Source organism: Qipengyuania sp. SM2507 (assembly GCF_053714505.1).
The window spans coordinates 1533911-2426177 of the sequence record NZ_CM132307.1; the positions used below are offsets into that span (position 1 = coordinate 1533911).

General features: G+C 64.4%; 858 protein-coding genes, 8 tRNA genes, 1 other RNA gene, 2 pseudogenes and 1 riboswitch (2 of these 870 cut by a window edge). Of the genes and pseudogenes, 406 read left to right on the top strand and 463 right to left on the bottom strand.

Going from position 1 to position 892267, the window contains the following annotated elements; genetic code table 11:
- On the top strand, window positions 1–46 hold the end of the coding sequence (locus ACWIKC_RS07480) for a thiolase family protein (RefSeq protein ID WP_454596887.1). Its footprint begins 1151 nt before the window's first position; 46 of the gene's 1197 nt are visible here — the last part of the coding sequence; the start codon falls outside the window, past its left edge; the stop codon is at window positions 44–46.
- Window positions 47–118: 72 nt separating this feature from the next.
- Window positions 119–559: a hypothetical protein gene (locus tag ACWIKC_RS07485; protein WP_454596888.1), complete on the top strand. Its 441-nt coding sequence runs from the start codon at window positions 119–121 to the stop codon at window positions 557–559.
- A 41-nt stretch (window positions 560–600) separates the two neighbouring features.
- Here the strand turns inward: ACWIKC_RS07485 and ACWIKC_RS07490 are convergent, their stop codons facing one another.
- Window positions 601–1071, bottom strand: coding sequence for an SH3 domain-containing protein (locus tag ACWIKC_RS07490; RefSeq protein WP_454596889.1), 471 nt, complete (start codon window positions 1069–1071; stop codon window positions 601–603).
- Between the two features lie 114 nt (window positions 1072–1185).
- On the opposite strand from ACWIKC_RS07490, the gene ACWIKC_RS07495 reads away from it, so the two are divergent.
- Entirely contained in the window at window positions 1186–2205 is a 1020-nt protein-coding gene (locus ACWIKC_RS07495; RefSeq protein WP_454596890.1) for a 2-hydroxyacid dehydrogenase, read from the top strand.
- A gap of 41 nt (window positions 2206–2246) precedes the next feature.
- Here ACWIKC_RS07495 and ACWIKC_RS07500 read toward each other — a convergent pair whose 3' ends face one another.
- The 5 genes from ACWIKC_RS07500 to ACWIKC_RS07520 form a co-directional block, all read right to left on the bottom strand.
- On the bottom strand, window positions 2247–3653 hold the full coding sequence (locus ACWIKC_RS07500) for an NAD(P)H-dependent flavin oxidoreductase (RefSeq protein ID WP_454596891.1): 1407 nt from the start codon (window positions 3651–3653) through the stop codon (window positions 2247–2249).
- A gap of 24 nt (window positions 3654–3677) precedes the next feature.
- Window positions 3678–4427 (bottom strand): class I SAM-dependent methyltransferase, encoded by a 750-nt coding sequence (locus ACWIKC_RS07505; RefSeq protein WP_454596892.1) that lies wholly within the window; start codon window positions 4425–4427, stop codon window positions 3678–3680.
- 67 nt (window positions 4428–4494) lie between these two features.
- Window positions 4495–5622: a peptide chain release factor 2 gene (prfB, locus tag ACWIKC_RS07510; protein ID WP_454596893.1), complete on the bottom strand. Its 1128-nt coding sequence runs from the start codon at window positions 5620–5622 to the stop codon at window positions 4495–4497.
- A 95-nt stretch (window positions 5623–5717) separates the two neighbouring features.
- A complete protein-coding gene (locus tag ACWIKC_RS07515; RefSeq protein ID WP_454596894.1) occupies window positions 5718–8192 on the bottom strand; it encodes a penicillin-binding protein 1A in 2475 nt (824 codons plus the stop codon).
- A gap of 128 nt (window positions 8193–8320) precedes the next feature.
- Complete coding sequence (locus ACWIKC_RS07520) at window positions 8321–9259, bottom strand: N-acetylmuramoyl-L-alanine amidase family protein (protein WP_454596895.1); 939 nt, start codon at window positions 9257–9259, stop codon at window positions 8321–8323.
- A gap of 441 nt (window positions 9260–9700) precedes the next feature.
- Here ACWIKC_RS07520 and ACWIKC_RS07525 point away from each other — a divergent pair, with 441 nt between their 5' ends.
- Window positions 9701–12658 carry an Rne/Rng family ribonuclease gene (locus ACWIKC_RS07525; protein ID WP_454596896.1) on the top strand — a complete coding sequence of 986 codons (2958 nt, stop codon included), beginning with the start codon at window positions 9701–9703 and terminating at the stop codon, window positions 12656–12658.
- Window positions 12659–12731: 73 nt separating this feature from the next.
- Here ACWIKC_RS07525 and ACWIKC_RS07530 read toward each other — a convergent pair whose 3' ends face one another.
- Window positions 12732–13334, bottom strand: a complete 603-nt coding sequence (locus ACWIKC_RS07530; protein ID WP_454596897.1) for a class I SAM-dependent methyltransferase — start codon at window positions 13332–13334, stop codon at window positions 12732–12734.
- 184 nt (window positions 13335–13518) lie between these two features.
- Here ACWIKC_RS07530 and ACWIKC_RS07535 point away from each other — a divergent pair, with 184 nt between their 5' ends.
- Entirely contained in the window at window positions 13519–14526 is a 1008-nt protein-coding gene (locus tag ACWIKC_RS07535; RefSeq protein ID WP_454596898.1) for a D-alanine--D-alanine ligase family protein, read from the top strand.
- Here ACWIKC_RS07535 and ACWIKC_RS07540 read toward each other — a convergent pair.
- Complete coding sequence (locus tag ACWIKC_RS07540; protein WP_454596899.1) at window positions 14519–15244, bottom strand: SDR family NAD(P)-dependent oxidoreductase; 726 nt, start codon at window positions 15242–15244, stop codon at window positions 14519–14521. The two genes, ACWIKC_RS07535 and ACWIKC_RS07540, sit on opposite strands and share 8 nt — an antisense overlap.
- Before the next feature lie 230 nt (window positions 15245–15474).
- On the opposite strand from ACWIKC_RS07540, the gene ACWIKC_RS07545 reads away from it, so the two are divergent.
- From ACWIKC_RS07545 to ACWIKC_RS07560, 4 genes are all read left to right on the top strand, one after another.
- Window positions 15475–16257, top strand: a complete 783-nt coding sequence (locus tag ACWIKC_RS07545; RefSeq protein WP_454596900.1) for a succinate dehydrogenase iron-sulfur subunit — start codon at window positions 15475–15477, stop codon at window positions 16255–16257.
- Between the two features lie 5 nt (window positions 16258–16262).
- Entirely contained in the window at window positions 16263–16742 is a 480-nt protein-coding gene (locus ACWIKC_RS07550; RefSeq protein ID WP_454596901.1) for a PaaI family thioesterase, read from the top strand.
- A gap of 10 nt (window positions 16743–16752) precedes the next feature.
- Entirely contained in the window at window positions 16753–17871 is a 1119-nt protein-coding gene (gene zapE / locus ACWIKC_RS07555) for a cell division protein ZapE (RefSeq protein WP_454596902.1), read from the top strand.
- A gap of 130 nt (window positions 17872–18001) precedes the next feature.
- Window positions 18002–18700, top strand: a complete 699-nt coding sequence (locus tag ACWIKC_RS07560; protein WP_454596903.1) for a pirin family protein — start codon at window positions 18002–18004, stop codon at window positions 18698–18700.
- 24 nt (window positions 18701–18724) lie between these two features.
- On the opposite strand, the gene ACWIKC_RS07565 is transcribed toward ACWIKC_RS07560, so the two are convergent.
- The 13 genes from ACWIKC_RS07565 to ACWIKC_RS07625 form a co-directional block, all read right to left on the bottom strand.
- Window positions 18725–19681, bottom strand: coding sequence for a crotonase/enoyl-CoA hydratase family protein (locus tag ACWIKC_RS07565; RefSeq protein ID WP_454596904.1), 957 nt, complete (start codon window positions 19679–19681; stop codon window positions 18725–18727).
- A gap of 185 nt (window positions 19682–19866) precedes the next feature.
- On the bottom strand, window positions 19867–21765 hold the full coding sequence (locus ACWIKC_RS07570) for an XrtA/PEP-CTERM system amidotransferase (protein WP_454596905.1): 1899 nt from the start codon (window positions 21763–21765) through the stop codon (window positions 19867–19869).
- A gap of 12 nt (window positions 21766–21777) precedes the next feature.
- Window positions 21778–22794: an exosortase A gene (gene xrtA, locus ACWIKC_RS07575; protein WP_454596906.1), complete on the bottom strand. Its 1017-nt coding sequence runs from the start codon at window positions 22792–22794 to the stop codon at window positions 21778–21780.
- Window positions 22784–24010, bottom strand: coding sequence for a TIGR03087 family PEP-CTERM/XrtA system glycosyltransferase (locus ACWIKC_RS07580; protein WP_454596907.1), 1227 nt, complete (start codon window positions 24008–24010; stop codon window positions 22784–22786). The genes xrtA and ACWIKC_RS07580 overlap by 11 nt, the downstream gene beginning before the upstream one ends.
- Window positions 24010–25074 (bottom strand): FemAB family XrtA/PEP-CTERM system-associated protein, encoded by a 1065-nt coding sequence (locus ACWIKC_RS07585; protein WP_454596908.1) that lies wholly within the window; start codon window positions 25072–25074, stop codon window positions 24010–24012. The genes ACWIKC_RS07580 and ACWIKC_RS07585 overlap by 1 nt, the downstream gene beginning before the upstream one ends.
- Window positions 25071–25928: an XrtA system polysaccharide deacetylase gene (locus tag ACWIKC_RS07590; RefSeq protein ID WP_454599463.1), complete on the bottom strand. Its 858-nt coding sequence runs from the start codon at window positions 25926–25928 to the stop codon at window positions 25071–25073. The genes ACWIKC_RS07585 and ACWIKC_RS07590 overlap by 4 nt, the downstream gene beginning before the upstream one ends.
- Before the next feature lie 50 nt (window positions 25929–25978).
- Window positions 25979–27175 carry an XrtA/PEP-CTERM system-associated ATPase gene (locus ACWIKC_RS07595; protein WP_454596909.1) on the bottom strand — a complete coding sequence of 399 codons (1197 nt, stop codon included), beginning with the start codon at window positions 27173–27175 and terminating at the stop codon, window positions 25979–25981.
- Between the two features lie 15 nt (window positions 27176–27190).
- Window positions 27191–28864: a preprotein translocase subunit YajC gene (locus ACWIKC_RS07600; RefSeq protein WP_454596910.1), complete on the bottom strand. Its 1674-nt coding sequence runs from the start codon at window positions 28862–28864 to the stop codon at window positions 27191–27193.
- A complete protein-coding gene (locus ACWIKC_RS07605; RefSeq protein WP_454596911.1) occupies window positions 28861–29907 on the bottom strand; it encodes a capsular biosynthesis protein in 1047 nt (348 codons plus the stop codon). Before ACWIKC_RS07605 ends, ACWIKC_RS07600 begins: the two co-directional genes overlap by 4 nt.
- Window positions 29908–29920: 13 nt before the next feature.
- Entirely contained in the window at window positions 29921–31444 is a 1524-nt protein-coding gene (locus tag ACWIKC_RS07610) for an XrtA system polysaccharide chain length determinant (protein ID WP_454596912.1), read from the bottom strand.
- 13 nt (window positions 31445–31457) lie between these two features.
- Window positions 31458–32102 carry an XrtA/PEP-CTERM system exopolysaccharide export protein gene (locus tag ACWIKC_RS07615; protein WP_454596913.1) on the bottom strand — a complete coding sequence of 215 codons (645 nt, stop codon included), beginning with the start codon at window positions 32100–32102 and terminating at the stop codon, window positions 31458–31460.
- A gap of 171 nt (window positions 32103–32273) precedes the next feature.
- On the bottom strand, window positions 32274–33512 hold the full coding sequence (locus tag ACWIKC_RS07620; protein ID WP_454596914.1) for a pyridoxal-dependent decarboxylase, exosortase A system-associated: 1239 nt from the start codon (window positions 33510–33512) through the stop codon (window positions 32274–32276).
- A complete protein-coding gene (locus tag ACWIKC_RS07625) occupies window positions 33509–35032 on the bottom strand; it encodes an acyl-CoA ligase (AMP-forming), exosortase A system-associated (RefSeq protein ID WP_454596915.1) in 1524 nt (507 codons plus the stop codon). The genes ACWIKC_RS07620 and ACWIKC_RS07625 overlap by 4 nt, the downstream gene beginning before the upstream one ends.
- A 20-nt stretch (window positions 35033–35052) precedes the next feature.
- Here ACWIKC_RS07625 and ACWIKC_RS07630 point away from each other — a divergent pair, with 20 nt between their 5' ends.
- The 4 genes from ACWIKC_RS07630 (at window position 35053) to ACWIKC_RS07645 (ending at window position 37918) form a co-directional block, all read left to right on the top strand.
- The gene (locus ACWIKC_RS07630; protein WP_454596916.1) at window positions 35053–36072 is read left to right on the top strand and encodes a GNAT family N-acetyltransferase; all 1020 of its coding nucleotides are present in this window, start codon (window positions 35053–35055) and stop codon (window positions 36070–36072) included.
- A 66-nt stretch (window positions 36073–36138) separates the two neighbouring features.
- Entirely contained in the window at window positions 36139–36444 is a 306-nt protein-coding gene (locus ACWIKC_RS07635) for an acyl carrier protein (protein ID WP_454596917.1), read from the top strand.
- Window positions 36445–36446: 2 nt separating this feature from the next.
- Window positions 36447–37133 (top strand): hypothetical protein, encoded by a 687-nt coding sequence (locus ACWIKC_RS07640; protein WP_454596918.1) that lies wholly within the window; start codon window positions 36447–36449, stop codon window positions 37131–37133.
- Entirely contained in the window at window positions 37130–37918 is a 789-nt protein-coding gene (locus ACWIKC_RS07645) for a hydrolase 1, exosortase A system-associated (protein WP_454596919.1), read from the top strand. The genes ACWIKC_RS07640 and ACWIKC_RS07645 overlap by 4 nt, the downstream gene beginning before the upstream one ends.
- Before the next feature lie 10 nt (window positions 37919–37928).
- Here ACWIKC_RS07645 and ACWIKC_RS07650 read toward each other — a convergent pair whose 3' ends face one another.
- From ACWIKC_RS07650 to ACWIKC_RS07680, 7 genes are all read right to left on the bottom strand, one after another.
- The gene (locus tag ACWIKC_RS07650; RefSeq protein ID WP_454596920.1) at window positions 37929–39122 is read right to left on the bottom strand and encodes a class I SAM-dependent RNA methyltransferase; all 1194 of its coding nucleotides are present in this window, start codon (window positions 39120–39122) and stop codon (window positions 37929–37931) included.
- A complete protein-coding gene (locus tag ACWIKC_RS07655; RefSeq protein ID WP_454596921.1) occupies window positions 39119–40510 on the bottom strand; it encodes an NAD(P)H-hydrate dehydratase in 1392 nt (463 codons plus the stop codon). The genes ACWIKC_RS07650 and ACWIKC_RS07655 overlap by 4 nt, the downstream gene beginning before the upstream one ends.
- Window positions 40500–40772 (bottom strand): hypothetical protein, encoded by a 273-nt coding sequence (locus ACWIKC_RS07660; RefSeq protein ID WP_454596922.1) that lies wholly within the window; start codon window positions 40770–40772, stop codon window positions 40500–40502. The genes ACWIKC_RS07655 and ACWIKC_RS07660 overlap by 11 nt, the downstream gene beginning before the upstream one ends.
- Window positions 40773–40812: 40 nt before the next feature.
- On the bottom strand, window positions 40813–42534 hold the full coding sequence (gene ilvD / locus ACWIKC_RS07665) for a dihydroxy-acid dehydratase (protein WP_454596923.1): 1722 nt from the start codon (window positions 42532–42534) through the stop codon (window positions 40813–40815).
- 83 nt (window positions 42535–42617) lie between these two features.
- A complete protein-coding gene (locus ACWIKC_RS07670; RefSeq protein ID WP_454596924.1) occupies window positions 42618–43346 on the bottom strand; it encodes an N-formylglutamate amidohydrolase in 729 nt (242 codons plus the stop codon).
- Entirely contained in the window at window positions 43343–44152 is an 810-nt protein-coding gene (locus ACWIKC_RS07675) for a 4-(cytidine 5'-diphospho)-2-C-methyl-D-erythritol kinase (RefSeq protein ID WP_454599464.1), read from the bottom strand. The genes ACWIKC_RS07670 and ACWIKC_RS07675 overlap by 4 nt, the downstream gene beginning before the upstream one ends.
- A 121-nt stretch (window positions 44153–44273) precedes the next feature.
- Window positions 44274–45920 (bottom strand): electron transfer flavoprotein-ubiquinone oxidoreductase, encoded by a 1647-nt coding sequence (locus ACWIKC_RS07680; RefSeq protein WP_454596925.1) that lies wholly within the window; start codon window positions 45918–45920, stop codon window positions 44274–44276.
- Window positions 45921–46008: 88 nt separating this feature from the next.
- Between ACWIKC_RS07680 and ACWIKC_RS07685 the strand changes: the two genes are divergently transcribed.
- The 5 genes from ACWIKC_RS07685 (at window position 46009) to ACWIKC_RS07705 (ending at window position 50720) form a co-directional block, all read left to right on the top strand.
- The gene (locus ACWIKC_RS07685; RefSeq protein WP_454596926.1) at window positions 46009–46785 is read left to right on the top strand and encodes a hypothetical protein; all 777 of its coding nucleotides are present in this window, start codon (window positions 46009–46011) and stop codon (window positions 46783–46785) included.
- Window positions 46778–48505 (top strand): lytic transglycosylase domain-containing protein, encoded by a 1728-nt coding sequence (locus tag ACWIKC_RS07690; protein WP_454596927.1) that lies wholly within the window; start codon window positions 46778–46780, stop codon window positions 48503–48505. The genes ACWIKC_RS07685 and ACWIKC_RS07690 overlap by 8 nt, the downstream gene beginning before the upstream one ends.
- Before the next feature lies 1 nt (window position 48506).
- Window positions 48507–49034, top strand: coding sequence for a molybdenum cofactor biosynthesis protein B (moaB, locus tag ACWIKC_RS07695; protein ID WP_454596928.1), 528 nt, complete (start codon window positions 48507–48509; stop codon window positions 49032–49034).
- Between the two features lie 54 nt (window positions 49035–49088).
- On the top strand, window positions 49089–50186 hold the full coding sequence (locus ACWIKC_RS07700; protein WP_454596929.1) for a PA0069 family radical SAM protein: 1098 nt from the start codon (window positions 49089–49091) through the stop codon (window positions 50184–50186).
- 171 nt (window positions 50187–50357) lie between these two features.
- On the top strand, window positions 50358–50720 hold the full coding sequence (locus tag ACWIKC_RS07705; RefSeq protein ID WP_454596930.1) for a PilZ domain-containing protein: 363 nt from the start codon (window positions 50358–50360) through the stop codon (window positions 50718–50720).
- A gap of 44 nt (window positions 50721–50764) precedes the next feature.
- Here the strand turns inward: ACWIKC_RS07705 and ACWIKC_RS07710 are convergent, their stop codons facing one another.
- From ACWIKC_RS07710 to ACWIKC_RS07745, 8 genes are all read right to left on the bottom strand, one after another.
- Window positions 50765–51199, bottom strand: coding sequence for a DUF1330 domain-containing protein (locus tag ACWIKC_RS07710; RefSeq protein WP_454596931.1), 435 nt, complete (start codon window positions 51197–51199; stop codon window positions 50765–50767).
- Between the two features lie 121 nt (window positions 51200–51320).
- Window positions 51321–52919: a long-chain fatty acid--CoA ligase gene (locus ACWIKC_RS07715; RefSeq protein WP_454596932.1), complete on the bottom strand. Its 1599-nt coding sequence runs from the start codon at window positions 52917–52919 to the stop codon at window positions 51321–51323.
- Between the two features lie 45 nt (window positions 52920–52964).
- Complete coding sequence (gene dnaE, locus ACWIKC_RS07720; protein WP_454596933.1) at window positions 52965–56465, bottom strand: DNA polymerase III subunit alpha; 3501 nt, start codon at window positions 56463–56465, stop codon at window positions 52965–52967.
- A 93-nt stretch (window positions 56466–56558) separates the two neighbouring features.
- Window positions 56559–56888: a hypothetical protein gene (locus ACWIKC_RS07725; RefSeq protein ID WP_454596934.1), complete on the bottom strand. Its 330-nt coding sequence runs from the start codon at window positions 56886–56888 to the stop codon at window positions 56559–56561.
- Window positions 56889–56933: 45 nt separating this feature from the next.
- Complete coding sequence (locus tag ACWIKC_RS07730; protein WP_454596935.1) at window positions 56934–57413, bottom strand: glutathione peroxidase; 480 nt, start codon at window positions 57411–57413, stop codon at window positions 56934–56936.
- 10 nt (window positions 57414–57423) lie between these two features.
- Entirely contained in the window at window positions 57424–57702 is a 279-nt protein-coding gene (locus ACWIKC_RS07735) for a hypothetical protein (RefSeq protein ID WP_454596936.1), read from the bottom strand.
- 48 nt (window positions 57703–57750) lie between these two features.
- Window positions 57751–58425, bottom strand: a complete 675-nt coding sequence (locus ACWIKC_RS07740) for an ABC transporter ATP-binding protein (protein WP_454596937.1) — start codon at window positions 58423–58425, stop codon at window positions 57751–57753.
- On the bottom strand, window positions 58418–59662 hold the full coding sequence (locus ACWIKC_RS07745) for a lipoprotein-releasing ABC transporter permease subunit (RefSeq protein WP_454599465.1): 1245 nt from the start codon (window positions 59660–59662) through the stop codon (window positions 58418–58420). Before ACWIKC_RS07745 ends, ACWIKC_RS07740 begins: the two co-directional genes overlap by 8 nt.
- 213 nt (window positions 59663–59875) lie before the next feature.
- Between ACWIKC_RS07745 and purF the strand changes: the two genes are divergently transcribed.
- The 3 genes from purF to ACWIKC_RS07760 all read left to right on the top strand — a co-directional run bounded on the left by purF (window position 59876) and on the right by ACWIKC_RS07760 (window position 62518).
- Window positions 59876–61348, top strand: a complete 1473-nt coding sequence (purF, locus tag ACWIKC_RS07750) for an amidophosphoribosyltransferase (protein WP_454596938.1) — start codon at window positions 59876–59878, stop codon at window positions 61346–61348.
- Window positions 61348–62073, top strand: a complete 726-nt coding sequence (locus tag ACWIKC_RS07755; RefSeq protein ID WP_454596939.1) for an SDR family NAD(P)-dependent oxidoreductase — start codon at window positions 61348–61350, stop codon at window positions 62071–62073. The genes purF and ACWIKC_RS07755 overlap by 1 nt, the downstream gene beginning before the upstream one ends.
- Before the next feature lie 106 nt (window positions 62074–62179).
- Entirely contained in the window at window positions 62180–62518 is a 339-nt protein-coding gene (locus ACWIKC_RS07760; protein WP_454596940.1) for a PilZ domain-containing protein, read from the top strand.
- Window positions 62519–62539: 21 nt separating this feature from the next.
- On the opposite strand, the gene ACWIKC_RS07765 is transcribed toward ACWIKC_RS07760, so the two are convergent.
- The 6 genes from ACWIKC_RS07765 to ACWIKC_RS07790 all read right to left on the bottom strand — a co-directional run bounded on the left by ACWIKC_RS07765 (window position 62540) and on the right by ACWIKC_RS07790 (window position 70479).
- Window positions 62540–63742 (bottom strand): serine hydrolase domain-containing protein, encoded by a 1203-nt coding sequence (locus ACWIKC_RS07765; protein WP_454596941.1) that lies wholly within the window; start codon window positions 63740–63742, stop codon window positions 62540–62542.
- Window positions 63739–65013: a class I SAM-dependent methyltransferase gene (locus ACWIKC_RS07770; RefSeq protein WP_454596942.1), complete on the bottom strand. Its 1275-nt coding sequence runs from the start codon at window positions 65011–65013 to the stop codon at window positions 63739–63741. Before ACWIKC_RS07770 ends, ACWIKC_RS07765 begins: the two co-directional genes overlap by 4 nt.
- A gap of 38 nt (window positions 65014–65051) precedes the next feature.
- Window positions 65052–66446: a cryptochrome/photolyase family protein gene (locus ACWIKC_RS07775; protein ID WP_454596943.1), complete on the bottom strand. Its 1395-nt coding sequence runs from the start codon at window positions 66444–66446 to the stop codon at window positions 65052–65054.
- Window positions 66443–67366 (bottom strand): metal-dependent hydrolase, encoded by a 924-nt coding sequence (locus ACWIKC_RS07780; protein WP_454596944.1) that lies wholly within the window; start codon window positions 67364–67366, stop codon window positions 66443–66445. Before ACWIKC_RS07780 ends, ACWIKC_RS07775 begins: the two co-directional genes overlap by 4 nt.
- 10 nt (window positions 67367–67376) lie before the next feature.
- Window positions 67377–68411, bottom strand: a complete 1035-nt coding sequence (locus ACWIKC_RS07785; protein WP_454596945.1) for a 2-oxoacid:ferredoxin oxidoreductase subunit beta — start codon at window positions 68409–68411, stop codon at window positions 67377–67379.
- 73 nt (window positions 68412–68484) lie between these two features.
- A complete protein-coding gene (locus ACWIKC_RS07790; RefSeq protein ID WP_454596946.1) occupies window positions 68485–70479 on the bottom strand; it encodes a 2-oxoacid:acceptor oxidoreductase subunit alpha in 1995 nt (664 codons plus the stop codon).
- Window positions 70480–70656: 177 nt separating this feature from the next.
- Here ACWIKC_RS07790 and ACWIKC_RS07795 point away from each other — a divergent pair, with 177 nt between their 5' ends.
- Both ACWIKC_RS07795 and ACWIKC_RS07800 read left to right on the top strand, forming a co-directional pair.
- Complete coding sequence (locus ACWIKC_RS07795; protein WP_454596947.1) at window positions 70657–71610, top strand: alpha/beta hydrolase; 954 nt, start codon at window positions 70657–70659, stop codon at window positions 71608–71610.
- Window positions 71607–72092 carry an RNA pyrophosphohydrolase gene (locus tag ACWIKC_RS07800; RefSeq protein ID WP_454596948.1) on the top strand — a complete coding sequence of 162 codons (486 nt, stop codon included), beginning with the start codon at window positions 71607–71609 and terminating at the stop codon, window positions 72090–72092. The genes ACWIKC_RS07795 and ACWIKC_RS07800 overlap by 4 nt, the downstream gene beginning before the upstream one ends.
- 30 nt (window positions 72093–72122) lie before the next feature.
- Here ACWIKC_RS07800 and ACWIKC_RS07805 read toward each other — a convergent pair whose 3' ends face one another.
- The 4 genes from ACWIKC_RS07805 to ACWIKC_RS07820 all read right to left on the bottom strand — a co-directional run bounded on the left by ACWIKC_RS07805 (window position 72123) and on the right by ACWIKC_RS07820 (window position 76228).
- Window positions 72123–72629, bottom strand: coding sequence for a hypothetical protein (locus tag ACWIKC_RS07805; protein WP_454596949.1), 507 nt, complete (start codon window positions 72627–72629; stop codon window positions 72123–72125).
- Window positions 72630–72697: 68 nt separating this feature from the next.
- Window positions 72698–73870: an RsmB/NOP family class I SAM-dependent RNA methyltransferase gene (locus ACWIKC_RS07810; RefSeq protein WP_454596950.1), complete on the bottom strand. Its 1173-nt coding sequence runs from the start codon at window positions 73868–73870 to the stop codon at window positions 72698–72700.
- An 18-nt stretch (window positions 73871–73888) separates the two neighbouring features.
- A complete protein-coding gene (guaB, locus tag ACWIKC_RS07815) occupies window positions 73889–75343 on the bottom strand; it encodes an IMP dehydrogenase (RefSeq protein ID WP_454596951.1) in 1455 nt (484 codons plus the stop codon).
- Window positions 75344–75472: 129 nt separating this feature from the next.
- Window positions 75473–76228, bottom strand: a complete 756-nt coding sequence (locus ACWIKC_RS07820) for a 3-hydroxybutyrate dehydrogenase (protein WP_454596952.1) — start codon at window positions 76226–76228, stop codon at window positions 75473–75475.
- A gap of 88 nt (window positions 76229–76316) precedes the next feature.
- Here ACWIKC_RS07820 and ypfJ point away from each other — a divergent pair, with 88 nt between their 5' ends.
- The gene (gene ypfJ / locus ACWIKC_RS07825; RefSeq protein ID WP_454596953.1) at window positions 76317–77174 is read left to right on the top strand and encodes a KPN_02809 family neutral zinc metallopeptidase; all 858 of its coding nucleotides are present in this window, start codon (window positions 76317–76319) and stop codon (window positions 77172–77174) included.
- 18 nt (window positions 77175–77192) lie between these two features.
- Here ypfJ and ACWIKC_RS07830 read toward each other — a convergent pair whose 3' ends face one another.
- Window positions 77193–78773 (bottom strand): M56 family metallopeptidase, encoded by a 1581-nt coding sequence (locus ACWIKC_RS07830; protein ID WP_454596954.1) that lies wholly within the window; start codon window positions 78771–78773, stop codon window positions 77193–77195.
- Window positions 78770–79153: a BlaI/MecI/CopY family transcriptional regulator gene (locus ACWIKC_RS07835; RefSeq protein WP_454596955.1), complete on the bottom strand. Its 384-nt coding sequence runs from the start codon at window positions 79151–79153 to the stop codon at window positions 78770–78772. The genes ACWIKC_RS07830 and ACWIKC_RS07835 overlap by 4 nt, the downstream gene beginning before the upstream one ends.
- Window positions 79154–79335: 182 nt before the next feature.
- Here ACWIKC_RS07835 and ACWIKC_RS07840 point away from each other — a divergent pair, with 182 nt between their 5' ends.
- Together ACWIKC_RS07840 and ACWIKC_RS07845 are read left to right on the top strand one after the other, a co-directional pair.
- Window positions 79336–79593, top strand: coding sequence for a type II toxin-antitoxin system ParD family antitoxin (locus ACWIKC_RS07840; RefSeq protein ID WP_454596956.1), 258 nt, complete (start codon window positions 79336–79338; stop codon window positions 79591–79593).
- Window positions 79590–79886, top strand: a complete 297-nt coding sequence (locus ACWIKC_RS07845; protein WP_454596957.1) for a type II toxin-antitoxin system RelE/ParE family toxin — start codon at window positions 79590–79592, stop codon at window positions 79884–79886. Before ACWIKC_RS07840 ends, ACWIKC_RS07845 begins: the two co-directional genes overlap by 4 nt.
- Before the next feature lie 72 nt (window positions 79887–79958).
- Here ACWIKC_RS07845 and sdhA read toward each other — a convergent pair whose 3' ends face one another.
- From sdhA to sdhC, 3 genes are read right to left on the bottom strand one after another with little or no spacing between them, the layout of a single operon-like run.
- Complete coding sequence (gene sdhA / locus ACWIKC_RS07850; protein WP_454596958.1) at window positions 79959–81800, bottom strand: succinate dehydrogenase flavoprotein subunit; 1842 nt, start codon at window positions 81798–81800, stop codon at window positions 79959–79961.
- A complete protein-coding gene (gene sdhD / locus ACWIKC_RS07855) occupies window positions 81800–82216 on the bottom strand; it encodes a succinate dehydrogenase, hydrophobic membrane anchor protein (RefSeq protein WP_454596959.1) in 417 nt (138 codons plus the stop codon). Before sdhD ends, sdhA begins: the two co-directional genes overlap by 1 nt.
- Window positions 82217–82230: 14 nt before the next feature.
- The gene (sdhC, locus tag ACWIKC_RS07860; protein ID WP_454596960.1) at window positions 82231–82611 is read right to left on the bottom strand and encodes a succinate dehydrogenase, cytochrome b556 subunit; all 381 of its coding nucleotides are present in this window, start codon (window positions 82609–82611) and stop codon (window positions 82231–82233) included.
- A gap of 108 nt (window positions 82612–82719) precedes the next feature.
- Here sdhC and ACWIKC_RS07865 point away from each other — a divergent pair, with 108 nt between their 5' ends.
- From ACWIKC_RS07865 to ACWIKC_RS07880, 4 genes are read left to right on the top strand one after another with little or no spacing between them, the layout of a single operon-like run.
- Window positions 82720–83445, top strand: a complete 726-nt coding sequence (locus tag ACWIKC_RS07865) for an SDR family NAD(P)-dependent oxidoreductase (protein WP_454596961.1) — start codon at window positions 82720–82722, stop codon at window positions 83443–83445.
- 19 nt (window positions 83446–83464) lie between these two features.
- Window positions 83465–84370, top strand: a complete 906-nt coding sequence (locus tag ACWIKC_RS07870; RefSeq protein ID WP_454596962.1) for a 50S ribosomal protein L11 methyltransferase — start codon at window positions 83465–83467, stop codon at window positions 84368–84370.
- Window positions 84343–85080, top strand: coding sequence for a DUF2459 domain-containing protein (locus tag ACWIKC_RS07875; protein ID WP_454596963.1), 738 nt, complete (start codon window positions 84343–84345; stop codon window positions 85078–85080). The genes ACWIKC_RS07870 and ACWIKC_RS07875 overlap by 28 nt, the downstream gene beginning before the upstream one ends.
- A 60-nt stretch (window positions 85081–85140) precedes the next feature.
- On the top strand, window positions 85141–85812 hold the full coding sequence (locus ACWIKC_RS07880; protein ID WP_454596964.1) for an SDR family oxidoreductase: 672 nt from the start codon (window positions 85141–85143) through the stop codon (window positions 85810–85812).
- 33 nt (window positions 85813–85845) lie between these two features.
- Here ACWIKC_RS07880 and ACWIKC_RS07885 read toward each other — a convergent pair whose 3' ends face one another.
- The 5 genes from ACWIKC_RS07885 to ACWIKC_RS07905 form a co-directional block, all read right to left on the bottom strand.
- Window positions 85846–87096 (bottom strand): serine hydrolase, encoded by a 1251-nt coding sequence (locus ACWIKC_RS07885; RefSeq protein ID WP_454596965.1) that lies wholly within the window; start codon window positions 87094–87096, stop codon window positions 85846–85848.
- Window positions 87066–89174 (bottom strand): NAD-dependent DNA ligase LigA, encoded by a 2109-nt coding sequence (gene ligA / locus ACWIKC_RS07890; protein WP_454596966.1) that lies wholly within the window; start codon window positions 89172–89174, stop codon window positions 87066–87068. Before ligA ends, ACWIKC_RS07885 begins: the two co-directional genes overlap by 31 nt.
- Window positions 89171–89497, bottom strand: coding sequence for a hypothetical protein (locus ACWIKC_RS07895; RefSeq protein WP_454596967.1), 327 nt, complete (start codon window positions 89495–89497; stop codon window positions 89171–89173). Before ACWIKC_RS07895 ends, ligA begins: the two co-directional genes overlap by 4 nt.
- A complete protein-coding gene (recN, locus tag ACWIKC_RS07900; RefSeq protein WP_454596968.1) occupies window positions 89497–91161 on the bottom strand; it encodes a DNA repair protein RecN in 1665 nt (554 codons plus the stop codon). Before recN ends, ACWIKC_RS07895 begins: the two co-directional genes overlap by 1 nt.
- A 246-nt stretch (window positions 91162–91407) precedes the next feature.
- Window positions 91408–93546, bottom strand: a complete 2139-nt coding sequence (locus tag ACWIKC_RS07905; RefSeq protein ID WP_454596969.1) for a sensor domain-containing protein — start codon at window positions 93544–93546, stop codon at window positions 91408–91410.
- Window positions 93547–94008: 462 nt separating this feature from the next.
- Here ACWIKC_RS07905 and ACWIKC_RS07910 point away from each other — a divergent pair, with 462 nt between their 5' ends.
- Entirely contained in the window at window positions 94009–94611 is a 603-nt protein-coding gene (locus tag ACWIKC_RS07910) for an outer membrane protein (protein WP_454596970.1), read from the top strand.
- Between the two features lie 24 nt (window positions 94612–94635).
- The gene (locus ACWIKC_RS07915) at window positions 94636–95073 is read left to right on the top strand and encodes a DUF1801 domain-containing protein (protein WP_454596971.1); all 438 of its coding nucleotides are present in this window, start codon (window positions 94636–94638) and stop codon (window positions 95071–95073) included.
- A gap of 145 nt (window positions 95074–95218) precedes the next feature.
- Here ACWIKC_RS07915 and ACWIKC_RS07920 read toward each other — a convergent pair whose 3' ends face one another.
- On the bottom strand, window positions 95219–98059 hold the full coding sequence (locus tag ACWIKC_RS07920) for a hypothetical protein (protein ID WP_454596972.1): 2841 nt from the start codon (window positions 98057–98059) through the stop codon (window positions 95219–95221).
- Window positions 98060–98364: 305 nt separating this feature from the next.
- Here ACWIKC_RS07920 and infA point away from each other — a divergent pair, with 305 nt between their 5' ends.
- From infA to purQ, 9 genes are all read left to right on the top strand, one after another.
- Window positions 98365–98610: a translation initiation factor IF-1 gene (gene infA, locus ACWIKC_RS07925; RefSeq protein WP_007163491.1), complete on the top strand. Its 246-nt coding sequence runs from the start codon at window positions 98365–98367 to the stop codon at window positions 98608–98610.
- 13 nt (window positions 98611–98623) lie between these two features.
- Complete coding sequence (locus ACWIKC_RS07930; RefSeq protein WP_454596973.1) at window positions 98624–99208, top strand: Maf family protein; 585 nt, start codon at window positions 98624–98626, stop codon at window positions 99206–99208.
- A gap of 9 nt (window positions 99209–99217) precedes the next feature.
- Entirely contained in the window at window positions 99218–100189 is a 972-nt protein-coding gene (locus ACWIKC_RS07935) for a ribonuclease (RefSeq protein ID WP_454596974.1), read from the top strand.
- On the top strand, window positions 100186–100374 hold the full coding sequence (gene yacG / locus ACWIKC_RS07940; RefSeq protein ID WP_454596975.1) for a DNA gyrase inhibitor YacG: 189 nt from the start codon (window positions 100186–100188) through the stop codon (window positions 100372–100374). Before ACWIKC_RS07935 ends, yacG begins: the two co-directional genes overlap by 4 nt.
- A 116-nt stretch (window positions 100375–100490) precedes the next feature.
- Window positions 100491–100566 (top strand) — tRNA-Phe (locus ACWIKC_RS07945).
- A gap of 184 nt (window positions 100567–100750) precedes the next feature.
- Window positions 100751–101551, top strand: coding sequence for a phosphoribosylaminoimidazolesuccinocarboxamide synthase (gene purC / locus ACWIKC_RS07950; protein ID WP_067608130.1), 801 nt, complete (start codon window positions 100751–100753; stop codon window positions 101549–101551).
- Window positions 101552–101608: 57 nt separating this feature from the next.
- Window positions 101609–104470, top strand: a complete 2862-nt coding sequence (locus ACWIKC_RS07955; protein WP_454596976.1) for a M16 family metallopeptidase — start codon at window positions 101609–101611, stop codon at window positions 104468–104470.
- Window positions 104471–104558: 88 nt separating this feature from the next.
- Complete coding sequence (gene purS, locus ACWIKC_RS07960; protein ID WP_454596977.1) at window positions 104559–104795, top strand: phosphoribosylformylglycinamidine synthase subunit PurS; 237 nt, start codon at window positions 104559–104561, stop codon at window positions 104793–104795.
- Window positions 104792–105469 carry a phosphoribosylformylglycinamidine synthase subunit PurQ gene (gene purQ, locus ACWIKC_RS07965; protein ID WP_454596978.1) on the top strand — a complete coding sequence of 226 codons (678 nt, stop codon included), beginning with the start codon at window positions 104792–104794 and terminating at the stop codon, window positions 105467–105469. The genes purS and purQ overlap by 4 nt, the downstream gene beginning before the upstream one ends.
- Window positions 105470–105500: 31 nt before the next feature.
- Here purQ and ACWIKC_RS07970 read toward each other — a convergent pair whose 3' ends face one another.
- Window positions 105501–107813: a putative bifunctional diguanylate cyclase/phosphodiesterase gene (locus ACWIKC_RS07970; protein ID WP_454599466.1), complete on the bottom strand. Its 2313-nt coding sequence runs from the start codon at window positions 107811–107813 to the stop codon at window positions 105501–105503.
- Window positions 107814–107865: 52 nt separating this feature from the next.
- Window positions 107866–108120 carry a hypothetical protein gene (locus ACWIKC_RS07975; protein WP_454596979.1) on the bottom strand — a complete coding sequence of 85 codons (255 nt, stop codon included), beginning with the start codon at window positions 108118–108120 and terminating at the stop codon, window positions 107866–107868.
- A gap of 438 nt (window positions 108121–108558) precedes the next feature.
- Here ACWIKC_RS07975 and ACWIKC_RS07980 point away from each other — a divergent pair, with 438 nt between their 5' ends.
- On the top strand, window positions 108559–109812 hold the full coding sequence (locus ACWIKC_RS07980) for an MgtC/SapB family protein (protein ID WP_454596980.1): 1254 nt from the start codon (window positions 108559–108561) through the stop codon (window positions 109810–109812).
- Window positions 109813–109979: 167 nt separating this feature from the next.
- Here ACWIKC_RS07980 and ACWIKC_RS07985 read toward each other — a convergent pair whose 3' ends face one another.
- Both ACWIKC_RS07985 and ACWIKC_RS07990 read right to left on the bottom strand, forming a co-directional pair.
- On the bottom strand, window positions 109980–110366 hold the full coding sequence (locus tag ACWIKC_RS07985; protein WP_454596981.1) for a response regulator: 387 nt from the start codon (window positions 110364–110366) through the stop codon (window positions 109980–109982).
- A gap of 150 nt (window positions 110367–110516) precedes the next feature.
- The gene (locus tag ACWIKC_RS07990) at window positions 110517–112154 is read right to left on the bottom strand and encodes a PAS domain-containing sensor histidine kinase (protein WP_454596982.1); all 1638 of its coding nucleotides are present in this window, start codon (window positions 112152–112154) and stop codon (window positions 110517–110519) included.
- Window positions 112155–112653: 499 nt separating this feature from the next.
- On the opposite strand from ACWIKC_RS07990, the gene ACWIKC_RS07995 reads away from it, so the two are divergent.
- The 3 genes from ACWIKC_RS07995 to ACWIKC_RS08005 are packed head-to-tail and all read left to right on the top strand — an operon-like array spanning window position 112654 to window position 114275.
- Window positions 112654–113103, top strand: a complete 450-nt coding sequence (locus tag ACWIKC_RS07995) for an NAD(P)H-dependent oxidoreductase (RefSeq protein ID WP_454596983.1) — start codon at window positions 112654–112656, stop codon at window positions 113101–113103.
- 30 nt (window positions 113104–113133) lie between these two features.
- The gene (locus ACWIKC_RS08000) at window positions 113134–113538 is read left to right on the top strand and encodes a hypothetical protein (protein ID WP_454596984.1); all 405 of its coding nucleotides are present in this window, start codon (window positions 113134–113136) and stop codon (window positions 113536–113538) included.
- Window positions 113539–113591: 53 nt separating this feature from the next.
- A complete protein-coding gene (locus tag ACWIKC_RS08005) occupies window positions 113592–114275 on the top strand; it encodes a response regulator transcription factor (protein ID WP_454596985.1) in 684 nt (227 codons plus the stop codon).
- Window positions 114276–114321: 46 nt separating this feature from the next.
- Here the strand turns inward: ACWIKC_RS08005 and ACWIKC_RS08010 are convergent, their stop codons facing one another.
- Window positions 114322–115134 (bottom strand): universal stress protein, encoded by an 813-nt coding sequence (locus ACWIKC_RS08010; protein WP_454596986.1) that lies wholly within the window; start codon window positions 115132–115134, stop codon window positions 114322–114324.
- Window positions 115135–115228: 94 nt separating this feature from the next.
- Entirely contained in the window at window positions 115229–116014 is a 786-nt protein-coding gene (locus tag ACWIKC_RS08015; RefSeq protein ID WP_454596987.1) for an STAS/SEC14 domain-containing protein, read from the bottom strand.
- A gap of 316 nt (window positions 116015–116330) precedes the next feature.
- Between ACWIKC_RS08015 and ACWIKC_RS08020 the strand changes: the two genes are divergently transcribed.
- Entirely contained in the window at window positions 116331–117362 is a 1032-nt protein-coding gene (locus ACWIKC_RS08020) for a PAS domain S-box protein (protein ID WP_454596988.1), read from the top strand.
- A gap of 399 nt (window positions 117363–117761) precedes the next feature.
- On the opposite strand, the gene glmS is transcribed toward ACWIKC_RS08020, so the two are convergent.
- Window positions 117762–119597, bottom strand: a complete 1836-nt coding sequence (gene glmS, locus ACWIKC_RS08025) for a glutamine--fructose-6-phosphate transaminase (isomerizing) (RefSeq protein ID WP_454596989.1) — start codon at window positions 119595–119597, stop codon at window positions 117762–117764.
- Window positions 119598–119666: 69 nt separating this feature from the next.
- On the bottom strand, window positions 119667–120554 hold the full coding sequence (locus tag ACWIKC_RS08030) for a DMT family transporter (protein ID WP_454596990.1): 888 nt from the start codon (window positions 120552–120554) through the stop codon (window positions 119667–119669).
- Window positions 120555–120764: 210 nt separating this feature from the next.
- Here ACWIKC_RS08030 and ACWIKC_RS08035 point away from each other — a divergent pair, with 210 nt between their 5' ends.
- Window positions 120765–122297 (top strand): CpaF family protein, encoded by a 1533-nt coding sequence (locus ACWIKC_RS08035; protein WP_454596991.1) that lies wholly within the window; start codon window positions 120765–120767, stop codon window positions 122295–122297.
- Between the two features lie 6 nt (window positions 122298–122303).
- Here ACWIKC_RS08035 and ACWIKC_RS08040 read toward each other — a convergent pair whose 3' ends face one another.
- Window positions 122304–122534, bottom strand: coding sequence for a hypothetical protein (locus ACWIKC_RS08040; RefSeq protein WP_454596992.1), 231 nt, complete (start codon window positions 122532–122534; stop codon window positions 122304–122306).
- A gap of 132 nt (window positions 122535–122666) precedes the next feature.
- Between ACWIKC_RS08040 and ACWIKC_RS08045 the strand changes: the two genes are divergently transcribed.
- A complete protein-coding gene (locus tag ACWIKC_RS08045; RefSeq protein ID WP_454596993.1) occupies window positions 122667–122795 on the top strand; it encodes an entericidin A/B family lipoprotein in 129 nt (42 codons plus the stop codon).
- A 42-nt stretch (window positions 122796–122837) separates the two neighbouring features.
- The gene (locus ACWIKC_RS08050) at window positions 122838–123173 is read left to right on the top strand and encodes a hypothetical protein (protein ID WP_454596994.1); all 336 of its coding nucleotides are present in this window, start codon (window positions 122838–122840) and stop codon (window positions 123171–123173) included.
- 316 nt (window positions 123174–123489) lie between these two features.
- Here ACWIKC_RS08050 and ACWIKC_RS08055 read toward each other — a convergent pair whose 3' ends face one another.
- The 14 genes from ACWIKC_RS08055 to ACWIKC_RS08120 form a co-directional block, all read right to left on the bottom strand.
- A complete protein-coding gene (locus ACWIKC_RS08055) occupies window positions 123490–124170 on the bottom strand; it encodes a DUF938 domain-containing protein (RefSeq protein ID WP_454596995.1) in 681 nt (226 codons plus the stop codon).
- An 8-nt stretch (window positions 124171–124178) separates the two neighbouring features.
- A complete protein-coding gene (locus ACWIKC_RS08060) occupies window positions 124179–125732 on the bottom strand; it encodes a fatty acid--CoA ligase (RefSeq protein WP_454596996.1) in 1554 nt (517 codons plus the stop codon).
- 105 nt (window positions 125733–125837) lie between these two features.
- On the bottom strand, window positions 125838–126293 hold the full coding sequence (locus ACWIKC_RS08065; protein ID WP_454596997.1) for an ABA4-like family protein: 456 nt from the start codon (window positions 126291–126293) through the stop codon (window positions 125838–125840).
- 1 nt (window position 126294) lies between these two features.
- A complete protein-coding gene (locus tag ACWIKC_RS08070) occupies window positions 126295–126996 on the bottom strand; it encodes an NAD(P)H-binding protein (protein WP_454596998.1) in 702 nt (233 codons plus the stop codon).
- On the bottom strand, window positions 126989–128146 hold the full coding sequence (locus tag ACWIKC_RS08075; protein ID WP_454596999.1) for a deoxyguanosinetriphosphate triphosphohydrolase: 1158 nt from the start codon (window positions 128144–128146) through the stop codon (window positions 126989–126991). The genes ACWIKC_RS08070 and ACWIKC_RS08075 overlap by 8 nt, the downstream gene beginning before the upstream one ends.
- A 106-nt stretch (window positions 128147–128252) precedes the next feature.
- Window positions 128253–128918, bottom strand: coding sequence for an aspartate/glutamate racemase family protein (locus tag ACWIKC_RS08080; protein ID WP_454597000.1), 666 nt, complete (start codon window positions 128916–128918; stop codon window positions 128253–128255).
- A gap of 112 nt (window positions 128919–129030) precedes the next feature.
- The gene (locus ACWIKC_RS08085) at window positions 129031–130071 is read right to left on the bottom strand and encodes an alpha/beta fold hydrolase (protein WP_454597001.1); all 1041 of its coding nucleotides are present in this window, start codon (window positions 130069–130071) and stop codon (window positions 129031–129033) included.
- Entirely contained in the window at window positions 130068–131078 is a 1011-nt protein-coding gene (locus ACWIKC_RS08090; RefSeq protein WP_454597002.1) for an SO2930 family diheme c-type cytochrome, read from the bottom strand. The genes ACWIKC_RS08085 and ACWIKC_RS08090 overlap by 4 nt, the downstream gene beginning before the upstream one ends.
- Window positions 131075–132280 carry a parallel beta-helix domain-containing protein gene (locus tag ACWIKC_RS08095; protein WP_454597003.1) on the bottom strand — a complete coding sequence of 402 codons (1206 nt, stop codon included), beginning with the start codon at window positions 132278–132280 and terminating at the stop codon, window positions 131075–131077. The genes ACWIKC_RS08090 and ACWIKC_RS08095 overlap by 4 nt, the downstream gene beginning before the upstream one ends.
- 60 nt (window positions 132281–132340) lie before the next feature.
- Window positions 132341–132694, bottom strand: coding sequence for a hypothetical protein (locus ACWIKC_RS08100; protein ID WP_454597004.1), 354 nt, complete (start codon window positions 132692–132694; stop codon window positions 132341–132343).
- A gap of 5 nt (window positions 132695–132699) precedes the next feature.
- Complete coding sequence (locus tag ACWIKC_RS08105) at window positions 132700–134190, bottom strand: NAD(P)(+) transhydrogenase (Re/Si-specific) subunit beta (protein ID WP_454599467.1); 1491 nt, start codon at window positions 134188–134190, stop codon at window positions 132700–132702.
- A 98-nt stretch (window positions 134191–134288) separates the two neighbouring features.
- Entirely contained in the window at window positions 134289–134573 is a 285-nt protein-coding gene (locus ACWIKC_RS08110; RefSeq protein WP_047806364.1) for an NAD(P) transhydrogenase subunit alpha, read from the bottom strand.
- Between the two features lie 46 nt (window positions 134574–134619).
- Window positions 134620–135741, bottom strand: a complete 1122-nt coding sequence (locus ACWIKC_RS08115; RefSeq protein ID WP_454597005.1) for an NAD(P) transhydrogenase subunit alpha — start codon at window positions 135739–135741, stop codon at window positions 134620–134622.
- A gap of 10 nt (window positions 135742–135751) precedes the next feature.
- On the bottom strand, window positions 135752–135877 hold the full coding sequence (locus ACWIKC_RS08120; RefSeq protein WP_454597006.1) for an aa3-type cytochrome c oxidase subunit IV: 126 nt from the start codon (window positions 135875–135877) through the stop codon (window positions 135752–135754).
- Window positions 135878–136046: 169 nt separating this feature from the next.
- On the opposite strand from ACWIKC_RS08120, the gene ACWIKC_RS08125 reads away from it, so the two are divergent.
- Both ACWIKC_RS08125 and ACWIKC_RS08130 read left to right on the top strand, forming a co-directional pair.
- Window positions 136047–137465, top strand: a complete 1419-nt coding sequence (locus ACWIKC_RS08125) for a sigma-54-dependent transcriptional regulator (protein ID WP_454599468.1) — start codon at window positions 136047–136049, stop codon at window positions 137463–137465.
- 61 nt (window positions 137466–137526) lie between these two features.
- The gene (locus tag ACWIKC_RS08130) at window positions 137527–138306 is read left to right on the top strand and encodes an SDR family oxidoreductase (protein ID WP_454597007.1); all 780 of its coding nucleotides are present in this window, start codon (window positions 137527–137529) and stop codon (window positions 138304–138306) included.
- Here ACWIKC_RS08130 and folP read toward each other — a convergent pair.
- The 4 genes from folP to ACWIKC_RS08150 form a co-directional block, all read right to left on the bottom strand.
- Entirely contained in the window at window positions 138303–139442 is a 1140-nt protein-coding gene (folP, locus tag ACWIKC_RS08135) for a dihydropteroate synthase (RefSeq protein WP_454597008.1), read from the bottom strand. The genes ACWIKC_RS08130 and folP overlap by 4 nt on opposite strands.
- A 43-nt stretch (window positions 139443–139485) precedes the next feature.
- A complete protein-coding gene (locus ACWIKC_RS08140) occupies window positions 139486–140634 on the bottom strand; it encodes a DNA methyltransferase (protein ID WP_454597009.1) in 1149 nt (382 codons plus the stop codon).
- Window positions 140635–140847: 213 nt separating this feature from the next.
- A complete protein-coding gene (locus tag ACWIKC_RS08145) occupies window positions 140848–141777 on the bottom strand; it encodes an oxidoreductase (RefSeq protein ID WP_454597010.1) in 930 nt (309 codons plus the stop codon).
- The gene (locus tag ACWIKC_RS08150; protein WP_454597011.1) at window positions 141774–142400 is read right to left on the bottom strand and encodes a ribonuclease HII; all 627 of its coding nucleotides are present in this window, start codon (window positions 142398–142400) and stop codon (window positions 141774–141776) included. The genes ACWIKC_RS08145 and ACWIKC_RS08150 overlap by 4 nt, the downstream gene beginning before the upstream one ends.
- Between ACWIKC_RS08150 and ACWIKC_RS08155 the strand changes: the two genes are divergently transcribed.
- The 6 genes from ACWIKC_RS08155 (at window position 142399) to ACWIKC_RS08180 (ending at window position 147300) form a co-directional block, all read left to right on the top strand.
- On the top strand, window positions 142399–143589 hold the full coding sequence (locus ACWIKC_RS08155) for a PQQ-dependent sugar dehydrogenase (protein WP_454597012.1): 1191 nt from the start codon (window positions 142399–142401) through the stop codon (window positions 143587–143589). The genes ACWIKC_RS08150 and ACWIKC_RS08155 overlap by 2 nt on opposite strands.
- A 64-nt stretch (window positions 143590–143653) precedes the next feature.
- Window positions 143654–144184: a GNAT family N-acetyltransferase gene (locus tag ACWIKC_RS08160; protein ID WP_454597013.1), complete on the top strand. Its 531-nt coding sequence runs from the start codon at window positions 143654–143656 to the stop codon at window positions 144182–144184.
- Window positions 144185–144228: 44 nt separating this feature from the next.
- Window positions 144229–144777, top strand: coding sequence for a DUF1285 domain-containing protein (locus tag ACWIKC_RS08165; protein ID WP_454597014.1), 549 nt, complete (start codon window positions 144229–144231; stop codon window positions 144775–144777).
- Window positions 144774–145379 (top strand): CoA pyrophosphatase, encoded by a 606-nt coding sequence (locus tag ACWIKC_RS08170; RefSeq protein ID WP_454597015.1) that lies wholly within the window; start codon window positions 144774–144776, stop codon window positions 145377–145379. The genes ACWIKC_RS08165 and ACWIKC_RS08170 overlap by 4 nt, the downstream gene beginning before the upstream one ends.
- Window positions 145376–146551, top strand: coding sequence for a CCA tRNA nucleotidyltransferase (locus tag ACWIKC_RS08175; RefSeq protein WP_454597016.1), 1176 nt, complete (start codon window positions 145376–145378; stop codon window positions 146549–146551). The genes ACWIKC_RS08170 and ACWIKC_RS08175 overlap by 4 nt, the downstream gene beginning before the upstream one ends.
- A gap of 215 nt (window positions 146552–146766) precedes the next feature.
- Window positions 146767–147300, top strand: coding sequence for a hypothetical protein (locus ACWIKC_RS08180; RefSeq protein WP_454597017.1), 534 nt, complete (start codon window positions 146767–146769; stop codon window positions 147298–147300).
- A 128-nt stretch (window positions 147301–147428) separates the two neighbouring features.
- On the opposite strand, the gene parC is transcribed toward ACWIKC_RS08180, so the two are convergent.
- A complete protein-coding gene (gene parC / locus ACWIKC_RS08185; RefSeq protein WP_454597018.1) occupies window positions 147429–149720 on the bottom strand; it encodes a DNA topoisomerase IV subunit A in 2292 nt (763 codons plus the stop codon).
- Between the two features lie 224 nt (window positions 149721–149944).
- On the opposite strand from parC, the gene ACWIKC_RS08190 reads away from it, so the two are divergent.
- Window positions 149945–150502 carry a type 1 glutamine amidotransferase domain-containing protein gene (locus ACWIKC_RS08190; protein ID WP_454597019.1) on the top strand — a complete coding sequence of 186 codons (558 nt, stop codon included), beginning with the start codon at window positions 149945–149947 and terminating at the stop codon, window positions 150500–150502.
- A gap of 108 nt (window positions 150503–150610) precedes the next feature.
- On the opposite strand, the gene ACWIKC_RS08195 is transcribed toward ACWIKC_RS08190, so the two are convergent.
- The 4 genes from ACWIKC_RS08195 to ACWIKC_RS08210 all read right to left on the bottom strand — a co-directional run bounded on the left by ACWIKC_RS08195 (window position 150611) and on the right by ACWIKC_RS08210 (window position 154840).
- Window positions 150611–152143 carry an amidase gene (locus ACWIKC_RS08195; protein ID WP_454597020.1) on the bottom strand — a complete coding sequence of 511 codons (1533 nt, stop codon included), beginning with the start codon at window positions 152141–152143 and terminating at the stop codon, window positions 150611–150613.
- A gap of 74 nt (window positions 152144–152217) precedes the next feature.
- Window positions 152218–152553, bottom strand: coding sequence for a 2Fe-2S iron-sulfur cluster-binding protein (locus tag ACWIKC_RS08200; RefSeq protein ID WP_454597021.1), 336 nt, complete (start codon window positions 152551–152553; stop codon window positions 152218–152220).
- Complete coding sequence (locus tag ACWIKC_RS08205; RefSeq protein ID WP_454597022.1) at window positions 152550–153635, bottom strand: cysteine desulfurase family protein; 1086 nt, start codon at window positions 153633–153635, stop codon at window positions 152550–152552. Before ACWIKC_RS08205 ends, ACWIKC_RS08200 begins: the two co-directional genes overlap by 4 nt.
- Before the next feature lie 125 nt (window positions 153636–153760).
- On the bottom strand, window positions 153761–154840 hold the full coding sequence (locus ACWIKC_RS08210; RefSeq protein WP_454597023.1) for a cysteine desulfurase family protein: 1080 nt from the start codon (window positions 154838–154840) through the stop codon (window positions 153761–153763).
- 93 nt (window positions 154841–154933) lie between these two features.
- On the opposite strand from ACWIKC_RS08210, the gene ACWIKC_RS08215 reads away from it, so the two are divergent.
- Together ACWIKC_RS08215 and ACWIKC_RS08220 are read left to right on the top strand one after the other, a co-directional pair.
- Window positions 154934–155590 (top strand): alpha/beta hydrolase, encoded by a 657-nt coding sequence (locus ACWIKC_RS08215; RefSeq protein WP_305929072.1) that lies wholly within the window; start codon window positions 154934–154936, stop codon window positions 155588–155590.
- A gap of 198 nt (window positions 155591–155788) precedes the next feature.
- On the top strand, window positions 155789–156484 hold the full coding sequence (locus ACWIKC_RS08220; RefSeq protein WP_454597024.1) for a TonB family protein: 696 nt from the start codon (window positions 155789–155791) through the stop codon (window positions 156482–156484).
- A gap of 12 nt (window positions 156485–156496) precedes the next feature.
- Here the strand turns inward: ACWIKC_RS08220 and ACWIKC_RS08225 are convergent, their stop codons facing one another.
- The gene (locus ACWIKC_RS08225) at window positions 156497–156706 is read right to left on the bottom strand and encodes a hypothetical protein (RefSeq protein WP_454597025.1); all 210 of its coding nucleotides are present in this window, start codon (window positions 156704–156706) and stop codon (window positions 156497–156499) included.
- A 66-nt stretch (window positions 156707–156772) separates the two neighbouring features.
- On the opposite strand from ACWIKC_RS08225, the gene ACWIKC_RS08230 reads away from it, so the two are divergent.
- Together ACWIKC_RS08230 and ACWIKC_RS08235 are read left to right on the top strand one after the other, a co-directional pair.
- Window positions 156773–157237 carry a DUF3597 domain-containing protein gene (locus ACWIKC_RS08230; protein WP_454597026.1) on the top strand — a complete coding sequence of 155 codons (465 nt, stop codon included), beginning with the start codon at window positions 156773–156775 and terminating at the stop codon, window positions 157235–157237.
- A 50-nt stretch (window positions 157238–157287) separates the two neighbouring features.
- Window positions 157288–159150 carry a DUF885 domain-containing protein gene (locus tag ACWIKC_RS08235; protein WP_454597027.1) on the top strand — a complete coding sequence of 621 codons (1863 nt, stop codon included), beginning with the start codon at window positions 157288–157290 and terminating at the stop codon, window positions 159148–159150.
- Window positions 159151–159313: 163 nt separating this feature from the next.
- Here ACWIKC_RS08235 and ACWIKC_RS08240 read toward each other — a convergent pair whose 3' ends face one another.
- Window positions 159314–160918, bottom strand: coding sequence for a phosphoenolpyruvate carboxykinase (locus ACWIKC_RS08240; protein WP_454597028.1), 1605 nt, complete (start codon window positions 160916–160918; stop codon window positions 159314–159316).
- 190 nt (window positions 160919–161108) lie between these two features.
- Here ACWIKC_RS08240 and ACWIKC_RS08245 point away from each other — a divergent pair, with 190 nt between their 5' ends.
- From ACWIKC_RS08245 to ACWIKC_RS08280, 8 genes are all read left to right on the top strand, one after another.
- On the top strand, window positions 161109–161903 hold the full coding sequence (locus ACWIKC_RS08245; protein WP_454597029.1) for a response regulator transcription factor: 795 nt from the start codon (window positions 161109–161111) through the stop codon (window positions 161901–161903).
- Window positions 161904–161907: 4 nt separating this feature from the next.
- Window positions 161908–163476 carry an ATP-binding protein gene (locus ACWIKC_RS08250; RefSeq protein WP_454597030.1) on the top strand — a complete coding sequence of 523 codons (1569 nt, stop codon included), beginning with the start codon at window positions 161908–161910 and terminating at the stop codon, window positions 163474–163476.
- 4 nt (window positions 163477–163480) lie between these two features.
- On the top strand, window positions 163481–163897 hold the full coding sequence (locus ACWIKC_RS08255; protein ID WP_454597031.1) for an HPr kinase/phosphorylase: 417 nt from the start codon (window positions 163481–163483) through the stop codon (window positions 163895–163897).
- 60 nt (window positions 163898–163957) lie between these two features.
- Window positions 163958–164893: an RNase adapter RapZ gene (gene rapZ, locus ACWIKC_RS08260; protein ID WP_454597032.1), complete on the top strand. Its 936-nt coding sequence runs from the start codon at window positions 163958–163960 to the stop codon at window positions 164891–164893.
- A 72-nt stretch (window positions 164894–164965) separates the two neighbouring features.
- Window positions 164966–165394, top strand: a complete 429-nt coding sequence (locus tag ACWIKC_RS08265; protein WP_454597033.1) for a PTS sugar transporter subunit IIA — start codon at window positions 164966–164968, stop codon at window positions 165392–165394.
- On the top strand, window positions 165391–165669 hold the full coding sequence (locus ACWIKC_RS08270) for an HPr family phosphocarrier protein (protein WP_454597034.1): 279 nt from the start codon (window positions 165391–165393) through the stop codon (window positions 165667–165669). The genes ACWIKC_RS08265 and ACWIKC_RS08270 overlap by 4 nt, the downstream gene beginning before the upstream one ends.
- A gap of 16 nt (window positions 165670–165685) precedes the next feature.
- Window positions 165686–166492 (top strand): TrmH family RNA methyltransferase, encoded by an 807-nt coding sequence (locus ACWIKC_RS08275; RefSeq protein ID WP_454597035.1) that lies wholly within the window; start codon window positions 165686–165688, stop codon window positions 166490–166492.
- A gap of 100 nt (window positions 166493–166592) precedes the next feature.
- Window positions 166593–167117: a PilZ domain-containing protein gene (locus tag ACWIKC_RS08280; protein ID WP_454597036.1), complete on the top strand. Its 525-nt coding sequence runs from the start codon at window positions 166593–166595 to the stop codon at window positions 167115–167117.
- 16 nt (window positions 167118–167133) lie between these two features.
- Here ACWIKC_RS08280 and rmuC read toward each other — a convergent pair whose 3' ends face one another.
- Complete coding sequence (gene rmuC, locus ACWIKC_RS08285) at window positions 167134–168573, bottom strand: DNA recombination protein RmuC (RefSeq protein WP_454599469.1); 1440 nt, start codon at window positions 168571–168573, stop codon at window positions 167134–167136.
- A gap of 100 nt (window positions 168574–168673) precedes the next feature.
- Here rmuC and ACWIKC_RS08290 point away from each other — a divergent pair, with 100 nt between their 5' ends.
- Entirely contained in the window at window positions 168674–169072 is a 399-nt protein-coding gene (locus ACWIKC_RS08290; protein ID WP_454597037.1) for a four-helix bundle copper-binding protein, read from the top strand.
- Between the two features lie 24 nt (window positions 169073–169096).
- Here ACWIKC_RS08290 and ACWIKC_RS08295 read toward each other — a convergent pair whose 3' ends face one another.
- Window positions 169097–169663, bottom strand: a complete 567-nt coding sequence (locus tag ACWIKC_RS08295; RefSeq protein ID WP_454597038.1) for a peptide deformylase — start codon at window positions 169661–169663, stop codon at window positions 169097–169099.
- Window positions 169664–169713: 50 nt separating this feature from the next.
- Window positions 169714–170310 (bottom strand): recombination mediator RecR, encoded by a 597-nt coding sequence (gene recR / locus ACWIKC_RS08300; RefSeq protein WP_454597039.1) that lies wholly within the window; start codon window positions 170308–170310, stop codon window positions 169714–169716.
- Between the two features lie 90 nt (window positions 170311–170400).
- Here recR and fmt point away from each other — a divergent pair, with 90 nt between their 5' ends.
- Genes fmt through ACWIKC_RS08315 form a run of 3 tightly spaced genes read left to right on the top strand, consistent with a single transcriptional unit; the run spans window position 170401 to window position 173203 of the window.
- Window positions 170401–171312 carry a methionyl-tRNA formyltransferase gene (gene fmt, locus ACWIKC_RS08305; RefSeq protein ID WP_454597040.1) on the top strand — a complete coding sequence of 304 codons (912 nt, stop codon included), beginning with the start codon at window positions 170401–170403 and terminating at the stop codon, window positions 171310–171312.
- Between the two features lie 5 nt (window positions 171313–171317).
- Window positions 171318–172094, top strand: coding sequence for a tRNA pseudouridine(38-40) synthase TruA (gene truA / locus ACWIKC_RS08310; RefSeq protein WP_454597041.1), 777 nt, complete (start codon window positions 171318–171320; stop codon window positions 172092–172094).
- A complete protein-coding gene (locus tag ACWIKC_RS08315) occupies window positions 172091–173203 on the top strand; it encodes a zinc-binding dehydrogenase (protein WP_454597042.1) in 1113 nt (370 codons plus the stop codon). The genes truA and ACWIKC_RS08315 overlap by 4 nt, the downstream gene beginning before the upstream one ends.
- A 42-nt stretch (window positions 173204–173245) precedes the next feature.
- On the opposite strand, the gene ACWIKC_RS08320 is transcribed toward ACWIKC_RS08315, so the two are convergent.
- Window positions 173246–174223: an asparaginase gene (locus tag ACWIKC_RS08320; RefSeq protein WP_454597043.1), complete on the bottom strand. Its 978-nt coding sequence runs from the start codon at window positions 174221–174223 to the stop codon at window positions 173246–173248.
- Window positions 174224–174300: 77 nt separating this feature from the next.
- Between ACWIKC_RS08320 and ACWIKC_RS08325 the strand changes: the two genes are divergently transcribed.
- Window positions 174301–174376 (top strand) — tRNA-Val (locus ACWIKC_RS08325).
- A gap of 37 nt (window positions 174377–174413) precedes the next feature.
- On the opposite strand, the gene ACWIKC_RS08330 is transcribed toward ACWIKC_RS08325, so the two are convergent.
- Window positions 174414–174998: a TlpA family protein disulfide reductase gene (locus ACWIKC_RS08330; RefSeq protein ID WP_454597044.1), complete on the bottom strand. Its 585-nt coding sequence runs from the start codon at window positions 174996–174998 to the stop codon at window positions 174414–174416.
- A 55-nt stretch (window positions 174999–175053) separates the two neighbouring features.
- Between ACWIKC_RS08330 and argH the strand changes: the two genes are divergently transcribed.
- From argH to ACWIKC_RS08350, 4 genes are all read left to right on the top strand, one after another.
- The gene (gene argH / locus ACWIKC_RS08335) at window positions 175054–176391 is read left to right on the top strand and encodes an argininosuccinate lyase (RefSeq protein ID WP_454597045.1); all 1338 of its coding nucleotides are present in this window, start codon (window positions 175054–175056) and stop codon (window positions 176389–176391) included.
- Window positions 176388–176627 (top strand): hypothetical protein, encoded by a 240-nt coding sequence (locus tag ACWIKC_RS08340; protein WP_454597046.1) that lies wholly within the window; start codon window positions 176388–176390, stop codon window positions 176625–176627. Before argH ends, ACWIKC_RS08340 begins: the two co-directional genes overlap by 4 nt.
- A 78-nt stretch (window positions 176628–176705) precedes the next feature.
- A complete protein-coding gene (lysA, locus tag ACWIKC_RS08345; protein WP_454597047.1) occupies window positions 176706–177965 on the top strand; it encodes a diaminopimelate decarboxylase in 1260 nt (419 codons plus the stop codon).
- A complete protein-coding gene (locus tag ACWIKC_RS08350; protein ID WP_454597048.1) occupies window positions 177962–178735 on the top strand; it encodes a siroheme synthase in 774 nt (257 codons plus the stop codon). Before lysA ends, ACWIKC_RS08350 begins: the two co-directional genes overlap by 4 nt.
- 10 nt (window positions 178736–178745) lie before the next feature.
- Here ACWIKC_RS08350 and ACWIKC_RS08355 read toward each other — a convergent pair whose 3' ends face one another.
- From ACWIKC_RS08355 to ACWIKC_RS08365, 3 genes are all read right to left on the bottom strand, one after another.
- Entirely contained in the window at window positions 178746–179738 is a 993-nt protein-coding gene (locus tag ACWIKC_RS08355) for a winged helix DNA-binding protein (RefSeq protein WP_454597049.1), read from the bottom strand.
- A 78-nt stretch (window positions 179739–179816) separates the two neighbouring features.
- Complete coding sequence (locus tag ACWIKC_RS08360; protein ID WP_454597050.1) at window positions 179817–180329, bottom strand: L,D-transpeptidase family protein; 513 nt, start codon at window positions 180327–180329, stop codon at window positions 179817–179819.
- Window positions 180330–180367: 38 nt separating this feature from the next.
- Window positions 180368–181657, bottom strand: coding sequence for an adenylosuccinate synthase (locus tag ACWIKC_RS08365; protein ID WP_454597051.1), 1290 nt, complete (start codon window positions 181655–181657; stop codon window positions 180368–180370).
- Between the two features lie 121 nt (window positions 181658–181778).
- Between ACWIKC_RS08365 and ACWIKC_RS08370 the strand changes: the two genes are divergently transcribed.
- Entirely contained in the window at window positions 181779–182594 is an 816-nt protein-coding gene (locus tag ACWIKC_RS08370) for an aldo/keto reductase (RefSeq protein ID WP_454597052.1), read from the top strand.
- On the opposite strand, the gene ACWIKC_RS08375 is transcribed toward ACWIKC_RS08370, so the two are convergent.
- From ACWIKC_RS08375 to ACWIKC_RS08385, 3 genes are all read right to left on the bottom strand, one after another.
- On the bottom strand, window positions 182591–183721 hold the full coding sequence (locus tag ACWIKC_RS08375; protein ID WP_454597053.1) for an ATP phosphoribosyltransferase regulatory subunit: 1131 nt from the start codon (window positions 183719–183721) through the stop codon (window positions 182591–182593). The two genes, ACWIKC_RS08370 and ACWIKC_RS08375, sit on opposite strands and share 4 nt — an antisense overlap.
- Window positions 183722–183839: 118 nt before the next feature.
- On the bottom strand, window positions 183840–185423 hold the full coding sequence (serA, locus tag ACWIKC_RS08380) for a phosphoglycerate dehydrogenase (RefSeq protein ID WP_454597054.1): 1584 nt from the start codon (window positions 185421–185423) through the stop codon (window positions 183840–183842).
- Window positions 185424–185523: 100 nt separating this feature from the next.
- Entirely contained in the window at window positions 185524–186684 is a 1161-nt protein-coding gene (locus tag ACWIKC_RS08385) for a phosphoserine transaminase (RefSeq protein ID WP_454597055.1), read from the bottom strand.
- Window positions 186685–186888: 204 nt separating this feature from the next.
- Between ACWIKC_RS08385 and ACWIKC_RS08390 the strand changes: the two genes are divergently transcribed.
- Window positions 186889–188040: a glycosyltransferase family 4 protein gene (locus ACWIKC_RS08390; RefSeq protein WP_454597056.1), complete on the top strand. Its 1152-nt coding sequence runs from the start codon at window positions 186889–186891 to the stop codon at window positions 188038–188040.
- A gap of 6 nt (window positions 188041–188046) precedes the next feature.
- Here the strand turns inward: ACWIKC_RS08390 and ACWIKC_RS08395 are convergent, their stop codons facing one another.
- Complete coding sequence (locus ACWIKC_RS08395; RefSeq protein WP_454597057.1) at window positions 188047–188502, bottom strand: hypothetical protein; 456 nt, start codon at window positions 188500–188502, stop codon at window positions 188047–188049.
- Between the two features lie 128 nt (window positions 188503–188630).
- On the opposite strand from ACWIKC_RS08395, the gene ACWIKC_RS08400 reads away from it, so the two are divergent.
- From ACWIKC_RS08400 to ACWIKC_RS08430, 7 genes are all read left to right on the top strand, one after another.
- Entirely contained in the window at window positions 188631–189944 is a 1314-nt protein-coding gene (locus ACWIKC_RS08400; RefSeq protein ID WP_454597058.1) for a replication-associated recombination protein A, read from the top strand.
- Window positions 189941–190819 (top strand): hypothetical protein, encoded by an 879-nt coding sequence (locus ACWIKC_RS08405; RefSeq protein ID WP_454597059.1) that lies wholly within the window; start codon window positions 189941–189943, stop codon window positions 190817–190819. Before ACWIKC_RS08400 ends, ACWIKC_RS08405 begins: the two co-directional genes overlap by 4 nt.
- A gap of 20 nt (window positions 190820–190839) precedes the next feature.
- A tRNA-Thr gene (locus ACWIKC_RS08410) sits at window positions 190840–190915 on the top strand.
- Between the two features lie 303 nt (window positions 190916–191218).
- Window positions 191219–192439 (top strand): NADP-dependent isocitrate dehydrogenase, encoded by a 1221-nt coding sequence (locus tag ACWIKC_RS08415; protein ID WP_454597060.1) that lies wholly within the window; start codon window positions 191219–191221, stop codon window positions 192437–192439.
- Window positions 192440–192472: 33 nt separating this feature from the next.
- Window positions 192473–194125 carry a GNAT family N-acetyltransferase gene (locus ACWIKC_RS08420; protein ID WP_454597061.1) on the top strand — a complete coding sequence of 551 codons (1653 nt, stop codon included), beginning with the start codon at window positions 192473–192475 and terminating at the stop codon, window positions 194123–194125.
- 65 nt (window positions 194126–194190) lie between these two features.
- Window positions 194191–195951 carry a cation:proton antiporter domain-containing protein gene (locus ACWIKC_RS08425; protein WP_454597062.1) on the top strand — a complete coding sequence of 587 codons (1761 nt, stop codon included), beginning with the start codon at window positions 194191–194193 and terminating at the stop codon, window positions 195949–195951.
- A 65-nt stretch (window positions 195952–196016) separates the two neighbouring features.
- Window positions 196017–196199 carry a hypothetical protein gene (locus tag ACWIKC_RS08430; RefSeq protein WP_454597063.1) on the top strand — a complete coding sequence of 61 codons (183 nt, stop codon included), beginning with the start codon at window positions 196017–196019 and terminating at the stop codon, window positions 196197–196199.
- A 10-nt stretch (window positions 196200–196209) separates the two neighbouring features.
- Here ACWIKC_RS08430 and alaS read toward each other — a convergent pair whose 3' ends face one another.
- The 7 genes from alaS to dapA form a co-directional block, all read right to left on the bottom strand.
- Window positions 196210–198879: an alanine--tRNA ligase gene (gene alaS / locus ACWIKC_RS08435; protein ID WP_454597064.1), complete on the bottom strand. Its 2670-nt coding sequence runs from the start codon at window positions 198877–198879 to the stop codon at window positions 196210–196212.
- Between the two features lie 92 nt (window positions 198880–198971).
- The gene (locus tag ACWIKC_RS08440) at window positions 198972–199598 is read right to left on the bottom strand and encodes a glutathione S-transferase family protein (protein ID WP_454597065.1); all 627 of its coding nucleotides are present in this window, start codon (window positions 199596–199598) and stop codon (window positions 198972–198974) included.
- A gap of 241 nt (window positions 199599–199839) precedes the next feature.
- Complete coding sequence (recA, locus tag ACWIKC_RS08445; RefSeq protein ID WP_454597066.1) at window positions 199840–200901, bottom strand: recombinase RecA; 1062 nt, start codon at window positions 200899–200901, stop codon at window positions 199840–199842.
- Between the two features lie 117 nt (window positions 200902–201018).
- Window positions 201019–203502: a response regulator gene (locus ACWIKC_RS08450; RefSeq protein ID WP_454597067.1), complete on the bottom strand. Its 2484-nt coding sequence runs from the start codon at window positions 203500–203502 to the stop codon at window positions 201019–201021.
- Window positions 203499–204083, bottom strand: a complete 585-nt coding sequence (locus ACWIKC_RS08455; RefSeq protein WP_454597068.1) for a DUF2062 domain-containing protein — start codon at window positions 204081–204083, stop codon at window positions 203499–203501. The genes ACWIKC_RS08450 and ACWIKC_RS08455 overlap by 4 nt, the downstream gene beginning before the upstream one ends.
- A gap of 154 nt (window positions 204084–204237) precedes the next feature.
- Window positions 204238–204720 (bottom strand): SsrA-binding protein SmpB, encoded by a 483-nt coding sequence (smpB, locus tag ACWIKC_RS08460; RefSeq protein ID WP_454597069.1) that lies wholly within the window; start codon window positions 204718–204720, stop codon window positions 204238–204240.
- Window positions 204721–204819: 99 nt separating this feature from the next.
- Window positions 204820–205701 carry a 4-hydroxy-tetrahydrodipicolinate synthase gene (dapA, locus tag ACWIKC_RS08465; protein ID WP_454597070.1) on the bottom strand — a complete coding sequence of 294 codons (882 nt, stop codon included), beginning with the start codon at window positions 205699–205701 and terminating at the stop codon, window positions 204820–204822.
- Window positions 205702–205793: 92 nt separating this feature from the next.
- On the opposite strand from dapA, the gene ACWIKC_RS08470 reads away from it, so the two are divergent.
- Genes ACWIKC_RS08470 through ACWIKC_RS08480 form a run of 3 tightly spaced genes read left to right on the top strand, consistent with a single transcriptional unit; the run spans window position 205794 to window position 208716 of the window.
- Window positions 205794–207746 (top strand): transglycosylase SLT domain-containing protein, encoded by a 1953-nt coding sequence (locus ACWIKC_RS08470; protein ID WP_454597071.1) that lies wholly within the window; start codon window positions 205794–205796, stop codon window positions 207744–207746.
- A gap of 21 nt (window positions 207747–207767) precedes the next feature.
- Window positions 207768–208247 (top strand): GreA/GreB family elongation factor, encoded by a 480-nt coding sequence (locus tag ACWIKC_RS08475; protein ID WP_454597072.1) that lies wholly within the window; start codon window positions 207768–207770, stop codon window positions 208245–208247.
- Entirely contained in the window at window positions 208240–208716 is a 477-nt protein-coding gene (locus tag ACWIKC_RS08480; RefSeq protein WP_454597073.1) for a hypothetical protein, read from the top strand. The genes ACWIKC_RS08475 and ACWIKC_RS08480 overlap by 8 nt, the downstream gene beginning before the upstream one ends.
- 61 nt (window positions 208717–208777) lie before the next feature.
- Here the strand turns inward: ACWIKC_RS08480 and ACWIKC_RS08485 are convergent, their stop codons facing one another.
- Window positions 208778–209446, bottom strand: coding sequence for an outer membrane protein (locus tag ACWIKC_RS08485; protein WP_454597074.1), 669 nt, complete (start codon window positions 209444–209446; stop codon window positions 208778–208780).
- 237 nt (window positions 209447–209683) lie between these two features.
- Here ACWIKC_RS08485 and rlmN point away from each other — a divergent pair, with 237 nt between their 5' ends.
- Genes rlmN through ACWIKC_RS08500 form a run of 3 tightly spaced genes read left to right on the top strand, consistent with a single transcriptional unit; the run spans window position 209684 to window position 212174 of the window.
- The gene (gene rlmN, locus ACWIKC_RS08490; protein ID WP_454597075.1) at window positions 209684–210934 is read left to right on the top strand and encodes a 23S rRNA (adenine(2503)-C(2))-methyltransferase RlmN; all 1251 of its coding nucleotides are present in this window, start codon (window positions 209684–209686) and stop codon (window positions 210932–210934) included.
- The gene (locus ACWIKC_RS08495) at window positions 210934–211524 is read left to right on the top strand and encodes a class I SAM-dependent methyltransferase (RefSeq protein WP_454597076.1); all 591 of its coding nucleotides are present in this window, start codon (window positions 210934–210936) and stop codon (window positions 211522–211524) included. Before rlmN ends, ACWIKC_RS08495 begins: the two co-directional genes overlap by 1 nt.
- Window positions 211521–212174 (top strand): MOSC domain-containing protein, encoded by a 654-nt coding sequence (locus tag ACWIKC_RS08500; protein ID WP_454597077.1) that lies wholly within the window; start codon window positions 211521–211523, stop codon window positions 212172–212174. The genes ACWIKC_RS08495 and ACWIKC_RS08500 overlap by 4 nt, the downstream gene beginning before the upstream one ends.
- Before the next feature lie 53 nt (window positions 212175–212227).
- Here the strand turns inward: ACWIKC_RS08500 and ACWIKC_RS08505 are convergent, their stop codons facing one another.
- Complete coding sequence (locus tag ACWIKC_RS08505; RefSeq protein WP_454597078.1) at window positions 212228–213457, bottom strand: APC family permease; 1230 nt, start codon at window positions 213455–213457, stop codon at window positions 212228–212230.
- A gap of 122 nt (window positions 213458–213579) precedes the next feature.
- On the opposite strand from ACWIKC_RS08505, the gene ACWIKC_RS08510 reads away from it, so the two are divergent.
- From ACWIKC_RS08510 to ACWIKC_RS08525, 4 genes are all read left to right on the top strand, one after another.
- Window positions 213580–214356, top strand: a complete 777-nt coding sequence (locus ACWIKC_RS08510) for an SDR family oxidoreductase (protein WP_454597079.1) — start codon at window positions 213580–213582, stop codon at window positions 214354–214356.
- Complete coding sequence (locus ACWIKC_RS08515; protein WP_454597080.1) at window positions 214353–215039, top strand: cytochrome b/b6 domain-containing protein; 687 nt, start codon at window positions 214353–214355, stop codon at window positions 215037–215039. Before ACWIKC_RS08510 ends, ACWIKC_RS08515 begins: the two co-directional genes overlap by 4 nt.
- On the top strand, window positions 215029–215766 hold the full coding sequence (locus ACWIKC_RS08520) for a molybdopterin-binding protein (protein ID WP_454597081.1): 738 nt from the start codon (window positions 215029–215031) through the stop codon (window positions 215764–215766). The genes ACWIKC_RS08515 and ACWIKC_RS08520 overlap by 11 nt, the downstream gene beginning before the upstream one ends.
- 117 nt (window positions 215767–215883) lie before the next feature.
- Entirely contained in the window at window positions 215884–216147 is a 264-nt protein-coding gene (locus ACWIKC_RS08525) for a DksA/TraR family C4-type zinc finger protein (RefSeq protein WP_454597082.1), read from the top strand.
- Between the two features lie 6 nt (window positions 216148–216153).
- Here ACWIKC_RS08525 and ligD read toward each other — a convergent pair whose 3' ends face one another.
- Both ligD and ku read right to left on the bottom strand, forming a co-directional pair.
- Window positions 216154–218673 (bottom strand): DNA ligase D, encoded by a 2520-nt coding sequence (gene ligD, locus ACWIKC_RS08530; protein WP_454597083.1) that lies wholly within the window; start codon window positions 218671–218673, stop codon window positions 216154–216156.
- A 3-nt stretch (window positions 218674–218676) separates the two neighbouring features.
- On the bottom strand, window positions 218677–219522 hold the full coding sequence (gene ku, locus ACWIKC_RS08535) for a non-homologous end joining protein Ku (RefSeq protein ID WP_454597084.1): 846 nt from the start codon (window positions 219520–219522) through the stop codon (window positions 218677–218679).
- A 157-nt stretch (window positions 219523–219679) separates the two neighbouring features.
- On the opposite strand from ku, the gene ACWIKC_RS08540 reads away from it, so the two are divergent.
- Entirely contained in the window at window positions 219680–220912 is a 1233-nt protein-coding gene (locus ACWIKC_RS08540) for an argininosuccinate synthase (protein WP_454597085.1), read from the top strand.
- A 982-nt stretch (window positions 220913–221894) separates the two neighbouring features.
- Entirely contained in the window at window positions 221895–222371 is a 477-nt protein-coding gene (locus ACWIKC_RS08545) for a septal ring lytic transglycosylase RlpA family protein (protein WP_454597086.1), read from the top strand.
- Here the strand turns inward: ACWIKC_RS08545 and ACWIKC_RS08550 are convergent.
- Window positions 222328–223908 carry a hypothetical protein gene (locus ACWIKC_RS08550; protein ID WP_454597087.1) on the bottom strand — a complete coding sequence of 527 codons (1581 nt, stop codon included), beginning with the start codon at window positions 223906–223908 and terminating at the stop codon, window positions 222328–222330. The two genes, ACWIKC_RS08545 and ACWIKC_RS08550, sit on opposite strands and share 44 nt — an antisense overlap.
- A gap of 266 nt (window positions 223909–224174) precedes the next feature.
- Between ACWIKC_RS08550 and ACWIKC_RS08555 the strand changes: the two genes are divergently transcribed.
- From ACWIKC_RS08555 to ACWIKC_RS08565, 3 genes are read left to right on the top strand one after another with little or no spacing between them, the layout of a single operon-like run.
- Window positions 224175–224681 carry a hypothetical protein gene (locus ACWIKC_RS08555; protein ID WP_454597088.1) on the top strand — a complete coding sequence of 169 codons (507 nt, stop codon included), beginning with the start codon at window positions 224175–224177 and terminating at the stop codon, window positions 224679–224681.
- The gene (locus tag ACWIKC_RS08560; protein WP_454597089.1) at window positions 224678–225157 is read left to right on the top strand and encodes an ImmA/IrrE family metallo-endopeptidase; all 480 of its coding nucleotides are present in this window, start codon (window positions 224678–224680) and stop codon (window positions 225155–225157) included. The genes ACWIKC_RS08555 and ACWIKC_RS08560 overlap by 4 nt, the downstream gene beginning before the upstream one ends.
- Before the next feature lies 1 nt (window position 225158).
- Window positions 225159–226220 (top strand): beta family protein, encoded by a 1062-nt coding sequence (locus tag ACWIKC_RS08565; protein ID WP_454597090.1) that lies wholly within the window; start codon window positions 225159–225161, stop codon window positions 226218–226220.
- A gap of 96 nt (window positions 226221–226316) precedes the next feature.
- On the opposite strand, the gene uvrA is transcribed toward ACWIKC_RS08565, so the two are convergent.
- Together uvrA and ACWIKC_RS08575 are read right to left on the bottom strand one after the other, a co-directional pair.
- A complete protein-coding gene (gene uvrA / locus ACWIKC_RS08570; protein WP_454597091.1) occupies window positions 226317–229226 on the bottom strand; it encodes an excinuclease ABC subunit UvrA in 2910 nt (969 codons plus the stop codon).
- Between the two features lie 151 nt (window positions 229227–229377).
- Complete coding sequence (locus ACWIKC_RS08575; protein WP_454597092.1) at window positions 229378–230385, bottom strand: hypothetical protein; 1008 nt, start codon at window positions 230383–230385, stop codon at window positions 229378–229380.
- A gap of 231 nt (window positions 230386–230616) precedes the next feature.
- Between ACWIKC_RS08575 and ACWIKC_RS08580 the strand changes: the two genes are divergently transcribed.
- The 4 genes from ACWIKC_RS08580 (at window position 230617) to ACWIKC_RS08595 (ending at window position 235115) form a co-directional block, all read left to right on the top strand.
- On the top strand, window positions 230617–231549 hold the full coding sequence (locus ACWIKC_RS08580; RefSeq protein WP_454597093.1) for a lysozyme: 933 nt from the start codon (window positions 230617–230619) through the stop codon (window positions 231547–231549).
- 12 nt (window positions 231550–231561) lie between these two features.
- Entirely contained in the window at window positions 231562–232098 is a 537-nt protein-coding gene (gene thpR / locus ACWIKC_RS08585; RefSeq protein ID WP_454597094.1) for an RNA 2',3'-cyclic phosphodiesterase, read from the top strand.
- Between the two features lies 1 nt (window position 232099).
- Window positions 232100–232729: a hypothetical protein gene (locus ACWIKC_RS08590; protein ID WP_454597095.1), complete on the top strand. Its 630-nt coding sequence runs from the start codon at window positions 232100–232102 to the stop codon at window positions 232727–232729.
- A gap of 136 nt (window positions 232730–232865) precedes the next feature.
- Window positions 232866–235115 (top strand): M3 family metallopeptidase, encoded by a 2250-nt coding sequence (locus ACWIKC_RS08595; RefSeq protein WP_454597096.1) that lies wholly within the window; start codon window positions 232866–232868, stop codon window positions 235113–235115.
- 60 nt (window positions 235116–235175) lie between these two features.
- Here ACWIKC_RS08595 and ACWIKC_RS08600 read toward each other — a convergent pair whose 3' ends face one another.
- From ACWIKC_RS08600 to ACWIKC_RS08615, 4 genes are read right to left on the bottom strand one after another with little or no spacing between them, the layout of a single operon-like run.
- Complete coding sequence (locus ACWIKC_RS08600) at window positions 235176–235934, bottom strand: ABC transporter ATP-binding protein (RefSeq protein WP_454597097.1); 759 nt, start codon at window positions 235932–235934, stop codon at window positions 235176–235178.
- Window positions 235931–236884 carry a FecCD family ABC transporter permease gene (locus tag ACWIKC_RS08605; protein WP_454597098.1) on the bottom strand — a complete coding sequence of 318 codons (954 nt, stop codon included), beginning with the start codon at window positions 236882–236884 and terminating at the stop codon, window positions 235931–235933. The genes ACWIKC_RS08600 and ACWIKC_RS08605 overlap by 4 nt, the downstream gene beginning before the upstream one ends.
- On the bottom strand, window positions 236881–237750 hold the full coding sequence (locus ACWIKC_RS08610) for an ABC transporter substrate-binding protein (protein WP_454597099.1): 870 nt from the start codon (window positions 237748–237750) through the stop codon (window positions 236881–236883). The genes ACWIKC_RS08605 and ACWIKC_RS08610 overlap by 4 nt, the downstream gene beginning before the upstream one ends.
- Window positions 237747–239624 (bottom strand): TonB-dependent receptor plug domain-containing protein, encoded by a 1878-nt coding sequence (locus ACWIKC_RS08615; protein WP_454597100.1) that lies wholly within the window; start codon window positions 239622–239624, stop codon window positions 237747–237749. Before ACWIKC_RS08615 ends, ACWIKC_RS08610 begins: the two co-directional genes overlap by 4 nt.
- Window positions 239625–239717: 93 nt before the next feature.
- Window positions 239718–239899: riboswitch (cobalamin riboswitch) on the bottom strand.
- A gap of 162 nt (window positions 239900–240061) precedes the next feature.
- Here ACWIKC_RS08615 and ACWIKC_RS08620 point away from each other — a divergent pair.
- The 12 genes from ACWIKC_RS08620 to ACWIKC_RS08675 all read left to right on the top strand — a co-directional run bounded on the left by ACWIKC_RS08620 (window position 240062) and on the right by ACWIKC_RS08675 (window position 254725).
- Complete coding sequence (locus ACWIKC_RS08620; RefSeq protein ID WP_454597101.1) at window positions 240062–241219, top strand: cell wall hydrolase; 1158 nt, start codon at window positions 240062–240064, stop codon at window positions 241217–241219.
- A 93-nt stretch (window positions 241220–241312) separates the two neighbouring features.
- Window positions 241313–241654, top strand: coding sequence for a hypothetical protein (locus tag ACWIKC_RS08625; protein ID WP_454597102.1), 342 nt, complete (start codon window positions 241313–241315; stop codon window positions 241652–241654).
- Window positions 241655–241774: 120 nt separating this feature from the next.
- On the top strand, window positions 241775–243736 hold the full coding sequence (locus tag ACWIKC_RS08630) for a putative bifunctional diguanylate cyclase/phosphodiesterase (protein ID WP_454597103.1): 1962 nt from the start codon (window positions 241775–241777) through the stop codon (window positions 243734–243736).
- Between the two features lie 274 nt (window positions 243737–244010).
- The gene (gene mdh, locus ACWIKC_RS08635; RefSeq protein WP_454597104.1) at window positions 244011–244988 is read left to right on the top strand and encodes a malate dehydrogenase; all 978 of its coding nucleotides are present in this window, start codon (window positions 244011–244013) and stop codon (window positions 244986–244988) included.
- A 103-nt stretch (window positions 244989–245091) separates the two neighbouring features.
- Complete coding sequence (sucD, locus tag ACWIKC_RS08640; RefSeq protein WP_454597105.1) at window positions 245092–245982, top strand: succinate--CoA ligase subunit alpha; 891 nt, start codon at window positions 245092–245094, stop codon at window positions 245980–245982.
- Window positions 245983–246079: 97 nt separating this feature from the next.
- Complete coding sequence (locus ACWIKC_RS08645; protein ID WP_454597106.1) at window positions 246080–248932, top strand: 2-oxoglutarate dehydrogenase E1 component; 2853 nt, start codon at window positions 246080–246082, stop codon at window positions 248930–248932.
- Between the two features lie 10 nt (window positions 248933–248942).
- A complete protein-coding gene (gene odhB / locus ACWIKC_RS08650; RefSeq protein ID WP_454597107.1) occupies window positions 248943–250217 on the top strand; it encodes a 2-oxoglutarate dehydrogenase complex dihydrolipoyllysine-residue succinyltransferase in 1275 nt (424 codons plus the stop codon).
- An 11-nt stretch (window positions 250218–250228) separates the two neighbouring features.
- Window positions 250229–250573, top strand: coding sequence for a hypothetical protein (locus tag ACWIKC_RS08655; protein WP_454597108.1), 345 nt, complete (start codon window positions 250229–250231; stop codon window positions 250571–250573).
- Window positions 250566–251996: a dihydrolipoyl dehydrogenase gene (gene lpdA / locus ACWIKC_RS08660; RefSeq protein ID WP_454597109.1), complete on the top strand. Its 1431-nt coding sequence runs from the start codon at window positions 250566–250568 to the stop codon at window positions 251994–251996. Before ACWIKC_RS08655 ends, lpdA begins: the two co-directional genes overlap by 8 nt.
- A 46-nt stretch (window positions 251997–252042) precedes the next feature.
- Window positions 252043–253389 carry an amidase family protein gene (locus ACWIKC_RS08665; RefSeq protein WP_454597110.1) on the top strand — a complete coding sequence of 449 codons (1347 nt, stop codon included), beginning with the start codon at window positions 252043–252045 and terminating at the stop codon, window positions 253387–253389.
- Window positions 253390–253397: 8 nt separating this feature from the next.
- Complete coding sequence (locus tag ACWIKC_RS08670) at window positions 253398–254093, top strand: PepSY domain-containing protein (protein ID WP_454597111.1); 696 nt, start codon at window positions 253398–253400, stop codon at window positions 254091–254093.
- Window positions 254090–254725, top strand: coding sequence for a trimeric intracellular cation channel family protein (locus ACWIKC_RS08675; RefSeq protein ID WP_454597112.1), 636 nt, complete (start codon window positions 254090–254092; stop codon window positions 254723–254725). Before ACWIKC_RS08670 ends, ACWIKC_RS08675 begins: the two co-directional genes overlap by 4 nt.
- Before the next feature lie 3 nt (window positions 254726–254728).
- On the opposite strand, the gene ACWIKC_RS08680 is transcribed toward ACWIKC_RS08675, so the two are convergent.
- From ACWIKC_RS08680 to ACWIKC_RS08860, 37 genes are all read right to left on the bottom strand, one after another.
- Window positions 254729–255562 (bottom strand): hypothetical protein, encoded by an 834-nt coding sequence (locus ACWIKC_RS08680; protein WP_454597113.1) that lies wholly within the window; start codon window positions 255560–255562, stop codon window positions 254729–254731.
- A gap of 128 nt (window positions 255563–255690) precedes the next feature.
- The gene (locus tag ACWIKC_RS08685; RefSeq protein ID WP_454597114.1) at window positions 255691–256248 is read right to left on the bottom strand and encodes a hypothetical protein; all 558 of its coding nucleotides are present in this window, start codon (window positions 256246–256248) and stop codon (window positions 255691–255693) included.
- Window positions 256249–256388: 140 nt separating this feature from the next.
- Complete coding sequence (locus ACWIKC_RS08690; protein WP_454597115.1) at window positions 256389–258536, bottom strand: prolyl oligopeptidase family serine peptidase; 2148 nt, start codon at window positions 258534–258536, stop codon at window positions 256389–256391.
- A 70-nt stretch (window positions 258537–258606) separates the two neighbouring features.
- The gene (locus ACWIKC_RS08695; protein ID WP_454597116.1) at window positions 258607–259983 is read right to left on the bottom strand and encodes a serine hydrolase domain-containing protein; all 1377 of its coding nucleotides are present in this window, start codon (window positions 259981–259983) and stop codon (window positions 258607–258609) included.
- 91 nt (window positions 259984–260074) lie between these two features.
- The gene (rplQ, locus tag ACWIKC_RS08700) at window positions 260075–260500 is read right to left on the bottom strand and encodes a 50S ribosomal protein L17 (RefSeq protein WP_454599470.1); all 426 of its coding nucleotides are present in this window, start codon (window positions 260498–260500) and stop codon (window positions 260075–260077) included.
- A 115-nt stretch (window positions 260501–260615) separates the two neighbouring features.
- The gene (locus tag ACWIKC_RS08705; RefSeq protein ID WP_454597117.1) at window positions 260616–261671 is read right to left on the bottom strand and encodes a DNA-directed RNA polymerase subunit alpha; all 1056 of its coding nucleotides are present in this window, start codon (window positions 261669–261671) and stop codon (window positions 260616–260618) included.
- Window positions 261672–261793: 122 nt separating this feature from the next.
- Window positions 261794–262183: a 30S ribosomal protein S11 gene (rpsK, locus tag ACWIKC_RS08710; RefSeq protein ID WP_305929841.1), complete on the bottom strand. Its 390-nt coding sequence runs from the start codon at window positions 262181–262183 to the stop codon at window positions 261794–261796.
- A 62-nt stretch (window positions 262184–262245) separates the two neighbouring features.
- Entirely contained in the window at window positions 262246–262614 is a 369-nt protein-coding gene (rpsM, locus tag ACWIKC_RS08715) for a 30S ribosomal protein S13 (protein ID WP_454597118.1), read from the bottom strand.
- A 295-nt stretch (window positions 262615–262909) separates the two neighbouring features.
- A complete protein-coding gene (locus ACWIKC_RS08720; protein WP_454597119.1) occupies window positions 262910–263566 on the bottom strand; it encodes an SRPBCC family protein in 657 nt (218 codons plus the stop codon).
- A gap of 86 nt (window positions 263567–263652) precedes the next feature.
- A complete protein-coding gene (locus tag ACWIKC_RS08725; protein ID WP_454597120.1) occupies window positions 263653–264303 on the bottom strand; it encodes an adenylate kinase in 651 nt (216 codons plus the stop codon).
- Window positions 264304–264335: 32 nt separating this feature from the next.
- Window positions 264336–265700, bottom strand: coding sequence for a preprotein translocase subunit SecY (gene secY, locus ACWIKC_RS08730; protein ID WP_454597121.1), 1365 nt, complete (start codon window positions 265698–265700; stop codon window positions 264336–264338).
- A 115-nt stretch (window positions 265701–265815) separates the two neighbouring features.
- Window positions 265816–266352: a 50S ribosomal protein L15 gene (gene rplO / locus ACWIKC_RS08735; RefSeq protein WP_454597122.1), complete on the bottom strand. Its 537-nt coding sequence runs from the start codon at window positions 266350–266352 to the stop codon at window positions 265816–265818.
- Between the two features lie 103 nt (window positions 266353–266455).
- Window positions 266456–266650 carry a 50S ribosomal protein L30 gene (rpmD, locus tag ACWIKC_RS08740; protein WP_454597123.1) on the bottom strand — a complete coding sequence of 65 codons (195 nt, stop codon included), beginning with the start codon at window positions 266648–266650 and terminating at the stop codon, window positions 266456–266458.
- A 5-nt stretch (window positions 266651–266655) separates the two neighbouring features.
- Entirely contained in the window at window positions 266656–267570 is a 915-nt protein-coding gene (rpsE, locus tag ACWIKC_RS08745) for a 30S ribosomal protein S5 (protein ID WP_454597124.1), read from the bottom strand.
- Window positions 267570–267914, bottom strand: a complete 345-nt coding sequence (rplR, locus tag ACWIKC_RS08750) for a 50S ribosomal protein L18 (RefSeq protein ID WP_454597125.1) — start codon at window positions 267912–267914, stop codon at window positions 267570–267572. Before rplR ends, rpsE begins: the two co-directional genes overlap by 1 nt.
- Before the next feature lies 1 nt (window position 267915).
- The gene (rplF, locus tag ACWIKC_RS08755) at window positions 267916–268449 is read right to left on the bottom strand and encodes a 50S ribosomal protein L6 (RefSeq protein WP_454597126.1); all 534 of its coding nucleotides are present in this window, start codon (window positions 268447–268449) and stop codon (window positions 267916–267918) included.
- Window positions 268449–268844 carry a 30S ribosomal protein S8 gene (gene rpsH / locus ACWIKC_RS08760; RefSeq protein WP_454597127.1) on the bottom strand — a complete coding sequence of 132 codons (396 nt, stop codon included), beginning with the start codon at window positions 268842–268844 and terminating at the stop codon, window positions 268449–268451. The genes rplF and rpsH overlap by 1 nt, the downstream gene beginning before the upstream one ends.
- 11 nt (window positions 268845–268855) lie before the next feature.
- Window positions 268856–269161: a 30S ribosomal protein S14 gene (gene rpsN / locus ACWIKC_RS08765; RefSeq protein ID WP_454597128.1), complete on the bottom strand. Its 306-nt coding sequence runs from the start codon at window positions 269159–269161 to the stop codon at window positions 268856–268858.
- Between the two features lie 28 nt (window positions 269162–269189).
- Window positions 269190–269768: a 50S ribosomal protein L5 gene (rplE, locus tag ACWIKC_RS08770; RefSeq protein ID WP_454597129.1), complete on the bottom strand. Its 579-nt coding sequence runs from the start codon at window positions 269766–269768 to the stop codon at window positions 269190–269192.
- On the bottom strand, window positions 269761–270081 hold the full coding sequence (gene rplX, locus ACWIKC_RS08775; RefSeq protein WP_454597130.1) for a 50S ribosomal protein L24: 321 nt from the start codon (window positions 270079–270081) through the stop codon (window positions 269761–269763). The genes rplE and rplX overlap by 8 nt, the downstream gene beginning before the upstream one ends.
- On the bottom strand, window positions 270081–270449 hold the full coding sequence (gene rplN, locus ACWIKC_RS08780) for a 50S ribosomal protein L14 (RefSeq protein WP_067608516.1): 369 nt from the start codon (window positions 270447–270449) through the stop codon (window positions 270081–270083). Before rplN ends, rplX begins: the two co-directional genes overlap by 1 nt.
- A gap of 56 nt (window positions 270450–270505) precedes the next feature.
- Window positions 270506–270796 (bottom strand): 30S ribosomal protein S17, encoded by a 291-nt coding sequence (gene rpsQ, locus ACWIKC_RS08785; RefSeq protein WP_454597131.1) that lies wholly within the window; start codon window positions 270794–270796, stop codon window positions 270506–270508.
- A 10-nt stretch (window positions 270797–270806) separates the two neighbouring features.
- Window positions 270807–271043 (bottom strand): 50S ribosomal protein L29, encoded by a 237-nt coding sequence (gene rpmC / locus ACWIKC_RS08790; RefSeq protein WP_454597132.1) that lies wholly within the window; start codon window positions 271041–271043, stop codon window positions 270807–270809.
- Window positions 271040–271474, bottom strand: a complete 435-nt coding sequence (rplP, locus tag ACWIKC_RS08795; protein ID WP_454597133.1) for a 50S ribosomal protein L16 — start codon at window positions 271472–271474, stop codon at window positions 271040–271042. Before rplP ends, rpmC begins: the two co-directional genes overlap by 4 nt.
- Window positions 271475–271494: 20 nt before the next feature.
- Window positions 271495–272190 (bottom strand): 30S ribosomal protein S3, encoded by a 696-nt coding sequence (gene rpsC / locus ACWIKC_RS08800; RefSeq protein ID WP_454597134.1) that lies wholly within the window; start codon window positions 272188–272190, stop codon window positions 271495–271497.
- 1 nt (window position 272191) lies between these two features.
- Window positions 272192–272569, bottom strand: a complete 378-nt coding sequence (rplV, locus tag ACWIKC_RS08805; protein ID WP_305929860.1) for a 50S ribosomal protein L22 — start codon at window positions 272567–272569, stop codon at window positions 272192–272194.
- On the bottom strand, window positions 272569–272844 hold the full coding sequence (rpsS, locus tag ACWIKC_RS08810) for a 30S ribosomal protein S19 (protein WP_454597135.1): 276 nt from the start codon (window positions 272842–272844) through the stop codon (window positions 272569–272571). Before rpsS ends, rplV begins: the two co-directional genes overlap by 1 nt.
- 6 nt (window positions 272845–272850) lie before the next feature.
- Window positions 272851–273687: a 50S ribosomal protein L2 gene (gene rplB / locus ACWIKC_RS08815; protein ID WP_454597136.1), complete on the bottom strand. Its 837-nt coding sequence runs from the start codon at window positions 273685–273687 to the stop codon at window positions 272851–272853.
- Window positions 273688–273701: 14 nt separating this feature from the next.
- Window positions 273702–274010 carry a 50S ribosomal protein L23 gene (locus ACWIKC_RS08820; protein ID WP_305929863.1) on the bottom strand — a complete coding sequence of 103 codons (309 nt, stop codon included), beginning with the start codon at window positions 274008–274010 and terminating at the stop codon, window positions 273702–273704.
- Window positions 274003–274626: a 50S ribosomal protein L4 gene (gene rplD / locus ACWIKC_RS08825; protein ID WP_454597137.1), complete on the bottom strand. Its 624-nt coding sequence runs from the start codon at window positions 274624–274626 to the stop codon at window positions 274003–274005. Before rplD ends, ACWIKC_RS08820 begins: the two co-directional genes overlap by 8 nt.
- 4 nt (window positions 274627–274630) lie before the next feature.
- Window positions 274631–275518, bottom strand: coding sequence for a 50S ribosomal protein L3 (gene rplC / locus ACWIKC_RS08830; protein ID WP_454597138.1), 888 nt, complete (start codon window positions 275516–275518; stop codon window positions 274631–274633).
- Between the two features lie 342 nt (window positions 275519–275860).
- The gene (rpsJ, locus tag ACWIKC_RS08835; protein ID WP_061924928.1) at window positions 275861–276172 is read right to left on the bottom strand and encodes a 30S ribosomal protein S10; all 312 of its coding nucleotides are present in this window, start codon (window positions 276170–276172) and stop codon (window positions 275861–275863) included.
- 155 nt (window positions 276173–276327) lie between these two features.
- On the bottom strand, window positions 276328–277518 hold the full coding sequence (tuf, locus tag ACWIKC_RS08840; RefSeq protein WP_454597139.1) for an elongation factor Tu: 1191 nt from the start codon (window positions 277516–277518) through the stop codon (window positions 276328–276330).
- Window positions 277519–277608: 90 nt separating this feature from the next.
- The gene (gene fusA / locus ACWIKC_RS08845) at window positions 277609–279702 is read right to left on the bottom strand and encodes an elongation factor G (RefSeq protein ID WP_454597140.1); all 2094 of its coding nucleotides are present in this window, start codon (window positions 279700–279702) and stop codon (window positions 277609–277611) included.
- Window positions 279703–279820: 118 nt separating this feature from the next.
- Window positions 279821–280291: a 30S ribosomal protein S7 gene (gene rpsG, locus ACWIKC_RS08850; protein ID WP_454597141.1), complete on the bottom strand. Its 471-nt coding sequence runs from the start codon at window positions 280289–280291 to the stop codon at window positions 279821–279823.
- 199 nt (window positions 280292–280490) lie between these two features.
- Window positions 280491–280862 carry a 30S ribosomal protein S12 gene (rpsL, locus tag ACWIKC_RS08855; RefSeq protein WP_054118152.1) on the bottom strand — a complete coding sequence of 124 codons (372 nt, stop codon included), beginning with the start codon at window positions 280860–280862 and terminating at the stop codon, window positions 280491–280493.
- A 496-nt stretch (window positions 280863–281358) separates the two neighbouring features.
- Window positions 281359–283461 (bottom strand): hypothetical protein, encoded by a 2103-nt coding sequence (locus ACWIKC_RS08860; RefSeq protein WP_454597142.1) that lies wholly within the window; start codon window positions 283459–283461, stop codon window positions 281359–281361.
- A 478-nt stretch (window positions 283462–283939) separates the two neighbouring features.
- On the opposite strand from ACWIKC_RS08860, the gene ACWIKC_RS08865 reads away from it, so the two are divergent.
- Window positions 283940–284632 carry a hypothetical protein gene (locus ACWIKC_RS08865; protein WP_454597143.1) on the top strand — a complete coding sequence of 231 codons (693 nt, stop codon included), beginning with the start codon at window positions 283940–283942 and terminating at the stop codon, window positions 284630–284632.
- Window positions 284633–284662: 30 nt separating this feature from the next.
- Entirely contained in the window at window positions 284663–284935 is a 273-nt protein-coding gene (locus ACWIKC_RS08870; protein ID WP_454597144.1) for a hypothetical protein, read from the top strand.
- A 204-nt stretch (window positions 284936–285139) separates the two neighbouring features.
- Here ACWIKC_RS08870 and ACWIKC_RS08875 read toward each other — a convergent pair whose 3' ends face one another.
- Window positions 285140–285943, bottom strand: a complete 804-nt coding sequence (locus ACWIKC_RS08875) for a LysR substrate-binding domain-containing protein (protein WP_454597145.1) — start codon at window positions 285941–285943, stop codon at window positions 285140–285142.
- A 188-nt stretch (window positions 285944–286131) separates the two neighbouring features.
- Between ACWIKC_RS08875 and ACWIKC_RS08880 the strand changes: the two genes are divergently transcribed.
- On the top strand, window positions 286132–288294 hold the full coding sequence (locus tag ACWIKC_RS08880) for an RNA degradosome polyphosphate kinase (protein ID WP_454597146.1): 2163 nt from the start codon (window positions 286132–286134) through the stop codon (window positions 288292–288294).
- Window positions 288291–289805: a Ppx/GppA phosphatase family protein gene (locus tag ACWIKC_RS08885; protein WP_454597147.1), complete on the top strand. Its 1515-nt coding sequence runs from the start codon at window positions 288291–288293 to the stop codon at window positions 289803–289805. Before ACWIKC_RS08880 ends, ACWIKC_RS08885 begins: the two co-directional genes overlap by 4 nt.
- Before the next feature lie 20 nt (window positions 289806–289825).
- On the opposite strand, the gene apaG is transcribed toward ACWIKC_RS08885, so the two are convergent.
- Window positions 289826–290224 carry a Co2+/Mg2+ efflux protein ApaG gene (apaG, locus tag ACWIKC_RS08890; protein WP_454599471.1) on the bottom strand — a complete coding sequence of 133 codons (399 nt, stop codon included), beginning with the start codon at window positions 290222–290224 and terminating at the stop codon, window positions 289826–289828.
- 147 nt (window positions 290225–290371) lie between these two features.
- On the opposite strand from apaG, the gene ACWIKC_RS08895 reads away from it, so the two are divergent.
- A complete protein-coding gene (locus ACWIKC_RS08895) occupies window positions 290372–290785 on the top strand; it encodes a DUF6628 family protein (RefSeq protein ID WP_454597148.1) in 414 nt (137 codons plus the stop codon).
- Here ACWIKC_RS08895 and ACWIKC_RS08900 read toward each other — a convergent pair.
- The 3 genes from ACWIKC_RS08900 to ACWIKC_RS08910 all read right to left on the bottom strand — a co-directional run bounded on the left by ACWIKC_RS08900 (window position 290782) and on the right by ACWIKC_RS08910 (window position 292842).
- Window positions 290782–291987 (bottom strand): trans-sulfuration enzyme family protein, encoded by a 1206-nt coding sequence (locus tag ACWIKC_RS08900; protein ID WP_454597149.1) that lies wholly within the window; start codon window positions 291985–291987, stop codon window positions 290782–290784. The two genes, ACWIKC_RS08895 and ACWIKC_RS08900, sit on opposite strands and share 4 nt — an antisense overlap.
- Window positions 291988–292108: 121 nt before the next feature.
- Window positions 292109–292321 (bottom strand): hypothetical protein, encoded by a 213-nt coding sequence (locus tag ACWIKC_RS08905; RefSeq protein WP_454597150.1) that lies wholly within the window; start codon window positions 292319–292321, stop codon window positions 292109–292111.
- Between the two features lie 305 nt (window positions 292322–292626).
- Window positions 292627–292842 carry a hypothetical protein gene (locus tag ACWIKC_RS08910; RefSeq protein ID WP_454597151.1) on the bottom strand — a complete coding sequence of 72 codons (216 nt, stop codon included), beginning with the start codon at window positions 292840–292842 and terminating at the stop codon, window positions 292627–292629.
- 228 nt (window positions 292843–293070) lie between these two features.
- Here ACWIKC_RS08910 and ACWIKC_RS08915 point away from each other — a divergent pair, with 228 nt between their 5' ends.
- Window positions 293071–294357: a phospholipid carrier-dependent glycosyltransferase gene (locus tag ACWIKC_RS08915; RefSeq protein ID WP_454597152.1), complete on the top strand. Its 1287-nt coding sequence runs from the start codon at window positions 293071–293073 to the stop codon at window positions 294355–294357.
- 18 nt (window positions 294358–294375) lie between these two features.
- Here the strand turns inward: ACWIKC_RS08915 and ACWIKC_RS08920 are convergent, their stop codons facing one another.
- The 8 genes from ACWIKC_RS08920 to ACWIKC_RS08955 all read right to left on the bottom strand — a co-directional run bounded on the left by ACWIKC_RS08920 (window position 294376) and on the right by ACWIKC_RS08955 (window position 301471).
- Entirely contained in the window at window positions 294376–295506 is a 1131-nt protein-coding gene (locus ACWIKC_RS08920) for a glycosyltransferase (protein WP_454597153.1), read from the bottom strand.
- A 32-nt stretch (window positions 295507–295538) separates the two neighbouring features.
- Window positions 295539–296609, bottom strand: a complete 1071-nt coding sequence (gene leuB, locus ACWIKC_RS08925) for a 3-isopropylmalate dehydrogenase (protein ID WP_454597154.1) — start codon at window positions 296607–296609, stop codon at window positions 295539–295541.
- 4 nt (window positions 296610–296613) lie between these two features.
- Window positions 296614–297273 (bottom strand): DNA repair protein RecO, encoded by a 660-nt coding sequence (gene recO / locus ACWIKC_RS08930; RefSeq protein ID WP_454597155.1) that lies wholly within the window; start codon window positions 297271–297273, stop codon window positions 296614–296616.
- 24 nt (window positions 297274–297297) lie between these two features.
- Window positions 297298–297531: a hypothetical protein gene (locus ACWIKC_RS08935; RefSeq protein WP_454597156.1), complete on the bottom strand. Its 234-nt coding sequence runs from the start codon at window positions 297529–297531 to the stop codon at window positions 297298–297300.
- A 111-nt stretch (window positions 297532–297642) separates the two neighbouring features.
- Window positions 297643–297888 carry an accessory factor UbiK family protein gene (locus tag ACWIKC_RS08940; protein ID WP_454597157.1) on the bottom strand — a complete coding sequence of 82 codons (246 nt, stop codon included), beginning with the start codon at window positions 297886–297888 and terminating at the stop codon, window positions 297643–297645.
- A gap of 56 nt (window positions 297889–297944) precedes the next feature.
- Window positions 297945–298502, bottom strand: coding sequence for a TspO/MBR family protein (locus tag ACWIKC_RS08945; protein ID WP_454597158.1), 558 nt, complete (start codon window positions 298500–298502; stop codon window positions 297945–297947).
- A gap of 112 nt (window positions 298503–298614) precedes the next feature.
- A complete protein-coding gene (gorA, locus tag ACWIKC_RS08950) occupies window positions 298615–299979 on the bottom strand; it encodes a glutathione-disulfide reductase (RefSeq protein ID WP_454597159.1) in 1365 nt (454 codons plus the stop codon).
- 82 nt (window positions 299980–300061) lie between these two features.
- Window positions 300062–301471, bottom strand: coding sequence for a DEAD/DEAH box helicase (locus ACWIKC_RS08955; RefSeq protein ID WP_454597160.1), 1410 nt, complete (start codon window positions 301469–301471; stop codon window positions 300062–300064).
- Between the two features lie 542 nt (window positions 301472–302013).
- Here ACWIKC_RS08955 and ACWIKC_RS08960 point away from each other — a divergent pair.
- A complete protein-coding gene (locus ACWIKC_RS08960) occupies window positions 302014–302808 on the top strand; it encodes a hypothetical protein (protein WP_454597161.1) in 795 nt (264 codons plus the stop codon).
- A gap of 81 nt (window positions 302809–302889) precedes the next feature.
- Here the strand turns inward: ACWIKC_RS08960 and pgi are convergent, their stop codons facing one another.
- Window positions 302890–304485 carry a glucose-6-phosphate isomerase gene (pgi, locus tag ACWIKC_RS08965; protein ID WP_454597162.1) on the bottom strand — a complete coding sequence of 532 codons (1596 nt, stop codon included), beginning with the start codon at window positions 304483–304485 and terminating at the stop codon, window positions 302890–302892.
- A gap of 49 nt (window positions 304486–304534) precedes the next feature.
- Here pgi and lepB point away from each other — a divergent pair, with 49 nt between their 5' ends.
- From lepB to ACWIKC_RS08985, 4 genes are all read left to right on the top strand, one after another.
- On the top strand, window positions 304535–305425 hold the full coding sequence (gene lepB, locus ACWIKC_RS08970) for a signal peptidase I (RefSeq protein WP_454597163.1): 891 nt from the start codon (window positions 304535–304537) through the stop codon (window positions 305423–305425).
- Window positions 305422–306102, top strand: a complete 681-nt coding sequence (gene rnc / locus ACWIKC_RS08975; RefSeq protein ID WP_454597164.1) for a ribonuclease III — start codon at window positions 305422–305424, stop codon at window positions 306100–306102. The genes lepB and rnc overlap by 4 nt, the downstream gene beginning before the upstream one ends.
- Before the next feature lie 97 nt (window positions 306103–306199).
- Window positions 306200–307078: a GTPase Era gene (era, locus tag ACWIKC_RS08980; RefSeq protein ID WP_454599472.1), complete on the top strand. Its 879-nt coding sequence runs from the start codon at window positions 306200–306202 to the stop codon at window positions 307076–307078.
- Window positions 307079–307146: 68 nt separating this feature from the next.
- Window positions 307147–308064, top strand: a complete 918-nt coding sequence (locus ACWIKC_RS08985; protein WP_454597165.1) for a helix-turn-helix domain-containing protein — start codon at window positions 307147–307149, stop codon at window positions 308062–308064.
- A gap of 26 nt (window positions 308065–308090) precedes the next feature.
- On the opposite strand, the gene ACWIKC_RS08990 is transcribed toward ACWIKC_RS08985, so the two are convergent.
- From ACWIKC_RS08990 to plsY, 4 genes are all read right to left on the bottom strand, one after another.
- Window positions 308091–308273 (bottom strand): hypothetical protein, encoded by a 183-nt coding sequence (locus tag ACWIKC_RS08990; RefSeq protein ID WP_454597166.1) that lies wholly within the window; start codon window positions 308271–308273, stop codon window positions 308091–308093.
- Complete coding sequence (gene topA / locus ACWIKC_RS08995) at window positions 308273–310864, bottom strand: type I DNA topoisomerase (RefSeq protein ID WP_454597167.1); 2592 nt, start codon at window positions 310862–310864, stop codon at window positions 308273–308275. The genes ACWIKC_RS08990 and topA overlap by 1 nt, the downstream gene beginning before the upstream one ends.
- A gap of 247 nt (window positions 310865–311111) precedes the next feature.
- Window positions 311112–312242: a DNA-processing protein DprA gene (dprA, locus tag ACWIKC_RS09000; RefSeq protein ID WP_454597168.1), complete on the bottom strand. Its 1131-nt coding sequence runs from the start codon at window positions 312240–312242 to the stop codon at window positions 311112–311114.
- The gene (gene plsY / locus ACWIKC_RS09005) at window positions 312239–312880 is read right to left on the bottom strand and encodes a glycerol-3-phosphate 1-O-acyltransferase PlsY (RefSeq protein ID WP_454597169.1); all 642 of its coding nucleotides are present in this window, start codon (window positions 312878–312880) and stop codon (window positions 312239–312241) included. Before plsY ends, dprA begins: the two co-directional genes overlap by 4 nt.
- A 112-nt stretch (window positions 312881–312992) precedes the next feature.
- On the opposite strand from plsY, the gene murI reads away from it, so the two are divergent.
- The 4 genes from murI to ACWIKC_RS09025 all read left to right on the top strand — a co-directional run bounded on the left by murI (window position 312993) and on the right by ACWIKC_RS09025 (window position 317838).
- Entirely contained in the window at window positions 312993–313796 is an 804-nt protein-coding gene (gene murI / locus ACWIKC_RS09010; protein ID WP_454597170.1) for a glutamate racemase, read from the top strand.
- 105 nt (window positions 313797–313901) lie between these two features.
- A complete protein-coding gene (hemA, locus tag ACWIKC_RS09015; RefSeq protein WP_454597171.1) occupies window positions 313902–315122 on the top strand; it encodes a 5-aminolevulinate synthase in 1221 nt (406 codons plus the stop codon).
- A 62-nt stretch (window positions 315123–315184) separates the two neighbouring features.
- Window positions 315185–315877, top strand: a complete 693-nt coding sequence (locus ACWIKC_RS09020; RefSeq protein WP_454597172.1) for a nitroreductase — start codon at window positions 315185–315187, stop codon at window positions 315875–315877.
- 239 nt (window positions 315878–316116) lie between these two features.
- Window positions 316117–317838 (top strand): sensor domain-containing diguanylate cyclase, encoded by a 1722-nt coding sequence (locus ACWIKC_RS09025; protein WP_454597173.1) that lies wholly within the window; start codon window positions 316117–316119, stop codon window positions 317836–317838.
- A 168-nt stretch (window positions 317839–318006) separates the two neighbouring features.
- Here ACWIKC_RS09025 and ACWIKC_RS09030 read toward each other — a convergent pair whose 3' ends face one another.
- The 4 genes from ACWIKC_RS09030 to ACWIKC_RS09045 all read right to left on the bottom strand — a co-directional run bounded on the left by ACWIKC_RS09030 (window position 318007) and on the right by ACWIKC_RS09045 (window position 322218).
- The gene (locus ACWIKC_RS09030; protein ID WP_454597174.1) at window positions 318007–319209 is read right to left on the bottom strand and encodes a type III PLP-dependent enzyme; all 1203 of its coding nucleotides are present in this window, start codon (window positions 319207–319209) and stop codon (window positions 318007–318009) included.
- Between the two features lie 166 nt (window positions 319210–319375).
- The gene (locus ACWIKC_RS09035; protein ID WP_454597175.1) at window positions 319376–320548 is read right to left on the bottom strand and encodes a carboxynorspermidine decarboxylase; all 1173 of its coding nucleotides are present in this window, start codon (window positions 320546–320548) and stop codon (window positions 319376–319378) included.
- A gap of 87 nt (window positions 320549–320635) precedes the next feature.
- Complete coding sequence (locus tag ACWIKC_RS09040) at window positions 320636–321007, bottom strand: hypothetical protein (protein ID WP_454597176.1); 372 nt, start codon at window positions 321005–321007, stop codon at window positions 320636–320638.
- Window positions 321007–322218: a saccharopine dehydrogenase family protein gene (locus ACWIKC_RS09045; RefSeq protein WP_454597177.1), complete on the bottom strand. Its 1212-nt coding sequence runs from the start codon at window positions 322216–322218 to the stop codon at window positions 321007–321009. Before ACWIKC_RS09045 ends, ACWIKC_RS09040 begins: the two co-directional genes overlap by 1 nt.
- Window positions 322219–322303: 85 nt before the next feature.
- Between ACWIKC_RS09045 and ACWIKC_RS09050 the strand changes: the two genes are divergently transcribed.
- Genes ACWIKC_RS09050 through ACWIKC_RS09060 form a run of 3 tightly spaced genes read left to right on the top strand, consistent with a single transcriptional unit; the run spans window position 322304 to window position 324255 of the window.
- Window positions 322304–323284, top strand: coding sequence for a threonine ammonia-lyase (locus ACWIKC_RS09050; protein WP_454597178.1), 981 nt, complete (start codon window positions 322304–322306; stop codon window positions 323282–323284).
- 48 nt (window positions 323285–323332) lie between these two features.
- A complete protein-coding gene (locus tag ACWIKC_RS09055; RefSeq protein ID WP_454597179.1) occupies window positions 323333–323785 on the top strand; it encodes an MAPEG family protein in 453 nt (150 codons plus the stop codon).
- A gap of 35 nt (window positions 323786–323820) precedes the next feature.
- Window positions 323821–324255, top strand: coding sequence for an MAPEG family protein (locus ACWIKC_RS09060; RefSeq protein WP_454597180.1), 435 nt, complete (start codon window positions 323821–323823; stop codon window positions 324253–324255).
- A 21-nt stretch (window positions 324256–324276) separates the two neighbouring features.
- On the opposite strand, the gene trxB is transcribed toward ACWIKC_RS09060, so the two are convergent.
- From trxB to ACWIKC_RS09100, 8 genes are all read right to left on the bottom strand, one after another.
- Window positions 324277–325269 carry a thioredoxin-disulfide reductase gene (gene trxB, locus ACWIKC_RS09065; protein ID WP_454597181.1) on the bottom strand — a complete coding sequence of 331 codons (993 nt, stop codon included), beginning with the start codon at window positions 325267–325269 and terminating at the stop codon, window positions 324277–324279.
- 60 nt (window positions 325270–325329) lie between these two features.
- Complete coding sequence (locus ACWIKC_RS09070) at window positions 325330–326109, bottom strand: tyrosine-protein phosphatase (RefSeq protein WP_454597182.1); 780 nt, start codon at window positions 326107–326109, stop codon at window positions 325330–325332.
- 43 nt (window positions 326110–326152) lie between these two features.
- Window positions 326153–326851, bottom strand: coding sequence for a retropepsin-like aspartic protease family protein (locus ACWIKC_RS09075; protein WP_454597183.1), 699 nt, complete (start codon window positions 326849–326851; stop codon window positions 326153–326155).
- A gap of 34 nt (window positions 326852–326885) precedes the next feature.
- The gene (locus ACWIKC_RS09080; protein ID WP_454597184.1) at window positions 326886–327827 is read right to left on the bottom strand and encodes an NAD(P)/FAD-dependent oxidoreductase; all 942 of its coding nucleotides are present in this window, start codon (window positions 327825–327827) and stop codon (window positions 326886–326888) included.
- 15 nt (window positions 327828–327842) lie between these two features.
- On the bottom strand, window positions 327843–328841 hold the full coding sequence (gene egtD / locus ACWIKC_RS09085) for an L-histidine N(alpha)-methyltransferase (protein ID WP_454597185.1): 999 nt from the start codon (window positions 328839–328841) through the stop codon (window positions 327843–327845).
- A complete protein-coding gene (gene egtB / locus ACWIKC_RS09090) occupies window positions 328841–330100 on the bottom strand; it encodes an ergothioneine biosynthesis protein EgtB (RefSeq protein ID WP_454599473.1) in 1260 nt (419 codons plus the stop codon). Before egtB ends, egtD begins: the two co-directional genes overlap by 1 nt.
- Window positions 330101–330249: 149 nt before the next feature.
- Window positions 330250–331623 (bottom strand): class II 3-deoxy-7-phosphoheptulonate synthase, encoded by a 1374-nt coding sequence (locus ACWIKC_RS09095; protein ID WP_454599474.1) that lies wholly within the window; start codon window positions 331621–331623, stop codon window positions 330250–330252.
- 144 nt (window positions 331624–331767) lie between these two features.
- Window positions 331768–334746, bottom strand: a complete 2979-nt coding sequence (locus ACWIKC_RS09100) for a M16 family metallopeptidase (RefSeq protein WP_454597186.1) — start codon at window positions 334744–334746, stop codon at window positions 331768–331770.
- Window positions 334747–334844: 98 nt separating this feature from the next.
- On the opposite strand from ACWIKC_RS09100, the gene ACWIKC_RS09105 reads away from it, so the two are divergent.
- From ACWIKC_RS09105 to ACWIKC_RS09135, 7 genes are all read left to right on the top strand, one after another.
- Window positions 334845–335426: a NifU family protein gene (locus ACWIKC_RS09105; RefSeq protein ID WP_454597187.1), complete on the top strand. Its 582-nt coding sequence runs from the start codon at window positions 334845–334847 to the stop codon at window positions 335424–335426.
- A gap of 37 nt (window positions 335427–335463) precedes the next feature.
- Window positions 335464–336072: a malonic semialdehyde reductase gene (locus ACWIKC_RS09110; protein ID WP_454597188.1), complete on the top strand. Its 609-nt coding sequence runs from the start codon at window positions 335464–335466 to the stop codon at window positions 336070–336072.
- Between the two features lie 45 nt (window positions 336073–336117).
- The gene (gene tsaB / locus ACWIKC_RS09115) at window positions 336118–336747 is read left to right on the top strand and encodes a tRNA (adenosine(37)-N6)-threonylcarbamoyltransferase complex dimerization subunit type 1 TsaB (RefSeq protein WP_454597189.1); all 630 of its coding nucleotides are present in this window, start codon (window positions 336118–336120) and stop codon (window positions 336745–336747) included.
- Window positions 336744–337211, top strand: a complete 468-nt coding sequence (locus ACWIKC_RS09120) for a GNAT family N-acetyltransferase (RefSeq protein ID WP_454597190.1) — start codon at window positions 336744–336746, stop codon at window positions 337209–337211. The genes tsaB and ACWIKC_RS09120 overlap by 4 nt, the downstream gene beginning before the upstream one ends.
- 136 nt (window positions 337212–337347) lie before the next feature.
- On the top strand, window positions 337348–337788 hold the full coding sequence (locus ACWIKC_RS09125; RefSeq protein ID WP_454597191.1) for a MucR family transcriptional regulator: 441 nt from the start codon (window positions 337348–337350) through the stop codon (window positions 337786–337788).
- 74 nt (window positions 337789–337862) lie between these two features.
- Window positions 337863–338285, top strand: a complete 423-nt coding sequence (locus ACWIKC_RS09130) for a Fur family transcriptional regulator (protein WP_454597192.1) — start codon at window positions 337863–337865, stop codon at window positions 338283–338285.
- Window positions 338257–339156, top strand: a complete 900-nt coding sequence (locus ACWIKC_RS09135) for a lysophospholipid acyltransferase family protein (RefSeq protein WP_454597193.1) — start codon at window positions 338257–338259, stop codon at window positions 339154–339156. The genes ACWIKC_RS09130 and ACWIKC_RS09135 overlap by 29 nt, the downstream gene beginning before the upstream one ends.
- Here the strand turns inward: ACWIKC_RS09135 and ACWIKC_RS09140 are convergent.
- The 3 genes from ACWIKC_RS09140 to ybeY are packed head-to-tail and all read right to left on the bottom strand — an operon-like array spanning window position 339153 to window position 341508.
- Window positions 339153–340037: a LysR family transcriptional regulator gene (locus ACWIKC_RS09140; RefSeq protein WP_454597194.1), complete on the bottom strand. Its 885-nt coding sequence runs from the start codon at window positions 340035–340037 to the stop codon at window positions 339153–339155. The genes ACWIKC_RS09135 and ACWIKC_RS09140 overlap by 4 nt on opposite strands.
- Window positions 340038–340081: 44 nt before the next feature.
- Window positions 340082–340999 (bottom strand): hemolysin family protein, encoded by a 918-nt coding sequence (locus ACWIKC_RS09145; protein ID WP_454597195.1) that lies wholly within the window; start codon window positions 340997–340999, stop codon window positions 340082–340084.
- Window positions 341000–341019: 20 nt separating this feature from the next.
- On the bottom strand, window positions 341020–341508 hold the full coding sequence (gene ybeY / locus ACWIKC_RS09150) for an rRNA maturation RNase YbeY (RefSeq protein WP_454597196.1): 489 nt from the start codon (window positions 341506–341508) through the stop codon (window positions 341020–341022).
- Between the two features lie 189 nt (window positions 341509–341697).
- Between ybeY and ACWIKC_RS09155 the strand changes: the two genes are divergently transcribed.
- The gene (locus ACWIKC_RS09155; RefSeq protein WP_454597197.1) at window positions 341698–343215 is read left to right on the top strand and encodes a diguanylate cyclase domain-containing protein; all 1518 of its coding nucleotides are present in this window, start codon (window positions 341698–341700) and stop codon (window positions 343213–343215) included.
- A gap of 165 nt (window positions 343216–343380) precedes the next feature.
- Here ACWIKC_RS09155 and ACWIKC_RS09160 read toward each other — a convergent pair whose 3' ends face one another.
- Together ACWIKC_RS09160 and miaB are read right to left on the bottom strand one after the other, a co-directional pair.
- Window positions 343381–344424: a PhoH family protein gene (locus ACWIKC_RS09160; RefSeq protein WP_454597198.1), complete on the bottom strand. Its 1044-nt coding sequence runs from the start codon at window positions 344422–344424 to the stop codon at window positions 343381–343383.
- A gap of 148 nt (window positions 344425–344572) precedes the next feature.
- Window positions 344573–345916, bottom strand: a complete 1344-nt coding sequence (miaB, locus tag ACWIKC_RS09165; protein ID WP_454597199.1) for a tRNA (N6-isopentenyl adenosine(37)-C2)-methylthiotransferase MiaB — start codon at window positions 345914–345916, stop codon at window positions 344573–344575.
- Window positions 345917–346041: 125 nt separating this feature from the next.
- Here miaB and ACWIKC_RS09170 point away from each other — a divergent pair, with 125 nt between their 5' ends.
- Window positions 346042–346920 (top strand): serine hydrolase domain-containing protein, encoded by an 879-nt coding sequence (locus ACWIKC_RS09170; protein WP_454597200.1) that lies wholly within the window; start codon window positions 346042–346044, stop codon window positions 346918–346920.
- A 34-nt stretch (window positions 346921–346954) separates the two neighbouring features.
- Here the strand turns inward: ACWIKC_RS09170 and ACWIKC_RS09175 are convergent, their stop codons facing one another.
- On the bottom strand, window positions 346955–347419 hold the full coding sequence (locus ACWIKC_RS09175) for a peptidylprolyl isomerase (RefSeq protein ID WP_454597201.1): 465 nt from the start codon (window positions 347417–347419) through the stop codon (window positions 346955–346957).
- A gap of 132 nt (window positions 347420–347551) precedes the next feature.
- Here ACWIKC_RS09175 and mgtE point away from each other — a divergent pair, with 132 nt between their 5' ends.
- From mgtE to ACWIKC_RS09195, 4 genes are all read left to right on the top strand, one after another.
- Window positions 347552–349012 carry a magnesium transporter gene (gene mgtE / locus ACWIKC_RS09180; RefSeq protein WP_454599475.1) on the top strand — a complete coding sequence of 487 codons (1461 nt, stop codon included), beginning with the start codon at window positions 347552–347554 and terminating at the stop codon, window positions 349010–349012.
- Between the two features lie 36 nt (window positions 349013–349048).
- Window positions 349049–349438: a DUF1489 family protein gene (locus ACWIKC_RS09185; RefSeq protein ID WP_454597202.1), complete on the top strand. Its 390-nt coding sequence runs from the start codon at window positions 349049–349051 to the stop codon at window positions 349436–349438.
- A gap of 53 nt (window positions 349439–349491) precedes the next feature.
- Window positions 349492–349737, top strand: coding sequence for a hypothetical protein (locus ACWIKC_RS09190; protein ID WP_454597203.1), 246 nt, complete (start codon window positions 349492–349494; stop codon window positions 349735–349737).
- A 131-nt stretch (window positions 349738–349868) separates the two neighbouring features.
- Complete coding sequence (locus ACWIKC_RS09195) at window positions 349869–350387, top strand: DUF7010 family protein (RefSeq protein ID WP_454597204.1); 519 nt, start codon at window positions 349869–349871, stop codon at window positions 350385–350387.
- On the opposite strand, the gene ACWIKC_RS09200 is transcribed toward ACWIKC_RS09195, so the two are convergent.
- The 3 genes from ACWIKC_RS09200 to ACWIKC_RS09210 are packed head-to-tail and all read right to left on the bottom strand — an operon-like array spanning window position 350384 to window position 353237.
- Window positions 350384–351076: a DsbA family oxidoreductase gene (locus tag ACWIKC_RS09200; protein ID WP_454597205.1), complete on the bottom strand. Its 693-nt coding sequence runs from the start codon at window positions 351074–351076 to the stop codon at window positions 350384–350386. The genes ACWIKC_RS09195 and ACWIKC_RS09200 overlap by 4 nt on opposite strands.
- Entirely contained in the window at window positions 351073–351930 is an 858-nt protein-coding gene (gene nudC, locus ACWIKC_RS09205; protein WP_454597206.1) for an NAD(+) diphosphatase, read from the bottom strand. The genes ACWIKC_RS09200 and nudC overlap by 4 nt, the downstream gene beginning before the upstream one ends.
- Complete coding sequence (locus tag ACWIKC_RS09210; protein ID WP_454597207.1) at window positions 351930–353237, bottom strand: serine hydrolase domain-containing protein; 1308 nt, start codon at window positions 353235–353237, stop codon at window positions 351930–351932. The genes nudC and ACWIKC_RS09210 overlap by 1 nt, the downstream gene beginning before the upstream one ends.
- Before the next feature lie 143 nt (window positions 353238–353380).
- Here ACWIKC_RS09210 and ACWIKC_RS09215 point away from each other — a divergent pair, with 143 nt between their 5' ends.
- The gene (locus ACWIKC_RS09215) at window positions 353381–353602 is read left to right on the top strand and encodes a hypothetical protein (RefSeq protein ID WP_454597208.1); all 222 of its coding nucleotides are present in this window, start codon (window positions 353381–353383) and stop codon (window positions 353600–353602) included.
- On the opposite strand, the gene ACWIKC_RS09220 is transcribed toward ACWIKC_RS09215, so the two are convergent.
- Window positions 353599–354618: an A/G-specific adenine glycosylase gene (locus ACWIKC_RS09220; RefSeq protein ID WP_454597209.1), complete on the bottom strand. Its 1020-nt coding sequence runs from the start codon at window positions 354616–354618 to the stop codon at window positions 353599–353601. The two genes, ACWIKC_RS09215 and ACWIKC_RS09220, sit on opposite strands and share 4 nt — an antisense overlap.
- 14 nt (window positions 354619–354632) lie before the next feature.
- Between ACWIKC_RS09220 and ACWIKC_RS09225 the strand changes: the two genes are divergently transcribed.
- The 4 genes from ACWIKC_RS09225 to smc all read left to right on the top strand — a co-directional run bounded on the left by ACWIKC_RS09225 (window position 354633) and on the right by smc (window position 360239).
- Window positions 354633–355241 carry a DUF721 domain-containing protein gene (locus ACWIKC_RS09225; RefSeq protein ID WP_454597210.1) on the top strand — a complete coding sequence of 203 codons (609 nt, stop codon included), beginning with the start codon at window positions 354633–354635 and terminating at the stop codon, window positions 355239–355241.
- A complete protein-coding gene (locus ACWIKC_RS09230) occupies window positions 355238–355933 on the top strand; it encodes a thioredoxin domain-containing protein (protein ID WP_454597211.1) in 696 nt (231 codons plus the stop codon). The genes ACWIKC_RS09225 and ACWIKC_RS09230 overlap by 4 nt, the downstream gene beginning before the upstream one ends.
- 103 nt (window positions 355934–356036) lie before the next feature.
- Complete coding sequence (locus ACWIKC_RS09235; protein ID WP_454597212.1) at window positions 356037–356789, top strand: DsbA family protein; 753 nt, start codon at window positions 356037–356039, stop codon at window positions 356787–356789.
- A 27-nt stretch (window positions 356790–356816) separates the two neighbouring features.
- Window positions 356817–360239 carry a chromosome segregation protein SMC gene (smc, locus tag ACWIKC_RS09240; protein ID WP_454597213.1) on the top strand — a complete coding sequence of 1141 codons (3423 nt, stop codon included), beginning with the start codon at window positions 356817–356819 and terminating at the stop codon, window positions 360237–360239.
- Between the two features lie 3 nt (window positions 360240–360242).
- On the opposite strand, the gene ACWIKC_RS09245 is transcribed toward smc, so the two are convergent.
- The 5 genes from ACWIKC_RS09245 to rpmF form a co-directional block, all read right to left on the bottom strand.
- Window positions 360243–360605 carry a MerR family transcriptional regulator gene (locus ACWIKC_RS09245; protein WP_454597214.1) on the bottom strand — a complete coding sequence of 121 codons (363 nt, stop codon included), beginning with the start codon at window positions 360603–360605 and terminating at the stop codon, window positions 360243–360245.
- Window positions 360606–360609: 4 nt separating this feature from the next.
- Window positions 360610–360906: an integration host factor subunit alpha gene (locus tag ACWIKC_RS09250; RefSeq protein ID WP_454597215.1), complete on the bottom strand. Its 297-nt coding sequence runs from the start codon at window positions 360904–360906 to the stop codon at window positions 360610–360612.
- 117 nt (window positions 360907–361023) lie between these two features.
- Window positions 361024–361989, bottom strand: a complete 966-nt coding sequence (locus ACWIKC_RS09255; RefSeq protein ID WP_454597216.1) for a beta-ketoacyl-ACP synthase III — start codon at window positions 361987–361989, stop codon at window positions 361024–361026.
- The gene (plsX, locus tag ACWIKC_RS09260) at window positions 361986–363050 is read right to left on the bottom strand and encodes a phosphate acyltransferase PlsX (RefSeq protein WP_454597217.1); all 1065 of its coding nucleotides are present in this window, start codon (window positions 363048–363050) and stop codon (window positions 361986–361988) included. The genes ACWIKC_RS09255 and plsX overlap by 4 nt, the downstream gene beginning before the upstream one ends.
- Window positions 363051–363072: 22 nt before the next feature.
- Entirely contained in the window at window positions 363073–363252 is a 180-nt protein-coding gene (gene rpmF, locus ACWIKC_RS09265) for a 50S ribosomal protein L32 (protein ID WP_454597218.1), read from the bottom strand.
- A 226-nt stretch (window positions 363253–363478) separates the two neighbouring features.
- On the opposite strand from rpmF, the gene ACWIKC_RS09270 reads away from it, so the two are divergent.
- Window positions 363479–363886 (top strand): MAPEG family protein, encoded by a 408-nt coding sequence (locus ACWIKC_RS09270; protein WP_454597219.1) that lies wholly within the window; start codon window positions 363479–363481, stop codon window positions 363884–363886.
- A gap of 6 nt (window positions 363887–363892) precedes the next feature.
- Here the strand turns inward: ACWIKC_RS09270 and ACWIKC_RS09275 are convergent, their stop codons facing one another.
- The 3 genes from ACWIKC_RS09275 to ACWIKC_RS09285 all read right to left on the bottom strand — a co-directional run bounded on the left by ACWIKC_RS09275 (window position 363893) and on the right by ACWIKC_RS09285 (window position 365815).
- Window positions 363893–364534, bottom strand: coding sequence for an MBL fold metallo-hydrolase (locus ACWIKC_RS09275; RefSeq protein ID WP_454599476.1), 642 nt, complete (start codon window positions 364532–364534; stop codon window positions 363893–363895).
- Between the two features lie 123 nt (window positions 364535–364657).
- Entirely contained in the window at window positions 364658–365050 is a 393-nt protein-coding gene (locus ACWIKC_RS09280) for a hypothetical protein (protein ID WP_454597220.1), read from the bottom strand.
- A 114-nt stretch (window positions 365051–365164) separates the two neighbouring features.
- A complete protein-coding gene (locus ACWIKC_RS09285; protein WP_454597221.1) occupies window positions 365165–365815 on the bottom strand; it encodes a S24 family peptidase in 651 nt (216 codons plus the stop codon).
- Between the two features lie 133 nt (window positions 365816–365948).
- Between ACWIKC_RS09285 and ACWIKC_RS09290 the strand changes: the two genes are divergently transcribed.
- Both ACWIKC_RS09290 and ACWIKC_RS09295 read left to right on the top strand, forming a co-directional pair.
- Window positions 365949–366146: a hypothetical protein gene (locus tag ACWIKC_RS09290; protein WP_454597222.1), complete on the top strand. Its 198-nt coding sequence runs from the start codon at window positions 365949–365951 to the stop codon at window positions 366144–366146.
- Window positions 366136–366492 (top strand): hypothetical protein, encoded by a 357-nt coding sequence (locus tag ACWIKC_RS09295; protein WP_454597223.1) that lies wholly within the window; start codon window positions 366136–366138, stop codon window positions 366490–366492. Before ACWIKC_RS09290 ends, ACWIKC_RS09295 begins: the two co-directional genes overlap by 11 nt.
- 38 nt (window positions 366493–366530) lie before the next feature.
- On the opposite strand, the gene ACWIKC_RS09300 is transcribed toward ACWIKC_RS09295, so the two are convergent.
- The 4 genes from ACWIKC_RS09300 to ACWIKC_RS09315 all read right to left on the bottom strand — a co-directional run bounded on the left by ACWIKC_RS09300 (window position 366531) and on the right by ACWIKC_RS09315 (window position 371214).
- On the bottom strand, window positions 366531–367964 hold the full coding sequence (locus ACWIKC_RS09300; protein ID WP_454597224.1) for an aldehyde dehydrogenase family protein: 1434 nt from the start codon (window positions 367962–367964) through the stop codon (window positions 366531–366533).
- A gap of 62 nt (window positions 367965–368026) precedes the next feature.
- Complete coding sequence (locus tag ACWIKC_RS09305) at window positions 368027–368965, bottom strand: D-2-hydroxyacid dehydrogenase (protein WP_454597225.1); 939 nt, start codon at window positions 368963–368965, stop codon at window positions 368027–368029.
- Window positions 368966–369001: 36 nt separating this feature from the next.
- Complete coding sequence (gene cysS, locus ACWIKC_RS09310) at window positions 369002–370489, bottom strand: cysteine--tRNA ligase (protein ID WP_454597226.1); 1488 nt, start codon at window positions 370487–370489, stop codon at window positions 369002–369004.
- A gap of 50 nt (window positions 370490–370539) precedes the next feature.
- The gene (locus ACWIKC_RS09315; protein WP_454597227.1) at window positions 370540–371214 is read right to left on the bottom strand and encodes a nitroreductase; all 675 of its coding nucleotides are present in this window, start codon (window positions 371212–371214) and stop codon (window positions 370540–370542) included.
- A gap of 96 nt (window positions 371215–371310) precedes the next feature.
- Between ACWIKC_RS09315 and ACWIKC_RS09320 the strand changes: the two genes are divergently transcribed.
- Window positions 371311–371841 (top strand): DUF2306 domain-containing protein, encoded by a 531-nt coding sequence (locus tag ACWIKC_RS09320; protein ID WP_454597228.1) that lies wholly within the window; start codon window positions 371311–371313, stop codon window positions 371839–371841.
- Here the strand turns inward: ACWIKC_RS09320 and cobT are convergent, their stop codons facing one another.
- The 3 genes from cobT to ACWIKC_RS09335 form a co-directional block, all read right to left on the bottom strand.
- Window positions 371842–373665 carry a cobaltochelatase subunit CobT gene (gene cobT, locus ACWIKC_RS09325; RefSeq protein WP_454597229.1) on the bottom strand — a complete coding sequence of 608 codons (1824 nt, stop codon included), beginning with the start codon at window positions 373663–373665 and terminating at the stop codon, window positions 371842–371844.
- Window positions 373666–373701: 36 nt separating this feature from the next.
- Entirely contained in the window at window positions 373702–374355 is a 654-nt protein-coding gene (gene fsa / locus ACWIKC_RS09330) for a fructose-6-phosphate aldolase (RefSeq protein WP_454597230.1), read from the bottom strand.
- 84 nt (window positions 374356–374439) lie between these two features.
- Window positions 374440–375150 (bottom strand): DUF4197 domain-containing protein, encoded by a 711-nt coding sequence (locus ACWIKC_RS09335; protein ID WP_454597231.1) that lies wholly within the window; start codon window positions 375148–375150, stop codon window positions 374440–374442.
- A gap of 65 nt (window positions 375151–375215) precedes the next feature.
- Here ACWIKC_RS09335 and ACWIKC_RS09340 point away from each other — a divergent pair, with 65 nt between their 5' ends.
- Together ACWIKC_RS09340 and ACWIKC_RS09345 are read left to right on the top strand one after the other, a co-directional pair.
- On the top strand, window positions 375216–377381 hold the full coding sequence (locus ACWIKC_RS09340; protein ID WP_454597232.1) for a primosomal protein N': 2166 nt from the start codon (window positions 375216–375218) through the stop codon (window positions 377379–377381).
- A 104-nt stretch (window positions 377382–377485) separates the two neighbouring features.
- Window positions 377486–379105 (top strand): tetratricopeptide repeat protein, encoded by a 1620-nt coding sequence (locus ACWIKC_RS09345; RefSeq protein ID WP_454597233.1) that lies wholly within the window; start codon window positions 377486–377488, stop codon window positions 379103–379105.
- 78 nt (window positions 379106–379183) lie between these two features.
- Here the strand turns inward: ACWIKC_RS09345 and ACWIKC_RS09350 are convergent, their stop codons facing one another.
- Window positions 379184–379609, bottom strand: a complete 426-nt coding sequence (locus ACWIKC_RS09350) for a winged helix-turn-helix transcriptional regulator (protein ID WP_454597234.1) — start codon at window positions 379607–379609, stop codon at window positions 379184–379186.
- A 52-nt stretch (window positions 379610–379661) separates the two neighbouring features.
- Between ACWIKC_RS09350 and ACWIKC_RS09355 the strand changes: the two genes are divergently transcribed.
- The 4 genes from ACWIKC_RS09355 to ACWIKC_RS09370 all read left to right on the top strand — a co-directional run bounded on the left by ACWIKC_RS09355 (window position 379662) and on the right by ACWIKC_RS09370 (window position 383056).
- Window positions 379662–380258, top strand: coding sequence for an FMN-dependent NADH-azoreductase (locus tag ACWIKC_RS09355; RefSeq protein ID WP_454597235.1), 597 nt, complete (start codon window positions 379662–379664; stop codon window positions 380256–380258).
- A 33-nt stretch (window positions 380259–380291) separates the two neighbouring features.
- Complete coding sequence (locus tag ACWIKC_RS09360) at window positions 380292–381866, top strand: cryptochrome/photolyase family protein (RefSeq protein ID WP_454597236.1); 1575 nt, start codon at window positions 380292–380294, stop codon at window positions 381864–381866.
- Between the two features lie 46 nt (window positions 381867–381912).
- Window positions 381913–382317, top strand: a complete 405-nt coding sequence (locus ACWIKC_RS09365; protein WP_454597237.1) for a GFA family protein — start codon at window positions 381913–381915, stop codon at window positions 382315–382317.
- A 100-nt stretch (window positions 382318–382417) separates the two neighbouring features.
- Window positions 382418–383056 carry a hypothetical protein gene (locus ACWIKC_RS09370; protein ID WP_454597238.1) on the top strand — a complete coding sequence of 213 codons (639 nt, stop codon included), beginning with the start codon at window positions 382418–382420 and terminating at the stop codon, window positions 383054–383056.
- A gap of 36 nt (window positions 383057–383092) precedes the next feature.
- On the opposite strand, the gene ACWIKC_RS09375 is transcribed toward ACWIKC_RS09370, so the two are convergent.
- Both ACWIKC_RS09375 and ACWIKC_RS09380 read right to left on the bottom strand, forming a co-directional pair.
- Window positions 383093–383437 (bottom strand): hypothetical protein, encoded by a 345-nt coding sequence (locus ACWIKC_RS09375; protein WP_454597239.1) that lies wholly within the window; start codon window positions 383435–383437, stop codon window positions 383093–383095.
- 71 nt (window positions 383438–383508) lie between these two features.
- Window positions 383509–384588, bottom strand: coding sequence for a bifunctional transcriptional activator/DNA repair enzyme AdaA (locus ACWIKC_RS09380; protein ID WP_454597240.1), 1080 nt, complete (start codon window positions 384586–384588; stop codon window positions 383509–383511).
- A 115-nt stretch (window positions 384589–384703) separates the two neighbouring features.
- On the opposite strand from ACWIKC_RS09380, the gene ACWIKC_RS09385 reads away from it, so the two are divergent.
- Window positions 384704–386287, top strand: coding sequence for a S1 family peptidase (locus ACWIKC_RS09385; protein WP_454597241.1), 1584 nt, complete (start codon window positions 384704–384706; stop codon window positions 386285–386287).
- Here the strand turns inward: ACWIKC_RS09385 and ACWIKC_RS09390 are convergent.
- Window positions 386284–387111, bottom strand: a complete 828-nt coding sequence (locus ACWIKC_RS09390) for a TauD/TfdA dioxygenase family protein (RefSeq protein ID WP_454597242.1) — start codon at window positions 387109–387111, stop codon at window positions 386284–386286. The genes ACWIKC_RS09385 and ACWIKC_RS09390 overlap by 4 nt on opposite strands.
- Window positions 387112–387339: 228 nt before the next feature.
- On the opposite strand from ACWIKC_RS09390, the gene ACWIKC_RS09395 reads away from it, so the two are divergent.
- From ACWIKC_RS09395 to ACWIKC_RS09425, 7 genes are read left to right on the top strand one after another with little or no spacing between them, the layout of a single operon-like run.
- A complete protein-coding gene (locus ACWIKC_RS09395; RefSeq protein ID WP_454597243.1) occupies window positions 387340–387894 on the top strand; it encodes a F0F1 ATP synthase subunit delta in 555 nt (184 codons plus the stop codon).
- A 16-nt stretch (window positions 387895–387910) separates the two neighbouring features.
- Window positions 387911–389440 (top strand): F0F1 ATP synthase subunit alpha, encoded by a 1530-nt coding sequence (gene atpA, locus ACWIKC_RS09400; protein WP_454597244.1) that lies wholly within the window; start codon window positions 387911–387913, stop codon window positions 389438–389440.
- Between the two features lie 30 nt (window positions 389441–389470).
- Window positions 389471–390349 (top strand): F0F1 ATP synthase subunit gamma, encoded by an 879-nt coding sequence (locus ACWIKC_RS09405; protein ID WP_454597245.1) that lies wholly within the window; start codon window positions 389471–389473, stop codon window positions 390347–390349.
- Between the two features lie 5 nt (window positions 390350–390354).
- Window positions 390355–390708: a hypothetical protein gene (locus ACWIKC_RS09410; protein ID WP_454597246.1), complete on the top strand. Its 354-nt coding sequence runs from the start codon at window positions 390355–390357 to the stop codon at window positions 390706–390708.
- Between the two features lie 31 nt (window positions 390709–390739).
- Entirely contained in the window at window positions 390740–392197 is a 1458-nt protein-coding gene (gene atpD, locus ACWIKC_RS09415; protein ID WP_454597247.1) for a F0F1 ATP synthase subunit beta, read from the top strand.
- 29 nt (window positions 392198–392226) lie between these two features.
- Window positions 392227–392739 carry a hypothetical protein gene (locus tag ACWIKC_RS09420; protein ID WP_454597248.1) on the top strand — a complete coding sequence of 171 codons (513 nt, stop codon included), beginning with the start codon at window positions 392227–392229 and terminating at the stop codon, window positions 392737–392739.
- Window positions 392740–392741: 2 nt separating this feature from the next.
- Window positions 392742–392999 carry an ATP synthase F1 subunit epsilon gene (locus ACWIKC_RS09425; RefSeq protein ID WP_454597249.1) on the top strand — a complete coding sequence of 86 codons (258 nt, stop codon included), beginning with the start codon at window positions 392742–392744 and terminating at the stop codon, window positions 392997–392999.
- A gap of 65 nt (window positions 393000–393064) precedes the next feature.
- On the opposite strand, the gene ACWIKC_RS09430 is transcribed toward ACWIKC_RS09425, so the two are convergent.
- A complete protein-coding gene (locus ACWIKC_RS09430; RefSeq protein ID WP_454597250.1) occupies window positions 393065–393664 on the bottom strand; it encodes a hypothetical protein in 600 nt (199 codons plus the stop codon).
- Window positions 393664–395043 carry a bifunctional UDP-N-acetylglucosamine diphosphorylase/glucosamine-1-phosphate N-acetyltransferase GlmU gene (gene glmU, locus ACWIKC_RS09435; RefSeq protein ID WP_454597251.1) on the bottom strand — a complete coding sequence of 460 codons (1380 nt, stop codon included), beginning with the start codon at window positions 395041–395043 and terminating at the stop codon, window positions 393664–393666. Before glmU ends, ACWIKC_RS09430 begins: the two co-directional genes overlap by 1 nt.
- 60 nt (window positions 395044–395103) lie before the next feature.
- Between glmU and ACWIKC_RS09440 the strand changes: the two genes are divergently transcribed.
- The 3 genes from ACWIKC_RS09440 (at window position 395104) to ACWIKC_RS09450 (ending at window position 398067) form a co-directional block, all read left to right on the top strand.
- The gene (locus ACWIKC_RS09440) at window positions 395104–395781 is read left to right on the top strand and encodes an HAD-IA family hydrolase (protein WP_454597252.1); all 678 of its coding nucleotides are present in this window, start codon (window positions 395104–395106) and stop codon (window positions 395779–395781) included.
- A 117-nt stretch (window positions 395782–395898) separates the two neighbouring features.
- On the top strand, window positions 395899–396828 hold the full coding sequence (locus ACWIKC_RS09445; protein ID WP_454597253.1) for an SDR family NAD(P)-dependent oxidoreductase: 930 nt from the start codon (window positions 395899–395901) through the stop codon (window positions 396826–396828).
- 84 nt (window positions 396829–396912) lie between these two features.
- Complete coding sequence (locus ACWIKC_RS09450) at window positions 396913–398067, top strand: hypothetical protein (RefSeq protein ID WP_454597254.1); 1155 nt, start codon at window positions 396913–396915, stop codon at window positions 398065–398067.
- Between the two features lie 4 nt (window positions 398068–398071).
- Here ACWIKC_RS09450 and ACWIKC_RS09455 read toward each other — a convergent pair whose 3' ends face one another.
- From ACWIKC_RS09455 to ACWIKC_RS09470, 4 genes are read right to left on the bottom strand one after another with little or no spacing between them, the layout of a single operon-like run.
- Window positions 398072–398437 (bottom strand): DUF2794 domain-containing protein, encoded by a 366-nt coding sequence (locus ACWIKC_RS09455; protein WP_454597255.1) that lies wholly within the window; start codon window positions 398435–398437, stop codon window positions 398072–398074.
- Window positions 398437–399150, bottom strand: coding sequence for a serine O-acetyltransferase EpsC (gene epsC, locus ACWIKC_RS09460; protein ID WP_454597256.1), 714 nt, complete (start codon window positions 399148–399150; stop codon window positions 398437–398439). Before epsC ends, ACWIKC_RS09455 begins: the two co-directional genes overlap by 1 nt.
- A 28-nt stretch (window positions 399151–399178) precedes the next feature.
- Complete coding sequence (locus ACWIKC_RS09465) at window positions 399179–399787, bottom strand: ATPase (RefSeq protein ID WP_454597257.1); 609 nt, start codon at window positions 399785–399787, stop codon at window positions 399179–399181.
- 16 nt (window positions 399788–399803) lie between these two features.
- Window positions 399804–401090: a heavy-metal-associated domain-containing protein gene (locus ACWIKC_RS09470; RefSeq protein WP_454597258.1), complete on the bottom strand. Its 1287-nt coding sequence runs from the start codon at window positions 401088–401090 to the stop codon at window positions 399804–399806.
- 67 nt (window positions 401091–401157) lie between these two features.
- Here ACWIKC_RS09470 and purM point away from each other — a divergent pair, with 67 nt between their 5' ends.
- From purM to ACWIKC_RS09485, 3 genes are read left to right on the top strand one after another with little or no spacing between them, the layout of a single operon-like run.
- Window positions 401158–402255, top strand: coding sequence for a phosphoribosylformylglycinamidine cyclo-ligase (gene purM, locus ACWIKC_RS09475; RefSeq protein ID WP_454597259.1), 1098 nt, complete (start codon window positions 401158–401160; stop codon window positions 402253–402255).
- A 55-nt stretch (window positions 402256–402310) separates the two neighbouring features.
- Complete coding sequence (gene purN, locus ACWIKC_RS09480) at window positions 402311–403222, top strand: phosphoribosylglycinamide formyltransferase (RefSeq protein ID WP_454599477.1); 912 nt, start codon at window positions 402311–402313, stop codon at window positions 403220–403222.
- Window positions 403223–403236: 14 nt separating this feature from the next.
- Window positions 403237–404478, top strand: a complete 1242-nt coding sequence (locus ACWIKC_RS09485) for a sulfotransferase family protein (RefSeq protein ID WP_454597260.1) — start codon at window positions 403237–403239, stop codon at window positions 404476–404478.
- 52 nt (window positions 404479–404530) lie between these two features.
- On the opposite strand, the gene ndk is transcribed toward ACWIKC_RS09485, so the two are convergent.
- The 5 genes from ndk to ACWIKC_RS09510 all read right to left on the bottom strand — a co-directional run bounded on the left by ndk (window position 404531) and on the right by ACWIKC_RS09510 (window position 407641).
- Window positions 404531–404953, bottom strand: coding sequence for a nucleoside-diphosphate kinase (gene ndk / locus ACWIKC_RS09490; protein WP_454597261.1), 423 nt, complete (start codon window positions 404951–404953; stop codon window positions 404531–404533).
- Between the two features lie 83 nt (window positions 404954–405036).
- Entirely contained in the window at window positions 405037–405546 is a 510-nt protein-coding gene (locus ACWIKC_RS09495; RefSeq protein WP_454597262.1) for a hypothetical protein, read from the bottom strand.
- A 30-nt stretch (window positions 405547–405576) separates the two neighbouring features.
- Entirely contained in the window at window positions 405577–406014 is a 438-nt protein-coding gene (locus tag ACWIKC_RS09500) for a DNA polymerase III subunit chi (protein WP_454597263.1), read from the bottom strand.
- A gap of 4 nt (window positions 406015–406018) precedes the next feature.
- Complete coding sequence (locus tag ACWIKC_RS09505) at window positions 406019–406177, bottom strand: DUF2256 domain-containing protein (RefSeq protein WP_454597264.1); 159 nt, start codon at window positions 406175–406177, stop codon at window positions 406019–406021.
- A 9-nt stretch (window positions 406178–406186) separates the two neighbouring features.
- On the bottom strand, window positions 406187–407641 hold the full coding sequence (locus ACWIKC_RS09510) for a leucyl aminopeptidase (protein ID WP_454597265.1): 1455 nt from the start codon (window positions 407639–407641) through the stop codon (window positions 406187–406189).
- Window positions 407642–407744: 103 nt separating this feature from the next.
- On the opposite strand from ACWIKC_RS09510, the gene ACWIKC_RS09515 reads away from it, so the two are divergent.
- The 4 genes from ACWIKC_RS09515 to rsmA all read left to right on the top strand — a co-directional run bounded on the left by ACWIKC_RS09515 (window position 407745) and on the right by rsmA (window position 413659).
- Entirely contained in the window at window positions 407745–410111 is a 2367-nt protein-coding gene (locus tag ACWIKC_RS09515) for an LPS-assembly protein LptD (protein WP_454597266.1), read from the top strand.
- A gap of 208 nt (window positions 410112–410319) precedes the next feature.
- A complete protein-coding gene (locus tag ACWIKC_RS09520; RefSeq protein ID WP_454599478.1) occupies window positions 410320–411630 on the top strand; it encodes a peptidylprolyl isomerase in 1311 nt (436 codons plus the stop codon).
- Window positions 411631–411639: 9 nt separating this feature from the next.
- Window positions 411640–412674 carry a 4-hydroxythreonine-4-phosphate dehydrogenase PdxA gene (pdxA, locus tag ACWIKC_RS09525; RefSeq protein WP_454597267.1) on the top strand — a complete coding sequence of 345 codons (1035 nt, stop codon included), beginning with the start codon at window positions 411640–411642 and terminating at the stop codon, window positions 412672–412674.
- A gap of 163 nt (window positions 412675–412837) precedes the next feature.
- A complete protein-coding gene (rsmA, locus tag ACWIKC_RS09530) occupies window positions 412838–413659 on the top strand; it encodes a 16S rRNA (adenine(1518)-N(6)/adenine(1519)-N(6))-dimethyltransferase RsmA (protein WP_454597268.1) in 822 nt (273 codons plus the stop codon).
- 23 nt (window positions 413660–413682) lie between these two features.
- On the opposite strand, the gene ACWIKC_RS09535 is transcribed toward rsmA, so the two are convergent.
- The gene (locus ACWIKC_RS09535; RefSeq protein ID WP_454597269.1) at window positions 413683–414390 is read right to left on the bottom strand and encodes a Crp/Fnr family transcriptional regulator; all 708 of its coding nucleotides are present in this window, start codon (window positions 414388–414390) and stop codon (window positions 413683–413685) included.
- Between the two features lie 591 nt (window positions 414391–414981).
- On the opposite strand from ACWIKC_RS09535, the gene ACWIKC_RS09540 reads away from it, so the two are divergent.
- On the top strand, window positions 414982–417093 hold the full coding sequence (locus ACWIKC_RS09540; RefSeq protein WP_454597270.1) for a putative bifunctional diguanylate cyclase/phosphodiesterase: 2112 nt from the start codon (window positions 414982–414984) through the stop codon (window positions 417091–417093).
- Between the two features lie 3 nt (window positions 417094–417096).
- On the opposite strand, the gene ACWIKC_RS09545 is transcribed toward ACWIKC_RS09540, so the two are convergent.
- The gene (locus ACWIKC_RS09545) at window positions 417097–419199 is read right to left on the bottom strand and encodes a malate synthase G (RefSeq protein ID WP_454597271.1); all 2103 of its coding nucleotides are present in this window, start codon (window positions 419197–419199) and stop codon (window positions 417097–417099) included.
- 153 nt (window positions 419200–419352) lie between these two features.
- Here ACWIKC_RS09545 and ACWIKC_RS09550 point away from each other — a divergent pair, with 153 nt between their 5' ends.
- From ACWIKC_RS09550 to ACWIKC_RS09565, 4 genes are all read left to right on the top strand, one after another.
- Window positions 419353–420591, top strand: a complete 1239-nt coding sequence (locus ACWIKC_RS09550; RefSeq protein ID WP_454597272.1) for a hydrolase — start codon at window positions 419353–419355, stop codon at window positions 420589–420591.
- A complete protein-coding gene (locus ACWIKC_RS09555; RefSeq protein WP_454597273.1) occupies window positions 420588–421604 on the top strand; it encodes an arginine N-succinyltransferase in 1017 nt (338 codons plus the stop codon). Before ACWIKC_RS09550 ends, ACWIKC_RS09555 begins: the two co-directional genes overlap by 4 nt.
- 23 nt (window positions 421605–421627) lie before the next feature.
- Window positions 421628–422878, top strand: coding sequence for an N-succinylarginine dihydrolase (locus ACWIKC_RS09560; RefSeq protein ID WP_454597274.1), 1251 nt, complete (start codon window positions 421628–421630; stop codon window positions 422876–422878).
- Between the two features lie 183 nt (window positions 422879–423061).
- Window positions 423062–423310, top strand: coding sequence for a hypothetical protein (locus ACWIKC_RS09565; RefSeq protein WP_454597275.1), 249 nt, complete (start codon window positions 423062–423064; stop codon window positions 423308–423310).
- Window positions 423311–423381: 71 nt separating this feature from the next.
- Here the strand turns inward: ACWIKC_RS09565 and ssrA are convergent.
- Both ssrA and mscL read right to left on the bottom strand, forming a co-directional pair.
- Window positions 423382–423723, bottom strand: a transfer-messenger RNA (tmRNA) gene (ssrA, locus tag ACWIKC_RS09570).
- The gene (gene mscL / locus ACWIKC_RS09575; protein ID WP_454597276.1) at window positions 423710–424210 is read right to left on the bottom strand and encodes a large conductance mechanosensitive channel protein MscL; all 501 of its coding nucleotides are present in this window, start codon (window positions 424208–424210) and stop codon (window positions 423710–423712) included. Before mscL ends, ssrA begins: the two co-directional genes overlap by 14 nt.
- A gap of 138 nt (window positions 424211–424348) precedes the next feature.
- Here mscL and ACWIKC_RS09580 point away from each other — a divergent pair, with 138 nt between their 5' ends.
- The 5 genes from ACWIKC_RS09580 to ACWIKC_RS09600 are packed head-to-tail and all read left to right on the top strand — an operon-like array spanning window position 424349 to window position 427863.
- The gene (locus ACWIKC_RS09580; RefSeq protein ID WP_454597277.1) at window positions 424349–424990 is read left to right on the top strand and encodes a LemA family protein; all 642 of its coding nucleotides are present in this window, start codon (window positions 424349–424351) and stop codon (window positions 424988–424990) included.
- A 20-nt stretch (window positions 424991–425010) separates the two neighbouring features.
- Complete coding sequence (locus ACWIKC_RS09585; RefSeq protein ID WP_454597278.1) at window positions 425011–425841, top strand: TPM domain-containing protein; 831 nt, start codon at window positions 425011–425013, stop codon at window positions 425839–425841.
- Window positions 425842–426516 carry a TPM domain-containing protein gene (locus ACWIKC_RS09590; protein ID WP_454597279.1) on the top strand — a complete coding sequence of 225 codons (675 nt, stop codon included), beginning with the start codon at window positions 425842–425844 and terminating at the stop codon, window positions 426514–426516.
- A gap of 10 nt (window positions 426517–426526) precedes the next feature.
- Window positions 426527–427072 (top strand): NUDIX hydrolase, encoded by a 546-nt coding sequence (locus ACWIKC_RS09595; protein ID WP_454597280.1) that lies wholly within the window; start codon window positions 426527–426529, stop codon window positions 427070–427072.
- Window positions 427069–427863, top strand: a complete 795-nt coding sequence (locus ACWIKC_RS09600; protein ID WP_454597281.1) for an SDR family oxidoreductase — start codon at window positions 427069–427071, stop codon at window positions 427861–427863. Before ACWIKC_RS09595 ends, ACWIKC_RS09600 begins: the two co-directional genes overlap by 4 nt.
- Window positions 427864–427906: 43 nt before the next feature.
- Here ACWIKC_RS09600 and ACWIKC_RS09605 read toward each other — a convergent pair whose 3' ends face one another.
- The 3 genes from ACWIKC_RS09605 to ACWIKC_RS09615 are packed head-to-tail and all read right to left on the bottom strand — an operon-like array spanning window position 427907 to window position 428389.
- Window positions 427907–428122, bottom strand: a complete 216-nt coding sequence (locus ACWIKC_RS09605; protein WP_454597282.1) for a PspC domain-containing protein — start codon at window positions 428120–428122, stop codon at window positions 427907–427909.
- On the bottom strand, window positions 428119–428232 hold the full coding sequence (locus ACWIKC_RS09610; protein WP_454597283.1) for a recombination protein F: 114 nt from the start codon (window positions 428230–428232) through the stop codon (window positions 428119–428121). The genes ACWIKC_RS09605 and ACWIKC_RS09610 overlap by 4 nt, the downstream gene beginning before the upstream one ends.
- 43 nt (window positions 428233–428275) lie before the next feature.
- The gene (locus ACWIKC_RS09615; protein ID WP_454597284.1) at window positions 428276–428389 is read right to left on the bottom strand and encodes an enoyl-CoA hydratase; all 114 of its coding nucleotides are present in this window, start codon (window positions 428387–428389) and stop codon (window positions 428276–428278) included.
- 225 nt (window positions 428390–428614) lie between these two features.
- Here ACWIKC_RS09615 and recF point away from each other — a divergent pair, with 225 nt between their 5' ends.
- Window positions 428615–429694, top strand: a complete 1080-nt coding sequence (gene recF, locus ACWIKC_RS09620) for a DNA replication/repair protein RecF (protein WP_454597285.1) — start codon at window positions 428615–428617, stop codon at window positions 429692–429694.
- Window positions 429695–429706: 12 nt separating this feature from the next.
- Here the strand turns inward: recF and ACWIKC_RS09625 are convergent, their stop codons facing one another.
- Window positions 429707–430408, bottom strand: coding sequence for an arylesterase (locus ACWIKC_RS09625; protein WP_454597286.1), 702 nt, complete (start codon window positions 430406–430408; stop codon window positions 429707–429709).
- Window positions 430409–430455: 47 nt separating this feature from the next.
- Here ACWIKC_RS09625 and ACWIKC_RS09630 point away from each other — a divergent pair, with 47 nt between their 5' ends.
- Entirely contained in the window at window positions 430456–431172 is a 717-nt protein-coding gene (locus ACWIKC_RS09630; protein ID WP_454597287.1) for an ABC transporter ATP-binding protein, read from the top strand.
- Window positions 431169–433676: an ABC transporter permease gene (locus ACWIKC_RS09635; protein WP_454597288.1), complete on the top strand. Its 2508-nt coding sequence runs from the start codon at window positions 431169–431171 to the stop codon at window positions 433674–433676. The genes ACWIKC_RS09630 and ACWIKC_RS09635 overlap by 4 nt, the downstream gene beginning before the upstream one ends.
- A 115-nt stretch (window positions 433677–433791) precedes the next feature.
- On the opposite strand, the gene ACWIKC_RS09640 is transcribed toward ACWIKC_RS09635, so the two are convergent.
- Window positions 433792–436434, bottom strand: coding sequence for a TonB-dependent receptor (locus ACWIKC_RS09640; RefSeq protein WP_454597289.1), 2643 nt, complete (start codon window positions 436432–436434; stop codon window positions 433792–433794).
- A 286-nt stretch (window positions 436435–436720) separates the two neighbouring features.
- Here ACWIKC_RS09640 and typA point away from each other — a divergent pair, with 286 nt between their 5' ends.
- The gene (gene typA, locus ACWIKC_RS09645) at window positions 436721–438550 is read left to right on the top strand and encodes a translational GTPase TypA (protein WP_454597290.1); all 1830 of its coding nucleotides are present in this window, start codon (window positions 436721–436723) and stop codon (window positions 438548–438550) included.
- Window positions 438551–438556: 6 nt separating this feature from the next.
- Here the strand turns inward: typA and ACWIKC_RS09650 are convergent, their stop codons facing one another.
- Window positions 438557–439315 carry a hypothetical protein gene (locus tag ACWIKC_RS09650; protein WP_454597291.1) on the bottom strand — a complete coding sequence of 253 codons (759 nt, stop codon included), beginning with the start codon at window positions 439313–439315 and terminating at the stop codon, window positions 438557–438559.
- Window positions 439316–439420: 105 nt separating this feature from the next.
- Complete coding sequence (locus tag ACWIKC_RS09655; RefSeq protein WP_454597292.1) at window positions 439421–441763, bottom strand: TonB-dependent receptor; 2343 nt, start codon at window positions 441761–441763, stop codon at window positions 439421–439423.
- Between the two features lie 368 nt (window positions 441764–442131).
- On the opposite strand from ACWIKC_RS09655, the gene putP reads away from it, so the two are divergent.
- The 4 genes from putP (at window position 442132) to ACWIKC_RS09675 (ending at window position 446525) form a co-directional block, all read left to right on the top strand.
- On the top strand, window positions 442132–443598 hold the full coding sequence (putP, locus tag ACWIKC_RS09660) for a sodium/proline symporter PutP (protein WP_454597293.1): 1467 nt from the start codon (window positions 442132–442134) through the stop codon (window positions 443596–443598).
- A 14-nt stretch (window positions 443599–443612) separates the two neighbouring features.
- A complete protein-coding gene (gene ggt, locus ACWIKC_RS09665) occupies window positions 443613–445412 on the top strand; it encodes a gamma-glutamyltransferase (RefSeq protein WP_454597294.1) in 1800 nt (599 codons plus the stop codon).
- Between the two features lie 11 nt (window positions 445413–445423).
- A complete protein-coding gene (locus ACWIKC_RS09670) occupies window positions 445424–445798 on the top strand; it encodes a VOC family protein (protein ID WP_454597295.1) in 375 nt (124 codons plus the stop codon).
- Between the two features lie 61 nt (window positions 445799–445859).
- Window positions 445860–446525: an extensin-like domain-containing protein gene (locus ACWIKC_RS09675; protein ID WP_454597296.1), complete on the top strand. Its 666-nt coding sequence runs from the start codon at window positions 445860–445862 to the stop codon at window positions 446523–446525.
- Between the two features lie 16 nt (window positions 446526–446541).
- On the opposite strand, the gene ACWIKC_RS09680 is transcribed toward ACWIKC_RS09675, so the two are convergent.
- The 6 genes from ACWIKC_RS09680 to ACWIKC_RS09705 all read right to left on the bottom strand — a co-directional run bounded on the left by ACWIKC_RS09680 (window position 446542) and on the right by ACWIKC_RS09705 (window position 451977).
- Window positions 446542–447297 carry a peptidase gene (locus ACWIKC_RS09680; RefSeq protein ID WP_454597297.1) on the bottom strand — a complete coding sequence of 252 codons (756 nt, stop codon included), beginning with the start codon at window positions 447295–447297 and terminating at the stop codon, window positions 446542–446544.
- Window positions 447298–447324: 27 nt separating this feature from the next.
- Complete coding sequence (locus ACWIKC_RS09685; protein ID WP_454597298.1) at window positions 447325–448140, bottom strand: transglutaminase family protein; 816 nt, start codon at window positions 448138–448140, stop codon at window positions 447325–447327.
- The gene (locus ACWIKC_RS09690) at window positions 448140–449084 is read right to left on the bottom strand and encodes an alpha-E domain-containing protein (RefSeq protein ID WP_454597299.1); all 945 of its coding nucleotides are present in this window, start codon (window positions 449082–449084) and stop codon (window positions 448140–448142) included. The genes ACWIKC_RS09685 and ACWIKC_RS09690 overlap by 1 nt, the downstream gene beginning before the upstream one ends.
- Entirely contained in the window at window positions 449084–450508 is a 1425-nt protein-coding gene (locus tag ACWIKC_RS09695) for a circularly permuted type 2 ATP-grasp protein (RefSeq protein WP_454597300.1), read from the bottom strand. The genes ACWIKC_RS09690 and ACWIKC_RS09695 overlap by 1 nt, the downstream gene beginning before the upstream one ends.
- A gap of 77 nt (window positions 450509–450585) precedes the next feature.
- Complete coding sequence (locus tag ACWIKC_RS09700) at window positions 450586–451356, bottom strand: esterase/lipase family protein (RefSeq protein ID WP_454597301.1); 771 nt, start codon at window positions 451354–451356, stop codon at window positions 450586–450588.
- 72 nt (window positions 451357–451428) lie between these two features.
- Window positions 451429–451977, bottom strand: coding sequence for a DUF3617 domain-containing protein (locus ACWIKC_RS09705; protein ID WP_454597302.1), 549 nt, complete (start codon window positions 451975–451977; stop codon window positions 451429–451431).
- Between the two features lie 135 nt (window positions 451978–452112).
- Between ACWIKC_RS09705 and uvrB the strand changes: the two genes are divergently transcribed.
- Both uvrB and ACWIKC_RS09715 read left to right on the top strand, forming a co-directional pair.
- Entirely contained in the window at window positions 452113–454308 is a 2196-nt protein-coding gene (gene uvrB / locus ACWIKC_RS09710; protein WP_454597303.1) for an excinuclease ABC subunit UvrB, read from the top strand.
- Window positions 454309–454437: 129 nt separating this feature from the next.
- On the top strand, window positions 454438–455019 hold the full coding sequence (locus ACWIKC_RS09715) for a hypothetical protein (protein WP_454597304.1): 582 nt from the start codon (window positions 454438–454440) through the stop codon (window positions 455017–455019).
- On the opposite strand, the gene ACWIKC_RS09720 is transcribed toward ACWIKC_RS09715, so the two are convergent.
- The gene (locus tag ACWIKC_RS09720; RefSeq protein WP_454599479.1) at window positions 454985–456997 is read right to left on the bottom strand and encodes a protein-disulfide reductase DsbD family protein; all 2013 of its coding nucleotides are present in this window, start codon (window positions 456995–456997) and stop codon (window positions 454985–454987) included. The genes ACWIKC_RS09715 and ACWIKC_RS09720 overlap by 35 nt on opposite strands.
- A 70-nt stretch (window positions 456998–457067) precedes the next feature.
- Here ACWIKC_RS09720 and ACWIKC_RS09725 point away from each other — a divergent pair, with 70 nt between their 5' ends.
- The gene (locus tag ACWIKC_RS09725) at window positions 457068–458300 is read left to right on the top strand and encodes an FAD-dependent monooxygenase (RefSeq protein WP_454597305.1); all 1233 of its coding nucleotides are present in this window, start codon (window positions 457068–457070) and stop codon (window positions 458298–458300) included.
- Window positions 458301–458309: 9 nt separating this feature from the next.
- Here ACWIKC_RS09725 and ACWIKC_RS09730 read toward each other — a convergent pair whose 3' ends face one another.
- Genes ACWIKC_RS09730 through hemC form a run of 3 tightly spaced genes read right to left on the bottom strand, consistent with a single transcriptional unit; the run spans window position 458310 to window position 460921 of the window.
- On the bottom strand, window positions 458310–459221 hold the full coding sequence (locus ACWIKC_RS09730) for a hypothetical protein (RefSeq protein ID WP_454597306.1): 912 nt from the start codon (window positions 459219–459221) through the stop codon (window positions 458310–458312).
- A 21-nt stretch (window positions 459222–459242) separates the two neighbouring features.
- On the bottom strand, window positions 459243–459971 hold the full coding sequence (locus tag ACWIKC_RS09735) for a uroporphyrinogen-III synthase (RefSeq protein ID WP_454597307.1): 729 nt from the start codon (window positions 459969–459971) through the stop codon (window positions 459243–459245).
- On the bottom strand, window positions 459968–460921 hold the full coding sequence (hemC, locus tag ACWIKC_RS09740; protein WP_454597308.1) for a hydroxymethylbilane synthase: 954 nt from the start codon (window positions 460919–460921) through the stop codon (window positions 459968–459970). The genes ACWIKC_RS09735 and hemC overlap by 4 nt, the downstream gene beginning before the upstream one ends.
- Window positions 460922–460966: 45 nt before the next feature.
- Here hemC and tsaD point away from each other — a divergent pair, with 45 nt between their 5' ends.
- From tsaD to ACWIKC_RS09800, 12 genes are all read left to right on the top strand, one after another.
- Window positions 460967–461995 (top strand): tRNA (adenosine(37)-N6)-threonylcarbamoyltransferase complex transferase subunit TsaD, encoded by a 1029-nt coding sequence (gene tsaD / locus ACWIKC_RS09745; RefSeq protein ID WP_454597309.1) that lies wholly within the window; start codon window positions 460967–460969, stop codon window positions 461993–461995.
- Window positions 461992–462978: an NAD(P)H-dependent glycerol-3-phosphate dehydrogenase gene (locus tag ACWIKC_RS09750; RefSeq protein ID WP_454597310.1), complete on the top strand. Its 987-nt coding sequence runs from the start codon at window positions 461992–461994 to the stop codon at window positions 462976–462978. Before tsaD ends, ACWIKC_RS09750 begins: the two co-directional genes overlap by 4 nt.
- A 2-nt stretch (window positions 462979–462980) precedes the next feature.
- Entirely contained in the window at window positions 462981–464528 is a 1548-nt protein-coding gene (locus ACWIKC_RS09755) for a lipopolysaccharide biosynthesis protein (RefSeq protein WP_454597311.1), read from the top strand.
- A gap of 65 nt (window positions 464529–464593) precedes the next feature.
- Complete coding sequence (locus ACWIKC_RS09760) at window positions 464594–466300, top strand: vWA domain-containing protein (RefSeq protein WP_454597312.1); 1707 nt, start codon at window positions 464594–464596, stop codon at window positions 466298–466300.
- Window positions 466301–466355: 55 nt separating this feature from the next.
- The gene (locus tag ACWIKC_RS09765) at window positions 466356–467096 is read left to right on the top strand and encodes an OmpA family protein (protein WP_454597313.1); all 741 of its coding nucleotides are present in this window, start codon (window positions 466356–466358) and stop codon (window positions 467094–467096) included.
- Window position 467097: 1 nt separating this feature from the next.
- Window positions 467098–467226, top strand: coding sequence for a hypothetical protein (locus tag ACWIKC_RS09770; RefSeq protein WP_454597314.1), 129 nt, complete (start codon window positions 467098–467100; stop codon window positions 467224–467226).
- A complete protein-coding gene (locus ACWIKC_RS09775; RefSeq protein ID WP_454597315.1) occupies window positions 467226–467831 on the top strand; it encodes a hypothetical protein in 606 nt (201 codons plus the stop codon). Before ACWIKC_RS09770 ends, ACWIKC_RS09775 begins: the two co-directional genes overlap by 1 nt.
- Before the next feature lie 80 nt (window positions 467832–467911).
- Window positions 467912–468268, top strand: a complete 357-nt coding sequence (locus tag ACWIKC_RS09780; protein WP_454597316.1) for a response regulator — start codon at window positions 467912–467914, stop codon at window positions 468266–468268.
- A gap of 121 nt (window positions 468269–468389) precedes the next feature.
- A complete protein-coding gene (locus tag ACWIKC_RS09785) occupies window positions 468390–469568 on the top strand; it encodes an acyl-CoA dehydrogenase (RefSeq protein ID WP_454599480.1) in 1179 nt (392 codons plus the stop codon).
- 10 nt (window positions 469569–469578) lie between these two features.
- Window positions 469579–470220, top strand: coding sequence for a maleylacetoacetate isomerase (gene maiA, locus ACWIKC_RS09790; protein ID WP_454597317.1), 642 nt, complete (start codon window positions 469579–469581; stop codon window positions 470218–470220).
- A gap of 27 nt (window positions 470221–470247) precedes the next feature.
- Window positions 470248–471258: a fumarylacetoacetate hydrolase family protein gene (locus ACWIKC_RS09795; protein ID WP_454597318.1), complete on the top strand. Its 1011-nt coding sequence runs from the start codon at window positions 470248–470250 to the stop codon at window positions 471256–471258.
- A gap of 201 nt (window positions 471259–471459) precedes the next feature.
- Entirely contained in the window at window positions 471460–471723 is a 264-nt protein-coding gene (locus ACWIKC_RS09800; protein ID WP_454597319.1) for a hypothetical protein, read from the top strand.
- A gap of 443 nt (window positions 471724–472166) precedes the next feature.
- On the opposite strand, the gene ACWIKC_RS09805 is transcribed toward ACWIKC_RS09800, so the two are convergent.
- Window positions 472167–473330, bottom strand: coding sequence for an acyl-CoA dehydrogenase family protein (locus ACWIKC_RS09805; protein WP_454597320.1), 1164 nt, complete (start codon window positions 473328–473330; stop codon window positions 472167–472169).
- Window positions 473331–473392: 62 nt separating this feature from the next.
- Window positions 473393–474154: a crotonase/enoyl-CoA hydratase family protein gene (locus ACWIKC_RS09810; RefSeq protein ID WP_454597321.1), complete on the bottom strand. Its 762-nt coding sequence runs from the start codon at window positions 474152–474154 to the stop codon at window positions 473393–473395.
- Window positions 474155–474268: 114 nt separating this feature from the next.
- On the opposite strand from ACWIKC_RS09810, the gene ACWIKC_RS09815 reads away from it, so the two are divergent.
- Window positions 474269–475537, top strand: a complete 1269-nt coding sequence (locus tag ACWIKC_RS09815; protein WP_454597322.1) for an acetyl-CoA C-acetyltransferase — start codon at window positions 474269–474271, stop codon at window positions 475535–475537.
- 9 nt (window positions 475538–475546) lie between these two features.
- Here ACWIKC_RS09815 and ACWIKC_RS09820 read toward each other — a convergent pair whose 3' ends face one another.
- The 11 genes from ACWIKC_RS09820 to ACWIKC_RS09870 form a co-directional block, all read right to left on the bottom strand.
- Window positions 475547–476635 carry a CaiB/BaiF CoA transferase family protein gene (locus tag ACWIKC_RS09820; RefSeq protein ID WP_454597323.1) on the bottom strand — a complete coding sequence of 363 codons (1089 nt, stop codon included), beginning with the start codon at window positions 476633–476635 and terminating at the stop codon, window positions 475547–475549.
- Window positions 476636–476716: 81 nt separating this feature from the next.
- Window positions 476717–477313: a nucleotidyltransferase family protein gene (locus ACWIKC_RS09825; RefSeq protein ID WP_454597324.1), complete on the bottom strand. Its 597-nt coding sequence runs from the start codon at window positions 477311–477313 to the stop codon at window positions 476717–476719.
- A complete protein-coding gene (locus ACWIKC_RS09830) occupies window positions 477297–478136 on the bottom strand; it encodes an XdhC family protein (RefSeq protein ID WP_454599481.1) in 840 nt (279 codons plus the stop codon). The genes ACWIKC_RS09825 and ACWIKC_RS09830 overlap by 17 nt, the downstream gene beginning before the upstream one ends.
- A gap of 2 nt (window positions 478137–478138) precedes the next feature.
- Entirely contained in the window at window positions 478139–480331 is a 2193-nt protein-coding gene (locus tag ACWIKC_RS09835) for a xanthine dehydrogenase family protein molybdopterin-binding subunit (RefSeq protein ID WP_454597325.1), read from the bottom strand.
- A complete protein-coding gene (locus ACWIKC_RS09840) occupies window positions 480328–481314 on the bottom strand; it encodes an FAD binding domain-containing protein (protein WP_454597326.1) in 987 nt (328 codons plus the stop codon). Before ACWIKC_RS09840 ends, ACWIKC_RS09835 begins: the two co-directional genes overlap by 4 nt.
- Entirely contained in the window at window positions 481311–481817 is a 507-nt protein-coding gene (locus ACWIKC_RS09845; RefSeq protein ID WP_454597327.1) for a 2Fe-2S iron-sulfur cluster-binding protein, read from the bottom strand. Before ACWIKC_RS09845 ends, ACWIKC_RS09840 begins: the two co-directional genes overlap by 4 nt.
- Before the next feature lie 80 nt (window positions 481818–481897).
- Complete coding sequence (locus tag ACWIKC_RS09850) at window positions 481898–483976, bottom strand: diguanylate cyclase (protein WP_454597328.1); 2079 nt, start codon at window positions 483974–483976, stop codon at window positions 481898–481900.
- A 245-nt stretch (window positions 483977–484221) separates the two neighbouring features.
- Window positions 484222–486621, bottom strand: a complete 2400-nt coding sequence (locus ACWIKC_RS09855) for a PAS domain S-box protein (RefSeq protein ID WP_454597329.1) — start codon at window positions 486619–486621, stop codon at window positions 484222–484224.
- A gap of 3 nt (window positions 486622–486624) precedes the next feature.
- Complete coding sequence (locus tag ACWIKC_RS09860) at window positions 486625–488121, bottom strand: ATPase domain-containing protein (protein WP_454597330.1); 1497 nt, start codon at window positions 488119–488121, stop codon at window positions 486625–486627.
- A 367-nt stretch (window positions 488122–488488) separates the two neighbouring features.
- Complete coding sequence (locus ACWIKC_RS09865; protein ID WP_454597331.1) at window positions 488489–489589, bottom strand: SGNH/GDSL hydrolase family protein; 1101 nt, start codon at window positions 489587–489589, stop codon at window positions 488489–488491.
- Window positions 489590–490056: 467 nt separating this feature from the next.
- Window positions 490057–492411 carry an EAL domain-containing protein gene (locus ACWIKC_RS09870; protein ID WP_454597332.1) on the bottom strand — a complete coding sequence of 785 codons (2355 nt, stop codon included), beginning with the start codon at window positions 492409–492411 and terminating at the stop codon, window positions 490057–490059.
- A gap of 297 nt (window positions 492412–492708) precedes the next feature.
- Between ACWIKC_RS09870 and ACWIKC_RS09875 the strand changes: the two genes are divergently transcribed.
- Window positions 492709–492945 (top strand): hypothetical protein, encoded by a 237-nt coding sequence (locus tag ACWIKC_RS09875; RefSeq protein WP_454597333.1) that lies wholly within the window; start codon window positions 492709–492711, stop codon window positions 492943–492945.
- Between the two features lie 160 nt (window positions 492946–493105).
- On the top strand, window positions 493106–493807 hold the full coding sequence (locus tag ACWIKC_RS09880) for a CDP-alcohol phosphatidyltransferase family protein (protein ID WP_454597334.1): 702 nt from the start codon (window positions 493106–493108) through the stop codon (window positions 493805–493807).
- A 126-nt stretch (window positions 493808–493933) separates the two neighbouring features.
- On the opposite strand, the gene ACWIKC_RS09885 is transcribed toward ACWIKC_RS09880, so the two are convergent.
- Window positions 493934–494923: an NAD(P)H-binding protein gene (locus ACWIKC_RS09885; RefSeq protein WP_454597335.1), complete on the bottom strand. Its 990-nt coding sequence runs from the start codon at window positions 494921–494923 to the stop codon at window positions 493934–493936.
- A gap of 217 nt (window positions 494924–495140) precedes the next feature.
- Between ACWIKC_RS09885 and ACWIKC_RS09890 the strand changes: the two genes are divergently transcribed.
- The 7 genes from ACWIKC_RS09890 to ACWIKC_RS09920 all read left to right on the top strand — a co-directional run bounded on the left by ACWIKC_RS09890 (window position 495141) and on the right by ACWIKC_RS09920 (window position 503220).
- Window positions 495141–498725, top strand: a complete 3585-nt coding sequence (locus ACWIKC_RS09890; RefSeq protein WP_454597336.1) for a chemotaxis protein CheB — start codon at window positions 495141–495143, stop codon at window positions 498723–498725.
- Between the two features lie 59 nt (window positions 498726–498784).
- Complete coding sequence (locus ACWIKC_RS09895) at window positions 498785–499105, top strand: response regulator (protein ID WP_454597337.1); 321 nt, start codon at window positions 498785–498787, stop codon at window positions 499103–499105.
- 186 nt (window positions 499106–499291) lie between these two features.
- Window positions 499292–499870 carry a fasciclin domain-containing protein gene (locus ACWIKC_RS09900; RefSeq protein WP_454597338.1) on the top strand — a complete coding sequence of 193 codons (579 nt, stop codon included), beginning with the start codon at window positions 499292–499294 and terminating at the stop codon, window positions 499868–499870.
- Between the two features lie 132 nt (window positions 499871–500002).
- Window positions 500003–500518 (top strand): CBS domain-containing protein, encoded by a 516-nt coding sequence (locus ACWIKC_RS09905; protein WP_454597339.1) that lies wholly within the window; start codon window positions 500003–500005, stop codon window positions 500516–500518.
- A 183-nt stretch (window positions 500519–500701) separates the two neighbouring features.
- Window positions 500702–501277 carry a LuxR C-terminal-related transcriptional regulator gene (locus tag ACWIKC_RS09910; protein ID WP_454599482.1) on the top strand — a complete coding sequence of 192 codons (576 nt, stop codon included), beginning with the start codon at window positions 500702–500704 and terminating at the stop codon, window positions 501275–501277.
- Window positions 501278–501475: 198 nt separating this feature from the next.
- On the top strand, window positions 501476–502264 hold the full coding sequence (locus ACWIKC_RS09915) for a bacteriorhodopsin-like (RefSeq protein WP_454597340.1): 789 nt from the start codon (window positions 501476–501478) through the stop codon (window positions 502262–502264).
- A 104-nt stretch (window positions 502265–502368) separates the two neighbouring features.
- A complete protein-coding gene (locus ACWIKC_RS09920; protein WP_454597341.1) occupies window positions 502369–503220 on the top strand; it encodes a Brp/Blh family beta-carotene 15,15'-dioxygenase in 852 nt (283 codons plus the stop codon).
- A gap of 105 nt (window positions 503221–503325) precedes the next feature.
- Here ACWIKC_RS09920 and ACWIKC_RS09925 read toward each other — a convergent pair whose 3' ends face one another.
- Genes ACWIKC_RS09925 through ACWIKC_RS09940 form a run of 4 tightly spaced genes read right to left on the bottom strand, consistent with a single transcriptional unit; the run spans window position 503326 to window position 507966 of the window.
- Window positions 503326–504522 carry an ABC transporter permease gene (locus ACWIKC_RS09925; RefSeq protein WP_454597342.1) on the bottom strand — a complete coding sequence of 399 codons (1197 nt, stop codon included), beginning with the start codon at window positions 504520–504522 and terminating at the stop codon, window positions 503326–503328.
- 8 nt (window positions 504523–504530) lie between these two features.
- Window positions 504531–505250, bottom strand: coding sequence for an ABC transporter ATP-binding protein (locus tag ACWIKC_RS09930; protein ID WP_454597343.1), 720 nt, complete (start codon window positions 505248–505250; stop codon window positions 504531–504533).
- Window positions 505247–506563 carry an efflux RND transporter periplasmic adaptor subunit gene (locus ACWIKC_RS09935; RefSeq protein WP_454597344.1) on the bottom strand — a complete coding sequence of 439 codons (1317 nt, stop codon included), beginning with the start codon at window positions 506561–506563 and terminating at the stop codon, window positions 505247–505249. Before ACWIKC_RS09935 ends, ACWIKC_RS09930 begins: the two co-directional genes overlap by 4 nt.
- The gene (locus tag ACWIKC_RS09940; protein ID WP_454597345.1) at window positions 506560–507966 is read right to left on the bottom strand and encodes an efflux transporter outer membrane subunit; all 1407 of its coding nucleotides are present in this window, start codon (window positions 507964–507966) and stop codon (window positions 506560–506562) included. The genes ACWIKC_RS09935 and ACWIKC_RS09940 overlap by 4 nt, the downstream gene beginning before the upstream one ends.
- Before the next feature lie 211 nt (window positions 507967–508177).
- On the opposite strand from ACWIKC_RS09940, the gene ACWIKC_RS09945 reads away from it, so the two are divergent.
- Window positions 508178–509215 carry a S66 peptidase family protein gene (locus ACWIKC_RS09945; protein ID WP_454597346.1) on the top strand — a complete coding sequence of 346 codons (1038 nt, stop codon included), beginning with the start codon at window positions 508178–508180 and terminating at the stop codon, window positions 509213–509215.
- A gap of 275 nt (window positions 509216–509490) precedes the next feature.
- Here the strand turns inward: ACWIKC_RS09945 and ACWIKC_RS09950 are convergent, their stop codons facing one another.
- Window positions 509491–509970, bottom strand: a complete 480-nt coding sequence (locus tag ACWIKC_RS09950) for a DUF983 domain-containing protein (RefSeq protein WP_454597347.1) — start codon at window positions 509968–509970, stop codon at window positions 509491–509493.
- A 212-nt stretch (window positions 509971–510182) separates the two neighbouring features.
- Window positions 510183–510440: a hypothetical protein gene (locus tag ACWIKC_RS09955; RefSeq protein ID WP_454597348.1), complete on the bottom strand. Its 258-nt coding sequence runs from the start codon at window positions 510438–510440 to the stop codon at window positions 510183–510185.
- A gap of 62 nt (window positions 510441–510502) precedes the next feature.
- Between ACWIKC_RS09955 and ACWIKC_RS09960 the strand changes: the two genes are divergently transcribed.
- The 3 genes from ACWIKC_RS09960 to ACWIKC_RS09970 are packed head-to-tail and all read left to right on the top strand — an operon-like array spanning window position 510503 to window position 512828.
- Window positions 510503–510823 carry a helix-turn-helix domain-containing protein gene (locus ACWIKC_RS09960; RefSeq protein WP_454597349.1) on the top strand — a complete coding sequence of 107 codons (321 nt, stop codon included), beginning with the start codon at window positions 510503–510505 and terminating at the stop codon, window positions 510821–510823.
- Window positions 510820–512496: a SulP family inorganic anion transporter gene (locus ACWIKC_RS09965; protein ID WP_454597350.1), complete on the top strand. Its 1677-nt coding sequence runs from the start codon at window positions 510820–510822 to the stop codon at window positions 512494–512496. The genes ACWIKC_RS09960 and ACWIKC_RS09965 overlap by 4 nt, the downstream gene beginning before the upstream one ends.
- A 26-nt stretch (window positions 512497–512522) precedes the next feature.
- Window positions 512523–512828, top strand: coding sequence for an alkylphosphonate utilization protein (locus tag ACWIKC_RS09970; protein WP_454597351.1), 306 nt, complete (start codon window positions 512523–512525; stop codon window positions 512826–512828).
- Window positions 512829–513244: 416 nt separating this feature from the next.
- Here ACWIKC_RS09970 and ACWIKC_RS09975 read toward each other — a convergent pair.
- Window positions 513245–513335, bottom strand: a tRNA-Ser gene (locus tag ACWIKC_RS09975).
- Between the two features lie 159 nt (window positions 513336–513494).
- Here ACWIKC_RS09975 and ACWIKC_RS09980 point away from each other — a divergent pair.
- Window positions 513495–514505, top strand: coding sequence for a peptidylprolyl isomerase (locus ACWIKC_RS09980; RefSeq protein WP_454597352.1), 1011 nt, complete (start codon window positions 513495–513497; stop codon window positions 514503–514505).
- Window positions 514506–514518: 13 nt separating this feature from the next.
- Here ACWIKC_RS09980 and ACWIKC_RS09985 read toward each other — a convergent pair whose 3' ends face one another.
- The 3 genes from ACWIKC_RS09985 to hemF are packed head-to-tail and all read right to left on the bottom strand — an operon-like array spanning window position 514519 to window position 517871.
- Entirely contained in the window at window positions 514519–514878 is a 360-nt protein-coding gene (locus tag ACWIKC_RS09985; protein WP_454597353.1) for a VOC family protein, read from the bottom strand.
- Window positions 514878–516962, bottom strand: coding sequence for a RelA/SpoT family protein (locus ACWIKC_RS09990; RefSeq protein ID WP_454597354.1), 2085 nt, complete (start codon window positions 516960–516962; stop codon window positions 514878–514880). Before ACWIKC_RS09990 ends, ACWIKC_RS09985 begins: the two co-directional genes overlap by 1 nt.
- Before the next feature lie 51 nt (window positions 516963–517013).
- On the bottom strand, window positions 517014–517871 hold the full coding sequence (gene hemF, locus ACWIKC_RS09995) for an oxygen-dependent coproporphyrinogen oxidase (RefSeq protein WP_454597355.1): 858 nt from the start codon (window positions 517869–517871) through the stop codon (window positions 517014–517016).
- A 45-nt stretch (window positions 517872–517916) separates the two neighbouring features.
- Here hemF and pdeM point away from each other — a divergent pair, with 45 nt between their 5' ends.
- The 4 genes from pdeM to ACWIKC_RS10015 all read left to right on the top strand — a co-directional run bounded on the left by pdeM (window position 517917) and on the right by ACWIKC_RS10015 (window position 521731).
- A complete protein-coding gene (gene pdeM, locus ACWIKC_RS10000; protein WP_454597356.1) occupies window positions 517917–518621 on the top strand; it encodes a ligase-associated DNA damage response endonuclease PdeM in 705 nt (234 codons plus the stop codon).
- 136 nt (window positions 518622–518757) lie between these two features.
- On the top strand, window positions 518758–519276 hold the full coding sequence (gene infC, locus ACWIKC_RS10005) for a translation initiation factor IF-3 (RefSeq protein ID WP_067613984.1): 519 nt from the start codon (window positions 518758–518760) through the stop codon (window positions 519274–519276).
- Window positions 519277–519503: 227 nt separating this feature from the next.
- Complete coding sequence (locus ACWIKC_RS10010; RefSeq protein WP_454597357.1) at window positions 519504–520814, top strand: cystathionine gamma-synthase family protein; 1311 nt, start codon at window positions 519504–519506, stop codon at window positions 520812–520814.
- 14 nt (window positions 520815–520828) lie between these two features.
- Window positions 520829–521731, top strand: coding sequence for an ATP-grasp domain-containing protein (locus tag ACWIKC_RS10015; RefSeq protein ID WP_454597358.1), 903 nt, complete (start codon window positions 520829–520831; stop codon window positions 521729–521731).
- 12 nt (window positions 521732–521743) lie between these two features.
- Here ACWIKC_RS10015 and ACWIKC_RS10020 read toward each other — a convergent pair whose 3' ends face one another.
- Window positions 521744–522277: a J domain-containing protein gene (locus ACWIKC_RS10020; protein ID WP_454597359.1), complete on the bottom strand. Its 534-nt coding sequence runs from the start codon at window positions 522275–522277 to the stop codon at window positions 521744–521746.
- A gap of 162 nt (window positions 522278–522439) precedes the next feature.
- Between ACWIKC_RS10020 and ACWIKC_RS10025 the strand changes: the two genes are divergently transcribed.
- Complete coding sequence (locus ACWIKC_RS10025) at window positions 522440–522583, top strand: hypothetical protein (RefSeq protein WP_454597360.1); 144 nt, start codon at window positions 522440–522442, stop codon at window positions 522581–522583.
- A gap of 70 nt (window positions 522584–522653) precedes the next feature.
- On the opposite strand, the gene pal is transcribed toward ACWIKC_RS10025, so the two are convergent.
- The 13 genes from pal to hisB form a co-directional block, all read right to left on the bottom strand.
- The gene (pal, locus tag ACWIKC_RS10030; RefSeq protein WP_454597361.1) at window positions 522654–523175 is read right to left on the bottom strand and encodes a peptidoglycan-associated lipoprotein Pal; all 522 of its coding nucleotides are present in this window, start codon (window positions 523173–523175) and stop codon (window positions 522654–522656) included.
- A 61-nt stretch (window positions 523176–523236) separates the two neighbouring features.
- Window positions 523237–524625, bottom strand: coding sequence for a Tol-Pal system beta propeller repeat protein TolB (tolB, locus tag ACWIKC_RS10035; protein WP_454597362.1), 1389 nt, complete (start codon window positions 524623–524625; stop codon window positions 523237–523239).
- On the bottom strand, window positions 524622–525473 hold the full coding sequence (locus tag ACWIKC_RS10040; RefSeq protein WP_454597363.1) for an energy transducer TonB: 852 nt from the start codon (window positions 525471–525473) through the stop codon (window positions 524622–524624). Before ACWIKC_RS10040 ends, tolB begins: the two co-directional genes overlap by 4 nt.
- A gap of 10 nt (window positions 525474–525483) precedes the next feature.
- Window positions 525484–525933: an ExbD/TolR family protein gene (locus ACWIKC_RS10045; protein ID WP_454597364.1), complete on the bottom strand. Its 450-nt coding sequence runs from the start codon at window positions 525931–525933 to the stop codon at window positions 525484–525486.
- A gap of 1 nt (window position 525934) precedes the next feature.
- Window positions 525935–526630 (bottom strand): protein TolQ, encoded by a 696-nt coding sequence (gene tolQ / locus ACWIKC_RS10050; protein ID WP_454597365.1) that lies wholly within the window; start codon window positions 526628–526630, stop codon window positions 525935–525937.
- Window positions 526627–527082, bottom strand: a complete 456-nt coding sequence (locus ACWIKC_RS10055; RefSeq protein WP_454597366.1) for a YbgC/FadM family acyl-CoA thioesterase — start codon at window positions 527080–527082, stop codon at window positions 526627–526629. The genes tolQ and ACWIKC_RS10055 overlap by 4 nt, the downstream gene beginning before the upstream one ends.
- 109 nt (window positions 527083–527191) lie before the next feature.
- Entirely contained in the window at window positions 527192–527569 is a 378-nt protein-coding gene (locus tag ACWIKC_RS10060) for a histidine triad nucleotide-binding protein (protein ID WP_454597367.1), read from the bottom strand.
- Window positions 527569–527883 (bottom strand): phosphoribosyl-ATP diphosphatase, encoded by a 315-nt coding sequence (locus ACWIKC_RS10065; RefSeq protein WP_454597368.1) that lies wholly within the window; start codon window positions 527881–527883, stop codon window positions 527569–527571. Before ACWIKC_RS10065 ends, ACWIKC_RS10060 begins: the two co-directional genes overlap by 1 nt.
- Window positions 527884–527915: 32 nt before the next feature.
- Window positions 527916–528083, bottom strand: coding sequence for a hypothetical protein (locus ACWIKC_RS10070; protein WP_454597369.1), 168 nt, complete (start codon window positions 528081–528083; stop codon window positions 527916–527918).
- A 107-nt stretch (window positions 528084–528190) separates the two neighbouring features.
- A complete protein-coding gene (gene hisF / locus ACWIKC_RS10075) occupies window positions 528191–528952 on the bottom strand; it encodes an imidazole glycerol phosphate synthase subunit HisF (RefSeq protein WP_454597370.1) in 762 nt (253 codons plus the stop codon).
- 7 nt (window positions 528953–528959) lie between these two features.
- On the bottom strand, window positions 528960–529688 hold the full coding sequence (hisA, locus tag ACWIKC_RS10080) for a 1-(5-phosphoribosyl)-5-[(5-phosphoribosylamino)methylideneamino]imidazole-4-carboxamide isomerase (RefSeq protein WP_454597371.1): 729 nt from the start codon (window positions 529686–529688) through the stop codon (window positions 528960–528962).
- Between the two features lies 1 nt (window position 529689).
- On the bottom strand, window positions 529690–530328 hold the full coding sequence (gene hisH, locus ACWIKC_RS10085) for an imidazole glycerol phosphate synthase subunit HisH (protein ID WP_454597372.1): 639 nt from the start codon (window positions 530326–530328) through the stop codon (window positions 529690–529692).
- Window positions 530321–530914, bottom strand: coding sequence for an imidazoleglycerol-phosphate dehydratase HisB (gene hisB, locus ACWIKC_RS10090; protein WP_454597373.1), 594 nt, complete (start codon window positions 530912–530914; stop codon window positions 530321–530323). The genes hisH and hisB overlap by 8 nt, the downstream gene beginning before the upstream one ends.
- A 125-nt stretch (window positions 530915–531039) precedes the next feature.
- On the opposite strand from hisB, the gene ACWIKC_RS10095 reads away from it, so the two are divergent.
- From ACWIKC_RS10095 to ACWIKC_RS10110, 4 genes are all read left to right on the top strand, one after another.
- Window positions 531040–531543 (top strand): SspB family protein, encoded by a 504-nt coding sequence (locus ACWIKC_RS10095; protein ID WP_454597374.1) that lies wholly within the window; start codon window positions 531040–531042, stop codon window positions 531541–531543.
- A 41-nt stretch (window positions 531544–531584) separates the two neighbouring features.
- The gene (locus tag ACWIKC_RS10100; protein ID WP_454597375.1) at window positions 531585–532001 is read left to right on the top strand and encodes a hypothetical protein; all 417 of its coding nucleotides are present in this window, start codon (window positions 531585–531587) and stop codon (window positions 531999–532001) included.
- A gap of 62 nt (window positions 532002–532063) precedes the next feature.
- Window positions 532064–532747: a guanylate kinase gene (gene gmk / locus ACWIKC_RS10105; RefSeq protein WP_454597376.1), complete on the top strand. Its 684-nt coding sequence runs from the start codon at window positions 532064–532066 to the stop codon at window positions 532745–532747.
- A gap of 134 nt (window positions 532748–532881) precedes the next feature.
- Window positions 532882–533670 (top strand): EAL domain-containing protein, encoded by a 789-nt coding sequence (locus tag ACWIKC_RS10110; protein WP_454597377.1) that lies wholly within the window; start codon window positions 532882–532884, stop codon window positions 533668–533670.
- On the opposite strand, the gene ACWIKC_RS10115 is transcribed toward ACWIKC_RS10110, so the two are convergent.
- The 3 genes from ACWIKC_RS10115 to ACWIKC_RS10125 all read right to left on the bottom strand — a co-directional run bounded on the left by ACWIKC_RS10115 (window position 533621) and on the right by ACWIKC_RS10125 (window position 536940).
- Entirely contained in the window at window positions 533621–534427 is an 807-nt protein-coding gene (locus tag ACWIKC_RS10115; protein WP_454597378.1) for an SDR family oxidoreductase, read from the bottom strand. The two genes, ACWIKC_RS10110 and ACWIKC_RS10115, sit on opposite strands and share 50 nt — an antisense overlap.
- Window positions 534428–534518: 91 nt before the next feature.
- Window positions 534519–535658: an acyl-CoA dehydrogenase family protein gene (locus tag ACWIKC_RS10120; RefSeq protein ID WP_454597379.1), complete on the bottom strand. Its 1140-nt coding sequence runs from the start codon at window positions 535656–535658 to the stop codon at window positions 534519–534521.
- 100 nt (window positions 535659–535758) lie between these two features.
- Window positions 535759–536940 carry an acyl-CoA dehydrogenase family protein gene (locus ACWIKC_RS10125; RefSeq protein ID WP_454597380.1) on the bottom strand — a complete coding sequence of 394 codons (1182 nt, stop codon included), beginning with the start codon at window positions 536938–536940 and terminating at the stop codon, window positions 535759–535761.
- 168 nt (window positions 536941–537108) lie between these two features.
- On the opposite strand from ACWIKC_RS10125, the gene ACWIKC_RS10130 reads away from it, so the two are divergent.
- The 5 genes from ACWIKC_RS10130 to ACWIKC_RS10150 all read left to right on the top strand — a co-directional run bounded on the left by ACWIKC_RS10130 (window position 537109) and on the right by ACWIKC_RS10150 (window position 543037).
- Window positions 537109–537990, top strand: coding sequence for an SDR family NAD(P)-dependent oxidoreductase (locus ACWIKC_RS10130; protein WP_454597381.1), 882 nt, complete (start codon window positions 537109–537111; stop codon window positions 537988–537990).
- A complete protein-coding gene (locus tag ACWIKC_RS10135) occupies window positions 537987–539462 on the top strand; it encodes an MFS transporter (protein ID WP_454597382.1) in 1476 nt (491 codons plus the stop codon). The genes ACWIKC_RS10130 and ACWIKC_RS10135 overlap by 4 nt, the downstream gene beginning before the upstream one ends.
- A gap of 85 nt (window positions 539463–539547) precedes the next feature.
- Window positions 539548–540882 (top strand): acyl-CoA dehydrogenase family protein, encoded by a 1335-nt coding sequence (locus ACWIKC_RS10140; protein WP_454597383.1) that lies wholly within the window; start codon window positions 539548–539550, stop codon window positions 540880–540882.
- Complete coding sequence (locus ACWIKC_RS10145; protein ID WP_454597384.1) at window positions 540882–541967, top strand: Zn-dependent alcohol dehydrogenase; 1086 nt, start codon at window positions 540882–540884, stop codon at window positions 541965–541967. The genes ACWIKC_RS10140 and ACWIKC_RS10145 overlap by 1 nt, the downstream gene beginning before the upstream one ends.
- Window positions 541967–543037 carry a phosphotransferase family protein gene (locus tag ACWIKC_RS10150; RefSeq protein ID WP_454597385.1) on the top strand — a complete coding sequence of 357 codons (1071 nt, stop codon included), beginning with the start codon at window positions 541967–541969 and terminating at the stop codon, window positions 543035–543037. The genes ACWIKC_RS10145 and ACWIKC_RS10150 overlap by 1 nt, the downstream gene beginning before the upstream one ends.
- Here ACWIKC_RS10150 and ACWIKC_RS10155 read toward each other — a convergent pair.
- Window positions 543034–545442 (bottom strand): S8 family peptidase, encoded by a 2409-nt coding sequence (locus tag ACWIKC_RS10155; protein ID WP_454597386.1) that lies wholly within the window; start codon window positions 545440–545442, stop codon window positions 543034–543036. The two genes, ACWIKC_RS10150 and ACWIKC_RS10155, sit on opposite strands and share 4 nt — an antisense overlap.
- 176 nt (window positions 545443–545618) lie before the next feature.
- On the opposite strand from ACWIKC_RS10155, the gene dapD reads away from it, so the two are divergent.
- From dapD to ACWIKC_RS10180, 5 genes are all read left to right on the top strand, one after another.
- A complete protein-coding gene (dapD, locus tag ACWIKC_RS10160) occupies window positions 545619–546443 on the top strand; it encodes a 2,3,4,5-tetrahydropyridine-2,6-dicarboxylate N-succinyltransferase (protein WP_454597387.1) in 825 nt (274 codons plus the stop codon).
- A gap of 87 nt (window positions 546444–546530) precedes the next feature.
- The gene (locus ACWIKC_RS10165; protein WP_454597388.1) at window positions 546531–546842 is read left to right on the top strand and encodes a hypothetical protein; all 312 of its coding nucleotides are present in this window, start codon (window positions 546531–546533) and stop codon (window positions 546840–546842) included.
- An 82-nt stretch (window positions 546843–546924) separates the two neighbouring features.
- Complete coding sequence (locus ACWIKC_RS10170; RefSeq protein WP_454597389.1) at window positions 546925–547155, top strand: DUF2945 domain-containing protein; 231 nt, start codon at window positions 546925–546927, stop codon at window positions 547153–547155.
- Complete coding sequence (locus tag ACWIKC_RS10175) at window positions 547152–547346, top strand: DUF3008 family protein (protein ID WP_454597390.1); 195 nt, start codon at window positions 547152–547154, stop codon at window positions 547344–547346. Before ACWIKC_RS10170 ends, ACWIKC_RS10175 begins: the two co-directional genes overlap by 4 nt.
- 78 nt (window positions 547347–547424) lie before the next feature.
- A complete protein-coding gene (locus tag ACWIKC_RS10180) occupies window positions 547425–547811 on the top strand; it encodes a DoxX family protein (protein WP_454597391.1) in 387 nt (128 codons plus the stop codon).
- Window positions 547812–547816: 5 nt separating this feature from the next.
- Here ACWIKC_RS10180 and ACWIKC_RS10185 read toward each other — a convergent pair whose 3' ends face one another.
- Together ACWIKC_RS10185 and ACWIKC_RS10190 are read right to left on the bottom strand one after the other, a co-directional pair.
- Window positions 547817–548068 carry an SWIB/MDM2 domain-containing protein gene (locus ACWIKC_RS10185; protein WP_454597392.1) on the bottom strand — a complete coding sequence of 84 codons (252 nt, stop codon included), beginning with the start codon at window positions 548066–548068 and terminating at the stop codon, window positions 547817–547819.
- 68 nt (window positions 548069–548136) lie between these two features.
- Window positions 548137–548718, bottom strand: a complete 582-nt coding sequence (locus ACWIKC_RS10190; protein ID WP_454597393.1) for a YbhB/YbcL family Raf kinase inhibitor-like protein — start codon at window positions 548716–548718, stop codon at window positions 548137–548139.
- A gap of 241 nt (window positions 548719–548959) precedes the next feature.
- On the opposite strand from ACWIKC_RS10190, the gene ACWIKC_RS10195 reads away from it, so the two are divergent.
- Together ACWIKC_RS10195 and ACWIKC_RS10200 are read left to right on the top strand one after the other, a co-directional pair.
- Entirely contained in the window at window positions 548960–550390 is a 1431-nt protein-coding gene (locus tag ACWIKC_RS10195; RefSeq protein WP_454597394.1) for a S41 family peptidase, read from the top strand.
- A gap of 244 nt (window positions 550391–550634) precedes the next feature.
- Entirely contained in the window at window positions 550635–550973 is a 339-nt protein-coding gene (locus ACWIKC_RS10200) for an Mpo1-like protein (RefSeq protein WP_454597395.1), read from the top strand.
- Here ACWIKC_RS10200 and ACWIKC_RS10205 read toward each other — a convergent pair.
- The 4 genes from ACWIKC_RS10205 to ACWIKC_RS10220 form a co-directional block, all read right to left on the bottom strand.
- Window positions 550970–551422, bottom strand: coding sequence for a DUF3429 domain-containing protein (locus tag ACWIKC_RS10205; RefSeq protein WP_454597396.1), 453 nt, complete (start codon window positions 551420–551422; stop codon window positions 550970–550972). The two genes, ACWIKC_RS10200 and ACWIKC_RS10205, sit on opposite strands and share 4 nt — an antisense overlap.
- A 37-nt stretch (window positions 551423–551459) precedes the next feature.
- On the bottom strand, window positions 551460–551915 hold the full coding sequence (locus ACWIKC_RS10210; RefSeq protein ID WP_454597397.1) for a COG3650 family protein: 456 nt from the start codon (window positions 551913–551915) through the stop codon (window positions 551460–551462).
- Window positions 551916–552049: 134 nt separating this feature from the next.
- Window positions 552050–552643: a fasciclin domain-containing protein gene (locus tag ACWIKC_RS10215; protein WP_454597398.1), complete on the bottom strand. Its 594-nt coding sequence runs from the start codon at window positions 552641–552643 to the stop codon at window positions 552050–552052.
- Between the two features lie 170 nt (window positions 552644–552813).
- Window positions 552814–553392, bottom strand: coding sequence for a hypothetical protein (locus ACWIKC_RS10220; protein WP_454597399.1), 579 nt, complete (start codon window positions 553390–553392; stop codon window positions 552814–552816).
- A gap of 123 nt (window positions 553393–553515) precedes the next feature.
- Here ACWIKC_RS10220 and ACWIKC_RS10225 point away from each other — a divergent pair, with 123 nt between their 5' ends.
- Entirely contained in the window at window positions 553516–553650 is a 135-nt protein-coding gene (locus ACWIKC_RS10225; protein ID WP_454597400.1) for a hypothetical protein, read from the top strand.
- Window positions 553651–553701: 51 nt separating this feature from the next.
- Here ACWIKC_RS10225 and ACWIKC_RS10230 read toward each other — a convergent pair whose 3' ends face one another.
- From ACWIKC_RS10230 to ACWIKC_RS10240, 3 genes are all read right to left on the bottom strand, one after another.
- Window positions 553702–553905, bottom strand: a complete 204-nt coding sequence (locus ACWIKC_RS10230; RefSeq protein ID WP_454597401.1) for a hypothetical protein — start codon at window positions 553903–553905, stop codon at window positions 553702–553704.
- A 9-nt stretch (window positions 553906–553914) separates the two neighbouring features.
- Window positions 553915–554235: an HPF/RaiA family ribosome-associated protein gene (locus ACWIKC_RS10235; RefSeq protein ID WP_454597402.1), complete on the bottom strand. Its 321-nt coding sequence runs from the start codon at window positions 554233–554235 to the stop codon at window positions 553915–553917.
- Between the two features lie 254 nt (window positions 554236–554489).
- Entirely contained in the window at window positions 554490–554750 is a 261-nt protein-coding gene (locus ACWIKC_RS10240; protein ID WP_454597403.1) for a hypothetical protein, read from the bottom strand.
- Window positions 554751–555186: 436 nt separating this feature from the next.
- On the opposite strand from ACWIKC_RS10240, the gene ACWIKC_RS10245 reads away from it, so the two are divergent.
- From ACWIKC_RS10245 to ACWIKC_RS10260, 4 genes are all read left to right on the top strand, one after another.
- Window positions 555187–555390 carry a hypothetical protein gene (locus tag ACWIKC_RS10245; RefSeq protein ID WP_454597404.1) on the top strand — a complete coding sequence of 68 codons (204 nt, stop codon included), beginning with the start codon at window positions 555187–555189 and terminating at the stop codon, window positions 555388–555390.
- Complete coding sequence (locus ACWIKC_RS10250) at window positions 555387–557741, top strand: AAA family ATPase (RefSeq protein WP_454597405.1); 2355 nt, start codon at window positions 555387–555389, stop codon at window positions 557739–557741. Before ACWIKC_RS10245 ends, ACWIKC_RS10250 begins: the two co-directional genes overlap by 4 nt.
- 219 nt (window positions 557742–557960) lie before the next feature.
- The gene (locus ACWIKC_RS10255) at window positions 557961–558293 is read left to right on the top strand and encodes a hypothetical protein (protein WP_454597406.1); all 333 of its coding nucleotides are present in this window, start codon (window positions 557961–557963) and stop codon (window positions 558291–558293) included.
- A gap of 27 nt (window positions 558294–558320) precedes the next feature.
- Entirely contained in the window at window positions 558321–559616 is a 1296-nt protein-coding gene (locus ACWIKC_RS10260; RefSeq protein WP_454597407.1) for a hypothetical protein, read from the top strand.
- Between the two features lie 9 nt (window positions 559617–559625).
- On the opposite strand, the gene ACWIKC_RS10265 is transcribed toward ACWIKC_RS10260, so the two are convergent.
- Window positions 559626–560504, bottom strand: a complete 879-nt coding sequence (locus ACWIKC_RS10265) for a hypothetical protein (RefSeq protein ID WP_454597408.1) — start codon at window positions 560502–560504, stop codon at window positions 559626–559628.
- A 160-nt stretch (window positions 560505–560664) separates the two neighbouring features.
- Between ACWIKC_RS10265 and trhO the strand changes: the two genes are divergently transcribed.
- The 3 genes from trhO (at window position 560665) to ACWIKC_RS10280 (ending at window position 562762) form a co-directional block, all read left to right on the top strand.
- The gene (trhO, locus tag ACWIKC_RS10270) at window positions 560665–561630 is read left to right on the top strand and encodes an oxygen-dependent tRNA uridine(34) hydroxylase TrhO (RefSeq protein ID WP_454597409.1); all 966 of its coding nucleotides are present in this window, start codon (window positions 560665–560667) and stop codon (window positions 561628–561630) included.
- A complete protein-coding gene (locus ACWIKC_RS10275; protein WP_454597410.1) occupies window positions 561627–562262 on the top strand; it encodes a glutathione S-transferase in 636 nt (211 codons plus the stop codon). Before trhO ends, ACWIKC_RS10275 begins: the two co-directional genes overlap by 4 nt.
- 176 nt (window positions 562263–562438) lie before the next feature.
- The gene (locus ACWIKC_RS10280; RefSeq protein ID WP_454597411.1) at window positions 562439–562762 is read left to right on the top strand and encodes a DUF6481 family protein; all 324 of its coding nucleotides are present in this window, start codon (window positions 562439–562441) and stop codon (window positions 562760–562762) included.
- A 141-nt stretch (window positions 562763–562903) separates the two neighbouring features.
- On the opposite strand, the gene ACWIKC_RS10285 is transcribed toward ACWIKC_RS10280, so the two are convergent.
- Together ACWIKC_RS10285 and ACWIKC_RS10290 are read right to left on the bottom strand one after the other, a co-directional pair.
- Window positions 562904–564877 carry a BCCT family transporter gene (locus ACWIKC_RS10285; protein ID WP_454597412.1) on the bottom strand — a complete coding sequence of 658 codons (1974 nt, stop codon included), beginning with the start codon at window positions 564875–564877 and terminating at the stop codon, window positions 562904–562906.
- Window positions 564878–565202: 325 nt separating this feature from the next.
- The gene (locus ACWIKC_RS10290; protein WP_454597413.1) at window positions 565203–565460 is read right to left on the bottom strand and encodes a hypothetical protein; all 258 of its coding nucleotides are present in this window, start codon (window positions 565458–565460) and stop codon (window positions 565203–565205) included.
- Window positions 565461–565865: 405 nt separating this feature from the next.
- On the opposite strand from ACWIKC_RS10290, the gene ACWIKC_RS10295 reads away from it, so the two are divergent.
- The gene (locus ACWIKC_RS10295) at window positions 565866–567770 is read left to right on the top strand and encodes a tetratricopeptide repeat protein (protein WP_454597414.1); all 1905 of its coding nucleotides are present in this window, start codon (window positions 565866–565868) and stop codon (window positions 567768–567770) included.
- A 236-nt stretch (window positions 567771–568006) separates the two neighbouring features.
- Complete coding sequence (locus ACWIKC_RS10300; RefSeq protein ID WP_454597415.1) at window positions 568007–568450, top strand: hypothetical protein; 444 nt, start codon at window positions 568007–568009, stop codon at window positions 568448–568450.
- 341 nt (window positions 568451–568791) lie between these two features.
- On the opposite strand, the gene ACWIKC_RS10305 is transcribed toward ACWIKC_RS10300, so the two are convergent.
- Window positions 568792–569793 (bottom strand): substrate-binding domain-containing protein, encoded by a 1002-nt coding sequence (locus ACWIKC_RS10305; protein WP_454597416.1) that lies wholly within the window; start codon window positions 569791–569793, stop codon window positions 568792–568794.
- 444 nt (window positions 569794–570237) lie between these two features.
- On the opposite strand from ACWIKC_RS10305, the gene ACWIKC_RS10310 reads away from it, so the two are divergent.
- Window positions 570238–571626: an OprO/OprP family phosphate-selective porin gene (locus tag ACWIKC_RS10310; protein ID WP_454597417.1), complete on the top strand. Its 1389-nt coding sequence runs from the start codon at window positions 570238–570240 to the stop codon at window positions 571624–571626.
- 254 nt (window positions 571627–571880) lie between these two features.
- Here the strand turns inward: ACWIKC_RS10310 and ACWIKC_RS10315 are convergent.
- Window positions 571881–572247 (bottom strand): annotated as a pseudogene (locus tag ACWIKC_RS10315) (DDE-type integrase/transposase/recombinase).
- Between ACWIKC_RS10315 and ACWIKC_RS10320 the strand changes: the two are divergent.
- Window positions 572149–572547 (top strand): hypothetical protein, encoded by a 399-nt coding sequence (locus tag ACWIKC_RS10320; RefSeq protein ID WP_454599526.1) that lies wholly within the window; start codon window positions 572149–572151, stop codon window positions 572545–572547. The pseudogene ACWIKC_RS10315 and the gene ACWIKC_RS10320 sit on opposite strands and share 99 nt — an antisense overlap.
- Window positions 572548–572758: 211 nt before the next feature.
- Here the strand turns inward: ACWIKC_RS10320 and ACWIKC_RS10325 are convergent, their stop codons facing one another.
- Window positions 572759–573235: a CHRD domain-containing protein gene (locus tag ACWIKC_RS10325; protein WP_454597418.1), complete on the bottom strand. Its 477-nt coding sequence runs from the start codon at window positions 573233–573235 to the stop codon at window positions 572759–572761.
- 170 nt (window positions 573236–573405) lie between these two features.
- Between ACWIKC_RS10325 and ACWIKC_RS10330 the strand changes: the two genes are divergently transcribed.
- Window positions 573406–574236, top strand: a complete 831-nt coding sequence (locus ACWIKC_RS10330; protein ID WP_454597419.1) for an alpha/beta hydrolase — start codon at window positions 573406–573408, stop codon at window positions 574234–574236.
- A gap of 31 nt (window positions 574237–574267) precedes the next feature.
- Here ACWIKC_RS10330 and ACWIKC_RS10335 read toward each other — a convergent pair whose 3' ends face one another.
- Together ACWIKC_RS10335 and ACWIKC_RS10340 are read right to left on the bottom strand one after the other, a co-directional pair.
- A complete protein-coding gene (locus ACWIKC_RS10335; RefSeq protein WP_454597420.1) occupies window positions 574268–575800 on the bottom strand; it encodes a phospholipase D-like domain-containing protein in 1533 nt (510 codons plus the stop codon).
- Window positions 575801–575998: 198 nt separating this feature from the next.
- Window positions 575999–576247, bottom strand: coding sequence for a hypothetical protein (locus ACWIKC_RS10340; RefSeq protein WP_454597421.1), 249 nt, complete (start codon window positions 576245–576247; stop codon window positions 575999–576001).
- A gap of 354 nt (window positions 576248–576601) precedes the next feature.
- Here ACWIKC_RS10340 and ACWIKC_RS10345 point away from each other — a divergent pair, with 354 nt between their 5' ends.
- Window positions 576602–577624: a sodium:calcium antiporter gene (locus ACWIKC_RS10345; protein WP_454597422.1), complete on the top strand. Its 1023-nt coding sequence runs from the start codon at window positions 576602–576604 to the stop codon at window positions 577622–577624.
- Between the two features lie 218 nt (window positions 577625–577842).
- Here the strand turns inward: ACWIKC_RS10345 and ACWIKC_RS10350 are convergent, their stop codons facing one another.
- Together ACWIKC_RS10350 and ACWIKC_RS10355 are read right to left on the bottom strand one after the other, a co-directional pair.
- Window positions 577843–578256 (bottom strand): response regulator, encoded by a 414-nt coding sequence (locus ACWIKC_RS10350; protein ID WP_454597423.1) that lies wholly within the window; start codon window positions 578254–578256, stop codon window positions 577843–577845.
- Window positions 578234–579367, bottom strand: coding sequence for a sensor histidine kinase (locus ACWIKC_RS10355; RefSeq protein WP_454597424.1), 1134 nt, complete (start codon window positions 579365–579367; stop codon window positions 578234–578236). Before ACWIKC_RS10355 ends, ACWIKC_RS10350 begins: the two co-directional genes overlap by 23 nt.
- A gap of 8 nt (window positions 579368–579375) precedes the next feature.
- Between ACWIKC_RS10355 and ACWIKC_RS10360 the strand changes: the two genes are divergently transcribed.
- From ACWIKC_RS10360 to ACWIKC_RS10375, 4 genes are all read left to right on the top strand, one after another.
- Complete coding sequence (locus ACWIKC_RS10360) at window positions 579376–579540, top strand: hypothetical protein (protein ID WP_454597425.1); 165 nt, start codon at window positions 579376–579378, stop codon at window positions 579538–579540.
- Between the two features lie 357 nt (window positions 579541–579897).
- Window positions 579898–580191, top strand: coding sequence for a DUF3489 domain-containing protein (locus ACWIKC_RS10365; protein ID WP_454597426.1), 294 nt, complete (start codon window positions 579898–579900; stop codon window positions 580189–580191).
- Window positions 580188–580598 (top strand): DUF2924 domain-containing protein, encoded by a 411-nt coding sequence (locus ACWIKC_RS10370; protein WP_454597427.1) that lies wholly within the window; start codon window positions 580188–580190, stop codon window positions 580596–580598. The genes ACWIKC_RS10365 and ACWIKC_RS10370 overlap by 4 nt, the downstream gene beginning before the upstream one ends.
- Window positions 580595–582166 carry a recombinase family protein gene (locus ACWIKC_RS10375; protein WP_454597428.1) on the top strand — a complete coding sequence of 524 codons (1572 nt, stop codon included), beginning with the start codon at window positions 580595–580597 and terminating at the stop codon, window positions 582164–582166. Before ACWIKC_RS10370 ends, ACWIKC_RS10375 begins: the two co-directional genes overlap by 4 nt.
- Before the next feature lie 395 nt (window positions 582167–582561).
- Here ACWIKC_RS10375 and ACWIKC_RS10380 read toward each other — a convergent pair.
- A tRNA-Ser gene (locus tag ACWIKC_RS10380) sits at window positions 582562–582651 on the bottom strand.
- Window positions 582652–582835: 184 nt separating this feature from the next.
- On the opposite strand from ACWIKC_RS10380, the gene hspQ reads away from it, so the two are divergent.
- Entirely contained in the window at window positions 582836–583216 is a 381-nt protein-coding gene (gene hspQ, locus ACWIKC_RS10385; RefSeq protein ID WP_454597429.1) for a heat shock protein HspQ, read from the top strand.
- A gap of 39 nt (window positions 583217–583255) precedes the next feature.
- Here the strand turns inward: hspQ and ACWIKC_RS10390 are convergent, their stop codons facing one another.
- Window positions 583256–584161: an ABC transporter permease gene (locus ACWIKC_RS10390; protein ID WP_454597430.1), complete on the bottom strand. Its 906-nt coding sequence runs from the start codon at window positions 584159–584161 to the stop codon at window positions 583256–583258.
- A gap of 87 nt (window positions 584162–584248) precedes the next feature.
- Between ACWIKC_RS10390 and ACWIKC_RS10395 the strand changes: the two genes are divergently transcribed.
- The 3 genes from ACWIKC_RS10395 to ACWIKC_RS10405 all read left to right on the top strand — a co-directional run bounded on the left by ACWIKC_RS10395 (window position 584249) and on the right by ACWIKC_RS10405 (window position 587000).
- Complete coding sequence (locus ACWIKC_RS10395) at window positions 584249–584992, top strand: GcrA family cell cycle regulator (protein WP_454597431.1); 744 nt, start codon at window positions 584249–584251, stop codon at window positions 584990–584992.
- A 162-nt stretch (window positions 584993–585154) separates the two neighbouring features.
- Window positions 585155–586369: a diguanylate cyclase domain-containing protein gene (locus ACWIKC_RS10400; protein WP_454597432.1), complete on the top strand. Its 1215-nt coding sequence runs from the start codon at window positions 585155–585157 to the stop codon at window positions 586367–586369.
- Between the two features lie 106 nt (window positions 586370–586475).
- Entirely contained in the window at window positions 586476–587000 is a 525-nt protein-coding gene (locus ACWIKC_RS10405; protein WP_454597433.1) for a DUF1993 domain-containing protein, read from the top strand.
- Between the two features lie 15 nt (window positions 587001–587015).
- Here the strand turns inward: ACWIKC_RS10405 and ACWIKC_RS10410 are convergent, their stop codons facing one another.
- The 6 genes from ACWIKC_RS10410 to ACWIKC_RS10435 all read right to left on the bottom strand — a co-directional run bounded on the left by ACWIKC_RS10410 (window position 587016) and on the right by ACWIKC_RS10435 (window position 592883).
- A complete protein-coding gene (locus tag ACWIKC_RS10410) occupies window positions 587016–587696 on the bottom strand; it encodes a spermidine synthase (protein ID WP_454597434.1) in 681 nt (226 codons plus the stop codon).
- An 88-nt stretch (window positions 587697–587784) separates the two neighbouring features.
- Window positions 587785–590103, bottom strand: coding sequence for a polyribonucleotide nucleotidyltransferase (gene pnp / locus ACWIKC_RS10415; protein WP_454597435.1), 2319 nt, complete (start codon window positions 590101–590103; stop codon window positions 587785–587787).
- Between the two features lie 174 nt (window positions 590104–590277).
- Window positions 590278–590547, bottom strand: a complete 270-nt coding sequence (gene rpsO, locus ACWIKC_RS10420) for a 30S ribosomal protein S15 (protein WP_454597436.1) — start codon at window positions 590545–590547, stop codon at window positions 590278–590280.
- 5 nt (window positions 590548–590552) lie between these two features.
- The gene (gene truB / locus ACWIKC_RS10425) at window positions 590553–591593 is read right to left on the bottom strand and encodes a tRNA pseudouridine(55) synthase TruB (RefSeq protein ID WP_454597437.1); all 1041 of its coding nucleotides are present in this window, start codon (window positions 591591–591593) and stop codon (window positions 590553–590555) included.
- The gene (locus tag ACWIKC_RS10430) at window positions 591590–592282 is read right to left on the bottom strand and encodes a site-2 protease family protein (RefSeq protein WP_454597438.1); all 693 of its coding nucleotides are present in this window, start codon (window positions 592280–592282) and stop codon (window positions 591590–591592) included. The genes truB and ACWIKC_RS10430 overlap by 4 nt, the downstream gene beginning before the upstream one ends.
- A 25-nt stretch (window positions 592283–592307) precedes the next feature.
- Window positions 592308–592883 (bottom strand): thymidine kinase, encoded by a 576-nt coding sequence (locus ACWIKC_RS10435; protein WP_454597439.1) that lies wholly within the window; start codon window positions 592881–592883, stop codon window positions 592308–592310.
- A gap of 148 nt (window positions 592884–593031) precedes the next feature.
- On the opposite strand from ACWIKC_RS10435, the gene ACWIKC_RS10440 reads away from it, so the two are divergent.
- Window positions 593032–594681: an AbgT family transporter gene (locus ACWIKC_RS10440; RefSeq protein ID WP_454597440.1), complete on the top strand. Its 1650-nt coding sequence runs from the start codon at window positions 593032–593034 to the stop codon at window positions 594679–594681.
- 4 nt (window positions 594682–594685) lie between these two features.
- On the opposite strand, the gene rbfA is transcribed toward ACWIKC_RS10440, so the two are convergent.
- The 7 genes from rbfA to pspF form a co-directional block, all read right to left on the bottom strand.
- On the bottom strand, window positions 594686–595081 hold the full coding sequence (rbfA, locus tag ACWIKC_RS10445) for a 30S ribosome-binding factor RbfA (protein WP_454597441.1): 396 nt from the start codon (window positions 595079–595081) through the stop codon (window positions 594686–594688).
- Entirely contained in the window at window positions 595081–595503 is a 423-nt protein-coding gene (locus ACWIKC_RS10450; protein ID WP_454597442.1) for a PaaI family thioesterase, read from the bottom strand. The genes rbfA and ACWIKC_RS10450 overlap by 1 nt, the downstream gene beginning before the upstream one ends.
- 138 nt (window positions 595504–595641) lie before the next feature.
- On the bottom strand, window positions 595642–598188 hold the full coding sequence (gene infB, locus ACWIKC_RS10455) for a translation initiation factor IF-2 (RefSeq protein ID WP_454597443.1): 2547 nt from the start codon (window positions 598186–598188) through the stop codon (window positions 595642–595644).
- 16 nt (window positions 598189–598204) lie between these two features.
- The gene (locus tag ACWIKC_RS10460; RefSeq protein ID WP_454597444.1) at window positions 598205–598954 is read right to left on the bottom strand and encodes a DUF448 domain-containing protein; all 750 of its coding nucleotides are present in this window, start codon (window positions 598952–598954) and stop codon (window positions 598205–598207) included.
- The gene (gene nusA, locus ACWIKC_RS10465) at window positions 598935–600761 is read right to left on the bottom strand and encodes a transcription termination factor NusA (protein WP_454597445.1); all 1827 of its coding nucleotides are present in this window, start codon (window positions 600759–600761) and stop codon (window positions 598935–598937) included. Before nusA ends, ACWIKC_RS10460 begins: the two co-directional genes overlap by 20 nt.
- A complete protein-coding gene (gene rimP, locus ACWIKC_RS10470) occupies window positions 600761–601327 on the bottom strand; it encodes a ribosome maturation protein RimP (RefSeq protein WP_454597446.1) in 567 nt (188 codons plus the stop codon). The genes nusA and rimP overlap by 1 nt, the downstream gene beginning before the upstream one ends.
- Before the next feature lie 148 nt (window positions 601328–601475).
- A complete protein-coding gene (gene pspF / locus ACWIKC_RS10475; RefSeq protein WP_454597447.1) occupies window positions 601476–602498 on the bottom strand; it encodes a phage shock protein operon transcriptional activator in 1023 nt (340 codons plus the stop codon).
- A 158-nt stretch (window positions 602499–602656) separates the two neighbouring features.
- Between pspF and ACWIKC_RS10480 the strand changes: the two genes are divergently transcribed.
- The 12 genes from ACWIKC_RS10480 (at window position 602657) to ACWIKC_RS10535 (ending at window position 607086) form a co-directional block, all read left to right on the top strand.
- Window positions 602657–602809, top strand: coding sequence for a hypothetical protein (locus ACWIKC_RS10480; protein WP_454597448.1), 153 nt, complete (start codon window positions 602657–602659; stop codon window positions 602807–602809).
- Window positions 602806–603765, top strand: a complete 960-nt coding sequence (gene pspA / locus ACWIKC_RS10485) for a phage shock protein PspA (protein ID WP_454597449.1) — start codon at window positions 602806–602808, stop codon at window positions 603763–603765. Before ACWIKC_RS10480 ends, pspA begins: the two co-directional genes overlap by 4 nt.
- 3 nt (window positions 603766–603768) lie before the next feature.
- On the top strand, window positions 603769–604065 hold the full coding sequence (gene pspB / locus ACWIKC_RS10490) for an envelope stress response membrane protein PspB (RefSeq protein ID WP_454597450.1): 297 nt from the start codon (window positions 603769–603771) through the stop codon (window positions 604063–604065).
- Window positions 604062–604448: an envelope stress response membrane protein PspC gene (gene pspC / locus ACWIKC_RS10495; RefSeq protein WP_454597451.1), complete on the top strand. Its 387-nt coding sequence runs from the start codon at window positions 604062–604064 to the stop codon at window positions 604446–604448. The genes pspB and pspC overlap by 4 nt, the downstream gene beginning before the upstream one ends.
- Window positions 604449–604476: 28 nt before the next feature.
- Complete coding sequence (locus tag ACWIKC_RS10500; RefSeq protein ID WP_454597452.1) at window positions 604477–604788, top strand: hypothetical protein; 312 nt, start codon at window positions 604477–604479, stop codon at window positions 604786–604788.
- Window positions 604788–605165 carry a hypothetical protein gene (locus ACWIKC_RS10505; RefSeq protein WP_454597453.1) on the top strand — a complete coding sequence of 126 codons (378 nt, stop codon included), beginning with the start codon at window positions 604788–604790 and terminating at the stop codon, window positions 605163–605165. Before ACWIKC_RS10500 ends, ACWIKC_RS10505 begins: the two co-directional genes overlap by 1 nt.
- On the top strand, window positions 605162–605509 hold the full coding sequence (locus tag ACWIKC_RS10510) for a hypothetical protein (protein WP_454597454.1): 348 nt from the start codon (window positions 605162–605164) through the stop codon (window positions 605507–605509). Before ACWIKC_RS10505 ends, ACWIKC_RS10510 begins: the two co-directional genes overlap by 4 nt.
- Complete coding sequence (locus ACWIKC_RS10515; protein ID WP_454597455.1) at window positions 605506–605799, top strand: hypothetical protein; 294 nt, start codon at window positions 605506–605508, stop codon at window positions 605797–605799. The genes ACWIKC_RS10510 and ACWIKC_RS10515 overlap by 4 nt, the downstream gene beginning before the upstream one ends.
- A gap of 31 nt (window positions 605800–605830) precedes the next feature.
- Window positions 605831–606067, top strand: a complete 237-nt coding sequence (locus ACWIKC_RS10520; protein WP_454597456.1) for a hypothetical protein — start codon at window positions 605831–605833, stop codon at window positions 606065–606067.
- Window positions 606064–606240: a hypothetical protein gene (locus ACWIKC_RS10525; protein ID WP_454597457.1), complete on the top strand. Its 177-nt coding sequence runs from the start codon at window positions 606064–606066 to the stop codon at window positions 606238–606240. Before ACWIKC_RS10520 ends, ACWIKC_RS10525 begins: the two co-directional genes overlap by 4 nt.
- Before the next feature lie 89 nt (window positions 606241–606329).
- Entirely contained in the window at window positions 606330–606737 is a 408-nt protein-coding gene (locus ACWIKC_RS10530) for a SufE family protein (protein ID WP_454597458.1), read from the top strand.
- Between the two features lies 1 nt (window position 606738).
- Window positions 606739–607086 (top strand): YbaN family protein, encoded by a 348-nt coding sequence (locus ACWIKC_RS10535; protein ID WP_454597459.1) that lies wholly within the window; start codon window positions 606739–606741, stop codon window positions 607084–607086.
- Window positions 607087–607133: 47 nt separating this feature from the next.
- Here ACWIKC_RS10535 and ACWIKC_RS10540 read toward each other — a convergent pair whose 3' ends face one another.
- Window positions 607134–608294 (bottom strand): patatin-like phospholipase family protein, encoded by a 1161-nt coding sequence (locus tag ACWIKC_RS10540; protein WP_454597460.1) that lies wholly within the window; start codon window positions 608292–608294, stop codon window positions 607134–607136.
- Between the two features lie 412 nt (window positions 608295–608706).
- On the opposite strand from ACWIKC_RS10540, the gene ACWIKC_RS10545 reads away from it, so the two are divergent.
- Window positions 608707–610554, top strand: a complete 1848-nt coding sequence (locus ACWIKC_RS10545; RefSeq protein WP_454597461.1) for a diguanylate cyclase domain-containing protein — start codon at window positions 608707–608709, stop codon at window positions 610552–610554.
- Window positions 610555–610683: 129 nt separating this feature from the next.
- Here ACWIKC_RS10545 and ACWIKC_RS10550 read toward each other — a convergent pair whose 3' ends face one another.
- The 6 genes and pseudogenes from ACWIKC_RS10550 to ACWIKC_RS10575 all read right to left on the bottom strand — a co-directional run bounded on the left by ACWIKC_RS10550 (window position 610684) and on the right by ACWIKC_RS10575 (window position 614524).
- Entirely contained in the window at window positions 610684–611448 is a 765-nt protein-coding gene (locus ACWIKC_RS10550; protein WP_454599483.1) for a hypothetical protein, read from the bottom strand.
- A 48-nt stretch (window positions 611449–611496) separates the two neighbouring features.
- Window positions 611497–611598 (bottom strand): annotated as a pseudogene (locus tag ACWIKC_RS10555) (hypothetical protein); the annotation flags it as partial.
- A complete protein-coding gene (locus ACWIKC_RS10560) occupies window positions 611580–612194 on the bottom strand; it encodes a hypothetical protein (RefSeq protein WP_454597462.1) in 615 nt (204 codons plus the stop codon). The gene ACWIKC_RS10560 and the pseudogene ACWIKC_RS10555, both read right to left, overlap by 19 nt.
- A gap of 590 nt (window positions 612195–612784) precedes the next feature.
- Window positions 612785–613285, bottom strand: coding sequence for a sterol desaturase family protein (locus ACWIKC_RS10565; RefSeq protein WP_454597463.1), 501 nt, complete (start codon window positions 613283–613285; stop codon window positions 612785–612787).
- A gap of 7 nt (window positions 613286–613292) precedes the next feature.
- The gene (locus tag ACWIKC_RS10570; RefSeq protein ID WP_454597464.1) at window positions 613293–614069 is read right to left on the bottom strand and encodes a fatty acid desaturase; all 777 of its coding nucleotides are present in this window, start codon (window positions 614067–614069) and stop codon (window positions 613293–613295) included.
- 44 nt (window positions 614070–614113) lie between these two features.
- Window positions 614114–614524 (bottom strand): acyl-CoA thioesterase, encoded by a 411-nt coding sequence (locus ACWIKC_RS10575; RefSeq protein WP_454597465.1) that lies wholly within the window; start codon window positions 614522–614524, stop codon window positions 614114–614116.
- Between the two features lie 102 nt (window positions 614525–614626).
- Here ACWIKC_RS10575 and leuC point away from each other — a divergent pair, with 102 nt between their 5' ends.
- The 9 genes from leuC to ACWIKC_RS10620 all read left to right on the top strand — a co-directional run bounded on the left by leuC (window position 614627) and on the right by ACWIKC_RS10620 (window position 621445).
- Entirely contained in the window at window positions 614627–616096 is a 1470-nt protein-coding gene (gene leuC / locus ACWIKC_RS10580) for a 3-isopropylmalate dehydratase large subunit (protein WP_454597466.1), read from the top strand.
- A gap of 7 nt (window positions 616097–616103) precedes the next feature.
- Complete coding sequence (locus tag ACWIKC_RS10585) at window positions 616104–616262, top strand: isopropylmalate isomerase (RefSeq protein WP_454597467.1); 159 nt, start codon at window positions 616104–616106, stop codon at window positions 616260–616262.
- Window positions 616262–616864 carry a 3-isopropylmalate dehydratase small subunit gene (gene leuD, locus ACWIKC_RS10590; protein ID WP_454597468.1) on the top strand — a complete coding sequence of 201 codons (603 nt, stop codon included), beginning with the start codon at window positions 616262–616264 and terminating at the stop codon, window positions 616862–616864. The genes ACWIKC_RS10585 and leuD overlap by 1 nt, the downstream gene beginning before the upstream one ends.
- Window positions 616861–617862: an NADPH:quinone oxidoreductase family protein gene (locus tag ACWIKC_RS10595; protein ID WP_454597469.1), complete on the top strand. Its 1002-nt coding sequence runs from the start codon at window positions 616861–616863 to the stop codon at window positions 617860–617862. The genes leuD and ACWIKC_RS10595 overlap by 4 nt, the downstream gene beginning before the upstream one ends.
- A 72-nt stretch (window positions 617863–617934) precedes the next feature.
- The gene (locus ACWIKC_RS10600; RefSeq protein WP_454597470.1) at window positions 617935–618261 is read left to right on the top strand and encodes a DUF1476 domain-containing protein; all 327 of its coding nucleotides are present in this window, start codon (window positions 617935–617937) and stop codon (window positions 618259–618261) included.
- A 4-nt stretch (window positions 618262–618265) separates the two neighbouring features.
- Entirely contained in the window at window positions 618266–618499 is a 234-nt protein-coding gene (locus tag ACWIKC_RS10605) for a BolA family protein (protein WP_454597471.1), read from the top strand.
- Window positions 618500–618539: 40 nt separating this feature from the next.
- Window positions 618540–618872, top strand: a complete 333-nt coding sequence (grxD, locus tag ACWIKC_RS10610; RefSeq protein ID WP_454597472.1) for a Grx4 family monothiol glutaredoxin — start codon at window positions 618540–618542, stop codon at window positions 618870–618872.
- Window positions 618873–619187: 315 nt separating this feature from the next.
- Entirely contained in the window at window positions 619188–619964 is a 777-nt protein-coding gene (locus ACWIKC_RS10615) for an NUDIX hydrolase (protein ID WP_454597473.1), read from the top strand.
- A gap of 101 nt (window positions 619965–620065) precedes the next feature.
- On the top strand, window positions 620066–621445 hold the full coding sequence (locus tag ACWIKC_RS10620) for an NAD-dependent succinate-semialdehyde dehydrogenase (RefSeq protein ID WP_454597474.1): 1380 nt from the start codon (window positions 620066–620068) through the stop codon (window positions 621443–621445).
- A gap of 9 nt (window positions 621446–621454) precedes the next feature.
- Here ACWIKC_RS10620 and ACWIKC_RS10625 read toward each other — a convergent pair.
- Window positions 621455–621531, bottom strand: a tRNA-Arg gene (locus tag ACWIKC_RS10625).
- A gap of 60 nt (window positions 621532–621591) precedes the next feature.
- Between ACWIKC_RS10625 and ACWIKC_RS10630 the strand changes: the two genes are divergently transcribed.
- Window positions 621592–622332 carry a queuosine precursor transporter gene (locus tag ACWIKC_RS10630; RefSeq protein ID WP_454597475.1) on the top strand — a complete coding sequence of 247 codons (741 nt, stop codon included), beginning with the start codon at window positions 621592–621594 and terminating at the stop codon, window positions 622330–622332.
- A 67-nt stretch (window positions 622333–622399) separates the two neighbouring features.
- Here ACWIKC_RS10630 and ACWIKC_RS10635 read toward each other — a convergent pair whose 3' ends face one another.
- The 10 genes from ACWIKC_RS10635 to ACWIKC_RS10680 all read right to left on the bottom strand — a co-directional run bounded on the left by ACWIKC_RS10635 (window position 622400) and on the right by ACWIKC_RS10680 (window position 633784).
- The gene (locus ACWIKC_RS10635) at window positions 622400–625285 is read right to left on the bottom strand and encodes a TonB-dependent receptor (protein WP_454597476.1); all 2886 of its coding nucleotides are present in this window, start codon (window positions 625283–625285) and stop codon (window positions 622400–622402) included.
- Between the two features lie 154 nt (window positions 625286–625439).
- Window positions 625440–626453: a P-type DNA transfer ATPase VirB11 gene (virB11, locus tag ACWIKC_RS10640; protein WP_454597477.1), complete on the bottom strand. Its 1014-nt coding sequence runs from the start codon at window positions 626451–626453 to the stop codon at window positions 625440–625442.
- A 13-nt stretch (window positions 626454–626466) separates the two neighbouring features.
- On the bottom strand, window positions 626467–627591 hold the full coding sequence (locus tag ACWIKC_RS10645; RefSeq protein WP_454597478.1) for a TrbI/VirB10 family protein: 1125 nt from the start codon (window positions 627589–627591) through the stop codon (window positions 626467–626469).
- Entirely contained in the window at window positions 627588–628379 is a 792-nt protein-coding gene (locus ACWIKC_RS10650; RefSeq protein WP_454597479.1) for a TrbG/VirB9 family P-type conjugative transfer protein, read from the bottom strand. The genes ACWIKC_RS10645 and ACWIKC_RS10650 overlap by 4 nt, the downstream gene beginning before the upstream one ends.
- Window positions 628376–629551 (bottom strand): type IV secretion system protein, encoded by a 1176-nt coding sequence (locus tag ACWIKC_RS10655; protein WP_454597480.1) that lies wholly within the window; start codon window positions 629549–629551, stop codon window positions 628376–628378. Before ACWIKC_RS10655 ends, ACWIKC_RS10650 begins: the two co-directional genes overlap by 4 nt.
- A complete protein-coding gene (locus ACWIKC_RS10660; RefSeq protein WP_454597481.1) occupies window positions 629548–631974 on the bottom strand; it encodes a VirB4 family type IV secretion/conjugal transfer ATPase in 2427 nt (808 codons plus the stop codon). The genes ACWIKC_RS10655 and ACWIKC_RS10660 overlap by 4 nt, the downstream gene beginning before the upstream one ends.
- Window positions 631975–632002: 28 nt before the next feature.
- Window positions 632003–632287: a type IV secretion system protein VirB3 gene (locus ACWIKC_RS10665; RefSeq protein ID WP_454597482.1), complete on the bottom strand. Its 285-nt coding sequence runs from the start codon at window positions 632285–632287 to the stop codon at window positions 632003–632005.
- Between the two features lies 1 nt (window position 632288).
- Window positions 632289–632588, bottom strand: a complete 300-nt coding sequence (locus ACWIKC_RS10670; RefSeq protein ID WP_454597483.1) for a TrbC/VirB2 family protein — start codon at window positions 632586–632588, stop codon at window positions 632289–632291.
- A gap of 7 nt (window positions 632589–632595) precedes the next feature.
- Window positions 632596–633216, bottom strand: coding sequence for a lytic transglycosylase domain-containing protein (locus tag ACWIKC_RS10675; protein WP_454597484.1), 621 nt, complete (start codon window positions 633214–633216; stop codon window positions 632596–632598).
- Window positions 633217–633421: 205 nt separating this feature from the next.
- Window positions 633422–633784 (bottom strand): hypothetical protein, encoded by a 363-nt coding sequence (locus tag ACWIKC_RS10680; protein ID WP_454597485.1) that lies wholly within the window; start codon window positions 633782–633784, stop codon window positions 633422–633424.
- A gap of 243 nt (window positions 633785–634027) precedes the next feature.
- Between ACWIKC_RS10680 and ACWIKC_RS10685 the strand changes: the two genes are divergently transcribed.
- Both ACWIKC_RS10685 and ACWIKC_RS10690 read left to right on the top strand, forming a co-directional pair.
- Window positions 634028–635611: a hypothetical protein gene (locus ACWIKC_RS10685; RefSeq protein ID WP_454597486.1), complete on the top strand. Its 1584-nt coding sequence runs from the start codon at window positions 634028–634030 to the stop codon at window positions 635609–635611.
- A 109-nt stretch (window positions 635612–635720) separates the two neighbouring features.
- Complete coding sequence (locus ACWIKC_RS10690; RefSeq protein ID WP_454597487.1) at window positions 635721–638489, top strand: TonB-dependent receptor domain-containing protein; 2769 nt, start codon at window positions 635721–635723, stop codon at window positions 638487–638489.
- A gap of 88 nt (window positions 638490–638577) precedes the next feature.
- Here the strand turns inward: ACWIKC_RS10690 and ACWIKC_RS10695 are convergent, their stop codons facing one another.
- From ACWIKC_RS10695 to ACWIKC_RS10705, 3 genes are all read right to left on the bottom strand, one after another.
- Window positions 638578–639252, bottom strand: coding sequence for a winged helix-turn-helix domain-containing protein (locus tag ACWIKC_RS10695; RefSeq protein ID WP_454597488.1), 675 nt, complete (start codon window positions 639250–639252; stop codon window positions 638578–638580).
- Between the two features lie 76 nt (window positions 639253–639328).
- Entirely contained in the window at window positions 639329–640471 is a 1143-nt protein-coding gene (locus ACWIKC_RS10700; protein WP_454597489.1) for an acyl-CoA dehydrogenase family protein, read from the bottom strand.
- Window positions 640472–640483: 12 nt separating this feature from the next.
- On the bottom strand, window positions 640484–641461 hold the full coding sequence (locus ACWIKC_RS10705) for an NAD(P)H-dependent flavin oxidoreductase (protein WP_454597490.1): 978 nt from the start codon (window positions 641459–641461) through the stop codon (window positions 640484–640486).
- Between the two features lie 74 nt (window positions 641462–641535).
- Between ACWIKC_RS10705 and ACWIKC_RS10710 the strand changes: the two genes are divergently transcribed.
- A complete protein-coding gene (locus tag ACWIKC_RS10710) occupies window positions 641536–643059 on the top strand; it encodes an acetyl-CoA acetyltransferase (RefSeq protein WP_454597491.1) in 1524 nt (507 codons plus the stop codon).
- Between the two features lie 7 nt (window positions 643060–643066).
- Here ACWIKC_RS10710 and ACWIKC_RS10715 read toward each other — a convergent pair whose 3' ends face one another.
- Together ACWIKC_RS10715 and ACWIKC_RS10720 are read right to left on the bottom strand one after the other, a co-directional pair.
- Window positions 643067–643867 carry a crotonase/enoyl-CoA hydratase family protein gene (locus tag ACWIKC_RS10715; protein ID WP_454599484.1) on the bottom strand — a complete coding sequence of 267 codons (801 nt, stop codon included), beginning with the start codon at window positions 643865–643867 and terminating at the stop codon, window positions 643067–643069.
- Between the two features lie 85 nt (window positions 643868–643952).
- Window positions 643953–645137 carry an LL-diaminopimelate aminotransferase gene (locus ACWIKC_RS10720; protein WP_454597492.1) on the bottom strand — a complete coding sequence of 395 codons (1185 nt, stop codon included), beginning with the start codon at window positions 645135–645137 and terminating at the stop codon, window positions 643953–643955.
- A 139-nt stretch (window positions 645138–645276) separates the two neighbouring features.
- Between ACWIKC_RS10720 and ACWIKC_RS10725 the strand changes: the two genes are divergently transcribed.
- The 6 genes from ACWIKC_RS10725 (at window position 645277) to ACWIKC_RS10750 (ending at window position 651638) form a co-directional block, all read left to right on the top strand.
- Complete coding sequence (locus ACWIKC_RS10725; protein WP_454597493.1) at window positions 645277–647172, top strand: PHA/PHB synthase family protein; 1896 nt, start codon at window positions 645277–645279, stop codon at window positions 647170–647172.
- Between the two features lie 97 nt (window positions 647173–647269).
- Window positions 647270–648058 (top strand): phasin family protein, encoded by a 789-nt coding sequence (locus ACWIKC_RS10730; protein ID WP_454597494.1) that lies wholly within the window; start codon window positions 647270–647272, stop codon window positions 648056–648058.
- Between the two features lie 242 nt (window positions 648059–648300).
- Window positions 648301–648678, top strand: a complete 378-nt coding sequence (gene clpS, locus ACWIKC_RS10735; protein ID WP_454597495.1) for an ATP-dependent Clp protease adapter ClpS — start codon at window positions 648301–648303, stop codon at window positions 648676–648678.
- Between the two features lie 108 nt (window positions 648679–648786).
- Window positions 648787–650016, top strand: a complete 1230-nt coding sequence (gene lptF / locus ACWIKC_RS10740; protein WP_454597496.1) for an LPS export ABC transporter permease LptF — start codon at window positions 648787–648789, stop codon at window positions 650014–650016.
- 9 nt (window positions 650017–650025) lie between these two features.
- Window positions 650026–651123 (top strand): LPS export ABC transporter permease LptG, encoded by a 1098-nt coding sequence (lptG, locus tag ACWIKC_RS10745; protein WP_454597497.1) that lies wholly within the window; start codon window positions 650026–650028, stop codon window positions 651121–651123.
- Complete coding sequence (locus ACWIKC_RS10750; RefSeq protein WP_454597498.1) at window positions 651120–651638, top strand: GNAT family N-acetyltransferase; 519 nt, start codon at window positions 651120–651122, stop codon at window positions 651636–651638. The genes lptG and ACWIKC_RS10750 overlap by 4 nt, the downstream gene beginning before the upstream one ends.
- Before the next feature lie 20 nt (window positions 651639–651658).
- Here ACWIKC_RS10750 and ACWIKC_RS10755 read toward each other — a convergent pair whose 3' ends face one another.
- Window positions 651659–652747, bottom strand: a complete 1089-nt coding sequence (locus tag ACWIKC_RS10755) for a fatty acid desaturase family protein (protein ID WP_454597499.1) — start codon at window positions 652745–652747, stop codon at window positions 651659–651661.
- Between the two features lie 125 nt (window positions 652748–652872).
- Here ACWIKC_RS10755 and ACWIKC_RS10760 point away from each other — a divergent pair, with 125 nt between their 5' ends.
- Window positions 652873–654030, top strand: coding sequence for an N-acetyltransferase (locus ACWIKC_RS10760; protein WP_454597500.1), 1158 nt, complete (start codon window positions 652873–652875; stop codon window positions 654028–654030).
- Between the two features lie 137 nt (window positions 654031–654167).
- A complete protein-coding gene (locus ACWIKC_RS10765; RefSeq protein WP_454597501.1) occupies window positions 654168–654608 on the top strand; it encodes a response regulator in 441 nt (146 codons plus the stop codon).
- Window positions 654609–654851: 243 nt separating this feature from the next.
- On the opposite strand, the gene ACWIKC_RS10770 is transcribed toward ACWIKC_RS10765, so the two are convergent.
- Window positions 654852–655598, bottom strand: a complete 747-nt coding sequence (locus ACWIKC_RS10770) for a Crp/Fnr family transcriptional regulator (RefSeq protein WP_454597502.1) — start codon at window positions 655596–655598, stop codon at window positions 654852–654854.
- Window positions 655599–655738: 140 nt separating this feature from the next.
- Here ACWIKC_RS10770 and ACWIKC_RS10775 point away from each other — a divergent pair, with 140 nt between their 5' ends.
- The gene (locus tag ACWIKC_RS10775) at window positions 655739–656533 is read left to right on the top strand and encodes a response regulator (RefSeq protein ID WP_454597503.1); all 795 of its coding nucleotides are present in this window, start codon (window positions 655739–655741) and stop codon (window positions 656531–656533) included.
- Window positions 656534–656712: 179 nt separating this feature from the next.
- Here ACWIKC_RS10775 and ACWIKC_RS10780 read toward each other — a convergent pair whose 3' ends face one another.
- A complete protein-coding gene (locus ACWIKC_RS10780; protein ID WP_454597504.1) occupies window positions 656713–658371 on the bottom strand; it encodes a CHASE domain-containing protein in 1659 nt (552 codons plus the stop codon).
- 202 nt (window positions 658372–658573) lie between these two features.
- Here ACWIKC_RS10780 and ACWIKC_RS10785 point away from each other — a divergent pair, with 202 nt between their 5' ends.
- The 3 genes from ACWIKC_RS10785 to ACWIKC_RS10795 all read left to right on the top strand — a co-directional run bounded on the left by ACWIKC_RS10785 (window position 658574) and on the right by ACWIKC_RS10795 (window position 660615).
- Entirely contained in the window at window positions 658574–658756 is a 183-nt protein-coding gene (locus ACWIKC_RS10785) for a NepR family anti-sigma factor (RefSeq protein ID WP_454597505.1), read from the top strand.
- Window positions 658756–659364 carry a sigma-70 family RNA polymerase sigma factor gene (locus ACWIKC_RS10790; protein WP_454597506.1) on the top strand — a complete coding sequence of 203 codons (609 nt, stop codon included), beginning with the start codon at window positions 658756–658758 and terminating at the stop codon, window positions 659362–659364. The genes ACWIKC_RS10785 and ACWIKC_RS10790 overlap by 1 nt, the downstream gene beginning before the upstream one ends.
- 63 nt (window positions 659365–659427) lie before the next feature.
- Window positions 659428–660615, top strand: coding sequence for an AI-2E family transporter (locus tag ACWIKC_RS10795; RefSeq protein WP_454597507.1), 1188 nt, complete (start codon window positions 659428–659430; stop codon window positions 660613–660615).
- A gap of 84 nt (window positions 660616–660699) precedes the next feature.
- On the opposite strand, the gene ACWIKC_RS10800 is transcribed toward ACWIKC_RS10795, so the two are convergent.
- Window positions 660700–661311, bottom strand: coding sequence for a superoxide dismutase (locus ACWIKC_RS10800; protein ID WP_454597508.1), 612 nt, complete (start codon window positions 661309–661311; stop codon window positions 660700–660702).
- Window positions 661312–661513: 202 nt separating this feature from the next.
- Between ACWIKC_RS10800 and glmM the strand changes: the two genes are divergently transcribed.
- Genes glmM through thiD form a run of 3 tightly spaced genes read left to right on the top strand, consistent with a single transcriptional unit; the run spans window position 661514 to window position 663880 of the window.
- The gene (glmM, locus tag ACWIKC_RS10805; RefSeq protein ID WP_454597509.1) at window positions 661514–662851 is read left to right on the top strand and encodes a phosphoglucosamine mutase; all 1338 of its coding nucleotides are present in this window, start codon (window positions 661514–661516) and stop codon (window positions 662849–662851) included.
- Window positions 662851–663078, top strand: a complete 228-nt coding sequence (locus tag ACWIKC_RS10810; protein WP_454597510.1) for a DUF1272 domain-containing protein — start codon at window positions 662851–662853, stop codon at window positions 663076–663078. The genes glmM and ACWIKC_RS10810 overlap by 1 nt, the downstream gene beginning before the upstream one ends.
- Before the next feature lies 1 nt (window position 663079).
- Window positions 663080–663880 carry a bifunctional hydroxymethylpyrimidine kinase/phosphomethylpyrimidine kinase gene (gene thiD, locus ACWIKC_RS10815; RefSeq protein ID WP_454597511.1) on the top strand — a complete coding sequence of 267 codons (801 nt, stop codon included), beginning with the start codon at window positions 663080–663082 and terminating at the stop codon, window positions 663878–663880.
- On the opposite strand, the gene ACWIKC_RS10820 is transcribed toward thiD, so the two are convergent.
- A complete protein-coding gene (locus ACWIKC_RS10820) occupies window positions 663877–664773 on the bottom strand; it encodes an LOG family protein (RefSeq protein ID WP_454597512.1) in 897 nt (298 codons plus the stop codon). The two genes, thiD and ACWIKC_RS10820, sit on opposite strands and share 4 nt — an antisense overlap.
- Before the next feature lie 159 nt (window positions 664774–664932).
- Here ACWIKC_RS10820 and ACWIKC_RS10825 point away from each other — a divergent pair, with 159 nt between their 5' ends.
- Window positions 664933–665313 (top strand): hypothetical protein, encoded by a 381-nt coding sequence (locus ACWIKC_RS10825; protein ID WP_454597513.1) that lies wholly within the window; start codon window positions 664933–664935, stop codon window positions 665311–665313.
- On the opposite strand, the gene ACWIKC_RS10830 is transcribed toward ACWIKC_RS10825, so the two are convergent.
- Window positions 665281–665354: transfer RNA gene (locus ACWIKC_RS10830), tRNA-Gln, on the bottom strand. The two genes, ACWIKC_RS10825 and ACWIKC_RS10830, sit on opposite strands and share 33 nt — an antisense overlap.
- Window positions 665355–665549: 195 nt before the next feature.
- Between ACWIKC_RS10830 and ACWIKC_RS10835 the strand changes: the two genes are divergently transcribed.
- Window positions 665550–666740 carry a Ppx/GppA phosphatase family protein gene (locus ACWIKC_RS10835; protein WP_454597514.1) on the top strand — a complete coding sequence of 397 codons (1191 nt, stop codon included), beginning with the start codon at window positions 665550–665552 and terminating at the stop codon, window positions 666738–666740.
- Window positions 666737–667402, top strand: a complete 666-nt coding sequence (locus tag ACWIKC_RS10840) for an RlmE family RNA methyltransferase (RefSeq protein ID WP_454597515.1) — start codon at window positions 666737–666739, stop codon at window positions 667400–667402. Before ACWIKC_RS10835 ends, ACWIKC_RS10840 begins: the two co-directional genes overlap by 4 nt.
- Window positions 667403–667466: 64 nt before the next feature.
- On the opposite strand, the gene ACWIKC_RS10845 is transcribed toward ACWIKC_RS10840, so the two are convergent.
- Window positions 667467–668144, bottom strand: a complete 678-nt coding sequence (locus ACWIKC_RS10845; RefSeq protein ID WP_454597516.1) for a c-type cytochrome — start codon at window positions 668142–668144, stop codon at window positions 667467–667469.
- 151 nt (window positions 668145–668295) lie between these two features.
- Between ACWIKC_RS10845 and ACWIKC_RS10850 the strand changes: the two genes are divergently transcribed.
- Together ACWIKC_RS10850 and bla are read left to right on the top strand one after the other, a co-directional pair.
- Window positions 668296–669189, top strand: coding sequence for a prephenate dehydratase (locus ACWIKC_RS10850; protein ID WP_454597517.1), 894 nt, complete (start codon window positions 668296–668298; stop codon window positions 669187–669189).
- Window positions 669186–670085 (top strand): class A beta-lactamase, encoded by a 900-nt coding sequence (gene bla / locus ACWIKC_RS10855; protein WP_454597518.1) that lies wholly within the window; start codon window positions 669186–669188, stop codon window positions 670083–670085. Before ACWIKC_RS10850 ends, bla begins: the two co-directional genes overlap by 4 nt.
- A 6-nt stretch (window positions 670086–670091) precedes the next feature.
- Here the strand turns inward: bla and ACWIKC_RS10860 are convergent, their stop codons facing one another.
- Window positions 670092–671171: an isoaspartyl peptidase/L-asparaginase family protein gene (locus ACWIKC_RS10860; protein WP_454597519.1), complete on the bottom strand. Its 1080-nt coding sequence runs from the start codon at window positions 671169–671171 to the stop codon at window positions 670092–670094.
- A 111-nt stretch (window positions 671172–671282) separates the two neighbouring features.
- Between ACWIKC_RS10860 and ACWIKC_RS10865 the strand changes: the two genes are divergently transcribed.
- The 3 genes from ACWIKC_RS10865 (at window position 671283) to ACWIKC_RS10875 (ending at window position 675510) form a co-directional block, all read left to right on the top strand.
- Window positions 671283–672551, top strand: a complete 1269-nt coding sequence (locus ACWIKC_RS10865; protein WP_454597520.1) for a mechanosensitive ion channel — start codon at window positions 671283–671285, stop codon at window positions 672549–672551.
- An 84-nt stretch (window positions 672552–672635) separates the two neighbouring features.
- Window positions 672636–673589, top strand: a complete 954-nt coding sequence (locus ACWIKC_RS10870; protein WP_454597521.1) for an SDR family NAD(P)-dependent oxidoreductase — start codon at window positions 672636–672638, stop codon at window positions 673587–673589.
- A 127-nt stretch (window positions 673590–673716) separates the two neighbouring features.
- Window positions 673717–675510 carry a DUF885 domain-containing protein gene (locus tag ACWIKC_RS10875; protein WP_454597522.1) on the top strand — a complete coding sequence of 598 codons (1794 nt, stop codon included), beginning with the start codon at window positions 673717–673719 and terminating at the stop codon, window positions 675508–675510.
- Between the two features lie 33 nt (window positions 675511–675543).
- On the opposite strand, the gene ACWIKC_RS10880 is transcribed toward ACWIKC_RS10875, so the two are convergent.
- On the bottom strand, window positions 675544–676545 hold the full coding sequence (locus ACWIKC_RS10880; RefSeq protein WP_454597523.1) for a CorA family divalent cation transporter: 1002 nt from the start codon (window positions 676543–676545) through the stop codon (window positions 675544–675546).
- 69 nt (window positions 676546–676614) lie between these two features.
- On the opposite strand from ACWIKC_RS10880, the gene ispG reads away from it, so the two are divergent.
- Genes ispG through ACWIKC_RS10895 form a run of 3 tightly spaced genes read left to right on the top strand, consistent with a single transcriptional unit; the run spans window position 676615 to window position 679433 of the window.
- Window positions 676615–677763, top strand: coding sequence for a flavodoxin-dependent (E)-4-hydroxy-3-methylbut-2-enyl-diphosphate synthase (gene ispG / locus ACWIKC_RS10885; protein ID WP_454597524.1), 1149 nt, complete (start codon window positions 676615–676617; stop codon window positions 677761–677763).
- 16 nt (window positions 677764–677779) lie between these two features.
- On the top strand, window positions 677780–678721 hold the full coding sequence (locus ACWIKC_RS10890; RefSeq protein WP_454599485.1) for a histone deacetylase family protein: 942 nt from the start codon (window positions 677780–677782) through the stop codon (window positions 678719–678721).
- 4 nt (window positions 678722–678725) lie between these two features.
- Window positions 678726–679433, top strand: a complete 708-nt coding sequence (locus ACWIKC_RS10895; RefSeq protein WP_454597525.1) for a murein L,D-transpeptidase catalytic domain-containing protein — start codon at window positions 678726–678728, stop codon at window positions 679431–679433.
- Between the two features lie 45 nt (window positions 679434–679478).
- Here the strand turns inward: ACWIKC_RS10895 and ACWIKC_RS10900 are convergent, their stop codons facing one another.
- Entirely contained in the window at window positions 679479–680948 is a 1470-nt protein-coding gene (locus ACWIKC_RS10900) for a L,D-transpeptidase family protein (RefSeq protein WP_454597526.1), read from the bottom strand.
- 144 nt (window positions 680949–681092) lie between these two features.
- On the opposite strand from ACWIKC_RS10900, the gene ACWIKC_RS10905 reads away from it, so the two are divergent.
- The gene (locus tag ACWIKC_RS10905) at window positions 681093–681998 is read left to right on the top strand and encodes a DMT family transporter (protein ID WP_454597527.1); all 906 of its coding nucleotides are present in this window, start codon (window positions 681093–681095) and stop codon (window positions 681996–681998) included.
- A gap of 119 nt (window positions 681999–682117) precedes the next feature.
- Window positions 682118–684793 carry an aconitate hydratase AcnA gene (gene acnA, locus ACWIKC_RS10910; protein ID WP_454597528.1) on the top strand — a complete coding sequence of 892 codons (2676 nt, stop codon included), beginning with the start codon at window positions 682118–682120 and terminating at the stop codon, window positions 684791–684793.
- An 84-nt stretch (window positions 684794–684877) separates the two neighbouring features.
- Here acnA and ACWIKC_RS10915 read toward each other — a convergent pair whose 3' ends face one another.
- The 3 genes from ACWIKC_RS10915 to ruvA form a co-directional block, all read right to left on the bottom strand.
- Window positions 684878–685897, bottom strand: a complete 1020-nt coding sequence (locus ACWIKC_RS10915; protein ID WP_454597529.1) for an MYXO-CTERM sorting domain-containing protein — start codon at window positions 685895–685897, stop codon at window positions 684878–684880.
- A gap of 184 nt (window positions 685898–686081) precedes the next feature.
- Window positions 686082–687116 (bottom strand): Holliday junction branch migration DNA helicase RuvB, encoded by a 1035-nt coding sequence (gene ruvB / locus ACWIKC_RS10920; protein WP_454597530.1) that lies wholly within the window; start codon window positions 687114–687116, stop codon window positions 686082–686084.
- 223 nt (window positions 687117–687339) lie between these two features.
- The gene (ruvA, locus tag ACWIKC_RS10925; protein WP_454597531.1) at window positions 687340–687942 is read right to left on the bottom strand and encodes a Holliday junction branch migration protein RuvA; all 603 of its coding nucleotides are present in this window, start codon (window positions 687940–687942) and stop codon (window positions 687340–687342) included.
- Window positions 687943–688037: 95 nt separating this feature from the next.
- Here ruvA and aroC point away from each other — a divergent pair, with 95 nt between their 5' ends.
- From aroC to ACWIKC_RS10950, 5 genes are all read left to right on the top strand, one after another.
- On the top strand, window positions 688038–689108 hold the full coding sequence (gene aroC, locus ACWIKC_RS10930; RefSeq protein WP_454597532.1) for a chorismate synthase: 1071 nt from the start codon (window positions 688038–688040) through the stop codon (window positions 689106–689108).
- 426 nt (window positions 689109–689534) lie between these two features.
- Entirely contained in the window at window positions 689535–690101 is a 567-nt protein-coding gene (ahpC, locus tag ACWIKC_RS10935; protein WP_454597533.1) for an alkyl hydroperoxide reductase subunit C, read from the top strand.
- A gap of 161 nt (window positions 690102–690262) precedes the next feature.
- Complete coding sequence (gene ahpF, locus ACWIKC_RS10940; RefSeq protein ID WP_454597534.1) at window positions 690263–691852, top strand: alkyl hydroperoxide reductase subunit F; 1590 nt, start codon at window positions 690263–690265, stop codon at window positions 691850–691852.
- A 206-nt stretch (window positions 691853–692058) separates the two neighbouring features.
- On the top strand, window positions 692059–694281 hold the full coding sequence (katG, locus tag ACWIKC_RS10945) for a catalase/peroxidase HPI (RefSeq protein ID WP_454597535.1): 2223 nt from the start codon (window positions 692059–692061) through the stop codon (window positions 694279–694281).
- A 174-nt stretch (window positions 694282–694455) separates the two neighbouring features.
- On the top strand, window positions 694456–696006 hold the full coding sequence (locus ACWIKC_RS10950) for a catalase (RefSeq protein WP_454597536.1): 1551 nt from the start codon (window positions 694456–694458) through the stop codon (window positions 696004–696006).
- Window positions 696007–696009: 3 nt separating this feature from the next.
- Here the strand turns inward: ACWIKC_RS10950 and ACWIKC_RS10955 are convergent, their stop codons facing one another.
- The 3 genes from ACWIKC_RS10955 to ACWIKC_RS10965 all read right to left on the bottom strand — a co-directional run bounded on the left by ACWIKC_RS10955 (window position 696010) and on the right by ACWIKC_RS10965 (window position 698488).
- Window positions 696010–696579, bottom strand: a complete 570-nt coding sequence (locus ACWIKC_RS10955) for a Smr/MutS family protein (protein WP_454597537.1) — start codon at window positions 696577–696579, stop codon at window positions 696010–696012.
- On the bottom strand, window positions 696576–697775 hold the full coding sequence (gene mltA, locus ACWIKC_RS10960) for a murein transglycosylase A (RefSeq protein WP_454599486.1): 1200 nt from the start codon (window positions 697773–697775) through the stop codon (window positions 696576–696578). The genes ACWIKC_RS10955 and mltA overlap by 4 nt, the downstream gene beginning before the upstream one ends.
- A gap of 62 nt (window positions 697776–697837) precedes the next feature.
- Window positions 697838–698488 (bottom strand): Tim44/TimA family putative adaptor protein, encoded by a 651-nt coding sequence (locus tag ACWIKC_RS10965; RefSeq protein WP_454597538.1) that lies wholly within the window; start codon window positions 698486–698488, stop codon window positions 697838–697840.
- Between the two features lie 270 nt (window positions 698489–698758).
- Here ACWIKC_RS10965 and secB point away from each other — a divergent pair, with 270 nt between their 5' ends.
- From secB to ACWIKC_RS10985, 4 genes are all read left to right on the top strand, one after another.
- On the top strand, window positions 698759–699295 hold the full coding sequence (gene secB / locus ACWIKC_RS10970; RefSeq protein ID WP_454597539.1) for a protein-export chaperone SecB: 537 nt from the start codon (window positions 698759–698761) through the stop codon (window positions 699293–699295).
- A 24-nt stretch (window positions 699296–699319) separates the two neighbouring features.
- On the top strand, window positions 699320–700891 hold the full coding sequence (murJ, locus tag ACWIKC_RS10975) for a murein biosynthesis integral membrane protein MurJ (RefSeq protein WP_454597540.1): 1572 nt from the start codon (window positions 699320–699322) through the stop codon (window positions 700889–700891).
- 4 nt (window positions 700892–700895) lie between these two features.
- On the top strand, window positions 700896–701966 hold the full coding sequence (trpS, locus tag ACWIKC_RS10980) for a tryptophan--tRNA ligase (protein WP_454597541.1): 1071 nt from the start codon (window positions 700896–700898) through the stop codon (window positions 701964–701966).
- Window positions 701967–702118: 152 nt separating this feature from the next.
- Window positions 702119–702814 (top strand): DUF4136 domain-containing protein, encoded by a 696-nt coding sequence (locus ACWIKC_RS10985; protein ID WP_454597542.1) that lies wholly within the window; start codon window positions 702119–702121, stop codon window positions 702812–702814.
- Between the two features lie 72 nt (window positions 702815–702886).
- Here ACWIKC_RS10985 and dut read toward each other — a convergent pair whose 3' ends face one another.
- The gene (gene dut / locus ACWIKC_RS10990) at window positions 702887–703348 is read right to left on the bottom strand and encodes a dUTP diphosphatase (protein WP_454597543.1); all 462 of its coding nucleotides are present in this window, start codon (window positions 703346–703348) and stop codon (window positions 702887–702889) included.
- Window positions 703341–705032: a bifunctional phosphopantothenoylcysteine decarboxylase/phosphopantothenate synthase gene (locus tag ACWIKC_RS10995; RefSeq protein ID WP_454597544.1), complete on the bottom strand. Its 1692-nt coding sequence runs from the start codon at window positions 705030–705032 to the stop codon at window positions 703341–703343. Before ACWIKC_RS10995 ends, dut begins: the two co-directional genes overlap by 8 nt.
- Window positions 705033–705230: 198 nt before the next feature.
- Here ACWIKC_RS10995 and ACWIKC_RS11000 point away from each other — a divergent pair, with 198 nt between their 5' ends.
- Window positions 705231–705620 (top strand): hypothetical protein, encoded by a 390-nt coding sequence (locus tag ACWIKC_RS11000; RefSeq protein ID WP_454597545.1) that lies wholly within the window; start codon window positions 705231–705233, stop codon window positions 705618–705620.
- Here ACWIKC_RS11000 and ACWIKC_RS11005 read toward each other — a convergent pair.
- Genes ACWIKC_RS11005 through ACWIKC_RS11015 form a run of 3 tightly spaced genes read right to left on the bottom strand, consistent with a single transcriptional unit; the run spans window position 705617 to window position 709021 of the window.
- Window positions 705617–706729 carry a hypothetical protein gene (locus ACWIKC_RS11005; RefSeq protein ID WP_454597546.1) on the bottom strand — a complete coding sequence of 371 codons (1113 nt, stop codon included), beginning with the start codon at window positions 706727–706729 and terminating at the stop codon, window positions 705617–705619. The two genes, ACWIKC_RS11000 and ACWIKC_RS11005, sit on opposite strands and share 4 nt — an antisense overlap.
- Complete coding sequence (ubiB, locus tag ACWIKC_RS11010; RefSeq protein ID WP_454597547.1) at window positions 706717–708285, bottom strand: 2-polyprenylphenol 6-hydroxylase; 1569 nt, start codon at window positions 708283–708285, stop codon at window positions 706717–706719. Before ubiB ends, ACWIKC_RS11005 begins: the two co-directional genes overlap by 13 nt.
- Window positions 708286–708289: 4 nt before the next feature.
- Window positions 708290–709021, bottom strand: coding sequence for a class I SAM-dependent methyltransferase (locus ACWIKC_RS11015; RefSeq protein WP_454597548.1), 732 nt, complete (start codon window positions 709019–709021; stop codon window positions 708290–708292).
- 56 nt (window positions 709022–709077) lie between these two features.
- Here ACWIKC_RS11015 and mutM point away from each other — a divergent pair, with 56 nt between their 5' ends.
- The 4 genes from mutM to ACWIKC_RS11035 all read left to right on the top strand — a co-directional run bounded on the left by mutM (window position 709078) and on the right by ACWIKC_RS11035 (window position 713174).
- Window positions 709078–709893 carry a bifunctional DNA-formamidopyrimidine glycosylase/DNA-(apurinic or apyrimidinic site) lyase gene (gene mutM, locus ACWIKC_RS11020; RefSeq protein ID WP_454597549.1) on the top strand — a complete coding sequence of 272 codons (816 nt, stop codon included), beginning with the start codon at window positions 709078–709080 and terminating at the stop codon, window positions 709891–709893.
- Window positions 709894–710049: 156 nt separating this feature from the next.
- Window positions 710050–710310, top strand: coding sequence for a 30S ribosomal protein S20 (gene rpsT, locus ACWIKC_RS11025; protein WP_454597550.1), 261 nt, complete (start codon window positions 710050–710052; stop codon window positions 710308–710310).
- 493 nt (window positions 710311–710803) lie between these two features.
- Complete coding sequence (gene dnaA / locus ACWIKC_RS11030; protein ID WP_454597551.1) at window positions 710804–712270, top strand: chromosomal replication initiator protein DnaA; 1467 nt, start codon at window positions 710804–710806, stop codon at window positions 712268–712270.
- 130 nt (window positions 712271–712400) lie between these two features.
- Window positions 712401–713174: a HesA/MoeB/ThiF family protein gene (locus ACWIKC_RS11035; protein WP_454597552.1), complete on the top strand. Its 774-nt coding sequence runs from the start codon at window positions 712401–712403 to the stop codon at window positions 713172–713174.
- Here the strand turns inward: ACWIKC_RS11035 and ACWIKC_RS11040 are convergent.
- Window positions 713163–713864, bottom strand: a complete 702-nt coding sequence (locus ACWIKC_RS11040; RefSeq protein ID WP_454597553.1) for an NAD-dependent deacylase — start codon at window positions 713862–713864, stop codon at window positions 713163–713165. The two genes, ACWIKC_RS11035 and ACWIKC_RS11040, sit on opposite strands and share 12 nt — an antisense overlap.
- 35 nt (window positions 713865–713899) lie before the next feature.
- On the opposite strand from ACWIKC_RS11040, the gene dapB reads away from it, so the two are divergent.
- From dapB to ACWIKC_RS11055, 3 genes are read left to right on the top strand one after another with little or no spacing between them, the layout of a single operon-like run.
- Window positions 713900–714628: a 4-hydroxy-tetrahydrodipicolinate reductase gene (dapB, locus tag ACWIKC_RS11045; RefSeq protein WP_454597554.1), complete on the top strand. Its 729-nt coding sequence runs from the start codon at window positions 713900–713902 to the stop codon at window positions 714626–714628.
- Window positions 714625–715296, top strand: coding sequence for an endonuclease III (gene nth, locus ACWIKC_RS11050; protein ID WP_454597555.1), 672 nt, complete (start codon window positions 714625–714627; stop codon window positions 715294–715296). The genes dapB and nth overlap by 4 nt, the downstream gene beginning before the upstream one ends.
- Window positions 715297–715322: 26 nt before the next feature.
- Window positions 715323–715736, top strand: a complete 414-nt coding sequence (locus ACWIKC_RS11055; protein WP_454597556.1) for a hypothetical protein — start codon at window positions 715323–715325, stop codon at window positions 715734–715736.
- A gap of 6 nt (window positions 715737–715742) precedes the next feature.
- Here ACWIKC_RS11055 and ACWIKC_RS11060 read toward each other — a convergent pair whose 3' ends face one another.
- Together ACWIKC_RS11060 and dapE are read right to left on the bottom strand one after the other, a co-directional pair.
- Window positions 715743–716978, bottom strand: coding sequence for a dicarboxylate/amino acid:cation symporter (locus ACWIKC_RS11060; protein WP_454597557.1), 1236 nt, complete (start codon window positions 716976–716978; stop codon window positions 715743–715745).
- 25 nt (window positions 716979–717003) lie between these two features.
- A complete protein-coding gene (dapE, locus tag ACWIKC_RS11065; RefSeq protein WP_454599487.1) occupies window positions 717004–718140 on the bottom strand; it encodes a succinyl-diaminopimelate desuccinylase in 1137 nt (378 codons plus the stop codon).
- A gap of 28 nt (window positions 718141–718168) precedes the next feature.
- Here dapE and ACWIKC_RS11070 point away from each other — a divergent pair, with 28 nt between their 5' ends.
- Entirely contained in the window at window positions 718169–718636 is a 468-nt protein-coding gene (locus tag ACWIKC_RS11070; protein ID WP_454597558.1) for a cupin domain-containing protein, read from the top strand.
- 30 nt (window positions 718637–718666) lie between these two features.
- Here the strand turns inward: ACWIKC_RS11070 and ACWIKC_RS11075 are convergent, their stop codons facing one another.
- A complete protein-coding gene (locus ACWIKC_RS11075) occupies window positions 718667–719536 on the bottom strand; it encodes a S1/P1 nuclease (protein ID WP_454597559.1) in 870 nt (289 codons plus the stop codon).
- A gap of 26 nt (window positions 719537–719562) precedes the next feature.
- A complete protein-coding gene (locus tag ACWIKC_RS11080; RefSeq protein ID WP_454597560.1) occupies window positions 719563–720234 on the bottom strand; it encodes a glutathione S-transferase family protein in 672 nt (223 codons plus the stop codon).
- A gap of 103 nt (window positions 720235–720337) precedes the next feature.
- Here ACWIKC_RS11080 and ACWIKC_RS11085 point away from each other — a divergent pair, with 103 nt between their 5' ends.
- Window positions 720338–720754 carry a VOC family protein gene (locus tag ACWIKC_RS11085; RefSeq protein WP_454597561.1) on the top strand — a complete coding sequence of 139 codons (417 nt, stop codon included), beginning with the start codon at window positions 720338–720340 and terminating at the stop codon, window positions 720752–720754.
- A 3-nt stretch (window positions 720755–720757) separates the two neighbouring features.
- On the opposite strand, the gene yihA is transcribed toward ACWIKC_RS11085, so the two are convergent.
- From yihA to ACWIKC_RS11115, 6 genes are all read right to left on the bottom strand, one after another.
- Window positions 720758–721402, bottom strand: coding sequence for a ribosome biogenesis GTP-binding protein YihA/YsxC (gene yihA / locus ACWIKC_RS11090; protein ID WP_454597562.1), 645 nt, complete (start codon window positions 721400–721402; stop codon window positions 720758–720760).
- Window positions 721402–723180, bottom strand: coding sequence for a membrane protein insertase YidC (yidC, locus tag ACWIKC_RS11095; RefSeq protein ID WP_454597563.1), 1779 nt, complete (start codon window positions 723178–723180; stop codon window positions 721402–721404). Before yidC ends, yihA begins: the two co-directional genes overlap by 1 nt.
- 81 nt (window positions 723181–723261) lie before the next feature.
- A complete protein-coding gene (gene yidD, locus ACWIKC_RS11100; protein ID WP_454597564.1) occupies window positions 723262–723471 on the bottom strand; it encodes a membrane protein insertion efficiency factor YidD in 210 nt (69 codons plus the stop codon).
- Window positions 723468–723857 (bottom strand): ribonuclease P protein component, encoded by a 390-nt coding sequence (gene rnpA, locus ACWIKC_RS11105; RefSeq protein WP_454597565.1) that lies wholly within the window; start codon window positions 723855–723857, stop codon window positions 723468–723470. The genes yidD and rnpA overlap by 4 nt, the downstream gene beginning before the upstream one ends.
- Window positions 723858–724002: 145 nt before the next feature.
- Window positions 724003–724137 (bottom strand): 50S ribosomal protein L34, encoded by a 135-nt coding sequence (gene rpmH / locus ACWIKC_RS11110; RefSeq protein ID WP_454597566.1) that lies wholly within the window; start codon window positions 724135–724137, stop codon window positions 724003–724005.
- A gap of 150 nt (window positions 724138–724287) precedes the next feature.
- The gene (locus ACWIKC_RS11115) at window positions 724288–725184 is read right to left on the bottom strand and encodes an alpha/beta hydrolase (protein WP_454597567.1); all 897 of its coding nucleotides are present in this window, start codon (window positions 725182–725184) and stop codon (window positions 724288–724290) included.
- A 197-nt stretch (window positions 725185–725381) separates the two neighbouring features.
- On the opposite strand from ACWIKC_RS11115, the gene ACWIKC_RS11120 reads away from it, so the two are divergent.
- Entirely contained in the window at window positions 725382–726890 is a 1509-nt protein-coding gene (locus ACWIKC_RS11120) for a YifB family Mg chelatase-like AAA ATPase (protein ID WP_454597568.1), read from the top strand.
- Window positions 726891–726917: 27 nt separating this feature from the next.
- Here ACWIKC_RS11120 and ACWIKC_RS11125 read toward each other — a convergent pair whose 3' ends face one another.
- Window positions 726918–727268, bottom strand: coding sequence for a hypothetical protein (locus ACWIKC_RS11125; protein ID WP_454597569.1), 351 nt, complete (start codon window positions 727266–727268; stop codon window positions 726918–726920).
- A gap of 111 nt (window positions 727269–727379) precedes the next feature.
- Window positions 727380–727925, bottom strand: a complete 546-nt coding sequence (locus ACWIKC_RS11130) for a winged helix-turn-helix transcriptional regulator (RefSeq protein ID WP_454597570.1) — start codon at window positions 727923–727925, stop codon at window positions 727380–727382.
- 189 nt (window positions 727926–728114) lie between these two features.
- On the opposite strand from ACWIKC_RS11130, the gene ACWIKC_RS11135 reads away from it, so the two are divergent.
- Complete coding sequence (locus ACWIKC_RS11135; protein ID WP_454597571.1) at window positions 728115–728453, top strand: CC_3452 family protein; 339 nt, start codon at window positions 728115–728117, stop codon at window positions 728451–728453.
- Window positions 728454–728548: 95 nt separating this feature from the next.
- Here ACWIKC_RS11135 and ACWIKC_RS11140 read toward each other — a convergent pair whose 3' ends face one another.
- From ACWIKC_RS11140 to galE, 3 genes are all read right to left on the bottom strand, one after another.
- A complete protein-coding gene (locus ACWIKC_RS11140) occupies window positions 728549–729163 on the bottom strand; it encodes an HAD family hydrolase (protein ID WP_454597572.1) in 615 nt (204 codons plus the stop codon).
- 94 nt (window positions 729164–729257) lie between these two features.
- A complete protein-coding gene (ykgO, locus tag ACWIKC_RS11145) occupies window positions 729258–729383 on the bottom strand; it encodes a type B 50S ribosomal protein L36 (protein ID WP_007165381.1) in 126 nt (41 codons plus the stop codon).
- Between the two features lie 100 nt (window positions 729384–729483).
- Window positions 729484–730524: a UDP-glucose 4-epimerase GalE gene (gene galE / locus ACWIKC_RS11150; RefSeq protein WP_454597573.1), complete on the bottom strand. Its 1041-nt coding sequence runs from the start codon at window positions 730522–730524 to the stop codon at window positions 729484–729486.
- 129 nt (window positions 730525–730653) lie between these two features.
- Here galE and ACWIKC_RS11155 point away from each other — a divergent pair, with 129 nt between their 5' ends.
- Both ACWIKC_RS11155 and ACWIKC_RS11160 read left to right on the top strand, forming a co-directional pair.
- Window positions 730654–731250 (top strand): DUF4136 domain-containing protein, encoded by a 597-nt coding sequence (locus ACWIKC_RS11155; RefSeq protein ID WP_454597574.1) that lies wholly within the window; start codon window positions 730654–730656, stop codon window positions 731248–731250.
- Window positions 731247–732386, top strand: a complete 1140-nt coding sequence (locus tag ACWIKC_RS11160) for a M14 family metallopeptidase (RefSeq protein ID WP_454597575.1) — start codon at window positions 731247–731249, stop codon at window positions 732384–732386. The genes ACWIKC_RS11155 and ACWIKC_RS11160 overlap by 4 nt, the downstream gene beginning before the upstream one ends.
- 22 nt (window positions 732387–732408) lie before the next feature.
- On the opposite strand, the gene ACWIKC_RS11165 is transcribed toward ACWIKC_RS11160, so the two are convergent.
- From ACWIKC_RS11165 to ACWIKC_RS11180, 4 genes are all read right to left on the bottom strand, one after another.
- Window positions 732409–732582 carry a hypothetical protein gene (locus ACWIKC_RS11165; RefSeq protein WP_454597576.1) on the bottom strand — a complete coding sequence of 58 codons (174 nt, stop codon included), beginning with the start codon at window positions 732580–732582 and terminating at the stop codon, window positions 732409–732411.
- An 86-nt stretch (window positions 732583–732668) separates the two neighbouring features.
- Entirely contained in the window at window positions 732669–733088 is a 420-nt protein-coding gene (locus ACWIKC_RS11170) for a cytidine deaminase (RefSeq protein ID WP_454597577.1), read from the bottom strand.
- Window positions 733089–733098: 10 nt separating this feature from the next.
- Window positions 733099–733833 (bottom strand): glycoside hydrolase family 25 protein, encoded by a 735-nt coding sequence (locus tag ACWIKC_RS11175; protein WP_454597578.1) that lies wholly within the window; start codon window positions 733831–733833, stop codon window positions 733099–733101.
- Window positions 733834–733837: 4 nt separating this feature from the next.
- A complete protein-coding gene (locus ACWIKC_RS11180) occupies window positions 733838–734353 on the bottom strand; it encodes a UPF0262 family protein (protein ID WP_454599488.1) in 516 nt (171 codons plus the stop codon).
- 139 nt (window positions 734354–734492) lie between these two features.
- On the opposite strand from ACWIKC_RS11180, the gene ACWIKC_RS11185 reads away from it, so the two are divergent.
- Window positions 734493–736031, top strand: coding sequence for a replicative DNA helicase (locus ACWIKC_RS11185; protein ID WP_454597579.1), 1539 nt, complete (start codon window positions 734493–734495; stop codon window positions 736029–736031).
- Between the two features lie 15 nt (window positions 736032–736046).
- Here the strand turns inward: ACWIKC_RS11185 and ACWIKC_RS11190 are convergent, their stop codons facing one another.
- The gene (locus tag ACWIKC_RS11190; RefSeq protein WP_454597580.1) at window positions 736047–737252 is read right to left on the bottom strand and encodes a phospholipase D-like domain-containing protein; all 1206 of its coding nucleotides are present in this window, start codon (window positions 737250–737252) and stop codon (window positions 736047–736049) included.
- 110 nt (window positions 737253–737362) lie between these two features.
- Between ACWIKC_RS11190 and rpoZ the strand changes: the two genes are divergently transcribed.
- On the top strand, window positions 737363–737707 hold the full coding sequence (gene rpoZ / locus ACWIKC_RS11195; protein ID WP_454597581.1) for a DNA-directed RNA polymerase subunit omega: 345 nt from the start codon (window positions 737363–737365) through the stop codon (window positions 737705–737707).
- 37 nt (window positions 737708–737744) lie between these two features.
- Here rpoZ and ACWIKC_RS11200 read toward each other — a convergent pair whose 3' ends face one another.
- Window positions 737745–738584, bottom strand: coding sequence for a sterol desaturase family protein (locus ACWIKC_RS11200; protein WP_454597582.1), 840 nt, complete (start codon window positions 738582–738584; stop codon window positions 737745–737747).
- Window positions 738585–738682: 98 nt separating this feature from the next.
- Here ACWIKC_RS11200 and ACWIKC_RS11205 point away from each other — a divergent pair, with 98 nt between their 5' ends.
- Window positions 738683–739765, top strand: coding sequence for a DUF3667 domain-containing protein (locus ACWIKC_RS11205; RefSeq protein ID WP_454597583.1), 1083 nt, complete (start codon window positions 738683–738685; stop codon window positions 739763–739765).
- Window positions 739766–739769: 4 nt separating this feature from the next.
- Here the strand turns inward: ACWIKC_RS11205 and ACWIKC_RS11210 are convergent, their stop codons facing one another.
- From ACWIKC_RS11210 to ACWIKC_RS11250, 9 genes are all read right to left on the bottom strand, one after another.
- Window positions 739770–739865: a DUF3072 domain-containing protein gene (locus tag ACWIKC_RS11210; protein ID WP_454597584.1), complete on the bottom strand. Its 96-nt coding sequence runs from the start codon at window positions 739863–739865 to the stop codon at window positions 739770–739772.
- An 82-nt stretch (window positions 739866–739947) separates the two neighbouring features.
- Complete coding sequence (ftsH, locus tag ACWIKC_RS11215; RefSeq protein WP_454597585.1) at window positions 739948–741915, bottom strand: ATP-dependent zinc metalloprotease FtsH; 1968 nt, start codon at window positions 741913–741915, stop codon at window positions 739948–739950.
- 84 nt (window positions 741916–741999) lie between these two features.
- A complete protein-coding gene (locus ACWIKC_RS11220; RefSeq protein ID WP_454597586.1) occupies window positions 742000–743001 on the bottom strand; it encodes a HupE/UreJ family protein in 1002 nt (333 codons plus the stop codon).
- Window positions 742998–743804, bottom strand: a complete 807-nt coding sequence (locus tag ACWIKC_RS11225) for a peptidylprolyl isomerase (RefSeq protein ID WP_454597587.1) — start codon at window positions 743802–743804, stop codon at window positions 742998–743000. Before ACWIKC_RS11225 ends, ACWIKC_RS11220 begins: the two co-directional genes overlap by 4 nt.
- The gene (locus ACWIKC_RS11230; RefSeq protein WP_454597588.1) at window positions 743801–745756 is read right to left on the bottom strand and encodes a DUF3604 domain-containing protein; all 1956 of its coding nucleotides are present in this window, start codon (window positions 745754–745756) and stop codon (window positions 743801–743803) included. Before ACWIKC_RS11230 ends, ACWIKC_RS11225 begins: the two co-directional genes overlap by 4 nt.
- Window positions 745757–745817: 61 nt before the next feature.
- Complete coding sequence (locus tag ACWIKC_RS11235) at window positions 745818–746435, bottom strand: exopolysaccharide biosynthesis protein (protein WP_454597589.1); 618 nt, start codon at window positions 746433–746435, stop codon at window positions 745818–745820.
- 53 nt (window positions 746436–746488) lie between these two features.
- Window positions 746489–746938: a MaoC family dehydratase gene (locus ACWIKC_RS11240; protein WP_454597590.1), complete on the bottom strand. Its 450-nt coding sequence runs from the start codon at window positions 746936–746938 to the stop codon at window positions 746489–746491.
- Window positions 746938–748359, bottom strand: coding sequence for an aldehyde dehydrogenase family protein (locus tag ACWIKC_RS11245; protein ID WP_454597591.1), 1422 nt, complete (start codon window positions 748357–748359; stop codon window positions 746938–746940). The genes ACWIKC_RS11240 and ACWIKC_RS11245 overlap by 1 nt, the downstream gene beginning before the upstream one ends.
- Before the next feature lie 23 nt (window positions 748360–748382).
- Window positions 748383–749471, bottom strand: coding sequence for a CaiB/BaiF CoA transferase family protein (locus ACWIKC_RS11250; protein WP_454597592.1), 1089 nt, complete (start codon window positions 749469–749471; stop codon window positions 748383–748385).
- A 155-nt stretch (window positions 749472–749626) separates the two neighbouring features.
- Between ACWIKC_RS11250 and ACWIKC_RS11255 the strand changes: the two genes are divergently transcribed.
- The 3 genes from ACWIKC_RS11255 to ACWIKC_RS11265 all read left to right on the top strand — a co-directional run bounded on the left by ACWIKC_RS11255 (window position 749627) and on the right by ACWIKC_RS11265 (window position 753159).
- Window positions 749627–750265 carry a flavin reductase family protein gene (locus tag ACWIKC_RS11255; RefSeq protein ID WP_454597593.1) on the top strand — a complete coding sequence of 213 codons (639 nt, stop codon included), beginning with the start codon at window positions 749627–749629 and terminating at the stop codon, window positions 750263–750265.
- Window positions 750266–750332: 67 nt separating this feature from the next.
- Entirely contained in the window at window positions 750333–752258 is a 1926-nt protein-coding gene (gene acs, locus ACWIKC_RS11260) for an acetate--CoA ligase (protein ID WP_454597594.1), read from the top strand.
- 106 nt (window positions 752259–752364) lie between these two features.
- Entirely contained in the window at window positions 752365–753159 is a 795-nt protein-coding gene (locus ACWIKC_RS11265) for an enoyl-CoA hydratase-related protein (RefSeq protein WP_454597595.1), read from the top strand.
- Between the two features lie 85 nt (window positions 753160–753244).
- On the opposite strand, the gene ACWIKC_RS11270 is transcribed toward ACWIKC_RS11265, so the two are convergent.
- The gene (locus tag ACWIKC_RS11270; protein WP_454597596.1) at window positions 753245–754669 is read right to left on the bottom strand and encodes an aldehyde dehydrogenase family protein; all 1425 of its coding nucleotides are present in this window, start codon (window positions 754667–754669) and stop codon (window positions 753245–753247) included.
- A 151-nt stretch (window positions 754670–754820) separates the two neighbouring features.
- Window positions 754821–756470 (bottom strand): acyl-CoA dehydrogenase family protein, encoded by a 1650-nt coding sequence (locus ACWIKC_RS11275; RefSeq protein ID WP_454597597.1) that lies wholly within the window; start codon window positions 756468–756470, stop codon window positions 754821–754823.
- Between the two features lie 179 nt (window positions 756471–756649).
- On the opposite strand from ACWIKC_RS11275, the gene cysD reads away from it, so the two are divergent.
- The 3 genes from cysD to ACWIKC_RS11290 are packed head-to-tail and all read left to right on the top strand — an operon-like array spanning window position 756650 to window position 760264.
- Window positions 756650–757582 carry a sulfate adenylyltransferase subunit CysD gene (gene cysD / locus ACWIKC_RS11280; RefSeq protein ID WP_454597598.1) on the top strand — a complete coding sequence of 311 codons (933 nt, stop codon included), beginning with the start codon at window positions 756650–756652 and terminating at the stop codon, window positions 757580–757582.
- Window positions 757582–759519 carry a sulfate adenylyltransferase subunit CysN gene (gene cysN / locus ACWIKC_RS11285; protein ID WP_454597599.1) on the top strand — a complete coding sequence of 646 codons (1938 nt, stop codon included), beginning with the start codon at window positions 757582–757584 and terminating at the stop codon, window positions 759517–759519. Before cysD ends, cysN begins: the two co-directional genes overlap by 1 nt.
- Window positions 759520–759529: 10 nt before the next feature.
- Window positions 759530–760264, top strand: a complete 735-nt coding sequence (locus ACWIKC_RS11290; RefSeq protein WP_454597600.1) for a 3'(2'),5'-bisphosphate nucleotidase CysQ — start codon at window positions 759530–759532, stop codon at window positions 760262–760264.
- Here ACWIKC_RS11290 and ACWIKC_RS11295 read toward each other — a convergent pair.
- Both ACWIKC_RS11295 and ACWIKC_RS11300 read right to left on the bottom strand, forming a co-directional pair.
- Window positions 760253–761095 carry an FAS1-like dehydratase domain-containing protein gene (locus tag ACWIKC_RS11295; protein WP_454597601.1) on the bottom strand — a complete coding sequence of 281 codons (843 nt, stop codon included), beginning with the start codon at window positions 761093–761095 and terminating at the stop codon, window positions 760253–760255. The genes ACWIKC_RS11290 and ACWIKC_RS11295 overlap by 12 nt on opposite strands.
- The gene (locus ACWIKC_RS11300; protein ID WP_454597602.1) at window positions 761095–761979 is read right to left on the bottom strand and encodes an HpcH/HpaI aldolase/citrate lyase family protein; all 885 of its coding nucleotides are present in this window, start codon (window positions 761977–761979) and stop codon (window positions 761095–761097) included. The genes ACWIKC_RS11295 and ACWIKC_RS11300 overlap by 1 nt, the downstream gene beginning before the upstream one ends.
- 188 nt (window positions 761980–762167) lie before the next feature.
- Here ACWIKC_RS11300 and ACWIKC_RS11305 point away from each other — a divergent pair, with 188 nt between their 5' ends.
- Window positions 762168–763448: an alkaline phosphatase family protein gene (locus ACWIKC_RS11305; RefSeq protein ID WP_454599489.1), complete on the top strand. Its 1281-nt coding sequence runs from the start codon at window positions 762168–762170 to the stop codon at window positions 763446–763448.
- A gap of 466 nt (window positions 763449–763914) precedes the next feature.
- Window positions 763915–764541, top strand: a complete 627-nt coding sequence (locus ACWIKC_RS11310; RefSeq protein WP_454597603.1) for a trimeric intracellular cation channel family protein — start codon at window positions 763915–763917, stop codon at window positions 764539–764541.
- A gap of 8 nt (window positions 764542–764549) precedes the next feature.
- Here ACWIKC_RS11310 and ACWIKC_RS11315 read toward each other — a convergent pair whose 3' ends face one another.
- Window positions 764550–765440: a LysR family transcriptional regulator gene (locus ACWIKC_RS11315; protein WP_006833882.1), complete on the bottom strand. Its 891-nt coding sequence runs from the start codon at window positions 765438–765440 to the stop codon at window positions 764550–764552.
- A 100-nt stretch (window positions 765441–765540) separates the two neighbouring features.
- Here ACWIKC_RS11315 and ACWIKC_RS11320 point away from each other — a divergent pair, with 100 nt between their 5' ends.
- The 6 genes from ACWIKC_RS11320 (at window position 765541) to ACWIKC_RS11345 (ending at window position 769807) form a co-directional block, all read left to right on the top strand.
- Entirely contained in the window at window positions 765541–766239 is a 699-nt protein-coding gene (locus tag ACWIKC_RS11320) for a pirin family protein (RefSeq protein WP_454597604.1), read from the top strand.
- A 42-nt stretch (window positions 766240–766281) separates the two neighbouring features.
- Window positions 766282–766842 carry an NADPH-dependent FMN reductase gene (locus ACWIKC_RS11325; protein ID WP_454597605.1) on the top strand — a complete coding sequence of 187 codons (561 nt, stop codon included), beginning with the start codon at window positions 766282–766284 and terminating at the stop codon, window positions 766840–766842.
- A 75-nt stretch (window positions 766843–766917) separates the two neighbouring features.
- Window positions 766918–767550 (top strand): YceI family protein, encoded by a 633-nt coding sequence (locus ACWIKC_RS11330; RefSeq protein ID WP_454597606.1) that lies wholly within the window; start codon window positions 766918–766920, stop codon window positions 767548–767550.
- 61 nt (window positions 767551–767611) lie between these two features.
- On the top strand, window positions 767612–768463 hold the full coding sequence (gene ygiD, locus ACWIKC_RS11335; RefSeq protein WP_454597607.1) for a 4,5-DOPA-extradiol-dioxygenase: 852 nt from the start codon (window positions 767612–767614) through the stop codon (window positions 768461–768463).
- Window positions 768464–769432 (top strand): hypothetical protein, encoded by a 969-nt coding sequence (locus tag ACWIKC_RS11340; RefSeq protein ID WP_454597608.1) that lies wholly within the window; start codon window positions 768464–768466, stop codon window positions 769430–769432.
- A gap of 141 nt (window positions 769433–769573) precedes the next feature.
- A complete protein-coding gene (locus tag ACWIKC_RS11345; RefSeq protein WP_454597609.1) occupies window positions 769574–769807 on the top strand; it encodes a hypothetical protein in 234 nt (77 codons plus the stop codon).
- Here the strand turns inward: ACWIKC_RS11345 and ACWIKC_RS11350 are convergent.
- From ACWIKC_RS11350 to ACWIKC_RS11380, 7 genes are all read right to left on the bottom strand, one after another.
- The gene (locus ACWIKC_RS11350; protein WP_454597610.1) at window positions 769758–770543 is read right to left on the bottom strand and encodes a DUF2971 domain-containing protein; all 786 of its coding nucleotides are present in this window, start codon (window positions 770541–770543) and stop codon (window positions 769758–769760) included. The two genes, ACWIKC_RS11345 and ACWIKC_RS11350, sit on opposite strands and share 50 nt — an antisense overlap.
- 261 nt (window positions 770544–770804) lie before the next feature.
- Window positions 770805–771998 carry a hypothetical protein gene (locus tag ACWIKC_RS11355; protein ID WP_454597611.1) on the bottom strand — a complete coding sequence of 398 codons (1194 nt, stop codon included), beginning with the start codon at window positions 771996–771998 and terminating at the stop codon, window positions 770805–770807.
- Entirely contained in the window at window positions 771946–772488 is a 543-nt protein-coding gene (locus ACWIKC_RS11360; RefSeq protein ID WP_454597612.1) for a DUF262 domain-containing protein, read from the bottom strand. Before ACWIKC_RS11360 ends, ACWIKC_RS11355 begins: the two co-directional genes overlap by 53 nt.
- A 22-nt stretch (window positions 772489–772510) precedes the next feature.
- On the bottom strand, window positions 772511–774037 hold the full coding sequence (locus ACWIKC_RS11365; protein ID WP_454597613.1) for a hypothetical protein: 1527 nt from the start codon (window positions 774035–774037) through the stop codon (window positions 772511–772513).
- Complete coding sequence (locus ACWIKC_RS11370) at window positions 774009–774452, bottom strand: Arm DNA-binding domain-containing protein (protein ID WP_454597614.1); 444 nt, start codon at window positions 774450–774452, stop codon at window positions 774009–774011. Before ACWIKC_RS11370 ends, ACWIKC_RS11365 begins: the two co-directional genes overlap by 29 nt.
- A 685-nt stretch (window positions 774453–775137) precedes the next feature.
- Window positions 775138–776259 (bottom strand): patatin-like phospholipase family protein, encoded by a 1122-nt coding sequence (locus ACWIKC_RS11375; RefSeq protein WP_454597615.1) that lies wholly within the window; start codon window positions 776257–776259, stop codon window positions 775138–775140.
- A gap of 61 nt (window positions 776260–776320) precedes the next feature.
- Window positions 776321–776929: a TetR/AcrR family transcriptional regulator gene (locus ACWIKC_RS11380; protein ID WP_454597616.1), complete on the bottom strand. Its 609-nt coding sequence runs from the start codon at window positions 776927–776929 to the stop codon at window positions 776321–776323.
- A gap of 294 nt (window positions 776930–777223) precedes the next feature.
- Here ACWIKC_RS11380 and ACWIKC_RS11385 point away from each other — a divergent pair, with 294 nt between their 5' ends.
- From ACWIKC_RS11385 to ACWIKC_RS11400, 4 genes are read left to right on the top strand one after another with little or no spacing between them, the layout of a single operon-like run.
- The gene (locus tag ACWIKC_RS11385; protein WP_066842334.1) at window positions 777224–778681 is read left to right on the top strand and encodes an efflux transporter outer membrane subunit; all 1458 of its coding nucleotides are present in this window, start codon (window positions 777224–777226) and stop codon (window positions 778679–778681) included.
- Window positions 778678–779784: an efflux RND transporter periplasmic adaptor subunit gene (locus ACWIKC_RS11390; protein WP_192796942.1), complete on the top strand. Its 1107-nt coding sequence runs from the start codon at window positions 778678–778680 to the stop codon at window positions 779782–779784. The genes ACWIKC_RS11385 and ACWIKC_RS11390 overlap by 4 nt, the downstream gene beginning before the upstream one ends.
- On the top strand, window positions 779781–782909 hold the full coding sequence (locus ACWIKC_RS11395; RefSeq protein ID WP_454597617.1) for an efflux RND transporter permease subunit: 3129 nt from the start codon (window positions 779781–779783) through the stop codon (window positions 782907–782909). Before ACWIKC_RS11390 ends, ACWIKC_RS11395 begins: the two co-directional genes overlap by 4 nt.
- Window positions 782910–782940: 31 nt before the next feature.
- Window positions 782941–783381 (top strand): LysR family transcriptional regulator, encoded by a 441-nt coding sequence (locus tag ACWIKC_RS11400; RefSeq protein ID WP_454597618.1) that lies wholly within the window; start codon window positions 782941–782943, stop codon window positions 783379–783381.
- A gap of 35 nt (window positions 783382–783416) precedes the next feature.
- Here ACWIKC_RS11400 and ACWIKC_RS11405 read toward each other — a convergent pair.
- From ACWIKC_RS11405 to ACWIKC_RS11520, 24 genes are all read right to left on the bottom strand, one after another.
- Window positions 783417–784768 (bottom strand): IS3 family transposase gene (locus tag ACWIKC_RS11405; RefSeq protein ID WP_454597619.1). Its coding sequence is split into 2 segments (ribosomal slippage): window positions 783417–784430 and window positions 784433–784768, totalling 1350 coding nucleotides; the frame shifts between segments, so codons are not numbered across the junction.
- A 44-nt stretch (window positions 784769–784812) separates the two neighbouring features.
- Window positions 784813–785238, bottom strand: coding sequence for a DUF1643 domain-containing protein (locus ACWIKC_RS11410; protein ID WP_454597620.1), 426 nt, complete (start codon window positions 785236–785238; stop codon window positions 784813–784815).
- Window positions 785239–785299: 61 nt separating this feature from the next.
- Window positions 785300–785941: a hypothetical protein gene (locus tag ACWIKC_RS11415; RefSeq protein ID WP_454597621.1), complete on the bottom strand. Its 642-nt coding sequence runs from the start codon at window positions 785939–785941 to the stop codon at window positions 785300–785302.
- Window positions 785942–785951: 10 nt separating this feature from the next.
- Window positions 785952–786773 carry a PD-(D/E)XK nuclease family protein gene (locus ACWIKC_RS11420; protein WP_454597622.1) on the bottom strand — a complete coding sequence of 274 codons (822 nt, stop codon included), beginning with the start codon at window positions 786771–786773 and terminating at the stop codon, window positions 785952–785954.
- The gene (locus ACWIKC_RS11425; RefSeq protein WP_454597623.1) at window positions 786770–787768 is read right to left on the bottom strand and encodes a helix-turn-helix transcriptional regulator; all 999 of its coding nucleotides are present in this window, start codon (window positions 787766–787768) and stop codon (window positions 786770–786772) included. The genes ACWIKC_RS11420 and ACWIKC_RS11425 overlap by 4 nt, the downstream gene beginning before the upstream one ends.
- Before the next feature lie 5 nt (window positions 787769–787773).
- On the bottom strand, window positions 787774–789192 hold the full coding sequence (locus ACWIKC_RS11430; RefSeq protein ID WP_454597624.1) for a DUF2779 domain-containing protein: 1419 nt from the start codon (window positions 789190–789192) through the stop codon (window positions 787774–787776).
- A gap of 80 nt (window positions 789193–789272) precedes the next feature.
- A complete protein-coding gene (locus ACWIKC_RS11435) occupies window positions 789273–789800 on the bottom strand; it encodes a hypothetical protein (RefSeq protein ID WP_454597625.1) in 528 nt (175 codons plus the stop codon).
- A 156-nt stretch (window positions 789801–789956) separates the two neighbouring features.
- Window positions 789957–791993: an AAA family ATPase gene (locus ACWIKC_RS11440; RefSeq protein ID WP_454597626.1), complete on the bottom strand. Its 2037-nt coding sequence runs from the start codon at window positions 791991–791993 to the stop codon at window positions 789957–789959.
- 92 nt (window positions 791994–792085) lie between these two features.
- Window positions 792086–793114, bottom strand: a complete 1029-nt coding sequence (locus ACWIKC_RS11445) for a DUF6745 domain-containing protein (RefSeq protein WP_454597627.1) — start codon at window positions 793112–793114, stop codon at window positions 792086–792088.
- Window positions 793115–793497: 383 nt separating this feature from the next.
- Entirely contained in the window at window positions 793498–794331 is an 834-nt protein-coding gene (locus ACWIKC_RS11450) for a hypothetical protein (protein WP_454597628.1), read from the bottom strand.
- A complete protein-coding gene (locus ACWIKC_RS11455) occupies window positions 794328–795140 on the bottom strand; it encodes an META domain-containing protein (protein ID WP_454597629.1) in 813 nt (270 codons plus the stop codon). Before ACWIKC_RS11455 ends, ACWIKC_RS11450 begins: the two co-directional genes overlap by 4 nt.
- Entirely contained in the window at window positions 795137–796936 is a 1800-nt protein-coding gene (locus ACWIKC_RS11460) for a hypothetical protein (protein ID WP_454597630.1), read from the bottom strand. The genes ACWIKC_RS11455 and ACWIKC_RS11460 overlap by 4 nt, the downstream gene beginning before the upstream one ends.
- A gap of 115 nt (window positions 796937–797051) precedes the next feature.
- Complete coding sequence (locus ACWIKC_RS11465; RefSeq protein ID WP_454597631.1) at window positions 797052–797753, bottom strand: hypothetical protein; 702 nt, start codon at window positions 797751–797753, stop codon at window positions 797052–797054.
- Window positions 797750–799252: a hypothetical protein gene (locus ACWIKC_RS11470; RefSeq protein WP_454597632.1), complete on the bottom strand. Its 1503-nt coding sequence runs from the start codon at window positions 799250–799252 to the stop codon at window positions 797750–797752. The genes ACWIKC_RS11465 and ACWIKC_RS11470 overlap by 4 nt, the downstream gene beginning before the upstream one ends.
- Window positions 799249–801612 carry a hypothetical protein gene (locus tag ACWIKC_RS11475; RefSeq protein ID WP_454597633.1) on the bottom strand — a complete coding sequence of 788 codons (2364 nt, stop codon included), beginning with the start codon at window positions 801610–801612 and terminating at the stop codon, window positions 799249–799251. Before ACWIKC_RS11475 ends, ACWIKC_RS11470 begins: the two co-directional genes overlap by 4 nt.
- Window positions 801609–802889 carry a serpin family protein gene (locus ACWIKC_RS11480; RefSeq protein WP_454597634.1) on the bottom strand — a complete coding sequence of 427 codons (1281 nt, stop codon included), beginning with the start codon at window positions 802887–802889 and terminating at the stop codon, window positions 801609–801611. The genes ACWIKC_RS11475 and ACWIKC_RS11480 overlap by 4 nt, the downstream gene beginning before the upstream one ends.
- Window positions 802886–803332: a hypothetical protein gene (locus tag ACWIKC_RS11485; protein ID WP_454597635.1), complete on the bottom strand. Its 447-nt coding sequence runs from the start codon at window positions 803330–803332 to the stop codon at window positions 802886–802888. Before ACWIKC_RS11485 ends, ACWIKC_RS11480 begins: the two co-directional genes overlap by 4 nt.
- Window positions 803329–804708, bottom strand: a complete 1380-nt coding sequence (locus ACWIKC_RS11490) for a hypothetical protein (protein ID WP_454597636.1) — start codon at window positions 804706–804708, stop codon at window positions 803329–803331. Before ACWIKC_RS11490 ends, ACWIKC_RS11485 begins: the two co-directional genes overlap by 4 nt.
- A gap of 2 nt (window positions 804709–804710) precedes the next feature.
- Window positions 804711–805121, bottom strand: a complete 411-nt coding sequence (locus tag ACWIKC_RS11495) for a hypothetical protein (protein ID WP_454597637.1) — start codon at window positions 805119–805121, stop codon at window positions 804711–804713.
- A complete protein-coding gene (locus ACWIKC_RS11500) occupies window positions 805118–806089 on the bottom strand; it encodes a hypothetical protein (protein WP_454597638.1) in 972 nt (323 codons plus the stop codon). The genes ACWIKC_RS11495 and ACWIKC_RS11500 overlap by 4 nt, the downstream gene beginning before the upstream one ends.
- A 314-nt stretch (window positions 806090–806403) precedes the next feature.
- Complete coding sequence (locus ACWIKC_RS11505; protein ID WP_454597639.1) at window positions 806404–806766, bottom strand: hypothetical protein; 363 nt, start codon at window positions 806764–806766, stop codon at window positions 806404–806406.
- 148 nt (window positions 806767–806914) lie between these two features.
- Window positions 806915–807193 carry a helix-turn-helix transcriptional regulator gene (locus ACWIKC_RS11510; RefSeq protein ID WP_454597640.1) on the bottom strand — a complete coding sequence of 93 codons (279 nt, stop codon included), beginning with the start codon at window positions 807191–807193 and terminating at the stop codon, window positions 806915–806917.
- Complete coding sequence (locus ACWIKC_RS11515) at window positions 807123–807614, bottom strand: hypothetical protein (RefSeq protein WP_454597641.1); 492 nt, start codon at window positions 807612–807614, stop codon at window positions 807123–807125. Before ACWIKC_RS11515 ends, ACWIKC_RS11510 begins: the two co-directional genes overlap by 71 nt.
- 30 nt (window positions 807615–807644) lie before the next feature.
- A complete protein-coding gene (locus tag ACWIKC_RS11520) occupies window positions 807645–807944 on the bottom strand; it encodes a hypothetical protein (RefSeq protein WP_454597642.1) in 300 nt (99 codons plus the stop codon).
- A gap of 37 nt (window positions 807945–807981) precedes the next feature.
- Here ACWIKC_RS11520 and ACWIKC_RS11525 point away from each other — a divergent pair, with 37 nt between their 5' ends.
- The 18 genes from ACWIKC_RS11525 to ACWIKC_RS11610 are packed head-to-tail and all read left to right on the top strand — an operon-like array spanning window position 807982 to window position 825705.
- Window positions 807982–808314 (top strand): hypothetical protein, encoded by a 333-nt coding sequence (locus tag ACWIKC_RS11525; RefSeq protein WP_454597643.1) that lies wholly within the window; start codon window positions 807982–807984, stop codon window positions 808312–808314.
- A 33-nt stretch (window positions 808315–808347) separates the two neighbouring features.
- Window positions 808348–808635 carry a type IV conjugative transfer system protein TraL gene (traL, locus tag ACWIKC_RS11530; protein WP_034960277.1) on the top strand — a complete coding sequence of 96 codons (288 nt, stop codon included), beginning with the start codon at window positions 808348–808350 and terminating at the stop codon, window positions 808633–808635.
- A gap of 13 nt (window positions 808636–808648) precedes the next feature.
- The gene (locus tag ACWIKC_RS11535) at window positions 808649–809218 is read left to right on the top strand and encodes a type IV conjugative transfer system protein TraE (protein WP_454597644.1); all 570 of its coding nucleotides are present in this window, start codon (window positions 808649–808651) and stop codon (window positions 809216–809218) included.
- Window positions 809215–810030: a type-F conjugative transfer system secretin TraK gene (locus ACWIKC_RS11540; protein WP_454597645.1), complete on the top strand. Its 816-nt coding sequence runs from the start codon at window positions 809215–809217 to the stop codon at window positions 810028–810030. Before ACWIKC_RS11535 ends, ACWIKC_RS11540 begins: the two co-directional genes overlap by 4 nt.
- Before the next feature lie 44 nt (window positions 810031–810074).
- Window positions 810075–811352 carry a TraB/VirB10 family protein gene (locus tag ACWIKC_RS11545; RefSeq protein WP_454599490.1) on the top strand — a complete coding sequence of 426 codons (1278 nt, stop codon included), beginning with the start codon at window positions 810075–810077 and terminating at the stop codon, window positions 811350–811352.
- On the top strand, window positions 811349–812221 hold the full coding sequence (locus ACWIKC_RS11550) for a DsbC family protein (protein ID WP_454597646.1): 873 nt from the start codon (window positions 811349–811351) through the stop codon (window positions 812219–812221). The genes ACWIKC_RS11545 and ACWIKC_RS11550 overlap by 4 nt, the downstream gene beginning before the upstream one ends.
- The gene (locus tag ACWIKC_RS11555; RefSeq protein WP_454597647.1) at window positions 812218–812805 is read left to right on the top strand and encodes a hypothetical protein; all 588 of its coding nucleotides are present in this window, start codon (window positions 812218–812220) and stop codon (window positions 812803–812805) included. Before ACWIKC_RS11550 ends, ACWIKC_RS11555 begins: the two co-directional genes overlap by 4 nt.
- The gene (gene traC / locus ACWIKC_RS11560; protein WP_454597648.1) at window positions 812802–815345 is read left to right on the top strand and encodes a type IV secretion system protein TraC; all 2544 of its coding nucleotides are present in this window, start codon (window positions 812802–812804) and stop codon (window positions 815343–815345) included. The genes ACWIKC_RS11555 and traC overlap by 4 nt, the downstream gene beginning before the upstream one ends.
- Window positions 815342–815722, top strand: coding sequence for a hypothetical protein (locus ACWIKC_RS11565; RefSeq protein ID WP_454597649.1), 381 nt, complete (start codon window positions 815342–815344; stop codon window positions 815720–815722). The genes traC and ACWIKC_RS11565 overlap by 4 nt, the downstream gene beginning before the upstream one ends.
- Window positions 815715–816101 carry a TrbI F-type domain-containing protein gene (locus tag ACWIKC_RS11570; RefSeq protein WP_454597650.1) on the top strand — a complete coding sequence of 129 codons (387 nt, stop codon included), beginning with the start codon at window positions 815715–815717 and terminating at the stop codon, window positions 816099–816101. The genes ACWIKC_RS11565 and ACWIKC_RS11570 overlap by 8 nt, the downstream gene beginning before the upstream one ends.
- Complete coding sequence (locus ACWIKC_RS11575; protein ID WP_454597651.1) at window positions 816098–816619, top strand: S26 family signal peptidase; 522 nt, start codon at window positions 816098–816100, stop codon at window positions 816617–816619. The genes ACWIKC_RS11570 and ACWIKC_RS11575 overlap by 4 nt, the downstream gene beginning before the upstream one ends.
- Complete coding sequence (traW, locus tag ACWIKC_RS11580; protein ID WP_454597652.1) at window positions 816616–817254, top strand: type-F conjugative transfer system protein TraW; 639 nt, start codon at window positions 816616–816618, stop codon at window positions 817252–817254. The genes ACWIKC_RS11575 and traW overlap by 4 nt, the downstream gene beginning before the upstream one ends.
- The gene (traU, locus tag ACWIKC_RS11585; RefSeq protein WP_454597653.1) at window positions 817251–818264 is read left to right on the top strand and encodes a conjugal transfer pilus assembly protein TraU; all 1014 of its coding nucleotides are present in this window, start codon (window positions 817251–817253) and stop codon (window positions 818262–818264) included. Before traW ends, traU begins: the two co-directional genes overlap by 4 nt.
- Complete coding sequence (gene trbC, locus ACWIKC_RS11590; protein ID WP_454597654.1) at window positions 818261–819010, top strand: type-F conjugative transfer system pilin assembly protein TrbC; 750 nt, start codon at window positions 818261–818263, stop codon at window positions 819008–819010. The genes traU and trbC overlap by 4 nt, the downstream gene beginning before the upstream one ends.
- Window positions 819007–820731, top strand: a complete 1725-nt coding sequence (locus tag ACWIKC_RS11595; protein WP_454597655.1) for a conjugal transfer protein TraN — start codon at window positions 819007–819009, stop codon at window positions 820729–820731. Before trbC ends, ACWIKC_RS11595 begins: the two co-directional genes overlap by 4 nt.
- Window positions 820728–821543 (top strand): conjugal transfer protein TraF, encoded by an 816-nt coding sequence (locus ACWIKC_RS11600; protein WP_454597656.1) that lies wholly within the window; start codon window positions 820728–820730, stop codon window positions 821541–821543. The genes ACWIKC_RS11595 and ACWIKC_RS11600 overlap by 4 nt, the downstream gene beginning before the upstream one ends.
- Window positions 821533–822981, top strand: a complete 1449-nt coding sequence (locus tag ACWIKC_RS11605; protein ID WP_454597657.1) for a conjugal transfer protein TraH — start codon at window positions 821533–821535, stop codon at window positions 822979–822981. Before ACWIKC_RS11600 ends, ACWIKC_RS11605 begins: the two co-directional genes overlap by 11 nt.
- A 12-nt stretch (window positions 822982–822993) precedes the next feature.
- Window positions 822994–825705, top strand: coding sequence for a conjugal transfer protein TraG N-terminal domain-containing protein (locus ACWIKC_RS11610; RefSeq protein WP_454597658.1), 2712 nt, complete (start codon window positions 822994–822996; stop codon window positions 825703–825705).
- Here ACWIKC_RS11610 and ACWIKC_RS11615 read toward each other — a convergent pair whose 3' ends face one another.
- A complete protein-coding gene (locus ACWIKC_RS11615) occupies window positions 825706–825906 on the bottom strand; it encodes a hypothetical protein (RefSeq protein ID WP_454597659.1) in 201 nt (66 codons plus the stop codon).
- A 153-nt stretch (window positions 825907–826059) separates the two neighbouring features.
- Between ACWIKC_RS11615 and ACWIKC_RS11620 the strand changes: the two genes are divergently transcribed.
- Window positions 826060–826419, top strand: coding sequence for a helix-turn-helix domain-containing protein (locus ACWIKC_RS11620; RefSeq protein WP_454597660.1), 360 nt, complete (start codon window positions 826060–826062; stop codon window positions 826417–826419).
- Window positions 826416–827711 carry a type II toxin-antitoxin system HipA family toxin gene (locus ACWIKC_RS11625; protein WP_454597661.1) on the top strand — a complete coding sequence of 432 codons (1296 nt, stop codon included), beginning with the start codon at window positions 826416–826418 and terminating at the stop codon, window positions 827709–827711. Before ACWIKC_RS11620 ends, ACWIKC_RS11625 begins: the two co-directional genes overlap by 4 nt.
- Window positions 827712–827797: 86 nt before the next feature.
- Here ACWIKC_RS11625 and ACWIKC_RS11630 read toward each other — a convergent pair whose 3' ends face one another.
- From ACWIKC_RS11630 to zorA, 10 genes are all read right to left on the bottom strand, one after another.
- The gene (locus ACWIKC_RS11630; RefSeq protein WP_454597662.1) at window positions 827798–829945 is read right to left on the bottom strand and encodes a GmrSD restriction endonuclease domain-containing protein; all 2148 of its coding nucleotides are present in this window, start codon (window positions 829943–829945) and stop codon (window positions 827798–827800) included.
- Window positions 829946–830038: 93 nt separating this feature from the next.
- Complete coding sequence (locus ACWIKC_RS11635; protein WP_454597663.1) at window positions 830039–833272, bottom strand: type I restriction endonuclease subunit R; 3234 nt, start codon at window positions 833270–833272, stop codon at window positions 830039–830041.
- Window positions 833269–834510, bottom strand: a complete 1242-nt coding sequence (locus ACWIKC_RS11640; RefSeq protein ID WP_454597664.1) for a hypothetical protein — start codon at window positions 834508–834510, stop codon at window positions 833269–833271. The genes ACWIKC_RS11635 and ACWIKC_RS11640 overlap by 4 nt, the downstream gene beginning before the upstream one ends.
- Window positions 834507–836549: a type I restriction-modification system subunit M gene (locus tag ACWIKC_RS11645; protein WP_454597665.1), complete on the bottom strand. Its 2043-nt coding sequence runs from the start codon at window positions 836547–836549 to the stop codon at window positions 834507–834509. The genes ACWIKC_RS11640 and ACWIKC_RS11645 overlap by 4 nt, the downstream gene beginning before the upstream one ends.
- Window positions 836550–836770: 221 nt before the next feature.
- Window positions 836771–842503, bottom strand: a complete 5733-nt coding sequence (locus ACWIKC_RS11650) for a DEAD/DEAH box helicase (protein ID WP_454597666.1) — start codon at window positions 842501–842503, stop codon at window positions 836771–836773.
- Window positions 842504–842729: 226 nt separating this feature from the next.
- Complete coding sequence (locus ACWIKC_RS11655; RefSeq protein ID WP_454597667.1) at window positions 842730–846026, bottom strand: STY4851/ECs_5259 family protein; 3297 nt, start codon at window positions 846024–846026, stop codon at window positions 842730–842732.
- 107 nt (window positions 846027–846133) lie between these two features.
- Window positions 846134–849865 carry a DEAD/DEAH box helicase gene (locus ACWIKC_RS11660; RefSeq protein WP_454597668.1) on the bottom strand — a complete coding sequence of 1244 codons (3732 nt, stop codon included), beginning with the start codon at window positions 849863–849865 and terminating at the stop codon, window positions 846134–846136.
- The gene (locus ACWIKC_RS11665) at window positions 849859–851235 is read right to left on the bottom strand and encodes an EH signature domain-containing protein (protein ID WP_454597669.1); all 1377 of its coding nucleotides are present in this window, start codon (window positions 851233–851235) and stop codon (window positions 849859–849861) included. The genes ACWIKC_RS11660 and ACWIKC_RS11665 overlap by 7 nt, the downstream gene beginning before the upstream one ends.
- 26 nt (window positions 851236–851261) lie before the next feature.
- Window positions 851262–851939 (bottom strand): OmpA/MotB family protein, encoded by a 678-nt coding sequence (locus ACWIKC_RS11670; protein ID WP_454597670.1) that lies wholly within the window; start codon window positions 851937–851939, stop codon window positions 851262–851264.
- Window positions 851940–851989: 50 nt separating this feature from the next.
- Window positions 851990–853915, bottom strand: a complete 1926-nt coding sequence (gene zorA, locus ACWIKC_RS11675; protein WP_454597671.1) for an anti-phage ZorAB system protein ZorA — start codon at window positions 853913–853915, stop codon at window positions 851990–851992.
- Between the two features lie 473 nt (window positions 853916–854388).
- Between zorA and ACWIKC_RS11680 the strand changes: the two genes are divergently transcribed.
- Window positions 854389–855024, top strand: a complete 636-nt coding sequence (locus ACWIKC_RS11680) for a S24 family peptidase (protein WP_454597672.1) — start codon at window positions 854389–854391, stop codon at window positions 855022–855024.
- 11 nt (window positions 855025–855035) lie between these two features.
- Here the strand turns inward: ACWIKC_RS11680 and ACWIKC_RS11685 are convergent, their stop codons facing one another.
- From ACWIKC_RS11685 to ACWIKC_RS11705, 5 genes are all read right to left on the bottom strand, one after another.
- Window positions 855036–856010, bottom strand: coding sequence for an HNH endonuclease (locus tag ACWIKC_RS11685; protein ID WP_454597673.1), 975 nt, complete (start codon window positions 856008–856010; stop codon window positions 855036–855038).
- Between the two features lie 6 nt (window positions 856011–856016).
- Complete coding sequence (gene mobF / locus ACWIKC_RS11690) at window positions 856017–858941, bottom strand: MobF family relaxase (RefSeq protein WP_454597674.1); 2925 nt, start codon at window positions 858939–858941, stop codon at window positions 856017–856019.
- Window positions 858942–858998: 57 nt separating this feature from the next.
- Entirely contained in the window at window positions 858999–861314 is a 2316-nt protein-coding gene (locus tag ACWIKC_RS11695) for a type IV secretion system DNA-binding domain-containing protein (protein WP_454597675.1), read from the bottom strand.
- On the bottom strand, window positions 861304–861636 hold the full coding sequence (locus tag ACWIKC_RS11700; protein WP_454597676.1) for a hypothetical protein: 333 nt from the start codon (window positions 861634–861636) through the stop codon (window positions 861304–861306). The genes ACWIKC_RS11695 and ACWIKC_RS11700 overlap by 11 nt, the downstream gene beginning before the upstream one ends.
- Window positions 861637–862365: 729 nt before the next feature.
- Window positions 862366–862587: a hypothetical protein gene (locus tag ACWIKC_RS11705; protein ID WP_160602240.1), complete on the bottom strand. Its 222-nt coding sequence runs from the start codon at window positions 862585–862587 to the stop codon at window positions 862366–862368.
- A 349-nt stretch (window positions 862588–862936) separates the two neighbouring features.
- Between ACWIKC_RS11705 and ACWIKC_RS11710 the strand changes: the two genes are divergently transcribed.
- On the top strand, window positions 862937–863203 hold the full coding sequence (locus ACWIKC_RS11710; protein WP_454597677.1) for a DUF6437 family protein: 267 nt from the start codon (window positions 862937–862939) through the stop codon (window positions 863201–863203).
- Between the two features lie 66 nt (window positions 863204–863269).
- Here the strand turns inward: ACWIKC_RS11710 and ACWIKC_RS11715 are convergent, their stop codons facing one another.
- From ACWIKC_RS11715 to ACWIKC_RS11735, 5 genes are all read right to left on the bottom strand, one after another.
- Window positions 863270–863656 (bottom strand): single-stranded DNA-binding protein, encoded by a 387-nt coding sequence (locus ACWIKC_RS11715; protein WP_048884349.1) that lies wholly within the window; start codon window positions 863654–863656, stop codon window positions 863270–863272.
- A 281-nt stretch (window positions 863657–863937) separates the two neighbouring features.
- Complete coding sequence (locus tag ACWIKC_RS11720) at window positions 863938–864207, bottom strand: hypothetical protein (protein ID WP_454599491.1); 270 nt, start codon at window positions 864205–864207, stop codon at window positions 863938–863940.
- A 267-nt stretch (window positions 864208–864474) separates the two neighbouring features.
- Window positions 864475–865398 carry a DUF2493 domain-containing protein gene (locus ACWIKC_RS11725; RefSeq protein ID WP_454597678.1) on the bottom strand — a complete coding sequence of 308 codons (924 nt, stop codon included), beginning with the start codon at window positions 865396–865398 and terminating at the stop codon, window positions 864475–864477.
- Window positions 865399–865691: 293 nt separating this feature from the next.
- On the bottom strand, window positions 865692–866117 hold the full coding sequence (locus tag ACWIKC_RS11730) for a hypothetical protein (RefSeq protein WP_454599492.1): 426 nt from the start codon (window positions 866115–866117) through the stop codon (window positions 865692–865694).
- A gap of 11 nt (window positions 866118–866128) precedes the next feature.
- Window positions 866129–867064 carry an ArdC family protein gene (locus tag ACWIKC_RS11735; RefSeq protein WP_454597679.1) on the bottom strand — a complete coding sequence of 312 codons (936 nt, stop codon included), beginning with the start codon at window positions 867062–867064 and terminating at the stop codon, window positions 866129–866131.
- Window positions 867065–867331: 267 nt separating this feature from the next.
- Here ACWIKC_RS11735 and ACWIKC_RS11740 point away from each other — a divergent pair, with 267 nt between their 5' ends.
- From ACWIKC_RS11740 to ACWIKC_RS11770, 7 genes are all read left to right on the top strand, one after another.
- Window positions 867332–869641, top strand: coding sequence for a hypothetical protein (locus ACWIKC_RS11740; RefSeq protein ID WP_454597680.1), 2310 nt, complete (start codon window positions 867332–867334; stop codon window positions 869639–869641).
- Window positions 869642–870235: 594 nt separating this feature from the next.
- Window positions 870236–872149: an ATP-dependent nuclease gene (locus tag ACWIKC_RS11745; protein WP_454597681.1), complete on the top strand. Its 1914-nt coding sequence runs from the start codon at window positions 870236–870238 to the stop codon at window positions 872147–872149.
- A complete protein-coding gene (locus ACWIKC_RS11750) occupies window positions 872146–874035 on the top strand; it encodes an ATP-dependent helicase (RefSeq protein WP_454597682.1) in 1890 nt (629 codons plus the stop codon). The genes ACWIKC_RS11745 and ACWIKC_RS11750 overlap by 4 nt, the downstream gene beginning before the upstream one ends.
- 529 nt (window positions 874036–874564) lie before the next feature.
- Window positions 874565–876304 carry a hypothetical protein gene (locus ACWIKC_RS11755; RefSeq protein WP_454597683.1) on the top strand — a complete coding sequence of 580 codons (1740 nt, stop codon included), beginning with the start codon at window positions 874565–874567 and terminating at the stop codon, window positions 876302–876304.
- Complete coding sequence (locus tag ACWIKC_RS11760; protein WP_454597684.1) at window positions 876301–878109, top strand: hypothetical protein; 1809 nt, start codon at window positions 876301–876303, stop codon at window positions 878107–878109. Before ACWIKC_RS11755 ends, ACWIKC_RS11760 begins: the two co-directional genes overlap by 4 nt.
- 28 nt (window positions 878110–878137) lie before the next feature.
- Window positions 878138–878773, top strand: a complete 636-nt coding sequence (locus ACWIKC_RS11765) for a DUF6988 family protein (protein WP_454597685.1) — start codon at window positions 878138–878140, stop codon at window positions 878771–878773.
- A gap of 10 nt (window positions 878774–878783) precedes the next feature.
- Complete coding sequence (locus ACWIKC_RS11770; RefSeq protein WP_454597686.1) at window positions 878784–880022, top strand: hypothetical protein; 1239 nt, start codon at window positions 878784–878786, stop codon at window positions 880020–880022.
- A 199-nt stretch (window positions 880023–880221) separates the two neighbouring features.
- Here ACWIKC_RS11770 and ACWIKC_RS11775 read toward each other — a convergent pair whose 3' ends face one another.
- The 4 genes from ACWIKC_RS11775 to ACWIKC_RS11790 form a co-directional block, all read right to left on the bottom strand.
- Window positions 880222–881013: an alpha/beta fold hydrolase gene (locus ACWIKC_RS11775; RefSeq protein WP_454597687.1), complete on the bottom strand. Its 792-nt coding sequence runs from the start codon at window positions 881011–881013 to the stop codon at window positions 880222–880224.
- A 168-nt stretch (window positions 881014–881181) separates the two neighbouring features.
- Window positions 881182–883152, bottom strand: a complete 1971-nt coding sequence (locus ACWIKC_RS11780; protein ID WP_454597688.1) for a ParB/RepB/Spo0J family partition protein — start codon at window positions 883150–883152, stop codon at window positions 881182–881184.
- A gap of 104 nt (window positions 883153–883256) precedes the next feature.
- Window positions 883257–887504: a strawberry notch-like NTP hydrolase domain-containing protein gene (locus ACWIKC_RS11785; protein WP_454597689.1), complete on the bottom strand. Its 4248-nt coding sequence runs from the start codon at window positions 887502–887504 to the stop codon at window positions 883257–883259.
- 78 nt (window positions 887505–887582) lie between these two features.
- Window positions 887583–888497 carry a DUF7146 domain-containing protein gene (locus ACWIKC_RS11790; protein ID WP_454597690.1) on the bottom strand — a complete coding sequence of 305 codons (915 nt, stop codon included), beginning with the start codon at window positions 888495–888497 and terminating at the stop codon, window positions 887583–887585.
- Between the two features lie 137 nt (window positions 888498–888634).
- Here ACWIKC_RS11790 and ACWIKC_RS11795 point away from each other — a divergent pair, with 137 nt between their 5' ends.
- The 3 genes from ACWIKC_RS11795 to ACWIKC_RS11805 all read left to right on the top strand — a co-directional run bounded on the left by ACWIKC_RS11795 (window position 888635) and on the right by ACWIKC_RS11805 (window position 890019).
- Window positions 888635–889219, top strand: a complete 585-nt coding sequence (locus ACWIKC_RS11795) for a lytic transglycosylase domain-containing protein (RefSeq protein ID WP_454599493.1) — start codon at window positions 888635–888637, stop codon at window positions 889217–889219.
- A 63-nt stretch (window positions 889220–889282) separates the two neighbouring features.
- Complete coding sequence (locus tag ACWIKC_RS11800; protein ID WP_454597691.1) at window positions 889283–889834, top strand: thermonuclease family protein; 552 nt, start codon at window positions 889283–889285, stop codon at window positions 889832–889834.
- Entirely contained in the window at window positions 889828–890019 is a 192-nt protein-coding gene (locus ACWIKC_RS11805; protein ID WP_454597692.1) for a DUF6961 family protein, read from the top strand. The genes ACWIKC_RS11800 and ACWIKC_RS11805 overlap by 7 nt, the downstream gene beginning before the upstream one ends.
- Window positions 890020–890157: 138 nt before the next feature.
- Here ACWIKC_RS11805 and ACWIKC_RS11810 read toward each other — a convergent pair whose 3' ends face one another.
- Together ACWIKC_RS11810 and ACWIKC_RS11815 are read right to left on the bottom strand one after the other, a co-directional pair.
- On the bottom strand, window positions 890158–891381 hold the full coding sequence (locus ACWIKC_RS11810; RefSeq protein ID WP_454597693.1) for a tyrosine-type recombinase/integrase: 1224 nt from the start codon (window positions 891379–891381) through the stop codon (window positions 890158–890160).
- 166 nt (window positions 891382–891547) lie between these two features.
- A tRNA-Leu gene (locus tag ACWIKC_RS11815) sits at window positions 891548–891634 on the bottom strand.
- 195 nt (window positions 891635–891829) lie between these two features.
- Here ACWIKC_RS11815 and ACWIKC_RS11820 point away from each other — a divergent pair.
- A protein-coding gene (locus tag ACWIKC_RS11820) for a complex I NDUFA9 subunit family protein (RefSeq protein ID WP_454597694.1) crosses the window boundary here: on the top strand, window positions 891830–892267 show its 5' end (the start). 513 nt of this gene lie beyond the right edge of the window; 438 of the gene's 951 nt are visible here — the first part of the coding sequence; its start codon is at window positions 891830–891832; its stop codon lies off the right edge, out of view.

An 892267-nucleotide genomic window follows, 5' to 3' on the forward strand; every position in this document is an offset into this window, starting at 1 on the left:
CATCGGTGGCGGCGAAGCCACGGCGATCGCGGTCGAGCTGGTCTGACCGGACGGCCTTGGGCATCGCACAGTGAGTTGAAGGCACCTCCCCGCGGCGACGGGGAAGAGAGAGTGTGGAATGAAAAAATATTTGATCGTCGCTGCATTTACCGCACTCGCCGCCTGCGGGTCGAACGAAGCGCTGGTAGATGACGACCAGTCACAAGAGGCTGGCAACGATACCCCACTGGCTGCGAACGATCCCGCCGCTGTGGAAATGGCCGGTACCTATGAAGTGACCGCCGAAGACGGCACTGTCGTCCGCCAGACTGTCAACGCGAACGCGACCTATGTCGAAACCGTGGACGGCATCGAGACCGAGCGTGGCACCTGGCGCCAGAAGGGCGACCAGATGTGCTACGACCCGCAAGGCGACATGATCGAGCAGTGCTACACCGGCGGGAAGCCCGGCGGCGATGGCAGTTTCGAGGTCGAAATGGATGGCGGGACCGCGAGTGTTCGCCGGGTCGATGAAACGGAAACTGCGGAGTCTGCTGCGGCCGGAGCCGACACGCAGTAATTCTTGCAGAGGCCAATCAGGCGAGAGCCCAAGCTAGCTCCTCACGGCTCCTGCGCGCCAAACAGCCGGTTCTCCCTGACCCAGCCTTCGCGCCCGTCGACATCGAACGCGCACCAACCCTCCGAGCAATCGCCGATTTCCCCGACGACGCCCGGCGCCGCGCGCCAGCGCAATTCGCCGCTGTCGTCGGGTGCGTCGCGCATCGCCAGCGGCTCGTCCCCAATGACCATCGCCGTACGATCGGGGCTCAACAGCCGTGCCACCACCCAGCCCTGTTCGCCATCGGGGTCCTGGATCAGCCGCCAGCCCTCCATCACCCGCACCACCTTCACCGGCAGGCCGGGACGGCGATAAACCCAGGACACCTTGTAGTCGCGGCTGGGGCCGACGCGCATGTTGAGTTCCGAAGCGCGGATGCTCGCCCAATAGGGTACCTCGCGCTCCTGCGCCTGCGCCGGAGCGGCGAATACCGCGAGGACGGCGGCGAGCAGGAAGGCAAGGCATGTTCTCATGGTTGCTCAGCGATTTACCGCAAGCGACTCGGCGCGGCAAGGCAGCTCGAGCCGCACACGGGTCAACCGGACGCTTGACCCTCCGCCACCCCAGCGCCTAGCCCGAAGACGAATATGACCGAAACGACAGACCGCCTCACCCGCCGCCTCGACCGTGCTCCACGCGTGGTGGTTACCCGCCGCCTGCTGCCCGAAGTCGAGGCGCGCTTCAGCGAATTGTTCGACGCGCGGCTCAACACCGAGGACAATCCCCTCTCGCGGGAAGCTCTTGCCGAAGCCATGAGCAACTGCGACGTGCTGGTGCCGACCGTCACCGACCGGATTGATCGCGGATTGATCGAGGGAGCGGGAAGCCAGCTGGGGCTGATCGCAAGCTTTGGCGCCGGCACCGACCATATCGACCTCGCCGCCGCTGCAGAGCGCAAGATTCTCGTCACCAACACCCCCAGCGTGTTCACCGACGACACCGCCGATCTCGCGATGGCCGGGATCATCGGCGTCCCACGCCGGATTCGCGAAGGTGTGCAATTGATCCGCAGCGGCAAATGGAGCGGCTGGACTCCGACCTCCCTGCTTGGCCGCAAGCTGGGCGGCAAGGTGCTCGGGATCGTCGGGATGGGCCGTATCGGCCAGGCGGTGGCGCACCGGGCCCGCGCGTTCGGGCTGGAAATCGCCTATCACAACCGCAAGCGGCTGCCCGAAGCGGTCGAACGGATGTTCGCCGCACGCTATGTCGAGAGCCTCGACGAGCTCGTGGCGCAGGCCGATATTCTCACCCTCCATTGTCCCGCCAATGACGACAGTCGCGGGATGATCGATGCGCGGCGGATCGGGCTGATGAAGGAGGGCGCCTGCATCATCAACACCGCCCGCGGCGATCTGATCGAACAGGAAGCGATGATCGCAGCGCTGGAGAGCGGCCAGCTCGCGGGCGCAGGGCTCGACGTCTATCCCGAGGAACCGCATGTCGATCCGCGGCTGATCGCGCATCCGAACGTCATGACCCTGCCCCACATCGGCAGCGCAACCCGCGAGGGTCGCGAGGAATCCGGCCTCAAGGTGATCGCCAACATCCGCATGTGGGTCGACGGGCACCGCCCGCCGGACCAGGTGCTGACCGCGCTCGAACGATAGCCGACCTGCAATGCGGCCATCACCGCATTGCAACGACCGGTCTATTCACCCGTAAGGATGCGATCGACCAATTGCTTCACCGAGGGGGTGAAATTGTTCGAATAGAACGGGTCCTGCTTGAAGCGGTAGGCAGCATGGCCGGCGAAGGCGAGGTTCTCCTCGACCGGACCGCCATGGGCGATGTCCTGCAGCGTCTTCTGGATACAGAAGCTGCGCGGATCGGCGAGGCGACCGGTGGTGTAGTCGTCGTGATCCTTCCAGCTCGAGAAGGCACAATGCGACAGGCAGCCCATGCAGTCCTGCTGATCCTGGCGGATTACGTCGCGGCTATCGGGCGTAACGAAGACAGCAGTGCCGTCGGGGGTCTTGAGCGCCTCGGTGAAGCCCTTAGCCATCCATTCCTGCGCCTTGGGGCGATCGTCTGGCACGACCCAGAAATTCTTCGCCTTGCCTTCTTCTGCTAGCGGGATCGCACCCTCCTGCTCGCCGCGCTTGAAGATCGGGATCTGGCGCTCCGAACGATGAATCAGGTCGTAGAGGAAGGGGTTCTTGACCGCAGAGGAATAGAACCCGGTCGGGGAGAACTTGTGCAGCAATATGTCGCCGTCATCGAGCGTGCGCAGCATGTCCTTCCATTCCTGCGGGATCGGGCTTTCCTCGGTCAGGAGCGGGCGCGTACCGAACTGGAAAGCGATCTTGCCGAGCTCGGGATTGTCGATCCAGTCGTTCCATTCGCGCAGGAACCACACCCCGCCCGCCATCACGATGACCACGTCCTCGGATACGCCTTCGGCGCGCATGGTTTCGCGCAGCGCCTTGACGCGGGGATAGGGATCCTCGGGTTTCGTCGGGTCCTCGGCGTTGGACAGGCCGTTGTGCCCGCCGGCCAGCCAGGGATCCTCGTAGACCACTGCCGCCATCAGCTCAGGGACCTTGGAATAGCTGCGCTTCCAGAGCGCGCGGAAGGCGCGGGCCGAGCTGATGATCGGCAGGTAGCTGACATTGTGGCGCTGGGCGATTTCGGCCAGCTTGTAGGGCATGCCAGCGCCGCAGGTGACCCCTGTAACCAGACCGGGGGTATTTTCGAGTACCCCTTCGAGCACTTCCTGCGCGCCGCCCATTTCCCACAATACGTTGATGTTGATGGCGCCCTGCCCGGAGGCGATTTCATGTGCGCGCTTCACCTGTTCGGTGGCGCCGTCGATGGCGTAGCGGACCAGCTGTTCGTGGCGTTCCTTACGCGTCAGCGCATCATAGACCTGCGGCACGATCTTGCCTTCGGCGTCGTAGCTGTCGGCGTTGACCGCGCTCACCGTTCCGATGCCACCCGCGGCAGCCCAGGCGCCCGAACTCGCGTGATTGGAAGCGGAAACGCCCTTGCCGCCCTCGACCAGCGGCCACACTTCGCGGCCACCGTAATTGATCGGGCTGAGCCCCTTGAATGCCATGATGAAGTCTTTCGTGTCGGCGAGCTAGCGGCTCGCGGTGTCTGCCCTCGTCGACGTGTCGCGACAGGGGCGAATTTCGTCCGGCTCAGGCCTGTTAGCGGCCCTTTCGAACTGTGCATAGTACCCGGCCAGCTGTGGCGCATCCCTGAACGCGACGAGCTTGTAGCCGGCGCGTTCGAACTCGCAGGCGAGCAGCATTGGCGCAATGCCATGCTGGTCGGTCGGTCGGTCGACATCGACCACGATGACCTGACCGCCCTCGCGCAGCGACGGCCACATCCGCCACAGCAGCGCATAGGGCTCGCCGATCTCGTGATACATGTGGACCATGAAAATCCGGTCGAAACTGCCCTCGGGAAGGCGCGGATCGTCCGCTGCCCCAGGCTTGATCGCGACGTTGTCGAGCCGTTCGCGTTCGACCCGCCGGCCAAGACGTTGCAATGCCGCGCGATCGATGTCCTGCGCCAGCACACGGCCATCTTCTCCCACGCGCTCGGCCAGACGGACGGTGTAATAGCCTTCGCCCGCGCCGATATCGGCGACGGTCATGCCTTCTTCGATCCCGGCGAGATCCATCACCGTTTCCGCTTCGCCGCGATTGTCGCGCGCGGTTTCGGTCGAGAATTCGGTGCCGCCCAGATCGGAAACGGGGCGGTCGGGCAAGGGGAAGTCGAGCGCGGTTTGCGGTCGGCTGGTATCGACCTTCTCGCAACCGGTTACCGCCAGCGCGGCGGCGGACACGAGCAGCAGAAAACGGGGCTTGAATGCGATCATCTGATCCTAGCCCTAGCGCCGGTGCAGTCGCCACGCAAAGAATTCGCCATAGACACGACCCGAACGCCTATTCGACGTCTTCGACCTCGACCGCTTCGCCGGTCACGCGCTGCGCCAGGGCTGCAGAAATGAAATCGTCGATCCCCCCGTCGAGCACGGCATCGGGCGATGGCGAGACCACGCCGGTGCGCAGGTCCTTGACCATCTGGTAGGGCTGGAGAACATAACTGCGGATCTGGTGGCCCCAGCCGATCTCGCTCTTTTCCTGATACTCGCCGCTGGCCGCCGCTTCACGCTCGGCCATTTCGCGCTCGTAGAGCCGGGCCTTGAGCATGCTCATCGCCTCGGCCTTGTTCTTGTGCTGCGATCGTCCGCTTTGCGATGCCACCACAATACCCGTGGGCTGGTGGGTGATCCGCACTGCCGAATCGGTGGTGTTGATATGCTGCCCGCCGGCACCCGATGCGCGATAGGTATCGATCTTGAGATCGCTGTCGTTGATCTCGATCTCGATATCGTCGTCGATTACCGGATAGACCCAGACCGAGCTGAAGCTGGTGTGGCGGCGCGCCGAGCTGTCGTAGGGACTGATCCGCACCAGCCGATGGACGCCGCTTTCGGTCTTGGCATAGCCATAGGCGTTTTCGCCCTTGATCAGGATCGTAGCGCTCTTGAGCCCGGCCTGGTCGCCCGCCTGATATTCGACCGTCTCAACCTTGAACCCGCGGCGTTCGGCCCAACGGGAGTACATGCGGAACAGCATCTCCGCCCAGTCCTGGCTCTCGGTCCCGCCGGCGCCAGCATGGATTTCGACATAGGTGTCGTTGCCATCCGCCTCGCCTGAGAGCAGCGCGCGGACCTTGTCGGCATCGGCGCGCTTGGAGAGCTTTTCCAGGCTGGCGAGCCCGTCCTTGACCACATCATCGTCGCCCTCGGCATCGCCCATCTCGACGAATTCGATGGCGTCGGACATTTCGGAAGAGATTTCGTTGACCGTGTTGACCGCATCCTCGAGCCGCTTCTGCTCGCGGCTCAGCGCCTGCGCTTCCTTGGGATTGTCCCACAAACTCGGGTCCTGCACGCGCGCATTGACCTCGTCGAGGCGGCGCAGCGCCTGCTCCCAGTCGAGTGACTGGCGGACCAGCGCCAGAGCGGCTTGGATGCGGTCGATATAGGCCTGCCCTTCGGCACGCATGACAAATTCCTCGGTTTCGGCTCGGGACCGCCCGCTTAACGCGCAGGCGCCGTTTGTAAAGTTTGCGCGGGGAGCGCGGGGTACACCTACGGTGGCTAGTAGATGCCGCCCTGCTCCTCTACGAAATCGCCCGGCGCTTCCTCGCGCCGCACCGGGGCGGCAGAACGAGTCTGGGCGACGCGACCGCGGCGAATCTGTTCGAGGATCGCGTTGCGCTTGGCGGCGATCTCGTCCTGCCGGGTGGCCCGCGCGGGTTCGGTGTCGGGCTTGAAGGCTTCCCAGATTACCGCTGCCGTGGGGTCGTTGCTGGGAGTGCCGTCGAACACCCGCTTGCCGCTGCGCCGGTCGATGCGGACCATGCGAACACCCGCGGGAGCGATGAATTCGTCCCCGTCCCAGCGCTCTCGCGACGCTTCGACGAAACGCTTGAAGATCGGCGCGGCGGTGTTGCCGCCCTGTACCCAGCCGCCCAGATTGCGCGGCTGGTCGTGGCCCACATACATGCCCGCAACGATTTGCGGCGAGCCGCCGACGAACCAGGCATCGGTCGGACCGCTGGTGGTGCCGGTCTTGCCGAACAGCGGCAGTTCGAGACCACGCAGCCGAACTGCGGTGCCGCGGGTGACGACGCCTTCGAGCATGTGGACGGTCTGGAACGCGGTCCGCGGGTCCATGACCTGCTTGCCCGAGATGCCCAGGCGCGGCATCGGCTGGCCATCCCATTCGGGCATGTTGCAATTGGTGCATTCGCGCTGGTCGGAGCGCCAGATCACCTTGCCCTGCCGGTCCTGGACATAGTCGATCACGCTGGGTTGGTGCAGTCGGCCCCAATTCACCAGCGCCGAATAGGCGTTGACCATCCGCTCGACCGTGGTGTCCCCGGCGCCGAGCGCGAAGGCCGGATAGGGTTCGTAGCTGCCGATATTGAGCTGCTCGAAGGTCTTTATGACGTTGGGCATCCCTGCGTCCATCGCGATATGGACAGTCATCAGATTGCGGCTCTGCTCAAGCCCCCAGCGCATGGTGTGGACCCCGCCGCCACCACCGCCGAAATTGCGGAAGCATTTTTCGCCCAGATTGGCACCCTGATAATAACAGAAGGTCTGGTCGGGCACTTCGCTCGCTGGGGTCAGGCCGTGATCCAGACCGGTGGCGTAAACGAAGGGCTTGATGGTCGATCCGGGCTGTCGCAGTGCCTGCGTAGCGCGGTTGAACGAACCGAGCCGGGCGTCGAACCCGCCCTGCATCGCCAGCACGCGCCCGGTCTGCGGGTTCTGCGCCAGAAAGGCGCCGGAGACTTCGGGCACCGCGCGCAGGCGATAGCCCTCGCCCGATTGCTGCACCGCGACTGCATCGCCTACCTTCAAAGCGTCGGGAGCACCGATCAGCGGATAGGTTTCGCCATCGGTGAGGCCGACCGACGTGGCGGAGCCGCTGCGCTCGGTGACAACGCCGATGCGCCAGTCCTCGTAATTGATGCCCAGATTGGAAGCACGCAGCTGGCCGATCAGATCGCCATTGTCGGGGTTTAGCGTGGCGACCGGGCCGGTCCATCCGCGATTGCCGTGATAGCTGAGCAATTGCGCCCGCAGCGCGTCGCGCGCGGCATTCTGCAATTCCATATCGAGCGAAGTGCGCACCCAGAGCCCGCCGGCATAGACGCTGTCGCCACCGTCTTCCGCGGTCTCGCCGAATTTCTCGATCAGCTGGCGACGCACTTCCTCGAGGAAATAGCCGGCATCGGCGGAGCGTTCCTGCCGTTGCTGGACCAGACCCAGGTCCATGGCCTTGGCGCCGGCCCCCTGCTCGGGGGTGATGAATTCATTGGCGACCATCTGGTCGAGAACGAAATTCCGCCGTTCGAGAGCCAGCTGCTCGTTTTGCGCCCGACCATAGCGTTCGGGTGCCTTGGGGAGGATCGCGAGGAAGGCCATCTCGTGCAAATCGAGATCGGCCACATCCTTGTCGAAATAAGCCCGGCTGGCCGCCTGCACACCGAAGCTGCGGCGACCGAGCGGGATCTCGTTGAGATAGAGTTCGAGAATCTCGCGCTTGCTGAGCACGCCCTCGATCCGCTGCGCGAGGATCATTTCCTTCAGCTTGCGGGTAACCGAATATTCGTCGCCGAGCAGCACGTTCTTGGCGACCTGCTGGGTGATGGTGGAGCCGCCCACCGCGCGCTCGCCCGAACCCATCTTGCTGGCATAGTCGAACACGGCGTTGGCCGTACCGGCCAGATCGACGCCGCCGTGGCTGAAAAACGTCCTGTCCTCGGCCGCGAGATAGGCTTCGACCAGGGTGGTGGGGAAATCGACATATTGCAGCTGGACGCGCCGTTCGCGCGCATAGGAATGGACGATCTCGCCATCGACGCCGCGTACCACTGTCGGCAAGGGAGTCTCGTAGTCGAGCAGGCTCTCGGCATCGGGCAGACCGCGTGCCAGCAGCATCCAGGCCAGCGCCAGTACGATCAGCCCCAGCGCCAACAGGCCGGTGCCCCAGCGAAACCAGCGATTTTCGCGCCAATTGCGCATGAACCAATCACGCGCAGCGGCCAGATCGTCGCGCATGCGGTCACGGATTGTCTGTAGTCTGGATTGCTCGGCCATCGGGGTCCCAAAATCTGCAGGCGCGCCCTTAGCACGCCCAAACTGACTCGCGCCATAACGAAGCGACGCCCCCGGCCGATCGAGCCGGGTCAGCCCTCTTCGCTGGCGTTTTCGCTTGTCACGGGCGGTTGCTCCAGCAGGTCCTCGCGCTGGCGGATAAAATAGATGCGGATCGCGCGCGCCATCACCTCGGCGAAACGGGCGCGACCCTCGGGCGAGGACAGCCGCTGCGCCTCGTCGCTGTTGGTGATGAAGCCGCTCTCGTAGAGCACCGAGGGCACGTCGGGCGCGCGCAGCACCTTGAGCGCGGCTGAGCGGCGCGGCTGCGGGTGGAAGCGGATCGCCCCCTCCCCCTCGCGCTGGATCAGCGAGGCAAACTCGGCAGATTCGCCCTGGGTGCGGCGCTGCGACAGTTCGACGAGAATGGTATTCACCGCATCGCTCTGCCCTGCGATCTCCTGGCCGTTGATCCGGTCCGAGCGGTTTTCGCGTTCGGCAAAGCGCGCCGCCGCCTCGCTCGAGGCGCTCTCCGAGAGCGTATAGATGCTGGCACCCGCCACCTCGCTCGCCTCGCCCGCGGAATCGGCGTGGATCGAGACAAACAGATCGGCGCCCAGCCGGCGGGCGATCTCGTAGCGCTCGGCATGGAGCAGATAGCGATCCTCGTCGCGGGTCAGCGCGACGCGCACATCGCCCTGTTCGACCAGCCGGTCGCGTAAGGCGCGGGCAAGGCGGAGGACGAGGTCCTTTTCCTGCAGGCCCTCGCTCGATGCGCCCGGATCATGGCCGCCATGTCCGGCGTCGATCACCACCAGCGGCAGGACGGAATCCTCGGCGCCCGAGCCTTGCCCGGCGATCTCGGGCAGCGGTACCCCTTCGTCCGGGGCAGGCAATTCGACCCGCAGGACATAGCCGCGTCCGAACTGCGGCAGGTCGAGCGAACGGTCGGTCGCCACCGCCCAGGCAAGCGCTGCGAGGATGGCCACCGGGATCAGGGCAAGCAGGATTAGAGGCAGGAACCGGGCCATGGCGCATTCGCACTAGGGTTGCGGCGCCTGTTCACGCAATATGGTTGCCGTAAGATACCCACGGTGCTAGCGCCTCGGTCGTGATAGCCGGGCTCCGGCCGCGAACGCCTCTCGTTCCACAGTCTGCCCGCTTCACGCCAATTCGACCGCCCTTTTCGATTTTCGATCGGCGGTCCTGAGACAGGTTGATGCAGGACACGAACCGTTCCCCCTCGTTGCACCCTCGACAGGCAATCGCCTGCCCCGAGGGAATTGCGGGCCGGACAGCGCTCAATTCGCGCAGGTTCCATGCTGCAGACACGACATTCCGGCTCCGCACGACAACGCGCGGCTGCCGGTCATCCACGACTGCCGATCCGCTTCGCGGCGGCGGTTACCCCAACACAAGGCGCAAGTCGGCTGCCGGGCTCGTCCCGGCCCCTTGCGTATGGAGAAATTTACATGGCAACGCGCATGCTCATCGATGCGCGCCACTCGGAAGAAACCCGGGTGGCGGTTCTCAAGGGAAATCGGATTGAGGAGTTCGATTTCGAATCCGCCGATCACCGGCAGATCAAAGGCAATATCTACCTCGCCAAGGTAACCCGGGTCGAACCCTCGCTGCAGGCGGCCTTCGTCGACTTCGGTGGCAACCGTCACGGGTTCCTTGCCTTCAGCGAAATTCATCCCGACTATTACCAGATCCCCAAGGATGACCGCGACGCCCTGCTCGCCGCAGAGGCCGAGGTCGCCGAGGAAGAAGAACGCCTCCGCGCCGAAGAGGAAGAGCGCGGCGAGATGCCCGGCGAGGAATACGATGCCGAGGACGAAAGCTCCGAGGCGCTGGCAGAGGAATTCGCCGAGGACGGTCTCGAGGAAGTCGACACCTCCGACAAGGACGATGTCGCCACCATCGAGGAAGGTCAGCTCGATCGCGAAGACGATGATTCGGACGACGAAAGCGACGACGATGACGATGACGAAGAGAATGGCGACGACAACGGCAACGATCGTGGCCGCCGGACCAAGGGTCGCGGTCGCGGACGCAATCCGCGCCAGGGCGGCAAGGGCCGCAGCCGCGCCAAGGAAGTCGACGATGCACGCGCGCGTCGGATGGAGTTGCGCCGCCGCTACAAGATCCAGGACGTCATCCAGCGCCGCCAAGTGCTGCTGGTCCAGGTCGTCAAGGAAGAGCGTGGCAACAAAGGCGCCGCGCTGACCACCTATCTCAGTCTCGCCGGTCGCTACACCGTGCTGATGCCCAACAGCAGCCACGGCGGCGGCATCAGCCGCAAGATCAATTCGGCCAACGACCGCAAGCGCTTGAAGCAGATCGTTTCCGATCTGGTTCTGCCCAAGTCGATGGGCCTGATCGTGCGCACCGCCGGCCTCAGCCGGACCAAGCCCGAGATCAAGCGCGACTTCGATTATCTCGCCCGGTTGTGGGACGATATTCGCGAAAAAACGCTCGCCTCCAGCGCGCCGGCGCTGATCCATTCGGACAGCGACCTGATCAAGCGCGCCATCCGCGACATCTACAATCGCGAGATCGAGGAAGTGATCGTCGAGGGCGAAGCCGGCTACAAACTGGCCAAATCCTTCATGAAGATGCTGATGCCCAGCCACGCCCGGCGCGTGAAGAGCTACAGCGATCCGGTTCCGATGTTCCAGCGCTATGGCGCGGAAGACCAGCTCAAGGCGATGTACGATCCGGTGGTCCAGCTCAAATCGGGCGGATATCTGGTGATCAACCCGACCGAGGCGCTGGTCTCGATCGACATCAACTCGGGCCGCTCGACCAAGGAGCACGGGATCGAGCAGACCGCGGTCGCCACGAATCTCGAGGCGGCGCGCGAGATCGCCCGCCAGCTGCGCCTGCGCGACATGGCCGGGCTGGTCGTGATCGACTTCATCGACATGGAACGCAGCGGCAATACGCGCAAGGTCGAGCGGGCGATGAAGGACGCGCTCAAAACCGATCGCGCCCGCATCCAGGTCGGACGGATTTCCAGCTTCGGCCTGATGGAGATGAGCCGCCAGCGGCTGCGCACCGGCGTACTCGAAGCGACGACGCGCCAGTGCCCGCATTGCGATGGCACCGGCCTGGTCCGCACCGCATCGAGCGCGGGCCTTTCGGCGTTGCGCCTGATCGAGGACGAAGCGGCCAAGGGCAAGGGCACGATCATCACCCTCTCGGCCAGCACCGAGGCGGCGGTCTATCTGCTCAACCAGAAGCGCGCCGATCTGATGGAGATCGAGGATCGCTACGGGGTGACGATCGAAGTCGTCCCCGAGGGCGAGGACGAAGGCGCCAAGATGGCGGTGTCCAGTTCGGGACCGCGTCCGACCAATGCGCCCAAGTTCGAGCCCATCGTCGATGACGATGACGACGACGAAGAAGAGTTCGAGGATGATGGCGCCGAGGACGAGGATGACAGCGACGGGTCCGATGGCGACCGTGGCAGCAATGACGACAGTCGCGGCCGCGACGGCGATCAGAAGCGCCGCCGCCGCCGTGGCGGTCGCAACCGCAGCCGCAACGACCGTGACGACCGTGACGACCAACGCGGCTCGAACGGCAATGCCGAGGAGGATGCCGGTCCCGCGTCGCAGGACGAGGACACCAGCGACGACGGCGATCGCCGCGACAACCGCGGTGGCGACAACCGCAGCGAGAACGACGACGATGGCGACGGCAATTCGCGCAAGAAGCGTCGTCGTGGTCGCCGGGGTGGACGTGGACGCAAGAAATCGACCGAGGTCACCGCCGACAAGGCCGATGAGCTCGAGCAGGTTTCCGAGCATGTGATGGAAGACATGGCGGTCGTCGCCGGTCCGGAAGGTACCCCCGAAACCGCCGAAGCGGCGGCCGAGGAACAGCCCAAGCCAAAGCGCAAGCCGCGCCGCCGGAAGGTTGCCGACGATGCGGGTGAAGCCGAAGCTGGCCCTTCCGACGCCGGCCAGTCCGACACTGGCCAATCGAACACTGGCCAATCGAACACTGGGGTGCCAACCGGCGCCGGCACTGCAACCGAAGCGGAAGAAGCTCCGGCAAAGCCGAAGCGCACCCGGCGCAAGAAGCCCGCAGCGGACGATGCCGAGACGCCCGCAGCCAAGCCGGAAGCGCAAGCCGAGGCGAAGCCCAAGCAACGCCGCAAGCCGAGCGCCCGCAAGCCTGCGGCCGCCTCGGCGAAGGCTGCGGCCGCGTCCGAAACCGCTGTTCCCGAAGCCAAGGCTGCAAAGCAGGCTCCGGAACCGACCACCTCGACCGCTGCACCGGCCGTCAGCCCTGCGGGCGCCCCGATAACGGCGGACTCCTCGTCCGGCCGCAGCGCACCTCCGCAGTCAGACGACGGCGGCGAAAGCGGTACGGCTGGCAAGCCGCGTCGCGGCTGGTGGCAGCGCACCTTCGGCGAATAAGGCGAGACACCCTCCGGGTCGGCGCGAGGCGCACGGTCCGGAGGGTCTCCCCTCATTGTGATTTCCTATCGGATCACTGTCCGCGCTTGCGGGCGATTCCCCATTCCATCCAGCCCATCACGCGGGGCGCCTTTTCGAGATAGCCCTGCCCCAGCGGCTCGACCTCGAAACCGCCCGCGCGCAACGCCCCCCCGACGGGCCGCGTCAGATGGCATCCGCCGGCCAGCGGCTTCCAGATCGGCTCGATCCGTTCCTGCCAGTCGACGACCCGCTGGTCGGGCGCCCGGCCATGCTCAAGAAATAGCAATTGCCCATCCGGCTTCAACACCCGGTGTAGTTCGGACACCACCCGGGCGTGGTCCTGCACCGAACACAGCGTGTAGGTGCACACGACCGTGTCGAAACTGCTGCTCGAGAACGGAATATCCTCGCCATATCCCTGTCTGAGATCGACTTCCCAGCCCTGTGCCCGCGCCGTCTCGCGCGCGCTTTCGAGCAGACTATCGTGCGGGTCGATGCCCGAGAACGCCGTTACCGCCTGTTTGTCGTAGAGCTGCTGGTTGAGTCCGCCGCCGCAACCCAGCTCGAACACCTTGCCGCGCGCCAGCGGGACGACCCTGCGACGGCGTTCCTCGATACCCTTCTGCCCGCAGGCGAAGGTGATCAAACGCGGCATGACATGCCGATCGTACCAGCTGGCCAATCCCACTGCGCATCTCTCCTCGCGACCCGGTCAAAGCAGACTAGCCGCGCTTTTGCGCCGCTCAATGTTTTTCGTGTCATCGTCCGGGGACTGGAAGCGCCGAACCATTCCGCCTAGAGGCCGAAGCGAAAGGTTCGCCAACAGGATGACACGCGCCATGGATATCGCCCCCCTCCGCATTCCCGAAGACGCCAAGGAGAGATTGCGCGTCCTGTTCATGGCCAAGCACGCCCTCTGGGACGGCGGGATGCACCCCGAGGATGGCAATCACGCGATTTACCACCACGAGGTGCGCACCACGCTGGAGGACATGGGGCTCAACCTGTTGCTCGCCGACAGCTACAAGGTCCTGTTCGAACAGCCCGAAGCGGATTTCGTCTTTCCGCTGCTGAACCGCGGCGGGTTCGTGAATTCCGAGATGCTGATCCCGCTGCTGTGCAACATGCACCGCCTCCCCTATGTCGGCGCGATGCCCTTCCTGCGCGGACTGGGCGACGACAAATCCATCTCCAAGCTCGTCTCCACCCATGCCGGCGTGCCGACTGCGCCGTGGTTCTGCTTCCGCCGCGGGGCGCAGGTGCAGGAAGCCGACGTGCCGCATTCTGCCGGCGGTCGCTGGGTAATCAAGCCCAACGCTTCCTCGGCCAGCTGGGGCATTTCGGATGCGCATGATTTCGCGGGCGTCGCCAATGCGGTGGCCGATATCCACGGCCAGGGCCACGATGCCATCGTCGAGCCCTATCTCGACGGCTATGATGTCCAGGTCGCCTTCATCACAATCGACGGCAAGCCGGTGCAGCTGCCGATGCTGTGGTACGAGCGCGAGGACACACAGCGCCTGTGGACCTATTACGAGAAGCGCGACCTGATCCAGAACACCGAGAAAAGCGCGCTCAAGCGGTTCGACGATCCCGAATTCGAGCCGCGCATGGCCGATCTGGCAGCGCGGGTGGCCCGTGAATTCCACCCGTTCGACTATGGGCGGATCGAGTTCCGCTTCGACCCCAAGACGGGCGATATCAATTTCATCGAGATCAACTTGAACTGCAATCTGTGGTCGGAAAAGGTCATGGCCAAGGCCGCGGCGCAGGCCGGGTTCAGTCATGCCGATCTGCTCGAGACGATCCTGGCCGAATCCTTCCGCCGCAACGCGCTGATCAGCTAGGGATTTCCTCGCCCTGCCAGTCGAAGGCCCTCCCGCTTTCGGCGGCGGTCAGACCATCGACAACATCGAGCAGATGGCGCGCCGCCTCCGCCGGGGTTGTCAGCTGACCGGGCGGGAGGTTTGCCTGGAAGGGCTCTGACAGTCCGGTGTCGACCGTTCCGGGATGCAGCGCGACGACGCTCGCCTGCCGGTGCGTCCGGCCCAATTCGATCGCGAAATTGCGCACCAGCATATTGAGCGCCGCCTTGCTCGCGCGGTAGCTGTGCCAGCCGCCCAGCCGGTTGTCCGAGATCGAGCCGACTCGCGCGGACAGCGCCCCGAACACGGCGCGCTCGTCGCGGGGCAGCAGCGGGAGCATGTGCTTGGCGACCAGCGCCGGACCGATGGTGTTGATGCGGAAAGCTTCCGCCATCGCCGCGCCGTCGAGCTGGCGATAGCTGCGCTCGGGCCCGGTTCCGTCAGCCAGCGTCAGCGCCCCGGTGCAGACCAGCACCAGCTGCGGCGGCGAGGCTTGCATTGCCTCGGCCGCCATGGCGATCAACTTCTCGTCGCCGAGGTCAAAGGGCAACGGGTCGATCCCGGCAGTCCGGTCGGTCGTCGGCGAGCGGGACAGCGCCCAGACTTTCGTCCCGCGTTCCGCCAGCGCCCGGCACAACGCGCGGCCGATGCCTCCGCTGGCGCCGACGATTGCCGCTCGTTCGAATGGCTGATGCTTCATGCCCGCTGTCCTACAGCCCCACCCGGTCGCCGCAAGGGCAGCGGGTGATGCAAAAAGGTAAAAAGCTTGTTCATGAAACACATCCGGGGAGCGCACCCCAGAACTGTTGATTTTTCACGGAAAAGCGCCATTTTCCCTACATTGTCGGGAGGCGGCGAAATTGCCCGTTTCCCTTGTGCCGGGACGTGAGGACGTTAAGAGCGTCCGCAAGCAGGAATACAGGAACGAACATGGCGACCTTTACCCTCCCGAAGAACTCCACGATCACCGGCAAGGGCCGCAAGCACGCCGCGCAAAGCACCGGCCGGGTCAAATCGTTCAAGATTTACCGCTACGATCCCGATTCCGGCGAGAACCCGCGTTACGACACCTTCGAGATCGATCTCGATGAATGCGGACCGATGGTGCTCGACGCCTTGTTCAAGATCAAGAACGAGGTCGACCCGACGCTGACTTTCCGGCGCTCATGCCGCGAAGGGATCTGCGGTTCGTGTTCGATGAATTTGAACGGCAAGAACGGCCTCGCCTGCACCACCGCGATCGACGATCTCAAGGGCGAGATCCGGATCACCCCGCTGCCGCATATGGAAGTGATCAAGGACCTGGTCCCCGACTTCACCCATTTCTACGCGCAATACGCCTCGATCCGCCCCTGGCTGCAGACCGTCTCGACCACGCCCAGCGGCAAGGAGCGGCTCCAGAGCCCCGAACAGCGTGAAAAGCTTGACGGGTTGTACGAGTGCATCCTGTGCGCCTGCTGCTCTACCGCCTGCCCCAGCTATTGGTGGAATTCGGACAAGTTCCTCGGCCCGGCGATCCTGCTCCAGGCGTTCCGCTGGCTGGCCGACAGCCGCGACGAGATGACCGGCGAGCGGCTCGACCAGCTCGAGGATCCGTTCCGCCTCTATCGCTGCCACACGATCATGAATTGCGCCAATGTCTGCCCCAAGGGTCTGAACCCGGCCAAGGCGATCGCCGAAACCAAGAAAATGCTCGTCGAACGCGCGATCTGATTTCAATGGCTCTGAGCGACGACGTATTCGAACACGGACCCGATCCGGACAATCCCGGCTGGAACCACTGGAACCTCAAGGACGAAACGCTGTTCAACGGCGCGGTGATGGGCAAGCTCCTGACCCGCGTCGAGGGAGAAGGCGACGCCCGCCGCGCGCGGTTGCGGATGTTCCCCGAACGCCGCCACGAGAACCTGCAAGGCATCGTCCACGGCGCGGTGACGCTGTCGCTGATCGATATCGCGCTGTTCACCACCATGCACAATCTGGGCAGCGGCAACGCCGGGCCATCGGTGACCCTCGAACTCTCGACGCAGTTCGTCGGCGCGGGCGACTCCGCGCGTCCCCTCGATGCTGTCACCGAGATCGTCCAGGAAACTGGGCGGCTGGTGTTCGTGCGCGGCACGGTCGAGCAGGAGGGCGCCCGGGTGGCAGCCTTCTCGGGCATCGTCCGCAAGATGCGGCCGCGCGACGCCGCTTCGTGAACCGCCTGCCATGACCGGAATGCTGGCGCGCTACGATGCGCTGATCGCGGCCGACGAGCTGCGCCCCGATCCCGACCAGCGCGCCGCAGCGCAGCGGCTCGACGCGCTCCAGCGCCAGCTGGAAGCGGGTGGCGAGAAGAGCGGTTTCTTCGACAGATTGCTCGGCAAGGAACCCGCACGACCGCGCGGGGTCTACATGTGGGGCGGGGTCGGTCGCGGCAAATCGATGCTGATGGACCTGTTTATCGAGACGCTGGATATCGCGGCCAAGCGGCGGGTCCATTTCCACTCCTTCATGCTCGAGGTCGATCGCATGATCGGCGAGGAGCGCAAGCGCGAGAACGGCGATCCGATCGCCCCGGTCGCCGCGCGGCTGGGCCAAGGCATCCGCTGCCTCGCCTTCGACGAGATGGTGGTCGCCAACACCGCCGATGCCGCGATCATGAGCCGATTGTTCACCGCGCTGATCCGCGACGAGGGCGTGAGCGTGGTCACCACCAGCAACCGCCCGCCGCGCGACCTCTACAAGGACGGGCTCAACCGTTCGCTGTTCCTGCCCTTCATCGATCTGGTGCTGGCCGAGATGGACGTGCTGCCGCTCAACGGGCCGACCGACTACCGGCTCGACCGGCTGGGCGATATCGCCAGCTGGCACACGCCGCTGGGCGACGCGGCCACCGCGCAGGTGCGCGAGGCGTTCTTCCGCCTGACCGATTACGCCCCCGAGGATGCCGAGCATGTCCCTTCGGGTCAGCTCGATCTAGGCGGCGGGCGGACGCTGACGGTGCCCAAATCCTTGAAGGGCGTCGCGGTGTTCAGCTTCAAGCGGCTGTGCGGCGAAAACCGCGGCGCGGCGGATTACCTCGCCATCGCCCATGCCTATCACACGGTGATCGTGGTCGGCATCCCCATACTGGGGCCCGACAAACGCAACGAGGCGCTGCGTTTTATCAAGCTGATCGACGCGCTCTACGAAAATCGGGTCAAGCTGTTCGCCACCGCCGATACCGAGCCCGACGCGCTCCATGGCGAGGACGAGGGATTGTTCGAATTCGACCGCACCGTCAGCCGGCTGATGGAGATGCAGAGCGACGAATACATGGCCCGCGGGCACGGGAGCGAGGGCTGACGCCGTCCCGTTCGTGTCGAGCGAAGTCGAGACACCCCGCGCCCACCCCACCAGCCCCGTTGAAATCCTGCGGCTGTTTCCCATTTATTCCCGATACCGGCGACAACACCCCGCCGATGCGAGAGAATCGATGATCGATATCCGACCGTTTGCCAGCCTTGGCCATGCCGACCACGGCTGGCTCGACGCCCGCCACCATTTCAGCTTCGCCTCCTATCACGACCCTGCACGGATGGGCTGGGGTCCGATCCGCGTGTGGAACGACGACACGATCGCGGGCGGCAGCGGGTTTCCGCCGCATCCCCACCGCGACATGGAGATCGTCACCTTCGTGCGCAGCGGCGCGATCACCCATCGCGACAGCCTCGGCAACGAAGGCCGCACCGCGGCGGGCGACGTCCAGGTGATGAGCGCGGGCACCGGCATCACCCATGCCGAATTCAACAAGGAAGACGAAGCGACCACGCTGTTCCAGATCTGGATCCTGCCGACGCGCAGCGGCGAGGCACCCGGCTGGGGCCAGCGCGAGTTCCCCAACGCCAGCCGCGAGGGCGGTTTCGAAGTGCTCGCCAGCGGGACGCCCGAGGAAGACGACGCGCTGCCGATCCGCACCGATGCCAGGGTGCTCGCCACCACACTGCAGGCGGGCCAGTCGGCGGTCTGGAAAACCGACGGCTCGCGACATCAGTATCTGGTCGCACCGGTCGGGCGGATTTCGGTCAACGGCCACGAGGCCAATCCGCGCGATGGCGTCGCGATCACCGGCGAGGACGAGATAACCGTCCTCGCGCTGGAGGATGCCGAAGTGGTGATGGTCGACGCGCGCTAGTTCGCGCGGGCGGCGAGGAGAGAATCAGGCCGCCCGGGCGAGCTTCGTCTGGGCGGTCACCAGCCGGTCCATCAGCTTGAGATCCTTGGCGCCCAGCTGGAGCGCGGCATCGGCCCATAATTCGGTGATCCGGGTGAGCTCTTCCAGCTGGAGGTCCCAGCAGACCTTCATCGCGCGGCGCGAGTTGACCATTCCGGCGTGTTTGCGGCTGCTCTTGCGGATGAAATCCTGCGTCGCCTGCAGCCCTTCGCCGTCCTCGGCGATGGCATGGACGATCCCCAGATCGTAAAGCTGCTCGGCGCTGTAGCTCTCGTTCGAGACGATCAGCCGGTCGGCCATGGCGCTGCCGAGTTTGCGGCTGAGCAGCGAATGTGCGCCCATGCCGGGGAACAGGCCGAACATCATCTCGGGCAGGCCGAAAGTCGCCCGGCGCTCGGCGACGATATAGTCGAAGGACAGCAGCGCCTCGAAGCCGCCGCCCAGCGCATCGCCCTGCACCATCCCGACGGTCACGATCGGCAGGTCGAGCGAGTTCATGTTGCGGTGGAGGATCTGGCAGCAGCGATGGCCATAATTAACCAGCCCGGCGCGGTCGCGCGCCTCGATCAGCCGTTTGAACAGTTGCAGATCGCCGCCGAAACAGAACACGCCCGGCGCGCGGCTGCCCAGCACCAAAAATTTAAGCGGCACCTTGTCGGGGCCGAACCCGAGCTCGATCAGGCGCTGCCAATTGGCGAAATCGGCCAGCATCGGCGGGGTGAAGCTGGGGCGACCCTGCGGGCGCATATAGGTCCACAGCGTCTGGCCATCGCTGTCGTAGAGGACGTCGAGTTCGTTGAGGCGAAACAGCTCCTCGGGGATCGCCAGATGACGGCCGCTCTCGACGTGGAGATCGTCCTCGTCAGACAGGAGGATATGCGCGTCCTCGGAACTGTCGGGTTCCGGGGAAGAACGATGGGTATCGGTGATCAATCGTTCCATTTGCGGCCCCCGGGCGACGGTTTCGACTATTCCATTCCAATAAAATCAGACGGATAAGTTCTGTTAACCAAGAATCTAGGCCAAGGGGGACTCGCTTGGCAAATGAAATAATCGTCCTGAATCTGTAAGATATCGTTCGGAATCTAACTCACGGGACCCAAGTGATGCACTATCGCATCACTGAGTCAGCCGCGTAAATCGAGTCCCGACAAGGATTTATCCAGCATCACCAATTGCCACAGCACCCTGCCGTGATCGTGTTGGCGCGAAATATGCTGCTCGGCGATCCGCGCCAGCGCAGTGCGGTCGAACCAGCCGCTCTCGACCAGCCGCTCGCTTGCCGCGATACCGCGCGCGGTGTCGGCGAGCGGACCGCGGAACCACTCGGCCAGCGGGGTGACGAAGCCCTGTTTGGGTCGGTAGAGTATGTCTTCCGGCAGATAGCGCTCCATCGTGTGTTTCATCAGCCACTTGCCCTGCCGCCCGCGAACCCGCTGGCGCTCGGGCAGACTGGCGGCGAAACCGACCAGGCGGTGGTCGAGCAGCGGCTCGCGCGCCTCGAGGCCGACCGCCATGCTGGTGCGATCGACCTTGGTGAGGATGTCGCCCGGTAGCCAGAATTTGAGATCGGCATATTGAGCGGAGTCGAGCCCGCTGCGTGCCGGGGCGCCCTCCATCAGCGCGATCAGAGGGTCTTCGGCGCGGTAGTCGCCGCGTTCGCGCAGCAGCGTTGATCCGTAGAGCCGCGCGCGCGCCGGGGCGTCGAGAATGGCGAGTGCCCGAGCGTAACCCTGCGCCCCGCTCTCGGCGAGCGAGAGGAAAGTGGTCTTGGCGCGCAGCCCGCGCGGGGCCCAGTCGGCCTTGGGCCAGAGCTTGCCCAGCGTCCCGAACACCGGCCCGCGCAGCGTCTGTGGGAGGATCGCGCGCGCCTGACTCTCGCGATGGTGGAACACCTGGCGGCGATAGCCGGCGAGCGCCTCGTCCGCTCCGTCGCCCGACAGCGCCACCGTCACGCTCTCGCGTGCCAGCTCGCAGACCCGCAGCGTCGGCAGCGCCGAGGCATCGGCGAAGGGCTCGTCGAAGATGCCGGCGATCCGGTCGAGATCGGCGATGTCGCCCGGCGAGACGATCCGCTCGCGGTGGTCGGTGCCGAAGCGCTCGGCCACCTGGCGCGCGTAGCCGGTCTCGTCGACCGCGGCGACATCGAAGCCGATCGAGCAGCTGCGCACCGGATCACGGCTGGCCTCGGCCATCAGCGCAACCACGCTTGAGCTATCGACGCCGCCCGACAGGAACGCCCCCAGCGGGACGTCGGCGACCATCCGGCTGGTTACGCCTTCGCGCAGGCGGTGGAGCAGTTCGGCGGAGAGGTCGGCGGTGTTCCCCTGCGCGCGGTGCTCGAAGGAAATGTCCCACCATTGGCGCGGCGGCTGCGGTTCGCGGTCGTGATCGAGCAGCAGGAAGTGGCCCGCGGGCAGCTTCTCGACCCCCTTTAGGATCGAGCGGTGATCGGGGACATAGCCCCAGGTCATGTAATCCTCGATCGCCAGCGGATCGGCCACCCGGCGGACCAGCGGATGTGCGAGCAGGCCCTTCAGCTCGGAGGCGAAGGCGATGCTGCCATCCGAGAGCCGCGCGAGGAACAGCGGTTTCACCCCGAAGCGGTCGCGCGCGAGAAACAGCTGCCGCGATGCCCGGTCGTAAAGCGCGAAGGCGAACATGCCGTCGAGCCGCTCGAGGCAATCGGAGCCCCAGCGCTGCCAGGCGGCGAGGATGACCTCGGTGTCGCCATCGGTGTGGAACTGCGCGCCGCCGGTCTCGAGCTCGCGGCGCAGCGCGCGGTAATTGTAGATCTCGCCATTGAAGACGATCACCGCGCGGCCATCGACCGAATGCATCGGTTGTGGCGAGCCCGCGAGGTCGATGATCGACAGGCGGCGATGGCCCAGCCCCACCCCGGGCGCGGTCCAGACGCCCGAGCCGTCGGGCCCGCGATGCGCCAGCGCGTCGGCCATCCGCTCGACCCGCCGGGGATCGACCGGCTTGGGCGTGCCATAATGGAAAATGCCAGCGATCCCGCACATAGGCGGTGGGTCCTAGCCCGCCCGAAGGCCAAAGGCGAGCGCCGCCGCCAGCGCCGCCAGCGCGAGCACGACAAGCAGCAGCGCGCGCGTCGGGGCCGAATACCGGTCCACGCGGGCGAGGAGCGCGCTGTCGCGCAGATCCGCGACCGACCAGCCGGCATCCTCGGGCTCGCGCTCGAAATACCGCCAGGCGACGCCGAGAATCAGCGCCACCACCAGCCCGAAGAAGATCCAGCCATAGACGATGTGGTCGAACCCGCCCGCCGCCTCGGCGCCGACGAACTGCGCGATGTAGATCGTCGCCCAGGCGCGGATGCCGTTGGCGACGATCGGCACCACGACGCAGGCGACCATGAACAGGGCGCGGCGGCGCCAGCTGGTGAAACTGGTGAAGCAGGTCAGCACGCCCAATGCGATCATCGCGATCAGGAAATGCACGCCTGCGCAGGCCTCGGCGACGATGAACAGCCCCGCGGGGGTGTGGATGTAAATCCCGTCGATCCGTGCGGGTACGCCGACCATATGGGTCAGCGCGATCGCCATCTCGGCGGTGAGATATTGCAGCGGCGGAATGATTTCGTCGCCGAAGGGCACGAGGAATACCGTAAAACCAAGCGGCAATGCGAGCAGGGCCACAACGCGCGGGCCAAGCAGCATCAGCACCGCCGCGGGTAGCATCGCGACCGCGCCGGTATGCGCCAAGAGGTTAAGATCGGTAACTCGACCCGTCAGCCACAGGCCGAGCGCCGCTGCCACCGCCGCCAGCCCCGGCCACCACCCGCGCGGCGCCACTTGCGCGACATCCTCGCGGCGGATCCACGCCAGCCAGCCGATGATCGGCGGGATCAGCAGGATGTGAGAATAGCTTTCGCTGGTCCACCAGATGAACAGCATCTCGCCCCATTCGCGCAAGGACAGCGCCACCAGCGCGAGCGCGGCAAGCGACAGGCGGACCAGCGCCGCGCGCCATTCGGAGGGGTGGGTCGCGGTCACCGGCGTGTCGGTCAGTGTGGCGCTGTCAGGCGGCATGGCGCGCCCCGCCCTGTCCGCGTCCGACGATTGTCGCCAGTTGCCCCTCGACCGCTTCCCACGACATCTCGGCGATGACAACGGCGCGCGCGGCGCGGCCCATTGCGTCGGCGCGGGCCGTGTCGGCTGCAATCGCTCCGGCTGCGGCGACAAACGCCGCATCGTCGCGGCAGATTTCGAAATGCTCGCCGTCGACTGCATCGATCCCGGTGGCGGCCTCGGGGCTGAGCAGGACCGGGCGTGCCATCGCCATCGCCTCGAGCACCTTGTTCTGCACCCCGCGCGCCAGCGTCAGAGGCGCGACGACGGCGGTAGCGCCGGCGAGGGAAGGCCGGACATCGGGCACTTCGCCCCAGACGCAGACGCCGGGCTGATCGCCAAGCCGGGTTACTTCCGCAGTCGGCGCGCGGCCGACAATGTGGAACTGCGCATCCGTGGTTGCGCGCAGCTGCGGGAGGATCGCCCCGGCAAAACGTTTCACCGCCGCGATATTGGGCGGGTAATCCATCTGCCCGGTGAAGACGAAATGCGGACCGGTCTTGCCTGTCATCTCAGGGTGCGGTTCGGTCGCTGCCGGATCGAAGAAGCCGGCATCGATGCCATTGCCCAGCGCGCGGACATCGCAATCGCTGCCAGCGGGCAAGCGGCTGCGAAACAGCGCGCGCTCGCTGTCAGAGATCAGCAGCGTGCAGTCTGCGCGTCGTGCAAGCCGCGCCTCCTCGCGCGCCAGCAGCCGCGCCTCGCGGGCCATCAGCCAGGATTTGGGAAAGCCTGCGTCGCGCGCGTAGCCCTCGAATTTCGCGCTATCGACATCGCAGAGGTCGACCACCACCCGCCCCGCGAAATTCTCGGGGATGTATTGTCCCATCTGGCCCGAGAAGATCACCAGCGTGTCGATGTCGTGCCGCGCAAGCGTCTGCGCAACCCAACGCGACAGGTTCTGGTCGGCAAAGGCCGGCAGGCTCACCGGCTTGCCGCTTGCCAGCGCGCGCAGCCCTGCCTTGGGCAATGACATGCCGCGATCGACAAGCATGTGGCTCGCAGAGATTTCGCCCAGCGCGGTGTCCTGATCGCGATCCTGCGCCGTCTCCGCGAAGGTCCCGACATGCACCGGGGCCAGCTTCGCCAAGCCCTTGAGCAAATGATGCGAGCGGATCTTGTCGCCGCGATCGGGCGGGAACGGCACACGATGGCAGAGGAACAGGATATCACCCATCAGCCGAGGCCGCGGGCGACGAAGGGTCCGATTGCGTTGGCGAGCGGGAGCGGGAGCCGCTTCCACAGTTCGATACCGCGCGAGTAGCCCTCGTCGGTGGGATCGATGTTGCGCGCCGGCACACCGGGTGCGCTCCAGCTCGAATAGGTCAGCGGTTCGGGCTCGAAGCCCCAGTTCTTCTTGAAGAAATAGGGCCCGCTCTCGGTCTTGGATCGCCCGAAATCGAAGCTGGTGCAGCCGCGGGAGCGGGCATGGCACATCAGCTTGTAGTACATGATCTCGTTGGCGCGCAGATCGCGCGCGACAAACCGCCCGCCGCCCCAATAGGGCAGCACCGCGCCCTGGTGGTAGAGCGACAGCACGCTCGCCACCGGCTGCCCCTGGTGGCGCACGGTGAGGATGTCGGCATCCGCGCCAAAACCGTCGAGCACCGCATCGAACAGTGCGCGGGGAAAGACCGGCGTGCCGAGATTGCGCACGCTTTCGGCATAGACCGCATAATGCGCCGCGCGATCGTCAGCGCCGGTGCCGACAGCGATCTCGAGATCATTGCGCAGCCCCTTGCGGACCTCGGCGCGCGCCTTGCGCGGAATCGCGAGCAGTTCGGCCTCGTCGTCCGCGGCCAGCTCGCGGGAAAAATTGCAATGCGCCGTGGAGGTCGCTGTCCAATCCTGCGGTGCCTCGCCCCCGCGCAATTCGATCGTTCCGGCAGAGCGCCGCAGCGCGAGTTCCTCGGCGACGCGGCACAACGCTTCGCTGTCGCTTTCGGAGACCGTCAGCGGACCGCCACCGACGCCGAAACCGCTCGAAACCAGCGCCCGCCCGAAGAAGGGCGAATTGACATCGCTGAGTGGAAGCCAGCCGGTCAGCTTGTTGGCGCGCTCGGCAATCAGTCCCAGCGCCCGTTGCCCGGTACCGCGCTCGATCGCTACCAGCCACGCGGGCCGATGAAACACCGAGCCTCGCTGCTCCGCCACAAAACCCTCGATCCGCGCGACCTCATTCGGATCGCGCAGATCGGCAAGCATCACGCTGTTGCTGGTGTGCCGGAGCGGCGCATTCACCGGACAAACTCGACGCAGCGCTGCGCTTCGAGCTTGGCGAGTTCGTCCATCCGCCCCCAGTGGAAATCTCCCGCCAGCCGGCGCAGCTTGTCGGCCATGACCGACAGGTTGGTGTAATGCCGCAGTTTCGAGCGCAGCGGTGCATCGGCGACGCGCGGCTGGCCCGGATCGACCTCCCAGGGGTGGAAATAGAACACCGCCGGACGGCGGTCGTCGCGATTGACGCGGGCGATCGCCCAGCGCGAGAAGGCATAGGGCAGCACGCGGAAGAATCCGCCGCCGCCCGCCGCCAGCCGCCGCTCGCCCAGTTGCGCGGTGGTCACCGGGATCTCGATCAGTGCGCTGTCGGCGAGCGGGCGGAAGGCGAAGCGCGGCGCCTCGCGCCAGCCGTAATGATCGTGGCGGATCGGCGCGACGCTGGAGGAATAGCTGTAACCGTGCTCGGCGAGCACCTCATGCGCCCAGGGGGTGCGCTGGTCGATCGAGAAACTCGGCGCGCGATAGCCGGTGATTTTCGCCCCGCCCGCATTCTCGAGGATGGCGCGGGACTTGGCGAGATCAGCGCCGAACTGCCTGGCATCGAAGGTGAATACCCGCGTGTGGTCGTAGCCATGGCTGGCAAGCTCGTGCCCGCGCTCGACGATGGCGCGCACCACTTTAGGCTCGCGTTCAGCCACCCAGCCCAGCGTGAAGAAGGTCGCCTTGACCCCGAGTTCGTCGAACAGGTCGAGCACGCGGCGGACGTTGTCGCCCACGCGCAGCGCTATGCCGTCCCAGTCCGAGCGCGCAATCGTGTTCTCGAACGCGCCGACCTGGAACCAGTCCTCGACATCGACCGAGAGGCCGTTGAGGATGCCTGCCGCAGTGATCGCGCGCTCTTCCAAATGCTTGCCTCTCCGGCCTGTCAGGCGGCTTCACGGTGTCCATTGGCTTCAAGGAATTCGATCAATTGCGCAAGCACGTGGCGCAGCGATTGTTCCTGCTCGTCGAGTCGCGCCTCGATCCGCGCGAGCCGCTCATTGACGGCTTCCGAGCCCTGCCCAGTCTCGCCCGCGAAGCTGGCGCGGGTCTCGCCGATTTCGCGGCGCAGCTGGTCGAGCTCGCGGTCGCGGTCGGCAAAGGCGCGTTCGATCGCGACGATCTGCGCTTCGGCGAGGCCTTCGCTCTGCGGCTGCTCGGGCGCCCTGCGCTCGGCTTCGGCACGCCGCGCCTGGGCGACCGCCTGCGAGGCAGGGAGCTTCGGATCGGGCGCGACGCTGTCGTTGATCGCCTCTTCCTCGGCGGCGCTGTCGCCTTCCATTTCCTCGATCACCGACTGGAGCATGTCGGGCTCGATCACCGCCTGTTCCTCGACCGCGCCAAGCAGCAGCAACCGGGTCATCACCTGGTTGATCTTGCGCGGGATCCCGCCGGTGGCGCGGTGCAGCTTGGTGAAGATGCCGTGGTCGAGTTCGGGATTGCTGCCGTCCCAGCCGACGTGTTCGAGCCGGTGGCGGACATAGGGTTCGATTTCGCCCGGCTGCATCGGTTCCAGATGATGCGCCGCGATCACCCGCTGGCGCAATTGCTCAAGCTCGGGCGAACCCGCCAGCAGCCGCTTGAACTCGGGCTGGCCGAGCAGCAGCGTCTGCAGCAGCGGGTGCGCGCCGAGCTGGAAGTTGGACAGCATCCGCAGCTCTTCGAGCGCGCCGATCGACAGGTTCTGCGATTCGTCGACGATCAGCAGGCAGCGCTTGCCGTTGCGCGCTTCCTCGTGGAGGAAATGCTCGATCGCGGCGAGTGCGGCGGCCTTGTCGCGGCCCTCGACATCGAGACCGAAGCTGCGCGCGGCGACATGGATCATCTCCTCGCCGTCGAGCGCGCTGGTGACGACCTCGCCGACGCTCATCCGGTCGGCGTCGAGCTTCTCCTTGAGATGCGCGACCAGCGTCGACTTGCCCGAGCCGACTTCGCCGGTGATGACGACGAAGCCCTCGCCCTGGTTCAGCCCGTAGCCGAGATAGGACAAGGCCTTCTTGTGGGTGATGCTCTCGAAGAAATAGGCCGGGTCCGGCGTGAGCTGGAAGGGGCGCTCCGAAAAGCCGTAATATTGTTCATACATGGTCGGGTCTTCCTATCAGAAGCCGTAGCGCAGGCCCACCAGGGCCGACGCGGTCTTGAGGTCCTCGGCAGAGACTTCGCTGTCGAGATAGTTCACCGCCAGCGCGACCCGCGCCGAAAGATTGCGCGTCAGGTCGCGGCGGTAGGCGGCGGAACTGCCGAGCGCGAGCGCATCGCCCACCCCGACGAAGCCGCTGTCGATATAGCTGGCGTAGGTGGTGACGGTATAGCCCGCGTCGCGTCCCATCGGCCCGCTGACCGTGCCGGCGATGTACAGGCTCTCGTCGGATACGCCGTCGGAGGCTTCGAGCACGGTGCCCGGCGCGCCGAGATAGGTGCGACGGTCGTAACCCGCCGAGATGCCGGCGGTGGTGCGGCCGACCTGGCGCGAATAATAGGCCGAGACCCCGCGCGAGCGGAACACCGACGAGCGCACCGAACCGAGCAGCCCGTCGAGGCAGCTCGCACCGCTCACCGAGTTGACGCAACCGACGATCGCGCCGCTGATCGGATCGCGGACGACCTCGAAATCGGTCGGCAGCGCGGCGAGCGAATTGTTCAGCCGTCCGCCGAAGCCGGTGATGGTGTCATAGACGTTGACGCCGACGCTGGAGTTGCGGCTCGCCTGCCAGCTGAAATTGCCGTAATAAGTGTCGCTGTCGTAGCGACGGCCATAGACCGCCGAGAGCGACGTGCGCTGGCTCGGGCGCCACAACACGCCGACATCCCAGATCAGCCCGCTGGCCTCGAAGGCGATCTGGCGCGGGCCGGCCTCATCGGTGACCAGCCGGCCGTCGGGGCCGATGACGGGATTGCCCGCGGCATCGCGCAAGGCATCGCGGCTCGACACTTCGACATCCTCGTAGCCAACGCCTGCGACGACCGCGAGCGTGGGAGTGATCGGCACCGTGACATCGCCGCGGAGGTAGGAATCCACCACCCGCTGGTCGAGATTGTCGACATCCTCGCGGAAATAGCCGCCGCCCACGCCGATCCCGACGGGGAGGTATTCGCCAGGCTGGGTACCGGCGCGCAGCTGCGCGCTGTGCGTTACGCTCTCGTCGAAGACATCGGCGGGAGCCCCGCCCGCAGCAACGAAATTGGGCGAATCGACGCGCGTATAGCCGAGGCGGTAATTGCCGGTCACATCGACGCGGTCGATCTCGGTCGAAAGGTTCGGGCCGACATAGGCCGAATAGGTCTGGGTGGAATTGTCGAGATTGTTCTGGCTGGCAAAGACGTTCGAGCCGCTGCTGGTGACGGTGGTGCGGCTCGCCAGCGCGCCGGCTTCGAGCGTCAGCACCTGCGGCACGATGGTGGTGTAGCCGCGCGCGATCCCGCTGATGGTGTCGCTGTCGCTGGCATCGCCATAGCCGAAATTGTGCTCGTAGCGCAGCGAGACCGAGGCGCCGTTATTGCGCCCGATGTAGGACGCATCGACCCCGGCAGCGACCTGGGTGTAGGTCAGCACATCGTCGAAGGGCGACAGCTGCGCGGTGAAGATCTGGGAGGCTTCAATGTAGGGTTGGACCGTGAGCCGTCGTCCTGCCGGGCCGGTCCGCCCCTCGGATTCCTCCGACGATCCGGACTCGGCCTGCGCGTCGCGGCCCTGATAGCTTTGCGCCATGAGCGGCAACGGCGCGACCAGCGCGCAACCGGCCGACAGGCTGGCGATGAAGCGGGTCTTCATGATGCCGTCTCCCCGTAACCGTAATATTTGCCGAACTTGCGCCCGCTCGGGCTGAAGGTCGCATCGTTGAGCAGCATGCGGATGTCGGCACAGCCCGAGAGCAGGTCGATCGCGTCCTCGAGCGCCGCGCGTGCGGTGGAATCGGCGCGTGCGACCAGCAGCGCCTGGCCGCAATGCTTGGCCAGCTCGGCCGCGGGCGAAGCCGCCAGCGCGGGCGGGCTGTCGAAAATGACGATCCGGTCGTGCGCGCCGCGGGTGAGGCGGTTCAGCACTTCCCAGGTCCGCTCGCTGGCGAGATATTCGGCATCCGAGCCGCTGCGTTCGCCTGCGGGCAGGATCCACAGACCGGGAATGTCGGTCCCCACGACGAGGTTTTCGACCTGGATGGTCGGATCGCGCAGCGCGTCCATCAGCCCGGGAGCGGGATCGAGCCCGAAGGTCTTCATGATCGAAGGCTTGCCGAAATCGGCATCGACCAGCAGCACTTCGGACTGGCGCTCGCCCGCCAGCGCGATGGCGAGATTAGTGGCGCAGAAGGTCTTGCCCTCGCCCGGATGCGGCGAGCAGATCAGCACGCGACGCGATTTCGCGGTGCCATCGGCCTCGGCGGTCGCCAGCACCTGGCGTTTGACGATGCGGAATTCCTCGACCAGCCCGCTGGAGCCCAGATCGGGATCGATCATCCCCTGCTCGCGCAGATGCGCACGGGAGATCGGATGCAGTTTGCCGGTAAACTCGACCTTGCGGCCGCCGACCTCGCGCTGGCGCGGCGGGCGGGCGTCGGCCTCGATGACCACCGGCGGCTGCGACCGGGTTGCGGCCGAATCCGGGTTCGGCTCGGCATCGTGGACTTCGTCGGCGCGCTTCGCCGGCTTGGGCATGCGCACTGCCTTACCCTGCGGCAGCTTGGCCGGAACCGTTGCGGGGAGCAGCCGGTCGAGGCCGAAGGCACCGCTGGCGCGCTCGAACAGCGAGCTCTTCTGCGGCTTGTCGTCCTCTTCCTTCCCGTCGCCGGGAGGCACGATGTTGATCGGCTTGTTCACGCTCACAATCCTCTCACGCCACCGTTCCGACCTGGATAAACTCGACCGCGAGCAGCAGGATACAGACCCCGCCGAGCGCGCCGGCACCGGCGGCGAATTGCTTGAAACGCTTGCGCGCATGTGCTTCGCGCGCCTTGGTCATGGAGCGCGAGATCGTGCCCACCACCGGCAGGTCGAGCGCCCGCTCGAGCCGGTCGGCGGTCGAGAAAGCGGATTTCAACTGGCCAAGCACGAAGGCCGCGCCTGCGCCCGCAGCAAGGCCCACGAACAGCACCCCGATCAACAGGATCGGGCGGTTGGGCGCCGCGGGTTTGCGCGGGATCGTCGGCGGATCGACCACCTCGAACTGGAAGGCGCTGCGCTCGGTCTGAACCTGGCCGCGCAGGCGCATTTCCTCGCGGTCCCTCAGCAGCTCGTCATATTTGGTCTTGAGCACCTCGTAATCGCGCGAGATGCGATTGGCTTCGGCGGCGACCTCGGGTTCCTGCGCCTGCGAGGCGATCATGCCCGACATATCGGCCTGCAACGCGGCCTTGCGCGCGCTCAGCGCCTGGACATTGGCCTGACGTTCGGCGCGGATAGAGATCAGCGAGGTATAGGCGGGGTTGGGCTGGCCATAGGCGCCATCGCCCTCGTTTGCCGCCTGCCGTTCGAGCAGTCCGATCTGGCGCTGGGTCGACTGGATATCGGGATGGCTGTCGGTCAGCCCGCGCGAACGCATCGCGGCAAGCTGCGACTGCGCCTGGATCAGCGCGCCGCGCGCTCCGCCAGCGCCCGAACCGGGCATCTGGATGCTGCGCGGCGTGCCCGCGATCTGACCGTTGATCGCGGCCAGCGCGCTCTGCGCTGCGGCGATATCGCCATCGACGCCGCGCATTTCGGTGCGCAGCGTCTGCAGCCGGGTCGAAACCGTGCCGGTCCCGCCGATCAGTTCAGGGTATTGCGCTTCGAAAGCCAGGCGGCGCTGCTCGGCGGCCTCGAGTTCCTGCTTGCGCTCTTCGAGCTGGCGATCGAGGAACACCAGCGTATCGGCGACCTCGCCGCGATTGCCCGAGATGTTCTCCTCGCGGAAGATGTCGAGCAGCTTCGCGACCACGTCCTGTGAGAGCTTGGCGTTCTCCGCGTCGCTCAGGTCGCTCTTGCCGATGGTCGCGCTGACTTCGAACAGATTGTCCTGCTCGCCCTTGACGATGACGTTTTCGGTCAGGCTGGTGACCGCGCCCTGAATTTCGGAATCGGTGGTGATATCCTCGCCCAGCTTGGTGGCGCGGACGACCTTTTCGAGATTGACCGCGCTGGCCAGGGTCTGGCGGACGCGAACCAGCTCCTTCTTCCCGTCGCCGGAGATCTCGAGCTGCTGCGAGAGGACGTCGTCGACCTGCACATAGATCCGCGCACGACTTTCGTAGCTGTTGGGGATCAGCGCCACCACCAGCCAGCCGAGCACGCAGACGCCCCAGGCCACGCCCAGCGCAACCCAGCGCCGGTTCCAGACCTGGTAGAGCGCCGCGCGCAGTTCGTCGAAGACCTCGTTCATAGCGGACGCGCCCTCAGAAAGCCGATTCGGGGATGATGATCACATCGCCCGCGCGCAGCATCACATTCGCATCGCTGTCGCCGCGGCGCAGCAGGTCGGTCAGCCGCAGCGAATATTCGCGCTGGCGCCCGGCCTGTTTGTCGAAGCGGATCAGCTTGGCGCGGTTGCCGGCAGCGAAATCATTGAGCCCGCCGACCGCGATCATCGCGTCGAGCACGGTCATGTTCGCGCGGTAGGGGATCGAGGCGGGTTTTTCGGTGGCGCCGACGATGCGGACCTGCTGGCTGAAGGTGCCCGCGAATTCGTTGACGATCACCGAAACCAGCGGGTCCTCGATATATTGCGACAGCTGGAGGCGGATATCCTCTTCCAGCATCGAGGGGGTCTTGCCGACCGCGGGCATGTCCTTGACCAGCGGAATGGTGATCCGGCCATCGGGACGGACCTGGATCTTCTCGGCCCCCAGTTCCGGATTGCGCCAGACGTGGATGGTGAGATTGTCGAGCGGGCCGATGACATATTGCTCGCCCGGGCCCTCCTGGAGCGCGACGAAGGTGGCGGGCGGCAGTTCGGTGCCGCCGGAACCCGCGCAACCCGCCAGAGCCAGCGCTGCGACCGCGCAGCTCGCGATAGAAGTGGAAACGCGAATTTTGCGCATGAAATACTGTCCCTTGGCCGCTTCGGAGCAATCGTGGGCTGCAGATGCAGACCCATTGCCCCCAAATTTCAGCCAACCTAATGCAGAAAAAAGGTGAACAGACCGTTAGCCTTGACGGTCAACCCACGGCGCTCCGCCGATTCGATGCCCCTGTTGCATTTCGGGACAGGGTCAGACGAGCAGTTCCATTGCCGGTCCCTGGCCCAGGAAAGCGCTCGGAGAAGCGCTGGCACCATAGGCGCCGGCGCAGAACACCGCAACGAGATCCCCGACCTCGGCGCGCGGCAACTCGGCGCGATCCGCGAGCCGGTCGAGCGGGGTGCACAGGCAGCCCACCACGCTGGCGATCTCCTCGGGCGGGGCATCGAAGCGCGCGGCCACGGCGACCGGATAATTGCGCCGCACCACGGTGCCGAAATTGCCGGAGGCGGCGAGCTGGTGATGCAGCCCGCCATCGGTGACCAGATAGGTCTCGCCATGGCTCACCTTGCGATCGACGATGCGGGTCAGATAGACTCCCGCCTCGCCGACGAGATAGCGACCGAGTTCGATATAGAGTTCGGCGTCCGCGAGGCTGCCCGGGAGAGCGGCAAACCGCTCGGCGAGCGCTTCGCCGACGCGGGCGAGATCGAGCGGTCGGTCGCCGTGGAAATAGGGAATGCCGAACCCGCCGCCCATGTTGAGCTTGGGCATGGCGACATCCGCCTCGCGGGCGATCCGGTCGGCGAGGTCGAGGACATTGCCCTGCGTCTCGATCAGCGCCTCGGCATCGAGCGCCTGGCTGCCGGTGAAGATGTGCAAGCCCCGCCAGTCGGCCCCGGCCGCGATCACCTGGCGCGCCAGCGCCGGCACGCGTTCGGCGTCGACCCCGAAGGGCTTGGCACCGCCGCCCATCTTCATTCCCGAACCCTTGAGCTCGAAATCGGGGTTCACCCGGATTGCGAGCCGCGGGGTGATCCCGAGCCTGTCGGCAATCGCCAGCGCCCGCGCGGCCTCGCCCTCGCTTTCGAGATTGAGCGTGACCCCCGCCGCGACCGCCGCCTCAAGCTCGCTATCTCGCTTGCCGGGCCCGGCAAAACTGACCCGCGCGGTGTCGATCCCGGCCTGCTGGACCAGCGCCAGTTCGCCACCCGAGGCGATGTCGAGTCCGTCGACCAGCGTCGACATCAGCGTCAAAACCGGCTCGAAACTGTTGGCCTTGATGGCGTAATTGATGCGCAGTCGGTCCGGCATGGCGGCGCGCAGATCGGCCATGCGTTGCTCGAGCAGGGTTTGCGAATAGAGGAACAGCGGCGTGCGGCCTGCCTGCTCGACCCAGTCGTCTGCGGTGCGTCCGCCGATAAACAGTTCGCCATCGCGCGTTTCGTAACCGGCGGGGATGGGCCCGACGGGTTTGGGCTTGCCGTTCATACGCCGAGCTCGCGCGCCAGCGCGGCGCGGTCGAGTTTGCCGTTGGGATTGGTGGGCATGGTCTCGCGCCAGTGGATCGTTTGGGGTTGCATGAAGTTGGGAAGTTCCTTCGCCAAAGCCTTGGAAAGGCTGTCATTATCTTGTGAGCTTGCCATTGAAGCCCGCACCACCAGATGGACCGCCTGCCCCAGCCGCTCGTCGGGCACCCCCAGCGCGATCGCTTCCGCCACCAGCCCGGTCGCCAGCGCCGCATCCTCGACCTCCTGCGGGCTGATGCGGTTGCCCGCGCTCTTGATCATCGCATCGCGGCGGCCGACGAAATAGAGCAGTCCATCGGCACCGCGCCGCACCCGGTCGCCCGACCAGACGGCCATGCCGCCGTATTCGCTCGCCGCGGGCGCCGGCTTGAACCGCTCTGCGGTGCGCTCGGCATCCTGCCAATAGCCCTGCGCCACCAGCGGACCGCAATGGACCAGCTCGCCCTCTTCACCGGTCGCAGCGACCTTGCCCTCGTCGGTGATCACTAGGATTTCGGCGAAGGGGATCGCACGGCCCATCGAGGTCGGATGCGCATCGACCAGTTCCGGTGCGAGATAGGTCGAGCGGAAGGCCTCGGTCAGCCCGTACATCGGGAACAGCCGCGCGGCGGGGAACAGCGCGCGCAGGTCGCGGACCAGATCGGCGGTCAACGCGCCGCCGCTGTTTGTCAGCCGGCGCATGGTGCGAGTGGCTTCGCCGGCCCACTCGGCCTCGGTGAGCTGGACCCAGAGCGGTGGGACCGCTGCCAAAGTCGTGATGCCATGCTGGGCGCAGGCCTTGGCCACATCGCGCGGGAAGAGGTAATCCAGCGGCACCACCGACCCACCGGCATACCAGGTGGCAAGCAGCTGGCTCTGGCCATAGTCGAAGGACAACGGCAGCACCGCCAGCGTCACATCATCCGGCGCCAGCCCGAGGTAATCCGCCACGCTGGCCGCGCCGAGCCACATATTGGCGTGGCTGAGCATCACCCCTTTGGGCAGGCCGGTCGACCCGCTGGTGTAGAGGATCGCCGCCAGCTCCTGCGGATCGCGGGGCGAAGGGGCCAAGAGCGAGGCCATGGTCTCTGCACTGCTCCACGCTTCGCCCTCCTCGACCAACGCGCAACCCGAAGGCGCATCGTCCGATTCGAGTGACTTGAGCCGTGCGCCGGTCCCGATCAACAGCACCGCCCCGCTGTCGGCAAGGATATGCGCCGCCTGGGAATGTTTGAGCAGCGGGTTGATCGGCACATGCACCATTCCAGCGCGCGCTGCGGCCAGCGGGAGCAGGCAGGTCAGCTCGCCCTTGGCCGCCCAGGACGCCACCCTATCGCCGGGCCTTGCGCGGCTCGCCAGCCAGCCCGCGAGCAGCGCGACACGCTCTCTTAACCCTGCATAGCTAAGCGTATGCGTGCGTAGCACCAGCGCCGGGGCGTCGGATTCACCCTGTTCGACAAGACTATCCAGTGGCCGGGGCACGGGGTCTGGCGCTATGGGCATGGATGCTCCTGGAGGATGCAATGACGGCGGCAACGATGACGGCGATGACGAGTGACGTGACAGTCAGCTATCACGATACCGTTAGCAAACTGCAAGTCCTCGACCAGCTGGCCCGCAGCCCGTTCGATCGCTCCGATTGGTACGGCCTGCTGGCGCAATTCGGCAAGTGCCCGCTTGTCGCCATGGCAGAGTATGAAGGCAAGGTCGCCGCGCTGCCGCTGGCCCGGACCGGGAGCGGGCTCCAATCGCTCCACCACTGGTTCGCCTTCGCCTGGCGCCCGCTCGCCGAGCCGGGCCATGAAGGCGATGCCCTGCTGCGCGCCATCGCCAAGGACCTTCGTAGCCAGGCACCCTGCCTCATGCTGGACTACCTTCCCGAGGAGGACGGCAGCGCCACGCGGCTACGCACCGCCTTTCGCAAGGCGGGCTGGCTCACCCGGCTCGAGCCGCGTGACACCAACCATGTGCTCGAGGTCGGCCAGCGCGATTTCGCCGCCTATTGGGCGCAGCGCCCCGGGCCGATGCGGACCACGCTCAAGCGCAAGGCCAAGAAGGTCAAGGTCGAGATCCTCACACGGTTCGACGCCGATGCCTGGCAGGCCTATGTCGATATCTACAATCGAAGCTGGAAGACCGAGGAAAAGGACGCCGATCTGCTCGAGGCCTTCGCACGCAGTGAGGGCGAGCAGGGCCATCTGCGGCTGGGCGTCGCTCGGCACGAGGGCGTACCGGTCGCGGCGCAGTTCTGGACCGTGGAGCACGGCACCGCCTTCATCCACAAGCTCGCCTACGACGAGGACCACGCTAAGCTCTCCGCTGGCACCACGCTGAGCGCCGCGCTGTTCGAGCATGTCATCGATGTCGACAAAGTATCGCTGGTCGATTTCGGCACCGGCGGGGATGGCTACAAGCGCGACTGGATGGAGCGCGAGCGCCCCCGCTACCGGCTCACCTGTATCGATCCCCTCCAGCCCGCCGCCTGGCGCCTGCTCGCAAGCAAGCTTGCCGACCGGCTTGCCTCGCACCTGCGACGCGGTTAAGCCGCACCGCCTGCAAACGCCACGCCCGTAAGCCCCACGCCCGTAAATCGCACGAAAGCGTCATTCATGCCCGGCCAGACCGCCCTTTCGACCGATGCCACCGCGCCAAGCCGCAGCCAGATCGACACTGTGCTGCGCGCGATCCTGCGCGATGTGCTGGGTCTGGACGAGGCGCAGGTCGAGGAATTCGACGGCGATACAGGGCTGTTCGGCCATCTGCCCGAGCTCGATTCCATGGCGGTGGCGGGTCTCCTCACCGAGATGGAAGACCGGCTCGACATCGTCATCGAGGACGAGGATGTCGATGGCGAGATGCTCGAGACCTATGGCGGGTTGCTCGCCTTCGCCGAGGCCAAATCGGTCGAGGCCTGAGCTTGGCGCTCTACGATTCCTGGCGCCCGTCTTTCCCACCGGGGAAGCGGGCCGAGGAAATCGTGCTGCGGTTCGACAGGGCGCGCGAGCCACGCCTGCTGGTGCTGCCCCCGCTGTTCGACGAACATAACAAGACCCGCCACCAATGCGTTGAAACCATGCGCAAACTCGACGAGGCGGGGGTGGACAGCTTCCTTCCCGACCTGCCCGGATGCAACGAGAGCGTCGCCCCGCTCGAAAGCCAGAGCCTGACGCTCTGGCGCGAGGCGGCGCGCGAAGCCTTGACGCTGTTCCGCTGTAGCCATGTACTCGCCATTCGCGGCGGCGCGCTGCTGGCCCCGCCGCACACCCCCGCTTTTCTCTATGCCCCCGCACAGGGCAAGCCGCTGCTGCGGGCGATGCTGCGCGCCCGGACCATCGCCGCACGCGAGGCCGGAAGCGAGGAAAAGGCCGAGACGCTGCTGGTGCAAGGCCGCGAAGAGGGTCTGGAACTCGCCGGTTGGCAGCTTGGCGCGGCGATGATCCGCGAGCTCGAAGCGGCCGAGCCCACGATCGGGCCCGACACGCGGATTGTCGAGCAAGTCGAGCTGGGCGGTTCTCCGCTGTGGCTGCGCGCCGAACCCGACAACGACCCGCAGCAAGCCGAGGCGCTGGCGCGCATCGTCGCAGCCGGGATGCCGGGCTCGTGAGCCGGCTGGCGCTGACCTTCAACTGCCAGGGCGCGACGCTGGCGGGTACGCTCGACACCGCGCCCGGGACCTCGGGCCTGCTGCTGGTCAGCGGCGGCAACGAGATCCGCAGCGGCGCTTTTGCCGGGCAGGCGCGCTTCGCCGCCGAGATCGCGCGCGCGGGCTTCCCCGTGTTCCGCTTCGACCGTCGCGGGACCGGCGACAGCGAGGGCCCCAACCGCGGCTTTCGCCACGAGGGCGAGGATATCGCCGCCGCGCTCGCGGCCTTCCGGGCGATGACGCCGCAGCTTGGCCGGGTGGTCGGGATGGGCAATTGCGATGCCGCCTCGGCGCTGATGCTCGCGGGCGGCGCGCGCTGCGATGCGCTGGTGCTCAGCAATCCCTGGACCATCGAGGAGACGGGCGAGGAAACGCCCAAAGACGCCACCCCGCCCGCCTCCGCGATCCGTGCGCGCTATCTCGCCAAGCTCAAGAACCCGCGCGAAATTGTGCGGCTGCTGTCGGGCAAGGTCGATCTGGGCAAGCTCCTGCGCGGGATTGCCAAGGCCGCCGGACCGAAAGCAGCGCAAAGCACGCTCGCGGCGGAAATGCGCGCAGGGCTCGAACGCTTCGACGGGCCGGTGCGCATCCTGCTCGCCGAGGCCGATCGCACCGCGCAGGTTTTTGCGGAAAACTGGCCCGAAGACCCGCGGATCGCGCGCTGTCCGGGAGCGGGCCATGCCTATGTCGAACCCCATGCGCGGCAATGGCTGCGCGAACAGGTTCTCGGCGCGCTCCGAGGCTAGCGGCGGGCGGCTAGCGGGTGAACAGGCTGGTCAGCTCGACATGGGTCGACCAGCGGAACTGCCCAACCGGGCGCAGTTTCTCCAGCCGAAACCCGGCTTCCACCAGCGTCTTGGCGTCGCGCGCCCAGCTCGAGGGATTGCAGCTGACATAGGCGACCCGCGCGACGCTGCTGGCCGCGATCGCCGCCACCTGTTCGCGCGCACCCGCACGCGGCGGGTCGAGCAGCACCGCATCGAAACGGGCCAGCTCGTCGGGCTGCAGCGGGTTGCGGAACAGATCGCGATGCTGCGCCTCGACCGGCAGCCGCGACCGCCCGGCGGCGAGCTTGCACGCCAGATGCGCCTCGCGCGCCGCCTCGACCGCGACCGCCTGCGCGCGCGGGGCCAGCGCGAAGGCGAAGGTGCCCAGCCCGGCGAACAGATCGGCGATAACCTTGCTACCCTCTAGATAGTTCACCGCGTCCTCGACCAGCACCGCCTCGCCATCGGCGGTCGGCTGGAGAAAGCCCGCGGCGGGAAACGGCACCGGCACCCCCGAGAGCGTGATCGTCACCGGCTCGGGTTCCCACATCGCTTCGGCGCCATAGCCAAGGTCGAGCGTCAGCCGCGCGAGGCCCTGGTCGCGCGCGAAATCGAGCAGCGCCTCGGTCGGCCCCAGACCATCAAGTTCGATCCCCGACAGCAGGCAGTCGATACCCTGGTCGGTCAGCGTCAGCGAGGCATCGACCGGATTGCGCCCCGCCATGGTGGCGAGCAGCTTGCGCAAGGGAGCGACCATGGCGAACAGTTCGGGGCGCATCACCGGACATTCGGCGATATCGACGAGGCGATGCGAGCGCGCCTCGCGGAACCCGAGCATGAATTTATGCGTCCGCAGCCCGTGAAGCGTCGCGCGCCGACGGCTGTGCGGGGGCGAGAGATAGGTCGGGAGCAATTCGCCGATGGCGAGCCCCTGCCCCTGCGCCCCGTGCGCCACGCGGTCGGTGACGAAATCGCGCAGCGCCGTTTCGTCGCAATGCTGCAGCTGGCAACCGCCGCAGCGCGCGAAATGGCGGCAGGGCGGCGCCACCCGGTGCGGACCGGGCTGCAGCGTTCCGTCGGGCAGGAGAATATCGCCGGGCGCGGCACCCGCGGCATGGCGGCCATCCGCGGTGACCCCGTCGCCCTTCGCGGCGATGCGGAGGATGGTGTCGGTGTCGCTCACAGGAAGCGCTCCAATGCGGGCTGGACGGACTCGGCGAGCTGTCCGGCGGTGAAGGCTGGGGCAGCGATCGCGGCGGCGTCGCGGTGCAGATAGACGGCTTCCTCGGCGGCGAGCGCGGGATCGCCATGCGTGGCCAGCCGCGCGGCGGCGATCCCGGCGAGGACATCGCCCGTTCCCGCGACCGAGAGCCAGCTCGAGGCTTGCGGGAAGAAGCGCAAGCCCTTGTCGCCGAACAGGATAGTGTCGGGACCCTTGGCAAGCACCGCGAGGCCGGTGGACTCGTGCAGTGCACGGGCGCGGTCGAGCTTGCCCTCGACCTCGACACCGAAGGCGTCGCACAGTCTGGCAAGCTCGCCCTCGTGCGGGGTGACCAACAGGCGCGCAGAATCGCAGCCTTCGAGCAGGTCGGGGTCGAGCAGGTGCAGCGCATCGGCATCGAGCACGCATGGCTCGCGCGTCTCGATCGCCGCGCAGAGCCGTCGGCGCGCCTCCTCGTCGCGGCCCAGCCCGGGACCGACCAGCAGCGCGCCGATACGTTCGTCGGAGAGGCGCTCGGCGAGGTCGCCTGCCTCGATCACCAGTTCGGCGGGGGCGTCGGGATGCGAATGGTCGCTCAGCAGCTTCACATAGCCCGCCCCGCTGCGCAGCGCCGCCTGCGCGGCCAGCATCGCCGCGCCGGGCATGGCGCCCGCGACGATGGCGAGCAGGCCGCGCTTGTATTTGTGCGCATCGGCGGGGGGCTGCGTCAGCGCGGGGCGCGGTGCGAGGCGTGCTGCATCGTCCGCGAGATCGAGCCCGATCGGCACCAGCCGCTTGGCCCCCATCACTGCGAGTGCTGGCATGAGGAAATGCGCCTGCTTCCACGCGCCCAGCGCCAGCGTCAGGTCGAAATCCGGTACCTCGCCCAGCAGCGCCCCGCTGTCGCTCAGGACGCCGCTGGGGACATCGACCGCAATGCGATAGGGGTGCGAGGCTGCAGCCTCGACAAGGACTTCGGCAAAGACGCCGTCGAGCGCGCGAGAGAGGCCGTAGCCGAACAGGCAATCGACCATGATCGGGTTGGCAAGGTCTGCGACGTACTGCTGCACGGCGCCTCGATAGCTGTCGCGCGCGATTGCGGCGGTCTTGGTCCCCGGCTCCACCGGCGCGACCACGGCCACGTCGAGCCCGCGCGTCCGCAAAATCTCGGCGATGACATAGCCATCGCCGCCATTGTTGCCCGGCCCGCACAGCACGGTCACACTGCGCCCTGCGGCGATCCGCCAGACATAGTCCGCCGCGCCCTGCCCGGCGCGCTGCATCAGCTCCCATTCGCTGGTGCCCGCCGCCATCGCCGCGCCCTCGGCGGCGCGCATCGCTTCGACGGTCAGGACCGCATCACTGGACATTGTCTAGGGCCCCTGCCGGCCAGCGGTAGCGATTGCCGGCCACCCGGATTTCTACCGTTTCCCCATCGGCGAGAACTTGCGTCGCATCCGAACCGTCCGCCGCACTCAGGTCATCGGCGTTCAAACGGCGAAAGCTGCCGTCGGGATGACGGATGACCAGCGTGTCTGCTTCGCGCTCGACCATGCAGTCCGCGCCCATCTCGGCGCCCGGCCCGACCGCGCAATCGACCGCGGTCGCGCCCTCGCCCGCCTGTTCCTGCACCTCGGAACAGGCCGCCAGCGCGAACGCGAGCAGGATCGCGCTAGATATCGGCGAACATATGCGTCTCGCTCGCCCCGCCGGGATGGGTGACCGCACCGTCGCGCGCGGGTCCGACATTCTGGGCATAGCGCCACAAGGCTCCGGATTGGTAATCATGGGCGCGCGGCTGCCACGCCTTGCGCCGCTCGTCCAGTATCGCGGCATCCACGAGCAGATCGATCGTGCCCGCTTCGGCGTCGATCGCGATGGTGTCGCCATCCTCGACCAGCGCGATCGGGCCGCCTTCCGCCGCCTCGGGCCCGACGTGGCCGATGCAGAAGCCGCGCGTCGCGCCCGAAAAGCGCCCGTCGGTAATCAGCGCGACCTTCTCGCCCATCCCCTGCCCGTAGAGCGCGGCGGTGGTGGAGAGCATCTCGCGCATCCCCGGCCCGCCCCTGGGGCCTTCGTAGCGGATGACAATCACGCTCCCCTCGGCGATATCTCGCGCCTCGACCGCGGCAAAGGCGTCCTCCTCGCAATCGAAGCAGCGCGCCGGGCCGGTGAACTGCAGCCGCGCCATGCCCGCGACCTTGACGATGCCCCCTTCGGGCGCGAGCGAACCCCTGAGCCCCACGACCCCGCCGGTGGGGGTGATCGGGTCGGAGAAGGCGAAGAACACCTTCTGGTCGGGGTTCCAGGTGACCTCCTCGATATTCTCGCCCAGCGTCTTGCCGGTGACGGTCATCGGCTCGGGATCGATGAACCCGCCATCGAGCAGCGTCTTCATCGCCATATAGACCCCGCCTGCCTCGTGCATGTCCTTGGCGACATAGCGCCCGCCGGGCTTGAGATCGGCGATATAGGGCGTCGACTTGAATATCTCGGCGACATCGAACAGGTCGAAGGCGATCCCCGCCTCATGCGCCATCGCGGGGAGATGGAGCGCGGCGTTGGTCGAGCCGCCGGTGGCCGCAACCACGCGCGCGGCATTCTCGAAGGCGGCGCGGGTGCAGATGTCGCGCGGTCGCAGATTGCGTGTCAGCAGCGCCATCACCTGACGCCCTGCCGCCATCGCGATTTCCTCGCGCGATTTGTAAGGGGCGGGTGTCATGTTGCTGTTCGGCAAGGACAAACCGATCGCCTCGCCGACGCAGGCCATGGTGTTGGCGGTGAACTGGCCGCCGCAGGCACCGTGCCCCGGACAGGCGACCTTTTCGAGCGCGATGAGCTCCTGCAGCGGGCAATTGCCCGCCTCGTATTGCCCGACCGCCTCGAACACATCGACCACGGTGACATCATGGCCCTTGTAGGTGCCGGGCAGGATCGACCCGCCATAGACGAAGATCGATGGCACGTTGAGCCGCAGCATCGCCATCATCATTCCCGGCAGGCTTTTGTCGCAGCCCGCGAAGCCGACCAGCGCATCGTAGCAATGGCCGCGCACCGAGAGCTCGACCGAATCGGCGATGACCTCGCGGCTGACCAGCGAGCTCTTCATCCCCTGGTGCCCCATCGCGATCCCGTCGGTGACGGTGATGGTGTTGAAGCGCCGCGGCATGCCGCCGCCCTCCTCCACGCCCTTGCGGCAGATGTTAGCCTGCGGATCGAGCGTGGTGTTGCACGGCGCGCTGTCGTTGCCGGCGCTGGCGATGCCGACGAAGGGGCGCGCGATCTCCTCCTCGGAGAGCCCCATCGCGTAATAATAGGAGCGGTGCGGCGCGCGCGCAGGACCAACCGAGACATGGCGGCTGGGAAGGCGGGATTTGTCGAATGTCGCGGTCATGAAGGCTCCGGCGCTGAAAGAATATCACGCCTGCCATCGCCCCGGCGACGCGATAATTCAAGCTAAGCGGAAGAAAGACCTTCTTATTGCGCCTCAAGCGCGAGCAGGGTCCGCCCGGCGACATCTGCGATCATCGACGCCCAACGCGCCTGACCCGCTTCACTGGCGATCTGGTCCTGCCGCACCTCGATGGTGAGATAGGGAATGCCGTTCGCTTCGGCATGGCGGTCCATCGTCGCGTTGAGCTGCTTGCCCGAATAGGGCTGGTTGTCGCCGACGGTCAGGCCCTGCTCGGAGAACAGCCGGATCGCATGCCGCGCGGCGCTGTCATCCTGATTGTAGAGCAGCGCGACTTCCCACGGCCGCTCCTCCTCGCGCGAGGCGAGCGTTGGGGTGAAGCTGTGCAGCGCCAGCAACAGCCGCGGGGCAATTGCGTCGATGAAGCCACCCAGAGCGGTATGATAGGGCCGGTGATAGGTCGCCAGGCGCCGCTCGAGATCGGCACCGATATTGCCGGGAATGAGATAGCCGTCGCTCTCGGTGGGGACGACGGCAGCCTCGTCCTCGCGGCGATGGAAATCGCAGACCAGACGGCTGACGCAGGCGATATGCGCCGGAATGCCATGCCGGCGCGCCAGCCGGTCGGCCAGCCCGCCGACCCCGATATCGATGGCGATATGGTCGTCGAGCAGCGCGGGATCGATGCCGAGATCGATCTCCTCTGGGACGAAATTGGAGGCATGATCGGCGAGGCACAGCAGCCCGTGCGGCCCCGCCTGCCCGACCTGGCGAAACGGCTTGTCGTCGATCATCTCAGCACCCCTTGCATCTGCCACCATTCGCCATGCGCTCCCGTGATGGCCTCGGCGGCGGCGTCGCGGGCTTCGCGGGCGTCGTAAAGCGCAAAGCAGGTCGCGCCGGAACCGGACATACGGGCCAGCAGGGGCGCGGTTCCGTCGAGCGCGGCAAGCACCTCGGCAATGACCGGGCACAGCCCGATGGCGGGCAGCTCCAGATCGTTGCGCCCCGCCAGCGCGATCTCGCGCGCCGAACCGCTCGGCAAAGCGCCCCGATCCGTGCCGTCCCAGGCCTTGAACACCGGTCCGGTAGAAAGCGGAACGCGCGGATTGACCAGCAGCACATGGACACCGGCGAGGCTGCCATCCTCCAGCGGCTCAAGTTCGGTTCCCGTCCCGCGCCCGATGCAGGTCCGGCTTTCGACGCAGGCGGGGACATCGGCCCCGAGCTTCGCAGCACGCGTCCGCCAGTCGTCGGGCAGGCCGAATTGTTCGCGCACGATCCGGAACACCGCCCCGGCATCCGCCGAGCCACCGCCCAGCCCCGCAGCGACCGGCAGGTTCTTCTCGAGCTGGATGGCGAGCCCGCCCGAGCGCGGCAGCACGCCCAGCGCGCGGCTCACCAGATTGCCAAACGGCGTGCCGAGCTCGCCGGCGAATTCGCCGTGCTGCTGTAACGTGTCGGTGTCGGAAGCGCGCGCGGTCAGCACATCGCCGGCATCGACGAAGGCGAACAGCGTCTCGAGCTCGTGGTAGCCGTCCTCCCGCCGCGCGCGAACGTGCAGCGCTAGGTTGATCTTGGCATAGGCGGTTTCGCGCATCGTGGTCACCGCCTCAGTTCGCCATTGCGAGCGGACCGAAGCAATCCATGGCCGGACATGGATCGCCGCGCGACCTTCGTTCGCTCGCGATGACGAATTTTCCAAGGGCCGGCGCGCCCCCTCACATGTTCGGATAGTTCGGCCCGCCGCCGCCTTCGGGCGTCACCCATTCGATATTCTGGTTCGGGTCCTTGATATCGCAGGTCTTGCAGTGGACGCAGTTCTGCGAGTTTATCACGAACTTGGGTTCCTTGCCCTCCTCGATCACCCATTCGTAAACCCCGGCGGGGCAATAGCGGGTCGAGGGACCGCCATAGACGCCGAGCTCGCTCTCCCGCTGCAATTCCATGTCGCAAACCTTGAGGTGGACCGGCTGGTTCTCGGCATGGTTGGTGTAGCTGAAGGCCACATTGGTGAGCCGGTCGAAGCTCAGCACGCCGTCGGACTTGGGGTAGTCGATCGGCTTGTAGAGATCGGCGCGCTGCAGATGGGTGTGATCCGGCTCGTGCTTCATCGTGATCGGCAGACCGATCTTGAGCGTGCGCATCCACATGTCGGCACCGGCGAGGATTGTCCCGATATCGGAGCCGTATTTGGCGACCGCGGGCTGCGCGTTCTTCACCTTCTTGAGCTCGTCGGCGATCCAGCTCGAGCGGACCGCGGCGTCGTATTCGGCCAGCTCGGTCTTTTCCAGGCCCGCCGCGATTGCCGTGGCAATGCTTTCGGCGGCGAGCATCCCGCTCTTCATCGCGGTGTGGCTGCCCTTGATCCGGGGCACGTTGACGAAGCCCGCGGCGCAGCCGATCAGCGCGCCGCCCGGGAAGGCCAGTTTGGGTACCGACTGCCAGCCGCCCTCGTTGATCGCGCGCGCGCCATAGGCGACGCGCTTGCCGCCTTCGAGCAGCTCGGCGATCTGGGGGTGGTGCTTCCAGCGCTGGAATTCCTGATAGGGCGAGACATAGGGGTTGGCGTAATCCAGCGCGGTGACGAAGCCGAGCGCGACCTGGCCATCGGCCTGGTGGTAGATGAACCCGCCGCCCCAGCTGTGGCTTTCGGACAGCGGCCACCCTTGCGTATGGATCACCCGGCCCGGAACGTGCTTGGCGGGATCGATATCCCACAATTCCTTGACCCCGAGGCCGTAGACCTGCGGCTGGCAATCGGCTTCCAGATCGAAGCGCGCCTTCATCTTCTTGGTGAGGTTGCCGCGCACACCTTCGGCGAAGAGCGTGTATTTGGCCTGGATTTCCATCCCCGGCTGGTAATCGGGCTTGTGCGAGCCATCCTCGGCGATACCCATGTCCTGCGTGAGCACGCCCGCAACCGCGCCGCTGTCGTCGAACAGCACTTCGGAGGCCGGGAAGCCGGGAAACACCATCACGCCAAGGCCCTCGGCCTGCTCGGCCAGCCAGCGCGACAGATTGCCCAGCGAACCGGTGTAATTGCCATCGTTCGACATGAAGGGCGGCATCATCAGATGCGGCAGGTCCCGTTTGCCGGTCTTGCTCATCACCCAGTGCCAATTGTCGGTCACCGGGGTCTGCGCCATCGGGCAATCCATTTCGCGCCATTGCGGCAGCAGCTCGTCGAGCGCCTTGGGATCGACGACCGCGCCCGAGAGCACATGCGCGCCGATCTCGCTGCCCTTTTCGAGCACCACGACCTCGAGTTCCTCGTTCAGCTGCTTGAGCCGGATCGCCGCTGCCAGGCCCGCCACACCGCCGCCGATGATGACGACGTCGCAGGGCATCGATTCACGTTCACTCATAAGTCTCTCTTTTCGTCGCATTGCGCTTGGCCCTGCCTTGATTGGCGGGGCGCGACAGGTCAAGACCCTGCCAGAACGCAGGATGACCATGACCGCAAAGCCATCGCAGGATTTTTCGAGCCGGGAGGCGCTCGCCGGCGCCCTCGCCTGGTGGCGCGAAGCGGGCGTGGACTGCACCTTCGGCGACGAGCCGACCGACTGGCTGGCGCAGGCGGAGGCCACCGAGGCGGCACCGGCACCAGACGTCGAACCCGTCGTGAAGGCTCCGCCGCAGCGCAGCGCGATCCAGCGCGCGCTCGAAAGCGACAGCGGCGCGCGGGTCGGCGGCGCGGCGGCGCAATACCCGAGCGATCTCGAGACTTTCCGTCAGTTCTGGCTTACCGAGCCGGGCCTCGACGAGCGCGGCCCTGCGGGGCGGGTGGCCCCGCGCGGGCCGCAAGGCGCGAAGCTCATGCTGCTGGTCGCCCAGCCCGATCCCGAGGATGACGAACAGCTGATGAGCGGGCCGCAGGGCCGGCTGCTCGGCGCAATCCTGCGCGCTATGGGATTGGCGGAACACGAGACCTATTGCGCCAGCGCACTCCCCCGCCCGGCTCCGCTCCCCGACTGGACCGCGCTGGCCGCGCGTGGGTTGGGCGATTTGACTCGCCATCATATCGAACTGGCCGCGCCGCAGCGCCTGATGGTGTTCGGGCGCGGGTTGGCGCCGTTGCTGGCGCAGAGCGGCGAGCCCTCGCCCGCGCTGCAGCTCGGCGATCGCAGCATTCCGCTGATGCTCGCGCCGCGGCTCGACCGGCTGGCGCGGATGCCGGGCCATCGCAAGCAATTCTGGACCAACTGGCTCGAGTGGAGCGCCCATGCGTAAGACCCTTATCCTCGCGCTCGGGTGGTTGGGCGCCGGGGTCGCCGCCGGTCTCGCCGGACCGGCGCAGGCCAACGAGGCGAGCATCGCCTATTTCTCGCAAGGCAAGTCGGCCGCGCTGCCCACGTTGCTGTCGACCGAGGACCGGCTCTATTACGCCTCGCTGTTCGAGGCGATCGATGCGCGCAATTGGGACCGCGCGGAGATCCTGCTCGGAGAGCGCGGCGATGGTCCGCTCCACGGCGCGGCGCTGGCCGAATATTTCCTCCATCCCGAAAGCCCGAGGATCCCGGTCGAACGGCTTTCGGCCTGGCTCGCGCGCTACCCCGATCTGCCGCAGGCGGAGCAGATCGCCCGGCTGGCAGCGACGCGCGGGCTGGTCGAAACACCTGCCCTGCCGCGCAGCCGCGAGCTGCGCAGCCAGCCCGGCCTCACCCGGCGGACGCTGCCGCGCTCGATCTCCGACGGGACCATGCCGGGCAGCGTCAGCAGCGCGATCCTCGACCGAATCACCAATGACGACCCCGATGGCGCGCGGTTGCTGCTCGACGGGATCGACGCATCGCTGTCGCCGCAGGCACGCGCCGAATGGCGCCAGCGGGTGGCGTGGAGCTATTACATCGAAAACCGCGATGCCGAGGCGCTGGCGCAGGCGCGCACCGTGGCGGAGGGAAGCGGCCCCTGGATTGCCGAGGGCGATTGGGTCGTCGGCCTCGCCGCCTGGCGGCTGGGCGATTGCGCCACCGCCGGACAAGGGTTCGGCAGCGCCGCCACCGGATCGACCGACCCCGAGCTGACCTCGGCGGCGCATTACTGGGCCAGCCGCGCGCTGATCCGCTGCCGCGAGCCTGAACAGGCGAGCGAGCAATTGCGCGGCGCGGCGCGTTTCACCGAGACCCTTTACGGCATGCTGGCACGCGAACAGCTGGGACAGGTGCTGCCCGGCGATCACACCCGCCCCGATCTCACCGCCGCGGACTGGCGGCAATTGAACGACGATCAGGCCGCCCGACTGGCGGTGATGCTCGCCGAAATCGGTCGCCGCGACCAGGCTTCCGACGCGCTGGTCCACCAGGCGCGAATCGGCGACCCGAGCGAATTCGCGCCACTGACCAGGCTCGCGCGCGCGCTCGGCCTCCCCGCGGCGCAGAGCTTCATGGCCTACAACGCGCCCGCCGGGACCGCCGCCCCGCCGCCGCTGCGCTGGCCGGTGACCTACCAGACACCGCGCGGCGGGTGGCAGGTCGATCCCGCGCTCGCCTTCGCGCATGCGCTGCAGGAATCGAACTTCCGCGAGCGGGTGGTGAGCCCCGCCAATGCCATCGGGCTGATGCAGATCCGCCCGATCGCGGCGCGCGAATACGCCAGCTCGATCAATCTCAACGCCGCGACTGCCGATCTCAAGGAACCCGCCACCAACCTCGCCTTCGGCCAGCGCGCGCTCGAGGCGCTCAGCCAGTCGGGCGCGACGCAGGGCTATCTGCCCAAGGTGATGGCGGCCTACAACGCCGGGCTGACCCCTGTGACGCGCTGGAACAGCGAAGTGCGCGACCAGGGCGACCCGCTGACCTGGATGGAATCGGTCCCCTATTGGGAAACGCGATCCTATGTCGCAATCGTGATGCGCAATTACTGGATGTATCTGCGCCAGGCCGATGCCGAGGCGCCCAGCCGCACCGCGCTGGCGCAAAACCAGTGGCCGATTTTCCCCAGGGAGCGCTGAGATGCCGATCGACCAAAGCCTGAGCCTCAAGCCGGTCAACATCGCGCTGCTGACCGTTTCGGACACGCGCACGCCCGAGGACGACAGTTCGGGCGATCTGCTTGCCGCGCGGATCGAGGCGGCGGGCCATATCCTCGCCGCGCGCGAGATCAGCAAGGACTCCAAGAACGAGATAGCCGCGCATCTGCACCGCTGGATCGACGATCCCGAGGTCGATGCGGTGATCACCACCGGCGGCACCGGGCTGACCGGGCGCGACGTCACCCCCGAAGCGCTCGACCAGGTCAAGGACAAGGCGATCCCCGGCTTCGGCGAGCTGTTCCGCTGGCTCAGCTACGAGTCCATCGGCACCAGCACGGTCCAGAGCCGCGCCTGCGCGGTGCTGGCGCGCGGGACCTATATCTTCGCGCTCCCGGGCTCGAACGGCGCGGTCAAGGATGGCTGGGACAAGATCCTCGTCCAGCAGCTCGACAGCCGCCACCGCCCCTGCAATTTCGTCGAACTGATGCCGCGGTTGCGCGAGCGATAGGGTTGCCCCGCTAGCGGCTCGACCGGGACATTTGTTCCGTGTATGTTCCGCCCTATGGAACGGAGCACCGAGTCGCCGGTTGCCGGTCGCGGCGCGCAATCGCGCAGTGTGCCGACGCGCTTCGGTCTCGCCACCCGCGAGGCCGATGGCGACTGGCGCGACCATATGGAAGCGCTGGCGCAGAGCGAGGGCGGGCCGCCGGTCAGACTGCGGACACAGGTGACCGAGGAGCGGCCCAAGACTATCCTCTCGTTCAACCAGTCGCCCGACATTTTCTTCGACCGCTCGATAAACGCCTATCGCGGCTGCGAGCATGGCTGCGTCTATTGCTTCGCGCGGCCGTCGCATGCCTATCACGACCTCTCGCCAGGGCTCGATTTCGAGACCCGGCTGTTCGCCAAGCCCGATGCCGCCGAGTTGCTCCGTGCCACGCTGGCCAAGCCGAAATATCGCCCCAAGCCGATCTCGATGGGGACCAACACCGATCCCTACCAGCCGATCGAGAACCGCTACAAGATCACCCGCGCGCTGCTCGAAGTTTGTCTCGACGCGCGCCACCCGATGACGATTACTACCAAGTCCGATCGGGTGCTGGCAGACCTCGACCTGTTGGAGGAGATGGCGCGCAAACGCCTGATAGCGGTGGCGATCTCGGTGACCAGCCTCGACCCGGCCTTGTCGGGAAAGCTCGAACCGCGCGCCGCTTCTCCCGCCAAGCGACTGGCAGCGCTGGGAAAACTGGCCGCGGCGGGCGTGCCGACACATTGCTCGATCTCCCCGGTGATCCCCGCCATCACCGACGAATTCATGGAAGAGATCGTCCAGCGCGCCGCGGCTCTGGGGGTGGAGAGCTGCGGCTGGATCCCGCTGCGGCTGCCACACGAGGTCGCGCCGCTGTTCCGCGAATGGCTCAGCGTCCATTACCCGGAACGCGGCGACAAGGTGATGGGCATCGTCCGCTCGATCCGCGGCGGCAAGGACAACGACCCGGACTTCTTCAGCCGCATGAAGCCGACCGGCGTCTGGGCCGACCTGTTCCGCGCCCGCTTCCGCCTCGCCTGCAAGCGCGCAGGGATTGGCAAAGGCTCATTCGAGCTCGACTGCACGCGGTTCCGCGCGCCTCCTGTGGGTGGGCAGATGCGGTTGTTGTAGAGCCGGTTGTGGTGGAAAGCCCGCGGCCTGCTATTGAAAGGCTTGGCAACGGAAGCGGACTTTGAATCCGGGTGTAGAGGCGCTCAACGCTGTTGCTGGGCTTGCGAGGGAACCACTTCTTAACGAAATCCCGCGACCCTGACCGGAAAGCGCTGCAAGGGGTGGCAATCGATGATTCTGACAATTCGCGCGCACAAGCGCTATGCAGTGCGCCAATCCATTTGCCTGCGAAGCCCCCTCGACGGGCGTCACTGCAGTGGCCTGTTGGTTGAACTCTCGAGCGAAGGATGCCGCGTCAGCGGGCTCACCGATTCCGATTTTCTGGCCGATGATGAAATCATTGTCGAGCATGATGGCATGAAGTTGCCAGGCCGGATCCGTTGGATCGAAGCGGGTGTCGCGGGCGTCCGCTTGGCCAAGCTCATGATGGCCAAGGAACTGAGCGTACACTTGACCCACCTGCGCGGCGAAGAATTGTCGGCTCCCCCGGTAGCGAGACCGCAACGTTCAGCCGTATTTCGACGAGCCGGCTAGGTTTCTCGCTCACGGTCCCGGGACGTCTGCACTAGCAGCCGAAATTACCCAAACCCGTCCCCCGCCTCACCCGGTGCGAAGCGCACCAGCCGGCTGTCGGTCAGCGCGGCGGTGCGGTTGACCACCGCCTTCTGGTATTCGGGATCGGTGACCATTGCGAGGAAGGCCCCGGCGTTTGGATATTGTGCGACGAAGCCGTCGTGCCAGAGCATCGCGTCGGGGCCGGTCACCACCGTCTCGAACAGGCCGCGCCAGACCATGCTGCCGCCGACGCGCTTGAAGATCGGGCCTGAGGTAGCGCCGTATTCCTGATAGGCGCGGCGCCCGCTCCAGCCCTTGCCCGCGTGCTCGTGGCCATCGGGATATTCCGCGACTTCGCGATATTGCAGCAGGTTGAGCATGTGGATCGGCCGGTCGCGCGGCAGGTTCTTGAAGGCGTCGAAATTGGCACGGCTGGGGTCGATATAGGTTTCGGTCATTGCTTGCTCCGTCGTTGCGCGCAGGCGTCGGGCTGCGCAGCAAGGCATGGGATCTATTTCTGCGGCAAAGCGCCGTTGATTGCTTCGTCGCTGCGCTCCTCGCTACGGCGAGGAGAGCGCATCAAACCTCCAGCCGGTACTCCGCGAAGCGGTCGCGCAGATCCTTCTTGCTGATCTTGCCCGTCGCGGTGTGCGGGATGTCGTCGACGAATTCGACTGCATCGGGCAGCCACCATTTGGCGACCTTGTCAGTCAAATATTCGATCACCTCGCCGCCGGTCACTTCGTGGCCTTCCTTCTTGACCACGAACAGCACCGGGCGTTCGTCCCATTTGGGGTGGTGTATGCCGATCGCTGCGGCCTCGGCCACAGCGGGATGGCCGACCGCGGCGTTCTCCAGCTCGACCGAACTGATCCATTCGCCGCCCGACTTGATCACGTCCTTGGTGCGATCGGTGATCTGCATGGTTCCGTCGGGGTGCAGGATCGCGACATCGCCGGTGTCGAACCAGCCATCCGCGCTCAGCGCATCCTCATCGGCGCGGAAATAGCGTCGGATCACCCACGGCCCGCGGATGTGCAGCGCGCCCGAGCTCTCGCCATCGCGCGGCAGGACCTGGGAGGGATCGTCGAGGCTGACGGTGCGCAGTTCGACCCCGAAGGTGGGCCGCCCCTGCATCGCGGTCTTGTCGACCTTCTCCTCGAAGCTGAGCTGGTCCCAGTCTAGGGTCGGACCGCCGACCGTGCCGATCGGGCTGGTCTCGGTCATCCCCCAGGCGTGCTGGACGCGGGTACCGTTCTTCATCAGCCGCTCGATCATAAAGCGCGGCGCGGCCGAGCCGCCGATTGTCGCGGCCCTGAGCTTGGGCAGGTCGAGCCCCTTGGCATCGCAATACTGGAAATGGGCAAGCCACACGGTGGGCACGCCGGCGCTGTCGGTGACGCCCTCGGTCTTCATCAATTCGTCGAGCACCGCGGGTTCGTTGACCGCGGAGAACACGAACTTGATCCCCGCCATCGCGCCGGCATAGGGCAGGCCCCAGCTGGCGGCGTGGAACATCGGCACCACCGGGAGCATCACGCTCGAGGCGCTGAAATTGAACGCCGCAGGCTGGAGCCCGGCGATGGCGTGGATCACTGTCGAGCGGTGTTCGTAGAGCACGCCCTTGGGATGGCCGGTGGTGCCGCTGGTGTAGCACAGCATGCACGGGTCGCGCTCGTCGCCCTTGAACCAGGCGAAATCGCCGTCCTGCCTGCCGATCCAGTCCTCGAAGGCCAGGGTATGTTCGCCCGAATCGTAGCAGATGTAATGCTCGATTGTGGTCCAGCGGTCGCGCATCATGTCGACGATCGGCTGGAACGCCGCGTCGTAGCACAGCACCTTATCCTCGGCGTGGTTGACGATATATTCGAGCTGATCCTCGAACAGGCGGGGATTGACCGTGTGCAGCACCCCTCCCATCCCGGCGACGCCGTACCAGCTGACCAGATGCCGCGAATGGTTCATCGCCAGGCTGGCGACCCGGTCTCCCGGCTTCACGCCCAGCGCCTGGAGCGCCTGCGCCATCTTGAGCGCGTCGCGGCGGATGCCGTTCCAGTCGGTGCGCGTCTGGCTGCCATCGGCCCAGCGGGTGACGATTTCGCGCGTCCCCGCTTCGCGTGCGGCGTGATCGATCACATGCGTTACCCGCATGCTCCAGTCCTGCATGGCTCCCGACATTCGCAACTCTCTCCCGTGTTTTATTGCCCGTTGGTGGGCATGCGTTCAGGCGACGAGGCGGAGATGACTCCCACCGCGCCGCGTGGTCAGATGCACATTGGCAAGCCCGGGCACGCTTGCCAAGCGTTCGGCGAGTTCGCCGTCGAGCTGGAACCCGTTACCGAGCCTCAACGTGGGCTCGATCGCGAGCCCGGTGCGCAGCGTGGCGATCACCTCGCCGGTGCCGCTGCCCTCGCCGAGCTCCATCTGCAAGGCGGCAAGGCCTGCTTCCTCGGTAATCTCGAGGCTTAGCGTCATCCGGGCGCTGCTCGAGACCTGTTCGAGCGGCACACCGCCCCTCACAGTGATCCGCGGCGGTTCGTCGGGGCTCGGGCTGTCGAGCTCGACCTGTAGCAGCAGGCAGGTCTGGTCCTCCGCCCAGCGGAGGAAATTCTCGACCAGGCTCTCCTCGAAACAGGCAGCACTGAACTGGCCCGAGGCATCGGAGAAATCGGCGCGGACGAAGGGCTTGCCGCGGCGCGTGGTGCCCTTGTTCACCTTCTCGATCATCGCCGCCATCACGGCGGGCGCGCGCCCGCCCACCGGGGCGCCGCCGGTCATAAGCGAGGCATAGCTCCGCGCGCCATTGGCCGATGCGACCTGGCGCCAGGCCTGGACAGGGTGGTCGGAGAAATAGAAGCCGAAATTGTCGCGCTCATGCGCCATCATCTGCGCGCGCGGCCAGGGTTCGACCTCCTTGAGCCGCAGGCTCTCGCCCTGGTGGTTCTCCTCGCCGCCGAACAGCGCGGCCTGCCCGCTCGACCGCTCGCGCTCGGCGGCATCGGCGACCGCCAGCAAGAGATCGGCGTTCTCGAACACCTTGGCACGATTGGACTCGAGCGAATCCAGCGCCCCGGTGCAGGCCAGCGCCTCGAGCTGGCGCGAATTCATCGAGCCCTTGGGCAGTCTTCCGAATAGGTCCGACAGGCTCTCGAACGGACCAGACGCCTCGCGTTCGGCGCAGATCGCATCCATCGCCTTGCCGCCGACATTGCGGATCCCGGCCAGCGCATAGCGCACGGCATAGCCATCATCGGTCTGTTCGACCCCGAATTCGGCGACCGAGGCGTTGATGCAGGGCGGCGCGATCGTCACCCCGCCGGGGCGCAGCGACGAGCGGCGGGCATCGTCGACGAAGACTGCGAGCTTCTCCGACTGGTGCATGTCGAAACACATCGAGGCGGCGAAAAATTCCTCGGGGTAATGCGCCTTCATCCAGGCGGTCTGATAGGCGAGCAGCGCATAGGCGGCGGCGTGCGATTTGTTGAAACCGTAGCCGGCGAATTTGTCGATCAAGTCGAACAGCTCGTTCGCTTTTCGGGCCTCGATCCCCGAGACGGTCTTGCAGCCATCGACGAAGCGTTGGCGCTGCGCATCCATCTCGGCCTGGACCTTCTTGCCCATCGCGCGGCGCAGCAGGTCGGCATCGCCGAGCGAGTAGCCCGCGAGGATCTGCGCGGCCTGCATCACCTGTTCCTGATAGACGAAGATGCCGTAGGTCTCAGCGAGGATCTCCTCCAGCTTGGGATGCGGGTACTCGATCGGCACCTCGCCCGCCTTGCGCTTGCCGAACAGCGGGATGTTGTCCATCGGGCCCGGGCGATAGAGCGAAACCAGCGCGATGATGTCGCCGAAATTGGTCGGTTTCACCGCGGTCAGCGTGCGGCGCATGCCCTCGGATTCGAGCTGGAAGACGCCGACAGTATGGCCCGACTTCATCAGCTCGTAGACCGCCGGATCGTCGAGTTCGAGCAGCGCAAGATCGATGGCGACGCCGCGCTTTTCCAGCAGATCGGTCGCCTTCTTGAGCACCGACAGCGTCTTCAGACCCAGGAAGTCGAACTTGACCAGCCCGCTGCTCTCGACGTGCTTCATGTCGAACTGCGTCACCGGCATGTCGGAGCGCGGATCGCGGTAGAGCGGGACGAGCTGCGCCAGCGGGCGGTCGCCGATCACCACGCCCGCGGCATGGGTGGATGAATTGCGCGGAAAACCCTCGAGCTGCATCGCGAGATCGACCAGCCGCTTCACATCGTTGTCGTTTTCGTATTCTCGGCGGAAATCGGCCGCACCATTGAGCGTGCGCGGCAGCGTCCAGGGGTCGGTGGGATGGTTGGGCACCATCTTACACAACCGGTCGACCTGGCCGTAGCTCATCTGCAGGATGCGGCCGGTGTCGCGCAGCACCGCGCGCGCCTTGAGCTTTCCGAAGGTGATGATCTGCGCGACGTGATCGTGACCGTATTTGTCCTGGACGTAGCGGATCACCTCGCCGCGGCGGGTTTCGCAGAAGTCGATGTCGAAGTCGGGCATCGACACGCGCTCGGGGTTGAGGAAGCGCTCGAACAGCAGGCCCAGCTTGATCGGGTCGAGATCGGTGATGGTCAGCGCCCAGGCGACCAGACTGCCCGCGCCCGAACCGCGCCCCGGGCCCACGGGAATATCCTGCTCCTTGGCCCATTTGATGAAATCGGCAACGATCAGGAAGTAGCCCGGGAAGCCCATCTGGTTGATGATGCCCACTTCGTAGTCGAGCCGGTCGAGATAGACTTGTCGTTCCTCGTCGCTCATCGCGCCATAGGGCACCAGCCGTGCCTCGAGCCCGGCGCGCGCATCGGAGGCCAGCATCCGCGCCTCGCCCTCGACATCGCCCGCCAGACTGGGCAGGATCGGCGCGCGGTTGGGCGGCGCGAAGGCGCAGCGCTGGGCGATTACCAGCGTGTTGGCGATTGCTTCGGGGAGGTCGGCAAAGCCTTCGTCCATCATGCTCGCCGATTTGACGAAGCTTTCAGGATTGGAGCGCAGCCGGTCCTCGGCATCGACATGCGTCGAACCGGCGATGCACAGCATGGCGTCATGCGCCTTGTGCATATGCGGTTCGGCGTAATTGGCGGGGTTGGTGGCGACCAGCGGCAGGTCGCGGGCGTAGGCGAGAGTTATCAGCGCGTCCTCGGCGGCCATTTCCACCGGATCGCCGCGGCGCGCGAGTTCGATGTAGAGCCGCTCGGGAAACAGCGCCTGCAGCCGGTCGAGAAGAGGTTCGGCGTGGCTGTTCTGGCCCTCTGCGAGCAGGCGGGTAACCGCCCCCTCGCTCGCGCCGGTGAGCGCGATCAGCCCGTCGGTGCGGCCTGCGAAATCCTCCAGCAGGACATGCGGCTCGAACTCGAGCGGGCGCTCGAGATGCGCCTTGCTGACGAGGTGGCACAGATTGTCGTAGCCGGTCTCGTCCTGCGCGTAGAGCGGGAGATAATCGACCTGCTTGCCTGTGGTCCCGTCATCCTTGGTGCGCGCGACACCGAGCAGCGTGCCGATGATCGGCTGGATGCCCTCGTCCAGGCACGCCTTGGCGAACATGACCGCGCCGTAGAGCCCGTTGCGATCGGCCAGCGCGATCGCGGGAAAGCCGCGTTCCTTGGCCAGTTTCGCCATCGCCTTGGGCTCGATCGCGCCTTCGAGCATGGAATAGGCGGAGAGGACGCGCAGCGGAACGAAAGGGGCAAAAGGCATGGTGCCGATATGCGCTGCCGGTACGGATTAGCCAAGGGAGCGGCGGCGGTTTTCCGGCATCGCAGGCAGTGGCCAGCCAGCCCGATATTCAGGTCAGGCTTCGTCGGTCGCCCTGATTTTCCGCCGCGTGTCGCGGATAGTCGACCAGGCGCCGTAGAGAATCAGCGCGGCGAGGAAGATCCACACCCACAGCGGGATATCCTGCCCGAAGATCGCCAGATAGATATAAGCCGAGACGAAGAAGAATCCCGCCAGCATGGTCGGCAGCACGGTCGAGCGCCCGGCTCGCGCGCGCTTCACCAGCCAGGCGATCGAGGCGAAAAAGAACGGGATCGCACCGACATAGATCGCCCCGAAGACATAGGGGTTCACATTGTATTGCGCGCCGAGCGACAGCAGCCACTCGTTGAAGCCTTCGATCATGGGGTTCTCCTGTGGCTCCCAAGCGGGCGCCACCGCAATTTCTGATTAAAGCAGCGCTTCGATATCCGCCGCGATCGTTGCAGGCTTGTCGCTGGGGCCGTAGCGCCTGACCACCTTGCCGTCGCGGTCGATCAGGAATTTGGTGAAATTCCACTTGATCGCAGCGGTGCCCAACACGCCCTTGGCCTCGCCCTTCAGCCAGTCGAACAACGGGCTGGCGTCGGGGCCGTTGACCTCGACCTTCTCCATCAGCGGGAAGGTCACGCCGAAATTGACCTTGCAGAACTCGGCGATCTCCTCGGCATCGCCGGGTTCCTGGCCGCCGAACTGGTTGCAGGGGAAGCCGAGCACCTCGAAGCCCCGCTCCCCAAACTTCTGGTAGAGTTCTTCCAGCCCGTCATATTGCGGGGTGAAGCCGCATTCGCTCGCGGTGTTGACCACCAGCAGGACCGTGCCCTGCTTGCGCGCGAGATCGAGCGGTTCGCCGCGATTGGTGGTGACGGTGAAATCGGCGATGCTGGTCATATGAACTCGCTCATTCCTTCGGAAAATCCTTGCGCTGCGCCAGCGCAGCCACTTCCTCCGCGCGGAACTCGCGGTCGCCGGCCTTCTCGATGTAATAGCCGCTGCGCTCCGCTTCGGGGAGCAGCATCATGTGGCGGATAATCTCGGCGAATGTGCCTGAACGCAAGCCCTTGGCGCTATCCAGCAGGCTATTGTTCTCGCCGACCCGGTGGAGCGAGGCGCGGTCGTCCCACTGGATACCCTCGTGATGGGTGTCGCGGGCGTTGAAAGTGCTTGGGTGGTCGGTCATGCAATGCTCCCTTTTGCCGGTCCAACGCCCGACCCGCGCTCTGGGTCCTTAACCAAGCCTGCCTTCGTGCAGCCGCAGCACCCGGTCCATCTTCGCCGCCAGCCGCTCGTTATGCGTCGCGACCAGCGCGGCGCTGCCCTCGCCGCGGACCAGTTCGAGGAATTGCGCCAGCACCTTGTCGCTGGTCGCCTCGTCGAGATTGCCGGTCGGCTCGTCGGCCAGCACCAGCTTGGGGCGATTGGCGAGCCCGCGCGCCACCGCGACTCGCTGCTGCTCGCCGCCCGAGAGCTGGCTGGGGCGGTGGGTCAGCCGGTGACCGAGACCGAGCGCGGTGAGGAGCTCCTCGGCGCGGACCAGAGAGTCCTCGCGCGAGCGGTTGGCGATCATCTGCGGCAGGACGACGTTCTCGCGCGCATCGAAATCGGGGAGCAGATGATGGAACTGGTAGACGAAGCCGAGATGATCGCGCCGCAGCAGCGTGCGCGCATGCGCGTCCTTCTGGTCGACCGGCTTGCCCGCGATGCGGATTTCGCCACCGAAGCCGCCCTCGAGCAGTCCGACCGCCTGCAGCAGCGTCGATTTGCCCGAACCCGAGGGGCCGAGCAGCGCGACGATCTCGCCCGGCTGGATCGCCATGTCGACGCCGCGCAGCACGTCGATCCGCACCCCGCCCTGTTCGAAGCTGCGGGTCAGCCCGCGCAATTCGAGAACCGGTTCACTCATAGCGCAACACCTGTACCGGATCGGTGCCCGAGGCCTTGAGCGCCGGGTAAAGCGTCGCGAGGAAGCTGAGCCCCAAGGCGAGCAGCACGATCATGGCGATCTCGACCGGATCGGCCTGCGCGGGCAATGTCGAGAGGAAACGCACTTCCGGATCCCACAAATCCTGCCCGGTCACCAGCCCGATGAATTCGACGATCGGCTGGCGGAAATAGAGCACGATCGCGCCAAGGATCAGCCCCGCCACCGTGCCGATCGCGCCTACCGTGAAGCCGGTGGTGACGAAGATCTTGAGCAGGCTGCGCCGGGTCGCCCCCATGGTGCGCATGATGGCGATATCGCGGGTCTTGGCGCGAACCAGCATCACCAGGCTCGAGAGGATGTTGAAGGCGGCCACCAGCACCATGAAACTGAGCGCAAAGGCCATCGCCACGCGTTCGACCTGTAGCGCCTCGAAAAGTGTGGAGTTGATGGTCTTCCAATCGGAAACCACCGCCCTGCCCGCGACCGCTTCCGCCACCGGCGCGAGAATTTCCCCGACCCGGTCCGGATCGTCCACCGTCACCTCGATCATTCCGACCGTATCGCCGATCAGCAACAGCGTCTGGGCATCCGCCATCGGCATGATGACGAAAGCCTGGTCGTATTCGTAGATCCCCACCTCGAAAATCGCCGCGACCGTATAGCCGACCTGTCGCGGGACGGTGCCAAATGGAGTCGAACGGCCCTGCGGGTTCAGGATCGTGATGGTGTCGCCGACCCGCGCGCCGATGTTCTGCGCCAGCCGCACGCCGATGGCGACATTGCTGGTCCCGGCGCGCAGCGCGCTGATATCGCCGCTGACCACCTTGGGTGCCATGTCCGCGATATCCTGCGCGGTGTTGCCGCGCACCAGAATCCCTTCGACCCTCCCATTGAAGCTGGTCACCAGCGGCTGCTCGATCAGCGGCGAGGCATCGGTGACGCCCGGCGTCGCGCGCACCTGCTCGAGGATATCCTCCCAATCGTCCATCCGCCCGCCATAGGCCTGGACGATGGCATGACCGTTGAGCCCGACGATCTTGTCGAGCAGTTCGGCACGAAACCCGTTCATCACGCTCATCACGATGACCAGCATCGCGACCGACAGCATCACCACGCCGACCGAGATCCCGGCGACGAGCGCGATGAAGGCCTCGCTCTTGCCCGGAAGCAGGTAGCGCTTGGCGATGGTCCATTCGAAGGGAGAAAGCAGTAAGATCGGGTGTTCACCGGGCGGTTGCAGGAAAGCAGCGCTCTAGGCAGGCTTTCCTTTCGCTGCAATGAAATCCCGGAGACATTGCGTATCGCGGGTTCGGTTGAAAGGTGAAGCCGATCATGCACGGCCCGTCGCGCTAGCCTTGTAATCGCCGCGTAACATCGCCATTGGCAGCGGCGAGCGGACGGCCCGTCGGCCACCCCATATAGGCGAGCGATGAACCTCATCCATCCCTTCCACGATGCGGACGGCGACAAGCTGCGCGAAGAGTGCGGCGTGTTCGGCGCTATCAACGCAACCGACGCCTCCGCAGCGACGGCGCTGGGCCTGCATGCGCTTCAGCACCGCGGGCAGGAGGCGGTCGGGATCACCTCCTTCGACGGTCGCGAATTCTACAGCCGACGCGGCCTCGGCCATGTGGCGGACAATTTTTCCGGGCAGGACGCGATCGCCGAACTGCCGGGCATGATGGCCGCAGGCCATGTCCGCTATTCGACCACCGGGGGCGCGGGCCTGCGCAACGTCCAGCCGCTCTATGCCGATCTGGCAGGCGGCGGCTTTGCGGTCGCGCACAACGGCAATATCTCCAACGCCGGGACCTTGCGCGAAGACCTGGTGCGGCGCGGCTCGATCTTCCAGTCGACCAGCGACACCGAAGTCATCATCCACCTTGTCGCCACCAGCCGTTATCCCACGATCACCGACCGGCTAATCGATGCGCTGCGCCTGCTCGAAGGCGCCTATGCGCTCGTCGTCATGACCCCGGCCGGGATGATCGCCTGCCGCGATCCGCTGGGCATCCGTCCGCTGGTGATGGGCCGGATCGGCGACGCCACGGTCTTCGCCAGCGAAAGCGTCGCCTTCGACGTGATGGGCGCCGAGCTGGTGCGCGAAGTCGAGCCGGGCGAGCTGATCAAGGTCGATTTCGATGGCAATGTCGATTCGCTCCACCCCTTCGGCAATCATTCGCCGCGCCCCTGCATCTTCGAACACGTCTATTTCAGCCGCCCCGACAGCATCTTCGCCGGGCGCAGCGTCTACGAGGCGCGCAAGGCAATCGGTGCGCAGTTGGCGGTGGAAAGCCCCTGCGAGGCCGATCTGGTGGTGCCCGTCCCCGACAGCGGTGTGCCCGCGGCGATCGGTTATGCCCAACAATCCGGGGTGCCGTTCGAACTGGGGATCATCCGTTCGCATTATGTCGGGCGGACCTTCATCCAGCCGTCGGACGGCGCGCGTCATGCCGGAGTCAAGCGCAAGCACAACGCCAATCGCGCGCTCGTGGCGGGCAAACGCATCGTGCTGATCGACGATTCGATCGTTCGCGGTACGACCAGCCTCTCGATCGTCGAGATGATGCGCGATGCCGGGGCCACAGAGGTCCATTTCCGCGTTGCCAGCCCGCCCACCGCGCACAGCTGCTTCTACGGCGTCGACACCCCCGAACGTTCCAAACTGCTCGCCGCGCGGATGGATCTCGAACCGATGCGCGAATTCATCAAGGCCGACAGTCTCGCCTTCGTGTCGATCGACGGCCTGTATCGTGCCGTGGGCGACAAACCACGCGACTCCGCCTGCCCGCAATTCTGCGACGCCTGTTTCACCGGCGACTATCCCACGTCGCTGACCGATATCGCCCGGCGCGACGATGCGCAGGGCCAGCTCTCGCTGCCGGTCGGAAAGGTCGCGTAATGACGGATCAGGCGAAGCCGCTTGCCGGCAAGACTGCGCTCGTCGCCGGTTCAAGCAAGGGCATCGGCGCCGCCAGTGCGCTGGCGTTGGCCGAGGCCGGAGCGCATGTCGTGCTGACCGGGCGCGACGTCCGCTCGCTCGAACATGTCGAGGATCGCATCCACGCGGTCGGTGGCAGCGCCACCATCGCGCCGGTCGATTTCGAGGAGAACGACGGGATCGCCCGCCTCGCGCAGGCGATCTCCGGGCGCTGGGACGTGCTCGACATCCTCGTCATCTCGGCCGCCTATCTGCCCACGCTCAGCCCGGTCACCCAGATCGATCGCAAGGAGTTCGGCAGGGCGGTGACGGTCAACATCCTCGCCACCCAGGCGCTGCTCGCGGCGTTCGATCCGCTGCTCAAGCGCGCGGAGGCAGGCCGCGTCATCGGGCTGACCAGCAGCGTCGGCGCCGATCCGCGCGCCTATTGGTCGGCCTATGGCTCTACCAAGGCGGCGTTCGACAATCTGCTCGACGCCTATGCGCGCGAGGTCGAGAAGATCGGCAATATCCGCGTCGCGATCCTCGATCCGGGCGCCACGCGCACCAGCATGCGCGCCAAGGCGTATCCCGGCGAAGACCCCAAGACGGTCAAGGAGCCGAGCGTGGTTGCGGCCCGCATCGTCGAGCTTGTGGTTAACGGCTACGAGACCGCGCATCGCGAGCGGGTGGCGGAGCCCGGTTAACCAGTCGCGATAGCGATTTGGCAAGCGAGTTCCCCGACAAGTGACCGGCTTTGAGAGTGGACGGATATCCGCCCACCAGCCTTTTTCAGATCGAGGACGGGCGACCATGACGACCAAAGCCTATCAGGACAGCTACCAGCGCGCCGCGCAGGAAGATCGCAGCGGTCCCCGCACGCGGCTGGCCATTCCCGCCCAGCTGCGCGCATCGGGCGGGCGCGGTTTCCGCACATTCGTGCAGGATCTGTCGATCTCGGGCTTTTCCGCCGCAGCGATCAACCGGATGCACGAGGGGCAATTGTGCTGGCTAACCATGCCCGGCCTGGAATCGCTGCAGGCGCAGGTCATTTGGTGGCAGGACTGTACTGTCGGCTGCGCCTTCACCGAGCTGCTCAGCCCGATCGTCCACGACAACATCATCGCCCGATACAGCGGCGACGGGGACTGACCCCGCCACCGCTTTCCAGGCTCAGTCGAGTTCCGCCAGCTTGGCGGTGACGCCCAGCCACTGGCGCCGCAGATCGCCGCTGGTCGCGGTGGGCCAGTTGCTGACGATCGCAACCACCAGATCGCTCTCGGGCACCAGCGTGATCGACTGGCCGAAAATCCCCTGCGCGCCGAAATTGCCGCCGGGATAGGTCCACCACTGGTAGCCATAGCCGAAGCCCTGGCCGCCGAAATCGACTTGCTGAGCACCCGCTTCGGCGAACCAGCCCTTGGGCACCACCTCGCCGCCGCCTTCGAGCACGAACTGACCGAAGCGCGCGTAATCGGACAGCCGCAGCGACAGGCAGCAGCCCCCGACATTGCCGCCGCGCGGATCGGTCATCCAGAACAGGTCGCCGGCGAAGCCCGCGGCATCGACGATGTTCTCCTTGGCATAGGCCGCCAGCGGCATGCCGACGGCATTCTCGACCAGAAGCCCCAGCAGATTGGTCTCGCCCGTCTTGTAGACCCATTTCTCACCCGCAGGCGCTTCGCGGGGTAGTGCCTTCATCTGGGCGACGATCGCATCCGGCCCGTGCTCGAGGACGAAGCGGTTGAGTTGTGCCACGTCGCTGCCGGGGTCGGTGTAATCCTCGTTCCAGGCCACGCCCGAGGTCATGGTGGCGAGCTGGCGGACCGAAACATCGTCATAGGCCGAGCCGACCAGCCCGGGCACATACTGCGTCACCGGATCGTCGAGGCTGGCGATATGGCCATCGCGCAGCGCGGCGCCAAGCAGCGTCGAGGTGAAGCTCTTGGCGACCGAGAAGCTGGTCCAGCGCTGCTCGGCACCGAAGCCGGCAGCATAGTCCTCGAAGCGGATCTGGCCATCCTGCAGAACCATAGCCCCGACGGCATTGCTCGCTGCCATGGTGGCGCGAATCTCGCTGGCGAGCGCAGCAGGCAGCGGTGCGCCGCGGACGAGCACCCGCGGGCTCGGATCGGCGGCGACTTCGTAGCCGGCAAACCAGCTTTCCATGTCGCGGAAGCGCGCCGAGCGCGCCGTATCGTCCCAGAACAGCACCTGCAGTTCCTCTGGTGGACGCTCGGTCGCGGGCATCCGCAGGACCGCCGCGTCGGTCGACGCAAGCATGGCGCTTTCGGCAGGCGGCGAACCGGTGTCCACCGTGGCGCAGGAGGCCAGCAGCATTGCCGCCAGCCCGCTCGAAATCATCCGCTTTCTCATCGACTGTCTCCGTCGTTTATCAAAGTGACCTGGTGGACATCGATCCCGCCCCCGCGGAACCCGCCCTCGCAATACATCAGATAATAGCGCCACAGCTCTACGAAGCCTTGGTCGAACCCGGCGGGCAGCCGAGCCTCCGCGACCGCGCGGTCGAAATTTGCGCGCCAGATTTTCAAAGTCTCGGCATAATCCTGTCCGAAATCGCTCTGCTCGGTCCAGCGCAGCCCGCGTTCCTCCGCCAGTCGCCGGAACTCGCTGGTGCGGATCAGCAGGCCGCCCGGGAAGATATAGGCCTGGATGAAGTCAGCGCTCGCAGCATAGGCCTCGAAGAGATCGTCGCGCATCGAGATATACTGGATCGCCGCGCGCGCGCCGGGTTTGAGGTTGCGCGCCAGGCAATCCATGAAGGTCGGCCAGTATTCGCGCCCCAGCGCCTCGACCATCTCAACGCTGACCACGGCGTCGTAGCGCCCGTCGGTGTCGCGGTAATCCTGCATCCGGAAGTCGACCACGGCGTGGCGCTCCCGGGCCCAGTCCAGCTGCTCGGCCGAGAGGCTGATCGCGGTCACCTCGGCCCCGCCACGCGCAAGGTGCCCTGCCAGGCTCCCCCAGCCGCAGCCGATCTCGAGCACCTGCTCCGCTGCGCCCAGCCGCTGTTCGAGCGCGCGCCACTTGCGCCGCTGCGCCGCTTCGAGATCGCCATCGGCCAGCGACACCGCTGCGGAATAGCTCATCGTCGGATCGAGCCATTGGGCGTAGAAATCATTGCCGAGATCGTAATGCGCGGCCACGTTCTTCTGCGCGCCCGAAGGAGTGTTGCGGTTGACCAGATGCGCCAGCCGGAGCGCGTGGCGGAACGGCCCCTTGGCGCGGCCGGTGTCGCCCAGCCGCTCGGCGTGCTGCATGAAGAGGGCGAACAGCGGCACCGGATCGGGGCTCCACCATTCGCCCGCTTCCCAGGCCTGATACCAGCCTACCGAGCCGTTGGAGGCCAGCCGCACCAGCGCGTTCCAGCTGCGCAGTTCGACGGTGCATTCGAAGCCCGGCGCGCGGCCACCCAGCATCCGGGGCGTTCCGTCGGGCAGGGTTCCGTGGATCGTGCCCTCGGTCACCGCGGCGTCGATCCGGTCGAGCAACTTGCCAAGCGCGGGCGCGGTCAGGCGGGCGAGCCAGCCGGGTTTGCGCGCGAAGCGCTGCGCGCCTTCCAGCAGCCCATACCCTCTGTCGGGTCGGTGCGTTGTGTTATTCCCCCGGGTCGTCTGCATATCCATTGCCGGATCCTATCGCGCGGCGTGGCGCAACAGGCAAGTTAGTCGCCCCGGCTGTCCCGATATGCGTTGAGCGCGCGCTCGCGCGCCGCTTTGTGCTCTATCATTCGCGCCGGATACTTTCCGCGCTTCCCGTCGGGCGGATCGTGGATATCGGCATCGGTGAGATGCGCCAGTTCGGGGACGAATTCGCGAATGTATTCGCCCGCGGCGAATTTCTCGCTCTGCGTCAGCGGTGCCATGATCCGCACGAACATGTTGCTGTCGACCCCGGTGCCCGAGATCCACTGCCAGTTGACGCCGTTGTTGCCGTAATCGGCATCGACCAGGCAGTCCCAATACCACTGCTCGCCGTGGCGCCAGTCGATCAGCAGATGCTTCACCAGAAAGCTTGCCGCGATCATGCGGACACGGTTGTGCATCCAGCCGGTGCGCCACAGCTGGCGCATCCCGGCATCGACGATGGGGTAGCCGGTCATGCCGCGCTGCCAGGTGCGCAGATCGTCCGTAGCATCGCTGTCGTTCTCGGGATTTCGCCAGACCTCGTCATACCCCTCACGGTAACTCGTCCGCGCATAATCTGGAAACTGGTCGATCACATTCTGGGCATAATCGCGCCAGATCAACTCCTTGGCGAAGGTCTGCCAGCCCTGCCCGCGTCGGCCCTTGAGCGCGTGCCAGACCTGCGCCGGGCTGATCTCACCCCAATGGAGGTGCGGGGACAAGCGGCTCGAGCCGTCCTTTGAGGGAAGGTTGCGCGCCTCGTCATACTCCGCGACCGAATCGCTCCACTGCGCCAGCCGGTCATGCGCAGCGCTTTCGCCGATCTGCCAGAAATCGCGGACTCCGCCCGCCCAGTCCGGGTCGCTCGGCAACAGGTTCCAATCGGCCAGCGCGTCGCTTTCGGGCCAGTGCTCGGGTGAGGAAATGGTGTCGGGCTCGCCCAGCGTGTCGCGCGGCGGCATCCGCTCGATCATCGACTTCGAGAACGGTGTGTAGATCTTGTAGGGGTCGCCCGAACCCGTGGTAACCGCGCCGGGCGGGAGCAGATAATTCCCGTCGTAGAGCTTGAGCGCGGCATCCTCGCCCAGCGCATCGCGCAATTCGTCCTCGGCCTCCTTCCACCACGGTTCGTAATGGCGGATCGCGTGTACGCAAGCCGCGCCGGTCTCGGCGGCAATCGCGGCTAGGATCTGCGGGGCATCGCCGCGGCGCAGCACGATCCGCGAATGGCGCGAGCCCAGACTGCGCGACAGGCTGTCGAGCGAGTGATGCAACCACACAAGCGACGCTCCGCCATAGGCGTGATCGCCCGCGCGTTGGTCGTCGAGCACGAACACCGGGATCACCGGCCCGGCTTGCGCGGCGGCATGAAGCGCCGGCTGGTCGGCAAGGCGCAGGTCGCGGCGCAGCCAGACGATCTGCGGGGTACTCATGGTTCGGTGCGCACCTGCGGGCAGGCCTCGGCGGGAATCTGCACGGCAAAACGGTCGCCCGCTCGCGGATCGGCAAAACGCGCATCGCGCAGCCACAACGTGCCATCCTCGCGCGGCTCGACGAAGGGCACGCGCGACCAGACCAGGAAGGCGTCCACACCCTTGTCCTCACGCCGGACCTGGGTGAGGTCGCAGCCGTCGATCGGCACCCCGGCGAGCGTCCGGCGGTCGGTCATGTATAGCCCGTTCCCCCCTGAGATCATCTCGCGCGAAAGCGAGAACAGCGGCGGCGGGCTGGCGATGACCACATCGGTCCCCACCGGGCTGGAGACCAAGCCCGCCTCGGCGCGCGCGGTGATCCAGCCGTTGATGCCGATGTAGAGCGCGGCCACGGATAGCGCGATCCGCGCGGGCCTGCGCCATTCCCCGTCGCGCTTCTCACGCCGCAGCGAAAACCAGGTCGCAAAGCCCATCAACAGCCACAGCCAGATGTCGATGATGAACAGCACATCGCCATAATACCAAGTGCTGGAGAAGGGTTCGAACAAGCGGATGCCGTAGACGTTGAGCCAGTCGAGTGCCGGATGCGACAGGCAGGCGATCAGGCTGAGCGCATAGAGCCAACCGAAATGGACCGGCACGCGTTCCGCGGGCCGCTTGCCGCGCGCCGCCTGCCAGCGGTCGTACCACCACAGCCCGGCCGCGAGCAGCAGCGGCAGCAGCACTAGGGCGATCGGTCCGTGGGTGATTCCGCGGCGGAAACCGAGATGCTCGACGCCGTCGAGCCAGAAGAAGCAGGCCGCGTCGATATCGGGGATATTCGCCCCGATGATCAGCGCCGGCATGGCGAGCCCCGTTTTGCGCTTGAGCCCCGCCTGCCCGATCAGCGCGCCGACGAGGGAATGGGTCAGATTATCCATCTGGGATTATTCAGACCGGATCAGCCGCCGTCCCGTCCACGGTCCAAGTCTGGCCCGTCGCGAGCAGTTTCGCCAGATCGGGTTGCTTGCCTTCGCTCGCCTGCGCGCGTTCGGCGACCACAGCATCCTCGAAGGTCGGGCGCGGATGGTCGTAGAGCACGCCCAGCGCCATCGGGAACGGGCCGAATGGCATTTCGACCAGCATATGGGCGAGCGAGCGGTTGCGCACGTCATGGACCACCACGCCCGCCGCCTGCCAGTCGCCATCGACGACATCGACCACGGTGAGCGCCAGGTTGACGGTGTCGAGAGCGAGACCCTTGGTTCCGTCGGCGAAGAGCATCGGCTGGCCATCTTCCAGCCACAGCTGACGATCCTCGGCGCCCTTGGGCGCGGCGAAATCGTCGAATACGTCCTTGTTGTAAACGATGCAGTTCTGGAAAATCTCGATAAAGGCCGCGCCATTGTGCGCGTGCGCGGCGCTCAGCACTTCGGGCAATTTCTTCGACACGTCGAAGCCACGCGCCACGAAGCGCGCCCCGCTGCCCAGCGCGAAAGCGGCGGGCTTGGCGGGATGGTCGTAGCTGCCCAGCGGGGTGGAGGGCGAACGCGTGCCCTCGCGGCTCGTGGGCGAGGCCTGGCCCTTGGTGAGGCCGTAGATCTCGTTGTTGAACAGCATGATCTGCATGTTCACATTGCGCCGCAGCACATGCATCATGTGATTGCCGCCGATCGACAACCCGTCGCCGTCGCCGGTGACCAGCCAGATATCGAGCGCCGGATTGGCGAGCTTGATCCCCGTCGCCACCGCGGGCGCGCGGCCGTGGATGGTGTGGAAGCCGTAGCTCTCGATATAATAGGGAAAGCGGCTCGAACAGCCGATGCCCGAGACGAACACGGTGTTCTTTGGATCGCAACCAAGCTGCGGCAGCGTGCGCTGGACCGCTTTCAGGATCGCGTAGTCACCGCAACCGGGGCACCAGCGGACCTCCTGGTCGGTTTCCCAGTCCTTGATGGTCGTGGTGATGGGGGTCATGTCGTTCATGATGTGGGTTCTTCAATAGCGGTTTTATTCGGTCTCACGACCGCATCGGTCCGGCGTATGGTGGCCGAATTGCTCACGACAGAATTCCGGTGTTGGGCAACTGCTGGTCGTTGGCGGGCACCTCGCCGCCCTCATTGCCTTCGATGCCGTCGAAATATTTGGCGATCGCCGCTTCGACCTCGGCGATCTGGAACGGCTGACCGCTGGTCTTGGTCAACGGCGTCGCATCGACAAGGAACTGATCGCGCAGCACGGTCTTGAACTGGCCGGTATTCATCTCGGGCACCAGCACGTGGTCAAAGCCGCGCAGCAGATCGCCCAGATTGGCGGGCAGCGGCCAGATGTGGCGGACATGGATATGCGCGACCTTGCGGCCCTTGGCGATGCTGCGGCGCACGGCCTGGAGGATCGGGCCATAGGTCGAACCCCAGCCGACCACCGCGAGAGTGCCGCCGGGTTCGCCGAGCGCGATTTCCTGGTCCGGACGGTCGACGCCCAGCACCTTGTCGCGGCGCGCATCGGTCATCGCCTGGTGGTTGTCGGGCGAGTAATCGATATGGCCGGTGCCCTGCGCCTTCTCGATCCCGCCGATGCGGTGCATCAGCCCGGGCGTACCCGGTCTAATCCACGGCCGCGCGCCCTTTTCGTCGCGCGCATAGGGCTGGACCACCGCATGCGAAGCATCGCCCTTGGACCCCGCTCCGGCGGCGTCCACCTCACCCTCACCTGCGAGCCCGAGGCTATCCGCATCGGCAAAGCTCACCGGGAAGGGAGCGAAGGTCTCGGGATCGGGTACTTTCCAGGGCTCGGCGGCATTGGCGATATAGCCATCGGTCAGCAGCATCACCGGGGTCATGTATTGTACTGCGATACGGCAGGCCTCGATCGCGCATTCGAAAGAATCCGAAGGACTGCGCGCCGCAATCACCGGCATCGGCGCATCGCCGTTGCGGCCATAGACCGCCTGATAGAGATCGCTCTGCTCGGTCTTGGTCGGCAGCCCGGTCGAGGGGCCGCCGCGCTGCGAATTGACGATCACCAGCGGCAGCTCGGTCATGATGGCCAGCCCCATCGCCTCGGTCTTGAGCGCAATGCCCGGACCCGAAGAGCTGGTGACGCCGAGGCTGCCGGCATAGCTCGCGCCGATCGCGGCACAGATCGCGGCAATCTCGTCTTCCGCCTGGAAGGTGGTGACGCCGAATTCCTTGAGCCGCGCGAGATGGTGGAGGATCGCGCTGGCTGGCGTGATCGGATAGCCGCCGAAGAACATCGGCAACTTGGCCAGCTGCGCCCCCGCGACCAGTCCGAGCGAAACCGCCTCGGCGCCGGTCACGGTGCGGTAGAGCCCCGGCTCGCTGAGTACCGGCGGCATGTGCAATTGCTTGATCGGGCCCGACAGCTCGGCGGTCTCGCCATAGGCATGACCGGCATCGAGCGCGGCGATATTGGCGTCGGCGATGTCGGGGCTGCGGCGGAATTTCTGCTTGAGCCACTCGTGGATCGGCGCGCGGTCGCGGTCGAACAGCCACAGCGCGAGGCCCAGCGTCCACATGTTCTTGGAACGCAGCGCGTCCTTGTTGCCCAGCCCGTAAGGCTTGACCGCCTCGATCGTCTTCTCGCTGATGTCGAAGGCCAGCAGGTCGAATTTCGCCAGGCTGCCGTCTTCCAACGGATTGGAATCGTAATGCGCCTTGTCGAGATTGCGCTTGGTGAAGGCACCGGTGTCGGCGATCACCAGCCCGCCGGGCTTGAGCGACGAGATGTTCACCTTGAGCGCCGCCGGGTTCATCGCCACCAGCACATCGGGGGCATCGCCCGCGGTGTTGATCTCGCGGCTGCCGAAATTGATCTGGAAGGCCGAGACGCCGAACAGCGTGCCGGTTGGCGCGCGGATTTCGGCGGGGAAATCGGGGAAGGTCGCCAGATCATTGCCCGCCAGCGCGGTGGACAGGGTGAACTGTCCCCCGGTCAGCTGCATGCCGTCGCCACTGTCGCCGGCGAACCGGACCACGACGGCTTCGGGGGTGTCTGAAATGCCGTCCTGCGGCGCGGTGGCGGCAGTTGCCATCCGGAAATTCCTTATCGCGCGCCGCGCGTGTGCGGCGCTGGTGTCATTCGAGTGCCGGACCTAGGAGCCGCCCCCTGCTCCCGCAATCAAGTTTTTCTCCGTCGACGACAAAATCGCGGCTGGCAAAGCCCTAGCGAGACGCTAAGCCTTCGGCAAAGAGAACAGGGAGAGCAGACGATGGCCAAGGGCGAACATTACGTGCGCGATGACGTGCGCGGATTTCTCGACATGCTCGAGCAGATGGGCGGCAAGGGAGTCGAGGAAGTCGGCGCGGTCGAGGGACGCATGCAGATGCGCGCGATGAAATCCGTGGCCGAAGCCGACAACCGCGAGCTCGCCGTGCACCGCGACCTTACCTGCCCCGGCCCCGACGGCGATATTCCGCTGCGGCTCTACGACACCAAGGATACGCGCGAAGCCGGACCTTGCGTGGTATTCCTCCACGGCGGTGGTTTCGTGATCGGCGATATAGAGGTCTATGACTCGCTGTGCAGCGAGATCGCCTACCAGCTCGACCTGCCGGTGATCTCGGTCGAATACCGACTCGCGCCCGAGCACCCCTTCCCCGCTGCGCCCGACGATTGCGAGGCCGCGGCGCGCTGGATCGCCACCTCACCCGCCGAACTGGGCCGCGAAGTCACCGGCCTGGTCATCAGCGGCGATAGCGCCGGCGGCAATCTCACCATCGTCACCACCAACCAGCTGGTCAACGAACCCGCAGCAGTGCCGGTGCTGGTGCAGGCGCCGTTCTACCCAGTCGCCAGCGATATCAGCGAACACAGCAGCTTCGCGCTGTTCAACGAAGGTTTCCTGCTGACCGGCGCGGCAATGGCCTGGTTCACCCAGCAATATGGCGGCGATGCGCAGGATCCGCGTCACACCCCGATGGTCGGCGACTGCGCCAACACCCCGCCGACGGTGATCTGCACCGCCGGGCTCGACCCCTTGCGCGATTCGGGCCGCGAATACGCCGCGCATCTGATCCAGCAGGGCACCGAGGTGAGCTATTTCGAATTTCCCGGGGTGATCCACGGCTTCATCACGCTGCGCAAGGCGATCCCCAGCGGGCAGGCCGACCTCGAGGCCTTCCTCGGCGCAATCAAGGTCAAGCTGGCGCGGCTGACGCGATGAACGACGCAACGCATCCACTGGGTTACCGCCCCTGCGTCGGGGTAATGCTGGTCAACGCCCAGGGCCGCGCCTTCGTCGGGCGGCGGATCGACAACAAGGAAGGCGACTGGTGGCAGATGCCCCAGGGCGGGGTCGACGAGGGCGAGGACCTCGAGGATGCGGCGCTGCGCGAGCTGGGCGAGGAGACCGGCGCGAAGCCCGAGCATATCACCCTGCTCAAGCGGATGGATGAGGCGATGCGATACGACCTGCCCGAGGAACTGATCGGCAAACTGTGGGGCGGCAAATACCGCGGGCAGGAGCAGGTGTGGTATCTGGCGCGCTTCACCGGCGCCGACGAGGATATCGATCTCGAGGCGCATAATCCGCCCGAATTCTGCGACTGGAAATGGGTCGATCCCGAACAGCTGCCCGAGTTGATCGTGCCGTTCAAGAAGCGCGTCTATCGCACCGTGCTGGAAGCTTTTCGCGAGCTGGTCTGAGCGGCTGCGCGCTCGCGCCGCCTGCCCAGATCAGTTGGACTGAACCACCTCGGTATCGGGCAGCACCGCTTCGGCAGTCAGCACCCGATCCTTGGGGCCTTGCGCGATCGATTGCGCCAGCCGCTGTGTCTCGGGGCAGGCTTCGCCGCACAGCGATTCCAGCTTGGCGAGGTTGAGGCGGGCCTTTGCCACCGCGCCCTTCTCGACCAGAGCCGCGCCTTCGCCCGAGATCGCGGCGAGATTGCCCGGATCGCGGACCAGCGCTTCGCGGTAATAGCGGATCGCCTTGCCCTGCAGATCGTCGCGGCGCGCGGCGCGCGCCAGTTCGAGGAAGATCGGCGTGTAGCCCGGATCGACTGCCAGCGCGGCTTCGAAAGAATCGATCGCCACCTGCGTATCGCCAGCTTCCAGCGCGGCGCGGCCATCGGCGATCAGCATAGCGGCGCGTGGGGCCGGCTCGCGGTCGGCGCCAAGGCTCGCGCTCGCGGTCATCACGAGGGCCAGCGAAAGGGCAGCGGCGGCGGGGGCAAAGCGCATGATCGTCTCCAGGGTGCCTTGATGGCGGGAACGGGCTTGGTCAGCCATAATGGGCCGGATTATCACGCCTAAGCTGCACAGGCGATGAAAAATCCGTCGGTGCCGTCCTGGAGCGGAGTGAGGCGGGTACCCTTCCCGCGTTCGCGACCGAGCGGGAGCGCCAATGGTGACGCCGCAAGCTGCGGATGGCGCGCGAGCAGCGCGTCGAACTGCTTTGCGCCCTCGGCATCGAGCAGCGAACAGGTGACAAAGACAAGCCGACCGCCGGGCCGCAGCAGCCCCACCGCCAAATCGAGAATATGCGCCTGCAATTGCACCAGCCGTGCAAGCTCGCCCTCGTCGAGCCGCCAGCGCGCCTCGGGGTTGCGGCGCCAGGTCCCGGTCCCGGAACAGGGCGCGTCGACCAGCACCGCATCGGCCTGTCCCGCAAGATCGCCCAGTGCTTCCATCTCGCGACCGGGGTTGAGCAGGCGGGTCTCGATCAGGCTGGCACCGGCGCGTTGGGCGCGCGGCGCGAGCCGCGAGAGCCGGTTGCGATCGGTGTCGGCAGCGATCAGGCGACCCTGATTGTCCATCGCCGCGGCCAGCGCGAGCGTTTTGCCCCCGCCCCCGGCGCACAGATCGACGACGGTCTCACCAGGCTGCGCGTCGAGCGCGAGACAGGCGAGCTGCGATCCGGTGTCCTGCACCTCGATCAGCCCCTCGCTCCATTGCGGCCATTGCTCGACCGCGGTTCCGGTCGCGACACGCAGGCCCTGCGGCGCGGCGGTGGTTTCGGCGGGTTCGGGCAGCTCGAGCGTGGCGCGCTCAGCCTTGAGTGTGTTGACCCTCAGATCGAGCGGCGCGCGACCGAGCAGCGCGTCGGCCTCCTCGTCCTCGACGCCGGAGCGCGCGAGTCGCTCGACCAGCCAAGCGGGCGCGACGCCGCCAGCCGCAGGCTGTTCGCCCGAGCTAATCGCCGGGGCGCCGTAGTTCGATCCGTCGAACAGCGGCGCGATGGCGGGATCGGTCTCGGCCAGCCGCAGCAGCGCGGCGCGACCCGTGGCGGGGACGGGGCCGCAGGCGCGAATGGTACGATAGACCAGCTCGCGGATCGCGCGACGGTCCTTGGAACCGGCGAAGCGATTGGCGCGAAACCATTCGGCGAGGATGCGGTCGGCGGGCGCGCCCTTGCCGCGCGCGGCGGCGATGATCGAGTCTAGCAGTTCGATCGCGGTTTGGATGCGAGCGGCGGGGGTCATCGTGGCAAAAGGTGGCGATCAGCGCGTCGGATAATTCGGCGCCTCGCGCGTGATCGCCACGTCGTGGACGTGGCTCTCGGTCAGGCCCGCACCGGTGATCCGGACGAACTGGGCCTTGTTGCGCAATTCCTCGATGGTCGAGGCGCCGGTGTAGCCCATCGCCGCCTTGATCCCGCCGACCAGCTGGTGGACCACCGCGCTCGCCGGACCCTTGTAGGGCACCTGCCCCTCGATGCCTTCGGGGACGAGCTTCTGCGCCGAAACGTCCTGCTGGAAATAGCGGTCGGCGCTGCCGCGCGCCATCGCACTCACGCTGCCCATGCCACGATAGCTCTTGTAGCTGCGGCCCTGGTAGATGAAGGTTTCGCCCGGCGCTTCCTCGGTCCCGGCGAGCATCGAGCCGATCATCACGCATGACGCGCCCGCGGCGAGCGCCTTGGCGGCGTCGCCGCTGGTCCTGAGGCCGCCGTCGCCGATCACCGGCACGCCGTGCTTCTCGCCCTCGGCCGCGCAGTCCATGATCGCGGTCAATTGCGGCACGCCGACCCCGGCGACCACGCGGGTGGTGCAGATCGAGCCCGGTCCGATCCCGACCTTGACGGCATCCGCACCCGCATCGGCGAGCGCTCTTGTCGCCTCGGCGGTGGCGACATTGCCCGCGATCACCTGGACCGAATTGGACAGTTTCTTGACCCGCTCGACCGCGCGCGCGACCTCCTTGTTGTGGCCATGCGCGGTGTCGATCACCACCACATCGACCTCGGCATCGATCAGCGCCTCGGTGCGCTCGAAACCGGCATCGCCCACCGTGGTCGCCGCGGCGACGCGCAGGCGGCCGGTCCCGTCCTTGGTGGCATTGGGATAAGCGACCGCCTTCTCGATGTCCTTGACCGTGATCAGTCCGACGCATTTGCCGTGATCGTCCACCACCAGCAGCTTCTCGATCCGGCGCTGGTGAAGCAGGCGACGCGCGTCCTCCTGCCCGGTACCCAGCGGCACGGTCGCGAGATTGTCGGTGGTCATCAGCTCGCGTACCGGCTGGAGCGGGTTCTCGGCAAAGCGGACGTCGCGATTGGTGACGATACCGACGAGCTTGCCGTCGCGATCGGTGACGGGGATGCCGCTGATGCGGTTGGCCGCCATCAGCTCCTGCGCCTCGCCCAGGGTGGCATCGGGGTGGATGGTGATCGGATTGACCACCATACCGCTCTCGTAGCGCTTGACCGCGCGCACCGCGGCGACCTGTTCGGGGACCAGCAGATTGCGATGCAGCACGCCGATGCCGCCCATCTGCGCCATGGCGATGGCCATGTCGGCCTCGGTCACCGTATCCATCGCGCTGGAGATGACCGGAATGTTGAGCGAAATCGCGCGCGTCAGCCGCGTGGCGGTGTTCGCCATCGAGGGCAGGATATCGCTTTCGGCCGGACGCAGCAGCACGTCGTCGAAGGTCAGGCCGAGGGGGATGTCCATGAATGCCACTTTCTGTACGCGCGGGGGGAATCGTGGCGGCCCATGTAACGACGGTTTGTGACGGGCGCTAGTGCCCTTCCTTCCCTGCAGTCAGGTCGCCCCGTCGGGTTACACCGGAAAGGCGACAAGTCATTCCGCCGTCCAGCCGCCGTCCATGCTCCAGTTCGCACCGGTGACGTTCTGCGCCTCGTCGCGGCACAAGAACACAGCCAGTGCGCCGACCTCCTCGGGCTGGACGAATTTCTTGGTCGCCTGCTTGACCAGCAGGACGTCGTTGATGACCTCGTCGCGGGTCAGCCCGCGCGCCTGCATCGTGTCGGGAATCTGGTTCTCGACCAGCGGGGTCCAGACATAGCCGGGGCTGATGCAATTGGCGGTGACGCCGTGTTCGGCGAGCTCGAGCGCGACCGTCTTGGTCAGGCCGTCGAGCCCGTGCTTGGCGGCGTTGTAGGCGCTCTTGAAGGGCGAGGCGACCTTGGAATGGGCGCTGGCGGTGTTGATGATCCGCCCCCAGCGCTTCGCCTTCATCGCCGGCACCGCGAGCCTTGTGGTGTGGAACGCCGCGCCGAGATTGAGCGCGAGGATCGTCTCCCACTTGGCAACCGGGAAATCCTCGACCGGCGCGACATGCTGCATCCCGGCGTTGTTGACGAGAATGTCGATACCGCCCGCCTCGGCCATCATCGCTCCGATCTGCGCGACATCGGTGAGGTCGGCGCCCGAATGGCTGGCGCCCAGTTCCTCGCACAGCGCAGCGATCTCGGCTGCGTCGCCAAAGCCGTTGAGCACGATAGCGGCCCCCTCCGCGTGCAAGGCCCGCGCGATGGCGAGACCGATGCCCGAGGTCGATCCGGTGACGAGCGCGCGTTTTCCTTCGAGAAACAATTCGACCTCCAAGCGTTAATCGGTGTTTCAACCCGCATCGCGCAAGCCAGGCGCGCTGTCCAGCGGTGACCTTGAGGGGGATTAAAAGATGCGGCTCAATCCGTTCAACGCCAACAATATCAACGTGCGATCGAGCGGCGGGGGCGGAATGCCCGGCGGCAAGGCAGGTGGCCTCGGCTGCGGCACGATCGTCCTGGCGGCGATCGGCTATTTCGTCTTCGGACTGGACCCGATGCAGACCGCCGCGACGGTCGAAAGTGTCCAGCAGGGAACGCAGCAAGGCGGCTCAGTGAATACCGATGTTCAGGCAGTGTGCTCCACCAGCCAGTATGCGGTCGAAGCCTGTAACGCCCTTGAATCGCTCGACGATACTTGGTCACGAACCTTTGCCGAACAGGGTTTCGCCGACAATTTCCGCCAGCCGACCTTGGATCTCTACAGTGGGTCCGGAGTACGCACGGGATGCGGCAGCGGCAGCTCGGCGATGGGCCCGTTCTACTGTCCCGCCGACGAGACGATCTATATCGATACCAGCTTTTACGACGAGCTCGCGCGGATGGCGGACAACAGCGGCGATTTCGCCCGCTACTACGTCCTCGCGCATGAATACGGCCACCACATCCAGACGCTTACCGGCGTGTCCGGCCAGATACGCAACGCGCAGCGGCAGTCGCCCGGCGATTCCAAAGCGATGCAGGTGCTGATGGAACTGCAGGCGGATTGCTATGCCGGCGTATGGGCGGGCAAGAACCGCAATCTGATCGAACCGGGCGATATCGAGGAGGGAATGGACGCGGCCGCAGCAATCGGCGACGATCGGCTTACCGGCGGAAGGGTGAGCAAGGAAAATTTCACCCACGGTACCAGCCAGCAGCGCAGTCGGGCGCTTCGCCTCGGGCTGCGCGGCGATGACCGTGCCTGCGACGTGATCACGACGCCTGGCTGAACCGTCGGGGCAGCCTGATCAGCCCTCTGACCGGATCTCGGCCAGCGCCTCGTCGAGCGAGCGCAGCGCTTCGGCGCGTTCGGCCTCCGAAAGGTTGCGATCGCTGCGGATCGTCCGCCGCGCGCTGTCGATCGCCGCGCGGGCGGTTTCCAGCGCCGCCGCCTCGCAGACGAACAGCGCCTCGCGGCCCGCCCCGGTGGTGCCGCTGCGGACGATCTCGGTCTGGCCCTGCTGGCAGGTCATCACGACCTCGGGCGCTGCGGCCCGCCCCTGGCTCACCGCCAGCCTGATTTCGCGCCGCAATTCGCCGCCCTCGGCGAGATCCCTGCGCAATTGGGCCATGTCGGCGCGCAGTTCCGCGCGTTCCTGCGCAGTCATTCCGTGTTCTCTCGTCCGCAGCACGTGGCGCTCCGCAGCTTCGAGCCCGGCCTCGGCGGCATCCAGCTCGCGCTCGACCCGCGTTTCCACTTCGCGCTCGATGGTAAGATCAATGTTTAACTCCGGCTCGACCGGCGGGGCGGGTGGTGCCGGCGGCGCGGGCGTTGCCGGAGGAGCATTCGGGGCCGGGGGTGCGGTGGGCGCTTGCGGGGCTGTCGGGACGGCGGGCGCCTCGGGAGAGATCGTCTCGGCATAGCTGATCGAGGCAGTCAGCGGCAGCGCCAGCGCAGCACCAGCTAGCAGCGCGCGCCCGGCAAAGCGGCGGCGAGGGGAAATATCGGCCATGGTCAGGCTCCTCAGTCGGTGGATGATCGATTTGTCGCCCAGCACCGCGCAGGCCATCGGCGCGGCCAAAGCCAGCCGCGGCGCAGCGCCAGCGGTGGTGGCGAAACCGGCGATGATATCGGCATAGGCGGCGCGTTCGTCGCGGCTGCGCACGGCGACGACGCGCGCGTCGCAGGCGGCCTCCTGATCGCGCCGCAGCGCGGTCCAGCCCGCCCAGCCGAGCGGGTTGAACCAGTGCAGCGCGAACAGCGGCTGGACGACCACATTGGCGAGCAGATCGTGCCCGCGGTGATGCGCGAGTTCATGCGCGATGGCGAGGTCGCGGGTCCGGCGGTCGCGCTGCGCCATGAAGCCCTGGGGTAGCGCGACGACCTTGTCGAACACGCCGAACGCCACCGGTCCTCGGGTCGCGGGGGTTTCGACCAGGCGCACGCGACCGACCTCGCCCACGGGCTTGGCTCCCTCGAGCAACTCGCGGCGCATGGCGAAATAGAGCGCGAAGCGGCGGGCCAGAAAAATTCCGGATCCGGCCAGCCACAGGACCAGCAAGGGGGTCAGCCAATCGACGGGCGGCACCGATGCAGCGGCAGGCAGCGGCGAGACCTGCGCGATCTCCCCCGCCTGCGCGAGCGAATTCATCGCCAGCATGGGAGCTGGTTCGGACGTCGCCGCTTCGGCGAGCGACGGCGCCGCTTCGGCGGGCTTGAGCCAGGCCGGCAGGGTGATCGGCGGGATGGCGAGCCGCAGCAGCGGCAGCGCCCACAGCGCATAGGCCGCCTGCGCGCCGAAATGCCGCGCCACCGGGCGGCGCAGCAGCAGCACCAGCGCGATCAGCGCCCCGGTCCACATGAGCGTATCGAGCAGGTACTGGGTCATTGGCGCAGTTCCTTGAGCAGGGCTTCCATCTCTTCGAGATCCTGATCGGTGAGCGCCTCGCTCTGCGCCAGCTGCGCGAACAGCGAGGAAGCGCGCCCGCCGAACAGGCGATCGACCAGCCGCTGCGATTCGCCGCCGACATAGGCCGAGCGTGCGATCAGCGGGCGATAGAGAAAACGGCGACCCTCGGGCTCGGTCGCCAGCGCGCCCTTGGCCACCAGCCGCGACAGCAGCGTCTTGACCGTGGCGATCGACCAGTCGCGGGTTGAGCATATGGCGTCGCAGACATCGGTGGCGGAGCGCGGGCTCTGGTCCCAAAGCACTTCCATCACCGCGTGTTCGGCATCGGATATGCGTTCGCCGGAAGGATCGCTGGGCATGGTTGGACTTCTCGCTGCAGCTTTGTCGATTACACCTGTAGATGATACGACTACATTTGTAAACATGGCTGTCCGATGAACGAAAGGAGTGGGATCGAGGTCATTCTTTGGCTGCGGCCCGACCACCAGATCCGCCGCAGTGGTTCTTGTCCCGATTACCAATATTTGGTAACTTTGCGCTCATGGCCACCAAGACCACCTCCGTCGCGCTGGGCGAAAAGCTCACCGCCTACACCCGCCGCAAGGTCGAATCGGGCGAATTCGGCTCGGCCAGCGAAGTGATCCGCGACGCGCTGCGCCGCGCGGAAGAGCGGGATCTGCGGATCGAACGTCTGCGCGAACTCGTCAGGGAAGGCGAAGAGAGCGGCCCGGCCGAGCCGTTCGAGCTGAACCAATTCCTGGTTGAGATGCGCGAGCGCCACGACAAAGATGCTGCGTGAATTATATTCTCAGACCGGCTGCTCGCGCTGACTTGGCCAGTATCTGGGCGTACACCGCGCAACGGTGGGCCGTCGACCAGGCTGACAATTACATTACAGGAATCACGAGTCGGATCGAAAGTGCCGCCAGAACACCCGAAATCGGAAGTCCGATGGGAGGACTACCCTCCGCATATCGGAAGGCTGCCTTTGAATCGCATCGCATCCTGTATCGTATCACGGACCGGGACATGATCGTGGTTCGCATCCTGCATGCCCGACAGGACGTTCCCGAAACCTTTGCGGACGATTGACGGTAAAGGTTAAGCGACGTCGCCGGCGAGGTCGCATGGTCCCTCCGAAAGAAGCGGAAGGCCCTGGGCCTCTCAGTATACCCGTGTCTTCGGCTCGATATATTTCACATCGTCGGTCAGCGTGTATTCGTGCACCGGACGATAGCCGATCGAGACATTGCCGCCCTTGCCGCCCCAGCCGTCGAAGGTCGCGATGGTGTGCTTCATCCAGTTGGCGTCGTCGCGATCGGGGAAATCCTCATGCGCATGCGCGCCGCGGCTTTCCTTGCGGTTGGCGGCGCTGGCGATGGTGACATTGGCCTGCGCCATCAGATTGTCGAGCTCGAGCGTTTCGATCAGGTCGCTGTTCCAGATCATCGAGCGGTCGGTGACCTTGATGTCCTGCATCCGCTTGTTGACCTGCGCGAGCGCCTCCACGCCCTGCGCCAGCAGCTCGGTGTTGCGGAACACGGCAGCGTGCTTCTGCATGCCCTTCTGCATTTCCGCACGCACCTCGGCGGTCGGCGAACCGCCATTGGCATGGCGGAAATGGTCGAGCCTCGTCAGCGCCAGATCGGCGCTGTCGGCGGGCAGTTCGTCATGGCTGGCATTGGCCTTGATCAACTCGTTCAACCGGTGACCGGTCGCGCGACCGAATACCACGAGGTCGATCAGCGAGTTCGAGCCCAGGCGGTTGGCGCCATGGACCGAAACGCAGGCCGCCTCGCCCACCGCGAATAGGCCGGGAACGATCTTCTCAGGGTCCGCCGGATCGCCCGCCATCACTTCGCCGTGATAGTTACAGGGGATGCCGCCCATGTTGTAATGCACCGTCGGGGTGACGGGCAGAGGCTGACGCGTCAGATCGACGCCGGCGAAAATCTTGCCGCTCTCGGTAATCCCCGGCAGCCGCTCAGCGAGAATCGCGGGGTCGATGTGGTCGAGATGGAGGTAGATGTGGTCCCCCTCCGCGCCGACACCGCGCCCTTCGCGCATTTCCAGCGCCATCGAACGGCTGACGACATCGCGGCTGGCGAGATCCTTGGCAGAGGGGGCATAGCGCTCCATGAAGCGCTCGCCCTCCGAATTGGTCAGATAGCCGCCCTCGCCGCGCGCGCCTTCGGTGATCAGCACGCCCGCGCCGTAAATGCCGGTGGGGTGGAACTGGACGAACTCCATGTCCTGCAGCGGGAGGCCCGCGCGCAGCACCATGCCGCCGCCATCGCCGGTACAGGTGTGCGCACTGGTGGCGGTGAAGTAGCAGCGGCCGTAGCCGCCGGTCGCAAGCACGACCGAGTGAGAACGGAAACGGTGGATCGTGCCGTCGTCGAGACACATCGCGATTACCCCGACGCAGATCTTGCCCGAGGGCGTGTCCTTCATGATCAGGTCGAGCGCGAAATATTCGATGAAGAAGTCCGCGGCGTATTTCAGGCTCTGCTGATAGAGCGCGTGCAGCATCGCGTGACCGGTGCGGTCTGCCGCGGCGCAGGTGCGCTGCACCGGCGGGCCGGCGCCCATGTTCTGCATATGGCCGCCGAAGGGCCGCTGGTAGATGGTGCCGTCCTGGTTGCGGCTGAAGGGCACGCCTGCGTGCTCGAGCTCGTAGACCGCCTGCGGCGCTTCGCGCACCATATATTCGATCGCGTCCTGGTCGCCGAGCCAGTCGGAGCCTTTGACCGTGTCGTACATATGCCACGACCAGTGGTCGGGGGTGTTGTTGCCGAGGCTGGCGGCGATGCCGCCCTGCGCCGCGACGGTGTGCGACCGGGTGGGGAACACCTTGGAGATATTGGCGGTCTTGAGCCCGGCCTCGGCCGCGCCCATGGTCGCGCGCAGGCCCGAACCGCCGGCGCCCACGACGACGACGTCATAGGTGTGCTCGATGATCGGATAGGCGCGGTCGCCGATGGTGAAGGTATCGGTGCTGGCCATCAGGCAGCTCCTGCAAAAGCGAGACGGGCGATGCAGACCAGCGTGAATACACCGCCCCCGATCGCGACGAAATTGAGCAGCGCCAGCGCGGCGAACTTGTTGCCCGAGGTGTGGACGTAATCCTCGATAACGACCTGCAGCCCGAGGCGCGCGTGCCAGAACACGCTGATCACCAGCAGCGCCAGCGCGGTGGCAACCAGCGGCTGCGAAACCCAGCCTGCCATCGCGGCGTAATCATAGGCCGGGAGCAGCGCCATGCTGACCACCAGGAAGGTCATCAGCACCAGATTGCCGATCGCGGTCAGGCGCTGGACCAGCCAGTGATGCGCGCCGTGATGCGCGGAGCCCAGCCCGCGGACCCGGCCAATGGCCGTGGTCTTGCTGCCGTAGCGTTCGAATGTGGTGTGTTTGCCCATGGTCGATGAATCTTTCACTTAAGGAACACCACCGCCCAGAACGCGAGCGTCAGCAGAACGCCTGCCGCGATCACGACAAAGGAGCCGGTCTTGTTCCGCTCGATCTCGTAGCCAGCGCCGATATCGAGAACGAAATGGCGCAGTCCCGAGCTCAGGTGGTTGAAGAAGGCCCAGGTCAACCCGATCAGCACCAGGATCCCGATCGGGCTACCCATCACGCCGGCGAAGCTGTCGTAGGCCTCGGGTCCGGCGGCGAGCGCGCCCAGCCACCATACCAGTACCGCCAGCCCGACCGTCGCCATGCCGGAGCCAGTGACGCGGTGGAGGATCGAGACCAGCATATGCGGGCCCCATTTCCAGATCTGCAGATGCGGTGAAAGCGGGCGGTCGGCCATGATTTGTGTCCGGTCGGTGGGAATTGGAGGCTCTCCTTAGCGGACATCGCGCACGAGACAAGGCGCGTCCCCTCGACAAATGACGCAAATTTGCGAATAGGCGCTTGCATGACTTGCATCTTGCTCACCGGATCGAGCCGCGGGATCGGCGCGGCAGCCAAATCGGCGCTCGAGGCGCGCGGTGCCAAGGTCGTCGGCCAGGCGACCACCAGCACCGCGACAGACACCGTGCCTGCGGACTTTACAGAACCCTTCGCGCCGCACGAATTGTGGCAGGCGGCGCTCGCCCGCGCCGGGGGCGAGATCGACGTGCTGGTCAACAACGCCGGCCAGTTCGCCGCCAACCCGCTCGACGCTTCCGACATGCACTGGCTTGCCGCTTTCGAGGACACGATGCGGATCAACCTCACCGCCGCGGCGCAGCTCTCGCGCTTCGCGGTGCGCCACTGGCAGGAACGCGCCGCCAGGGGCGACACGCGCGGCGGTCGCATCGTCCATGTTGCCAGCCGCGCGGGCCATCGCGGCGACAGCCCGGCGCATTGGCACTACGCCGCCAGCAAGGGCGGGATGCTGGCGCTGCACAAGACCATCGCGCGTGCCTATGCTGGCGAAAACATCCTGAGCTTCGCGATCGCGCCGGGCTTCACCGATACCGCGATGGCGGGCGACTATCTCGACAGCCGCGGCGGCCCCGGCCTGCTCGCCGATATACCGCTCGGCCGCGTCGCCGAGCCCGAGGAAATCGCTGCGATGATCGCATTCTGCGCGCTCGACGCTCCCCCCAGCATGACCGGAACCACGCTCGACGCCAATGGCGCGAGCTATGTTCGGTAATAGGGCTGAGGAACTAGCCATGACAGACAGCTGGAAAATTTCGGGCGAGGTCGCGCGGTTTCGCGCGCACGAGGCACTCGAACGGCAGGCGGCGGATGACGATTGGGACCCCGAAATCGTTCTCACCGCGCATGAAATCGCAGAACCGCAGCCAGAAGAATGGATGCTCGAGGCCTGGCTCCCGCGGCGCCCTACCGCAGCGGACAAGCGCGCCATCAATGCGCTGTTCGACGGCGATCCGCCGCTCTTCAGGATCGAGAAACTCCCGCCGACCGACTGGGTCACGCAGAGCCAGCAGGGGGTCGAGCCGATCCGCGCCGGACGCTTTTATGTCCACACCCCCGATCACGCGCCCGATCCTGCCGCGATCAATCTCGCGATCCCCGCCAGCCAGGCCTTTGGCACCGGGCAGCACGCCACAACCGCGGGTTGCCTCGCCATGCTCGACCGGATGAAGCGCGAGGGGCTGGTGGTGCGCAACCATGCCGATATCGGCACCGGCACCGGGCTGCTCGCCTTTGCCGCGATGCATCTGTGGCCGATGGCCCATGCCACCGCCTCTGACATCGACCCGGTCTGTCTCGAGGTGATCCTGACCAATGCGCGCAGCAATGGCGTGCCGCTGGGCGAGGGGCCCGGCGCGCTCATCCCGGCGATCGCCGACGGAATGGAGGATCCGGTCCTGCGCTCGCGCGGGCCCTACGATCTGTTGATCGCCAATATCCTCGCCGGCCCGCTGATCGAGCTCGCGCCCGAATTCGCTGCCGCCACCGCGCCCGGCGGCCATGTGGTGCTTGCGGGCTTGCTCGAGACGCAGGAAGCCGATGTCCGCGCCGCCTATCGCCGTCAGGGGATGCGGTTGGCGCGGCGGCTGGTGAAAGGCGACTGGTCGATCCTGTGGCTGCGCAACAGCCGCATCCGCTGAAGCGCTGGCGCGTTTGGCTGGCGGGGCTCGCGCTGGCTCCGCTTTTGATCGCGACCGCGTTCCTGCTGGGCGCATGGGTTGGCGCCGCGCTGCCGCGCAATCCCGGCTGGAGCGAACCGGACACAGGCATCACCATCATGGTCGAGACCAATGGCGTCCACACCGGGATCGTCATGCCGGTGGTCACCCCGGTCAAGGACTGGCGCACCACCTTCCCCTCCGCGGGACAGCCGCGCCCCGATGGGCAGCTGCCGACGCATATCGCGATCGGCTGGGGCGAGAAGGAGGTCTTCCTCAACACCCCGACCTGGGCCGATCTCAAGCTTTCGACCGTCGTGCGGATCGTCCTTTACGGCGGTGAAGGACTGATGCGGGTGGGTCACTACGTCCGTCCGATGGCTTCCGAACACCATCGCCCGGTGACCTTGCGCCCCGAGGAATACGCGCGGCTGGTCGAACGCATCGAGGCCGCGCTCCCCGCGCTGCCGCCCGGCGCCACGCGGCGTAATCATGCCAGCTACGAACAGGGCGCGCGCAATTACGACGCCGCCGGACGCTACACGCTCACCAACACCTGCAACCAGTGGGTCGGCGACGTGCTCGCCCATGCGGGGATGACGATCGGGGTGTGGACACCGATGGCCGGCGGCGTGATGCGATGGGTCGACGAACCCGAACCGGTGACAAGCTACCGCTCCGTCCCGCTCTGAACGGAACAAGCCCCCGCCGTCGCCCATTCAGTTGAAGACAGCGAAATCGAAAGGGCAGACATGACCAAGACACTTCTCATCACCGGCGCCTCCACCGGGATCGGAGCTGCCAGCGCCCGCGCCGCCGCAGCAGCCGGCTGGAACGTCGCGTTGCTGGCACGCTCGGGCGACAAGCTCGACACGCTCGCATCCGAGATCGGCAATGCCGCTCTGGCGCTGGAATGCGACATCACCGATCGCGCCGCGCTAGACGGCGCGATCGAGAAGACGGTCGCGCGCTTCGGCGGGCTCGACGCGGTATTCGCCAATGCCGGAACGGGCGTGAGCAAGGCAGGGGTCGAGAACGGCGACCCCGATGAATGGCACAAGATGATCGAGCTCAACGTGCTCGCCGTGCTGCAGACCGCGCACGCCACTCTGCCGCATCTGCGCAAGACCGAGGGGCATTTCGTCGTCACCGGCTCGAAAGCCGGCCGCGACCATCTCAAGGGCTCGGTCTATGGAGCGACCAAGTGGTTCATCCACGGACTGGCGGGAAATCTCGCCGAGGAAATGCGCGAATGGGGTGGTCGCTGCACCGTGATTTCGCCCGGCATGGTCGACACGCCCTTCTTCGACGAAGCCAAGCCCGAAAAGCTCCAGCCCGAGGATGTCGCCGATGCGCTGGTCTTTGCGCTGACGCAGCGCAAGACATCGGCGATCCGTGAAATCCACCTGATGCCCAACGACTGAGAATGCCGGAAAGGTCGCGCCGGGGCTTCGTGGTCAAGGTTCGGTGGTCACCGCGCCGCTGATCGGCTCGCCGCCAGCGGGTGGCGGATAGGCCGCCTCGTCGTAGCGGACGACGGCGCGCACCAGTTCCTGCATCATCGCCATCCGCGCGGGCACGGGCGCTGCGGTGCGGCGGATCATGGCGACCACGGCATACTCCCTCCCCGCAGGCGAGGTGATGATCCCGATATCGTTGTAGCCCGACTGTTCGCCGCCGAACTCCTGCCCGGTCCCGGTCTTGTGCGCGATGGTCCAGTTCGGCGGCACCCCGCCCTTGAGTCGGCGTGGTCCGCTATGGGTCTGTTCGAGCGTGGCCAGCATCAATTCGGTCGAGACCGAAGACAGCAGCTCGCCGCGAGCCAGCTGGCCCAGCGCATGCGCGATCCCGATCGGCGATGCACCATCGATCGGATCGGCGAGATAAGCCTCGAAACTGCTCCGGCGGACCGCATCGGGCAAGGCGTCGCGCGCATCGTAGAAGCCCCGGCCGACCGAATAGGCCTGGTTCCAGCGCAAGCCGGCGATGCCGCTCTGCTTGGTCCGCTCGTCGGTACCGAAGCGGATGCCCGCCAGATCGGAACTCTCGATGAACTTCTGGACCGTCTCCGGGCCACCGATCCGGCGCAGGATGCGATCGTTGGCGGTGTTGTCGCTGCGGGTGAGCGCGCGATCGAGCAGATCGCCATAATCGGTGTCGAACCGCCCGCGGGTACGGACGATCTCGCGGATCGGCTGGTGGAACAGCGTCAAGTCCTCGCGCCTCAGCGTGACCGGTTCGGCGAGATCGAAGCGGCCTTCGTCGGCCTCGTTCAGGGCCGCGAGCGCAACCCAGAACTTGCTGACGCTTTGCTGCGGATAGAGTGCGTCGCCCTGCGCATGGATGATACGCCCCGTGGCAATATCCTGCACCGCCAGCCCCGCCTCGCCGGCGAAGCCCGAGGCCAGCGACGCAAGCTCTTCCTCCAGCGCGGTTTCGGACGGGTTCAAAGCGACAGGCACGATGACCGTGGCGGGTTCGGTTTCCTCATTTCTCTCGAGTATACGCGGCAGCAGGGCCACCAGCACTGCCAGCCCCAGCACGGGCAGCAGCAGCACGAGAAAGCGGACCAGCGGCGACACGCTCCACCAATGGCCCGCCTCGGCGGATTTCGCGAGGGGAAGCGATCCGGGGAGCGGTTGTCCCGGGGGCGGGGGTTTGCCGTCAATGTCTCGCATCATCCGGCCGCCGCGACGATCCTGGCCCATTCGCTTTCCTCGATCACTTCGATGCCGAGTTCCGCGGCTTTTTTCAGTTTCGACCCGGCACCCGGCCCCGCGACCACCAGATCGGTCTTGGCGCTCACCGAGCCCGATGCCTTCGCACCCAGCCGCTCGGCCTGCGCCTTGGCTTCGTCGCGGCTCATGGTTTCGAGTCTGCCAGTGAAGACCACCGTCTTACCGGTGACCGGGCTGTCCTGCGTTTCGACCTCATAGCGAGGGGGCGAAACCTCTTCGAGCAAATCGTCCCACACCGTGCGGTTGTGATCCTCGTGGAAGAAATCCGCCAGCGCGTGCCCGACCGCGATACCGATCCCGTCCGCACGCACCTCGAAGATCGCCTTCACCGCCTCGACCATACGGGTGTTGAACGGGCTTTCCTTTTCCTCGGCGCCGCGCGGGTTTTGCTCGCGATAGGCAGCGAACTCGGCAGCCTTCTCGGGCAGGCGGCGAAGATCGCCCAGCCCTTTCATCAGATCGCGCGCGGTCACCGCGCCGACGTGGCGAATACCCAGCCCGAACAGCAGCCGCGCCGCATCGGGCGTGCGCTTCGCCTCGATACTTGCCAACAGATTGTCCACAGACTTGTCCTGCCAACCCTCGAGCGCGAGGATCTCCTCGCGGCGGGTCTTCAACCGGAAGATATCGGCGGGGCTTTCGAGCCAGCCAAGCGCGAAGAACTGGTCGATGGTCTTCTCGCCCAGCCCGTCGATGTCGAGCGCAGCCCGGCTGACGAAGTGCTTGAGCCGTTCGGTGCGCTGCGCCGGGCAGATCAGCCCGCCGGTGCAGCGCACATCGACCTCGCCCTCCTCGGCCACCGCTTCGCTGCCGCATTCGGGGCAGTGGTCGGGGAAGTGATAGGGGTCGCGCCTGGCATCTGGGGTCAGGTTCTCGACCAGCTGCGGGATCACATCACCCGCGCGCTGGACCAGCACCCGGTCGCCGGGACGCACCCCGAGCCGCGCGATCTCGTCGCGATTGTGGAGCGTGACATTCGTCACCGTCACCCCGCCCACCAGCACCGGGGCGAGCCGCCCGACCGGGGTCAGCTTGCCGGTACGCCCGACCTGGATATCGATGCTCTCGAGCGTGGTTTCGGCGCGCTCGGCTGGAAACTTGTGCGCCAGCGCCCAGCGCGGTGCCTTGGCGACGAAGCCCAGCCGTTGCTGCCAGTCGAGCCGGTCGACCTTGTAGACCACCCCGTCGATTTCATAGGGCAGATCAGCGCGTTGCTCGCCGATTTTCGCATAATGCGCGAGCATCGCGTCGAGGCTCTCGACCCGCGCGAAGAGCGGCGAAAGCGGCAAGCCCCACCGCGCGATCTGCTCCATCACCGCTTGCTGTGTTTCGCCGGGCACCGCGCTCGCCGCGCCCCAGCCATGCGCCCAGAACCTGAGCGGCCGCGCCGCGGTGACGCTGGCATCCTTCTGGCGTAGCGATCCCGCGGCGGCATTGCGCGGATTGGCGAACAGCTTGGCGCCCGCCGCCTCCTGCGCCGCGTTAAGCGCGGCAAAATCCGCGCGCGCCATATAGACCTCGCCGCGAACCTCGAAGACCTCGGGGGCATCGCCCTTAAGTGTTTGCGGAATATCGCCGATATGCGCGACATTGGCCGTGACATCCTCGCCCACCTGCCCGTCGCCCCGCGTCGCCGCACGGACCAGCACGCCGTTCTCGTAGCGCAGCGAGCAGGACAATCCGTCGATCTTGTCCTCGGCGGTGATCGGGACCGGCGCGGTCTCGGGCAGCGACAGGAACCGCCGCACCCGCGCCAGCCATTCGCCCACCTCCTCGCCCGCAAACGCATTGTCGAGGCTCATCATCCGCACTTCGTGCGTCACCTTGGAGAGGAGCGAAGCGGCCACCGCATGACCGACCTGTTGCGAGGGCGAATCGGCGCGCACAAGCTGGGGAAACGCCGCCTCCAATTCGGCATTGCGCCGCACCAGCGCGTCGTATTCCTGGTCGGTAACCTCGGGCGCATCCTCGGCATGATACAGCCGGTCGTGCCGAGCGATGGCGCGCGCCAGCCGCATGAGCTCATTGGCGGCTTCTGCTTCCGTCATATCAGCCACTGCATGACCTCAGGGATGAATAGACAAGGCAGTAAAATCAGCGCTGAGTGGCTACCATATCGCGTGAGCGAACGCGTACGTACACGGTCGAGAAACCAATTTCTCAATAGCAGGTAGTTCTTCACGCCGAGGTAAACGGCAAAAATCCACCACAACGTAAAAAACGGTGCTCGTACGGGATCGTCGATGATCATTAGAAACAGCACCGCGAGTCCCAATATCCCCAATATATTCATCGCAAGTAGACCGAGCACAAAAGTGAATTGAGCGACGTCAAGCTTGAGCGATCCCGTCGACGCGGTCTTAGGTAACATCACACCCCCTCCAGGAGACGATCCGCCTGCGCCCTCGCCTCTGGGGTCACTTCCGCGCCGCTGAGCATCCGCGCGATCTCCTCCTGGCGGCCGGCCTCGTCGAGACGGGCGACGCTGGTGCGGGTGACGGTGCCATCGGAGCTCTTGGCGATCATGTAATGCGTGGTGCCGCGCGCGGCGACCTGCGGGCTGTGGGTGACCGCGAGCAATTGCCCGCCGCCCGCCAGCCGCGCCAATCGCTCGCCGATCGCGCTGGCGACCGCACCGCCGACCCCGCGGTCGATCTCGTCAAAGATCACCGTCGCCGCCCCGCCCTGCTCGGCCAGCGCCACTTTCAGCGCGAGGATGAAGCGCGACAATTCGCCGCCGCTCGCGATCTTGCCCAGCGGCGCGTGTTCGGCGCCGGGGTTGGTCGAAATCAGGAACTCCACCGCATTCATGCCGTGCGCGCCCCAGCGTTCCTCGGGCAGTTCGATCACCGAGGTGCGCAGGCTGGCGGAATCGAGCTTGAGCGGGGCAAGCTCGCCCGCGACCGCGGCATCGAGCCGCCCCGCCGCCTCGACACGCAGATCATGAAGCGCGCGCGCCTGGGTCTCGTAGCGCTCGCGGGTGCGGCGCGCGGCATCCTCGAGCGCGTCGAGTTCGGCCTCCCCGCCTTCGATCGCATCGAGCGCGGTGCGCAATTCGCGCATCGTGTCGGGGAGCTCGTCCACCTCGCAGCGATGCTTGCGCGCGATTGCGCGAAGTTCGAACAACCGGGTCTCGGCGGCATCGAGCGCGGCGGGGTCGTGGTCGAGCGCCTCGCCGGCGCGCTGCAGCCGTTCCTCGGCCTCGCCCGCCTCGATTACCGCGCGGTCGAGCGCGGCGAGCGCCTCGGCCAGCAGCGGGTGTTCCTCGGCGATCCGGTCGAGCCGCCGCGCCGCCACGCGCAACGATGCGAGCGGCGAATCCGAGCCTTCCCAGATGTGGCGCAATTCCTCGAGATCGCCCGAGAGCTTCTCGCCCTTCTGCATCGTCGCGCGGGTTTCGGCGAGCCGCGCTTCCTCGCCCGCCTGCGGTTCGAGCGCGGTGAGTTCGGAGAGGTGCGCGAGCAGCAGGTCCTGGTCGGTCTTGGCCTGCTCGAGCCGTTCGCGCGCCTCGTCGAGGCCCTGCTGCGCGCCGCGCCAGGCGGCCCAGCTCGCGGCCAGCGCGGCGGCATCCGCCCCGGCGTAGCGATCGAGCAGCAGCCGGTGGCCGCGCGGATTGACCAGCCCGCGGTCGTCGTGCTGGCCGTGCAGTTCGACCAGATGCGGCGCCAGTTCGCGCAGCAGCGCGACGCCTGCGGGCTGGTCGTTGATCCAGGCCTTGCTGCCGCCATCGGCCTTCAATTGGCGGCGGATCAGCAGCGGTTCGCCCGGTTCGAGCTCCAGCCCGGCGTCGTCCAGCGCCTCTGCCACGGGCGCGGGCAGCGCGGCAAATTCAAAAGTTGCCGTCACCGCGGCCTTGTCCGCCCCGGCGCGAACCAGCGCGCTCTCGGCGCGGTTGCCCAGCACCAGCCCCAGCGCATCGAGCAGGATCGACTTGCCCGCCCCGGTTTCACCCGTGAGGACGCCCAGCCCGCGCCCGAACTCCAGCTCGAGCGCCTCGATGAGCACGATGTTGCGGATGGAAAGCCGGGTCAGCATTACGTCCGCTTCTAGCCAATCGTCAGCGGCGCGTCACTGGCGCAAACGCGTGGCGTTCACAGGCTGGGGGTTGTTCTATTGGAAAGCGACTGCGCCGAACATGGTTGCACCGCCCGGAGCAACCGCGGCGCTTTTGCCAAGGTCGGCTTTTGGCGAGAGCCGCGTTTGCCGATCACGTTCATTCGCAGGTGGAAATCTTCCGGTCAGCTATCTTGGATCGCCAGCGACCAGATGGCGGTGAGCTTATCAACATACCAAAGCATTCAGGCTATGAGCGACCTTCGACGGCCTGCCTTGAGAAAATGAGCTGACAAAGGATGATACGAGTGAGGCTGGCATCGCTTTGGCGTAGAGGAATCCCTGCCCGAACGGACAGCCTAGTCCGATCAACATTCTTTCCTGTGCGAAGGTTTCAATGCCCTCTGCCACCACGCGGATGTTCAGACTGTGTCCCAAGCAGATCACCGCTTCGACGATCGAGACGCTTTCATTGTCCTCGGGCAAACCTTGCACGAAGGACCGGTCGATTTTGATCGCATCGACCGGAAATTGTCGCAAGTGCGACAACGACGCATAGCCGGTTCCAAAATCATCAAGAGCGACCTTGACCCCATTTTCGCTGAGTAATTTCAGTGCGCGCTCGACGCATTCAGCGCCGCGGCCTAAAAAAACCGTCTCGGTCACTTCGACCTGGATGCAGCTTGCTGGAATGTTCGCATACGCTAACTTATCGAGCAATTGCTCGGCAAAATTATTATTCATAAATTCAGATGAAGCCGTGTTGATCGTCACGTATCCAAAGTCGATTTTTTTGTCGAGCCAAAGCCGTATGTCAGCCATTGCGCACGTGATCATGCGGTCGCTAATGCGGGTAGCGAGATCGGCATCTGCGAACGCCGCTTCGATCGTGCGGGGCTGCTGCACGCGCCGGGCTTTGTGGCGCCAGCGCAGCAACGCCTCAAACCCGACCAATCTGCCAGATCGTAAATCGACTATCGGCTGGTAGGAGGGGAAGATAAGATCTTCTTCCAGCGCCAAACGCGCAAGCGAGAGCATCGCCTCGCGATGCTCTATCGCTTGGAGCATGGGAGAGCCGAAAAAGGTCACCTGGCCGCGATCGCCGGCCTTTGAAACATGCATGGCGATATCGGCGCTTTTCATGATCGCCGCCTTGGTTTCTCCGTGCTTCGGAAAAGAGCTCACACCTATGCTGGCGCGGAAATCGATTATCTGGTCATTGTGAAGCCAGGGTGCCCTCAAATTTCTGGCGATCCGTTGAGCGCGGGCATGGGTATCTTTGCGGCACGTCAAATCGCGAAAAATCACCACGAATTCGTCACCGCCAATTCTCGCGACAAAATCATTCTCTCCGATCGAGCCCTTCAAGTGCTTACCCACTTGGACCAGCAAGGCATCGCCCGCATCGTGGCCGAACTCATCGTTGATTTGCTTGAAGTTATCGATATCCAAAATGAGCAAACAGAAGGGCTCGCCATCGGCAATCGCCATCGCAATTGTTTCCCGAAACTGCAAACGGGAAGCCAGTTTGGTCAGCGTGTCGTGGGTGGCAGCCCACCGCAAATCCGCCTCTGACTGTTTTTGCTGCGTGATATCCCGCGCGATGACCGCAAGCTCGGAAACCTGGCCGGCACCGTCGCGTATCGGCCTCACCCTGACGTCCCACCAGCGCAAATTCCCGTCAGCAGAATCGAACCGGAACGCAAGACTGTTGAGCCTCCCGATTGCTGCGGTTTCGATCGCAAGCTCGGTCGCGATGCGTATTTCTGCCGGATACTCGCTCCCCCAGGCATCTCCTATTGCCAAGGTTCTGTCCTTCGAGGCCGTATGGTTCCGAAAAGCTTTGTTCATGAATAGTATGGTGCCGGTCGTGTCCAGCACGCCGATACAATCTTGAGTGGCTCCGATGACACCCCTGCCTAAGGCTTGGTTTATTTTGAGGTCGTTTTGCGCTTCGATGCGTTCGTCGATGTCCGTGCAGGTTCCAATCCAACCCAACGGGGTGCCGCTGTCATCCTTCTGCAACTCGCCAATCGCGCTGACCCACCGATAACCCCCGCCATGGTGACGAATGCGGAAGCGTCCATTGTAAGTAGCCAAGCGATGCATGCACTGGCCCCACTGGGCCGCAACCTCGTCCCTATCCTGAGGGTGAACCAATGAGATCCACTGCTCCGGTTTCGCACGCGAAGTGCCTGTAAATTCAAACCAACGCCTGTTTTGGAAATTTCCTGTTCCGTTAGGATTCGTTGACCAGATCATCTGCGGAATGTCGTCTAGACGGGCCCGCCAATCCTTGTCCGTATTGGCGGCATTGGGCGCATCTCGCTCACAAGCAAAAGCTCTAAAAATTTGCTCGATAGGCATGATGAGGCGGTTCCTGATCAGACTATTTCAAGTCACGACGTTTTATCTTGATGCCTTGAAGCGCATAAATCTCGAATGAGCTCCCAAACAGTTGGGCTAAAGCAAGATATTAGGTAGGTTAATTCATGGGATTTTATGCATTTTTACTAGTGCGAATATTCGCTTGATCTGCGCACCACGCGATGGTTGCGCGCGACCAACCTTCTGTGGTGGAGAGGTTTTGTGAGGTAAAACAGCTGCATATTTTTGCGGGATGGTCGGAGAAATCGATCGACTGCCTTGCGTGCTCTGGCCTCGAAGCAGACTGGTCGCCTCCGGCCCAAGCGGTTGAAATCCGTAGGTGGGACCGACGGCCAGCTCTCCGCACCTCTTTCCTGCGCCATCCCGCGGTTCACCTGCGTGCAATCCGCCATGCGCGAGAGGGCGCCAATCCAGCGATCCGCGCACAAAGGAACCCACTTCATGAAAACCATTTTCACTGCCGCCATCCTCACCGCCGGCCTCGTCGCCACGCCAGCATTCGCGCAGGCTGCGGCGCCGGGCGGGCTCTACGTCGGCGCGCTCGCCGGCTATGAGGGCGTCGATGTCGAGGCCTCCGACGGTTCGGCCAGCGCCAGCGCCGATGCCGCGGTCTATGGCATCAACGCCGGTTACGACCTCAGCCTCGGCAGCGCCTTCGTCGGGGTGGAGGGCGAGTATTCGAAGAGCGGCGGCTCGACCGAATTTCCCGCCAGCTTCGGCGGCGCGCGTAACGGGCTCGAGGCCGGCGGGCAATATTACGTCGGCGCCCGCGCCGGTTTTGCGCTGACCCCGGGGATCGCGGCCTATGGCAAACTTGGCTACACCTCGCTCGACACCAGCGCCTTAACCAGCGCGGGTACGCTCTCCGAGCTCGATGGTAATGCCGACGGTGTGCGCTTCGGCGGCGGCGTGCAGGTGCAGCTGCCCGGTCCGCTCGAGGCGCGGCTCGAATACCGCCGTTCCAGCTACAAGGATGTCAATGACGGCACCTTCGGCGATGCGAGCACCGATCAGGTCGTTGCCGGCGTCGGCCTGCGGTTCTAGGCTCCACGCGGGGAGACACGCGCGATGAGCGAGAACAAGACCAAGCCGACCGGTGACGATGTCGAGACGTTGATCGCCGCGATTGCGGACCCGCAGCGGCGCGCCGATGCTGAGGAAGTCTGCACGATGTTGGCGCGCGCGAGCGGCGAGATCCCGCAGGTTTGGCGCGGCAACATGGTCGGTTTCGGCACCTACCGCTATCGCTACGACAGCGGGCGCGAGGGGGAGTGGTTCATCACCGGCTTCGCCTCGCGCGCCGCTTCGCTGACGCTCTACATCATGTCCGGGTTTCCGCAGTATCAGGGATTGATGGACCGGCTGGGAAAGCACAAGACCGGCAAGTCCTGCCTCTATATCAAGCGCCTCGCCGATGTGGATGGCGCGGTGCTCGAGGAACTGGTGACGCGCTCGGTCGCGCATATGCGCGCGACCCATGAGACGCTCGGGGCGGGCGAGACGTAAACTGGCGTACGGATCACATCGAGTGGCAAACGAGATTTGCTCGGTGCTTCTCTTGCGTCTCCGCAGCGCGCGCTTCGATCCTGCGCCTTAGCCAGCCATCCCAAATAATATAGCGCGCCCGTGAAGGGAAAAGAGCCGCCTCTCGCTAGAACAGCTTGCGTATATCGATGCCGAGATAGCGACCCGTCGGGTCGATCCGCAGCGGTTCGTAGGCGAGCGGGGTTATGCCATTGGCATCCACCACCTCGCGGCGAGTGTCGAAGATGTTGTCCGCGCGCAGCGAGACCCGCAGGCCCTTGAGCAGCCCCGATTCCGCGTCGGTCACCTCGCCCAGATCGGCGAACAGCCGCAGGTCGAAGGTGGCCAGGTCGCCGAAGAACAGATCGTTGCTGCCAGGCAGGTCGCCGCCGCGCAGTTCGCTGGGGCCGACATAGCTGCCCGACACGCGCATCCCGTAGCCCTGCCAGAACAGCCCACCCTCGAGCCGCGCACTGTAGACCGGCACGCCGCCACCGCCGAGCACGAAGCCGTCGCGCTGGTCGAGCACCGGGCCGTTGGCCGCGACAACGACCTCGTTCTCGAGCGCGAAATTGTGCGTCAGGCTGAGGAAATAGCGTGGGCGGGTGTCCGGGTCGTCGCCGCCCATGCCGGGAATGCCGCCGCCGCGTCCGCCGCGCCGTCCACCGCCGCCGCCACGCGCGGGCTGAGCAGCATTGCCGCCCTCGCCCGCCGCCGCGTTCGTGCTGCACAGCCGCTCGCGCAATTGCGCCAGCCGCTCGGGATCGATCTCGCCCGCCTCGTTGCGAAGCCGTGCGAGCATTGGCTCGGGCAGGCCTTCGAGATTGGGTGGATCGGCGCAGACTGCGGTACGCATCGCTTCCATCCGCTCGCCGCCGCGCTCGGCATCCGCGCCGCAGAAGCGCTCGCGCAGCTGGGCGATTCGTTCGGGAGGAATGGTGCCATCGGGCCCGCGCAGCCGCGCGAGCAGCGCCTCGGGCAGGCCGGAGAGATCGGGGGTCTCGCCCTCCGGCGTAGCGCAGAAGCGGGTCCGCATCGCTTCCATCCCTTCGGGGCCCATCGAGACCGTGGCGCCGCCGCCCGGTCCGCCGCGACCACCGCCGCGGTTCGCCGCCCCGGGGGGCGGAGCCTCGGGTGCTTCGGGTTCTGCGCCGAGACGGCCGCTAGTGTTGATCCCGATGGACAGCACCTTGCTGCGGGTCTCGAACAGCGTGATCGGACGGCGGTCGAGCTCGATCAGCTGGCCCGCGCCATCGCGCGTCACCCGGTCGGGGAAAGCGGCCTCGAAAGCCGGGCTCAGGCCCGGCGCGCCGGCGGTGACATCGCTCGAGCGGTTGACCGCGTAGTCGAGCTGGAGCCGCGTGTTGTCGATGAAGGGCAGTTCCCAATTGGCGGAGAACTTCCAGTCGGCCTGTGTCTCGGCCACCAGCGCGGGATTCCCGCCGGTGACGACCGTCGCCAGCACGCTCTCGCCGGTGACGAAGTCGAACACCGGTACGTTGAAATCGACCACCTGCGGATCGCCCAGCGCGTTGAGCCCCGGGGCAACCTCGCGCCAGATCCGCGTGGCGGAGAGGGTGAGCCTGTCGAAGGGCGACCAGTTCACCCCCAGGCTCCAGTCGGTCAGCGTGCCGAAATCGGAGAGTTCGTTGATACCCGCCTGGCCGGCGAGCGAGATCGAACCAACCGCATCGGCGAAGCCTTCGCGGCGGCTGGTTAGCGGCACCACGACATTGACCCCGGCGGAGAGATCGCCGCGAGTCAGCCGGCTGTCCTGCGCGCTGCGCGTGTCGGTACTGGAAATGCGGTTCCAGTTGTAGCCGACATCGAAGGTAGTCGCGACCTCGCCTGCGGGGAGATAGAGCGGCGAACCGGTGACTGTCGCCAGCGTGCTCGCACCCCACAGCGTGGAGCGCGCGGTGTCGACCCCCGCATCGGCGGGCGCAGGGAGCGGACCGTCAATCGCGAGCGTGCCGGCGAGCGCCTGCGCCTCGATGGCGGCGGTGTCGGCGCGGCGGTCGATCCGCGTGCGGCTGTTGGCGCGGCTGGCGTCGAAGGTCGCGGTGAGATTCCAGCCCTCGCCCAGCGGCCGGTTGTAGCTGCCCGAGCTGGCGATGGAATTGCTGACGACATTGCGCTCGAGCGGATCGCCCGCGCCGAAGGTGCGGAAGGCGCTGTTGCCCGCAGGATCGGTCACCAGCACGCTGTCGAGCCCTGAGAGGCTGCGGCGCTCGTTGTAGGCGCCGGTCAGATTGAGGCTGACCGAGGAACCGCTGTCGATGAAAGCCTTGGCGTAATTGGCGCTTGCCTCGACCCCGGCGCTGTCGGCGATCAGGCTGCGGAACTGGCGCGGATCGGGATCCCCGGCGCCATCACCCTGCGAACCGGCGACCAGCGTCAGATCGCGCTCGACCTCAGTCAGCAGGCTGGTGTCCTCGAACTCGAGGTTAAAATTGATCCGTGCCCCGTCGTTGATCGTCAGGAGCGAAAATTCCTGCTCGCTCTGCGAATAGCCGCCGATCCCGGGCTGGCCGTATTCGAGCTCGATCTCGCGGCTGGTGAAATTGTTCTTGAGGATGAAATTGACCACGCGGCGGTCGGGCGAATAGCCGAAGCGCTGCGCCACTTCCTCGGGAAAGACCTCGACCTTCTCTATCGCCTCGGGTGGGTAGGAGCGGAATTCGCGAAAAGAACCGATCCGCACCCCGTTGACGAGGAAAATCGGCCGCCCGCCGCCGCCACGACCGCGCGCGCTGCCGGTGGCGGGTTCGATCGCCTGGAGCAGATCGTCGATCGAGCCGGCGCCGAGCGCGGCGATATCCTCAGCGTCGAGTTCGAGCACCGGCGGCTGTTCGACATCGAGCGCACCGCGCTGGCGGGTGCCGGTGACCACGATTTCATTGTCGAGCATCGGCGCATCGGCCTGCGGATCGCTGGTATCGACCTCGATGTCGGGTGCCTGGGGCATGTCCTGCGCCGAAAGAGGCGCGGACAAAGGCAGGGCGCCGGCGAGCGCCAGAAGAGAAACCGTCGATGCGAGACGCAAGGGGTGTACCTTTCGAAAATCCGTAACTGGCCGCCCCCGCTGAGGGGGCAATGCGGCAGGATGCTCTTCGATACAACCACCCAGACTGTCGCGAAATGTAACCGGTCGGTACCGGTTCGTCGTTCGTCTAATAGCGCCAAGGCTTTCCTTTTGCCTGACACAGGGCTAAAGGGCGCGCCCCGGAGCGGCAATCGTGCCCGTACCCGTATCACGAACCAAGGAATCACATGGCCAAGGAAGAACTCCTCGAAATGCGCGGCAGGGTGGTCGAATTGCTGCCCAATGCGATGTTCCGGGTGGAGCTCGAAAACGGCCATGAGGTGCTCGGTCACACCGCTGGCAAGATGCGCAAGAACCGCATCCGCGTGCTGGTGGGCGACGAGGTGCTGTGCGAACTGACCCCCTACGACCTTACCAAGGCGCGGATCACCTACCGTTTCATGCCGGGTCGCGGCGGTCCGGGGCCGCAATAACGCGCCGCGCCGCATGAGCGCGCCCACTTCCCCGCCACGGCTTATCCTCGCCTCCGCCAGCCCGCGCCGCCTCGAATTGCTCGCGCGGCTGGGCGTGGCCCCCGATGCGGTGCTGCCCGCCGATATCGACGAAACCGCTCACAAGACCGAACTGCCGCGTGACTACGCGCAGCGCATGGCGCGCGAGAAGGCAATGGCCGTGAAAACCGAGGGCCATGTGCTGGCAGGCGACACAGTAGTCGCCGCGGGGCGCCGCATCCTGCCCAAAGCCGAGGACGAGGCGACCGCGCGTCGCTGTCTCGAGCTGCTTTCGGGCCGCCGCCACCGCGTGCTTTCAGCCATCGCGCTGCGCGCTCCCGACGGGACCTACCGTGAACGGCTGAGCGAGACTGCGGTCAAGTTCAAGCGCCTCTCCGCCGAGGAGATCGACGCCTACCTCGCGAGCGGTGAATGGCACGGCAAGGCCGGCGGCTACGCCATCCAGGGCGCTGCCGAGGGGCTGGTTTCCTGGCTCCAGGGCAGCCATTCGGGCGTGGTCGGCCTGCCGCTGTTCGAGACCCGCGCGCTGCTCAAGGCTGCGGGCTTTGCGCTTGCCTGAGCGCACGCAATGACCTGGTACGTCGAGCAGGGCATCGCCGAGGAGCGCGCGGTCAAGCTCGAACGCGGTCGTATCGTCGAAGCTCGTCTTCACTGGCCGGGCGCTCTAACGGCAGGCCAGGTCGAGGACGCCGTGCTGGTGTCGCGCGCCAAGGGAAGCTCCCGCGGGACATTACGCTTCGCCAGCGGCGAGGAAGCCTTGGTCGACCGGCTCCCGGCATCCGCCAGCGAAGGCGGCGCGATCCGTGCCCGAGTCATCCGCGCGGGCACGAAGGAGCGCGACCGGATCAAGCTGGCGCAGGCCGTGCCGACCGACGCATCGACCTGCCCCGCCCCCACGCTCGCCGAGCAATTGGGCAAGGCTGGTCACGAGGTCGAAACCGTCCGCCGTTTCCCCGACGACGAGTGGGAAGAGCTCTGGCTCGAAGCGTGGTCGGGCGCGGTCGCCTTCGACGGCGGCGAACTGGCCTTCTTCGACACGAGCGCGATGGTGCTGATCGATATCGACGGTCCCGACGATCCGCGCCGCCTCGCGCTGGCCGCGGTCCCTGCGTTGGCCGAGGCGGTCGGACGCCTCGATCTGGCGGGCTCGATCGGGGTCGATTTTCCCACGCTCGCCGCCAAGACCGACCGCAAGGCGGTGGATGCCGCGCTCGATACCGCGCTTGGCCACTGGAACCACGAACGCACCGCGATGAACGGCTTCGGCTTCGTCCAGATTGTCGCGCGCGCCGAGAGGCCCTCGCTGCTGCGCCGCCTCCACCACGACCGCGCGGGCAGCGCCGCGCGGCTGCTGCTGCGGCGCGCCGAATTCGTCGCGGAACCCGGCTGCCTGCTGTTAACCGCGCATCCCGCCGTCCTCGCCCGGTTGCAGCCCGAATGGCAGACCGATCTGGCGCGAAGGACCGGGCGCACGGTGTTGACGCACAGCGACCCGAGGCTTGCACTCGAGGGCGGCTTCGCCCAGGCGGTCACGACATGACTGCACCGAGGAAATCCTGCCCGATCTGCAAGAAGCCGCGCGTCGAGGAACACGCGCCCTTCTGCTCGCAACGCTGCCGCGACCGCGATCTCGCGCGCTGGTTCGGCGATGGCTACGCCGTGCCCGGCCGGCCCGCCGCGCCCGAGGAAATCGCCGCCGAGGTGATCCGCGGCGAGGAGGACTGAAAACGCCCTTGCCAAGCGCAGGCCGCTTCGCCATAGGGCGGCGCTCCAACCGCTCGCCGGTCGCCGAATAGCCCCATGTGCGGCCCAGTGGTCCCGCGAGACGCCCGGAATAATGGGCCCAGGTAGCTCAGTTGGTAGAGCATGCGACTGAAAATCGCAGTGTCGGGGGTTCGAATCCCTCCCTGGGCACCACTCTCGCCCGAGTTGCTCCAAGCACGGCAGCCACAAACGCCCTTTTCGAAGGCCCGGCACATTGATTGCCTCGCCTGCAAGCCTCATGTAAGCAGATCGCCTCGCCCCGGTCTGCGGATTGCACCGATTCCGCGCCCGGGGCGGATGTTTTTTCGTCGCACTTCTCGTCGTAAGGAAACGCCGCATGGCTCGTCGCCGCCAGATTTACGAAGGCAAGGCCAAGATCCTCTACGAAGGACCCGAGCCGGGCACGATCATCCAATATTTCAAGGATGACGCCACCGCCTTCAACGCCGAGAAGAAGGGCACGATCAACGGCAAGGGCGTGATCAACAACCGCGTCAGCGAATATATCTTCACGCGGCTGTCGCACATCGGGGTGCCGACCCATTTCATCCGCCGCCTCAACATGCGCGAACAGCTCGTCCGCCAGGTCGAGATCGTGCCGATCGAGGTGGTTGTCCGCAACATCGCTGCGGGCTCGATCTGCAAGCGGCTGGGGCTGGAAGAAGGCGAGCCGTTGCCGCACACGCTGATCGAATATTACTACAAGGACGATGCGCTGGGCGATCCGCTGATCGCCGAGGAACATATCGCCTGCTTCAACTGGGCCAGCGGCGAGGAGATGCAGGACATTTCCTCGATGGCGATCCGGGTCAACGACTTCCTGTGCGGCATGTTCGCCGCGATCGATATCCGGCTCGTGGATTTCAAGCTCGAGTTCGGGCGGCTGTGGGATGGCGATTTCAGTCGCATCATCCTGGCCGACGAGATCAGCCCGGACGGCTGCCGGCTGTGGGACGTCAACACCGGCGAGAAGCTCGACAAGGATCGCTTCCGCCGCGATCTGGGTGGCGAGGAAGAGGCTTATCGCGAGGTAGCACGGCGGCTCGGACTGCTTCAGAACGAGGACAATGGCGCGGGCGAGGTTTTCGACCTTTCCGCCCACCGCGGAAGGCTGCGCGGCAGCAAACCGAAGAAATAAACGCCTTCGCAAAGGCTTGTCATTGAAACTTCAGTTTTGCTCGGGCAGAACTGTGCCATGAAGCTTCGCCATTCGACGCGTCTCGCGCTCTCGCTCTTCGTCACCACCGCAGTCTCCGGCATCATCGCCGCCCCAGCCTTCGCCGAACCGGTGGGCTGGAATGCCTCGGACTGGGAGCTGGAGGACAGCGAGTTCGAACCCGAGAGCGGCTGGTATTTCGGCCAGCTCGACAACGGCTTGCGCTATATCGTACGCCGTAACGACCGGCCCGAGAACACTGCGCTGGTCCGGATGGACATCGCCGCTGGCTCGCTAGATGAGCGCGCCGAGGAGCGCGGCTACGCCCATTACGTCGAGCACATGGCCTTCAACGGTTCGACCAATGTGCCCGAGGGCGAGATGATCAAGCTGCTCGAACGGCTGGGACTGGCCTTCGGCGCGGACACCAATGCCTCGACGAGTTTCGATCGCACGCAATACAAGCTCGACCTGCCGCGCGCCGACGCGGAACTGCTCGACACCGCGCTGATGCTGATGCGCGAGACCGCGAGCGAGCTGACCTTCGACGAGGAAGCGGTTCAGCGCGAAAAGGGTGTGATCCTTGCCGAAAGGCGGGTGCGCAACGGCTATGCGCTCAAGAACACGGTCGATTCGCTCGAATTCGCCTATCCCGGCTCGCTGATCGCCGAGCGGCTGCCAATCGGCACCGCCGAGACGCTTGAAGCCGCCGATGCCGCGAATTTGCGCGCCTTTTGGGAGCGCGAATATGTCCCCACCGACACTGTGATCGTGGTGGTAGGCGATTTCGATCCTGCGCTGGTCGAAGCGAAGATCGTCGAATATTTCGGCAACTGGGTCCCGGCGCCCTCACCCGACCAGCCCGATGGCGGCCCGATCGATCCCGATTATAGCGGCGCGACGGACATCTATCTCGATCCGGCATTGACCGAAACGATCTCGCTGGTGCGCCATGGCCCTTATATCGACCGGCCAGATACGCGCGCGGAGCGGCGCGCAGCGCTGCTGCGACAGGTCGGCGCAGGCGCGCTGTCGCGGCGGTTGCAGCGGCTCCAGCGCAACGAGAATCCGCCGTTTCGCGGAGTCGGATTTTCCACCAACAATGTGTTCGAGGCGGGCCGTAGCAGCACGCTCGGCGTCGCGAGCGAAGAAGGACGCTGGAGCCAAGCCCTTGAAGTGGCGGTAGACGAATATCGCCGCGCGCTCACGCATGGCTTCAGCGAGGACGAAATCTCCGAACAACTGGCCAATATCCGCACCGGGCTGGAGAACGCGGTGGCCAATGCCGAGACGCGCAGCAATGCCGCGCTGGTAGGCCAGGCGCTGGCGATTGCGCGCGGCGATGGCGTACCCACCGCGCCCGCCGAAACGCTCCAGCGGTTCGAGGGAATGGCACCGGGCGTGACCCCTGCCGAGGTGCTCGCCGCCATGCGCGCGGACAGCATCGCGCTCGACGAGCCGCTGATCCGCTTCTCGGGGAAGACCGCGCCCGAGGGCGGGGAGGCAGCGCTGCGCGCCGCGGTGGAAGCGGCTTTCGCCCGCCCCGTCGCCCCGCCGCAGGACACCGTCAGCGTCGAATTCGCCTATACCGATTTCGGGCCCGTCGGCGAGGTGGTCGCGGACAGCCGGACCTCGGATCTCGACATCCGCACAATCCGCTTCGCCAATGGCGTGATGCTCAATCTCAAGCCCACCGACCTCGCGGACGACCGGGTGTCGGTCCAGCTCAACATCGATGGCGGACGGATGCTCGCCTCACGCGGCGATCCGCTCGCAGTCGAACTGACGGGGCTCTACACCGCAGGCGGGCTCGGCCGGCACAGCCGCGACGAATTGCAGTCGATCCTCGCCGGGCGTTCGGTCGGGGCGGGCTTCACGGCGGGCGGCGAGACTTTCAGCGGCGGCGCCACCACCACCCCGCGAGACCTCGAGCTGCAGCTACAATTGATGGCTGCCTATCTCACCGATCCCGGCTACCGCACCGAGGGTCTCGGCCCGTGGCAGCGCTCGCTGGCGGATTTCTTCGCCCGGCTTGGTCGCACGCCGGAATCGGCGCTGGGCGAAGGGCTTGGTCCGCTGCTGTCGGACCAGGACCCGCGCTTCACCCGCCAGCCGCTGGATGCCTATAGAGCGCTCGAATACGACCAGCTCGCCGCCACCATCGGCGACCGGCTGGCCAATGGCGCGATCGAGATCGCGCTGGTCGGCGATTTCGACGAGGACGAGGCAATCCGTACGGTCGCGCAGACGTTCGGCGCGCTGCCGCAGCGCGAACCGGTCTTCCGCGCCTACGAAGGCAAGAGCCGCGAGCGCAGCTTCACCGAGCGGCGCGAGACCGTCACGCTGACGCATGGCGGCGAACCCGACCAGGCGGTGCTGCGTATGGTCTGGCCGACCGTCGACGACAGCGACTGGACGCGCACCAGCCGCTTGACGCTGCTGTCGCGAGTGATGCGGCTGGCGCTGACCGAAAAGCTGCGCGAGGAGCTCGGGCAAACCTATTCGCCCTCCGTCGACAGCAGTCCGTCGAACATCTACCGCGACTACGGCACCTTCAGCCTGGGCGCTTCGGTCGATGTCGCGCAGCTCGACGCGGCAGAGGCGGCGATCGAGGAAACCGTCAGCACGATGATTGCGGATGGACCCGATACGGATCTGGTCGAGCGCGCCCGGCAGCCAATCCTCGAAAGCCTCGACAACCGCCTCAAGAGCAATGGCGGCTGGATGGGGCTGGTCGATCGCGCGCAAAGCGAGCCCGAGGATATCCGCCGCTTCCTCGAAGCAAAGGACCGCCAGCTGGAGATCACCCCGGCCGACCTTCAGGCGCTAGCGGCGCTGTATCTCGATCCTGCCCAGGCGGTGCGCATCCGCGTCGTCCCAGAGACAAGCGCGGCGGAGTGAGCCTGGGCCGCAGCTTGCCCTTCGGCGGCGGCATCGGCATAGGCGCAGCATACGTGACCTCCGCCGTAATTCGAAAGGTTCGCCGCCCATGAATATCCGCATCCATGTCAGCCTCAAGCCCGGCGTGCTCGATCCGCAGGGCCGCGCGGTGCATCATGCACTCGACGGACTCGGTTTCGCCGGGGTCGAGGATGTCCGCATCGGGCGGCTGATCGAGCTCACAGTGGCGGACGCGACCAGCGATGCCGATCTGGAAGCGATGTGCGAGAAGCTGCTCGCCAACACTGTGATCGAGAATTACCGCATCGAAAAGGTCGGACAATGAGCTTCCGCGCCGCAGTCGTCACTTTTCCCGGCTCCAATTGCGACCGCGACATGGCGGTGGCGGTGGAATCGATTTCGGGCCAGCAGCCGATCCGTGTTTGGCATGGCGACAGCGCGCTGCCCGACCGGCTCGACTTCATCGCCCTGCCCGGCGGCTTCTCCTATGGCGATTACCTGCGTTCGGGCGCGATGGCGGCGAACAGCCCGATCATGCGCGAGGTCGCTGCGGCGGCGGGTCGCGGCGTGCCCGTGCTGGGCGTGTGCAACGGTTTCCAGGTGCTGACCGAAGCGGGGCTGCTGCCCGGCGCGCTGATGCGCAACGCCAGCCAGCATTTCATCTGCCGCACCGTCGATCTCACGGTGGAGAACACCGACTCGTTGTTCACCCGCGGCTTCGAGCCCGGACAGCGCCTTCGTATCCCTGTGGCGCATCACGATGGCAATTACTTCGCCGACGAGGCCACGCTCGACCGGCTGGAGGGCGACGGGCGCGTGGCGCTGCGCTATGTCGAGAATTGCAACGGCTCGCGCCGCGATATCGCTGGGGTTCTCAACGCTAGCGGCAATGTGCTGGGCATGATGCCGCACCCCGAGCGCGCAGTCGATGCCGCGCATGGCGGTACAGATGGCCGCGCGCTCTTCGAGAATGTCTTAAAGGCGCTCGCTCACGCCTGAGGCGGCGCACCGGCGCTAGCCGAAACCGGGCTCAGGCCAGCCTGCGCGCCTCTTCGCGTTCGAAGACCTGTCGGGCTTCGGCGGCGGGCATCGGGCGTCCGAAGTGATAGCCCTGAATCTTGTTGCAGCCCATCGAGCGGATCATCTCGGCTTCCTCGGCGGTTTCCACGCCCTCGGCGGTGGTCGTCATGCCGAGGCTGCGCGCCATCGCAACGACCGCGTTGATGATTGCCAGGCTCTCGGCGCTGTCCTGCGATGCGCCTTGCACGAAAGTCTGGTCGACCTTGATGGTCGAGAAGCGCAGCTTGCGCAGATAGCCGAGCGAGGAGTAGCCGGTACCGAAGTCGTCGAGCGCCACAGAGCAGCCCAGCGCCATCACCTGTTCGAGCGCGCGGCGGGCCACATTGGCATCACGCAGGAAGATGCTCTCGGTCACCTCGATTTCGAGCCGTTCGGCGGACAGGCCGCTGTGCGACAGCGCGTGGACCACGCTGGTCGCGAAATCCGGTTCGGTCAGCTGTTCGGGGGAGACATTGACGTTGATGCCGATATGCGCAGGCCATTGCGCGGCTTCGCAACAGGCCTGCTGCATCACCCATTTGCCGATCGGAACAATCAGGCGGGTGTCTTCGGCCAGCGGGATGAACTTGCCCGGGCTGACCGAGCCATGGACGTCGCTGTTCCAGCGCACCAGCGCCTCGAAACTGACGACCTGCTCGGTGTTGGCGTCGACCACCGGCTGATAAGCGAGCGACAGCTCGTCGTTCTTGAGCGCGTTGCGCAGCGAGAATTCGAGCTGGCGCCGTTCTTCTGCCGTGGCGTGGAGCGAGGGTTCGTATTCGCGGTATTCGCCGCCGCCAGAATCCTTGGCGCGATAAAGAGACAGATCGGCGTTGCGCATCAATTCCTCGACCGAGCGCCCGTCACGCGGCCCGAAGGCAGCGCCGATGCTGGCGCCGACATAGAGAACGTGCTGATCGACCTGGTAGGGCTCGGACAGATGCTCGATGATCGATTTCGCCACCTGCTCGACCTTCGAGCGATCGGCGGCATCTCGGATTACCACGCCGAATTCGTCGCCGCCCAGCCGGCCACAGATCTTGTTCTCGGTCATCAGGCTCTTGAGCCGTCCCGCCACCAGACCCAGGAGGCGGTCGCCGGTCAGATGGCCGAGCGAATCATTGACCGCCTTGAAGCGGTCGAGATCGATCATCAGGAAAGCGCAGCGGGTGCGCCATTTTGCGGCATAGCCGATCGCATCCCCCAGCGCCTCGTTGAGCATCAGCCGGTTGGGCAGCGCGGTGAGCGTGTCGAAGCGCGCGAGATAGGCGATCTTCTCCGAGGATTCGCGCTGGGTGGTGACATCCGAACCGACCCCGCGGAAGCCGGCGTAGCCGCCGCTCTCGTTGAAGATCGAGGTGCCCGACAATTCCCACCAGCGGCGCTCGTCGTTGACCATCACCTCGACCACGAGATTGGAGAAATTCTCGCGCTTCTTCAGCTTCTCGGCGAATTCGTGGAGGCTTGAGGGAAAGCGACCGGTTTCCCAGGCGCTTCCGGAAATCAGCTCGAGGAAGCTGCGGCCTTCGATCTCGGACAGTTCCTGTCCCAGCGCGACCGCGAGTCGCGGCGAGACCGATCGCAGGCGGCGACGCGGATCGAGCTCGAACAACCAGTCGGCATCGGAGTCCTCGTATTCGCGCAGCAGCAGCGAGACGACTTCGCTCTTCTCGTTCATTCCCAATTGGGCAATCTTGGCCGACAGCGCCACACGCGCGCCCTCGATGGTGCCGAAGGCGGCGAAAACTCCCGTTACAATCGCGATGATCCCGAGGCCGATTTCGCCCATCAGCAGGAGACCAGCCGCATATCCGAAGGCGGTGACGATGCAGAACAATACCGTCCCGGCCGGCGCGCCGTAGCGCGAAACCGCCGAGACGAGCAGCATGATTCCCGCGAAGCCCCAGGCGATGGCATTGGTCCCGGGATCGGCCAGCGGCATGAACAGGAAAGCCGGCAGGGCCCAGACCACGCCTTTGAGACCCGAGTAGAGAGTATGGCGCAGATATTCATCTCTGGTGAAAATGCGCTGATTGGCATCGCGCATCGTCAGATCGAGGCGGGCCCCGTCGGCGGTTACGATGAGGACCACCACGCCCCACGCACCGATGACCCATGGACCGACCACCGGCTGGAAAAGATAGAAGAACAGCGCCACGCCGGCCAAATGCAGCGCAATCCGCATCGGCAGCCGCGCGGCAAGCAGTGCATATTGCGAACCCTGCAATTGCGACCAGTCGCCCCTCACAGGCTCCTTCAGCCCAAGGACGATGCGCGCGCACATCCCTTCGGCAAAATCGATTGGGGCTGATTTGCTGTCTTTCACGCCTTCGCGACTACGCCCAAAAGGTTATGCGCCGGTAAAGGATGAACCGAAATTGCGCCTGGCGCGGCGTGGCCATTACCACCCGACGATCGACATCGATCCGGTTCGACCGACGCACAAGATCACCGGCTGCAACAAATGGCATGATAGCGGCCGCGACAGCAACGTAGTGCAGGTTTTCGCGCGGCAGGGCGGCGATGCACGCTGCTTCTATCTTGCGGGGCAGAGACGGGTGGCGCTGAACCAATTTCCCGACCTGCGCCAACTCGGCCGCAATCGTAGTCGGATAAGGCGGGCAAACGCGGGAGCACCTCGATATTGGATCCAATACTGCCGTGACCGCCGCGTCGGCCCGCTCAGCCTTACTCCTCGGGTGGCGGCTCGCCCTCTTGGGGCGGCGCGTTTGTCATTTCCGTTTCCGGCACGTCCACGGGAACTGCATCGGGATCCGGATCGGCGACCTGTGTAATACTCGCACCGCTCACAACGTCCCGCAATCGGCGAAAAAAACGGGGCGCAGGAAGCCTTCTCCGTACCGCGTCCTTCCTGCATAGCCTCGCAGACCGAAGCGACCGGTGCGGCACCGCTCGCGTTCCTATTGCGAAAGCAGCGACATGACTGACAATAGCCGAAGCGCGAGTTCCCGGATATTCTGGCAGCGACGCGCCGGGAATGCAGCGCGCACTTCCGGGGAGATCGTCGGATGAACTGGAATGCCGAATATCTGGCGATAGGGGCCGCTCTGGCGGTCGGGCTGCTGATCGGCATCGAACGGGGCTGGAACCTGCGCCAGGCCTCGGACGGAACGCGCGTTGCCGGGGTGCGGACTTTCACCTTGCTTGGCCTTATCGGCGGTCTTTCCGGCCTCTTGAGCGAGAATGGACAAGAGTTCGTCGCCGGCGCGCTGTTCGCGGCGGCAGCGGTTGTTCTTGCAATCGGCTATTTCAAAACGGTCGCGCCACCCAAGTCAGATGCGACGACAGCCATTGCCGGGCTTCTCACGCTGGCGCTGGGGTTCGTGGCCGGTTCCGGAAATCCGGCACTCAGCATCGCCTGTGCGGCAGTGGTAACCCTGACCCTAGCGCTCAGAAGCGAACTGCATTCGCTGATCGAAAAACTGGAGGAGCAGGACGTGAAGGCTCTGGCCCGCTTCGCGGTGATCGCGGTTGCAGTGCTGCCGTTCCTCCCCAGCGGCATTTATGGCCCATACGGCGCCTGGGACCTCCAGAAGCTGTGGCTCGTGGTGGTGCTGGTGACCGGTTTTTCCTTCATCGGTTACATCGCCAATCGCATCGTCGGGGTCCGCCATGGAACGATAGTGACCGCCTTGATTGGCGGAGCCTACAGCTCCACGGCGGTCACCCAGTCGCTCGCGCAGCGTCTCGGATCGGGCGGCGCCGGCGGCGCCGAACCGGCAGGCATCGCGCTGGCCACTCTGGTGATGTATATCCGCGTACTGATCCTGGTATCGGTCCTTGCGACCTCCGTATTTCTCCCCTTGATGGTCATCATCCTGCCGGCGCTGATTACGGCTGCCGTCGCGGGTTTCTGGCTCTATCGAAAATCATCGGCAAGCGATGGCGCACCCGCGCCGGGCAATCCGATCGCGCTGCTACCCGCGCTCGCTTTCGTGGCCTTCGTCGCGGCGGCAGCGGTTGCAGCGCGCTGGGCGGAAGGCCGGTTCGGCGAACAGGGTATTGCGATCCTTATCCTGATCATGGGCAGCATCGACGTCGATGCCGCCATCGTGACCGTGGGCGGGCTGGAAGTCGGCGCCATCTCTCCTGCGCTTGCGGCACTGGCGCTGGGGGGCACGGTGCTCGCGAATATGACGGTGAAGCTGGGCATCACGATCGCCTATGCGCGCGCGAAGGGCAAAAGCGCGGCGATCGCATTGGGTGCCAGCATGCTCGTGCTGGCGGGATCGCTGGGCGTGGGTTTGGTACGGTTGGTGTGAGCGCTCTGCGCCCGCCACCGCCGGCCCGGCGCTGCTCGCATTTGATGGCGGCATCTCGCTGACTCTCGCGAAGGATCGACTTCGCCACTGGTCTATCCAGTGCAGTCGGTCGAGGCCTGCGTGCTGCAGGCCTCGACATTTCTATATTTGAGCGACGGGGGGCGGCGTTATCGCAAGCGCGGCATCAATTCCTCGATTGTGCGCATGAGCACGGATTGGCTGATCGGTTTCGGCAGGACGATCTCGTAGCCCGCTGCGCGCGCGAAAGCCTCTCGCCGGTCGTCGAGAAAGCCGCTGATCAAGATCGATCTGCCGTTCCAGCCCGCCGCTCGAAGTTCGGTCAACAGTTCGACGGCGTCGGTCTGGGGCATCATCAGATCGGCGAGCAGGCAGCAACACGCGAGCGCGGCCGGATCGCTCGCCAACCGGACGCCGGAAGGATAGGCGCGGACCGCGTAGCCCCTTGATTGCAGCAGGAACTGCAGGCTGCGCCGAACTGCATCGTCGTCATCGACGAGCAGAACGCAGTGTCTGGATTCGGGAGGTTGCAACATGGGATTCCGAGGCGGTCGCCCGATTGAAGACTATCGACCGCCAATAGCCGAGAGCTCGACCGGCCTCATTCCGTAAATATCCCGATGCGCCAAAGAGCTCGCATCGTCACACGTCCGCCCATGCCTCGCGACCGATCGCGAGCATCCGCCTCACGGCACTTCCTCGCTCGGACTCACCAGGGTGAAATGGAATTCGGTGCCCCCTCCTTCCCTGTCCGCTGCCCAGATGCGCCCTCCGTGCGCTTCGACTATCGTGCGGCAGATCGACAGCCCGAGGCCCATCCCGGTATCCTTGCTGCTGTTGAAGGCATGAAACAGGCGATCCCGCACTGCCGGTGCAATCCCGGGCCCGGTGTCCATGACCGATATCTGGATTGTGTCCGCATCAATCCGCACGGTGGTGACCTCCAGTTGCTTTACCGGGGTGTTCTCCATCGCTTCGATGGCGTTGCGCATGAGATTGATGAGGACCTGCTCGATCTGCACCTTGTCGATCAGGGCAGGTGTCGCGTCGGGTTCAAGGGAGAAGTGGGTGGTCACTCCTTTCTCCCGAATGCCGACCAGGGCGAGCGCACTGGCCTCCTCGATCACTTTGGGAAGGTCCTGCGGGGATTTGCTCACATCACCCTTGGAGACGAATTCACGCAAGCGGCGAACGATGTCCCCTGCGCGGAGCGATTGTCGACCCATGTCCGAAACGATCTCGATGAGCGTTTCATCGTCGGGCGGTTCGGAATCCTCGAGCAGCGCCACAGCCGCCTCGCTGTAGCTGGCGATAGCGGTTAGCGGCTGGTTGAGCTCGTGGGCGAGGGTCGAAGCCATCGTGCCCATCGCGCTGAGGCGGGAGACATGGATCAACTCCGACTGAAGCTCTGCAAGCTGCGATTGAAAAGCGCGGCGTTCGCTGAGATCCTGGATGAAGCCGGTGAAGAGCCTCTGATCGGGCGTGCGGGCCTCGCCCACCGACAACTGCATGGGGAAGGTGCTGCCGTCCGCGCGCTGCCCGTCAACGATCCTTCCAATCCCGATGATTCTGGGAATGCCGGTTTCGAGATAGCGCTGCAGATAGCCATCGTGCCTCTCGCGGTCAGGCAAAGGCATCAACAGGCTTACGTTCTTGCCGACCACGGAGGCCTCCGAATGGCCGAAAAGATGTTCCGCCGCCGGACTGAACGACAGGATGATACCCTGCTCGTCGATCACCACCATGCCGTCGGGCACGGTATCGAGGATCGACTTGAGATGTTCCTCGCGCCTGCGAAGCGCGTTTTCTTCGGCCTTGCGCTCGGTCACGTCGTGAACGATCTTGGCGAAGCTCACTCCCTTTCCATTGTCTTCGCTGATCGGGATGACGGTGAGGTGTGCGATGAACTCCGAACCATCGGCACGCTTCTGCCAGGCCTCACCCACGAAGCGCCCCGTTTTTCGAGCCCGTTCGAGCTGGTTCATGGCCACCGAGTGCGCTTCGGGAACGGTCAGGAAAATCGAGACGTGCTGACCGGTTGCCTGTTCCGCGCTCCACCCCAGCGTGTCCGTCGCTCCGCGATTCCAGCTGGTGATATAGCCATGCTCGTCGATCGTGAAGATCGCATAGCCCGAGGCGCCTTCGAGCATGAGATCGAGCAGCCTGTTCGCTTGCTGGGCGGCCGCGCGCAGAGCCGACCGGCGGCTGTCGAGCCAGCCAATGCCTCCGCACACGAGGATGAACATGCCTGTCTGCAGGAGGGTTGCACCTGAAAGCCGGTCTGCAGAAGCGACCAGGGTGAGGCCCGCGACCAGCGACAGCATTCCGGCGAAAACTCCCGGTCCGCGACCGGCGACCAGGATCGCGAAAACCACGGGCAGTACGAACAGGATATAGGTGGCCTTCGATCCGACCATGGGATCGACTGCGAGACGCAGAAAATAGGTCGCACCCACGGCAGCGGCAGCGACCCCGTACCTCGCTGCAATGCCGCGAAACGCTTTCCAGCCGATTGGTACTGCTGTCATAAGGTGGTGGCCCGCCACCGCCCAGCCTCCCGAATGAGATGGCACGGTCCAGACCGACAGATATCATCTGTGAAGACTGCGTCAAATTCATCGCCGGACCGAGATGCCGTCCCGCGTGGAGAATATTCGCGCAATTGGGGTGCCCCTCCGTATATATCCCAATGTCGCGGAATTGCCGAGTTTGGATACACCGAGGCAGGCAGGCGCCGACGAGGTCCCACCCCCCTTGCCGGCGTCTGCTCGCTGTTTGAGGGTGGTTCCAACCTGACAGGCAGTCCGCCAGCGCAGAGGTGTCATGACCATTCGCAAGATCCTGATCATCGACGGTCACCCGGACCCATCCCCGGACCGCTTCGTGCATGCGCTCGCCGAGGCTTACGCCGAGGGCGCGGAAGCGCATGAGGTCCGTCGGCTCAAGCTCGGCGAGCTCGACATTCCGTTCGTGCGCAGCGCGGAGGAATGGACGAAGGGCGAACCATCAGCCGCGATCGCCTCGGCGCAGAGCGATATCGTCTGGGCCGAACACATAGTGGTTCTGTATCCCCTGTGGCTGGGGGACGTGCCGACCCTGTTCTACAAACTGGTCTATGGTGCCCACAGCGTGAAGAGCCTCGAGCGCAACATTCTCAAGTTCGTGGGAATTCGCCGGATCGAACGGATGATCCTGGGATCCGTAGAAGCGGACGAGGATCGACGGCGCCAATGGCTCGACGAGATGAGAGCGCTGGGAGCCGGGGGTGCGTGAAGGTGCGCAAAGATCATCGGAGGAAAATGAATGACTCACTGGACGCTTGCGCGACTCGAATTGGCCCGAACCCCGGAGTTTCCGGAAGGCTCGCCCAGCCATGCCTACATCCTCCGCGTACCGCTGACGGACGACGGTCTGATCGACGAAAAAGCGCGCGCCGCAGATCCTTCGCTGGCCACGGTTCAGCGATTGTCGCCCGGCGCCCCAGGCCAGTCGGGCTATCTGCTGCGCAAGGAAAATAGCTGGGCGTTCTCCTATGAGCTCGGCGACGACGACGATGAGAGCGTCTATCATCTCGACGCCCATCCGTTGCGACTGGGCGAATATGTGACGCTGACGGAGCCCGATGGCAGCCGCTTGCCATTCAAGGTCGTGCATCTGGAAGAGGACGATACTGCGACGGTCGGAGCCCACTCCAAATCCGATCCATAGCGGGCGGTTGTAAAACCTCGTCACCTCGGGCAGACCCATTTTCGGGGTGCTCGATGGCAGATATCCAATTGGTGCACATCGTCGACGACGAGGAGCCGATCCGCCGATCGCTCGAACTGCTGCTGAGAAAACCGGGATACCGCATCGAAAAATGGCCTGACGGAGAGAGCTTCCTCAAGGGTGCCGACCCGACCCAACCGGCCTGCGTCCTGCTCGACGTGCGCATGCCCGGCATGAATGGGCTCGAGGTCCAGTCCGAGATGGCCGAGCGGGGTTTCAACCTGCCGGTGATCGTTCTCACTGGACATGGCGATATCGCTATCGCCGTAAACGCGATGCAGGGCGGCGCGATCGATTTCCTCGAGAAGCCCTTCGAGGGGGACCACCTGCTGCGCGCACTCGAAACCGGTTTCAGTCAGCTGGCCGATCGGAAAAGCTGGCGCGAGCGAGAGACCAGGGCCCGGACGCAGGTCGCATTGCTCACCCAGCGCGAGCATGAAGTGCTCGATGGACTGGCCTGCGGTTATCCCAACAAGACCATTGCCTACGATCTGGGTATCAGTCCGCGAACGGTGGAAGTCTATCGCGCTAACGCGATGGAAAAGCTTGAGGTCACCAATTTCGCGGACGCGTTGCGGATTGCCTTTTCCGCAGGCCTGGGCTCGGAGAAGGATTGGCGGCGGCGATATTCCGTTGGCGTATCGCGGTCGTCAGGTCAGTCGCCAACCGCGAGCTGATTACCCGAAGCGAATCGCTGTCCCGCCAGCGTTATGCGAGCATCCATCAATGGCAGGCGAATATCGGCAGGGGCGGATCGGCGAAGATTTCCCGCGTTACCCCGCCCCAGATCGTCTCGGACATGCGCGAACGACCGTAGGCGCCCATCACCAGATACGACGCCTGATTATCCGTCGAAGCGGCCAGCAAGCCCTGCGCGACGGATTTCGCCCTCAGCGGCAGGTCGAGCAATTCGCAGGCGATCCCGTGCCGCGACAGGTATTCTGCGCCTTGTACGGGCGGAAGATCGAACCCGCCGGCTTCCTCCTCCTCGACCACGGTGACCAGGCGCACCGAACTCGCTCTGGCCAGCAGCGGCAATGCGCCGCGCAGGGCGCGCGACGCCTCGGGCGAGCCGTCCCACGCGACCACGGCGGGTCCCGTGCAATCGAAGCCAGTATGGCCCGGAGGAACCACCAGCACCGGAGTTTGCGACCGGAGGATGATATCGCCGACCAATTTTGAAGGCCCCTCGTTGGTGAGAGGATCGTAGCTGCCAAGGACGATGATGTCGCTCAGGCCGCAGCGCCGCAGCAAATGTTCGGACGCAAAGCCATCGCTCTGCACCCAGTCCCAGGCGACATCCTCCTTCGCCAGTCTTTCGCCTATCTGCTTGCGGAGAGCTTCGGCCCGCTCGATCGTTGCCGGAAGTATCTGAGCCGCCATTATCCCGTAGAAATCAACGAGCGGCCCCAGCTCCCAGGGGACCGGCTTCATGCAGGTCAGGTGCCCGTCGAAAGCACGAGCCAGATCGAGCGCGACCTGAAGCCGGGCCTCCAGACAATCGTCGTCTTCGATGTGAAGCAGTATCGAGCGCATAGCCAGTTTCCCTCAATGGTTCGGCAGGCAAGATAACGTCCGGTGCGCCCAAGTAACCTAGGACATGTCCGGAGCGCCAATGCGGCAGACCGGCTCAAGCACCTCTATCAGCCGGCGCCGGATCTGCCAGCGGCTTCGCGCCCAGCCATTCCCAGGCGGCCGATTCGTTCTCAGGTGGAAAATATCGCACTTCCATCCGCACCAAAGGTCCGAGGAACTCGACCCATTGTCGGATCCACTGCGGTCCGCCCACGACCGCGTAGCGGTCCAGCTCACGGAAAAAACCAAGCTTCATTCGAGCATAGTCGCCATCGAGTGCTATGCTCGGGTCGAACCCCTCGAAGGAGCGAATCCGCAGCAGGACCGACTTGATCTCCTGCGCACTGCGCGCAGCGTTGAGTTCCACGGAGATACTGGCCATCTCTTCCTTGGAAAGTCGACCATCGATCTCGATCCCGAGCACATCCGGCCGGTCCGTGCCGATAACCCGCATTGCGTGCCCGTAGGGGAGTTCCTCCCGGCCTTCGACCCAAGCCCGCGCGCGGTCGCGCTCGGCGATCGAGTAGGTGCGATAGCTTATTCCGGGAAGCAGCGCGCTTTCGGTGCGAGCCAGCCACCGCACCCATGATTGATCGCTGACGATTGCCACGCGTCCGAAGCGCTTCAGCTTCCCGAACAGTCGCAGCCCCCCCGCCATTTCCTGAGTCATCGCCTCCCATTCGATGCCGGCGAGTTCGTCGACCTCCACGAACAGATGGATCCGCTCGTGCAGGGCCAGCGCCTGCTCGATCAGTTCGTAGGCTTTGCTCACCTCTCCGGGCCACAGGCGCCCGGTGAACCTCAACGCGACCATGCCGGCCGTGCTTGTCAGAATTTCCATGCTCCGTCCTTCGTGTAATCTGCCCTGACGGTTGAATAGGAGACGGAGAAAAGACGCGCTCTCCGGTGATGTACGGATGGCAGAAAGCCGATTCGACAGGGTAGATCGGGCAACATCACGAATATTTGCGACGCAGTTTGCTTCGCAAATGTTTCCCGTCCGGGCTCATGCTCAGGCGCGCGCAACTCCAGCACGATCCGGATCGTGCGCGACGTCAAGGCAAGTACTGGAACCGGCCAGACGGCACTGCGGTGCGAAACAGAAAGACTAGTCTGGCATTCTGCAACTACGCGATCGTTCTTCCCTGGGAGGGAAAATGGAAGCCTCAGCTCTACATTCCGCTGCCCAATCGCTCCAATCGAATCCGGTCAGTGTCGACGTGCTTGCTCTCATCGCCGATGCGGTCATCTGTACCGATGAAGAAGGCAGTATCCTGTTCTTCAACCGGGCTGCCGAGCAATCATTCGGCTACAGCGCAGAAGAAGTGCTCGGAAAGGACGTCGAACTGCTGTTGCCGCAACGCTACCAGGCGCAACACGCACTATCGGTGCGCAGCTTCGCGGTGGGAAAGAATGGCACGAACCGGCTGATGGGTAACCAGCGCGAAGTCTGGGGCCGACGCAAGAACGGGGAGGAATTTCCCAGCGAGGCGATCGTGTCGCGCCATTCGGTCGATGGCAAGATGATCCTGACCGTGGTTCACCGCGATATCGCCGAACGCAAGGAAATGGAAAATCAGCGCGAGGCGATCGCCCGCGAACTGGATCACCGGATCGGCAATATGATTTCAGTGGTCAGTTCGCTCGTGTCGCTGAGTGCAAAGAGCGCGGAAAGCATCGGAGACCTCGCGCAATCCCTGCAAGACCGGTTGCGGGCATTGGCCGCGACCCAGGCGCTTCTTCGGCAGGAGCGCAATGGGAAGATCACTCTGAACGAATTGTTGCTCGCGGAACTCGCCCTTTACCGCAGCGGAGACGGTTCGAATGTGATCATCGAAGGCGATCCGGTGGTGCTTTGCGCGACGGCCCTCCAGCCCCTTGCATTGGTCTTCCACGAGCTTGCGACAAATTCCGCAAAATACGGTGCCTTCAAGGCTCCCGGTGGGCGAGTTACAATCACTTCGGAATGCGTGAGTGACGGTGACGAGCATTTGTTCCTGATCGAGTGGTGTGAAACCGGCGGTCCGCCGGTAAAACCGCCTAGCCGGCAGGGATTTGGCTCAGCGCTCATCGAACAGATGATCAGGCGAGCGCTGCGAGCAGAGGTCAGCATGGATTATCGGCCCGAGGGGCTTGTTTGCCGGATGACTTTCCCGAGGTCCCGAGTGGAGGAATCCTGCGAAACTTAGGTGTTCAGGGGATTACCATAGCGATTTCGATTTCGCTTGCGCGTTTTTGCCAAAGTGCCTCGGTTCCCGCGATCCGGCCAGTTAGCGTCCAAGCCAACAATGGGGCAAAACACAACCTGCGGCGCCCCTTTGGTCCGTTCTCCGCGGAGGAGAAGGTTCTAAGGACGCCGCAGGCTTTGTCAGTCTCTCATCGCTCGGCTCTGGACCAAGATCGATCCGAAGATCCGATCTAAAACGAAGCCGATGCTCCCTACTGACGGGCTCAATCTATCGGGTACAAAAATGCCCGGCATTCGTAATGTTCCGGAGAGATCAAACCGAGACCAGGGAGCTTCGTCAGTCGACGGACAGCGAAATCCGCACGGGATAGCGTGTTGCTTGTGATCGTGCCGCCTCTGGTTATTCCACAGTCACCGACTTGGCGAGATTGCGCGGCTGATCGACATCGGTGCCTTTGACGCAGGCGACGTGATAGGCGAGCAATTGCACCGGGATCGCATAGACCAGCGGCGCGATCAGCGGGTGGACACTGGGCATCTCGATCGTCGCGATGCAGCCCTCGCCCGCTTGCGCCAGTCCCTGGGCATCGGAGATCAGCACCACCTGCCCACCGCGCGCGCGGACCTCCTCCATGTTCGAGACGGTCTTCTCGAACAGCGGACCGGAAGGCGCGAGCACCACTACCGGAACCTGGTCGTCGATCAGCGCGATCGGGCCGTGCTTCATCTCGCCAGCGGCATAGCCTTCGGCGTGGATGTAGCTGATTTCCTTCAATTTAAGCGCGCCTTCGAGTGCCAGCGGGAAGTCTGGCCCGCGGCCCAGGAACAGCACGTCACGCGCAGGGGCGATCAGATGCGCCATCGCCGCGATATCCTCGTCATGGTCGAGCGCAGCGTTGAGCGAGGCCGGCGCCTCGAGCAGGTGACCGACCACCTCGGCCTCTTCCTCACGGTTCATCAACCCCTTCTTGACCGCCATATGCGCGGCGAGCGCGGCGAGCACCGCGAGCTGGCAGGTGAAGGCCTTGGTCGATGCGACCCCGATTTCCGGACCGGCATGCGTCGGCAGCAGCAAATCGGCCTCGCGCGCCATGCTGCTGGTGGGGACGTTGACCACCACCGCAATAGTCTGGCCGTTGGCTTTGCAATGGCGCAGCGCGGCGAGCGTGTCGGCGGTCTCGCCGCTCTGGCTGATGAACAGCGCGAGGCCGCCCTCCTCGAGCACCGGATCGCGGTAGCGGAACTCGCTCGCGACATCGATATCGACCGGCACGCGGGCGAATTGCTCGAACCAGTATTTCGCCACCATCCCGGCGTAGTAGGAGGTCCCGCAGGCGACGATCGTCACCCGGCGAATGCTGGAGATGTCGAAATCGAACTGCGGCAACGCGATGGAATTGTCCGCCTGGCGCAGATAGGAGCCGAGCGTCTGCGCGACCACGGTCGGTTGCTCGAATATCTCCTTCTGCATGAAATGGCGGTAATTGCCCTTCTCCACCGCCGCGGCGGAAGCGCCCGAGGTGGTGATCTCGCGCTCAACCGGCTCGTTTTCGGCATCGAAGATTTCGACGCTCTCGCGGCGCACCACTACCCAGTCGCCTTCCTCGAGATAGGCGATCTGCTGCGTCAGCGGGGCCAGCGCCAGGGCGTCGGAGCCCAGGAACATCTCGCCCCCATTCTCCTTGGCGCCATAGCCCAGCACCAGCGGCGAACCGCGCCGCGCGCCGATCAGCATGTCGGGATGCGCGCGAAATGCGATAGCCAGCGCGAAGGCGCCGCGCAGCCGCGGCAGCACGGTCTTGACCGCTTTCTCGGGGCTCGCCCCGCCCTCGACCTCGCGCGAGACCAGATGCGCGACCACTTCGGAATCGGTCTCGCTGGTGAAGCGACGGCCATCGGCGCGCAGTTCCTCGCGCAATTCCCTGAAGTTCTCGATGATGCCGTTGTGAACCAGCGCGACATGATCGGTGGCGTGGGGGTGGGCGTTGTCCTCGGTCGGCGCGCCGTGAGTAGCCCAGCGGGTGTGGGCGATGCCGATATCGCCGGGCGCGGGCCGGCTGGCGAGTTCCGCTACCAGATTGGCGAGCTTGCCCTGCGAACGACGGCGAACCAGATCGCCCTCGTGGATAGTGCAGAGTCCGGCGCTGTCGTAGCCGCGATATTCCATCCGCCTGAGGCCATCGACCAGACGGTCCGCGACCGAATCTTTGCCAACGATACCGATAATGCCGCACATAGTCTGGTCCGCCTTCAATCCCGAAAATACAATGCGCCGACGCTCTAGCGCCTATCGCGCGCCACGCAATTACTTCGCCCTTCTGGGCGTACTCCACCACAGGAACAGCCCTGCCCCGACCACGATCGCCGCGCCCGCCAGCGTGGGGGGATCGGGCACGTCGCCGAAGACGAGATAACCCAGCGTGGTGGCGACGATGATCTGGACATAGGTGGTCGGCGCGATGGTCGAGGCCCCGGCCCGCATCGTGCCCATGTAGGCCATCCAGTGCGCGCCGCTGGCAGTGACCGCGACCAGCGCGCAGCGCGCCACCACCGTCCAGTCGGGTGTTCCGATCTCCAGCGAAGCCAGCGAACTGCGATCGCCGATCAGCGCGGCGACGACGAGAAAGGGTGTCGCCCACAGCGCGATAAAGGCCTGCATCGAGAGCGCGCTGCCCTGGCCGGCGCTCGAGCGATTGGCCACCACCATCAGTGCGAAGAAGAAGGCCGAAGCCAGCGGCAGGAGCGCCACGATGCCCAGCTCGGCGAGATTGGGGCGCAGTATCAGCGCCACCCCGCCCAGCGCCACCACCGAGACCAGCCACACCACCGGGCGGACCTTTTCGCCCAGCAGCGGACCGCTGAACAGCGCCACGAAGATCGGCGAGACGAAGGCGATCGCCATCGCATCGGCGAGCGGCATGACGAAGATCGCCGAGAAGAAGCACAGCGTCGCCCCCGCCAGGCACGCGCCGCGCCCGACCTGCAGCCAGGGCTTGCGCGGACGGAAGGCGGCCGGGCCTTCGGTCACCAGCAGCAGCGCCGAGAGCGCCGTCGCGCCGATTGCGAAACGTAGCGCGGCCACCGCCAGCGGCGACCATTGCCCGGCCATGGTCTTGATAATCGCATCGCCTACCGACAGCAGTGCGAAGCCGCTCAGCGCCAGAAGCAATCCGCTGCGATCGTCCTGCTGCATGGTGATGATAGATCCTGTCGAACGGGAGGAAGGACGTCGGGCCATAGCGGCTTGCCGCGCAATGCCGCGGGTCCAGATTGGCGCATGGCCGTGAAATTAGGGAAAAATCAAGCTTTCCGACTTATTCACCAAGCCTCTCAAGGAGCCATTCTCCACCTCAGCGCAGGGACGGGCTCGACCTATGACGACTTACCGCAGGGGTTCAAGTTAATGAGCGCATTCGGACGGAAGAATGGCCCGGGAGGAATGAATTCCGGTGCGCGTCCGCAGTTCGGCGTGGCCAAACCCATGCGCGGCGGCACGCCCACACCCTCGCAAGCCCCGTCCGAAACCGAGGACGCCGGCGACCAGTTTCCTCCGCTGCCCGATGAGGATGTCCCCTCCCCCGGTGGCGGCGGCAATGCTCAGTCCAACGCCGCGATGGCGCGGCTCTCGGACCGCGCAAACACGGTTCACGCCAGCGAAGCCGATATCGGTGGCTTCGAAGCCAGCGTCCACAAGATCAAGGAACAGGTGCTCCCGCGCCTCCTCGAACGCGTCGACCCCGAGGCCGCGGCCACGCTGACCAAGGACGAATTGTCCGAGGAGTTCCGCCCGATCATCCTCGAAGTGCTTGCCGAGCTCAAGGTCACGCTCAATCGGCGCGAGCAATTCGCGCTGGAAAAGGTGCTGGTCGACGAGCTGCTCGGCTTCGGTCCGCTCGAGGAGTTGCTCAACGACCCCGAAATTTCGGATATCATGGTCAACGGCCCCGATCAGACCTATATCGAAAAGGGCGGCAAGCTGATCATGGCGCCGATCCGCTTCCGCGACGAACAGCACCTGTTCCAGATCGCGCAGCGGATCGTCAATCAGGTCGGCCGCCGCGTCGACCAGACCACTCCGCTCGCCGACGCCCGTCTCAAGGACGGCAGTCGCGTCAACGTCATCGTCCCGCCCCTGAGCCTGCGCGGCACTGCGATCTCGATTCGTAAATTCTCCGAGAAGCCGATCACTCTCGACATGCTCAAGGGCTTCGGCTCGATGAGCGAGAAGATGTGCACCGCACTGAAGATCGCCGGTGCCTGCCGGATGAACGTCGTGATCTCGGGCGGTACCGGCTCTGGCAAGACCACGATGCTCAACGCCATGTCGAAGATGATCGACCCGGGCGAGCGCGTGCTGACGATCGAGGATGCCGCCGAACTCCGGTTGCAGCAGCCGCACTGGCTGCCGCTCGAAACCCGCCCGCCCAACCTCGAGGGTCAGGGCGCGATCACCATCGGCGATCTGGTCAAGAACGCGCTGCGTATGCGCCCCGACCGGATCATCCTGGGCGAAATCCGCGGCGCTGAGTGCTTCGATCTGCTCGCCGCGATGAACACCGGTCACGACGGCTCGATGTGCACGCTCCACGCCAACTCCCCGCGCGAGGCGCTGGGACGGATGGAAAACATGATCCTGATGGGCGACATCAAGATCCCCAAGGAGGCGATCAGCCGCCAGATCGCGGAGAGCGTCGATCTGATCGTTCAGGTCAAGCGACTGCGCGACGGCTCGCGCCGCACCACCAACGTCACCGAGGTGATCGGGATGGAGGGCGACGTGATCGTGACGCAGGAACTGTTCAAGTTCGAATATCTCGACGAGGGCGAGGACGGAAAGATCATGGGCGAGTTCCGCTCGTCGGGCCTGCGCCCCTACACGCTCGAGAAGGCGCGCCAGTTCGGCTTCGACCAGGCCTATCTGGAAGCCTGCCTCTGAGGGAGCCTAGGCGGTCAGGATAACGGGAACGGCAACCGAAAGTAGCCCGCCACCGATGATCGCCAGCGTCAGAAATATGGCAGTCCACGGCATCCAGCCTACCTGGTTGAGCGCAACGCGCTTCATCCTCCGGCGCTCCATCAGCGATGCAAAGCCCGCGAGGATGAGCAGCACCACTCCGACAAAGGCGAGAATCTCGGCATCGCTGGCAAAGAGGAGGGCATCGGGCAGCTTCATCGTCGCGCGATATGGCGCGCTGCGGACCGGTTGCAAAGCGCTGCGCCGCAAACAGTCCGCGGGAACCCGACGATTGTCCGACCGTTTTGCTTCGTAAGACGCTATTCGAAAACTATCCGAAAGGACTTATTCATGGTTCGCAAACTTCTCATCGCCCTCGGGCTCACCGCCCTGTCGCTCTCCGCGACGGCCTGCAACACGATCAAGGGCCTCGGCAACGACATCGAATCCGTCGGCGAAGCGGGCGACCGGGCCATTTGAGCCCGCCGCCAAATTTGCATCAATGAAGCGCCCGTCAGCCCTGTGCCGACGGGCGTTTTCTTATGGCTTGGCCCGCCGCTTGCGATAGACCAGCACAAGATTGTTCGCCGGCATCGCGACAAGCATGGTTCGTGCGAGCCCGTACTCGACGGCAACGAGGTCCATCTGCGCAACACTGCGCAAACCCCATTGGGCATCACGCTCCCTCAGCGATTGGTCGAATTCAACATTCGACAAAACGGTTTCGACATCGTCCTCGATTTCGGGGCCGTAGGGCAGCAGCGGCGAGCAACGCTGGAGCAGAGCAGCGGCAGCGCGGAACAGGCCCGATGTCGCTTCTCATGGGCTGATATGGACCATGTTCATCAAGCCAAGTGATTTCCGCGTCAGCTTTCAGGTATCGCTCGACACGCAGTGATTGTCTGATTTTGGGGTGGGAACCGGACCTTGGCTATTCCAGACGGACACCTTCACAATGATCGCCCTGATACTGCCACCGCCCGCCAGCGTCGAGACAACTGTCGATCGCGAGGAAGCTGCGAACTTCCCAGCCTACCCATCCGCCTAGACCGGCAGCGAAAACCGCTGTGATGATAATTTGGCGCTTCACGGCATAAGCTTATACTCGCCGCGAATGTCTGCAAGTGGGTCGTTTCCTGACTGTCTGCTTTTTTCTGAACCAGGTTGAAAGCGGTCATACGCTGGTATCAGCCTCTGCCCCACGTGCCCGGTAAACCAACGCCAAATTGTTGGCTGGCATCTCCACTCGCCGGGTGCGGCAGAACCCCCATTGGTCAGCAAGACGATCCATGTCAGTTACGTTCCGCAGACCCCACTCGGGATTTCGCGCTTTTAGGGAGCGGTCGAATTCTAGATTTGACGCTGCTGTTTCGACTTCATCCTCGATATACGGGCCGTACAGGACAAGCGGAGCGCCATCGGCCAGAAGCGTCGCACAAGTGCTGAATAATCCCACAGTCGCGGCCCACTCGCTGATATGAACCATGTTTACGCACACGCAGGCATCGTAAGTTATTGATTTACCTGAATCATTACTATCAGGGTGCATGTTGATGCACACCAGCGCATCCGCCTTTGCGATCGGCGGTTCGCCGCGCGCAGCGTCGAACACCACCGCCGGGAGCAGGTTCGCCAGCCCGGCCTCTGCGGCATAGGCATCGATCGAGGCCAGCGCCTCGACATCCAGATCGCTTGGCTGCCAAGTGATTTGCGGAAACCGCCGCGCCATGAAGACCGCGTGCTCGCCCGTCCCGCTCGCCACTTCGAGCACCACGCCGGTGGCGGGCAGTTCGCGCGCCAGCATGTCGGCGATCGGGCCGGCGTTGCGCTGGGTGGCGGGGGCGTGGCGTTTCACGGGCGCGCTCAATTCACCAGCCGGTCGCGCCCTGCCCAATAGGGGGCGCGCAATTCGCGGCGCAGGATCTTGCCCGACTGGTTGCGCGGCAGCGCGGGGATCACATCGATCGACTTGGGGACCTTGAACCCCGCCAGCCGCTCGCGCGTCCAGGCGATGATCGCCTCGGGATCGACCTGCTCGCCAGCCTTGGGCACCACGCAGGCCTTCACCGCCTCGCCCCATTGCGCATCGGGCACGCCGATCACCGCCACCTCGGCGACCGCGGGATGGCCGTAGATCGCGCTCTCGACCTGCGCGGGATAGACGTTCTCGCCCCCGGTGATGATCATATCCTTGATCCGGTCCTGGATGAAGACATAGCCGTCCGCGTCCATATAGGCGGCGTCGCCGGTGTGCATCCAGCCGTCCTGCAGCGCCTCGCGCGTCGCCTGCGGCAGGTTCCAGTAGCCGAGCATGTTGGAAGGCGATTTAACCGCGAGCTCGCCCACCTGCCCGCATGGCAGCTCTGCCCCGTCCTCGCCGACGATCTTGAGCTGCGTCCCCGGCACCGCGTGCCCCGCCGAGCGCATCCGCTCGTTGCCCGCCAGATCATGATCCTTGGGCGGAAGCACTGCGACTGTGCCCGTGGTCTCGGTCATGCCGTAGCACTGGATAAAGCCGGCGCTGGGGATCGTCCGCACCGCCTCGCGCAGCAGGTCGAGCGGGATCGGTGCGGCACCGTAGAACACGTATTTGACGCCTGAGAAATCGGTCGTCCTGGCGCGCGGGTGCTGGACCACCATCTGCAGCGCGGCGGGGACGATGAACATCCGCGTCGCGCCCTGTTCGAAGGCCTCGAGCACGCCCTCGGGGGTGAATTCGCTCTGGACGATCGCCCGTGCGCCCGCGCCGATTGCCATCACCCCCAGCCCGGTGCCACCGATATGCGCGCAGGGCATGGCGATCAGGATCGCCTCGTCCTCCTCCCAAACCGCCCAGTCGAGCCCGGCGCGCTCGCCCGGCTGGCGCAAGGCGAACAGGTTGGAGTTCGAAAGCACCGCGCCCTTGGGATTGCCGGTGGTGCCGCTGGTGTAAAGCTGGAGAACCGGTTCGTCGGGTGCGGCGGGAGTGAACCCGGCAGGTTCGGCAGCATCGATGGCGGCGCATGCTTCGTCGCAACCGACCACTTGCGGCGGCGTGTCGAGCTGGGCGCAGGCGCTGGCCGCCGCCTCGCGAAGACCCGCACCGGTGAAGAGGATTTTCGCGCCTGTATCCTCGAGGATATAAGCCACCTCTGGCGCGGCGAGGCGCCAGCCGATCGGCACCATCACCGCGCCATAGCGCGCGGTGGCGTAGAACAGTTCGAAATAGAGCTTCGAATTCTTACCCAGCCAGGCAATCCGGTCGCCCGGGTCAACCCCGAGCTGGCGCAGCAGTGCGACGATTTGCGCGGTGCGGCGGTCGAGCTCGGCGAATGTGGCTCGCTGATCGCCCTCCTCCAGCGCCACGGCGTCCGGCTTGGTAGCGGCCCAGTGGCGGATGTATTCGTCGAAACTCAGCATCGTGGACGGATCGCCCATGGCATTCTCCCGGTGCCGTCTCGATCCGGACGGCTCGCGGGGCATCATGCCCGCTGGTGGCGGCAAGTCCAGCCCTCTCGACGCCCCCCTCTCGACGCCGGCGCCTCAGCGCCAGCGCCCCAGCGCTTTTGCCCTTCCCTCGCGGATCGCCAGCCACAGCAGCAGGCCGAGCGGCCCGGCGAGGAAGGTCGCCAGCAGGATCGGTGCCTGAACCAGCCGCGAGAAGCGCTTGGCGTCGGCATCGCGCGCAATCCACAGCCCAACGAAGAGGTCGAAGGCAAGGTAGTGAATCCAGCCGACCGTCACCCCGCCGTCGCTGGCAAAGATCGCGCGGATGCCCTCAATGGTGGTGAAATCCATCGATGGCGACTGCCCGCCGACCGGATCGATTCCCCCCGATACGATCCCGATCAGCAGGCTCGCATAGGCGAGGCACAGCAGCCCGACACCGAGATAGAGCGCCGCCGAAAGCAGCGCGGGCCAGCGCGGCAGCAGGATCAAACCGACCCACATCACCAGTGCGAGCATGTTGGCGGCACCGAAAATCGCATCCCAGGCCATGTCAGGCGTCTCCCTCGGCAGGCATCGGCAGGCCGCGCGCTTCGCGGCGCAGCGCATCGTGTTCGTGGACCAGCTTCGCGCGGGTGGGCTTGCGCGCCAGCGCCAGCGCGGCGCTTGCGACCTCGCTGGCGTCGATCGCGCGATAGCGGCGGTATTTCCCGTGCAGCGCCATATTGAAGAGCGGGCTCAGCGCGATGCCGATCCGCTCGGCCGGGCGGCGGTCGCCACCGCGCTGGCCGCGGAGCAACCCGGGGCGCAATATATCGAGCCGGTGGAAGCCGATCTTGCCCAGCTCGCGCTCGACCTCGCCCTTGACCCTGAGGTAGAAGTTTTTCGCATAGGGATCCGCACCGACCGAACTGATCATAACCATCCGCTCGACCCCCTGCGCATGGGCGGCGCGCGCGGTGGCGAGCACCAGTTCCTCGTCCACGGCGCGAAACGCCGCTTCGTCCTCGCCCGCCTGCTTCCAGGTCGTCCCCAGCGCGCAAATCAGCACCTTGGGGCGCAGCGCCTCGAACACCTCGCCCCAATGCCCGGGATCGGCGATGAACAGTTCCATCCGCGCGCCATTCGGCAGTGGCATCTCCCGCCGCGCCACCGCCGCCAGCCGGACATCCTCGCGCCCGACACAGGCGCGGATCACCTCGCGCCCAATCAATCCGGTCGCCCCGACCAGCGCGACGCGGATCGCCTCAGACATTGCGCAAGCCCTCGGGAATCTTGCCATGGAGCCGCGTGTATTCGTCGATGGCGAAGCGGTCGGTCATCCCGGCGATGAAATCGGCGATATCTCGCGCGCGCTGCGGTTCCTGCGCAGACAGCATCGCGTGGCGGTCGCGCGGGAGCGCGGCGGGATCGTCGCGATAGGCGGCAAACAGGCTGGCGATCACTTCGCGCGCGCGATCGGCGGTGACCTGCTGCTCGGGATGGTAATAGAGCTTGTCGTACATGAAGGCTTTGAGCCGTCGTTCGTGCTGCGCCATCGCGGGGGAGAAGCCGGCAAGCGGTCCGTCAGCATCGCGCACCTCCTCGATGCTGCGCAGGTCCTTCACCCGCCCTTCGGTCTCGGCGACCACATCGTTTACCATCGCGCCGATCTGGTCGCGGACCAGCTCGCGCAGCTTGCGGTCGTGCTCCGCATGGGGGAAGCGGCGCTCCACCCCGCGCCAGCGCTCGGCGACGAAATCGAGCGTCAGCAGATCGTCGAGGTCGAGAAAGCCACTGCGCAGTCCGTCGTCGATGTCGTGATTGTCATAGGCGATGTCGTCGGCGACATTGGCGACCTGCGCCTCGAGCGAGGGCCATTGCTCCAGCCCTAGCGGAAAAGCGGCATCGACCTCGGCCAGCGCCCAATTGGGGGCGGCGACCGGGCCGTTGTGCTTGGCCATCCCCTCGAGCGTTTCCCAGGTCAAATTGAGCCCGTCATGGCTGCAATAGGGGCTCTCGAGCCGCGCCAGCACGCGGATGCCATGGGCGTTGTGATCGTAGCCCCCGGCAGCGACCATGTCCTCGGACAAGGCCTTCTCGCCGGCATGGCCGAAGGGCGGATGGCCGATGTCGTGCGCGAGGCACAGGCCCTCGGTGAGGTCCTCCTCCAGCCCGAGCAACCGCGCGATCACCCTTCCGATCTGCGCCACCTCGAGGCTGTGGGTCAGCCGGGTGCGGTAGTAATCGCTATCCGGCGAGATGAAGACCTGCGTCTTGGAACGCAGCCGGCGGAAGGCCATCGAATGGATGATCCGGTCGCGATCGCGCTGGAAGGCGCTGCGCGGCCCGCGCGTGCCGCTTTCCTGCGAGAATTCGCGACCGCGCGATTGCGCGGGATCGGCGGCGTAGCGGGCAAGTGTCATTGCCTGACGCGAGTATGGCAGCTGCGCCTCGGGCTCAACGGGAACAGAGTGGCAACTCAGCCGAGGTGTTGTGCACAACGGCCCCAGACGCCGCCCGGCGCAGCGCTCACTCCGCCATGATCCAGTCCGCCGCGGCGCGGCAATGGGTGTCGGTGGTGTCGAACACCGGCAGGACATTGGCATCGGTGTCGACCACCAGCCCCAGCTCCGTGCAGGCGAGCACGATGGCATCGGCGCCGCGCTGTTCCTTGCGGGTAATGATGGTCTTCAGTGCGCGTTCGGCATCGCGGGTCACCTTGCCCAGCATCAGCTCCTTGTAGATGATCGAATCGACCATTTCGACATCGTCTTCCTCGGGGGCGATCAGATTGACCCCGTGCTTGACGATGCGTTGGCGAAAGAAGCTCTCGGTCATGACATTGCGGGTGCCGATCAGCACCGCATCCTCGATCTTGGCATCGGCCAATGCCTGGCCCACCGTATCGGCGATATGGATGATCTCGATATCCACCGCCTCGGCGATGCGGTCATAGACGCGATGCATCGAGTTGGCGGCGATGACGATGGCGCCCGCGCCCGCCTGCTCTAGCCGCCGCGCGCTGTCGATCAGCGTTTTGGCGGCTTCGTCCCATGCGTCTTCCTCGCGCAGGGCGTAGAGCGGCCCGTATTCGAGGCTTTCGATCAGCAGCGGCGCGCTGTCGCACTGAGTGCGGGCCTGCTGGATATGACGGTTGATCCGTTCGTAATAGGCGCGGGTCGAAACCCAGCTCATGCCCCCTATCAGCCCAAGTTTTCGCAAACTGCCCGCCCTTCCTGATTGTATTCGATTTCGTGCGGGCCTGCGTACCCACCCCTCATGCTACGAGGAGTGAACGGCTATGGTTTCAGCGAGTTCCGGCAAGGGGTGGCGCAGCTCTATCCACAGCGGCTTGCGCCGTCTCGCCGAGGGGGATCCTTGCGAGAAATTCGCGCAGATCCGCCACGCTGCGTTCTGGTGCCTCTTCCATGGGCAGATGGCCGATCCCGGGATAGTGCACCAGCTCGGCATTGGGCAGAGCGCCCATGTACCACCCAGCCGCGGTGAAGGGGATCAGCGCGTCCTCCTCGCCCCACATCACCAGCGTCGGCACGGTCACCCGCGTCACATCCGCACGCGCATATTCCTCTCGAGGGATGGCGAAGCGATCCAGCGTCGCGGTGCGATTGCCGGGATAGCGAAGCAGCTCCCAATAGCGGTCCACCGCCTCGGGCGTGACCACCGCCTGGTTGGAAACGCTTTGCGACAGGCTCTGCTCGATCAGCGCGCGCGGGGTGATCGAGGCGACCAGCGCATTGATCCCGGGGAGCCGTGCCAGCGTGAAGAGGATATTGCCGCCGCCCTCGTCTTCGCTCTCGTCGGCGGAGGCGTTTTCGCTCCTATGGTTCATCGGAACGCCGCTGGCATCCACCAGCACCAGCCCTTCGAGCCGTTCGGGATGGGCGATGGCGTAACCCATCGCGATCGCGCCACCCATCGAATTGCCCCCCAGAACGAAGCCTTCGAGCCCCAGAGCGTCGGCCACCAGATCCACATCCGCGATAAAGGCTTCCCGCCGGTAATCGCCATCGGCCGCCGGGCCGGTGAGGCCGTGGCCGCGCTGGTCGTAGCGGATCACGCGGTAGTCGCCGCGCAGATCCACGGCCCAGGGTTGCCAGGTGTGCAGATCGGCATTTGAGCCGTGGAGCAGCATGACGACCGGCGCATCGCGCGGCCCTTCGTCGCGGAGATGGACGCTTCGTCCGTCGGCCAGTTCGACGAATTGCGATGGCGGCCCGCCGTATTTCGCGCGCATTGCCTCAGGGTCGGTATCGGGAACGCGGAACACCAAAAACGCCGCCGCGATGACTACGACCAGCAGCGCGAGCCCGCGCCAGAACCATTTCATTTCGCCATCCCCTCGATCCAGCGCGCGACCACGCCGAGCCCCTCACTGTCCACGGTTGCCTTGCCCAGTTCCGGCATCGCGACGCCGGTTTCGGTGCTGTCCATCCGATGGACCATGATCGACGCGTGCGGCTCGCCGGGGACGATCCCGAATTCAAGCCCGCCCGAACCGCGACCCGCCGCCACCGGGCGCTTGAACACCCCGAAGGCCTGCGGATCGCGCTGCTCCCAGCGCAGGTCGAGCCCGCTGTTGGAGGCGGTCGCCCCGCGGCGGTGGCAATGCGCACAATTAACGTCGAGATAGGCGCGCGCCGCCGCTTCGACCGGAACCTGCGCGCGGGCTTCCCAGCGCGGCATGGTGTCCGCTCCCGCTGGCACGCTGCCCACCACCGCCTTGAGCCATCCTGCCGCCATGTTGCGGGCCTTGGGACCGATCGGCACCACCGCACCTTCTAGCCCGTGGCATTCCTTGCACTGGTTCTTGTTGGGGATGCGGTAACTGATCGCCTCTCCCTCGGGGGTCACCACCTGGGTGCGCCCGCCCACCAGCGCCAGCACCGCTTCGGTCTGCTCGTCGTTCCAGAGATAAGGCAGCGCCTCCCATCCTTCCGCCCGGTGGAGCAACACGCGGGTCTCGATCAGGCGCCGCTCCGCGCCTTCGCCAAAAGCGAAGGTCTTGATCAGCGCCGAACCTACCGGGAAACGCAGCAGCCCCTCGCCGTCGGCGGTGGGCCGCTGGCCTTGCGGCAAATAGACGAATCGCAGCTTGTCCGCGCCGTCCGAATAGAGCGGCGTGTTGAGCCGATAGGGCGTGACCCCCGCGGCGGGTTGCTGCTTCGCCGGGTCGGAGAAGAAGCCATAATCGGCAAGCGTGGCGGGGAAACCATCCATCACCGCGGCGTCGCTCACGGTATCGACCGGTTCGGTTGCGCCGAGACCCGGGTACGCCGCGATGCTTCCGCCGAGCGCCAGCACGGCAGCGCCGAGCAGGATCGCCGCGTGTTTCACTTGAGCCGCGCTTCCAGCTCCGCACCTGCCCCCCAGCCCTCGATCGCAATCTGTCCGCCGGGCACGCCGACATCGAGCGGCGCGGGACGGGCACCCGCCATGCCCTTGCCCTGCTCGGTCAGGTTGAGCGTCCAGCCCGCGATATCGGGGTGAACGGTCAGCGCGATCGACTCCGGATCGCCGACCAGCCCGTCCCACATCACCGGCGGCAGCGCGCCGCCGAAAGCGGCGAGCAATTGCGCCGCACCGTCGATCTGCGGATCCTTGCCGCCCTCGTCGACCTGGTTCCACTCCACCGTGACGGCCCGCGGATAGGGATTGTACTCGGGATCGTCGAAAGCAAGCGGATAGGCGATCACCATGATCGGCGCTGTCGGGTTGTTGTAGAGCAGGTTCTGACCGATCCAGACGTTCTCATTGGCCATCACCATGATGCCGGTGCCGCGCCGAACGCCGGCGACGATATTGCCTGGGGGCGCGAAATTGGGGGTGGTGTTGGCGGCGACGAGATTGTTGCGCACCAGCACATTGCCGCCGCCCATTACCGGAAGGTCGGGCAGGTCGAACACCAGGATCCCGCCCGTGTTGCGGCTGACGAAATTGCGCTCGACGATGGCATCGCGGCTGTTCTCGATCTCGATCCCGGCGACATTGTCGGTCGCGACCGAATTGCGCACGGTGATCCTGCTCGACTGCCCGACATAGATGCCCGCATCCGAGGCGCCGGAAACCTCGCTGGAGTCGATCAATATGTTGGTGCTCTCGACCGGATAGAGCCCGTAGGCGCCGTTGGTCGCCTTGGGCCCGCCGGTCCAGGTGACGCGCACCGCGTGGTAGACGATGTCGTCGGCGCCCTTGGATTTGATCCCGTCGCCCTTGGGGTTCTCGACCCCGAAATCGCGCAGCGTCACCCCGTCGGAGGTAACCAGCAGTCCTTCGCCCGAGCCCTGCTGGCCCGTGAAATCGAGCACGCTGGCGTGCATCCCGGCGCCGCGAATGGTGACATTGTCGACATCGAGGCTGAGCCCGTCGAGCATGGCGAAGCGCCCTGCCTCGAGCACGATCTCGTCGCCCGGTTGGGCGAGGATCAGCGCCTCCTGCAATCGCTCCTGCGCGCCCTCGCCCGGCGCGATGGTGTGGGTGGCGGCCAGCACCGGCGCGGTGGAGGCCAGCGCGAGCGCGGCGATCGTCAGGCGGATCATGGCAGTCTCTCCCTCTTTTTTCGGCATAGTGCCGCACAGGAGACGGAATGCAAGCGCGACCTATTGCGCGCTTCCACCAAAGCCCAGCGCGCAGATCGCGGCGGCGGTGGCGATCACCTCGACCGCTTGGCGGTCGTCGACCCGGCGCACCCGCGAGAGCACTTCACCCGGCGAGAGCGGCACGGGCGTTTCGCCCTCCTGCGCGCTCAGGCCCTCGAGCTTGCGCAACTGATTGAGCGTCAGCCGCTCTGTCATGCGCGAGGCCATGCAGCCGGCCTGCCCCTGCGGGACCCCGGCCTCGACCAGCGCCGCCTCGACGCGGCGTTCGGTCACTTCCTCGACACCGCCGAAATAGCCCCACAACCCGAGGCAGACGAGCGCGATGAGAATGATGACGATGAGCGTACGGCGCATGGCGATCAATCCATCGCCTTGACGATTTCCTCGACCATCTTCTTGGCATCGGACAGCAGCATCATGGTCTGGTCCATGTAGAAGACTTCATTGTCGACCCCCGCATAGCCGACCCCGCCCATGCTGCGCTTGATGAAAAACACCTGCTTGGCGTTGCCGACATCGAACACCGGCATGCCGTAGATCGGCGAGCCCTTGTCGGTCTTGGCGGCGGGGTTCACCACATCGTTGGCGCCGATGATGAAGGCGACATCGGTCTGAGCGAATTCGGAATTGATGTCCTCGAGTTCGAAGACCTCGTCATAGGGGACGTTCGCCTCGGCCAGCAGCACGTTCATATGGCCGGGCATGCGTCCAGCGACCGGGTGAATGGCGTATTTGACCTCGACGCCCTTCTCCTTGAGCATCTCGGCCATCTCGCGCAGCGCGTGTTGCGCCTGTGCCACCGCCATGCCGTAGCCGGGGATGATGATGACCTTCTCGGCCTGCTCGAGCATGAAGGCGGCATCGGCGGCGCTGCCCTGTTTGTAGGGTCGCTGCTCGCGCGGTTCGCCCGTGTCCGAGGTCGCATCGCTGCCGCCGAACCCGCCCGCGATCACCGAGAGGAAGCTGCGGTTCATCGCGCGGCACATGATATAGCTGAGGATCGCGCCGGAACTGCCAACCAGCGCCCCGGTCACGATCATCGCGGTGTTGCCCAGCGTGAACCCCATCGCCGCCGCCGCCCAGCCCGAATAGGAGTTGAGCATCGAGATCACCACCGGCATGTCCGCCCCGCCGATCGGAATGATCAGCAGGAAGCCGATGAGGAAGGCGAGGAGCGTGATGGTGATGAAAATCCAGGGTTCCTGAACCTGGGTCAGATAGGCAGTTAGCCCGAGGATCAGCACCAACGTACCGAGGTTGATCACATGCCGGGCGGGCAACAGGATCGGCGCACCGCTCATGCGTCCCGAAAGCTTGGCAAAAGCGATGACCGAACCGGAAAAGGTAATTGCACCAATCGCCACGCCGAGCGCCATTTCAAGCCGACTGATCGAATCGATCAGCAATATCGGCTGCAAGGTCGCCTCGACGACCGGCGCGTTGACGACCAGTGCCCCGTCGACGAGCGCCTCGATGCCAAAAGCGCTGGGATTGAGCCAAGCCGCCCAGCCCACCAGCACCGCGGCGAGGCCGACCAACGAGTGAAACGCCGCAACCAGCTCTGGCATCGCGGTCATGGCAATTCGGCGCGCGATGATAAAGCCGATCGCGCCGCCGATGGCGATGGCGATGGCGATTTCGACGATATTGGCGACATCATGCGTCACCAGCGTCGTCACCACCGCCATCAGCATGCCCGCCATGCCGAAGCGGTTGCCGGTGCGGCTGGTGGCGGGGTTGGAGAGCCCGCGCAGCGCAAGGATGAAGAACACGCCGGCGACGAGATAGGCAAGGCCGACCCAGGGGTCCACCGGCTCGCCGGTCGCGGCATGCGCGGGAACCGCCCACATCGCCATCCCGGCGAACGCTGGGCTCGCTGTCCACCAGCTCCGGCGCGAGCCGAAAAAGACCCCAGCTTTCGCTGGGGTGACGGCATTGGAGAAGCCCATCACTTCTTCTCCTTCTTCTTGTACATCGCCAGCATCCGTTCGGTGACCGCGAAACCGCCGAAGATGTTGACGCTCGCCAGCACCACGCCCGCGAGCCCCAGCCATTTGGCCGCCGGGCTCCCCGCCTCCGCCGCGGCGATCAGCGCGCCGACGATGATTACCGAGGAAATCGCGTTGGTCACCGCCATCAGCGGCGTGTGCAGCGCAGGGGTGACCGACCAGACGACGTAATAGCCGACGAAGCAGGCCAGCACGAAGATCGACAGGATCGATATGAAGTCCATTAGTTTTCCTCCCCGGTACGGGGAGGCAGAGGGCCTTCACCCAGCATCATTCCATCAACCTCGCGTTCACCACCTTGCCGCCTTGCGTTAGTCGCACGGCGTCGCCGATTTCCTCGTCGAGGACGGGGCGGCCCTGCTCGGTATCCCAGAAGGCGGAGAGGAAATTGTAGAGGTTGCGCGCGAACAAGGCGCTGGCATCGGCCGCCAGTTGGCCCGCGGTGTTGCTATAGCCGATGATGGTCACCCCCTGCCTGACCACGCTTTCGTCGGCCACCGAACCTTCGACATTGCCACCCTGCGCGACCGCGAGATCGAAGATCACGCTGCCCGGCTTCATACTGGCGATCTGCGCATCGCTGACGAGCCGGGGAGCAGCGCGCCCCGGAATCAAGGCCGTCGTGATGACGATGTCCTGCTTGGCGATGTGCTCGCTGACCAGCTTGGCCTGCGCCGCCTGGTATTCCTCGCTCATCTCGGTGGCATAGCCGCCCGAGCCTTCGCCCTCGATGCCGGCGACGTCCTCGACGAAAATCGGCTTCGCGCCCAGCGACTGGATCTGTTCCCTCGTGGCCGAACGCACATCGGTGGCCGAGACCTGCGCGCCCAGCCGCTTGGCAGTGGCGATCGCCTGAAGGCCCGCGACGCCCACCCCCATCACGAAGACCCGCGCCGCCTGAACCGTGCCGGCGGCGGTCATCATCATCGGGAAGGCGCGGCCATAGGTATCGGCGCTGGCGATCACCGCCTTGTAACCGGCCAGGTTGGACTGGCTGGAGAGCACATCCATGCTCTGCGCGCGGGTGATGCGGGGCATGAATTCCATCGCCAGCGCTTCGAACCCGCCATCGGCATAGGCTTCGACCCGCTCGCGCGCTCCGAAAGGATCGAATGTCGCGGCGACGAAGGCACCGGGCTTCGCGCCGGCGAGGGCAAGCGGATCGGGCGCCTGCACGCCGAGCACGATCTCGGCGCCCGCGACCGCCTGCGGCCCGGTCGTAACTTCGGCCCCGGCGTCGCTATAGGCGGTATCGGGTATGGAGGCACCGGCCCCGGCGCCTTCCTCGATAGCGACAGTGGCGCCCAAAGCGATGAATTTCTTCACCGTTTCGGGGGTCGCGGCGACGCGGTGTTCGTCGACCGCGCGTTCCTTGAGGACCGCGATGCGCACTAGGCGGCGATCAGTCCGCGATCAGGATGACGATCACGAGCGTGATGATCGCGATCAGCGGCACTACCCATTTGAGGCTTCCGATGAAGCTGTCATAGGTCTTGGTGGCCTTGGTGATGTCGTGAGGCGAAGCCATGTATTCCCCCGGCTTGGATAATTGCGTTGAAGATCGCTCTATAGCGAGGCGTGCGCCCGCTCAAGCCCCGCCCGCCTCGCATCACCCTTAATCCGCTTTTTACCCATTTCGCCTAAGTCGGTTTTTCCGCCGGGAATTTCCGGCGCGCATGGAATGGGCGGAAACGGTTATGGCGGAGAGCGATACGCGCCTCCTGATGCTGATTGACGACGAGCCGGCGCAATCCCGCCTCGTCGCCGCGCTCGCTGCGCGCGAGGGCTGGCGCACGGTGGTGGCCGGCTCTGCCGAGGAAGCGCTCGACCTGCTCGCGGCTCCCGAATGCAACGACCTGGGGGCCATCCTGCTCGACCAATGGGTCCCAGGCGAGGATGCCTGCGACCTGATCCGCGCGCTCAAGTCCAGCCGTCCCGCCGTGCCCGTGCTGATGATCACCGCCAGCGCCTCCCCGCTGCTCGCGGTCGAGGCGATGCGCGCGGGCGCCACCGATTATCTGATCAAGCCTGTCGCCCCCGAGCGGCTGCTATCGACATTGCGCAGCGCAACCCGCGCCGAAGCGCCCAAGGCGGAATTGCAGCCGCTGGCCGAGAAGATGCCCGCCACGCTCGATTTCGACGCGATGGTCGGCAGCGCCCCGCCCTTCCGCACTGCGCTCGCCAAGGCCGCGACCGCAGCGCGCGGACACGGCCATGTCATCGTCGAGGGCGAGACCGGGACGGGCAAGGAAATGCTGATGCGGGCGATGCACACCTCCAGCCCCCGCGCCAAGGCACCGATGCGGATGATCTCGATCGGCGGGACCTCGGCCGGATCGATCGAATCGCTGCTGTTCGGCCACGAACAGGGTGCGTTCCCGGGCGCCTTCGACCGGCAGGTCGGCGCGCTGCAGCAATGCGACGGGGGCACGCTGCTGCTCGACGAGATCGACCGGCTCGAACCCGCGCTGCAGGCGCGGCTGGCCGAGGTGCTCGTCACCGGCGTGGTGCGTCCCACCGGCGCCAGCCACGGCTTCAAGATCGATATCCGCATCATGGCGGCAAGCGACCTGCCGCTGGCGGCGCTGGTCGAGGCCGGAGAGTTCGAAGTCGAACTCTACAAACGCCTCAATGGAACGTTGGTCGAATTGCCGCCGCTGCGCGAGCGTGCGGGCGACATCCCGGCGCTGACGCGCTATTTCCTCAGCCGGATCGGCGAACAGCCGGGCCTGCGCCACCACTCGATCGCCGACAGCGGGCTCAACCTGCTCGAGGTCTACGACTGGCCAGGAAATGTCCGGCAATTGCAGGCGGTTCTGTTCCGCGCGGCGGTTTTCTGCGACGGCGAGTCGCTGACCGCGGAAAGCTTTCCCCAGCTCTCGGAACTGCTCGGCGCGATGGACGACCGCGCCGAGAGCCGCCAGCGCGGGCTGGCCGTCATGCTCTACACCAACGACGGCAATCTGCGCGCGCTCGAAGAAATCGAGGCCGACGTCATCCGCCTCGCCATCGGCCACTATCGCGGACGGATGACCGAGGTCGCCCGGCGCCTCGGGATCGGTCGTTCGACGCTCTACCGCAAGCTCGGCGATCTCGGGATCGACAACGCCGCCTGAACCGGGACCTGGATCGACAGTCTCGCGCAGCGCCGCTAACCCTCGGATCAGAGGTGGCAAAATGGCAGAATTGAGCGATTCCCTGTGCGTGGTAACCGGTGCCGCCAGCGGCATCGGCAAGGCGATCTGCGCCGCTTTCGTCGCCGAGGGCGCGCGGGTCATCCTGACCGATATCGAGGTCGAAGCGGGGCAAGCCGCCGCCAAGGAGCTCGGCTGCGAATTCCTCAAGCTCGATGTCCGCGAGGAAGCCGACTGGGATGCGCTGGCCGAGAATGCGCCCCAGATCGACACCATGGTCAACAACGCCGGGGTGACCGGCTTCGAGTTCTCGCCCGGCCCGCATGATCCCGAACACGCCACGCTGGCCGACTGGCGCGCGGTGCAGGCGGTCAATTGCGACGGAACCTTCCTCGGGTGCCGCTACGCGCTGCGCGCGATGAAGGCGCGCGGCGATGGTTCGATCATCAACGTCTCCTCGCGCTCGGGGCTCGTCGGCATCCCCGGCGCCGCCCCCTACGCCGCTTCCAAGGCGGCGATCCGCAACCACACCAAATCGGTTGCGCTCTATGCGGCGCAGCAGGGCTGGCGGATCCGCTGCAACTCGATCCATCCGGCGGCGATCCTGACCCCGATCTGGGAGCCGATGCTGGGCGACGGGCCCGACCGCGAGGCGCGGATGGCAGCGCTGGTCGCGGATACGCCGCTCAAAAGGTTCGGGACGGTCGAGGAGGTCGCCGCGCTGGCGGTGTTCCTCGCCAGCGACAAGAGCGCTTACATGACCGGGGCGGAGCTGGTTCTGGACGGCGGCTTACTCGCCGGTTCGGCAGCCTCGCCCGGCTAACCGGGCAGATCAGCAAAATCGGTCAGCGCCGCATCGCGCAGGCCTCGCCAGACGTTTCGCGCCTGGACGGTTTCCGCCGCATCGTGGACGCGCAGCACCTGGACCCCGGCATTCATTCCCGCGAGCGCGAGCACAAGGCTACCGCCGAGCCGGTTCTCGACCGGAGCCTCGTTGGACAGCGCCCCGATCATCCGCTTGCGGCTGGCGCCAAGCAGAATCGGATGGCCGAGCGCGTGGAACATAGGCAATGCGTTGATCAGCGCGGTGTTGTCGGCCAGCGACTTGCCGAAGCCGATGCCCGGATCGAGCAGGATCTTTGCGGGCTCGATACCCGCTTCGAGCGCTGCATCGCGGCGCGCGCGCAGCGCGTCGAACACTGCGAACACCACATCGCCGTCGCCCGCGCCCGCATTCGATTTGGCGTGGAGATCGTCGCCCGCCGCACCCGGCGCGTGCATCAGCACCACCGGACAGCCGCGCGCCGCGATCACTTCGGCGCTGCGCGGATCGTGCGCGAGACCCGACACGTCGTTGACCATATGCGCGCCGGCATCGAGCGCGGCTTCCATCACCGCAGCCTTGCGCGTGTCCACGCTGATCGCCGCTCCCATCGCCGCGCAGGCCTCGATCGCCGGCACCACGCGCTCGATTTCATCCCCCTCCCACAGCCGGGGAGCACCGGGCCGGGTGCTCTCGCCGCCGACATCGAGCAGCGCCGCGCCCGCTTCGACCATCGCCGCGGCGTGGTCGCGCCCCGCTTCGCGGTCCTCGAGAAAACGCCCGCCATCGGAGAAACTGTCGGGGGTGACGTTGAGAATGCCCATCACCTGCGGCTGGTCGAGCCGAACCATGCGCGACCCCAGTTGCAGCGGCGGGTGCGCGAGCGTGAGATTGGCCCATTGCGCCTCGGCCTCCGCTCCAAGCTCGGCGGGGAGCTGACCGAGCACCTCGGCGATCGTGTCGGGCGAAGCGAGCCAGCGTTCGACCACCGTGCCGCCGTCACCCTCGCCGCGGCGCTGGATCGCGGCGAAGCGGCTGGCGTAGGCCATCCCGCCGGCAAGCCGGATCGCATTGCCATGCTCGCTTTGCGGCCCGGGCACGAAACCGATCGGGCGGATGTAGATGCGGTCGGTCATCAAGCGGGATCCCAATTGCCTCGGTGCTTGCGAAGACGCGCGATCAGTCCTCGGTCGCCAGCAGGTACAATTGCCGCGCTGCGTCGATCGGGATCACTTCGCCGCCCTTTTCGTAGTGCCAGAAGCTCCAGCCGTTGCAACTCGGTGCGCCCTGCAGATCCTTGCCGAGCCCGTGGATCGAACCGATCTGCCTGTCGTGCGCCAGCGAGCCGTCGGCGCGGACCACCGCGGTCCAGCGGCGCTTGCGGTCGAACAATTGCGTTCCCGGTGGGATCAGCCCGTTCTCGACCAGCGCGCCGAATGCCACCCGCGGCGCATCGCGGCGGCTCTGCATGGTCGCGAGCGCGCTTTCGTCGAGCGGGAGCTCCTTGGCAATCCGCTTGCGCGCCGCCTCGCGATAGGGCGCCTCGCGCTCGCAGCCGATCCAGTCGCGGCCCAGCCTGGTGGCCACCGCGCCGGTGGTCCCGGTGCCGAAAAAGGGGTCGAGCACCACATCGCCGCGCTCGGTGGTCGCGAGCAGCACGCGGTAGAGCAGCGATTCCGGCTTCTGAGTCGGGTGGACCTTGGTGCCGCCCTCCTTCAGCCGTTCGCCCCCGCTGCAGATCGGCAGGACCCAGTCGCTGCGCATCTGCAATTCGTCGTTGAGCGTCTTCATCGCGCGATAGTTGAAGTGGTATTTCGCCTTCTCGCCCTGGCTGCACCACAGCAGCGTCTCATGCGCATTGGTGAACCGGGTGCCCTTGAAATTGGGCATCGGGTTGGTCTTGCGCCAGACGATATCGTTGAGGATCCAGAACCCCAGGTCCTGCAGGATCGCCCCGACGCGATAGATGTTGTGATAGCTGCCGATCACCCACAATGCGCCGTCCGGCTTTAGAACCCGCTTGCACTCCGTAAGCCAGGCCTTTGTAAAATCGTCGTAAGTGCGGAAGCTGGCGAATTTGTCCCAATCGTCGGTGACGGCATCGACCTGGCTGCCATCGGGGCGATTGAGATCGCCGCCGAGCTGGAGATTGTACGGCGGATCGGCAAAGACCAGATCGACCGAAGCGGTCGGCAACTCGCGCAGCCGCTCGACACAATCGCCTTCGAGTATCTGCCCCAGCGGCAATTGCACCGCCGCCGCGCGCGGCGCATCGACCGCCGCCTTGCGCGCCTTGACGCGCGTCATTTCGGCCTCGAGGACCCCCATGTCATATTCCCCCAATCTGCAGTTATCCACAGGGTGAGTCCAAGCCGCCTCAAGGTCAAGGCCGGAGTTCTAGGGGGGTATGGTTAATTCCGGGTTAGCTACGAAGGAACGAAAAGAGTCCGCCACTAGATGTTGAGTCTGCTGGCGTTTTCGCGACTCCACATGAAGTGGTGTGGCCCTTGGGACTCGCACCTCGCGCTTATTGTTCTCAGCTCAAGCTGCGGGCGCAGGAGCGGGCGCAAGTTCGGGATCGATCCCCGTCAGCTCGACCGACCTGGCCCAGAGCCGCGCCGCCAGCAGCGGATCGTGTGCGGTCTTGCTGGCGATGGCGCGGCCCGAAGTCCGGCCGCTCATTTCGCGAAAGCCATATGGGCCGTAGTAATCGCCCCCGTGCGCCTCGGGATCGGTTGCCGCCTGAAGCGCCGGGAGCGCGCCCTGCTCGGCAGTGTTGAGCACCGTGCCAATCAGCGAACCGAACACATTGCCGAACACTCCCAAATGGCGCGTGATCTCGGTCTGCGCGATGCCGGGGTGGCAGGCGAGCGAGACGACAGGCGAATTCGCGGCGCGCAACCGCCTGTCGAGTTCGAAGGCGAACAGCAGATTGGCGAGCTTGCTCTGGCCGTAGAACTTGGTTCGTCCGTAGCCCATGTGCGCGTCGAGATTGTCGAAATCGATCTCGGCACCGCGATGGGCGAGACTGGCCTGGCTGACGATCCGCGCGCCGCCATCGGCCGCCAGCTTGCCGAGCAGCATGCTGGTGAAGGCGAAATGGCCCAGGTGATTGACCGCGAACTGCAATTCGCTGCCGCCGGGCGCGTGCGACAGCGGTGGTATCATCAGCCCTGCATTGTTGACGAGAATGTCGATCCGCTCTTCCTGGCTTGCGCGTTCGGCGGCTTCGCGGACCGAGGCGATGTTGGCCAGGTCGAGGGGCAAAAACTCGGTCACGGCCCGCTCGTGGCCTGAGGTCAGCCGCTGCTGCGCTTCCTGCGCCTTGTCTGCGTCGCGGCACGCCAGCAGCACGCGGGCACCCTTGCGCGCCAGCCTCTCGGCGATGGCGAAACCGATGCCGGTGTTGGCGCCGGTGACGATGGCGGTCTTGCCGGTCTGGTCGGGAATATCGGAAAAGGCGAAGCTCATGCGAACATCTCCACTTGCGCGACCGGAGCGAAGCTGCGGCGGTGCAGCGGGCTCGGCCCGTATGTTCGCAATGCGGCAAGGTGCTCGGGCGTTCCGTAACCTGCGTTGCGCTCCCACCCATAATGCGGATGGGTGCGCGCCGCTTCGCGCATCAAGCGGTCGCGGTACTCCTTGGCAAGGATCGAGGCGGCGGAGATGCAGGGCTCGAGCCCGTCTCCGCCGACGATCGCCCGCGCGGGCCAGCTCCAGCCTTCGCAGCGGCCCAGCGGGGTGAGATTGCCATCGATCAACACGCTCTCGGGCGCGCAGGCCAGGACTTCGACCAGTCGCGCCACCGCCAGCGTCATGGCCAGCATGGTCGCGCCGAAGATATTCAGCCGGTCGATATCCTCTGGCTCGACGACTCCCAGCCCCCAGGCGCAACCTGCCAGTATCTGCGGCTCGAGCACGGCGCGGCGGTTACGGGAAAGCTTCTTGGAATCGTCGAGCCCCTCGGGGCAGGGCTTGCACAGCACCACCGCCGCAGCCACAACGGGCCCTGCCAGCGGGCCACGGCCCGCTTCGTCCACGCCAACGATCAACGGCGCGGCACCAAGACCTTGTTCGGGAGTTGCACACATCATGACCAAAGCATCCATCCTTGCCGCCACCCTATCGCCCCTCCTCCTCGTCGCAAGCTGCGACGGCGCGTCAAGCGGGGATACCACCGCCAATTCGACCCCGGTCGCGGGCGACGCAGCCGATAGCGGCGAGTTCGATGGCGAGTTCGCCATCCAGAGCTTCGGCACTTTCGACGAACCCTGGGCTTCCGCCTTCGTCCCAGGCACCTCTGTGCTGGTTCTGACCACCAAGCCGGGCGAATTGCGCGCGATCGACACCGAGACGCGGCAGGCGATCACGATCACCGGTGCGCCCGAGGTCGATTACGGCGGCCAAGGCGGTCTGGGCGATGTCGCCTTTCTCGACAGCGAAGCCTCTTCGACCCTTGGCACCCGCACGATTTATCTTAGCTGGGTCGAGGCCGGCGAAGGCGATACCCGCGGCGCGGTGGTCGGGCGCGGCCAGATGGTCTGCGCGCAAACCAGTTCCTGCAGCATCGAGGGCCTCTCGGTCATCTGGCGCCAGAGCCCCAAGGTTACCGGTCGCGGCCATTTCTCGCACCGGATCGCCTTCAGCCCGGACGAGAGCCATATGTTCATCGCTAGCGGTGATCGCCAGAAGTTCACTCCGGCGCAGGACACCACCAACACGCTTGGCAGCATCGTCCGTCTCAACCTCGACGGCACCCCGGCAGCCGGCAATCCGCTCGCCCAACGCGGCGGCGCGAGCGCGGAAATCTGGAGCTGGGGCCACCGCAACATCCTCGGTATGGACTTCGACGACAGCGGAAGATTGTGGGAGATCGAGCACGGCCCCAAGGGCGGCGATGAGCTGAACCTGGTCGAGCGCGGCGAAAACTACGGCTGGCCGGTGCGTTCGGACGGGGTCAATTACGATGGCTCGAACATTCCCGACCACAGTGCGGATGACGGCTTTACCAAGCCGGTCGTGAACTGGACCCCGGTCATCGCGCCCGGCAATTTCGTTTTCTACAGCGGCAATCTGTTCGGTGGTTGGAACGGCGACGCGATCATCTCGGGTCTTGCGACCGAAGCGCTGATCCGCGTCGAGATGAACGGGACCACCGCTCGCGAGGTTGCCCGCTACGACATGGGCAAACGCATCCGTTCGGTGATCGAAGGGCCCGACGGAGCGCTGTGGGCCCTCGAAGACGGCGATGGTGCCCGGCTCCTTCGCCTGACGCCCGGCTGAGCCTAACCCAGGCAAGGCGATAGCTGTCGACTTGCCTGGGCCCGGGCCCTAATTCGCGCAGCCAATGTCTACGCTGATTCCCCTGACCGCGGTCGAACCCGCGCTGATCGAGCAATTGCTCGACGCCGCTTTCGGTGAAGCCCGCCATGCGCGCACCGCCTATCGTATTCGCGAAGGGACCGAGTGGCTCGAGGCGCTCAGCTTCGCGGTGCTCGACGAGGAGGATTACCTCACCGGCTCGATCCAGATCTGGCCGGTCGCGCTGACCGATCCCAAGGGCCGCCCCCACCCGATGCTGATGGTCGGCCCGGTGGCGGTGATGCCCGGACGACAGGGCGAGGGCTACGGCAAGGCGCTGATCACCGCCGCGCTAGGTGCCATCGATCCGCGCGCTGCGCTGCCGCAGGTGCTGATCGGCGACGAAGCCTATTACGGCGCCTGGGGTTTCGCTTCGGGCCATACCGCCAGCTGGCGCTGCCCGGGTCCATGGGACCCTTCGCGCCTGCTGGTCCGCGCGGAAAACCCGGGTGTCCTGCCGCTCGAAGGAATGCTCGGGCCATGGAGCGAGGAAGCGCGCGCGGCCTTGGCGAAATAGGCCCGCTCTGCCATCCCTGACCCGGAGCCATAAAAGCAGTCACCATGCCCTACCAACCGCCCCCTGAACTCGCCTCGCTCGACCTCGCGCAGATCGCCGAACAGGTGGCGCTGCGCAAACTTCCTCCCGTCGAGGAATGGAATCCCGCGAATGAGGGCGACAGCGACATGCGCATCGCCGCCGAAGGCACCTGGTATCATGATGGCGGCAAGATCCGGCGCCAGGCGATGGTGCGCGCTTTCGCCGGACTGCTGACCCGCGACGCAGCGGGCGATTACTGGCTCGTCACCCCGGTGCAGAAGCTCTCGATCGAGGTCGAGGATGCCGCTTTCATCGCTACCGACTGCCGCCTGGTCGATGACGGGATTGCGCTGCGGCTCAACACAGACGAACTGGTGATCGTCGGACCCGACCATGCTCTGCGCGCCGAGGGGGACCACGATGCGCCCGCGATTTACTGCCACGTCCGGCGCGGCTGCGAAGCGCGGCTCAACCGCTCAACCTATGAGCAATTGGCGCAGATCGCGCTCGCGCGCGGCGACGACTGGACCGTGACCAGCCAGGGCGAAACCTACTCCTTGCTGCCTGCATGAGCGCGCTGTTCGACCGCCTGCAGGCCCTGTTCGAATACGGGCATGCGCAAGAGTTTGGCGATCTCATGTCCGATGCCCGCTTCGCCGATGCGCGGCGCACCGCCGATGCCGCGGTGCTGATCGCGGTGACCGATCGCGCGGACGAACCCAGCGTGCTCCTCACCCAGCGCCCCACCACGATGCGCGACCATCCCGGGCAGGTCGCCTTTCCCGGTGGCAAGCTGGAACCGGGCGAGGACGCCGTGGCCGCCGCCTTGCGTGAGGCGCAGGAAGAGCTGGCGCTCGATCCGCAGGCGGTGCGGCTGATCGGCACAACAGACCGCTACCAGACCGGAACCGGCTTCGACATCACCCCGGTGCTCGGGGTCATCCCGCCCGACCTGCCGCTGATGGCGTGCGAACGCGAGGTCGAAAGCTGGTTCGAGGCGCCGCTGTCTTTGCTCATGGATGACCGCAACTGGCGGCGCAATTCGGTGTTCTGGAAGGGCGCGCAGCGCGAGTATCTCGAAATCGAGCATGGCGGCTATCGCATCTGGGGGGTGACCGCGGCGATCTGCTACAATCTCTCGCGCCGACTGGCTTGGATGGGGACGGAGCGATGAGGACATTGCCCGAAACGGACTGGACGCGGCGCGAGGACCTTGCCGGCCTGGTGGCGGCGCTGGGGATGGAAAACCTGCGCTGGGTCGGGGGCGCGGTGCGCGACACGCTGCTCGGCGGGACCGGCAAGGACATCGACGCCGCGACCACACATCGCCCCGAAAGGGTAATCGAACTGTGCCGCGAGGCGGGCATTCGCACCGTGCCGACCGGGATCGATCACGGAACGGTCACCGCGCTACTCGAACAGGGCCCGGTCGAGGTCACGACGCTGCGCCACGACGTCTCGTCCGATGGTCGCCGCGCGACGGTGGCCTTTACCGAGGATTGGCGCGAGGATGCGGCGCGGCGCGATTTCACGATCAACGCGCTTTATGTGCATCCCGAGACGCTGGAGATCGCGGATTATTTCGGCGGGCTTGACGATTTGGCGGCGCGGAGGGTGCGCTTCATCGGCGATGCCTCGCAGCGCATCCGCGAGGATCATTTGCGGATCCTGCGCTATTTCCGCTTTCAGGCGCGCTTCGGCGACGAATTGGACGAAGAGGCGATCGCCGCTTGCCGCGGTCTCGCCGGCACGCTCAAGGAGTTGAGCCGCGAACGGGTGGCGATGGAACTGCTCGCGATACTCGGCCTGCCCAACCCCGGCCCAACAGTCGTGCTGATGGAGGATTGCCGCGTGCTCGAGGCGATCTTGCCCGAGGCGCGCGCCAACGAGCGCGCCTGTCTGACAGCACTGATCGCGCATGAACGGGCTGAGAGCGCGGCGCCCGACCCCATCCGCCGCCTCGCGGCGCTGATCCCGCCGATCCGCTCGCTAGCGGAAACGGTGGCGGTGCGCCTGCGGCTGTCGCGCGCGCAGCGATCTCGGCTGGTCTGCGCGGCAGAGCGCGGGGCAGAGGATGCCACCGAACCCCGCGCGCTTGCCTATCGTGAAGGGCTTCCCTGCACGCGAGACAGGTTGTTACTTGCGGGCAATTCGATCGGCGAACTCGAGGATTGGGAGGCCCCCCACTTCCCGCTCAAGGGCGGCCAGATCATCGCGCGCGGCGTGGACGCTGGACCCGAGGTCGCGCGCATTATGCAGGCGATTGAACAGCGCTGGGTCGAGGAAGGTTTCCCCGGCCCCGAGCGGATCGACGCCCTGCTCGAGGCCGAACTGGACGCGCGCTGAGGCTTCAGCCGAGCTTAAGGCAACCTTCCGTAAACGTAACTCCGGCGGTTGCCTTTACCGGTAATCCGCTTATCACAAACCCGCTCCTTTGCTCGGAGTATCGCGGCCCCGCCCGGGCTTCAGTCCGCGGGCCGTATCGCCAGCTTTGTCGCTTCCCGCGCGCCGCGATGGCGCTGCGGGGATCGGTGTGTCCAACCTGATCGGGAGATCCTTCAATGAAATTCGTCAAACTCGCCGCCGCCGCTCTCGCCCTCTCCGCCGCTCCGGCGCTGGCGCAGACCGGGGCCGCCAACGAGCAGGTCGCAGCGGGCGCCACCGTTTCCGGCCCTGAGGGCAATCAGGTCGGCACAATCGTCTCGGTCGAAAGCGGTCAGACCGTGCTCGATACCGGCAAGCACAAGGTTCCGCTGGCGGTCGACATGTATGGCAAGGGCGAAACCGGCCCGACCATCACCGTCTCCAAGGCGCAGCTCGACGCGATGATCGATGCCCAGCTCGCCGAGGCCGCTGCCGCGCGCGATGCCGCGCTGGTTGCCGGCGCCGCCGTAACCGCTGCCGACGGCCAGCCACTGGGCACCGTTTCCGAAGTCGAGGGCGATCGCGTCGTGGTTGCGCGTGGCGGCGACGACACCGATCTGGTCACGCTGCAGCGTGAATATTTCGACGCTGGCGAAACGGGCCTCACCGCCCGGCTCACCACGGCGCAGATCGAGGAAGCGCTCGCCGCCGTAACGGGCGCCGCTGAGTAATCTGTTCAGCTTTTTGCAGAGCGAACAATTCGAACGAAAAGAGGGCCGGGTGCGTCGAAACGCTCCCGGCCCTTTTCGTTCGTAGCTGTTGACCTGCTTGCGGGCGGAGCGCTGCTACCCGCCGCTGATCACCCGAAGCTGTTGTCGCGCGGGAAGCCCTGCGGCGGCATCCGCCCGGCCCCGCCGCGCGCGACCTTCCATTGCCACATCTCGGGCTCGGTGCGGGTGCGACCGCTCTCCCCTCCCATCGCCCAGCTGAGGCCCTCCTCGAGCCGGAAGGTGCGCGCATCGGCCATCCCGCCATCGCGATAGCGCTGCAGCTGGACGCCCTGCCCGCGCGTCATGTCGGGCAGTTCCTCGAGGTTGAAGACCACCAGCTTGCGGTTGTCGCCGACTACTGCGACATGATCGTCGGTGCTGGCGATAGGGCGGACCACCGCGAGCTTGGCATCGCCCTTGAGATTGACCACCTGGCGACCCTTGCGGGTCTCGGCGAGCAGGTCGCCGGTCGCGGCGGCGAAGCCTTTGCCCGTGCTCGCGGCAAGCAACAGCCGCTGCTCGGGAGAATGCAGCACCATGGCGACGATCTGCGCCTCGGCGTCGATGTCGAGCGTGTTGCGCAAAGGTTCGCCGAAACCGCGCGCGCCGGGCAATTTGTCCGCCCCCAGCGTGAAGAACCGCCCGTTGTCCGCGGCGAGCAGCAGCTTGTCGGTGGTCTGCGCATGGACCGCGAAGGCCGGGCCGTCGCCCTCCTTGAACTTGAACTCTTGATCGAGCGGGACATGCCCGCGCGCGCCGCGCACCCAGCCGCGCTGCGAGAGGATGACCGTGATCGGCTCCTTCTCGATCATCGCATCCATGCTGAATTCGACCGTCGGCGCGGCTTCCTCGATGCTGGTGCGACGGCGCCCGAGCGCGGTATCGGGACCGTATTCCTTGCGCAGGTCGGTCAGTTCGCGCTTGAGCCGCGTGCGCTGGCGCGCAGGCGCTGCGAGCAGCTTGTCGAGCTCTTCCTTTTCCTTGAGCAGCGTGTCCTTTTCCTGGCGCAGCTGCATTTCCTCCAGCCGCCGCAGCGAGCGCAGCCGCATGTTGAGGATCGCCTCGGCCTGCCGGTCGGTCAGGCCGAACTCCGCCATCATCAAAGGCTTGGGCTCGTCCTCGGTGCGGATGATCTCGATCACCCGGTCGAGATTGAGGAAGGCGATTATATAGCCTTCGACCAGCTCCAGCCGCCGAGCGATCTGCTCGAGCCGGTGCAGGCTGCGGCGCTGGAGGATATCGATCTGGCTGGCGACCCAATGGCCCAGCAGTTCCTTCAGCCCCATCACCATCGGCGTACGGGTGGCGTCGAGGACGTTGAGATTGAGCCCGAAGCGGGTCTCGAGATCGGTCAGCTTGTAGAGCGATTCCTTGAGCAGTTCGGGATCGACATTGCGGCTGCGCGGCACCAGCACCAGCCGGATCTGTTCGTCGCTCTCGTCGCGGACATCCTCGAGAATCGGCAGCTTGCGGTCGGCGATCGCCTGCGCGATCTGTTCGATCAGCTTGCCCTTCTGGACCTGGTAGGGAATTTCGCTGACCACCAGCTGCCACTGGCCCCCTCCCAGCCGCTCGATCCCGGCCTCGCGATCCGCGGGCTTCTCGGCTTCGGCGGCGTGGAACCGCCCGCGCACGCGGAAACTGCCGCGCCCGGTCTCATAGGCCTGCGCAATCACCTCCGGCCCGTCGACCACCAGCCCGCCGGTGGCGAAGTCGGGCCCGTGGAACAGCTCCATCAGCCGCGCGTGCTCGACATGCGGGTTGTCGATCAGCTCGAGCGTGGCATCCACAACCTCGGCGACATTGTGGCTGGGGATATTGGTCGCCATCCCGACCGCGATCCCGCTCGAGCCGTTGGCGAGCAGGTTCGGGAACAGGCCCGGGAATATCTCCGGCTCCTGCTCCTCGCCATTGTAGGTCGGAACGAAATCGACCGTGCCTTCGTCGAGACCCTCCATCAACCGCACCGCAGTTCGGGTCATCCGGGCTTCGGTGTAGCGATAGGCAGCGGCGTTATCGCCGTCGATATTGCCGAAATTGCCCTGCCCCTCGACCAGCGGATAGCGCAGCGCGAAGTCCTGCGCGAGCCGGACCATGGCATCGTAGACGCTGGCATCGCCATGCGGGTGGTATTTGCCGATCACGTCGCCGACCACGCGCGCGCTTTTCTTGAAGGCGTCGGTGGGGTTGAGCTTCAGCTGCCGCATCGCCCACAGCAGGCGGCGGTGGACCGGTTTCAGCCCGTCGCGCAAATCGGGCAGCGAGCGCGCGGTGATGGTCGAAAGCGCATAGACCAGATAGCGCTCGGACAATGCGGCATCGAATGGGGTATCGACGATTGCGTCGATAGGATCGGGTACGGTCGTGTCGGTCTTGGGCATCTATATTCCTACCCGCTCATCCGCTGAAGCACCCAATGCCGGTGGCCGTGGGACGGTGTCGGAGCACGAGGGCGACGCCGGTTCGGCGGTGTCACGGTTCCGGTGGGATGGGCGGAAATGATTCCAGTCGTCCCGCCCTATCACCGCCACGCCTCGGCTACCAATGGGGAACGGCAAGCTTTCCCCATACGTTGGTAGGGCAACAGGAAATCAAGGAGTTACCCATGACCAAGCACGTAATGATCCTCGCCACCAACGGCTTCGAACAGTCCGAACTGCTGGTGCCCAAAGCCAATCTCGAAAAGGCCGGCATCAAGACCACGGTCGTCAGCCTCGAAAGTGGCAAGATCAAGGGCTGGGACGGCGGCGACTGGGGCGAAAGCGTCAAAGTCGATTCGACAGTCGACAATGTAACCAGCATTGACGAATTCGACGGTCTGCTGCTCCCCGGTGGCCAGATCAATCCCGACCTGCTCCGCGTCAACGAACGCGCCGTCGCCATCGTCCGGGATTTCAACACCGCGGGCAAGCCGATCGCGGCCATCTGCCACGCACCGTGGCTGCTGATCGAAGCCGGCATAATCGAAGGCAAGACCGCGACCAGCTACCATTCGATCCGCACCGACCTCAAGAACGCCGGTGCGAAGGTGGTCGACAAGGAAGTCGCCATCGATGGCAACATCATCACCAGCCGCAACCCCGACGACATCCCCGCCTTCTCCAAGGCGCTGATCGAAGCGGTTGGCGAAAAGGTGAAGGACAACGAACTCGAAACCGCCTGATCGCAGGCCGAGAAAAGTTAAACGAAGGGCCCCCCGCAGCGATGCGGCGGGGCTTTTTGTCTTCTTGGGAAGTGCGAATGGCGGGGCCGAGGGCCCAGTCCGCAGCGTCTACTCCGCGGTTCCCTGCCCCGGAGACCAGCGCTCGTAAGTCGGCGCGAGCAAAGGAGAGGTTCGCGCCCTTTCATAGGCTGCACCGGCCGTGAGCACCGCATGGTCCGCCCATCTGGCGCCGATCATGCTCAGTCCGACCGGGAGCCCTTCGACGTGACCCATGGGCACGGTCAGATGCGGATGGCCAGCGATGGCGGCGAGGCTGCCCGCGCCGATGCCGCCAGAAAAATTGTCGCCGTTCACGAGGTCGCTGGCCCAGGCAGGCCCGGTCGTGGGCGCAATCAGGAACTGGACATCGTGCTCGCGGAGCAGGCGGTCGATGCCTTCTTCACCAGCCAGGCGGCGGCTGTTCTCGCGCGCCGCGCGATAGGCTGCCTCATCGGTCTTGGTCAGCGCGAGCTCGAACAGCTCCTGGCCAAACCAGTGCATTTCGCTTGCCGCCTGCGCCTTGTTGAACGCGACGAGATCCGCAAGACTTCCCGGCAGGCCCTCGCCGGGGAGGCTCGACAGATATTCCTCCATGCCGGTCCTCAGCTCGTAAAGCAGGACTTCGAATTCGTCCCGATACATCTCCGATTGCGGTTCGAAGGTGATTTCGACGGGGATCGCGCCGGCGCTGCGCAAATCCGCAAGCGCCTGCTCGAAGAGGCGAGTCACATCCTCGCGCTCACCAACCTGATTGCGCATCACCCCGACCCGCACGCCCGCGACCGAGGCAGTTCCGAGGCCGGAGTGGTACTCGGTCCGGCGCCGGTCGGCCCCGGCGGTGACCGCATCGGCGGGATCGCTCCCGGCAACCGCGGTCAGCAACAGGGCGACATCGGCGACGCTGCGGGCCATCGGTCCGGCGGTGTCCTGCGAATGGCTGATCGGGACGACGTGGGTTCGGCTGACCAGCCCGACGGTGGGTTTCAGCGCGACGACGCCGTTGACGCTGGCGGGGCAGGTGATCGAGCCGTCGGTCTCGGTCCCGATCGCCGCCCAAGCCAGATTGGCAGCAACCGAAGCCGCGCTGCCCGAGGACGAACCGCAGGCATTGCGGTCGATGGCGTGGGGGTTCCTGACCAGGCCGCCGATGGCGCTCCATCCGCTGGTGGAATTGTTGCTGCGGATGTTCGCCCACTCGGACAGATTCGCCTTGCCCAGCACCACGCCTCCTGCAGCCCGCAGCTTCGCGATCAAGGGGGCGTCACGACGAGTACTATTGGCTTCTAGCGCAAGACTGCCCGCGGTGGTCGGTAGTTCGCGCGTCTCGATATTGTCCTTCACCAGCACCGTGCGGCCTGCCAGCGGGAGGCCTGCCCGTTCAGCCGCGGCAGCTTCGACCGGCGCGTTCGGGTTGGTGGAGATCACCGCATTCAGCTGCGGCCCGGCATCATCCAAGCTTGCGATCCGCTGCAGATAGAACGCGGCCTGCTCTGCGGCGTTTCGCTCGGTATGCGGCGCAGCCGCGATAGGCTCCGACGGCGAGGCGCCGACGCAAGCCGAGATTGGGAGGGCAAGGGCGACGGCTAGCAGGTGTTTGCGCATAAATCCTGATGCCGCAGCTTACGGAGAGGCGCAAGGCCCTACCCGATCAGGCGCGCAATCCGCCCAAAGCGCCATCAAAACCGCCGTGCGTCGTGGCTGTCGGCGGGGACCGATACGCTCAATCCGTCAAGGCTTTCGTCGAGCAGTATCTGGCAAGCGAGGCGGCTGGTGCGGCGCACGCCGGCGGCGAGGTCGAGCATGTCTTCCTCGTCCTCGCTCGCTGGCGGTAGCTTCGCGAACCACTCGGGGTCGATCACGACATGGCAGGTCGAGCAGGCCATCTGGCCTTCGCAGGTGCCTTCCAAAGGCATGCCCGCGCCCTGCGCCATCGCGAGCAAGCTGTCGCCCGGTTCACCGGTTGCCTCGACGCGCTCGTCGCGCGCGGTGGTGAAGCTGACGCGAACGCTCACAACCCCTGCGCTTTTGCCGCGGCGTTGATCTTGTCCGCCGCCTGCTCGATCTCTTCCAACGTGGTGTAGCGCCCCCAACCTAACCGGATCGAACTCTTGGCCTGCTTGCCCGAAAGCCCGATCGCCTCGAGCACATGGCTGGTGCGGCCCGAGCCGCTGGCGCAGGCGGAACCGGCGGAGAACATCACGTCGCGCACCTCGCTCATCAGCCGGTTCACATCCAGACCCTTACGACGGATGTTCATATTGCCGTGCCAGCGCGCTTCCTCGCTACCGTTGAGCTTCCAGTCCGCGAAAAGATCGCGCGCGCGGTGCCAGAGCTTTTCGACATGCTCGGCATCGATCGCCATCTGCTCCTTCGCCAGCAGCGCCGCGGCACCGAACCCCGCGATGAGCGCGGGGCTGAGCGTGCCTGAGCGGATGCCGAATTCCTGCCCGCCGCCGGTCTGCACCTCGGCGAGCTCGAGGCCGTCGCGAACCCACAGCGCGCCCACGCCTTTGGGCCCGTGCATCTTGTGCGCGCTCACCGCGATCATGTCCGCAGCGGTCAGCTCGATCTTGCCATAGGCCTGCACCGCATCGCACAGGTAAAGCGCGTTGGCGCCCTTGGCCTTGCGGTGCCAGTCGATGGTAGGCTGGATCGTGCCGATCTCGTTGTTGACCTGCATCACGCAGACCAGCCGCGTGTCGGCGGGAAGGTCCTGCTTGGTGTTGCACTGGCCGTTCTTGGCGACGTTGAGCTCGTGGCAGGTACCCATGCTGCGCGCGGTGTCGAGCACAGCGGCGTGTTCGATCGCCGAGACCGAGACGGTGCGGCGATCGTCGTGACCCGCAGTGCCGCGGATGGCGAGATTGATCGCCTCGGTCGCGCCCGAGGTGAAGATCACCTTGCCCCCGGCGGGGAACAGCGCCGCGACCCGGTCGCGCGCCAAGGAAATGGCGGCAGCGGCCTCGCGACCCATGCGGTGTGGCGAATGCGGATTGCCGAACCCGCTGCCTCCGGGCCCGTCGAGCCAGCGCATCATTTCGTCGCGCGCGTCGAGAGCGAGTGGGGTGGTCGCCTGATAGTCGAGATAGATCATGTCGGGAGCGACCCTAACGCCTCGCGCGGGGCTTGTCGAAGTGCTGTTTTGGGCGGCGGTCGGTTCTGGGTGAAGCGCGTTCTTCGACAGGCTTAGGACCAACGGATGCCGATGTGGTGAGCGGATCAGGCTCGCTGGGCCAGTTCCCGCCAGACCTCGCAAAAGCGTTCGACCTCGGCGCTTGTGGTGGTCCAGCCCAGACTGACGCGAATGGTACGGTCGGCGATGGCGGGCCCGAGCTGCATCGCCTCGAGGACATGGCTGCGCTTGAGGCTGCCGCTCGAGCAAGCGCTGCCCTGCGAGACGGCGATCCCCGCCATATCAAAACGCATCAGCTGCGCGCTGCCGCTCATGCCCGGCATGGCGATGGCGTGGATATAGGGCGTCGGCGCAGCCAGTAGGTCCGCCAGCCAGGTGCCGCCCATGCTGCGGCAATCCTCGGCCAAAGCTTCAAAGGGTTCGAGCACCGAAGGGTCACAATAGGGGCTGCCGCAGGCTTCGAGTGCCGCCGCCATCGCAAGCACGCCGGGGAGGTTCTCGGTTCCCCGGCGATAGCCGCGCTCGTGCCCGCCACCGGGTCTGAGCAGAGCGAAATTCTTCACCAGCAGCGCGCCCACGCCGACCGGTCCGCCGAATTTGTGCGCCGAGATGATCGCCATGTCGCAATCGGGGAGCGCGAACTTGCCCGCGCCCTGCGCGCAATCGGCAAGCAGCACGCCACCTGCCTCTCGAACGATCGCGCCAATCGTGGCGAGGTCCTGCCACTGGCCGGTCTCCGAATTGATCTGCTGCACCCCCACCAGCGGCCGCTCGCGGCGGATCGCCTCCTGCAGCACTTCGAGGTCGAGCGCGCCATCCGGCCGCACCGGGAGCCGTTCGGCGTCTGGCGCAGCGCCGAGGATCGCATCATGCTCGGTGGCGGAGACCAACCGCGCACCGGCCTGCGCGCTGCCCAGTGCCAGCTGCGCGGCCTCGCTCGCACCCGAGGTGAGAATGATCTCGCCATCCCAATCCAGCGCCGCCGCAATCCGCGCGCGCGCATCCTCCAGCGCGGCCTTGGCCTTGCGCCCTTCGGCATGCGGACTGCTCGGGTTGGCCCACAGCCGCAAGCCTTCCTCCAGCGCGGCAAGCGCTTCGGGGCGGATCGGCGTGGTGGCAGCGTGATCGAGATAGATGCGTTCGGCGATGGGACAGCCTCTAAACAATTGCGAATTGCGACGGAAAGCCTATATAGGCCGCGACCTCTCGCGCGCCACCACCGGCAGCGCGGGCCAACCATCTCGCTAGGTACTCCAACCATGCCGACCGTCATCTTCCCCGGCCCCGAGGGCCGTCTCGAAGGCCGTTTTTCGCCTGCGCCGCGTCCGCGCGCGCCGGTCGCTATGATCCTGCATCCGCACCCCCAGGGCGGCGGGACGATGAACGAGCAGATCACGCAGAAGCTCTACAAGAACTTCGTTGATCGCGGCTTTGCCACTTTGCGGTTCAATTTCCGTGGTGTCGGTCGCAGCCAGGGCAGCTTCGACAATGGTGTGGGCGAGCTGTCCGATGCCGCCTCCGCGCTCGACTGGGTGCAGTCGATCCACCCTGAGGCGCAGACGACCTGGGTCGCAGGGGTAAGCTTCGGATCGCTGATCGGCATGCAATTGCTGATGCGCCGCCCCGAAGTGCGCGGCTGGATTTCGATCGGCGCGCCGGCGAGCATGTACGACTTCTCGTTCCTCGCCCCCTGCCCGGCGAGCGGGATATTCATCCACGGTGCGCAGGATACGGTGGTGCAACCCAATGCGGTGACCAAGCTGGTCGAGAAGCTGCGCACGCAGAAGCACATCACCGTGCATCACGAGGAAATCCCGCGCGCCAACCACTTCTTCGAGAACGAGCAGGACGAGCTGATGGCCTCGGTCGACAATTATCTCGACTTCCGGCTCGATCCCTCCTGCCCGATCAAGTGAGCCGGGCCAAGGGCCCAAGCTAGACGGATTTCCAGACCTGCGAATACCGCCATGTCGCTGGCAAGCGACGCGGCGAACCCGTTGCATCGGGCAACGCGAAACTTCTTGCAGAGGTTGTTATGTTGTAACATTATCTTTAGGCAGGCCGCCCGGCTTCTTTCGTCGCACAGGCGGTCGCAAGAGAGAGAGGACTGACCTATGGCCTATGCCGACCAGACCCGCCGCCCGTCCCCCGCCAGCATGATCGCCGTCGTCGCGGTCCACGCCGCGATCGGCACCGCGCTGATCACCGGCCTGTCGTTCACCGGGGTGCTGACGCCGCCACCCAAACCTCTCACCGGTGCGCAGATCGAACTGCCCAAACCGCCACCGCCCGAGCCCTCGCCCGAGCCGCAACCCGAACCCCGTCCGCAGGCCCGCGACCCGGTCGATCCAATTGTCGCACCCAAACCGCCGCTCTCATTCGCGAAGCCGGCGTCGCCATTCGAGACCACCGAAATCATCATCCCGCGCGGCCCCATCATCCGGCTACCGGGTTCCGACCTGCCCGCAGCTCCAGCACCGCAGCCGACCACTCCCTCGACCACAAACGGGGTCACTCCACTGGCGGCGCGCCCGCGCAACGATCCCGGGCGGTGGATCACGACAAACGATTATCGCTCGACCTGGATCGCACGCGAACTGACCGGGACCGCCCGGTTCCGGCTGGCGATCGCCCATGATGGCCGCGTCACCGAATGCACGATCACCGGATCGACCGGCCACACGGCGCTCGACACGGCGACCTGCCGCCTGCTCGAACAGCGCGCGCGCTTCGAGCCTGCGCGCAATTCCAGCGGCGACGCGGTCGCGAGCAGCTACACCAGCGCGGTCAGCTGGGAACTGCCCGACTGATACCTGCTGCGATTACTGGTCCGCGTCCCGCTCGATCCGGTCGAGCGGGGCCGTTCCGCCTTCGTCGGGAACGGTCCAGATCGCCACATTGAGCAGCGCGACGGCGACCAGCACCAGCATCAGCACCGCCTGTTTGCGATGGTCGCGCTTCCAGGCGAGCCAGGCGCCCCCGAGCAGGGCGATAGCGGCGAGAACGGTGATCGAGAGTGCGAGATCGAGCATGATCCGCCTCTTGGCAGCGCGACCGGCGCGACGAAAGCCTGTTTTGCAAGGAACAGCCCGCGCCCGATGCCGTTCAAACCTGACAGGCGCATCATCGCGATGCGCGACAATCGGAGCGCAAATTTCATGGGTATCTTCAGTTCGATCAAGGATGCGATTTTCGGGACCGAGCCCGAAACGGCGAAGAATCGGCCCCCGCGCGACCCGGCCAGCCCGATGCCCCCTCCCGCGGCCACCTCACCAGGCGCCGCGAGCATCGAAGAGCCCAAGCCCGAGGCCGAGCGCGCTGCGGGCGACAGGATCGATGTCGAGAACAATCTCGATTCGATGCCGGGTTCGGACCGCCTCAACTGGCGGACCTCGATTGTCGATCTGCTCAAGCTCATCAATGTCGATTCCGACTACGAGAGCCGCAAGGCGCTTGCCGATGAACTCGGGCTGGAAGATTACACGGGCAGCACGGAGGACAATCTGTGGCTACACCGGCGCACGATGCGCGCTAGCCGAGAGTGGCGGTACGGTTCCGCCTGAATATATCGATTGATTTGACAGGATAATGCCGGGCGCGCACACCGCCCGGCATGATCCAGAGCAACTTTGCCCTCACCCGCCGCCAAGCCCTCGCCGGGCTTGGCGCGACCACCGCCCTCACGCTCGGCGGTTGCACCTCCGTCGGGCGTCCCACAGGTATTGCGCAGGCTCAGGCCATCGGTGCTGAACGCCTGCTCGAAGTGGTGGCCTACAATTTGCTCGAACACGAACCCGAGCGGGCCACCTCGCTTGGCGTCGACACCGGGCGCTATGCGGAATTGCGCGCGCGGCTGGAGGATCAGTCGCAGACCGGGCAGGACCTCTACGCCGCCACGCTGCGTCGCGATCTCGAACGGGTCCGCATGGTCCCGCGCGAAGAGCTCGATCCCGATCTGGTGACGAGTCTCGATGTCGTCGAGAGCGCTTATTCCACTGCGCTCGATGGGTTCGCCCTGCCCTATGGCGATGTCGCGGTCGGCAGCTGGCGCAACGCCCCCTATGTCGTGATCCAGAACGTGGGCACCTATCTCGACATGCCGCGCTTCCTCGACAGCAGTCACCCGCTCGAGGATGGCAGCGATGCCGATGCCTATATGGAACGTCTCGAAGCCCTCCCCAGCGTGCTCGATGGCGAACTGGAGCGGATGCAGTCGGCGCGCGGCATGGGCGTGGTCCCGCCGGCCTTCCTGATCGACAAGGCGCTCGAGCAGATGCAGAGCACGATCGCCAGCGCGCAATCGGGCGAATTGTTCGTCGCGCAATTGCGTCAGAACCTCGCCGCCAAGGGCATGCCGAGTGCCTTCGCCGCGCGCGCCGAACCGCTGGTCACCGGACCGATCGCGGAGGCGCTCACCCGCCAGCTCGCCGAGCTCGGCCTCCAGCGCGGCATGGCGGACGGCGATCCGGGGATGTGGAGCCAGCCGCGTGGCGACGAATGGTACGCCTGGGCGCTGCGCGCCAGCACCACCACCACGCAAAGCCCCGACGAGGTGCACGAGGCAGGTCTCGAGGAACTTGCGATGCTGCACGCGCGGATGGACCCGATCTTGCGCGAGATCGGCTACACCAGCGGCAGCGTGGGCGAGCGAATGCAGGCGCTGAGCCGCGATCCGCGCTACCAGTTTGCGCAAGGCGATCCCGGGCGTGCCGAAATCATGGCCTTCATCGAGGAGCGCATCGACTGGATCACCGCGCAGATGCCGCGCGCCTTCAACACGCTGGTCGATCCCAACCTCGAAGTCCGCCGCCTGCCGCTCTCGGAGGAACCCGGCGCGCCGGCCGCCTATGGCGGTGCAGGCAGCAAGGACGGGTCGATCCCGGGCCGGATGTGGATCAATCTTCGCACCACCGATCTCCACCGCAAATACGATCTCGCCGATCTGACCTATCACGAGACCATCCCCGGCCATGTCTGGGAGGGCGAATACTCCAACCGCCTGCCGCTGATCCGCTCGATCCTCGCCTTCAACGCCTTTTCCGAAGGCTGGGCGCTCTATGGCGAGCAGATCGCAGACGAACTGGGCGCTTACGACGAGTTCAAGGTCGGGCGGCTGGGCTATCTCCAGGCGCTGGCGTTCCGCGCCTGCCGGATGGTGGTCGACACCGGTCTCCACCACAAGCGCTGGACCCGCGAACAGGCGCGCAATTTCTTCGTCGAGCGCAACGGCAGCAAATACGAGGAAGTGGCCTCCGAGGTCGATCGCTATTGCAGTTGGCCGGGCCAGGCCTGCGGCTACAAGGTCGGCCATAGCGAGATCGTCCGCCAGCGCGCCCGCGCCGAGGCGGACCTGGGCTCTGCCTATGATTTCAAGGCCTTCAACGACGCGGTGGTGCTGGGCGGCAACGCGCCGCTCGACGTGCTGGCGAAGAATGTCGGGCGCTATATCCAGGCAGCATCGACGTTGCCCGGCTGAAGTCGACGCGATGCCATCGGCCGAGTGAAACTCTCTCCGGCTGCGCCAAGGCCGGATGCATCGGACAGATTTGGCCGGCGTCGCAAAAGAAAGCCCCCGCTCCGGTATCCCGGGCGGGGGTCTCCTCTCCAACCGTCGATAGGGTCAGCCCAAAGCTCTGGCCTCAGGCGGCAGCCGGGGCCGCGTCGCGTACGCCCTGGTCGACATGCTCCGCGAAAGGTTCGAAATTGTCGACGAAGAGCTGCACCAGCTTTTGCGCGGTGCGGTCGTATTCGGTCTTGTCGTCCCATGTCGTCCGCGGATCGAGGATCGAAGCGTCGAGCCCGGCCTGGTCCAGTGCGGGCACCGAGACCGGAACCTCGAAGCCGAAATTGGGATCCTTGCGGAATTCGACATCGTTGAGCGATCCGTCGAGCGCGGCGTTGAGCAGCGCGCGGGTAGCCTTGATCGGCATCCGCTTGCCGGTGCCGTATTTGCCGCCGGTCCAGCCGGTGTTGACCAGCCAGCATTGTGCCGCGCCCTCGGCGATCCGCTTCTTGAGCAGATTGCCGTAAACGCTGGGGTGGCGCGGCATGAACGGGGCGCCGAAACAGGTCGAGAAAGTTGCCTGGGGTTCGGTGACGCCGATCTCGGTCCCGGCGACCTTGGCGGTGTAGCCCGACAAGAAGTGGTACATCGCCTGATCCGGGGTCAGCCGCGCGATCGGAGGCAGCACGCCGAAGGCATCGGCTGTGAGCATGATCACGTTGGAGGGAGGCGGACCGAGGTTCTCGGCGCTGGTGTTGGGGATCGAGGACAACGGATAGGCGCCGCGGGTGTTCTCGGCGAGGCTGTTGTCGTCGAGGTCGATCTCGCCTTCCTCGTCCATCACCACGTTCTCGAGCACGGTGCCTTCCATACGCGTGGTGGCGAAGATCTCGGGCTCAGCCTCGGGGTCGAGCCGGATCATTTTGGCGTAGCAGCCGCCTTCGAAATTGAAGACCGCCGTATCCGACCAGCCGTGTTCGTCGTCGCCGATCAGCGTGCGGCTGGCGTCCGCGCTCAGCGTCGTCTTGCCTGTACCCGACAGCCCGAAGAACACCGCGGTCTTGCCGTCGGGGCCGATATTGGCCGAACAATGCATCGGCATCACGCCCTGCGGCGGGAGCAGGTAGTTGAGGATGCCGAAAACGCTTTTCTTCATTTCGCCAGCGTATTTGGTCCCCCCGATCAGGATCAGCTTCTCGGACAGGCTGACCGCGATTACGGTCTCGCCACGGCAACCGTGACGTTCGGGATCGGCGCGGAAACTCGGCAGATCGATGATAGTGTATTCCGGGACGAAGCCCTCGAGTTCCTCGACCGTCGGCCTCACCAACAAGGTGCGGATGAATTGGTTGTGCCACGCCAGTTCGTTGATAACCCGAACATTGGCGCGATACTCTGGTTGCGAACCGCCGAACAGATCGGCGACGTACAGCGTCTCCTTGCCCTTCACCTCGGCGAGGAAATCCTCTTTCAGCGCCGCAAATTGCGCGGGCGTCATCGAGGCGTTGTTGTCCCACCACACGGTTTCTTCGGTCTCGCTATCGCGGACGATGAACTTGTCCTTGGCACTGCGCCCGGTGTGCGCGCCGGTTTCGACGACCAGCGGGCCGTGCTTGGCGCGGCGCCCTTCCTTGTTCGCCAGCGCCGCTTTCGTCAGCTCCTCCGACGAGAGATTTGCGTGGATCGTCGCATCGGTGGCGATGCCCTGGTCGGCAAGCGAATGGGTAAGCGATGAAGGCACTGAAGTCTCCGAACCGGACGGGCTGCATGGAGCGGCTGGGGCACATCGGATGCGCGGGGCCACAAGCAGGTATCTAGGCAAGCCATGCCGCCGCGTCAATTTGAAGGATGTATTCACCATGAAGCGGCACGCCGAGCCGCGCTTTGCGCGCGTTGTCTTGGCGCAGCAAAGCGGATAGGCAGAGTGCGACATGGACAATGGCACGCTTCAAACCGATCTGGACAGCGCGGAGCATTCCGCCACACCGGAAACCGTGGCTCCGGTCGACGGGCGCACTGTCATCGCTCTGGTCGACGACGACCGCAACATCCTGACCACTGTCTCGATCGCGCTCCAGTCCGAAGGCTATGCCACGAGGGTCTATTCCGATGGCGAAGCGGCGCTCAAGGCCCTGCTCGACAACCCGCCCCATCTCGCCGTGTTCGACATCAAGATGCCCAAGATGGACGGGATGGAACTGCTGCGCCGGCTGCGCGAGCATTCTGCGCTGCCGGTGATTTTCCTGACCAGCAAGGATCATGAGCAGGACGAGGAAGCCGGGCTGGAACTGGGTGCCGACGATTACATCGCCAAGCCCTTCAGCCTGCGCCTGCTGCTGGCCCGCATCCGCGCAATCCTGCGCCGCAGCGATGCGGTGCTCCCCGAGGGCGCCACCCCGCCACCCGAGAGCGAACGACCCATCGAGAAAATCGAGCGCGGTCGGCTGGTGATGGACCCGGCGCGCCATCAGGTCACCTGGGACGACCGACCGGTTTCGCTGACCGTGACCGAATTCCTCATCCTCGAAGCATTGGCCCAGCGCCCCGGCGTCATCAAAAGCCGCAACCAGCTGATGGATGCCGCCTATCCCGACGATGTCTTCGTCGACGATCGCACAGTCGACAGCCACATCAAGCGGATGCGGCGAAAGTTCCGCGTGGTGGACGACGGATTCTCGGCGATCGATACGCTCTACGGTGCCGGCTATAGCTTCGCCGAAAGCTGACCTCGTGACCGATCCGAGCAGCCTTCGCGCACGCGATCCGCGTTCCGAGAGGTCGCGCTGGCAGGGCCGTCTCTCGCTCACCAGCAGGATCCTGTTCGTGAATGTCCTGCCGCTTGTGCTGCTGGGCGGCGGGTTCATCTATCTCGATTCCTATCGCGAGCAATTGCTCGACGAGCGCTTCAAGCTGGCGCTGGTCGAGGCGCAGATCACCGCCGAAGCACTGGCGGGTGCCAGCGACGCCCGGCAGGAAGCGCTGCTCATCCAGATCGGCAAGGAACAGCGGCTGCGGATCCGCGTCTACGGGCCCGAAGGCATGCTCGAATCGGACAGTTTCGCGCTCGGGCCACCATCCTTCACGCTGGGCGAGCAGCCCACCGACGGAAGCGAGGAATTCGCGCTCACGCTCGATCGGTGGTTCGACCGGATCGTCGGCGCTCCAGTGCTGCCCGACTACAACGAGCCCGCTTCGGATTTCGCCGATGCCTGGCCCGAACTGGCCCGCGCGCGCAGCGAGAGCCTGACCCAGATCGTGCTGCGCGACGCGCCCGACGGCAGCCATGTCATCACCGCGGCGGCCCCGGTGGGGCTTGATGGCGACACGCTGCTGATCACCCGCAACCCCGTCGATATCAATCAACGGGTGCGCGAGGCGCGCTCGACCGTGGCGCTGGTTGTGCTGGTCGCCCTGCTGGTTTCGACGCTGCTGTCGCTGTTCCTTGCGCAGACGATCGTCCGCCCCTTGCGCGAACTGGTTCAGGCCGCAGCGCGCGTCCGCCAGGGGCGCGACCGGCAGGTCGAGGTCCCACGTCTGCCGCAGCGGCGCGACGAGATCGGCATGCTGGCGCGCGCCGTTTCCGACATGACCGGTGCGCTGCGCCAGCGGATCGATGCGGTCGAGAGCTTCGCCGCCGATGTCGCGCACGAAATCAAAAACCCGCTCGCCAGCCTGCGCAGCGCGGTCGAATCGCTCGCCAAGGTCGAGGACCCGGATCTGCGCCGCCAGTTGAACGATATCGCCAGTCACGACGTGCGGCGGATCGACCGGCTGGTTTCCGACATTTCCGACGCCAGCCGCATCGATGCCGAACTTTCGCGGACGACCTTCGTCGATCTCGATCTGGCGCAGCTGGTCGCTAACATCATCGGTTCGCGCGAGGACCGCCACGAGAACGAGGGACGCACGATCCGCTTCGACGCGCCGGCCGGGTCCTACCGCGTGCTGGGCGAACCCGCGCGGCTAGAGCGGGTGATCGAAAACCTGCTCGACAATGCGGTATCCTTCTCCCCGCCCGATGGCGCCATCGCGATCGACCTCGAAGGCCGCGACGGACGGATCCTGCTCGCAGTGAGCGACGAGGGGCCGGGCATTCCGGAAGAACGGCGCGAGCAGATCTTCGAGCGCTTTCATTCTCTGCGGCCCGATGCGGAGGATTTCGGCAATCATTCCGGGCTGGGGCTGGCGATCGCCCGCGCGGTCGCCGAGGCGCATGACGGCACGCTGATCGCCACGTCGCGAAGCGATGGCGGGGACGGCGCATGCTTCGTCCTGAGCCTGCCCGCGATCAAGCGCTGACATCATGGCACTGGCGATCGCCAATGTGACCTGCGTCGCGATCGGCGGACGCGGCCTGCTGATCGAGGGGCCTCCCGGCAGCGGCAAGTCCACCCTCGCGCTGGAACTGATCGATCGCGGTGCGTTGCTGGTGGGCGACGATGGCGTGAGCCTCGACCTGCGCGGTGAGAACCTCTGGGCCGCCCCGCCCCCCAATATAGCGGGGAAGCTCGAAATCCGCGGCGTCGGGATTGTCGACATGCCCTGCACCGAAGCACCCGTCGCACTGTCCCTGCTGCTTGCCGCTGACGTCCCGCGACTGCCCGAGCTCGGCAGCGCCGAATGGCTCGGGCGGGCGATCCCGCAGCTGGCTTTCGTTGCGCGCGGTCCAGCCTCCGCCATTCGCGCCGAACACGCACTGGCGCGGTTCGGGATCGCCTGAACTGTGGCGAACGCTCGGGGCGTCCATTTACATTCCTTGCAGGACTGACAGACTGCCCGAATGGCAACCGAATCGCAGACGACGCAGCCGCACAAAATGATGGCGCAGAAGATCCTCGTCGTCACCGGCATTTCGGGAGCGGGCAAGTCCACCACTTTGCAGGTGCTGGAGGACCTCGGCTGGGAGGCGATCGACAATTTCCCGATCCGGCTGCTGCCGGACCTGCTCTCGAAGGACGAGTGCCAGGTCATGCCTCTGGCGATCGGGATCGATTCGCGGACCCGTGGCTTCATCCCTGCCGAACTCGTCGGCCGCATCAAGGAACTTGGCGAACGCGACGATCTCGAAGTCCAGACGCTCTATCTCGATTGCGCCAGCGGCGAGGTCGAGCGACGTTACAACGAAACCCGCCGCCGCCACCCGATGGCGCGCGGACGCCCGATCGGCGAAGGCATTCGTGCCGAACGCGAACTGCTCGATCCGGTGCGCCGCTGGGCAGAAATGGTGATCGACACCACCAGCTTCACCAGCAACGATCTCCAGCAGGCGATCCGCGATCGCTTCGCCGACGATGCGCCGCAGGAGTTGACGATCACGGTGAACAGCTTCGGTTTCGCCCGCGGAATGCCGCCGCTCGCCGATCTGGTGTTCGACATGCGCTTCCTCGACAATCCGCACTGGATCGATGGGTTGCGCGCACAGACCGGGCTCGATCCGGAAGTGGGCGAGCACATCGAGCAGGACCCTGCCTTTGCCCCCAGCTTCGCGCGCATCCGCGATCTGGTGCTCGAGCTCCTCCCGCATTACGAGGCGCAGGGCCGTGCGTATCTGACGATCGCTTTCGGCTGCACCGGTGGGCGCCATCGCTCGGTTTACACCGCGGAAAAGCTTGTACGGGCCCTGCAGGATGCGGGTCGTACGCCCACGGTGCTGCACCGCAATCTCACCGCCCGCGCCACCGATGCCACCGAGGGACTGGCCGCGCTCGCCGGTTGACTCAGCTATGAGACAGGGTCAAGGGCGCACAGCTTTCGTCATATGACACAGGACGACACGGACCCCCCACGCATGATCGGCTTGATCCTCGTCACCCACGGCAAGCTCGCCGAGCACTTCATCGATGCGATGGAGCACGTCGTTGGTAAACAGGATTGCATCGCGACGATCTGTATCGGCCCCAATGACGACATGGAACGCCGCCGCCAGGAGATCGCCGATGCGATTACCGCGGTCGATACCGGCAAGGGCGCGATCATCCTGACCGACCTGTTCGGCGGCACCCCCTCCAACCTCGCCATTTCACTGCTCGACGCCGGGCGGGTCGAGGTCATCGCGGGGATCAACCTGCCGATGCTGATCCGGCTGTCCGGCGCGCGCAAATCGATGGATGTGACCCAGGCGGTCGAGGCCGCGCAGGAGGCCGGACGCAATTACATCACCGTCGCCAGCAAATTCCTCGGCCATGACGAGGCCGCGCCGCGAAAGCAGGCCTCTTGAGCGAATTGCGCCGCGAGCTGACGGTCGTGAACCAGCGCGGCCTGCATGCGCGGGCCAGCGCCAAATTCGTCGGCGCGGTCAGCGAGCTCCCCGAAGGCATCAAGGTGACCGTGGCCAAGGACGCGACCGCCGCCGCGGGCGGATCGATCCTCGGACTGATGATGCTGGGCGCAGCCAGGGGCGACACCATCGTCCTGACCGTCTCGGGCGAGAACGCCGAAGCGGTCATGACCCAGCTTTCCGCGATGATCGAGGACGGGTTCGGCGAGACTTGACCGCCGAGCTGCTGCCATGACCGACCGTCGCCGGATCACCGGTTTCTCCAATCCCACCGTCAAGGCGCTGCGCGCCCTGCGCGACAAGAAGCACCGCAAGCGCGAGCGTCGCTTCCTCGCTGAAGGGCTGCGGCTGCTGACCGATGCGCGCGAATGCGGCCATGTGCCCGAAATGCTGGTGCTGTCCGACTCTCGCGATCCACACCCGCTGCTCGCCGCGCTGGAAGCCGAAGTCGCCACAGCCGGGGGCGAAATCGTCGAGACGACGCCCGACATTCTGTCCAAGATCACCGGCAAGGACAATCCGCAGGCGGTCGCCGGAGTGTTCGCCGAATTCGACACCACGCTGACCGCGATCGATCGCAGCCGCGCTCCGATCTGGCTGGTGGCGCAGGCGCTGCGCGACCCGGGCAATCTGGGCACCATGCTGCGCACCGGCGATGCGATCGGCGCAGGCGGACTGATCCTGATCGACGATTGCGCCGATCCCTTCAGCGTCGAGGCGGTCCGCGCAAGCATGGGCGCGGTGTTCACGCAAGCGATCGCCCAGGCGCGGTGGGACGAATTCCTGCCGTGGCTGCGCGGGGGCGAAGGCCAGTTGGTCGCCGCGAGCCTGCGCGATGCGCGCCCCTATCGCGGCGCGCCCTATGTTGCGCCTTGCTTCGTGATGGTGGGCAATGAATCGCGCGGCCTGCCCGAGGACTACGAAATGGCCTGCGACCTCAGGGTGACCATGCCGATGCACGGCCGCGCCGACAGCCTCAACGCCGCAGTCGCCGCTGCCGTGCTCGGCTATGAAATATTGGCGCTTCTCGACAACTGAAAGCGGTGTTTTTGTTGCACACAAGCGGGGAAAAAGCCTTGCGATCGAGTGAGGTTGATTGGCAGAGCGCCTCAATCTCATCTAGGCTCCAAAACGAACAATGGACAAAAATCACACCGAAGAACGCGCTGAGCCGCGAACCAATCTGTTCGTGGCGGCAACCATTGCCACCGACGCCATGTCGGGGCCGGTTCGGCTGCGCAATATCTCCCCCTCGGGGGCCAGAGTAGAAGCGGCCGAATTGCCCGATGTCGGTGCGCGCGTCCGTTTGCGGCGCGGCACGCTGTCGGTCTCGGGCGTGGTCGGTTGGCGCAACGGCAAATCGATGGGGATGCGGTTCGACCGGCCGACCGATGTCCAGCTCTGGCTGCCCAACGGCCAGAGCAGCCAGCAGACCGTCGACAAGGTGGTCAAGGCGGTTAAGCAGGGCGACTATCCGGCCCCTACTCCGGCACCGGCGCGCAATTCCGAATCCTATGAATTGCTCAGCATCGCCGATCTGCTCGACGGGTTGGGCGACGCCCTGAGCGAGGACCCCGATGTGGTCGCGAAATATTTCGCCAAACTCCAGGTGCTGGATATCGCCACGCAGAAATTGCGACAGATTGGTTCGCGCAAACCCTGACGAAACCCGGTTTGGACTAACTTTTCGCGGCCTGCTGATCGTCGATCAGCGCGGCGTCCTCGTTGTTGTAGCGCGGGGTCGCTTCGACCTTGGGCACTTCCTCGATCTCGCGCTTGCCGATCTCGATGCCTTTTTCCGACAATCGCCGGCCCGCCGAGAGCACGTTGCGCTCGAAGCTGCCGACGAACTTGTTGTAATTGTTGACCGCGGTTTCGAGCCCGCCGCCGACCCGCTTCATATGCTCGGCCGCGACGGCGAGACGATCGTAGAGCTCGGCCCCCGCCTTGCCGATCTCCACCGCCTCGCGCGCGATCGTATCCTGCCGCCAGACCTGCGCCACGGTGCGCGCGATGGCGACGAGATTGGTCGGCGTCGCCAGCAGCACCTTGTTGCGGAAGGCGAAATCCCACAATTCGGGATCGTGTTCGAGCGCTGCAGCCACGAAATGCTCGCCGGGGACGAACATGACGACATAGTCCGGTGCTTCGTCGAACTGGCTCTGATAGCTTTTGGTGCCCAGCGTCTGGACATGGTTGCGCATCGATTTAGCGTGCAGATCGAGGTGGCGGATGCGCTCCTCGTCGCTGTCGGCTTCGAACGCCGCCTGATAGGCGTTGAGCGAGACCTTGGCGTCGATCACCAGCTTCTTCTGGCCGGGAACGTGGACGATCGCATCGGGCCGCAGCCGGCCATCCTCGGTTTCCACCGAATGTTCGAGCGTGAAATCGGTGTGTTCGGACAACCCGCATTGTTCGAGCACGTTCTGCAGCGCGCGCTCTCCCCAGCGGCCGCGCGCCTTGGGCGCATTGGTTAGCGAATTGCCCAGCCGCTGGGCCTCGCGCCGGACTTCTTCCTGCCCAAGACGCATCTGCTCGATCTGCGTGGCGAGAGATGAAAACGCATTGGTCCGCTTTTCTTCCAAAGCAGCGACTTGTTCCTCATACTTCTTAAGTCGGTCACCCACCGGTTGAAGCAGTTCACGTATCTTGGCTTCGGACGTCTTCTCCGAATGGCCGAAGCGTTCGGTGGCCCGTTCCAGAAAGGTATCCTGCGCCTTGGACAGCACCGCCGATCCGGTGTTCTGGAATTCCTTGAGCAATTCCTCGCGCGCCTCGACCAGAAGGCGCTTCTGCTCGTCGAAATTGGCGGTTTTTTCCTTCAGCGTCGCCAGTTCCGAGGCAAGCGCGGAATTGGTGCGCCGCACCTCGTCCATCGCCGTTTCATGCCCCGAGCGCGTTTCGCGAAGTTCGATCGTCAGCTCGTCCGCCCGGCCAGCCCGGACGGTGGCGTTCTCCAGTTCGACGATCGCCTTGCGGAATTTCTCGTCGAGTTCCCGCGCTTCGGCATCGCGTTCGCCATGACGCGCCTTCCATTCGGCTACCGGGCGCGAGCCGAAGTACCAGCCGACAACGGCACCAACGACCAGCGCGCCGAGCGCGACGAATGTTGCGAGCATTTCCATGTCCGGAACATAGATGGAACGGCGGCATAGGCCAAGCGCGCTTCGGAACAATCCCCAGTTCCACCCGCTCCATTGAGCAGAAGGAGAATTCCGCATGTCGATCAAGGAAATGATCAAGGACCACCCGCAGGTGGGTGGCGATTACAACGAGCAGCTGGGCGAGGCGGTCAAGCATGCGATGTATTGCGCGGCGATCTGCAACAGCTGCGTCGATGCCTGCAACGCCGAGGATGGCGACATGTCCGCCTGCATCCGCAAATGCTCGGATTGTTCGGATATCTGTCAGGCGGTCAGCACGGTCGCGGCACGGCGCACCCATGGCAATACCGCGGTGATCAAATCGCTGCTCGAAGCCTGCATCCTGGCTTGCAAGGTCTGCGCCGAGGAATGCGCGAAGCACGACAATGCACATTGCCGCCGCTGCGAACGCATGTGCCGCGAATGCATGGAAGATTGCGTCAAGGCGCTGGAAGGAATGGTCGAAGCGGCCTGAACCCGACAGCTTCGCGCGGGGCTGCTAGGCAGCCTCGCGCAGCTTGCGCAGCTTCTTGAGCGCCATGTTGCGCTTGAGCCGGCTAAGGTGGTCGATGAACAAAATGCCCTCGAGATGGTCCATCTCGTGCTGGAGGCAGGTCGCCATCAAGCCGTCGAGGTCTTCCTCGTGCCATTGCCCTCCGATGTCCTGATAGCGGATGCGGCAATGCGCGGGGCGATCGACATCGGCGTAGATCTCGGGGACCGAGAGACAGCCTTCCTGATAGCTCGCCAGCTCGTCCGCCGGATCGAGTATCTCCGGATTGACGAAAATCCGCGGCTCCTTGCGCGTGGGCTGGTGGGTGTGCTGGTGCCCGCCGTGGTTGCACACCTCGGGCTCCGCATCCTCGTCGTCGGGCTGGAGGTCGATCACCAGCAGCCGCTTGGGAACGCCGACCTGGATCGCGGCCAGGCCGATGCCGGGCGCGGCGTACATAGTCTCGAACATGTCGGCGACGAGCTCTTTGAGCCCCTCGTCGAATTCGGTGACGGGTTCAGACACGAGTTTGAGCCGGGGATCCGGCACTTCAAGAATTTCACGGATAGCCATGGGTGGTAATTTAGGATGCGAGGGGCGCGTTAGCAAGCACCGTCAGCCGCTTAACCCACCGGACGCCGCGCACGCAAAGCCTGCGCCAGCGTGCCCTCGTCGAGATAATCGAGCTCGCCGCCCACCGGCAGGCCATGCGCGAGCTGGGTGACCCGGACGCTGAAGGTCTCCAGCCGTTCGGCGAGATAATGCGCGGTGGTCTGCCCTTCGAGCGTGGCGTTCATCGCCAGCACGACCTCGTCCACCCCGCCCCGCTCGACCCGCGCTAGTAACCCCGCGACATCGAGATCCTCCGGCCGAACGCCGTCCAGCGCGGACAATCGCCCTCCGAGCACGTGATAGGTCCCGGTGAACAGCTTGGCGCGGTCCAGCGCCCACAGATCGGCGACATCCTCGACCACGCAGATCGCCTTGGCGTCGCGGCGCGGATCGGCGCAGATGCCGCAGGGATTGCTGGTGTCGACATTCCCGCAGATGTCGCATTCGACCAGCGTCTCGCCGACCTGCGCCAGCGCCTCGATCAGCGCGGGCAGCGCGCTCTCGCGGCGCTTGACCAGCCACAGCACCACGCGGCGCGCGCTGCGGGGCCCAAGGCCGGGGAGCCGCGCCAGCGCCGAAGCGAGGGTTTCGATCTCTTGCGATGCCATGGGGCGACAGATAGGGCGCAGCCAGAGAATTGAAAACCGAAACTCCTCCCCTGTCTTTCATCAGGGACCAGGCCCACCGGAAAGACCATCATGCGCATTATCTTCATGGGAACGCCCGAATTCGCCGTGCCGACGCTGCGCGCGCTCCACCAGGCGGCGCATGAGGTAGTGGCGGTCTACACCCAGCCGGCGCGCCCCGCGGGTCGCGGCAAGCAGCTCCAGCCCTCGGCTGTGCAGAAGGAGGCAGAGGTGCTGGGCCTGGAAGTGCGCAGCCCGACCTCGCTCAAATCGCCCGAGGAGCAGGCGCGCTTCGCCGCGCTCGAGGCCGATATCGCGGTGGTCGCCGCTTATGGGCTGATCCTGCCGAAGGCAATCCTCGACGCGCCCGCGCATGGCTGCCTCAACGTCCACGCCTCGATCCTGCCGCGCTGGCGCGGGGCCGCCCCCATCCACCGCGCGATCATGGCGGGCGATGTCACCACCGGGGTGACGATCATGCAGATGGAGGCCGGGCTCGATACCGGACCGATGCTGGCGACCTTGCGCAAGCCGATCGAGCGCCAGACGACGGGGGAACTGACAGCCAAGCTCGCCGAACTGGGTGCGCAGCTGATGGTCGGCACCTTGCGCGAACTGGCCAACCACCGCGCCATCCCGCAGAACGACGCCGAGGCGACCCACGCTCCCAAGATCGACAAGTCCGAGGCGCGGATCGAATGGAGCAAGGACGCCGAAGCGATCGAGCGCACAATCCGCGCACTGGCGCCCTTCCCGGGCGCCTGGTTCGAGCTGGAGGGCGAGCGGATCAAGCTGCTCAAGGCCGAGGTGGTCGCATCGGACGAGGCAGCGACGCCCGGACAAGTGCTCGATGCCGACTTCGCTATCGCCTGCAGCAGCGGCGCGATCCGGCCGCTGCGGCTCCAGCGCGCCGGCAAGCCGGCGATGGATCGCGCCGAATTCCTCCGCGGCCGATCGGTCGAGGCCGGGACAAAACTCGCCTGACCCTCATGACCCGTTTCGCGCTCACTCTCGAATTCGACGGCGGACCCTTCTTCGGCTTCCAGCGCCAGAAGGACGGGCCCAGCATCCAGCGCTCGGTGGAGGCCGCGATCCACGGCGTGACCGGCGAGCAGATCTCGCTGCACAGCGCGGGCCGGACCGACGCGGGGGTTCATGCGGTGGCGATGCGCTGCCATTGCGATATCGCCACATCGCTCGCCCCCTTCCGGCTAATGGGTGCGATCAACGCGCACCTTCGCCCCGATCCGATCGCCGTGACGCAGTGCGAAGTGGTCCCCGACGACTGGCATGCGCGCTTTTCCTGCACCGAACGGCGCTATCTCTATCGCATCGTCAACCGCCGCGCCCCGCTGGCGCTGGATCGCGCTCGTGCCTGGCAGATCGTGCCCAAAATTGATGCCGAAGCCATGCACCGCGCGGCGCAACTGCTGGTCGGACAGCATGATTTCACAACGTTCCGCTCGGCGCATTGCCAGTCCAAAAGCCCTGAGAAGACGCTCGACAGGCTCGATGTCGAGCGCGAGGGCGAGGAGATACGAATCCACGCCGCGGCGCGCAGTTTTCTCCATCATCAGGTGCGTTCGATGGTCGGCTGTCTGGCGTTGGTCGGCATGGGTCGCTGGAGCGAGGAAAGACTTGCCAGCGCGCTCGAAGCGCGCGACCGCCAGCAACTGGGGTTGAATGCACCCCCCCACGGCCTCTACTTCATGGAAGCCATCTATCCCGAACAGGCCAAAGATTCCCCACAGGAGAGAGACCGATGACCACGACCGGCAAGCAGATTTTCACCACCCTCGCGAGCGACGGCACGCTGACCGTTGAACTGGCCGAAAGCAGTTTCCCCGACCCCACGGGCAATCAGGTGCTGGTCCGGATGGAAGCCGCGCCGATCAACCCCTCCGACCTCGCGCTGCTGACCGGTCCGGCGGATCTGGAGAATGCGGATTATTCCCCCGGCAAGCTGGTCGCGCGGATGCCCGAGCCGTTCAATACGGGTTCCAAGGGCCGCCATGGCCAGCGGCTGCCGGTCGGTAATGAAGGCGCTGGCACCGTGATCGCGACCGGCGATGGCGAGATGGCGAAGGCGCTGATGGGCCAGCGGGTTGCCTGCGTCCCCGGCACCGCCTTCTCCGAATACGCCATCGCCGACGCGACCATGTGCCTGCCGCTGGGCGATATCTCCTCCGAGGACGGCGCCAGCGCCTTCGTCAACCCGATGACAGCGCTGGGCTTCGTCGAGACCGCCAGGGCCGAAGGACACAAGGCCATCGTCCATTCCGCCGCCGCCTCCAATCTGGGCCAGATGCTCAACCGCATCTGCCAGGAAGACGGGATGGCGCTGGTCAACATCGTCCGCAAGCGCGAGCAGGTCGAACTGCTGAAATCGCAGGGCGCCGAATATGTGGTGAATTCCTCCGACGAGGATTTCATGGCCCAGTTGCGCAGCGCGATCGACGCGACCGATGCCTTTCTCGGCTTCGATCCGATCGGTGGCGGGCAGACCGTCGATCACTGCTTCAAGGCAATGGAACAGGTCGCGGTTTCCAAGATGAGCGAATTCAGCCGCTACGGTTCGAACCAGCCCAAGAAGATGTACATCTACGGAAGGCTCGACCTCGGCCCCACCGTGCTGACCCCGTCCTATGGCTTCGGCTGGACGCTGTCGGGCTGGCTGCTGACGCCATTCCTCCAGCAGGCGGGGATGGAAACCGTGATGCGGATGCGCCAGCGCGTGCTCGCAAATCTTACCACCACCTTCGCCAGCAGCTACAAGCGCAAGGTGAGCCTCGAGGAAATGCTGACCAAGAACGCGGTGCTTGATTATCGCGCGATGAAGACCGGCGAGAAATATCTGGTCGTACCCAACGGCTAATCCTGTCGATATCGGGTCCTCGCTGGTGCGGGGACCCGGTTGTCAGCGCCCGTCGAAGGCGCGCTGGATCGCCGCGCGGTCGGTCTCGCCGCTGGCGATCAGCAATTGCAGCAGGATGCGCGCCTTGGCCGGGTTGAGCGCGCGCGAGGCGATAAAGCCGTTGGCCGCATCATCGGGCTCGGCATCGACCAGCCCCTCATCGGCGCGGCTGGCGCGGACCACCTGCAGCCCTTCCGCGCAGCGGCGAGCCAGTTCGCGACGTGCGGCCTCGGGCATATTGCCTTCGCCCACCCCGGCCACCGCCACGCCGCGCGTGTCGGGCCCGATGCTGCGTGCCACCGCATCGGCGCCGAGGCCGGAATAGGCGGCGATGATGGCGACTTCGGGCAGCTTATCCACCCATTCGAACTGTGCCTCGTCGCCAACCCGCCACGGCGCACCGAACCATTCGAGCGAAGACGGCGTCACCAGCCCCACCGATTCGCGCGGGAAACCGCGAAAGGCTTCGGTCCCGCGAGTGCGCACCTTGCGCACGTCGCGCGCGCTGAAAATCCGGTCGCCCATTACCACCAGCACGCCGCGCCCCGCGGCATCGCCATCGCCCGCCACGCGCATGGCATTGGCGAAATTGCGCAACCCGTCATAGCCGACCGCATCGGCGGGTCGCATCGCACCGACCATCACCACCGGCTTGTGCGCGGGCAACGTAAGGTCGAGGAGGAAGGCGGTTTCCTCCAGCGTGTCGGTGCCGTGGGTGATGACGATGCCGTGGCATTCGGGATCGTCCAGCGCCGCACGCGCCGCGCGGTGGAGGTCGTTCCAGACCTTCTGGCCAATATCCGCCGAATCGATATTGGCGATCTGCTGCGCCGACAGCTCGGCAGCGAGCCCCAGCCCGGCGACATCAACAAGATAGTCTTCGATCGCGATCTGACCGGCGTCGTAATCGCTGGCGGTCGCCGACCCGGCGATCCCGGCGATCGTGCCGCCGGTGGCGAGTACGGTGAGCTTCACGGTCATCGCCGCTGCGCCTAGCCCTCCGACCCGCGCAACGGCAATTGATTTTGCACCCCGGCACGCTATGTGGGCACCCCGTGGGGCGCTTAGCTCAGTTGGTAGAGCATCTCGTTTACACCGAGAGGGTCGGCGGTTCGAGCCCGTCAGCGCCCACCACGGACATTCTCGCCCAGCGTCGATAAGTTCGCGCCGACTACTGGGCGGCCGCCGGTCTCACGGTTTCGCTCACCACCTCGTCGATCGCGGCGCGCACCTCGGGAGCGGACCAGTCGAGTTCGCCGGCGACCCGCCACACCTCGCGGCCGGCGCCATCGTAGAGCACTGTCGTTGGCAAAGCGTCCGCCAGCACCATCGAGAGCTGGGTTTCGGGATCGATCCACGGTTCGAGATGGATCAGCCCGGTCTCGGCGAAGAACGGCCCGACCTTTTCGGTCTGAAGGTCCTGACTCGCAGCGATCACCGTCAGCTCCTCGCCGTAGTCGCCCGCCAGCTCATCGAGCAGCGGCATTTCCTTGACGCAAGGCGCGCACCAGGTCGCCCACAGATTGAGCAGCACCGGCCCGCCCTGCAACGCACCCAAATTGAGCACGCGCCCGTCGGGATCAACCAGATTGACCGCCGGCATCAGTTCGCCCGCCTGGCTGCGGTCGATCTCGCCAGCGATCATCGCGCCCGTACCGGAGCTTTCTTGCGCCCCCTCGGGCGCTCCCCTATCGCAGCCGGCAAGACCGAGACTGGCGAATAGGATGGTGGCGAGAGTGAGCGAGACGCGGGACAAGCAGGCTTCCAATACGATGTGGGGAGGCAGGTTCGCCGAAGGGCCTAGCGCGATCATGCGCGAAATCAACGCTTCGATCCCCTTCGACAAGGCGCTGTGGCGGCAGGATATCGCGGGCAGCCGCGCTCATGTCGCGATGCTGGCGGCGCAAGGCATCGTCAGCGCCGGGGACGCGAAGGCGATCGACGAGGGCCTCCAAACCATCGCCGCGGAATACGAGCGCGACGGCGTGCCCGAAGACTGGGACCTTGAAGACATCCACATGACCGTGGAATCGCGGCTGGCCGAGCTGGTCGGCCCGGTGGCAGGCCGGCTGCACACCGCGCGCAGCCGCAATGATCAGGTGGCGACCGATTTCAGGCTGTGGATGCGCGAGGCGATGCTGCGCGCCGAGGCGGGGATCGAGGCGTTGCAGCGCGCGCTGGTGACGCGAGCGCAGGAACATGCCGACACGATCATGCCCGGTTTCACCCATCTCCAGACCGCGCAGCCGGTAACGCTGGGCCATCATCTGCTGGCCTATTACGAGATGGCACGGCGCGATCGCAGCCGCTTCGCCGATGCGCGCGCGCGGATGGACGAATGCCCGCTGGGCAGCGCGGCGTTGGCCGGCACCGGCTTCCCGATCGACCGCGAGGCGACCGCCCGCGCGCTGGGCTTCGCGCGTCCGACGCGCAACAGCTTGGACGCCGTATCCGACCGCGATTTCGCGATGGATTACCTCGCCGCCGCGAGCCAGTGCGCGATCCATCTCTCGCGGTTGGCAGAGGAACTGATCATCTGGGCGAGCCAGCCCTTCGGCTTCGTGCGGATGCCCGACACGCTCTCGACCGGCAGCTCGATCATGCCGCAGAAGAAGAACCCCGATGCCGCAGAGCTGGTGCGCGGCCATGCCGGGCGGATCATCGGCTGCGCCACCGCGCTGATGGTGACGATGAAGGGGCTGCCGCTGGCCTATTCCAAGGATATGCAGGACGACAAGCCGCCGGTGTTCGAGGCCGCCGGCCTGCTCGACCTGTGCCTCGCCGCCGCCGCCGGAATGGTGGCGGACAGCCGCTTCGAAGTCGCGCGGATGCGGCAGGCGGCCGAGCTCGGCTATGCGACTGCGACCGATCTTGCCGACTGGCTGGTGCGCGAGGCGGACATTCCCTTCCGCGAGGCGCATCACATCACCGGGGCCGCGGTGCGGCTGGCAGAAAGCCGCGGGGTCGCGCTCGACGCGCTGTCGCTGGACGAGCTGACCGGGATCGATGCCCGCATCGACGAGCGCGTCTTCGCCGCCCTGTCGGTCGATGCCTCGGTCGCGGCGCGCGCCTCCTATGGCGGCACCGCGCCCGATCAGGTACGACAGCGCGCGGCCGAGGCCCGCAGCGAATTGGGGATCGACGAATGAGACGAATACCGATCGTGATCGGCGCGCTGCTGGCGCTGACCGCCTGCGGGCAGCAAGCCGCTCTGACGCCGGCGCCGGGCGCCACGCTCCCCGTTGCGCCCTATGGCAGCACGATTCCGCCCGATTCCGAGGAATTGCTCGAACTCGAACCGCAAGCCGCCCCCGAGCGCAGCGTCGAACTGCGCCGCCGTTCGGAAGAGCGCGAGGACGACCCCTTCGACCTGCCACCCGAATAGCTTGCCGCCAAATAGCTTGGCAGGCGAAAAGCACAGATAACTCGACTTGGGCCGCGCATCGCGGCATGCGGCGCCGCGATGGATCATTTCACTTTCCTCGACGGCGTGCTCCATGCCGAAGACGTGCCGCTCCCCGCGATCGCCGAGGCGGTCGGCACCCCCGTCTATATCTATTCGCGCGCCACGATCGAGCGCCACGCTGCGGTGTTCCGCGAGGCGCTGGCGCCGCTCGACAACCCGCACATCGCCTTCGCAGTGAAGGCCAATCCCAACCTCGCGGTGCTGCGCGTGCTCGCGCGGCAGGGCTATGGCGCGGATGTCGTTTCAGGCGGCGAGCTGATCCGGGCGCTGGCCGCGGGGATGAAGCCCGAGGACATCGTCTTCTCCGGCGTCGGCAAGACCCACGCCGAGCTCGAACAGGGACTGCGCGAGAATATCGGCCAGTTCAACATCGAGAGCGAGGAAGAGGGCTACGAGCTCGCTTTGATCGCGCGCCGGATGGGCAAGACCGCGCGCTGCGCTCTGCGGGTGAACCCCGATGTCGATGCGCGCACGCATGAGAAGATCTCGACTGGCAAGAGCGAGAACAAGTTCGGCGTCCCGCTCGACCGCGCCGCCGCGATTTACACTGCGCTGGCGGGCGAGGACGGGCTCGATATGCGCGGCATTGCGGTGCATATCGGCAGCCAGCTCGCCAGCCTCGAACCACTCGAGACCGCCTTCGGCAAGGTGGGGGCCCTGATCGCGGAACTGCGCGCCGCGGGTTGCACAGTGACCCATGCCGATCTCGGCGGCGGCCTTGGCGTACCCTATCGCGCGGGCGAGGTGCTGCCCGCCCCGGCCGAATACGGCGCCATGGTCGCGCGGGTAACCAGGGATTGGGACGTACGGCTGATGTTCGAGCCCGGGCGGGTGATCGCAGGCAATGCCGGTGTGCTGCTGACCCGCGTGGTGCGGGTCAAGCGCGGGCTGACACATCCCTTCGTGGTGGTCGATGCGGCGATGAACGATCTCGCGCGCCCCGCGCTCTACGGCGCCTGGCATGATTTCGAGGCGGTCGAACCCACCGGCCAGCGGACGACCGCGCATATCGTCGGCCCGATCTGCGAGACCGGCGACACCTTCGCGATGAACCGCGAATGCGATGCGCTGACCACCGGCGATCTGGCGGTGTTCCGCACCGCGGGCGCCTATGGCGCGACCATGGCGTCGTCCTACAATTCGCGCGGTTTCGTGGCCGAGGTGCTGGTCGATGGCGACCGCTTCGCCACCGTCGCCGACCGGATCGCGCCCAGCGCCATCATGGACGTCGAACGCATGCCCGAGTGGCTGGCATGAACAGCCTGCCGCTCTTCCACCGGATCGCGGGCACGCGGGTGGTGCTGGTCGGCAGCGGGGGGATGGCCGAGGCCAAGCAGCGGCTGGTCGAGCGCGCCGGAGGCGATATCTGCAGCGAGGCCGAGGCGCATCACGCGCGGCTTGCTTTCGTGGCGCTCGAGGATGGCCGTGCGGCCGAGGCGGCGGCGCTGCGGCTCAAGCGCCTCGGCCTGCTCGTCAATGTCGCCGACCGGCCCGAATTGTGCGATTTCACCCTCCCCAGCGTTCTCGAACGCGAACCGGTACTGATCGCGGTGGGCACCGGCGGCGCGTCCGCCGGGCTGTCCAAACATCTGCGGCTGCGGCTCGAGCGGCTGCTACCCGCTGGCCTTGGCAATCTGGCCACCGCGCTGTCGGAAGCGAGAGACAAGATCCGCGCACGCTGGCCCGATGGCGACGAGCGGCGCCGCGCCATCGATGCCGCGCTGTCCGAGCACGGTCCGCTCGATCCGCTCGCAAGCGGTAGCGCCGAGCGGGTCGAGGGCTGGCTGGCCGATGCTGCAGAGCCGCAGGGCGCGCAGGTCATCGAAATTGCGCTCGCCAGCGACGATCCCGACGATCTCACGCTGCGGCAGGCGCGGCTGCTGGGTATGGCTGACACCGTCCTGCACGATCCCAATATCACCGAAGCGATCCTGATCCGCGCCCGCGCCGATGCACGGCGCATGGCGCTGCCCTGCGATCCGCCTGCGGACGGGCTAACGATCGTGTTGCGCAGCGCGGACGCCTGATCCCTTAACGTCAGAGCGGAGCACCGCTCCCGCTGCGGACATCCTCGAAATATCGGGCCATCGCATCGGCGGTCCGGTCGGTCAGCGCGATAAAGGCGCGCCGCTTGTCTTCCTGATCCTGGGTGCGTTCGAGCAAGCCGCTCTCGACCATCTGCGAAATCCAGCGCAGTGCGGTGGTCGGCGGAACGCCCGCGGCGATGCACAGCGAGGAGACCGAGACCCGGCGATGCTCGGCGCGCGCGGCGGTAAGGTCGAGCAGGATATCCCAGGCCGGATCGGCGAACAGCTCGGCATCGAAATATTTGCTCCGTATCCCACGGTCGCGGATGATCCGCTTGACCAGCCGCGGATCGGGCAGCGGCGGGCGCGGTCGGCGCAGGAAGTCGTGCTCCTCGGCGGCGGGGCGGAAAGTCCGGTCCGGGGCGCGCAGCGAACCTGCATCGGCGCCACTCGCCATGTAAGGCGCCGGGCCAGCGAGGCGGTCGAGTTTTTCGGCCATGCGCACTACCTGCTCTGTCAGCCGCAGCAGCATCACCCGCTCATCGCTTTCGTCTTCGCGCAAGCGGCGACCGGGCAGCTGTGCCAGCGCCGCACCCAGTGCCACAAGCCCCTCGGCACGATGGGCACCGACAAGGATCTGCGGGTGCGAGCGTTCGAGACAGCCGAAGACATCCTCGAGGGCTTCCACCGAAGTCGCCACGATCAGCCGCGCACCCGCGCGCGATACCCGCTCGTCGAGTCGGATGAGCGCGGCCAGCTTGCCCGCATCGATCCGCGGGCAGTCGGCGACCACGACATCGCCCAGCACCCCGCCCGAGCCTTCGAGCAGAGCCTCGAGAGGGTGCGGTTTGCCCACCGCCAGCCCGGCGGCGCGGGCATCCTCGGCAAGATGGGACAATCGCTGTTCGTTGTCTCCGAACAGAGAGAGCGACAACGCGAAAACCGCATCGCCCTCCGTCCTCAAAGGTTCGACACCTTCGTGAAGATAAGCAAGCTGGGCCATACGAATCGCTCCTGTTTACATGAACAGGAGTAGAACAGAACGGGAATTAGTCAAGAATGGAGCTATTGCCGCGAACTATCAGGGGCGAATCTCGATCGGCGTCCCGTCGGGCACTATCTGCCACAGCAGCTCGATCTCCGCATTGGAGAGAGCGATGCAGCCATCGGTCCAGTCACCGGCGATCCGTTGGTCGTCGGGCAGGCCATTAGGCTGGCCGTGGATGAAGATATCGCCTCCGGGCGAGCGCCCCTGTCCCTGCGCAAAGGCGCGGTCGGCGGTGTTGGGGTAGGAAATCCGGAGGCTGAGGAAGAAGCGCGACTGCGGATTGCCAAAGTCGATCGTGTAGCGTCCCTCGGGGGTACGCTCGTCGCCCTCGAACCGCTTATGGCCCTTGGGCGCATCGCCGAATTGAAGGCCGGTCATGTGGTGAACAATTTCGCCTTGGGAATAGACCCACAGGGTCCGTTCCGATTTATCGACCAACACGAAATCCGCGACCGGCAGGGTCTCTGCGCGCAGGGGCCCGCCGAAAGGCAGGGCTAGGGAAAGAACGAGCAACAGGGCGAACATGATGCGCATCGGCCATGCCATAACGCGCACCCCTTAACCCCTGCTCAACGCCGCGCGCATCAATCCTCGAACGGGTCGCGCATCAGGATGGTGTCGTCGCGTTCGGGGCTGGTGCTGACGAGCGCTACCGGGGTCTCGATGAGTTCCTGGACGCGCTGGATGTATTTGATCGCATTGGCGGGCAGCTCGGCATAGCTGCGCGCGCCCGCAGTCGATTCGAGCCAACCATCCATCGTCTCGTAGATCGGCTCGACCGCAGCCTGGTCGGCGGCGTGGCTGGGGAGATAGTCGTAGACCTTTCCGTGCAGCCGGTAGCCGGTGCAGATCTTCACTTGGTCGAGACCGTCGAGCACGTCGATCTTGGTCAGCGCGATGCCGGTCACGCCCGAGATCGAGCAGGTCTGGCGCACCAGCACCGCGTCGAACCAGCCGACCCGGCGCTGGCGCCCGGTGACGGTGCCGAACTCGTGGCCCCGCTCGCCCAGCCGCTGGCCGATTTCGTCGGAGAGCTCGGTCGGGAACGGGCCCGATCCGACCCGTGTGGTGTAGGCCTTCACGATACCGAGCACATAGCCGGTGCTGTTGGGCCCCAGCCCGCTGCCCGCCGCGGCGGTGCCGCTGACGGTGTTGGAGCTGGTGACGAAGGGATAGGTGCCGTGGTCGATATCGAGCAGCACGCCCTGCGCGCCCTCGAACAGGATCTTGGCGCCCGCCTTGCGGACCTTCTTGAGCCGCTTCCACACCGGCTGCGCGTATTGCAGGACGAAGGGCGCGATTTCGCGCAACTGGTCGAGCAATTCCTCGCGGTCGACCGGCGGCTGATCGAAACCGGCGCGCAGCGCGTCGTGATGCGCGCAGAGGCGGTCGAGTTGGGGTTCGAGATGGTCGAGATGCGCCAGATCGCAGACGCGGATCGCGCGGCGCCCGACCTTGTCTTCATAGGCCGGTCCGATGCCGCGCCCGGTGGTGCCGATCTTGCCCTTGCCCGCCGCGGTCTCGCGCAGTCCGTCGAGATCGCGATGCATCGGCAGGATCAGCGGACAATTGTCCGCAATGGCCAGATTGTCGTCGTTGATGGTGACGCCCTGGCTCTCGAGCTTCTCGATCTCGGACTTGAGCGCCCAGGGATCGAGCACCACGCCATTGCCGATTACCGACAGCGTGCCCGAGACGATGCCCGAGGGCAGCAGCGAGAGCTTGTAGACCGTGCCGTCGATCACCAGCGTGTGGCCTGCGTTGTGCCCGCCCTGGAAACGCACCACGGCATCGGCGCGGCTGGCGAGCCAGTCGACGATCTTGCCCTTGCCTTCATCGCCCCATTGGGCGCCGATTACGGTAACATTGGCCATCTGGCAGAATTCACCCGGTAGAGTACAAACGGTGCGGCAGGTAGGCGCTGGCCCGAGGCAGGGCAAGCGGGTTTCGGGAAACTTGGCCGCGCTGTAACATTGGTAGGGCAAAGGAGAACCTATGACAGACTATCCCACCCTCACCCTCAACGATAACCGCCAGATCCCGCAGCTGGGTTTCGGCACCTACAAGATCGACGAGGCCGACGCGCCCAAGGCGGTCCGCACCGCGCTCGATACCGGCTACTGGCTGGTCGACACCGCCGCGATCTACCAGAACGAGAAGGGTGTCGGCGAAGGCGTCGGCGACTGGGCCGACATCTTCCTGCAGACCAAGGTCTGGAACGAGAGCCAGGGCTTCGAGCGCGCGAAGAAGGCCGCCGACAAATGCCTCCAGCGGCTTGGCCGCGATCATGTCGACATGCTGCTGATCCACTGGCCCTGCCCCGAAAAGGGCGAGTTCGTCGACACCTGGAAAGCGTTCATAGAACTGCGCGACGAGGGCAAGGCCAAGTCGATCGGCGTGTCCAACTTCCGCGAACAGGACCTGCGCCGCATCATCGAGGAAACCGGCGTCACACCCGCGGTCAACCAGATCGAGCTGCACCCCAGCTTCCAGCAACGCGAACTGCGCAAGGTCCACGAGGAACTGGGCATTGTCACACAGAGCTGGTCGCCGCTTGGCCAGGGCGACGGGCTCGACAATCCGGCGATCAAGGCCATCGCCGAGGAGACCGGCCAGCCCGCCAGCGCGGTGATCATCCGCTGGCACATCCAGCACGGGTTCTCGACCATCCCCAAGGCCAGCAGCCGCGCCCATATCGAGGCCAATTTCAAGGCATTGTCGTTCGAACTCTCGGACGAACAGATGGCGCGGATCGATGCGCTCGACAGCGCGGAAGGCCGGATGGGCCCCGACCCCAGCGAGTTCTGCTAGAGCGGGACCGCCGCGCCGTCCTCAAGCCGATGCGTGCAGCCCAGCGCTGCTGCATCGTCGCTTTCGCTGACCGCCGCCAGCGTGCGCCAGCCCACCGTGCGAAGCGCGGCGGCGGCATCGCGATCATGCGCGAGCGGCAGGAACACGGTGGCACGGGGCTCTTCGCCGCTCGTTCCCAGCGTGTCCAGCACCGGCTCGATATAGAGCGAGAAGCCGGTCGCGACCTCGTCGCTGCCCTTGATCGCATAGGTCCCGCCGCGCCCCAGCGCGCCGCGCGCGCCATCGGCGTAGAGCGTGAAGCCGAACCAGCTCTGATATTCGAAACCGTGACGCTCGCTCGGGTCCAACGTCAGCCGCGCGCGGTCGCCGACCGCTGCGGCGATGCTGCGCAAGCCAGCGATCCGGCTGGCGAGCGCGCCCTTGGCGTCGATCGCCGCCAGCCGCTCCACCGCTTCGGAGAACGGCCCCGCGGCATAGAGCAGCGGCAGATAGGCCTCTCCGCCCGGCACCTGCGCCAGCCCGCCGGCATCCTTGGTATCGAGCTCGCGGCGCACAGCCTCGACCTCGCCGCCAGCCAGCGGGAACGCGGCTTCGGCCAGCGTATCGACCAGATCCGGCAGCGTGAAATCGACCGAAACGCCTGAGACCCCCGCCGCCTCCAATGCTTCCAACGCCAGCAGCACGATCTGCACTGCGGCCTCGACGCTGTCGCTGCCGATCAGCTCGGCACCCAGCTGCATCCGCTGGCGTGCCGGGTCGAGATGGTCCGAGCGGATCGTCGCGACCTCGCCGCCGTAGCACAGCCGCAGCGGGCGAGGCGCGCCTGCCATGCGGGTCGCGGCGATGCGCCCGACCTGCACCGTCATGTCCGAACGCAGCGCCAGCGTGCGCAGGCTGACCGGATCGGTAAACCGCACCATCCGGCGGGTGTGGACCCCCTCCATCCGGCCTGCGAGCGACTTCTCGAACTCGACCAGCGGCGGACGTACCCGGTCGTAGCCATGCGCATCCATAGCCGAAAGGATCGCGCGCATGGCCCGCGTCGCTGCCGCCGCCTCGCGCGGCAGGCGGTCTTCCAGGCCTTCGGGCAGCAGATCGTCGGTCAGGGCCGTATCGGGTCGGGTCATGGATACTCACTCGCTTCGCCCCGAGCCTGCCGGGGACCGTTCATCAAATGCGCAGCCGCGCTAGAAGATAAAGCGGTGCTTCGACAAGCTCGGGACGAGCGGTTTCCCAACGCGCGGCTCAGAACGCCAGCGGGATCGCCAGCTTCACGCCTTCGAGCGCGCAGGCCTGCTTGACCACTTCGGCCGGGATCGGCGCATCGACGCTGAGCAGCAGCGTCGCTTCCCCGCCCGCCTCGCGGCGGCCAAGGTGGAAGGTGCCGATATTGATGTCGTGCTCGCCCAGCAGCGTCCCGATCCGGCCGATGAAGCCTGGCGCGTCCTCGTTGACGATATAGAGCATGTGGCCCTCGAGCGCGGCCTCGATGCCGACCCCGAAGATCTCGACCAGTCGCGGCGAATCGGTGCCGAACAGCGTGCCCGCAACCGAACGTTCGCCCTGTTCGGTCGCCACGGTGACGCGCAGCAGCGTCTGGTAGATGCCCTCGCGCTCGTGCCGGACGTCGCTGACCTCGAGCCCGCGCTCCTTGGCGAGATAGGGCGCGTTGACCATGTTCACGCTTTCCGAATAGCGGCGCATGAAGCCCGCCAGCACCGCGCCGGTGATCGGCTTGCCGTTGAGCCCCGCCGCCGCGCCTTCGCGCTCGATGCTGATCTTGGTCAGATTGCCATGCGCAAGCTGGCCGACCAGGCTGCCCAGCTTCTCGGCGAGCGCCATATAGGGGCGCAACTTGGGCGCTTCCTCGGCGCTGAGGCTGGGCATGTTGAGCGCATTGCTCACCCCGCCATCGACCAGGAAATCGCTCATCTGCTCGGCCACCTGCAGCGCTACATTGACCTGCGCTTCGGTGGTCGAGGCGCCCAGATGCGGGGTGCAGATGAAATTGGGCTGGCCGAACAGCGGGCTTTCCTTGGCCGGTTCGGTGGCGAAGACGTCGAGCGCCGCGCCCGCGATGTGGCCGCTACCGAGCAGCTCGGCGAGCGCTGCCTCGTCGATCAGCCCGCCGCGCGCGCAATTGACGATGCGGACGCCCTGCTTGGTCTTGGCGAGGTTCTCCGCCGAGAGGATGTTGCGCGTCTCGTCGGTCAGCGGGGTGTGCAGCGTGATGAAGTCGGCGCGTGCCAGCAGCGTTTCGAGATCGACCTTCTCGACCCCGATCTCAACCGCGTGATCGGGGGTGAGGAAGGGATCATAGGCGATCACCTTCATCCGCAGCCCCTGCGCCCGCGCGGCGACGATCGAGCCGATATTGCCCGCCCCGATCAGGCCCAGCGTCTTGCCGGTGACTTCCACGCCCATGAACGCGCTCTTGGGCCATTCGCCGGCCTGGGTGCGCGCATTGGCTTCGGGGATCTGACGGGCAAGCGCCATGATCATGGCGATCGCGTGTTCGGCGGTGGTGATCGAATTGCCGAAGGGCGTGTTCATCACCACCACGCCCTTGCCGCTGGCATAGGGGATGTCGACATTGTCGACGCCAATACCCGCGCGGCCGATGACTTTGAGGTTGGTTGCGGCGTCAAGGATCGCCGGCGTCACCACGGTCGAGGAGCGGATCGCGAGTCCGTCGTATTCGCCGATGCAGGCTTCGAGCTCTTCCGGGGTCATCCCTGGCTTTACATCCACCTCACAGCCGCGTTCGGCAAAAATGCGCGCGGCGTTGGGGTCCATCTTGTCCGAAATGAGGACTTTGGGCTTGGTCATGGTCTACCTCGTCGTCCCGGCATAATGCGGGATCTGTCTGGGGAATGTCGCAACAATGGGGGCGCGTTCCGGGCTTTCGCCGGAGTGCGCCGAGCGTGGCTCAGGCCTGCAGTCGTGCGTAGGCCCATTCGATCCACGGCAGCAGGCGTTTCAGATCCTCCTGCTCGACCGTTCCGCCGCACCAAATGCGCAGGCTCGGCGGCGCGTCGCGATAGCCGTTGAAATCATAGCCGACATCGCGATCCTCGAGCATCTTGGCGATGCGCGCAGGCACCTTGGCCCGCTCGTCCTCGGTGAGGCTCTCGTAGTAGTCGCCCTGGAAGACGAAGCACACGCCGGTGTTGGTGCGCTGCGCCGGATCGGGGACCATGTTGCGCAGCCACGGGGTCGCCTCGATCCAGTCGGTCACGATTTTCGCATTGGCATCGGCGCGTTCGAACATCGCCTGGCGCCCGCCGATCGACTTCGCCCATTCGAGCGCGAGGATATAGTCCTCGGTCGCGAGCAGGCTGGGGGTGTTGATCGTCGCGCCTTCGAAGATGGCGCGGTTGAGCTTGTCGCCCTTCTTGAGGCGGAACAGCTTGGGCAGCGGCCATTCAGGATCGGTGTTCTCGATCCGCTCGACCGCCTTGGGGCTGAGGATCAGCATGCCGTGCTGCGCCTCGGAGCCCATCACCTTCTGCCAGCTGTAGGTCGTCGCGTCGAGCTTGGGCCAGTCCATCTCCATCGCGAAGATTGCGCTGGTGGCATCGTTGATAGTCACGCCTTCGCGGCCCGGGGCGAGCCAGTCGGTGTCGGGGATCTTGGCGCCCGAAGTGGTCCCGTTCCAGGTGAAGACGACATCGTCGCCCTGCGGGATCGAGGCAAGATCGGGAATTTCGCCGTAATCGGCGTCGAGCGTGGTCAGCCTGGGCAGCTTGAGCTGCTTGACCGCGTCCTGGATCCAGACATTGCCGAAGCTTTCCCAGGCGGCGACGGTCGCCGGACGGTCGGGGTGGAGCATGGTCCACATCGCGCATTCGAGCGCGCCGGTGTCGGACCCGGGCATGATGCCCACCAGATAGTCCTCGGGGATGCCGAGCAATTCCTTGGACAGGTCGATGGCGTGTTTCAGCCGCGCCTTGCCAACGCTCGACCGGTGCGAGCGGCCCAGCGATTCGGTCTGGAGTTTGGAAAGCGCCCAGCCCTTGTACTTGGCGGTGGGTCCCGAAGAAAAATAGGGACGTTCCGGCTTGATCGCCGGTTCGGTATTGGCAGTCATGTATTCTCTCCTCGCAGAGAGCTCGCGCGGCGTTGGGACCGCGTGGCCCGGCGCCGGACCTAATGTTGCGCCGCAGCAAGTCAATACGAAACGGGATTCCATCGACAGGGTGGTTGCGGGACACGGTGAGTGCATCAGGGCGTGTTGGCGCTCTTACGTCCTGTCTCGCCAAAACCTTGCGGCTCGCCTATGGGCGCGCGCAGCATGGATGTTACCGATCTTCGCATCGCCCTCTTCAGCGGCAATTACAATTATACCCGCGACGGGGCGAACCAAGCCTTGAACCGGTTGGTGGGCTATCTGCTCGCGCAGGGTGCGGCGGTGCGCGTCTATGCCCCCACCGTCCCCGAACCCGATTTCGAACCGACCGGCGATCTGGTCGATCTCCCCAATATCCGCATGCCGGTGAAGGGGCGTGGCGAATACCGCATGGCGACCGGGATTGACGCCAGGGTGAAAGCCGATCTGGCGGCATTCGCGCCCAACATGATGCACATCGCCTCGCCCGATCCGGGCGGTCACGCGGCGCTCAAATGGGCGCGGCGGCAGGGCATCCCGGTGCTGGCCTCGGTCCACACGCGGTTCGAGACCTATCCGCGCTATTACGGGTTGGGCTTCCTCGAACCCGCAGTCGAGGCGATGTTGCGCCGCTTCTACAACCGCTGCGACGCTCTGGTGGCGCCATCCGATAGCCAGATCGCCGAATTGAAAGCGCAGCGGATGCATCGCGATATTTCGATCTGGTCGCGCGGGGTGGATCGCGAGACCTTCGATCCCTCGCGCCGCGATCCCGAATGGCGAGCCGCGCAGGGCCTTGCGGATGGAAACGTCGCCATCGCCTTCCTCGGGCGGCTGGTGATGGAAAAGGGGCTCGACACCTTCGCCGCGGCGATTGCCGAACTGCGCCGGATGGGGGTCGCGCACAAAGTGCTGGTGATCGGCGACGGACCGGCGCGCGACTGGTTCGAGGAAGCGCTGCCGGGCGCCAGCTTCGTCGGCTTCCAGACCGGGCGCGATCTCGGCCGCGCGCTGGCGAGCGCGGATGTCTTCTTCAACCCCTCGGTCACCGAGACCTTCGGTAATGTCACGCTCGAAGCCATGGCCAGCGGGCTGCCCGTGGTCGCCGCCGGCGCGACCGGCGCGGCCAGCCTTGTGCTGGACGGCGAGACCGGTGCGCTGGTACCCCCCGGCGATGCCGCCGCCTTCGCGCGCGCGCTCGCCCCCTACTGCACCGACCCGGCGCTGTTGCGCACGCACGGCAAGGCGGGCGAGCGTCGCGCCCGCGCCTATTCCTGGGACGCAATCAATCAGGCGGTCGTGGACACCTATCTGCGGCTCCTGGCGCAGCGCGGCTGACAGGGGCTAGCGCAACACGCCCTTGTTCTTCATGCTGACCGAATAAATCAGCAGGAAACTGGCGATCGACCAGATGACGATCGATATCACCGTGCTCGAACCGCCGGTGACCCACTCGGGCTGCTCGCTGGTGACCTGATAGAACGCCGTTCCCGCCAGGCCGAGCAGCGACAGGGCAAAGGCCCAGACCGCAAAGCGCTGGCGCAGCAACAGCAGCAGCGAGCCCAGAACCGCGCCCCAGACGCCCAGCGCCCAGGCAGCGTGCACCCATGCGGGATAGGCGCCATAATGGGCCAAAGCCTCCGCGGCGCTCACCCCCGTGCCGGCCACCATGCCCTCGATATAGGCCAGATTGCCCAGTTGCGTCTGAAGGTAATTGTTCGCCCCGAAGGCGTTCCAGGCCAGCGAGATCACCCCCACCGCCCACAAATGCCACGGTGTCCTTGTCGAAAGCGTCGCCATAGTAACGTCCCCCTTGCCCCAAAGCGTCAACTTACCCTGCCCCGCACCGGCTGCAAAGCGTCTTCGCAACCTCCTTGCACAAGGGCCACAGCGATGGATTCTCCCAGAGGAAGTCCTACATAGGCGCCATGGCCGATCTCTTCCCCGACACCGTGTCAGATGTGTCAACACCCCCCGCCCGCGCCGACGCCCCGCTCGCCGACCGCCTCCGCCCGGCTGCACTCGGCGAGGTCATCGGGCAGGACCATCTCACCGGCCCCGAAGGCCCCATCGGCCGCATGGTCGCCGCGGGGCGGCTGTCCTCAATGATCCTGTGGGGTCCGCCGGGCACCGGCAAGACGACCATCGCCCGGCTGCTCGCCGACAGTGTCGGCATGCGCTTCGAGAGCGTCAGCGCGGTGTTCTCCGGGGTCGCCGATCTCAAGAAAGCCTTCGCCGCGGCCGACCGCGCCGCCGAGGCGGGCCAGCGGACGCTGCTGTTCGTGGACGAAATCCATCGCTTCAATCGCGCGCAGCAGGACGGCTTCCTCCCCTTTGTCGAGCGTGGCACGGTAACCCTTGTTGGCGCGACCACCGAGAACCCCAGCTTTGCGCTCAACGCCGCGTTGCTCAGCCGCGCGCAGGTGCTCATCCTCCATCGTCTGGGCGCCGCGGCGCTGGGCCAGCTGCTCGACCGCGCTGTAGCGCTCGAGGGGCAACTCCCGCTGACCGACCCGGCGCGCGATGCCCTGGTCGCCAGCGCCGATGGCGATGGGCGGTTCCTGCTCAATCAGGCCGAGACGCTCTACCATGCGCAGCTTGAGCAGCCGCTGGGCCCCGCCGAGCTTGGCCGGTTCCTCCAGCGCCGGGTGGCGGTCTACGACAAGGATCGCGACGGGCATTACAATCTCATTTCCGCTCTCCACAAGGCAGTGCGCGGCTCCGATCCGCAGGCCGCGCTCTACTATCTCGCGCGCATGCTCACCGCGGGCGAGGAGCCGCGTTTCCTCGCGCGGCGACTGGTGCGGATGGCGGTGGAGGATATCGGCCTCGCCGATCCGCAGGCGCTGACCCAGTGCATGGCGGCGCGCGACGCCTACGAGTTCCTCGGCAGCCCCGAGGGCGAGCTGGCGCTGGCGCAGGCTTGCCTCTATCTCGCTACCGCGCCCAAATCGAACGCAGTCTACAAGGCGCAGAAAGCCGCGTGGAAGAGCGCAAAAGAAACCGGCAGCCTGATGCCGCCACCCAATATCCTCAACGCACCCACAAAGCTGATGAAGGACATCGGTTATGGCGCGGGATACGCCTACGATCACAATTCCGAAGAAGGCTTTTCGGGCGACGACTACTGGCCCGAGGAGATGGAGCCGCAAAGCTACTACGAACCCGTCGAGCGCGGCTTCGAGCGCGAGATCGCCAAGCGGATGGACTATTGGGACAAGCTGCGGCGCGAACGCGGGTGAGGCGGTTCTCGCATTTCCTCGCCATCGACTGGTCGGGCGCGAAAGGCGAGCGCCACAAGGGCATCGCGCTGGCGCTGGCCGATGCTCAAGGCGGGCCGCCGGTGCTCGTGGAAGGCAAGCGTGGCTGGAGCCGCGGCGAGGTGCTCGCCATCCTGCGCGACGCATTGCCGCCGGACACGCTGGTCGGTCTCGACCTTGGTATCGCGCTGCCCAGCGCGGATTGCGGCGCCTATTTCCCCGGTTGGACGGGCACGCCGCTCGACGCGCCCGCGCTGTGGGCGCTGATCGATGCGATCGCCGCCGACGAACCGCATCTCGCCGCGAACAGCGTCGTCGCGCATCCCGCAATCCGCCCCTATTTCCGCGACGGCAGCGAAACCGGGGCGCGCTTCGATTGCGACGACGCCGCGCACGGTCGCGGCCGCTTCCGCGTCACCGAGCACGCGCAGGCCGCGATGGGCTGCAAACCCTATTCCAATTTCAACCTCGTCGGCGCGGCGCAGGTGGGCAAATCCTCGCTGACGGGCATGCGGATGTTGCATCGGCTGCGCGGCCATCTGCCGGTCTGGCCTGTCGATCCACTGCTCGACACAGGGTCCGCAATTGTCGAAATCTACACCTCGCTTGCGGCGTGCGAGGCGGGGCGCAGCGCCGGTCGGGCCAAGATGCGCAGCTATGAAGCGTTGAACAAGGCTTTGGCGGCGCTCGACTCTCCAGAAGTCGAAGCCACCGGTCCAATCGACGATCACGCCACCGACGCCCTCCTTGCCGCAGCCTGGCTGCGCGCGGTCGCTGACAACCCACGCCGCTGGAATCCCCCCGGCCTCACCCCGGCGATCGCACGCACCGAAGGCTGGACTTTCGGCGCGGTTTGATTGAAAGGCGCTGGCCGATAGCCGGCTTAGCTCAGTTGGTAGAGCACCTGATTTGTAATCAGGGGGCCAGGGGTTCGAATCCTCTAGCCGGCACCACTACGTGTCGGCCGCCGCGGCACCATAAACCGACCGGAAGCAGCAGCACGCGACGACCTTCCAAAAGAGGCTGGTTCACGGCCCCGTTGAATCACGGCGATTTGGCGTCATTGTCGGAGCGGAGGCCGGCTGATGGCCGAAAGATTGGCCGTGCCCAGCCCGGGTGTGGGTTTCCGGCGCATTCTCTTTCAGACCCAAGACCGCGCCCTAACTGTCGGGCCCCTCGCCTTGCGCCCTCCCCTCGCTCTGCTAAAGCGCGCGGGACTCACTATCCGACTGACATTCTAGACAAGCAGGGCACTCATGCAAAAAATTCAGGTCAAGAACCCGGTCGTCGAACTCGACGGCGACGAAATGACGAAGATCATCTGGGAATGGATCCGCGAGCGACTGATCCTGCCTTATCTCGACATCGACCTGAAATATTACGACCTCTCGATCGAGAAGCGCGACGAGACCGACGACCAGATCACCATCGATGCCGCCAACGCGATCAAGGAACACGGCGTCGGCGTCAAATGCGCCACCATCACGCCGGATGAAGCTCGGGTCGAGGAATTCGGCCTCAAGAAGATGTGGGTCAGCCCCAATGGCACGATCCGTAACATCCTGGGCGGCGTCGTCTTCCGCGAGCCAATCGTGATCGACAACGTGCCGCGCCTGGTCCCCGGCTGGACCGACCCGATCGTGGTCGGCCGCCACGCATTCGGCGACCAGTACCGTGCCAAGGACACGCTGATCCCCGGCAAGGGCAAGCTGCGGATGGTCTTCGAGGGCGAGGACGGCAAGAACATCGATATCGATGTGTTCGACTTCCCCAGCCCGGGTGTCGCGCTGACGATGTACAATCTCGACGATTCGATCCGCGATTTTGCACGCGCCAGCTTCGCCTATGGTCTTGATCGCAAATGGCCGGTCTATCTCTCGACGAAGAACACCATCCTCAAGAAATACGACGGGCGTTTCAAGGACCTGTTCGAGGAAATCTTCGACGCCGAATTCAAGGCTGATTTCGCCAAGGCCGGGATCACCTACGAGCACCGCCTGATCGACGACATGGTCGCCTCGGCGCTCAAATGGAGCGGTAAGTTCGTCTGGGCCTGCAAGAATTACGACGGTGACGTCCAGTCGGATATCGTAGCGCAAGGGTTCGGTTCGCTCGGGCTGATGACCAGCGTGCTGATGACCCCCGATGGCAAGACGGTGGAAGCCGAGGCCGCGCATGGCACCGTGACCCGCCACTACCGCCAGCACCAGGAAGGCAAGGCGACCAGCACCAACCCGATCGCCAGCATTTTCGCCTGGACGCGCGGCCTGATGTATCGCGGCAAGTTCGACGACACCCCCGATGTGGTGCGTTTTGCCGAGACCCTCGAGAAGGTCTGCATCAAAACCGTCGAGGGCGGGCAGATGACCAAGGATCTGGCCCTGCTGATCGGTCCGCAGCAGAACTGGCTCACCACCGAGCAGTTCTTCCAGGCGATCGTCGACAATCTCGAGAAGGAAATGGCGAACTGGAGCTAAGGCTCCAGCCCAGCCTACAGGGAGCTGAATTCAATGGCGAAAGCTCCGAGAACACGCCCTTCGGCTCGCAAGAGCGGCGAGAAGGTCGGCAAGGCGCGGCTGATCGTTCGGCAGGCGATGATCAAGGACATCCGCGGCATCGCCGCGCTGGTGCGCCGCGCCTATGACGATCTGCCCGCCTACAAGCAGAGCGAGATCCGCGGGCAGATCAACAACTTCCCCGAAGGGTGCTTCGTCGCGCTGCTCGACGAGGAAGTCGTCGGCTATTGCGCCTCGATGCAATTGCCCGAGCCGGTGGTCTTCGCGCCGCATGATTGGGACGAAATTTCGGGCAATGGTTATGGTAGCCGCCACGATCCGACCGGCGATTGGCTCTACGGCTACGAAATGTGCGTCGATCCCAAGGTCCGCGGCGTTCGCATCGGGCGGCGGCTCTACGAGGAACGCCGCGCACTGGCCGAGGAGCGCGAACTCACCGGGATCGTGTTTGGCGGCAGGATGCCCAATTACCGCCGCCACCAGCGCAAGGTCGATGGCCCGCAGGATTATCTCGACCAGGTGATTGCGGGCAAGATCCACGATCCGGTGCTGCGCTTCCAGCTTGCAAATGGTTTCGAGGCGGTCGGCATTCTCGAGGGCTATCTGCCCGAAGACAAGCGCTCGGCCGGGAACGCCGTCAAGATGGTCTGGCGCAACCCCTATATCGAGCGCGATACGCCCGTGAAAATGCGCATCCCGCGCGGGGTCGAATCGGTCCGTGTCGCCACCTGCCAACTGCAGGCGCGCGCGGTGAAGGATTACGACGAGTTCCTGCGCGCCATCCGCTATTTCATCGATGTCGCCAGCGACTACGAAGCCGACTTCATCGTCTTCCCCGAGCTCTTCACGCTGATGCTGCTGAGCTTCGAGGAGAAGGAGCTGTCGCCGATGGAGGCGATCGAGCGATTGTCGGAATACACACCGCGCTTGAAGACCGACATTTCGGACTTCGCCATGCGGTACAATATCAATATCATTGCGGGCTCGCATCCTACCCGGATGGATGACGGCGACATTCACAACGTCGCCTATGTCTGCCTGCGCGATGGTTCGGTCCACGAGCAGGAAAAGATCCACCCCACGCCCAACGAGCGTTACTGGTGGAACATCCGCGGTGGCGACAAGATCAACGTCATCCAGACCGATTGCGGCCCGATCGGCGTGCAGATCTGCTACGATTCCGAATTCCCCGAACTGTCGCGCAAGCTGGCCGACGAGGGCGCGCGGATCATCTTCGTCCCCTTCTGCACCGACAGCCGCCAGGGTTATCTGCGGGTCCGCTATTGCGCACAGGCGCGCGCAATCGAAAACCAGTGCTTCGTCGTCATGAGCGGCAATGTCGGCAATCTGCCCAATGTCGCCAACATGGACATCCAGTATGCCCAGAGCTGCATCCTGACGCCGTGCGACTTTCCCTTCGCGCGCGACGGGATCGCCGCCGAGGCGACCGAGAACGTCGAGACGCTGACGATCAGCGACGTCAACCTCGCCGATCTCTCCTGGGCCCGCGCCGAGGGCACGGTGCGCAATCTCGCCGATCGCCGCTTCGACCTCTATCGCATCGAATGGGACGAGGATGGCGACCACCCGGGCAAGACCCGCCCGCGCACCGAACCGCTGGGGCCTCACTCCGTCGGCGGCGGGTGACGCATTTGCGCGAGATGAAACCTGCGCGTGGTGACACGGAGCCGTGCCCCGGCTAGTCGATAGGCATGGCTGGCGAAATCGAAGCAACCCCGATGATGTCCGATGCGCTGGTGATTCTGGGCGCGGCGGGGCTCGTGATCCCGATCTTCACCCGCTTTCGCATCACCCCGGTTATCGGCTTCATCCTGATCGGCATCGCGGTAGGACCCTATGGCCTCGGCCAGCTGGTGTTCGAGCGACCTTGGCTCACCCATATTACCATTACCGATCCGGAGGCGCTGGAGCCCTTTGCCGAGCTCGGCATCATCCTGCTATTGTTCACGATCGGGCTGGAACTGAGTTTCAACCGATTGTGGCAGATGCGCAGGCTCGTCTTCGGACTTGGCGCGCTCGAACTGCTCATCATCGGCACTTTGCTGGCGATTTTTCTCGGGATGATGGGTCAATACTGGACCGGTGCGCTGGCGCTGGGTCTGGCGCTCGCCTTTTCCTCCACCGCGATCGTCCTGCCGATCTCGGGGACCAACAGCCCGGTCGGGCGCGCAGCGCTGTCGATGCTGTTGTTCGAGGACATCATGATCGTCCCGATCATTTTCATTCTGGGCGCCATGGGTCCCACCGCGCAGGCCGAAGGCTGGGAGGGACTGCTCGACACGCTTCTGCTCGGCGCGGCGGTAATTACCGTCCTGCTGGTCGCCGGTAGGATCGCCCTGCCCCGCCTGTTCGCGCAAGCCGCGCGCACCAAGAGTCCGGAGCTGTTTCTCGCCGCCAGCCTGCTGGTGGTGATCGGGGCCAGCCTGGCCACCGCGCTGGCGGGTCTGTCGCCAATCGTCGGCGCCCTGATCGCCGGCCTGCTGATCGCCGAGACCGAATACCACACCGAAGTCGAAGGTATCATCGAACCGTTCAAGGGCCTGGCGTTGGGCATTTTCCTCATCACCGTGGGGATGAGTATCGATCTCACCACGATCTGGGAAAATATCGGCGCGGTTGCCGCTGCCGTGGTGGGTGTGCTGGTTTTCAAGGCACTGGTGACAGGCATGTTGCTGAGGCTGATGGGCGCGCGGCGCTCGACCGCCGCCGAGACCGGTATTTTGATGGCAAGCCCGTCTGAAACCACGCTGATCGTGCTTGCGGCCGCAGGATCGGCATTGCTGATCCAGCCTGGCACTGCGCAGTTCTGGCAGATCGTCACTGCTATAGGGCTCACTGTAACGCCGCTTCTGGCGCGTCTGGGGCGTGTCATTGGGCGCCGGGTCGAAGCGATCCCCGACCTGCCACCCGAGGATGAAGGCGAACCGCGCGTCATCATCATCGGCGCAGGCCGTGTCGGTCGCCTGATCGCGCGGATGCTGGAGAAGCACGGCAAGCCTTATGTTGCACTCGATTCCAACTCCGATCTCATCGCCAGCGCCAAGCGCGCTGGCATTCGTGCCACTTTCGGCGATGCGGCGCGCGGCGCGGCGCTCAGCAAGCTCGGGGTCGAGAACGCGCTGGCGGTGGTGCTTACCATGGACGAACCGGTGCTCGCGCAGCGGCTGGTGGCGCGGCTGCGCAAGGAATATCCCGATCTGCTGATCGTCGCTCGCGCGCGCGACACCCGGCACGCGGCGGAGCTCTATCGAGCCGGGGCCAGCCACGCAGTGCCCGAAGCGCTCGAAGCCTCGCTCCAGCTCAGCGAGGCAGTGCTGGTCGATATCGGGGTCCCCATGGGTCCGGTGATCGCCTCGATCCACGAGAAGCGCGACGAATATCGCGTGCAGATCGAGGAAGAGGGTGCGTTGGGCTACAAACCCAAGCTGCGCACCAGCACCACGCAATCCTGACTCGCCTCAGCCGATCGGTGAACTCTCCGCCACCCCATGCGTTGGGTTGAAAAGGAGAAATCGAAATGGCCGACAACGACCCGACCAAGCCGACCCCGAACAAAGAGAAGTTCAAGCCGCAGAACGTTCAGGATCCGCTCAAGAGCGGCAATGCCGCCAGCAAGCATCGCAACAAGCCGGGCGACACCGGCGGGATGGATATCGAACAGGGCAGCGGCGGCGTGACCAAGGAAACGCCGAGCCGCTAGAGTGCCCGAACTAGGCGGACTGCCTTGCCAATGCCTCGCGCACCGCAGCAATGGCGTCCGCCGCTTTCGCCCCATCGGGCCCGCCCCCTTGTGCCATGTCGGGACGACCTCCGCCGCCTTTGCCACCGAGAGCGGCAACGCCGTCGCGCACCAGCGCCACGGCGTCGATCCGATCGGTTAGGTCGTCGGTGACACCGACGGCGAATGCACCCTTGCCATCGTTGACCGCGCAGATAGCTGCGACGCCCGAGCCCATCCGCTTCTTCGCCTCGTCGAGCAGCGGGCGCAGGTCCTTGGGGTCAAGGCCCTCGATAACCTTGCCTGAAAATGCGATGCCGCCGATGTCTTCGTCTTCGGCTGCGGCAGCACCGCTGCTCGCGCCATCGCCCGATAGCGCCAGCGCGCGCCGCGCTTCGGACAGTTCCTTGTCGAGCTTCTTGCGTTCATCGACCAGGGCCTCGACCCGTGCAGCCGCCTCGTCGGGCGAGGTGCGTAAGATGGCGGCGATCGACTGCAGCGCCTGGTCGCGTTCGGTCAGCCATTGGCGCGCAGCCTCGCCGGTCATCGCCTCGATCCGACGCACACCCGAACTGACCGCGGATTCCGCGACGATCTTGAACAACCCGATGTCCCCGGTCGCATGCACATGGATGCCGCCGCACAGTTCGACCGAGTAGCTCCGGCTGCCATCACGCCTGGTGCCCATCGAGAGCACTCGGACTTCGTCGCTATATTTTTCGCCGAACAGCGCCAGCGCGCCGGCGGCGACCGCGTCGTCGGGGGTCATCAGCCGGGTCTGGACCGCCTCGTTGGCGCGGATCTCGGCGTTGACCTCGGCCTCGACCGCGGCGAGCTCCGCAGCGGCCAGCGGCTTGGGGTGCGAGAAATCGAAGCGGAAGCGGTCGTCGGAGACCAACGATCCCTTCTGGGTAACATGCTCGCCGAGCTGGTCGCGCAGCGCGGCGTGGAGCAGATGGGTCGAGGAATGGTTGGCGCGGATGCGGTCGCGCCGCGTGGCGTCGACCGCGAGGTGGACTGCATCCCCTCGCTTCACGCTGCCCTTGGTCACGTGCCCGATATGGGTGTGCAGCCGCCCGAGCGGCTTGTTGGTGGTCTCGACCGCGATTTCGAGCCCCTCGGGGGTCCATATCCGACCGGCGTCACCCGTCTGGCCACCGCTCTCGCCATAGAAGGGGGTCTGGTTGGTGAGCAGGATCACCGTATCGCCCTCGCTGGCCGATTCGACTTCGGTCCCGTCCCTGACGATGGCGACCACCGCGCCCTCGCCCGTGGTCGAACTGTAGCCGGTGAATTCAGTCGAGCCTTCGCGATCGGCGATGTCGAACCAGACTTCCTCGCTCGCAGATTGGCCCGAACCCTTCCACGCCGCACGCGCCGCCGCCTTCTGCTGCGCCATCGCCGCGTCGAACCCTTCGCGTTCGACCGCGATCCCTCGGCTGCGCAACGCATCCTCGGTGAGATCGTAGGGGAAGCCATAGGTATCGTAGAGCTTGAACGCGGTCTCGCCATCCAGCGTGCCACCCTCGCCCATATCGGCGGTTGCTTCGTCGAGCAGCCGCAGCCCATTGTCGAGCGTCCGGCGGAACTGGGTTTCCTCGCGCTCGAGGACCTCCTCGATCAGCGCCTGACCGCGCTGCAGTTCAGGATAGGCCTGGCCCATTTCCGTGACCAGCGCGGGGACGAGGCGATGCATTAGCGGTTCGGCGGTGCCGAGCAGATGGGCATGGCGCATCGCGCGGCGCATGATCCGCCGCAGCACATAGCCGCGACCCTCGTTGGACGGCAGCACGCCATCGGCGAGCAGGAACCCGGTCGAGCGAAGGTGATCGGCAATCACGCGGTGACTGGCGGTGTTGTCGCCCTGCGCGGCCACGCCGGTCAGGCTTTCGCCCGCCGCGATCAGCGCCTTGAAGGTGTCGGTGTCGTAATTGTCGTGGACGCCCTGCAGCACCGCGGCGATGCGCTCCAGCCCCATACCGGTGTCGATCGAGGGCTTTGGCAGCGCTTCGCGGGTGCCATCGGCCTGCTGCTCGAACTGCATGAAGACCAGGTTCCAGATTTCGACGAAACGGTCGCCATCCTCCTCGGGCGAACCCGGAGGACCACCCCAGATATGATCGCCATGGTCGTAGAAAATTTCCGAGCACGGGCCGCAGGGGCCGGTGTCGCCCATCGACCAGAAATTGTCGCTGGTGGCGATGCGGATGATCCGCTCTTCGGGCAGGCCGCTGATCTTGCGCCATAGCTCGAAGGCTTCATCGTCGGTGTGATAGACTGTCGCGGTCAGCCGGTCGGAGCGCAGGCCCCACTCTTTGGTGAGCAGGTTCCAGGCGTGCTCGATCGCCTGCTCCTTGAAATAATCGCCGAAGCTGAAATTGCCGAGCATCTCGAAGAAGGTGTGATGCCGCGCGGTGTAGCCGACATTGTCGAGATCATTGTGCTTGCCCCCGGCGCGGACGCATTTCTGGCTGCTGGTCGCGCGCGGACTCGGTGGGGTCTCAAGACCGGTAAATGCGTTCTTGAACGGCACCATCCCGGCGTTGACGAACATCAGCGTGGGATCGCTGAACGGCACGAGCGGCGCGGACGCGACCTCGGCGTGATCGGCGGCGGCGAAATAGTCGAGGAAGGACCGGCGGATGTCGTTGGTCGAAGTCATGACGCGCAGTTAGGCAATCGCCGCGCGAGCGACAAGCGCGGAAAGCCGCCTACCGTCATCAAAAGGCCGCGATCGCCACCCCATTATCGACCCTACCAGACGAAATAGGGTCCGCCGCGTTCGCGGGCGCGCTGCCAGGCCGGGCGGGCGTGGATCGCCTCGACGAAGCGCGCAAGCTTGGGTGCGCGCTCGGCATAGCCCTGCATCACCGCAATTTCGGCGGGGAAGCTCATGAGCACATCGGCGGCGGACCAGTCGTCGCCGACGAAATGCAGGCCCTCGCCCAGCTGTCGTTCGGTAAACAGGACATGCGCCTCGAGCTGCTCATCGATCCGCGGCATCAGCGGCGCGGCCGCCTCGCCCAGCCGCGCGCTATAGAGCTTGAGCATGACGGGGACGAAGAAGCTGCTCTCGCCGAACTGCATACATTCGAGAAATTCGACCCATTGCGCGCTGTCGCGTGCCGGGAGCCAGCTCTCGCCGCCATGGCGCTCGCACAGATACTGAATGATCGCGGCGCTTTCCGACACCATCCGGTCGCCGTCCTCGATTACCGGGGATTTGCCGAGCGGATGCGCCTGCTTGAGTTCGGGGGGCGCGAGATTGGTGGTCGCGTCGCGCTGATAGGAGACGATCGTGTAATCGACGCCGAGTTCCTCAAGCAGCCAGAGCACGCGTTGCGAGCGGCTGTTGTTGAGATGATGCACGGTCACGGTCATGGCGGGATTCCTTTGCTGGTTCGGAACGGCCCTAGGCCATGGCGGCGGGCGCGGCCACGGTCATCTCCAGACCGCCAATGGGATCGCAGGGTACGGCACCAGAGGCACGCAGCGAAAAGCCGCCGCGGCAAGGCGTCCTATGGGGACTGGCCTTGCGCACGGCGGCTTTCCGCGTGTCCGGGCGCCGCTTATGGGGACAGCCGAGCGGTGTCGGCTGCGGCGCCCGCTTGAGAAAATGCGATCAGTCCTCAGCGTCAGGACCGGCCATCATCTTCTCGGCGACCTCGTCGGTGCGGCCGCGAATGGCGGCTTCCAACCGGTCGCTAACTTCAGGATTTTCCTTCAGATAGGTCTTGGAGTTCTCGCGACCCTGACCGATCCTGATGCTGTCGTAGCTGAACCAGGAGCCCGATTTCTCGACAATCCCGGCCTTGACCCCGAGATCGAGAATCTCGCCGGTCTTGGAGATGCCTTCGCCATACATGATGTCGAATTCCACCTGCTTGAACGGCGGCGCGACCTTGTTCTTCACCACTTTGACGCGGGTCGAATTGCCGACCACATCGTCGCGATCCTTGATTGCGCCGGTGCGGCGGATGTCGAGCCGGACCGAGGCGTAGAACTTGAGCGCATTGCCGCCGGTGGTGGTTTCCGGATTGCCGTACATCACCCCGATCTTCATCCGCAGCTGGTTGATGAAGATCACCATGCATTTCGAGCGGCTGATCGAGCCGGTCAGCTTGCGCAGCGACTGCGACATCAGCCGGGCCTGGAGCCCGACATGGCTGTCGCCCATCTCGCCCTCGATTTCGGCGCGCGGCACCAGCGCCGCGACCGAATCGATCACCAGCACGTCGATCGCGTTGGAACGGACCAGCGTGTCGACGATCTCGAGCGCTTGCTCGCCTGTGTCGGGCTGCGAGACGATCAGCTCGTCGATATCGACGCCAAGCTTGCGGGCATAGACCGGATCGAGCGCGTGTTCGGCATCGACGAATGCGGCGGTCCCGCCGCCCTTCTGCGCCTCGGCGATGACATGCAATGCGAGCGTGGTCTTGCCCGAGCTTTCGGGCCCGTAGATTTCGACGACCCGTCCCTTGGGAAGACCGCCCACGCCAAGCGCGATGTCGAGCCCGAGCGATCCGGTGGAGATCGACTCGATGTTCATCGTTTCCTTCTGGCCCAGCTTCATCGCCGAGCCCTTGCCGAAGGCGCGATCGATCTGCGCGAGTGCGGCATCAAGTGCCTTTTGACGATCCACGTCGACTTCCTTGTCTTTTACGAGTTTCAGACTTGCCGCCATGACATTCCCTCCTGCGCTTGACCAGAGCCGCTACCGACTCATTTAACAGAGGGGTGTGTACCGCCTTTGTTCCAAAAGAACAAGAGTGGAACGAAGAAATCTTTCAGAAGCGCGATTTCAGCCCCCGGACGCGGCCTGGCCGCTCAGCACTTCGGCTACCTTGGCGCTGATCTGCTGGACGCTGAAGGGCTTGGGAATGAAATGCATATTCTCGATGTCGATATCGTTGCGCAGCTGTTCCTCGGCATAGCCGGACATGAACAGGATCGGGATCTTGGGCTTCACCCGGCGGACCGCGCGCGCCATCGCGGGACCGTCCATCGCAGGCATCACCACGTCCGAAACGATGAGATCGAACTCGATCCCGCTATTGGCCACCGCGGCGAGCCCGGCCTCGCCATCGGAGGCCGAAGTAACCGCATAGCCTGCGCGGGTCAGCGCGCGCTCCGCCACCGCGCGAACCATGTCCTCGTCCTCGACCAGCAGCAGATTGCCACCGCCCGACCAGTCGCTCGCCTTGGCGTCTTCCACTTCCTCGCGCCGCCGCGGCGCCGGCATTTCACCCTTGTGGACGGGCAGATAGACGGTGAAGCGCGCGCCAACCGGCGAGCCGTCGGGCCCCGGCACGTTGTCGGCAAAGATGAAGCCGTTGGACTGCTTGACGATGCCATAGACCGTCGAGAGCCCGAGCCCGGTGCCTTTCCCCTGCTCCTTGGTGGTGAAGAAGGGCTCGAAGATCTTGTTGATCACATTCTCGGGAATGCCCCCGCCCGTGTCCTGAACGATGAGCACGGTGTAGTCGTTGGCGGGCATGATATCGATGCCCATCTTGCGCACGTCGCGCGCCGAGACGTGTCGCGTAGCCAGCGTCAGCCGGCCCTTCAGGTCCGGCCGCCCCTTGCCATCGGCATAGGCCTGCATGGCATCGCGCGCGTTCACCGCCAGATTGATGATGACCTGTTCGAGCTGCTGCGGGTCGGCGCGCACTGGGCCCAGTTCGCGGTCGTGCCGGACCGAGAACTCGACCTTACCGCCCATCAGCCGCTTGAGCAGCTGGCTGACCTCGCTGACCACATCGGGCATCTGCAACACCACCGGGCGCAACGTCTGCTGTCGGCTGAAGGCGAGCAGCTGGCGGGTGAGCGAGGCGGCGCGGTTGGAATTGGCCTTGATCTGCTGAATGTCGTCGTAATCGCTGTCGCCCGGCGTGTGGCGCAGCAGCATGAGATCGCAATAGCCGATGATTGCGGTGAGCACGTTGTTGAAATCGTGTGCCACGCCGCCCGCAAGCTGGCCGACCGCCTGCATCTTGGTGGCCTGCGCGACCTGGCGCCGCAGCCGCTTTTCCTCGGTCGAATCCGAAAGTGAGAGTAGTACCGCTGCATCGCCCAGTCCGCGGACCCCCGCGAGCCCGATGCTCACCGGCTCCTCCTTGTCGCCCCCCAGCCGCACCGCCATGTCGCCGCTTGCCGCGACGCCCTTGGCGAAGCGGCGCACGGTGTCTGACATCGCCGCCTTGTCCTCGGCCACCACCAGATCGGACGGAAATTGCGGCAGCCCCGCTTGTTCGCGCTCGATGGCCCGAAGGAACGCCTTGTTGGCGAACAGGAAGCGGCCATCGCGATCAGTCAATGCCAGCCCCAGCGGCAAAGCCGAGAGCAGCGCTTCGAGCTGCGGCACCGCGGCGCGACCGCTCCCCTCCCAGGCCCCGCCGACCCCGACGCTGCTGTCGACCAGCAATATCAGCGACGGCGCCTCGTCGGCACCGCTCACCTGCTTGCTGCCGGGCTCGTCGAGCGGGATATGGACTAGCGTTTGCGGCGAACCCTGCTGCCCTTCGCGCGCGAAGTAGATGCGGTCGCGATCGTCGGAACGCAGCAGCTGGACGAAATCCTCTCCCGAAAGCGATTTCTCCGCCCGCCCGGTCGTCCGCTCGGCCAGCCCCGGGGTGTGGTCGATCACGACGCCATCGGACGCTACCAGCGCGACCTCGAGACCGGCACGCGACATCGTCGCGCCGAATGGGCCGGAGATGCGCTCCGCCACCCCGTCGTAGCTGCGGTGTTCGATGATCTCGTTGAATCGCCAGATCAGATAGTTCTCGCCCCGCCCGCTGCGCTCTACCGCGAGGCGAAAGGTCCGCTCGCCCTGCGCCAGGCGAAGCAGCTCGACCTCACCCCGCCCGTCCCGCCACGCGGCGCGCGCGGCGTCGTTCGCGGCCTCGCGTTCCTGATTGTCCAACGCCAGCGCCTGCGGTTCGGCGTCGATCCCGAACCAGTCGCGATAGGTCGAATTGGCGCAGGTCAGCCGGTTGGCGCGATCGGTGATCGCGATGGCGATCCGCTTGTTTTCGATCGCCGCATGGGTCACCGACCAGTCGGGCGGCGCGAGATCCGAAACAGCCAGCGGCGACTTCAGCCGGGTGATCAGCAGGAGGCCCAGCATAAGCGTGAGCAGCCCCCCGGCGTAGGCGGCAGCCATCAGCCCGCTCGCACCGAGCAGCCAGACCATCCCGACCGACAGGATCATCGCGACCAGCAGGCCGATCACCAGCGGAATCGGGGGCAGGCGCAACAGACCGTCCTCGCTCGCGGTGATCATTCGTCCTCCGTCATAGGCCGAGCCAGAGCCCCTTCCATCGCATCGAGACGTTGCTTGCGCCGGCGGATCACCATATTGCGCCAGATGAAGCTCGCGATGAGATAGCCAGAAGCCGCGCCAACCACCGCCAGCACCACGAAACCGAACGCGGTCAGGCCGGCCATCTCGAAGAACCCCGCCAGGGCCCCGCGATCATCGGCGATTTCCGACGCAGCCCCGGCACCGACCGCAGCGTCGATGTTGAGTACCGTTGCGCCGACCTTGTTGGCCACCAGCAACCAGAACGGGAAGGTGAAGGGATTGGTCACGAAGGTTAGCGCCGCAGCCAGCGGCACATTGGCCCGGGCCGGGAGGGCGAGCAGCGCGGCCAGGAATATCTGTCCCAGCGGCACGATGAAGGCGGCGAACAGGCCCAGCGCGACGCCGCGCGGTACCGAACGACGCGTGAACCGCCACAGCTCGGGGCTCAGGAAGCTCTGCCCGAGCGGACGCAGATATTTGTTGCGCGCCATCTGCTCGCGCGTGGGCATGTGCTTGCGGAACCAGTCCGCCAGAAAGGTCTTGGATCGCAGGTCGCTCATCGCCACGCCGTAGCATTGTGCCGGCAGGTGGCACGAAGCAAGAGGTGTGAACGGGTTGGCGGCATGAAGTGCATTCCGAACTTGTATGACTAGCGGCGAGTGCCTGTCAGGCGCGCGAATTTAGTCCAGCGATTGCGCGCGCAAAACGAGGTTGTCAGCCACGGTCGCGCATTACGCGCGCCTTGTCGCGCTGCCAATCGCGATCCTTGACCGTCTGGCGCTTGTCATGCGCCTGCTTGCCCTTGGCCAGGGCGAGTTCGACCTTGGCGCGGCCGGTCGAGTTGAAATAGACCGACAGCGGCACGAGCGTCATACCCTTGCGCTCGATCGCGCCGAGCAGGCGTTCGATCTCGCGCTCGTGCAGCAACAGCTTGCGCGGACGCTTGGGCTCGTGGTTCTCGCGATTGCCATTTGCGTATTCGGGGATGTTGGCGTTGACCAGCCAGACCTGTCCGCCGCGGACCTCGGCATAGCTTTCCTTGATCGAGGCCTGTCCGGCACGCAGCGCCTTCACTTCGGTGCCGTGCAACGCCAGCCCCGCCTCGAGCGTGTCCTCGACATGATAATCGAACCGCACCCGCCGGTTGTCGGCGACGGTCTTCTGCTTGTCGAAAGTGGCGGGTTTGGGACGAGCCATGATTACGGGCACTTAAGAAGGCGGGCGCCAAAGGGAAAGAGGTAACGGTTACGATCGGCCGGTTTCCCAAAGCCCATCGAATCGCATTTGGCTCCGGCGTCAGACTAGCCCGGCGCCCTCCAGCGCGGCGTCGACCGCCTTGCGCGCTGCTGGACTGCAGGCGCACAGCGGCAGGCGCACTTCGTCGGTCAGCCAGTCGTGCACCCGCGACAAGGCGTATTTCACGGGTCCGGGCGAGCTATCCTCGAACATGGCGTAATGCAGCGGATAGAGCCGGTCGTTGAGCTGGCGCGCCTTGACCAGATCGTTGTCCGCGCAGGCCTGCTGAAACTCGGCGCACAAGGCCGGCGCGACGTTGGCGGTCACCGAGATGCAGCCCTTCCCGCCTGCGGCGTTGAACGGCAGCGCCAGCTCGTCATTGCCCGACAGCTGGCAGAATTCCTTGCCGATCCCCATCCGGTGGTCCGCCACCCGGCTCAGATCCTCGCTGGCGTCCTTGATGGCGATGATCTGGTCGGGATATTTGTTGGCCAGCGCGATCGTGGTTTCGGGCAATATGTCGGTGACCGTCCGGGCAGGCACGTTGTAGAGCACAATCGGCAGGTCGCAATTTTCCGCCAGATAGCTGAAATGTGCCATCAAGCCTGCCTGGCTCGGACGATTGTAATAGGGCGCCACGCACAGCGCTGCGGCGGCTCCGGCCTTCTTCGAGAAGTGCATGTGCAGCAGCGCGTTTTGCGTGTCGTTGCTTCCGCAGCCGGCGATCACCGGCACCCGCCCCGCGGCCTGCTCGATGCAGACCTCGACCACGCGATGGTGCTCGGCGTTGGAAAGCGTCGAGGCCTCACCGGTCGTGCCGCAGGGCACAAGGGCCGAACTGCCATTGTCGATCTGCCAGTCGACCAGCCGCCGAAAAGCGGCTTCGTCGAACGTTCCGTCGCGAAAAGGAGTCACCAGGGCCGGTATCGAGCCAGAGAACATTTACTAAGGTCCTGCGTTGGTCCCATGCACGCCAAATTCTTGCGCGCTGGGAGGGAAATCGTTCAGCGCCTGATAAGGAGCCGAGAGGCATAATGTCCAGCATGGGTCATAAAACACTTACACTATTCGCTCTTCTCGCCGGCACCGCGCTGGCCCCACCGCTGGCCGCGCAGTCGATGGGCAACACGCCCGATGCCCGGACGAACATGGTTGCTATGCAACCCGCCCGGATGGCCGAAGCGGTCGACCGCTGGAATTATCTGCGCGAACAGCAGAACCTGCCCTTCGCGACCTACGCGAATTTCATCAGCGCCTATCCGGGCTTCCCGATGCAGGAGCGGCTGCAGCAACGCGCCGAAGCCGCGCTCGATACCGATCCGGTGGGTACCGAGACACTGGTCGCCTTCTTCGATCGCAACCCGCCGCTGACCAATCCCGCCAAGGCGCGCTACGCGCTCGCCCTTGCGACGCAAAACCGTGCCGAAGCCTTTGCCATGGCGCAGGACGCTTGGCGCGGCGGCACGATGAGCGGAACCGCCGAAGCCTATCTTCAGGGCCTTTACGGCGCGCGTTTCACTCCCGGAGACCATGATGCGCGGATGAACGCGCTGCTGTGGCAGGGCGACAGCGAAGGCGCTGCACGTCATGCGATGCGCGTTTCGCAATCGCAGCGCGACCTCGGCATGGCGCGGCTGGCGCTGCTCCAGGGCGAAATGCCGTCCTCGGCCGGGCTCACCGTTCCCGGCGATGCGCGATCCGATCCCGGATATGTCTACAATCTGGTCCGCTACTATCGCACCAGCAACCAGATCCCGCAGGCGGTTGCTCTGTTGACCAGCCGCCCGACCTTCACCCGCCCTGCGTTCGACAGCGAGGCGATGATCGGCGAGATGCTGCGCGTCGCGCGCGGCGCAAGTTCCGATCAGGCGGCGCGCATCGCGGCATCGGTCGACGATCTGTTCGCTCCGGGTTACGACGTCAGCGACGGCGCCTATCGCCTGCGCGACGACTACACCTCGCTGATGTGGCTGGGCGGCACCAGCGCGCTGTGGAATCTCGGCGAAGGATCGCGGGCAGCCCCGCTGTTCTACCGCTACGGTGCTGCCGCCAAGACCCCGCAGACTCGCTCGAAGGGCTTCTACTGGGCGGGCCTAGCCGCCTCGCGTGCTGGAATGGCGCAGGAGGCCGAGCGCTATTACAACCTCGCCGCGCAATATCCCGACCGTTTCTACGGCCAGCTGGCGCTGAACGAACTCGGCCGTCCGGTACCTCCTTTGCAGCAGGTAGCGTTAGCGACGCCGACGGATGAGCAACGCCGCGCATTCGCCAATTCGCCGCTGGTAGCCGCGACGCGCCATGTGGCGCAGGGCGCGCCTTGGAGCACGGGCATCCAGTTCTATCGCGAACTGGCCCAGTCCGCCGATACGCCGGAAGAGCACGCCCTGGTCGCCGAACTCGCTCGCGAAATCGGGCGACGCGATCTTGCGGTCAACGTCACCGAAGCCGCTGCGGCCGATGGCTACGACAGCTTTATCGCCCAGGGCTTCCCGACACTTCCCCTCCCCCCCGGGGCTAACTTTACCCTCGTTCATGCGATTGCGCGGCAAGAGAGCCAGTTCGCCCAGAACGCCATCAGCCACGCCGGTGCGCGCGGCCTGATGCAGCTGATGCCCCCTACTGCTCGCGAGGAAGCCGATCGCGCAGGCATGACCTACATGACCGCCAATCTCATCGAGGATGCGGACTATAATATCCGGTTGGGCAGCAACCATATCGAACGGCTGGTGTCGAACTATGGCGGAAGCTATCCGCTCGCCTTCGCGGCCTATAACGCCGGGCCGGGCAATGTGAACAAATGGCTGCGCGCCAATGGCGATCCGCGCACCGGCGCCATCAGCTGGCTCGAATGGATCGAGAAGATCCCGTTCTTCGAGACCAAGAACTATGTCCACCGGGTGATCGAGAATGCCGCGGTCTACGAGCATCTTTATCCCGAACGCACGCCCTATGGACAGGCGCGGTCAGTGAGTGACTTTCTGCGCTAGATTGCGATAGGAAGGTGCATCATGACCGCGCCTACCAATCCGATAACGCCTGCAGGCTATGCCGCACTCAGGGCGCGCTACGACCATCTGCTCGGAACCGAGCGGCCCGCGATCGTCGAGATCGTGAGCTGGGCGGCGGGCAATGGCGATCGCAGCGAGAACGGCGACTACATCTATGGCCGCAAGCGGATGCGCGAGATCGATCGCGAACTTGCGCATCTCGCGCGTCGGCTGAAGGCCGCGCGGGTGATCGACCCCGGTGAGCAGCCCGATTTGCGCAAGGCCTTCTTCGGTGCGACGGTGACGCTGGCGGACGAAGAGGATCTCGAGCGGTGCGTCACCCTGGTCGGCGACGACGAACAGGATGCCGGAGCGGGCCGCATCGGCTGGTCCTCTCCGCTCGCTCGCGCGCTCAAGGGCGCTGCGGTAGGGGATGTCCGCTCGGTTCGTCTTCCGGGCGGTACCAAGGATTGGGAAGTGATGGGCATCGCCTATGATTAGAATGGGCCTTGGTCTTCTTCTCGCTCTCGCCGCGCCGCTTTCGACCAAGGAAAGCCTCGGCGTCTTCGAGAGCTGGGGCGCGTTCCGCGACGAAGCCGGGCCGCGCTGCTACGCGATAGCGGTCCCTCGCACCGCCAGCGCTCGGCAGGCATATGCAAGTATCGCCACGTGGCCGCGGCGCAACGTCCGCGGACAGATCCATTTTCGCCTGTCGCGCGAGGCGCGGCCCGGCAGCGCGATTACCCTACGGATCGGGAGCGAACGGTTCGGGCTCACGGGTAGCGGGACGAATGCCTGGGGAGCGGACCGTCGAATGGATGCGGCCATCGTCGCCACGCTTCGTTCGGCCAACCGCCTCAGCGTGAGCGGGATCGACACGCGCGGGCGACGCTTTTCCGACAGCTATACGCTGAACGGCGTGGCCTCGGCCATGGACGCCGCCACCGTCGCCTGCGCACGCCGCGGATAGGCAAAGAAAAGGCGGGCCGCAGCATCTTCCCGCGACCCGCCCATCTTAACGCATCATTCGATTAGAAGCGGAAGCCGACGCCCGCCACAACCTGATGACGATCGGTGTCGATGTCGAAATTCGCGGTATCGGGCGCATCGCCTTCGAAATCGATCTCGGCGTTGCTGTAGTTCGAATAGCGATATTCGAGCTTAACGAAGCTGCGTTCGGTCATCGCATATTCGACACCCGTGCCCACGCGGTAACCGTCGGTGTCGATGTCCTGATCGAAGGTCTGCGTGCCGGAGGCCGAGCGGACGTTGTACTTGGCGTTGGTGTAACCGCCCTTGGCGTAAACCAGCAGATCGGGCTGCGCCAAGACGCCGACGCGCGCGCCGACATAGAGATCGCGACCGGTTTCGACGTTGCCGAGACCAAAGCCTTCGAAATCTCCGTCGCGGAATTCGACGTCCGCGGTCGAGCCTGTGTATTCCGCCTCGACACCCAGCACGACGCCGCCGGCGTTGAAGTCGTAACCCAGAGCGCCGCCGTAGACGACGCCTTCGATCGACTGATCATTGTCGACATTGGCATCGTCGTCGATCGTACTGCCAGCGGTGCTGCTATCGTAACCGGCGATGATTTCGGCACGCGGACCGGTGAAGGTGCCATCGACGGCATCCTGGGCCATAGCGGGGGCCGAAATCGAAAAAGCCGAACCTGCGACCAGAAGGACTGTTGCGTATTTCATTGAGTGTACTCCGTTATCGTAAACCCGCGGACTTCTGCCGCGTGGACCTACTCAACGGGGCGATGGAGGCGCAGTTTCATGAACAGGAAACAACAAGCATCTGTGGCAGTTTGGTAACAATCCTGCGCCAGACTGTGCAGATATGTCGACCAAAATCCGGAACGCTGGAGGCTCCTCCAAGTTCGCGCGCCGGTAGCCTTTCGCAAATACGGGAACGCGCCTATATGCGAGGCTCACATGCCCGACACCACGCTCATGACCATTCCCGGACAGGTCGACCCCGTCCCCACCTCGCGCGAAATCACGCCGCGAGCGGACGGACGCGTCGATCTTCTGGGCCTGCCGCGCCCGCGCATCCGCGCGCTCCTGGAAGAAGCTGGTCTTGACCCCAAACAGGCCAAGTTACGCGCCAAGCAGCTGTTTCACTGGCTCTATCACCGCGGCGTGACCGATTTCGCCGCGATGACCGACATCGCCAAGACGATGCGTCCATGGCTGGCCGAGCGCTTCATCATCGGTCGCCCCGACATCGTCGAGGCGCAGCATTCGACCGACGGCACGCGCAAATGGCTGCTGCGGACCAGCGACGGGCACGAATTCGAGATGGTCTTCATCCCCGATGCCGACCGCGGAACGCTGTGCGTCTCGAGTCAGATCGGCTGCACGCTCAACTGCACCTTCTGCCACACCGGCACCATGCGGCTGGTGCGCAATCTCACTCCGGGCGAGATCGTCGGTCAGGTCATGCTCGCGCGCGATTCGCTGGGCGAATGGCCAAAAGGCAAGATGGATTTCGCCGAGGAAGAGTCCGAGGTCGAGTATCGCGCCGATGGCAGGCTGCTGACCAATATCGTGATGATGGGAATGGGCGAACCGCTCTACAATTTCGACAATGTCCGCGACGCGCTGCAGCTGGTGATGGATGGCGAAGGGCTGGCGCTGTCCAAACGACGCATCACCCTCTCGACCAGCGGCGTCGTGCCGATGATGGCGCGTTGCGGCGATGAGATCGGGGTCAATCTCGCCGTCTCGCTCCACGCGGTGACCAAGGAGGTGCGCGACGAGATCGTCCCGATCAATCGCAAATACGGCATCGAGGAGCTGCTCCAGGCCTGCGCCGATTACCCGAGCGCCAACAACGCGCGGCGGATCACTTTCGAATATGTGATGCTCAAGGACAAGAACGACAGCGACGCGGATGCGCGCGAGCTCGTCCGCCTGCTGCGCCAGTACGACCTGCCCGCGAAGGTCAATCTGATCCCGTTCAACCCCTGGCCGGGCTCCGCCTACGAATGCTCGACGCCTGAACGGATCCGCTCGTTCAGTGCGATCGTATTCGATGCCGGGATTTCCGCGCCGGTCCGCACCCCGCGCGGCCGCGACATCGACGCCGCCTGCGGCCAGCTCAAGACCTCGGCGCTCAAGAAGAGCTGGGCCGAGCGAGACCGCGAGGCCGCCGAGACCGAGGCCGAGACCGCAGCCGCCTGATGGCCGACGAAGCGACCCTCGCTTTCTACCAGAAGCAGGCGCCCCGCTACACGATGAGCTTCGGACAGGCGCCCAGTCGGCATCTAGACCGCTTTCTCGATCGTCTCTCACCCGGCGCGCGCATCCTCGAACTGGGATGCGGCGGTGGTCGGGACTCCGCGCGGATCCGCGAGCGCGGCTTCGATCTCGACGCCACCGATGGCACGCCGGCCATGGTCACGAAAGCCAATGAGCGGTTCGAAGTCGGGGCGCGGCTGATGCGTTTCGAGGAGCTCGATGCGGAAGAAGCCTACGACGCGGTCTGGGCCCACGCCTGCCTGCTCCATGTCGAGCGCGCCCGATTGCCCGCTATCTTGTCGGCGATCCACCGCGCGCTCAAATCCGGCGGCTGGCATTATGCAAGCTACAAGCTCGGTGACGGTGAAGGGCGCGACCGCCACGGCAGGCTCCACAATTTCCCTTCCGTCGAGTGGCTGGAGACAGCTTATACTGAAGCCGGCTTCGCGAGCGAGGACACGATAATCTTTGACGGCGAGGGAGCGGACGGAGTGATGCGCGAATGGATGGCACTAACGGTGCGCCGGGCATGATTGGCGAAGCAAATATCCTCGCGCTGTGCATCGGCCAGCCTCGCCCATTCAACGGCGCAGAGCTGAGCGCGATCGACAAGCGCGCGGTCGAAGGCCCCATCGCTATCCGCAGTTTCGGTCTGGAAGGCGATATGGTCGCCGACACGAAGCACCATGGCGGGCCGGATATGGCGGTCCATCACTACCCGCACGAACATTACGCCGGGTGGGGCGATTGGCTGGGCGACCACGATGCGCTCGGTTACGACGCGCCATTCGGCGAGAACATTGTTGCGACCGGATTGACCGAGACCGAAGTCCATATCGGCGATCGCTTTCGGCTCGGATCTTCGCTGCTCGAGGTCAGCCAGCCGCGCCAGCCCTGCTGGAAGATCGAGCATCGCTTCGCTCGCAAGGGCATGGTCAAGCGCATCGTCGCCGAACACAATTGCGGCTGGTATTACCGTGTGATCGAGGAAGGCGAAGCGCAGGCCGGGGATCGCATCGAGCGCGTCGAAACCGGGCACGAGGATTGGAACGTCGCGCGGCTCTTCGCTTGCCTTTACGATCCCGCGCGGCGGGCAAGCGCCGAAGAACTGCGGGAGATCACAGCGCTCGACCGGCTCTGCGAGTTGTGGCGGGAGAAGGCAGCCAACGCGAGTCGGGCCTAGTTTGTACCTGACGCCGGATACAGCCGCTCCATGGCTCGAAACATGCCTGAGACCTAGTGGCCGCCTTCGCCTCCGAACCCTAGCACCCAAAGGGCGATCTGTCCGACGACTGCCAGCACGCAGAAGACAGTGCCGAGGATCGGCACGACCGCCCACATATCGGGGACATCCTCCGGCTGCGACTGAGGCTTGAGACGCCATAGCGCAGCATTGACGACTCCGAAGACCAGCAAAATCGCCAGACTTGTCCCGCTCGCCAACGTCTTGAGCGGGAAGAACAGCGTAAGGGCAAGCACCACTGCGCCGGAGACCACCGTCGCCCTGATCGGCGTATTGGTCCGATCGCTGACCTGTTCCATCTGCTTGGGCATGACGCTGCGATTGTCGCGCGCCATGTCCATTATCATGCGACTCGCCGCAACGATTTGCGCCAGCGCGCCATTGACGATGATAAAGAGGCTGGCGATCGCGATGGGCATCTTCGGCCAACCCTCCTGTGCTACCGCTTCGACCAGCGGGGCCTGCGCACTGGCGATGCCGTCGATGTCGTCGCTCCCGACCAGCGCCAGCGAGATGGCGATATAAAAAACGAAGACGATAATCAGCGATGCGATCATGGCGCGCGGCAGGGTCTTCTTGACGTCCTTCACCTCCTCCGCCGTCTGGCCCATGTCGCCGAAACCGATGAAGCTGTAGATGGCGAGGAAAGCACCCGCGAAGATGCCCGTTGCCGCCCCTGCCCCGAGACCGTCCGCCGAAACGATCTTGCCGGGTGCGGCGAACAGGGAGTCTTTCGTGACCCAAAGCACGAACAGCAGCGTGGCGATGCCGATCAGTGTCGTGCCGCTCATGAACCAGGCGCTTTGCTTCATGCCTGCAACCGAAACCCCGGTGATTGCAATCACCAGGCCGACCTTGGCCATCCAGCCGGGAACTTCGACGAAGGAGTCGAGATAGCTGATGAAGCCGGTGACAATTGTGGCCGCCGACACCAGATTGGCAAGGATCAGCATCCAGCCGGTTGCCCCAGAAAGCCACTCGCGTCCGAATCCCTTTGCCGCATATTCCATCGGGCCGCCCGCATCGGGTACCCGGGCGCCCATTTCCGCGAACGAAAGGGCCGTGGTGAAGGCCACCAGTCCGGCGAGAAGATAGGCGATCGGTGCAAGGACGCCCGCCTCGCCAACCACCTCGCCGACCACCACGAAGATGCCCGCGCCAAGGATGGTTCCGGTTCCGTAGAAGGTCAGAGTCCCCAGCCCCATCGAACGTTCGAGCGCCATAGTTCCATCTCCCGTTGCCAACCAAAGCGCTATATTCGTGCAGCCGTTCCGAGAAAGAGCTTTGCATGGCCTATCGATGATGGTTGAAGGTTGGCCATGGCTTGCAACAGCGTCTCCATCGCATGATGCCGCCGGCGGTCCTGATCACCGGCGGGGCGCGGCGGATCGGCGCCGCGATCGCCCGCGGATTTGGCGAGGCGGGGTGGCATGTCGTAATCCATTACGGGGGTTCGCACGAAGAGGCTGAGGCGCTGGCCAGCGCTTTGCCCAGCGCCGAGACCGCGAGCTGCGATCTGGCCGATGGTGACGCCTCGGTGGCGCTGGTCGAGCGGCTGGCGGCGCGGCTGGACGACTGGCGGGTGCTGGTCAATTGCGCCAGCGTCTTCGAACCCGATTCGCCCGATGCGCTCGATCCGGAAACCAACCGCCGCGCCATGGCGATCAACGCCACCACCCCCGCGCGTTTGGCGCAGGCCTTCCTCGCTCGCGCGCGTTCCGGTAGCGGGCGGCGGGTAATCCAGGTGACCGATCAGAAGCTCCGCAACCCCAACCCCGATTTCTTCAGCTACACCATGAGCAAGCACGCGCTGCACGCCACAATCGCCATGCTGAGCAAAGCGCGCGAGCGGGCCGAAGACCGGGTCTACGGGCTGGCTCCCGGTGCCATCCTCGCCAGCCATGACCAGGCGCAGGAAGAAACCGACATCTCCCATCTTCTCAACCTGCTGGAGCGCAAGACAGGGCCCGAAGAAGTTGCGGCCGCCGCGCTGTTCCTCGCGCAGGGCTGGCTGGCGAGCGGACAGACGCTATTTGTCGACAGCGGCCAGCACCTGCTCGACCAGTCACGCGACGTGATCTATCTTGCGCGCGAGCAGGTCCGCAGCGGAGCGAAATCATGAAACGCCATGCCCTGTCCACACGCCTGTGGCACTGGCTGAACCTGGTCTTCGTGGTGATCCTGTTCATGTCGGGACTGACCATCTCCAACGCCCACCCAAGGCTCTATTGGGGCGACTGGGGCTTCGCGCCCGAGCAGGCATGGCTGATCCTGCCGCGTTTCCCCGATTGGATGACGATTCCGGGCTATTACAGCCTCGCGGTCGCGCGCGATTGGCACATCCTCGCTGCATGGCCCTTCGCACTCCTGCTGCTGATCATGTGGGTGGCTATGCTCGCCAACCGCCATTTCCGGCGCGACATCGCGACCGATCGCCAAGAATGGCAGCCGAGCAATATCCGCCGTGATGCGGCGGCGCATCTCCGGCTCCAGTTCGACCACGGCCCGGGCAAATACAACTTCTTCCAGAAGCTGGCCTACGGCCTCGTGTTGGGCGTCATCCTACCGATGATGATCTTCAGCGGGATCGCGATCAGCCCCGGGATGGAACCGAGCTTCGGGTGGCTGGTCGAGGGTCTGGGGGGGCGGCAATCCGCGCGCAGCCTGCATTTCCTGTTCGCCTTTGCGCTGCTCGGGTTCTTCATCGTCCATGTGCTGCTGGTGATCCTCTCCGGACCCATCCGTCAGATGCGCGACATGCTGACCGGCGGCGGCCGCGAGGAAGGACCCCGCGATGCGACGTAGAAATTTCATCGTCGCAGCGGGCGCAACGGTTCTGGCCGGCTGCAACAAGATCGCGGAAAGCGGACCCGGTACCAGGCTGCTGTCCGCCGCCGAGCGCTGGCACAAGGCCGCACACGAGTTGTTGACCGATCGCAAGGCGCTCGCCCCCGAGTATCCGCGCAGTGCGATCTCGCCCTTCTTCCGTGGCAATGGCACCACCGATCCGCAGGAACCCGCCTATCGGCGCCATGCGGCGGAAGATTTCGCCAACTGGCGGCTTGAGGTCGGCGGACTCGTCGCATCGCCGATGTCGCTGTCGCTCGACAATCTGCGCCGCCTGCCGCAGCGAACCCAGGTGACGCGCCACGATTGCGTCGAGGGCTGGAGCGCGATCGGAGAATGGACCGGACCGCAGCTTTCCCTGCTGCTCGAGGCTGCGGGCCTGCGCGAAGAGGCGAACTACATCGTGTTCCGCTGCGCCGACACGCTCAACGGCGATGTCTATTACGAAAGCGTCGACCGGATCGACGCCTTTCACCCGCAGACCATCGTCGCGCACAGCCTCAACGGCGAGCCGCTGCCGATCCGCAACGGCGCGCCGCTACGGATGCGGATCGAGCGCCAGCTCGGCTACAAGCACGCCAAATACCTCACCGCGATCGAAGCCGTCGCTAGCCTCGACGAGATTGGCGGCGGCGAAGGTGGTTATTGGGAGGATCGCGGCTACCAATGGTACGCCGGCATCTGATGGCGCGAGACGCAAGTCGTCGGCGTTCGCGCGAGCGCAGCCGCCGCGAAACCCTTGATTTTCCAAGGGCGCGCCACCACATTCTATAGTCCCAGATAGCTTGCAGGACTCTTCGACATGGCCGGTGGTTGGGCGCGCGATGGCGCAGTTCAGGATCAGATCGACGACACCATATCCGACGCGGTGAAAGCCGCGCGTTCGCGGATGCCGGTCGGCGAGAGCGAGCAATATTGCGTCGATTGCGGCGAGGAAATCCCCGAGCGGCGGCGCGAAGCCCTGCCGGGCGTGAAGCGTTGCGTCGCCTGCCAGTCGGCGCTCGACAGCAGCGCGCGCGCCTCGGGCATCAACCGCCGCGGGAGCAAGGACAGCCAGCTGCGCTGACGCGCGCTAGAGGTCGGGCAAGTGCTGGCTGGCAAAGCCCCAGCCGCTGAGCGATTTGCTCGCGGCACGATCGATCAGCTTCTTGGAATCGCCGATTGTGAAGAGCTTGGCATCCGCGATGGTCCTGAGCTCGTTCCAGGCGATCGGCGCCGCCACCGGCGCCCCGCTCCGCGCCCGCGCCGAATAGGGCAGCACCGCAGTGCTGCCGCGCTGGTTGCGCAGCCAGTCGATGAAGATGCGCCCCTTTCGCTTGGCCTTGCTCATGCTGGCGGTGAAGCGCTCGGGCTCGGCAAGGCTCAGCGCCTCGGCGAAGCGGCGCGCAAAATCCTTGTGCGCGACCCAATCGTGCCCCGGGGTCAGCGGGACGACCACATGGATACCCTTCCCGCCAGAGAGCATCGCAAAGCTCACCAGCCCGAGATCTGCGAGCCGGTCGCGGATATCGGTCGCCGCACTTTTGACATCGCCGAAATCCAATCCTTCGTCGGGGTCGAGATCGAACACCATCCGCTCGGGCAGCTCGACCGCCCCGCTGCGCGAACCCCGGCCGTGGAACTCGATCGTCCCCATCTGGACGCATTGCAGCAGCCCGCGGACATCCTCGACAAACAGGTAATCCTCGCTGCCGCCGCCCTTATCGGTGATCGCCACCGGGTGCACCGCATCGCCCAGCCCGCCGCTGTCGTGCTTCTGGAAGAAGCATTTCTTTGCCCGCCCCTGCGGACAGCGCACCAGGCTGATCGGGCGCTCTCCTGCCCAGGGCAGCATGATCGGCGCGATAGCCTCGTAATACTCGGCCAGCTCGCCCTTGGTCTGCCCGCTGTCGGGGAAGATCACCCGCTCGCGGCTGCTGATCGCGACCGGGGCTGCGACCTCGGGCACTTCCTCGGCGACTTCGGGGGTCACCGCCTCTGCGGGCTTGTCGCTTCGCATCCCGAGGAAGCTGCCATGGCGAATGTTGCCGCCCACGGTGAACTCGGCAAAACCTATCTCGACCACCAAATTGGGCGTGACCCAGGACACGCCCCTGCTCGAAGCCTTGTCGACCTCCGCCGGCGGGGTCTTGCGCTCGAGCCGCTTCAGCTTGGCCGCCAGCTCCTCCATATGGTCCTGCGAAAAGCCAGTCCCGACATTGCCCTTGTAGACCAGCGCGCCGCCCTCGTTCTGCGCCAGCAGCAGCGAGGAGAAGGGGCGCGCTTTGGCGGAGGAGGCCTTCCAGCCGATGACCACGAATTCCTGCCGCCGCGTGCATTTGACCTTCACCCATGCCTTCGAGCGGCGTGAGGCGTAGCGCCCGTCGATGGTCTTCGAGATGATCCCTTCTTGGCTCGCCCCGCACATCGCGCGGTAGAGCTTCTCGCCCGCGCCGATGACATGGTCGGCAACATGCAGCGGCGGCGGCGCCTCGCCGAGCAGCGCCTCGAGTCGTTCCTTGCGTTCGATGTTGGGCAGGTCGGTCAGGTCTTCTCCTTCGAGCTCGACCAGGTCAAAGGCGTGATAGATCAGCGCGTCGTCCTCGCCCTGCTCCCCTTTGCCGCGCTTGAGCAGCGCCTGCAGCGCCGAGAAATCGGGATTGCCCGCGCCGTCGTTGGCGACGATCTCGCCATCGATCAGGCAGCTCGGCAGGTCCAGCGCGGCGATTGCCGCGACCAGGGGGCCGAACTTGTCGGTCCAGTCCTTGCCATTGCGGGTGAACACCCGAACCTCGTCGCCGCGCGCCGCGACCAGCGCGCGATAGCCATCGAACTTGATCTCGTGCATCCAGCGATTGCCCGTGGGCACCGCGTCGACAAGCGTGGCGAGCTGCGGCTTGCGGAATACGGGCAAGGCAGCAGGCTTGCGGCTTTTCGGATTGGACTTGGCCTTGGCGGAGTTGCGCGAGGAGGCTTTCTCCATCTGCGCGAGGAAGGCGTCGTCCTTTTTCCCTGCGAGCTTGTATTCGCCCTGCTTGTCCGCAGCAATCTCGGCCATCGCGCGCCCAGTCAGCACGCTGGTGAGTTCGCGCTGGACCAGCCCGTCGCCTTCCTGCGCGTGCTCGTCCTGCAATTTGCGCAGCAGCCAGTTCTCACGCTTTTCGCCGGGCTTTTTCTTAAGCCGGACCAGCAGCCACTCGCCGCGCATCCGCTCGCCCTCGAGGCAGAAGTGGAGATGGCCCTTGTCGATATCTGAGGCGCTCTTGCCTGCGATCGGTGCCCAGGTCCCGCGATCCCACAGCATCACCGTCCCACCGCCATATTCGCCCTTGGGGATCGTGCCCTCGAACTCGGCGTAGGACATCGGGTGGTCCTCGGTCCGTACTGCCAGCCGCTTGATGTCGGGGTCGGGCGACGGCCCCTTGGTCACCGCCCAGCTCTTGAGCACCCCGCCGATTTCCAGCCGCAAGTCCCAGTGCAGCCGGGTCGCATCGTGCTTCTGGACGATGAAGGTATTGCCACCAGCGCTGCGCTTGACCTTGCCCGCAGGTTCGGGCGTCTTCCCGAAATCGCGCTTGGCATTGTAGGTGGCGAGGGGATCGGGGCGCGCCATCGATCAGGCGGATTTCTTCTTCTTTGCAGCGGGCTTCTCCGGTTTGGCCGAACCCTTTTCGGCGGCGACCGATTTCTTGAGCGCCGCCATCAGGTCGATGACATTGCCGCCCGCAGCATCGCCCGGTTCGTCGACCTCCTCGAGAATGCGCTTGCCGTCCTTGGCCTTGGCCTTTGTATCGATCAGCTTGCGCAAGGCCTGCGCATAGCGATCCTCGAACTCGCCCGCGTCGAAGGGCGCGGTCTTCTTGTCGATCAGGCTGGTGGCGAGATCGAGCAAATCCTCGTCGGGCTTGTCGTCGCCGATTTCGCTGAAGAACGCCTGACCCTTGCGGACCTCGTCGGCATAGCGCAGCGTCTCGAGCAGCAGGCCCTTGCCGCAGGGCTTGACCGCCACCAGCTTCTCCGCGCCGCGCACCGACAATTGCCCGAGCCCGACCTTCCCCGCCGCACGCAGTGCGTCGCGCAGCACGATGAAAGCTTCCTCGGCGAGCTCGTCCTTGGGGACGACGTAGTAGGGTTTCTCGTAGTAAAGCGCGTCGATCTCGTGCGCCTGCACGAACTGCACCAGCTCGAGCGTGCGCTTGCTCTCGACCTTGACCGCCTCGATCTCGTCATCCTCGAGCAGGACGTAATTGCCCTTCGACAATTCGTAGCCCTTGACGATCTCGTCGCGATCCACCGGTCCGACCCCCGCAACGACCTTGTCGTAACTGATCCGCTTGCCCGAAGGCTCGTGGATCTGGCGAAAACTGATCTTGGCCCCGGACTGGGTTGCGGAATAGAGTTCGACCGGGATCGAGACGAGCGCGAGCCTGATCTGGCCCTGCCAATAGGCGCGTGCAGCCATGGATAGTTCCTTTCGAAATATAGCAGCGCTTGAACCTTGCAAATGTTTCACATCCCCCCTGCCCGCCGCGTGGATTGCCGGTCGCGCCGCGCGCTGATAACGGAGCACGCGCACCCCGGGCCTGCATTGCGGGCCGGTATTTCAGGAATTGCCTCTCATGCCCAGCACCCCCGCCGCCCGCAAAGTCGTCCTCGCCTATTCGGGCGGGCTCGACACCTCGGTGATCGCCAAATGGCTCGAGGTCGAGCGAGGTTGCGAGGTGGTCACCTTCACCGCCGATCTCGGCCAGGGCGAGGAGATCGAACCGGCGCGCGACAAGGCGCGCGCCATGGGTATCCCCGATGCCAACATCTTCATCGAGGATCTGCGCGAGGAATTCGTGGCCGACTTCGTTTTCCCGATGATGCGCGCCAACGCCCGCTACGAGGGCGACTATCTGCTCGGCACGAGCATCGCACGCCCGCTGATCTCCAAGCGGCTGGTCGAGATCGCGCACGAGACCGGCGCCGATGCCATCGCCCACGGCGCTACCGGCAAGGGCAACGACCAGGTCCGCTTCGAGCTCTCGGCCTATGCGCTCGATCCCGACATCAAGGTCATCGCCCCGTGGCGCGAATGGGAGCTGACCAGCCGCACCGCGCTGATCGCCTGGGCCGAGGCGCACCAGATTGCCATCCCGCGCGACAAGCGCGGCGAAAGCCCCTTCTCCACCGACGCCAACCTGCTGCACACTTCCTCGGAGGGCAAGGTGCTCGAGGACCCGTGGGAGGAGACCCCCGACTACGTCTATTCGCGCACCGAACATCCCGAGCAGGCCCCCGACACTCCCGAATACATCACCGTCGACTTCGAGCGCGGCGACGGGGTCGGTCTGAACGGCGAGGCTCTCAGCCCCGCCACGCTGCTGACCGCGCTCAACGAGCTCGGCCGGCGTCACGGCATCGGACGACTCGATCTGGTCGAGAACCGCTTCGTCGGCATGAAGAGCCGCGGGATGTACGAGACTCCGGGCGGCGAGATCTACGCCCGCGCGCACCGCGGGATCGAGCAACTCACGCTCGACCGCGGCGCAGCGCATCTCAAGGACGAGCTGATGCCGCGCTATGCCGAGCTGATCTACAACGGCCTGTGGTTCAGCCCCGAGCGAGAGATGCTTCAGGCTGCGGTCGACCTCAGCCAGGAGAAGGTCAGCGGCACAGTGCGGCTCAAGCTCTACAAGGGAACCGCCAGCGTGGTCGGGCGCAAATCCGCCAATTCGCTCTATTCCGAGGCGCATGTCACCTTCGAGGACGATGCCGGCGCCTACGACCAGAAGGACGCCGAGGGCTTCATCAAGCTCAACGCGCTGCGACTCAGGCTGCTGGCGCAACGCGACCGCACCGCAGGGTAACCGCCGATCCCGGTAATATTGTTTCAATCTGGCTGCAGCGACCGCTGCGCTTGCGACGAACCGTTGAGTTATCCACTCGCGTCCACAGCGAAAACGGGGTGCGGTGGATAAGCCGGGCTGGTGGCGCTTGAAGAAACGGCACTCGGAGCGCAGATTTAATCCATCGGAACGGGGCGGAAACGCCGGGAGATGGAAGGCCGAAAGGCCTGAAATTACTCGACAAATCCAAGCCGGAAAGACGTGGTGAAACCTGTCCACGCCTGTCCCGAGATGGTCGAATGCAAGGACTCCTGTCTGCAGCTTTCGGCAATCGATGACGGACAAGCGCATGTTGTTTCATCACGGGCCGGGCCGACCGGTCGGATGCCCGCGGAGGCATCGTGGAGGATCCCTGATCCGAAGCGAAGCCGAAGTTCAAGGCGCCGGCCATAAGGAAAGTCCGGTTACGGAAATGCCTGTCGAGGGTTTTCGCGCAGGGTTTGCGAAGGGGTTCGCCCCGGAACTGCCAGGCGAGATGACAGGAGGGTGTTTTCGGATGCCGGTGCGAGCGCCGGCGACGGACCTGACCGCGCGCTTCGGTGCGCGACCGGGAAACCGCCGGATGCCAAGCGCCCGTTTCGGCGGGACCACGCATCGGTGAGAGTGGGGTCGGCAGCAATGCCGGCCCCATTTTCTTGTGCGCTTCCGATTGCACTGCAGATTGCGCATACCGGAGGCACCTCTTCACCTTCCATTCCGCTCTCGCCACCACCTCTTTCCTCACCGACTGCCGGACCATGCCGCGCAGCGAATCGGTCGCATTTCCTTGCTCCCCCGGCAGGGCTGCAGGAAAATGGAAAATGCCGCGCGCTGCCCCGATCCGCCCCGCGCCCGCCGCATTCCGCGATGAACTGTGGCAGCAATGGGGCGGTTGCCCTTCCTGTTTACCCCTTGCCGCGCACAACCGGCTATTGCGTTCCCACAACAATTGGAGGGAACACATTTGTCCCGTCGCAGTTTCAAGCTTCTCGCGCTGGCCGCCGCCATCGCCGTACCCGCCAGTGCCGCCACTCCGGTCGATCACACCGTCGAGGGGCCGGCAGCACCGATCCGGTTCGAGTCGAACCCGGTGGTTCAGCCCGTGCCGCCCGCTCCCGAGCCTGCGCCCGTCAGCGAAGCCGATGCGCAGTCGCTCGGCACCGGGGTCGCCTCCTATTACGGCGCCAAGTTCCACGGCCGCCGCACCGCCAGCGGCGAGCGGTTCGACATGCACGCGCTGACCGCCGCGCACCGCAGCCTGCCGTTCGGCAGCGAGGTGCGGGTGACCGATCCCCGCTCGGGCCGCTCGGTCACGGTGCGGATCAACGACCGCGGCCCGTTCAGCCGCAGCCGCACGATCGACCTCTCGCGCGCCGCCGCGCAGGAGATCGGGCTGGTCAACCGCGGGCACGGCACGGTCGAGCTCGAACTGCTGAGCTGACGCTCGCGGGGGTCGCCCGCAACGATCCCGCACCCCCTCCCCAATTCAAGCCCGGTTCCCGAGTTCCCTGGCTGGGCTGACCGGCAAGGCCGGCAAGGCTGGCGACCATCGTCGCCGCCAGCGGGCCACCGAGCGTGCTCGCCTTTCGCGCGGCGGACCGGGTACGCGGGTGGCCGCCGCGCCGCTCGCAGGCGCCGACGGTCCCGGCCCGATCCGCGCCGGAGCTGCTCTCCGCAGCGGACAGTTCCGGCCCATCTGACACATCTGACACACAGGGCACTCCCCGCGCATCGCGGGCCGCTTCTGTCGTCGTAACGCCCTCGTCCCCATCTTCGCCCCCGTCTTCGGCCCCATCTCGCTCCCCATCTCCGGCCCCGGCCAGCACGCGGTCGAGCAGCGCGCGGCCATCGGCCTGCCACTGCTCCCAGCGCGCCACCGCCTTCGTGGTCGCGCGCTCCACGGCGCGGTCGTCGGCGCGGCCGCGCGCGGCTGCGTCGCGATAGTCCTTCTTCCCCGCTGCCACCGCCGCTTCCTGCGCGTCCAGCGCCTGTTCGCAGGCGAGCCCGAACACCCCCATGCGGGTCGGCGGCAGATCGGCGCAAGGCGGCGCGGGCGCGGGTTCGCCCGCTTCCCTGCCGCCAGCCTCGTAATCCTCCCACGCCATCCGCGCGCCGATCGCGGCGGCGCGGGCATGGTCCTCGGGCGCAGGCTGCCCGGCGAGCGCGGCGAGCATGTCGTCGAACCGCTCCGCTCTTGCCTCGGCCTGCGCCCTTGCCTGCGCCTCGCGCTCGCCCTGCCCGCCCGCCGCGATCCGCCGGTCGAGCCGCGCCAGGTGGCCCAGCAGGTAACGCGGATCGTGGCGCCGCCAGGTGGCGACATGCTCGCCGCGGACGAACACCGGGGTGGCCACCCCGTCGAGCGCGCGGGTCGCCAGCTCGGCCTCGCAGGCGCTGCGGGCATGGACCAGCGCCGCGTCCCACAGATTGGCGAAGGCCGGCTCGCGGCGGCGGGTGCGATAGATCGTCTCGCGGCTGACCCCGACCCGCGCCGCCGCCGCGCGGACATTGCCGTGGGTGGCGAGCGCATCGAGAAAGCGCACCTGTTGCGGGGGACCGAATTTGGCGGCGGCGGAATTGTGGTCGGCGGGGTCGGCCCAGCCATCCGCATCCAGCACGATCTCCACCGGCGGATCGCCGGGCAGCCAGCCCGCGGGCCACAGCGGCTGCGCGGACCGGACCCCGCGCCCCTGCGCGCCCCGCTGCGCCTGCAGCTGGGCGTAATGGTACGCGGCGCTGGAGGGGTAATGCGTGTACGCCGGGTTGGTGGCGGGATCGGCGGAGATCAGGTCGGTGTCCGCGCGGGCATCGACGCCATCATCCGCCTCCCACCCCCGCCCCGCCTTGTGCCTGAGCCCGCGCGAGAGCCAGTCCTGCGTGGGGACGCCGTGATCGGGACCGAAAGGAGGGCCGGAATCGGGAATATCGCAGGGCATGGAGAATTTGTCGAAGCGATCGCCGGTATCGGGAGTGTCGGTCATGCCACGCCTCCCGTGTGAGAGTGCGCGCAACTGCTCGTGGAGAGCGCAAGTCCGAGCCCGCAGGGCTCGCGAAGCGAAGCTGTTCCGGCAAGGCCGGGACAACGGCGACCGCCCGCCGGCCGGTCAGGCCGAAAGCCTAGCGCGCGGATGCGCGCGCCGGCGCCTGAGGCGAAAACAAAAGAATGATGCATGATCCGTCTCCGTGGGGATGAACGAATCGAACCATCTATGGCATGTGGGGGTCTGTAGGAAAGTAGGAAGATCAGATGCGCTATGCAGGTAGCGGAAATTCTGACAGGGTTGATCCGTGCTCCTATTTTCCGTATGTTCCTGATATGTTCGATGGGGAATCTGTGCCTAAACTTCTGATTTTCTTGTCTTCTGTCATTTTGCTCCTCCTCGGAGCAGCCTTGATGTACGTAATTGATTCGGCCTCTGGCTTGCAGTTCGCAAAATCTGAGGAGGTCTCGTCTTCCAATTTTATAACTATTGTTTTGACAGCGCTTGCAGTCATTTTAGCGGCTATGACACTAATGATTGGCGCCCTTGCCATAATAGGATGGAACAGTATTCAGTCGAGGGTTGAAATAAAGGTTGATAAGGCCTCAGAAGAATACATTAAGCGCCGGTTTAGCAACGATAACGATGATTATCTTCAATTCGTTGAAGATATTAAGGAGGATGTTCGCATTCGCTTACTTACCTTTACCCGAGAATTGCAACGCGAGCTCGAAGAGGACGAGGAGCAGGAACAAAGCGATCCCGACGCATGATTATTCCCTCAAAATTTTCTGCGATCATCGAAAAATATAAGCAGGACGTCCCGGTAAACCTTGGAGGGCTAGCGGCTGAGTTGGGCCTTGAAGTATATCAATCAACTTTAGAGCCAAAAATATCGGGACTTATAGAGCCGTCTCCCACGGCTTCTTCTGGATTCCGGATTAAGCTCAACCGCCATGATCCTTTGGTGCGTCAAAGATTTACCTTGGCTCACGAAATAGCTCATTTCCTACTTCATCGGTTTGATATTGGCCGAGGAGTTGTCGATGACACTTTGTATCGGTCAAACCTAAGTGACCGAAAAGAAGTGCAGGCAAACAAGCTTGCGGCGCAGCTCATAATGCCGATGCCGCTAATCAATGCCGAAGCAGCGAAACTGAGAGGTTTATCCGGTGATCGGTTGGTTGAGCAGCTTGCGAAAAAATTCAAAGTTTCGCAGGAAGCTATGAGAATAAAAACAGGCTTCTGACATGTTCCAAGGTTTGGACTACGTTCCACTGCTCCATGCTCGTTTGGCTGAAATCCGCGCTTTGGAAGGCTTGGAAGAAGTCACGAAAAGACGGATCTTCCCGGTCATACGAGTTCGACCTTGGTTCAACGCTCGTTCGATAGACCGTGCGTATGAAGTGGTTGAGGCTGCGGTTGGAGATGCCGTCTACGGGTTTGATCTCGATCGCACGCGGAACGATCCTAATAGCGATCGCGCGGCTGTCAGAGAATTCTCACTGCTCTTTGATCATAACCACGGCTACGAGCGCTATTACAATGTGGTTTCTGAAGGCCAGTACCGCGTACCCGTATTCCGGGATATATATCTGGCTGATCCACAGATTGCCATTCAAGTAGATCACGCGTCTCAAATTGACCGAGGGCTAATAGTTCGAGTACCGGTAGAACAGCCCGGTTCGTATCTTTCAGTTTGCCGACAATGTCTTGAGAGCGGTTTAAACAATACAGCGTTCGTTTTCGATTGCGGGTGGAGACAAGACGCGTTGCAATTGGCTGGCGTGGCGGTCGGTTTGATCAATTCCCTTCTCGATATAACAGAAGAGTTTGAAGTTTCGGTTGCGGCGAGCACTTTCCCGGATTCATTCGCAAATCAAGGGGCACGCTTCTCGAGGCAGATTTCTGAAATTCAATTGTTTGACGAGGTCAGGGGACAGCTTAATCGTGGCAATCTCACGTACGGTGATTGGGGAAGCACCCGGGCGCCCTCAGAAGGTGGGTTTGCACGAACTCGACCGCGAATTGATATGGCGGATGATCACAACTGGATGTTTTGGCGAAGTGATGGTGAGGAAACTTACGCTGACGTTTGTACGCGAGTTGTGAACGATCCGTTGTGGGACGGAAATTTGGATGCTTGGGGAAAGTTCTTAATCCAGTCCACCGCTGATCAAGAGGGAACGCTAATTCGGTCTCCGGTAATGGCTGCCGCTGCGCGGGTAAATCTACATCTCATAGCGCAAGCCCATCGAAACGATCCGGAAGGATATCGAACACCTGATACGCCCGTCGGTTCAGATTTTTAGCTCGTCGACCAATCGGTGGAGCAGGCCACTCGGCGTCCGCCTGCACTCGTAAGCTCACCAGCCATCCACTGCCGTCGTCCGCCCCTCCCAAAAAACCTACCGCGCCAGCATCGGCGCCAGATAGTGCCCCGTGAAGCTGCGCTTTTCCTTCGCGACCTGTTCGGGTGTCCCCTGCGCGACGATCTCGCCGCCGCGCACGCCGCCGTCGGGGCCGAGGTCGAGGATCCAGTCGGCGGTCTTGATGACATCGAGATTGTGCTCGATCACCACCACCGAATTGCCCTGGTCGACCAGCCGGTGGAGCACTTCAAGCAGCTTGCGGACATCCTCGAAATGCAGCCCGGTGGTCGGCTCGTCGAGGATATACAGCGTCTGCCCGGTGGAGCGGCGCGCGAGTTCCTTGGCGAGCTTGACGCGCTGCGCCTCGCCGCCCGAGAGCGTGGTGGCCTGCTGGCCGACCTTGACGTAGCCCAGCCCGACTTCGCCCAGCATGTGCATCTTCTCGCGGATCGGCGGGACCGCCTTGAAGAATTCCTCGGCATCCTCGATCGTCATGTCGAGCACGTCGGCGATGGAGAGGCCCTTGAACTTCACCTCGAGCGTCTCGCGGTTGTAGCGCTTGCCGCCGCATTCCTCGCAGGTGACGTAGACGTCGGGGAGGAAGTGCATCTCGATCTTGATCAGCCCGTCGCCGTGGCACGCCTCGCAGCGGCCGCCCTTGACGTTGAAGCTGAAGCGCCCGGGCTTGTAGCCGCGCGCCTTGCTCTCGGGGAGGCCGGCGAACCAGTCGCGGATCTGGGTGAAGGCGCCGGTGTAGGTGGCGGGGTTGGAGCGCGGGGTGCGGCCGATCGGCGACTGGTCGATCTCGATCACCTTGTCGCAATGTTCGAGCCCGGTGACCTTGTCGTGCGCGCCCGCGATGATCCGCGCGCCGTTGAGCTGGCGGGCGGCGGCGGCGTAGAGCGTGTCGATCGTGAAGGAGGACTTGCCCGAGCCCGAGACCCCGGTGACGCAGGCGAAGGTGCCCAGCGGGAGCGAGGCGGTGACGTTCTGGAGGTTGTTGGCGCGCGCGCCGTGGACGGTGAGCTTCTTGCCATTGCCCTTGCGGCGCTTGGTGGGGACCGCGATCTTGCGGCGCCCGGTGAGATAGTCGGCGGTGAGCGAGTTCTTGGCCTTGAGGACCTGCTTGAGCGTTCCCTGCGCGACGATCTCGCCGCCGCGCACGCCCGCGCCGGGGCCGAGATCGACGACGTGATCGGCCTGGCGGATCGCGTCCTCGTCGTGCTCGACCACGATGACGGTGTTGCCCAGGTCGCGCAGCCGCTTGAGCGTTTCGAGCAGCCGGTCGTTGTCGCGCTGGTGGAGCCCGATGCTGGGCTCGTCGAGGACGTAGAGCACACCGCTGAGGCCGGAGCCGATCTGGCTGGCGAGACGGATACGCTGGCTCTCGCCGCCGCTCAGGGTACCTGAAGTTCGGTCGAGGTTTAGATAATCCAGACCGACATTGTCGAGGAAGCCCAGCCGCTCGTTGATCTCCTTGAGGATCGCGCGGGCGATCTGGCTGTGCGTGGGGGTGAGATGCGCGTCGAGCCCGAGGAACCAGGCCTTGGCATCGGCGACGCTCATCCTGGTGGGCGTGGCGATATCGGTGGGGCCGTCAGCGCCCGCGATCTTCACCGCCAGCGCCTTGTCGTTGAGCCGCTTGCCGCCGCAGGCCTCGCAGGGCTGCGCGGTCTGGAACTTGGCGAGCTCCTCGCGCATCCACGCGCTCTCGGTCTGGAGCAGCCGGCGGTTGAGATTGCCGATCACGCCCTCGAAGGCCTTGTTGACGGTGTATTGCTTGCGCCCGTCCTTGAAGGTCAGCGGCACCCGCGCGCCCTTCGTGCCGTGGAGGATCACCGCGCGGTTCTCCTCCGACAGTTCGTGCCACGGGGTGGTCAGGTCGAAACCGTATTCCTTGGCGAGGCTGGCGAGCACCTGCAGATAATAGGGCGATGGCGGGTTGGATTTCGCCCACGGCATCACCGCGCCCTGCTTGAGCGTCAGCGCTTCGTTGGGGACCACCAGCTGCGGGTCGAACAATTGCTTCTCGCCCAGCCCGTCGCAGGTCGAGCAGGCGCCCTGCGGCGCGTTGAAGGAGAACAATCGCGGTTCGATCTCCTCGATGGTGAACCCGCTGACCGGGCAGGCGAATTTCTCGGAGAAGACGATGCGGTTGGCGGGGAGGCCGGCGCCCTTCATCGCGCCGCCGCTCTCGGCTTCGCCCTCGCGACCGGGGACCACGCCATCCGCCAGATCGACATAGGCGAGCCCGTCGGCCAGCTTGAGCGCCTGCTCGAACGAATCCGCCAACCGCGTCTCGAGCCCTTCCTTCACCGCCAGCCGGTCGACCACCACTTCGATGTCGTGCTTGAGCTTCTTGTCGAGCGCGGGCGCGTCGCCGATCTCGTAGATCTCGCCGTCGATGCGGACGCGCGTGAAGCCCGCCTTCTGCCATTCGGCGAGTTCCTTGCGGTACTCGCCCTTGCGGCCGCGCACCGCGGGGGCGAGCAGATAGAGCCGCGTCCCCTCGGGCAGTTCCATCACCCGGTCGACCATGTTGGAGACGGTCTGCGCCTCGATCGGCAGCCCGGTGGCGGGCGAATAGGGGGTGCCGACACGCGCCCACAACAGCCGCATGTAATCGTAGATCTCGGTGACGGTCGCCACGGTCGAGCGCGGGTTACGCGAGGTGGTCTTCTGCTCGATCGAGATCGCGGGCGAAAGCCCGTCGATATGCTCGACATCGGGCTTCTGCATCATCTCGAGGAACTGCCGCGCATAGGCCGACAGGCTCTCGACATAGCGCCGCTGCCCCTCGGCATAGATGGTGTCGAAGGCGAGGCTCGACTTGCCCGAGCCCGAAAGCCCGGTGATGACGATCAGCGCATCACGCGGCAGATCGATATCGATACCCTTGAGATTGTGCTCGCGCGCACCGCGCACGGAAATCTTGGTAAGTGCCATGGGGTGCGCGTGTTCCTGTTGTGTTCGGATTTGTCAAGCAGTGGTGCCAGCGTGGGCGCCGCCCGGCTCCCCGGTCAGATGGGGATGCGCGGCACCGCGTGCAACATCCAGTCTGTGGCTCCTACGGAAGCGCGGGAGGAGTGTTCCGCGCTTACAGCAGCGCCGCCCGCCCGGTGACCGGAACCGCGAGTCCCGCCTGGCGTGCGATGAGCTCGACCCACTGGCCGACCTGCGCGATCTCTTCCTCGACCAGCGGGCTTTGCGCGCGCTCGGAATCCATCGCCTCGGTGGCGGAGAAATCGCCGCCGCGCTTGGCGTGGGTCGAGAACACCGGTCCCTCGACGACGCCTGCGGCCTGCGCGGCATCGAGCGGCAGGTCGAACAGGCTCGCGATCGCGACGATGGTATCGGCCCGCCGCGCGTTGAAGACATCGCCATCGAGCGTGCGCAGCCGGTCGGGATAGCGGTCGAGCAGCATCGCGAAATAGCGCTGGTTGAGGAACCAGGCGAGCCCGGCGGCCTGAAGGTCGGTCATCGCGAACTGCTCGCGCGCGTCCATCCCCAGATCCATCCCGGCATAGGACATCATTTCGAGATAGAGCTGGCGCCCCCAGCGGCGGCCCATCATCCCCTTGCGCACCACCGCGGCGAGAAAGGCGGGGAGCGGATTGGTCATCAGCACCGCTTTGGCATCGGGGCGCGTGTCGAGCAGCGCGGGGATCAGTCGATTGGCATGGTTGGTCGGCTTGACCACCACCGCCGCCTCCCCGCCGGCATGGCGGCGCGCGAGCAGGTCGAGCATCGGCTTGACCAGCGGGTGCCCCGCCTCGCCCATATTGGTGAGGCTCACGAGGATCCCCGGCTCGCTCAGCCCGGTGACGACCCCGGGGATGTCGAGCGCACGCACCAGCAGCGTCGAACGGCAGAAGGCGGTGTGGAACAGGAAATGCAGCGGGCCGGTCTCGGGCTGCAACGCGGCCAGCGCGCCGAGCGGGAGCTGCGCCTCGTCCGCGGGGGTCGCAGGCGTGCGGTCGGCGAGGAATTGCGGCGCGGACAGCGCGCCGCGGGGGATATGCAGGAACTGCAGCGTCCCCGCGCCGGGATCGATGCGGTGCGGGAGCCATTCGGGGTCGCGGCTGAGCGTGGAAGCGTCGGTCATGACCCCTCCTTAGCGAGGCGGGCGGGCGAAGACCAAGCCTCGCGGTTTCGCGTCCGGCACCTTCGGCGCAGCTTGCAGTCCGCCCTGTGGAGCGGACGAGTTGAGGACCGATGGGGAGTTTGAGCCGTTCTATAGGTAATCAGGGGGGCTTTTTGCCTGTCCGGACCGCAGATTGCGGGGAACCGGACGCACCGCCCGCCACACGCAGAACCGCCGGAGCACAAGCCACCGATGTCCAGTCCAACCCACACAAGCGTCACCGACGCCGATACCAGTAGCCAACGACACGCGCCCGCGCAGACAGGTTCTGCGCGACCATCGACCGAGGCCCGCGACCGGGTGCGGCGGATGCTGCAGGATCTCGACACCCCGCTCGACGGAGCGCCCGATCGGGGCAATTCCAGCCGCAATACCGGCCGGAGCACCTCCGCAGCCAAACCCCGCGAAACCGGCGATCTGCGCCGGGCGCGCCGCGCTGCGCGCCGGGTATTCAAGGTCAATCCCTCGCGTTCGGCCCGCCAGCGGGCGACCGCCATGCTGACCGCGGGCGCGGTCGGGCTGGCCGCCTTCACCGGACCATCGGCCATGCGCTTCGGCTCCGAAGACAGCGAAAACAGCTTCGTGCTGGGGTCCGACGACCCGACCCAGAACCGTATCGATGCCAGCCGGATTTCGACCAGCGAGCAATTCAAGCGCGCGCTGGTGCAGGAAGAGGGCGTGCGCCAGGTGGTCTATCGCGATGTCGCGGGTTACCCAACCGTCGGCGTCGGCCATCTGATCGAGCCGCAGGACAATCTGCGCGTCGGCGACCGGGTCAGCAAGGACCGGATTCTCGGTTTTCTCGACGGCGATATCGCCGCGGCGGAAGGCCATGTCCGCGATCTGGTCGGCGACCTGCCGCTGTTCCAGCACGAATTCGATGCGCTGGTCGATCTGGTCTACAATGTCGGGCGCGGCAATGTCTCGGCATCGCAAAGCCCGCGGCTCAACGCCGCGATCGATGCCGGCGATTACGAGCGGATTGCCTCCGAACTCGACTACACCCACGCCGCGGGCCGGGTGGCGCGCGGGCTGGAATTTCGCAGCGAACGGCGCGCCTCGATCTTTCTCGACGCCGCCTACGAGGATCCGCGCGAAGCAGGCTCGTCGCGTTCCGATGTATGATAGGATGCCGCGATGGGGCCACGTTTCTTCATCGCCATCCGTCCGCCGGGCGAGATCCGCGATCAGCTGATCGACCGGATGGAAGCGCTGCATGGCGCGCGCTGGCAGGACGACGACCAGCTGCACCTCACGCTGCGCTTCGTCGGCGAGGCCGATCCGCGGCAGGTGGATGATCTGATGGCGGCGCTGCAATCGGTGTCGGCCCCGCCCTTCGCGCTGGCGCTGGACGGCGTGGGCCATTTCGAGCGCAAGGGCGTGCCGCACACGCTGTGGGCGGGCGTGACGCAATCCGAACCGCTGATGGTGCTGCGCAACCGGGTCGAGCGCGCCTGCCGCAGGGCGGGTTTTCCCGCCGAGACGCGCAAGTTCGCGCCGCATATCACCATTGCCCGGCTCAACCGCTCGACCGCACCGCTCGAGGACTGGCTGGCGCAGAGCGCCGATTGCCGCTCGGACCCATGGGCGGTCGATTCCTTCGTCTTGTATGAAAGCCGACTCGATCCGGGAGGGTCGATCTATGAACCCATAATGCGCTACAGATTTGCCTGATATGATCCGCCCGACACTCCTTCCCGCCCTGCTCACGCTTGTCTGCTGCGCCTGTTCGCCCGCGGGTGAGCCTGCGGCCGGGCCCGAGCGCCTGGAGGCGATGGCGGCCACCACCCAAGCGACACCGGACGATTGCCTGCTGATGGTGTGGTCGAACCAGAAGCAGCGCGACATCACCTTCGACCGGGCGCATGACCTGGTCGATGGCGGCGCGATTTCCTGCGCCACCGGGACCAGCCCGAGCCAGTTCCAGGCCGCGCTCGAGGCGCTGCGCGAGGCCGCGCGCTCGGGCGACAGCCGCCGTGTGCTCGCCGAGGTCGGCATCCCGCTGCTCTATATCGACCGCGCGGGCAACCGCGTGGAACTCGACGAGGCGCGCGCCGAGGCGCTGGCCGAGGAGGTGTTCGACGCCGAGCTGATGCGCACGCTCGAACGGCTCGACCTGAAGGACATGACCGTGGTCCCCGAACGCGGCGGGTTCTTCGAACTGGGATCGCTGTGGCTGGTGGTCGACCAGCAGGGCGGGCGCCCGCGGCTGGTCACGGTCAACCGCCAGGCGCTCGCCGAAGCCGCCGACGCGGCAAGGAGCGCGGCGCAGGGCCGCCAGGGCGAGGTGATCCCGGAGAGCTGACGTTCCGCGTCGGCTGGCCGGCGATCGGGGCCAGCCCCTTGCATTCGCCGGCAATCCCCTGTTCAAGCGCGCCAGTCCAAACGTTTTTTATCCGTGGGCGCGTTCGCGCCCCGAAATGCACAAACCGGAGACCGATATGAAGGCCCAAATTCTGGCCACGACCGCCGCTGCCGCCCTGCTGGCCGGCTGCACCACCACCACCCAAGGCGCAATGGATCGCCCGGCTGCCGGCGCGCAGGCCGATGCCGCGGTCGCCATTCCGCAGGGTACCGGCTACTTTGCCGCCGACAGCACGCTCCCCTTCCTGACCCCCGACTTCTCCAAGATCGGCGAGGAGGATTACCTCCCCGCTTTCGAGCAGGGCATGGCGATCCAGAAGGCCGAGGTCGAGGCGATCGTCGCCAATCCCGCCGCGCCGACCTTTGCCAACACCATCGTCGAGCTGGAAAAGTCCGGCCGGATGCTGGGTCGCGTCCAGAACGTGTTCTTCGCGCTGACCGGTTCCAACACCACCGACCGGCTCGACGCAATCAACACCGAGATCAGCCCCGTCCTCTCGGCGCATTACGACAGCATTACGCTCAACCCCGCGCTGTTCCAGCGCGTGAAGGCGGTCTACGACAACCGCGCGGCGATGGCGATGACGCCCGAGGACGCGACGCTGCTCGAGAACACCTATGACGGCATGGTCCACGCTGGCGCGCTGCTGACCGAATCCCAGCGCGAGCGGGTCAAGGCGATCAACACCCAGCTCTCGACGCTGACCACCGAGCTGAGCCAGAAGGCGCGTTCGGCGATGAGCGACCAGCCGCTGGTGGTCGACACCCGCGCCGAACTCGCCGGTCTGTCGGATGCCGATATCCAGGCCGCCGCCGATCTCGCGGTCGAGAAGGGCCACCCGGGCAAGTTCGCGATCGCGCTGCAGAACACCACCCAGCAGCCGGTGCTCCCGAGCCTGGAAAACCGCGCGGTGCGCGAGAAGCTGTTCACGCTCAGCTATCACCGCGCCGATGGCCAGCGCGGTTTCGACACGCGCACGCTGATCGCCGAGATCGCCGCGCTGCGCGCCGAGAAGGCCGCGCTGTTCGGCGAACCCGACTGGGCGACCTATGCGATGTGGGACCGGATGGCCGAGAATCCCAAGACCGCGCTCGACTTCATGGGCCAGATGGTCCCCGCGCTCGCCGCCACCCAGCGCCGCGAAGCCGCGCTGCTCAACGAGGTGATCGAAGCCGGGGGCGAGAATTTCGAGGTCAAGCCGTGGGACTGGTATCGCTACGCCAATCAGGTCAAGGCCGAGCGCTACGATCTCGATGAAGACGCGGTGATGGAATATTTCCAGCTCGAGAACGTGCTCGAGGACGGCGTGTTCTACATGGCCGAGAAGCTCTACGGGCTGACCTTCGAGCGCCGCACCGATGTCCCGGTCTATCACCCCGATGTCTGGACCTACACCGTGTTCGACCGCGACGGTTCGGAGCTGGGGCTGTTCTACTTCGACCCGTTCCAGCGCCCCTCCAAGCGCGGCGGCGCCTGGATGAGCAATTTCGTCGAGCAGAGCGATCTGTGGGGCACCAAGCCGGTGATCTACAACGTGCTCAACATCCCCAAGGCCGCGGCGGGCGAACCGCAGCTGGTCAGCTTCGACTGGGTCAACACCACCTTCCACGAATTCGGCCACGCGCTGCACGGCTTCTTCGCCGACCAGAAATACGTCAGCCTGTCGGGCACCGCCACGGCGCGCGATTTCGTCGAATATCCCAGCCAGGTCCACGAGATGTGGGCGACCGATCCCGCAGTGCTGTCGAACTACGCCAAGCATTACGAGACCGGCGAGACCATCCCGGCGGAAATGATCGCCAAGATCGAATCCGCGGCCAAGTTCAACCAGGGCTATGATTTCGGCGAGACGGTGGCCGCGGCGCTGCTCGACATGAAGTGGCACGCGCTCACGCCTGCGCAGGCGCGGGCGATCGATACCCCGGCCAAGGTCGATGCCTTCGAACGCCAGTCGCTGACCGAACTGGGGCTCGAGGTCGATCTGGTGCCGCCGCGCTATCGCAGCACCTATTTCAACCACATCTTCAGCTCGCCCGCCGGCTACAGCGCGGGCTATTACAGCTATCTGTGGACCGAGATGCTCGATCGCGACAGCCGCAAGTGGTTCCGCGAGAACGGCGGGCTGACGCGCAAAAACGGCGATCACTATCGCGCCACCGTGCTCAGCCGCGGCGGGACGATGGATTATTTCGAGATGTTCGAGAACTTCGCCGGGCGCCAGCCGAACATCACCCCGATGCTCGAAGCGCGCGGGCTGATCGCGGGCGACGAGGCTGCGGACAGCGAGGTTTCCGACGGCGCTCTGCCGCCGACCGCGGTGAACTGAGCCGAACGCGGCATGCAATGAAAGAGGGGTCGGACGCAGGTCCGGCCCCTTTTTTCTTGGTCAGTCGGTGGTGACGAGCGCGCGGCGGCCGGGTTCGCCGATCCAGTCTGTGCCGACCTTCCAGACCTGCGCGATCACCGCGGGATCGAGCGCGGTCTGCGGCGCGCCATCGGCGACCACGCTCCCGCCATCGAGCACCACCACCCGGTCGGCATGGTTCATCGCCAGCGCGAGATCGTGCAGCACCAGCACCACCCCGGTCCCCGCCCCCTGCCCCGACTGCGCCGCGCGACGCAAATGGCGCAGCAGCGCGAACTGATGCGCGAGATCGAGCGCGGCGAGCGGTTCGTCGGCGAGGATCCATGCCGGCGTCCCCGCCAGCACCCGCGCGAGCAGCACCCGCGCGGTCTCGCCGCCCGAGAGCGACAGCGCGCGGCGCTCGGCGAGCGCGCCCAGATCGAGCGCGGCGATCGCGGCATCGACCGGCGCGGCGAGGCGGTCGCCATGCGGCATCCGCCCCAGCTCGATCAGGCTGCGCACCGGCACGTCCCAGGCGATCTCGGGGGTCTGCGGCAGATAGCCAAGCCGTTTTGCCCGCGAGCGCGGGTGGAGCTGCGCGAGGTCTTCGCCGCCCAGAAGCACCCTGCCCGCGTCAGGCACAATCAGCCCTGCAAGCGTTTCGAGCAGCGTCGATTTGCCCGCGCCATTGGGGCCGCAGATCGCGGTGATCTGCCCGCGGTGGAGCGCGAGCGAGACCGCGTCGAGGCGGTTCGCCACGGCAATGCCCTCGGCTGACAGGGTCTGGGCCGCGCCGCTCACAGCAGCCCCCGCCGCAAGCGCAGCAGCAGCCACAGGAAGAAGGGCGCGCCGAGCAGGCTGAGCGCGATCCCGAGCCGTAACTCGGTGACCAGCGGGAGCACCCGCACCAGGCTGTCCGCGAGCAGCACCAGCAGCGCGCCCGCGAGCGCGCTCGGCAGGATCAGCCGCGAGGGGCGACGGTCGGTGAAGGGGCGGACAAGATGCGGGACGATCAACCCGACGAAGCCGATGATCCCCGCGACCGCGACGCTGGCGCCCACCGTCAGCCCGACGCCCAGCACCAGCAGCCACAGCAGCCGCGTGGTGTCGATCCCCAGCGAGCGCGCCACCGGTTCGCCCAAAGTCAGCCCATCGAGCGCCGGCCCGGCCCGCCACAGCAGTGCGACGCCCAGCGCGACCAGCGGCGCGGCGAGCCAGACCTCGCGCCAGCCGCGATCGGTCAGCGCGCCATTGAGCCACATCACGATCTCGCTCATCGCGAAGGCGTTGGGTGCCATGCTGATGGCGAGCGCGGTGAGCGCGCCCGCCAGGCTCGCCACCATCAGCCCGGCAAGCGTGAACAGCGCGATCCCGCCGGTGCGCCCGGCGATGCCCGCGAGCAGCGCCATCGCCCCGCCCGCACCCAGCAGCGCGAACAGCGGCAACAGCAGCGGCGAGGCGGCGTAGCCGAACCATAGCGCCACCACCGCGCCCAGCGCCGCGCCCGGCGCGATTCCGAACAGGCCGGGGTCGGCGAGCGGATTGCGCAGATAGCCCTGCATTGCCGCCCCCGCAGCGCCCAGCCCGGCGCCGACGACGATCGCCAGCAGCGAGCGCGGCAGCCGCAGTTCGGCGAGGATCAGCGCGGCGTTGGGGGTGCTCGCGGGGTCGAGCCAGACGCGCCCTGCGAGCAGCGACAGCGGGAAAGCGAGCCCGAGCAACAGCGCGAACAGCACAATGGCGCGGGTCATCGGGCTGCGGTCCGAGCGGCGAGGCGACGGTCGAGCATTGCGGTGCGCAAGGTCCGCAACCGCTCCATCGCGCGGATGATGGTCGGCCCGCCGCAATAGACCAGGCCCGGGTCGAAGCGCTCGACGCGGGTCTGGGTGAGGTGATCGAGCAGCGGATGGTTCTGGCCCGGCTCGTTGCCGGCGACCAGCAGCAATTCGGGAGGATCGGCGGCAACCTGTTCAAGCGCGAGGTAATCCGCTTGCCCCAGCCCGCGCGCCGCCGAATGGCTGGTGAAACCCGCGCGGTTGAGCAGGTCGGTCACCAGCGCCGCCTCGCCCGCAACGATGCCGCCCGACTGCCACAGCACAGTCGGCACGCGCTCGCCCGCGACCGGCACGGTCGCAGCCGCGATCCGCGCCGCCAGCCGCTCGCCCGCCGCCGCGTGGCCCGCGACCCGCGCCAGTTCGCGGACCTGCGCCAGGCTGGCCTCAATCCCGGTTGCAATGCCGAAGGTCACCACCGCGATCCCCATGTCCTCGAGCGCGGCGCGGGTCGCGGGGGCGAGGAAGGCGCCCGCCACCACCACATCCGGATCGAGCGCGAGCACCTCCTCCACCGTCCCGCCGGTGGCGCGGTAACGGCGCGCCTGCGCGATATCCATCGAGCTGGCGCGCGGATCGTGGCTGTAATGCGAGAGTGCGAGCAATTGCTCCGGACCCGCGAATTCCGCCAGCACCGCATCGGAGCAGGGGTTGAGGCTGACGATGGTCGGCTGCGCGGGCAGGGCTTGCGCCGGGGGCTCGGGCGCACGGATGTCCGCGCACCCGGCCAGCAGCAGCGCCGCCGCAGCCAGCCCCGACCCGAAGCCGGCCCGCCGGCGGGTCACATCTGCGCCCTCACCCCGAGAAACGCCCCCCGCCCGGGTGAACCGTATCCCGCCGCGGTCTGGTATGCCTCGTCGAAGACATTCTCGACCCGGCCGAATACCTCCAGTGCGTCGGTCATCGGGAAGGAGGCGCGCAGGTCGAACACCTCGTAGCCATCGATCCTGACACTGTTCGCGGCGTTGTCGAAACTGTCGCCCACCAGCCGCAGATCGGCGCCGATTACCGCGCCGATCGGGGTCTGCCAGTCGGCGAACAAGGTGGCGCTGTGGCGCGGACGGCGCGCGAGTTCGTTGCCGGTCATCCGGTTCTCGGCATCGATCAGGCTGTAGACGCCGGCGATGCGCAGGCCAGGGGCGAGATCGGCCCCAAGCTCGACTTCGAGCCCCTGCGCCCGCGCGCGGGCGATGTTGGCATAGGCGAAAGTGGCGATGTCGAAGCCGATCAGATCCTCGCTGTCACGGCGGAACGCGGTCGCCGCGGCGTGGAAGCCGCTGCCGCGGGTGCCGCGCTCGATGCCCAGGTCGAGGCTGGTCGATTTCTCGGGGCGCAGGTCGGGATTGCCGAAATCGGAGAACAGCTGGAACAGGCTCGGGGCCTTGAAGCCCTCGCCCGCGCTGGCGCGCAAGCGCCAGCCGCCGCCCAGCGCGTAGCTGACATCGCCGCCGAAGCTGGTGGCGCTCCCGAAGCGGTCGTGATCGTCGAGCCGTGCGCCGACATGCGCCGCCAGCCCGCCCAGCACCCAGCCCGCCTGCAGATAGGCACCGGTGATGGTGGCATCCTCGCCGGCATCGCTGTCGGTGCGATATTCGCTCCATTCGCGATTGCCACCAAAGGCCAGCGTCAGTCCGCCGATCAGCCGGTATTCGCCGCGCAGCGACAGGTTCTGCGAGCTCCCGTCGCTGGTGAACAGCGGCGCTGTACCCAGCGCGGGGTCGAAATTGTCGCGGGAGGTGTCGGCCAGCGCGTAGGAGCCGCGCAGCGTCAGGTCCTGCCCGTAATAGGCCAGCCCCAGCGCGCCCGAGAGCTGCTCGGTCTCCTGCGTTTCGAGCGTGTCGGCCAGCGCGAAGGCGGGCGCGGGGAAACCGTCGATGTCGATATCGCTGATGGCGTAGCGGCCTTGCGCGAACAGTTCGAGCTGGTCGGTGAGATCGACGAAGGCCGAGCCGCCCAGCGTGAACTGCTCGAACCCGTCGGGCTCGGTGCCCGCAGCAGCGGCGGAGAAGCCGTCGGTGCGGAAATAGGAAGCCGAGAGCCCGGCGAAATAGGCATCCTCGGACAGCCCGCCGGTAGCGCTGGCGGAAAGCGTGTCGCGCACGCCGTATTCGACGCTGCCCGCCAGCCCGCCGCGCCCGCGGGTCGAGACATCGAGCACGCCGGCGATCGCGTCCGAGCCCCAGATGGTGCTGTTGGAACCGCGCAGCAGATCGATCTTGCCCACCGTGCCCGTGGTCAGCGTGCCGAAATCGAACCCGCCCGATGGCGAGGCCGGGTCGGCGACGCGGACCCCGTCGATCAGCACCAGCAATTGCTCGGCCTCGCCGCCGCGCAGGCGCACGCCGGTGAAAGCACCGGGCGGGCCGTTGCGGCTGAAAGCGACGCCCGGAGCGCGCGCAAGCACGCGGGTGATTTCCGCGCCCTGGACCGACTCGATTTCCTTGGTACCGATGACGGTGACCGCCTGGCCGGTGTTCTCGATCCGGGTGAAGAGCCCGGTGGCGGTGACGGTGATCGCCTCCGCCGCATCATCGCTATCGGCGACGACGGTCTCCGCCTCCTCCACGGGTTCGGCAGGCTGCACATCCTGTGCCCAAACCGCAGCGGGAATCGCAGTCGGAATCGTGGCGACGGCTAGCAAAAACAGAAATTTACGCATGGAATCTCCCATCATGAACGAACGCCGCTCATGACGGAGGGAGCCTGCATCGCTGCAGTCTCACCCGTTTGCCATCGGTACACCCCGCCCGCGGCCGAACGACACGCATGGGCAGGTCTCCTGGCTCCCGGATCACCGGAGCGCCCCGCCTTCCCGCTTGCGCAGTGGCATGTTGGAGCGCACCTAACCGGTCACAGTTGCGGGGGCAGCCGAAGTATCGAACTCCGTTCCCTCTTAGGCCGGCGCAAACCGGCACCCATGACGCGGCGAAGCGTTTAGGCGAGAGTTTAACCCCGCGCAAGCGACCTGTCCGAGTTCGGCCTGTCCGATTCTGGGATGGGTGCAGTGAGCGCGCGCGCTGCGAACCGATTAGTGCTAGGGAAACCTTTGACCTGCTAGTGGCGCAGGCTCCCTACCCATTTCGAGGACTGACACCGGTGGAACGGCACGACACGGCAGGCACAGGCGAGACGCCGGGGAGCGATCCCCGCAGCGCCGCCCGTGCTGCCGACCGCGCCGCGCTGCGCGCCGCCAGCCGCAAGCGCCGCTCGGCGCGCGGCTCGCTACTGCGCCAGCGCTTCGCTGCGGTGGGCGCGCTGGCGATCGCGGTCACAGTGCCCGCGCTTGCCGCGCCGCTGGGCCTGGGCGATCTGACCGCGCGCGCCTTCGGCATGGGCGACCAGAGCGCGCAATTGACCGCGATGCCCTTCGAACGCGCCGACACCAATTTCCCCGGCTCGGCCTTCTACTATCTCGAGGATGTTCCGGGTCTCGCCTACGATCTCGACGACCTGCGCTCGCCCGAAGCCGTGCAGGGCGAAACCATCCGCTTCGCCGAAAGCCGGGATCCCGCGCTCGCCGCGCGGGCGTTCCAGTCGGCGGGCTCGGCGGTGGACCGGGCGCGGGCGCTGCAATGTCTGTCGATGGCGGTCTATTACGAGGCGGCGAGCGAGAGCTACGACGGCCAGCGCGCGGTGGCGCAGGTGGTGCTCAACCGCGTGGCGCATCCCGCCTATCCCGCCAGCGTCTGCGGGGTGGTGTTCCAGGGTTCCGAACGCAGGACCGGCTGCCAGTTCACCTTCACCTGCGACGGCAGCCTGGTGCGCCAGCCTTCGCGCTCGAGCTGGGCGACCGCGCAATCGGTGGCGCTGTCGGCGCTGTCGGGCCAGGTTTTCGGGCCGGTGGGCACCGCGACGCACTACCACACCCATGCGGTGAACCCTTATTGGGCCTCCAGCCTCGACCTGATCGGCTCGATCGGTGCGCACCGCTTCTACCGCTGGAAGGGCCGCGCGGGTAAGGTCGATGCCTTCACCATGAACTATCGCGGCGGCGAGCCCTTTGCCGCGCCCCGCCCGCGTTCGCCCGAGAGCACGGTGCTGGCCTCGTCCGACACCGCCCCCGCGCCGCGTGGCTTCGCCACCCCGCCAGCGCCCAGCGAGGCCTTCGCACCAACGCCCGGCGCCGGCCCGGTCGAGGCGGCGCGCGCGCCCAAGGTCGACGATCGCCTGCCCGACAGCGGCGGAATCAAGGCCGAATACCGGCGCAGCGGCCAGTGGATCGCCGAGCCCGGCAAGGCCCCCGCCGCCCGCTAGGCAAAAGGTTCACATGTTGGAAACCCTCCTTCCGAAGATTGTTTTAGGAAGAGGCGCTTAGATCACCGGCAAGCCTCCAGGAGACTTGTCCCGATGTCGTTCCATTTCGCCGCTGCCCGTTCGGTCGCGCATTCGCCGATCGCCCGCGCGCTGGCCAAGAAGGCGCTGGGGCGCGCCGCCAACGACAACCCCTGTGACGCGTCCGATCTGACCGGGCCACTGGGCGGGCAGGACCTGATGCTGAAGGCCGCGCTGCGCCATTTCGCCGAGCATGGCCTGGGTGCGGCGCGCGAGGCGCGCAAACACGCCGAACGCGCCTTCTTCACCGGCGACAGCCAGGGTTACGACTGGTGGCTGAGGGTGTGCCGCACGCTCGACCGGCGGTTGGCCGCCGATCTCGACCGCACCACCGCAGGCGCCACATTGATCGGCTGATCCGCTGCGGGAATTGAGCGATCAGCGCGGGGCCTTGTCCGGACGCCCCGCCGACAACGGGTAAAAGCTCCATTCCGGTCTTAACCAAATAATGATGGCTGCGCGCCTATGTGGCGTGTGATGGCGCACCCAAAGCCACAGACGAGCCTGGAACGGTTCCTACCCCATAGGGAAGGCACGGACGCGCTGAGCGACCGGGTCAGGCTCCTGCTTGTCCGCACGCTCTACACCCAGCCGACCAGCCTCGCGATCGGTGCCGCCAATGGCGCGGTTTCCAGCTTCGCCGCCGCAATCCTGAGCGGCGAGCTCCTTATCTACATCCTCGCCGCGGTCCTCACCGTGATTGCCGTCGCGCGGGTGGTGATGGCGATCTACCTCCCCGCGCACAGCGCTGCCGGCGACGCGCGCAAACTGGAAATTGCCTACGAGGTGGGCGCATTCGCCTATTCGCTGGTGCTCGGCCTGATCGCCGCGGCGACCATGATGCTCGAGGTTCCAGTCGGGATCGAGCTGCTGATGGTGGCCAATGCGCTGGGCTATGGCGTCGGGATTTGCGCACGCAACGCCGGGCGACCCGTTATCGCGCTGGGCCAGCTCCTGCTGGTGGTCACGCCGATGATGCTGGCCTGCCTCATGCTCGGCGGCCTCGCCATGTTCCTGCTGGCGGTCAACATGGTCCTGCTGCTCCCGGCGATGTCCTCGATCACCCTGAACGTGTTCAAGGTGCTGCGCGATTCCATCGCCGAAGCCGAACGCAGCCAGGAGCTGGCGGAACGGATGCAGATTCTCGCGCGCACCGACGTCGTCACCGGCCTCGCCAATCGTGCCGGGCTCAACCATGCGCTGGTCGAGACGCTGGTCGAACTGCCCGACGATGGCGCGCTGGGTCTGTTCTGGATCGATCTCGACCGCTTCAAGGAGGTCAACGACCTGCTCGGCCACCAGGTCGGCGACCGCGTTCTGGCCGAAATCGGCCGCCGGCTGCGCGCCAGCCTTCCCGCCGGAGATACCGTCGCGCGTTTCGGCGGGGACGAATTCGTCATCTGCACCCGCGTCGCCGACAAGCGCGCCTGCGAGAAGATCGCCGCACTTATCCAGGGCGAGATCACCCGCCCGATCCGGCTCGATGGCGAGCGGCTCGAGATGCAGGCCTCGATCGGGATCGCCTGTCTTCCGGAGGACGGCAAGGACGCCGATGCGCTGATGAAGGCCGCCGACCTCGCGCTCTATCACGCCAAGGCCAATGGCAAGAACCAGGCATCCTTCTTCGACGTGTCGATGACGCGCGACCTGGTGCGCCGGCGCGAAATCGAGGCCGAACTTCGCTTGGCCCTGCAACGCGAAGAGCTGTCGATCTTCTTCCAGCCGATCGTCGATCTGGAAAGCGGCAAGATCCGTACCTTCGAAGCGCTGGTGCGCTGGTTCCATCCCGAAAAAGGCGAGCTCAAGCCCGACGAATTCATCCCGGTAGCCGAGGAATCGGGAGTCATCGTCACGCTGGGCAACTGGATTACCGCGCAGGCCGCCAAGGCCGCTGCGCAATGGCCCGAGGACGTCACTCTGGCGGTCAATCTCTCGCCGCTGCAAATCAAGGCTCCGGGCGCCGCGCTGGGAATCCTCAACGCGCTCAAGGAGGCCGGGCTCGACCCCAAGCGGCTCGAGCTCGAGGTTACCGAAAGCCTGTTTCTCGAGGACAGCCCGGTGGTGCGCGATTTCGTCGAGGAGCTGTCGGCGGTGGGCGTGCAATTCGCGCTCGACGATTTCGGCACCGGTTATTCCTCGCTCGCCTATATTCACAACTGGCCGTTCTCGAAGATCAAGGTCGATCGCAGCTTCGTCTCGGGCCCGCATGTCGGACGCAAGAGCGACGCGATCATCCGCGCGGTCTCGCAGATGGCGGCCACCCTCGACATGACGATCGTCGCCGAAGGGCTCGAGACCATCGAACAGGTCCAGGCGGTCCGCGATGCGGGCTGCGCGCTGGGCCAGGGGTTCTATTTCAGCCGCGCGGTCCCCGATTACCTCGCCGCGATGCTGCTGGCGCAGGAACGCGACACGGGGATCCAGTCGCTGACCGGCTGAGGCGGTGGAGGCCGGTTTCGGGAACGCCTCTCCACGCCGAACGTCTGAATGTTGCAGGGCTCTCCGGGGCGCACCAAGCCTCTGCACACCCTCTTATTGCAACTGCGAACAAATCGCAAAGATAGTCGCCGAGCCTCCGGGTTTTACGGTTGCATTCGGCATGTCTGCCGCCTAACCCGCAGGGCGCACGCCCGGCGCTGCGTCACCGCGGGACGCGGCTGCGCGCCAGTATGGCAGGATCTCGTCCCGCAAGTTCAAAAGGACGCACACCCTCATGTCCCACACTCAACACGGTCGCAAGAAAATCGCGCTGGTCGGCGCCGGCATGATCGGCGGCACGCTCGCCCATCTCGCCGCGATGAAGGAAATGGGCGACATCGTCCTGTTCGACATCGCCGAGGGCATGCCCGCCGGCAAGGCGCTCGATCTCAGCCAGGCCGGTCCGGTCGAAGGCTTCGACGCGCAGCTCAAGGGCACCAGCGACTACAAGGATATCGCGGGCGCGGATGTCGTCATCGTCACCGCCGGCGTGCCGCGCAAGCCCGGCATGAGCCGCGACGATCTGCTCGGAATCAACCTCAAGGTGATGAAGGCGGTCGGCGAAGGCATCAAGAACAACTGCCCCGACGCCTTCGTGATCTGCATCACCAACCCATTGGACGCGATGGTCTGGGCGCTGCGCGAATTTTCGGGGCTCCCGCACAACAAGGTCGTCGGCATGGCCGGTGTCCTCGATAGCGCGCGCTTCCGTCACTTCCTCGCCGAGGAATTCAACGTCAGCATGGAAGACGTCACCGCCTTCGTGCTCGGCGGGCATGGCGACACCATGGTCCCGATCCTGGAATATTCGACCGTCGCGGGCATTCCTGTCCCCGATCTCATCAAGATGGGCTGGTCGACGCAGGAAAAGATGGATGCGATCGTCGACCGCACCCGCAAGGGCGGCGGCGAGATCGTGGCGCTGCTGGGCAATGGCTCGGCGTTCTACGCCCCCGCCACCAGCGCCATCCAGATGGCCGAGAGCTATCTCAAGGACAAGAAGCGCGTCCTCCCCTGCGCCGCGCATCTGACCGGCCAGTACGGCGTCGACGGGCTCTATGTCGGCGTGCCGGTGGTGATCGGTGCCGGCGGCGTCGAGCGGATCGTCGAGATCGAGCTGAAGGACGAGGCCCGGAAAGGCTTCCAGGTCAGCGTCGACGCGGTCGAGGAACTGCTCGAAGCCTGCAAGGGGCTGGACGAAAGCCTGAAATAACAGCCGTCGTCCCGGCACAAGCCGGGATTTCGTGCCGTGAGGTGCGACTTCGTTGAAAGCGATCCCGGCCGACGCCGGGGTGACGAACAGATTGGGAAGACAGATGAGCATCCTCGTAGACAAATCCACCAAGGTCATCACGCAAGGCATGACCGGTGAGACCGGCACTTTCCACACGCAGCAGGCGCTCGATTACGGGACGCAGATGGTTGCGGGTGTCACGCCGGGCAAAGGCGGCACCACGCATATTGGCCTGCCCAATTTCAACACCGTCAAGGAAGCCCGCGCCGAGACCGGTGCGACCGCAACCTGCATCTATGTTCCGCCGCCCTTCGCCGCCGATGCGATCTGCGAGGCGATCGACGCCGAGATCGAACTGATCGTCTGCATCACAGAGGGCATTCCGGTGCTCGATATGGTGCGGGTCAAGGCCGCGCTCGAGGGCACCAAGTCGCGGCTTATCGGCCCCAACTGCCCCGGCGTCCTGACGCCCGGCGAGTGCAAGATCGGCATCATGCCCGGCTCGATCTTCCAAAAGGGTTCGGTCGGCGTGGTCAGCCGTTCGGGCACGCTGACCTATGAAGCCGTCCACCAGACCACCATGGTCGGCCTCGGCCAGACCACCGCGGTCGGGATCGGCGGCGATCCGGTCAATGGCACGAACTTCATCGACGTGCTGGACCTGTTCCTCGACGACGACGCCACCAAGTCGATCATCATGATCGGCGAGATCGGCGGCAGCGCGGAAGAGGAAGCGGCCGAGTTCATCAAGCAGGAAGCCGCCAAGGGCCGCCGCAAGCCGATGGTCGGCTTCATCGCCGGTCGCACCGCGCCTCCGGGCCGCCGCATGGGCCACGCCGGGGCGATCGTCTCGGGCGGCCAGGGCGGCGCCGACGACAAGATCGCGGCGATGGAAGCCGCCGGCATCCGCGTCTCCCCCTCGCCCAGCGAGCTGGGCACGACGCTCGACGCGATGCTCAAGGAACTCGCCTGAGGCGGGGCGCGGACACCCCGGTTTTCGGGGACCGTCCGCGCCGCCCGGGCATTGCCACTGTAAGCCGTCATGACGATCGGTGCGAAAGGTGACCCTAATGGGTAACGAAAACCACGATTTCCTCCCCGAGATGGGTGAGCAGGACGGACCGCAGCCCGGGCCGAGCTGGGACAATCCACGCTGGCGGCTCGAGAAATCGGGCGCCGGGGACGACTGGACGCAGGGGCTCGATCCCACCCAGATGCGGCTCGCGGTCGCGCAGGCGGCGAAGCAGGCGGGCAAGCCTTGCGATCCCAAGGCGATCGAGCAGGCGGCGGACGATTCGATCCGCGCCATGCTGCTGATCCGGCTCTATCGCGTCCGCGGCCATCTCGCCGCCGATCTCGATCCGCTGGGCCTGTCGCATCGCGAGGAGCCCGAGGATCTGAGCCTCGAATGGCACGAATTCGCCGGCCACGAGGACCGCGAGGTCTATGTCGGCGGGGTGTTCGGCTTCGAATGGGTCACCGTCGGCAAGCTCTACGACACCTTGCGCGCGACCTATTGCGGCAAGGTCGGGCTGGAATACATGCACATCTCCGACACCGATGAGCGGCGCTTCCTGCAGGATCATTTCGAGACCCCCGAAGAAACCATCCAGTTCACCGAGGAAGGCAAGCGCGCCATCCTCGCCGCAGTCATTCGCGGCGAGCAATACGAGCAGTTCCTCGGCAAGAAATACGTCGGCACCAAGCGCTTCGGCCTCGACGGCGGCGAGAGCATGATCCCCGCGCTCGAGGCGGTGATCAAGTACGGCGGCCAGCTGGGCGTGCGCGAGATCATCTACGGCATGGCGCACCGCGGCCGGCTCAACGTGCTCGCGAACGTGATGGCCAAGCCCTACAAGGTCATCTTCCACGAATTTTCCGGTGGCAGCTCCAATCCCGACGATGTCGGCGGTTCGGGCGATGTGAAATATCACCTCGGCACCAGCACCGATCGCGAATTCGACGGGATCAAGGTGCATATGAGCCTGGTCCCCAACCCCAGCCATCTCGAAGCGGTCAACCCGGTGGTGCTGGGCAAGGCGCGCGCGCAGCAGGCCAACCGCGACGATCTTATCAAGCACGAACAGGTGCTACCGGTGCTGATCCACGGCGACGCCGCCTTTGCGGGCCAGGGCATCGTCTGGGAATGCCTCGGCCTCTCGGGCATCCGCGGCTACGACACCGGCGGCTGCATCCATTTCGTGATCAACAACCAGATCGGGTTCACCACCAGCCCCAAATTCGCGCGTTCCTCGCCCTACCCCTCCGATGTGGCCAAGGGCGTCCAGGCGCCGATCCTCCACGTCAACGGAGACGATCCCGAAGCGGTGACCTTCGCCTGCAAGCTGGCGGTGGAATACCGCCACACCTTCGGGCGCGACATCGTGATCGACATGTGGTGCTATCGCCGCTTCGGGCACAACGAGGGCGACGAGCCCAGCTTCACCCAGCCGCTGATGTACGAGAGCATCCGCGCGCATCCCAAGGTCAGCGTGATCTACGGCGACCGGCTCGAGAGCGAGGGCGTGACCGATGCGGGCTATCGCGACGGGTTGTGCGACGAGTTCAACGACCGGCTGGAACAGGAATTCGCCGCCGCCAAGGATTACACGCCCGACGAGGCCGACTGGTTCGGTGGACGCTGGGCCGGGCTCAACAAGCCCGCCGATCCCGAAACCGCGCGCCGCAACGTCGAAACCGCGGTTTCCGACAAGCTGTTCGCCAGCCTCGGCCGCACCCTCACCACCGTCCCCGAGGATGTCACCATCCACAAGACGCTGGGCCGCGTGCTCAAGGCCAAGCGCGCCATGTTCGACAACGGCGAAGGCTTCGACTGGGCCACCGCCGAGGCGCTGGCCTTCGGCAGCCTCGTCACCGAGGGCTTCGGCGTCCGGCTGTCGGGCCAGGATTCGGGCCGCGGCACCTTCAGCCAGCGGCATGCGATCTGGGTCGACCAGACCGACGAGCGCAAATACATCCCGCTCGCCACGCTCCCGCACGGCAAGTTCGAGGTCTACGACTCGATCCTGTCCGAATACGGCGTGCTTGGCTTCGAATACGGCTTCGCGCTGGCCGATCCCAAGACGCTGGTGATGTGGGAAGCGCAGTTCGGCGATTTCGCCAATGGCGCGCAGATCATCATCGACCAGTTCATCGCCAGCGGCGAAGCCAAATGGCTGCGCGCCAACGGGCTCGTGCTGCTGCTGCCGCATGGCTACGAGGGTCAGGGTCCCGAGCATTCCTCGGCCCGGCTCGAGCGCTTCCTGCAGCTGTGTGCCAACGACAACATCCAGGTCTGCAACATCACCACCCCGGCGAATTATTTCCACGTCCTTCGCCGCCAGATGCTGCGCTCGTTCCGCAAGCCGCTCATCATCATGACCCCCAAGAGCCTTCTGCGCCATCCGATGGCCAAGAGCCCGGTGGGCGATTTTACCGGCAAGTCGCATTTCCAGCGGATCGTTTCCGACCCGCTCGAGATCGCCGACGAGAAGGTCCGCCGCGTGGTGCTGTGTTCGGGCAAGGTCGCCTACGACCTCATCGAAAAGCGCGACGAGGAGGGGCTCGACGATGTCTCGATCATCCGGATCGAGCAGATCTATCCCTTCCCCGGCGATCCGCTGGCGCTGCGGCTCTCGCGGATGAGCAATCTCGAAGACGTGGTCTGGTGCCAGGAAGAGCCGCAGAACAACGGCAGCTGGTTCTTCGTCCAGAACCGCATCGAGGATGCGCTGACGCAGGCCGGGCACGCGGGCAAGCGTCCGCTCTATGCGGGCCGCGAAATGGCGGCATCGCCTGCTACCGGCTATGCCCGTCGCCACGAGGAGCAGCAGCGTTCGCTGGTTGGTGTGGCGCTGGGCCTCAACGACGGCGGCACAGCGATGCGCAATGGCAATTCCAAACCCAAACCCGCGAAGGGCTGAGGAACACAATATGGCTACGGAAATCCAAGTCCCGACCCTGGGCGAATCGGTCACCGAAGGCACCATCGGCGAATGGCTCAAGCAGCCCGGCGACAGCGTGGCGGTCGATGAAGCGATCGTCAGCCTCGAGACCGACAAGGTCGCGGTGGAAGTCCCCTCCCCCGTCGCGGGCGTGATCAAGGAACTCAAAGCCGCCGAAGGCGACACGGTCGAGGTCGGCGCGGTGCTCGCGATCGTCGAGGAAGGCGGCACCGCTGCCGCCAAGAGCGACGATAGCGCCAAGCCGAAGGACAAGCCCGAAGCCAAGGATGCGGCACCCGCCCCCTCCTCCGCTCCGGCGCCCGCCCCGGCACCTGCCGCGGCCAATGAACAGGCCAAGGACGGCGGCGCGACGCTCAGCCCCGCAGTGCGCCGCGCGGTGCTCGAGCACGGAGTCGACCCGTCCACCATCGAGGGCTCGGGCAGGGACGGCCGTCTGACCAAGGAAGACGTGATCGCTGCCGCCAAGGCGAAGAAGGACGGCTCGCCGGCCGCTCCTGCTCCCGCCGAGGAATCCAAGGCGCCCGCTACGCCAGCAGGCGGCGAACGCCGCGAGGAGCGGGTCAAGATGACCCGGATGCGCCAGACCATCGCCCGCCGCCTCAAGGGCGCACAGGAAGAAGCCGCGCTGCTCACCACCTTCAACGATTGCGACATGACCGCGGTCATCGAGGCGCGCACCAAGTACAAGGATCTGTTCGCCAAGAAGCACGACATCAGGCTCGGCTTCATGGGCTTCTTCGCCAAGGCTGCCTGCCTCGCGCTCAAGGATGTCCCCTCGGCCAACGCCTATATCGAGGGCGATGAGATCGTCTATCACGACTATGTCGATATATCCGTGGCTGTCAGCGCTCCCAACGGGCTGGTCGTCCCGGTCATCCGCGATGCCGACAAGAAGGGCTTCGCGCGGATCGAGAAGGACATCGCCGATTTCGGCGCGCGCGCCAAGGAAGGCACGCTGACCATGGACGACATGAAGGGCGGCACCTTCACGATCTCCAATGGCGGCGTGTTCGGGTCGCTGATGTCGACCCCGATCATCAACCCGCCGCAGAGCGCGGTGCTCGGCCTGCACCGGATCGAGGATCGCGCGGTGGTGGTGAACGGCGAGATCGTGATCCGCCCGATGATGTATCTGGCGCTGTCCTACGATCACCGCCTGATCGACGGCCGTGAAGCGGTGACCGCGCTCAAGATCATCAAGGAGGCGATCGAGGATCCCACGCGGATGCTTATCGACCTGTGAGGACGAGGGACATGATCGACAGGTTCAAGAAGCCCTTCGCGCTCCTGCTTCTCACCGGAGCGCTCTCGGGATGCGATGCGGCGACGCAGATCGCCGGAGACGCGGTCCAGGGCGAGGTCCGCAATGTCGTCGCCGCCCAGTGCGAACAGATCGCCGAGAATGCGGGCGTCGTCGCCGCGAGAGTGACCGAAGTCTGCCAGTGCAGCGCTGATACCTTTATGGCCGATCCCGACCTCACTCTCGAGGATGCAACGCCCGGCAACGTCGAAGGCATCGTGAATGCCTGCGCTGCGAGCACCGGCGGTACGAACGCAAATTCACCAGAGACATTGCCTGCGGAGAATATCGGTGGCTGACCACACTTACGATTACGACGTCCTGATCATCGGTTCCGGGCCCGGCGGCTATGTCGCCGCGATCCGCGCGGCGCAGCTCGGGCTGAAGACCGCCTGCGCCGAAGGCCGCGAGACGCTCGGCGGGACCTGTCTCAACGTCGGCTGCATCCCCTCCAAGGCGATGCTCCACGCGAGCGAGTTCTTCGACGCGGCCGCGAACGGGACGATGGCCTCGATGGGAGTCGAGGTCACGCCCAAGCTCAACCTCGATGTTATGCACGAACAGCGACGCGACGCGGTGACCTCGCTCACCGGCGGGATCGAGTTCCTGTTCAAGAAGAACAAGGTCGACTGGAAAAAGGGCTACGCCACCTTCCAGGACGCGCACACCGTGAAGATCGGCGACGAGACGGTCACCGCCAAGGATATCGTGATCGCTACCGGTTCCTCGGTCACCCCGCTGCCGGGGGTCGAGGTCGATAATGCCAAGGGCGTGGTGGTCGATTCCACCGGCGCTTTGGAACTGGCGCAGGTTCCCAAGAAGATGGTCGTCATCGGCGGCGGCGTGATCGGGCTCGAACTGGGTTCGGTGTGGCGTCGGCTGGGTGCCGAAGTGGTCTGCGTCGAGTATCTCGACGAGATCCTGCCCGGCATGGATGGCGACATCCGCAAGGAATCGCGCAAGATCTTCAAGAAGCAGGGCATCGACTTCAAGCTGTCGAGCAAGGTCACCGGCGTTACGGTGAAGGGCAAGACCGCCACGCTGACGATCGAGCCCGCAGCGGGCGGCGAGCCCGAGACCATGGAAGCCGATTGCGTGCTGGTCTCGATCGGGCGCAAGCCCAACACCGAAGGCCTCGGTCTCGAGGCGATCGGGCTGGAGCCCAACAAGCGTGGCCAGATCGAAATCGATCACGATTTCCGCACCACGGTCGCCACAGACATTGGGGGCGTCTGGGCGATCGGCGATGTCGTCCCCGGCCCGATGCTGGCGCACAAGGCCGAGGACGAGGGCATCGCGGTGGCCGAGAATATCGCCGGACAGACCGGGATCGTGAACCACGCGCTGATCCCCAACGTCGTCTACACCTGGCCCGAGATCGCCGGGATCGGTCTCACCACCGAGCAGGCGATCGAGAAGATGGGCGGAGACAAGGCCAAGGTGAAAATCGGCAAGTTCCCGATGATGGCCAACAGCCGCGCCAAGACCAATCACGAGCCCGATGGCTTCGTGAAGGTGATCGCCGAAGCCGAGAGCGACCGGGTGCTCGGCGTCTGGGCGATCGCCAGCGTCGCGGGCACGATGATCCAGCAGGCCACGCAGGCGATGGAATTCGGCGCCACCAGCGAGGATATCGCCTACACCTGCCACGCCCACCCGACGCATTCGGAAGCGATCAAGGAAGCCGCCATGGCGGTGCAGGGCAAGCCGATTCACATTTGATCGGCCTGCCCTCCCCGCCTAGGGCTGCGGGAAAGGAGCGAGCGGCATGGCCTATCCGAGACTGACCGACAAACCCGGTACGCTGGAGACGGCGGCGGCGATCCGCGCGGGCGAGCTGTCGCCGCGCGAAGCGGTGGGGCACGCCATCGCGCGGATCGAGAAGCTGGACGCCAAGGTCAACGCGGTGGTGGTGTGCGATTTCGATCGCGCGCGCGAAGCGGCCAGCGCGCTCGACGGCCAGACCCCGCGCGAGGACCAGCCCCTGTTCGGCGTGCCGATGACGATCAAGGAAAGCTTCGACATCGCCGGACTGCCGAGCAGCTGGGGGCACGAGCGCTACGCAGGGAACATCGCCAGCTGCGATGCCGAGGTGGTTCAGCGGCTGAAGCGCGCAGGCGCGATCTTCCTGGGCAAGACCAACATTCCCCCCGACCTGGCCGACTGGCAGTCGAACAACCCCGTCTATGGCCGCACCAGCAACCCCCACGATCCCGCTCGCTCGCCTGGCGGCTCATCGGGCGGCGCGGCAGCCGCGGTGGCCAGCGGCATGGTGAGTTGCGAATTCGGCAGCGATATCGGCGGCTCGATCCGCGTGCCCGCGCATTTCTGCGGTATCTGGGGCCACAAGGCCAGCTGGGGCCTCATCAGCCTGCGCGGCCACTACCACCCGGCATTGTCCACCAGCCCCGGTTTCGTTGGCGCGCATGACGGCGCGCTGGGCGTCGTCGGTCCGCTGGCGCGCGATCCGGACGATCTCGAGGCGCTGATCCGCATCACCACCGAGCGCCCCCTCGCGTCTCGCGGCAAGCTGCTGCGCGAATGCCGCCTGCTGCTGTTGCTGGATCATCCGGCAAGCGCGGTGGATGCTGCGGTGCGCGAGCCGATCGAGGCCGCGGCGGCGGCGCTGGAACAGGCTGGCGTTGCGGTGGACCGGTCGAGCGAGCTCGTCCCCGACCTCGCGCGCCAGCACGCCGACTATATGAAGACGCTCAACATCGCGATGGCGCTCGGCGCACCGGCGCCCGATGGCAAACGCGCAAGCGCCAGCGACTGGTTCGCCCTGCTCGATGCGCAGGCGGTCAATGCTGCGGCGTGGAGCGCATTGTTCGAGCGCTATGATTTCTTGCTCGCCCCTCCCGCCCCGACGCTGGCGTTCGAACATCGTGACGGGGCCTATTTCAAGGGCGCGCAGACCATCGACGGCGCCAGCAGGCGCGCGGCCGACGGGCTGGCCTGGGCGGGCCTCGCCACCTTCCCCAAACTGCCCGCCACCGTCCTTCCGGTGGGCGAAAGCGGCGGCCTGCCTTGCGGCATGCAGGTGATCGGGCCCGCCTGGTCCGATCTCGACTGCATCGCCGCGGCGCGCGGCATCGGCCAGATACTGCACGGATAGGTTCTACTATGAACGCCAAACTCATGCAGCGCTTCGCCCGCTGGCACATCTGGCTCGGCTGGGGAATCGCCGTCCCACTGGTGATGTGGACGCTGACGGGTCTGGTGATGGTCGCGCGCCCGATCGAGCAAGTGCGCGGCGATCATCTGCGCCTGCCGGTCGAGGAGCGGGCGCTGCCCGCCGACGTCCAGATCGCGGTCGCTCTGCCGGCCGACACGACGCGTCCGGTTCGCTCGGTCACCACCCAGGTCGAGCGCCGGACCACCGTCACCCGCATCACCTATCTCGACGGCAGTAGCGAACGCTTTCGCGCCGATGGCAGTAGGCTGGCGCCGCTGACCGATGTCGAGGCGCGGCTGCTGGTGGCAGAGCGGATCGTCGGCGGCGACGCCGTCGCTTCGGTGATGCGGTTCGAAGCCGACGAACCACCGTTCGATTTCCGCCGCGAGGTGCCTGTCTGGCAGGTTGCGCTGGAAGACGGCACGCATGTCTATGTCGGGATCGAGAGCGGCGAGATCGAGGCGGTGCGCACGCGCTTCTGGCGGGTATTCGACCTGATGTGGGGGCTCCACATCATGGACCTCGAGGCGCGCGAGGACACCAGCCACCCCGTGCTGATCCTGTTCGCGGGCCTGGCACTACTGGGTTCACTGCTGGGCACGGTGCTGCTGTTCCGCCGGCGCCGGAGCCGGCCTCGCGCATGAATCAGGAAATCTTCACCCCCGTGCTCGACTGGCTCGACCTGATCGGGATCGGCATCTTCGCGCTGACCGGGGCGCTGGTCGCCGCGCGCGAGCAGCAGACCTTCGTCACCATGGCCTTCTTCGCGCTCGTAACGGGCGTCGGCGGCGGGACGGTGCGCGACCTGCTGATCGGCGCGCCGGTATTCTGGATCGGCCACCCCTGGGTCGCGGCGGTGTGCCTTGGCACCGCGCTGCTGACCTGGTTTACCCCGACGCGCTGGTGGGACGGCAAGCTGCTCGATTTCGCCGACGGGCTCGGGCTGACCGCCTACGCCGTGATCGGCGCGGCCAAGGCGCTGAGCTATGGCATCCCACCGATCCCCGCGATCCTGATGGGGGTGGTCACTGGCACGGTGGGCGGGATCATCCGCGACATGATCGCCGGACGGCCCTCGATCATCATGCGGCCCGAGCTTTATGTCACTGCGGCCGCGCTCTCGGCCACGCTCGCGGTGGTCGGCGAGGTGATCGCGATCCCGCGCGGTTTCGTCTGGGTGATCGCGGTTACCGCTGGCTACGCCCTGCGTGCGGCGGCGATCCACTGGCAGCTGGCGCTGCCCGCCTATCGCGACCCGCTCGCGCGCAAGGAATAGCGCCTAGTCGCCGCGATAGCCGGTGCCAATCTCGTCCTCCTCCAGGTCGCCGGGAAGCGGTCCGCCGGGATAGGGCGGGAGCGGTTCGTCGACCGGAGCGGGAAGCGTGGGCTGCGCATCGACATTGGCCCAGGCGGCGCGATAGCGCTCGTCGTCATATTGACGGTCATCGCCACGCGGGGCGGCATAGATGTCTGCCTCGCTGCGCACGCCATAGCGGTCGTCGCCATAGCCGGTGGAGCCGCTGGAGAGATCGATCGCATCGATCCGCCCATCGGCACCGATCGAGCAGCTGAACCCCGCACCATCGTAGAGCCTGCCGGTCACGCGCCAGCCAGCGGCGTCGCGATCGACCGAATCGACGCTTTCGACGCGGGTGTCGCGCTCGATACTCTCGACGCACATCGACACCGCGCGGTCGATCCCGCCAACATCGGCGGTGCGATAGGTCGAATTCTGCGCCGGGTAGCGATTGTCCGGATAACGGGCATCGGGATAGCGATTATCGGGGTAGCGCCTATCGCGTTCGTTGCCGCGCGAGGCGGCGCTGGCGACAGCGGCGATCCCGCCGAGGATCAGCACTCCGGTGAGGATATCGCCCGCATCGACACGGTTGCGTCCATGGCGCCGGTCATAATGGCGGTCGTAGCGACGGTCGTGTCGATAAGTGCGGTATTGCTCGTAGGTCTGGCCCTCGGCCGCATCCCAGGCCAGTTCGGCGGCGATGGCGCTGCGGCTGCTCGAAGCAGGCAGCTCGGTCGCCATGGCGGGCGCGACGGTCAGCGAGAGCGCCGCCAGTATGGCGGGAGCGGCGGCGAGACGTGCAAATCTGGTCATGTCATGGTCCCCATGCGGTCCGCCCCACCCCGGATCCGCGAAAGTCTGATCGATGAGCTAGGCGGTCCAGGCTATCTCAAGCCTGAACCGCCCTTGTGGGAACTCGTTGGTCGTATCGGAGCGCGAGCCTAGCGAAGGCCGCGGATGCCGTTGTAGCGGATATCGCGGATCTGGCCGCGCTCCACCTGGCAGGTAAAGCGACCCTGATCGGCGCGCTGGTTGCCGCGACGATCATAGCGGTCATAACGCGCACCCCGCTGTCCATCGACCACCAGATTGCCGCGGACGCGGAAGCCGTAGCGAGTCTGGTCGACGTCGCGCACGTCCGTCACATTGGCATAGCGATAGCCGTAGCGGCGGGCGGTGTTCTCGGCGGCGGCAATACAGCGCTGGACTGCGGCGCGCGGATTGCCCTGACGGGCATATCGGTCGTTGCCATTACGGCGGTCGTCATAGCGGTCGTAACCATAGCGGCGGTCGTCATAGCGATCGCGCCCGCCACCCAGAGCGCCAGCAGCGATGGCGATACCGCCAAGGATCACCGCACCGGCAATGATTTCGCCGGCGCCGATCCCGTCGTCGTTACGGTCGCGCGCGAAGGCGGGGGTTGCGGAAGTCATCGCCATCGCGCCTGCCGCGATGGTCGCCATGCTTCCCTTGGCGAGAGCTTTGGTGATGGTCTTCATGGGTCGATCCTCATGCTCGGCCGTCGCGAGAGTGCTTTGGCTTCACATGAGGTTCTAGGGAGCCCGCGGTGAGGCGAGGCTGAATTCCGCCGACAGCATCCGTTCAGGTATTCGACTATTAACCTGAACGGATGTGCTGGTTACTCGGCGGGTGGCACCTCAAGCCCGGTGTGGTGCGCGAGGAAGGCGAGGATATCGCCATATTCGTCGATGATCTTGTCGGTCGGCTTGCCCGAGCCGTGGCCCGCGCGGGTTTCGATCCGGATCAGCTGCGGCGCCTCGCCAAGTTCCGCCGCCTGCAGCGCGGCGGTGTATTTGAAGCTGTGGCCCGGGACCACTCGGTCGTCGGTGTCCGCGGTGGTCACCAGCAGCGCCGGGTAGTCCACCCCGCTGCGGATGTTGTGCAGCGGCGAATAGGCACGTAGGACCTGGAAATCCGCCTCGCGATCGGGATAGCCGTAATCGTCGACCCAATAGCGGCCCGCGGTCCAGCGGTCGAAGCGCAGCATATCCATCACGCCCACCGCGGCATTGCCAGCGTCGAACAGGTCGGGCCGCTGGTTGACCACCGCGCCGACCAGCAGGCCCCCGTTGGAGCCGCCCTGGATCGCCAGCCCGTTCTCGCCGGTGTAGCCATTGGCCTTCAGGAACTCGCCCGCGGCGATGAAATCGTCGAAGACGTTCTGCTTGTTGTTCAGCCGTCCGCCGTCGTGCCATTCCTTGCCATATTCGCCGCCGCCGCGGATATTGGCGAGCGCGAAGGTGCCGCCGGCTTCGAGCCAGGCGAGGCGGGTGGGCGAGAAGCTTGGCGTCAGCGAGATGTTGAACCCGCCATAGGCATAGAGCAGCGTCGGCGACGGACCTGTACTGTCCTTGTGGCGGACCACGAACATCGGCACGCGGGTGCCGTCCTTGGAATTGTAGAACACCTGTTCGACCCGGTAATCCTCGGGTTCGAAGGCGACTTCGGGCTCGGCGAAGGTGCTGCGTTCGCCGGTGGCGACATCGAGGCGATAGATCGCGCCGGGCTGGTTGAAGCTGGTGAAGCTGTAGAAGGTTTCGGCATCGCCCGGATCGCCGTTCAACCCGCCGATGGAACCGATCCCGGGCAGGTCGAGCGTACCGGTCTCGTTACCGTCGAGATCGTGATAGACCGCGCGGCTGCTGGCATCCTTCATATATTCGACTACCAGCCTGTCGCCGATGATCGATGCGCCCGAGATGGGCTGATCGCTCTGGCCGACGACCTCTTCCCACTCGAGCGTGTCGGTGGTGAGATCGGCGCGGACGATACGATAGCGCGGCGCATCGGTGTTGGTCATGAAATAGACCGTGTCGCCGGTCGAGGCGATCGGGCTCCAACTGTTGTCGAAACCGGTGATCAGCGGGCGCGGCGTCCAGCCATCGCTGTCGCGCTTGGTCAGGTCGATGACGCGCAGCTCGTTGCGATCATCGGTGCCGGTCGAGCTGGAGACGAACGCCCAGCGCCCGTCGTGGGTCACCCCGGCGCCATGGCCCTGCTCGCGGGCATCGGGGGTCTCATAGACCAGTTCGTCCGCGCTTTGCGGCGTGCCGAGGCGGTGGAAATAGACCTTCTGGTTGTAATTGAGCGACTGGAAGTCCTGGCCCTCCTCGGTCGCGGGAAAGCGCGAGTAGAAGAAGCCCTCGTCGCCGATCCAGGAGATGCCGGTGAACTTGGCCCACTCGATTGCGTCGCCCATTTCCTCGCCACTGTCGACATCGAGGACCTTGATCGTGCGCCAGTCGCTGCCGCCGTCCTGGATCGAATAGGCGAGATAGCGGCCGCTCTTGGAGGGCGCGGTGTCCGCCAGCGCGGTGGCGTTGTCGGCCGACCATTCGTTGGGATCGAGCAGCAGCCGCGCCTCGCCATCCCATCCATCGCGGACGAAATACTGCGACTGGTTCATCAGCCCCGAATTGTAGCTGTAGAAATAGCGTTCGCCCGCCTTGTTGGGGATGCCGAAGCGCTCGTAATCGATAAGCTGGGCAAGCCGGTCCTTGAACCAGGCGGTGCCGGGCAGCGTTTCTAGATAGGCGTCGGTGACGACGTTCTGCGCCTCGACCCATTGCGCGACCTGCTCGTCGGTGCGGACGTCGTTCTCGAGCCAGCGATAGGGATCGGCGACGGTCTGGCCGAACAGGACCTCGCTGGTGTCGGTGGCGCGGGTCTCGGGATAGTCGGGGGTCACGGTCTGGGCGGCTCCGGGGGTGGCGATGAGCGCGATGGTGGCGGCTCCGGCGAGCGCGAGGGCGGTGAAGCGGGACATGGGAGACTCTCCAGGATTTTCGGATGTTTTCGTTGCGGTGGTAACTAGCTGCGAGGGTGGAGCGGCGCAATCATTCGCCGAGTGCGGCCAGCACGTCGCGGGTGAAGGCAAGGATGTCGAAACGGCTCCCCGTCGGGTCCTCGCCGCGCCGCACGATCACGACATCGCGGCTCGGGACGATCACGACATATTGTCCGCGATTGCCCATGGCGGCGAAGGTGTCGGGCGGAATGCCGTCGGTCTGGTTGAACAGCCAGAATCCCGCGCCATAGCCCATCTCGCGGCCCTCGGGTTGCGGGCCTGAGGGGGCAGAAACGTAGTCGACCCAGCCTGCAGGCAGAATTCGCTCGCCATCGGGCAATACGCCATCGTCGAGATAGAGCTGACCGAATTTGGCGAGATCGCGGGCAGTGGTCCAGACCTGGCTCGAGAGGATGTAGTCGCCCTGCCAGTCGGTCTCGGCGACGGTGTGATACATACCGAGCTTATCGAACAACGCTGCTGGGGGATGAGCCGCGAAGGTGGGCTTGATCGCCTTAACAGCCATCAGCGTGTCATTGTTGGCGTAGCGATAGCTGCTCCCGGGCGCGGCGATCAGCGGCCAGTTCGCCGCGCGCTCCGCCACGGTAGTCCCTCCCCAATAGAGCGGATCGGTACGATTGCCCGGCGTGTCGGAATAGCGGCCCGAAGCCATGCGGAGGAGATGATCGAGGCTGATCGCGCGGCGGGGATCCGACTCGTCGGCACCCAGCCCTGCGGAAGCTGCGACATCCGCCTCACCGCGATGCACCGCAGCGCCGACGATGGTCGCGGCCAGGCTCTTGGCAACAGACCATGTTCGCTGGAGCAAATCGCCGTCGAACCCCGGCGCGAAGGCTTCGCCCAGGACGCGTCCGTCGCGCTGGATCAGCACCGCCGTGGTCAGTGCACCCTCTCCGTAATCCGCCACAAGGCCGCGCTGGGCGAGTTCGGCCCAGCGGCCCGAAGTCTGCGGCAGTTGTCCCGCTGGTGTACCCGGCTGGTCGATCATCGTGGCCGTAGAAGCCTCTTCCTCCGGTGCCGCGCTGCCGATCGGCAGGATCGCGCAACCGCCGGGGTTGCGGAAGGCCGCGATCCGCGGCGGCATGTCCGGCGCCCATTCGACCGCGACGAAGTCGAGGAAGCCATCGGCGCCGGTCGCGATGGTGTGGCGCAGCTCGCGGACCAGCGGATCGAGCGCGGAGTCGATCCCGGTCAGTTCCCACTGCTCGACCGAGGCTACCGCCCGCCGCCCACCGGTGGGATCGGAATTGCCGATCACGCTGCATAGCATCAGCGCCTTGTATCCCGCCGCCAGCGCGCGGTCGTAGCGGGTGGCGAGCTGGTCCTGTTCGCTCTGCGCGAAAACCGGTGTGACGACGGTGGAGGTGGCGAGCAGCGCGGCGGCTGCGAGGGTCTGACGGATCATGTGGCACCTTGTGCCACGCTCGCCGCAAAAGAAAAGGGCCGCGCGGTTTCCCGGACGGCCCTTTCGGATTTCTCTGGAGTGCTTCGGAAGCTCAGGCGTCCTCGAGCTCTTCCTCGTCGTGGTTCATCACCGGACCGCTGTCCTGGCCCTTGGCGGAGACATCGCGGTCGACCAGTTCGATGATTGCCATCGGCGCAGCGTCGCTGCCGCGATAACCGGCCTTGATGATGCGGGTGTAGCCGCCTTCGCGATCCGAATAGCGATCGGCCAGCACATCGAACAGTTTCTTGAGCTGGGTGTCGTCGAGCATCCGCGCATGCGCGAGGCGACGGTTCGACAGCCCGCCGCGCTTGGCGAGCGTGATCAGCTTCTCGACATAGGGCCGCAGTTCCTTGGCCTTGGGGACCGTGGTGAGGATCTGCTCGTGCTTGATCAGCGCGGCGCTCATATTGCGGAACAGGGCCTTGCGGTGGCCCGACTTGCGGCTCAGCTTGCGCTGCGAAATACCGTGACGCATCATTCATTCCTTACGTTCGTTAGGGGCCCGTATGAGGTAGCCCGTAGCCGGTGACCGTCAGGGGCCGTCACCCTCGCCCTTTGAAGCGATCCCCCGCACGAGGCGGGGGACAGCATCAGCCAAGCAGTTCCTGCTCGAGCTTCTTGGCCATTTCCTCGATGTTTTCCGGCGGCCAGCCCGGGATATCCATCCCGAGGCGAAGACCCATGCTGGAAAGCACTTCCTTGATCTCGTTGAGCGACTTGCGGCCGAAGTTCGGCGTCCGCAGCATCTCGGCTTCGGTCTTCTGGACCAGATCGCCGATGTAGATGATGTTGTCGTTCTTGAGGCAATTGGCCGAACGCACCGAAAGCTCCAGCTCGTCGACCTTCTTGAGCAGGTAACGATTGAGCTGGTTGGTGTCGCTTTCCTGCGGCTCTGCGGCCTGCCCGATCATCGCCGAGCTGGGCTGCGGGACCCCGTCCTCGAAGTGGACGAACAGCGTCAGCTGGTCCTGGAGGATGCGCGCGGCATAGGCCACGGCGTCTTCCGGGGTGACGGTGCCGTCGGTTTCGACCGTCAGCGAGAGCTTGTCGTAATCGAGCTCCTGCCCGACGCGCGCGGCATCGACCTTGTAGCTCACCTGGCGGACCGGCGAATAGAGGCTGTCGACCGGGATCAGGCCGATCGGCGCATCGACCGGACGGTTCTGGACCGCAGGCGAATAGCCCTTACCGATATCGGCGGTCAGCTCCATGTTGAGCGTCGCGCCTTCGTCGAGATGGCAGATCACGAGGTTCTTGTTCATCACCTCGATATCGCCCGAAACCGCGATGTCGCCGGCCTTGACCTGCGCCGGGCCGGTCATGGACAGCTGAAGCCGCTTGGGGCCCTCGCCTTCCATACGCAGCGCGATCTGCTTCACGTTGAGCACGATGTCGGTGACATCCTCGCGCACGCCGGCGAGCGAGGAGAATTCGTGGAGCACGTTCTCGATCTTGATCGAGGTGATCGCCGCACCCTGGAGCGAGGAGAGCAGCACGCGCCGCAGCGCGTTGCCGAGCGTCAGGCCGAAGCCGCGCTCGAGAGGTTCAGCGACGAAGGTGGTCTTGCGGTTTTTCTCGCCGCCGTCCTTAATTTCGAGGCTGCTGGGTTTCTTGAGTTCCTGCCAGTTCTTGGTGTTGACGGACATGGATTTCCCCTATTTCGCGCTGGGCGGGTTCGGATATGGGCAGGACCGGAAGCTCTGGTAGAGCGCCCGGTCCGTGAGAGATTGTCGGCGGGACCCGAATGGCCCCGCCAGGCAGGCACGGATCAGACGCGGCGACGCTTGGATGGCCGGACGCCGTTGTGCGGGATCGGCGTGACGTCGCGGATCGAGGTGATGGTAAAGCCCACCGCCGCAAGACCGCGCAGAGCGCTCTCGCGACCCGAGCCCGGACCCTTCACTTCGACTTCCAGCGTCCGCACGCCGTGTTCGGCGGCCTTCTTGCCGGCATCGTCGGCGGCGACCTGGGCTGCGTAGGGAGTCGACTTGCGGCTCCCCTTGAAGCCCATCGTGCCGGCGCTGGACCAGCTGATCGCATTGCCCTGGGCGTCGGTGATCGTGATCATCGTGTTGTTGAAGCTGGCGTTGATGTGCGCGACGCCGCTGGTGATGTTCTTCTTGTCGCGACGTTTAACTCGGCCGGGTTCGCGTGCCATGTGTGTATTCCTCTATATTCGCGAGAAGGGAAAAGCTGCGGAGGCGTGAAGCCTCGCGGTGCTTACTTCTTCTTGCCGGCGATCGGCTTGGCCTTGCCCTTGCGGGTGCGGGCGTTGGTGTGGGTGCGCTGGCCGCGAACGGGCAGGCCAGTACGATGACGCAAACCGCGATAGGTCCGCAGGTCCATCAGACGCTTGATGTTCATCGCGGTGTCGCGACGAAGGTCGCCCTCGACCTGATGATCCGAATCGATCGTCTCGCGAATCCGCAGCAATTCCTCGTCGGTGAGGTCCTGCACGCGGCGCGACTGGTCGATGCCCAGCTTGTCGGCGATCTGGACCGCCGTGGTCCGGCCGATTCCGTGAATATAGGTAAGCGCGATAATCACGCGCTTGTTGGTGGGGATATTGATCCCGGCAATACGTGCCACTTAATACTTCTCCATGCTCCACAGGGGCTTGCGGTTACCGTGACGGGCCGCCCCCTATCTCATCGCTCAATTCACCGACAATGTCGCAAGGGAACCGGATAGCGCGCATCCAAAGGCTGCCGCCTGCCGGACCCGTCCGATACTGTCGAATGAAGGGCGCGCTTACGTCGATTCGACCGCTGCGTCAACCACCTACCCGCGCACTGGGGCGCAGCCGCCAGCAGGCGGTTGCGTTATGACGACACTATAGCCCGACGCCGCGCGCGCGTCAAAACGCGTTATCGCCTGGCTGGTCCTATTCTACCCTTCCCAGCGCATCGATCTGGTCTTCGAGCGTGGCTTCGGGTTCGATCTCCGGGGCTGGTTCCGGCTCGTCCGACGCGGCGGCCTCGTCCGATTCCAGCGCGCCGAGATGATCGCGCAAGCCCATCAGCTGCTGCGTCATCACCGCATCGACCGCGCCGGAAATCTGCTCGATCTTGTAGCGCATCGGGCCGCCGACATTGTATTCCCACAGCACGCGGGTCCCGCCGTCGATTTCCTTGAGCGTGATGGTGAGGATGCCGGTGGCCGGCTCGCCCTGAAGCGGGCCCAGCCCACCGCGCAGCCGTAGCACGCGCAAGGGAAAGGCCTGCACCACCGTGGCGTGATGCGCGCTGCCGTCCATGGCGAAGCCCTCCTCGCCATCGTCGCCGGGCAGCTTTTCGCACAGGCATCCGCCCGCCTGCGGGGTGAGCGTCATATTCGCCGCATCGCCCGACCAGGTGTGTTCGGAATTCCACCATTCGCCCGGCTTGGTCAGCGCCAGCCATACCGCGAGCGGTTCGGCTGCGACCTCGGCGGTGGCGCGGGTGACGAAGCCGTCGTCGGTGGTCGAGACCACCTCTGCCGCAGCGGGGGAAACGGGCATGCCTACCGCGAGCGCGGCAGCGAAGAAAAACCGGTTACGCATCCATCACTCCTTTGCCCCGGCGATAGGACAGAGCAAGCGGGATGGAAAGATCGGGCTGCGCAGCCACGCGCGCTGCCCTCGCGCCTTCAGCCCTGCGCGAGGATCTCGTCGATCCTGTGGGTCACATCCTCAATGCTCGCCATGCCATCGACCCGGCTGACGATCCCGCGGCTTTCGTAGCCCGGCAGGATCGGCGCGGTTTCGGCCCGGTAGAGCGCCATGCGCTTGCGCACGGTTTCCTCATTGTCGTCGGGCCGCCGCTTGAATTCGGTCGAACCGCATTTGTCGCAGGTCCCCGGCACCTTCGGCAGCTTGAAGATGTCGTGATAGCCCGCCCCGCACTCGGCGCAAGTGAAGCGACCGATGATGCGCTCGACCAGCGCGTCCTCATTGACTTCGAGTTCGATCACGTGATCGAGCTTGCGGCCGTGGCGCGTAAGGATTTCGTCGAGCATTCCGGCCTGCGCCTCGGTGCGCGGATAGCCGTCGAATATAGCGCCCATCTCGGGGCCCATCGCGGTCAGTTCGGCATCGATGAGATCGGAGACAATATCGTCGCTGACGAGCTCGCCGCGATCCATGACCGTCTTGGCCTTGATCCCGACTTGCGTTCCCGCCTTGACCGCACCGCGCAGCATGTCGCCAGTCGAGAGCTGGCGCATGCCGTGATGTTCGACGAGGCGCTGCGACTGCGTGCCCTTGCCTGCGCCCGGAGGCCCCAGAAGGATTATGTCCATTCCGTATTATCCCCTTCGACCCCGCGGGCAAGCTAGCGATTGCGGCCCTTCAACTTGGCCTTCTTGATGAGGTCGCCATACTGGTGCGCCAGCAGATGCGACTGGATCTGGCTGATCGTGTCGACCGTGACGTTCACGACGATCAGCAGGCTCGTGCCGCCAAGGAACAGCGGGATCCCCGTCTGCGCGATCATATATTCCGGGATCACGCAGACCAGCGCCAGATAGATCGCGCCGACCACGGTGATCCGCGTAAGCACGTAATCGAGATATTCCTCGGTCCGCTTGCCCGGACGGATGCCGGGAATGAAGCCCCCGTTCTTCTTGAGATTCTCCGCGGTCTCCTCCGGGTTGAAGACAACCGCAGTGTAGAAGAAGGCGAAGAAGATGATGCCCGCCGCATAGAGCGTCATGTAGAGCGGTTGTCCATGCGCCAGATACTGGTTGAGCGCGATGATCGTACCGCCAAAGCCGCTGTCGGTGTCGACCGAACTGCCCGCGAACTGGCTGATCGTCAGCGGAAGCAGCAGCAGCGAGCTGGCGAAGATCGGCGGTATGACGCCCGCGGTGTTGAGCTTGAGCGGCAGATGCGAGCGGTCGGCCTGCATCATTCCGCGCTGGGTCGCCCGCTTGGGATACTGGATCAGCAATCGTCGCTGAGCGCGCTCCACGAAGGAGATGATCAGGATCAGCACCACCACCATCAGGATGAAACCGATGATGATCCCCGGCGAGATCGAGCCGGTCCGCCCGCCTTCAAACAGGTTCGAGGCAAACCCCGGGAACTGGGCGACGATGCCGGCCATGATGATCAGCGAGACGCCGTTGCCGATACCACGGCTGGTGATCTGTTCGCCCAGCCACAGCAGGAACATGGTGCCACCGACCAGCGAGATGACGACGCCGATGCGGAAGGCCACGCCCGGGTCGATGACCGCGTTGAGGCCGTTCGACGCACCGAAGCTCTCGAGCCCGGAGGCCAGGAACCAGCCCTGGATCGAGCACAGGAACACGGTGCCGTAGCGGGTGTACTGGTTGAGCTTCTGGCGCCCGGTGCTGCCCTCCTTCTTGAGCGCGGCAAGCGTCGGGTGCAGCGCGCTGGCGAGCTGGACCACGATCGAGGCGGTAATATAGGGCATCACGCCGAGCGCGATGAGGCTCATGCGCTCCAGGCTGCCACCCGTGAACATGTTGAACATGTCCAGGATGCCGCCGCGCGTGGTGTCGGCGAGCTGTGCGAGCACGCGCGGGTTGATACCCGGGAGCGGCACGAAGCTGAGAAAACGGAAGACGATAAGCGCGCCGATCGTGAACCAGATACGCTGGCGCAGCTCGGTGGCCTTGGAGAAGTTTGCGAGGCTCATCTGGCTCGCAATGTTATCGGCGCGTGATGCCATGGCTTAAATGTCGATCCTAGCGTCTGCGTATGATGGGCGCCGGCCCGTCCCGGCGCAGACAGGACAGATAGGGAGCGGGGTTCGCAATGTCGAACCCCGCTCCCGATTTTTCCGATTATTCGGAGGTAGCCTTGGCGGCTGCGTGCTTGCCGGTCTTGTTCTCGTTGGGCTTGCCGCTGACCTTCTTGACCTTGACGATTTCGACCGAACCGCCCGCCTTCTCGACAGCCTCGATGGCACCCTTCGAAGCGCCGGCAACGGTGAGCTTGAGCTTGGCGGTCAGTTCGCCCTTGCCGAGCAGGCGCAGGCCGTCCTTGCCACCGCGCGCGAGGCCCGCTGCCTTGAGCGCTTCGTGATCGATGGTGCCCTTGGCGTCGAGCTTGCCGGCGTCGATGAACTTCTGGATCATCCCGATGTTCACTTCGGAGAAGTCCTTGGCGAAGGGGTTGTTGAACCCGCGCTTCGGCAGACGCATGTGGAGCGGCATCTGGCCGCCCTCGAAACCCTTGATGGCGACGCCGCCGCGGCTCTTCTGGCCCTTCTGGCCGCGGCCCGAGGTCTTGCCCTTGCCCGAGCCGATGCCGCGTCCAACGCGCATACGGCTCTTGCGAGCGCCGGGATTGTCGCGGATTTCGTTGAGTTTGAAAGTCATGGGTGCACTCGCTTTCGCTTTGTTCGCGCTGATTGGGTCTCGATTTCCGCCGGGTGCGGAAACGAGGATCGGCCCCCCGCGCTGGCGGGGGGCTCGATGTCTCTTAGATCACCTCGACCATGTGCGGCAATTTTGCAATCGCGCCGCGCACTTCGGGGGTGTCCTCGATCTCGACGGTCTTGTGCATCTTGCCAAGGCCCAGACCGGTGAGGATCTTCTTCTGGCTCTCGGGACGCCGGATGGGCGAACCGATCTGCCGGATGGTGATCGTGTCGTTTTTCGTCTTGTTCTTCGCCATCTGTTTTACTCCGCGACCGCTGCGGCGTCGGCTTGCGCCTCGGCTTCGCTGGCGCCACCGCGGCCGAGCAGATCGGCGACCTTCTTGCCGCGACGCTGGGCCACCGACTTCGGCGAAGTCTGGTTCACCAGCGCATCGAAAGTGGCGCGGATCATGTTGTAGGGGTTGGACGAACCGACCGACTTGGTCACCACGTCCGCGACACCCAGGCTTTCGAACACGGCGCGCATCGGACCACCGGCAATGATGCCGGTACCCGCAGGTGCCGAGCGAACATTGACCTTGCCCGCACCGAACCGGCCCTTGCCGTCATGGTGAAGCGTGCGGCCTTCCTTGAGCGGAACGCGGATCATCTTCTTGCGCGCGGCAGCGGTCGCCTTGGAAATGGCTTCCGGCACTTCGCGCGCCTTGCCGTGGCCGAAACCGACCCGGCCCGAACCGTCGCCGACCACGACCAGAGCGGCGAAGCCGAAGCGCTTACCACCCTTCACGGTCTTCGAGACGCGGTTGATGTGGACCAGCTTCTCGATGATGCCGTCGTCTTCTTCCTGACGTCCGCCGCGACGGTTGTTGTCGCGACCGCCGCCGGGGCCACCGCGACCGCGGCCACCGCCGCCGCCGGGGCCACCCGGGCCGCGACCGCCGCCACCGCCACCAGGGCCGCCGCGTCCGCGACCGGCATTCTGGCGATCGCGGGGCTGGCCCTCGGAAGCCTGTGCAGGCGACTGGTTGTCGGCAGCCTCGGAAGGCGTATCGGCAATCGCCGGCGCTTCCTTGGTAACCGCATGCTCGGTCTCGGCCTTGGCAGGCTGGTCGCTCTCGACCGGCTTGGCTTCGGACTTGGATTCCGTCGCCGGAGCCTCAGCTTCGGGAGCCTTGGTTTCGGGGGTCTCTTCGGTTTTCTTGTCGTCAGCCATCATCAGAACTCCAGCCCGCCTTCGCGGGCGGCGTCGGCCAACGCTTTCACGCGACCGTGGAACAGGAAGCCGCCGCGATCGAACACGACGGTGGTGACGCCGGCCTTCTTGGCGGCGGCGGCGATGTCCTTGCCGACCGACTTGGCGGCATCGATATTGGCACCGGAATCCTTCGTGCCGAGCGTGGATGCGGCGGCGACGGTCGTACCGGCCGCGTCATCGATGATCTGCGCGTAGATGTGCTTGCCGGTGCGGTGCACGGACAGTCGCGGCTTGCCGCCCGCACGGCTCTTGAGAGCGGTGCGGACACGCTGGCGACGGCGTTCGAAAAGGGAAAGTTTGGCCATGTTACTTCTTCTTCCCTTCCTTGCGGAAGACGTACTCGCCCTGGTACTTGATACCCTTGCCCTTGTAGGGTTCGGGCTTGCGCCAGCGGCGGATTTCGGCGGCGAACTGGCCAACGGACTGCTTGTCGATGCCCGAGATGATTATGGTCGTCTGATCGGGCGTGGCGACATCGAGACCTTCGGGAATGTCGAGATCGACATCATGACTGTAGCCAAGCTGAAGCTTGAGCTTCCGGCCCTGCGCGGCGGCACGATAGCCGACGCCGGTGATCAGCAACGTCTTGGCGAAACCGTCGGTTACGCCTTCGACGAGGTTGGAAACCAGCGTGCGCTGCAGACCCCAAAAGGACCGAGCCTCCTTGGTTTCGTTGGCCGGGTTGACCTGGATCTCGTCGCCTTCGACCTTGTAGGCGATGTGATCCGACAGGTGCAGGGTCAAATTGCCCTTGGGCCCTTTGACGCTCAGCACGCCGGCGTCGATATTGGCGGTCACCCCAGAAGGGATCGCGACCGGTCGTTTACCGATGCGGCTCATCAGAATACCTCCGCCAGCACTTCGCCACCGACGTTTTCGTTGCGGGCTTCCGTATCGGAAAGCACGCCGCGGGGCGTCGAGACGATGGTGATGCCGAGGCCGTTGCGCACCGTCGGAAGTTCCTTGGAACCCGAATAGACGCGGCGGCCGGGCTTCGAAACGCGCGAGACATGCTTGATAGCCGGCTCGCCTTCGAAATATTTCAGTTCGATCCGCAGCGCCTTGTGCTTGCCGCTGGAGTCCTCGGAGAAGCCACGGATGTAGCCCTCGCGCTGGAGCACTTCCAGAACGTTCGCGCGCAGCTTGGAAGCCGGCGAGAGGACGGAGTCCTTCTTCGCCTGCTGGCCGTTGCGGATACGGGTGAGCATGTCACCCAGGGGATCGGTCATTGCCATCTTCTAGATCCTCACCAGCTCGACTTGGTCAGGCCGGGAATCAGGCCCTTATTGCCCAGATTCCGCAACTCGATCCGGTTGACGCCGAACTTGCGGTAGTAGCCGCGCGGGCGGCCGGTGGTCGAACAGCGATTGCGCACGCGGGTCGGATTCGCATTACGCGGAATCTCGGCCATCTTCAGGCGCGCCATCAGCCTATCGCTTTCTTCGAGCGAGGAGTCGTCAGCAATTGCCTTCAGCTTTTCATACTTAGCGGCATACTGCTTGACGAGCTTCTTGCGACGCTCGTTCTTGTTGATCGAACTCAGTTTCGCCATTGGACTTAAGTTCCTCTTCTAGCGGCCGTCAGGCCGCTTCTTTCTGCTCAGCCGTCTGGCCGGTGAACGGGAAGCCGAACAGGCGCAGCAATTCGCGCGCTTCGTCGTCGGTCTTCGCCGTGGTGGTTACGATGATGTCCATGCCCCGGACCTTCTCGATCTTGTCGTAGCTGATCTCGGGGAAAACGATCTGTTCCTTCAGGCCCATCGCGTAATTGCCGCGCCCGTCGAAACTCTTCGGGTTCAGCCCGCGAAAGTCGCGAATCCGCGGCATCGCGATCGTGACCAGACGGTCGACGAATTCGAACATCCGCTCGCGGCGCAAGGTCACCTTGCACCCGATCGGCATGCCTTCGCGCAGCTTGAACTGGGCGATCGACTTCTTGGCGATGGTGATGACCGGCTTCTGGCCGGCGATCAGCGCCATTTCCTCGGCGGCGGTCTGGACCTTCTTCTTGTCCTGGCTGGCTTCGCCCACACCCATGTTGAGCGTGATCTTGTCCAGACGCGGAACCTCGAGACGGTTCTTGTAGCCGAATTTCTCGGTCATCGCCTTGACGATCTCGTCGTCGTAGCGCTGCCTCATGCGAGGGGTATAATCAGCCATCGATGGTCTCCCCGGACTTGACGGCGACGCGCACCTTCTTGCCGTCCTGCTGTTCGAAACGGACGCGGGTGGGCTTGCCGTCCTTGGGGTCGGCCAGGGCCACCTTGCAGATCGGCATCGCCGCGGCAAAGCGGTCGATCCCGCCCTGCGGGTTGGCCTGGTCGGGCTTGCGATGGCGGGTGGCGATATTCACGCCATCCACGATCAGCTTGCCTTCCTTGGGCATTACCTTGGAGACGGTGCCGGTCTGGCCCTTGTCCTTGCCGGACAGCACCACGACCTTGTCGCCCTTCTTGATCTTTGCGGCGGCCATTACAGCACCTCCGGCGCGAGCGAGATGATCTTCATGAACCCGCGGCCGCGCAGTTCGCGCACCACCGGGCCGAAGATACGGGTGCCGATCGGCTCTTCGCTCTTGTTCACGAGCACGGCGGCATTGCTGTCGAAGCGGATGACGCTGCCGTCGGGACGGCGGACGTCCTTGCGGGTCCGCACGATCACGGCGCGATGGACGTCGCCCTTCTTCACCTTGGCGCGCGGCTGGGCTTCCTTGACGGAAACCACAATGACATCGCCGACGCTCGCGGTGCGACGCTTCGACCCGCCCAGCACCTTGATGCACTGGACGCGCTTGGCGCCGCTGTTGTCCGCGACGTCGAGATTGGACTGCATCTGGATCATAGATCCGTCTTCCTTCTCATTGGCTTGCCGGAACCAGTCCGGCAGTTCCTAAAACGTCAGTTACTGGCGGCCTCGACTTCGAGATCCGCCTCGACCGCCTGGGTGCCGCCCGCGGTTACGCGATCCTTCACGAGCCAGGTCTTGGTCTTCGAAATCGGCTTGGTCTCCTCGATACGGACGACGTCGCCGAGCGTGTATTCATTCGCCTCGTCGTGAGCGTGATACTTCTTCGAACGACGGATGATCTTCCCGTACAGCGGGTGCTTCACCTTGCGTTCGACCTTCACGGTCACGGTCTTGTCGGTCTTGTCGGAAGTGACGGTCCCGATCAGGATACGTTTGGGCATGGTCTACTCCTCAGGCTTTCGCTTTGGCGTCAGCATCGGAGCGCTTGGAGCGCTCGGTCTGAAGCGTCTTGATCTTGGCGATCGTGCGACGGACTTCGCGGATACGCGCCGGCGCTTCGAGCTGGTTGGTGGCAGCCTGAAACCGCAGGTTGAACTGCTCGCGCTTGAGCGTGGTGAGCTCTTCCGAAAGCTGATCGTCGCTCCTCTGGCGCAGATCGTCGGTCTTTGTCGAATTCTGGGCCATCATTCGCCTCCCAGGTGCGAGGTGTCGCCAAAGCGGGCGATAACCTTCGTCTTGATCGGCAGCTTCATCGCTGCGCGTTCGAACGCTTCGGCGGCCAGCGGGCCGGCAACGCCGTCGAGTTCGAACAGGATGCGACCCGGCTTCACGCGGGCGGCCCAGTATTCGACCGAGCCCTTGCCCTTACCCTGACGCACTTCGGCGGGCTTCTTCGACACGGGCACGTCGGGGAACACGCGAATCCACAGGCGTCCCTGACGCTTGATGTGGCGCGTGATCGCACGACGCGCGGCCTCGATCTGGCGCGCGGTGATACGTTCGGGTTCCAGGGCCTTGAGGCCGTAGGAGCCGAAGTTCAGCGTGGTTCCGCCCTTGGCATTGCCACTGATCCGCCCCTTGAAGGCCTTGCGGAACTTGGTTTTTTTCGGTTGCAGCATTTTTTCTACCTATCCTGCAATCAGCGCGCCGGTCGCACGCCGGAGGTCTGCGATTCCATCATCAGACGGTCTTGCGCAGTCGGATCGTGGCCGAGAATCTCGCCCTTGAAGACCCACACCTTGATGCCGATGATGCCATAGGCGGTCAGCGCCTCGGCTTCGGCATAGTCGATGTTGGCGCGCAGCGTGTGCAACGGCACCCGGCCCTCGCGATACTGTTCGACACGGGCAATTTCGGCGCCGCCGAGACGACCGCCACACACGATCTTGATGCCTTCGGCACCCAGGCGCATGGCGGACTGCATGGCACGCTTCATCGCACGACGGAAAGCGATACGGCGGATCAACTGATCGGCGATACCCTGGGCGACCAGCTTGGCATCAACTTCCGGCTTGCGGATTTCGACGATGTTGAGCTTCACGTCGCTTTCGGTCATCGAAGCCAGCTTGACGCGCAGCTTCTCGATATCGGCGCCCTTCTTGCCGATGATGACACCGGGGCGGGCAGCGTAGATCGAAATGCGGCACAGCTTGGCAGGACGCTCGATCACGACCTTGGAGATCGCGGCCTGCGGCAGCGAGTCCATGATGTACTTGCGGATCTCGATGTCTTCCTTGAGCAGCTGCGCATAGTTACGCCCTTCGGCGTACCAGCGGCTGTCCCAGGTGCGGTTGATCTGCAGACGCAGACCGATCGGATTGCTCTTCTGGCCCATCTTACGCCTCTTCCTCTTCGCGCACCACGATCCGCAGCTTGCTGAACGGCTTCAGGATGCGGGTGGACTTGCCACGGCCGCGCGTGTGGAAACGCTTCATGGTGATCGACTTGCCGACGGAAGCTTCCGCAACCACCAGCGCATCGACGTCGAGATCGTGATTGTTTTCAGCATTGGCGATCGCCGAAGCGAGCACCTTGCTGGCATCACGGGCCATCGCCTTCTTGGAGAAAGCGAGGATGTTGAGCGCCTCTTCGGCCTTCTTGCCGCGGATCAACTCCGCGACAAGGTTCAGCTTCTGCGCGGAACCACGAATGGTGGTGCCGACCGCAAGAGCCTCGTTATCGGCCACGCGGCGGGGAGACTTAGCCTTGCCCATCAGCGCTTACCCTTCTTGTCCGAGGCGTGCCCCGGAAACGTCCGCGTCGGCGAAAATTCGCCAAGCTTGTGGCCGACCATCTCTTCCGAAACGGAGACCGGGATGAACTTGTGGCCATTGTAGACGCTGAACGTCAGACCGACGAACTGCGGCAGGATCGTCGAACGACGCGACCAGGTCTTGATGGGCTTGGAGCCACTGCTGTCCTGAGCGTCTTCGGCCTTTTTCAAAAGGCTGAGTTCGACGAACGGACCTTTCCAGACGGAACGAGCCATTGGTCCTTACCTCTTCTTCTTGGCGTGGCGCGAACGGATGATCAATTTGTCCGTCTGCTTGTTGTTGCGGGTACGGGCGCCCTTGGTGGGCTTGCCCCACGGGGTGACCGGATGACGGCCACCGCTGGTGCGGCCTTCGCCGCCGCCGTGCGGGTGATCGACCGGGTTCTTGGCGACACCGCGGGTCAGCGGGCGACGTCCCTTCCAGCGGGTCCGTCCGGCCTTGCCGAAGTTCTGGTTCTGGTTGTCCGGGTTGGACACGGCACCGACGGTGCCCATGCAGTCCGCACGCAGATAACGCTGCTCGCCTGAATTGAGCCTGACGATGACCATGCCGCGATCACGACCGACCAGCTGGACGTAGGCACCGGCCGAACGGGCGATCTGCCCGCCCTTTTCCGGTTTCATCTCCACATTGTGGCAGATGGTGCCGATCGGCATCTGGCCCAGCAGCATCGCGTTGCCCGGCTTGGTGTCGACCTTCTCGCCGGCAATCACCTTGTCGCCAACGGCTAGCCGCTGCGGCGCGATGATATAGGCCAGTTCCTCGTCGGCATATTTGATCAACGCGATGAAGGCGGTGCGGTTGGGATCGTATTCGATCCGCTCCACGGTACCCTCGACGTCCCACTTGCGACGCTTGAAGTCGATATAGCGGTAGCGCTGCTTGTGACCGCCCGCGATACCGCGCGAGGTCACATGACCCTTGTTGTTGCGGCCGCCCGTCTTGTGCTTGCCCTCGGTCAGAGACTTGATCGGGCCACCCTTGTGGAGCCCCGACTTGTCGACCAGGATCAAGCCACGGCGTGCGGGGCTCGTCGGTTTGTAATTCTTGAGTGCCATTGGTTCCTAGCCCCTCAGATACCGCTCGTGATGTCGATCATTTCACCCTCGGCGAGGGTGACGATCGCCTTCTTCACGTCGGAACGCTTGTAGGGCCTGCCCTTCCAGCGTTTGGTCTTGCCCTTGGTCACGATGGTGTTCACGCCCACGACTTTCTTGTCGTAGATCGCCTCGACCGCCTCTTTGATCTGCGGCTTCGTTGCATCATTCGCGACCTTGAAGACGACCGCATTGTGCTCGGACGCCATCGTCGACTTTTCGGTGATGTGGGGCGCGAGAATCACATCGTAGTGACGCGCGTCCACTTCCTGCTTCTTAGCCATTGAACCGGGCCTCCAGCTTTGCGACCGCATCCTTGGTGAGGATCAGCGTGTCGTGCTTCAGGATGTCGTAGACATTGGCACCGACCGCCGGGAGCATATTGATCCCCGGGAGGTTGCGCGCCGCCTTCTGGAAGCCGTCATTCACGGTCTCGCCGTCGATAAACAGGACCTTGCCGCTCCAGCCGTTCCTGTCGAACTGGCCCTTGAGCGCCTTGGTCTTGGCATCGTTGAGGTCGAGGCTGTCGACGACGATGAGGCCGTCCTTGGCCTTGCTCGAGAGCGCCATCTTGAGACCGAGCGCGCGGACCTTCTTGTTGAGCGACTGCTCGAACTCGCGCCGACGCGGGCCATGAGCCTTGCCGCCGCCGATGAAGATCGGAGCGCCACGATCGCCGTGACGGGCGCCGCCGGTGCCTTTCTGACGCACGAACTTCTTGCCCGTGCGGTTGACATCCGACCGCTCGCGCGCCGCGCGGGCGGTGCCGCGACGGTTCTCGAGCTGCCAGGTGACGACCCGGTGCAGGATGTCAGCACGCGGCTCCACCCCGAACACGGCATCGTCGAGTTCGATATCGCCCGACGCTTTGCCGTCGATATTCTGGACCTTCACCTTCATCGGGTCAGCCCTCCTTGTTCTCACCGGCGTCCTTGTCGACGCTCGGCGTGGTGCTGGTGTTTTCGTCAGCAGCGCCGGTCTCGGCATCTGCGCCGGCGCTCTGCTGCTGCATCAGCTTTTCCTGCTGCTCGACCGAAACTTCCGGGTTCACGGCGTGATCGGCGCTGCTTTCGATCAGGCCGGCATCGGCCTCCTCGGAAGCAAACTCGCTCTGATTGCGGCGCATGACGCCGGGAAACGGCAGATCGTCGGAGTGCTTGATCTTGACGGAGTCGCGAACCAGCATCCAGCCGTTCTTCGCACCGGGGACCGAGCCCTTGACGAAGAGCAGACCGCGCTCGGCGTCGGTGCGCACGATCTCGAGGTTCTGCTGGGTGCGCTGACGGTCGCCCATGTGGCCGGCCATCTTCTTGCCCTTGAAAACCTTGCCCGGATCCTGGCGCTGACCCGTCGAACCGTGCGAACGGTGCGAGAGCGAGACGCCGTGGGTGGCGCGAAGACCACCGAAGTTCCAACGCTTCATGGCGCCGGCGAAGCCCTTGCCCTGCGTATGACCGGTGATATCGACCTTCTGGCCGGCGATGAAATGCTCGGCGGAAATCCGCGCGCCGACCGGGAGAAGCGCATCTTCGCCTTCAACCCGGAACTCGGCGACCTTCATCTTGAGGCCAACTTCAGCCTTGGCGAAAGCTTCGCGCTGCGGCTTGTTGACGTTCTTGTGCTTGGCCTCGCCGGCGCCGAGCTGGACGGCATAATAGCCGTCGCGATCGGCGGTGCGATGCAACGTAACCTGGCAATCTTCCAGCGACAGAACGGTAACCGGCACGTGCCGACCGTCCTCCTGGAAGAGGCGGGTCATCCCGACTTTTTTCGCGATAACGCCTGTGCGCATCGTCAGAACTCCTAAACAGAGGCACCCGGCCCATCCGGGTGCTTGCGAACAACCGGGTTCAACCCCGGCGGTCCAATTCGGCCCATAAATGCGATGCGAGCCCCGTCCGGGCCGAGTGCTCCGTCAGGCCGCATGGCCGTGGGAGCGAGACGGGGGACGCAGACCCGGATAAATCCGGCGGTATCCCTTACCTCAAAGAGCGGCTTCGCTCTTCGAACGATATTTCCGCGATGGCGGAAAACTCGTGCCGCCGATGGGGCGGGCTTGAAGTTTCCCCGGTCGTTTAAAGTCCTACCGGGAGGACCGGGCGCCGGAGAAAACCGGGGCCCCTCAGAAACTCGCTCAGGCGAGCTTGATTTCGACGTTGACGCCGGCAGCGAGGTCGAGCTTCATCAGCGCGTCGACCGTCTGGGCGTTCGGCTGCACAATGTCCAGCAGTCGCTTGTAAGTGCGCACCTCGAACTGCTCGCGCGACTTCTTGTCGATGTGCGGGCCGCGGTTCACGGTGAACTTCTCGATACGCGTCGGCATGGGAATGGGGCCACGAATAAGAGCACCCGTGCGACGTGCGGTTTCGGCGATTTCGCCAGTTGCCTGGTCGAGAACGCGGTGGTCGAACGCCTTGAGGCGAATGCGGATATTCTGTGCTTCCATTACCTATACCGATGCGAAAGAGCCAAGGAAGTCCGGGGACTTCCAAAAAAAGAGAACCGCCCCACCCAACCGATAAACCGGTGAGGGGCGGCCCTCCTCAAACTAGAAGCGCGCGCCGGGGGAGACGAATCTCCCGTCGCGACGCGCGCTCTATATTACTTCGTGATGCTGCTGACAACCCCAGAACCGACGGTCCGGCCACCTTCACGGATGGCGAAACGCAGGCCTTCGTCCATGGCGATCGGAGCAATCAGCTTGACGCCAATCGTCACGTTATCCCCAGGCATCACCATCTCGGTGCCCTCGGGGAGGATAACCTCGCCGGTGACGTCGGTGGTCCGGAAGTAGAACTGCGGGCGGTAGTTGGCGAAGAACGGTGTGTGACGGCCGCCCTCGTCCTTCGACAGAACGTAGACCTCGGCGCTGAACTCGGTGTGCGGGTTGACCGAACCGGGCTTGGCCAGAACCTGGCCACGCTCGACGTCTTCACGCGCGATACCGCGGATCAGGGCACCGACGTTGTCGCCGGCTTCGCCGCGATCCAGCAGCTTGCGGAACATCTCGACACCGGTCACGACGGTCTTGGTCGTGTCCTTGATGCCAACGATTTCGCATTCGTCGCCGACGTTGACGATACCGGTCTCGATACGGCCGGTGACGACCGTGCCACGACCCGAGATCGAGAACACGTCCTCGATCGGCATCAGGAAGGGTTTGTCGATCGGACGCTCGGGCTGCGGGATGTAGGAATCGACGGCTTCCATCAGCGCCTTGATCGACTTCTCGCCGATTTCCTCATCGCGACCTTCCAGAGCGGCCAGAGCCGAACCCTTCACGATCGGAATGTTGTCGCCGTCGAAATCGTAGGCCGAAAGCAGTTCGCGAACTTCCAGTTCGACGAGCTCGAGCAGTTCCTCGTCGTCGACCTGGTCGACCTTGTTGAGGTAGACCACCAGCTGCGGCACGCCGACCTGACGGGCGAGCAGGATGTGCTCGCGAGTCTGGGGCATGGGGCCGTCGGCAGCGTTCACCACCAGGATGGCGCCATCCATCTGCGCCGCACCGGTGATCATGTTCTTCACATAGTCGGCGTGGCCCGGGCAGTCGACGTGCGCATAGTGGCGTGCTTCGGTTTCATATTCGACGTGTGCGGTCGAAATGGTGATGCCGCGCTCGCGCTCTTCGGGAGCCTTGTCGATGTTCGCGAAATCGACGGCAGCGCCACCGAATGTTTCCGCCATCACCTTGGTAATCGCCGCAGTCAGCGTGGTCTTGCCGTGATCGACGTGACCGATGGTGCCGATGTTGCAGTGCGGCTTGTTCCGCTGGAATTTTTCCTTCGCCATGATACTCTAACCTCTGTTCAAAAATTGAATCTGTGCGGGGAATTGCGGCACCCGCCGAAACAGGCGCCGCCCCTAAACGCTCGCTTGCGCTTAGGCAAGCTTCTCCTTGACGTCCTGTGCAACGCTCGCAGGCACTTCTTCATAATGGGAGAACTGCATCGAGTAATTTGCACGGCCCTGGCTGAACGAACGCAGCTCGTTCACGTAGCCGAACATGTTGGCAAGAGGCACCATGGCTTCGACTGCCTGGGCATTGCCGCGCGTGTCGGTACCCTGGATCTGGCCACGGCGCGAATTGAGATCGCCGATAACATCGCCAAGATAATCGTCCGGAGTAATGACTTCAACCTTCATCACCGGCTCGAGCAGCTTGATCCCGCCACGTTCCGCTGCTTCACGCATCGCACCCTTCCCGCAGATCTCGAACGCCACGGTCGAGGAGTCGACATCGTGATATGCGCCGTCGGTCAGATGGACGGTGAAATCGATGATCGGGAAGCCGATCAGATAGCCGCTCGCGGCTTGCTCGCGGATCCCCTTTTCAAGCGACGGAATATATTCCTTGGGAATGTTACCGCCCTTGATGCTGTCCTCGAACACAATGCCCTGACCGCGCTCACCCGGCGTGAAGGTTGCCTTGGCACGGGCGAACTGCCCCGTACCGCCGGATTGCTTCTTGTGGGTGTAATCGACGTCGATCGTGCGGCCGAGCGATTCCCGGTACGCAACCTGCGGCGCGCCGACATTGGCTTCGACCTTGAATTCGCGCTTCATGCGATCGACCAGGATGTCGAGGTGAAGCTCGCCCATACCCTTGATAATCGTCTGGCCCGATTCGTGGTCGGTCGAGACGCGGAACGAGGGATCCTCGGCAGCCAGGCGATTGAGCGCGACGCCCATCTTTTCCTGGTCGGCCTTGGTCTTGGGTTCCACCGAAAGCTCGATGACCGGCTCGGGGAATTCCATCCGTTCGAGGATGATCGGATGCGCCGTGTCGCACAGCGTGTCGCCGGTCGTGGTGTCCTTCATCCCGGCGATGGCGACGATGTCGCCAGCGAACGCCTCATCGATGTCCTCGCGGTTGTTCGAGTGCATCAGCAGCATGCGGCCGATCTTTTCCTTCTTGTCCTTTACCGAGTTGAGCACCTGGCCCTTGACCAGCTTGCCCGAATAGATGCGGGTGAAGGTGAGCGAGCCCACGAAGGGATCGTTCATGATCTTGAACGCCAGTGCGCTGAACGGCGCATCGTCCGACGAAGCGCGGCTGGCGGTCTCTTCGGTGTCGGGGATAATCCCCTCGATCGCGGGAACGTCGGTCGGAGACGGCATGTAGTCGACCACCGCGTCGAGCAGGGGCTGGACGCCCTTGTTCTTGAACGCCGAGCCGCAGACGACGGGCACGAAGGCGCGCGCCAGCGTGCCCTTGCGGATCAGCTTCTTGATGGTGGCGACATCGGGGATTTCGCCCTCGAGATAGGCTTCCATCACCGCATCGTCCTGGTCGACGACCAGCTCGATCAGCTTCTCGCGATATTCCGCAGCCTTGTCGGCAAGGTCGGCGGGAATGTCGACATAGTTGAACTCGGCACCGAGGCTCTCGTCTTCCCAGACGATGCCGCGGTTGTTGACCAGATCGACGACGCCCTTGAGGTCGCCTTCCATCCCGATCGGCAGGTAGAGCACCAGCGGCACCGCGCCGAGGCGGTCGATGATCGACTGGACGCAATAGTAGAAATCGGCGCCGGTGCGGTCGAGCTTGTTGATGAAACACATCCGGGGAACACCGTACTTGTCGGCCTGGCGCCAGACGGTTTCGGACTGGGGTTCCACGCCCGCGACGCCGTCGAACACTGCGACCGCGCCGTCGAGCACGCGCAGGCTACGCTCGACTTCGATGGTGAAGTCGACGTGGCCGGGGGTGTCGATGATGTTGATGCGGTGCTTGGGGCCCTTGCCGTCTTCGGCCGCCCAGAACGTCGTGGTTGCGGCCGAGGTGATGGTGATCCCGCGTTCCTGCTCCTGCTCCATCCAGTCCATCGTCGCGGCGCCGTCGTGGACTTCGCCGATCTTGTAGGACTTGCCGGTGTAATACAGGATGCGTTCGGTCGTGGTGGTCTTGCCGGCATCGATGTGCGCCATGATGCCGATGTTGCGGTAACGCTCGAGCGGATACTCGCGGGCCATGTGAAATTCCTTGGTTCGGGGTTAGCGCGATGCCCGCCCCATATGGTGATCTGTGTGACCGGTTAAAGCGGGGAGCCGCACGACCCGACGTCGTGCGGCCCCGCCCTGCCCGATCGGCCTACCAGCGGTAGTGCGAGAAGGCGCGGTTGGCGTCCGCCATGCGGTGGGCGTCTTCGCGCTTCTTGACCGCGTTGCCGCGGTTGTTGGCGGCATCCATCAGCTCGCCCGAAAGGCGCGCCGACATGGTGGTCTCGGGGCGACCGCGGGCCGCGGTGATGACCCAGCGCATCGCGAGCGCCTGGGCACGCTCGGGGCGCACCTCGACCGGCACCTGATAGGTGGCACCGCCGACGCGGCGCGAACGCACCTCGACCTGCGGCTTCACGTTCTCGAGCGCGGTGTGGAACAGCTCGATCGGGTTCGCCTTGGCCTTCTCCTCGACGGTGTCGAGCGCGGTGTAGACGATCCCCTCGGCGACGGCTTTCTTGCCGTCGAGCATGAGGTTGTTCATGAATTTCGACAGGATCTGATCCCCGAACTTGGGATCGGGCAGGATGACCCGCTTTTCGGGACGACGACGACGTGACATATCTGTGAACTCCTTCGGAGTTTGGGGCGGTGCCAGCCCTCTCCCCCTCCCAACCACCCGATACCGTATCGGATAATAATCGGGTGGTTGGGAGGGGGAGAGGGCTGGCACCGCAAGGTCAGCACGGATGTGCTGACCGCTCCCACAAAAACCTGAAAACTAAAACCTCGCCGCAAGGCTCACGCCCGCGGCACGCACCTTACTTGGGCCGCTTGGCCCCGTACTTGGAACGCGACTTGCGGCGATCCTTGACGCCCTGCGTATCGAGCACGCCGCGCAGCACGTGGTAGCGCACGCCGGGAAGATCGCGGACACGACCGCCGCGGATCAGCACGACGCTGTGCTCCTGGAGGTTGTGGCCCTCGCCGGGGATGTAGGAGATGACCTCGCGCTGGTTGGTCAGGCGGACCTTGGCCACCTTGCGCAAAGCCGAGTTCGGCTTCTTCGGGGTCGTCGTATAGACGCGGGTGCAAACGCCGCGCTTCTGCGGGTTCTGCTCCATCGCAGGGACCTTGGACTTGGCCTTCTGCGGGACGCGGCCCTTGCGGACCAGCTGGTTGATCGTCGGCATGATTTCTCACTTCACCTGATTTGCCGAACGCGCGACAGTGCGCGTCCGGAGCGCCCCTTCCGGGCGGAAAACCGGTGCCCACTTTTCCTGAAGGGGGCGCGGCTCTTCCCGGCTGGGGCTGGCGGCGACTGGCGCGGGTCGGGATGGAAGGTAGCGGCTCAGTCCGTCATCCCGGCGAAAGCTGGGATCTCGATCCGCAAGCTCGAGGCGCGCGGACCGCACATTCCGGCGCGGGGCCGGAACGACGACTGACCTGAAACACTCCACCCGCGGCCCGCAAAAGCCACCGGGTTACTTTACCGGCTGCCCCGAGCGAAATGGGTTTCGCTGCAATAGAAAAGAGCCTCGCGCTGACGCTTGAGGCTCCGGGGCATGACCGGCAATGTTCAGCTCTATCTGACCAGCGCAGGTTTCGCGCGGACGCGGGCCCTGTTCTGGATGGAGGTGCGCTTAGGGGGATTCGGGGTGGGGGTCAAGGTGTGGGAAACACGGAGGGTTAGTCTTCAACCCTAGCAACAGAGTCCTTCAATCTTTTCTGCATTTCTGAAATCAGCTTCGGAGACCGGCGCAGCCCGGCAGCGTTGAGGGTAGCTTGGTTGCGTAGCCAAGCATCGTTGATGAGATCCTTCCACTGTACGACATTGATCGATCCGCGATGGTCCCCATCCAACAATCGATATCGGCCTTGGCCATCCGGCGTCTTTGTCCAGCCGCTGACCTGCTGCTCCAAATCGCCAACAATGTCAGCAACGACGAAACAGTGAAAAACGCAGTCATCCTTCACACGCACGCGGTCTCGAGAAAAACCTTCTATTGATCCTCCTTTCAACTCGCGTATGTATTTAAGTACTTGCTGCTCTATATTATCTTCAAATTTGGAGTACGACTTCCTCATCGGCTTTTTAAGCTCAACCACAAGCATTTCGTTGATAGGCTTACTTACATCGGCATCGACTTCCAACTCATCGCCTACACTCGCTAGACCATAAGCCAAGTCCCAGACAATGAGATCCGGTCGCAATGCGCTCCCGTTATCTGCGAGGATCGTATCGATCCGTTTGTCGGACGAAAATGCCCTGCTGAACGTCAAGCGCTCATCTACAACCCAAAGGTCGTGCAGCCGGGCCTCCAATTTACCTGAGTCCGTCGTGCTAACTTGGGTAGGGCAGAGAATGGAATGCACAGTGCTTTCAAGATAATGATCTTCGCGATCGCCGACCGCGCGATATCGCCGAAGAAGCACGTCGAGCAACTCCAGGATCAGTTTTCTCCGCACTACATGTTGAGCTAGGCTCAACTCTTCTGAGCGCTGGACGCCCTTAGCGACTTCGATGATTGTATCGGCGAAAGAAGCATCCTGAAAATCAGCCCTATCAATCTCATCGATGATGTCTTGGAACTGCTGATATCTCCGCTCTTCCCTACGAACTTGTATCTTAACCAATCCGGCAGCAAATTCTTCGGGATCATTTGCACCAAACGGCATCCGCTCTAGCTGGCTTTCGGGATCGTCAAAATCATAAATAGGATAGCGTTCAATAAAGTTTTTGTAGTTCTCTGCCCTCTCTATTTTGTATTCGGAAATTTGCTCCTTAAGGAATGTGTCTTTTACCTTTTCGGCAATCTCGCGCGTCAACTTTTTAAGCTGAGCCTCGGGAATGTTGAAGGCAGTTCGACCTTCGTTAACCCTTGAATCCAAGAACGGGGCGTCTACGCAGGCATGGATACAAAGACCATCTTCTCCTGGAAGCTCTACTGATTGGATGCCGAGAAGTCGGTCAACCTTTCTCGTCTCCACCGTCCTCCCATCACCTAACAAATGTACTTGGTTGTTCCCGTCAAGCCCTGAGCTTGCCTTCATATCACAGATAAATCCAGTGACTGAAATCTTACCAAACTTTTCGCTATCCCAAGATATGTCTTCAAACTGCTTCCTCACCAGCTCGCGAACTTTATCTGGATATACATGAATCTCATCTTCAATCTTGACGGTTATCTGCGGGCTGACTCCTAGGAGGAAGTCGGATATGAAGTGAGACGTAAAATATCTAAGGAACGTTTCAGCCTTTTTGGGAAAGTAATTCCTATAGGCGTTGTCCCTAATTCCTTGAAACTCAACCTGTGTACCAATTCCTTCAAACCTGATATCTGGCTCTTCAGAATCTTCTATCTGATTCTCATCTCTAAGAATGAATGAGAAATCACGTACTTCACTTTCCTTTTTCCCAAATCTGCTCTCAACGAAAATCGTCTGAAAGGCATCTAGCCAGAATAGGCGGCCTACGCCCTTTCCGCCTTTTTCTTTTTTATAATCAGTATCGACTTCGCAAAAGGCTTCAAAGCGGGTTTTGTCCAACCCGATGCCATTATCTTTTACCCAAAGGATAATTTTGTTAGGTTTGCCGAGTTGCACAACGTCAATTTCAATTTTTCCGCTGGCGATAGCGTTGTCTTCAAATCTATCGAATATCGCGAATTTCGCGTTGCTGATGGCCTCGAAAACTGGCTGCAGAGCTTGGGCGTAATTGCTTGGCTTCGGCAGCTTATCAACACGATTCCGGATATTTTCTGATAATGTCGTCACTACCTCAACCCCCATTACTGCGCTGTCGGGCTTGGCGTACTAGCGAGCGCCAATGGGAGACAACTGAAATCTGAGAAGCAAGGCACTGCCATCTTTCTGCGTTTCCAGAGTTTCGCCGTTGAAGCTCCCCAGCCCGTCGTTACCCGTGCAAGGAGAGCCATCATGTCCCAGCCCGACTGACCGACCGAACAGCTCATCCGCATCGATGCCGACAGGGCGCGCGGGGCGGAGATCCTCCTCACCAAGAAGCGCAACCGCGCGATCTTCATCGCCGGGCTGGTCGGCTTCGTCTTGCTGGCGCTGGTATGGGGCGTGTTCGCCTGAGGCATGGCGCCGTAAAAACCGTTTTCCTACACGGGTGTTTTTTGTTTTTGTCCCTCAAACGCCGGGCGCCGCACGTCCGTGCGGCTTGGCTACGGCCTAACCGGCCGGCGGGCGGTCGCCCTTGCCTCGCCTGCGGCTCGGTTCTCGCGCTCACCTTGGAGGTTCGACCATGACGGATGATTACCCCCCTTCCCCCGATCACGACCCTGCCTCGCAGACCGTCAACCTGCGGCAGACGCCGCGGCAGGCGACTTCCGCCGTCGCTTTCGTCGGGCCGCCGCCCGGCGAGGGCGATCCGCTGCTGGGGTTTGCTCCCTATATCCACGCGGCGCCGCGGGCGCGGTCGATTACGCCCGATGTCCAGCGCGGCTTCATCGCGCATCTCGCCGCCACGGGAATCGTCAAGCAGGCCGCGCGCCATGTCGGGCGCAGTCTCGAGGCGCTCTATGCCCTGCGCCACCGGCCCGGGGCCGAGGGCTTCTCCGCCGCCTGGGACGCGGCGCTGGAGCGCGGGGTGCGGCGGCTCGAGGATGTCGCGCTCGAACGCGCGATGACCGGCACGCGCACCCCGATCGTCTCGGGCGGCGAAATCCTCGGCCATTGGGACAAGCCCGACAACGCGCTGCTGCGCTTCCTCCTCCAGCACCGATTGCCTGGCAAATACGGCGTCCACAATCTCAAACCCGGCCACCCGATCTACGAAAGCATCCGCGCCGAAGTGCTCGCCGAGGAACAGGAGGACGAGCAGGAGGTGTTCGACCGCATCGACGCCTTCATCGACGACATGCGCGTCCGCCGCGCCGCCAACGCGCAGATACTGGCAGGCGTGGATGCGGGCGAGGGAGAGGAAGGGGAGTGGTGAAACCTATCGGGTGGGAACCGTTGTAGCACCATGGACGACACCGAAACGCTCTACCTTCTCTGGCACGACCGGGCAGCCGAGGTGCCTGCGGAATTCGCGCTCCACGGAGACGCGCACCCGCTGGCCGAGGGGCTGTGGCTGGTGCGCTCACCGCTGACGCGCTCGAAGCTCTACCACCGCATCAAGTGGCAATTGCCCGATGGCACCGCGCTGCTGTGCGTGCCGCTCGACGATGCGCCCGATGGCTGGCCCAAGTTCAAGGGCCTGAGCGCAGGCGCGGGGAAGTGGTTGAAGGAGGGTTAGAGGAAAGGTCCTCTACGCAACCTCCCGGTCTGGTCCGGAGAACGGACCCGCAGGGTCCGCAAGGGCGGAGTCGAAGTCGAAGACGCAGACGGGCGAAGCCCACCTGCAAGCCCGCCCGCAGGCCCGTCAGGGCCGAGGAAATCGCGAGCGCGGACGCGCTTGCGGAAAACAAAAAAACTCCCGCCGCTCAACGCAACCTCAACCTTAGTCCAGCTTCAGGAAATCCACCAGGTTTTTGACCTTGCGCGTCCGCCATTGCGGGAGCGGCGCGACCAGCCAGTAGGCGCGGCGGCCGGGATCGGGGCCTTCGAGCACCTCGAGCCGGCCATCGGCGATCGCGTCCTTGACCAGCAGCTCGGGGAGCACCGCGCGGCCCAGCCCGGCGAGCGCGCTCGACAGCGCCTGCCCCGCATTGGACACCGCGACATGCGGCTCCGCGCCCTCGGGCAGCCCGGCGCCCCAGTCGATCCAGCGCTCGGGCGGCTTGCCCTTGCCGGTGGCGGGTTTCGCCACCGTGACGCGCGCCGCGGGGGCCAGCTCGACCCCCTCGAGCTCGCCCGGGCCATCGACCAGCCTGACCGCGCAATCGAGGTTCGCCTCGGTGAAATCGGCCAGCTCGTCCGCCACGAAGGAGAAGCGAACATCGGGGTATTCGTGCGCGAAGGCGGCCAGCCGCGGGGCGAGCCATTGCGCGTAGAATTCGCGCGGCGCGGCGATGGTGTAGCGATCGCTCGCCTGCCCCGCCTGCATCGCCTGGACGCTCTCCTCGAACTTGAGGAAGCCTTCGCGCAAGGCATCGAGCCCGGCGCCGCCCTCCTCGGTCAGTTCGAGCCCCTTGCTGGTGCGGCGGAACAGCACGGTGCCGAGGTGGTCCTCGAGCGCGCGGATCTGCTGCCCGACCGCGGCGGGGGTGACCGCAAGCTCGTCCGCGGCGCGGGTGAAGCTGAGGTGCCGCGCGGCGGCATCGTAGACGCGCAGGGCGTTGAGGGGCAGATGGGTGCGCTTCATGGTGCGCCCCGTCTAGGCAGTGGTGCAGCGCAGCACAAGCGGCCAGCATTTGGGGCAGCGTTCGCGGTGCCTTCCTCCGGCCTTTTGCGTTGTGTAACCGGTTCTTGACCGCTGCGTTACCATACTAGCGCCGCGCGCGCCGCAAGGTTAACAGCGCCGCGCAAACGAGAGGAGCGAGACCCCTAGCGATGAACGCGCCCGAAAAGATCGAGCCGGCCCCGACCTATGATTCGCCCGCGGAGCGTTACGTCAATCGCGAGCTGAGCTGGCTGAGCTTCAACCGCCGGGTGCTCGCGGAGAGCGAGAACGCGCGCTACCCGCTGCTCGAGCGGCTGCGCTTCCTGTCGATCTCGGCGAGCAATCTCGACGAGTTCACCATGGTCCGCATCGCCGGGCTCGAGGGCCAGCTGCAGCGCGGGATCGAGACCACCGGGATCGACGGCCGCTCGCCGCGCCAGCAGCTCGAGGCGATCCGCGAACAGCTGCTCGCGGTCGAGGATCGCCAGCAGGTCAGCCTCCAGACCCTGCGCGGACTGCTGCGCAAGGAAGGCATATTGATCGCCGAAATCGACGAGCTCGGCGATCGCCAGCAGACCTGGCTGGAGAAATACTTCACCACCGACATCCTGCCGCTGATCACCCCGCAGGCGATCGACCCGGCGCACCCCTTCCCCTTCGTCCAGAACATGGGGATGGGCGCGCTGTTCCGCCTCAAGCGCGCCAAGCCCAAGCTCGACCTGATGGAGATGGTGCTGATCCCCAGCGCCGCGCCGCGCTTCGTCCGCGTGCCGGGCGACAAGGCGGTCTATGTCGCGATCGAGAAGCTGATCGTGCATTATGCGCGCGAAATCTTCCCCGGGTTCAAGATCCTCGGCGACGGCATGTTCCGGGTGCTGCGCGACAGCGATATCGAGGTCGAGGACGAGGCCGAGGATCTGGTGCGCTACTACCGCAGCGCGATCCAGCGCCGCCGCCGCGGTCGCGCGGTGCTGCTCGAGCTCGACGACGATTGCGATCCGCAGGCCGAGGCGCTGCTGCGCGAGGAGTTCAACGTCGAGAGCGCGATGGTGGTCAAGTCGGGCGGAATGCTGGGCCTGCGCGAATTGAACGCGATCTGCCGCGAACCGCGCCCCGACCTCAAGTTTCCGCCGTTCAGCCCGCGCTTCCCCGAACGCATCCTCGAGCATGACGGCGACTGCTTTTCGGCGATCAAGGCCAAGGACATCATCGTCCACCACCCCTACGAAAGCTTCGAGGTGGTGGTGGATTTCCTCCGCCAGGCGGCGACCGATCCCCAGGTCGTCTCGATCAAGCAGACGCTCTACCGCGCGGGCGACCAGTCGCCGGTGATCGCGGCGCTGATCGATGCGGCGCAAAACGGCAAGGCGGTGACCGCGGTGGTCGAGCTGAAGGCGCGCTTCGACGAGGAGCGCAACATCCGCTGGGCGAGCGAATTGGAACGCGCGGGCGTGCAGGTGATCTACGGCTTCATGGAATTGAAGACCCACGCCAAGATCAGCCTGGTGGTCCGGCGCGAAGAGGACGGCTACCGGACCTATTGCCACTTCGGGACCGGAAATTACCACCCGATCAACGCCAAGATCTACACCGACCTCAGCTTCTTCACCGCCGATCCCGCGCTGGGTCGCGATGCCGCCAAGCTGTTCAATTATGTCACCGGCTATGTCGAACCCGCAAAGGTCGAGAAGATCGCGGTCTCGCCGCTCAACCTGAGCGAGAGGTTGTTCGAGCTGATCGATCGCGAGATTGCCAATGCGCGGGCCGGCAAGACGGCGGGCATCTGGGTCAAGCTCAACTCGATCACCAACCGCCCGATGATCGACAAGCTCTACGAGGCGAGCCAGGCGGGGGTCGAGATCCGCATGGTGGTGCGCGGGATCTGTTCGCTGCGCGCCGGGCTGCCGGGCCTGTCGGAGAACATCCAGGTGAAATCGATAATCGGCCGCTTTCTGGAACACAGCCGGATCTGGTGCTTCGCCAATGGCAAGGAGCTGCCCAGCCGCCAGGCCGAGGTCTATATCACCTCCGCCGATGCGATGAGCCGCAATCTCGACCGGCGGGTCGAGGTGCTGGTTCCGATCACCAACAAGACCGTCCACGATCAGGTGCTGGGTCAGGTGATGCTGGCCAATATGCTCGACACCGAGCAAAGCTGGGAACTGTGCCCCAATGGCCAGTACGAGCGGATGCGGGAGGATGGGCCGGAAGGCGGAGACGGTTTCAACTGCCATCATTATTTCATGAGCAACCCTTCGCTTTCGGGCCGCGGTGCGGCACTGGAGGCGGATGCGGTGCCCCGGCTCAAATTGAAGGACCAGGATAAAGCGTGAGCAAATCCGGAAGAACCCGCCGCGAGCGGCGCATCGTCCATGCCCCGAGCGCGGTGATCGATATCGGCTCCAACACCGTGCGCCTGGTGATCTACGAAGGATCGCCGCGCGCACCGCGGGTGGTGTGGAACGAGAAGGTGGCCGCGCGGCTGGGCCGCGACCTGTCCGACAGCGGCCGCATCCCCGAAGAGGCTGCCGAGGAGGCGCTGGGCGCGCTGGCGCGCTTCGCGCTGCTGATCGAGGATCTCGATATCGGCGATGTCCAGACGGTCGCCACCGCCGCCGCGCGCGATGCCAGCAATGGCGCGGAGTTTCTCGCCCGGGTCGCCGATCTCGGGCTCGAACCCCGCCTGCTCTCGGGCGAGGACGAGGCCGAAGCCTCCGCGATGGGCACGATCGGCGCCTTCCCCGGCGCGCATGGCGTTGTCGCCGATCTGGGGGGCGGCAGCCTCGAGCTGGTTTCGGTCGCCGAGGGCACAAGTCATCAGGCGACCAGCCTGCCGCTGGGTACGCTGCGGCTGCCGGCCTTGCGCGCCGGATCGGACAAGAAATTCGACAAATCGGTACGCGCCGTGATCGCCGAGGCCGGCTGGGCCGCGGCGCATCCCGGGCCGCTCTACATGGTCGGCGGCACCTGGCGCGCCTTTGCCGCCTATGCGATGCGCAAGCGCGATTTCCCGCTGACCGATCCGCATGGCTATGTGCTCGACACCGAAATCGCGGACAAGCTCGCCGCCGACGCGATGACCGCTTCGCCCGAAAAGCTGGCGGAAATGTCGGGCATCAGCCCGATGCGCGCGGGCTATCTCCCCGATGCCGCCGCGATGCTGCGCCCGCTGCTCGACGAATTGCAGCCCGAGGCGCTGATCTTCTCGTCATGGGGCCTGCGTGAAGGGCTATTGTTCTCGCGGCTCGACGAGCTGCAGCGGACCAAGGATCCGCTGCTTGCGGGGGTCGCCGATTTTGCCGAGATGCATGGCGCCTCGATCACCGATGCCGCGATGCTGGCGGCGTGGAGCGTCGAGCTCGCCGATGGCAAGGGGCGCAGCCAGGGCAATGAACGCCTGCGGCTCGCCAGCGCGCAGCTGGCTTCCGCGCTGCATCGCGTCGAACCGAACCTGCGCTACAATCACGCGCTCGAATGGGCGCTCGACAAGCGCTGGATCGGTTGCAGCGCACGCTGCCGCGCGATGCTCTGCGCTTCGCTGATCGGCAGCATGGGGCGCAGTTCCATCCCCGACCGGCTGCGCAGCCTCGCCACCGACGACGATCTGCGCGAGGCGGTGACCTGGGGGCTGGGCTTCAAGCTGGCCCGGCGGCTGGGCGCCGCATCGCGGGTCTCGATGATCAGCAGCGCGCTGATCCGCAAGAAGCGGCGGCTGATCCTGCGGCTCGACCCGAGCCGCGCGCCGCTGGGCAATTATCCGGTGACCAAGGATCTGGAAATCCTCGCCAATTTTCTCGAGCTGGAACCCAAGGTGAAGATCGGGACGGTCGAACCCGAGGACTGAGCCTCGGGCTGGCTCGGATCTCAGTTCGCGGTGGCGGGGGCCGCGAGCGGGAAGAAGGGGATCCGCACTTCGAGCGGCGAGCCGTCCTCGGCCTCGAAAGTGTAGAAGCCTTCCATCGAGCCATGCGGGGTATCGAGCGGGCAGCCCGAGACATAGTCATGCGCCTGGCCGGGGACGAGCACCGGCTGTTCGCCGACCACGCCCTCGCCGTCGACGATGCTCACCCCGCCGTGGCCATCGGTGATCCGCCAGTGACGGCTGCGCAATTGCACGGTCTCGTCCGAACCGTTCTCGATCCGCACGTGATAGACCCAGAACCAGCGTGCGGATTCGGGCTGCGACTGTTCGGGCAGGAAACTGGCCGCGACGCGCACGGTAATCCCGTGGGACATCGCGGCATGGGGGAAGAGCGCTTTGATCACTCGCCCAAGGTAGCGTCTGTGGCGCGCGCGACAAGGGGCGTGATGGATCGTGCCCACCGGAATTGCGCCTCAAAATACTCCGAAGCCATACATTAATGCTTGCGAATGATTTGCATTAGCATAGTGTGGCCGCAAGGAGATCGCATGGCCCATTCTGATTATTCGACCGCTCTCGACCTGCCCCTTCCCGCGCGCCGCGAAAGGACGCTGGGGCTGCTGCTGATCCGGCGGATGGCCGGACACGGGCTCGGCGATTCGCGCGCGGCGATGCTGGCGATGGATGCCGCCGGGCCGGGCTTTCCCAAACTGCTGGTGGTGGCGCGCGCGCTGGTGCTCGAACTGGCGCGGACCTCGCGGCGGCGGATCCTGCTCGCGCCCTGCTGCGCCGCGGGGATGACCCGCGACGAGGGACTGCTGGTCGACATGATCGCGGGCGGCGGGCTCGAGCTGCACGCCGCGCTGACCGACGATGCGCCCTGCACCACCGCGCTCTCGACCGCGCGGGCGCTGGGCCGCGAGCTCGACCGGGCGGCGCTGCGCAACGGCTGGCGGCGCTAGAACCCTGCGGCCGCCAAGGCGCGGTCGAGATCCTCGGTCACGTCGGCGATGTCTTCCAGCCCGACATTGATCCGCAGCAGGCCCTCGGTGACCCCCATCTCGGCGCGCGCCTCCTCGCCCATTCCCGCATGGGTGGTGCTGGCGGGGTGGCACATCAGGCTGCGCGCATCGCCGATATTGTTGGAGATATCGACCAGTTCGAGCGCATCGAGCAACGCAAAGGCCTTCTCGCGGCTGCCGACATCGAAGGCGAAGATCGGGCCGAACGCATCCATCTGTCGCGCGGCGAGCTCGTGGCGTGGGTGGCTGGGCAGGCCGGGGTGGAGCACGCGGGGCCCGCGACCCTCGATGAAGTGCCCCAGTTCGAGCGCATTCTCGCTCTGGCGATGCGCGCGAAGACCGAGCGTCTCGAGCCCCTTGAGCACCACCCAGGCGTTGAACGGCGCGCAATTGGGGCCGGTGTTGCGCTGGAACGGCAGCAGCACTTCCTCGATCCACTCGGCGCTGCCGCAGACCGCGCCGGCGAGCACCCTTCCCTGCCCGTCCATCAGCTTGGTCGCGCTGTAGGCCACTACGTCCGCGCCGAATTCCATCGGTCGCTGCAGCGCGCTGGTAGCGAAGGCGTTGTCGACCACGCTGGTGATGCCATGCGCCTTCGCGAGCCCGCAGACGTAAGCGAGATCGACCACGTCGAGCGTGGGGTTGGCGGGGGTCTCGAAGAAGAACACCTTGGTGTTGGGGCGGATCGCGCGTTCCCATTCCGCGTCGACCGCGCTGTCGATCACCGTGGTCTCGATCCCGAACTTGGGGAGCAGATTGTCGACCAGCCAGCGGCACGAGCCGAAGGCGGCGCGCGCGGAGACGACGTGGTCGCCGGTTTGCAGCTGGCACAGCAGCGCCGCGGTCATCGCCGCCATCCCGCTCGCCTGCGCGCGGCAGGCCTCGGCGCCTTCCATCAGCGCGATGCGCTCTTCCAGCATCGCGACGGTGGGGTTCTGCAGCCGCGAATAGGTCATGCCCTGTTCTTCGCCGGCGAAGCGCGCGGCGGGGGTGGCGGCATCGTCGTAGGTGTAGCCCGAGGTGAGGAACAAAGCCTCGCTGGTCTCGCCATGTTCGGAGCGCCAGGTGCCGCCGCGCACGGCCTGGGTCGCGGGGCGCCATTTGCTGGTGATCGAGCGGTCGGTTCCGGTGGTCTGTTTCATCGCGCGCCTGTCTAGGCAGCGCGCAGCCCTGCGGCAAGCCGCCCGCGCGCTGAACGCAAGCGCGCACGAAAAAGGGGCGGAGAGTTGCCTCTCCGCCCCAACTTTTCTTCAGCTCGAAAGCTTACGGGCTGGTGGGATCATCATCATCATCGGCGATGATGATGATGCCGACGATCACGGCAGCTGCGGCGAGCAGCCCGATCAGGATGCCATTTTCACCCTCGAGTTCGCTCTCGCCAGTGACCGGAGCCGAATAGCGTTCGGCAGCGGCAACCGGCGCAGCGATCATCGCAGCGACGGCGGCAGCACCGAGTATTGTTGCACTCTTTTTCATTGAGTAACTCCACTTATTGTATTCACAATGACGGTGATTGACGGTCGCGACTCCCATCTCTCGGCCCCCCGCCTTGGCCTCGGCGACTCGTTACCCGTATAGCATGACAAAATCGTGGCGTAAAATCGTGGCGTAACCGTGTAGCTGCGAAAAGACGATCAGTTACGACGAAAGCCTGTTCTTGTTCCATTTTGGCGCCGCCCGCAGGGCATTTCAGCCCTTCCCCGCTAGCAGGCTGCGCCAGGCGCTACGAAAAAGGGGCGGAGAGTCGCCTCTCCGCCCCCGTATCTCGTAAACCCGAAACCTTACGGGCTGACGGCATCATCGTCATCGACGATGATGAAAACGCCGGCGATGACGGTCGCCAGAGCGATCGCCGCGACGATGATCCCGGAATTGTCTCCGCCGCCGAGTTCGCTTTCACCAGCGAACGGAGCCGAATAACGCTCGGCAGCGGCAACCGGCGCAGCGATCATCGCGGCGACGGCGGCAGCACCCAGAGCCAGTGCACTTTTCTTCATAGTGGAACTCCACGCATTGCATTCAACATAACGCATTCAACATGACGGTGCCTAACAGTTGCGACTCGCATCGCTCGCCTCCCGTCCTGGCATTGGCGACTTGCGCGCGCCTTAGCATGACAAAATCGTGGCGAAACTGTGTTTCTGCGAAACGGGGCGCTCTAGGATGAAAGCTGTGGTTCTTTCGCCACTTGAACGGCACCGATCCGCCATTTAAGCCCTTTTGCGATGACAAGCTCCGCCAGGCCCGACCACGATCCGCGCGCCTGGTGCCTGGCACTGACACTCGCCTTCTGGCTGGTCTGCCTGATTCGCCTCGGCATTCCCGGCACACCCTATTTCGACGAAGTGCACTACGTCCCCGCAGCGCGCGAGCTGCTGGTGCTGGGCGAGTTCACCAATCGCGAGCATCCCTTGCTGGGCAAGCAATTGCTCGCGCTGGGAATGGCGCTGCTGGGCGACGGGCCCTGGGGCTGGCGGCTGGTGCCGACGCTGCTGGGCGCGCTGGCGCTCTACGCCGCGATGCGCGCGCTGTGGCATGCGACGCAGAGCCGCTTCGCCACGCTGGCCTATGGCGCGCTGCTGGCGACCGGCTTCCTGCTCTACGTCCACGCACGCATCGCGATGCTCGATGTGTTCACCATCGCCTTTCTCGCGCTGGCGTTCTGGCAGTGCGCTGGTGCGATTCGCGAGCCCGAGACCGGGCGCCGCCGGCTGGCGCTGGCCGGGGTGGCGCTGGGGCTGGCGATGGCGGCCAAGTGGAACGCGCTGGTGCTGGCGCCGGTCCCGGGCCTCGTCTTCCTCGGCATGCGCGCCATGGCCGGGCGCCGCCGCCTGCTGCTCAGCCGCCGCGGCGCACCGGTCCCGGGCATCACGCTGCTCGAGGCCGCGCTCTGGCTCGGGCTGGTGCCGTTGCTGGTCTATGCCGCGACCTACCTGCCCGGCTTCTGGTTCGAGCGCGGCGCGATCGGCAGCACCACCGGGCCCACCGGGCTGATCGACCATCATTTGCAGATGGCGGGGATGCAGGCAGGCGTCACCCAACCGCATCCCTATTCGAGCCAGTGGCTGCAATGGGTGCTCAACGCGCGCGGGATCTGGTTTCTTTACGAGGTGATCGACGGGGCGCAGCGCGGCATCCTGCTGATCGGCAATCCGCTGACCATGCTGCTCGGCCTGCCCGCGCTCGTCTGGGCCGCGTGGCGCGGGATCGCCCGCCGCGAAGGCGTGCCGCTGGCGCTGGTGGGGCTCTACGTGCTGACGCTGGGTTTCTGGGCGGTCGCCGACAAGCCGGTGCAGTTCTATTACCATTATCTGCTGCCGAGCATGTTCCTGCTCGCGGCGCTGGCGCTGGCGCTGGATGCGCTGTGGCAGGCGGGGCGGCGCTGGCTGGCGGTCCTGCCGCTGCTGGCGAGCCTCGGTTTCTTCGTCTATTTCTATCCCATCCTCAGCGCCGCGCCGCTCGATGGGGAAATGGCCTTCCTGCAATGGGCCTGGCTGCCGGGCTGGCGCTGAGCATCCCGCGAACGACGCTCAGTAGCGACCCCAGACGAAGCGGCTCGACAGCGCGTAGTTCCACACCGAGCCGATCGCGATCCCGACCAGCGCGGCGGCCACTTCGTGCAGGCCCCGGTCGTAGAGCGTGGTGGCCACCGCGACATTGGCGAAGGCGCCCACCGAACAGGCGGCGATGAAGCTGAGCCAGCCGCGGAACACCGCGCCCGCCTCGGTCAGCCGCCGGTCGCGATAGGTGAGGAAATTGTTGAGCCAGAAATTGAAGGTCATCGCCCCGAAGGTGGCCACCGCCTGGCTCCAGGAGAAATTGGTGCTCGCGACCAGCAGGAACAGATAGAGGATCGCCATGTGGACCAGCACGCCCAGCGCGCCAACGGTGCCGAACATGGCGAAGCGGGTCGGGATCAGCCGCCCGAAGCTCTTGTCGTAGAGCCCGGCGAGGAAATCGAAGGCGATCGCCCGGTCGAGCTTGGATTCGCCTGAACGGCGCGCGGAGAAATTCATCGGGAAATCCTTCACCGTGAGAGTCCGCTCGCTGGTGGCGAGCAGGTCGAGCAGGATCTTGAAGCCGATCGCCGAAAGCCGCGGCGCCAGGGCCCGCGCGGTTGCGGTCCGCAGCAGGAAGTAGCCGCTCATCGGGTCGCTCAGCTCGACCCCGGTCAGCTTGCGCGCGAGCGTGTTGGCGAGCCCGGATAACTTCTCGCGGTCCGGTCTCCCCCATCCTTCCGTGCTGGCCCCTTCCGCGAACCGGCTTGCCACCGCCACATCCGCTTCGCCCGAACGAACCGCGGCGAGCATGGGGACGAGCAATTGCGGGTCGTGCTGGTGGTCGGCATCCATCACTGCGGCAAAGGGCGCGGCGGTGGCGCAGAAGCCCTCGATCGCGGCGGAGGACAGCCCGCGACGGCCGATCCGCTGGATCACGCGGATGCGCGGATCGGTGAGCGCCAGCCGACGCGCCTCTTCGGCGGTGCCATCGGCGGAATTGTCGTCGACAACCAGCACTTCCCAGCCCGCCGGGCCCAGCGCCTGCTCGATCCGCTCGACCAGCGGCGCGAGATTGTCGCGCTCGTTGAGCGTGGGCAGGATGATGGCGAGATCGAGCGGAGCCATGGTCGAATGGGTCGAAGCAGGCGCGGCGGAAGACATGTCCATGACCAAACCCGCCTAGCGCGCAAATCTCAAGATATGCTTAGCAGATTGCTAACCACGGCGGCACCGATCCGGTCGGTCGAGGCCTCGCCGCCCAGATCCGCGCCCAGCACCCCGTCGCCCAGCGTCTGCGCCACCGCGCGCTCGACCCGGCCCGCATCCTCTTCGCGCCCGAGCGAATGACGCAGCAGCATCGCTAGGCTGAGGATCGCGGCGAGCGGGTTGGCCTTGCCCTGCCCGGCAATATCCGGTGCGCTGCCGTGGATCGGTTCGTAGAGCCCGAAGCTGCCGTAATCGGTGGTGCGCTCGCCGAGGCTGGCGCTGGGGAGCAGGCCGATCGAGCCGACCACCGCGCTCGCCTGATCCGAGAGGATATCGCCGAACAGGTTTCCGGTCAGGATCACGTCGAACTGGCCGGGCGCGCGCACCAGCTGCATCGCGGCGTTGTCGACATAGAGATGGTCGAGGCGGATATCGGGGTAGTCGCGCGCGACCTCGACCACGGTCTCGCGCCAGATCCGGCTGGTCTCGAGGACATTGGCCTTGTCGACGCTGGTCACTTTGCCGCGGCGCTTGCCCGCAGCCTGGAAGGCGGTGTGGGCGATGCGGCGGACTTCGCTTTCGGAGTAGGACATAGAATCCCAGCCCTCGCGTTCACCGGCATCATTGGTGCGCTCGCCCTTGGCGCCGAAATAGACATCGCCGTTCAGCTCGCGGACCACCAAGAGGTCGATCCCGCGCGCGAGTTCGGGCCTGAGCGGCGAGAGGTCCTCGAGCCCCGGCCAGCCCGCAGCGGGCCGCAGATTGGCGAACAGGCCGAGCTCGGCGCGCAAGGACAGGATCGCGGCTTCGGGGCGATGTTCGCGCGGCAGCGAATCGCCTTCCGGATCGCCGACCGCGCCGAACAGCACCGCATCGGCGGCGCGTGCCATCTCCAGCGTTTCGGCGGGGAGCGGGTGGCCGTGGCGGCGATAGGCCACCATGCCGACATCGCCCTCGAACAGCACGAGGCCGGGAAGCGCCAGCGCATCGAGCACGTCGCGCGCGGCAGCGATTACTTCGGGGCCGATTCCGTCGCCGGGCAATAGCGCGATCTTCATGGTTTCAGCTCTCCCCCATATTGTCCGATGGACCATCGATCCGGGCCAGCCTCTCGCACAGCTGCCTGCGCGCCGCCATAACGTCGGCGCGGGTCTCGGCAATCAGGTATTGCGCCACCGGGCGCTCGAGCCGGTCGAGAATTTCCAGCCCCGCCGCAAGATCGGCTATCTCGGGGCGGCCCGCATACCATTTACCGTCCGCGTTCCCGGCCTCATCCCCGCCATACCCCATTTCGCGCAGCAGCAGCGTCTCGTAGGCGACCAGCCCCTCGACCCAGCCGCGCGCCGAGGGCGCCGAACAGATCGCGTCGAGCAGGCCTTCAAGCGCGGCATGGACCTGCGGATAGGGCTGGCGTTCGGGGAGCGCGGTCGCGGTCAGCGCGCAGGTCCAGGCGATCGCCGCGGCGGGGAGCGGTTCGCTCAGCCACGGGCCGCGGCTGGCGGTCAGCTCTAGCCGCGCAAAGGGCAGCTGGCCTTCGGATTTCGCGCGGATATCGGCCATCACCTGATTGCCGGGAATCACCACGGGGCGCAGCTGACGCCCGCGCCCGCCCGCGACATAGGCGGCGACCAGCCCGGCCTCGGCGGTCAGCAGCCGGGCGATGACCGCAGTCTCGCCTTGCGGCCGCGAGGCGACGAGGATGGCTGGGGCGCGCAGGTGCATCGGCGCGGCGTACTGCGCGGTGGGCTATTGCGCCAGCGTATCCTCGGCAGCCGTCGCACTCGGCCTCGCCCTGCCCAGCGACCAGTTCGCCTGCATCCGCACTTCGGGGTTGGGAGCGCACCAGATTTCGCCGGTCGCGTCGATGGCGGTCACCCACAACAGGTTATGCTCCGGCCCATAATCGATGACGGCCAAGGCGTAGCCATCGCCCCTCCCCAGAACGTGGAGCGGAATGGGGGGATCGAGTTGGGTGAACATGGCGCGCGACCTTTCGCCAGTCGTGACGCGCTGGCGAGCATTCGGTTCCGGTCGTTCGAGCGAATAACGCGACCCCGACCGCGCGGAAACGGGCCGGCGCGGAAGCGGGGGCTACGTCTGCTTGGCTTCCAGCGCGGCGATGCGCGTGGCGAGTTTCTCGTTCTCCTCGCGCGCCTTGCTGGCCATGGTCTTGACCGCGTCGAATTCCTCGCGGGTGACGAAATCCATCCCCCCGAAGGCTTCCTTGGCGCGTTCGCGCGCGGATTCGCGCGCTTCGCGGGTCATCCCCGCAAAGGTCCCGGCGGCCGAATTGGCCAGTTTGACGAAATCGGCGATGAGCGGGTTCTGGCTTTGCATGGCGGTGAGATGGGCGCAGGCGCCGCGATTGTCCAGAGGCTGAAGCTAGCCGCCCCCTAGCCGCCGATCCGGACGCGTTCGACCGCGCCATCGCGGGTGTCGCTCTGGCCGCCTTCCGGATTGAGCTGGAGGAACTGGTAGTTGAGCGCGAAGGCGAACAGCACCCAGGCGAGATAGGGCAGCATCAGCACGCCCGCGAGCCGCCGCACCCGCCAGAACAGCACCACCACCGCCACCAGCGTCACCGCCACCAGCCCGATCACCAGCAGCCCGCCGGCGATCTGCTGCATCCCGAAGAACACCGGGGTCCAGGCGAGGTTGAAGGCGAAATGGATAGCGAACGCCACCAGCGCCAGCGTCCGCCCGCGCGCGCCCCAGGCGGCGCAGACCAGCGCCACCGCGAGGCCGATGACGACATAGAGGATCGTCCAGACGATCCCGAAGGCGGCGGGCGGCGGGTAGATGCCGGGTTTGTCGAGACCGGCGAACCAGGCGGTGTCGGGGCCGCTCGATTGCCCGGCGACAAAGCCGAGCAGCACGACCAGTGGGACGGTGAACAGCGCCCAGCGGATGAAACTCGCGCGCAATTGTCCGCGCGAAGCCAGCATGTTCATGCAATCATTCCCCGATATCCCGATTCGTTGCCGTGCGTTTAACCCTGCGCGGGCGCGCAAGGCAATCGACCGGCGCGAATGCGTCGCGTCGCGGGGCGGTGCTGTTGGGCGCTCACCGCAGCAGCACCAGCTCCTCGGCCATGGTCGGATGGATCGCGGTGGTGGCGTCGAAATCGGCCTTGGTCAGCCCCGCCTTCACCGCGATCGCCGCCGCCTGCATCATCTCGGGCGCCTCGGGAGCGATCATGTGGATGCCGACGATGCGGTCGTTATCGCCCTCGCAGACCATCTTGAACAGCGAGCGCTCGCTGCGCCCCGCGAGCACGTTCTTCATCGGGCGGAAGTCGGACTGGTAGATCCGCACGCTGCCCAGCGTGTTACGCGCCTGCGATTCGGTCAGTCCGACCGCGGCGATCGGGGGATGGCTGAACACCGCGCTGGGGATGCAGGAATGGTCCACCGCCACCGGGTCGCCGCCGCCGAAGACGCTGTCGGCGAAGGCCTGGCCCTCGCGGATCGCCACCGGGGTGAGCTGGACCCGGTCGGTGACATCGCCGACGGCGTAGATATGCTCGACATTGGTGCGGCTGAAGCGATCGACCGCGATCTCGCCGCGCTCGCCCAGCTCCACGCCCGCAGCATCGAGCCCGAGCCCCTTGGTGTTGGGCACCCGGCCGATCGCGAACAGCACGCAATCTACCTTTTCCTCGTCGCAATTCGAGAGTTTGACGAAATAGCCGCCATCGTCGCAGGGCTTGATGTATTCGAAAGTGGTGTTGAACTTGAAATCGATGCCCTTGGTCATCGAGATCTGCAGCAGGCGGTCGCGGACCTGCTCGTCATACTCGCGCAGCAGCGCATCGCCGCGGTTGACGATGGTGACCTTGCTGCCGAACTCGTTGAAGATGCCGGCGAACTCGTTGGCGATATAGCCGCCGCCGGCGATGATCAGCCGCTTGGGCAGCGCGTCGAGATGGAACGCCTCGTTGCTGGTGATGGCGTGTTCGGCACCCTCGCAATCGGGCATGCGCGGCTGCGCGCCGGTGGCGATGAGGATGGTCCTGGCGGTCACGGTGTCCCCGCCGGCAAGGCGGATTTCGTGCGGGCCGACCAGCTCGGCGCGCTCGTGGAGGATGGTGACGCCGTGGCTCTCGAGCGTGTCGGTGTAGGCGGCGTTGAGCCGGTCGACATCGGCCAGCACATTGTCGCGCAGCTTGACCCAGTCGAAGCTCTTGCCCTCGATGGTCCAACCGAAGTTCTGGCAGTCCTCGAGGTCCTCAGCGAAATGCGCGCCATAGACGAGCATCTTCTTGGGAACGCAGCCGCGGATGACGCAGGTGCCGCCGACGCGGTGTTCCTCGGCGATCGCGACCCGGGCGCCATGCGCCGCGGCGACCCGGCTGGCGCGCACGCCGCCCGAGCCGGCGCCGATGGTGAAGAGGTCGTAATCGTATTCGTCGGAGGGTTCAAAAACCACGCGCGCGCTCCTTGGTGGGGGAGCGCGCGCTATGGCTTTCATCGGGTAGGTCGGCAACCCCAAGTAAGGGTTGCCTCAGGCGTTAGCGGGCAGCCTGGCTGCGACCGCCGCGGCTGCGATTGCGGTTCTGTCCACCCGAGCTTCCGCCCGAACGGCCCTGACCGCCGCCGCTGCCGCTGCCGCCGTCACCATCGCGGCGCGGCTTGCCGGCGCGCGAGGGATGCTTCTTGCCCGCCTGGCTGCCACGCGACGGAGTGACCTGCGCGCGGCCCTGCTTCTGCTGGTGCTCGCGCTTGGTCGGACCGACGCCCTCGACCACCGCACGGAAATTCTCCGGCAGGTCGAGCCGTTCGAATTCGGCATCGGTGAGCTTGCGGATGTCTTTAAGATAGGCGCGCTCGTCCTCGGCACACATCGCAATGGCGATGCCCTCGGCCCCGGCGCGCGCGGTGCGGCCGATGCGGTGGACATATTGCTCGGGCACGTTGGGCAGCTCGTAATTGATCACGTGGCTGACACCGGGGATGTCGATCCCGCGCGCGGCGACATCGGTCGCGATCAGCACCGGGGTCTTGGCGCGCTTGAACTCGTCGAGCGCGCGTTCGCGCTGCGGCTGGCTCTTGTTGCCGTGGATCGCATTGGCGTGGATGCCGACCTGCGCCAGCTTCTTCACCACGCGGTCGCAGCCGTGCTTGGTGCGCGCGAAGATCAGCACGCGTTCCAGCTTGCCGGGGACCTGATGACGGCCCGACAGGATCATCTCGAGCAGCGACTGCTTCTCTTCCTGCTGGACCATGTAGAGATACTGGTCGATCCGCTCAGCGGTGGTGCTTTCGGGGGTGACCGAGACCTGGACCGGGTTGCGGCAATATTTGCCGACCAGTTCCTTGATCGCCTTGGGCATGGTGGCCGAGAAGAACAGCGTCTGGCGCTCCTTGGGGACCAGCTCGCTGATCTTGCGCAGCGCGTGGATGAAGCCGAGGTCGAGCATCTGATCGGCCTCGTCGAGGATGAGGATTTCCACACTGCCAAGCCCGATCGCCTTCTGGTCGATCAGATCGAGCAGGCGTCCGGGGGTGGCGACGAGGATGTCGGTGCCGCGGTGGAGCTTGTTGCGGTCCTTGTTGACCGAGGTCCCGCCGACGATGGAATGGACCTTGAGCCCGGCCAGCGCGCCGTAATCCTTGGCGGACTGGGCGATCTGCCCGGCCAACTCGCGCGTCGGCGCGAGGATCAGCATGCGGCAGGATTTGAACGGGGTCTGGTTGTCGGCGGCGCGCAGCCGGTCGATGCTGGGCAGCATGAAGGCGGCGGTCTTGCCGGTGCCGGTCTGGGCGATGCCCATCAGGTCGCGCCCCGCGAGCACGGGCGGGATCGCCTGCGCCTGGATCGGGGTGGGGGTGGTGTAGCCCTGCAGGTCGAGCGCCTGGAGAACGGGCTGCGAAAGCCCCAGATCGGAGAACTGGATGGGCTGGTCGGAAGTCTGTGTCATAATTCGGGTATTGAACTCGCAAAATATCATGCGGCGCGCAGACGGAATCGTCGCGCGGTCGCGGTGGTTGCAAAACCGCCCGCGTGAAAGGGGAAGTCTTTGGGGAAGAACCGAAATGCGGCCGGGGCGGGCTTATGAGCACGCCGCTTCACGCGAGGTCGCGCGTTTCGATGGGGTGCATGTGGGGATGTTGCGCGGGAAAGTCAATTTGTTTCGCCGATGGGCTGGCGGGAGCGGTTGCATCAAGGAACAAGACGGGTCGCCTTACCGCGAAAGTCTCAGCTAACCAAGTACATCAAACTCCCCTGAAGGTCGGCGACAGCTCGCCATCCAGAGAACGCAACGAAAACGTGATGAGATGATACGCTCAAGCTCCCTTGCAGTGATGGAACCCCACCCCTCGATATAGCAGTGAGCACGCTTCTTTCGATGCAGATAGCCACCTTGTCGCTCTAATCTGTAAACGTTTGTCCTGCGGCTGGACTTAAGGCCAAAAACGTGAGAACACTCTCTTGGGCTAGGGTAGAAATAAGGGGGGTAACATGAAGCGGGTAATTGCTGCTTTATCCAGTCTTTCGTTGTTAAGCGGGTGCTATAGCCTGCAAGGGAGCGAACGACTGCTTGACCGCGACGGTTATGTGACTGACGTAGTACCAGAGAAAGCAATCTTTCGGGCGGACTTTTTAAGGGCTTTCGAAGAGAGGCAAGCGGGTCGACAGCCCACAGATGATGAAATCGATGCAATGCTGAGAAGTGGGTTCTCTCACATCTACAGCTATTGCGACAATTATTTTGATGTTATGGGCATGCAGCAAAGGAAGGCCCGCATCGCGCGTGACGCAATTGCGCCGATAGCGTCAATTATAACTGGGATATTGGCTTTACATAACTTTGAAAACAATTCTGGTCGTAAAGAAGATATGCTCGCCGTACTGGGCTTAACGACCGCAGCATCTTCAGCAGCGCTTGACATATACAGTGAGCATATGCTTTTTGGTGCTGAAAATATCGGGTCTGTCGAAACCCTGACGAAAGCAGCTCTCGTAAAACATAGTTCTACTGTACTTGCGTTCGAGGATATTGATTTCTCCGCTGCCGTTCGACATCTTCTAGATAATCAAGCCATATGTTCTCCTCAACATATCCTATTGCTTACTAGAGAAGCAATTCGCGAAGGCCAAGTTGAAGCCCGCATTGTGCAGCCGAATGCCGGTTTGGTTACCACCGGCTCTGACGGCGACCAACGCGTCAATGTCGTGATTGAGAACACTCCTCAGGTCCGCGAAGCCACGCAGGGACGTAAAGAAGCGATGGAAGAACCCGACGACCCGGAGTAACTTCGAAGCCTAGCTATGGCTAGCCATTCGTTCAGCCAATCGACGGGATGGATATCCTTCTAAGAAATGCGGGCGGTTTCGCTACTCCCCCAGCCCCGCCCGCTCCAGCAGCCCCGTGGTGCTCGCGTCGAAGCTCCCGCCGCCGGTCTCGATCGCTTTCGCCATCTGCTTGCCCAGTTCGACCCCGAACTGGTCGAAGGGATTGATCCCCATCAAGACCGCGCTGGCGAAGACGCGGTGTTCGTGGAAGGCGATCAGCGCGCCCAGCGTGGCGGCGTCGAAATCGTCGGCGAGGATGGTCGCGCTGGGGCGGTCGCCGGGGAAGTGGTGCGCGGGGTCCTCGCCCTTGTCGCCTGCCATCAGTGCGGCGGCCTGCGCGAAGCAATTGGTCAGCAGGATGCGGTGATGCGCGGGGTCGAGCGCGTCGCCGGGCGCCACGCTGGCGAGAAAATCGACCGGGATCAGATGCGTGCCCTGGTGGAGCAGCTGGAACACCGCGTGCTGCGCATCGGTGCCCACCCCGCCCCAGGTCACCGGCGCGGTCGGGCCGTCGACGGGGCGCATGTCGGCGGTGACGCGCTTGCCGTTGCTCTCCATCTCGAGCTGCTGGAGATAGTCGGGGAACAGCCCCAGCCGCTCGTCATAGGCGAAGACCGCGCGGGTCTGGCAACCGCGCACGCGGGTGTAGTAAAGATCGGCGAAGGCGGCGCGCAGCACCAGATTGGCGCGGCCATCGGTGTCGCGGAAATGCTCGTCCATCGCCTTCGCCCCGGCGAGGAAGGCGCGGAAATCCTCCATCCCCGCAGCCATGGCGATCGGGAAGCCGATGCTCGACCAGATCGAATAGCGTCCGCCGACGCTTTCGGGGAACGGCAGGATGCGGGTCTCGTCGACCCCCCATTCGACCGCCGCTTCGGGGCTGGCGGTGAGCGCGACCACCTTGCCGTAAGGGTCGGCGACGCCATTGTCGGTGAGCCATTTGAGCGCGGAAGTCGCGTTGGTCATGGTCTCGATAGTGGTGAAGGTCTTGCTCGCCACCGCGACCAGCGTCTTGGCGGGATCGCAGGCGGCGAAGGCCGCCTCGAGCGCGACTCCGTCGACGTTGGAGACGACATGGACGTCGCAATAGGAGAGCTCGCGGCTGAGCGCATCGACCCCCAGCGCCGGGCCCAGCGCCGAGCCGCCGATGCCGATATGGATAAGATGGTCGACATCGCCCAGCGCGCCCTGGTGGATCGCCTCGACCAGCAGCGCCATCCGTTCGAGCAGCGCCTCGGCCTCCTCGACCTTGGCGGGATCGCCGGCACCGCGCAAAGTGGCGTGATCGGCGGCGCGGTCCTCGGTCGGGTTGACCGCCTCGCCCGCGAACAGTTTTGCGCGCATGCCGGCGAAATCCATCGCCCCGGCCAGTTCCTCGAATGTGGCGAGAACGGCGCGGTCGAGATGGGTCTTGGACCAGTCGAAGAAGATCCCGCCGGCATCGAGGATCGCGCTCTCGCCCAATTCGCCATCGCTCGCGCTGCCCAGCTCGATCCGGCCCGAGAGCATGGCGACGCGCGCTTCCTCGCCCGGCTCGTCGGTCCCCTCCCCGCCATCGCGGGTGGCGCTGAACAATTCGCGCAAGGTCGGGCGCGGCAGGGCTTCGAGGCGGCTCCACAGATCGGCGGGCGAAGTCATGCGCAAAAGTCCTTTTATGGCCAGCCCTGCGCGCCTAGGGATTCGCCCCATGAATGGCAAACCCCCTATCGGCGCGAGCACCGTCCCCCGGAGGCCGCAGGACGGGCGGACTGACACCTCATCCGGGGCTGCAACTGCGCCGGATGCCGCATTGGATACGGAGGAGAGCGAGGATTGGTGGAGCTTCACCAAATTCGTCCTCAAGGTCGTGCTCGCGGTGCTGGTGTTCCGCACCTTCCTGTTCGCGCCCTTCACCATCCCCAGCGAGAGCATGCTGCCCGCGCTGTGGAAGGGCGATTATCTGGTCGCGGCCAAATGGCCCTATGGCTATTCCAACCTCTCGATGCCGTTCCAGGTGCCGCTGGTGCCGGGACGGGTGCTCGCCGACCTTCCCGAGCGCGGCGATGTCGCGATCTTCAAACACCCGATCGACGGGACCGATTACATCAAGCGGGTGATCGGCCTGCCGGGCGACACGGTGGAGATGCGCGGCGGGCGCGTGGTGCTGAACGGCGCGCCGGTCGAGCAGCAGGTGGTGCGCGAGTTCGACCTGCCGCTGTCGGCCAACACCCAATGCGTGCGCGGCGGGTTCGAGGTCGAGACCCCGCGCGGGACCGCCTGCCGCTACCGGATGGCGCGCGAGACGCTGCCCTCGGGGCGAAGCTATACGGTGCTCGATTTCGGGGCGACCCCGCAGGATGATTTCGGCCCGGTGATCGTGCCGCGCGACCGCTTGTTCGTGATGGGCGACAATCGCGACAATTCGCAGGACAGCCGCTTTGCCGCAGCGCCGCAGGGCGGTGTGGGGCTGGTCCCGACCGAGATGCTGGTCGGTCGCGCGAGCATGGTGCTGTGGTCGACCGACGGCAGCGCCGAATGGATCAAGCCCTGGACCTGGTTCAGCGCCACCCGCTGGGACCGGATCGGGGAAGCGCTGTGAGCGCGGCGGGCGTTCTGGCGCCGGAAGCGCGCGGCTGGCTCGAGCGGACCGGCTTCGCGGTGGGCGATGAGGCGCTGTGGCACGCCGCGCTGACGCACGGCAGCCTGGGCGAGACCAAGGACTACGAACGGCTCGAATTTCTCGGCGACCGGGTGCTGGGATTGGCGGTGGCCGACTGGCTCTACCGCCAGAGCGAGGCGTCCGAGGGCCGCCTGTCGCAACGGCTCAACGCGCTGGTCAGCCGCGAGATGTGCGCCACCATCGCGCGCGAACTGGGCCTCGCCGAGCATATCCGCATCTCCAAACAGGCCAGCGCCGATGGCGGGCGCGACAGCGAAAACATTCTCGGCGATGTGATGGAATCGCTGCTCGGCGCGCAATTTATCGAGAACGGCTTCGCTTTGGCACGCGATCTGGTGCAGGAGCTGTGGCGCACCGCGCTCGATAGCGGCGCCGGGCAGCGCAAGCATCCCAAGAGCGCGCTGCAGGAATGGGCCGCGGGCAACCAGCGCCGCCCGCCGCAATACGAGGTCACCGACCGCAGCGGCCCCGATCACGCCGCGCAATTCACCGTCAAGGTGAGCGTGTTCAAGGTCGGCGAGGCCGAAGCGACCGCGGGCAGCAAGTCCGAGGCCGAGCGGGAGGCCGCCAGACAATTCATGGAGAAATACGGATGAGTACCCCGTCGTGACCAACGAGACCGAAACCAGCCAGTCCGAAACCAGCCAGTCCGAAACCGGGCCCGCCCTCCCCACCCGCTGCGGCGTGGTCGCGGTGCTGGGCGCGCCCAATGCGGGCAAGTCGACGCTGGTCAACCAGCTGGTCGGGCAGAAGGTCGCCATCACCAGCGCCAAGGCGCAGACCACCCGCGCGCGGATGCTCGGCATCGCGCTGCACGAGGGCGACGGCTTCGCCACCCAGATGGTGCTGGTCGACACGCCGGGCATCTTCGCCCCGCGCCGGCGGCTCGACCGCGCGATGGTCAGCGCCGCCTGGGAAGGTGCCGAGGCCGCCGATGCGGTGCTGCTGCTGGTCGACCCGCTCAAGCAGCGCCGCCACGAGCTGTTGCCGATGCTCGAGCAGCTCAAGACGCGGCCCGAGCGCAAGTTCCTGGTGCTCAACAAGGTCGACCGCGCCAAGAAGGAACCGCTGCTGGCGCTGGCGCAGGAGCTTGGCGAGCTGGGCGATTTCGCCGAGATCTACTTCATTTCCGCGCTCACCGGCGACGGTGTGACCGAGCTCAAGGACGTGCTCGCGGCGCTGATGCCCGAACGCGAATGGATGTATCCCGAGGACCAGGTCAGCGACGCTTCCGAACGACTCCTCGCCACCGAGATCACTCGCGAGCAGCTCTACAAGCAACTCCACGAGGAACTGCCCTACGACAGCGCCGTGCGCCCCGAGAAGTATATCCAACGCAAGGACGGCAGCATCGAGATCCATCAGCAGATCGTGGTGGCGCGCGACAACCAGCGCATGATCGTACTGGGCAAGGGCGGCAGCATGATCAAATCCATCGGCGCCGCCGCGCGCCAGGAGCTGAGCGAGCTGCTGGGCCAGAAGGTCCACCTGTTCCTGCACGTCAAGGCGACCGAGAACTGGGCCGAAGACAAGGAAATCTACGAGGAAATGGGGCTCGACTGGGTGGGATAGATTTCGCCGGATTTTCGCAGGCCGGGGCTGGACTGGACGGTCCGAAACCGCTCCTGTCCAGCGACCTCATGATTGCCAGTGGAAGCCATGTACCCGGAGTGGACCCGACGCTGTTCGGTTTGCCGCCTTTTGCCGCGCTCAGGTTCGAGCGTCCGGCGGCGGGATTGCACGGCCTCATCTCGGACTATTTCGTCTTCGATTCCCACGGACCAAATGCGAAGAACGTCACCAACTGGATGCTGCCGACCGATCCGGTGATCCGGCTGACGCTGACGCCGGAGCCAATCTTCGTCGAGACGGGGGAAGGCAACTGGGTTCGGCGGCCGACCGCCGCTCTGTTCGGTCCTGCGACCAAGGCTTGCCGCGTGCGGACGAACGGCGGGGTAACCATCGGCGCGACGCTGACTTCTGCGGGGGTGGCGCGATTGGCGGATATCGACATGTCCCGCCATCTCGATGGCATCGTCGAACTCGACCGCATCGTTGGCGGGAGCGCCGCCGCGCAGCTAGTCGCCGACCTGCGGGCTTCGAATCAAGGGCCCGATGCCAAGCCCATTCTCGACGAATTTTTCTTGCAGACCATGTCGTGTCCGCACCGACGCGAGAGCAGCATCCGCAGCTTCGACCGGGCGCTGCGGCAGGATGATCTTGAATCGGCGAGCGATCTGGGCACCCGGCTGGCATTGCCACCGCACACGGTCCAGCGATTGACCAAATGCTTTTTCGGCTTCCCGCCCCAAACGCTGATCACGCGAACGCGGTTCATGCGATCGCTGATGGCAATCACCGAAGCGGGTGCCACAAGGGGCTATTCCTCGATCGATGCAGGATATTTCGACACCTCGCATTTCCTGCGCGACTGCAAGCGCTTCCTGGGCATGACGGCGCGCCAGTTCATGGCGCTGGACACCGCCTATCTCGACATCGTGATCCGCGCCCGCCGGGCGGTGATCGGCGCGGGTAGCCCGATTTTGGACAAGCGCTAAAAGCGATCGAGGGCGCAGGCCGAAGGCTAACGCTTCTTCAGTATCTCGATCCCGTTTTTCTTCGCGAAGTCCTTGGTCGATTCCTCGCTGCGGCCGAGCGCCTTGGCGATCTCGCGCAGGCCCTTGCCCTTGGCGGCGAGGGTGCGCAGCATCCCCGCCTCGTCGGCGCGCCAGGGTTGCTTGTGGCGTTCGAAATGTTCCTTCGCCATCAGTCGGCCGCTTTCTTGGCGGCTGCCTTCTTCGGGGCGGCCTTCTTCTTGGCCGGAGCCTTCTTGGCGGCGGGTTTCTTCTTGGGCGCGGCCTTCTTTGCCGGGGCCTTGCGCTTCTTCTTGACCGGGCCCTTGGCGACGCGGGCGTCGATCAGCGCGATCGCTTCGGCGTCGGTCAGATCCTCGGGCTTGGCGTCCTTGGGGATGGTCGCATTGGTGGTGCCGTCGGTGACATAGGGGCCATAGCGGCCCGGCATCACCTTCATCTCCGCGCCGCTGACCGGGTGGACGCCGAGCGTCTTGATCGGCTCCGCCTTGCCGCGCGCGCCGCCCTTGCGGTTGGCCGCTTCGGCAAGCAGCGAGACCGCGGTGTTCATACCGGTGTCGAAGACGTCGCGCGTGCTGGTCAGCTTGGCGTATTTGCCGTCGTGGCGCAGATAGGGTCCGTAGCGCCCGATCGCCGCCTCGATCTCCTGACCGGTCTCGGGATGCGTGCCGACGATCCGCGGCAGCGCCAGCAGCTTCAGCGCCCATTCCAGATCGAAATCGTCGAGGTCCTTGGGGATGCTGGCGCGCTTGGCCTCCTTGCCCTCGCCGAGCTGGATATAGGGGCCGAAGCGCCCGGTCTTGCGCTCCACCGGGAGTCCGGTGGCGGGGTCCTCGCCCATCACCGCATCCTCGGCGGCCTCCTCGCCATCAGCGCCCGGCTGGGCGAAGCGGCGGGTGAACTTGCACTCGGGGTAATTGGCGCAGGCGACGAAGGCGCCATAGCGCCCGCCGCGCAGCGCCAGCCGTCCGCCCTCGCGACCTTCCTTGTCGCACAGCGGACAAAAGCGCGGTTCCTTGCCGTCGGCGCGTTCGGGGAAGAGGTAGTCGGAGAGGTACTCGTCGAGCACCTCGGTGACTTCGGAGGGCTTGCGATCCATGACCTCCTCGGTCTTGGGCTTGAAGTCCTTCCAGAACTCGGTGAGCAGCACCTTCCACGCCTCGCGCCCGCCCGAGACCTCGTCGAGCTCGTCCTCCATCCCGGCGGTGAAATCATAGGCGACGTAGCGCTCGAAGAAGCGCTCGAGAAAGGCGGTCAGCAGCCGGCCGCTTTCCTCGGCGAAGAAGCGGTTCTTCTCCATCCGGACGTATTCGCGATCGCGCAGCGTCTGGATGGTGCTGGCATAGGTCGAGGGGCGCCCGATCCCGAGCTCTTCCAGCCGTTTGACCAGGCTGGCTTCGGAGAAGCGCGGCGGCGGCTGGGTGAAATGCTGGTTGGCCTCGACCGCGTTCTTCTTGGGCGAATCGCCCTTGCGGATCACCGGCAGCAGGCCTTCGTCCTCCTCGCCTTCCTTGTCGTCGAAGCCTTCCTGATAGACCGCGAGGAAGCCGGGGAACTTGACCACCTGGCCGGTGGCGCGCAGCTCATGCTGCCCGGTCGGATCGCGCAGCGTGACGCTGGTGCGCTCAAGCTGGGCGGTGGCCATCTGGCTGGCCATCGCGCGCTTGAAGATCAAATCGTAGAGCTTGCCCTCGTCGCCCGAACCGGCGCGGTCGTTGCGGAAATCGGTGGGACGGATCGCTTCGTGCGCTTCCTGCGCATTCTTGGCCTTGGTGGCGTAGAAACGCGGCTTTTCCGGGCGGTAATCGGCGGAATAGCGCTGGGTGATGGCAGCGCGGCATTCGTCGATCGCACCCAGATCCATCTGGACGCCGTCGGTCCGCATATAGGTGATCGCGCCCGCTTCGTAGAGCGATTGCGCGCAACGCATGGTGTGGCTGGCGGAGAAGCCGAGCTTGCGCGCGGCCTCCTGCTGCAGCGTCGAGGTGGTGAAGGGCGGCGCGGGGTTGCGCTTGAGCGGCTTGGTCTCGATCTCCTCGACCGTGAAGCGGCCCTCGTCGACCGCAGCCTTGGCCGCCATGGCGCTGGATTCGTCGCCAAGCGTGAGTTTTTCCAGCTTCTTGCCGTCGAATTTGACCAGCCGGGCGTCGAACTCGGTCCCGTCGTGCTGGAGCTTTGCGATCACCGACCAGTATTCATCGGCGCGGAACAGCTCGATCTCGCGTTCGCGCTGGCAGATCAGTCGCAACGCGACCGACTGCACGCGCCCAGCGCTCTTGGCACCGGGCAGGCGGCGCCACAGCACCGGCGAGAGCGTGAACCCGTAGAGATAATCGAGTGCGCGGCGCGCCAGATAGGCATCGATCAAATCCATATCGAGCTCGCGCGGGGCCTTCATCGCCTCGGTCACCGCGGTCTTGGTGATCGCGTTGAAGGTGACCCGGTCGACACTGGCGGGCAGTGCCTTGCGCTTGGCCAGCAGCTCGCGGACATGCCAGGAAATCGCCTCGCCCTCGCGGTCGGGGTCGGTCGCGAGAACGAGCCGCGTCGCCTTCTTGGCGGCGTCGCTGATCTCCTTGAAGCGGCTCTGCTTGTCGCGATAGAGCTCCCAGTCCATCGCGAAATCCTCGTCCGGGCGGACGCTGCCATCCTTGGGGGGCAGGTCGCGGACATGGCCGTAGGATGCGAGGACCTTGAAGTCCTTGCCGAGATATTTCTCGATGGTTTTGGCCTTGGCGGGCGATTCGACGATGACGAGTTGCATGAGTGTGACGGGAGTCCCTTACGTGTGCGTATGCGTATACGCGCGAAAATGGGGTTCGGGTTCGCGAGGCGTCAAGCGGGATGTTCGAGAAGCGACCTATAGACTGTGGTCTGCGAGGCGCAGCTCTGGCGCCGATTGCTGCGTGCAAGACCTTCATCGAGCCGAGATCGAGGCCAATTCCTTGTTCCCCGTCACCCCGGCGCTGAGCTGAACCCCGGCTCAAGGCCAGGGTGACGGATATGGAGAGTTAGTGGCACAAACTCACCCTCCCCGCCGCATGCCGCTCGAGCCGCCCGGCGATTTCCAGCTCGAGCAGCGCCAGCTGCACCGCCGCGGCGCTGGTCCCCGACTGGCGGATGAGTTCGTCCACTGCCACCGGCGCGGTGGTGAGCAGCGCGGCGATGTCGGCGGGTTCGGCGGGCTCGGCACGGGCCAGCTCCTCGGGCGCGCAATCGAACTGGCCCAGCGGCTCGCGGAAGGTCGAGCGCGGGATGCCGTCGAAGCCCGAGAGCAATTCCACCACCTCCTCGGGCGATTGCACCAGCACCGCGCCTTCGCGGATCAGATGGTTGCCGCCATGGCTGCGCGGTTCGAGCGGGCTGCCGGGGATCGCCATGACCTCGCGCCCCGCCTCGCCCGCCAGCCGCGCGGTGATCAGGCTGCCCGAACGCACCGCCGCCTCGACCACCAGCGTGCCCGCCGCCAGCCCGGCGATGATGCGGTTGCGGCTGGGGAAATGGCTGCCGCGCGGCTCGGTGCCCGGCGGCTGTTCGGCGAGCAGCAGGCCCTCGCTCGCGATCCGCTCCTGCAACGCGGCGTGCTGCGGCGGATAGGCGATATCGATCCCGCTGGCGATCACGCCCACGGTGCGTGGCCCCTGTGAGCTGTTGAGGGCACCCTCGTGCGCGGCGCCGTCGATCCCGCGCGCCAGGCCCGAGACCACGGTGAAGCCCGCCTCCGCCAGCGCCGACGCGAAATCGCGCGCCAGCTTGACCGCCGCCGCGCTGGCGTTGCGTGCGCCGACCATCGCCACGCAGGGCTGCGCCGCCAGCGCGAGGTCGCCGCGCCAGGTGAGGATCGGCGGCGCGCTGTCGAGCTGGCCGAGCAGCGCGGGATAATCGGGCTGGTCGTGGAAGAGATATTTGGCGCCGGCGCGACGCACCGCCTCGATTTCGCGTTCGATGGTCTCGGAGGGCGCGGCGCGGTAGGCGCGGCCGCTGCGGCTGCCGAGTTCGGGGAGCGCCGCCAGAGCTTCCACCGCGCCGCCGAAGCGCATCAGCAGCTGCGCGTAGCTGACGGGGCCGATGTTGGGCGAGCGCAGCAGGCGGATGCGGGCGAAGGCTTCGGCCTGGTCGAGCGCCGAAGCCACTTGGGTCATCCCTTGCTGCCCACCCGGGGTTCGGTCCCCGCCGCCAGCCGCTTGAGATTGGCGCGGTGGAGCCAGATCACCAGCAGCGCAATCAACGCCAGCACCGGGACGAAAGCCGGAAAGCCCAGCAGCGCCGCAGCCAGCGCCGCGGCGACCACCGCACACATCCCCGCGAGCGAACTGATCCGCGATGCTGCGAGCACGCCCAGCCAGACCAGCGCATAGGCCAGCCCGATTGGCCAGGCGATGCCGAGGCTCACCCCGGCGTTGGTCGCGACGCCCTTGCCGCCCTTGAAGCCCAGCCAGACGGGAAAACAGTGCCCCACCACTGCCCCGAGCGCGGCGGCGGGAACGGGCCCCCAGGCAGCGCCCGGCATCGCCTCTGGCTGGTCGAACAGCCGCCACGCAAGAAACACCGGCAGGAAACCCTTGGCGAGGTCGAGCAGCAGCACCGCCGCCGCCAGCCCCTTGCTCCCGGTGCGCAGCACATTGGTCGCGCCGATATTGCCGCTGCCGATCTGGCGGATGTCGCCCTTGCCCGCCAGTCGCGCGAGGATCAGCCCGAAGGGAATCGAGCCCAGCGCATAGCCGAGAAGCGCGGCCCACAGCGTGGCGCCCGTAATCTCAGACGTGAACTCGGTACCCATGTTTGCGCGATTCCCCACAATTGGTGCGGGCCGAGCCTGTCCAAGCCCTGCCCTTTCCCCTACCGCACCTACCGGAAGCAGCGCCCTTTCGACAAGCTCAGGACGAACGCAATTGGACAGACCCGAGCCACATGCCCCGATACTGGTGTTCGATTCTGGCGTCGGCGGACTGACCGTGCTGGCGCAACTGCGCCGCCTGCTGCCCGGCGCACCGGTGATCTACGCCGCCGACATGGCCGGCCTGCCCTATGGCGCCAAGAGCGAGGCGGAGGTCGCCGCGCGGGTTGCGGGCCTGCTCGGGCGGATGGCCGAACGCTACCAGCCGCGGCTGATCTGCCTGGCCTGCAACACCGCCAGCACCATCGCGCTGGGCATGGTGCGCGATGTCCTCGAGACCCCGATCGTTGGCACCGTCCCCGCGATCAAGCCCGCCGCCGCGCTGACCCGGAGCGGCACCTTCGGCCTGCTCGGCACCGAGGCGACGATGCGCCAGGCCTATGTCGACGAGCTCGAGCACGATTTCGCGCAAGGCAAGGTGCTGCTGCGCCATGGCGCCAACGGGCTGGTCGCGCTGGCCGAAGCCAAGCTGCGCGGCGAGAAAATCTCGGTCGATGCGGTGGCGCGCGAGGCCAAGGGGCTGGTGCTGCAGCAGGGCGGAGACAAAATCGACACGGTGGTGCTCGCCTGCACCCATTTCCCGCTGCTGGAGGACGAACTGCGCGCCGCCTTTGGCGAGGACATCACCTTCCTCGACGGCTCGGAGGGCATCGCGCGACGGATCGTCGCGCTGACGCAGGGGCAGCGCTTCGAACGCAGCCGGTCCGATTTCGCGGTCACCACCGGCGATCTGGCGGATTTCAAGGCGCTGGCTCCGGCCTTCGCGGCACAGAAGATCACCCGGCTCGAACGCTTCTGAACGCCTGCGAGTCATTCGCAAAGATCGCGGTGGCAAATGCCCCGGTTTCTCCCTAAATCGGCGCTCCAGATGGCCGCCTCGGGCGGCGCGACCAGGCGGTGACGCGTGAACTACGGACAGGTATTCGACCAGGCGATCGACCGGCTCCATTCCGAGGGCCGGTATCGCGTGTTCATCGACATCATGCGCAACAAGGGGGCCTACCCCAACGCGCGCTGCTTCCACGGCCACAACGGCCCCAAGCCGATCACCGTGTGGTGCTCCAACGATTATCTCGCGATGGGTCAGCACCCCAAGGTGATCGAGGCGATGGAATCCGCACTGCACGATGTCGGCGCCGGTTCGGGCGGCACGCGCAATATCGGCGGCAACACCCATTTCCACATCGAGCTCGAGCGCGAGCTCGCCGATCTGCACGACAAGGACGGCGCGCTGCTGTTCACCAGCGGCTATGTCTCCAACGACGCGACGCTGTCGACTCTGGCCAAGCTGCTGCCGGGCTGCGTGATTTTCTCCGACGAATTGAACCACGCCAGCATGATCGCCGGCATCCGCAATTCGGGCTGCGAGAAGCGGGTGTTCCGCCACAATGACCTCGAACATCTCGAGGAACTGCTCGCCGCAGAAGACGAAACCACGCCCAAGTTGATCGCCTTCGAGAGCGTCTATTCGATGGATGGCGATGTCGCCCCGATCCACGCGATCTGCGACCTCGCCGACAAGTACAACGCGCTGACCTATGTCGACGAAGTCCACGCGGTGGGCATGTATGGCGCGCGCGGCGGCGGCATCACCGAACGCGACGAGGCCGCGCACCGGATCGACATCATCGAGGGCACCCTGGGCAAGGCCTTCGGGGTGATGGGCGGCTATATCGCGGCCGACAACCGCATCATCGACTGCATCCGCTCCTATGCCCCGGGCTTCATCTTCACCACCTCGCTCAGCCCGGTGCTGGTCGCGGGCGTGCTGGCGGCGGTCAAGCATCTCAAGGGTTCGAGCGAGGAGCGCGACGCGCAGCAGGCCAATGCCGCGATGCTGAAAGCGATCCTGCACGAACGCGGGCTGCCGGTGCTGCTTTCGACCACGCATATCGTCCCGCTGATGGTGGGCGACCCGGTGCGCGCCAAGAAGATCAGCGATATCCTGCTCGCCGAATACGGCGTCTATGTGCAGCCGATCAATTTCCCCACCGTGCCGCGCGGGACCGAGCGGCTGCGCTTCACCCCCGGCCCGGCGCATACGGTCGAGATGATGCACGAACTGGGCGACGCGCTGGTCGAGATCTGGTCGCGACTGGACATGGAACTGGCGCAGGCCGCTTAACCGCAAGGGATTTGCGCAAACCCGCCGCTGCGCTAACACGCCTGCAAAACGCAGGAGATAGCATGAGCGGGACGCCCGAACAGACATATGCCGAAATCGTGCGCGGTCGCCGCTCGACGCGCGGCTACCTCGACAAGCCGGTGCCGCGCGAATTGATCGAGGAAGTTCTTACCCTCGCCACGCGCTCGCCATCCTCGATGAATACGCAGCCGTGGCATTTGCACGTCATCACCGGCGAACCGCTCGACCGCATCCGCAAGGGCAATACCGAGCGTATTCTCGCGGGCGAGCCGGACAGCCGCGAGTTCCGTCGCGGTCAGCCCTTTGCCGGTGTCCACCGCGATCGCCAGATCGGCGTCGCCAAGCAGCTGTTCGGCGCCATGGGCATCGAACGCGACGACAAGGATGCGCGGCAGGACTGGGTGCTGCGCGGGTTCCGCCAGTTCGATGCGCCCGTCTGCGTGATCATCGCCTACGACCGCGAACTCTCCGAAAGCGACGACACCGCCTTCGATTGCGGCGCGGTTACTACCTGCCTCGTCAACGCAGCATGGTCGCGAGGACTGGGCTGCGTCATCAACTCACAAGGCATCATGCAAAGCCCGGTGGTGCGCGAACATGCGGGCATCCCCGACGATCAGGTGATCATGAAAGCGGTGGCGATGGGCTGGCCCGACGAAGAGTTTCCGGCCAACGCGGTGGTGAGCACCCGCAAGCCGCTGGAGGAAGCGGCGCGGTTCGTGGGGTTCGAATGAGGGGGCACGGGAAGCGAGCTGAGCGCTATGCCGACTGGCAGCACTGAGGCCCGAACCGAACGGGAGCGGACTATGCTCCGAATCCAACAAAAATTGGCGCAGACGCGGCCAAATTGCTCGATAGGCAATGCTTCGTATCAAATTGGTAGAGATTCGCCTGTAGCGGTGCGATGTCGTTGGCTTGGCTCGTCCAGGCGGTCCCGGGCGATCGGTTTCGCAATTTCGATTGTCGGAGTGGTATGATCAATTTTCGGAGTAAATGGCGGCGGCAGCTTGCCGGCATACTGCTGGTGCTCACGGTCTTGATGGGGGCCCCGCTGTTCGCCGCGCCTCCGGCGGGAACTTGCTACGCCCTTTCGCCTTCGGATGCTGCACCCACCCTGTCGGAAATGCAATGCACGGGAACACCGACCGAATATCAGGACAAAGTCTTGTGGTTACGAGTGCCCGTATCGACGAACGTTAGCGAGAATGGTGGCTCGCTCGTTGTGCGTACGACCCGGTACGAGAGTTTGAGCACGACTTTCGAATATTCCGATGGTTTCGGCGAAGCACACACCGTCAGGCAGGGGGCATATCAACACTATTGGCATATCGGTGGCGAGATAGCCTTCCCATGGCGTAGCGGCGCCCTTGTGACAGCAGCCTGGATGCGGTTCGAAAACCTTGAGGATCATAATTTGGTCCGCGTGCGCCTCGTCGCGGAAGAGGCAGCAGCCCGCCAGTTCGAGCTGGCTGCGGTTGCAATCGGCGCTGCGCTCGCGCTGCTCGGGATTGCAACCCTCTACAATCTCGGCCTTGCCGTGGCCCTGCGTCGCAGGTTCTTTCTCTGGCATGGCTGCTGGGCTGCGTCGGTGCTGTCGTGGGGTATCGTCTGGTCGCAGCTCGGGTTGGTTTTCTTTCCAGGTGGTGCAGGCACGGTTTCAAACCGGGTTGCAACGGGACTTGCCTGTTTCGCGATCATGTTCGCGGCTTTTTCGGTTGCCTCAGCACTGCGGTCAGCCTTGCCAGAAACCGCCAGGCGATCGATTATCGGGCTTGGTCTCCTGGTGGCTGCACTGGGCATCGGTGCGGGCGTTCCAGCTTCCGATATTGCCGTGTTCGGAATGCTGCTGGCGATCGGAACTTTGCTGACGCTCGTGGTGGTTGCGATCGCTATCGGCACCGCCTGGCGGCGGGGCTATGTCGAAGGACGCGATCTGGCGATCAGTTGGGCCTTGCCGATGATCGCGCTCGCGATGACGCTACTGATTGATCTCGATACGGTGTTCTGGGGTGGTGGTGCCCAGATCACAATGCTGTTCGCATCCGCGTTCCAGACCGTCTGCTTGTCCGCTCTGGCGACCGCACGATTGAGTGCTTTGCGGGTTCAACGCGATTCGGCGGTGCAGGCCAGCAACACGCTTGCCGAGCTGGCTGATCGCGATCCGCTCACAGGATTGCTGAACCGACGGGGATTCGTTGCCAGATGCGCGGAAGCGTTTGGAGACCAGCATACAAGTCCGTTCGGACTGCTTCTGATCGATGTCGATAAGTTCAAGGCGGTGAACGACAGTTTCGGGCACGAAGCCGGCGACAAGGTGCTGGTCACCCTTGGGGCAAAGCTAAAATCGTTCGAACAGCGCTATGCCTGTCGGGCCGGAAGGCTGGGAGGTGAAGAATTTGTTCTGGGCGTGAGCGGGCTTGCGCCAACTGCGCTCCGCCAACTTGCCGAGACCGTGCGCGAGGGATTGGCCAACTGCGACCTCAGCGCCGTCACGTCGCGGCACCCGGTGACCGTCAGCATCGGTGTGGCCGATGGCATGGCCGACGGGCCGTTCCGGGAACTCTACGGAAGAGCCGATCGCGCGTTATACGCTGCCAAGCAGGCCGGCCGGAATAGAGTGATACTTGCTCCCCGGGACGGCGACTTCCAGGAAGTATCTGAACTTCGGCCGACCCTTTTGCAAAAGGTGCGATGAAACTCCGGCAGCCGGGTGCTGCCGTTAAAACTCGTACTCTGGCACCAAATCGCCATCCGATGCAGTCGCTTTGAGATCGCCGCTTCATGCAGGCGTCGCTAGCGGAGCAGAAGGTGTCAGCGACGGCCGTCGGCGAAGCGGTCTTTCGGCCAACCGAACTCGATGGACCTATCGCAGGCTCACCACATTGTCGCTGACCTTGCGGGCACGGCTGCCGTCGTAGAGGCTGGCCATCGGCTCGTCCTCGACGATCAGGCTCTGGGTCGCGCCGAAGCCGTTGAAATCGGTCTTCATCGCCGCGCCATAGGCGCCCAGCATCCCGATTTCGATAAAGTCGCCCGCCTGGATATCCTCAGGCAGCGCGAAGGGACCGGGCATGTAATCGGCATCGTCGCAGGTCGGGCCGTAGAAGGCGAATTCGGCGTCGGGCTTGATGAGGTCGTCCTCCAGCGCGCGGACCGGGAATTTCCAGTCGACATGCGCGGCATCGAACAGCGCACCATAGGCGCCATCGTTGATGTAGAGTTCCTCACCGCGGCGCTTCTCGACCTTGACCACCAGCGACGAGTACTCCGCGCACAGCGCGCGGCCGGGCTCGCACCACAGCTCGGCGTTGTAGGCGATCGGCAGCGCGTAGAAATGCTGGTGGATGATGGTGAAATAATCTTCCAGCGGCGGCGGCTCGAGACCGGGATAGACGCTGGGGAAGCCCCCGCCGACATCGATCATGTCGATCACCACCGATGCTTCGGCGATCGCCGCGCGGGTGCGGTCGAGCGCCTGGACATAGGCGAAAGGGCTCATCGCCTGGCTGCCGACGTGGAAGCACACGCCCAGCCAGTCCGCATGCTGGCGCGCCTGCTGGAGCAGCAGCGGCCCCTCGGTGAGGTCGCAGCCGAACTTGCTGGCAAGGCTGAGCTCGGAGAACTCGGAAGACACCCTGAGCCGCACGCAGAGCCGCAGATCGGTGGCCGGCTCGCCCGCATCATCGGTGCAGGCGGCGACGATCTTCTCGAGCTCCTCGACGCTGTCGAGGCTGAAGGTTTTGACCCCGTGGAGGCGATAGGCCTCGCGGATGGCGCTGGGCGCCTTGATCGGATGCATGAAGCACAGCACCGCCTCGGGCAGGATGCCGCGCACCAGCCGCACCTCGGCAATCGAGGCGACGTCGTAATGCGTCACTCCGGCGTTCCACAGCACGCGCAGCAGATCGGGCGAAGGATTGGCCTTCACCGCATAGAGCGACTTGCCGGGAAATTTCTCGACGAAGAAGCGCGCCGCGCGCGTGGCAGCGTGCGGACGGTTCAGAATGACGGGTTCGTCTGGCGCGAGAGCGCGAACTACGGACCGGGCGTCAGGATATGTGTGCAATTCAAGGGACCCCCAAAACGTTTGTTCGTGACAAGGGCTGCCTAGCGGTCGTCAGTCCCGCCCTTGTTAAAGGGGCTCCGGCAGCGGGAGAGCGCATGTAAGGCCTGACCGCGCAAAAGCAAGGAAATTTCGGTCGAAAGGCCGCAGTTCCTGCTACCGGCGCGCATCACGAAAGGCGGTTGCGAAAATCCTCGTAACCAAAGCTCCTGACCAGCTCGAGCGCGTCGCTTTCGCTGTCCCACAGCCAGATCGAGGGCAGCGGCACCCCGTTGAAGGTGTTGGTCTTGACCATCGAATAATGCGCCTGGTCGAGAAAGGCGATGCGCTGCCCCGGCTCGGCGGGGACCGACAGGCGATAGTCGCCGATGACATCGCCCGCGAGGCAGGATGGGCCGCCGAGCCGCACTGCGGCGCCCTCGCCCGTCTCGTGCAACATCGCGGGTCGATAGGGCGCCTCGATCACATCGGGCATGTGGCAGGTGGCGGAGATATCGACGATCGCGAAGGGTACTTCGTTGACCCCGGTGTCGAGGATGGTGCCGACGAGGATCCCCGCATCGAGCGCAACCGCCTCCCCCGGTTCGAGATAGATCTCGGCGCCGGTGTCCTCCTTGGCGTCGCGCAGGAATTCGATCAGTTCCTCGCGCTGGTAGTCGGCGCGGGTGATGTGATGCCCACCGCCCATGTTAATCCATTTGAGCTGGCCGAAATAGGGCTCGATCGCATCGAAAACCCGGTCCCAGGTTTCGGCGAGCGGGGCGAAATCCTGTTCGCACAGATTGTGGAAATGGATCCCCGCGACACCCTCCATATGCTCCTGGGTGAGCTGGTCGAGCGGGAAGCCGAGCCGCGAGCCGGGGCTCGAGGGATCGTAGCGCGGGACCTCGCCGGTGGGGACCTGCGGGTTGATCCTGAGGCCGACGTCGAAATCGCCCCCGGTAGCGCGCGCCTGCTCGAGGATCAGCGCGGCGCGGCGCATCTGCGCGGGCGAATTGAAGATCAGATGATCCGACAGTCGGCAGATCTCCTCGAGATCCTCGGGCTTGTAGGCCGCGCAATAGGTGGCGATCTCGCCATCGTAGAACTCGCCCGCCAGCCGTGCTTCCCACAGGCCCGAGGCGCAGACCCCATCGAGATATTCGCCGATCAACGGCGCGACCGACCACATCGAGAAAGCCTTGAGCGCCGAGAGCACCTTGATGTCGGCGGCGTCGCGGATATCGGCCAGCACCTGGCAATTGGCGCGCAGTTTCGCGGCATCGACCACGAAGGCGGGGCTGTCGACGCGAGACAGGTCGAACTGCGCGAAGGCGCCCGGATCACCGGCTTTGGTTTCCATAATCAGTCCGTTCTCAATTGCCGTCGTTGGTCGATCCGTAGGCCTCCTAATAACGAGCCGCAGTCGGGTCACCGACCGCGGCTGCCATCAGTCGACGCAGATCGTGGTTGCGACCTTGCCATCCTCGAGCGTGCTGTAGCAGCCGAACAGGCGGTCGTCGGCCTGGCACATGCCTTTGGGGTTCTCGACGTCAGGCTGAGGTCCGGTTTCCTCGGCGATGCACTGGCCTTCGCATTGCGCCGCGTCGGTGCAGGATTTTCCGGCATCCGCGAAGGGGATCACGCACAGCTCGGCACCGATTCGCCCGCGGCGCTCGACCGTGCCTCCGTCGGCAGCGCAGCTTGCGCGTTCGGCGCCGGAGAGCGTCATCTCGAACGGCTGCTCGGCGGTGTCGGGCGCTTCGGCGGGAACACACGCGGTCGCCAGCAGGGCCGAGCCCAGGATGAGGAGCCCGCGCATCAAAAATCGACCGGCCCGCCGAGCTCCTCGACGTTCCACGGCAGGCCATGGGCGTTGAGCATGTCCATGAAGGGGTCGGGATCGAACTCCTCGATGTTGAACACCCCATCACCCTTCCACGCGCCCTGCAGCACCATCGCGCTGCCGATCATCGCGGGAACGCCGGTGGTATAGGAAACCGCCTGGTTGCCGGTTTCGGCATAGGCATCCTCGTGATCGCAGATGTTGTTGATGTAGAAGGTCTTCTCACCCGAACCGTCGAGCGCCTCGCCGGTCGCGATGACGCCGATATTGGTCTTGCCCTTGGTGGTCTCGCCCAGCGATTCGGGCTTGGGCAGCACGGCGGCGAGGAATTGCAGCGGGACGATGTCGCGGCCCTGGTACTTGACCGGTTCGATACTGGTCATGCCGACATTCTGCAGCACGGTGAGATGCGTGATGTACTGATCGCCGAATGTCATCCAGAAGCGCGCGCGCTCGAGCTCGGGGACGAAGCGGGCAAGGCTTTCGAGCTCCTCGTGGTACATCATGTACATGTTCTTGGGGCCGACGGCCTCGAAGTCGAATTCGACTTTCTTCGCCAGCGCAGGTGTCTCGACGAAGGCGCCGTTTTCCCAGTGGCGCGCGGGCGCGGTGATTTCGCGAATGTTGATTTCCGGATTGAAATTGGTGGCGAAATGCTGGCCGTGATCGCCGCCGTTGCAGTCGAGAATGTCGAGCTGGCGGATGGTCTTGAGCTTGTGCTTCTTGAGCCACATGGTGAAGACCGATGTCACGCCGGGATCGAAGCCGGAACCGAGCAGTGCCATGATCCCCGCTTCCTTGAAGCGGTCGTGATAGGCCCATTGCCATTTGTACTCGAACTTGGCCTCGTCCTTGGGCTCGTAATTCGCGGTGTCGAGATAATGGACCCCGGCCTCGAGGCAGGCGTCCATGATCGGCAGGTCCTGATAGGGCAGCGCCAGATTGACGACGAGGCTGGGCTGCACCTTGCGGATCAGGTTGACCATCGCCGGGACTTCCTCGGCGTCGATCTCGTAGGTGGCGATATCTTGCCCGGTGCGCTCCTTGACACTGCGCGCGATGGAATCGCATTTCGACTTGGTGCGGCTGGCGAGATGGATGTCCGCGAAGATATCCGCACTCATTGCCATCTTGTGCACGCATACCGAACTGACGCCGCCCGCGCCGATGACCAGAACTGTCGACATAATAACTCCATTGCTTGCCGGGCCGGCGCGCTCGCGGGGCCGGCGTGATGCTTGCTCACATAGGGAAATGCGCTAGCCCCGCAACATGATCCGAGAAACCATCCGCATGCCGACACGCGAGGGCGTCATCGCCGCTGCGCATAGCATCGCCGCGATCCTGCCCCCCACCCCGCTGCTGCCGGTGGAGATCGGCGGGGTGCGCTGCCATGCGAAGGCCGAGACGCTGCAGCCGGTGGGCGCGTTCAAGATTCGCGGCGGCTGGTGGCGGCTCTCGAACCTGACGCCCGAGGAGCGGCAACGCGGAGTGGTCGCGGTGTCGAGCGGCAATCATGCGCAAGGGGTCGCCTGGGCGGCGCGGCGGCTGGGCATTCCCGCCGCCATCGTGATGCCGCGCAATGCGCCGCGGGTGAAGCTCGAGGCGACCAAGGCGCTGGGCGCCGAAATCATCCTCTACGAGCGCCCCGGCGAGGATCGCGACGAGGTCGCCGCACGCGAGGTCGAGCGCCGCGGCGCGGTGCTGGTCCATGCCTTCGGCGACCCCTGGGTGATCGAAGGCCAGGGCAGCGCCGGGATCGAGATTGCCGCGCAATTGGGCGGCGAGCCCTCGCGGATCGTCGTCTGCTGCGGCGGCGGAGGGCTGGCGGCGGGGCTGGCGCTCGCCTGCCCCGACAGCGCGGTGGTGCCGGTCGAGCCCGAGGGCTGGGACATGGTCGGGCAGGCGCTTGCCAGCCGCGAAATCGTGTCCGTCGGCGCCAATCCGCCCGCGACCATCTGCGATGCGCTCCAGCCCGATGCCACCAAGCCGATCAATCTGGCGGTGCTGCAGGACCGCGCCGAGCCGGGAGTCACCGTCACCGACGAGGAGGTTCGCGCGGCTCAGCGCTTCGCCTTTGCCACGCTGCGGCTGGTGGTCGAACCGGGTGGCGCGGCGGCGCTGGCGGCGGCGCTGGCCGGCAAGGTCAAGCTCGACGAGCGCAGCGTGGTGATGCTGACCGGGGGCAACACAGATGCGGCCAGCTTCGCCGCGACGATTACCGGGACCGGCGCGCCGCCATCGCGCGTTTGACAATCTTCTGCCTCGCCCTAGTTTCGCGGGCAACAGGGAGAATACTCAATGCAAGCTCAAATGCTCGCGCCGGCCGCCGTGCTGGTGCTCTGGTCGCTCGTCATGTTGTTCTGGATGGCGTTTACCCGTCTGCCTGCGATGAAGGGCCTTGGCGGCGGATTGAAGGACGCCAAGCCCGGTGGCCGCGGGCAGGATCTCGATGGCGTCATCCCCGACAAGGTCCAGTGGAAGGCGCATAATTACGCGCATCTGATGGAACAGCCGACCATCTTCTACCCCACCGCGCTGATCCTGGCGGTCATGGGCGCGGGCGCAATGGATGTGGTGCTGGCGTGGATCTATGTCGCGCTGCGGATCGTCCATTCGGTCTATCAGGCGACGGTCAATGTGGTGAATATCCGCTTCCTGTTCTTCATGCTTTCCACCTTCGCGCTGCTGGTTCTGGCGGTGCGCGCGGTGATGGCGACGCTGCTGTTCGACCCGGGTCTCGCGCCCAGCTGATGGCCCAATCGATGGCCTAATTGACGGAGAATACCATGAACGAGTCCGCCATCCTCCAGCCGGTCGTTGTGCTGCTGGCCTGGACCATGATCATGTGGGTGTGGATGTACGCCACCCGCCTGCCCGCGATGACCAAGGCCGGGCTCGCACCCAACGACGCGCGCGCGACCGGCGTGCTCGACGAGCGGCTGCCCGCGCATGTCCAGTGGAAGGCGCACAATTACAACCATCTGCACGAGCAGCCGACCGTGTTCTACGCGGTCTGCCTGCTGCTCGCGATGGTCGGCTGGGGCGACGGGTTCAACGCGGTTCTGGCCTGGGCCTATGTCGGCATCAGGGTGCTGCACTCTCTGGTCCAGGCGACGGTCAATGCGGTCGCGGTGCGCTTCGTGCTGTTCGCCCTATCGAGCCTGGTGCTGATCGCGCTCGTCTTCCACGCCGCGATCTGGGCCTTCGACATCCACTTCTAGCCGGTCACTTCGCTAGAAGGATCACTCCGCCGCCACCTGCTGCGGAGCGTGGGCGTGACCGTCGGTATCGATCTCGAGGTTGGCGAGAAACCGCTCGGCGTCCAGCGCAGCCATGCAGCCCATCCCTGCGGCGGTCACCGCCTGGCGATAGACGTGGTCGGTCACATCGCCGGCCGCGAAGACGCCGGGCACTTCGGTCTTGGGGGTGCCGGGTTCGACCAGCAGATAGCCGCCATCATCCATCGGCAGCTTGCCCTTGAATAGCTCGGTCGCGGGTGAATGGCCGATTGCGACAAAGGCGCCATCGACCTTCAGCTCGCTCGCCGAGCCGTCGACGGTATCGCGCAGATTGAGGTGGGTCAGCCCGCCCGCGAGCGGATCGCCTGCGAAGCTGTCGACCGCCTTGTTCCACAGCACCGAAATCTTGGGGTGGTTGAGTAGCCGCTCCTGCAGGATCTTCTCGGCGCGAAGCGAATCGCGGCGGTGGACCAGCGTGACATTGTCCGAATGGTTGGTGAGGTAGAGCGCTTCCTCGACCGCGGTGTTGCCGCCGCCGATCACCGCGACGGTCTTGCCGCGGTAGAAGAACCCGTCGCAGGTGGCGCAGGCCGAAACGCCCTTGCCGCCCAGCTCCTGTTCGCCCGGCGCGCCCAGCCATTTGGCCTGCGCCCCGGTAGCGATCACCAGCGCATCGCCGATATATTCGTCGCCGCTGTCGCCAATCGCACGGAACGGCGAGCCGCCTGCCAGATCGACCTCGACGATGGTGTCCCACATCATCTTGGTGCCGACATGCTCGGCCTGCGCCTGCATCTCCTCCATCAGCCAGGGGCCCTGCACCACGTCGCGAAAGCCGGGATAGTTCTCGACATCGGTGGTGATCGTCAGCTGGCCGCCGGGCTGGAGCCCCTGCACCACGATCGGCTCCATCATCGCGCGCGCGCCATAGATCGCGGCGGAATAGCCCGCGGGGCCGGAGCCGATGATGAGCAGTTTGGTGCGGTGGGTGGCCATGGAAAGTCTCTCAGGGATTGTGTCGATGAAGCGGCTATATGGGGAGCGGTTGCGCCGCTGTCACGCCACCAGCCGCGACTGCAGCCGTTCGCGCATCGCCTCGTCCACACCTATGATGCTTTCGAGATAGGCATCGAGCGAACCGTGCTTGCGCGCCACCTCCTCGCGATAGGTCGCGAGATAGTCCTCATGCACCTCGAGCAGCGCGCGGATGGCGGGTTCCTCGAGCTTGCGGCCCAGCCGCTGCTCTATGCCGGGGATCGACTGTTCGCGCAGCACCGATAGCGTGGGCGCCGCATTGGTGCGCAAAAACTCGGCGAGCTGGTCCTCCTCGCTGGCGCCCAGCACATGGAGCAGCAACATCGCCGCCACCCCGGTGCGATCCTTGCCCGCGAAGCAATGCACCAGGCTGGCGCCGTCGCGCTCGTCCAGCGCGCGGAAATAGCGCCCGAACATCGCGATCATCGCCGGATTGCGCGGCATGCGGGTATAGACCGCGATCATCCGCTGGCGCGCGAATTCCTCGGTGGTGGTGCTCGCATCGACATCCATATGCGGCGGGCTCGAACTCGTCTCGCCATCGTGGGCGATCACTTCGCCGGCAAAGCCCTCGGCGCGGCGGCAGGGGTTGCGCTCGCGCTCCGATGTGCCGCGCAGGTCGATCACGGTGCGGATATCGAGCGCGGCAATGGCGGCGAGATCGGCATCGCTGGCGCCGACATGCTGGCCCGAGCGGTAGAGCAGCCCGCTGCGGACATGCCCCCCGCCGGCGACCTGCCAGCCGCCGTAATCGCGGAAATTGTGAATGCCCTCGGTGGGGACGAATGGTTCGCGAATCATGCGTCGCAGCGTGGCAGCGCCGGGCGCTGGCAACAAGCGCAGTCTATTCGTTGAGGTCACCTTGCGCGGGCACGAGGATCAGCGTCTGTCCCTCGACCCGCCAGCCCGCGAGCCGCGATAGGACGTTCATGCCGAGCACATTGGTCTGGCCCAGATTGGGGGCGATGATGACGTCGATCCCGCTGGCCTCGATGTTACCGAAGCTCAGCGTGTCGGCGGTGGAGATCTGCGCGTTGATCGCGCCATTGGCGGTGGTTATCCGCACCGGGATGCCCCCGGTCCGCGCGGCGAGGCCCGCGCGATCGGCGACCTCCTGCGAGACCGCGGTCACCGTGGCCCCGGTATCGACGAGGAAACTGGCGGGCACCCCGTTGAGCTGCGCGTTGAGCCAGTAATGCCCGTCGGGCGAGAGCGGAATGCGCGTCTCGCCTCCTTCGACCACCTGCGCAGGCAGGCCAAGCTGCGGCACCGCGAGGTCGATGCGCGTATCGAAGCGCGACAGCTGGAGGACCACGGTGATCAGGATCGCGCCCAGCGCCAGCGTGCTCAGCGTGCGGACAACGCGCCCGGCGGGCACCCGGCGATGCACCATCACCGCGCCGATCCAGCCGCCAACCATTGCTACGATCGCGGCGATCAGCAGTTCGAAGCGGGGGATCGAGCGCACGATATCGGCGGTCGCATCGAAGGCTGGGGCGAAGTCCATCACCGCGATATAGGAACGCGACCCCTGCAGGTCCATGAACCGCTGCGCCTCGCCGCGACGGGAGAAGCGATCACTCGAATGTGGCGATCATCCGATCGGCCAGCTCGCGCCCGGAAATCCACGCGCTTTCGATGCGCGGGGCAAGCAGCCAGTCTCCCGCCAGACCCAGGCCCAGCGATGCGTCCCACAGCGCGGGTTCGCCCGCGACCGGCTGCGCCTTCGCATAGAGCCAGCGATGCGCGGCGAGATAGCTTGGCTGCGCTGGCGCGATGGCATTCTCGGCGAAGAAGGCAGCGAGCAGTTCCGTGGCGATTTGTTCGGGCGGTTCGTCGAGATGGTCGCGCGTCCATTGCGGCGAGGCCTGGAGGACCCAGCTCTCACTGCCGCTGCGGCCCGGCTTGGCGCCATCGCGCGCCGCCCATGCCACGCCTTCGCCGGTCGTGATCGTATCGGCGAGCGGCAGGGTTAGCGCGAAACAGGCCATCACCGTCCAGCATGGCTCCGACGTCGTCCGCTCGGCGCGATCGGCAAACTCCGCCGAGAAGGGCGCCGCCAGCGGCCCCGCCTGCTCGGCTGGAACGGCGATGACGACGCTGGTGTAGCCGGAGTGCGCGCCCTCCCCGCCATGCAGCACCCACTGCCCCGCGACCCGCTCGAGACGGTCGATGCGCGTCGCCCAGCGGACATCGAGCCCTTCGGCCATGGCACGGACGGGTTCGTTCATTCCGGGAACGCCAACCAGAGCCTCGGCGCCCGCCGAGGGCCAGGGCGCGACCCTGCCCGCTGCCCGCCATGCCGTAACCTCGGATCGGAACCGCTCGTCGCGCGCGGTAAAATATTGCGCCCCGTGGTCGAAACGCAACTCGCGCCCGTCCACCTCGACGCGCCGGGTCGACATGCGCCCACCGGGCCCGCGCCCCTTGTCGAAGATGTCCGCGGCCACCCCGGCCTGCGCCAGCGCCCGCGCGCAGGACAGCCCGGCCATCCCCGCCCCGATGATCGCAACCTTCATCGCAGAATCACAGCGTCAGGGTGCCTTGCGCGGGTCGGTCGCCTCGGCGAGGATCAGCGAGAAGCGCTCCTCGCCGTCGAGCCAGCGGTTGCGCGGCGACCAGCCGGCGGCATGGAGCAGCATGTCGGCGCTGCGGTGGGTGAACTTGTGGCTGTTCTCGGTATGGATCGTCTCGCCCGCCGCCAGCGAGAACGACTCGCCGGAAACTTTGAATTCGATATCGCGGGTGGCTTCGAGATGCATCTCGACGCGGGCATAGGCATCGTTCCAGCGGGCGACATGGCGCAGGCTTTCGATGGGAATGGTGCCCTCGAGCTCGCGATTGATCCGCCGCGCGAGATTGAGGTTGAATTCGCCCGTCACCCCGCCGGCATCGTCATAGGCGGCTTCCAGCACCGCCGTATCCTTGACCAGATCCATACCGATCAGCAGAAGCGGCTGCACCCCGTGATCCGCCTGCAGCGTGAGCCGCATCGAACGCAGCAGTTCGACCGCGGTCCAGGCGACCATATTGCCGATGGTCGATCCGGGGAAGAAACCGAGCTTGGGGGTGCGCTCCACCGCGGCTGGCAGCGTGACCTCGCTCATGAAATCGGCCTCGACCGGATAGACCGGCAGACCGGGGAACTTGGCAGACAGCTCCGCTGCCGCCTGGCGCAGGAAATCGCCCGCGATGTCGAGCGGGACATAGGAGGACGGCGCGATCGCATCGAGCAGCAGCGGGGTCTTGACCGAGCTGCCCGAGCCGAACTCGACCACCGCACGCCCCGGCCCGACCGCCGCAGCAATCTCTTCGGCGCGCGCGGTGAGAATCTCGGTCTCGGCGCGGGTGGGATAGTATTCTGGGACCTGGGTAATATCCTCGAACAATTGCGAGCCGGCATCGTCGTAGAGCCAGCGCGCGGGGATCGCCTTGCGCGATGCGCGCAGACCCTCGAGCACATCGGCGCGAAACGCGCGGTCGATCCCGGCCTCGTCGCGGTCGACGAGGGTTATTGCTTCGCTGGTTGTCATCACAGATCCCTGGCGAGGCGCAGGCCGGTGAACTGCCAGCGCTGGTGGGGGTAGAAGAAGTTGCGGTAGCTGGCGCGCGAATGGCCGCGCGCGGTGGCGCAGCTGGCACCCTTGAGGACGAACTGCCCGCTCATGAACTTGCCGTTGTATTCGCCCACCGCGCCCGGCGCGGGCTGGAACCGCGGGTAGGGCAAATAGCCCGAGCGGGTGAACTGCCAACAATCGCCGAACAGGCTTTCGCTGCCGTGCGGGTGGGCGGGGCCCGCCCTGTCGAGCTGGTTGCCCGCGGCGGGATCATGCGCCGCGCCCTCGCCTTCCTGCCCGCGAGCGATCGCTTCCCATTCGCCCTCGGTCGGCAGCCGCTCGCCCGCCCAGCTGGCGAAGGCATCGGCCTCGAAATAGGAGATATGCGTGACCGGAGCATCGGGGTTGCGGGGTTGCCAGCCGGCGAGCGTGAACTGCTCCTCGTCGCGCCAGTAGAGCGGCGCGGAGACGCCCTTGTCCTTCACCCAGCCCCAGCCGTCCGACAGCCACAGCGTCGCTGTCTCGTAGCCGCCATCGGCGATGAAGGCGTCCCATTCGCGATTGGTGACCAGCTGCCGGGCGAGCGCAAAGGGTTCGAGCAGAGTGCGATGCGCGGGGCCTTCATTGTCGAAGGCGAAACCCTCCTCCTGATGACCGATCCGGGCGATGCCCCCGGGGTGGCGGTGCCAGAGGTCGTCGGAGGGCGCGGATGGAGCCTCGCCGCTGTCCAATGCGTCGGCATCCCACATCGCCGGACCAAGCGGGTTCTGGAACAGCGCGTGCTTGATATCGGTCAACAGCAATTCCTGGTGCTGCTGTTCATGCGCGACACCCAGCGCGATCAGCTCGGCATGCTTCGGATCCTCGAGTAGCCCCTCCATCGCCGCGCTGACATGCGCGCGATAGGCCAGCACCTCGTCGAGCGAGGGGCGCGACAGCATCCCGCGCGCGAACCGCGCGATCCTCTCGCCCTCGGTCTCGTAATAGGAATTGTGGATGAACGCCCAGCGCTCGTCGAACAGCGCATAGTCCGCGCCATGTTCGCGCAGCAGAAAGGTTTCCCAGAACCAGGTGGTGTGCGCCAGATGCCATTTGGCGGGGGAAGCGTCGGCCATCGACTGGATCGTCGCGTCGGCATCGGACAGCGGCGCGGCCAGCGCTTCGCTGAGCGCGCGCGTAGCCCGAAACCGCTCGGCGAGCCCGAGCGAAGGCGCGAAGACGGATCTAGGCTGCAACTGAGTCACGGTCAGACCCCCTCGAAAATGCGACTGCTATTGGACGGCGAGCGAGCCTCACAATGACGAGAAACCGCCGTTTCCGAAAGGGGTTCCGCGAAAAACCTTTCCGGCACCGATGTTAAGGCGACGATTTCGCGACCAGCCGCTCAGGCCGCGTCGGCCCGGCGAACCTGCGCCTCGGCGTTGAGCATTTCCGCCAGCAGGAAGGCGAGTTCGAGCGATTGCGCGGCGTTGAGGCGCGGGTCGCAGTGCGTGTGATAGCGATCGCCCAAAGCCTCGTCGGTGATCGCCACCGCGCCGCCGACGCATTCGGTCACGTCCTGCCCGGTCATCTCGACATGGATTCCTCCGGGATGCGTGCCCTCGGCGCGATGAACCGCGAAGAAGCCCTTAACCTCGCTCAGGATGCGGTCGAAGGGCCGCGTCTTGAAGCCGCTGTCCGCCTTGACGACATTGCCGTGCATCGGGTCGCAGCTCCACACCACCGGATGGCCTTCGCGGGTTGCGGCGCGCACCAGCGGCGGCAGGCCCTTTTCCACCTTGTCGTGGCCGAAGCGGCTGATCAGCGTGATCCGCCCGGGCTCGCGCTTGGGATTGAGCGTGTCGAGCAGCCGGAGCAGCGCCTCGGGCTCGAGGTTCGGCCCGCATTTGAGGCCCAGCGGATTGCCGATACCGCGCGCGAATTCGACATGCGCGCTGCCCTCGAAGCGGGTGCGGTCGCCGATCCAGACCATATGGGCGCTGGTGTCGTACCAGTCGCCGGTGAGCGAATCGCGGCGCGTCATAACCTGCTCGTAGGGCAGCAGCAGCGCCTCGTGGCTGGTGTAGAAGGTGGTGCGCTGCAATTGCGGCATGGTGTGCGGATCGATCCCGCAGGCTTCCATGAAATCGAGCGATTCGCCGATCCGGTCGGCGATATCGGCGAATTTGTCGGCCCACGGGCTGCGCCCCATGAAGTCGAGCGTCCACTGGTGGACCTGCCGCAGATTGGCATAGCCGCCGCCCGCGAAGGCGCGCAGCAGGTTGAGCGTGGCGGCGGCCTGCGAATAGGCGCGCACCATGCGCTGGGGATCGTTGCGCCGGGTGTCGGGGTCGAATTCTATCCCGTTGATGTTGTCGCCAAGATAGCTCGGCAGCGTGACGTCGCCCTGCGTCTCGGTGGGCGACGAGCGCGGTTTGGCGAATTGCCCGGCCATCCGCCCGACCTTCACCACCGGATGCTTGCTGGCAAAGGTCAGCACCACCGCCATCTGCAGGATCACGCGGAAGGTGTCGCGGATGTTGTCGGGGTGGAATTCGGCGAAGCTCTCGGCGCAATCGCCGCCCTGCAGAAGGAAGGACTCCCCAGCCGCAACCTGCGCCAGATCTGCCTTGAGCGCGCGCGCCTCGCCGGCAAAGACCAGCGGCGGATGTGAGGTGAGCGTCTCCTGCGCGGCGGACAGCGCGCTGGCGTCTTCGTAGTGCGGCAAATGCCGCGCCTCGAATTGCGTCCAGCTGTCGGGCGTCCACGCCTGCGTCATCATCGGTCCATTCATTCGCCACACGGCAGTATCGCCGTCGCACTTGCGCAATTATCGCAAGCGTAGGCGACGTTATGACGCAAGCATGTTTTGCTTGGCCAGCGCAAAAACCCGATTGCCGAGATCGGGATTAGTGGCTCCGCCTCAGCGTCCCTGCATCAGTGCCGGGGCGCTCGAGGGACGGATTTCCTCCGCGAGCTGCGCGCCCTCGGGGATCACCGCTAGCCGCCAGCCGTCGCGACCGCCGAAATATTTCTGCGCCAGTTGCATCATCGCCTCGGGCGTGGTCCGCGAATAATCGGTCAGCAGCGAGCGCAGCAGCGCGATCCGGCGCGGATCGACGGTCGAAGCCTCAAGCTGGTAGAGCCAGAACAGATTGCCGCTCGAGGCGCGCGAGATCGACTGGCGCAGCGGCTCGGTCACCCGCGCCAGCTCGTCCTCGGCCGGGGGCGTGGTGGCGAGCTCATCGGCGATCCGCTCCGCTTCCTGGAAGAAAATCGGGACGTCCTCGGGCTGCAGTTGCGCCAGCGCGCTGATCCGCCCGCCGCTCTCGATGTCGCTCGGCCATTCGGACCGCACGATCGGCGCGTAGCTGGCCCCCGCCCGCTCGCGCATCGCGTCGAACAGCCGGTTGTTGAACAGCTGGACGAGGATTTCGAGCTGGCGCGATTCGCGCAAGCCAGCGACCCCGCCGCCGCTCGGCCAGGCGATCACCGCCGCCGCCTGGTTGGCATCGCCGCGATGATAGCGGACGATCGTTTCCTCCTCCTCGGGGAAGGAGGGGACGCGCGCCGCGATTTCCGCAGCGAGGTCGCCGCGTGGTTCGAGAGCGCCGAAGGTGCTCGCCAGCGCCGCCACCGCCTCGTCGCGCTCGAAATCGCCGAAGATCAGCACCTCGATCGGACCTTGCGCCAGCAACGGCTCCCAGAAGGCGCGGAAGCCCTCGGGGTCGGTCGCGGCAAGCGCAGCCAGGTCTGGAGTCGCGAAGCGCGCATCGCCATCGCGCAGCAGCGCGTCGAGGTCGCGGTTGAGCACGCCCGCCGGGCTGGTGGCATAGCTTTCATAGGCCAGCCGCGCCGCGGCCTGCGCGCGCAGAACCGGGTTCGGATCCCAGCGCGGCTGATCGAGCTTGGCGGCGAAGAGATAGAGCTGGTCGGCGAGATCCTCGGCGCGGGTCTGCGCGAAGAAGGTGAAGGCGCCTTCGTCGACCGCGAAGTCGAAACCCATCTTGCGCCCGGTGCTGATACGGTCGAGCTCTTCCTCGCCCAATTCGCCGATGCCCGAGCCGATCAGCGCCATCTCGCCGAGCCGGACATAGGCGGCCTGGTCCGGATCGATCGAGCGATAGCCGCCGCCGAAACGAAGCTTGACCGAGACGCGGCCCGGCTCTGCATTGTTGGCCCACAACAGCGCCTTGACGCCATTGGCGAAATCGACGCGTTCGACATCGAGCACGCCGATCGGACCAGCCCGGACCACTTCACCCGCTTCGCCGATGGGCGGCAGTTCGTCGAAAGCGATCGTTGCGGCGGTGAGCCGGGCACTGCCATCGGGCTCGACCGGAGCAGCGAGAGCGGCGCGCAGCTGCTCGGCGCTCGCCTCGCCTGCGGCAGGCGTGACATAGGCCGCGCGGATCACCGGCCCCGCGAACAGCGCGCGGGTGTGGTCGAGGATCTGCTGCGGGGTAATCGCATCCTTCATCCCGCGGAACACCTCGAGCACGGTCTCGGGCGCCGCGACCGCCTCGCGGATATCGACCGCCTGGACGATATCGTCGGCCAGCCGCCCGCCCGCCATCACCGAGCGTTCAGCGACGGAGCTTTCGAAGACCTGTTCGAATTCGGCGATCTCGCGATCGATTTCCTCCTCGGTAGGCGCGGTGGCGAGCGCATCGGCAATGACGCCGCGAACATCGCCGAGCGCGGTTTCCCAGTCTTCGCTGAGCGGCGCAAGGCTGACGAAGGTAGCATCGGTCGAGCGGCTGATATCGTCCTGCCGGACCTGCGCGTAGAGATAGCTGCCACCGGCGCGGGCGCGCGATTCCAGCCGCCGGTTGATCAGCGCCTGCGCCAGCGAATCGCGCAGGAGGCCCTGATTGTAGACGATGGTGTCCTGCACCGGGCGCCACGGGCGCAGCACCGCATAGGTCAGGCTGCGCGGCAGATCGGGCTCGACGATCGCCACGGTTTCGCCGACCGGATTGGCCGGATCGGTGGCGGGAGGCGCGACGGGGTCGCCGAAATCGGGGGCCGGGGTCAGTTCGCCGCGTCCTTCCCAGTCGCCGAACTTCGCTTCGATCTGCGCGGCGAGCAGCATCGGATCGACATCGCCGACCGCGACGATCACGGTATTCTCGGGCCGGTACCAGCGGCGGTGGAAGGCGTTGACGCTCTTGCCGGTGGCGGCTTGCAGCGTTTCGACTGTGCCGATGGGATTGCGCGATGCAAGCCGCTGGCCGGCGAACAGCGTGGCACGACTCGCGTCCGCGCTGCGTTGCGCCGCGCCGCCGCGTTCGCGCATCTCGGCAAGGATGATCGGCACTTCGGCACCGACGGTGACATCGCTGAGCACCGGTTCGCGGACCATGCCCGAGAGCAGCTTCATGCTCTCCTCGAGCTTGGCCTCATCGATATTGGGCAGGTCGAGCTTGTAGACCGTGTGGGTCGGGCTGGTCTCGGCATTGGTGTCGCTGCCGAAGGTGGCGCCCAGCCGTTGCCAGGTCGGGATCGCCTCGGAGGTGCCGAGATATTTGCTCTCGCGGAACAGCAGGTGTTCGAGCAGGTGGGCATAGCCGAGTTCGCTCTCGGCCTCGTGCAGCGAGCCGGCATCGATGCGGACCCGGATCGAGGCCTGGTCGGGCGGCACGCCGTTGCGGCGCACCGCGTAGCGCAGGCCATTGTCCATCTCGCCGAACAGCCATTCCTCGTCGCGCGGCACATCGCTGCCGCGATAGATCCACGGCACTTCGTCGCCGGTCTGCAGCGCTGTCGGCGCCGGAGCGGGAGCGGGAGCGGGAAGCGATAGCGGCGCCGCGATCTCCTGCGCCAGCACGGGGTGCACGGCGAAAAGAGCGATCGGGGCGAGAAGTGCTAGGCGCCGGGCGGCACGCGCGAAAATGGTCATGCGCCGCTTATAGGGCGCGTATGGGTGAAGCGATAGTGAACGCGAAGGCGAGAACTGGTGCCTTGCCCCGGTCGGGTGCGCACCCTACATCGCAAGGCATGTTCATAGAGACCGAAACAACGCCCAATCCGGCAAGCCTGAAATTCCTCCCCGGCCAGCAGGTGATGAGCCAGGGCACGCGCGAATTCGCCGATCCCGAAGCCGCCGAGGCCAGCCCTCTGGCGCAGGCGATTTTCGACACCGGCGAGGTCGTGAACGTCTTCTTCGGCAGCGATTTCATCTCGGTGACCGCAGCCCCCGGGGTCGACTGGAATGCGCTCAAGCCGCAGGTGCTTTCGATCCTGCTCGACCATTTCGTTTCCGAGGCCCCGCTGTTCGCGCCCGGCACCGCCGGCGCAATCGCGGTCCCCCCCGAAGGCGGCGAGTTGCTTGTCGAGGAAAGTGCCGAGGACGCGGATATCGTCGCGCAGATCAACGAATTGCTCGACACCCGCGTGCGTCCTGCGGTGGCGGGCGATGGCGGCGACATCCAGTATCGCGGCTTTAAGGACGGGATAGTCTTCCTCACGCTGCAGGGCGCCTGCTCGGGCTGCCCCTCCTCCTCCGCGACGCTCAAGCACGGCATCGAAGGCCTGTTGAAACATTACGTCCCGGAGGTCATCGAAGTCCGCGCGGCCTGATTTCGACCAGACTTTCCCAGCAAGACACAGGACTTCCATGCCCCAGCAGTTCCACGACCATGCGCTGTCCGCCGACGCGCTCGACCAGATCTTTCGCGAAGCGCGCAGCTACAATGGCTGGCTCGACAGGCCGGTGAGCGACGATCAGCTCCATGCAATCTACGAGCTGATGAAAATGGGTCCGACCTCGGCCAACATGCAGCCCGCGCGGATCGTGTGGGTGAAATCGCAGGAACAGAAGGACAAGCTCGCCGCGCTGGCTCTGGAAGCCAATGCTGACAAGATCCGCGCCGCTCCCGTTACCGCTATCATCGGCTACGACATCGATTTCCACGAGGAACTGCCATGGCTGTTCCCGCACACCGACGCCAAGAGCTGGTTCGAGGGCGACGAGGCAGGCCGGATCGAAGGTGCCAAGCGCAACTCCGCGCTGCAGGGTGCCTATATGATCATCGCCGCGCGCGCGCTCGGGCTCGATTGCGGGCCGATGTCCGGCGTCGATCTCGACGGCGTCACCAAGGCCTTCTTCGCCGACCAGCCGCGTCACCGCGCCGACTGGATCTGTTCGATCGGCTATGGCGACCCGACCAGCATCTTCGAGCGCAGCCCGCGTCCCGATTTCGACAAATTCACCCGGATCGTCTGAGGTCTGCCGCTTGATGCGCGCGCAAGGCTGAGGCATCGCACACGGATGCGAACGCTCGCGATCGAATGCGCCACCGAAGCCTGCTCCGTCGCCCTGTTCGAGGGTGCGGATGATGGCGTGCAACTGCTCGACCGTCGCCATGAGATCATCGGGCGCGGCCATGCCGAACGGCTGGTGCCGATGATTGCCGAACTGGCCGCTCGCGGGCGGGCGGATCGCATCCTGGTGTCGCTCGGCCCCGGCAGCTTCACCGGAACGCGGATCGGGCTGGCAACGGCGCGCGCGCTGGGAATTGCCTGGGGTTCGCAAGTATCGGGTTTCCCGACGCTCGCGCTGGTCGCCGCGACGGCTCGGTCCGTTCTCGATGCCAGCGATTCGGCGCTGCTGGTGGCGATGAGCGGCGGCCATGGCGAATACTTCGTCCAGCCCTTCGATGCTCGAGGGCTGCCGCTGGCTGACCACGCTTCGCTGGCCCCGGATGCCGCCGCCGGTTTCTCCGACACACCCCTGGTCGCAGGCAGCAAGGCGAAAGAATTGGTGGCGCTGCGCGGCAGCGGCGAGGCGCTCAACCTGCTGCCCGATGCGAGCTACGCCATCGCCCTTCCCCTCTCACTGCTCACCGTCCGCCTCGCGCCGATCTACGGCCGACCGCCGGATGCAAAACTCCCGGCATGACGCAGGAAGAGACGATTGACGCCATCATGCTGGTCATGGACCGGGCGTTCGATCCGTTCTGGAGAGAAGCCTGGAACCGACAGCAGGTTGCGGACAGTTTCGCGCTCTCCACGACCCATGCACTGCTGCTCGATGCACAGGGAAATATCGCTCAAGAGACCGGGGACGCGATCGGTTTCGTGTTATCGCGTCTGGTGCTGGATGAAGAGGAATTGCTGCTGGTCGCCATCATGCCCGAATATCGTGGTCGGCAACTGGGCAAGCGCCTTATCGAATATTCCGCTGCGGCCTCGCGCAACAGGGGCGCCACCCGGATGTTTCTTGAAATGCGCGCCAACAATCCGGCCGAACGGATTTACCGCGCCGCCGGCTTCGAGCGCATCGGAATCCGAAAGGATTACTACCGCACCGCCGACGGCCAGAAACTCGACGCGATCACTTTCGGCAAAGACTTAACCAATTGATCGATCCGTTTGTGGAGTATTACTTGAAATTCCTCCCACTGGAGTTGCAATCGCAATCCGATCGGTTCATGGGCCGCCGCACAAGCCTCGACAACAAGAGGCCAAAACAACCAGACCGGATCGCTAAGGATTGAAAATGGATAATTTCGAAACCGACACGAGCGAAGTGCTCATCACCCTCACCAGCGACATCGTCGCTGCCCATGTCAGCAACAACAGCGTCTCCGTGGACGAAGTCCCCACGCTGATTTCCAAGATCTACGGCGCGCTCGCCGAGCTCGGCCACAGTGGCGAGCCGGTTGAGGAAATGCCCGACCCCGCCGTATCGGTGCGCGCGTCGGTCAAGCGCGACCATCTCGTCTGCCTCGATTGCGGCAAGAAGATGAAGATGCTCAAACGCCATCTGACCACCGAGCACGACATGACCCCGGCCGAATATCGCGATCGCTGGAGCCTGTCGGCCGATTACCCGATGGTCGCCCCCGAATACGCCGAGACCCGCCGCGATCTCGCCAAGAAGATCGGCCTCGGCCGCAAGCCCGGCCAGCAGCGCGGTCGCAAGAAGAATACCGCCTGAGCGCAGGCTGATGCTTGAGCAAGACGCCCCGCCCCCCTATGGGTGCGGGGCGTTTTCTCTTATTGGAGCCTGACTTGCAGCAGCGGATCGACCTCGAGCAGCTTTGTGCGGACAAGGGACTGCGGATTACCGAGCAGCGTCGCACCATCGCGCGCGTCCTGTCCGAGAGCGACGACCATCCCGATGTGGAAATGCTGCACGCACGTGCTTCGGCGATCGATGCCAAGATTTCGATCGCCACGGTCTATCGCACCGTTCGCCTGTTCGAGGATGCCGGCATCCTCGACCGCCACGATTTCGGCGACGGCCGCGCGCGCTACGAAGCCGCGCCCGAGGCCCATCACGATCACCTGATCGACGTCGAGAGCGGCAATGTCGTCGAATTCGTCGATCCCGAACTCGAAGCGCTGCAGAAACAGATTGCTGAGAAGCTGGGCTACCGGCTCGTCGACCACCGGATGGAACTCTATGGCGTCCGGATCGACCGCGAGGACTGAAACCCGCAGCGACGCGCGGCTGGCCGCGATGCGCGGCGAGACCACCCTACTCGACTGGCCCGGCCGGCTCCGGTTGACGCTGCGCACCGCGGGCATCCTCGGTCTGCTGATCGTATTCGTCCCGCTGCATTACCTGTTCCGCATCTTCGCCTATGGTTCGCCCTTCCCGATGTATTTCCTGCGCTATGTGGCGCGGGTATCGGGCGCGCGCGTCGAGATCATCGGCACCCCGCTGCGGCGCGAAGTGTTCTTCATTTCCAACCACATCTCCTGGATCGATATCCTGGCGCTGGCCGGCGCCAGCGGCACCGCCTTCGTCGCGAAATACGAACTGTCGCAGGTCCCGGTGATCGGCTGGCTGTGCTCGCTCAACCGCACGGTCTTCGTCCAGCGCGAGAACCGTCTCGGCGTCGCCGCCCAGATCAACGCCTTGCGCGAGGCGCTGGCGGACAATTGGTCGGTGACGGTCTTTCCCGAAGGCACGACCACCGACGGCCATTCGCTGCTGCCGTTCAAATCCTCGATGCTCTCGGTGCTCGAGCCGCCGCCGCCGGGCGTGCTCGTCCAGCCGGTGATGCTCGAATATGGCGAGGCGGGCGAGGAAATCGGCTGGATCGGCGACGAGGGCGGGCTCAACAACGCCAAGCGAATCCTTGCGCGGCGCGGCACCTTCCCGGTGCGGATCCATTTCCTCGAACCCTTCAGCCCGGAAGAATATCGCGGCCGCAAGGCGATCGCCGCCAAGGCGCGCGAGGAGATCCAGGAAGCCCTGCTGGCGGCGCTGGACCACCCGCTGCGCGATTTTGCGCATACGGTCGCGCCGATTCGCTATGTCGCGCCCGCGGACCGCGCGGGAATACCGCGAAACTAGAGTTCGGCGCGCACCAGCCAGTCGTGGAAAATCCGCACCGGGCGTTCCTCGAGCGCGGTCGGTCGGCAGACGAACCAGTAGCTGTAGGGGCTTTCGACCTCGACCCCGTAGAGATTGGTCAGCCTTGCATCGGCAGCGCGGCGCAGATGGTCGTCATGCATGATCGCGATCCCCAGCCCCTGTGCTGCCGCTGCCAGCATCAGCTGGCCCGAATCATAATGGTCGATCGCCGCGGGCTCGAGATCGTGGAGCATGAGCGCCGCCTTCCACGCCTCGAAACTGGCAGGCAGTTCCTGGTGGATGAGGAAGGTCTGCTTCGCCAGCCGCTCGCGATCGGGTTCGTCCCCGACCGCCTCGGCGATCGCGCGATTGGCGATGGCGTGGACGCGGTTGTAGTCGAGCCGCACCGCATGCAGCCCGCTGGCTGGACCGCGCGAGAGGATGATCCCGGCGTCGAGCGTGTCGCCCACGCGGTCCTCGATGTGCGGCCCGGTATCGATATCGATATGCAGCAGGGGGTGCGAAGTGCGCAGCTCGCTCAGCCGCGGGAACAGCCGCTGGCTGCCGAACAGCGGCAGCACGCCGAGCCGCAGCCGCAGCAATGAAAGGTTCTCGGACTGGCTTTCGACCGCGCGGGCCAGCGCCTCGAGATGCGGATTGACCGATTCGTAGAAGGCCTGGCCTTCGTCGGTCAGCTGCATCGACTGGCGCGCACGGGTGAACAGCTTCTTGCCGACGAAACTTTCGAGATTGCCGATCCGGCGCGACAACGCCGAGGGGCTGAGCCCCAGTTCGTCGGCGGCGGCGCGGGCCGATCCGAGGCGGACGGTGCGGGCGAAGGCTTCGAGCGCGCGGAGCGGGGGAAGTCGGCGGATGACCATCCCCTACTCCATGGCGTCCGCAAGCCGTCCTGTCGAGTGCGCGATCAGTCCGACTCCTCCTGCTTGGGCTCATGCAGCCGCAGACGGGTGACATGGGTCTCGTCCCCGGCGATGACCTCGATCCGCCAGCCGCTCGGATGGTCGACCACCGCGCCGACGGGTGGGACCTGTTCGGCAAGGACGAAGGTCAGCCCGCCGAGCGTATCGACCGATTCCTCGACCTCGGCCAGACGCGGGTCGATCCGTTCGGCGACCTCGTCGAGTTCGGCGCGGGCATCGCAATCCCACATTCCGTCGCCGATCGAGAGGATCATATCCACCGGGGTCTCGTCGTGCTCGTCCTCGATCTCGCCGACGATTTCCTCGACCAGATCCTCGATCGTGATGATGCCGTCGGTGCCGGAGAATTCGTCGAGCACGATGGCGAGATGCATTCGCTGCGCGCGCATGTCGGCAAGCACGTCGAGCGCGTTGCGCGTCTGCGGGACGTAGAGCGGCTGGCGCATCAGCACCGTCCAGTCGGCGGGTGGCTCGTCGCCCCGCGCCAGAAACGGAAACACATCCTTGAGGTGGATCATCCCGACCACCTCGTCGAGCTGGTCGCGATAGACCGGCAGCCGCGAATGGCCATGCTCGGCGAAGGTGTTGACCAGTTCTGCCCAGCTGGCGGAGGCTTCGACCGCGATAATCTCGCCGCGCGGGATCGAGACATCGTCGGCATCGTGTTCGCTGAAATGCAGCAGATTGCGCAGCATCTGGCGTTCGACAGAGGACAGGTCGCCCTTGCGGTTCTCGACCGTTTCCGGGGTGCCGGAGTTTTCGCCCTCGTGCTCGTCGATGGCTTCCTCGAGCTGCGCACGCAGCGAGCGATCGCCGCTGTCGGAGTCGAACAATCTACGGATTGCGGGCCAGAGCCCGCCGCTACTTTCCGCGTCTCCCGCGGTTGATGACGAATCGGGCATGGCCCTTGAACGCACTCCTTCTAAACGCGATCCCCATATGGGTCGGGGATTGCCAGTTTTTCAAGCGCCGCGATCTCCAGCCGCTCCATCGCCTCGGCCTGTGTGTCGCATCCGACATGGTCGTGGCCCGCCAGATGGAGGAATCCGTGGACGATCAAATGGGTCGCGTGATCGGCCAGCGACACGCCCTTTTCTGCCGCTTCGCGCGCGCAGGTTTCGTGCGCCAGCGCGATATCGCCGAGCAGTTCGGGCGGCCCGTCCGCTGCCAACGCCAGCAGATCGTCGCGCCCCAGCATCGGGAAGGACAGCACATTGGTCGGCTTGTCGCGCCCGCGCCATTCGCGGTTGAGCGCGTGGACCTCGGCATCGGAAGTGAACAGCAGGCTGGCGGTAAGCCGGGGACTGGCAAGCTCGGGCGCGACGCCGGAGACGGCCAGTGCTGCGCGCTCGGCAAGCGCGGACCAATCGTCGCTGGGCCAGGGAGGCTCGATCTCGGTGTCCAGGTCCACTGTCTTCGGGCTTTCGGTTTGGTGCAGTCCGCAAATGTCGAGCAAGCACTTAAGGCGATCGTCACAAGAAAGGAATGACCGGGACTGGCTGGATCGCCGATTTACCGGTTTGGGCCGTTGCACGCAGAAAGCAGTCATGGACGCATCGCCAGAGAGAGAGCGTTAACCCTTGTCGGTTAACCTAATTGGATGACCAATACAGATCGTCGAGAAGATCGCGTGCTCGCCGATTTCGAGTGCGCGCGGCTTGCCACCCTGGATAGCCTGGGAGTGCTCGACACGGCCCCCGAACGCGAGTTCGATGCCATCGTCCAATTGGCCAAGCATCTCATGAACTGCAAGATTGCCCTCGTATCTCTGATCGACAGGGATCGTCAGTGGTTCAAGGCCAAGATTGGCCTCGATGTGGACGAGACCCCGCGCGAATTGGCATTTTGCGCCCATGCCGTCGCTGCAGATGACATTCTGATCGTTCCGGATGCGACGAAGGACAATCGATTTTCCAGTAATCCCCTCGTCACTGGCGCGCCCAATATACGCTTTTACGCGGGCGTTCCGATACATGCCGCGATGCTCGACACTCCATCAAAGCTGCTTCCCTTGGGAACCCTCTGCGTGATTGACGACAAACCGCGCGAAGTCGATCCCGGTGACATGAAGCTTCTGGTTGAACTGGGGCATTTGGTGGAAACACTCATTGCTGCAAGATCATCGGCCGCCGCAGCGGTCGGTTTCGCCGAGGAGCGCGGCCGCAATCTCCACGCACTGGATCGAAAACACCGCCAACTTCGTCAAGCGGAGCGGATGGCGAATATCGGATCGTGGCGCCTAACTCTCGCCGATAACCAGACCGAATGGTCAGAGCAGACGTATGCGATACACGGCGTCCCGATCGGTGACGGCAAGCCTCTTGATACCGCGCTGGATTTCTATCCTCCCAAAGCGCGCGCGACTATCACCAATGCTCTGGAACGCACTATGAGGACGGGCGAACCTTTCGACGTCGAGACCGATTTCACTACCGCGCAGGGAGAGTATCGACGGGTCCGCAGCATTGGCGAACTCGAAGTGGACGATGGCCAGCCGGTCGGGCTGATCGGCGTATTTCAAGACATCACCGCGCGCTTCATGATGGAAGAGGCCCTTCGCGATGCGGCCTACACCGACGATCTGACGCGGATAGCCAGTCGCGGACGCTTCAATGAATTCGTTGACGACAAGATCAGGGCGACAGTTGCAGCCGGCGAGCGCTGCGCGCTGCTGCTGATCGATCTCGACCATTTTAAGGCCGTGAATGATCGGTTCGGCCATCACGCCGGTGACGAGGTTCTCCGAGTGATGGCGGAGCGATTGAAGGCAGATTATCTTTCAAGCTGCTTTGCGGCCCGGCTCGGCGGCGACGAGTTTGTCCTGCTGATTTCAGATCAGGCGATCCTCAAGGATCTTACGGGCTTGCTGCGCAGGCTGCTATTCGATCTTCAACACTCGGTTAGCGCCAACGGGTTGACGCTAGACGTATCCGCAACGATCGGCGCATGCTGGCTGGGAGGCCAGATTACCGATCGCGGCCAGTTACTGCGCAATGCCGATGCAGCGCTTTATGAGGCGAAGAGGACGCAGCGTGGGTCAGCCATGATTGCAGGGAGATCCGAAGTCATTCTGCCAAGCCAGGATGGATCGGTTCCACTAGTCTTGGTGAAAAAATAGCTCTTCTGCTCATGCCCCGATTGGCATCGCACGACCCACAGCTTTTTGGCGGCGAGAATCCGCTCTAGAGCACCGGGCGGGAACAGTTCGAGGAGCGGCACTGGGTCGAAAGCGACCAAACGACGATGAGCGTGGTTTCCTCCGTCCTAGCGAAATGGCACCTGTTTATGCGTCGGGTCCCTCATAGGCTTCGACGATCCGGCCCACGATCGGATGGCGCACCACGTCCTTGGCGCTGAAGCGGATCGTGCCGAAGCCTTCGACCGCTTCCAACTTGTCGACCGCATCGGCCAGACCGCTCATCCCGATTCCGCCGGGAATATCGACCTGCCGGGGATCGCCGCACACCACCATCCGGCTGTTCTGGCCGAAGCGGGTGAGGAACATCTTCATCTGCTCGCGCGTGGTGTTCTGCGCCTCGTCGAGGATGATGAAACTGTCCGCCAGCGTGCGCCCGCGCATGAAGGCGATCGGCGCGATCTCGATTTCGCCGCTGGCCATCCGGCGGTCGACCTGTTCGGGCGGCATGCAGTCGTAGAGCGCATCGTAGAGCGGGCGCAGGAAGGGATCGACCTTGTCCTTCATGTCGCCGGGCAGGAAGCCCAGCTTCTCGCCCGCCTCGACCGCCGGGCGCGACAGGATCAGCCGCTGCACGCTGCCGCTGATCAGCTGGCTGACCGCCTGCGCGACCGCGAGATAGGTCTTGCCGGTACCCGCCGGGCCGAGCGCGAAGATGATGTCGTCGCGGCTGAGCGAGCGCATGTAGGTGGCCTGCGCCACGCTGCGCGGGACGATGGTCTTGCGCCGCGTGCGGATCATGATCGGCGGCAGATCGGGTTCGCCCTCGATGATCCCGTCGAGCGTCGGCTCGTTGGACATCGCGATCACCGCTTCGATCGTCCCGGCGTCGAGATCCTCGCCCAGAGCAAGGCGATCGTACATCGCCTGCAGGACGTCCCGGGCGCGGGCGACATTGTCCTCCGGGCCCTCGACGTGAATCTGGTCGCCGCGCGCCGAGATGAACACGCCGAGGCGGTTCTCGACCTGGACCAGATTGGCGTCGAACTGGCCAAACAGCGCGCCCAGCAGGCTCTGGTTGTCGAATGTGAGCTCGGTCTGGGCGCGGCGGATCTCGCGCTGGGGAACGGGCGGACGCGACAGCGCGGGAGTGGCACCATTGCGGGGTCTGCTGGCGGATTTGCGAGCCATAGGGTCCTTTGCAACTCGGCCATGCACGGCCTTGTGAGTCGGGAACTTACGCCCGCCACCGCGCAGTGCAAGCGGTGCTGCGGCATGGCGGGGGATTGTCACGCCGACGCAATGGTCTGGCGATGCTTAACCGATGCCGGAGAGGCCCTCAGGCCGCGACGGTCTCGCGCACGACCCCGCGCAGCGAGTTGGGCCCCGCCTCGGCGAGATGGACCCGGACCAGATCGCCGATCGCGCAATCGCCGTCGAACCAGACCGATTGCAGCCAGGGCGATTTGCCCAGCCATTGCCCGGGAAGCTTGCCCTTGCGCTCGACCAGCACCTCGCAATCGCGCCCCTCGCTCGCGCGGTTGAAGGCGTGCTGGTCGCGGTTGATCGCGGCCTGTAGCCGCTGGAGCCGCTCGTCCATCACGTCCATGCCGACCTGGTCCGCCATGGTGGCAGCAGGCGTTCCCGGACGCGGCGAATACTTGAAGCTGTAGGCCTGCGCGTAACCGACCGCATCGACCAGCGCGAGCGTCTCGGCGAATTCGGCCTCGGTCTCGCCCGGGAAGCCGACGATGAAATCGCCGCTCAGCGCGAGATCGGGCCGCGCGGCGCGGAAGCGTTCGAGCAGGCGCAGATAGCTGTCCGCCGAATGGCTGCGGTTCATCGCTTTGAGCACGCGATCCGAGCCGCTCTGCACCGGCAGGTGGAGATAGGGCATCAGCTTGGGAACCTCGCCATGCGCGGCGATCAGCGCGTCGTCCATGTCGGCAGGATGGCTGGTGGTGTAGCGGATGCGTGCCAGGCCATCCACTTCGGCCAATGCGCGGATCAGGCCCGCAAGTCCGACGCCATGGCCGCGCTCGTCCTCGCCGCTCCAGGCCGAGACGTTCTGGCCCAGCAGCGTGATCTCTCGCGCACCGGCCTCGACCAGTCTGCGCGCCTCGAGCGTCAAATCGGCAAAGGGCCGAGAGATTTCCGCGCCGCGGGTGTAGGGCACCACGCAGTAGGTGCAGAACTTGTCGCAGCCTTCCTGTACGGTGAGGAAGGCGGCGGGCGCGCTTTTGCGGCGCTCTGGCAGCGCGGCGAATTTGGCGATCGCGGGCATGTCGGTGTCGCTGCCGCGCTCGCCCTGCACTGCCCTGTCGATCATCGCGGGCAAGCGGTGATAGGCCTGCGGGCCGACCACCATCGACACCGCGGGGGCGCGCGCCATGATCTCGTCGCCTTCGGCTTGCGCCACGCAGCCCGCGACCGCGATCAGCGGGGTCTTGCCCTCCCTGGCACCGGCTTTCACCAGCCGGCCGATGTCGGAATAGACCTTCTCGGCGGCGCGCTCGCGGATGTGGCAGGTGTTGAGAACCACCAGATCGGCCTCTTCGCCCTCGGGCGCGGGCAGGATCCCGCGCTCGCCGAGCATCTCGGCCATGCGCTCGCCGTCATAGACGTTCATCTGGCAGCCGAAGCTCTTGACCCTGTAGGTCCGGGGGGCAGTGGTCGGTTTCATGGGAGGCCGCGCCTTACGGGAAAGGGGGCGGCGTTTCAATGGTGCGGCGACGCTGTGGAAGCCCGGCTTGCGGAGCCGGGGGCGAGTGCTAGACCCTGCCCCGTCCGCCACCGATCGAGGAACTCTTGCCCCGCCCCCGCATCCTGCTGTTGCTGGCCACACTCGGAACGCTTTTGGCACTGCTCTGGTGGCAAGCGAACCGTTATGGTGATAACAGTCTCGAATGGTTCATGCAGCGGCACGGTCTCTCCGGCGCGAGCATCGCCTATGGACCAGCGGGAGCGGAACCGGCCCTGCTGGCCATCGGCACCGGCCCCGAGGCGGTCATGCCCTATTACAGCCTCTCCAAGCCGCTCACCGCCGCCACGGTGCTGGCGCAGGTCGAGGCGGGGACGATGCGGCTCGACGATCGCTTCGCCGGGGCGAGCCTGCGCCAATTGCTCCAGCACACCGGCGGTTGGGACGCAGCCGAGGCTGGCGATCCGGTCGCCGACCGCGATGGCGGGCCGCCCTGCATCGCCCTGCCGGTGCCCCCGCGCCAGTTGGCTTCCGGGACGCGCTACGCCTATTCGAACACCGGCTATTGCCTGCTGGGTGCAGCGCTGGAGCAGGCCACCGGCCTGTCCTACGAAGATGCGGTCCGCGCGAGTTTTCCCGAAGCGGATGAAATGGAATACGACGGCTTGCTCGGTCCGGCGGGCGGCTGGTCGGGCACCGCGGCCGCTTACCATCGCTTCGCCAGTCGCCCGATCGCCCCGGCGGTGACCGCCGACCCCGTCCCGCGCCCCGGCGACACGCCCTACGGCCTGGGCTGGGGGGTGGCCGAGGATGGCACGCTGTCGCATTTCGGCTGGCTCACCACGCGCAACCATTTCGCCGGTGCGCTGCGCAGCGGCGATTATGTCGCGGTGGCGCTGTTCGAGGGCGTGCCCGGAGATCCCGAGCGCGCCAAGCGCGAGTTGCGCGAAGTCCTGCTCGCGCTGCGCGCCAGCCCGCCGGACTGAGCCCCCGCGCCGGCGGAGGCCCGGTCCAGTCCGGTCAGCTCACCACGGCAGTCGCGATCTTGCCCGGCTCGCGCGGCGGCTCGCCCTTGGGCAGCGCGTCGACGTGATCCATGCCGCTCTCGACCTGGCCCCAGACGGTGTATTGCCCGTCGAGGAAATGCGCATCGTCGAGGCAGATGAAGAACTGGCTGTTGGCGCTGTCGGGCACCTGGGTGCGCGCCATCGAACAGGTGCCGCGGGTGTGCGGTTCGGAATTGAACTCGGCCTTGAGATCGGGCTTGTCGCTGCCGCTCATGCCGGTGCCGGTCGGGTCGCCGCCCTGCGCCATGAAGCCGGGGATCACGCGATGGAACACGACGCCGTCGTAGAAGCCATCCTTGGCCAGCTCGGTGATCCGCTCGACATGGCCGGGCGCCAGATCGGGGCGCAGCTTGATGACGACATCGCCGCCCTTTCCGTCGCCGCAATCGAGGGTGAGGGTCAGCTTTTCGTCGGCCATAATATCGTCTCCTGAGGTTGCGGCGCCGCTATAGGCGATGTGCCGCCAATGTCACCACCTGCGCCTTGCTTTTGGTGCCTCCTCGCCTAGAGCGACGCCATGGCCAAACGCGAGCGCCCCGAGGACGAAGCGATGCTGGGCGAGCGCCGGCAGACCTCCGCGCGCCCCGAGGACCGCCACGAACCACGCCCCGACGGACGCCCGGACGGCCGCCCCGATGACCGCATAGACGACGAGCGGATGGACGAGGAGAACATCCTCAAGCCCGAATACGTCCGCAGCGTCGAGGATGCGCTCGAAGAAGGCGACGACGCGCGGGTCTACGAACTGGTCGAACCGCTCCACCCCGCCGATATCGCCGATCTGCTCGAGCTGTTCGAGCGCGACGAGCGTCATCAGCTCGCCGCCGCGATCACCGATTTGATGACCAGCGATGTCGTCGCCGAGCTCAACGACTTCGTGCGCGACGACATGATGGAATCGCTGCCCGCGTCGCGGGTCGCGCTGATCGCCGAACAGCTCGACACCGACGATGCGGTCCAGCTGATCGAGGATCTCGATCACGACAATCAGCAGGCGATCCTCGCCGAACTCGACGCCGAGGACCGGCACGCGATCGAAAGCGCGCTGGCCTATCCCGACGAGACCGCCGGGCGGCTGATGAACCTCGATTTCGTGGCGGTGCCCGAGCACCTCACGGTCGGCGACCTGATCGATTTCCTGCGCGACGACCGCGCGCTGCCCAATGATTTCTTCGAGATTTTCATGGTCGACGAGAAGCATCACCCCGTCGGCACCTGCCAGCTGTCGTGGATCCTGCGCACCCCGCGCACGGTGCCGCTGACCGATGTGATGAAGCGCGACCAGACGCTGATCCCCGCCACGCTCGACCAGGAAGAGGTCGGCAACATGTTCCAGAAATACGCGCTGATCAGCGCCGCGGTGGTCGACGAGAGCGGGCGGCTGGTCGGCCAGATGACGGTCGACGACGTGGTCCATATCATCGCCGAGGAAGCGGGCGAGGATGCGCTGCTGATGAGCGGCGCGGGCGAGGGCGACATCAACGAGCCGATCCGCGACGCCTATTTCAGCCGGGTGCGCTGGCTGGTCGCGAACCTCGGCACCGCGCTGATCGCCAGCCTGATCATCGCCGCCTTTGGCGCAGCGATCGAGCAGCTGGTGGCGCTCGCGGTCCTGATGCCGATCGTCGCCAGCATCGGCGGCAATGCGGGCACGCAGACCATGGCGGTCACCGTGCGCGCCATCGCGATGAACCAGCTGACCCGCTCCAACACCAAACGCATGCTGATGCGCGAGATGCGCGTCGCGGTGCTCAACGGCGCGACCATCGCGCTGCTGATCGGCCTCGCGACCGCCGCGATCTTCACCCCACTGCTCGGGATGGTCATTGCCGCAGCGATGACCATCAACGTCATCATTGCGGGGCTGGCGGGCGTGATGGTGCCGGTGATCTTCGACCGGCTCGACACCGACCCCGCGGTCGCCTCGAGCGTCTTTGTGACCATGATCACCGATTCGATGGGCTTCTTCGCCTTCCTCGGGCTGGCGGTCGTGAGCGGCGTGGTCGGCTGACTTGAGGCCCGCCGCGACAACCCTATCTAGGCTGTTATGCCGCTCCACCTGACCAAGATCGCCTTCGGCGCGAAATCCTATGCGGGAATCGAAAGCTGGTACGCCGACCGTCCGCGGGTGAGCGTCAACACGCGCTATCGCCCGACCCGCTGGGAGGAATGCATCGGCGGGTCGCTGTTCTGGATCCACGAGCACAATCTGGTCGCGCGCAGCCCGATCATCGGCTTCACCGAGCAGGACAACGGCCGCTGGTTCATCGATCTGGAACCAAGGCTGATACCGGTGCTGCCCAAGCCCAAACGCGCGCATCAGGGCTGGCGCTATCTCAAGGGCGATCCGCCGCGCGATCTGGAGGATGGCGAGGATATCGGCGACATCATGCCCGGTCGCCTTACGGGCCGGCTGCAGAAGCTCGGCCTCATCTGACCGGTGGAACATTGCGCGTCGGGCATGCGTTGGTTGGGAAGAGGAGAATTCTTATGCCCAAGCGCCAATCCATGCACCCCGACAACGAGCTGATCGACGAGCTGACCAAGGACCCGACGCCCTCGCAGCAGAGCAGTTCGGGCGGCAACGTCAATCGCGATGTCGGCAAGCGCGGCGAACTCAACCGCGCCACCGATCCCGCCAATCGCGAGCCCGAAGTCGGTTCTGACAATCCCGCGCAGGACGCCAAGAAGGGTCCCAAGACCCGCGCCGCGATCCAGGACGAACGCAACAGCTGACCGTCGCGAACCAACAGCAACGAACGTCGCCCTTTCGGGCGGCGTTTGCTTTTGGGCTGCGGTAATTTATTCGGAAGCTGACGCAGGAACGGGAGCAGCGACTTATGACGGGGATCCCAGCGCAGCACGAGATGCGGCGGGCCTATGCCGGTGGCGGTCCGGGCATCGTCGTTTCCGCAATAGTGTGGGGAATCGCGGCCTATTGCGTCTCCCGGTGGGACGTGCGGACCGGATTCATAGCGCTGTTCATCGGCGGAATGGCGATTTTTCCCCTGTCACAGCTTATTTGCCGCACGGTCCTGGCGCGGCCCGCCCCCTCGCCCGGTAACGCGGTTGGAATGCTCGCCCTCGAAAGCACCATCGCCATGATCGCCCTGCTGGGGGCGGCATGGCTGATGTTGCCTTATCGGCCGGAGGCCGTGTTTCCGCTGGCAGCGATTGCGGTCGGAACCCACTATTTCGCCTTTGCGACGCTGTATGGCGACCGGACCTTCTGGCTGCTGGCCGCGCTCCTCACCGCCATCGGCACACTCGCGCTGTTCGAACCCGCATTCGAGACCCTGGCGGTCGTCATCGCGGTCGCCGTGGTGGAACTGCTCGTGGGTCTCTATCTGACGATACGCGAGCGCGGAGCCGGCGCGATACGCTAGCTGGCCGGTTCCGCAGTCTTTTCCACCACCCGGCGCAGGACATCGACATAGGCTTCGGGCGGCTGCGCGCCCGGGATCAGGAACTTGTCCGCCACTACCATCGCCGGGACTCCGGAAATGTTGAGATCCCAGGCGGCGCGTTCCTCGGCGCGGGTCTTGTGCGCGATGTCCTCGCTGGCGAGCGCGGCCTGTGCTTCGGCGCGGTCGAAACCGGTCTCAACAGCGATATCTAGCAGCACCTCGGGCTCGCCGATCGGGCGGCGCTGGTTGAAATGCGCGGCGAACAGCGCGAGCTTGAGCGCGGTCTGCCGATCGTAGCCATGCACTTCGCCCGCCCATGTCAGCAGCTTGTGCGCCGCGAACGTGTTCCACATCATAGCCTCGGGCGCCGGCCCCTCGCCCTCGTAATCGAGCGAGACGCCCGCGCTCTGCGCTGCATTGCGCATCTGGCCCTGGACATCCTTCGACTGCTCCAGCGTCCGCCCGTATTTGCGCGCAATATGCGCGGTGCGCTCCTCGCCCTCGGGCGCCATGTCGGGGTTTAGCTCAAAGGCGTGCCAGCGCAAATCGGCCTCGATCTCGCCCTCCAACTGGTCCAGCGCCTGACGCAGATTGCCCCAGCCGACCAGGCACCATGGGCACATCACGTCGGACCAGATATCGATGGTCAGCTTGCGGGTCTGGGTCATCGGTCTCTCCACCAGGTCAGCAGGTGATGCGCGATCGCCTGCGCAGGAGGCGCGGCGAAGGGGCCGTCGCCAGCAAGCGAGGCGGTTACCTCCTCGCGCGTAAACCAACGGATCTCGGCCAGTTCGGTTTCATCCACCGTGAGCGCATCGTCGTCGGCATAGCCATGGCAGCCGATCATCAATTGCGAGGGAAACGGCCATGGCTGGCTGGCGATATAGGTGACATCGCGCACCGTGACGCCGCTTTCCTCCAGCACTTCGCGTGCCACGCCCTCCTCGATGCTTTCGCCTGGTTCGACGAAGCCCGCCAGCGCCGAGAAGCGTCCCTCGGGCCAGCCCTTGCCGCGCCCCAGCATCAATTTGCCGTCATATTCGACCAGCATGATCGCAACCGGGTCGGTGCGGGGGAAATGGCTTGCGTCGCATTGGCGGCAATTGCGTTGCCAGCCGCCCTTGGCGATCGTGGTGGCGCCGCCGCACTGGGCGCAGAAACGGTGCCGCGCGTGCCAGTCGACGATGCTGCGCGCGCCGCCGTAGATCGCCAGATCGTCGGGCGTCAGGCTGGCCATCGCCTGCCACACCGCCGGATTGGCCAGCCGCGGCGCGGCATCGCCCACCGGGGGCACGCAGGCGAAGCAGGGCTTGCCAGCGTCCAGCCCGAGAAACACCAGTTCGGCATCCTCGGGCGCGTCGGCCAGCGTGCCCCAGGCCAGGCCACCGGTCTCGTCCATCCCGGGCATCAAGCCGTCGAGCGCGAGCAGCCGCGCGCGCCAGTTCATATATCCCGCCAGCCGCTCGGGATCGGCGCGGTCGTTGTCCGCCCGGTCCAGCCGCGACCCCGTGAATGCCAGCATCAGGCGCCCTGCATCGCGGCCAGATCCTTGGCGACCGCCGCCGGGAAACCGCCGTGGATCGGATAGGCTTCGGAGGGCATATATTGGGTGAACATCGCGGCGCGCAGTCCGGCGTCGAAATTGACGAAAGCGACCGTACCGGCGGCGCCGCCCCAGCCGTAGGACCCGTCGGTCACGCGCCCGCCCGCGCCGAAGCCCTGGCCGGCAACCCAGGTTCCCTCGGTCGTCGCGGTTTCGGGGAGCAGGTCCGAGGTGCCGACCCGCACCGCCAGTTCGCCCATCACCCGCTTGCCGTCGAGCATGCCATAGCCCAGCAGCATCCGCTGGAAGCGATCGAAATCGCGCGGGCTCGAGACCAGCCCCGCCCCGCCGAAGGGGAAGGCGGGCTCGTCGAGATAGATCGAGGCGCGCGCCGGGTCGATCGGCAGCGGGGTGGAATTGACGATGCCGTAATTGGTGGTGAAGCGTCCTGTCTCGCTTTCGGGGACGCGGAAGAAGGTGCTGGTCATGCCGGCGGGCTCGAACAGCCGCTCGCGCAGGAAGGCGTCGAAGCTCATCCCGCTCGCCACTTCGATCACCCGCCCCATCAGGTCGAGTCCGACCGAATAGCTCCATTTGGAACCCGGTTGGAGCACCAGCGGAACCTGTGCCAGCCGGTCGGCGAAATTGTCCAGCCCGCGCACCGCCGCGGCCCGGCCGAGACCGGGGATCGGAATGCGGCTGACCTGACCGGGCACGATTCCGCGCTCGATATAGAGCTGCGAGATCGGACCCTTCTGGACGATGTTGTAGCCCAGACCGGCGGTATGGGTCAGCACCTGGCGAATGGTAATCGGGCGCTCGGCTGGCACCAGATCGGTTACAGAGCCATCATAGGTGCGTTGCACCTGCATATTGGCGAAGGCGGGAAGAATTTCGGCCAGCGGCTGGTCGAGGCCCAGCTTGCCATCGTCGATCAGCATCATCGTTGCCATGCCGGTGATCGGCTTGGTCATCGAATAGATGCGGTAAAGACTGTCCATATCGGCCCGTGCGGTCTGCCCGATCGCGAGCGTGCCACTGGCGATGGTCAGGGGATCGCGCTGGCCCCAGCCCAGTGTCGCGACCATGTTGGCGACTTTGCGCTCGCCGACATACTTATCGACCATCGCCGCCACAGTCGGCCAACTGGCGCGCTGCGCATTGGTCTGCGCGAACAGGCCCGCACCCGGAATACCGGCAAAAGCTGCTCCGGCGCCGAGCATCGCGCCCCCGCGAAGCAGGCTGCGGCGGGATATCTGCGTGCTGTCGAATTCGCGATAGGCCATTGGTTACCTCTCCATGGACGGGGCGCAAACCGCACCGGTGCATTCGCGCTTGTGAACACCGGATGGCAAATTGCAACCTTGGAAAAGCCGCCGGGCGCGAACCCAAGCTTGCAAGCCAGCGCTGTCTTATCTATCTAGGACACATGCTGAACATCGTCTCGATCCTGCTTGGGATACTCTCGCTCGTCATCGTCATTCCCGCCACCATTCCCTTTCTGGGCTGGGGCAACTGGTTCGCGCTGCCGATCATCGTCGCCGGTATCGCGGTGGGACAATTGTCCTCGCACCGCAGCGGGCGCAATTTCTGCCTCGTCGTGTTGGCTATCGCGATCATCCGGCTCGCTCTTGGCGGCGGTATCCTTTAGGCAAGCGCCAGCCGGGCTGCTTTCGCGAACAGCGTCGGCAGGCCGGCTTCGTCCAGCCTGGCCAGCGGCCACCAATCGCCCTCGCCCTCCGGTAAACCGGTGCCGGTGTAGCGGCTAACGTATAGCTCGAGCTGAGCGTGGGTGAAGGTGTGGCTGACCCGCCCCAGCGCCTGCCAATCGCCCGATAGTGGCGGTTCACCCGAACCATCCGTCTGCGCCGACCAGCCATCGTCGGGCAGCGCGCGCATCCCGCCCAGCATCCCCTCGCCCGTGCGCCGGACCAGCCAGACCGCGCCCTCGCGCTCTATCCAGAAGGCGGTGCCCTGCCGGACGGGCTTGGACTTTTTCGGGGCTTTTTTGGGTAGCCGGGCCGGATCGCCGCGCAATCGCGCCTCGCACCCCTCGGCCAACGGACACAGCAGGCATCTGGGATTGCGGGTGGTGCAGATCGTCGCGCCCAGATCCATCATCGCCTGCGCGAAATCGCCCGCCCGGGTCTCTGGAGTTATCGTCTCGGCAGCAGCGCGGATGGCTTTGCGCGCCTGCGGCAGCGGGATTTCGATCGCGAACAGCCGCGCCACCACCCGCTCGACATTGGCATCGACCACTACCGCGCGTCGGTCGAACGCGATCGCCGCCACCGCCGCGGCGGTGTAGGCGCCAAGCCCCGGCAATTCGCGCAATTCGGCCTCGGTGTTGGGAAAGCCGCCCCGCTCGGCCACCGCGCGTGCTGCCTTCACCAGATTGCGCGCGCGCGAATAATAGCCCAGCCCCGCCCAGGCGGCCATAATCTCCTCCTCGGGCGCCGCGGCCAGCGCCGCGACATCCCGCCAGCGCTCGGTGAAAGCCGAAAAATACGGCTTCACCGCCGCCACCGTGGTCTGCTGCAGCATCACTTCGGAAAGCCAGACGCGGTAGGGGTCGGGCGCAGGGTCGCCCGCACGCGCGCGCCACGGGAGGGCGCGGGCGTGGCGGTCGTACCATTCGAGCAATCTGTCGGCGATGGTGGAGGTCACGGCGCGGCTATGGCATGGGGAGCGCTCAGATGGAAAGCGACACACCCCCGAAGCCCGCGAAAGCGCCAAAGCCCGCGAAGGCCAAGGCAACGTCTGCCAAGGCCAAGCCAGCGACCCGCGTCAAACCCTACGAGCGCCCGCGCGGCGGACAGGCCAAGGCGATCAGCGATCTGATGCCGCAGATCGGCCGCACCGCCTTTCGCCGCTTCGGCTTCGTCCAGTCGAGCGTGGTCTCGCGCTGGCCCGAGATCGTCGGCGAGGCGCATGCACGGGTTTGCGCCCCCGAATCGATCCGCTTCCCGCCGGGCGAGAAATCGGAAGGCATCCTGCAACTGGTGGTCCTGCCCGCGCACGCCCCGCTCATCCAGCATGTGATCCCCGAAATCATCGAACGGGTGAACCGGTTCTTCGGCTACAAGGCTGTGGCGCGGGTCAAGATGCGGCAAGGCGCGGTTCAGGCGCCGGCAACTAGCGAGAGACCCAAATCGCCGCCCTCGCTCAAGCCGATTCCGATGGAATTGGGGGACAGCCTGCGCGATATCGGCGATCCGGAACTGCGTGCCGTGCTCGAATCCCTCGCGCGCAGCTTCGGTGACGGGGACAAGGATAACGACGCGACATGACCAAACGAAGCTTGAGCCTGGCGCTGGCGCTTGGCGCTGTTGTTCTCACGGGCAGCGGCGCTGCGGTGGTCGCGCAATCCGGGCAGAACTGGACCATGGCGGTGGTCGAGAAAGACCACGGGCATCTGCTCGGCAATCCCGAAGCCAAGGTCAGGCTGGTGGAGTTCATGAGTTACACCTGTTCGCATTGCGCCGATTTTGCGCGCAATGGCGACCAAGCGATCAAGCTGGCCTATGTCCCCAACGGCAGGGTCAGCTTCGAAATCCGCCATCTCTTGCGCGATCCGATCGACCTCACGGCGGCGCTGCTGACCCATTGCGGCGACCCGGCCAAATTCCCCGAGAACCATTCTGCAATCCTCTATGCGCAGGACGAATGGATGGCCAAGGCGCGCGCCACCACCCAGGCCCAGCGGTCACGCTGGCAGTTCGGCACTAATGGCGCGCGTCGCCAGGCGATGGCCAGCGATCTGGGCTTTTATACCATCATGGAGCGGCGCGGTTATTCGCGCGTCGCGCTCGATCGTTGCCTCGCAGACGAAGCCAAGGCAGCGGCGCTCGCCGAATCCAGCCAGTCCGATATCGCGACCTACAAGCTCCAAGGCACGCCCAGCTTCGTCGTCGATGGCGAGTTGCTGGAAGGCGTCTTCACCTGGCCGGCGCTGGAAAAGGCGCTCGGCAGCCGCTTCTGACCCGGGCGGGCAAGGCGATTTGTGTGAAAAAGCGCAGCCCCATGCTTCCATCGCCCTGCATCTCTCGTCTAGCCTCTCCCTTCACGACCAAGGACCGACCTCGATGACCGCAAGCCGCTCGCCGTTTCTCGCCGCATTCGCCCTCCCGCTCGCGCTGGCGCTCTCCGCCTGCGGATCGGGCGCGGAAGAGACCGGCAGCCTCGAGGGCGAGCCGATCGCCGAAGTCCCCGCACCCGAGGGTCAGCAGTGGAGCGATCTCGTCACCGTCACCGAATCCGACGGCTATCTGCTCGGCAATCCCGACGCGCCGATCAAGGTGATGGAATATGCCTCGCTGACCTGCCCCGCCTGCGCCGCTTTTGCACAGGATGGCGCCGACCAGCTCAAGGAAGAATACGTCAACACCGGTCGGGTAAGCTTCGAGCTGCGCAACCAGATCCACGGCCCGCATGACCTGATGCTGGCGCAGCTGGTGCGCTGCGGCGCGGACGAGACCTATCATCCGCTGTCCGACCAAGTATGGAAGAACCTGCAGTCGGTGCTTGGCCCCGTGTTCGAGCGGGAGCAACAATTCCAGCAGGCACTGGCGCTGCCCGAAGACCAGCGCTTCGTCGCAGCCGCCGATGTCGCGGGCTTCTACGACTTCTTCGCAGCGCGCGGAATTTCCGAGGACCAGGCGCGCAGCTGCCTCGCCGATTTTGCCGCCATGACGACCATCGCCGACAATTCCACCCAGCAGTCGAACGATCTGGGAGTCACCGGCACCCCGACCTTCTTCGTCAACGGCAGCAAGCTCGACGCGGTCAATCGCTGGCAGGATCTCGAACCCGTGCTCCAGCGCGCTGGCGCCAGGTAACAGCCCGCGCGGGGTAGCGGATCGGCGATGCTCCTCAGCAAGCTCAAGCTCAGCGGCTTCAAGAGCTTCGTCGAACCGGCAGAACTGCGCATCGAACCCGGGCTGACCGGCGTCGTCGGCCCCAATGGCTGCGGCAAGTCCAACCTGCTCGAGGCGATCCGCTGGGTGATGGGCGAGAACTCGCCCAAATCGATGCGCTCGGGCGGGATGGAGGATGTCATCTTCGCCGGCACCCAGTCGCGCCCGCCGCGCGACTTTGCCGAGGTCGTGCTGAACGGCCAGACCGGCGATGGCGAGGAACTGCAGGTCATCCGCCGGATCGAGCGCGGCGCGGGTTCGGCCTATCGCGTCAACGGGCAGGACGTGCGCGCCAAAGATGTCGCGCTGACCTTCGCCGATGCCGCCACCGGGGCGCATTCGCCCGCGCTGGTGAGCCAGGGCAAGATCGCGCAGGTGATTGCCGCCAAGCCCGCCGAACGCCGCCAGATGCTCGAGGAGGCCGCGGGGATCGCCGGGCTCCACGTCCGCCGCCGCGATGCCGAGAGCAAGCTGCGCCAGACCGAGGCCAATCTGGCCCGGCTGGAGGATCTGGCCGCCGGGCTCGACAGCCAGATCGCCTCGCTGCGCCGCCAGGCCAAACAGGCCGAGCGCTACACCGCGCTCTCGACCGAGATACGAACCGCCGAGGCACGGCTGGTTTTCGCCCGCTGGCGCGATGCCGCCAGTGCTGCCGAGGCCGCCAAGGCCGAAGCGGCGCAGGCCGATCTGCGAGTCGAGGAGAGCAAACGCGCCGCCGACGCCGCGCAGAAGGCGCAGCATGAAGCCGCGCAGACGCTGTCCGGAGCGCGCGAGGAACTGACCGACCGGCGCGACGATGCCACCGCGCATGGCCACCGGATGGCGGCACTCACGGGCCAGCTAGAGGCGGCGGAGCAGCGGCTCCGCGATCTCGACCGCCAGAAGACCCGGCTGGAAGAGGACCGCGGCGATGCCGATAGGCTGACGCGCGATGCCGCCGAGGCGCTGGGCAAGCTCAAGACCGAACTGGAGGCCAGTCGCAAGGCATTGGCCGAGGACGAGGAGCGGCGCCCGGCGCTGGCCGCGCGCGCCGAGGAGGCCGAGCGCGCAGCGCGCGCCGCCGAGCTCGCGCTCGCCAAGGCCACTGCGGACAATGCCGGGACCGAGGCCGAATGGCGCGTGGTAGAGGCCGAGATCGCGCAGGCGCGCGCGCGGCTCGACCGGCTCGAGGCAGACCGCCGGAGGCTGACCGAGCAGGGCGAGGCGTTGGAGCGGGAGGATGCGGGCACCGATGTCGCTGCAGCGCGCGAGGCTGCGGAAACCGCCAGCGCCGAGCGCGAAGCGCGCCAGCAGACAATCGCGGCCATGCAGACGCGCAAGGCGGAACTGCAGCAGGCGCGCGACGATGCGGCGAGCGCGCTGTCCTCGGCGCGGGCGGAACTCACAGGGGTCGAACGCGAATTCGCGGCGCTCGACCGCGACCGCGAGGCGCGGGCCAAGGCCGCGGATAAGCGGCAGGGTCGCAAGCAGGCGATCGACGGTCTGCGCGCTGCCAAGGGTTACGAGCGCGCGCTCGCTGCGGTGCTGGGCCGCGACAGCAAGGCGCTGCTCGGCGATCCCGCCAGCAGCGAGGAAGGCCGTTTCTGGACCGGCAGAGCCGCCCCCGCGCCGGTCGCGGACAGCCTTGCCGACAAGGTCGGCGATTGCCCCGCCCAACTCGCGGCGCGGCTGGCGCTGGTCCATGTCGTCGAGGCCGACGACGGGCGTACACTCGCTCCGGGCGAATGGCTGGTGACCACCGATGGCTCTCTGCGCCGCTGGGACGGATTCGTGGCGCGCGGAGAAGGCGCCGCCGAAGCCGCTCGGCTTGAAGCGGAAAACCGCCATGCCGAGCTTGCCGAGTCGCTTCCGGCGCTGCGCTCTGCGGTCGAACAGGCGGATGCCGCGCAGGTGCAGGCGCAGGAGGACCTCGCCACGCTGCAGCGCGAGCTTGTCGCCGCCGAGCGCGAGCTGGCCCGGGTGTCGGAAGACGAGCGACAGAAGCTGCGCGCGCTCGATCAGGCGGAGGCCGCGCGCGAGCGGATGGCCGCGCGGCGTGCCGAACTCGACCGCGCGCAGGCCGAGCTGGGCGAATTGCTCGGAGCGGCAAAAACGGATGTGGCAACGTCGGAGGCGAAACGCACCGCGCTGCCCGACCCCGCGACCGGTCGCGCGACGCTCGACACCGCGCGGGCGCGCAACGAAGCGGCGCGGTCCGGCGTTCAGGCGGCGGCGGCCGATCTCGCCGCGCACGATCAGGCGCTGGCGGTGGCGCGCGAGCGGAACGCGGCGCAGCGCTCGGACATGGCCAATTGGGAAGCGCGCTCGAGCGAGGCCGCGCGGCGGATGGCCGACATGGCGCAGCGGCTCGAGCAAATCGACGAGGAGCGCGCGGTCGTCGCGGCCAAGCCCGAAGGTCTGATGCGCGAGATCGAACAGGGCGATGCCGTCCGCGCGCGGCTGTCGGAAGGTCTGGCGCAGGCCGAGGCCGCGCTCGCCAAGGCGCAGGACGCCGCGACTTCCGCCGACCGCGCCTTTGCCGCCGCCAACGAGGCGCTGGCCGAGGCGCGCGAGAAACGTGCCGGCCTCGCCGCGCGCGCCGAGAGCCAGGATGCCCGCCGCGTCGAGATGGCGCGGACATCGGGCGAACGCTTCCAGTGCCCGCCCCCGCACCTTCCCGACAGCTTCGGCTTCGACGCGCAGGCGATAAGTTCCGCCGAGGCCGAGAGCGAGGACATGGACCGCCTCACCGCCAGCCGCGAGCGGATCGGCCCGGTCAATCTCGTCGCCGCCGAGGAACTCGCGCGGGTCGAGGCCGAACACGGGGCGAGCACCGAGGAACAGGCGGAACTGGCCGAGGCGGTCAGCCGGCTGCGCGGCTCGATCGGCAGCCTCAACCGCGAAGGGCGCGAGCGATTGCGCGACGCGTTCGAGCGGGTCGATACCCATTTCCGCCGGTTGTTCACGCAATTGTTCGAAGGGGGTCAGGCGCATCTTGCGTTGATCGACAGCGACGACCCGCTCGAGGCGGGGCTCGAGATCTACGCCCAGCCGCCGGGCAAGCGCCTCCAGTCGCTGACCCTGCTCTCGGGGGGCGAGCAGGCGCTGACCGCAATCGCGCTGATTTTCGCCCTGTTCCTCACCAACCCCGCACCGATCTGCGTGCTCGACGAGGTCGATGCCCCGCTAGACGATGCCAATATCGACCGCTTCTGCGACCTGCTCGACGCCATGGTGAAGGAAACTGCGACCCGCTATCTCATCGTCACCCACAATGCGGTGACCATGAGCCGGATGCACCGCCTGTTCGGCGTGACCATGGTCGAGCAGGGGGTGAGCCGGTTGGTGAGCGTCGATCTTGGCGCGGCGGAGGAACTGCTCGCCGCCGAGTAAGTCTCAGGCTGCGAGCGCGCGCTCGAGCCGGTCGCGAATGGCTTTTAGCTGCGGCAGGATTTCCTCGCCATCGGAGCGCGGAGCGGGAGCCTGCGCCGCCGCCTGCGGGTCGGGCGCGCCGACTATCGCCGCCTTGGCGCCCTTGAGCGTATAGCCCTCGCGATTGACCAGCCGGTCGATGCGTTCGACCAGAGCGACATCCTCCGCGCGGTAATAGCGCCGACCGCCGCTGCGCTTGAGCGGTTCGAGCATGGGGAACTGCTGCTCCCAGTAGCGCAGCACATGAGGCTTGATGCCGAGCGCCTGCCCGACCTCGCCGATGGTGCGCAGAGCGCCGCTTTCCTTGCCATCGTCGAAATCGGCCATTGCGCTATTCCTTTGCGATGCGGTCCTTGAGCAGTTGGCTGGCGCGGAAGGTCAGCACCCGGCGCGGGGTGATCGGCACTTCCACCCCGGTTTTCGGATTGCGGCCGACGCGTTCCTTCTTGTCACGCAACACGAAGCTGCCGAAGCCGGAGACCTTCACATTCTCGCCATCGGACAATGCGCCGCACATCTTGGCCAGAATCGATTCCACGATCTCGAGCGATTCGGCCCGCGAGAGCCCCATTTTGCGATTGATTGTCTCTGCCAGATCGGCGCGAGTGAGCGTGCCCACCGAACGCATATCGCATCCTCCTAAAGTCCAAGCGCGACCCACACGAAACCCAGTTGCAGAACTAGACCCTGCTGAGGATACACGCAACGGATAGTGCTGATTTCGCCGCGAAAAGCGAAGAAATCCTCACATCCGAACGAGCGAGGCACCCCAGGTGAAGCCGCCGCCCATCGCTTCGAACATCACCAGATCGCCGGGCTTGATGCGCCCATCGCGAACCGCGACGTCGAGCGCGAGCGGCACCGAGGCCGCCGAGGTGTTGGCGTGGCGGTCGACGGTGACGATCACGCGTTCGGCGGGCAGGCCCAGTTTGCGGGCAGTGGCGTCGAGAATTCGGGCATTGGCCTGATGCGGAACGACCCAGTCGACCGCGTCGATTCCCATGTCGACATCGGCGAGCACCTCGCCAAGCACCTCGGCTAGATTGACCACCGCGTGACGAAACACCTCGCGGCCTTTCATCCGCAGCTTGCCGACGGTGCCGGTGCTCGAGGGGCCGCCATCGACATGGAGCAGGTCGCAATGCTCGCCATCGGCGTGGAGCCGGGTGGCGAGGATGCCGGGGCCGTCTTCCGCGACGTCCTGCGCTTCGAGCACCACCGCGCCGGCGCCGTCGCCGAACAGCACGCAGGTGGTGCGATCCTCCCAGTCGAGGATACGGCTAAAGGTCTCGGCGCCGATCACCAGCGCCTTCTTCGCCATGCCGGTGCGCAGGAGCGAATCGGCGGTCCCCATCGCGTAGAGAAAGCCCGAGCAGACCGCCTGGACGTCGAAGGCGATCCCGCCGCGGCAGCCCAGCGCCTGCTGGACCTGCGTCGCGGTGGCGGGGAAAGTATAGTCGGGGGTGGCGGTAGCGAGGATGATCAGGCCGATCTCGCTCGCCTCCACGCCAGCCGCTTCGAGCGCGTTGCGCGCCGCCTCGATGGCGAGGGTCGAGGTGGTTTCCCCCTCCCCGGCGATATAGCGCTGGCGAATGCCGGTCCGCTCGACGATCCAGTCGTCGCTGGTGTCGACCCGCTCGGCCAACTGGGCATTGGTAACGCAATTTCTGGGCAGGGCCGAGCCCGTCCCCCGCAGGACCGATCGAATCATTTCGCCGCGATACCGGCTGCCGAGCCGTTCCCATTGCCGCCCAGATCGCCGAGTTCGGCCAGATCATGGGCGATGCGGTTGGTGATGTCGTCCTCGAGCAGCCGCGCGGCAACTTCGACCGCATTGGCCACGCCCTTGGCGTTGGCGCTGCCGTGACTCTTCACCACCACGCCGTTGAGGCCGAGGAAGACCGCGCCATTGTGGTTGTTCGGGTCGAGATGGTGGCGCAGCAATTCGGTCGCCGGCCGCGAGACGAGGAAGCCGACCTTCGAGCGAATCGACGAGGAGAAGGCCTGCTTGAGCAGATCGGTGACGAAGCGCGCGGTTCCCTCGATCGCTTTCAGCGCGATATTGCCGGAAAAACCGTCGGTCACCACCACGTCGCATTCGCCGCGGTTGATCTTGTCCGCCTCGACGAAGCCTTCGAAATCGAGCGCAAGCCCGGTTGCGGCCCGCAGCCGGTTGGCGGCGTCCTGGATGTCCTCGGTGCCCTTGTTTTCCTCGGTACCGATATTGAGCAGGCGTACGCGCGGGCGTTCGCGGCCGCTGACGATCCGCGAATAGGCGGCACCCATGATCGCGAATTGCACGAGATTGCGCGAATTGCCTTCGCTGTTCGCGCCAAGGTCGAGCATGATGACATCGTCATCGGTAAGGGTGGGGAGCAGGGCCGCCAATGCGGGACGGTCGAGGCCGGGCATGGTGCGCAGGGCGAGCTTGCTCATCGCCATCAGCGCGCCGGTGTTGCCCCCGCTGACCGCGGCGCCGGCGAGACCCTGCTTCACCGCATCGACCGCGAGGCCCATGCTGGTGGTCTTGGCGCGACGCAGCGCCTTGCTGGGCTTCTCATCGCCGCCGACCACATCCTCGCAATGGAGGATTTCGGATGCGCCGCTCATACCGGGATGGTTGTCGAGCGCCGACTTGATCTGGGACTCGTCGCCGACGAGCAGGAATTTGAAGCGGTCGTGTCGGCGCCGCGCAAGCGCCGCGCCTTCAACCATCACGCGCACGCCTTCATCACCGCCCATCGCGTCGACGGCGATACGCGGAAGATTCATGACGTGCTCCGGTTGGTTACGGTCAGAGACCGACGGCGACGATCTCGCGACCGTTGTAATGCCCGCAATGTGCGCACAGATTGTGCGGACGCTTCAACTCGCCACAGTTGGAGCACTCGTGATGAGCCTCGACCTTGAGCGAATCATGCGAACGGCGGTTGCCGCGGCGGTGGGGCGATACTTTTCTTTTGGGGACGGCCATGGCGGCACCTGTTCCTCAACAAATCTAAATGGTTGGTGGCCGCCCTAGAGGACGGTCCGGCAACGCACAAGTGTGCGTCAGACCGAAAAATCCAACCTGTGACGGTGAAGAAGCGCGCTATAACGACATTCTGTCCGGTTGCAAGCGGTTGATAGCGGCATTGCGAGTGTTGTTCGCCTTCGCAGGGTCGACTATCTCAAAGCGGTATCAACGAGGGGCGAACACCATGGACGGCGCAACAATATTCCTGCCGGTAACGCTGACCGCTGCTGCGGCGGCGGCGCTGATCAATCTTTGGCTCGCGGTCCGGGTCGGGCAGATGCGCGGGATGACCAAGCTGGTCCACGGCGACGATGCCGGTGGGCCGCTTACCCGGCGGATGCGCGCGCAGCTCAATTTCGTGGAGAACACCGGTTTCGTGCTGGTGCTGATTGCCGCCATCGAACTGGCGGGCAAAGGCGACCAGTGGCTCGCCTTCGTGGCCGCGGCCTATATGCTCGGCCGGGTGGCGCATGGCTTCGGTATGGATGGCGAGGCACCCACCCTGCCGCGCAAGATCGGGACGCTGGTGACGATGCTCACCCTGCTCGGCCTCGCTATCGCCGCGACGCTGGTCGCGCTGCGGGTGATCTAGCCGCGCTCAGGCGAGCGCATAATCGCTGACGAAGGCGTTGGTCTTGCGCTCCTGCCCAAAGGTGCTGGTCGGGCCGTGCCCGGGGATGAAGGTCACATCGTCGCCCAGCGGCCACAGCTTGCCGGTGATCGCGTCGATCAGATCCTGGTGATTGCCCATTGGGAAATCGGTCCGCCCGATGCTCCCCTGGAACAATACATCGCCGACCACCGCGAATTTGCTCGGGCGGTGGAAGAACACGACATGGCCGGGCGTGTGGCCGGGGCAATGGATGACCTCGAGCACCAGCTCGCCAACGGTGACGGTGTCGCCATCCACCAGCCAGCGATCGGGCTCGAACACCTGGCCGTTGACGCCGTATTTCCTGCCGTCCTCGGCGAGGCGGCTGATCCAGAAGCGGTCGTCCTCATGCGGGCCCTCGATCGGCAGGCCGAGTTCCTTGGCGAGAATCCCAGCCTCGCCGCAATGGTCGAGATGGCCATGGGTGATCAGGATCTTCTCCAGTTCCACCCCGGACTGCTTCACCGCCGCCTTGAGCTTATCGAGATCGCCGCCGGGATCGATCAGCGCACCCTTGTTGGTCGCGGTGCACCAGATCAGCGAGCAATTCTGCTGCAGCGGCGTGACCGGGACGATACCGGCTTTCATCGGCGGTGTGGTCGGCGGCTGGTTGGAAATATCGGTCATGGCAACTCAGATGGCGGACGCGCCCGCGCTTTGCAACGGGTGCAGCCGGACGCCGCCTTGCGCCCCGCCCCCAATCGCAGCCGGTCAGTAAACGCGGAAGTCGATCACCCGCCCGTCGCTGCGGAAGGTGCAGGTGAATTCGTCGCGGCGGCGATCGCGCGAATCGGTCCGGCCAACCACGCGCACCGAATCTCGCGTGACCTGGTCGACCCGATCGATGGCCACGCGACCATAGCGCGTGGCCTGTTGGCCGCAGGCGTTGAAGGCAGCGCGTTCGAAATCGTTGCTGTAGCCCGTTCCATACGGGTCGGATCGGGAATCGGCTCCGTAACGGCCGTCGCGATATTCATCGTTGCGATAGGGATCGCCGCCGAAAATTCCGCCGAGCGGGTCAGACCCATAGGTGGTGCATCCGGCGAGCATGACGGTGGCTGCGGCGATGGCCGGGAAGGCGGCGGGAAGGGAGAAATTCTTCATGGCGATGTTCCTTTAGGCAAGGGTTCGCGCCCACCCGCGAGCCGGATACCTGACTTACGAGAGCCTGCCGGGAACGTTCCGGCCCACCCGGATCGCCAAAACCCGCAATCGCGATCAGATCCGCCCGCCCTTCCACACCACGCGGCCGATGATCTCCACCTCCTCGCGCGCCAGTTCGATCGGGGGGTAGGCATCGTTGGCGCTGACCAGCTTGATCCGGTCGGGGGCGCTGGCCTGGATCTGCTTGACGTGGAGAGCGTCGCCGATGCGGACGACATGGATACCCTCGCCGGCGCGCTTGTTGCGATCGACGAAAATCTCGTCGCCGCTGCGCAGCACCGGCTCCATCGAATCGCCCTCGACCCTGATCGCGGAGAGATCCGCGCCCTCCAGCCCCATTTCGCGCAGCCAGCGGCGCGAGAAGCGGAAGCTGTCGAAGGAAATTTCCTCCGTCCCGACCGCACCCGGCCCTGCCGAGGCATCGAGCGGGAGCCGCGGGACCGCGAGGAATTCCTCCGCTGCCGTTCTGCGGGAAACTCGCGCGGGCGCGCCCAGTTCGCCTTCCGAAACGCCGAAGAATTCGGCCAGCCGCTGGCGATCGCGCTCCTCGAGCCGGCGGGGCGAGCCCTTGCGGACGAATTGCTGGAGGTAGCTCGGGTTGCGACCGAGCATCGCGGACAGCGAGGCCAGGCTGGCGCGGCTGGCCTGCGCCAGTTCGAGCAGTCGGGCGCGCTCCGGCCCGGAATCATCCTGAATTTCGACCAACGGCTTTCCTCGGCACTTGTCGAACCCGACATCGACAATTCCTATAGCATAGGATTTTTCCTAGACAAGTTGGATTTCGGCTGGAACAAACGGCGAACGCAAACCGCGAATCGCCAAGCCCCGAGGGAGTGCCATGCTGATCCGATCCGTCGAAAAATTCCTCCGCGAGCAGGATATCCCCGCCACCAAATTCGGGCGGCTCGCGGCGAGCGATCCGCGCTTCGTGCTCGATCTCAGGATGGGGCGCGAGCCGCGTGGCTTCATGGCGGCACGGGTGCTCTCGTTCATGGAGGGTTATCGCGCCGGAAAGGAGGCCGCGCATGGCGAGTGAATCCGCCCCGCTCCACCCGCCCAAGCTCGCGCGGCGCTCCACAACCGACCGGCTGCGCGACGCGCTCCTGGCGCTGGCCGAACAGCGCGGCGAGGTGCTGGTCCATCGCGAGAAGGCCTGGGCCAGCATCACCTTCGCGGGCACCCGCCACGCGCTCTCGCTGCGCTTCGCCGGGCCCGAGGCGGTGGCGGCGGGCGAGCGCTTCGTCGCGGCGCTTCCCGAGCACGAATTCGCCATCCCCGGCCAGTTGGTCGCCGATGCCACGGTGAGCGAGGTCGAGCATCGCCTGTTGCCCGGGCAGCAATTGGTGGTGGGGTGCGAATTGCTGCTGCTGGAGGAGGCGTGAGCAGCGCCGCGCTGCTGCCCCATCCCGCCCAAGCAGCGTCAGTTGCGGCGGATTACCAGGCTGCGAATTTCGGTCATGTCCTCCATCGCGAAGCGCACGCCCTCGCGCCCCAGCCCCGAGTTCTTGACCCCGCCATAGGGCATGGAGTCGACGCGGAAGCTGGGCACCTCGTTGATGCAGATACCGCCGCATTCGACCCGGTCCCAGGCGTCGAGCACCTTGAACAGGTCGCGGGTAAATATCCCCGCCTGCAGCCCGAATTCGCTGCGGTTGACCTCCGCCAGCGCCGCTTCGAAACTCTCGAACTTCATCAGCACCGCGGCCGGGCCGAAGGCCTCCTCGTTGACCACCTTGGCGCCTCTGTCGACATTCTCGAGCAGCGTCGCCTCGAGCATCCGCCCGTCGCGCGCCCCGCCGCACAGCAGCGTCGCGCCGCCATCAACCGCCTCGTCGATCCAGCTCTTGAGCCGCTCGGCCTCGTCGTCGTCGATCATCGGTCCGATGAAGGTGTTGCGATCCTTGGGGTCGCCCGCGACCAGCTTCTTCGTGCGCTCGATCAGCATGTCGCGAAATCTATCGTAGACCGCTTCGTGCACCAGGATCCGCTGGACGCTGATGCAGCTCTGCCCCGACTGGTAGAAGGCGCCGGTGATGACGCGGTCGACCGCATCCTCAAGATCGGCATCCTCGTCGATCACCACCGCGGCGTTGCCGCCCAGTTCGAGGACGACCTTCTTCTTGCCCGCGCGCGCCTTCAGCGCCCAGCCGACCTCGCCCGAGCCGGTGAAGGAGAGCAGCTTGAGCCGCTCGTCGGTGGTGAACAGATCGGCGCCGTCGCGGCTGGCCGGGAGGATGGAGAAGGCGCCCTCGGGCAGATCGGTCTCGGCCAGCACCTCGCCGATGATCAGCGCGCCCAGCGGGGTCTTGCTGGCGGGCTTGAGCACGAAGGGGCAGCCGACTGCGAGCGCCGGGGCGATCTTGTGCGCGGCGAGGTTGAGCGGGAAGTTGAACGGACTGATGAAACTGCAGGGCCCCACGGGCACGCGCTTCCAGATCGCCTGATAGCCCGCCGCGCGTTCGGAGATATCGAGCGGCATCACCTCGCCGCCGAGCCGGACCGATTCCTCGGCGGCGATGCGGAAGGTGTCGATCAGCCGCGCGACCTCGCCCTCGGAGTCCTTGATCGGCTTGCCCGCCTCGACGCAGAGCGCATAGGCCAGCTCCTCGGCGCGTTCCTCGAACCGCGTTACGCAGTGATCGAGCACCGCCTTGCGCTGATAGCTCCCCAGACGCGCCATCGGCTCCGCCGCGCGTGCGGCGCCGGCGATCGCCGCGTCGATGATTGCGGGGGAAGCCAGCGCGGTGCGAAAGGCGATCTCGCCGCTGTATTTGTCGGTCACCGCGAGATCGGTGTTGGGCTGCTCGGCCCGGTTGTTGAGATAGAGCGGGTAGGTGTCCTTGAGCTTGGGCATGGGGAAGCTCCTCCTTTGCGACATCAACCCGGCGGATACCGCCCGCGTTCCGCTATACGCTCTCAGTACCCCAGTTCGAGGTCGAGCCGCGGCTCGACCGGTTCGCCACGCTTCCAGCGTTCGAGATTGGCGATGAAGCGGTCCGCGCTGCGCTGGAACATCCTGGTCTGTGCGCGGCCCGAGAGGTGCATGGTGATCTGCGCGTTCTCCAGCTCCCACAGCGGGTGGTCTTCGGGCAAGGGTTCGGGGTCGGTGACATCGAGCAGCGCCGCCTCGATCGATTTTGTTCGCAGCGCCTCGATCAGAGCGGGCTGATCGACCACATCGCCGCGCGCGATATTGACCAGCACCGCACTGGATTTCATCGCCGCCAGTTCCTCGGGCCCGATCATGTGGCGCGTTTCCGGCGTCGAGGGGACCGCCAGCACGACCCAGTCGAATTCGCCCAGCCGCGCGCGCCATTCGTCGGGCCTGAGCGCGCCGTCGGCGCCCGAGCGGCGCACCGGAACGACCTCCATGTCGAAAGCATCGAGCCGCGTCTTCACCAGCGCGCCGATCGCCCCCATGCCGAGCAGGAGCACCCGCTCGCCCGCCAGCTCGCGCTTGCCCGGGCTGTCGAGCAGCCACTCGTGCCGATCCATCGCGCGTACCACCTCGGCATAGCCCTTGGCGTGCGCGAGCATCAGCAGGACGACATATTCGGCGATGGTCAGCGCGTTGATCCCTGCGCCATTGGTCACCACAGTGCCGCGCTGCGCCAAGAGATCGAGCGGCAGGAAATCGAGCCCGGCGTAGATCGAGTTGAGCCATTTGAGCCCGGTAGCCGCGGTAACCACCTCCGCCATCGGCGCGTGCTGGGCAAAATCGAACCACCCGATCTCGGCAAGCGGCGCCAGCTCGAGCGCCTGTTCCCTGGACTCGAACCACTTGGCCTCGACCCAGTCGGGCAGGCGCGGTTCGACCAGCGGGCGGATCATGGCGGAAAGGACGGCTGTGGTCATGCGGTACTCCTGTTGGACGACGACCCTAACCGCAACTCAATCCAGCTTCCACTCCCAGCCGAGCGGATCGCCATCCATGACCTCGACCCGCTTGGCGGCGAGCTCGTCGCGGATCGCGTCGGAGGCGGAGAAGTCCTTATCGGCGCGGGCCTGCTGGCGGCGGCTGATCAGCGCGGCGATTCCGGCCTCGTCGATTTCGGCAGCCACCGGGTTAATGCGCAGGTCCTCGCGGGTCAGCTCGAGCAGGTCGAGCCCAAGCAGCTGGTCGGCGATCCGCACCCCCTGGATGCGCTTGGCCGCGGGGGTCTTCTTCGCGCCGAGCAGCGTTTCGAGCTGGGTCAGCACCACGGCGGTGTTGAGATCGCCGCCAATCGCCTCGTCGAACATCTGCCGCTCCTGCGCGCTCAGCGGGAAGCTGCCTTCGGGCTGCTTGCCGGCGGCGAGTTCGGCCTTGAGCTTGTCGACCTGCATCACCAGCCGCTTGAGCCGGGTCAGCGCTGCGCCCAGCCCCTCCCAGCTGAATTCCAGCTCGCTGCGGTAATGCGCCTGGAGGCACATCATCCGGTAGGCGAGCGGGTGGTAGCCGCGGTCGATCAGCAATTGCAGGCGCAGGAACTCGCCCGAGGATTTGCTCATCTTGCCCGAGCTGCCCTCGTCTTTTCTGGCGATCAGGAAATTGTTGTGCATCCAGATGCGCGCACCCGAATGCGCAGGGTCGTCGAGCCCGCCGCAGCCGCAGAAGGCCTGGTTTTGCGCGATCTCGTTGGGGTGGTGGATCTCGCGGTGGTCGATCCCGCCGGTGTGGATGTCGAACGGGAAGCCGAGCAGCTTCTCGCCCATCACCGAGCATTCCAGATGCCAGCCCGGCGCGCCCTTGCCCCAGGGCGAATCCCATTCCATCTGGCGGGTCTCGCCAGCGGGAGTCTTGCGCCAGATCGCGAAATCGGCGGCGTTGCGTTTGCCCGCGACGGTGTCGATGCGGCCCCTTGATTCCTCGGCTCCGTCCTCGGTCACCGCGCGCGCGAGGCGGCCGTAATCGGCCACGGTCGAGACATCGAAATAGAGCCCGGAGTCGAGCTCGTAACAATGCTTGTCGGCGATGCTCTTGGCGAATTCGATCATCGGATCGATGTAGTCTGTCGCCACCGACCATTGCGAAGGCTGGCGGATGTTGAGCGCCCGGACATCGGATTTGAAGGCATCGGTGTAGTGGCGCGCGATATCCCAGATCGATTGCTCGGATTTTGCCGCGGCCAGTTCGAGCTTGTCCTCGCCCGCATCTCCATCGTCGGTGAGATGGCCGACATCGGTGATGTTGATGACATGGGTGAGCTTGTACCCCTGCCACTCGAGCGCGCGCCCGAGCGTGTCGGCAAAGACATAGGCGCGCATATTGCCGATGTGGGGGTAGTTGTAGACCGTCGGACCGCAGCTGTAGACGCGTGCCTCTCCTTCGTGGACGGGGACGAAGGGTTCGAGCGCGCGGGTGAGCGAGTTGAACAGCGTGAGGGTGTGTGCGGTCATGCGCGCCGCATAGGTCGGTGCGCGCCCTTCGACAAGCTCGGGGACGCGCGCTAGCCCCACCCCTCCCAGCGTGTGCTCTCCTCCAGCGGGGCGCGCTGGACCTCGAAGCGGTTCACCGGCGCTTGCGCATCGCGATAGCCGATCGCCATCCCGCAGAAGAAGGTGTGGTCCGCCGGGATATCGACCATCTCGCGCACCTGCGGCGAATAGGCGGCCCAGGCCTCCTGCGCACAGGAATCGAGCCCCGCCTCGCGCAGCAGCAGCATCATCGTCTGCAGCCACATGCCGATATCCGACCATTGCGGCGGCCCCATGTATTTGGGGGTGTGGACCAGCATCAGCACCGGCGCGCCGAAAGCGCGGAAATTCTGCGCGAACCACATCAGCCGTTTGGCCTTGTCCTCGCGCGTGATGCCGAGCGCGGCATACATGTCCTCGCCCACCCCGAAGCGGCGCTGCTCGTAGGCGCCGTCGAGGTCCTTGGGATAGATGTCGTATTCGGGCTGGAGCGCGGCGCGGCCCTTGGGGAACTCCAAGGCCACGCGGTCGAACAAGGCCTGCATCGGCGCGCCGGTGAGCAGGACAGCGTTCCACGGCTGGACATTGCCCCCCGAGGGCGAGCGCTGCGCCTGTTCGAGAATCCCGGTGAGCAGGTCGCGATCGACCGGCTGATCGGTAAAGGCGCGCACCGAGCGGCGCGACTGGACAGCGTGCGTAACCTGCATACGACGCGCGTATCAGACCTGCGCAGCACTGCAAGCCCATGGTGTATTGTATAACCAATACGGTTGATGTATCCTTGTTCAAGGAAGGAGCATCCCATGCCAGACCTGAGCCACCTGCTGCAAATTCACCTGAGTGCGGCCGTTCTCGCCATCATCACGGGTGCCGTGGTTTTCCTACTGCCAAAAGGCGATCAACGCCATCGGCGCTGGGCCTATGCCTATGTGGCGGCGATGCTGGTTACTACCGGTGTCGTCGCGTTTGTGCCCGCAACGGTTCTGGAATTCGGAAACAGCGGTTGGGGCTTCTTCCACCTGTTCATCCTGCTCGGCGGCGCCAGCTCGCTGGTCGGTATCTTCGCACTGGTCAGATGGCACAGCACCCGCGATCCGGCCTGGCTGCGCAACCATCAGATGCGCTTCACCTTTTCCTACGCCGGTCTGCTGATGGCGGGCTTCAGCCAGTTGACGACCAATCCGCGCTTCGGGCTGATCGAAACGCTTACACCCACGCAATTCTGGATCGCCTTCCTAGCGACCAACGCCGCTATCCTTGGCGCGGCGATGGCATTCGTGGGGCGCTATCTGGCAAAGGGCGATCCGCGCCGCCGCTATGCGCTAAAGCCTTGATCACTCCTCCTCGAACAGTCCCGCGAGCTGTTCGATGATCGTCCCGCCGAGCTGCTCGACATCCATGATCGTCACCGCGCGCTTGTAGTAGCGGGTCACGTCGTGGCCGATGCCGATCGCGACCAGCTGGACCGGCGACTGTTTCTCGATCCAGCCGATCATCTTGCGCAAATGGCTTTCGAGATAGCCAGCCTGGTTGACCGAGAGCGTGCTGTCGTCGACCGGCGCGCCGTCGGAGATGACCATCAGGATGCGGCGGTCCTCGGCACGGGTGAGCAGGCGGTTGTGCGCCCACAGCAGCGCCTCGCCGTCGATGTTTTCCTTGAGCAGGCCTTCGCGCATCATCAGGCCGAGATTGCGGCGCGCGCGGCGCCATGGCTCGTCGGCCTGCTTGTAGACGATATGGCGCAGATCGTTGAGCCGACCGGGTTCAGCGGGACGACCGTCGGCGAGCCAGGCCTCGCGGCTCTGCCCGCCCTTCCACGCGCGGGTGGTGAAGCCGAGGATCTCGGTCTTGACCCCGCAGCGCTCCAGCGTGCGCGCCATGATGTCGGCACTGATCGCCGCGATCGAGATCGGTCGCCCGCGCATCGAGCCCGAATTGTCGATCAGCAAGGTCACCACCGTGTCCTTGAACTGGGTCTCGCGCTCGCTCTTGTAACTGAGCGAATGGCCCGGGCTGATCACCACCCGCGCCAGCCGCGCGGCGTCGAGCATGCCTTCTTCCTGGTCGAAGTCCCAGCTGCGGTTCTGCTGCGCCATGAGCCGCCGCTGGAGCCGGTTGGCGAGGCGGGTGACGATGCCCTGCAATCCGGCCAGCTGGCTGTCGAGATAGGTCCGCAGCCGGTCGAGCTCCTCGCGGTCGCACAGTTCGGATGCCTCGATCACCTCGTCGAAGGCTTCGGTGTAGGGGCGGTAGTTGAAATCGAGCGGGTCGTCGGTCCAAGGGCGGTTGGGGCGGACCGGCTGCATGCCTTCCTCGCCCTCGTCGGATGGGTCGCCCTCGCCCATTTCCTGCTCGCCCTCGATGTCCTCCTCGGCTTCGCCATCGGCGTCGCCCTCGGCCATCTCGCCCGCCATCTCGGTGGTTTGCGGTTCGGCGTCGCCTTCGTCCTGCTCGTCGGCGCCGTCCTCGTCCGCGGGGGTCTCGCCATTCTCCTCGTCGCCGTCCTCGCCGCCCTCGTCGGGAGCGTCCTGCGGCAGGGTGAGATCGAGATGGCGCAGCATGTCGAGCGCGAGCCGCTGGAAGGAGGCCTGATCGTCGAGGCTCTCGGCCAGCGCCGCCATGTCGCCGCCCGCCTTGGCCTCGATATGGTCGCGCACCAATTCAACGCCCTTGCGCGCGCGCTCGGGGATCGCTTCGCCGGTCAGCGCCTCGCGCAGCATCAGCGACAGCGCGGTGGGCAGCGGAACCTCGTCGGCGCTGTCGGCGCGGGCGATCGGGTCGGAAGCGGTCCTGAGCTCCACCGCAGCGTCGAGATTGGCGCGAATGCCGGCGTATTGGGTGGTCCCCAGCGCCTCGTACCGGACCTGCTCGACCGCGTCGTAGCAGGCGCGCGCGATCGGTTCGGGCGGCGCGGATCTCTCGTGGACGCCCTCGTTATGGTGGCGCAGCTTGAGCGCGAAACTGTCGGCGAAACCGCGCGCTTCGCGCGCCTGGTCGGCCGGCACATTGCGCCCCGGCAGCGGCACGCGGAAGTTCTTGCCCGAGGATGAGGGGTTGTCCGCGCTCCAGGCGACCTCGACCTCTTCCTCGCGCGCCAGCGCGCGCGCGGTCCCGGTCAGCGCCTGCTTGAAACGGTCGAGGGGGGTCTGGTCGGTCATTCGGGTACGGTCATCCGTTGGTCGGGCTTGGGCGCGTCAGCCGATGGTCTGGCCGGTGGTCTTCCAGTCGGCGAGGAAGCCCTCGATGCCCTTGTCGGTCAGCACATGCTGCGCCAGCGCCATGATCACCTTGGGCGGCATGGTGGCGACATCGGCGCCGATCAGCGCGCTTTCGAGCACATGGGTGGCGTGGCGCACGCTGGCGACGAGGATCTGGGTGTCGAAGGCGTAATTGTCGTAGATCGTGCGGATGTCGCGGATCAGTTCCATGCCATTGGCACCGTTGTCGTCGTGCCGCCCGACGAAGGGCGAGACGAAGGTCGCACCCGCCTTGGCCGCGAGCAGCGCCTGATTGGCGGAGAAGCACAGCGTCACATTGACCATGGTGCCGTCTTCGGTGAGCTTGCGGCAGGTCTTGAGCCCGTCGATCGTCAACGGGACCTTGATGCAGACATTGTCCGCGATCTTGCGCAGAATCTCGGCCTCTTTCATCATCGTGGCGTGATCGAGCGCGACCACCTCGGCGCTGACCGGGCCATCGACGATGGCGCAGATCTGCTTGGTCACCTCGAGGAAGTCGCGCCCCGACTTGGCGATCAGCGAGGGGTTGGTGGTCACCCCGTCGAGCAGACCGGTTTCGGCCAGCTCCTCGATCGCGTCGATCTCTGCGGTGTCGGCGAAGAATTTCATGGGTCAAGCGCTCCGGGGGTTGCGAGTCCCGGAGAGCCTTAGCGAGCGACGGGCTATGCGGCTAGAGGGGCGGCTAGTGGCGGGCTAGAAGGCCGCTGCGGTGCCAAAGACGCCGATGATCAGCGGATCCCTGGTGGCGCGCGGATCGGCGCGGATGGCGGCTTCTTCGCGCGCGATCTCGCCCCAGATGATGTCGTCGACACCGCTCGCGACCCGCCCGGCGAGCGACCCGACATCGACACCGGAGAGGCCCGCAATCAGCTCGCCGACCAGCGGGTCCTGCGCGACCCGCATCGCGGTGCCGAGCTCGGGCACCATCGCCTCGACCAGCCGTCCGCCCATCTGCCCGCGCAGGAAACCAGTCGCCGCACTGGGGCCGCCGCGCACCAGATCGACCGCGTTCTGAAACCCGATCACCCGCACCGCATCGGTCACCAGCGGCGCGGCGCGTTGCGCCCCGCGATAGGCGACATCGGCAAAGGCGCTCTCGATCCGTCTCTTGAACAGCGCCGAGGTGAGGATCCGGCTCATCACATCGCCGCGGGTGCCGAGCAGATTGCCCAGCCCGAGCTGCGCCACCTGGCTGTCCCAGAAGCCATTGCCCTGCAGCATCCGCGCAAAGGCGCGCTCGCTCGACAGGAACAGCATCCGCTGGACCGCATCGACGAGGCTGTAGCCGCCCAGGCTCTGGCAGCCGGGGAGCACCAGCAGGCCGGTGCCTGCGGCGAGGCCGCCCAGCAGGCTGCGGCCCATGAAGGCCCTGCGAGCGGTCGGTGTGACGAGAATATCGGTCATATCGTGCATCCTCCTGTACCCCGCCCTTGTCGTTGGAACGGGCAACCGCCCATATGTGGCCCAACATGAACCGCGTCCGCTGCCTCGTCCTCAACGCCGCACTCGGCCCGCTCGACTACCGCGTGCCCGAGGGGATGGTGGCCGAACCCGGCCAGGTGGTCGAGTGCCCGCTGGGCCCGCGCACCGTGGTAGGGATCGTCTGGGAAAGCGAACGGCTCCCCGGTGCCGAGGTTCCGGCGGAGAAATTGCGCCCGCTGAGAGCGGCGCTGCCGATCCCGCCGCTGTCGGCGCCGTTGCGGCGGCTGATCGAATGGACCGCCGATTATTACTGCGCCCCGCTCGCCAGCGTGGCGCGGATGGCGCTTTCCTCGGGCGGGGCGCTGCGCGGACCCGCCACCATGACCGAATATCGCCTCTCGGGCGGGATGCCAGAGCGGATGACCGCGCAACGCGAGGCGGCGATCGAGGCGCTCGATGGCGAACAGGCGACGGTGCGCGAGCTGGCAGGGATCGCGGGGGTTTCCGAAGCGGTGCTGCGCGGGCTGGTCAATCACGGCGTGCTCGAACCGGTCGAGGTCGATTGCGACCGCCCCTACCCCAGAGCCGACCCCGACCATGCGCAGCCCGACCTCAGCCCCGAGCAGCAGGAAGCCGCGGATATCTTCACCGACGCGGTTCGCGCGAAGCAATTCGCTCCCTTCCTGCTCGATGGCGTGACCGGATCGGGCAAGACCGAGACCTATTTCGAACCCATCGCCGAAGCGCTGCGGCTGGAACGGCAAGTGCTGGTGCTGCTGCCCGAGATCGCGCTGACCGAAGCCTTCCTGACGCGGTTCGAGGAGCGCTTCGGCGCGGCACCGGTGCTGTGGCATTCCGCGCTCAAATCGACCGAACGGCGCCGCGCCTGGCGCGCCATCGCCGAGGGCGGTGCGCAGGTCGTGGTAGGCGCGCGCTCGGCGCTGTTCCTGCCCTATGCGAGGCTCGGGCTGGTGGTGGTCGACGAGGCGCACGAGGTCAGCTTCAAGCAGGACGACGGGGTGCGCTACAACGCGCGCGACGTTGCGGTGATGCGCGGTCATTTCGAACGCATCCCGGTCGTGCTGGCGAGCGCCACGCCCGCGCTCGAGAGCCTCGCGATGGCGGACAACGGCACCTACACCCGCGTCGAGCTGCCGCGCCGCTTCGGCGGTGCGCAGATGCCCTCCATCACCACCATCGATCTGACGCAGGAGAAGCCGGGCCGCGGCGCGTGGCTCGCCGAACCGTTGATCGCGGCGATCGAGGAGCGGCTGGCGCGGGGCGAGCAGTCGCTGCTGTTCCTCAACCGCCGTGGCTATGCGCCGCTGACCTTGTGCCGCAATTGCGGGTTCCGGTTCCAGTGCCCCAATTGCAGCGCCTGGCTGGTCGAACACCGCTTCAGCAGCCGGCTCGCCTGCCATCATTGCGGCCACGAGACCGCGCCGCCCGCGACCTGCCCCGAATGCGGCGAACCCGACTGCCTCGTCGCCTGCGGGCCCGGTGTGGAGCGCATCGCGGACGAGGTCGCCGAACGCCTGCCCGAGGCGCGGGTCTTCGTCGCCACTTCGGACACGCTCAACTCGCCGGGCCGCGCGGCGCAATTCGTGGCGCAGGTGGAAGCGGGCGCGATTGACGTAATCGTGGGCACGCAATTGGTAACCAAGGGGTTCCATTTCCCCGAACTGACGCTGGTGGGGGTGGTCGATGCCGATCTCGGGCTCGAGGGCGGCGATCTGCGCGCAGCGGAGCGGACCTACCAGCAAGTCGCGCAGGTCGCGGGCCGCGCGGGGCGGGCGAGCAAGCCGGGCGAGGTCCTGATCCAGACCCGCCATCCCGACGCGCCGGTGATCGCCGCGCTGGCCTCGGGCGACCGCGACGGCTTCTACGCAGCCGAGACCGAAGCGCGGCGGATGGCGGGCGCCCCGCCCTTCGGTCGCTGGGCCGCGATCATCGTCTCGAGCGAGGAGGAGGACGAAGCGCGCGAGGCCGCCAACCGCATCGGCGCCGCCCGCCCGCGCCACGACGACATGGCGATCTACGGCCCCGCTCCCGCCCCGCTGTCGCTGCTGCGCGGGCGCTATCGCTATCGGCTGCTGATCAACGCCAAGCGCAGCGTCGAACTGCAGGCCATCCTGCGCCGCTGGCTCGGCGCGCTCCACCACACCGCCGGGGTGCGGGTGAATGTGGATATCGACCCCTACAGCTTCGTTTGATCTTACAGGAAATTGTGCTTAGTCTCGATTTCGGGAATCGTGGGTCGCGACGCCTTGCAACGGACGCCTTGCAATGTCGGGTCCACTCAACTGGGGGCTGCACGATGCGATCGATTGTTTTACTGGTTTCTGCGCTTGCGGCGGTTCATTCCCTGCCGGCAAAGGCAGCGGATTGGTACCTTGCCGAAACCGAGCATTTCAAGGTTTACGCCGAAGACACCAAGAGCGAGACCGAGGATTTTGCTCGCGATCTGGAACGGCTCGATGAAGTCCTGCGCATAATCAGCGGCGTCGGTCCGGACGATGGCAGCATGCCGGAATCATCGAAGGTCATCGTCTTCCGATTCGGCCAGACCAAGGACATGGCGTCTCTGGCCGGGGCGCCGAGAAGCGGCATCGGTGGCTTCTTCATCCCGCGCGCGTCGGGATCCTATGCCTTCGTGCCGCGTCGGAAAAACCTGACCTATTCGCGCAGCAACCAGGGCCGGATGCAAGGTCTCGATCTGGAACCCAAGGCCGTGCTGTTCCACGAATATGTGCACTATTTCATGTATCAGCACCGCAACGCGCCCTATCCGGCATGGTACCGGGAAGGCTTTGCCGAGATCTTCTCGACCCTGCGAAGCGAAGGCGATCGGTTCGTTATCGGCGATGCCCCGACATGGCGCAGCGTCGAAATCATGGCGGTCGACCTCGACATCGAAAAAATGATCGATCCGCCCGAGAAGGGCGACCGCTACACGGTAGCAAGGACCTACGGGCACGGCTGGCTGCTTGCCAGCCTGCTCAATTTCACTCCGGAACGGCGGCCTCAGATTACGGAATACGTAACCCTGCTCGCCGAGGGCAAGCCGCGGCTGGAAGCAGCCAAGGAGGCGTTCGGCGATCTCGACGAGCTTGAAAAAGAGATGGATCGCTACCGCCGCGGAGCGGCCAAGGTGCTCAAGGCGAATTATATCAGCAAGGAACCGCCGGCTGTCTCCATCCGCAAGCTGACCGAGGCCGAGGAGGCCCGCATCGACCTGATGATCCAATCGAAGGTCGGGGTCGATGAAAAGGCCGCTGCCAAACAGCTTCCGGAAGCACGCCAACTTCTCGCCAGCTATCCCGACAGCGTTCCGGTGCTGCTCGCCGCCGCCGAAGTCGAGTTCGACAACAAGAACTACACCGAGGCCGAAGCCCTGTTCGACAAGGTCTTGTCGATCGAGGCCGAAACAACCGAAGCCGTCATCGGTCGCGCGCAGACGGCGCTGATGCAGTCGCAAGACAATCCGGCGATGCTGATCGAGGCCCGGAACCGATTTATCACTGCCAATAACATGGAGAACGACCATCCGGTCCCGCTCTTCGGCTACTACCTGACTTACGCCCTATCGGATGAGGAAGCACCTGCCTCGGCCCAGGCGGCGCTGGAGAGCGCCTATCAATACGCTCCCTTCGATACTTCGATCCGCACGACCCTGGCCCACATGTTCCTCGTCGAGGGAAGGCCGGAGATTACCAAGTCCCTGCTCAACCCGCTGATCCAGACGGCCCACGGTACGAGAATGGCAAAATGCCTGAATTCGGAGCTCGAGAAATACGAGAGCGGCGACACGGCGCCGCTCCTCGAGCGGCTCAAGCCCGAGCATCCTGCCGCCGAGGATGACGATGAGGATGAAGCCGAGGAAGAAGACAACGAAGACGAGAGCGAGGATGCCGATCCTTGCGCAGGCCTCGACTGATCTGTTGACGGTGTCCGCAGCAAACGGCCAACCGCCCGGCGGGCGGTTGGCAGCGAGCACCGCACCAAACGATTACCTCTAGTCCAATCCGGCGTCGAACTGCGCTCGGGCAGTTTCGACCTTGGCGATATTGGCGATGGCCCAGTTCCCGAGCCGCGCCACCGGGTCGCACAGCGATACGCCGAGCGCCGTCAGCGCGTAATCGACGCGCGGCGGGACGCTGGGCGTAACCTTGCGGCTCACCAGACCGTCGCGTTCAAGGCCTCGCAGCGTCCGCGTCAGCATGCGCTGCGAGATGCCCGGGATGCCGCGCCGCAGCTCGTTGAAGCGCTGCGAACCGTCCGCCAGGCTCATCACCACCCGCACCGACCATTTGTCGCCGACGCGCGCGAGGATGTCGTTCACTGCGCTGCATTGCGGCGCATCGTGGACCGCAAGGGTTACACCGCTGTCCCTAGCGGACGTGGCGGTGCCTCCTTGCGCAGGGCGGGTCAGGGTTTCCATATAGCCTCCAGGTTATCGACAGTAACTATCGCAGCTATCATGGAGACCCTCAATGCAAATCCTTCGTATCGACAGCGCCACCACCGGCGAGCAGTCCGTCACCCGCCAGCTGACCGAAGAACTGACCCGCCATTTCCGGGAACAGCACCCCGATGCGAAAGTGATCGAGCGCGATCTTGTTGCCGACCCGCTGCCGCATATCGATCCGATCACCACCAAGGCGATCCGCACCGCGCCCGACACCCATGAGGATGCGGTCGCCGCCGCTTACCCTGCCCAGCGCGCGGTCCTCGACGAATTCCTCGCCTCAGATGTCGTCATCGTCGGCGCGCCGATGTACAATTTCTCGATCCCCAGCCAGCTCAAGGCCTGGCTCGACCGCCTCGGCGTGCCCGGCGTGACCTTCCGCTATTCCGAAGCCGGACCCGAAGGCCTCGCCGGCGGACGCAAGGTCGTGGTCGCCTCGGCGCGCGGCGGCGCCTATTCCAAGGAGGACATGGCCGAGAACCAGGAAAGCCTGCTCACCACCATGTTCGGTTTCATGGGAATTGACGATCTCCACTTCGTCCGCGTCGAGAAGACCGGCTTTGGCCCCGAGGCGATCGAAGAGGGCTTTGCAGCGGCGAAGGCCGAGATCGCCCAGCTCTAGGCAAGTAGCGCGCGGTCGGGCATTGGATTGGCAATGCCCGACCGCGCGAACCAACCCATCCTCGTCCCCATTCTCGGCGACCAGCTGACGCGCGATCTCGCGTCGCTGCGCGGGCGGGCCAAGGACGACACTGTCATCCTGATGATGGAGCTGTGGGACGAGGCGACCTATGTCCGCCACCACAAGCAGAAGATCGCGCTGATCTTTTCTGCCATGCGCCATTTCGCGGCCGAGCTCGCGGACGCGGGCTGGAACGTCGACTACATCCGGCTCACCGATCCCGACAATGCCGGCAGTTTCACCGGCGAAGTCGCGCGGGCGATCGAGCGCCACGATCCGCGCGCGGTGCATGTCACCCATTCGGGCGAATGGCGGGTCCAGCAGGCGATCGAGCAATGGCCCGAAAAATTCGCCTGCACTGTGGAAATCCTCGAGGACGACCGCTTCCTTTGCCCGCTGTCCGAGTTCCGCGCCTGGGCAAAGGATCGCGGCAGCCTGCGGATGGAGAATTTCTACCGCGACATGCGCCGCAAGACCGGGCTGCTGATGACCGAGGATGGCAAGCCGGTCGGCGGCGAATGGAATTACGACAAGCTCAACCGCGAAAGCCCCGACGAGGATATGGATCCTCCCCCGCGCCCGACTTTCGAACCCGATGCGATCACCAGCGAGGTCATCGCGCTGGTCGAGGAGCGGTTCGGCGGACATTTCGGCAATCTCGAGAATTTCGGCTGGCCGGTGACGCGCGAGGAGGCCGAGGAGGCGGCGGAGGCGTTCTTCAGCGAGCGGCTGGCGCGGTTCGGCCCCTATCAGGACGCGATGGTCCATGGGCAGGACGACCTCTACCACTCGATGCTCTCGACCAGCCTCAATCTCGGCCTGCTCGACCCGCTCGACCTGTGCCGCCGCGCCGAAGCGCTCTACGATGCGGGCGAAGCGCCGATCAATTCGGTCGAGGGTTTCATCCGCCAGATCATCGGCTGGCGCGAATATGTCCGCGGCTTCTACTGGCAATTCATGCCCGGGCTGGCCGAGGCCAATGCGCTCGAGGCGCAGCGCCCGCTGCCCGAATTCTACTGGACCGGCGAGACCGAGATGCGCTGCCTCGCCGACTGCATCCGCTCGACCCGCGACAACGCGCATGCGCATCACATCCAGCGGCTGATGGTGCTGGGCAATTTCGCGCTCATCGCCGGGATCGATCCGCAGGCGGTGCAGGACTGGTATCTGGCGGTCTATGCCGATGCCTACGAGTGGGTGGAATTGCCCAATGTGGCGGCGATGATCCTCTATGCCGATGGCGGGAAGCTGGCGAGCAAACCCTATGCGGCGAGCGGCAATTACATCAACACCATGTCCGACTATTGCCGCAAATGCCGCTACTCGCCCGCCAAGAAGACCGGCGAGGGCGCCTGTCCCTTCAACCCGCTCTACTGGCATTTCATGGATCGCCATCGCGACCGGCTGCAGAGCAACCACCGCGTCGGCCGGATTTATGCCAACTGGGACCGGATGGGCGAGGAACGGCAGGCTGAGTATCTGGACAGCGCGGAGGCATTTCTGGAAACGCTGGTCCCGGCGAAGGATGGCTGGGCGCGCGAGGCGTGAATGCGACCCGCTTCCGCCGGCGCGAATTAGGCGATAAGGGCCGGCGATGATCGAACTTTCCTGTCTGTGCGGACAGCTCCGCGTGGAGCTGTCCAAGCGCCCTGACTTTATCCACGAGTGCAACTGCACGCTGTGCCGCAAGACCGGTGCGCGCTGGGGCTATTTCCATCCTTCCGAAGCCAGCGTGACCGGCGCATCGAAAGGTTACAGCCGGACCGACAAACCCGATCCCGCCGCCGATATCCGGTTCTGCGAGAGCTGCGGCGCGACCACCCATTTCACCCTGACCGCCGCAGCCGCAGCGAAATTCGGCAACACCATGATGGGCGCGAACATGCTGCTGGCGGATGAAGCCGAGCTAGCGGGCGTGGAACTGCGCTACCCCGACGGTCAGGCCTGGTCGGGCGAAGGCGAGTTCACCTATCTGCGCGAAGCGCGCATTCTGGGGTGATGCGCTATTTTGGAGCATCGATCTCTTGCGTAGCGTAATCTTGCGGCAGCCTAACCGGGGCGTTCAGGCTGTAAAAGGTGCGATCGGCTATTCCGGCACGATGAAAAGAAAACTCATTCTCGGCGCAGTCCTCGCATTTGCCGGCTCGGCGGCGCTGGCGGCCAGCTCGGCGGCCGACTGGACCATCGGCCCGCACATCCGCGGCAAGAACTATTCGGTGGGGATGCCGCTGCAGCCCACCCCGACCCGCAGCGGCTGGACCATCGACTTTCCCTACCCCAACCGCTCCGCTGGTCATGTTCACTACGTCACCTACGACCCGGGCTCGCTGGCGGGAAAATCGCGGATCGTGGTGCGCTACCAAGTCGAGGCCGAGCGCGGCACGCGCTTCGTGCCGCAGGAGCATCCCGAACTGCCGGGCACCGTCTCGATGGTGATTCAGCAGCGCGGCGACAGCTGGAACGCGCGCGGACGGTTCGAGCATTATCGCTGGTACTCGCCGATCGCCCATGTCCAGCAGATCACGCCGGGCGAACACCAGATGACGCTGTCGCTTGACGATCCGGGCTGGATCTCGGTGCTGGGGCGCAGGGCCGACGCCAATCCTCGCGCGTTTCGCGACGCCCTCGCCAATTCGGCGCAGGTCGGTCTGGTGTTCGGCTCGAGCTCCGCACGCGGACACGGGGTCTATACCACCGCACCTGCCCGGTTCGAACTGCTGGATTTCCGAGTCGAGTGAACCGGCATTGCCGGCGCCTCGCCCTTCACGACCGGTTCAATGCGTCCTGTCGGGCGCCCCCGCCTTGGCGCGGCGGCGCGCGAGCAGGAACAGCAGCGTGGGCCAGACGATGGTGTTGAGGATGTCCGCCACCGAGCCCGCTAGCGTCGCGCCCCCGGCGGGCGAATAGTAGTCGATCACCTCGTTGCCGAAGGCGAAGACGTAGACCAGCGCGATCGGCACCCGCGAGCGCATGCGATGGCGCAGGAACAGCGCCGCCGCGAAGAAGATGATCAGCCCGGCGTGCAGATGGAGCAGGTCCTCGGTGGCGCCGAAGGCGGTTGCCAGCGCCTGCTTGGCGGCCGAGTAATGGGCGAGATATGGGGTGATCGAGATGTCCACCCGCTCCCGCTAACGGCACGCTATCCGCTTGTCACCAAAGACTTACGAGCCTTCGAAACCTCGAGATAGGGTCAATCGCACCCCCCTTCCCGCCGCAGCAATTCCTCCTTGATCGCGGTGCCATAGGCGTAGCCGCCCAGCCCGCCATCGGCGGCGATCACCCGGTGGCAGGGGATCAGCACCGCGATATTGTTAGCGCCATTGGCGCCGCCGACCGCGCGGCTGGCGCCCGGATTGCCCAGCGCGGCGGCGAGCTGGCCATAGCTGCGGGTCTCGCCGGAGGGGATCTCGCACAAAGCCTGCCAGACGCGTTGCTGGAAGGCGGTGCCCTTGACGTCGAGCGGGATGTCGGCGGCGCTGCTCCCCGGCTGCTCGACCGCCTGCGTCACCTGTTCGAACAGCGCGCGGAACGCCTCGCCGCCCTCGACCAGTTCGGCACCGGGGAAGCGGCGACGCAGATCCGCCTCGCCCTCGTTGAACGACAGGCAGCATACGCCAGTCTCGGTCGCGGCGACCAGCATCGGGCCCAGTGTCGTCTCGACCACGCCCCAGTGGATGGAGCGGCCCTTGCCTCCGCCCCGCCAGTCGCTCGGAGTCATACCCATTCGTCCCTCCATCGCGGCATAGAAGCGGCTCGGCGCCGCGAAGCCTGAATCGTAGATCGCATCGCTCACCCGCCCGGCCCCCGCCAGCATTGCCTTGGCCCGCTCCTCGCGCAGCGCGCGGGCATAGGCGGCAGGCGACAGCCCGATGGCGCGCTTGAACAACCGCTGGAAATGGGTCGGCGCATAGCCGGTCAGGCGCGCCAACTCGGCCAGCATGGCGCTTTCACCTGCCCGGATCGCATCGATCGCGGCGCGCACTGCGGCCTCTTCCTGGCTCTGGCAATCGGGCGCGCAGCGCTTGCAGGCGCGCAGCCCTGCCGCCTCGGCCTCGGCAGGCGTGGCGTAGAAGCGCACGTTGACCCGCTTGGGCGCTCGCGCCGGACAGGAGGGGCGGCAATAGATGCCGGTCGAATGCACTCCGGTGACGAAGGCGCCGTCGAAGCGCCGGTCCTTCGCCAGCGCGATCCGCCAGCGGTCCTCGTCGCTCAGCATCTTGTCGCTGAGTATCTCCGGGCTCGGGACATCGGTGAGCTGGGCTGCGGTCATGCCGTTTATCTTCCATGGCTTCGCTTTGGCTTGCAAGCGCAGCTAGACTAATTCGCCATGCCCGGCGTCCCGAAGCTTGCGGTCAATGTCGCGGGCGCGATAGAAGCGCCGCCGAATGGGACGCCTCCTTACTCTTTGTGCGCTGCTGCTCGGCCTGCTCGCCGTGCCCTCGCCTGCGCGCGCCGAGCCCGCCGATATCGATGCGGCGGCGCGCGGCGTGGTGCGCGTGGTGATCCTCGGCAGCGATGGCGAGCAGGTCTACCCGATCAGCCACGGCAGCGGCTTCGCGGTCAGCCCCACGCAGATCATAACCAACGCCCATGTCATCCGCGACGCCATGATCGACGAGAACCTGCGGATCGGCATTGTCCCCTCCGACGGGGCGGGCGCGGTCTATGGCAAGGCCGTCGCGGTCTCCTCGCGCAACGATCTCGCGCTGGTCGAACTCACCGGCGAGTTGCGGCTGCCGCCCCTGACACTGGCGGGCGGGCCACTGGCTGACAGCGGCGAAAGCTATGCGGTCGGCTATCCGATGAACGTCGACAAGGCGCAGGGGCTCGACATCGGCGACATCTTCCGCAGCCAGCCGCCGGTGAAAAGCCGCGGCTTTCTTGCCGGAACCCGACCCAGCCGCAGTTTCGATACAGTGCTCCACACTGCACCGATCGCGCGGGGCAATTCGGGCGGCCCGCTGCTCGACGGTTGCGGCCGGGTGCTGGGTGTGAACAGTTTCGGCGCCGATTCGGGCGGATCGGATGCGGAATTCTTCTTCGCCGTTTCGAACCGCGAATTGCGCGCCTTCCTGCGCGAGAACGGCGTGACCGCGCGCATCAACGATACCGAATGCCGCAGCCTCGACGATCTCGAGGCGGAAGAACGCGCGCGAATGGAGCGCGAACAGAGCGCCGCGCGCGCGGATCTCGAGAACCGCAGCGAGGAAGAGCGCACCCGCCGCGATCGCGCACGCTTCGAGGCCGAGATGCAGGTCCGCGACGAGCGCGACGACCGCATGCTCGCCAGCGTCTTGCTGCTGCTGCTCGGCGCGGGGCTGATCTGGTGGGCGTTCGAGAAGCGCGAACCGGTCGAGAGCGAATTCGGTACCGTGACCTGGCCGGTCCGCAACCGGATCGTGCTGGCGCTGGGGATCGGCGCGGTGCTGGTCGCGCTGATGCTGCATGTCAGCCGACCGGGGATCGACGAGATCGACCGCCGGGTTACGAGTGCGATGGGCGGCGAGGCCGATGAGACCGGCAACGGAGGCGAGCTCAGCGCACCCGGCTCGCGATCCGGCAAGGCCAGCTACGTCTGCACGCTCGATCCGCAGCGCAGCCGCGTCACCAGCGCGCAGGCGCAGGAGGTCAGTTTCGACTGGAGCGCCGAGGGTTGCGTCAACGACCGCACGCAATACGGTCTCTCTGCCGGGACCTGGTCGCGAGTGTTCGTGCCCAACGAGGAACAGGCGGTCGCGGTCAACAGCTTCGACCCGGCGCGCCGCATCTACCGCACCGAACGCTACCTGCTCTCGCGCGAGGCGATGAGCACGGCGCGCGCGGCTCGGGGCAAATATGCGGCGCCCGCCTGCGAGGCCGAGGATGCCGCGTCGTCGCTGGGGGACATGCAGACCGAGGTAGTCTCCAGCCTGCCCACCCAGCCCAACGAGCGGCTGGTCTATTCCTGCGAGGTCGCGGAGGGCGACTAGGCCGCCAGCGCCTCGCCGCTCAGCGTGATGCGGTGCATCTCGCGGGCATGGCCCTGATAATCGTTCATGGCGTAATGCCAGGTCGTCCGGTTGTCCCAGATCGCGACCGAGCCCGGTTCCCAGGCGATCCGGCATTGATGTGCCGGGTCCATCGCTGCGGCGAAGAGCCGGTCCAGCAGCGGCCGACTTTCGGCACGGCTCCGCCCGACGATGTTCACCGTGAAGGCGGGATTGACATAGAGCAGTCTGCGCCCCGTCACCGGGTGACGGATCACCACCGGATGCGTTGCGCCGGTGGTCATGCCCTGCCCGCGCAGATCGCCACCCATATCGGTCTGCGCATAGACGCCGTCGGAGGCGTAGATGTGATCGGCGGTGTGGAAGGCCTCGAGCCCCTCGATCTCGGTCTTCAGATCGTCGGGGAGCGAATCATAGGCCGCGCCCATGTGCGCATAGAGGGTGTCGCCGCCCGACGGGGGCAGCACGCGCGCCACCAGGACCGAGCCCATCGCAGGGATCTGGTCGTAGGAATGATCGGTGTGCCATCCCCCGCCGATATTGGTCTGCTGGTCCTCGCGCTTGCGCACGACTGCGATCTCGGGATGCTCGTCGGTAAGCGGGAAGTAGTTGTTGATGTCGATTCCGCCCCAACGCTGCGCGAAACCGATGTGCTCTTCCGGCGAGAGCACCTGCCCGCGCAGCAACGCGACGCCATGCGCATAGATCGCCTGGCGCACCGCTTCGAGAGTCGCGCCCGCGGCATCGGCCAGCTGGACGCCGGTTATTTCCACCCCGCATGACGGGGCGAGCGGTGTGATCTGCATTGGTTCTCTCCATGCGCTCGTTCCGGCGCGTTGGAAAACATCCTACATTTGCCTTTGCGTGAGTCCAGCGATTGGCGTGCAATTTGCTGCCAGGTCGAAGGGCACCCGGCTTGCGCTTCGCAATACCCGATGCTAGGCGCGCGACAGCTTTGCCGGGGTGGCATTCGTCCATCCGCGACGCCGGGCTGACAGCATCGTTTTTTTCCGACCTCGAGAGGACGACAACGCGTGGAGATTTCCGCCGGTATACAGGCAAGCCTGGCAGGGCGCTATGCGTCGGCCCTGTTCGACCTGGCGAGCGAGAACGGCACAGTGACCGCAGTCGAATCGGACCTCGACAAGCTCGAGGCCGCTTTGGCCGAATCAAGCGAACTGGCCCAGCTCACCACCAACCCCAAGGTTTCGCGCAAGGCTGCCGGTCAGGCGCTTTCGAGCGTGTCCGGCGTGCTGGGCCTCGCCGAACTGACCCAGAACTTCATCGGTGTGCTGGCGCACAACCGCCGGCTCGCGCAATTGCCCAAGGTGATCCGCGCCTTCCGCGCCATCGCCGCCGCCCAGCGCGGCGAGGTTACCGCGCAGGTCAGCAGCGCGCACGCGCTGAGCGATGCGCAGCTCGAGCAGATCCGCTCGCGGCTCACCGCGCGCGAGGGCCGCACCGTCAAGCTTTCCACGACCGTCGATCCAGAATTGCTCGGCGGTTTGGTCGTTACCATCGGATCGAAGCGCATCGACGGCTCGATCCGCACCCGCCTCAATTCCCTCGCCCAGGCGATGAAGGCCTGATCAAAGGACGTTACTCATGGATATCCGCGCCGCAGAAATTTCGAAGGTCATCAAGGACCAGATCGCCAATTTCGGCACCGAAGCAGAAGTAAGCGAAGTCGGCACCGTCTTGTCGGTGGGTGACGGCATCGCCCGCATCCACGGCCTCGACCAGGTCCAGGCCGGCGAGATGATCGAATTCGCCAATGGCGTTCAGGGCATGGCGCTCAACCTCGAGGCCGACAATGTCGGCGCCGTGATCTTCGGTTCCGATACCGAGATCAAGGAAGGCGACAGCGTCAAGCGCACCCAGACCATCGTCGACGTGCCGGTGGGCAAGGGCCTGCTCGGCCGCGTGGTCGATGCGCTGGGCAACCCGATCGACGGCAAGGGCCCGATCGTGGCGACCGAGCGTCGCCGCGTGGAAAAGAAGGCGCCGGGCATCATCCCGCGCGAATCGGTTTCCGAGCCGGTCCAGTCGGGCCTCAAGGCGATCGACGCTCTGGTTCCCGTCGGCCGCGGCCAGCGCGAACTGATCATCGGCGACCGTCAGACCGGCAAGTCCGCCGTCGCGATCGACACCTTCATCAACCAGAAGGAAAACAACGCGGGCGACGACGAGAACAAGAAGCTCTATTGCATCTATGTCGCGGTCGGCCAGAAGCGCTCGACCGTCGCGCAGATCGTCAAGAGCCTCGAGGAAAACGGCGCGATGGAATACACCATCGTGGTCGCCGCCACCGCATCGGAGCCCGCTCCGCTGCAGTATCTCGCACCCTACACCGGCTGCGCGATGGGCGAATTCTTCCGCGACAACGGCATGCATGCCGTGATCGTCTATGACGACCTTTCCAAGCAGGCCGTCGCCTATCGCCAGATGTCGCTGCTGCTGCGTCGCCCCCCGGGCCGCGAAGCCTATCCGGGCGACGTCTTCTATCTCCACAGCCGCCTGCTCGAGCGCGCGGCGAAGATGAGCAAGTCGGAAGGCGGCGGTTCGCTGACCGCGCTGCCGATCATCGAAACGCAGGCGGGCGACGTCTCGGCCTATATCCCGACCAATGTGATCTCGATCACCGATGGCCAGATCTTCCTCGAGACCGAACTGTTCTACCAGGGCATCCGTCCGGCGATCAACGTTGGCCTGTCGGTCAGCCGCGTCGGCGGTGCCGCCCAGACCAAGGCGATGAAGAAGGTCTCGGGCTCGATGAAGCTCGACCTCGCGCAATATCGCGAGATGGCCGCCTTCGCGCAGTTCGGCTCGGACCTCGATGCCTCGACCCAGAAGCTGCTTAATCGCGGTGCGCGGCTGACCGAGCTGCTCAAGCAGCCGCAATATTCGCCGATGCCGTTCGAGGAGCAGACCGTGTCGATCTTCGCCGGCACCAATGGCTTCCTCGACCCGATCCCGGTCGACCGGGTGAACGAATACGAAGCCGCGATGCTCAGCCACATGCGCAGCGAACACGGCGAAGTGCTGGAGACCATCCGCACCACCGGCAAGTTCGAGGACGATACGCGCGACAAGGTCGTCGCTGCGCTCAAAGCCTTCGCCAAGCAGTTCGCCTGAACCCGAGAGCACACGAAATAGGGAGCCGAAATGGCTAGCCTGAAAGAACTCAAGGGCCGTATCAACTCGGTCAAGTCGACCCAGAAGATCACCAAGGCCAAGCAGATGGTCGCGGCGGCCAAGCTGCGCCGTGCGCAGGCGGCTGCCGAACAGGCACGCCCCTATGCCGAGCGTCTGTCCGGCGTCATGGCCTCGCTCGCGGGCAAGGTCAGCGGCGACAGCGCACCCCGGCTGCTGGCCGGTACCGGCGAGAGCCAGCGCTATCTGCTGGTGGTGGTCAACACCGACAAGGGCCTGTGCGGCGGTCTCAACGCCAATATCGTCAAGGCCGCCAAGGCGCGGGCTCGCGAGCTGATCAAGGCGGACAAGGATGTCCATTTCTATCTCGTCGGCAAGAAGGGTCGCGCGCCCATCAAGCGCGATTTCGCCGACCGGATCGAAAAGCATTTCGACACCAGCGAAGTGCGCACGCCGGGTTTCGAGGAAGCCGAAGCGATCGCCGACGATCTGATCGAACGCTTCGAGAAGGGCGAATACGACATCGCCGAGCTGATCTACCCGATCTTCCGCAGCGCATTGTCGCAAGACCCGACCGTGGATCAGCTGATCCCTGTGCCCGCGCCCGAAATCTCTGGCGACAGCAAGGATGCCGGGGCGGTAGTCGAATACGAACCGGGCGAAGAGGAAATCCTCGAGGAGCTGCTGCCGCGTTACGTAAAGACGCAGCTGTTCGGTGCGCTGCTCGAGCGCGAGGCCTCGGAACAGGGCGCCTCGATGACCGCCATGGACAATGCCACGCGCAATGCCGGCGATCTCATCAAGGACCTGACCATCAAGTACAACCGCAGCCGCCAGGCTGCGATCACCACCGAACTGATCGAAATCATCGCCGGGGCCGAAGCGCTCTGACCTTTATGAAAGCCAATCACTTGAACAAGCTCGCCTTCCTTTTCGTCCCCCTGTTCGCTCTGGCTGCTTGCGGCGAGGAACCCGCCGCCGAAGTCGCCCAGACCCAGGTCGCGACGCCCGAGCCGGCCGTGACGCTGCCCGCCCCCAACCAGGAGCTGTTCACCCAGCTCTACGCCGACGCCTGCCCCGAAGCAGAGCCGGTCAACACCGCGGTCTGCCGCCGTGCCGGTCTCGGTTCGGACGAGGTGCTGTGCGAATTCGGCCTCGGCGAGGACGAATATCTGCGCAACGACGCCACCCTTACTCCCGGCGACGAGCAATGGACGCTCGCCGATCCCGAAAACGTGTGCGCTTCCTAAAGCGCCCAACCCCCAAGGCAGGATCCAGATCATGGCTACCGCTCCCGTACTCAACAAGACCACGACCGGCGTAATCAGCCAGGTCATCGGCGCCGTCGTCGACGTGCAGTTCGAAGGCGAACTGCCCGCGATCCTGACCGCGCTCGAAACCCGCAATGGCGAGAACACGCTCGTTCTCGAGGTTGCCCAGCACCTTGGCGAAAACACCGTCCGCACGATCGCGATGGACGGCACCGACGGGCTCACCCGCGGGCAGGACGTCGTCAACACCGGCAGCCAGATCACCGTCCCCGTCGGCCCGAAGACGCTGGGCCGGATCATGAACGTCATCGGCGAGCCGATCGACGAGCGCGGCCCGATCGGCGCCGACATGTCCATGCCGATCCACGCCGAGGCTCCGCTGTTCGTCGACCAGTCGACCGAAGCGGCCATCCTCGTCACCGGGATCAAGGTCATCGACCTGCTCGCGCCCTATGCGCGCGGCGGCAAGATCGGCCTGTTCGGCGGCGCCGGCGTCGGCAAGACCGTGCTGATCCAGGAATTGATCAACAACATCGCCAAGGGCCATGGCGGCGTCTCCGTCTTCGCCGGCGTGGGCGAGCGGACCCGCGAGGGCAACGATCTCTACCACGAATTCCTCGACGCGGGCGTCATCGCCAAGAACGAGGCCGGCGAGGCGATCTCCGAAGGCTCCAAGGTGGCGCTGGTGTTCGGCCAGATGAACGAGCCTCCGGGCGCGCGTGCCCGCGTGGCGCTGTCGGGCCTGACCATGGCGGAATATTTCCGCGACGTCGAAGGCCAGGACGTATTGTTCTTCGTCGACAACATCTTCCGCTTTACCCAGGCCGGTTCGGAAGTGTCGGCGCTGCTCGGCCGTATCCCTTCGGCGGTGGGCTATCAGCCGACGCTCGCGACCGACATGGGCAATCTGCAGGAACGCATCACCTCGACCAACAAGGGGTCGATCACCTCGGTCCAGGCGATCTACGTTCCCGCGGACGATCTCACCGACCCGGCGCCTGCCGCCTCGTTTGCTCACCTTGACGCGACCACCACGCTGAACCGCGCGATTTCGGAGCTGGGCATCTACCCCGCTGTCGATCCGCTCGACTCAACCAGCCGCGTGCTCGAACCGCGCGTCGTCGGCGAGGAGCATTACCGGACCGCGCGGCGCGTCCAGGAAACGCTGCAGAAGTACAAGAGCCTGCAGGACATCATCGCCATTCTCGGCATGGATGAACTGTCCGAAGAGGATAAGCTCACCGTCAGCCGCGCGCGCAAGATCCAGAAGTTCCTCAGCCAGCCGTTCCACGTGGCCGAGGTGTTCACCAGCATCCCAGGCGTGTTCGTCCAGCTCGAAGACACTGTGAAGAGCTTCAAGGCAGTGGTCGATGGCGAATACGACTATCTGCCCGAAAGCGCCTTCTACATGGTCGGCGGGATCGATCAGGCGGTCGAGAAGGCCAAGAAGATGGCCGACGAATCCTGACGGCAGGCACCGAACCGGAGACGCGGGACATGGCACACGAGGGCAACCATCGTTCCATCCACCCGCTCTCCGGCCGTGCCGACAAGCTTCTCCATCGGTTGGCGCAGGCCGGAATCGCTACTTTCCTGCTGATCTCCGCTTTCGACATCCATCGCTGGCGGGTCGACGACTGGCAGGCTTTCGACAACGCCTTCGAATGGCTGGCAATGCAAATTTTCGGCCAGCCGGTGCAGCCCGTCTGGCTCTATGCGCTGGCCCTTCCGGTCGTGGCGGTGAATTTCGGCTGCATGGTGCAATTGGTGCGCGGGCGGCGTGAAGGCTTGCTGCTGCCCTTCGCCATCACCGCCATCGTTATCGCGGTGGTGCCGCTGTTTGCGGGGCAGACGCTCGTCTACCGGATGATCTGGGAGCAGATGCTCACCATGCTCGGCTATGCGATCGGCGGCGCAATCACGGTAATCCTCGCGCTCCGTCTGGACCGGCGGGGGCTGGACTCGAAGCCCGCCGCCGCTAAGGACGCGGGCAACAACAGAGAAGATTGATCATGGCTTTGCATTTCGAACTCGTCACCCCGGTCAAGCAGGTCCGCAGCGAGGACGTCCACATGGTGGTCGTCCCCGGCACGGAGGGCGAATTCGGCGTGCTCGAGGGCCATGCGCCCTTCATGTCGACCATCCGCGACGGCGCGGTGCAGGTCTACCGCACCGAGGGCGCGGCGCCCGAACTGATCGAAGTGCGCGGCGGCTTCGCCGAAGTGGGCGAAAACGGCCTCACCGTGCTGGCGGAGCACGTCGAGGGCTGAGCGTCCTCGTTGCAATATGAATCGAGGAAGGGCGGCCGGTTGGTCGCCCTTTTTCGTTGGAGGAGTTATTCGACTCCTGTCGGATCGGCGCGTCCAGTTTCATATGTGAACAGTTCATCCTGCTGTTCCATATTTTTCTCGGCAGCATCGTACTGAACCGGCATCGCATCGGCATCGTCGCACGTCGACATAGCCAGCATCTCGTCATCGCGCAGGACAATCACGCCATCGCTGATTGCGGGATAATTGGGTTCGCCTGCTTCGAAATTCGTGCGGATCGTCCGGCTGAAGACGACGTAGCGCACCGGGCCATTGTCGAAGGCAATCTGCGCCTCGCCGCCGCCGGAATAGGGCACGGAAGCAAGCCGCCCCCCCTCCAAGACCAGCTCCGGCGTTCCAGCACCGTAGCGATACTCGACCTTGCCGGCACCGGTGGCGCAGACGGCGATCCTCTTCCCGCCGGTGGTCCTGCACGAGAAGATCGGTTCCTCGCCGCTTCGGCAATCGACACCGCCGGTGCTGCCCGGTGCCGCGGACGAAATCACCGCAACCGGCGACCTATCGGACGCAGCAACCGCCGCGTCCGTCTCGCCGGTATCGCCGTTGTCCGGCTGCCCGCTGCATGCGGACAATGTCCACAGCGCGAGCAGGCTCGGCAACCGCATCAGGTCTTCCTCGACCCGCCCTTTGCAGCAGCTTTCTTCTTTTTCATCGCGTCGTGGAAGCGGTCCGCCCAGCCGGGCTTCACGATCTGCTCGCCGCGAACCATCCGCAGATCGCCATCGGCGACATCGCCGCTAACCGCGCTGCCCGCCGCCACGATCGCGTCGCGCCCGATGGTGACCGGAGCGATCAGCGCGCTGTTGGAGCCGATGAAGGCGTTTTCCCCGATCACGGTCTTCGATTTGAAATAGCCGTCGTAATTGCAGGTGATCGTGCCCGCGCCGATATTGGCGCCCGCGCCCACTTCGGCATCGCCCAGATAGGTCAGATGGCTGGCCTTGGCGCCCTCGCCCAGCACCGCCGCCTTCATCTCGACGAAATTGCCGACGAAGCTGTTCTTTTCCATAACCGTTCCGGGGCGCAACCGGGCGAAGGGTCCGGCCTGCGCGCCCTCGCCGATGCTTGCCCCCTCGATATGGCTGAAGGCCTTGATATGCGCGCCTTGGGCCACGGTGACGCCGGGTCCGAACACCACATTGGGTTCGACCACCACATCGCGGCCAAGCTGCGTGTCGAAGCTGAAGAACACCGTCTCGGGAGCCTTGAGCGTTACGCCATCGGCCATCGCTTCCTCGCGGCGGAAGGCCTGCCACTGCGCTTCGGCGGCGGCGAGTTCGGAGCGGCTGTTGATCCCGGCGACCTCGCCCGGCGCGTCGGTGACCACCACGGCGCACACGCTACCGTCGGCGATCGCGATATTGACCACGTCGGGGAGATAATACTCCCCTTGAGAATTCTCGTTGCCGACCCGGCGCAGCAGCGCGAAGAGGTCCGAGGCGCGCGCCGCCATAAGCCCGGAATTGCACAACCGGCAGGCGCGTTCATCCTCGCTGGCATCCTTGAACTCGACCATCTTGCCGATCCGGCCGTCGGCATCGGCGATAACCCTTCCGTAGGCCAGCGGATCCTCGGGCTCGAAGCCCAGCACCACGGCCTTGGGCATATCCTCGGCGTGGAGGCGGTCGAGCATGGCGCGCATGGTTTCCGCGCGTACGAAGGGCACATCGCCATAGAGCACCAGCACATCGCCGTGGAAGCCTTCGAGTTCTTTCTCGGCCTGCTGGACCGCATGGGCGGTGCCCAGTTGCGGCTCCTGCAAACAGGTGCGCGCGGTGTCGCCCAGCGCCGCCTCGAGCTGTTCGCGCCCGGCACCGACCACCACCACCTTCTTGGCAGGCTCGAGATAATCGACACCGGCCATCAGGTGATTGAGCATCGGCCGACCGGCGATCGGATGGAGCACCTTGTGCAGGTCGCTCTTCATGCGGGTGCCCTTGCCCGCGGCGAGAATGACGGCGGCGAATTCGCGTTTCTGGATCATGGTCTGCGCCTTGCCACCATTCGCTTGCGGTTTGAAGTCGCATCCGCCACCGCCGCGCGCATGGTGAAATTCCCATTCGACACTGTCGCATTCGACCTCGACGGAACGCTGCTCGACAGTTTCCGCGATCTGGGCGCCGCAGTAAACCACGCGCTCGAACTGGGCGGCTTCGAAGCGGTCCCGGTGGAGAGCAGCAAGGATTTGATCGGTGGCGGCGCCAAGGTGATGCTGGCGCGCGCGGTCGAGCGCCAGGGCGGGCTGCCCGAGAACGAATTCCGGCCACTCTACAAGCAAATGCTGGCCTATTACGCCGCCAACAATGCGGTACACTCGCGTGCCTATCCGGGGGCGGAGGAATGCCTCGACGCGCTCGCGGTACGCGGGGTCAAGCTGGCGGTCGTGACCAACAAGTTCGAGGATTTCGCCCGCCAGATCCTCACCAAGCTCAAGCTCGTCGATCGTTTCGAGACGATCATCGGCGGCGACACCATGGGCAAAGGCCGCGCCAAGCCAGAGCCGGATTCGCTTGTCGAGGCGCGGCTTCGCTGCGGCGGAGGCAGCTTTGCCTTCGTGGGCGACAGCACCTATGACGTCATGGCAGCGCGCGCTGCAAAGGTGCCGGTGATCGGCGCACGCTACGGCTATTGCGACAAGCCGCCGGGCCAGCTCGGCGCCGATGTCGAGATCGATTCGCTCAGCGCGTTGATCCCCGCGCTCGAGGGACTGGCGAGCGGCTGAGCCTCGCCTCGACCCTACGGCACGGCGGGGCGTCGAACTGGCGGTTGCAAGCGCGCGGCGAACATGTCAGTCCGCCGCTCAGATTGACGTTCACGTAAACCATATCGGAGATCCATCATGACCATCGACTTCAAGGACAAGGTAGCCATCGTCACCGGCGCAGGCGGCGGTCTGGGCCGCGAATACGCGCTCGAGCTCGGCAAACGCGGCGCCAAGGTCGTGGTCAACGATCTGGGCGGTTCGCGCGACGGCACCGGCACTTCGGACATGGCCGCGCAGGTCGTCGAGGAAATCGAAAAGGCCGGCGGCACCGCGATGGCCAATGGCGCTTCGGTCACAAATCCCGAGCAGATGGAAAAGATGGTCGCCGACGCCAAGCAGAAATGGGGCGGCGTCCATGTGCTGATCAACAATGCCGGCGTGCTGCGCGACAAGACCTTCGCCAAGATGAGCGCCGAAGACTTCGCCTTCGTCGTCGACGTCCACCTCAACGGTTCGGCCTATGCCACCAAGGCCTGCTGGGAGACCTTCCGCGACCAGGCCTATGGCCGCGTCCTTATGACCGCGAGTTCGACCGGGCTGTTCGGCAATTTCGGCCAGGCGAACTACGGCGCGGCCAAGCTGGGCCTCGCTGGCCTGACCAAGACGCTCCAGCTCGAAGGCGCGAAATACAACATCAAGGTCAACACGCTCAGCCCCGTCGCGGGCACGCGGATGACCGAGGACCTGTTCCCCGAGGAAGCCTTCAAGCTGTTCGACCCGGTCAATGTGGTCCCCGCCGCGCTGTTCCTGGTCAGCGAGGATGCCCCCAGCAACGCGATCGTCGGCGCCGGTGCGGGCGGGTTCCACTCTTCCTGGGTGGTGATGAACGATGCGGTCTGGCTGCCGGAAGACCAGCGCACGGTCGAAGGCTTCGCCGAGAACTGGAAGACGATCTCCGACTTCTCCAACCTCAAGGCGCCGCAGTCGGGCTCCGAGCAGTCGGGCAACATCCTGACCGCTATGCAGAAGGTCACCGGCACTGGCCCGTCCTCCGCGCGTAGCTGATCCCGCCGATCAAGACCGGAGCGTATTGACGCTCTAATACACTGTGCCTATTCTCCCCGCCGAACAGGTTGGGGAGAATAGGGCATGTACAGCCAGCAGGATCTCAATTCCGCGGTCGCGGCCGGGGCGATCAGCGCCGAGGCTGCCGAAGCCCTGCGCGTGCATGTCGCGGCGCAGAACGATTCGGTGCCGGCCGACGCCGAGCATTTCCGTCTGATCACCGGGTTCAACGATGTGTTCGTCTCGATCGGCGTGGTGATTTTGCTCGTCGCGATGGCGGCTATTGGTCAGGCGATCGGCGGCGCGATCTACCCCGCGCCGATCTATCCCGATCAGATCCTGGGCGACGATGCCTATTTCCAATGGCTGGAACAGACCAGCGAGGTCCGGCGGATCTCCGAGGCCCTCGCGACGGCTTTGGCCGCCCTTGCCGTAGCCGGAACGGCTTGGCTGCTCGCCGAATTCTTCACCCGCAAGAGGCGGATGGCCTTGCCCAGCATCATCCTGCTGCTGGCTTTCGTCGGCGGGGTGATGGTTGCGCAGGTGGCAGCGATCATGGGCTTCATGGTTCCGAACGTCGGGTCCAACGATGCTCTGGGCGCGCTTCTGTTCGGTGCCGCCGCGCTGTTCACCGCCGGTTTCGCCGTACTTCACTGGAAGCGCTTCCAGGTGCCGATCACCATCGCCGCAGGCACCGCCGCGCTCGCGGGTACGGTGGTCGCGCTGATCGTCGCGGCGATCGGGCCGAATTCCGAGAATGTCGGCGATGTCGTGCTGGGCATCGTGTTCCTCGTCGGGCTGGCGATCTTCGCTTTCGCCATGCGCTGGGACATGAGCGATCCGGCGCGCGGGACGCGGCGCAGCGATGTCGCCTTCTGGCTCCACCTGCTCGCCGCACCGATGATCGCGCATCCGGTGTTCGTGCTGATCGGGGTAACCGATGGCAGCACATTCGGCCCCGGCGCGGCGCTGGCGGTGCTCGCGGTCTATGTGGCCTTCGGTCTGGTCGCGCTGGCGGTAGATCGGCGCGCACTGTTGGTCTCGGCGCTCGCCTATGTACTGATCGCGCTAACCCTGCTGTTCGACCGCTTCGGCGCAGTGGAACTCAGCTTCGCGCTGACCGCGCTGGTGATCGGTTCGGCCTTGTTGACGCTGAGCGCAATGTGGACCCCGATCCGCCGTGCAGTTGTGGCGGCAATGCCCGCCACGATGACGGCGCGGCTGCCCGCCACCGCCTGAGGGCTCAGTCCTCAACCGTCTTGAGCAACCGGCGTTCCATCGGTGCGAGGACGCCGGCAAGCTCGTGGCCGCGCTTGAGCACCTGGCCGTGTTCGCCGAACAGCGCCCACATCCCCTGACGGTTGCGCAGCGAAGGGCGCTTCTCGACCCGCATCTGCGGGCGTTCGGCGGCGCGGCGGAAGGCGGAAAAGCTCGCCATGTCGCGCGCAAAATCCATCGCGTAATCGCGCCATTCGCCCGCCGCGACCATCCTACCGTAGAGATCGAGGATACGAATCAGCTCGGCGCGGGTGAAGGCGACCTGGAGCGGTGCGCGCTGCGGAAAGGGCAGCACCGCGCCCGAGCTCGGCGGCGCTCCGGCGTGCGCCATCAGTCCTGCGTACCGCTGCGCAGGCTCTCGTCCCCGGCACCGGCGGTCGCTTCGGGAAAGGCCCTGCGCAGGCTCTCGAGCTCGGCGCGCATTTCGGTGAGCTGCTTTTCGAGCGCGGCGATGCGGCCCGGATCGGGCTCGCAGGGTTCGTCGCAAGGCGTGCCATAGGGCATGAATTCGCGCATGTAGGTTTCCACCGGGACCAGCGTGCTGCGCGCCTTGAAGCCGACCATGGTCGCGCCCTCGGTCACATCGTCGGTGACCACCGCATTGGCGCCGATCCGCGCGCGATCGCCCACGGTGATGGGTCCGATAACCTGTGCGCCCGAGCCGATGATGACGTTGTTGCCGATGGTCGGATGGCGCTTGCCGCCTATCCCGTTGGTCGGGTTGGTTCCGCCCAGCGTGACGCATTGGTAGATGGTGACGTCATTGCCGATCACCGCGGTTTCGCCGATCACCGAAAAACCGTGGTCGACGAAGAAATTGCGCCCGATGCTGGCGCCGGGATGGATGTCGATCCCGGTCATCAAGCGGCTGGTGTGGTTGATCAGTCGCGCGAGGAAGTACAGCTCGGCCTCGAACAGCCAATGCGCCACACGATGCCAGAACAGCGCCCAGACGCCGGGATAGAGCAGGATTTCCCAGCGCGAGCGCGGCGCGGGGTCGCGCGCGCGGATCGAGTCCAGATAGGTAGTGAGACGATCGAACATAGGCTGCGATTCTTCCACCATTCGCCGGTCAAAGCAAGCGGGCCTGCTCCGGACCCTCAACCGCGTCGAGCGCGTCGCGCCACACCGAGAACGTGGCGGGCGCCTTGCGTTCGAGCGAGATGCGGTCGATTTCGGCGACCACCCGCTCGATCGCTGCATAGCTGCGGGTGAGGCGGGGGACGAGATAATGCGCCGCGCCATCGGCCAGAGCCAGCCGGCGCTGCTCGGCATGCGCGGCGATCAGTTCGGCGACCATGGCGTCGTCGGGCGCGGTGATCGCGAGCTGCAGCGATCCTCCCAGCCGCGAGCGCAGATCGGGCAGCGCGATGTTCCAGGCCTCGCCATCGGCGACCAGCAGCAGCGGTCGGCCATCCTCCTGGGTGCGGTTCCAGCGATGGAACAGGTCGGTCTCGTCCCACTCTTGCGCGCCGTCGATGGCCTCGCCGTGGCCCTGGGCCGCGAACCAGCGCGCCAGCAGCGATTTGCCAGACCGCGGCGGCCCAAGCAGCACCGCGGTGCGGAAGGGCCAGTCCTGAGGGTGGCTAAGCGCATCGACCGCGGCGCGATTGCCCGCTCCGACGACAATGCGCGAGGGGGCGGCTTCGCCGGAATCGAGAGGGAGCGCGATCTGGGACATCGACACCGCGCCCTGCCTAGCGGCTGATCAGGAGCGCGTTGTTGCCCTGTTGCACGGTGAAGCCGCGCGCGCGCAGGACGCCAGCGAGATCCTGGATCGAGCCCGAATAGCTCACCGTCAGCACCGAAGTGCCGCCGATCGCGGTGCTGCGGATCCCGGCATTGCGGACGCCCGACGCCGCGCGGACATCCGCCAGCGCGGCGTTGAAGGCCGCGGCATCAGGGGTCTGGACCTGCACCGTGTAGAGCGCGACCGAGCCCTCGGGCGGCGGCGTGTTGACCGGTGCGGCGCTGATCGTGCCATCGGTTTCGGCAGTCTCACCCTCGCGGGCCGCGCGTTCGCGGGCAGCGCGCGCCTCCCGCTCGCGCGCATCCGCCGCCTGCCCCGCCTCGATCAGCCGCAACAGCGCCGGATTGATTTCCGGCGTACCAAGGTTGAGCGTCGGATCCGGTTTCAACAGCCCTTCGGTGAGCGCTTGCGCAAAGATCGTATCGAACCGCGTCACAGCCTGCGCGAGCATGTCGGGCAGCGCCTGCGGGTTGGCGGCTTTCATTTCGAAGCTGGCGAGAAAACGGTTATCGGGCCCGTAGCGCGCGGTGAACCGGCCCGTCACCGGGCCGCCGGGGTAGGAATAGTCGAGGTTGGCGATCGGGATCAGCACATCCGAAGCGCTGAACTGGTCGAGGACATTGCGCCACCACAGTCGGCTGCGCCGCCCGGTCTGGCCATAGGTGATGAGCAGCGAATCGCTTCCCGCGCCCGAGGGCCGGACGTAATCGATCCGGCTCGAACCTGCCTGATATTCGGCCCAGGCGCGCTGCCAGGGATTGCGCATCTCGTAGACCAGCTGGGTGCCCCCCGAGACGGTGACCGGGACCAGCAGCATCGGCGCCGACCGCCGCGCCCGTTCCTCGCCGCCGAGGTAGGCGTTCGCGCGCTGGCGGTCGAAGATCACGCCGAGCCGCGCGATATAGCGCCGTGGGCCGAGCTGCTCGCGCTCGATCACGATCGCCGAGACCATCCCCGCGATCTGCGAATCGGAGAGTTCGGGTCCCTTGAGCCGTTCCCACGCCTTGCGCTGCGCCGCTTCCCAGCCCTTGGTGCGGGCGTCCTGGGCATCGTCGCCGGTAACATCGACCTCGACCCCGGTGACCGAAATGTCGCTCGATGCGGCAATCGGAGCGATCCCGCGCTCGCCATCGACCTGCGCGAACAGCGCGGCCGCGCACAGCGCAAGCAGCGCCAGAGCGACGATCGGCAGGGCCTGCGAACGGCCGAAGGATGGGAGAGCAAAGCGCATCATGGGGAAAACACCGGCCTTTTGCCCAAAGCCCCGTGCGAATCCAAGCGGGAATGCTAAAGCACCCGGCATGAATGGCAAGAATTCCCCCTACACCTATGCCGATGCGGGCGTTTCGATCGCTGCGGGCAACGCGCTCGTCAAGGCGATCGGTCCGCTGGCGAAGGCCACCGCGCGCCCCGGCGCCAACAGCGAGCTGGGAGGATTCGGCGGCTTCTTCGATCCCAAAGCGGCGGGCTATGTCGATCCGCTGCTGGTCGCGGCCAACGACGGGGTCGGGACCAAGCTCAAGCTGGCGATCGATCATGATCGGCACGACAGCGTCGGCATCGACCTGGTCGCGATGTGTGTCAACGACCTGATCGTACAGGGCGCGGAGCCGCTGTTCTTCCTCGATTATTTTGCCACCGGCAAGCTCGAGAACGGTATCGCCGAGCGGGTGGTTGCGGGGATCGCCGAGGGCTGCAAGCAGGCCGGCTGTGCGCTGATCGGCGGCGAGACCGCGGAGATGCCGGGGATGTATGCGCCGGGCGATTACGACCTCGCGGGCTTCTGCGTCGGCGCGGTCGAGCGCGGCGAACAGCTCACCGGCGAACGGGTTGCACCGGGGCAGGTGCTGCTCGGGCTTGCCAGTTCGGGGGTGCATTCCAACGGCTATTCGCTGGTCCGGCGGCTGGCGGAGGACAAAGGCTGGCAGCTCGACGCGCCCGCCCCGTTCGACGCCGAACGCAGGCTGATCGATGCATTGATCGAACCGACCCGCATTTATGTGAAGGGCTTGCTGGATCCAATCCGTGCCGGTCTGATCGCGGCCCTGGCGCATATCACCGGCGGCGGGTTGCTCGAGAATATCCCGCGCGTCCTGCCCGAGGGCGCGCATGCCGTGGTCGATGCGGATGCCTGGCAGCAGCCAGGCCTGATGGCGTTCCTGCAGCAACAGGGCGCGATTGTACCGGCGGAGATGGCGCGCACCTTCAATTGCGGCGTCGGCATGGTGCTCGTGGTGGATGCGAGCGATGTCGATGCGCTGACCGGCGTACTCGAGACAGCAGGCGAGATCGTCCTGCGGATCGGTGCGATCGAACCGGGTGAGCGCGGCTGCACCGTGCGCGGCAGCGCCGGAACCTGGGGTGCCGACGCGGCCTGGGAGGCCCGCCATCTTGGCTGAGCCCAACCGCGACAAGGCCAGGGTCGCGGTCTTTATCTCGGGGATCGGCACCAACATGGCCGCGCTGCTGTATGCCGGGCGCCAGCCGGGATCGCCCTATGAGGTGGTGCTGGTCGCGAGCAACGATCCCGAGGCAGAGGGGCTGGAGCTGGCCCGTGGCGAGGGGATCGCCACATTTGCGAAGGCTCACAAGGGGATGGACCGCGAAGAGCACGATGCGCTGTTGGAGCAGGCCGCCATCGATGCGGGCGCCGACTATATCGCGCTGGCGGGCTATATGCGGATCCTGACGCCCGGCTTCGTCGCGCGCTGGAAGGGGCGGCTGCTCAACATCCACCCCTCGCTGCTGCCGCTCTATCCCGGGCTCGAGACGCATGCCCGGGCCATCGCGGCGGGCGATGCCAAGGCCGGGGCGACGGTGCATCTGGTGACCGACGAACTCGACATGGGCGAAGCGCTCGGTCGCGCCGAGGTTGCGATCCGCCCCGACGATACGCCCGAGAGCCTCGCCACTCGCGTCCGGTTGGCCGAGCACCAGCTCTACCCCCGCGTGCTGAGCGCCTATGTTTCGCGGGCCAGCGATCCCGACTGGCTGCTGGGCGAGGTGCGCCGCAGGGCACTGGCGCTCGCGGAGGTCGAGGAACGCCCCAGCCACGGCGCGCCGGGCTGGCGGACACAGGGCAAGAGCGGCAAGTATTTCTCCTATTTCAGTGCCTTCCATCATGGATCGCAGGCCATCGCGCTGCTCGTGAAGACCGGCGGACCCGATGAACAGGAATCGCTGATCGCCGGCGATCCCGAAGCCTTCTTCAAGCCGGCCTTTTATGGCGCGAGCGGCTGGGTCGGCCTGGTTCTCGACCGGCCGGGTCTCGAGTGGGAGCAGGTCGATTATTGGCTCGAGCGCAGCTGGCGCGCGGTCGCGCCAAAGCGCCTGACTCACCTGCTCGACGCGGCGGACGAGTTCTGAGACGCCCCCTCGCCATGCCTGCCACCCCTCCCCGCTCGCATCCGCTTGCCCGCTCCGGCTTCGCGCGCAACGCCGACCGCATGATCGCGCGGATGTGGCAGCACGGACTGACAGTCAGGCCGCCGCTCGATCCCGAATTCCTGTGGCGCAAGGGCAGCGAGGGCTTCGAACTCGCAGACGAGATTTCGGTCCGCTCGCCCGAGGATGTCGCCGATTTTCGCGATCGGCTTGAACGTCTCTGCACCAGCCTGACCGAGGAAGCCGCGCTCAACGCGCTCGGCCACACCATGGCCTATGGCCAGCTTACCGCGGCGATCCGCAAGCGCCATGCGCTGGGCCGCATGTGGCGCGAGCAACCCGAGCTTGCGACCGCGCCGATCGCCCCGCCGATCGTGGTGGTCGGCCAGATGCGCGCCGGGACGACGCGGCTCCACCGGCTGCTTTCGGCCGATCCGGCGCATGCAGGGACGCGTTTCTGCAACGCACTCGACCCGGTCCCGGCGAGACCCGACTGGCGGCCGGTCAAGAGCGGCTTTACTCTGGCACTGGCACGGCGGATCAACCCCTGGCTCGACACGCTGCATCCCTTCGGCGCGACGCGGGTGGACGAGGAGATCAGCTGGCTGTCCTACGCGCTCGACGCCTGCGCCTATGAGGCGCAATGGCGCATCCCGAGTTTTGTGGCGTTTAACGAAGATACTGATTCAACATCGATTTATCGTGAATTTGCGCGAATTCTGCGCAGCGATGCGGCGGCAACGGGCAATGCCGGACTGCCGCGGGTGCTCAAATGTCCGCAATATTCGGAGGCCTTGCCGGCTTTGCTGGACCAGTTTCCCGAGGCCCGGATCGTTGTCGCCCAGCGCGACGACGAGGCGGTGCTCGAAAGCTCGATCTCGATGGTGGCGAGCCAGTCCGCGTTCCAGTCAGACCATGCCGACCTGGCAGCTATCCGGCTCGAATGGCGTCGAAAAATCGCGCTGCGCGAGGCGCGGACCGAGGCCGCGCTGGCCGATTTCGCCGGTCCGCTTGCTCGCGTCGGCTTCGAAGAGCTCTCCAAGGACAGCGAGGCGACATTGCAACGCGTCTACAAGGATCTGGGTATCGAGCTGTCACCAGCAGCGCGGTCCGCAATGGCGCGCGAACGGGCGCGCGCATCGCGCGACGGCCACAAGGACCATCGCGCGCAGATTGCGGGCTTCGGATCGAAGTCCGGGCAACCGCGCGCCGAAACTGCCGCGGTTCGCCAGACCTGATTCCAGCGGCGCGGGGAAGAACGAGCAGTCTCGCACTCCCCCGCCAGCGGGATCAGCCGACGATTTCGTCTTCGTTGAAGAAGAAGGCGATCTCGGTCGCGGCGTTCTCTTCGGAATCCGAACCATGGACCGAATTGGCCTCGATGTTCTCGGCATAGGCCTTGCGGATCGTGCCCTCGGCGGCGTCGGCGGGGTTGGTCGCACCCATCACGTCGCGGTTGCGCTTTACCGCATCTTCGCCCTCGAGCACCTGGACCACCACCGGACCGCTGGTCATGAAGGTGACCAGCTCGCCGTAGAATGGGCGGTCCTTGTGGACCTCGTAGAAGCCCTTGGCCTGCTCCTCGGTCATCATGATGCGCTTGGAAGCGACGACGCGCAGGCCGGCTTCCTCCAGCATCTTGGTGACCGCGCCGGTCAGATTGCGGCGCGTGGCGTCGGGCTTGATGATCGAAAAGGTACGGGTGGTCGCCATGGGAAATATCCTCGTAGTCGCAGGGATGAAAATGTCGCAGGATTGGCCGCGCCCCTAGCGCCGCGCCCGGGTGCGGGCAAGAGTCAGTTGAGTCCGCGCCGCAGCGTTAGCTGGCCACTGGTCTCGCCGGTTGCGCCGCTGGCCTGGAAGGCGAAGCTGGTCCCGTCGGGCGATTCGCCCGCGATCATGGTCATCGCGGCGGTCTGCAGGTCGAGCTCGATGGCGACACCGGCGGCCTCGGCCTGGCGGCGGTAGAAACCGACCAGATCGGCGGGGCTGTCTTCGCTCGCCAGCGACACCATCACCCCGGTCGCCTCGTCGCGGCCGATCTGGATGGTGTTGCGGATTTCGGCGCCGGGATAGATGCTGAAGCCCTTGGGAAGCCGCGGGACGACCGTCTCGCCCGCGCGCATGGTGGTGGTACCGTCTTCATTGTTGACGACCGCGCGGGTCTCGCCGGTTTCTGGGTCGACCTCATAGCTGCCGGTCTCGAATTGCTGGGCCTCCTGCTCAGCCACCGTTTCCTCTTCGGGAGCGGGGCTGCAGGCCGCGAGGATTAGGCTGGCGGGAATGGCGGTGCCGGCAAGGCGCATGGAACTCTCCTTTGCCCATACAACGCGGAGTCACCCCACTTCGGTCCAGCCACCGTCCTCCTGTTTCCAGGCATGGCTCTCGATCGTGTCGCGCGCGCGAAAGCTGCGCCACAAATCGCGCGCATTCTGCGTCGCCGCGGCATCGAACAGCAGGAAGGCGCGCTCGAACGCGCCGGCCTCCTCGCGCCAGACACCATCGGCGAGTATCACCATCCGCGCCTCGTTGGGCGCCTCGCAATTCTCGGAGAGCAGGATCGGCTGGCGGGCAGCATGCGCTTCACCCGCTTCGCCATGGGCGAGAAAATGCGTACCGCCCTCGCTCCACAACGCTCGCGACACGGCGGCGCGCTGCTCGCCATCGCCGCTCACCACCAGCATCCGCTGGCCGGCCTGCAGCGCCTTGCGCGCAAGCAGCGGCACGACCTGTTCGACCGGATCGCGGCTCAGCTGGTAGAAATCGACCCGCATCGCTTCAGGCCGTCTTCGCGCTGCGACAACGGTCGGAGCAGAATTTCACCTGCTCCCAGTCGCGCGCCCATTTCTTGCGCCAGGCGAAGGGTAGGCCGCAGGCGGCACAGGTCTTCGACGGCAGGTCGCCCTTGCGCCGCATCCTGCCCGTGCCGCCCGCCATCTGCGCGGCTCAGCGCTCGATCGTGTCGGCGACCAGCTGGTCCATCAGCCGCACGCCGAAGCCGCTTGCGCCCTTGTCCCAGGTCGCACCCGCCTTGTCGGTCCACACCGTGCCGGCGATATCGACATGCGCCCAGGGCGTGTCGTCCATGATGAAGCGCTGGAGGAATTGCGCCGCGGTGATCGATCCGGCCGCCTTGCCGCCGATGTTCTTCATGTCGGCGATCGGCGATTCGATCAACTTGTCGTAGGCCGGGCCCATCGGCATGCGCCAGACGCTGTCGCCGCTGGTTTTGCCGGCCTTGTCGAGATCGGACCACAGCTCGTCATTGTTGGAGAACACGCCGGCATGCTCGTGACCCAGCGAAACGATGATCGCGCCGGTCAGCGTGGCGAAATCGACCACGCGGGCGGGCTGGAATTCCTTCTGCGTCCAGTGGAGCGCATCGCACAGCACCAGCCGCCCTTCGGCATCGGTGTTGAGGATTTCGATGGTCTGCCCCGACATCGAGGTGACGACATCGCCCGGGCGCTGCGCCGCGCCATCGGGCATGTTCTCGACCAGCCCGATCACACCGACGACATTGGCCTTGGCCTTGCGCTTGACCAGCGCGAGCATGCCGCCAGCGACCGCGCCGCCGCCGCCCATGTCCCACTTCATGTCTTCCATGCCCGGTCCCGGCTTGATCGAGATGCCGCCGGTGTCGAAGGTCACGCCCTTGCCGACGAAGGCCAGCGGCGCTTCGCCCTGCTTGCCGCCGTTCCAGCGGATGGCGAGGATGCGCGATTCGCGCATCGAGCCCTGCCCGACGCCGAGCAGCGCGCCCATACCCAGCTCGTGCATCTGCGTCTCGTCGAGGACGATCAGCTCAGCGCCGGTGCCATCGAAGCGCGCCTGGCAGCGTTCGACGAAGGTTTCGGGATAGATCGCATTGGCGGGTTCGGTGACCAGCTCGCGGGTGAATTCGACGCCTTCGGCGACCGGCTCGGCCGCAGACCAGGCCGCTTCGCCGCCCTCGGGCGGGTTGAAGACGACGACGCTCTTGAGCGTGATCTTCTGCTCGTCCTTCATCTTGGTGCGATAGACGTCGTAGCGCCAGTTGCGCAGCCGCAGGCCCATCAGCAGATGCGCCAGCTCGTCCGCCTTGAGATTGCCGCCATCGAGACCGATTTTCTCGACACCAGCGGATTGGAATTTCGCCGCCAGCGCTGCGCCGGTGCGTTCCAGATTGGCGGAGCGCTTGGCATCACCCGGATCCCCGGCTCCCGCGAGGGCGACGCGGATCACCGCACCGTCTCGCTCGACGAAACCGTCGAAGACCTGGCCGACGCGGCCCTTGAAACGCGCCGCGTCGGCGCCTTGCTTCATGGCGGGCTCGAGGCCTTCGGGAAGCTTGCCCTTGTCGGCGGTTTGGGCGATGAGCCGCAGCCCTTCAGGACGAGACTGGCTAAATTCGATGTTCATGGGATCTCCCGGAATTCTGGATCGGGACGCTGCGGCTCCAGGCCACGACGCCCCCTTTCGGATGCCGATTGCGATTAGGCGGACGCAGTGCGATAGGCAAGGCATGCCCTCGCTCCGCTGCCGCGCGCCCAGTTCCTGCTCGTTTCAGGCCCGCTCGCTTCAGGCACGGCTGGCCGCGTCCGCTTGCGCGCTGGCCTTCATCCTGACGCCCGCGCAGCTCGCGGCGCAGGAAGGGGCGGCAGCGGGAATGGCCACCGCGCAGGAGCAGGTCGATCTCCCCCCACCGCGCGATCCGGTCGCCACCGACGAGGCGGCACAGGACCTGTCCCAGGAACCCGAGCCGGTCCTGAGCGCAGCGGCAAGCGACGGCCAGGCGATCGATTTCGAGGCCCAGACGCTCAGCTTCGACGAGGAGACCGATACCGTCACCGCGGCGGGCAATGTGGTGCTGCGCAGCGGCGATCGCTCGGTGCGCGCCGACAATGTCAGCTGGAACCGGCGCAGCGGCGAGATCCTCGCCACCGGCCGGGTCCGCTTCGTCGACGAGAACGGCAACCAGCTCTATTCGGACAGGGTCACGCTCACCGACGAGTTCCAAACCGGGGCGATGGAGGACCTACTGCTCGCTTTGCGTCAGGGTGGGCGGCTGGCGGCGCAATCGGGGCTGCGTGAGGCGGATGGCACGATCACGCTCTCGCAGGCCGCCTACAGCGCCTGCGCGGTGACGACGCCGGCGGGTTGCGACAAATCGCCCAGCTGGCGGATCACCGCCGAGCGGGTGAGCTACGATCCGCAGAGCAGCCAGGTGCGGTTCCGCAACGCCTACCTCGAATTGTTCGGCGCGCGCATCCTGCCGCTGCCGGGCCTGTCGATCCGCACCGATGGCGGCGCGGTGGCCGGTTTCCTGGTGCCCGACCTGCGCATCTCCGAAAGCAACGGCGTCGAGGTCAGCGGCAGCTACTACTGGCGGCTAGCCGAAAACCGTGACCTGACCGCCAGCGCCTATCTGTTCACCGGCGCGCCGCCGATGGTGAGCGCGCAGTACCGCCAGCTGGCGGACAAAGGCGCGTTCCAGATCACCGGCTACGCCACCCACAGCAGCCGCATCTCCACCTTCACCGGCGCCCCGACCAGCGAGCGCGATCCGCGCGGCTATGTATTCGCCAATGGACGCTTCCAGTTTTCTCCCGAGTGGAGCCTGACCGGGTCGCTCCGGGCGGCGAGCGACCGGACCTTCCTGCGGCGCTACGACATCAGCCGCGACGATCGTCTGCGCTCCATGGTCGAGCTTGAGCGAATCGACCGCGATTCCTACCTCTCGATCGCCGGCTGGGCGACGCAGACGCTGCGGCTCGGCGCGCCACAGGGCCAGGTGCCGCTGGCGCTGCCCGCGATCGACTACCGCAAGCGGCTCGACGATCCACTGCTCGGCGGCAAGGTCGAGTTGCAGGCCAACAGTCTCGCGATCCTGCGCCAGGAAGGGCAGGACACGCAGCGCGCCTTCGCCCGCGCGCGCTGGGATCTGCGGCGGATCACCGGGCTGGGCCAGGTTGTCCAGCTGACCGGCCTGCTGCGCGGCGACGTCTATCATTCGGACGAGAACCTGCTCACCCCGACGCCGCTCTATCGTGGCGAACCGGGCTGGCAGGGTCGCGGAATCGCGCTCGCCGCAGTGGATGTCAGCTGGCCGCTCGTGGGCGAGTTCGCAGGCGGTGAGCAGGTTTTCACCCCGCGGGTACAACTGGTCGCGACGCCGCCGATCCGCAATCTGGCGATCCCCAACGAGGATGCCCGCGCGATCGATCTGGAGGATTCCAACCTCTTCGCGCTCAACCGCTTCCCCGGCTACGACCGCGTCGAGGACGGGGTGCGGCTGACCTATGGCTTCGACTGGCAGCTGCGGCGGCCGGGCTGGGCCGTGAAGTCGACGCTGGGCCAGTCCTACCGGCTCGCCCGCGATCCCGGCATCCTGATCGACGGAACCGGCCTGTCGGAGCGGGTTTCCGATATGGTCGGGCGGACCGAGGTGCGTTTCCGCGATTTCGTCAAATTCACCCATCGCTTCCGACTCGACAAGGACAGCCTCGCGATCCGCCGCAACGAGATCGACGCCACCGTCGGTTCGGCGCGCACCTATGCCGAGATCGGCTATCTGCGGCTCAACCGCGATATCACCGAAGTCGAGGATCTGCAGGACCGCGAGGAATTGCGCGCGGCGGTGCGCGTCGCCTTCCTCGACTATTGGTCGGTGTTCGGTTCGGGCGTGTTCAACCTCACCGACCAGGCCGAGGATCCAACCTTCGCTTCCGACGGATTCGAAGCCATCCGCACCCGGCTCGGGGTCGCCTATCAGGACGACTGCATCGAGATGGGCCTGACCTGGCGCCGCGACTATGTCAGCAGCGGCGATGCCGAGCGCGGCGACACCTTCCAGCTCTATTTCAGCCTGCGCAATCTGGGTTTCCGCTGAGCGCGTTTCGCCCTGCGCCGGGGCATGGCCCGCGTCGCCAGACGCGGCCCCGTTGGCAGCGCGCTGCAAACGCGCTATCCGGCGCGCCAATCAGCTACGGTTAAGCCTGGCATGGCCAGGGACCGCAGCCATATCCGGGCGCCCGTCAACGGCGCTGCATTGGGACGATAAATACGTGACGCGCAAAACGCTTTCCAATCTGGTTTCCATGGTCGCGCTGGCCGGGCTCGTTGTGTCGCCGACCGCCGCGGTGGCGCAGGCTTCCGCCACTACCGCGAACACGCTCGACCTGCCCGAGAACATCACCATCGTCGGTCCGCAGACCCCCAATCTGCGCACCGCGACCGCGGTGGTGAACGGAGCGGTCATCACCGGCACCGATATCGACCACCGCGTCGCGCTGGTGACCGCGGCGAGCGAGAACGAGATCGCCGGTGAGGAGCTGCAGCGGCTGAGGATGCAGGTGCTGCGCAATCTGATCGACGAGACGCTGCAGATCCAGGAAGCCGAGGCGCAGGAAATCGCGATCGCGCCCGAAGAGATCAACCAGACCTATTCGCGGCTTGCGCAGCAGAACTTCGGCCAGAACATCGAGGCTATGGATGCCTATCTGATCGGCATCGGCTCCTCGCCGGTCTCGCTCAAGCGCCAGATTCAGGGCGAACTTGCCTGGCAGCGCCTGCTGCGCCGCAATGTCGCGCCCTTCGTCAACGTCTCCGAAGAGGAGGTGAACGAGCTGCTCGAACGGCTCGAGGCCTCGCGCGGGACCGAGGAACATCGCCTGGGCGAAATCTTCCTCTCGGCCACGCCCGAAAGCCAGGCCGCGGTCCAGCAGAACGCCATGCGGATCGTCGAGCAGATCCGCGAAGGCGGCAGCTTCGTGGGCTATGCCCGCCAGTTCTCCGAAGCCTCCACCGCCGCTGTCGGAGGCGATCTGGGCTGGGTGCGACTGGCGCAATTGCCCGCCGAACTCGCCACCGTGGCGCGCGAAATGCAGCCCGGCCAGCTGGTTGGCCCCGTTCCCGTTCCGGGCGGTTTCTCGATCCTCTACCTGATCGACAAGCGCCAGGTGCTGACCGCGGATCCGCGCGATGCGCTGCTCAGCCTCAAGCAGATCTCGATCGGTTTCGAGCCGGGCACCACCGAAGCGGCAGCCACGGCCCGCGCCAGCGAATTCGCGCGGGCAATGCAATCGATCCGCGGTTGCGGCGATGCGGAGAACGCGGCCGGAGCGATCGGTGCTACGGTAGTCACCAACGACCAGATCCGTGCGCGTTCGCTCCCCGAAACGCTCCAGAACGCCGTCTTGCAACTGCAGATCGGCCAGACCACCCCTCCCTTCGGCTCGGTTGAAGACGGCATTCGCGTGCTGATGCTGTGCGGCCGCGACGATCCGCAGGCCGAGGCCGGTCCCGATTTCGACCAGCTGATGGGCCAGATCGAGGACGAACGCGTCAACAAGCGTGCGCAGCGCTATCTGCGCGACCTGCGCAACGACGCCTATATCGTCTACAATTGAGCACGACGGGTGAGCGGGTCGCGCCAGCCCGGTGAAGTCTCACCGCTCGCACTCTCGCTGGGCGATCCGGCCGGGATCGGCCCCGAGCTTATCGCCGAGGCCTGGTTCCAGCGCCGCTCGCTCGGACTGGCGCCTTTTGCGGTGGCCGGCGGCGCGACCATCCTGCACAGCGCCGCGCGCAGCCGCGGTCTCGACGTCCCGATTATCGCCGTGGAAGCCATTAAAGCGGTCGATGCGCAACTGTTCGACCGCGGACTTCCGGTCTTCTCTTCCCAAGACGGTCCCTACGCACCGGGCAAGCCCGATCTCGCGGGCGCGCAACTGGCGCTCCATTCGCTGACCGAAGCCTGCCGCGCAGTGCGCGAGGGCGAGGCGTCGGCGCTGGTCACGCTGCCGGTGGCGAAGTCGCAACTGGCGCGGGCGGGCTTCGGCCATCCCGGCCAGACAGAGTTCCTGGCGCAACAATGCAGCGTGTCCGAGCGCGATGCGGTGATGATGCTGGCCGGGCCAAGCCTGCGAACGGTGCCGCTGACCGTCCATTGTCCGCTGGCAGAAGTTCCCGGGCGATTGACGGTCGAGCTCATCATTCACAAGGCGCGCATCGTCGCGCAGGCGCTGCGCGACGACTTCGGGATCGACCATCCGCGCCTCGCGCTGGCCGGGCTCAACCCCCATGCGGGCGAGGACGGACGGATGGGGAGCGAGGAAACCCGCATCATCGCCCCCGCCATCGCCGCCTTGCGCGAGGAAGGGATCGACGCCACCGGCCCGCATCCTGGCGACGCCCTGTTCACCCGCCGCGCGCGCGAGACCTACGATGTCGCGCTGGCGATGTATCACGACCAGGCGCTGATCCCGCTAAAGGCGCTCGATTTCGACGAGGGAGTCAATGTGACGCTCGGCCTGCCGATCGTCCGGACCAGCCCCGATCACGGCACCGCCTTCGCCATCGCCGGGGAAGGCATCGCCGATCCGGGCGCGACCTTCGCCGCGCTGCGGATGGCGAGCGATTGCGCTGCGCGACGGGCGCGGAACCCCACCTGATCGCTACCTTCGTCATTACGAGCCCCCGCAGGGGGCGCGGCAATCCATTGGCCATCGTCCGCCACCAAGGCCGTGCCCGCGGCAAATGCCGGTTCATGGATTGGTAGGCCGCCGACAGCCTCCGGCTCGCTTCGCTCGCAATGACGGGCTAAGGGCTGACAGGATGCACCCCGACCTCCCACCTTTACGCGAAGTGATCGCCCGCCACGGTCTCAGCGCCTCGAAGGCGCTCGGCCAGAACTTCCTCTTCGACGAGCATCTGCTCGACCGGATTGCGGCGGTTCCAGGCGTTCTGGACGGCCGCGCCGTGCTCGAGATCGGCCCCGGTCCGGGCGGGCTCACCCGCGCCTTGCTGCGCGCCGGCGCGCGGGTCACCGCGATCGAGATGGATCGCCGCTGCCTCCCCGCCCTCGCCGAGCTGGAGGAAGCCTTTCCCGAGCGGTTGACGGTGATCGAGGGCGATGCGCTGAAGCTCGACCACGATGCAATCATGGGCGAGCCCTATGCCGTGGTCGCGAACCTGCCCTACAATGTGGGCACTGCGCTGTTCGTGCGCTGGCTCGGCGGGCAGGACTGGCCGCCGCGCTGGACCTCGCTCACGCTGATGTTCCAGCAGGAAGTCGCGCAGCGCATTGTCGCCGCGCCCGACAGCAAGGCCTATGGCCGGCTCGCCGTGCTCGCGCAGTGGCGCACGAGCGCGCGGCTGGCGATGAAGGTCCACCGCAGCGCCTTCACCCCGCCGCCCAAGGTGATGAGCGCGATCGTCCATGTGGAGCCGCAGGCCATGCCCGAAGGGGTCAGCGCGCGGCGGCTCGAGAAGCTTACCGAAGCGGCCTTTGGCCAGCGGCGCAAGATGCTGCGCCAAAGCCTCAAAGGCGTGCCCGGCGCGCTCGATGCGCTTGAGGTTTTGGGGATCGATCCGCAACGCCGCGCCGAGACGCTGGCAGTGGAGGATTTCGTCGGGATCGCGCGCCTGCTCGGTTGAACAGGCGCGCGATGCATCCGGTTTCAGGTGATGGGGGACGAATTGTTCCGCGTCAGCCGGAGATAGGTCGGCGAAAAATCGCCGGTCGAAGCCAGCAGCTTCCAGTCGAGTATCCGGACCGAGCGCCGCTCGCGCAGGATCAATCCGTCGGATTCCAGTTCCTTCAGCACGCGGCTGACATGCATCGGCGTCACACCGATGATGTCGGAAATCTGTTCCTGGGTCAGCGGCAGCACGAAATCATGCACCTCGCTGTCTTCCGAATGCGACAGGCGAACCGACAGTTCGCACAGCAAATAGGCGACCTTGGTGCGCGAATCCCGACGTCCCAGATTGGCCATCCACTCGCGCGATATTGCCGATTTGATCAGCGTTTCGCGGAACAGGGCCTTACCGATGCGGGGGCATTCGAAAATCAGCTCGACGAGTTCGTTGCAGTCGTAATGGGACATTCGGCACTCGGAAATCGCCTGCACATTGTAGTCGATCGAAGGCAGGAACATGCCGTCGAAATCGACCAACTCTCCGGCGAAGAACATGCCGACGATCTGCCGCCCCCCCGTGCCGACGATCTTGTGGCTCGCGGCAATACCCGAGGTGAGCAGCGAGCAGGTGGTGGCCTCGGTTCCGTCGCGGACCGAAAAGTCACCGGGCGCCACCACACGCGGTACGGTCTCGAGCGACTTCAGCCTGGCGATATCGCCCTCGCCGAGTTCGGAATGTCTTCGCAATCGATCGATGAATTTCTGAAGCGACACACGGGTGTTCCCTTTATGCCGACCCTTTGCGATCCCCCGGCGCAACCCAACAAGTCAACCCGAAATTAACTTGCACAGTATAGCCCATGTTCATAGCATAGATCGTATACATAGCACTGATTCGCGAAGAGGCGTCGTAGGGGTCGAATCTTGCTCGACCTGATATTCGGTCTTCCGCAAAGACTTACTATAGACGGTTTGCCAAGAAGCAAGATTCACACCGGCCTAGGCTGGCCGTCCGATCCGACCGTCTGCGGGTCCGAAAGGCCTGGAGCGATCGTTCGGCGTCTCGACCCAGATGCATTGACCAGCGCAAGACTGCGAATGTGCAGCGCCGAGCCGCATCTTTCCCCGCACAACGCCAAAGAATACGATGCCGATACTACATTCCAAAATAAGATAATAATCTGTCGCAATATGTGGAGCCAAAGAATTTTGGAGCACGAGTCTCACCAGGAAGCCCAACGCGAGCGCCTCGCATCTTCCTTTGAAAATATTGCCGATCACGTCCGAGCCTCGCTCGACCGAATCGTCGCGCTTTGCGCGGAGGAATTCGACTGTCCGATGTCCCTGGTGTCGTTGATCAAATCTACCGAGCAGAGCATCCTGGCCAGTGTCGGCTTAGAAATTGGCGACGTGCCGCTCGAAAATTCATTCTGCGATCGTGCCGTGAAGTCGCAGAAGCCGCTGGTCGTCGACGATGCACGCGATGACGCCCGCTTCAGCGACAACGAATATGTGCTCGGAGAGCCGCATATCCGTTCATACATGGGCTATCCCATCCGGCATTCGCGCGGTGCTTTCGTTGGTGCCTTGTGCATTCTCGACAGCCGACCGAATCGCTTCACGCCCGAAAATCTTGCCAGGCTCGAAACCTATGCGCGCGTGGTCGAGGATATCCTCGAGCTGCACACCATTCATCTCGAAGGGCAAGAACTGAACACCGAGGTGCAAGAGCAGAACCACCGTCTGCTTACCTCGAACCGGCTACTTCGCCAGGCAGAAACCATCGCCAAGATTGGCGCCTGGGAACTCGATATCGCAACCAACAAGCTGAAATGGTCCGAAGGTGCCCGCACGGTGTTCGAGGGCACGCTGACCGAAAGCATGTCGCTCGAAACCGCCATGTCGCGCTGCAACCCCGACGACCGGAGCAAGATCAAAGCGCTGTTCGACGCGGTAATCCGCTCGGGCACGGCTTTCGATTTCGAGACCGACCTATCGCTGCCCAATCACGGCCAGAAGCGCGTGAGGGTCGCCGCCGAACGCATCGAGGACGACGGCACCCATCCCGCCCGCGTGGTCGGGATCCTGAAGGATGTTTCGGAAAGCTTTCAGGCGAACATGGCGCTGCGCCATGCCGCCGAGCACGACAGCCTGACCGGCCTGCACAACCGCTTCGCCTTCGACCGGTTGCTCCAGCAGAGGCTCTCGGCAAGCAAGGACCTGTGCGATACCGTCGCGGTGCTGATGATCGATCTCGACGGGTTCAAGGACGTCAACGACGTGGTCGGCCATATCGTCGGCGACATCATCCTCGAGGAAGTCAGCGAGCGGATTTCGAAGGCCACGCCCGAGGGCGGTTTCGCGGCCCGCTGGGGCGGCGACGAATTCGCCATCGTTCTCCCCTGCGGGACCAGCAGCGCCGAAGGCGAATCGATCGGGCGACATCTGATCGAGCAATTGCGCTACCGCTCGGAAATCTCCGACCACCTGATCGAACTCGGCGCGACGGGCGGCCTAGCCATCGGAGCCGTCGGAACCAGCGTCAAGGAGCTGGTCCGCCGCGCCGACACCGCGCTCTATCATGGCAAGAAGCGCGATCCGGGCAAGATCCACGTTTACGAGCCCGGTCTCGAAAAGGCCAATATCACGCGCCAATACGCGCTCAATGAGGTGCGCACCGCACTCCGCGAGAACCGCATCTTTCCTGGCTACCAGCCGGTCGTCGAGCTGCGGACCGGGCGCGTGGTCGGGTTCGAGGCGCTGATGCGGCTCAACAGCCGGACCGGGCGCAGAATCACCGCGACCGAAGTCTTCCCTGCGCTGATCGATCCGATCCTGTCGCGCGAAGTCAGCAATTGCATGATCGAACATGTGTCGAACGAATTCGAGGCGCTGGAGCGGTGCGCACCGGCCCTCGATTTCGTCAGCATCAACGCCAGCGAGGCCGATCTGCTCGCGACCGGTTTTGCCCAGCAATTCATCGCCCAGATGCGCGCGAAGCACGTCGATCTGTCGCGGATCACGCTGGAAGTGACCGAGACCATGCTGCTGGTCGACAACACCGAGGCCGTGCAGCAGGTCCTCACCGAACTGCGCGACAATGGCATCAGCATCGCGCTCGACGATTTCGGCACCGGTTATTCCTCGCTCAGCCATTTGCGCGACTTTCCCATCGACAAGGTCAAGATCGATGGCAGTTTCGTCCAGGCGATGGCGAACGACCAGCAGGCCTCGAAGATCGTCCGTGCACTGATCGGGATGGCCAACAGCATGGGACTGAGTGTCATCGCCGAAGGGGTCGAGACCGAAACCCAGAGCCGCCTGCTCCAGCAGATGGGCTGCCAGCTGGGACAGGGATTTCTGTTCGGTCACGCCGAGGACCTCAGTCGGCTGACGCTGGGCCGCTATTGCAACTACAAGCTTCAGGCAGTCGCCATAGCGGCAGCCTAGGCCCTATCCCGCCTTCTTCCGCGCGCGCCAGAAATGGAGCAGGGGTTCGGTGTAGCCGCTGGGCTGCGCGGCGCCCTCGAAGATCAGTGCCTTCGCCGCGCTAAAAGCGGGACCGTTTTCATTGGCGAGCAGCGGTTCGTAGATCGGATCGCCAGCGTTCTGCTCGTCCACCTTGGCAGCCATGCGGCGCAGCGAATCCATCACCTGCTCCTCGCTGACCACGCCGTGGAGCAGCCAGTTGGCGATGTGCTGCGAGGAAATCCGCAAGGTCGCGCGGTCTTCCATCAGGCCGACATCATTGATGTCCGGGACCTTGGAACAGCCCACCCCCTGGTCGATCCAGCGGACCACATAGCCCAGCAGGCCTTGGCAATTGTTGTCGAGCTCGTCGCGGATCTCGTCTTCTGACCAGTTCACCCCCTCGGCAAGCGGGATGGTCAGCAGGTCGTCGAGCCCGGGCATCTCGCCCAGCCCCTGCTGCAGCTCGAACACATCCTCGCGATGGTAATGGATCGCGTGGAGCGTGGCTGCGGTCGGGCTCGGCACCCACGCGGTGTTGGCCCCGGCGCGCAAATGGCCGATTTTCTCCAGCATCATCTTGCCCATCAGATCGGGCGCGGCCCACATGCCCTTGCCGATCTGCGCGCGGCCCGAGAGCCCGTGGCGCAGGCCGATGCCGACATTGCGCGCCTCGTAGGCCGTGAGCCAGGGGCTGTCCTTCATCGCCCCTTTGCGCAGCATCGCGCCGGCCTGCATCGAGGTGTGGATCTCGTCGCCGGTGCGGTCGAGGAAGCCGGTGTTGATGAAAACGATGCGATCCTTCACTGCATGGATGCAGGCGGCCAGATTGGCGCTGGTGCGGCGCTCCTCGTCCATGACGCCGACCTTCATCGTGTGGCGCGGCAGGCCGAGCAGGTCTTCTACCGCATCGAACAGATCATTGGTGAAGGCGCATTCCTCGGGCCCGTGCATCTTGGGTTTGACGATGTAGATCGAGCCGGTGCGGCTGTTGCCGAAGCGGGTCTTGCCCGCCACATCCAGTGCGCCGATCGCCCCGGTTACGATTCCATCCATCAGCCCCTCGGGGATGTCGTCACCCGCGACACGCACCGCCGGAGTGGTCATCAGATGGCCGACATTGCGCACGAACATCAGGCTGCGGCCCGGCAGAGTAATGGGCTCCCCCTGCGGGTCGGTGTAGCGACGGTCCCCGGCGAGCTGGCGGGTCACCGTCTTGCCGCCCTTGGCGAAGCTTTCCTCCAGATCGCCGCGGATCACGCCGAGCCAGTTACGATAGCCCAGCAGCTTGTCCTCTGCATCGACCGCGGCAACCGAGTCTTCCAGATCGGCGATGGTGGTGAGCGCCGCCTCGAGCAGGACATCGCTGATCCCCGCCTTGTCTTGCTGGCCCACGGGGCTGCTGGGGTCGAACTGGACTTCGATATGCAGGCCGTTGTCGCGGAACAGCCGCGCGTTGTCGCGCTCGCCGACGAACTGTCCCGGGTCGGCCAGCGGAATGCCATCGGCCAGCGGCGATCCCAACTGTGCCCAGCTCTTGCCCTCGGCCAGCGGCAGCGCCTGATCGAGAAAACGCCTGGCCTCGGCGATCACCGCCTGGCCCCGCAGTTCGTCGTAACCGCCCGGCTGCGCAGGCGGCGCATCGAGCGTGTCGGTGCCGTAGAAGGCGTCGTAGAGACTGCCCCAGCGCGCATTGGCGGCGTTGAGCAGGAAGCGCGCGTTGAGGATCGGCACCACCAGCTGCGGGCCGGCCATGGTCGCGATTTCGGGATCGACATTCTCGGTGCCGATCTGGAACCCGGCAGGCTCGGGGACGAGGTAGCCGATCTGCGACAGGAAGGCGCGATAGGCCGCCGCATCGTGCGGCTGGCCGGCGCGGTCGCGGTGCCAGTCGTCGATCCGGGCCTGCAGATCCTCGCGCTTGGCCAGCAGCTCGCGGTTGCGCGGCACGAACTCGCCCAGCAGGTTGGCACAGCCCGACCAGAAGGTTTCGGCATCGCGCCCGAGCGGGGCAAGCACTTCGTTCTCGAGGAATTCGGCCAGCGCGGTATCCACCTCGATACCGGCGCGTGTGGTGTAATCATTCATAAAAATCTGCTCACCCGGATTGGCGACCGCGCGAGAGCGCGGCCAGACTGTAAGGAATCCCGGGGAGGAGATGCGGGCATATGGCGGGCCACGCCATGCTTGGCAAGCGGGCGGGGTTGGACATGGCGCGCCTGCGGTCTAAGGGCTTCGCGGATGACAATGGATGCTCCCACCAAGGAAATACTTGCCCGTATCGATGGCGAGGCGATGCTCGAACAGGTGCTCGACTGGGCTGCGGTCAACAGCGGCACCGCCAACCTCGCCGGATTGGCCACGATGGCCGAAAAGCTGAGCGCGGCGTTTGCGCGTCTCCCCGGCGAAGTCGAACTGGTCGAACCCGCCGAGGTCACCGCCATCGCCGAGGACGGCAGCGAATTCGCCAAGCCGCACGGGCGCCACATGGTGCTGCGCGTTCGGCCCGAGGCCACGCGTCGGGTGGTGCTGACGGGGCATATGGACACCGTGTTCCCCGTGGATCACGCCTTCCAGTCGGTCGAATGGATCGACGACGAAACGCTCAACGGGCCCGGCACCGCAGATATGAAGGGCGGGCTCTGCGTGCTGCTCCACGCGCTGCTGGCCTTCGAGCAAAGCGCGCATGCCGACCAGCTCGGTTACGACGTGATGATCAATTCGGACGAGGAAACCGGCAGTCTCGCCAGCCGCGGGCTGATCGAAGAGCTGGCTCAAGGCAAATACGCTGCGCTGACCTACGAGCCTTCCGCCCTGCCCGATGGCACGCTCGCGCATGCGCGCGGCGGAACGGGCAATTATTCCATCACCGTGCGCGGGCGTTCGGCGCACGCGGGGCGCAACCCCCAGGACGGGCGCAACGCCATCGTCGCGGTCTCGGACCTGGTGTTGCGGGTGGCGGCGCTGGCGGGCGAGGACATCACCGTCAATCCCGCCAGGATCGAGGGCGGAGCGGCCAACAATGTGGTGCCCGATCTGGCGGTGCTGCGCTTTAACATCCGCCCGAAGACGACTGCAGCAATGGAGCGGTTCGATGGCGAGCTCGACACGCTGCTGCGCGCAGTGGAAGCCGAGCACGAAGTTTCGGCCACGCGGCACGGCGGCGTCACCCGCCCGCCCAAGCCGGTCGATGCGCGGGCACAAAAACTGTTCGACCTGGTCCGCTCCTGTGGTGCGCAGCTCGGCCGCGAAATCGGCTGGCAGCCCACCGGCGGGGTCTGCGACGGCAACAACATCGCCGCCTGCGGGGTGCCCGTGGTCGACACGATGGGCGTGCGCGGGGGCAAGATCCATTCATCAGAGGAATTCATGATCGTACCCTCGCTGGTCGAACGCGCCGCGCTGTCGGCGCTGGTGCTCGAACGGCTGGCCGCGGGCGATCCGCTTGCGAGTGCCGCCGCTGCCGGAGACCGCTCGTGAGCTTTCGTCTGCGCGCCGCGCGCCTCGAAGACATCGAACCGCTCTACGAGATGGCCAAGCTGACCGGGGGCGGCTTCACCAACCTGCCCGCCGATCGCAAATCGCTGGGTGGCAAGCTGGAGCGCGCCGCCGCCGCCTTCGCCCGAGACGACGACCGGCTGGGCGACGACCAGTTCGTGCTGGTGCTCGAGAACACCGAAACCGGGCAGGTGCGCGGAACCTGCCAGCTGTTCACCCAGGTCGGGCAGCAATGGCCGTTCTATTCCTACCGCCTCACCACGCTGACCCAGCATTCGCAGGAGCTCGACCGCACGGTGCGTGCCGAGCTGCTCAGCCTTACCACCGATCTCGAAGGCTCGAGCGAGGTCGGTGGATTGTTCCTCCACCCCAACGAGCGCGCCGGCGGGCTCGGGCTGCTGCTGGCGCGCAGCCGCTATCTGTTCATCGCGATGCACCGGCTGCGTTTCGCCGACCGCATCATCGCCGAATTGCGCGGCATCATCGACGATGCCGGCGGATCGCCCTTCTGGGACGGGGTCGCGGGGCGTTTCTTCGGGATGAGCTTTCAGGAAGCCGACTATTTCAACGCAATCAACGGCAACCAGTTCATCGCCGACCTGATGCCCAAGCACCCGGTCTATGTGGCCATGCTCGACGAGGAGGCGCGCAAGGTCATCGGCCTGCCGCACCCCAACGGCCGCGCGGCAATGCGGATGCTCGAACAGGAAGGCTTCGCCTATGAGGGCTATGTCGACATCTTCGACGGCGGCCCGACCATGTCGACGCGCACCGACCGGGTGAACAGCGTGCGCGATTCGCGCCCCGGCCAGGTCAGCGCGACCGATCTCGACATCGGCAAGCGCGCGCTGATCGCCACCGGCACGCTCGAGAGCTTTCGCTGCGCCTATGGTCAGTGCGATGTCGCCGAGGATGGCACCATGGCGATCGACGAAGCCTGCGCGCGGACTCTCGATGTCGTCGCGGGCGACGAGGTGTGGAGCGTGCCGCGCTAGCCACGGCAGACACGGGGAAACCAATGGCGCTTGCAGAAATCAATTTCGACGGCATCGTCGGACCGAGCCACAATTACGCCGGGCTCAGCCTTGGCAATATCGCCAGCGCCAGCCACAAGGGCCAGCCCTCCTATCCGCGCGCCGCTGCGCTGCAGGGCGTGGCCAAGATGCGCGCGAACATGGAGCTGGGACTGGCGCAGGGCTTCCTGCTGCCGCTGCCGCGCCCCAACTTCAGGCTGATGCGCGAACTGGCGCTCGATGGCTCGAGCGAGCCCGCGCTGGTCGCGGCGGCCTGGTCGGCGAGCTCGATGTGGACCGCCAATGCCGCCACCGTCAGCCCCGCTTCCGACACCGCAGATGGCCGCTGCCACCTGACCCCGGCCAATCTGGTGACCATGCTCCATCGCGGACAGGAATGGCGCGACACTAAGCGCCAGCTGGAGATAGCCTTCGCCGATCCGCGCCATTTCGCGGTCCATGATGCGGTCCCCGCCAGCTTCGGGGACGAGGGCGCTGCCAATCACATGCGGCTGTGCGAGAGCCATTCCGGCGCAGGCGTCGAAGTCTTCGTCTACGGGCAACAGGGCGGACGCTTCCCCGCGCGCCAGCACGAACAGGCCAGCCGCGCCGTCGCGCGCAAGCACGGGCTCGACCCGGCGGCTTGCGTGTTTATCGAACAGAACCCCGAGGCCATCGCCGCGGGCGCGTTCCACAATGATGTCGTCGCGGTGGCGAACGAGCGCGTGCTGTTCACCCACGCGCGTGCCTTCGCCGACCAGCAGGGCGCCTATGATGCGATGCGCTCGGCCTTCCCCGCTCTCGAAGTGGTCGAGGTGCCCGATGAGGCGGTGAGCCTGGAAGAGGCGATCCGCACCTATCTGTTCAACGCCCAGTTGCTGACCCTGCCAGGGGGCGAAATGGCGCTGGTGGTGCCGAGCGAATGCCAGGAGAGCGCCGCGGTCTGGGCATGGTGCGAGACGATGCTCGCGGGCAACGGGCGGATCCGCAAGGTCATCCCCGTCGATGTCCGTCAGTCGATGGCCAATGGCGGCGGCCCTGCCTGCCTGCGCCTGCGCGTGGTCGCCGATCCCGCGACGGTCGATCCGCGCTTCCTGCTCGACGAGGCACGTATCCAGAGGGCCGAATCGATCATCGCCGAGATGTGGCCCGAGCAGATCGACCCCGCCGACATCGGCAACGAGACGCTCGCCAGGACCGTGATCGAGGCGCGCGAGGCGCTGCTCGGCGTGCTGGCGCTCGACGAACTGGTCTGATCCGCATCGGGCCTGACCCGATTCGAGACAGCGGGTCACCTTTGCGGGATAGCCGGTCCCGCGCGCTGGACTTGCCCTGTCGGCGCGCCTTACAACCGGTCCATCGATTAACTATCGGAACCCGCGGCCATTCGACGCTGGCATGGTGCTTGCGTTCCCAGTGGTTAAGCCAAGGGAGTTCGCGTGCTGCGCCGTATCAAGAGACTGTTTGTGATCAAGACGCGCTTCGAGGCGTATCTGATCATTTTCGCGCTCGCGCTGGGCGCGATGACGCGCGGCGTCCAGTATACGCGCGAATACCCGGGGGTCGGGGGCTATCTGCTGTGGGCGGCCACTGCGGGCGCCGTTTTCCTGGGCGGGGCCAAGATTCTCGACGCGATCCGCTATGAGCAGGCCGCCAAGGCAGCCGTAGAACCCGAGAACGCTGGGTAGGCAGCGCTCGGCATCGTCGGTCCCGTCTGAATGAAAGTGGGGGTTTCTGTTGCTAGCTACCCCCGGAGCCCCGGAATCCGTTCTGTTGCCCGGTCGGTCCAACCGCGCTTTGGCTTTGTAAAGTCAGGCCGTTAGGCCATCAAATTACGCAGCAAGAGCGAGTGCTTCATTGTCATTGGCACTTATGGTTTTGAGCCTTGAACGGGTTACTCAGCCCGGGCAAAAACTGCGCTTTTCAACACACGTCGATCCTAGTTCGGCCCCAGCATCAAAGGCGGTTTCTCGCCGCTGGTGGTGGAGCCGCCGGGTACTGCCCCCGGGTCCGTTGTGCCTATTGTACGCAACACTTTATCGCCATAGTCGGCCGAAACCGACGCACCCTATATAGCGATACGAAGCTTAATGTGAAGTGGACGATGGGTCGGATGGCCTCGCCGGCTCCCGCTTCAATTCAACGAGAATTTTCTTGAGCACATCGAGCTGCGGGTCGGTGGGCACCTCGTCGTTGGTGGAACTGTCCTCGGTGGCCGCCTGCTTGCGCTGCATTTCCTCGGTCACGCGGTTGACGCTGCGCACCAACAGAAACAGCGCCATGGCGACGATCAGGAAATTGATCATCGCGGTCAGCAGCGCGCCGTAGCCGATCATCACGACGCCGGCTTCCCTGAGCTGTTCGTAATTGTCCAGCGCACCCTCGTAGCCTTCGGGCACCTCGCCCAGCAGCAGGAACCAGTTGGAAAAGTCGATATCTCCGAAGATCCAGCCGATCAGTGGCATGATCACGCCTTCGGTCAGCTGGGTAACGATCCCGCTGAAGGCCGCGCCGATCACCACGCCGACCGCCAGATCGATCACATTCCCGCGCGCGATGAATTTCTTGAATTCGCTACCCAGCTTCATGGCATCCCTTTCCCAGTTCTACCGCCGCCCTGCCATGGGCCTCGGAGAGGCTCAAGCCCCGCCGACAAGACGGCTCCGCTTGAAAGAAATCAGAGCCGTGCTATCTAGGTAAGACAGTTTTCCACCGAGGGGTATGTCATGAATCGCTTCGCAGCCATCCGCACCGCAACGAGGGCGATCGGCATCGCCGCCATGGCGCTGACGCTCTCCGCCTGCGGGATCAATTCGGTTCCCGCCGCCGAGGAGAACGCCAAGGCCAAATGGGCCGATGTCGAGGCCCAGTTCCAGCGCCGCGCCAATCTCATTCCCAATCTCCAGCAGGTGGTGCTGTCCTCCGCCGAGCAGGAGCGCGAGACGCTGCAGGGCGTGATCGAGGCGCGCGCCTCGGCCACCCGCCCCGAGATCCAGATCGATGGCGACGATCTCACCAATCCCGAGGCGATGCAGCAATACCAGCAGGCGCAGAGCCAGCTCGGTGGCGCCCTGTCGCGGCTGCTGGTCTCGGTCGAACGCTATCCCGAACTGCGCAGCCAAGAGAATTTCGGCCGGCTGATGGTCCAGCTCGAGGGCGCGGAAAACCGCATCTCGACCTCGATCCGCGACTACAACGAGGCGGTGCGCCAGTACAACACGACCATCCGCACCTTCCCGGACACGATCGGCGCCAACATAATCCACGGTGCCGAACCGATGGTGCCCTACGAGGCCGCGACCGAAGGGGCCGAAGTCGCGCCCGAGCTCGACATGGGACGCACCGACACCGCGCCCGCTGCAAACTGAGCGGGGCTGACATCGCCGGAATGGCCCAACCGATCAGTCTGCTTCGCAATCTTATCGTCCTGCTGGCCGCGCTCGCGCTGGCACCTGCCGCCTATGCCCAGGAGTTTCCCGAGCGCGGCACCGCACCCGTTGTCGATGCGGCGAACATCATCGACGACGCCACCGAAGCGCAGCTGACGCAACAGCTCGACGAGTTCGAGGAGCGCAACCAGCGCCAGTTCGTCATCGTCACGCTTCCCGACCTGCAGGGCTACGACATCGCCGACTATGGCTATCGACTCGGCCGCGAATGGGGGATCGGCGACGCCGAGAACGACGACGGCGTGCTGCTGATCGTCGCGCCCAACGAAAGGCTGATGCGGATCGAGGTCGGATACGGGCTCGAAGGCATCCTCCCCGACGGGCTGGCCTTCGAATATGTCGAGGAAATGAAGGACTATTTCCGGGAAGGAGATTTCTCCGCCGGGATCGCGCAGGGCGCCCAGCGCATCGTAACCCAGCTCGAACTGCCGCCCGAGGAAGCGGCGGCGGTCGCCCAGCAGGCCACGCAAGAACGCGCAAACGCCGGTGAAGGCGGCTTTCCGATCGGCGGGCTGATCTGGCTGGGCTTCATCCTGTTCTTCTTCGTGCTGCCGATGTTCGGCCGGCGCGGCAAGCGGCGTTATCGCGGCGGCGGCGGTGATATCGCGCGCAACATCATACTGTGGGAAGTCGGCAAGGCAGTCGCCAGCGGCCTGTCCAATAGCGGCGGTGGCGGCTTCGGCGGTGGCGGAGGCGGCTTCGGCGGTGGCGGAGGCTTTTCCGGCGGCGGCGGCAGTTTCGGGGGCGGCGGCGCCTCCGGGGGGTGGTAGATGGCCTATTTGACAGCTGACCAGCACGCCATCGTGACCGATGCGGTCGCCAAGGCCGAAAGCGCCACCAGCGGCGAGATCGTGACCGTGCTCGCCGATCGCTCGGACGGTTATACCGATGTCGTGCTGATGTGGGCCGCAGGGATAGCCTTTTCCGCGATGAGCCTGTTCGCGCTCCTTCCCGAGCCCTTCCTCGATCTGTGGGATTCGCTGATCGGCGGATGGACGCATGAATGGACCACCGGCGAACTCGCCACGATGACGATCATGCTCGGGCTGGTCGCCTTCGTCCTCACCTGGCTGCTGTTGTCATGGGATGCGCTCAAGTTCCGCGTCGTCCCCGGCCCGGTCAAGACGGCGCGCGTCCACGACCGCGCGATCTCCCATTTCAAGGTCGGCGCCGAACGCCGCACGCATGGCCGCACCGGGGTGCTGATCTACCTATCCATGCAGGAGCACCGCGCCGAAATTGTTGCCGACAGGCCGATCGCGGAACAGGTTTCCGCCGATGTCTGGGGCGAGGCGATGGCCGACATGCTGGCCGACATCAAACGCGGCTGCGTGGCCGAGGGAATGGCCGCCGGGGTCCGCGATGTCGGCCAGGTGCTGGCCGAGCATTTCCCCCCTGCCGAGGACGACCGGAACGAACTGCCCGACCGTCTGATCGAGGTCTAGCGCAGCTTCCATGACCGCGGATCGCGACGCACCGGAAGACATCGTCTGGCAGGGCAAATATGTCGTCGCCAAGACTCGCGGACGCTGGGAATATGTCGGCCGCGCGCGCAATATCCGCGCGGCGGTGATCCTCGCATTGATCGACGACGAAGTGCTCCTGGTCGAGCAATACCGAGTCCCGCTGGGGCGCAATTGCATCGAGCTGCCCGCTGGCCTGATCGGCGACGAGGACGGGGCGGAGGACGAGGACGATCTCGCCGCCGCCGGGCGCGAGCTCGAGGAGGAAACCGGCTATCGCGCGGGCAAGCTCGAGGATTGCGGGAGCTATTACTCCTCGCCCGGCATGGTCGGCGAAAGCTTCACCCTCGTCCGCGCGACGCAGCTCGAGCGGGTCGGAGAAGGCGGCGGGACCGAGAGCGAAGACATCACCGTCCACCGCATCCCCCGCGCTAAGCTCGGGCAGTTTCTCGAAAGCAAGCGCGGCGAAGGTTGCGGCGTCGATGTGCGCCTGCTCATGCTGTTGGGACAGGACATCATTTCGGGAGAGAGACTATGACCACGACCAAGGGCAATCGCTGCGCGGGCAAGCTGGCGCTGGTGACCGGCGCAGCGCAGGGCCTCGGACGCGCGCACGCGACGCGGCTGGCCGAGGAAGGTGCGCTTGTGCTGTGCACCGACATCAATGGCGAGGGTGCGCAGGAAACCGCCACGCTGATCGACGAGCAACTGGGCGCCGGCACCGCCTTCGCCATTGCCCACGACGTTACCGACCCGCTGGCGTGGGAAGCGGCGGTGGAAGCCGCACGCGACAATCTCGGCGGGCTCAACGTGCTGGTCAACAACGCCGGGATCGGCGTGGGCGGCAATATCGAGACCTGCGATTTCGAGGAATGGAAGCGTTGCTTCTCGGTCAATGTCGATTCGATCTTCCACGGCTGCCAGAAGGCCCTGCCGCTGATGCGCGAGCACGCGCCCGGATCGATCATCAACATTTCCAGCATTGCCGGACTGATCGCCAGCGACACCATGCCGGCTTACAATTCGTCCAAGGCGGCGGTGTGGATGCTGTCGAAATCGATCGCGCTGCATTGCGCCAAGAACCGGATGAACATCCGTTGCAATTCGGTGCATCCAACCTTCGTCGATACGCCGATCCTCGACGGGACCGCGCGCCAGCACAATCTCGACAAGCAGGTCCTGCTCGAAAAGCTGGCGCGCCAGATCCCGCTCAAGACGGTCGGTGAACCCAATGATATCGCGAATGCTGTGGTCTATCTCGCCAGCGACGAGAGCAAGTTCATGACCGGCGCGGAGATCAAGCTCGACGGCGGCATCTCGGCCATGTGAATCTGTTGGTGACATGCGAGAGGCGCGGATCGCTCCGCGCCTCTCAATCCGCGATCAGGCCGATCGCGAGGTAGATCAGGATCGGGCTGCCGAAGCCGACCAGAGTGGCGATCACGAAGCCAGCCCGTACCAGCGTGGTGTCGATTCCGAAATAATTGGCGATCCCGGCGCAGACCCCCATCAGTTTGCCGCAGCGCCGGTCCAGTCGAAAGCTTTTCGACGGCGGACCGCCCGGGTCGGTGTGGCGCAGATCGCTCATGCGATCAGTCCGCTGGGCGAGGCAGGGACGATGGCCATGGCCAGAAAGATCCCCGAGAGTGCCAGCGAGAAGCCGGCGGCGAATAGCTTGTTGCTATCGAAGTTTAACATGATGTCCTTTCAGTTCGAATGAGAGTTGACCGCGAAGCGCGGATCAGACGATGAAGCCGGTCGGGCTGGCGGGGACGATCGCGGCGGCCATGACGATGGCCGAGATGGCGATGGCGGCGACAGCGGCGAAGGCGTTGTTGATGGTGTTGAACGACATGGTGTTGGTCCTTTTGTATCCCTGAACCCCGGCCATTCCGGGGACACCAGGTAGTTTGCAACCCCCGTGCCAAACTATGAGAATGGCGGAATTCAGCCATTGTTCAGCCACTGGTGCCTGAACCGAGCGTTCATCGATCCGAAAGGTTGGTGAATTTTCCCAACTGTTCGAAATGCGTTTCGCGCTGGCCTCGTTCAGAGGGCGAGGGTAACGCTCCACTGGCTTATGGCGCTCGACCGCATCTCGCTTTCCGACTTCCGCAACCACGCCCAAACCACGCTCGAAGGCACCGCGCGGATGAACCTGCTCGTCGGTGCCAATGGCGCGGGCAAGACCAATGTGCTTGAGGCGCTGTCGCTGCTCTCCCCGGGCCGCGGGATGCGCCGCGCGGCGCTGGTCGAGATGATGCGCGGCGGGGCCGCAGACGGCTTCGCGGTCGGGGCGAGCCTGGTCGGTGCAGAGGAGCCGGTGCGGCTGGGCACCTACACCCAGGGCGCGCAGCCGGGACGGCGCCGGGTGCGCGTCAACAGCGCCGAGAGCTCGGCTGTCGCGCTGGGCGAATGGCTGGCGATCGGCTGGCTGACCCCGGCAATGGACGGCCTGTTCGTCGGCGCCGCGCAGGACCGGCGCCGCTATCTCGACCGGCTGGCGCTGGCGATCGACCCGGTCCACGCGCGCCATGCAGGGCGCTATGAAGCCGCTCTGCGCGAACGCAACCGCCTGCTGTCCGACGATCGCGAGCCAGACCCCAGCTGGCTCGACGCGATCGAGGCGCAGCTGGCCGAGCACGGCACCGCGCTGAGCGAAGGCCGCGCGCGGCTGATCGATGCGCTGATGGCAGAAATCGTGGCGCAGTCCGAGGCGCCCTTCCCCCGCCCCGCGCTGAGTTACGTTCCCGGCGGGCCGCTCGGCTACGAAGGTCTATCGCAGGCGCTCCATGACAACCGCCGCCGCGACCGCGCCGCACAGCGCACGCTCGACGGGCCGCACCGCGACGATCTCGAAGTGCTCTACGCCGCCCGGCGGATGCCCGCCGCACAATGTTCGACCGGCGAGCAGAAGGCGCTGCTGCTGGCGATCACCATCGCGCATGCCGCGCTTTCGGCGAAGGGACGCGCCTCGCTGCTGCTGCTCGACGAGGTCGCCGCGCATCTCGACCCAGACCGGCGCGCGGCGCTGTTCGAGCGGCTGCGTGCAGGGGGATCGCAGGTGTGGATCACCGGGACCGAGATCGCACCTTTCAAGGCCATCGCCGAGGAGGCTGCGGTCTGGAACGTCGCCAATGGGACCGCCCAGCGCCGCTAGGCCTCCCACACTTCACTCCGCCGCGGGAAGCGCCGCCTGCACATCATCCAGCGTATCGGCCACCAGGGCGTCGATGCCCGGCGCGGTCGGGTGGATCCGGTCGGACTGGAACAGCGAGGGATTCTCATAGATGCTCTCGAGCCAGAACGGCACCAGCTGCGCCTCGTATTCCTGCGCCAGCTCGCCATAGAGCGCGTCGAAGCTTTGCTGGAACTCTGGCCCGTAATTGGGTGGCGCGCGCATTCCCATGATCAGCACCGGGATGTCGCGGCTCTGCAACTCGCCGAGCATCGCCTCGAAATTGGCGCGGGTTTCCTCGGGCGAGAGCCCGCGGATGAGATCGTTGCCACCCAGTTCGAGCATAACCAGATCGGGCGTTGTCTCCAGCCCGTCGAGCGTGAACGCCAGCCGCTGGCGCCCCGCGGCGCTGGTGTCGCCCGAAACCCCGGCATCGATCACGCGGGCGTTCACCCCCTGGCCACGCAGCGCGGCTTCGAGCCTCTCCGGATAGCCTTCCGCTTCCGCCAGCCCGTAGCCCGCGAACAGGCTGTTGCCGAAGGCGAGAATACGCCGCTCCTCGCCGCTGATTGCGATATCCGTTGCAGGCGCTTCGACGCGCGCTTCCTCGGCGGCGACGGGCGCCTCCCCCGCTTCGCCCGAGCAGGCGGCAAGCGCCAGTGCGGCGCAGCCGATAGACCAGTTACCAATACGCATCGTCGAGCTTCCTTGTGTGGCCCCCTTCCCTATGCCATCGCAGCATCGTGACAAACCCCTCCCCGACAATCCTCGCCCAGAACCTCACCCTGACGCTCGGCACCGAACAGGCGCCGGTCGAAATCCTGCGCGGGATCGACCTGCGGATCGAGACCGGCGAGACGGTCGCACTGCTCGGCCCTTCTGGCTCGGGCAAGAGCTCGCTGATGGCGGTGCTGTCCGGTCTCGAACGCGCCAGCAGCGGAACGCTAAGCGTCGCCGGGGAGAATTTCGCGGCAATGGGCGAGGATAGCCTTGCCCACGCCCGCCGCGGCCGGATCGGCATCGTGCTCCAGGCCTTCCACCTGCTGCCGACCATGACCGCGCTGGAGAATGTCGCGACGCCGATGGAGCTGGCCGGCGAGAGCGATGCCCAGCCCCGCGCGCGCGCCGAGCTGGAAGCGGTCGGGCTCGGCCACCGGCTCGACCACTACCCCCAGCAATTGTCCGGCGGCGAACAGCAGCGCGTCGCGATCGCCCGCGCCACCGCCGCGCGCCCCGCGCTGATCTTCGCCGACGAACCGACCGGCAATCTCGACGCCGCGACCGGCCATGAAATCGTCGACCTGCTCTTCGCGCGCCGCGCCGAGACCGGCGCGACGTTGCTGGTCATCACCCATGATCCCGAACTGGCCGAGAAATGCGCGAGGGTGATCACCCTCGCCGATGGTCGCATCGACAGCGACACCAAGGCTGACACTGGCGGAGCGGCGGCGCACGCATGAGCTGGGCAACCGCCTGGCGCATCGCGCGGCGCGATCTCAACGCGCGCTTCCGTGGTTTGCGCCTACTGCTGGTCTGCCTGTTCCTCGGCACCGGGGCGCTGACTGCGATCGGTTCGCTGACTGCGGCGATCGAGCAGGAAATCGCCGCCAGCGGACAGGAGTTGCTCGGCGGCGATCTCGAGATCGAGCTGTGGCAACGCGGTCTGGATGAAGAGGAAAGCGCGGCGCTGGCAGAATATGGCGAACTCTCGCGCGGCTATCGCATGCAGGCGATGGCGCGCGCGGGCGAGCAGGCGGTTCCGATCGGGTTGAAGGCGGTGGATGGTGCCTATCCGCTCTATGGCGAACTCACGCTCAAGGACGGACGCGCGGTCGGCGCCCCGCCTGCGGACCAGGTCTGGCTCGGTCAGGGCGCAGCCGACCGGCTCGGCATCGCGACGGGCGACAGCGTCGCTATCGGCACGCAGACGCTCACCGTCGGCGGCATCATCGCCAACGAGCCCGACAAGCTAAGCGAAGGTTTCCAGCTCGGCCCCACGGTGATCGCTGCCGAGGACCTGCCGATCCGCGCCGGTCTCATCGCCCCCGGTTCGATGTATCAGACCAAGACCCGCGTCGCCTTCGCTGCCGCGCAGGAAACCGAGGAGGTCCGCGACGCTTTGGAGGAGCGCTTCCCCGAGGCCGGGTTCGATTTCCGCACCGCCGACCGCGCCTCACCGGGCGCCGACCGTTTCGTCAGCCGGATGAGCGAATTTCTCACTCTCGTCGGTCTCGCCGCGCTGGTCATCGCCGGGATCGGGATCGGCGGCGGGGTGACCTCCTATCTCGATGCCCGACGCCAAGGCATCGCCACATTGAAAATCCTCGGCGCGAGCAGCGGCGACATCGCGCGGATCTATGCGCTGCAGATTTTCGCTGCAGCGATGGTCGGAAGCCTTGCCGGCATTCTCGTCGGGATTGCGGTCACTCCGGTGCTGGCGCTCACGCTCCAGGGCCTGCTCCCGGTCGACAGCGGGCTGGTGATCGATCCCGGCGCGATACTGCTGGCGCTGGCCTATGGGCTGCTGGTTGCACTTATCTTCGCTGCCCCGCCGCTGATGCGGGCGCGGCGTTTTCCGGCTATGGCGCTGATGCGCGCGCGCATTTCTCCGCTGGCAAGCGATCGCAAGGCGCTGGGGATCGTGGCCGGTGGGCTCGTGGCGATCGTCGCACTGGCGCTGCTGACCGCCAGCCGCCCCGAACTCTCGGCGATGTTCCTTGCAGGAGCTGCAGTCGCGCTGGGGCTGCTCGCGCTGCTCGCAATGGGGATCCGCCGCCTCGCTGCGGCACTGCCGCGCCCCTCGAGCCCGATCGCCCGCAACGCGCTCGCCAATCTCCATCGCCCCGGTTCGAGCACCACCGCGCTGGTAACCGCGCTTGGCTTCGGCCTGGCCGCGTTCGTCCTGCTGGCTGCTGTACAATCGGCGATCGACGGCAATATCGAGCAGCGCGTGCCCGAGCAGGCACCGGATTACTTCGTGCTCGATATCCCGCGCGACCGCGTGAGCGATTTCGAGCGATTGGTCTTGGCCGAGGACGAGCAGGCCATGATCCGCGCCGTTCCCGCGTTGCGCGGTGCGGTGCTGGCCTTCGGGTCCGAGGGCAACATGACCCGCACCGCCGAGCTCGAGGAGGTTCCCGATGGCGCCTGGGCGTTGCGCGGCGAACGCGGGCTGACCTATGCCGACAATGTCCCCGACGGCAATGTCATCACCCAGGGCCAATGGTGGGGCCCGTTCTACACTGGCGAGCCGCTGGTCTCGATCGACGAGGAATTTGCCGAGGCTGCCGGGCTCGGGATCGGCGACATGCTGACCTTCGGCGTGCTCGGGGTCGAGCGGACCGCGCGGATCGCCAACCTCAGACGGATCGACTGGGAAAGCCTGGGTTTCAACTATGTCTTCGTGCTCAGCCCCAACGCCATTCAGGATGCGCCGCACAATCTCGCCGCCACCATCGACCTGACCGAGGGCACCCCCACCGGACCGCTGCTGCAGGCGCTGGTGCGCGAGTTTCCATCCAGTTCGGTGATCGAGGTCGGCAATGTGCTGAAACAGGCGCGCACGCTGCTCGAACAGGTCGGGCTGGCGACGCTGGCGGCCGCGGGCGTCGCGGTGCTGGCCGGGCTGGCCGTGCTGCTGGGCGCGATTGCCTCGGCGCGGGCGCAGCGGACCTACGACACGGTGATCCTGCGCGTGCTCGGCGCCGACCGGCGCCAGATCCTGACGATGCAATTGGTCGAATACCTGCTGTTGGCGGGGGCACTGGCGGTGGTGGCATTGGGCCTCGGCAGCCTCACCGCCTGGCTGGTGGTCACCCAACTGTTCGAGTTCGACTGGCTGCCCGACTGGGGCGCGGTGCTGGCTGTGCTTGGCATGGGGATCGCGGTGGTGCTGCTGTTCGCGGTGCTGGGGTCGCTGCCGCTGCTGCGCGCCAAACCCGCGCAGGCGCTCCGTACCCTGTAAGAGATCGTCCAGCCTGGCCGGTAGCGCATCCGGACTGAGCAATTCCCATCCGCACTGCAGACAAGAAAAAGGGGGCCGCAAAGCCCCCTTTTCCTTTTCATCGATGGCTTGCCGCTCAGAAGCGGAAGCGAGCGGTTGCGCCGTAGGTGCGCGGTGCGTTCGGGTAGCCCGAAACCGTTCCGGCCTGCGCCACGCCGTCGAACACCGCGGTGAGGTAGCGCTCGTTGGTGAGGTTGCGGACATAGGCCGACAGTTCGAAACCATTGTCCATCACGAAGGCCAGCGAGGCGTTGACCTGGTTGACTTCGCGGCGGAACTGACGCGCCACCGCGATGCCCTGAGCGATGGTTCCAAAGCCGGTGAGGCCGTTGACGATCTGCGTGTTGCTCTCGTGGTAGTAATCCACCCGACCGATCAGCAGATTGCCGCTGGCACCGAACTCGTGCGTGTAGGTGCCCGAGGTGGCGATGGTGATTTCCGGGATATCGGCCGGGCGCTGGCCCGACAGATCGCCCAAAACCGATTGCGGGAAGCTGTCGAACAGCGGGTCGAGATAGGTCAGCGCGAAGGTGAACACCAGCGGATCGGCCGGCGAAACGGTCGCATCGAATTCGAAGCCCTTGGTCGACTGTTCGCCCGCATTGGCCAGCGCGAAGCCGGTGCCGGTGAACACGTTCGACTGGAAGCCTTCCAGCGTCTGGTCGAACAGCGCGAGGTTGAACCCGACCCGGTCGAACTGTCCCTTCAAGCCGATTTCGTAGACCTTGGCCTTTTCCGGCAGGGCGAAGCGCGTGCCGGTCCCGAGGTTGGGCACCGCCAGCCCGGCATCGCGGATTGGCGAGGACGGAGCCAGGATCGTGCTGCCGAACGGACCCGGAGTAAAATCGGTCGGGAACGGACGGCTGTCGCGCGACAGGTTGACCGAGCTCGCCTTGAAGCCGGTAGCATAGGTGAAATAGGCGTTGATGTTGTCGGTCACGTCGTAGGCGGCGCGAAGCGTGTAGCTCCAGTCGTCGTCGCGGGTCTGGCCCGGTTCCACCGCATTGGGCACGCCAAGGAACGGCGGAAGGAACTGCAGGGGACGCAGCGCCAGCAGCGGATTGACAGCCGGATTGGTCGCAGCCGCGGCGATAGCCTGGAACGCCCCCGGGTTGCCCTGCGCGAACTGACCGATCACCGTCGGGGTCACCTGGCTCGGCGGAATGCGCAGAGCCCCGGCGATCTGGCCCACGATCACTGCATCGACCAGATTGGTGTTGGCGAGCGGATCGAGTGACTCCTGCGACAGCGCGAAGTCCTTCTTGTCGTCGGTGTAGTTGAAGCCGCCGGTCAGCGTCAGCCGGTCGGTGACTTCGAGATCGACCGTGCCGAAGATCGAGTAGCTCTCGTTCTCGAGCGTGAAGAACTCGCGGGTGCTGGGCCCGGTGGCGAAGATCGAACCGCTCTGGAAGCCCAGAGCCGCTTCAACGCCTGCCAGCGTGCCGGGCCTGCCGCTTCCCGCCAGCAGGTCGAAGAATGGACGTGCATCCGGCCCGTTGGTCAGGCCGCTGTTCTGCGCCACGTCTTCCTTGAAGTAGAAGCCGCCGAGCAGGAAGTTGAGCGGGCCATCGAAATCCGAGGTCACCCGGAATTCCTGCGTGAAGGTGTCGATCGCCTGGTCGCGGAATTCGGAGACCACGTCGGCACTGGAGAAATCGACGTCCTGCTGGCTGAAGCTGCGCAGTTCACGATAGGCGGTGATCGAGGTCAGCGAAACCGCGCCCAGCTCGTAATCCGCCTGCAGCGAACCGCCATAGCTTTCGATCTCGTTGACGGGCAGCTGATTGAGATAGGTGCGATCCGAGAAGATGTCCTCGCGCTCGATCTGGCCGCCCACCGCGAAGATCAGCGGCACGGTCGGGCCGGCGATGAGATTACCGGCGTAGCAGCAAAGCTCGTCGATCTTGGAATAGTCGCCGATGGCGCGCAGGACCAACGGGCCGTTGTTGTCGAACAACAGCTGGCCGCGCACCGAGTAACGGTCGCGCTCGTTGATCTGCTCGTCGAGATTGGCGACATCGACATAACCGTCGCGCTTGTTGAGATTGCCGTCGAGCGAGAAGGCGACGCTGTCGGTCAGCGGGCCGGTGACGTCGCCCTTGAGGACGATGTTGTTGTAATTGCCATAGGTCGCCGAGACCGAGCCGCCGAAGTTGAACTGCGGCTCGCGGGTAACGACCGAGATCACGCCGGCGCTGGCGTTCTTGCCGAACAGCGTCGACTGCGGACCACGCAGCACTTCGATGCGCTGGACGTTGGCGATGTCGTTGATCTGGGCCGCGGAGCGCGAGCGGAAGACGTTGTCGATGAAGACGCCGACCGAGGGCTCGACGCCGGCGTTGTTGGCGCCGTTGCCGAAGCCGCGGATGATGAAGGTGGTGTTGGCGGAGCTCTGCAGCTGGCTCACGCGCAGCGAGGGCGACACCGTCTGCAGGTCCTGCAGGTCGCGGATTTCGGCGCGCTCGAGCGTTTCGCCGGTGGTCACGCTGACCGACACGGGAACTTCCTGCAGCGTCTGCTCGCGCTTGGTGGCGGTCACGACAATGACGTTGGGGTTGGTCGCCGGGGCAACATCGGCCGTGTCGTTCGTCAGTTCGGCGTCATTGTCCTGCGTACGGACCGGCTCGTTCTGGGTCACGTCCTGCGCGAACGCGCTGGCAGGGGTCAAGGCAAAGGCAGCTGCGCCCACAAGCAGGCGCGCGGAAACGGAAATGTGCATGAATGGTCCTCTTTGTGCGAGCTCGTCTGTTTAGCGAACCCGGCGATGTGCGAACTCGACGCGCGTCTCTCCCGTGCGTCTCGCTCGGCGCCTTAGGGGGACGTTCAGTGTTGCTCAACGCCAATGTTGCGTCGTTCGTCGAATTGTTGCGCGATTGTTGCAGCCAATTCACACCCGCCGCGTCTGCAAGCATATTGCACCCTGCGCGCTTGCCGTTGCGAGGCACCTGCGGTAGAGGCGCGCGACCTCATCCCCCCGACACTCTCCCCACGAAAGCACCCGCCTCATGTCCCGCGATCTGCGTAATATCGCCATCATCGCCCACGTCGACCATGGCAAGACCACGCTCGTCGACCAGCTTTTCCGCCAGTCCGGCACCTTCCGCGAGAACCAGCGCGTCGAAGAACGCGCGATGGACTCGGGCGACCTGGAAAAGGAGCGGGGCATCACGATCCTCGCCAAATGCACCAGCGTCGAGTGGGGCCACGACGGCACCAACACCCGCATCAACATCGTCGACACCCCTGGCCACGCCGACTTCGGCGCCGAGGTGGAGCGCATCCTGTCGATGGTCGACGGGGTGATCCTGCTGGTCGATGCCGCCGAAGGCCCGATGCCGCAGACCAAGTTCGTCACCGGCAAGGCGCTGGCGCTCGGCCTCAAGCCGATCGTCGTCGTCAACAAGATCGACCGTCCCGATGGCCGCCACGCCGAAGTGCTCGACGAGGTGTTCGAACTGTTCCTCACGCTCGACGCGAACGACGAGCAGCTCGATTTCCCCGTGCTCTACGCCAGCGGCCGCGACGGCTATTCCAGCTCCGACCCCGAAGCGCGCTCGGGCACGCTCGATCCGCTGTTCGAACAGGTCGTCGCGCATGTCCCCTCGCCCGGGCTCGATCCCGATGGCCCGTTCAGCTTCCTCACGACGCTACTCGACCGCGACAATTTCATGGGCCGCGTGCTCACCGGCCGGATCCAGTCCGGTACCGTCCGCGTCAACGACCCGATCCACGCGATCGACGTCGAGGGCAAGGTCGTCGAGGTCGGCCGCGCCACCAAGCTGATGAGCTTCGACGGGCTCGACCGCGTCCCCGTCGAAACCGCGCAGGCGGGCGACATCATCGCGCTCGCCGGGCTCGAGAAGGCGACCGTTTCGAACACCATCGCCGATCCTTCCGTCAAGGAACCGATCCCCGCGCAGCCGATCGATCCGCCCACGCTGGCGATGCGCTTCAGCGTCAACGACAGCCCGCTGGCCGGCCGCGAAGGTTCCAAGGTCACCAGCCGCATGATCCGCGACCGCCTGCTGCGCGAAGCGGAAACCAATGTCGCGATCCGGGTTACCGAAGCCGCCGACAAGGACAGCTTCGAAGTCGCGGGCCGCGGCGAATTGCAGCTCGGCGTGCTCATCGAGACGATGCGCCGCGAAGGCTTCGAGCTCGGCATCAGCCGCCCGCGCGTGCTCTTCCAGGAGGAAGACGGCAAGCGGCTCGAGCCCTATGAAACCGTCGTCATCGATGTCGATGACGAGCATTCGGGCACCGTCGTCGAGAAGATGCAGCGCCGCAAGGCCGAGCTGACCGAGATGCGCCCGAGCGGCAGCGGCAAGACCCGCATCACCTTCTCGGCGCCCAGCCGCGGGCTGATCGGCTATCATGGCGAATTCCTGTCCGACACGCGCGGCACGGGCATCATGAACCGCCTGTTCGAGAAATACGGACCCTACAAGGGTGCGGTCGGTGGGCGCCAGAACGGCGTGCTGCTGTCCAATTCCTCCGGCGAGGCCACCGCCTATGCGCTGTTCGCTCTCGAGGAACGCGGCGAATTGTTCATCGGCGCGGGCGAGAAGATCTACGAGGGCATCATCATCGGCGAGAACGCCAAGCCCGAGGATCTCGAGGTCAACCCGCTCAAGTCCAAGCAGCTGACCAACTTCCGCTCGACCGGCAAGGATGACGCGATCCGCCTTACCCCGCCGCGCGCGATGACGCTGGAACAGGCGATCGCCTATATCGACGATGACGAGATGGTCGAGGTGACCCCGCAGACGATCCGCCTGCGCAAGGCGATCCTCGATCCCAACGAGCGCAAGAAAGCCAAGCGCAAGGGCGGCTGACGCGCTTCAGGCGGTCAGCGCCTGTTCGCCCAGCACCAGCGCCGCATAAAGCAGCGTGCCGCCCGCGAAGGGGAGGAAATAGCTTTTCCTCTCCTCGGGCAGCTCCTCCTTGAGCACCACCAGCACGATGGCGCCGGCGACGAAAGCGAACAGCCCGCCGATGGCGATCTCGGGCACCGAGACCTGCGTCCCGAGGACCCACCCCCCGAGAGTCGCCGCGCACAGCGCCCAGCGCCCTTGACTGTCGTAGAGTTCGGGATGGTCGACCCGCGTGCCGAAATCGGCGGTCACGAAATGCAGCGTCATGGCGAAGAAATACAGCGCCAGGCCGGCCAGGCTCGCATCTTCGCGATGGTTGAGCAGATAGCCGATCACGAAGATCAACAGGCTGCTGGCGGCGATATGCAGCCAGAACACGCTGCTCTCGGGCCGGTCCCCGTCGCCGCGTTCGCCGCGTTCGCTCCGGCTGCGTTTCAACGCCCGCTCAGTGCCGTAGAAGACCGCCAGGCCGATCATCGCCAGCCCATAGACCGCGCTTTCGGCCCTCACCGCCTCGAGGCCCGTCGCGCGGCGGAAGGTGCCGACATGCGCTCCGAGCTCGGGCAGCATGTGAAGGAAGACATAGGCCACCGCCACGCCGCCGGCAAAACTGAGCCAGCGGCTGCGCGGGTTGCGGTCGAGGAACCGCAGCCGTCCGACCAACAGGTGGACCAGGCAGAATGCCACGGCCATGAGACCGGTGAACAGGGTGAGCGAGGCGGTCAAATCCGCCTGGCTCCCGAAATCGAAGTATTACAGCATCGTCTCATGCCCGGACGATAGACGCCGCCTTCCCGCATGGCGAGAGGACGGCGTCTGTCGAGCTGGCGGTCAGATCCGGCCGGTGATCTGGATCCCGTAGAAGCGCGGTTCGGCCGGAATGAAGGTCGGAATGCCGAAGGCTCCGCCGGTGTTGCCCGCGTCGAGCAGGTATTCTTCATCGGCAGCGTTGCGAATGAAGCCGGCAATCTCGAGCCGATCCTCGGCAAAACTCACCCCGGCGCGGGCGTTCAACAGCGTTACCGGTCCCTGCGAGATCAGCGGATCGTTGGGGACCTGGAAGAAGATGCGGCTGCGATAGGTGATCGACGGCGTCGCGAAGATGCGCATCCCGTTGCCGAGCGGCGCATCCACGGTAAAGCCGGCCGCAGCCTGCCATTCGGGCTGGAGCCGGAACCGCGCACCCGAGAACTGCGGGGCGAAATTGTTGCCTTCGTCGATGCCGCCATCGATATAACCGACATTGCCAAACAGGCTTAGCCAGTCGGTCGGATCGACCGCCAGCTCCGCCTCGACGCCGAGGTTGCTCGCGGTGCCAGCGCTTTCCGTGCGGGAGCTGCCGTCGTCCTGAATCACCGTGACCTGGAAGCCGTCGTACTTCTGGTAATAGACGCCGAGCGATCCCGAGACGATGCCGGAGCCGAACTTCAGCCCGCCCTCGTAGTTCCACACGGTCTCTTCCGGGACGAGCTGCAAGTTCGGTACGGGAACACCGCCAACGCGGGCAGCGCTAAGCTGCACGACTGGCGAACGACGGCCCTTCGACACCGTCGCGAAGACGTTGAGATCGTCGGTCACGCGATAGAGCACGTTGAAACGGGGCAGGACGGCGGAAAAGCTGCCGTCCGCCGTGAAGGTCTGGCCGGCCGTATCGATCTGCCCCGGGATCAGCGGCGCGCCGCTCAGCACCGAATTGGGAACATTGGTCGTATAGCCCGACCGGCGCTCCTCGATCAGCAGCCGCGCGCCCGCCGTCAGTTCGAGCCGATCCACGGGGATCCAGGTGACATCGGCGAAGACCGAATAGCTGTCGTTCTTGCCCTGGTTTTCGAACACCGAACTGTAGGGAATGGCGGTGGCCGCGCCGCCGGTCGCCAGACCGGTCACCAGGCTGGCCGGGACGCTGCCATCGGGGCCGACGCAAGGGATGCCGGGAATCAGCGGACGAGGCGTGGCCACCGTGGTCAAACACTGGAGAAAGGTGCCTTCCTCGGTCGAAAAAGGCACGTTCTGGAGATTGTCTTCGGTGAAAAAGTTCCAACCGAAGGAGGCGCGCCACGAGGGGTCGACATAGGAGAAGCGCCCTTCATGGCTGAACTGCCAGCCTGTGGCGATTTCCGCGAATTCCAGGAACGGTGCGGGGCCGCCATCGGCGTCGAAAACCTCGGCGCTGTCGAATTCGCGGTAGCCGTTGACCGTGGTGAAGGTCCAGCTGTCGTCGAAGGCGTATTCAGCGGTGAGGTTCACATCGTAGATCTCGCGGTTGAGGCCCAGCTGGCTGTTGCCCAGCGCCGCTTCGGAATAGGGCGACCCGCCCAGAAAGGCGTCGCCGTAGAAGTCGGGGGCGCCAGCGGGGGTCGGGAAAGTCCCCGAGATGAATGGCGTGCCGCCGTTGCGCTGGCGGTCGAAGGTGCCGATCAGGTCGAGGGTGAAATCGGCGGTAGGGGCGTAGCGCAGCGATGCGCGGACGCCGAGATTGTCCTGCGAATAGAGCTCTTCTTCCTGGCTGGGGGCGAGGTTTTCGACATAGCCATCGCGGGTGCGCCATTCGAAGGCGATCCGGCCCGCGAGCACGTCCGAGCCGGCGTTGACATAGCCCGACAGCAGCGTCTGGTCGTAATTGCCGTAGCCGCCGGTCAGTTCGGCGGAAAAGCCTTCGCGCGGGCGCGCCGAGACGAGGCTGATCGCACCGACCGCGGAGGCGGTGCCGAACAGCGTGGCTTGCGGACCCTTGATCACCTCGACCCGGTCGAGATCGTAGATCGCCTGATACGATCCGCGCGAACGCGAGATATCGACGCCGTTGTAATAGAGCGTGACGCGCGGACCCTGCTGCGAAGAACCCGAGTCCGAGGTAATCCCGCGAATAACGATGCCGGGATTGTTGGCGCTTTGCTCCTGGATGTTGAGCCCGGGAATGTAGTTGGACAATTCGTCGAGATCGGTAACGCCGAGCTCGCTGATCCGGTCGCCGCTGAGCGCCGAAATGGTGATCGGCACGTCGACGGCGCGCTGCTCGATCTTCTGCGCGGTGACAATGATCTCATTGCCGCGGACGGGCTCTTCCTCGGCTGGCACCAGCGGCTGGGCGGCGGATTGCGCGAAGGCGGGTGCGAAGGGAACAAGCGCGGTGGTCGCGGCGAGCAGGGTGAGAGCGGAACGTCTGGCAATCATTGTCGAAGAGCCTTTTCATTGGAGCGTCGCAGCGCCTCTGCGCTGCTCCGATGACAGGGCCACGACATTTATGTTGCGGTGCAGTGAAAACGGGTCGCGCCGGCAAGCCTCCATCGCTGCGGCGCTTTCGGGACGCTACGGCAGAGCGGATTCCGCAGCCTCTACGATGCCTTGAAATGTACTTCTAGCCGTGATCTCAGCAAGCCAGCCTCGTACGAAACAGTCTTGTTCTCAGAGACTTGCGTGGATGGTCCGGCAATCGAAGCGGCGCGCCACATGTCATCATTCCGCAACCGGCGCAGCGACCGGCGAATGCCTTCGAGCGGCACGAGTGGCAATTGTGCGCCGCCTTTGTTAATCGCCTGTCCATGCAAACCGGAACCCTGATCACCCTCGCCCTCTATTTCATCCTGATGATCGGCATCGGGCTGTTCGCCTGGAAGCGCTCGACCGATACCAGCGAAGGCTATCTGCTGGCCGGGCGCAACCTGCCACCAGCAGTTGCCGCGCTCTCTGCCGGAGCCTCCGACATGTCGGGCTGGCTGCTGCTCGGCCTGCCCGGCGCGCTGTTCGCCGCCGGTCTGGTCGAAGCCTGGATCGGCATCGGCCTGTTCCTGGGTGCGGTGGCGAACTGGTACATCGTCGCGCCGCGGCTGCGCCGACAGACCGAGGAAGTGGGCAATGCGCTGACCATTCCCCAGTTCCTCGCCAATCGCTTCCCCGACAAGGCGGTGGTGCTGCGCGTCATCAGCGCGATCGTCATCGTGGCCTTCTTTACCGTCTACACCGCGGCCGGGCTGGTCGGCGGCGGCAAGCTGTTCGAAACCGCCTTCGCCGAATTGCTGCCCGGCGTGGGCATGAGCGATTACATGCTGGGGATCTGGATCACCGCCGGGGTGGTTCTGGCCTACACCATGGTCGGCGGCTTTCTCGCGGTCAGCCTGACCGATTTCGTCCAGGGCTGCATCATGGTTGTCGCGCTGGTGCTGATGCCGCTGGTGGTGATTTTCGGCGATGGCGGCAGCGGCGGCACATCGCTGGCCGAGGTGCCGGTGGAAGGCTTCCTCAGCCTGACCGAGGGCCTGACGCTGCTGGGCTTCATCAGCGCGGTGACCTGGGGGCTGGGCTATTTCGGCCAGCCGCATATCATCGTGCGCTTCATGGCCATCCGCAGCATCGAGGAAGTGCCGGCGGCGCGCAATATCGGGCTGGTGTGGATGGCGGTGGCACTGGTCGGTTCGCTGGGCGTGGGCCTGGCGGGCCGCGCCTACGCCAACCGCAACGGCTTGGTGATCGAGGATCCCGAGACGATCTTCATCGTCCTTTCCGAGCTGCTGTTCCACCCGCTGGTGACCGGCTTCCTGCTCGCGGCGCTGCTGGCCGCGATCATGAGCACCATCAGCTCGCAGCTGCTGGTCTCATCCAGCTCGCTGACCGAGGATTTCTACCGCCTGTTCCTGCGCAAAAACGCCAGCGAACGCGAGGCGGTCAATGTCGGCCGGGTCTGCGTCGCGCTGGTGGCGATAGCAGCGATCATCATCGCCGCGGATCCCGAAAGCCAAGTGCTCGGACTGGTCGCCAACGCCTGGGCCGGGTTCGGCGCGGCCTTCGGCCCGCTGATCCTGCTGGCGCTGACCTGGGACCGGATGACCGGTGCGGGCGCGGTCGCTGGGCTGGTGGTCGGCGCGGGTGTGGTCGCCCTGTGGATCGCGCTTGGGTTCAACGCCGACTTCATCGGTGGCCAGGGGCTTTACGAGATCGTCCCCGGCTTCATCGCCAGCTGGCTCGCGATTGTGTTAGTCAGCAAGGCAACGCAGTCTACGGGCGCCGCCTAAACTCTGGAGAGAACATGATCAGACCCCACACGCTGCTGGCCGGCATCGCCGCCCTCGCGCTGACTGCCACATTCGGACAGGCGCAGGACGTCGAGGGCGCCCCGTCGATCGAGCAGCAGATCGGCGCAGGTGGCCGTCCGGTTGGCGCCAACTGGTCGCGCAGCCCGGTGATCGCCGAGCATGGCATGGCCGCCACCGCGCATCCGCTGGCGACACAGGTCGCGCTCGACATCCTCAAGGCTGGCGGCAGCGCGGTCGATGCGGCGATCGCCGCCAATGCCGCGCTGGGATTGATGGAGCCGACCGGCAATGGCATCGGCGGCGACCTGTTCGCGATTATCTACGACCCCAAGACCGACCGGCTCTACGGCATCAACGGTTCGGGCCGTTCGCCCAGGGACCAGACGCTCGCGCAATTGCGCGCCAAACTGGATGGTGCGGAGGCGCTGCCCCCGGTCGGTCCGCTCCCGGTTACCATCCCGGGCACCGTCGATGCCTGGTTCGCCATGCACGAGCGGTTCGGAAAGCTGGCGATGAGCGACATCCTCGCCCCCACCGTGCGCTATGCCCGCGAAGGCCATCCGGTCGCACCGGTCATCGCGATGTATCTCGACCGCAGCCTGCGCTCCTTCGAGTCGCGGCAGGAAAGCGTTCCGTTCGATTTCGCCAATGCGCGGGCCACCTGGTTCGCCGATGGCACCGCGCCCGAAGCGGGCGAGATCTTCCGCAATCCCGATCTCGCCGCAACGCTCGAAACCATCGGCCGCGAAGGGCGCGACGTCTTTTACGAAGGCGAACTGGCGCAGGTCATGGTCGAGTACCTGCAGTCGCAGGGTTCGGCCTACACGCTGGAGGATTTCGCCGCGCATGACAGCGAGTGGGTCGATCCGGCCTGCGCGCTCTATCGCAACGGTTACGAATTGTGCGAGCTGCCGCCCAACAGCCAGGGCTTCGCGGCGCTGCAGATGGTCAATATCCTCAAGCATGTCGACCTTGCCGAATGGGAGCGCGGCAGCCCCGAGGTGATCCATTACATCACCGAGGCCAAGCGGCTCGCCTATGCCGATGTCGCGCGTTTTTACGCCGACCCCGACTTCGCCACCCTCCCCGCCGAGCTCCTGACCGAGGAATACGGACGCGAACGCTTCGCGCTGATCGATCCGGCACGCGCCACTGCCGAATTCGGCCCCGGCGAACCCAAGCTCGAGGGCGAAGGCGACACGACCTATCTGACCGTGGTCGACGGGGACGGGATGATGGTCAGCCTGATCCAGTCCAATTACCGCGGCATGGGAGGCGGGCTCACCCCCGACGGTCTGGGCTTCATGTTCCAGGACCGCGGCGAGCTCTACAGCCTCGATCCCGCGCATCCCAACGCCTACGAGCCGGGCAAGCGCCCCTTCCAGACCATCATCCCGGCCTTCGTGAAGAAGGACGGCAAGCCGTGGATGACGCTGGGGCTGATGGGCGGCGGGATGCAGCCGCAGGGCCATGTCCAGGTGCTGATCAACATGGTCGATTACGGGATGAACCTGCAGGAAGCGGGCGATGCGGCGCGGATCAATCACGATGGCGGCCGCCAGCCTACCGAGGCGCTGAGCGGGCCTGCCGCCGATCCGCTTGGCACGCTGTTCGTCGAACCGGGGATTCCGGCAGCCACGGTCGAGCGGCTGCGCGCGATGGGGCACGCGGTCGAAGTGGTCGACAACGGCATCATGTTTGGCGGCTATCAGGCGATTGCCCGCGATCCCGAAACCGGGGTGCTGACCGGCGCGACCGAGATGCGCAAGGATGGCCAGGCGAGCGGCTACTGAGGATCGAAGCGATGGCGAAGGTGACTGGACTGGGCGGGGTCTTTTACGTCGTGAAGGACCCGGAAGCGACGCGGCACTGGTATCGCGAGGTGCTCGGGCTCGATGGCGAATACGGGCCGCAGTTGATGTGGTCGGAAGAGACCAAGGATCAGCCCTACTCGCTCGTCAGCCATTTCAAGGACGCAGACTACATCAAGCCCGGCGTCGGCGGCTTCATGATCAACCTGCGCGTCGACGATTGCGACGGCATGGTCGCGCAGCTTAAGGACAAGGGCGTCGATATCCTCGACAGCGCCGACGAGGGCTACGGCAAATTCGCCTGGCTGCTCGATCCCGACGGCATCAAGATCGAGCTGTGGGAGCAATGCGCGGCTCCCGACGCCTAGCACGCTCGCGAATTCCCCCGCTTTAGGGCAGCGTTAAGCATGGCCGCGTTAGGGTGCGCGCATGCGGCTGTTCTTGTGGTTCCTCGCGATCATCGCTCTCGGCGGCTGTTCCGCCGTCCCGCAGTCGCGCGAGCCCGACCGGCCCGGCGCGCGTGGAGCATCGAACAGCGCAGCGTCGATCCGTCCCGAAGCCGCGCAATGCCTCACCGAACTGGCGCGCACCGGCTCGCGCTATTCTTCCCTCCCCGATCGCTATGAAGGCGCCGGTTGCCAGATCTCCAACAGCGTCAGGCTCGACCGGTTGCAGGGCGACGAGGACGGTTTCGCGCTCTCCAACCTGGGTCCGGTCGCCTGTCCGCTGGCGAGCACATTTGCCGGCTGGGCGCGTTTCGGTGTCGATCGCGCGGCGCGCCAGATGCTCGGTAGCCCGCTCGAGCGGATCGAGACCATGGGCAGCTATTCCTGCCGCAATGTCGCGGGGACCGGGCGTCTGTCGGCCCACGCCCGCGCGGAAGCGATCGACATCGGCGCCTTCGTGCTCGCCGACGGGCGGCGGATCAGCGTGATCGACGGATGGTCGTCACGGGACCGCGACGAACAGGCGTTCCTGCGCGTGATCCATCGCAGCGCCTGCAAGCGCTTCGGAACCGTGCTGGGTCCGGACTACAACGCCGCGCATCGCGACCATCTGCATGTCGAGCTGGGAAGCGGGAGCTTCTGCCGCTGACCGGAGCTGCGGCGAATTAATCGCCTTCGTAATCGCCGAAAAAGCTGTAATCGGGCAGCGAGTGGAACGCGGTGCGCAGCGCGTCGCTCCAGCTGGTCGAAATCGCCTGGAAATACGGATCGTCATGCGCGATCCGGCGCTGGTGGGTTACCTCGAACTGGTCGCGCTCGATGACCATCAGATCGAGCGGCAGGCCGACCGAGAGATTGGCCTTGAGCGTGGAATCGAACGACACCGTCAGCAGCTTGACCGCATCCTCCATGCTCATCGAGCGATCATAGCCGCGCAGGATGATCGGGCGCCCGTATTTGGTTTCCCCGATCTGGAAGAAAGGCGTGTCGGCGCTGGCCTCGATGAAATTGCCTTCGGGATAGACCATGAACAACCGCGGCTCCATCCCGGCGATCTGTCCGGCGACGATGATCGAAGCGGTGAAGCGGCCCTTGCCGCGCTCGCCATTGGTGCGCTGGCGGTCGGCGATGGTTTCGCGCACCAGCTTGCCGATCTCGCTCGCCACCTGGAACATGGTCGGCGATTGCAGCAGCACATTGTCGCGCTGGTCGGGTTCCTTGGTACGCTCTTCGAGCTGGCTGACCACGGCCTGGGTGGTAGCCAGATTGCCAGCGGTCATCACGGTGATGATCCGGTCGCCCGGCACCTGCCAGTGGAACATCTTGCGAAACACGGAAATGTTGTCGACCCCCGAATTGGTGCGGGTGTCGCTCATCAGGACGAGACCCTTCTCGACGATCATTCCCACGCAATATGTCATGCATTCTCCCTATTGTTTTACCTGGCGCTATTGTTGGACCTGGCGCTGGGCCACCGCGACCTCGACCTGCAGTTCCTGCGAGGCGTTGCCGAAGGTAATTCCGGTGATCGGCGCGGCATCGCGGTAATCGCGCCCGGTGGCAACCCGCACATAGCGCTGGTCGGGGCTGATGCCGTTGGAAATGTCGAACCCGACCCAGCCCAGACCCTCGACAAAGGCTTCGGCCCAGCCATGGGTCGCGTCCTGCTCGATGCGGTCGTCCATCATCAGATAGCCACTGACGTAGCGCGCGGGGATATCGAGCGCGCGGGCGGCACCAATGAAGATCTGCGCATGATCCTGGCATACGCCATGACCTTCGCTGAGCGATTGTTCGGCGGGGGTGTTCACATCGGTGGTGCCGATTTCGTAGCTCACCGCATCGATAATCTGCGCCGAGAGCGTGTGGAGCATGTCGAGCGGCTGCTGGCCTTCCGCGCGGACGCTCTCGATCAATGCCTTCATCTTGGGACCCGGCTTGGTCCGCGGGGTCTGGCCGCAGAAGCTCCATAGCGGCAGGTGGCCGGCGTGGTGGCCGATGACCCCGGCATGGTCCGAGGTGTCGACCTCGCCGCTGCAGGTCACCGTGACCTCGCGCGCGCCGCCTTCCACGGCCACCAGCGTCACCCGGTTGTGATGCTGGTCGTCGTAGGTCAGTTCTTCATGCGCGTGTTCGAATTCCATGTTCCAGGCGAGGATTTCCTGACCCTGCGTGGCCTTGGGCGTCAGCCGGAGGCGCTGGAGCGCGTGGACGACCGGTTCGGAGAAGCGATAGCGGGTGGTGTGGCGGATATCGAGGCGCATCAGGCAAGGAACCTGTAATCTTGGCCGATCGCCTGCGCGATCGACGAGTTGGCGGCGGTGAAGTCGGTCAGGAACTTGTGCAGCCCCTTGTCGAAGACGTCTTCGATCGAGAGACCCGAAAGCCGAATGTCGGATTCGCGCATGAGTTCGTTGCTTGTGCCTTCGATGCCATGGATGCGCGCCAGCGCGGCGAGGTTTTCGCGCAAGGCGGCGTGCGAATAGGCCAGGCTGCGCGGGAAGCGCTCGTCCAGCACGAGGAAGCTGACGATCCCGCGCGCGTCGATCTGCCCGGCGTTGAGCCAGCGATAGGCGCTGTCGCCCGAGACCGAGCGCAGCACCATGTCCCACTGTCCGGTGTCCATGCTCGACCCGACATAGGAGAGCGAGGGCAGCAGCAGGTAGTATTTGATGTCCATGATGCGGGCGATGTTGTCGGCGCGTTCGATGAAAGTCCCGGCGCGGGCGAAATGGAAACCTTCCTCGCGCAGCATCGAACCCAGCACCGCGCCATGCGCCAGCGTGCCTGCGCGGCGCACCGCGGTGAGAACCTCGCCTACGCGCTGCTCGCCGACCGGGCGTGCGAGCATGTCCTTGATCTGCAGCCAGCTGTCGTTAACCGCTTCCCAGACCTCGCTGGTGATGGCACTGCGCGCCTCGCGCGCATTGGAGCGGATTTGCTGGAAGGTGTTGAGGACGCTGGCGGAACTGTCCTTGTCGCGCAGGATATAGTTCCAGGCCTGCATGCCGGTGTAGGTGGCGTTCTTGGCCTCGTAGCCCCGGCGATGGCCGGCGGTCTCGATGACCGAGCGCCACTCCTCCTCCGCGCTGACCGAATCGCGGGTGAGCGCCATGCGCAAACCGGCGTCGAGCAGACGCGCAGTGTTCTCGGCCCGCTCGAGATAGCGGAACATCCAGAAGAGCGAATTGGCGGTTCTTCCCAGCATCAGTCTTTCAACACCCAAGTGTCCTTGGTGCCCCCACCCTGGCTCGAATTGACGACCAGAGACCCCGGCTTCATCGCCACACGGGTCAGCCCGCCCGGCGTGATGTCGACCTTGTCAGGCGAGACCAGCACAAAGGGACGCAGATCGAGATGGCGCGGTGCGAGGCCGCGATTGGTGAAGATCGGACAGGTCGACAGCGCCAGCGTCGGCTGCGCGATATAGCCTTCGGGATTGGCGCGCAGCTTGGCGGCGAAATCGCTCAACTCGCGCTTGTTCGCGGCGGGGCCGATCAGCATCCCGTAACCACCCGAACCGTGGACTTCCTTGACCACCAGCTCGGACAGATTGTCGAGTACATAGGCCAGACTGTCCGGATCCGAACAGCGCCAGGTCTGGACATTGGGCAGCAGCGGTTTCTCGCCGGTGTAGAATTCGACGATCTCGGGCATGAAGGAATAGATTGCCTTGTCGTCGGCGACCCCGGTGCCCGGTGCGTTGGCGATGGTAACCCGGCCGGCGCGATAGACATCCATGATGCCCGGTACGCCCAGCACGCTGTCGGGGTTGAAGCTCAATGGATCGAGGAATTCGTCGTCGACCCGGCGATAGATCACGTCGATCGGCTTGTAGCCCCAGGTGGTGCGCATCGCGACGCGGCCATCGACGACGCGCAGGTCGCGGCCCTCGACCAGTTCGGCGCCCATCTGCTCGGCGAGGAAGGCGTGTTCGAAATAGGCGGAGTTGAAGATGCCCGGCGTGAGCACCGCCACCACCGGCTTGCCCTCGGCGCAATCGGGCGCGCAGGCGGCCAGGCTCTTGGCGAGGCGACGCGGATAGTTGGAAACGCTTTCGACCGGCACCCGCATGAACAGTTCGGGGAACATCGCCATCATCGTCTCGCGGTTCTCCAGCATGTAGGAGACCCCGCTGGGCGTGCGGGCGTTGTCTTCGAGCACGAAGAATTCGTCCGGTCCGGTGCGGACCAGGTCGATGCCGACGATATGGGTGTAGATTCCGCCCGGCGGGGTGAAGCCGACCATATGCGGCAGCCAGGCGGAATTGTTGCGGAACAGGTGCTCGGGCACCCGTCCGGCGCGGATGATTTCCTGGCGGTGATAGAGATCGTGCATGAAGGCGTTGAGCGCGGAGACCCGTTGCTCGATGCCCTTGGTCAGCTTGCGCCATTCATGCGCGGTGATGATCCGCGGGACCATGTCGAAGGGGATGAGCCGCTCTTCGGCCTCGTCCTCACCATAGACGTTGAAGGTGATGCCGGTGCGCCGGAAGGCATGTTCGGCATCGCGGTGCTTGCGTTTGAGGAAAGATTTTTCCTGCTCGCCATACCACGCCTGATAACCCGAATAGGCATCGCGCACACTGCCGTCGGGCTTGTGCATCTCGTCGAAAAATTCGCCTGCTGCCATGTTTCCCCAAAAATGCTTCGCCCGAGCCTTGAATGGCCGGGGTCCGAAGCGTTCGTTCCTGTCATAGCAACAAAGGTCTAGACAGCTTCAAGTTCCCCGAGCACGGTTCTAATGACTTCGGGCGAGTGCACAAAGCCCATATGCGTGCAGCGCACACCGATCGCCCGATCGCGCTCGCCGACCTTGCCGCGCGCGCAGCGCGGATGGACAACGCCATCGCGCGGGCTCCACAGCGCCACGGTCTCGCAGGGCGGCTTCCTCGCTGGTTCCGCATCGAATTCGGGCTCGTCGACGCGGTGTCCGGCAATCGCCTGGTAGGCCCGCCAGCCATTGTTGGCGCGCGGACTGCCCGAAAAGGGCGAGCCCAGCGTGATGATCTTGGCGACCTTGTCGGGATGCAGCTTGGCAAGTTCGCGCGCCATCACGCCGCCCAGGCTCCAGCCGACCAGAACAATCGGTTCGCCGGCGCGCTCGAACAGATCGAGCAAGCGGTGTTCGACTTCGGCAAAGCGCTTGGCGGTAGCTCCGAAATTGTAGCCCACGCCCCAGCGCTTGGCGGTGTGACCCGCCTTCTCCAGCATGTGCGCCATATAGCGCATGCGGATCGGATGCGCGCCGAAGCCGGGCAGCAGCATGACGGTACGCGGGCGTTCGCTTGGACTGATCTCGAGCTTGCGGAACAGCCGCCGGAACGGTTCGAAGACCCAGCCCAGTTCGCGCAGCAGCAACAGCGCTCGTGGCGAACGCACGTCGTCCGGGCTCGGCTCGCTTGCCAGCGCCCAGCGGCGCGCAAGCTCCGCCCGGCTCCAGCCAGTGGCAATCTTTGCATCGAGGGGCCGGGTTGCCATCATATTGTCATAAGTCGCCATCCTGCATGAATGCCGTATGAGGGACATCGGTTCCACGCCCGACCGAACCTTCTACTGGCAGTCACCCACACGCTCGTGCGTCGCCTTCATCCGCAACGTCGAATCGCCCATCCCCGCCATGTCGCCGGTCATGGTCATGTTCATCACGGAGGAAGTCGGGGTCGCGGTTCCGTTCATCGCCATCTGGATGGCGTTGGACTGCTCGCCCGTACACACCATCAGCGCATCGATCTCGCCACCATCGACATCGAAGCGTTCGAAGGTGCAGTCGCCATCCTGCGACTGGCGCGCCATTTCCTCGTAGCCCTTGTCGACATCGGCCTGGGTCAGGCAATATTCGTGCGATTGCCCGTCCATCATCTGGCGCAGCATCGCGCCGGCTCCCTCGGGTGCGCCGGGGATATCGACTTCGAGCACTTCCATGACCGCGCGATACTGGCCCGGCTGCGGCTGGACCGTATCGCGCGCCCGCTCGGCCACTTCGGCCTTGCTCAAGCCGCCAGTGGTCGCCTCGACTGGATTCGCGCTGTCGGGTTCGGCTTCGCTGCATCCGATCAGTGCAACGAGGGCAAGCGGGGCGGCGAGGACCAACAACTGCATGACGAAACTCTCCCTAATAACCGATTGGCTGCTGCCCAACCTGCACACCAACGCGGCGCTTGCCAAGCTCCCGTTGTTCCGCACTGTTTTCAGCGCCCGTTGATCGGCGCACCCGCCCGCCCCATATCGACGCGCATGGCCGAACTCGTAATCCGCCGGGGACTCGACGAACCCGATACCACCGGGGACTTCGTTCCCCACAAACCCGCGCGGCCCGAGAAATCGATGCCGGGGCGGCGGTTCGAGCTGATTTCGCAATACAGCCCCGCGGGCGACCAGCCGACCGCGATCGAGGAGCTGGTCGGCGCGGTCGAGCAGGGCGAGCAGACGCAAGTGCTGCTGGGGGTCACCGGCAGTGGCAAGACCTACACCATGGCGCAGGTGATCGAGCGCGTGCAGCGCCCGGCACTGATCCTTGCGCCCAACAAGATTCTGGCCGCGCAGCTCTATGGCGAGTTCAAGAGCTTCTTTCCCAACAATGCGGTCGAGTATTTCGTCAGCTATTACGACTATTACCAGCCCGAGGCCTATGTCCCGCGCTCGGACACCTATATCGAGAAGGAAAGCTCGGTGAACGAGGCGATCGACCGGATGCGCCACTCGGCCACCCGCGCGCTGCTCGAGCGCGACGACGTGATCATCGTCGCCTCGGTGTCCTGCCTCTACGGGATCGGTTCGGTCGAGACCTATTCGGCGATGATCTTCGATCTCAAGAAGGGCGAGAGCGTCGACCAGCGCGAGCTGATCCGCAAGCTGGTCGCGCTGCAATACAAGCGCAACGATGTCGCCTTCGCGCGCGGCAATTTCCGCGTCCGGGGCGACAGTCTGGAAATCTACCCCTCGCATTACGAGGACATCGCCTGGCGGATCGGTTTCTTCGGCGACGAAATCGAGGAAATTAGCGAGTTCGACCCGCTCAGCGGCAAAAAGGGCGCAAGCCTCGAGAAGGTCCGCGTCTACGCCAATTCGCACTATGTGACGCCCGGCCCGACGATGAAGCAGGCCGCCGAGGCGATCCGCTTCGAGCTGACCGAGCGGCTCAAGGAACTGCACGCCGAAGGACAGTTGCTCGAGGCCCAAAGGCTCGAACAGCGAACCAATTTCGATCTCGAGATGATCGCCGCCACCGGCAGCTGCAACGGAATCGAGAATTACAGCCGCTTCCTGACCGGTCGCCTGCCCGGTGAACCGCCGCCGACGCTGTTCGAATATCTGCCCGAAAACGCGCTGCTGTTCGTCGACGAGAGCCACCAGACGGTGCCGCAGGTCGGCGCGATGGCGAAGGGCGATCACCGCCGCAAGATCACGCTGGCCGAATACGGCTTCCGCCTGCCAAGCTGCATCGACAACCGCCCGCTGCGCTTCAACGAATGGGATGCGATGCGTCCGCAGACCGTCGCGGTCTCGGCCACTCCCGGTACCTGGGAAATGGAGCAGACCGGCGGCGTCTTCGCCGAACAGGTGATCCGCCCCACCGGGCTGATCGATCCCCCGGTCGAAATCCGCCCGGTCGAGGACCAGGTGCAGGACTGCATCGACCAGTGTCTCAAGACCGCCAAACAGGGCTATCGCACGCTGGTCACCACGCTGACCAAGCGGATGGCCGAGGATCTCACCGAATTCATGCACGAGCAGGGCGTGCGGGTGCGCTACATGCATTCCGACGTCGAGACGCTCGAGCGGATCGAGCTGATCCGCGACCTGCGGCTTGGTGTCTACGACGTGCTCATCGGCATCAACCTGCTGCGCGAAGGGCTCGATATTCCCGAATGCGGGCTGGTGGCGATCCTCGATGCCGACAAGGAAGGCTTCCTGCGTTCGGAAACCTCGCTGATCCAGACCATCGGCCGCGCGGCGCGCAATGTCGACGGAAGGGTGATCCTTTATGCCGACCGCATCACCGGTTCGATGGAGCGCGCGATCGCCGAGACCGATCGCCGCCGCGAGAAGCAGCGCGAATACAATGTCGAACACGGCATCACCCCGACCACGATCAAGCGTGACATCGCCGATATCGTCGCGCACAGCGCGGCGCAGGACGGGGTGACGGTCGACACCGGCGATCCCGCGGTCAACAACCTCGTCGGCCACAATCTGCGCGGCTATATCGAGGATTTGGAAAAGCGGATGCGCAACGCCGCAGCCAATCTCGAGTTCGAGGAGGCCGGACGGCTGCGTGACGAAATCCGGCGGCTCGAAAACGACGAACTCGGCCTGCCCGATGGCGAAAAGAAGGCACCGCAAGTCGGTCGTTCGAACGAGGGCAAGCCGGGCACCCGCAAGATGCGCTATGGGAAGACCACCTACAAGAAGATGGGCGGAAAGCCGTAATTTTAGATTGTTGCTTGCCGCCGCTTGCAAAGCCTCGGCCGGCACCGCGAACCATGCGATCGATCAGGTGGTGAGGGCCTGCAGCTGACAGGACTTGCCCAAGCGCGGGGTGATCGCATAGCTACGCCAATGCGCTCCATCACCGTCATGTGTCTTACCGCCGTTCCCCTGCTCGCGCTTGCTTCCTGCAAGCCGCCCGCCGCCGACGACTACGTCGCGCGGGTCGGGCTGGAAGCGCAGTCGGGGCCATCCGAGCCCCAGGCATCTCCCGACACCGAGGATGCGCAGTGGGTCGTCAGTAGAGAGCCCGGGCGCATAATCTATGGCAATCCCGGCGAAACGCCGCTGCTGGCGCTGGCCTGCGTCGAAGGGACCGGAGGCGCGGAGATCGCCTTTGAACGGATCGTCGCCGCCGACCCCGACGCCAAGGCCATCCTCGCGCTGATCGGCAATTCGCATGTCACAAGGCTGTTCGTCGATGCCGAGAAAACCGGGGATGACTGGCGCTGGCGCGGGGCGACGCGCGCCGACGATCCCGCGCTCGAAGTGCTCACCGGACCGCGTCAGGTGGAAGCCACGGTGCCCGGTGCGGGCAGCGTGATCCTCAACTCCAGCAGCCTGCCGCGCGAATTGATCAACCGCTGCCGGGCGCAGGGTCGCGGACAGCCGCCGGAGACTATTGCGGCAGCCCCACCAGCAGATCCGGCGTGAGTACCTGCGGCAAGGTCTGCGCTTCGCCGCCCGGCGGATACCACAGATAGAGCGGCACGCCCGCGGCGCCCTGCTTGGTCAGGAACCGCGCGATCTCCTCGTCGCGTCGCGTCCAGTCGCCGCGCAGGGTGATGACGCCCGCCGCTTCGAACGCCGCGCGCACCGCTTCGCGCTCGATCGCGGCGCTTTCGTTGACCTTGCAGGTCACGCACCAGTCGGCGGTGAACCAGACGAACGCCGGTTGCCCGGTGGCGCGGGCCTCGGCCAGCGCAGCCTCGCTGAATTCGCGCGGGTCGTGGATGCTTTCCGACGCCTGCGTCGGAATTGCGTATTGGCCCGGTAGCAGCATCGCGAGGCCGGCCATTGCCGCCAGCGCAACCAGCACGCCTGACACCCGAAACTTGCCTGCGCGGCGCGCGAACAGCACCGCAAGCAACAGCACCGCGCCCGCCGCCAGCCCCAGCGCCGTGAGCGCATAGCCGGCTCCCGCCATCCGCCACAGCAGCCAGACCAGCGCCAGCGCGGTGAGCGCCATCGGCAGCGCCATCCAACGGCGGAAGGTCACCATCCACGGCCCCGGCCGGGGCAGCGCGCGGCGCAGCGAGGGCACGAAGCCGAGCAGCAGGAAGGGTAGCGCCAGCCCCACGCCCAGCGCCGCGAACAGAGCCAGCGCCTGCGCCACCGGCAGCAGCAGCGCCGCGCCCATCGCCGCCGCCATGAACGGCCCGGTGCAGGGCGTCGCGACGAAGGCGGCGAGCAGACCGGTGCCAAAGCTGCTCGCCCCGCCCTTGCCGCCGCGCATGACGAGGCCGGGCAATTCGAAGGCGCCGGCGAAATTGGCAGTGATCGCTGCGGCGAGCACCAGCAGCGCGACAACCACCGCGGGCTCCTGAAGCTGGAACGCCCAGCCGACCTGTTCTCCGGCTGCGCGCAAGGCCAGCAGCAGCGCTCCAAGCGCGAGGCAGGCGAGCACCACCCCCAGAGTGTAGAACAGCGCATCGCGCCGCGCCGCGCCCTCGTCACCACCCGCCTTGGCGAGCGAGAGCGCCTTGAGGCTGAGGATCGGAAAGACGCAGGGCATGATGTTGAGCAGCAGCCCGCCGATGAGCGCGCCCAGAAGCGCCAGCCAGACCGAGGGCAGTTCGTCCGCAGCCAGCGCGAGCGCAGTCCCAGACGCCGGCACCGCACCCGGCTCCGCGGTGAAACGCACGCCCTCGCCCTCGCCGAAGGACAGGATACCGGAGAGGGTCGCGGGAACCGTGCCGCGACCCAGCGGGATTTCGGCGATCAACCGGTCGCCGTCGCGGAAGAAGGCTTGGGTCGCGGTATAATCGACCAGGTCGGGCTCGCCGACAAAGACATGCGGCGCGCCCAGATCGAGCGCGGCGGGCAAGGGAAGAGCGATCCGCAGAAGCTTGTTCTCGATCGCAAAGCTGCCCTCGCGGTCGAGCAGCGGCGCGATCGCCGCGCGCCAGCGGTCGAAGCGCGGGTCGCGCGCGATACTGGAGGGATCGAGCGACAGCCGCGCTTGCTGCGGCACGCAGATGGTGTCGGTGCAGGCGAGATAATCCGCCTCTACCGAGATTGCGGGCATTTCCCCGACCGCCGCCCCTGCAGGCACGCGGACCGGCACCAGCACCGTGTAAGGTCCTTCGTAGATGTGATTCATCAGCCCCGAGATCACCAGCCGCTCGGGCACCGGATAGAGCGGCTCGCCCGCTTCCCACCCCTCGGGCAGCTGCCAGTCGAGCTCCATCCCGTAACCGGCATCGCCGGGATTGCGCCAATAGCCGTGCCATTCCTCGGCTACCGGCGTGAAATGCAGCGCGAGCGTCCATTCCTCGCCCGGCACCGCCGGCCCTTCGGCGAACAGCTCGGCGCGCATCGTGTTCTCGCGCGCGTCCTGCGCCAGCGCAGCGGACGCGAACAGCACGGCGCAGGCGCATAACGCAAGCAGGCTTCGCAACCCGTTCAACATCCTTGCCTCGATCACGCGACAGCCTCTAGGACGAGGCACCGCTCCGCGCAACGAGGTGACGACGAACGCCATGGCCGATACTCCTGACACAACCACCAGCCGCGACCTGCTTATCCTGGGCGGCGGGCTGGTGGGGATGACGCTGGCGCTGGCCGCCGCGCGCAAGGGCCTGACCAGCCATGTTGTCGATCGCGCCGACCCGGCGGAGCTCACCGCCGAAGGCTTCGATGGCCGCGCCTCGGCGATCAGCACCGCGAGCTGGCGCCTGTTCCGCCATATCGGGCTGCAGGACGCGCTCGAACCCTTCGGCTGCGCCATCGCCTCGATCGCGGTGACCGACCAGATGAAACCCGGGCGGATCGATTTCGCGCCCGAACCGAACGAGGGCACGCTGGGGCGGATGTTCGCCAACCGCCAACTGCGGCTCGCGCTGTTCGAAGCCGCGCGCGACGAGCCGCTGATTGCCTGGCATTCCCGCGCCGAGATCGTCGATCGCACCCGCGACGAGCATGGCGTCAGTGCGACTCTGGCCGACGGGACCAGGCTCGAGGCCAGCCTGATGGTGGCCGCCGAGGGCCGCGGCTCGCCGACGCGCGAGGATGCCGGGATCCCGATCGCGCAATGGCAATACGACCACCGCGCGGTGGTCGCCGGGCTGACCCACGAGAAGCCGCACGGCAATGTGGCATGGGAAATCTTCTACCCCGCCGGTCCCTTCGCGTTGCTGCCGCTGCTCGACGGTCCCGATGGCGCGCATCGCAGCGCGCTGGTGTGGACGGTGGACGAGAAGGACGCCGCGGGCACGCTCAAGCTTGGCGACCGGGCGTTCCTCGCCGAAGTCGGGAAGCGTATGGGCGGCATGTTCGGCGCCATCACCGGCGTCGGCCCGCGCGCGTCCTGGCCGCTCGGCTTCCATCACACCGCCACAATCACCGACACGCGGCTCGCGCTGATCGGCGATGCCGCGCATGGCATCCACCCGATCGCCGGACAGGGCTTGAACCTGGGCCTGCGCGATGTCGGCGCGCTGGTCGAAGTGCTCGACGAAGGGCTGCGGCTGGGGCTCGAACCCGGCGATGCGCAATTGCTGGCGCGCTACGAGCGCTGGCGCGGGCTCGACAGCTTTACCGTGGCGTTGGCGACCGATGGCCTCACTCGCCTGTTCGGCCTGCCGGGCAAGCCCGCGAGCGCAATGCGCCGGCTCGGCATGGCTGGCGTGCAGCGGATGCCGATGCTCAAACGCTGGTTCATGGACGAAGCGCGCGGGATTAGCGGCGACCTGCCCGATTTGCTGCGCGCCTGACGGAAAGGATTACCCTTCGGGTTGCACCGCCGGGCTGACCTGTTCGATCCGGTTTCCGACCCCGTCGCGCAGCATCCGCGGCTCGAGCACCGCCGAGGTTTCGACCAGATCGAGCGCCTGCTGCGTCGCGGCGTAGCGCTGCGCATCGGCGATCCAGTCTGCCGCATTGTCGGCGCCGGGAAGCTTGCTGACTTCCTCGATCGCCGCTTCGACGCGACCGCTTTCGAGGAACAGCCGCGCGCGGTCGAGCCGCCGCTCGGGTTGCGGCGAGGGCGTGGTTTCGCGGCGCACCACGAACAGTTGCGACAGTTCGTTGCGGATCAGATCCCACGAAAACTGGCGATTGCCCTCTGACAGGCGCGGCGCAATGCCCTCGAGCCGCGCGATCAGCTGGTCGAGCGTGACCGGATCGCGCGAATTGTCGATGATGGTGCGCACCGCATTGGGCAACGCATCGCCGAAGCGCAGCCGCAGCTGGTCGGCGAGGAAGCCGAGTTCGGCGCCCTTCTCGATCGCCCGCCGCGCGGCGAAAGCGATCAGCAGCCCTTCGGCGCGCGCGGCATTGCCCGCCGCCGCCTGCGCCTGAATATCGAGCCGCGCCAGCCGCTGTTCGGCCGCCGCGAGCCGCTGGTCGATCCCTCCCTGCTGTTCGGCCACCCGCTCGACCGCCTCGTTGGTCTGGCCGATGGCGGCGCTGGCGGTGGTGGAAGGGGTCGGGGTGGGTTCGACCTGCGCGCCATTGGCCGTCACCTCGGCGTCAGCATCCGGAGCCAAGACCCGAGCGGTTTGCTCCTGCGCCTGGGTCCAGCGATAGACGCCGAATCCAGCGAGCGATCCCCCCAGGATGAAGGCAGCAAGCACCGCGATCAGCACCGGACGCATCGAATCCCGCTTGCTCCGCTGTGTGGTGAATTCGTTCATATCTGCCTTTTTGCGATCCCGTCAGCCAGCACGTCCGGCGCCCTGCGCCTGGCGGCCCGCCCCGAGCATGTCCTTGCACAGAATTTCCGCCGATGCCAGCAGCGCGCCATCGTCCGGGGTCGGCGCGATGTGGAGCGCACGCCATCCCCGGCCCACCGACTTGAGCAGCCGCGGCCCGATCAGCACCGGCGCCAGCTTCGCGCGGTCGATCGCCAGCCGGGTGCATTCGGCAGCGAAATGGCGCGCGGTTTCGCCCGAATGAAGCAGCACCACCCCACCCTCGGCGAGAAGCGCGCGCGTCTCATTCTCGATCGGGAGATCGACCGCGCGATAGACCACGCGTTCGGTGATCGATAGCGCGGCGGGAGCAGCCAGCGGGACACGGCGCTCGCCGCACAGTCGCAGCAGCTTGGTCATGCTGCCCGGCAAGCCGTCTAGCACATTCTGCAGCCCACCGGTCCCGACCCGCTCCACGGTGAATCCCGCCTCGCGCGCCATCGCCGCGGTGGTGTCGCCGACCGCGAAGACCGGAAGTTGGACAAGTCGCTCCAGCCCCTCGCCCCCATGACGGAAGACATTGGCGCTACCGGCGAGAACAGCGTCGAAACCTCGCGGATTGGGGGCTATCCACACGACGGGCTCGATCCGGCTGAGGGGATGACCCGCCACCTGCAGGCCCAGCTTGCGTGCCGCATCGTCGGTCGCACTCCATCCCGGCTCGGGCCGGAAGACGAAGAGCCTCGGCGTCATGGCTGGCCGCTGAAGGATCCCGCGACGAGCGGAGGGGCTTGGGCCAGCAAGTCGCGCGCCAACTGGCGCGGTGGGCCCTCGTCGCCCGGGGAGAGCCTGGTGTCGCCCGCGATCCGAACCGCACCATCGGAACTGTAGATCGCGGCGCGCAGCACGATCTCCTCGCCCTCCCAATGGGTCAGCGTCGCGATCGGGCTGTGGCACGATCCGCCCAGTCCGGCGAGCAACGCGCGTTCGGCCATTACCTCGGCGTGGCTCGGCCCGTGGTCGATCGCCGCGAGCAGCGCGCGCATGACCTTATCGTCGGTCCGGCATTCGATCCCGATCGCCGCCTGCGCGGGTGCGGGCATCCATTCTTCGGGATCGAGCCGCACCCCGACGGCATCCTCGCCGAGCCGGATCAGCCCTGCGGCGGCAAGGAAGGTCGCGTGGACATCGCCCGCCGCCAGCTTGGCCATTCGCGTCGCGACATTGCCGCGAAAGGTCACCACCTTGCAATCGGGGCGCGCGTTGAGCAGCTGCGCCGCGCGGCGCGGTGCGCTGGTCCCCACCACCGCGCCCGGTGGCAATGCCGCGACGGAGCGCGCACCCAGCAGCCGGTCCGCGCGATCCTCGCGTTCGAGTACCGCGGCGATGAATAGCTCTGGCGGGCGGATGGTCTCGACATCTTTGAGCGAGTGGATTGCGGCATCGATCGTGCCATCGCCCAGCCAGTGATCGAGTTCGCGGGTCCACAGCGCCTTGCCGCCGATATCGGCCAGCGGAAGATCGCGAATCTTGTCGCCGCTCGCCTGCACCGAGACCAGTTCGATGGCCTCCTCGTCCCAGCCATGCGCAGCGCACAACCGCGCGCGCGTCTCGTGCGCCTGCGCCATCGCCAGCGGCGAACGCCGTGTGCCCAGCCGGATCGGGCGGTCGCTAAACGGAGGCGGGGTGTTGCTTTCAGGCATCGCGTTACCTTGCTCTAGCGTCGCAGGCCGCTAAGGGAAAGCGGCATGGGCTTGGTACTGGGCATCGAATCGAGCTGCGACGAAACCGCGGCGGCGCTGGTGACCACCGGACGCCAGATCCTCGCCCAGCGGATCGCCTCGCAGGATGCGGAGCACGCGCCCTATGGCGGTGTGGTCCCCGAGATTGCCGCGCGCGCGCATGCCGAACGGCTCGCCCCGATCATCGAGGGCGTGCTGGCGGATGCCGGCAAGACGCTCGCCGATTGCGACGCCATCGCCGCTACCGCCGGGCCCGGGCTGATCGGCGGGGTGATGGTCGGGCTGGTCAGCGCCAAGGCGCTCGCCATGGCCAGCGACACGCCGCTGATCGCGATCAACCACCTCGAAGGCCATGCGCTCAGCCCGCGGCTGGTCGATCCCGACCTCAAGTTTCCCTATTTGCTGCTGCTGGTCTCGGGCGGGCATTGCCAGATCCTTCGGGTCGAGGGCGTGGGCAACTACCGCCGGCTCGCCACCACCATCGACGATGCGCTGGGCGAAGCCTTCGACAAGACCGCCAAGATCCTCGGCCTCGGCTTCCCCGGCGGCCCCGCGGTCGAGAGGCTGGCAAAGCAGGGCGACCCGCGCGCGGTGCCGCTGCCACGCCCCTTGGTGGGAAGCGGCGAGCCGCATTTCTCCTTCGCCGGGCTCAAGAGCGCGGTGCTGCGCGCGCATGAGAGCGGCCTGCATAGCGCCGCTGACATCGCAGCGAGCTTCCAGCAGGCGGCGCTCGACTGTGTGCTCGACCGGCTCCGGATCGCCTGTGCGGCCACCGAACCGATGCCCGCGCTCGTGGTCGCGGGCGGGGTTGCGTCGAACCAGTCGATCCGCGCGGCGCTCGAGAGCTTCGCACAGGACAATGCCATGCGCTTCGTCGCCCCGCCGCCCGCGCTGTGCACCGACAACGCCGCGATGATCGCCTGGGCCGGCTGCGAGCGACTGGGCCAGTCCGACCCGCTCGACTTCGTCGCGCGCCCGCGCTGGCCGCTCGACCCGACGGCCGAGCCCGCGCGCGGTGCGGGGATCAAGGCATGAGGACGGTCGGAGTTCTGGGTGCGGGCGCATGGGGCACCGCGCTGGCGCAAATGCTGGCGAGCGATGGCCGCACCGTCCTGCTGTGGGCGCGCGAGACCGAACTGGTCGAGGAGATCAACGCGCATCGCACCAACACGCTGTTCCTCCCCGGCGCGCAGCTCGCGCCGACGATCCGCGCCACCGGCGATCTCACCGAAATCGCCGCGCTCGACATCGCGCTCGTGGTGACCCCGGCGCAGCACATGGGCGCGGTGCTCGGCGCCATGCCGTCCCATCCCGCCGATCTGGTGCTGTGCTCCAAGGGGATCGAGGCGGGCAGCGGGCGGCTGATGAACTCTGTCGCGCGCGACGCCGCGCCGGAATCGCAGATCGCGGTGCTCTCGGGCCCGACCTTCGCGCATGAGGTCGCCGCGGGGCTCCCGACCGCGGTCACGCTGGCCTGCGGCGGCGGCGAGGCGCAGTGGGAACGAATTTCTTCCGCAATCGCGCGCCCGGCCTTCCGGCCCTATTTCTCCGCCGACGTCACCGGGGCGGAGATCGGCGGGGCGGTCAAGAACGTGCTGGCGATCGCCTGCGGCGTGGTCGACGGGCTGGCGCTGGGCCAGAATGCCCGCGCCGCGCTGATCGCGCGCGGCTATGCCGAAATGCTGCGCTTTGGCGAGGCGCGCGGCGCGCGGGTCGAAACGCTCGCGGGGCTGTGCGGCCTGGGCGATCTGGTGCTCACCTGCTCCTCCACCTCGAGCCGCAATTTCTCGCTCGGCAAGGCCCTGGGCGAAGGGGAGAGCGCCGCGCAATTGATGAGCGATCGCAAGACCGTGGCCGAAGGCGCGCACACCGCGCCGGTGCTCGACCAGCTGGCGCGAGACATGAAAATCGCCATGCCGATCGTCGCCGCGGTTACCCGACTGCTCGGCGGTGCCGAGGCGCGTAGCGTGGTCTCGGACCTGCTCGCCCGCCCCTTGCGCGCGGAACGCGAGGGCTAGGCATGGCCAATAACCCGCCCGCCGCGCCGCCCCCCGCACCGGCCAGCGACGGCAGCGGCGATATCGCAGCCCTCGCCAAGGGCGGACAGACCAATTTCATCGGCTTCCTGCTGCGGCTCGCGGCGCGGTTGCCGTTCCTGTTCATCGCCGGTCGGCTCTACGGTGCCGAGGCGCTCGGTCGCTTCGCCTCGGCGCTGGTGGTGGTCGAACTGGTCGCGCTGCTGTGCTCGATGGGCGAGAAGCGCGGTCTCGCGCAGCGATTGTCCGAGGGCGAGAGCAAGGAGGTCAATCTGGTGTTCGACGGCATCCTGCTGGCGGTGCTGTTTTCGACCCTTGCCGCACTGTTCTTCTGGTTCGTGCCCGCGCCGCTGTTCCCCAGCGGGCAATACACCGTGCTCGATAGGTTGATCGTGCTCGCCATCCCCGCCTTCGCGCTGACCGAGATCGTGCTCGCGGCGCAGGCCTATCGCTACGACATCGCCACCACCGTCCGCGCGCGCGCGATCGTTGAACCCTGGACACTCTCGATCATGGCGGGCGCGCTCTATTTTATCCCGCAGACGCGCGATTCGGGGCTGTCGCTGGCCTATCTGATCTCGATCTACGCCGGGCTGCTGACAGGCCTGTGGACCTTCCTGCGCAGCTATGGCCTGCCGCGCGACTGGCGCCCGCATCCTGTCGCGATGACCCGGCTGACCACGCGCGCCTTCCCGCTGGCGATCGCCGATGCGATCGAATGGGGCACACGGCGGGTCGACATCTTCATCCTCGGCCTGTTCGCAGCTCCCGCCGCGGTCGGCGTCTATTATGTGGCCCAGCAGGTCGCCAGCCTGCCGCAGAAGCTCAAGACCAGTTTCGAGCCGATCCTCGGCCCGGTCATTACCAAGAACCTCAAGACCAAGAACTACGCCGCCATCGCGCAGCAGGTGTGCCAGGTCGGCTTCTGGATCGTCGCCGCGCAGGCCGGGATCGCGCTGGCGCTGGGCATGCCGGGCGAAGCGGTGATGGGGCTGGTGGGACCCAATTTCGTCGGCGGCACCGGTGCGCTCGCCTTCCTGCTTGCCGCCGAGGTCGTCGCGGCGACCGCAGTCGTGTCCGAGGCGGCGCTGGTCTATGTCGCGCGGGTCCGCAATCTGTGGATCTCGATCGGGACGATCGCCTTCCAGGCCGCGCTCACCGTCGGGCTGATCATGCTGGTCGAACGGGCAGAATATGGCGAACCCTACAAGGCGGCGGCAGCGGCGGTGGCGCTGATGATCGCGCTGGGGCTGGCCAGCCTGGTCAAGGCACGGCTGCTCGCGCGCATTCTCGGCCATCCGGTCAACAATTGGCGCTGGGCGCTGGTCTGGGCCACCGCCCCCGCCGTCGCGGTCGGCTATCTGGTCACATTCCTGCCCGAATGGGCCGAGCTCACCCTTGGCATTCCGGCGATCCTGGTGACCTATGGCTGGGTGATCTGGCATCGCGGTTTCGGCCCCGAAGACCGGGTGCTGTTCCGCCGCAACATGGGCGGCGAGCCCGAAGAGCAGGTCGATCCCGCAGCCAAATGAGCCGAATTCACCGCGCATTCACGGCGCGATGCAAGGATGGTCGAACCTTTGGGGAGGACCAAGGCATGAGACCGCTGCACCTGCTGACCGCCTGCGCCGCCGGAGCCCTGCTGGCAGGGTGCGCGGCTTCTTCCGCTGACGAGCGGATCGTAACCACCGGCGCGCCAGCAAGCGGTAAAGCGGATATGCGGCGGGTGCCGCCCCCGCCACCTCCTCCGCCGCCACCTCCCCCGCGCGGCATGATTTCAGCAGCGCCGGTGATGGTCACCGGTGCGCGCGTCACACAGGAAGCAGCGGTACCCGAAGCGGCTAGCCAGCCGATCGAGACAAGCTACCGCTATTTCCCGCCGATCATCGTCCCGACCGAACCCGATCGCGAACGCTACGACGCCGAGGAAGTCTCGCCGGTCAAGCTCGTCGCAGCGGAGCCGGTCTCGACCTTCTCGGTCGATGTCGACACCGCCGCCTATGCCAACGCCCGGCGCTTCATCAAGGACGGGCAGATGCCCCCGGCAGCCGCGGTGCGGACCGAGGAATTCATCAACTACTTCCGCTACGATTACGACGCCCCTCGCGCGCCCGCGCAACCATTTGCGGTCGACATGGATGTCGCCGCGAGCCCGTGGAACGCCAAGAGCCGCCTCGTCCGGATCGGACTGTCGGGCTACGAGATGCCCGCGCTGGAGCGCCCGCCCGCCAATCTGGTGTTCCTGCTCGACGTCTCGGGATCGATGAACAGTCGCGACAAGCTGCCGCTGGTGAAGACCGCGCTGCGCAGCCTGGTCAACCAGCTGACCCCGCAGGACCGGGTCTCGATCGTGGTCTATGCCGGTGCCGCGGGCCTCGTGCTCGAGCCGACCAGCGACGCCACGGCGATCCGCAACGCGCTCGACCAGCTCGAGGCGGGCGGATCGACCGCGGGCGGTGCCGGGCTGGAGCTTGCCTATCGCATCGCCGAGGACAACCGCATCGAGCGCGGGGTCAACCGGGTGATCCTCGCCACCGATGGCGATTTCAATGTCGGCCTTTCCAGTCAGGACGCGCTGGTCGAGTTGATCGAGCGCAAGCGCGAGGCGGGCACCACGCTTACCGTGCTGGGCTTCGGTCGCGGCAATGTGAACGATGCAATGATGGAGCAGATCGCCGATCACGGTAACGGCAATTACGCCTATATCGACAGCGCACTCGAAGCTCGCAAGGTGCTCGGCGAGCAGATGGGCGCGACGATCTTCACCATCGCCAAGGATGTGAAGATCCAGGTCGAGTTCAATCCCATGGTGGTCAGCCAGTACCGCCTGATCGGCTACGAGAACCGCGCGTTGCGCGAACAGGATTTCGACGACGACGCGGTGGATGCGGGCGATATCGGCGCGGGGCATCAGGTCACCGCTCTCTACGAGGTGATCCCCGCAGGCACCGAAGGCTGGATCGCGCAGCGCCGCTACGAGACCCCGACCGACCCCCGCGCGCGCAACCTGGCCGCCGAAGCCGCGCATGTGAAACTGCGCTACAAGCTGCCCGATGGCGACACCTCGACGCTGGTGGAATACGTCCTGCCAGCGTCGGCGCTCGCCCGGCCCGGCGCGCCGCATGGCGATTTCGCCTTTGCCGCCGCGGTGGCGGGGTTCGGGCAGAAGCTGCGCGGCGATACGTTGCTGGGCGAGTTCTCCTATGCCGACATCGCGACGCTCGCAGGGGGGCAGGACGATTTCTGGCGGCAGGAATTCATCCAGCTGGTCAAGGCCGCGCAGGCGCAATCCGCCAGCGATTAGGAAAAGCGCAGCATCAACCCTTCCGCTTCGGCGTGGCGGTCTTTAGAGCGGCGCCATGGCCAAGCGTACGCCCATCGTCCTGCTCGCCGGCGCCGCGCTTGTCGCGGCGCTCGGTTATTGGGGCGGTGCGCGCCATGGCGAAGCGTTTCTCGCCGCCAAGCAGCCGGTGGTGGCGCAGACCATCGCCGAGGCCCGCGGCGCACCGGTGCGCGCGCGGATGACCAATGCGGCGGCATCGCCCACCCGCCACCTGATTCTGGAAAATGCCGAGACGCTCGACGAGGCGACCCGCGCGCGGGTGGCGCGGGCGGTGGCGCGGGTCCCGGGGGTCGGCGGCGTGTTCTGGGCCGATGGCAGCGCCGCCGCGCAGGCCGAAGCCCCGCAATACACCCCGCTCCACTGCCAGGAGGATGTCGAGGGCTTGCTGCGCTCGCGCACGATCCGGTTCGAAGGCGGCTCCTCCGCGCTGGTGCGCGCGAGCCAGGTGCTGCTCGACGAGGTTGCCGAGGCGCTACAGCCCTGCCTGGGTTCGATCATCGCGGTCAGCGGACACACCGACAATTCGGGGCCCGAGCCGGGCAATCTGGAACTCAGCCAGGAGCGCGCGGTGGCGGTCCGCGAGGCGCTGATCCGCCGCGGCATCCCCCGCGACGGCTTGCGCGCGCGCGGCTACGGCTCGCGCGAGCCGGTCGAGGGGCTGGCACCCAGCGACCCCGCCAATCGCCGGATCGAATTTTCCGTCATCGCGACCGAACCGCTCGTGCCCACCCCCGTCGACACCCCGGGAGCGCGCTGACATGCCGATCTGGTTCGAGGTCACCGTGCTGATGCTGGTTGCCTATGGCGCCGGCGTGCTGCTGGGCTGGATGATCTGGAACAGCGCCGCCGAGCCGAGCGTGGACCCACAAGAAGGAGACGACCTGTGATGGAATTGATCGAAGCCAATTGGCCGCTGCTGCTGGTCGCCTTCCTGATCGGACTGGCGCTCGCCTTCTTCCTGTTCAAGGCCAACCGCCGGACACGGGTCACGGGCGACACCGGCGATGTGCTCGACGAAGGTGCCTCGCCCGCCGCGCGCAATCAGGCGCTGATCGATTCCGGACAGGTCGCCGCCGTCCCTCCCGAAACCGTCCCTCCCGAAACCGTCGCTCCGGCGCGGCCGGCATCCCCGGCGTCCCCCGAGATCAAGCCGGCCGAGCGGGTCGAGGCGCCGCAGCCGGTGGTTCCGCCAACGCCCGCGGACTTGGCGGGCACGGGCGCCGCGGACGCCTCCGGATCAACCCAGGCAACCAGCGACGACCTCACCCGCATCAAGGGCGTCGGGCCCAAGCTCGCGACCCGTCTGGGCGAACTCGGCGTGACCGGCTTTGCCCAGATCGCTGCGTGGGACGAGGCCGCGCTCGACCGCGTGGACGCCGAACTGGGCCGCTTCCAGGGCCGCATCCGCCGCGACAATTGGGTCGAACAGGCCCGCTTCCTCGCCAATGGCGATACCGCCGGATACGAGACCCGCTTCGGCAGGCTCGACTGACGCGCACCGGCCCGAAGGAACCCGACCCGCTTTCAAGCATTGATTTCGAAAGGGTTCGCGCCAGTTCGGAAAGGACGCTCATGCGACAGCCGACAATACTTGTCGCCGAAGATGAATCGATGATCGGCTGGGATCTTCGCGATACGGTCGAAGAGGCCGGTTATACGGTCGAAGGCCCCTTCGTCGACATCTCCTCCGCCATGCTTTCCTATCAGAAGCACAAACCCGATCTCGCCATTCTCGATGTCCAGTTGAGCGACGGCAATGTTTTCCCCCTGGCGGAGCAGCTGATGGCGGAGAACATCCCGGTGATCTTCCACTCGGGCAATTACCAGCCCGACGAGGTGCACAAGCGCTTCCCCGGCTCGACTTCGCTGTCCAAGCCCTGCCCCCCTGCCGATATCATCCAGTCGGTGAGGCAGGCGCTCGCCGACTGACAACCGGCCGCGCGCCGCTGCGCAGGCCCGACGCAACCCCGGAACAGCGCGCGCCCTCTTGATGCTGCGCGGCAAGCCTGCCATCGCTCCTACCGCTACCAAAGGAGAACACATGGCCGGCATGGCGCCCTTCGCCTGGGACGACCCCTTCCAGATCGACGACCAGCTCACTGAAGAGGAGCGGATGATCCGCGACGCCGCGCGCGGTTTCGCCCAGTCCGAACTGCAACCGCGCGTGATCGAGGCTTTCTCCAAAGAGATCGACGCGCCCGAGCTGTTCCCGCTGATGGGCCAAGCCGGGCTGCTCGGCGCCACCATCCCCGAGGAATATGGCGGCGCGGGCGCGGGCTATGTCGCCTACGGGCTGATCGCGCGCGAGATCGAGCGGGTCGACAGCGGCTATCGCTCGATGGCCAGCGTCCAGTCGAGCCTCGTGATGTATCCGATCCATGCCTATGGCTCGGAAGAGCAACGCCGCAAATACCTCCCCGGCCTTGCCAGCGGCGAGCTGATCGGCTGTTTCGGCCTCACCGAACCCGATGCCGGCTCGGACCCCTCGGGCATGAAGACCGTCGCGAAAAAGGACGGCGACGGTTATGTGCTCAACGGGTCGAAGACCTGGATTTCCAACTCGCCCTTCGCCGATGTCTTCGTGGTCTGGGCCAAGAGCGAGGCGCACGGCGGCGGCATTCGCGGCTTCGTGCTCGACAAGGGCAGCGAGGGGCTTTCCGCGCCCAAGATCGAGGGCAAGATATCCCTGCGCGCCAGCACGACGGGCATGATCGTGATGGACGACGTGCATGTCGGCGCCGACGCGCTGCTGCCCGATGTCCAGGGGCTCAAGGGTCCGTTCGGCTGTCTCAACCGCGCGCGCTACGGCATCAGCTGGGGCGCGATGGGCGCGGCGGAATTCTGCTTCCACGCCGCGCGGCAATACGGGCTCGACCGCCACCAGTTCGACCGCCCGCTCGCCGCGACGCAGCTGTTCCAGAAGAAATACGCCGACATGATGACCGACATCGCCATGGCGCTGCAGGCGTCCCTGCGCGTCGGGCGGCTGATGGACGAGGGCAGGTTCGCCCCCGAGATGATCTCGATCGTCAAACGCAACAATGTCGGCAAGGCGCTCGATATCGCCCGCGTCGCGCGCGACATGCACGGCGGCAACGGGATTTCCGAGGAATATCAGGTCATCCGCCACATGGTGAACCTCGAGACGGTCAACACCTACGAAGGCACCGCCGATGTCCATGCGCTGATCCTGGGCCGTGCCGTGACCGGAATCGCCGCCTTTGGCTGAGGGGACGGCCATGAAACTGCACGGATACTACCGCAGCTCGACCAGCTACCGCCTGCGCATCGCGCTCGAGCTCAAGGGCATCGCTTATGAGAACATTCCGGTAAACCTGCTCCAGTCGGAGCAGAAGGACCCGGCCTTCACCAGCCGAAACCCTTTCGGCAGCGTGCCTCTGCTGGAAGCCGATGGCCGCGACCGGGTGCAGTCGGTGGCGCTGATGGAATGGCTCGACGAGGCTTACCCTGAGCACCCGCTGCTGCCCGCCGATCTGGAACAGCGCTACACCGTGCGCGAGCTCGGATATGCCATCGCCACCGAGCTCCACGCCCCGCTCAACCTGCCGGTGCTCAAATATCTCAAGGACCCGCTCGGTCACGACCAGGCCGAGATCGAGACCTGGTACCGCCACTGGCTGGCGCGCACGCTCGAGCCGGTCGAGGCGCGGCTGGCGCAGCTCGGCACCGGCGATTACCTGTTCGGGGCGCCGGGCTTCTTCGAAGCCATCCTGCTGCCGCAGGTCTACAACGCGCAGCGCTTCGACTTCGATTTCGGCGACAAGCCGCACATCGCGCGGATAGAACGCGCCTGTCTCGCGTTGCCCCAATTCCAGCGGGCGCATCCCGACGCCCAGTCCGACAGCCCAGACAAAGCCTGATCCCCATTCGACCCGAGAGGAATTGAGATGAAACTCGCCACCCTGAACGACGGAACCCGCGACGGGAAACTGGTCGTCGTCTCGAAAGACCTCACCCGCTATTGCCCGGCCGACAACATCGCGCCCACGCTGCAGGCCGCGCTCGACGACTGGGCCAATTGCGCGCCGAAACTGCAGAACCTCTACACCGATGTCGAACACCAGACCGTGCCCTGCGAGCGCTTCCACGAACGCGAGGCGCATTCGCCGCTGCCGCGCGCCTATCAATGGGCCGACGGGTCGGCCTACATCAACCACGTCGAACTGGTCCGCAAGGCGCGCGACGCCGAGGTGCCCGAGAGCTTCTATCACGACCCGCTGATGTATCAGGGCGGCAGCGACAGCTTCCTGCCCCCGCGCGCCGATATCCCGCTGGGCGACCCCGCCTGGGGCTGTGACATGGAGGGCGAGATTGCCTGCATCACCGACGATGTCCCGATGGGCGTGAGCAAGGCGGATGCGGCGGGCCACATCAAGCTGGTGATGCTGGTCAACGACGTGAGCTTGCGGGGTCTGATCCCGGGCGAGCTCGCCAAGGGCTTCGGATTCTTCCAGTCCAAACCCTCGAGCGCGTTCTCGCCGGTCTGCGTCACCCCCGACGAACTCGGCGATGCCTGGCGCGGCAGCGTGATCCATCTGCCGCTGGCCGTCGACTACAATGGCGAGCCGTTCGGCCGCGCAGACGTGGGCCAGGACGCGACCTTCACCCTCGCCGATCTGGTCGCCCACGCCGCGAAAACCCGCCCGCTGGGCGCGGGCTGCATCATCGGTTCGGGCACGATCTCGAACAAGGGCGAGGATGGCGGCCCGGGCAAGCCGGTCTCCGAGGGCGGGCGCGGCTACAGCTGCATCGCCGAAATCCGCATGATCGAGACGATCTACGAAGGCGAAGCGAAAACCCGCTTCATGCAGGCGGGCGACACCGTCCGGCTCGAGATGAAGGACAAGGACGGCCACTCGATCTTCGGCGCGATCGAACAGAAGGTGGTCGAAGTCTGAGGGGGACCGAGCGCCGAGAACTGGCGATCAATTGCCCAACAGCATTGGGGACCATCCCGTAAAGGACCGGTTCCGGGCTGTGGTGGTCAAAGGTCGGGTGGCGGTTTTTGGGGTGGAAAGCGGACATTGTGTAGACTAGCCTGACCCGTCGCTATGCGGGGTAGATAGGATATGCGGCGCGACCGTCGGCTTCTCATTGCAATGCTGCTTTTCTTGGTCGCACTTGTCGCGGGCATAATCCAAGCTTGGATCGTTAACCTCTACATCTTCGCGGCGGTTATGGGGCAGCAATATTGGAATCAGTTCACCGATTTTTTCGGAGTCGAGCCAGTGGTCGGGCCAAACCAAGCCTGCTTCGACTACTGCGCGCCCTCATTACCCTTCGCCGCAGGTTGGGTTGGAATCGCGGCATTTGTCGCGGGCTGGATCATGGTCGCGCATGCATGGTGGAAGCCGACGCGCTAAGAGCATACCCGCAACGTCAGCAAGTGGGTCGTTAGCTGCTAGACAGCTTTTGGCACAGGATCCCAACAAGCAGCCAGTCTCGCTTCCGGTGAGTTTCCGCTGAGGAAAACATCCGAAATAGAGGTGGCAACCTGCCATCTCGTCTTCCCGGGCTCGATGCAGGGTCCTGCTCTCCTCATTGCGGGGAAGGCAGCGGGACCCGGGGCGAAAACCATGAGGGACCTCCGGAAAACTTTCATTTTCCTACACGAACTCGCCTCGCTAGCCTCGCTCCGGTTCTTTCTTACCGTCAATCGATCCCCGGGGATCCTCGTGAGCTCATCCGGGAGCGCAGGGGGATGTGTTTCATCAACCAACTCGCCCGAATCAGGCGTACTGGACGCAAAACGGCCGCCGAATTGCTGTCCGGCGGCCGTGTATTGGAGGCAACGGGCAGTCCGAAATTACATCGAGCGGGCGATCACCATCCGCATGATCTCGTTCGATCCGCCGAAAATCCGCGTGATCCGGCTGTCGCGATACATCCGCGCGATCGGGTAGTCGTTGATATAGCCCGAGCCGCCATGCAGCTGGAGGCATTTGTCGACCACCTCGCTCTGCAGCTCGGTGACCCAGTATTTGGCCATGCAGGCGGTGGGCACATCGAGCTTGCCCTCGAGATGCTTGGAGATGCAGTCGTTGACGAAGACCCGCGCCGCGGTGCCCTTCGCCTTGAGGTCGGCGAGCACGAACTGCGTGTTCTGGAAGTCCCACACCGTCTGGCCGAACGCCTTGCGCTCCTTGACGAATTCGACCGTCACATCGAGCGCGCGCTCGATCCCGCTGATCGCGCCCATGGCGATGATCAGGCGTTCCTGCGGCAGTTCGCCCATCAGCTGGTAGAAGCCCTTGCCCTCGACCCCGCCGAGCACGTTCTCGGCCGGAACGAAGACATCGTCGAAGAACAGTTCGGAAGTGTCCTGCGCATCGAGCCCGATCTTGTCGAGCTTCTTGCCGCGCTGGAAACCCTCGGCCCCCTCGGTCTCGAACAGCAGCAGCGAGATGCCCTTGGCGCGTTCCTTGGGATCGGTCTTGGCGACGACGATGATGAAATCGGCGATCTGGCCGTTGGAGATATAGGTCTTGGCGCCGTTGAGGCGATAGCCATTGCCATCTTTCAGCGCAGTGGTGGTGATGCTCTGCAGATCCGAGCCGACCCCCGGCTCGGTCATGGCGATGGCGCTCACCAGCTCGCCGCTGACCAGCTTGGGCAGGTAGCGCTTCTTCTGCTCCTCGGTCCCGTGGCGGACCAGATAGGGCAGGATCACGGTGTTGTGCAGGCTGGCGGCAAAGCCGTCGACATTGTGTTTGCCCTGCTGGTCGATGACCACCATGTCGTGGCGGAAATCGCCGCCATGGCCGCCGTATTCCTCGGGCACCGAGACGCCGAGCAGGCCGGCCTCACCGGCCTCGTTCCAGAACTCGCGCTCGACCTGGCCGTCCTCGCGCCATTTGGCGACGCGCTTTTCGGGAGCGTGCTTCTCGTAGAACTTGCCGACGGCATCGGCGAAGATCGAAATTTCCTCGTCTTCCATGAATGCGGGCGGCGGAATGTCGATGACGGGCATTGGGTTGTAATCCTCTCTCAAAGGGGTGTTCAGAAGGGCAGTCGCGCGCTTGTGATGCGCGCTTACTTGCCCTTCCAGTTCGGCTTGCGCTTTTCGGCGAAGGCGGCCGCGCCTTCGCGGGCGTCCTCGCTCATGAAGACCTTGGGCAGCAGCTTGGCCTGCTCGTCCCAGCGTTCTTCCAGGCTCCAGCCGCGCGACTGGTCGACGATCTGCTTGGAAACGCGCACCGCCAGCGGGCCGTTCTCGTTGATCCTGGCCGCCAGTTCCTTGGCCGCATCGAGCGCCGAACCCTCGACCACCCGGTTGACCAGCCCAAGCTCGTAGGCGCGGGTCGCGTCGATGAAATCGCCGGTCAGCGCCAGCTCCATGGCGATCTTGGGCGGGATCAGATCGGGCAGTTTCATCAGCCCGCCCGCCGCAGCGGCGAGGCCGCGCTTGGCTTCGGGGATACCGAATTTGGCGTCCTTGTTGGCGACCACGAGATCGCAGGAGATCATCAGCTCCATGCCGCCCGCCAGCGCATAGCCCTCGACCGCGGCGATCAGCGGCTTGGACGGACCCTGCTGGGTAATGCCGCCGAACCCGCGGCCCTCGATGCTGGGCGATTCTCCGCGCAGGAAGCCCTTGAGATCCATCCCGGAGCAGAAGGTCCCGCCCGCGCCGGTGAGGATCGCGACGCGCAGATCGTCGTCCTCGTCGAGCCGGTCCATCGCCGCAGCGATGCCCTCGGCTGCGGCCTTGTTCATGGCGTTCCTGGCTTCGGGGCGGTTGATCGTGACGATCAGAATGCCGTCTTCGACCTGGGTCAGGACTTCTTCGCTCACAGGCTCATCTCCCATTGCAATGTGAAACTGGTCTTGCGCCCTAGCTGCGGCAGGCTTACGCCTACGTCAACCGGCAATCGCCGCAAGAGGCGGTACCGGAGAGGAGAACACTGCATGTCTGAAGCCTATATCATCGACGCCGTCCGCACCCCGCGCGGGATCGGAAAACAGGGCAAGGGCGCGCTTGCCGACCAGCATCCGCAGCACCTTGCCGCCACCGTCCTGAAAGCCATCGCGTCGCGCAACAAGCTCGACACCGCCACCGTCGACGACGTGATCTGGTCGGTCAGCACGCAGGACGGGGCGCAGGGCGGCGACATGGGGCGGATGGCCGCGCTCGACGCCGGCTACGACGTCACCAGCTCGGGCACCACGCTCGACCGCTTCTGCGGCGGCGGCATCACCAGCGTCAATCTCGCCGCGGCGCAGGTCATGAGCGGGATGGAGGATTGCATCGTCGCGGGGGGCACCGAGATGATGAGCCTCACCGGGCAACTGGCGCGCGACAAGATGGCCGCAGGCATGAAGCCGCCGATGATGGGCAGCTACAACGAGCGGCTGCAGCAGTCGCACCCGCAGAGCCACCAGGGCGTCTGCGGCGATGCCATCGCCACCAAGGAAGGTTTTACCCGCGTGGAGCTCGACGAGGTCGGCTATCGCAGCCAGCAGCGCGCCGCGCAGGCGATTGCCGAGGGTCGCTTCGCCAAGTCGCTCGTCCCCGTAGTGGACGACGAGGGCAAGGTACTGCTCGACCAGGAAGAATTCCCCCGCCCGCAGACGACTCGCGAAGGACTGGCCGAGCTCGAGCCGGCCTTCACCAAGATCGCCGATGTCCCACTCGACCAGAACGGCACCACCTTCCGCGGGCTGATCAACCGCAAATATCCCGATCTCGAGATCGAGCATTTCCACCATGCCGGCAACAGCTCGGGCGTGGTCGATGGCGCCGCAGCGGTGCTGGTCACAAGCAAGGCCTATGCGCAAAAGCACGGCCTCAAGCCCCGCGCGCGCATCGTCGCCACCGCGAATATGGGCGATGATCCCACGCTGATGCTCAACGCCCCGGTCCCTGCGGCCAGGAAGGTGCTCGAGAAAGCCGGGCTGACCGTGGACGACATCGACCTGTTCGAGATCAACGAGGCTTTCGCCGTGGTCGCAGCCAAGTTCGTGCGCGATCTCGGGCTCGACTGGGACAAGGTCAATGTCAACGGCGGCTCGATCGCGCTGGGTCATCCGATCGGCGCGACCGGATCGATCCTGATCGGCACGATGATCGACGAACTGGAGCGGCAGAACAAGCGCTACGGCCTCGTCACCATGTGCGCTGCGGGCGGCATGGCCCCGGCGATCGTGATCGAGCGGGTCGAGGATTTCGTCGACTGATCGACGTTTCTAGCGAGTAACTGTCGGGAGCTCTGGCACCGCGCCCGGCTCCCACTGTTCCCCTGCAAAACGGATCGGCGGCGCGATGTGATGCGCGCCGCCGTCAGCCTCCACCAGCAGTCCGCGCTCCGCGATATGCGGCTGGTCGAGCGCTTCGCGAAAATCCAGTACCGGGGCGAAGGCGACGTCCTTGTCCGCGAACCATGCCACCCACTCGTCGCGTGTCCTGCCGGCGAAAGTCTCGCGCAGCATGGCGATGAGCGGCTCCTGCTCGCCCGCCGGGGCCTCTGCATAAGGCAGCATATCTTCGCGCCCCAGCGCTGCCAGCAGCACTTTCGCGAACTTGATCTCGCGGCCGCCCAGCGCGACATGGCGCGCATCGGCGGTGCGATACACCTGGTAGAACGCCGCGCCGCCGAGCGAACGCTGGCTCGCCGAGCGCGGACTATCGCCGCCCGCGATGGCGCTGCCGGCGGTGTGCGCGCACCAAGGCATCAGGCTGTCGAACATGGCGCAGTCGATATAGGCGCCCTCGCCGCTGCGCCCGCGCCCGAGCAAAGCCATCAGCACCGCCGAGAGCGCAGTCAGCCCCGCCGCCATGTCCGAACTCGCCACCCCAGGCACCACCGGCGCGCCGTCGGGGCCGTCGTTGACCGCGAGGAATCCCGCCAGCGCCTGCACCGCCATGTCGTGCGCGGGGTGCTGCGCCAGCGCGCCGTCCTGCCCGAAAGCGGTGATGGAACAATAGACGATGGCCGGATTGAGCGCGCGCACCGCTTCGTAGTCGAACCCCAGCCGCGCCATCACCCCGGGCCGGAAGCCCTCGACGAAGACATCCGCCTCGCGGCACAACTCGGCCAGTTCGGCCTTGCCCGCATCGCTCTTGAGGTCGAGCGCGCGGCTTTCCTTGCCGCGGTTGCAATTGGCGAACCAGACCGAGTGCTCCGCCTCGAATGGCCCCTGATCGCGCGCCGGATCGCCCGCCAGCGGTTCGATCTTGATCACCCGCGCGCCGTGATCGGCCATCATCACGGTCATCATCGGACCGGGAAGAAATTGCGTCAGATCGACGACGGTAATTCCGGACAGTCTGCCCATTCGCATTCCTCGGCTATTGATCGCAGTCCGAGCGACGCGGCCCACATGGACGAGGAATTGTCGCTGCACCAGTGGGGCGCGTCAGAGGTCGACAGGCAGTCGGGCTTCGGCAAGCGCAAGGTCTGCGGCGGTGTCGATATCGAACAGGCTGGCGGGCGAGACCGGCGACAGGGCGTCCGCGCTGTCGCTCCAGTCATGCGCACTTGCTCCCCGGTCGCCGTGCAGGCTGCCAAGACGCGCGAACATCGCGGCGGGAAACGCTGCAGGATTGCCTTGTCGGCCATCGGGGTAGCGGGTGAACAGCGCGCCTTCGCCCAGCGCGAGGCTGCGCAGATGCCCGGCTTCGACGAAGGGCATGTCGGCGAGCAGGAGAACAAGCCTCGAACAATCCTTCGCCGCTTGCGCCGCGCAGCGGATCGAACTGGCCAGCCCTTCGCTTGCGCTCGCGTTCACGCTAATTTGCCATGAAACCCCGGAGAAAAGCTGCGCCGAATGCTCGCTCGCCACGACGAAGCGGGTCACGAAACCCGCGCGGACCGCAGCTTCGGCGGCCCATTGCCAAAGCGGCCGCTGGCCGAGCTCGGACGCCAGCTTGTCGCCCGTGAACCTCTCCCCGCGACCGGCAGCCAGCAGTGCGACCGCAATCGACGGGTCGAGCGGCTCAGCGCAGGCGGTCATAGAGGCCGATCACCTCGGCCAGCGTCGACAAAGCCAGTGCTTGCGGTGTCCGGCAGGCGGGGAGCAGCCCGATCGGGCTGCGCAACCGGGCGATGTCCTCTTCGCGCGCGCCGCGCGCGAGCAGCGCCATTGTGCGCTGATTGCGCGCATTCTCTCCGCCCTGCGCGCCGATGTAGAAGGCCTCGCCCGCCAGCGCTTCTTCGATTAAAACGGTCTCCCATTCGTGATCGTGGAACAGCAGAATTTCAGCGGTCCAGCGATCTGCGTGAGCGAACCCGGGTGCTTGGCCTAGTGTCAGCTTGCGCTTGTCGATCGTCTCGATAGCGAGACCCGCTGCGCGCGCCAGCCGGGCCAGTGCCGTCAGTTCGGGGCCCTCGCCATAGGCGCGCAAGCGCAACGCGGGGATGTATTGGCGGTGGCGCAGTTTCGCGTTTTCCGGCAGCTTCAGTTCGGCAGGCCGGCGCGCCTGCAGGTGCGCCAGTGCCTCGCGGCAGGCGCTCCTGTCGGGCGCGGGATCGAGCAGAATGTCCAGCCCCCCGCCGCAAGGAAGGCGGAAATCGATCGCATCCGAGCCGCGACCGTAGCGCCGGACCACCGGCCCGTTGCAATCGCGCGCATCGGCGGCGAGCTGGCTTTCGAGACAACCATCGGCGAGATCGCCCACCACTTCGCCATCGGGCAGCACCGCCAACTGGGCGCCGATCCGGCGCGAGAAGCTGCCCTCGATCCCGACGATGGTGCAGAGCGCCACTCCAGGCTTGCAGGCGACGGCCAGCGCGGCGTGGTCCTCGTCGAGAACGGCGAGATTGTCCGTCCTTAGCATCGTCAATCGGGCGTCGCCGCCATTACCCGATCGGGGGTCATCGGAAAACTCATCACCCGCGCACCGCAGGCGTTGTAGATCGCATTGCCGATCGCCGCCGCGCCGCCGCACATCCCCAGCTCGCCGATCCCCTTGGCCTGGATCGGGCTGGCCGCTGGGTCGCGTTCCTCGACCATGATTACCTCCAGCTCGGGAACGTCGCGGTGGACGGGCACGTGGTATTCCGCGAGGTCGCAATTGACCACATGGCCGTCGACCGGATCGAACAGCAGCGATTCGGTCAGCGCGGTGCCGATGCTCCAGACGATCCCGCCCAGGCATTGCGAGCGTGCGGTCTTGGCGTTGAGCACCCGGCCGAAGCCGAAGGCGCCGAGCATGCGGTCGACCCGCGTTTCGCCGGTGAACTGGTTGACCCGCACTTGCGCGAAAAATGCGCCATATCCCGAGGCGGTGTAATCGTCCTCGATATCGCCGGGCTCGTAATGACCCTCGACCGAGAGCTCCTCGCCGTCGAGCAGCTCGACCAGCGATGCCCCGCCGACCACGGCGCCATCCTTGAGCTTCAGCTCCTCGACCGCAACGCCGGCCTTTTTGGCCAGCGTCGCGCGCAGCTCCTCGCAGGCGACGAACACCGCCGAGCAGATCGAGGCCGCGCCCCAGCTGCCGCCCGAGCCGGGCCCGCGGGGGAAATCGGTGTCGCCCAGTTCGACCAGCACCCGGTCCATCGGCAGGCCGAGCATCTCGCCCGCGACCTGGCCGACGATCGAATAGGTGCCGGTGCCGATATCGGTCATGTCGGTCTCGACATGCGCGGTGCCATCCGGCTTGAGCGTAACGCGCGCGCGCGCTTCGGAGACGTTGTGCACCCGTGCCGCGCTGGCCATCCCGGTGCCGATCCACCATTCGCCCTCGCGCTGCTGGCGGGGTGTGCGCGGCCCGCTGTCCCAGCCGAAGGCCTTGGCCCCCTGCTCGAGACATTCGGCCAGTTTGCGCGAGGAATAGGGCAAGCCTTCGACGGGGTGGTTCTCGGGGATGTTGCGCAGCCGCAGTTCGACCGGATCGATCCCGACCTGCTCGGCCAGCATGTCCATCACCGATTCGAGCGCGGGCATGCCCACTGCCTCGCCCGGCGCACGGACCGAGCCCGCGGTCATCCGGTGGATGCGCGCGACCTCGAGCTGGAGCAGGCGGTTCTCGCCCGCATAGAGAAACTCGCTCGACTGCAGCACCGGCTCGGCGAAATCCTCACCCGGCAATTGCGATACGCGCGCCTCGTGGCCGAAGCCTGTCAGGCGTCCCTCGCTATCGGCGGCGAGGCGGAGACGCTGCTTGGTTTCCGAACGGCGCATGATGGTCTGGAACACCTGCTGGCGGCTGAGCACCACGCGTACCGGGCGCTTGAGTTCCATCGCCGCGACCGAAGCCGCAACGGTTTCCTCGCTGATGCCGAGCTTGGACCCGAAGCCGCCGCCGACATAGCGCGCAATCAACCGCACCCGATCTTCTTCGAGACCCAGCGCATCGGCAAGTTCGGCGATATTGTAATTGAGCATCTGCAGCGACGCGTGGACGGTCAGCTTCTTTCCGTCCCATTGCGCGATCGCCGCATGCGGTTCCATCGCCGCCGAATTGTGGCCTTCGGTGGTGTAGGTCACATCGACGCTGTGCGCCGCATCGCTCATCGCCTGCGCAAGATCGCCCTGCCGCGTGCCGCCGTCCTGCGGCTCGGTTTGCGCGGTCTCGGGATCGAGCGGGACATCGCCGAGATCCTCGGCGTCGTATTCGAATTTGAGATGCTTGGCCGCGTCGCGCGCCTGTTCGAAGCTTTCCGCCACCACCAGTGCGATCGGTTGGCCGAAATAGCCGACCTCGCGCGCGGGCTGAGCGGGCGCTTCGCCCGCGGTTCCCTGCGCCGCACGGGCGGTCAGCCGCTGGTCGTCGATCACCGCGAGCACGCCCGGCATCGCCAGCACCGAGGCCTTGTCGAACGAGGTAATTGCGCCCTTGGTGAAGGGGGCGGTTACGAGCACGCCTTCGAGGCAGTCGGCGACGGGATATTCAGCGGCATAGGGTGCGGTGCCCGTGACCTTGGCCAGCCCGTCGGGGCGCGCCAGCGGCTTGCCGATGATACCCTGATGCATGCCGTCGAGCACATTGCGTGTGTCGGGTTCGTCCTGTTTCAGGTGCACGCTCACAGTTCCATCCCCGTCGCTTCGGCCAGCACCGCGGCCAGCGTGCGCCGGGCCAGCGGGATCTTGAAATCGTTCTCGCCATAACCTTCCGCGCTGTCGAGCAGCACATCGGCCACTTCGTCGAACAGCTTTGCCGACGGCTCCTTGTCCAGCAGCAGTTCGGACAATCGCGGATCGTGCCACGGCTTGTGTGCCAGCCCGCCAAAAGCGAGATCGGCTCGGGTGAAGCGCCCGTTCTCGATCGCGACGATGGCGGCGACCGAAACCATGGCGAAGGCATAGGACGAGCGCTCGCGCACCTTGCGGTAGAGCTGGCGCCCCTCGATCGGGGGCGGCAGGATCACCGCGGTGATGAGCTCGCCCTCCTCCAGCACATTGTCGCGCCACGGCGTGTCGCCCGGCAGGCAATGGAAGTCGCGGACCGACACGCTGCGGGTCCTGCCCTTGGCATCGGCGATCTCGACCGTGGCACCGAGCGCGGTCATCGCCACCGCCATGTCGCCGGGATAGGTGGCGATGCACTCGCTGCTGGTGCCGAGCACCGCGTGCAGCCGCGCAATACCTTTCAGCGCGCCGCAGCCCGAGCCGGGCTCGCGCTTGTTGCAGGGCTGATCGATGTTCGTGAAGTAATAGCACCGCGTCCGCTGGCACAGATTGCCTCCGGTGGTCGCCTTGTTGCGCAATTGCTGGCTAGCGCCCGCCAGGATCGCGCGGGCGAGCAGCGGATAGTCGCCGCGCACCCGGTCGTGGACCGCGGTGGCGGTGTTGGTCGCCAGCGCGCCGATCCTGAGGCCGCCATCGTCGGTATCATCGATCCGGCCAAGCGGCAGGCGCTGGATATCGACCAATGTCTGCGGGGTTTCCACCTGCAGCTTCATCAGATCGATCAGATTGGTCCCACCGGCGATGGGCTTAGTGGCCTCGTCGGCGCAAAGCTGGGCGGCGTGTTCGAGGCGCTCGGCGCGCTGGAAATCGAAGGGCTTCATGCCGCATCCTCCTGCGCTGCCACATCCTCGATCGCGGCAACGATATTCGCATAGGCGCCGCAGCGACACAGATTGCCACTCATCCGCTCGCGGATTTCCGCGCCGGTGGCGGTGACCGCGCCCTCGAGGCTCTCGCTGGCATCGCTCGGCCAGCCACTGGCGATTTCCTGGAGCATCGCAGTCGCCGAGCAGATCTGCCCCGGGGTGCAATAGCCGCACTGGTAACCATCATGGTCGACGAAAGCCTGTTGCAGCTTGGAGGGCGCATCGGGCGTGCCCAGACCTTCGATGGTGGTGACGTGGTCGCCGTCGTGCATCGCGGCAAGCGACAGGCAGCTGTTGATCCGCATGCCGTCCACCAGCACCGTACAGGCGCCGCACTGGCCATGGTCGCAGCCCTTCTTGGTGCCTGTCAGCCCAAGATCGTGGCGCAGGAAATCGAGCAGGGTCACCCTGTTGTCCTCGGGCAGGTCGTAGGCTCGGGAATTGATCGTGATCGGCACAGCAAGCTCCTCCACCCCGTCGAACGCACGCGGCGCGCAGAAGTGCCCAGCGCCCGGTTGTACCCACCGGACGGCGGAGGCTAGACCTCGTCGCTTACCGCCATACCGTTGCGACCGCTCGCCTTGGCTCGATAGAGCGCCCGGTCTGCTGCGCCCTGCAATCCCGCCGCATCGCAGGAGTCGGTGGGGGACGCCGCCGCCACCCCAAGGCTGATGGTTAACACCTTATGGTCGGGATGCGGATGCTCGATGCCCAAACGCTCGATGGTGGTCCGCACACGCTCCGCCAAGATGGCAGCGCCAGCCGCATCGATCCCGGGCAACAGCAGCGCGAACTCCTCGCCGCCCATCCGTGCGGCGATATCGATCTCGCGACAGGTACCGCCGATCGCATGCGCCACCTGTTTGAGGCACTCGTCGCCTGCCGGGTGGCCGAAGCTGTCGTTGTATTCCTTGAAATGGTCGATATCGATCGCGATCAGCGCAACCGGCCTGTCCTCGCGCCCCGCCCGCGCCCACTCCTTGCTCATGCAATCGTCGAACAACCGGCGATTTGCTAGTCCGGTCAGCGGATCGGTTGTCGCCTGCCTGGCGAGCAGCGCATTGGCTTCGCCCAGCTCGGCATTGGCGCGTTCGAGGCGAATGCGCTGCATGGCGTAGCCCACCCGGGTGCGAAACAGCTCGACCGCCTCGATCTGGCGTTGCGCCCATCGGCGCGATCGCCCCCTCACGATCTCGCGCCAGGTGGCGAAGGAATTGCGCGGCGACAGCGGCTGCAGCGATCCGGGAAGCCCATCGTCCTTGCGCGGATCCCCGGCCCAATCGATCTCCTCGACCTGCTCTGGCCGCAGCCACATTGCCAGCAGGGGGCGCGAAGCTTGGAGCCTGATCGCCAGCACGCCGCTTGCCTCGGCAGCGATAGCTTCCCCCTCGGCGAAGTCCTCGCCCAGCCGGTCGGTCGCGTAGCTCTCGCGGCGCTGCAGGCGTGAACTGACAAAGGACGACAACTTGCACAATTGTTCGCCCTCCGGATACCGGGCAGCTCCGGCGATCAGCCCGGCGTCGCCCACCAGGACAAAGCCCCCGCAGTCGACCAGCCGCTTCAGCTCATCGCAGGAAGTCCTGAGCCGGCGCTCGGGATCCTCGCTGGTGCGCATGGTCTTGAGGATCGAATCCAGCGCTGCGGTCTGCATCGCCCCCAGGCGCGCGTTCTCCGCGCGCTCGAAGGCGAGCACGAAGGCCGAGAGCGAGGTAGCGACATGGCGACAGAACAATTGCGCCTCCACTGGCACCAACCGCGGCTCATAGTGGTGGCACATGACCAGCCCCCACAATTCGCCTTCGACCATTAGCGAGATCGACATGGAGGCGCCCAGTCCCATGTTCTTCATATATTCGATATGGATTGGGGCAACCGAGCGCAGGAGACAATGCGTCATGTCGATCGGTGCGCCGCTTGGCACCGGCTCGATCGGCGCGGGCTCGTAATGCACATCGGGTGTCATGCGAATGAGATTGCGGCGGAACAGCTCGCGCGCCTGACGCGGGATGTCCGACGCGGGGAAGCGGTGCCCAAGATATTTCGTCGCCTGCGCGATCCGGGATTCGGCGATCACCGAGCCGCTGCCGTCGTCTTGGAAGCGATAGATCATCACGCTGTCGAAGCCGGTGATGGCGCGCACTTGATCGACCGCGATGGCGCAAGCATCGGCGAGGCTCTGGCTGGCGTTGATCCGGTTGAAGATCGCGCCCGCCATGTCCAGCGCCGAGGCAACGCTACCCTCGAGCTCGGCCTCGAACAGCTCGACCGCAACGAAGCGCCCGGTGCGATGCGCCATCATCGCCAGCGGCTTGCGGTCGCGCGGCCTGACGAGGGCGACATAGACCGGTTCGTCGTTCAGATGGAGCAGGCACGAGACGATGAGATCGTCGATGGAGATGCCCAGCAGGTCGCACGCTCTGGGGCACTCGCCCGGTTCGAGATTGAGTAGGCGCTCGCAATCTCCCGCGCGGTGGGTGAGTGCACCGGATGCCGCATCGAACAGCAGCAGGACACCGTGCGGCTGGATCGAGCCGGGAATGTGGATCGGCTCCGCATCGCAACGGCCCCGGGCATCGTGAACCGGACTTTGCGCATTGGCGAGCGGATCGACGGTCATGCGAGAGGTTGCCATCGTGCAGCAATGCCGATGGTGGCGCTCAGGCGCGGGGTTTCGGACTTAACGGACGTAAGAAATCCCATGGCCAAGGCCAACAGAAGCCGGAGACTCGCGGTGTGAAAGTCATACCCGGCGCTCGCTCAAGATCGTACCGGCGAACACAGATGCGGGGCGTTTTTAGCATAGATCGGGTTGAAAGCCCCGTTTAATCGGGGCCCGACTCTGCAAGGGCGGAATCGTCTCCGTCAGCCGGCGAAGATCGAGCGGATGACGCCGTCCAGATCGTCGTGGCTGAAGGGCTTCTCCAGCCGGGCAACGATATCCTGTTTTGCGCCCTCGGGCATCTCGGCATAGCCGCTGGCGAGGACCACCGGTAGGTCGGGTCGGTCGCGATGGATTTCGCGTGCCAATGCCACGCCGGTCATATTGGGCATGGCCTGGTCGGTGATCACAAGATCGATATCATCGCGCATAGACAGCATGGCGAGAGCTTGCGCGCCCGAGCCGGCCTCCTGGACCTCGTGACCCAGGTCCTCGAGCAGCGCCACGGTGCCGAACAGGACCAGCGCGTCGTCGTCGACGGCCAGTATTTTCAAGGGCTTGAGCGTGTCCGCAGGCTCTTCTTGGGGAGCGGATGCGGTGGCGGGAGCGGCGAGTCCGCCCCTCGCCACCGGCAGGTACATCTCCGCACTGGTTCCCTCGCCTTCCCGACTTTGCAGCTGGAACGATCCGCCCAGCTGGCTGGTCAGCCCGTGGACCATCGACAGCCCCAGCCCGGTGCCGCGCCCCACGCCCTTGGTGGTGAAGAACGGTTCCATCGCGCGCGCCAAGGTCTCGGAATCCATCCCGGTGCCGGTGTCCTCGACGCGGATACGGACATAGTCGCCCGCCTCGAGCTGCGCCCCCCGATCCGCATCCGGTTCCACTCGTACGCAGTCCAGCCTGATCGTCAGCTTCCCGTTCCCCGCCATCGCATCGCGCGCGTTCACCGCCAGGTTGAGCACCGCCATTTCCAGCTGGTTCTCGTCGACCAGCGCCCGCGGAACTTTGGCGCCAAGTTCCAGCACGACATCCATCTCGGGGCCGAGCGAGCGCTCGAGCAGATCGCGCATCCCCGGCAGCAGCGCCGCGACATCGACCGGCTTCGGATCGAGCTCCTGCTTGCGCGCGAAGGCCAGCATCCGCTGGGTCAGCGAGGCGCCGCGTTCGGTGCCCGCGAGCGCATTGGCGAGATAGACCTGCGCGCGCTCGTCGCCTTGGGGCAGCCGCTTGCGCAGCAATTCGAGGCTGGAGCGCACCGCCATCAGCAGATTGTTGAAATCATGCGCCACCCCGCCGGTCAGCTGGCCGATGGTCTCCAGCTTCTGGCTCTGCCGCAGCGCGTGTTCGGCCTTGTCCCGCGCCGCTTCAGCGGCCTTGCGCTGGGTGACATCGACCACCGAGGCCATGACCCGCTGGACTTCGCCCTCTGCGTTGCGGGTAGACCGTGCCGAAACCAGCACTTCCGCACGCTCGCCGCTGCGCTTGATGGTGGTGTAGGGCAGATCGTAGACCACGTTCGTCTCGGCCATCCGCTCGCTGTAGGCGCCCTCGTGATCGGTCAGGCATTCGGGAGCCATGAAATCGATCACCGGCCGCCCCAGCACCTCGTCGGCGGACCCATATCCCATGAAAGACAGCCAGCGCTCGCTGACGCTCACCACGCAGCCCTGGCCGTCGGTCGAGAGCAGCGCGACCGGGGTCTTGAGATAGAGGTCCGCCAGCTCCTGCGTGCGCTCACTCACCGCGGTTTCCAGCCGATCCTGCGAGGCCGCCAGCTGCTCGCGGATGCGGACCTGTTCGTGGATATCGGTGCAGCTGCCGTACCAGCGGATGATCTGCCCGTCCTCGTCGCGGACCGGCTGCGCCTTGCCCAGCACCCAGCGATATTCGCCCGAACGGTGGCGGAGGCGGTACTCGATTTCGTAGGGCTCGCCGGTCTCGAGCGAATGTTCCCAGCGGCGCCAGGCGCGCGGCTGATCGTCGGGGTGGAACATGCCGTCCCAGCGTTCGCCATCGGTGGAGCCCTGGGGTACGCCGGTGTATTCGTACCAGCGGTCGTTGTAGTAATCGTGATAGCCGTCGGGACGCGTCGACCAGATCATCTGGTCGATCGAATTAGCGATCGCGTGGAACTTGCGCTCGCTCTTGCGCAGCATTTCCTGGTGGTCGCGCAGTTCTTCCATCCGCGCGCGCGCTTCGAACTGGCGCTGGCGCGCTTTCAGCGCCGAGCGGACCGCCCGGATGATGTCGTCGCGATGCATCGGCCGCGCGAGCAGCACCGCATTGCCGAGCGCATCGATACGCTCGTCTTCCTCGGGGGTGCGCCTGCGCGTCCTCCCGCTGGTCAGGACGATAAAGGGAATATCCGACCATGCCGGCTGCGCTTCGAGCGCCGCATGGATGGGGGAGACATCATCGCCGATCGCTTCCTCAGCGATCAGCACCGCCCCGATATGCTTCTCGATCAGCGCGCACAAAGCCGCGAGATCGGGCACCACCAACGGTTCGATCCCGGTCTGGCCGAGCAGTTCCGCAGCGACCTCGGCATCGCGTCCGCGCGGTGCGAGCACCGCCACGGTGTTTCCATATTTGCTGCCCGGCATTTCTCAGGCGTCTTTCAGCAATCTGTCGTTGTCGCGGACATATTGCGAATTGCCGGTCAACACTCCCGCGACACCGGTCAGCGGCTCGCCGATCCTGATGCCCGAACCATCGATATCGAATTCGCGGATGGTCCGTTCGTGATCCGAGGTCCGCGTCTTGACGACCGCGATGGATTTGCGCACCGTACCCTGAACCTCGAAAAAGCGCATCATCATCACCGTATCCGCCAGATAGCTGATGTCGAGGTCCGAGCGCAGATCGCCCAGCACCCCGTGCTGGCCCAGGATCAACAGCGAGATGATGCCCTGCTGGCTCAGATAGCTGAGCAATTCGTGCAGTTGCAGCACGAGGAAATTGTCGCTCGGCATGGCGTGCATATAGGCGTTGAGACTGTCGATCGCGATCATCCGGGCCCCGTCGGTCTCGACCGCGGACTGAACCGCACCGGCGAATTCTCCCGGCGACAGTTCGGCGGGATCGATCTGCCGCAGCTGCAGCTGGCCGTTCTCGAGATAAGGCCGCAAATCCATGCCCAGCGCGGCGGAGCGCTGGAGCAGCGTCGCGAGCCGCTCGTCGAACAGGAAATAGGCCGCGCGATCGCCGCGCTCCAGCGCTGCGACCAGCGATTGTACCGCGGTGGTCGTCTTGCCAACACCCGCCGGGCCGGTGAGCAGTGTGCTGGTTCCGGGTACCAGACCTTTTCCCAGCAGCGTGTCGAGCCCGGCAAGCCCGGTGGTAACCGGAGCCGGATCGAACTCGCGATGGTGTTCCGAGGCGACCAGCCGAGGATAGACCACCAGCCCGCCCTTCTCGATGTTGAAATCGTGAAAGCCGCCGCGGTATTTCAGACCGCGCATCTTGATGACCCGCAGCCGACGCCGTTCGGATCCGAACGCGCTCGCGCTGTGTTCCAGGCAGATCACGCCATGTGCGATGCTGTGCAATTGCAGGTCGCCCGGCTCGGAGGTGCGATCGTCGAGCATGAGCACGGTGCAGTCGCGCTTGGCAAAGAAGTGCTTGAGCGCGAGGATCTGGCGGCGATAGCGCAGCGGGCTTTGCGACAGCAGCCGCAGTTCGGAGAGGCTGTCGAGCACCACCCGGGTCGGATTGGTCTTCTCGACCTGCGCGATAATTCCGGCAACCGTCTCGCCCAGTTCGACTTCGCTGGGGTGGAGCAGGCTCTGTTCGTTGTCGCTGCTGAATTCGTGTTCGGCGACCAGTTCGAACAGGTCGATCCCGTCGAGCGACCACTCGTGCGACCGGGCGACCGAGTAAAGCTCGTCGGCGGTTTCCGAGAGGGTGATGTAGAGCCCGGTCTCGCCCTGCTTGCGGCCTTCGAGCAGGAAGTTGAGCGCCAGCGTGGTCTTGCCCGCGCCGGGCGTTCCCTCGACCAGATAGAGCCGGTACGCCGGAAATCCGCCGTGCAGGATGTGATCGAGACCCTTGATCCCGGTCGATGTGGGGGCCGCGCTTTCGCGGCCGGTGTTGTTGTCGTTCATCCGCACTACCTTGAGATCATTCGACTATTTTGACAAGTCGGCCACTTGGGTGGCGTCGTCGCCCGAAGCTGCTTGATCGCGCCTGCTTGCGAGTCTGCGCCGCCCACCAACCATTGATCGTCACAACAGCGGATCGCGCGATGGGTTCCGGATGAGCGGTCCGATGCGCGAGCACGGCCCTGGTCGGTTATGGCTAGCGGTGCTGAATGGAGCCTGTCGACTTCCGGTGCGGCGTGGTTGGCACTGGGATGACCGGGAGTGGGTGGGGAGCAGTCATCTCGGCAGGGGCGGCTTCAGCCTCTGATCTGGCTCGAGAATTTCATCATCGTGTCGGACCGGATCGGGTAGGAGGCATCATTCACGATCTCTAATTCGTCCAGGGGCCCTGGACGTAGTGCGGTATCGTAGACGAGGATCGACTACTCTGAATGAAGTAAGGAATTAGAAGAGAATAGTATATCCTCTGCCCATAAACGTTCGGATGGTGCATAAAATCACCAGTTACGTGCGCGAACTGTGGATCCATCCCGACTCTGATGGCTTCAAAAGCAGCCAGGATATCGATGAAAGGAACTTTCTTCGATTGGGCGACCGAGCGAATTGCCTGATTGTACGAGACCGTTTTGGCACGCTCCTCCAACTCCCATAATTCGTTCTGCTGGAAAAAACCGACCAGAATGACATTGGATTTGCGGGCCAAAAATGCAGATACGACCGTTTCCAGTTCGCTTTCGAAGCCCGCCACTCCGTTTTCCGGCTCGAACACATGGTCGTTCATGCCAAATGCAAGGATTACGGTGTCGCCGGGTAGGGCAGAATAAGCCTGGAGATCTGACGCAATCGATCGAAGCGATCCGCCCGGAACGGACTCGTTCCGCACGCTCATCCCAGGTGCCAGGGCCGATCGCAGGAGTCCGCACCAGCTCTGGCTGTCGTTGCCTCGATAATACGATTCGATAGTGTGGGCCCCATCGGCAATGCTATCTCCGAGACATAGTACAGAACTTTGCTGGCGCCCGAGCACCAGCGCCGTTACCTCCTGTTCTTTTTTCTGTGTCGTGTAATCTATGTAAACGTTGTAGTTGATAGTAAGTGGTGGATTACGAGGCTCCGAACTGAAGGCGAAGCGGTTCCCAAAAGAGGTCGCATAGGTATAGTCGTTGAAGTCCGGAATTCGGGAGTTGGCGGTCCTGCCGAAGCCAGCGCCGGCTCGGACCCAGTCTTGACCTTCAACGTACATGACTTTTTCGCCGCTCGTGCCATAACTATAGATAGCGGTAATATCTTGCGCCGGTTGGAGAAGTGGCGTTGGGGAAGTTCCCCGGAGAACCCGAGATTCACCATTGATCTGGAGGGTCTCGGGAGGCGGAGCCGGAGGCACTGCCACCTGGTCGGAACCAGAAGAGCCTTCCGGTCCGCATGCGGCAGAGAGCAACGCCAAAAGCAAGGCTAGTCCGCGCAAGGTCAATGCAGTGCCCCCAGGCTGTTAGGCTGAAATCTTCTGATCGTTATCTAGCAGGTCGGGTGAATGACGCCAGCGTATCGCGCCGACCTTCAATCGAGAATCCGATGGGCGGCATATACGGGACCGATACTCGCGGTTCTGGGCGGCCAAGCGGAGTATAATCGCCTTTTGGGTCGCCAGCTGACTGTCGGCTCTTGGCACAGAAACGCAGTAAGCAGCCAGTTCGCTTTCGGCGATCCCAGGGCGCTCGGCCAACGTGCAGGCGACTTCGGCCCAAGCCCAATTACCGAATACCAGCCTCCAAAACAAGAAAGCCCCGGCGAGGCCGGGGCTTTCGAAAATCGGTATCGCTGAATTCAGCGGGGCGAGACGAAGGTTCCCAACCATTTCCAAATAGACATAGAAATCTCCTGTCTGCACGGAATGTGCTAACAGGGATGGTTAACAGATCGTAAACGGATTGCAAGACCCTACGCCGCGATGACCCCCCGAGGCATCTGCGCGAGCAGATCGTCCATCGCGACCGGATGCGAGAAGTAATAGCCCTGCGCTTCCTCGCAGCCCATCTCGCGCAGGAGCTCGACAACCCGGGCACTTTCGACCCCTTCGGCCACCGCCGTGCGCCCCAGCGAATGGATCATCTGGATCGCCGATCCTACCAACGCGCGGTCATCCTCCGAGGCCTCGATCCCGGACACGAAGCTGCGATCGATCTTGACCTCATCGGCCGGAATCCGCCGCAGGTATTCGAGCGATGCATGCCCCATTCCGAAATCGTCGACCGAGAGCTTGATCCCCATCCGTTTGAGGTCTCGCATCGTCTGCGAGACGACTTCGTCGTTCTCGATCGGCGCGGTTTCGGTGATCTCGAGGATGATGTTGGCCACCGGAAACCGATGCGCAGCGATGATCTGCTCGAGTTGCGGGACGAACAGACGATCGCGCAGATCGAGCGCGGAGATATTGATCGCGATCTGGAAATAGGGATAGCGATCCAGCGCCTTGCGCGCCTGGACCAGAGCGTGATTGAGAACGAAGAAGGTGATCATGCCGACACGGCCATGCTCTTCGGCAAGGGCGACAACCTTGTCCGGTTCGATCTTCCCCCGCGTCGGATGGGTCCACCGCAGCAGCGCTTCTGCGCCAACGATCAGACCCGTGGAAAGCGAAACCTTGGGCTGAAACGCGACACCCACCTCGTCGTTGCGAAGCGCAGCTTCGAGCTCCGAAAGCATCTGCCCCCGCCAGGCGATATCATCGGCGACCCGAAGCTCGCTGGCGAGGAAAACGCGACCGGTGCGCGCGGCGTCCTCGGCGCATTGCATCGCGTTCTCGGTCCGCTGGCGCAGTCTGGCTTCGTAATTGGAATCGATGCCGATCGAGGATGCGATATCGGGCGCCTGCGATCCCACGGTTATGCTGGTGCGGAACAGGGCATGCAGTCCCTGCGCGTGATCCGCGAGATCGGCTGCGGGTGTTTTGGCTCGAGTCCAGACGAATGTGTCCTTGTGGAAGGCGAATTGGGCCGAGGAATCGGTGGCACGCAGCATGGTGTGCGCCTTGATCAGCAATTGATCGATTTCCTGCGGCGAAAGGATCGCGGAGATGGTCGCGAAATTGCGGATCTTCAAGGCCAACACATCCATGTCTTCGGCCGGTTGAGACCCTTGCAACGTCTCGATCCTGCGCAGCCCGGTCGATCCTCGATACGTCTTGTTCGCGAGGCGGTAGAGCCGGAACGAGGCGATCGCCAGGCAGACCACCGCCGGCATCACGTCAACGCTGATATTAGTCATATCGAGAACCAGGGGCACCGACACCAGCGCGCCCCCCGTCACCAAGGCAAGATGCCTTGGCGGTGAAGGCCTTCTTGCAAGGACAAGAACGATGCCGCAGATGGCAAGGAAGGCAGGAAACCAGCCGAGGTCCAGAGGATAGCCGTGCTTGAGCGTCTCTGCGCCGATCACGTGGAAGTAAGCGCTGGGTACCAGCTCGCCGAACGGCATCGGATTGAGGTCGCGCAGTGCCCGGCTGGCTGGAGCGATAACGACATCCTTCCCCCGGATGGCCTCCGCGCCGACCCTACCCGAAAGCGCATCGATATAGCTGATCGTCGGAATCGTGGCGTGATCGACCGCGAAATCGGGCCTGTAGGCACCGCCTTCCACGTCCAGCCGCGCAAGTTCAGCCGAGAACGAGGGCCGCTCCTCGCCAAGGATGAACGAGCTTGTCGGGAACCGCGACGAAAGGCCGAAGGGCGCCATTTCGCCGTACATGGAAACGATTTGCGCAAACTCGCGGAAGCGCGGGTTTGGAAGGATGGCCGAGGCCGATCCGTCACCCTGGTCGAACTTCGGGGTGCCGCCGATATACACTCTGGGACTATGCCGCTCGAGTGCGCGAGCGAATTGCCCATCCTCGCTCGGAGTGGTCAAATCCGCATAGGCACGCGCGAAAAAGACGCGGTCGGCCCCAAGCGCGAACAATCGGTCGAGGACGCGTGCATCCGCGCTGCGACTGGGTTCGTCCGTTCCCATGGCGTTAAGAGACTTATCGTCGATAGCCACCACCACCACCTGCTGATCCGCAGGGTGCGACCGTACTGCGGCGCGGATCGCACGAAAGCTGTCTTCGACCGGAAGGGTCAGGTCGATAAATCCCGCTACCAGCCCGATCAGCATGGCCCATGCGGCTATCCGTCGACGGGCGGTCTGCGGTTCGGCAACGTCCTGCTCGCTGCGAAAACGACCCCGCAGCCCGCGACGCCAGCGCGAGGCAAAGCGGAACAGCCCGCCATCCTGATCTGGTTCGTCAACTTCACGCATAGGCTGTGGGCGGCAGCCGCCTCCCCTCAATAATCGACTAAGGCTTCCGGGCTTCCTAGGGCTCCAAAGGGTAATATTTCGTAACTTTCGGCCCCTGCCACCAGACCGGCCCAGCGTTCTTCGCCTCGGATAGGCATCCGGGGAACGCGAACACCGGAAAAACCAGGAACCAGGACGAAAACCTTTCCAAATCAGGGCTGAGCCGATGGTAGGCACGGTTCGTCGAACACGCGCGCCGGTCAGGAACCATCTGGCGTGGCGAGCCTTTGGGGAACTCACGCAAAGAAGGATCGCACTATGAAAATTCGCAATTTGATGTTTGCAGCGGCCGCCGGCTCGCTGATTTCGGCTCCGGTCGCACTCCAGGCGGCCAATGCCGCGCCGCTGGATCGCAGCTCGATGCCATCGAGCGAAGAGTCCGAACTCGGCGGCGGAATCGGCGCCGCGATCGTCGTGGCCGCTCTCGCGGCTGCGGGCATGCTCGCTCTCATTCTTACCGACGACGATGATGACGACCTTGCCGTCAGCCCCTGATTGAGTAAATCGTTACCGAGAAAGGCGGTCCCCCGGGGCCGCCTTTTTCATGTCTGCGCGCCATCTGGTGTTTCCGGGATTTCCCCGGTCGCTCTTTGTCGTCTTGCCGCCGGGATTGGACACAGCGGGGGTGTTCCGTTACCGGGCGCGTGGCAAATTTATGACAGACACCCCAGATCCCAAGGCACCCATTGCCCCCATCCACCGTATCCAGGAAAACCTGATTGCGCGGCTGGAGCGGCGTGCCCTCAACCACCTTTGCTCCGTGATGCCCCATTGGGTCACTCCGGACCTGCTGACCTTCACCGGCATGGTCGGCGCGCTGTTCGTCTTTGCCGGCTATCTTGCCAGCAATCTGGACGCCAACTGGCTGTGGCTGTCGATCCTGGGCTATTTCATCCACTGGTTCGGCGATTCGCTCGATGGCAGCCTCGCCCGGTTCCGCAAGATCGAGCGCCCGCGCTACGGCTATTTCCTCGATCACAGCTGCGACGGCTTTGCCACCATGCTGGTGGTGATCGGGATCGGGGTGACGCCCTACGTCCAGCTCGAGGTCGCGCTGATCGCGCTGGCAGGCTATCTGCTGATGTCGATCCACGCCTTCCTCTCGGTTCGTGTGCTGGGCGAGTTGCGGCTGTCCTATTTCAACGCCGGCCCGACCGAATTGCGGCTGATCCTGATCGGGCTGACGCTGGCGATGCTGATCGCGGGGCTCGAGAGCCCGATTGTCTGGGAATTGAACGGCTTCGACCTGTTCGTCGGCGGGATCGGCCTGATCCTGATCGCGCTGTTCGTGCTTCAGACCGCCACCACTGCGCGGCGGCTGGCGCTGCAGGAGCCGGCCAGGAACTGGCCCGGCTGAGCGCGCCAGAACAACCGGCAGCCTAGCGGACCGTGAACCGGTCCAGTTCACGAAATTCGTCGCGGTTCTTCCACCCAATTGCTGCCCGATCCTCGACCGTGACCCGGACACAGACTTGGTGAAACGTCAGAAAACGGCATGATCGCCGCGTTCCGGCGTGGCGGTGCCCTGCAAGACCGAACGGTAGTAATCGAACAGGGTCTCGGTGCCCGTCGAGGGCGTGGCATCGGAGTCATAAAGCCCCGTTTGCGGATCGAGCACCAGCATGGACTCGGTGGCGTAATAGCGGCCGATGCGGGCGAGTTCGGCTTTGTCGGCCAGCGATGGCACGACCCGCCCAGCCACACCGAGCCCGGCGGCGATGACGTCGAGCAGGCCCACGGGGACAGAGCGAAACTTTGCCGGGCGCCCCAGCATGGCGAACAGCGCTTCGCCCTGCTGGCGAGGGGTGATCGCCTCGCCCGGCCCCCCGATGGGAAGTATCCGGTTCCAGCGGCTCTCGTTCACGAGGCAGTCCGCGATGTATTCCGCCAGATCCCCGTCGCCGATCGGCTTGCAGGCGGTCAGCGTGCCATCGCCGAACAGCAGGAAGGGGCGGCCCTTGCGAACGCGCTCGATCTGTCCCGAAAGCGATTTGAAGAAGGCGGTGGGTCGCACGATCGAATAGCGCAGACCGGATTGGATCAGCGCCGTCTCGAAGGCCAGCTTGGCGTGCTGGAAGGCGAGCACCGGTTTTTGCACGCAGATGGCGGACAGCAGCACGAAATGCGCCACCCCCGCGCGCTGTGCCGCCTCCAGCGCCAGCAGGTGCGCGTAGTGATCGACCGCCCAGGCATCCTTGGGCGCCCCCGTGCGCGAGGCCATGCAGGACACCACCGCATCGAAACGCTCGCCAGCAAAGCCGTCGCGGGCGAGCGAGACCGGATCGCTCACGTCGACGCGCCTGACCTCGGTGAGACCAGACAGCCCGGCCCCCGCCGCCGCCGCCATACCACCCTCGGGAGACCGCTCGCGAACGAACGCGACCACCTCGTGGCCGCGCTGCACGAGCGCGGCAACGGTCGCCCGACCGATGGTCCCCGTCGCGCCGAGCACGCAGACCCTGAGACGCGCCATCAGGCCTGAGAGCTCGGGAGGTGCCGCAGGCTCCAAGCGAATTTGGATGTTGATCCGACCGGCGCTGCCGTGGGCATATCTTTCCCCTTGCTCCCCCGCAGTTTTCGGCGTTGGGTTCGGTACGGCAATAGAATAAATGCATTTTTGCCAGTATCCTCGAATTTTTTGGAGTTTATGACTGTCCGATAGTGACAAATCCCCCGATGACCCGGCCCAGGTGACACAATCACAGGCAGGGCGCGGCGCATACAAGTCCGATCGGCAGACAGCACCACAGTCCCAAGGCAGCGACGCGGAAGATGGCGTCGGCGGCAGTTTCCCGATCGTGGGGATCGGCATGTCGGCGGGCGGGCTCGAGGTTGCGACCGCGTTCTTCAATGCGATGCCGGCGGACAGCGGCATGGGCTTCGTTGTCGTCCAGCATCTCGATCCCACCCGCGAGAGCCTGCTGGCCGAGCTGCTGGGCCGGGAAACCTCGATGCCGGTCGTGCAGATCGCAGACGGGATGCCCGTCGAACCCAACCGTGTCCACATCATCATCCCGGCCAAGACTCTGCTGATCCGCGACGGGATCCTGCGTCTGGTCGAGCCCGAAGCCCCGCGCGGCCACCGCCATCCGATCGACAAATTCTTCAGCTCGCTTGCCGAGGACCAGAAGGCCAAGGCCATCGCCATCGTCCTTTCGGGCGCCGGCAGCAATGGCACGGCCGGGCTGGCGGATATCAAGCAGGCTGGCGGCCTGTGTATCGCGCAGGACCCCGAGATCGCCAAATTCGACAGCATGCCGCGCCATGCAACGGCCTCGGGCTCGGTCGATCTCGTGCTTTCGCCCGAGGACATGCCCGAGGCGCTGATACGCTATGCCAGCCATTCCTACGTCGATGCCCCGCGGCCGGAACTGGCGGAGGATGTCGGCGCGGACTCCACGGGTCCCGGCATCGATGACGTGCTCAACCTGCTGCGCGCTCGCGCAGGCCACGATTTCAGCCAGTACAAGCGCAACACCCTCTCCCGCCGTATTCATCGCCGGATGGGCATCGCCCACATCGACAAGCTCGGCGACTATCTGGACATGCTGGAACAGGATCCGGAAGAGGCCGGCCGGCTCGTCAAGGACCTGCTGATCCATGTGACCGCGTTCTTCCGCGATGCCGAGGCCTGGGACGCACTCGATCGCGAGGTGATCACACCAATGGTCGAGAAGGCCGAACGCGGCGAGGCGATCAGGGTCTGGGTGCCCGCCTGCTCGACCGGCGAAGAGGCCTTCACGATCGCCATGATCCTGGCGGAACGCAGCGATGCTTCCAGCAAAGCGCTCGCGATCAAGATTTTCGCGACCGATGCCGCCGAACACCATCTGAGTGCCGCACGCCGGGCCACTTTTCCCGGCAGCATGGTGGAAAGCCTGCCGTCCGAGCGGATCGAGCGCTTCTTCGACAAGCTCGATGACAATTATTACCGGGTCAAGCCGGAGATCCGCGAGCGGGTGCTGTTCGCACCGCAGAACCTGCTGCAGGATCCGCCCTATTCGCGCATGGACCTGGTCAGCTGCCGCAATTTGCTGATCTATCTCGAGCCTGCGGCGCAGGACAAGGTGCTGTCGCTGGCTCATTTCGCGCTGCGCGAGAACGGCTATCTGTTCCTCGGCAATGCCGAGACGGTCGGCCAGCGTGACCATCTCTTCGCCTGCGTGTCGAAGCGCTGGCGGATATACCGCCGCGTCGGACCGGCCCGGTCGGCGGCGCTCGATTTTTCGCATTGGCCGGTTCGCAGTGGCCTGGTCCCGGACACCGTCGCGCCGCCCAGGCTGGCCGATATCGCTTCCAGGACGCTGGCAGAGCGCTTCGCTCCCGCCTCGGTGCTGATCGACCGTAACTATCGCATCGTCCATTACCATGGCTCGACCGAAGACTATCTGACCCAGCCATCGGGCAAGCCGACGATGGATCTGTTGGCGCTTGCCCGCGACGGATTGCGGATGTCGGTGCGAAGCGCGGTCCGCAAGTCGATCCAGGAGGGCGAGCCGGTCGCGCTGCGCACCGCTTTCAAGAGCGGATCGAGCGATGCTGTCGTGGTGACCGCGAGTGCGGTCCCAATCGAGGGCGGTGCCGACCTGATCCTCGTGAGCTTCGCCAAGGATAGCGATCGCGATACGCCCGCGCGCGCCGATGCAACGGCCGCCGCATCCGATGGCGACTTCGAGGAGGAGTTACGTTCGGCGCGTGAGGAGATGCACTTCACCGTCGAGCAATACGAGACCGCCAACGAGGAATTGACCGCCGCCAACGAAGAGGTGACGAGCGTCAATGAGGAATTGCAGGCCACCAATGAGGAGCTCGAATCCTCCAAGGAGGAATTGCAATCCCTCAACGAGGAGCTGATCACCGTCAACGCCCAGCTCGATCGCAAGATCGTCGAGCTGGCCGAAGCGAGCGACGATCTTCAGAACCTGCTCGAAGGCAACGATATCGCGACGATCTTTCTCGATACCAAATTGCGGATCAAATGGTTCAGCCCGGCGATCCAGAGCCTGTTCAACCTGCTCGACAAGGACGTCGGCCGGTCGATTGCCAATTTCACCCAGAAGTTCTCCGTCGGCGATCTGGCCGGAAAGGCGACGGCCGCCATCGAGCGCCTGACGACATCCGAACAGGAAGTGCGGGCCGACGACGGACGATGCCTGGTGCTCCGCGTCTTTCCCTACCGCAGCCGGGACAACCGCATCGTCGGTGCGGTCGCCACCTTCATCGACGTCACCGATTTGAAATCGACCCAGGCGGGCATTGCCGAAGCCCGCGACTATGCCGAGGCGATCGTGGAAACGATCCGCGATCCGCTCGTGGCGCTGACCGGGGATTTCCGCGTGCGCTCGGTCAATCCGGCGTTCCACCAGACTTTCGGCACCAGCAATTCCGATACGATCGGTCGCTCGGTCTATGAGCTGGCGGATGGGCGCTGGGATGTTCCCAAGCTCCACACGCTGCTGGAAGAGATGCTGCCCTCCGAACGCCAGATCGACGATTACGAGATCGGGCTCGAGGATCCGCGGCTCGGCATGCGCTGCATGCTGCTCAACGCCCGCCGTGTCGCGGAAGACGATGGTCGCGCGGAATTCATCCTGCTGGCGATCGAGGATGTCACCGACCGCCGCGATGCGGACAAGCACCAGGAATTGCTGGTCGGCGAACTCAGCCATCGGGTGAAGAACACCCTTGCCGTCGTCCAGTCGATCGCCACCCAGACGCTGCGGCACAGTACCAGCCTCGAGATATTCCAAGACGCGTTCCAGGGACGTCTGCAGGCGCTGGCGGGTGCCAACGACGCCGTCATCGATGGCAGCTGGAAGGGCGTCACGCTCAGGCACATCATCGAGCGTGCGCTCAGGCCGTTCGGGGTCGACCAGCAGGTCGCGCTGGCGGAGGGGCCGCAAATCGATTTGCGCCCGCAAGCCTGTCTTGCGCTGACGATGATCCTCCACGAGCTGACGACCAATGCGGTCAAATATGGCGCCTTGTCGGGCTCTGCGGGGCTGGTTTCGATCAGGTGGCATATCAGCGATGTCGGCAAGGATCGAAAGATCACGATCGACTGGACCGAAAGCGACGGCCCTGCGGTCGAGCCGCCCTCGCGGCGTGGACAGGGCACGCGCTTCATCGAACGAAGCACCGCCTACGAGCTGAAGGGCAAGGCCAGCGTGGCCTTCGAGCCCGGCGGGTTGCGTGCCACGCTCGTCTTTCCGTGGAGTGCGGCGATCATGCCGCTCGCCCGATCGCCCGATGCGAGCCCGGTGCCCGACCGCTGACGGATGCCGCAATACCCGCACTGGCCGCTCGGCGGCTGCTCGTCGTCGAAGACGAATTCATGGTTGCCGAGCACATCGCCATGCTGCTTGAGGATTTCGGATGCGAAGTCGTCGGGCCGGTCGGGACGATCGAGCAGGCACTCGAGTGTGTGGCCAAGGGCGCTATCGACGGAGCGCTGCTCGACGCCAATCTCGACGGCACCAGCAGCGCGCCGATAGCCGAAGCCTTGCAGGCCGGGTCGATTCCCTTCGTCGTGGTGACGGGATACGGGACGCGCAAACTCGGCGACGAAGTCCTCGATTGCGCCCCTCGGCTCATCAAGCCGTTCAGCACAGCCAATCTCGGCGAGACACTGATCGCGGCCTTCACGCCCCACTGATCACCTCGTCGCATCGCGGACCTGTATCGTCGATGGCACTGATTGCCCGAAAGATCGCTCAATCTACGAATTGCATTCGTGAGAGTAAGGCACCGCCGAGGCGATAACTACGGCACAAAGGCCGTATTCAGGACTGCGGGAGCTTGGTTTAGACTAAGGTTCCCCCATAACCAATCGAGGATTACCATGCTCAAATTCACCACAACCGCGGCGCTGACGCTCGCCCTCGTCCCGCTCGCCGGCTGCACGACGATGAATGACGCCAACGCCGATGTTGCCCCCGCAACGACGACGGTTGGCGGCGCCACGATGTATCCCTCGCGGACGATTGTCGAAAATGCGGTCAACTCGAGCGACCATACCACGCTGGTCGCGGCGGTTAAGGCGGCTGGGCTGGTCGAAACCCTGTCCGGCCCCGGCCCCTTCACCGTCTTCGCGCCGACCAACGCCGCATTCGCCAAGCTCCCGGCAGGCACGGTTGACACTTTGCTTCAGCCCGCGAATCTGGAAACCCTCCAGGCCGTGCTGACCTATCATGTGGTGCCGGGTCGGGTCACGGCGAGCGAACTTCTGGCAATGATCGAAGCGGGCGGCGGACAAGCGCGCCTGACCACGGTTCAGGGCGGCCAGCTGACGGCCAGCGTGATGGGCGGCCGCGTGATGCTCACCGACGCCAAGGGCGGAATGGCCCATGTTACTCAGGCGGACGTCATGCAGTCCAACGGCGTCATTCACGTCACGGACGCCGTGTCGCTTCCTGGCTAACGTCGAGATCTGCCTGCGGAGGGCCATCGCATTGTGATGGTCCTCCGCCTCAGCAGACGACCTTGTTTGCGAGACTGTTTCAGCCGTATCCAAGGGCCGACGCACCCTATGACTCGATGAAGAGGTATCTCATTGAAAATCAGCGACCGCAAAGAGCTCTTCCAGAAGGCCAAACCGCTGACCTGCGCACGGTCCGAAACCGTGTTCGAAGCGGTAAAACAGATGGCCGAGAAAAACTTCGGCTCGATCATCGTCGTCGATGACGACGATTGCGTCATCGGGATGATGACCGAACGCGATATTTTCCGCCGCCTGATCGCGGCGGAACTCGATCCCAAGACCACAAAGGTCGAGCAGATCATGACATCGCCGGTCCGGACCGCAAAGGCGGACGACGAGCTGGTCGACTGGTTGCGGATGATGTCGAACGAGCGGTTCCGCCGCCTCCCCATCGTCGACAGTGGCGGCAAGATTATCGCCGTCATGACCCAAGGGGATTTCGTTTCCTACACCTGGCCCGAATTGCTCGGCCGGTTCCGCGAGCTCGCGCAAGCCAGCCTGCCGGACCGGGTCAATCCGCTATTCCTGATCATCAGCATATTGATCTACACGGTGATTCTGATCTTCGCGATCACGCAATTGGGATAGCTCGATCGACCCGGCGCAACGCCGGTAGAAAGGCAATCAGACAGGCTATCCCCATTGCAATTCGGCCCCGTCTGGCGGATACTCATCGCTATCGTGGGAACCAGCATCGTCAACGAAGCAACTGCCACTGCAGCGAGTGATCCCGGCGAAAAGCGCCCAGAGCCTGCGGTATGGGCGGCGCAATTGATCGAAGCCAGCCCGATCGCCTCGGTCATTTCCGATCCGCGCTTGCCCGACAATCCGATCATTTGCGTCAACCAGCCCTTCATCGAGCTGACCGGTTATGGCGTCGACGAGATTATCGGACGCAATTGCCGGTTCCTCTCCGGCCCGGGAACGGAGCCCTGGCTGACCGAGCGGATCCGCCAGGGCGTCCGCGACCACCAGCCGGTGCTGGTGGAAATCCTGAACTACAAGAAGGACGGCAAGCCTTTTCGCAACGCGGTCCTAATCGCGCCGATCTATGACGAAACGGACGAACTGCTCTATTTTCTCGGCAGCCAGATCGAGCTGGTGGACGACCAGCCGCAGATCAGCCTGGCCAGGCGCGAACGGGCCGCCACCATGCTGAAAACGCTTTCACCCCGCCAGCTTGACGTGACCCGGATGGTTGCGCAGGGGCTCCGCAACAAGCAGATCGCTGCGGAACTCGACCTTGCCGAAAAGACGGTCAAGATGCACCGCGGCATCGTGATGAAGAAGCTCGGCCTCGAAACGGCGGCCGATCTGGTGCGCATCGCGGTCGAAGCCGGCGACTGAACCAGCCGGTCTCTCGCCAAAAGCAAGACCTACTCCCCATACCGACCAAAGCCCGTATTTGCTTCGCTATCGGCGACGCTTAACCCTTTGTTCGTCGTCCAAACGTCGGGTCCTGGCTTTTACTGTCGCAGGTCGCAAGTCGGGCGGACGCTATCCAGCGGGTCGCAACGACCGGCAGAACCAACAGGGAGCAGCGCGATGGAAGCCCTTTCGTCATTCCAGTATTCGCTCGTTTACAACGCCTTTTCCTTCACGCTCGCGGCCATGGCCGCGACAACGCTGTTCCTGTGGATCAGCCGCAGCCAGGTGGCCCCCAAATACAAGACTGCAGTCACCATCTCCGGCCTGGTCTGCGCCATCGCCGCCTATCACTATTTCCGCATCTTCGAGAGCTGGGAAGCCGCCTATGTGGTCGAGGGCGGGCGGGTCATCGCCTCGGGTCTCGCCTTCAACGATGCCTATCGCTACGTCGACTGGCTGCTGACCGTTCCCCTGCTGCTGATCGAGCTGGTCCTGGTGATGGGTCTCTCGCGCTCGGAGACCGTCAGCAAATCCCTCAAGCTCGGCTTTGCCGCCGCCTTGATGATCGTGCTCGGCTATCCCGGCGAAATCGCGGACGACAACACCACGCGCGCCATCTGGGGCACCTTGTCGACCATTCCCTTCCTCTACATCGTGTATGAGCTGTTCAGCGGCCTGGGCGCCTCGATCGCGAACCAGCACGAGGGTGTGCGCAAGCTGCTCAAGCAGGCGCGACTGCTCACCTTCGCCAGCTGGGGCTTCTATCCCATCGTCTATATGGCGCCCTTCATCGGTCTCACCGGAGCGACCGCCGAGACGACGATCCAGATCGGCTACACCATCGCCGACCTCGTCGCCAAGGCCGTGGTCGGGATCATGATCTACCTGATCGCAGTCCGCAAATCGGCGATCGAATCCTCGCTGGCGGACGAGCGTCAGGAAGCCAAGGAGGCGCTGCCGGTCTGACCCAGCCGCGTGCCGCTTTGGCAAGGGAGCCGCTGTCGATCCTCGGATCGGCAGCGGCTTTGCCGTGGTTGCAGGCGGCGGCGCTGGCAACCGCGCTGCTGGTTGTGTCGGCGCCAGGTCTTACGACCAGCCCCTCGCTGCCCATGGTCGCGACCGTGGTCTTCCTGGCCGGGGGCCTGCCGCATGGCGCTTTCGACATCCATCGCGTGATGGAACGTGCGCAACTGGGGCGCCGCTCGCTGGTGGCCTTCGTGGCGCTCTATGTGGCGATCCTGATCTTCGCGCTGGTGTGCTGGCGGATCGCGCCGCAAGTGATCCTGCCGGTGTTCCTGCTGACGGCGATTGTCCATTTTGCCGAGGACTGGCCCGAGGTCGAGGAACCGCTGTTCCGCGCCGCGCTCGGCTTCGCGCCGCTTTGCGCCATCGGCGTGGGCCATCCCGATACGGTCGCCTCGATTTTCGCGGCGATGTCCAGCGAGGCGGCGGGCCTCGCTGTCAGCCGCGGCTTCCTCCTGTTGGCACCGGTCACCATCCTCATCGCCGCAGTGGGGCTGGCGGTCACCGCGCGCACCATCAACTGGCACCGCCCGGCGCTGTTCGCCGGACTGATCGCGGCGCTGTTCGTCCTGCCGCCGCTGATCGGCTTCGCGCTGTTCTTTTGCGCCTTCCATACCCCGCGTCACATGATCGGCATCCGCCGCGAGCTCTCGAGCCATGCGCCACTGCGGATGGTGCTGATCGGCGCCGGGCTGAGCGGGCTGGCCGTGCTGATCGGGCTCGCGTTTGTGCCTCAACTGCTATCGGGCGGTGTGCTTTCGGCGGCGGCGGGTTTCCAGCTGCTCGCGGCGCTCGCCTTGCCGCATCAAAACGCGGGCTGGATGGAACGCGTGCTCCGTCGCAAGAAACGAGGCAAGCGCGCACCCGGCATGGTATCGGATGCGCGCCTGGCATCGTGAATCGGCACTGTCGCGCGCTTGGCTGTCGGAACCGCGGCCTTGGCGGTTGCTCCGATCCGCTCGTCGATCTGCGACGGCACGTCTACGCGACCTCCGCCGCGGCGCTCATTCGTGCCGCAGCGCATCGATCGGATCCAGTTTCGATGCGCGGCGCGCCGGGTAGTAGCCGAACAGGATCCCCATCGCGGCGGAAAAGACGAAGCTCAGGATGTTGATCATCGGATCGAATACGAACGGAACATCGATCAGCCCGGCAAGGCCCCATGAGAACAGAAAGGCCAGGCCAATCCCGAGCAGGCCGCCGAAGCAGCACAGCACCACCGCCTCGGTCAGGAATTGTAGCCGCACCTCACGCGCAAGCGCACCGATCGCGAGTCGAATGCCGATCTCGCGGGTCCGCTCGGTCACCGAGACCAGCATGATGTTCATGATCCCGATCCCGCCGACCAGCAGGCTGATCGAGGCGATCACCGCCACCATCGCGGTCAGCGCGCCCGTCGCCGCGCCCAGCGCCTGATTGACCTGCGCGGTGTCGATGACGTTGAAATCATTGTCGGTTCCGACCTGCAACAGCCGCCTCTCGCGCAGCAGCTCGACCAGCGAATCCTGAATTGCCGCGCTCGAATAGGCGGCATCGTATTTGATCACGAAGCTCTGGATATTGTCGCTGCCGGTGAAGCGCCGTTGCACCGTCTTGAGGGGCATCATCACGACATTGTCGGCATCCTGCCCGCCACCACCCTGACCGCGCTCCTCGAGCACGCCGATGACGGTGCACGATACCTGGTCGAGCCGCAGTTGTTCGCCGAGCGGGCTGGCACCAGGAACGAAGATCGCCGCAACCACCTTGGGGCCGACCAGGCACACGTTCCTGCCGCCGCTTTCCTCTTCCCGAGTGAAGGGGCGGCCCTGCGCGATATCGATCGTCTGGGCACGCAGATAGGCGTTCTCCACCCCCTCGACACTCGTCGACCAGTCCTGCCCGTTGTTGAACGCGGTCGTGGGGGCAGTCACGCTGCCCGCCGCCTCGACCACGCCCGCAATCTGGTTGCGGACAGCCTCGATGTCGTCGCGATCGAAGGGCCGCGGCCTCCCCCTGTCGCCGCCGGTCGGGAAGACGATAAAGACGTTCGAACCGAGCGAGGAAATCTCCTCCTTCACCGAGGCGGTCACGCCATTGCCCAGCGTCACCATGGTGATCACCGCGGCAACGCCGATAATGATCCCCAGCGTGGTCAGGAACGAGCGCAGCAGGTGGCGCCGGATTTCGCGAAAGGACAGCAACAGGGTGGCGCCGAACATGCCGAACATCAGAGCACTTCCGCCGCGCGCTTGGCCAGATTGCCGCGCTCGACCGATTCGACCAGCCCGTCGCGGAAATGGACGATCGTGTTGGCGAAGGCGGCCATTTCCTTCTCATGCGTGACCATGATGATGGTTATGCCCTCGCGGTTGAGCCGGGTCAGCAGCTCCATGATCTCGATCGAGCGCTCGGTGTCGAGATTGCCGGTCGGTTCGTCGGCCAGCAGGACATCGGGCTGCGTCACCAGCGCCCGGGCGATGGCCACGCGCTGCTGCTGGCCGCCCGACAATTCAGCCGGGGTGTGATCGGCCCACGGCACCAGTCCGACCTGATCGAGCGAGCGCAGCGCGGAAAGACGCCGCGCCTTCTTGGTCTCGCCGCGATAGAGCAGCGGGAGCTCGACGTTCTCGATCGCGGTGGTGCGCGACAGCAGGTTGAACCCCTGGAACACGAAACCGAGGTATTTGCGCCGCAGCAGGCTGCGCTGGTCGCGATCGAGCGATTGCACCTCGACCCCGTGAAACCGGAATATCCCCGCCGTCGGGACATCGAGGCACCCCAATATATTCATCGTGGTCGACTTGCCCGAGCCCGAGGGGCCCATGATCGCCACGAAATCGCCGCGCTCGATCGTGACATCCACGCCCTTGAGCGCCTGGAACGCCGCCGCGCCCTCGCCGAAGGTCTTGGTGATCCCCACCAGTTCGATCAGCGGCGCTTCGCTCATGGAGCGTTGGCCTCGATCCCGGTCACGACTTCCATGCCGGCCTTCAGCTCGTCCGATCGTACGACCGTCAGCCGCCCGTCGCTCTGCCCGGTCACGACCTCGATCGCTTTGAGCGTACCATCGGCCTGCGTCACATAGACCTGCTGCCGGCTTCCGACCCCGATAGTGGCACGCTGTTCGTTCTGCTCGAGACCGATCGAAGGGTTGAGGACGCCGCCGCCCTCCTCCTGCTCCGCATCCTCGGGCCTGAAGCGCAATGCGCTGTTGGGAACCAGCAACCGCCGCCCGGTGCTTTGGGTGGCGATGGTCGCGGTCGCGGTCATCCCGGGGCGCAGCAGGCCTTGCGGATTGTTCACCGAGAGCCGCGCCTCGTAGCTGATCACCGAATTGGCCTGCGCGGCCGCGCTCGCCTGCTGGCTCGCCTCGGACGCGGTGTTGCTGCTCGCCTGATCGACCCGCTCGACCACCGCCGGAAAGCGGCGCCCCGGATAGGCATCGACCGTGAAGCTGGCTTTCTGCCCTTCGTCGACCTGACCGACATCGGCCTCGTCGATCGCCACCTGCAGCTGCATGGCAGAAAGGTCTTCGGCGATGATGAACAGCGTCGGTGTGCTAAAGCTGGCGGCAACCGTTTGCCCCGGCTCGACCTGCCGCGCCAGCACGATACCCGCGACGGGTGAACGGACCACCGCGCGGTTGCGGTTCGTCACCGCGGAGGACAGTTGCGCCTCGGCAGAGCGGACGTTGGCCTGTGCGGAAGCCACGGTGGCGTTGCCCCGCCGCACAGCCGCTTGTGCCTGTTCGAGCTCGACCTGCGATGGCACCCGTCCGTCGGAGATCTTGAAAACCTCGCGGAACCGCGCGAGCTGCGCGCGGTCGACGTCGAGCGTCGCGCGCGCTTCCTCGACCCGGGCACGGGCGGCGTTGAGATTGGCCTGCGCCTGGGTGATCTGGTCCTCGATCACATCGGTGTTGATCTGGGCGAGAACCTGTCCCGGGACGACGCGATCGTTCACATCCACCAACACGCGATCGATGCGTCCCGACACTTCCGAACCGACCTGGACCTGGTTGGTCGGCCGCAGATTCCCCGTCGCCGTCACTGTGAGGTCGAGCGAGCGCAACACCACTTCCTCGGTGATATAGCCGGGCGCCTCATCGCCCCCGACGCAGCGCGAGACCAGCAGCGCCAGGATCACCAGGACCAGCGCCGGCAGCCAGAACTTCATCCAGCGACGCCAGCGCGGGCGCGGCTTCTCGCCCAGGAATTCCTCGATATCGCCGTTGTCTTGGGTCGGCACAGTCTCGCTCATCGCGGAGTTCCTTCGTCCATATCGTCAGGCTCGCCATCCCAGCCGCCGCCCAGCGCCTGCGTGAGGCGAACGAAGGCGCTCGCGCGCTCCACCGCGCTCGACGCCAGCGAATTGCGCGCGGAGAGGAGCTGGTTTTCGGCCAGCAGCAGCGTCTCGAAATCGATCAGCCCGGTTTCATACTGGCTGCGCGCCAGGATCGCCGCGTTCTCGGCCGCCTCCAGCGCGACGGCGAACAGGGCGACGCGCGCGCGGGCAGCGCGCAGGTCGACCGCGGCGCTTTCCACTTCTTCGAGCGCGCGCAGGATCGTCTGCTCCCAATTGGCGAGAGAACCCTGAGCCGCGGCCTCCGCCGCGTCGATCTGCGCCCGCGTTCGGCCGCCGTCGAAAATCATCTGGCTGATCCCGGCAAGCAGGCCACCGGTGATCGTGTCGAAGAGACTGCCGAGCCCGATCGAGCCGGTACCGATATTTCCGGTCAGTTGCACCAGCGGCAGCAGCTGGGTCCGCGTGAGACCGATGCGGGCGCTGTCGGCAATCAGCGCTGCCTCGGCCTGGCGAACATCGGGTCTTTGCCGCAAGACCTCGGCCGGGGCTTCGAACCCGATGCTCTCCGGGGGTACCGGGATCGCGCGCGCATCTGCCTCGAACAGGGAAAGCACCCGGCCCGGCGGCTCGCCGATAAGCGTGGAAAGGGCGTAAGTGCGGGCCGCCAGCTCGGCTTCCAGCGCGGGGATGATGGCGGCGGTTTGCGCCCGCTGCGCGCGCGCCTGTTCCACATCGAGGCTCGAGACCAGCCCAGCCTCGCGGCGCCAGACCGCGATCTGGAGATTGTCGTCCTGGACCGTCAGAGTTTCGCGCGCGATTCCCAGCCGGACCGCGCTCCCACGCGCGGATACGGCGATCTGCGCGACTTGCCCGACGATCAGCCGCTGCACATCGGAGAGCGCGTATCCCGCCGCGGCGAGTTCCGCGCGCGACACCGCCACATTGTAGCCGATCCTGCCGAACAGGTCGATTTCCCACTGCGCATCAGCGCCGAGCGAGAACCCGAAATCATCGTCGGCGAAATCGCCGATATCGCGCCGGACCCCGGCATTGCCGTCCAGCCGCGGCAAATAGCCCGCCCGTGCCTGACGCACGCCTGCCCTCGCCTGCGCCAGGCGCGCGGCGGCGATGGCAAGGTCGCGGTTCTCGACGATCGCCAGTCCGACCAGCTCGGTGATCAAAGGATCGCCCAGCAAGGTCCAATATTGCGCAGTGTCCAGCGTGACCGGCGCCGGGTCGGCGACCCAAGATGAAGGAACCGAGATAGCCGTCTCGGGAGCGGTTTCGAGAGCCGTCGGCGTCGCGCACCCAGCCAACACCAGCGACAGCCCTGCGACCACTGCAATTTGTCTCTGCAACCCCTGCCCCTTCTTCGTCCGAAACGGCCTTAAAGACTTGGGCGTCGAAGGGAATACTTTTTTGCCCGCGGTCATGTCCGGTCTGGACCTTCCTCCAGCCCTCGCACCGCCGCACCACGGGCATGCGATGCAAACGCCGAGCGAACAGCGAAGCCGGACTCTTCGGTTGCTGCAAGGGTGGCGAGCGGCAACGCCGCTGCTATGAGCGGCTATGCCCGACAGACGCACCATCATCCAGGGCCTCGGCGCGCTTCCGGCGGCGCTTGCCCTGCGCGCGGTTCCCGCGGGTGCCCGCACTCCGCGCAAGCCGCCGCGGATCCGGCTCGGCGACACGGTGGGGCTGGTGGAGCCTGCCGGTTTCAGCGACGATCCGGCGCAGATCGAGGCGGTCGAGAACACCATCCGGGCGATGGGGCTGGTTCCCAGGGTCGGCGCTCATGTCGGAGCCCGCCACGGCTATCTCGCGGGCACCGACCGGCAACGCGCCGCCGACCTCAATGCGATGTTCGCCGACGACGAGGTGCGCGCGGTCTTTGCGGTGCGCGGTGGTTGGGGAAGCGCGCGGCTGCTGCCCTTCCTCGACTGGAAAACCATCCGCGCCAATCCCAAGCTGCTGATCGGCTTCAGCGACATCACCGCGCTTCACCTCGCCTTTGCGGAACGGGCAGGATTTCCCACGATCCATTCGCCCAATGCCGGCAACAGCTGGCAGGAAATCAGCTGGAACAGCCTGTGGCACCTCGCCTTCGCCGGCGCGACGCCGACGTTTCGCAACCCGCAGATCAGGACCGATGACCCGATCGCGCAGGAGCGCTGGCGCACCGTCGCCATCCGCTCGGGAAAGGCGCGCGGGCGGCTGCTCGGCGGCAATCTCTCGGTGCTCACCGCGCTGGTGGGGACGCCGTGGCTACCCGATTTCGACGGCGCGATCCTGTTTCTCGAGGACACGGGCGAAGCTCCATACCGCATCGACCGGATGCTCAGCCAGCTGGCGCTTTCCGGCATTCTCGGCAGGGTCGCAGGGGTGGTCTTCGGCCGGTGCACGCGCTGCGGATCAAGGGTCGAGGACTACATCGGCTTCACCATTCCCGAGCTTCTCCACCAATATCTCGCCCCGCTCGGGGTGCCGGCGTTCTATGGGGCGAATATCGGCCACATCGCCAACCAGCTCAGCCTGCCCGTCGGGGTCCGGGCGGAGATCGACGCCGACCTCGGAAGCATCCGGATATTGGAGCCGGTCGTGGCCTAGGTCACGAGGCGATACCCACAACCTGCGGGCGGTCGACCTTATCCGAATCTTCACCCAAGACTTCGGGATAGAACCGATCTCCGCAGTTCATGACGCGACTTATCTGTCGTTTCTACAAGGAGCGTGGAGCGATTGGCGCGCAGCTGGCCGAACGGGACCTCTCTCCGGTTCAGGTGCAATCCAAGAAATCTCGAGAATTGGCGGCCGGATATGAATACAGATCATTCCCAGCGACGCGAACCGGTTCGATACAGATGCAGAGCCAGATTCGAATGCTATAGCTCGGTTTTGTCGGACGTAGCGCCTGCGCGCTCAGTGCGAAATCCATGCATGCCGAACCACCACTGCAAGGCAATTACGGCCCCTTTTGCTGGCTGAAGTAGTGCGATCAGAAGCAAAACGGCAAGGGGAATGATTATCGCCATGAGTGCTGCAATCGAAAGGCCTGTATCGCGGGTCAGGGCGATGATGAGTGGCGCCAGAAGATGTCCAGTTACCAGGATCGAGAGATAAGCCGGAAAGTCATCCGCTTGCTGATGGGTCAGGTCCAGTGAGCAATGGGGGCAACGGGCGATCGGCTTGAGGAATCGCCTGAACAGTCGCGCCTCGCCGCAGCGAGGGCATTTTCCACGCAGACCGCGCAGGATCGCCGCCCAGCCCGAGGCGGGCAGGACGATGCTCCCGGTCGCCGGTGGCGACTCGTGAGCGGGAATGAAGTCTGGCTTTTCCCGAACCATTTCAGATGGCGTTTGCATGCAATCGGGCCTGCAACATCCCAAGGAAGGCATGCGAATTGTGATGCAGCAATAGCGTTCGGCGTCCCATGAGGGACACCGGCATCGCATCGTCATTTTCCGCCGCTATGGTCGGCCCGGCTTTTCGCCTGCAAGAATGTCCGTCCGGTCGGGCGCGCCACGCAGGCGGACCCATGGACCCGTCCATCATACTGATCCTCCAGCTACTCGTATCAGTCACGGTGAGAGTCTTGATGTTTGCCCTGGTCGATGACCCCGGCGATTTCGGACATCAGCTCTGTTGCCTCGCTCGGGCCGAGGGCAGCCTCGCACAGCGATCCATCGGCATGATGGAACGTCAGAACCACTCGATAATTTTCCGGATCACGAGGGATCAGCCGCAGATGGGCGTTTACGCCGCTGACGGGCAGGCTCGTGCTAGCGGTGCTGTGCTTGGGAAGATCTGATTCAGTGAATACCATAACGGACATATACAGACTTTACTTCGATTGTTAAGATTGATAAATGATGTATAAAGCATCATAGAGTACAAATGATCACATCACAGCAAATGCGCGCCGCCCGCGCGCTTCTCGGGCTTGACCAGCGACAGCTTGCCGAACTCGCCGGCCTGTCGCTGCCGACCATCCAGCGAATGGAGGCTTCCGACGGTCAGGTGCGCGGCGTCGTCGATACCTTGGTCAAGGTGATTACCGCACTCGAGACCGCGGGAATCGAGCTGCTGGGCGAGAATGCGCCAAGCAGCGGCCTTGGCCGCGGAGTTCGCCTGCATGAGCCGGGCGCTGGCGGCCGCAGCGGTCGCGGGCAGTCTATCCTTTACGACAAACCCGCCACCGGTGAGCCTGTCAGGTGACGACCAATACCTTCACTCCCAAGCTGATAACAACGCTTCGGGAGGGGTATACGGCCAGCACATTCCGGGCCGATACGATTGCCGGTCTCACCGTTGCCATCGTGGCGCTCCCGCTGGCCATGGCGCTCGGCATCGCCAGCGGCGCGTCCCCCGACAAGGGTCTCATCACCGCCGTTGTCGCAGGCTTGCTGATTTCAGCGCTCGGAGGCTCGCGCGTCCAGGTCGGAGGCCCCACCGGCGCCTTCGTCGTCGTCATCTTCAACGTCATCGCCCAGCATGGCTATGACGGCCTGCTGATCGCCACGCTCCTGGCAGGGCTGATCCTCATCGCTGCTGGCGTCTTTCGGCTGGGTCAGATGATCAAGTTCATTCCGCATCCCGTTGTGACCGGTTTTACGGCGGGTATCGCGGTCATCATCGCCACCACCCAGGTGCAGGATTTCCTCGGGCTATCGATCACGGATGTCCCTGCGGAGTTTGTGCCCAGATGGCAGGCCTACTTCACTGCCATGTCGAGCATCAGCTGGGCAACGCTCGGGGTGGGTGCGGCGGCGCTCGCCATCATTGTCGGCCTGCGCAAGCTTGCACCCAAATTGCCGGGGTTCCTGATTGCGGTTGTAGTGAGTTCAGTCGCCGTAATCGTGCTCAATCTTCCAGTCGATACCATCGGTTCGCGCTTTCCCGATATGCCTTCCGGCTTGCCGATGCCGTCGCTCCCCGAAATTTCGCTCACCAAGATCACCGCGGTGTTGCCTTCGGCATTCACCATTGCCTTCCTGGCCGGGATCGAGGCCCTGCTCTCGGCAGTGGTGGCAGATGGCATGGCCGGGACGCGGCACCGCTCCAACCAGGAGCTGATCGGCCAGGGTATCGCCAATCTGGGCTCGGCCGTGTTCGGGGGCCTGCCTGCGACCGGTGCCATCGCCCGCACGGCTACCAATATTCGTGCCGGCGCCAAGACCCCGGTCGCGGGGATCCTGCATGCCGTCTTCCTGCTGCTGTTCATCCTGTTCGGCACCGAGCTGATGGCATTCGTGCCCATGGCAGCACTTGCTGCAATCCTGTTCATGGTCGCCTGGGGGATGAGTGAATACGAGCGCTTCCTTGCGCTGCTGCGCATGCCCGGCAGCGACCGGATCGTGTTGCTGCTGACCTTCGGCCTGACCGTGCTGGTCGATCTCACGGTGGCGATCGGCGTCGGCGTGACGCTGGCCTCGCTGCTGTTCATGGCGCGCATGGCCGAGGCGTTCGAGGTCGATACCAGCGGCAGGCAGGATATAGACCTCGATGACGAGGACGCGGATCAGCGCGACTCGCTTCCGAAGGGCGTCGAGGTGTTCCGGGTCAACGGCCCGTTCTTTTTCGGGGTCGCGGGTGAGCTTCTTACTACTCTTCGCAATGTCGGCGCTTCGCCCAGGGTCATCATCCTGCGGTTGAAACTCGTGCCTTTGCTCGATGCCAGCGGGCTGCGCGCTCTTGAGGAGTTTGTCGAACAGGCTCACATCGTCGGCGCCCGGATCATTCTCTCCGGCCTTCGGTCGCAACCGCGATCGATGCTCGAGCAGGTGGAGCTTGGCCGGGGCTCGGGCGAGGTTTTTTATGCCGCCAACTTCGCTACCGCCCAGACTCTGGCCCTCGATCTGCTCGAACAATCCGAAGCGCCGAGCCAATGACAATTGCAGCAGGATTGGAGAATGCGATGAGCGACGATGATTACATCTATGACGAGGAAACCGGCGAATGGATGCCCGCGTCCCAACTGGCCGAGCGCAAGGCCGCCACCGACAGTGTGGAGGTGCTCGATGCGGTGGGCAACCTACTGGCCGATGGCGACCAGGTTACCCTGATCAAGGACCTGGAGGTCAAGGGTGCGGGGCAAACGATCAAGCGCGGGACGCTCATCAAGGCTATCCGGCTGACCGGTGATCCTCAGGAGATCGACTGCCGCTACGAAGGCATCAAGGGCCTGGTTCTGCGCGCGGAATTTGTCCGCAAACGGAGTTGAAAAAATGGTCGGCCAACCGCTCCCGGCTTTGGGCGGAGGTTTCTCAATAATTTGTCCAATACGAACGGCCGCTCCCGGGGCGATTGAGCGAGCGAACCTATGACTGGAGTTGGGCGCGTAGCCGCCGTCCATTCGTCATTGACTATTGATGCCTACGCCCACACCGCCCTCACGCGGCTCGCCCTTGTCGGCATGGACTTGCGCTGCCTGCAAATCTGGGCGGGTCACTCCGATCCGAAGATCACCGCCGAACGATGTGTCCACACCCGCGCCGACGACCTTGTTTGCGGACTGGACATTCTCGATGGCTCGGGTCCCACTAGTCCTGCTAGCCCGACTTTCAGGGAAGCTGCCGCTAAACGTGCCAACCGTGGCACACCGGCGCTTCAGTAACCCACGGAAAAATAAGGAATTGTTGGCGGAGCGGGTGGGATTCGAACCCACGATGAGCTTTTGACCCATACACACTTTCCAGGCGTGCGCCTTCGACCACTCGGCCACCGCTCCGCATCCCGGTTTCGGAAGGCGCGCCTCTAGCCGGGTTGATATGCTTGCGCAAGGCGTGCGCGGCGGGGATGGCAGCATGACCGGGGGACTGCCGCGTCGGCCTGCCCTGCCCCGGCATTGGCGATTGTGCGCGGCTGCGTTCCGTGCGAGCTTCGCGGCATGATCCGAACTGCCGTATCCGCGCTCGCCGCCCTCGCGCTCGCCCTTCCTCTCGCCGCGCAGGAGGTGCCGGCGTCGGTCGTACTCGCGCCGGGTGAGATCGTCGCTGCCGCCGCGCCGCAGGACTGGACCCTCATCGCGCCCAACGATCTGCTGGTGATGACACTCGCGCCCGCCGCCGACGGCACCGCGCGCGAAGTCGTGATCCAGTTGATGCCGCCGCCCTTCTCGCAAGGCTGGGTGGACAACATCCGCATGCTGGCGCGCGCGGGCTGGTACGACGGGATCAGCGTCAACCGGGTGCAGGACAATTACGTCGTCCAGTGGGGCGATCCCAATGTCGACAATCCGGAAGCCGATGGAGCCGCGAAACCGTTGCCCGAAGGGCTGCGCGTGATGGGCGAGAATGACTACCTTATAGATTATACCCCGGTCGCCATACTTGGTCAGCGCCGAGGAACCAGTAGATCCTCCACCCGGCCACCAACGATCTGGCCGTTACGCGTCGGACCGTATGGAAAAACAACTTTCTCGCTGGGATGGCCCATCGGCGTTCATATGCAACCAGAAGAACCTGGATTGCTGTACCCCGTCCACTGCTACGGAATGGTCGGCGTCGGCCGCTCCTATTCCCCCGATACAGGATCGGGCGCCGAACTCTACACCGTGATCGGCCATGCACCGCGCCATTTGGATCGCAACATCGCGCTGGTCGGTCGCGTCGTGGAGGGGATCGAGCATCTCTCCAGCCTGCCGCGCGGCACGGGCGCGCTGGGGTTCTACGAGGACCCGGCTAAACGCGTCCCGATCCGGTCGATCCGGATCGCCAGCGACCTGCCCGAGGGTGAGAAGCCGCGCTTCGAATATCTCTCCACCGAGAGCGAGAGCTTCGCGCGCTACGCCGAAGCCCGCGCCAACCGGCGCGATCCCTTTTTCATCGTACCCGCGGGCGGCGCCGATATCTGCAATATTCCCGTCCCGGTACGTCGCGTGGTGGCGGACGGAGAATAGGGCTCAGTCTCGCCTACAGCCGCTCCATCAACTCGATCCGGTTGCCGAAGGGATCGCTGGCGAACAGGCGGGCGTAGCCTTCGATCGCCTCGCCTTCGCGGATCGCGATGCCCGCCTCGTCGAGCTTCGCGCGCAGACCCGCAAGATCGTCGACCAGCAGCGCGGGATGCGCCCTGGTTGCCGGATGAAAGTCGAGATCGACCCCGATATGCAGCCGCAGCGCCCCGCTTTCGAACCAGCACCCCTCGGGCGCGAGGTTAGCGGGCTTTGCCACCTCCTTCATCTCCAGCAGTCCGACGAAGAACGCCCTGGCATCACCCTCTCCGCCCGCCGGAATCGCGAGCTGGATGTGGTCGAGCCCGATTACGCCCACTAGACCCGCTCGGCCTGCGCCACCGCATCGCTCGCACGCAGCGCGCTTACGATGCGGTTGAGGTGGACCAGATCCTGGACCTCGAGATCGATGTCATAGCTGGCGAAGGGCGGATCGTTCTGGACCTGGGCGAGCGCGCGGACATTGGCGTGGTTCTGCGCGAAGATGCCCGCGGCCTCGGCCAGCGTACCAGGCTTGTCGTAGAGCGTGACCCGCAGGCGCCCCACCGCTCCCGACGCGCGCTTGCCCCATGACAGGTCGAGCCAGTCCGAATCGATCCCGCTGGCCAGCTCGTGGCACTCGATGGTGTGGACTTCCACCTTCTCGCCGGTGCGGCGTGTGCCGACGATCCGGTCGCCCGGGATCGGGTGGCAGCATTCCGCGAAAGTGTAGGCCACGCCGGGGGTCAGCCCGCGGATCGAGATGTGGCGCTTGCCCCATTCGGGGGTTTCGGGAAGTTCTTCGGTGCAGCCGGGGACCAGCGCCTCCATAACGTCGCGATCCTCGATCTCGGCGGCGCCGATCGCGTAATAGAGATCGTCGTCCTCTTCCATCTCGAGCCGTTCGAGCGCCTTCTTGAGCGCCTTCTTGCCGACGCGCGCGGGCACGCGGCTGGCGATCTCGTCGAACAGTTTCTGGCCGATCTCGGCCACCTCGGCGCGTTCCTTGAGCCGCACGGCGCGGCGGATCGCAGCGCGCGCCTTGCCGGTGACGACATAGCCGAGCCAGGACAATTGCGGCTCGGCGCTGGTGCCCTTGACGATCTCAACCACATCGCCGTTCGCCAGCGGCGTGCGCAGCGGCATGTGCCGGCCGTTGATCTTGGCGCCAACGGTTTGCGCGCCCAGATCGGTGTGCACCGCAAAGGCGAAATCGACCGGGGTCGCACCCTTGGGAAGCTGGAACAGAGCGCCCTTGGGGGTGAAGGCGAAAATGCGATCCTGGTAGATCGCCATCCGCGTGTGCTCGAGCAGTTCCTCGGCATCGTGGCTGGCGTCGACGATCTCGATTAAATCGCGCAGCCAGCCGACCTGCCCGTCGGGGCGGTTGCCCTGCTTGTAGGCCCAGTGCGCGGCAAAGCCGAATTCGTTCAGGCGGTGCATCTCGCGGGTGCGGATCTGGACCTCCACCCGCATCGAGTTCTCGTACATCAGCGAGGTGTGGAGCGAGCGGTAGCCATTGGTCTTCGGCGTCGAGAGATAGTCCTTGAACTTGCCCGGCAGGAATTGCCAGGTGCGGTGGAGGACGCCCAGCGCGCGATAGCAGTCGTCCTCGTCATCGGTGAGGACGCGGAACGCCATGATATCGGTCACCTGCTCGAAGCTGACATGGCGTTCGGCCATCTTGCGCCAGATCGAATAGGGATGCTTCTCGCGCCCGCTCACTTCCACCTGCAGCCCCGCCTCGGCCAGCGCCTGCTTCATCGCCAGCGCGATCGCATCGACCTGGCCGCCATCCTGCTGGCGCAATTGCGACAGCCGTTTGGTGATCGTGTGGTAGGCTTCGGGCTCGATCTGCTCGAAGGCGAGCAGCTGCATTTCGCGCATGTATTCGTACATGCCGACCCGCTCGGCGAGCGGGGCGTAAATATCCATGGTCTCGCGCGCGATGCGCTGGCGCTTCTCCGGGTTCTTGATGAAATGCAGCGTGCGCATATTGTGCAGCCGGTCGCCCAGCTTGACCAGCAGCACGCGGATATCCTCGCTCATCGCCAGCAGGAATTTGCGCAGATTCTCCGCCGCGCGCTCGTTCTCGGGCATCTGCTCGATGCGGGAGAGTTTGGTCACCCCGTCGACCAACCGCGCGATCTCGGGGCCGAAATTGGCCTCGATATCCTCGATCGTGGCGAGCGTGTCCTCGACCGTGTCGTGGAGCAGCGCGGTGGCGATGGTCTCCTGATCGAGCTTGAGATCGGTCATCAGCCCGGCAACCTCGACCGGATGGCTGAAATAGGGGTCACCCGAGGCGCGGGTCTGGGTGCCGTGCTTCTGCACGGTGTAGACATAGGCGCGGTTGAGCATCGCCTCGTCGGCGTCGGGGTCGTATTCCTTGACCCGTTCGACTAGTTCATATTGGCGCAGCATAGCCGATCAACCTGTGGGCGAACGGGGCGATTTGCAACCAAATACGCTGGGTCAGGTCCACACCGCCTCGGGCGGCAGGCTCATCAGGATAGCATCGATATTGCCCCCGGTCTTGAGCCCGAACAGCGTGCCGCGGTCGTAGACCAGATTGAATTCGGCATAGCGCCCGCGCCATTCGAGCTGGGTCAGCTTGTCGGCTTGCGTAAATTCGCTTTCCATCCGGCGGCGGACCAGCCTGGGAAAGATGTCGAGAAAGGCTTCGCCGACATCGCGGGTGAAGGCAAAATTGCGGTCGAAAGCGGCGTCGTCGGGGCATTCGAGATGGTCGTAGAAGATCCCGCCGACCCCGCGATGGACCCCGCGATGGGGGATATAGAAATAGTCGTCCGCCCATTTCGAGAAGCGTTCGTAATAGGTCGGATTGTGCGCGGCGCAGGCGGCGCGGAAGCGGGCGTGGAATTCCTCGGTATCCTGCGCATAGGGGATCGGCGGATTGAGATCCGCCCCGCCCCCGAACCAGGATTTGCCGGTGACGAGGAAGCGGGTGTTCATATGCACCGCAGGGACATGCGGGTTGGCCATATGCGCCACCAGACTGATCCCGGTCGCGCAAAAACCGGGGTTCTCGGCGGTCGCGCCATTGATGGTGGCGGCGAATTCGGGCGCGAAATTGCCGCGCACGGTGGAGACGTTGACCCCGACCTTCTCGAACACCTTGCCCTTCATCAACCCGCGGGTGCCGCCCCCGGGATCGTCATTGCCTTCTTCCTCGCGCTGCCAGGGCGCATAGTCGAAGGCCGCATCCGAACCCGCCTCGCGTTCGATCGCCTCGAACTCGGCGCAGATCGCATCGCGCAATTGCTCGAACCACTGGCGGGCCTGTTCGGTCTGGTCGGTGAGGTCGGTCATGGGCAAAGCCTTGCCATCGACCCGGCGCTGCGGCAATAGCCTGGCATGGTTCCCCTTTCGTTCGCCGGCCAGGAATGGCTCCTGAGCAAGGGCCGCGCGCTCTACTGGCCGCGCGAGCGCGCACTGCTGGTCGCCGATCTGCATCTCGAAAAGGGCAGCTTCTTCGCGCGTCACGGCCAGATGGTCCCGCCCTACGACAGCCGCGAGACGCTCGAACGGGTGGCGCTGGCGATCCGCGAGACCGGCGCGCGCCGGGTGATCACGCTGGGGGACAATTTCCACGATTCGCAAGGCTCGACCCGGCTCGAACCGCACGCCTGCGGCATGCTCGACGCGCTGACCAGCGCGGTCGACTGGGTCTGGATCACCGGCAATCACGATCCCGATATGGACGCGCGCTGCGGCGGGACGCTGGCCGAGGAGATAGAGATCGGCGGAGTCGTGCTGCGCCACCGCGCACAACCCGGCGAGACCCGCCCCGAGCTTTCGGGGCATTACCACCCGCGGCTGCAGCTCACCGTCCACCGCCGCCACATCCGCCGCCCCTGTGCCGTGGTGAGCACCAGCAAAGCGCCCGACGGAACAGCATCGGGGCGCATGATCCTGCCCGCTTTCGGCGCCTATACGGGCGGGATGAATGCCGCCGATCCGGCCATCCTCGAGGCGCTGCAACCCGCCGAGCGGATCGACGCGATGGTCCACGCCAGCGACCGTCTGGCGACCTTCCCGCTGTGGCGCAGGGCTGCCTAGCCGCCACATAGGCGGACGAATCTGACGAGGGCGAGCGGAATCCCCTTCCCTCGCGCGGGAACAATGCTTATTTGCGCGGCTTGATCATTGTAACCACCAAGGAGACAGCCCCATAGCCCGTCCACCACGTCGTTCCATGCAGCCGCCGGTCAAGAGCGGCCCGCGATACGACACTTTCATTCAAGTTCCCAAGGTCCGCGTGATCGATCACGAAGGCGAGAACCTTGGTGTGATGTACACCCGCGAAGCGATGGAGCAGGCCAACGAAATCGGCCTCAATCTCGTCGAAGTGAGTCCCAATGCGGACCCGCCGGTGTGCAAGTTCCTCGATGTCGGCAAACATCGCTACGAGGCGCAGAAAAAGGCGAATCTCGCGCGCAAGACGCAGAAGACCCAGGACATCAAGGAAGTGAAGATGCGTCCCAACATCGACACCCATGATTACGAGGTGAAGATGCGCAACGTCACCAAGTTCATCGAGAACGGCGACAAGGTGAAGATCACCCTGCGCTTCCGCGGCCGCGAAATGGCGCACCAGCAGTTGGGCATGGACCTGCTCAACCGCGTGCGCGACGACGTCGAGGAAATCGGCAAGGTCGAAGCCTTTCCGCGTCTCGAAGGCCGGCAGATGCTGATGGTGCTGTCCCCCCGCTGATTGAGTCCGGCCGGATGCTATTCGCTCCGGCCGTTCACTCACCCATGCCCTGCCGTTCGACGAAGGCCGGCGCTTCACCGGTTGAATTCGCTACACGGGAGCGATAATTGCCACGCCAGATTCGGCGTCGGCGGAGAGGCGTTCCTGCGGAGGTTAGGAACGGGTGCCCCGAGCGCATTCCTGGCTCCCGCCTTCCTGGGGGCATCTCGACAGGAAGGACTGCCGCAATGAGCGACAGCATCATCGATCCCACCACCCCGCGCAAAGCCCCCAAACCCGAGGTCACTACGATCCAGGGCCGGCCGTTGAAGCCATCGACGCTGATGATGGGCCATGGCTACGACCCGGTGCTCTCCGAGGGTAGCCTCAAGCCGCCGATCTTTCTCACCAGCACCTTCGCTTTCGAAAGCGCGTCGGCTGGCAAGCGTCATTTCGAGGGCATCACCGGCAAGCGCCCGGGCGGTGCCGACGGGCTGGTCTATTCGCGCTTCAACGGCCCCAACCAGGAGATCCTCGAGGATCGTCTGGGCATCTGGGACGGCGCGGAGGATGCATTGAGCTTCTCCAGCGGCATGACCGCGATCACCGTGCTGATGCTCGCCTTTGCCAGCCAGAACGACGTCATCGTCCATTCCGGCCCGCTCTACGCGGCGAGCGAGGGCTTCGTCGCCAAGGTGCTGGCGAAGTTCGGCGTCAAATATGTCGACTTCCCCGCCGGTGCGACGCGCGAGCAGATCGATACGGTGCTCGACAAGGCCAAGACCATGGCATCCGAAAGCGGTGGCAAGGTCTGCATGGTCTATCTCGAAAGCCCCGGCAATCCGACCAATGCGCTGGTCGATATCGAAGCGGTGCGCGATGCGCGCGATGCCGCATTGGGGCCCGATTGCCCGATCGCGATCGACAACACCTTCCTCGGTCCTCTGTGGCAGCGTCCGCTCGATCAGGGTGCCGACATCGTCGTCTATTCGCTGACCAAATATGTTGGCGGTCATTCGGACCTCGTCGCGGGTTCGATCGCCGGTGCGCGCAAGTGGATGGATCCGGTCCGGTCCTTGCGCAACACGATGGGCGGCATCTGCGATCCCAACACCGCCTGGATGCTGCTGCGCTCGCTCGAGACCGTGGAACTGCGCATGCAGCGCGCAGGCGAGAACGCCGCCAAGGTCTGCGATTATCTGTCCAAGCACCCCAAGGTCGAACGGTTGGGCTACCTCGGCATGATCGACGATGCCCGCCAGCAGGATATCTACGATCGCCATTGCCTCGGCGCGGGCTCGACCTTCTCGGTCTTTATCAAGGGCGGTGAGGCCGAATGCTTCCGCTTCCTCGACAACCTCACCATCGCCAAGCTCGCAGTGAGCCTTGGCGGGACCGAGACCCTCGCCAGCCACCCCGCCTCGATGACCCACCTTTCGGTTGCCGAAGGGCGCAGGGCCGAACTTGGGATCGGGGACAATCTGGTGCGGATCTCGGTCGGAATCGAGGATGCCGACGATCTGATCGCCGATTTCGAACAGGCGCTCGAGCACGTCTGAGACCGATTGAACACATGGCAAGAATCGGCTTTCTCGGCTGCGCCGCGACGCTGCCCGCCCACAAGGGCGGCGCGGCGGAGCGGCGCGGCGACGCCTTCGAGCACGATCTCGAAGTGGCCGCGTTGCGCCCACCGTTCGCTGACGCGGGGCTGGAACTAGTCGAGATCGACTGGCGCGCACCAATTGAAGCGTTCGACGGTCTCGAGATGGTTCTGCTGGGCACGGCGTGGGATTATCAGGACCATCCGGACGAGTTCATCGCGAGGCTCGATGCGCTTGCTGCCAGGGGGATCGCGGTCTGCAATTCGCCCGAGGCCGTGCGCTGGAATGCCGACAAGCGCTACCTGCGTGAGCTGGAAGCAGGCGGTGCGGTGACCGTCCCGACGCTGTGGTGCGACGATGCCACGAGCTCCGATCTGGCCAAGGCCATGGACCACTTCGCCAGCGATCGCGTGGTGATCAAGAGGCAGACCGGTGCGGGCGGGCTCGGCCAGCACAGTTTCACCCGCGACACCATGCCCGGTGCCGACTGGCGGATGGGCCGGCGCTGCATGATCCAGCCCTTCCTACCGGCGATCCGCGAGGAGGGCGAATTCACCTTCGTCTTCATCGACGGCACGTTCAGCCACGGCGTGCGCAAGACCCCCGCGACCGACGATTATCGCATCCAGTCGCTCTACGGGGGGTGCGAGGCCGAATTCGCGCCGTCCGCGGACGATCTCGCCACCGCGCAGGCGGTAGTCGATGCGCTGCCCTTTGCCGACCTGCTCTACGCGCGGGTCGATATGGTCCGGCTGCCCGACGGCAGGCTGGCGGTGATGGAAGCCGAATTAATCGAGCCCTATCTCTATCCCGAACAGGGCTCCGGGCTGGGGGCGCAGCTGGCGGCAGCGATTGTCCGCCACCTCGAGGGCTAAGAGACTAGCGCCCTAGCCGCGCCACTCGCGCCGTTCCTCGGCCGCCTTGAGCACCTCATAGGCGACCTGCAGCTTCTGGAATTCTGCCGCAGCCTCTACATCGCCCGGCTTGACGTCGGGATGGACCTTCTTGGCCTTGTCGCGCCAGCCCTTCTTGACCGTGGCGAAATCGGCATCCGCCTCGAGCTCGAGCATTTCGAGCGCGCGCATTTCGTCGGGACTGCGCGAGCCGTCGCCGCTGCTTGCCCAACCGTAATGCTGCGCCTCGGCATAGCCGGCGGTCTCACTCTGCTCGGCCTTGGTGCGCGCCGCCTTCTCGGCTTTGTCGAGGCCTTCGAAATAATCCCATTTGCGGTTGTATTCGCCAGCGTGAGCCTGGCAGAAATACCAGCGTTCGGGGCTGTTGGGGGCCTTGGGTGCCGGGCAGTCGCCCGCTTCCTCGCAGCCGTGGCGATCGCACAGCCGGATGGTCGCGGCTTCGCGGCCGGCCTCGTAGCCGCGCCAGCGGGGAAAGCCCCAGTCGTTGGAACGACGGGGCTTAGGCATGGCAGGGAAGCGCGCAAAAAGTCATTGGTCGAGCAATCATTGGCGTCAGTCTAGTCGGGGTGGCGGCGCATGCATAGGGCTGGAACGGGTTTCGATATGAAATGTTGCATTGCAACCAAGCGTTCATGATCAACCGTTACAAGGCGCGTGCAAAGGAACCCGATGAGCAAGCAACTGACCCTCTCCGCGACTCTCTGCGCCTTCACGATGGCGCTGTTCGCGATCGCCGGCGACAAGGTTCCGCCGAGCGGGGTCGATCTGCGCGGCCCGTCGCCGTTCGCGGCCTCGGTCGGCATCGGGCGCTGAGGCCGCGACCCGCAGGAAGAAAACGCCCCCTCCCCTGAGGGAGAGGGCGTGTTCCGGTTCACTTCTAGGTTTAGTTGATCACGACGCTCGCGGCGCGGCGATTCTGCGCCCAGGCGGTGGGGTTCGAGCCGAGTTCCACCGGACGTTCCTTGCCGTAGCTCACGGTACGGATGCGGGTGGCCGGGATACCCAGCGACACCAGATAGTTCTTGGCCGCATTGGCGCGGCGCTCGCCGAGCGCGAGGTTGTAGTCGCGCGTACCGCGTTCGTCGGTGTGGCCTTCGATGGTGAAGGTCAGATTGGAATGCTGGCTGAAATAGCGCGCCTGGTTCTGCAGCTTGGCCGAACTCGAAGTGTCGATATTGTAGCGATCGGTGTCGAAATAGACGACCGTGTTGGAGGCACCCACCGCATTGGTGAAGTGCGACTGCGTGCCCAGCGCGCCGGCGGCGGGACCTGCGGGCGCGGTTGGGGTCGGTGCCATGGTCTGCTGCTGCGGCGGCGGCGGCAGTTCCTCGGGGGGTTTCTTCTGGCAGGCAGCCACGGCGAGCGTGCTGACTGCAAGAACGGTGGCGGCGAAACGAGTGTTCATAAGAGCCGATCCTTTCAGCAGTGGGATAATTTCGTTTCTTGGACCCTGTTATCCAACGATCTCAGGGCAAGATCGGTCCCCAGGCGGGGTCCGAGGCGTCCACCGGCGTCGGCAGGCGGCGCTCGTTCTCGCCGGTCAGATCGACCTGCCACAGCCCGGTGCTGCCCGAATTGCGCTCGGTGCGGAAGAACTGCACGATGCGGCCGTTGGGCGCCCAGGTCGGAGCCTCGTCCTGCCAGCTGTTGGTCAGATAGCGGATGTTGCGGCCGTTGGTGTTCATCACCGCGACGCGGAAATCGCCGGTAATATGGGTGAAGGCGATCTGGTCGCCGCGCGGGCTCCATTCGGGCGTCGCGGCACGCCCGCCGAAGAAGGACAGCCGCTGCTGATCCGAACCGTCGGCGTTCATCACGTATATCTGCTGCGTTCCCGAGCGGTCGCTCTCGAACACGATCTTGCTGCCGTCGGGCGAATAGGACCCTCCGATGTCGATCCCGGGCGCATCGGTCAGCCGCGTACTCTGCCCACCACCGGCGCTGACGCGATAGATGTCGGTGTTGCCATTGACCGCCATCGAATAGAGGATCGAGCGCCCATCGGGGGTCCAGCGCGGCGCGAAGGTGGGGTTTTCGCTCTGCGTCACCAGCGTCTGCTGCCCGGTGCCGATGTCGTAGACATAGATCCGCGGGTTGCCGTCGACATAGCTGAGATAGACCAGCTTGCGATAATCGGGCGAATAGCGCGGCGTCAGCGCGGTCGAGCGCCCGGTGGTGACGAAGCGATGGTTGGCACCGTCGCTGTCCATGATCGCCAGCCGCTTGGTGCGGTTATTCTTCGGGCCGGTCTCGGCAATATAGGCAATGCGGCTGTCGAAGAACGGGCTCTCGCCGGTCAGCCGCGAATAGATGAGGTCGGAGCATTTGTGCGCAGCGCGGCGCCAGTCGGCGGGCGGCACCACCCAGCCCTCGCGCACCAGTTCGCTTTGGAGCGCCATGTCGTAGAGGTAGCAGCCCACCGTCAGCCGCCCGTCGCTGCGCCCGCGGACATAGCCATGGACCAGCATTTCGGCGCCGCGATTGGACCAGACGCCCCATTCGGGCGAGGTGATGTTGGCGAACTCCGGACGCGGCAGCGCGTCGGGGCCGGTGGGTTCGAACAATCCGTTGTTGCGCAGGTTTGCGGTAACCACGCGCGCCAGCTCGACTCCGAGCGCGGCGGTGCCCGACTGGTTGGCGGGGGTCGGGACATTGCGATCGGTGGCAAAGGCCGGGATCGCGATGCCTAGATTTTCCCACGCGCTTTCGTCGGTGACGGTAAAGCTGAGCCCGCCCTCGCTCTGCTCGATCGTCTCGACCTCGCCGCCCTCGGGTAGCGGTTGGCCGAGATCGGTCTGTTGCGCCGCTGCCGGAGCCGCGACGAGAAAGGCGAGTGCGAAACCAAGATATTTCATCGGGCCAGATTCCTGTCAAAACGCGCGCCGTCAATGGTTCGCCACGCGTTGTAATATTCGTCGGGAAGATCGAACGGGGCAGCGAGCTGGACCGCGCGGATCGCGCGTTCGGCGTGCAGATCCTGTTGCGGCCGGTTCGAATCGGTCACCCCACTCTGCGAGACGACGCGGGGGCGACCGTTGAGGCTGCCATCGGGATTGAGCCGGAACGACAGCTGCGTCACCAGCAATTCGGCATCGACGCCCTGCGGCGCGCTCCAGTGCGGGCGGATCTGCCGAATGATCGCCTGGATTAGCGAGGCCTGGGTGCTGGCGCCGATCTGCGAGGCTGGGACACGGGTCTCGCTGGTGCTCGTGCTGCTGCCCGCGCCTTCGAGGAAGTTTTCGCCGAGCCGCGAACCGCCTGCGCGTTGCGCCGGTTGCGCCGGTTGCGCGGGACGGGCGGCTTCGCGTGGCGGAGTGCGCGCCGGGGCCGCCGAGGGTTGTGGCCGGGGCCGTTCGCGCGGCGGCGTTGCGGCACGCGGCACCGGGCGGGGGGTGGGCGGCTGGACGCGTTCGACCGGGCGCGCGACCGGTTCCGATGGCAGCGGAGGGCTGTCGACCTCGGGCGCGGGCGCCGACGTATCGGACAGCGTCGGCGCTTCGGCGGCGCGGCTTTCCGCGACCGGATCGGGCGCGGTCGCCTCCATGCCGATATCGCTCGCCAGATTGACCGTCATCCGCTCGGCGGGCTCGAACTCGGGCATGGTATCGGGCTGGAGCAACAGCACGATCACCAGCAGCACATGCAGAGCGAAAGCCACCAACAGGCCGATTCGCTCTTCGCGCCGAAAGGTCGTTGCTTGCATCACCGTCTGGCTATGGCTCGACCGATGAACTCTGGGTGACCAGCGAGATACGGTTGAGCCCGGCGCGGTTGAGTTCGCCCATCACCGCCATCACCCGTCCGTATTCGAGCCCGCGATCGGCGCGCAGCGTGATGTCGGGGCCGTCGTCGCTGCGCGGCAGGCTTTCCAGCGCCAGCGCGAAACCGCCCACTTCGACCGGCGTGTCGTCGATAAAGACATTGCCCGCCTCGTCGATGCTGATGGTGATCGCCTGCGATTCATTGTCGAGAGCGTTGGCGCGGCTTTCGGGCAGATCCACCGGCACGCCTGCGGCCAGCATCGGCGCGGTGACCATAAAGATGATCAGCAGCACCAGCATCACGTCGACGAAGGGCGTGACGTTGATTTCCGCCATCGGCGCGCGGCGCGACCCGCGCGCGCGCCCCCGCCCACCTCGGCCCGAGCCTAGCGAAATCGCCATGCTAGCGGCTTTCCAGCTGGCGGCTGAAGCTGGCGTGCAGCCGGTCGGCAAAGCGCTGCAGCCTGGTCTCGTAGCGGTTCACCGCGTGGCTGTAGCGGTTGTAGGCGATCACCGCCGGGATAGCCGCGAACAGGCCGATCGCGGTCGCGAATAGTGCCTCGGAAATGCCCGGCGCAACCACCGCGAGCGAGGAGGAACCCTCCGCACCGATCTGGAAGAAGCTGTCCATGATCCCCCAGACGGTGCCGAAGAGGCCCACGAAAGGCGCCACCGAACCGACGGTGGCGAGGAAATTGAGGCGCTCGGCCAGCAGATCGGCCTCGCCCGCGACCTGGCTGTCCATGGCACCGGCCAGCCGCTGGCGCAGGCCGTCGCGATCCTTGACCCCGTCCTTGGTCGAGCGGCGCCATTCGGTCACCCCGGCGTTGGCGACGCGGGCGGGGGGCAGGTCTTTGCGACCGCGTTCGGACATGAAGCGGTCGAAGCTGTCGGCCTGCCAGAATTCCTCGTCATAGACGCGGGTCTGGCGGTTCAACTTGCCCATCCGCAGCGCGAAGGAGATGATGATCATCCAAGTCCAGACGCTGGCGAGCAGCAGCCCCGCCATCACCGCCTTGACGACGATATCGGCCTGCAGGAACAGTTCGAGCGGATCGAGCCCGGTGGGGGCGGCGGTAAGGATCGATAGCGAGCTCATGCGGTGTCCTGTGATTCCATGAAACGGGTAAAAGCCTCGCGCCAAGCGGCGGGCTGGCGGGTCGGGCGGCCATCGGGGGCTACGAAGCCGACGCGCAGCTCCGCCTCGGCGAGCAATTCGTCGCCGCGAAACGCGCGCTGGTGCATCCGGCAACTGGCCGCGCGCATCTGGGTGCAGCGCGTCTCGATCAGCACGTCGTCGTCGAGCTTCGCCGGGCGGAGATATTTGAGCATGACCTCGGAGACCGCATAGGCCCCCTCGCCCGCCTCGATCGCGGCTCGCTGGTCGATCGCCAGCCGACGCAGCAGGTCCGACCGCGCGCGCTCGAACCAGCGCAGGTAATTGGCGTGATAGGTTATCCCCGACAGGTCGGTGTCCTCGTAGTAGACGCGTACGGCATAGAAATGCCTGTCGCCATCGAGCGTGCCATCGGGGAGGTTGGGGCGGTTCATAATTCCGCGCGCTCTAGCGCAGGCGGGATTCGCCTAGCAATCGCAAACGACGAAGCGGGCAGCGTAACCGACGAAAGCCGGTGGCCGTTTTTAAACGATAAGCGAGCGATCAGCGGGCAATCATGGGACCCAGCGGCTGGCCGCCGAAGATATGGACATGCAGATGCGCCACTTCCTGTCCGCCGTGCGCGCCGACATTGGCCATCAGCCGGTAACCCGGCTCGACCAGCCCCTTGTCGCGCGCCACCTTGCCCACCGCGCGGACGAAACCGGCGATTTCCTCGGCCCCGGCGTGCTGCGAAAAATCGTCCCAGCTGACGTATTTGCCCTTGGGCACCACCAGCGTGTGAATCTCGGCCTGCGGGTTGATGTCCTCGAAGGCATAGGCCCATTCGTCCTCATAGACCTTGGTCGAGGGGATATCGCCCGCCAGAATCCTGGCGAAGATATTGTCGTCGTCATAGGGTTGGGTGGCATCGATCGGCATCACTCGCTCCTGCTCGCTTTTTCATCCAGTCCCGACAGGCCCTCGCGGCGGTCGAGCTCGGCCAGGACCTGATCCAGCGCGATATCCTTCTCGCCCAGCAGTACAAGCAGGTGGAACAAGAGGTCCGCCGCTTCGCCGACCAGTTCTTCGCTGTCGCCCGAGAGCGAGGCGACCACGGCCTCGACCGCTTCCTCGCCCAGCTTGCGCGCGATCACGGGGAGGCCGCGGGCCTGCAATTGGGCGACGTAGCTGGAGGAAGGGTCGGCACCGCGGCGCTGAGCGATGGTGGCTTCGAGGCGGGTCAGCGTGTCCATGGCGCGGGTCATGGAAGGCTGCGCGGCGCGGGTCAATCCTGTGCGCGGTAACCCAGCGTGAGAAGACGCCCCAGTGCAATCCCGCCCAGCGAGATGCCGACCAGCAGCAGAGTGCTCGGCTCGCTCAACGCCTCGGCCGTCTTTTGGACGCCCGGAAGCATCGACAATTGGGATACGATCGCGATGGCGTGACTAGACATGGCGCAGCCATAGGCGCGCGGCGCGATGGCGGGGAATCAATCTTGCAAAGCGTCCCGCTTTGATACCCTCTTGTGGCTATTCAGCCGCGCCCGGTCATCAGCATGGGTCAGCCGCGGGCAGGCAGCCCCGCTGCGCGCAGCGCGTCATGCGCATCTGCGATGGTGTATTCGCCGAAATGGAAAATCGACGCCGCCAGCACTGCGCTGGCATGGCCCTCGCGCACGCCCTCGACCAGATGCTCGAGCGTGCCGACGCCGCCGCTGGCTACCACCGGCACCCGGACCGCATCGGCGATGGTGCGGGTCAGCTCCAGATCGTAGCCGCGCTTGGTCCCGTCGCCATCCATCGAGGTGACCAGCAATTCGCCCGCGCCCAGCTCGGCGAGCCGGATGGCGTGTTCGAGCGCGTCGATCCCGGTGGCTTTACGCCCGCCATGGGTGAAAATCTCCCAGCGGCCCGCTTCTGTCCTGCGCGCATCGACCGAGCCGACCACGCATTGGTTGCCGAAGCGCGCGGCGATCTCGCCGACCAGCTCGGGCCGCGCGACCGCGGCGGAGTTGACCGCGACCTTGTCCGCCCCTGCCAGGAGAAGCGCGCGCGCATCCTCGACGCTGCGCACCCCGCCGCCCACGGTCAGCGGCATGAAGCACACCGCAGCGGTCCGGCTGACGATGTCGATCAACGTCCCGCGCCCTTCGTGGCTGGCCGAAATGTCGAGAAAGCAAAGCTCGTCCGCTCCGGCTGCATCATAAGCCTGCGCCTGCTCTACCGGATCGCCGGCATCCCGAAGGTCGACGAAATTGACGCCCTTGACGACGCGGCCATCGGCGACGTCGAGACAGGGTATGACGCGGATGCGGACCGTCATGCGTGCCTCACGCCCGTTCCGCCATCTGGATCGCCGCCGCCAGATCGAGCCGCCCCTCGTAAAGCGCCCGACCGGTGATCACGCCCTCGATCCCGTCACTGGCGTGCAGGGCAAGCATGCGGATATCGTCCAGCCCCTTGACCCCGCCGCTGGCGATCACCGGAATCCGGACGCTGCGCGCCAGCTCGACCGTCGCGTCGATGTTGCAGCCCTTGAGCATCCCGTCGCGACCGATATCGGTGAACAGCAGGCTGGCGACGCCCGCATCCTCGAACCGCCGCGCGAGATCGCGAACGGGCACATCGGAGACTTCAGCCCAGCCCTCGGTCGCGACCATGCCGTCCCTGGCATCGACCGCGACGACGATGCCGTTCTCCCATTCCTTCGCCATGGCCTTGACGAATTCGGGATCCTTAAGCGCCGCCGAACCCATCACCACCCGCGCCACGCCGAGCGCGAACCAGCCCTCGACCGCGTTGGCATCGCGAATGCCGCCTCCCAGCTGCACATGGCCGGGGAAGGCATCGACGATAGCCTCTACCGCCTCGCGGTTTTCGGCGCGGCCCGCAAAGCTGCCATCGAGATCGACCACATGGAGGTACTGCGCGCCGGCCTCGGCAAACAGCATCGCCTGCGCGGCGGGATCGTCGCCATAGACCGTGGCGCGGGCCATATCGCCCTCGGCCAGCCGCACCACATCGCCGCCCTTGAGATCGATTGCGGGAAAGACGATCACGTCACGGTCTCCATTCGAGAAAACGTTCGAGCAGTGCAAGGCCATAGCCCTGGCTCTTTTCAGGGTGGAACTGGACTCCGAGGATGTTGTCGCGCCCGACCGCGGCGACCAGTCCGCCACCATGATCGGTCATCGCCACAACGTCCGCGCCGCTGTCGGCATGAAAATGGTAGGAGTGGAGAAAATAGGCCTCGCCCGGCTCGACCAGATCGTGATCGCGAGCATGGGGCGTCATGGCAACATCGTTCCAGCCCATATGCGGGATCTTGATAGTATCGTCATGCGGCTCGATCCGGCGGATTTCCCCGGAAATCCAGTCCAGTCCGTCGGTTACGCCATGTTCCAGCCCGCGGCTTGCAAGCAATTGCATGCCGACGCAAATCCCGAGAAACGGCGCTCCGCCGATGTGCACCCGTTCGGCAATCGCCTCCACCGCACCCTCGACAGCCCTCAACCCTTCGGCGCAGGCTTTGAACGAACCGACCCCGGGAAGAACGATCCGGTCGGCGGCGCGCAACACGTCCGGATCGGCGGTGACATGCACCTGCGCTCCCACGGATTTCCCCACCGATTTCAGTGCGTTTTCAACAGAGTGCAGATTGCCCGCGCCGTAATCGACCAGCGCAATGATCTCAGCCACCTAGCTGCCCCTTGGTGCTCGGCACCGCCCCACGCTTGCGCGGATCGATCTCGACCGCCTGACGCATCGCGCGCGCGAAACCCTTGTACAGCGCCTCGCAGATATGGTGGTTGTTCTGCCCATAGAGCAGCTCGCAATGCAGTGTGATTCCAGCAGCTTGCGCCACCGAATGGAACCAGTGTTCGATCAGCTCGGTGTCCCATTCGCCGAGCTTTTCCTGCGTGAAGCCGGCTTTCCACACCAGGAAAGGTCGCCCGGAAATATCCAGCGCGACCCGTGCCAGCGTCTCGTCCATCGGCGAATAGGCCGTGCCGTAGCGCGCGATTCCGCCCTTGTCGCCCAGCGCCTGCGCCAGCGCCTGGCCGAGCGCGATCGCACTGTCCTCGGTGGTGTGATGCTGATCGACATGGAGATCGCCCTGGACCTTCATCGTCACGTCGATCAACGAATGGCGCGAAAACTGTTCGACCATGTGATCGAGGAAGCCGATGCCGGTTTCCACCGCATAGCTTCCAGTGCCATCGAGATCGACCGTCACATGGATGGCGGTTTCCGTGGTGTTGCGTTCGATAGTGCCTGTGCGCATGGGCGCGAGCGCTAGAACCCTTGGCGGCATGGCGCAAGACGCGAGGGCAGTCTGGCGCGCTGGACGGGCAAAACAGTGGCGCAAGGCGCTTGACCCGCGAGCAGTGCCGCTCCACCTAGCACCGCATGAGCGACGATACACCCGACAGCCTGATCCCCTACGACGCCATCGTGCAGGAGGCCCTGCGCGCAGTGGTCGGCCGCGTGCTGGGCGAGATCGTCAACGCGGGCAGTGAACTGCCCGGTGCGCACCACTTTTACATCACCTTCAAGACCCACGCCCCGGGCGTCTCAGTTCCCAACTCGCTGCGCGAACGGTTCCCGGACGAGATGACCATCGTCCTGCAGAACAAGTTCTGGGACTTGCGGGTCGAGGAAGAGCTCTTCAGCGTCGGCCTGTCGTTCAACCAGATTCCCGCCGAGCTGGTGGTTCCCTATGCTGCGATTACCCAGTTCGTCGATCCGGCGGTGGACTTCGGGCTGCAGTTCCAGGCCACCGTCGCCGACATGGCACCAACCGCCACCGACGACCCCGGCAATGACGAAGCGGAACACGACGCCGACGGGACCGTTAAGGAAAGCAATGACGGCTCGAATGTCGTCACGGTCGATTTCGGCCGCAAGAAATAACCGCGCAGTCTAGCGTCTGCGCCGCAACGGGGCAGACTCTCATGGCAAAACCAACCCACCTGACCGACACCGTCTCCGACCGGATCGACGATGCCGCCGATGCGCTCTCTGGCGAGCGCGACACGGTACCGGGCCCGAGTACCAATCCCTCGACCAACCTCATCATCAACGACATTCTGCTCCGCAGCGTGGGTCGGTTGTCGCGGCTGACCGTGGAAAAGGCGGTGCTGGGCCGCAAGTACGGCAGCCAGTTCGCCAAGGACGCGGTCGAAAACCGCTCGCTGCTGCATACGATGGCCGCGTACGGCGTAACCAAGGTCGCAACCCGCTCGATTCCCGGCGCCGCGATCGTCAGCACCGGCCTCGTTCTCAAGGTCCTGTTCGACCGCAGTCAGTCGCGCCGCAAGTCCCGGCGTGCTGGCGAGAGCGCACTCCGCAAGCAGGCGAAGCCCGACTGAGCATCGCGTGCTGAAACATCACGGGGCTTGATTTGCCCCGCCGCCATGGGCCAACAGCCCCCATGGCCCAATCCCCCCCTTCTAGTGGCTCGCAGCCCGACATCGACGTCGACACCGAGTCCGACGCGCTTCACCGCCGCGGCCTGATGTATATTCTCTCCTCGCCTTCGGGGGCGGGCAAGACGACCATCTCGCGCATGCTGCTAGCCGCCGACGAGGACATCAAGCTTTCCGTGTCCGCCACCACGCGCCCGCCGCGACCCGGAGAGATTGAGGGCGTCCACTATCATTTCGTCTCGGACAGCGAATTCGACGCGATGATCGAGGATGACGATTTCTATGAATGGGCGCATGTCTTCGGCTATCGCTACGGCACCCCCAAAGGCCGCATCCGCTCTGCGCTGAAGGACGGGCAGGATTTTCTGTTCGACATCGACTGGCAGGGCACGCAGCAGCTTTTCCAGAAAGATCAGCAGGATGTCGTCCGGGTCTTCATTCTCCCGCCCAGCCTCGACGAATTGCAACGCCGGTTGACGGGCCGCGGAACCGATTCCGCCGAAGTAATCGTCGGCCGGATGGAACGCGCGCGCAGCGAGATCAGTCACTGGGACGGCTATGACTATGTGATCATCAACGACGATGTCGATGCCTGTTTCGCCAAGGTCCACCAGATCCTCGCCGCCGAGCGGATGAAGCGCCAGCGCCAAACTGGCTTGATCCCCTTCGTGCGTGAACTGATGCTGTGACAAGCCGGCTTTGGCGGCCTATTATTCGTTAGATAAATCAACCCGTTTACCCGATATTAGCTCTCTGCCTTTTACCGGTCACTGGTTAAGGAGACCGTCGCGTGAAATCAGGGTGCCAAGGGTGCAGGTCGGAAATGCACGAATTCGACATTTCGATGGCTTTTCAGCCGATCGTCGATGTCGAGACTGGCAAGCCGTTCGCTTTCGAAGCTCTGGTTCGGGGCGGTAACGGCGAAGGTGCAGCCGAAGTTCTGGCGAGCGTCTCGGATGAGCGCCGTTACGCCTTCGATCAGAAATGTCGGGTCGCGGCGATCGAGGGCGCGGTGGCTGCGGGTATCCTCGACACCGGCGCTTGCCTGTCGATCAATTTCCTGCCCAACGCGGTCTATTCGCCGCTGGCCTGCATCCAGCTCACGCTCAAGACCGCGCTGGCGACGGGCTTTCCGACCGAGCGGCTGATCTTCGAATTCACCGAAAACGAGGAGATGATCGACAGCGATCATGTCCGCAGCATCATCGAGGCCTATCAAAAGCTCGGCTTCGGCACCGCGATCGACGATTTCGGCGCCGGACATGCCGGCCTTGGCCTGCTGGCAAAATTCCAGACCGACTATCTCAAGCTCGACATGGCGCTGATCCGCGATCTGGACCACTCGAGGCCACAGCGTCTGGTGGTCGAGGGCGTGGTGCGCATGGCGCATTCGCTCGGCATCGGCGTGATCGCCGAAGGGATCGAGACCGTCGCGGAATTCGAGGCGCTGCGAAAGATGGGAGTGCGCTACATCCAGGGCTATCTGCTCGCCCGGCCCGAGTTCGAGAGCCTGCCCGCGATTCATCTGCCGAGCGAGCGGATAGTGGTCGAAGCCGCCGAGGTCAGCGCCCTCCGGCGGGATCGGCGAAGTGCGTCGGTAGGTGGGCGTTGACGATACCGCCATCCACCGCGAGCGTTTCGCCCACGGTGTAATCCCCCGCGCGGCTCGCCAGATAGACGGCGCTGCCGCCCATATCCATGGCATCGCCGACGCGCCTGTTGGGAATGCCCTTCGCGCTTTCATCCGCCATGTCGCGCGCGACCTTGTTCATGTCCGAGGGAAAGGCGCCGGGCGCAATCGCGGTGACATAGACATGGTCCTGCACCAGCCGCGCAGCCATGCGGCGGGTGAGATGGATCAGCGCGGCCTTCGACGCCTGGTAGGAATAGGTTTCCCAGGGGTTGATCCTTAGCCCGTCGATGCTGGCGATGTTGATGACCTTGGCCGGTCGCTCGTGGCTGGCGGCGGCGGTCAGCAGCGTGTGGAGCTTCTGCGTCAGGAAGAAGGGCGTCTTGACGTTGAGGTCCATGACCTTGTCCCAGCCCTGCTCGGGGAAATCGAGATAGTCGTTCCCCCAGGCGGCGCCGGCATTGTTGACCAGAATGTCGAGCTTGCTCTCGCGACCGGAAATTTCCGCCACCAGCTCGTCGATCCCTGCCATGGTCGAGATGTCGCCCTGGATCGGGACGACCTTGTCGCCCAATTCCGCAGCGGTTTCGTGCAGCTCGCCGCCCTTGCGCGCAGTGATGTAGACCCGGTCGACCCCGGCGGCGAGGAAGCCTTCGACGATCATCCGTCCGATGCCACGGCTGCCGCCGGTGACGAGCGCGGTGCGCCCCTCGAGGCTGAAAAGGTCGTTGAGATTCATAGTATCGTCTCCCGTGGTGGCAGCGGAACCGCTCCGCTTACCCGGTGAATGTCCCGCCGTCGCAGGCCCGAGCCGGCGGCGGTTTCTCGGATCAGTAGCCGCTCATCTCGGCGACGCGGCCCGCGTGGTAATACTGGTCGCCCAGGAATTCCTGCAGTGCGCGGTCGCGCTTCATGTAGAGGCCGATGTCGTATTCGTCGGTCATCCCGATGCCGCCGTGCATCTGCACGCCTTCGCGGACCGCAAGACCCGCCGCCTTGGCGACCTTGGCCTTGGCGACCGAAGCCATCAGATCGGCCTGCTCGCTGCCGCCGTCGAGCATCTGCGCCGCCTTGATCACGACCGCGCGGGCGATCTCGACCTCGGAATAGAGATGGCTGGCGCGGTGCTGGAGCGCCTGGAATTCGCCGATCAGCCTGCCGAACTGCTTGCGCTGCTTGAGATAGTCGATGGTCATGTCCATCGCCCCACGCGCCACGCCCGCGCCTTCGGCCGCCGCGCCGATGCGGCCCGCGGTGAGCATGGCGTTGAGCACCGCTCGCCCGCCGTCGACCTCGCCGATGACCGCATCGCCGTCGAGTTCGACACCGTCGAACTTGGTGTGCGTTGCGACCGAGCTGTCGACCAGCCGGACCGCGTCATGGCTCATCCCGCTGGCATCCTTGGGGACCGCGAACAGCGTGATTCCGTCTTCGTCGCTGTCGCCGCCAGAGGTGCGCGCGGCGACGATCATCATGTCGGCGCTGGCACCATGGATGACGAAATCCTTCTGCCCCGAGATCCTGAAGCCATTGCCCGATTTCTCCGCCTTGGTGCGGATCGTCTCGGGTCGGTGCTTGGCGCCCTCGTCGATGGCGACGGCATAGACTTTCTCGCCTTCGACCATGCCGGGGAGCCAGCGACCCTTGGCGTCGTCGCTGGCATGCTTGAGCGCGGTCGCCGCCAGCACCGAGCTGGTGAGGAACGGCGAGGGAGTCAGGTTGCGACCGATTTCCTCGAGCACGATTCCCGCTTCGACATTGCCCATCCCGAGCCCGCCGTGATCTTCGCCGACCAGAATGCCGGTGAAGCCCATCTCGGCGAACTGCTTCCACAATTCATGGCCGAAACCGTCCTTGCAATCCTTGTCGCGCCAGTGGCGCAGCTGTTTCTGGGTGTTGCCCTGTTCGGACATGAACTGGCTGGCGCTTTCGGCCAGCATCGCCTGATCGTCGTCGTGATAGAGTGGCATGATGTTCCCTTTTCGTCATCCCGGCGTGACCGGGATCTGGTGCCGCGCGGCCTGAGCCCGCGGAGAAAGACCCCGGCTTTCGCCGGGGCGACGTGAATAGTTAGGCGCCGGGCAGATCGAGGATCCGCTTGGAAATGACGTTGAGCATCACTTCGCTGGTGCCGCCTTCGATCGAATTGGCCTTGGTCCGCAACCAGTTACGCGCCGGCTTGCCACCGCTGGTGTCCTCGCTCTCCCATTCCAGGGCGCGCGAACCGCCTGCTGCCATCATCAGCTCGTGACGGCGCTTGTTGAGTTCCGTGCCGACGTATTTCATCATGTTGGGCTGCGCCGGATGGCCCTTGCCGGCCTTCATCTCGTCGAGGAATTTCTCCCCCATCGCGGCATAGGCCAGTGCATCGACATCGAACATCGCCAGTTCGGCGCGCAGCACCGGGTCGATCTCGCCGACATTGCGCTTCACCGCCGCGCCGATGGCGCTGGTGCGATCGCCGCCGCCCGCGCCCGAGATCATCTCGCGCTCGTGGCCCAGCAGATATTTCGCCACATCCCAGCCGCGGTTGATTTCGCCGACATAGGCCGGGACGTCCTCGCCATAGCTCTTGGGCACCTTCACATCGTCCATGAAGGTTTCGCAGAACGGGCTGTTGCCGCTGATCAGCTTGATCGGCTTGGTGCTGACGCCCTCGCCCGCCATGTCGAACAGCATGAAGGTGATGCCCTGGTATTTGTTCTCCTTGTCCGTGCGGACGAGGCAGAAGATCCAGTCGGCTTCGTCGGCGTAAGAGGTCCAGACTTTCTGGCCGTTGACCACCCAATGGTCGCCCTTGTCTTCGCCAAAGGTCTGCATCGAGACGAGGTCGGATCCCGAACCCGGCTCGGAATAGCCCTGGCACCAGCGGATTTCGCCATTGGCGATCTCGGTGAGGAAGCGCTGCTTCTGGCCCTCTGTACCGAAATGCAGCAAAGCCGGGCCGAGCATCCAGATGCCGAAGCTCGAAAGCGGCGGGCGCGCGTCGATCCGTGCCATTTCCTGGCGCAGGACCTTGCCCTCGGCCCCGGTCAGCCCGGCGCCGCCATATTCCTTGGGCCATTCGGGAACCGTGTAGCCCTTGTCGCGGCAGGCTTCGAACCATTGCTTCTGCGCATCGCTCTTGAAGCTGGCGTTGCGCCCGCCCCAATAGACGTCGCCTTCGTCGCGTACGGGTTCGCGCATTTCGGCCGGGCAGTTCGCCTCCAGCCAGTCGCGAACTTCGCTGCGGAATCCTTCCAGATCGGACATAGGTCTCTCCTCTCAGTGCCTCGTCTCTTGACGTTAACGTTAGGTCGATTCGCCCCTCCGCCGCAAGGGTAATGACGGTGAAGCGCCATGCCGTAGCGTCAGCCGGTTTGCGTTGACCCGCTGGCCCGCAGCCCTAAGTTGCGAGGCCAGAGAGAGTGGGAGAAAACAGTGCGATTCTCGGGAAAAACCGTGGTCGTGACCGGCGCTGCAGCGGGCATCGGGGCGCAAAGCGCCCGGCTGTTCGCTCGCGAGGGCGCCATCGTCATTGCCAGCGATATCGATATCGAAGGCGGCGAGCGACTGGCGCGCGAGAGCGAAGGCGACATCCGCTTCCGCCACTGCGACGTCTGCGATGTCGAGGCGATCCGCGCGCTGATGGATTTCGCCGCGAGCGAGACCGGCGGGATCGATTGCCTGCTCAACAACGCAGGAGCCGGCGGCGCCCGCGCGCGGATCGACGAGATCGATCCCGCGGACTGGGATTCCACCATGGACCTGTTGCTGCGCTCGGTCGCGATGGGGATCCGCTACGCCGTGCCGCATATGGTCGGTCGCCCTTCGACGCGGACCGGCGGCGCGAGCATCGTCAATATCTCCAGCGTCGCCGCGGTCGGACCGGGTTATTCGCCCACCGCCTATGCGGTCGCCAAGGCCGGGGTGCTGCATGTCACCAAAATGGCGGCTGCCGATCTTGCCCGCCATTCGATCCGGGTCAACGCGGTCCAGCCGGGCTTCATCAACACCGACATCTTCACTTCCTCGCTCGACATCTCGGGCGAGGCCAAACAGATCGCCAAGGGCGTGCTGGCGCAAATGTCGAGCAACGCCCAACCGGTCAAGCGCGGCGGCCAGCCTGCCGACATCGCCGAGGCGGTGGCTTTTCTGGCGAGCGAGGCCGCGGGTTTCGTCAACGGCACCTCGCTGCTGGTCGATGGCGGGATCACCATCGGCCCGCGCGAAAGCTGGGACGAGGATTCGCCCAAGATGTTCGATGCGCTGCTGGCAATGGCCGAGGCAGCGGAAAAACAGGTGAGCGACGCCAGGAAATGAGTTTCGTCACCGGCCCGCTTCCCCAGCGGCTCAAGATCATCCACGGCTTCGGCGCCGTCGCCTTTGGCGTGAAGGACAGCGGCTTCAGCTTCTTCCTGCTGATCTTCTACAATCAGGTGCTCGGAATGGATGCCGGGATGGTCAGCCTCGCGCTGGCCGCGGCACTGATCGTCGATGCCTTCGTCGATCCGATACTCGGCAATCTGTCGGACCGGACCTACACAAGCTGGGGTCGGCGCCTGCCATGGCTCTACGCCGCGGCATTGCCGCTGGCGCTGGCCTGGGCGGTGCTGTGGAACCCGACGATCGACGGCACGCCAAGCTTCTGGGAGCTGCTCGGGATCTGCGTGGTCGTGCGCGTGCTGCTCTCCGCCTGCGAGGTGCCCTCGGTCAGCCTGCTGCCCGAGATCACGCAGGATTACGACGAACGCACCACGCTGTTCCGCTATCGCTACCTGTTCGGTTGGATGGGCGGGCTGGTGATGATGCTGCTAGCCTACACCGTCTTCATGCCGGGCTCCGAAGGGCTGCTGCAGGCTGGCGGATACAGCTATTTCGGCATTTTCGGTGCGTTGCTCATCTTCGTCTCGGTGGTCGGCTCGGCGATCGGGCAGCACAAGCTTGTCGCGCATCTGCCGCCGCACAAGCCGCCGCCCTTCACCATCCGCGGCGCCTTTTCCGAGATCGCCGATGCCTTTCGCGAAAAGGCCTTCCTGATCTTCGCACTGGGCGGGTTGGCGGCTTACATCAGCCAGGGCATGACCTTCTCGATCACCAATTATCTCAACCTCTTCGTCTGGCAGATGTCGAGCGTCGAACTGGTCGGCTATCCGGTGGTGCTGTTCCTGTCGGTGGTGATGATGTTCTTCGTCGTCGGGCCGATGCATCGGCGCTGGGGCAAGGCAAGGACCGCAGCGATCGGCGCGATCGCCAGCGTGATCTTGCTCGCGACGCCCTTCCTGCTGTTCCTGACCGGCTATTGGCCAGAGGTCGGTGCGCCACCCGCAGCGGGCGAGACCGGCGCACTCGCGGCGGTGCAGACCTCCACCCTGCTCTATTTCGGCTTCCTGCTGTTCGCCAACATGTTCGGCATCGTGATGATGATCTCGGCCTCCTCGATGATCGCCGAGATCGTCGAGGCCTTCCAGGAACGCAGCGGTCGGCGGGCAGAGGGTTCCTTCTATTCCGGCAATTGGTTCATCCAGAAATGCGCCACCGGTGCCGGCATCTTCGTGACCGGTCAGATCATCGGGCTGTCGCAATTGCCTGCCAGTTCCGCGCCCGGCACGGTCGAACAACCTGTCCTGGCGAGCATGATCCTGCTCTATCTGGGCGCATCGATCGCGCTGGCGCTGTTTGCAGCCTTCTGGCTTGCGCGCTTCCCGATCGGGCGCGAGGATCACGAGGCAAGGCTCGCAGCGCTCGACCGCGCGGCGCGGGCGGATGTGGATGCCGCTGTGACCCCGCCCTGACGCAACACCCGGATTTTGCTTGGCGCAGCGTGCCCGCTCTGCCAGTTTCATTGAGCAACGAAAATCAATCGAGAGGATAGTGGATATGGATTTCGAACCCACCGAACGGCAGGTCTATTGGCGCGACAGGGTCAGGGATTTCATCGCAAACCATGTCCGGCCCGCCGTCCCGACCTATCGCGAACAGGATGCTGCCGGCGATCGCTGGAAGGTGATCCCCGTGGTCCAGGAGCTGAAAGCCAAGGCCAAGGAGCAAGGCATCTGGAACCTGTTCATGCCGCCGCGCAACGACAGCCACCACCATGTCGATGACAGCTATGAGTTCGAGGGCCCGGGCCTGACCAATCTCGAATATGCGCTCTGCGCCGAGGAGATGGGCCGGATCGGCTTTGCCTCCGAAGTCTTCAACTGCTCGGCGCCCGACACCGGCAACATGGAAGTGTTCCATCGCTACGGCACGGCTGAGCAGAAGGACCAGTGGCTGACCCCGCTGATGAATGGCGAGATCCGCTCCGCCTTCCTGATGACCGAGCCCTTCACCGCCTCTTCCGATGCAACCAATATCGAAACGCGGATCGAGCGCGATGGCGACGAATACGTCATCAATGGTCGCAAGTGGTGGTCGTCGGGGCTTGGCGATCCGCGCTGCAAGGTCTCGATCGTGATGGGCAAGACCGACCCCAATGCCGGGCGCCATGCGCAGCAGTCGATGATCCTGATGCCCAATGACGCCAAGGGCGTGAACATCCTGCGCCACCTGCCCGTCTTCGGCTACGACGACGCGCCGCACGGCCATATGGAGGTCGAGCTCAAGGACGTCCGCGTGCCCGTCACCAACATGCTGCTGGGCGAAGGCCGCGGCTTCGAGATCGCGCAGGGCCGCCTCGGCCCGGGCCGCATCCATCACTGCATGCGGACCATCGGTGTGGCCGAGGAAGCGCTCGAGAAGATGTGCCGCCGGCTGCAGGAGCGCGAAGCCTTCGGCAAGCCGATCTACAAGCATTCGGTGTGGGAGGAACGCGTTGCGCGCGCCCGGATCGATATCGACATGACCCGTCTGCTCTGCCTCAAGGCGGCGGACATCATGGACAAGGTCGGCAACAAGAACGCCAAGCAGGAAATCGCCATGATCAAGGTCCAGGCCCCGAACATGGCGCTCAAGATCATCGACGATGCCATCCAGGCGCATGGTGGGGGCGGCGTGTCCGAGGATTACGGGCTCGCCAACGCCTATGCCCATCAGCGCACGCTGCGGCTGGCGGACGGGCCCGACGAGGTCCACGCCCGCTCGATCGCCCGGATGGAATTCGCCAAGCATGCACCGCAGGAAGGCCCCAGCGCCAACGCTCTGCGCGATGGCAAGGGGCCGGCGCGCAATGACAACCTCATGAGTTCGGGCGACATGGGGGCGACCCGCTAATGGCCAAGGCAGCAATTCTCGAGCAAGTCGGCAAGCTCACGATCGGCGAGGTCGAACTCGCCGATCCACTGCCGCATGAAGTGCTGATCGACACCAAGGCCTGCGGGCTGTGCCATTCGGACCTGCACTTCATCGACGGCGCCTATCCGCATGCCATGCCCGCTATCCCGGGGCACGAGGCAGCGGGCGTGGTCCGCGCGGTCGGTTCAGAGGTCAGAACGGTCAAGCCGGGCGATCATGTCGTCACCTGCCTCTCGGCCTTCTGCGGCCATTGCGAGTTCTGCGTCACCGGTCGCATGGCGTTGTGCCTGGGGGCGGACACCCGCCGCCAGCAGGCGCAAAGCCCGCGCATCACCCGCAACGGCGGCGAGACGGTAGCGCAGATGCTCAATCTCTCGGCCTTTGCCGAACAGATGCTGATCCACGAGCACGCCTGCGTGGCGATCGACAAGGAGATGCCGCTCGACCGGGCGGCGGTGATCGGCTGCGCGGTCACCACCGGGGCGGGCGCGATCTTCAACGCCTGTTCGGTGGTGCCGGGCGAATCGGTCGCGGTGATCGGCTGCGGCGGCGTCGGCCTTGCCGCCATCAACGCGGCGCGGATCGCGGGCGCGGGCCAGGTCATCGCGCTCGACCCGATTCCAGAGAAGCGCGAACTCGCCAAGGTGCTTGGCGCGACCCATGTAATCGATGCCATGGCCGATGATGCGGTCGAACAGGTGATGAAGATCACCGGAACCGGCGTGCATCACGCGATCGAGGCGGTCGGTCGCCAGGCCAGCGCCGACCTGTCGGTGAAAATCCTGCGGCGCGGCGGCACCGCCACGATCCTCGGCATGATGCCGCTGGATTGCAAGGTCGGCCTGGGCGCGATGGATCTGCTCAGCGGCAAGAAGCTGCAGGGCGCGATCATGGGGATGAACCGTTTCCCGGTCGATCTGCCGCGGCTGGTCGATTTCTACATGCGCGGGTTGCTCGATCTCGACACGATCATATCCGAGCGCATCGCGCTGGAGGATATCAACAAGGGATTCGACACGATGCGCAACGGCCATTCGGCGCGCAGCGTGATCGTGTTCGACTGATGGATATCGATTTCGACAAGGAAATGGTCGGCACCGTCGAAGTGGCCGGCAATGACAAGCTCGATCTCGACCGGTTGACCGAATGGTTCACCGCGAACGTCGAGGGTTTTGCCGGGCCGATCGAATATTCCAAGTTCAAGGGCGGGCAATCCAACCCGACCTATCGGATCGACACGCCGGCCAAGTCCTATGTCCTGCGCCGCCAGCCCTTCGGCAAGCTGCTCCCCAGCGCGCATGCGGTGGATCGCGAATACAAGGCGATGGCGGCGTTGGGCCCGACCGGTTTCCCGGTGCCCCGGACCTATGGCCTGTGCGAGGATCGCGAAGTCGTGGGCGCAATGTTCTTCGTCATGGGGCTCGCCGACGGGCGCAGCCTGTGGAACGGCGCGCTGCCCGGCAGCACGCCGGAGGAACGCCGCGCGATCTACAATTCCATGATCGACACCATGGCCGATCTGCACCTGCAGGATCCCGATGCCATCGGCCTGGGCGATTTCGGCAAGTCGCAGGATTATTGCGCGCGCCAGATCGGCCGCTGGTCGAAACAGTACAAGCTGTCCGAGACCGACACCATTCCCGAGATGGACCGGCTGATCGAATGGCTGCCCGAGACGATCCCGCCGCAGCATGAATCCTCGGTGGTCCATGGCGACTACCGGCTCGACAATCTGATCTTCGAGAAGGATGCCTCGCGGGTGCTGGCGGTGCTCGACTGGGAGCTTTCGACGCTGGGCGATCCGATCGCCGATTTCAGCTATCTCATGCTCAACTGGCACAATCCCGCAGACGGCCGCGCCGGGCTGCTCGGGCTCGATCTCGCCGAACTCGGCATTCCCACGCAGGAAGAGGCGGTCGAGCGCTATGTCGCGCGCACCGGCTATCCGGTCCCGCCGATGGACTGGTATTTCGCCTACAATCTGTTCCGGCTGGCCGGGATCATGCAGGGCATCAAGAAGCGGGTGATCGACGGCACGGCGTCATCGTCGCACGCCAAGCAGATGAGCGAACGCGTGGTGCCCCTGGTCCAGCGCGCGCATGAATTCGCGCTGCAGGCGGGGATGCCCGCCTAGAAACCCTTGCGCCAGGTCACCGCCACGCCCGCATCGTCGGGTGCGGCGGCGTAATGGCCGGGATCGGTGCGGTAGTAGAGGCTGGCGCTGGCCTGACCGTTGGCAAAGGGGCCGCGCCAGCTCATCTCGCCCACGGTCTCGCGACCCGTCGGGCTGAGCGATAGGCGGCGGGTTCCGAAACCTGCGGTTTCGGTCGCATAATCGTAGCTCACCGGCAGCAGGACATCGATCCCGCCCCCGGTCACCCGCAACGGCTGCGCGAGGCGAAGGCCGAAGCTGTCCCCGCGGGTGAACAACCCGCCGCGCGACAGGTCGAACGACCAGGCGTTGCTCTGGAACCCCGAACCGGCTGCCACCAAGCCTGTCCGACGCGGGCTAGTGAAGCCATGGCGATAGCTCGCTCCCAATTGCCAGCCTGCGAAGAGGTCGATCGCGGTGGCGGTGTCGAGAAAGAGCGTGTCCGCGCCGGTCGCGCCGAAGCTGTCGTTGAGGAAGGCGCCCAGCATGGTCGCATCCTCCTGCAGCCAGGTGACGCCGAACACGGTGTCGAGCGGACCGAGCTCGCGATCTGCGGAGAGGCCGAAGCTGCGCGTGGCGTGTCTTTCGCGCGGCCCTCGGAGCATGTCGCGCCCGTCGCGGTAATTGCCGAGCCAGGCCTCGCCGGTCTCTGCGCTGGCCGTAAGACCCCAGCCACCCCATTGCTGGCGCAAGGCAAAACCTACGTCGCTGGTGCGCGCGAAGCCCATATCGCCGACCGCATCGCGCGCGATCAGGAAGGCGGGCTGCCGCGCGCCCTGCAATTGTGCGGTCAGTCCTTGTGCGCCTTCGCGCAGCGCGAAACCGACCTCGAGCTCCGGCGCGATCCGTGCCAACACGCGGGCAGCCAGAACCCTCGCACCTTCCGCCTCGTAGCTGGTAAGATTGAGCTGGCGCGCCATGGCGCTCTGCGCGTCGAACCGTTGCTCGTCGACGGTGAAGGCCAGCGAGAGAGCCTCGTTTCCAAGCGCTATATGCTGGCGACCTTGCTGCAGCGCCCCATGCAGTTTGAGATCGGGCACCGCGCCGCGCAGCCCGGTCCCGTAATTGAACTGATAGGCGCGCCGATAGCTGTCGAGCAGCACGCCCTGCAAGTTCTGTGGCGTCGCAAAGGCATCGCCCATCGCGGCGGACCCGACGGCGGCGGTCTCGCCGATGCGAACGACCGTGGTCCCGCCTGCAAGCGTGGTGGTGCCGCGGGGGGCAAAGGCTGCGGCGATGTCAAGGCTGCCGCGCCCGTAGGTCGCATCGACCCCGTTCTCGCCGAGGTCCCGGGCTGAAGCGAGCAGGATCTCGACGATCTGTCGCCCGCTCAGATTGGGGAAGGCCTGCTTGAGCAGCGCGACCGCCCCCGCGACCTGCGGCGCCGCGAAACTGGTGCCCGAGAACAGCAGCCGGAAGCTCCCGTCCGCATCCTGGCCGACGAAGACCTCGCCATTTTGATAGACGCAGCAGATGCGTTCGCCGCGCGCGGTCAGGTACCAGTCCGCCTGGCTTCCGGCGCGCTGGCTGAAGCTGGACAGCTGAAAGCCCTCGCCGATCGACCCGACGATGATGACATTGTCACCCCCCGCCTGGCGAATCCCGCGGGCGAAATTGGTCGGTTCGTTGGGATTGACCGCGCTCTCGCTGCCATCTCCGCCATTGCCGGCAGCGACAACGATGACCACGCCGGCAGCCGATGCACGTGACACTGCAGCCAGCACTTGGGTACCGGGATTGCCCCCACCAAGGCTTATATTGACCACGGTAGCGCCCGAAGTCACCGCCTGGTCGATGCCCCTCGCGATGTCGTTGTCGAGGAAGCTGCATCCCAGCGTGGTGTCCTCGGGCGTATCCGTGCCGCAGGTCCCTACGCGATCGGCGCGCAGCACGAGCAGATCCGCGTCGAAGGCGATGCCGAGGACACCGATGTTGTTGCGCGCCGCGGCGGCGACCAGCGCGACATTGGTACCGTGATCGTCCTCCGCCTCGAACCCGCGATTGGCGGCGACGTCGCGGGAATCGGGATGGATACGACCGACAAACTCCGGACTGTCGCTGTCGATCCCGGTGTCGACGATCGCGATGAGCGCTCCGTCGCCGGTGACCCCTTGCGTCCACGCGCTGACCGCGCCGTGCTGTTCAGGTCCGTCCGACAGCCGGAATTCCGCGGTGTTGAAGTTCTCGGTCGGCGGAGGCGTTGGGGTGGGTGTGGGGGTCGGTGTGGGGGTCGGTGTGGGGGTCGGTGTTGGCGTCGGTGTCGGCTGAGGTGTTGGCGTGCTGGATACACCGCCCGAGCCGCCACCGCCGCATGCGGCCAGCAGGGCGAGCGGTGCCAGCGCGGCCCCGGCGCGAAGAATGGCGGAAGATCTCGAACCGGTCGACATTTGCATACCCTTTCGCGGCCCAGCCTATAGGCGAAGGCATGGCCGGTCGGTTAACGGCAGGGATCGACCGATTTGCCGGTCCGCGCAAGCAAAGGTTGCCGGTTCGCGACTTGCCCGTTGTCGCCCCGCCCCCTAACAGCACGCCCGACATTCCATCGACCAAGGACAGGGCCACAATGACCCAGCAACTCGCCACAGCCATCGAACAGGCCTGGGAAGATCGCGCCGCGATCACCCAGCAAAGCAGCACAGTGCGCGAACAGGTCGAGGCCGCGCTGGCCTTGATCGATAGCGGCGAGGCACGCGTCGCCGAGCCCGACGGCAAGGGTGGCTGGACGGTCAACCAATGGCTCAAGAAAGCGGTCCTGCTGTCGTTCCGGCTCAACGAGAACCAGGTCATGGAAGGCGGTTCCGCCGGCCATCCGGCCTATGACAAGGTGCCCAGCAAATTCGCGGGCTGGGACGATGCGCGCTTCACCCAGGCGGGCTTCCGCGTGGTCCCCGGCGCCATCGCGCGCCAGGGCGCCTACATCGCGCCCGGCTGCGTGCTGATGCCCAGCTTCGTCAACATCGGTGCCTATGTCGGCAAGGGAACCATGGTCGACACCTGGGCCTCGATCGGCTCCTGCGCGCAGATCGGCGAGAACTGCCATATCTCGGCGGGCGCGGGGATTGGCGGCGTGCTCGAACCGATGCAGGCCAACCCCACCATCATCGGCGACAATTGCTTCATCGGCGCGCGGTCCGAGATCGTCGAGGGGGTGATCGTCGGCGAAGGATCGGTTGTCGCAATGGGGGTCTTCATCACCCAGTCGACCAAGATCGTCGACCGCACCACCGGCGCAATCACGCGCGGCGCGGTGCCGCCCTATTCGGTGGTGGTGCCCGGCACGCTGCCCGATGCCGGCGGTGGGCCTTCGCTGGCCTGCGCGGTGATCGTCAAGACGGTCGACGCCCGGACGCGCGAGAAGACCGCGATCAACGATCTGCTGCGCGATTGACGCCAGCGGCCAAAGGGAACATTAATGATCGGGCCTGCGTTGAATAAAGCCAATACGCACCGATGACGAAAGCAGGAGCGATTTCCAATGCACAATGATGGTAACGAAGTTCACGTCTCGGAGACCGAAGCCAGTGGCGGGTCGAAGGAAGGCGTGGTTCGTTGGGTGCTGGTCGTCAGCCTGCTGGCGGCAGTCGTGCTGCTGTCGGCCATCTGGATCTTCGGTGCCGCGACGCAGGGCGATGTCGAGGAAGAAGCCACCGTCAGCGGTACGATCGAAGCCACTTCCGAGGACGAAGGCGACAACACCGATTCCATCGTCGTCGGAGACGCAGCTGAAATGGAGGCCGCGGAAGAAGGCGAAGGCGTAGATACACCGCTCGACACCGTTCAGAATTGAGCCGACGGCGAGTTGCCCGCCACCCGGAACCCCGAACACGCCTCAACGATTGATCTTCCGCACCGCAAGCGGAGAGACAGGCATGAGCAATTCCAACAGCTTCCAGACCGGACAATATGTCCAGTGGAACTGGGGCAATGGCACCGGGACCGGCCAGATCGAGGAGCGCTTCGAACGTGAGGTCACCCGGACGCTGCAGGGCAGCGAGATCACCAAAAACGGCGATAGCGACAACCCCGCCTATCTGATCAAGCAGGAAGATGGCGACCAGGTGCTCAAGCGCGGCAGCGAACTCGAAGCGGAGAACGGATGATGCCGGCACAATCCAAAGCACAACAGCGCGCCGCGGGCGCCGCCCTCTCGGCCAAGCGCGGCGACACCAAGGTCTCGGACCTGCAGGGTGCATCCAGGCAGATGTATGATTCCATGTCCGAGGACGAGCTGGAAGACTACGCCTCGACCGAGCTCGACGGTCTTCCCGAGCATGTCGACGAGGACGGTTGAAAGGCAACTGGACGGAGTTTGAGTGACGCTTTGACCCGCCATTTGCCCTCGCCTGACGCGGCCAGCCCCGTTCGCCTGGTGCTGCGCTGGATCCTGGCGGCGTTCTACGCGGTGGCGGGGTATCTGCATCTGACCGCGCCCGCGCCGTTCCTGCAGATCACGCCAGGCTGGGTATGGCAACCCGAAGCCGTGGTCCTCTGGACCGGCATCGCCGAACTGCTCGGCGCCGCGGCGCTGATGCAACCTTGGTCGGTGAGATTGCGCCGGGCAGGCGCGATCGGGCTGGCGCTTTACGCCGCCCTCGTCTTCCCCGCCAATATCAACCATTTCGCGCTCGACATGGCGCGCGACGATGGCGGGCTCGGCCTAGGGTATCACATCCCGAGGATGTTCGCGCAGCCACTGCTGGTGTGGCTAGCGCTGTGGGCCGGCGGCGTCGTGGACTGGCCCTTCCGCCGCCGGTAATCCATTCAGCTCATGTGCTTCGAGACGGCGCCCGTCATCTTGAACATGGAGATCTGCTCCTTGCCGATTACGGCGGCGAGCTTGTCGTCGGGGTTGATGTTGCGACGATCCTTGGAATCCTGCAGATCGTGCGCCTTGATGTGCTCCCATACCTTCGAGGTTACCTGGGCGCGGGTCATCGGACCCTTGCCGACCACGTTCTCCAGCTCGGGAGTAAGGGTCACGGGTTTCTGCAGGGCGTTGTTCTTACCAGCCATTGTAGTTCCTTTCTCAGTCAGTCTTGCTTGTATTCCCGTGCCGGCTCGCCGGCGTCCGGGTATTCTTCTCAAAGATCGTCCACGATATCCAAGTCCTCGATCTCGTGGCCCTCGAACCGTCCGGTCAGCAGCGCGCAGGCCGTGACGTGGCCATCGATCTGTTTGATCAGTTCCTCGAATTTCGCCCCGGGCATGGTCGTCAGCGGCAGGTCGAGCGCGAACAGCTGGAACACGTAGCGGTGCTCATCGCCGATCGGCGGGTCGGGCAGCAGCCACTCGGAATTGCCCAGCGCGTTCTTGCCGGTGCGCGGCGGCGCCTCGCCCTCGAGCAGCTTGCCGCGCTGGGGCGGCAGGCCCCAGACCAGCCAGTGCAGATTGGGTTTACCCTCGGGCCCGTCGACATCTTCGACGATGAGGACGAGTTCCTGCGAACCCGGCGGGGGCGCGGTCCATTCCAGCGGCGGAGCGACCGAGGCCTCCTCGCAGGCGGTGAAGCTGGGATCCAGCTCGCCGCCATGCTCGAACGCCGGGCTCTTCAGCGAGAAGCCGGACTTGCCGAACGTCCGCTCGGAACCGACCCGCGCAATAACCAGATCACCGGCGGGCTTCGGCCCACCGACTGCGCTATCCAGCCACGCAGCGCCACTCATGCAAAATTCCTTCGATTCATCCGATCCTTGTGGGCGTCCTCTTGCCATGAGACCATGCCCTGTGGGCAAATATGCACGGTTTTTGCCCGGAATCCCGCACATTCTGTCGCGAACGCAGTGCAAACTTGCCTAGTTCTCCGGCGTTTGGCACTACGCTGGCTCTCGGGAGTCGCTTTGGCAGCCTCCGGGATGGCCTGGCCTCGTTGCGGCATCTCGCCGCCATCTTCCCGGAGTCGCATCCATGACCATCGCTCGTACGCTTCTGTCCGCCACGCTCGCCGTCTCGCTCGCAGCCTGCGGAGGCGGGGGCAGTTCCCCGAGTGGACCGACGACGGGCGGAGGCGGCACGCCGGGGACTTCGGGTGGCGGCACCACCAGCGACCCCTGCTCGCTCGCCAACCGCCAGCAGTTCGTCCGCGATGTCCTCAACGAATGGTATCTCTTCCCCGAACTGCTCAACACCAGCGTCAATCCTGCCTCCTTTACCGATGTGCAGAGCTATATCGATGCGCTGGTGGCGCCGGCCCGCGCGCAATCAAAGGACCGGTTCTTCACCTACATCACCTCGATCAGGGAGGAGAACGAACTGATCAACAGCGGCTCCAATGCCGGCTTCGGGGTTCGGCTCGGCTACGACACCTCCGCCAATCGCGTCTTCGTGCTCGAATCCTTCGAAAACGCGCCTGCTCTTCCGGCCGGGATCGACCGTGGAACCGAGTTGCTGTCGGTCAACGGCACGACCATTGCCAGCCTGATGGCCGCGGGTGGGCCCAATGCAGTCATCGAGGCGCTTGGCCCCTCCACTCCAGGCCTGAGTCGCACTCTCGGTTTCCGCGTTGTCGGCGGTGTCGAGCGCAGCGCGACCATCACCAAGACCGAATTCTCGCTCGATCCGATATCCGATCGCTACGGAGTGAGAATCCTCAACGACGGGACCGGCCAGGTTGGCTATATCAATCTGCGCACTTTCATCGTCCAGGACGCCGGACCTCAACTGCGCACCGCCTTCGAGCAATTCCGCGCCGCCGGGGTCGACAGGGTCATTATCGACCTGCGCTACAATGGCGGCGGGCTGGTTTCGGTGGCCGAACTGCTCGGCGACCTGATGGCCCGCGGTCGCGAAGGCCAGGTCTTCAGCAAGACCATCCTGCGCCCCTCCAAATCCTCCGAGAACGAAACCGACCTGTTCGCCGCCCAGCCGCAGGCGATCGCGGCGAGCAAGGTCGCGGTGATCGGCCGCGGCGGCACCGCCTCGGCAAGCGAATTGGTGACAAACTCCTTCATTCCCTACCTCGGCAACAATCTGGCGCTGGTGGGGACGAACACCTTCGGCAAGCCGGTCGGTCAGTTCGCTTTCGACCGCTCGGCCTGCGACGACCGGCTGCGTGCGACAGCGTTCAAAACCACCAACGCCGCCGATCAGGGGGAATATTTTACCGGGCTCGCATCGGTCGTCGGGACGACTTGCGCCGCGAACGATGGCATCTTCAACCAGCTGGGCGATCCTGCCGAAGCCTCGGTCAGCGTCGCGCTGGATTTCCTTGCCGGTCGCAGCTGCACGGCAATTTCCGGCGGTCAGGAGCGCGGCGTCCAGAGTGCAGGCGACCGCAGGGTGCTGCTCCAGCCCGATCGTCCCACCGCGGCGCAGCGCGAGGTTCCAGGGCTGTTCTGATCCGGCAAGTCAACTCGCGGAAGGCACGATCGGCAAAGTCGATCGGATTGTCCTCGAGAGGAGGGTCGGCGAGACTGAGCGACATGAGGTCTGCGCCATCATCCGGTGCTTCGGCCGCACCCGCCAGATCTGTTCATAACGATTGTCGGGTTCACGGTCGAAGGCCGCAGTAATTCCCTGCAGGCAATGGCTCGCCAGATGTGGGCCGATTGACCCGTGCCACACTTCCCGACAGTGTCGCAATATGGCGCGCGTTTATAACACCTTCGCGGAATTCTGGCCCTATTACCTGCGCGAGCACGCACGGCCGCAGACGCGGGCACTGCATTACATCGGCACTACGTTGGTGGTGCTGCTGGCGATCGCGGCGCTGCTGAGCGGGCGATGGCTGTTGCTGGCAGCCATGCCGCTGGCGGGTTATTTCTTCGCCTGGATCGCGCATTTCGCGATCGAGAAAAATCGCCCCGCCACCTTCACCTATCCGCTGTGGAGCCTGGTCGGGGACTTCAAGATGTGGTGGCTGTGGCTGACCGGACGGCTGCGCCTCGAGCTGGATCGGGCCGGGGTCACGCGCAAGGACTAGGCCAGCGCCGCGGCGATCGTCAGCGTGCCGAGCCCGAGCGACAGCGGCATCCTCAGACCCATCCACCAGCGCGGCGCCAGCGCGCCAAGCCGCGCATCGACTGCCGGACTGATCAGCAGACCACCACCCAATGCGACGAGCGAGGGTTCGATCGGCAATGCGCCAAGCAGCGGCGGGGCCAAACCGGCGAAGGCGATCAGGCTGGGCAGGACGCCTGCGATCCACACCCAGCCATGCGTCCGTCGGCGGTGAGCGGCGGGAGCGCAGGCAGCGATCCCCCACCAGGTCCCGCCCAGAAAGGCGAAGATCAGCCCGGCGTAGAGATAGGCGAGCAGCGCGGCTGGCTCGCGCCATTCCGGCGGCCCCGCATGGAGCGCGGCCACCAGGCCAATCTGCGGCAACAGGCCCGCCAGGCCGAGCCAGCGGGGAACGTCCGGAACGGCTCTCATTCCGGGCGCTCGCTCATTGGAGCGCCGTTGCTCGCCATCATGGCGCCTCGCTGCCCTCGAAGGGCATCCGGTCGGTCCAGGCGCAGCCGAAGCGCGTTTCCTCGCCGATCTGCAGCGTCGCGACGAAGGGGTAGGTCCGGTCGCTCATTCCGTCGGAGCATTCGCCCGGCGTGACCACCAGGTCGAACGAAGCCCCTTCGAGCGCGCCCGCGATCGACAACCCGTTGTTGCCGGCGAAGCGTTCGACCGAGATTGTGCTCCCTTCGATGTTCTCCGGCGTGCTGTAGGTCAGCGTGCTCCCTGCGCTTTCACCGCCCCAGAAGGGTTCGGTTCCGGTGAAGTGGACGGTCTCGTCGGCGGCGATCCCGTCGTAGCTCTCCACCGAGCGCTCGGGGTCCGCGCCGCTCTGGCAGGCGGCTAGCAGCAGCGGCAGCGCGGCGAACGTGAGCCCGCGTCGGATGATCGAGGCGAAGTGAGTGCGATCTGTCGGCATGCCGGTTCCTTGTGAGTGGTCTGCCCCTGCCCCCGGCAAGTGTCCTGCCCGGGCCGGAAACGCAAGAGGCGGGCCCTGCCGAAGCAGGACCCGCCCTTGTTGTGTTCTCGTCGTCGTTGCCGTGTGAGCGCCGCTTATGCGGGCATCAGCACCGTGTCGATCGAGTGGATTACGCCGTTCGACGCGTCCACGTCGGTGCCGGTGACGGTCGAGGTGTTGCCCGCCGCATCGGTCAGCACGACATTGCCGTCGACCAAGGTGGCGGTCAGCGTGGCGCCGTTCACTGTGGTGATTTCGTAGCCACCCGTGCCCGCGCCTTCGATCGCCGCGGTCAGAGCGGCGGCCATCGTTTCGCCTTCGACGACGTGGTAGGTGAGGATGCCGGCGAGGTCTTCACGACCGGCTTCGCTCATCAATTCGTCGCGCGTCGCCTGCGGAATCTTTTCGAAGGCGGCGTTGGTCGGTGCGAACACGGTGTACGGACCGGGGCCCGAAAGCGTCTCGCCCAGATTGGCCGAGGTCACGGCCGCGACCAGCGTCGAGAAATCGGGGTTGCCCTGCGCGACTTCGACGATGTTGCTGGTTTCGCCGACCATTGCGGCGTCGTCATTGGCCATCTGGTCGGCCATCGCGGCATCGTCCATCGCAGTGGTATCGGCCGGCTCTTCGGCGCAGGCGACGATCGCCAGCGAGGCGGCGGAAGCGAGGGCTATGGTGAACTTGTTCATAGAAATTGTCCTTCTTTCGGAGGGTAGCGCGGTTGGCCGGTCATGCGGCGTTTGTCCCGCCCCCTCGGTCCAATTACGGCTCAATCATGGCATGGTTCCGAAGGAGGCTAAATTAAGGCGCCTGCGTTTCTGCCCCCGCCGCCAAGATGCGGAAATGCCGCCGCTAATTCTCAGGCGCAGCCCTCGACCCAAGTCAGTTCGGGCAGCGCGCCGACGTGGATCAGGCTGACCGTCTCGTCGGTGTCGATCTCGAAATGGAGCCGCGGGGCGTCGCCCGGCTGGGTGAGATATTTGCCCGGCGCGGCGAGATATTTGTGCGGGCTCTCCTCGAAACCCGGGAAGGCGGCGCGCACTTCGGACTCGGTGGCGCCGGGGGCAATGCCCTCGACCAGCGCGACCTCGGAGCCGTCCGAGACCGTGATCCGGCGGAGCTCGCCGTCGATGGTCATGCCGTAGACGCCCGGATAGTCGGGCGAGCTGACGGTGCGGCAAGTGGTGCCGGGGATCTGCGCGCCGCGCGAGGCGAAGCTGCTGCCCGCGGGGATCGGCTGGCCGATGCGAAGATCGCCCAGGCCATCGAGCGTGAGCGTGTTGGCTTCGGCGGCTGTCGTGGGCGCGGGTGTCGCGGGTTCCCCGGTGGCGGAGGTGGTGGCGGCGGAGGTGGTGACCTCAGCCACCGGCTCCTCCGCTTCGGGCGAGCAGGCGGCAGCGGCAAGAGCGAGCGGAAGGAGGATCGCGCAACGTTTCATCTAGCCAAAGCGCTCCTTTCCCGATCCGGTTCCCGCGAGCTCGCCGCCCCGCCGGTTTCCTGTGACTTGGCCCGCGAAGCCGCGTAGAAAGCCACCGGGCATTCCGCCCGATGGGAATTCATCATGGCCAAAGGCCAACAGAAGAAGAGCCGCGAGACGCGCAAGCCCAAGGCCGACAAGGGCCCCAAGCAGAACGCCTCCAACCCCAGCACCAAGCCCGGCGGGATCAAGGGGCTGGAGAACATGAAGAACAGCTGAGCCCTGCCCAGCCGGTCGCGGCGGCTGGCCCCACAGGAGCCAGCCGCGCGCTCACTTCTTTTCCTGCTTCGGCTTGTCCGGTTTGGCCGTGTCCTGTTTGGGCTGGGCCTGCTTCGCCTTATGCGCGGCGATGTCCTCGTCGATCATCGCGATGCGCTGGCGTTCCATGGAATCGCGCGGCAGGCCTTTCAGCCGACAGGTCGCCCACAGTTTCTTGCGTTCGGACTCGAGCGCCTTGAGATAGAGATCCGCCATCCCCCGCGCTCAGCGCCCGTGCCGGTCGGACTTGCCGAAATGGCGGTCGAGCACGGTGACGAGCTTGGACGATGCCGACCGCACCGCCGCATCGACCTCGCCCGCCGAGCCGCTCGCGCTCAGCGGCGCGCCACCGCGCGGCCGCGCCTCGATGGTGCAGGCGATGTCGTCGGGCCCGCCCTTGGGACCGTTGGTGTCGCCGACATGCACTTCGATCCGGGTCAGCCGCTCCTCGAACCGGCCGAGCCGCTCGCGCAAGTGCGCCTCGACCCGCTCGGCGACGCCCGAGACGTGGGTGAGGGAATTGTCGGTGTTGAACTGGATATCCATGAGGGGGCGTGTGCTCCGTTGTTGCTGGGCCATCGTCGACGGCGGTGCTGGTTCAACCGGGGAGCGGCCGGGCCGGTTCCCCGCTGGCCGGTTGGGCGTGCGGTTGCCCCGTCCGATAGCCGCCGGTTGACACATTGGACAGGGTTTGCGGCAAAAAGCCCCGTTTGCGTCACCTTGTCCGCGAAAAGCGTCGCCTTGCGGGCCGAAGCGTAACCGTCGCCCATGCGGAGTGTCACCTTGCGGGCGCAGAAGCGTCACCTTGCCGCTCCCGTTCTGTCACTTTGCAGCCTGTCACCTTGCGATCTGTCACCTTGTGAAGTGTCACCTTGCACCCGCCCCCGATCCGGCCCGCGCAGGCCCCGCCGCTCGCGCGCCGCGGCGAGCGCCAGCGGCCAGGCCTGCGCCACCAGCGGGACCCGCGCCCTGAGCCGATAGGCCGACTGCCGCGTCATCCCCACCCTGCGCGCCGCCGCCGCGACCTTGCCGCAAGCCGCCAGCGCCTCGAGAAAACCCATCGCCTTCGCCGGGGTCCAGCGATAGTCGGCATTTCGGCGCGGCGCTGCGGCGGGCGCAGGGGACGCGCCGGAAGCGGGCGGAGACGCGGGCGGTGACGCGGCCGGTGACGCGGGCGGTGACGCGGGCGCGGGGGGCGGGTGCGGGAACGGGTGCGGGAACGGGTGCGGGAACGGGTGCGGGAACGGGTGCGGGAACGGGTGCGGGAACGGGTGCGGGAACGGGTGCGGGAACGGGTGGGTCATCCGTCAGCATAAGGCACAGACGGGGGTGTGTAGGAAAACGGTTTTTGCGGGACAAGGGTCTCCGTGCAATCTGAAAATCCGAAAATTTTTGAAAAATCGTATGATCACTAAGCTCTGGAAATCGCCGTACATCCTTATAAACCCATTTTTTCGCAGTTGAAACAAGACCGCGAAAAGGTAAGTTGATTTTATCATGGATAAACCAGAGGCCGTAATGACGTCTGATAAAACTAAAACAGCAGCCCTGCGCGCCTTGGATGAATTCACCAATAGGATTGTAAATGATGGAGGCCTTGATGCAGAGCTGAAGAAAGCCCTTCTTAGTGATTTAGCATCAGATGATCCGGCAGAGTTAAAGGCATTTACCCCAGCCTTGGGTGCGCGGGGGACAAAATGAAGCTCGATAGACTGAAGATTGAGGGACTTAGAGGAATCCCTAGGGGCTGGCCGCCTATTGGATTTTCTGACAGAGGCTTGATTGTGTATGGGCCAAACGGGAGCGGTAAGAGTTCGATAATCGATGGGCTTGAATTTGCGCTTGGAAAGGAATCTTCCCTTTACCCAGAAGCTCGCCAAGGGGTTGATTGGGAGCGCGGCGCACCTCACATAATGGGAGGTCCTCCACAGGCCCGAATCTATGGCCAGCACGAAGGTCAATTAGTTGATCTGAGCGCCGCCGAACATGACGCAGAGAGCATAAAATCTTGGAAGGTCGCGGCCCGCTCTGCGACGTATGTGCTCAGAAGGCATATGCTCCTGAAGTTCATTGTTTCTAGGCCCTCCGACAGATATGGCAGTCTTGAGTCCTTTTTTAATCTCGGTCCGTACACCCAGATTGAAGCTAAATTTGAGGATCTAAAAAACACTGCTTCACGAATCAAGACTGGTTTGCAAGCGCACCTCACAGCGAAAACGCAAACGGCTCGGGTTGCGCTTGGATTTTCAAGCTCAGAGCCTGTGAATAGTCAAACCGCTATGGCCAAACTAGACTCTGTTTTGGCTGAATCTGGTCTGGCTGCCGTCAACAATGAACAAGACCGGGCTACACGTAAATCAGAAGTTGAATACGAATTACGCGGTTTAGTGGCCCATGAGCGGCTTACCGAACTTGCCGGCCTAAAAAGTCACATTTTAGGACTAATCGTCACGTCAACGTATGGCCTACTAATCGACCAATTACTTGAGTTTCAAAACGCCTTCATCAAGGCATCTGAGCAAAGTATAGGTATTGCCTCTGTCGAACTCCTTCGAGCTGCACAAACCCTTATTGCAGAAAAGCAGCTCGCAGAATGTCCAGTGTGTGAGCAGGAGATTGATACAGCAGCAACAATCGCGTCTTTGGAAGTCCGTATTGGCAGCGATGTTAAGGTGACCAACGCTAAAAACGCCTTGGACAGACAAAGAACGTCGGTGTTGGAGATCGTTCTGGCGCAGAACGAAGCATTTCGAAAGTTGCATTTGATGTGGACCAAAACGATGGGTCATGAGCTGCCCACACCATATCAGACCGAGTCCGTCTTGCTGACTGACTTCAGCGACCAGTTGAAGAGTGGCGAGATTATTCCAAATCTCTCCAATGTAGCAATTTCCTTCCGAAGTACCCTCGCATCGCATCAACCACTGCTGGACGCCGTTGACGCCGAACTTGCGTCCGCAGGCGGTGCGCGTCGCGCAATACTTTCAAAAGTTCTTGAGGTTATGAATGTTATCGATGGGCAAATTTCAACGTTAGAATCAGCAAGTCGCCAATACTCTCTAGCCTGTAATACTTTTATTCAAATTGAACGAATCCACTCCCACGCCGTACAGGCAAGACGAAATATCGTTCAGTCGATAGTTGAATCCTTATCAGAAACTGCTAATGAGTACTATGAGTTTATACATCCCTCGGAAAAGATTTCGCAATCCGCTCTGGATGTAAGACAGGTCGGGCGAGGGTCTGTCGAATTGACCACATATTTCCACGGAACCAAAGAGAATCCTCTTCTTTATTTAAGCGAGTCTCACCTCGACACATTGGGTCTTTGTTATTTTCTTGCTGCGAGAAGGCTAGAAGCTGATGAAAATCCAAATTTTAAACTTCTTGTTCTCGATGACGTGGTGCACTCGGTCGATGCCGATCATCGCGAACGCATCGCTCGCTTGCTGAAGGATCGCTTTTCAGATCATCAACTCGTAATCGTTACCCACGATTCAGTTTTCTATCAAAGATTGCGAACGGTTCTAGGTGGCCAATTTGAGCACCTATACATCGTAAATTGGACACTTGAAGAAGGTCCCGTGAGAATAGAAGCGTCAGCAGATGTTGATCGTATAAAAGACCCCAATCTACGAAATAAAACCTCACCGGAAGAATTGGCGTCAACCGCCGGTCGGTTTGCTGAATGGATTTTCCGACTTTTAACAGAGAATCTTCAGGTCGCTATCCAGGCGCGCTTCTCTCGAGGGCATGATCTCGGTTCGCTTTGGCCTCCCCTTGCCTCTAAAATTAAGAAGCATAAGGGCCTAGGCTCCGCCCTTTCCGGAACCCTAGACAAAATCGATTCTAACCAGTGGGTACGAAATAAGGTCGGCGCGCATTACAATGAACCGGAAAGTTCGGTTACACCCGCAGAGGTACGAGAGTTCGCAGAGGGACTCTCCGATCTTTATAAGATGTCCTTCTGCGAAGTGTGTTCCACAACAATCGCGAAGATAGATGATAGCACCTGCAGCTGCGAATGCGGCGTGTTAAAGTATACGCCGTAGCGGACCAATCACGCAGACTACGACAGAGTTCTCTTCTATCGGCCCACTGCTTCTGCACCAACTACAGCCGCGCGCCCCTCCCCTCCTATACCTCCAAAACGGACCTATCCGCCTTCCCGCCGACTCCGCCCGATATGGCATCCAACAGATGCGGGCGAGTCGGGACGGAATGCCTATTCGTGTCCCCGCTCATGCTCCGCTTTTAAGGAGGATGAAGTCATGAAGAAAGAAACCTCACGCAAATTCCTGTCGTCGCTCTATCGCGACTTGCCCGGCGAGGGCGATGGTTCGTTCGATGTCGCCGTGACCCGGCTGATCGACACGCAGGGCAAGAAAGCGGTCGCCGGCGACCAGGCGTTGCAGAGCCTGATGATCCATTACCTGACCTCCGACCCCAAGCGCGCGACGCAGGGGCGCGAAATCTCCGCCGCGGTGGCGGGGATCAAGATGGCCGCGGTCAGCGCCTTCACCGAGACCTTCCCCGATGCCGATCTCGAAACGCTGATCCGCGAGGCGAAGGCGGCCGGTCACCATGTCGAAGTGCTCGGCTAGAGCTGGCAGCGAATGACGGCGCGGATCATGTCGGACCGACCCGAGCTCGCGGCGATCGCTGGCCTCCGCTGGAGCCGCAACTGGCGGCTGCCCAACGGAGGCCAGTCGTTCGTGGTGCCCTTCGCCACGCGGCGCGCCTTCAACGTGGTGTTCCACGGGCGCAGCAAGTTCAGCTATGGCCATTACGGGGTCCATCTGGGGCAGGAAGACCGGCTGACCTTCCTCGGCGCGCCCGACCGCACCATCACCGCGCATTTCATGGATTTGCGCGCGGGTTCGCCCACCGGCGGCGCGCGGCTGACCGCGCACTTTGCGCCGAGCTCGGAATTCGAGCTGCGGATCCCGCCCGGGGTGGCGCATGATTTCGACGGGCTCGAGGAAATCGACACGGTGAACAATTACGCGGTGTTCCTGCCCGCCCCCGCGCAATGGGCCGCGGGCGAGCAGGAATGGGACATGGATGCGGATATCGTCAATGTGCCGCGCGCGCAGGCGGAAGGGGAGGCGGAAGGGGCGCGTGCGCCGCGCTTCCGGCCCAATGCGCTGCCCGCCTCGGATGTCTTCTACCGCCTGCTGGCCGAGCGCCAGCGCGAAGGCATGGCGCATCTCGCCCATTCGCACGCCTATACGGTCGATGCGCGCGATGCCTCGGGGAGCCTGCGCCAGCTCAAGATCAGCGAACGCGCGAGCGGCGGGGTCGAGGCGCGGGTGGAACCGATCCCCCCGATCGCGGGGCTGCACTGGCAGCAGCTACCCTATGTCGAAAGCGGCCCCGCATCCGGTATCCGTCCGCTCTACGAGGGGCGGCCCTATTATCTCGTCGACCACGGCACCGCGCATTATGCGCACGACGCTTTCGGCATCCATCTGGGGCAGGACGACCACCTCACCTTCCTCGGGCGCGAGGATGCCACGGTGCAGGTCCACTTCGTCGACTGTCGCCAAGGGTCGGACACGCTGCATGCCGAGATCGCGCTGGAGTTCAGCCCGGCCGCGCATCGCACGCTGGTGATCCCGCGCGGGGTCGCGCACCGCTTCACCGGGCTGGAGAACGTCTTCACGCTCAACCAGGGGGTGGCCTATCTGGACGAGAACGGCGAATACGAGCCCGCCACCGATGTCATCGACTGGCCGGTGGGGCGGACCGACTACCCCGTGCTGCATGTCAACGACCGGCCCGCGCAGGGCGAATATTACGACGCGCTGTTGGCGGGGCAGCAGCGGATGCGCGCCACGGGCGCGGCGCCGTCGACCCCGATGGTGCTGATGGTGCCCGATGGCGAAGGCAAACCCGTGCGCGTGGCGATCCGGCAGCGGGGCTGAAGGGGGGGGCTAGCCGGGAGCGCCCGGTGCCATCGCGTAGGTAATCCTGATCCGCACCCACGCTCCCACCTGATACTCCCCGCCGACGCGCGGGGGGCGGACCTGGAATTGCCAGGCGGCGGCCTGCGTCGAGCGGGCGATGTTCGAGCCCGCGGGGCTCTCGCCGACGATCACGCAATCCTCGACCCGCCAGTTCGGCGCGGTGCGGCAGGCGATCAGCCCCCAGCCCGGCCCGCGCGCGGCGGACAGGTAACCGGCCAGTTCCTGATTGGTCGGCTCGCGATACCAGCGCGCGGCGTAGAGCGGCGAGCCATCGGGCGCGGCGCCCACGACTTCGCTGTCCGCACCGCCGGCGCGGGGCTGGTTGGGGGGACCGTATTGCGCGCCGGGGCGGATGACCGCGGTGGCGCGCGGCGGTGTTTGCGGTTGGGGGGAGGCCTCGGGCTGCGGGGGAGCGGGCGGCGCTGGCGGTATGAATACGGGGCTTTCGCGCGGCAGCGCGGTGGGCGGCAGGGTCAGCGGGCTGGGCTGCTGCGGGGTGGCGGGCGCGGGGTCCTGCGGCGCGGTGGGCGCGGCCTCGGCAGCAGGCTCGGGTTCGGGCCTGGTCTGCGCTTCGGGCGCCTCCGCTTCGCTCGCATCGCTCGCATCGAAAGTGGTGACGCTGGTGGTCTCTGGCCTCCCCGCCCCGCTGCCGACGCCGAGGCTGAGCAGCATCCACAGGATCAGCAGCTCGATCGCGAGCGCGGCGGCGATCGCACCGGCGCGGCGGGGGAAGGTCTCGGGAAAACGCGGAAGCGCAAACCGCCGGGCCTTTCGCTCCGGAGCGCTGTGTTCGACGACCGAGATAGCGCTGTGTCCTGCCCGTGTATCCGTGGAAGTGGTTGGCAAATGCCTGGGGAAGTATCGGTGGAAGCCGCAGCCCCTAGTGGCGATGCGATGAATATCGCCTGTCGGGCGCCTGCGTGCAAGCCCGGCGATGCGCCGCGCGGGGTCGGCCAAAGGCGGACCGGTGCTGACGCGGCGCGGGCCCGGCGCTATGGCGCCTGCAATGCCAAGCACTGCTCCTCCCCCACCGGCCCGCATCTGCGTGGCCGCGCTCTATCGCTTCGCGCGCCTGGACGATTGCGACTCCTTGCGCGCGACGCTCCAGAGCCTGTGCGACGAACAGGGCATCCGCGGCACGCTGTTGCTGGCGCCCGAGGGGATCAACGGGACCATCGCCGGAGCGCCGGACCGGATCGCGCAGGTGCTCGCGCATGTCCGCGCGCTGCCCGATTGCGCCGCGCTCGACGTCAAGCTGTCGAGCGCCGCCGCCATGCCGTTCGAGCGAATGAAGGTGCGCATCAAAGCCGAGATCGTCACCATGGGCGAGCCTGGGATCGATCCGCGCGCGGCTGCTGGCACCTATGTCGCCCCGCAGGACTGGAACGCGCTGATCGCCGACCCGGACACGATCGTGATCGACACCCGCAATGATTACGAGGTGGCGATCGGCAGCTTCGAGGGCGCGATCGATCCCGCGACCCGCAGCTTTCGCGAATTCCCCGCCTGGTTCCGCGAAAGACGCGAGGAATTGCTCGGCGCAGGCCGCCAACCCAGGGTCGCGATGTTCTGCACCGGCGGGATCCGCTGCGAGAAATCGACCGCCTTTCTCAAGGAAGAAGGCGTCGAGGAAGTCTATCACCTGAAGGGCGGTATTCTGGCCTATCTCGAGGCGGTGCCCGAACAGGACAGCCTGTGGCAGGGCGAGTGCTACGTCTTCGATCAGCGGGTGGCGATCGGGCATGGGCTGACGCCCGGCAGCCACGATGCCTGCCTCGCCTGCGGTCGCCCGGTCAGCGCGCAGGATGCGGCCTCCCCGCGCTACGAGGCGGGGGTGAGCTGCGCCGCATGCCATGGCGAACGGACCGAGGAACAGCGTGTCGGTTTGCGCGAGCGGCGCCGCCAGGCAGCGCTCGCAGCGGCGGCCTCCGCCCGCCCCCGGGCTCGTGGCAGCGGCAGCAAAACCCGATGACGGATGCGGCTGCCCCCGTGCTCTACAGCTTCCGCCGCTGCCCCTTTGCGATGCGCGCGCGGCTGGCGCTGGCGCTGAGCGGCACGCGTTGCGAATTGCGCGAGGTGCGGCTGCGCGACAAGCCGCCGAGCCTGCTCGAAGCCTCGCCCAAGGGGACGGTGCCGGTGCTCGTGCTGCCCGACGGGTCGGTGCTCGAGGAGAGCCTCGACATCATGCGCTGGGCGCTGGAGCGGAACGACCCCGAAACCTGGCTGGCGCGCGAAGATACCGGACTGATCGCGACCTGCGACGGGCCCTTCAAGCGCGCGCTCGACCGCTACAAATACGCCGAACGCGACGGGACCGATGCGCTGGCGTATCGCGCGGACGGAGTCGCCTTTCTGGAAGTTCTCGACTCCCGGCTGGCAGAGCAAGGCCAGTTGTCCGGCCCGACGCGCGGTTTCACCGACGCCGCGATCCTGCCCTTCGTGCGGCAATTCGTCGCGGTCGACCGCGGCTGGTTCGACACCCTGCCCCTCGCCCCCTTGCGCAACTGGCTCGACCACCACCTCGCATCGGACCTGTTCGGCGCGATCATGCTGCGGGTCGAACCGTGGGTGCCGGGCGAACCCACGGTCTGGTTCGCGCCCTAGCTCCGCGAACCGGCCAGGCCTTCGTGATGTTCACAAGAGTGGCAAAGCGGCGCGAAATGCCCTAACGGCCTCGCGGGCCGGTCCGGTGGGCGGTTTTCGACCACGAAAACGCGCAGCGCTAGCGGGCCGATTTCACCAACTGCAGTCACACGATCTGCACTCAGGAGCGAATTTCGATGAAGGGTTTCAAGGATCCGGGGTTTCAGGACCGGGCAGCCGCCTCGGCCCGCGCGAAGAAGAGCGCGCTGGAAAAGCTGAAAGCCGCGCCCAAGCCCGACGAAGCCGAACTCGCCGCAGGCGCCGAGCGCCAGAAAGCGCGCGACGCCAAGGCCGCGGCCAAGCGCGAAGCGATCAAAGCGGAACGCGACGAAGCGCAGCGGATCGAGCAGGAAAAGCGCGCCGAGGCCAAGGCCGAACGCGAAAAGCCCGAACCGACCGAAGCCGAACGCAAGGCCGCCCGCGACGCGAAGTACGCCGCGCGCAAGAAGCGCAAGGCCTGAGCCAAGGCCGTGAGGCTGCCGGCGACGGCGGCTTCACACCCGCGAGGGGCAGAATCGCGCCTTCGGACAGGTCGAATTCCACGATCGCGATCCCCACGGGGACCGAAACCAGGGCCTCCCTCTTCCCGATCCGCTTCGATCCTAGGCCAGCCGCCGCGTATGGCGGAAGCGGGCATAGCGGTTCAGCAGATCGTCGATCACCTGGTCCCGGGTAAAGCCGGTGACATCGTGCGGCTGGTCGCCTTCCGAGGTATGCGCCATCGCGCGATAATGCCGTGGCTCGGCATCATGCACGCTTCGCGTTTCGGCCCAGACGAAACTGGGTTGCAGAAAGGGGCGGCTCCGGATCGTATAGCGGAAACTGCCCTGTTCCCCGTGCGGGATCGTCAGATCGAGACCATCGGGTTTTTCGGTCAGTTCGGGCGTGTAGCCGCTTTCGAGCATTTGCTCCGAGACCGCCTCCAGCGCAGGTCGCGCCGTATCGCCCATGAACGCGGCGACATCGCCCTCGGCGAAGTGGCCCATGATCGAGGTCAGGCGTTGCTGCCAGCTGAGCTCGGGTTGGAGCGAAGGCCCGTTCAGCATCGCGACGCCGGTCGATGTGCCCAGGCGTTCCATCTGCAGCGCGCGAAAAAGTCCGTAGCAGATGAATATCATCACCACTGCAAATGGCAGCGCGCTCGCGATGGCGGCGGTCTGAAGGGCCTGGAGACCTCCCGCCACCAGTAGCACGGCTGCTATTCCACCCGCGCAGACCGCCCAGAAGATGCGCTGCCAGATCGGGGGATTTTCGGCCGCACCGGAAGTGATCATATCGATGACCAGCGCCCCGGAATCCGCCGATGTCACGAAGAAGGTGATCACCAGCAAGGTCGCGATCAGCGACGTGACTGCGCTCAGGGGGAGTTGGGCGAGCGTTTCGAAGAGGGCGACAGGAAGGTTGTTCGCGACGGTGTCGGCGATCGGCTGGACGCCGCTCATGTCGAGAGCGATGGCCGTGTTGCCGAACACGGTCATCCAGAGAAACGTGAAGAGCACCGGAACCAGCAGCACTCCGCCGATGAACTCGCGGATGGTCCGCCCGCGCGAGATCCGCGCCAGGAACATTCCGACAAAGGGGGACCAGGCAATCCACCAGCCCCAGTAAAACAGGGTCCAGTTGGCCAGCCAGGGATTGGGTTCGTAGGCGTACATACGGAAAGTCCGCGGCACGACTTCGCCGAGATAGGCGCCGATGTTCTGAACGAAGGCCTGGAGGAGAAAGACCGTCGGGCCGGTGAACAGCACGAAGGCGAGCAGCGATATGGCGAGGATGATATTGAGTTCCGAAAGCCGTTTGATACCGCGATCCAGCCCCAGAAACACCGACATGGTCGCCAAGACGGTAATCAACGCGATCAGGATAAGTTGCACCGAGGTGCCGACCGGCAGACCGAACAGGTAGCTCAGCCCGGCATTCACCTGGAGCACCCCGAGGCCCAGCGAGGTCGCGACCCCGAACATGGTGCCCAGCACGGCGAAAATGTCGATCGCATGGCCGATCGGTCCGTTGATGCGATCGCCGATCAAGGGGTATAGCGCCGACCGGATCGTCAGCGGCAAGCCGCGGCGAAAGGAGAAGTAGGCCAGCGCCAGACCGACCACGATGTAGATCGCCCATGCGTGGAGACCCCAATGGAAGAAGGTCAGCGTCATGGCCCGCCGGGCGGCCTCGACGGTGCTGCCATCTCCGATCGGGGGGTTCGCATAATGCTGGATCGGCTCGGCGACGCCGAAGAAGACCAGCCCGATGCCCATCCCTGCGCTGAACAGCATCGCGAACCATGACAGATAGCTGTACTCGGGCTCGCTTTCATCGGGGCCGAGCTTCACGTCGCCGTGACGACTGAACATCAGGTAGAGGACAAAAACGAGGAATCCGGCCACCGCGGAGATGTAGAGCCAGCCGAAGCTCTCCACGACAAAGGTCTGGACCAGGTCGAACAGCCGTCCCGCCCGATCGGGAGCCAGTGCCCCGAACAAGGCGAAGGCGAGGATCAGCCCGGCCGAAACGATAAACACGGGCGGGTTCACCTTGATCCTGGCGCTTTTCTCCAGGGTTGCGGCTTCTGTCATGACTGGATCGGGCAAGGTATTCCTTCTGCGATGGCGGTCGAACGCCCAATGCGGAACGGGAGTGAGTACCGACACTCAAACATTATTCGGCAGGAATGCAAGGATAGACCCGTTTTGCCCTGGCCCCAATCTACCCCGGCTTGCGTTTGGCTCCAGGCAGATCGTTCTGGACGGAGCAGGACTCCGAATTGGCGGGATCGCAAAGGTCAGCGCGTCGGTCTGGACGATCTTGGATCGCTTAAATCAACGATGAGTGGCGGTGCTGTCGGTCCAATCGCAACTTGTCTCCATTCGTCGACAGAGCTCTCCCCTACCCCGGCAAGACTCAGGCCATGAGAGATCGCCACTCGGCCAGGGCGGCCGAGCGGCGGGTCTTACAGGTCTTTCTGTCGATCAGGTGGCGTTCGGAGTTGAACTGTTTGTGGACGTTGGCATGGACCGAAGCGAACTTCAGCAGGGCTCTCATTTGTCTGAATCTCAGCGTCGCCCGTTCCCGTCGTCGAAACGGAAGGTCGGAGTTTTCGACCCTGTTTTTGGCCCAGCGCCCAATCTCCTGTTTCTGCTCGCAGCCAAACTCGGCCATCGCTGCCCTCTACGAGCGCAGACCATCGGTGGTGATCGTCTTGAGGCATCTTACCGCCCTCCCCCGCCACTCCTTACCAGCAGATGCATTTGCTCTGACAGAGCCCTTGGGCAAATAGGCTAGGTCCGAAGATCGGCGGACGGTGTCAGCGCCCCCTCCCTGGGCTTAATTCGTTGCAAATGCTCAATTAAGGACTAGCCTTTACACCGGGAGGCTGGAGTGGTGCTTGATCGAAATACATTAGCAGCGCCCGGAACTAGGGCTCTTGCCAGAGTTTTCGGCGAGTTCCGGCTCGAGACTTCGGACGGTACACCCTTGTTGCTCAGCAATCGCAGGGGGATGCTGTTGATTGCGCTGCTTTGCTTGCAGCCGGATTGCAGGCTCGACCGTGAGACACTCTGCAGGTTGCTATGGCCCGACCGGTTCCATGCGCAGGCAAAGGCCAGCCTCCGGCAGTGCCTTCTCGACCTTCGGCGCCAGTTCGAGAACAAGGGCTTTCGCAATCTCCTGATTGTCACCCGGTCGGGTGTTGCGCTCGATCGCAACCTCTTGCTTTCCGACCTTTCCGAGCTTGAGGATGCGCTTGCGCAGGGCAAGGGGAGTCGAGCCGCTCAGATCCTCGAGAACGTCGCCAATCTGCCAATGCTCCAGGCTGCGTCGCTCAATCCCGCCTTTGACAACTGGCTTTCGCTAAAGCGACACGAGGTCGATGCGAGACTTCGAAAGTCAATTGCCGGGCTGGTGTCCGAACTACGCTCTACTGGCGAGCCGGAAAGCAGCGCGCGGCTGATAGTTGCATCGCAGGCCCGCTATCCCGCAGCGATCGGCCCGGCCGAGATCGCCCTTGCGGTTCTGCCCTTCGACCAGATCGACCAGGTGGATGGAGACTTCTTCCTGGCCGAGGGCGTGACCGATGAACTGGTGTCGCGTCTTGGTATGGTGGAAGGGATCGCGCTGGCCGGGCGGACCTCGGTCCTCGCTGTGGCGGCAAGAGGGCAGACGCTTTCGGAAATGGCCGCAAACCTGCGGATTACGCATTTGATCGAGGGCGAAGTCATTCGCACCCCGGATACCATCGCGGTCAGGATCGCCCTGATCGAAGGCACCACCGGCACCGAGATTTGGGCGGATCGGATCACCGGCACAATCGACGAGTTCTTCGAGTCACGCAAGATTATCGGCAATAACGTCATCGCCGCGATCTGCAGGGTGCTCGGCCTTCCGGTTTCGCCCGCACCGCTGCGGCGAATGACCACCAATCGTGAGGCCTATGGGCTTTATCTTCAAGGCCGCTCGCTGTTTCGGCGTTCGATCACCGATGGTGCCGCTGCAAAGTCCGTCGAGCTGCTCGAAGAGGCGCTGGCACTTGATCCCGAGTTTGCCGAATGCTGGACTGCGCTTGCCGATGCCCATGTCCACAACGCGGTCTATACGCCATGCCTCGACAGGGTCGAACGGTCGCAAACGGCGGCTCAATGCGCGAAACGGGCGGTCGCGCTCGACCCGGGACAGGGCCATGCCCTGGCGATCCAAGGCATTCACGAATGGACCCGCAAGAATCCGGCGGGCGCGCTTGATCTGGCGTTTGAAGCTTATGCGCGCGAGCCGCGCAATGCCGATGTAGCCTTACGTCTCGGGTCTTTCCTGCTGTATATCGGCCGCACCGGTGCTGCCCTGCCGTTCATCGAGGCAGGGGTGGAGCAAGACCCTGCCTATGGGCGCAATCACGCCATACTTGCGACCGCGCATTTCAATCTCGGCGAATTGGACCCGGCCCTGGCAGCCGGGCAGCGCATGATCGATCTGGGAATGCCGGGGATGTGGTTGGCAGCCATACAGGCTGCGGTCGGCGAACACGAAAAGGCGACCGAGACCTATTTCGTCTCGCGGACGCTGATGAACACGGTGATCCTGCCACCCGTCGGGACCGAGCCGATGAGCGATGCGGTGCGCGATGCCTATTGGTCGATTGCCTCGAAAGGGTGTTGCAGCGGCGATGACAGCGCCCGTGCAGCCTATTGCGTCATGCTTGATGGACTGCATGACACGATGCCAGACCCTTACGATCCCTCGGTCGCCTTTCCAGCGATCTGGATGGGTCATGCCGAGCTGGTGATGAAGATCTACCGCGAGTGCATCCATCCGGCCAACATGTTCGGCCTGATGAGCCTGTGGGCCGATGTCGAACCGATCCGGCAGACGCGCCAGCATGCCGGCTTCATGGATTTTGCCGAACATGTCGGCTTGGTCGAGGCATGGAACCGCCACGGCTGGCCGGACCTGATGCCGAAAGACCCGCGCACGGCCTGAATGAAGCTCGAATTGACGCTTTTTTGACGGCCGCCCCGGTTGACCGCACCACGCCTGCGGAGGCATTCTCCAACTTATAGGAACCAGTTGAAATACAGCTATTTCAGGCAATGCGCGGATCGGGGGATCTGCGCGCACAGAGGAGTTTGCCCTGTGCTGTCTCGGGAGAAAACCACCGGAAGCAGAAATGAGTCGAGGCCGCGAATTGGCGTGTTGGTGCTAAAGGGAGAGAACCGGTGAAGCAGATCAAAATGGCGCTTGTTGCGATGGCCATGACAATGCCGTTGGCCGCGCCGGTAGCTGCGCAGGAATTTCCGCTGGCTCCGGGCGAATATGTCCAGATGAGCGGTGTCGTCGTCGAAGATGGCGAAGGCGGTCTGAAATATGCCGAATGGCTTGCGACCGAATGGAAGCGGTTTCAGGAATACGCCAAATCCCAGGGATGGATCACGGATTACGGCATTTATTCCAATGTGAATGCGCGCACGGGCGAGCCCGACCTTTATCTTGTGACCCAGTTCGCCAGCCTGCCTGACGCTGCCGAGCAGGAACGCCGAGACAAGGCGTTCGATGCGTGGTCGCGCACTACCTATAAGGAACAGGCCGCCGCCAGCGGCAACCGCGCCGAATATCGCACGGTAGTCGGCTCCATGCTGCTGCAGGAATACAAGCCGCGATAACGCGGCCAGCACGAACTCCGACGGGCGGGAAAGCGACCCCCCCGCCCGTCGGGGTACAGCTTTCGCCCCGCCTAGAGGAGCGTCCGCCGTTTCTATGCCGTCACCCAGGCTCGCCGATGTCGTCTACCGCACCCTGGCTGGTTTCTTCGGCCTAGGCATCGCCCGCCCTACCCGATAACCCGCATTCCGCCAGTCGGGCATTTGCTCTGAGAGTGCCCTTTGGCTGCTTGCTACAGCGCGCCATCACCGTCTGCAAACGAGAGACTGCAACAGGGATTCAGGCACCCCGCTACACCTGCCCATGGCGCGGGTAGTGGGATGCCTGACGGGATCAGCCGAAGCTATTCGATGTCCGATGCACTCAAAACTGTGAACTCGGTCGCGGCTCTCTGGCTGCGAGCCTCGGTGTCCTCAGGGTTGGCGATAAGACCGATTTTGGCCAATGGTCCTTCTTCGCCCCAGGATTTCGCCCAAGTTCCGATGAATTCACGCAGGCCTGGAATCGCATCCAGATGCGCATTCTTCACGTAGATGTACAAGGGTCGGGCGCCCGGATATTCGAAGCTGGCGATATTCTCGTAAGTCGGCTCTACGCCATTCATCGGAAGACCTTGTACGCTGCCACGGTTTTCTTCCAAAAACGAATATCCGAATATCCCGACTGCCTGAGCATTATTCACGATTTTCTGTACGATCAGGTTGTCCTGCTCGCCCTGATCGACATAGGCGCCGTCCGCGCGAACTTCCGTGCAGATTTGGTCATAACGGTCTTCATCGGCTTCCTTGAGAGCAGCCATTTGCGGGCCAGCTTCACAGCCGGGCTGCAGAATCAGTTCCTTGAGCGCATCACGCGTGCCGGAGGTTGACGGCGGACCATAGACCATGATCGGAATATTCGGCAGCGAAGGATCGACATCGCTCCAGGTCTTGGCCGTCTGCTCGTTCCCATAAGGTTTGGCAGCAAGCGCTTCATAGACGATCTGAGGCGTCAGGTTCATCTGGATGCCGCCTTCTGCAGAGGCAAAGGCAATGCCGTCCAGACCAACCTGGATCTCGGTAATCTGGTCGACCCCGTTGGCGACGCAGGTCTCAAACTCGCTCGCCTTCATCTGACGAGACGCATGCGCGATGTCAGGCGTATTGGCACCTACGCCCGAGCAGAAAAGCTGCATCCCGCCGCCAGTCCCGGTTGCTTCAATGATCGGCGAGCCGAACGCCCGGTTGGAACGGACAAAATCTTCCGCCACCACCTTGGCAAAAGGATAGACGGTCGATGAGCCAACGGCGCGGACGGTATCACGCGTGCCAGAACCGCCGGAACTATCGCCGCACGCGCCCAGCATGAGCGTTGCGATCGCTAGGGGAAGCGTAAGAAGCGCCTAGGGTTTCATCGAAGTACCATTCCATCTGTGTTGCGCCGTTGCAGCGCAAATCTAAGTGTTTCAATGCGGGTCCGGACGGGCTGTTGGGCGAGATTCATGACACGCTTATGACAAACTGGTCGGATCGATCACATAAGCCAATGTTGAAAAGACGAAACCAGAGGCAATTGGCCACGACCTTTTCTTGGCCTGGGCCTCCGGCCAAAAGATCGCAGCATCTACACAAATCAGGGGTGCAGCGTGGGCCATCTCACTCATAGGGTATGGTGTTCTGCGCTCTTTCCAGCAGCCTTCCATGTGTCTTGTGGCAAGGTCTCGAAAGGTATCCATCGGACGTCTTGTCATATACCCGTCATTCCACTGACGTAGCGGCGCAACCGAATCGTCACATTGAGAGAAAATCGAATGCTGTTGCATATGTCTCCTGTTCGCCGCGTCGCGTCGGCTTCTGTTGCAATAGCGCTGGCGCTAAACTTCGCTGCGCCCGCTCAGGCGCAGGCGCAGGGGCAGCAGTCAGATGAAGCCGCTGCGCTTCGCACTGAACTGGCGCAGATGCGTGCGCAAATGGAGGCGATGGCCTCGCGCATAGAGATGCTCGAGGGCGAGACTGCCAGCGAAGATGGAGCGGTTGATACCGGAGCCGTCGCAGCGCCCCCGTCCGGAGAGGTCGCAGCTCCGGCGCCCATGCCCGTTGCTGCATTGGAGGCGAAAGATGGCTGGACTTTCAAGCCGTTTGGCCGGCTTCAGATCGATGCTGGCGCGGTCAAGGCACCCGATGCCATCTCCGATCAGGGGCTCGGCTTTGCCAACGAGATCCGTCGGGCGCGCATCGGCGTCGCGGGCGATCTGCCGGGTGGTTTCGCTTACAAGATGGAGGTGGATTTTGCGGACGGAGAGGTGGAGCTCACGGATGCGCTTTTCACCTACGAGAAGGGAGATGCAACCGTCACGATCGGACAGCATAACAACTTCCAGGGTCTCGAAGAGCTTTCCAGCAGCCGCTTTATCTCTTTCCTGGAACGCGCCTCGTTCACCGACGCATTCGGCTTCGAGCGTAGAGTAGGATTGTCCGGGCAGTACGAGAATGGCGGATTGCTACTCCAGGCGGGCGTTTTCACCGCCAATTCCGACGACCTGAGCAGTGATGAAAACAACAGCTGGAGCTTTGATGGTCGCTCCGTATACGCACCCACCCTTGGAGACACCCGGCTGCACTTTGGCGGCTCTGTGCACTACCGTAAACTGAACGATGCCGATGACACGGTTAGCTACCGGCAGCGTCCGCATTTCCATTTTACTGACACCCGCTTCATCAACACCGGCTCGATCGCGGCGGAAACCGAAATCGGGTTCGGTCTAGAAACGGCTGCGATTTCCGGGCCTTTCCATTTTGCGAGTGAGGCATTTTGGCAGCAGGTTGAGCGGCCCGAGCTGACCGATCCGACATTCTTCGGCGGCTATATGGAGGCAGGCGTATTTCTGACTGCGGGAGACACACGCGGTTACAAGGGCTTCAAGTTCGACCGCGTAAAGCCCGCGAGACCGCTTGGCAAAAACGGTTTGGGCGCACTGCAGCTTAACGTGAGGTACGACTACCTCGATCTGGTCGATGCCGAGATCGCTGGCGGCATTCAGAATAGTTATGCCGCGTCGCTGGTCTGGACGCCAACGGCCTATACACGCTTCATGCTCGACTACTCGCACCTGGAGTACGATATGGCCGCGATCGCTGCAGGAGGCGATCGGGACTATTCCGTCGATGTGGTGGGCCTGCGCGCACAGGTCGACTTCTGATTTGGTCGGCCCTGGGATCTTCAGGAATGGCTGTGCGGGAACGACCATTCCCAGGGCTTGCCCAAGGTCGGATTGGCGTCGCGATCGAGTGCGCGAAGCTAAACGTCTGGAGCCGGGCCGTTTGCGGACAGTCGGCTATAGGGGCCCAACTTGTCGAAAGCCGACCTTTGGGATGCGGCTTAATCGTAAAGGTGCTGTCAGTCTAATCGCAACTTGTCTCCGATCGGCAGAGCTTTCCCTTACCCTGAAAGGGCTCAGGCCATGAGGTTCTGCCACTCGACCAGGGCGGGCGAGCGACGGGTCTTGTAAGTCTTTCTGTCGATCAGGTGGCGTTCGGAGTTGAAGTGATTGTGGACGTTGGCATGGACGGAAGCGAATTTCTGCAGGGCTCTCATTTGCCTGAATCTCAGCATCGCCCGTTCCCGCCTTCGGAACGGCAGGTGTGAGTTTTCCGCCCGGTTGTTTGCGGCTGACCCGGTGGCGAATGTCGGCTGCGAACAGAGGACCGAACCTGTTCCACCAGTGACGCACCGTCTCGTGGCAGATGTCGATCCCGCGCTCCGCCAGCAGGTCTTCCACGTTCCTCAACGACAACGGAAAGCGGACGTCCATCATCACCACCAGGCGGATTACCTCGGGCGACGAGTTGAAATAGCGAAACGGGCTGGCTGGTTTCTTCAGTCTGGGCATCGCCCCGCCCTAGCCGATCCGCCGCGTTCCGCTAGCCGGTGCATTTGCTCTGACAGTGCCGTTGAGCGGGATGGCACTGCCGCTAACCCTGAGCACGAGGCTTTGGAAATACTGATTTTCGACACAATCATGTTGAACGGCGAACGCAAGACCGAGCAGCTCGTCATGGCCCTGATCGATGGTACCTGGCAGGTTGCAAAGATCGACATCGTAGACGTAGATGAGCATTAATGCCGAAATGCCGGCAGGGAAGATGCGCCACCCCCTTCCTCACATTTACGCGAGTGGGGCAGGCTCATGAAACCCTCGAGTAGGGGCTGCGGTGTTGGCCATTATCCGATCCATCGTGGCAGCGAAGAATGATTTTGCATTGATAAAAATCGAGCCGAAGTCATTTTGCCGACCAGCTAGCATACCTCCGCTAGTGCGAACATCCGCGGTGTTATGGCAAGTTCAGCTGACCGCGAACAGCACCGTTGGGGTGCGCGGCGTTGTGGAGGTTGACGTAGAAGGCGCTCGGATCTGCGAGGATGCGCCGAGCGAGTTCCGGTGCGAGTTCAGTGCAGGCGTTTGCGCGACGGTTCATTTGAGGAGTGACCAGCGGCGCGACTACTTCGCCATTCAACTGCGCTGTCCCTTCGTGAATATGGGCGGCAGTTACGAGGTCGACGCCATTGGCTTCTAATTCGTAACACATGCGGCCCGATCGGTTCAGCGCGGCGACAAATTCTCCCGCCCCATTCGCATCACCGGACTGGCCGAGTTCATTTGCCCCCCTCAGATCCGCGCTGATCCGAGTTCCAAAATTGAGTGCATCGCGCTCTGGGTAAGTTGCGCAAGCGGAAAGGAAGAGCGCGCCAGCAGCCAACCCAATAAGAGAAAAACTAATCGGAGGGGCAACTTGCGCTCGGTAGGACATAAACTGAAATCCCTTGGTTTTTGGGTTGGGCCACCTACTGTTCGAGGCCTACAACTTCGACAATACCTGTCTAGCAGTGTCAAGGCGCTCAGAAGCGATGGTGGGCGCAAAAATTTGGAATTTCGAGCCGCGAGGCTATGGAAACAACAATCAGGCTGGGGAGTAGGTTCTTGTTCAATTTTTTCCTGAGTGCTTTTGTATTCGCGTTTTTGAGCGCATCGGCGCTCGCCCATGACCGCACTTACGAAATCGAAACCGATGGGCAAAACGAAACGATATTCGTCTGGGATGCGCATGGGGAAACGAAGGGTGTAGTTCTGTTTGGTCATGGTTGGGGCGGCCAGCCTGCCAATTATGATCGGCTGATCGACGGCTGGACGGAACTTGGATTTACCGTCGAGGCACCATTGAACCTGGATAGCGATGCCCATCCGCGTCACGCATCCCTGCCGCCTGAAGGTATGTCGCGGACGGTCGCGATCATTGGGCAAAGAATGGAGACGCTGCTTAGCATGCGTGACGCTGTGAAGGAGCGTGGACTGCCTGTCGTGCTAGCCGGACATAGCTTTGGCGGCTTTGTCGCCATGACTCACGGAGAGGGAAAATGGTTTCAAGGTCCGTTGGTGGGACCTGAGCCTGCCGCGGTGATAGCCTTTTCCTCACCCGGGGCTGTGCCACCGCTGGTCTCGGAAACGACCTATTCCGCCCTTGATGTGCCGTTCATGATGGTGACGGGAACGAAAGATTCGACCGGGACAAGCATGCCGACCTGGGAGGTGCACCGGTTTGCATTCGACCGGAGCAACCCGGGCGACAAATATCTGGTCGTCGTCGACGAGGGTGGGCATAATTTAGTTGCACTCGATGACGAGGAGCTCGTGCAGCCGATTATCACCTGGTCTGGCAACTTCCTTTCCGCTTACGCTTCAGCCGATGCTAGCGCCAAAGCGGCGCTTGGAAGCGACCCTATAGAGGGCCGAATTACTGTTGAACGGCGCTGAAAACTGACGATCCAATACCTTCGTCGATTAGTCACCTAGCCCGAAAGGATCGAGCGGCGGCCAAGGCCGCCATCAAGAGTGCAGCGCTGGCAATCGGCAGGCTGTTGCGGCGCATTGCCCCAGCGGCGAAGTTACCTAGTCTCTTCCGGACCTTAACCGGCTCCTCGGGGTCCATCAGCCGGCTCTTGGCCAGCGCTGTTTCAGCTGAATTGAGCTGCCGTGTCATCATGACGTGAAGAGTCGTTCCATCTTTGCCACGAAGACGCTCGATGGTCTCGAGAATGCTACCGCGAGATAGGTTGATCTCAGCTTCGATGTCGCTGCTGGACATTCCGAGGTGTTCGGCAATCAGGCGGGTCCGCAATTCGACTATCGCCGCTTCGAGAGCAGGCTGATCGCATGCCTCCATGGCAACATCGCATTCGGTATCGAACGCCAGAGAGCGGCTCGCCATGTTCGAAGACCCGAACCTGATGAAATGATCATCGACGATCAGGAGTTTGGCGTGGACGTAGATATGCTCTCCTGCGGTATTGTCCGGATTAAAAATACCTAGCCTGCCATCCTCGTCAGCCTCGCGAAGATCGTCGATTATGATTGATCTGGCGGAATCCATCGCCTCGGATTCAAGCCAGCTCTCGGCTGAGTATGGCAGGATTATCACGATCTCCGGCCCGTCTTTCTCTCTCAGCTTCGCCTTGAGGGCATCGGCGATTTGTCCTGACGAAAGAAACTGGTTCTCAATGTAGATGCTCTTGCGTGCCGATCCGATCGCCCGTGTCCAAAGCTCCTGAACTTCGTTGATCTCGGCTTGATCACCATACTCAGGATAAGTTCTAGCTATTCCGACGGTCACATCGCGGCAATGTTCTGTCAGCATCTCAGGCCACAGCGCCTTTTTCCTATCTGGCACTGGCAAGTCGTGTCCGGTCGCGTCCTTCCACCGCCGCCTCGCAAGGTCGCCTAAAGCCTTTGCGGCTTCTCCATCTACGGCCAGAGCCATGTCATGCCACGGCATCCCGCCTTCGTCGGTTTCGCGCCTCCGTTGGTCTTGTAGGTGATGGTCGGAGGTATCCCAGCGCCCTGCAGTCATGTCGATGCCGCCGCAAAATGCCAACACATCGTCGATCACTACGATCTTCTGGTGATGACAGGCACCAGCGGGATGAGTCCGGTCGAGCCGGAAATGGATCTGCGGCTTGATCTGGGCCTTCAGCAGCAGATAAGACCCTAGCTGCCGCACCGTGTTGAACAGCATGGCAGCATCCCACTGCAGAATGAAAATCTCGAGATCCGGTCGGTTCTTCGCGGCGTAGACCAGAAATTGGCGTAGCTGGTCAGGAGTCTCTGGGTCGTCCTCGGTAGGACAAAGCCGAATGCCGAGATCAAACTCCCAGCCGATTAGATAAACGCATCTTTCAGCCTGGAGGATCGCTTCCTTCGCGGCCGCGAAATAGTCAGCCGCGTCCACAATGAAAGATACCCTTTGGGCGCGAACCTTGCGCCAGCAGGTCTCTCCTTCCTGCAGGACCGACTTGCTCGGCTGGCTGGTGACCGCTGTCAAAGGGCGGCCTCAATCGAGTTGCGAATTTTTGTGCCTCCTCAATGGATTCCACTAACATTCGTGAATGCCGAAGACCAGCATACGGATTATGCGGGACAGGAGGCCTGACCGAGTCTGGAAGCGAAAAGGCAGCACCCGTCGGAGTTGACGGATGCTGCCCAATCTCGGCCAGAGGGGAAACGCTGCTGGCCGCTCTACTCAGTATTGATTTTCGACTTGGTGATCGCCAGCTTCGCCCATGGCGTCGGCTTGGGCGTCGAGAGCCTCTTCCTGCACTTCGTCGCCCTGGGCCTCAGCAAGATCGGCCTGTTCTTCAAGGACATCTTCCTGCGATTCAAACTGCTGATCGACAAGGTCCTCCTGCGCTTCCTGCTCGCTTTCAGTACATGCGCCGAGAGCGGAGATAGCGAAGGCAGATGCTACGAGTGTCACAGTCTTGAACTTCATAATTTATTCCCTTCGATTCTGTTCGGAGATGACAGACAGGGCAACATGGCAACCACGTGACAGCTCGTCAAACCGGGTCGCGAAAGTAAGGTTATGCCTTCGTATCGGCGAAGTCCCTTTTCACCCCAATCTTGGACGTTCGCGGCGAGACCGACATTCACCCGAAGTTGTCAGGCTGCTTGCTGAGGCTTTATTCCGAAAGGAGCCTGTCAGCAGACGACCCAGTTCCAGCCGGTCGCCTACCAAACCAAGTCACGTCGAACCTAATGCCCGCTGCTTGATGGGGATATCCGGAGCCGAATGGAACAGTCGCCCTCTTTTCTGCGTTTCCCGTGGCAAGCCACTTGGAGGTAAATGCTGCCAGACCTTTCCCAATTGTCGACCATCGCAATCTTGGCGATCTTCGCAGGATCTGCGCTGGTAATCGCCTTGCTGGGAACGAAAATGTCTGGCTATGCCGACACGATCGCCGATCGAACGAGGTTCGGCGAGGCTCTTGTCGGTTCGGTTTTGCTTGGCGCGGGCACAAGCATAGCGGGCATCGTTACCTCGACGACGACTGCAGCTTCCGGCGCAGCCGATCTGGCAGTTTCTAATGCAATGGGCGGGATCGCCGCGCAGACGATGTTTCTGGCGCTTGCCGACGTAGCTTACCGTAAGGTCAATCTGGAACATGCTGCGGCGAGCGCGGTCAATCTCGGCCAAGCCACCGTTTTGATGTTGCTCGTCGCTCTATCGATCATGGCATGGGCAACACCTGCATTCTCTATTTGGGCTATCAACCCTCTCACTCCGGTGCTGGTCGGAACCTATCTTGTTGGTCTTTACAACGCGCACAAGATCCACGAGCGGCCGATGTGGCTTGCCAGGATCACCGATGCGACACGGGACGAAGAGAACGACGAAACCGAAGACCAAAGATCCTTGTGGCTGATCGGAGCGCTGTTCGGGACTTTGACGATCATTGTCGGCCTCTCAGGGTGGGTCGTTGGCGAGACGGGCATCGAACTTTCGAGCAGGTTCGGGATATCGCAGGGTGTGGTTGGAGCACTGGGAACCGCTATCGTCACCTCCCTGCCTGAATTGGTGACGACGATAGCTGCGGTGAGACGCGGCGCATTGCAGCTTGCCATTGGCGGAATCATCGGCGGGAACATGTTCGACGCCCTTTTCATCGCCTCCAGCGACATCGCTTATCGCGACGGCTCGATTTACCACGCGATCTCGCAGCGCACGGTCTTCTGGATGGCTTTGGTTCTCGTCATGACAGCCGTTCTGCTTATTGGCTTGCTGCGACGCGAGAGGCAGGGACCGGCTGGTATCGGTTGGGAAAGCGTTATTTTGATCGCTCTGTGGGTGGGAGCCGCCACTCTCTAGGTAATCCTGGGGTGAGCAAGTTCCCATCGACGCGAGGCACAAAGAAAAATGGCCGCTTCCAACCCAATATCGACCATTCCGGACAGTGTTGCGGGGGCCTCAAAGCGGACCTTGGAGACTATACCGTTCTTCACCCTGGACCATGTCAGCCCGTGGGCAGCGATCGTCGAGCCGCCTGCTTCCGGTTTGGGGTCGAAAATGCCGGCCGGCAATTGGCCTCAATGGGCCAGAAGGTCCTTCAGAGCAGCCAGGAGCGTCGACGGCAGCACTGGCTTGGGAACGAGCGGAACGTCGTTGAGCAAGGGTTCGTCGATCTGGCTGCGGCTGTAGCCAGATGTCAGCACGAACGGAATCCGGGAAGAGATGAGAGCCCTCGCAACCGAAGTGGATCTCACGCCTCTGAGATTGAGGTCCAGCAATGCGGCATCCGGACGATTCTTGCCGAGCGTTTCCAGCGCGACCTCGACGCTCGGTGCCCGTTCGATCGTCTGCGCTCCGGCGGCCGAGAGAATTTCCTCCATCTCCATCGAAATGAAGGGATCGTCTTCGACGATGAGGATGCGCCGGTTCGACAGCAGTTCGCTGTCGAGGCTGGCGCCTCCAACGGCCTCAGATCGGGAATTTGAGTTCATACTGGAAACCCTCGGGAAGATATTTCAACTGCGCCTCGCCATCCAGCTCATAGGCGGCCAGATCCGCGAGCAACCGTGTTCCGAAACCACCGCGCCCTGGCAATTCCACCTTCGGCCCGCCCACTTCCCGCCAATGCAGATGAACCCGGTGACCTTCGGGTTCTTCCTCGATATTCCATGAAAGCTCGACCACGCCCTCCGGCACGGACAGAGCGCCATGCTTCGTCGCATTGGTTCCAAGTTCGTGCAGGACCAGAGCCATCATGCGTCCCTGGCGAGCCTGAAGCATGACCTGCGGACCTTCGATCTTCGGAACCGGGGCATCGGCAGCCTCGAACGGCTCTACAGATCGTTTCGCGAGCTCCCTCAGATCCAGGACCTGGGCATGATCGTCGAAGACCAGGTTTTCCGCTTGCGTGAGGGCCCGAAGCCGACCGAGAAAAATGTCGCGATAGGCCCGTGCCGAGGCATCTTCGGCGGTCGTCTGCTTGGCGAGCGATTGCACCAGCGCCAGCATGTTCTTGACCCGATGCTCGAGCTCCTGAACCAGGACGGTCTGGCCGCTGAGCGCCTTTTTCAGTTTCTTGTGCGCCCGGTGGCGATCCACGGCAGAGGCAAGCAGGTTGGCGTAATTCTTCAGGAAGGACGTCTCGTGTTCATCGAAGTCACGCTTGTCCGTGGCATCGACCTCCAGCACGCCGAAGGGCCCTTCCTCACCTTCGATGATCACGTTCACCATGCTCTTGATGCGGTGCTCGATCAGGACGTCGGGAATCTTGAAGCGCGTTTCCTCATCCAGATCCGGGGAGACCACGGGCTCGCTTTGCGCCAATGCGAAGCCGGCAGGCGAGTCCTTGTCCGCGCCGAACCGAACGTGCCCCACCGTGCCCGGGTGCCAATTTACGCCAGCTCGCATGAGGAGGGTGGTCCCGTCAGGCAGCAACTCGAGCACCTTCGCACGGCGAATATCGAGTCCTTCGGCCACGAGCTCGGCGGCGCGATTGAGGATTTCGTCGAGATCCCGCGAAAGCAGGCAATCTGATCCGAACCGGGCCAGAGCATCTTGCTGCCGACGCAGCCGTTCGGTCGCTTCACCGTCTTGTGAGTTCATATCTTTTCATGGCTCAGGAAGCCGCTGTTTTCCAGCCTGAAATCGCTTTAGGATCAAGAAAGGGAGCTTTGAGTGTCGTGGCATTTGCCACCTTCGTGCAGGAGCTTGATTGCTCGCGCATCCGCTGGCAGACCGGCCGTTTCCCACCTCAATTTTGGACGTTCGCGGTTTGATGGGGGCGGCCAGATGCGGACCGGCAGCTCCTCCCATATTCATGCCAGAACCGGTCAGTCAGCAAACGACCCAGTTGCGGACATTGATCAGCTTTCGCTCTGGATGTCGGCCCTCCCGCCTTTTTCAGCGGACTGCCGCTTCCGAAAGAAAGAGCTATCTTTCCGAACGCCCAAGATCGTTGGATTTCCGCGATAATCCTTTCCTCTCCACGCATCGGGATTCCATGGGGATAAACCCCTTGCTGGCACAATGGACTGGACTGTGCGCGCGGACAGAGCATTGCTGTCCGTGCCCGGCGAGCCGGGCTCGTGCCGGTAGCGGCGGCCATTCCGGCGCCGCCAACCGGAGAATACGCGATGAGCAAGACGAAATCGGCCCCAGATACTTCACCGAAGCAGGAAGCTCGGGCAACGCCCCCGAAGAGCACTGACGCAAGCGCTCCCAAACCTCCCTCCCGCCTCGACCAGCTCGAGAAACTTCTGTCGGCGCCTGGCGGCGCCAGCATTGCCGAGATGGTCGAGGCGACCGGCTGGCAGCAGCACTCGGTGCGCGGAGCCATGGCAGGAGCGCTCAAGAAAAAGCGCGGGCTGACGATTACCTCCGAGAAGATCGATGGTGTGCGCCGTTACTGTGCGGAGAAGCCGGCATGACCAAGGCAGAGGTCGAGCAGCTCGTGGCCGAGATCGCCGAAATGGACCTCGATGAACTGCGGGCGTTCTGGAGGAAGCGATACGGCGCCCCTCCCCCGCTGCGCTCTATAGCCATCATGCAGCAGCAGCTCGCCTGGCGCGTACAGGCCGAGGCTTATGGCGGTCTCGACCAGGAGACCCGCCGCGCGCTCGCGCGAACAGGTGCTGTGCAAGCGGAAGGCAAACACCTCGGGATCGGCGCCACGCTCACCCGCAACTGGAAGGGCAGGAAGGTCGAGGTGGTGGTCGAAGAGAGCGGGTTCCGCTGGAACGATGAACTGTTCCCCAGCCTCTCGGCTGCGGCCACCGCTATCGCGGGAAGCCGCTGGAACGGTCCGCGCTTCTTTGGCTTGCGGGATGCTGCATGACCGACAGGCGGATCCGCTGCGCCATCTATACGCGCAAGAGCTCCGACGAGGGCCTCGACCAGTCGTTCAACAGCCTCGATGCCCAGCGCGAAGCTGGCGAGGCTTACGTGAAGAGCCAAGAGAGCGAACATTGGCGGGTGATTCCCACCTTTTATGATGATGGCGGCTTCCCCGGCGGAACGATGGAGCGCCCCGGTCTGAAGCTCCTCCTTGCCGACATCGAGGCGGGGCTGATTGACGTCGTAGTCGTCTACAAGATCGATCGGCTCACCCGCTCGCTCTCGGATTTCTCGCGTATCGTCGAGATCTTCGAGAAGGCGGACACCAGCTTTGTCTCGGTGACCCAGTCGTTCAACACCACCAACTCGATGGGGCGGCTGATGCTCAACGTGCTGCTCTCGTTCGCCCAGTTCGAACGCGAGGTGACCGGCGAACGCATCCGCGACAAGATCGCCGCCTCCAAGGCCAAGGGTATGTGGATGGGTGGCAACCTGCCGCTGGGCTACGATCTTCCCGAGACAGGAACGCGCAAGCTGCGGGTGAACGAGGAAGAAGCGGCGACGGTGCGGAAGATTTTTGCGCGCTACCTCGAGCTTGGCTCCGTGCATGCACTGCAGCGCGAGCTGGAAGAACACGGCATCCGCTCGAAGCTGCGGGTGACTGGCACGGGCAAGACCACCGGCGGTGGTTCCTTCAGCCGAGGAGCGCTGTTCCACCTTCTGAGGAACAGGATCTACCTTGGCCGGATCGTGCATCGCGAACAGAGCTTCGACGGCGAGCATGATGCCATCGTTGACCCGGACCTGTTCGAGCGCGTTCAGCGCATGCTCGACGGCAACGCGAGGCGCCACCGCGCAGCAGCCGATCACCGAATCGTGAAGGCACCGCTCACCGGCAAGCTGTTCGATGCCAGCGGAGAACCGATGAGCCCCACGTTCTCGCGCGGAAAGTCGGGACGCGCCTACCGTTACTACGTCTCCGCCTCGCTGCAGCAGGGTACTGCCTCGACCAACGACGGGAGCATCCGGCGGATCTCTGCTCCGGCGATCGAAAAGCTGGTAAGTCAGCTGGTCGAGCGCTGGCTGGGCTCTGGCCATTCAACTGATACGATCACCGCGATACGGTTTGGCGGGTCCGGCCTCCTGGTCGATCTGCCCGCTGCGCACGGCGCCGATCTTGCTGCGCGACTCGCTGATGGGGAGACCATGCTTCATACCAACCGAACCTCGGTTCGGGTCCAGGTCGAGCTCGCGCTTCCATTGCGAGGCGGCAAGCGGATGATCTGCGCGGGAGGCCGCAAGGAAGCTGAGGTGGATGCGGCGCTGGTCACCGCTCTTCGCAAAGCGCACCGCCTGACCAGGCGCGAGCAGGGACTACCGCTCGTCGATGCAGCCCCGGCATTGCAATACGATCGCATGGTCCTGCGCCTCGCATTCCTCGCGCCCGACCTCCAGCGCGACATCCTCGCCGGGCGCCAGCCGCCCGACCTCAACCTCGAGCGCCTTCGAAAAATGACAATTCCACTCGACTGGAAACGCCAGCGCGAGGCCCTCGGATGGCCGACATGAGCTTCCCTGTTTTGCGGGGTAACAGGCCCTGTTACGTCGATTGAGGCCCCTGTTATGGGCGATTAAATACCCTGTTATGGCGAATAACAGGGAAACGGGTATTTTGCAGGCGTAACCTGCGATAATCACGGGCGTTTCTTGCGCACTCAACCGCGAGATATAGCCGGATAGGCCTGTTTTCAGCTCGAAATTTGTGTTTTTCCCTGTTCTTTGCCTGAATGCAGGGAAACTGCACCGATGCTGATCTGACCAGAGACTGGGGCCTTAAAGCCGGCCTGAAACCGCCAGAGACGCTCACCAGATCGCTAGCCCGTGACGGATCAGTTCGCACAAACCGGCCTGTTCCGCCGGCTTGCGCGACGGCCCTCTTCTAGGAGACTAGTGCTGGGGGTCGGTGGCGGAGAGGGAGGGATTCGAACCCTCGGAACGCTTGCGCGCTCAACAGTTTTCGAGACTGCCCCGTTCGACCACTCCGGCACCTCTCCGCATCGCCGTTGGGCGCACGCTGGCGGGGCGAATGCCCGCCTCCCGGTCGTTGGGAAGCCGCGCGCCTAGCCCAAGGTCCGGGCTGGAGCAAGCCGAAATATGGGCTGCGGGCGCGCAAAACGGGGGATGGTAACCAAGCGGTTACTTGTCACGGGGCCGCGGCACACCATATCCCTTGTTCTCATGGATCGTGCCCAGTTCTTTTCGCCCCAAGCCGGTCGCACCATCGATGCGCCCCAGCTGGCCCGCACGCGTTTCGCCATCGGCGATGTGGTGCGTCATCGCATGTTCGATTTCCGCGGGGTGATCTTCGATATCGACCCGGTCTTCGCCAACAGCGAGGAATGGTACGATTCGATCCCCGAGGGCATCCGCCCCGACCGCAACCAGCCGTTCTACCACCTTTTCGCCGAGACGGACGAGTCGAGCTACACCGCCTATGTCAGCCAGCAGAACCTGGTGAGCGATTCGCTGGGCGGCCCGGTCGAGCATCCCGAGGTCGACCAGATGTTCGAGCAGTTCGAGGACGGGCGCTATCGCGTGCGCCGGTCGCTGACCCACTGAGGATCGGCCTCGCGAAGGCCGGAGCCCTGGCCCTGGACGCTAGCTCTTGATCTTCCAGCCCGACTTGAGCAGCCGGTAGCACAACACCGCCAGCAGCAGGTTGAACACCGCGAGCCCCAGCCCGGCCCAGACGATCGCCTGCACGCCCTCGCCGATGTCACTTTGTCCCAGGAAGCCGTAGCGAAAGCCCGAGATCACGTAGAAGAACGGGTTGAAGCGGCTGATCGTCTGGAACAGCGGCGCGAGATTGTCGATCACGTAGAAGGTGCCCGAAAGCAGACTGAGCGGCGCGATAACGAAATTGGTGACCGCCGCATTGTGGTCGAATTTCTCCGCCCAGATCGAGGCCAACAGCCCCATCAGCGCGAGCATGATCGCACCCATCAGCCCGAACCAGGCGATCGCCCAGGGGCTTTCGACATGAAGTTGAACTCCGGGATAGAGCGCCATCGCCAGCGCCACCGTGCAGCCCACCGCCAGCGCGCGGGTGACCGCAGCGGCGACGATCCCGGTCATCAGCTCGCCTTCGGACAGCGGCGGCATCAGCAGGTCGATAATGGTGCCCTGGATCTTGCCCGAGAGCAGCGAGAAACTGGAATTGGCGAAGGCGTTCTGCATCATCCCCATCACGATCAGCCCCGGGGCCACGAAATGGGCGAAAGGGACACCCAGCACTTCGCGGCCGCCGCGGCCCAGCGCGACGGTGAAAATGACCAGAAACAGCAGCGTGGTGACTGCAGGCGCCCAGATAGTCTGGGTCTGCACCTTGAGAAACCGGCGGACCTCCTTAATATAGAGGCTCCACAGCCCGATGCGGTTGATGCCGGTGATCACCGGCTGACCGTGCGGCGCGAACCGGGTCCCTGCGCTGCCGCCACCGCTCTCGACGAAGGAGGGCGCGGCGCCTGCCGTGTCCGGGGCTAAGTTCGGGACTTGATCGGCCATGGGCGCGCGCCTACGTCGATCCAGCCCCGCTGACAAGCACGCTTCCGCGCAACCTGCCGGGCGCCCAAGCAAAATGGAATGATCTGAATGAGCTGGACCGACGAACGCATCGCGACCTTGAAGAAGATGTGGGAAGGTGGCTCGACCGCCAGCCAGATCGCCGACGAGCTGGGCGGGGTCAGCCGCAATGCGGTGATCGGCAAGGCGCATCGCCTCGGCCTCAAGGCGCGCCCTTCCCCGGTCAAGGCGGCCGAGAAGAAGGCCGCCGTCGCCAAGAAGGCCAAGCCTGCCGCGAAACCGCCTGCCGCGAAACCGGGCGCGAAGAAGCCGCAGGCCCGCTCCGATGCGCCGCCTGCCGAGCCTGTGTCCGCGCTCGCAGCAAGCACCCCTGCACCCGAGCCCGCAGCGGATCGGCAGACCGAGCAGAAAGACGCACCCGCGGCCGGTGCCTCGTCGAGCCATTCGCAGCCCTTGCCCAACCGCGCCCCCAACACGCCCAAGATCGTTTCGGTCGGCCCCGGCGGCTTTCTGCGCCAGGGACCGGGCGACCAGCAGCCGCCCATTCCGCCGGCTCCGCCGCGCCGCCTGGTGCCCGCCAAGCCGAGCCCCGAAATCGCCAACAAGACCAGCCTGCTCGATCTGAGCGAAAAGGTCTGCCGCTGGCCGATGGGCCATCCGGGCGAGCCCGATTTCCACTTCTGCGGCACGCCGGTTAACCCCGGCTTTCCCTATTGCGTCGAACATTGCGGCCGGGCCTATCAGGCGCAGCTTCCCCGCGGTTCGCGCCGTCCCCCGCCCCCGCTGCCGTTCGGCGGGCCGCGCGTTCGCTGATCTCCGGTCCGGCGGACCGGCCGGGTAGAACCGGTCGGTCGCCCGTGCGGTCGATCACGCTCTAGTAACCAGTTTCGTTGACCCTCTCGACAGCTGTACCGAGGTAGGCTGGGCGATGGTTCCTGTCTTGGCATTCGCGTCGGGCGGGCACTGCGAGGGGGAGTGCAACTTACCGTCATGGACTGGTCGAGCATCACCTTTGGCGCCTTTCTGGCGACTGCGGCGATTTTCGGGCTGATTGCGCTGGCGCTGTTCCCGGTGGTCAAGCGGCCGTTCCTGCTGTGGCTGTCTGCGCGCACCGCGATGATCGGGCTTATGGCGGTGGTGTTGATGCCGCCGGTGCCGCCCGCAGGCCTTACCGAGGCGGGGGCGAATATCGTCGGAGGCATCGCGAACATGCTCAGCGTGGCCTTCGCGGGCCCTTTCCTGGCAAGCTATATCGAGCGCAAATATCCGCTTGCCGGCACCCGCAGGCTGCTGGGCGCGGTGCTTCCCATCGGTGTCGTCCTTGCAGTCCTGATACCTCTGGTACCCTACCTGCCCTGGCTCGAACGATTGCCCGAAGTCGGCTTGCTGGCGATGATCGCGATCATAGTCTTCGGGCTTGGCAAGGCGATGGCGCTCGGCAGCCGCGCGGCACGTTTCCAGGCGGTCGCCTGGTCGGGCGGGGTCATGGTGGGCTGCTACCTCCTCGCGTATGAAATCGTCATGGGGATCGAGCTCAATTTCTGGTCCACCGCCGTGCTGGCCGCGCTGGTGCTCGAGTTCATCGTCACCTCGATGGGTGCGGTCGACGGCTTCATGGACTTCCGCCGCCAGCGCGACGCCGCATTGGTAGAGGTCGAGGCGGCGACGCTCGCGATCGCGACCGACCCGCTTACCGGCCTCGCCAACCGGCGCGGCCTGCTGCGGCACTACGAGGAAAGCGAGCGGGGCCGGCCCCATGGCGTAGCCTTGATCGATTGCGACCATTTCAAGCGGATCAACGACCGCTACGGCCATGATGTCGGCGACGAGGTGCTGGTCGCGATCGGCAGGGGGCTCAAGGGCGAGAACGTCTTCGCCGCGCGGCTGGGCGGCGAGGAGTTCGTCGTTCTGCTCTATGGCGACGACTGGCAGAGCCTCGCCGAGAAGGCGCGCAGGCGGGTCACCACCGCCGTGATCGAGCATGTCCCGGACCTCGCCACGACCGTTACCGCCAGCGCGGGCATCGCCCAGCTGCGCGACGGAGAATCGCTTGCCAGCGCGCTGAAACGCGCCGACCGCGGGCTTTATGCGGCCAAGGATGCCGGGCGCGATCGCTCGCTGGCGATGATCCCCTTCGACGGGGCTCCTTCTGGTGCTGGCGCTGCGCCGCATCTGCGCGTGGTCGGCTGAACAAACGCCGCGATAGCGCTGCGGACATCCGCCAACACCGCCCCGAATCCCTTGGCGCGCCGTGATGGATCGCTATGCTTGCCCCCGACCAATCGGGAGTTGCCCAATGCCGCTATCGCTTCACGCCGCCTTCGTCCCCAGCGCCCTGCAGATAATCGACAGCACCAGAAAGCTGGTCGATCGCGCAGAGGCATGGTGCAGCGAGCAGGAGCACGATCCCGCGCATGTCCTGTCCGCCCGCATCTATGAGGACATGTTCCCCTTCACCTATCAGGTGAAGAGCGTGGCGGTGCACACCGCCGGCGCGCTGGCGGGGGTGGCGAACGGCGTGTTCCAGCCCGACCTCTCGCCGCCGCCCGAGAGCTTCGATGGCCTTCGCGAACATTTGGCCCAGGCACGTGCGGCACTCGATCAGGTTTCCGAGGACGATCTCGAGCAGGCGATCGGGCGCGACATGCGGTTCGAATTCCGCGACTTCAAACTGGAGTTTGCGGCGGAGGAATTCCTGCTCAGCTTCAGCCAGCCCAATTTCTACTTCCACGCCGCCACCGCCTACGACATCCTGCGAATGCTGGGCGTTCCGGTCGGCAAGCGCGATTTCAGCGGGCGGCTGCGGCTCAGGCAGGGCTGAAGAAGCCCGCGGCGATCAAGATGCCCGCGCGAACCAGATGGTGTGGTGCGGACCCTTGTTGTTCGGCCGCGCGCGCACCCGGCGCTCCTCGACCTCGAAGCCGGCATCCTTCAGCCGCCCGCGGAACTTGAGATCGGGCGCCGCGGACCACACCGCGAGGATTCCGCCGGGCCTGAGCGCGTCGCGCGAACGAGCGATGCCGGTGCGAGTGTAGAGCCGCTCGTTGCCATCGCGGACGATGCCGTCGGGGCCATTGTCGACATCGAGAAGGATCGCGTCGAATTTCGGGCTGGTGCCGTCATTGGCGTCGTCGATCAGCGCCGCGACATCGCACAGCACCACCTCGCCGCGCGGATCGTCGAGCGTCGCGCCGGTCAGATGCGCCAGCGGGCCGCGCGCCCAGGCAAGGATCTCGGGCACCACTTCGGCGACAACCACCCGGCCAGCCGCCGGGATCGCCGCCAGCGCAGCGCGATAGGTGAAGCCCATGCCATAGCCGCCGATCAGCACACGCGGTGCAGGCGTGTCGATCTGTTCCAGCGTGAGCTGCGCCAGCTGCTCCTCGCTGAACTGCATCCGCGTTCCCATCAGCTCGTCGCGGCCGAGCATGATGATGTGGTCGCGCCCGTGGCTGACCAGGGTGAGCGTGTCGCCGCCCGGAATCTCGGCGGTTGCAAGGGTTTCGCGCGGCAGCATGGGGGTTCTCCAAACGAAAGGGGCCGCGAATGGATCGCGGCCCCGGTCTTATCGTGAATTCACCCGGGCTTGAACCCGGATGAAGATATCAGTCCTTGAGGAAGTCGGGCACGTGCGCGCCGCCTTCGCTCGAACCGCCGCTTTCGCCATCGCGATTGCCGCGACCGCCACGGTCGCCACCACGATCACGGCCACCGCCGCCACCGCCGCTGCGCGGGCCACGACGATCGCCGCCGCGCTCGCCGCCACGGCCACCGCCGCCGCCTTCACGCTTTTCGCGCGGGGGACGGGTGTCTTCGAGCTCTTCGCCGGTTTCCTGGTCGACCACACGCATCGACAGGCGGACCTTGCCGCGCTGGTCGATCTCGAGGACCTTGACCTTCACCTCCTGGCCTTCCGACACGACGTCGGTGGGCTTCTCGACACGCTCGTTCTTCATCTCGGACACGTGGACGAGACCGTCCTTGCCACCCATGAAGTTCACGAAGGCACCGAAGTCGACGATGTTGACGACCTTGCCGTCGTAGATCTTGCCGACTTCCGCCTCTTCGACGATCCCGAGGATCCACTTGCGCGCCGCCTCGATCTCATCGACGTTCGAGGAGCTGATCTTGATCATGCCCTCGTCGTCGATGTCGACCTTGGCACCGGTCTCGGCGACGATCTCGCGGATCACCTTGCCGCCGGTGCCGATAACGTCGCGGATTTTCGACTTGTCGATCTGCAGCGTTTCGATGCGCGGAGCGTGCTTGGAGACTTCGCCGCGGGCGGTGCCCAGCGCCTTGGTCATCTCGCCCAGGATGTGCGTGCGACCGGCCTTCGCCTGCTCGAGCGCCTTGGCCATGATTTCCTGCGTGATGCCGGCGACCTTGATGTCCATCTGCATGGTGGTGATGCCGGCTTCGGTGCCCGCAACCTTGAAGTCCATGTCGCCAAGGTGATCCTCGTCGCCGAGAATGTCGCTGAGCACGGCGAAATCGTCGCCTTCCAGGATCAGGCCCATCGCGATGCCCGAAACCGGGCGTTCGATCGGTACGCCGGCATCCATCATGCTGAGGCAGCCACCGCAGACCGTCGCCATCGAACTCGAGCCGTTGGACTCGGTGATGTCGGACAGGACGCGGATCGTGTAGGGGAAATCCTCACGCGACGGCAGCACCGGGTGCAGAGCGCGCCAGGCGAGCTTGCCGTGGCCGATCTCGCGGCGGTTGGAACCGCCGAACCGACCGACTTCGCCGACCGAATAGGGCGGGAAGTTGTAGTGCAGCATGAAGCTCTCGTAGGACAGGCCGCTGAGCCCGTCGATCATCTGCTCGGAGTCCTTGGTGCCCAGCGTGGTGGTGCAGATCGCCTGCGTCTCGCCGCGAGTGAACAGCGAGGAACCATGCGTGCGCGGCAGGAAGCCGACCATCGCCTCGATCGGGCGAACCTGATCGACCGCACGGCCGTCGATCCGCTTGCCGTCCTTGAGGATGGCCTTGCGAACGATGTCGCTTTCCAGCTTCTTCACCAGCTTGAGCTTGCCGAGATATTCGGCCGGATCGGAATGATCCAGGCTCTCGTAATGCGCGCGCGCCTTGGCGCGGGCATCGGCAATTGCGTTCTGGCGCTGCTGCTTGTCGGTGAGCTTGTAGGCAGCGTCGATATCGGCGCCGATCAGCCCGCGCAGCTCGTCGAGCGTCGCGGTCTTGTCTTCAACCGGATCGAGATCCCACGGATCCTTGGCGGCCAGTTCGGCCAGATCGACGATCGCCTTGATGACCTTGCGGTTCTCGTCATGCGCAAACATCACCGCACCGAGCATTTCTTCCTCGGTCAGCTCCTTGGCTTCGGACTCGACCATCATCACCGCGTCCTGCGTGGCGGCAACGATGAGATCGAGGCGGCCATCCACCAGCGTGGAAGCCTGCGACGGATTGAGCGTGTATTCGCCATCGACCATGCCGACGCGGCAACCCGAGATCGGACCCATGAAGGGCAGACCGGAGATCGTCAGCGCGGCGGAGGCGGCGATCATCGCAACGATATCGGGCTCGGTCTCGCCGTCATACGACAGGACCTGGCAGATCACGTTGATCTCGTTGTAGAAACCTTCGGGGAACAGCGGACGGACCGGACGGTCGATCAACCGGCTGGTGAGCGTTTCCTTCTCGGTGGCGCCGCGTTCGCGCTTGAAGAAGCCGCCCGGGATACGCCCGGCGGCGGAGAATTTTTCCTGATAGTGGACGGTGAGCGGGAAGAAATCCTGCCCTTCCTTCAGGCTGCGGGCGGCGGTCACGGCGCAGAGCACCACGGTTTCGCCATAGGTGGCCAGCACGGCGCCGTCGGCCTGACGGGCGATGTGGCCGGTTTCCAGCGTGAGGGTCTTTCCGCCCCACTCCAGTTCTACTTTGTGAATCTCAAACATTCTAATTCCTTCTGATCCCGCCTGCCACATTGCAGCGCGGGGCCTACATTGTCCGGGGATGCCGTCCCGGTCCGGTTGAGGGCGTTGGTCTGCCCTCGGGCACGCGGGCCGGATGCCTTCGCGCCAATAAGCAAAAGGGCGGCCCATTATGGGAGCCGCCCTTCCACGAAACTCTTATTTTCTCAGACCCAGCTTCTGGATCAGCGTGTTGTACCGCTCGACGTCTTTCCTCTTGAGGTAGGCGAGCAGGTTGCGACGCTTGTTGACCATCATCAGCAGACCACGACGCGAATGATTGTCCTTGTGGTGGCCCTTGAAGTGACCGGTCAGGTTCTTGATGCGCTCGGTCAGGATCGCGACCTGGACTTCCGGCGAACCGGTGTCGCCCTGTGCTTGCGCGTTGTCCTTGATGACTTCCTGTTTCTTTTCGGCGGTAATCGTCATGCATTCTACTCCGCGACATCGGATGTGTTGAAACCCCGGACGACCTTGGCCGTCCCACCGACGATCTCCAGCAGCGCGACCGGAATATCCTCCAGCTTTGCGAAATAGAGCCCGTCTTTGTGGGGCATTCCCGAAATCACCCGGCCCTGGCGGACCGCCTGCGCGCTATCGGGGTCGAGGGAAAGGGCCGGGATGTCGTCCAGCCCCGCCTCCAGCGGCAGGAGCGATTGGTGAAGTGGCGCGCCCTTACCGATTTCGTTCAGAGAGTCCAGCGAAATCGCCTGTTCTTCGCGGAACGGGCCGGCCTTGGTGCGCCTGAGATAGGTGACGTGACCCACCGTGCCAAGCGCGCGTGCGATGTCCCGTGCAAGGGAGCGGATGTAGGTCCCCTTGCTGACATGCGCGACCAGCGTAACGCTGTCGGCGAGTTCGAGCGGCGCTCCGGGATCGTAGGGATCGGGACGGCCCGTGGTGGTGGCGAAGGTGCTGCCGAGATCGACCTGCTCGGCATCGTTCCGGTCTTCACCGGCATCGCGCCACAGCGACAGTTCGTGGATCGTCACCTGCCGCGGCGTCATCTCCACCTGTTCGCCGGCGCGGGCGCGGTCGTAGGCGCGCCTGCCGTCGATCTTGAGCGCCGAATAGGTGGGCGGCAGCTGTTCGATCTCGCCGGTGAAGTGTTCCAGCACCGCGCCGATGGCCAGCATCGGCGGGCGGCGGTCGGAGCGCTCGATCACTTCGCCCTCGGTGTCGAGCGTGTCGGTCTCCTCGCCGAACTGGATGGTGAATTCGTAGATCTTGCTGGCATCGAGCATCCGCCCCGCCAGCTTGGTCGCTTCGCCCAGCGCGATCGGCAGCACGCCTTCGGCCAGCGGATCGAGCGTGCCGCCATGGCCGACCTTGGTCTTGGCATAGCCCGCTTCGCGCAGCACGCGCTTGACCGCACCCACCGCCTGGGTCGAGCCCAGCCCGCGCGGCTTGTCGAGCACCAGCCAGCCGTCGGGTTTCATCCCCGGCTTCAACGGAGGAATCGTCGGGGCCGTCATTCGGCGATGGCGCGGGCAATCCAGCCGGCGATGTCGAAATAGATGTCCTGCACCCACAGCACCGGCGGCAGCACCACATTTTGCACCACCCCACTGTCGGGAAAGGCCCAGCTCGCGCCGATCAGCACGACGATGAACACCATCCCCAGCGCCTGGAGCCGCTGCCACTGGCGCTGGTAGCGCCGCGGCAGCAATCCACCGAGGATGTGCGAGCCGTCGAAGGGCGGGATCGGCAGCAGGTTGAACAGCGCCAGGAAGACGTTGATGAGGATGAAATAGGTAAAGCCCGCGAACAGCCACGGGCTGGGCTCGACCCCTGCGGCGTGACTTACGCCCATGACCACCCCCGCCACGATTGCGCCCAGCAAGGCCAGCAACAGATTGGTCCCCGGCCCGGCCGCCGCCACCGCCATCATCCCGTAGCGCGGATTGTCGAGCCGGTCCTGCCGCACCGGGACCGGCTTGGCCCAGCCGAAGATCGGCCCGCCGAACAGCGCCAGCGCGCCGGGCACCAGCAGCGTGCCGATGGGATCGACATGGCGGATCGGGTTGAGACTGAGGCGGCGCTGCTCCTTGGCGGTGGGATCGCCCAGCATCAGCGCCACCCAGCCATGGGCGACTTCGTGGAAGACGATCGCGACGATCAGGCACGGGATCAGGATCGCCGCGAGGATAAGGGTTTCGAGCATGGCAGGTTAGATAGGGGCTCGGTGCTCAGCCCGCCAGCGCCTCGCTGAAATGGCGGCGGCACAATGCGAGATAGCGGTCGTTGCCGCCGATCTCGGTCTGCGCGCCCTCGGCGACCGCCTGGCCGCTCTCGTCGACGCGTAAATTCATCGTCGCCTTGCGCCCGCAATGGCACACGCCCTTGAGCTCGACGAGCTTGTCGGCGATCCCGAGCAGTGCGGCCGAGCCTTCGAACAGCTCGCCACGGAAATCGGTGCGCAGCCCGTAGCAGACCACCGGCACGCCGCCCTCGTCGGTCAGCTTCGCCAATTGCCAGACCTGCTCGCGGGTCAGGAATTGCGCCTCGTCCACCATCACGCAATCGATCGGGGTGGCGGCATGGACCTCCATCACCGCGCGCCACAGATCGGTGCCTCCGCCGAACCGGTGCGCGTCGGTCTCGAGCCCGATCCGGCTGCGGATCATGCCAAGCGACCGGGTGTCGAGCGCGGCAGTCCACAGCATGGTCCGCATGCCGCGCTCGCGATAGTTGAAATCGGCCTGCAGCAGCGTGGAGCTCTTCCCCGCATTCATGCTGGCGTAGTAGAAATAGAGCTTGGCCATGGCGCTAACGCTAGCGCGGCCATGGTCTCCGCGCGAGTCCGCATACCGTCGATTTTTCGACAGTTTAGCGGTTAAGCGAGGGGACAGGCGAGAATCGCAATGTTAATCCCGCGCGCCAGGCAGCAAAGGTTTTTGGGAGAACAAGAGGGTGGCAGAGGCAATCGCGGCGGATTCGAGGCAAAAAGGCATTCTGGGCTGGGTCGAACGCACGGGTAACAAACTGCCCGACCCGGTGTTCATCTTCCTCTACCTGATCATTGCGCTGGTCGTCATATCCATCGTGGCGGCGTTGAGCGGCGTTTCCGCTCTCCACCCGACCGCGATCGACGAGCAAACCGGCCGCAATGCGGTGATTTCCGCCGTAAGCCTGCTCTCGCCGGATAATATCCAGCGGCTATGGGTCGAGATGCCGACGACATTCACCCACTTCCACCCGCTGGGCTACGTGCTGGTCGTGATGCTGGGCGCAGGCGTGGCGGAACGCTCCGGCTTCTTTGCCGCCGGCATGGCCAAGGCGGTCAAGAGCGCGCCCAAGTCGCTACTCACACCGGTGGTGGCGCTGGTCGCGATGATCGGCAACCACGCAGCGGATGCGGGCTATGTCGTGCTGATTCCGCTGGCCGGCGTGCTGTTCGCAGCCGCCGGACGCCACCCGCTGGCAGGGATTGCTGCGGCGTTCGCAGGCGTGTCGGGCGGTTTCTCGGCCAATGTCTCGCCCGGCCAGCTCGACGCGCTGCTGTTCGGCATTACCGAGGAAGCGGTAGGCGCCAGCGCGCTCGACCCGGCGTGGACCGCCAATATCGCGGGGAACTGGTATTTCATCGTCGCGATGACGGTCATCTTCCTGCCGATCATCTGGTACGTAACCGACAAGGTGATCGAGCCGCGGCTTGGCCCATGGATGGGCGGAGCGCAGGCCGGAGTCGGCGACGATACCAGCCCCGATCCGACCGAACATGACGGCGCGCGCGCGGCCAAGGGACTGCGCCACGCAGGCCTCGCCGCGCTGTTCGTCGTCGGGCTCTGGGCGCTGATGGTATTCGCCCCCGGCACGCCGCTGATCAACGAGGCGGCATGCGAAGGCATCCCGGCCGCCGATTGCTCGATCCACACCGAGCTCGACCCTTTCTACAAGTCGCTGGTCGCGGCCTTCTTCGTACTCTTCCTGGCCACCGGCTGGGCCTATGGCCGCGCTGCCGGGACGATCGAGAACCACCGCGATCTGGTCGCGATGATGGCCGAAGCGATGAAGGACATGGGCTATTACCTCGTCCTGGCTTTCGCGGCCGCGCATTTCGTGGCGATGTTCGAATGGTCGAACCTCGGGCTGATTACCGCAGTGCACGGTGCGGCCGGGATCGAGAGCACGGGACTGCCGCTGCCGCTGGTGATTGGCCTGATGGTCGTCTTCGCGGCTCTGCTCAACCTGTTCGTCGGCTCGGCCAGCGCCAAATGGGCGTTGCTCGCGCCGATCCTGGTGCCGATGCTGATGCTGCTCGGCATCAGCCCGGAAGGCGCGACTGCGGCCTATCGGGTGGGCGATTCCGCGACCAATATCATCACGCCGCTGATGGTCTATTTCCCGCTGATCCTGGTTTTCGCCCAGCGCTGGCAGAAAGACTTCGGCCTCGGCAGCCTGACCGCGATGATGCTGCCCTATTCGGTATGGCTGCTGATCTCGGGGACGGCACTGATCGTGGCGTGGTTCTACCTCGGCATCCCGCTGGGGCCCGATGCGCCGGTTGGTTACACATTGCCCGATCTGGTCGTTCCGGCAGAGGCTACCATAGCGGAATAAGCCGTCATTCCTCGTCGAGGTCGCGCGCCACCTTGGGGTCGTTGAGCAATTGTTCGATCCGGCTGGCCTCGTCGAAGCTCTCGTCGGGGCGGAAGCTCAGTCTGGGGGCGAATTTCAGCCCCAGCCGCTTGGCGACCTCGCGCTGGAAGAAAGCGGTGTTGGTACGCAGGGCCTTGAGCACCACCGCCTCTTCCTCGCCCAGCAGCGGTTTCACATAGGCCTTGGCGTTGCGCAGGTCGGGCGACATCCGCACCTCGGTGACCGAGATGGTGGTGGCGCTGAGCACCAGGTCATGCGCCTCGCCGCGCGCGAGCAGTTCGGAGAGGATATGCCGGACCCGCTCGCCCACCTTGAGCACGCGGACCGATTGCTGTTCGGGAGTGGCGGGGTTGCGGGCCATCAGGCATCTCCCTGTGGGCGGGGGGTCGGAATGGCGGTGCTGGTGGCGCTGGCGAGCAGCGTACCCTCCTCGGACAGCAACTGGCCTTCGAGAAAGATAACCCGGCGCCCGCGCCGCACCACCCTGCCCCTGCCGATCAACGGTCCTGCGGGGACCGGTCGGAGCAAGCTCATGCTGATCTCAAGGTTGAGCGGCGCCTCGGCGTGATCGGTGGCCCAGACATGCGCCCAGCCCATCGCCTCGTCGAGAAAGCCCGCGACCAGCCCGCCCTGCACGCTTCCGCGCGGGGTGATGAAGCTGGCGGGCGCGGTGAAGCGCAAGGTGATCTCCTCGCGCGCTGCGTCGAAGCTGTCGAATTCGACGCCCATCAGATCGGCATGCGCAGCGTCCGGATTGTGCGGGCGTTCGGCGTTACTCATCATCCACCCTCACGGTCCCGAGACCACGAACAGCAGGTCTCCGGCAATATAGATCACACCCAGAACCACTGCGATCACCGCCCCGGCGAGGCCGAGAAACCCGAACCTGCGGCTGGGGCGGTAACGCAATGTCGGTTCCGGCTACAGCGTGCGTTCGCGCAGCTCGACCTCGAAGACTTCGAGCTGGTCGCCCGGCTTGATGTCGTTGGTGTCCTCGAGCACCACGCCGCATTCGAGACCGGCGCGGACTTCGTCCACATCGTCCTTGAAGCGTCGCAGCGACGCAATGGTGGTTGCCGAGACGATGACGTCCTCGCGGGTGAGGCGCGCGAACAGACCCTTGCGGATGACGCCCTCCTCGACCAGCAGGCCGGCGGCCTTGTCCTTCTTGCCAGAACGGAACACTTCCTTGACATGGGCACGGCCGACGACGGTCTCGATCCGCTCCGGACCGAGCTCGCCCGCCATCTCCTTCGCGACTTCCTCGGTCACGTGATAGATGACGTCGTAATACATCATCCGGACCTTATCGCGGGCGATCAGCTGGCGCGCCTTGGCATTGGGACGCACGTTGAAGCCGATGATCGGCGCGTTGGACGCCGCCGCGAGGCTGACATCGCTTTCGGTGATCGCACCGGCGCCGGCATGCAGCACGCGGACCTTGATCTCGTCGTTCGAGAGATTGTGCAACGCGGTGTTGATTGCCTCGACCGAGCCCTGGACATCCGCCTTCACCACCACCGGCCATTCGATGACGTTCGACTGGAGGTTGGTGAACATGGTGTCGAAGCTGGTCGGCGCGAGCGCGGTGCGGCTCTCGGTCGCCTTTTCCTGGCGGTATTCGGCCACTTCACGCGCGCGCTGCTCGTTCTCGACCACGGTGAGCTGGTCGCCCGCCTTGGGGACGCCGCCCAGACCCAGGACCTCGACCGGCATGGAGGGGCCGGCTTCCTTGATCTGCTTGCCCGTGTAATCGACCACCGCGCGGACGCGGCCGCTCTGGGTGCCGACCACGAAGGCATCGCCGCGCTTGAGCGTGCCGCGCGTCACCAGCACCGTGGCGACGGGGCCGCGGCCCTTGTCGAGCTGGGCTTCGATGACGGTGGCTTCGGCGGGGCGATCGGGACGCGCCTTGAGCTCTAGCAGTTCGGCCTGGACCGCGATCGCTTCGAGCAATTCGTCGAGACCTTCCTTCTTGAGCGCGGAAATCTCCACGTCCTGCACTTCGCCCGACATCTTCTCGACGATGACCTCGTGCTCGAGCAGGCGGGTGCGGATCTTGTCCGGATCGGCCCCGGGCTTGTCCATCTTGTTGATCGCCACGATCATCGGGACGCCCGCCGCATGGGTATGGCGGATGGCCTCGATGGTCTGCGGCATGATGCCGTCATCGGCGGCTACGACCAGCACGACCAGATCGGTGACATTGGCGCCGCGCTGGCGCATTTCGGTAAAGGCGGCGTGGCCCGGCGTGTCGAGGAAGGTGACCATGTCGCCGTTCTTCGTCTTCACCTGGTAGCTGCCGATGTGCTGGGTGATGCCACCGGCCTCGCCCTTGGTCACATTGGTGCCGCGCAGCGCATCAAGCAGGCTGGTCTTGCCGTGATCGACATGGCCCATGATGGTGACCACCGGCGGACGCGGACGCAGCGTTTCCTCGGGATCGAGATCCTGCTCGACCTGGATATCGACATCGGATTCCGAGACGCGCTGGATGCGATGGCCGAATTGTTCGACGAGCAGTTCGGCGGTGTCCTGGTCGATGGTCTGGTTGACCGTGACCATCATCCCCAGATTGAACAGCTCCTTGACCAGTTGCGCGCCCTTTTCGGCCATGCGGTTGGCGAGTTCCTGCACCGTGATCGCCTCGGGGACGACCACGTCGCGGGCCTGCTTCTCGCGCGGTGTTGAGGGCCCTCCATGGGTGCGGCGCTCCTTCTCGCGCGCCCGCTTGAGCGCGGCGAGCGAACGGGCGCGGCGGCCCTCGTCCTCGTTGAGCGCGCGGTTGACGGTCAGCTTGCCGCCGCGACGCTTGTCGGGCTCCTCGCGGACCGGCTTCTCGTCCTTCTTTTCCTTTTTGGGGCGCTTGATCTCGGGGCGCGCGACCGGGGTGAACCGGCGCGGCGCAGGCGCGGCAGCGCCTTCAGCATCGGCTTCGGGCTCGGCGGCACTCGCTTCGGAACCGGCCGCGTCAGACGCGGCTTCGGCCTTGGCTTCGACCGGAGCGTCGGGCGCGGCCTTCGCTTCGGGCTCGGCAGCTGCCTGTTCGACCGCTGCGGTCTCGGCCTTGCGGTTGTCCTCGGCGCGCTGCTTCTCGTCCTCGGCTGCCTTTCTGGCGGCTTCTTCCTCGCGCTTGCGCGTTTCCTGGCCCTGCAGCAGACGCGCTTCCTCGGCTTCGCGCTGGAGACGCGCGACGCGCTCCTGCGGCGTTTCGCCCGAAGGGTCCTTCTTTGCCGGAGTGGCCCGAGCCGTCGGCGCGGGGGCAGGCGGGGGCGGGGGCGGCGGCGCGGGAGGCGGCGGCGGAGGCGGCGGGGCGTCGCCCGGCTTCACGAGCTTGCGGCGCCGCTTCACCTCGACCGCCACCTTGTTGGTGCGGCCGTGGCTGAAGGTCTGCTTGACCTCACCGGCATCGACCGACCGTTTCAGGCCGAGTGGTTTGCGGGCAGGCTTCTGGTCTTCGTCGCTCATCTAGCTCATCTGTCCTTCAGGTATTCGTATCGTCAATCCGGCGCTCTGCGGAAGCAGGCGCGTCGTCGGTGGAGGCGGCATGGCTGCCACCGGTAAAATGCAACAATCGCTGCAGAAGCCCCGAGACTCGCCCGGCCGCTCCATCGTCGGCAAGCGCCAGATGGACGACGTTCAGGCGGCCCAATGCCACAGACAGCGCCGCGCGGTCCAGTGGCAAGACCGTTCCGCGCAAGGCAGAGCCTTCGAGATCGGACCCCACACGCCACGCCTGGTCGAGTTTGCGGCACCCGCCTTCGCTTGCATCGCTGGCGTGCAGCAACAGCGAAACCGCCCCGCCCCGCGCCGTCTCGGCGATGCGGTCTGTGCCCAATATGAGCGCGCCGGTTCGCATTTCCAACCCCAGCCGGTCGAGCAGCGCTCTGGTGAGCGCATCCTCGATCTTGGCGGGGAGGTCCGCGGGAATTTCGAGCTCGCCGGTCTTGAAGGCGCGCGACAGCGCTCCCTTGAGCCGGCCCTTGGCCAACGCCTCGGCGAGTTCGTCGCGCGTCACGCCGATCCAGGCGCCGCGCCCGGGGGCCTTCGCCTGCACGTCGGGTAGCACCAGTCCCTCCGGCGAGACCGCCAGCCGGATCAGACCCTCGCGCGGCGAAATCTCGCCGGCGAGGATGCAGCGGCGTTCCGGACAGCGCTCCTCCGGCTCCGCTCTACGGGGCCGCGAGGCTTCGGCGATGTCGGGCGTCAGGCGCTCATTGGGTGGAGTCCGCATCGGCGGCCTCCTGGGTGTCGGGCTCGCCAGCCGCGGTGGTTTCTTCCTCGGCAGGAGCATCTTCGGCGGTGTCGTTTGCGGGCGCTTCCTCGGTGGGCGCTTCCTCGGTGGGCGCTTCCTCCGCCGGAACGGCCTTAGACTTCTTCGCAGGCTTGGCCTTGGCGGCGGGCGCCTCGGCCGGAGCAGGTGCCGGAGCCGGGGTCTCATCCTCGAACCAATGCGCACGGGCGGCCATGATGATCTCGTTGCCCTGCTCTTCGCTCAGCCCGAATTCACCCAGCACGCCGCCCTTGTCCTGCTCGCGCTGCGGCGGACGCCGCATCGGCGGACCGGCGGCGGCGGCATCGGGATTGGTGCGACGCCGCGGCGCCTCGCGCTTTTTGGCGATGAGTTCGTCGGTGGCGAGATCGGCGAGATCGTCGAGTTCCTTGATCCCGGCCTTGCCCAGCACCACCAGCATCTGCTCGGAGAGATGCGGGATCTCGGCGAGCGCATCCTCAACGCCCAGCTCCTTGCGCTCTTCGCGAAACTTGGCTTCCTGCCGCTCGATCGCCTCGAGCGCGCGGCTCTGGAGTTCCTCGGCGAGTTCCTCGTCGAAGCCTTCGATCGCGGCCAGCTCGTCGAGCTGGACATAGGCGACTTCCTCGAGCTCGGCGAAGCCTTCGGCCACCAGCAGCTGCGAAAGCGTCTCGTCGACGTCGAGTTCTTCCTCGAAGGTCTTGGAGCGTTCGGCGAATTCCTTCTGCCGCTTCTCGCTCGCTTCCTCCTCGGTCATGATGTCGATCTGGTTGCCGGTCAGCTGGCTGGCAAGCCGGACGTTCTGGCCACGGCGACCGATCGCCAGGCTGAGCTGGTCGTCGGGGACCACCACTTCGATCCGACCCTCTTCCTCGTCGAGAACGACGCGGCTGACGGTGGCGGGCTGGAGCGCGTTGACGATGAAGGTCGCCTGATCCTCGCTCCAGGGGATGATGTCGATCTTCTCGCCCTGCAGCTCCTGAACCACCGCCTGGACGCGGCTGCCCTTCATGCCGACGCAGGCGCCGACCGGATCGATCGAGCTGTCGTGACTGATCACGCCAATCTTCGCGCGCGAACCCGGATCGCGGGCAGCGGCCTTGATCTCGATGATGCCGTCGTAGATTTCGGGCACTTCCTGCGCGAACAGCTTGCGCATGAAATCGGGGTGCGCGCGCGACAGGAATATCTGCGGCCCGCGGTTGTTTCGTTCCACCTTGCTGATGATCGCACGCACGCGCTCGCCGACGCGGGCGGCCTCGCGCGGGATTTGCTGGTCGCGGCGGATGACGCCCTCGGCGCGGCCGAGATTGACGATCACATGGCCGAATTCGACCGATTTGATGACCCCGGTGATGACTTCGCCCGAGCGGTCCTTGAATTCCTCGAACTGGCGCTCGCGTTCCGCATCGCGGACCTTCTGGAAGATCACCTGCTTGGCGCTCTGCGCGTCGATACGGCCAAGGTCGATGGCGGGCAGCGGATCGACGATGAAATCGCCGACCTTGGCATCGGCTTCCAGCTTCTGCGCGGCGGCGAGATCGACCTGCTTGAAATAGTCCTCGACCTCCTCGACCACCTCGACGACGCGCCACAGGCGCAGATCGCCGGTCACGGGGTCTAGCTTGGCGCGGATGTCGTTCTCGGCGCCGTAGCGGTTGCGCGCGCTCTTCTGGATCGCCTCTTCCATCGCCTCGATGACGATTTCCTTGTCGATCATCTTCTCCGAGGCGACCGCATTGGCGATCGCAAGGAGTTCGGCCTTATTGGCAGACATGGCACTGGCCATCAGCTGTTACTCTCTTCTTCTTCGGTTTCGATTACGTCCTCGACACCCTGGGTGTCGAGCGGTTGAGTCGCGGCGATGAGCGCGTCGGTCAGGACCAGCTTCGCCGAATGAATGAGCGCGTGCGGGAAGGAAACCTCGCCGGCGCGGTTGTCCGCCACGGTGACCGTATCATCTTCGATCCCCACAAGGGTCCCGCGCAGATTGCGATGGCCCTGGACCTTCTCGGTCAGCGCGATCTTGGCTTCGTGCCCCGCCCAGGTGGTGAAATCCTTGGCGCGGGTCAGCGGGCGGTCGATCCCGGGGCTCGAGACCTCGAGGTGATAGGCGCCGGGGACCAGAACCGTGCCCGCTTCCTCGAGTGCGTCGAGCCGTTCGGAGACCCGGCGGCTGAGTGCGGCGCACTGCTCGATCACCAGCTGGCCCGTCGCCGGGTCCTCGGCCATGATCTGCAGCGCCTGGCCGCCGTCGCCGGCTTCCGAGGCGATCATCTTCACCCGCACGAGCTCGAAACCCAGCGCTTGCACTTCGGGTTCGATCACTTCGGTCAGGCGGTCGATATCGGCCATTGAGTCTCCGTTTTTGCGATCCAGCGATACCACGATGATGCGACAACAGGGTTTCGTGCCGGCCCCTTGCGGCGCCAGCCCCTCAATGTCGCAACAGTATCGGGATTGACGGTCAGCTAGGCGCAAAAGCGCGGCATTGCAAGCGCGATCAGCCGTCGTCGGCGAGGCCGTGCTTCTTGATCGCGTGGCGCAGCTGGTCGTAGCTCAGCCCCAGTGCCTTGGCGGTCTGGCGCTGGTTCCAGCGGTGCTTCCCCAGCGCGTGCTCGAGAATGCTTTTCTCGTGCTCGTCTACCGCGGCGCGCAAATCGTCGACCGAATCGAAATCGTCGGCGGCGGGTGCCGGGCCCGGCTCGCGGTCGGCCGTTTGCGTGCGTGCACGTGACGGGGTGGCGGGTTTCCACGGGCTGTCGAAGGGGTCGAACACCGCGTGGGCGATCGGCGCGTTCCAGTCGTCCCAGCGATAGACCGCGCGCTCGACGACATTGCGCAATTCGCGGACATTGCCCGGCCATGGATGGTTCTCGAGCTGCTCGGCGACATGCGGGGCGAAGCCGGGCCAGCCCTCCCAGCCGATCTCGGCGGCCATCCGGCGACCGAAATAATCGGCCAGCACCTGGATATCGCCCTCGCGAACGCGAAGCGGCGGCAGGGTGATGACCTCGAAGCTCAGCCGGTCGAGCAAGTCGGGGCGGAAATCGCCGCGCTGAGCCTTGGCCTGCAGATCCTCGTTGGTGGCACCGACGATGCGGACATCGATCCGCACCGGGCGGCTCGAACCGATCCTTGTGACCTCGCCATATTCGACCGCGCGCAGCAATCGCTCCTGCGCGCCCATCGACAGCGTGCCCAGCTCGTCGAGGAACAAGGTACCCTTGTCCGCCTCCTCGAAGCGCCCGACGCGGTGCTTGGTCGCGCCGGTGAAGGCGCCCGCCTCGTGGCCGAACAGCTCGGCCTCGATCAGCGTTTCAGGCAGCGCGGCGCAATTCATGATCACCAGCGGTTCGTCCCAGCGGGTCGACAGGCGATGGAGGCGCTCGGCGATCAGTTCCTTGCCGGTCCCGCGCTCGCCGACGATCAGCACCGGGCGGCGCATCGGCGCGGCGCGGCTGGTCCGCTCCACCGCGTCCAGGAAGGCGCCCGACTGGCCGACGAACTGGTTTTCCCGCTCCATCGCCAAGATATAGGGAATTCCCCCAAGGATTGGCAATAGGCACCATGTCCGTTCCGCTCCCGCTGCCCGAAACCGATGAAATTCCGCGGCTTTCACGGTTTGGCACACCGCTTGCAAAATACCCTGCAACACAATCAATCCATGGGGAGGACCACCAAATGTACGATCGCCGCTTCTTCGCCACCCGCCTGGGACGCGCCGCTCTGGTCAGCATCGGGGCGATGGTCATCTTCGTCGGTTTCAGCAGCCAGATCGCGGTCACCGAACCCCTTCCCGCCTTCGCCATCCACCCGCAGGTCGAGCTGGCGTGAGCAAGCCGACCAACCCGCTAGGGCCGGAGCCTCGCTCTCCCGACAGTCCCGACCGCGCCGACCCCAGCGCGGACGAGGCTTCGGCCCGCCCCGGTTCCGGTCGCGGCCCGCGCCCGTCGCGGATCGAGGAGGAGGTCGAGCGCCTGCGCCGCTCCCCCCGCTCGCGGCAATCCTCTACCGAGGGCAAGCGCGCTGATGCCAGGGGCGACCCCTGGGAAGCCGCCGACAAGATCACCGATTTCTTCTCCAACGGAGCACCTTTGATGGGTATTTTCAGCCGCACCCGCGACATCGTCGCCGCCAATTTCAACGACATGCTCGACAAGGCGGACGACCCCACCAAGATGATCCGGATGATCATCCTCGAGATGGAGGAAACGCTGGTCGAGGTTCGCGCCAGCGCCGCGCGCACGATCGCCGACCAGAAGGAAATGCACCGCAAGACCGTCCAGCTCGACCGACTGCAGGACGATTGGGGCGACAAGGCGCAGCTCGCCTTGTCGAAGGATCGCGAGGATCTGGCCCGCGCCGCGCTGGTCGAGAAGAAGAAGGCGGCCGATATCTCCGACCAGCTCAAGCAGGAGATCGCGGTGCTCGACGATGCGCTGCGCGCCTATGAGCAGGATATCCAGAAATTGCAGAACCGGTTGCGCGAAGCGCGCAGCCGCCAGACCGCCATCGCCGCACGGCTCGAAAGCGCCGAGAACCGCGTCAAGCTGCGCACGCTGATGAGCTCGGAGCGCACAGACGACGCGCTGGCGCGCTTCGACCAGCTCGAACGCCGGGTCGATTACGCCGAGGGCCGCGCCGAATCGCTGTCGCTGGCCGATGGCGCGAACAAGGCCAGCCTCGCCGACGAAATCTCCGCGCTCGAGGGCGCCGATGCGATCGACGACGAGCTCGAACAGATGAAACGCGCGCTCGGCAAGAGCGGCGACAGCAAACAGGAGGATTGATCCATGGAAGCCGTACCGATCGTACTGATACTCTTCGTCGCCCTGCCCTGGATCATCCTTCACTATGTGACCAAGTGGAAGACCTCCGCCACGATCACGACCGACGACGAGGCGTTGCTCGAAGAGCTCTACAACCTCGCCAAGCGACTCGATGATCGGATGGACACGGTCGAGAGGCTGGTCGCCTCGGACAATCCCGAATTCAAGCCTGCCCGCCTGGTCCATGATTCCGAAGCCGACAACCAGCAGCTGCGCGAGCTTGAACAGCTCATCGCCGAGAAAAAAGGAGCCGCCAAATGAACAGCCCCCGCACCACGCTTTACCGCGACAAGCAGAATGCCAAGCTGATGGGCGTCTGCTCCGGCATTGCCGATTACACCGGGGTCAACGCGCTCTGGATCCGGCTCGGCTTCGTGATTGCAGTCCTTTCCGGAGTGCTCAGCCCGATCGTCCTGCCGCTTTATTTTCTTGCCGGCCTGCTGCTCAACAAGAAGCCCGAATACCTCTACCGCGAGGAGCCCGAGGAGAAGAAATACTGGCAGGGCGTACGCCAGAGCCCGGAGCGCACCGCGCGCCAGATCCGCTCCAAGATGAAGGACGTCGATCGCCGGCTGGCCGAAGTCGAAACCTTCTACGTCAGCTCCAATCCGCGCCTCAACGCCGAAATAGAACGGCTGCGCTGAGCGGCAAAACAATCATGGGGGAAATTCAATGGAAGGCGTAATCGCACCGCTCATCCCGATCCTGGCGCTATCGATACCGATTGTCGCGATCTGGACCAAGCACCGCCAGAAGATCATCGAGATGCAGGTCGACGCGACCGTCAGCAACACCGCCGAACGCGCCGCGCAATACGCCTCGCAGGTCCAGCAGCTCGAAGACCGCGTCCGCGTGCTCGAACGCATCGTCACCGACCAGGGCTATGATGTCGCCACCCAGATCGAAGCGCTGCGCGACCAGCGCCGGGTCGACGAGACCGGCGCCGGTGTCCCGCTCGAGATGAAGCAAAGAGGAGCCGCATAATGGACTTCGAGGGACCCGCTTTCATTCTCGCGATCATCGCGTTCAGCACGCTGGCCTGGCTGATCAACAACTGGATCCGCGCCAAGCATGGCTATGCGCTCGAAGACGAATGGGGCGGCAAGACCGAACGCAGCGACAGCGCAGAAGCCAATCAGCTGCGCGCCGAAAACGCCGAGCTGCGCACGCTGCTGGGCAAGGTCGACAAGCGAATGCAGGTGCTCGAGCGGATCGTGACCGACAAGGGCTATTCGCTCGCCGACGAAATCGAGGCGCTGCGCGACCGCAGCCCGACCCTTAATCCGCCAGCCGACCGCGGCGACATCTATAGCGACGGCGGCACCCCGCTCGACATCAAGCAGACGGAACAGGCCCGATGAACGAATTCTCGCAGATTGTCCCCCACCTGCCATGGATCGTCGGTGCCGCGCTGGCGCTGGGAGCCATGACCACGCTGGGCTGGATCCACACCACCAGGCTCAAGATCAAGCACGGCTACCCGCTCGAAGGCATGTGGGGCCAATCGCTCAAGCCCTCCACCGACGGGCAGACCGCCGAACGGGTCAAGCTGCTGACGCAGGAAAACGCCGAACTGCGCGCGGAGCTGGGTTCGATGAAGGACCGGCTGGTCAATGTGGAGCGCATCGTAACCGACAGCGGCTACCACCTCACCGGCGAGATCGACCGGCTGCGCGACCCTTCCGCCAAGGAAACAACGCAATGAATTTCTGGACCGCCGCCGTCATTATCGTGCTGATCTGGGGCATCGTCCAGATCTACACCCGCCGCCACGATCGCGATCTGGGCGTCACGCGGGGCGTGGACGGCAATCCGGTGTTCGCGCCCCCCAAATCCGATCCCGACAGCGAAGAGACCCGCCGCGAGATCGAGCAATTGAGCGAGCGGATCAAGGTCCTCGAGCGCATCACCACCGACGCCAACAGCCACGAAGCGCAGGAAAGCCGTCGCATCGCCGAGGAAATCGATCGCCTGCGCGACAAGCAGAGCGACTAGCCACCACAGGTTCCAGGAGGACATGAAGGAAATGTTCGAACCATCATTCGTCATCGCCGCCGCCGCGCTGATCGGCCTGGGCATCGTCGCCGCAACGCTGCTGCTGGGCTGGCGGGGCTGGCTGGCCTTCAAGCAGCGCGAGCTCGACTGCCACCGCGGCGAACCGCGCGAAGCCGGCTCGAACATCGGCGCCGCGCGGATCGAGATTTCCGACCTCAAGGAGCGCATCCGCAAGCTCGAGGCGATCGCCAATGGAGTCGATCTGTGAGCGCTGTTCGCAACGACGCCGCCCGGGTCGGGATCGGGCTCGGCAGCGCGATCGCGGTCGCGATTTCCTGGAGCCTGCACCAGTCGATCGTCTGGGCCGCAATCCAGGGCTTCTTCGGCTGGTTTTACGTCCTCTATTACGCCCTGACCCGACCCGGCGGCCTTTCTGGCTGACCAGCCAGCTGACCGATCGACCGATGCGAGGCTCGCTCCGTCCTGTCCCGCGATGGACGCGGGGTTGCGGCGCGGCTAGACGCAGCGCCATGAGAAGCCTCTCCGACATCGCCGAAGAATACCACTTCCTCGAAGGCGACGAACGCTATCGCCTGCTGGTCGAACTCGGCCGCGAGCTCGATCCCATGCCCGATGCGCTCAAGACCGACGCCACGCTGGTGCGCGGCTGTTCGGCACAAGTCTGGGTCTATCCCACCGAAGGTGCCGGGCAGCTCCATTTCCTCGCCGACAGCAATGCCGCGATCACCAAGGGCATTGTCGCGCTGGTGATAGCCGCAGTGCAGGACCGGCCCGCCGCCGAGGTCGCCGAAATGGATGTGACCGAAGCGCTCGATCCCTTCGACCTGAAAAACCAGCTCTCGTCCAACCGCACGCAGGGCGTCCCCAACATGATCGCGCTGGTGCAGCAACACGCGGCCCGGATCGCCGCGAACTAGGATGCGCCTGTTTTATCGGGTCGCCGGCCTGCTGGCCCTGGCGCTGGGGGTGGTCGGCGCAATCCTCCCGCTGATGCCGACGGTGCCCTTCCTGCTGCTGGCGGTCTATTTCTTCGCGCGCAGCAATCCCGCATGGGAAAAGCGCATCCTCGACCACCCGCACTGGGGGCCGCAGGTGCGCGACTGGCGCGAACGCCGCGCGATCAGCCGCCGCGCCAAGACGCTGGCCGTCAGCGCGATGGCAACCGGCGCGGTGTTCACCTATTTCACGCTCGGCGCGCCGTGGTATTATGCTTCGGTCGCGATCCTGGTGATCGCCGGCGGCTGGATCGCGACGCGCAACGAGTGAGGCCGCGCGCTCGACGCGCACTTTGTCGAGCGGTTCCTGCGCGCGCCTCAGCGGTCCGGGTCTTCGCTGGCTTCGAATATGCTCCCGGCCCAGGCGCTCTCGCCTCCGCGGACGACGCCGTAATCGAACAGCTCGTTCATGTAGGATTGCGAAAATCGCCCTTCGGTCTCCACCTCGAATTCGGGGCCGATATAGCTGATCCGGAACGCGATGCCGTTGTCCTCGGCAAAATTCTGCACGTTGAGAAGAGTGGCCCGGTCGTGAGCCGAAAGCACCGTGGAGAGCGCACGGCTGATGATCGCGAAAGTGGCCGGTTCGACCAGTGTGTATTCCGGACGGAGGCGACCGTTTAGGATAACGAATATCTGGTCCCGCGACTGCCGGCCTTCGCTTGCGCCCCGTGAAATGACGCTTTCGGGTATGGAAAGGAAGCCGGCGGTCACCGATCCGTCGACATGCATTTCCCTGAAACTCTGCCCGCCTTCGGAGACCTCGATCATGACCGGTGCGAACAGGCCGGGGATGCTCGCGGATGCGAGGAGGACGCGGCGAAACAGCTCCAGGCGTCGCGGATCGGTGCTTTTCGCGATCGCCCCCATGTCCCAGACAACCCCGCGCGCCGCATCGAGATTAGTGGTCTGGACGAGCAAGCGGCGCCCCTTGCGGTGTTCGTCGGCGATCGCATCGAGCAGGGGCTCGTCGATATTCTGCGCGATCAGCTGCGCCAGCGGCGCGGTATCGGCGATGCTGGGCTGGGTCAGAAGTCCGACCACCCCGCGCTGGCGATAGATATCCTTGCGGGTGACCCCGGTATAGAAGCCGCGCAAGCGATCGTCATATTCGGAGCCAAGGAAGGCGAAAGGCGCGATCAGCGCTCCCGTGCTGACCCCGGAAACGATGGTGAATTCCGGCCGCTTGCCTGTTCCGCTCCAGCCCTTGAGGAAACCCGCTCCATAGGCACCATCGTCGGAACCCCCGGATATGGCGAGGAACGCGCCGGGGCGGTTCGATGGCGCCTGCTCCGCCATTTCGGCCCTCATGCCGTCGAAGACTGCGGCGTCGGCGTCGGCCCAGTAGCGGACCGAGGGGAAGCCGGGCACGCCGGCCTGCTCCGCCTGCACCGCTGTGTGGGCGATCCGGTCGGGCCAGGTCGCGCAGCCGCCCAGCGCGAGAGCCAGCGTCACAAGCAGGGCGGTCGTTCGGCGCATCAGCGGGGCGTCGGCAAAGGGATTGTGCGGTTCCAGTCAGGCAAGCCATGGCGGGCGGAGATGTTCAAAGGCGCGAGCCCGGTCGGTGATACCACTGCGAAAGGCATTGTCGCAACGCTCGGCGCCGGCACCACGGCAGGCCGAGCGCGAGAACAACGGGACGCACGACCGTCGCGATCCGACCGTCGGCAGGGCACATAGCCCCTCCGCCGGACCAAGGGCAACGGCATCGCTTGTTTCGTCAATCGGGGCAATTAACCAGGATGCGGCGTTCGAGCACACGATCTTCTCGGGACCGTCTACTGTTTCCGGTGCGAGGTAACGCAAACCGGCCCTCCAAATCACTTGCTGACCGAACCGTCTTAAGCAGCTAGGTTAACTTCTCCATTGCCCGGCAAGAGTTTTTCAATCGATGGCGATTAGTCCCAACCCGATGACATGGATTGAGAGGCACGTACCCGGCGGGAAGAAGCTTGCACTGCTGGGACTGGCATTTTTCGCGATCACTTCGCTGACCATCGCGATGACGCGCTTCGGGGGGGCGCTCGCGCTGGTATGGCTCGGCACCGCGATCCTCGCCGCAGTGCTGGTGACACTTCCCAGATCGCAATGGCCCCGGATCCTCTGGAGCTTTGCAGCCCTCAGCGCCGTAGCGACCAGCCTGTTCGGTTTCGGCCCGCACATGGCGCTGCAACTGGCCGCCGCCAATGTGTTCGAAGGCTATGTGATCGCCCGGTTGTTGCTGGCCCTGCGACCGCAGCGCGACTGGCTCGAGAGCGTCGACGGGCTGATCGTCCTGATCGTCGCGGGCGGGCTAGTCGGGCCGGCGCTGGCAGCGATCCCAGGCGGCTTGATCGTGGCGCTGACAACCCCGGGCAGCTGGCTGTCCCACGCCACCGACTGGATCGCCGGCCACGGGCTGGGTACGCTGCTCGGCTTCCCGATCGCCTATATGGCCGCCTCGGGCGCGCTCTCGAAGGATTTTGCGTCGGCCAGCCTGCCGGTGATCCTAGAATGCATCGGTCACGCGCTGATCGTCGGCCTCGTGACCGCAATGGTGTTCCTGCAAGCCGACTTGCCGCTGCTGTTCGTGCCCATCGTTCCGCTGCTGTTCGCTTCCTTCCGGCGCGGCCGCATCGGCGCGTCGATCGGATTGTTCACCATCGCCGTGATCGCCATAGCAGCGCTCTCGACCGGCGAAGGCTTTTCCCTCCCGGTCCTGGACAGTTTCGGCGACAAGGTGCTGTTCCTCCAGTTCTACCTCGCCGTATTGCTGCTGCTCGCGCTGCCGGTTTCGGTGGCGCTCAAGCATCGGCACTTGCTCTTCGTGGAGCTCGAGGAAGAAAAAGCCCTCAACGGGCTCATCTCCGATCATTCGGACGGTGCGCTGCTCAATCTCGATAGCGAGGGCCGGATTCGTTTCGCCTCCCCGGCAAGCGAGTGGCTGAGCGGCCAGGTCGAGCTGACGGGCGAACCCTTGGCGATCTTCTTCGATCCGCTCGACGAGTCGCTCGTGCTCAGCACTCTTACGAACGCCGGCGACGAGCCGGGTAAGACCAGCGTTATCGAGCGTCCGGTGCTGCGCGGCGACGAACAAATCTGGCTCGAGGCGCGGATACGCGCCGTCCCGCGTGCCGAAACCCCGGGCAGGATCGCGGGCTATGCCGTCACCATCCGCGACGCCACCGCGAGCAAACACGCCGAGCTGCGCGCCTTGCGCGAGGCGGATACCGATGCGCTCACCGGCCTGCCCAACCGCCGCGCCTTCCTCCGGCACCTGGAAGCCCGGCTCGAATATGCGGTGAATCGCCCCTTCATGTTCGCCATCGTCGATCTCGACCATTTCAAATGCGTCAACGACACCTATGGCCATGATGCGGGCGACATGGTGCTACGCCAGGTCGCGGCGGCGATGCAGCAGCTCAGCGCACCCGATCGCTTTTTCGCCCGCCTCGGCGGAGACGAATTCGCGCTGATCGCCGAGCGCATCGAACCGGACGAGGCGACGGCGTTGTGCGAGGAATTGTGCCGTGCGGTGGCTGCGCTAGACCTCGCCGCACCCGACGGGACCGCTATCTCGCTCACCGCCAGCGTCGGCCTGGCGGGCATTGATGCGCCATGCAGCGCCTCGCTCGCACTGCAGGCCGCCGACGGCCCGCTCTACGCCGCCAAATCCGTCGGCGGCAACCGGGTCGAGATCGCCACTGCAAACGGCCAGAGCCCCAACCGCCGTTCCGATAGCGAAACCCAGGCCGCCTGAAGTCTTTCACGGCCATCGCCGGCCCCGGCCTGAGAAGCCGGGGCCGAACGAAGCCGGTCGATCGATTGGCCAGCGGTTGGGGGCACTCACAGGAGAGCCAGACGCGCCGCTATGTCGCCAACCCGCGCGTCAGAACCCGAGGGCGAAGCCGGCCTGGGTCACCACTTCGCCATTGCCGGTGTTGCCAGCGATCCCGGCGCCGACGGCGAACCTATCGCTGACCCGTCCGGTCAGGTTGAGCGCATAGCCCTGTTCGCCGTTGTAATTGGCGACATTGCCGGCGATCACGAGGCTCTTGTCCGGCATGGCGATCGCGCTGCCGAGCGCAGAGGCAGCCGCGATTCCGCCGGAAAGGCCCCGGTCCATATCCTCGAGCCGGAAATTGACCTGCGCCAGCCCGTTCTCGAGGGCACCGACCCGCCCGGAAAGGGCGCTGAACTGCGCATCGGTGACCGCGGCGATGTGGTTCATCGACAGGCGGATGCTGTCGACCGCCGAGGCTGCCGCCACCGCCTGTCGCCCGAGCGTGCCACTGGCATCCACCGTCACCGCATCGACCGGTCCGACCTGCGCCGCCGTGCTCGCGGCGATGTCTCCGATACGCACCGATGACCCGGTGCCGCCGAGCATGACCTGATTGGCGGCGGTCGTGGTGGCTCCCTGCCCGACCGCGGTTGAGCCCGCGAAACTGGCATTTGCGCTCGCGCCGATGGCGGTGGCGTTTTCGGCCTGCGCCCTGGTCAGATAGCCGATCGCGGTAGCGTTGTCGGTCGGCGCGAAGCTCTGATAGCCCAGCGCAACGGAGTACGACCCACGCGCGGTCGCGAAGGCACCGAAGGCCAGCGCGCCAAGACCGTTGGCCTCGGAGCCGGAGCCAGCGGCGGTGGCCTGCACCCCGTTGGCGAAGGCGCCATAGCCGAAGGCGGTCGTTCGGATGCCGGTCGCCAGAGTGTCCGCACCAAGGGCCAGCGTCTCCTGGCCGTCCGCTCGCGCTCCGCCGATACCCGCATCGCTGCCATCGCCACCTAGCGCGACGGACCCCAGGCCGTAAGCCGTCGCCCCGCGCCGCCGGCGAAGCTGGCAGCGCCGCCCGCCAGCGAGTCTGCGCCAACCGCCGTGGAATTGGCGGCGAGCGCCTGCGCGCCGGCCAGTCCTGCATCGTCCCCGTCGCCAACGAACGCGGTCGCGCCGAGGCCCATTACGTCCGACTCGGTGCCGACCGCCAGGCCGCCAGCCCCGGTCACTGCAGCATTGCGACCGACCGCCGTGCCGCCGACCGCGTCGACAAGAACGACCGAACCCTGGCCCACCGCGGTCGAATTGATGGCCAGTGCATCGGCATTGTGGCCGATCGCCGTCGCATCGGCGGCCAGCGCATCGGCGAGGCGACCCAAAGCTGTGCTGCGTTCGCCGGTGGCGTTGGTGTTGCTCCCGACGGCTGTTCCGAACTCGCCCGAGGCAATGGCATTGACGCCGCACTCGGTGGTCGAGCCTGGGAAGGACGGGTTGACGTTGCACTCGACCGTGCTGTCCGCCAGCGCAGGATTCGCAGGCAACACCAGGTAAGCGGCTATGCCGCCCGCGCTAGCGAGCAGGATCGTACGAACCGGTCGGGACGAATTACGAATTGAAGTGAACATGCTACTCTCTCCTTGTTGCAGGAGGGAAACGCGCATTCAGACTGCAAAGAAAACCGCAATCCACTCACAGCGGAACAGCAAAATCGCTGCGACAAGCCTCCCCCTTTTCTACGCGACCGCCGGAACTGGCGACTCGCCGGAGTTGCCACCCGTCCCGAGCAGAGTGAGACTTATCAAAAAGCGAGTCAAACATGACGGCTAGCCGGGCCAACCGCTGGGGCCTGGCATCGTTGCCATACCAATAGTGAGAGCGCCGCTTTCGCTGGATGACGGACAGGCCGACGCTCCTCCGCGCAAATGCCACGCCACCCGACCATTTTCCTACACCCCGGGAATTTGCCACACTCTCCAGATGACCCCCGCTCCTGTCCTGTTGGATTCGCTTTGCGCCGCGAAATCGCCCGGCAAGGTGATGGTTCGGATTGCCACCCAGCCCTGTGGCCTTCGCCTGAAGGAAAGCCACACCGGCGCCGCCGGAGTCGCCCACAATATCCTGTATCAAAACGAGAATTCGTGCAAGTCCAAACCGGATAGAACCGATTTTGCGTCAACCGACCGTGGGATTTACCCCGCGGCGTTCGGGCCCGCGTTCAGGCGGACGCGCTGTCGCGGACCACGGCGATGCCCGCCTCGCGCTGGCGCTTCAATTCGGCCTTGAGCTTGGCCGGGTCGGCGGCGAAGACGAAGCCGAAGCTCACCCCGCCTTTCTTGCCTACGGTTGCGTGGTGGAGCTTGTGCGCCTGTACCAGCCGCTTGGCGTAGCCTCGCTTGGGCACCCAGCGGAAATAGCGCTGATGCACCAGCCCGTCGTGGACCAGCGTGTAGATCACCCCGTAAAGCGTGATCCCGAAGGCGACCCACCACAGCATCTCGGAATAGAGATAGCCGATCAGGAACAGGAAGAAGACGATGGTCCCGAAGGTGACCGCGTAGAGATCGTTCTTTTCAAACGTGTTGTCGTGCGGCTCGTGATGGTCGCGGTGCCAGCCCCAGCCCCAGCCATGCATGATGTATTTGTGCGCCCACCAAGCGAACATCTCCATGCCCAGCACCGCCAGCACGACGGTCAGAATGATGGCGGGGACGGTCATGCGTGTCTCACTTGCTCCGGTTCGGGGTCTCGGGCCGGCGCAGGCCGGGCAACCCCCACCACGGCACGTCGGGTGCCCGGTGATGTTCGTGATGATAGCCGAAATGGAAGCAGGATGCGAGCGATGCCAGCGTCCCGAAGCGCTCGCTGCGCGCGTTGTGGCGATCGGTAAAACCGGCCCGGCTCGCGCTCTCGTGTCGATGCGGACGGAAGGTGCCGAAATAGAACAGCTGCAACGAGGATGCGATCGCGGGCAGTCCGTAGAGCAGGACGATCTTCTCGACCGGGACCGCGAAGACCAACCAGTAGAGCGTGACCATGAAGGAGACGAACAGGATCGAGCCCCAGCCGAAATAGCGCTTCAGGAAGGTGGCGTACCATGGCCAGAAACGGGTCGGGTTGGCGGCGTCGAAATCGGGATCGCGGTCCGAACCGGGGGCCTTGTGATGCGCGAAATGCGCATCGCGCATCCGCTTCCAGCCGAAGCCCGCATAAAGGAACAGCAGCGCCGCGCCGACCGCGCCGTTGAGCCGCCCGCCGCCCGGCACCAGCGAGCCATGCATCGCATCATGGCTGACGATGAACAGTCCGACCGAAAGCCAGCATTGTAGCAGCGCCATCCCCAAAGCGAGCGGGAGGCTGCGCCAGGTCAGTTCGAAACCGAACATCGCGTAGAGATGCAAGCCGAGCCAGCTCGCCAAAATCGCCGCAGCCCATGCGAGGCCGATCGCGGCCTGCGTCGCGCGCGGACGGCGTGTTGGCGATGAGGCGGTGGGCACGGGCATCACTTGTGCCTATCAGCCCGGCGGCAGGAGCGGAATACAGACACTCAGGCTGCCGGTTCCTCGGCAGGGAAGAAGATGCTGCGCATCCCGTCGTCGATCCGCGCAGGACGGTGGGTATCGATATCGATGCAGCACCAGGCCGACTGCACCTCGGCCAGCACTTCTTCGCCACGGCGGATGACCGTCGAGTAAAAGGCGCGCGCACCCTTGAAGCTTTCGAGCACGGTCTGCGCGATGACATCGTCCTCGAGAAAGGCAGGCTTGCGGTAGGTGATCTCGTGCTTGAGCGCGACCCAGGCCTTGCTCGCCACCTCTTCGGCGGGCGCGAGCTTCTGCCAATGCGCCAGCACCGCATCCTGCACCCAGCCAAGATAGCGGGCGTTGTTGACGTGACCCATGAAATCGATGTCGTCGGGCACGACGGTAATCGGAAAGGCGAAGGGCTTTGCTGACATGGGTGTCAATTAGGGATTGATACCTTTCTTTTCCATGACCCGGCTATTGCTTTGCCCGCAAAAGATTGCGTCTGTTGCCGCTGTGCAGCAAATATCGCCGCCATGGCGAGCAAACCGCGCACACTTTACGAGAAGATCTGGGACGCGCATGTGGTCGAGCGGCGAGAGGACGGTACCTGCCTGCTCTATATCGACCGGCATCTGGTCCACGAGGTCACCAGCCCGCAGGCCTTCGAGGCGCTCCGGCTCGCTAGGCGGACGGTGCGCCGCCCCGATCTCACGCTCGCGGTGCCCGACCACAATCTCCCGACCACCCCGCGGCTCGCGCCCGACGGAACGCGGCTGCCGATCGCCGATCCCCAGAGCGCCGCGCAGCTCGCCGCGCTCGAACGCAACGCCCCCGAATTCGGGGTCCGCTATATCGCGGCGACGGATGCCGAGCAGGGCATCGTCCATGTCGTCGGCCCCGAGCAGGGCTTCTCGCTGCCCGGCGCGACCATCGTCTGCGGCGACAGCCACACCGCCGCGCATGGCGGGATCGGCGCGCTGGCCTTCGGCATCGGCACCAGCGAGGTCGAGCATGTGCTGGCAACGCAGACGCTGCTGCTCGCGCCGTCGAAAACCATGGAGGTCCGCGTCGAGGGCGAACTTGGCCCGGGCGTGACCCCCAAAGACCTGATCCTCCACATCATCGGGCGCATCGGCACCGCGGGCGGGACCGGACATGTCATCGAATATCGCGGCGCGGTGTTCGAGAACATGAGCGTCGAGGGCCGGCTGACCGTGTGCAACATGAGCATCGAAGGCGGCGCGCGCGCCGGGCTGATCGCGCCCGACGAGACGGTCTTCGCCTATCTGGAGGGCCGCCCCTACGCCCCCAAGGGCGAGGACTGGGACCGCGCGCTGGAATGGTGGCGCTCGCTGCAGACCGATGCGGGCGCGCACTTCGACCGCAGCGTCGTAATCGACGCGGGCGCGATCGAGCCCACGGTGAGCTGGGGCACCAGCCCGGAAGATGTCGTCCCGGTGGGCGGCAGCGTCCCCTCGCCCGAAAGCTTCGCCGACCCCGCCAAGCAAGAGGCGGCGCGCAAGAGCCTCGCCTATATGGGGCTCGAACCCGGCACCCCCATCGCCGATATCGCCATCGAGAACGTGTTCATCGGCAGCTGCACCAACAGCCGGATCGAGGATCTGCGCGCTGCAGCGCGGGTCCTCGATGGTCGCCGCAAGGCCGACGGGGTCCGCTGGGCAATCGTCGTCCCCGGCTCGGGGCTGGTCAAGCGCCAGGCCGAAGCCGAGGGGCTCGACAAGATCTTCACCGACGCGGGGTTCGAATGGCGCGAACCGGGCTGTTCAGCCTGCCTTGCGATGAACCCCGACAAGGTCCCGCCGGGCGAACGTTGCGCCTCGACCAGCAATCGCAATTTCGTCGGCCGCCAGGGCCCGGGCGCGCGGACCCACCTGGTCAGCCCGGCAATGGCCGCCGCCGCAGCCGTTACCGGTCGGCTGGCGGATGTGCGGGAACTGCTGGTCGAATCCACCCTTGCCAGCCCCGGTCCGGCTGGCGCATGAGGCGCGCATGACACGCAAGCACAAAGGCAAGGCCGCCCTCGCCGGCGCCATCGGTTCCGCCGCCATCGCCGCGGCGATGCTCTATGCATCCAAGCGCAAGCAGAAGAACCGCCCCGAGCAGCCCGGCCCGATCCCCCCCTCCGGCGAGAACCCCGAAACCGATTGATGAAAGCTGTCGCTTCGATCGAGGGCCGCGCGATTCCCTATGGCGCGAAGAATGTCGACACCGACATCATCATTCCCGCGCATTGGCTCAAGACGATCACCCGCGAGGGGCTGGCGCAGGGCGCGTTCGAAAGCGTCCGCGCCGAGCCCGGCAATGTCTTCGACGAACCCGCCAATGCCGGCGCGCCGATCCTGATCGCAGGCGACAATTTCGGCTGCGGATCGAGCCGCGAGCACGCCGCCTGGGCTTTGCTCGACATGGGCATCCGCGCGGTGATCGCGCCCAGCTTCTCGGACATCTTTTCGAGCAACGCCTTCAAGAACGGCATCCTCGCGGTCGAGCTGCCGCAGGAGCAGGTCGATCGGCTGATGGAGGTCGCGCGCGAGCACCCGATCGCGGTGGATCTCGAAAGCCAGATGGTGACGACCCCGTTCCAGGATCGGTTCGCATTCGCGATCGATCCGTTCCGCAAGCATTGCCTGCTCGAGGGGCTCGACGAGATCGGCATGACCCTGGCGCGCGATGCCGCCATTTCGACATACGAACGCAGCCGGGCGGTCTCGCTGCCCTGGCTCGACAATCCAAGGGAGAATTCATTGTGAAAGCCGTGCTGTCCAAACAAGTCGGTGGACCCGAAACGCTGGTTGTCGAGGATATCGCCGAGCCCAAGCCGGGTGCGGGCGAGGTCCTGGTCAAGGTCGCCGCCTGCGCGATCAACTTCCCCGACACGCTGATCATCCGCGACATGTACCAGTTCAAGCCCCCCCGCCCCTTCGCCCCCGGTGGCGAGATCTCGGGAACGGTCGAGGCGGTTGGCGAAGGCGTCGAAGGCTTTGCGGTTGGCGACAGGGTGATGTGCGGAGTCGGCAATGGCGGCCTTCAGGAGAAGGTCGCAGTCTCCGCGCAGCGCCTGTTCAAAGTCCCCGACGGCATCGATCTGGTGCAGGCCAGCGCGCTGCTGATGACCTATGGTACCACGATCCACGGGCTCAAGGACCGCGGCGACATCAAGGCAGGCGAGACCGTGCTGATCCTCGGCGCGGCAGGCGGCGTCGGCCTCTCCGCGGTCGAACTCGCCAAGGCCTATGGCTGCCGCGTGGTCGCCGCAGTCTCGACCGAGGAAAAGGGCGAGGTCGCGCGCAAGGCGGGTGCCGACGAAATGGTGATCTATCCGCGCGCGCCCTTCGACAAGGACCAGTCCAAGCAACTCGCGAGCGATTTCAAGGCCGCGGTCGGGCCCGATGGCGCGAACATCGTCTACGACATCGTCGGCGGTGATTATTCCGAGCCCGCGCTGCGCGCGATCGCCTGGGAGGGCCGTTTCCTGGTGATCGGCTTCCCCGCCGGGATCGCCAAGATGCCGCTCAACCTGACCTTGCTCAAGAGCTGCGACATCCGCGGCGTGTTCTGGGGTGCCTGGACCGCGCGCGAGCCGCAGAAGAACGCCGCCAATATCGCCGAGCTGTTCGACCTGTGGCAAGCAGGCAAGATCAGCCCCCTGGTCAGCGAAACCTATCCGATCGAGCGCGCGCACGAAGCCATCGCCAAGCTGGAAAACCGCGGCGCGATCGGCAAGCTGGTGGTGACGATGGCGGGCTGACAATCCGGTTGCCGGGGCAGGCCGCGGGGCCTATCTGTTCGGGTCACCGCATCTGCCCCCACGAGGATCACCATGACCGATTTCAAGGATCGCCAGCGCGGCGAAGAAGCCAAATACGCGATGGACGAGGAAACCGCCTTCAAGATCGCGGCGCGGCGCAACCGGCTGCTGGGCGAATGGGCGGCAGGCCTGATGGATCTCACGCCCGAGGAAACCGACGCCTACAAGAAAGCGGTCGTCCAGGCCGATTTCGAAGAAGCGGGCGACGAAGATGTGATCCGCAAGGTGCTGGGTGATCTGACCGCCGCCGAGAGCGAGGTGACCGAAGCCGATATCCGCACCAAGCTCGAGGAATGCTCGGTCGAAGCGCGCCGCCAGTTCATGACCGAGCAGGGCTGACGCCATGCCGATGCCCGCCGAAGAAATCGAACGCCTGATCAAGGCCGCGTTGCCCGAGGCCGAGGTCGAGATCCGCGACCTCGCGGGCGACAACGACCATTTCGCCGCGCATGTCGTGGCGCCCGAATTCACGGGCAAGAGCCGTGTGCAGCAGCACAAGCTGGTCTATGAAGCGCTGGGTGGCCGGATGGGTGGCGAGCTTCACGCCTTGCAACTGACTACGCAAGTTCCCACCTGAATTATCTAGTCAAATTCGTAATGGAAGGCAGGACACCCCAATGTCCGATGTGAATACCCGTATCACCGGCATCGTCGGCGAGGCAGACGTCGTTCTCTTCATGAAGGGCACGCCGCTCTTTCCGCAATGCGGCTTTTCGAGCCGCGCGATCGCCATCCTCGATCATTGCGGCGTCGCCTATGAAAGCGTCGACGTGCTGCAGGACATGGAAATCCGCCAGGGCATCAAGGGCTTCTCGGACTGGCCGACCATTCCGCAGCTTTACGTCAAGGGCGAGTTCGTCGGAGGCAGCGACATCATGATGGAGATGTTCGAGGCCGGCGAATTGCAGGAGTTGATGGACGAAAAACAGGTCGCCAAGGCCGAGAGCTGAGCCAAGACTGGCAGGCTCCGGTCCAGACCGGCAACCAAAACGGGAAAGGCCCGCGTGACCGACCAAAGTCACGCGGGCCTTTTTGATTTTTCGGGGAGGCGGGGGCACAGACCAGGAGTGGTCCCGCCTCGATTCGAAGACCATCAGAGATGCTTACTTTATGCAGGGCCCGTGCCAAAACCGATCGGACGCGGATTCCGGCGCATCGCGAAGGTTAACGCCCCGCCCGCCGCACCTGCATGTGTAAATTATCCCGACACGCGGCGAGGTTATGCGCGCTTGGCAAGCGTGCCCCTACCATGCAGTAAGACAAGCATGAGCCCACCCGACGACCAACCCATCCCCGCCGCGACCCTGGTGATCTTCCGTGGAGGGCGCGACGGCCCCGATCCCGAATTGCTGATGGTGGTACGATCGCGGAAGATGTCCTTCGCCGGCGGCATGGCGGTGTTCCCTGGCGGTCGCGTGGATCCGGCGGATTATGCGCTGGCACGCCAGCTCGCTCGAGATGAGGATCCCGAGGAACTCGCACACCGGATCGCTGCGATCCGCGAAACGCTCGAAGAGACCGGTCTGGCGGTGGGTCTGTCCGGCGCGATCGATGGCGTCCTTGCCCGCGAGGCGCGCGCCGACCTGCTGAAGCAAGGGGCGCTCGCGCCAGTGCTCGACCGCTACGGCTGGACGATCGATCGCGGCGCCATCATCCCCTTCGCGCGCTGGCTGCCGCTTGGCATGGCGCACAGCCGCATCTTCGACACCCGCTTCTACCTCGCCGACCTAGGGACCGGAGCGGTCGATGTCGAAGTCGATGCCACCGAGAACACCCAGTTGTTCTGGGTCAGCGCCAAGGGCGCGCTGGAGATGGCCGAACGCGAGGAGATCGCGCTGATCTTCCCCACCCGCCGCAATCTGGAGCGGCTGGCGCTGTTCGGCGATTTCGCCGCCGCCCGCGCCCACGCCGAGGCAACCCCGGTGCGGATCATCACCCCGCAGGTGGACAAGAGCGGTGCGGCGCCGGTGCTGCGGATTCCGGGCGACGCCGGCTATCCGGTCACCACCGAGGTGCTCGATCGCGCCATGCGCGGCGACTGACCTTCGCTCATCACCGGCTCGTCGCAGTTTTGTGCCGCGGCGGAACGGGTGGTGCTTTGAAACCGTTCCTTAGTCGAACTCACAGACAAAGGACGTATCCCATGGGCACGATCACCACCGTCAATCCGGCCACCGGCGAAGACCTCTCCACTTACGAACAGATCGGTCGCGACGAGGCCTACCGCAAGGTCGAAGCCTGCCACGCGGCCTTCGAAAAGTGGAAGCTGCAATCGCTCGACGAGCGCGCCGAAGTGCTCAAGGGCATCGGCCAGGCGTTGCGCGACCACAAGGAAGAGCTCGCCCAGCTGATGACCGACGAGGTCGGCAAGCGCATCAAGGACGGCCGCGGCGAGGTCGAGTTGTGCGCGGCCATTTGCGACTACACCGCAGCCAACGGCCCGAGCGAGCTCGCCGACCAGGAGCGCAAACCCAACAACGCCGGGCGCGGCATCGTCACCTTCTCGCCGATCGGCGTGATCTACGGCATCCAGCCGTGGAATTTCCCCGCCTATCAGGTGATCCGCTATGCCATCGCCAATCTGATGACGGGCAATGGCGTGCTGCTCAAGCATGCGAGCAATTGCACCGGGAGCGGGCTCAAGCTGGCCGAAATCTTCGTCAAAGGCGGGCTGCCCGAGGACCTGTTCACCGTGCTGGTGATCGATCATGACACCTCGGATGCGATCATCGAACACGACAAGGTGCGCGGCGTGACGCTAACGGGTTCGGACACCGCAGGCAAAACGATCGCCCAAGCCGCTGGCAAGGTGCTCAAGCCCACCGTGCTCGAGCTCGGGTCCAACGACGCCTACATGGTGCTCGAAGACGCCGATCTCGATCTGGCGGCGAAGGTCTGCGCCAACGCGCGGCTCTACAACGGCGGGCAGACGTGCATCAGCGGCAAGCGCTTTATCGTGACCGAGAAGGTCTACGACGCCTTCCTCGACAAGTTCAAGGCGCGGTTCGAGGCAGTCCGGACCGGCGATCCCAATTCCGAGGATACCGACATGGGCCCGATGGCGCGCGCCGATCTGCGCGATACGCTCCAGAAGCAGGTCGACCAGAGCATCGAGAGGGGCGCCACCGCCGCCGTGGGCTGCGAAATCCCCGAGGGGCCGGGTGCTTACTATCCCGCCTCGATCCTCACCGATGTCGCACCCGGCCAGCCCGCCTATGACGATGAATTGTTTGGCCCGGTCGCCTCGGTGATCAAGGCCAAGGACGACGAGGACGCTATGCGCATCGCCAACGACAGTCGCTATGGCCTGGGCGGCGGGATCCTGTCGAAGAATGTCGACAAGGCAATCGAACTTGCCTCGCGCCATTTCGACACCGGTATGGTGTTCATCAACACCTTTGGCCTCGCCGACCCCTCGATGCCCTTCGGCGGGGTCAAGAATTCGGGCCATGGCCGCGAGCATGGCGGCTTCGGCATCAAGGAATTCGCCAATGCCAAGAGCATCTTCGTCGGCAGTGCCTGACGGGTAGAATGGTGCGCCCGGCAGGACTCGAACCTGCTGCCTCAAGATTAGAAGTCTCGCGCTCTATCCAGATGAGCTACGGGCGCGCACGGCGGGGCATTAGCGCGGGATTGCGCTGACGCCAATCGGAGATAGAACGGGCGGCGATGGAAGATCCCGCGCCGCCCACCGCTCCACCCACTGCCGAGTCGCCGCGTTTCCGCTATTACGATCTGGTGATGGCGGCCTTCGTCACCATCCTGATCCTGTCCAACCTGATCGGGGCGGCCAAGCCTTCTTTCATCACCCTGCCCGATGGGACCGATTGGTCGTTCGGCGCCGGGGTGCTGTTCTTCCCCGTCAGCTACATCATCGGTGACGTGCTGACCGAGGTCTATGGCTACGCAAGAGCGCGGCGGGTGATCTGGACCGGTTTCGCCGCGCTCGCCTTCATGGCCTTCATGGCCTGGGTGGTGGTCGCGCTGCCACCCGCCGACGGCTGGGACGGGCAGGAGGCCTACGAGAAGGTCTTCGGCAACACCTGGCGGATCGTCGCTGCCTCGATGATCGCCTTCTGGGCGGGCGAATTCGCCAACAGCTATGTCCTCGCGCGGATGAAGGTCTGGACCAAGGGCAAAGCGCTGTGGAGCCGGACGATCGGCTCGACAATTGTCGGCCAAGGCCTCGACAGCCTGATCTTCTACCCGCTTGCCTTCTACGGTCTGGCCGGATGGCCACCCGAACTGCTGTGGCAGGTCGTGCTGTCGCAATGGTCGATCAAGACCGCCTGGGAGGCCTTGCTGACTCCCTTCACCTATCTGGTGATCGGCTGGCTCAAGAGGCGCGAGGGTGTCGACATTTACGACGCCGATACCGATTTCTCGCCCTTCGCCAGCACGCGAAGCTAGCCGCCGAGACGAAAAAGGGGCCGGACAACGCGTCCGGCCCCTTCCCTCTCCCAAGGGAACCGAGACGTCAGAAGGTAACGCCCACCCCGATGCCGAAGCGGCGCGGATCGAGGGTGAAGATGTTGGTGAAATTCCCCGACGAGGCATCGGTCAGATAGAGGCCCGTGACCGAGTTGCTGTCGAAGATATTCTGGATGAAGCCGCGAACGAAGAAGCGGTCGTCCGGACCATTCAGCTGAATCTGCGCATTCGCCTGGACGAAGGGTTCGATCCGGTTGACGTTGCCATTGAACACGTTTCCGTACTGTTCGCCGGTGAAGGAAAGATCGAACCGCGGCACCAGCGTCCAGCCATTGCTGAAGTCAGCCGTATATTGGACCCCCATCGAAGCCTTCATTTCGGGAGCCTGGGGCAATTTGTTGCCGTTGAGGTTGACCTCCACACCCGGGCTCAGGACCTGGATTCCTCCAAACGCTGCCCCCACCGCCTGCGCCTGGGCATCGAGCACCGAACAGATGCTGAAGGCGCCGGTCGAGGCGATCCCGCCATCGCTCGGGAAGGCGGTCGGACCGCGCAACCCGAGAGCCGGATTGATCGTCGCCACGAAAGCATTGGCGTTCGCACCGGTGACCGCACAGAGCGAACCGTTGGAAATGTCCTTGATGATCACGGCCGTCGGATCGCCACCGCCGGGATCGCGCGGGTTGGAGAAGAACTGGTCGCCATCGACCTTGGCGTTGAGATAGCTGAACGACATGTTGATCAGCCACGCCGGATCGGGCGCGATAATCGCCTCAAGCTCGGCACCATAGACCGTAGCATCGATCGTGTCGTTGACCGAGGTGCGCGCCACGATCCGACTGAGCTGGAGGCCAGCGTATTTATAGTAGAATGCCGTGGCATTGAGCTGCAACCGGCCGTTTGCGAGCGAGTTCTTCGACCCGATCTCGAAGGCGTCGATGATCTCCGAACCGAAGGATTCGGCAACGTCGAAGATCGGCGAGAGCGGCGGATTGATACCGCCCGATTTGTAGCCACGCGAATAGGATGCGTAGAGCAGATTGTCCGGCGTGACTTCGAAATCGAGCACTGCGCGTCCTGTGATCTCATCGAACGACACCGAGCGTTGCTGCACCAGCTGGTTACCAGGGGTGCCCGGGTCGGCGTCGAACCCGCCGACGAAGGGCGAGTCGAAAGGATCGCCGCCCCCGAAAGGATTGAGGAAATTTGCCAGCGTGGTGCGCGCCGTGACGTCTTTCGTATCATCGTTGTAGCGCAGGCCGCCGGTGAAATGTAGCCGGTCGGAGAGATCGATATAGACCTCACCGAAAATACCGAAGCTCTCAAGTTCGAACGAACGGGTGTTGTTGCGATACATGGAGGTAGCGAGATACGAAGGCGGCAAGCCGGCCCCCAGCGCGCTGAACGTCCCCAAAATGCCGGTCGCGTAGTCGAGGCCGAAGGAATTGACGTAATAGCTGTTCGTATCCGTGGTGACGTTGGCGTAAATGCCGCCGACCAGGAAATTGAACGGACCGTCGAAATCGCTCGAGAGAATGCCTTCGATCGACCACGCCTTGTTGTCCTGGTTCGAACGGTCGAAGGACAGCGGCACATCCGAACAGATGGCATTGCCTTCGTAAACGCCCCGGTTCCCGTCGTCATTGTCCGAGGTGCACAGGACCCCGTTCGGCCCATTGGGAATCAATGCGTTGGCGACAGGTGACAGATAGGCACCCAGACCCGGAACCTGGGTGAAAGCCGCCAATTGATTGAGCGCCGGCGCATAGCCGCTGCGATCCAGTATGCCGAGATTGTAGTCCTGCCGGGAATCGACCCGGTTTTCCTGATAGGTGCCGCCGATCGACAGGTCGAACGACCCGATGGCCTGTTCCAGTCGCGCCTGCAGGATCATCTCGTCGGTGAAATATTCCGGCGTAAACGGCGTGTTGACGGTGCGGACATCGTTCGGCTCGTCGAAATTGGCAAAACCGTCGGGGCCGTAGATGCTGCCCAGACCAAAGCCGGGGGGCAGACCCTGGATCGCATAGAGTTCCGAGGAACTGAGAACCGACGCGAGGGTCGAATTCGCATTGGTGCTGTCGAAATCGCGCCGGTTGGCCAAGCAGCCGAGCACGCCCGTGGGATCGCGCTGGCAGGTCTGCTTCTGGATACGCAGCCGGTCATCGTTCTCGCGGAAGTAATAGCCAGTCAGGTCGATCGTCGTATTGGCACCCGGCTCGAACCGCAGCGAGCCACGGACAGCATACATGTCGCGCCCGTCGATGGACGAACCGTCGAACAGGTTTTCAGTGTAGCCATCGCGATTGAGGTAAAAACCCGCGACGCGCACACCGATCGCTTCCCCGATCGGAAGGTTGATCATACCGGTGGCTTTGATGCTGTCGTAATTACCGTATTCGAAAGTGGCCGCTCCACCGAAGCCCGACAGATCGGGTTTCGCGGTGACCACGTTCACGACGCCCGCAGTGGCATTGCGGCCGAACAGCGTACCCTGCGGGCCGCGCAGAACCTCGATGCGCTCGAGATCGAAATATTCCGTCTCGAACAGACGCGTACCGAACAGCGGCGCACCGTTCTGGTGAATTGCGGTTGCGCTGTCGCAGGTGACCCCGACGCAGAGATCGCCGATTCCGCGAATGGTAAAGCTGGAGGCGGTAAAGTTCGACTTGGTGAAGGAGACGTTGGGCAGGGTTAGCTGAAGATCGCTCGCGTTTTCGATCTGCTGCGCCTCGAGCGCCTTGGCGTCGAATGCGCTGACCGCGATCGGCACTTCCTGCAGGCTCTGGTTTTGTCGCTGCGCGGTAACGATGATCGTCGGCGCGTTGATACGCGGGTTTTCCAGATCGCTATCGGCGGCGGATTGTGCGTGAACCGGAACAGCAACTGCACCGGCGCAAATGCCGGCCAGAAGGGTGGCCTTAACCCTCATAATTCCCTCTCCTCATCTAGCCGTCTATTTTTGCGGCTTAGACACGGAAAGGTAACAGATCACAGGTTGCTGGCAAGCCTCTACGCAGCTTTGTTGCGCATATGCAGCGTTAGCTGTGTTTTTTCTTTCCTGGAGAACCTATTGGACGCTCTGGTCAAACCAGCTCGCTGCTCAGCGAAATGTCCGCAATGCCGCGTCCACCATCGGCGTCCCGGCCAAGCTGGACGAGAATGTCGATCACGCTCGAGGCATAGGCGATCGTATCGCTGCGGGTCAGGCCGATCCCGGTCTGCATCACCATTAGCGATAGCTGCTCGAGCGCGCCGCTCAGCGAATTGGCATGGATGGTCGAAAAGCTGCCCGGATGGCCGGTGTTGATCGCGCGCAGGAAACTGACGCTTTCGGCCCCGCGCAATTCGCCCAGCACGATCCGGTCGGGCCGCAGCCGCAGCGCCGCCTGGAGCAGTTCGTTGGCGGTGACCTTGGCTTCGCCCAACTCGCCCTTCACCGCGACCAGGCCGACGCCGTTCTCGCCCGGCAGCCTGAGCTCGGGCGTATCCTCCACCAGCACCACCCGCTCGTGGCGAGGAATCTCGCCGAGCATGGCGTTGAGAAAGGTGGTCTTGCCGGTGCTGGTGCCGCCCGAGATCAGAATCGTGCGGCGCTGCTTGATCGCGGCACGCAGGAAGGCGATTGGTTCGGCGTGCGGATCGGGCAGAGGTTCGTCGCGGCGCGGTTTGAGCGGCCCCTGATCATAGGCGTCGAGCGTGAGATCGAGCCGGCGGTGGCGGCGGATGGCCATGGTCCAGTGCTTGCGCGCCGCGGGGGGACCGCAGAACTGGATCCGTGCGCCATCAGGAAGCGTCGCGCCGAGCAGCGGATGCTCGCGATTGATCCCCTGGTGGCTGACCCGCGCGACCTGTTCGGCCAGTCGCTGGACCAGCCGGTCGTCAACTTCAGCAATTGCGATCTTCTGCATTCCCGGGTGGGCGGAATCCTCGATCCACACCTCGCCGGGCCGATTGACGAGAATTTCGGTCACTGTGTCGCGGTCGAGCCATTGCCGGAACGGCGCAAGATAGGCGTCGAGATAGACGCTGCGCTCGCTCGCGACAGGCTGCAGCGGCTCGATCTCGCCCGGCTGGAAAGTGTGGATATCCGCGCTCATCTTTTGGCGCGCCTCAGCTAACCTGCGTGAAGTCGAGGTCGCGCGCGGTGAAGATGCGGATCGGTTCGCCCTGGCGCACGCGCACCGTCGGGCCGCGTTGGCCGTCCTGCTGCGCGGCGACGGCGGCGGCCGATTGCCCCGCCCCGCCCAGAACCACCGATGCGCCGCCCGAACCCAGCGCGGAGAGCCCGCCCACGACCGAAAGCAGCATCGCCGAACCGAACCGCTTGAAGAAACTGTTGCTGACCTTGCCCTGAAGCCCCGTCGTGCCGTCATAGCTGATCGCCGGTGAGGCGAGGTTCACCGAGGCACCGTCGGGACGGATGATGCGGGTCCAGATGACATAGGCGCGCTTCTGCCCGCCCTGCAGGCCCGACTGATACTGGCCGATCAGCCGGCTCGACCGGGGAACGAGCACCCGGGTCCCGTCGAAGCTCTTCACGTCCTGGCTGACGACGGCGCGGACATAGCCGGGGACGTTGGTGTCGATCGCGGTTTCGAGCACTGCGGGAATCAGCGTCCCTTGCGTTACCGTGGTCGAGGGATTGCTCATCGCCTTGGCTTGCGCCGGAGCGCCGCCGACACCGCCGACGCGGCTGGCGAAATCGCTGGCCGAATTGCCGGTGGCGCTTGCTGCGCCGCCTTCGCCCGCGGCAACCGGTCCGGCCTGCAGCGTGGCCGCCGAAGAACCGGAGTCGAACACCAGCGTGGGGCTGGAATAGGGATTGGTCGCCGACATGGATTCCGGCGGCGCCGAATAGACCGGGGACGGCGCCGGATCGGCATAGGGAGCAGACTGTGCCATCGGCGCGGGCTGGACGGCCTCGGCTGCTGGCGCCGCGACCGGGGTCGGTTCGACGGCAGCCGCCTGCTGCGGCTCCGCGCTACCGATCCCTTCTGGCTCCGCGACGCGCGCCGAATTCATACTCCACAGCGTTACCGCGCCCAGCGCGGCGACCAGCGCGATGCCGGCAACCATGCCGACCCCTTCACTGCGCCCCTTCTTGGCGGCGACCACGGGAAAGCTGTTGCGCTGCGCGAGATCGATGATCTCGGCATCCGCGTCGTCGCGCGGATCGACATCATTGGCAGCTCCGGAAAGGCCGCTCTTGGGCGGCATACGCATGGCCAGTTTCATGATTCCACCTTTCCTGCCGAAACAGTGGTCGTTTCGGCGCGTGCTTCGCGTTGGGGCCTCACCGGGCCGGTGTTGACGAGCATGGCTTTCTCCTCGCCCGAGCGCAGCACGATTTCGCGCGGCACGCCGTCGAGCACGATCACATCCTCGCGGACGGTGAAGTTCACCGGCCCCTCGTCGCCCTTGGCATTGGTCGTGAGGATGGCGGGCACGGGCCGCCCTAGCGGCCATGTCAGGAACACCGCCTCGCCATCGTCGAAGGTGCGCACGGGGAGCAGCGCGGCATCGCCCGAGCCGGTCCAGGCAAAGTTGAGTTCGGTCGGATCGAGGACGGCCAGCGGGTCAGCGCTCGCTTCGCGCTCTGCCGCAGTGGTCGCATCGGCAAGCTGCGCCGGTTCTTCCTTGGGCTCGTCGGGGTAGGTGAAGCTGAGGACGTAGAGCGGTTTCGCGTTCGGGCTTGCCACCAGATCGAACAGATAGGTGCGCTTGTTGGTCACCACCGTCATATTGGTCGAGGCGCGCGGCTCGAGCGGCTTTACGAACAGCAGGTTCGCGCGCTTGTTGGGGGTGATCTGCCAGGCGGTGGAATCGCCGACGGCAACATTTTCGATTGCCTCGCTGTCGTCGAAGCGGATGGTGGCCTGGACCTTGACCTGCCCGTTGACCCGTACGACGCGGCTTTCGTCATAGGGAACTTCGACCAGCCTGTCGTCCTGCGCGGACAGCGGCGCAGCCAACGGAGCGGCAAACAGGACGATGGCGAGCGCCGTGGCGGTCGGACGGATCATTTCTTGGACTCCAGAGGGCTCGTATTCGGCGAGCGGAAGCGGCTTCCCACGCCCTGCGCGCGCGACATCCGGGCGATGTCGGGCTGCGCCTGACCAGCGCCTGAAGCGGCGTTGAAAATCTTAGTCGTTCGCGTTTGTGCGACCTGCGCCGCCCCGCCCGCATCATTGGCCGGCGCCGCGACCGGTTGCGCGGCGATATCGATGCGGCGCGCCTGCGCCAGCACCTGCGAAGTGGCCTGCGCCTGCTCGGTGGCGGGCTGCGCCGCGGATACGGGGGCCGGCGCCTGGATGACGGTGGGGGCATCCTGGCGGTCGCTTTCCGAGCGGGCGAGACCGAACACCGTCCAACCGCCGACCATGGTCGCGGCGGTCTTGAGCACCAGGACCATCAACGCGACATGGACCGCGCCGATCATGAAGAAGCCCATCGCCGCCTGCGCATCAACCTGTCCGGGGTTCGCCACCAGCACGGCAAGGATCGGCACCGCCAGCTCGAGCATCACGCTGCCGCCGATCACCGCGAACAGCGGCGCCAGCGCCAGCATGGTCACACCCTTGAGCCAGCCGGCAAACAAGCCGCGCGTCCCGTCGAACAGCGCCATCACCACGAACACCGGACCCAGCGCCACGAGCACCGCCAGCGCAATCCGCGCGGTCACCAGCAGGCCGACCGTGCCCAGCATGAACAGCATCGCGCCCAGCCACATCATGCCCTCGGGCGAAAAGGCGGAAATATCCTCGGCCCCTGCGCTCGCCTGCTGCACCGCGAAAAAGACCACATCGATCTTTTGCGCGAAAGTAGTTGTCGCCGATTCGGTCGTGCCGGTCAGAATGCCCGCGAGCCAGTCGGGGGCCCCGATGGCGAGGTTCCAGACCACGCTCTGATAGGCGACCCAGCTGGTGGCGAAGGTCAGCACCAGACCCACGGTGATCATCCGCGGGGTCAGGGCGCGCACGCCGATGCTCGACCGGCCGGTGAGCAGCTGGATGCCGAAGATCGCGATATAGATCGTGAGGAGGATGGTCAGCACCGTGGCCATCGAGCCGCCAGGGGCGAACAGCCGCCCGAACGCCTGCGCGGTGAGATTGCCCGCAGTGCAGTCCACCGCGCGCAGCGCCGCCGCTACGCCCGAGCCGACCTCTTGGGCCACCTGCTGGCAATTGACCGTCATTCGGCGGCCAGTCGTTCGGGAATGTCGCCGCCGCTATCGTTGGCGCCGCTACCCGGCCAAGCCGCACCGGTGAGCGAGGGGAACCAGTCCGCCGGATTGTCGCCGACCGCTTCGCGCAGCAGGTCGAGCCGGCGAACCGACCCCTCGCGGCCCGACAGCACCGTCAGCACTTCGGGCGCACCGGAGAGGTCGAGCCGGACAACGACGCTGGCATCGGGCTGGCGGATCAGGAAGCAGCGGCTGTGCGCGGGAAGTGTGCGGATCAGCGCCAGCTCGTGCTGGGTCAGCCCGAACCCGTCGCAATAATCCTCGGGACGCGCGCGGCTGTTGGGCATGAAGATCATGGTCGCGGTCTGCTCGACCAATGCTGTGGAAATGCGGCTTTCCAGCGCATCGCGCGCGCTCTGCGTGGCGAAGCCCACCAGCGCATTCCGCTTGCGCAGCGTCTTGAGCCAGTCGCGGATGCGCGCGGCGAAGACCTCGTCGTCGAGCGCCTTCCAGCCCTCGTCGATCAGGATCATGGTCGGATCGCCGTCTAGCCGTTCCTCGATCCGGTGGAACAGATACATCATCGTCGGCGTGCGCAGCTTGGGGTTTTCGAGCAGCGCGGTCATGTCGAAGCCGACTACCCGCGTGGAAAGGTCGAGTTGGTCCTCGGCATTATCGAACAGCCAGCCGTTTTCGCCCTCCCCGATCCACGCTGCGAGTCGATCGGCAAGATCGCCCGGCTGCGGACGACGGGTGCCCGATAGCAATTCCTTGAAATGCCGCAGCCGCCGAAGCGAGCCGTCATTGGAGTAGGCGGCATCCACCGCAGTCGCGATGGTGGCCGATTCCTCGGGTCCTTCGGCCTTGAGCAGCACGCCCAGCCAGTCGCGCAGGAAGGCGCGATTGGTCGGATTGTCGGTGAGCGCCATAGGGTTGAAGCCGGTCGGTTCGCCCGCGCTGATTTTGTCGTAGCGCCCGCCGATCCCGCGGATGAACAGTTCGGCGCCGCGATCCTTGTCGAACAGGACCGTGCGCGGCTTGAACTTCTGCGCCTGCGCGGCGAGGAAATTCATCACCACGGTCTTGCCCGAACCCGATGGGCCGATGACCGAGAAATTGCCCAGATCGCCATGGTGGAAATTGAAAAAGAACGGCGTCGCGCTGGTGGTCTGCAGCAGCGTCACCGCCTCGCCCCAGTGATTGCCTTCCGCCTTGCCGAGCGCGAAGCCGTGAAACGAGCCGAAGCTCGCCATATTGGCGCTGGAGATCAGCGCGCGGCGGACGAGATAACCCTCGTTACCGGGGAACTGGCCCCAGAAGGCGGGTTCGAGATTGGTGTCCTCGCGCACCGCGATGGCGCCGGTGTCGGCCAGCGCGGCGGCGCAGGCGGCGGTGGCATCGTCGAGCCGGGCGAGATCGCGCTCGCGCACCAGCACGGTCAGGTGATGATCGCCGAAACCCACCGCACCATTGCCCAGCGCGTCGCGCGCGGCGAGCATGTCTGCGCGTTCGGCAGCCGCTTCCTCGTCGGCGGATTTGAGCCGGCGGATCGCCAGATCCATCCGCTCGCGTGCCGTCTGCCGCTCTTGCGGGGCGTAACTCTCGCTGACCACCATCTCGAAGGGTAGCCGCAGCAGCGCGTCGAGCAGGCCCGGGCTGGTCGCCTCGGGATAATCCTTGAGACCGAGGATCGCGGCGAATTCGGGCGCGCCCGAGCCGCGCTGTTCGAGCGCATCGAGACCGAACGAGACCCGCCGGTAGGGGAGCATATTGCCGATATCGACGTCATCGGACGGGCGACGCACCGGGCGCATCTCGCCATTGTAAAGCGCGGACAGGAGCTCGAGCAGCTCGTTGTTCGTGGTGCCCTGCGGTCCCACGTAGTCGCCAAGCGGCTGCGCACCATAGGCGGCGAGCGAGGCCATGAGCCCGGTCGCGGCGGATTTGAGCGAGCGCATGTCCTTGGGATCGGCCTCGACCTCGGTCTGGCCCTTGCGGCGCCAGGCCTTGGATGCGCGCTCGACCAGGCCGGCCTTGCCGCGCGCCGGACGGCGGATCAGCGTGACGAACTGGTCGTTGATGAACAGCGAGCCCGAGCCCAGCCGCTCCTTCCAGCGCTCGGAGATATGGCGGCTCAGATCGTCGGGATAGACGCCCTCGAGATCGACCTCGACGCGGCGGCGGACGACGTGGTGATACATCACAAAGCGCGCATCCAGCGTCGAGCGCAGCATGATTTCGCGGGTCGCGGCATGGGCGTTGAGCGCCTCGCTGTCCTCGGTCTCGAACAGCAGGCCAGGCACCTGCAGCGCGGTCATCAGCGAACCGTCGCGCAGCAGCAGCGTGTTGCCATCGACCAGCCGTGCATAGGGCAGCCGGTCGCCCGCGCGCGCTTCCTTGGCGCTCCAGGCGGCAGCTCCGATCCAATTGCTCATGCGATCGCGGTCCTTCGTCCGTTACGCGTCAGGCGGCGTAGCTGTTGCAGCCCCAGCGGTTGTAATTCTTAACCCGCGGACATTTCGACACCTTGGTGATCCACAGGTCGAAGATGCGCGGCTCGCGCAGGCAGGCGAAATAGCCGATCCCGTGGATCAGCAAGGCAGCTGGCAAGGCCCAGAAGCTGCCGGTGATCAGGAACAGCTCGGTCGTCACCATGCCGTTGATGATGAAATAGTTGAACGTCACGCCCGCGAACATCTGCGGACGGGTGAGCGCGCGATGGACGGGATGGCGGACGAGCTGGTTCACCTCAGGCTCCCGCGGCCTGCTGGATGCCCGCGACGATCGAGGCGGCACCGAACAGGATGAATGTGCCCAGGATCACCGTCGCGCCGAAGCGCCAGTTGAGCCTTCCGGTCAGCATCATGAAGCCCACCGCGGCGACCGCCATCACCGCGACGGCGGTGGCGACATTGCCGAGCAGCGTGCCCTGCAACCAGCCGACCGCGGCCACCACCGGGCCCGAACCCGCGGGATCGGCGGCCTGCGCCAAAGCGGCGGTCGGGGCGGCGAACAGCGCCAGTGCAACAAGACGGAACATCGAACGCATCAAGAAACTACTCCCGGGAATGATCGGACAGGCGGCCCATGATGGCCGCGACATAATGTTGGGTCTCGCGAATGCGGGGAATGCCGCCGGCGCGGATCACGCGTCCCGGACCGGCGTTGTAGGCAGCCAGCGCGCGTTCGAGATCGCCGTCGAAACGGTCGAGCTGCTCGCGCAAGTACCGCGCGCCGCCTTCCAGATTGGCGAAGGGATCATTGGGGTTCACGCCCAGTTCGCGGGCGGTTCCGGGCATCAGCTGGGCGAGCCCGCGGGCGCCGGCATGGCTGACCGCATCGGCGCGCCAGCGGCTTTCCTGCCAGACCAGCGCCTCGATCAAAGAAGCGCTGAGATCGAACCGGCGCGCCAGTTCGGCCACCTTTGCCTGGTAGGCCAGCGGCACGCCCTGCGCATGGCGGGCGGCATAGCCAACGATGTATTCGGGATGCGCGACATCGGCCGATAATTCGGTTTCTCTATCGACAGATCCAGGGAGGCCGGTGTCGAATTCGACATCGGCAATGTCAAATTCAGACAGAGGCGCAGCAACGCCGCCGGCAATCCAGCGCGCACCGTCATCGTCAATCTGTAACACGTCCGCCCTGGCTTGCGTGGCACCGAATGCCAGGCTCATTGCCAGGAGGCTATGCGTGCACGCGGCACGAATCATGGCGCCCTCCACAGTCAGACCCCCGATTGGGCGCTATACATGACACGCGGGTGACAATGAAATCGTCAGTGCGATGAGGAAGCGAAGGGTTTCCGCCTCCCATCCCGTCAGGAGACCGGCCTATTCCCTAATACCCCAGCGCAGATGAAGGGCGCCAACGCGCTCTTCTTTATCTGGCTGCAATGCGCGAGCTTTCGGCAAATTCGCCGCGTTCGAGCATGGCGAGCGCCTGCACCGCGAGCCGGCGGCTATCGACCCACTCGCCCTCGGCGGTTTCGAGTTCGACACGATTGCGGTTTTCCCGGGCCGCCTCGAACAATTGGCGGGCCAATGCTGCATCGCCTTTGCGCGCATAGGCGATGCCGAGATTGATCAGCCGCGCCGGATCGTCGTTCTCGATCTGGTCGTTGTCCATGATTGCGGCGATGGCGGCGGTGTCGCGGCCATCGACGAGGGCCTTGTGGCCGAAATCATCCGCAACCGGTGCCTGTGCCATGGCCAGAATGGCAATTGCCTGTGCGAGCCCGAACATGATCTCTCTCCTTGCGTTCTATGGAACACCTTTGGAGCACATCGCAAAGTCGGCTGCAACATATCTGTAACATTGTCACCGCTGAGTCATATAGCCGCGCAGCTTCCTGTCGAAGCGACTTTCCCGGGCGATTGTCGCGGAAGTGTCATGGAGTGACCAAAACTGTCACTTGGCGGGCCTAGCGGGTGATTCGCGATCAGAATTTCGCAAATTTCCATCCGGTTTTTGAGGGGACCGCAAACCGTGAAAACAATCACTCGCTCGTTCGTAATTGGCACTTCCGCACTCGCTTTGGCGAGCTGTGGGGCCGATGAAATCGTCTCGCCGGGAACGGGCGGGAACATCACCATCAACAACCCGCCGGCCACGCCGACGCCAACCCCCACCCCGACCCCGACCCCAACCACTTCGCTGGTTACTCCTGCGGCCGGCTGCCCGACCATTTCCAACCCCGACCAGCTGACCGACAGCGGCACGATCAGCGGCCCGACCGGCACCTATCGCGTCTGCACCATGCCGGCTCGCTTCACCGCATCCTCGACCCTGCCGTTCAACCAGGGCCTGCTCTATCGGATGAACGGTCGCGTGGACGTCGGCAACGACGGCGGCCCCGCTCCCGATGCCAGCGATGGCGCGAGCGACAGCAACGTCACGCTCACGATCGAACCCGGCGTCATTGCCTACGCCAGCGGCTCGAGCTTCCTGATGGTCAACCGTGGCAGCGACATCAGCGCGGTGGGCACCCAGACCCGCCCGATCATCTTCACCAGCCGCGACAACGTCCAGGGCCTCAACAACGTCAACTCCTCGGGCCAGTGGGGCGGCGTGGTTCTCGCCGGTCGCGCTCCGGTAACCGACTGTATCGCACCGGGCGCCGCAGCGGGTTCGATCAATTGCGAACGCCAGGTCGAAGGCGCGGCCCAGCCGGCTCTGTTCGGCGGCACCACCAAGGGCGATGATTCGGGCGATATGGCCTTCGTGCAGATCCGCTATTCGGGCTTCGTCCTCTCGGGCGACAACGAGCTGCAGTCGCTCACCACCGGCGGCACCGGAAACAACACCACATTCGACAGCATCATGAGCTACAACAGTTCGGATGACGGCGTCGAATTCTTCGGCGGCTTCGTCAACATGAAGCGCTTGATCGTGGTCGGCGCGGAGGACGATTCGCTCGACACCGACACCGGCGTGAAGGCGAACCTGCAGTTCGTCATCGCAATCCACCGGCCCAATGTCGGCGATGGCATCATCGAAGCCGACTCCACCAATGGTCTCGAAGAGCAGCTTCCGCGCCAGAACACACAGGTTTCGAACGCGACCTTCATCAACAACAGCGGCGTGAAGGACCACGCGGTCCGAATTCGCGGTGGCTCGGATTACGCCATCGTGAACTCGATCCTGGTCGATGCTTCCGCATCCACGCCGTGCCTGCGGATCGATCAGGCGATCACGCTCCGCGGTGCGAACGCAGCGCTCGATGAACTCGGCTCGCCGGTGTTCAACTCCTTCGTGCTCGATTGTGCGACCGATTTCCGCGCCGGTTCGGGCGGCACCACCGCCGCGCAAACCCAGGCGGTTTTCGATGCCGGAACCAACAACAACGCCAACTTCACCAACACGCTGTCGATGAGCTTCCGCAACGGTGCAAACGAGAACGGCGTTGCGGTCTTCAACCCGACCTCGCTGTCCACCTTCTTCGTGGTGCCGACCAATATCGGTGCCGTCTATCCGGGCAATGACACCTGGATCAACGGCTGGACCTGCAACTCCGCCACGGTGACGTTCGATGCGAGCGTCTCCGACTGCGCCTCGCTGCCGGTCTATTGATCGGACGGATCCGGGGAGCGGCCACATCGGCGCGGTCGCTCCCCCTTTCCAACGCAGGAGCCCTTTGGGTTCCTTGAAATTACGACCGCAAATGAGGGGGTCAAACCACATGTCGACTGGTAAGCGGCTGGCAGGGTTGCTGCTTTTAACCACGGCGCTGTCCGTTCCGGGATACGCCTATGCGCAAGGCACGGGCGGTCCGCCCAGCAACGGCGCGCAGGGCACCACGCCCGAAACCGCGCCCGACGAGGATGCTAACGAGGTTCTGACCGACACCGCTCAGGGCACGGCGCAGACGCAGCAGCCGGACGAGTTGGAAGAACAGCAGCCCGACGTTTCGATCCCCGGCGGCGGCAGTACGATCGTCGTCACCGGACGCCGACGGACCGATCCCGCGCGCTCCTCCACCCAGGTGGTTTCGGTTCTCAGCGAGGAAGCCATCGCGCGGACCGGCGAAGGCGATATCGCCGGCGCGCTGAGCCGGGTGACCGGCCTTTCGACCGCCGGCAACGGCCTCGTCTATGTCCGCGGCCTTGGCGATCGCTATTCGCTCGCGCTGCTCAACGGCCTTCCCCTGCCCTCGCCGCAGCCGCTCAGCCGCGTGGTTCCGCTCGACATCTTCCCGACCAGCGTGATCGCATCCTCACTGGTGCAGAAGACCTATTCGGCGAACTTCCCCGGCGAATTCGGCGGCGGCGTGATCAATCTCACGACGAAGGCGATCCCCGACGAAAGCTTTCTCGAGATCAGCGTGAGCGGCAGCGGTGACGAGCAGACCACCTTCTCGACCGGCTACACCTACTACGGTTCGCAATACGACTGGTTCGGCTTCGACGACGGCAGCCGCGATTTCGGCCCGAACCTGCAGAGTTTCTTCGACAGCGGCGCGCGCATCGGCGACCAGGACGTCGACACCAAGGGCATCCTGCTCGAACTCGGCAATCCCAATCGCATCCTGCTGCAAAAGAACGACTGGCTGCCGATCAACATGTCCGGCGCAATCACCGCGGGCACGGGTTTCGATTTCGGCGAAACCGGCCGGTTCGGCGTCATCGCCACTGCGTCGCTCAGCAGCAAATGGCGCAATCGCCGCATCATCTCGCAAAGCGCGATCAATTCCGATCTCGATCTCGACAGCGATTTCGTCGAATTCGTCACCGACAACCGGATCCTGGCCAATGCCCTGCTGGGCTTCGGGCTGGAAATCGGCGAGCACCAGTTCCGCCTCACCAATCTGTTCATCCGCGATTCGCTCAAGCGATCGGCGCTGGCGCTGGGCGAGGATATTCAGGACAACGACACGGATCTGATCCAGAACACGTCCTGGTTCGAGCGGCAGCTGATCGACACGCAGTTCGTCGGCGAGCTCGAATTCGGCGAGCTCTCGGTCGATCTGCGCGGCGGCTATGCCCAGACGCAGCGCGAAGCGCCGTTCGACTGGGAATTCACCTACAGCCGCAACAACAACGCCTCCGACATCGGCGGGCTGTTCCTCAACACGCTCGATCCGCAGCGCGGCGGCGCGATCGTTTCCTTCTCGGACCTCACCGAGGATCTTTATTACGGCGGGATCGACCTCAGCTATCGGCTGACGGACTGGTTGAGCGCGACGGTGGGCTATGCCTATACCGACACCGCACGCTTCTCGACCCGGCGCGAATTCGACATCCGCGCCTCGACCGGCTTCCCCGATATTTTCGGTGCCTTCCGGCCCGACAATCTGCTCGGGGATTCGTTGATCGAGCTCGGCTTCGATCCGACAGCGCAGGAAGCGGCCGGGTTCGATCCGTTCCAGTTCAACATCTTCGAAACCACCCAGTCCGATCCGGCCTTCGCCGCGATGCTGGAAATCCACGCCGGATACGGCAAGCTCAACATCAGTCCGATGGCCGGGCTGACGCTCGATATCGGGGTCCGCTACGAGGATGCCGTTCAGGCCGTCGATCCGGTCGAAGTCTTTGCGGCTCCACTGGGTTCAACCAGCTCTACGCTGATCGCGAACGACTACTATCTGCCGGCTGCCACGCTCACCTATGAGATCATGCCCGATCTGCAGGCCCGGATCAGCGCGTCCAAGACCATCGCCCGTCCGCAGTTCCGCGAATTGATCTTCCAGACCTATTTCGATCCGGAAACCAACCGCCAGTTCAACGGCAACCCGCGACTGGTCGATACCGAGCTGACCAATTACGAGGCCCGGCTCGAATATTACCTCGGCGGCGGCGACCGGATCAGCGTGGCGGGCTTCTACAAGGATCTGGAAAATCCGATCGAGATCTTCTCGAGCTTCTCGGACAACGACCAGATCAGCGGTTTCGCCAACGCTCCCGCGGCAACGCTCTATGGTGCCGAACTCGAGACCCAGGCGACTTGGGATCTCTATGATTGGGGCGGCTTCTGGGAGACCAAGCAGTTCCTGGTCGTGGCGAACTACACCTATACCAAGTCCGAGCTGAAGGTCGGGCCCGACGATATCGCGCGGGTGTTTCCCTTCGCGGAGCAGCCCGCGACCAACTTCTTCCGCGACGGGGTTCCGCTGACCGGCCAGTCGGACCATCTGGTCAATCTCCAGCTCGGGCTTGAGGATCAGGAGGAGCTGCAGCAGTTCACCGTGTTGCTCAGCTACGCCAGCGAACGCGTGACCAGCCGCGGCACGGCCGCTCTGCCCGATATCGTCGAAGATCCGGGCCTGCGGCTCGATCTCGTCTATCGCCAGGGTCTCGATGCCTTCGGCATTCCGCTCGAACTGAAGCTGGAAGCGCGCAACATCACCGGCCGCGACCATCTCGAGTTCCAGGACAACGGAACCACGAGGATCGACGTCAACACCTATGAGGTCGGTCGCAGCTTCGGGGTCGGCCTCTCCGCCGAATTCTGAGCCGGCCTGGTCCAAAGCTCACACAAAGGGCCGTCCTGCGGGGCGGCCCTTTTTCATTGCTGGTGCCTGCGGTTGGTGCCCGCGCCCGTCAGGCCGCGTCGTAGACGTAGCCGACCGAGCGGACGGTGCGCAGCGGCGGCTCGGCGCCCACCGCTTCGAGCGCGCGGCGCAGGCGACCCACCCAGACATCGACGGTGCGTTCGTCGATGGGAGAATCCTGCTTGCCCAGCCCGACGATCAGCGCCTGGCGTGTGAGGACGCGGTTGGGGTTCTCGGCCAGAAAGCGCAGCAGCCGGAACTCGTTGGGCCGCAGGCTGAGCGGCTCGCCCTCCCAGCGCGCCTGCAGCGATCCCAAGTCGATCGTCAACGGCCCCAGGTCGAGCACCATGGCGAGATGGCGCTGTTCGAGTGGCGAGCGCAGCGCCAGCACCCGGTCGAGCACGCTGCGGCGGTCGAGCGGACCGATCAGGTAATCATCCGCCCCGGCCTGCAGCGCGCGGCGGCGATCCTCGGCTTCGCCGCTTTCGAGCACCATGGTGATATGCGCGTCCTGCATCCGCGGATCGGCGCGTAAGCGGCGGCACAACTCGAGCCCCGCCATGGTCGGCAGGACCCAGTCGATAAACACCCACACCGCGCCTTCGGCAAGCCGGTCGGGCCCGTTGGCCCCCAGCCGCGCGAAGACGAAGCGTGTGCCTTCATGCTCGAAAGTCTCGAGCGCTTCGCCGATTTCGGCGGTCAGGAATATCGTGACGGTTTCCACCCCGGGGCCCTCCTTGGGAGCGCCTTCGACGTGGCTGGCTAGTGTGACCTGTTTGTGACGGCATTGCGGCTTGAATTCAGATCGCCCGGCCGACGACTTCCTTCATGATCTCGCTGGTCCCGCCATAAATCCGCTGGACCCGCGCATCGCGCCACAGCCGGGCGATCGGGTACTCGTTCATATAACCCGCCCCGCCATGCAATTGCAGCCCCATGTCGCAGCACTCCCATTGCAGTTCGGTGTGCCACAGCTTGGCGGCGCTGGCCTCGTCGGTGGTCAGCTCGCCCGCCAGATGGCGCGTGATCGCCCAATCGAGATGCGCCCAGCCGACCTGCAGCTTGGCCTTGAGATCCGCGAGGACGAATTTGGTGTTCTGGAACTCGATCACGGTGCGCCCGAACGCCTTGCGATCCTTCACGAAAGCCACCGTCTCGTCGAAGGCGCGCTGCGCCCCCGCCTGCGCGCCGACCGCGATCGAGAGCCGTTCCTGCGGCAGTTCCTCCATCAGATGGATGAAGCCGCGGCCCTCCTGTCCGAGCAGGTTCTCCTTGGGTACCCGGCAATCCTGGAAGAACAGTTCGGAAGTGTCCGCGGAATGCTGGCCGATCTTGTCGAGATTGCGCCCGCGCTCGAACCCCGGAGCGCCGGCATCGACGAGGATCAGGCTGGTCCCCTTGGCACCCTGGCTGGGATCGGTCTTGGCGACCACGATCACGCAATCGGCGTTCTGGCCATTGGTGATATAGGTCTTGGAGCCGTTGACCACCCAGTGGTCGCCATCGAGCGTAGCGGTGGTGCGGATGCCCTGCAGATCGCTGCCCGCGCCCGGTTCGGTCATGGCGATGGCGGTGATGATGTCGCCCGAGACCATGCCGGGCAGATATTTCGCGCGCTGTTCGTCGGTCCCCAGCCGTTCGAAATAGTTCGCGGTGATGTCGTTCTGCAGCGTGAAGCCGGCCGAGCTGCCAAGATAGGCGAGCTCTTCCGTGACTACGCAATTGAACCCGAAATCGAGTCCGAGCCCACCGTTCTCTTCGGCGACGGTCGGGCACAGCATCCCCGCTTCGCCCAGCGCCTTCCACGCCTCGCGCCCCACGATGCCCTCCTCCTCGTGGCGGTCGAGATAGGGGGTCATGTGTTCGGCGAAGACTTTGCGGACGGTGCCGCGGAAGGCTTCATGGTCATCGCTGTAGGCGGTGCGGTTGGCGGTATCGAGCATGGGTAAAAATCCTCAGGCGTTCAGGAAGCCGGTCAGGCGCTGACGGATGATCTGGTCGGCTTCGACCATGATCGTGTCGATCAGATCCTTGCAGGTTGGAATATCGTGGATCAGCCCGGCGACCATGCCGCAGGACCAGGCGCCAGCGTCCATGTCGCCCTCCATCATGATCCGCGGATAGACGCCCGCGACTTCTTCGATGATGTCCTCGAACTTGAGGTCGGCGCCCAGTTTGCGCTCCTTCTCGATCAGCCGTTCGACCGCGTCATTGGTCATCACCCGCTCGGTGTTGCGCAGACTGCGCATCACCAGCCTCGTATCGAGTTCGGAGGCGGCGACGATCGCCTGCTTAACGTTCTCGTGAACCGGCGCTTCCTTGGTGGCGATGAAGCGGGTGCCCATGTTGATGCCCTCGGCGCCCATAGCGAGGCTGGCGACGAGGCTGCGCGCATCGGCCTGCCCGCCGCTGGCGACGAAGGGAATGTCGAGCTCGTCCGCCGCGCGCGGCAGCAGGATCATGTTGGGGATGTCGTCCTCGCCGGGATGGCCGCCGCATTCGAACCCGTCGACGCTGACCGCGTCGCAGCCGATCGCCTGCGCCTTCAGGCTGTGGCGCACGCTGGTGCATTTGTGGATCACCTTGATCCCGGCGTCCTTGAGATGCGGCAGCACCGCCTGCGGGTTGTTGCCCGCGGTCTCGACCACCCTGACCCCGCCCTCGATGATGACCTTGATCAGCCCGCCGTAATCGGGCGAATTGACGCTGGGGAGGAAGGTCAGGTTCACGCCGAAGGGCTTGTCGGTCAGGTCGCGACATTTGGCGATCTCGGCGGCGAGTTTCTCGGGCGTGCCCTGCGTCAACCCGGTGATGATGCCCAGCCCGCCGGCGTTGGACACCGCCGCGGCGAGCTCGGCAAAGCCGACATAATGCATGCCGCCCTGGATGATCGGATGCTCGATACCGAACATTTCGGTGATGCGGGTCTTCATGGCGGCTCTCCCTTTGTGTTTCGTTTTGCAACGCGTATCGGTCGCACGAAAGGCGCGCAAGGGAGAGATGACGCATGGACGAACGGGACGGGATGGACGAGCGGACACCGGTGATCGTGGGGGTGGGCCAGGTCAACGATCGCCCCGAACGCCCCGAGGACGGGCTCGACCCGATCGGGCTGATGGCCGAGGCGCTGCGCCGCGCGGATGTCGATGCGGGCGGCGGATTGCTGGCGCAATGCGATTCGTTGGCGGTGGTGAGCCAGCTGGCCTGGCCGCAGCTCAACCCGGTCGATGGCACGCTTGCGGAAGCGCTCGGCATGGCGCCGACGCATAGCGAACAGACCGCAATGCCCAATGGCGACAGCCCGATCCGCTTGCTGCACGAGGCGGCCAACCGGATCGGTGCGGGCGAGGCGCGGATCTGCGCGGTGGTCGGTGCGGAAGCGCTGCGTACCGCCGCGCAGCTCGCCGCGGCAAAGGTGGAGGCGGGCGACGCCAAGCCCAACGCCTTGCGCGATGCCAGCCACCGGCGGCGCGTGGGCTATGCGCAGAGCCACGGGCTGACGGTGCCGGTCGATGTCTATCCGCTCTACGAGAACGCCGGACGCGCGGCCTACGGCCAGTCGCTGGAGGAAGGCCAGGCGGAGAGCGGCGCGTTGTGGGCGGGGATGAGCCGGATCGCCGCGCAATGCGACCACGCGTGGATCCGCGACGCGGTTGCGCCGGAAAACGTCGTGACGCCGTCGGAACGCAACCGCCCGCTCGCCTTCCCCTACACCAAACTGCAGGTCGCCAATTCGAGCGTCAATCAGGGGGCGGGATTTCTGGTGACCAGCCTCGCCGAAGCGCGGCGGCACGGCATACCCGAGCAGCGGCTGATCCATATCGGCCATGGCGCCGCGGCGCATGAGAATGGCGATTTCCTCCAGCGCGACAGCTACGGCGCCTCGCCCGGGCTGACGGTGTCGATCGCGCGGACGCTGGAGCTCAACGGCGTGACCGCCGCCGATCTCGACCATGTCGAGCTTTACAGCTGCTTCCCTTGCGTCCCCAAAATGGCGCGGCGCGTGCTCGACTGGCCGCTGGACAGGCCGATCACGCGGTTCGGCGGGCTGACCTTCGGTGGGGGACCGATCGGCAATTACATGAGTCATGCGGTGGCCTGCATGGTCGAGACTTTGCGCGAGACGCGCGGGCGCGGACTGCTGTTCGCCAATGGCGGCTATGCCACGCACAACCACACCATCCTGCTCTCCGCCGAACCTACCGACGCGCACTTCCCACAGGATTTCGATTGTCAGGCCGAGGCCGATGCCCTGCGGGGGCCGATCCCGCCGCTCGACGAGGCCTATCGCGGGCCGGCGACGATCGAGACCTACACCGTGCACTACGCCCGCGACGGATCGCCGCGACTGGGGACGGTCGTGGCACGGACGCCGTCGGGCGCGCGGACACTGGCGAGCGTACCGCCGGAGGATCGGGCGACGCTCGATCTGCTGACCAGCGGGGCGCGCGAGCCCGTGGGCAGCGCGGGCACGATCGTCGCGGGCGAGAGCGAGGACGAACTGCGCTGCTGGGTGCCCGACGCGAACTAGTCGTGCGTCAGAGGTCCGTGAACTTGGGCGCGCGCTTCTGCATGCCCGCCATCACCGCCTCGACCTGGTTGGGCTTGCGGATGACCGCCGCCTGCTCCTCGCTTTCGGCAAGCAGGATGGTCTGGGTGTCGCCTTCCAGCATCGTGTCCATCAGCCGCTTGGCGGCGCGGATCGCTTCGGGGTTGCGGCTGGCGATGGTCTCGGCGATCGCCAGCGCGCGGGCCAGCGGGTCTTCCTCGACGAACGTCGCCAGGCCATACTCCGCAGCCTGCTCGCCGGTGAATTCGCGATTGGTGTAGACCAGCTCGCGCAGCACATCGTCGCGGATCAGCCCGCGCCACAGCGCGTAACCGCCCATGTCGGGCACCAGGCCCCATTTCATCTCCATGATCGCCATCCGCGTCTGCGGGTGGACGACGCGGATGTCCGCGCCGCTGGCGATCTGCAGCCCGCCGCCGAAGCACACGCCATGCACCGCCGCGATCACCGGGACCGGGCATTTGCGCCAGGTCATCGCGACTTCCTGGAACCTGTTGGCATTGCCATGGGTACGCTCGGTCAGCGGGCTGGCTTCGCCCGAGGGCGCGGCGGTGAAGCTCGCCATATCGAGCCCCGCACAGAACGCCCGCCCTTCGCCCGAGAGCACCACCGCGCGCAGACCCGCGAGCGTGCGGACATGCTCACCCGCTGCGATGATCGCGTCGAACATCGCCGGGTCGAGCGCGTTCATCTTGTCGCCGCGGGTCAGGCGGACATGGGCGACGCCATTGTCGGCAAGCTCGACGGATAGGCGGTCATTGGGCTGCATGGGATCGATCTCCTGAAGACTGAGCTGGCGATGGTGCGCGAGCGATGCCGCGCTGTCCAGATCGCCGTGGGACAAGGCTGCGCGGTCAGTTGCTGCCCTTGGCGAGGAAGCGCTTGATGTTGCGCGCCGCCTGGCGGATGCGCTGCTCGTTCTCGACCATGGCGATGCGGACATGGCCTTCGCCCTCCTCGCCATAGCCGACCCCGGCCGCGACCGCGACATCGGCTTCCTCGAGCAGCCGCTTCGAAAATTCGAGGCTGCCCATGCTTTCGAACCCCTTGGGCAATTTCGCCCAGGCGAACATCGAGGCTGCGGGGACGGGGATATCCCACCCTGCCCTGCCGAAGGATTCGACCAGCACGTCGCGCCGTTTCTGGTACAATTGGCGATTGGTCTCGATGATGTCCTGCGGCCCGTTGAGCGCGGCGCAGGCGGCGGCCTGGATCGGGGTGAAGGCGCCGTAGTCGAGATAGCTCTTCACCCGCGTCAGCGCGGCGATCAGCTCGCGGTTGCCGACCGCAAATCCCATCCGCCAGCCGGCCATCGAATAGGTCTTGGACATCGATGTGAATTCCACCGCGACCTCCATCGCGCCCTCGGCCTGCATGATCGAAGGCGTCGGCACGCCGTCGAAATAGAGCTCCGAATAGGCGAGATCAGAGATCACCCAGACCCCGTTCTCGCGTGCCCAGTCGACCACCCGTTGATAGAAGGCGAGATCGACGACTTCGGCGGTGGGGTTCGACGGGTAGTTGACCACCAGCATCGTCGGACGCGGGACGGTGTATTGCATCGCACGGTCGAGCTCTTTCCAATACTCCTCGTCGGGCGTGGTCGGGACCGAGCGGATCGTCGCCCCGGCGATGATGAAGCCGAAGGTGTGGATCGGGTAGGACGGGCTGGGCGCCAGCACCACATCGCCCGGCGCGGTGATGGCGGTGGCGAGGCTGGCGAGCCCTTCCTTCGACCCCATCGTCACCACGATCTCGCTTTGCGGGTCGAGTTCGACCCCGAAGCGGCGCTGGTAATAATTGGCCTGAGCGCGGCGCAGGCCGGGGATGCCCTTCGACTGAGAATAGCCATGCGCATCGGGCTTGCGCGCCACTTCGCACAATTTGTCGATCACATGTGGTGGCGGCGGCTGGTCGGGATTGCCCATGCCGAGATCGATGATGTCGCGCCCTGCCTGGCGCGCGGCATGGCGCAGGGCATTCACTTCGGCGATCACATAGGGCGGCAGGCGTTTGATGCGGTAAAAGGGTTCAGACATCTGGGTTCCCGGAACACGAGGGGCTCTCGTCACATTGATTACCTATTCATGGGGCATGCGCAAAGACACTCGCTATAGTGGATGCGCGGATAATCTAGGCTGCTACAAAGGCATGCTTGCGCGCGAGAGGGAATTGGGAATGATCGACAAGCCGGGAACAGACAAGCGCGCGACCGGTACCGAAGCCGATCCTTTCGCCCAGGCGCTCGAACTGCAGAGCCAGTTCGCGCAGGCGATGTTCGCGCCGCTGATGGGCGGGACCGACGAGCAACCGGTCACTGTCGAAGACATGCAGCATTGGGCGGAGGTTGGGCAGAAGCTGCAAGGCATGTGGCTGCAGTATCAGACCGAGCGGCTGTCCGATCCGCAGGTGATGCTCCCCTATTTCGATCCCTCGCGCTGGATGACGCTGGCACAGAGCTGGTACCGGCAGATGCCGCTGGCGCATGTCGAACAGCAAAAGGCGCTGTGGGACGAAGGCTTCCGCCTGTGGGAAGACGTGCTGGGGCAATATGGCCTTGGCCCCAAGGCGGCCGAAGCTGCCGAGGGCGACCCGCAGCTGCCACGCAAGGATCGCCGCTTCGCCGACGAGAGGTGGCGCGCGCATCCCGCCTTTGCACTGCTGCACCAGACCTATCTGTTTCTCGCCGAGCGGGTGGGCGAGATGGTCGACCGGATCGAGGGTCTCCCAGCCGACAAGCGCGAACAATTGCGCTTTACCACCAGGGCGATCACCGAGGCCGCAAGCCCGGCGAACTTCCCGCTGACCAATCCGGTAGTCCTCGAGCGCACGCTGGAGACGCGCGGCGACAATCTGGTCAAGGGCATGGAGCATCTGCTGGCGGATCTGCGCCGCGGGCAATTGAGCCATACCGATTCCAAGGCCTTCACGCTGGGCGAGAACATCGCGGTCACCCCGGGCAAGGTCGTCCACGAGACCGCGCTTTACCAGCTGATCCAGTACAGCCCGACCACCGAGAAGGTGCTCACCACCCCGCTGATCATCTTCCCGCCGTGGATCAACCGCTTCTACATCCTCGATCTCAACGAGAAGAAGAGCTTCGTGCGCTGGGCGGTGGCGCAGGGGGTGACCGTATTCATGGTCAGCTGGAAATCCGCGGATGCGAGCATGAAGGATGTGGTGTGGGACGATTACGTCCGCGCCCAGATCGACGCGATCGACCATGTCCGCGAGCGGCTCGACGTACCCAGCGTCAACGCCATCGGCTATTGCGTCGCGGGCACGACGCTGGCCGCAACGCTGGCGGTGCTTCATCGCCGCAGTATGGACGACAAGGTCAAAAGCGCGACTTTCTTCACCGCGCAGGTCGATTTCAAGAAGGGCGGCGAGCTGCTCAACCTGCTCGACGATCAGCAGATGGCGGCGATCGAGGCGATGGCACCCGAGGGCTATCTCGACGGTCGCTACATGGCCGCTGCGTTCAATATGCTGCGCAGTACCGATCTGATCTGGAACTATGTGGTCAACAATTACATGCTGGGCGAGGATTACCCCGCCTTCGACCTGCTCCACTGGAACGGCGACGTCACCAATCTGCCTGCCAAATGGCACAAGCAATATCTGCGCGATCTCTATCGCGACAACCGGCTGGTGGAAAAGGACGAGCTCAGCGTCGATGGCACGCCGATCGATCTCGGCCTGATCCGGACTCCGGCCTATATCCAGGCGGGGCGCGAGGATCACATCGCCCCCGCCGCGAGCGTCTGGCGGATGACCGAACACCTCCGCGGTCCGATGCGCTTCGTCCTCGCAGGATCGGGCCATATCGCCGGGGTCGTCAACCCGCCCGAGGCGAAGAAATACCAGTACTGGATCAACGAGGGCGAGGCGCGCAGCCTGGAAGAGTTCACGCAAGGCGCGACCGAGCATCCGGGCAGCTGGTGGCCTGACTGGATCGAATGGCTGCGCGCGCAGGACGGCGAGACTATCGCAGCGAAGGGCAAGCGCAAGCCCGGCTCGCGTGGCGACAAGGTCATCGAGGACGCCCCGGGCCGCTACGTCATGGCCCGATAGGGTAGCGTCGGAACGGAAATGGTGCAGTGCACAATAAATCCTTGACTTCGCGACTGCAGCACCCTAATTGTGCACTGCAACAAGAAGCGAGAATGTTATGTCCGAAAGCCAGACCAAGATCGATGCTGCCGCCGAGAAGGCTTTCGCCGAGGCGAGCCTGAAGTCTGCTGGCCAAGAGATCAAAGCCGACGCCAAGCCGGACAGCGGCTCGACCGTCGACCTCAAGGCTGTTGCGAAGGCAGTCGACGCCGATGCCGCGGCGCCTGCCAAACCGGTGGAAACCGCCAAACCGATCGTCGCCGAGAAGAAGCCTGCCAAGGCGCGCATACTGAAGAAAAAGGTTCCCGCCGCAAAACCCGCCTCGCAGAGGCCGGTTATGGCGAAGAAGCCTGCTCAACCCCGCACCAAACCGATTACCAAACTCAAGGAAACCATCATGGCCACTGCCAACAAAGCCAAGACCACCGATTTCGCCGCCACCGCCAAGGATGCCGCTGCCGAAATTCAGACCCGCGCCAAGGCCGCCTACGAGAAGGGCACCGAGCTGACCGGCGAAGTCACCGAATTCCACAAGGGTAATCTCGAAGCGATCGTCGAGAGCAGCAAGCTGCTCGCCAGCGGCATGCAGGACATGGGCCGTACCTATATGGAAGACGCCCGGACCGCCGCCGATACGGTAACCGAGGACGTCAAGAAGATGGCCGCGATCAAGTCGCCGACCGAGCTGTTCCAGCTGCAGGGCGAAATCGCCCGTCGCAATTTCGATGCCGCCGTCGCGCAGACTTCGAAGAACACCGAAGCGATGATGAAGCTCGTCACCGAAGCTTTCGCGCCGCTTTCGAACCGCGCCAGCGTCGCGGCCGAGAAGGTCTCGAACGCGGCCTGAGTCGGCCAGGATTTCTGTCGCCGGGCTCCTCTCTCCTCTCTCTCCCGTGCCCGGAGACAAACGACAACGGGTCGGATGGTGTGCATGCCGTCCGGCCCGTTTTTCGTTCCCCGTCCCCAAGTGCCCGCCCCGAGTTTCCGTCCCCAAGCACGGGCCCACTCACGGGTATTTTTCATGAAACCGGCTCGATCCGCCCGCCATGGGTTGCGAAGCGGCGCGGCCTTACGATATTGCAGTTCTCGATGGTCCGACTGATCGCCTCTTGCAGCCAACTGCCCTTTCCCGCGCGCGCCGCGGACGAAGGCGCAGGCGACGACGATGCCGAGCGCCGGATCGGGGTCGCCACCAAGACCCGCGCCAAGCCCAAGAAGCCGAGCCAGTACAAGGTGCTGCTGCTCAACGACGATTACACGCCGATGGAATTCGTGGTGATCGTGCTCAAGCGGTTTTTCCGCATGGATATGGAAGAGGCGACACGGGTGATGCTCCATGTCCACCAGAAGGGTGTCGGCGTGTGCGGGATATTCCCCTATGAAGTCGCGGAAACCAAGGTCAATCAGGTGATGGATTTCGCACGGCAGAACCAGCATCCGCTGCAATGCACGCTCGAAAAGGCCTGAACCGGGCTGGCGTTGCGGCCCTGCCCCGGGCTTCCATCAACCATAGGGCATGACCCGGCGGCATTTTCGCGCTAGGACGACTGCACCCTCGATAAGTCACGGCGCGCCTTGTTCAACTTCATCCCAAGCATCGATCGCTATATCTTCCGGCTCGTGATCGTGCCGATGCTCGGCGTGTTCGCGCTCGCAGCATCCTTGCTGTTGCTCGACAAGATGCTGCGATTGTTCGACTTTGTTGCGGTCGAAGGCGGGCCGGTGGGCGTGGTCTTCAAGATGCTGGCGTCGCTTATCCCCGAATACGCCAGTCTCGCCATCCCGCTCGGCCTGCTGCTCGGGATCCTGTTCGCGTTTCGCAAGCTGGCCACCTCGAGCGAACTCGACGTGATGCGCGCCGTGGGCCAGAGCTACGGGCGCCTGCTGCGCGTGCCTTACATCATCGCCTTCGCGCTGATGGCAGTGAACATCGCGCTGGTGTTCTATATCCAGCCGATCAGCCGCTACACCTACGAACAACTCGAATACGAATTGCGTTCGGGCGCGCTGGGCGCCTCGATCAAGGTCGGCGAGTTTACCTCGCTCGCCGATCGCATGGCGCTGCGGATCGAGGAGAGCGAGGACGATGGCCGCCAGCTCAAGGGGATTTTCGCCCGCGTCGCCAACGACAAGGGGCAAGTCCTCTCGATCTCGGCACGCGAGGGCGCCTTCCTCGCGACCACCGACAGCCCCGACACGATCATCCTGCGGCTGCTCGATGGCACCATCGTCCAGGACACAGGCAGCCGGACGCCGCGCGTGCTCACCTTCACCCGTCACGACCTGCCGATCGATCTCCCCCGCATGGAGGAGTTCCGCAATCGGGGCGATGCCGAACGCGAATATATCCTTCCCGAGCTGCTCAGCGTCGGCTGGAGCAAGGAAGAGCCCGAGATCAAGCGTGCCGCCAGCCAGGCCAGCTTCAACTTTCGCATGGTCGAGGTGGTGATGATGATGCTGATGCCGCTGCTGGCGGTGGCGCTGGCGATCCCACCCAAGCGATCGACCAGCGCGCTGGGCGTGTTCGTGTCGATCGTGATGGTCGTCTCCTATCACAAGGTGAACCAGTACGGGGAAGACGTCGCCGCGCTGGGACGAATCGATCCCTTCATCGCACTATGGGGGCCCTTTGCGATCTTCGCGGCGCTGATCATCTGGATGTATTATCGTGTCGCTTTCGTCCCCGGGGGACAGGCCATCGGCGCGCTCGAAACCGGGTTTGCGAAGTTCGCCAAATGGGTCGGACGATTGTTCGGCAGGCGGCAGCATGGCTCCGGCGATGCCGATCTGGCTCCGGCCGAGTAGGACGGACCGATGCAACTCGATTTCTTCCCGTCGCGCACGCTGACGATCTACCTCGCCAAGATGTTCGTCACACGCATCCTGGCGGTGCTGGTAATGCTGGTGCTGGTGCTGATGATGCTCGATCTGCTCTCGACCAGCGGCGAGATCCTCGCGGTCGAAGGCAATGGCCAGGGCGAGCTGCTTACCTATGTCAGCCTGCGCATCCCGCAGTTGGTATCCCGCTTCCTGCCGTATTCGGTGCTGCTGGCGACGCTCATAACGCTGGTCGGGCTCAACCAGAACAGCGAGGTCGTGGCGATGAAGGCCGCCGGACTGTCCGCGCATCAGGTGCTCGCCCCGCTGCTGCTGACCGCCGCGCTGGTGGCGGTGATCAGCTTCACCTTCAACGAGCGTGTCGTCACCCGCGCGACCGCGTCGCTCAAGGGCTGGGAAGCGACCGAATTCGGCGCCCTGCCTCCTGAATCCGCCGCCAAGGCCAACATCTACCTGACCGACGGGCAAAACGTCCTTTCCGCCGCTTCGATTGCCGGCAGCGGCGAAGCCATCGTGATGGCCGGGGTGACCTGGTATCGCCGCAGCCCCGAGGGAATGATCGTCGAACAGGTCCGCGCGCCGCGCGCCACCTATGCCGCACCCGGCTGGGCGCTGGAGCAGGCGACGCGGTTCGAAGTGGCGAATGCGGGCTCTGAACAGGTCGAACGCCTGGTCGTCGGCGAGCAGGTGACTCCGTCGCAGATCGATCTCGCCATCGTCGATCCCGATACGCTGCCGTTCTGGGAGCTGTCGGATTCGATTACCCGTTACGAGGAAGTCGGCAGGCGTACGGCCGAGCTGCGTGCCAAATGGTGGCACAAATTGTCCGGACCGCTGTCCTCGGTACTGATGCCGCTACTAGGGTCGATCGCGGCCTTCGGGCTGGCGCGATCGGGCCAGCTGTTCGTCCGTGCTGTCATCGGGATGGCGCTGGGTTTCGCCTATTTCGTGGTCGACAATGCCGCGCTCGCAATGGGCAATTTCGGCGGATATCCGCCGTTTCTGGCCGCCTGGGCGCCGTTCCTGCTGTTCCTCCTGGTCGGGGAAACGGTGCTGGTCCGCACCGAGGAATGAGCGCTTGGTCGATCCGGCTGGCCCGGCGCGAGGACGCCGATGCGCTTCCGGCAATCGAACGCAGCGCAGCCGCGCTGCTGGCGGAATATCCCGGAATCGAAGGGATCGATCCGGATAAGGCGCTTACCAGCCACCAATATCGCGCACTGATCGCCCGGGGGCACAGCCTTGTCGCTATCGCTGGCGACCGGATCGTCGGCTTTCTCGTCACCGAACCCTGCGGGCGCGAACTGCACATCCGCGAGATGGATGTTGCAACCCAATCGCAACGACAGGGGATCGGGGCGATCATGCTCCGCGCCTGCGGGATCGATGCCATCAACACGGGTTTTGCAGCGCTGACGCTGACCACCTTTCGCGACGTCCCCTGGAACGCGCCGTTCTACGCCCGGCTGGGGTTCGTAGAGGTCGCGGAGCCTGAAGAGCACTCCCGGCTCAATGCCGAGCTGGAACAAGAAAAGCATTCCGGCCTGAACCGCGAGCAGCGGGTCGCGATGATCCGGTTTCTCGGCTGAGAGCGTGCCGAGAGAAGGCCTCAGCGCGGGCGCATGGTGCTACGCGCGATCCGGCTGACCAGCATCATCATGCCCTTGTGGTTCGCACCGTCATAGGTCGAACCAACGCCCAGATTGTCGCGCAACCTGCGATGCGCCTCGGGCAACGAGTGATAGGGCATCGAGGGCATCAGGTGATGCAGCGCATGATAGCGCAGGCCCACCGGCGCCCAGATCTCGGCGATGGCGCCAGGCGGGGGGACATTGACCGAATCGAGGAACTGCGCGGTGACCGTCATCGGTTCGCCCTCGTTCTCCCACAGATGCGCGACCAGCGTCCGCAGCTGGTTGAGCACGGCGGTGACCGAGACCACCGCCAGCGCGATTAGCAGCGGCTTCCAGCCAAGCGCGAATACGCTGCCGATGAGCAGCCATGACCATAGGAACCCGCCCACTTCCTGACGCAGCACCCGCGCGCGCAGCTCTCCTTCGGGGCGGCGGCGGCGGAAGCGCGGGTTGATCGAGAGCGCGGAGAACCGCTGCCAAGTCAGGCTGCGGATCGCGGGTATGAGTGCGCCCAGCGGAACCAGCACGGCAAAGCGGAACAGCAGCGCCGCCGGCGCCAGCGGCGCCACCAGCACGAACAGCGGGAGCGACCAGGGCTTCATCAGCGCCAGCGGGAGATATTCGGGATCCTCCACCGTGCCGTATTGGGTGCGCTTGTGGTGCAGCGTGTGGACGCCTTCGTACATGAAGGACGGGGTCAGGAGCGGGATCCCGACCAGCAGGTTCCAGGCGGTGCGGAAGCCCGGGAGCGCATCGCGGTGGATATGCGAGAGTTCGTGGATGAACAGCAAAGCGCGATAGAGCGCCAGCGCCGAAACCAGCCCCAGAGCCACCGCCAACAGCGTGCTGTCGACCAGGATCGCGCCAGCCAGCGCGGCATAGCCGGTCGCGGCCGAGAGCAGCATGTCGCTCCAGTAGATCGCAGGCCGGGCCGCGGCGATATCCTTGGTCAGATCGCGCGCGGCGCGAAGCATCGCCTTGTCGTCGGCGACCGGCACGCGCACTCGCTGCGCGGCTGGTGCCGGCGCGCCCGTATCCGCGTGGATGGTTTGTTGCATCGTCATAATCGGCCTATCCGATGCGGGGCTTACCGCATTTTGTCCGCGTAAAACAGAGGCGCGCGGGTTCGCTTGACAAAAGCTCGTCTGCCACCGCAGGGGCGAACCTAGGCTGAACGAGGGCTCTCGGTGTGGTGGCAGGCGAAATAGGTATCCGTCCGGTCTCGGGCAAGCGCGGGCGTGCCGAATTCGTCGACCTGGGGCGCCGCTTCGCCAAGGACGTCCCGCACAGCGTTCCGCAATTGCGCTCCGAGCAGATCGAGCTGGTAGATCCCGACCGCAACCCCTTCTTCGGCCATGCCCGCGCGCAATTGTTCATCGCCGAACGCGACGGCGCGCCGGTCGGGCGCATCTCGGCGCATATCGACGAGTTGGCGCTCGAACTGCCCCCCGAACAGGGCATGGGGCCGGGTACCGGCATGTTCGGCTATTTCGATGCCGCCGACGAGCAGGCGGCGCATGCCCTGCTCGCCAAGGCCGAGGACTGGCTGCGCGGGCAAGCCATGACCAAGGTGCTGGGCCCGATCTCGATGTCGGTGTGGGAAGAGCCCGGACTGCTGGTCAGGGGCCACGATCACGCGCCGATGATCATGATGGGGCACCATCCGGCGCATTATCGCGGCTGGATCGAGAGCGCCGGCTACACGACCGCCAAGCTGCTTCACACCTACGAACTCGACGTAAAGGGCGAATTCCCCCCGCTGATCCGACGGATCGTCGCCTCGGGAGAGCGAAACGAACGGATCACGGTGCGCTATGTCGACAAATCGCAATGGGATCGCGAGGTCCGGATTGTGCTGGAAATCCTCAACGACGCCTGGTCGGACAATTGGGGCTTCGTGCCCTTCACCGCTCGCGAAACCGCCTATGCGGGCAAGAAACTGCGCCCGTTGATCCACGAGGAGATCAACATGATCGCCGAACTGGATGGCGAGCCGGTGGCCTTCATGCTGACCTTCCCCGATGTGAACGACGTGCTGCGCAAGACCGGCGGGAAGCTGTTCCCGTTCGGCTGGCTGCGACTGCTGCGCTGGGCCCGCAATCCCAGAGGTTCCGGAATGCGGGTGCCGCTGATGGGGGTGCGCAAGGCGCTGCACAATTCGCGTCTCGCGAGCCAGCTCGCCTTCATGATGATCAGCCAGATCCGCCACAATGCCGCAGGAAAATGGGATACGGAGCGCGGCGAAATCGGCTGGGTGCTCGACGACAACAAGGGCATGATCGCCATCGCCGAAACTCTCGGCGCCACAGTCAATCGCGAATACGCGATTTTTCAGAAGACGCTCTGATCATGGCCCGCCCGATGTGACATCAGTGCCACGACCGGGCGGCAAAAATTGCGGGCGGGAACCATGACCCGCAAAGATCGGTTTTCAGATCAATCCAGGCGTTTGCTGCTTGGACAGGTTGGGGCTCGATGAAACGCATGCCGGACACGAACGGGAAATGCGCCTCGAGCGGCGATGGCGTCCTGCCGAGCAGCGTCCTGATTGTCGAAGACGATGCGATCCTCGCAGTCACCATCGAGATGACGCTGCGCGATGCCGGCATCGAGGCCATCGAAATGTGCTCGACCACGGAAATGGCACTGGTCGCCTTGCGCGCAAACCAGCCGGACGCGATCGTGCTCGACGTCCATCTCGCGGATCGCGACGATGGCTGGACCATCGCCGAGCTGGTCCGGTCGCTTGGGCCCAACAGCCCGCGGATCGTGTTCTCGACCGGCGCTCCGCGCGATATCCCGCAGGATATTGCCGTACTGGGCTGTGTGCTGGAAAAGCCCTACGACCCGCAAACGCTGGTCGATGTCCTGCGCGAACCCAAGCGGCGCGGGATCATCTCGCGGTTGCGCAGTGCGCTGACCTGATTTCACCGAGACGGCTTGATAGGGGGAACTGCCTGCTCCTCCGCTCGCGCAATCGCCATCCCAAAAAAAGGCCTCCGCTCTTGAGAGCGAAGGCCTTTCGGGATCGTGTCACCAGCCGCTTGGACGGGAGGGGGGGTCTCGGCGGTGACATTAGACAAATGGTCGGATTTGATGTAAGTTCCCAGCGAACGCGAAAATTATTTGCGCTTTTTCGCTACCGCAAGAATCCCGGTTATCGTCCAGCTAGATAAAGGGTCGGCGCTGGCCAATATGGCGCTCGAATTGCGCGTATTCGCTGGCAGCATCGAGATCGGCCACGCAGATTTCGCCCGGCTTCCATTCCACCAGCCCGTCGCGCGCCAGCGATTTGATCGTGCGGTTCGTGTGCACCAGCGACAGCCCTAGCATGTCGGCGATCTGCGCCTGCTTGATCGGCAGCGCCAGGCGATTGTCCGCATCGACCATTCCGACCCCGATCGCACGGTCGAGCAGCCAGACCGCGAGATAGCTCACCCGCTCCTTGGCCGAGCGCCGGCCAACCGCGACCATATGCTCTTCGAGCGCGGTTTCCTCTTTCGCGGCGAGCCAGGTCAGATCGTAACCCAGCCCCGGATGGCGGCTGATCAATTCGCGGAAACCACTCTGCTCGAAAACGCAGAGCCGCGCCGGCAGGAGTGCCGCGACCGAATGGCTCGACGGTTCCTCGAATGCACCTTGCAAACCGATCAGATCGCCGGGAAACATGAAATTGACGATCTGGCGGCGGCCGTCCTCAAGCTCGCGAAAGCGGATCAGCACGCCTTCGAGCACCGTGTACAGCCCGCGCAGCGCTTCGCCCTGACGCACCACCGTCTCGAGCCGCTCGACCCGCACCTCGCCCTGTTTGAAGGCCTGCATGTAGTCCAGCTGCCGCTCTTCGAGCGGTCGCAAGCCGGGACAATTCTGGAGCGGGCAGGCGCGGCATGATATCGGATGGTCGACTGCGATCATTCGTGGATTGCCCCCGCTTCTTCTATCGCCCATTGGCGTGGATCGGAAAAATGTCAATTCGCCGAAGGATGGTGGTCGCGCGCGCGGAACCATCCCATTTGGCCAGCGTTCTAGGCGCGCTAACCTTGGAAGGGGACTCTATGTCGCTTGGTGATCAGATTGCGAAGAATTTGCCGTATTTGCGCCGTTACGCGCGCGCCCTGACGGGGTCCCAGGCGACGGGCGACGCCTTCGTCCGGGCGACGCTGGAAGCGGCGCTGGCCGACGAGGACCTCAAGCGGTCGCTCGATGGCGGCCGCGTGCCGCTCTATCGCGCCTTCAATAAGGTGTGGTCGAGCGCCTATCTCGAGACGCCCGAGCCCGCGAGCGAATCCAGCGCCCATGAACAGGCTGCCAGCGGCAGGCTCAAGGCGATCACGCCGATGAACCGCCAGGCGCTGTTGCTGACCACGCTCGAGGATTTCTCGGTCGATCAGGCATCGGAGATCATGGAGGTCGAGCCCGACGAAATCGAGAAGCTGGTGCAGGAAGCGGTCGAGGAAATCGATCGCGAGACATCGACCAGCGTGCTGATCATCGAGGACGAACCGCTGATCTCGATGCAGCTCGAGGATCTGGTGAAATCGCTCGGCCACGAGATCTGCGGTACCGCGGCGACGCGGACGCAGGCGCAGGAAGTGGTGTCCGAGAAGACCCCCGGCCTTGTGCTCGCCGATATCCAGCTTGCCGACGGCTCTTCGGGTCTGGACGCAGTGGACGACATCCTCGCGATCGACACCGTGCCGGTGATCTTCATTACCGCCTACCCCGAACGCCTGCTGACCGGCGACCGGCCTGAGCCGACCTATCTGGTCACCAAGCCGTTCCAGGAACAGACGGTGCGCGCGGCGATCAGCCAGGCTCTGTTCTTCGGATCGAGCCGACCGCTCGCCTGAGCGCGCCCTCGCCAATCGCCAGAAAGAATGGCGGTCCTGCGGGGCCGCCATTTTTTTGTCTGCCTGCATAGGATTCACGCCGCGCGAAACCGTGCAGGACGGATCATGGATGCTGAATCAAGTTCAGCATGACGAGGGTCTGGAAGCGAACTAGCGCTCCCGGGTAGTCGCCTCTCCCGTCACCCCTCGCGCAAGGCCTGCCGCTTGGCGCGGATCTCGAAGGCGCTGCGTTCGCGCACCGGCACCAGCAGAGTGCAGCACACGCCCTCGGGGGCGAACTCCAGCTCGACCGGATGGCGCAGCTCATGCGCGACGATCTTCTCGATCAGATCGGTGCCGAAGCCGCGTTCGCGCTTCTGCGGTACCGGCGGACCGCCGCTCTCGATCCAGTGCAACCGCGCGAGGTTGTCCGCAGCCAGTTCCCAGGTGACCGAGACCGTGCCGCCTTCGGTGCTCAGCGAGCCGTATTTGGAGGCATTGGTCGCCAGCTCGTGCAGCGCGAGGCCCAGCGACAGCGCGTCGTTGGGCGCCAGTTCGACGGTCGGCCCTTCGCAGATCACGCGGTGGGACTCGTCATGCGCATAGGGCGCCAGCTCGGCCCCGACGACCGCTGCAATCGGGGTGGTGCCCCATTCGGACTGGGTCAGCAGGTCGTGCGTAGCCGACAGCGCGCGTATGCGGCCATCGAGCCCCTCGGCGAAATCCTCGACATCATGGGCGCGACGGCGGGTGAGCGCGACGATCGAGAGCACATTGGCGAGCGTGTTCTTGACCCGGTGGTTGAGTTCCCGGGTAAGCGAGTTGCGGATCGAATTCTGCTCGGCGAACCAGTTGAGCGAGCGCTGGTCCTCCAGCGCCTGCTGGGTTAGCAGCCGGGTCACGATCATCAGCAGGCTCGCCACGGCAAGGCCGAACACCAGCGTGATCAGCGCCATGGGCGATAGCACACCCCCGCCGCCGGCCTGGATGACCAGCGCCATGTCGCGATTGGCGACCGTCACCGTCTGCTGCAGCACTTCGCCGCCCTCGGTTCCACCATCGAGGCTACCCAGCAGGTTCTCCTCCGCCGGTTCGCCATCATAGAGCCGCACCCCGAGCCCGTTGCGGTCGACCAGTTCGGCCGCCGAAACGAGGAAGTCCTGCGCGTTGAACGGGCTCATGATGAAGCCCTTGAGCCGCCGTTCGCCGCTGCTGGTGTCGAACACCGGCATGAAGATAAGGAAACCGGGCGCCGAGCCCTCCCCTTCCTGGACGAGCACCACGCGACCGCTGGCGGTTGGACGCATGGTGCGCTCGGCTTCGGCCATTGCCGCGCGCCGGATCGGGTCGGTATACATGTCGAAGCCGATCGCGCGGCGATTGCGCGCGGTATCCGGCTGGAGCAACGCGATCGGCACGAGCGTGTCGCGCGGTTCGTCTTCGAGTGTAGGCTGCACCTCCATCTCGGCGACGCGGTAGCGTCCGAGATCGCTTTCGAATTCGGGCACATCCCCGGCCGTCAGCACCGGCGCCCAGCCATAGCCTTCGGCGCCGCGGTAGTCCGCGTCGAGCCGCAGTTCGGCCACGAAACGGCCAAAAGTGGACATGTCGACGCGCCCGACGGTGGAAAACAGCGCCGCGCCCGCGCGCAGATAGGAGGCGTTTACCGAGGCTCGCCGCTCCAGCGCGGACGACATGGCGATCCCGGTGCGGTTCATCATCACCTGCTCGCGCTGCTCCTCGCCGCGCTCGATCGCGAAAACGTTGAGGCCGGTGATGGCAATCACTAGCAGGAAGATCGCCAACGGGATCGCCCGCGGATAGGTGACGAGCCAGCGTCGCGGACCGGAATTGAGCATGCTGGCCTTTTGAGACAGGATTTCGTCCCCCGAGAGTTGATTGCTGTGCCGAAACGGCTGTAGGAACCGGCCGCCATATGCAGCCGGTCTGTGTGTGGGGGAACCAAAATCGGGGGGCTTCGTTCCCTGCTAACCCATGGGATCAAACAAACCGCGTAACGTCGCAGGACGCGATTTGTGATAAGGACGTGCCAAATCGACTATGACTTCGGATAGAAATGACCTCGACGATCGCGGTTCCGGCGGACCGCGCAAGCGCGAAGCGAGCCAGTCGAACAAGCCGCAATGGGCCAACGGCCTGCGCCAATTGTACGATTCCGTCGTGGAAGAAGACATCCCGGATCAGTTCAAGGATCTGCTCTCTAAGCTGGACGCAAAGGACTGATGGGGGCGGAAAAACGGACGGCCAGCGAAAAGGCCGCATTCAAGCGCGAACTGACCGACGTAGTCCCGCACCTGCGCGCCTTCGCGCGCGGGCTCTGCGGCCGTGCCGACATGGCCGACGACCTGGTTCAGGAAGCGCTGCTCAAGGCCTGGGCGGCTCAGGAACGGTTCGAGCCCGGCACCTCGATGCGCGCCTGGACCTTCGTCATCCTTCGCAACGCCTATCTCACCGACATGCGTCGCAACCGTTTCCGCGGTGAATACGACGAGAACGTCGCCGAGCGAATCCTGACCGCCCCCGCAGGCCAGGAAGAGCCGATCCACCTTTCGGACATGCACCGCGCACTGCTGACCTTGCCCCCCGAGCGTCGCGAAGCGCTGCTGCTGGTCGGCGCCGGCGGTTTTTCCTACGAGGAAGCGGCCAATATCTGCGGCTGCGCCGTGGGCACGATCAAGAGCCGAGTGGGCCGCGCCCGCGCCGCGCTCAACGCCATGCTCGCCGAGGGCGACATTCCGCGCCGCTCCACCAGCGACGACACCGCGCATCGCGCGATCCTCGAGGAACTGGACGATGTTGCCGCGGGCAACGGCGTCGCGTCGCGCAGCTGACCGGGTTCCGCAACTGATGTCGGGTCTTGCCGCTTCGCGCCGCGCGGCGCATCCTGCATCGGCATGACCACGCCCGAACCCGAGCCGCATTCCGCCGAATCGCTTTCGCGCTCGGGCCGGCGGCTGGCTTTCGCCGAGCAGGAATTGCGGCTGATTTCGGCACTGGTGTTGCTGATCGGCCTGGGCCTGTTCCTGGCGCTGCCCTTCGTCCTGTCGATCGGATCGGTAGTGTTTCTGCCGCTGACTGCAGCTGTCGTGCTCACCATCATCCTCTCGCCCATGGCCGACAAGCTGGCCACCTGGGGCCTGCCCAATGTGCTCGCCTCGCTCGTTTCGCTGCTGGTGTTTTTGGCAATCGTGATGCTCGCGCTGGCGCTGATCCTCCAGCCGGCCTTCGCGCTGTTCGAGCGGCTGCCGGAAATGGTCGACACGGTCGGCATGCGCTTTACCGAACTGCGCAACCAGTTCGGCTGGATCGCACAGATCAACGAGGATCTGGCCGAGCTGATGGATCGCGGCACCGGGCCGCAGGTGGTGATCGCGAGCCCCAGCCTGCTTCAGGAAATGGCCTTTGCCACCCCCAGCGTGGTGATCGAGATCGTCCTGATGCTGCTGATGACCTTCTTCATGGTCGAAGCTCGCGTTCGACTGCGCCAGCATCTGCTGCTAGGCCGCGCTTCCTTCGGCGCCAGCGTCAAGGCGGCGCGGGTGCTGCGCGAGGTGCAGGATCGGGTGGCTGCCTATATTCTCACCGTCGGCTGGATCAACCTCTGCGTCGGGGTGATCGTGGGCCTCGGCGCCTGGGCGCTGGGTGTCGAAGCGCCGATCATGTGGGGCGGGCTCGCCGCCCTGCTGAACTTCATTCCCTATATAGGCCCGACGATGATGATCGGGCTGCTGGCGCTGTTCGGCATCGGCACCACCGAAACGGTGCTGCTGGGACTTATCCCCGCCGCCGCCTATCTCGGGCTGCACACGATCGAGGCCAATGTGGTGACCCCGTCGATCCTCGGCGCGCGCTTCACCATGAACCCGGTGATGATCCTGATCGCACTGAGCTATTTTTCCTGGATCTGGGGCGTGCCCGGGGCGCTGCTTTCGGTGCCCTTATTGCTGACGCTGACCGCGCTGTTCGAGCATATCGGGCGGCCCAATCTCGTCGGGTTTGTTTTCGGGGAACCGCTGTTCGCGGAGAATCCGCTGGCGAGCGAGCCCGAATACCAGTCTTCGCGCGCGCCCGACCGGGCTTAGCCGGCCAGCACTTCCGCCGGGATGTGAAAAGGCCCGTTCCACCAATTCGGTGGAACGGGCCCAATGCACTTATCGGCGTCGTGGTCAGCCGGGGTATTTCCAGCATTCGCCGCGCGCGAGGTTCTCAGAAGCGAAGCTCCAGTTGAGCTTGTTGTCGAGCACCGCGTCGAGATATTTGGGACGCGCGTTCTGGTGGTCGAGATAATAAGCGTGTTCCCACAGGTCGATCACCAACAGCGGATTGTAGCCCTGGTCGGCGAGCGTGTCGCCATCGTGGGTTTCCTCGATCGATAGCTTGCCGTCCTTTTCGGCGAGCCAGACCCAGCCGCTGGCGAAATGGCCGGCGCCGCGCTCGGCCAGCTTGCTCTTGAGTTCGGTGATCGAGCCGAAAGCGGCGTCGACCATGCTCTTGAGTTCGCCGGATGCCGCCGATTCCTCCGCCGCCAGCGAATGCCAGTAAAAGCCGTGGTTCCAGCTCTGCGCGGCGTTGTTGAACAGGCCCTGGTCGCTGCCACGCGCGGCTGCGACGACCTCTTCCAGCGGTTTGTCCGCGTGGTCGGTGCCTTCGATCGCCTTGTTGGTCTTGTCGATATAGGCCTGGTGGTGCTTGCCGTGGTGATAGGACAGCGTCTCGGCCGAAATGGCGGGCTCGAGTTCGGTGTCAGGATACGGCAGGTCGATGAGTTTGAAAGCCATGAGTGGTCCCCTCTGGTTCTGAATTCGTGAGATCGGTTCAACCCTTGCAACGCTTGGCGCCGCGAAGGGTTGCAAAGTGCTAGAGGAAATTTCCGTCCCCTCCCACCACAGATTGCGCCGGGCAAGAGAGACCTTCCCATATCGCTGCCGAGCGGGCAGAAGCGCGCCCACAAGCGGGCCACGAACGGACGATGGGATCAGGATGAAACGCAAGTTCTTCGGCACGGACGGAATTCGCGGACGGACGAATTCGGACAAAATGACCGCCTCGACCGCGATGTGCATCGGCCAGGCTGCGGGTGCGCATTTCCGCCGCGGGACGCACCGCAACCGGGTGGTGATCGGCAAGGACACGCGATTGTCGGGCTATATGGTCGAAAGCGCGCTGGTGGCGGGTTTTACCAGCGTCGGGGTGGACGTGATCATGACCGGGCCGCTGCCCACGCCAGCGATCGCCATGCTGACGCACGAGATGCGGGCCGATCTGGGCGTGATGATCTCGGCCAGCCACAATCCCTATGAAGACAATGGCATCAAGCTGTTCGGCCCCGACGGGTTCAAGCTGTCGGACGAGGACGAGATGGCGATCGAGGCGCTGCTCGACCAGAAGCCGCATCTGGCCGAGCCTCAGGACATCGGGCGCGCGCGGCGGATCGAGGACGCGCGCGGGCGTTACATCCACGCGGTCAAACAGTCGATCGGCGGCGACGTCCGGTTCGACGATCTCAAGGTGGTGGTCGATTGCGCGCATGGCGCCGCCTATCAGGTTACGCCGTCGGCGATCTGGGAACTTGGTGCCGAGGTCGTCACGCTCGGCGTCACGCCCAATGGCACCAATATCAACGACGGGGTCGGTTCCACCTCGCTCGACGCGATCAAGGCCAAGGTGGTCGAAACCGGCGCGGATATCGGCATTGCGCTCGATGGCGATGCCGACCGGCTGATCCTGATCGACGAGAAGGGTCAGACTGTCGATGGCGACCAGATCATGGCGCTGATCGCCACCAGAATGTCGGAAAAGGGCCAGCTTCGGGGCGGGGGAGTCGTGGCGACGGTCATGTCCAACCTCGGGTTGGAGCGCTATCTCCAAGGGATCGGGTTGACGCTCGAACGGACCAAGGTCGGCGATCGCCATGTGCTCGAGCGCATGAAGCAGGGCGGCTTCAATATCGGCGGCGAGCAATCGGGCCACATGATCCTGCTCGATCACGCAACCACTGGCGACGGCACGGTTGCGGCGCTGCGCGTGCTCTCCAGCCTCGTGCGATCGGGGCGTCCGGCGAGCGAACTGTTGCACGTGTTCGATCCGGTCCCGCAATTGCTCAAGAACGTGCGCTACGATGGCGGCCAGCCGCTCGAGGCGGAAGGCGTCAAACAGGCGGTGGCCGCTGGCGAGGCCGAACTCGCCGGCAAGGGACGGCTGCTCATCCGTCCCTCGGGCACCGAGCCGGTGATCCGCGTCATGGCCGAGGGCGACGATGCCGCACAGGTCGAGCGCGTCGTCGACAGCATCTGCGATGCGGTGCGGGCGGCGGTCTGATGCTCGAAATGCGCCCCGATTGCGAACGCTGCGGCGCGGACCTGACCGCAGAGGCGCCGGGTGCATTCATCTGCAGCTTCGAATGCACCTTCTGCGCGCGCTGCGCCGACGATCTCGACGATATCTGCCCCAATTGCGGCGGCGAACTGATGGATCGCCCGACGCGGACGAAACCGCTGCAGGAAAACTATCCGCCCAGTACCGTGCGCAAGCACCGGCCCGCCTGACATGGACCGCAAACCAGCGCGCATCCTTTCGATCGCCGGTTCCGACAGTTCGGGCGGCGCGGGCATCCAGGCCGATATCAAGACCATCACCATGCTGGGCGGCTATGCGATGACCGCCATCACCGCGGTGACCGCGCAGAACACCCGCGGCGTGCAGGCGGTGGAGATGCTGCCGGTCGAGCTGGTGCTGGCGCAGATCGAATCCTGCCTATCCGACATCGGCGCCGATGCGATCAAGATCGGGATGCTCGGTTCGCCCGAGGTCGCGAACGCGGTGGCCGAGCGGCTCGACAGCTTCGCCGGGCCGATCGTCTTCGACCCGGTGATGGTCGCCACCAGCGGCGCCGAGCTGGCGAGCGGGGAAACCATCGCCGCCTTCGACCGGCTGCTGGCGATCGCCACGCTGGCGACCCCCAACCTGCCAGAGCTCGCGGTACTATCGGGTACCGAGCCCGAGACACCGGACGCGATTCTTGAGGCGGCAATGGCGCTGGCCAGGCATCACGGGGTGCAGGTGCTTGCGAAGGGCGGCCACCGCGACGATGCCGAGGTGCTCGACTACATCGCCTCGCCCTCGGGCAAGTTCGCCAGCTTCGGCCATGCGCGGATCGACACCCGCCACACCCATGGCACGGGCTGCACGCTGTCCGCGGCGCTGGCGACCTTGCTCGGTTTCGGCCAGCCGCTGACAAATGCGATCCAGCTGGCGCGGGCCTTCACCTTTCGCGCTATCGAGCTTGCGCCTGGGTTCGGGGAAGGCAGCGGTCCGCTCGGCCACCAAGCCGTCCGCAAGCTGGACTAGACCTCGAACTTGTAGAAATCGGCGATGTGACCCCAGGCCTCCTCCGCGGTTTCGCACCAGCGGAACAGCTCGAGATCCTTGTGTCCGATCGTCCCCTCGTCGGCGAGCGCCTCGAAATCGATGACCCTGGTCCAGAACTCCTTGCCGAACAGCAGGATCGGCATCGGCTTCATCTTGCCCGTCTGGATCAGGGTGAGCAATTCGAAGAATTCGTCGAAGGTGCCGAACCCGCCCGGGAACACCGCCACCGCGCGCGCACGCAGCAGGAAGTGCATCTTGCGCAGCGCGAAATAGTGGAACTGGAAGCTGAGGTGCGGCGTGACATAGCTGTTGGGCGCCTGCTCATGCGGCAGGACGATGTTGAGACCGATGGTTTCCGCCCCGGCATCGTGCGCGCCCTTGTTGGCCGCCTCCATGATCGACGGCCCGCCGCCCGAGCAGACGACGAACTGGCGCTTGCCGTCCTCGACGATGGCCTTCTCGCTCGCCAGCCGCGCGAGGTCGTAGGCTTCCTGATAGTATTTCGCCTTGGCGGCGAGGTTTTTGACCACGCGCCGCTCGGGTTCGGGCAGGTCGTCGGCGCCTTCGAGCGCGGTCTCGACCGATTGCGGCGGCGGGATGCGCGCCGAACCGTAGATCACCAGCGTCGAACCAACCCCGGCCTCGTCGAGCAGCATTTCGGGCTTGAGCAGTTCCAGCTGGAACCGCACCGGACGCAATTCCTCGCGCAGCAGGAAATCGCGGTCCTGAAAGGCCAGCTCATAGGCCGGATCCTGGGTCTGGGGCGTGGAATGCGGCTGGGATTTGGAGAATTGCGCCTCCTCCTCCGCCGGATAGAAATTGCGGGCGGCACGCTCGTGCTTGCCGGTTTTGGAAGTGGGGGTGTCGTTCATGGGCTGCCGATAGGCAAAGCCCGGCGATGCGGCAAGCGCGCTGGACAGTTCGCACCGGCAAATGTTCCTCACGATATCCGCAAACATTCTGGCCGTATTTTTCCCGCCGAGCGTAGCCCCCTCGAGACCGCACTAAACAAGGATTCGTTCTGACCACGCTTGTCGCCAGGTGCCATTCTCCTTCTGCAGCTTCCTCTAGAGAAATCGGAGATCCGGCAGGATTGCGAACCGCGCGCGCAAGCGCTGTGCGCCGAACCCGACATCCATACGGAACCCGTTGTCCCGTTTCGCATTCGCCGATTTCGCATCCGTCGAATTTCGCATCCGTCGATTGGGGAGCGCAAACGAGCAGCCTGGACGAGCTCGAGAAATACCCCAAAACCGGTCGTTTCCTTACCGGGCGCGCGCTCCGATCATTCGACCATGCTGATCGAAGGCTTCACGCTCCGCTCACTGGAAGCGGAGAACCGCCGCCATGCGTTGAGCTTCCACAGTAGGTATGGAAAATGGATGCCCCGTGAGGATTCGAACCTCAATTGACGGAGTCAGAGTCCGTAGTCTTACCATTAGACGACGGGGCATCGGCACCGGTTGGGCAGGACTCGCCTGCGCCCCCGGCGCGAGGCGGCCATCTAGGTGGGAGTTCCCGGCAGGTCAAGGCTGGTCGGGTGGACCGCATCGCAAGTCCTTGCCCCCGCGCTGCATCGGCTGTAGCAGTCAGCTCAGGTCCCCGCGCCGGACTTTTCGGAGCGCGGGAGGAAACAGAAAGATTTGCCATGGCGGACCATTCTCCGCCGGACTTGCACACAGCGGCTGGCAAGCGAAGGGGTAAGACGTCCGGCAAGGTAGCCGATTTCCGCTACAAGCGCCCCTCCCGGCCCGACAGAAAAGCCCGCGATTCCAGCGGTGCTCTCCACGTACCGGCTGGTCATGTCCGCCACGAAGGCAGCTCTCGCCGACAGGCCTATGCCGCGCTCGATCTGGGCACCAACAATTGCCGCCTGCTGATCGCGCGGCCTTCGGGCGAAAACTTCACCGTCATCGATGCCTTCAGCCGCGTGGTCCGCCTCGGCGAAGGGCTGGCCGCGTCGGGCAAATTGTCCGACGCAGCGATGGAGCGCACGCTGGGCGCGCTGCATGTCTGCGCTGAAAAGCTGCGCCGCCGCAACGTCCATCTCGCGCGCTCGGTGGCGACCGAAGCCTGCCGCCGCGCCTCCAATGGCGAGGCCTTTATCGAGCGCGTGCGTGAAGAGACCGGGATCGCGCTCGATATCATCTCCGCACAGGAAGAGGCGCGGCTGGCGGTGCTGGGCTGCCACATCCTGCTCGAGGACGGTGTCGGCCCGGCGGTGATCTTCGATATCGGCGGGGGCTCGACCGAGTTGGTGCTGATCGAGCCCGGCGGCCCGGTGCCGCGTATCCTCGACTGGCTGAGCGTGCCCTGGGGCGTCGTCTCGCTGACCGATTCGGTGCAGCCGCCTGATGGCACCAAGCAAGGCCGCGCATTGCGCTATGCCGAGATGCGCCGGCTGGTATCCGAAAGCTTCGCCCCCTTCGCCGAGCGCATTGCCGATACCGCGCGGCAATCCGGGCCCATCCGGCTGCTGGGCACCAGCGGAACGGTGACCACGCTGGCCAGCATCCATCTCGAGCTGCCGCAATACGACCGGCGCGCGGTTGATGGACTGATCGTGCCCTCGAGCTCGATGCGCGACATCTCGCTGCGGCTTTCCACGATGAGCGAGGCGGATCGCCGCACCCTGCCCTGCATCGGCGATGATCGCGCCAATCTGGTGGTCGCCGGCTGCGCGATCCTGGATTCGATTCTCGACATTTGGCCGGCCGAGGAACTCGCGGTGGCCGATCGCGGCATCCGCGAGGGCATCTTGCGCAGCCTGATGGCCGCCGATGAGGTTGCCGAGCGCAGCCGCGAAAACCGCCTCCGCATTCGCGAGGAAGACCTGTGAGCCGCTCGGGACGCGATTCGGACCGACGGGTCAAGACAGCTAAGGGGCGCACCGCATCCTCGACCCGCTGGCTAGAGCGCCAGCTCAACGACCCTTATGTCAAACAGGCCAAAGCCGACGGCTATCGCAGCCGCGCGGCCTATAAGCTGATCGAGCTGGACGAGAAATTCGCGTTGCTAAAAGGCACCGAGCGGGTGGTCGATCTCGGCATCGCACCGGGCGGCTGGAGCCAAGTGGTTCGCAAGATCGCGCCCCGGGCGGCGATCGTCGGGATCGATCTGCTCCCTACCGAACCGATCGAGGGCGTCACCATCTTCGAGATGGATTTTATGGACGATGCCGCGCCCAAGGCACTGGAAGAGGCGCTGGAAGGCGCGCCCGATCTGGTGATGAGCGACATGGCCGCGAACACCGTGGGCCACAAGCAGACCGACCATCTGCGCACCATGGGGCTGGTCGAGGCCGGTGCCTGGTATGCGATCGAGACTCTGGCCCCGGGCGGCGCCTTTATCGCCAAGGTGCTCGCGGGCGGCACCGATGCCGAGCTGCTCAACCTGCTGAAAAAGCATTTCCGCACGGTCAAACACGCCAAGCCGCCGGCCAGCCGCAAGGGATCGTCGGAATGGTATGTCGTGGCGCAGGGGTTCAAGGGGCGCGACTAGCGGCGCCCCTCGTTACCCGTATTCGATTGCCCTGAGACGACCGCTTGCGGCCAACTGACGAAGCTTATTGGCCCGTCTCGACCGGACCGGAAGGAACCGGCTGCTCGTCGCCCATGGCGCCAGCGGCTTCGGGCGCATCGGCGGCCGCGCCTTCGACAGCACCGGGGCCTTCACCCGGTGAATCGACGCTTTCCTCACCCGCAGCCGGGGCCGCAGGCTCGGGCTTGGCCGGCGCTCCGCCGAAAGTCGCGAGATATTCCATCACATTGGCGCGATCTTCGGGCTTGGACAGGCCGGCAAAGCTCATCTTGGTGCCGCTGGCGAAAGCGCGCGGACTGGTGAGCCACTCGTTCATGTTTTCCCAGGTCCACTCGCCGCCGTGATCGGCCAGTGCACCCGAATAGGCAAAACCGGGAGCAACGCCCGCGATCGCCTTGCCCATGGCGCCGTAGAGGTTGGGACCGATACCGCTCGCCCCGCCCTGCTCGATCGTGTGGCAGGCGGTGCATTTGGCGAAGACCGCTTCGCCTGCGGCAGCATCGGCGGATGCCAGCAGCATTCCGAGGTCCGGACCCGCATCCTCGCCCGCACCCTCTTCAGGAGCATCGATGAAATAGCCGGGTTCCTCTGGCATCTCGGGATTGTCGGCATGGAAATACATGCCCGAGCCGATCGACGCGCCGAGCGCGACGATCCCGGCGAAGAGAACCCATCCGGAGGCGGTATTGAACTTGTCGTCCATGCGTGAATCGTCCGCAAACTTGTTTGATGATGTCGGTTACGCGCCGCTCTAGGGGCGCAGCGGCCCGCGCGCAAGTGCGACCGACGCGCCTTGGCCTGCAGGGCGTGCAATTCGCTTGCGGGGGTCGCGGGGCGCCGATAGCACGCGGCCCATGCGCAAATTTCCCCAGCCCGCCCTCGCTATGGTCGACACGATGCGCAGCGCGGCGCAGGCCGATCCGGCGCGCACCATCGCCTTCGGCGGGGCACCGGGTTCCAATTCGCACCAGGCGACGATGCAGTTCGCGCCCGAAGCGCTGCCGCTGCCGTGCTACGGCTTCGAGGACGCGCTCGACGCGGTAAAGGCGGGACAGGCGGGTGCCGCGATGATCCCGATCGAGAATTCGCAGCACGGCCGGGTCTCCGACATCCACTTCCTGCTGCCCGAAAGCGGGCTGGCGATTGTCGCCGAGCATTTCATGCGCATCACCCATGCGCTGATGGCGCTGGGCGAAGGACCATTCGAGGCCGCCTACAGCCATCCGCAGGCGCTCGGCCAGTCCCGCGAATTCCTGCTGACGCGCGGGATCGTGCCGATGGCCTACGCCGATACCGCCGGCGCAGCAGCCTATGTGGCGGAGCGCGGCCGGCCCGAACTGGCCGCGCTTGCCCCGCCGATGGCGGCCGAGCTCTATGGCTTGAAAATCATCGAAGAGGCCGTCGAGGATGCGCACGACAACACCACCCGTTTTGTCCTCCTAGCCAAAGAGCCGCGCGATCCTGCGGGGCTGGATGGCGCGCAGCCGATGACGACCTTCATCTTCGAAGTGAAGAACGCACCCGCCGCGCTCTACAAGGCGCTCGGCTGCTTCGCCACCAATGGCGTGAACATGACAAAGCTGGAAAGCTACCAGAAGGGCGCCAGCTTTGCCGCGACAATGTTCTATGCGGATATCGAAGGCGCACCGGGCGACCCGCGGGTGGACCGCGCGCTCGACGAACTGGCTTTCCATTGCAACAGCGTGCGCCTGCTCGGCAGCTACGCCCAGGCGCGCAAGCGGGGATGAGCATGGCCACCCGGCGCGGCGTGATGCTCGGCGGTCTCGCCATGGCAGGTGCGGCCTGCGTTCCGATTGAGGTGGATACGAAGTCCCGGCTGGAAGCCAAGCTGCGCATCGTCGAGGCCGAAGCCGGTGGGCAGTTGGGCGTCTTCGCGCTCGACACGCAGACCGGGCTCGGGCTGGGTCACCGGCAGACCGAGCGCTTCGGCCATTGCTCCAGCTTCAAGACCTCGCTCGCGGCTATGGTGCTGCAACTCGACGCGGATGGAACGATTTCGGCGGAAGAGCATGTCCGCTGGACGCGCGATCAATTGATGGCGGTGTCGCCCTTCACCACCCGCCGGCTCGAAGAAGGCGCCACCTTGCGCGAACTGGCGGAATTCACGCAGAAATATTCCGACAACGCCGCGGCGAACATCCTGTTGGCGAAGCTGGGCGGACCGCAGGCGCTCACCGCGTTCTGGCGGCGAATGGGCGACGATGTCAGCCGTCTCGACCGCACCGAGCCGGAGCTCAATAACGTGCCGCCTGGCGAAATGCGCGACACCACCACGCCACGCGCCATGGCGACCATGCTGGCACGGATGCTCTATGGCGGGGGGCTGGCCGCACCGGCGAGCGAACAACTCAGGGCCTGGATGAACGACACGCCGACCGGTGCGCGCCGGGTGCGCGCGGGGCTGCCCGAGGGCTGGCATGCGGGCGACAAGACCGGCACCTCGATATGGCCGGGAATGGGCAGTCTCTATGTCGATATCGGATTCATCGAGCCGCCCGACCGCGCGCCCTTGACCTTCGCGACCTATTACCGCGCTCGCAAGACACATGACGGGATGGATCCGGCCTCCGAAGCGGTGCTGGCGCAAGCAGGGTCCATTGTCGCCCGCTGGAGCGCGGGCTGATCGCGGCTATTCCTCGGCGAAAATCGCAACCTCGTTGACGCCCTCGCTGGTCGCGCGACCGCGATACATGCCGCTGGTGTTGAAGCTGAACACCGCCGCGCCCGATGGCGCCACCACGATCACGCCGCCATCGCCGCCCAGCTCCTTGACCTCGGCCATCACGGCATCGGCCACGCCGGAAACCAGCGCATCGGTGAGCATGATCTCGCCACCAGCCTCGCCATGGCCCTTGTCGAATTCCGCCAGCGCGGTGTTCCCCGCCAGACGCAGCCTCGTGCAGATTTCATGCGCGACGCCGACGCGGATGAAATACTCGCCCGCGCCGGTGGCGGACACCGCGCAGCTGCGGTTGTCGGCATAGGTGCCAGCGCCGATCATCGGGGCATCGCCGATGCGGCCCCAGCGTTTGCCGGTCATCCCGCCAGTCGAGGTCCCCGCCGCCAGATTGCCCGCCTGGTCGAGCGCCACCGCACCGACGGTGCCGAATTTGTGATCGACGTCATAGGCCGAGAGCTGGTCGGCCTTCATCCGCTCGAGCGCTTCGCGGCGCGCCTCGGTCTGGAACCAGGCCGGCTCGGCCGTTTCGATCCCCTGTTCGCGGGCGAATTCCTCGGCGCCGGGGCCGCTCAGAAAGACGTGTCGCCCGTCGCGCATCACCGCGCGCGCCAGCAGGATCGGGTTCTTGGTCGCAGTAACTCCGGTGACCGCCCCTGCCGAGCGATCGCGCCCGTCCATCACCGCAGCGTCGAGCTCGTTGGCGCCTTCCCAGGTGTAGACCGCGCCACGCCCGGCGTTGAACTTGGGATCGTCTTCCAGCAGCAAGATCGCCGCTTCGACCGCATCCATCGCGCTCCCGCCATCGCGCAGCACTGCGGCTCCGGCGTCGAGGGCGCGCTGCAGCGCCGCCTCATATTCCGCCTCGCGCTCGGGCGTCATGTTCTCGCGCGACAGCGTCCCCGCGCCGCCGTGGATAGCGAAGGACCAGGCCTCCGCGTCGTGCGCCGCAGCGGGGCTGGCGAGAAGGAATGGCAGCGTCAGCAGGCCGAGGGCGAGAGCGAGAGCGAGAGCGGTGAAAGTGCGGTTCATGCCCGTGCGATAGCACGGCGACTTATCCACTCCACAACAAATTGATTTTGGCGCAATCGGCTCCGCATGATACCTCGGGTCGATAAGAAAAACCAACGGGGAGAGATTGGAATGCAAATCGGCAATTATCGTTTCGACGAGGATGTCGCGATGAGCGTGCTTGAAAAAGCCGTTCTCGCCATCATTATTCTCATCGCGACCTGGGCTTTGGCCAAGGCAGCCAAATGGGCCTTTGCCAAGCTTGTCGACAATGTTTCCTTCTTCCAGCGTGCAACCGGCACCGGCTCCTCGCTGGGGGAATCGCTCGGCAAGATCGTCGCGCTGTTCATCTGGCTGTTCGGTCTCATCGCGATCCTCAACGTCTTCGGCCTCGGCGTGGTGGCCGGACCGGTCGACACGCTGCTCGAAACGACCGTCGAATTCATTCCCCGCATCATCGCTGCCGGGCTGATCTTCTTCATCGGCCTGATGGTGGCAAGGATCGTGCGCGACCTGATCGTCACCTCGCTGGGTGCGATCAGCTTCGACAAATGGGCCAATCGCGGCGGGGTCGACAGCGTCACCGGCAACGCCACGATCAGCAAGACCATCGGCACGATCGCCTATGTCGTGATCGTCCTGTTCGTCTCGATCGCGGCGCTGGAAACGCTCAACATCCAGTCGATTTCCGAACCGGCTTCGGACATGCTGCGGCGGATCTTCGCCGCCATTCCCAACATCCTCGCCGCGGCGATCCTGCTGGGGATCGGCTATCTCGTCAGCAAGTTCGTGGCGCAGATGCTCAAGGAAATCCTGCCAGGCCTCGGCGTCGACCGGGCGCTGGCCGAAACCGGCCTCACGACGGGCACCACCGGCGCCAGCGCGATCATCGCGCGGGTCGCGCAGGTGGCGATCATCCTGTTCTTCGCGATCGCCGCCACGCGCATGCTGGGCTTTCCCGAACTGACCGCGATCCTCGACCAAATCCTCGAGCTTGGCGGACGTGTAGTGTTTGGCGCCGTGGTGATCGGGGTCGGCTTCCTGATCGCCAATATGCTCGCGCGGATCATCGCCGGAGACGAGGCACGTTCGACCCCTGCGACGATCGTCAAGTGGATCACCATCGTGCTGTTCGTCTTCATGGGGCTGCAGTTCACCGGGATCGGCGGGATGATCCCGACCACCGCGCTGACGATCATCGTGGCGGGTATCTCGGTGGCGGGTGCGCTGGCCTTCGGGCTCGGCGGCCGCGACTGGGCGGCGCGCAAGCTGGAAGAACTCGATGCCAGCATGGGATCGGGTGAGCTCGACAAGCCGACCACCACACCGCCGGCTCGGCCCGGGCGCAGCAAGCCGGCTGCCGCTTCGACGGACGACGATCCGCTCCCGCCCGGCGCGTGAGGCAGGGTTCGACACGGCACTAGCCAAACAGCAGGGGCGCGGGATAGACCATCCCGCGCCCCTTCTTCATCCGGAGATCAAGACATGAGCACATTCGGTTTCGACAGCACGGCGGACGAAGTCCTTGCCGACAAGGACCTCACCGGCCGGACCGCCTTTATCACCGGTGCCTATTCGGGGCTCGGTCACGAAACCGCGAGGGCCATGGGCGCCAGAGGGGCCAATCTCATCCTCTCTGGCCGCGACGAATCCAAGCTGGAAGCGGCGGCGAAGACGATCGGCGACGAGACAGGCGCAAAGGTCGAAACGCTGGTCTGCGACCTCGCCTCGCTCGATTCCATCCGCGCCGCGGCGGATCAGGCTTTGACGAGATTCGACCATATCGATCTCTACATCAACAACGCCGGGGTGATGGCCTGCCCGCTCAACCGCACCGCCGATGGCTTCGAGTTGCAGTTCGGGACCAACCATCTAGGCCATTTCCTGCTGACCAACCTGCTGATGCCATTGCTGGAAAAGGGCGAGCGGCAGCGCATCGTCAATCTTTCGAGCCGCGGCCATCATCTCGATTCGGTCCATTTCGACGACCTCAACTATGCCGAACGCGACTACGACAAATGGGAGGCCTACGGGCAGTCGAAAACCGCCAACATCCTGTTCACCGTGGCGCTGGAGCAGAGGCTCGCGGACAAGGGGATCCATGCCTATGCGGTGCACCCCGGCGGGATCATGACCAATCTCGGGCGCCATCTCGAACCCGACGACCTCGCCAATCTGCGCAAGCGGATGGAAAGCAATGCCGGCGACAAAGGCATGACCTTCAAGTCTATCCCGCAGGGCGCGGCGACCACCTGCTGGGTCGCGACCGCGCAGGAGCTGGAAGGCAACGGCGGGCTCTATGCCGAGGATTGCGCGGTGGCCGAGCAGAGCGATACCGATCCCACCGGCGGGGTGCGTTCCTACGCGCTGGACAAGGAAGCGGCCGAGCGGCTGTGGGCGGTGTCGGAGGATCTGGTGGGCGCGAAGTTCGCGTACTGAAACAACCGCAGGAGCGGACTGCCGTCTGTCGCTGGTCCGCTCGCGGGCGGCTTTCGTCGGGTTGCCCCCTTGCACAGAGTCGCCCGGGGGCGCAGGCCTGCCGCTGCCAAATTCACGGGAGTTGCCAATGAGAACCTTCGCCGCCGCTATCGCCCTGGCCAGTGCGCCAGCCCTTGCCCTGTCAGCCGCGCCCGCCCTGGCGCAGTCCGAGGTCGCCGTAGCGGGCGAAGCGGCGCCGGAATGGGTCGAGACCAGCAACGCCTATACGATCCAGTTGATCGAGTTCGAGGCGCAGTTCTTCCCCGAGGGCGCATCGCAGGCGGGATACGAGCAATATGACGGGCAGACCTTCGACATGTCGCCCGACCGCGACGAGCGCTACCTCGCCGGGGCCGAGGCCCTGCGCGCCCGCTTCGCCGCGGCGCGCGAGACCGAAACCAACGCTTTCGTCAAACAGGATCTCGCGATCCTGATCGACTCGCTCGACCGCAGCATCAAATCCACCCGGCTCAACGAGCGCCTGCTACTCGAATGGTCCGAAGTACCGCAGACCATCTTCTACACCGTCGGCGGGATGCTGTCGGACCAGACCGCGGAAGGTCGCCGCGCTTCGGCGCTGACCCTGCTGCAGCGCTACACCGGGCTGGCGGAAGGTACGCGCCCCTACACCGAACTGGCCAAGGCGCGTTTCGAAGCCAGCCGCGGGGCCGACAAGATGGGCCCCTATGCGGTCGAGGTCGAGGAATCGATCACCAAGATCCCGACCTTCGTGGCGGGGATTCGCGAGCTGTTCGAGCGCTACGAGATTGCTGGCGCGGAGCCTGCTCTGGACGCGATGGAGAGCCAGTTTGCCGATTACGGCGAATGGACCCGCGACACCGTGCTGCCCAGCGCGCGTGCCGATGCGCGTCTGCCGGAGGAACTCTACGCGCTAAACCTTCGCAATGTCGGGATCGACATGGAACCGCGCGAGGCGATGGCGCGTGCGCGGCGCGGCTATTACGAGATCCGTGCGCAGATGGAGGCACTCGCCCCCCAGATCGCGGCGAAGAACGGCTGGGAAGAAACCGATTACGCATCGGTGATGCGCAAGCTCAAGGAGCGCACAATCCCCAATGACGAGATCGAGGATTTCTATCGCGGCGTGAACGCCCAGCTCGAGGCGAAAATCCGCGAGAACGACATCGTCAGCCTGCCCGATTACGAGCTGTCGATGCGGCTCGCGTCCGCGGCCGAGAGCGCCGCGCAGCCCGCGCCGCACATGCGGCCGCCGCGGCTGATCGGCAACACCGGCGAACAGGGCACTTTCGTGCTGACCGCGGGCAATCCCACCGCGGGGCCCGAGGACGCCTATGATGATTTCAACCACGCCGCGGCGAGCTGGACGCTGAGCGCGCACGAAGGCCGCCCGGGGCACGAGATGCAATTCGCCGCGCTGGTCGAGCAGGGGGTCAGCCTCGCCCGCCTGCTCTACGCCTTCAACAGCGTGAACGTCGAAGGCTGGGCGCTCTACGCCGAAGCCGAAATGATGCCGTACGAGCCGATCGAGGGGCAGTTCATCGCCCAGCAGTTCCGGCTGCTGCGCGCGGCGCGTGCCTTCCTCGACCCGATGCTCAACCTCGGGCTGATCACCCGCGACGAAGCGGGCCGCATCCTGCGCGAGGATGCGCTGTTCTCGCCCGGGATGGTGAAGCAGGAGCTCGACCGTTACAGTTTCCGCATGCCGGGGCAGGCGGGCAGCTATTACTACGGCTATCGCAAGCTGATCGATTTGCGGATCGAGACAGAAATCGCGCTGGGCGCGGATTTCGAGGAGAGGGCCTTCAACGACTTCCTGCTGAGCCAGGGGATCATCCCGCTTGAGCTGATGGCGCAGGCGGTGCGCGAGGAATTCATCCCGTCGCAGCGTACGAGCAGCTAACGAGCGCTTCCCGGATGCCCTTCCGGCGGCGCGCTAGAGCCAGCGCAGCCGCCGGAACAGCAGCAGCAGTCCGGCCAGCACCACGCCGCACAAGGCAACCACGGTCCAGAAGGCGCGCGGATCGTCCATCCCGGGCATCCCGCCGACATTGATGCCCAGCAGACCGGTGAGAAAGCTTAGCGGCAGGAAAATGCCCGCGACGATGGTCAGCATGTAGGTCGCGTGTTCGCTGCTCGCGAGGCTGCGGGCGCGCAATTCGTCCTGCAGCACCAGCGCGCTCTCCTTGCTGATGTCGATGTCGTCGAGATAGCGGCGCAGCCGGGCGATCGATTCGGCGATCTCGCGCCGGTCGTGATCCTCGAACCAGGCGGGCGCATCGCGGCTGATCTGCTCCAGCGCCTCGTGCTGCGGACCCATGTGTCGCTTTAGTCCCAGGCAGTTGCGGCGGATCACCGAGATGCGCTTGAGCATGTCCTCGGCATGCTCCTCGGGGTCGAGCTCTTCGAGGTCGTCCAGCGCGTGGTTCATATCGACGATCGACTGGCTCATCCGCGTGATCAGCAATTCGGCCAGCAGCGTGATCGTGGCGCCGGCATCGGGCGGGCCCTGCCCGCGATCGAGCAGCGCCACCACCTCACGTGGGGTCTGCAGCGGATGCCGGCGCAGCGTGATCAACCGGTCGCCATCGCTCCACACCTGCATCGAGATCATGTCCTCGGGCTGCGCACCGGGGTTGAAATTGATCCCCCGCAGGGTCGCCACCAGCGTCTCGTTCTCGCGAAAGGCGCGCGGGCGGGTGGCGTCGGACACCAGCAGTTCGGCGGTCGGTTCGGTAATGCCCAGCCTCTCCTCGAGCCAGCCCTGTACCCCGCTGCGGTTGCGGCACAGATGCAGCCACAAGACCTCGCCGGGAGCGGCGGGAGACCAGTTGCGCGCTTCCTCCCAATCGACCGCACGCCCCCCACCGTGCCCGTCGAGCACGCGGCCGAACAGCAGCGGGGTTGCGGTTTCATCTGCGTCGATCATGCCGGTCATCGCCACATCATGGCGCATCGCCGTTGCGCTGTCATTGCTCCTTCACCTTGGGCGTTCTATATCGTCACCATGTCTTCTATACGCCCATGGCGCGATATCGAGCGCCGCAAGAGCCGTCAGATCATGATCGGCAAGGTCCCTGTCGGCGGCGATGCGCCGATCAGCGTCCAGACCATGACCAACACGCCCACCGAGGATGTCGGCGCGACGATCGACCAGATCCGCCGCTGCGAGGAGGCGGGCGCGGACATCATCCGCGTGTCCTGCCCGACCGAAGAGGCGACCGCGCATTTCGACAAGATCACCCGCGCTGCCGAGGTCCCGATCGTCGCGGACATCCATTTCCACTACAAGCGCGCGCTCGAGGCGGCCGACAAGGGCGCCGCCTGCCTCAGGATCAATCCGGGCAATATTGGTTCGTCGCAGCGGGTCGCCGAAGTGGTCCGCGCGGCCAAGGCCAATGGCTGCGCGATCCGCATCGGGGTCAACGCCGGGAGCCTCGAGAAGGATCTGCTCGAGAAATACGGCGAGCCCTGCCCCGAAGCGCTGATCGAAAGCGCGCTCGACCATATCAAGCTGTTGCAGGACCATGATTTCCACGATTTCAAGGTCGCCGTGAAGGCCAGCGACGTGTTCCTCGCGGTGGCTGCCTATCATGGGCTCGCCGAAGCGGTCGATTGCCCGCTGCATCTCGGGATCACCGAGGCAGGCGGATTGATCGGCGGAACGGTCAAGAGCTCGATCGGGATGGGCAGCCTGTTGTGGGCCGGGATCGGCGACACGATCCGCGTCTCGCTCTCCGCCGAACCCGAGCAGGAAGTAAAGGTCGGGTTCGAGATGCTCAAGGCGCTGGGGCTGCGGACTCGCGGCGTTCGCGTGGTCTCCTGCCCCTCCTGTTCGCGCCAGGGCTTCGACGTGATCCGCACGGTCGAGGCGCTGGAAAAGCGGCTCGAACACATCAAGACCCCGATGAGCCTTTCGGTGCTGGGCTGCGTCGTCAACGGCCCGGGCGAGGCGCGCGAGACCGATATCGGCCTCACCGGCGGCGGCAATGGCAAGCATATGGTCTATCTCTCGGGGGTGACCGACCACACGGTGCAGAGCGAGGACATGCTCGAGCATATCGTCCGGCTGGTCGAGGCCAAGGCCGCGCAGATCGAGGCGGGCGAAGTGGTCGCCTTCGATCCGCATGCACTGGCCGCCGAAGCGGCTGAGTAAGCACTTCCCGACCCGGATGCTCCACGTCGTCCATCACGTCGATTACATGGCGCCGCCGCCCGAGCGTGGCACATTCAAGTTCGACAAATACTACCTGGTGATGGAGGCGCTGCGCGCCAGCGGCGCGGCGATCACCGAACACGCGCCCGAACCGATGCCGCGCCACTGGCTCGAGGCGGTGCACGATCCCGGCTATGTCGACGAGGTGTTCCGCGCCGCGGTCCCGCGCGACAAGGAACGGCGGATCGGCTTTCCGGTGACCCCGCATATCGCCAGCCGGGTCCGCCATACCAATGGCGGGACCTGGCTCGCCGCGCAGCTGGCGCTGGAGCACGGCTATGCCGCCAACAGCGCGGCGGGGAGCCACCACGCGCTGCACGACACCGGCGCAGGCTATTGCGTGTTCAACGATCTGGCGGTCTGCGCGAACCGGCTGATCGCCCAAGGCGATGCGCGCCGCATCCTGATCGTCGATTGCGACGTCCACCAAGGCGATGGCACCGCCAGCCTGACGGCGACGCGCCCGGACATTTTCACGCTGTCGTTCCATGCCGAGAAGAACTTCCCGGTACGCAAGGCGCGTTCTGATCGCGATATCGGGCTGGCCGACGGGACCGACGATGCCGACTATCTCGCGGCGCTCGAACGCCATCTGCCAGAGGTCATCGAGCGGTTCGCGCCCGATCTGGTGCTCTACCAGGCGGGGGTCGATCCGCATCAAGACGACAAGCTCGGGCGGCTGGCGCTGAGCGATGCAGGGCTGGCAGCGCGCGATCGCTTCGTCGTCACCGAGGCCCGCCGCCGGGGACTGCCGATCGCCAGCGCGCTTGGCGGCGGATATGGGAACGACCAGCGCGCGGTGGCGCAGCGGCACGCCACCTCGATGCTGGCGATGGCGGAGACCAATCTGGCATTTGCGCGTTCATCTCCCGCTAGGGTAGAAGGTGCTAAAGGGTGAAACGATGAAACGCCGTGATCTTATCAAGGCCGGGCTGGCCGCTGGCGCGATCGCCGCGCTGCCGCTGCGCGCCGCCGCGCAGGCCAGCGGAACCTCGGTACGCGACCGCAAGCTGATCGAGCTCGCCCGCAGCGAGCTGGCGCGCGTGGGTGACGCGGTCTGGCGCCAGGATATCGTCGGGATTGCCGATTTCGGCGTGCATTCCGCGCACCGTCGCTTCCATTTCGTCGATCTCGCGGCGGAGCGGGTGGCGAGCTATCACGTCAGCCATGGCGATGGGTCGGATCCCGAGCACGATGGCTGGCTCAAGCGCTATTCCAACCTCGAAGGCTCGCACGCCACCAGCCGCGGCGCTTATATGACGCGCAGCTGGTATGTCGGGCGCTTCGGCACCTCGATCAGGCTCGACGGGCTCGATCCGACCAATTCCAACGCGCTCGACCGCGCGATCGTGATGCACAAGGCGCAATATGCGACCCCCGAGCATGTCGATCGCTGGGGGCGGCTGGGCCGCTCCAACGGTTGCCTGGCGATGGGTCCGGAGCAGTTCGACCGCGCGCTGATCGATCTGGCGGGCGGGCGGCTGGTGTTGGCGGGCAGCTACGGCATTGCCGATGACGGCAACACGATCACCCCGCCTGTGGTCCAGACCGACCTGCTGCGCCCCGAACGCGAGAACACCTTCCAGCGGACCAACCCCGGGGTCTACTGACCGGCCCGCCTGGAGGCGTACCGGTTCAGCAATCTCTGGCGGAGACTAAGCGCCTGGCGCCTCGAGCGGAATGATCTCCTCGCCCTGGATGCGCGAGCGATTGGCCATGCGCGGACGCTCGAACGATGCCATCACCGCCGCGTCGCGCCCGTAGATATCCTTGAAGGTGGTCAGATTGCCCTCCACATCGCGCGCCATGGTGAAATAGGTGATGTAGACCGGCCACTGGTTCTCGATCGGATAGGCGGTGTATTGGCCCGAAGCGGTGATCGCCTCGACCTCGCGCTGGATCGCGGGGATATCGTCCTTGCTCTTCATATTGCCCAGGATCGCCATGGTCATGGCCAGTTCGCGCGCGTCCTCGACGCGGATGCAGCCGTGGCTGAGCGCGCGGTTCTCACTGGCGAACAGCCCGCGCGACGGCGTGTCGTGCAGGAAGATCGCGTGGCGGTTGGGCATGTCGAGCTTCACCACCCCGAGCGCGTTCCGGGGCCCGGGTTGCTGGACCACGCTGATCCAGCCGTTGGCGCCGCGTGTCGCCGTGTAGCCCTGCGCCTTGGCCCAGGACGGGTTGCCGAGCACACGCGCGCCGAGGCCTTCACCCTGGACGATCGATTGCGGCACCGTCCAGGTCGGATTGAAGATCACACCCTCGACGATTTCGGCCAGCTGCGGCGTGGCCGTGCGCCCCGGCTTGCCGACGATGGTGCGATAGCTCTTGATGATCTTGTCGCGCACCGTCAGCCGGACCTGGAATTCGGGCACGTTGGTCATCAGGTACTTGCTACCCAGATCCTGCGGCAGCCAGCGCCAGCGATCCATATTGGCGCGGATAAGCTTGCGCTTGGACGTCTGGCCCTGCGGCGTTTCGGCGAGCGCCTCCTTGAGCAGCGCGTAATCGGGATGGACCGGGTCGAGCCCTTCGAGCGTCTCGACGATCGTGCCACTGGCGAGCGCATCCTTGAGCAGGCGAGCGGTGGGCATGCGATCTGCATCGGGGTCCATCACGAACCACTGCTTGCGCCCCTCCATTGGAGTGCGTCCGTCGCGCAAATCCTCGACCAGCCAGACGAAAGTGCGGCTGGCGACATCGTTGAGCGCGGCGCCCTCGCCCTGAGCGATCGCCGCGGCGAGCACGTCGGGGCCGTAATCCTGTGCATCGAGCCCCTCGGCGGCGATGCTGTCAATGAAACTGGCGAGTTGCTGTGCTTGCGGCAGCGACCATTCGCCGATCAGCACCGGCAGTTCCTGCACCACCTCGCCCGACTCCATCTCGATATCGCCGAAATTGTCGGCGACAGTAGGTTGGGGAGCCTGGCTGGGCGCGGGCTGCGGCGGGCGCGAATCATCATCGCCATCGCGGGTCTGCAATTGGGTGTAGTCGGGAAGCGGCTCGCTCACCGTCGCGGGTTCGGGGGGGAGCAGGTTCTGCGGCCCGCTGGGCTGCGCCTGCGCGCTGACCGCCAGAACCGCCGTGCCCGTCGCCAGGCCCAATATCATCTTGAAATTTTTCATAAGTCCCACCGGAAGCGCCATTCGGCATCTGTTTACGCGATATCGCGCCACCTTCCAATATCGCAGCTTAGCTGCACGTGAACTGGGACCGATTCCTGCCGGATTTACGTGACGCTGCAACGGCTCGCGCATAATGCTGCAAGCATGATGCAATCGCGGATCCTGCTCCCGATCGGCGCGGCTTTGCTCGGGGTCGCCTGCCTGTCGTTGATGGACGCCTTCATGAAAGGCGCGGCGCTGGCGGCGGGCACCTACAGCGCCACGCTGCTGCGTTCGGCGATCGGGACGCTGATGGCCGCGCCGGTCTGGCTGGCGCTTGGCGGACGCTGGCCCACCTGGCGGGTGATGAAGCTGCATCTCGAACGCGGGGTGGTTTCGGCCTTCATGGCGCTGTCGTTCTTTTACTCGCTGACCAAGCTGGGGATCGCCGAGGCGATCGCGATCAGCTTCGTCGCGCCGCTGCTCGCGCTCTATCTCGCGCGGGTGTTACTGGGCGAGACGATCCGCAAGCAGGCGGTCCTCGCCTCGCTCCTCGGCTTTGCTGGCACGCTGGTGATCGTCGGCGGCAAGCTGGGAGACGGCGAGTTCGACCGCGACACCGGGCTGGGGCTGGCGGCGATCCTGTTTTCCGCGCTGCTCTACGCCTATAATTTCATCATCATCCGGCGCCAGTCGCAGGTCGCCCGGCCGCTCGAGATCGCCGCCTTCCATTCGAGCGTCGCGGCGCTGGTCATGGCGCTGGCCGCACCGTTCCTGTTCGTCTGGCCCGGCGAGGCGGTGTTGCTCGACACCGCGCTGGCCGCGCTGCTCACCGTCGTCGGAGCGATGGCGATCGCCTGGGCCTATGCGCGCGCCGAGGCGCAGGTGCTGGTGCCGATGGAATATTCGGGTTTCCTGTGGGCGGCGCTGTTCGGCTGGCTGTTCTTCCGCGAGAGCGTGACCCTGCCGACCATCGCCGGGACCACGATCATCGTCGCGGCATGCTGGCTGGCTGCGCGCAATCCGCGCGCGGGTCGCGTGGTGCCGGCGACCGAACAGCGGGCGCTCTAGCGCGCGCCATCCATGCTGCCATCTTGATTTTCGCCCGCTTTCGGCGCAGGTGCGCGGCACATATCGCCGCCCCGGCCATTGGTCGGGTGAAGCCCCACTCAGGAAGGATTGACGCACGCATGACCCAGGTCGGCAAAGACACGCTCGGAACCCGCTCCACTCTCACCGTAAAGGGCAAGGACTACGCCTATTATTCCTTCGCCAAGGCGTCGGAGACAATCGGCGACGTGTCGAAGCTGCCGTTCAGCCTCAAGGTCCTGCTCGAGAACATGCTGCGCTTCGAGGATGGCGGTTTCACCGTCTCCACGAAAGACGCGCAGGCGATCGCCGACTGGCAGAAGGATCCCAGCACCGGCAAGGAAATCCAGTTCCGCCCGGCGCGCGTGCTGTTGCAGGATTTCACCGGCGTCCCTTGCGTGGTCGATTTGGCCGCAATGCGCGACGCGATCGGCAAGCTGGGCGGCGACACCGCCAAGATCAATCCGCAGGTCCCGGTCAATCTCGTGATCGATCACTCGGTCATGGTCGATGAATTCGGCCACCCCAAGGCCTTCGAGCAGAACGTCGAGCTCGAATACGCGCGCAATGCCGAGCGTTACGACTTCCTCAAATGGGGTTCCAAGAGCTTCAAGAACTTCTCCGCCGTGCCCCCGGGCACCGGCATCTGCCACCAGGTCAATCTGGAATATATCGGCAAGGGCGTGTGGTCGACCGAGGATGCGGACGGCCATGCGGTCGCCTATCCCGACACTTGCGTCGGCACCGACAGCCACACCACCATGATCAACGGTCTGGGCGTGCTCGGCTGGGGCGTCGGCGGGATCGAGGCCGAGGCGGCCATGCTCGGCCAGCCGATCTCGATGCTGCTTCCGCAGGTCGTCGGCTTCAAGCTGACCGGCGCGATGGCCGAAGGCGTCACCGCCACCGATCTGGTGCTGACCTGCGTCCAGATGCTGCGCGAGCGCGGCGTTGTCGGCAGCTTCGTAGAGTTCTACGGCCCCGGCGTGTCCACGCTCAGCCTCGCCGATCGCGCGACGATCGCCAATATGGCGCCCGAGTATGGCGCGACCTGCGGCTTCTTCGGCATCGACGAAAAGACGCTGGAATATATGCGCTTGACCGGCCGCGACGAGGACGCGCTGGCGCTGGTCGAAGCCTATGCCAAGGAACAGGGCATGTGGTTCACGCCCGAGAACGAGCCGGTGTTCAGCGACACGCTCGCGCTCGACATGAGCAAGGTGGTTCCCTCGCTCGCCGGCCCCAAGCGTCCGCAGGACCGCGTTGCGCTCCCCGAAGTGGACGAGCTGTTCAACACCGACCTCAAGACGGTCTACAAGAAGGACGGCCCGCACCGCGTCGCGGTCGAGGGCAAGGATCACGACATCGGCGACGGCGACGTCGTCATCGCCGCGATCACCAGCTGCACCAACACCTCCAACCCGGATGTGATGATTGCCGCCGGCCTGGTCGCGCAGAAAGCCAATGCGCGCGGGCTCAAGCCCAAGCCCTGGGTCAAGACCTCGCTCGCTCCCGGCTCGCAGGTGGTCACCGACTATTTGGTGAAGTCAGGCCTTCAGACCGATCTCGATGCGCTGGGCTTCGATCTGGTCGGCTATGGCTGCACCACCTGCATCGGCAATTCGGGCCCGCTGGCCCCGCCGATCAGCAAGGCGATCAATGGCAACGACATCGTCGCCGCCAGCGTGCTCTCGGGCAATCGCAATTTCGAAGGCCGCGTATCGCCCGACGTGCGCGCCAACTTCCTCGCCTCGCCGCCGCTGGTGGTCGCCTACTCGCTGCTGGGTACGGTGACGCAGGACATCACCGAGACCCCGATCGGGCAGGACCAGGACGGCAAGGACGTGATGCTCGCCGATCTGTGGCCGAGCAATCAGGAAATCGCCGACCATCGCGCGGCCAATATCGACCGCGGGATGTTCGAGCGCCGCTACGCCAATGTCTATGAAGGCGACGCGCACTGGCAGGGGATCAAGGTCGAGGCGTCGGACACCTATCGCTGGAACCCGACCAGCACCTATGTCGCCAGCCCGCCCTATTTCGACGGGATGGGGATGGAGCCCGCACCGATCACCGACATCACCGATGCCAAGCTGCTGGCGATCCTGGGCGATTCGACCACGACCGATCACATCAGCCCGGCCGGTTCGATCAAGGAAGACAGCCCGGCGGGCGAGTATCTGAACAGCCACCAGGTCGCCAAGGCGGATTTCAATTCCTACGGCAGCCGCCGCGGCAATCACGAGGTGATGATGCGCGGCACCTTCGCCAATATCCGCATCCGCAACGAGATGGTTCCGGGCGTCGAGGGTGGCTTCACCACCTTCGAGGGCGAGCAGATGCCGATCTACGACGCGGCGATGAAGCACAAGGAAAACGGCACCCCGCTGGTGGTCGTCGCTGGCAAGGAATATGGCACCGGCTCGAGCCGCGACTGGGCCGCCAAGGGCACGATCCTGCTGGGTGTGCGTGCGGTCATCGTCGAGAGCTTCGAGCGCATCCACCGCTCCAACCTGATCGGCATGGGCGTGCTGCCGCTGCAGTTCACCAATGGCGAGACGCGCCAGAGCCTGGGTCTGGGCCCCGACGACACTTTCACCATCAAGGGGCTGGCTGATCTCTCGCCGAGCCAGGAGATCGAGGTCGAGGTGACCCATGCCGACGGCCCGGTGAAGACCTTCACCACCAAGTGCCGCATCGATACCGCCAACGAGATGGAGTATTACCGCAACGGCGGCATCCTCCACTACGTGCTGCGCAAGCTCGCCACCGACTGAGCGCACTCGACAGTAGCCCAAAAGAAAGGGCGGCTCCCCGTGCTGGGGAGCCGCCCTTTCTTGTAACGTCGAGTGGGGTTTCGCTCAGGCGATCCGCTTGCGCGCGAACAGTGCGGCCAGCTTGCGTCGGCGCAGCACTGCTGCGGCGGCAAGGCCGAACAGCGCCATCATCGGCGGCGCAGGAACATCGGTTCCGCTGGTGGTGCCGCTGGTCGAGCTGACATCGCCCGAAGTACTCGAGCTCGAGGAAGTCGAGCTGCTCGAACTGGACGAGCTGGAGCTCGAAGTCGAGGAACTGGTGCTCGAGGTGATGTTACCCGAGGTCGAGGTGCTGGTCGAAACATCGCCCGAGCTGCTGCTCGAGACATCGCCCGAGGAGCTGGAGGTGGTGGTGCTGCTGACCGCGCCGGTGGAAGTGCTGACCGCACCGGTCGAACTGCTCACCGCTCCGGTCGAGCTGCTGACCGCGCCCGTGCTGGTCGATGTGCTGACTGCCCCGGTGCTGGTCGACACCCCGCCGGTGGTGGTCGAGGTCGAGGAACCGCCGCTCGAGTTCTCGTTCGAATTGTCGATATCGACGATGATGTCGCCGTCGAAACCGCTGGTCGAGGTCGTGGTGGTGGTCGTCGTCGTACCGGGCGTACCGCTGGTGGTTTCGCCGCTGGTGGTGTTGACCACCACGCTGGTGCTGCCGCCGCTGCTGCCGCCGAAGAAACCTCCGAAAAAGCCGCCGCCGCCGCCGAAGCCGCCACCGAAGCCGCCGCCACCCGAGGGGATCGAGCGCGCCGCACCGCCGCCGCCGGCCAGCGGCCGCGCTTCGGGAAGCGGCGGCACCGGTACCGGGGCCAGCACGGTGCGATAGACCGGCTCGACCGGGCGTTCGATCGTCCGGGCGCGGACCGGCTCGCGCCGGGGCACCGTCCGCTGCGCCACCGGGCGCGGGGTCGGTTTGATCATCTTGATCTGGCGCGGCTCGGCCTTCGCCGATTTGAACGACGGGCTGTCGGTGATCGGCTTCTCGGCGACATGCACCGCGCCGCCCGCCAGGAGCGCACCACCGGCAGCGGTGGCCGAGAGTTTTGCGAGAGCTGCTTTTACCGACATCGTTCAAATTCCTGTTTCGACCGGCACTCTGGCCCAGGACGGGTCATTACACCGAAAAAGCCTTTGTGCAGATTCGTTTACTATCCGCGTGATGGCTAAAAAGTAAATTCCCATCCGAAAAGCCAGCCGTTTGACTGCCCTGTCCCGCAGCGGGACCCGGCGCGGGGCAAACCTTACCGAGCTCTCAACCCTCTTCGTCGAACAAGTTCGACTGGCCTGAGGGCCCCGGAGCGGCGAGCCCCAGATGCCGCCAGCCGCCCTCGTTGAGGCAGCGTCCGCGCGCGGTGCGGGCGATGAGGCCCAGCTGGATGAGATAAGGCTCGATCACCTCCTCCACCGTGTCGCGCGGCTCCGACAGGCCGGCCGCGAGCGTCTCGACGCCCACCGGACCGCCGGCGTAGGTGGTCGCGATCATCGTGAGATAGCGCCGGTCCATCGCGTCGAGACCGAGCGAATCGACTTCGAGCCGGGTCAGCGCGGCATCGGCGACCTTGGCGGTGACCGTGCCGTCCCCCGCTACATGAGCAAAATCGCGCACCCGCCGCATCAACCGCCCCGCGACGCGCGGCGTACCGCGGCTGCGCCGCGCGATCTCGCGGGCGCCGCCTTCGTCGATTCCCAGCTCGAGCAGGCCAGCCCCGCGCGTGACCACCTTGAGCAATTCGTCCTCGGTGTAGAAATTGAGCCGCACCGGAATCCCGAAGCGGTCGCGCAAGGGGGTGGTCAGCAGCCCCTGCCGCGTGGTCGCGCCGACCAGCGTGAAGGCCGGCAGGTCGATTCGCACGCTGCGCGCCGAGGGGCCCTCGCCGATGATGATGTCGAGCGCGCGGTCCTCCATCGCCGGGTAGAGGATTTCCTCGACCACCGGATTAAGCCGGTGGATCTCGTCGATGAACAGCACGTCGTGGGGTTCGAGATTGGTCAGCAGCGCGGCCAGATCGCCCGCCTTGGCGATCACCGGACCCGAGGTGGAGCGAAAGCCGACCCCGAGCTCGCGCGCGACGATCTGCGCCAGCGTGGTCTTGCCCAGCCCCGGCGGCCCGAAGAACAGGACATGGTCCAGCGCCTCGCCGCGCGACCGCGCGGCCTCGATGAACACCCGCAAATTCTCGCGCGCAGCCCGCTGGCCGACGAATTCGGCCAGCGACTTGGGCCGCAGCGCCGCGTCGGGGTCGTCCGGCTGGAGGGCGGGGGTGTGAAGGGGGATCGGGTCGGTCACCAATTGTCGTCCTGTCGAACTGCATCCGCACAATATGCGCTCGGCAAGGCGCCGCCGACCCAGGTTCCGCCCTGCGCCTGACATTCTCGAACGGCCTCTCGAAATTCTAGAGCCCGGTCGACGACCGATCCGATTAGCAACCCAACAACGATTGCAACCGAGCCCCATAGCTTGATCGCAGGGTTCAACTTGATGTTGCCCATGATGCCTCGCACGAACAACATCACCCCGCCGCCTTCTTCAGCGCCACGCGGATCAGTTCGCCTTCGCTCGCGCCCTCGCCCAGCTCGCTCTGCGCGCGGGCGACGGCCTGCGCGGCCACGGCGGGTTTGAAGCCGAGGTTCTGCAGCGCCGAGACCGCGTCGGCGCTCGCCCCGCCCGCCGGTACCGCCGCGAGCCCCGCGCCGTCGCCGCCGCCGGGCAGCGCGCCCGCCTTGTCCTTCAATTCGTTGACGATCCGCGCCGCGAGCTTGGGGCCCACGCCTTGCGCGCGCGCCAGCGTGGCCGCGTCGACCCGCGCGCAAGCGTCGCGCAATTCGCCCGGCGAGAGCGCCGAGAGGATCGCCAGCGCGACCTTGCTGCCCACGCCCTGCACCCCGGTCAGCAGCCGGAACCAGTCGCGCTCGCCGGCTTCGGCGAACCCGAGAAGTCGCATGTCGTTCTCGCTCACCTGCAGATCGGTGAACAGGGTGCAGGCCTCGCCAGCCGCGCCCAGCGCCGCCAACGTCTTTGACGAGCAATGGACCAGATAGCCCACGCCTGCGACATCGATCACCGCCCAGTCGGGGCCGGTGTCGTCGAGCAGGCCCTTGAGCTTGGCGATCATGGCATAAATCCGGACATGCTTTGTTCTAGGCCAAGCGGGCACAATCGGTCCAGCGCCGATGGACTTGCGCCCACATATTCGGGCATGTGGCTGGCATGACCTGGAACACCTTCGGACGCGTCTTGCGCTTCACCACCTGGGGCGAGAGCCATGGACCCGCGATCGGCGCGGTGGTCGACGGCTGCCCGCCGGGGCTGACGCTCGCCGAAAACGATATCCAGCCCTTCCTCGATGCGCGCAAACCGGGGCAGTCGAAATACACCACCCAGCGGCGCGAGGCCGACGAAGTGCGGATTCTCTCGGGGGTCTTCGAGGGCCGCACCACTGGCACCCCGATTTCGCTGCTGATCGAGAACACCGACCAGCGATCGAAGGATTATTCCGAAATCGCCAACACCTACCGCCCCGGCCACGCCGATTACGCCTATGATGCGAAATACGGCTTTCGCGATTATCGCGGCGGCGGGCGCAGTTCGGCGCGCGAGACCGCCATGCGCGTGGCGGCGGGCGCGGTGGCGCGGCTGGTCATGCCCGAGGTGACGATCCTGGCCTATGTCGCCGAGATCGGCGGCGATGCGATCGACCCGGCGGCGTTCGACGCGGAGGAAATCGCGCGCAATCCTTTCTGGTGCCCTGATGCGAGCGCGGCAAAGCGCTGGGAGGCGCTGGTGGACGATGCGCGCAAGGCCGGGTCGTCGCTGGGTGCGGTGGTCGAGTGCGTGGCAACCGGCGTTCCGGCCGGCTGGGGCGCGCCGATCTATGCCAAGTTGGACGGCGACCTTGCGGGAGGCATGATGAGCGTCAACGCCGTGAAAGGGGTCGAGATCGGCGACGGGTTCGACGCCGCGCGGCTGACGGGCGAACAAAACGCCGATGCCATGCGCCCTGGCGAGGATGGCTCGCCCGAATTCGCCGCCAATCACGCAGGAGGGATCGCGGGCGGCATTTCCACCGGCCAGCCGGTGATTTGCCGCGTCGCCTTCAAGCCGACGAGTTCGGTCCTTACGCCCGTTGCCAGCGTGGATCGGCAGGGAGAGGCAACCGAGGTGCGAACCAAGGGCCGCCACGACCCCTGCGTCGGCATCCGCGGCACACCCGTGGTCGAGGCGATGATGGCGCTGGTGCTGGCGGACCACAAACTGCTGCACCGCGCGCAATGCGGGTAACGGCCGGTCGGCAAACGACCCATTTGCAGACATTCAGGACATATGCCAAAGCCGCGTTATGAAGGCTTGGCAATCTTGGTCCTTATTCGGGTTAGCGTGTGGTGTAATCGCATATTTTGTAACCGACGAGTGGGGCGCGAGAGCGGTTACCTATATCTTTCTTTTCTCTGTCCCAGTTGTTTGGGTTGCGAGGAAGATGCGCAGGCTAGATTGACCGCTTCCCACCCAATACCAGACATAGAAGACCCACTCAGCACCCCGATCGATTGCATCAAACGCAACGAAATCAGCGGCCAGTCGCGTTTTGCGAAAGTTCCACGCCACTGATTGATAATTCCGATGTTAGCAATCGCACAAAAGCGCTTTTGTGCGGCGCAACACACCCTATCTCCTGACCATCAGTTTCACCCGATTTAGGAGATTCTCATGGGTATCATCGGCAGCCAGATCAAACCGTTCAAAGCCAACGCCTTCCAGGCCGGCAAGGACTTTTTCGAAGTCACGCAGGACGATATCGCCGGCAAATGGGCGGTGTTCTTCTTCTATCCCGCCGACTTCACCTTCGTCTGCCCGACCGAACTCGAAGATCTCGGCGAGCACTACGACATGCTCCAGAAGATGGGCGTCGAAGTCTATGGCATCTCGACCGACACGCATTTCGCCCACAAGGCTTGGCACGACACCAGCGAGCGCATCGGCAAGCTCAAGTTCGCTTTCCTCGGCGACCAGCTCCACACGCTGTCGAAGAATTTCGACGTGCTGCGCGAGGACATTGGCCTCGCCGACCGTGCGACCTTCGTCATCGATCCCGATGGCGTGATCCAGATCATGGAGCAGACCTGCGAAGGCGTCGGCCGCAATGCGAACGAACTGACCCGCAAAATCAAGGCCGCGCAATACGTCCGCAACAATCCGGGCCAGGTGTGCCCCGCGGCGTGGGAAGAAGGCGGCGACACGCTGGCTCCTTCGCTCGACCTCGTCGGCAAGATCTGATTTTTCGGATCTGAATTGATACCGCGGCCGTCGTTTCGACGGTGGCCGCGAAGCGCCCGGGCCTCGCCTGGGCTGCTGGAAGGCCCGGGGTGTACCCTCCCCCCTCCCGTCCCGGGCCTTTTTGCTTTTTCCGTTTTCGGCTTTCGCCAACAGGATTTGCCATGCTTGACGCCAGTCTCACCCAGCAGCTGAAGACCTATCTCGCCAATCTGCGCGAGCCGGTCGAACTCGTTGCCTCGCTCGGCGATGACGCGAAATCGCAGCAGACGCGTGAGCTGATCGAACAGATCGCCGCGCTGCACGATGATGTCAGTGCCAGCTTCGACGGCACCGACGAGCGCACGCCCAGCTTCGTGATCCGCCGCGCCAGCGACGCGACCAAATGGGTCCGCTTCGCAGGTCTGCCCACGGGGCACGAGTTCACCTCGCTGGTGCTGGCGCTGCTGTGGGCCGGCGGCCACCCGCCCAAGGTCGACGCCGATCTGATCGAGCAGGTCCGCGCGCTCGAGGGTGACTACAATTTCGAGATGTATTTCTCGCTCTCGTGCCACAATTGCCCGGACGTGGTGCAGGCGCTGGTGCTGATGGCGCTCGAAAACCCGCGTATCACTGCCACGCTGATCGAGGGCGGCGCCTTTCAGAACGAGGTCGAGGAGCGCGGCGTGATGGCCGTTCCCGCGACCTTCCTCAACGGCGAAAGTTTCTACAACGGCAAGATGGAGCTGGCCGAGATCCTCGCCAAGCTCGACAAGGGCAGCGGCGCCAAGGCGGCCGAGAAACTGTCCGCCAAGGAGCCATTCGAAGTGCTGATCGTCGGCGGCGGCCCCGCGGGCGCATCATCGGCGATCTACACCGCGCGCAAGGGCTTCCGCACCGGGATTGCCGCAGAGCGTTTCGGCGGTCAGTTGCACGACACGCTGGGGATCGAGAACCTTCCCGGCACCGCCTATACCGAAGGCCCCAAGCTGGCCACGCAGCTGGAAACGCATGTCGGCGAATACGAGATCGACCTGATGAACCTCGCCACCGCGGCCAAGCTGGTTCCGGCCAGGGAAAAGGGCGGCATGCACCGGCTCGAGCTTGGCAATGGCGCCACGCTCAGCGCGCGCAGCCTGATCCTCTCGACTGGCGCGCGCTGGCGCAATATGGGCGTTCCGGGCGAGGCCGAATACCGCAACAAGGGCGTCGCCTATTGCCCGCATTGCGACGGCCCGCTGTTCAAGGGCAAGCGCATCGCGGTGATCGGTGGCGGGAATTCCGGCGTCGAGGCGGCGATCGACCTTGCGAAGATCGTCGGCCATGTCACGCTGATCGAGTTCGACACCAAGCTGCGCGCCGATGAAGTGCTGCAGGCCAAGCTGCGCAGCCTTCCCAATGTCGAAATCATCACCTCGGGCCAGACCACCGAGATCACCGGCGACGGCAACCGGGTCAACGGCCTGGTGGTCAAGGATCGCAATTCGGGCAACGAGCGGGCGATCGAACTGGCCGGCGTTTTCGTCCAGATCGGGCTGGTCCCCAACACCGAATGGCTCAGGGAAAGTGGGCTCGAACTCTCGCAGCATGGCGAGATCGTCATCGACGAGGAAGGCCGCACCAATCTGCCCGGCGTGTTCGCGGCGGGCGATGTCACCACCGTGCCCTACAAGCAGATCGTGGTGGCGATGGGCGAAGGCTCGAAGGCCGGGCTCTCCGCCTTCGACTACCTCATCCGCAACGAGCCGGTGGAAGACATCGCGAAGGCCGCCTGACACCACCGAGCAAACTGAATTCTTAGCGCCGTCGTCCCCCGTGGATGGCGGCGCTTTTCGTATGGATGCTCCGCTTGCCGCACCATCGCTTAAGGCAATCAATTCGACGCATTTAATCGATTGGACGAATGATCGCCGAGCCGTCATCTTGGTCAGGTAGCTCAGGCAAGACCTGAGTCGATTGATGAAACTAGAGGAGAGAGCCCATGGACGCGAAGACAGGTGATATCAGCGGCGGATGCCCCTTCAGCGGTGACGGAGGCGTGCGCGCCCTGCTCGGCCGGACCAACCGCGACTGGTGGCCCGACTCGCTCGACCTTCACATCCTCACTCAGGGCGGCGCTTCGCCCGATCCGATGGGCGAGGATTTCGATTATGCCGAAGCCTTCAACGTGCTCGACTACAAGGCGCTCAAGGACGACCTTACCGCGCTGATGACCGACAGCCAGCCCTGGTGGCCGGCGGATTACGGCCATTACGGCCCGTTCTTCATCCGCATGGCCTGGCACGCAGCCGGCACCTATCGCACCGGCGACGGTCGCGGCGGTGCCTCCTCCGGCCAGCAGCGCTTCGCCCCGCTCAACAGCTGGCCCGACAATGGCAATCTCGACAAGGCGCGCCGCCTGCTGTGGCCGATCAAGCAGAAGTACGGCAAGCACATCAGCTGGGCCGATCTGTTCGTCCTCACCGGCAATGTCGCGATCGAGAGCATGGGCGGGCCCGTGTTCGGCTTCGGCGGCGGGCGCAAGGACGTCTACGAGCCGGAACAGGACATTTATTGGGGTAGCGAGGAACAGTGGGTCGACGAAGGCGTCGCCACGCGCATCCTGCCCGACGAGGGCAAGGCGCTGGAGAACCCGCTCGCCGCGATCCAGATGGGCCTGATCTACGTCAATCCCGAAGGGCCGGGCGGCAATCCGCACGATCCCGAGGGCATGGCGCGCGACATGAAGGAAACCTTCGCGCGCATGGCCATGAACGACGAGGAAACCGTCGCGCTGACCGCCGGCGGCCACGCCTTCGGCAAGTGCCACGGCGCCGAGCCCTCCGACACGTTTGGCAAGGCCCCCGAGGGTGAAGCGCTGCATTCGATGGGCTTCGGCTGGCTGACCGACCCCGAGGAGATCGGCAAGGGCCATATCACCACCTCCGGCATCGAAGGCGCGTGGACTCCGAACCCGACGCAGTGGGGCGGCGACTATTTCCGCCTGCTGTTCAAATACGAATACGAGCTGGTGCAGAGCCCGGCGGGCGCGAACCAGTGGACGCCGATCGATCCCGAAGAAGCCGACATGGCACCGGACGCGCGGGACCCGAACAAGAAGGTCCCGACGATCATGACCACCGCCGACATGGCGCTGAAGCGGGACCCGGCCTATCGCGCGATTTCCGAACGCTTCCGTGACGATCAGGCCGCGCTGGACGATGCCTTCGCCCGTGCCTGGTTCAAGCTGACGCATCGCGACATGGGCCCCAAGGTCCGTTACATGGGCCCCGAAGTTCCGTCCGAAGAGCTGATCTGGCAGGACCCGATCCCCGCCGGCAAGCAGCTGTCGGATGGCGAAGCATCCGCCTTCAAGTCCAAGGTCATGGAGAGCGGGCTGACGGTGGCCGAACTGGTCAAGGCAGCATGGGCTTCCGCCAGCACCTACCGCAAGTCCGACCATCGCGGCGGCGCCAATGGCGCGCATATCCGCTTCGACGAACTGCGGAACTGGAAGGTCAACGATCCCGAGGAACTGAGCAAGGTCCTGGCCAAGCTGGACGAGCTGCGCGGCGACATCTCGATGGCCGATGCCATCGTGCTGGGCGGCGCAGCGGCCATCGAAAAGGCGTTGAAGGACGGCGGTTTCGGCATGGCAGTCAACGTCACCACCGGACGCGGCGATGCCACGCAGGAGCAGTTCGACGCCGAAAGCTGGGAGCCGCTGGAACCGTTTGCCGACGGTTTCCGCAACTACCTAAAGACCAGCGCCAGCGTGAAGACCGAGGACATGCTGGTAGACCGCGCCAATCTGCTGGGTCTGTCGATCCCCGAAATGACCGTACTGGTCGGCGGGATGCGCGTGCTTGGCGCGGTGAGCAAGCATACCCAGCACGGCAACACGATCGGCGTGCTGACCGACAAACCGGGCGTGCTGTCGAACGATTACTTCGTGAACCTGCTCCACATGGGTACGTTGTGGGAAGTGGTCGACGAAAGCGGTGACGAGGAATTCGTCGGCAAGTGCCGCCTGGAGGGCCACGAGAAATGGCGCGCCACACGCACCGATCTGGTCTTCGGTTCCAACTCGCAATTGCGCAGCGTGGCCGAAGTCTATGCCGAGAACGGCCACGAGGAAAAGTTCGCGCGCGACTTCGTTGCCGCCTGGACCAAGGTGATGGACGCGGACAGGTTCGATCTGACCTGCGCCAAATACCACGCGTAAGGCGGTTTCGCTTTAGAGCTAAGGAAGGCCCCCGGCAGCGATGTCGGGGGCCTTTTGCGTTGGTACTCGCGAGCAGCGCCTGAACCACGCTTATATCAGCCTCGGGCTACGGAACGTAGGGAGCCGCACGCGCGTTCGTTAGGTGAATTCTCCACACTACCGAAAGGCGTCGCCATGGCCGACAAGAGCGTACCCCCCACCACCACCGATACGGGCATCCGAGTCCAGTCGGACGAACATTCGCTGACGCTGGGCCCCGATGGCCCGATCGTGCTCAACGATCACTATCTGATCGAGCAGATGGCCAACTTCAATCGGGAGCGAATCCCCGAGCGCCAGCCGCACGCCAAGGGTTCGGGCGCGTTCGGCCATTTCGAAACCACCGCCGACATCACGAAATACACCAAGGCCAAATTCTTCCAGCCCGGTACCAAGACCGATGTCGCCATGCGGTTCTCCACCGTAGCGGGCGAGCGCGGCAGCCCCGACACCTGGCGCGATCCGCGCGGGTTTTCGGTGAAATTCTATACCGAGGACGGCAATTTCGACATGGTCGGCAACAACACGCCGATCTTCTTCATCCGCGATCCGATGAAGTTCCAGCACTTCATCCGCAGCCAGAAGCGCCGCGCGGACAACGGCCTGCGCGATCACGACATGATGTGGGATTTCTGGACGCTGAGCCCGGAAAGCGCACATCAGGTCACCTATCTGATGGGCGATCGCGGCGTGCCGAAGAACTGGCGCGAGATGAACGGCTATTCCAGCCACACCTACATGCTGATCAACGATGCGGGCGAAAAGTTCTGGGTCAAATGGCATTTCCACACCGATGTGGGCAGCATGGGCGGCAACGCCCATCTGACGCAGGACGAAGCGGTCAAGACGGCCGGCGAGGACAGCGACTATCACCGCCGCGACCTGTTCGATGCGATCTCGGGCGGCAATTTCCCGAGCTGGACGCTGAAGTTCCAGATCATGCCGTTCGAGGACGCCAAGACCTATCACATCAACCCGTTCGACCTCACCAAGACCTGGCCGCACGAGGATTACCCGCTGATCGAAATCGGCAAACTGACGTTGAACGAGAACCCCGTCGATTGGGACACCCAGATCGAACAGCTCGCATTCGAACCGAACAACATGGTGCCAGGCATCGGCCTGTCGCCGGACAAGATGCTGCTGGCGCGTGGCTTCTCCTATTCGGACGCGCATCGTGCGCGGCTCGGCGTCAATTACAAGCAGATCCCGGTCAATGTGGCCCGCAATGCCGAGGTAAACTCCTATTCGCGCGCCGGGGCGATGCGGACGGTGAACGCTGTCGACCCGGTCTATGCGCCCAATTCCTACGGCGGGCCCGCAGCCCAGCCCGAAGTCGGCGGCGAGGCGACCTGGTATGCCGACGGCGACATGGTTCGCGAAGCTTACACCCTGCGCGAAGACGACGACGACTGGAGCCAGCCGCGTGCGCTGATCAACGAGGTAATGGACGATGCGCAGCGTGAGCGTTTCGTCGGCAACGTCGCCGGCCATCTGGCCGATGGGGTCAGCGAGAAAGTGCTGGTCCGCGCCTTCGAATACTGGCGCAATGTGGACGATGCCATCGGCAAGAAGATCGAGAAAATGGTGCGCGACAAGATCGGGGGCAAATCCAAGGCGCCCGGCATGGCAAGCGCCAAATCGATCTCGGGCGAAGGCGACGCGATGCGCGAAGCCGCCGAATAACCCTCAGCGCTCGCGCTTGAGCACGATGTACAGCGCACCCTCGCCCCCGTGGCGGGGGTGCGCCTTTCGTATGGCGGCGATGGCGGCATGGTGGCTGGAGGCGGCGAGCCAGTCGAGCACCTTGGCGCGGATCGCCCCGCGCGCTGTGCCACGATCTGCAGGATCGACCGGGCGCGACTTGCCCGTCACCAGCAGCACCGTGCGCGCGCCCATCGCGCGGGCCTGCGCCACCCCGCTGATCAGCCGCGTATAGGCGGCATCGAGACCGTGGCCGTGCAGGTCGAGTGTGAAATCGGGCGCCATCGTGCCCGCCTTGAGCTTGCGGTCCCAGTGCGAGTCGAGCTCGCTTCCGTGAACGGCTGGCGGCTTGGGCGGAGGACGAACCGGGGCGCGCTGGGCCTTGGGCTTGGCGGGTCGTGGAAGCGGCGGTGCCACTCCAGCGCGTTTTTCCGGCGCACTTGCCGGCAAAATGGCCTTAGGCTCCACCTTTCTGACGACCAGCGGAGTCACCGTTTCGGCGACGCGGTGCCAGGCCTCCGCTTCCTCGTCGGACAGCCCGCGCGGTGGCCTCATCGCCCGTTGAGACGCGCGACGGTCCCCTTGGGCAGCAGCACCAGCGCGCTGCCGCGGCCGCTCATCCCCCCGGCGATCTCCCGCGCATCCGCGCCATTGCCCCAGAAGGTGTCGAAGCGGTTGGCGCCCTTGATCGCGCCGCCGGTGTCCTGCGCCACCCACAGCCCGTCTGCCACATCGCGGTCGAGATCGAGCCACACCGGCGCGCCAAGCGGGACGAAGCGCGGATCGACCGCGACCGAAGCCTCGCGCCGCACCGGGATCTCCAACGCGCCGAGCGGTCCGTCGGTGTCGAGTTCGCGGAAGAATATCCAGCTCTTGTTGAGCCGCATCAGATCCGCGCCCGCTACGGGATAGTCGCGCAGATACTGGACGATGCCCTGCATCGAACCGGCGTATTGGCCCGGCCCGTCGCCGAGCAGCCCGCGCTCGCGCATGACGCTGCCGATGCCGACATATTCGCGCCCGTTCTGCCCGGCGTAGCCGATCCGCATCCGCGAGCCGTCGGGCAGCCGCAGCAGGCCCGAGCCCTGGATCTGGAGGAAAAAGAATTCGATCGGGTCTGCCGCCCAGGCAATCTCGAGCCCGCGGCCCGCCAGCGCGCCCTGCTCGATCTCTGCGCGCTCGTAATAGGGTACGAAATCGCCGCCGGCAGCGGCTCGCCCGAGCGGGGGACGCCCCTCGCGTTCGCTTTCCGCCATGGCGGTCGGCCAGCCGCGAACGAGATCGGGCGGCATGCGATAGACCGGGACGGAGGATCCGGGTTGCGGCGTGCGGCTTCCGAGGATTTCGGGTTCGAAATAACCGGTCGCGAAAGCCGCGCCCTCGCCGACGCGCGCGGTCTCGAAATGGGTGTCGAAGAAGCGGACAGCGTCGCCGGAGCCCCAGGATGTCGCGGCCTCGCAGGCGAGGCGCCAGTCGTCGCGCTGGGTCAGCCCGCTCTGGTCGGTGCGGATCAGCAGCTTGGGGCAGGATTCGCGGAAGCCCGCGAGCGCACTGGCGGCGTCGTTCCGCCCCAGCCCCAGCGAGGCGATCGCCGGTCCGCGGGCAATGCCCGCAAGCGCAGCGCTCTCCGCGAGGGTTCCGGGCACGGACGGACCCGGCACGGGGACGGTACGGGTGCAGGCGGCAAGCAGCGCCAGCGCAGCCAGGACGAGTGAAGAGCGGAAGATGCGCATGCTGTCGCCAGTTCCCATCGTCATCTTCCGCAGGTGCGCCTCAGTCCTGGATCATCGGCGAATCAGCGCCGCTGCGCAGATCAGTCCTGATCGGTTTCGTCGAGAATCCAGTTGGGTTCGGGCGAATCCACATGGCGCGCAAAGGTCCAGATATCGCGGCTTTCGACGGCATCGTCGAGCGAGCCGGCGATGACCGTTTCATCGCGATCGCGGGTCACCGCAGCGATATCGGCGACGAACAGCACCGCGACGCGCGCCATCCGCCCGTCGAGTTCGGCGCTTTTGATCGTCGCATTCTCGATTCTCACCAGCCGGTTGGCGAGGGTCTCGCCCGCTTCCTTGCGCGCGTCGATCGCGCCGGCGAAGCTTTCATAGACATCGTCGTCGCACAATTCGCGCAAGGTTTCGCGATCGCCTTCCCAGAAGGCTTCGAGGATCATGCCGTAGGCGCCCTTCGCCCCTTCGAGGAAGGAGACGACATCGAAGCGCGGATCGGCACCGGCGATCGCCCGCACGCCCGCCTCGGTCCCGGCGGGAATGTCCGCCTGGCGCAATTGCACCGAAGGCTGGGCGGAGCGCGCCGACTCATCGGCGGGCAGGCGGTCTTCGCCGCGTTCGATACGGCGAGGCACGACCTCTTCCTCGTGCTCGGCCCGGCGACCGAGCACCGAATAAAGCCGCAGGCCGAGAAAGGCGGCGACGGCGGCGAGGATGACGATTTCCAGTATCACGTAAAGCACCTGCAGTTTTGGCCCGTTTGAACAAGCGGCACGGGCCCGAGATTTTCGTAACTTACCCCTGCCCTACATAGGTGTAAAACTCAAATGGACAACACGCCGCGCGGCTTCTTCCCGCCGCCCTGCAGGCCCGCCCCGTCCCGTGCAGCGCAGTTGCCGCACACATAAGCAGGTGCTACGCGCGCCTCCGAACCGGTGCCAGGCCCAACCAGCCGCCCGCGACAGGCACCGCAGAGCCAACACTGACACGAAAGACTACGCATCATGGCCGACGAAGGCGATATCCTTACCGACATCAATCCCGATCCCGCAGCCGGCTCCAACGGCGCGGACGATCGCCCCGCCGCCGGCATGATCTCGCAATATGTGAAAGATCTTTCGGTCGAGAACCCCAATGCGCCGGCCTGCTTCCAGTGGACCGACCAGCCGCAGATCGATCTGCAGTTCAACATCGGCGCGACCCCGGTCAACGGTGAAGTGCACGAAGTCGAGCTCAAGGTGAACATCACGGCCAAGGGCGAGAAGGGCAATTTCTATCTCGTCGAGCTGAGCTATTGCGGCCTCGCCGGCCTGCGCAACCTGCCCGATGAGCACGCCCACGCCTTTCTCTATGCCGAAGCGCCGCGCATCCTCTTCCCCTTCGCGCGCCGCGTGATCGCCGATGCGACCCGCGATGCCGGTTTCCCGCCGCTGATGATGGAGCCGATGGATTTCGGTGCGCTCTACCAGCAGCAACTTGCCGCGCGCGCGCAGGAACAGCAGGGCGAAGGCCAGGCGCCCCTGCCCGGCGGCAACGCCTGACGCCGCGCTGACCAGGGCTCGGGCATGAGCCTGCTCAAAAACGTCGGGACGATCGGCGGGCTGACCATGGTCAGCCGCGTCGCCGGCATGGCGCGCGAGATGATCTTCAGCCGCGTGCTCGGTGCCAATGCGGTGACCGACGCGTGGTTTCAGGCCTTCATCATCCCGAACGTGTTCCGCCGGCTATTCGCCGAGGGCGCCTTCTCGGCCGCCTTCGTGCCGATGTTCTCCAAGCGGCTGCATGGCGAAGGTGGGCTCGAAGCCGCGCGCAGCTTCAGCGACGAGGTGCTGAGCGTCTTCCTGCCGGTGCTGATCGCTCTGACTGCCATCCTGCTGCTGGCGATGCCCGGCGTGATCTGGCTGCTGGCCGACAAGCCGGTCGATCCCGGCGAGTTCGACATGGCGGTCGATTTCGCGCGGATCATGTTCCCCTATATCGTGCTGGTGAGCATGGTGACTCTGTTCACCGGCATGCTCAATTCGGTTTCGCGCTTCGCGCCCGGAGCGAGCTTTCCGATCATCCTCAATCTGGTGCTGATTGCAGCGCTGCTGCTTGGCGAGCGGTGGATGGATGCGACCGGCGCGAGCGTGGAGCAGACCGCCTATGGGATCGCCTGGGCGGTAACCGGTGCGGGCGTGATGCAGCTGGTCTGGCTTTTCGTATGGGTCCGGGTCGAGGGCTTCCGGCCCAAGCTGCTATGGCCGAGGCTGACCCCCGAGGTGAAGCGGCTCGGGATCATTGCCCTGCCCGCGGCGATCGGCGGGGGCGCCTATCAGATCAACACGCTGGTGCAGCTCTATTTCCTCAACCAGCTCGAGAGCGGGTCGGTCAGCTACATGAATTACGCCGACCGGCTGAACCAGCTGCCGCTGGGCATCATCGGGATCGCGCTGAGCACCGCGATCCTGCCCACGCTGTCGAAATTCGTCGGCAGCAAGAACAAGGAAGGTGCCGACCGGGTGCAATCCGATGCGATCGAGCTGGCGATGCTGTTGACCATCCCCGCCGCAGTCGCGCTGGCGATCTGCGCGACGCCGTTCGTGACCATGATTTTCCAGGGCGGGCGGTTCGATCTGGCCGATGCGGCGGTGACGGGCAATGTGCTCGCCGTGCTGGTGCTGGGCCTGCCTGCCTATGTGCTGGTGAAAGTGCTGGTGCCCAATTTCTACGCCCGGGCTGACACCCGGACCCCGGTCTATGCGGCCTTCATTTCGTTGGCGGTGTTCGTCGCCTTCAACATTGCCTTTCTCCAGCGCTTCGGCGTCGTCGGGGTCGCCTATGCCAGCGTGATCGGCGCCTGGATCAACACCGGCTTTCTCTACATCGTGCTGTGGCGACGCCAGTATTACCGGCTACCCGGCGCGCTGGTGCTGCGGATCGCGCGGCAACTGGTCGCGGCGGCGGTGATGGGCGCCGCGCTGTGGTTCGCGCGCGATCTACTGTCCGGCTATTTCGCTGCCGGACTGTTGGCACGACTGTTCGCGCTCGCGGTACTCGTCGGCTGCGCCGCACTCGTCTATTTCGGGGTGGCCTTTGCCGTCGGCGCGATCGACCGGCAAAGGATCGTCACCCTCACCAAAAAGAAAGCACCCTGATATCATGCGCGTCGTTTCCGGCATCCAGCCTACCGGCAATCTGCACCTCGGCAACTACCTCGGCGCGATCCGCAACTGGGTGCGCATGCAGGACGATATCGATGCGGGCGACCGCGCTCAAGCAGCCCAAGGCGGTGGCGCACAAAACAACCAGTGCCTGTTCTTCCTCGCCGATCTGCACGCGATCTCACAGCCGCATGTCCCCGCCGAACTCTATCGCGGCTCGCTGGAGATGACCGCCGCGCTGGTCGCCTGCGGGATCGATCCCGCGCGCTCGATCCTGTTCAACCAGGCACAGGTCCCGCAGCATGCCGAGCTGCAATGGCTGCTCAGCGGCACCGCGCGGATGGGCTGGCTCAACCGCATGACGCAGTGGAAGGACAAGGCCGGCAAGAATCGCGAGGGCCAGTCGGTGGCGCTGTTCTCCTATCCGGTGCTGCAGGCGGCGGATGTGCTGCTCTACCAGGCCACGCATGTGCCAGTGGGCGAGGACCAGAAGCAGCATCTCGAACTGGCGCGCGACATCGCCCAGAAGTTCAACAACGACTTCGCACCCAAGAACGAGAATGGCGAGGAAGTGCCGGTCTTCACCCTGCCCGAGCCTTTCATCCCCCCGGTCGCAGCGCGGATCATGAGCCTGCGCGATGGCAGCGCGAAGATGAGCAAGTCCGACCCGTCGGATCTCAGCCGCATCAACCTGGCCGACGATGCCGAAACGGTGATGCGCAAGATCAAGAAGGCCAAGACCGATCCCGAACCGCTGCCGGGCGAACTGGCCGGGCTGGTGGGGCGCCCTGAGGCGCTCAACCTCGTCACCATCTACGCCGCAGTCTCCGACCGCAGCGCCGAGGACGTGCTGCGCGAATTCGCCGGCCAGGGTTTCGGCGCGTTCAAGCCCGCACTGGGCGAATTGCTGGTCGAGACGCTGCGCCCGATCTCGCAGCGCTTCACCGAGCTGCTCGAGGACCGCGAATCGCTCGACGCCATCCTGGCGACGGGCGCCGCGCGGGCACGAACCTTGGCGCGCCCGACGCTCGACTCGGTCTATCGCGCGCTGGGCCTCGTCAGGGCCTGACGCCCCCGGGGCGCTGGCGCTTCACTAATCGTCTGATAAGTAACGCATTCAATCCCGGTTCAGGCCCGGCGGTTTACACCGTCATCGAACGCTGACAGCATGGCATGGGGAAACGGCCGCGCGCAGCGTGACTGTCTCGAAAGGATACCACCATGACGACCCGCAATAAGGGTTGGGGGCGCACCGTGAAGCTGGCCTCCGTCCCCATCATCCTCGCCAGCCTCGCGGCTTGCGCCACGCCGTTCAAGGCCGATGTCTCACGCTTCCAGACACAGCTTCCCGCACCCGCGGGCGAAAGCTTTGCCGTGGTCGCGGACGACCCGGCGCTGGCCGGCGGACTCGAATTCGCGATGTACGCCGACCGCGTCGAGGAGCAGATGCAACGCCTCGGCTACGCCCAGGCCGCTACGCCCGAAACCGCGAGCTTGCTGGTGCGCTTCGACTACGGGGTCGATAACGGCCGCGAGAAACTCCGCGCCACCGGTTTCCGCGATCCGTTCTACGATTCCTGGTATGGCTACAGCCCCTTTTACCGCTCACGCCCCGGCTATCGTTCGTCCTTCTACGGCAATCGTTGGGGCTACGGCTTCTACGATCCGTGGTTCGGCGGACCCGAGGTGACCAGCACCACTGTCTATACCAGCGGCATCGACCTCAAGATCGATCGCACCGCGACCGGCGAACGGCTGTTCGAAGGCAAGGCCGAAGCCGTCTCGACCTCGGACCGCCTGCAATATCTGGTGCCCAATCTGGTCGAAGCGATGTTCACCGACTTCCCCGGCCGTTCGGGCGAAACGGTCCGCATCTCGATCGCCCCGGAAAAGAAGACCGTGCGCCGGATCGACTGAACAGCCCACTGAAACCCAAAGCAAAAGGGCGGCCCCGGCGGGTCGCCCTTTTTTGTATGCCGGCCACACAGATCAGCGCAGTTTGGCGTGTCCGCCGGTCGAACCGAAACCGCTCTCTCCGCGCTCGGTGGCATCGAGATCGGCGACCTCCTCCCAGCGGGCGCGAACCACCGGGGCCAGCACCAGCTGCGCGATGCGGTCGCCACGCGCGATCGCGAAGGCCTCGGCCCCGTGATTGACGAGGATGATCTTCAGCTCCCCGCGATAGTCGGAATCGATCGTGCCCGGCGCGTTGGGCACGCTAATCCCGTGCTTGAGCGCGAGGCCGGAGCGCGGGCGGACCTGCATTTCATACCCCTCGGGAATGGCCAGCGCGAAGCCGGTCGTGACCGCATGGCGCGCGCCAGGGGCGAGTTCGACCGCTTCGGCAGCGACGACATCCATCCCCGCAGCGCCCTGCGTGGCATAGGCGGGCCGGTCGAGCCCTTCGCCATGCGCCAGTCGCTTGATGCGCACGCCGACCGGGTCAGTCATCGCGATCCTCCTGCAGAGCGGCCAAGGAATCGGCGGCACGGCGCACGAGCTCGCGCGCGACATCCAGCTTGGACATTTGCTCGAGCGTCTCGACGCCGACCTCGGAGACGATCTGCACCTGATTGTTGTCGCCACCCATGACCCCGCCATCGCCGGTGTCGGTGACATTGTTGGCGATGATCCAGTCCGCACCCTTGCGCTTGCGCTTGGACTTGGCGTTTTCGAGCAGATTCTCGGTTTCGGCGGCAAAACCGATCAGCAGTCCGGGACGGTTGCGACCCGAGGCGACCGTCGCAAGAATATCGGGATTTTCCGAGAGTATCAGCGCCGGCGGCGCCGAGCCGCGTTTCTTCATCTTTTCGTTGGCAACATGGCTGCTCTTCCAGTCGGCCACCGCCGCCACCATGAAGGCGATATCGGCGGGCAGCGCCTGCTTGACCTCGGCAGCCATTTCCTCCGCGCTTTCCACATCGATCCGGTCGACCCCGATCGGCGTCGGCAGATGCACCGGGCCTGCCACGAGCGTGACCCGAGCACCCGCACCAGCGGCCATCGCGGCGATCGCGAAACCCTGCTTGCCCGAGCTGCGGTTGGCGAGATAGCGGACCGGATCGATCCGCTCCCAGGTAGGGCCCGCGGTGACCAGAACATGCCTGCCATAGAGCGGGCGATGCTCGGGATCGGGATCGAATTCCGGCTGCCCTGCCAGCGGGTCGGCGGCATCGTCCGCAGGCGGCTGCGGCCACGCACCATCGTCCGCACCGGCGAACTGGAAATCGAGCGCGGCGGGATCGGTCAATGCCGCCGCAGCTGCCTTGCCCTTGCTCGCCAGCAGCGGCCCGCCGAGATCGGGATCCGGAGCACCGACATCCTGCGCTTCTTCGGGATCGAACCACGGGTCTTCGGGCATATCCTGCTCGGGTAATGCCTCGAGTTCGGCGTCGATCTCGGCGTGCGACCGCTTCGCGGTGCTGCGCGGGATGAGGGCGGAGAGCAGCGAATTCCACGCACCCTTGCTCTCGACCTCGGGTTCGGGCTCGAGCGCTTCGGCGGCGAGGTCGTCGCGATAGGCTTCGCGCTGCCTCGCCTGTCCGGGGTCCGTTGCCGGGGAAGCGGCCAGCTTGGCGACATCGCTATCGATCTCGAGATCGAACTGCCGGGCAATCGCCTGGAGAACCGCAGCCGGCTCGGGGAGCCGCCCCGGGCCGAATTCGCCGCAGGCCATCGCGCCCTCGTCCGGCTCCATCACCTCGACGCCCGCCTGACGCAGCCATGCGACATTGCGGACCGTCGCCTGGTGCTGCCACATGCGCACATTCATCGCGGGCACGGCGAGCACTGGCTTGTCGGTAGCAAGGATCAGCGTGGTCGCGAGATCGTCGGCGATGCCCGCCGCCATCTTGGCCACCAGGCTCGCGGTGGCCGGGCAGACCACGACCAGATCGGCCTGCCGCGAAAGCTGGATATGCCCCATCTCGACCTCGTCCTTGAGATCGAACAGCGAGGTATAGACCTTGTTCTCGCTCAGCGCGGCAAGCGCCATCGGAGTGACGAATTGCTGCCCGCCCTCGGTCAGCACGCAGGTGACCTCGCCACCCGACTTGCGGATCAGGCGAACGAGTTCGCAGGATTTGTAGGCCGCGATCCCGCCGCCGATCACCAGCAATATGCGCGGGCCTGTCATCGCCCGCACTCGCCGGTCGAAACGCCTGGCTGCGTATCGGGCGCTGCCCCGCCTATGCGATCCCCTAGTCTCATCGACGCGCTTGCTAGCGTCCCGCGGTGGCGAATGCCAGCAAGTCTTGGCACCACGTCGACTGGCTTGCACCGCATAGCCCGCACGCGCATAGTTCCGGCGATTGAAACGGGGGGACTATCCGCAATGCACCTGATCCTGAGCGCCATCATCGTTCTGCTTGCCATCATCGACGTAATCGTGGGTGTCGGTTTTCTGGTCAATCCGGCGCAGGCCGGAGGCGACTTCGGTCTGTCTACCCTAGGCAATGCAGGGACCTCGGCGCTGCGTGCGGATTTCACCGCCTTCTTCTTCGTCGCGGCGCTGTTCATGGCCTGGGGCGCCTGGCGGCGGCGCGGCGAATTGTTGCTGGCGCCGCTGGCGCTGTTCGTGATCGCCTTCACCGGGCGGCTGATCAATCTGCTGGTGCTGGGCGGCTACGAGGACTGGTGGATCCCGATGACGGTCGAGATGGTGCATATCGTGGTGCTCGCGCTGGCGATCCGCGCCTGGCCCAGCCGCCGCACCACTCTCTAATTCCGGGCCAGCGCCGTGCGGACGAGCGAGCGCGCGGCCAGCGGCACGAAAGCGAGACCCACGAACATCGCCGGGGCGACCACCGCACCCCAGTAGAAATTGTTCGCCCGCCCGCCGATCATGAACGCCAGCGCATAGCCGAGATAGAGCAGGCAGGCGGTGCGACCGGCATCGCTTTTCCAGCCGGCCCAGCCGAACACCATCAGCACCGCCAGCGGCCCCGCGATAGCGTGCGGCAGGAAGCGCAGATTGCTCGACAGCACGATCTTTGAAAGCCAGCCCGACAGGCCGTCCAGCGTCAGCCAGGTCGGGCCGAGCGGATCCTGCGGCCCGACAAAACCGGCGACGGTCGAAAGATGGACCATCAGCACCGCCGCGTAGATCAGCGTGAGCAAACCCCAGGCGGCGCCCTCGCGCCAGTCGCGCCGCCACAGCGCCATCGCCGCCATCAGCAGGACGAAGGGCAGCGCATGTTCGCGCAGCAGGAGCGCCAGCGCGGCAACCGCCAGCGAGGCGTGCCAGCGCCCGGGTCGATGCAGCCCGAGCGCGAGCGCGATCAGCATCCCGGTCCAGAATTCGTGCAGGACGAAGTAGTAGCGATTGATGGTGCTCGACCCGCCCAGCACCATCAGCGTCGCACCGATCAGGCGATAGCGCGCACCGCCCGGTTCCTCGCCGAGCCGCTTCCACCAGGCGAAAGCCGTCGCGCCCAGCAACAGGATGCTGAGGCCTTGCAGAACATCTTCGCCCAGCCAGGCATGGAGGAGCGCCAGCGTCGGCAGCCGGACGGCAAGGCCCGGGCGCACCGGGTAATTGCCGCGCCGCTGCTCTTCGACCGCGACGGTGTAATAGTTCTCGCCATAGGCAACCCGCTCGATGATGCGGTCGTAGAGTGCAAGATCAGTGTCGCGTCCATCATCCGTCGAGGTGGCGCTTTCGGGAACGATCGAGGGAACGCTGGCCACCTCGCCATCCATCGATGCGCTCAACGGGGTCAGCGCCGTCAGCGCGAGCAGGACCGTGAGGACGATAAGCAGAACGACCGCAGGCCCGCGTCGCCAATGGGCGAAGCGATCCCACGCCGGTCGCGTCTGGGCTAGCTCAGCCATCCCTGCGCCGCGGCGGCCCAGACCAGCGCGGCCCCGGACAGCGCCGCAACCATATAGCCGATCGCGCCGCCGCCTTCTTCGCGCTTACGCTCGCGCCGCTCCCACATCAGCTCGATATCGGGCACCGGCGGCGGTTCGGGCGCCCCGCCTCGCGCCGGGTAATGCTCGTCGAGCCGCCGGATCAGCGAGGGCAGGCGCAGCAGCGTTTCGGTATCCTCGCGGATGCGTTCGGCCAGCGCGGCTTCGGGTCCGAGCTCGTCGCGGATCCAGGCGCGCACGAAGGGGGCGGAAACATCCCACATGTTGATTGTGGGATCGAGCTGGGTCGCGATCCCCTCGACCATCACCATGGTCTTTTGCAGCAGCAGCAGATGCGGCTGGGTCTGCATGTCGAAATCGCGGGTGATGGCGAACAGACCGTCGAGCATCTGCCCGACGCTGAGTTCGCTCACCGGCTTGCCGCGCATCGGCTCGCCCACCGCGCGCAGCGCCGTGGCGAATTCTTCGACCGAGTGGTGGGAAGGCACATATTGCGCCTCGAAATGGATTTCAGCGACCCGGCGGTAATTGCCCGTGGTCAGCCCGTAGAGGATCTCGGCGAGCCATTGCCGGGCGCGCCGGTCGATCCGGCCCATGATCCCGAAATCGATCGCCACGATGGTGCCGTCGCCGCGCACGAACAGGTTCCCCTGGTGCATGTCGGCATGGAAGAAGCCGCCGCTGATCGCCTGCTTGAGAAAGGCCAGCACCAGCCGCTGCGCGATATCGGGAAGATCGTGGCCCGCGGCGATCAACTGGTCGGTCTGGCTGATCTTGATCCCGTCGATCCACTCCATCGTCATGACCCGGCCATTGGTCCGGTCCCAGTCGATCTCGGGGACGGTATAGCGCTCGGTTCCGACCATCGTCTCGGCCAGTTCGGACGCTGAGGCAGCCTCGCGCCGCAGGTCGAGTTCGCGATTGGTCCAGCGCTTGAAATTGGCGATGGTGAGCCGCGGACGCAGCCGCCGGGCCTCGTCATTGCCGAGCGCTTCGAGATGCGCGGCCGCCCACTCATAGGTGCGGATGTCGCGTTCGAAGCGCTCGCGGATGCCCGGGCGCAGCACCTTGATCGCCACGGTCCGGCCATCGGTGGTGATCGCGCGATGCACCTGCGCTATCGAGGCTGCGCCCACCGGCACCGGATCGATCTCGAGGAACAGCTCGGACAGCGGCTGGACGAAGGTCGCGGCGATTGCAGCTTCGATCTGTTCGAAGGGCACCGGAGGGAGATTGTCCTGCAGGCTGAGCAGGTTCTGCGCCGCCTCGTCGCCCACGAGATCAGGCCGGGTCGCCAAGGTTTGACCCAGCTTGATCGCCGCTGGACCGATCGCGCGGAAGGCGCCGGCATAGTCGGGTTGCGCTGGCTGGATGGTACCGAACCGCGCAATCCGGGCCAGCCGCTTGACCTGCGGCGGAGTGTTGGGGTCGCGCTCGATCCCGCGCAGCGCGCCGTGGCGCGCCAGGGTGCGGCCCCATTTGAGAAGCCGCCAGATGTGAGTAGCTGGACGCGTCACGATATCAGGTCTTCCATCCCGAATGGATCGCCACCAGCCCACCAAGGATCGGTTCGACGCGCGTCTGGGTGAAGCCGGCGGCGCGGATCATGCTCTGGAATTCGGGCATCGGCGGGAACCGGCGGATCGACTCGACGAGATAGCGATAGCTCTCCTCGTCGCCGGCGATGGCCTTGCCAAGCTGCGGAACCAGCTTGTGAGAATAGAGATCGTAAGCCTGTTTGAAGCCCGGCCATTCGACGGTCGAGAATTCGAGGCAGAAGAACCGCCCGCCGAATTTGAGCACGCGGTGCGCCTCGGCCAGCGCCCGGTCGATATGGGTGACGTTGCGGATCCCGAATGCGATCGTATAGGCATCGAACAGCCGCGCCGGATAGCTCAGCACTTCGGCATTCTGGCACGACCAGGCGAGCCCGGTCAGACCGCGATCGAGCGCGCGCTCCATCCCGACATCGAGCATGTCCTGGTTGATATCGGCGACTGTCACCTCAGCGCCGCGTTCGACCATGCGGAAAGCAATGTCGCCGGTGCCGCCCGCCATGTCGAGAATCGCCTCGCCCGGCTGCGGTTTTACCCGCGCTACGAAACGATCCTTCCACAACCGGTGCATCCCGCCCGACATGGCGTCGTTCATGATGTCGTATTTGGCAGCGACGTTGGAGAACACCGCGCCCACGCGCTCGGTTTTCTCGTCGGGGGCCACGTCTTCGTAGCCGAAGGAAACGGTGTCGTTCATGGGGGCGAGCCTTAGGGACAATTGCCGGGCGGGCAAAGGGTGTTAGAGACACGGCCATGCCCGAACTTCCCGAAGTCGAGACCACCGTGCGCGGGTTGACGCGTTTTCTCGATGGCGAGATCATCACATCGGTGACCGTCAACCGCCCCGACCTGCGGCGGCCCTTCCCACCCGGCCTGGTCCAGGCGCTGACCGGCGCACGCGTCATCGGGCTCAGCCGACGCGCCAAATACGGGCTGATCCACACCGCGCGCGATCATGTCATGGTCTTCCATCTCGGCATGAGCGGACGGTGGCGGATCGATCCGGAGGAGGACTTGTCGCACGACCATCTGGTGCTGGAGACCGCCGGGCATCGCTTCGCGCTCAACGATCCGCGCCGCTTTGGCTCGGTCGATCTGCTGCTCGGGTCCGAACTGGACGCCTGGCCGGCCTTCGCTGCGCTCGGCCCAGAACCGCTTGGTTCGGAGCTAACTGCAGCTTGGCTGCGCGAGCGGACGAAGGGGCGCAAACCGGCGATCAAGCAGCTCCTGCTCGACCAGCGCGTGGTAGCTGGACTGGGGAATATCTATGTCTGCGAGGCGCTGTGGCGCGCTCGGATCGATCCGCGCAAGGAAGGCGGACGTGTCACCGCCCCCCAGTTCGAACGGCTTGTACCGGCAATTCGCGACGTGCTCGAGCAATCGATCCGCGACGGCGGCTCGACCTTGCGCGATTTCGCCCAGCCCGATGGCGAATTGGGCTATTTCGCCACCCGCTTCGACGTCTATGGTCGGACCGACCAGCCATGCCACCGAGAGGACGGCGGCACGATCCAACGGCTGGTCCAGGGTGGGCGCAGCACCTGGTATTGTCCGCGCTGCCAGAAATAGCCCGCGCCCGCAGGCCAAGAAACCATTGACGATTCGCCGCCATCGACCTATGTCGCCCGCTTTCCGGCGGTCATGCGCCGATTTTCGCAAGATTCGACAGTCTCGGCGGGCGCGCTCCATGCGGCCGCACGAGGCACGAGCCAGACAAGGACGACCATGGCCAATACGCCGCAAGCCAAAAAGCGCATCCGTCGCAACGACCGCCGCTCCGAGATCAACACCGCGCGCAAGAGCCGCATCCGCACCTTCGTGAAGCAGGTCGAGACCGCCTGCGAAGCCGGTGACAAGGAAGCAGCCACTGTGGCGCTCAAGGAAGCCCAGCCCGAGCTGGCGCGCGGCGTCGCGCGCGGCGTGCTGCACAAGAACACCGCCTCGCGCAAGATGAGCCGGCTGAGCAAGCGCGTCGCCTCGCTCTGATCCGAATCGCTTCGCGCACTCGCCTTGAGCGGCGATGGCGCGAAAGCAGGCAAATGACAGCAAGGTCGCTGCGGCAACGCGGCGACCTTTTGTTTTGGGTGCGATCCGGACCGATCTATTCAGTCGTCAGACTGAAACCCAACTGTAATCTTCGCTGCCCGCGACTCCTGACAAATCCGCCATTCTAGGGCTTAAATCCCCTAAAAATCGCGGAATTCAGCCAGTTGAACGGAGGCCTGCGGGCTAGGGTCGAGTCAACATTTTTATTTCGCTTTTTTTGCAGCATCCACACTTGCGACTCATCCGAAGCTGACCCTAGAAGACGGTCTGCCTGGGGCGGGACAGCCCGGGCTCCACAATTTGGAAGATACGATGGGGGTTCCCGGAAGGATCGATTCCGGGAGATGGCGACGCTGTGTCTCCATCCTCGCCAGACATGATAAACGCTTTGCCGGCTGCGCTGCTAGCTGGCCCGATTTTGGGTGACGAGACGATGGGCAAACTGACGGAACAGACCGGTGTGAAACGCAACGGGCGGGAGGATCTGATGGAGGATCTCGAAGCGGTAAATCTGGCTGCCGACTGGGCCGACATCAGCCAGGGCCTGCGCAAGGATCTGGGCCAGCAATTGCACAGCCAGTGGATCAAGCCGATCCAGGTCGGCGCGCTCGATCGCGACACCGGAACGCTCGATCTCTACCTGCCGACACAATTCTCCGCCGACTGGGTCCGTGACCGCTTCTCGGACCGCCTGTCTCTGGCGTGGAAAATCGCACGCGGCGAAGTGCGCCAGATCGCCATCTCGGTCCATCCCGGCCGCCGCAAGGTCGCCGATCTGCAATTGCATTCCGATGGCCGCCGCCCCGCCAATGACGGGGCAGATCAGTCGATGATGGCAATCTCTGCCGACACGCTGAACGATTCCGGCTTCACTTCCAGCGTCGGTCTCGACCCCTCGCTGACCTTCGCCGCCTTCGTTACCGGCGAAGCCAATGTGCTGGCCTGCAACGCGGCGCAGCGCATGGCCGCGCCCGAAAAGCCGCAGTTCTCGCCGCTCTATCTCAAGGGCGCCACCGGCCAGGGCAAGACCCACCTGCTGCACTCGATCGGCCATTCCTTTCTCCAGGCGCATCCGCGCAGCCGGATTTTCTACTGCAGCGCCGAGCGCTTCATGGTCGAATTCGTCCAGGCGCTGAAACAGAACCAGATGATCGAATTCAAGGGCCGGCTGCGCAGCTTCGACCTGCTGCTGGTGGACGACATCCAGTTCATCATCGGCAAGGCCAGCGCGCAGGAAGAGCTGCTCTATACGATCGACGCGCTGCTCGCCGAGGGCAAGCGGTTGGTCTTCGCCGCTGACCGCGCGCCGCAGGCGCTCGACGGGGTCGAACCCCGGCTGCTCAGCCGCCTCTCGATGGGTCTGGTCGCCGATATCCAGGCCGCCGATATCGAATTGCGCCGCAAGATCCTGGTCAGCAAGCTGACCCGGTTCGCGCCGCTCGAAGTACCCGACGACGTCATCGATTTTCTCGCCCGCACCATCACCCGGAACATCCGCGAGCTGGTGGGTGGATTGAACAAGCTGATCGCCTATGCCCAGCTGACAGGGCAGGAAGTCTCGCTCCAGCTCGCCGAGGACCAGCTCACCGATATCCTTTCGGCCAATCGCCGCCGGATCACCATCGACGAAATCCAGCGTACCGTGTGCCAGTTCTATCGCATCGACCGCTCCGAAATGAGCTCCAAGCGGCGCGCGCGCGCCGTGGTCCGCCCGCGCCAGGTGGCGATGTATCTCGCCAAGGTTCTGACCCCGCGCTCCTATCCCGAAATCGGCCGCAAATTCGGTGGGCGCGATCACTCCACCGTGATCCACGCGGTGCGATTGATCGAGGATCTGCGCCAACGCGATGCCGATATGGATGGCGATGTCCGCAGCCTCTTGCGCCAGCTCGAGAGCTGATCGCGCAGACTGATCCCGGCAAGGGCCGGGGTTCTCCTTCCCACAGGTTCCGACCCGAGCGCGGCAACGACGCGCCCGGTTTTCGGCGCGCTATCGACACCCGTTCCACAGAATGCCAACAGGGTTGTCCATGAGCCTGTCCCCCGTCCGCCTCGAGCGTTTCGCCCGCCATATCGTCCTTCCCGAGATCGGCGGCGCGGGTCAGGTCGCACTGGCGGGCAAGCATGTCGTGCTGATCGGCCTGGGCGGGATCGGTTCGCCCGCGCTGCACTATCTCGCCGCAGCGGGGATCGGTCGTTTGACAGCGGTCGACGACGACGTGGTCGATGCCAGCAATCTCCAGCGCCAGACGCTGTTTACCGAACGCGATGTCGGCCACGGCAAGGCGGTGGCCGCCAAGCGCTGGGTCAGCGCCTTCGACCCAAAGCTCGACATGACAATCCACGACAGGCGGGTCACCGCCGAGAATGCCGGTGCGCTGTTTGCGGGCGCCGATCTGGTGCTCGACGGGACCGACAATTTCGCCACCAGGCTGGCGGTGTCGGACGCCTGCGTCGCAGCGGGAGTCCCGCTGCTCAGCGCCGCCGTGGGTCGGTTCCAGGGCCAGGTCGGCGCATTCGCCGGACACCGCTCAGGACAAGCCTGCTACCGCTGCTTCGTCGGCGATGCCTTCGATGCCGAGGATTGCGACAGCTGTGCCGAGGACGGCATGCTCGGCGCGATGGCGGGCTGGGTCGGCACGTTCGGGGCGCTGCACGCGGTGCGGATCCTGCTCGACGGCATCAGCGACTTCGGCGATCCGCAATGGGGCACGGTCCACCTGCTCGATGGCATGACGCCCGCGATGCGCAGTTTCCGCATCGCCAAGGACCCGGCCTGCTCCGGCTGCGGTTCAGCCGCCTAGCATCTCGTCCACCCATTCCGGTACCAGCTGCGTCGCAGGGCCCTGACGGCTTTCTTCGAACCAATGTGAGCCCTGACTGCGCTCGAGGTTGAGTTCGAGGGTCCGCGCGCCGAGCTGGCTCGCATCCTGCACGAACCCGGCGGCGGGATAGACCGCGCCCGAGGTACCGATCGAGACGAACAGATCCGCCTGGCGCAGCGCCGCATAGATGCGCTCCATTTCATAGGGCATCTCGCCGAACCACACGACATCGGGCCTTAGCGCGGGTTCGCCGCAATCGGGGCACGGCGGCTTCTCGACCAGCGTCCTGGTCCAGCGACGGCGCGCGTCGCAGGCGGTGCACCAGGCGTTGAGATGGGTACCATGCATATGCAGCACGCCCTCCGCGCCCGCGCGCTGGTGCAAATCGTCGACGTTCTGTGTGACGATCAGCAGGCCACCTTGCCATTCTCGCTCCAGCCGGGCGAGCGCCATATGCGCGGCGTTGGGCTGTTTGGTCAGCACCGCTTCGCGGCGCATGTCGTAGAAGCGCTGGACGAGCTCGGGATCGCGCGCGAAGGCTTCGGGGGTGGCGACATCCTCCACCCGGTGCTGTTCCCACAGGCCCCCGCCATCGCGAAAGGTATCGATCCCGCTTTCGGCGGAGATTCCCGCCCCGGTCAGGACGACGATATTGCGCATACGGGCCATGTCCCCCATGAAGCATGCGGATTAGGGGAATGGCAATGGCACGGATCGGGATCGTCGGCAGCGAAGGTCGGATGGGGCAGGCGATCGCCGCCATCCTGCCCGAACTCGGGCACGAACTCGCGGGCGGCGTCGACAAGGGCGGCGATGTCGCGCGGCTCGCCGATGCCAGCGACGTGCTGGTCGATTTCTCTTCTCCCGGCAGCCTGGAAGCCAATCTGCACGCCGCGATCGGTGCAGGGATTCCGCTCGTCATCGGGACCACCGGACTGGAAGAACGCCACCATCGCGCGATCGACGACACCGCGCGCGCGGTGCCGATCCTCCAGACCGGCAACACCTCGCTCGGCATCACGCTGCTTTCGCATCTGGTGCAGGAGGCGGCGGCCCGGCTGGGCGAGGACTGGGATATCGAGATCGTCGAAATGCATCATCGCCACAAGGTCGATGCCCCCTCGGGAACCGCATTGCTGCTGGGTGAAGCCGTTGCCAGGGGTCGCGGGGTCGAGCTGGCGGAGCGGCGCGAAAGCGGGCGCGACGGCCATACCGGCGAGCGTGCACCGGGCGCGATCGGCTTCGCCGCGCTGCGCGGCGGGACTGTGGCGGGCGAGCACAGCGTCATCATGGCGGGCGCGCAGGAGCGGCTGACCTTCTCGCACAGCGCCGAAGACCGCAGTATCTTCGCCCGCGGCGCAGCCCGCGCGGCCGAATGGCTGATCGGCAAGGATTCGGGCCGCTACACCATGCGCGACGTGCTGGACCTTTGACCCGCGCCGAAATCTTCGAATTCTTCCGCCGGCTCGCCGAGGACAATCCCGAACCCGAAACCGAGCTGGAGTATGGCAACGCCTTTCAGCTCGTGGTCGCGGTGGCGCTGAGTGCGCAGGCGACCGATGTCGGGGTCAACAAGGCGACCCGCGCGCTGTTCGCGCATGTCGAGACGCCGCAGCAGATGCTCGACCTGGGCGAGGATGGCCTCAAGCAGCACATCAAGACCATCGGCCTGTTCAACTCCAAGGCGAAGAACGTGATCGCGCTCTCGCAATTGCTGGTCGACGAATACGACAGCGAAGTGCCTGATACCCGCGAGGATCTGGTGCGGCTGCCCGGCGTCGGGCGAAAAACCGCCAATGTCGTGCTCAATTGCTGGTTCGGGCAGGAGACCTTCGCCGTCGACACGCATATCCTGCGCGTCGGCAATCGCACCGGGCTGGCCAAGGGCAAGACCCCCGAAGCGGTCGAGGCGAAGCTGGAAAAGCGCGTGCCGCAGCCGTTCCGCCGTCATGCGCATCACTGGCTGATCCTGCACGGCCGCTACATCTGCAAGGCGCGGACGCCCGAATGCTGGCGCTGCCCGCTGGTCGATCTGTGCAGCTATCGCGGGAAGGTAATGGAACCGCCGCGCAAAAGTGCGGTTCAGAAACAATCAGCGTAATTTCCGTCCATCGAGGGAGTACGATCATGATCCGCACCACCGCCGCCATCGCTGCAACCGGTTTGCTCCTGGCGGGATGTGCTCAGGTCGAGGGCGAGAACCGCTTCGTGAGCGAAGCCCCGATGGCGAGCGTGACCGGCGAACCCGTCAGCTGCCTCAACACCACGAACATCCGCCAGTCGCGCGTCCACGACGATCGCACGATCGATTTCGAGGTCGGCAGCCGAACCTATCGCAACGCTCTGGGGCCGGGCTGCAGCGGCCTGGGGTTCGAGAAATCCTTTACCTATCGCACCTCGATCAACCGGCTGTGCTCGGGCGAGATCGTCTATGTGCTGCGCAGCCTCGGCGGGCAGCTCGAGCGCGGGCCCGGCTGTTCGCTGGGCGAATTCGTACCGATCGAATATGTCGATCGCGACATCGACACCATGCAACGGTAGACTCGACTAGACATCGTCTGCGCTGATCATTTCCTCGCGGTCGATCTCGCCGGTCATCACCCCAACCGTGGTCGCCACCGCCGCGTCGCCGCTGACATTGGTGACGGTCCGCATCATGTCCATGATCCGGTCCACCCCGGCAACGAAGGCGATGGTTTCGAGCGGCACGCTGACCGCGGTGAAGATCGCCGCCATCATGATCAGTCCCGCCCCCGGAATCCCCGCCGCGCCGACCGAACCGAGCGTCGCCAGCACCGCGATGGTGAGATAATCCGCGACCGACAGATCGACGCCGAATATCTGCGCCCCAAACAGCGTGGCGAGGCCGAGATACATCGCGGTCCCGTCCATGTTGATCGTCGCGCCCAGCGAGGTGGTGAAGCTGGTCACCGAGCGACTGACGCCCAGATTGCGCTCAACGCAGCGCATCGTCACCGGCAGCGTCGCGTTGGAGGAGGCGGTCGAATAGGCGACCGCCATCGCGTCGACGATGCCGCGGTAGAAATCGACCACCGGCAGCTTCGCCAGAAACTTCACGATCCCGGCATAGACCAGCCCCATGATCAGCAGGCAGCCGGCGTAGTTGAGCGCGACCAGCTTGCCGAGCGCCAGCAGCGCGGGCACGCCGACCGTGCCCGCTACCCAGGCCATCAGCGCGAACACGCCGAAGGGGGTCAGTTCCATCACCACCGTGGTGACCTTCTGCATCACGATGGCGCCCGAATCGAAAATCCGCTGCGCGGGCAGCCCTTCGTCCTTCGCCATCAATATGCCGATTCCGATCAGCATGGAAAAGATGATCAGCGGCAGCACGTTGACATCGGCCATCACCTGGACCGGGCTCTGCGGCACCATGCCGAGCAGCATCTCCTGCCAGCTGGTGGCGGTGGGTTCGGGCACTTCGCCCATCTCGATCGCGCTGGTGTCGAGCCCGATCCCCGGCTGGAACAGCGTTCCCAGCGCGAGACCGAGCCAGACCGCGATCTGGCCGGTCACCACGAACAGCAGCAGTGCGCGCCAGCCGACGCTGCCGAGCTTGCGCAGATCGCCGATCGCCGCGACGCCCGATACCAGGCTGAAGAAGATCAGCGGGACCACCAGCATCTTGATGAAGGCGATGAAGATATCGCCGACGATCTTGATGCTTTCCGCGCCCGGGCCCCATAGCAGCCCGACGATGACGCCGAGGACCAAAGCAGCGATGACCCGCTGCCACAGCGGAATGGCGAACCAAGTTTTCAACTGCAATCCCCTCGCTAACCTTGCCCTATCGGCCCAGCGCCGCTTTCGCGATCGCCGTATATATGCGGCTTAGCGCAGAAAGGTCGGCCACCGCCACCGCCTCGTCGCGCTTGTGCATGGTCGCGTTGACCAGCCCGAATTCGATCACGGGGCAGACCTCGCGCAGGAAGCGAGCGTCCGAGGTGCCGCCAGTGGTCGAGGCTTCGGGTTCGACCCCGGTTTCGTATTTCACCGCGCGGGCGATAATCTCCGAGAATTCGCCGGGCGGGGTGAGGAAGGGCTCGCCCGAGACGATCGGCAGCGTGGTCCCGCCGTGCTTCCTTGCGATTCCGGCGACGGTCTCGGACAACGAAGCGCCCGTGTGAGTATCGTTGAACCGGATCGAGATGCGCGCTTTGGCAGCAGCCGGAATGACATTGTGGGCCGCATTGCCGACCTCGATATCGGTAATCTCGAGATTCGAGGGCTGGAACCAGTCGGTCCCTTCATCGAGTTCGAGTGCGTCGAGCTCGGCGAGCATCGCCACCAGCCGCGGGATCGGATTGTCGGCCAGGTGCGGATAGGCGACATGGCCCTGCGTCCCCTCCACCTCGAGCCAGATATTGACCGAGCCGCGACGCCCGATCTTCATCATGTCACCCAGCCGGTCGACGCTGGTGGGTTCGCCGACGAGGCACAGGTCGGGCTGGTGGCCATGCTCGCGCATGTAGGCGATCAGCGCGCGGGTACCGTGGATCGCCGGGCCCTCCTCATCGCCGGTGATGATGAAGCTGACCGTACCAGCCTCGGCGGGCAACTCGGCGACGGCCGCGACCATGCAGGCGATCGCGCCTTTCATGTCGACCGCGCCGCGCCCGTAGAGCAGCTCGCCCCCGGGACTTGGGCGAACCTCCGGCTCGAAGGCCTCGCTGGCCCAGCCGCCGCCCGGCGGGACCACGTCGAGATGGCCTGCAAAGGCGAAATGGCGCGAACCTGTGGGCCCGCGGCGGATGGCGAAGAGGTTCTCGACCGGCCCGTCGGGCGCCTCGCCCGATACGAAGCGGGTCACTTCGAAACCCAGCGGTGCGAGCATGGCTTCCAGTTCGTCGAACACCGCGCCGGTGGCGGGGGTGACGCTGGGGGCGGCCATCAGGCGCTTGGCGAAGTCGAGCACGTGAGTCATGCTCTCGCCGCTAGCGGAGTATTCATCCATGCCCAAGCTCGATCTCGACGCCATCCCAAAGACCAATGCCACCGGTTATCCCGCTCCCTTTGACGCCGAGGTCGAGGGCCGCTGGTACGCGCGCCTTGCGCCTGCGGCGGGGCTCACCCGGCTGGGGGCGAGCCATGTGGTGCTCAAACCGGGCGCCTATTCCTCGCAGCGGCACTGGCACGCTGCGCAGGACGAGCTGGTGGTGATGCTGGCGGGCAAGGCCGTGCTGATCGAGGACGGGGGCGAAACCGCGGTGCGCGCGGGCGATGTGCTGGCCTGGCCTGCGGGGGTCGCAAACGGCCACCGGCTGCACAATCGTTCCGCCGAAGACTGCGTCTTTCTCGCCATCAGCGGCGGCGACCGCGAGACCGATTCGGGCGAATATCCCGACATCGACTTGGTGTTCGATCCGGAGGGCTATGCCCGCAAGGACGGAACGCGCTACTGCGCCGAACGCATTCCCTGAGCGGGCTGGCCTGAACTGACCAGCCTGCGACTAGTCTTCGGGAACCGGCAAAGGCCCAGGGGCGAAGGCCTCGTCGAGCAGCCGCGCCATCCGCAGCCCCGCCTGGACAACCCGCTGGCGCGCGACGGGCACCGCCGCGACGATATCCTCCTGCGTCAGCGCGGTGGCATCGGGCAGTTCGCCCTCGCATGGATCGCGGTCGAAGGCGTTGGGATAGACGATGTCGCGCGCGGTCTGCCAGCTTTCGCGCCCCCAGTCGTCGGGACCGCCCCCACCCAGCTCGGCGCGTTCGGCAGCAGAGTAGCGCCGCACCACCGGCGGTTCGCCGGTGATCGCGCGCTCGGCCAGCGGACCGTCCCAGATCCAGTGCAGGTTCAAACCGGGCACGATACCGTAGTCCGCTTCGCGATCGTTGCCGCCGCGATCCTCATGATCGCCCGAGTGCAACGGCATGTGCACATCGCCGACGAAATGGACGAGGAAGGCCAGCGCCTCGAGCCGTATATGCGGCGGCAGGCTTTCGTCGGCGAGCAGGCGGTGACTGCGCTCGATCTGCCCGGTGACGCAAGCGCCGCCCGAACAATTGGCGCGCGGGTTGAAGGCCGCGCACACCGGAGCGGTGCGGTAATGCCAGGCCGCAGTATAACCCCAGCGGGAGAAATCGCGGCGCACGCAATCGGGCCAGACCGAGGCGTCCTGCAGGCTCTCGAGATCGCATTCGGGGGTCGCGAGTTGCTTCGAATGGGTCAGCAGCCGGGCGATGCCGCGCTGCGTCTCGGGAGCGATGTTCTCCTCGGCGACATCGGCGGTCACCGTGTGCGCGTAGAAGCCCCACGCCGCCGCCATCTGCGGCGCCGCCAGCCCCAGCATGGCGAGACACAGCGCGAATGTGCGCATCATCCTGGTGCCGCCCATCCCAGCGCCCTTCATCCGAGCGCCGGCGCCGAATCGTATTGTTCGATGACCCATTCTTCATTCTCCGAAGCCTCGATCCAGGCTTGCATCCAATCGTGCTCCCAGACCGCCTGCATATAGGTGCCGGCGAAACCGGGAACAGCGACGCCATAGCTGATGAAACGGCTGACCACCGGCGCGTAGAAGATGTCTGCAGCGCCGAATGTGCCGAACAGGAACGGGCCGCCCGAGCCGAAGCGCGCGCGTGCTTCCGCCCACAGCCCGAGGATCCGCACGACTTCCTGCTTGGTCGTTTCCGAGGGATGGACGCCTTCGAAGCGCTTGCGGATGTTCATCGGGAATTCGCCCCGCATCGTCTGGTAACCGCTGTGCATTTCGGCGACCATCGCTCGGGCCATGCCGCGCGCGGCATCTTCCTTGGGCCAGAAGCGCTCGCGGCCGACCTTGTCGGCGAGATAGTCGAGGATCGCGAGGCTGTCCCACACCACCGTCTCGCCGTCCCACAGCAGCGGGACCTTGCCGCTCGAGGCCTGGAGGCCGCTGTCGTCTTGTTTGCGCGATTCCCAGCTCTCGCCATAGAGCGGGACGATGATCTCCTCGAAGGCGAGGCCGGACTGCTTGGCCGCCAGCCAGGCGCGCAGCGACCAGCTCGAGTAATTCTTGTTGCCGATGATCAGTTTCATGCCGGGTCCCCTGTGGCGCGCGGGCGTTAGAGGTTCCGCCTTGCGCTGTCGAGATCGAGGCGGAGGTAGGAATGCGCTTTCGATCGTTCTATGTGCCGCAGCCATGAGCCTGCGCCCCTTCCATCTCGCCTTCCCCGTCCACGACCTCGCCGCCGCGAGAGCCTTCTATGGCGGGCTGCTCGGCTGCGCCGAGGGGCGCAGTTCGGACGAATGGATCGACTTCGATTTCTACGGCCACCAGATCGTCGCGCATCTCGGCGGCGCGGCGGGCGATCGCGGCGCGAATGCGGTCGACGGCCACGATGTGCCGGTGCCGCATTTCGGCGTGGTGCTGACGATGGGGCGATGGGAGGCGCTGGCCGAGCGGCTGCGCGCTGCGGATACGCCGTTCGTGATCGAGCCCACGGTGCGGTTCAAGGGTCAGCCCGGCGAGCAGGCGACGATGTTCTTCCGCGATCCGAGCGGCAATGCGCTGGAGATGAAAGCATTCGCCGATGATTCGGCGCTGTTCGCGAGTTGAGGGCTAGACCCCGGCGTCGCTCAGCACTGCGGCGCGCAATTCGGGGATGCCCATCCCCTTCTCCGCGCTGGTGACATGTACCTCGGGGAACGCGGCGACGTGCTTCTTGGCCTCGGCCTCGACCCGGGCGACGGTCTTTTCCAGCTCGCTCGCCTTGATCTTGTCGGCCTTGGTCATCACCACGCGATAGCCTACCGCCGCCTCGTCGAGCATCGTCATCATCTCGCGATCGACGTCCTTCAGACCATGGCGGCTGTCGACCAGCACCAGCGTGCGCACCAGCACCGCGCGGCCGCGCAGATAGGTACGGACCAGCTTCTTCCATTTGTCGACCACCGCGATCGGCGCTTTGGCGAAGCCGTAGCCGGGCATGTCGACCAGCCGCATCTGCGTCGGCTCGCCGACCTCGAAGAAGTTCAGCTCCTGCGTCCGCCCCGGGGTGACCGAGGCGCGCGCGATCGCCTTGCGCGCGGTGAGCGCGTTGAGCAGAGAACTCTTGCCGACGTTGGAGCGTCCGCAAAAGGCGATCTCGGGCACCGTCGGATCGGGCAAGAACTTGAGCTGAGGCGCCGACAGCAGGAATTCCACCCGCTGCGAGAACATCTTCTCGGCCCGCTTGGTCAGCGCCTTGCGTTCGTCTTCTTCCATCAGCTCTTGGCCCCGGTTTTCTGAGCCGCTTTCTGGGCGGCTTTCTCGGCGCGTTCGGCATCGGCCGCGGCGCGCAGTTGCGGGTGCTTGGAGTAGAGATATTTCTGCTGCGCCAGCGTGAGGATGTTGCTGGTGTTCCAGTAGATCAGCAGGCCTGCGGCGAAGGGCGCCATCACGAACATCAGCACCCAGGGCATGATGTTGAAGATCTGGCGCTGCATCGGGTCGCTGACCGGATTGAGCTGGAAGGTCATCCACATCGTCAGGCCCAGCAGCACCGCGAGCACGCCGATCGCCAGGAAGCCGGGCGGGTCGAAGGGCAGCATGCCGAACGCGTTGAGGATCACCGCCGGATCGGGCGCCGAGAGATCGTCGATCCAGAGGAAGGAGCGATGGCGCATCTCGATGGCGAGGTAGAGCACCTTGTAGAGCGCGAAGAAGATCGGGATCTGTATGATCAGCGGCATGCAGCCCGCCAGCGGGTTGACCCCTTCGTCCTTGAACAGCTTCTGCATTTCCTGCTGCTGCTTGACGCGGTCCTCCTTGTGCTTCTCCTGCACCTCTTTCATCCGCGGCTGGATCGCCTTCATTCCCGCCATCGACGAGAACTGCTTCTGCGCCACGGGGAACATCACTCCGCGCACCACCACGGTCAGCAGGATGATCGCCACGCCGAAATTGCCGGCCAGCTCGTAAAGCTGGCGCAACAGCCACAGCAGCGGCTTTTCGAACCAGCGGAACCAGCCCCAGTCGATCGCCAGCCCGAAACGTTCGATCCCAGCGTCCTCGTAGCTGTCGAGGACCGTGCTTTCCTTGGCGCCGACGAACAGTCTGTTGGTGGTGCTGATTGCGCGACCCGAGGGCAGCGTGACCGGTGCCTGGATCACATCGGCGCGGAACAGGTCGTCGCCCAGCGCGCGGAAGCTGGCCTCGGTGTTGCCAGCGCCCGGAACCAGGGCGGAGAGCCAGTAGATATCGGTGAAGCCGAGCCATTCGGCCGCGCCTTCGGGATTGGTCACCTCGCCGACGGGCAGGTCGTCATAGCCATAGTCGTAACTGGCCGAGCCGCCGAACACGCCCATCGGGCCCGAATGGGCGATGAAGAAATCCTCGCTCGCGGTGCGGCTGGTGCGCGCGATCAGCGCGAAGGGCTGGATCACCGCGGCGCCGACACCGCTATTGGCGACGCGTTGCTCGGCGGTGATCATGTACTGGTCGTCGATGGTGAGCGTGATCGTATAGGTCAGCCCGTTGTCGCCCTGGTGGGTTAGGACCACCGGGCTGTCGGGCGAGAGCACCTCGCCATCGGCCTGCCACACCGCATCGGCGGGAACGCGCTGACCGTTGGCGAGGAAACCGAATTCGGCGAAATGCTGCACCGGCGTGCCGGCGGGCGCGAACAGCCGCACCGGTGGGCTGTCCTCGTCGGTGGTCTCGCGATAGTCCTTGAGGACGATGTCGTCGATTACCGCGCCGGTGAGATTGATCGAACCTGCCAGCAGCGGCGAATCGATCCGCACCCGATTGCCCGAGGCCAGCGCGCTTTCGAGCGTCACGGGTGCAGCGTCCGCAACGCCGGGCGCAAGACCTGCGCCGCTCGCCGTCGTGCCCGAGACCGCACCCGATACCGCCGCCATTTCGGCGGGCGTATCGGCAATCCCTTCGACCGCCGGATTGTTGGCAGGCTGCGGATAGAGATAGCCCACGGCCGCGTCCCAACCCAGCAGGAGCAGGGCCGAAAGAACGACGGCGAACAGGAGATTGCGTTGGTTGGTCAAAGTCGATCCCGTCAAAACTACGATCTGGGGTGCTGTATTGTATTGTCAATACACCCGGTGTTGCGAATGGGCTACGGTTGTTCAGGGCACCGGGTCGTGCCCATGACCTCCCCAAGGGTGGCAGCGCAATATACGCTTCGTCGCAAGCCATCCACCCCTGATCGCGCCGTGTTTTCCCAAAGCCTGGATAGCGTATTCGCTGCAGGAGGGGGAAAAGCGGCAGGTGGGCGGCAGAATGCGGCTCGGGCCGAGCTGCCACAGGCGCGCAATCCAGATGAGAGGGTATTTCACCGGTGCGGACCGCGCGACGGCCCATGCGAGCGACCGCGGCGGCGATCGCCCTTGCCCTCGGCGGCGCGGGTCAGCGCATGATCGAGCTCGGCGGCAAGGCTGGCGAAATCGCGCTCGATCCCGCCCTCGCGGCCGATCAGCACATGATCGTGATCGGGCAGGCCGCGCTCGGGCAGCGCCGCCCACAGCAATTCGCGAAAACGGCGCTTCATCCGGTTGCGCACCACCGCATTGCCGATCTTCTTGGTCACGGTGATGCCGTAGCGCTTGTCCCGCCCCCCATTGGGATAGGCCAACAGCACGAAGCCCGGCTGCGCCACGCGTATCCCTCGATTCGCCGCGAGGAAATCGGCGCGCTTGGCGATGACCTGTGGATGCCGGGACATGGGAATGGCTCACTCCCGCTGCGGGCCGGAAACGACACGGGCTCCCTCAGGGAGCCCGCATGGCCGATCGGCCAACCGCTGCGACGCGAGCCTCAGGCTGCGCGAGCGGGACTGACGCACGCGCATGTGCGCGTGCGCGACCACATCAGGCGCAGAGCGTCTTGCGACCGCGACGGCGGCGGTTGCGCAGGACCTTGCGGCCACCCGGGGTGGCCTTGCGTGCGAAGAAACCGTGGCGGCGCTGGCGCACCAGGTTGGAAGGCTGGAAAGTCCGCTTCATCGGATCGTCCTTATCTAGATACGTTCAAAGGGTGCGCGGCCAGGAACAAGCGGCACGAGGCACCAACAAAAAGGGCCGCCTGTCGAGGCGACCGCTCTTAGGAGGCGCGCATAGTGCAGCCGCGCCCCTGCGTCAAGCGACGTGGGGCGCTTACTGCATGCGGACCGAGAGGTAGGCGATCCGCGGCGAACGCATCTTGGCGTAGCGATCGACCCATTGGCCCATCTCGCCCGCTTCCATCCAGCGTGCACGGTGATGGGGGACCGAATTGGTCATCGCATAGAAGGCGCGCGCCTGCTGCGACGACATACCCATATCGGCGTAATAGTCCAGATAGACGCGGTTTTCCGGAGCATCGAGCGAGAAATCGTCCGCCTCGCGGCCATATTCGTCGCGCCAGCTGTGGACCGCGAATTCGGCGCCCGGTTCCATGCTGCGCTCGATCCCGGCGAGGAACAGCTCGACCGCGCCCGAGCGGACCGAGCCGTGGGACGGGACATGGGTGGCGAGGCCAGCCTTGCGGATCATCCGCCCGAGCTGGAGATTGGCGCGATCGTCCAGAGTGCCGGGGCATTCGATCATGTCGAGTCGCGAGAGACCCGGGTTGTCCGCAAGCACGCGCGCGAACCAGCTGGGGCTCATCGCATCGGTCTCGCCGATCAGCTCGACCCGGTCGCCGATCACGCGGAAGGGCCCGTATTGGAGCGCGCCATAGCGGGCGGCGGGGCGATGCGCCTGGACGAAGCCCTGCGTCTCGGGCTGCTGCACCGGAGCGCGCCACTGGGGGAGATCGCGCGGAACTGCCGAATAGGAGATCGCCTGACCCTGTCTCGGGCGCGGCAGGGCGAAGCGCGCAGCCTGTTCGCGCGCCGGTCGGATCTGAGCCGCACGCATCGGCTGCGACCGGACCGGTTCGGCCTGGGCCTGGCCCTCCCAGGTCACGACAGGCTGCGTCGGCAGATAGATAAGCGCCAGCGACTGGGCGGCGGCGGGGCTGGCACCGGCAAGTCCGAGTGCAGCGAGCGAGAGGGTTGCAAGGCGAAGCATATCGCATGCTCTGGGCCCCGCCACCTTGCGAACATGCCAAGGGCTTTGGATAACCCGGTCTTAACCATGTTTGCCGCGAACCCGTTCGAACCGGACCGAACAACGCAGCCCCCACTCGACAGGCGGCGAATCGCGTTCCAAAAGAGGCATCGGCAAAGCGCCAAGACATGAGGGCAAGCACCTGGAGGGGGATAGGCTTGGTCGCACTGGTTCGGACGGTCGCCTATCTGGGGCTCGAGGCACGCGCGGTCGAAGTGCAGTGCCAGGTCGCGCCTGGCCTCCCGCGCTTCAGCGTCGTCGGCCTGCCCGACAAGGCGGTGGGCGAAAGCCGCGAGCGGGTGCAGGCTGCGCTCTCCGCCATGGGGCTGGCGCTACCGCCCAAGCGGATCACCATCAACCTTTCCCCCGCCGACCTGCCCAAGGAGGGCTCGCACTACGACCTGCCGATCGCGCTGGCGCTGCTGGCCGCGATGGGGGTGACCGATGCCGAACAGCTGATCGATTGGGTGGCGGTGGGCGAGTTGGCGCTGGATGCGCGGGTGGTGCCCTCGCCCGGCGTGCTGCTCGCCGCGATCCACGCCAGCGAGGCGGAGCTCGGGCTGATCTGTCCGCGCGCGCAGGGGGCAGAAGCACGCTGGGCCAGCGGCGTGCCGGTGATCGCCGCGCCCGATCTAGCCAGCCTGCTCAACCATCTAAAGGGCACGCAGCGGCTACCCGAGCCCGTACCGGGCGAGGTGGAAAAGGCCCCGCCCGGCCCCGATCTCAAGCGGGTCAAGGGGCAGGAAACCGCCAAGCGCGCGCTGGAGATCGCCGCAGCCGGGGGGCACAACCTCTTGATGGTGGGCCCTCCCGGCGCAGGAAAGTCGCTGCTCGCTTCCTGCCTGCCCGGCATCCTGCCCGAGCTAAGCCCCGCCGAAGCGCTCGAGGTGAGCATGGTGCAGTCCGTCGCCGGCATGCTGGAGGAAGGGCGGATCAGCCGCCACCGCCCGTTCCGCGCGCCGCATCACTCGGCCTCGATGGCGGCGCTCACCGGGGGCGGGCTGCGGGTCAAGCCAGGGGAGGTCAGCCTCGCGCATCTCGGCGTGCTGTTCCTCGACGAATTGCCCGAATTCCAGCGAGCCGCACTCGATTCGCTGCGCCAGCCGCTTGAGACCGGCCATGTCGATGTCGCGCGTGCCAATGCGCACGTTACCTTCCCCGCGCGCGTCCAGCTGGTCGCGGCGATGAACCCTTGCCGCTGCGGCCATCTGGGCGACCCCGCGCTGGCCTGCAGTCGGGCGCCTAAATGCGCGGCGGATTACCAGGCGCGGGTTTCGGGACCGATGCTCGACCGGATCGATCTGCATGTCGAGGTCGATCCGGTCAGCGCCGCCGATCTCGCTCTGCCCCCGCCCGCCGAAGGCAGCGCCGAAGTGGCAGCGAGGGTGGCTGCCGCGCGCTTGCGCCAGACCGCACGCGCCGAGGCGAGCGGCGCACGCAGCAATGCCGAGCTCGATGGCGACGCGCTGGAGGAATTCGCCACACCCGACGAGGCCGGGCGCAAGCTGCTGATGCAGGCGGCCGAGGCGATGCGGCTTTCGGCACGCTCCTATGTGCGGATGCTGCGGGTGGCGCGAACGATCGCCGATCTGGCGGGCACGGAAGCGGTCGGGCGGATCCATGTCGCCGAGGCGCTCAGCTATCGGCGGCAACCGCCACGGGCATGACAGGAGGGAAGCGGAGGTCGCGAGGCCTCAGTCGGCTTCGCTCATATTGAGGTTGAGCTTGACCGGTTCGTGCTCCTGATCGCCTTCGAACTTCTTGAGGAAATCCTCGATCGGCACCGCCTGTTCGCGGTTCACCAGCGGAACGGGCTTGGTCAGTTCGAGCGCGCGTTGCTCGTCCGGCGTCATGCGGACGTGGATGAAGGGCACCCAGACCTCGCCATATTCGGCCTTCTGGTACCAGACGTCGAGGATGTCGTAGGACATCCACTGGCCATCAGGTTCTTCGAGGCGGATGCCCTCGCCGATTCGCGGGACGGCGACGGTCTTGAGGCGAAAGACCGTCTGATGGGTCTCGTTCTGGACTTCGATCTCGATCACGACTGCGCCGATTCCCGTTGAGCGGTAGTGCCTAGCGTCGGCACTGCCAGCAACGTGTTGAAATCGTTTTAACGGTGACGTCATGCAGGCCCTTTCGGGCCGACGCCATGTTCAGGCGGCTTCGCGCGGCCCCGAGCGTTTGACGAATTCGAGCGTCAGCGCGCCCTTGCCCTCCTCGGCCTTGCTGCCATCGGCGCGGATACCGCGCTGCGCGCGATCAATCAGCGCGAGGTCCTTGGGTCCGAGGATTCGCCCGTCATGCGAGAGGATCGAGACCGGACCGATCGGCAGGCGGTCGCGTTCGTCGACCAGTACGGGGTTCTCGAACACCTCGCCGCCGTATTTCTGGCCCCATTGGCGCAGCGCGATCATCGCCGGCAGCAGGTCGAAACCCTTGTCGGTGAGGCGATACTCGATCTTGCGACGATCTTCGGCCATCGGCTTGCGCGCCAGGATGCCGTGCTCGACCAGCTTGGCCAGGCGGTTCGACAGGATGTTGCGCGCGATGCCGAGCTCGGTAAGGAACTCCTCGAAGTGATGCAGCCCGTTGAAGCCGGCGCGCAGGATCATGAAGCTCCAGCGTTCGCCCATCACCTCCAGCGCTTGCGGCAGCCCGCATTCCGTCAGTTCGCGCAGCGGTTCTCTGATCTCGCCCATGAAAATCCTTTCCCGCGTTCTTCCTACCCGGAAAACGCGCGGGTGCAAATCGACCCGGCTGTTGACGATTTAAGTTGCATCATGAAACCTAGTTAGCTAGGCGGTGATTCGCAACAGGTTTCAAATAGCAACCTAGTTGCAATTATGGAAACCCCGGTTGATGTAAACGCAAGCTCGAAGGACTCTCCCATGACCCTCTCTCTCCCTCGCCTCACCAATCTTTCCGCCATCGCGCTGGGCCTCGGCTACACCGCCTTGACCTTCGGCGCCGCTCTGGCACCGGCTCCCGCCACCGCCGCATCGGGCGCCTATTATGTCGCCGAACTGGCAGCCCCGGCAAGCGACAGCCGCGCCGTCGCCGGTGGCGTCGCCTGGTCCTGCCAGGGTACCACCTGCGTCGCCAACAAGGGCACCAGCCGCCCGATGCGCATATGCCGCGAACTGCAGCGCGAAATGGGCGAAGTGACCGCCTTCACCGCCAATGGCGAAGCGCTCGAAGCCGACAAGCTGGCGCGCTGCAACGACTGATCCGTTCCAAGCCTCCCCCACCCCTCTCCATCGGGTGGCCAACTGCCCCGGCCGCGCCTGTCCCCACAGGCGGCCGGGGCTTTCTTTTGTCTGGCCTAGGTTTCTTGGCCCAGCAGACCGCGCTCTTCGAGATCGGCGCGTAAACTCGGCGCATCGGTGAAATGATGCGCCTGCCAGCCGCAGGCGCGCGCGCCGTCGATATTGGCGCGATTGTCGTCGATGAACAGCATCGCTTGCGGTGCATGGCCGAAGCGCGCGGCAGCGAGCGCGAAGATCGCCGGATCGGGCTTCACCAGCCGCTCCTTGCCCGAGACCACGATTTCGCGAAACAAGTCGAACACCGGCTGGGTCGGACGAAATCCGTCCCAGAATTCGGCACCGAAATTGGTGATCGCATAGAGCGGCATGGCGCGCGCGTGGAGTTCGTCGACGATGGCAAGGCTGCCCGGCACCGGGCCGGCGATGGTCTCGTTGAAGCGTGAAGCATAGGCCTCGATCAGCGGCGCGTGCTCAGGGAACAGAGCGATCCTCTCGGGCACCATTTCGGCCAGCGGGCGCCCGGCATCGTGCTCGAAATGCCATCGCTCGGTCACCACCTCGGCGAGTATGAATTCGAGCTCGGCCGGATCGTCGATCAGCTTCTCGAACAGCGCGCGCAGCTGCCACTGGAACAGCACCCGACCGACATCGAACACCACCGCCTCTACCATTTCGCATTCCCCCAACGGAAGCGGCCCGCGCTCCCATCAAGGGAGCCGGGCCGTTCACCTCACCATCTTCCGCGGCCCATCGCCGCGGCGCAATTCAGCCCTGACGGGCCTTGAAGCGACGGTTGGTCTTGTTGATGACATAGGTCCGTCCGCGACGACGGATCACGCGGCAGTCGCGGTGACGGTTCTTGAGCGACTTGAGGCTGTTGCGGATTTTCATGACGGGTTCCGTATGACAAATAAATACGCGCCGGAGATGAGACTCCGACGCGCGGATTTCAAGCGCGCCGGTTAGCGACGGGGCCGAGTCGGGTCAAGCACTACCTGCCCTGCCCGGATGGCGCACTGGTGTCGCCCGCGCCCTCTTGCGCCAGGCGGCGCTCCCAGTCCAGCGCATGCGCCACGATTGTGTCCAGATCGGCATAGCGGGGCGTCCACGGCAGCGTCTCGCGAATCCGCGCAGGGTCGGCGACTAGCGCCGCCGGATCGCCCGCGCGCCGCGGCTGCATCACCCGCTCGATCCGCCCCCCGCTCGCCCGATCCACCGCATCGAGCACATCGAGCACCGAGAAGCCGCGGCCATAGCCGCAATTCATCGTCAGCGGCCGTCCGGGCTCTGCGACCAGCGCCTCCAGTGCCAACACATGCGCCGCCGCCAGATCGCTGACATGGATATAGTCGCGCACCCCGGTGCCGTCGGGCGTATCGTAGTCGCTGCCATAGACCGCGACCCGCTCGCGCTTGCCCAGCGCCGCTTCGCAGGCGACCTTGATCAAATGCGTCGCGCCCGCAGTGGATTGTCCGGTGCGCCCCTGCGGATCGGCGCCCGCGACGTTGAAATAGCGCAGCACGCAGACATCCAGCCCATGCGCCGAGCTGGTGTCGGTAAGCATCTGCTCGGTCATCAGCTTAGACCAGCCATAGGGATTGATCGGCTGGCGCGGCGTTTCCTCGGTCACCGTCGATTGATCCGGCACCCCATAGACCGCTGCGGTAGAACTGAAGATGAAGCGCGGCACCCCAGCACCTAACGCCGCCGCGATCAGCGTCCGGCTCCTGGCGGTGTTGTTGTCGTAGTAGGCGAGCGGATCGGCGACCGATTCGGGCACCACCACCGAACCGGCGAAATGCATCACCGCGCCAATGCCTTGTTCGAGGAATATCTGTTCGAGCAAAACGCTATCGGCGATGTCGCCTTCGTAGAACGGCACCTCGTCCGGCACGGCGAAGCGGAAGCCGGTGGAAAGATCGTCCAGCACCGCCACCGGCCAGCCGGCATCGACCAGCGCCAGCACCGCATGGCTGCCGATATAACCCGCCCCGCCGGTGACCAGCACCGCCCCCTTTTCACCTGCGTTCATATCCGCTCCGCTATCAGCAACGGCCCCGTGTTTGAAGCGCCGCAATCGAACCGGCGCGTCGTACGGCACCGCTTTGCCATCCAAACGTTAGCCAAAGACCAAGATTGCCGCCCTTACAGGAGTCGTCCCATGATCCGTCGCACGCTATCCGTCGCCGCTCTGGCCCTTTCGCTCGCCGCATGCGCCACCGCGCCCGGCCCGGTCGAGGTCACCCGCTTCGTCGCCCCCACAGCCGGCGCGCAACTCGCGCAGGGGCCGATCTTCGTCCAGAGTGCGAGTGGCGAAGACAGCCTCGAGCTGGCCCCGTTCAAGGCAGCCGTCGCCGCCGAACTGGTCCGCCAGGGCTATCGCGAGAGCGACCGCGCGAGCGCGACGCAGATCGCCGAGGTCCGTGTCGAGCGCTACCGGCTGGGCAGCGATGGCGGGCGCGGCCCGGTCAGCGTGGGGGTCGGCGGCTCGACCGGCAGCTACGGCTCGGGCGTGGGCCTGGGCGTGGGCATCAATCTGGGCGGCGGTTCGCGCAGCGAGGTCGGCACCGAGATGCGTGTCGTCATCCGCGATGCCACCAACTCGCAAGTGCTTTGGGAAGGTCGAGCGGATTTTGCCGTGGCCGAAAACTCTCCCCTTGCGGATCGGACCGCCAGCGCACAGACGGTCGCCGCCGCGCTGTTCAGCGAATTCCCCGGCAACAATGGCGAAACCGTGCAAGTAGAGGTACCCGAGTGAGCGATATCAGGATCGATTCCGCTTTCGACAGCGGCAATATCGAAGTCCTTTCCGTCGATGGCGCGCGTGCGCGACTGGCAATCCCGGCGGACCACCAGAGCGAATTCAGACAGTGGTTCCATTTCCGCGTCTCGGGCGCGGCGGGGCGCGAGCTCGAGCTGGTCATCACCGGGCTCAACACCAGCGCCTATCCCGGGGGCTGGCCCGATTACGACGCATGCGTGTCCGAAGACCGCGAATTCTGGGGCCGCGCCGAATCGACATTCGACAAGGATGCCGATGGCGGCTCTCTCACCATCCGCTACACGCCCGCCAGCGAGATCGCCTGGTTCGCCTATTTTGCACCCTATTCGATGGATCGTCACCACGATCTGATCTCCGAAGCCGCGGCATCCGAAGGCGTCGACTATCGCCCGCTGGGCACCACGCTGGACGGCCAGCCGATCGACTGCCTCGAACTGGGCGATGGCGAGCGCCAGGTCTGGCTCTACGCGCGCCAGCATCCCGGCGAGACGCAGGCCGAATGGTGGATGGAAGGCGCGCTCGAAGTGCTCACCGACCCCAGCGATCCTGTGGCGATGGTCCTGCGGCAGAAGTGCCGCTTCCATATCGTCCCCAATTGCAACCCCGATGGCTCGCGCCGCGGCCATCTGCGGACCAATGCGGTCGGGACCAATCTCAACCGCGAATGGGCCGAACCCAGCGCGGAGAAATCGCCCGAAGTGCTCGCGATTCGCAATGCGATGGACGAGACCGGGGTCGATCTTGCCATGGATATCCATGGCGACGAGGCGATCCCCGCCGTGTTTCTGGCGGGCTTCGAGGGCATTCCCTCGTGGAGCGACGAACAGGGCGAGCGCTACTACCGTTACCAGCGCATCCTCGAGCGCCGCACGCCCGATTTCCAGACCCGGCTCGGCTATCCCAAGACCGCGGCGGGCAAGGCCAATCTGACCATCTCGACCAACCAGGTCGCGCACCGCTTCGGCTGCACCGCTATGACGCTCGAAATGCCCTACAAGGATCTGATCGACCTGCCAGATCCGGCGCAAGGGTGGTCGCCCGAGCGCTGCAAGCTGCTCGCGCGCGACTGCCTCGCCGCGCTGGTCGAATGGCTCGATACCGAGAAAGGCTGAGTCCTGCGCGAGGGCGGGTGAATCAGCCTTTGAGGAGGATTTCCGCCACTTCCTCCATGGAGCCGGTCACCAGCAGCGGGCTGCCGCCGACGATGCCGACCGTGGTCTGGCCGTTTTCGGCGGTGCGCAGCCAAGCGACGTTGGAAGCGACGACGAGGTAATTGCCGCCGCGCGATTGCAGGGGGATGAATTTCATCGGTCAGGTCTCCTGTGACCCGGCAGCGCCTACACGCGCGGCCCCTGAAACGGGGTTAACGCGGCGCAGAGAAATCTCCCTCCGGGTCAAGCCAGGCTGGCAGGCCCGAAGGCATCGGGCAGCAGCGCCGACAGCGTCGTGTGGCGCACCTCCTCGGGCCCGACGCAGAGTACCTGCGGATCGGTGCCGCCCAATTGCGCCAGTTCGTTGAGCACCTGCCGGCAGCGGCCACAGGGCGTGATCGGTTCGGTCCCCGGCCCCGTCACCGCCACCGCCTCGAGCCCGCCACGCCGACCCTCGGCCATCGCGCGCGCGACTGCCACCGTCTCGGCGCAGAGCGCCAGGCCATAGCTGGCGTTCTCGATATTGGTCCCGGTTATCACCGAACCATCGGCAAAGCGCAGCGCAGCGCCGACGGGAAAACCCGAATAGGGCGAATAGGACTGCGCTGCCGCGCCGCGCGCAGCGGCGATCAGCTCTTCGTCGGATGGGGTCTGGTCGGTCATCGCCATGCTCCTAGGGCCGCACCACCACCCAGCGCAACGCTTGCTCGGCGGCTTCGGTCTGAAACGCGGTGTTCGCGGTCCACAGCAGCCAGGGACGCCCGGCATAGGTGGGCTCGTTCCAATTGCGCGACAGCCACAGATTGCGGTCGATCCGCGCGGCCACGGCGTAGCTTTCCTCGAAATCCTCCGCCGGGGCGAGGATGACCGGCTTGCCGGTGTGCGCCTCGATCTGGTTGACCAGCGTCATCACCTCGCTCTGGACCGCCGCGCGGCTGACCCGCTCGGGGCAATCCTCGGCGGTGCGCTCGAGCATGATCGCCGGCGGCAACAGTTCGACATCGCGCGGCACGGTGGTGACGAAATTGGCCGATTGCCCGTCGGCGCGGGAGCAGGGGTCGAAGCGATGGACCGCGCCGATCTGCAGCCCGGCAGCGCGCGCGGCGGCGAAATTGTCGGGGAAGGCGGCATCCTTGCCATCGGCCCCGCGGCTGGCTTCGAGATAGACGAAGCCCGCCCCCAGCCCCTTGAGCGTGCGGAAGCGGACCGTTCCGTCCCCCTCGCCGATCAGCGCGCCCTGGTCCGCCCATTTGGCTTCGTCGGGGCGCCAGTTGCGCGATTCCCACCATGCCCAGCCGCCGCCGGACAGTGCGATCAGCAGCACCAGCGCGAGCAGGCGCGGCAGCCAGCGCGAACCGCGCTTGCGCGCCCGGCGGCGCGGCTGTTTGCGAGGGGCCTTGCGCGCCATCCGCTCAACCCTTGATGTGCAGAACGCAGATCAGCGTAAACAGCCGCCGCGCGGTGGCGAAATCGGTCTCGACCTTGCCCTCGAGCCGCTCGACCAGCAGCTCGGCGGCGTCGTTGTGGATCCCGCGCCGGGCCATGTCGATGGTCTCGATCTCGGAGGGCGTGGCCTTGCGAATCGCCTGGTAATAGCTGTCGCAGATGGCGAAATAGTCGCGGATCTGGCGGCGGAACCGCGCGAGGCCGAGCACCAGTTCCTCGAGCAGCTCGCCCTGCATGTCGGCGATCCGCATCGCCAACCGCCCGTCGACCACCGCCAGCGTCAATTGGAACGGCCCGCTCGCCCCGCGCTCCACCGCGCGCAGTGGCTTGAAGCTGTTCTCCTCGATAAGGTCGAAGATCGCGACGCGCCGCTCCTGCTCGATATCGGCATTGCGCCAGATGATCGTCTCTTCGTCGAGATCGACATGCGCAATGCGGTAATCGCCATCGGCGGAAGCAGGAGGGGAAGAGGAATCGGGCATCGCTGGCAGTCGCTTTCGCAGATAGTGCGGTGGCGCGGCAAGGGCTTGCACGCGCATCCCCGCTATCCACAGGGGTGGACACCCGAAGTCTGGCGCTCGCGCCTTGCCAGCCACGGGTCCGCGCGGGCATCAGAGGCGGATGCCCGAAACCGACACGCTCGCCCCGCCCGCCGATTCGCGCGCCCCCGCCGCTGCAGCCAGCCGCGAGGACAATACCGGGCGCAGCCTGCCCGCGAATCTCGAGGCCGAGGCCGCGTTCCTGGGCGCGGTGCTGATCGACAACAAGGTGATCGAGGAGCTGGCGACCCCGATCCGGCCCGAGCATTTCTTCGAACCCGTCCACCAGCGGGTCTACGAACGGGTGCTGCGGCTGCTCGATCGCAATTCGGTCGCCACCCCGGTCACGCTCAAGCCCTATTTCGAGCAGGACGAGGCGCTGCAATCGCTCGGCGGGGTGACCTATCTCGCCAAGCTGACCGCCGATGGCCAGGGCCTGCTCGCCTCGCGCGAACTGGCCGAGCAGATCTACGATCTGGCACTGCTGCGCGAACTGGTCAGCGTCGGGCGCGGGCTGGTCGAGGGCGCGCTCGACACCTCGGAAGAGGTCGCACCGATGGACAGGATCGCGCAGGCCGAGGCGGATCTGTTCCGTGTCGCCGAGGGCGCGACCGGCAACGCCCAGGCGACCGATTTCCGCAGCGCCACGCTCGCCGCGCTCAAGATGGCCGAGGCCGCGATGAATTCGGGCGGCGGACTCTCGGGCAAGACCACCGGGCTCGAGGTGATCGACCAGAAGACCGCCGGCCTGCACAGTTCGGATCTCATCATCCTCGCCGGGCGCCCGGGCATGGGCAAGACCTCGCTCGCCACCAACATCGCCTTCAACTGCGCCGCCGAGCACATGAAATGGCAGCGCGAGGGCGGCGCCTACAATTTCGGCGCCCCGGTGGCCTTCTTTAGCCTGGAAATGAGCGCCGACCAGCTGGCCACGCGTATCCTCGCCGAACAGGCCGAGATCACCAGCGAATCGCTGCGTTCGGGCAAGATCACCCGCGAAGAGTTCCAGAAGCTCTCCGCTGCCAGTCAGAAGCTCTCCGATCTGCCGCTCTATATCGACGACACGCCCGCGCTCACCATCGCCGCGCTGCGCACCCGCGCACGGCGTTTGAAGCGCCGCCACGACATCGGCATGATCGTGGTCGATTATCTCCAGTTGTTGCAGGGTTCGGGCCGCGCCAACGACAACCGGGTCAACGAGATCTCGGAGATCAGCCGCGGTCTGAAAACGCTCGCCAAGGAGCTCAACCTGCCGGTCATCGCGCTTTCGCAGCTCAGCCGCGCGGTCGAGCAGCGCGAGGACAAGCGCCCGATGCTGTCGGACCTGCGCGAATCGGGCTCGATCGAGCAGGACGCCGACATGGTGTGGTTTATCTTCCGCGCGGATTACTATCACGAGGCCTCGCGCCCCGACATGCCCGGTCCCGAGACCTCCCCCGACGCGATGGAGAAATACCGCATCTGGGAGGAGCGCTATCTCGAACTGCGCAACAAGGCGACGCTGATCGTAGCCAAGCAGCGCCATGGTTCGACCGGCAATGTCCCGCTGCATTTCCACGCCGAGATCACCAAGTTCACCAGCCCGAACAAGAAAGATTACTCGGAATGGGGCGAGCAATGAGCGCGGCTGGGAGGGCTAGAGCCCGAGGTTGAGCTTTCGGCTGACGGTGTAGTCCAGCACCGAGACCAGCAGCCAGCCCAGGTTCCAGCGGATCCGGTTCCACACCGTTGCGCGCTTGTCGTGCAGATCCGGGGTGATGTGTTCCGATGCCGCGACATGGGTGCCGATGAACTGCCGCATCCGCTCCGCCAGCGCGGCATCCTCGATCCGCAGCATGATCTCCAGATTTAGGAACAGGCTGCGCATGTCGAAATTGGCGCTGCCCAGATAAACCGCATCGTCGAGCACGATCAGCTTGGTGTGCAGCTTGCAGGGCGTGAACTCATAGATCTCCGCCTGCTTGCCAAGCAGATAGTGGTAGAGCGAACGCGTGGCGCCGAGGGTGGCATTGTTGTCGGACTTGCCCGCCATCACCAACCGCGCTTCGCCCGCCTGCGCGATCCGCCCGATGCGACACAGCAACCGCTTGGACGGAGAAAAATAGGCCATGAACATATCGAGCCGATGGCCGCGGTCGAGATCGCGCCCGACGCAGGTAGCCCAACCCGACAGCCCCTTCGTGGGCCCGCCGACAAGCCAGCGCAGGCCCTCGCCTTGCGACCAGTTCCACTCGCGGACCGCGCGGCGAATGCGCCTGAAACCCGCCGCATCGTCCTCGGTCCAGCTTGCAAGCCGGGCGAACCATTCGACCAGTCCCGCCACCGCCGATCCCTCGATGACGATGGCCAGATCGTTCCAGCCATTCTCTTCGGGAGGCGCGAAATAATCGTCCTCGATATTGAAGCCGCCGAACATGGCGCGTTGGTCGTCGACGATGACCATCTTCTGGTGGTTGCGGATGAGATAGCGCTGGCTCCAGCGCGCGCCGAAGGTCTGGAAGGTGCCGCCGGCAGCGCGGAAGGGTTCGAGGAAGGGTTCGGACAGATCGGCGCCGAAGCTGTCGACTACCAGCGTGACATCGACCCCGCGGAGCGCCGCGGCGACCAGCGCATCGCGCAACGCGGTGCCCACTTCATCCTCTACGAAGATGTAGAAGCACACCTTCAGCGTATGCTGCGCCGAGGTGACCAGTTCGAACAGCCTGGCGCGACGATCCTTACCGGCGGGGAAGAAACCCAGCGACTGCCCCTGCGCCTCGCAGGTGAAGGGCTCCGGATCACTGTATCCGGCACCCTCGCGGTCGGGATTGCGGGCGGGGTCCTGCACGGGGGCATCGGTCATCGCCCGAGGCCCTAGGCCAGCGACCCGACCTGTGCAAATTCTTGACTCAGGCACGCGTGAAGCCTATCCGCCGTTCTTTCCCGATTTCATCGAATTTTTCGGAGTGCTGTATGGCGCGCGTAACCGTCGAAGACTGCGTCGACAAGATCCCCAACCGTTTCGATCTCGTCCTGCTGGCGGCCCAGCGGGCGCGCGAGATTTCGGGCGGTGCCGAGCTTACCGTCGATCGCGACCGCGACAAGAACCCCGTCGTCGCGCTGCGCGAGATCGCGGAGCAGACCGTCAAGCCCAAGGAATTGATGGAAGCGGCGATCACCAATCTGCAGAAGATCCTTCCCGACGACGATGACGAAGCGGATGAAGTCGGCTCGCTCAGCCAGTCGGCCGAAGCGCTGCGGATCACCGCTTCCGCGCCCGCGCGCTCGACCTCGATCGGGGCCGATTACGAAGGCTGATCGCCTCCGATATTGCTAGTGCCAAAGGGCCGCATCCTCACCGGGATTGCGGCCCTTTTGCTTGGCTGGCCAGTTTCGCCCGGTCACGGAAGGGCAGCAGCAGGCTCCACCCCAGCGCGAGCGGGCGATCGTCCTGATATTCGGCGAGGCCGATCGTCAGCCCGTCCTGCCCTGCCTGCGCGCGTGCGCGGTAGGTCCTGAACAGCCTGTCCCATCCCGACAGCATGGTGCCGTAATTGCTGTTGGTCTCGCGCTGCAGCGTCGAATGATGGATGCGGTGCATGTCGGGAGTGACAACGAAAAAGCGCGCCAGCCGGTCGAGTGCGGGTGGCAGCGAGAGATTCGCATGGACGAACAGCGTCGCCGCGTTGAACGCCACTTCGAAGACGAACACCGCCAGCGCCGCCGGACCCAGCGCGGCGACCACCGCCATCTTGTAGAGCATCGACAGGCCGATCTCGATCGGGTGGAAACGCGCCGCGGTGGTGACGTCGAAATCGGGATCGGCGTGATGGACCTGGTGCAGCCGCCACAGCAGCGGCACGCGATGCGTCGCCCAATGCTGGAAGAACAGCGCCAGATCGAGCGCCGCGAGCGTCAGCAGCAGCTCGAGCCAGAACGGCAGCGCCAGCTGGTTGAACAGCCCCCAGCCGCGGGCTTGTGCAAGTTGCGCCGTGCCCACCATCAGCAGCGGCACCGCCACCCGCACCAGCGCGGTGTCGAGCGCGAACAGGCCGAGATTGGTGACCCAACGGCGGGCGCGGCCATGGCGCAGGGGGCGGCGCGGGACCATAAGCTCGAGAGCGGCCAGCGCGGCGAAGACCAGCGCCATCGCGCCCAGGCCGAACAGCTGTGTGGTTGGGTCGAGCGGGTCCATCGCACCCTATGTGGCGCCCCTGCGGTTCGGCGCAAGCCTGGCAATCGCATTGCGCCATTCGGGCGCGGACGGTAAAGGCGCAGCCCGAGGGGAACGGGATGGACGATCTGGGCGAAGCGGTCGGCACGGCAGCCGAAGGCGGGCTGATCGGGCGTGCGCTGGCTTCCGAGCAGCGCAAGCCCGGCGGCGAGACGCTGCTCCACGGCCATTTCGCCGAAGATACCTGCCTCAATTGCGGAACGGGACTGACCGGGCCACACTGCCACCAATGCGGCCAGAAGGCGCATCTCCATCGCACCATCGGCGCCTTTCTGCACGATCTGCTCCACGGCGCGCTGCATTTCGACGGCAAGACCTGGCGCACGCTGCCCAAACTCGTCGCGAAGCCGGGCGAGCTCACCCGCCGCTATATCGAGGGCGAGCGCGCCCGCTTCGTCTCGCCCATGGCGCTGTTCCTGTTCGCGGTCTTCCTGATGTTCGCGGTCTTCCAGGTGATCGGACTGACCCCGCCGACCGATATCCAGACCAGCGATGGCGTGAATGCCAGCCTTGGCGAAGTGCAGAAGAATCTCGCCGCCGAGCGCGATTCGCTGCGGGAACGCGTGGCGCAAGCGCCAGCGGACTCCCCCCAGCGCACCGCGGCGCAGCGCGACCTGGCCGAAGTCGAACAACGGCTGGAGGCGGTCGCCGGGACGGAAGAACTGCTGGTCGGTGGCGACGGTCTGGCCACGGTCTCGACTTCCAAGACCGGCTGGGCCTGGCTCGACAAGGGCCTCGAGAAATGGCGGACCAACCCCGGGCTGATGCTCTACAAGCTGCAGGCCAACAGCTACAAGTTCAGCTGGCTGCTGATCCCGCTCTCGGTACCGTTCGTGTGGTCGCTGTTCGCGTGGAGGCGAGGCTTCAAAGCCTATGACCACGCGATCTTCGTGACCTATTCGCTGGCGTTCATGTCGCTATTGTTCATCGTTCTGTCGGTGCTGGGCATGGCGGGCGCGCCCAACGGGATCGTTCTGGCGGCAGGTGTCGCGATCCCCCCGCTGCATATCTACAAGCATTTGCGCGGAACTTACGGCCTGTCGCGCTTCTCGGCGCTGTGGCGTTTATCCGTCTTGCTGATCTTCATCTCGATCGTGGTCACACTGTTCCTGCAGATACTGCTGTTGCTGGGCGCATTCTGACCGCTCAGGCGCCGCGTCCGGTCTGCTCCTGCAGCGCATCGATCCGTTTGGAAGCCTCGGCCTTGGTCAGCTTGGTATCGTAGGCTTCGGGCCTCCCCAAAATCTCGCGATCGCGACAAATAGAAACGGCGCGCACCGCGGGAAGCAGTGCGCGCCGTTTGCAGATCGGGGAAGCGCTTAGACTAGGCGCCCGCGGGGGCCGCGCCGCCTTCGCTGCCGAACTTCTTGCCCGCCTTGGGCACCGCGCTGCCGATGATCGGCTTGATCTCGACATGGCCGCCCTTGGGCGTGTCGGTGCGGTCGATCGTGCCGTCCTTGATCAGCCGGTCGATCTCCTCGCCGGTCAGCGTCTCGTATTCGAGCAGCGCCTGCGCGAGCAGGTGGAGCTTGTCCTCCTGATCGGTCAGCACTTCGGTCGCGCGCTTGAGCCCAGCTTCGACCAGTTCCTTGATCTCGGCATCGATCATCTTGTTGGTCTCGGACCCGCCCATGGTGCGCGCGGTCTGGCCCATGCCGAGATAACCTTCCTGGCTTTCCTCGTATTGCAGCGGGCCGAGCTTGTCGCTCATGCCCCATTTGGTGACCATCGAGCGCGCCAGATCGGTGGCGTACTGGATATCGCCCGAGGCGCCGCTGGAAACCTTGTCGTGGCCGAAGATGATCTCTTCCGCCACGCGCCCGCCCATGGCGACCGCGAGGTTCGCGTGCATCTTGTCGCGGTGGTAGGAATAGCTGTCGCGCTCGGGCAGGCGCATCACCATGCCCAGCGCACGGCCGCGCGGGATGATCGTCGCCTTGTGGATCGGGTCCGACGCGGGCTCGTTGATCGACACCAGCGCATGACCCGCCTCGTGATAGGCGGTCATCTTCTTCTCGTCGTCGGTCATGACCATCGAGCGGCGTTCGGCGCCCATCATGACCTTGTCCTTGGCGTCCTCGAACTCCTGCATCGCGACTAGGCGCTTGTTGCGCCGCGCCGCAAGCAGCGCCGCCTCGTTGACGAGGTTGGCGAGATCGGCACCCGAGAAGCCCGGCGTGCCGCGCGCGATGGTGCGGCTGTTGACGTCGGGCGCCAGCGGCACCTTCTTCATGTGCACTGCGAGGATCTTCTCGCGCCCTTCGATATCGGGAACGGGGACCACGACCTGGCGGTCGAAACGGCCCGGGCGCAGCAGCGCGGGGTCGAGGACATCGGGGCGGTTCGTCGCGGCGATGATGATGATGCCTTCATTGGCTTCGAAACCATCCATCTCGACCAGCAGCTGGTTCAATGTCTGCTCGCGCTCGTCGTTGGAATTGCCCAGCCCATGCCCGCGGCTGCGACCCACGGCATCGATCTCGTCGATGAAGAGGATGCAGGGCGCGTTCTTCTTGGCCTGTTCGAACATGTCGCGCACGCGGCTGGCGCCGACGCCGACGAACATCTCGACGAAGTCAGAGCCCGAAATGGTGAAGAAGGGCACGCCCGCTTCGCCCGCGATGGCGCGCGCGAGCAGCGTCTTGCCGGTACCGGGCGAGCCGACCAGCAGCGCGCCCTTGGGGATCTTGCCGCCCAGCTTGGAGAAGCGCTGCGGATCCTTGAGGAATTCGACGATCTCCTCCAGTTCCTCGCGCGCCTCGTCGATGCCGGCGACGTCGGCAAAGGTGACCTTGCCCTGCTTTTCGGTGAGCATCTTGGCCTTGGACTTGCCGAAGCCCATCGCGCCGCCCGCGCCGCCGCCTTTCTGGACCTGGCGCAGCGCGAAGAAGGCGATGCCGAGAATGAGGATGAACGGCAGCGACTGGATCAGCATATAGGTGAGGACACCCATCTCTTCCTTCGCCGCACCCGAATAGGGGACGTCGTTGGCATCCAGCAGCGTGGTCAGCGAGGTGTCGTTGGCGACCGGGACCGAGGAGAAGGTCTCGCCATTGGTCAGCGTGCCGGTGATCCTGTCCTCGGAGATGCTGACGTTCTGCACCGAGCCTTCGGCCACGCGGTCGCGGAATTCGGAATAGCCGAGCTCCTCGCCAGCGGGCTGCGCGCTGCCGCCGAACACGGAGACCACGACCAGCAGGGCGAGGAAAATCCCCCCCCAGACCATCAGGCTCTTCATCCAGGGGTTGGGACCGTTTTCCTGGGGATCGCCCGGCTCGTTCTGATCTCTCATGTCACGCACATCCTTTCGCGACCTTCAATGTAGGCGCGCGGGTGTGAATGACAAGTTGCCGAAATACGCATCACGCGGTGCGAATCAGGCAATAATCCGCTCGAACAGCCAATAGCTGCCGGTGATGCCGATTCCATAAGCCGCGAGCCGCACCGCATGGGGCTTGGTTTGCGGAGAGAAGCGCTGCACCGCGCGGCGCAGCGCCAGCACCGCGGCGATGACCAGCAATTGCCCCGCCTCGACCCCGAGGTTGAAGCTCACCAGCGCGGCGGGTACCTCGCCCTCGGGCAGGCCGATCTCGCGCAACGCACCGGCGAAACCGAACCCGTGGAACAGGCCGAAAGCGAAGGCGACCGCCCAGGGCAGCCGCCGCGTCAGCGTGTCGCGATCCCCGCGCGCCAGCTCGACCGCGAGGAACACGATCGACAGCGCGATCAGCGCCTCGACGGCGCGCGCGGGCAGCCCGGCATAGCCCAAGGTAACCGCCGCCAGCGTCAGCGAATGCGCCACGGTAAAGGCGGTCGCGGCCTTCACCACGGTCCAGCCTTTCGCCACCAGCAGCACCAGCGCGATGACGAACAGCAGGTGGTCCCAGCCCCCGAGGATGTGCTCGACCCCGAGGAGGAAGTAACTGCGCCACACCTGCGCGGTGGCGGGAACACCGGCGATCGTCGCTTCGGGCTGGGAGGCGGTGAGCCGATAGGTCTGCACCGCGCGCCCGAGCGGGATCACGCGCAGCAGCGCATCGCCGGTGACCACCAGATCGCGCGCCCCGATGCGCTGGTCGGTGACCGGCCCGTCGCAGTGCACCTCGACGCCGCCGATCAGCGCTGCTGCGCCGGTGCGAACGACCGGCTCGCCCTCCATCCGGCAATTGTCGGGTAGCTTGGGAAAAGCCAGCCGCGCTGCGGGCGAAGCGACCGGCTGCTTCCAGTCAAGCCGCCAGCGGCTTTCGTCGATCTGGGTGAAGGAAATCGCTACCGGGCGCAGTTCGTCGGCCATCGGGCTGTCCGGCCATGCGAGCGCCACGGCCAGCAAGGCAGCCAGCAGCAGTCCAGCCAAACCCTTGGCAGCGCCCCGGATCACTCGGCGATCTCGACCCGATAGGCGTCGCGCAGCAAGCGGTAGGCGGCTTGGGTGCGCTGGGCGATGGTCTCGCCGCGCCAATCGTCCTCGACCTGGCTGCGGATTTCGGCGAGCGGTGGAAGCGCCCCCTCCTCGCGCGTCCGCAGCCGGACCAGATGCCAGCCGAAACCCGAGGGGACCGGGCCGTGCCATGCATCACCGGCCTCCAGCTTTGCGAGCGCCGCGGCGAACTGGCGGCCGTAGCGGTCGGTAACGACGCGGATGGTCGCCCGCTCCTGCGACGCCGGGACCGACAGCGGCTCGCCCAGCCCACGCCAGTCCGCCCCGCTCTGCAATTGCGCCTGCGCCGCGCGCGCAGCACCCTCATCGGCGAAATAGAGCTGGTCGAAACTGACGCTCGCGCCGCTGACGAAGCGCTCAGGGTTCGCGGCCAGCCATTCGCGCAAGGTCGCCTCGCTCGGCACCGAAGTCTCCGCCTGCGCGCTCGCCAGCGCGTCCATCTTCTTCGCCAGCCGCCGCCGGACCACCGCATCGTCGCGGTCGAGCCCGAGCCGAAGCGCTTCGCGATAGAGCACCTCGTCGCGCAGCCAGCGCTCGATCAGCCCGTCGAGCTCGGCATCGGTCGGGGGCCGCTGCATCATCGTCTCGAACTGCAGCGCGAGGCTGGCCTGCACCTCACGATTGACCTCGATGGTGCGGCTGTCGGGATCCGCCTCCTCGCCGCGCCAGGCGAACAGCGCGAACAGCAGCGCACCGGCGACGAGGAAATGGACGAGCGGATCGCGCGCCCAATTGCGGATCACGATTTCTCCATGATCGCGGGCGCGGTCGAGCGCGGTGTCATGGGCGCCGACATGGGAGAGGGCCGGATCCAGATCGGCGAGCTGTAGGCTCGCTCCTGCGCCACCGAGGCCTTCACCACCTCCTCGGGCAGCTCGATCCCGAAGCGCAGCCGATCGAACAGCGGCCAGCGCGGCGTCGGGATCTCGAGCACGCGAACATAGTAAAAGGCCCGCTGGCCAGCCTCGTAATCGGGGTCGGTCCAGGCCGCGCGCAGTTCGGGCGCGCCGATGGTGTTGGAATAGCTCGCCTTCGCCCGGTCGACCGTATCGCCCACCGCGGGCACCTTGCCACCGACCCGCGGGCGCTCGGCCATGTCGGACCAGACCACATCGTAGACGCGCTCCTGCGCTTCGCCGCTCTCGTCCACCCAGCCCTTGACCACCTGCACGCGGTCGAGATTGGCACCATCGGGGTCCTTGAGCGCGGAGATCATCAGCACCGGCGCGCGCCCGGTGGCGGACAGTTCGCCGCCCATCGGCACGCCGCGTTGGTAGCCCGCGCGCACCCAGTCGCCGCGCCAGTCGGAAGCGGTGAAATCGAACCCGGCGAAGACCCGCAGCACCATCCGTGGCCCGGTGGTGGCATAGACCTCGCGCCGCTTGAAGGCGTCGAAGATTTCCGCGCGGGTGTTGCCCCGCGCCCAGGCCGCGGCATAGCCGCCCGCGAGATAGTGCCAGCCGAAGCGCCCCTCGCTGGTGCCAAGGTTCTGCGGCGCCATCGCGCGGTCGGCGCCGGGTTCGTTGCCGGTGTGCTTGCCGAAGAAATTGTCCTCGTCCGCGGTCGCCAGCGCGGTGTGGCTGTCGGTCGATCCGACCAGCCCGAAGGCATAGGGGTTGGCGCCGGTGCGCTGCTCGATCGAGAGCCCGCGCTTGAGCGCCTCGCGGACGTAATTGCCGCGCTGCATTTCCGGCGTGGCCGAGGCGGTGAGCGGCAGATTGCCCAGTTCCCAGCCGGTGACGCCGAAGCCGGCGAATTCGTCATTGGGCGACATGAAGGGATGCGCCTCGCTGTCGCCCTTGATCTGGGTCGCCTCGACCACCGGCTCCCAGCGCGCGCGCTTGCGGGCGTATTCTGCGGTCATCGGTCCGCCGCCGGGCATGGTCAGCTCGAACATCAGACCGTTGGAGAGGTTGGAATTGTGCGGGATGGCCAGCGCCTGACCGCCGGTGCCCTTCTCGTAGGCCGCCATATAATCCCACAGCCCCTCGGCCGCGGTGTCGATGCCCGGATAGGGCAGCACCTTCCCGGTCGTGGCGCTGCCGTCGCGAAACATCACCACCCGGTGGAGATTGTTGCCATCGGGCATGAGCGTGTATTCGAAGCCCGCCAGGGCGGTGAACTCGCCGGGCCGGTTGTAGCGGTCGAGCATGGCGAGATGCGCATCCCAGATCGTCCGCGTCGCCTCGCGCTGGCGCTCGGGATCGGTCAGCGCGGCGGGCAGCGTGTCGTTGGCAGCGGCGGTGATCAGCTCGGCGATGGCGCGCTGCGACCCGCGCGGGCCCTCGTGCATCATGTCGTACCAGCGCCGCAGCGTCGGATCGCGCACGAGGATGCGCGGCGCGTCGTAGAGCCGCCGGGTCGCGCCCAGCGCATCCGAATGGTCGGCGATAACGAGGAAGTCGAGCGGACGGTCGAGCCGCGCGGCAAGCCCGGTGGTGGCGGTAACCTCGCGCCCGCTGGCGAATTGCAACGCCGCTTCGGGGCCGAGACGGACGCCGAAGCCGAAGGCATCGATCGAATTGTCGGTGTGAAGGTGCGTGTCGCCCCAATAGGGCCGGTCGGGAAATTCGGCGAGTTCGATCGCGCCGCTGCCATCGCCGCTCTGCGCCTCGGTGACCCCCGCTTCCATGCCGCAACCCGCCAGCGCCGCTCCGAGGCCCAGGCACACCAGCCCCGCAATCATTCTGCGCATCGCATCCTCCCCTGACCCACAGCGAATGTGCGCAATCCGCGCCAGCGAAGTCAAGCAGATGCTAGAAGGGCAGGATGCTTCCCGAGGGGTCGGAGGTGAACCAGAAATAGCCGCCCAACCCGATAGCCAGCGCAGATAGCGCCAGTGCGATCAGCATCAGAAGACCGTCGCGGACCAGGATCGCCAGCCCGAAGGCGGCGATGGCCAGCATCGGCCCGCTGCTGGCGAAGGGCAGCAATTCGAGCGGCGGCACGGTGCAGCACAGAAAGACTACCACCGCCGCGGCGAGCTTCTGCATCTGCGGCCCGGTGAGATGTTTGAGCCGCCCCTTGAACCAGCGGTCGAGAAACGTGGCGACACCTTCAAGCTTCTTGGCCGAGGCCATCAGCTTCTTTGCGCCAACCGCGCGGCGCTGGATGACCTGCGGCAACCAGACATGGTCGCGTCCCAGCAGCAGCTGCACCGCGACCAACGCGATGATCAGCGCGAGCAGCGTGGGAACGCCGGGGATCCCGCCGACGGGGGTCAGCTCGATCAGCGCGGGCACGAACAGGAACGGGCCGAAGCTGCGCTTGCCGAACTCGTCGAGCACATCGCCGATACAGACCTTGTCGTTGTTCCCGGCCAGGCCCTCGAGTGCTTCGACCGTCTCGGTGGCGCTGTGCGGCTCGTGCGTCATCGATAATCTCCCCGCCGCTCAACGGGTGAAAGCGCGAATTGGCTCCCGCGCAATCAGCCGGAGGATTTGAGGAGCGCCGAGCGCTCGCAGCTGCAGACCACCTCGCCGCGCTGGTTGAGCGCCTCGTGGCGGAAGGTGACGATGCCCTGACCGGGGCGCGATTTGCTTTCGCGCAAGGCGATGACCTCGCTGCGCGCGCGGAGCGTGTCGCCTATGAACACCGGGTTGGGTGTCACCACCTTGTCGAAGCCGAGATTGGCTACCAGCGTGCCCAGCGTCGTGTCGCCGACCGAGAGCCCGACCAGCAGCGCGAAGGTGAAGGTCGAGTTGACCAGGATCTGCCCGAAACCGCTCGCCTTGGCAGCCTCGACATCGAGATGCAGCGGCTGGGGATTGTGGGTCATGGTCGAGAACAGCAGATTGTCGGTCTCGGTCGCCGTGCGTCGTATCTCGTGTTCGATAGTATCGCCCACGGTCCATTGGTCGAAAAACTTGCCCGCCATCAGGAACCGGCCCCCATCACGGCCTTGATCTCGAGGAAGTCGTGGAACCCGAAGCGGCCCCATTCGCGCCCGTTGCCGCTCTTCTTGTAGCCCCCGAAGGCGGCATGCATATCGTAGCCGCCGTTGATCGCCACCCGCCCGGCGCGAATCCGCCGCGCGAGGCGCTTGGCGGTTTCGACATCCTCGCCGGTGATATGGCTGGCGAGCCCGTATTCGGTGTCGTTGGCGATCCGCACCGCGTCGTCGTAATCGTCGTAGCCGATGATGGTCAGCACCGGGCCGAAGATTTCCTCGCGCGCGATTGTCATGTCGTTGGAGACATCTGCGAACACCGTCGGGCGGACATAGTGACCGGTTTCCAGTCCCTCCGGCTTGCCCGGGCCGCCCGCGACCAGCGTCGCGCCCTCGGCCACGCCCTGCTCGATAAGCCCTTGGATCTTGTCCCATTGCGCCTTCGAAACCACCGGGCCGATGGTGGCATTCCCGCGCGGATCGCCGGGGATGACCTTCTCCGCCGCATCCTTCGCCGCCGCCTTGGCTTCTTCCATCCGCAGGTGAGGAACCAGCATCCGGCTGGGCGCGGTGCAGGTCTGGCCCGAATTGCCCATCATCGCCGTCGTCCCGCGCGCAACCGATTGCGCAAACACCGAATCGTCGAGCACGATATTGGGACTCTTGCCGCCCAGTTCCTGCGCCACGCGCTTGACCGTGGGCGCGGCATTGGCGGCGATGGCCACCCCTGCGCGGGTCGATCCGGTGAAGCTCACCATGTCGATATCCGGGTGCCCGCTTATCGCAGTGCCCACGCCAAGCCCGTCGCCGTTGACGAGATTGAACACGCCAGCGGGTACGCCAGCCGCATGCAGGATCTCGGCGAAGATGCAGGCGTTGAAGGGCGCGATTTCCGATGGCTTCAGGATCATCGTGCAGCCGGTCGCCAGCGCCGGGAAGACCTTGCAGGCGATCTGGTTGAGCGGCCAGTTCCAGGGGGTGATCATCCCGACCACGCCGATCGGCTCGTAGAGATGCAGCGTAGGACCGTCCTGGCGCTCGAAATCGAAATTCTCGAGCACCTCGATCGCTGTCTGGCAGTGCCCGGCCAGCAGGCCGACATGGGGACCGTTGGCGAGTGACATCGGCGCACCCATCTCGTCGCTGATCGCGGCGGCCAGATCCTTTCGGCGCTTCTCGATTTCACCCAGGATGGCGCGGAGAAGCTCGAGCCGGGTCTCGCGGCTGGAAAACTGCCATTCCTCGAACGCGCGGCGCGCGGCGAAGACCGCCTTGTCGACATCGGCTTCGCTGCCGAAGGAGATATGGCCGAGCACCTGTTCGGTGGCCGGGTTCTCGACCTCGCGGGTGTCGGCCTGGACCGGATCGACCCATTGGCCGTCGATGTAGAATTTCGTGCAATCGCGCATGGTCATACTCCTTGGATGCCGCCCTAGCTGCCCTGCTGCCAGCGCGCCACCACATCGGCGCCGTCCTCGGCGCTGTCGCGGATGGTGCCGGGCGTCCTCTCGAACCGCGGCGCGGGCGCGGTGTGCCACACCCCGTCGCGCTCGACATAGGAGCCGCGCGCCTTGAGATGCGGATGGTCGCGCGCCTCGTCCACCGGCAGCACGGGAGCGAAGCAGGCGTCGCTGCCTTCGAGCAGCTCGGTCCAGTCGGCGGCAGTCCTGGTCTTGAACAGCGCCGCGAGCCGTTCGGTGTAGTCGTCCCAATTGGCGGGGTTCATCTGGCCCTGGCGCAATTCCTCTGGCGCTTCGGCCTTGTCGAGCAGCTCAGCGTAGAATTGCGGCTCGATCGCGCCGACGCTGATCTCGCGCCCGTCGGCGCATTCGTAGCAGCGGTAGAAATGCGCCGCGCCGCCGAGCATTCCCTTGCCGCGCTCGGTGCTGAGATGCGGCGCATGGCGCGCGCCGAAGAAGAAGCTCATCAGGCTGGTCGCGCCATCGACGATCGCGGCGTCGACCACCTGGCCCTGCCCCGAGCGCTCGCGTTCGTAGAGCGCGGCGAGGATGCCGAGCGCGCAATAGAGCGAGCCGCCGCCGAAATCGCCGACCAGGTTCTGCGGCGGGGTGGCCGTTTCGCCCGCGCGGCCCACCGCCGCCAGCGCGCCGGTGATGGCGATGTAATTGATGTCGTGCCCCGCCGCCTTGGCGAGCGGTCCGTCCTGCCCCCAGCCGGTCATGCGGGCGAAGATCAGCCGCGGATTGTCCGCCAGCAGCACCTCGGGGCCAAGCCCCAGCCGCTCCATCACGCCGGGGCGATAGCCCTCGACCAGCACATCGGCATGGCGCAGCGCCTCGCGGCAAAAATTCTTGCCTTCCTCGCTCTTGAGATCGACCGCCACGCGGTGGCGGCCACGCTCGACCACCGGGTTGAGCGTCTGCGTGCCCGCGCGTTCGATCCGCACCACCTCGGCGCCCATGTCGGCCAGCAGCATCGCGACATGCGGACCCGGGCCGATGCCGGTGAATTCGACGACCTTGAGACCCGTCAGCGGGCCGGCGGAACCGGTATCGACCATGTTTTCACTCTCCTCTTCCAGCGGTCGCATTGCATGATGTGCGCCATCCCGCAACTGCATGGCTTGTCCGCGCAAAAAGGTTGTCTTTCGCCCCGCGAAGCGGCACCGCGAGCCGACATGCCATCCATGCCGATCAATCCCACCCGAGCCCCCAGATGAGCGAGCTGCAACGCGAGTTCCGCGATGCGCTTGGGTCTTTCGCAACCGGCGTGACCGTCGCCACCACGATGGCAGCCGATGAGCAGCCGGTCGGGGTGACGGCGAGCAGCTTCAATTCGGTCAGTCTCGATCCCCCGCTGGTGCTCTGGTCGCTGGCGAAGAATTCGCTGTCGCGCGAGGCCTTCTCCAACAGCGGGCATTTCGCGGTCCATGTGCTGGCCGCCTCCCAGCGCGCGCTGTCCGATCGCTTCGCGCGCTCTGGCGCGGACAAGTTCGACGGGATCGAATGGCTGCGCGGCGAACTCGGTTCGCCCGTGTTCCCCGAATTCGCAGCGCGGTTCGAATGCCGCACCCGCCACGAATACGAGGGCGGCGACCACATCATCCTGGTGGGCGAAGTGGTCGAATTCGAGGCGCGTCCCGTGGCGCCGTTGCTGTTCCTCGCCGGTCGCTACGCCCGGCACCAGCCGGATTCCGATGCCACCGCCGAGGGCGAGGATATCCTCAACGAGGCGCTCTCGCTCGAACGCGCTCTGGAAACAGTGGTCGAAGGCAAGCTTGGCGAAGCGGAGCTAGCCGAGACCCGGCGGCTGATGCAACGGATCATCGAACTGGCGCGCGGCGCCTCGTCCTGACCTCCTTTCGCCCGGGCTTTCGTCGCGCGCGCGAGCCGCTATGCTCAGCCCCAAGGAGAGAGTGGTCATGAACGAATTCGTCCAGCCCCCGCGCAGCAACAGCGCGACCCATTGCACAACCGAACAATATGAGGCGCTCTACCGCCGCTCGCTCGAACAGCCCGACGCATTCTGGCTCGAACAGGCCGAACGGCTCGACTGGTTCACCCCGCCTACGTTGGGCGGCGAATGGTCTTACGACCCGGTGTTCATCGAATGGTTCGGCGATGGCACGCTCAACCTGTGCCACAATGCGGTCGACCGCCATCTGGCGGACAAGGGCGATCGCACCGCGCTGATCTTCGAACCCGACGATCCAAATGGCGAGAGCCGCAGCCTCACCTATCGCGAGCTGCATGGCGAAGTGGTGCGGATGGCCAATGCCCTGAGAGCGCTGGGCGTCGCGAAGGGCGACCGGGTGACGCTCTACATGCCGATGATCGTCGAGGGCGTGCTCGCCATGCTCGCCTGCGCGCGGATCGGCGCGGTGCATTCGGTGGTGTTCGGCGGCTTTTCGCCCGAAGCGCTGGCGGGGCGGATCGTCGACTGCGACAGCCGCTTCGTAATCACCGCCGATGGCGGAATGCGCGGCGGCAAACCGGTGGCGCTCAAGGCCAATGTCGATGCTGCGCTGGCGCATGAGGGCGTCGCGGTGGACGGGGTGCTGGTGGTGCGCCACACCGGCGCCGACACCGCGATGGAGTCACCCCGCGACCGCTGGTTGCACGAGCTGGCCAGCGACGAGGATTGCCCCTGCGCCGAGATGCGCGTCGAGGATCCCCTGTTCATCCTCTATACTTCGGGGTCGACCGGCAAGCCCAAGGGCGTGCTCCACACCACCGGCGGCTATGGCGTCTGGACCGCGACCACATTCCACTATGTGTTCGACTATCAGCCGGGCGAAGTGTTCTGGTGCACAGCCGATATCGGCTGGGTCACGGGCCACAGCTATGTGGTCTACGGCCCGCTCATATACGGCGCGACGCAGGTGATCTTCGAGGGCGTGCCCAATTATCCCGATCACGGCCGGTTCTGGGATGTGGTCGACAAGCATTCGGTCGCCATCCTCTACACCGCGCCGACCGCGATCCGCGCGCTGATGCGCGAGGGCGACAGCCATGTCACCAGCCGCGACCGCTCCTCGCTGCGGCTGTTGGGCACGGTGGGCGAACCGATCAACCCAGAGGCCTGGCGCTGGTATTTCGAGGTGGTGGGCGAAAAGCGCTGCCCGGTGGTCGACACCTGGTGGCAGACCGAGACCGGCGGCGCGATGATCACCACCCTGCCCGGCGCACATGCCATGAAGCCGGGCAGCGCGGGCAAGCCCTTCTTCGGGGTCCGCCCGCAATTGCTCGATGCCGAGGGCGAGGTGCTCGAGGGCGCCGCCGCGGGCAATCTGGCGATCACCCACAGCTGGCCGGGCCAGGCGCGCACCGTCTATGGCGATCACGACCGCTTCGTGCAGACCTATTTCAGCACCTATATGGGCAAATACTTCACCGGCGACGGCTGTCGCCGCGACGAGGACGGCTATTACTGGATCACCGGCCGGGTAGACGACGTGATCAACGTCTCGGGCCACCGCATGGGCACCGCCGAGATCGAGAGCGCGCTGGTCCTCCACGATACCGTCGCCGAGGCGGCGGTGGTCGGCTGTCCACACGACATCAAGGGTCAGGGCATCTATTGCTACGTCACGCTTTATGCCGGGCAGGAGGGCTCGGACGCGCTGTCGGAGGATTTGCGCCAGCATGTCCGCAAGGAGATCGGCCCGATCGCCACGCCCGACCACATCCAGTTCACCGACGGGCTGCCCAAGACCCGCTCGGGCAAGATCATGCGCCGCATCCTGCGCAAGATCGCGGAGAACGAATTCGGCGCGCTTGGCGACACTTCCACGCTGGCCGACCCCTCGCTGGTCGAGCGGCTGGTCGAAGGCCGCCAGAACCGCTGACGGGCCGATACCACCGACCACGCGCGGCTTGCGCCTTTCGCCCGCGCCGATAGGGTGGCGATAAGTTCGCTATCGAAACCAATCACCAGACGCCCGGGAGAGCGCCATGAGCTACGAGACCATCACCACCACCCGCGCCGGCAATGTGCTGAAACTGACGCTCAACCGGCCCGAGCGGCTCAATGCTTGCCCGCCGCAGATGGCGGACGAGATCTTCGACGCGCTGCGCGATCTCGACGGCGCGCGCGCCGTGCTGATGGCCGGCGAAGGCCGCGCCTTCTGCTCGGGCGCCGATCTCGCGGCCAATGCGGACAAGTCGGGAACCGGGCCGATCACCGGCGGCGACCGCGCCTTCACCTCGCTCCAGCGGCACTACAACCCGATGATCCAGGCGCTCGCGAGCGTGCCGGTCCCGGTAGTGTCTGCGGTGCAGGGCCCGGCAGCCGGCGTCGGCTGTTCGATCGCGCTGGCGGCGGATTTCGTAATCGCGGGCAAGAGCGGCTATTTCCTCCAGGCCTTCGTCAACATCGGGCTGGTGCCCGATGGCGGGTCGAGCTGGATGCTGCCGCGGCTGGTCGGCACCGCGCAGGCGACGCGGATGATGATGCTGGGCGAGAAGATCCACGGCGAGGAAGCCGAGCGGATCGGACTGATTTACAAATGCGTCGAGGACGAGGCGCTCACCGCCGAGGCCGAGGCGCTGGCGGAGAAGCTCGCCAATGGCCCGACCGTCGCCCTGGGGCTGATGAAACGCAACATCCGCGCCGGGCTGGAAAGCGATTTTACCGCCACGCTGCTGATGGAAGCGCAGGGCCAGCGCGAGGCGGGGATGAGCCAGGATTCGATGGAGGGCGCGATGTCCTTCCTCCAGAAGCGCAAGCCCGCGTTCACGGGCGCCTGAGCGCACCGGGCTCGCCCGGAATCAAGGCGGAAACGAAAAGGGGCGGCACACTGGCCGCCCCTTTCTTTTGTATGTCGCGCGCGCGTCAGGCGAAGGCGTCGCGCTTGATGGTGATCACCTGCGGATAGGTGAATTCCTTCAAGCCATCGATGCCGTATTCGGCGCCGATGCCCGACTGCTTGTGCCCGCCGAAGGGCGCGAAGGGCGAGAGGTGCATAAATTCATTCACCCACACCGTGCCGGTTTCCATCCGCTCCGCGACCTCGACGCCCTTTTCGGTGTCGGCTGTCCATACAGCGCCGGCAAGCCCGTATTCCGAAGCATTGGCGCGCTCGATCGCCTCGTCGACGGTTGCGAATTTCATCAGCGGCATGACCGGGCCGAACTGCTCCTCGGCGACGATCCGCGCATCCTCGGGCGGATTGTCGAGGATGGTGATCGGCACGTAATAACCCGTCCCCGACGGATCGACATCGCCCCCGGTGAGGAACTGGTAGCCCTGGTCCTTGGCGTCCTGGATCAGCTCGCAGACGCGCTCGAACTGCTTCTTGTTCTGGATCGGACCGACCCCGGTGCCCTGCTGCGCGCCGTCTCCGACCTTCACGGTCTTGGCGTAGGTGGCGATCGCCTTGGAGAGGTCGTCGTAGATATCCTCGTGGATATAGATCCGCTTGGCGGCGATGCAGACCTGCCCGGCGTTGGAGAAGCTCGACCAGAACAGCTGTTCGGCGACCTTCTCGACATCGGCATCGGCGAGCACGATCGAGGCGTCGTTGCCGCCCAGCTCGAGCGTGATGCGCTTGAGGTCCTTGCTCGCGCCTTCCATGATCTTCTTGCCGGTCGCGGTCGAGCCGGTGAAGGTGATCTTGTCGATGCCGGGGTGGCTCGTGATCATCGGGCCTAGTTCGTCGGGGCCGGTGATGATGTTGACCGTGCCGGCGGGCACGACATCCTTGATCAGTTCGGCGATGCGCAGCGTTGTCAGCGGCGTGAAGGGCGAGGGCTTCAACACGATGGTGCAGCCCGCGACCAGCGCCGGCACGATCTTCTGGATCGCCATCATGATCGGGAAATTCCACGGCACGATCCCGCCGACCACGCCCACCGGCACGCGGCGGGTCCGCGACAGGCGTGTGTCGTCGTCCTGGTTGATCACATCCTCGAGCCGCAGCGTAGATTGCGCCGCAGCGAGCCCGGCAGCGCCGTAGATTTCCTGCTGCGCCTGGTTGTGCGGCTTGCCCTGCTCGCTTGTCAGCAGGCGGAACAGTTCGTCGGCGTTTTCCTTGATGGTCGCCGCGATGGCCTGGACCACTTTCTGGCGTTCCTCCGGCGTGGTCTTCTTCCAGCTCTGGAAGGCGCGGCGCGCGGCGGCGACCGCGCGATCGAGCTCGTCCTTGCCCGCGGCGGGGACCTGGCCGACGACCTCCTCGGTCGCGGGGTTGATGACGTCCATCGTCCCCGCGGTGGTGACGAGCTCGCCGTCGATCAGATTGGAATAGGTCTTGGTCATCTCTCTCTCCCGTTTGTGTCAGCGGATTCCTGTATGCGTTCCCTCAGATCTTGGGACGCGAATCTCGGTTGCAATATGAGACTAGGCGTTCGTGCGGGCCAGCGCCAGCGGGCATCGCCGGGTGGGGCGTGGCGCTCGCCGGATCGCATGGTCAGGCGGTTTCGCGCGATGCCAACAGCCCACGCCCGATCACCTGCGCCTGGATTTCCGCCGCGCCCTCGAAAATGTTGAGGATCCGCGCATCGCACAGCACCCGGCTGACCTCGTATTCGAGCGCATAGCCATTGCCTCCGTGGATCTGCACCGCATTGTCGGCATTGGCCCAGGCGACCCGCGCGGCGAGCAGCTTGGCCATTCCCGCCTCGATGTCGCAACGCTCGCCCTTGTCCTTGTGACGCGCCGCCGAATAGGTCAGCTCGCGCGCCATCAGCTGTTCGACCGCCATCAGCACCAGCTTGTCCGCCACGCGCGGGAAAGCCATCAGCGGCTTTCCGAACTGGCGCCGCTCGCCGGCATAGCGGAGCGCAAGATCGAAGGCGTGCCAGCCGACCCCGATGGCGCGCGCCGCGGTCTGGATCCGCGCGCCCTCGAAGGTGCGCATCAGCTGCTTGAACCCCTGCCCTTCGGCGCCGCCTAGCAGCGCCGCGCCGGTCACCGCAAAACCGTCGAAGCCCAGCGTATATTCCTTCATCCCGCGATAGCCGAGGACCTCGATCTCGTCCCCCGCCAGCCCTTCGTCGGGAAAGGGATCGCCCTCGCTGCCGCGGGTCTTTTCGGCGAGCAACATCGACAGCCCGCCATAACCCGGCGTGTCAGCATCGGTGCGGCACAGCAGCGTCATCAGATCGGCGCGCGCGGCGTGGGTGATCCAGGTCTTGGAGCCATGGACCCGCCAGTCGCCCGCATCGTCGGGCACGGCGCGGGTGCGAACCGAGGCGAGATCGGAGCCGGTGTCGGGCTCGGTGAACACCGCGGTGGGCAGGATCGAGCCGTCTGCGAGGCGCGGCAGGTAATGCGCCTTCTGCTCCTCGGTACCGTTCTCGCCGATCAGCTCGCTGGCGATCTCCGAGCGGGTGCCCAGCGACCCGGCGCAGATCCAGCCGCGCGACAGCTCTTCGGAGACGAGGCACATCGCCAGCTTGCCCAGCCCCAGCCCACCGTAGCGCTCGTCGATGCAGACCCCGAACACGCCGAGCGCTGCCATCTCGTCGACCAGTTCGATCGGGATCAGCGCATCGGCGAGGTGCCAGGCTTGCGCATGCGGAGCGATACGATCGGCGGTGAAGGCGCGGAACTGGCCGCGGATCATGTCGAGCGTCTCGTCGTCGAAACCCTCGTCGGGCACGCGCCCCTCGGCAAGGTGGCCCGCCAGCGCGGCCCGGTGCCGGGCGGTGCTGCCTTCTGCGAGGAAGCGCCGCACCGCGGGGTCCTCGGCGAGGCTGCGCGCCGCATCGGCAACACCGAGCTCTGCGGGGCGGACGAATTCGCTCTGGCTCATCGGCAGCGCGGAAGTGAGCTGGTGGCAATATTCGCCGAAACCGATCGCCAGCGCCAGTTGCTCGACTTCGCCGAAGCGACCCGCGGCCTCGACCCGCTCCGCCCAATCGGCGACCGCCTCGAGCGCGGCGACGCTGGTGCCGATCCAGGCGAAACCGTGGACGCGGCGCTGCTCACGCTCGATCAGCTCGGGGTCGGGGCGGCCATCGGGGGCGACCAGAGCGGCGGTCGCGGCCCGCACCGCGTCGCGATAAAGGCGCGCGGCGGTGCAGGCCTCTTGGGCCGTTTCGATCCAGTCGTTCATAGAAATCCACCAATCCCAGCGTGACGCGTTGCGCGCCAAGAAACCCGCAATCGCGGCAAATTGCAATCGTCTGTCCCTCGCCGTAGAAACCGGGCGGGGCTACAAAGAGCCGCGCAGCCGCCTGATAGAAATGCTGTGTTTCGCCGCGCGGACGCGAGGATTTAGAGGACCGGAGCATCATGACCCGTACCCTCACCCATCTCGCCCTGACGCATCTGGAACGCCTCGAAGCCGAGAGCATCCACATCATGCGCGAGGTCGTCGCCGAGGCCGAGAAGCCGGTGATGCTCTATTCGGTGGGCAAGGACAGCGCGGTGATGCTGCATCTGGCGCGCAAGGCCTTCTACCCCGCGCCGCCGCCCTTTCCGCTGCTCCATGTCGACACCACCTGGAAGTTCAAGGCAATGTACGCGCTGCGCGAGAAGGCGGCACGCGAGGCGGGGATGGAGCTGCTGGTCCATCGCAACCCCGAAGCCATCGAGCGCGGGATCAATCCCTTCGATCACGGCGCGCTTCACACCGATATGTGGAAGACCGAGGGGCTCAAGCAGGCGCTCGACCAGCACGGCTTCGACGCGGCCTTCGGCGGCGCGCGGCGCGACGAGGAGAAGGCCCGCGCCAAGGAACGCATTTTCTCCTTCCGCACCGCCAGCCACGGCTGGGACCCCAAGAACCAGCGCCCCGAATTGTGGAACCTCTACAACACCCGCAAAGCGCCGCACACCCGCAATGGCGGCGAGAGCATCCGCGTCTTCCCGCTGAGCAATTGGACCGAACTCGACATCTGGCAATATATCCAGCTCGAAGAGATCGAAATCGTCCCGCTCTATTTCGCCGCTCCGCGCCCCACGGTGGAGCGCGACGGGATGATCGTGATGGTCGACGACAAGCGCTTCCCGCTCGAAGGCGAGCAGCCGGTCGAACGCTCGATCCGCTTCCGCACCCTGGGCTGCTACCCGCTCACCGGCGCGGTCGAGAGCACCGCCTCGACGCTCTCCGAGATCATCCAGGAAATGCTGCTGACCACCACCAGCGAACGTCAGGGCCGCGCGATCGACCGCGATGCCGGCGGCTCCTCGATGGAGAAGAAAAAGCAGGAGGGCTATTTCTGATGGCCGACCATCCCAGTTCAGACCGGCCAAATCCGCAAAACGCCTACCGCCCCGATGCGCTCGCGGGCGAGGATATCGACGCCTATCTGACCCGCCACCAGCACAAGACCATGCTGCGCTTCATCACCTGCGGCAGCGTGGACGACGGCAAGTCGACGCTGATCGGGCGGCTGCTCTACGACAGCAAGATGATCTTCGAGGACCAGCTCGCCAGCCTCGAGAGCGACAGCAAGCGCATCGGCACGCAGGGGCAGGAGCTCGATTACGCGCTGCTGGTCGACGGTCTCGCCGCTGAGCGCGAGCAGGGCATCACCATCGATGTCGCCTATCGTTTCTTCTCGACCGACCGGCGCAAGTTCATCGTCGCCGATTGCCCCGGCCACGAACAATACACCCGCAACATGGTCACCGGCGCCTCGACCGCCGAACTGGCGGTGATCCTGGTCGATGCGCGCAAGGGCGTTCTGGTCCAGACCCGGCGGCACAGCTTCCTGTGCCACAGGCTGGGTATCCACCGGATCGTGCTGGCGGTGAACAAGATGGATCTGGTCGATTACGACCAGGCGACCTACGATGCGGTCGTCGCCGATTACGCAAGCTTCGCCGCCGAGATCGGGATCGAGACATTCACCGCCATGCCGATCTCGGGCTTTCGCGGCGACAATATCGCCGGCCCCTCGGAACACATGCCCTGGTACACCGGCCCCTCGCTGATCGAGCATCTCGAGACCGTCGAACTCGATGCCGCCGATGCGCAGGACAAGCCGTTCCGGATGCCAGTGCAGTGGGTCAACCGCCCCGATCTCGACTTCCGCGGCTTCGCCGGGCTGGTCGCCAGCGGGACAATCGCCCCGGGTGCTGCCTTGCGGGTGCTGCCCTCGGGCAAGACCACCACGCTCGAACGCATCGTCACTTTCTCGGGCGATCTCGACGAGGCGGTGGCGGGCCAGTCGGTCACGCTGACCTTCGCCGACGAGATCGACTGCTCGCGCGGCGATGTCATCGTCGCCGCGGAGGATCCGCCGCAGGTCTCGGACCAGTTCGAGGCGACGCTGGTGTGGATGGACGATGACCCGATGCTGGTCGGCCGCGCCTATTGGCTCAAGCTGGGCACCCAGACCGTCTCGGCCAGCGTCCAGGAGCCCAAATACGAGATCAACGTCAACACCATGGCGCATCTTGCAGCCAAGACGCTGACGCTCAACTCGATCGGTGTCGCAGAGGTGCACACCGAGAAGCCGATCGTTTTCGAACCCTATGCCGACAACCGGACGCTGGGCGGCTTCGTGCTGATCGACAAGCTGACCAATCGCACGGTGGCGGGCGGGATGCTCCATTTCGCGCTGCGCCGCGCGCAGAACGTCCACTGGCAACCCACCGACATAACCCGCGAGGACCACGCCAGCCTCAAGAACCAGGCGCCGCGGGTGCTGTGGTTCACCGGCCTTTCGGGCTCGGGCAAGTCGACCATCGCCAACGAGGTCGAAAAACTGCTGGCGGTGATGAACCGCCACACCTTCCTGCTCGACGGCGACAATGTCCGCCACGGGCTCAACAAGGATCTCGGCTTTACCGATGCCGACCGGATCGAGAACATCCGCCGCGTCGGCGAGGTGGCGCGGCTGATGGCCGATTCCGGGCTGATCGTGCTGACCGCCTTCATCAGCCCGTTCCGCGCAGAGCGCCAGATGGTGCGCGACATGCTACCCGCGGGCGAATTCGTCGAGATCTTCGTCGACACCCCGCTGGCGGTCGCCGAGCAGCGCGACGTGAAGGGGCTCTACAAGAAGGCGCGTGAGGGCAAGCTCAAGAACTTCACCGGGATCGACAGCCCCTATGAAGCGCCGGAAAATCCCGACATCGTGGTCAACACCGTCGAGATGACTCCGGGCGAGGCGGCCGAATACATCATCCGCCAGATCATGCCGCTGAAATAACAGGATTTCGATGGACGATTCCGAACTCGCCGCGCAATTGGCCCACCACGCCGGGCGGATCGTGCTCGCCATCCGCGCTTCGGGCCTGATCGCAGGCCGCGCGCTGGGCGATGCGGGCGACGAGGCTGCCAACCGCTTCCTGTGCCACGCCATCGCGCAGCAACGGCCCGACGACGGGCTGCTGTCCGAAGAATCCGCCGACACCGAGGAGCGCCTCGGCAAGGAGCGGGTATGGATCATCGACCCGGTCGACGGGACGCGCGAATATGGCGAGGGGCGCAGCGACTGGGCGATCCATATCGGGCTGGCGATCGGCGGAGTGGCGCAGGTGGGCGCGGTGGCGCTCCCCGCGCTCGACCTCGTCCTGCGCTCCGATCGGCCCCTGGCCTTGCCCCAAGCACCCGCAACCCCGCGCATGGTAGTCTCGCGCAGCCGCCCGCCCGCGCAGGCGCTGGCGGTGGCCAAGGCGCTCGGCGCCGAACTCGTCCCCATGGGAAGCGCGGGTGCCAAGGCAATGGCGGTGGTTCGCGGCGAGGCGGAAATCTATCTCCACGCGGGCGGTCAGCACCAGTGGGACAATTGCGCCCCCGCCGCGGTTGCCGCGGCGCATGGCCTCCACGTCAGCCGGATCGACGGCGCGCCGCTGGTCTACAACGCGCGCGACACCTTCATACCCGATCTGCTGATCTGTCGTACCGACCTTGCGGAACGGGTGCTGGCCGAGATCGCCGCGCTAACCCACTGAACCGCCACCGCAGATCACGCGAGCACGCATGGCGACCCGGTCGCCCTGTTGGGTCCACATGCCTGCCCCGTCATCTGTCGTATCGCCGCACAGATGCAGTGCCATTCCGTCGAAGGCGGGCGCTTCCCCGCGAAATTCGAACCGGGTGATGGGCTGCGACAATTGCTGTTGCGCCTGCGCCATCAGCAGCGTCGCCTGCAGCGGCCCATGCACCACCAGCGCGGGATAGGCTTCCTCGCCGATGGCATAGGGGCGGTCGTAGTGGATCCGGTGCCCGTTCATGGTCAGCGCCGAATAGCGGAACAGCAGCACCGGATCGGGGTCGATGCTGGTGCGCCAGCCGCAGTCGGGCGCTGGCGCGGGTGCAGGCAATTTCGGTCCGGAAGCGGCAGCCGCGCGATAGACCAGATCTTGTTCCTCGCGGATCGCCAGCCCCTCGGCATTCGCGATCGCATGTTCGAGAGTCACGAACACCAACGTCCCGCTGCGCCCGTCCTTCTGCTCAACGCTGAGGATCGTAGAGGTCTTCGTGACCTCCTCGCCCAGCACCAGTGGCGCGTGAAAGGCGATCCGTCCCCCGGCCCACATCCGTCGCGGCAGCGGGATCGGCGGGAGAAAGCCCCCCTTGGCCGGATGCCCATCCGCGCCCAGCCCGGCGGGCGGGCGGACATCCCAGAAATAGAGCCAGTGGTGCAGCAGCGGCAGCGGATCGCCAACCGCCCCATCGCCTTGCGCGCCCAGCGCCGCCAGCAGCGCATTGCTGCGCGCTGGCTCAAGGCGATCTCGCGCGGTAACACTCCGGCCGATCCAGTCGGCGAAACCCGCGCTCATCAGCCCTCGACCTGCGCCAGCAATTGCTGCGCGCGCGACAGATGCGGGCGGTCGAGCATCCCGCCCTCGTAGCCGATCGTCCCCGCTCCCGGATTGGCTGCGAACAGCGCGACGATCTTGCGCGCCTTGTCGATCTCTTCCGCGCTCGGGGTGAAGGCCGCATTGATCACCTCGACCTGCGCCGGGTGGATCGCCAGCATCCCGCGATAGCCCGCGCGCCGCACCTGCTCCGCGCGCATCTTCAGCGCATCGAGATCGCGGAAATCGGCCTGGATGGTCTCGATCGCCGGTACGCCTGCGGTCGCTGCACCCAGCAGGCACAGGCTGCGCGCCAGCTCATAGGTGAAGCCGAACTGGCCGCCGGGTCCGGTGTTCGCGCTCGCACCGAGCGAATCGGCGAGGTCTTCCGCCCCCCAGGTCATCGCGACCAGCCGCGGCGCGCCCTTGAAATCGCCGCAATGGAACATGCTCTGCGCGGTCTCGGTGACCAGCACGATCACCGGTGTCGAACCCTGCTCGATCCCGTTGGCGACCTCGAGCGCCTCGAGATAGCGGTCGAGCACTTCCAGATCCTCCCGCCCTGACACCTTGGGCAGCATGATCCCGCCCGGCCGCGCGGGCATCACCGCCGCAAGATCCTCGAGCGTATAGGGTCCATCGAGCGGATTGACCCGCACGAACAGCCGATTGCGATGCTCCTGATTGCCGCGCAGGAATTCCGCCACCGCCACCCGCGCCGCGGGCTTGTTCTCGATCGCAACCGCATCCTCGAGATCGAGGATCACCACATCCGCCGCGCCGCCGGCCGCCTTGGTCATCTTCTTCTCGCTGTCGCCGGGGGCGAACAGCCAGGATCGCAGTTTGATTGCGGCAGTGTCGGTCATGCTCGGTCGGGCTCCTCTTCGCGGCCCTTCGAGCGGGCCGTCGCGCTTGCCAGCCATTCCCGCCCGACCGCCGAGGGTCAAGCCCGTCGCGCGCCACCGGAAAAGTTGTCGCAGCTGTAGTCACGCTGTAACCGGCGACCGAGATGGCGACCATCAAGGCCGCGCCGCGACCTCCCGGGAACCCCATGATGATGCTTCGCTCCGTGTTCGCCAGCCTGTTTCTCGTGCTCATGGGCTGCACCACCGCCGTAGTCCCGCCGCCGCAAGCGGTGGTGGAAGTGACTCGGGAGCCGGTCACCATTCTGATCTCGATCGACGGCTTCATGCCCGACTATCTCGGACGCGGCGACAGCCCGAATCTCGATGCGCTGGCGGCAGCAGGGGTGGCCGCCGAGATGCGCCCCTCCTTCCCGACCAAGACCTTCCCCAATCATTATACGATCGTCACTGGCCTGCGGCCCGATCGTCACGGCGTCGTCGACAACAATATGGAAGATGCCGCGCGCCCCGATGTGCGTTTCTCGATGGGCAATGCCACCCAGGCGCTCGATCCCTTCTGGTGGGATGGCGGCGAACCCATCTGGGTCACCGCCGAGAAGCAGGGGGTCCGCACCGCGACCATGTTCTGGCCGGGCTCCGAGGTCGCCATCCGCGGCACGCGCCCGACAGACTGGCAGCGCTTCGACCAGAACATCACCAATCCGCAGCGCGTCGCCTCGGTGGTGGACTGGCTGCGTCGCCCACAGGCCGCCCGTCCCGAGTTCGTCACGCTCTATTTCGATACAGTCGACACCGCCGGGCACCGCCACGGGCCGCAAGCGCCCGAAACCATGGCCGCGATCCGCGAAGTGGATGCGCGGATCGGCGATCTGCAGGCGGAGCTTGCCGCGCTGGGGCAGCCAGTCAATTTCGTCATCGCCTCGGATCACGGCATGGCCGCGACCAGCAGCGAACGAGTGATCCGCGCCGACCGGCTGCTGGATCCGGAGGCCTTCCGGACGATCGGCGACGGGGCCTTCCTCAGCCTCGAACCGCAGCCGGGGCGCGAGGCGGAGGTCGCGGCGGCCCTGCTCAAGCCACACGACCACATGGAATGCTGGCGCAAGGACGATATTCCCGAGCGCTTCGCCTATGGCACCAATCCCCGCGTCCCCGGGATCTTCTGCCTCGCCGAGACCGGCTGGGTGATCCTCGCGGGCGAGCCGCGCTACAGCCCCGACGGCGGCGCGCATGGCTACGACCATCGGGATCCCGCGATGAAGGCGCTCTTCATCGCCTCGGGTCCGGCGTTCCGTGCGGGCGTCGCGCTGCCGATTTTCGACAATGTCGCCGTCTATCCGCTGCTCGCGCAGGTGCTTGGGGTGACCCCCCAGCCCTCCGACGGCCAGGCCCAAACGCTCGCCCCGGCATTGCGCGACTGGCGCGCGGCGACAAGACCGCACCAACGAAAACGGCGCTTCTTCCCGTGAAGAAGCGCCGCATCGATGTCGAGAAAAATGGTGCCCAGAAGAGGAGGGGGCGAAGCGGAGGGGTTCGATTCAGCGTTGGTCGTGGAGTTTTTTCCTGAGTTTTCAGCGGTGGGAGGTTCGAGTCCCAGAAGAGGCATCGCATTCGGGCCATTTTCCATTGTATTATCAAAGGTTTAGATAATTCGGCTTACCCGAAAAGCCCGCAAAAGGCCCGCAAATACCGTTTAATGCATTGGTTTGATGCCTTTTTCAGGACTCGAAACCCATTCACGCCTTGGACGCCAAAGGCGAAGTTTCCCCACCAATATGCCTTTCGTCAAGCTGCGCTTACTTGTGAGCAAGCGGCAAACGACCAGAGGCGCGGGGGGTAATTTCGTCATCTATGAACAATGCTGCATTTTTGCCTGAGACGATCGAAGAATAGCGCTACATCGGGCTGAGACATTCACGCGTCGTCGGGACCATCATGTTTGAAAACAGCATAATTCTGCTCGACTGGATCGGCATCGTGGTGTTCACGATCACAGGCGCCTTGGTTGCCTCGCGCAACCAGATGGATGTGATTGGCTTCATTCTTCTTGGCACTGTTACCGGCATCGGTGGCGGAACCATTCGCGATCTCATTCTCGATGCGCACCCGGTCCTGTGGTTGGATCGCCCGCAATATCTCGCAGTCTGCGTCGCTGTTTCGATCGGTGTCTTCTTCACTGCACATCTCGTGACTTCGCGCTACCGGCTGATCCTCTGGCTTGATGCGCTCGGCCTCGCGCTTTTCGCGACGGCGGGCGCAGAGAAAGCCGCAAGTCTCGGCGAAGCACCGATCGTTGCAATTACCATGGGCGTGATCACCGCCTGTTTCGGTGGAATCATTCGCGACGTGCTTGGGAAGGAGGATTCGATTATCTTCTCCCACGAGATTTATGTGACCGCAGCCGTGGTTTCGGCAGCAAGCTATATCAGCTTCAGCGCCTTGGGGTTATCCCGAGAACTCGCAGTCGGCTTGGCGCTGGCCGCGGGGTTTGGGTTGCGCGCAGGGGCGCTCGCGTTCGGATGGTCGCTACCCCGTTACAAGCCGCGCGCTCCCGACGCTTGAAAACCGGGTTATAACGCTCTCTCGAGCGCCTGCAGCAACCATGCCGTCGCAGGACCCGGCAGCCGGTCCTTGCGCCACAAGGCCGAGAGCCGGTAATCCACGCTCGTGCCTTCGGGGAGATCGAGGATCCTCAGACGATCTTCGGCGATGTCATCCGCGACCAGATGGCGAGGCATATTGCCCCAACCGCTGCCCCCGATAAGGAGCGCGCGCTTCGCCCCAAGGTCCGCCAGTCGCCAGCTGCGCGGGCTCACTACCGAAAAGTCCTGCCCTTCGGTATAGGTGGAACGGTCGGTCAGGACGAGCTGCAGGTAATTGCGGGCCTGGCCAGGACGGATTTCGGCCAGCTGCGAGAGTGGGTGTCCTGGCGCGGCGACCGGTACCAGTTCGACGCTGCCGATTTCCTTGCGCTCGAGTTCGGGCAGATCGAGCAGCACGGGGCCGGCCACCGCCAGGTCGGCGCGCGAATGGAGGAGAAGTGCGGCCACGGCGCCCAGCGCCTCGACGTGCAGCCGCAAATCGACCAGCGGGAACGCCTGCTGAAAATCCTGAAGGATCGCCGACACCGCACCGAACGGCACCATGACATCGAGCGCCAGCGACACTTCGGTTTCGACGCCTGCATGGATGCTGCGCGCCCTGGCGACAAGATCGTCGGCATCGTCGATCACGGCCCGCGCCGACGCCAGCAGCGACCGGCCTGCAGCGGTCAGCCGCGGGCGCCGCGATCCTTCGCGGTCGAACAGGCTGACGCCAAGCTGCCCCTCGAGCGTGACGATCCCGTAGCTGACCACCGAGACCGCCCTGCCAAGCTTGCGCGCCGCGGCGTTGAAGCTGCCTTCGTCGTGCACCGCAAGGAAGAGACGCAACTGGTCGAGGGTAGGCTGGCCGATTTGCACTGTTCAACTCCATGGAACATTTAGGCCAAGTTTATCCTGGTTTTCCGATTGCAGTTCAAGGTCCATATCGGGTTCAAGACGCTGATACGGAGTAAATCACATGATCGAGGTCAGGAAATTCCACACGCTGGGGTCCGCCAATCACGGCTGGCTCGATGCGCACCATCACTTTTCCTTTGCCGGTTACCACGACCCTGCACGGACAAGCTGGGGCAGCCTGCGTGTCTGGAACGACGATACCATCGCCGCGAGGTCAGGTTTTCCGCCGCACCCCCACAACGATATGGAGATCATCACTTATGTCCGCGAGGGCGCCATCACGCACCGCGACAGCATGAACAACGAGGGCCGGACCGAGGCAGGCGATGTCCAGGTCATGTCGGCCGGCAAGGGCGTAACGCACTCGGAATACAACCTCGAGGACAAGACGACCCGCATCTTCCAGATCTGGATCATTCCCGACCAGCGCGGCGGCGAGCCCGCTTGGGGTGCGCGCCCGTTTCCCAAGGATGACCGTGCCGGCAAGTTCGTAACGCTAGCTTCGGGGCAGCCCGGAGACGATGATGCACTCCCGATCCGCACCGGGGCGCGGGTTCTCGGCGCGACGATCCGCGCCGGGGAGAGCGTAACCTACGAAACCACGCCCTACCGGCACCTCTATTTGGTTCCCGCAACCGGCAGTGTCCGGATCGAAGACCAGACTGCCGAGGCACGCGACGGCGTCGCGATCACCGGCCTCGACCGGTTCACGATCACAGCGGTCAACGACAGCGAAATCGTCCTGGTCGACGCCGCCTGATCCACCGTTTCATTCATCCAGAACTATTCTCAGGAGATCCTCATGTCCAAGTCCTACAAAGTCGCCGTTGTCGTCGGCAGCCTGCGCAAGGCGTCGGTCAACCGGAAAGCCGCCGAGGCGGTCACCCGGTTGGCGCCCGACAATCTCGCGTTCGAGTTCGTCGAGATCGGCGACCTTCCCCTCTATGACGAGGATGTCGAGGCCGCCGGCGCACCAACCCCGTGGACGCGTTTCCGCGAGCAAATTTCTGCCGCCGATGCGGTCCTGTTCGTGACCCCCGAGTACAACCGCTCGGTGCCTGGTGCGCTCAAGAACGCGATCGACGTGGGCTCAAGGCCTTACGGCCAGAGCGCCTTCGCGAAGAAGCCCACGGCGGTAATGTCCGTGTCCCCAGGCGGAATCGGCGGGTTCGGCGCGAACCATCACCTACGCCAGTCGCTGGTTTTTCTCGACATGCCGGTCCTGCAGCAACCCGAAGCCTACATTGGCGGCGGCTGGGAGCTGTTCGACGATGCGGGCGAGTTCAAGAGCGACGACACCCGGAAGTTCTTCAAAAGCTTCGCCGATGCCTTCGCATCGTGGATCGAGCGCACCGCCGCCTGATCACCGTTCCCCATCAATCAGTTTAGGCCTGCCCCGACTGCGGGGTTCGGCTCTCCATCGTCCAAGGAAACCACCATGAACCACAAGTATGCCATCATCGCTGCGTTAGGCGTTGCCGTCCTTTCGGGAGGCGCCATCGCGCAGAGCGACGCTCTGACGCAAAATCCGGTGGAGGTCCGCTCGGGTAGCTATGTCCTCGACCCTGCGCACGGCAAGATCACCTGGTCGGTCGATCACATGGGCTTTTCGACCTATGTCGGGCAGTTCACCGATGTCGCGGCCACGCTCGATCTCGACGTCCGCAATCCTTCCGCGAGCACGCTTTCGGCCACCATCGATACCGACAGCGTAGGGACGCTCAACGATCAGCTCGACAGCCATCTCAGGACAGCCGATTTTCTCGACACGGCAAACTTCCCGCAGGCGCAGTTCGCCGCCACTTCGATGAGGCTGATCGACCGGGATAGCGCGGCGATCACTGGCAACCTCACATTACGCGGCGTGACCAGGCCGGTGACCATCGAAGCCGATTTCAACCAGGCTGGCATTAACCCGGTAGATCAGAAATATACCCTCGGCTTCGACGGCGAGGCCACGATCAAGCGGTCCGACTTCGGCATCATCTACGGACTGCCAATGCTGGGTGACGAGGTCACTCTGAACCTGGAGGCCGAGTTCAAGCTCAACGAGACGGCGAACGGCAACTGACGGCACATTCCTGCGTCCCTTTCGTTGATCCCCTGTCTCATTACCCTGTTGGAGACTCCCAATGCCCCGCATGCCCGCTCTCTTCATTGGCCACGGCAGCCCGATGAACACGCTCGAAGCCAACGGCTACACCAATGCGTGGCGGGCGTTCGGGCGCACCTTGCCCCGGCCCAAAGCAATCCTCGCAGTGTCGGCGCACTGGTACTTCGGCGCGACCGCGGTGACCGCGATGGCGAGGCCAAGGACGATCCACGACTTCTACGGCTTTCCGCAGGAGCTCTTCGCGTTCGATTATCCCGCGAAGGGCGATCCCGATCTCGCCGGCGAAATCGTTGAAGCGGTCAAACCCGAGTGGGTCGGTCTCGACCAAGACCAGTGGGGTCTCGACCATGGCACCTGGTCGGTGCTCGCGCATCTCTATCCCAACGCCGACATTCCGGTCGTCCAGCTGTCGCTTAACGCGACGCGGCCCCTCGACTACCACCTCGATCTCGCGCGGCGTCTCTCTGCCTTGCGGGATCGCGGCGTGATGATCCTCGCCAGCGGCAATGTGGTGCACAATCTGCGCGCGCTGCGCTGGGATCAGCCCAACCTTGGCTTCGACTGGGCCCAGCGGTTCGACGACGCGGCGGCCGAACTGCTTCTCCGCGACCCCGCCGACATCCTCAAGCTCGCCGAGCATCCGGACTTCGCGGCAGCCGTCCCGACGCCGGACCATTTCCTGCCGCTGCTTTACGCTGCCGGCCTGGCATCGGCAGAAGGCGCGGCGCTCGAAGCGCTGGTGCGTGGCTACTCGATGGGATCGATCTCGATGAGCTGTTACGGTCTCGGTGCCGAGATCGAACTGCGCAAAGACCCGACATGCGCGGCGCGCCTGCCAGCTGGTGTGCCGCCAGAACAAAGCAATATCTGAGTGGTCGTCCGCCTCGAAGAGAAAACTAAATCCCATCCGGACATGTCGGCGAACGCGTTGACCGCCGCAATCATGTGGATTGAAGGAGTAGGCCGAGCTGAAAAAGTCATTTCTGGCGAGGCAGAAACCAATGGCTTTCGCGTTGGTTTGCATATGATGGCGACCACCCCTTACGAAACCGACAGACATTCCCTTGCAGTCCGCTGGCTCGTGATCGCGGCCGCTGTCCTGCAGGTCCTCGTTCCGGTCCTTCCGAGCCTTGGTATCGGCGAGCGGATCGGCTCGCAGTCGGATGACGTGCGGACCCTGATCACTCCCGCCGGGTGGGCGTTTTTGATCTGGGGTCCGCTCTTCACCGGCTCGTTGGCGTTTGCGATTTACCAGGTTCTGCCGCGAAAACGCGATGACCCGTTGCTCGCACGACTGCGTTGGCCGGCGGCAGGAGCCTTCATGGGTAACGCCGTATGGGCCTTGTACACGCAGTCCTTTGGTCTTTCGGCGATCTCGGCCGCGATCATTATTTTCACGCTGGCCTGTCTGCTTTGGACGTACCGGGTGTTCGCCGGGTGGGAAATCGCATTTACGCGGATACAGCGCTGGCTTGTGGTGCTACCCCTCAGCGCTCTCGCAGCCTGGCTCACGGCCGCAACGATCGTGAACATCGCGGCATCGCTGAGGTATCACGGAATCGAGGGCGGTGATGCTGCGGCTGCAATTAGCGCCGGAATCGTGATCATCGGCGGCATTATCGGGGCCCTCGCGGTCGCACGCGGACGCGGGAACCCGCCATATGCGCTGGTATTCCTGTGGGCTCTGGCAGGAATCTACGCCGCGGGCGGACAACAAGCCGGTATCGTCGCCGTTGCTACCGGGGCCTCGGGCTTGCTGGTCATTGCGGGGCTCATTACCGGATTAAAGGGCGCCCAGCCCGGGACATGGCTGGGATCTCCGGACGCTCAGAACCGGTAATGCTAGCCAGATAAAAAGAGTCAGCGCCGTCGTGATCGAGATATTTCATGTGCACGCAGCGCCTAGTCAACCGTTTGCATCCTCCTAAGACGGCACTCCATAATCCTCAAGACGCGGATGTGTTTTGCATTGGTCTTCGTGTTGGATATCGAAGCCGTTCGTAACATAATTACGAACGATCATAGCGAGAGCAGGCAATACGATATCCTGATCAAGTCGACTGTGCTGAAGCCGATCATCGGGCTGTTGCCTCCGGCGCGGGTGATCTTGCGCCTTGCGGGGCGGATGCTTGCTGGCGTGTTCATCGGAGTCGTTGTTGACCTGTTCAAAGAAATCCGCGCATCCGTCGGACGTTGTCTTCGATCCGGTGAGTAGTCAGCTTGTAGGTGTCACGGGCTGAACCGACTTCCTCTACCGTGAAATCCGGGCGAGCCTTGCGAAGCGCCAGCGCCTTTCCGACCAGAGCCTCTGGCACGCGCGCGCCGAGGATCACGCCGGCGATCAGGTCGGGGTCAATCGCATGGAACAGCGCTTCCTTGCCCGGCGGCCCGGTCACCACGACGCGGTGCTCGGCTTCATAGGCCCAGTCCGACGATTTGGTCAGCAAGACCGGCAGCATGATGTCTTGGGGCGGTCCGGAAAACCAGCGCAAGTCCGGCACCGCATCGCCATAGACAACATCGCCGTGCATCTCGTAATCGGGCAGCGTCGCGAGCGCGGTCACGATCTCGCGCTTGTAGCAGATCGCGAAGCCATGATGCGCGCTAGTATAATGCGACCACATGAGGTGGATGTCCCAGCGCTGCGCGAGGCACAGCACATAGAGGTGCTCGAGCATTGTCATGCGCGGCACAAGCCCGCTGTTCCAGTCGGCTTGCTTGCCGGTCAGCGCTTCCCAGCCATGGTCGCGCTGCGCCGCGGTCACGTCGGGCCGATGCGTGCGGTGCCAAGCCTCATAGGCGTCGCGACCAGGTGCAACCGACATGAACTTGAACTCGAACGGGTCGTTGAACCGGGCCCCCGACGTAAATTTGAGCGAGCCGTTAACGACGGCATGATCGAAGACCGCGACCAGATCTTCGTCGCTTCCACCCATGAACTTATAAAACATTCCCAATTCCTTGCTGATCATCGCGCTGGCAGCTGGACGCTCGCTCAAGCCGATCGCGTCGACCTAATGCGGTCCGTTCAGAACCTTTCGCGCGTGGTTGCGCCCAATCTGGATGACTTGCCGGGCCAAGATGGGCACCTGAAACAGGATGATGGGTCGCGGCGGTGGCTCGACTGGTGGTGGTAAGGTGACGAACGAGTTCTCACCGAACACGTGCCTGTATGAGAACTTCAGCAAGCGGAAGTAGCAGAGGGTCGGCCATCAGAATTTGCAACCACATCGCTTCAAGAACGCAGCGGAAAATGTCGCTTGCCCCTCGCTACCGAACGCATAGGAATGCAATTCGACGGCGCAACTCCCGACCGCGGCCACGAGCGCTGGCCTCGGATTGCCCGGCAGCAACAGGATGCGCGGCATTTCCTGCAGGCGAGGGAGCAGCTGCGGGTATAGCGCGAGCTGGCCGATCCCGGCATAGATATCGGCCGCGCTGGTCCCGGCCTTAATCTCGACGAGCAGTGGCCCGGACGGCGCGTGGATAACCGCGTCGACCTCGTAACCCGCAAAATGCCTCGGCTTGCTCATTTGGATGCCCTCGCGAGCGAGGACGGCATTCAGGGCAAGCCACACGTCGCCGTGGCGGCGGCGCAGCAGCCGCTCGTGTGCCGGTACCGCGTAGTCGCTTTGGCCGCCGCGCTCGTCGGCGCCGAAAAGTTCGGTCAGCCGATCACGGTCCGCGCTGGCGTCACGATCCCAAAGGCGTGCGGACCAACACCGACCCACGAAGTTCGCGGTCTCGTCCCGGATTTCGTCCGCGCTTACGCCATCGAGTCGCGCAACAACATGCCAGCTCCGTCGAGATGGTCGGCCAGCGACAATAACCTGCACGGGTGCGAGACCGGTTCGTTCGTGAAAGACCTCGTCCCGGATCGCTTCGGGGGACATTTCATTGGGCTGGAGCCACGCCTGTCGCAGCACATACCGCACCCCGTCTTCGGCGGTCCCGATGCCGGAGAGAGGATTTTCGCTTCCAGCCGTCTGGGGCACGTTGACGTGAACCGCGTTGTCTTGACCTTCGGGGGTTGTTGCGAATGAGAGGTTCAGATCGGGTCGTTCAACGAATGCGATGCCCTGCCTCGAAAGCCAGTATCTGCGGGTACCGAGCTGCTCTGCCTCCTGCACAAGCGCGTCACGCCAAGCGCGGAAGGCATTCTCTATAAAATGCTCATCGGCGGAGAGAATGAGCGGTTGCCTCCGCGCGCCGTCTCTTCTGCCTTGCGTTTTTCCGAACATTGGAAAAAGCCAGTCGGCGAGAAAGCCAGCAGCTGTCGGATCGGCAATTCGGATCGTGACCTCGCCGGCGGCGTTCCTGGCAGTATCCGCCGGGTGAATTGCGAAGGCGCATTCAGCGAGTGTCGGATCTGCGGCGAGCGCAGGCTTGCGGATATAGAACAGCAAATGCGCGCGGTTGGGTAACTTCCTCGCCCTTGTCCTCCAAAGAGCGGACCACATCCTTTGCTCTGATCTTTCGCTGAAAAATGTCCGTCAGGTTTTGCCAGCGCGGGTCGTTCTCCATCTTGAGCTTTTTGTAGTACTCAAGCTCTCTGGTCTCCACATTGACATAAAGGCCACGCGTGTCGTTGAGAATTTCTGGAGCAGTGTAGTAGGGCGGCAAGCCTCCGCGAATTAGCATGTACAAGGTTGTCAGCCGCTGCTGCCCGTCCAGTAGAATCCTTACAGCGCCCTGCTTCTCATCGTATTTGTGAGGCCCCTTCAATTCGGGAGGGTTGTTGGTCTCCCAAGTCAGCATCGTCCCCGTTGGATATTCCTTGATAAGGGAGTCCACCAACTGCTTCGCATCGTCGCGCTTCCAAACGTACTCGCGTTGGAAAGCGGGCACAAAGAGCTGCTTCTCGTCGATTTTGTCCAGGGCCTGAGAAATCTTCATCTGGTGTTCCTAAATTCACAAATCACGCCGCATATCTCCCATCCTTTAACCGTCGGGCCATGCCGATACCTGCGAGGGCATCGAGCACTGGGCGAACGGTTGCAGCTCGCTTACCCTGAAAGGCGCGGGCGACATCCTGAGGGGCAAGCGGCACCTGCGCGGAGGACAGCACCTGCTGCACGGCGCTAACCTGTTCGGGAAGTGAGCCGGGCCAGGCGATCACATTGTCGGGCAGGTGTTCGGCGACAGCCTCGGGCCGCACAGGTTTCACGCCCGATCCGGTATCCAGCCAGTTGTCCGTCTGCGGGTTCTGGAACTCGGGGCGCAGCCACCGGACGAGGCCACGAGATTCCTCCGCAGCGCGTTCTCTATTGAGCGCAACAAGGCGGTTGAGGATGTCCTCATCAGATAGGTCGGCAGGCCAGCCGTAGGCCTCTGCCACCAGTGCATCGATGGCATCGTGGTGCTGGCGGATCAGGGTGACGAGCCCTCGATCATGCATGTCTCGCTCGGCATCAGTCAAATCACGGCCTTCCCGCAAGGCTTCGAGCACGTTGTAGATCTTGGTAAGGGTCAGATCCTCGTGCTCGGCCAAAACTCGCTTGCGCAGGGCATCGAGCGCTTCGGCTTCGGCCCGGATCTTGTCTTTCAGAGTTTCGGGCACGTCAGCGGGAAATGGGAAAGGATCGAAGCAACGGGATTTCACATAGACGGGATCGTCGCCCATGCCGAGCCTACCGCCGCTGGCGATAGCCCATGGAACGTGGAAACGACTCGACAGCACGCCCAGCCAGAAGGCGTCGTCCAGTGCGATGCAGGCCAGCTTGTTGTCGGGCAGGATCGACATCCGCAGAAACTGGAACACCCGGTGCTTGGCCGTTTCGATGGTGGCGATATAGCGGGTCACCCCACGCAGGGCCTTGCGCAGTTCGGACCGCTGCTCGCCAAACAGCCACCAATTCTCACGATAGCTGGCCCGGTTGTTCTCATCACGATGCGGTTTCACATTGGCCAACACGTGCTGATAGACAGCGGGATGCCGATCCCGCATATCCGCTTCGATAAGGCCATAAAGATCAATCACCTTCACACCGCGAGGCCGCGAGGCGAGATCGCGCCCATTGCGATAATCGAAGATTACAGCATCGCCATCGCCAATTCCGGTGCGAATGTTGGGTGGTTGCGCATAGGTGATTTGAACCGACAAAGCCTCTGCCTGTTCCGGCGTGACGATGAAGCCATTGCCATGCAACTTCACCCCCGGTGAACACAGGTTTTCGTTTGCATCGAGCGCCTTGGTCGATGCCACATCAGCTCCGATGCGCAAGTCCGCGCTGATTAAGCCGAGATTGATGCCGAAGGTGATCGTCTGCGGCGCGCCACTCTCGTCAATGACCGTCTGGATCATGCCCGCTTCGCGTCCGGACTTGCCCTGCGGGGCAGCCACCGTCATCGCAATGCGCACCGCTGCGCCATCCTTTTCATCCACCCAGGGGTGGTTGGGGATCGCGAAGCGAATGCTAACACCGGATTTCGCCTCTATACTCACGTGCGACTGCCTCGAAAGTCTGCGCAGAAAGAAACTCCTCGCGGATCTTCCGCTTCCGCTTCTCAAAGGCTGGGTCGATCCCGGAAGCAACAGCCTGGCGCGCCTCGTAGGTTGCGTCTCGCGCTTGCTTGAGGCTGACCTCGGGATAGCTCCCGATTGCGAGCTTCTTCTCGATCTTGCCGATCCGGTACCGGAAGCGCCAGAGCTTGCCGCCAGCAGGCGTGACCTCGATATAGAGGCCGCGCTGGTCAGCGACCTTGTAAGACTTGTCTTTGGTCTTGAGGGCGCGAAGCCGAGTCTCGGTCAGAGGCATGTGCGGGCCTTTTCCCAATGTGGTTTTCGCAAAGGCCCGCAAAAGGCCCGCAAAAATGTCTGGAACCCCCGAGAACAGGCGGGACGATCCGGAACGATCCAAGGGCCAAATCCCTAGGATTTCTGCGGGCTTTATAGATTATCTGAGAGAACAAGAGAAGAACAAATGGTGCCAGAAGAGGACTCGATCGGGCCGCCTAACACGTTGATTTCTGGAGTTCTTCATTCAGCCTCTCAGGCTTAGAACCATCACACTTACCATCAGCCAAGTACGCTGTAGCGGTTCGACGTCAAAACCAGGCAACCTCGCGAGATATCGGCTGACTTCTTCGACAGAGTTGCGATCCGGTCTGCGCGGGTTGAGACCCAGACCGCTGTCTGTCAGAACCCAACCGCAACTGGTAACGCCTTCAAGCGGAGTTGCGATGATGTCCGGTTTAGCTAGATGCTTCATGGGTGCGTCGGCCCTACTTCTCCAGACTGACGTGACGCCCAAAGGCAGACTGAGCAAACCAACCCAAGCATCAGCCAGAATCCAGTTAGAACGACCGCGACCATGAATTGGAGCGTTGTCGGTTTGACGCGATCCGCGACCAACCGGTTGAGCAAAGCGATAGCCGCGCCCATGAAGGTGACCTGTTTCGCGCAGTTCAATGCAACTACCAGCAGGCCCGAGAGAACAAAAATTAGCATTCAGATGCAGCGTCCGCTGGCATTGACAGATGCTTTTTGCTGGCCTTCGCAACCCGACGGCCAACGCCGTAGGAGGCCGGCAGGCCCCTACATCATCACTGACGTCCCTGCTCTTCGCCATGGGCGAACAGGGCCTGCATGAATGCGGAATCGAACTGCTCGTCTGGGAAGGCGTCATCATCGAAATCGTCACCGATCTGGTAGACCGCAAGCGTTACGCCATGATGGACGGCGAATTCGCGATAGGACCGTAGGATGTTCCTATCGGCATGGGCGATCATGGTTTCGATCGAGCGGCGCAGGATCGAAAAAGCCGTTGGCTCGACGCCTTCGACCTGCGGCGCAAGGCGGCCATTATACAGAATGGTGAAGGAGCCGTTAGTCACATCCGCTCGCTCACGGAGCTCGGCCTGTCCCCACAGGATGCTGGGCGGTATCGCGAGGAAGCTTCCTGCGGTGCCGCCGTCAACATGCATTTCGCGGAAGGGCTGCCCGTCCGCCTCGACATCGATCATTACGGGCGGCATCAGCGCAGGGACGCTCGAGGAGGCTAGAAGGAGACTCTCGATAAGATGCTCGCGGTTGGGCATCGGCGAGACGGCGATAGAACCCAGATCCCAGATCGTGCCGCGCTGCGTGTCAAGATTGGTCGTAGTTACCAGAAGGCGGCGACCCTTCCGGTGTTCCTCTGCGATCCGCTCGACAAGTTCGGGCGAAACCTCGCGCTCGATCATTTCGAGCAAGGGACGGCTGGTTGCAAAAGCTGGTCCACCGAGCAGCCCGGAGATCGCACGCTGACGGTAGATGTCGTCCGCGTCGATTGCCGTGTAGAGGCGGCGCAAAGCGTCGTCCTCGCTTGGACCTAGAAAAGCAAAAGGCGCGATAAGCGCGCCGGTGCTGACCCCGATGACGAGATCGAAGTCGGGCCGGTCGCCGCGTTTGCTCCAGCCCGTAAGGAAGCCTGCCGAGAAGGCTCCTTTGTCCGACCCGCTGGAGATGGCCAGCAGGTCGATCGGTTCGTCGTCACCCGAGGCTCGCCTCTCCGCCATCCAGCGATCATGCCATGGCCGGATAATCTCGATTGATGCCTCTGTATCGAACCGCGTGCCGGTGAAATCAACGAGTTGTCCACCCATCCGCGCCGCCGAGGAAACGTCTTCGCGCTCGGGCAGAGTTGCGCAGGCACCGAGCGCGGCAGAAAGGACGATCAAAAGCATCGCTCCCGGCGATGTCCGTCTTGGTATCCGCGAGGCGATACCAGGCCTGCGTCGCATGCTCCTATTTGCCATATCGCGCCATGAAGGTCTGATACGCGGCCGCAGCAATCCGGTGACATTCGTCGATCGACGCCTTCTCGCGCGAGCCGTACAAGCGCGGATCGAAAATCCCGACCCTGCAAAGTTCACCCAATTGCTGGGCGGCAAGTTCATGATCGTCGCACGCTAGCTCGCCCCGCCCGGCCCATAGCGCGATCATGCTCGCTACTTCGCGGTTGCCGCGTTGGGGGCCGTTATACATGAAGGTCGAAGTAGCGAGCGGAAAGCGGTCGAAGCCGCCGATGCAGATGCGGCACAGACGCAGCACGTCGTCGTCACGCCCGAACATGCGTGCGAGGCGCGTGGTGATGACCTTGAGACCTTCGGTCGCGGTCATGTCACGCAATTCCGGTGGTACGATCTCGCTGCGCACCCGGGTCAAGGAATGCTCGACCACCGCAACGTAAAGTGCGTTCTTGTCGCGAAAGTGATTGTAGAGCGTCGGCTTGGCGACTTTCGCCTCGCGCGCCACTGCATCCATGCTGGTACCCTCGAACCCCTCGCGTACGAACACGCGCTGAGCCCCGGCGAGAATAGCCGCCCGCTTCTTCGTCTGCGTGATCTTGTTCATCTGCTCCACTTCGTTCCGATCTGAAAGTGGCCATAGGCGATTCGGTTTCAGAAAGCCAACCCGAAGGTTCATGATGAACTTTTGGGTAGCTTTTCTGCTTGGCGTTCGGAATCGATATACCTATTGATCTCTCGCTAAGTTATTCGACATATTTCGTATCTTCTCAGCGCCTTAACGCGACTTTCGCGCAGGAGCGGCTGCTGAAATCCTTCAGGAACAAGCGACTGACTTAGCAAATTCGTTCTAGATTGTACTAGACGGTTCAGAGCGAATCGCCTAGCAGGCCAGCCCATTATGATCAGACTCACAATGCGACCAGGCCACCATCGCCGATGGATAGCCGCCGTTTTTTCGGCGGGTCTGGCAGGCTGCGCCACGGTCGGTCCTGATTACGAGCGGCCTCCTATCGAGGCGACAGCGACCGACTGGATCGATCGGGAAAGCGTACCGGTCGCCGAAGCGGAATTCATCGCCTGGTGGCGCAATCTGGGCGATCCGGTGCTCACTCGGCTGGTCGAAGCTTCGCTGCAGGACAATCTGACGATCCGACAGGCACTCCTTCGGGTCGAGGAAGCGCGGGCGCGACGCGCGCAAATCAGGGCTTCCGCGCTTCCATCGGTCGGAGCCGATGCCTCCGTCACCGCGCTGCAGCAAAGCCTCAACGCCAATCCGGGTTTTGCACAGATCCCCGGCTTTCAGCGAGAACTTGAAATCTACGATGTCGGGGGGTCGCTCGCCTGGCAGATCGACCTATGGGGCCAAACGCGCCGCGCTCTGGAAGCGGGCGATGCGCGCATCGAAGGCGCGATTGCAGCCGCCAACGGTGCACGGCTCGCCGTGGCCATCGAGACGGCTTCGACCTATCTTGCCCTGATCGGATACCAATCCGAGCGCGGCGCGCTTCTCGCCAGCATCGCGGCGCAGCGCGAACTGCTGGCGCTCTCGAATATTCAGCTTCGCGAGGGCGAAATATCGCGTGCCGACCTGCTGCTCGTTGAAAGCGAGCTCGCCCGCATCGAAGCCGAGCTTCCGCGCCTCGATGTCGAGATAAGGGCTGCTGCCCTGGCTCTCGGGCCGCTGATCGGCGGGTTGCCGGAACGAGAGATCGCGCTCGCGACCGAGGATCGGAACGAGGTCGCGCTGCTCGACGTGCCTGTCGGCCTGCGCGCCGATCTGCTCCGAAGGCGCCCCGATATCGCGCGCGCTGAACGCGAACTGGCGGCCGAGACCGCCGAGATTGGCGTCGCGAGGGCCGAGCTTTTCCCGCAGCTGCGCCTCAACGCGGCAGGGGGCTTCTCATCGATCGCGCTAGATACGCTCTTCGATGGCGACAGCACCAGCTATTCCATCGTGCCGTTTTTGTCGTGGCGCGTCTTCGAAGGCGGTCGAATCCGCGCGGAAATCGATCTCGCTCAGTTGGAAGCGCGCCGGGCTGCGCTTGCTTACGAGCAAAGCATTCTAACCGCGCTCGAGGAAACCGAGACGGCCATCGCCCGCTACGACCTGGGACGTGAGGCACTTGCACTGAGCGAGCGCGCCGCGACCCTTTCGGCAGAAAATTACCGCCTCGCCCGCATCCAGTTCCAGTACGGCGCGATCGACCAGCTTCGCTTGCAAGAGGCTGAGCGGGGTCTGCGGAATGCGGAACGCGGCCGAGCGATTGCCTATCGCCAGGCGAGTCTTGCCATGGCGGGGCTGTACGCCGCACTCGGCGGCGGCTGGCAGGCCGCACCATCGGGAGACCCATCGTGAAACATACCCTCGCCCTTTTTGGGTCAGCCTTCTTGCTGGCTGGCTGTTCCGAAACGGAAAAACCGCCCGAGCCCAGACCTGTCGCCTGGGTCGAAGTCGGCGCTTCGGAAACCACATCCGACGATCAAGTGACCTTCCCGGCGCGCGTACGCGCCGAACAGCGCGCGTCACTCAGCTTCGAAGTCGGTGGGACCCTCACCTCCGTACGCGCCGAGATCGGCGATCGGGTCGGACGCGGCGCGGTGGTCGCGACACTCGATTCCGCGACCTATCGCTTCAATGCCGCGTCTGCCGACGCGCAGGTCGTCGAAACCCGCGCGCGGCTTGCGCGCGCCCGACAGGAAGCGGAGCGACAGCGCGCGCTCTTTGCCGAGGGTGCAACCTCCGAGACGCGGCTGGAGACCGCCGATGCCGAGGTAAACAGTCTCGAGGCCCTTCTAGATGCCGGGCAGGCGCAGGCTGGCTCGGCGCGCGAGACGCTTTCCGATACCCGATTGCGCGCCCCCTTTTCGGGTCGTGTGGCGCGCAGGATCGTCGAGCCGGGCACCCAGGTCTCCCCCGGCCAGCCGGTGCTCGAGCTCGACGGTTTCGGAACCGAAGTGGTCTTCAGCGTCCCCGGAACGCTGCGCGATCGGCTTGCCACCGGTCAATCGGTCGAGGTGCTCCGACCGGGACGCGACGTGCCAGCTCTTGCGGCGACCATCACCGAGATTTCCAGCCGCGGCAGCGGGCCGGGCGCCTTCGAAATCGTCGCACGGGTGATGGCCGGTGAAGGGACGATCGAGCCCGGCGAGGTGGCCGAGGTTCGCCTGTCTCGCGACGCCGGTAACGAAGAACCGCGGCCACAGTCCGCCACTTACGCGATACCGCTGACCGCCATCATGCCCACCGGTCCCGATCGCGGAGAGGTATGGGTCGTCGACACGCAAACCGATAAAGTTTCCGCGCGCACCATCCGGTTCGAAGCGGCGAGCGAGAACCGCGTTACGGTAACGAGCGGGCTGAAGAGCGGCGACGTCGTCGTCAGCAAGGGAGCAGCCTTTCTGCAAACCGGTGAGCGCGTCAGTCTGATCGGCGCCGGCGCGCGGCGGTTCGCATCGTGAGCAATCTTTCGGAACTCGGCTTCCGCTACCGCGCGGCGGTTTTACTCATCGTCGTGCTCGCGATGATCTACGGCGTCGCGAGCTATTTCACGCTTCCCGCGCGCGAGGACCCCACGATCACTATCCGCGAAGCCGTGGTCGTTACCGCGCATCCGGGGATGGACGCGACACGGGTCGAGACCCTCATCACCACCCCGCTCGCCGAAGCTATCAAGACGATGCCCGAGGTCGACGAAGTGCGTGCCACTTCAATGGAGGGACAATCGATTATCCATGCCGAAGTCGCCTTCGCCACCGACGATCTTGATCAGGCGTGGGACGAACTGGACGAAAAGGTCGAGGAGACTGTGGGCCAGTTCCCCGAAGGTACGATGGCGCCAATCATCAACGACGAGTTCGGCGATGTCGCGGTCATTACGCTGGCGTTGCAATCTGCCGATTTCCCGATGGACGAGCTGGGCGATCTTGCGGAGCATGTGCGCGACCAGCTCTACACCATTCCCGGCACCAAGCGCGTCGACATCCTGGGTCGACCGCAGGAGCGGGTCTATATCGAGATGAGCAATGCGGTGCTCGCCCAACTCGGCGTTCCGCTCGATGCGGTCGCTGCGGCGCTCGCACAGCAGAACGTCGTGGCGCCCGGTGGCGCAATCGAGACCGAAAGCCGCCGATTGTCGATCGAACCGTCGGGCGCCTTCGAAACACTTGAAGACGTCAGAAACCTTTATCTCGACCTCGGCCCGGCAGGGACCATCCGGCTCGGCGATTACGCGCAGGTCAGCAAACGATCTATCGATCCTCCGTTGCAGCGCGCCTATTTCAACGGTGATCCTGCCATCGTCTTCGCCATCTCGATGGACGAGGCGCAAAGCGTGATCAACTACGCCGATCGCGCGCAGGAAACGATCGACGACGTGCGCCAGTCGCTGCCCGCGGGCATAACGCTTGAAACCATGACCTGGCAGGCCGAGCAGGTGAAGAACGCTGTCTACGGCGTTAGCTTCAACGTCCTCCAGACGCTCGCCATCGTGCTTGCGACCATGATCCTCTTCCTTGGCCTTCGCACGGGGCTCGTAATCGGCGCAGTGGTTCCTGCGGTCGTGCTGATCACACTCGCAATCATGGGCATGTACGGCATCAAGCTAGAGCGTATGAGCCTTGCAACCATCGTTATCGCGCTCGGCCTGCTGGTCGATAACGGCATTGTGATCGCGGAGGATTTCGAACAGCGCCTCGCCGAAGGCATCGACCGGCGCAAGGCTATCGGTCAGACGGGCGGAGAACTCGCCGGGCCGCTCCTCGCGTCGACACTCACCATTATCCTTGTGTTCCTGCCGCTCATGCTCGCGCAGCAGGAATCGGGTGAATACACGCGCAACATTTCGCTCGTCATCCTGATCGCTCTGTCGAGCTCTTGGCTGATCGCGGTCACGGTGATCCCCACCCTGTGCTATTGGTTCGCCAGGCCACCCGAGGAGCAACAGAAGGGCAAGATCAGGGCCAAGGTTGACGAAACGTTCGACTGGGGATCGGCGCGCTACGAGAAGCTTCTTCGCTGGGCGCTCGCGCATCGCAAGCTCTATCTTGGCGGCATGGCCGCGCTGTTTGCTATCGCAGCGGCATCGCTGCAGCTGGTTCCGCAACAATTCTTCCCCTCGTCCGACCGTGCGCAGATACTCGTCTATGCCGACATGCCCGTAGGAACCTCGAGCGTTGCGATGGACGAAAAGGTTCAGGCGATCTCCGAGTTCATTGACGATGACGAGCGCTATCCAGACTTCGACAACGTGGCTTCCTATTCAGGGTTTGGGGGACCGCGCTTCGTGCTGTCGCTCGCACCATCGGACCCAGCCCCCAATAGGGGTTTCCTCGTCATCAACGCGAAGGACGCGGAGGTGCGCGATGCCGGTGTCGAGCAATTGCGGCAGGACATGGCCGTGGCCTTTCCCGACACTCGGATGCGGATCGCGGGGATGTTCCTCGGGCCGAGCGATCCCAACGTGATCCAGGTGCAGGTTCGCGGCCCGGACCCCGATGTCCTGCTTGAAACGGGCGACAAGCTCGCGGGCATCCTGCGCGAGGTCGAAGGGACGATCGACATCTTCTCCGATTGGGAAGAACCGTCCATGCAATACAGGGTCGAGGTCGACCAAGCGGCCGCGCGTGCGGCGGGCGTGACCTCGGCCGACGTCTCGCGTGCGCTCACGACCTATTTCTCGGGGCAATCCGTAGGCGTCTATCGCGACGGCGATGATCTCGCGCCGATCGTCATTCGTGCTCCCGAAATCGAGCGCACCGATCCGGCCCGACTGGAAGCGGTGACGCTTGTCGGGGCGGAAGGAGCGGTCGTACAGTTGGGTGAAGTAGCGATGGCTTCGCTTGTCCCGCAACGGGGACGCATCCAGAGCGAGAACCTGATCAAGACGCTCACGGTCGAAGCGCGTCCTACCTCGGTCACCCCGCAGGACATGGTTCCGATGGTGCAGGACAAGCTCGACGAGCTCGAGGCGATGCTGCCGCCGGGTCATCATATAGAATGGGACGGCATTATCGCCGAGAGCTCGGAAGGCACCAGCGCGCTGCTCGCCAATCTGCCCCTGATGATGGGGCTGATCGTCATCATGCTGGTGATCCAGTTCGGTGCGTTCCGACAGGCCGGTGTCGTTCTCCTAGTCGTTCCTCTGGGCGTGATCGGTGCGGCAGCCGGGCTTCATATCATGCAGGCCGATTTCGGCTTCATGGTGATCCTCGGCCTGTTCGCTCTGTTTGGCATTATCATCAACAATGCCATCGTTCTCGTCGACCGCTGCGAGATCGAGCGCAGTGAAGCGGAGAAACGTGCACACGATGAAGGCAAAACGCGCGACGATGCTGACGTTGAGCAAGTAGCCGAAGCGGTGGTCCAGGCCGGCATGCGCCGGTTCCGACCAATCCTGATGACGACGATCACCACGATCCTCGGACTCCTACCGCTCATCATCGGACAGGACGTGCTTTTCTACGGCTTGGCCAGCGCTATCGCGTTTGGTTTGGTGTTTGCTCTGGCAATCACATTGGGCGCGGTGCCCGTTCTGTACGCGTGGTTCTTTGGCGCACAGTCCGCCAGCTCGAAATCAGGAAAGTGATGATTGTACCGTCAACATCCGGGGCTCGTAATTGGCATTCGACATTCGTCAACTAAGATATGCAATCGCTGCAGCGGATCACGGCAGCTTTTATCGCGCCGCCCGCGCCCTTGATGTTGAACAATCAACGCTCAGTCGCTCAGTTATGAAGCTCGAACGATCGGTCGGCGCTCAGCTATTCTTGAGGTCACACTCGGGTGTAGCTCCAACGACCGCCGGGTTGCGATTTCTGCGCAGCGCCCGACCTATGGTCGCCAATGCGGACCGGATGATCGCCAACACGCGCGCGGCGGGCAGTGGCCGTGCAGGAGGTTTCGTTGTCGGGTTCAACAACTCCGTCTCTGCTGGAAACCTTCGTGCTACGCTGGTCGCCGCGCAACGCGAGAACCCTGACCTTAAAATCAACGGCGTCGAATCGGACCGCAGTGCACTTTGTCCGTCGTCAAAACATTTGGCACAACTCGCGGCGTAGGATTGCGGAGTGCGGGCCTCGTCTGGGTTTGATGTTTAGGCGGCGAGCTTGCGGTGTTGCAAGCGCCGATGTTCGAGTGTCTTTCGCTTGATCCTTTCTCGTCGTTTGATGATGGCGGGAGCCCTGCCGAAGTAGGCATCGGCAGGCGTCACGTTGTCGAGGCTTTCGTGATAGCGCTGGTGGTTGTAATGCTCGACGAACGCCTCGATCTGCTGTTCGAGGTCGCCAGGCAGGAAGTAGTTTTCGAGCAGCACGCGGTTCTTTAGCGTTTGATGCCATCTCTCGATCTTGCCCTGGGTCTGCGGATGGAAGGGTGCACCGCGCACATGGCTCATCCGGTTCGCTTCGATGTATTCGGCCAGTTCCCCGGCGATGTAGCTGGGACCGTTGTCGCTCAGCAGACGTGGTCTGTGCAGCACATTGGCATGGTCGCAGCCTGAGGCTGCCAGAGCCATGTCGAGCGTGTCGGTGACGTCCTCGGCTCGCATGGTGGTGCAGAGCTTCCAGGCGATGATGTAGCGCGAGTAATCGTCGAGCACGGTCGAGAGGTAGACCCAGCCCCACCCGATGATCTTGAAGTAGGTAAAGTCGGTCTGCCACATCTCGTTGGGGCGCATGGTCTGGGTGTGGAACGCCTCTGCCGCCTTGATCACAGTATAGGCCGGACTGGTGATCAGATCGTGGGCCTTGAGCAGCCGGTAGACGGTGGCTTCCGACACGAAGTAGCGCTTCTCGTCAGTGAAGCGCACCGCCAGTTCCCTTGGGCTGAGGTCAGTCTGCTCCAGCGCCATCTCGACGATCTGATCCTGAACCTCGGGTGCGATCCTGTTCCACACGCGGATCGGCGTCGATGACCTGTCTGCCAGCGCCTCCGGCCCGCCTTCAAGGTAACGGTCATACCAGCGGTAGAAGGTGCGCCGTGCGACGCCGAGCTGGTCCAACGTGCGCTTGGCCGGGAGATGCGATTGCTCAACGATCCTGATGATCTCCAGCTTCTCGGATGCGGGGTATCTCATGCGTCGTCTCCCCCATCCGCGATCATGCTTTTTTTGAGCAAGCGGTTCTCCAGGATGAGGTCGGCCACGCATTCCTTCAGATCGCGGGCCTCACGGCGCAGATCCCTGACTTCGTCCGTAGTCGCTGCACGGGCGGTGTCGCCAGCCAGGCGGCGTTTGCCGGCCTCCATGAACTCCTTGGACCAGGTGTAGTACAGGCTCTGGGCAATGCCTTCCTTGCGGCACAACTCAGCTATCGAGTCATCGCCGCGCAGGCCTTCCAGCACGATCCTGATCTTGTCTTCCGATGAAAAATGCCGACGGGTCTTGCGGCGGATGTCCTTGACCACCTGCTCGGCAGGCAATTTGGACCTTGAGGATTTGGGCTTCATCTTCGTTCCTTCGTCACTACGACGAAGCCCAAATCCTCCTTAAATCACAACCTCAAATCTGTGCCATAGGTGCTGACGGGGGACAGCCCATGTTCATTCGAATTTCTGCCCCAACCGACTAACATTGCTTGCTTACTAGCTTTCGCTTCCCGCAAAGCTCTTGCTATGTGCACGTGATTTTCTGGTCCGATCGCATCCGTCATCAAGGCAAGCTTGCTAGGATCTTGGTCAATGGCGGCATGCAAATTGACGACGTAAATACCGCCAAAGCCAAGCGGTTCAAATCTAGCGCGAAGGGTCGAGGTTGTTCTGTCATCAACTTCTCGAGAGGCGATACTGGGATTCTTCATGCAAACGTACAGCAATGGCAAAGTTGGCTGCCAATCTCGAATTAACATGTAGCGGAAAATTGGTCTTGAATCTGCCCCCATCTCCTTACCAAATTGATCGGTGCTTCTACTAACTTTCATGGCACTTCCTATCGACTGTCGGATTTAAAGCTGAAGTAGGCAAATCCATGGCTCGATGCTCTTATTGACGGGCTGGCGATTGAGCCCTGACAATATCGATTAGACCATCCAGAACGGTTTTCGAGCCATCACCTGAAATTTTAGAGATCGCGGTCGTTATGGGTTCCAAAGCGGCATCAAAATCGTCCTCTTCATAAGCCTTGGCCAAAAGCTCCTGCTCAACACGCTTGACAGGAAAAACCAAGTATTTGCCATTATCAGATCTGTTGAAGCCGATGTTTTGTAGCCGTGCCAACAAAGCAATGTCATCGGCAAGAAGCTTTCCGAATTTTGCTTCTGTAAGATTATACGTTCGATGATTAAATCGAAAGTAGATGCCCAATGACGATGGATTGGGCTCACTTTGAACAGCGCATGCTAACCACGTGTGTTCTAGTTCACTATCCTCATCATCAATCTCGCCTAATGCTAGTGAGAAATCAGGGGTACCTTCCTCGTCTACAACCCAGCTAGAAGGATATAACTTGCAAAGATAATACTCCTCTTCCCCCACAACCCATCCCGGCGGCAAGGTCGTTTTTGTCGCGTCAATAATCTCATCCGTTAAACGCTGGCTCATCTCATCTTCTAAGATGTGATGGGCTTCTTCAATTTCGGAAATGTTCCGAACGATTGTACCGTCTAACTTGCCTTTGTCGTTCATAAATCGCCTCTTATATCGACCTTAGATGCATCCCGAATTCGGCCAGCAAAACCGCGGTCAAACTGGGGCCGGCTTTTCCCACCCTAGCTATTCGGCTCATCACATTTGCGACCTCTCTCCACTGCACCGCACTAGTGCGAGGGACGTGCTCGATCTTTGATTTTGCCAAGATTAATACTGCCCAGTCATCTTTTCGTCTCTCTTTTGCGAGAGCTTGGGTCCGAGCTACAACTCTGGAGAATTGCGACGCATCGATCGCTGGAGGTTCAATTGAATTTAACGGAATTTTTTTCGCTTTGCCCTCTGATGCGTCTATTTTCACTTCGATAGTGAGGAGTTGGCGATGGCTTTCGATCACGATATCCATGCGAGTTGAGCGATCACCCGGAAAATAGCGCTCGGTGTAGACCCTGTAAGGTTCGCCTCGGTCGAACAGGTCATTAATTGGCGGAATAGCTTGTTTAAGTATCTGTTGAAGTAGCGCTTTTGCGATTTCTCCACTCTGCCTAGGGCTTAAGAAAGCCGCCAAGCATGCACATGTTTTCACCTCGTCGCGGCGCAATCCGGCGAGACTCCACGGATTGAATCCAGGTCTCAATGCCCGTGACGAAACGATTCCCTCACGTAGCTCTGCGGCTATGCTCTCTAGTTTTAGAGGTTCAATTTTGTAGGGCGAGCTGGCCCTTGACCGCGTCGATAGCAATAACGGGCGCAATTGCTCAACTGTTGCCCGAAGGCGTTCCGAGCGAGGAGCCTTTTTGTTGAGAAATTGCCATTCGGTTCCAAACGCTTCTACCCCCTGACGGAGTGATTCAGAGGCCGATTTTTTCATGATTTGCTGTTCTCGAGCATTGCTCTTGCTGCGCTGATTTGCCTATCCATAACAATCCATAGTTCCTCGGGCCCTTCAATGATAAAATCGTCGGCCCAAGTGAAAAGATGGTTGGCGAGTTCGAGCAGGCCCCCTGAGGTAAAGGTTATCCGTACTCCGCCGTCGGCAAGTTCGGTTAGCTCTTGCTTAGGATGAAATCTCCAAGATTTTGCGCGCTCTGCAGCTTTTGGCAGAATGCGAAGACGCACTTGGTGGGTTTGTTCGCGAAACATACCGAAACTGTCGGCCAGCCATTCATCAAGATCGAAGTTTTCCGGCGCAGCGCCAGCAACCTCCGACACCAGTGCGTTCTCAATCCGGTCGAGCCTATAGGTCACCAATCCATAGCCACCCTTGGGAAAAGCCCCAACGAGATAGCTAACGCTGCCATGCAGAATGCCGTGCGGGATTACCCTACGCCATACCGTCTCATCCTCACCCTCGCGCCGGTAATCGAACTCAAGGCACTGGCCGGCGAAGATCGCCTGAGACGCTGCCGCCAAGGTTTCAGACGCCACCCTTGCCACGGCGCCTGGTCCAACCAACGTCCTTTGCAAACGGGCGAGTTCGGCAAAGTCACGATCGACGCGGCGCTTCTCCATGCCGTCGAAACTGGCGCGAAGCTTCACCAGAAGCGCATCGAGCAATTCTGCCCGGGGAGACTGCGCGTTAGTCGCTGCAAGCACTTCGGCTTGAAGTGCCGCCAGCTCGGCAGCGTTCGGACGGACGTAATGGCGGCGAAGCGAGTCACGGATCAGGAAGCGCTTGCGTCTGCCGTCTTCGATTTCGTCGAGGTCAAAATGAAAAGCGATCGTGTCGCGGGCCCGCTCGGCAGACCGGCGCTTCTGTCCAAGAACCTCCGCCATCTCGTCCAGCGTCAATCCCTCAACGCTGTCGGCAAGTGCCCTCACCAAGGTAAGGACCCGGTCGAGCGGCGCTTTGCGGCGTTCGGCCATTGCTCCTAGCCCCCGGCCAATTTGCGATAAATCTCGACCATCGCGAGCGTATCCCGCTCGCAATAGGCAATCAGGCCAGCCGCCAGTTCGCCGCGCCGATATTCCGAGCAATCGGGATCGGTTGCTTCGATATAGGCAAGCTGTGCATCCCCGCCATTAGCCACTTGAAGGTCGCCATAGTCCAATTCGGGCAGAAGCGTGGGTAGCACCGCTTTGATCGAGAAACTGCCTCGCTGGTCGCGGTCATAGTAGTTGTTCTTGGCTACGGGGAGCAGATCGACCGTTCGCTCTGCAAGCGACAGAAGCGCATCGCGGTGACAGGGTACCGCCTCCGCCAGCAAGCGCAAACAGCGCCGCTCAAACCCGGCGTTCCAGGCAATTACGGCGCCCTCACCCGGGAGGCCAGCGAGCGCCTCGGCAATGGCCTCGCGGGGATCCTCACCTGAAAGATCGAGCGCCTCGATTTGATCCAGCTCGCCGTCTGCTTGTTCAACATGCGCGGAAAACTGGAACGGGACTTGGCTATATGGGCTGGTGCCTACCCAGCGAGGAATGGCGAAGCCGATGGTTTCGAAGTCGAGCCAAATGCGCGGGAAAGCCCAGTCGGCGGTAGCTTTCCTGACCCCAGCGACATCGAGATAAACTTCGCCAGTGCGGACTGCTTCCTTAATCCTAGTGTGAAGGGGATTCAGACCCGCGTTTTCGGGAAGGTCAGCGATCTCGAAGATATCGTCGTTTGCCCACTTCTCGGCGAGACGTGCGCCGGTGTTGGGCAGCTCACCAATAGGCCACGCAGGGCCGGCGGGCTCAAAACTCGAGCAGTGGCCTGAGAATTCACAAGAAAACGGCGAACTGCAATGTTTGCCGGTTGCGCAAACGGGTTCCTCACCCGCGAGCATCTGCCGGATTTCTTTGACCATGGCGTCCCGCGTCGTGGCGATCCCAGAAATATCGCTCAGCAGTGAGGCGTCACTGAAGATGCCGGTGTAATCATCGGGCGAATCAAGCACGAAACTGGTATCGATGTGGCGGATCGAAGCGCTTGCAATGGCGACGCCGCAATTTGCAATTACCCAATATTGGGTCGCAAGATCGCCAATGTGATACGGCTTGGCACTTCCTGAACTCTTCACTTCATAGATTTGCCAGGTGAGCCCAGCTGCCGAGTGTTCAGGGACCAGAATATCAACCCGAACAAGTACGCCTTCATGCTCGAAGGTCGCTTCGAAAATTGGTCGGTCGGCAGCCGCCACGAGTTCGGCTGTACGGACAAGCGCGGCTTGCAGATCAGGCTCAGCCTCGACCATTATGCCATGTTCGACCTGGGCGCAGGCGAGGTCACCCACCGCATGCCCTGCGGCAAAACTCATCTGGGTCGATGCATCGATTTCCGAGCGCTCCCGCGCGTGGACCTGTTGCCACAAGCGTCGCGGGCACTGCTCGAAAGCACTGATCCGTGATTTGGAGAGCCCGGACCGGCGAACTTGAGACGAAGCCCTGGTCATCAAGCGCGTGAAATCATGATGCTGTGCGGTAAATCGCCCAAAACGTGAGCGATATCTTTGAACGCTTCACCGGCATTTTCGATGATGATGTCGATCGCGGTCAGTGGCGGCTCTGATACAGCACCATACGTCATGCCCGCGAATTTCTCGGCCTCCTCTTTGGCCCTTACGGGAAGGCGCGAGCGACGGTTCATCCCGCCTAATTCATTCAAGATTTCCTTGAAATACCATGCACCTGATGTTGCGACATCAGCCTCGCTCTCGGGCGAAGCTTCGCAAACCCCCAGCCAGAATTCGCGATCAAGATCGTTTGCGTGTTCCACCAGATGGGCGACAAGCCAAAGCGGGTTCTTAAAAAGCTGGGCGGGATACCGAGCGCTGGCCTTGATGATCCCGCTACGGCGCTGGCGAGCCGGCAGCAAGATGATCGGGCCTTCATCGTCGCCGACTTCCATGGCGTGCTTGATCTGATCGAAGTCATCGCCCGTGTGCTGCGGCTCTATCCAGCGGATTTTTACTCTGTCCATGTGCCCTTGCTCCTCAATCGTTCTCTTGGAGCAACCCCTAGAACCGCTCTCCGACAAAAACGGACATAGTAAGCTTACTGCCTGATAAGCAATTGAAAAGTTGCTGTTCGCCTTGATGCAAACGACATCGACTTGAGTGAGTATTGAACCGGATAATCAGAAGCCAATTGGACGGGCAACCGCTCCGCGCGCTTCCGCCTCTTCACGCAGCCATTTTGCCAAGACAGACGCATCCTTGACGGCGAGCAAGTGGGCCCGCGCGGCAACTACAGCGAAGTCACCTGGAGTCTGGTCAAGAGGCGGAGCCAGCTCCACCGGATACTCGACGGAGAAATAGCGCTCGAAAAGATCAAGGGCGCGCTGCGCATCGAGAGTTTGGAATGCGACGCGCATGGTAAACCTGCGCTGCGAAGCGGGATCGAGTATTGCCGCGTGATTGGTAGTCGCCACGAAAGGATACCGCAGCCCTTCCATCTGCCGGAGCATCTCCTTGACCATGCTGCGCTCCCAGCTCCTGCTGGCATCTGCACGATTGGCAAGAAAGTCGTCCGCCTCATCGATGAGCAACATAGCGCCGGACCGCGCTGCCTCATGAAACGCCTCGGCCATGAGCTGTTCGGTGCCTCCGACAAAGGGATTGAGGAGGTCAGAGCCGCGCTTCTCAATCGCCTCCATCCCCAGCTGATTAGCGAGATGCCTTGCAAAGGCGCTCTTGCCGGTTCCCGATGGCCCGGACAGGAGCAAGCTCCAACCGAGATTGCCTGCCTGATTTAATTGATAGCCGAGAGCAGAGAGGTCGACGTCGGCAACCGAGAGCGCCGGGTCATAGACTTTGTAAAACCGGTAGGGTGATGGTCGCCGTCCCGAAACCGCCGAGACGAGCTCGGTGCCTATAGCGAGAACTTCGCAGTCTGAGCCTCCAGCCCGCTTGGCACCCCTGACCGCAGATGCGAGTATCGCCGGAGCTGCTGGCAAACTCGCAAGCTGCGCGACTGTTTCCTCTGCCAGCTTGAGCCGCTGCTTGCGCATGTGGCTGCGGACTATGCGTTCGCGGACCGATTGGGACGGTTTTGGAAATTCGATGGCGAGATCCATTCGCCGGACGATCGATTCCTCTAGTCGGCGAGGCTCGTTGATGATCCAGATTGTCGCGCGTGCGCCACTTTCGACAAGGTTGTTGAGCCAGAGCTTTGAGCGGTGCCCGCGTTCTTCGGGGTCAAGGAGGAGAACATCGTCAGCCTCGTCCATGACGATCAAATGCTTTTGATCCCCGCGCGTAATGGCGCGCAGCGTCATGAGATGGGCCAACCGTTCCCGCCTGTGCGGCTCCCTGCCGCTTTCATCGGTTTCACCGGCAAACAGAGCGTGTGCGTCGACGCGAGAGGCCAGGAGCCGGGCAAATTCTGTCTTGCCTGTGCCAGGTGGCCCGTAGAGTAGAATTGAGACGGCCTCGCCGCTGGAAACAAGCTTCTCGGCAATCTCTCGTGGGACGCCCAAATGATCGAAATCCGTCCAACGCAGAGAAGAGCGCGAGGATCGCGGCATTAGGGTGCGGACAAGCTGCGCCTTATTCCTCGCTCCGGAACGGGCAATGCGAAGAAGATATTGGGCTGCAGAAAACTCCCCGTCAGGGTCCCGATCGACCAGCCCACCGACGCAGATTGGTGCCGATATATGGAGCCGACGATCAACGGCGTTAGGCGTAGCGCCAACGATGGGGGCGATTGCGGCTGGAGTTAGGTGGCATCCCCTATTGCCTGGCAAAACATCGAGCAGCTCCTGCCATTCTTCAAACAGATTGACCCGTGCGAATAGCGAGACAATCGCTTGATCGAGACTGTCCAGGCCGAGCAGCTCACCAAGCCAGCCCATTGTCCTGTCGAGCTCCGATTTGCGAACACGCCCTGAACTATTACGACACGCGCTAGCGAGTTCCTTGATCAGTGCGGGGCGATCAGACGGTTTGACATCTGCTGCATCAACATCGGGCAGATCGGCATCGCCGATCTTCACGCGTGAGAAAACACTGAGCAGCCCTTCGCCATGACGGTTCAGCATCAAGGGGGAAAGGCGGCTCACAGCATCTGCCCAGGCGAGGCGGAAACGGATCGCTTCGCCGTCGCTGGTCGCAGCGGGCTGATGCATGCCATGGGAGTATTTGTTTCTGCTGCGGAGCGCTTTTCGATTTCTCATAGGAAGCCCTATGAAAGTTGTATGCGTCAAAAACGGACGCCTTGGTATCTCAGCAGTTTGGCAAAATTTTGCAGACCACAAAGGTCGTGGAGTTAAACTGTCGAACCAGCTTTTGCTTGCGCTACGCTAGAAATAGAGTTGTCAACCAAGATCAAAGTTCGCTGGCCGCGTCGGTCAATGCAATCCAGATATCTCTGCGATGTACCGGCCGCGATACTGATTTCCCACAGAGCTGCATGATTGCCGTCGTTGTGCTCATCAATTTTTCTGGCGCTTAGCGCATCGAAAATTCGGTTCCAGCCTACGATCTCGCAAGCAACCGCGCGTTCGTCTTCATTTTTACGAGATACTGCCTGCTCAGGTGATGGTGGTTTTCCATCGACCCAACGGTCGGGTATCACCTGACCGTGCCAAGATGAAAATCCAGTTCCGTCCGCGAACTGGATAGCCTTTCCGCTTTTGCAATGAAGTCGAGGTTGACGTGGTTCAACATCCAAATGCACTGCTATTGGTGGTTCACTCGCGTAAGCGATCTTCTCGCCAGGGTGCCACCACCACAAGAGTTCTGTGGCTCGGCGGAAACTTACCAATTCTGGCTTGACCTGCTGCCCCAGTCGCTCAAGCACATAAATCTCAGCGGCATGTCTTGCGTTGAAGTGTGCTCCGACATGAGAAGCAACAGCATTGACTGGCATTCGCGTCCGCTTTCGCACGTCCTTGCTCAGCTCCGCGCCCACCCAATGCCAGACTTTCATGTCAATCCGGCTGGATAGATCGAGTTTAATATGGCGTATATCGTATGGTACCCGCGGATCATGTTGAGGTATGGCGCTCGCCTTCAGCGATGCGAAGTCTCCGACGAGTTTGCGCCAAGTATCCGTATGATAGCCCCACCGCTCTTTCTTGTTTTCAGCTGCTAGCGCCTTCACGCTTTCATAAGGGCTTTCGAACCAAAGCACCTTTTCGGGCGGGCTAATTCCGCAAGCGATATAGAGCTCTGCTAAGGCAAGTTCGGCTGCAGCGCGATCTGATCGGTCACTCCTTAAGCCTATCGAGAAACCAAAGTTGACCGCCTTATCGATGAGGTCATGGTGCTTCTCGGAGAAATACGAATGAGCCATTGCTCAAAGTGCTTAGGGGAGTCTTTTGCCCAAGGAAATTCCAAATTCCCAGGAATGCTCCTTCGAGCATTTTTAGGCATGCTTTCGAGCAATGGCGATCTGGCTATTGAGCCTTCGGTTTGAGTACGGGATTTCCCGACTGGAGAAAAGGCGGGCTTTTCTGCGGGCTTATCATCAGTCAGCCTACAAATTACGCCGCCATCATAAGAGTTTATTCGGGCTGAGTGATAGCTTTTTCGGGCATCAAATCGCTGCACCCTTGCGCTCCATTTTCGATACCTTCGGTGACTTGCGCCGATTGTTCGAAAGCAGACATCGCTAGCCGGTGAGCATTTCGCACAATGTCACAATTTTACCAAGCGACGCCTCGCACAAAAAAGGCGTCAAAATCCCCAGAAGCGATTGCAGTTGATCGGCTCCAGCGCGGAAGTACGTAGCCGCCGATCAGCTTGCCTTTTTGCGGCGTCGATCGCGCAGCGATTGGCGCGTTCCAGGATCTGCTTGTCGGTGGCTCCACTGCGTTCGCCGTATCGCCTGAGGGCAGGATTGAAACGCTCCGGATAGTCAAAGGGATTGCTCACAGACGTTACGGCGATCATCTTGCGGTGACCGCACGCTTTGGACACCTCTTCTGGGGCGTCGAAAAGCGGACTAACCATGCCGGTTTGTGCTGGCAGGCCGACCCGCACGTTACCCGCTCCATTGGGCTTATAGCGGGAACCGAACGCTAGAAACCCGTCCTCATCCACTATAAGCGCGGCGCCGAAGGGAAACATGACCAATGGGTCATCATCGCCTTCGATATCCGCAAAAAAACATCCGTCACGCAGGAAAATTACATGCTCAGAGGCGAGTGAAAGAACATCGCCTGCGGGCTGCTCTTCCTGCGGAAACGCACGGACATAGTAGGCAAGTTCTGGTGGGATCGCAGGGCGAGCCAGTTTGGGCTCTTCGTTTACCGGGTCCGGCGGCCAGTCCCCTTCCAGGCTAGCAAAGGGAGGTGGCAGGGGGGCTTCGAGAATGGTTAGCCGACCGCTGGTTTCCTGCGAGGCACCTGTAGGAATTAATGCGGGTTCCACGCAAGCTGCGACTGCAATGCCTGCCTCCGCAACTATGCGGCCATTTGCATCGAACGTGCAACGCAGTTGCTGATCGGCTTGCTGGGTACAAGCGGTGAGCAGCATGACGGCCAGCAATATGAGCGCCGGGCGGATCATTGAGCCGCGCCTCCGGTCAGCACATGCCCGTCCCCAGCAATGATGAGTTCGCCATTGGGGCCCACCAGATAGCGCGGGTTAGATCGCATGAGATCGACAAACGCATCATCCAGTGCGGCATATTCCTCAGGGCAAAGCTGTTCGGTGCTGGCGATCTCGTCTTCAACAATAAGACGGCCTTTGTTGGTTGAATATGCGCCGAACAGAGTGGCGCAGGATGCTAGTCCCTGCCAGCCCACGTCTGTGAAGGTCAGATACCTGTCTTCGGGACTGGTGCTTTTCTCGCTCTGGTCGATAAATGAGATGCGCCATCTCGTCCCGATGAGCGCCTGCGACGCCGGGACGGCAGTCTCAAGAGTGTCAGCCTGTCTGTCTGACAATACCACCTGATGTTCTGCGGAGCGGACGACCACTTGGCTTCCCTTCTGCTCCACCGTCGGTTGCGCGAAAAACAATTCGGAAATAACCCTTTCCTGCTCAGCAATACCTTCGCAATACATCGCTGTGCCGCTCCAGCTGTGGATTGCAAAACGCCCATCTGTATAGAGTGCGAGCGCTCCGAAGCTGTTGCAACCGAGCGATCCGCCCACACTTCGGGGTCCAATCGAAAGATAGGGCGCTTGGCCGCTGCCGGCCAGTTCCGGCAAACTTGTTCCATCGACGCTTACGACCCGCCAACGACCCTCGATGTCTTCCAAGGGAAGGGCCGCCGGTTCGCTAGCATTACCAGCATCGGCCCTTTCGGTCTGGTCGATGGCGGGATTGCACGCACACAGACATGCCGCGAGAAGGACAGGTGAGACCTTCATTGCATCATCGCTCGCATGACGACATCACCATCAGGCAATGGCACAATATATTCCGGATCTGTAGGACAAGTACTGACACAAATGATGTCGGGAAAGTAGTTTTGGTCAATCCATTGCGCTGCGTCCTGGACTGCAATTTCCGTCACCGGATCGCCATTCGGCTGATCGCCCGGGCAGGCAACCGCTGATGCGCTTGCTATGCGTTTCCCTTCCGTAAATTGAATGGAAACGGGTGTGCAGCCGTCAAAATACGCTCTTACGCCGCCATGACCGTTGGGATTGCCCATGTTCGTGCTGCCATCATATTCGATCCATAGCCGCGTCGGGTCAGGCAGGACCCGGTCCCCGATGCGCGTTATGAAATAACGGCGGACAGTCCAGTTGCCGAATGCATCAGCGGGGCGCGGCGGTGCAATTGCCATCATTCGGCGATCGGCCGTCCGCGCCAGTTCGCGCGCCTCATCCACGCTGGTTCCTGCAAAACCTGCTGCACCCAGCACATTAGCGCCTTCAATAGCCTCGACCAGATTGCCATCGACAATCCGCATCAAAGGCAATGTCATTTGCACGATGCGCGTATCATTGGCAGGTGCCATGCCTTCGCTGAGCCGACCAGCTATGTAGCCGGTTCTGCTTGCCAGCAACAGCACTTCGGCACCGATTTCGGGCGTGATGGCGGGCGAACGGCTCTGGTCCAAAAGTGGCGGCATCCTGACGATCAAAAGATCGCCGGTTTGACGCCTGCCCCGCCAGCTTTCGCGCACGCGGTAAAGGTAATCGAGCGACAGGCCATCGCTGCGATCGACCGGCCTGATCCCCTCGAGCACCGCCAGTGCGACAATGGGCGCATCGGCAAGATGCTGCTCCAGATTTTCATGTGACTGATCCGCAGCAGGCAACAGCCCAGCCGTGACGGCTTGGTCATGCTGCCAGGCATTCAGGCCCGAAAAGACAAGTTTGCGCGGATCGGCGGGATTTTCGACGCCAGGGAAGCCCTCGCCGCCCAACCCGACCGCGCGCAAAGCCAGTTCGAAACGCTCTTTAAGGTCCAGCTTTGCCGATGCCGCAGCCATTTCCTGCGCCCAAGGATACGGCGCCACCGTTTCTGCATCGCGCGCCAGTTCCGGGAAACGCGCTGCGGGAACAAGTGTGGCGCGCGTCCCGCCAATCCTGACGGTCATGCGGGTTTCGACCGGCTCGGCAACAAATTCTGCGCCCATGCCCAGCTTCGCCAATCGGTCGCCCAAGGTTCGGACGCGACAATTTTCGTTTACGCGCAGGTAAGAGCCGCCGACGCGAACCTGCCAGTCTCGCTCAGGCCCCCAACCGTTTGTAGCAAAGGTGCAATTTGCAGTTTCGACCTCATAGTCGTTGCCAAAGGTGACGCGCGTCAATTCGTCACCTCGGAACGGCCTGCCGCGCGTGTCCGCCAGCAGCCAATCGCCTCGGACGAAGTCTTCGCTTGGATAGGTTCCAACGACATCCACTTTGGTAAACAGCCAAGTTTCCTCGCCGCGTGCGATGCGCAACGTCGTGCTGTCTGGCATCGTGATCGACACTTCCGCTGCGTCAAACGGGGCAAGTCTCCGTTGTGAGCGGCAATCCGCAGAGGGGCGGGTATAGTCTTCGACGGCATATCGCCCATCGCCCAGATCGCGCAGTTGGCCCTGTGTCAGATCGCAACCCGAACCCCACGAAAACATCGGACTCCAGATGGTGAGGCGGTCAGTGCCTGCACTGTGCGAGCCTGAAAGGGGTCGCCACTCGCCATAAAGCTCCTTCACTGCGTCGGTCATTGGCGCAAGCTGGCCCGGTTGCGGAGGCGGTGGGGGTAGCGGTTCGGGTGGCGACACGGCGGCGGTGTTACATCCCGCGAGTGAAGCGGCCAGAAGAAAGGAGAAAGCCAGATTTTTAGCTTGCATCAATGTAGTCTTTGCAGAGCGCCTGAGCATCGTGCGGAAGCGGAGGAGGGGGTGGTGGCCGTGACGCCAAAGCTTCCGGATCGGGCCGCGGCGCTTGCGGGGTCGGGAAAGGTGCAGGTCCTGGCCTGTAGCCGGGCGGCGGCACCCATTCTGGTGGAGGTTTTGGGAACATTATCGCGCATTCACTTTCGGCGCTGCGCATAGAGACGCTGGCGAGTGTCTGGAGAACCGCCTCACAATCTTCGTCATTGCGGCACGTGCCCCAGAACAGCGGCTGTTCCTCCTGCTGCCAGATCGCCGCCGCCGCGCTATCCTCTCCACCGTAATGATTGGTGATCAAATACCGTTTGGCGCCGTCATCCAGTTGTTTGCGAAAGGCAGGCTTCCCGTTGATCGTGATCGGTTGGCCCCAATCACTGCCGGGCAGCGCCGCACCAAAGTGATCGACCACATAATCAAAGCGCAGATCGCCCGCGCGCCATGCCAGATGGACGCTGTCATCGGCCAAGGGGCATTCGCTCGCCCGCGCATCGCACGGTTCGATGGCTCCTTCTAATTCGAGCCCGACAGGGAAGACGAACGACATGCCGTCCAGCGATATACCCGACGAAGATCTGATCTCCGGCTCCGGCACCGTGATATCGGTCGGCTCGCCGCACCCTGCCACAGCTAGCAGCGCTGCGAGGGTCAACCGCCGGGACATTGCAGACCCTGTCCGTCAAATGTCAGCCGCGCGCCTCTCGGGCTGATGTTGAATCCGCCTTCCCATCCCGCCCAAGAGACCCTGACAGAACTGTCCGGCGCAAGATCACACCCCAGAACGCCATCTTCTGCCGCACAGGTCGCCGCACTCTCTCTTCCGAACAGCCTCATTTCGCCAAGCCGGCCTTGCTCTGGCAAATCGGCAAGACTAGCGGCTTCTTCGCGTCCAAAGCGAATGCAGTCGCCGTAAGCGAAAGGGTCCGGCTCGGGCTCCGGCGGCTTCCTGACCGGAGCCGGGATGGCGGTTCCTTCGGCTACCGCAGAGAGCCGCGCAATCAGGCTGGCAGTCGTCTCATACCAATAGGCATCGTCCTGCGCGGGATCGCTGGGCAGGCCGGTTAGGCCCATATAAAGCGTACCGTTCACCAATGGACCGTCAATCACATCCACCCCGCGCGGATTGTTACGTAGCTGCGCCAGGGACGCCGACGTGCCGGTTACCTCCAACTCCGTAATCAGTGGTTCTGAGGTGTTGTTGCGAAACCGCGATGCTGCTTGCGCCACCAGCCACACATGCCGACGGATCAGCGCATCGTTGTCCAGCGTCTCGGTAGTGATGTCGGCTTGTATCTTAGCGGCCAGAATTGAGATCGCGTCAGAGGCAGCGGCGTCCCGCGCGTCGGACAAGGACCGCTCGATCAGGCCAGAGTCCGCAAACCCGACAGGAACCCGTGTTTCATCGATCAACTCGCCATTAACAAGCCGAACCGCGAAGGGAGCAAGCCCGGTATCCCGAAGCCAGCGCCGAGCATCCCGTTCACTCAAGGGATTGTGGAAACGCACAACCATGCGGTTCGCTGCAAATTCAGACAATGAGGGTGCCGCTGGCGGCTCTGCCTGGAGCAAGCCAGACCATGCGAGCCAGCCTTCGCGCGTGCCCAGTCCAGCCTGCACGAGCGGGAAAGCTGCTGTGATTAGGTTGTCATACAGAGCAAAGCGACCAAGCAGCCGACCATCGGCATCGCGGAAGACAATGTAGGATTCGCCTTGGCGAATTGCGAGCCAGCCTGGATGGCAGGAGGTCATGGAGTAATTGCCATCCGCCTGCGGCACGAATTCCACCGGGTAAGGAAACGGCGTCACCCGCCCTTGCTCATCAACCCAGTGCTGCGCCTCGATATCGCGGTGCTCCGGACCTGAAGCGCCCACAAACAGCGAGAAACGATCAGGCGAATTGCCTTTCAGCCGCTCGATCACATGAAATGTGGTCACCGGGTTGCGCCAGTTCGGGTCGCTGCCAAAGGCTACGCGGGTCTCGCCCGCTACGGCGATATCGACCGTGACTGCCGCCGCTGCCATCTTCCCGGTAAAAAAGCTTTGCGATGCTGCGCCCACTGGCTCTGGCGGCTGAGTGTAGAGACAGGCACTGGCGCCCTGAGGAGCAAGCGCAGTTGCGCACAGTGTGAGTGCGATGAGCGATTTCTTCATTTCGCTTCCTGTCCAATGACACGGAAGGAACGAGCGATAGGCAACAATCGCTCGCGTAGCTCGGAAAGTTCAATCGGCTCGGGATAAATACTGACCGGACGAACCATTTCGCTTTCGTCAATCAGCGATGGCGGCACCCAGGGGATTGAGACAAACCAGCGGCCTTCGGTTCGCGCCGCGCCCTCGCCCCCCTGCACATAGGACATATGGCGATAAAGCGCATCGTTGAGATGCAGCACCCATCGCGATCCAGGTTCAAGCGAGTTTGGCAGACCGGGCAGCAGCACCGGCTCGTCCCCACCCTGCCCATAGACGCGCTCGCCTGCTTCATTATCGCGCTCTCCCGATGCGAGCCGTTGACGCAGCTCACTGCCTGGGAACTCGGTGCCAGATAGTGTTTCGATTACCCGCCAGCGCACGGAAGAGGCAAATCCATCCGGCCCGTTGTCGAAGATATCGATACCGACCGGCTCGGCAATCACGATATCCGTGGCAAGCACTGCCCGCTTCTCCACCGTCGCCCGCCCGTTCATGGCCTCCATCGCCTCGATCGGATCGAAACCCGCGCGGCGCAGATCCTCGATCCGTTCCAGCGTCTGGCCGTAAGCAATCATGAAATGCGTTTGCTGGAGCGAACCTGCTTTTGACGGCTTGCTGGCAACCATGCGGCCTTCGGTTTCGCCGGGGCGTGGCGGTTCGGGCCGCATGATCGGTGTGTCTTCGACCAGTGCCCGGATTGCGGCGAAATCGGGATGCGCCTCTAGCGGATACCAGATTGCGTCCGGATCGCGGCGGATCGGGATGTCCTGCTGGTAAACGGCGGACTGGTTTGCCATCTCCAGCCGCACCAGCTCCGGAAACTTCACACGACCATCCATTCCTGCGCGGGACAGCGCGGCAATGTCACGGGGACTGACGCCGACGTAACCCTCAATCTCGCTAATCCTGACATCCGCCTCGATCTCGGCTGCAGCCAGCTGTGCGGAAATATCATCGCGGGCCGCATTGAGCGCATTTGCGCCTTGAGGCACCTCCTGCCCTGTCACAAATGGGCGCAGATCAGCAGGGGCGAGGCTATCGAGCGTCACTGCCTCGGTATGGAAAACGTGAGCGGTCGCCTGTCCCTCGTCGATATAGATTTGCGCCACTAAATCGCCGCGTTCCATCATCACTCCGTCGCGCCAGGCTTGGAGCTCCGCAAAACGCGCTATGTCGGCAGCATAATCGGCTTCCGCCGCCGCTCTGCTGCCCAATTCGCGCTCGCGATCGGACAATGCGGCTTCCTTGCGCTGCGCATCCCATAACTCGCGCGGCACGATCCCGCGCACCACGCGGTAAGGGCCGGGACAACCATCAGTGCCGATTGCGTTGGTTGGCGGCGCCTCTTCGTTTGGCTGAAGGCCCATCAAGACAACATCGCTATCCGCATAGACCTTCGCGCCGGAAAAACGGTTCAGCACCGCAACACGGTCAGGATGGCTCAGGTCAAGCGCCACGCTCTGTTCCCAAATCGCGATCTTGGGCTTCTCGTCTTCGGGTTCGAGCCACAGGCAGCCATCGCGCAGCGCCAGCCGTGCGGGCACATCAGGCACGCGCACCAAGGTGCTAATTCCGCCATCGGTGCGATTGGCAAATTGCGGGAAGCTGCGCACCCTCGTATCGCCTGCGGGAATTGGCGGCGCAGCAATTGGAAAAGGGTTTGGCTCGTTGAAGATCACATAGTCGGGCAAGTCGATCTCGCCGCGAGCAGCCGCTGCGCGAATAGGGTCGGCGCTTTGGCCCAGGCTGATCTCGACAGTGCCTTTAGTTTCGTTAGCGCCCGCACCATACCAATCAATGCCTAGTCGTATCAGGTCATTCACGATGCGATCCTGCGTATCGCGAAGCTCAATCTGGGAAGGCCCTGCCCTCTCTACAGGAAAAAACAACGGATCGCTGGTGTATTTCGCAAGCGTTACCGCCGCGTCTCGAGTGAAGGCAACCGCCACCCCGTAAGCAGGCTCGTGCTGGATCCAGAGCCCGGCAAAGGTATCCGGCTCCTGTTCGCGGAGCACCATTTGCAAATTACCAATAGAGTCATCAGCCGCGCCGGGCGGAGGCGGCGGGCCGGGTTCGGTGCGCGGGCCCGTCGAGCCGCGCAGCTGGATTTCGATACGCCTGTGCGCTTCTTCCACGCTGACACAGTAGGAGCGGGCATATATGGCAGTCTCACCAAACTCACCTGTGAAGTTCTCGATCCCGTCGATTTCCTCGGCGGTTAGATTGGGGCAGGTTTGCGACAGCGGCTTCTCGTCCTGTGCCAGCGCGGGCTGCGCAAAGGCGAGGGACAACAGGCTGGCGGTGAGGTATTTGGATTTCATTGCGATTGCTCCACGGGGGTCGGATCGGCAATCCGGCCAAAGAAAATCAGAGCGCCGCTGAATCGGTCGCGAATTGTCAGAAGAAACGGCCGATCCACGATCATTTGTGGCACGTCGGGTATCATGCGTGATCCCGTCACAACGATCTTCACTGCTGTCACAGCCGCCGCCTCGGTGCCTTTCTCGTCTACGCGCAGGAATGTGGCGTGGACCACATCATCGATTGCGAGCGGGGCGTTCGACATCCCTGAAAAGTCAGCACAGGTTTCGGTGAACGCACACGGAATTCCTGCCGCGATCAGGGCATCTCTTACGCTGGCGTCAAAACGCGCCTCGAACCGGGGCAATCGCAGGAGAATGTTCTGACGCTCACCTGACTGGAGATCGAAATCGGCTTCGCAGCCCTGAAAGCCGCTGCAAAACGCGAGGCGATCAATATCGCTCTCCCAGCGGCGAAGCGTGCTTATATCCTTGGGGAGAAACACTTCCATAACGAAGCGCCCGTCCCCATAGGGCAGTGCGACCGACTGCCCGTCGCGGGTCTCGCGATATTGCATCGATCCGAGACGTTCCATCATGTAGATCGGCACCTTAGAGCCGTCTCCGCGGGTGAACTCGCCGGTCGTCCCATCTTCGAATGGCACGGTCCAGTCGGCCTTGAACCATACCGCATTGGTCAACACGGCGGCGGTCAAGTCGTTGAAGCCGCTTGCTTCGACAATTTTTGTGATCCGCTCGCGCGTCTGCTCGCTCACCCAGCCATTGATGGTGTCCGCCGAACCATGCGGATCGCCCCCGAAATCGACAGCCTGAGCGGTTGCCCCAAACCCTTCACTTGCCGCGCGCAGATATTCAGGCTGAAAGTCCAGTTCGTCGGACAGCCACATCGCGTTCGCAACCGAAAGTGCGACCTTCTTGTCGCCAGTGTCGGTAAGGAAGCGATTGTAATCGCGCACCGAGGTTCCGAGGCGGGTCGCTGCATCCCAGCCAAGCAAGCCGCGCAGCTCTGTCTCGGTTTCTCCGCGCGCACCCGGCAGAGCTAGGCCGATCCCCTCACTCAAAGACAAGGGCGAGATGAACAGATTGTCGTTGGGCTCAGCGCTTGCCGCCAGCTTTGGATATAGCCGCGCGGCAATCCTGGCCTGCCCGGCGGTGATCACATACGGGATTGCGCTGGCTTCGCCGGTCGATGTGGCACCATCGGTCGGCAGAGTCGCGCAGCTTGCAAGCGGTGTGGAAGCTGCGAAAACGCAGATCAAAGCTACCTTGCGCATCATCGTGAAAAATCCTTGTTATCAAGCTCGGCAGAGTTATCTGGAGGCGGAAGAGGGGCGAAAACATTCTGCGCCTTAACCAAATGCAGCGTTTTGCACGAAGTGTCGCTGACTTCGCTTCTCGCAATCAGTTGCCCGGAAAATCCGGCATGTCGTCCTACGTAAAAAGTTGTCTCTCCGTCGGTAAGTATTTGACCGTCGAACCCAAAGCTGTCCGGCATGATGACCCCGGTGGCGCCGCCCTCATAATCGCGGACAAACAAACATCCGTCTGCATAGTCAAGAATCCCGCCCGCACCTTCCAAGACCGGAACTTCGCCTGTTATTGCTGGGTAGGTGTCGAACTCGAAAGGTGGTGCGACGGCGGAACTCTCACTTTCCGGCGAGCAGCTGACAAAACAACCAAGGGCGACCGTAACCGCCGCATACGGAAAGCGGACTTTCATCGATCCTGCTCCAAAAATTCTTTGAGCCAATCCGGTAGCGGTCGCATCCAGCCTTCGGGCGTGCGGCAGATAAACTGCTGCGGGCTGCTGCCGGGCGGACATTCGGCTGCGTCCATCACAGGACGCGGCGGGCTATTAAGATATGCTCCTACAGGCAGTGGCGGCAGGGCGATCCCATTTTCGTCTCGCTGGACGGGCTGTGCTGCCTGTCGCCTTTCCAGCCAGACAACAGCACGTTCGGCCTGATCTGCATCGATCCCATAGGAACTGCGCAGCGAACGCACGGTGCTGGCCCGAGATGATACGGCGTCCTGCGCGCTGCTTGCAGCTGCGCTAGCCGTTCCGCCAACGGCAATCACGGTGCTGCTGCCGCAAGCAGCGTGGATCGGCCCGACCAACTCCGGTGTGCTGACCTCATTGACAGATCCGGTAAACGTCACTGCCTCACCCACCCGCGCATATCCGGGCCAGCCATCGCTGCCGAAAGCCAAATAGTTGTCAGAGTCAACAAACAGCTGTGCGCCTAGCGGGAATAGCACCAATGCATTGTCACGGTCCGGCGCGCGAAAGCAGCCATCCTCCAGTGTAATCAACACCCGGCTCTCAATAAGATTTACAGAGCCCTGCGGACGATCTGCGCGCGGAAATATGCGGATATGCGGTGCAGCGATGCTTGGCACGGCGTCATCTTCAATCGCCGGTCGCGGAGGATTGTTGATGGGAACCACCGGCGCAGTGTTGAAATGCAACGTGACCGATTCCGGAATGGTCACACCCTTGCGCTTAACCAGCGCGCGGAAATCCGCTTCGGAAACACTGATGTAGGCATCGACCTGACTGGCTCCAATTCCGCTCGACTGTATGACCCGGTCATCCCCGAACGTCGCCCACATCCAGTCAGCGTCGGCCATCATCTGTTCCATCGACCAGCGCACAGTTTTGCCGAAAAACCGTGGACGTTGCGTGTATTTGCGCAAAGTTGCTGGACCAGCGCGCAGGAACTGAAATACGACCGACGGATCGCCTTCGTTTTCGTAATAGACCGACACAAAATTGCCGCGTTCGGCCCGGCGCAATCGGTCCTGCAAAGCAGAGACTTCGTCCATTACACTGTTCTGGAAGTCGGCAACGCGCTGGAACTGCTTGCCCGCGGCGATCTCCTCAGCAGTCGGCGGTTGCGGTTCAACTGGCTCAGCAGGAGTGAATGGCGCAGGCGGCGCGCTGCGAATAGTGGCATAGCCTGCCGCGCTAAAACCCGCGTGGAACGGCGGGCTATCGCCTTGTGATGATACGCCGCCGCTACTGGCCGAACATCCGGCGAGCATTGCAGCGGCCATAGTCAACATGCTTCTTCTCTTTGCCCCAGTCATGGACATATTTACTGTTCCTTCATGCCATGCAGCCGCATCACATCTTTTGTCGGACATCCAGCCGGGATGGTAACTCCAAAGAAACTCTCGATGTCGGCAATCGGCCACCCTTTGCCGTTCTCACGCAAAAGCGCTGCGCCGCCTTGTATTGGGACATCCAGCCGGACACTCCCTTGCGCGCGAGGGTCGATGATACGGGTTCGGTCCTCGCTCAGCTTCACGCCGGGGTCGAACAGCACAGTCGCTGGCCGGTCGCCGCCCGTGACAATGCAACCTCGCTGAAGTTCGATGGAACCGTAGAAGCCGGCCTCCCCTCCAAATGCGGGTCGCGCGATGTTTATGGGATTGCCGCCTCCACCATGAGCGACACAGCCAGAGAGCATCAGCACAAAAGAAACTGCAAGCCTGTGGCGCATCATCCTGTGCCCGGAAGTGTGGGCGGCGTTGGCGGAATATGCATGATCATTTCGCACCACGTCAGCTCCGCGTTGCCGCCGCGCAACCGATTATCTGCCAGCAGCTTCTCTTGCTCCAGCAGGCAAGCATTTGCCTGAGCCATCGCCTCGGCTTCATTCAAACCGTCGCGCGCGGCATTTTCCTTCACAGCGTGCCACACCCCGCCATAGCCCGCAGCCTGATTGAGCGAATTGACCGTGACAACGCGGTGCTGCCCGCATGCAGCAATCAGTGCGTCCGGCGGATCGGATACTTCGCTGCGAGACCCGAGCTGCATTCGCGAGCCGACCCGGGCAAGGCGGGTCGTCTGGCCGGAATGGCGTGAGCGGAACGCCAGATGTCCTTCATCGTCGCGATAAATGCCGATACCGAGCGGGAACATGGCGAGCGGATCGTCTTCCCCGTCCTCATCAATAAAGAAGCAACCATCACGCAGCACGATCGCATCATAGGTCGCGATGTCGGGTGTTGGTCCTGCCAGCACCGTTTCTGCAGGCAGGTATCTGATCGACGCCTTCAAACTATCTGGCACAGCAGGCAAATCAGGCTCTGCCCAATGACTGACCTTCAGTATAAGATTGGTCGGAACATCCCAGCCGCGCTCGTCCCGCATTGCTTCGAACGCGTTGCGCGAGATCCTGATATCGAGCCAGGGGGCGTCCATGTTACCGAAGCCGGGAGAGGCAATATCTTGGCCAATGCGCTCTGCCCAATCCCGCGCGACGCGGTCCTGATCGGTGCGCGCGAAATCGCCCCTAGCCGGTTGGAACAGCGTGTTATCTGTGTAGCGCCGGAGCGACGATGTCGGCTTGTTTACGAAGTAGACGATGCCGGTGACAGTCCCCAATCCGCCACTCTGTGGTCCATCCGCCCAGCGCCATTCGATCCCGCCGAAATTGCCGATTTCACCCGCCTTGAGACGGCGCAGCATTGGCAGGTGCTGATGCTCCAGCCTGTCGGCAAACTGCCAGCGTCGATCATGGACCGTGGGCGTGTAGGGTTCAGGCCCCAGCCGAGTAATGGGCGTGTAAGGCGGAGCCTCAAGAACGGTCTCATAAGAGTTCGAGGTTTTTGTAGGCGAGGCATCGCCGGGTGCGGAACATGCTGCGAGGAGCATAGATGCTAAGATACTAAACCGGATCATAACCACCCCTCCATGTTACAAGGTAACATAAATAAGGTTCTATGAACCTTGGATAAATAAAGGCTGAGCGTGATCTAATTGGCGTAGCGACGGCTGCACACTCACGCTTCGCGGCAACGAACCCAGCGCTGGCGACCAGCGCGCCACACGGAGCCGTCATAGGTGTGGCTCGCTTCGTTCCAGCTGGCGATCAGGATCAATTCTTCAGTGATTGCATCTGGCGATACCAGCGCAAGCCGCAGCTCAGACGCGCTCAACCACCACTGCGTTGCAGTTACAGCGATCTCTTTGCGCCCCTCGACAAGCCGCGCCAGGAACAATCCGGCGCTCGGCACATGTCCGAAGCCAAGGGATACTATAATGGGCTCATCTCCCGCAGTCCTACACGCCAAACCCCCGGTCGCCTGAGCCGGTGAGCTGATCAGCAGAAACGTGAGGACAGCGATTGAAAAGAAATGTTTCACGGTGGTGGTTCTGGAACGCTCATCATGAATGGCGAATTGCTTGTTCGGTGGGAAGGTTGTTGACCAAAAAAGCTGTCCGCCTCTTTATAGGCCTACTTTTTGAGCAGATTACTTTAAAGCCGACGGTCCGCAACCGGCCCTCTTTTAGTCACTCCATTATACCTGCAATCCATTCATCGATGTCATTCTCAGCCCAGGCTACTGAGTAGCCCCCAAGATGTATCGGCTTCGGAAACTTCCCGTCGGCCATCCAGCGATAGATCGTCGAACGGCCTAGCCCGACCCGGTGCTGAACCTCTGGCAAGCGGATAAGCCGCGTGACCCGGCGAGGCGCGGTCGCTCCTTTTTCGACCTCCTCACCCACGAGGGCCTCCTTCGGCATCGGCGAAGACATCACCGAGCAAGGCGTCCTTGCGTTCGAGTTCATCGATGTGATCGGATAGAAGTCGAGCGACACGGTGTGCGGTGCCCTTCGCCCAGCGTGGCTTCACATCGTGCACCTGGTTGCCGAGAACACGTTCAAGCGCAAATGGAAGCTCACCAGAGAAATCCTCATAGAACAGTGCGAGGTCAGATTGCAGCCAGTCAATCGCGTGATCGCCGCCGCTGACTAGGAACAGCAGCAAGTGAGCATGCGGTGCGACGCCGCTCGCAGCAAGAATCCGCAAGGCTTCTCCAAGACTTGCCGAACGCTCGCCAAGAAGAACCCTTCGAAGGGCATCTCTATGGATCTGCGCGTCGCGTGCGATGTCGCAGCGTGCGCGGCCGCTGGCTTCGACAGCGGCGAATAACAGCCGGGCAAGATCGGCGCGAACCTGTTGTTCGGCAAAAAGCGCCATGTCAGTCATCGACGATTCCTTTCGCATAGTGGTGATGACTCACCGGCTATCCCGAAAGGAAACCTGTAGGAAAACGAAAAGAACAATTGAGGAACATAAAGGAAGCTGCGAATCAGAATCCTCCGGTGATTCGCGCAGATAGCGGTCGCCTCGGCGCGTTATCCAGCAGGCTCCGCGCAGAACCGGGCTGAGTTGGCGCTGCCAAGCAGTCAGACCGCGCAAATACCGGTCCGAAGCCTTTCCAATGTCGGTTTTTGCTTGGTCGATCGGACCGAAACGCATTTCCTGATTTCCTACAGGCCAGCTCCGGAGAGAGGAAAGAACATACAGCGAACGCATCGCTGGCTGATGTTCAATCCTTTCGGAGTTTCCACCCATGACCACCAAGACTGCCCTTCCGGTCCAGCGCCGCACCCAAAGCCGCATCCCGGGCCGCGATTATATCCTTCCAGCCTGCGTCGCGCTGGCATGTGCCGGCGCCGCTTTTGCCGGCGCAGACACCACCTTCGATCCTGCGCTGAACCAGTTCACCGACTTCCTCGAAGGCTCGGGCGGCAAAATCATCACCGTGCTCAGCCTTGCTGCTGGCCTGATCGGGCTTGCCTCGGGGCGCTTTTCGCTCGGCCAGATCGCCGTGCCGGTGGGCGTCGGGATCGGCGTCGGCACCGGCGTGCCGATCGTCACCTCGGTCGTGACCGCGGTCATCTGAACCCTGACCCGGTCACAACAGGAGGGCGGCATCATGGCCGACAGGTACCTTGTTCCACGGCGGCTCGACGATCCGGAGCTTATCGGCTTCTGGACCATCGACGAGTTTGCAGGGATTCTCATTCCCTTCGCCTGGGGCATTCTCGCGCAGCACATCTTCATCGGTATCGGCCTGGCCGCCGGAACCTGGTTTGCCTTGCGGAAGGCAAAGGCTCGCGGTGCCGGTTCGGCACTGGTGCATGCTGCGTACTGGTACCTGCCCGGGAGTTTCCTGGGGCTGAAAGCCACGCCGCCCTCCCACTGCCGCCTGTTGGCGGGCTGAGGGAGCACGATCCATGCACGCAGAATTCGCACATGAACAGGCGCAGGGTTTCCTGCGGCAACGCAACCGCTTCGCCGTGCTGGCTGGCGTTCTGGGCCTGACCACGCTGGCCAGCCTTAGCTTTGCCGCAACCAGCGACGAAAAGGTCGTGCTCGTCCCAATCACTGCCGAGCGGATCACCGTCTCAAGCGGCGGGCTCGACGCGCCCTATCTCGAGCTTGTTACCCGCGACACGGCGCTGATGCTGCTCAACCGGGCACCCGAAAGCCTCGACTACTGGATGGCCAACATCCTGAAGCTTGCTGATCCCGCCGCGCACGGCGCGCTCAAGGCCGAGCTCGTCCAAATCGTCGAGGAGCAGCGCGGCTCGGACATCTCCCAGGCCTTCGTGATCGCCGAAATCCATGTCGATCCCAAAGCCCTGACATCGACCGTCACCGGCACGCTCAAGACCTTTGTCGGCGCGCAGGTGATCGCGAGCCAGCGCCGCGCTTTCCGTTTCCGCTGGTCGAAGCGCGGGCTCAGCCTCGCACTCTCCGGCTTCGAGCAACTTCCCACCGACAAAGAGGACATGGACCAATGAGCCTTTTCTCATCCCCACTTGCTGCCGCAATCGCGGGAACGGGTCTTGCCTGTTTCGTGATCGGCGCAAACCGCCGCCCCGATCCCGGATTGAAGCTCACCGGGCTTGCCGTGCTTGCTTTTGCGCTTGCGCCGGTCCCGGCGCATGCCGACCAGTTCGTCGAGGCTGCCGACAACGCGACCATCGATTGCGAGCTGGCGCGCGGTGAACTCACCCGGATCGCGCTTATCGATGACGGCTTTGCCAATGTCTCGAAGATCGCGAGCGGCTTTCCCTACAACGACTTCCAGGTGACGCACGAGCCGGTGCGCGGGGACATCTATATCTCCGTGCCTCCGCAATTCGCGGCGGCGCGCGTCAGCTTCTTTGCTACCAGTAAAGCGGGCTACGTTTACCGGTTCGCCTGCCGCCTGGGCGGCGAGGAAGCGACCCAGCTTTTCATCACCAACCCCGCACTGGCAAAGAGCGAGGCGGCAGAATGGGAGACCGAAACCGGCCCGGAAGACACCGCGATCCACTTGATCGAGGCAATGGCAACCGATGCCGTCCTGCCCGGCTTTACCGCGCGCGCCGAGCTGTCTCCTCCGCGCCGTACCGGCGGGATCGAAGTCCAGCTTGTCGCTGAATACCAAGGCGACGCGCTTACCGGGCAGCGTTTCCTCATCCGCAACCTCGGCCAGGAAAACCTTGCGCTGGCTGCCGAGCGCGAAACGCCCGCAGGCGCGCTCGCCTTTGCCTATGGCCGCGACGCGCTCGCGCCCGGCGAAGCGACCAACGCCTTCCTTGTCTTTGCAAAGGGAGGGCTCGACTGATGGCCGAGGCACCAACACAACCGCAGAAGACCGAAACAAAGCCCATGCCGGGGTCTCCGCAAGCCCGCGAGAGCGGGCGGCGTAACCTCAATTCCCAGATCGCGCAGCGCCAGAAGCTGCTGCTCGCCGGGATCGGGGCCATCGCGCTCATCGGCGGCGGCATGTTCATCTTCAGCGGCGATGGCGACGACGCCGGAGTGGATGCAAACGGCGCGGCAACGATCGACACCGGCGGCCTCGTCAATCGCAACCTCTCGCAGCGCGAGTTCGTCGCAAGCTACGGCAACCGCCTCGACGCGCAAGGCCGCGCGATCAAGGACCTGGAACAAGCCCAGCTGCCAACCGCGCAAGTCGAAGAGGAACTGGAAGCGCTGCGCAGCGAGAATGCGCAGATGCGCTCAGACGGCCAGGCGGCGATCGACGCGATTTCTTCCGAAAACGCCGCACTGCGCTCGCAGCTAAGCGACCCGGCAAGAGTTTCTGCAGAGCCCATGCCCGTTGCTCCGCCACCTGCCTATGGGCCCGGCGTCGGAACAGGCGCAGCAATCCAGCCGCCGCAAGCCGGATCAGACGGACCGGGCGGACAGCTCAGCCTGATGAGTTTCGGTGCCGAGACAGGCAAAGACGGCAAGCCGCGAGTAGCTGAGACAGCGCCTGCATTGCTGCTCGAAGCGAGCCGCGAGTATTTGCCGCCCAACAGCTATGCGCCGGCAACGGTCATTGTCGGAGTCGATGCATCGACGGGCGTTGCAAGCCAGAGTGATCCGCTGCCCGTGGTCCTCAGGATCACCGGCCCGGCCCGCTCGGTCATGCGCGGCAACAAGCTGCTGACCACCGACATCACCGGCTGCCTCGTCAACGGCGCAGCGCGCGGCGATCTCTCGTCCGAGAAGGTCTACGTCAAGCTGGTGCGCATGACCTGCGCGCAGCCCGGCGGGCGTTTCGCGGTCAGCGAGGTCAAGGGGTTCATCTCCTTTGCCGGCAAGTCCGGGGTGCGCGGCCGCGTTGTCAGCCGTGAAGGGAGCCTTGTCAGCCAGGCGCTGCTCGCCGGGATTGTCGGCGGCTTCGGACGCGGATTTTCCGCCAACGCCAACGGCATTTTTACTGGGCAAGTGGGCAGCGACGGCCAGCGCGAAGCGCTCTCGCCAACCGACATTCTTGCCGGCGGCTTCGGCCAGGGTGCTGGCGAAGCCGCCGACACGGTCAGCCGCTACCTCATTGAACGCGCAGAACAATATCAACCAGTCGTCGAGATGCCGACCGGCATCGAGGTCGAGATCGTCTTTCTCGACGGCGTCCATGTCAGGAGCTCCTCCAAATGAACTACAATGACCACCGGCCGGGCCTGAAGACCCGTGCCGCCCACTTCGCCCTTGCTTGCTCAGGTGCCGCTGCCGTGCTCACACTCGGTGTCTCGGCTGTAACGGCCATGCCCGCATCGGCTTCCGCGCTGGCAAGCGATGTCGCGCAGGCGCTGAAGCTGCGGCTGCCCAAGACCCCGATCGATGCGATCAGCTGCGACAAGCTCGGACCATGGTGCGAAGTCGTTTCGGGCGACACGCTGTTCTACATCGATGAGACCGCGCGCTACCTGTTCGTCGGCCGGCTCTACGACATGGAAGAGCGGCGCGACGTGACCGCGGCTCGGCTTCTCGAATTGAATCCCGACCTGCTTGCCGCTGGTGCACCGCGCGCCGGAGGCGAGACGCAACCTGGCGGCGACAAACCTCCGGCCCAGACGGCCGCGGCTAACGTCGATCTCTCCACCCTTCCGGCAGCCGGTGCGATCCACTGGGGCAATCCCAAGGGCGAAAAGCTCGTGGTCTTCTCGGACTTTCAATGCGGCTACTGCCAGCGCCTGGCGGGCGAACTCGCCAAGGCAAAGGTCCATGTCGAAGAGCGACCGATTTCGATCTTCGGCGCAGCGAGCCGCAAGACTTCCGAAGCCGTGCTGTGCGCGAAGAATCCGGTCAAGGCTCTGCATGCTGCCTATGCCGGGCAGGCTCCGGCGAGTGCCAAGACCTGTGAGCAAGCTAAGGCGCTCGATGCCAACGAGGCCTTTGCCAAGGCTAACGGTTTTAACGGGACGCCGGTGATTGTGCGCGCCCGCGATGGGGCAGTGCTCCATGGCTACCGCGATGCCGCGACAATTCGACGCTTCGTATCCGGCGCGAAGGGAAGCGCGCAATGAGCCGGCTCCCGATCCTGCGCGCCCTCCTGCTGGCTGCGCCGCTCGTGATGGCGAGCGGATGCACCAGCCTCGGGAGCAATGTGAAAGGCAGTTTTGCCTGCCGCGCTCCCGATGGAACCTGCGCGCCAACCTCCGCCATCGATGCCGGGGCAACCGGCATCGACCGGACCGAAGTCGGGTACGCACATCGCCCCCTGCCGACGACTGGCGAAGCGGTTCGCCGCCTGCAGGTCGTCCTCGCAGCCTACCGCGATGAAGCGGGCCGCGAGCACGAAGCGCGGGTCGTGCACCTCACTTTGCCTGAGCCTGCGGGAACAGGCTGGCGCGCACCGCAAGGACGCCGGGACGTTCTTCGCTCGCTGGGCGCAAGCATCGCCGCAACTCGCGAGGACAACCCCGCACCTGATTCATGCCCGACAGAGCACCACACGACACAAAGATTGCCGGAACAGCTGTTTATCCCCTCGCAGCCCGTTCCGGCGATGCCCGGCGCAGACGCGCCGGAACCCGGGGGACCTGGCTCGTTTTCCCCTCCCCGCGAGCCGGTCCCCCACCCTGACATGCACGAAGGAGACAGCCAGTGACGCTATCCTTGGCCGCAGCACGCGATGCGCTATCGCGCAGGCTTTTTGCCGATACGGCGCGACCTGAAAAGGAGCGGGCGCATTTCGGGCTCGATATGCTCTCGGACTGGCTCCCTTACCGGGTCTATGACGAGGGCGCGAAGCTCTACCGAAATGCGCGCTCGAAAGGCTTCGTCCTCGAAGTCACCCCGCTGATCGGGGCTGACGAACAGACCGGCGAGATCCTCGGGCAGTTCTTCTCCGAAGGGCTGCCGCAGGGTGTTTGCCTCCAGGTTCTGAACTTCGCATCCCCGCGGATAGGCAATGTCGTCGCCCCCTGGTTCGCCCCGCGCTACGAGCAGGGCGGGATCTACGAGGCCATCGCCAGGGCCCGGACAAAGCGCCTGTATGACCTCGTCTGGAATTCGGGCTCGGCGCATGCGCCCTTCCATGCCCGCAATGTCCGGGTGATCGTCTCGCTCGGCGTGCCGGTTCCCGGCAGCGTGACCGATGCCGAGCTGTCCGAATGCCGCGAAGGCCTGATGGGCATGCTTCATTCGCTCGGGCTGCAGGCACAGGAACTGCGCCCGAACGGGCTGCTGGCGCTGATCGACGAGCTGACGTCGCCGACTACCGCCCACGAGCCGGATGTCCATGCCTGGAACCCGCACGATACGCTCCAGGCTCAGGCGATCCGCCGCGACATCGAACTCGAGGTCAATGATGATCGTATGATCCTGCGAACCGAACGGTTCCGCGAGACCGGGCGCGACGCGCACGGCCATCCCGAAGTTGGCGAATGCTACCCCGATCATTTCGACATGCGCCATTATGCCGTGCGCTCGACCCCAGAACGCTGGGCCCCCTGGGAATGCGCGCGGCTTATCGGCGACATGTTTGCCGACAAGCTGCGTTTTCCCTGTCCCACCGCGACCATGCTGTGCCTCGTCTATCCCGACCAGGAAGCAGCCTCGGCGCGAGCAGGCTTCAAATTCATGCGCACAACCAGCCTCAGCCAGACCAAGAGCGCAAGTTTCCTGCCCAAGCTTGCCGAGCAGTCGGCCGAGTGGCGCCATGTCCAAGGCGAGCTTCAGGCGGGCAAGAAGCTCGTCAAACTATTCTATGGCCTCACCAGCATCTCGCCGCTCGGCCAGGGCGATGCGCATGAGCGGGTGATCAAGGCGATTTACAAGGCGGCAGGCTGGGATCTCGCCGACGAGCGTTTTCTCCAGCTCCAGGGCCTCGTCGCAGCATTTCCGCTCAGCCTTGCCGACGGGCTTGCTGACGACATGGCGCGCCTCAAACGCCTGAAGACCATGCTCTCGACCACGGCGGCGCATATCGCCCCGATGCAGGGCGAGTATCTTGGCGGGGCCATCCCGCACTTGCTGCTTGTCGGTCGGCGCGGTCAGCCTTTCTGGTGGTCGCCCTTCGAGAACGACGCGGGCAACCACAATATCGCGATCTGCGGCAAATCAGGCTCGGGTAAATCGGTGCTGCTGCAGGAACTCTGCGCAGCCCTTCGCGGCGCCGGCGCAAAGGTCGTGGTGATCGATGATGGGCGCAGCTTCGAGCATTCGGTGAAGCTCCAGGGCGGCCGCTTCGTCGAGTTCACGCTTGCTTCGGGCTTTTCGCTCAATCCCTTCTCGATGGTCGATGATGTCCGCGCTCATGAGAACGAGGACTACCGGCTCGACTGTTTCGCGATGATCAAGGCCATGGTCGGCCAGATGGCCCGGCCCAGCTCTGCGCCAAGCGATACCGAGCGCGGCCTTATCGACCAGGCGGTGACCGCAACCTGGGAAGCGCTTGGCAGCGGCGCATCGGTCGATGATGTCGCGCATGCGCTGCAAAGCTCGGAAAGTGAAGCGGGGCGCGATCTTGCGACCGCGATCGCGCCGTTCTGCCGCGGCGGCAGCTACGGCGGGTTCTTCTCCGGCAAGGCCAGCTTTGCGCTCGATGACGATTTCACCGTCTTCGAGATGAGCGACCTTGCAAGCCGTGAAGAACTGCGAAGCGTGGTTCTCTCGGCAATCATGTTCATGACCGGACAGGCCATGACGCGCAGCTCGCGTGCCACCAAGAAGCTGCTGCTGATCGACGAGGCCTGGGCGATGCTCAAAGGCGGCTCGATGGGCGAGTTCGTTGAGACCTACGCCCGCACCGCGCGCAAATATGGCGGCGCTCTCGCGACTGCCACCCAGTCGCTCAACGATTACTACAAGTCCGATGGCGCGCGCGCAGCGCTCGAGAACAGCGACTGGATGCTGGTGCTACAGCAGAAGGCCGAGACCATCGCCGATTTCCGCAGCCAAGCACGGCTCGACATGGACGATCGGACCGAGACGCTGATCCGCAGCCTCAAGCGCTCGGGCACCGAGTACAGCGAGATCTTTATCAAGGGACCCGAGACCGAAGCGGTCGGACGTCTCGTGCTCGATCCGTTTTCGGCGACGATCTATTCCTCCGATCCCGACACCTATGCCGCGATCCAGGAATGCGAGCGGCGCGGGCACAGCCTCGCCGATGCGATCCGGATCGTTGCGGGAGACGCGCAATGATGAGCTCGCATCTTGCCGACAGGATCGAACCGGTAAATCTCAAAGCATTCCTGCCCTTCTTGCAGGGAACGTGTTTCATCCTGATCGAGACGACGCGCTTCGCCGCGACTTCGCTTCTCATCGCGCTTGGCCTGCCGCTCGCGCTGTTCCTGTTTGTCGCAGGCTGGGATTTGCACGCGCTTTTCAGCCAGCTCGGCAACCTGTCGGACCGCTATCTCGAGGCCGAAGGACTGCGCCGCAGCCTGTTCAGCCATGACCTCAAGATCTGCTTCCTGATCACAGCTGGCGCGGTGACGCTGTTTCGCATGCCGCGCTTCCTCCAGCGGCTCGCGGTCGAACTTGAGACCCATCCCAACAAGGAGCCGCTCCGTGACTGACACGAGCAGATTACAATCTTTTAATCAGCCGCTGCTGCTGAAGATTGCCGCCGTACTGGCCATCGCTGCCGCGCTGCTCTGGGCAGCATGGGTTAGCCGCGAGCTGACCGAGCCCCGCCAGGAAATCGTCACGGTCAGGCTTGCCGAGACCATTGCCGCTTTCGTCGATGCCGAAGCGCGCGAAACCCGCGATCCCGAGACCAGCCAGGCGCGCGTGCTCGCCTTCCTCAAGGCCTCCGAACGCGCAGTGACAGATATGGGAAGCAATGGCCGCGTGGTGCTGGTCGGTGAAGCGGTGCTTGCAGGCGGCGCGCCCGACGCGACCGATGAACTCCGCACGCGGATCGCCAGCCAGCTTGAACAAGGAGAAGCGCCATGAAAAGCTTTTCCAAGCGCATCATCCAGACACTCAAACGCCCGATCGTCCTCACTGCGTTGGTGCTGCTTCCCTTAGGGTGGAGCGCCGTCCATGCCTTTGCTAAAGATCACGCCTTCCTGATCAATGCCAGCCCGAGCCTGCCCAACTGGGCCTTCTGGCTCGACAAGCATGCGCGCATCGAGCGCGGCAGCCTGATCTTCTTCGAACCGCCGGCGAGCGAACTCGTCGAAGTCCATTTTGGCACAGGGCGCCAGCTCTTCGGCAAGCGGGTTCTGGGCGTGCCCGGCGATGTCGTGAGCCACCGCGGCCACGAGGTCTTCATCAATGGCCGCAAGATCGCCATCCGGCTCGATGAAACCCGCCTTGGCATCAAACTTCACAAAGGCCCTGAGGGTCCGATCCCCGAAGGCTGTTTCTACACCGGGACCGACCATCCGCGCGGACTGGACAGCCGATACGCCGAAATCGGTTTCATCTGCCGCGGCCAGATCCTCGGCAGCGGGAGGGCAATCCTGTGAGAAAGCTCCTGGCCCCATCGATCCTGCTTGCAGCCCTGCTTTGCCCGGCGCAGGCACTCGCCCGAGACTATGGCCAGCGCGGCACGGTCTTTCCGGTGATCGAACGCGACCTGCTCGAACAGATTCATTCCCGCCTTATGCAGATGGAACAATCGGGCGAGACTGCGCGCCTCAACGGAGAGCTGAAGCGCCGCACGATCGCCCGGGTGAACCGGCCGGATCCGGTCACCGGAATTGTCCGGGCTAGCGAAGCGCGGCGCTGGAGTTTCGATCCGACGATCACGCTGGCTGCCGATATCAGGGGCGCGAAAGGCGAGTTGATCCATGCCGCCGGCACAAAGGTCAATCCGCTCGACAGCGTCCAATTGCGCGGCGATCTCCTGTTTCTCGACGGCGATGATCCCGACCAGCTTGCCTGGGCGCTGACGCAGGATACCAATGCCAAGCTGATCCTGGTGAGAGGGGCGCCGCTCGAACTCATGAAGGCCCGCCAGCGCCGCTTCTATTTCGACCAGGGCGGCAAGCTCACGGCAAAGTTCGGGATCAGGTCAGTGCCGGCGCGCGTGCGTCAGAACAACCGGCTGCTCGAAATCAGCGAAATCGCATTGCCGTCCAGAAGGAGAACGGTGCGATGAAACTCTTTCGCAAACTCGCTCTTATGCTGGTTGCCGTACTCAGTCTTGCGACCGCGACGCCCGCCATCGCCGATGACGGCCCCGGCAAATGCACCGGCAGCTTCGTCAACCCGATCACCGACATCTGCTGGTCGTGTTTGTTCCCGATTTCGATCGGCGGGCTGGATATCTGGCCGTCTAGCCGGCCCGATCCCGACAATCCCGACCTGCCGTTATGTCTGTGCGGTATCAGGCCCGGCATCGCCATGGGGTTCTGGGAGCCGGTCCGGCTTGCCGATGTCAGCATGAAACCGTGGTGCTTCGTCAACCTTGGCGGCACGAAACTCGATCCCGGCTTCGATATCGGCTTCCGCTCGATCTCGGGCCCTTCGGCAGTGGGCGGTGCAAGCCAGTATTATTCGAGCTGGCACGTCCACTGGTACGCCTATCCGCTGATTTACTGGATGGAGATCGTCGCCGATTTCCTGTGCCTCGAAGCAGGTTCGATCGACATTCTCTACATCTCCGAAATCGATCCGCTGTGGCAGGACAGCGAACTCACCGCGATTATCAACCCCGAGGCGGTGCTGTTCGCCAACCCGCTGGCGCTCGCCGCCTGTGCCGCCGATTGCGCAGCCTCGACCGCGAATCTGCCGATCGACGAGATGTTCTGGTGCGCGGGCTGCCAGGGTTCGATGTACCCAATGAACGGCAATGTCTCGGCGTCGATCGGGCATGTTCAGGCCTCGCGGCTCGTGCTTTCGCGCTTCACCTACAAGCTCCACCGCGAACTGGTCTCCTGGGGAACGATGGGCTCCAAGGGCCTGTGCGGCAAATATCTGATGCCGGTCATGCGCAAGCAGCAATACCGCTTCCAGGCCACCAATCCCAATCCGGCGACGAGCGGACGCTACGCCTGCCCGCCGATCGGCACATCCACCACGCTTCAGGAACCCGGACAAGTCATCCCCTCCATCGGCGAGGACATGGGATACCTCGTCTGGCGCAAGAGGAATTGCTGCGCACTATGAACAAGCTTCTCATCTTTTTACCCGTTGGCCTCACACTCTCGCTGGGCGGCCTGGCGCTGGCCCAGAGCGATCCTGACGGCATCGACCTCGACAAGATTCGCGAGCGTGCAGCCCAGCATACCGAAGAGGCGCAAGCGCTCGCGACCAATGTCCGCGAACGCGCCGAAGCCCTGACCGAGGATGCGCAAGGCGTCCAGGTCCAGGCGCAGGCCAACCGCGCGTCCTATGCGGATAGTATCACAGTCACCGAGACGGACGCCGTCCTCGACTTCGACGCGATGATCGCGGGCCAGGCGGCAGCCGAGAAGGCATCGCTCGGGGCAAGCCCGCGCTTTATCGCCTTTGCCAGCCTGTCGATGCCGCCAGCGGCATTGAAGGCGCTTGTCCATGACATGACGCGGGCCGGCGGCGTCACCGTGCTGCGCGGCTTTCCGCAAGGGAAAAGCGAAGCCTTCAAGAAGCGACTCGCTGCGATCTGGAGCGACAGTAATGAGGCTGGATCGCTCGGCATCGATCCCCGACTGTTTCGCGCCTTCCAGATCGAAGCCGCGCCGAGCTTCGTCATGCTCAGCACCGACTTCGCGCCGTGCGACGGGTTCGACTGCACCAGCAACGTGCCGCCGCACGACCGCATCGCGGGCAATATCAGCGTTGGAGAAGTCCTCGAGACTTTCGCTTCGGGCCAAGGGCCAGGCGCGGAGCTCGCCCGCCTTCACATGAACCGCCTGCAAGGAGACCGGCGATGAAGCACTTCCCATTGCTTAGGGCAGCGGCATTCGCCGCCAGCCTCCTCGCAGCGCCCGTGGCAGCGCAGCAGCAGGACGCAAGGGCGGACGGCAAGACGTTCGGGGAAAGTCTGCGCGATGGCGCGCAGCGAGCCGCGCAAACCCAGCCCGACGCGGCGGACCTTCCCAATTATGACCGTAACGCGGTGCGCGGCCTCGAGGCGCTCAACGATGATCCCGACAGGATCGAAAGCAATGCGGCGACTGCTGCAACCAGCCACCAGGGATATCAGGCCATGCGCGACAGCATTGCCAACCGTGCCCGTTTTGACAGCGCTGAAATCGAGGAGGTTATCGCGCGAAGTCTCGCGATCAACGAGACCCCGCTCGAATACACCAGCGGCATGACGGTCACCGGCAGCAAGGGAGCCTGCGTCCCGCTACCACCCGGATCGGCGAGCGCGGGGACTTACACCGCCACCTGCAACACCGGCACCCGCATTGAGCAGTCGGCAGCGCAGTGCACGGTTCCGCTCATTGCAAACGTGACCCAGAACCAGCAATGGCACTATCTGTGCAACGACACTGGAGCGAGTTTCGGCTTCCCATGGTGTTCTGCCTTCGACAGCGCGTCATGCCAGATTACCGGGTACCGACCAGGCCCGTGTCTCCAGTGGTATGGTAGCGGACCCAATCGCTTCTGCTCTGAGCCTGGCGATCCGATCGCCGAGATTTCCTGCAATGCGCCCGATCCCCGGTATACGGCATATGCGGTAACCACAGACCGCACCGTCGATACGGTGCCGGACGAAAGCCAATGCCTCGGCCTGTCGGACAACAGTGACTGCACGCTCGATACCGAGATCTGCACTGACAGCTCTCCGCAAACACGGATTATCGACGGCGTATCGGTAACGCGGCCCTGCTGGGCTTGGCAGCGAAGCTATAGCTGCACCGCGCGAACACCTGCGAGCGATTGCGTTGAGATCGAAGACCACGGAGCTTGCCGCTTCCTGCGCGAGGAATGCCTTACTGACAGCACGCCATGTGAGACCTGGGAGCGAATTTACGAATGCCCGCTTCCGGCAGGCGATACCGAAGCAACCCAATATGTCTGCGACGGCGATGTCTACTGCATTGACGGCTCCTGCGAGACGATTGAGCGCAACGCGAATGACGAGTTCAAGGATGCGATCACCGCGCTTCATGCAATGGACGAAGCGCGAGGAGCGTTCGACCCTGAGACGCTGACGCTGTTCCGGGGCACACGCAACACCTGCTCCTCCAAGGTCTTTGGCGTGCTCAATTGCTGCAAGGGTAAGGGCTTTCCGCTGATCCCCGGGATCAGCCTGCTGGTCGCGCTCGGCTGCGACCGTGAGGAAGTGCTGCTCCACGAGCGCGATGCGCAAGGCCTGTGCGCCTATGTCGGGAGTTACTGCTCGGACAAGTTCCTCGGCGTCTGCCTGACCAAGCGCAAAGCCTATTGCTGCTTTGAGTCCAAGCTGGCGCGCATTCTCCAGGAGCAGGGCCGCCGCCAGCTGCCCAAGCCGTGGGACAAGCCCAAGGAAGAGCAATGCGAGGGCTTCACTCTCGACGAGTTCGCACAGCTTGATCTGAGCCAGATGGATTTCAGCGAAGTCTATGCCGAATTCACCGAGGCGGCGCGGCTGCCCGACGAGCTCGAGACCAGCATTCTCATCCAGCAAAAGATCGAAGACTACTATGCAAGGAGTGGCCAATGACTTGCCGCCAATTGATAGCCGTCCTGACATTATGGCTTGCTGCTCTGGCTCCCAGCCCGGCATTCGCACAGCAAACCCAAACGGCAGATGAGGCTGCTTCGGCTGACAGTCTCTATTGCGAGCAGCGCCGGCTCGGCTACTGGTTCTATTGCGTAAAGCCGGTGCCGGCAGCCGAGCCGGACGCGGCTGAGACTGCAGAAGAGGTTGCGGCAACGCAGCAGCTCGACGCGATCACCGGAGAACTGCGCGAGCTGAAGGCCCGCGCCATTCTCTATCCGACACCGGAAAACGTCACCGCGTACATCCGTTTCCAGCGGGCACAGCTCGACCGGGCATCCCTGTTCTCCGATGTCTGGCAGCGCGCGATCTGGCAGGATCCCGAACTCGACTACACGCTCGAACGCCCGGTCGGCGCGCTTGCCAAAAAGCAATGGCAGGACGCCCGTGCTGCCGACCGCGACGCGGTGATGGCAAGGCTCTCCGAGCGCTACGGCCTGTTCTATTTCTTCGCCCAGACCTGCGGCGCCTGCGAGGTCATGAGCCCGATCGTCAAATCGGTGGCGGACCGCTGGCACCTCACGGTGCGGGCGATCTCCACCGACGGCGGGCCGTCGCGGCATTTCCCCGATTACAAAGTCGAAAGCGGCCAGCGCCCCCGCATGGGCCTCGAGCCCGGGATCACCCCGGCGCTGGTGCTGTGGGACAGCGTCGCGAAGCGCCCGATCCCGATCGGTTACGGCGTGCTCTCGGCCGACGAACTCCAGGACCGCATCTACCTCCTCACGGCAAAGGAAGCTGGCGATGATTACTAGAATTCGAAACACGGCGCTGGCTCTTGCCGCAGCAAGCATGGTCGCAAGTCCGCTAACCGCCCCAGCCTCAGCCAATGTTGGCGACAGCATGGACCGCTTCATGGACGACATGGGCGCAGCGGCGAATGTCACAGGCCCGACCGCCTTCGAAGGCCAGTCGGCGGGCTATTACAGTCTCGGCAATGTCTGGACGCGCTTCCCACAGAAGACGACCAACATCGCCAATCTGCAACTCCCGAGAGCACGGGCAGGCTGCGGCGGGATCGACATCTTCGCCGGGTCCTTTTCGTTCATCAATGCAAGCGAGATGGTCGCGCTGCTGAAAGCGGTCGCCAACAACGCGGTCGGGTTCGCCTTCAGCCTGGCGATCGATACCGTCTGCCCTGAGTGCAACAAGATCATGCAGGAGTTCAGCCAGAAAGCGCAGCTGATGAACAATCTCTCAATCAACTCCTGTGAGATGGCGCAGGGGCTGGTCGGCGGCGTCTGGCCCAAGGGCGATCTGGCCGACAAGGCGATCTGCGAAGCAATCGGCAATTCCGAAGGTATCTTCACCGACTACGCCGCTGCCAAGCATGGATGCGGCACGCGCGGACAGCGCAGCTCAACCAACGAAAGCGCGGGAGCCGACTACGCCGATGTCAATCCGGGGATCCCACGAAATTACACCTGGCATGTTCTCAAGCAGAGTGCCTTCTTCAACCCCGGCGGCACCTTCGACCGTGACCTCGCCGAATATGCGATGACGCTCATCGGCACGGTGATCTATGTGCCGCCGAGCGACGATGAGCCGGGCAAGTTCGTACCTTTTGCAGGCGATGCCTCTTCGACGCTGGTGACGGCATTGCTCGACGGAACGCTGGGCCAGTCGGTGCGGGTGTTCCAGTGCGATGAGCCCGACCAATGCCTCAATCCCACCTTTCAGCAGATGAGCCTGACGAGCGCAAAAGCCATCCGGCCGCGCGTCGCGCGCCTGATTGGCAGTATGGTGGAGGCCATCCGCAGCGACACCGCGATTGGCGACGAGGAAAAGGAACTGCTCCAGGTGGCATCGGTGCCGCTCTACAAGATCCTGACCGTGCAGGCAGCCTACGGGCGCGGCATGCCCACTGACGATCGCGACACGCTCGCCGAGATCGCCAGCATCGACCTCCTCTATGCGATCCTAGAACGCATTACAGCCGAGGCCAGCCGGTCGATGGCGAGTTTCATCGCGGCTGATGAAGCCAAGCTCGCAATCTGGCGCGCCCAAGTTGCCGAAGTGAGGTCCAGTCTCGCCCAGCGGCAGGCGACCGGCCAGGCGCGGGTCTCGGCGATCATGCAGATCATCGAGAAGACGGCGATGATCGAGAACATGCTCGCAGCCTCGATGTCCCCGTCGATGGCCGCCGCACTCGACTGGTCGCGCGGGATGCAGTCCCGCTCCATCATTCCATAAGGATCAGCGAGAATGGTTGAGATCTTCACGGTCGGCGGCGGCGAATACATCGTCAACGTACTGAATGCGGTTGCCGCATGGACCGGCGCTGGCGGCTACAAAAGCCTTATCCAGGTTGCACTGGTGATGGGCATGGCGCTGGCGGTCATCGTGGTGGCTTTCAACCAGGATTGGCGCGCGTGGCTCAACTGGTTCCTCGGCGCGACGCTGATCTACATGTGTCTGATGGTGCCGCGGATGGATGTGCAGGTCACCGACCGGGTCAATCCCAGCCTTGCACCGGCGACGGTCGACAATGTTCCGCTCGGGCTCGCACTGATGGCGAGTTTCACGAGCCAGGCGGGCGACTACCTGACCCGTTCGGCTGAACTCGTCTTCGGCCTGCCCAACGACCTCAACTATTCGAAGAACGGTATGATTTACGGCGCACGCCTGCTCGAGGCGACGAAATCGCTGCGCATTGCCGATCCCGAGTTCGCCACCAATTTCGACGAACACGTGCAACAATGCGTGTTCTATGACCTGCTGCTCGGCCGCTACTCGATGAAGGAGCTTTCCGAGAGCGACGACATCTGGGCGAGCATCGCGCCCGGCAGCGCCGCACGAGCGCAGCAATTTCTGACCCGACAAACCGACGACAGTGTCACGGCGTCGATCATCACCTGCCGCGAAGCCTACACCGCGCTTTCTGGCCAATGGGCGAGCATGATTGACGAGATGACGCTGGTAGCAGGACGCCAGCTTTATCCGCGCCAGACCGAAGCGCTCGCGAGGGCCAAACTGATGGCCGACCTGCCCGTAGCCTACCAGTATCTCACTGGTATCTCGCGTAGCGCGAGCGATATCTTCCGCCAGGTGTTGACAATCAACGCCATGAATCAGGCGATGCACGGCTTTGCAGGCGCAAGCGGTACGAGCAGTGTCGATGTTTTCGCGCAGACCCGCGCCGACATCCAGACAGAGCGCACCTATTCCTCGATTGCGCACAACGCGATGAAATGGGTCCCTATCCTCAACGTCGTTCTGACAGTGGTGTTCTACGCCCTCTTCCCGGTTCTCTTTCCGCTGTTCCTGATGCCAAAGACTGGTCCAATTGCGCTCAGGGGTTACGTCACCGGCTTCTTCTACCTTGCCGCCTGGGGTCCGCTGTTTGTGATCCTGCACATGATCCTGATGTTCAAGGGCGCAGGCGATATCGCTGCTGCCGGCGGCAGTTCGGGCCTTAGTCTTGCAACCTTTGCCGGTATGAGCGACGTCAACAGCGATATCGGTATCCTTGCCGGCTATCTCGTCGCCTCGATCCCCTTCCTCGCGGGCGGAGTGGCGCGCGGTGCGCTGGCGATTTCGGGGCAGGCGACCAGCTACCTCAATCCAAGCCAGAACGCTGCCGAGGAAGCTGCACGCGAAGCCAGCACGGGCAATGTCTCGCTCGGCAATTCGAACATCGACAATTCGACGGTGTTCTCGCGGCAGTTCGCCCAGGGCAATCTTGCACCCAATATCGCCTACGGCTCAGCACAGACGCGCGGTTTCAGCGACAGCGGCACCCAGACCACCAGCTTCCCCGATGGCGAGTTCGCTGCGGTCCCCAATTCCAGTTACCCGTTCACCCCGACGCTCGGGCAGGATTTCACCGGGCGTCTCGGAACGATGGCGAGCCAGAGCCGCACGCAAAGCGAGACCTATGCCAACCTCGCCCAGCAATCGACGAGCTCGGCGGTCACGCGGTTCAGCGAGATCCGCAACGCCTACAGCCAGGGCCGCAGTTCCGAAACCACCAGCGGGATCGGGACGAACGACAGTGTCGGCACGGCATTCAGCGAGGTCGACAACGCGTCGAGAGCTCTACAGCAACAGTTTGGCCTGTCCCGGCGGGCTTCCGACGACATCTCGATTTCCTGGTTCCTAAACGGAGAGGCAGGAGCCGGAGCAAAGGTGGAAGGGGGATTATTGAATGCTCAGGCGGGCGTCCGCGGTGGCCGCAATCAATCTTGGACGGACAGCGATATCGGGATTGCCTCGGAAGATCGCAGCCGGATTACGGGTTCGCTGCGCCAGCTTTCTGACAGTCGCAATTGGTCGAATACGCGCGAAGGCTTCCTGCGCGAGACGAGCTCGAGTTCGATATCGCAGGTCTCAACCAGTTCGTCCGGGCTCAGCCGGTCGCTGACTGAGGCCGAGAGCTACACGCGCGAAGCGCGCCGCGCTGAAGAGATGGCCAGCCGTCTCGAAACCCAGGCGGGCTGGTATGAGGCCAACAGCGCTGCGGGCACGCTCAACCTGAGCCAGGCCTATCGCGATTGGGGCATGGCCGAGATCGAAGCCAACCGCGACTATTATGGCCCAGTGCGCTTTGATGACATCGAGTTCCAGATGAGCTCACGCGGTCAGCAGCTACAGTCGCGGTTTGTCGAAAGCTACGCCGATCAGCTGCAGGAGGACATCGAAGGCGATCTCTCGCTGCCGGCATTCTCGCCTGTTAGCCGTCCTGGTATCGGAAGTGCGGGGCAAGTGCGCGCAAGGGGAGCCGTGGGGTCTGCGGGTGGCCCCGCCATGCCCGACGCGCCCGATCGGTCAGTGATCGCGGATGAAGTCGAGCGGGCTCGCCGACAGGGTCAGGGACGGATTGGAACTGTAAGAGCATATGTGGATCGCCAAACGCAGGGCGCGACTGGCGCAAGCGAGGAAGCTGCTGATGAAATCAAAGAGTGGGGCAATAGGTAACTACAGGATCATGTCCTGCAGAATTACGAATACAACGAATGCCCCGAGGATTAATCCGAGAAGCCATAGGCCGCGACGCTCCCAAGGATCTGCAAGCGCTTTCTTCCATCGGTATTCCATTCGCCGGTTTTCGGAAATGGAACGATCAATCTCTCGTAGGCCCTCCCATTCCTTTTCCTTCTGATCTTTGTGGTCATCCATATCTGCCACTCCTTGCCTTATCCATAACGTATCGATTATGATGCATTAACCGCTATGAGATCTATTATGCTTCGATATTGACACATTATAGAGGAAAATGTAAAGACGCAAAATTGCTACATAAACCTCCATATTGGAGATAACGTCTCTATAATGACGCAATATGACTCGCTAGACTTACGTCCGCTCTCGGTGCTGCTGTCCGACCTAGGCCAGCAGATCGAAGCTTACCGTATATCACGCAATCTCAAACAGGCCGAGCTTGCGGAGATGGCAGGCATCTCCCGTTCAACGCTCACTCGGCTGGAAGCCGGCAATGGCGGGACGATCGACAGTCTTGCCAGAATTATGCGTGCGCTCGATATCGAGGATCGTCTGCTGGATATCGTGCCCGATGCTAAGCTGAGCCCGCTCGACCCACGGTCAGACACGGGCAAGGCACGGCAACGAGTGCGGAAGTCTTCCGAAAGTGCGCCCAGTGAGGAATGGAGTTGGGGTGACGAGGCCCCATGAGCCGCGCAGTCGTCAATCTCTGGGGCCGGCAGATCGGTGCCGTGCTGTGGGATGAGGACCGCGATGTCGGGGTCTTCGAATACACTCCGGAATTTAGTCGCAGCGGTATCGAGGTCGCCCCGCTCACCATGCCATTGCGCAGCGGCGTCTACGATTTCCCCGCACTGAACCATGACACCTTCAAGGGTCTACCGGGAATGCTGGCCGACAGCCTGCCAGACAAGTTCGGCAACGCCCTCATCAATCGCTGGCTCGCAGAACAGGGCCGAACGACCGACAGCTTCGATCCCGTTGAACGCCTCTGCTACACCGGTCGCAGAGGCATGGGCGCGCTCGAGTTTGAACCATCGACAGGCGAACGCCGCGAACAGGGCGGGCCCGTTGACATCGCTCCACTTGTCGAGCTGGCCAATCGTGTGCTTGCAGCACGGGAAGAACTCACCGGCGTCCTGCAGGGCGACGATGATCATCACGCGCTTCAGGAAATCCTGCGCGTAGGAACATCCGCGGGTGGCGCGCGCGCCAAGGCTGTTCTCGCCTGGAATGAAGAGACCGGGCAATTCCATTCCGGGCAACTCACAGCAGGCCCCGGCTACACTCAGTGGTTGGTCAAATTCGACGGTGTGTCAGGCAATGCCGATAAGGAGCTTGCCGATCCCATGGGCTTCGGCCGCCTCGAATACGCCTGCTATCTGATAGCCAAAGAAGCTGGTGTCGCCATGGCCCGGTCTCGGCTACATGAAGAAGGAGGGCGAGCGCACTTCATGACCCAGCGGTTTGACCGGACGGCTGACGGCAAAAAGCTGCATATGCAGTCACTTTGCGCGATGCGTCACTTCGATTTCAATCAGGCCCGGGCCTATAGCTACGAACAGGCGATCGAGACCATACGGATGCTCGGACTTGGCCGTGATGCAATCAAAGAACAGGTGCGGCGAGCGCTCTTCAATGTCTTCATCCGCAACCAGGACGACCACACCAAGAACATCGCTTTCCTTATGGATCGTTCTGGCCGCTGGAGCCTCTCACCGGCCTATGATGTCGTCTATGCCTACAATCCCAGCGGAGACTGGACAAACGAGCATCAGATGTCTCTGGCCGGCAAGACCGACAAATTCGATCTGGAAGACCTGATCGCCTTTGGTACGTTCGCAGATCTCAAACCTGCCGAAACCAAAGCCATCATCTCAGACATACAATCTGCAATCCTTGGCTGGACTAACGTGACCCGTGAAGCGGGCGTGTCCAAGAGTATGGCAGAGCAGGCTCGTAACGGATTCAGGTCCCTTTAGGCTTGCCCTACTGGTAATTACATTCGAGAAATTACAGGCAAATTGAGCTTGAAGGCACGACCTGGCACTGAGTTTCAATCGTTCAACTAACCAACAGACTTGGCCGCAAATCGCTTGTTCAAAAACGCCTGGACCTCGCTCATGGGCATTTCCGGAGATGAGTTGCCACTTCTGACATAGAGTTTCTCGGACTTGAGCCCGTTCTTATCAGCGACCGTGAGGACAACAGCAGCATCGGCTGGCCGCACATCGATCTTGCAGATTTCAACGCCTTCGATTTCTGGGAAGCTGATCTTCAATTTCGATGCCGTCACATTTTGCCCAAATGCCTCCGAAAACAGATTTCTCAAATGCAGCTCAAATCTGTCCTTATCCGCGTCCCCCAAGGCCACATAGTCTTGCTCTAACCCGAGCGCCTCTCCGTCATCGGAAACCCCAATCAAAAGGGTGCCGCCTTCGTAGCTGTTGGCAAAAGCTGCTACCGTTTTGGTAACAACCGCTTCCAAGCCTTTATTGACCTTTGACTCTTTTACATCCCAACGAAGGGTTTGCTTGAATTCAAGTTCTTCGCTTTCGCCTTCGGCGATCATTTCGGCGAGGGTGATCGGCGCCTCGCTCTTTTCTGTTTCGGTTATCGAAGTAAGAAACGCGTTCAGGCCATCTGCGAGCTGCTTGCGCCGAGCGTCAAGGAACAGCTCATAGTTTTCGAGTTTCCAGAGCTCGGGATCGTCCGGAATGCACTGTTTTGCCAGCGCGTCAGGGTTCTTAGCATTGACTTCGCTGAGGTAATCCTCGGCATTTGTCGCGCTCTTCGATCTGTTGGCAATTGCAGTCAGAATTGCTCTGTTGGTGATCTCCTGAGCCAAGGAATACTTGATCCGGTTACCCATCCCATAACCGGCTGCCTTAAGCTTCGAAAACGGGAAAATATGATCCTTTTCAAGCGCGTACTTCTTTCCCATTGATTGGCGAAGCTTGACCCCGGTTGTAAAGCAGGTGGCTTCCTTGCTCTTGAAGTACCATCGCATCATAGGGAACAACGGGTGCGTTATCGTCCTCCCCACAAATTCGTCCGGAATAATTTCCAGAGACCTCTCATCTTTGATTACTTGCAGCAGCTCATCGAACGGATGGTCAGCGTCCCTCACGATGCGAAGATCGCGATCCAACTTCTGAGGAAGCTGGCTGACATAACGTGTCCGAATCTGGGAGTAATAGAACCACTTCACGACCTTCTTGATTTGTAGATCGCTAAGGTGCTCATCCTGCTGATAGCAATACGCAATGATCGGGATCAAAGCATAGATCGAGTTGATCTCGTCTGTGTGGTCCACATACGCATGCGATTGCATGAGATTGGCCACATAATCTAAAGTCTGGCTTTCCAGCTTTTCCCAGGCCTCTCTGATTGGCGTATCATTGCCTTGATCATGCAGCAGCCGCATGTTCGAGCCCGATGCGTATAGGCAAGCCAGCAAAGCGTAGATTACGAAATCGAGCTTGAAGACAAACCCGCGCTTTTCCAATTCGGCCAGCTTGGCCTTAAAAGTTTCTCGTGCCTGCGGCCAGTAACCCGAAATCTGGGCGAGCGCGAGTTCAGCTTCGGTCAGCGAAACGCCGCTAGCATTGACCTTGTAGAAAATGTCGATCGCTTCGCGGATGGACGCTTTGATCGGGATCGTTTGTTCGGGGAATTCCCGATCAAGGATCCGCTCAACTTTCCTGATGTTACCGGAGATATGCCGAGCGGACTCTTTGTCGACCTCTACCCCGCGCTCTTCGAGTTTCTTGAAGACGTCCTGATCCCACACTTCATCCTTGAAGATGGCCGTCAAATTCTGCCAGCGAGGATCATTCTCCATCTTGAGCTTCTTGTAATATTCCAGCTCAAGGTTCTCGAGGTTGACGTAAAGACCGCGCGTATCGTTCAAAATTTCCGGAGCCGTGTAGTAAGGTGGTAAGTCACCTCTGATCAGCATGTAAAGCGTGGTCAGGCGTTGTTGACCGTCGAGCAAGATGCGCACCGCGCCTTGCTTCTCATCATACTTGTGCGGCCCCTTGAGCTCAGGCGGGGTATTCGTCTCCCATGTGAGCATTGTGCCAGTTGGATATTCTTTGATCAGGGAGTCGATCAGTTGCTTTGCGTCATCGCGCTTCCAGACGTATTCTCGCTGGAATGCGGGTACGAAAAGCTGTCTTTCGTCGATCTTATCGAGAGCAACTGAAATTTTCATCTGGTGCCCCTAAATTTCCAAATCACGCTGAATATCTCCCGTAATTCAACAGGCGTGATGCCGCCGATAGCCTTTGCTCTGTATTTATGCGGTTCATGCGCCATCGAGATCTCCAAGGTCGATATCTTTCCCTGCTTTGATCAGGTCGTAAATAAGGTTCGTAAGGATGCCGAGGCCTTGCTTGTCCTCTTTGAGAAGATGCGTGGCCAATGCGTTGTTCGATCCCATTGCGCGCACCACCGCGCTTTGAACCGCCCCCGGAAGGCTTCCTTTCAACGCTTGGTCTTTTGAGTTTTCCTCAACCTGGGCTCTGACGATACTGTTCTCGCGGGTAATCGAAACGATTTGGTTTACGAAGCTCGCTTGATCCTTGATCGGAGCAGCTTCGCCAAAGATGCCGTTCAATCGTTCGATAAGCTCCTGCAGGTACACAGGAAGCTTCCCTGGCGCATTGGAACCGCCGGGCCCCGCGGGCTTCAAGTTTGGGTCAGGGTCATCGGCGTTGTTGCCCTGATCATCGTTCTTTTTGATATCGTATCCTGTCAGCGAAATGCCTCTAAGGTCGACATGCTCGGGAGGGATACCATTGAGGCGGTTTGCCAGAAGTTTGGTGAAAGCTGCAAAATTCTCAATGCTGGGATCTCCCAGATCCAGCAATTGCGCGATGTAAGTGTATGTCCTGGAAAACCTGGACAGCCCTGACTTAAACTCCAGCATCCGACCGATGCTTTCTTCTACCTGCATCCTTTCATGCTCGGCCTTCTTCGCAGCGGCATCGTCTCCTGTCTCAGTTGCCTTCAAAAATTCAACTTCACACCGCGCGGCTTCGCCGCGGAGGTCCTTGAGGCGAGCGTTAAAAAGGTCTGTCGGCCTTTGGGTGGCTGCGAACATCGCCTTGTGGTGATCGTCTTTGGCAACGTCGAAAGTCTTGGCGGTTTCGAAACGCGCGACCTTGAACGCCTCGATGTCTTCGTCCGAGTAGATACCTTGTTGGTCAAGGCCATCTTTCATGTCGTAGACAACGTTCGGGTCTTGAACTTCCGTGATTTGCGCCCCGGAATCGTATTTCTTGAAGGCTGCGCGGATCGCTTCCGGGTCGTTTACAAAATCGACAATGAAGGTTTCTTCCTTGCCCGGGAAGGTACGATTCAAGCGCGACAGCGTTTGAACGATCTCGACTTCGTTGGCGATCTTCTTGTCGACATACATGGCGACGAGCTTCGGCTGGTCGAATCCCGTCTGGAACTTGTTGGCAACGAGCATCACTCTGAATTCCGGCCGATCAAATGCGATCCGAAGGTCTTTGACCTCGACGCCGGCGTTCATGTTGCTCTCTGTAAATTCCGCGTCGTCGTCACAAACGAACAGTTCGCCAGAAATCTGCGCGTCATCCGAGTGCATGACATCCTTGCCACTGAGCTTTCCTGAAATTGCAACCAACGCGCGAACGTCTTTGTACTGAGGATTGGCAATAACAAACGCATCGAAGGCTTTCTTGTAGCGAACAGCTGCCGCACGAGAGCTCGTCACAACCATTGCCTTCGCCTTCCCATCGAGGAGCGACGACACGTTGTGCCGAAAGTGCTCCATTATAAACTGCACCTTTTGGGTGACGTTCGTGGGATGCAAGCTCATCCATTTGGCCAATGCGCGCTTGGCTGCCTTGCCGTCCACGCGCCTTTTGTCTTCCAATTCTTTTCCGAGGTTGAAGGCCGTCTTGTACGACACATAGCCTTTGAGCACGTCGAGGATGAAACCTTCGTCGATGGCCTGACGCATCTCGTATTTATGAAAAGCACGCGGCAGATTGTCCGGGCCCGCCGGACGGGAAGGGTCTTGCGGCCTTCCAAACAACATCAAGGTCGAGTGTTTTGGTGTTGCAGTGAATGCGAAATGAGACAGGTTTTTCGGCCGGGCCCGGCTCTTCTGAATCTCGGTTAAAAGCTCTTCGACCGTCATGTTGGCAGTGTCCTTGGCCGACGAAAGGGCGAGCGTCGCTTGCAGCTTCGAAGCCGTACTGCCTGTTTGGGAGGTGTGCGCCTCATCGATGATCACGGCAAAACTACGGTCCTTCAAAGACGTTTCCGTCAGAATTGCTTCCATCGCATGCGGGAAGGTCTGAAGTGTTACCACGATAATCGGGACGCCCTTCAGTATGGCCTCCGCCAACTGCGCCGTTTTCGTCTTGGAACTTGTCTCACGGTCAATCGCGGCGATCATGCCCTTGCGGTGATCGATCTGCTGAACTGCATCTTGGAGCTGGCCATCCAGAACCGTCCGGTCCGTCACGATGATTACCGTATCAAAGATTGCCTTGCCGTCATCATGCCGCAGCTTGGTCAGGTCGTGCGCCGTCCAAGCAATTGTTGACGTTTTGCCGGAGCCAGCACTGTGTTCGCAAAGATAGGCATGCCCAGGGCCTTTTTCTTTCGCGTCCGCGATCATCTTGTTGACCGCGTCGTGCTGGTGAAAGCGCGGGAAGATCAGCGTTTCCTTGACGGACCAGTTGCCCTTCAGGTCCACCACATCTTTCTTCTCAACATAGACGAAGCTGTTGAAGATGCGCAGGAAGGCATCAGGCTGGCAAATCTCCTCCCAGAAATAGGCAACAGGATATTCACCGTCATGCCGGGGCGGGTTGCCGCCCTTGCCATCATGGCCTCGGTTGAAAGGTAGAAAGTATGTGTTTTCGCCCGCCAGTTTTGTGGTCATCCAGATTTCACTGTCGGACATCGCAAAATGCACGATGGCACCGCGTTTGAAGGTCAGCAGTGGGTGTTTGCGCCCAGTGGCTGGGTCCTCTGGAAGGCGGTCGCGCTTGTATTGCTCGCGTGCGCTTTCGGCGGATTGGGTGAAGTCGGTTTTTAGCTCAACGGTGGCCACGGGCAATCCGTTAATGAACAGGCCCAGATCGATCGCCAGCTCGCGGCCAGGATAATATTTTAGCTGAGGCACAACGCGCAGCCGGTTCGCAGCATAGCGTTCAAGGGTCGTCTCGTTGCGTTGATCTTCGGGGGCGGCCTCGGACATATCGATCTGACCACAGCCTGCGATGGAGAAGCCACGGCGCAGCACCTGAATGGTGCCCTGTTTCGCCAAGGCGGTGTCTAGACGCGAGAGCAGCGTTTCACGGGCGCGTTCGCCATTCAAGGCGACGAGCTTGTCCCATTTCGGCCCTTGGGTCTCTTTGATCCAGGTCTCCAGATCCTCGGTGTAGACGGCGGTGTCCTGATTAAAGCCTTTGGTGTCTCCAAGCAGCCAGCCCTGTTCGGTCAGTTTCTTGACGACATAGGCCTCAAGGTGTTTTTCGTGGTGCAGATCGCTCATGCTGCGGCCCTTACATCGATCTTACCAGTCACCGCCGCTGTAATGAGTGCCGCGCGTTTTTCTTTGAGTAGCGCGATGGAGCGCTCTGTTTTGTCAATCAGGGCACGAATGCGATCCAATTCACGATCAATCCGGTCGGCAATCGCTTCCTGTTGATCCATTGGTGGCAGGAAAATCGGCAGTTCCAAAAACTTCTCTGGTTCCATACGCCATTGATCGGTCCGAATACCGTTGGAAATCAAGCGATAAACCCACGGCATAGGCCGCGAGCGAAGGTAATGGTGCATATATCTGGGGTTGTGCTCACCAACTGGCTTCATCACCACATAGTCGGGCGATGTGATGCCCAAGAAGGGCGAAATCCCCATAGAACCCTGCCATGCCTTCATCTTGTTGATCGCCAAGTCGTTCGGCTCAACCAGCTGATATTTGGACAGGTCTTCTGGCGTCTTGTTGATGTTGTCGCTTCGCGACGCCTTTTCGATGACGCCGAACTCACGATAGACGGATAGAACGGTCAGGTCGTCGTAGCCTTGGCGTTTGACCTGCTTGAAGTGGTTCTTAATGCGTGCTCGCTGCCAATGCGTAGGCACAAAGCCTCGCCATTCCACACCGCTGTCCTTGGTCGGCGCGGTGCCATCAATGCCGCGACGGACAAAGTGCGCGATCATCGCTTTTTCCTTGTCGTCAAGAACTGCGATGAATCGCGTCTTTTTCTCGATCAACCCATCAATCCGCCCGGTCTCACTGTCGAGATAGTCGGCAATGGTTGTTTGAACGCTTTTCGCAGGTGTCGGGGAGGTGAGCGCTCCAGCAAACGCCCATTCTGCACGAGGCATTTTGGCCCCGTTTGTAGAAGCATTCAGAGTTTCGATGAATACCTGCGACAGGAGTTGGTAAGCTACGAACCGAGGCTCATAGGAATCGTTTGGGCGGAGAACCCAAAGATCGCCAATAGCTTCGCCGCCTGAACGCGCCAAGTATACCTTTGCGAGGTAAGGGCGCAATTTTCCGAAAAGAATGTCATCCTCTTTGAAGCTGATGCCGTCGCCGTCAAAATCAGACTCTGTTGGCACGAGTTTCCCTGTCCAACTCTCGATATTTTCAAGCGCAACGACGTTCGTCTTGCTTTTGCTTTTTTTCGAAACCTTGCGAACAATTTGTTTCAGCGGCTTGAGTGACCAGCCTTCGGGAACGGCAGTTTCGGGAATAGACTTAATCGCTCCGAAGGATCTCATGCTGTCACCTCTGCAAGAATCTCGGTGATCGAAGCCTCGATGGCCTTCAGCTCTGCGTCGATCTCGTCCAGATCGCGCGGCGGCACGTATTCATAGAAATAGCGGTTGAAGTTGATCTCATAGCCAACGATCCCGATGTCACCATCAGTCTCGTCGACGTAGGTCTCGTCGATATAGGCGTCATGGGCGTGGGGCGTTACCTCGGCGGCGAGGTAATCATAGATGTCGGTGCCCATCGGCACGTTCTCAAAATCCGTCAGATCATCATCGGGGATGAGGTTGCCCTTCTTGTCCTTCACCGGGTCCAGATCTTCGTCGCGCACGCCAAAGGCCTTTTGAAACGCCTTGATCAGGCCCGCATCGGCTTTGCCCAAGCCTGTATCCTTCTTCTCGGCGGATTTGGCAAAGCTGTCGATCCAATGCCAGTCATGGTCAGTGCCTGCATGCTCTGCCAACACCTCGCCCCATCCCTGCCGTTGATCATCGGTGCGTTTTTCCCACGCCTTGTGTTCGACCAGCGCCTCAAACCCCGCGTCTGACACGACGATCTTGTGACGCAACGGGCGCAGCACCTTAATGCGGCGATAGCCGAAGTCTTGCGCGTCGAGGATGAGGCTTTTCTTGGTCGGCTCGAAGTCGGCGTAGAGTTGCACGATATCGCGAATTTGGTCGTCACCGATCTTGCGTCGCTTATTGCCCTCGCTCTTGCGGAGCGGTTCGAACATCTCGGTAGCATCAATCAATTGAACCTTGCCGCGCCGCGCTTCGGGTTTGCGGTTGGACAGGACCCAAATGTAGGTACCAATGCCGGTCCGGAAGAAGATCTCGGTCGGCAGGGCGATGATGGCCTCGACTACGCCCTGCTCAAGCAGGTGGCGGCGGATTTCAGACTCACCCTGACCGGCGTTTCCGTTGAAGAGAGGAGAACCCGACAGCACGATCGCCGCGCGCCCGCCGCCCTTCTCAGGGTCTTCAAGCTTGCTGAGAAGGTGCAGGAGGAACAGCATCGAGCCATCGCTGACACGGGGGAGTTTAGGGCCAAAACGCCCCTCGAACTTCTGGTCGCGATGTTCGCGCACGACCTCGGCCTGATCCAACTCCCACTTCTTGCCGAATGGCGGATTGGAAACGCAGTAGTGGAATTTGTCGTAACGGAATTGGTCGGCGGAGAGCGTGCTGCCAAGCTTGATGTTCTGCGACAGATCCCGTCCAGGATCGGACTTGAGCGTCTTCAGAAGCATGCTCGCCAGACAGACCGCGTGGGTTTCGGATTCCAGCTCTTGGCCGTAGGGAACCAGCGTCGGCGCGGTGCCATAGCGATCTTGCAATGACTGCACGTGCTCTATGCCATCGGAAATAAAGCCGCCAGTTCCGATCGTCGGGTCATAAAGGGTGCGAATGATCCCGGGGTTGTCGATGAACATTTGGTCATCCGGCTCAAGCAGGAGTTCGATGCCTAGATGTACAACGTCACGAGGAGTCATGAAGTCCTCGGCTGCCTCATTTACCTCTGCACCAAAGCGACGGATCAGGTGCTCGTAGACATTTGACATGGTCCTCTCGGGGACCACATTGGGGTGAAGGTCGATGGCGGCGAAGTTCTGGCAGATCTTATAGAGAACGCCCTTCTTGTCCATCTGGCTGACCGTGTTGATGAAATCGAACTGCTCGAAGATCACGCGGGCATTTCCGGAGAACTTCGCGATGTAGTCTTCAAGGTTCTGGCGGGTGCGGCCTGACCCTAGCGTTTCCAGACTATAGCTTGAGGTGTTGTAGAAGGGGTAGCCGGTTGCCTGACGAAGGATTACATCGATATCGAGCCCGTTTTCGACAGCCATTTTGTGCATCTTGGCAGCCTCTTCTCGCGTCGGCTGGAGAACACATTCCAAACGGCGGAGAAGAGTAAAAGGTAGGATGATCTTGCCAAAATCGACATGCTTGAAATTACCCCAAAGATCATCCGCATTCTTCCAAATGAAATCGGCGAGAGACGTGTGGGTGTTGTTGGATTTTGGTGTTGCTGATGTCGGTGTGTTCAATGCTCAGGCTTCTTTCTGATAGGATGCTACACGTAGGCGCTCTCGGATTGACCGAACATATCTAGCTCATCTTCGCTTTTGTCCGCATGATCGGCCTCACTGCCCTGTTTAGCGTCTGAAATGAAGGTGTGCCGCTTGTAGCATTCGATCGGGCCGAAAGCTCCGAATGCCGTCGCCAAAAAACTTGGATGATGCGAAAGATGCGATGAGACGATCAAGGTTCACTTCGGATCTCTCTTCACAGCAAAATAGCTCTCGCCTACCCCGGAAACCGCAGAAGTTGAGCGCAACAGTGCGCTGGCCTGAACGGCCGGTGCCGCGCGGAAATCGTGGCGAGGTGGGCTACCTGCTATGCGCCAGTATCCAAAACCCTGGTCGAGCAGCACAATGACCTTCTGACCGTCGGCGTATTCAAGTTCGAGCTTGCGGCCGTGGCCCGAATTTGCCGTGACCTGAAGATCGACATCGAGGCCAAACTTTTCGCCCAACAGCTCGGCTACTTCCGCTCGATCTTCTTCATAAGTCCAATCGTGTTTGATTTGATAAGGACTCCGATCATTCTTCAGTGACTGAACTAGGATATTGACCTCGACCGGACTATGCGCCTGAAGGTCAGCAGATAGAGCTTCGCACGTTCGCAGGAAGAGGAGCATGGTCAGCGGAGAGTTCAGGTAGCGATCGGTGTAGGTGATCCGCACAAGGCTGCCAGGCTTCCAAACACCAGCCGCCTCCATTTGCTGTTTCAGCTTCGATCCGAAGCGTTTGCCAAACTGGCCCACAGGGCATTGGCCAAACCCCTGCATCAGCTCCACCTGATCACCCGCTGCAACCTGACGTTCCAGATCTTCTGGGTTGATCGGCTCAAAAACGGTTTGGCTATCTAGCGTACCGGCAACCACTGCGTGCGTTTCGCCTACGCCCCAGAGTTCACCGGGCTGAGCAGCGTTCGCATCGCGCGAGAAGAACCCCGTCACGCTCTCGCCCGATTTCAGTTCAGCAAGGCGAACGCTACCGAAGGGTCCGCCATCTGCTTTTGCAAGACCAAGTGCGAACTCGAAGCGCACCGAAGCATCGCGCAGGAATCTCCGCTCAACTTCTTCCAGGCCTTCGAACGACTTGGCATCGAGCACCAGCGTGACAGGCAATCCACGCGCCGAGGCTGCCGAGAAAAAAGACCGCATCTTGGTTGATGTCAGCTCAGCCAGATCGAACAACGACGGCAAGAAGATCGAGATGATGTCTCCGCCGCCTGCTTTCAGCAGAAGCGTGTTTGCCGCATCATTGATGGGCCTTGCATCTGCAACAGCCCGATCTTCCTCTGGCAGTTCGGCATTCGTCTCAAGGAAGGCCTGGACTGCAACGAGTGCAGCACGCCTGTCGAGTTTACCCTGTTGTTTGTAGAGATCGGCAGAAAGCACGCAGGCAGAACAGCCCATCTCACACTCATTCGAGCAATCGAGGACTTGAGCCGCTCGCTCGAAGACGTGATAGATATCGTCAAGAAGCCTCGGAGCATATCCTGCACCGCCGGACGCTTCATCGAACAGGTAAACCGACGGGACTCTGCGGCCAAGCTTACCATCTCTGGCTGCCACCGCAATTCCCAGTTCCCTAGGCTCGATCCCTAGCCAGCGCACAAGACCCTCGCGCAGCGCTGCGCCAAACGCCCAGGCCGCGCCATCGCTTTCCAGGCCTGGCAACTGGACCTCGATAACGTCTGTGAGGACTTCGTGACCCAAAGCGAGGGCCCCCGTTATCGCATAGCCCTCGTCGTTGCCGGGGCAGCGATCCATCGCTTTCTTGCCCCGCGGCGTGAGCGGCCTGTGATCCTTCAGGGCATCAGCCCCCGCATCCCCGGTCCGTCCGCATTCGAGGCAAATCTCGTAGCCCTTGTCTTTAGGCCCGCGCGAATGGTGATAGATATACCCTTCGTGTGAAGCGCGGATCCGGCCACTTTCGGGCTGCAACAAAGGCTGCCAGAGAGCATCGCCCACGCTGACCTTGGGAGACTTTGGTTCGATATAAACCGCTTGATCGGTATCAGCGTGAGGCTGCGCATTCCAGTCCACGCGGAATCCTGCAGGTTCCAGAAACTGCTCGATGTTAATTGCCTGTTCGCCGCAATGATCACAGTGATCGGGCATCTGGTGATCACTTCCTGCGCCGCCACAATGATCACACCACCAGGCCCAGCGTAGGTTCTGGGGCTCGCGATGACCGCTATCGATCGGGCTCAGCCAATTAAGAGTGACCCCGGCTGACTTCCAGACCAAGCCGTCGACGACGACCTCGGCCCCTGGGGCGTACTCGCGAATAGCTATGTCAGCATTTCGTGTCGGGCATTCATAGCGCCGGTCGCGGGCGCCTTCATCGTCTGATCGATTGCGCTCCTGCGCCTTTTGGGTTTCTGCACAAAGGGTGTCGAACGGGACGACTGCTGTCGGGAAGCCGCTGCCTGGAATAAGCGAACGATTGGCGAGTTCCTTTAAAAGGAACTCTTTGCAGAGGCGCCGGGCCTGGAATTCTATCGCCTTCTTCGCCGGACCTTCGAGCGCGTCCCAATCCTCCTTGAGGCGCTGCCACGTGCGCCGGAAGTTCCCAGTTTCATCGGCGAACATATCCGCCGTGTGTTTTCTGATCTCAGTGTCGTACTCTAGGCCAGTTCCCTTGAGGAGCCGCTTGAGCCCACTTTTCGTGGCCGGAGTTGTCGCCGGAAGCTCAAGCCACTCGCAGAAGGCGTCAACCGGAGCGCGGCCTTCAAATGGACGGAGGTCCGAGCGGCAGCCAAAAAAATCGCCAGTTTTTGTCTTGGCGAATTCACCGTCGACTTCGCGAAACCACTCCGCGAGCAGGTAAGCGTTGGCGTGACGCTGTGCGATCCGGTCAGAATCAAGCGATACGCGCGGAGAGGCTAGCTTGCGCCGCAGGTACCCTGCCGGATCGGCAAAGGTTTCGAGATCGAGCGGTGTATTCCGGGCGATCGTGAGGCTGGTAGAGAAGCCCTGTCCGCGGCGGCCCGCACGGCCGGCCCGCTGGTTATAGTTGGCGATCGAGGGAGGGACGTTGGTCATGAGCACCGCTTCAATCGAGCCGATATCGACGCCCATTTCCATTGTGGTCGAGCAGGCCAGAAGATTGATGTCGCCAACTTTAAACTGCTCCTCGAATTCGCGCAGCCGTTGAGGAGGTTGCTGCGCGCTGTGCTCTTCGGCTCGCAGATATGGCGTCGCGAGCGCTGCCTGATCGTGCCAGTTCATCCAGATGCCGCGCTCGCGAAGGGTCGCTACTTGTTCGTTGGCACCAAGCCAGGCCGTTATTTCCTCTCGCTGTTCAGTCGAAAGTGGTCTTGTTTGCGGAAGGCGCGGGAGCCGCACTTCGATAGCGGGCTGGCTCGCGAAAATCTTCCCCGCGCTGACGAGATTGGGCGATTTACCAAAGACCAGTCGCGGTAAAATCCGGCGGGTGAGCGGGCATTGCCAGGCCTTGCTGACAGCCTCGATCTCGGCCGTCTTTTCCAGGCGCAGGCTGTAAGTCCCGCCAACCCCGGATAGAAGGGGCGCCAACTGATCCCAAGCCGCACGCATAAGCTGATTAATCTCATGACGGCCGCGATCCGAAGAGAGGTCAAGGCTCAGAGCGGCTGCAACAATGAGAATGCTATCGGGCTGCCGTCCCTTAGAATTGACTGTCGGCCAGGAAGCGTCGCGCTTTTCACCTGGTGGTTGATCGGGTCCGATCACGTTACGCGGTCGAGCCCGTCCTGGCATCCAGCGTGCGTCGCCGTGATCAACGTCTAGGGCGAATTGGCCGCGCAGATAATCAACCATGTAATAAAGGAAATCGCGCCAGTGCTCGATCGAGTAGCCCTTCTCGCTCACGATCGCCGGTAGCTTGTCCTGACCAATTCTCTCGATCTCCGGGAAGCGCAGCCGCGCAAGCCCAAGCGTTTCCATTGCATTGGCATTGCGGGGACGGCGGGCAAGTTCGCGCAAAAGCATGAAGCGGGCGAGTGCCTCGCGGTCATTATGGAAGCGTTCGCTGCGATCCAGATCCCAGACTTTCGCCATCATGCCAATGGCCGGCTCCGCGGCGAGCGCAGGGACGAGGTCTTGCCAACGTACTCCTGCGGGACCTGCGCCACCGAGCTCGGCGTCAATCTTCGCAATATCGTCCTTAAAGGCCGGCATATCGGTCACAAGGCCCGCCAAAGCCGCCCTCTTCTTAAGCAGCTCGGCTCTTCGCTCTTCGGTCAGATCACCGCCATGAGCAGCCTTCTGAACGGCATGGTAGATAAAGCCGCGGACAAAACCTCGCTCGCCATTGGTTTCAATATTCGCAGCAAAACGCGCGGTTCCTTGCCTGCTGTCGGAAAAGCTGATCAGCTGACGGCCATCGAATGGCAGCGCATGTTCTGCCTGATGCGGTGAAACACCTTCCAGGAGGATCGGGGCGGCGTTCTGGGTGAGAAAAGGGGTGCCAAAGCGGAAGGGAAAAACCGCAGGCCGCCCGCGACGTTTGTTTCCAAGACAGGAGGGGCAGCGCCCTTCATCCAATTGCGTTAGATGGAATTGGCCAGCCTGCTCGGTGTATTCGCCGCTTCTGACGTCGAAGCCCGTGGCCTTCGCATCGGATTTCGGATTAATGGCTATCAACCGCGGATGACCAACTCCCTCGTGCCTTGCCTCATCATCGTCATCAGCATCATCATGATCCTGCTCCCGGTAGCTGTCCTCACGAAATTCGTCGGCATCGTGATCGCTTCCGCGAGGAAGAATTCGGTCACCCATGTCATCGGCCGGCAGATAGGGTTCGCCGCAATCGAGGCAATTCTGGATCTCGAACACCAATGACTGGCAGTGCGGGCATTGATCCCGCTGCTCGAACAGGACAGTGCCAAACGGCCAGCCCTTTGGCCGCGCTTCACCAGAACAATCGGGATCGATGCAGGTCCAGAGGCCAGGAATTGCCCGCGTAAAACTATGCGCACGCATCGGCAGGACGGGCTTTGCCTCTGCTGCATTATGCGCGGACAAGTCGAGCAGGACCTGCCCCGCGTTCGGGGCGAGGGTTTTGAGTGAAGCAAGAGTTTGTGGTTCGCTCTCGAGCCTTTCGGCGATCGACTGAGCCGCGGGATCATCTGATGCGGTCAGCACCTTTGATAGGTCGACCGGCTGAGGTTTACCTACCACGACATGCGCACGATCGAGCGGGACTCCGGCAATGTCGGCAAGAAATCTCTGGAGATCTTCTCGCGCCTTCTCATCGCCGGCCGATCCGATCGTGGCCGACGTTGCGACAAATCGCACCTGATCTGGTGTGACATCGAAGGCGTTCATCACACGCCGGAGCAGGAGCGAAAGCTCTGCAGCTGCCGAGCCGATATAGCTGTGCGCTTCGTCGATGACGATCCAGCGAAGCTTGCCTTGAGACTTCTCGAGGATTTGGCGATCCTCACGACGGATCGTCATATATTCGAGCATCGTCTGGTTGGTGACGAGGATCGGCGGAGGGTTGGCGCGGAGGGTTTCGCGGTAGAGAACCTGGTGCGGGATTTCGTGTTCGGCCTTGTCGCGATTGGATTTTCGCGCCGTTCCCATCAAACCGTTGTAAAGAGCAAACCGGACATCGCCGCGAAGCGGCTTAGTCCAAGCCGTCAGGCGCTTTTCCTGGCTCGCGATCAGCGCATTGAGCGGATACAGCATCAAAGCTCGGACACCGGTCAATGGACCTTCTGTTGCCGCTTCACGAACCAGATCATCCAGCATCGGAACAAGAAAGCATTCGGTCTTTCCCGAGCCAGTGCCGCTGGAAACCAAAACGGATTGCGGATCTTTAGCGCTCAGAAGCTCCCAGGTACTCAGCTGGTGTGCATAGGCCTCATAATCGAAACGCAGGTCGGTGACCGGCGTTTGGCTGATCGCATCAATTGTGCGCGGGTGCAGTAGCGCCTCCAATTGGTCAGGACGTTTGCCAGACGACACGTAGCCTGGGGCCGCCTGAAAAAGTTGCTCGGACAGAAGCCCACCTTGCCTGGGGTCTGTTCCGGCCAGGTTTCGCCTGAGAAATGCGTTGAGGCCTTCATGCCGGATGCCCGCCCGGGAAACGACCGCTTCAGCCAGGCCAGCTCGCAACCGCTGGTGGACCTCCATGGGAGACAATCGTGAGAACTGGGAGACGTCACTAGCGGCCATTTTTGAGCTCCGAGAGGGCATAGCCATAGGCTTTTGCGAAATAATCAGGGTGGCGTCGTTCGACGTCCTTGACGGTCAGGATCTGTTTGTTGTCGAGAACGACAGAACCAAAAGTCGAAAGGGCGGCGGCAAAAGGTGCATCGAAGACCCGCATCAGGCCTTCGACGAAGTTTTCCTTGGGTAGCATGTGGCCAAAATCAACGCGGAAGGGATTGAACCCGGCGGCACCGATATTGATGCTCTCGCTCGTATGGCTCGTGAAATGCTTGCGAACCGCTTCATACGCGAGCGGCGAATAATCCCGGCAAATCAGCGGCGCCAATTGCGGGGCCCGAGCGGCAATTTCGTTCTGGCGCTCTGAGATGTTGGCCAATGCCCATTGAGGGTCGTCAAGCCTGCTTACCAAAAAGGCGCCCTGCGCCTGGAAGGCCGCGTCCCAGACTTCGATGGGGAGAAGTGTCCAGCTTGAACAAAGCCCGTCGAACAGCTCGAGAATCGTTGAAAGATGCTGCTCCTCACAGCGATAGAGAAGCAGGGGCGCGAGAAGGCCAGCGGCATCGAACTTGCTGAAGATCTCAAAAGTCTGTGGAGGCAGGCCGTTCAGTGAAAGGGCCAGATCCATGACGGCCCTGGTAGTCTTAATCGCTTCGGGTGAGGCAGGGTCGGCAATGATATCATTTGCTAGGCGGGTGAGCTCCTCGCGCGCAAGTAGAAGTGGCTGTGCCATCGCACGCCCGAGCCTGTGCTGAGGAAGATCGTGGACCGGATCGTCGTCAATGAATTTGGGCCTGGTAAGGACGCGCGAGCCTTCTCGCAGGTATATCAGCCATGGCCCACGCAGGCATGGGAGCTGAATGAGCTGCCCGCCCAAACCCGCGTTTAATCCGTCAAAGCCGCCGTAATCGATTTCCTTCTCAGGGGCCCCCAAGAAACGGCCGCAGATCCGTACAGCTTCGCCAACAATGCCAGTCTTTGGTCGCCACCCTCCCGAAGGCTCCCACTCCAGGACATTGCCGAATTCCGTCACATACCAGTTGTCGTTGCTGCCGTTATGAAAGTCGAGCCTGACCTGCGCATCGATGCCGAGCGGTCGCATCAATGCCGCTATGTCGTTCCGCAGAGCCGAGAGGCCCAGCTCGCCTTCGACTTTCCAGCTGGCTTCAAGCGATGCTCCGGTGTGATGAGCAACTTCGCCCATTAGGACAGCACTCGCTGGCGCTCGGGCGACCGTATCGCGCAAATCGGCCAGACCAAGTATGGTGTCCCGCCGCACCAGCTCTCCATCCCAAGTCGTAAGCCACTCTTTTGATCGCAGCGGAACGCTGAGCTCGAGAGCCAAACCCTGTGGCATAACGAGATGCAGTGTAAGCAGCGCGCGGCGAGGCGGATCGATCCGGACTGTCCACTGATGCTCAACATCACGGGCGTCATCCCCGAGTGTGGCCTTCCCGGTCCATCCCTCCAGAGTGATCACGGCATGAGATGCATTTATCCTTTGGATCAGCGCGAATTCGCACGGAAGCACAACGGCGGTAACACGGTCACGCACGTGTCTCGTCGAACCGTCGAGCCAGGCGAACTCGCAAGCGCCTGGACCTGCGCTTGCCAGATCTTCACGCCAGGATTTCTCTCCAACGAAACGCCAGCAAACTTCCCCGCGGGTTCCTGTGCGCCGCGAAACGCCATCTTCCACTTGTGCGTGGAAGGGATGCTTCAGCAGCCGCTCACCACTCGGCGCCTGTACGCCGGAAGGAGCATCCGCAACGATTGCCAGGCGATCCTTCCTGTCCGCGCTCTGACCTGTCCGGACCAGGTATGTATCGCCATTCGGCTTTTCGGCGATAATCTGGCCAGCACAGCGGTAAAGTAAGCGATCGGCAGCGAACGCGAAGTCCTCAGGTTCAATTTCGGAATTGCTGTCTTTGCCGCGAAGGGCCCAGTCACGCGGCACATCAATGAAGACCGCTTCTGTGCGATAGCCACCGGATCCTTGCCCGATGAGTGCGAATACGCTGTCGTCGTTTTCTCCGCTGCGGCGTTCAAAGACCCGTAATCCATTCGAGACCGGTTTTCCTCCTGGGAGGATAAATTCTCGGGTCAGCCGTTCGCCGCGTGAATGAAACTCAGCTGCTACGGCAAGGTCGAGCGGATACTCGATTGCTGTCTCGCTTCGCATGGCACGAGCAATCCAGCAATTGCCGGATTCGAACTCGAGGTAAGCGAGACGACCGGAAATGCGGTCTGCGAGCTCACTTGAAGGCTGGAGAAAGACCCGGACACTATCATCGATCGCAAGACTATGGTCCTTGTCTTCCCAGCGACCGTTGAGATGGAAGTCGAGGCACTCACGCCAATCGCCGCCTGTAAGACGCATAACACGTCCAACCCGAATGGTACCAGTACCTGTGAGTGTTCTCGCCTCGAGGAGCGTATCGATAAGACCGGCCGCCGCTCCATCGAGCGTCATCGGCAGTTCATCTCGCCAGTCTTCGTAAGCGTCGTCTAGCCGGGCTGAATAAGGGCGTCCATCAGCCGGCATCGCCTTGTCAACGAATGCTCGCAACTCCACGATTTTGGATGCGAGCTCTCCGCAAATTGCGTACATTTCCTGGCTACGCCATATCGATGGAAGCAGATAGTCGTTGCGTTCACAGATCTCCACGGCGGTGGTGACATCCTGGATGTCCGACCCGAGAAGCTCGCCGACTGCTCGCTCAAGGAAGCGGCGGGGCCAGCTTGCCCCGCTGGAAATTGCGGCAGCAGGAAACCCGCCATGCCGCGCAAGATTGGCAAGGCGCTGGTTGCCATGCGCAGTAATCAACGGGTCAATTTTCCACGCCCTGAATCCGCGATCAGCGAGATCACGCCATTCCGACTGTGGCAAAGTCAGGCCAAGTGATGCTTCGATATCGCTCCAGCGCTGCATGCCGCCCTGATATGATCGCCGGAACCAGTCGGCGGCCCAGACGACAAATGCAGCGGCGAGAGCGGGCCGGATCAGGTCCGACTCCAGATTGATGACAAGTTTTTTCTCAATCCTGTCGAACACGCCCGGCGCGAGCTTGTAGCGATAGAGGGGCACCCCTTCAGGCCTTGGTAAACCGAGTTCGCCGCAGATCTTTCCCAAAGGATGTGGCCCACTGTCTGCAGCACGCGCGAGCTGAATGGCCTTGATCATGAGCAGGCGGGACGCTCCGGCATCCTGAATCTCCTGCGCAATTTTGCGCAGCGTCGTCGGATCGCTGCGCGCCGCGTCAATTTCTGACTTAAAGTCGCGGTCATCCATTTTCGCGCGCTACCCCTGGCCCCTGATTTGATCAGAATGCAGAATTGCACACCAATTCAATAACTATCTCTTATCGTTACCTTATAAACAAGCCGGGAAACGGCTGTTTACTGTAAACGATGTCCCCGTAATCCGATGCCAGCCGAGCTCTTGTCGTGAAAAGCATTGACGACACATGACCATTTGGCGCTCATAACTCCGTCGATTCCCCGCCCCAAATCCCAGATGACGGCGTCGCCATTCTCCAGCTGAGCTCTTACAAAGCGGTCGTGCAAATCGCCTCGTGAGCGGCGTGAACGCTGCGCAAGGTGCAGCGCAGTCGATCCATTCGTGTTTCTCCAGCGGTTTTCGAGATCGGCACGTTGATCGCCGTTGGTCTCCGGCATCCGTTTATCGACGGAGTCTGCATCGAAGGCCACAATCTGAACTTCATCAAGCTTCGCCGCGAGCTCACAGAACCGATTGACGAAGTTAAGTAGCCTTCCGCGTGCCTGTTCGTCCGCACAACAATAGGGGTCCTGGATTTCGAGGCGGTTGATTCTGGCTTCGCGGACAAATTGCTCGAAGATCGTCCAGTCACGCGGCCCATATTGTTCGTAAACCACGCGCTGAACACTGGGTGTGCGAGCTTCGGCCGCCTCGACCGGCGTGCGGACCGACAAGACAGGTCTCTGTGGAGCGTTGACCGGTGGTTCGGGCTCGGGTTCAACAGAAAGAGGGGTGGGAAGAGGGACAGGGGCAGGTGAAGAAGACGCAGCGTCTGCCGTGTTCTCAGGGCCGACCTGCGACTGTGCGTCAGATTCTTCTTGGGCCACATTTTCGACATCACTCGCCTGGGCGTCCGACGACAACAGAATAGAAGAGGGAGCGCTTTCAGCGTCTTCTTCGCTGAGAGTTTTTCGTCCATCCAGAACGTCCGAAAGCAAGTCATCAACGTCGCGCGCACTTTCGGGCGGCATTAGCAGCCCCCTGCTCAGCGAGCGCTTACGCTCCATCAGTGCATCGAGCCGTTGGTCGAAGCTTGAAGGTCCAATCGCCTCATCCGGATGAACAGCCATCGGGATATGGATCGTCACCGGCCTTGTCTGACCGATCCGGTAGGCCCGGTCCGTTGCCTGATCTTCGACAGCGGGATTCCACCAGCGGGAAAGATGGATGACGTTGTTGGCGGCGGTGATCGTAAGCCCGACACCGCCAGCCTTGGGTGAAAGTATGAGAACATCGAAAGGTGTAGGCGAGGTCTGGAAAGCAGTGACGATGTCCTGTCGCTTGTGGCCAGCAACTTTTCCGCTGATACACATGGGCCGGCGTTCAAGGGAGAAACGATCCTGAATGGCCATGGCAAGGAATGCCTGCATTTCGAGATCTTCGCAAAACAGCAGGGCCTTTTCGCCGCGCTGTTCGATCTCCTCGAGAATCTCGAAGGTCTTCTTTAAGCGTGCAGACTGTTCAATGTAGCCATTGATATCGGTTATACCGCGCGGCGGTAACGGATGGAGCGACGTGCCGCGGAGCATATGCAGCACTTTGAGCATCGCGCCCTGTTCGCCGCTTTCTCTGAGCGCCCGTGCTCTGGCGAGCACAAGGTCGTAGGCCTGTGCCTGTGTAGGCGGCATCTCGACAAGGTATTTGCGCGCCGTCTTCTCCGGAAGGCCGGTCAGGATCTCATCTTTCATGCGGCGCAGCATAAAAGGCGGCAGGTCCGCCTCGCGCTCGATCAGGCGTTGCTGAAGATCGCCCAGGCGCTCAAGATCATGAGCGGGAAAGCTGTTCTCAAATTCCCGGCTTGAGCCGAGAAATCCTGGATAGACCGTATCCGCAATCGACCAGAGATCCTGCAATCTGTTCTCTACCGGAGTTCCCGTCATGGCGATCTGGAGACGCCCATTAAGGGCTTTGGCCGCTCGCGTCATCTGGCTGGCCGGGTTCTTGAGCTTCTGGATTTCATCGTAAACGATGGCCGCGAATGGAATGCGCGCAAAGCTCATGTGATAATCGCGCATTGTCTCGTAGGTCGTCAGAACGATACCGGCCTCTTCCCATTGGGACACGTCCAGTCGCGAGGTTCCTCCGCGAATGTCGCTCCCGGCTTCGAGGCGAAAGTCACGCAGGTTAGTGCCAAACGCCTCTATCACCGGCCCCATGAGATCAGCTTCGATGTGTTGGGCCAGCTCGGCTTGCCAGTTACGCAGCAAACCAGTGGGGGCGACGATCAGAACAGGCTTGGGATGCGGAGAACTCCGGCGTAGCCAGAGCAGAAACATAAGGGCCTGAAACGTCTTACCAAGACCCATATCGTCGGCGAGCAGAACTCCGGGCAACCGCCGCTGCCATGCTTCGGTGAGCCAGGCAAACGCCTCGATCTGATGGGGCTTCGGCTCAGACTTCAGGCCTTCAGGAAGTTCCGGAGCGTCAAACGGTTCAGCGCTGGTATTGGGCCGAGGCAGGCGTGCATAGTCGAGTTGCTCGAAATTCTCTCCGACCTGAAGGAAAAAAGTGTCGACGGCCTCGCGTTCGCTCGATTCAGAAGGTTGCTCGTCGGTGTCGGCAGCAATCTGATGTTCGAGGTCTGCAATTGCGCGTGCAGCCTGCAGTGTCGCGGGAGTGGCGGGGATGCTCTCGTCACGCCAGGCGATGGATTCCTTGCCCGTCGCGATAGCCGTCTCGACCTCGCCTGCAAGCGTTTCGGCTTCGCCCGGAGCCAGCTCGACATGACGCGCATCAGGCGGATCGCCAATGCGCAATCCGAACCCTTCTGGAAGCCAGCTGTTTGGCTTGGGCTTTATCCAGGGAAGGACGGGCTTCTGCCAGACCTCGATCCCGCTGACCCGCTCCGAAAATTGCTGTGTTTCGATGAACAGACGATCGGCCGCCTCGTCGTCACCGCCTGCGTCAAGCTTCAGCTCTTCGCGCAGAACACGCTGCGGCGAACGCAGAAACTCGCGCTTCTCCTGTGACGAACCAGTCTGTTTGGCGCGCACGATGTCGAGAGCTTTGCCCAGAAGGGGGTCAAGGAAAAGGAGAGTACCATCCGAGAGCAGATAGCTTCGCCGGCCGCCTTCCTGCCGCTTGAACCGGCGCTGGAAATGCTGGTTGTCCTGCGGAGTCAGGAGCGATGCGTCTTCGTCATCCACCAGGTCTCCGTCAGCGCTTTCGCTCACGTTTCTCGAGAAGAGAACCGGATCAAAATCAAAGCGCCCGTGGTCGGTCTTGGCGTTCAGCGAGAAATTTGCCGCATAGGCAATCCGGACACGCTCGAGAAAGCCGTCGGCCTCGATCCCTGCTCCAATCTCATCGCCGAGGGTCGAGCGAAGCTCGGCGAAGGCCGCCCGGCGCTCATCGGGGTCCCCAGCCGCGTTGACTGCGAGAGCAGCCTGGAAGGCCGAAAAGATCGGTTCTGGGATTCTTCCGACCCTTCCACCTTCGCGAACGCGCGCGCCAGCGATGTCCGCTCGAACCGGGAGCCCGCCGCGGCGGACCCATTTTGTATCGACCTTGATTGTTCCATCGGCGAGCGATCCGCTCGAGTTAAGCTGCAGCGTCAACGGCGTAGTTGGCGGGAGCCCGATAGCGAATGCATCGGCCTCATCGAGCCGCGCTACGATCTCTGGCGGAAGGACGATGCCTTTTGCTTCCTCGCTAATCCGGCTCCCATCGTCGAGAGCCCGGGCGAGTGCAAGAGCGGCCTGACCAGCTTCGGGCGCAACCCTGGGCCACTCCGAGACTGGAACCATTTCACTGGACGCCCGGCGGAATAGACCGCCCGGCTGCTCGCGCAGCAGTGCAATGGTCTCTCCGCCGCCCTCATGCGGCGCGGCAATGAACTTTGTCATCACCATTGATCATTCCAATTGCGCCCTCGGCCTCTCCCGAAACGGGGATGGGCGATTGATGTGCGGCGATGAATGATACCGGCGAATTTGCCTTCCCAACCCGGGCTCGCGGGAACGTGCGATTCATATTCGAAGTCCGCACGGCCGACGGTGGTACGCAGCTTTCCGCCCTCGTAAGTCTTGGCGTAAAGTTTCGGGGCTCCTGGATCGCTGTCGCTCCAGAACCGGCATGACCCGTTGTCGCTCCACTCAGAAATCCGCAGATCCCCTATCTGCATGACAATCGAGGAGGAGGACGCGTTCCCTCCCCGGATAATGCCATACTCGGGTCGTTCGCCGCTCTGGCGGATGAGATCCTCAATCCTGTTGCGTGCCCGGTTCCCGAGGGCAGGCCAAGCGTCCGTGACCAAGCCTTCGTCGAGATAGGCCATCCAGAATTTCTCGCGCTGGGCCCACTGATCCGGTCGATCGGTTGTTTTTGCGATAGCGCGGAAAAACTCGCGCATGGCGACTTCAGTAAGCCAGCGCTTGAAAACCAGGGTGACTTCGCGCGCTCGTTCCTCGCCGAGCGATTTCGCGAGCGAACGTACGATCCTGTCCCAGCGTGTGCGCTGGAGGCGCGGGTCACCGACCTGATCGAGCAATAGCTCCGAGATTGCCTTGCGATGTTCGGCTTCCGGTTTGGTCCTGATCCATGGTTCGAGCAAAGCGCGGACAACAAGCTCCAATTGGCCCGCCTGAGCCTCGGTATCGAACAATCGCATTATGTTGCGCTGCGCACTGACTGCCTCGTCAGGTTGAAGCTCAGCGGTCGCTATACAGGTCTCGGAAAAGACTGCCTGGCCAAAGCCGCTTGCAGCAAGATTTGCCCCCAGACCGGTTTCGCGCATTAAAAGGAATATCTGGTCCGGATTACGAGAGACAAAATCGCGTGCCACCCTGGCTGGACCGGCTTGAGGCAAAAACAGATCCCATCGGGAACCTCGCTCACGCCAGGCCCATTCGTGCCGACCGGCGGCCCGGGAAGCAGCCTCAGCAAGCTTTGGCATGATTGGGCGCCCGGTCGGAAAGTACGTGAGATATCCATCGATCATAGCTTGGTCAGAACTGCGTCGATGTTCGCTATCGGCGCGCTCAAGTGCTGCTACGCCCAAGTCATCGAATTCAGAGTCACACCAGGCGCCGCGCAAGACCCGGTTGAGGTGAAAACGCGGCAACCCGCCTGTGCCTCTATTGGCTGCTCCCCGCAGAAACGGCTTCAGCTCAACAACGGGTTCGGCTTCGCCGACGCTGGCATCAAGCTTTGCCAGTTGCCGCTGCAATTCAGGCTGCGTTGTCGGAGGGTTCGCAAGTCCGGACGAACCCAGGGCTTCCATTCGGGCCATTGCAGATCGAAGATAAGTCACTGCTCCTGCCTCAGGATGTCAGGATCAAGACCAGAAGTCGGCGTGGCCATAAGAAAGCGTAAGTCGATACGGCGATTGCGTTTCTTCGCTTCCTCAGAGTCACCCCGATCCACAGGACGGTCGGGCCCATAACCACTCAGACTCAGGATCGGTGCCGAACCGTCTTCTCCGGCCGGCCTGTTGAGGAAGCCCCGCAAAGCCGGTTGATTGCGTTGCAGCATGGTGAAGGTCGTTTCGGCTCGGCGCACCGAAAGCCCGTAATTGTTCATACCGCCGGACATGACGTCGGAATCCGTGTGTCCCTCGACAAAGACGGCATCGATCAGATGCGGTGATCGCTCGCCCTCACACAGATCAGAAGTCGTGTAACAAGGCAGAACGGCAACCATAGCATTAGCTACCTTGCTGATAGCCTCTTGCCCTCTCCCGGTCAGTTCCCATTGACCCTTGTCGAACAGGACATCGTCAGGGAGCCGCAAAACCCCGCTTTTAGTGTCAATTTCAACCTGGAGTCCTCTGTCTTTGAGCGATTGCTGCAGGTCGTTGAGGATTTCCGCGCGGGTTCTGTTCGCGCCGGTCAGCTCTTCGGTTTTCGTCTGAAGATTGAGGGCAAAATAGGCTAGCAGAATAATGAAGATAAGCAGCAGACCAACCATCATGTCGGTCATGGACATGAAATAGCTTTCGCCTTCCTCAGGTGGCCTTCGGCGAACAGCGCCTTCCATTATTCAGCGGCTTCCTGGTTCTGGCTGGCAAGGATGCCTGCCAGTTCCTCGACGGTATCACGCAGAGTGGTCAGCGGTTCGAGAGCACCTGCGAGCTGTGCCACACCATCTCCCAGAGCCTGGTCGATCTGACCAACCCGCTCGTTGAGGTTCGAAGCGTGGTTTCCGGCCGCATCGGAGATTTTATCGATGGCGTCTCCGAGCGCACGGTCCACGTCCTCGAAACGGGCACGATATTCCGACCACGCCGACGAAGCGGCCGAAGCAGTGTCATTGAGAGCTGCCGCGAGCTGACGCATTTCATCGCGGGCGCTCTCCGACGAATCTGCATTTCTCGAGACGATCGATTCCACTGATTTGACCGCTTCGGCGATCGAAACCGCCGACTGGCGAACAGGCGCAGTCGCAGCTTCGACATCATTAGCGACAGTTCCGAAGGCTGTAGCAAGATCGTTCGAGCGAGCTGCCACTTGCTCGATTGCCCGCGTATGATCGCCAATTGCGCTCTGCGCGCTCGAAAGGTGATCTGCGGATGTCGATATAGCGTTGCCAGCATCTTTCATGCTGCCGACCAGCGGGGCTCCAGTCTGATTGAATCTCTCGACAAATTCCGAGAACGACTTCTCCATCGCCTCCTGACCGATACGGGCCGCATCATTCGCCGCCCGCGCCGAAGCTTCGCCCATCTGGCTTGCCGCCGACGCAAGGCCCGACTTCATGTCATCAAGCGTGCTGCCGAGATTGCTCAGCAATTCATCCATCCGCTGGCGCGCCAGTTCACTTGCCTGTTCGTTTTCTTCACGCATGCGATCGGCCACGACACCAAAATTGCGATTGAGCTCTCCGAAGGCGGAGCGCATCTCTTCAGATGCCTGAGCAAAGCGTTTGACCGCCTCTTCGATCTGGCGGTCGGCTTCGCCGGTCTGCTGCTGAATGCGATCCGACATCGTGGCCATCGACACGGTCATCGCGCCAATAGCTTCCGCAAGACCCGCCATCTCTGCGCCAGCCCCGGAAGCAATTGCATCGCGAACTGCCTCGCCGCCGCCACCGCTTATCTTGTCGATTCCCTGCTGGATCGATCCCAGATGCGTGATCATTGGCGCCATCTGCTTTTCAAGTGCACCATCGAGCGCTGCAGCTAGCTGCTCGGAGAAAGTACGGAGCGCCGGGGTCTGTTCCTTGAGCTGCGCGAGCTGGTCGCTCGCAATCCGCTGGGGCGGAAGATAGGCCATCCCATGCTCGAGCTTGTCACACAGCATTGAGAGGCCATCATTGATCCGCTTGCCGAACCGATAATCGTAAGACCGCAAGACAATGGAGGCCACGATGCCGCCAACGGAAGCCCAGAATTTGGCTCCGGCGACTTTCATGAGGCTGTTGAGCTTGTCCTGCATTGCGGCAGTATCGCCGCTGAAATCGAGGGTGGAGAGCGCAGCGATAATGCCAAGGAAGGTGATCAGCAGTCCAATGGCGATAAAGATATTCGCAAACCAGTTCAGCCCGCGATGACGGTCGCCGAGGTTGACAAAGAAGTGTTCGGGTCGAGCAGAGTTCTGAAGAACCTCGGCCGATGGATCGACGATAGTCTCGCGGTATTCTTCCCAGGTTCTGCGAAGGGGCAGCGCCTCGGAATTTTCCGTCTCCATCATTTGCGCATCGATGTCATTGAAGCGGCGCGCGAATTCGAGCCGTGCTTCATCGACATCCGCAGTGCTGCCACCAGTTATTTCATCTAGCAGCCGAACACGGGCTTCGATCGCGACCGCAAGTGGAGCGTGGTATTCCCGCTTGTAGCGATACGCGATCGCAAACGCTGTTCCGATCAGCACAATCGCGAGAAACGCCGCCATCGCATCGCCGATGAGCGGGATTTCGGTGAAGAAGTAGATTAGCCCATGGCCAAGCCATTCGGTAATTTCCACGTGGACCCCCTGAAACCCTTTCTGATGGCAGGCCCCTGCAGACCACTGCTAAACCACAATTGGCTTTGCCGCGGCGAGCGGATGGAGGGACTCCATTCGTAGACCACGTTATCGAAGCACCAGCTCCGCGCCAAGATAGGTTGCGACAATACCAAGAGAAATTCGTAACTTCGAAGAACTATTCTGATGGGTTTTTTGTATTGAGGTAATTTTCCACCTTCTCAATTGTCCTTCGGCGCGGCCTACGGCCGGCTCTTAAGTCAAGTACAAAGCGAGGGTCACCAACCGCGCGCCGACCGAACCGCGTCGCCGACATGTGCGATTCTTTGAGGTGATGCTCTATCCTATCCAATAATTTCATAGCCTTCCTCGACTCACTCGACACTTGCGTTCCTGTTTTGTTCTTAGTAGGAAGGTTCCATCGAGTCTAGGAGATTTCCTTCGCTCCTCAGACCGTCAGAAGGAACCAGACGATGGAACATGTCAGAGAGGAGCTCGATCGGCTGATTCAGCAGCGACGGCTCGGATATTCATCGATTTCGCGGTTGATCGGACGCAACTCGTCTTACATCCAGCAATTCATCAAACGCGGCTCCCCGCGCAAACTCGACGATGATGACAGGCGCACCCTCGCGTGCTTCTTTGGTGTCGACGAGCAAGTCTTGGGCGGCCCTCCCGCGCCGATGCGCGACGGGTTGATCGAAATTCCAGTGCTGAATGTCGATGCGTCGGCAGGCTTTGGAGCGATTGCCGAGAGCGAGACGGCGCATACCCGTTTCGGCTTCGACGAGCGCTGGCTCGCCGGGCTAACCCGGGCGAAAAGCGCCAGTCTCTCGATCATCCATGTTCGGGGCGATTCCATGGAACCGACGCTCAGCGATGACGACGAAGTGCTGGTAGATGCATCGGACGAGGGTTCCCGGCTGCGTGACGGCATCTACGTCTTGCGCGCTGATGATGCGCTGGTGGTTAAACGCGTGACGCTGAAGCCCGGCGGACGCAAGATAACCATCAGCAGCGACAATTCGGCTTATCCGAGCTGGGATGATGTCGACCGGTCCGAGATTCAGATCGTGGGACGAGTCATCTGGTTTGGACGCGCGGTCTAATCCCTGGCCGGTTAGAAACCGGCAAAGCACGCGCGATGCTTCGCCACAAAATCGGTGCGGGGATGATCCCGTGGATCGGCCGGCAGTCTGATCCGCTGTCCTGAAGGGGGAAACAGCGTCAACAGTTCGGACGGCACCTTGTTGTGCGATACGAGAAGACAGAGGTTATCGTCGAAACTGATAAGATGACGATCAAATAGCCAATGCGCTGTTGCCGAGAGCGCCACGCCGTTGGGCACCACATCGGGCCCGCCATCGGCGACAGACCAGATATGGGCCGCCTGTGCTTCCGCTTTTCCGCCGCCATTGATGATCCGCAAACCTGTGACGGCGCAAGTGCTCTCATAGGCGTCGAGCACCTGATTTCTGAAAGCGGCCGATCGGATCTTCTTGTTTACCAGAACCTGCTCGATCCGGCGTTCGCCGAATTCCTCGGCCAGCAGCCCAGCGGTGACATCGTCGATGTACCGCTTATCGAGCTCTAGCCTGATCCGATTCTCCGGGTCCAGCGTCTCGCTCAGCCCGTGATTGACGATGGCGACGAAATCGTCGCCATCTAGCGTTCTCACCGATTTGCCGCGCAGTGTCCTTCCGGCATCACCCGGACGTGCCATTTCGCGCAGAAAACGCTCGGCAAAGCGTCCGTCCTTGTCACGATAGGAAACCGCATCATCGAATGGCAGATAGTCTCTGACGCGCGCATAATAGTGGGTCGGATCGGCTTCGTCGGCATCGATCCGTTCAACGAAGGCTGTCGCAATATAGGCCATCCGGCCGCCGGAGACGCGGGTCTCGCGGTAGAGTATCCAATCGTTCTCAAGACGCCTGGCTTCGGACAGATATTGCGACGGGAAATGGTACCGCTCGGTGATGAGGTCGTCGTAGCGCGAATTGCCGCTGATCTCGAACACACCCTTCACCGACAATACTCCGCATTTCTCATCTGAAAGCATCGTGCCTGGTAACAGTAAATCCGTCCAGGCCATCGGCCGTCAAATGCCGATTTCAAAGGGCTTTACTCTTTCCTTGACGAGCTCTGGTGTATCCTTGGCAGGCGAAGCGCTCTCATTGGCTTTGCCTTGTGCAAGTCCTTTGGCAGCCGCGATCTTGAGGCGCTCCGTCACCTCGAGAGCCGAAGACTTTTCGCCGCTGTTGGCCTTGATAGCGCGGCCGAGCTTCTCTGCACTGTCAGCGACCAACGTAAGGCCGTCGCGAAGCCTTGTAACAGTCACGAGAAAGGTTTGCCGGTTGGCCAGATTGCGCTCGCGGCTGTCCATCACTGCGATGCCGCGATCCGAGGTCAGTCCTTGCGCCATGTGTGCGTTCAGGGCGTATGCCAGGTCGAGGCGCTTCAACATGGGGTCGCGGCGCGACAAGCGAAGTTCGTTGCCTGCCGAGGTTTCGACTGTAACGCCCTTGGTATCCACCGCGACGATCCTGGCCTGGTCGGCATTGAAGAGAGCACGCTTGTGATCATTGTCGGTCCAGCGGATCTTGTCGCCCTCAAAGACGTCCAGCGATTTAAGCTCGAAAAGCGAAAATCGGTCATCGCTCGCGCCTGGTCTGAGACGCGAAGGACTGAATCTATGCTGCCGTCCCTTCCTGTCTTCGAGCACCACGCGCTTTTTTGCGTGGTCGATGGATTTCACAGTGTAATCGCCTTTGGAAAGCTTCTGGCTGCTGTCCCGTGAACGGACATTCAGAACCATGCCTGCCCGATATGTGCCTATGTACCGAAGCTCCTCCCGCGTCGCATTGACCCGGGAGTGAACGGTCAGTTTCGCGGCACGCGATCCAAGCTCACCGTTCGCCTTCAGTCCCTGCTGCACCGCCTCATTGACCGCTGCGCGCAACACGCGTCCGGATGCATAGATCGAAGTCCTTGCGCGCTCCCCAGGACTGAGAGAAAGCCATTGTTCGGCGGCAACGATGGCGCTGTCGCCTTTGACCTCAACTGTCGTTGGTTCGAGCGCCTTCAGCGCGTCGTCGATACGGCCTTCCTGAGCCGCTGCCTGGGCACGCCGCAAGACCGGGTCGCGGCCGCGCAGGTTGACCTCCATATTTGCCCGCTCGATGCCCGCCTGCTGCACCAGTGCAAAAGGCTTGCCGGCGTCGACCGCGCCAAGTTGCTGCCGGTCCCCCACGAGCACCAGCCTTTGGACTTCGGCGAGGTTTGCGAGGCGGACCAGCTTTGCCTTGTCGTCATTAGAGACCATCGAGGCTTCATCGAGGACAAGGACATAGTCACCGAGTGCGCTCTTCGCCTCGCGGACCAAGGCTGTGCTGCCAGGCTCTTTCAACAGGCGGCCCCATTGCGACAGGAAGCGGGCTATGGTCATCGAACGGATGCCAGTGTCGCGTTCGAGCATCTGGACAAGCGTGTTCTGCACGGCGAGGCCCAGCACTTGCTTGCCTTCCTCGCGCAGAAGCTGTGCAACCGGCTTCATCACGCTGCTCTTCCCGGCGCCTGCAACGCCCTGGATCGCAACGATCCTGTCGCGCGATGAGAGCACAAGGTTGGCTGCCTCTTCTTGGCCCGAATTGAGCGTGATCCCATGGTTGATCGCTGACACTGCCTGAACGCGTGAAACCGCGTCTTTGCGTTCGAGAATTGGGGTTACAGCGCTGCGTCCCTGGTCGACACCGGCAAGTATCGTGCTTTCAAGCTGCAAAGCCTCCTTGCTTGCAAGCCAGCCGGCATGCGCACCGGTCCCCCGCACAAGCGCGCCCGTTCGCACCAGCGCATTCACCTGCCTTTCGACACGATCCACAGTCGTCGGCAGCCCGAAATCCAGTGCTGCTTTGAGCAATCCGTCGCGGGGGAAAGCTGCCTCACGCTGCGAAAGGTGTCGCACCGCGGAAGCAACAGCCTGAGCAGCTGCAATGGTAGGCGCATCTTGCTTGAGCACGTGAGCGGGGATCAGTGGGTCTGCCGGATCGCCTTTGATCCGCTGTGCAAATTCTCTCAGTTTTGTCATCCCACGCTGAATGAAGCTTCCCTCTTTTGAGCTTGTGTTGGCGGCTGCGGCGGCACGCATGTGGGATGCTTCGATCATGGCTTGCAGATCGAGCCCGACCTCCCCTGCGCTTTGCTGCCATCCTTCAAGAAGGCCTTCGCGGTCCATCGCGGGTGCCTTGCTTTTCCTTGTATCAAGCACGGCAATGTCACGCGCTTTCGGAGAATTCTCGCCAAGTTGCCGGACCGCATCAAGGACCTCCTCACGCCGCGAAGAGAACGCCATGACCTGCTCGCGTGTGATACCTGCGGCTTCAAAATTTCCGTGCTTGCCCACGGGACCAGCGGCATATCCCATTGTCTCGACCGCCATGCGAAAGCGGGCCATGGTCATCGAATTAAGCAGCGTGTTAAGGGACCAGAGCTTGTCGTTGCGGAGTGCCCGCCACTTTCCATCGGGGCCTTGCGTGACGTTGGCGACAACCGCGTGGAAATGCAGGTTGGGCTCCTGGTTGCGATTGGTATCGTGCTGGAAGAGGCAGACGGTCAGGTTGTCGGTCTGGATCTTCCCATAGCCTCCCTTGCCACCCATGCGGGTCTGTGCTGCGTTGTTTTCCGCCCACTGCAACGTCTGGGTTACTGCCTCGCGATAGGCCTCAATTATCCGCCTATCGCCGCCAACAAGCGCGAGGAGCGACCAGCTCTTCGGAAGCGAAAACGTCAGATCGGTACCGGGCCTGTGAGACTGCCCGGCGTTGCCGACCTCGATGCCGCCGGGCAGTTCCCCGCGCAGCAGGGCGTCAAACTGTTTAGCATCCACCCGGCCTTGAAGACCCAGTCGCTCCGCTCCTTTTCCAACCCAGCTTCCCGAACGATCGGCATCTGCACCGGTGTAGTAATTGTCGGCGGCAAAGTAGGCTGCTGCAGCCGAAGGGGAGCGCACATTGGCTACGGAAAGCATCGTGTCTGGTCCTCATCACGGCTCCCCTAAACCGGCAATCCCTCCCCTTTCTGCGAGTCACATATCAGGTTCAAACTCTCCCAAATCCTTCGCAGGAGGATCACTTACGGCGCCTTCACGCAGGTCCTTTTCAGCAGGCTTGATAAGCTTGAATCCGTTTTCTTGTGATCCGTTCTGGGACGAGGGATCGGCCTTGTTTTGGTAATCCCCGCCATCAATGATGGCTTCGCGCTTGTCCTGCGCGATAGTCGAGACCGCGGCATCCTCGTCCGTTTGCACGGCAGAGGGCGGCAGGGTCGGTGACGTGCCAACGACAGCATCGGCGCTGGCTTCAGGTTTGGCCTCACCGGACTGTCTCCACGCCTCCAACTGCTCACGAGAGTCGATTTCCGGACGATCCCGCGCCTCACCAACGGGCCTATCTGGTCTCGGCAGCTTCAGCTTGAGTTGCTTTGGATCGACAGGCTTGCCAGCGCCGTCATCGTTGGACGCAGGATGCTCACCGTCCGTTTTAGGGCTGGGCTTTCGATTTGTCGCTGAAGCGTTGGCTGGGGCCCTTCCACTCTTAGCGGGCGATATCTCGCGAGGGATGAAACCCTCAGCGATCCGGTCGCGTGAGCGGGGTATGAGCGATACCGGAGCAGCAGGAAAACCATCGGGAAACTTGATGTATGCCGAGAGCCTAGGAAGGTTCATGAACTGGTCTGGGAGAAGCAATGGTTCAACCTGCCGTCTGGGCGTCAGGCTGACAGCGTCGCGGGCATTGTTATACCCGTAGCTGTAGCCTTCTTCCATATCCCGCACCTGCCGATGACCGATGAAATCGGAGCACCATGTCGCTGTCTCACGATCGGCTGTTGCCAGGATGAGCTTGGTCCGCGCGAGGGAGGACAACGTCATGGCCATGTTCTCGCCGTAAACTTCCTTGAGCTTGGCATAAGCATGCACGCCGGTGACGATCGCCCCGCCAAAATTGCGCGCGGTCTGCAGGCCTTTTTCGAGTGCCGGCAAGCGGTGGAGAGCACCGAGCTCGTCGATCAGGAACCACATCCTGAGGTCCTGCGTCCGCTCGAGCGTCATCAGCGTGTTCATCGCCGTATCGAGCCACAGGGTGAGCAGTTGCGAGGAAATGCTCATGTCGACATAGCGCGCCGAGAGGAACAGGATCGAACCCGTTTCGCAATCGCCCTTAACCCAATCGCGGACCGAAAAGTGCGGCCCCTCCGAAGGCAAAAGCTTGAGCACTTTGGCATTGGCATTGAACACCGCGCGGATCGATTCCGCCATGCGGGCAGCTTCCGGGGCGGTCAGCGGATCGGCCATTGTCCCGCGCATCAGTTTGTGCACCTCGGACAGATCTGCCGTCATCAATTTGCGTGCCAATGCCTCATTGGTCGCTGTTCCTTTGCGCGAGAGATGGAGGCACATCTCGACAAACAACATGCGCGCTGCAAGCACCCAGAACTGTTCCGATCCGCCGCCATCATGAGGAACGAGCGCTTCGGCTGCGGCATGGAACTCGGCTTCGCTCGAGCAGTCGTTGAACACGCTCCATAGGGGGCAACGGGCGTCGATTGGATTGAGAATGATGTCGCGTGCCGGATCGTAATAGGCCTCGATGAAGGCCCCGGTCAGATCGAAGATTACCGCGCGTTGGCCGCGTTCGCGGGCCTCAGTCACGAGCTCGGTAAGCGCTACGGTCTTGCCGGTTCCGGTGGTGCCGATGAGCATGGTGTGGCTCTGCTCGAGCCTCCATGGCCAGCTCACTTCGGCGAGATGCGCGGGTTCGTAATGGCCGGCCTCAGTAAGGGCTGACGAGCTTGCCAGCCGCCACTTCCAGCCGAACTTTCGGCTGAGCTCTTCAGCGCGATACTTGCCGTTATAGCGCTCGATTTCGTCCTCAAGCTCATCGAGCGAAACAAGCATGGCACCGCGCTCGTGCTTGCGCTCTTTGGAGCGTCCTCCGAAGCGTTCAGCGAACCACCAGAAGAACACAAAAGCCGGACTGAGAAGGACAGCCGACGTGAGCAAGCCTTGCTTTGCCGCTGTACGGAAAGCATCAATCGCATCGCGCATCGGCGGGAAATCGCGTACCACCGCGAAGGGCAGACCGACCTTATCTCCGTCGGCCAGCGTGAGGTTGACGAGCTTGGCTGGATCGAACTCCATGAAAGCGTAAAGGCTGGCATAGACATGCATCCAGACCAGGTAGAACTGGTGATCGGCCAGGGTCGTTCGCACCTCCCAGTAACAGGTACCTAGAACCACAAGTGCGGTGACGATCACAGGACCCTTCAAGCCCGCTGCAAACATGAAGGCAAAGTGGCCGAGCAACTGGCTTCCACGGGTGAAGTTAAGGAGGTTATGCTTCATGAGAGTTGCCTCCCATCTGCGTGCTCACCGCCAGGCCGAGCCGTTCAAGTCGGCGGCGATAAGCCTCGTGGGTCCGATCCCGTAGGCTCGCGTCCGGATGGCCCGCCAGCAGGGCATCGAGCGCGACGGAAATGAAGACATTTTGCCGCGCCGGATCGAGCGCAACCGGCCTGTCCTTTGCTGCGTTGTCGCGATGCCAGGCCGCAACAATGAGGTCGCGAATGAAGACGCTTACGCTTTCGCCTTGGTCCGCAGCAGACTGGCGAACCCAGTTGCCTACGGGGAGCGATACGAATGTCTGAAGCCGATCTTGTCGGGTCATGAAACAGGTTCCTTGTCGGGCCGACGGAACCTGGCTCACCTCGCGGAAGGTGATGATGAGAATAAATCGTGAACAACTCGCAGTCAATCGAAAGTTTAAGTAGTGATTACAATGCACTATAGCGATGTGAGTTGTACACGGATCAGCGCAAAGCCGCTCTACTCGCAGACGGGTTGATTCCGCCCAAAACCGAATTTCTCAATCATATCATAATGATAAGTCCCGAATTCGCGGGGTAGGGTGTGCTCCCTTGTTCCCATATGCGCGAGGGAGGACCAGGCAATCAGGGGTCTTGATCTCGGACGCCTTTCTCCAACCTCCATGTTGGAGCGCGAGCAAGCGAGGCTGGGCAGGTCTTCCGGCTCAGTTCGTTGGCATTCAGGAGCCTATGAGAAGACACCTGCACCTGCGAAAGAGGCAGCGGCCAAGGGCGCGTGGCAAGCAAGGCAAGCGGGACTTGTCGCGGCCATGCTTTCCGCCGCCCGACCCGATGCCGGTTCGCAAGTGCATGCAGGGCCCATGAACTCATAGCGTCGCACCCTCAGGAGCGCATCGCGTGATGCGCGGGACAGAGTGCGTCCATAGCCCTGCTCCTTTTTCGGGCGCCGCTGCAAAGCGCGCGGTGCCCGTCAGCGCGGCACTATACCTGTTGACGACCCGCTATCACCGACCCCAGCGAACATGAAAAAAGGGCAGGAACCGTTCCCGGTTCCCGCCCTGCCGATAGCCTCAGAACTCGTCGAGCATTCCCCCGTGGACCGTGTGGACCACCCGCGCTGTGAGATGCGCTGGTAATGCGTTGTAATCACCCTCGTCGAGAGCAACATATCCAAGCTCATCATCCTCGATAACGTGCTGGTCGAAGAAACTGTGAAGCGCTCTTTTTTCGGCGGTTTCAAGAGCCTCGAAGTAGCTGCGCGATGGTAGAGTGCAATGTGTAGAACAAGCCATGGTAATCCTCCTGATATCTGTCGTGAGACGACAGGAGATCGCGCGATGGTCTTGTGTATTCCGGGTCACAGGATCGCCCGAACGGGCGACCGCGAGAGCGGCGGCGGGGGTAACGATTTTGTTCGATGCCGGATGCAATCCGGTGGCGGTCAAAATGGTGGGGCCCCGCACGTCCTTGAGGCGGGATATGCAAGGCCATCATGCTGGGACAACCGTGAGCCAGAACCCACCACCTCCGCCCAACTCCCAGTTCATGTGGGCCTAGTAAGAATGGCCTTTCCTACACCCCTATGACGCGTGCATTGTGTTCACTGGGGAGCTTATCCGAGGGGATAGAAGGACAAGAAACATGCCCCGAAACAGAAGCGCTATTGCCGCCTTGCAGAAGCTCGAAGCAAACCGCGAGGCGCTTGATACAAAACAGCGAGAGCTCGAGGCGCAAGCTGCAAAAGAACTCGGGCAAATAATCCTTGGCAGCGGCCTCGAGACGTTCTCAAAGAAGGGATTGAAGCAGGTCGCCGAGGAGCTTGGAAAGCTCGGCGAAACAGCTGCAATTGCAAAGCTGGCGGAGCGCAGTGCACCACGAACTTCGACTGCCTCACCGAGTACCGAGTAACTACAAGACAAGAGGCCCTGCCGCTTGCGGCAGAGCCTCTTCCCAAGGGTCCGATCAACTACGGTTTCAGTCGATCGGGGGAGCGTCCTGGTTGTCGCTGCCAGTCGCGCGCGAGAGGAAGTCAACCTTATCGGCAAGGATCTCGCAGCCGTACCGCTTGATGCCGTCTTCATCTTCCCACTGGGTGTAGTGGAGGCGGCCCTGAACCGATACCAGCTGGCCCTTCGAGCAGTATTCGCCAACGGTTTTGGCGAGGCCATTGAAGCAGGTAACCCGGTGGAATTCGCTGTCCTTGGCGGTGTAGCCGTTCTCATCTTTATAAGTTTTGCCGTCCTTGTCCCGCGCTGGGCGGTCGGTAACCACGGTGATGCCAGTAACGCTGGTCCCGCCCTTGGTTTCGCGGGTCTCGGGATCGCGGGCGATGCGGCCGGTGAGGATAACGAGATTGGTCATGATAAATTCTCCTTTAGCTCTCAAACCGGAAACCACTTCCGGCTTGCGAACGTCGAAGAGAAACAGGGCATGGGAGGACTGCACCGCAGGCCCTCAGGCAAGCCTGTGGGCCAAGGGAAACCTGTTCATGACGGGTGGTGCGGGCAGCCCGCGCAGCGGGCAACACGGCCGGAAAGGAACAGGTTGCAGCGCCTCAGCTGACCTGGTTCAGACAGGTTCGCAAGGAAAGCCGGAGTGGAGTCCGGTTGGGCATAAAGGTGACCCGGAGATCCAACGTGTCTTCACCCTTTCGCATTGCCTTCGCTACCCGCGAGAAGGTCCATGAAATTGCGGGCCGCCTCACGGTCATCATCATCTTCGAACGCCACTTCGAGGTCAGGGGCTGACCCAAGCATGTGGAGCAAGGCCCATAAGGCGAAACGCTTTCCGCGATCCTGCTCAAGGCCAAGTTCGACCAGGCAGCGTTCAATGCCCGTAGCGAGGGTGTCGGGGGTAACGGAGGACACGTCGGTGTCGTAGAAATAGCGGCTTAGCAGGTCATCGAGTTGCATCATTGTGTCCGATGAGGCTTCGTGTTGGTGGCAGGCGTTAGCGTCCTGAGAACGCCCCAAGGGACGATAAATGAGCCAGACATTTAGAGGAGAATTGGCGGGCGGTCGCTCAAAAGCGACACAAGGCCTATGGGGAAGTACGATGCCAAGAGAGCAGCACACAGCCACACACCAATCCGCCATTCAGCCATGCACCGCAAGAGGGCCAACCCCAGAGTAAGAAGCGGGAAAACGAGCGGCCGGAGCCGCTCGCCTTCAGGTCGGCTATCAACCGCCAGTGGGGCACCGGCGATCGACCACTGTAATCCGCTGAGCCTTGGCCTCGATGACCAGACGCTCGAGTACACCATTGCCCGGAAACGCAATTACGTAGCGGGGCTTCAAGCTCAGCATCTGCTCATTGCGCTTGAAGCCAGCGCGGGCACCGAGACGCCTGTCGAGCGAAAATACCAGTTGCTGTATGTCGCGTCGTTCGGCCCAGCTGGCTGCCAGCCGATCAACACCCTTGCTGTCGCCGCCATGGACAATAAGCATGTCGGGAACTTGATCGTAGACCTTGTCGAGGGTTGCCCAGACGGTTTCAGCAAAAGCCTTGGCTTCGTCAGTGGTTGCAAAGGATGATCGACCGCCTGCAAAAACGATTGGCGTACCTTCGGGTGAGTGAGCGGCTCGGTGCCGTTCGGCACGAGCGCGCAGGAAATCGCGGGCATCAACAACGGCTGATGTGAGCTTTGCGGAGTGGTTCGGCCGGGAGCCAGACATGGGCTTCCATGAGGACCCAATCTCGTCGAGGTACAATGCAGCCGCTGTTTCCCGCATCTTTTCAAAAGCGATCATGCTGGCTTCTGCCGCCTGCGCGCGCTCAACCTGCTCGTCGAGATTGGTCGAATGGATTTCCGACCCATCGGCAGAGGCAAGCAAGGCGCGGATCTCGTCACTCGCGCGGTCGAGCCGGGACGATTTGCGGCTGGCTGCGCGATGGAAAAGATTGACGAAGCCCCAGGCGATATCCTCGGCATCGGCCTCAAGGGCGGTATCAGCAAACATCGCAAAGAGGTCTGACCAGGCTCCGCCAAGCGTCTGATTGATTGCTTCGTCACAGGGAAAATCGGTCTGGGTAAATGGCGCGGGCTTGATGCTGAAGCCTGAAAGGTCAAGGCCTGCGAGGTGGTCAATGAAGGTGTCATACATGGTCAAATCTCCTGATCTATTCGAGGGATCGGAAGACGCGACTTGATTGACTCGCTCCCGATCCGCCGGAGCCCGATCAGGGCCGGGACAAGGGTGAAGGCGCACCGCGTGAGCGGGAAACCTGCGGCCCTAGGCTGGCGCGGGTAACACGGGCCGACGGGCCGCAGGTTGCGCCTTCACCCGACCGGCCCAGGGCCTCTCCCGGCGGAATGGGCCGAGGCAATTCAATGACCCCTTTCCGAGACGAGCAGGAGTGGGACTATTGAAGCAAATGCGAAACTGCCGAGCCGGTCTCACGGCGCAGCATTCGCGCGCTCGAAGATCGCCTCGCCATTAGAAAATCGCCCAACGAGACGGAGTTCTGCAAAAGCATTGATGAATCTCTCAGACACCTGGGAGAGCCATTGCTGGGCACGGCCCGATCTCGCCTTTCGGTAGTCGGCCTCCCAATAACGGCTGTCGTCGCGTTCAACGATCCAGATAGCGGCGAGACCGCAATAGGTTGAAACCCCGCAATCCACAAAAGCGTTGCGAAGGAGGATGCGATCTTCACGCCCACGCCAGCCATCAAATGGCTCGAGTGACGGAAGACAGGAACTAGCCGTTTCAACGATGTCCTCAACGAGGCATTCGTAGGCCCAGTCCCAGTCGTCTTCAGCTTCGTCGACCAGACGAAATGCGACGATGGCACCCGTCGGATAGCTCACAGAGCGTCCCATGGTGGTCTCCTTCAAGCTGCCTGTTCGAGATCGTTGTCGTCTTCGGACGACTGGCGCTCATCCAGACCGCCAAGGCGCATCAGCAAGCTTGCCGCTTCCTCGGCCTTTGCTGCGGCTGTCAGGATTGCCCTGTCGTCGGACCTCAACAACTTCAGCCAAGACGCAATGTAGCTCGCGTGATGGTCGAGGTGAGTCACGGGAAGACCAAGTTCTGCGCCGAGAATTGCCGAGGACAGTTCGGCTATGAGTTCTTCGGCTGCATAAGCCTCGCTGCCAAAGCGGTTCTTCAGATCGCGATCGAGCCGCGACGAGTGCCCCGTCCAATGCGAAAGCTCATGTGCAAGCGTTGCATAGTACTGCTCGTATGCGTCGAAGAGGTCGCTTGGCGGCATTGTGACCCGATCACGAACCGGCTCGTAGTAGGCTTCGCAGCCGTGGTGGCGAAGATCAGCCCCGACAGACCCGAAGAAGCAATCGAGCCTTTCCTGCCGTCCTTCCGGCTTTACGGGCGCGAGCAGCGGTTGCGGATAGTACATTTGCGGCAGGCCATCGCACTGATCGGCATTAAAAACGGAGTAAGCCTTAAGGACGCGGCGCGTTTCAGTGTCATCTTGGCCGCTGGGACCTTCGACCTCCTTTTCGTAGGTCTTGTAGAAGATCGCGATGGTCGACTTCTCGCCTTTGCGAACCTGCCCGCCAAGCTTGTGGCATTGGCGATATGTCATCCAATAGGGTGAGGAATAGCCAGATGCATCAGCGATCATCCAAAGCCAGAAGGTGTTCATGCCCTGATAGGGCGTTCCACACGCACGAAGAGGGCGGGAGACTGGTAGTCCTCGCCATGGCTTGACCCAGGGCTTGGTGCCCTGTTCGAGCTTCTCGATGATTGTGGCTGTTATCCGCTGTGCGGGAGACTGCGACGAGGCTGAGCGCTTGAATTTCGGCATGGAAGATCTCCTGAATGCCGGGACGAAATTGTCCCAGAGCACTCAGAAAGAGCCCACTTTCCTCTCTATTATTGGTCGGCTTTGCGCCCTCAGTCCGGTCATTCCGAGCTAGCGCTGTGGATCCCAAATGCTGACGTCCAAAACTGGGTCAACCTGCGGACTGGTCGCTATCCGCTTGCCCCTTGTCCGTGACCTAGCGTTGGTGGCGAAACGATCCGCAACGTCACGCAGCGCGATGGAATTCCAAGGCAAGGATCACCATTTCCATTGGCCATCGCCGAAAATCCGAGCCCGCCTGTGCCCCAATTAATCTCCTCCCCTGCTGAAATTTCCGCACGTCTGAAGAAGCTTCGCTACATTACCGACGAGATCGTCATCGCCGCAAACCTCGCAGGGTCAGCGCCGAATTCGGATATGGCCCGCATGCTGGCACGCCATATTGGGGTGCGAACCGCGGACTTCATCTCGCATGCTAGGCAGCTGCGGAATTGTCTGCCGTCATCGCCGGCGAGCACCAAATTCAAGAATACTGTGAATACGTTCGCGGACGAATTCGAGGAAAATTTGGAGCTCGCGCGCCACAAGATCGGCGCGCACCTCCAAGACATGGACTTCCTTGAGCGTATCGATATCTGGGTGGCGATCGACGCCTCGATGGTCGATTATTTCGCGAGCGGTGCGCGCGAAATCTGGGATTTGATTGCGGACCTGGGGGTAGCCCAGCATCAGCCGTTCGTGAGCCCCGCCATTCTTGCCGATCCGCGGGTTGCGTCGATCCTAGCTTATCTGGCGACGCCGGTTGCGCAGCAGGCGACGTTCGGCACAGACCCGCTTGCGTTCGGGCGCGCTAACACCAGCACGATTTACAATGGCAAGCCCATTCATGTGCGTGCGGGGCAGCTGGCGCTACTGCGCCGTTGGATTCGGATCCAGCACGGGCTGCTGACCTTGTTCCAGCAGCATCGCGAGATGGTCCGCATCATCAAGGCGCGCATAATTACCGATATCGTGAGCTTTCGAGATTGCCTGATCACGCGTGCGCTGCCGGCGACGGCCTCGCAGGCGATGGAAGGGCTTGACGCATTGATCGCCGCTCAAGGCAAGGTACCAGAGGCGATTCAGGAGTTTACCGCGAGCAGCCGTGACGCCGCCACGATCGAACCGATGCGCGACCTACGAAACAGGATGGGCGGCCATCTCGAGATTGGTGCGGCGGTGACGCTCCACACCTTGAAGTCCGAACTGGACGAGTTCAATCTCGACATGGCGCTGCGGCACTACGCCACACTTGAGGCGGTCTTCGTCGAGACGTGCCGCAGCGTCGATTTTCTGGCCACGCATCTGATGGACGGCATGGAGGTGGGTGCCGTCTTGGTGCGCAATGCAGATGCGGCGCCGTTCGACCCCGCTCGTCCCGACATCGCTACCACCGTGGGTCCCAGCCTGACCTTCTCCCAAGCTGAAATGGAGGACCAACTCCATCGCTGGATCAGCGGCCACATGCATTTAAGGCGGGACGCGATCGATTATTTCCGCGAGGCCTTTGCACGTGCGCCGCTTGCTGAGACCCGCGATCGCATCGAGTGGGTCGGCAGCAGCCAGCGTCATCATCGGCTCGAGATCAAGACGTCGCACCTCTTCCTGCGCGATGCGCTGAACGCGGCCACGCCGGGTGAAGAGGAAGAGATCCTCCGGCTCGCATCGCAATGCCCAGGATATCGCGATTCGCTGAGCGATGTCCTGGCGGAATATCACCTCGCAAATGGCGGGCCTCCTTCTCCCGCGCTCCTCAGGGCGCTGGGAACGCTTGCCCCATGGTGGCTCGATAGCGTCCGCACGATAGTCGAGGGGGCAATCGAAGCTGGTCATGGCCCTGACATGCTGCTCGCCCGAAAGGTTCTGCTGCGCATTTTCCTGCGCGAAGAAGGCGTCAAACGCATGAATCGCTCGCCGGGCCATATCGCTTGGCCGGCCATATCTTCGACGGTGCTCGCGAAGGTCCCGGCGGCGCTGGAGCTGACGACGTTCCTGGCGCTCACTAGCACCTTTATTGGCAGGGACATCGTGCCCTTCATCGACAAATTCCAGGTCGAATATCGTGCGCTCGCTGATCAGGCGCTCGCCACCGCAAGGCAGCATCTCGCTGGCACGCTCGACGCGCAGCGGGGGGGCGAGCTGCAGCAGCTACTATACCGTGGCCATATTGCTCAGGCGGTGCTTCACATAGTCACCACCGGCCCGGAGGGGCATGAACGCCCGGCCAAGGCGGCGCTACTCCATGCATTTCGGCTTGGCCATATCGAGACCGGCAGCTCCCCTGAGGAGGGCACCGCTGTTGCGGAGATCCTAATTCGCTCGGGCGCCCCTGTGTTGGCGCTCGAGGTTCTCGACAGGCTACGTCGCCGCGCCCCAGGCAATATCGAACCCGCGCTTCGCACCGTCGAAGTGCTCGCCGGGATCGAGGGCTCGGGGGAAGAGGCCAAAAAGATTGCCGGAGAAATCTGCGAGCAGTTCACGCTCGATGCGGCAAGCGACTTGCGCCTTGACAAGGTCGAAGCGCAATTGACCGTGGTCTGATCGAGACCTTTGGGCCGCATTAAGCGGTCACCAATAATCGCGCCCTCGAAAGAGGACGGTCCTCGGGTTGGCGTGCCCGCGGCCCAGAGAAACTCGAAACGGTGACGGCCCCAGTTCGCGCTCGATTCCACGTAGGCGCTTTTCGTACTGGTGTGAGCGTCCCTTTGGTGCCTCCGATTTCCTGCAGCTGCCGCGTCTTGCTGCAGCGCTTGAACCTGGAAATTGAGCGAGTTCGGACCGAATATTGCTATAGGTGAGTTGGAGGAGCACAAGTCTGTTCGACGCCGTCAGACCTGCCGAACAGCTTCTGGCCAAACCTGCCGGTCTGAGATGCGCCCCCGGTTCGGCCGTCAGCGGCCAACTATTGCTTTCCCGAAACCGGTCACCAACGCTGGTCACGGTGGGGTCAGGGGGCTGGCGGCACCATCCTAGCCCCCGTCATTGTCTTCGTCCTCGTCCAAAACATAAGTGAGGTCCCTAAAGCTCTGACCCTCCCCAAATGCTAGTGGCATCGACGGACTAGCGCGGTTATGGCGTCGTGGCGGCACTTTATAAGCATTAGTTTTTACGGCGCAAATCGGGGTGGAGGGGTCTGTGAAGGTTAAGCGTGTCCGAATTCGAAATTTCCGTTCAATTCGAGATGCGGAGATTGAGCTTGGCGATTCCACGGTTCTGATTGGGCCGAACAATGCCGGCAAGACCGCAATTCTTGAGGCGATCAGGATCGTTTTGACACGGCGATGGGGCCAGCGAGGAACGGGCTTCACCGAATACGATGTTCACCTGCACGATGGTCGCAAGGACCCAAAAATTGGTGAGCCAGTAATCATCGAGATTGAGCTGCAAGAGGCTCAAGCTGGCGATTGGCCTGAGGCGGTCCATGAAACGCTAGCAGATATTATCCAGCTGAATCCGCAGTCAGGCACAGCTTCGATCTTATTGAAGGTTAGCTGTCAGTGGGATGGGCTTGAGGAAAGCTATGTACCCCAATGGCAATTCCTAAATGTCGATCGCAATCCTCTCACCGGAAAGGGGGCTCGATCAGTCAATTTTCAGGAGTTTTTTTCTTTCATACCAGTCTTTTATCTGAGCGCACTCAGGGACGCTTCGGATGAATTTTCGGTGCGGAGCCAATTTTGGGGTAAATTGCTCAAGAGCGTTCAAATACCAGAGGAGCTTGAGAAGAGATCGTTGCGCATTTTCGACCTTCTCAACACTAAGCTTCTCGCCGCTGACCCTAAGCTAGGACAGCTTGCAACATCGCTTTCGGATATCAGCCGCGTGGCGAATACCGACGCACCGGGTGAAGCCAATTTGAGAATGTTGCCGCTCAATACGTGGGAACTCCTGTCCAAAGCTGAAGTGATCTACCAGACTGATGCGACGAAGCCTTGGTTGCCCCTGATGAGGCATGGGCAAGGGGTTCAAAGCTTATCCGTAATGTTCCTTTTTCGGTCGTTTGTGGAACTCGTACTCGAAGAGCTTTTCAACCCAGAGAGCGAACCGATTCTGGCGATGGAAGAACCCGAGACACACCTGCATCCTCAGGCATCCAGGACGCTGTTCGGACACATTAAAGCACTTGTTGGCCAGAAGATCGTTTCCACCCACTCACCGTATTTCCTCCAACACGTTCCTTTTCGTGATATCCGCGTTGTTCGCGCCAGCCCGGAGGGTACGAAAGTGCTTTCATTGCCTCGCAAGTTCTCATGCTCGGCCCCGAAGCCCGATGCACTAGATCAGGTGATCGCTAACTCTGGCGGGTTGTTAGGCTACGACAGCGCACTGTCGGAATTGATCGTGCACGGGGAACTCACCCAGCAAGTTTATCAATCGCTGCTCACAACTTACGCTACCTATGGCCAATGGGCTGAATTTCAGGTGGAACTGCGCCGTCTTCGAGACGAGTCTTTGGAGTTTGTCCCCGATGAAGAGCTCGAAAAGTTAGAAACTTTTGCTCGGCGAATCCGAGGTGAAATCTTCTTTGCGACCAAATGGTTGCTGGTTGAAGGTCAATCGGAATACCACCTGCTGCATGGAATTGCGAAGGGCTTGGATTACGACCTTGATGAATTCGGAGTTTCAATAATCGATTTTCAGAACAACGGAAATCCTGAATGCTTCGCTGCCCTAGGTAGGGCTCTAGGGTATCCTTGGGTCATGATTGTGGACGGAGATGATGAAGGCAATCGGTTTTTAGATGATGTCAAAAGTCGCAATTTCAGCGATGCATTCATGGCACGGCATTCTCGACAATTGCCTGACGGCGCGCTGGAAGCTCAGTTGGTAGCCTCTGGGCTGCAAACAGAATTGAAAGAGATTTTGCAGCTTCAGGGTGATGCAAACGCAGCCGGTTACAACGATGACGAATTGATCCGAGCTCTGAAGCGAGACAAAAGAGGCTACGCAGCTTTGCTTGGTTCTAGGTGTGCCGTCGATCCTGCATTGACGGTGAGGATGCCTGCGGAATTGCGCCAAGCCATTGAGTTAATCAAGGACATCACATGACTGACTTCAACCATGTGATGCACGATCTGACCAAAGCGCAAGCGGAGGCCGTCAAATGGGATAAAGGCGCGCTGCTCGTCCTCGCAGGTCCGGGCTCGGGGAAGACGCGGGTGCTTACTACACGCGTTGCTAGGATATTGAATGATTCGCCCGAGAAATCATTCCGCGTTCTGGCGCTGACTTTCACCAATATCGCCGCCAACGAGATGGCGGATCGTATTGACGAGTATGTTCCGGAGCAACAAGAGCGGGCTACGATAGGGACCTTTCATTCATTCTGCATGCAGATGCTGCAGCAGCACGGCTCCCACATAGGTATCAACCCGAACTTTGCTATTTACTCGCTGCAGTCAGACCGTGTCGACTTGTTGAACGACGCGGCGCGCGGAGTCGGTCTGCAGATTGAGCCGGAGAGCTTCCTACGAAGCATCGACCAATTGAAATCACGTCTGATTACACCTGAAAAAAGTATCAGTCATTTCCGCGACCGAGACCTAGCCCACCGAGTTGCGACGATCTTCGCTGCGTACGAGGAAGCATTGGCAAATGCGAACGCACTCGATTTCAATTCACTGATTGCTCGAACTTACGAACTCATTACAAAAAATCCCGGCGTCGGCATTCATTATCGAAGGGCTTACCCCTACTGGATGTTCGACGAGTTTCAAGACACTACTCATGGGCAATACCGTCTCATTAAAGCGCTGGCTGGATCTGATTTCAGAAACGTTTTTGCAGTCGCTGACGACGATCAAATTATTTATCAGTGGAATGGCGCGAGTTATCAGCAGATACAGCGCTTCAGGACTGATTTTGCACCAACGGAAATTCAACTTCCGACCAACTATCGTTGCCCACCTAGAATAGTGAGTGCGGCAAATGAGCTAGTGGTTCATAACCTGCTTCGCACGGATGCAAAACAACCGTTGGCAGCCGGACGTGCGGAAGTTCTATTCAGCGAAGACCAGCAGATCCAGGTCGTTCGCTTTAAGGACGAAGAACAAGAAGCTGCTGGTATTGCCGCCGGTATAGCTAAGATGGGTCAAGACAGGTGGGATCACGTTGCGGTCCTGGCGAGAACGCGTGCACTCCTCGATCGCGTGCAGAATGCGTTATCGAAAGTAAGTGTGCCGTCAGCTATCGCGCAGAGGCGTGACGAATTCCGCTCGGCGCATTTCCAATGGCTTGTGGCAGCACTTGGGCTCGCGATGCGCCCTTTAGACAAAAGGGCGCTCGAGGCTTTGTGCGGAGCTTTCAACCGCTGGCAAGACGCGGAACTAGATGCAGATACAATTTCGGCTAGCGCGGACATCAGCTCACGATCCTTGCTGGTTGAATGGGCTACTGTTGGGAGAGAGGCGGATGGCAATTTAGCGACTGAACTCGCCGACATCGCTATGGCACTGGCCAAGGAGCCCACTGGATTTCGCACATTTATAGAACAGTTTCTGGGGCTTGTACCCTCTGACGACGAAGAGAATGGGCCCGATATCGAAGAGGATCGGGCTGCTTGGTCAGCCTTGAGCCGACAAATTCGCCAAGCAATTGGTCGCGACGCGCCGTTGGAACAGTTTCTCCAAGAAATGTCATTGAGATCGAAAGAGCCGCCTATCAGTCCTGCGACTGTGACATTGATGACGATCCACGGGGCGAAAGGAAAGGAGTTCGATTACGTTTACTTAGTCGGACTTGCAGAAAGCGTTTTGCCTAGCTTCCAAAGCATAAAAGCCGGTGAGAACAGCCCTGAGATGGAAGAGGAAAGGCGCAATTGTTTCGTCGCCATCACCAGAGCGCGGGAGTGGCTCTGCCTGTCTTTTGCTGAAACCTACCGTGGATGGCCAAAGCAGCCATCTAGATTCCTCGCCGAAATGGGACTTGTGGTTTAAGAGCCCAGCGAACTTCTGGCGAAGCTGACACATAGCGACACCAGTCCTGCTCAATGTCAGCGACTGCGGGTTCTAAGACGATGCGATCGACAAAGAATCAATCGCATAGGTAATCGGGGGGGGGGAGTCGAACCTCTGGCCTCTGTATCCCGCAGACATTGTTGAACCAAGCCGATTGATGGCCGCTTTATGTCTGAGGCCCACCGAAGCGGACAGTCGATTTTGCGCCTCATGAGCGGCCAGCATAGTAATCACGGCGTTAATGTCCGCTTTGGCGGGAGAACCGCCCAAAACATGCCAGTCGGCTCTCGGCCCCATTCCAGCCTGTCAGCTTTGCGCCCCAAATTCGGTCATTCAAAGTAGTCGCCAGTATCCCCGAAAGCCGCCGCTCGTTCACTTTATTTTCCGCGCCACATGTTCTATATTCGTTCCTGAGATAGGAGGGTTTGGTGGCCAAGCTAATTTTTGATCTAGGAAAGAATCATCGAGCCATCTCAGGAACGGCCCAAGCCGGGAGCCCGCCACAGCAATGAGCGAAGCCATCCGTGTCGAAATTCTTGCTCATGCGGCCAACGGCTCGCTGCTGCATGCCATCTTCCATGATTACGGGTCGCGCTGGCACGATGACGGCGATCCGACCATTGCGACGCTCAGCGATCTTCACAATGGCGGCGAGATCGATCTCGTTGGTATCGTGACGCGCGACTCTATCCAGGCGTTTCAGGGTCAGGTCTTCTGGGGTGGCCAGCAGGTCTACCGCACTTTGATCAGCCGTCTTCAGGCGCCGGCCGAAGCACTTCTGAATGTGGTCCAGACTCTCATCGAAGCAGCCGGGCAGGACATGGCTGCCGCCATGCCGGTCGAGGAATTCTCGAAATGGTGCGGGGCCGACCCGTCGCGCCCAAAAGAATTGCTCGACCTTGTCGATCGCAAGGTTCCCAATGCGGACCGCTTTTTGACCATTGCGATCAAGCAGGGCGTTGCCGTCGACAGGCCCTATTTCCTCGACCGGGCCTATGGATTTCTGACCGGCGGAAGCGAGACCGAGACGCAGGCCGCGATCAACGCGCTCGGCCAGACTCCATGTCAGAACGATGCGGAATGGGATCGCCTTGTTGCGGCCTTTTCGGACCTGGTGGCGGCTGACGACGCCATCCGCGCGCCGCTGATCACGGCCGTCGCGCGGCGATTGAAGGACGCCCCACCTGATCGACGGGTCGAATTGACCGGGCTGGCGGGCGCAGCGCTGGAGCAGCTTGGCGACTATACGCTCGATACGGCGGCGCGCACGCTCGCCTTCGATCCCGAACATCTGCCGGACGAGCTGGTCGATGCTCTCTTGGAAGCCTTGCTGGCCATCAAGGGCGAGAACAAGGGCACCGTCGAGATGCTCGACCTAGCCTTGATGAAGTTGGTGCAGAACGGTCACCCCGAACGTGCGCGCCGCTATCTCGAGCATGTCCTCCGCCGCGAGGAAGACCGAATCGAACTCGATGAGCTAGATTCACTCAGCCATGCGCTGCGCAAAGAGGGCGGGCAGGTTCTGGACGACTGGGTCGTCGCCTGGCTGCTGGATGGAGACTATGAGCTCTGTAGCGCGATGAACGACGCGCTGTTCGGAGCCGGGTCCGACGAATTCGTCTTCCGGATCGACTTTGCGCGGTTTTCACTCGCTGACGCCGATTATCCCTATTTGGCGCGCAAGGTGATCGCTACCTTTTTCCTCAAACAGAGTCTCATGGCCTCGCTGCTCGTGTCGCTGCTGCGCACCGCGTCGGTCGAAGCCACCGACGCGATCATCGATTTGCTCGTCGACCCGGTCCTGATCAACTACGGGGGAATCACGGACGACTATCTCAAGCCGATTTCGGAAGATAGCACCGATCCGGCGCACGCCGCCGTTCAGCGGGCGCTCGCGGGGCAGGAGGCCTATCTCGAAGGGCTCAGTTCGATCGGGATGGTGCCGGAACTTCATCCTTCGGAGCGCGAGCGACAGCTCGAATGGCAGCGGCATTCCGATAGCATGGCGGAAGCTTGGCGCGCAGCCCGAAAGAAATCGATCTTCGCCTCGATCGCGACGGAATCGCTCATCCTGTACGGAACCCGCGCCGTCTCGTGGTTCAAGGACCATAAGGACGAGCCGCGGCGGATCGAAACGCCCATGGGGAGCATCAGTCATTCCTTCGAGATGCCGCGCGTCGAGATTGTCGATCCGATGGGACTGCAGATGATGCTCCTCCACTTCCGGGGGGAAGACCGCCCACAATGAAGCTGATCTTCCGCCAGTATCTCGCATCGCTCCGCGAACGGCGCGAACTGGATGCGGTCGTCCCCGACCTGCTGAGCGAGCTAGGCTACACGGTAGTTTCGCGGCCCTCGATCGGCACGCGGCAATATGGCGTCGATGTCGCCGCGCTCAGCCCGCCGGATAGTGAGGGCAAGCGCAAGCTATATTTGTTCTCGCTCAAGAAGGGCGATCTCACCCGGGCCGACTGGGACGGCACACCGCAGGCGCTGCGCAGCTCGATCAACGAGATTATCGACGTCTATATTCCGACGCGTGTCGCCAAGGCGTACCGCAAATATGACGTGGTAATCTGCCTCTGCTTTGGCGGCGACGTCCAAGAAGCTGTCCGCGACAACGTGACAATGTTCACCAATGGGCTGACGCGCGAGGGTCTGTCCTTTGAGGAATGGAACGGCGATTATCTGGCCGGCCTCCTCGTCGACGGCGTGCTGCGCGAGCAGCTTGTTCGTCCCGAGCTCCGCACGCATTTCCAGAAGGCCGTCGCGATGGTCGACGAGCCGGAGGTGGCCTTCACCCATTTCGCAGCACTGATCCGCGGCATCTGCGCGACCACCCGCACCACAGCTAAGCAGCGCACAACAATTCTCCGCCAGCTCTCGATCTGCTTATGGGTATTTTTCGTCTGGGCGCGCGACACGGGGAACATCGAAGCGCCCTATCGTGCAAGCGAGCGCGCGCTGCTGCATGCGTGGCAACTCGTCCGCGACGATATCGCCCGAACGAGCAAGGCAAGCGAGGAGGTCGGGATCGCCTATGCCGATCTCGTCGATCTCCATTTCACCATCTGGGATGCCTTGGTCGGCGAGAAGATCTTGCCCATCGTCGACAAGCAGCACGCCATATCGGTCGCAGTCAATTCGGCGGCGTCGGCCGACGTCAATCTCAAGCTGTTCGAGACGCTGGGACGGGTCGCGATGCGCGGGCTCTGGCATCTCTGGTTCAAGGCAGGGTCGGCGCTTCTGCCCGAACTTCGCTCCGACTGGGAGTCGCAGGAAGCCACCGAGCTGGCCCAGCAGATTGTCCTGCTGATCCGCAACAATCCGATCCTCATGACCCCGATCACCGACGAGCAGGTCGTAGATATCGGCGTGGCTCTGCTCTTTCTGTCGATGCTCGAACAATGGAACCCTGCGGCAAGCAACTACGCCGAGGCGCTGATCGAGCGCATCACATTGGCTTACCGGACGCACAATCGATATCCCACGATACACAGCGACTATCGCAGCCTGGTCGATCATCCGCACGAGCGCACCGATGAATTTCGGCAAGCGCAGACCAAGGGGAGCACCCTGTTCCCGCTCCTTGCCCTTTGGGCCGCGTCCCTCGGCGGCGAGAAGGGAGCGGCGCATCTGGCGCAATTTTCCGCGAAATTCCTGGGCCATTGTAACGCCCAACTCTGGATCGCGGATGCCGATACCGAAGCGCGTTTTTATGTCGGTGACACTCAGCACGGCGCCTCGCTCGGCGGTCTACCGATCACGGAGGACGGCACCGAACTGATGCGCATTCTCGAAACCGAATGTTCGCCGTCCGCACCGTTCATCCAGCTTTCTGCTGTTCGCTTGGGTCATTGGCCGATCCTCGCCCTGGCCTGCCGTCACTATCGCCTGCCCTTGCCGCCCGACCTCTGGGTCGGGCTCATGAAGCAGCTGCGGGCAAAAAACGGATTGAAGGATGCAGCGCCCGTCCAAGAGACCAAGCGGAAGCGACGCGCACGGCCTAAAACAGCCGCCAAGGCGCGAAAGCCGGTTGGGAAATCCAGATGAAGGGCGCCAAGCGAAGAGAGGGGTGAGCATGACGATTGATCAGCATAGCCATTCCGAAGCGGCGGAAGCCGCACTCGCCAAAGCGCATAAACTGATCTCCTGGATTCACGGTAAGCTGAGCGGTATCGAGATGAAGGGCGATCATCGCCATCGCATTCCTGGGCAGCTCTTCGACCTGGCAATTGAGCATCATGCAGGCATCGTCGCGTTAGTCTCCTCTCATGTCTATGCCAGCGCCTTTGCCCTGGTTCGCTGCGAGTTCGAGTGCTTCGTGCGTGGGGCGTGGCTGCATTATTGCGCCTCGGATACCGAGATCGAGACATTCGTCGAAAAGGACCTGATCGCACCGCGGTTTGGTGCCCTGATCGACGCGATCGAGGAACGCCCCGAGTTCGAGAGCAAGTTCCTGTCCAAGGTGAAAGAGAGCGCCTGGAACGCCATGAACGGCTACACGCATGGCGGGATTCACCAGATATCTCGCCGTATGCAGGGTGAATATATTGAACCGTGCTTCGAAGACGATTCCCTGCTGGAGGTCGTCCAGTTCTCGGGCACGATGGCCTTGATCGCATTCGGCCAGATCGCCGCCCTCGCTGGTCGCGACGATCTCGTGGTAGAAGCCGATGAAATGATGACGAACGGGGCTTCAAAGTCTTTAGAGTGAGAATGGCGGGATGACACGGACGGTATTTTGGTCATGGCAGAGCGATCGCAGCGAACGAGAAACGCGCCATCTGATCCGCGAGGCAATGGTCATCGCTCTCGATCGCCTGACGGGCGAAACGGAAATCGATGAGCGTCTGGAGATCGACCATGATACGCGCGGGCTTCCGGGTTCGCCGGACATCGTCAGCGCGATCCTCGCAAAGATTGATGCCGCTGCGGTGTTCGTCGCCGACATCACACCGTTAGCCATCTCTGACCAAGGCAAGCATATCGCAAACCCGAACGTGCTGATCGAACTTGGCTACGCGAAGAAGGCGCTGGGGCCGGAGCGCGTCGTCACTATCTGGAACACAGCTTTCACCGATAGTCGCGTTGAAGACCTGCCTTTCGATCTACGGGGGAGACGCGGACCGATCACTTACGCTTTGCCAGCCGGCGCGAGCCGCGAAGAGTTGGCAAAGACGCGCGCATTCATCGTGGAATCGCTCGTCGACCGGATCGGCGGATGCGTTGGTGCGCTTTCCGCCGTCGCGCCGGCACCGCGCCCCTGGCAGCCGAGCGTCGAGGATGATCCGTCCATCTGGGTCGCACCGGGGACGCCGGTCAGGATCAACGAGGATCGGGGCTCCGGTACTAAGATGTTTGTGGACGGCGGACGCTGGTATGTCCGCATTCTGCCGAGCAGCTTCGATCCGTCGGCCCTTGACGGCGGGGTCCATGGCCCGTTTGTCGGAGGATATGGCGGCTTCAGTTGGGGCCAGACGACAGGCGGCCAGCTGACATACACCGGGAGCGTGCGCGCCGATGTCGGGCCGGAACTTGATGCCGCAACGATGTGGTTTCGCGGGACCGGCGAGCTATGGATGATGCAAACTCGCATTTCGGCCGACTATCGCTGGCGGCCCTGCTTCTATGGGGATTACATTCCCGAGAATTGGGCCGACCTTTTGGCCAGCGGGCTCGCACGGCTCGGCGCCAATGGCGGCGCGTCACCCTATCATGTTCGGCTCGGTGTGACGGGGTTAGAAGGGCTGTATTGGCCGGACGTTCAAACCTTCGGAGGTGAGCCTCCGGTGGCCCTCGAGCCACGAATGGAGCACGAATTCACTGCCCCGGGCATCGAGGAAGTCGATTGGCGCGAGGGCGTGGTGGTGGCATGGACCGCCTTACGTCAGATGTTCGGGATGCCAGCCCTCAAGGATGTTCTTGTGGAGGATACGATCCAGAAGGCGACGCGGATAGGTTAAGGTAGCCCTATGTTCCCTCATCTTGACGGGGTTCGCGCATATGCCAATCTGCAATAAGCCCATCCGCCAATAAAGTATTGTCTGCTAAATTCGATAGTGCTCTGGCAGCAGACAGTCTGCAATCGGCCCAACAAAGGACCTTATGATGGGACTAGCCCCAAGATTTGGTCCTCGATTTGCTGAACGGCTAGTTGCAGTATTACGTCGATTTCGAGATGCTTGTTGCATCCAGGATCACGCGAACGGTCTCCTCTGGCCGATCCCACATCGGGAAGTGTCCGCTACGCTCGAACCAGTGCAATGTCGCTTCAGGGAAGGCTTTCATCGCGCGATCTGCCTGCTGCGGAAGACACAACCGATCCTTGCGCCCCCAGCCGATGACAAGGGGCGCAGCCGTTTGTGCAGGGCCCTCCTGCATTGGCCCGTTGGCGAGGTCCTTCACAAGCGAATTGACGGTGCGCGTATCAGCCAATGACTTCAGTTCACGCTCAACGAATGCCGGGTCGAGCGCCCAGGGCCTTGCAGAGAGTTGGGCCATGAGCGCGGTCCGGCCTGCGACATTTCCGGTGATGGCAGGAAGCACCGGTCGCAGCGCGCGAACCAGAGCAATCGATGGCGTTATGGTGGCTTTGAAGAAGGTGCGCTCCCACCCCTGCCAGAAGCCGCCCGGATCAAGTGCGACAACCGCCCCCGCTTGGCCGCGCCGCGCCATCTCGAGCACCAGGCGAGCACCCAGCGAACTGCCCACCATATCGATCCCGACGAGATTTTCGGTGCGGAGCCAGTCGTCCAGACTGCGCGCCAGCCCGTTGAACGTACCGCTGTCGGCCTCTTCGGGTGTCTGCCCGTGGCCGGGCAAATCCACGGCGATCACCTCCCTGACTCGAAAAAGCGAAGGCGAGATCGTCTCCCACGAGCCGCCAGTTGCCCCCAGTCCATGGACAAGGAGGAGGGGTTTTCCGCGCCCTGCGCGCGTGTAGTGCATGGTCATGTAATGGTAACGTCTCGCACCGACTTATGGGCCCGTGGAAGTCGATATTGCCGGAGGTAAAGCCAACAGCGGACAGTCCGCTTTCGGCCCAGAAGCAGTCACGAAATTAGGCGGCCCGTCCTCGAAGAACGGACCGCCTGCCAAGGGGCTTAGACCTGTCAGGAGGGATCAGGCAGCCTGCTCGGCAATCTCGTTATCGCCTTTATCTTCGCTGGTGAGTCCTTCTTCAACATGGTCCAGAACCTCAGCGGTACCGAACCGCATGATCGCGGGAATCCATGCTTGGGCCCGGTCCTTGACATCCGTGTCGCCAATGAAGTTGCCCGAGAAGATGCGCTCGGCAGCGCTTGCCAATTCAATCTTCTTAGACCCGGCATACCGGCTCACCAGTTCGGGGCCGCCTGCTGCATCTAGCGCTTCGAGCGTGCGTGCCTTGGCTACGCGGTCGAAATAGTTCGCCGCCGTGGGACGCCACCAGTGTGCGGTCTCGATTTCGAGCAGAGACCCAAGCATTTCATGCAGCGGCACAGAACGTTCGCCCTCGCAGGCCAGGCTGGCGATAAGCGTGCGGGAGACAACGTGGCCAAGCCACGCCGAGCGAGCGTCGTCCGACAGAGCGCGAAACCTTTCAAACCGTTCGACATCATTCTCGCCCGATCGCCAGCTCTCGTCGAGTGATCCAGCAAACTCAGCCAGCGCAGCACTTGCCGGGGCATCCTTTGCTTCGAACCCTGTAACCGGGCCGGAAGCCACCGAACCGATAAGCGTCGATGCCTTCTTCGCACGCCAGTCGTGTCCGTCAGCATCGGCAAGAGTGAAGATCATGAAGTCGAGCGCAAGTGCCGGATCATTGGCCAGATGGATCGCAAGGATATCGCGGCGCTGCATGGCAAGCTCATCGAGTAGGCGCTGCGAAAGCGCTCCGCCCTTTGGCGCTACCGTTTCACTTTCCGAGACCGCTTCAAGCGCACCTTCGTCTTCAGAAACAATCTCGGTCTCGGTGTAGAACTGCGGCACCAATGCCGGGTCCCCATTGCGCGAAAGGACGAGGAAGGCTCCTGCTTCAGCCTTCAGTTCATCAGCAAGCACCGGAGGCCGGTCATTGAGCGCGCGCATGGCACGGTCAATCACCACCAATTCCTGCTCGGCCTTTGCTACCTCTTCCTCGTCGCTATCCTCATCTTCGAGAATGGCGGCCACGCGGTCGTAGTCGGCTTCGAGTTCGCCGAGTTTCTGGGCTTCTTCCCCGGTCATTGGCGCGGGCTCGCATGGCAAGCGATTGAGGCCTTCGACGAGGTCATGGCTGACATAATTGCCAAGAGTAGGCCGCACCCAGGCAAGGCCATATTCCTGCGCCGTCTTCGACGCTGCTTGCTCCATGGCCTTGTGGGCAAGGTCCTCAAGCAGGGCTACATCGATCCAGCTTTCACTGGCATCATCGTCGAAGAGTTCGCGCTCGATACGGCCACCTGCCGCAAGATAGGCATCGCGCCCCACGAGAATGGCACGCGGGTCGGAGCCTCGCACAGTGGCATCGAGCACCATCCGGCGGATCGTGTCAGGCGTGATCTGATACCAGGCGTCTTGCAATTCGGCATAGACATGGGCTTGGCGCTCGACATCTGAGATTGCGCCATAGGCCTTGGCCATGTCGAGCGTGATCGTGCCTTCCGCGAGAGCTTCGAAAACGCAGGGTGCGAGACCAGCTAGGCGCAGGCGCCCCTCAACAAAGCGGACGGTGAGACCAAACCGACGGGCGACGTCTTCAGGTGTTGCTCCTGCCTCTATAATCGCGGCAAAAGCCTGCGCCTCGTCGGCCGGATTCATTGCAAGACGCTGAAAGTTCTCGGCGAGACTGACTTCGCGCACTTCGCTTTCCTCGCCTTCGATAACCAGGCAGGTCACTTCATGGCTTTCGGGCAATGTGCCTTCTTCGGCGAGCGCCTGGAGCGCTGCGAGGCGGCGACCTCCAGCTTCGACTTCGAACCTTCCGCGTTTGCCTTTGCGCACAACAAGGTTTTGCAGCAGGCCGCGCGCTGCGATGTCTGCTCTTAATTGGAGGTCGGCAAGAACATCGCTCGACTTGCGAACGTTGCGCGGGCTGGGGACGAGCTTCTTCAATGCAATAGACTGGATCATGGGTTTTCTCCTGATGGGATGAAGGCGCATGTGACGATCACAAGGCCCACAAGCCCAAAGGGCTCTCTCCACTCTCATCTTTTGGTCCGGACCCATCCACGGGATCAGGCTGCCAGTGCAGGCAGGACGGACGACGCCTTAGAGACCGGCACGAACAGCCGTGTGCGATACCTGATGATCTCGGTGAAGCAGCCCTTGGTCTTGTACCAGTCGAGCCGATCCGGCGCGTAGCCAGTGAGTTCGAGCCGTTGCTCGCCTCCGACCAGCGAGCGTTTGACCGTGAGAGCGTCATGACTTGCGAGTGGCTGCGGAGTCCCGCTTGCAAGAACGAGCTTCCCGAGTTCGTCAGGTGCGGGGCCGGTTACCGCGACTAGGCCAAAGGTTTCGGCGATCTTCGCCAGGTCGATGTCGAGGACTTCCCGGCCGATGATCGACTGGCCGTCTTCAGCAACGAGCCGGGTGACGCGAACATGATCGCCCGGTAAGCGTTTCCACACTGGTAGCAAGAGTCCGGTAGCAAGATGGACCCGCTCGGTGACGGGTGAGTTCGCGGCCTGCTCTTCTTCGGTTCGCCAAGCTTTCGCGAACTCGGTCACGCCGATCTCTTCCCACAGGCTTTCACGGAGCGCGTCACACGTCCAGTTGGCCGATTTAAGCGGGCGCAGGAGCCGCCGGCGTTCAATCACAGCGCCATCGTCCGCAAAGAACCGCCGGGCTGGAACCGAGAGTGCAATTTTGCCTGAGCGCGCATTGCGCAAGGGGATGGCATGCCGGGTTCCTATTTCGTGCATCCGGACGAGACGCTTAAAACGCAAGGGGCGAAGGTGCCGCTTCACTTCGAGCGAAACGAGGCGGGTTTCTGCGCCAGTGACAGGATCGGCACGCAGAAGTTCATCCCCAAGGACTTCGAAACTGTCAACGCGAACTGTTTCCAGACCGAGATCGAGGGATCCGGCTTCGCGAGCGGCCTCAATTCGCGCTTCGACCAGTCCCAGATATTCATCGAAGATGGCGTTCTGAAGCGCAATCGGCAGCGCGAGGATACGGTTTAGCCAACGCTGGACGGTCGGCAGGTTGTCAGTCAGCCCGCCATCGGGATTCTCGAGACGGAGACCGGTGCGTAGGGCGAAGTCACCGAAGCTCGTGGCCTCGAGCTTTCCGTCATAAAGCAGCTGGAACCAGCGGGTGAGCGCATCGCGGGCATAGTCGCTCTCGAGATTGTCAGCTGGATCGAACAGATTCTGACCCCCGGTTTGACGCTGCCCGCGCGTGAGGGCACCCAGAGCATCGAGTCTGCGCGCGATTGTCGAAATGAAGCGGCGTTCGCCCTTCACATCGGTCGTCACGGGGCGGAAGAGCGGAGACGATACCTGGTTGGTGCGGTTGGTCCGTCCTAGCCCCTGGATCGCGTTGTCAGCACGCCATCCCGGCTCGAGCAGGAAATGCACACGACGTTGCTGGTTCTGGCACCCGAGATCGGCATGGTAGGACCGCCCAGTCCCCCCTGCATCGGAAAAGACAAGGATGCGCTTGGTCCCTTCCATGAAGCTCTGCGCTTCAGCCACGTTGGCGCTCTGGCTTCGCCGTTCGACGCGCTGCTGGTGATCGCGGCCGATAACAAGCCTTCGGGTCCTCCCTGTGACCTCGGCTACGGCTTCGGTCCCGAAATGCTCGATGATCGCATCGAGCGCGGTCGCAATTGGCGGCAAAGCACAAAGCTGTTCAACGAGAGCATCGCGCGCTGCAATAGCGCGCGCGCAAATGACGGGGTTGCCCTCGTCATCGCTCATCGCTTCTGACCGCAGATTGCCGTCCTCGTCGGTGAAGACCTGCATTAGGCGTACGGGAAAGCTCTTGGCGAGATAGTCGATGACATATTCACGCGGGGACAAGTCAATATCGAGCGCTTCGCGTTCGTCGTCAGAAAGGTCGGCGAGACGCCGGTCAAGCATGGCCTCTGACGTTGAAACCAGCTGCACGACCACCGAATTCTCCTCGCCAAGCGCTTCTTCCATGGCTGGGATAAGGCTCGGCAGTTTCATCGATAGCAGGAGCTGTGCAAAGAAGCGCTGCTTCGTGCCTTCAAATATCGAAAGTGCAGCAGCTTTTGCGTTGCGGTTCAGCGTATCGCCGCTGTCCTCGTCGACCACCCGCGTTGCCTCGAGCGCCGCTTCGAGGTTGCGGTGAATGATTGCCCAAGCCTCGGCATAGGCGTCATAGATTCGCTCCTGTGCTTCGGTCAGCTTGTGCTCGAGAATATCGTACTCGACCCCGGCGAAGGACAGCGCGCGGGCAAGATAGAGGCCCTGGGCCTTGAGATCGCGGGCTACGAGTTCCATCGCTGCGACCCCGCCAGCACGGATGTCGGTAATGAACGCCTCGTGGGTCGGGAATGCGGTTTCCGGTCCCCACAAGCCAAGCCGGGCGGTGTAACCAAGATTGGCGATATCCGATGCACCGGTGGCCGAGGCATAGAGAACGCGGGCGCGCGGCAGATTGTTCTGTAGCCGGAGGCCCGCCATACCCTGCTCTGAGCCCTTGAGCTTACCGCGCGTGCTCGATGAGCCGAGGGCGTTTGCCATGGCATGCGCCTCGTCAAAGGCAATCACACCGGCAAATTCCGCGGCCGCCCAAGCGAGGATCTGGTCAAGCCGGGTATCTTCGGCGCGTCCTGACCGCAGCGTCGGGTAAGTTACGAAGAGAATACCCTCAGGCATCGTAACGGGCTGTCCGATTTTCCAGCGCGAAAGCGGCTGGATGTCGAGCGCCATCCCACCAAGCGCCTCCCAGTCGCGGCGAGCGTCCTCAAGCAATGCTTCATTCTTTGTGATCCAGATATGGCGGCGCGCGCCCGAGAGCCATCGGTCCATGATAATGCCGGCGATCTGCCGTCCCTTGCCCGCTCCGGTCCCATCGCCGAGGAAAAAGCCTTGGCGGTAGGAGCTGCCGTCCTCGGTGAGCTCAAGCATGGTGCCTTCCTGGCTCGGCCGGAATTGACCTGGCAGGTCGCGCGCAAACGCCTGCGCAGCATAGATGAGTGTCTCGCATTGCGCTTCGGACAGCAGGCAGTCTGTCTGCCAGTTTGCAGGAAGAAGCGGGCGCGCTTCGGGAATCGGGGCCGTGACCGATCCCATAGCGACCGATTCAACGAGAGGTGTCGGATGCGCCGGAGCATTGGCAAACCTAATGCGGCTGGGGCGATAGGGGAGATAGATGCCTGTTTGCTCGGGCACCGGTGCGGACTCGGTGAGCGCGGAATAGCCTAGTTCGGCCACGTCGGTTGCGGAGCTTCGTTCCGAAGCAAACGGCGCCGACGGCCTAATCGCTGGGATATTCTTTGGTACTTTGGCTTGCGAGCGCAACGAGCTGCGCATCCCCGGATGGTGGACGCTTGCGGAACTCGGCGCGCGAGGTGGGAGTGTTGTGAGAAGGTGATCGAGTTGGACAAGGTTTGCCGTATCGCCTGTGATCGCTGAAACCGCAGAGCTCGGAATTTTGTCGAACACGACCATCCGCACGGCGATTCCCGTGCCCGTTCGGGAAAACATCTGCTGCAAGCTGACATCGAGACAGAGCGAGGTATCGCTTTCTGCATCGCGAAAGCGCGATGCGTTGAAGCTTTCGGGCATGATCGCGACGATCCTGCCGCCGGTAGCACAAGTCCGGATCGCGCTGCGCAGATGACGGTGAGCAGAAGCGCCATCTTGGCCGCGCTCCTGGCTGCGGGCAAAAGGAGGGTTCATCAGCACTACGGAGGGGGCCGGACCGCGATGCAAATCGGCGATCAGCTCGCCATCGTGTGCGGTTATTTGAGCCTCTGGAAAGATATGCCTCAAATTGTTCCGCCTGGCGAAATCGATCTCGTTGAGCTGCAAAGATGCCTGATGAGCACTCATCCAAATCGCGATTGCACCATTACCGGAAGATGGCTCGAGCATGGAGTCTTGCGGAGAAATGACAGCGGCCTTGGCCATTAGCCAGGCCAGCATCGGCGGAGTTGAAAACTGCTGGAGTTCAACCTGAGCTTCGCTTCGAACATGCCGGGGCGGCAGTGCTGCGTCGAGCCAGTCGAAGCGCGCTTCCGCTTCGCGCATGCGTGTCGTCAGGTCGATCCGCGAATGATCGCGCAACCAGAGCAGTGCTCCAATCTCGGCGGCGTTGTTATAGTCGTCAATTGTCCATGCGCTTCCCCAGTCCTGCACTCCGGTCTTTTGTGAGAACAGGGCCGAGATATCGGCTCGCGTGAGATGACGACCAGATGCGAGATGTTCGCCAATTTTGGCGCCAATGGTGTATGTCAGCGGAATTGAATGCAGTTGCTGGTTTTCGGAAAATAGGTCTGAGTGAAACATGGCAAATCGTCCTCCTGGTTGAGGCATCGGGACATGCGCCCTCTGCCGGATCAGAAATTCAAAAAGCCTTCTCTCCTCTCAACGCGCCGTCTTACGGCGCAGCCATGCCAGTAGTTCGTCGTTCCAATCGGTATCACTTGAGCGAGGTTTGCGGACCTGGATCGTCCGACCATCCCGGGCGTAAGCAGCGAGGCCACGTGTGGCAGCAAGCTCGCCGCCAGCGTCATTGTCCACAAACAGATGAAGCTCGGTGACGCTCTCAGGAATGGTCACGAGACCAAACCGCTCGTTGCCCAGTGTAGCCCAGCACGGAATGCCGGTAAGCGCATAGGCTGACATCGCGCTTTCTATTCCCTCGGCAAGTCCAAGCCTGCCAGCAGCCGGTGCAAAGAGGCGGACAGCAGCTTCGCCGAGAGAACCCAGCGCGCGTTTCGGTTTGTCGAAGGCAGCTTTCGCAGGGGACTGCTGCGACAGGAACGTGCGGTGGATGGCAATTGGCCCCTCATCGAGACTGACCGCTGCAATCATTGCTGGAAGGAAGCGCGTGCGACCCTTGGGCCCAAGCGGTGTTCGAGGATGGAAGCGAAGCGCCGGGGATGCAGCCAAAAGTCCGCGACTTTCGAGATAGGCCTTTGCGGGACTGGCACGCAACGGATCGGCTTCGCGCCAGATTCTCAGCGCTGCTGCTGACGGCTTGCGAGACCTGTTTGGCTCGGAATGATCGGTATTCTTCGAGCCTGTAAATAATGTGGCCGCGCCGAAACCTTCGCCTGCCAGAGCGGAAAGCACGGCCTGCTGATCGCAGCCAGCAAAGCAATGGAAGAGTATAGCGTGTCGCCCGAGCGACACGCCAAGCGAGGGCGTGCGATCATCATGCGCAGGACAGCAGGCCATGCCCTTTGTTCCCGACCATTTTCCCCCGCGTGATTCGCAAATGTTGCGAGCGGTCTCGGCAAGGGATGAAGTGGGATGAGTTTGGACATAGAGAGACATGCGAGCTCCTCAGCTTGCGAAGTGGCCCCTTCAACACGCCTCCTCTCCTCTTCTTAGGTTAGCATCTGCCGCTTTCCTACAGGCGTATGTTCTATGTATGTTCCATTTCGATTCGAAGCAATGGAGCAATGAACGAGATGACTGCCCCCAAACGTTTGACGAGACTAGCGATTGCCTTTGCGGGCTTGATCGTGATTGCGTTTCACCCAGCAAGTGCTCAGGAGTTCAGCCTCTTCGAACATGCCATCATGCAACCGAAAGGCGAGGAAGTGTCCGTCAGGCAGCACCTCCCTGCAGTCTATAAAAGTAATCGAGCAGATGTTTCCTACCGGGAAGGTTTGTACATGGCAGCGATCGCCGAGGCTGAACGCCAATACGGCCTGCCAACCAACTTGCTGCGCGCTCTGATTTGGACCGAGTCGCGCTTCAATCCAATGGCTGTCAGTCCGGCGGGTGCGGCCGGACTTGCCCAACTCATGCCTGGCACTGCGCGGGAACTGGGTGTTCGAAATCGACATGATCCCATCGCTTCGATCAACGGCGGCGCGCGCTATCTGCGCGATATGTTAAAACGCTTCGAAGCGGTCCACCTGGCTTTGGCCGCTTATAATGCCGGTCCGGGTGCTGTGTCCCGATCACAGGGTATTCCGAAAAACGGTGAAACACCGCAGTACGTCAGAACAGTGTTGGCAAGATGGCGCGCAATTGGCACATACAATTGAAGAAACGGCCTGATTTATGGCTATTGTCTGAGGGGAATTGCATAGTGAGCTCGGACGGCGCCAGTGAGTGAAGCACCTGGTGAGCCGTTCGACTTTCGCAAAGCTTTGAAAGCAAAAAAGCGCCGCAAGTTGCGTAGGGAGATTATGTTGGGCTTTGGGGCATTCTCAGTAATACTCGCGGCAGGGATGCTGGCGCTGAACTGGCCAGTCGGGAACGAGAGAGTTGCAGACGTCGAGCAACAGCCCCAGACGCTATTTCAACAAGCAAGCTCTCCACAATTTGCGATATGCGGCACGGTCAGGCGGACATGTGTCGTCGATGGCGATACTTTTTGGCTTGATGGGAACAAGATCCGCATCGCTGACATCGACACTCCAGAAATCAGCCAGCCTAGATGCGACTACGAATATGAGCTTGGAATGCGAGCGACATATCGATTGGTCGATCTGCTCAATGTTGGGCCCTTCGAGCTCAGGACCATCGGAAACCGGGATAAAGACCAGTACGGGCGCAAACTGCGGGTCGTGATCCGCGATGGTCGGTCACTCGGCGATCAGCTGGTCAGCGAAGGATTAGCGCGGACCTGGACTGGGAGACGCGAACCTTGGTGCTGAACCGCGACCAAGAACTTTGGGCTGTCGCGCTGTGGGTTGAAAAGAACCACGGTGCAGCAGGCCCTGCTTACATGGCAGAGCAAGTTAAACGATTGGCAAACGAGGGCGATGAGGCAGGCGTAGAAACCTGGAAAGCAATCGCGGGCCGTTTCGATCAGCTCAATTGCCAGAACGCCACAAACTGAGGCCTTGTAGCGATGCGCAAATGGCTTGCAGATCTGGGAGTCAGGATTGAGTTCGGTTTGCTCGCGTCAGTGTCACTGCTCGGGTTGCTCCTGAGCCTCAAGTCCTGTTTTGGCTGATTAGCATTGCAATTTATTTGCTCAGCCTTTTGCAAATTTGGCCTTTATGACCTTTCCGCCTGACCGGAGTTCGTCGAGGTAGTCGCTCCACCACTGGGCCATACGCACCCGCTCGTCCCAGTGCTTACCCCGGTGGTAGATGCCGCGCACGACATTGCTATCGCCATGTGCCAGTGCGCGCTCGATCGCGTCCGGATTCCAGAGCCCGGACTCGTTCAGAAATGTCGATGCGGTTGCCCTCAAGCCGTGCGCAGTAACTTCCTCCTTAGAGTAACCCATCCTGCGGAATGCTGCGTTTAGGGAGTTCTCGCTCATCGGGCGCTGCGAGGTGCGTGCCGAGGGAAACACGTAGCCATCCTGGCCCAGCAATTCAGCGAGGTCGGTTAGATAGACGATGACTTGCGTCGAAAGCGGAACCGCGTGCGTGCGCCGCGCTTTCATCTTGCCTGCCGGGATTTTCCAAACCCGGTCTACTAGATCGATCTCGCGCCATTCGGCATGTCGCAGTTCACCCGGGCGAACAAAGACATGAGGCGCGATCTGCAACGCGAACCTTGTGATCAGATGGCCGGTGTAGTCGTCTATCGCACGTAAAAGCCCACCAAGCTCCTTGGGCTCGAGGATCGCTGCGTAATGCGTAGCCCGCGGCGTGATCAAAGCACCCTTGAGCATGCTCGTCGGATCGGATTTGCACCGGGTCGTGGCGACGCCATAACGAAAGACCCTGCCTGCAAAGGAGCGAGTCTTCTTTGCAGTCTCGTGCTTCCCACTGGCTTCCAGACGCTTGAGCGGAGCAAGAACCTCAAACGGCTCAATCTCATGAATTGGTCGGTTGCCGATGGCCGGCGCAAGCTGATCGAGGAAGTAATTTGCCTTGATGATCGTTCCTTCGGCACGGCCATTCTGCACCATCATCTGTTCGATGTATTCGCGGGCAACGGCTTCGAAGGTCTGGGCAGACAGGAACTCCTCGCGGATCTTTTTCTTCCGTTTGTCGAAGGCAGGATCCCCGCCTGATGCAACAGTCTGCCTTGCTTCGTAGGTCGCGTCACGCGCCTCTTTCAGGCTGACCTCCGGGTAGCTCCCGATTACGAGCTTCTTCTCGAGCTTGCCGAGCCGGTATCGAAATCGCCAGTGTTTGCCACCGGCTGGGGTAACCTCAATATAAAGGCCTCGCTGGTCAGCGACCTTGTAAGGTTTGTCTTTCGTCTTGAGAGCGCGGAGCCGCGTTTCGGTCAGAGGCATTTGCGGGCCTTTTCCAAATGTGGTTTTCGCAAAGGCCCGCAAAAGGCCCGCAAAAATGTCTGGAACCCCCGAGAACAAACGGGACGATCCGGAACTACCAAAGGGCCAAATCCCTAGGGTTTCTGCGGGTTTTATAGATTATCTGGGAGAACAAGAGAAGAACAAATGGTGCCCAGAAGAGGACTCGAACCTCCACGACCTTGCGATCGCCAGCACCTGAAGCTGGTGCGTCTACCAATTCCGCCATCTGGGCACGTTTGCGGCAATCCGGTCGTCTTGGTCCGGTGCCGTCGGTAGGCGCGGGCCACTAGCGAAGGCGGGGGACCCTTGTCAATCGACTTCGCGTCGCCCTCCCCCAACCTGCCCCCAGCCGTCCACGAGCGCGGAACGCTTGCGAGCGCGGCGTGCTTGCGGCTAGGGCGGCGGGGCAAACGAACGAAGGACGAGCATGACGAGCAAAAGCGCGTTGAACGGTAAACTCGTAGTACTGATGGGCGGGAGCGGCTTCATCGGCAATTACGTGGCGCAGGCGATGCTCGCGCGCGGCGCGCGGCTGCGGATCGCCAGTCGCCACCCGGAGCGCGCGTTCAATCTCAAACCGCTCGCCAATCTCGGCCAGATCCAGTTTGCGCGCTGCGATGTCACCGACCGCCACAGCGTCGACAATGTCATCGCCGGGGCCGATGCGGTGGTCAATCTGGTCGGCGCCTTCGACGGCAATCTGCGCCAGATCATGGGCGAGAGTGCGGGCTGGATGGCCGAGGCCGCCGCCGCAACCGGCGCCACCAGCTTCGTCCATGTCAGCGCCATCGCCGAGCAGCCCGATGGCGCGCCCGAAATCGAATACGCCGCCGCCAAGAAGCTTGGCGAGGATCGCGTGCGCGAG

What these genes read in the sequence shown, in the direction of transcription:
- ACWIKC_RS07485 (WP_454596888.1), top strand. Translation starts at nt 119, where the DNA reads ATGAAAAAATATTTGATCGTCGCTGCATTTACCGCACTCGCCGCCTGC.
- ACWIKC_RS07490 (WP_454596889.1), bottom strand. Translation starts at nt 1,071, where the DNA reads ATGAGAACATGCCTTGCCTTCCTGCTCGCCGCCGTCCTCGCGGTATTC.
- ACWIKC_RS07495 (WP_454596890.1), top strand. Translation starts at nt 1,186, where the DNA reads ATGACCGAAACGACAGACCGCCTCACCCGCCGCCTCGACCGTGCTCCA.
- ACWIKC_RS07500 (WP_454596891.1), bottom strand. Translation starts at nt 3,653, where the DNA reads ATGGCATTCAAGGGGCTCAGCCCGATCAATTACGGTGGCCGCGAAGTG.
- ACWIKC_RS07505 (WP_454596892.1), bottom strand. Translation starts at nt 4,427, where the DNA reads ATGATCGCATTCAAGCCCCGTTTTCTGCTGCTCGTGTCCGCCGCCGCG.
- prfB (WP_454596893.1), bottom strand. Translation starts at nt 5,622, where the DNA reads ATGCGTGCCGAAGGGCAGGCCTATATCGACCGCATCCAAGCCGCTCTG.
- ACWIKC_RS07515 (WP_454596894.1), bottom strand. Translation starts at nt 8,192, where the DNA reads ATGCGCGACGATCTGGCCGCTGCGCGTGATTGGTTCATGCGCAATTGG.
- ACWIKC_RS07520 (WP_454596895.1), bottom strand. Translation starts at nt 9,259, where the DNA reads ATGGCCCGGTTCCTGCCTCTAATCCTGCTTGCCCTGATCCCGGTGGCC.
- ACWIKC_RS07525 (WP_454596896.1), top strand. Translation starts at nt 9,701, where the DNA reads ATGGCAACGCGCATGCTCATCGATGCGCGCCACTCGGAAGAAACCCGG.
- ACWIKC_RS07530 (WP_454596897.1), bottom strand. Translation starts at nt 13,334, where the DNA reads ATGCCGCGTTTGATCACCTTCGCCTGCGGGCAGAAGGGTATCGAGGAA.
- ACWIKC_RS07535 (WP_454596898.1), top strand. Translation starts at nt 13,519, where the DNA reads ATGGATATCGCCCCCCTCCGCATTCCCGAAGACGCCAAGGAGAGATTG.
- ACWIKC_RS07540 (WP_454596899.1), bottom strand. Translation starts at nt 15,244, where the DNA reads ATGAAGCATCAGCCATTCGAACGAGCGGCAATCGTCGGCGCCAGCGGA.
- ACWIKC_RS07545 (WP_454596900.1), top strand. Translation starts at nt 15,475, where the DNA reads ATGGCGACCTTTACCCTCCCGAAGAACTCCACGATCACCGGCAAGGGC.
- ACWIKC_RS07550 (WP_454596901.1), top strand. Translation starts at nt 16,263, where the DNA reads ATGGCTCTGAGCGACGACGTATTCGAACACGGACCCGATCCGGACAAT.
- zapE (WP_454596902.1), top strand. Translation starts at nt 16,753, where the DNA reads ATGACCGGAATGCTGGCGCGCTACGATGCGCTGATCGCGGCCGACGAG.
- ACWIKC_RS07560 (WP_454596903.1), top strand. Translation starts at nt 18,002, where the DNA reads ATGATCGATATCCGACCGTTTGCCAGCCTTGGCCATGCCGACCACGGC.
- ACWIKC_RS07565 (WP_454596904.1), bottom strand. Translation starts at nt 19,681, where the DNA reads ATGGAACGATTGATCACCGATACCCATCGTTCTTCCCCGGAACCCGAC.
- ACWIKC_RS07570 (WP_454596905.1), bottom strand. Translation starts at nt 21,765, where the DNA reads ATGTGCGGGATCGCTGGCATTTTCCATTATGGCACGCCCAAGCCGGTC.
- xrtA (WP_454596906.1), bottom strand. Translation starts at nt 22,794, where the DNA reads ATGCCGCCTGACAGCGCCACACTGACCGACACGCCGGTGACCGCGACC.
- ACWIKC_RS07580 (WP_454596907.1), bottom strand. Translation starts at nt 24,010, where the DNA reads ATGGGTGATATCCTGTTCCTCTGCCATCGTGTGCCGTTCCCGCCCGAT.
- ACWIKC_RS07595 (WP_454596909.1), bottom strand. Translation starts at nt 27,175, where the DNA reads ATGTATGAACAATATTACGGCTTTTCGGAGCGCCCCTTCCAGCTCACG.
- ACWIKC_RS07600 (WP_454596910.1), bottom strand. Translation starts at nt 28,864, where the DNA reads ATGAAGACCCGCTTCATCGCCAGCCTGTCGGCCGGTTGCGCGCTGGTC.
- ACWIKC_RS07610 (WP_454596912.1), bottom strand. Translation starts at nt 31,444, where the DNA reads ATGAACGAGGTCTTCGACGAACTGCGCGCGGCGCTCTACCAGGTCTGG.
- ACWIKC_RS07615 (WP_454596913.1), bottom strand. Translation starts at nt 32,102, where the DNA reads ATGCGCAAAATTCGCGTTTCCACTTCTATCGCGAGCTGCGCGGTCGCA.
- ACWIKC_RS07620 (WP_454596914.1), bottom strand. Translation starts at nt 33,512, where the DNA reads ATGAACGGCAAGCCCAAACCCGTCGGGCCCATCCCCGCCGGTTACGAA.
- ACWIKC_RS07625 (WP_454596915.1), bottom strand. Translation starts at nt 35,032, where the DNA reads ATGCCCATAGCGCCAGACCCCGTGCCCCGGCCACTGGATAGTCTTGTC.
- ACWIKC_RS07630 (WP_454596916.1), top strand. Translation starts at nt 35,053, where the DNA reads ATGACGGCGGCAACGATGACGGCGATGACGAGTGACGTGACAGTCAGC.
- ACWIKC_RS07635 (WP_454596917.1), top strand. Translation starts at nt 36,139, where the DNA reads ATGCCCGGCCAGACCGCCCTTTCGACCGATGCCACCGCGCCAAGCCGC.
- ACWIKC_RS07655 (WP_454596921.1), bottom strand. Translation starts at nt 40,510, where the DNA reads ATGTCCAGTGATGCGGTCCTGACCGTCGAAGCGATGCGCGCCGCCGAG.
- ilvD (WP_454596923.1), bottom strand. Translation starts at nt 42,534, where the DNA reads ATGACCGCGACATTCGACAAATCCCGCCTTCCCAGCCGCCATGTCTCG.
- ACWIKC_RS07670 (WP_454596924.1), bottom strand. Translation starts at nt 43,346, where the DNA reads ATGATCGACGACAAGCCGTTTCGCCAGGTCGGGCAGGCGGGGCCGCAC.
- ACWIKC_RS07675 (WP_454599464.1), bottom strand. Translation starts at nt 44,152, where the DNA reads ATGCGCGAAACCGCCTATGCCAAGATCAACCTAGCGCTGCACGTTCGC.
- ACWIKC_RS07680 (WP_454596925.1), bottom strand. Translation starts at nt 45,920, where the DNA reads ATGAGTGAACGTGAATCGATGCCCTGCGACGTCGTCATCATCGGCGGC.
- ACWIKC_RS07685 (WP_454596926.1), top strand. Translation starts at nt 46,009, where the DNA reads ATGACCGCAAAGCCATCGCAGGATTTTTCGAGCCGGGAGGCGCTCGCC.
- ACWIKC_RS07690 (WP_454596927.1), top strand. Translation starts at nt 46,778, where the DNA reads ATGCGTAAGACCCTTATCCTCGCGCTCGGGTGGTTGGGCGCCGGGGTC.
- moaB (WP_454596928.1), top strand. Translation starts at nt 48,507, where the DNA reads ATGCCGATCGACCAAAGCCTGAGCCTCAAGCCGGTCAACATCGCGCTG.
- ACWIKC_RS07700 (WP_454596929.1), top strand. Translation starts at nt 49,089, where the DNA reads ATGGAACGGAGCACCGAGTCGCCGGTTGCCGGTCGCGGCGCGCAATCG.
- ACWIKC_RS07705 (WP_454596930.1), top strand. Translation starts at nt 50,358, where the DNA reads ATGATTCTGACAATTCGCGCGCACAAGCGCTATGCAGTGCGCCAATCC.
- ACWIKC_RS07710 (WP_454596931.1), bottom strand. Translation starts at nt 51,199, where the DNA reads ATGACCGAAACCTATATCGACCCCAGCCGTGCCAATTTCGACGCCTTC.
- ACWIKC_RS07715 (WP_454596932.1), bottom strand. Translation starts at nt 52,919, where the DNA reads ATGTCGGGAGCCATGCAGGACTGGAGCATGCGGGTAACGCATGTGATC.
- dnaE (WP_454596933.1), bottom strand. Translation starts at nt 56,465, where the DNA reads ATGCCTTTTGCCCCTTTCGTTCCGCTGCGCGTCCTCTCCGCCTATTCC.
- ACWIKC_RS07725 (WP_454596934.1), bottom strand. Translation starts at nt 56,888, where the DNA reads ATGATCGAAGGCTTCAACGAGTGGCTGCTGTCGCTCGGCGCGCAATAC.
- ACWIKC_RS07730 (WP_454596935.1), bottom strand. Translation starts at nt 57,413, where the DNA reads ATGACCAGCATCGCCGATTTCACCGTCACCACCAATCGCGGCGAACCG.
- ACWIKC_RS07735 (WP_454596936.1), bottom strand. Translation starts at nt 57,702, where the DNA reads ATGACCGACCACCCAAGCACTTTCAACGCCCGCGACACCCATCACGAG.
- ACWIKC_RS07740 (WP_454596937.1), bottom strand. Translation starts at nt 58,425, where the DNA reads ATGAGTGAACCGGTTCTCGAATTGCGCGGGCTGACCCGCAGCTTCGAA.
- purF (WP_454596938.1), top strand. Translation starts at nt 59,876, where the DNA reads ATGAACCTCATCCATCCCTTCCACGATGCGGACGGCGACAAGCTGCGC.
- ACWIKC_RS07755 (WP_454596939.1), top strand. Translation starts at nt 61,348, where the DNA reads ATGACGGATCAGGCGAAGCCGCTTGCCGGCAAGACTGCGCTCGTCGCC.
- ACWIKC_RS07760 (WP_454596940.1), top strand. Translation starts at nt 62,180, where the DNA reads ATGACGACCAAAGCCTATCAGGACAGCTACCAGCGCGCCGCGCAGGAA.
- ACWIKC_RS07765 (WP_454596941.1), bottom strand. Translation starts at nt 63,742, where the DNA reads ATGAGAAAGCGGATGATTTCGAGCGGGCTGGCGGCAATGCTGCTGGCC.
- ACWIKC_RS07770 (WP_454596942.1), bottom strand. Translation starts at nt 65,013, where the DNA reads ATGGATATGCAGACGACCCGGGGGAATAACACAACGCACCGACCCGAC.
- ACWIKC_RS07775 (WP_454596943.1), bottom strand. Translation starts at nt 66,446, where the DNA reads ATGAGTACCCCGCAGATCGTCTGGCTGCGCCGCGACCTGCGCCTTGCC.
- ACWIKC_RS07780 (WP_454596944.1), bottom strand. Translation starts at nt 67,366, where the DNA reads ATGGATAATCTGACCCATTCCCTCGTCGGCGCGCTGATCGGGCAGGCG.
- ACWIKC_RS07785 (WP_454596945.1), bottom strand. Translation starts at nt 68,411, where the DNA reads ATGAACGACATGACCCCCATCACCACGACCATCAAGGACTGGGAAACC.
- ACWIKC_RS07790 (WP_454596946.1), bottom strand. Translation starts at nt 70,479, where the DNA reads ATGGCAACTGCCGCCACCGCGCCGCAGGACGGCATTTCAGACACCCCC.
- ACWIKC_RS07795 (WP_454596947.1), top strand. Translation starts at nt 70,657, where the DNA reads ATGGCCAAGGGCGAACATTACGTGCGCGATGACGTGCGCGGATTTCTC.
- ACWIKC_RS07800 (WP_454596948.1), top strand. Translation starts at nt 71,607, where the DNA reads ATGAACGACGCAACGCATCCACTGGGTTACCGCCCCTGCGTCGGGGTA.
- ACWIKC_RS07805 (WP_454596949.1), bottom strand. Translation starts at nt 72,629, where the DNA reads ATGCGCTTTGCCCCCGCCGCCGCTGCCCTTTCGCTGGCCCTCGTGATG.
- ACWIKC_RS07810 (WP_454596950.1), bottom strand. Translation starts at nt 73,870, where the DNA reads ATGACCCCCGCCGCTCGCATCCAAACCGCGATCGAACTGCTAGACTCG.
- guaB (WP_454596951.1), bottom strand. Translation starts at nt 75,343, where the DNA reads ATGGACATCCCCCTCGGCCTGACCTTCGACGACGTGCTGCTGCGTCCG.
- ypfJ (WP_454596953.1), top strand. Translation starts at nt 76,317, where the DNA reads ATGCGGCTCAATCCGTTCAACGCCAACAATATCAACGTGCGATCGAGC.
- ACWIKC_RS07830 (WP_454596954.1), bottom strand. Translation starts at nt 78,773, where the DNA reads ATGACCCAGTACCTGCTCGATACGCTCATGTGGACCGGGGCGCTGATC.
- ACWIKC_RS07835 (WP_454596955.1), bottom strand. Translation starts at nt 79,153, where the DNA reads ATGCCCAGCGATCCTTCCGGCGAACGCATATCCGATGCCGAACACGCG.
- ACWIKC_RS07840 (WP_454596956.1), top strand. Translation starts at nt 79,336, where the DNA reads ATGGCCACCAAGACCACCTCCGTCGCGCTGGGCGAAAAGCTCACCGCC.
- sdhA (WP_454596958.1), bottom strand. Translation starts at nt 81,800, where the DNA reads ATGGCCAGCACCGATACCTTCACCATCGGCGACCGCGCCTATCCGATC.
- sdhD (WP_454596959.1), bottom strand. Translation starts at nt 82,216, where the DNA reads ATGGGCAAACACACCACATTCGAACGCTACGGCAGCAAGACCACGGCC.
- sdhC (WP_454596960.1), bottom strand. Translation starts at nt 82,611, where the DNA reads ATGGCCGACCGCCCGCTTTCACCGCATCTGCAGATCTGGAAATGGGGC.
- ACWIKC_RS07865 (WP_454596961.1), top strand. Translation starts at nt 82,720, where the DNA reads ATGACTTGCATCTTGCTCACCGGATCGAGCCGCGGGATCGGCGCGGCA.
- ACWIKC_RS07870 (WP_454596962.1), top strand. Translation starts at nt 83,465, where the DNA reads ATGACAGACAGCTGGAAAATTTCGGGCGAGGTCGCGCGGTTTCGCGCG.
- ACWIKC_RS07880 (WP_454596964.1), top strand. Translation starts at nt 85,141, where the DNA reads ATGACCAAGACACTTCTCATCACCGGCGCCTCCACCGGGATCGGAGCT.
- ACWIKC_RS07885 (WP_454596965.1), bottom strand. Translation starts at nt 87,096, where the DNA reads ATGGGCCAGGATCGTCGCGGCGGCCGGATGATGCGAGACATTGACGGC.
- ligA (WP_454596966.1), bottom strand. Translation starts at nt 89,174, where the DNA reads ATGACGGAAGCAGAAGCCGCCAATGAGCTCATGCGGCTGGCGCGCGCC.
- ACWIKC_RS07895 (WP_454596967.1), bottom strand. Translation starts at nt 89,497, where the DNA reads ATGTTACCTAAGACCGCGTCGACGGGATCGCTCAAGCTTGACGTCGCT.
- recN (WP_454596968.1), bottom strand. Translation starts at nt 91,161, where the DNA reads ATGCTGACCCGGCTTTCCATCCGCAACATCGTGCTCATCGAGGCGCTC.
- ACWIKC_RS07905 (WP_454596969.1), bottom strand. Translation starts at nt 93,546, where the DNA reads ATGCCTATCGAGCAAATTTTTAGAGCTTTTGCTTGTGAGCGAGATGCG.
- ACWIKC_RS07910 (WP_454596970.1), top strand. Translation starts at nt 94,009, where the DNA reads ATGAAAACCATTTTCACTGCCGCCATCCTCACCGCCGGCCTCGTCGCC.
- ACWIKC_RS07915 (WP_454596971.1), top strand. Translation starts at nt 94,636, where the DNA reads ATGAGCGAGAACAAGACCAAGCCGACCGGTGACGATGTCGAGACGTTG.
- ACWIKC_RS07920 (WP_454596972.1), bottom strand. Translation starts at nt 98,059, where the DNA reads ATGCCCCAGGCACCCGACATCGAGGTCGATACCAGCGATCCGCAGGCC.
- infA (WP_007163491.1), top strand. Translation starts at nt 98,365, where the DNA reads ATGGCCAAGGAAGAACTCCTCGAAATGCGCGGCAGGGTGGTCGAATTG.
- ACWIKC_RS07930 (WP_454596973.1), top strand. Translation starts at nt 98,624, where the DNA reads ATGAGCGCGCCCACTTCCCCGCCACGGCTTATCCTCGCCTCCGCCAGC.
- ACWIKC_RS07935 (WP_454596974.1), top strand. Translation starts at nt 99,218, where the DNA reads ATGACCTGGTACGTCGAGCAGGGCATCGCCGAGGAGCGCGCGGTCAAG.
- yacG (WP_454596975.1), top strand. Translation starts at nt 100,186, where the DNA reads ATGACTGCACCGAGGAAATCCTGCCCGATCTGCAAGAAGCCGCGCGTC.
- purC (WP_067608130.1), top strand. Translation starts at nt 100,751, where the DNA reads ATGGCTCGTCGCCGCCAGATTTACGAAGGCAAGGCCAAGATCCTCTAC.
- ACWIKC_RS07955 (WP_454596976.1), top strand. Translation starts at nt 101,609, where the DNA reads ATGAAGCTTCGCCATTCGACGCGTCTCGCGCTCTCGCTCTTCGTCACC.
- purS (WP_454596977.1), top strand. Translation starts at nt 104,559, where the DNA reads ATGAATATCCGCATCCATGTCAGCCTCAAGCCCGGCGTGCTCGATCCG.
- purQ (WP_454596978.1), top strand. Translation starts at nt 104,792, where the DNA reads ATGAGCTTCCGCGCCGCAGTCGTCACTTTTCCCGGCTCCAATTGCGAC.
- ACWIKC_RS07970 (WP_454599466.1), bottom strand. Translation starts at nt 107,813, where the DNA reads ATGTGCGCGCGCATCGTCCTTGGGCTGAAGGAGCCTGTGAGGGGCGAC.
- ACWIKC_RS07980 (WP_454596980.1), top strand. Translation starts at nt 108,559, where the DNA reads ATGAACTGGAATGCCGAATATCTGGCGATAGGGGCCGCTCTGGCGGTC.
- ACWIKC_RS07985 (WP_454596981.1), bottom strand. Translation starts at nt 110,366, where the DNA reads ATGTTGCAACCTCCCGAATCCAGACACTGCGTTCTGCTCGTCGATGAC.
- ACWIKC_RS07990 (WP_454596982.1), bottom strand. Translation starts at nt 112,154, where the DNA reads ATGCTGTCGCTGGTCGCGGGCCTCACCCTGGTCGCTTCTGCAGACCGG.
- ACWIKC_RS07995 (WP_454596983.1), top strand. Translation starts at nt 112,654, where the DNA reads ATGACCATTCGCAAGATCCTGATCATCGACGGTCACCCGGACCCATCC.
- ACWIKC_RS08000 (WP_454596984.1), top strand. Translation starts at nt 113,134, where the DNA reads ATGACTCACTGGACGCTTGCGCGACTCGAATTGGCCCGAACCCCGGAG.
- ACWIKC_RS08005 (WP_454596985.1), top strand. Translation starts at nt 113,592, where the DNA reads ATGGCAGATATCCAATTGGTGCACATCGTCGACGACGAGGAGCCGATC.
- ACWIKC_RS08010 (WP_454596986.1), bottom strand. Translation starts at nt 115,134, where the DNA reads ATGCGCTCGATACTGCTTCACATCGAAGACGACGATTGTCTGGAGGCC.
- ACWIKC_RS08015 (WP_454596987.1), bottom strand. Translation starts at nt 116,014, where the DNA reads ATGGAAATTCTGACAAGCACGGCCGGCATGGTCGCGTTGAGGTTCACC.
- ACWIKC_RS08020 (WP_454596988.1), top strand. Translation starts at nt 116,331, where the DNA reads ATGGAAGCCTCAGCTCTACATTCCGCTGCCCAATCGCTCCAATCGAAT.
- glmS (WP_454596989.1), bottom strand. Translation starts at nt 119,597, where the DNA reads ATGTGCGGCATTATCGGTATCGTTGGCAAAGATTCGGTCGCGGACCGT.
- ACWIKC_RS08030 (WP_454596990.1), bottom strand. Translation starts at nt 120,554, where the DNA reads ATGCAGCAGGACGATCGCAGCGGATTGCTTCTGGCGCTGAGCGGCTTC.
- ACWIKC_RS08035 (WP_454596991.1), top strand. Translation starts at nt 120,765, where the DNA reads ATGAGCGCATTCGGACGGAAGAATGGCCCGGGAGGAATGAATTCCGGT.
- ACWIKC_RS08040 (WP_454596992.1), bottom strand. Translation starts at nt 122,534, where the DNA reads ATGAAGCTGCCCGATGCCCTCCTCTTTGCCAGCGATGCCGAGATTCTC.
- ACWIKC_RS08045 (WP_454596993.1), top strand. Translation starts at nt 122,667, where the DNA reads ATGGTTCGCAAACTTCTCATCGCCCTCGGGCTCACCGCCCTGTCGCTC.
- ACWIKC_RS08060 (WP_454596996.1), bottom strand. Translation starts at nt 125,732, where the DNA reads ATGGGCGATCCGTCCACGATGCTGAGTTTCGACGAATACATCCGCCAC.
- ACWIKC_RS08065 (WP_454596997.1), bottom strand. Translation starts at nt 126,293, where the DNA reads ATGGCCTGGGATGCGATTTTCGGTGCCGCCAACATGCTCGCACTGGTG.
- ACWIKC_RS08070 (WP_454596998.1), bottom strand. Translation starts at nt 126,996, where the DNA reads ATGTCTGAGGCGATCCGCGTCGCGCTGGTCGGGGCGACCGGATTGATT.
- ACWIKC_RS08075 (WP_454596999.1), bottom strand. Translation starts at nt 128,146, where the DNA reads ATGACACTTGCCCGCTACGCCGCCGATCCCGCGCAATCGCGCGGTCGC.
- ACWIKC_RS08080 (WP_454597000.1), bottom strand. Translation starts at nt 128,918, where the DNA reads ATGAGCTGGGTTTCGACCCGCGCCTATTACGAACGGATCAACCGTCAT.
- ACWIKC_RS08085 (WP_454597001.1), bottom strand. Translation starts at nt 130,071, where the DNA reads ATGAAATGGTTCTGGCGCGGGCTCGCGCTGCTGGTCGTAGTCATCGCG.
- ACWIKC_RS08095 (WP_454597003.1), bottom strand. Translation starts at nt 132,280, where the DNA reads ATGATCCGCCTGACGATCGCCGCGCTCGCGCTGGCCTCCACCGCGCCG.
- ACWIKC_RS08100 (WP_454597004.1), bottom strand. Translation starts at nt 132,694, where the DNA reads ATGCGCCGTACGCTCATCGTCATCATTCTCATCGCGCTCGTCTGCCTC.
- ACWIKC_RS08105 (WP_454599467.1), bottom strand. Translation starts at nt 134,190, where the DNA reads ATGTGGGCGGTTCCCGCGCATGCCGCGACCGGCGAGCCGGTGGACCCC.
- ACWIKC_RS08110 (WP_047806364.1), bottom strand. Translation starts at nt 134,573, where the DNA reads ATGGACTTCATATCGATCCTGTCGATCTTCGTGCTGGCCTGCTTCGTC.
- ACWIKC_RS08120 (WP_454597006.1), bottom strand. Translation starts at nt 135,877, where the DNA reads ATGGCTTCGCCTCACGACATCACCAAGGCCACCAAGACCTATGACAGC.
- ACWIKC_RS08125 (WP_454599468.1), top strand. Translation starts at nt 136,047, where the DNA reads ATGGCGGAGAGCGATACGCGCCTCCTGATGCTGATTGACGACGAGCCG.
- ACWIKC_RS08130 (WP_454597007.1), top strand. Translation starts at nt 137,527, where the DNA reads ATGGCAGAATTGAGCGATTCCCTGTGCGTGGTAACCGGTGCCGCCAGC.
- folP (WP_454597008.1), bottom strand. Translation starts at nt 139,442, where the DNA reads ATGACCGACCGCATCTACATCCGCCCGATCGGTTTCGTGCCCGGGCCG.
- ACWIKC_RS08140 (WP_454597009.1), bottom strand. Translation starts at nt 140,634, where the DNA reads ATGGGGGTCCTCGAGGCCGAAATGACGCGCGTCAAGGCGCGCAAGGCG.
- ACWIKC_RS08145 (WP_454597010.1), bottom strand. Translation starts at nt 141,777, where the DNA reads ATGAGCTTCGCCTTTTCCGATATTCCCGACCAGACCGGCAAGACCGCC.
- ACWIKC_RS08155 (WP_454597012.1), top strand. Translation starts at nt 142,399, where the DNA reads ATGACCAAAGCATCCATCCTTGCCGCCACCCTATCGCCCCTCCTCCTC.
- ACWIKC_RS08150 (WP_454597011.1), bottom strand. Translation starts at nt 142,400, where the DNA reads ATGATGTGTGCAACTCCCGAACAAGGTCTTGGTGCCGCGCCGTTGATC.
- ACWIKC_RS08160 (WP_454597013.1), top strand. Translation starts at nt 143,654, where the DNA reads ATGTCTACGCTGATTCCCCTGACCGCGGTCGAACCCGCGCTGATCGAG.
- ACWIKC_RS08165 (WP_454597014.1), top strand. Translation starts at nt 144,229, where the DNA reads ATGCCCTACCAACCGCCCCCTGAACTCGCCTCGCTCGACCTCGCGCAG.
- ACWIKC_RS08170 (WP_454597015.1), top strand. Translation starts at nt 144,774, where the DNA reads ATGAGCGCGCTGTTCGACCGCCTGCAGGCCCTGTTCGAATACGGGCAT.
- ACWIKC_RS08175 (WP_454597016.1), top strand. Translation starts at nt 145,376, where the DNA reads ATGAGGACATTGCCCGAAACGGACTGGACGCGGCGCGAGGACCTTGCC.
- ACWIKC_RS08180 (WP_454597017.1), top strand. Translation starts at nt 146,767, where the DNA reads ATGAAATTCGTCAAACTCGCCGCCGCCGCTCTCGCCCTCTCCGCCGCT.
- parC (WP_454597018.1), bottom strand. Translation starts at nt 149,720, where the DNA reads ATGCCCAAGACCGACACGACCGTACCCGATCCTATCGACGCAATCGTC.
- ACWIKC_RS08190 (WP_454597019.1), top strand. Translation starts at nt 149,945, where the DNA reads ATGACCAAGCACGTAATGATCCTCGCCACCAACGGCTTCGAACAGTCC.
- ACWIKC_RS08195 (WP_454597020.1), bottom strand. Translation starts at nt 152,143, where the DNA reads ATGCGCAAACACCTGCTAGCCGTCGCCCTTGCCCTCCCAATCTCGGCT.
- ACWIKC_RS08205 (WP_454597022.1), bottom strand. Translation starts at nt 153,635, where the DNA reads ATGATCTATCTCGACTATCAGGCGACCACCCCACTCGCTCTCGACGCG.
- ACWIKC_RS08215 (WP_305929072.1), top strand. Translation starts at nt 154,934, where the DNA reads ATGCCGACCGTCATCTTCCCCGGCCCCGAGGGCCGTCTCGAAGGCCGT.
- ACWIKC_RS08220 (WP_454597024.1), top strand. Translation starts at nt 155,789, where the DNA reads ATGGCCTATGCCGACCAGACCCGCCGCCCGTCCCCCGCCAGCATGATC.
- ACWIKC_RS08225 (WP_454597025.1), bottom strand. Translation starts at nt 156,706, where the DNA reads ATGCTCGATCTCGCACTCTCGATCACCGTTCTCGCCGCTATCGCCCTG.
- ACWIKC_RS08230 (WP_454597026.1), top strand. Translation starts at nt 156,773, where the DNA reads ATGCCGTTCAAACCTGACAGGCGCATCATCGCGATGCGCGACAATCGG.
- ACWIKC_RS08235 (WP_454597027.1), top strand. Translation starts at nt 157,288, where the DNA reads ATGATCCAGAGCAACTTTGCCCTCACCCGCCGCCAAGCCCTCGCCGGG.
- ACWIKC_RS08245 (WP_454597029.1), top strand. Translation starts at nt 161,109, where the DNA reads ATGGACAATGGCACGCTTCAAACCGATCTGGACAGCGCGGAGCATTCC.
- ACWIKC_RS08255 (WP_454597031.1), top strand. Translation starts at nt 163,481, where the DNA reads ATGGCACTGGCGATCGCCAATGTGACCTGCGTCGCGATCGGCGGACGC.
- rapZ (WP_454597032.1), top strand. Translation starts at nt 163,958, where the DNA reads ATGGCAACCGAATCGCAGACGACGCAGCCGCACAAAATGATGGCGCAG.
- ACWIKC_RS08265 (WP_454597033.1), top strand. Translation starts at nt 164,966, where the DNA reads ATGATCGGCTTGATCCTCGTCACCCACGGCAAGCTCGCCGAGCACTTC.
- ACWIKC_RS08275 (WP_454597035.1), top strand. Translation starts at nt 165,686, where the DNA reads ATGACCGACCGTCGCCGGATCACCGGTTTCTCCAATCCCACCGTCAAG.
- ACWIKC_RS08280 (WP_454597036.1), top strand. Translation starts at nt 166,593, where the DNA reads ATGGACAAAAATCACACCGAAGAACGCGCTGAGCCGCGAACCAATCTG.
- rmuC (WP_454599469.1), bottom strand. Translation starts at nt 168,573, where the DNA reads ATGCTCGCAACATTCGTCGCGCTCGGCGCGCTGGTCGTTGGTGCCGTT.
- ACWIKC_RS08290 (WP_454597037.1), top strand. Translation starts at nt 168,674, where the DNA reads ATGTCGATCAAGGAAATGATCAAGGACCACCCGCAGGTGGGTGGCGAT.
- ACWIKC_RS08295 (WP_454597038.1), bottom strand. Translation starts at nt 169,663, where the DNA reads ATGGCTATCCGTGAAATTCTTGAAGTGCCGGATCCCCGGCTCAAACTC.
- recR (WP_454597039.1), bottom strand. Translation starts at nt 170,310, where the DNA reads ATGGCATCGCAAGAGATCGAAACCCTCGCTTCGGCGCTGGCGCGGCTC.
- fmt (WP_454597040.1), top strand. Translation starts at nt 170,401, where the DNA reads ATGCGCATTATCTTCATGGGAACGCCCGAATTCGCCGTGCCGACGCTG.
- truA (WP_454597041.1), top strand. Translation starts at nt 171,318, where the DNA reads ATGACCCGTTTCGCGCTCACTCTCGAATTCGACGGCGGACCCTTCTTC.
- ACWIKC_RS08315 (WP_454597042.1), top strand. Translation starts at nt 172,091, where the DNA reads ATGACCACGACCGGCAAGCAGATTTTCACCACCCTCGCGAGCGACGGC.
- ACWIKC_RS08320 (WP_454597043.1), bottom strand. Translation starts at nt 174,223, where the DNA reads ATGACCGTGAAGCTCACCGTACTCGCCACCGGCGGCACGATCGCCGGG.
- argH (WP_454597045.1), top strand. Translation starts at nt 175,054, where the DNA reads ATGCGCGAAATCAACGCTTCGATCCCCTTCGACAAGGCGCTGTGGCGG.
- ACWIKC_RS08340 (WP_454597046.1), top strand. Translation starts at nt 176,388, where the DNA reads ATGAGACGAATACCGATCGTGATCGGCGCGCTGCTGGCGCTGACCGCC.
- lysA (WP_454597047.1), top strand. Translation starts at nt 176,706, where the DNA reads ATGGATCATTTCACTTTCCTCGACGGCGTGCTCCATGCCGAAGACGTG.
- ACWIKC_RS08350 (WP_454597048.1), top strand. Translation starts at nt 177,962, where the DNA reads ATGAACAGCCTGCCGCTCTTCCACCGGATCGCGGGCACGCGGGTGGTG.
- ACWIKC_RS08355 (WP_454597049.1), bottom strand. Translation starts at nt 179,738, where the DNA reads ATGGCCCAGCTTGCTTATCTTCACGAAGGTGTCGAACCTTTGAGGACG.
- ACWIKC_RS08360 (WP_454597050.1), bottom strand. Translation starts at nt 180,329, where the DNA reads ATGGCATGGCCGATGCGCATCATGTTCGCCCTGTTGCTCGTTCTTTCC.
- ACWIKC_RS08365 (WP_454597051.1), bottom strand. Translation starts at nt 181,657, where the DNA reads ATGGCCAATGTTACCGTAATCGGCGCCCAATGGGGCGATGAAGGCAAG.
- ACWIKC_RS08370 (WP_454597052.1), top strand. Translation starts at nt 181,779, where the DNA reads ATGACAGACTATCCCACCCTCACCCTCAACGATAACCGCCAGATCCCG.
- ACWIKC_RS08375 (WP_454597053.1), bottom strand. Translation starts at nt 183,721, where the DNA reads ATGACCCGACCCGATACGGCCCTGACCGACGATCTGCTGCCCGAAGGC.
- serA (WP_454597054.1), bottom strand. Translation starts at nt 185,423, where the DNA reads ATGACCAAGCCCAAAGTCCTCATTTCGGACAAGATGGACCCCAACGCC.
- ACWIKC_RS08385 (WP_454597055.1), bottom strand. Translation starts at nt 186,684, where the DNA reads ATGACTGCCAATACCGAACCGGCGATCAAGCCGGAACGTCCCTATTTT.
- ACWIKC_RS08390 (WP_454597056.1), top strand. Translation starts at nt 186,889, where the DNA reads ATGGATGTTACCGATCTTCGCATCGCCCTCTTCAGCGGCAATTACAAT.
- ACWIKC_RS08395 (WP_454597057.1), bottom strand. Translation starts at nt 188,502, where the DNA reads ATGGCGACGCTTTCGACAAGGACACCGTGGCATTTGTGGGCGGTGGGG.
- ACWIKC_RS08400 (WP_454597058.1), top strand. Translation starts at nt 188,631, where the DNA reads ATGGCCGATCTCTTCCCCGACACCGTGTCAGATGTGTCAACACCCCCC.
- ACWIKC_RS08415 (WP_454597060.1), top strand. Translation starts at nt 191,219, where the DNA reads ATGCAAAAAATTCAGGTCAAGAACCCGGTCGTCGAACTCGACGGCGAC.
- ACWIKC_RS08420 (WP_454597061.1), top strand. Translation starts at nt 192,473, where the DNA reads ATGGCGAAAGCTCCGAGAACACGCCCTTCGGCTCGCAAGAGCGGCGAG.
- ACWIKC_RS08425 (WP_454597062.1), top strand. Translation starts at nt 194,191, where the DNA reads ATGGCTGGCGAAATCGAAGCAACCCCGATGATGTCCGATGCGCTGGTG.
- ACWIKC_RS08430 (WP_454597063.1), top strand. Translation starts at nt 196,017, where the DNA reads ATGGCCGACAACGACCCGACCAAGCCGACCCCGAACAAAGAGAAGTTC.
- alaS (WP_454597064.1), bottom strand. Translation starts at nt 198,879, where the DNA reads ATGACTTCGACCAACGACATCCGCCGGTCCTTCCTCGACTATTTCGCC.
- ACWIKC_RS08440 (WP_454597065.1), bottom strand. Translation starts at nt 199,598, where the DNA reads ATGACCGTGACCGTGCATCATCTCAACAACAGCCGCTCGCAACGCGTG.
- recA (WP_454597066.1), bottom strand. Translation starts at nt 200,901, where the DNA reads ATGGCGGCAAGTCTGAAACTCGTAAAAGACAAGGAAGTCGACGTGGAT.
- ACWIKC_RS08450 (WP_454597067.1), bottom strand. Translation starts at nt 203,502, where the DNA reads ATGATCACCGCGAGCGAGGACGGTCTGTTGCGCCTGCCCCCGATTCCG.
- ACWIKC_RS08455 (WP_454597068.1), bottom strand. Translation starts at nt 204,083, where the DNA reads ATGAGCGACCTGCGATCCAAGACCTTTCTGGCGGACTGGTTCCGCAAG.
- smpB (WP_454597069.1), bottom strand. Translation starts at nt 204,720, where the DNA reads ATGGCTCGTCCCAAACCCGCCACTTTCGACAAGCAGAAGACCGTCGCC.
- dapA (WP_454597070.1), bottom strand. Translation starts at nt 205,701, where the DNA reads ATGTTCTCTGGCTCGATACCGGCCCTGGTGACTCCTTTTCGCGACGGA.
- ACWIKC_RS08470 (WP_454597071.1), top strand. Translation starts at nt 205,794, where the DNA reads ATGTCCAGCATGGGTCATAAAACACTTACACTATTCGCTCTTCTCGCC.
- ACWIKC_RS08475 (WP_454597072.1), top strand. Translation starts at nt 207,768, where the DNA reads ATGACCGCGCCTACCAATCCGATAACGCCTGCAGGCTATGCCGCACTC.
- ACWIKC_RS08480 (WP_454597073.1), top strand. Translation starts at nt 208,240, where the DNA reads ATGATTAGAATGGGCCTTGGTCTTCTTCTCGCTCTCGCCGCGCCGCTT.
- ACWIKC_RS08485 (WP_454597074.1), bottom strand. Translation starts at nt 209,446, where the DNA reads ATGAAATACGCAACAGTCCTTCTGGTCGCAGGTTCGGCTTTTTCGATT.
- rlmN (WP_454597075.1), top strand. Translation starts at nt 209,684, where the DNA reads ATGCCCGACACCACGCTCATGACCATTCCCGGACAGGTCGACCCCGTC.
- ACWIKC_RS08495 (WP_454597076.1), top strand. Translation starts at nt 210,934, where the DNA reads ATGGCCGACGAAGCGACCCTCGCTTTCTACCAGAAGCAGGCGCCCCGC.
- ACWIKC_RS08500 (WP_454597077.1), top strand. Translation starts at nt 211,521, where the DNA reads ATGATTGGCGAAGCAAATATCCTCGCGCTGTGCATCGGCCAGCCTCGC.
- ACWIKC_RS08505 (WP_454597078.1), bottom strand. Translation starts at nt 213,457, where the DNA reads ATGGCGCTCGAACGTTCGATGGGGCTGGGGACTCTGACCTTCTACGGA.
- ACWIKC_RS08510 (WP_454597079.1), top strand. Translation starts at nt 213,580, where the DNA reads ATGATGCCGCCGGCGGTCCTGATCACCGGCGGGGCGCGGCGGATCGGC.
- ACWIKC_RS08515 (WP_454597080.1), top strand. Translation starts at nt 214,353, where the DNA reads ATGAAACGCCATGCCCTGTCCACACGCCTGTGGCACTGGCTGAACCTG.
- ACWIKC_RS08520 (WP_454597081.1), top strand. Translation starts at nt 215,029, where the DNA reads ATGCGACGTAGAAATTTCATCGTCGCAGCGGGCGCAACGGTTCTGGCC.
- ACWIKC_RS08525 (WP_454597082.1), top strand. Translation starts at nt 215,884, where the DNA reads ATGGCCGGTGGTTGGGCGCGCGATGGCGCAGTTCAGGATCAGATCGAC.
- ligD (WP_454597083.1), bottom strand. Translation starts at nt 218,673, where the DNA reads ATGGCGCGCCCCGATCCCCTCGCCACCTACAATGCCAAGCGCGATTTC.
- ku (WP_454597084.1), bottom strand. Translation starts at nt 219,522, where the DNA reads ATGGCTGCACGCGCCTATTGGCAGGGCCAGATCAGGCTCGCGCTCGTC.
- ACWIKC_RS08540 (WP_454597085.1), top strand. Translation starts at nt 219,680, where the DNA reads ATGCCCAGCACCCCCGCCGCCCGCAAAGTCGTCCTCGCCTATTCGGGC.
- ACWIKC_RS08550 (WP_454597087.1), bottom strand. Translation starts at nt 223,908, where the DNA reads ATGACCGACACTCCCGATACCGGCGATCGCTTCGACAAATTCTCCATG.
- ACWIKC_RS08555 (WP_454597088.1), top strand. Translation starts at nt 224,175, where the DNA reads ATGCGCTATGCAGGTAGCGGAAATTCTGACAGGGTTGATCCGTGCTCC.
- ACWIKC_RS08560 (WP_454597089.1), top strand. Translation starts at nt 224,678, where the DNA reads ATGATTATTCCCTCAAAATTTTCTGCGATCATCGAAAAATATAAGCAG.
- ACWIKC_RS08565 (WP_454597090.1), top strand. Translation starts at nt 225,159, where the DNA reads ATGTTCCAAGGTTTGGACTACGTTCCACTGCTCCATGCTCGTTTGGCT.
- uvrA (WP_454597091.1), bottom strand. Translation starts at nt 229,226, where the DNA reads ATGGCACTTACCAAGATTTCCGTGCGCGGTGCGCGCGAGCACAATCTC.
- ACWIKC_RS08575 (WP_454597092.1), bottom strand. Translation starts at nt 230,385, where the DNA reads ATGACCGACGCTTCCACGCTCAGCCGCGACCCCGAATGGCTCCCGCAC.
- ACWIKC_RS08580 (WP_454597093.1), top strand. Translation starts at nt 230,617, where the DNA reads ATGTCCAGTCCAACCCACACAAGCGTCACCGACGCCGATACCAGTAGC.
- thpR (WP_454597094.1), top strand. Translation starts at nt 231,562, where the DNA reads ATGGGGCCACGTTTCTTCATCGCCATCCGTCCGCCGGGCGAGATCCGC.
- ACWIKC_RS08590 (WP_454597095.1), top strand. Translation starts at nt 232,100, where the DNA reads ATGATCCGCCCGACACTCCTTCCCGCCCTGCTCACGCTTGTCTGCTGC.
- ACWIKC_RS08595 (WP_454597096.1), top strand. Translation starts at nt 232,866, where the DNA reads ATGAAGGCCCAAATTCTGGCCACGACCGCCGCTGCCGCCCTGCTGGCC.
- ACWIKC_RS08605 (WP_454597098.1), bottom strand. Translation starts at nt 236,884, where the DNA reads ATGACCCGCGCCATTGTGCTGTTCGCGCTGTTGCTCGGGCTCGCTTTC.
- ACWIKC_RS08615 (WP_454597100.1), bottom strand. Translation starts at nt 239,624, where the DNA reads ATGCGTAAATTTCTGTTTTTGCTAGCCGTCGCCACGATTCCGACTGCG.
- ACWIKC_RS08625 (WP_454597102.1), top strand. Translation starts at nt 241,313, where the DNA reads ATGTCGTTCCATTTCGCCGCTGCCCGTTCGGTCGCGCATTCGCCGATC.
- ACWIKC_RS08630 (WP_454597103.1), top strand. Translation starts at nt 241,775, where the DNA reads ATGGCGCACCCAAAGCCACAGACGAGCCTGGAACGGTTCCTACCCCAT.
- mdh (WP_454597104.1), top strand. Translation starts at nt 244,011, where the DNA reads ATGTCCCACACTCAACACGGTCGCAAGAAAATCGCGCTGGTCGGCGCC.
- sucD (WP_454597105.1), top strand. Translation starts at nt 245,092, where the DNA reads ATGAGCATCCTCGTAGACAAATCCACCAAGGTCATCACGCAAGGCATG.
- ACWIKC_RS08645 (WP_454597106.1), top strand. Translation starts at nt 246,080, where the DNA reads ATGGGTAACGAAAACCACGATTTCCTCCCCGAGATGGGTGAGCAGGAC.
- odhB (WP_454597107.1), top strand. Translation starts at nt 248,943, where the DNA reads ATGGCTACGGAAATCCAAGTCCCGACCCTGGGCGAATCGGTCACCGAA.
- ACWIKC_RS08655 (WP_454597108.1), top strand. Translation starts at nt 250,229, where the DNA reads ATGATCGACAGGTTCAAGAAGCCCTTCGCGCTCCTGCTTCTCACCGGA.
- ACWIKC_RS08665 (WP_454597110.1), top strand. Translation starts at nt 252,043, where the DNA reads ATGGCCTATCCGAGACTGACCGACAAACCCGGTACGCTGGAGACGGCG.
- ACWIKC_RS08670 (WP_454597111.1), top strand. Translation starts at nt 253,398, where the DNA reads ATGAACGCCAAACTCATGCAGCGCTTCGCCCGCTGGCACATCTGGCTC.
- ACWIKC_RS08675 (WP_454597112.1), top strand. Translation starts at nt 254,090, where the DNA reads ATGAATCAGGAAATCTTCACCCCCGTGCTCGACTGGCTCGACCTGATC.
- ACWIKC_RS08680 (WP_454597113.1), bottom strand. Translation starts at nt 255,562, where the DNA reads ATGACCAGATTTGCACGTCTCGCCGCCGCTCCCGCCATACTGGCGGCG.
- ACWIKC_RS08685 (WP_454597114.1), bottom strand. Translation starts at nt 256,248, where the DNA reads ATGAAGACCATCACCAAAGCTCTCGCCAAGGGAAGCATGGCGACCATC.
- ACWIKC_RS08690 (WP_454597115.1), bottom strand. Translation starts at nt 258,536, where the DNA reads ATGTCCCGCTTCACCGCCCTCGCGCTCGCCGGAGCCGCCACCATCGCG.
- ACWIKC_RS08695 (WP_454597116.1), bottom strand. Translation starts at nt 259,983, where the DNA reads ATGATCCGTCAGACCCTCGCAGCCGCCGCGCTGCTCGCCACCTCCACC.
- rplQ (WP_454599470.1), bottom strand. Translation starts at nt 260,500, where the DNA reads ATGCGTCACGGTATTTCGCAGCGCAAGCTGAGCCGCAAGTCGGGCCAC.
- ACWIKC_RS08705 (WP_454597117.1), bottom strand. Translation starts at nt 261,671, where the DNA reads ATGTCCGTCAACACCAAGAACTGGCAGGAACTCAAGAAACCCAGCAGC.
- rpsK (WP_305929841.1), bottom strand. Translation starts at nt 262,183, where the DNA reads ATGGCACGCGAACCCGGCCGAGTTAAACGTCGCGACAAGAAGAACATC.
- ACWIKC_RS08720 (WP_454597119.1), bottom strand. Translation starts at nt 263,566, where the DNA reads ATGCGTAACCGGTTTTTCTTCGCTGCCGCGCTCGCGGTAGGCATGCCC.
- ACWIKC_RS08725 (WP_454597120.1), bottom strand. Translation starts at nt 264,303, where the DNA reads ATGGACATAATCCTTCTGGGGCCTCCGGGCGCAGGCAAGGGCACGCAG.
- secY (WP_454597121.1), bottom strand. Translation starts at nt 265,700, where the DNA reads ATGGCATCACGCGCCGATAACATTGCGAGCCAGATGAGCCTCGCAAAC.
- rplO (WP_454597122.1), bottom strand. Translation starts at nt 266,352, where the DNA reads ATGACTTTCAAACTCAACGAAATCCGCGACAATCCCGGCGCTCGCAAG.
- rpmD (WP_454597123.1), bottom strand. Translation starts at nt 266,650, where the DNA reads ATGGCGAAGAACAAGACGAAAAACGACACGATCACCATCCGGCAGATC.
- rpsE (WP_454597124.1), bottom strand. Translation starts at nt 267,570, where the DNA reads ATGATGGCTGACGACAAGAAAACCGAAGAGACCCCCGAAACCAAGGCT.
- rplR (WP_454597125.1), bottom strand. Translation starts at nt 267,914, where the DNA reads ATGGCCAAACTTTCCCTTTTCGAACGCCGTCGCCAGCGTGTCCGCACC.
- rplF (WP_454597126.1), bottom strand. Translation starts at nt 268,449, where the DNA reads ATGAGCCGCATCGGTAAACGACCGGTCGCGATCCCTTCTGGGGTGACC.
- rpsH (WP_454597127.1), bottom strand. Translation starts at nt 268,844, where the DNA reads ATGGCAATGACCGATCCCCTGGGTGACATGCTCACCCGTATCCGCAAC.
- rpsN (WP_454597128.1), bottom strand. Translation starts at nt 269,161, where the DNA reads ATGGCGAAACTGAGTTCGATCAACAAGAACGAGCGTCGCAAGAAGCTC.
- rplE (WP_454597129.1), bottom strand. Translation starts at nt 269,768, where the DNA reads ATGGCTGATTATACCCCTCGCATGAGGCAGCGCTACGACGACGAGATC.
- rplX (WP_454597130.1), bottom strand. Translation starts at nt 270,081, where the DNA reads ATGGCCGCCGCAAAGATCAAGAAGGGCGACAAGGTCGTGGTGCTGTCC.
- rplN (WP_067608516.1), bottom strand. Translation starts at nt 270,449, where the DNA reads ATGATCCAGATGCAGTCCAATCTCGACGTCGCGGACAACAGCGGCGCC.
- rpsQ (WP_454597131.1), bottom strand. Translation starts at nt 270,796, where the DNA reads ATGCCCAAACGTATCCTGATCGGGACCGTCACTTCCGACAAGACCGAC.
- rpmC (WP_454597132.1), bottom strand. Translation starts at nt 271,043, where the DNA reads ATGATGGCCCAGAATTCGACAAAGACCGACGATCTGCGCCAGAGGAGC.
- rplP (WP_454597133.1), bottom strand. Translation starts at nt 271,474, where the DNA reads ATGCTGCAACCGAAAAAAACCAAGTTCCGCAAGGCCTTCAAGGGGCGG.
- rpsC (WP_454597134.1), bottom strand. Translation starts at nt 272,190, where the DNA reads ATGGGCCAGAAGAGCAATCCGATCGGTCTGCGTCTGCAGATCAACCGC.
- rplV (WP_305929860.1), bottom strand. Translation starts at nt 272,569, where the DNA reads ATGGGCAAGGCTAAGTCTCCCCGCCGCGTGGCCGATAACGAGGCTCTT.
- rpsS (WP_454597135.1), bottom strand. Translation starts at nt 272,844, where the DNA reads ATGGCTCGTTCCGTCTGGAAAGGTCCGTTCGTCGAACTCAGCCTTTTG.
- rplB (WP_454597136.1), bottom strand. Translation starts at nt 273,687, where the DNA reads ATGGCACTCAAGAATTACAAACCGACGAGCCCCGCACGCCGTGGCTTG.
- ACWIKC_RS08820 (WP_305929863.1), bottom strand. Translation starts at nt 274,010, where the DNA reads ATGGCTAAGAAGCAGGAAGTGGACGCGCGTCACTACGATGTGATTCTC.
- rplD (WP_454597137.1), bottom strand. Translation starts at nt 274,626, where the DNA reads ATGAAGGTGAAGGTCCAGAATATCGACGGCAAAGCGTCGGGCGATATC.
- rplC (WP_454597138.1), bottom strand. Translation starts at nt 275,518, where the DNA reads ATGCGCACAGGCGTTATCGCGAAAAAAGTCGGGATGACCCGCCTCTTC.
- rpsJ (WP_061924928.1), bottom strand. Translation starts at nt 276,172, where the DNA reads ATGGAAGCACAGAATATCCGCATTCGCCTCAAGGCGTTCGACCACCGC.
- tuf (WP_454597139.1), bottom strand. Translation starts at nt 277,518, where the DNA reads ATGGCGAAGGAAAAATTCCAGCGGAACAAGCCGCACTGCAACATCGGC.
- fusA (WP_454597140.1), bottom strand. Translation starts at nt 279,702, where the DNA reads ATGGCCCGCGAGTATCCGCTCGAGCGTTACCGCAACATCGGCATCATG.
- rpsG (WP_454597141.1), bottom strand. Translation starts at nt 280,291, where the DNA reads ATGTCACGTCGTCGTCGTCCCGAAAAGCGGGTCATCCTGCCCGATCCC.
- rpsL (WP_054118152.1), bottom strand. Translation starts at nt 280,862, where the DNA reads ATGCCGACGATCAACCAGCTGGTCCGCAAGGGCCGCGTCCCGCAGAAG.
- ACWIKC_RS08860 (WP_454597142.1), bottom strand. Translation starts at nt 283,461, where the DNA reads ATGGGGGTTGAGGTAGTGACGACATTATCAGAAAATATCCGGAATCGT.
- ACWIKC_RS08865 (WP_454597143.1), top strand. Translation starts at nt 283,940, where the DNA reads ATGACGGATGATTACCCCCCTTCCCCCGATCACGACCCTGCCTCGCAG.
- ACWIKC_RS08870 (WP_454597144.1), top strand. Translation starts at nt 284,663, where the DNA reads ATGGACGACACCGAAACGCTCTACCTTCTCTGGCACGACCGGGCAGCC.
- ACWIKC_RS08875 (WP_454597145.1), bottom strand. Translation starts at nt 285,943, where the DNA reads ATGAAGCGCACCCATCTGCCCCTCAACGCCCTGCGCGTCTACGATGCC.
- ACWIKC_RS08880 (WP_454597146.1), top strand. Translation starts at nt 286,132, where the DNA reads ATGAACGCGCCCGAAAAGATCGAGCCGGCCCCGACCTATGATTCGCCC.
- ACWIKC_RS08895 (WP_454597148.1), top strand. Translation starts at nt 290,372, where the DNA reads ATGGCCCATTCTGATTATTCGACCGCTCTCGACCTGCCCCTTCCCGCG.
- ACWIKC_RS08900 (WP_454597149.1), bottom strand. Translation starts at nt 291,987, where the DNA reads ATGAAACAGACCACCGGAACCGACCGCTCGATCACCAGCAAATGGCGC.
- ACWIKC_RS08905 (WP_454597150.1), bottom strand. Translation starts at nt 292,321, where the DNA reads ATGAAAAAGAGTGCAACAATACTCGGTGCTGCCGCCGTCGCTGCGATG.
- ACWIKC_RS08910 (WP_454597151.1), bottom strand. Translation starts at nt 292,842, where the DNA reads ATGAAGAAAAGTGCACTGGCTCTGGGTGCTGCCGCCGTCGCCGCGATG.
- ACWIKC_RS08915 (WP_454597152.1), top strand. Translation starts at nt 293,071, where the DNA reads ATGACAAGCTCCGCCAGGCCCGACCACGATCCGCGCGCCTGGTGCCTG.
- ACWIKC_RS08920 (WP_454597153.1), bottom strand. Translation starts at nt 295,506, where the DNA reads ATGTCTTCCGCCGCGCCTGCTTCGACCCATTCGACCATGGCTCCGCTC.
- leuB (WP_454597154.1), bottom strand. Translation starts at nt 296,609, where the DNA reads ATGAAGATCGCGCTATTGCCCGGCGACGGAATCGGCCCCGAAGTAATC.
- recO (WP_454597155.1), bottom strand. Translation starts at nt 297,273, where the DNA reads ATGCACCTGCGCGCCCCAGCCATCCTCGTCGCCTCGCGGCCGCAAGGC.
- ACWIKC_RS08935 (WP_454597156.1), bottom strand. Translation starts at nt 297,531, where the DNA reads ATGTTCACCCAACTCGATCCCCCCATTCCGCTCCACGTTCTGGGGAGG.
- ACWIKC_RS08940 (WP_454597157.1), bottom strand. Translation starts at nt 297,888, where the DNA reads ATGCAAAGCCAGAACCCGCTCATCGCCGATTTCGTCAAACTGGCCAAT.
- ACWIKC_RS08945 (WP_454597158.1), bottom strand. Translation starts at nt 298,502, where the DNA reads ATGAACATGCTGGCTTCGCGCGGACAATTGCGCGCGAGTTTCATCCGC.
- ACWIKC_RS08955 (WP_454597160.1), bottom strand. Translation starts at nt 301,471, where the DNA reads ATGACACAGACTTCCGACCAGCCCATCCAGTTCTCCGATCTGGGGCTT.
- ACWIKC_RS08960 (WP_454597161.1), top strand. Translation starts at nt 302,014, where the DNA reads ATGAAGCGGGTAATTGCTGCTTTATCCAGTCTTTCGTTGTTAAGCGGG.
- pgi (WP_454597162.1), bottom strand. Translation starts at nt 304,485, where the DNA reads ATGACTTCGCCCGCCGATCTGTGGAGCCGCCTCGAAGCCCTGCCGCGC.
- lepB (WP_454597163.1), top strand. Translation starts at nt 304,535, where the DNA reads ATGAATGGCAAACCCCCTATCGGCGCGAGCACCGTCCCCCGGAGGCCG.
- ACWIKC_RS08985 (WP_454597165.1), top strand. Translation starts at nt 307,147, where the DNA reads ATGATTGCCAGTGGAAGCCATGTACCCGGAGTGGACCCGACGCTGTTC.
- ACWIKC_RS08990 (WP_454597166.1), bottom strand. Translation starts at nt 308,273, where the DNA reads ATGGCGAAGGAACATTTCGAACGCCACAAGCAACCCTGGCGCGCCGAC.
- topA (WP_454597167.1), bottom strand. Translation starts at nt 310,864, where the DNA reads ATGCAACTCGTCATCGTCGAATCGCCCGCCAAGGCCAAAACCATCGAG.
- dprA (WP_454597168.1), bottom strand. Translation starts at nt 312,242, where the DNA reads ATGACCCAAGTGGCTTCGGCGCTCGACCAGGCCGAAGCCTTCGCCCGC.
- plsY (WP_454597169.1), bottom strand. Translation starts at nt 312,880, where the DNA reads ATGGGTACCGAGTTCACGTCTGAGATTACGGGCGCCACGCTGTGGGCC.
- ACWIKC_RS09020 (WP_454597172.1), top strand. Translation starts at nt 315,185, where the DNA reads ATGAGCGGGACGCCCGAACAGACATATGCCGAAATCGTGCGCGGTCGC.
- ACWIKC_RS09025 (WP_454597173.1), top strand. Translation starts at nt 316,117, where the DNA reads ATGATCAATTTTCGGAGTAAATGGCGGCGGCAGCTTGCCGGCATACTG.
- ACWIKC_RS09035 (WP_454597175.1), bottom strand. Translation starts at nt 320,548, where the DNA reads ATGGAAACCAAAGCCGGTGATCCGGGCGCCTTCGCGCAGTTCGACCTG.
- ACWIKC_RS09040 (WP_454597176.1), bottom strand. Translation starts at nt 321,007, where the DNA reads ATGCGCGGGCTCCTCATCCTGGGCTCGGCCCTGCTGGCGACCGCGTGT.
- ACWIKC_RS09045 (WP_454597177.1), bottom strand. Translation starts at nt 322,218, where the DNA reads ATGTCGACAGTTCTGGTCATCGGCGCGGGCGGCGTCAGTTCGGTATGC.
- ACWIKC_RS09050 (WP_454597178.1), top strand. Translation starts at nt 322,304, where the DNA reads ATGATCCGAGAAACCATCCGCATGCCGACACGCGAGGGCGTCATCGCC.
- ACWIKC_RS09055 (WP_454597179.1), top strand. Translation starts at nt 323,333, where the DNA reads ATGCAAGCTCAAATGCTCGCGCCGGCCGCCGTGCTGGTGCTCTGGTCG.
- ACWIKC_RS09060 (WP_454597180.1), top strand. Translation starts at nt 323,821, where the DNA reads ATGAACGAGTCCGCCATCCTCCAGCCGGTCGTTGTGCTGCTGGCCTGG.
- trxB (WP_454597181.1), bottom strand. Translation starts at nt 325,269, where the DNA reads ATGGCCACCCACCGCACCAAACTGCTCATCATCGGCTCCGGCCCCGCG.
- ACWIKC_RS09070 (WP_454597182.1), bottom strand. Translation starts at nt 326,109, where the DNA reads ATGATTCGCGAACCATTCGTCCCCACCGAGGGCATTCACAATTTCCGC.
- ACWIKC_RS09075 (WP_454597183.1), bottom strand. Translation starts at nt 326,851, where the DNA reads ATGGACCTGCAGGGGTCGCGTTCCTATATCGCGGTGATGGACTTCGCC.
- ACWIKC_RS09080 (WP_454597184.1), bottom strand. Translation starts at nt 327,827, where the DNA reads ATGAAGGTTGCGATCATCGGGGCGGGGATGGCCGGGCTGTCCTGCGCG.
- egtD (WP_454597185.1), bottom strand. Translation starts at nt 328,841, where the DNA reads ATGACAACCAGCGAAGCAATAACCCTCGTCGACCGCGACGAGGCCGGG.
- ACWIKC_RS09095 (WP_454599474.1), bottom strand. Translation starts at nt 331,623, where the DNA reads ATGACGCAGGCGTGGACGCCCGACAGCTGGACGCAATTCGAGGCGCGG.
- ACWIKC_RS09100 (WP_454597186.1), bottom strand. Translation starts at nt 334,746, where the DNA reads ATGACCATTTTCGCGCGTGCCGCCCGGCGCCTAGCACTTCTCGCCCCG.
- ACWIKC_RS09105 (WP_454597187.1), top strand. Translation starts at nt 334,845, where the DNA reads ATGTTCATAGAGACCGAAACAACGCCCAATCCGGCAAGCCTGAAATTC.
- ACWIKC_RS09110 (WP_454597188.1), top strand. Translation starts at nt 335,464, where the DNA reads ATGCCCCAGCAGTTCCACGACCATGCGCTGTCCGCCGACGCGCTCGAC.
- tsaB (WP_454597189.1), top strand. Translation starts at nt 336,118, where the DNA reads ATGCGAACGCTCGCGATCGAATGCGCCACCGAAGCCTGCTCCGTCGCC.
- ACWIKC_RS09120 (WP_454597190.1), top strand. Translation starts at nt 336,744, where the DNA reads ATGACGCAGGAAGAGACGATTGACGCCATCATGCTGGTCATGGACCGG.
- ACWIKC_RS09125 (WP_454597191.1), top strand. Translation starts at nt 337,348, where the DNA reads ATGGATAATTTCGAAACCGACACGAGCGAAGTGCTCATCACCCTCACC.
- ACWIKC_RS09135 (WP_454597193.1), top strand. Translation starts at nt 338,257, where the DNA reads ATGGCGTCCGGATCGACCGCGAGGACTGAAACCCGCAGCGACGCGCGG.
- ACWIKC_RS09140 (WP_454597194.1), bottom strand. Translation starts at nt 340,037, where the DNA reads ATGGTCATCCGCCGACTTCCCCCGCTCCGCGCGCTCGAAGCCTTCGCC.
- ACWIKC_RS09145 (WP_454597195.1), bottom strand. Translation starts at nt 340,999, where the DNA reads ATGCCCGATTCGTCATCAACCGCGGGAGACGCGGAAAGTAGCGGCGGG.
- ACWIKC_RS09155 (WP_454597197.1), top strand. Translation starts at nt 341,698, where the DNA reads ATGACCAATACAGATCGTCGAGAAGATCGCGTGCTCGCCGATTTCGAG.
- ACWIKC_RS09160 (WP_454597198.1), bottom strand. Translation starts at nt 344,424, where the DNA reads ATGGCTCGCAAATCCGCCAGCAGACCCCGCAATGGTGCCACTCCCGCG.
- miaB (WP_454597199.1), bottom strand. Translation starts at nt 345,916, where the DNA reads ATGAAACCGACCACTGCCCCCCGGACCTACAGGGTCAAGAGCTTCGGC.
- ACWIKC_RS09175 (WP_454597201.1), bottom strand. Translation starts at nt 347,419, where the DNA reads ATGGCCGACGAAAAGCTGACCCTCACCCTCGATTGCGGCGACGGAAAG.
- mgtE (WP_454599475.1), top strand. Translation starts at nt 347,552, where the DNA reads ATGCTGGGCGAGCGCCGGCAGACCTCCGCGCGCCCCGAGGACCGCCAC.
- ACWIKC_RS09185 (WP_454597202.1), top strand. Translation starts at nt 349,049, where the DNA reads ATGCCGCTCCACCTGACCAAGATCGCCTTCGGCGCGAAATCCTATGCG.
- ACWIKC_RS09190 (WP_454597203.1), top strand. Translation starts at nt 349,492, where the DNA reads ATGCCCAAGCGCCAATCCATGCACCCCGACAACGAGCTGATCGACGAG.
- ACWIKC_RS09195 (WP_454597204.1), top strand. Translation starts at nt 349,869, where the DNA reads ATGCGGCGGGCCTATGCCGGTGGCGGTCCGGGCATCGTCGTTTCCGCA.
- ACWIKC_RS09200 (WP_454597205.1), bottom strand. Translation starts at nt 351,076, where the DNA reads ATGACCCAGACCCGCAAGCTGACCATCGATATCTGGTCCGACGTGATG.
- nudC (WP_454597206.1), bottom strand. Translation starts at nt 351,930, where the DNA reads ATGCTGGCATTCACGGGGTCGCGGCTGGACCGGGCGGACAACGACCGC.
- ACWIKC_RS09210 (WP_454597207.1), bottom strand. Translation starts at nt 353,237, where the DNA reads ATGGCCTATCGCGAATTCGACAGCACGCAGATATCCCGCCGCAGCCTG.
- ACWIKC_RS09215 (WP_454597208.1), top strand. Translation starts at nt 353,381, where the DNA reads ATGCTGAACATCGTCTCGATCCTGCTTGGGATACTCTCGCTCGTCATC.
- ACWIKC_RS09225 (WP_454597210.1), top strand. Translation starts at nt 354,633, where the DNA reads ATGGGGAGCGCTCAGATGGAAAGCGACACACCCCCGAAGCCCGCGAAA.
- ACWIKC_RS09230 (WP_454597211.1), top strand. Translation starts at nt 355,238, where the DNA reads ATGACCAAACGAAGCTTGAGCCTGGCGCTGGCGCTTGGCGCTGTTGTT.
- ACWIKC_RS09235 (WP_454597212.1), top strand. Translation starts at nt 356,037, where the DNA reads ATGACCGCAAGCCGCTCGCCGTTTCTCGCCGCATTCGCCCTCCCGCTC.
- smc (WP_454597213.1), top strand. Translation starts at nt 356,817, where the DNA reads ATGCTCCTCAGCAAGCTCAAGCTCAGCGGCTTCAAGAGCTTCGTCGAA.
- ACWIKC_RS09245 (WP_454597214.1), bottom strand. Translation starts at nt 360,605, where the DNA reads ATGGCCGATTTCGACGATGGCAAGGAAAGCGGCGCTCTGCGCACCATC.
- ACWIKC_RS09250 (WP_454597215.1), bottom strand. Translation starts at nt 360,906, where the DNA reads ATGCGTTCGGTGGGCACGCTCACTCGCGCCGATCTGGCAGAGACAATC.
- ACWIKC_RS09255 (WP_454597216.1), bottom strand. Translation starts at nt 361,989, where the DNA reads ATGATTCGATCGGTCCTGCGGGGGACGGGCTCGGCCCTGCCCAGAAAT.
- plsX (WP_454597217.1), bottom strand. Translation starts at nt 363,050, where the DNA reads ATGAATCTTCCGCGTATCGCCGTCGACGCGATGGGCGGTGATGAAGGC.
- rpmF (WP_454597218.1), bottom strand. Translation starts at nt 363,252, where the DNA reads ATGGCCGTCCCCAAAAGAAAAGTATCGCCCCACCGCCGCGGCAACCGC.
- ACWIKC_RS09270 (WP_454597219.1), top strand. Translation starts at nt 363,479, where the DNA reads ATGGACGGCGCAACAATATTCCTGCCGGTAACGCTGACCGCTGCTGCG.
- ACWIKC_RS09275 (WP_454599476.1), bottom strand. Translation starts at nt 364,534, where the DNA reads ATGAAAGCCGGTATCGTCCCGGTCACGCCGCTGCAGCAGAATTGCTCG.
- ACWIKC_RS09280 (WP_454597220.1), bottom strand. Translation starts at nt 365,050, where the DNA reads ATGAAGAATTTCTCCCTTCCCGCCGCCTTCCCGGCCATCGCCGCAGCC.
- ACWIKC_RS09290 (WP_454597222.1), top strand. Translation starts at nt 365,949, where the DNA reads ATGCTGATCCGATCCGTCGAAAAATTCCTCCGCGAGCAGGATATCCCC.
- ACWIKC_RS09295 (WP_454597223.1), top strand. Translation starts at nt 366,136, where the DNA reads ATGGCGAGTGAATCCGCCCCGCTCCACCCGCCCAAGCTCGCGCGGCGC.
- ACWIKC_RS09300 (WP_454597224.1), bottom strand. Translation starts at nt 367,964, where the DNA reads ATGCCCAAGCTCAAGGACACCTACCCGCTCTATCTCAACAACCGGGCC.
- ACWIKC_RS09305 (WP_454597225.1), bottom strand. Translation starts at nt 368,965, where the DNA reads ATGACCACAGCCGTCCTTTCCGCCATGATCCGCCCGCTGGTCGAACCG.
- cysS (WP_454597226.1), bottom strand. Translation starts at nt 370,489, where the DNA reads ATGACCGCACACACCCTCACGCTGTTCAACTCGCTCACCCGCGCGCTC.
- ACWIKC_RS09315 (WP_454597227.1), bottom strand. Translation starts at nt 371,214, where the DNA reads ATGCAGGTTACGCACGCTGTCCAGTCGCGCCGCTCGGTGCGCGCCTTT.
- ACWIKC_RS09320 (WP_454597228.1), top strand. Translation starts at nt 371,311, where the DNA reads ATGCCAGACCTGAGCCACCTGCTGCAAATTCACCTGAGTGCGGCCGTT.
- cobT (WP_454597229.1), bottom strand. Translation starts at nt 373,665, where the DNA reads ATGACCGACCAGACCCCCCTCGACCGTTTCAAGCAGGCGCTGACCGGG.
- fsa (WP_454597230.1), bottom strand. Translation starts at nt 374,355, where the DNA reads ATGAAATTCTTCGCCGACACCGCAGAGATCGACGCGATCGAGGAGCTG.
- ACWIKC_RS09335 (WP_454597231.1), bottom strand. Translation starts at nt 375,150, where the DNA reads ATGACCGATATTCTCGTCACACCGACCGCTCGCAGGGCCTTCATGGGC.
- ACWIKC_RS09340 (WP_454597232.1), top strand. Translation starts at nt 375,216, where the DNA reads ATGAACCGCGTCCGCTGCCTCGTCCTCAACGCCGCACTCGGCCCGCTC.
- ACWIKC_RS09345 (WP_454597233.1), top strand. Translation starts at nt 377,486, where the DNA reads ATGCGATCGATTGTTTTACTGGTTTCTGCGCTTGCGGCGGTTCATTCC.
- ACWIKC_RS09350 (WP_454597234.1), bottom strand. Translation starts at nt 379,609, where the DNA reads ATGGAAACCCTGACCCGCCCTGCGCAAGGAGGCACCGCCACGTCCGCT.
- ACWIKC_RS09355 (WP_454597235.1), top strand. Translation starts at nt 379,662, where the DNA reads ATGCAAATCCTTCGTATCGACAGCGCCACCACCGGCGAGCAGTCCGTC.
- ACWIKC_RS09360 (WP_454597236.1), top strand. Translation starts at nt 380,292, where the DNA reads ATGCCCGACCGCGCGAACCAACCCATCCTCGTCCCCATTCTCGGCGAC.
- ACWIKC_RS09365 (WP_454597237.1), top strand. Translation starts at nt 381,913, where the DNA reads ATGATCGAACTTTCCTGTCTGTGCGGACAGCTCCGCGTGGAGCTGTCC.
- ACWIKC_RS09370 (WP_454597238.1), top strand. Translation starts at nt 382,418, where the DNA reads ATGAAAAGAAAACTCATTCTCGGCGCAGTCCTCGCATTTGCCGGCTCG.
- ACWIKC_RS09380 (WP_454597240.1), bottom strand. Translation starts at nt 384,588, where the DNA reads ATGACCGCAGCCCAGCTCACCGATGTCCCGAGCCCGGAGATACTCAGC.
- ACWIKC_RS09385 (WP_454597241.1), top strand. Translation starts at nt 384,704, where the DNA reads ATGGGACGCCTCCTTACTCTTTGTGCGCTGCTGCTCGGCCTGCTCGCC.
- ACWIKC_RS09390 (WP_454597242.1), bottom strand. Translation starts at nt 387,111, where the DNA reads ATGCAGATCACACCGCTCGCCCCGTCATGCGGGGTGGAAATAACCGGC.
- atpA (WP_454597244.1), top strand. Translation starts at nt 387,911, where the DNA reads ATGGATATCCGCGCCGCAGAAATTTCGAAGGTCATCAAGGACCAGATC.
- ACWIKC_RS09405 (WP_454597245.1), top strand. Translation starts at nt 389,471, where the DNA reads ATGGCTAGCCTGAAAGAACTCAAGGGCCGTATCAACTCGGTCAAGTCG.
- ACWIKC_RS09410 (WP_454597246.1), top strand. Translation starts at nt 390,355, where the DNA reads ATGAAAGCCAATCACTTGAACAAGCTCGCCTTCCTTTTCGTCCCCCTG.
- atpD (WP_454597247.1), top strand. Translation starts at nt 390,740, where the DNA reads ATGGCTACCGCTCCCGTACTCAACAAGACCACGACCGGCGTAATCAGC.
- ACWIKC_RS09420 (WP_454597248.1), top strand. Translation starts at nt 392,227, where the DNA reads ATGGCACACGAGGGCAACCATCGTTCCATCCACCCGCTCTCCGGCCGT.
- ACWIKC_RS09425 (WP_454597249.1), top strand. Translation starts at nt 392,742, where the DNA reads ATGGCTTTGCATTTCGAACTCGTCACCCCGGTCAAGCAGGTCCGCAGC.
- ACWIKC_RS09430 (WP_454597250.1), bottom strand. Translation starts at nt 393,664, where the DNA reads ATGCGGTTGCCGAGCCTGCTCGCGCTGTGGACATTGTCCGCATGCAGC.
- glmU (WP_454597251.1), bottom strand. Translation starts at nt 395,043, where the DNA reads ATGATCCAGAAACGCGAATTCGCCGCCGTCATTCTCGCCGCGGGCAAG.
- ACWIKC_RS09440 (WP_454597252.1), top strand. Translation starts at nt 395,104, where the DNA reads ATGGTGAAATTCCCATTCGACACTGTCGCATTCGACCTCGACGGAACG.
- ACWIKC_RS09445 (WP_454597253.1), top strand. Translation starts at nt 395,899, where the DNA reads ATGACCATCGACTTCAAGGACAAGGTAGCCATCGTCACCGGCGCAGGC.
- ACWIKC_RS09450 (WP_454597254.1), top strand. Translation starts at nt 396,913, where the DNA reads ATGTACAGCCAGCAGGATCTCAATTCCGCGGTCGCGGCCGGGGCGATC.
- ACWIKC_RS09455 (WP_454597255.1), bottom strand. Translation starts at nt 398,437, where the DNA reads ATGGCGCACGCCGGAGCGCCGCCGAGCTCGGGCGCGGTGCTGCCCTTT.
- epsC (WP_454597256.1), bottom strand. Translation starts at nt 399,150, where the DNA reads ATGTTCGATCGTCTCACTACCTATCTGGACTCGATCCGCGCGCGCGAC.
- ACWIKC_RS09465 (WP_454597257.1), bottom strand. Translation starts at nt 399,787, where the DNA reads ATGTCCCAGATCGCGCTCCCTCTCGATTCCGGCGAAGCCGCCCCCTCG.
- ACWIKC_RS09470 (WP_454597258.1), bottom strand. Translation starts at nt 401,090, where the DNA reads ATGATGCGCTTTGCTCTCCCATCCTTCGGCCGTTCGCAGGCCCTGCCG.
- purM (WP_454597259.1), top strand. Translation starts at nt 401,158, where the DNA reads ATGAATGGCAAGAATTCCCCCTACACCTATGCCGATGCGGGCGTTTCG.
- purN (WP_454599477.1), top strand. Translation starts at nt 402,311, where the DNA reads ATGGCCGCGCTGCTGTATGCCGGGCGCCAGCCGGGATCGCCCTATGAG.
- ACWIKC_RS09485 (WP_454597260.1), top strand. Translation starts at nt 403,237, where the DNA reads ATGCCTGCCACCCCTCCCCGCTCGCATCCGCTTGCCCGCTCCGGCTTC.
- ndk (WP_454597261.1), bottom strand. Translation starts at nt 404,953, where the DNA reads ATGGCGACCACCCGTACCTTTTCGATCATCAAGCCCGACGCCACGCGC.
- ACWIKC_RS09495 (WP_454597262.1), bottom strand. Translation starts at nt 405,546, where the DNA reads ATGCGCCTTGCCGGCACCGCCATTCCCGCCAGCCTAATCCTCGCGGCC.
- ACWIKC_RS09500 (WP_454597263.1), bottom strand. Translation starts at nt 406,014, where the DNA reads ATGCGGGTCGATTTCTACCAGCTGAGCCGCGATCCGGTCGAACAGGTC.
- ACWIKC_RS09505 (WP_454597264.1), bottom strand. Translation starts at nt 406,177, where the DNA reads ATGGCGGGCGGCACGGGCAGGATGCGGCGCAAGGGCGACCTGCCGTCG.
- ACWIKC_RS09510 (WP_454597265.1), bottom strand. Translation starts at nt 407,641, where the DNA reads ATGAACATCGAATTTAGCCAGTCTCGTCCTGAAGGGCTGCGGCTCATC.
- ACWIKC_RS09515 (WP_454597266.1), top strand. Translation starts at nt 407,745, where the DNA reads ATGCCCTCGCTCCGCTGCCGCGCGCCCAGTTCCTGCTCGTTTCAGGCC.
- ACWIKC_RS09520 (WP_454599478.1), top strand. Translation starts at nt 410,320, where the DNA reads ATGGTCGCGCTGGCCGGGCTCGTTGTGTCGCCGACCGCCGCGGTGGCG.
- rsmA (WP_454597268.1), top strand. Translation starts at nt 412,838, where the DNA reads ATGCACCCCGACCTCCCACCTTTACGCGAAGTGATCGCCCGCCACGGT.
- ACWIKC_RS09540 (WP_454597270.1), top strand. Translation starts at nt 414,982, where the DNA reads ATGTCCCTGGTGTCGTTGATCAAATCTACCGAGCAGAGCATCCTGGCC.
- ACWIKC_RS09545 (WP_454597271.1), bottom strand. Translation starts at nt 419,199, where the DNA reads ATGAATGATTACACCACACGCGCCGGTATCGAGGTGGATACCGCGCTG.
- ACWIKC_RS09550 (WP_454597272.1), top strand. Translation starts at nt 419,353, where the DNA reads ATGACAATGGATGCTCCCACCAAGGAAATACTTGCCCGTATCGATGGC.
- ACWIKC_RS09560 (WP_454597274.1), top strand. Translation starts at nt 421,628, where the DNA reads ATGGCGCTTGCAGAAATCAATTTCGACGGCATCGTCGGACCGAGCCAC.
- mscL (WP_454597276.1), bottom strand. Translation starts at nt 424,210, where the DNA reads ATGAAGCTGGGTAGCGAATTCAAGAAATTCATCGCGCGCGGGAATGTG.
- ACWIKC_RS09580 (WP_454597277.1), top strand. Translation starts at nt 424,349, where the DNA reads ATGAATCGCTTCGCAGCCATCCGCACCGCAACGAGGGCGATCGGCATC.
- ACWIKC_RS09585 (WP_454597278.1), top strand. Translation starts at nt 425,011, where the DNA reads ATGGCCCAACCGATCAGTCTGCTTCGCAATCTTATCGTCCTGCTGGCC.
- ACWIKC_RS09590 (WP_454597279.1), top strand. Translation starts at nt 425,842, where the DNA reads ATGGCCTATTTGACAGCTGACCAGCACGCCATCGTGACCGATGCGGTC.
- ACWIKC_RS09595 (WP_454597280.1), top strand. Translation starts at nt 426,527, where the DNA reads ATGACCGCGGATCGCGACGCACCGGAAGACATCGTCTGGCAGGGCAAA.
- ACWIKC_RS09600 (WP_454597281.1), top strand. Translation starts at nt 427,069, where the DNA reads ATGACCACGACCAAGGGCAATCGCTGCGCGGGCAAGCTGGCGCTGGTG.
- ACWIKC_RS09605 (WP_454597282.1), bottom strand. Translation starts at nt 428,122, where the DNA reads ATGAGCGATCTGCGCCACACCGACCCGGGCGGTCCGCCGTCGAAAAGC.
- ACWIKC_RS09610 (WP_454597283.1), bottom strand. Translation starts at nt 428,232, where the DNA reads ATGTTAAACTTCGATAGCAACAAGCTATTCGCCGCCGGCTTCTCGCTG.
- ACWIKC_RS09615 (WP_454597284.1), bottom strand. Translation starts at nt 428,389, where the DNA reads ATGTCGTTCAACACCATCAACAACGCCTTCGCCGCTGTCGCCGCCATC.
- recF (WP_454597285.1), top strand. Translation starts at nt 428,615, where the DNA reads ATGGCGCTCGACCGCATCTCGCTTTCCGACTTCCGCAACCACGCCCAA.
- ACWIKC_RS09625 (WP_454597286.1), bottom strand. Translation starts at nt 430,408, where the DNA reads ATGCGTATTGGTAACTGGTCTATCGGCTGCGCCGCACTGGCGCTTGCC.
- ACWIKC_RS09635 (WP_454597288.1), top strand. Translation starts at nt 431,169, where the DNA reads ATGAGCTGGGCAACCGCCTGGCGCATCGCGCGGCGCGATCTCAACGCG.
- ACWIKC_RS09640 (WP_454597289.1), bottom strand. Translation starts at nt 436,434, where the DNA reads ATGCACATTTCCGTTTCCGCGCGCCTGCTTGTGGGCGCAGCTGCCTTT.
- typA (WP_454597290.1), top strand. Translation starts at nt 436,721, where the DNA reads ATGTCCCGCGATCTGCGTAATATCGCCATCATCGCCCACGTCGACCAT.
- ACWIKC_RS09655 (WP_454597292.1), bottom strand. Translation starts at nt 441,763, where the DNA reads ATGATTGCCAGACGTTCCGCTCTCACCCTGCTCGCCGCGACCACCGCG.
- putP (WP_454597293.1), top strand. Translation starts at nt 442,132, where the DNA reads ATGCAAACCGGAACCCTGATCACCCTCGCCCTCTATTTCATCCTGATG.
- ggt (WP_454597294.1), top strand. Translation starts at nt 443,613, where the DNA reads ATGATCAGACCCCACACGCTGCTGGCCGGCATCGCCGCCCTCGCGCTG.
- ACWIKC_RS09670 (WP_454597295.1), top strand. Translation starts at nt 445,424, where the DNA reads ATGGCGAAGGTGACTGGACTGGGCGGGGTCTTTTACGTCGTGAAGGAC.
- ACWIKC_RS09675 (WP_454597296.1), top strand. Translation starts at nt 445,860, where the DNA reads ATGCGGCTGTTCTTGTGGTTCCTCGCGATCATCGCTCTCGGCGGCTGT.
- ACWIKC_RS09680 (WP_454597297.1), bottom strand. Translation starts at nt 447,297, where the DNA reads ATGACATATTGCGTGGGAATGATCGTCGAGAAGGGTCTCGTCCTGATG.
- ACWIKC_RS09685 (WP_454597298.1), bottom strand. Translation starts at nt 448,140, where the DNA reads ATGCGCCTCGATATCCGCCACACCACCCGCTATCGCTTCTCCGAACCG.
- ACWIKC_RS09690 (WP_454597299.1), bottom strand. Translation starts at nt 449,084, where the DNA reads ATGCTGGGAAGAACCGCCAATTCGCTCTTCTGGATGTTCCGCTATCTC.
- ACWIKC_RS09695 (WP_454597300.1), bottom strand. Translation starts at nt 450,508, where the DNA reads ATGGCAGCAGGCGAATTTTTCGACGAGATGCACAAGCCCGACGGCAGT.
- ACWIKC_RS09700 (WP_454597301.1), bottom strand. Translation starts at nt 451,356, where the DNA reads ATGGCAACCCGGCCCCTCGATGCAAAGATTGCCACTGGCTGGAGCCGG.
- ACWIKC_RS09705 (WP_454597302.1), bottom strand. Translation starts at nt 451,977, where the DNA reads ATGCAGTTGTTGGTCCTCGCCGCCCCGCTTGCCCTCGTTGCACTGATC.
- uvrB (WP_454597303.1), top strand. Translation starts at nt 452,113, where the DNA reads ATGGCCGAACTCGTAATCCGCCGGGGACTCGACGAACCCGATACCACC.
- ACWIKC_RS09715 (WP_454597304.1), top strand. Translation starts at nt 454,438, where the DNA reads ATGCGCTCCATCACCGTCATGTGTCTTACCGCCGTTCCCCTGCTCGCG.
- ACWIKC_RS09720 (WP_454599479.1), bottom strand. Translation starts at nt 456,997, where the DNA reads ATGTTGAACGGGTTGCGAAGCCTGCTTGCGTTATGCGCCTGCGCCGTG.
- ACWIKC_RS09725 (WP_454597305.1), top strand. Translation starts at nt 457,068, where the DNA reads ATGGCCGATACTCCTGACACAACCACCAGCCGCGACCTGCTTATCCTG.
- ACWIKC_RS09730 (WP_454597306.1), bottom strand. Translation starts at nt 459,221, where the DNA reads ATGAACGAATTCACCACACAGCGGAGCAAGCGGGATTCGATGCGTCCG.
- ACWIKC_RS09735 (WP_454597307.1), bottom strand. Translation starts at nt 459,971, where the DNA reads ATGACGCCGAGGCTCTTCGTCTTCCGGCCCGAGCCGGGATGGAGTGCG.
- hemC (WP_454597308.1), bottom strand. Translation starts at nt 460,921, where the DNA reads ATGCCTGAAAGCAACACCCCGCCTCCGTTTAGCGACCGCCCGATCCGG.
- tsaD (WP_454597309.1), top strand. Translation starts at nt 460,967, where the DNA reads ATGGGCTTGGTACTGGGCATCGAATCGAGCTGCGACGAAACCGCGGCG.
- ACWIKC_RS09750 (WP_454597310.1), top strand. Translation starts at nt 461,992, where the DNA reads ATGAGGACGGTCGGAGTTCTGGGTGCGGGCGCATGGGGCACCGCGCTG.
- ACWIKC_RS09755 (WP_454597311.1), top strand. Translation starts at nt 462,981, where the DNA reads ATGGCCAATAACCCGCCCGCCGCGCCGCCCCCCGCACCGGCCAGCGAC.
- ACWIKC_RS09760 (WP_454597312.1), top strand. Translation starts at nt 464,594, where the DNA reads ATGAGACCGCTGCACCTGCTGACCGCCTGCGCCGCCGGAGCCCTGCTG.
- ACWIKC_RS09765 (WP_454597313.1), top strand. Translation starts at nt 466,356, where the DNA reads ATGGCCAAGCGTACGCCCATCGTCCTGCTCGCCGGCGCCGCGCTTGTC.
- ACWIKC_RS09770 (WP_454597314.1), top strand. Translation starts at nt 467,098, where the DNA reads ATGCCGATCTGGTTCGAGGTCACCGTGCTGATGCTGGTTGCCTATGGC.
- ACWIKC_RS09775 (WP_454597315.1), top strand. Translation starts at nt 467,226, where the DNA reads ATGGAATTGATCGAAGCCAATTGGCCGCTGCTGCTGGTCGCCTTCCTG.
- ACWIKC_RS09780 (WP_454597316.1), top strand. Translation starts at nt 467,912, where the DNA reads ATGCGACAGCCGACAATACTTGTCGCCGAAGATGAATCGATGATCGGC.
- ACWIKC_RS09785 (WP_454599480.1), top strand. Translation starts at nt 468,390, where the DNA reads ATGGCGCCCTTCGCCTGGGACGACCCCTTCCAGATCGACGACCAGCTC.
- maiA (WP_454597317.1), top strand. Translation starts at nt 469,579, where the DNA reads ATGAAACTGCACGGATACTACCGCAGCTCGACCAGCTACCGCCTGCGC.
- ACWIKC_RS09795 (WP_454597318.1), top strand. Translation starts at nt 470,248, where the DNA reads ATGAAACTCGCCACCCTGAACGACGGAACCCGCGACGGGAAACTGGTC.
- ACWIKC_RS09800 (WP_454597319.1), top strand. Translation starts at nt 471,460, where the DNA reads ATGCTGCTTTTCTTGGTCGCACTTGTCGCGGGCATAATCCAAGCTTGG.
- ACWIKC_RS09805 (WP_454597320.1), bottom strand. Translation starts at nt 473,330, where the DNA reads ATGCCCGTCATCGACATTCCGCCGCCCGCATTCATGGAAGACGAGGAA.
- ACWIKC_RS09815 (WP_454597322.1), top strand. Translation starts at nt 474,269, where the DNA reads ATGTCTGAAGCCTATATCATCGACGCCGTCCGCACCCCGCGCGGGATC.
- ACWIKC_RS09820 (WP_454597323.1), bottom strand. Translation starts at nt 476,635, where the DNA reads ATGGGCAGACTGTCCGGAATTACCGTCGTCGATCTGACGCAATTTCTT.
- ACWIKC_RS09825 (WP_454597324.1), bottom strand. Translation starts at nt 477,313, where the DNA reads ATGACCGCCTGCGCTGAGCCGCTCGACCCGTCGATTGCGGTCGCACTG.
- ACWIKC_RS09830 (WP_454599481.1), bottom strand. Translation starts at nt 478,136, where the DNA reads ATGCTAAGGACGGACAATCTCGCCGTTCTCGACGAGGACCACGCCGCG.
- ACWIKC_RS09840 (WP_454597326.1), bottom strand. Translation starts at nt 481,314, where the DNA reads ATGAAGCCCTTCGATTTCCAGCGCGCCGAGCGCCTCGAACACGCCGCC.
- ACWIKC_RS09850 (WP_454597328.1), bottom strand. Translation starts at nt 483,976, where the DNA reads ATGACCGTCGATCCGCTCGCCAATGCGCAAAGTCCGGTTCACGATGCC.
- ACWIKC_RS09855 (WP_454597329.1), bottom strand. Translation starts at nt 486,621, where the DNA reads ATGCCGGGCAGCAAATATGGAAACACCGTGGCGGTGCTCGCACCGCGC.
- ACWIKC_RS09860 (WP_454597330.1), bottom strand. Translation starts at nt 488,121, where the DNA reads ATGAACGACAACAACACCGGCCGCGAAAGCGCGGCCCCCACATCGACC.
- ACWIKC_RS09870 (WP_454597332.1), bottom strand. Translation starts at nt 492,411, where the DNA reads ATGCGTGAAGTTGACGAACCAGATCAGGATGGCGGGCTGTTCCGCTTT.
- ACWIKC_RS09875 (WP_454597333.1), top strand. Translation starts at nt 492,709, where the DNA reads ATGAAAATTCGCAATTTGATGTTTGCAGCGGCCGCCGGCTCGCTGATT.
- ACWIKC_RS09880 (WP_454597334.1), top strand. Translation starts at nt 493,106, where the DNA reads ATGACAGACACCCCAGATCCCAAGGCACCCATTGCCCCCATCCACCGT.
- ACWIKC_RS09885 (WP_454597335.1), bottom strand. Translation starts at nt 494,923, where the DNA reads ATGGCGCGTCTCAGGGTCTGCGTGCTCGGCGCGACGGGGACCATCGGT.
- ACWIKC_RS09895 (WP_454597337.1), top strand. Translation starts at nt 498,785, where the DNA reads ATGGTTGCCGAGCACATCGCCATGCTGCTTGAGGATTTCGGATGCGAA.
- ACWIKC_RS09900 (WP_454597338.1), top strand. Translation starts at nt 499,292, where the DNA reads ATGCTCAAATTCACCACAACCGCGGCGCTGACGCTCGCCCTCGTCCCG.
- ACWIKC_RS09915 (WP_454597340.1), top strand. Translation starts at nt 501,476, where the DNA reads ATGGAAGCCCTTTCGTCATTCCAGTATTCGCTCGTTTACAACGCCTTT.
- ACWIKC_RS09925 (WP_454597342.1), bottom strand. Translation starts at nt 504,522, where the DNA reads ATGTTCGGCGCCACCCTGTTGCTGTCCTTTCGCGAAATCCGGCGCCAC.
- ACWIKC_RS09930 (WP_454597343.1), bottom strand. Translation starts at nt 505,250, where the DNA reads ATGAGCGAAGCGCCGCTGATCGAACTGGTGGGGATCACCAAGACCTTC.
- ACWIKC_RS09935 (WP_454597344.1), bottom strand. Translation starts at nt 506,563, where the DNA reads ATGAGCGAGACTGTGCCGACCCAAGACAACGGCGATATCGAGGAATTC.
- ACWIKC_RS09945 (WP_454597346.1), top strand. Translation starts at nt 508,178, where the DNA reads ATGCCCGACAGACGCACCATCATCCAGGGCCTCGGCGCGCTTCCGGCG.
- ACWIKC_RS09950 (WP_454597347.1), bottom strand. Translation starts at nt 509,970, where the DNA reads ATGCAAACGCCATCTGAAATGGTTCGGGAAAAGCCAGACTTCATTCCC.
- ACWIKC_RS09955 (WP_454597348.1), bottom strand. Translation starts at nt 510,440, where the DNA reads ATGTCCGTTATGGTATTCACTGAATCAGATCTTCCCAAGCACAGCACC.
- ACWIKC_RS09960 (WP_454597349.1), top strand. Translation starts at nt 510,503, where the DNA reads ATGATCACATCACAGCAAATGCGCGCCGCCCGCGCGCTTCTCGGGCTT.
- ACWIKC_RS09970 (WP_454597351.1), top strand. Translation starts at nt 512,523, where the DNA reads ATGAGCGACGATGATTACATCTATGACGAGGAAACCGGCGAATGGATG.
- ACWIKC_RS09980 (WP_454597352.1), top strand. Translation starts at nt 513,495, where the DNA reads ATGATCCGAACTGCCGTATCCGCGCTCGCCGCCCTCGCGCTCGCCCTT.
- ACWIKC_RS09990 (WP_454597354.1), bottom strand. Translation starts at nt 516,962, where the DNA reads ATGCTGCGCCAATATGAACTAGTCGAACGGGTCAAGGAATACGACCCC.
- hemF (WP_454597355.1), bottom strand. Translation starts at nt 517,871, where the DNA reads ATGACCGACCTCACCGACCAGACCGAACAGGCCCGCCAGTGGTTCGAG.
- pdeM (WP_454597356.1), top strand. Translation starts at nt 517,917, where the DNA reads ATGGTTCCCCTTTCGTTCGCCGGCCAGGAATGGCTCCTGAGCAAGGGC.
- infC (WP_067613984.1), top strand. Translation starts at nt 518,758, where the DNA reads ATGCAGCCGCCGGTCAAGAGCGGCCCGCGATACGACACTTTCATTCAA.
- ACWIKC_RS10010 (WP_454597357.1), top strand. Translation starts at nt 519,504, where the DNA reads ATGAGCGACAGCATCATCGATCCCACCACCCCGCGCAAAGCCCCCAAA.
- ACWIKC_RS10015 (WP_454597358.1), top strand. Translation starts at nt 520,829, where the DNA reads ATGGCAAGAATCGGCTTTCTCGGCTGCGCCGCGACGCTGCCCGCCCAC.
- ACWIKC_RS10020 (WP_454597359.1), bottom strand. Translation starts at nt 522,277, where the DNA reads ATGCCTAAGCCCCGTCGTTCCAACGACTGGGGCTTTCCCCGCTGGCGC.
- ACWIKC_RS10025 (WP_454597360.1), top strand. Translation starts at nt 522,440, where the DNA reads ATGAGCAAGCAACTGACCCTCTCCGCGACTCTCTGCGCCTTCACGATG.
- pal (WP_454597361.1), bottom strand. Translation starts at nt 523,175, where the DNA reads ATGAACACTCGTTTCGCCGCCACCGTTCTTGCAGTCAGCACGCTCGCC.
- tolB (WP_454597362.1), bottom strand. Translation starts at nt 524,625, where the DNA reads ATGAAATATCTTGGTTTCGCACTCGCCTTTCTCGTCGCGGCTCCGGCA.
- ACWIKC_RS10040 (WP_454597363.1), bottom strand. Translation starts at nt 525,473, where the DNA reads ATGCAAGCAACGACCTTTCGGCGCGAAGAGCGAATCGGCCTGTTGGTG.
- ACWIKC_RS10045 (WP_454597364.1), bottom strand. Translation starts at nt 525,933, where the DNA reads ATGGCGATTTCGCTAGGCTCGGGCCGAGGTGGGCGGGGGCGCGCGCGC.
- tolQ (WP_454597365.1), bottom strand. Translation starts at nt 526,630, where the DNA reads ATGAGCTCGCTATCGATCCTTACCGCCGCCCCCACCGGGCTCGATCCG.
- ACWIKC_RS10055 (WP_454597366.1), bottom strand. Translation starts at nt 527,082, where the DNA reads ATGAACCGCCCCAACCTCCCCGATGGCACGCTCGATGGCGACAGGCAT.
- ACWIKC_RS10060 (WP_454597367.1), bottom strand. Translation starts at nt 527,569, where the DNA reads ATGCCGATCGATGCCACCCAACCCTATGACGACGACAATATCTTCGCC.
- ACWIKC_RS10065 (WP_454597368.1), bottom strand. Translation starts at nt 527,883, where the DNA reads ATGGACACGCTGACCCGCCTCGAAGCCACCATCGCTCAGCGCCGCGGT.
- ACWIKC_RS10070 (WP_454597369.1), bottom strand. Translation starts at nt 528,083, where the DNA reads ATGTCTAGTCACGCCATCGCGATCGTATCCCAATTGTCGATGCTTCCG.
- hisF (WP_454597370.1), bottom strand. Translation starts at nt 528,952, where the DNA reads ATGACGGTCCGCATCCGCGTCATACCCTGTCTCGACGTCGCCGATGGC.
- hisB (WP_454597373.1), bottom strand. Translation starts at nt 530,914, where the DNA reads ATGCGCACAGGCACTATCGAACGCAACACCACGGAAACCGCCATCCAT.
- ACWIKC_RS10095 (WP_454597374.1), top strand. Translation starts at nt 531,040, where the DNA reads ATGAGCGACGATACACCCGACAGCCTGATCCCCTACGACGCCATCGTG.
- ACWIKC_RS10100 (WP_454597375.1), top strand. Translation starts at nt 531,585, where the DNA reads ATGGCAAAACCAACCCACCTGACCGACACCGTCTCCGACCGGATCGAC.
- gmk (WP_454597376.1), top strand. Translation starts at nt 532,064, where the DNA reads ATGGCCCAATCCCCCCCTTCTAGTGGCTCGCAGCCCGACATCGACGTC.
- ACWIKC_RS10110 (WP_454597377.1), top strand. Translation starts at nt 532,882, where the DNA reads ATGCACGAATTCGACATTTCGATGGCTTTTCAGCCGATCGTCGATGTC.
- ACWIKC_RS10115 (WP_454597378.1), bottom strand. Translation starts at nt 534,427, where the DNA reads ATGAATCTCAACGACCTTTTCAGCCTCGAGGGGCGCACCGCGCTCGTC.
- ACWIKC_RS10120 (WP_454597379.1), bottom strand. Translation starts at nt 535,658, where the DNA reads ATGCCACTCTATCACGACGACGATCAGGCGATGCTGGCCGAAAGCGCC.
- ACWIKC_RS10125 (WP_454597380.1), bottom strand. Translation starts at nt 536,940, where the DNA reads ATGTCCGATCTGGAAGGATTCCGCAGCGAAGTTCGCGACTGGCTGGAG.
- ACWIKC_RS10135 (WP_454597382.1), top strand. Translation starts at nt 537,987, where the DNA reads ATGAGTTTCGTCACCGGCCCGCTTCCCCAGCGGCTCAAGATCATCCAC.
- ACWIKC_RS10140 (WP_454597383.1), top strand. Translation starts at nt 539,548, where the DNA reads ATGGATTTCGAACCCACCGAACGGCAGGTCTATTGGCGCGACAGGGTC.
- ACWIKC_RS10145 (WP_454597384.1), top strand. Translation starts at nt 540,882, where the DNA reads ATGGCCAAGGCAGCAATTCTCGAGCAAGTCGGCAAGCTCACGATCGGC.
- ACWIKC_RS10150 (WP_454597385.1), top strand. Translation starts at nt 541,967, where the DNA reads ATGGATATCGATTTCGACAAGGAAATGGTCGGCACCGTCGAAGTGGCC.
- ACWIKC_RS10155 (WP_454597386.1), bottom strand. Translation starts at nt 545,442, where the DNA reads ATGTCGACCGGTTCGAGATCTTCCGCCATTCTTCGCGCCGGGGCCGCG.
- dapD (WP_454597387.1), top strand. Translation starts at nt 545,619, where the DNA reads ATGACCCAGCAACTCGCCACAGCCATCGAACAGGCCTGGGAAGATCGC.
- ACWIKC_RS10165 (WP_454597388.1), top strand. Translation starts at nt 546,531, where the DNA reads ATGCACAATGATGGTAACGAAGTTCACGTCTCGGAGACCGAAGCCAGT.
- ACWIKC_RS10170 (WP_454597389.1), top strand. Translation starts at nt 546,925, where the DNA reads ATGAGCAATTCCAACAGCTTCCAGACCGGACAATATGTCCAGTGGAAC.
- ACWIKC_RS10175 (WP_454597390.1), top strand. Translation starts at nt 547,152, where the DNA reads ATGATGCCGGCACAATCCAAAGCACAACAGCGCGCCGCGGGCGCCGCC.
- ACWIKC_RS10185 (WP_454597392.1), bottom strand. Translation starts at nt 548,068, where the DNA reads ATGGCTGGTAAGAACAACGCCCTGCAGAAACCCGTGACCCTTACTCCC.
- ACWIKC_RS10190 (WP_454597393.1), bottom strand. Translation starts at nt 548,718, where the DNA reads ATGAGTGGCGCTGCGTGGCTGGATAGCGCAGTCGGTGGGCCGAAGCCC.
- ACWIKC_RS10195 (WP_454597394.1), top strand. Translation starts at nt 548,960, where the DNA reads ATGACCATCGCTCGTACGCTTCTGTCCGCCACGCTCGCCGTCTCGCTC.
- ACWIKC_RS10200 (WP_454597395.1), top strand. Translation starts at nt 550,635, where the DNA reads ATGGCGCGCGTTTATAACACCTTCGCGGAATTCTGGCCCTATTACCTG.
- ACWIKC_RS10205 (WP_454597396.1), bottom strand. Translation starts at nt 551,422, where the DNA reads ATGAGAGCCGTTCCGGACGTTCCCCGCTGGCTCGGCCTGGCGGGCCTG.
- ACWIKC_RS10210 (WP_454597397.1), bottom strand. Translation starts at nt 551,915, where the DNA reads ATGCCGACAGATCGCACTCACTTCGCCTCGATCATCCGACGCGGGCTC.
- ACWIKC_RS10215 (WP_454597398.1), bottom strand. Translation starts at nt 552,643, where the DNA reads ATGAACAAGTTCACCATAGCCCTCGCTTCCGCCGCCTCGCTGGCGATC.
- ACWIKC_RS10220 (WP_454597399.1), bottom strand. Translation starts at nt 553,392, where the DNA reads ATGAAACGTTGCGCGATCCTCCTTCCGCTCGCTCTTGCCGCTGCCGCC.
- ACWIKC_RS10225 (WP_454597400.1), top strand. Translation starts at nt 553,516, where the DNA reads ATGGCCAAAGGCCAACAGAAGAAGAGCCGCGAGACGCGCAAGCCCAAG.
- ACWIKC_RS10230 (WP_454597401.1), bottom strand. Translation starts at nt 553,905, where the DNA reads ATGGCGGATCTCTATCTCAAGGCGCTCGAGTCCGAACGCAAGAAACTG.
- ACWIKC_RS10235 (WP_454597402.1), bottom strand. Translation starts at nt 554,235, where the DNA reads ATGGATATCCAGTTCAACACCGACAATTCCCTCACCCACGTCTCGGGC.
- ACWIKC_RS10240 (WP_454597403.1), bottom strand. Translation starts at nt 554,750, where the DNA reads ATGGGTTTTCTCGAGGCGCTGGCGGCTTGCGGCAAGGTCGCGGCGGCG.
- ACWIKC_RS10245 (WP_454597404.1), top strand. Translation starts at nt 555,187, where the DNA reads ATGGATAAACCAGAGGCCGTAATGACGTCTGATAAAACTAAAACAGCA.
- ACWIKC_RS10250 (WP_454597405.1), top strand. Translation starts at nt 555,387, where the DNA reads ATGAAGCTCGATAGACTGAAGATTGAGGGACTTAGAGGAATCCCTAGG.
- ACWIKC_RS10255 (WP_454597406.1), top strand. Translation starts at nt 557,961, where the DNA reads ATGAAGAAAGAAACCTCACGCAAATTCCTGTCGTCGCTCTATCGCGAC.
- ACWIKC_RS10260 (WP_454597407.1), top strand. Translation starts at nt 558,321, where the DNA reads ATGTCGGACCGACCCGAGCTCGCGGCGATCGCTGGCCTCCGCTGGAGC.
- trhO (WP_454597409.1), top strand. Translation starts at nt 560,665, where the DNA reads ATGCCAAGCACTGCTCCTCCCCCACCGGCCCGCATCTGCGTGGCCGCG.
- ACWIKC_RS10275 (WP_454597410.1), top strand. Translation starts at nt 561,627, where the DNA reads ATGACGGATGCGGCTGCCCCCGTGCTCTACAGCTTCCGCCGCTGCCCC.
- ACWIKC_RS10280 (WP_454597411.1), top strand. Translation starts at nt 562,439, where the DNA reads ATGAAGGGTTTCAAGGATCCGGGGTTTCAGGACCGGGCAGCCGCCTCG.
- ACWIKC_RS10285 (WP_454597412.1), bottom strand. Translation starts at nt 564,877, where the DNA reads ATGACAGAAGCCGCAACCCTGGAGAAAAGCGCCAGGATCAAGGTGAAC.
- ACWIKC_RS10290 (WP_454597413.1), bottom strand. Translation starts at nt 565,460, where the DNA reads ATGGCCGAGTTTGGCTGCGAGCAGAAACAGGAGATTGGGCGCTGGGCC.
- ACWIKC_RS10305 (WP_454597416.1), bottom strand. Translation starts at nt 569,793, where the DNA reads ATGCTGGGCGCGTGCGGCGATAGTTCCGGCGGTTCTGGCACGCGTGAT.
- ACWIKC_RS10310 (WP_454597417.1), top strand. Translation starts at nt 570,238, where the DNA reads ATGCTGTTGCATATGTCTCCTGTTCGCCGCGTCGCGTCGGCTTCTGTT.
- ACWIKC_RS10325 (WP_454597418.1), bottom strand. Translation starts at nt 573,235, where the DNA reads ATGTCCTACCGAGCGCAAGTTGCCCCTCCGATTAGTTTTTCTCTTATT.
- ACWIKC_RS10340 (WP_454597421.1), bottom strand. Translation starts at nt 576,247, where the DNA reads ATGAAGTTCAAGACTGTGACACTCGTAGCATCTGCCTTCGCTATCTCC.
- ACWIKC_RS10345 (WP_454597422.1), top strand. Translation starts at nt 576,602, where the DNA reads ATGCTGCCAGACCTTTCCCAATTGTCGACCATCGCAATCTTGGCGATC.
- ACWIKC_RS10350 (WP_454597423.1), bottom strand. Translation starts at nt 578,256, where the DNA reads ATGAACTCAAATTCCCGATCTGAGGCCGTTGGAGGCGCCAGCCTCGAC.
- ACWIKC_RS10355 (WP_454597424.1), bottom strand. Translation starts at nt 579,367, where the DNA reads ATGAACTCACAAGACGGTGAAGCGACCGAACGGCTGCGTCGGCAGCAA.
- ACWIKC_RS10360 (WP_454597425.1), top strand. Translation starts at nt 579,376, where the DNA reads ATGGCTCAGGAAGCCGCTGTTTTCCAGCCTGAAATCGCTTTAGGATCA.
- ACWIKC_RS10365 (WP_454597426.1), top strand. Translation starts at nt 579,898, where the DNA reads ATGAGCAAGACGAAATCGGCCCCAGATACTTCACCGAAGCAGGAAGCT.
- ACWIKC_RS10370 (WP_454597427.1), top strand. Translation starts at nt 580,188, where the DNA reads ATGACCAAGGCAGAGGTCGAGCAGCTCGTGGCCGAGATCGCCGAAATG.
- ACWIKC_RS10375 (WP_454597428.1), top strand. Translation starts at nt 580,595, where the DNA reads ATGACCGACAGGCGGATCCGCTGCGCCATCTATACGCGCAAGAGCTCC.
- hspQ (WP_454597429.1), top strand. Translation starts at nt 582,836, where the DNA reads ATGGATCGTGCCCAGTTCTTTTCGCCCCAAGCCGGTCGCACCATCGAT.
- ACWIKC_RS10390 (WP_454597430.1), bottom strand. Translation starts at nt 584,161, where the DNA reads ATGGCCGATCAAGTCCCGAACTTAGCCCCGGACACGGCAGGCGCCGCG.
- ACWIKC_RS10395 (WP_454597431.1), top strand. Translation starts at nt 584,249, where the DNA reads ATGAGCTGGACCGACGAACGCATCGCGACCTTGAAGAAGATGTGGGAA.
- ACWIKC_RS10405 (WP_454597433.1), top strand. Translation starts at nt 586,476, where the DNA reads ATGCCGCTATCGCTTCACGCCGCCTTCGTCCCCAGCGCCCTGCAGATA.
- ACWIKC_RS10410 (WP_454597434.1), bottom strand. Translation starts at nt 587,696, where the DNA reads ATGCTGCCGCGCGAAACCCTTGCAACCGCCGAGATTCCGGGCGGCGAC.
- pnp (WP_454597435.1), bottom strand. Translation starts at nt 590,103, where the DNA reads ATGTTTGAGATTCACAAAGTAGAACTGGAGTGGGGCGGAAAGACCCTC.
- rpsO (WP_454597436.1), bottom strand. Translation starts at nt 590,547, where the DNA reads ATGACGATTACCGCCGAAAAGAAACAGGAAGTCATCAAGGACAACGCG.
- truB (WP_454597437.1), bottom strand. Translation starts at nt 591,593, where the DNA reads ATGACGGCCCCGACGATTCCTCCGTTGAAGCCGGGGATGAAACCCGAC.
- ACWIKC_RS10430 (WP_454597438.1), bottom strand. Translation starts at nt 592,282, where the DNA reads ATGCTCGAAACCCTTATCCTCGCGGCGATCCTGATCCCGTGCCTGATC.
- ACWIKC_RS10435 (WP_454597439.1), bottom strand. Translation starts at nt 592,883, where the DNA reads ATGGCCAAGCTCTATTTCTACTACGCCAGCATGAATGCGGGGAAGAGC.
- rbfA (WP_454597441.1), bottom strand. Translation starts at nt 595,081, where the DNA reads ATGGCCCGCAACCCCGCCACTCCCGAACAGCAATCGGTCCGCGTGCTC.
- ACWIKC_RS10450 (WP_454597442.1), bottom strand. Translation starts at nt 595,503, where the DNA reads ATGATGAGTAACGCCGAACGCCCGCACAATCCGGACGCTGCGCATGCC.
- infB (WP_454597443.1), bottom strand. Translation starts at nt 598,188, where the DNA reads ATGAGCGACGAAGACCAGAAGCCTGCCCGCAAACCACTCGGCCTGAAA.
- ACWIKC_RS10460 (WP_454597444.1), bottom strand. Translation starts at nt 598,954, where the DNA reads ATGCGGACTCCACCCAATGAGCGCCTGACGCCCGACATCGCCGAAGCC.
- nusA (WP_454597445.1), bottom strand. Translation starts at nt 600,761, where the DNA reads ATGGCCAGTGCCATGTCTGCCAATAAGGCCGAACTCCTTGCGATCGCC.
- rimP (WP_454597446.1), bottom strand. Translation starts at nt 601,327, where the DNA reads ATGGCCGATATCGACCGCCTGACCGAAGTGATCGAACCCGAAGTGCAA.
- pspF (WP_454597447.1), bottom strand. Translation starts at nt 602,498, where the DNA reads ATGGAGCGGGAAAACCAGTTCGTCGGCCAGTCGGGCGCCTTCCTGGAC.
- ACWIKC_RS10480 (WP_454597448.1), top strand. Translation starts at nt 602,657, where the DNA reads ATGTACGATCGCCGCTTCTTCGCCACCCGCCTGGGACGCGCCGCTCTG.
- pspB (WP_454597450.1), top strand. Translation starts at nt 603,769, where the DNA reads ATGGAAGCCGTACCGATCGTACTGATACTCTTCGTCGCCCTGCCCTGG.
- pspC (WP_454597451.1), top strand. Translation starts at nt 604,062, where the DNA reads ATGAACAGCCCCCGCACCACGCTTTACCGCGACAAGCAGAATGCCAAG.
- ACWIKC_RS10500 (WP_454597452.1), top strand. Translation starts at nt 604,477, where the DNA reads ATGGAAGGCGTAATCGCACCGCTCATCCCGATCCTGGCGCTATCGATA.
- ACWIKC_RS10505 (WP_454597453.1), top strand. Translation starts at nt 604,788, where the DNA reads ATGGACTTCGAGGGACCCGCTTTCATTCTCGCGATCATCGCGTTCAGC.
- ACWIKC_RS10510 (WP_454597454.1), top strand. Translation starts at nt 605,162, where the DNA reads ATGAACGAATTCTCGCAGATTGTCCCCCACCTGCCATGGATCGTCGGT.
- ACWIKC_RS10515 (WP_454597455.1), top strand. Translation starts at nt 605,506, where the DNA reads ATGAATTTCTGGACCGCCGCCGTCATTATCGTGCTGATCTGGGGCATC.
- ACWIKC_RS10520 (WP_454597456.1), top strand. Translation starts at nt 605,831, where the DNA reads ATGTTCGAACCATCATTCGTCATCGCCGCCGCCGCGCTGATCGGCCTG.
- ACWIKC_RS10530 (WP_454597458.1), top strand. Translation starts at nt 606,330, where the DNA reads ATGAGAAGCCTCTCCGACATCGCCGAAGAATACCACTTCCTCGAAGGC.
- ACWIKC_RS10535 (WP_454597459.1), top strand. Translation starts at nt 606,739, where the DNA reads ATGCGCCTGTTTTATCGGGTCGCCGGCCTGCTGGCCCTGGCGCTGGGG.
- ACWIKC_RS10540 (WP_454597460.1), bottom strand. Translation starts at nt 608,294, where the DNA reads ATGCGCCGAACGACCGCCCTGCTTGTGACGCTGGCTCTCGCGCTGGGC.
- ACWIKC_RS10545 (WP_454597461.1), top strand. Translation starts at nt 608,707, where the DNA reads ATGGCGATTAGTCCCAACCCGATGACATGGATTGAGAGGCACGTACCC.
- ACWIKC_RS10560 (WP_454597462.1), bottom strand. Translation starts at nt 612,194, where the DNA reads ATGTTCACTTCAATTCGTAATTCGTCCCGACCGGTTCGTACGATCCTG.
- ACWIKC_RS10565 (WP_454597463.1), bottom strand. Translation starts at nt 613,285, where the DNA reads ATGACCGTCCCCGCCATCATTCTGACCGTCGTGCTGGCGGTGCTGGGC.
- ACWIKC_RS10570 (WP_454597464.1), bottom strand. Translation starts at nt 614,069, where the DNA reads ATGCCCGTGCCCACCGCCTCATCGCCAACACGCCGTCCGCGCGCGACG.
- ACWIKC_RS10575 (WP_454597465.1), bottom strand. Translation starts at nt 614,524, where the DNA reads ATGTCAGCAAAGCCCTTCGCCTTTCCGATTACCGTCGTGCCCGACGAC.
- leuC (WP_454597466.1), top strand. Translation starts at nt 614,627, where the DNA reads ATGGCGAGCAAACCGCGCACACTTTACGAGAAGATCTGGGACGCGCAT.
- ACWIKC_RS10585 (WP_454597467.1), top strand. Translation starts at nt 616,104, where the DNA reads ATGACACGCAAGCACAAAGGCAAGGCCGCCCTCGCCGGCGCCATCGGT.
- leuD (WP_454597468.1), top strand. Translation starts at nt 616,262, where the DNA reads ATGAAAGCTGTCGCTTCGATCGAGGGCCGCGCGATTCCCTATGGCGCG.
- ACWIKC_RS10600 (WP_454597470.1), top strand. Translation starts at nt 617,935, where the DNA reads ATGACCGATTTCAAGGATCGCCAGCGCGGCGAAGAAGCCAAATACGCG.
- ACWIKC_RS10605 (WP_454597471.1), top strand. Translation starts at nt 618,266, where the DNA reads ATGCCGATGCCCGCCGAAGAAATCGAACGCCTGATCAAGGCCGCGTTG.
- grxD (WP_454597472.1), top strand. Translation starts at nt 618,540, where the DNA reads ATGTCCGATGTGAATACCCGTATCACCGGCATCGTCGGCGAGGCAGAC.
- ACWIKC_RS10615 (WP_454597473.1), top strand. Translation starts at nt 619,188, where the DNA reads ATGAGCCCACCCGACGACCAACCCATCCCCGCCGCGACCCTGGTGATC.
- ACWIKC_RS10620 (WP_454597474.1), top strand. Translation starts at nt 620,066, where the DNA reads ATGGGCACGATCACCACCGTCAATCCGGCCACCGGCGAAGACCTCTCC.
- ACWIKC_RS10630 (WP_454597475.1), top strand. Translation starts at nt 621,592, where the DNA reads ATGGAAGATCCCGCGCCGCCCACCGCTCCACCCACTGCCGAGTCGCCG.
- ACWIKC_RS10635 (WP_454597476.1), bottom strand. Translation starts at nt 625,285, where the DNA reads ATGAGGGTTAAGGCCACCCTTCTGGCCGGCATTTGCGCCGGTGCAGTT.
- virB11 (WP_454597477.1), bottom strand. Translation starts at nt 626,453, where the DNA reads ATGAGCGCGGATATCCACACTTTCCAGCCGGGCGAGATCGAGCCGCTG.
- ACWIKC_RS10645 (WP_454597478.1), bottom strand. Translation starts at nt 627,591, where the DNA reads ATGAAACTGGCCATGCGTATGCCGCCCAAGAGCGGCCTTTCCGGAGCT.
- ACWIKC_RS10650 (WP_454597479.1), bottom strand. Translation starts at nt 628,379, where the DNA reads ATGATCCGTCCGACCGCCACGGCGCTCGCCATCGTCCTGTTTGCCGCT.
- ACWIKC_RS10655 (WP_454597480.1), bottom strand. Translation starts at nt 629,551, where the DNA reads ATGACGGTCAATTGCCAGCAGGTGGCCCAAGAGGTCGGCTCGGGCGTA.
- ACWIKC_RS10660 (WP_454597481.1), bottom strand. Translation starts at nt 631,974, where the DNA reads ATGAGCAATTGGATCGGAGCTGCCGCCTGGAGCGCCAAGGAAGCGCGC.
- ACWIKC_RS10670 (WP_454597483.1), bottom strand. Translation starts at nt 632,588, where the DNA reads ATGCGTTCGATGTTCCGTCTTGTTGCACTGGCGCTGTTCGCCGCCCCG.
- ACWIKC_RS10675 (WP_454597484.1), bottom strand. Translation starts at nt 633,216, where the DNA reads ATGAGCCTGGCATTCGGTGCCACGCAAGCCAGGGCGGACGTGTTACAG.
- ACWIKC_RS10680 (WP_454597485.1), bottom strand. Translation starts at nt 633,784, where the DNA reads ATGTTCGGGCTCGCACAGGCAATTGCCATTCTGGCCATGGCACAGGCA.
- ACWIKC_RS10690 (WP_454597487.1), top strand. Translation starts at nt 635,721, where the DNA reads ATGTCGACTGGTAAGCGGCTGGCAGGGTTGCTGCTTTTAACCACGGCG.
- ACWIKC_RS10700 (WP_454597489.1), bottom strand. Translation starts at nt 640,471, where the DNA reads ATGCTCGATACCGCCAACCGCACCGCCTACAGCGATGACCATGAAGCC.
- ACWIKC_RS10705 (WP_454597490.1), bottom strand. Translation starts at nt 641,461, where the DNA reads ATGAAGACCCGCATCACCGAAATGTTCGGTATCGAGCATCCGATCATC.
- ACWIKC_RS10710 (WP_454597491.1), top strand. Translation starts at nt 641,536, where the DNA reads ATGGACGAACGGGACGGGATGGACGAGCGGACACCGGTGATCGTGGGG.
- ACWIKC_RS10715 (WP_454599484.1), bottom strand. Translation starts at nt 643,867, where the DNA reads ATGCAGCCCAATGACCGCCTATCCGTCGAGCTTGCCGACAATGGCGTC.
- ACWIKC_RS10720 (WP_454597492.1), bottom strand. Translation starts at nt 645,137, where the DNA reads ATGTCTGAACCCTTTTACCGCATCAAACGCCTGCCGCCCTATGTGATC.
- ACWIKC_RS10725 (WP_454597493.1), top strand. Translation starts at nt 645,277, where the DNA reads ATGATCGACAAGCCGGGAACAGACAAGCGCGCGACCGGTACCGAAGCC.
- ACWIKC_RS10730 (WP_454597494.1), top strand. Translation starts at nt 647,270, where the DNA reads ATGTCCGAAAGCCAGACCAAGATCGATGCTGCCGCCGAGAAGGCTTTC.
- clpS (WP_454597495.1), top strand. Translation starts at nt 648,301, where the DNA reads ATGGTCCGACTGATCGCCTCTTGCAGCCAACTGCCCTTTCCCGCGCGC.
- lptG (WP_454597497.1), top strand. Translation starts at nt 650,026, where the DNA reads ATGCAACTCGATTTCTTCCCGTCGCGCACGCTGACGATCTACCTCGCC.
- ACWIKC_RS10750 (WP_454597498.1), top strand. Translation starts at nt 651,120, where the DNA reads ATGAGCGCTTGGTCGATCCGGCTGGCCCGGCGCGAGGACGCCGATGCG.
- ACWIKC_RS10755 (WP_454597499.1), bottom strand. Translation starts at nt 652,747, where the DNA reads ATGACGATGCAACAAACCATCCACGCGGATACGGGCGCGCCGGCACCA.
- ACWIKC_RS10765 (WP_454597501.1), top strand. Translation starts at nt 654,168, where the DNA reads ATGCCGGACACGAACGGGAAATGCGCCTCGAGCGGCGATGGCGTCCTG.
- ACWIKC_RS10770 (WP_454597502.1), bottom strand. Translation starts at nt 655,598, where the DNA reads ATGATCGCAGTCGACCATCCGATATCATGCCGCGCCTGCCCGCTCCAG.
- ACWIKC_RS10775 (WP_454597503.1), top strand. Translation starts at nt 655,739, where the DNA reads ATGTCGCTTGGTGATCAGATTGCGAAGAATTTGCCGTATTTGCGCCGT.
- ACWIKC_RS10780 (WP_454597504.1), bottom strand. Translation starts at nt 658,371, where the DNA reads ATGCTCAATTCCGGTCCGCGACGCTGGCTCGTCACCTATCCGCGGGCG.
- ACWIKC_RS10785 (WP_454597505.1), top strand. Translation starts at nt 658,574, where the DNA reads ATGACTTCGGATAGAAATGACCTCGACGATCGCGGTTCCGGCGGACCG.
- ACWIKC_RS10790 (WP_454597506.1), top strand. Translation starts at nt 658,756, where the DNA reads ATGGGGGCGGAAAAACGGACGGCCAGCGAAAAGGCCGCATTCAAGCGC.
- ACWIKC_RS10795 (WP_454597507.1), top strand. Translation starts at nt 659,428, where the DNA reads ATGACCACGCCCGAACCCGAGCCGCATTCCGCCGAATCGCTTTCGCGC.
- ACWIKC_RS10800 (WP_454597508.1), bottom strand. Translation starts at nt 661,311, where the DNA reads ATGGCTTTCAAACTCATCGACCTGCCGTATCCTGACACCGAACTCGAG.
- glmM (WP_454597509.1), top strand. Translation starts at nt 661,514, where the DNA reads ATGAAACGCAAGTTCTTCGGCACGGACGGAATTCGCGGACGGACGAAT.
- ACWIKC_RS10810 (WP_454597510.1), top strand. Translation starts at nt 662,851, where the DNA reads ATGCTCGAAATGCGCCCCGATTGCGAACGCTGCGGCGCGGACCTGACC.
- thiD (WP_454597511.1), top strand. Translation starts at nt 663,080, where the DNA reads ATGGACCGCAAACCAGCGCGCATCCTTTCGATCGCCGGTTCCGACAGT.
- ACWIKC_RS10820 (WP_454597512.1), bottom strand. Translation starts at nt 664,773, where the DNA reads ATGAACGACACCCCCACTTCCAAAACCGGCAAGCACGAGCGTGCCGCC.
- ACWIKC_RS10835 (WP_454597514.1), top strand. Translation starts at nt 665,550, where the DNA reads ATGGCGGACCATTCTCCGCCGGACTTGCACACAGCGGCTGGCAAGCGA.
- ACWIKC_RS10845 (WP_454597516.1), bottom strand. Translation starts at nt 668,144, where the DNA reads ATGGACGACAAGTTCAATACCGCCTCCGGATGGGTTCTCTTCGCCGGG.
- ACWIKC_RS10850 (WP_454597517.1), top strand. Translation starts at nt 668,296, where the DNA reads ATGCGCAAATTTCCCCAGCCCGCCCTCGCTATGGTCGACACGATGCGC.
- bla (WP_454597518.1), top strand. Translation starts at nt 669,186, where the DNA reads ATGAGCATGGCCACCCGGCGCGGCGTGATGCTCGGCGGTCTCGCCATG.
- ACWIKC_RS10860 (WP_454597519.1), bottom strand. Translation starts at nt 671,171, where the DNA reads ATGAACCGCACTTTCACCGCTCTCGCTCTCGCTCTCGCCCTCGGCCTG.
- ACWIKC_RS10865 (WP_454597520.1), top strand. Translation starts at nt 671,283, where the DNA reads ATGCAAATCGGCAATTATCGTTTCGACGAGGATGTCGCGATGAGCGTG.
- ACWIKC_RS10870 (WP_454597521.1), top strand. Translation starts at nt 672,636, where the DNA reads ATGAGCACATTCGGTTTCGACAGCACGGCGGACGAAGTCCTTGCCGAC.
- ACWIKC_RS10875 (WP_454597522.1), top strand. Translation starts at nt 673,717, where the DNA reads ATGAGAACCTTCGCCGCCGCTATCGCCCTGGCCAGTGCGCCAGCCCTT.
- ACWIKC_RS10880 (WP_454597523.1), bottom strand. Translation starts at nt 676,545, where the DNA reads ATGACCGGCATGATCGACGCAGATGAAACCGCAACCCCGCTGCTGTTC.
- ispG (WP_454597524.1), top strand. Translation starts at nt 676,615, where the DNA reads ATGTCTTCTATACGCCCATGGCGCGATATCGAGCGCCGCAAGAGCCGT.
- ACWIKC_RS10890 (WP_454599485.1), top strand. Translation starts at nt 677,780, where the DNA reads ATGCTCCACGTCGTCCATCACGTCGATTACATGGCGCCGCCGCCCGAG.
- ACWIKC_RS10895 (WP_454597525.1), top strand. Translation starts at nt 678,726, where the DNA reads ATGAAACGCCGTGATCTTATCAAGGCCGGGCTGGCCGCTGGCGCGATC.
- ACWIKC_RS10900 (WP_454597526.1), bottom strand. Translation starts at nt 680,948, where the DNA reads ATGAAAAATTTCAAGATGATATTGGGCCTGGCGACGGGCACGGCGGTT.
- ACWIKC_RS10905 (WP_454597527.1), top strand. Translation starts at nt 681,093, where the DNA reads ATGATGCAATCGCGGATCCTGCTCCCGATCGGCGCGGCTTTGCTCGGG.
- acnA (WP_454597528.1), top strand. Translation starts at nt 682,118, where the DNA reads ATGACCCAGGTCGGCAAAGACACGCTCGGAACCCGCTCCACTCTCACC.
- ACWIKC_RS10915 (WP_454597529.1), bottom strand. Translation starts at nt 685,897, where the DNA reads ATGTCGGTAAAAGCAGCTCTCGCAAAACTCTCGGCCACCGCTGCCGGT.
- ruvA (WP_454597531.1), bottom strand. Translation starts at nt 687,942, where the DNA reads ATGATCGCCAAGCTCAAGGGCCTGCTCGACGACACCGGCCCCGACTGG.
- aroC (WP_454597532.1), top strand. Translation starts at nt 688,038, where the DNA reads ATGACCTGGAACACCTTCGGACGCGTCTTGCGCTTCACCACCTGGGGC.
- ahpC (WP_454597533.1), top strand. Translation starts at nt 689,535, where the DNA reads ATGGGTATCATCGGCAGCCAGATCAAACCGTTCAAAGCCAACGCCTTC.
- ahpF (WP_454597534.1), top strand. Translation starts at nt 690,263, where the DNA reads ATGCTTGACGCCAGTCTCACCCAGCAGCTGAAGACCTATCTCGCCAAT.
- katG (WP_454597535.1), top strand. Translation starts at nt 692,059, where the DNA reads ATGGACGCGAAGACAGGTGATATCAGCGGCGGATGCCCCTTCAGCGGT.
- ACWIKC_RS10950 (WP_454597536.1), top strand. Translation starts at nt 694,456, where the DNA reads ATGGCCGACAAGAGCGTACCCCCCACCACCACCGATACGGGCATCCGA.
- ACWIKC_RS10955 (WP_454597537.1), bottom strand. Translation starts at nt 696,579, where the DNA reads ATGAGGCCACCGCGCGGGCTGTCCGACGAGGAAGCGGAGGCCTGGCAC.
- mltA (WP_454599486.1), bottom strand. Translation starts at nt 697,775, where the DNA reads ATGGGAACTGGCGACAGCATGCGCATCTTCCGCTCTTCACTCGTCCTG.
- secB (WP_454597539.1), top strand. Translation starts at nt 698,759, where the DNA reads ATGGCCGACGAAGGCGATATCCTTACCGACATCAATCCCGATCCCGCA.
- murJ (WP_454597540.1), top strand. Translation starts at nt 699,320, where the DNA reads ATGAGCCTGCTCAAAAACGTCGGGACGATCGGCGGGCTGACCATGGTC.
- trpS (WP_454597541.1), top strand. Translation starts at nt 700,896, where the DNA reads ATGCGCGTCGTTTCCGGCATCCAGCCTACCGGCAATCTGCACCTCGGC.
- ACWIKC_RS10985 (WP_454597542.1), top strand. Translation starts at nt 702,119, where the DNA reads ATGACGACCCGCAATAAGGGTTGGGGGCGCACCGTGAAGCTGGCCTCC.
- dut (WP_454597543.1), bottom strand. Translation starts at nt 703,348, where the DNA reads ATGACTGACCCGGTCGGCGTGCGCATCAAGCGACTGGCGCATGGCGAA.
- ACWIKC_RS10995 (WP_454597544.1), bottom strand. Translation starts at nt 705,032, where the DNA reads ATGACAGGCCCGCGCATATTGCTGGTGATCGGCGGCGGGATCGCGGCC.
- ACWIKC_RS11000 (WP_454597545.1), top strand. Translation starts at nt 705,231, where the DNA reads ATGCACCTGATCCTGAGCGCCATCATCGTTCTGCTTGCCATCATCGAC.
- ACWIKC_RS11005 (WP_454597546.1), bottom strand. Translation starts at nt 706,729, where the DNA reads ATGGCTGAGCTAGCCCAGACGCGACCGGCGTGGGATCGCTTCGCCCAT.
- ACWIKC_RS11015 (WP_454597548.1), bottom strand. Translation starts at nt 709,021, where the DNA reads ATGAACGACACCGTTTCCTTCGGCTACGAAGACGTGGCCCCCGACGAG.
- mutM (WP_454597549.1), top strand. Translation starts at nt 709,078, where the DNA reads ATGCCCGAACTTCCCGAAGTCGAGACCACCGTGCGCGGGTTGACGCGT.
- rpsT (WP_454597550.1), top strand. Translation starts at nt 710,050, where the DNA reads ATGGCCAATACGCCGCAAGCCAAAAAGCGCATCCGTCGCAACGACCGC.
- dnaA (WP_454597551.1), top strand. Translation starts at nt 710,804, where the DNA reads ATGGGCAAACTGACGGAACAGACCGGTGTGAAACGCAACGGGCGGGAG.
- ACWIKC_RS11035 (WP_454597552.1), top strand. Translation starts at nt 712,401, where the DNA reads ATGAGCCTGTCCCCCGTCCGCCTCGAGCGTTTCGCCCGCCATATCGTC.
- ACWIKC_RS11040 (WP_454597553.1), bottom strand. Translation starts at nt 713,864, where the DNA reads ATGGCCCGTATGCGCAATATCGTCGTCCTGACCGGGGCGGGAATCTCC.
- dapB (WP_454597554.1), top strand. Translation starts at nt 713,900, where the DNA reads ATGGCACGGATCGGGATCGTCGGCAGCGAAGGTCGGATGGGGCAGGCG.
- ACWIKC_RS11055 (WP_454597556.1), top strand. Translation starts at nt 715,323, where the DNA reads ATGATCCGCACCACCGCCGCCATCGCTGCAACCGGTTTGCTCCTGGCG.
- dapE (WP_454599487.1), bottom strand. Translation starts at nt 718,140, where the DNA reads ATGACTCACGTGCTCGACTTCGCCAAGCGCCTGATGGCCGCCCCCAGC.
- ACWIKC_RS11070 (WP_454597558.1), top strand. Translation starts at nt 718,169, where the DNA reads ATGCCCAAGCTCGATCTCGACGCCATCCCAAAGACCAATGCCACCGGT.
- ACWIKC_RS11075 (WP_454597559.1), bottom strand. Translation starts at nt 719,536, where the DNA reads ATGATGCGCACATTCGCGCTGTGTCTCGCCATGCTGGGGCTGGCGGCG.
- ACWIKC_RS11080 (WP_454597560.1), bottom strand. Translation starts at nt 720,234, where the DNA reads ATGAAACTGATCATCGGCAACAAGAATTACTCGAGCTGGTCGCTGCGC.
- ACWIKC_RS11085 (WP_454597561.1), top strand. Translation starts at nt 720,338, where the DNA reads ATGAGCCTGCGCCCCTTCCATCTCGCCTTCCCCGTCCACGACCTCGCC.
- yihA (WP_454597562.1), bottom strand. Translation starts at nt 721,402, where the DNA reads ATGGAAGAAGACGAACGCAAGGCGCTGACCAAGCGGGCCGAGAAGATG.
- rnpA (WP_454597565.1), bottom strand. Translation starts at nt 723,857, where the DNA reads ATGTCCCGGCATCCACAGGTCATCGCCAAGCGCGCCGATTTCCTCGCG.
- rpmH (WP_454597566.1), bottom strand. Translation starts at nt 724,137, where the DNA reads ATGAAGCGGACTTTCCAGCCTTCCAACCTGGTGCGCCAGCGCCGCCAC.
- ACWIKC_RS11115 (WP_454597567.1), bottom strand. Translation starts at nt 725,184, where the DNA reads ATGCTTCGCCTTGCAACCCTCTCGCTCGCTGCACTCGGACTTGCCGGT.
- ACWIKC_RS11130 (WP_454597570.1), bottom strand. Translation starts at nt 727,925, where the DNA reads ATGGGCGAGATCAGAGAACCGCTGCGCGAACTGACGGAATGCGGGCTG.
- ACWIKC_RS11135 (WP_454597571.1), top strand. Translation starts at nt 728,115, where the DNA reads ATGACCCTCTCTCTCCCTCGCCTCACCAATCTTTCCGCCATCGCGCTG.
- ACWIKC_RS11140 (WP_454597572.1), bottom strand. Translation starts at nt 729,163, where the DNA reads ATGGTAGAGGCGGTGGTGTTCGATGTCGGTCGGGTGCTGTTCCAGTGG.
- ykgO (WP_007165381.1), bottom strand. Translation starts at nt 729,383, where the DNA reads ATGAAAATCCGCAACAGCCTCAAGTCGCTCAAGAACCGTCACCGCGAC.
- galE (WP_454597573.1), bottom strand. Translation starts at nt 730,524, where the DNA reads ATGAACGCAGGTGAAAAGGGGGCGGTGCTGGTCACCGGCGGGGCGGGT.
- ACWIKC_RS11155 (WP_454597574.1), top strand. Translation starts at nt 730,654, where the DNA reads ATGATCCGTCGCACGCTATCCGTCGCCGCTCTGGCCCTTTCGCTCGCC.
- ACWIKC_RS11165 (WP_454597576.1), bottom strand. Translation starts at nt 732,582, where the DNA reads ATGAAATTCATCCCCCTGCAATCGCGCGGCGGCAATTACCTCGTCGTC.
- ACWIKC_RS11170 (WP_454597577.1), bottom strand. Translation starts at nt 733,088, where the DNA reads ATGACCGACCAGACCCCATCCGACGAAGAGCTGATCGCCGCTGCGCGC.
- ACWIKC_RS11175 (WP_454597578.1), bottom strand. Translation starts at nt 733,833, where the DNA reads ATGGCGCGCAAGGCCCCTCGCAAACAGCCGCGCCGCCGGGCGCGCAAG.
- ACWIKC_RS11180 (WP_454599488.1), bottom strand. Translation starts at nt 734,353, where the DNA reads ATGCCCGATTCCTCTTCCCCTCCTGCTTCCGCCGATGGCGATTACCGC.
- ACWIKC_RS11185 (WP_454597579.1), top strand. Translation starts at nt 734,493, where the DNA reads ATGCCCGAAACCGACACGCTCGCCCCGCCCGCCGATTCGCGCGCCCCC.
- ACWIKC_RS11190 (WP_454597580.1), bottom strand. Translation starts at nt 737,252, where the DNA reads ATGACCGATGCCCCCGTGCAGGACCCCGCCCGCAATCCCGACCGCGAG.
- rpoZ (WP_454597581.1), top strand. Translation starts at nt 737,363, where the DNA reads ATGGCGCGCGTAACCGTCGAAGACTGCGTCGACAAGATCCCCAACCGT.
- ACWIKC_RS11200 (WP_454597582.1), bottom strand. Translation starts at nt 738,584, where the DNA reads ATGGACCCGCTCGACCCAACCACACAGCTGTTCGGCCTGGGCGCGATG.
- ACWIKC_RS11205 (WP_454597583.1), top strand. Translation starts at nt 738,683, where the DNA reads ATGGACGATCTGGGCGAAGCGGTCGGCACGGCAGCCGAAGGCGGGCTG.
- ftsH (WP_454597585.1), bottom strand. Translation starts at nt 741,915, where the DNA reads ATGAGAGATCAGAACGAGCCGGGCGATCCCCAGGAAAACGGTCCCAAC.
- ACWIKC_RS11230 (WP_454597588.1), bottom strand. Translation starts at nt 745,756, where the DNA reads ATGCGCAGAATGATTGCGGGGCTGGTGTGCCTGGGCCTCGGAGCGGCG.
- ACWIKC_RS11235 (WP_454597589.1), bottom strand. Translation starts at nt 746,435, where the DNA reads ATGACGCACGAGCCGCACAGCGCCACCGAGACGGTCGAAGCACTCGAG.
- ACWIKC_RS11240 (WP_454597590.1), bottom strand. Translation starts at nt 746,938, where the DNA reads ATGGCGGGCAAGTTTTTCGACCAATGGACCGTGGGCGATACTATCGAA.
- ACWIKC_RS11245 (WP_454597591.1), bottom strand. Translation starts at nt 748,359, where the DNA reads ATGCGCGATTGCACGAAATTCTACATCGACGGCCAATGGGTCGATCCG.
- ACWIKC_RS11250 (WP_454597592.1), bottom strand. Translation starts at nt 749,471, where the DNA reads ATGGTCGATACCGGTTCCGCCGGCCCGCTGACGGGTCTCAAGGTCGTC.
- ACWIKC_RS11255 (WP_454597593.1), top strand. Translation starts at nt 749,627, where the DNA reads ATGAGCGAGCTGCAACGCGAGTTCCGCGATGCGCTTGGGTCTTTCGCA.
- acs (WP_454597594.1), top strand. Translation starts at nt 750,333, where the DNA reads ATGAACGAATTCGTCCAGCCCCCGCGCAGCAACAGCGCGACCCATTGC.
- ACWIKC_RS11265 (WP_454597595.1), top strand. Translation starts at nt 752,365, where the DNA reads ATGAGCTACGAGACCATCACCACCACCCGCGCCGGCAATGTGCTGAAA.
- ACWIKC_RS11270 (WP_454597596.1), bottom strand. Translation starts at nt 754,669, where the DNA reads ATGACCAAGACCTATTCCAATCTGATCGACGGCGAGCTCGTCACCACC.
- ACWIKC_RS11275 (WP_454597597.1), bottom strand. Translation starts at nt 756,470, where the DNA reads ATGAACGACTGGATCGAAACGGCCCAAGAGGCCTGCACCGCCGCGCGC.
- cysD (WP_454597598.1), top strand. Translation starts at nt 756,650, where the DNA reads ATGACCCGTACCCTCACCCATCTCGCCCTGACGCATCTGGAACGCCTC.
- cysN (WP_454597599.1), top strand. Translation starts at nt 757,582, where the DNA reads ATGGCCGACCATCCCAGTTCAGACCGGCCAAATCCGCAAAACGCCTAC.
- ACWIKC_RS11290 (WP_454597600.1), top strand. Translation starts at nt 759,530, where the DNA reads ATGGACGATTCCGAACTCGCCGCGCAATTGGCCCACCACGCCGGGCGG.
- ACWIKC_RS11295 (WP_454597601.1), bottom strand. Translation starts at nt 761,095, where the DNA reads ATGAGCGCGGGTTTCGCCGACTGGATCGGCCGGAGTGTTACCGCGCGA.
- ACWIKC_RS11300 (WP_454597602.1), bottom strand. Translation starts at nt 761,979, where the DNA reads ATGACCGACACTGCCGCAATCAAACTGCGATCCTGGCTGTTCGCCCCC.
- ACWIKC_RS11305 (WP_454599489.1), top strand. Translation starts at nt 762,168, where the DNA reads ATGATGCTTCGCTCCGTGTTCGCCAGCCTGTTTCTCGTGCTCATGGGC.
- ACWIKC_RS11310 (WP_454597603.1), top strand. Translation starts at nt 763,915, where the DNA reads ATGTTTGAAAACAGCATAATTCTGCTCGACTGGATCGGCATCGTGGTG.
- ACWIKC_RS11320 (WP_454597604.1), top strand. Translation starts at nt 765,541, where the DNA reads ATGATCGAGGTCAGGAAATTCCACACGCTGGGGTCCGCCAATCACGGC.
- ACWIKC_RS11325 (WP_454597605.1), top strand. Translation starts at nt 766,282, where the DNA reads ATGTCCAAGTCCTACAAAGTCGCCGTTGTCGTCGGCAGCCTGCGCAAG.
- ACWIKC_RS11330 (WP_454597606.1), top strand. Translation starts at nt 766,918, where the DNA reads ATGAACCACAAGTATGCCATCATCGCTGCGTTAGGCGTTGCCGTCCTT.
- ygiD (WP_454597607.1), top strand. Translation starts at nt 767,612, where the DNA reads ATGCCCCGCATGCCCGCTCTCTTCATTGGCCACGGCAGCCCGATGAAC.
- ACWIKC_RS11350 (WP_454597610.1), bottom strand. Translation starts at nt 770,543, where the DNA reads ATGTTTTATAAGTTCATGGGTGGAAGCGACGAAGATCTGGTCGCGGTC.
- ACWIKC_RS11360 (WP_454597612.1), bottom strand. Translation starts at nt 772,488, where the DNA reads ATGAAGATTTCTCAGGCCCTGGACAAAATCGACGAGAAGCAGCTCTTT.
- ACWIKC_RS11375 (WP_454597615.1), bottom strand. Translation starts at nt 776,259, where the DNA reads ATGCTTTTGATCGTCCTTTCTGCCGCGCTCGGTGCCTGCGCAACTCTG.
- ACWIKC_RS11380 (WP_454597616.1), bottom strand. Translation starts at nt 776,929, where the DNA reads ATGAACAAGATCACGCAGACGAAGAAGCGGGCGGCTATTCTCGCCGGG.
- ACWIKC_RS11385 (WP_066842334.1), top strand. Translation starts at nt 777,224, where the DNA reads ATGATCAGACTCACAATGCGACCAGGCCACCATCGCCGATGGATAGCC.
- ACWIKC_RS11410 (WP_454597620.1), bottom strand. Translation starts at nt 785,238, where the DNA reads ATGAAAGTTAGTAGAAGCACCGATCAATTTGGTAAGGAGATGGGGGCA.
- ACWIKC_RS11415 (WP_454597621.1), bottom strand. Translation starts at nt 785,941, where the DNA reads ATGAACGACAAAGGCAAGTTAGACGGTACAATCGTTCGGAACATTTCC.
- ACWIKC_RS11420 (WP_454597622.1), bottom strand. Translation starts at nt 786,773, where the DNA reads ATGAAAAAATCGGCCTCTGAATCACTCCGTCAGGGGGTAGAAGCGTTT.
- ACWIKC_RS11425 (WP_454597623.1), bottom strand. Translation starts at nt 787,768, where the DNA reads ATGGCCGAACGCCGCAAAGCGCCGCTCGACCGGGTCCTTACCTTGGTG.
- ACWIKC_RS11435 (WP_454597625.1), bottom strand. Translation starts at nt 789,800, where the DNA reads ATGGACAGAGTAAAAATCCGCTGGATAGAGCCGCAGCACACGGGCGAT.
- ACWIKC_RS11440 (WP_454597626.1), bottom strand. Translation starts at nt 791,993, where the DNA reads ATGAGAAATCGAAAAGCGCTCCGCAGCAGAAACAAATACTCCCATGGC.
- ACWIKC_RS11445 (WP_454597627.1), bottom strand. Translation starts at nt 793,114, where the DNA reads ATGGCTCATTCGTATTTCTCCGAGAAGCACCATGACCTCATCGATAAG.
- ACWIKC_RS11450 (WP_454597628.1), bottom strand. Translation starts at nt 794,331, where the DNA reads ATGATCCGCCCGGCGCTCATATTGCTGGCCGTCATGCTGCTCACCGCT.
- ACWIKC_RS11455 (WP_454597629.1), bottom strand. Translation starts at nt 795,140, where the DNA reads ATGAAGGTCTCACCTGTCCTTCTCGCGGCATGTCTGTGTGCGTGCAAT.
- ACWIKC_RS11460 (WP_454597630.1), bottom strand. Translation starts at nt 796,936, where the DNA reads ATGACCGACGCAGTGAAGGAGCTTTATGGCGAGTGGCGACCCCTTTCA.
- ACWIKC_RS11470 (WP_454597632.1), bottom strand. Translation starts at nt 799,252, where the DNA reads ATGAAGAAATCGCTCATCGCACTCACACTGTGCGCAACTGCGCTTGCT.
- ACWIKC_RS11475 (WP_454597633.1), bottom strand. Translation starts at nt 801,612, where the DNA reads ATGAAATCCAAATACCTCACCGCCAGCCTGTTGTCCCTCGCCTTTGCG.
- ACWIKC_RS11480 (WP_454597634.1), bottom strand. Translation starts at nt 802,889, where the DNA reads ATGATGCGCAAGGTAGCTTTGATCTGCGTTTTCGCAGCTTCCACACCG.
- ACWIKC_RS11485 (WP_454597635.1), bottom strand. Translation starts at nt 803,332, where the DNA reads ATGAAAGTCCGCTTTCCGTATGCGGCGGTTACGGTCGCCCTTGGTTGT.
- ACWIKC_RS11490 (WP_454597636.1), bottom strand. Translation starts at nt 804,708, where the DNA reads ATGTCCATGACTGGGGCAAAGAGAAGAAGCATGTTGACTATGGCCGCT.
- ACWIKC_RS11495 (WP_454597637.1), bottom strand. Translation starts at nt 805,121, where the DNA reads ATGATGCGCCACAGGCTTGCAGTTTCTTTTGTGCTGATGCTCTCTGGC.
- ACWIKC_RS11500 (WP_454597638.1), bottom strand. Translation starts at nt 806,089, where the DNA reads ATGCTGCGCCGTCTCAAGGCGGGTGAAATCGGCAATTTCGGCGGGATC.
- ACWIKC_RS11510 (WP_454597640.1), bottom strand. Translation starts at nt 807,193, where the DNA reads ATGAACTCGAACGCAAGGACGCCTTGCTCGGTGATGTCTTCGCCGATG.
- ACWIKC_RS11515 (WP_454597641.1), bottom strand. Translation starts at nt 807,614, where the DNA reads ATGACTGACATGGCGCTTTTTGCCGAACAACAGGTTCGCGCCGATCTT.
- ACWIKC_RS11520 (WP_454597642.1), bottom strand. Translation starts at nt 807,944, where the DNA reads ATGCGTTCGCTGTATGTTCTTTCCTCTCTCCGGAGCTGGCCTGTAGGA.
- ACWIKC_RS11525 (WP_454597643.1), top strand. Translation starts at nt 807,982, where the DNA reads ATGACCACCAAGACTGCCCTTCCGGTCCAGCGCCGCACCCAAAGCCGC.
- traL (WP_034960277.1), top strand. Translation starts at nt 808,348, where the DNA reads ATGGCCGACAGGTACCTTGTTCCACGGCGGCTCGACGATCCGGAGCTT.
- ACWIKC_RS11535 (WP_454597644.1), top strand. Translation starts at nt 808,649, where the DNA reads ATGCACGCAGAATTCGCACATGAACAGGCGCAGGGTTTCCTGCGGCAA.
- ACWIKC_RS11540 (WP_454597645.1), top strand. Translation starts at nt 809,215, where the DNA reads ATGAGCCTTTTCTCATCCCCACTTGCTGCCGCAATCGCGGGAACGGGT.
- ACWIKC_RS11545 (WP_454599490.1), top strand. Translation starts at nt 810,075, where the DNA reads ATGCCGGGGTCTCCGCAAGCCCGCGAGAGCGGGCGGCGTAACCTCAAT.
- ACWIKC_RS11550 (WP_454597646.1), top strand. Translation starts at nt 811,349, where the DNA reads ATGAACTACAATGACCACCGGCCGGGCCTGAAGACCCGTGCCGCCCAC.
- ACWIKC_RS11555 (WP_454597647.1), top strand. Translation starts at nt 812,218, where the DNA reads ATGAGCCGGCTCCCGATCCTGCGCGCCCTCCTGCTGGCTGCGCCGCTC.
- ACWIKC_RS11565 (WP_454597649.1), top strand. Translation starts at nt 815,342, where the DNA reads ATGATGAGCTCGCATCTTGCCGACAGGATCGAACCGGTAAATCTCAAA.
- ACWIKC_RS11575 (WP_454597651.1), top strand. Translation starts at nt 816,098, where the DNA reads ATGAAAAGCTTTTCCAAGCGCATCATCCAGACACTCAAACGCCCGATC.
- traU (WP_454597653.1), top strand. Translation starts at nt 817,251, where the DNA reads ATGAAACTCTTTCGCAAACTCGCTCTTATGCTGGTTGCCGTACTCAGT.
- trbC (WP_454597654.1), top strand. Translation starts at nt 818,261, where the DNA reads ATGAACAAGCTTCTCATCTTTTTACCCGTTGGCCTCACACTCTCGCTG.
- ACWIKC_RS11595 (WP_454597655.1), top strand. Translation starts at nt 819,007, where the DNA reads ATGAAGCACTTCCCATTGCTTAGGGCAGCGGCATTCGCCGCCAGCCTC.
- ACWIKC_RS11600 (WP_454597656.1), top strand. Translation starts at nt 820,728, where the DNA reads ATGACTTGCCGCCAATTGATAGCCGTCCTGACATTATGGCTTGCTGCT.
- ACWIKC_RS11605 (WP_454597657.1), top strand. Translation starts at nt 821,533, where the DNA reads ATGATTACTAGAATTCGAAACACGGCGCTGGCTCTTGCCGCAGCAAGC.
- ACWIKC_RS11610 (WP_454597658.1), top strand. Translation starts at nt 822,994, where the DNA reads ATGGTTGAGATCTTCACGGTCGGCGGCGGCGAATACATCGTCAACGTA.
- ACWIKC_RS11615 (WP_454597659.1), bottom strand. Translation starts at nt 825,906, where the DNA reads ATGGATGACCACAAAGATCAGAAGGAAAAGGAATGGGAGGGCCTACGA.
- ACWIKC_RS11620 (WP_454597660.1), top strand. Translation starts at nt 826,060, where the DNA reads ATGACGCAATATGACTCGCTAGACTTACGTCCGCTCTCGGTGCTGCTG.
- ACWIKC_RS11625 (WP_454597661.1), top strand. Translation starts at nt 826,416, where the DNA reads ATGAGCCGCGCAGTCGTCAATCTCTGGGGCCGGCAGATCGGTGCCGTG.
- ACWIKC_RS11630 (WP_454597662.1), bottom strand. Translation starts at nt 829,945, where the DNA reads ATGAAAATTTCAGTTGCTCTCGATAAGATCGACGAAAGACAGCTTTTC.
- ACWIKC_RS11635 (WP_454597663.1), bottom strand. Translation starts at nt 833,272, where the DNA reads ATGAGCGATCTGCACCACGAAAAACACCTTGAGGCCTATGTCGTCAAG.
- ACWIKC_RS11640 (WP_454597664.1), bottom strand. Translation starts at nt 834,510, where the DNA reads ATGAGATCCTTCGGAGCGATTAAGTCTATTCCCGAAACTGCCGTTCCC.
- ACWIKC_RS11655 (WP_454597667.1), bottom strand. Translation starts at nt 846,026, where the DNA reads ATGGATGACCGCGACTTTAAGTCAGAAATTGACGCGGCGCGCAGCGAT.
- ACWIKC_RS11660 (WP_454597668.1), bottom strand. Translation starts at nt 849,865, where the DNA reads ATGGTGATGACAAAGTTCATTGCCGCGCCGCATGAGGGCGGCGGAGAG.
- ACWIKC_RS11665 (WP_454597669.1), bottom strand. Translation starts at nt 851,235, where the DNA reads ATGGAAGCCCTGGGTTCGTCCGGACTTGCGAACCCTCCGACAACGCAG.
- ACWIKC_RS11670 (WP_454597670.1), bottom strand. Translation starts at nt 851,939, where the DNA reads ATGTCCATGACCGACATGATGGTTGGTCTGCTGCTTATCTTCATTATT.
- ACWIKC_RS11680 (WP_454597672.1), top strand. Translation starts at nt 854,389, where the DNA reads ATGGAACATGTCAGAGAGGAGCTCGATCGGCTGATTCAGCAGCGACGG.
- ACWIKC_RS11685 (WP_454597673.1), bottom strand. Translation starts at nt 856,010, where the DNA reads ATGGCCTGGACGGATTTACTGTTACCAGGCACGATGCTTTCAGATGAG.
- mobF (WP_454597674.1), bottom strand. Translation starts at nt 858,941, where the DNA reads ATGCTTTCCGTAGCCAATGTGCGCTCCCCTTCGGCTGCAGCAGCCTAC.
- ACWIKC_RS11695 (WP_454597675.1), bottom strand. Translation starts at nt 861,314, where the DNA reads ATGAAGCATAACCTCCTTAACTTCACCCGTGGAAGCCAGTTGCTCGGC.
- ACWIKC_RS11700 (WP_454597676.1), bottom strand. Translation starts at nt 861,636, where the DNA reads ATGACCCGACAAGATCGGCTTCAGACATTCGTATCGCTCCCCGTAGGC.
- ACWIKC_RS11705 (WP_160602240.1), bottom strand. Translation starts at nt 862,587, where the DNA reads ATGGCTTGTTCTACACATTGCACTCTACCATCGCGCAGCTACTTCGAG.
- ACWIKC_RS11710 (WP_454597677.1), top strand. Translation starts at nt 862,937, where the DNA reads ATGCCCCGAAACAGAAGCGCTATTGCCGCCTTGCAGAAGCTCGAAGCA.
- ACWIKC_RS11715 (WP_048884349.1), bottom strand. Translation starts at nt 863,656, where the DNA reads ATGACCAATCTCGTTATCCTCACCGGCCGCATCGCCCGCGATCCCGAG.
- ACWIKC_RS11720 (WP_454599491.1), bottom strand. Translation starts at nt 864,207, where the DNA reads ATGCAACTCGATGACCTGCTAAGCCGCTATTTCTACGACACCGACGTG.
- ACWIKC_RS11725 (WP_454597678.1), bottom strand. Translation starts at nt 865,398, where the DNA reads ATGTATGACACCTTCATTGACCACCTCGCAGGCCTTGACCTTTCAGGC.
- ACWIKC_RS11730 (WP_454599492.1), bottom strand. Translation starts at nt 866,117, where the DNA reads ATGGGACGCTCTGTGAGCTATCCGACGGGTGCCATCGTCGCATTTCGT.
- ACWIKC_RS11735 (WP_454597679.1), bottom strand. Translation starts at nt 867,064, where the DNA reads ATGCCGAAATTCAAGCGCTCAGCCTCGTCGCAGTCTCCCGCACAGCGG.
- ACWIKC_RS11750 (WP_454597682.1), top strand. Translation starts at nt 872,146, where the DNA reads ATGACTGACTTCAACCATGTGATGCACGATCTGACCAAAGCGCAAGCG.
- ACWIKC_RS11755 (WP_454597683.1), top strand. Translation starts at nt 874,565, where the DNA reads ATGAGCGAAGCCATCCGTGTCGAAATTCTTGCTCATGCGGCCAACGGC.
- ACWIKC_RS11760 (WP_454597684.1), top strand. Translation starts at nt 876,301, where the DNA reads ATGAAGCTGATCTTCCGCCAGTATCTCGCATCGCTCCGCGAACGGCGC.
- ACWIKC_RS11765 (WP_454597685.1), top strand. Translation starts at nt 878,138, where the DNA reads ATGACGATTGATCAGCATAGCCATTCCGAAGCGGCGGAAGCCGCACTC.
- ACWIKC_RS11770 (WP_454597686.1), top strand. Translation starts at nt 878,784, where the DNA reads ATGACACGGACGGTATTTTGGTCATGGCAGAGCGATCGCAGCGAACGA.
- ACWIKC_RS11775 (WP_454597687.1), bottom strand. Translation starts at nt 881,013, where the DNA reads ATGACCATGCACTACACGCGCGCAGGGCGCGGAAAACCCCTCCTCCTT.
- ACWIKC_RS11780 (WP_454597688.1), bottom strand. Translation starts at nt 883,152, where the DNA reads ATGATCCAGTCTATTGCATTGAAGAAGCTCGTCCCCAGCCCGCGCAAC.
- ACWIKC_RS11785 (WP_454597689.1), bottom strand. Translation starts at nt 887,504, where the DNA reads ATGTTTCACTCAGACCTATTTTCCGAAAACCAGCAACTGCATTCAATT.
- ACWIKC_RS11790 (WP_454597690.1), bottom strand. Translation starts at nt 888,497, where the DNA reads ATGTCTCTCTATGTCCAAACTCATCCCACTTCATCCCTTGCCGAGACC.
- ACWIKC_RS11795 (WP_454599493.1), top strand. Translation starts at nt 888,635, where the DNA reads ATGACTGCCCCCAAACGTTTGACGAGACTAGCGATTGCCTTTGCGGGC.
- ACWIKC_RS11810 (WP_454597693.1), bottom strand. Translation starts at nt 891,381, where the DNA reads ATGCCTCTGACCGAAACGCGGCTCCGCGCTCTCAAGACGAAAGACAAA.